Annotated in this window: 695 protein-coding genes, 10 tRNA genes, 7 pseudogenes and 1 riboswitch (2 of these 713 cut by a window edge); of the genes and pseudogenes, 443 read left to right on the forward strand and 269 right to left on the reverse strand. The window is 72.6% G+C overall.

The genetic code is table 11. From position 1 onward, the window contains the following. Positions 1 to 1,856, reverse strand: partial view of a M28 family peptidase gene (locus tag FHX31_RS00815; RefSeq protein WP_184974589.1) — the 5' portion only. It extends 523 nt beyond the left edge of the window; only the first 1,856 of its 2,379 coding nucleotides appear in the window; its start codon is at positions 1,854 to 1,856; its stop codon lies off the left edge, out of view. 293 nt (positions 1,857 to 2,149) lie between these two features. On the opposite strand from FHX31_RS00815, the gene FHX31_RS00820 reads away from it, so the two are divergent. The 7 genes from FHX31_RS00820 (at position 2,150) to FHX31_RS00850 (ending at position 10,946) form a co-directional block, all read left to right on the forward strand. Continuing rightward, a complete protein-coding gene (locus FHX31_RS00820; protein ID WP_013288718.1) occupies positions 2,150 to 3,361 on the forward strand; it encodes a PP2C family protein-serine/threonine phosphatase in 1,212 nt (403 codons plus the stop codon). A 70-nt stretch (positions 3,362 to 3,431) separates the two neighbouring features. After that, on the forward strand, positions 3,432 to 5,189 hold the full coding sequence (locus tag FHX31_RS00825; protein ID WP_184977727.1) for a sensor histidine kinase: 1,758 nt from the start codon (positions 3,432 to 3,434) through the stop codon (positions 5,187 to 5,189). Then, positions 5,186 to 5,638, forward strand: coding sequence for a response regulator (locus FHX31_RS00830; protein WP_013288716.1), 453 nt, complete (start codon positions 5,186 to 5,188; stop codon positions 5,636 to 5,638). The genes FHX31_RS00825 and FHX31_RS00830 overlap by 4 nt, the downstream gene beginning before the upstream one ends. Beyond that, on the forward strand, positions 5,631 to 6,440 hold the full coding sequence (locus FHX31_RS00835) for an inositol monophosphatase family protein (protein ID WP_013475179.1): 810 nt from the start codon (positions 5,631 to 5,633) through the stop codon (positions 6,438 to 6,440). Before FHX31_RS00830 ends, FHX31_RS00835 begins: the two co-directional genes overlap by 8 nt. A 184-nt stretch (positions 6,441 to 6,624) precedes the next feature. Next, positions 6,625 to 7,662, forward strand: a complete 1,038-nt coding sequence (locus FHX31_RS00840) for a VldE C-terminal domain-containing protein (protein ID WP_013288714.1) — start codon at positions 6,625 to 6,627, stop codon at positions 7,660 to 7,662. Between the two features lie 36 nt (positions 7,663 to 7,698). Next, complete coding sequence (locus tag FHX31_RS00845) at positions 7,699 to 9,255, forward strand: fused MFS/spermidine synthase (protein WP_091330749.1); 1,557 nt, start codon at positions 7,699 to 7,701, stop codon at positions 9,253 to 9,255. A 71-nt stretch (positions 9,256 to 9,326) separates the two neighbouring features. After that, positions 9,327 to 10,946 carry a serine/threonine-protein kinase gene (locus tag FHX31_RS00850; RefSeq protein ID WP_123110770.1) on the forward strand — a complete coding sequence of 540 codons (1,620 nt, stop codon included), beginning with the start codon at positions 9,327 to 9,329 and terminating at the stop codon, positions 10,944 to 10,946. A gap of 74 nt (positions 10,947 to 11,020) precedes the next feature. On the opposite strand, the gene FHX31_RS00855 is transcribed toward FHX31_RS00850, so the two are convergent. Both FHX31_RS00855 and FHX31_RS00860 read right to left on the reverse strand, forming a co-directional pair. Continuing rightward, complete coding sequence (locus FHX31_RS00855; RefSeq protein WP_184974592.1) at positions 11,021 to 11,689, reverse strand: potassium channel family protein; 669 nt, start codon at positions 11,687 to 11,689, stop codon at positions 11,021 to 11,023. Next, the gene (locus FHX31_RS00860) at positions 11,679 to 13,013 is read right to left on the reverse strand and encodes a TrkH family potassium uptake protein (protein WP_184974594.1); all 1,335 of its coding nucleotides are present in this window, start codon (positions 13,011 to 13,013) and stop codon (positions 11,679 to 11,681) included. The genes FHX31_RS00855 and FHX31_RS00860 overlap by 11 nt, the downstream gene beginning before the upstream one ends. A gap of 106 nt (positions 13,014 to 13,119) precedes the next feature. Between FHX31_RS00860 and FHX31_RS00865 the strand changes: the two genes are divergently transcribed. Next, positions 13,120 to 14,238: a glycerophosphodiester phosphodiesterase gene (locus FHX31_RS00865; RefSeq protein ID WP_123110772.1), complete on the forward strand. Its 1,119-nt coding sequence runs from the start codon at positions 13,120 to 13,122 to the stop codon at positions 14,236 to 14,238. A 262-nt stretch (positions 14,239 to 14,500) separates the two neighbouring features. Here the strand turns inward: FHX31_RS00865 and FHX31_RS00870 are convergent, their stop codons facing one another. Beyond that, on the reverse strand, positions 14,501 to 14,728 hold the full coding sequence (locus FHX31_RS00870) for a GntR family transcriptional regulator (RefSeq protein WP_013475183.1): 228 nt from the start codon (positions 14,726 to 14,728) through the stop codon (positions 14,501 to 14,503). A gap of 278 nt (positions 14,729 to 15,006) precedes the next feature. On the opposite strand from FHX31_RS00870, the gene FHX31_RS00875 reads away from it, so the two are divergent. The 7 genes from FHX31_RS00875 to FHX31_RS00905 all read left to right on the forward strand — a co-directional run bounded on the left by FHX31_RS00875 (position 15,007) and on the right by FHX31_RS00905 (position 20,448). Beyond that, positions 15,007 to 15,309 carry a DivIVA domain-containing protein gene (locus tag FHX31_RS00875; protein ID WP_123110773.1) on the forward strand — a complete coding sequence of 101 codons (303 nt, stop codon included), beginning with the start codon at positions 15,007 to 15,009 and terminating at the stop codon, positions 15,307 to 15,309. Further along, the gene (locus FHX31_RS00880; protein ID WP_064446649.1) at positions 15,306 to 15,551 is read left to right on the forward strand and encodes a hypothetical protein; all 246 of its coding nucleotides are present in this window, start codon (positions 15,306 to 15,308) and stop codon (positions 15,549 to 15,551) included. The genes FHX31_RS00875 and FHX31_RS00880 overlap by 4 nt, the downstream gene beginning before the upstream one ends. A gap of 216 nt (positions 15,552 to 15,767) precedes the next feature. Next, positions 15,768 to 16,970 carry a substrate-binding domain-containing protein gene (locus tag FHX31_RS00885; RefSeq protein ID WP_013475186.1) on the forward strand — a complete coding sequence of 401 codons (1,203 nt, stop codon included), beginning with the start codon at positions 15,768 to 15,770 and terminating at the stop codon, positions 16,968 to 16,970. Between the two features lie 3 nt (positions 16,971 to 16,973). Further along, positions 16,974 to 17,717, forward strand: coding sequence for an ABC transporter ATP-binding protein (locus tag FHX31_RS00890; RefSeq protein ID WP_013288706.1), 744 nt, complete (start codon positions 16,974 to 16,976; stop codon positions 17,715 to 17,717). Next, a complete protein-coding gene (locus FHX31_RS00895) occupies positions 17,718 to 18,446 on the forward strand; it encodes an ABC transporter ATP-binding protein (protein ID WP_013288705.1) in 729 nt (242 codons plus the stop codon). Continuing rightward, entirely contained in the window at positions 18,443 to 19,333 is an 891-nt protein-coding gene (locus tag FHX31_RS00900; RefSeq protein ID WP_013288704.1) for a branched-chain amino acid ABC transporter permease, read from the forward strand. Before FHX31_RS00895 ends, FHX31_RS00900 begins: the two co-directional genes overlap by 4 nt. Next, the gene (locus FHX31_RS00905) at positions 19,330 to 20,448 is read left to right on the forward strand and encodes a branched-chain amino acid ABC transporter permease (RefSeq protein ID WP_184974597.1); all 1,119 of its coding nucleotides are present in this window, start codon (positions 19,330 to 19,332) and stop codon (positions 20,446 to 20,448) included. Before FHX31_RS00900 ends, FHX31_RS00905 begins: the two co-directional genes overlap by 4 nt. A 168-nt stretch (positions 20,449 to 20,616) precedes the next feature. Here the strand turns inward: FHX31_RS00905 and FHX31_RS00910 are convergent, their stop codons facing one another. Continuing rightward, positions 20,617 to 21,441 (reverse strand): hypothetical protein, encoded by an 825-nt coding sequence (locus tag FHX31_RS00910; RefSeq protein ID WP_184974600.1) that lies wholly within the window; start codon positions 21,439 to 21,441, stop codon positions 20,617 to 20,619. Between the two features lie 141 nt (positions 21,442 to 21,582). Between FHX31_RS00910 and FHX31_RS00915 the strand changes: the two genes are divergently transcribed. From FHX31_RS00915 to FHX31_RS00930, 4 genes are all read left to right on the forward strand, one after another. Then, positions 21,583 to 23,439, forward strand: a complete 1,857-nt coding sequence (locus FHX31_RS00915) for an AfsR/SARP family transcriptional regulator (RefSeq protein WP_184974603.1) — start codon at positions 21,583 to 21,585, stop codon at positions 23,437 to 23,439. Continuing rightward, complete coding sequence (locus tag FHX31_RS00920; RefSeq protein ID WP_184974608.1) at positions 23,436 to 25,553, forward strand: RecQ family ATP-dependent DNA helicase; 2,118 nt, start codon at positions 23,436 to 23,438, stop codon at positions 25,551 to 25,553. The genes FHX31_RS00915 and FHX31_RS00920 overlap by 4 nt, the downstream gene beginning before the upstream one ends. Positions 25,554 to 25,718: 165 nt before the next feature. After that, a complete protein-coding gene (locus FHX31_RS00925; RefSeq protein ID WP_013475191.1) occupies positions 25,719 to 25,949 on the forward strand; it encodes a heavy-metal-associated domain-containing protein in 231 nt (76 codons plus the stop codon). Continuing rightward, on the forward strand, positions 25,942 to 27,096 hold the full coding sequence (locus tag FHX31_RS00930) for a hypothetical protein (RefSeq protein ID WP_013475192.1): 1,155 nt from the start codon (positions 25,942 to 25,944) through the stop codon (positions 27,094 to 27,096). Before FHX31_RS00925 ends, FHX31_RS00930 begins: the two co-directional genes overlap by 8 nt. A gap of 22 nt (positions 27,097 to 27,118) precedes the next feature. Here the strand turns inward: FHX31_RS00930 and FHX31_RS00935 are convergent, their stop codons facing one another. After that, the gene (locus tag FHX31_RS00935) at positions 27,119 to 27,538 is read right to left on the reverse strand and encodes a helix-turn-helix domain-containing protein (RefSeq protein WP_026268433.1); all 420 of its coding nucleotides are present in this window, start codon (positions 27,536 to 27,538) and stop codon (positions 27,119 to 27,121) included. Between the two features lie 180 nt (positions 27,539 to 27,718). On the opposite strand from FHX31_RS00935, the gene FHX31_RS00940 reads away from it, so the two are divergent. After that, positions 27,719 to 28,144 carry a hypothetical protein gene (locus tag FHX31_RS00940; protein WP_013288696.1) on the forward strand — a complete coding sequence of 142 codons (426 nt, stop codon included), beginning with the start codon at positions 27,719 to 27,721 and terminating at the stop codon, positions 28,142 to 28,144. Between the two features lie 20 nt (positions 28,145 to 28,164). Here the strand turns inward: FHX31_RS00940 and FHX31_RS00945 are convergent, their stop codons facing one another. Both FHX31_RS00945 and FHX31_RS00950 read right to left on the reverse strand, forming a co-directional pair. Further along, entirely contained in the window at positions 28,165 to 29,313 is a 1,149-nt protein-coding gene (locus tag FHX31_RS00945) for a class I SAM-dependent methyltransferase (RefSeq protein WP_091330758.1), read from the reverse strand. A 193-nt stretch (positions 29,314 to 29,506) separates the two neighbouring features. Then, positions 29,507 to 31,168, reverse strand: a complete 1,662-nt coding sequence (locus FHX31_RS00950) for a DEAD/DEAH box helicase (protein WP_114918867.1) — start codon at positions 31,166 to 31,168, stop codon at positions 29,507 to 29,509. A gap of 282 nt (positions 31,169 to 31,450) precedes the next feature. Between FHX31_RS00950 and FHX31_RS00955 the strand changes: the two genes are divergently transcribed. After that, on the forward strand, positions 31,451 to 32,122 hold the full coding sequence (locus FHX31_RS00955; RefSeq protein WP_091330760.1) for a ferritin-like fold-containing protein: 672 nt from the start codon (positions 31,451 to 31,453) through the stop codon (positions 32,120 to 32,122). Between the two features lie 46 nt (positions 32,123 to 32,168). Here the strand turns inward: FHX31_RS00955 and FHX31_RS00960 are convergent, their stop codons facing one another. Both FHX31_RS00960 and FHX31_RS00965 read right to left on the reverse strand, forming a co-directional pair. Continuing rightward, complete coding sequence (locus FHX31_RS00960; protein ID WP_013288692.1) at positions 32,169 to 32,396, reverse strand: DUF3107 domain-containing protein; 228 nt, start codon at positions 32,394 to 32,396, stop codon at positions 32,169 to 32,171. Between the two features lie 65 nt (positions 32,397 to 32,461). Further along, positions 32,462 to 33,100, reverse strand: coding sequence for a TetR/AcrR family transcriptional regulator (locus FHX31_RS00965; protein ID WP_013288691.1), 639 nt, complete (start codon positions 33,098 to 33,100; stop codon positions 32,462 to 32,464). A 149-nt stretch (positions 33,101 to 33,249) separates the two neighbouring features. Here FHX31_RS00965 and FHX31_RS00970 point away from each other — a divergent pair, with 149 nt between their 5' ends. The 6 genes and pseudogenes from FHX31_RS00970 to FHX31_RS32500 all read left to right on the forward strand — a co-directional run. Then, entirely contained in the window at positions 33,250 to 36,066 is a 2,817-nt protein-coding gene (locus FHX31_RS00970) for a hypothetical protein (protein WP_184974611.1), read from the forward strand. Positions 36,067 to 36,106: 40 nt separating this feature from the next. After that, entirely contained in the window at positions 36,107 to 37,105 is a 999-nt protein-coding gene (locus FHX31_RS00975; RefSeq protein ID WP_013288689.1) for an alpha/beta fold hydrolase, read from the forward strand. 5 nt (positions 37,106 to 37,110) lie between these two features. Beyond that, positions 37,111 to 37,974 carry a DUF3152 domain-containing protein gene (locus FHX31_RS00980; protein WP_184974614.1) on the forward strand — a complete coding sequence of 288 codons (864 nt, stop codon included), beginning with the start codon at positions 37,111 to 37,113 and terminating at the stop codon, positions 37,972 to 37,974. Positions 37,975 to 38,052: 78 nt separating this feature from the next. Beyond that, positions 38,053 to 38,877 carry a DUF3152 domain-containing protein gene (locus FHX31_RS00985; RefSeq protein WP_013475200.1) on the forward strand — a complete coding sequence of 275 codons (825 nt, stop codon included), beginning with the start codon at positions 38,053 to 38,055 and terminating at the stop codon, positions 38,875 to 38,877. Positions 38,878 to 38,918: 41 nt separating this feature from the next. Continuing rightward, positions 38,919 to 40,166 (forward strand): adenylyltransferase/sulfurtransferase MoeZ, encoded by a 1,248-nt coding sequence (gene moeZ, locus FHX31_RS00990; RefSeq protein ID WP_030269268.1) that lies wholly within the window; start codon positions 38,919 to 38,921, stop codon positions 40,164 to 40,166. 128 nt (positions 40,167 to 40,294) lie between these two features. After that, a pseudogene (locus FHX31_RS32500) lies at positions 40,295 to 41,164 on the forward strand (prenyltransferase/squalene oxidase repeat-containing protein); the annotation flags it as partial. Positions 41,165 to 41,785: 621 nt separating this feature from the next. Here the strand turns inward: FHX31_RS32500 and FHX31_RS01000 are convergent. Together FHX31_RS01000 and proB are read right to left on the reverse strand one after the other, a co-directional pair. Then, positions 41,786 to 43,027: a glutamate-5-semialdehyde dehydrogenase gene (locus FHX31_RS01000; protein ID WP_030269271.1), complete on the reverse strand. Its 1,242-nt coding sequence runs from the start codon at positions 43,025 to 43,027 to the stop codon at positions 41,786 to 41,788. A gap of 74 nt (positions 43,028 to 43,101) precedes the next feature. Beyond that, positions 43,102 to 44,259, reverse strand: coding sequence for a glutamate 5-kinase (proB, locus tag FHX31_RS01005; protein WP_184974620.1), 1,158 nt, complete (start codon positions 44,257 to 44,259; stop codon positions 43,102 to 43,104). Between the two features lie 13 nt (positions 44,260 to 44,272). Between proB and FHX31_RS01010 the strand changes: the two genes are divergently transcribed. Continuing rightward, on the forward strand, positions 44,273 to 44,584 hold the full coding sequence (locus FHX31_RS01010; RefSeq protein WP_047894270.1) for an MGMT family protein: 312 nt from the start codon (positions 44,273 to 44,275) through the stop codon (positions 44,582 to 44,584). Positions 44,585 to 44,641: 57 nt separating this feature from the next. Here FHX31_RS01010 and FHX31_RS01015 read toward each other — a convergent pair whose 3' ends face one another. Further along, positions 44,642 to 45,298 (reverse strand): nucleotidyl transferase AbiEii/AbiGii toxin family protein, encoded by a 657-nt coding sequence (locus tag FHX31_RS01015; RefSeq protein ID WP_145753916.1) that lies wholly within the window; start codon positions 45,296 to 45,298, stop codon positions 44,642 to 44,644. Further along, positions 45,298 to 45,654 (reverse strand): hypothetical protein, encoded by a 357-nt coding sequence (locus FHX31_RS01020; protein ID WP_013475204.1) that lies wholly within the window; start codon positions 45,652 to 45,654, stop codon positions 45,298 to 45,300. Before FHX31_RS01020 ends, FHX31_RS01015 begins: the two co-directional genes overlap by 1 nt. A gap of 123 nt (positions 45,655 to 45,777) precedes the next feature. Between FHX31_RS01020 and FHX31_RS01025 the strand changes: the two genes are divergently transcribed. Both FHX31_RS01025 and FHX31_RS01030 read left to right on the forward strand, forming a co-directional pair. Beyond that, the gene (locus FHX31_RS01025; protein WP_091330764.1) at positions 45,778 to 47,205 is read left to right on the forward strand and encodes an MFS transporter; all 1,428 of its coding nucleotides are present in this window, start codon (positions 45,778 to 45,780) and stop codon (positions 47,203 to 47,205) included. Positions 47,206 to 47,245: 40 nt separating this feature from the next. Next, positions 47,246 to 48,724 (forward strand): pyridoxal phosphate-dependent decarboxylase family protein, encoded by a 1,479-nt coding sequence (locus FHX31_RS01030; protein WP_091330765.1) that lies wholly within the window; start codon positions 47,246 to 47,248, stop codon positions 48,722 to 48,724. A gap of 49 nt (positions 48,725 to 48,773) precedes the next feature. Here FHX31_RS01030 and FHX31_RS01035 read toward each other — a convergent pair whose 3' ends face one another. The 3 genes from FHX31_RS01035 to FHX31_RS01045 form a co-directional block, all read right to left on the reverse strand. Next, positions 48,774 to 49,715: a hypothetical protein gene (locus tag FHX31_RS01035; protein WP_091330766.1), complete on the reverse strand. Its 942-nt coding sequence runs from the start codon at positions 49,713 to 49,715 to the stop codon at positions 48,774 to 48,776. 99 nt (positions 49,716 to 49,814) lie between these two features. Continuing rightward, positions 49,815 to 51,005 carry a hypothetical protein gene (locus FHX31_RS01040; RefSeq protein WP_184974623.1) on the reverse strand — a complete coding sequence of 397 codons (1,191 nt, stop codon included), beginning with the start codon at positions 51,003 to 51,005 and terminating at the stop codon, positions 49,815 to 49,817. Next, entirely contained in the window at positions 50,998 to 51,555 is a 558-nt protein-coding gene (locus FHX31_RS01045; protein ID WP_013288677.1) for an RNA polymerase sigma factor, read from the reverse strand. Before FHX31_RS01045 ends, FHX31_RS01040 begins: the two co-directional genes overlap by 8 nt. A gap of 149 nt (positions 51,556 to 51,704) precedes the next feature. Between FHX31_RS01045 and FHX31_RS01050 the strand changes: the two genes are divergently transcribed. Both FHX31_RS01050 and FHX31_RS01055 read left to right on the forward strand, forming a co-directional pair. Beyond that, positions 51,705 to 52,265, forward strand: a complete 561-nt coding sequence (locus FHX31_RS01050) for an NADH-quinone oxidoreductase subunit B (RefSeq protein ID WP_184974626.1) — start codon at positions 51,705 to 51,707, stop codon at positions 52,263 to 52,265. 36 nt (positions 52,266 to 52,301) lie between these two features. Next, complete coding sequence (locus FHX31_RS01055; protein ID WP_114918859.1) at positions 52,302 to 53,618, forward strand: DUF2252 domain-containing protein; 1,317 nt, start codon at positions 52,302 to 52,304, stop codon at positions 53,616 to 53,618. Positions 53,619 to 53,650: 32 nt separating this feature from the next. Here FHX31_RS01055 and FHX31_RS01060 read toward each other — a convergent pair whose 3' ends face one another. Further along, positions 53,651 to 54,697 carry a glucose 1-dehydrogenase gene (locus FHX31_RS01060; protein WP_030269284.1) on the reverse strand — a complete coding sequence of 349 codons (1,047 nt, stop codon included), beginning with the start codon at positions 54,695 to 54,697 and terminating at the stop codon, positions 53,651 to 53,653. Positions 54,698 to 54,800: 103 nt separating this feature from the next. On the opposite strand from FHX31_RS01060, the gene FHX31_RS01065 reads away from it, so the two are divergent. Together FHX31_RS01065 and nuoH are read left to right on the forward strand one after the other, a co-directional pair. Continuing rightward, positions 54,801 to 55,709 (forward strand): NADH-quinone oxidoreductase subunit C, encoded by a 909-nt coding sequence (locus tag FHX31_RS01065; RefSeq protein WP_184974629.1) that lies wholly within the window; start codon positions 54,801 to 54,803, stop codon positions 55,707 to 55,709. After that, a complete protein-coding gene (gene nuoH, locus FHX31_RS01070; RefSeq protein WP_013288672.1) occupies positions 55,709 to 56,671 on the forward strand; it encodes an NADH-quinone oxidoreductase subunit NuoH in 963 nt (320 codons plus the stop codon). The genes FHX31_RS01065 and nuoH overlap by 1 nt, the downstream gene beginning before the upstream one ends. A gap of 73 nt (positions 56,672 to 56,744) precedes the next feature. Here the strand turns inward: nuoH and FHX31_RS01075 are convergent, their stop codons facing one another. Further along, the gene (locus FHX31_RS01075) at positions 56,745 to 57,824 is read right to left on the reverse strand and encodes an IS110 family RNA-guided transposase (protein ID WP_013473518.1); all 1,080 of its coding nucleotides are present in this window, start codon (positions 57,822 to 57,824) and stop codon (positions 56,745 to 56,747) included. Between the two features lie 430 nt (positions 57,825 to 58,254). Continuing rightward, the gene (locus FHX31_RS01080) at positions 58,255 to 59,298 is read right to left on the reverse strand and encodes a glutathione S-transferase family protein (protein WP_184974632.1); all 1,044 of its coding nucleotides are present in this window, start codon (positions 59,296 to 59,298) and stop codon (positions 58,255 to 58,257) included. Between the two features lie 94 nt (positions 59,299 to 59,392). Here FHX31_RS01080 and FHX31_RS01085 point away from each other — a divergent pair, with 94 nt between their 5' ends. Continuing rightward, positions 59,393 to 59,812, forward strand: coding sequence for an ester cyclase (locus FHX31_RS01085; RefSeq protein WP_184974635.1), 420 nt, complete (start codon positions 59,393 to 59,395; stop codon positions 59,810 to 59,812). On the opposite strand, the gene FHX31_RS01090 is transcribed toward FHX31_RS01085, so the two are convergent. After that, positions 59,793 to 60,368: a Uma2 family endonuclease gene (locus tag FHX31_RS01090; protein WP_013288669.1), complete on the reverse strand. Its 576-nt coding sequence runs from the start codon at positions 60,366 to 60,368 to the stop codon at positions 59,793 to 59,795. The two genes, FHX31_RS01085 and FHX31_RS01090, sit on opposite strands and share 20 nt — an antisense overlap. Before the next feature lie 103 nt (positions 60,369 to 60,471). Here FHX31_RS01090 and FHX31_RS01095 point away from each other — a divergent pair, with 103 nt between their 5' ends. The 8 genes from FHX31_RS01095 to FHX31_RS01130 all read left to right on the forward strand — a co-directional run bounded on the left by FHX31_RS01095 (position 60,472) and on the right by FHX31_RS01130 (position 69,296). Continuing rightward, on the forward strand, positions 60,472 to 61,062 hold the full coding sequence (locus FHX31_RS01095; RefSeq protein WP_013473729.1) for a NuoI/complex I 23 kDa subunit family protein: 591 nt from the start codon (positions 60,472 to 60,474) through the stop codon (positions 61,060 to 61,062). Continuing rightward, positions 61,059 to 61,607, forward strand: coding sequence for an NADH-quinone oxidoreductase subunit J family protein (locus FHX31_RS01100; RefSeq protein ID WP_013473728.1), 549 nt, complete (start codon positions 61,059 to 61,061; stop codon positions 61,605 to 61,607). The genes FHX31_RS01095 and FHX31_RS01100 overlap by 4 nt, the downstream gene beginning before the upstream one ends. Beyond that, a complete protein-coding gene (gene nuoK, locus FHX31_RS01105) occupies positions 61,604 to 61,984 on the forward strand; it encodes an NADH-quinone oxidoreductase subunit NuoK (RefSeq protein ID WP_013288666.1) in 381 nt (126 codons plus the stop codon). The genes FHX31_RS01100 and nuoK overlap by 4 nt, the downstream gene beginning before the upstream one ends. Further along, positions 61,981 to 63,906 carry an NADH-quinone oxidoreductase subunit L gene (locus FHX31_RS01110; protein ID WP_184974638.1) on the forward strand — a complete coding sequence of 642 codons (1,926 nt, stop codon included), beginning with the start codon at positions 61,981 to 61,983 and terminating at the stop codon, positions 63,904 to 63,906. Before nuoK ends, FHX31_RS01110 begins: the two co-directional genes overlap by 4 nt. Beyond that, positions 63,903 to 65,408 carry a complex I subunit 4 family protein gene (locus tag FHX31_RS01115; protein ID WP_013288664.1) on the forward strand — a complete coding sequence of 502 codons (1,506 nt, stop codon included), beginning with the start codon at positions 63,903 to 63,905 and terminating at the stop codon, positions 65,406 to 65,408. The genes FHX31_RS01110 and FHX31_RS01115 overlap by 4 nt, the downstream gene beginning before the upstream one ends. Continuing rightward, on the forward strand, positions 65,405 to 66,871 hold the full coding sequence (locus tag FHX31_RS01120) for an NADH-quinone oxidoreductase subunit N (protein ID WP_184974641.1): 1,467 nt from the start codon (positions 65,405 to 65,407) through the stop codon (positions 66,869 to 66,871). Before FHX31_RS01115 ends, FHX31_RS01120 begins: the two co-directional genes overlap by 4 nt. A 149-nt stretch (positions 66,872 to 67,020) precedes the next feature. Then, entirely contained in the window at positions 67,021 to 67,899 is an 879-nt protein-coding gene (gene htpX / locus FHX31_RS01125; RefSeq protein ID WP_030269305.1) for a zinc metalloprotease HtpX, read from the forward strand. A 137-nt stretch (positions 67,900 to 68,036) separates the two neighbouring features. Then, complete coding sequence (locus FHX31_RS01130; RefSeq protein ID WP_047894107.1) at positions 68,037 to 69,296, forward strand: MFS transporter; 1,260 nt, start codon at positions 68,037 to 68,039, stop codon at positions 69,294 to 69,296. 4 nt (positions 69,297 to 69,300) lie between these two features. On the opposite strand, the gene FHX31_RS01135 is transcribed toward FHX31_RS01130, so the two are convergent. The 4 genes from FHX31_RS01135 to FHX31_RS01150 form a co-directional block, all read right to left on the reverse strand. Further along, positions 69,301 to 69,816, reverse strand: a complete 516-nt coding sequence (locus FHX31_RS01135; protein ID WP_184974644.1) for a hypothetical protein — start codon at positions 69,814 to 69,816, stop codon at positions 69,301 to 69,303. Then, on the reverse strand, positions 69,797 to 70,303 hold the full coding sequence (locus FHX31_RS01140; RefSeq protein ID WP_184974647.1) for a SigE family RNA polymerase sigma factor: 507 nt from the start codon (positions 70,301 to 70,303) through the stop codon (positions 69,797 to 69,799). Before FHX31_RS01140 ends, FHX31_RS01135 begins: the two co-directional genes overlap by 20 nt. A 65-nt stretch (positions 70,304 to 70,368) precedes the next feature. Next, positions 70,369 to 71,868: an MFS transporter gene (locus FHX31_RS01145; protein WP_184974651.1), complete on the reverse strand. Its 1,500-nt coding sequence runs from the start codon at positions 71,866 to 71,868 to the stop codon at positions 70,369 to 70,371. A gap of 178 nt (positions 71,869 to 72,046) precedes the next feature. Continuing rightward, positions 72,047 to 72,541 (reverse strand): YajQ family cyclic di-GMP-binding protein, encoded by a 495-nt coding sequence (locus tag FHX31_RS01150; protein WP_013288657.1) that lies wholly within the window; start codon positions 72,539 to 72,541, stop codon positions 72,047 to 72,049. Between the two features lie 147 nt (positions 72,542 to 72,688). Here FHX31_RS01150 and FHX31_RS01155 point away from each other — a divergent pair. From FHX31_RS01155 to FHX31_RS01165, 3 genes are all read left to right on the forward strand, one after another. Further along, a tRNA-Tyr gene (locus FHX31_RS01155) sits at positions 72,689 to 72,772 on the forward strand. Between the two features lie 1,413 nt (positions 72,773 to 74,185). Next, a complete protein-coding gene (locus FHX31_RS01160; protein ID WP_184974654.1) occupies positions 74,186 to 75,157 on the forward strand; it encodes a DUF2188 domain-containing protein in 972 nt (323 codons plus the stop codon). Between the two features lie 313 nt (positions 75,158 to 75,470). Then, positions 75,471 to 76,484, forward strand: coding sequence for a restriction endonuclease (locus FHX31_RS01165; RefSeq protein WP_184974656.1), 1,014 nt, complete (start codon positions 75,471 to 75,473; stop codon positions 76,482 to 76,484). A gap of 921 nt (positions 76,485 to 77,405) precedes the next feature. On the opposite strand, the gene FHX31_RS01170 is transcribed toward FHX31_RS01165, so the two are convergent. Next, complete coding sequence (locus FHX31_RS01170) at positions 77,406 to 77,855, reverse strand: hypothetical protein (RefSeq protein ID WP_184974658.1); 450 nt, start codon at positions 77,853 to 77,855, stop codon at positions 77,406 to 77,408. 532 nt (positions 77,856 to 78,387) lie between these two features. Then, on the reverse strand, positions 78,388 to 78,810 hold the full coding sequence (locus FHX31_RS01175) for a GntR family transcriptional regulator (RefSeq protein ID WP_184974660.1): 423 nt from the start codon (positions 78,808 to 78,810) through the stop codon (positions 78,388 to 78,390). Between the two features lie 387 nt (positions 78,811 to 79,197). Here FHX31_RS01175 and FHX31_RS01180 point away from each other — a divergent pair, with 387 nt between their 5' ends. The 6 genes from FHX31_RS01180 to FHX31_RS01205 all read left to right on the forward strand — a co-directional run bounded on the left by FHX31_RS01180 (position 79,198) and on the right by FHX31_RS01205 (position 82,758). After that, a complete protein-coding gene (locus FHX31_RS01180) occupies positions 79,198 to 79,356 on the forward strand; it encodes a hypothetical protein (RefSeq protein ID WP_184974663.1) in 159 nt (52 codons plus the stop codon). Positions 79,357 to 79,361: 5 nt separating this feature from the next. Then, the gene (locus FHX31_RS32505; RefSeq protein WP_402882214.1) at positions 79,362 to 79,694 is read left to right on the forward strand and encodes a hypothetical protein; all 333 of its coding nucleotides are present in this window, start codon (positions 79,362 to 79,364) and stop codon (positions 79,692 to 79,694) included. Positions 79,695 to 79,704: 10 nt separating this feature from the next. Continuing rightward, positions 79,705 to 80,028 carry a precorrin-4 C11-methyltransferase gene (locus tag FHX31_RS01190; RefSeq protein ID WP_402882216.1) on the forward strand — a complete coding sequence of 108 codons (324 nt, stop codon included), beginning with the start codon at positions 79,705 to 79,707 and terminating at the stop codon, positions 80,026 to 80,028. Positions 80,029 to 80,177: 149 nt separating this feature from the next. Then, positions 80,178 to 80,999 carry a GntR family transcriptional regulator gene (locus FHX31_RS01195; protein ID WP_184974666.1) on the forward strand — a complete coding sequence of 274 codons (822 nt, stop codon included), beginning with the start codon at positions 80,178 to 80,180 and terminating at the stop codon, positions 80,997 to 80,999. Then, on the forward strand, positions 80,987 to 81,763 hold the full coding sequence (locus tag FHX31_RS01200) for a glycosyltransferase family 2 protein (protein ID WP_402882219.1): 777 nt from the start codon (positions 80,987 to 80,989) through the stop codon (positions 81,761 to 81,763). The genes FHX31_RS01195 and FHX31_RS01200 overlap by 13 nt, the downstream gene beginning before the upstream one ends. Before the next feature lie 129 nt (positions 81,764 to 81,892). Further along, positions 81,893 to 82,758, forward strand: a protein-coding gene (locus tag FHX31_RS01205; protein WP_013474031.1) for an IS5 family transposase whose coding sequence is annotated in 2 segments (ribosomal slippage) — positions 81,893 to 82,226 and positions 82,226 to 82,758 — 867 coding nt in all. Because the reading frame shifts where the segments join, the coding sequence is not laid out codon by codon here. 16 nt (positions 82,759 to 82,774) lie between these two features. Here the strand turns inward: FHX31_RS01205 and FHX31_RS01210 are convergent. The 3 genes and pseudogenes from FHX31_RS01210 to FHX31_RS01220 form a co-directional block, all read right to left on the reverse strand. Continuing rightward, a pseudogene (locus tag FHX31_RS01210) lies at positions 82,775 to 83,128 on the reverse strand (hypothetical protein); the annotation flags it as partial. Positions 83,129 to 83,207: 79 nt separating this feature from the next. Further along, on the reverse strand, positions 83,208 to 83,705 hold the full coding sequence (locus tag FHX31_RS01215) for a hypothetical protein (RefSeq protein ID WP_184974706.1): 498 nt from the start codon (positions 83,703 to 83,705) through the stop codon (positions 83,208 to 83,210). Next, complete coding sequence (locus FHX31_RS01220; RefSeq protein WP_221487987.1) at positions 83,702 to 84,487, reverse strand: S1 family peptidase; 786 nt, start codon at positions 84,485 to 84,487, stop codon at positions 83,702 to 83,704. Before FHX31_RS01220 ends, FHX31_RS01215 begins: the two co-directional genes overlap by 4 nt. Positions 84,488 to 84,577: 90 nt before the next feature. On the opposite strand from FHX31_RS01220, the gene FHX31_RS01225 reads away from it, so the two are divergent. The 5 genes from FHX31_RS01225 (at position 84,578) to FHX31_RS01245 (ending at position 87,869) form a co-directional block, all read left to right on the forward strand. After that, positions 84,578 to 84,973, forward strand: coding sequence for a transcriptional regulator (locus FHX31_RS01225; RefSeq protein ID WP_091426451.1), 396 nt, complete (start codon positions 84,578 to 84,580; stop codon positions 84,971 to 84,973). A gap of 271 nt (positions 84,974 to 85,244) precedes the next feature. Beyond that, the gene (locus FHX31_RS01230) at positions 85,245 to 86,864 is read left to right on the forward strand and encodes an FtsK/SpoIIIE domain-containing protein (protein WP_184974709.1); all 1,620 of its coding nucleotides are present in this window, start codon (positions 85,245 to 85,247) and stop codon (positions 86,862 to 86,864) included. Beyond that, the gene (locus FHX31_RS01235; protein ID WP_184974712.1) at positions 86,861 to 87,115 is read left to right on the forward strand and encodes a hypothetical protein; all 255 of its coding nucleotides are present in this window, start codon (positions 86,861 to 86,863) and stop codon (positions 87,113 to 87,115) included. Before FHX31_RS01230 ends, FHX31_RS01235 begins: the two co-directional genes overlap by 4 nt. 5 nt (positions 87,116 to 87,120) lie before the next feature. Then, on the forward strand, positions 87,121 to 87,312 hold the full coding sequence (locus tag FHX31_RS01240; protein WP_184974714.1) for a hypothetical protein: 192 nt from the start codon (positions 87,121 to 87,123) through the stop codon (positions 87,310 to 87,312). Beyond that, the gene (locus tag FHX31_RS01245) at positions 87,309 to 87,869 is read left to right on the forward strand and encodes a DUF2637 domain-containing protein (protein ID WP_184974717.1); all 561 of its coding nucleotides are present in this window, start codon (positions 87,309 to 87,311) and stop codon (positions 87,867 to 87,869) included. The genes FHX31_RS01240 and FHX31_RS01245 overlap by 4 nt, the downstream gene beginning before the upstream one ends. Positions 87,870 to 87,883: 14 nt before the next feature. Here the strand turns inward: FHX31_RS01245 and FHX31_RS01250 are convergent, their stop codons facing one another. Further along, complete coding sequence (locus FHX31_RS01250; protein ID WP_184977893.1) at positions 87,884 to 88,351, reverse strand: hypothetical protein; 468 nt, start codon at positions 88,349 to 88,351, stop codon at positions 87,884 to 87,886. Between FHX31_RS01250 and FHX31_RS01255 the strand changes: the two genes are divergently transcribed. From FHX31_RS01255 to truA, 63 genes are all read left to right on the forward strand, one after another. Continuing rightward, a complete protein-coding gene (locus tag FHX31_RS01255; RefSeq protein ID WP_184974720.1) occupies positions 88,327 to 90,108 on the forward strand; it encodes a replication initiator in 1,782 nt (593 codons plus the stop codon). The genes FHX31_RS01250 and FHX31_RS01255 overlap by 25 nt on opposite strands. After that, positions 90,105 to 90,290 (forward strand): helix-turn-helix transcriptional regulator, encoded by a 186-nt coding sequence (locus FHX31_RS01260; RefSeq protein ID WP_018784531.1) that lies wholly within the window; start codon positions 90,105 to 90,107, stop codon positions 90,288 to 90,290. Before FHX31_RS01255 ends, FHX31_RS01260 begins: the two co-directional genes overlap by 4 nt. Further along, positions 90,287 to 91,723, forward strand: coding sequence for a tyrosine-type recombinase/integrase (locus FHX31_RS01265; protein WP_184974724.1), 1,437 nt, complete (start codon positions 90,287 to 90,289; stop codon positions 91,721 to 91,723). The genes FHX31_RS01260 and FHX31_RS01265 overlap by 4 nt, the downstream gene beginning before the upstream one ends. A gap of 58 nt (positions 91,724 to 91,781) precedes the next feature. Further along, entirely contained in the window at positions 91,782 to 92,384 is a 603-nt protein-coding gene (locus tag FHX31_RS01270) for a hypothetical protein (RefSeq protein ID WP_240638541.1), read from the forward strand. A 282-nt stretch (positions 92,385 to 92,666) separates the two neighbouring features. Continuing rightward, positions 92,667 to 93,026 carry a hypothetical protein gene (locus tag FHX31_RS01275; protein ID WP_184974727.1) on the forward strand — a complete coding sequence of 120 codons (360 nt, stop codon included), beginning with the start codon at positions 92,667 to 92,669 and terminating at the stop codon, positions 93,024 to 93,026. Positions 93,027 to 93,110: 84 nt separating this feature from the next. Beyond that, positions 93,111 to 93,347 (forward strand): hypothetical protein, encoded by a 237-nt coding sequence (locus FHX31_RS01280; protein WP_013288655.1) that lies wholly within the window; start codon positions 93,111 to 93,113, stop codon positions 93,345 to 93,347. Positions 93,348 to 93,769: 422 nt separating this feature from the next. Next, positions 93,770 to 93,907 (forward strand): hypothetical protein, encoded by a 138-nt coding sequence (locus FHX31_RS01285; RefSeq protein ID WP_013288654.1) that lies wholly within the window; start codon positions 93,770 to 93,772, stop codon positions 93,905 to 93,907. Between the two features lie 50 nt (positions 93,908 to 93,957). Continuing rightward, the gene (locus FHX31_RS01290) at positions 93,958 to 96,480 is read left to right on the forward strand and encodes a putative bifunctional diguanylate cyclase/phosphodiesterase (protein ID WP_013288653.1); all 2,523 of its coding nucleotides are present in this window, start codon (positions 93,958 to 93,960) and stop codon (positions 96,478 to 96,480) included. Between the two features lie 96 nt (positions 96,481 to 96,576). Beyond that, positions 96,577 to 96,649, forward strand: a tRNA-Thr gene (locus tag FHX31_RS01295). Positions 96,650 to 96,674: 25 nt separating this feature from the next. Beyond that, positions 96,675 to 96,747 (forward strand) — tRNA-Met (locus FHX31_RS01300). 132 nt (positions 96,748 to 96,879) lie between these two features. Beyond that, positions 96,880 to 97,047 carry a 50S ribosomal protein L33 gene (rpmG, locus tag FHX31_RS01305; protein ID WP_013288652.1) on the forward strand — a complete coding sequence of 56 codons (168 nt, stop codon included), beginning with the start codon at positions 96,880 to 96,882 and terminating at the stop codon, positions 97,045 to 97,047. 120 nt (positions 97,048 to 97,167) lie between these two features. Further along, positions 97,168 to 97,614 (forward strand): MaoC family dehydratase N-terminal domain-containing protein, encoded by a 447-nt coding sequence (locus FHX31_RS01310; RefSeq protein WP_013288651.1) that lies wholly within the window; start codon positions 97,168 to 97,170, stop codon positions 97,612 to 97,614. 4 nt (positions 97,615 to 97,618) lie between these two features. Next, positions 97,619 to 98,011: a MaoC family dehydratase gene (locus FHX31_RS01315; protein WP_030269317.1), complete on the forward strand. Its 393-nt coding sequence runs from the start codon at positions 97,619 to 97,621 to the stop codon at positions 98,009 to 98,011. A 127-nt stretch (positions 98,012 to 98,138) separates the two neighbouring features. Further along, positions 98,139 to 98,211, forward strand: a tRNA-Trp gene (locus tag FHX31_RS01320). A 213-nt stretch (positions 98,212 to 98,424) separates the two neighbouring features. Then, positions 98,425 to 98,817, forward strand: a complete 393-nt coding sequence (secE, locus tag FHX31_RS01325) for a preprotein translocase subunit SecE (RefSeq protein ID WP_013288649.1) — start codon at positions 98,425 to 98,427, stop codon at positions 98,815 to 98,817. Positions 98,818 to 98,852: 35 nt separating this feature from the next. Beyond that, positions 98,853 to 99,575 (forward strand): transcription termination/antitermination protein NusG, encoded by a 723-nt coding sequence (gene nusG / locus FHX31_RS01330; RefSeq protein WP_013288648.1) that lies wholly within the window; start codon positions 98,853 to 98,855, stop codon positions 99,573 to 99,575. Positions 99,576 to 99,763: 188 nt separating this feature from the next. Beyond that, complete coding sequence (gene rplK, locus FHX31_RS01335; RefSeq protein WP_013288647.1) at positions 99,764 to 100,195, forward strand: 50S ribosomal protein L11; 432 nt, start codon at positions 99,764 to 99,766, stop codon at positions 100,193 to 100,195. Between the two features lie 88 nt (positions 100,196 to 100,283). Next, positions 100,284 to 101,000 carry a 50S ribosomal protein L1 gene (gene rplA / locus FHX31_RS01340; protein ID WP_114918850.1) on the forward strand — a complete coding sequence of 239 codons (717 nt, stop codon included), beginning with the start codon at positions 100,284 to 100,286 and terminating at the stop codon, positions 100,998 to 101,000. A gap of 82 nt (positions 101,001 to 101,082) precedes the next feature. Beyond that, positions 101,083 to 101,970 (forward strand): ATP-binding cassette domain-containing protein, encoded by an 888-nt coding sequence (locus FHX31_RS01345; RefSeq protein WP_184974730.1) that lies wholly within the window; start codon positions 101,083 to 101,085, stop codon positions 101,968 to 101,970. Further along, complete coding sequence (locus tag FHX31_RS01350) at positions 101,967 to 102,656, forward strand: hypothetical protein (RefSeq protein ID WP_184974733.1); 690 nt, start codon at positions 101,967 to 101,969, stop codon at positions 102,654 to 102,656. The genes FHX31_RS01345 and FHX31_RS01350 overlap by 4 nt, the downstream gene beginning before the upstream one ends. Before the next feature lie 316 nt (positions 102,657 to 102,972). After that, positions 102,973 to 103,521 carry a 50S ribosomal protein L10 gene (gene rplJ / locus FHX31_RS01355; protein WP_013288643.1) on the forward strand — a complete coding sequence of 183 codons (549 nt, stop codon included), beginning with the start codon at positions 102,973 to 102,975 and terminating at the stop codon, positions 103,519 to 103,521. 54 nt (positions 103,522 to 103,575) lie between these two features. Next, positions 103,576 to 103,962, forward strand: coding sequence for a 50S ribosomal protein L7/L12 (rplL, locus tag FHX31_RS01360; RefSeq protein ID WP_013288642.1), 387 nt, complete (start codon positions 103,576 to 103,578; stop codon positions 103,960 to 103,962). A gap of 574 nt (positions 103,963 to 104,536) precedes the next feature. Continuing rightward, complete coding sequence (gene rpoB, locus FHX31_RS01365) at positions 104,537 to 107,968, forward strand: DNA-directed RNA polymerase subunit beta (protein ID WP_013288641.1); 3,432 nt, start codon at positions 104,537 to 104,539, stop codon at positions 107,966 to 107,968. A gap of 80 nt (positions 107,969 to 108,048) precedes the next feature. Then, positions 108,049 to 111,936 (forward strand): DNA-directed RNA polymerase subunit beta', encoded by a 3,888-nt coding sequence (locus tag FHX31_RS01370; protein ID WP_013288640.1) that lies wholly within the window; start codon positions 108,049 to 108,051, stop codon positions 111,934 to 111,936. A gap of 114 nt (positions 111,937 to 112,050) precedes the next feature. Further along, entirely contained in the window at positions 112,051 to 112,419 is a 369-nt protein-coding gene (locus FHX31_RS01375; RefSeq protein ID WP_041784065.1) for a hypothetical protein, read from the forward strand. A gap of 350 nt (positions 112,420 to 112,769) precedes the next feature. Next, the gene (locus FHX31_RS01380) at positions 112,770 to 113,141 is read left to right on the forward strand and encodes a hypothetical protein (protein WP_030269326.1); all 372 of its coding nucleotides are present in this window, start codon (positions 112,770 to 112,772) and stop codon (positions 113,139 to 113,141) included. 500 nt (positions 113,142 to 113,641) lie between these two features. Further along, positions 113,642 to 114,016, forward strand: a complete 375-nt coding sequence (gene rpsL, locus FHX31_RS01385) for a 30S ribosomal protein S12 (protein WP_007465318.1) — start codon at positions 113,642 to 113,644, stop codon at positions 114,014 to 114,016. A 1-nt stretch (position 114,017) separates the two neighbouring features. Continuing rightward, on the forward strand, positions 114,018 to 114,488 hold the full coding sequence (rpsG, locus tag FHX31_RS01390) for a 30S ribosomal protein S7 (RefSeq protein WP_013288637.1): 471 nt from the start codon (positions 114,018 to 114,020) through the stop codon (positions 114,486 to 114,488). Positions 114,489 to 114,563: 75 nt separating this feature from the next. Next, a complete protein-coding gene (fusA, locus tag FHX31_RS01395) occupies positions 114,564 to 116,660 on the forward strand; it encodes an elongation factor G (RefSeq protein ID WP_013288636.1) in 2,097 nt (698 codons plus the stop codon). 223 nt (positions 116,661 to 116,883) lie between these two features. Then, positions 116,884 to 118,077 carry an elongation factor Tu gene (gene tuf / locus FHX31_RS01400; RefSeq protein ID WP_013288635.1) on the forward strand — a complete coding sequence of 398 codons (1,194 nt, stop codon included), beginning with the start codon at positions 116,884 to 116,886 and terminating at the stop codon, positions 118,075 to 118,077. Positions 118,078 to 118,432: 355 nt separating this feature from the next. Next, the gene (gene rpsJ, locus FHX31_RS01405; protein WP_007073037.1) at positions 118,433 to 118,741 is read left to right on the forward strand and encodes a 30S ribosomal protein S10; all 309 of its coding nucleotides are present in this window, start codon (positions 118,433 to 118,435) and stop codon (positions 118,739 to 118,741) included. A gap of 11 nt (positions 118,742 to 118,752) precedes the next feature. Next, positions 118,753 to 119,418, forward strand: coding sequence for a 50S ribosomal protein L3 (rplC, locus tag FHX31_RS01410; RefSeq protein WP_013288634.1), 666 nt, complete (start codon positions 118,753 to 118,755; stop codon positions 119,416 to 119,418). Continuing rightward, complete coding sequence (rplD, locus tag FHX31_RS01415) at positions 119,415 to 120,080, forward strand: 50S ribosomal protein L4 (RefSeq protein WP_013288633.1); 666 nt, start codon at positions 119,415 to 119,417, stop codon at positions 120,078 to 120,080. The genes rplC and rplD overlap by 4 nt, the downstream gene beginning before the upstream one ends. Then, positions 120,077 to 120,379 (forward strand): 50S ribosomal protein L23, encoded by a 303-nt coding sequence (gene rplW / locus FHX31_RS01420; RefSeq protein WP_013288632.1) that lies wholly within the window; start codon positions 120,077 to 120,079, stop codon positions 120,377 to 120,379. Before rplD ends, rplW begins: the two co-directional genes overlap by 4 nt. A gap of 12 nt (positions 120,380 to 120,391) precedes the next feature. Continuing rightward, the gene (gene rplB, locus FHX31_RS01425) at positions 120,392 to 121,231 is read left to right on the forward strand and encodes a 50S ribosomal protein L2 (RefSeq protein WP_013288631.1); all 840 of its coding nucleotides are present in this window, start codon (positions 120,392 to 120,394) and stop codon (positions 121,229 to 121,231) included. A gap of 12 nt (positions 121,232 to 121,243) precedes the next feature. Continuing rightward, positions 121,244 to 121,525 (forward strand): 30S ribosomal protein S19, encoded by a 282-nt coding sequence (gene rpsS / locus FHX31_RS01430; protein ID WP_007073032.1) that lies wholly within the window; start codon positions 121,244 to 121,246, stop codon positions 121,523 to 121,525. A 40-nt stretch (positions 121,526 to 121,565) separates the two neighbouring features. After that, on the forward strand, positions 121,566 to 122,015 hold the full coding sequence (gene rplV, locus FHX31_RS01435) for a 50S ribosomal protein L22 (RefSeq protein WP_013288630.1): 450 nt from the start codon (positions 121,566 to 121,568) through the stop codon (positions 122,013 to 122,015). Next, on the forward strand, positions 122,015 to 122,902 hold the full coding sequence (gene rpsC / locus FHX31_RS01440; RefSeq protein ID WP_013473694.1) for a 30S ribosomal protein S3: 888 nt from the start codon (positions 122,015 to 122,017) through the stop codon (positions 122,900 to 122,902). The genes rplV and rpsC overlap by 1 nt, the downstream gene beginning before the upstream one ends. 3 nt (positions 122,903 to 122,905) lie before the next feature. Further along, positions 122,906 to 123,331: a 50S ribosomal protein L16 gene (gene rplP, locus FHX31_RS01445; RefSeq protein WP_007465292.1), complete on the forward strand. Its 426-nt coding sequence runs from the start codon at positions 122,906 to 122,908 to the stop codon at positions 123,329 to 123,331. After that, the gene (gene rpmC, locus FHX31_RS01450; protein ID WP_013288628.1) at positions 123,331 to 123,567 is read left to right on the forward strand and encodes a 50S ribosomal protein L29; all 237 of its coding nucleotides are present in this window, start codon (positions 123,331 to 123,333) and stop codon (positions 123,565 to 123,567) included. Before rplP ends, rpmC begins: the two co-directional genes overlap by 1 nt. Then, positions 123,564 to 123,839, forward strand: coding sequence for a 30S ribosomal protein S17 (gene rpsQ, locus FHX31_RS01455; protein WP_013288627.1), 276 nt, complete (start codon positions 123,564 to 123,566; stop codon positions 123,837 to 123,839). Before rpmC ends, rpsQ begins: the two co-directional genes overlap by 4 nt. Before the next feature lie 98 nt (positions 123,840 to 123,937). Continuing rightward, complete coding sequence (gene rplN / locus FHX31_RS01460) at positions 123,938 to 124,306, forward strand: 50S ribosomal protein L14 (RefSeq protein WP_007073026.1); 369 nt, start codon at positions 123,938 to 123,940, stop codon at positions 124,304 to 124,306. Continuing rightward, the gene (rplX, locus tag FHX31_RS01465) at positions 124,303 to 124,623 is read left to right on the forward strand and encodes a 50S ribosomal protein L24 (RefSeq protein WP_013288626.1); all 321 of its coding nucleotides are present in this window, start codon (positions 124,303 to 124,305) and stop codon (positions 124,621 to 124,623) included. Before rplN ends, rplX begins: the two co-directional genes overlap by 4 nt. Then, positions 124,623 to 125,192, forward strand: coding sequence for a 50S ribosomal protein L5 (gene rplE / locus FHX31_RS01470; protein ID WP_013288625.1), 570 nt, complete (start codon positions 124,623 to 124,625; stop codon positions 125,190 to 125,192). The genes rplX and rplE overlap by 1 nt, the downstream gene beginning before the upstream one ends. Before the next feature lies 1 nt (position 125,193). Beyond that, complete coding sequence (locus tag FHX31_RS01475) at positions 125,194 to 125,379, forward strand: type Z 30S ribosomal protein S14 (RefSeq protein WP_007073023.1); 186 nt, start codon at positions 125,194 to 125,196, stop codon at positions 125,377 to 125,379. Positions 125,380 to 125,477: 98 nt separating this feature from the next. After that, on the forward strand, positions 125,478 to 125,885 hold the full coding sequence (gene rpsH / locus FHX31_RS01480) for a 30S ribosomal protein S8 (protein ID WP_013288624.1): 408 nt from the start codon (positions 125,478 to 125,480) through the stop codon (positions 125,883 to 125,885). 16 nt (positions 125,886 to 125,901) lie between these two features. Next, the gene (rplF, locus tag FHX31_RS01485) at positions 125,902 to 126,444 is read left to right on the forward strand and encodes a 50S ribosomal protein L6 (protein WP_013288623.1); all 543 of its coding nucleotides are present in this window, start codon (positions 125,902 to 125,904) and stop codon (positions 126,442 to 126,444) included. Continuing rightward, entirely contained in the window at positions 126,441 to 126,830 is a 390-nt protein-coding gene (gene rplR, locus FHX31_RS01490; RefSeq protein WP_013288622.1) for a 50S ribosomal protein L18, read from the forward strand. The genes rplF and rplR overlap by 4 nt, the downstream gene beginning before the upstream one ends. 33 nt (positions 126,831 to 126,863) lie before the next feature. After that, positions 126,864 to 127,478 carry a 30S ribosomal protein S5 gene (gene rpsE / locus FHX31_RS01495; protein WP_013288621.1) on the forward strand — a complete coding sequence of 205 codons (615 nt, stop codon included), beginning with the start codon at positions 126,864 to 126,866 and terminating at the stop codon, positions 127,476 to 127,478. Then, positions 127,478 to 127,660, forward strand: a complete 183-nt coding sequence (gene rpmD, locus FHX31_RS01500; RefSeq protein ID WP_013473693.1) for a 50S ribosomal protein L30 — start codon at positions 127,478 to 127,480, stop codon at positions 127,658 to 127,660. The genes rpsE and rpmD overlap by 1 nt, the downstream gene beginning before the upstream one ends. Next, positions 127,660 to 128,103 (forward strand): 50S ribosomal protein L15, encoded by a 444-nt coding sequence (gene rplO / locus FHX31_RS01505; protein WP_013288620.1) that lies wholly within the window; start codon positions 127,660 to 127,662, stop codon positions 128,101 to 128,103. The genes rpmD and rplO overlap by 1 nt, the downstream gene beginning before the upstream one ends. A gap of 238 nt (positions 128,104 to 128,341) precedes the next feature. Then, the gene (gene secY / locus FHX31_RS01510; RefSeq protein WP_013288619.1) at positions 128,342 to 129,670 is read left to right on the forward strand and encodes a preprotein translocase subunit SecY; all 1,329 of its coding nucleotides are present in this window, start codon (positions 128,342 to 128,344) and stop codon (positions 129,668 to 129,670) included. Continuing rightward, the gene (locus FHX31_RS01515; RefSeq protein ID WP_013288618.1) at positions 129,671 to 130,324 is read left to right on the forward strand and encodes an adenylate kinase; all 654 of its coding nucleotides are present in this window, start codon (positions 129,671 to 129,673) and stop codon (positions 130,322 to 130,324) included. A gap of 97 nt (positions 130,325 to 130,421) precedes the next feature. After that, positions 130,422 to 131,273 (forward strand): type I methionyl aminopeptidase, encoded by an 852-nt coding sequence (map, locus tag FHX31_RS01520; RefSeq protein WP_013288617.1) that lies wholly within the window; start codon positions 130,422 to 130,424, stop codon positions 131,271 to 131,273. A 72-nt stretch (positions 131,274 to 131,345) separates the two neighbouring features. Beyond that, on the forward strand, positions 131,346 to 131,891 hold the full coding sequence (locus FHX31_RS01525; protein ID WP_030269335.1) for a DUF1707 SHOCT-like domain-containing protein: 546 nt from the start codon (positions 131,346 to 131,348) through the stop codon (positions 131,889 to 131,891). 232 nt (positions 131,892 to 132,123) lie between these two features. Beyond that, positions 132,124 to 132,345, forward strand: a complete 222-nt coding sequence (gene infA, locus FHX31_RS01530; RefSeq protein WP_007073013.1) for a translation initiation factor IF-1 — start codon at positions 132,124 to 132,126, stop codon at positions 132,343 to 132,345. 92 nt (positions 132,346 to 132,437) lie between these two features. Then, positions 132,438 to 132,551, forward strand: coding sequence for a 50S ribosomal protein L36 (gene rpmJ / locus FHX31_RS01535; RefSeq protein WP_012184307.1), 114 nt, complete (start codon positions 132,438 to 132,440; stop codon positions 132,549 to 132,551). A gap of 211 nt (positions 132,552 to 132,762) precedes the next feature. Next, positions 132,763 to 133,143 (forward strand): 30S ribosomal protein S13, encoded by a 381-nt coding sequence (rpsM, locus tag FHX31_RS01540; protein WP_013288614.1) that lies wholly within the window; start codon positions 132,763 to 132,765, stop codon positions 133,141 to 133,143. Between the two features lie 18 nt (positions 133,144 to 133,161). Beyond that, the gene (rpsK, locus tag FHX31_RS01545) at positions 133,162 to 133,569 is read left to right on the forward strand and encodes a 30S ribosomal protein S11 (RefSeq protein WP_013288613.1); all 408 of its coding nucleotides are present in this window, start codon (positions 133,162 to 133,164) and stop codon (positions 133,567 to 133,569) included. Positions 133,570 to 133,583: 14 nt separating this feature from the next. After that, entirely contained in the window at positions 133,584 to 134,210 is a 627-nt protein-coding gene (rpsD, locus tag FHX31_RS01550) for a 30S ribosomal protein S4 (protein ID WP_013288612.1), read from the forward strand. A gap of 95 nt (positions 134,211 to 134,305) precedes the next feature. Continuing rightward, complete coding sequence (locus tag FHX31_RS01555) at positions 134,306 to 135,328, forward strand: DNA-directed RNA polymerase subunit alpha (RefSeq protein WP_007073009.1); 1,023 nt, start codon at positions 134,306 to 134,308, stop codon at positions 135,326 to 135,328. Between the two features lie 34 nt (positions 135,329 to 135,362). Next, complete coding sequence (gene rplQ / locus FHX31_RS01560) at positions 135,363 to 135,923, forward strand: 50S ribosomal protein L17 (protein WP_013288611.1); 561 nt, start codon at positions 135,363 to 135,365, stop codon at positions 135,921 to 135,923. 70 nt (positions 135,924 to 135,993) lie between these two features. Next, complete coding sequence (gene truA / locus FHX31_RS01565; protein ID WP_013288610.1) at positions 135,994 to 136,827, forward strand: tRNA pseudouridine(38-40) synthase TruA; 834 nt, start codon at positions 135,994 to 135,996, stop codon at positions 136,825 to 136,827. 7 nt (positions 136,828 to 136,834) lie between these two features. Here truA and FHX31_RS01570 read toward each other — a convergent pair whose 3' ends face one another. Beyond that, positions 136,835 to 138,040, reverse strand: a complete 1,206-nt coding sequence (locus FHX31_RS01570) for a hypothetical protein (protein ID WP_276315982.1) — start codon at positions 138,038 to 138,040, stop codon at positions 136,835 to 136,837. 125 nt (positions 138,041 to 138,165) lie between these two features. Between FHX31_RS01570 and FHX31_RS01575 the strand changes: the two genes are divergently transcribed. From FHX31_RS01575 to FHX31_RS01590, 4 genes are read left to right on the forward strand one after another with little or no spacing between them, the layout of a single operon-like run. Beyond that, positions 138,166 to 138,771 carry a class I SAM-dependent methyltransferase gene (locus FHX31_RS01575; protein ID WP_184974734.1) on the forward strand — a complete coding sequence of 202 codons (606 nt, stop codon included), beginning with the start codon at positions 138,166 to 138,168 and terminating at the stop codon, positions 138,769 to 138,771. Positions 138,772 to 138,812: 41 nt separating this feature from the next. Continuing rightward, positions 138,813 to 140,492 (forward strand): ABC-F family ATP-binding cassette domain-containing protein, encoded by a 1,680-nt coding sequence (locus FHX31_RS01580; RefSeq protein ID WP_013288607.1) that lies wholly within the window; start codon positions 138,813 to 138,815, stop codon positions 140,490 to 140,492. Further along, complete coding sequence (locus FHX31_RS01585; protein WP_184974737.1) at positions 140,489 to 141,295, forward strand: nucleotidyltransferase family protein; 807 nt, start codon at positions 140,489 to 140,491, stop codon at positions 141,293 to 141,295. The genes FHX31_RS01580 and FHX31_RS01585 overlap by 4 nt, the downstream gene beginning before the upstream one ends. Before the next feature lie 21 nt (positions 141,296 to 141,316). After that, entirely contained in the window at positions 141,317 to 142,279 is a 963-nt protein-coding gene (locus FHX31_RS01590; RefSeq protein WP_184974740.1) for an aldo/keto reductase, read from the forward strand. A 485-nt stretch (positions 142,280 to 142,764) separates the two neighbouring features. Here FHX31_RS01590 and FHX31_RS01595 read toward each other — a convergent pair whose 3' ends face one another. Next, complete coding sequence (locus tag FHX31_RS01595) at positions 142,765 to 143,676, reverse strand: DUF559 domain-containing protein (RefSeq protein ID WP_184974743.1); 912 nt, start codon at positions 143,674 to 143,676, stop codon at positions 142,765 to 142,767. 118 nt (positions 143,677 to 143,794) lie between these two features. Beyond that, a riboswitch (TPP riboswitch) is annotated at positions 143,795 to 143,906 on the forward strand. On the opposite strand from FHX31_RS01595, the gene thiE reads away from it, so the two are divergent. The 7 genes and pseudogenes from thiE to thiC all read left to right on the forward strand — a co-directional run bounded on the left by thiE (position 143,901) and on the right by thiC (position 149,789). Further along, positions 143,901 to 144,527 (forward strand): thiamine phosphate synthase, encoded by a 627-nt coding sequence (gene thiE / locus FHX31_RS01600; RefSeq protein ID WP_184974747.1) that lies wholly within the window; start codon positions 143,901 to 143,903, stop codon positions 144,525 to 144,527. Its footprint overlaps the riboswitch before it by 6 nt. After that, positions 144,521 to 145,651: a glycine oxidase ThiO gene (thiO, locus tag FHX31_RS01605; RefSeq protein WP_184974750.1), complete on the forward strand. Its 1,131-nt coding sequence runs from the start codon at positions 144,521 to 144,523 to the stop codon at positions 145,649 to 145,651. The genes thiE and thiO overlap by 7 nt, the downstream gene beginning before the upstream one ends. Beyond that, positions 145,642 to 145,842 (forward strand): sulfur carrier protein ThiS, encoded by a 201-nt coding sequence (gene thiS, locus FHX31_RS01610; protein ID WP_091330789.1) that lies wholly within the window; start codon positions 145,642 to 145,644, stop codon positions 145,840 to 145,842. Before thiO ends, thiS begins: the two co-directional genes overlap by 10 nt. A 4-nt stretch (positions 145,843 to 145,846) precedes the next feature. Further along, a complete protein-coding gene (locus tag FHX31_RS01615; protein ID WP_091330790.1) occupies positions 145,847 to 146,620 on the forward strand; it encodes a thiazole synthase in 774 nt (257 codons plus the stop codon). Between the two features lie 62 nt (positions 146,621 to 146,682). Further along, a pseudogene (locus FHX31_RS01620) lies at positions 146,683 to 147,360 on the forward strand (thiamine phosphate synthase); the annotation flags it as partial. 30 nt (positions 147,361 to 147,390) lie between these two features. Further along, positions 147,391 to 148,179, forward strand: a complete 789-nt coding sequence (gene thiD / locus FHX31_RS01625) for a bifunctional hydroxymethylpyrimidine kinase/phosphomethylpyrimidine kinase (protein WP_184977732.1) — start codon at positions 147,391 to 147,393, stop codon at positions 148,177 to 148,179. A 17-nt stretch (positions 148,180 to 148,196) separates the two neighbouring features. Next, positions 148,197 to 149,789 carry a phosphomethylpyrimidine synthase ThiC gene (thiC, locus tag FHX31_RS01630; RefSeq protein WP_013288597.1) on the forward strand — a complete coding sequence of 531 codons (1,593 nt, stop codon included), beginning with the start codon at positions 148,197 to 148,199 and terminating at the stop codon, positions 149,787 to 149,789. Positions 149,790 to 149,835: 46 nt separating this feature from the next. On the opposite strand, the gene FHX31_RS01635 is transcribed toward thiC, so the two are convergent. The 4 genes from FHX31_RS01635 to FHX31_RS01650 form a co-directional block, all read right to left on the reverse strand. Next, the gene (locus FHX31_RS01635; RefSeq protein ID WP_184974753.1) at positions 149,836 to 152,493 is read right to left on the reverse strand and encodes a hypothetical protein; all 2,658 of its coding nucleotides are present in this window, start codon (positions 152,491 to 152,493) and stop codon (positions 149,836 to 149,838) included. Positions 152,494 to 152,567: 74 nt separating this feature from the next. After that, positions 152,568 to 152,876 (reverse strand): cupin domain-containing protein, encoded by a 309-nt coding sequence (locus FHX31_RS01640; RefSeq protein WP_013288595.1) that lies wholly within the window; start codon positions 152,874 to 152,876, stop codon positions 152,568 to 152,570. Beyond that, the gene (locus tag FHX31_RS01645) at positions 152,873 to 153,823 is read right to left on the reverse strand and encodes an LLM class F420-dependent oxidoreductase (protein WP_013288594.1); all 951 of its coding nucleotides are present in this window, start codon (positions 153,821 to 153,823) and stop codon (positions 152,873 to 152,875) included. The genes FHX31_RS01640 and FHX31_RS01645 overlap by 4 nt, the downstream gene beginning before the upstream one ends. 2 nt (positions 153,824 to 153,825) lie before the next feature. Further along, positions 153,826 to 154,608, reverse strand: coding sequence for an ABC transporter ATP-binding protein (locus FHX31_RS01650; RefSeq protein ID WP_013288593.1), 783 nt, complete (start codon positions 154,606 to 154,608; stop codon positions 153,826 to 153,828). Between the two features lie 284 nt (positions 154,609 to 154,892). Here FHX31_RS01650 and FHX31_RS01655 point away from each other — a divergent pair, with 284 nt between their 5' ends. Together FHX31_RS01655 and FHX31_RS01660 are read left to right on the forward strand one after the other, a co-directional pair. After that, entirely contained in the window at positions 154,893 to 155,921 is a 1,029-nt protein-coding gene (locus FHX31_RS01655; RefSeq protein ID WP_013288592.1) for an ABC transporter substrate-binding protein, read from the forward strand. A gap of 163 nt (positions 155,922 to 156,084) precedes the next feature. Further along, a complete protein-coding gene (locus FHX31_RS01660; protein WP_225319577.1) occupies positions 156,085 to 156,855 on the forward strand; it encodes an ABC transporter permease in 771 nt (256 codons plus the stop codon). A 168-nt stretch (positions 156,856 to 157,023) separates the two neighbouring features. On the opposite strand, the gene FHX31_RS01665 is transcribed toward FHX31_RS01660, so the two are convergent. Next, positions 157,024 to 158,205, reverse strand: a complete 1,182-nt coding sequence (locus tag FHX31_RS01665; RefSeq protein ID WP_013473675.1) for an ABC transporter substrate-binding protein — start codon at positions 158,203 to 158,205, stop codon at positions 157,024 to 157,026. A 447-nt stretch (positions 158,206 to 158,652) separates the two neighbouring features. Between FHX31_RS01665 and FHX31_RS01670 the strand changes: the two genes are divergently transcribed. The 4 genes from FHX31_RS01670 (at position 158,653) to FHX31_RS01685 (ending at position 163,136) form a co-directional block, all read left to right on the forward strand. Then, a complete protein-coding gene (locus tag FHX31_RS01670; protein ID WP_184974756.1) occupies positions 158,653 to 161,709 on the forward strand; it encodes a nitrate- and nitrite sensing domain-containing protein in 3,057 nt (1,018 codons plus the stop codon). Continuing rightward, complete coding sequence (locus FHX31_RS01675; RefSeq protein ID WP_013288588.1) at positions 161,706 to 162,113, forward strand: roadblock/LC7 domain-containing protein; 408 nt, start codon at positions 161,706 to 161,708, stop codon at positions 162,111 to 162,113. Before FHX31_RS01670 ends, FHX31_RS01675 begins: the two co-directional genes overlap by 4 nt. A gap of 62 nt (positions 162,114 to 162,175) precedes the next feature. Next, positions 162,176 to 162,538: a DUF742 domain-containing protein gene (locus tag FHX31_RS01680; RefSeq protein WP_013288587.1), complete on the forward strand. Its 363-nt coding sequence runs from the start codon at positions 162,176 to 162,178 to the stop codon at positions 162,536 to 162,538. Beyond that, positions 162,519 to 163,136 carry a GTP-binding protein gene (locus FHX31_RS01685; protein WP_013288586.1) on the forward strand — a complete coding sequence of 206 codons (618 nt, stop codon included), beginning with the start codon at positions 162,519 to 162,521 and terminating at the stop codon, positions 163,134 to 163,136. Before FHX31_RS01680 ends, FHX31_RS01685 begins: the two co-directional genes overlap by 20 nt. A gap of 11 nt (positions 163,137 to 163,147) precedes the next feature. Here FHX31_RS01685 and FHX31_RS01690 read toward each other — a convergent pair whose 3' ends face one another. From FHX31_RS01690 to FHX31_RS01710, 5 genes are read right to left on the reverse strand one after another with little or no spacing between them, the layout of a single operon-like run. Beyond that, entirely contained in the window at positions 163,148 to 164,236 is a 1,089-nt protein-coding gene (locus FHX31_RS01690) for a uroporphyrinogen-III synthase (protein ID WP_013288585.1), read from the reverse strand. Beyond that, positions 164,236 to 164,583, reverse strand: coding sequence for a nitrite reductase small subunit NirD (gene nirD / locus FHX31_RS01695; protein WP_013288584.1), 348 nt, complete (start codon positions 164,581 to 164,583; stop codon positions 164,236 to 164,238). The genes FHX31_RS01690 and nirD overlap by 1 nt, the downstream gene beginning before the upstream one ends. After that, positions 164,580 to 167,102, reverse strand: coding sequence for a nitrite reductase large subunit NirB (gene nirB / locus FHX31_RS01700; protein WP_184974759.1), 2,523 nt, complete (start codon positions 167,100 to 167,102; stop codon positions 164,580 to 164,582). Before nirB ends, nirD begins: the two co-directional genes overlap by 4 nt. Continuing rightward, positions 167,099 to 168,583, reverse strand: a complete 1,485-nt coding sequence (locus tag FHX31_RS01705; RefSeq protein ID WP_071097772.1) for an FAD-dependent oxidoreductase — start codon at positions 168,581 to 168,583, stop codon at positions 167,099 to 167,101. The genes nirB and FHX31_RS01705 overlap by 4 nt, the downstream gene beginning before the upstream one ends. Continuing rightward, positions 168,580 to 170,691 carry a molybdopterin oxidoreductase family protein gene (locus FHX31_RS01710; RefSeq protein ID WP_184974762.1) on the reverse strand — a complete coding sequence of 704 codons (2,112 nt, stop codon included), beginning with the start codon at positions 170,689 to 170,691 and terminating at the stop codon, positions 168,580 to 168,582. Before FHX31_RS01710 ends, FHX31_RS01705 begins: the two co-directional genes overlap by 4 nt. 146 nt (positions 170,692 to 170,837) lie before the next feature. Between FHX31_RS01710 and FHX31_RS01715 the strand changes: the two genes are divergently transcribed. Then, positions 170,838 to 171,548: a class I SAM-dependent methyltransferase gene (locus tag FHX31_RS01715; RefSeq protein ID WP_184974765.1), complete on the forward strand. Its 711-nt coding sequence runs from the start codon at positions 170,838 to 170,840 to the stop codon at positions 171,546 to 171,548. On the opposite strand, the gene FHX31_RS01720 is transcribed toward FHX31_RS01715, so the two are convergent. Beyond that, entirely contained in the window at positions 171,521 to 171,976 is a 456-nt protein-coding gene (locus tag FHX31_RS01720; protein ID WP_184974769.1) for a PIN domain-containing protein, read from the reverse strand. The genes FHX31_RS01715 and FHX31_RS01720 overlap by 28 nt on opposite strands. A gap of 96 nt (positions 171,977 to 172,072) precedes the next feature. Next, entirely contained in the window at positions 172,073 to 172,540 is a 468-nt protein-coding gene (locus tag FHX31_RS01725) for a helix-turn-helix domain-containing protein (RefSeq protein ID WP_013288578.1), read from the reverse strand. Positions 172,541 to 172,718: 178 nt separating this feature from the next. Here FHX31_RS01725 and FHX31_RS01730 point away from each other — a divergent pair, with 178 nt between their 5' ends. From FHX31_RS01730 to glmM, 6 genes are all read left to right on the forward strand, one after another. Next, positions 172,719 to 172,976, forward strand: coding sequence for a DUF6364 family protein (locus tag FHX31_RS01730; protein ID WP_030269378.1), 258 nt, complete (start codon positions 172,719 to 172,721; stop codon positions 172,974 to 172,976). After that, entirely contained in the window at positions 172,966 to 173,259 is a 294-nt protein-coding gene (locus FHX31_RS01735) for a type II toxin-antitoxin system PemK/MazF family toxin (RefSeq protein ID WP_030269379.1), read from the forward strand. The genes FHX31_RS01730 and FHX31_RS01735 overlap by 11 nt, the downstream gene beginning before the upstream one ends. 122 nt (positions 173,260 to 173,381) lie before the next feature. After that, entirely contained in the window at positions 173,382 to 174,749 is a 1,368-nt protein-coding gene (locus FHX31_RS01740; RefSeq protein ID WP_184974772.1) for an MFS transporter, read from the forward strand. 209 nt (positions 174,750 to 174,958) lie between these two features. Beyond that, positions 174,959 to 175,402 carry a 50S ribosomal protein L13 gene (gene rplM / locus FHX31_RS01745; protein ID WP_013288574.1) on the forward strand — a complete coding sequence of 148 codons (444 nt, stop codon included), beginning with the start codon at positions 174,959 to 174,961 and terminating at the stop codon, positions 175,400 to 175,402. A gap of 20 nt (positions 175,403 to 175,422) precedes the next feature. After that, on the forward strand, positions 175,423 to 175,887 hold the full coding sequence (gene rpsI, locus FHX31_RS01750) for a 30S ribosomal protein S9 (RefSeq protein ID WP_013288573.1): 465 nt from the start codon (positions 175,423 to 175,425) through the stop codon (positions 175,885 to 175,887). Positions 175,888 to 176,003: 116 nt separating this feature from the next. Then, positions 176,004 to 177,359 carry a phosphoglucosamine mutase gene (gene glmM / locus FHX31_RS01755; protein ID WP_013473666.1) on the forward strand — a complete coding sequence of 452 codons (1,356 nt, stop codon included), beginning with the start codon at positions 176,004 to 176,006 and terminating at the stop codon, positions 177,357 to 177,359. Between the two features lie 57 nt (positions 177,360 to 177,416). On the opposite strand, the gene FHX31_RS01760 is transcribed toward glmM, so the two are convergent. Genes FHX31_RS01760 through FHX31_RS01770 form a run of 3 tightly spaced genes read right to left on the reverse strand, consistent with a single transcriptional unit; the run spans position 177,417 to position 180,716 of the window. After that, entirely contained in the window at positions 177,417 to 178,523 is a 1,107-nt protein-coding gene (locus FHX31_RS01760; RefSeq protein WP_184974775.1) for a beta-eliminating lyase-related protein, read from the reverse strand. Continuing rightward, positions 178,520 to 179,707: a pyridoxal phosphate-dependent aminotransferase gene (locus tag FHX31_RS01765; RefSeq protein WP_013288570.1), complete on the reverse strand. Its 1,188-nt coding sequence runs from the start codon at positions 179,705 to 179,707 to the stop codon at positions 178,520 to 178,522. Before FHX31_RS01765 ends, FHX31_RS01760 begins: the two co-directional genes overlap by 4 nt. A gap of 31 nt (positions 179,708 to 179,738) precedes the next feature. Then, positions 179,739 to 180,716, reverse strand: a complete 978-nt coding sequence (locus tag FHX31_RS01770) for an MmpS family transport accessory protein (RefSeq protein ID WP_184974778.1) — start codon at positions 180,714 to 180,716, stop codon at positions 179,739 to 179,741. A gap of 272 nt (positions 180,717 to 180,988) precedes the next feature. On the opposite strand from FHX31_RS01770, the gene glmS reads away from it, so the two are divergent. Then, entirely contained in the window at positions 180,989 to 182,902 is a 1,914-nt protein-coding gene (gene glmS / locus FHX31_RS01775) for a glutamine--fructose-6-phosphate transaminase (isomerizing) (protein WP_013288568.1), read from the forward strand. Positions 182,903 to 183,021: 119 nt separating this feature from the next. On the opposite strand, the gene FHX31_RS01780 is transcribed toward glmS, so the two are convergent. After that, complete coding sequence (locus FHX31_RS01780) at positions 183,022 to 184,644, reverse strand: alpha/beta hydrolase (RefSeq protein ID WP_184974781.1); 1,623 nt, start codon at positions 184,642 to 184,644, stop codon at positions 183,022 to 183,024. After that, entirely contained in the window at positions 184,641 to 184,943 is a 303-nt protein-coding gene (locus FHX31_RS01785; RefSeq protein ID WP_013288566.1) for a type VII secretion target, read from the reverse strand. The genes FHX31_RS01780 and FHX31_RS01785 overlap by 4 nt, the downstream gene beginning before the upstream one ends. Before the next feature lie 216 nt (positions 184,944 to 185,159). Here FHX31_RS01785 and FHX31_RS01790 point away from each other — a divergent pair, with 216 nt between their 5' ends. From FHX31_RS01790 to tsaE, 4 genes are all read left to right on the forward strand, one after another. Beyond that, positions 185,160 to 186,629: an NAD(P)H-hydrate dehydratase gene (locus tag FHX31_RS01790; protein ID WP_013473661.1), complete on the forward strand. Its 1,470-nt coding sequence runs from the start codon at positions 185,160 to 185,162 to the stop codon at positions 186,627 to 186,629. 84 nt (positions 186,630 to 186,713) lie between these two features. Continuing rightward, on the forward strand, positions 186,714 to 187,832 hold the full coding sequence (gene alr, locus FHX31_RS01795) for an alanine racemase (RefSeq protein ID WP_013473660.1): 1,119 nt from the start codon (positions 186,714 to 186,716) through the stop codon (positions 187,830 to 187,832). After that, positions 187,829 to 188,914, forward strand: a complete 1,086-nt coding sequence (locus FHX31_RS01800) for an alpha/beta fold hydrolase (RefSeq protein ID WP_013473659.1) — start codon at positions 187,829 to 187,831, stop codon at positions 188,912 to 188,914. The genes alr and FHX31_RS01800 overlap by 4 nt, the downstream gene beginning before the upstream one ends. Continuing rightward, the gene (gene tsaE / locus FHX31_RS01805; protein WP_184974797.1) at positions 188,911 to 189,393 is read left to right on the forward strand and encodes a tRNA (adenosine(37)-N6)-threonylcarbamoyltransferase complex ATPase subunit type 1 TsaE; all 483 of its coding nucleotides are present in this window, start codon (positions 188,911 to 188,913) and stop codon (positions 189,391 to 189,393) included. Before FHX31_RS01800 ends, tsaE begins: the two co-directional genes overlap by 4 nt. On the opposite strand, the gene FHX31_RS01810 is transcribed toward tsaE, so the two are convergent. Then, positions 189,390 to 190,772 carry a lipase family protein gene (locus FHX31_RS01810; protein WP_184974800.1) on the reverse strand — a complete coding sequence of 461 codons (1,383 nt, stop codon included), beginning with the start codon at positions 190,770 to 190,772 and terminating at the stop codon, positions 189,390 to 189,392. The two genes, tsaE and FHX31_RS01810, sit on opposite strands and share 4 nt — an antisense overlap. A gap of 181 nt (positions 190,773 to 190,953) precedes the next feature. Between FHX31_RS01810 and ung the strand changes: the two genes are divergently transcribed. Continuing rightward, a complete protein-coding gene (ung, locus tag FHX31_RS01815; RefSeq protein ID WP_184974803.1) occupies positions 190,954 to 191,652 on the forward strand; it encodes a uracil-DNA glycosylase in 699 nt (232 codons plus the stop codon). Here ung and FHX31_RS01820 read toward each other — a convergent pair. Then, a complete protein-coding gene (locus FHX31_RS01820; protein ID WP_013288559.1) occupies positions 191,641 to 192,366 on the reverse strand; it encodes a helix-turn-helix domain-containing protein in 726 nt (241 codons plus the stop codon). The two genes, ung and FHX31_RS01820, sit on opposite strands and share 12 nt — an antisense overlap. Before the next feature lie 202 nt (positions 192,367 to 192,568). Here FHX31_RS01820 and tsaB point away from each other — a divergent pair, with 202 nt between their 5' ends. From tsaB to FHX31_RS01850, 6 genes are all read left to right on the forward strand, one after another. Then, positions 192,569 to 193,246, forward strand: coding sequence for a tRNA (adenosine(37)-N6)-threonylcarbamoyltransferase complex dimerization subunit type 1 TsaB (gene tsaB, locus FHX31_RS01825; protein WP_013288558.1), 678 nt, complete (start codon positions 192,569 to 192,571; stop codon positions 193,244 to 193,246). Further along, a complete protein-coding gene (gene rimI, locus FHX31_RS01830) occupies positions 193,243 to 193,686 on the forward strand; it encodes a ribosomal protein S18-alanine N-acetyltransferase (protein ID WP_013288557.1) in 444 nt (147 codons plus the stop codon). The genes tsaB and rimI overlap by 4 nt, the downstream gene beginning before the upstream one ends. 5 nt (positions 193,687 to 193,691) lie before the next feature. Then, the gene (gene tsaD / locus FHX31_RS01835) at positions 193,692 to 194,738 is read left to right on the forward strand and encodes a tRNA (adenosine(37)-N6)-threonylcarbamoyltransferase complex transferase subunit TsaD (protein ID WP_013288556.1); all 1,047 of its coding nucleotides are present in this window, start codon (positions 193,692 to 193,694) and stop codon (positions 194,736 to 194,738) included. A gap of 17 nt (positions 194,739 to 194,755) precedes the next feature. Then, positions 194,756 to 195,010: a hypothetical protein gene (locus FHX31_RS01840; protein ID WP_013288555.1), complete on the forward strand. Its 255-nt coding sequence runs from the start codon at positions 194,756 to 194,758 to the stop codon at positions 195,008 to 195,010. 70 nt (positions 195,011 to 195,080) lie between these two features. Then, the gene (locus FHX31_RS01845; RefSeq protein ID WP_184974806.1) at positions 195,081 to 196,787 is read left to right on the forward strand and encodes an ABC transporter ATP-binding protein; all 1,707 of its coding nucleotides are present in this window, start codon (positions 195,081 to 195,083) and stop codon (positions 196,785 to 196,787) included. Beyond that, positions 196,784 to 198,553, forward strand: coding sequence for an ABC transporter ATP-binding protein (locus FHX31_RS01850; protein ID WP_114918825.1), 1,770 nt, complete (start codon positions 196,784 to 196,786; stop codon positions 198,551 to 198,553). Before FHX31_RS01845 ends, FHX31_RS01850 begins: the two co-directional genes overlap by 4 nt. A gap of 53 nt (positions 198,554 to 198,606) precedes the next feature. Here FHX31_RS01850 and FHX31_RS01855 read toward each other — a convergent pair whose 3' ends face one another. The 7 genes from FHX31_RS01855 to FHX31_RS01885 form a co-directional block, all read right to left on the reverse strand. Further along, a complete protein-coding gene (locus FHX31_RS01855) occupies positions 198,607 to 199,344 on the reverse strand; it encodes a DUF4142 domain-containing protein (RefSeq protein ID WP_013288552.1) in 738 nt (245 codons plus the stop codon). Positions 199,345 to 199,442: 98 nt separating this feature from the next. Beyond that, complete coding sequence (locus FHX31_RS01860; RefSeq protein WP_030269402.1) at positions 199,443 to 200,618, reverse strand: ROK family protein; 1,176 nt, start codon at positions 200,616 to 200,618, stop codon at positions 199,443 to 199,445. 31 nt (positions 200,619 to 200,649) lie between these two features. Further along, positions 200,650 to 201,909: a sugar ABC transporter permease gene (locus FHX31_RS01865; protein ID WP_013473652.1), complete on the reverse strand. Its 1,260-nt coding sequence runs from the start codon at positions 201,907 to 201,909 to the stop codon at positions 200,650 to 200,652. Then, positions 201,906 to 202,718, reverse strand: a complete 813-nt coding sequence (locus FHX31_RS01870; RefSeq protein WP_013288549.1) for an ATP-binding cassette domain-containing protein — start codon at positions 202,716 to 202,718, stop codon at positions 201,906 to 201,908. Before FHX31_RS01870 ends, FHX31_RS01865 begins: the two co-directional genes overlap by 4 nt. Before the next feature lie 103 nt (positions 202,719 to 202,821). Next, entirely contained in the window at positions 202,822 to 203,925 is a 1,104-nt protein-coding gene (locus FHX31_RS01875) for a sugar ABC transporter substrate-binding protein (protein WP_013288548.1), read from the reverse strand. A gap of 203 nt (positions 203,926 to 204,128) precedes the next feature. Next, positions 204,129 to 204,608, reverse strand: coding sequence for a Cys-tRNA(Pro) deacylase (gene ybaK, locus FHX31_RS01880; RefSeq protein WP_013288547.1), 480 nt, complete (start codon positions 204,606 to 204,608; stop codon positions 204,129 to 204,131). Between the two features lie 55 nt (positions 204,609 to 204,663). After that, complete coding sequence (locus tag FHX31_RS01885) at positions 204,664 to 205,896, reverse strand: THUMP-like domain-containing protein (protein ID WP_184974809.1); 1,233 nt, start codon at positions 205,894 to 205,896, stop codon at positions 204,664 to 204,666. A gap of 254 nt (positions 205,897 to 206,150) precedes the next feature. Between FHX31_RS01885 and groES the strand changes: the two genes are divergently transcribed. The 3 genes from groES to FHX31_RS01900 all read left to right on the forward strand — a co-directional run bounded on the left by groES (position 206,151) and on the right by FHX31_RS01900 (position 209,949). Further along, positions 206,151 to 206,465 carry a co-chaperone GroES gene (gene groES / locus FHX31_RS01890; protein ID WP_018222648.1) on the forward strand — a complete coding sequence of 105 codons (315 nt, stop codon included), beginning with the start codon at positions 206,151 to 206,153 and terminating at the stop codon, positions 206,463 to 206,465. A 70-nt stretch (positions 206,466 to 206,535) separates the two neighbouring features. Next, positions 206,536 to 208,179: a chaperonin GroEL gene (gene groL / locus FHX31_RS01895; RefSeq protein ID WP_013288545.1), complete on the forward strand. Its 1,644-nt coding sequence runs from the start codon at positions 206,536 to 206,538 to the stop codon at positions 208,177 to 208,179. A 123-nt stretch (positions 208,180 to 208,302) separates the two neighbouring features. Then, complete coding sequence (locus FHX31_RS01900) at positions 208,303 to 209,949, forward strand: sulfite oxidase (protein WP_184974813.1); 1,647 nt, start codon at positions 208,303 to 208,305, stop codon at positions 209,947 to 209,949. 173 nt (positions 209,950 to 210,122) lie between these two features. Here FHX31_RS01900 and FHX31_RS01905 read toward each other — a convergent pair whose 3' ends face one another. After that, positions 210,123 to 210,506 (reverse strand): WhiB family transcriptional regulator, encoded by a 384-nt coding sequence (locus FHX31_RS01905; protein ID WP_013288543.1) that lies wholly within the window; start codon positions 210,504 to 210,506, stop codon positions 210,123 to 210,125. 252 nt (positions 210,507 to 210,758) lie between these two features. Between FHX31_RS01905 and FHX31_RS01910 the strand changes: the two genes are divergently transcribed. After that, complete coding sequence (locus FHX31_RS01910) at positions 210,759 to 211,577, forward strand: helix-turn-helix transcriptional regulator (RefSeq protein ID WP_013288542.1); 819 nt, start codon at positions 210,759 to 210,761, stop codon at positions 211,575 to 211,577. Between the two features lie 12 nt (positions 211,578 to 211,589). Here the strand turns inward: FHX31_RS01910 and FHX31_RS01915 are convergent, their stop codons facing one another. Continuing rightward, on the reverse strand, positions 211,590 to 211,994 hold the full coding sequence (locus FHX31_RS01915) for a DUF5319 domain-containing protein (RefSeq protein WP_013288541.1): 405 nt from the start codon (positions 211,992 to 211,994) through the stop codon (positions 211,590 to 211,592). A 197-nt stretch (positions 211,995 to 212,191) separates the two neighbouring features. Here FHX31_RS01915 and guaB point away from each other — a divergent pair, with 197 nt between their 5' ends. The 4 genes from guaB (at position 212,192) to FHX31_RS01935 (ending at position 217,933) form a co-directional block, all read left to right on the forward strand. Then, positions 212,192 to 213,754: an IMP dehydrogenase gene (gene guaB / locus FHX31_RS01920; RefSeq protein WP_030269408.1), complete on the forward strand. Its 1,563-nt coding sequence runs from the start codon at positions 212,192 to 212,194 to the stop codon at positions 213,752 to 213,754. A gap of 30 nt (positions 213,755 to 213,784) precedes the next feature. Further along, positions 213,785 to 214,903, forward strand: a complete 1,119-nt coding sequence (locus FHX31_RS01925; protein ID WP_013288539.1) for a GuaB3 family IMP dehydrogenase-related protein — start codon at positions 213,785 to 213,787, stop codon at positions 214,901 to 214,903. A gap of 88 nt (positions 214,904 to 214,991) precedes the next feature. Then, the gene (locus FHX31_RS01930) at positions 214,992 to 216,386 is read left to right on the forward strand and encodes a M1 family metallopeptidase (protein WP_184974817.1); all 1,395 of its coding nucleotides are present in this window, start codon (positions 214,992 to 214,994) and stop codon (positions 216,384 to 216,386) included. Between the two features lie 89 nt (positions 216,387 to 216,475). Beyond that, positions 216,476 to 217,933, forward strand: coding sequence for a M1 family metallopeptidase (locus FHX31_RS01935; RefSeq protein ID WP_013288537.1), 1,458 nt, complete (start codon positions 216,476 to 216,478; stop codon positions 217,931 to 217,933). A gap of 5 nt (positions 217,934 to 217,938) precedes the next feature. Here the strand turns inward: FHX31_RS01935 and FHX31_RS01940 are convergent, their stop codons facing one another. Beyond that, positions 217,939 to 219,039 (reverse strand): LCP family protein, encoded by a 1,101-nt coding sequence (locus tag FHX31_RS01940; RefSeq protein WP_184974819.1) that lies wholly within the window; start codon positions 219,037 to 219,039, stop codon positions 217,939 to 217,941. 141 nt (positions 219,040 to 219,180) lie between these two features. On the opposite strand from FHX31_RS01940, the gene FHX31_RS01945 reads away from it, so the two are divergent. Together FHX31_RS01945 and guaA are read left to right on the forward strand one after the other, a co-directional pair. Continuing rightward, positions 219,181 to 220,863: an FAD-dependent oxidoreductase gene (locus FHX31_RS01945; protein ID WP_184974822.1), complete on the forward strand. Its 1,683-nt coding sequence runs from the start codon at positions 219,181 to 219,183 to the stop codon at positions 220,861 to 220,863. A 119-nt stretch (positions 220,864 to 220,982) separates the two neighbouring features. Further along, on the forward strand, positions 220,983 to 222,539 hold the full coding sequence (gene guaA, locus FHX31_RS01950) for a glutamine-hydrolyzing GMP synthase (RefSeq protein WP_114918816.1): 1,557 nt from the start codon (positions 220,983 to 220,985) through the stop codon (positions 222,537 to 222,539). Between the two features lie 6 nt (positions 222,540 to 222,545). On the opposite strand, the gene FHX31_RS01955 is transcribed toward guaA, so the two are convergent. After that, a complete protein-coding gene (locus FHX31_RS01955) occupies positions 222,546 to 222,908 on the reverse strand; it encodes a PspC domain-containing protein (RefSeq protein ID WP_013288533.1) in 363 nt (120 codons plus the stop codon). Positions 222,909 to 223,052: 144 nt separating this feature from the next. Here FHX31_RS01955 and FHX31_RS01960 point away from each other — a divergent pair, with 144 nt between their 5' ends. The 3 genes from FHX31_RS01960 (at position 223,053) to FHX31_RS01970 (ending at position 226,316) form a co-directional block, all read left to right on the forward strand. Beyond that, positions 223,053 to 224,000 carry an NUDIX hydrolase gene (locus FHX31_RS01960; RefSeq protein ID WP_013288532.1) on the forward strand — a complete coding sequence of 316 codons (948 nt, stop codon included), beginning with the start codon at positions 223,053 to 223,055 and terminating at the stop codon, positions 223,998 to 224,000. Between the two features lie 144 nt (positions 224,001 to 224,144). Beyond that, positions 224,145 to 225,056, forward strand: a complete 912-nt coding sequence (locus FHX31_RS01965) for an NUDIX hydrolase (RefSeq protein ID WP_145822617.1) — start codon at positions 224,145 to 224,147, stop codon at positions 225,054 to 225,056. A 345-nt stretch (positions 225,057 to 225,401) separates the two neighbouring features. Next, the gene (locus FHX31_RS01970) at positions 225,402 to 226,316 is read left to right on the forward strand and encodes a CDP-alcohol phosphatidyltransferase family protein (protein WP_013288530.1); all 915 of its coding nucleotides are present in this window, start codon (positions 225,402 to 225,404) and stop codon (positions 226,314 to 226,316) included. A 58-nt stretch (positions 226,317 to 226,374) separates the two neighbouring features. Here FHX31_RS01970 and FHX31_RS01975 read toward each other — a convergent pair whose 3' ends face one another. From FHX31_RS01975 to FHX31_RS01985, 3 genes are all read right to left on the reverse strand, one after another. Next, complete coding sequence (locus FHX31_RS01975; protein ID WP_013473638.1) at positions 226,375 to 227,622, reverse strand: phosphatidylserine decarboxylase; 1,248 nt, start codon at positions 227,620 to 227,622, stop codon at positions 226,375 to 226,377. Positions 227,623 to 227,778: 156 nt separating this feature from the next. Next, a complete protein-coding gene (locus FHX31_RS01980; RefSeq protein WP_184974825.1) occupies positions 227,779 to 228,216 on the reverse strand; it encodes a hypothetical protein in 438 nt (145 codons plus the stop codon). Continuing rightward, a complete protein-coding gene (locus FHX31_RS01985; RefSeq protein ID WP_030269419.1) occupies positions 228,213 to 230,063 on the reverse strand; it encodes a PspC domain-containing protein in 1,851 nt (616 codons plus the stop codon). Before FHX31_RS01985 ends, FHX31_RS01980 begins: the two co-directional genes overlap by 4 nt. Positions 230,064 to 230,212: 149 nt before the next feature. Here FHX31_RS01985 and FHX31_RS01990 point away from each other — a divergent pair, with 149 nt between their 5' ends. The 7 genes from FHX31_RS01990 to FHX31_RS02020 all read left to right on the forward strand — a co-directional run bounded on the left by FHX31_RS01990 (position 230,213) and on the right by FHX31_RS02020 (position 238,613). Continuing rightward, complete coding sequence (locus FHX31_RS01990; protein ID WP_184974827.1) at positions 230,213 to 231,490, forward strand: PspC domain-containing protein; 1,278 nt, start codon at positions 230,213 to 230,215, stop codon at positions 231,488 to 231,490. Between the two features lies 1 nt (position 231,491). Further along, positions 231,492 to 232,169 (forward strand): response regulator, encoded by a 678-nt coding sequence (locus FHX31_RS01995; protein WP_013473634.1) that lies wholly within the window; start codon positions 231,492 to 231,494, stop codon positions 232,167 to 232,169. A gap of 586 nt (positions 232,170 to 232,755) precedes the next feature. Further along, entirely contained in the window at positions 232,756 to 234,399 is a 1,644-nt protein-coding gene (locus tag FHX31_RS02000; RefSeq protein WP_184974830.1) for a peptide ABC transporter substrate-binding protein, read from the forward strand. A gap of 144 nt (positions 234,400 to 234,543) precedes the next feature. Further along, positions 234,544 to 235,470 (forward strand): ABC transporter permease, encoded by a 927-nt coding sequence (locus FHX31_RS02005; protein ID WP_013288523.1) that lies wholly within the window; start codon positions 234,544 to 234,546, stop codon positions 235,468 to 235,470. Between the two features lie 75 nt (positions 235,471 to 235,545). Beyond that, entirely contained in the window at positions 235,546 to 236,529 is a 984-nt protein-coding gene (locus FHX31_RS02010) for an ABC transporter permease (protein ID WP_013473632.1), read from the forward strand. 25 nt (positions 236,530 to 236,554) lie between these two features. Then, on the forward strand, positions 236,555 to 237,583 hold the full coding sequence (locus FHX31_RS02015) for an ABC transporter ATP-binding protein (protein ID WP_013473631.1): 1,029 nt from the start codon (positions 236,555 to 236,557) through the stop codon (positions 237,581 to 237,583). After that, positions 237,576 to 238,613 (forward strand): ABC transporter ATP-binding protein, encoded by a 1,038-nt coding sequence (locus FHX31_RS02020; RefSeq protein WP_184974833.1) that lies wholly within the window; start codon positions 237,576 to 237,578, stop codon positions 238,611 to 238,613. Before FHX31_RS02015 ends, FHX31_RS02020 begins: the two co-directional genes overlap by 8 nt. 101 nt (positions 238,614 to 238,714) lie before the next feature. Here the strand turns inward: FHX31_RS02020 and FHX31_RS02025 are convergent, their stop codons facing one another. Beyond that, complete coding sequence (locus FHX31_RS02025; RefSeq protein WP_184974836.1) at positions 238,715 to 239,299, reverse strand: hypothetical protein; 585 nt, start codon at positions 239,297 to 239,299, stop codon at positions 238,715 to 238,717. A 1,400-nt stretch (positions 239,300 to 240,699) separates the two neighbouring features. Here FHX31_RS02025 and FHX31_RS02030 point away from each other — a divergent pair. Continuing rightward, positions 240,700 to 241,482, forward strand: a complete 783-nt coding sequence (locus FHX31_RS02030; RefSeq protein ID WP_013473820.1) for an IS5/IS1182 family transposase — start codon at positions 240,700 to 240,702, stop codon at positions 241,480 to 241,482. Positions 241,483 to 241,564: 82 nt separating this feature from the next. On the opposite strand, the gene FHX31_RS02035 is transcribed toward FHX31_RS02030, so the two are convergent. Continuing rightward, entirely contained in the window at positions 241,565 to 241,918 is a 354-nt protein-coding gene (locus FHX31_RS02035) for a chorismate mutase (RefSeq protein ID WP_013288519.1), read from the reverse strand. 288 nt (positions 241,919 to 242,206) lie between these two features. On the opposite strand from FHX31_RS02035, the gene pcrA reads away from it, so the two are divergent. After that, entirely contained in the window at positions 242,207 to 244,618 is a 2,412-nt protein-coding gene (gene pcrA, locus FHX31_RS02040) for a DNA helicase PcrA (protein WP_184974839.1), read from the forward strand. Positions 244,619 to 244,688: 70 nt separating this feature from the next. Here the strand turns inward: pcrA and FHX31_RS02045 are convergent, their stop codons facing one another. Then, positions 244,689 to 245,462 (reverse strand): M23 family metallopeptidase, encoded by a 774-nt coding sequence (locus FHX31_RS02045; protein ID WP_013473628.1) that lies wholly within the window; start codon positions 245,460 to 245,462, stop codon positions 244,689 to 244,691. Between the two features lie 250 nt (positions 245,463 to 245,712). After that, the gene (locus tag FHX31_RS02050) at positions 245,713 to 246,423 is read right to left on the reverse strand and encodes a M23 family metallopeptidase (protein ID WP_013288516.1); all 711 of its coding nucleotides are present in this window, start codon (positions 246,421 to 246,423) and stop codon (positions 245,713 to 245,715) included. Between the two features lie 402 nt (positions 246,424 to 246,825). On the opposite strand from FHX31_RS02050, the gene icmB reads away from it, so the two are divergent. From icmB to sucD, 3 genes are all read left to right on the forward strand, one after another. After that, positions 246,826 to 247,230 (forward strand): coenzyme B12-dependent isobutyryl CoA mutase small subunit, encoded by a 405-nt coding sequence (gene icmB / locus FHX31_RS02055; RefSeq protein WP_013288515.1) that lies wholly within the window; start codon positions 246,826 to 246,828, stop codon positions 247,228 to 247,230. 455 nt (positions 247,231 to 247,685) lie between these two features. Continuing rightward, a complete protein-coding gene (gene sucC / locus FHX31_RS02060; protein ID WP_013288514.1) occupies positions 247,686 to 248,864 on the forward strand; it encodes an ADP-forming succinate--CoA ligase subunit beta in 1,179 nt (392 codons plus the stop codon). Between the two features lie 2 nt (positions 248,865 to 248,866). Then, positions 248,867 to 249,754, forward strand: coding sequence for a succinate--CoA ligase subunit alpha (gene sucD / locus FHX31_RS02065; protein ID WP_013288513.1), 888 nt, complete (start codon positions 248,867 to 248,869; stop codon positions 249,752 to 249,754). Positions 249,755 to 249,810: 56 nt separating this feature from the next. Here sucD and FHX31_RS02070 read toward each other — a convergent pair whose 3' ends face one another. Then, positions 249,811 to 250,080 (reverse strand): hypothetical protein, encoded by a 270-nt coding sequence (locus FHX31_RS02070; RefSeq protein ID WP_013288512.1) that lies wholly within the window; start codon positions 250,078 to 250,080, stop codon positions 249,811 to 249,813. Between the two features lie 158 nt (positions 250,081 to 250,238). On the opposite strand from FHX31_RS02070, the gene FHX31_RS02075 reads away from it, so the two are divergent. Beyond that, positions 250,239 to 251,555, forward strand: a complete 1,317-nt coding sequence (locus tag FHX31_RS02075) for a cell division protein PerM (protein WP_184974842.1) — start codon at positions 250,239 to 250,241, stop codon at positions 251,553 to 251,555. 70 nt (positions 251,556 to 251,625) lie between these two features. Here FHX31_RS02075 and FHX31_RS02080 read toward each other — a convergent pair whose 3' ends face one another. Next, the gene (locus FHX31_RS02080; protein WP_013473625.1) at positions 251,626 to 252,186 is read right to left on the reverse strand and encodes a DUF4190 domain-containing protein; all 561 of its coding nucleotides are present in this window, start codon (positions 252,184 to 252,186) and stop codon (positions 251,626 to 251,628) included. Positions 252,187 to 252,220: 34 nt separating this feature from the next. Further along, positions 252,221 to 252,517, reverse strand: coding sequence for a CD225/dispanin family protein (locus tag FHX31_RS02085; RefSeq protein ID WP_013288509.1), 297 nt, complete (start codon positions 252,515 to 252,517; stop codon positions 252,221 to 252,223). 178 nt (positions 252,518 to 252,695) lie between these two features. Here FHX31_RS02085 and purN point away from each other — a divergent pair, with 178 nt between their 5' ends. The 3 genes from purN to FHX31_RS02100 all read left to right on the forward strand — a co-directional run bounded on the left by purN (position 252,696) and on the right by FHX31_RS02100 (position 255,484). Further along, positions 252,696 to 253,316 carry a phosphoribosylglycinamide formyltransferase gene (gene purN / locus FHX31_RS02090; protein ID WP_013288508.1) on the forward strand — a complete coding sequence of 207 codons (621 nt, stop codon included), beginning with the start codon at positions 252,696 to 252,698 and terminating at the stop codon, positions 253,314 to 253,316. Continuing rightward, the gene (purH, locus tag FHX31_RS02095; protein ID WP_184974845.1) at positions 253,313 to 254,887 is read left to right on the forward strand and encodes a bifunctional phosphoribosylaminoimidazolecarboxamide formyltransferase/IMP cyclohydrolase; all 1,575 of its coding nucleotides are present in this window, start codon (positions 253,313 to 253,315) and stop codon (positions 254,885 to 254,887) included. Before purN ends, purH begins: the two co-directional genes overlap by 4 nt. Positions 254,888 to 255,034: 147 nt before the next feature. Continuing rightward, on the forward strand, positions 255,035 to 255,484 hold the full coding sequence (locus FHX31_RS02100; protein ID WP_184974848.1) for a hypothetical protein: 450 nt from the start codon (positions 255,035 to 255,037) through the stop codon (positions 255,482 to 255,484). A 220-nt stretch (positions 255,485 to 255,704) separates the two neighbouring features. On the opposite strand, the gene FHX31_RS02105 is transcribed toward FHX31_RS02100, so the two are convergent. The 5 genes from FHX31_RS02105 to FHX31_RS02125 form a co-directional block, all read right to left on the reverse strand. Further along, a complete protein-coding gene (locus tag FHX31_RS02105) occupies positions 255,705 to 256,733 on the reverse strand; it encodes an ABC transporter ATP-binding protein (RefSeq protein ID WP_013288505.1) in 1,029 nt (342 codons plus the stop codon). Then, on the reverse strand, positions 256,717 to 257,754 hold the full coding sequence (locus FHX31_RS02110) for an ABC transporter ATP-binding protein (RefSeq protein WP_013288504.1): 1,038 nt from the start codon (positions 257,752 to 257,754) through the stop codon (positions 256,717 to 256,719). Before FHX31_RS02110 ends, FHX31_RS02105 begins: the two co-directional genes overlap by 17 nt. 7 nt (positions 257,755 to 257,761) lie before the next feature. Further along, complete coding sequence (locus FHX31_RS02115) at positions 257,762 to 258,718, reverse strand: ABC transporter permease (protein ID WP_184974851.1); 957 nt, start codon at positions 258,716 to 258,718, stop codon at positions 257,762 to 257,764. 18 nt (positions 258,719 to 258,736) lie between these two features. Continuing rightward, a complete protein-coding gene (locus FHX31_RS02120) occupies positions 258,737 to 259,675 on the reverse strand; it encodes an ABC transporter permease (RefSeq protein ID WP_013473620.1) in 939 nt (312 codons plus the stop codon). A gap of 89 nt (positions 259,676 to 259,764) precedes the next feature. Beyond that, positions 259,765 to 261,363 (reverse strand): peptide ABC transporter substrate-binding protein, encoded by a 1,599-nt coding sequence (locus tag FHX31_RS02125; protein WP_013288501.1) that lies wholly within the window; start codon positions 261,361 to 261,363, stop codon positions 259,765 to 259,767. A 390-nt stretch (positions 261,364 to 261,753) separates the two neighbouring features. Here FHX31_RS02125 and FHX31_RS02130 point away from each other — a divergent pair, with 390 nt between their 5' ends. Both FHX31_RS02130 and FHX31_RS02135 read left to right on the forward strand, forming a co-directional pair. After that, a complete protein-coding gene (locus FHX31_RS02130; protein ID WP_184974854.1) occupies positions 261,754 to 262,617 on the forward strand; it encodes a bifunctional methylenetetrahydrofolate dehydrogenase/methenyltetrahydrofolate cyclohydrolase in 864 nt (287 codons plus the stop codon). A 98-nt stretch (positions 262,618 to 262,715) separates the two neighbouring features. Beyond that, complete coding sequence (locus tag FHX31_RS02135) at positions 262,716 to 263,666, forward strand: malate dehydrogenase (protein WP_184974857.1); 951 nt, start codon at positions 262,716 to 262,718, stop codon at positions 263,664 to 263,666. A gap of 124 nt (positions 263,667 to 263,790) precedes the next feature. On the opposite strand, the gene FHX31_RS02140 is transcribed toward FHX31_RS02135, so the two are convergent. After that, the gene (locus FHX31_RS02140; protein WP_114918805.1) at positions 263,791 to 264,588 is read right to left on the reverse strand and encodes an MBL fold metallo-hydrolase; all 798 of its coding nucleotides are present in this window, start codon (positions 264,586 to 264,588) and stop codon (positions 263,791 to 263,793) included. A gap of 139 nt (positions 264,589 to 264,727) precedes the next feature. On the opposite strand from FHX31_RS02140, the gene FHX31_RS02145 reads away from it, so the two are divergent. Then, on the forward strand, positions 264,728 to 265,945 hold the full coding sequence (locus FHX31_RS02145) for an NADP-dependent isocitrate dehydrogenase (protein ID WP_013288497.1): 1,218 nt from the start codon (positions 264,728 to 264,730) through the stop codon (positions 265,943 to 265,945). 313 nt (positions 265,946 to 266,258) lie between these two features. Here the strand turns inward: FHX31_RS02145 and galT are convergent, their stop codons facing one another. From galT to cysC, 3 genes are all read right to left on the reverse strand, one after another. Next, a complete protein-coding gene (galT, locus tag FHX31_RS02150; protein ID WP_184974860.1) occupies positions 266,259 to 267,332 on the reverse strand; it encodes a galactose-1-phosphate uridylyltransferase in 1,074 nt (357 codons plus the stop codon). Further along, the gene (locus FHX31_RS02155) at positions 267,329 to 268,117 is read right to left on the reverse strand and encodes a DeoR/GlpR family DNA-binding transcription regulator (RefSeq protein ID WP_013288495.1); all 789 of its coding nucleotides are present in this window, start codon (positions 268,115 to 268,117) and stop codon (positions 267,329 to 267,331) included. Before FHX31_RS02155 ends, galT begins: the two co-directional genes overlap by 4 nt. Positions 268,118 to 268,295: 178 nt before the next feature. Continuing rightward, a complete protein-coding gene (gene cysC / locus FHX31_RS02160) occupies positions 268,296 to 269,825 on the reverse strand; it encodes an adenylyl-sulfate kinase (RefSeq protein ID WP_013288494.1) in 1,530 nt (509 codons plus the stop codon). 370 nt (positions 269,826 to 270,195) lie between these two features. Here cysC and FHX31_RS02165 point away from each other — a divergent pair, with 370 nt between their 5' ends. The 5 genes from FHX31_RS02165 (at position 270,196) to FHX31_RS02185 (ending at position 274,230) form a co-directional block, all read left to right on the forward strand. Next, complete coding sequence (locus FHX31_RS02165) at positions 270,196 to 271,110, forward strand: ABC transporter ATP-binding protein (protein WP_013288493.1); 915 nt, start codon at positions 270,196 to 270,198, stop codon at positions 271,108 to 271,110. Further along, a complete protein-coding gene (locus tag FHX31_RS02170) occupies positions 271,103 to 271,981 on the forward strand; it encodes an ABC transporter permease (protein WP_013288492.1) in 879 nt (292 codons plus the stop codon). The genes FHX31_RS02165 and FHX31_RS02170 overlap by 8 nt, the downstream gene beginning before the upstream one ends. After that, complete coding sequence (locus FHX31_RS02175; protein ID WP_013288491.1) at positions 271,978 to 272,937, forward strand: ABC transporter ATP-binding protein; 960 nt, start codon at positions 271,978 to 271,980, stop codon at positions 272,935 to 272,937. Before FHX31_RS02170 ends, FHX31_RS02175 begins: the two co-directional genes overlap by 4 nt. Next, entirely contained in the window at positions 272,937 to 273,647 is a 711-nt protein-coding gene (locus tag FHX31_RS02180; RefSeq protein ID WP_047892659.1) for an ABC transporter permease, read from the forward strand. Before FHX31_RS02175 ends, FHX31_RS02180 begins: the two co-directional genes overlap by 1 nt. A 157-nt stretch (positions 273,648 to 273,804) precedes the next feature. Next, positions 273,805 to 274,230 carry a hypothetical protein gene (locus FHX31_RS02185; protein ID WP_013288489.1) on the forward strand — a complete coding sequence of 142 codons (426 nt, stop codon included), beginning with the start codon at positions 273,805 to 273,807 and terminating at the stop codon, positions 274,228 to 274,230. Between the two features lie 117 nt (positions 274,231 to 274,347). Here FHX31_RS02185 and valS read toward each other — a convergent pair whose 3' ends face one another. The 5 genes from valS to FHX31_RS02210 all read right to left on the reverse strand — a co-directional run bounded on the left by valS (position 274,348) and on the right by FHX31_RS02210 (position 282,805). Beyond that, positions 274,348 to 276,912 (reverse strand): valine--tRNA ligase, encoded by a 2,565-nt coding sequence (gene valS, locus FHX31_RS02190; RefSeq protein WP_184974863.1) that lies wholly within the window; start codon positions 276,910 to 276,912, stop codon positions 274,348 to 274,350. A gap of 155 nt (positions 276,913 to 277,067) precedes the next feature. Next, positions 277,068 to 278,900 carry an ABC transporter ATP-binding protein gene (locus tag FHX31_RS02195; RefSeq protein ID WP_221488280.1) on the reverse strand — a complete coding sequence of 611 codons (1,833 nt, stop codon included), beginning with the start codon at positions 278,898 to 278,900 and terminating at the stop codon, positions 277,068 to 277,070. 86 nt (positions 278,901 to 278,986) lie between these two features. Next, on the reverse strand, positions 278,987 to 280,807 hold the full coding sequence (locus FHX31_RS02200) for an ABC transporter ATP-binding protein (protein WP_091330820.1): 1,821 nt from the start codon (positions 280,805 to 280,807) through the stop codon (positions 278,987 to 278,989). A 37-nt stretch (positions 280,808 to 280,844) separates the two neighbouring features. Next, complete coding sequence (locus FHX31_RS02205; RefSeq protein ID WP_013288485.1) at positions 280,845 to 281,357, reverse strand: methylated-DNA--[protein]-cysteine S-methyltransferase; 513 nt, start codon at positions 281,355 to 281,357, stop codon at positions 280,845 to 280,847. Beyond that, a complete protein-coding gene (locus FHX31_RS02210; protein ID WP_013288484.1) occupies positions 281,354 to 282,805 on the reverse strand; it encodes an AlkA N-terminal domain-containing protein in 1,452 nt (483 codons plus the stop codon). The genes FHX31_RS02205 and FHX31_RS02210 overlap by 4 nt, the downstream gene beginning before the upstream one ends. A gap of 242 nt (positions 282,806 to 283,047) precedes the next feature. On the opposite strand from FHX31_RS02210, the gene FHX31_RS32510 reads away from it, so the two are divergent. Continuing rightward, positions 283,048 to 283,512, forward strand: coding sequence for a hypothetical protein (locus FHX31_RS32510; RefSeq protein WP_486481645.1), 465 nt, complete (start codon positions 283,048 to 283,050; stop codon positions 283,510 to 283,512). A 128-nt stretch (positions 283,513 to 283,640) separates the two neighbouring features. On the opposite strand, the pseudogene FHX31_RS02215 reads toward FHX31_RS32510, so the two are convergent. Next, positions 283,641 to 284,645, reverse strand: a pseudogene (locus tag FHX31_RS02215) (EamA family transporter); the annotation flags it as partial. Here FHX31_RS02215 and FHX31_RS02220 point away from each other — a divergent pair. From FHX31_RS02220 to ychF, 3 genes are read left to right on the forward strand one after another with little or no spacing between them, the layout of a single operon-like run. After that, positions 284,554 to 285,066: a MarR family winged helix-turn-helix transcriptional regulator gene (locus FHX31_RS02220; protein ID WP_013475216.1), complete on the forward strand. Its 513-nt coding sequence runs from the start codon at positions 284,554 to 284,556 to the stop codon at positions 285,064 to 285,066. The pseudogene FHX31_RS02215 and the gene FHX31_RS02220 sit on opposite strands and share 92 nt — an antisense overlap. Before the next feature lie 30 nt (positions 285,067 to 285,096). Next, on the forward strand, positions 285,097 to 285,843 hold the full coding sequence (locus FHX31_RS02225) for a Type 1 glutamine amidotransferase-like domain-containing protein (RefSeq protein WP_184974869.1): 747 nt from the start codon (positions 285,097 to 285,099) through the stop codon (positions 285,841 to 285,843). Positions 285,844 to 285,901: 58 nt separating this feature from the next. Next, entirely contained in the window at positions 285,902 to 286,987 is a 1,086-nt protein-coding gene (gene ychF, locus FHX31_RS02230; protein ID WP_013288480.1) for a redox-regulated ATPase YchF, read from the forward strand. Positions 286,988 to 287,007: 20 nt separating this feature from the next. Here the strand turns inward: ychF and FHX31_RS02235 are convergent, their stop codons facing one another. Beyond that, the gene (locus FHX31_RS02235) at positions 287,008 to 287,667 is read right to left on the reverse strand and encodes an SDR family oxidoreductase (protein WP_402881928.1); all 660 of its coding nucleotides are present in this window, start codon (positions 287,665 to 287,667) and stop codon (positions 287,008 to 287,010) included. Between the two features lie 301 nt (positions 287,668 to 287,968). Here FHX31_RS02235 and FHX31_RS02240 point away from each other — a divergent pair, with 301 nt between their 5' ends. Continuing rightward, positions 287,969 to 288,532: a dihydrofolate reductase family protein gene (locus tag FHX31_RS02240; RefSeq protein ID WP_184974872.1), complete on the forward strand. Its 564-nt coding sequence runs from the start codon at positions 287,969 to 287,971 to the stop codon at positions 288,530 to 288,532. A gap of 91 nt (positions 288,533 to 288,623) precedes the next feature. Here the strand turns inward: FHX31_RS02240 and FHX31_RS02245 are convergent, their stop codons facing one another. From FHX31_RS02245 to FHX31_RS02255, 3 genes are read right to left on the reverse strand one after another with little or no spacing between them, the layout of a single operon-like run. Continuing rightward, entirely contained in the window at positions 288,624 to 289,319 is a 696-nt protein-coding gene (locus FHX31_RS02245; protein ID WP_013288461.1) for a hypothetical protein, read from the reverse strand. After that, positions 289,316 to 290,194 carry an ATP-binding cassette domain-containing protein gene (locus tag FHX31_RS02250; RefSeq protein ID WP_013288460.1) on the reverse strand — a complete coding sequence of 293 codons (879 nt, stop codon included), beginning with the start codon at positions 290,192 to 290,194 and terminating at the stop codon, positions 289,316 to 289,318. The genes FHX31_RS02245 and FHX31_RS02250 overlap by 4 nt, the downstream gene beginning before the upstream one ends. Beyond that, the gene (locus FHX31_RS02255; protein ID WP_013288459.1) at positions 290,191 to 290,550 is read right to left on the reverse strand and encodes a GntR family transcriptional regulator; all 360 of its coding nucleotides are present in this window, start codon (positions 290,548 to 290,550) and stop codon (positions 290,191 to 290,193) included. Before FHX31_RS02255 ends, FHX31_RS02250 begins: the two co-directional genes overlap by 4 nt. A gap of 111 nt (positions 290,551 to 290,661) precedes the next feature. On the opposite strand from FHX31_RS02255, the gene FHX31_RS02260 reads away from it, so the two are divergent. Further along, positions 290,662 to 291,093, forward strand: a complete 432-nt coding sequence (locus FHX31_RS02260) for a hypothetical protein (protein ID WP_145754085.1) — start codon at positions 290,662 to 290,664, stop codon at positions 291,091 to 291,093. Positions 291,094 to 291,192: 99 nt separating this feature from the next. On the opposite strand, the gene FHX31_RS02265 is transcribed toward FHX31_RS02260, so the two are convergent. The 5 genes from FHX31_RS02265 to FHX31_RS02285 form a co-directional block, all read right to left on the reverse strand. Beyond that, positions 291,193 to 291,684 carry a GNAT family N-acetyltransferase gene (locus FHX31_RS02265; protein WP_123110037.1) on the reverse strand — a complete coding sequence of 164 codons (492 nt, stop codon included), beginning with the start codon at positions 291,682 to 291,684 and terminating at the stop codon, positions 291,193 to 291,195. A gap of 87 nt (positions 291,685 to 291,771) precedes the next feature. After that, the gene (locus FHX31_RS02270) at positions 291,772 to 292,503 is read right to left on the reverse strand and encodes a class I SAM-dependent methyltransferase (protein WP_030269469.1); all 732 of its coding nucleotides are present in this window, start codon (positions 292,501 to 292,503) and stop codon (positions 291,772 to 291,774) included. Positions 292,504 to 292,710: 207 nt separating this feature from the next. Next, positions 292,711 to 293,424 carry a SanA/YdcF family protein gene (locus FHX31_RS02275; RefSeq protein ID WP_184974875.1) on the reverse strand — a complete coding sequence of 238 codons (714 nt, stop codon included), beginning with the start codon at positions 293,422 to 293,424 and terminating at the stop codon, positions 292,711 to 292,713. 22 nt (positions 293,425 to 293,446) lie between these two features. Next, on the reverse strand, positions 293,447 to 293,809 hold the full coding sequence (locus FHX31_RS02280) for a PH domain-containing protein (protein ID WP_013288454.1): 363 nt from the start codon (positions 293,807 to 293,809) through the stop codon (positions 293,447 to 293,449). 32 nt (positions 293,810 to 293,841) lie between these two features. Next, the gene (locus FHX31_RS02285; RefSeq protein ID WP_013288453.1) at positions 293,842 to 294,150 is read right to left on the reverse strand and encodes a 4a-hydroxytetrahydrobiopterin dehydratase; all 309 of its coding nucleotides are present in this window, start codon (positions 294,148 to 294,150) and stop codon (positions 293,842 to 293,844) included. A gap of 238 nt (positions 294,151 to 294,388) precedes the next feature. Between FHX31_RS02285 and FHX31_RS02290 the strand changes: the two genes are divergently transcribed. Then, positions 294,389 to 294,775, forward strand: a complete 387-nt coding sequence (locus FHX31_RS02290; RefSeq protein WP_013288452.1) for a (deoxy)nucleoside triphosphate pyrophosphohydrolase — start codon at positions 294,389 to 294,391, stop codon at positions 294,773 to 294,775. Between the two features lie 107 nt (positions 294,776 to 294,882). Here FHX31_RS02290 and FHX31_RS02295 read toward each other — a convergent pair whose 3' ends face one another. The 6 genes from FHX31_RS02295 to FHX31_RS02320 form a co-directional block, all read right to left on the reverse strand. Next, complete coding sequence (locus FHX31_RS02295) at positions 294,883 to 295,989, reverse strand: succinate dehydrogenase/fumarate reductase iron-sulfur subunit (protein ID WP_013288451.1); 1,107 nt, start codon at positions 295,987 to 295,989, stop codon at positions 294,883 to 294,885. Continuing rightward, positions 295,989 to 297,902 (reverse strand): fumarate reductase/succinate dehydrogenase flavoprotein subunit, encoded by a 1,914-nt coding sequence (locus FHX31_RS02300; RefSeq protein WP_013475225.1) that lies wholly within the window; start codon positions 297,900 to 297,902, stop codon positions 295,989 to 295,991. The genes FHX31_RS02295 and FHX31_RS02300 overlap by 1 nt, the downstream gene beginning before the upstream one ends. Positions 297,903 to 297,912: 10 nt before the next feature. Further along, positions 297,913 to 298,734: a hypothetical protein gene (locus tag FHX31_RS02305; RefSeq protein ID WP_013288449.1), complete on the reverse strand. Its 822-nt coding sequence runs from the start codon at positions 298,732 to 298,734 to the stop codon at positions 297,913 to 297,915. A gap of 227 nt (positions 298,735 to 298,961) precedes the next feature. After that, on the reverse strand, positions 298,962 to 300,383 hold the full coding sequence (locus tag FHX31_RS02310) for a metallopeptidase TldD-related protein (RefSeq protein ID WP_184974878.1): 1,422 nt from the start codon (positions 300,381 to 300,383) through the stop codon (positions 298,962 to 298,964). After that, positions 300,380 to 301,816, reverse strand: a complete 1,437-nt coding sequence (locus FHX31_RS02315; RefSeq protein WP_013475227.1) for a TldD/PmbA family protein — start codon at positions 301,814 to 301,816, stop codon at positions 300,380 to 300,382. The genes FHX31_RS02310 and FHX31_RS02315 overlap by 4 nt, the downstream gene beginning before the upstream one ends. A 148-nt stretch (positions 301,817 to 301,964) precedes the next feature. Continuing rightward, positions 301,965 to 302,513, reverse strand: a complete 549-nt coding sequence (locus FHX31_RS02320) for a Uma2 family endonuclease (protein ID WP_013475228.1) — start codon at positions 302,511 to 302,513, stop codon at positions 301,965 to 301,967. 240 nt (positions 302,514 to 302,753) lie between these two features. Between FHX31_RS02320 and FHX31_RS02325 the strand changes: the two genes are divergently transcribed. The 5 genes from FHX31_RS02325 to FHX31_RS02345 all read left to right on the forward strand — a co-directional run bounded on the left by FHX31_RS02325 (position 302,754) and on the right by FHX31_RS02345 (position 308,801). After that, positions 302,754 to 303,857 carry an ABC transporter ATP-binding protein gene (locus tag FHX31_RS02325; RefSeq protein WP_486481646.1) on the forward strand — a complete coding sequence of 368 codons (1,104 nt, stop codon included), beginning with the start codon at positions 302,754 to 302,756 and terminating at the stop codon, positions 303,855 to 303,857. Then, positions 303,854 to 304,948, forward strand: coding sequence for an ABC transporter ATP-binding protein (locus FHX31_RS02330; protein ID WP_486481647.1), 1,095 nt, complete (start codon positions 303,854 to 303,856; stop codon positions 304,946 to 304,948). The genes FHX31_RS02325 and FHX31_RS02330 overlap by 4 nt, the downstream gene beginning before the upstream one ends. Then, positions 304,945 to 305,952 (forward strand): ABC transporter permease, encoded by a 1,008-nt coding sequence (locus FHX31_RS02335; RefSeq protein WP_013288443.1) that lies wholly within the window; start codon positions 304,945 to 304,947, stop codon positions 305,950 to 305,952. The genes FHX31_RS02330 and FHX31_RS02335 overlap by 4 nt, the downstream gene beginning before the upstream one ends. A gap of 11 nt (positions 305,953 to 305,963) precedes the next feature. Then, positions 305,964 to 306,950 carry an ABC transporter permease gene (locus FHX31_RS02340; protein ID WP_013288442.1) on the forward strand — a complete coding sequence of 329 codons (987 nt, stop codon included), beginning with the start codon at positions 305,964 to 305,966 and terminating at the stop codon, positions 306,948 to 306,950. Positions 306,951 to 307,058: 108 nt separating this feature from the next. Then, on the forward strand, positions 307,059 to 308,801 hold the full coding sequence (locus FHX31_RS02345; protein WP_013288441.1) for an ABC transporter substrate-binding protein: 1,743 nt from the start codon (positions 307,059 to 307,061) through the stop codon (positions 308,799 to 308,801). 88 nt (positions 308,802 to 308,889) lie between these two features. On the opposite strand, the gene FHX31_RS02350 is transcribed toward FHX31_RS02345, so the two are convergent. Continuing rightward, positions 308,890 to 311,034 (reverse strand): S9 family peptidase, encoded by a 2,145-nt coding sequence (locus tag FHX31_RS02350; protein ID WP_013288440.1) that lies wholly within the window; start codon positions 311,032 to 311,034, stop codon positions 308,890 to 308,892. An 85-nt stretch (positions 311,035 to 311,119) separates the two neighbouring features. On the opposite strand from FHX31_RS02350, the gene mshB reads away from it, so the two are divergent. The 3 genes from mshB to FHX31_RS02365 all read left to right on the forward strand — a co-directional run bounded on the left by mshB (position 311,120) and on the right by FHX31_RS02365 (position 313,085). After that, positions 311,120 to 312,043, forward strand: coding sequence for an N-acetyl-1-D-myo-inositol-2-amino-2-deoxy-alpha-D-glucopyranoside deacetylase (mshB, locus tag FHX31_RS02355; RefSeq protein WP_184974881.1), 924 nt, complete (start codon positions 311,120 to 311,122; stop codon positions 312,041 to 312,043). Between the two features lie 17 nt (positions 312,044 to 312,060). Beyond that, complete coding sequence (locus tag FHX31_RS02360; protein ID WP_412535472.1) at positions 312,061 to 312,534, forward strand: hypothetical protein; 474 nt, start codon at positions 312,061 to 312,063, stop codon at positions 312,532 to 312,534. Positions 312,535 to 312,620: 86 nt separating this feature from the next. Next, a complete protein-coding gene (locus FHX31_RS02365) occupies positions 312,621 to 313,085 on the forward strand; it encodes a hypothetical protein (RefSeq protein ID WP_184974884.1) in 465 nt (154 codons plus the stop codon). A gap of 12 nt (positions 313,086 to 313,097) precedes the next feature. Here FHX31_RS02365 and FHX31_RS02370 read toward each other — a convergent pair whose 3' ends face one another. Further along, positions 313,098 to 314,108: a GNAT family N-acetyltransferase gene (locus tag FHX31_RS02370; protein ID WP_184974887.1), complete on the reverse strand. Its 1,011-nt coding sequence runs from the start codon at positions 314,106 to 314,108 to the stop codon at positions 313,098 to 313,100. Between the two features lie 79 nt (positions 314,109 to 314,187). On the opposite strand from FHX31_RS02370, the gene fdxA reads away from it, so the two are divergent. Genes fdxA through FHX31_RS02395 form a run of 5 tightly spaced genes read left to right on the forward strand, consistent with a single transcriptional unit; the run spans position 314,188 to position 317,935 of the window. Next, the gene (gene fdxA / locus FHX31_RS02375) at positions 314,188 to 314,514 is read left to right on the forward strand and encodes a ferredoxin (RefSeq protein WP_007464872.1); all 327 of its coding nucleotides are present in this window, start codon (positions 314,188 to 314,190) and stop codon (positions 314,512 to 314,514) included. After that, complete coding sequence (dapC, locus tag FHX31_RS02380; RefSeq protein WP_013288435.1) at positions 314,511 to 315,620, forward strand: succinyldiaminopimelate transaminase; 1,110 nt, start codon at positions 314,511 to 314,513, stop codon at positions 315,618 to 315,620. The genes fdxA and dapC overlap by 4 nt, the downstream gene beginning before the upstream one ends. Position 315,621: 1 nt before the next feature. Beyond that, positions 315,622 to 316,638: a prephenate dehydrogenase/arogenate dehydrogenase family protein gene (locus tag FHX31_RS02385; RefSeq protein ID WP_184974890.1), complete on the forward strand. Its 1,017-nt coding sequence runs from the start codon at positions 315,622 to 315,624 to the stop codon at positions 316,636 to 316,638. A gap of 5 nt (positions 316,639 to 316,643) precedes the next feature. Next, the gene (locus tag FHX31_RS02390) at positions 316,644 to 317,288 is read left to right on the forward strand and encodes an SIMPL domain-containing protein (RefSeq protein ID WP_013288433.1); all 645 of its coding nucleotides are present in this window, start codon (positions 316,644 to 316,646) and stop codon (positions 317,286 to 317,288) included. Beyond that, entirely contained in the window at positions 317,288 to 317,935 is a 648-nt protein-coding gene (locus FHX31_RS02395) for a nucleoside/nucleotide kinase family protein (protein WP_123110457.1), read from the forward strand. The genes FHX31_RS02390 and FHX31_RS02395 overlap by 1 nt, the downstream gene beginning before the upstream one ends. Before the next feature lie 47 nt (positions 317,936 to 317,982). On the opposite strand, the gene FHX31_RS02400 is transcribed toward FHX31_RS02395, so the two are convergent. Together FHX31_RS02400 and FHX31_RS02405 are read right to left on the reverse strand one after the other, a co-directional pair. Beyond that, entirely contained in the window at positions 317,983 to 320,568 is a 2,586-nt protein-coding gene (locus FHX31_RS02400) for a hypothetical protein (RefSeq protein ID WP_184974894.1), read from the reverse strand. Between the two features lie 83 nt (positions 320,569 to 320,651). Further along, positions 320,652 to 321,218, reverse strand: a complete 567-nt coding sequence (locus tag FHX31_RS02405; protein ID WP_013288430.1) for a sugar O-acetyltransferase — start codon at positions 321,216 to 321,218, stop codon at positions 320,652 to 320,654. 140 nt (positions 321,219 to 321,358) lie between these two features. On the opposite strand from FHX31_RS02405, the gene FHX31_RS02410 reads away from it, so the two are divergent. Then, a complete protein-coding gene (locus FHX31_RS02410; protein ID WP_184974897.1) occupies positions 321,359 to 324,709 on the forward strand; it encodes a S8 family serine peptidase in 3,351 nt (1,116 codons plus the stop codon). A gap of 57 nt (positions 324,710 to 324,766) precedes the next feature. Here FHX31_RS02410 and dapD read toward each other — a convergent pair whose 3' ends face one another. Next, complete coding sequence (gene dapD / locus FHX31_RS02415) at positions 324,767 to 325,726, reverse strand: 2,3,4,5-tetrahydropyridine-2,6-dicarboxylate N-succinyltransferase (protein WP_013288428.1); 960 nt, start codon at positions 325,724 to 325,726, stop codon at positions 324,767 to 324,769. A 102-nt stretch (positions 325,727 to 325,828) separates the two neighbouring features. On the opposite strand from dapD, the gene dapE reads away from it, so the two are divergent. Next, on the forward strand, positions 325,829 to 326,902 hold the full coding sequence (dapE, locus tag FHX31_RS02420; RefSeq protein ID WP_030273854.1) for a succinyl-diaminopimelate desuccinylase: 1,074 nt from the start codon (positions 325,829 to 325,831) through the stop codon (positions 326,900 to 326,902). 48 nt (positions 326,903 to 326,950) lie between these two features. Here dapE and FHX31_RS02425 read toward each other — a convergent pair whose 3' ends face one another. After that, the gene (locus FHX31_RS02425) at positions 326,951 to 327,112 is read right to left on the reverse strand and encodes a hypothetical protein (protein WP_013288426.1); all 162 of its coding nucleotides are present in this window, start codon (positions 327,110 to 327,112) and stop codon (positions 326,951 to 326,953) included. A gap of 173 nt (positions 327,113 to 327,285) precedes the next feature. On the opposite strand from FHX31_RS02425, the gene FHX31_RS02430 reads away from it, so the two are divergent. The 7 genes from FHX31_RS02430 (at position 327,286) to FHX31_RS02460 (ending at position 338,302) form a co-directional block, all read left to right on the forward strand. Beyond that, positions 327,286 to 328,149: an LOG family protein gene (locus FHX31_RS02430; RefSeq protein ID WP_013288425.1), complete on the forward strand. Its 864-nt coding sequence runs from the start codon at positions 327,286 to 327,288 to the stop codon at positions 328,147 to 328,149. 3 nt (positions 328,150 to 328,152) lie between these two features. Then, the gene (locus FHX31_RS02435; RefSeq protein WP_013288424.1) at positions 328,153 to 328,698 is read left to right on the forward strand and encodes an LOG family protein; all 546 of its coding nucleotides are present in this window, start codon (positions 328,153 to 328,155) and stop codon (positions 328,696 to 328,698) included. Between the two features lie 287 nt (positions 328,699 to 328,985). Beyond that, positions 328,986 to 332,675 (forward strand): ATP-dependent DNA helicase, encoded by a 3,690-nt coding sequence (locus FHX31_RS02440; RefSeq protein WP_184977736.1) that lies wholly within the window; start codon positions 328,986 to 328,988, stop codon positions 332,673 to 332,675. After that, on the forward strand, positions 332,672 to 336,076 hold the full coding sequence (locus tag FHX31_RS02445; RefSeq protein WP_184974900.1) for an ATP-dependent DNA helicase: 3,405 nt from the start codon (positions 332,672 to 332,674) through the stop codon (positions 336,074 to 336,076). The genes FHX31_RS02440 and FHX31_RS02445 overlap by 4 nt, the downstream gene beginning before the upstream one ends. A gap of 204 nt (positions 336,077 to 336,280) precedes the next feature. After that, a complete protein-coding gene (gene cspE / locus FHX31_RS02450; RefSeq protein ID WP_013288421.1) occupies positions 336,281 to 336,484 on the forward strand; it encodes a transcription antiterminator/RNA stability regulator CspE in 204 nt (67 codons plus the stop codon). Between the two features lie 178 nt (positions 336,485 to 336,662). After that, complete coding sequence (locus FHX31_RS02455; RefSeq protein ID WP_184974902.1) at positions 336,663 to 337,916, forward strand: DEAD/DEAH box helicase; 1,254 nt, start codon at positions 336,663 to 336,665, stop codon at positions 337,914 to 337,916. Between the two features lie 200 nt (positions 337,917 to 338,116). Beyond that, entirely contained in the window at positions 338,117 to 338,302 is a 186-nt protein-coding gene (locus FHX31_RS02460) for a hypothetical protein (protein WP_013288419.1), read from the forward strand. 174 nt (positions 338,303 to 338,476) lie between these two features. Here FHX31_RS02460 and FHX31_RS02465 read toward each other — a convergent pair whose 3' ends face one another. Genes FHX31_RS02465 through FHX31_RS02480 form a run of 4 tightly spaced genes read right to left on the reverse strand, consistent with a single transcriptional unit; the run spans position 338,477 to position 341,636 of the window. Beyond that, positions 338,477 to 338,920, reverse strand: a complete 444-nt coding sequence (locus tag FHX31_RS02465) for an RrF2 family transcriptional regulator (RefSeq protein ID WP_030273860.1) — start codon at positions 338,918 to 338,920, stop codon at positions 338,477 to 338,479. Positions 338,921 to 338,924: 4 nt separating this feature from the next. After that, positions 338,925 to 339,809, reverse strand: a complete 885-nt coding sequence (locus FHX31_RS02470) for an ABC transporter permease (RefSeq protein WP_013475242.1) — start codon at positions 339,807 to 339,809, stop codon at positions 338,925 to 338,927. Further along, positions 339,799 to 340,578: an ABC transporter ATP-binding protein gene (locus FHX31_RS02475; RefSeq protein WP_047894086.1), complete on the reverse strand. Its 780-nt coding sequence runs from the start codon at positions 340,576 to 340,578 to the stop codon at positions 339,799 to 339,801. Before FHX31_RS02475 ends, FHX31_RS02470 begins: the two co-directional genes overlap by 11 nt. After that, a complete protein-coding gene (locus tag FHX31_RS02480; RefSeq protein WP_013475243.1) occupies positions 340,575 to 341,636 on the reverse strand; it encodes an ABC transporter substrate-binding protein in 1,062 nt (353 codons plus the stop codon). Before FHX31_RS02480 ends, FHX31_RS02475 begins: the two co-directional genes overlap by 4 nt. A gap of 148 nt (positions 341,637 to 341,784) precedes the next feature. Between FHX31_RS02480 and FHX31_RS02485 the strand changes: the two genes are divergently transcribed. From FHX31_RS02485 to nudC, 3 genes are read left to right on the forward strand one after another with little or no spacing between them, the layout of a single operon-like run. Further along, entirely contained in the window at positions 341,785 to 343,095 is a 1,311-nt protein-coding gene (locus tag FHX31_RS02485; protein WP_013288414.1) for a M16 family metallopeptidase, read from the forward strand. Then, entirely contained in the window at positions 343,092 to 344,420 is a 1,329-nt protein-coding gene (locus FHX31_RS02490; protein WP_013288413.1) for a M16 family metallopeptidase, read from the forward strand. Before FHX31_RS02485 ends, FHX31_RS02490 begins: the two co-directional genes overlap by 4 nt. After that, complete coding sequence (gene nudC / locus FHX31_RS02495; protein ID WP_013475246.1) at positions 344,417 to 345,364, forward strand: NAD(+) diphosphatase; 948 nt, start codon at positions 344,417 to 344,419, stop codon at positions 345,362 to 345,364. Before FHX31_RS02490 ends, nudC begins: the two co-directional genes overlap by 4 nt. 483 nt (positions 345,365 to 345,847) lie before the next feature. On the opposite strand, the gene FHX31_RS02500 is transcribed toward nudC, so the two are convergent. From FHX31_RS02500 to FHX31_RS02510, 3 genes are all read right to left on the reverse strand, one after another. Then, positions 345,848 to 346,117 (reverse strand): hypothetical protein, encoded by a 270-nt coding sequence (locus FHX31_RS02500; protein WP_013288411.1) that lies wholly within the window; start codon positions 346,115 to 346,117, stop codon positions 345,848 to 345,850. Positions 346,118 to 346,313: 196 nt separating this feature from the next. Then, positions 346,314 to 346,553: a DUF397 domain-containing protein gene (locus tag FHX31_RS02505; protein WP_013475247.1), complete on the reverse strand. Its 240-nt coding sequence runs from the start codon at positions 346,551 to 346,553 to the stop codon at positions 346,314 to 346,316. Positions 346,554 to 346,624: 71 nt separating this feature from the next. Continuing rightward, positions 346,625 to 347,605 carry a helix-turn-helix domain-containing protein gene (locus tag FHX31_RS02510; protein WP_013288409.1) on the reverse strand — a complete coding sequence of 327 codons (981 nt, stop codon included), beginning with the start codon at positions 347,603 to 347,605 and terminating at the stop codon, positions 346,625 to 346,627. Positions 347,606 to 347,808: 203 nt separating this feature from the next. On the opposite strand from FHX31_RS02510, the gene FHX31_RS02515 reads away from it, so the two are divergent. Then, a complete protein-coding gene (locus FHX31_RS02515) occupies positions 347,809 to 349,062 on the forward strand; it encodes an MFS transporter (protein ID WP_184974905.1) in 1,254 nt (417 codons plus the stop codon). 58 nt (positions 349,063 to 349,120) lie between these two features. On the opposite strand, the gene FHX31_RS02520 is transcribed toward FHX31_RS02515, so the two are convergent. Continuing rightward, on the reverse strand, positions 349,121 to 349,363 hold the full coding sequence (locus FHX31_RS02520) for a mycoredoxin (protein ID WP_013288407.1): 243 nt from the start codon (positions 349,361 to 349,363) through the stop codon (positions 349,121 to 349,123). 91 nt (positions 349,364 to 349,454) lie between these two features. Between FHX31_RS02520 and FHX31_RS02525 the strand changes: the two genes are divergently transcribed. From FHX31_RS02525 to FHX31_RS02535, 3 genes are all read left to right on the forward strand, one after another. Beyond that, a complete protein-coding gene (locus FHX31_RS02525) occupies positions 349,455 to 351,590 on the forward strand; it encodes an ATP-dependent DNA helicase UvrD2 (RefSeq protein ID WP_184974908.1) in 2,136 nt (711 codons plus the stop codon). Between the two features lie 129 nt (positions 351,591 to 351,719). Further along, positions 351,720 to 351,974 carry a hypothetical protein gene (locus FHX31_RS02530; RefSeq protein WP_184974911.1) on the forward strand — a complete coding sequence of 85 codons (255 nt, stop codon included), beginning with the start codon at positions 351,720 to 351,722 and terminating at the stop codon, positions 351,972 to 351,974. 132 nt (positions 351,975 to 352,106) lie between these two features. Next, positions 352,107 to 352,472 (forward strand): WhiB family transcriptional regulator, encoded by a 366-nt coding sequence (locus FHX31_RS02535; RefSeq protein WP_013288404.1) that lies wholly within the window; start codon positions 352,107 to 352,109, stop codon positions 352,470 to 352,472. A gap of 334 nt (positions 352,473 to 352,806) precedes the next feature. On the opposite strand, the gene FHX31_RS02540 is transcribed toward FHX31_RS02535, so the two are convergent. The 3 genes from FHX31_RS02540 to FHX31_RS02550 form a co-directional block, all read right to left on the reverse strand. Next, positions 352,807 to 354,153 carry an ABC1 kinase family protein gene (locus FHX31_RS02540; protein ID WP_013288403.1) on the reverse strand — a complete coding sequence of 449 codons (1,347 nt, stop codon included), beginning with the start codon at positions 354,151 to 354,153 and terminating at the stop codon, positions 352,807 to 352,809. A 10-nt stretch (positions 354,154 to 354,163) separates the two neighbouring features. Beyond that, complete coding sequence (locus tag FHX31_RS02545) at positions 354,164 to 355,276, reverse strand: hypothetical protein (protein ID WP_141722597.1); 1,113 nt, start codon at positions 355,274 to 355,276, stop codon at positions 354,164 to 354,166. Between the two features lie 178 nt (positions 355,277 to 355,454). Continuing rightward, entirely contained in the window at positions 355,455 to 355,622 is a 168-nt protein-coding gene (locus FHX31_RS02550; protein ID WP_007464795.1) for a DUF5679 domain-containing protein, read from the reverse strand. 473 nt (positions 355,623 to 356,095) lie between these two features. On the opposite strand from FHX31_RS02550, the gene FHX31_RS02555 reads away from it, so the two are divergent. Both FHX31_RS02555 and FHX31_RS02560 read left to right on the forward strand, forming a co-directional pair. Continuing rightward, positions 356,096 to 356,617 (forward strand): M48 metallopeptidase family protein, encoded by a 522-nt coding sequence (locus FHX31_RS02555; protein ID WP_013288401.1) that lies wholly within the window; start codon positions 356,096 to 356,098, stop codon positions 356,615 to 356,617. 112 nt (positions 356,618 to 356,729) lie between these two features. Then, the gene (locus FHX31_RS02560) at positions 356,730 to 357,365 is read left to right on the forward strand and encodes a hypothetical protein (RefSeq protein ID WP_184974914.1); all 636 of its coding nucleotides are present in this window, start codon (positions 356,730 to 356,732) and stop codon (positions 357,363 to 357,365) included. 109 nt (positions 357,366 to 357,474) lie between these two features. On the opposite strand, the gene FHX31_RS02565 is transcribed toward FHX31_RS02560, so the two are convergent. After that, positions 357,475 to 358,746: a zinc-dependent metalloprotease gene (locus FHX31_RS02565; protein WP_082171395.1), complete on the reverse strand. Its 1,272-nt coding sequence runs from the start codon at positions 358,744 to 358,746 to the stop codon at positions 357,475 to 357,477. Positions 358,747 to 358,861: 115 nt separating this feature from the next. Here FHX31_RS02565 and FHX31_RS02570 point away from each other — a divergent pair, with 115 nt between their 5' ends. From FHX31_RS02570 to FHX31_RS02595, 6 genes are all read left to right on the forward strand, one after another. Continuing rightward, the gene (locus FHX31_RS02570; protein WP_030273878.1) at positions 358,862 to 359,875 is read left to right on the forward strand and encodes a YlbL family protein; all 1,014 of its coding nucleotides are present in this window, start codon (positions 358,862 to 358,864) and stop codon (positions 359,873 to 359,875) included. A 127-nt stretch (positions 359,876 to 360,002) separates the two neighbouring features. Continuing rightward, positions 360,003 to 362,993, forward strand: coding sequence for a UPF0182 family membrane protein (locus FHX31_RS02575; protein WP_221487992.1), 2,991 nt, complete (start codon positions 360,003 to 360,005; stop codon positions 362,991 to 362,993). Positions 362,994 to 363,142: 149 nt separating this feature from the next. Next, the gene (locus FHX31_RS02580) at positions 363,143 to 363,652 is read left to right on the forward strand and encodes an RNA polymerase sigma factor (protein ID WP_184974920.1); all 510 of its coding nucleotides are present in this window, start codon (positions 363,143 to 363,145) and stop codon (positions 363,650 to 363,652) included. Continuing rightward, positions 363,642 to 364,568 (forward strand): hypothetical protein, encoded by a 927-nt coding sequence (locus FHX31_RS02585; protein WP_184974923.1) that lies wholly within the window; start codon positions 363,642 to 363,644, stop codon positions 364,566 to 364,568. Before FHX31_RS02580 ends, FHX31_RS02585 begins: the two co-directional genes overlap by 11 nt. A 50-nt stretch (positions 364,569 to 364,618) precedes the next feature. Continuing rightward, positions 364,619 to 364,692, forward strand: a tRNA-Met gene (locus FHX31_RS02590). A 136-nt stretch (positions 364,693 to 364,828) separates the two neighbouring features. Then, positions 364,829 to 364,902, forward strand: a tRNA-Met gene (locus FHX31_RS02595). A 41-nt stretch (positions 364,903 to 364,943) separates the two neighbouring features. Here FHX31_RS02595 and FHX31_RS02600 read toward each other — a convergent pair. Next, positions 364,944 to 365,519, reverse strand: a complete 576-nt coding sequence (locus FHX31_RS02600; RefSeq protein WP_184974926.1) for a TetR/AcrR family transcriptional regulator — start codon at positions 365,517 to 365,519, stop codon at positions 364,944 to 364,946. Continuing rightward, the gene (locus FHX31_RS02605; RefSeq protein ID WP_184974929.1) at positions 365,506 to 367,038 is read right to left on the reverse strand and encodes an MFS transporter; all 1,533 of its coding nucleotides are present in this window, start codon (positions 367,036 to 367,038) and stop codon (positions 365,506 to 365,508) included. Before FHX31_RS02605 ends, FHX31_RS02600 begins: the two co-directional genes overlap by 14 nt. Before the next feature lie 135 nt (positions 367,039 to 367,173). Between FHX31_RS02605 and FHX31_RS02610 the strand changes: the two genes are divergently transcribed. Then, the gene (locus FHX31_RS02610; RefSeq protein ID WP_013288392.1) at positions 367,174 to 367,422 is read left to right on the forward strand and encodes a hypothetical protein; all 249 of its coding nucleotides are present in this window, start codon (positions 367,174 to 367,176) and stop codon (positions 367,420 to 367,422) included. 42 nt (positions 367,423 to 367,464) lie between these two features. On the opposite strand, the gene FHX31_RS02615 is transcribed toward FHX31_RS02610, so the two are convergent. Then, a complete protein-coding gene (locus FHX31_RS02615) occupies positions 367,465 to 368,787 on the reverse strand; it encodes an ABC transporter substrate-binding protein (protein WP_013475256.1) in 1,323 nt (440 codons plus the stop codon). Between the two features lie 118 nt (positions 368,788 to 368,905). On the opposite strand from FHX31_RS02615, the gene FHX31_RS02620 reads away from it, so the two are divergent. After that, on the forward strand, positions 368,906 to 369,739 hold the full coding sequence (locus FHX31_RS02620; RefSeq protein WP_013288390.1) for a phosphoribosylaminoimidazolesuccinocarboxamide synthase: 834 nt from the start codon (positions 368,906 to 368,908) through the stop codon (positions 369,737 to 369,739). Between the two features lie 3 nt (positions 369,740 to 369,742). Here the strand turns inward: FHX31_RS02620 and glpK are convergent, their stop codons facing one another. Further along, the gene (gene glpK, locus FHX31_RS02625) at positions 369,743 to 371,227 is read right to left on the reverse strand and encodes a glycerol kinase GlpK (protein ID WP_357135518.1); all 1,485 of its coding nucleotides are present in this window, start codon (positions 371,225 to 371,227) and stop codon (positions 369,743 to 369,745) included. A 64-nt stretch (positions 371,228 to 371,291) separates the two neighbouring features. Between glpK and FHX31_RS02630 the strand changes: the two genes are divergently transcribed. Next, the gene (locus FHX31_RS02630; RefSeq protein ID WP_013475258.1) at positions 371,292 to 372,230 is read left to right on the forward strand and encodes a ribose-phosphate diphosphokinase; all 939 of its coding nucleotides are present in this window, start codon (positions 371,292 to 371,294) and stop codon (positions 372,228 to 372,230) included. A gap of 14 nt (positions 372,231 to 372,244) precedes the next feature. Here FHX31_RS02630 and FHX31_RS02635 read toward each other — a convergent pair whose 3' ends face one another. Further along, on the reverse strand, positions 372,245 to 372,712 hold the full coding sequence (locus tag FHX31_RS02635) for an ATP-binding protein (protein ID WP_013475259.1): 468 nt from the start codon (positions 372,710 to 372,712) through the stop codon (positions 372,245 to 372,247). A 115-nt stretch (positions 372,713 to 372,827) separates the two neighbouring features. Between FHX31_RS02635 and macS the strand changes: the two genes are divergently transcribed. Beyond that, positions 372,828 to 373,949 carry a MacS family sensor histidine kinase gene (gene macS, locus FHX31_RS02640; protein ID WP_184974935.1) on the forward strand — a complete coding sequence of 374 codons (1,122 nt, stop codon included), beginning with the start codon at positions 372,828 to 372,830 and terminating at the stop codon, positions 373,947 to 373,949. Between the two features lie 11 nt (positions 373,950 to 373,960). Continuing rightward, positions 373,961 to 374,593 (forward strand): response regulator, encoded by a 633-nt coding sequence (locus FHX31_RS02645; protein ID WP_030275127.1) that lies wholly within the window; start codon positions 373,961 to 373,963, stop codon positions 374,591 to 374,593. A gap of 4 nt (positions 374,594 to 374,597) precedes the next feature. Here the strand turns inward: FHX31_RS02645 and FHX31_RS02650 are convergent, their stop codons facing one another. The 3 genes from FHX31_RS02650 to FHX31_RS02660 form a co-directional block, all read right to left on the reverse strand. Next, positions 374,598 to 375,170 carry a DUF5709 domain-containing protein gene (locus FHX31_RS02650; protein ID WP_013288384.1) on the reverse strand — a complete coding sequence of 191 codons (573 nt, stop codon included), beginning with the start codon at positions 375,168 to 375,170 and terminating at the stop codon, positions 374,598 to 374,600. Positions 375,171 to 375,249: 79 nt separating this feature from the next. Beyond that, complete coding sequence (locus FHX31_RS02655) at positions 375,250 to 375,921, reverse strand: ATP-binding protein (RefSeq protein ID WP_082171333.1); 672 nt, start codon at positions 375,919 to 375,921, stop codon at positions 375,250 to 375,252. Positions 375,922 to 375,977: 56 nt separating this feature from the next. After that, positions 375,978 to 376,976 carry an SDR family oxidoreductase gene (locus tag FHX31_RS02660; RefSeq protein ID WP_091330845.1) on the reverse strand — a complete coding sequence of 333 codons (999 nt, stop codon included), beginning with the start codon at positions 376,974 to 376,976 and terminating at the stop codon, positions 375,978 to 375,980. Positions 376,977 to 377,168: 192 nt separating this feature from the next. Between FHX31_RS02660 and FHX31_RS02665 the strand changes: the two genes are divergently transcribed. Continuing rightward, positions 377,169 to 378,437, forward strand: a complete 1,269-nt coding sequence (locus FHX31_RS02665; RefSeq protein WP_184974937.1) for a glycosyltransferase — start codon at positions 377,169 to 377,171, stop codon at positions 378,435 to 378,437. On the opposite strand, the gene FHX31_RS02670 is transcribed toward FHX31_RS02665, so the two are convergent. The 4 genes from FHX31_RS02670 to aroA all read right to left on the reverse strand — a co-directional run bounded on the left by FHX31_RS02670 (position 378,320) and on the right by aroA (position 382,624). Continuing rightward, positions 378,320 to 379,285: a hypothetical protein gene (locus tag FHX31_RS02670; RefSeq protein WP_184977737.1), complete on the reverse strand. Its 966-nt coding sequence runs from the start codon at positions 379,283 to 379,285 to the stop codon at positions 378,320 to 378,322. The two genes, FHX31_RS02665 and FHX31_RS02670, sit on opposite strands and share 118 nt — an antisense overlap. 60 nt (positions 379,286 to 379,345) lie before the next feature. Beyond that, entirely contained in the window at positions 379,346 to 380,164 is an 819-nt protein-coding gene (gene hisN / locus FHX31_RS02675; protein ID WP_013475264.1) for a histidinol-phosphatase, read from the reverse strand. Positions 380,165 to 380,224: 60 nt separating this feature from the next. After that, positions 380,225 to 381,160 (reverse strand): ribosome small subunit-dependent GTPase A, encoded by a 936-nt coding sequence (rsgA, locus tag FHX31_RS02680; protein WP_013475265.1) that lies wholly within the window; start codon positions 381,158 to 381,160, stop codon positions 380,225 to 380,227. Between the two features lie 162 nt (positions 381,161 to 381,322). Beyond that, positions 381,323 to 382,624 carry a 3-phosphoshikimate 1-carboxyvinyltransferase gene (aroA, locus tag FHX31_RS02685; protein WP_184974940.1) on the reverse strand — a complete coding sequence of 434 codons (1,302 nt, stop codon included), beginning with the start codon at positions 382,622 to 382,624 and terminating at the stop codon, positions 381,323 to 381,325. Positions 382,625 to 382,726: 102 nt separating this feature from the next. On the opposite strand from aroA, the gene FHX31_RS02690 reads away from it, so the two are divergent. The 5 genes from FHX31_RS02690 (at position 382,727) to rsrA (ending at position 386,076) form a co-directional block, all read left to right on the forward strand. Next, on the forward strand, positions 382,727 to 383,434 hold the full coding sequence (locus tag FHX31_RS02690) for an SOS response-associated peptidase (RefSeq protein WP_184974943.1): 708 nt from the start codon (positions 382,727 to 382,729) through the stop codon (positions 383,432 to 383,434). A gap of 212 nt (positions 383,435 to 383,646) precedes the next feature. After that, positions 383,647 to 384,039 (forward strand): WhiB family transcriptional regulator, encoded by a 393-nt coding sequence (locus FHX31_RS02695; RefSeq protein ID WP_013288375.1) that lies wholly within the window; start codon positions 383,647 to 383,649, stop codon positions 384,037 to 384,039. Positions 384,040 to 384,136: 97 nt separating this feature from the next. Further along, positions 384,137 to 384,748, forward strand: a complete 612-nt coding sequence (locus FHX31_RS02700) for an alpha/beta hydrolase family protein (protein WP_013288374.1) — start codon at positions 384,137 to 384,139, stop codon at positions 384,746 to 384,748. 228 nt (positions 384,749 to 384,976) lie between these two features. After that, the gene (locus FHX31_RS02705) at positions 384,977 to 385,786 is read left to right on the forward strand and encodes a sigma-70 family RNA polymerase sigma factor (RefSeq protein ID WP_184974949.1); all 810 of its coding nucleotides are present in this window, start codon (positions 384,977 to 384,979) and stop codon (positions 385,784 to 385,786) included. A 2-nt stretch (positions 385,787 to 385,788) separates the two neighbouring features. Further along, a complete protein-coding gene (gene rsrA / locus FHX31_RS02710; protein ID WP_013288372.1) occupies positions 385,789 to 386,076 on the forward strand; it encodes a mycothiol system anti-sigma-R factor in 288 nt (95 codons plus the stop codon). A 78-nt stretch (positions 386,077 to 386,154) separates the two neighbouring features. On the opposite strand, the gene FHX31_RS32515 is transcribed toward rsrA, so the two are convergent. Further along, complete coding sequence (locus FHX31_RS32515; RefSeq protein ID WP_369752275.1) at positions 386,155 to 386,229, reverse strand: 50S ribosomal protein bL37; 75 nt, start codon at positions 386,227 to 386,229, stop codon at positions 386,155 to 386,157. A gap of 238 nt (positions 386,230 to 386,467) precedes the next feature. Between FHX31_RS32515 and FHX31_RS02715 the strand changes: the two genes are divergently transcribed. Together FHX31_RS02715 and FHX31_RS02720 are read left to right on the forward strand one after the other, a co-directional pair. Next, positions 386,468 to 386,683, forward strand: coding sequence for a biotin/lipoyl-binding carrier protein (locus FHX31_RS02715; protein WP_013288370.1), 216 nt, complete (start codon positions 386,468 to 386,470; stop codon positions 386,681 to 386,683). Next, complete coding sequence (locus FHX31_RS02720; RefSeq protein ID WP_013475268.1) at positions 386,680 to 387,192, forward strand: GNAT family N-acetyltransferase; 513 nt, start codon at positions 386,680 to 386,682, stop codon at positions 387,190 to 387,192. The genes FHX31_RS02715 and FHX31_RS02720 overlap by 4 nt, the downstream gene beginning before the upstream one ends. 6 nt (positions 387,193 to 387,198) lie before the next feature. Here the strand turns inward: FHX31_RS02720 and FHX31_RS02725 are convergent, their stop codons facing one another. Next, positions 387,199 to 387,774, reverse strand: coding sequence for a TetR/AcrR family transcriptional regulator (locus FHX31_RS02725; RefSeq protein WP_013288368.1), 576 nt, complete (start codon positions 387,772 to 387,774; stop codon positions 387,199 to 387,201). A 119-nt stretch (positions 387,775 to 387,893) separates the two neighbouring features. On the opposite strand from FHX31_RS02725, the gene FHX31_RS02730 reads away from it, so the two are divergent. Next, positions 387,894 to 389,483, forward strand: coding sequence for an MDR family MFS transporter (locus FHX31_RS02730; protein WP_013475269.1), 1,590 nt, complete (start codon positions 387,894 to 387,896; stop codon positions 389,481 to 389,483). A gap of 86 nt (positions 389,484 to 389,569) precedes the next feature. Here FHX31_RS02730 and FHX31_RS02735 read toward each other — a convergent pair whose 3' ends face one another. Beyond that, on the reverse strand, positions 389,570 to 391,171 hold the full coding sequence (locus FHX31_RS02735; RefSeq protein ID WP_013475270.1) for a tetratricopeptide repeat protein: 1,602 nt from the start codon (positions 391,169 to 391,171) through the stop codon (positions 389,570 to 389,572). A gap of 184 nt (positions 391,172 to 391,355) precedes the next feature. Here FHX31_RS02735 and FHX31_RS02740 point away from each other — a divergent pair, with 184 nt between their 5' ends. Together FHX31_RS02740 and FHX31_RS02745 are read left to right on the forward strand one after the other, a co-directional pair. Beyond that, positions 391,356 to 392,384 carry an SIS domain-containing protein gene (locus tag FHX31_RS02740; RefSeq protein ID WP_041784193.1) on the forward strand — a complete coding sequence of 343 codons (1,029 nt, stop codon included), beginning with the start codon at positions 391,356 to 391,358 and terminating at the stop codon, positions 392,382 to 392,384. Positions 392,385 to 392,409: 25 nt separating this feature from the next. Continuing rightward, complete coding sequence (locus FHX31_RS02745; RefSeq protein WP_013475272.1) at positions 392,410 to 394,014, forward strand: PAS domain-containing sensor histidine kinase; 1,605 nt, start codon at positions 392,410 to 392,412, stop codon at positions 394,012 to 394,014. Here the strand turns inward: FHX31_RS02745 and FHX31_RS02750 are convergent. After that, entirely contained in the window at positions 393,989 to 396,019 is a 2,031-nt protein-coding gene (locus tag FHX31_RS02750; RefSeq protein WP_486481648.1) for a glycosyltransferase family 39 protein, read from the reverse strand. The genes FHX31_RS02745 and FHX31_RS02750 overlap by 26 nt on opposite strands. A 425-nt stretch (positions 396,020 to 396,444) precedes the next feature. Between FHX31_RS02750 and FHX31_RS02755 the strand changes: the two genes are divergently transcribed. The 4 genes from FHX31_RS02755 to FHX31_RS02770 are packed head-to-tail and all read left to right on the forward strand — an operon-like array spanning position 396,445 to position 399,786. Continuing rightward, positions 396,445 to 398,154, forward strand: coding sequence for a nitrite/sulfite reductase (locus FHX31_RS02755; protein WP_184974952.1), 1,710 nt, complete (start codon positions 396,445 to 396,447; stop codon positions 398,152 to 398,154). Next, complete coding sequence (locus FHX31_RS02760; protein ID WP_013288361.1) at positions 398,151 to 398,309, forward strand: hypothetical protein; 159 nt, start codon at positions 398,151 to 398,153, stop codon at positions 398,307 to 398,309. The genes FHX31_RS02755 and FHX31_RS02760 overlap by 4 nt, the downstream gene beginning before the upstream one ends. Then, positions 398,306 to 399,055 carry a phosphoadenylyl-sulfate reductase gene (locus tag FHX31_RS02765; RefSeq protein WP_123110477.1) on the forward strand — a complete coding sequence of 250 codons (750 nt, stop codon included), beginning with the start codon at positions 398,306 to 398,308 and terminating at the stop codon, positions 399,053 to 399,055. Before FHX31_RS02760 ends, FHX31_RS02765 begins: the two co-directional genes overlap by 4 nt. Further along, positions 399,037 to 399,786: a sirohydrochlorin chelatase gene (locus tag FHX31_RS02770; RefSeq protein WP_041799111.1), complete on the forward strand. Its 750-nt coding sequence runs from the start codon at positions 399,037 to 399,039 to the stop codon at positions 399,784 to 399,786. The genes FHX31_RS02765 and FHX31_RS02770 overlap by 19 nt, the downstream gene beginning before the upstream one ends. 63 nt (positions 399,787 to 399,849) lie before the next feature. Here the strand turns inward: FHX31_RS02770 and FHX31_RS02775 are convergent, their stop codons facing one another. Both FHX31_RS02775 and FHX31_RS02780 read right to left on the reverse strand, forming a co-directional pair. Further along, positions 399,850 to 400,107: a WhiB family transcriptional regulator gene (locus FHX31_RS02775; RefSeq protein ID WP_013288358.1), complete on the reverse strand. Its 258-nt coding sequence runs from the start codon at positions 400,105 to 400,107 to the stop codon at positions 399,850 to 399,852. Between the two features lie 450 nt (positions 400,108 to 400,557). Beyond that, positions 400,558 to 401,508 (reverse strand): diacylglycerol/lipid kinase family protein, encoded by a 951-nt coding sequence (locus FHX31_RS02780; RefSeq protein ID WP_030271872.1) that lies wholly within the window; start codon positions 401,506 to 401,508, stop codon positions 400,558 to 400,560. Positions 401,509 to 401,551: 43 nt separating this feature from the next. Here FHX31_RS02780 and FHX31_RS02785 point away from each other — a divergent pair, with 43 nt between their 5' ends. After that, a complete protein-coding gene (locus tag FHX31_RS02785) occupies positions 401,552 to 401,953 on the forward strand; it encodes a hypothetical protein (RefSeq protein WP_041784529.1) in 402 nt (133 codons plus the stop codon). Positions 401,954 to 402,064: 111 nt separating this feature from the next. Here FHX31_RS02785 and FHX31_RS02790 read toward each other — a convergent pair whose 3' ends face one another. From FHX31_RS02790 to sodN, 3 genes are read right to left on the reverse strand one after another with little or no spacing between them, the layout of a single operon-like run. Further along, positions 402,065 to 402,472, reverse strand: coding sequence for an ATP-binding protein (locus FHX31_RS02790; RefSeq protein ID WP_013475278.1), 408 nt, complete (start codon positions 402,470 to 402,472; stop codon positions 402,065 to 402,067). Positions 402,473 to 402,504: 32 nt separating this feature from the next. Beyond that, positions 402,505 to 403,029 (reverse strand): GNAT family N-acetyltransferase, encoded by a 525-nt coding sequence (locus tag FHX31_RS02795; RefSeq protein WP_013288354.1) that lies wholly within the window; start codon positions 403,027 to 403,029, stop codon positions 402,505 to 402,507. Then, on the reverse strand, positions 403,026 to 403,430 hold the full coding sequence (sodN, locus tag FHX31_RS02800) for a superoxide dismutase, Ni (RefSeq protein ID WP_013288353.1): 405 nt from the start codon (positions 403,428 to 403,430) through the stop codon (positions 403,026 to 403,028). The genes FHX31_RS02795 and sodN overlap by 4 nt, the downstream gene beginning before the upstream one ends. A 78-nt stretch (positions 403,431 to 403,508) precedes the next feature. On the opposite strand from sodN, the gene FHX31_RS02805 reads away from it, so the two are divergent. The 3 genes from FHX31_RS02805 to FHX31_RS02815 all read left to right on the forward strand — a co-directional run bounded on the left by FHX31_RS02805 (position 403,509) and on the right by FHX31_RS02815 (position 406,219). Beyond that, positions 403,509 to 403,847, forward strand: coding sequence for a S26 family signal peptidase (locus FHX31_RS02805; RefSeq protein ID WP_013288352.1), 339 nt, complete (start codon positions 403,509 to 403,511; stop codon positions 403,845 to 403,847). A 157-nt stretch (positions 403,848 to 404,004) separates the two neighbouring features. Further along, positions 404,005 to 405,180 (forward strand): NAD(P)-dependent malic enzyme, encoded by a 1,176-nt coding sequence (locus FHX31_RS02810; protein WP_013288351.1) that lies wholly within the window; start codon positions 404,005 to 404,007, stop codon positions 405,178 to 405,180. Positions 405,181 to 405,256: 76 nt separating this feature from the next. Continuing rightward, on the forward strand, positions 405,257 to 406,219 hold the full coding sequence (locus tag FHX31_RS02815) for a zinc-binding dehydrogenase (protein WP_049800099.1): 963 nt from the start codon (positions 405,257 to 405,259) through the stop codon (positions 406,217 to 406,219). Positions 406,220 to 406,297: 78 nt separating this feature from the next. Here the strand turns inward: FHX31_RS02815 and FHX31_RS02820 are convergent, their stop codons facing one another. The 3 genes from FHX31_RS02820 to FHX31_RS02830 all read right to left on the reverse strand — a co-directional run bounded on the left by FHX31_RS02820 (position 406,298) and on the right by FHX31_RS02830 (position 409,114). Then, positions 406,298 to 407,263 carry an alpha/beta hydrolase family protein gene (locus tag FHX31_RS02820; RefSeq protein ID WP_091330850.1) on the reverse strand — a complete coding sequence of 322 codons (966 nt, stop codon included), beginning with the start codon at positions 407,261 to 407,263 and terminating at the stop codon, positions 406,298 to 406,300. A 40-nt stretch (positions 407,264 to 407,303) separates the two neighbouring features. After that, positions 407,304 to 407,846 carry a nucleotidyltransferase domain-containing protein gene (locus FHX31_RS02825; protein ID WP_091332150.1) on the reverse strand — a complete coding sequence of 181 codons (543 nt, stop codon included), beginning with the start codon at positions 407,844 to 407,846 and terminating at the stop codon, positions 407,304 to 407,306. Positions 407,847 to 408,025: 179 nt separating this feature from the next. Beyond that, a complete protein-coding gene (locus FHX31_RS02830) occupies positions 408,026 to 409,114 on the reverse strand; it encodes an alpha/beta hydrolase (RefSeq protein ID WP_184974955.1) in 1,089 nt (362 codons plus the stop codon). Positions 409,115 to 409,295: 181 nt separating this feature from the next. Between FHX31_RS02830 and FHX31_RS02835 the strand changes: the two genes are divergently transcribed. After that, the gene (locus FHX31_RS02835; protein ID WP_013288346.1) at positions 409,296 to 409,469 is read left to right on the forward strand and encodes a hypothetical protein; all 174 of its coding nucleotides are present in this window, start codon (positions 409,296 to 409,298) and stop codon (positions 409,467 to 409,469) included. A 60-nt stretch (positions 409,470 to 409,529) separates the two neighbouring features. On the opposite strand, the gene FHX31_RS02840 is transcribed toward FHX31_RS02835, so the two are convergent. Both FHX31_RS02840 and pta read right to left on the reverse strand, forming a co-directional pair. After that, on the reverse strand, positions 409,530 to 410,642 hold the full coding sequence (locus FHX31_RS02840; RefSeq protein ID WP_091330852.1) for an acetate/propionate family kinase: 1,113 nt from the start codon (positions 410,640 to 410,642) through the stop codon (positions 409,530 to 409,532). Beyond that, entirely contained in the window at positions 410,639 to 412,714 is a 2,076-nt protein-coding gene (gene pta / locus FHX31_RS02845; RefSeq protein ID WP_085985949.1) for a phosphate acetyltransferase, read from the reverse strand. Before pta ends, FHX31_RS02840 begins: the two co-directional genes overlap by 4 nt. Before the next feature lie 93 nt (positions 412,715 to 412,807). Here pta and FHX31_RS02850 point away from each other — a divergent pair, with 93 nt between their 5' ends. Continuing rightward, positions 412,808 to 413,341 carry a hypothetical protein gene (locus FHX31_RS02850; RefSeq protein WP_176739770.1) on the forward strand — a complete coding sequence of 178 codons (534 nt, stop codon included), beginning with the start codon at positions 412,808 to 412,810 and terminating at the stop codon, positions 413,339 to 413,341. Next, complete coding sequence (locus tag FHX31_RS02855; RefSeq protein WP_184974958.1) at positions 413,334 to 415,664, forward strand: bifunctional polysaccharide deacetylase/glycosyltransferase family 2 protein; 2,331 nt, start codon at positions 413,334 to 413,336, stop codon at positions 415,662 to 415,664. The genes FHX31_RS02850 and FHX31_RS02855 overlap by 8 nt, the downstream gene beginning before the upstream one ends. A 35-nt stretch (positions 415,665 to 415,699) precedes the next feature. Here FHX31_RS02855 and FHX31_RS02860 read toward each other — a convergent pair whose 3' ends face one another. The 5 genes from FHX31_RS02860 to FHX31_RS02880 all read right to left on the reverse strand — a co-directional run bounded on the left by FHX31_RS02860 (position 415,700) and on the right by FHX31_RS02880 (position 422,508). Further along, a complete protein-coding gene (locus tag FHX31_RS02860; RefSeq protein WP_013288341.1) occupies positions 415,700 to 415,879 on the reverse strand; it encodes a DUF6104 family protein in 180 nt (59 codons plus the stop codon). Positions 415,880 to 415,945: 66 nt separating this feature from the next. Then, entirely contained in the window at positions 415,946 to 419,689 is a 3,744-nt protein-coding gene (locus FHX31_RS02865; protein WP_091330854.1) for a multifunctional oxoglutarate decarboxylase/oxoglutarate dehydrogenase thiamine pyrophosphate-binding subunit/dihydrolipoyllysine-residue succinyltransferase subunit, read from the reverse strand. Between the two features lie 258 nt (positions 419,690 to 419,947). Continuing rightward, the gene (locus FHX31_RS02870; RefSeq protein WP_013288339.1) at positions 419,948 to 420,775 is read right to left on the reverse strand and encodes an ABC transporter permease; all 828 of its coding nucleotides are present in this window, start codon (positions 420,773 to 420,775) and stop codon (positions 419,948 to 419,950) included. Further along, on the reverse strand, positions 420,772 to 421,713 hold the full coding sequence (locus FHX31_RS02875) for an ABC transporter ATP-binding protein (RefSeq protein ID WP_013475287.1): 942 nt from the start codon (positions 421,711 to 421,713) through the stop codon (positions 420,772 to 420,774). Before FHX31_RS02875 ends, FHX31_RS02870 begins: the two co-directional genes overlap by 4 nt. A gap of 138 nt (positions 421,714 to 421,851) precedes the next feature. Then, entirely contained in the window at positions 421,852 to 422,508 is a 657-nt protein-coding gene (locus tag FHX31_RS02880) for a hypothetical protein (RefSeq protein ID WP_013288337.1), read from the reverse strand. Positions 422,509 to 422,681: 173 nt separating this feature from the next. On the opposite strand from FHX31_RS02880, the gene FHX31_RS02885 reads away from it, so the two are divergent. From FHX31_RS02885 to FHX31_RS02925, 9 genes are all read left to right on the forward strand, one after another. Then, positions 422,682 to 423,458, forward strand: coding sequence for a GNAT family N-acetyltransferase (locus FHX31_RS02885; RefSeq protein WP_013475288.1), 777 nt, complete (start codon positions 422,682 to 422,684; stop codon positions 423,456 to 423,458). Then, a complete protein-coding gene (locus FHX31_RS02890; RefSeq protein WP_114918754.1) occupies positions 423,455 to 424,339 on the forward strand; it encodes a lysophospholipid acyltransferase family protein in 885 nt (294 codons plus the stop codon). The genes FHX31_RS02885 and FHX31_RS02890 overlap by 4 nt, the downstream gene beginning before the upstream one ends. A gap of 124 nt (positions 424,340 to 424,463) precedes the next feature. Continuing rightward, the gene (locus tag FHX31_RS02895; protein ID WP_013475290.1) at positions 424,464 to 425,294 is read left to right on the forward strand and encodes a DUF4097 family beta strand repeat-containing protein; all 831 of its coding nucleotides are present in this window, start codon (positions 424,464 to 424,466) and stop codon (positions 425,292 to 425,294) included. Beyond that, positions 425,291 to 425,920, forward strand: coding sequence for a PadR family transcriptional regulator (locus FHX31_RS02900; protein ID WP_184974961.1), 630 nt, complete (start codon positions 425,291 to 425,293; stop codon positions 425,918 to 425,920). Before FHX31_RS02895 ends, FHX31_RS02900 begins: the two co-directional genes overlap by 4 nt. Positions 425,921 to 425,984: 64 nt before the next feature. Continuing rightward, positions 425,985 to 426,686 (forward strand): response regulator transcription factor, encoded by a 702-nt coding sequence (locus FHX31_RS02905; protein WP_030271847.1) that lies wholly within the window; start codon positions 425,985 to 425,987, stop codon positions 426,684 to 426,686. After that, positions 426,683 to 428,239, forward strand: coding sequence for a sensor histidine kinase (locus FHX31_RS02910; RefSeq protein WP_123110481.1), 1,557 nt, complete (start codon positions 426,683 to 426,685; stop codon positions 428,237 to 428,239). The genes FHX31_RS02905 and FHX31_RS02910 overlap by 4 nt, the downstream gene beginning before the upstream one ends. Positions 428,240 to 428,301: 62 nt before the next feature. Beyond that, the gene (locus FHX31_RS02915) at positions 428,302 to 429,816 is read left to right on the forward strand and encodes a S1C family serine protease (protein ID WP_123110482.1); all 1,515 of its coding nucleotides are present in this window, start codon (positions 428,302 to 428,304) and stop codon (positions 429,814 to 429,816) included. A 135-nt stretch (positions 429,817 to 429,951) separates the two neighbouring features. Continuing rightward, positions 429,952 to 430,623, forward strand: coding sequence for a BON domain-containing protein (locus FHX31_RS02920; RefSeq protein WP_013288329.1), 672 nt, complete (start codon positions 429,952 to 429,954; stop codon positions 430,621 to 430,623). 82 nt (positions 430,624 to 430,705) lie between these two features. Then, positions 430,706 to 431,818, forward strand: coding sequence for a glycosyltransferase family 4 protein (locus FHX31_RS02925; protein WP_369830089.1), 1,113 nt, complete (start codon positions 430,706 to 430,708; stop codon positions 431,816 to 431,818). 4 nt (positions 431,819 to 431,822) lie between these two features. Here FHX31_RS02925 and FHX31_RS02930 read toward each other — a convergent pair whose 3' ends face one another. Then, a complete protein-coding gene (locus FHX31_RS02930; RefSeq protein ID WP_123110483.1) occupies positions 431,823 to 433,316 on the reverse strand; it encodes a serine/threonine protein kinase in 1,494 nt (497 codons plus the stop codon). A gap of 179 nt (positions 433,317 to 433,495) precedes the next feature. Between FHX31_RS02930 and FHX31_RS02935 the strand changes: the two genes are divergently transcribed. The 4 genes from FHX31_RS02935 to FHX31_RS02950 are packed head-to-tail and all read left to right on the forward strand — an operon-like array spanning position 433,496 to position 439,183. Further along, positions 433,496 to 434,329 (forward strand): patatin-like phospholipase family protein, encoded by an 834-nt coding sequence (locus FHX31_RS02935; protein WP_013475295.1) that lies wholly within the window; start codon positions 433,496 to 433,498, stop codon positions 434,327 to 434,329. Beyond that, positions 434,330 to 435,352 (forward strand): 1-acyl-sn-glycerol-3-phosphate acyltransferase, encoded by a 1,023-nt coding sequence (locus FHX31_RS02940; RefSeq protein ID WP_013475296.1) that lies wholly within the window; start codon positions 434,330 to 434,332, stop codon positions 435,350 to 435,352. A 55-nt stretch (positions 435,353 to 435,407) separates the two neighbouring features. After that, positions 435,408 to 435,728, forward strand: coding sequence for a divalent-cation tolerance protein CutA (gene cutA / locus FHX31_RS02945; RefSeq protein ID WP_013288324.1), 321 nt, complete (start codon positions 435,408 to 435,410; stop codon positions 435,726 to 435,728). Between the two features lie 47 nt (positions 435,729 to 435,775). Continuing rightward, positions 435,776 to 439,183, forward strand: coding sequence for an SCO7613 C-terminal domain-containing membrane protein (locus FHX31_RS02950; RefSeq protein ID WP_184974963.1), 3,408 nt, complete (start codon positions 435,776 to 435,778; stop codon positions 439,181 to 439,183). Positions 439,184 to 439,240: 57 nt separating this feature from the next. Here the strand turns inward: FHX31_RS02950 and FHX31_RS02955 are convergent, their stop codons facing one another. Beyond that, positions 439,241 to 440,020: an SDR family NAD(P)-dependent oxidoreductase gene (locus tag FHX31_RS02955; protein WP_013475298.1), complete on the reverse strand. Its 780-nt coding sequence runs from the start codon at positions 440,018 to 440,020 to the stop codon at positions 439,241 to 439,243. Positions 440,021 to 440,305: 285 nt separating this feature from the next. Between FHX31_RS02955 and FHX31_RS02960 the strand changes: the two genes are divergently transcribed. Both FHX31_RS02960 and FHX31_RS02965 read left to right on the forward strand, forming a co-directional pair. After that, complete coding sequence (locus FHX31_RS02960; RefSeq protein ID WP_184974966.1) at positions 440,306 to 441,358, forward strand: fatty acid desaturase family protein; 1,053 nt, start codon at positions 440,306 to 440,308, stop codon at positions 441,356 to 441,358. Positions 441,359 to 441,555: 197 nt separating this feature from the next. Continuing rightward, positions 441,556 to 442,704 carry an FHA domain-containing protein gene (locus FHX31_RS02965; RefSeq protein WP_041784533.1) on the forward strand — a complete coding sequence of 383 codons (1,149 nt, stop codon included), beginning with the start codon at positions 441,556 to 441,558 and terminating at the stop codon, positions 442,702 to 442,704. 74 nt (positions 442,705 to 442,778) lie between these two features. On the opposite strand, the gene rocD is transcribed toward FHX31_RS02965, so the two are convergent. From rocD to FHX31_RS02990, 5 genes are all read right to left on the reverse strand, one after another. Next, on the reverse strand, positions 442,779 to 443,993 hold the full coding sequence (rocD, locus tag FHX31_RS02970; RefSeq protein WP_030271837.1) for an ornithine--oxo-acid transaminase: 1,215 nt from the start codon (positions 443,991 to 443,993) through the stop codon (positions 442,779 to 442,781). After that, complete coding sequence (ddaH, locus tag FHX31_RS02975; RefSeq protein ID WP_184977739.1) at positions 443,993 to 444,808, reverse strand: dimethylargininase; 816 nt, start codon at positions 444,806 to 444,808, stop codon at positions 443,993 to 443,995. Before ddaH ends, rocD begins: the two co-directional genes overlap by 1 nt. A 286-nt stretch (positions 444,809 to 445,094) precedes the next feature. Continuing rightward, complete coding sequence (locus FHX31_RS02980; protein WP_184974969.1) at positions 445,095 to 445,967, reverse strand: thrombospondin; 873 nt, start codon at positions 445,965 to 445,967, stop codon at positions 445,095 to 445,097. A 113-nt stretch (positions 445,968 to 446,080) separates the two neighbouring features. Beyond that, complete coding sequence (locus tag FHX31_RS02985; protein ID WP_091332152.1) at positions 446,081 to 447,538, reverse strand: RICIN domain-containing protein; 1,458 nt, start codon at positions 447,536 to 447,538, stop codon at positions 446,081 to 446,083. Positions 447,539 to 447,543: 5 nt separating this feature from the next. Then, the gene (locus FHX31_RS02990) at positions 447,544 to 448,290 is read right to left on the reverse strand and encodes a cellulose binding domain-containing protein (RefSeq protein ID WP_091330865.1); all 747 of its coding nucleotides are present in this window, start codon (positions 448,288 to 448,290) and stop codon (positions 447,544 to 447,546) included. A 277-nt stretch (positions 448,291 to 448,567) separates the two neighbouring features. On the opposite strand from FHX31_RS02990, the gene FHX31_RS02995 reads away from it, so the two are divergent. Beyond that, the gene (locus FHX31_RS02995; protein ID WP_402882164.1) at positions 448,568 to 448,909 is read left to right on the forward strand and encodes a DNA-formamidopyrimidine glycosylase family protein; all 342 of its coding nucleotides are present in this window, start codon (positions 448,568 to 448,570) and stop codon (positions 448,907 to 448,909) included. 1 nt (position 448,910) lies between these two features. Here the strand turns inward: FHX31_RS02995 and FHX31_RS03000 are convergent, their stop codons facing one another. From FHX31_RS03000 to FHX31_RS03015, 4 genes are all read right to left on the reverse strand, one after another. Further along, positions 448,911 to 449,783 (reverse strand): aminoglycoside phosphotransferase family protein, encoded by an 873-nt coding sequence (locus FHX31_RS03000; RefSeq protein ID WP_184974972.1) that lies wholly within the window; start codon positions 449,781 to 449,783, stop codon positions 448,911 to 448,913. Positions 449,784 to 449,999: 216 nt separating this feature from the next. Then, the gene (locus FHX31_RS03005) at positions 450,000 to 451,421 is read right to left on the reverse strand and encodes a WGR domain-containing protein (RefSeq protein WP_184974975.1); all 1,422 of its coding nucleotides are present in this window, start codon (positions 451,419 to 451,421) and stop codon (positions 450,000 to 450,002) included. A 131-nt stretch (positions 451,422 to 451,552) separates the two neighbouring features. Beyond that, positions 451,553 to 452,926 carry an FAD-dependent oxidoreductase gene (locus FHX31_RS03010; protein WP_013288310.1) on the reverse strand — a complete coding sequence of 458 codons (1,374 nt, stop codon included), beginning with the start codon at positions 452,924 to 452,926 and terminating at the stop codon, positions 451,553 to 451,555. Positions 452,927 to 452,967: 41 nt separating this feature from the next. Further along, entirely contained in the window at positions 452,968 to 454,116 is a 1,149-nt protein-coding gene (locus tag FHX31_RS03015) for a carboxylate-amine ligase (protein ID WP_013475308.1), read from the reverse strand. A gap of 186 nt (positions 454,117 to 454,302) precedes the next feature. On the opposite strand from FHX31_RS03015, the gene FHX31_RS03020 reads away from it, so the two are divergent. The 4 genes from FHX31_RS03020 (at position 454,303) to FHX31_RS03035 (ending at position 458,674) form a co-directional block, all read left to right on the forward strand. Then, positions 454,303 to 454,578, forward strand: coding sequence for a DUF6412 domain-containing protein (locus FHX31_RS03020; protein ID WP_013288308.1), 276 nt, complete (start codon positions 454,303 to 454,305; stop codon positions 454,576 to 454,578). 138 nt (positions 454,579 to 454,716) lie between these two features. Further along, positions 454,717 to 455,463 carry a YidC/Oxa1 family membrane protein insertase gene (locus FHX31_RS03025; protein WP_013288307.1) on the forward strand — a complete coding sequence of 249 codons (747 nt, stop codon included), beginning with the start codon at positions 454,717 to 454,719 and terminating at the stop codon, positions 455,461 to 455,463. 78 nt (positions 455,464 to 455,541) lie between these two features. Next, entirely contained in the window at positions 455,542 to 456,966 is a 1,425-nt protein-coding gene (locus tag FHX31_RS03030) for a carbohydrate-binding protein (protein WP_184974978.1), read from the forward strand. 142 nt (positions 456,967 to 457,108) lie between these two features. Beyond that, the gene (locus FHX31_RS03035; RefSeq protein ID WP_091330870.1) at positions 457,109 to 458,674 is read left to right on the forward strand and encodes a cellulose binding domain-containing protein; all 1,566 of its coding nucleotides are present in this window, start codon (positions 457,109 to 457,111) and stop codon (positions 458,672 to 458,674) included. A gap of 12 nt (positions 458,675 to 458,686) precedes the next feature. Here FHX31_RS03035 and FHX31_RS03040 read toward each other — a convergent pair whose 3' ends face one another. Further along, positions 458,687 to 459,349, reverse strand: a complete 663-nt coding sequence (locus FHX31_RS03040) for a DedA family protein (RefSeq protein WP_013288304.1) — start codon at positions 459,347 to 459,349, stop codon at positions 458,687 to 458,689. Positions 459,350 to 459,419: 70 nt separating this feature from the next. Continuing rightward, positions 459,420 to 460,013, reverse strand: coding sequence for a DUF1349 domain-containing protein (locus FHX31_RS03045; protein ID WP_123110490.1), 594 nt, complete (start codon positions 460,011 to 460,013; stop codon positions 459,420 to 459,422). Positions 460,014 to 460,066: 53 nt separating this feature from the next. On the opposite strand from FHX31_RS03045, the gene FHX31_RS03050 reads away from it, so the two are divergent. Further along, positions 460,067 to 461,719, forward strand: a complete 1,653-nt coding sequence (locus FHX31_RS03050) for an alpha-amylase family protein (protein WP_123110491.1) — start codon at positions 460,067 to 460,069, stop codon at positions 461,717 to 461,719. Positions 461,720 to 461,780: 61 nt separating this feature from the next. Continuing rightward, a complete protein-coding gene (gene fabG / locus FHX31_RS03055; protein ID WP_013288301.1) occupies positions 461,781 to 462,539 on the forward strand; it encodes a 3-oxoacyl-ACP reductase FabG in 759 nt (252 codons plus the stop codon). Here the strand turns inward: fabG and FHX31_RS03060 are convergent. Both FHX31_RS03060 and FHX31_RS03065 read right to left on the reverse strand, forming a co-directional pair. Continuing rightward, a pseudogene (locus FHX31_RS03060) lies at positions 462,512 to 462,987 on the reverse strand (hypothetical protein). The gene fabG and the pseudogene FHX31_RS03060 overlap by 28 nt on opposite strands. Next, positions 462,980 to 463,396: a hypothetical protein gene (locus FHX31_RS03065; protein WP_402881771.1), complete on the reverse strand. Its 417-nt coding sequence runs from the start codon at positions 463,394 to 463,396 to the stop codon at positions 462,980 to 462,982. Before FHX31_RS03065 ends, FHX31_RS03060 begins: the two are co-directional and overlap by 8 nt. 131 nt (positions 463,397 to 463,527) lie before the next feature. Between FHX31_RS03065 and FHX31_RS03070 the strand changes: the two genes are divergently transcribed. After that, positions 463,528 to 464,424, forward strand: coding sequence for a Gfo/Idh/MocA family protein (locus tag FHX31_RS03070; RefSeq protein ID WP_184974984.1), 897 nt, complete (start codon positions 463,528 to 463,530; stop codon positions 464,422 to 464,424). 60 nt (positions 464,425 to 464,484) lie between these two features. Here the strand turns inward: FHX31_RS03070 and FHX31_RS03075 are convergent, their stop codons facing one another. Then, positions 464,485 to 464,682, reverse strand: coding sequence for a DUF2795 domain-containing protein (locus tag FHX31_RS03075; protein ID WP_013288297.1), 198 nt, complete (start codon positions 464,680 to 464,682; stop codon positions 464,485 to 464,487). 125 nt (positions 464,683 to 464,807) lie between these two features. Between FHX31_RS03075 and FHX31_RS03080 the strand changes: the two genes are divergently transcribed. After that, complete coding sequence (locus FHX31_RS03080; protein ID WP_013475318.1) at positions 464,808 to 466,064, forward strand: erythromycin esterase family protein; 1,257 nt, start codon at positions 464,808 to 464,810, stop codon at positions 466,062 to 466,064. 34 nt (positions 466,065 to 466,098) lie between these two features. Here FHX31_RS03080 and FHX31_RS03085 read toward each other — a convergent pair whose 3' ends face one another. The 3 genes from FHX31_RS03085 to FHX31_RS03095 all read right to left on the reverse strand — a co-directional run bounded on the left by FHX31_RS03085 (position 466,099) and on the right by FHX31_RS03095 (position 469,345). Then, entirely contained in the window at positions 466,099 to 468,279 is a 2,181-nt protein-coding gene (locus FHX31_RS03085) for an MMPL family transporter (protein WP_013475319.1), read from the reverse strand. A 27-nt stretch (positions 468,280 to 468,306) separates the two neighbouring features. Next, the gene (locus FHX31_RS03090; RefSeq protein ID WP_013288294.1) at positions 468,307 to 468,852 is read right to left on the reverse strand and encodes a TetR/AcrR family transcriptional regulator; all 546 of its coding nucleotides are present in this window, start codon (positions 468,850 to 468,852) and stop codon (positions 468,307 to 468,309) included. A gap of 91 nt (positions 468,853 to 468,943) precedes the next feature. Further along, the gene (locus FHX31_RS03095; RefSeq protein WP_184974986.1) at positions 468,944 to 469,345 is read right to left on the reverse strand and encodes a winged helix-turn-helix transcriptional regulator; all 402 of its coding nucleotides are present in this window, start codon (positions 469,343 to 469,345) and stop codon (positions 468,944 to 468,946) included. A 90-nt stretch (positions 469,346 to 469,435) separates the two neighbouring features. On the opposite strand from FHX31_RS03095, the gene ligD reads away from it, so the two are divergent. Beyond that, on the forward strand, positions 469,436 to 470,395 hold the full coding sequence (gene ligD, locus FHX31_RS03100) for a non-homologous end-joining DNA ligase (RefSeq protein ID WP_184974988.1): 960 nt from the start codon (positions 469,436 to 469,438) through the stop codon (positions 470,393 to 470,395). Between the two features lie 12 nt (positions 470,396 to 470,407). On the opposite strand, the gene FHX31_RS03105 is transcribed toward ligD, so the two are convergent. Next, positions 470,408 to 471,139 (reverse strand): DUF1275 family protein, encoded by a 732-nt coding sequence (locus FHX31_RS03105; protein ID WP_184974991.1) that lies wholly within the window; start codon positions 471,137 to 471,139, stop codon positions 470,408 to 470,410. 88 nt (positions 471,140 to 471,227) lie between these two features. Here FHX31_RS03105 and FHX31_RS03110 point away from each other — a divergent pair, with 88 nt between their 5' ends. Further along, the gene (locus FHX31_RS03110) at positions 471,228 to 471,572 is read left to right on the forward strand and encodes a hypothetical protein (protein ID WP_225319765.1); all 345 of its coding nucleotides are present in this window, start codon (positions 471,228 to 471,230) and stop codon (positions 471,570 to 471,572) included. Between the two features lie 37 nt (positions 471,573 to 471,609). Then, positions 471,610 to 472,710 (forward strand): cupin domain-containing protein, encoded by a 1,101-nt coding sequence (locus FHX31_RS03115; protein ID WP_013288290.1) that lies wholly within the window; start codon positions 471,610 to 471,612, stop codon positions 472,708 to 472,710. A gap of 61 nt (positions 472,711 to 472,771) precedes the next feature. On the opposite strand, the gene FHX31_RS03120 is transcribed toward FHX31_RS03115, so the two are convergent. The 8 genes from FHX31_RS03120 to FHX31_RS03155 all read right to left on the reverse strand — a co-directional run bounded on the left by FHX31_RS03120 (position 472,772) and on the right by FHX31_RS03155 (position 480,093). Next, positions 472,772 to 474,781 (reverse strand): helix-turn-helix domain-containing protein, encoded by a 2,010-nt coding sequence (locus FHX31_RS03120; protein WP_184974994.1) that lies wholly within the window; start codon positions 474,779 to 474,781, stop codon positions 472,772 to 472,774. Positions 474,782 to 474,898: 117 nt separating this feature from the next. Next, positions 474,899 to 475,870: an ABC transporter permease subunit gene (locus tag FHX31_RS03125; RefSeq protein ID WP_184974997.1), complete on the reverse strand. Its 972-nt coding sequence runs from the start codon at positions 475,868 to 475,870 to the stop codon at positions 474,899 to 474,901. After that, positions 475,867 to 476,766, reverse strand: coding sequence for an ABC transporter ATP-binding protein (locus FHX31_RS03130; protein WP_184975000.1), 900 nt, complete (start codon positions 476,764 to 476,766; stop codon positions 475,867 to 475,869). The genes FHX31_RS03125 and FHX31_RS03130 overlap by 4 nt, the downstream gene beginning before the upstream one ends. Further along, the gene (locus tag FHX31_RS03135) at positions 476,763 to 477,158 is read right to left on the reverse strand and encodes a GntR family transcriptional regulator (RefSeq protein ID WP_184977740.1); all 396 of its coding nucleotides are present in this window, start codon (positions 477,156 to 477,158) and stop codon (positions 476,763 to 476,765) included. The genes FHX31_RS03130 and FHX31_RS03135 overlap by 4 nt, the downstream gene beginning before the upstream one ends. Before the next feature lie 174 nt (positions 477,159 to 477,332). Then, a tRNA-Arg gene (locus FHX31_RS03140) sits at positions 477,333 to 477,404 on the reverse strand. 76 nt (positions 477,405 to 477,480) lie between these two features. Further along, the gene (locus FHX31_RS03145; RefSeq protein WP_184975003.1) at positions 477,481 to 478,173 is read right to left on the reverse strand and encodes a winged helix-turn-helix domain-containing protein; all 693 of its coding nucleotides are present in this window, start codon (positions 478,171 to 478,173) and stop codon (positions 477,481 to 477,483) included. Between the two features lie 398 nt (positions 478,174 to 478,571). Continuing rightward, positions 478,572 to 479,246, reverse strand: coding sequence for a DUF305 domain-containing protein (locus FHX31_RS03150; RefSeq protein ID WP_013475348.1), 675 nt, complete (start codon positions 479,244 to 479,246; stop codon positions 478,572 to 478,574). Between the two features lie 10 nt (positions 479,247 to 479,256). Next, positions 479,257 to 480,093, reverse strand: coding sequence for a thioredoxin-like domain-containing protein (locus tag FHX31_RS03155; RefSeq protein WP_013288283.1), 837 nt, complete (start codon positions 480,091 to 480,093; stop codon positions 479,257 to 479,259). A gap of 98 nt (positions 480,094 to 480,191) precedes the next feature. Here FHX31_RS03155 and argS point away from each other — a divergent pair, with 98 nt between their 5' ends. The 12 genes from argS to prfA all read left to right on the forward strand — a co-directional run bounded on the left by argS (position 480,192) and on the right by prfA (position 500,444). Continuing rightward, entirely contained in the window at positions 480,192 to 481,859 is a 1,668-nt protein-coding gene (gene argS, locus FHX31_RS03160; protein ID WP_013288282.1) for an arginine--tRNA ligase, read from the forward strand. A 4-nt stretch (positions 481,860 to 481,863) separates the two neighbouring features. After that, positions 481,864 to 483,249 carry a diaminopimelate decarboxylase gene (gene lysA, locus FHX31_RS03165; RefSeq protein WP_047893772.1) on the forward strand — a complete coding sequence of 462 codons (1,386 nt, stop codon included), beginning with the start codon at positions 481,864 to 481,866 and terminating at the stop codon, positions 483,247 to 483,249. After that, complete coding sequence (locus FHX31_RS03170; protein WP_013288280.1) at positions 483,246 to 484,550, forward strand: homoserine dehydrogenase; 1,305 nt, start codon at positions 483,246 to 483,248, stop codon at positions 484,548 to 484,550. The genes lysA and FHX31_RS03170 overlap by 4 nt, the downstream gene beginning before the upstream one ends. Before the next feature lie 112 nt (positions 484,551 to 484,662). Beyond that, complete coding sequence (gene thrC, locus FHX31_RS03175; RefSeq protein ID WP_013288279.1) at positions 484,663 to 485,712, forward strand: threonine synthase; 1,050 nt, start codon at positions 484,663 to 484,665, stop codon at positions 485,710 to 485,712. Positions 485,713 to 486,319: 607 nt separating this feature from the next. Next, complete coding sequence (locus FHX31_RS03180) at positions 486,320 to 489,565, forward strand: efflux RND transporter permease subunit (protein WP_184975006.1); 3,246 nt, start codon at positions 486,320 to 486,322, stop codon at positions 489,563 to 489,565. Between the two features lie 116 nt (positions 489,566 to 489,681). Then, entirely contained in the window at positions 489,682 to 490,503 is an 822-nt protein-coding gene (locus FHX31_RS03185; RefSeq protein WP_013475351.1) for a polysaccharide deacetylase family protein, read from the forward strand. 9 nt (positions 490,504 to 490,512) lie between these two features. Beyond that, a complete protein-coding gene (locus tag FHX31_RS03190) occupies positions 490,513 to 491,757 on the forward strand; it encodes an MFS transporter (RefSeq protein ID WP_013288276.1) in 1,245 nt (414 codons plus the stop codon). A 64-nt stretch (positions 491,758 to 491,821) separates the two neighbouring features. Continuing rightward, a complete protein-coding gene (gene thrB, locus FHX31_RS03195) occupies positions 491,822 to 492,724 on the forward strand; it encodes a homoserine kinase (RefSeq protein ID WP_047893775.1) in 903 nt (300 codons plus the stop codon). Positions 492,725 to 493,061: 337 nt separating this feature from the next. Then, positions 493,062 to 495,137: a transcription termination factor Rho gene (gene rho / locus FHX31_RS03200; RefSeq protein ID WP_145822571.1), complete on the forward strand. Its 2,076-nt coding sequence runs from the start codon at positions 493,062 to 493,064 to the stop codon at positions 495,135 to 495,137. A gap of 141 nt (positions 495,138 to 495,278) precedes the next feature. Continuing rightward, positions 495,279 to 498,704: a phosphodiester glycosidase family protein gene (locus FHX31_RS03205; RefSeq protein WP_184975009.1), complete on the forward strand. Its 3,426-nt coding sequence runs from the start codon at positions 495,279 to 495,281 to the stop codon at positions 498,702 to 498,704. Between the two features lie 335 nt (positions 498,705 to 499,039). Then, positions 499,040 to 499,264: a 50S ribosomal protein L31 gene (gene rpmE, locus FHX31_RS03210; protein ID WP_013288272.1), complete on the forward strand. Its 225-nt coding sequence runs from the start codon at positions 499,040 to 499,042 to the stop codon at positions 499,262 to 499,264. Between the two features lie 91 nt (positions 499,265 to 499,355). Beyond that, a complete protein-coding gene (gene prfA / locus FHX31_RS03215) occupies positions 499,356 to 500,444 on the forward strand; it encodes a peptide chain release factor 1 (protein ID WP_013288271.1) in 1,089 nt (362 codons plus the stop codon). A gap of 68 nt (positions 500,445 to 500,512) precedes the next feature. On the opposite strand, the gene FHX31_RS03220 is transcribed toward prfA, so the two are convergent. Then, positions 500,513 to 502,066 (reverse strand): GGDEF domain-containing protein, encoded by a 1,554-nt coding sequence (locus tag FHX31_RS03220; protein ID WP_013288270.1) that lies wholly within the window; start codon positions 502,064 to 502,066, stop codon positions 500,513 to 500,515. Positions 502,067 to 502,196: 130 nt separating this feature from the next. Between FHX31_RS03220 and prmC the strand changes: the two genes are divergently transcribed. The 4 genes from prmC (at position 502,197) to FHX31_RS03240 (ending at position 506,568) form a co-directional block, all read left to right on the forward strand. After that, positions 502,197 to 503,087, forward strand: coding sequence for a peptide chain release factor N(5)-glutamine methyltransferase (gene prmC, locus FHX31_RS03225; RefSeq protein ID WP_013288269.1), 891 nt, complete (start codon positions 502,197 to 502,199; stop codon positions 503,085 to 503,087). Continuing rightward, positions 503,087 to 503,731, forward strand: a complete 645-nt coding sequence (locus FHX31_RS03230; protein WP_013288268.1) for an L-threonylcarbamoyladenylate synthase — start codon at positions 503,087 to 503,089, stop codon at positions 503,729 to 503,731. Before prmC ends, FHX31_RS03230 begins: the two co-directional genes overlap by 1 nt. Then, positions 503,732 to 504,343, forward strand: a complete 612-nt coding sequence (locus FHX31_RS03235) for an arsenate reductase/protein-tyrosine-phosphatase family protein (RefSeq protein WP_184975012.1) — start codon at positions 503,732 to 503,734, stop codon at positions 504,341 to 504,343. A 116-nt stretch (positions 504,344 to 504,459) separates the two neighbouring features. After that, positions 504,460 to 506,568 carry a transglycosylase domain-containing protein gene (locus FHX31_RS03240; protein WP_013475357.1) on the forward strand — a complete coding sequence of 703 codons (2,109 nt, stop codon included), beginning with the start codon at positions 504,460 to 504,462 and terminating at the stop codon, positions 506,566 to 506,568. Between the two features lie 10 nt (positions 506,569 to 506,578). Here FHX31_RS03240 and FHX31_RS03245 read toward each other — a convergent pair whose 3' ends face one another. Next, complete coding sequence (locus tag FHX31_RS03245) at positions 506,579 to 507,205, reverse strand: TetR/AcrR family transcriptional regulator (RefSeq protein ID WP_013288265.1); 627 nt, start codon at positions 507,203 to 507,205, stop codon at positions 506,579 to 506,581. Between the two features lie 61 nt (positions 507,206 to 507,266). Between FHX31_RS03245 and FHX31_RS03250 the strand changes: the two genes are divergently transcribed. Further along, positions 507,267 to 508,109: an SDR family NAD(P)-dependent oxidoreductase gene (locus tag FHX31_RS03250; protein WP_236619420.1), complete on the forward strand. Its 843-nt coding sequence runs from the start codon at positions 507,267 to 507,269 to the stop codon at positions 508,107 to 508,109. On the opposite strand, the gene FHX31_RS03255 is transcribed toward FHX31_RS03250, so the two are convergent. Continuing rightward, positions 508,106 to 509,572: an SDR family oxidoreductase gene (locus FHX31_RS03255; RefSeq protein ID WP_013475359.1), complete on the reverse strand. Its 1,467-nt coding sequence runs from the start codon at positions 509,570 to 509,572 to the stop codon at positions 508,106 to 508,108. The two genes, FHX31_RS03250 and FHX31_RS03255, sit on opposite strands and share 4 nt — an antisense overlap. A 35-nt stretch (positions 509,573 to 509,607) precedes the next feature. Here FHX31_RS03255 and FHX31_RS03260 point away from each other — a divergent pair, with 35 nt between their 5' ends. The 14 genes from FHX31_RS03260 (at position 509,608) to FHX31_RS03325 (ending at position 522,017) form a co-directional block, all read left to right on the forward strand. Further along, positions 509,608 to 510,897: a serine hydroxymethyltransferase gene (locus FHX31_RS03260; protein WP_030271779.1), complete on the forward strand. Its 1,290-nt coding sequence runs from the start codon at positions 509,608 to 509,610 to the stop codon at positions 510,895 to 510,897. Further along, positions 510,890 to 511,321: a Cg1360 family ATP-synthase-associated protein gene (locus FHX31_RS03265; RefSeq protein ID WP_013288261.1), complete on the forward strand. Its 432-nt coding sequence runs from the start codon at positions 510,890 to 510,892 to the stop codon at positions 511,319 to 511,321. The genes FHX31_RS03260 and FHX31_RS03265 overlap by 8 nt, the downstream gene beginning before the upstream one ends. A gap of 174 nt (positions 511,322 to 511,495) precedes the next feature. Further along, a complete protein-coding gene (locus FHX31_RS03270) occupies positions 511,496 to 511,732 on the forward strand; it encodes an AtpZ/AtpI family protein (RefSeq protein WP_013288260.1) in 237 nt (78 codons plus the stop codon). An 11-nt stretch (positions 511,733 to 511,743) separates the two neighbouring features. Next, entirely contained in the window at positions 511,744 to 512,541 is a 798-nt protein-coding gene (gene atpB, locus FHX31_RS03275; protein ID WP_013288259.1) for a F0F1 ATP synthase subunit A, read from the forward strand. Positions 512,542 to 512,611: 70 nt separating this feature from the next. Continuing rightward, positions 512,612 to 512,845, forward strand: a complete 234-nt coding sequence (locus tag FHX31_RS03280) for an ATP synthase F0 subunit C (RefSeq protein ID WP_013288258.1) — start codon at positions 512,612 to 512,614, stop codon at positions 512,843 to 512,845. A 27-nt stretch (positions 512,846 to 512,872) separates the two neighbouring features. Next, the gene (locus FHX31_RS03285; protein WP_013288257.1) at positions 512,873 to 513,412 is read left to right on the forward strand and encodes a F0F1 ATP synthase subunit B; all 540 of its coding nucleotides are present in this window, start codon (positions 512,873 to 512,875) and stop codon (positions 513,410 to 513,412) included. After that, entirely contained in the window at positions 513,412 to 514,233 is an 822-nt protein-coding gene (locus FHX31_RS03290) for a F0F1 ATP synthase subunit delta (RefSeq protein WP_013288256.1), read from the forward strand. The genes FHX31_RS03285 and FHX31_RS03290 overlap by 1 nt, the downstream gene beginning before the upstream one ends. Before the next feature lie 85 nt (positions 514,234 to 514,318). Next, complete coding sequence (atpA, locus tag FHX31_RS03295) at positions 514,319 to 515,971, forward strand: F0F1 ATP synthase subunit alpha (RefSeq protein WP_013288255.1); 1,653 nt, start codon at positions 514,319 to 514,321, stop codon at positions 515,969 to 515,971. A gap of 4 nt (positions 515,972 to 515,975) precedes the next feature. Then, positions 515,976 to 516,905, forward strand: a complete 930-nt coding sequence (locus FHX31_RS03300; RefSeq protein ID WP_013288254.1) for a F0F1 ATP synthase subunit gamma — start codon at positions 515,976 to 515,978, stop codon at positions 516,903 to 516,905. Continuing rightward, on the forward strand, positions 516,905 to 518,350 hold the full coding sequence (gene atpD / locus FHX31_RS03305; protein ID WP_013288253.1) for a F0F1 ATP synthase subunit beta: 1,446 nt from the start codon (positions 516,905 to 516,907) through the stop codon (positions 518,348 to 518,350). Before FHX31_RS03300 ends, atpD begins: the two co-directional genes overlap by 1 nt. 214 nt (positions 518,351 to 518,564) lie before the next feature. Beyond that, the gene (locus FHX31_RS03310) at positions 518,565 to 519,710 is read left to right on the forward strand and encodes an LCP family protein (protein WP_041799109.1); all 1,146 of its coding nucleotides are present in this window, start codon (positions 518,565 to 518,567) and stop codon (positions 519,708 to 519,710) included. 109 nt (positions 519,711 to 519,819) lie between these two features. Continuing rightward, positions 519,820 to 520,098, forward strand: a complete 279-nt coding sequence (locus tag FHX31_RS03315) for a F0F1 ATP synthase subunit epsilon (protein WP_013288251.1) — start codon at positions 519,820 to 519,822, stop codon at positions 520,096 to 520,098. Between the two features lie 12 nt (positions 520,099 to 520,110). Next, positions 520,111 to 520,566, forward strand: coding sequence for a DUF2550 domain-containing protein (locus FHX31_RS03320; protein ID WP_013475361.1), 456 nt, complete (start codon positions 520,111 to 520,113; stop codon positions 520,564 to 520,566). An 878-nt stretch (positions 520,567 to 521,444) separates the two neighbouring features. Beyond that, positions 521,445 to 522,017: a hypothetical protein gene (locus FHX31_RS03325; RefSeq protein ID WP_071097644.1), complete on the forward strand. Its 573-nt coding sequence runs from the start codon at positions 521,445 to 521,447 to the stop codon at positions 522,015 to 522,017. A 60-nt stretch (positions 522,018 to 522,077) separates the two neighbouring features. Here the strand turns inward: FHX31_RS03325 and FHX31_RS03330 are convergent, their stop codons facing one another. Together FHX31_RS03330 and FHX31_RS03335 are read right to left on the reverse strand one after the other, a co-directional pair. Further along, complete coding sequence (locus FHX31_RS03330; RefSeq protein ID WP_013288248.1) at positions 522,078 to 522,494, reverse strand: VOC family protein; 417 nt, start codon at positions 522,492 to 522,494, stop codon at positions 522,078 to 522,080. Further along, positions 522,470 to 523,042, reverse strand: a complete 573-nt coding sequence (locus FHX31_RS03335) for a cob(I)yrinic acid a,c-diamide adenosyltransferase (protein ID WP_184975015.1) — start codon at positions 523,040 to 523,042, stop codon at positions 522,470 to 522,472. The genes FHX31_RS03330 and FHX31_RS03335 overlap by 25 nt, the downstream gene beginning before the upstream one ends. On the opposite strand from FHX31_RS03335, the gene murA reads away from it, so the two are divergent. Both murA and FHX31_RS03345 read left to right on the forward strand, forming a co-directional pair. Continuing rightward, on the forward strand, positions 523,041 to 524,462 hold the full coding sequence (gene murA, locus FHX31_RS03340) for a UDP-N-acetylglucosamine 1-carboxyvinyltransferase (protein WP_030271442.1): 1,422 nt from the start codon (positions 523,041 to 523,043) through the stop codon (positions 524,460 to 524,462). The two genes, FHX31_RS03335 and murA, sit on opposite strands and share 2 nt — an antisense overlap. 69 nt (positions 524,463 to 524,531) lie before the next feature. Then, entirely contained in the window at positions 524,532 to 525,380 is an 849-nt protein-coding gene (locus FHX31_RS03345; RefSeq protein WP_013288245.1) for a 3-hydroxyacyl-CoA dehydrogenase family protein, read from the forward strand. Positions 525,381 to 525,440: 60 nt separating this feature from the next. Here FHX31_RS03345 and FHX31_RS03350 read toward each other — a convergent pair whose 3' ends face one another. Continuing rightward, entirely contained in the window at positions 525,441 to 526,250 is an 810-nt protein-coding gene (locus FHX31_RS03350; RefSeq protein ID WP_184975017.1) for an alpha/beta hydrolase-fold protein, read from the reverse strand. A 115-nt stretch (positions 526,251 to 526,365) separates the two neighbouring features. Between FHX31_RS03350 and FHX31_RS03355 the strand changes: the two genes are divergently transcribed. Beyond that, positions 526,366 to 527,231, forward strand: a protein-coding gene (locus tag FHX31_RS03355) for an IS5 family transposase (protein WP_013474031.1) whose coding sequence is annotated in 2 segments (ribosomal slippage) — positions 526,366 to 526,699 and positions 526,699 to 527,231 — 867 coding nt in all. Because the reading frame shifts where the segments join, the coding sequence is not laid out codon by codon here. 40 nt (positions 527,232 to 527,271) lie between these two features. On the opposite strand, the gene FHX31_RS03360 is transcribed toward FHX31_RS03355, so the two are convergent. Beyond that, entirely contained in the window at positions 527,272 to 528,117 is an 846-nt protein-coding gene (locus FHX31_RS03360; protein ID WP_013288243.1) for an ABC transporter permease, read from the reverse strand. Then, positions 528,114 to 528,962, reverse strand: a complete 849-nt coding sequence (locus tag FHX31_RS03365; protein ID WP_091330889.1) for an ABC transporter ATP-binding protein — start codon at positions 528,960 to 528,962, stop codon at positions 528,114 to 528,116. The genes FHX31_RS03360 and FHX31_RS03365 overlap by 4 nt, the downstream gene beginning before the upstream one ends. Before the next feature lie 86 nt (positions 528,963 to 529,048). On the opposite strand from FHX31_RS03365, the gene FHX31_RS03370 reads away from it, so the two are divergent. The 4 genes from FHX31_RS03370 to FHX31_RS03385 all read left to right on the forward strand — a co-directional run bounded on the left by FHX31_RS03370 (position 529,049) and on the right by FHX31_RS03385 (position 534,505). After that, entirely contained in the window at positions 529,049 to 529,573 is a 525-nt protein-coding gene (locus tag FHX31_RS03370; RefSeq protein WP_013288241.1) for a PadR family transcriptional regulator, read from the forward strand. Beyond that, a complete protein-coding gene (locus tag FHX31_RS03375) occupies positions 529,570 to 530,250 on the forward strand; it encodes an ABC transporter ATP-binding protein (protein WP_184975020.1) in 681 nt (226 codons plus the stop codon). Before FHX31_RS03370 ends, FHX31_RS03375 begins: the two co-directional genes overlap by 4 nt. Then, complete coding sequence (locus FHX31_RS03380; protein WP_184975023.1) at positions 530,247 to 532,400, forward strand: FtsX-like permease family protein; 2,154 nt, start codon at positions 530,247 to 530,249, stop codon at positions 532,398 to 532,400. Before FHX31_RS03375 ends, FHX31_RS03380 begins: the two co-directional genes overlap by 4 nt. A 101-nt stretch (positions 532,401 to 532,501) precedes the next feature. Continuing rightward, the gene (locus tag FHX31_RS03385; RefSeq protein WP_184975026.1) at positions 532,502 to 534,505 is read left to right on the forward strand and encodes a protein meaA; all 2,004 of its coding nucleotides are present in this window, start codon (positions 532,502 to 532,504) and stop codon (positions 534,503 to 534,505) included. A 92-nt stretch (positions 534,506 to 534,597) separates the two neighbouring features. On the opposite strand, the gene FHX31_RS03390 is transcribed toward FHX31_RS03385, so the two are convergent. Together FHX31_RS03390 and FHX31_RS03395 are read right to left on the reverse strand one after the other, a co-directional pair. Then, the gene (locus FHX31_RS03390; RefSeq protein ID WP_013288237.1) at positions 534,598 to 534,894 is read right to left on the reverse strand and encodes a DUF1540 domain-containing protein; all 297 of its coding nucleotides are present in this window, start codon (positions 534,892 to 534,894) and stop codon (positions 534,598 to 534,600) included. Between the two features lie 59 nt (positions 534,895 to 534,953). After that, positions 534,954 to 535,571 (reverse strand): DUF4126 domain-containing protein, encoded by a 618-nt coding sequence (locus FHX31_RS03395; RefSeq protein WP_013288236.1) that lies wholly within the window; start codon positions 535,569 to 535,571, stop codon positions 534,954 to 534,956. A gap of 71 nt (positions 535,572 to 535,642) precedes the next feature. On the opposite strand from FHX31_RS03395, the gene nucS reads away from it, so the two are divergent. Then, positions 535,643 to 536,302 carry an endonuclease NucS gene (gene nucS, locus FHX31_RS03400; RefSeq protein ID WP_030271426.1) on the forward strand — a complete coding sequence of 220 codons (660 nt, stop codon included), beginning with the start codon at positions 535,643 to 535,645 and terminating at the stop codon, positions 536,300 to 536,302. A 9-nt stretch (positions 536,303 to 536,311) separates the two neighbouring features. Here nucS and FHX31_RS03405 read toward each other — a convergent pair whose 3' ends face one another. Then, complete coding sequence (locus tag FHX31_RS03405) at positions 536,312 to 537,814, reverse strand: aldehyde dehydrogenase family protein (RefSeq protein ID WP_184975029.1); 1,503 nt, start codon at positions 537,812 to 537,814, stop codon at positions 536,312 to 536,314. Between the two features lie 218 nt (positions 537,815 to 538,032). Here FHX31_RS03405 and FHX31_RS03410 point away from each other — a divergent pair, with 218 nt between their 5' ends. The 7 genes from FHX31_RS03410 (at position 538,033) to FHX31_RS03440 (ending at position 544,542) form a co-directional block, all read left to right on the forward strand. After that, positions 538,033 to 538,479: an FHA domain-containing protein gene (locus FHX31_RS03410; protein ID WP_013288233.1), complete on the forward strand. Its 447-nt coding sequence runs from the start codon at positions 538,033 to 538,035 to the stop codon at positions 538,477 to 538,479. 218 nt (positions 538,480 to 538,697) lie between these two features. Then, positions 538,698 to 539,762 carry an alpha/beta fold hydrolase gene (locus FHX31_RS03415; protein WP_184975032.1) on the forward strand — a complete coding sequence of 355 codons (1,065 nt, stop codon included), beginning with the start codon at positions 538,698 to 538,700 and terminating at the stop codon, positions 539,760 to 539,762. A gap of 123 nt (positions 539,763 to 539,885) precedes the next feature. Then, complete coding sequence (locus FHX31_RS03420; RefSeq protein WP_013475372.1) at positions 539,886 to 541,676, forward strand: 3-hydroxyacyl-CoA dehydrogenase family protein; 1,791 nt, start codon at positions 539,886 to 539,888, stop codon at positions 541,674 to 541,676. Positions 541,677 to 541,717: 41 nt separating this feature from the next. Next, positions 541,718 to 542,212, forward strand: coding sequence for a SigE family RNA polymerase sigma factor (locus FHX31_RS03425; RefSeq protein WP_013288230.1), 495 nt, complete (start codon positions 541,718 to 541,720; stop codon positions 542,210 to 542,212). Next, positions 542,209 to 543,270 carry a hypothetical protein gene (locus FHX31_RS03430; protein ID WP_184975035.1) on the forward strand — a complete coding sequence of 354 codons (1,062 nt, stop codon included), beginning with the start codon at positions 542,209 to 542,211 and terminating at the stop codon, positions 543,268 to 543,270. The genes FHX31_RS03425 and FHX31_RS03430 overlap by 4 nt, the downstream gene beginning before the upstream one ends. Positions 543,271 to 543,332: 62 nt before the next feature. Further along, a complete protein-coding gene (locus FHX31_RS03435; RefSeq protein WP_013288228.1) occupies positions 543,333 to 543,665 on the forward strand; it encodes a hypothetical protein in 333 nt (110 codons plus the stop codon). A 67-nt stretch (positions 543,666 to 543,732) separates the two neighbouring features. Next, on the forward strand, positions 543,733 to 544,542 hold the full coding sequence (locus FHX31_RS03440) for an alpha/beta hydrolase (RefSeq protein WP_013288227.1): 810 nt from the start codon (positions 543,733 to 543,735) through the stop codon (positions 544,540 to 544,542). Between the two features lie 4 nt (positions 544,543 to 544,546). On the opposite strand, the gene FHX31_RS03445 is transcribed toward FHX31_RS03440, so the two are convergent. The 5 genes from FHX31_RS03445 to mce all read right to left on the reverse strand — a co-directional run bounded on the left by FHX31_RS03445 (position 544,547) and on the right by mce (position 551,937). Further along, on the reverse strand, positions 544,547 to 545,644 hold the full coding sequence (locus FHX31_RS03445; RefSeq protein ID WP_174361816.1) for an AI-2E family transporter: 1,098 nt from the start codon (positions 545,642 to 545,644) through the stop codon (positions 544,547 to 544,549). 390 nt (positions 545,645 to 546,034) lie between these two features. Next, on the reverse strand, positions 546,035 to 548,131 hold the full coding sequence (locus FHX31_RS03450; RefSeq protein WP_184975038.1) for a hypothetical protein: 2,097 nt from the start codon (positions 548,129 to 548,131) through the stop codon (positions 546,035 to 546,037). Positions 548,132 to 548,303: 172 nt separating this feature from the next. After that, positions 548,304 to 549,554, reverse strand: coding sequence for a DivIVA domain-containing protein (locus FHX31_RS03455; protein WP_013475376.1), 1,251 nt, complete (start codon positions 549,552 to 549,554; stop codon positions 548,304 to 548,306). A gap of 263 nt (positions 549,555 to 549,817) precedes the next feature. Further along, entirely contained in the window at positions 549,818 to 551,173 is a 1,356-nt protein-coding gene (ccrA, locus tag FHX31_RS03460; protein ID WP_013475377.1) for a crotonyl-CoA carboxylase/reductase, read from the reverse strand. A 299-nt stretch (positions 551,174 to 551,472) separates the two neighbouring features. Beyond that, positions 551,473 to 551,937 carry a methylmalonyl-CoA epimerase gene (gene mce, locus FHX31_RS03465; RefSeq protein ID WP_184975041.1) on the reverse strand — a complete coding sequence of 155 codons (465 nt, stop codon included), beginning with the start codon at positions 551,935 to 551,937 and terminating at the stop codon, positions 551,473 to 551,475. Positions 551,938 to 551,999: 62 nt separating this feature from the next. On the opposite strand from mce, the gene FHX31_RS03470 reads away from it, so the two are divergent. Further along, positions 552,000 to 553,193 carry an acetyl-CoA C-acetyltransferase gene (locus FHX31_RS03470; protein ID WP_030271409.1) on the forward strand — a complete coding sequence of 398 codons (1,194 nt, stop codon included), beginning with the start codon at positions 552,000 to 552,002 and terminating at the stop codon, positions 553,191 to 553,193. Between the two features lie 5 nt (positions 553,194 to 553,198). Beyond that, positions 553,199 to 554,200, forward strand: a complete 1,002-nt coding sequence (gene meaB, locus FHX31_RS03475) for a methylmalonyl Co-A mutase-associated GTPase MeaB (protein WP_013288220.1) — start codon at positions 553,199 to 553,201, stop codon at positions 554,198 to 554,200. Between the two features lie 33 nt (positions 554,201 to 554,233). On the opposite strand, the gene FHX31_RS03480 is transcribed toward meaB, so the two are convergent. After that, positions 554,234 to 554,878: a TetR/AcrR family transcriptional regulator gene (locus FHX31_RS03480; RefSeq protein WP_184975044.1), complete on the reverse strand. Its 645-nt coding sequence runs from the start codon at positions 554,876 to 554,878 to the stop codon at positions 554,234 to 554,236. A 151-nt stretch (positions 554,879 to 555,029) separates the two neighbouring features. Here FHX31_RS03480 and FHX31_RS03485 point away from each other — a divergent pair, with 151 nt between their 5' ends. The 4 genes from FHX31_RS03485 (at position 555,030) to FHX31_RS03500 (ending at position 560,162) form a co-directional block, all read left to right on the forward strand. Beyond that, positions 555,030 to 557,165 carry a DUF3533 domain-containing protein gene (locus tag FHX31_RS03485; RefSeq protein WP_184975048.1) on the forward strand — a complete coding sequence of 712 codons (2,136 nt, stop codon included), beginning with the start codon at positions 555,030 to 555,032 and terminating at the stop codon, positions 557,163 to 557,165. A gap of 91 nt (positions 557,166 to 557,256) precedes the next feature. Next, on the forward strand, positions 557,257 to 557,667 hold the full coding sequence (locus FHX31_RS03490) for an Asp23/Gls24 family envelope stress response protein (RefSeq protein ID WP_013288217.1): 411 nt from the start codon (positions 557,257 to 557,259) through the stop codon (positions 557,665 to 557,667). Positions 557,668 to 557,781: 114 nt separating this feature from the next. Further along, on the forward strand, positions 557,782 to 558,498 hold the full coding sequence (locus FHX31_RS03495; RefSeq protein ID WP_225319458.1) for a FadR/GntR family transcriptional regulator: 717 nt from the start codon (positions 557,782 to 557,784) through the stop codon (positions 558,496 to 558,498). Between the two features lie 191 nt (positions 558,499 to 558,689). Further along, positions 558,690 to 560,162 carry a P1 family peptidase gene (locus tag FHX31_RS03500; protein ID WP_184975051.1) on the forward strand — a complete coding sequence of 491 codons (1,473 nt, stop codon included), beginning with the start codon at positions 558,690 to 558,692 and terminating at the stop codon, positions 560,160 to 560,162. 688 nt (positions 560,163 to 560,850) lie between these two features. On the opposite strand, the gene FHX31_RS03505 is transcribed toward FHX31_RS03500, so the two are convergent. The 3 genes from FHX31_RS03505 to FHX31_RS03515 all read right to left on the reverse strand — a co-directional run bounded on the left by FHX31_RS03505 (position 560,851) and on the right by FHX31_RS03515 (position 564,548). Then, positions 560,851 to 562,368 carry an ABC transporter substrate-binding protein gene (locus FHX31_RS03505; RefSeq protein ID WP_091330898.1) on the reverse strand — a complete coding sequence of 506 codons (1,518 nt, stop codon included), beginning with the start codon at positions 562,366 to 562,368 and terminating at the stop codon, positions 560,851 to 560,853. 124 nt (positions 562,369 to 562,492) lie between these two features. Further along, entirely contained in the window at positions 562,493 to 563,452 is a 960-nt protein-coding gene (locus FHX31_RS03510; RefSeq protein WP_184975054.1) for a formylglycine-generating enzyme family protein, read from the reverse strand. A gap of 7 nt (positions 563,453 to 563,459) precedes the next feature. Continuing rightward, entirely contained in the window at positions 563,460 to 564,548 is a 1,089-nt protein-coding gene (locus FHX31_RS03515; RefSeq protein WP_184975057.1) for a 3-isopropylmalate dehydrogenase, read from the reverse strand. 185 nt (positions 564,549 to 564,733) lie between these two features. On the opposite strand from FHX31_RS03515, the gene pdxR reads away from it, so the two are divergent. From pdxR to FHX31_RS03560, 9 genes are read left to right on the forward strand one after another with little or no spacing between them, the layout of a single operon-like run. Continuing rightward, positions 564,734 to 566,260, forward strand: a complete 1,527-nt coding sequence (pdxR, locus tag FHX31_RS03520) for a MocR-like pyridoxine biosynthesis transcription factor PdxR (protein WP_184975060.1) — start codon at positions 564,734 to 564,736, stop codon at positions 566,258 to 566,260. An 11-nt stretch (positions 566,261 to 566,271) separates the two neighbouring features. After that, positions 566,272 to 567,516 (forward strand): M20 family metallopeptidase, encoded by a 1,245-nt coding sequence (locus FHX31_RS03525; protein WP_184975063.1) that lies wholly within the window; start codon positions 566,272 to 566,274, stop codon positions 567,514 to 567,516. Next, on the forward strand, positions 567,513 to 568,955 hold the full coding sequence (locus FHX31_RS03530) for an aldehyde dehydrogenase family protein (RefSeq protein ID WP_013475385.1): 1,443 nt from the start codon (positions 567,513 to 567,515) through the stop codon (positions 568,953 to 568,955). Before FHX31_RS03525 ends, FHX31_RS03530 begins: the two co-directional genes overlap by 4 nt. Before the next feature lie 22 nt (positions 568,956 to 568,977). Further along, the gene (locus FHX31_RS03535; RefSeq protein ID WP_104114889.1) at positions 568,978 to 569,922 is read left to right on the forward strand and encodes an ABC transporter permease; all 945 of its coding nucleotides are present in this window, start codon (positions 568,978 to 568,980) and stop codon (positions 569,920 to 569,922) included. Then, on the forward strand, positions 569,919 to 570,803 hold the full coding sequence (locus FHX31_RS03540; protein ID WP_013288207.1) for an ABC transporter permease: 885 nt from the start codon (positions 569,919 to 569,921) through the stop codon (positions 570,801 to 570,803). The genes FHX31_RS03535 and FHX31_RS03540 overlap by 4 nt, the downstream gene beginning before the upstream one ends. A 5-nt stretch (positions 570,804 to 570,808) precedes the next feature. After that, positions 570,809 to 571,795 (forward strand): ABC transporter ATP-binding protein, encoded by a 987-nt coding sequence (locus FHX31_RS03545; RefSeq protein ID WP_235437303.1) that lies wholly within the window; start codon positions 570,809 to 570,811, stop codon positions 571,793 to 571,795. After that, a complete protein-coding gene (locus FHX31_RS03550) occupies positions 571,792 to 572,616 on the forward strand; it encodes an ATP-binding cassette domain-containing protein (protein WP_013288205.1) in 825 nt (274 codons plus the stop codon). Before FHX31_RS03545 ends, FHX31_RS03550 begins: the two co-directional genes overlap by 4 nt. Further along, complete coding sequence (locus tag FHX31_RS03555) at positions 572,613 to 573,368, forward strand: SDR family NAD(P)-dependent oxidoreductase (protein WP_184975066.1); 756 nt, start codon at positions 572,613 to 572,615, stop codon at positions 573,366 to 573,368. Before FHX31_RS03550 ends, FHX31_RS03555 begins: the two co-directional genes overlap by 4 nt. 8 nt (positions 573,369 to 573,376) lie before the next feature. Continuing rightward, a complete protein-coding gene (locus FHX31_RS03560) occupies positions 573,377 to 575,677 on the forward strand; it encodes an arylsulfatase (protein WP_184975069.1) in 2,301 nt (766 codons plus the stop codon). A 76-nt stretch (positions 575,678 to 575,753) separates the two neighbouring features. Here the strand turns inward: FHX31_RS03560 and FHX31_RS03565 are convergent, their stop codons facing one another. The 5 genes from FHX31_RS03565 to FHX31_RS03585 all read right to left on the reverse strand — a co-directional run bounded on the left by FHX31_RS03565 (position 575,754) and on the right by FHX31_RS03585 (position 582,172). Continuing rightward, positions 575,754 to 577,028 carry a dihydrolipoamide acetyltransferase family protein gene (locus tag FHX31_RS03565; protein ID WP_184975072.1) on the reverse strand — a complete coding sequence of 425 codons (1,275 nt, stop codon included), beginning with the start codon at positions 577,026 to 577,028 and terminating at the stop codon, positions 575,754 to 575,756. Positions 577,029 to 577,042: 14 nt separating this feature from the next. Further along, the gene (locus FHX31_RS03570) at positions 577,043 to 578,011 is read right to left on the reverse strand and encodes an alpha-ketoacid dehydrogenase subunit beta (protein ID WP_013475391.1); all 969 of its coding nucleotides are present in this window, start codon (positions 578,009 to 578,011) and stop codon (positions 577,043 to 577,045) included. A gap of 27 nt (positions 578,012 to 578,038) precedes the next feature. Beyond that, a complete protein-coding gene (locus FHX31_RS03575) occupies positions 578,039 to 579,169 on the reverse strand; it encodes a thiamine pyrophosphate-dependent dehydrogenase E1 component subunit alpha (protein ID WP_091330904.1) in 1,131 nt (376 codons plus the stop codon). A gap of 118 nt (positions 579,170 to 579,287) precedes the next feature. Beyond that, positions 579,288 to 580,619: an aspartate aminotransferase family protein gene (locus tag FHX31_RS03580; protein ID WP_184975075.1), complete on the reverse strand. Its 1,332-nt coding sequence runs from the start codon at positions 580,617 to 580,619 to the stop codon at positions 579,288 to 579,290. Positions 580,620 to 580,639: 20 nt separating this feature from the next. Continuing rightward, positions 580,640 to 582,172: a CoA-acylating methylmalonate-semialdehyde dehydrogenase gene (locus tag FHX31_RS03585; protein WP_392390790.1), complete on the reverse strand. Its 1,533-nt coding sequence runs from the start codon at positions 582,170 to 582,172 to the stop codon at positions 580,640 to 580,642. A 108-nt stretch (positions 582,173 to 582,280) separates the two neighbouring features. Here FHX31_RS03585 and FHX31_RS03590 point away from each other — a divergent pair, with 108 nt between their 5' ends. Continuing rightward, the gene (locus FHX31_RS03590; RefSeq protein WP_091330906.1) at positions 582,281 to 583,924 is read left to right on the forward strand and encodes a PucR family transcriptional regulator; all 1,644 of its coding nucleotides are present in this window, start codon (positions 582,281 to 582,283) and stop codon (positions 583,922 to 583,924) included. Positions 583,925 to 583,927: 3 nt separating this feature from the next. Here FHX31_RS03590 and FHX31_RS03595 read toward each other — a convergent pair whose 3' ends face one another. Beyond that, positions 583,928 to 584,308 carry a hypothetical protein gene (locus FHX31_RS03595; RefSeq protein WP_013288196.1) on the reverse strand — a complete coding sequence of 127 codons (381 nt, stop codon included), beginning with the start codon at positions 584,306 to 584,308 and terminating at the stop codon, positions 583,928 to 583,930. A gap of 318 nt (positions 584,309 to 584,626) precedes the next feature. On the opposite strand from FHX31_RS03595, the gene icmA reads away from it, so the two are divergent. The 3 genes from icmA to FHX31_RS03610 all read left to right on the forward strand — a co-directional run bounded on the left by icmA (position 584,627) and on the right by FHX31_RS03610 (position 588,639). Continuing rightward, the gene (gene icmA / locus FHX31_RS03600) at positions 584,627 to 586,315 is read left to right on the forward strand and encodes a coenzyme B12-dependent isobutyryl-CoA mutase large subunit (protein ID WP_013288195.1); all 1,689 of its coding nucleotides are present in this window, start codon (positions 584,627 to 584,629) and stop codon (positions 586,313 to 586,315) included. 178 nt (positions 586,316 to 586,493) lie between these two features. Next, on the forward strand, positions 586,494 to 587,411 hold the full coding sequence (locus FHX31_RS03605) for a tetratricopeptide repeat protein (RefSeq protein WP_030271365.1): 918 nt from the start codon (positions 586,494 to 586,496) through the stop codon (positions 587,409 to 587,411). Positions 587,412 to 587,469: 58 nt separating this feature from the next. After that, positions 587,470 to 588,639: an arginase family protein gene (locus FHX31_RS03610; RefSeq protein WP_013288193.1), complete on the forward strand. Its 1,170-nt coding sequence runs from the start codon at positions 587,470 to 587,472 to the stop codon at positions 588,637 to 588,639. Positions 588,640 to 588,649: 10 nt separating this feature from the next. On the opposite strand, the gene FHX31_RS03615 is transcribed toward FHX31_RS03610, so the two are convergent. After that, positions 588,650 to 590,617 carry a penicillin-binding transpeptidase domain-containing protein gene (locus FHX31_RS03615; protein WP_184975078.1) on the reverse strand — a complete coding sequence of 656 codons (1,968 nt, stop codon included), beginning with the start codon at positions 590,615 to 590,617 and terminating at the stop codon, positions 588,650 to 588,652. A 288-nt stretch (positions 590,618 to 590,905) separates the two neighbouring features. Between FHX31_RS03615 and FHX31_RS03620 the strand changes: the two genes are divergently transcribed. Beyond that, complete coding sequence (locus tag FHX31_RS03620) at positions 590,906 to 595,969, forward strand: NAD-glutamate dehydrogenase (protein ID WP_184975081.1); 5,064 nt, start codon at positions 590,906 to 590,908, stop codon at positions 595,967 to 595,969. Positions 595,970 to 596,033: 64 nt separating this feature from the next. On the opposite strand, the gene FHX31_RS03625 is transcribed toward FHX31_RS03620, so the two are convergent. Together FHX31_RS03625 and FHX31_RS03630 are read right to left on the reverse strand one after the other, a co-directional pair. Further along, a complete protein-coding gene (locus tag FHX31_RS03625; RefSeq protein WP_184977742.1) occupies positions 596,034 to 596,837 on the reverse strand; it encodes a class F sortase in 804 nt (267 codons plus the stop codon). A gap of 79 nt (positions 596,838 to 596,916) precedes the next feature. Next, entirely contained in the window at positions 596,917 to 598,146 is a 1,230-nt protein-coding gene (locus tag FHX31_RS03630; RefSeq protein ID WP_486481649.1) for a hypothetical protein, read from the reverse strand. A 646-nt stretch (positions 598,147 to 598,792) separates the two neighbouring features. Between FHX31_RS03630 and FHX31_RS03635 the strand changes: the two genes are divergently transcribed. After that, positions 598,793 to 600,601 (forward strand): glycoside hydrolase family 6 protein, encoded by a 1,809-nt coding sequence (locus tag FHX31_RS03635; protein WP_013288188.1) that lies wholly within the window; start codon positions 598,793 to 598,795, stop codon positions 600,599 to 600,601. A gap of 108 nt (positions 600,602 to 600,709) precedes the next feature. On the opposite strand, the gene FHX31_RS03640 is transcribed toward FHX31_RS03635, so the two are convergent. The 5 genes from FHX31_RS03640 to FHX31_RS03660 all read right to left on the reverse strand — a co-directional run bounded on the left by FHX31_RS03640 (position 600,710) and on the right by FHX31_RS03660 (position 604,975). Next, a complete protein-coding gene (locus FHX31_RS03640) occupies positions 600,710 to 601,093 on the reverse strand; it encodes a hypothetical protein (RefSeq protein ID WP_123110071.1) in 384 nt (127 codons plus the stop codon). A gap of 76 nt (positions 601,094 to 601,169) precedes the next feature. Further along, complete coding sequence (locus tag FHX31_RS03645) at positions 601,170 to 601,493, reverse strand: hypothetical protein (protein ID WP_123110070.1); 324 nt, start codon at positions 601,491 to 601,493, stop codon at positions 601,170 to 601,172. Positions 601,494 to 601,509: 16 nt separating this feature from the next. Continuing rightward, positions 601,510 to 603,168, reverse strand: coding sequence for a sodium:solute symporter family protein (locus FHX31_RS03650; RefSeq protein ID WP_184975087.1), 1,659 nt, complete (start codon positions 603,166 to 603,168; stop codon positions 601,510 to 601,512). Positions 603,169 to 603,294: 126 nt separating this feature from the next. Then, positions 603,295 to 604,362, reverse strand: a complete 1,068-nt coding sequence (locus FHX31_RS03655) for a hypothetical protein (protein ID WP_184975090.1) — start codon at positions 604,360 to 604,362, stop codon at positions 603,295 to 603,297. A 13-nt stretch (positions 604,363 to 604,375) separates the two neighbouring features. Next, complete coding sequence (locus FHX31_RS03660; RefSeq protein WP_013288183.1) at positions 604,376 to 604,975, reverse strand: hypothetical protein; 600 nt, start codon at positions 604,973 to 604,975, stop codon at positions 604,376 to 604,378. A 303-nt stretch (positions 604,976 to 605,278) separates the two neighbouring features. Here FHX31_RS03660 and FHX31_RS03665 point away from each other — a divergent pair, with 303 nt between their 5' ends. The 7 genes from FHX31_RS03665 (at position 605,279) to FHX31_RS03695 (ending at position 613,773) form a co-directional block, all read left to right on the forward strand. Beyond that, positions 605,279 to 607,627 carry a sensor histidine kinase gene (locus FHX31_RS03665; protein ID WP_013288182.1) on the forward strand — a complete coding sequence of 783 codons (2,349 nt, stop codon included), beginning with the start codon at positions 605,279 to 605,281 and terminating at the stop codon, positions 607,625 to 607,627. Continuing rightward, a complete protein-coding gene (locus FHX31_RS03670) occupies positions 607,627 to 608,049 on the forward strand; it encodes a roadblock/LC7 domain-containing protein (protein WP_013288181.1) in 423 nt (140 codons plus the stop codon). Before FHX31_RS03665 ends, FHX31_RS03670 begins: the two co-directional genes overlap by 1 nt. Continuing rightward, complete coding sequence (locus tag FHX31_RS03675; RefSeq protein ID WP_184975093.1) at positions 608,039 to 608,428, forward strand: DUF742 domain-containing protein; 390 nt, start codon at positions 608,039 to 608,041, stop codon at positions 608,426 to 608,428. The genes FHX31_RS03670 and FHX31_RS03675 overlap by 11 nt, the downstream gene beginning before the upstream one ends. Further along, positions 608,409 to 609,011: a GTP-binding protein gene (locus FHX31_RS03680; RefSeq protein ID WP_013288179.1), complete on the forward strand. Its 603-nt coding sequence runs from the start codon at positions 608,409 to 608,411 to the stop codon at positions 609,009 to 609,011. Before FHX31_RS03675 ends, FHX31_RS03680 begins: the two co-directional genes overlap by 20 nt. Before the next feature lie 101 nt (positions 609,012 to 609,112). Further along, on the forward strand, positions 609,113 to 610,147 hold the full coding sequence (locus tag FHX31_RS03685) for a lactonase family protein (protein WP_184975096.1): 1,035 nt from the start codon (positions 609,113 to 609,115) through the stop codon (positions 610,145 to 610,147). Between the two features lie 177 nt (positions 610,148 to 610,324). After that, on the forward strand, positions 610,325 to 612,079 hold the full coding sequence (locus FHX31_RS03690) for a substrate-binding domain-containing protein (RefSeq protein WP_184975099.1): 1,755 nt from the start codon (positions 610,325 to 610,327) through the stop codon (positions 612,077 to 612,079). Positions 612,080 to 612,291: 212 nt separating this feature from the next. After that, the gene (locus tag FHX31_RS03695) at positions 612,292 to 613,773 is read left to right on the forward strand and encodes a sugar transferase (RefSeq protein ID WP_013288176.1); all 1,482 of its coding nucleotides are present in this window, start codon (positions 612,292 to 612,294) and stop codon (positions 613,771 to 613,773) included. 10 nt (positions 613,774 to 613,783) lie between these two features. On the opposite strand, the gene FHX31_RS03700 is transcribed toward FHX31_RS03695, so the two are convergent. Beyond that, a complete protein-coding gene (locus FHX31_RS03700) occupies positions 613,784 to 614,914 on the reverse strand; it encodes a PP2C family protein-serine/threonine phosphatase (RefSeq protein WP_013288175.1) in 1,131 nt (376 codons plus the stop codon). Positions 614,915 to 615,008: 94 nt separating this feature from the next. On the opposite strand from FHX31_RS03700, the gene FHX31_RS03705 reads away from it, so the two are divergent. Beyond that, positions 615,009 to 615,524, forward strand: coding sequence for a MarR family winged helix-turn-helix transcriptional regulator (locus FHX31_RS03705; protein ID WP_013288174.1), 516 nt, complete (start codon positions 615,009 to 615,011; stop codon positions 615,522 to 615,524). Between the two features lies 1 nt (position 615,525). Here FHX31_RS03705 and FHX31_RS03710 read toward each other — a convergent pair whose 3' ends face one another. The 3 genes from FHX31_RS03710 to FHX31_RS03720 all read right to left on the reverse strand — a co-directional run bounded on the left by FHX31_RS03710 (position 615,526) and on the right by FHX31_RS03720 (position 619,614). After that, positions 615,526 to 616,557: a cobalamin B12-binding domain-containing protein gene (locus FHX31_RS03710; protein WP_013475410.1), complete on the reverse strand. Its 1,032-nt coding sequence runs from the start codon at positions 616,555 to 616,557 to the stop codon at positions 615,526 to 615,528. After that, positions 616,554 to 618,221: a PP2C family protein-serine/threonine phosphatase gene (locus FHX31_RS03715; protein ID WP_486481650.1), complete on the reverse strand. Its 1,668-nt coding sequence runs from the start codon at positions 618,219 to 618,221 to the stop codon at positions 616,554 to 616,556. The genes FHX31_RS03710 and FHX31_RS03715 overlap by 4 nt, the downstream gene beginning before the upstream one ends. Before the next feature lie 133 nt (positions 618,222 to 618,354). Beyond that, positions 618,355 to 619,614 carry an ROK family protein gene (locus tag FHX31_RS03720; protein ID WP_013288171.1) on the reverse strand — a complete coding sequence of 420 codons (1,260 nt, stop codon included), beginning with the start codon at positions 619,612 to 619,614 and terminating at the stop codon, positions 618,355 to 618,357. Between the two features lie 53 nt (positions 619,615 to 619,667). Between FHX31_RS03720 and xylA the strand changes: the two genes are divergently transcribed. From xylA to FHX31_RS03735, 3 genes are all read left to right on the forward strand, one after another. Next, on the forward strand, positions 619,668 to 620,855 hold the full coding sequence (gene xylA, locus FHX31_RS03725; RefSeq protein ID WP_184975101.1) for a xylose isomerase: 1,188 nt from the start codon (positions 619,668 to 619,670) through the stop codon (positions 620,853 to 620,855). A gap of 11 nt (positions 620,856 to 620,866) precedes the next feature. Further along, entirely contained in the window at positions 620,867 to 622,309 is a 1,443-nt protein-coding gene (gene xylB, locus FHX31_RS03730) for a xylulokinase (protein WP_184975103.1), read from the forward strand. Between the two features lie 109 nt (positions 622,310 to 622,418). Then, positions 622,419 to 623,852, forward strand: a complete 1,434-nt coding sequence (locus tag FHX31_RS03735) for an MFS transporter (protein ID WP_184975107.1) — start codon at positions 622,419 to 622,421, stop codon at positions 623,850 to 623,852. A 58-nt stretch (positions 623,853 to 623,910) separates the two neighbouring features. Here FHX31_RS03735 and FHX31_RS03740 read toward each other — a convergent pair whose 3' ends face one another. The 5 genes from FHX31_RS03740 to FHX31_RS03760 all read right to left on the reverse strand — a co-directional run bounded on the left by FHX31_RS03740 (position 623,911) and on the right by FHX31_RS03760 (position 630,147). Beyond that, positions 623,911 to 625,554, reverse strand: a complete 1,644-nt coding sequence (locus FHX31_RS03740; protein ID WP_013475415.1) for a glycoside hydrolase family 13 protein — start codon at positions 625,552 to 625,554, stop codon at positions 623,911 to 623,913. 41 nt (positions 625,555 to 625,595) lie between these two features. Then, positions 625,596 to 626,666: a LacI family DNA-binding transcriptional regulator gene (locus FHX31_RS03745; protein ID WP_013475416.1), complete on the reverse strand. Its 1,071-nt coding sequence runs from the start codon at positions 626,664 to 626,666 to the stop codon at positions 625,596 to 625,598. 61 nt (positions 626,667 to 626,727) lie between these two features. Then, positions 626,728 to 627,687 carry a carbohydrate ABC transporter permease gene (locus FHX31_RS03750; RefSeq protein ID WP_030271330.1) on the reverse strand — a complete coding sequence of 320 codons (960 nt, stop codon included), beginning with the start codon at positions 627,685 to 627,687 and terminating at the stop codon, positions 626,728 to 626,730. A gap of 1 nt (position 627,688) precedes the next feature. Then, positions 627,689 to 628,735, reverse strand: coding sequence for a carbohydrate ABC transporter permease (locus FHX31_RS03755; protein WP_013288164.1), 1,047 nt, complete (start codon positions 628,733 to 628,735; stop codon positions 627,689 to 627,691). 71 nt (positions 628,736 to 628,806) lie between these two features. Further along, complete coding sequence (locus FHX31_RS03760; protein ID WP_184975110.1) at positions 628,807 to 630,147, reverse strand: ABC transporter substrate-binding protein; 1,341 nt, start codon at positions 630,145 to 630,147, stop codon at positions 628,807 to 628,809. Between the two features lie 237 nt (positions 630,148 to 630,384). On the opposite strand from FHX31_RS03760, the gene FHX31_RS03765 reads away from it, so the two are divergent. Then, a complete protein-coding gene (locus FHX31_RS03765; RefSeq protein WP_013288162.1) occupies positions 630,385 to 631,161 on the forward strand; it encodes a M23 family metallopeptidase in 777 nt (258 codons plus the stop codon). Positions 631,162 to 631,204: 43 nt separating this feature from the next. Here FHX31_RS03765 and FHX31_RS03770 read toward each other — a convergent pair whose 3' ends face one another. The 5 genes and pseudogenes from FHX31_RS03770 to FHX31_RS03790 all read right to left on the reverse strand — a co-directional run bounded on the left by FHX31_RS03770 (position 631,205) and on the right by FHX31_RS03790 (position 633,629). Further along, entirely contained in the window at positions 631,205 to 631,702 is a 498-nt protein-coding gene (locus tag FHX31_RS03770) for a TspO/MBR family protein (protein WP_184975113.1), read from the reverse strand. Positions 631,703 to 631,853: 151 nt separating this feature from the next. After that, positions 631,854 to 632,000 carry a GPGG-motif small membrane protein gene (locus tag FHX31_RS03775; RefSeq protein WP_013288160.1) on the reverse strand — a complete coding sequence of 49 codons (147 nt, stop codon included), beginning with the start codon at positions 631,998 to 632,000 and terminating at the stop codon, positions 631,854 to 631,856. Further along, positions 631,991 to 632,771: pseudogene (locus FHX31_RS03780) on the reverse strand (metallophosphoesterase family protein). Before FHX31_RS03780 ends, FHX31_RS03775 begins: the two are co-directional and overlap by 10 nt. A gap of 10 nt (positions 632,772 to 632,781) precedes the next feature. Continuing rightward, positions 632,782 to 632,991 (reverse strand): hypothetical protein, encoded by a 210-nt coding sequence (locus FHX31_RS03785; RefSeq protein ID WP_225319459.1) that lies wholly within the window; start codon positions 632,989 to 632,991, stop codon positions 632,782 to 632,784. A 56-nt stretch (positions 632,992 to 633,047) separates the two neighbouring features. Then, entirely contained in the window at positions 633,048 to 633,629 is a 582-nt protein-coding gene (locus FHX31_RS03790) for a nucleotidyltransferase (protein ID WP_013288157.1), read from the reverse strand. Between the two features lie 150 nt (positions 633,630 to 633,779). On the opposite strand from FHX31_RS03790, the gene FHX31_RS03795 reads away from it, so the two are divergent. After that, the gene (locus tag FHX31_RS03795; protein ID WP_184975117.1) at positions 633,780 to 634,526 is read left to right on the forward strand and encodes a dTMP kinase; all 747 of its coding nucleotides are present in this window, start codon (positions 633,780 to 633,782) and stop codon (positions 634,524 to 634,526) included. Here FHX31_RS03795 and FHX31_RS03800 read toward each other — a convergent pair. Further along, positions 634,511 to 635,188 (reverse strand): SDR family NAD(P)-dependent oxidoreductase, encoded by a 678-nt coding sequence (locus FHX31_RS03800; RefSeq protein WP_013288155.1) that lies wholly within the window; start codon positions 635,186 to 635,188, stop codon positions 634,511 to 634,513. The genes FHX31_RS03795 and FHX31_RS03800 overlap by 16 nt on opposite strands. 257 nt (positions 635,189 to 635,445) lie before the next feature. On the opposite strand from FHX31_RS03800, the gene FHX31_RS03805 reads away from it, so the two are divergent. The 3 genes from FHX31_RS03805 (at position 635,446) to FHX31_RS03815 (ending at position 638,776) form a co-directional block, all read left to right on the forward strand. Beyond that, positions 635,446 to 636,360: a MurR/RpiR family transcriptional regulator gene (locus FHX31_RS03805; protein WP_013288154.1), complete on the forward strand. Its 915-nt coding sequence runs from the start codon at positions 635,446 to 635,448 to the stop codon at positions 636,358 to 636,360. Beyond that, complete coding sequence (gene murQ, locus FHX31_RS03810; RefSeq protein ID WP_013288153.1) at positions 636,357 to 637,304, forward strand: N-acetylmuramic acid 6-phosphate etherase; 948 nt, start codon at positions 636,357 to 636,359, stop codon at positions 637,302 to 637,304. The genes FHX31_RS03805 and murQ overlap by 4 nt, the downstream gene beginning before the upstream one ends. Before the next feature lie 482 nt (positions 637,305 to 637,786). Further along, entirely contained in the window at positions 637,787 to 638,776 is a 990-nt protein-coding gene (locus FHX31_RS03815; RefSeq protein ID WP_041784543.1) for a sigma-70 family RNA polymerase sigma factor, read from the forward strand. Between the two features lie 72 nt (positions 638,777 to 638,848). On the opposite strand, the gene FHX31_RS03820 is transcribed toward FHX31_RS03815, so the two are convergent. Further along, on the reverse strand, positions 638,849 to 639,814 hold the full coding sequence (locus FHX31_RS03820; RefSeq protein ID WP_013288151.1) for a C40 family peptidase: 966 nt from the start codon (positions 639,812 to 639,814) through the stop codon (positions 638,849 to 638,851). A gap of 415 nt (positions 639,815 to 640,229) precedes the next feature. Between FHX31_RS03820 and FHX31_RS03825 the strand changes: the two genes are divergently transcribed. Further along, positions 640,230 to 640,748, forward strand: a complete 519-nt coding sequence (locus FHX31_RS03825; protein ID WP_013288150.1) for a DUF6232 family protein — start codon at positions 640,230 to 640,232, stop codon at positions 640,746 to 640,748. Between the two features lie 7 nt (positions 640,749 to 640,755). On the opposite strand, the gene FHX31_RS03830 is transcribed toward FHX31_RS03825, so the two are convergent. After that, positions 640,756 to 641,085 carry a DUF3817 domain-containing protein gene (locus FHX31_RS03830; protein ID WP_030271312.1) on the reverse strand — a complete coding sequence of 110 codons (330 nt, stop codon included), beginning with the start codon at positions 641,083 to 641,085 and terminating at the stop codon, positions 640,756 to 640,758. Between the two features lie 25 nt (positions 641,086 to 641,110). Further along, positions 641,111 to 641,533 (reverse strand): hypothetical protein, encoded by a 423-nt coding sequence (locus FHX31_RS03835; protein ID WP_123110062.1) that lies wholly within the window; start codon positions 641,531 to 641,533, stop codon positions 641,111 to 641,113. A 123-nt stretch (positions 641,534 to 641,656) separates the two neighbouring features. On the opposite strand from FHX31_RS03835, the gene FHX31_RS03840 reads away from it, so the two are divergent. The 3 genes from FHX31_RS03840 to FHX31_RS03850 are packed head-to-tail and all read left to right on the forward strand — an operon-like array spanning position 641,657 to position 642,846. Then, complete coding sequence (locus FHX31_RS03840) at positions 641,657 to 641,956, forward strand: DUF6158 family protein (protein ID WP_047890574.1); 300 nt, start codon at positions 641,657 to 641,659, stop codon at positions 641,954 to 641,956. Further along, positions 641,956 to 642,273: a hypothetical protein gene (locus FHX31_RS03845; protein WP_120573496.1), complete on the forward strand. Its 318-nt coding sequence runs from the start codon at positions 641,956 to 641,958 to the stop codon at positions 642,271 to 642,273. The genes FHX31_RS03840 and FHX31_RS03845 overlap by 1 nt, the downstream gene beginning before the upstream one ends. Positions 642,274 to 642,306: 33 nt before the next feature. After that, a complete protein-coding gene (locus tag FHX31_RS03850; RefSeq protein ID WP_120573497.1) occupies positions 642,307 to 642,846 on the forward strand; it encodes a DUF1360 domain-containing protein in 540 nt (179 codons plus the stop codon). A gap of 61 nt (positions 642,847 to 642,907) precedes the next feature. Here FHX31_RS03850 and FHX31_RS03855 read toward each other — a convergent pair whose 3' ends face one another. Genes FHX31_RS03855 through FHX31_RS03865 form a run of 3 tightly spaced genes read right to left on the reverse strand, consistent with a single transcriptional unit; the run spans position 642,908 to position 644,516 of the window. Beyond that, entirely contained in the window at positions 642,908 to 643,117 is a 210-nt protein-coding gene (locus tag FHX31_RS03855; RefSeq protein WP_030502248.1) for a hypothetical protein, read from the reverse strand. A 27-nt stretch (positions 643,118 to 643,144) separates the two neighbouring features. Beyond that, positions 643,145 to 643,378 carry a hypothetical protein gene (locus FHX31_RS03860; RefSeq protein WP_018786980.1) on the reverse strand — a complete coding sequence of 78 codons (234 nt, stop codon included), beginning with the start codon at positions 643,376 to 643,378 and terminating at the stop codon, positions 643,145 to 643,147. A 40-nt stretch (positions 643,379 to 643,418) separates the two neighbouring features. Next, complete coding sequence (locus FHX31_RS03865; protein ID WP_123110060.1) at positions 643,419 to 644,516, reverse strand: 3-deoxy-7-phosphoheptulonate synthase; 1,098 nt, start codon at positions 644,514 to 644,516, stop codon at positions 643,419 to 643,421. 254 nt (positions 644,517 to 644,770) lie between these two features. Between FHX31_RS03865 and FHX31_RS03870 the strand changes: the two genes are divergently transcribed. After that, positions 644,771 to 644,992: a hypothetical protein gene (locus FHX31_RS03870; RefSeq protein WP_013288141.1), complete on the forward strand. Its 222-nt coding sequence runs from the start codon at positions 644,771 to 644,773 to the stop codon at positions 644,990 to 644,992. Here the strand turns inward: FHX31_RS03870 and FHX31_RS03875 are convergent. Continuing rightward, positions 644,967 to 645,680 (reverse strand): phosphodiesterase, encoded by a 714-nt coding sequence (locus FHX31_RS03875; RefSeq protein WP_184975120.1) that lies wholly within the window; start codon positions 645,678 to 645,680, stop codon positions 644,967 to 644,969. The genes FHX31_RS03870 and FHX31_RS03875 overlap by 26 nt on opposite strands. 85 nt (positions 645,681 to 645,765) lie before the next feature. Between FHX31_RS03875 and FHX31_RS03880 the strand changes: the two genes are divergently transcribed. The 7 genes from FHX31_RS03880 (at position 645,766) to FHX31_RS03910 (ending at position 653,358) form a co-directional block, all read left to right on the forward strand. Next, positions 645,766 to 647,055 (forward strand): M16 family metallopeptidase, encoded by a 1,290-nt coding sequence (locus FHX31_RS03880; RefSeq protein WP_184975123.1) that lies wholly within the window; start codon positions 645,766 to 645,768, stop codon positions 647,053 to 647,055. Then, the gene (locus FHX31_RS03885; protein ID WP_184975126.1) at positions 647,055 to 648,398 is read left to right on the forward strand and encodes a M16 family metallopeptidase; all 1,344 of its coding nucleotides are present in this window, start codon (positions 647,055 to 647,057) and stop codon (positions 648,396 to 648,398) included. The genes FHX31_RS03880 and FHX31_RS03885 overlap by 1 nt, the downstream gene beginning before the upstream one ends. Before the next feature lie 97 nt (positions 648,399 to 648,495). Then, the gene (locus tag FHX31_RS03890) at positions 648,496 to 649,518 is read left to right on the forward strand and encodes an aspartate-semialdehyde dehydrogenase (protein ID WP_013475427.1); all 1,023 of its coding nucleotides are present in this window, start codon (positions 648,496 to 648,498) and stop codon (positions 649,516 to 649,518) included. Between the two features lie 100 nt (positions 649,519 to 649,618). Beyond that, positions 649,619 to 650,287 (forward strand): TMEM175 family protein, encoded by a 669-nt coding sequence (locus FHX31_RS03895; RefSeq protein ID WP_013475428.1) that lies wholly within the window; start codon positions 649,619 to 649,621, stop codon positions 650,285 to 650,287. Positions 650,288 to 650,351: 64 nt separating this feature from the next. Continuing rightward, entirely contained in the window at positions 650,352 to 650,768 is a 417-nt protein-coding gene (locus tag FHX31_RS03900; protein ID WP_013475429.1) for a CBS domain-containing protein, read from the forward strand. A 158-nt stretch (positions 650,769 to 650,926) separates the two neighbouring features. Then, positions 650,927 to 651,298: an SCP2 sterol-binding domain-containing protein gene (locus FHX31_RS03905; protein ID WP_013475430.1), complete on the forward strand. Its 372-nt coding sequence runs from the start codon at positions 650,927 to 650,929 to the stop codon at positions 651,296 to 651,298. Next, a complete protein-coding gene (locus FHX31_RS03910; RefSeq protein ID WP_013475431.1) occupies positions 651,298 to 653,358 on the forward strand; it encodes an amylo-alpha-1,6-glucosidase in 2,061 nt (686 codons plus the stop codon). Before FHX31_RS03905 ends, FHX31_RS03910 begins: the two co-directional genes overlap by 1 nt. A 6-nt stretch (positions 653,359 to 653,364) precedes the next feature. Here the strand turns inward: FHX31_RS03910 and FHX31_RS03915 are convergent, their stop codons facing one another. Both FHX31_RS03915 and FHX31_RS03920 read right to left on the reverse strand, forming a co-directional pair. Then, positions 653,365 to 653,754: a VOC family protein gene (locus tag FHX31_RS03915; RefSeq protein ID WP_013475432.1), complete on the reverse strand. Its 390-nt coding sequence runs from the start codon at positions 653,752 to 653,754 to the stop codon at positions 653,365 to 653,367. Positions 653,755 to 653,763: 9 nt separating this feature from the next. Then, entirely contained in the window at positions 653,764 to 654,423 is a 660-nt protein-coding gene (locus FHX31_RS03920; protein ID WP_013475433.1) for an alpha/beta hydrolase, read from the reverse strand. Between the two features lie 99 nt (positions 654,424 to 654,522). Here FHX31_RS03920 and FHX31_RS03925 point away from each other — a divergent pair, with 99 nt between their 5' ends. Then, the gene (locus FHX31_RS03925; RefSeq protein WP_184975128.1) at positions 654,523 to 655,275 is read left to right on the forward strand and encodes a lysophospholipid acyltransferase family protein; all 753 of its coding nucleotides are present in this window, start codon (positions 654,523 to 654,525) and stop codon (positions 655,273 to 655,275) included. A gap of 46 nt (positions 655,276 to 655,321) precedes the next feature. On the opposite strand, the gene FHX31_RS03930 is transcribed toward FHX31_RS03925, so the two are convergent. The 5 genes from FHX31_RS03930 to FHX31_RS03950 form a co-directional block, all read right to left on the reverse strand. After that, positions 655,322 to 656,065: a hypothetical protein gene (locus tag FHX31_RS03930; protein ID WP_030271290.1), complete on the reverse strand. Its 744-nt coding sequence runs from the start codon at positions 656,063 to 656,065 to the stop codon at positions 655,322 to 655,324. Between the two features lie 74 nt (positions 656,066 to 656,139). Continuing rightward, a complete protein-coding gene (locus FHX31_RS03935; protein WP_013475435.1) occupies positions 656,140 to 656,856 on the reverse strand; it encodes a response regulator transcription factor in 717 nt (238 codons plus the stop codon). Continuing rightward, positions 656,826 to 658,022, reverse strand: coding sequence for a hypothetical protein (locus FHX31_RS03940; RefSeq protein WP_123110054.1), 1,197 nt, complete (start codon positions 658,020 to 658,022; stop codon positions 656,826 to 656,828). The genes FHX31_RS03935 and FHX31_RS03940 overlap by 31 nt, the downstream gene beginning before the upstream one ends. Then, a complete protein-coding gene (locus FHX31_RS03945) occupies positions 658,012 to 659,187 on the reverse strand; it encodes an ATP-binding protein (RefSeq protein WP_184975131.1) in 1,176 nt (391 codons plus the stop codon). Before FHX31_RS03945 ends, FHX31_RS03940 begins: the two co-directional genes overlap by 11 nt. 148 nt (positions 659,188 to 659,335) lie before the next feature. Then, positions 659,336 to 660,136 (reverse strand): class I SAM-dependent methyltransferase, encoded by an 801-nt coding sequence (locus FHX31_RS03950; RefSeq protein ID WP_013475438.1) that lies wholly within the window; start codon positions 660,134 to 660,136, stop codon positions 659,336 to 659,338. A gap of 73 nt (positions 660,137 to 660,209) precedes the next feature. On the opposite strand from FHX31_RS03950, the gene FHX31_RS03955 reads away from it, so the two are divergent. The 3 genes from FHX31_RS03955 (at position 660,210) to FHX31_RS03965 (ending at position 662,089) form a co-directional block, all read left to right on the forward strand. After that, complete coding sequence (locus tag FHX31_RS03955; protein WP_013475439.1) at positions 660,210 to 660,650, forward strand: Rv0361 family membrane protein; 441 nt, start codon at positions 660,210 to 660,212, stop codon at positions 660,648 to 660,650. Between the two features lie 42 nt (positions 660,651 to 660,692). After that, the gene (locus FHX31_RS03960) at positions 660,693 to 661,103 is read left to right on the forward strand and encodes a TIGR03618 family F420-dependent PPOX class oxidoreductase (RefSeq protein WP_013475440.1); all 411 of its coding nucleotides are present in this window, start codon (positions 660,693 to 660,695) and stop codon (positions 661,101 to 661,103) included. 137 nt (positions 661,104 to 661,240) lie between these two features. Next, complete coding sequence (locus FHX31_RS03965) at positions 661,241 to 662,089, forward strand: hypothetical protein (RefSeq protein ID WP_013475441.1); 849 nt, start codon at positions 661,241 to 661,243, stop codon at positions 662,087 to 662,089. Positions 662,090 to 662,115: 26 nt separating this feature from the next. On the opposite strand, the gene FHX31_RS03970 is transcribed toward FHX31_RS03965, so the two are convergent. After that, on the reverse strand, positions 662,116 to 662,475 hold the full coding sequence (locus FHX31_RS03970; RefSeq protein WP_013475442.1) for a MerR family transcriptional regulator: 360 nt from the start codon (positions 662,473 to 662,475) through the stop codon (positions 662,116 to 662,118). 75 nt (positions 662,476 to 662,550) lie between these two features. Here FHX31_RS03970 and FHX31_RS03975 point away from each other — a divergent pair, with 75 nt between their 5' ends. The 3 genes from FHX31_RS03975 to FHX31_RS03985 all read left to right on the forward strand — a co-directional run bounded on the left by FHX31_RS03975 (position 662,551) and on the right by FHX31_RS03985 (position 664,588). Beyond that, positions 662,551 to 663,279, forward strand: coding sequence for an SDR family oxidoreductase (locus FHX31_RS03975; RefSeq protein ID WP_013475443.1), 729 nt, complete (start codon positions 662,551 to 662,553; stop codon positions 663,277 to 663,279). Between the two features lie 110 nt (positions 663,280 to 663,389). Further along, positions 663,390 to 663,944, forward strand: a complete 555-nt coding sequence (locus tag FHX31_RS03980; RefSeq protein ID WP_162881447.1) for a GrpB family protein — start codon at positions 663,390 to 663,392, stop codon at positions 663,942 to 663,944. A 107-nt stretch (positions 663,945 to 664,051) separates the two neighbouring features. Continuing rightward, positions 664,052 to 664,588: a barstar family protein gene (locus tag FHX31_RS03985; RefSeq protein ID WP_041784549.1), complete on the forward strand. Its 537-nt coding sequence runs from the start codon at positions 664,052 to 664,054 to the stop codon at positions 664,586 to 664,588. A gap of 57 nt (positions 664,589 to 664,645) precedes the next feature. Here FHX31_RS03985 and FHX31_RS03990 read toward each other — a convergent pair whose 3' ends face one another. Then, positions 664,646 to 665,113: an NUDIX domain-containing protein gene (locus FHX31_RS03990; RefSeq protein WP_013475446.1), complete on the reverse strand. Its 468-nt coding sequence runs from the start codon at positions 665,111 to 665,113 to the stop codon at positions 664,646 to 664,648. A 637-nt stretch (positions 665,114 to 665,750) separates the two neighbouring features. Between FHX31_RS03990 and FHX31_RS03995 the strand changes: the two genes are divergently transcribed. Beyond that, a complete protein-coding gene (locus FHX31_RS03995; RefSeq protein WP_013475448.1) occupies positions 665,751 to 666,311 on the forward strand; it encodes an AAA family ATPase in 561 nt (186 codons plus the stop codon). 84 nt (positions 666,312 to 666,395) lie between these two features. On the opposite strand, the gene FHX31_RS04000 is transcribed toward FHX31_RS03995, so the two are convergent. Further along, a tRNA-Arg gene (locus FHX31_RS04000) sits at positions 666,396 to 666,468 on the reverse strand. A gap of 170 nt (positions 666,469 to 666,638) precedes the next feature. Here FHX31_RS04000 and FHX31_RS04005 point away from each other — a divergent pair. Beyond that, on the forward strand, positions 666,639 to 667,373 hold the full coding sequence (locus tag FHX31_RS04005) for a hypothetical protein (protein WP_013475449.1): 735 nt from the start codon (positions 666,639 to 666,641) through the stop codon (positions 667,371 to 667,373). A gap of 66 nt (positions 667,374 to 667,439) precedes the next feature. On the opposite strand, the gene FHX31_RS04010 is transcribed toward FHX31_RS04005, so the two are convergent. Beyond that, positions 667,440 to 668,456: an alpha/beta hydrolase gene (locus tag FHX31_RS04010; RefSeq protein ID WP_041799101.1), complete on the reverse strand. Its 1,017-nt coding sequence runs from the start codon at positions 668,454 to 668,456 to the stop codon at positions 667,440 to 667,442. Between the two features lie 153 nt (positions 668,457 to 668,609). After that, positions 668,610 to 669,020 carry an HPF/RaiA family ribosome-associated protein gene (locus FHX31_RS04015; protein ID WP_013475451.1) on the reverse strand — a complete coding sequence of 137 codons (411 nt, stop codon included), beginning with the start codon at positions 669,018 to 669,020 and terminating at the stop codon, positions 668,610 to 668,612. A 285-nt stretch (positions 669,021 to 669,305) separates the two neighbouring features. Here FHX31_RS04015 and ssb point away from each other — a divergent pair, with 285 nt between their 5' ends. The 3 genes from ssb (at position 669,306) to FHX31_RS04030 (ending at position 672,808) form a co-directional block, all read left to right on the forward strand. After that, a complete protein-coding gene (ssb, locus tag FHX31_RS04020; protein WP_184975134.1) occupies positions 669,306 to 670,154 on the forward strand; it encodes a single-stranded DNA-binding protein in 849 nt (282 codons plus the stop codon). 87 nt (positions 670,155 to 670,241) lie between these two features. Next, complete coding sequence (locus tag FHX31_RS04025; RefSeq protein WP_030273269.1) at positions 670,242 to 671,267, forward strand: cobalamin biosynthesis protein; 1,026 nt, start codon at positions 670,242 to 670,244, stop codon at positions 671,265 to 671,267. Continuing rightward, complete coding sequence (locus FHX31_RS04030; RefSeq protein WP_030273271.1) at positions 671,264 to 672,808, forward strand: cobyric acid synthase; 1,545 nt, start codon at positions 671,264 to 671,266, stop codon at positions 672,806 to 672,808. Before FHX31_RS04025 ends, FHX31_RS04030 begins: the two co-directional genes overlap by 4 nt. Here FHX31_RS04030 and FHX31_RS04035 read toward each other — a convergent pair. Beyond that, complete coding sequence (locus FHX31_RS04035) at positions 672,802 to 673,203, reverse strand: rhodanese-like domain-containing protein (RefSeq protein ID WP_013288093.1); 402 nt, start codon at positions 673,201 to 673,203, stop codon at positions 672,802 to 672,804. The genes FHX31_RS04030 and FHX31_RS04035 overlap by 7 nt on opposite strands. Before the next feature lie 111 nt (positions 673,204 to 673,314). Between FHX31_RS04035 and FHX31_RS04040 the strand changes: the two genes are divergently transcribed. The 4 genes from FHX31_RS04040 to FHX31_RS04055 all read left to right on the forward strand — a co-directional run bounded on the left by FHX31_RS04040 (position 673,315) and on the right by FHX31_RS04055 (position 677,311). Continuing rightward, positions 673,315 to 673,968 (forward strand): uridine kinase family protein, encoded by a 654-nt coding sequence (locus FHX31_RS04040; RefSeq protein ID WP_184975136.1) that lies wholly within the window; start codon positions 673,315 to 673,317, stop codon positions 673,966 to 673,968. A 21-nt stretch (positions 673,969 to 673,989) separates the two neighbouring features. Beyond that, positions 673,990 to 675,354: a dipeptidase gene (locus tag FHX31_RS04045; RefSeq protein ID WP_013288091.1), complete on the forward strand. Its 1,365-nt coding sequence runs from the start codon at positions 673,990 to 673,992 to the stop codon at positions 675,352 to 675,354. Between the two features lie 78 nt (positions 675,355 to 675,432). Beyond that, positions 675,433 to 675,639: a hypothetical protein gene (locus FHX31_RS04050; protein WP_030273275.1), complete on the forward strand. Its 207-nt coding sequence runs from the start codon at positions 675,433 to 675,435 to the stop codon at positions 675,637 to 675,639. 88 nt (positions 675,640 to 675,727) lie between these two features. Beyond that, entirely contained in the window at positions 675,728 to 677,311 is a 1,584-nt protein-coding gene (locus tag FHX31_RS04055) for an ATP-dependent DNA ligase (protein ID WP_013475456.1), read from the forward strand. Positions 677,312 to 677,315: 4 nt separating this feature from the next. Here the strand turns inward: FHX31_RS04055 and FHX31_RS04060 are convergent, their stop codons facing one another. Together FHX31_RS04060 and FHX31_RS04065 are read right to left on the reverse strand one after the other, a co-directional pair. Next, a complete protein-coding gene (locus FHX31_RS04060) occupies positions 677,316 to 678,086 on the reverse strand; it encodes a hypothetical protein (protein ID WP_114921119.1) in 771 nt (256 codons plus the stop codon). A gap of 81 nt (positions 678,087 to 678,167) precedes the next feature. Then, complete coding sequence (locus tag FHX31_RS04065; RefSeq protein WP_013288087.1) at positions 678,168 to 678,986, reverse strand: SURF1 family cytochrome oxidase biogenesis protein; 819 nt, start codon at positions 678,984 to 678,986, stop codon at positions 678,168 to 678,170. Between the two features lie 134 nt (positions 678,987 to 679,120). On the opposite strand from FHX31_RS04065, the gene FHX31_RS04070 reads away from it, so the two are divergent. Together FHX31_RS04070 and FHX31_RS04075 are read left to right on the forward strand one after the other, a co-directional pair. Next, the gene (locus tag FHX31_RS04070) at positions 679,121 to 680,491 is read left to right on the forward strand and encodes a cobyrinic acid a,c-diamide synthase CobB (RefSeq protein WP_013288086.1); all 1,371 of its coding nucleotides are present in this window, start codon (positions 679,121 to 679,123) and stop codon (positions 680,489 to 680,491) included. After that, the gene (locus FHX31_RS04075) at positions 680,488 to 681,057 is read left to right on the forward strand and encodes a GNAT family N-acetyltransferase (protein WP_013475458.1); all 570 of its coding nucleotides are present in this window, start codon (positions 680,488 to 680,490) and stop codon (positions 681,055 to 681,057) included. The genes FHX31_RS04070 and FHX31_RS04075 overlap by 4 nt, the downstream gene beginning before the upstream one ends. A gap of 112 nt (positions 681,058 to 681,169) precedes the next feature. Here the strand turns inward: FHX31_RS04075 and FHX31_RS04080 are convergent, their stop codons facing one another. Then, positions 681,170 to 683,302 carry a transglycosylase domain-containing protein gene (locus tag FHX31_RS04080; RefSeq protein WP_091330942.1) on the reverse strand — a complete coding sequence of 711 codons (2,133 nt, stop codon included), beginning with the start codon at positions 683,300 to 683,302 and terminating at the stop codon, positions 681,170 to 681,172. Between the two features lie 121 nt (positions 683,303 to 683,423). Between FHX31_RS04080 and cobC the strand changes: the two genes are divergently transcribed. Genes cobC through cobA form a run of 3 tightly spaced genes read left to right on the forward strand, consistent with a single transcriptional unit; the run spans position 683,424 to position 686,826 of the window. After that, positions 683,424 to 684,506 carry an Rv2231c family histidinol phosphate aminotransferase CobC gene (gene cobC, locus FHX31_RS04085; RefSeq protein ID WP_091330943.1) on the forward strand — a complete coding sequence of 361 codons (1,083 nt, stop codon included), beginning with the start codon at positions 683,424 to 683,426 and terminating at the stop codon, positions 684,504 to 684,506. Further along, entirely contained in the window at positions 684,506 to 685,579 is a 1,074-nt protein-coding gene (gene cobT, locus FHX31_RS04090) for a nicotinate-nucleotide--dimethylbenzimidazole phosphoribosyltransferase (protein WP_145753055.1), read from the forward strand. The genes cobC and cobT overlap by 1 nt, the downstream gene beginning before the upstream one ends. Next, a complete protein-coding gene (cobA, locus tag FHX31_RS04095) occupies positions 685,576 to 686,826 on the forward strand; it encodes a uroporphyrinogen-III C-methyltransferase (protein WP_013475462.1) in 1,251 nt (416 codons plus the stop codon). Before cobT ends, cobA begins: the two co-directional genes overlap by 4 nt. 164 nt (positions 686,827 to 686,990) lie before the next feature. Here cobA and otsB read toward each other — a convergent pair whose 3' ends face one another. Both otsB and FHX31_RS04105 read right to left on the reverse strand, forming a co-directional pair. Next, positions 686,991 to 689,591, reverse strand: coding sequence for a trehalose-phosphatase (gene otsB / locus FHX31_RS04100; RefSeq protein ID WP_013288080.1), 2,601 nt, complete (start codon positions 689,589 to 689,591; stop codon positions 686,991 to 686,993). Then, entirely contained in the window at positions 689,588 to 690,988 is a 1,401-nt protein-coding gene (locus FHX31_RS04105; RefSeq protein WP_013288079.1) for an alpha,alpha-trehalose-phosphate synthase (UDP-forming), read from the reverse strand. Before FHX31_RS04105 ends, otsB begins: the two co-directional genes overlap by 4 nt. A 379-nt stretch (positions 690,989 to 691,367) precedes the next feature. Here FHX31_RS04105 and ettA point away from each other — a divergent pair, with 379 nt between their 5' ends. The 4 genes from ettA (at position 691,368) to FHX31_RS04125 (ending at position 694,876) form a co-directional block, all read left to right on the forward strand. Further along, positions 691,368 to 693,044, forward strand: coding sequence for an energy-dependent translational throttle protein EttA (gene ettA / locus FHX31_RS04110; protein WP_013288078.1), 1,677 nt, complete (start codon positions 691,368 to 691,370; stop codon positions 693,042 to 693,044). 13 nt (positions 693,045 to 693,057) lie between these two features. Continuing rightward, the gene (locus FHX31_RS04115; protein ID WP_013288077.1) at positions 693,058 to 693,501 is read left to right on the forward strand and encodes an acyl-CoA thioesterase; all 444 of its coding nucleotides are present in this window, start codon (positions 693,058 to 693,060) and stop codon (positions 693,499 to 693,501) included. Further along, positions 693,498 to 694,160, forward strand: coding sequence for a DUF8185 domain-containing protein (locus tag FHX31_RS04120; RefSeq protein WP_030273286.1), 663 nt, complete (start codon positions 693,498 to 693,500; stop codon positions 694,158 to 694,160). The genes FHX31_RS04115 and FHX31_RS04120 overlap by 4 nt, the downstream gene beginning before the upstream one ends. A gap of 131 nt (positions 694,161 to 694,291) precedes the next feature. Beyond that, positions 694,292 to 694,876 carry a type III secretion system chaperone family protein gene (locus FHX31_RS04125; protein WP_013288075.1) on the forward strand — a complete coding sequence of 195 codons (585 nt, stop codon included), beginning with the start codon at positions 694,292 to 694,294 and terminating at the stop codon, positions 694,874 to 694,876. Positions 694,877 to 694,883: 7 nt separating this feature from the next. Here the strand turns inward: FHX31_RS04125 and FHX31_RS04130 are convergent, their stop codons facing one another. The 3 genes from FHX31_RS04130 to FHX31_RS04140 all read right to left on the reverse strand — a co-directional run bounded on the left by FHX31_RS04130 (position 694,884) and on the right by FHX31_RS04140 (position 698,011). Next, positions 694,884 to 695,270 (reverse strand): globin, encoded by a 387-nt coding sequence (locus tag FHX31_RS04130; protein WP_174361815.1) that lies wholly within the window; start codon positions 695,268 to 695,270, stop codon positions 694,884 to 694,886. A gap of 78 nt (positions 695,271 to 695,348) precedes the next feature. Then, the gene (locus FHX31_RS04135; RefSeq protein WP_184975137.1) at positions 695,349 to 696,722 is read right to left on the reverse strand and encodes an MFS transporter; all 1,374 of its coding nucleotides are present in this window, start codon (positions 696,720 to 696,722) and stop codon (positions 695,349 to 695,351) included. 233 nt (positions 696,723 to 696,955) lie between these two features. After that, the gene (locus FHX31_RS04140; RefSeq protein ID WP_030273292.1) at positions 696,956 to 698,011 is read right to left on the reverse strand and encodes a mechanosensitive ion channel family protein; all 1,056 of its coding nucleotides are present in this window, start codon (positions 698,009 to 698,011) and stop codon (positions 696,956 to 696,958) included. 228 nt (positions 698,012 to 698,239) lie between these two features. Between FHX31_RS04140 and FHX31_RS04145 the strand changes: the two genes are divergently transcribed. Further along, positions 698,240 to 698,779 (forward strand): HNH endonuclease, encoded by a 540-nt coding sequence (locus FHX31_RS04145; RefSeq protein WP_013288071.1) that lies wholly within the window; start codon positions 698,240 to 698,242, stop codon positions 698,777 to 698,779. 9 nt (positions 698,780 to 698,788) lie between these two features. Here the strand turns inward: FHX31_RS04145 and FHX31_RS04150 are convergent, their stop codons facing one another. From FHX31_RS04150 to FHX31_RS04160, 3 genes are all read right to left on the reverse strand, one after another. Beyond that, entirely contained in the window at positions 698,789 to 699,658 is an 870-nt protein-coding gene (locus FHX31_RS04150; RefSeq protein ID WP_013288070.1) for a class F sortase, read from the reverse strand. Positions 699,659 to 699,672: 14 nt separating this feature from the next. Beyond that, positions 699,673 to 700,182, reverse strand: coding sequence for a hypothetical protein (locus FHX31_RS04155; RefSeq protein WP_013288069.1), 510 nt, complete (start codon positions 700,180 to 700,182; stop codon positions 699,673 to 699,675). A gap of 78 nt (positions 700,183 to 700,260) precedes the next feature. Next, a complete protein-coding gene (locus FHX31_RS04160; RefSeq protein WP_013288068.1) occupies positions 700,261 to 700,701 on the reverse strand; it encodes an Lrp/AsnC family transcriptional regulator in 441 nt (146 codons plus the stop codon). Positions 700,702 to 700,843: 142 nt separating this feature from the next. Here FHX31_RS04160 and FHX31_RS04165 point away from each other — a divergent pair, with 142 nt between their 5' ends. From FHX31_RS04165 to FHX31_RS04215, 11 genes are all read left to right on the forward strand, one after another. Beyond that, the gene (locus tag FHX31_RS04165; protein ID WP_184975139.1) at positions 700,844 to 701,728 is read left to right on the forward strand and encodes a tryptophan 2,3-dioxygenase; all 885 of its coding nucleotides are present in this window, start codon (positions 700,844 to 700,846) and stop codon (positions 701,726 to 701,728) included. 14 nt (positions 701,729 to 701,742) lie between these two features. Next, positions 701,743 to 703,023 (forward strand): kynureninase, encoded by a 1,281-nt coding sequence (gene kynU, locus FHX31_RS04170; protein ID WP_013475467.1) that lies wholly within the window; start codon positions 701,743 to 701,745, stop codon positions 703,021 to 703,023. Next, entirely contained in the window at positions 703,020 to 704,348 is a 1,329-nt protein-coding gene (locus FHX31_RS04175) for an FAD-dependent oxidoreductase (RefSeq protein WP_013288065.1), read from the forward strand. Before kynU ends, FHX31_RS04175 begins: the two co-directional genes overlap by 4 nt. 20 nt (positions 704,349 to 704,368) lie before the next feature. Then, a complete protein-coding gene (locus tag FHX31_RS04180; RefSeq protein ID WP_184977744.1) occupies positions 704,369 to 705,850 on the forward strand; it encodes a 2-hydroxymuconic semialdehyde dehydrogenase in 1,482 nt (493 codons plus the stop codon). 56 nt (positions 705,851 to 705,906) lie between these two features. After that, positions 705,907 to 706,704 carry a 2-keto-4-pentenoate hydratase gene (locus FHX31_RS04185; RefSeq protein ID WP_184975144.1) on the forward strand — a complete coding sequence of 266 codons (798 nt, stop codon included), beginning with the start codon at positions 705,907 to 705,909 and terminating at the stop codon, positions 706,702 to 706,704. Further along, on the forward strand, positions 706,701 to 707,636 hold the full coding sequence (locus tag FHX31_RS04190) for an acetaldehyde dehydrogenase (acetylating) (RefSeq protein ID WP_184975147.1): 936 nt from the start codon (positions 706,701 to 706,703) through the stop codon (positions 707,634 to 707,636). The genes FHX31_RS04185 and FHX31_RS04190 overlap by 4 nt, the downstream gene beginning before the upstream one ends. After that, positions 707,633 to 708,688 (forward strand): 4-hydroxy-2-oxovalerate aldolase, encoded by a 1,056-nt coding sequence (dmpG, locus tag FHX31_RS04195; protein WP_013288061.1) that lies wholly within the window; start codon positions 707,633 to 707,635, stop codon positions 708,686 to 708,688. Before FHX31_RS04190 ends, dmpG begins: the two co-directional genes overlap by 4 nt. Beyond that, the gene (locus FHX31_RS04200; RefSeq protein ID WP_030273308.1) at positions 708,685 to 709,458 is read left to right on the forward strand and encodes a 2-keto-4-pentenoate hydratase; all 774 of its coding nucleotides are present in this window, start codon (positions 708,685 to 708,687) and stop codon (positions 709,456 to 709,458) included. Before dmpG ends, FHX31_RS04200 begins: the two co-directional genes overlap by 4 nt. A gap of 119 nt (positions 709,459 to 709,577) precedes the next feature. Next, on the forward strand, positions 709,578 to 710,003 hold the full coding sequence (locus FHX31_RS04205) for a RidA family protein (RefSeq protein ID WP_184975148.1): 426 nt from the start codon (positions 709,578 to 709,580) through the stop codon (positions 710,001 to 710,003). Continuing rightward, complete coding sequence (locus FHX31_RS04210; protein ID WP_013288058.1) at positions 709,996 to 710,520, forward strand: 3-hydroxyanthranilate 3,4-dioxygenase; 525 nt, start codon at positions 709,996 to 709,998, stop codon at positions 710,518 to 710,520. Before FHX31_RS04205 ends, FHX31_RS04210 begins: the two co-directional genes overlap by 8 nt. Before the next feature lie 3 nt (positions 710,521 to 710,523). Next, positions 710,524 to 711,519 (forward strand): amidohydrolase family protein, encoded by a 996-nt coding sequence (locus tag FHX31_RS04215; RefSeq protein WP_184975149.1) that lies wholly within the window; start codon positions 710,524 to 710,526, stop codon positions 711,517 to 711,519. 45 nt (positions 711,520 to 711,564) lie between these two features. On the opposite strand, the gene FHX31_RS04220 is transcribed toward FHX31_RS04215, so the two are convergent. Continuing rightward, the gene (locus FHX31_RS04220) at positions 711,565 to 712,497 is read right to left on the reverse strand and encodes a poly(ethylene terephthalate) hydrolase family protein (protein ID WP_013288056.1); all 933 of its coding nucleotides are present in this window, start codon (positions 712,495 to 712,497) and stop codon (positions 711,565 to 711,567) included. Positions 712,498 to 712,706: 209 nt separating this feature from the next. Here FHX31_RS04220 and FHX31_RS04225 point away from each other — a divergent pair, with 209 nt between their 5' ends. The 3 genes from FHX31_RS04225 to FHX31_RS04235 all read left to right on the forward strand — a co-directional run bounded on the left by FHX31_RS04225 (position 712,707) and on the right by FHX31_RS04235 (position 714,934). Next, complete coding sequence (locus FHX31_RS04225; protein ID WP_030273311.1) at positions 712,707 to 714,179, forward strand: amidase; 1,473 nt, start codon at positions 712,707 to 712,709, stop codon at positions 714,177 to 714,179. Positions 714,180 to 714,252: 73 nt separating this feature from the next. Next, complete coding sequence (gene ctaJ, locus FHX31_RS04230; protein WP_018786906.1) at positions 714,253 to 714,534, forward strand: aa3-type cytochrome oxidase subunit CtaJ; 282 nt, start codon at positions 714,253 to 714,255, stop codon at positions 714,532 to 714,534. Continuing rightward, positions 714,521 to 714,934 (forward strand): DUF5130 family protein, encoded by a 414-nt coding sequence (locus tag FHX31_RS04235; protein ID WP_013475476.1) that lies wholly within the window; start codon positions 714,521 to 714,523, stop codon positions 714,932 to 714,934. The genes ctaJ and FHX31_RS04235 overlap by 14 nt, the downstream gene beginning before the upstream one ends. Before the next feature lie 139 nt (positions 714,935 to 715,073). Here FHX31_RS04235 and pepN read toward each other — a convergent pair whose 3' ends face one another. Then, positions 715,074 to 717,620 carry an aminopeptidase N gene (gene pepN, locus FHX31_RS04240; protein WP_184975150.1) on the reverse strand — a complete coding sequence of 849 codons (2,547 nt, stop codon included), beginning with the start codon at positions 717,618 to 717,620 and terminating at the stop codon, positions 715,074 to 715,076. Between the two features lie 227 nt (positions 717,621 to 717,847). Between pepN and FHX31_RS04245 the strand changes: the two genes are divergently transcribed. The 4 genes from FHX31_RS04245 to FHX31_RS04260 all read left to right on the forward strand — a co-directional run bounded on the left by FHX31_RS04245 (position 717,848) and on the right by FHX31_RS04260 (position 720,837). Continuing rightward, the gene (locus tag FHX31_RS04245) at positions 717,848 to 718,471 is read left to right on the forward strand and encodes a mycothiol-dependent nitroreductase Rv2466c family protein (protein ID WP_013475477.1); all 624 of its coding nucleotides are present in this window, start codon (positions 717,848 to 717,850) and stop codon (positions 718,469 to 718,471) included. A 179-nt stretch (positions 718,472 to 718,650) separates the two neighbouring features. Continuing rightward, entirely contained in the window at positions 718,651 to 718,992 is a 342-nt protein-coding gene (locus FHX31_RS04250; RefSeq protein WP_091330949.1) for a hypothetical protein, read from the forward strand. A gap of 102 nt (positions 718,993 to 719,094) precedes the next feature. Then, a complete protein-coding gene (locus tag FHX31_RS04255; protein WP_123110046.1) occupies positions 719,095 to 720,294 on the forward strand; it encodes a DUF1015 family protein in 1,200 nt (399 codons plus the stop codon). 72 nt (positions 720,295 to 720,366) lie between these two features. After that, on the forward strand, positions 720,367 to 720,837 hold the full coding sequence (locus tag FHX31_RS04260; RefSeq protein WP_184975151.1) for a ribose-5-phosphate isomerase: 471 nt from the start codon (positions 720,367 to 720,369) through the stop codon (positions 720,835 to 720,837). A gap of 15 nt (positions 720,838 to 720,852) precedes the next feature. Here FHX31_RS04260 and FHX31_RS04265 read toward each other — a convergent pair whose 3' ends face one another. Together FHX31_RS04265 and FHX31_RS04270 are read right to left on the reverse strand one after the other, a co-directional pair. After that, a complete protein-coding gene (locus tag FHX31_RS04265; protein WP_041784200.1) occupies positions 720,853 to 721,266 on the reverse strand; it encodes a hypothetical protein in 414 nt (137 codons plus the stop codon). 165 nt (positions 721,267 to 721,431) lie between these two features. Continuing rightward, positions 721,432 to 722,652, reverse strand: a complete 1,221-nt coding sequence (locus tag FHX31_RS04270; RefSeq protein WP_374537453.1) for a GNAT family N-acetyltransferase — start codon at positions 722,650 to 722,652, stop codon at positions 721,432 to 721,434. 98 nt (positions 722,653 to 722,750) lie between these two features. Here FHX31_RS04270 and FHX31_RS04275 point away from each other — a divergent pair, with 98 nt between their 5' ends. Beyond that, on the forward strand, positions 722,751 to 723,290 hold the full coding sequence (locus FHX31_RS04275) for a hypothetical protein (RefSeq protein WP_013288045.1): 540 nt from the start codon (positions 722,751 to 722,753) through the stop codon (positions 723,288 to 723,290). Between the two features lie 54 nt (positions 723,291 to 723,344). Here FHX31_RS04275 and FHX31_RS04280 read toward each other — a convergent pair whose 3' ends face one another. Further along, positions 723,345 to 723,824 carry a hypothetical protein gene (locus FHX31_RS04280; RefSeq protein WP_013288044.1) on the reverse strand — a complete coding sequence of 160 codons (480 nt, stop codon included), beginning with the start codon at positions 723,822 to 723,824 and terminating at the stop codon, positions 723,345 to 723,347. Between the two features lie 364 nt (positions 723,825 to 724,188). Between FHX31_RS04280 and FHX31_RS04285 the strand changes: the two genes are divergently transcribed. Then, on the forward strand, positions 724,189 to 726,099 hold the full coding sequence (locus tag FHX31_RS04285) for a propionyl-CoA synthetase (RefSeq protein WP_221488375.1): 1,911 nt from the start codon (positions 724,189 to 724,191) through the stop codon (positions 726,097 to 726,099). A 58-nt stretch (positions 726,100 to 726,157) separates the two neighbouring features. Here FHX31_RS04285 and FHX31_RS04290 read toward each other — a convergent pair whose 3' ends face one another. Beyond that, complete coding sequence (locus FHX31_RS04290) at positions 726,158 to 728,278, reverse strand: M14 family zinc carboxypeptidase (protein WP_184975156.1); 2,121 nt, start codon at positions 728,276 to 728,278, stop codon at positions 726,158 to 726,160. A 77-nt stretch (positions 728,279 to 728,355) separates the two neighbouring features. Next, positions 728,356 to 731,295, reverse strand: coding sequence for an Hsp70 family protein (locus tag FHX31_RS04295; protein WP_184975158.1), 2,940 nt, complete (start codon positions 731,293 to 731,295; stop codon positions 728,356 to 728,358). A gap of 130 nt (positions 731,296 to 731,425) precedes the next feature. Between FHX31_RS04295 and FHX31_RS04300 the strand changes: the two genes are divergently transcribed. The 4 genes and pseudogenes from FHX31_RS04300 (at position 731,426) to FHX31_RS04315 (ending at position 733,781) form a co-directional block, all read left to right on the forward strand. Further along, positions 731,426 to 732,073: an MOSC domain-containing protein gene (locus tag FHX31_RS04300; RefSeq protein WP_091330954.1), complete on the forward strand. Its 648-nt coding sequence runs from the start codon at positions 731,426 to 731,428 to the stop codon at positions 732,071 to 732,073. A 169-nt stretch (positions 732,074 to 732,242) separates the two neighbouring features. Next, positions 732,243 to 732,456 (forward strand): annotated as a pseudogene (locus FHX31_RS32520) (questin oxidase family protein); the annotation flags it as partial. 197 nt (positions 732,457 to 732,653) lie between these two features. After that, the gene (locus FHX31_RS04310) at positions 732,654 to 733,079 is read left to right on the forward strand and encodes a nucleoside deaminase (RefSeq protein WP_013475485.1); all 426 of its coding nucleotides are present in this window, start codon (positions 732,654 to 732,656) and stop codon (positions 733,077 to 733,079) included. Between the two features lie 204 nt (positions 733,080 to 733,283). Then, on the forward strand, positions 733,284 to 733,781 hold the full coding sequence (locus FHX31_RS04315) for an O-acetyl-ADP-ribose deacetylase (RefSeq protein ID WP_184975161.1): 498 nt from the start codon (positions 733,284 to 733,286) through the stop codon (positions 733,779 to 733,781). Positions 733,782 to 733,917: 136 nt separating this feature from the next. Here FHX31_RS04315 and FHX31_RS04320 read toward each other — a convergent pair. Further along, positions 733,918 to 733,991: transfer RNA gene (locus FHX31_RS04320), tRNA-Gly, on the reverse strand. A 282-nt stretch (positions 733,992 to 734,273) separates the two neighbouring features. Between FHX31_RS04320 and FHX31_RS04325 the strand changes: the two genes are divergently transcribed. The 5 genes from FHX31_RS04325 to clpX all read left to right on the forward strand — a co-directional run bounded on the left by FHX31_RS04325 (position 734,274) and on the right by clpX (position 738,856). Continuing rightward, a tRNA-Pro gene (locus FHX31_RS04325) sits at positions 734,274 to 734,347 on the forward strand. A gap of 148 nt (positions 734,348 to 734,495) precedes the next feature. After that, entirely contained in the window at positions 734,496 to 735,842 is a 1,347-nt protein-coding gene (tig, locus tag FHX31_RS04330) for a trigger factor (RefSeq protein WP_013288036.1), read from the forward strand. A gap of 175 nt (positions 735,843 to 736,017) precedes the next feature. After that, positions 736,018 to 736,659 (forward strand): ATP-dependent Clp protease proteolytic subunit, encoded by a 642-nt coding sequence (locus FHX31_RS04335; RefSeq protein ID WP_013288035.1) that lies wholly within the window; start codon positions 736,018 to 736,020, stop codon positions 736,657 to 736,659. 14 nt (positions 736,660 to 736,673) lie between these two features. After that, on the forward strand, positions 736,674 to 737,336 hold the full coding sequence (locus tag FHX31_RS04340) for an ATP-dependent Clp protease proteolytic subunit (RefSeq protein ID WP_013288034.1): 663 nt from the start codon (positions 736,674 to 736,676) through the stop codon (positions 737,334 to 737,336). Between the two features lie 227 nt (positions 737,337 to 737,563). After that, positions 737,564 to 738,856: an ATP-dependent Clp protease ATP-binding subunit ClpX gene (gene clpX, locus FHX31_RS04345; RefSeq protein WP_013288033.1), complete on the forward strand. Its 1,293-nt coding sequence runs from the start codon at positions 737,564 to 737,566 to the stop codon at positions 738,854 to 738,856. A gap of 26 nt (positions 738,857 to 738,882) precedes the next feature. Here the strand turns inward: clpX and FHX31_RS04350 are convergent, their stop codons facing one another. Further along, on the reverse strand, positions 738,883 to 739,506 hold the full coding sequence (locus FHX31_RS04350) for a helix-turn-helix domain-containing protein (RefSeq protein WP_013288032.1): 624 nt from the start codon (positions 739,504 to 739,506) through the stop codon (positions 738,883 to 738,885). 41 nt (positions 739,507 to 739,547) lie between these two features. On the opposite strand from FHX31_RS04350, the gene FHX31_RS04355 reads away from it, so the two are divergent. Continuing rightward, the gene (locus FHX31_RS04355; protein ID WP_091330963.1) at positions 739,548 to 740,381 is read left to right on the forward strand and encodes an EamA family transporter; all 834 of its coding nucleotides are present in this window, start codon (positions 739,548 to 739,550) and stop codon (positions 740,379 to 740,381) included. A 39-nt stretch (positions 740,382 to 740,420) separates the two neighbouring features. Continuing rightward, positions 740,421 to 740,922, forward strand: the 5' portion of a protein-coding gene (locus tag FHX31_RS04360) for a carbon-nitrogen hydrolase family protein (protein WP_013288030.1). The gene runs 296 nt beyond the window's last position; 502 of the gene's 798 nt are visible here — the first part of the coding sequence; it begins with the start codon at positions 740,421 to 740,423; its stop codon lies off the right edge, out of view.

The raw sequence follows: 740,922 nt of genomic DNA on the forward strand, positions 1-740,922 counted from the left end.
GTCAGCCAGGCCGCCTTCCCGGTGCCCGCATCCAGCGCGTACATCAGATGGGTCGGCACGGGATGCGCGGCGTCGAAGCGGTCCACCGCGAGGCCGACCCCGGCGAGCACCACCGCCGCCAGCGCGGCCGCCGCGGCGGGCAGCGCGCCGAGCCGGCGTGCGCGCAGCGCGAGCAGGCCGCGCTGGCCGCCGGCCCGGGGGTGCAGCAGGTCCACCACCGGGAGTACGGCGAGGCCGAGCAGCACCGCGACGAGCGCGGCTACCGCGCCCATGCCCATGCCGAGCGCCGGGAACAGCAGCACCACCGGAGGCAGCAGGATCACCACCGCCACCGCGGCGGCGAGCGTCACCGCGACCACCGGCCACGGTCCGTCGCGGCGGGTGGCGAGCGCGGCGAAACCGGCGAGCGCGCCGGCCAGCGCCGGCAGTGTCGTCAGGTACGCCCCGCCGGGCACCGCCACGGCGAGCAGCACACCGAAAACGGCCAGCCAGGCCAGCCCGCCGAACGCCAGCGCGGCCGGGCCGACCCGGCGGCGCAGCAGCGCGTACCAGCAGAACAGCACCGCGGCGGCGAGCGCCACGACGGCGAGCCGGTACCAGACCGGGCGGTACGGGTCGAGCAGCTCGGCGTACCCGGGGCGGATCGTGGTGATCGCGGCCCAGAGCAGCCACGCGCCGAGCGGGGCCACGACGACCGGCACCAGGGTCAGGCCGAAGCCGGCGGCGAGCGTGCCGGCGGTGGCCCGGCCCCGGCGGCGCAGGAACCAGCCGAGCGCGCCGACAGCGAGCAGCGTGGCCACTGCGAGCGGCAGGGTCAGCCAGCCGGGGTAGCGGACGAGCCCGCCGAGCACGGGGAAGTAGGTGTCGTCGTGGCCGGCGCGCAGGTCGCCCAGGTCGGTACGGCCGAACTCGCGGGCCAGGCCGAGCGCGTTGTCACCGTGCATCTGGAGGCTGCCCCGGTCCATCCGGGCCGGCCCGTCCAGCGGGGTGTGGTAGATCGCGCCGCCGTCGATGTACGCGGAGTTGAGCCCGACGAACTCGCGGTCGAGGAACGCGGTGAAGTCGGTGTCGTTCGGCAGCGCCCGGTAGATCTCCACCGCGAACGAGGTGCCCACCGGGTGCGGTGCGGCCTTGCCGAAGATCTCGACCAGCTTCGCGTTGTTCCGGGACGTCTCGAACATGATCACCGGACCGGTGGAGCCGCGCGCCTCCAGGTTGAGCACCACCCCGCCGTCACGGGCGAGCGGGTGGTCGCCGGCGAACCCCGCGGCCCCGCACAGGCACGCCTCCTCCGCGTCGGTCAGCACGAAGACGATGTCGTTGCGGGGGCGCGGGCCGGTGGTCAGCGCCCGGGCCACCTCCAGGATCGCGGCAGTGCCGGCGGCGTCGTCGTTGCCGCCCGGCCCGGTCTGCACCGAGTCGTAGTGCGAGACCAGGAACACCTTCCCGGTCGGGTCGGTGCCGGGGAGCCGGGCCACCACGTTGCGGACCCGGGCCAGCGTCGCCCCGCCCGCCGCGCCGGACAGCTGCCCGGCCTCGGGCGCGACCGCGTCCTGCACCTCGGTCTGAAGGCCCAGCCCGCGCAGCGTCGCCACCAGGTGTTCGCGTACCCGGTCGTTGGCGGCGCTGCCGGCCACGTGCGGCTCGGCAGCGATCACCTCGACGTTCCGGAACGCCCGGGCGGCGCTGAACTCGCCCTCGGGCGCGTCCGCCGGGCGCGGTGCCGGGGTGGAGAGGCCGACCAGGACGCCCGCCCCGACGGCGAGCAGCGCGGCGAGCGCGGCCAGGGCGGCGATCGGCCGGCGGCGGGGCCTGGTGAACGCGCGGTCGGCGGGGCGGGTGGGGGGTGCGCCCACGGGGACTCCTCGGGGTGGATCTACGGGGTGGGGATCATCCTGCACCCCCGGGGCCTGCGGCGGCAGTCCCCGGTCGGTGCGCTGCCGGTGTGACACCGCTTGCGGCGTAACATCGTGGGTCGACCGTGCCGCTGTCCGGATGGACGTGTCACACGCTCCGCCGCACCGGCAGCGGTCGCGCGGTGTGCGACTGTTGTCTGAGTCAGGATCAGCAGGGCATTCGGAAGGAGCCCGACATCACCAGCGAACTCCCGCGACTCGCGGCGGTTACCCGACCGCAGCGGGGTTCCGGCATGTCGGGTGCCGTCCGCGTGCCGTCGGCCGGGGCGGGGCTGCACGGCGGCGTACCGCCGGGCGAGCGGCTGCGGGTGCTGCTGGTCGAGGACGACGAGGGCGACGCCTTCCTGGTCGGTGAGCTGCTCGCCGAGACCAACTCGATGATCGACCTGCTGGTCGCCACCAGCCTCAGCGAGGCCCGGCAGCGGGTGATGGGCGTGGACTGCGTCCTGCTCGACCTGGGTCTGCCGGACGCGCAGGGCCTGGACGGGCTGCGCCGGGTGCTGGAGATGGCCAGCGGCGCCGCGGTCTGCGTGCTGACCGGCCGCTCGGACGAACACCTGGGCATCGTCGCGGTCGCCGAGGGGGCGCAGGACTACCTGGTCAAGGGCCAGGTCGACGGTGTCCTGCTGACCCGGGCGCTGCGGTACGCGGTCGAGCGCAAGCGGGCCGACGAGAACGCCCGCCGGCTGCGCGAGGTGGAGCTGCGCCAGGCCGAGTCCGCCCGCCTGGAGCGCGGCCTGCTGCCGCAGCCGCTGATGACCACCGACGAGGTGTCGGTGCACACCTTCTACCGGCCCGGCCGGCACGCCGCGCTGATCGGCGGCGACTTCTACGACGTGGTGCAGACCCAGCCGGACCGGATCGACCTGATCGTCGGCGACGTCTGCGGGCACGGCGTGGACGAGGCGGCGCTCGGCGTCGAACTGCGCGTCGCCTGGCGGGCCCTGGTGCTGGCCGGGGTGCCGGACGACGAGGTGCTGCCCGCGCTGGAGCAGGTGCTGATGAGCGAGCGCCGCCTCCAGGAGATCTTCGCGACGGTGGCCACCACACGGCTCGACCTGGCGTCGGCGCGGGCCACCGTACGCCTCGCCGGTCACCCGCCGCCGCTGCTGCTCAGCGGCGGCAAGGTCGCGCCGGTGCCGGCCAAGGGCGGGCTGCTGCTAGGCGTACGCCCGCGCCGCCCGGTCGCCTTCGACCTGGAGTTCGACACCGACGACTGGTCCCTGCTGATGTACACCGACGGCCTGATCGAGGGCCGGGTGGACGGCGGTGACGAACGGCTCGACGTGCCGGGCCTGACCGGGCTGCTCGCCGACCCGGCGAACCGGGCGGTGCCGCTGGCCGAGCTGCCCGCCTGGCTGGTCGGGCGCGCCGAGCAGATAAACGGCGGCCCGCTCGCCGACGACGTGGCGATGTTGCTGGTCACGCGGGGCAGCGGCCGGTGAGCGCCGAGCCGGCTCCGCGGTCGCGAACGAAGATGACGCAGTGAGCGCGAAGGGCGACGGGGAGGAACCTGTGAAGGCGTACCAGCAGGGGTGGACCCTGCGGCGGCGGGTGGTCGCGCTCCTCGGCGTGGTGCTGGTGCTGCTGCTCGGTCTGGCCGCCGCGGAGGCGGCGGTCGCCGCGAAGAACCGCGAGAACATCGACGCGGTGCTGCTCAAGACCGGCCCGCTGCGCGTCCAGGCGCAGGAGCTGATGAGCGTGCTGCTCGACCAGGAGACGTCGGTGCGCGGGTACGCGGTGAACGGCGACCGCAGCGACCTGGAGCCCTACCAGGAGGGCGTGAAGCGCGAGCAGAGCCTGGTCACCTCGATCCGGGACCTCTCCGCCGACTACCCGGACGTGCGGCGGTCGCTGGACGTGGTCGAGCAGCAGACCGCACAGTGGCGGGCCCAGGTGGCCGAGCCGGTCATCACCACTGTCGAGCGGGACGGCGCGGAGGCCGGCCAGGCGCTGATCACGGACGCGACCCGGCAGCAGTTCGACGGCATCAGGGCGTCGGTGAACACGCTCCAGGACGAGATCCTCACCGTCCGGGAGGAGACCGCCGACCGGGTCAACTCGACCAGCAACACGCTCGTCGTGCTGCTGATCATCGCCGCGCTCGTGGTGACGGCGGCCGGTGTGGTCATGCTGCTCTCGCTGGACCGGATCCTGATCCGCCCGCTGGCCGCCCTGGTCAGTCAGGTGCGCGAGGTGGCCGACGGCGACTACCGGCACCACATCGAGGGCTCCGGCCCGCCGGAGTTCCGGCGCCTCGCCGAGGACATCGACCAGATGCGGATGAAGATCGCCCGGGATCTGGACGAGGTACGCGAGGCGCGGGAGCGCATCGAGTGGGTCAACAGCCAGCTGCAGAAGCAGGCCGAGGAGCTGACCCGGTCCAACCGTGACCTGGAGCAGTTCGCGTACGTCGCCTCGCACGACCTCCAGGAGCCGCTGCGCAAGGTGGCGAGCTTCTGCCAGCTCCTCCAGCGGCGGTACGCCGGGCAGCTCGACGAGCGGGCCGACCAGTACATCGCGTTCGCGGTGGACGGCGCGCAGCGCATGCAGCGGCTGATCAACGACCTCCTGGCGTTCTCCCGGATCGGCCGGTTGACCACCGGTTTCACCGAGGTCGACCTGAACAAGGTGATGGGCGACGTGGCGGGGCAGACCGAGGCGGCGTTGCAGTACGCCGACGCGGAGCTGACCTGGGGCGAGATGCCGACCATCCGCGGCGAGGAGCCGCTGCTGACCAACCTGCTGGTCAACCTGGTCAGCAACTCGGTGAAGTTCCGCCGGCCCGACGTGCCGGCGAAGGTGCACGTGTCGGCGCGGCTGGTGGACGGCGAGTGGGAGATCAGCTGCCGGGACAACGGCATCGGGATCGAACCGGAGTTCGCCGACAAGATCTTCGTGATCTTCCAGCGGCTGCACTCGAAGGACGCGTACCCGGGCACCGGCATCGGACTGGCCATCGTCAAGAAGATCGTGGAGTATCACGGCGGCCGGGTCTGGGTGGACACCGACGCCGACGAGGGCACCACCATCCGGTTCACGCTGCCCGCGCTGGAGGCCGACATCGAGGCCGCCAAGGCGGCGGAGGCGGCAGCGGACGGGGACGCCGCGGACGGGGACGCCGCGGAGCCGGCCGGAACGCCGGCCGCCGAGGGCGCCGAGACCGACCCGGCGGGCGCCGGGCGGCAGCCGGACGGCGAGGCACGCGAAGAGCCGCCCGCGCAGGCGGACCGACACGGTACAAACGGTGGCATGAAGGAGACGGTGGGATGACCGCGCCCGCGGACGGCAAGAGCCCGATCGAGGTCCTGCTCGTCGAGGACGACCCCGGTGACGTGCTGATGACCCAGGAGGCGTTCGAGGAGCACAAGCTCCGCAACCGCCTCACCGTCGTCTCCGACGGCGCCGAGGCGCTCGCCTACCTGCGCCGCGAGGGCCGGTACGCGGACGCGGTGACGCCCGACCTGATCCTGCTCGACCTGAACCTGCCCCGGCGCGACGGCCGGGAGGTGCTCAAGGAGATCAAGAAGGACGCGCAGCTCTGCCGCATCCCGGTCGTGGTGCTCACCACCTCGCAGGCCGACGAGGACATCCTGCGCAGCTACCAGCTGCACGCCAACGCCTACGTGACCAAGCCGGTGGACTTCGAGCGCTTCATCTCGGTGGTCCGCCAGATCGACGAGTTCTTCGTCAGCGTGGTCAAGCTGCCGCCGCGTGGCTGACCCGCTGCTGGACGACGTCGGCGCGCTGCTGCGGGAGGCGGCGGCCAAGGTCGTCGTGCCGTTGTTCCGCCGGCTCGACGCGTCCGACATCTCCGAGAAGGCACCGGGCGAGGTGGTCACGGTCGCCGACCGCGAGGCCGAGGCGCTGATCTCCGAAGGACTGCGGCGGCTGCGTCCCGGCTCGGTGGTGGTCGGCGAGGAGGCCGTCGCCGACGATCCCGACCTGCTGCGGCACCTGCGCGGCAGCGGCGACGTCTGGCTCGTCGACCCGGTCGACGGCACCTCCAACTTCGCCGCCGGCCGCCGGCCGTTCGCACTGATGGCGGCGCTGCTCACCGACGGCGTACCGGTGGCGTCCTGGGTGTACGACCCGCTCGACGGCACGATGGCGGCGGGCCGGCTCGGCGCCGGCGCCGCGCTGGACGGGGCGTCGCTGAGTGCGCCGCGGGCCGAGCCGAGGGTGGGCGCGCTGCGCGGCACCGCGGCGACGAAGTTCCTGCCCCCGGATTTCCGCCGCCGGGTGGAGGAGGGCGGCCGCCGCATCGGTGAGCTGCTGCCCGGCCAGCACTGCGCCGGCCGGGAATACCTGGACGTGCTCACCGGCGAGCAGCAGTTCGTGCTGTTCTGGCGCACCCTGCCGTGGGACCACACGCCCGGCACGTTGCTGGTGCGCGAGGCCGGTGGCGTGGCCCGCCGGTTCGACGGTGCCGACTACCACCCGGCCGACGAGGGCCGGGGACTGCTCGTGGCGGCGAGCCCGGAGATCTGGGACGAGGTGAGCGCCGCCCTGCTGGGCGGTTGAGCGGCGCTGCGCGACGGGCACGGCACGCTGCGTCGACGTCGGAGGCCGTACGCCGTCGCCGGCCTGGCGTGTCGCGCGTGGTCCGGTATCGTGACCGGCGGTCTCCGCCAGCAGGCCGCCGTCCGGCGCCGGCGGAGACGCCGCTCGGTGTACGGGGGCCGGCGGTCGACGGAAGGACCAACACGTGCCCAGGACCAGCCCTACCGGCCGGCGCGTCCGGCGGTCGCTGCTCGCCGCGTTCGCCGCGGTGGCCGTGCTGCTCGGCTCCGGCGTGGCCGCCGGCCCGGCCGCTGCCGTACCCAGCCCGAACGCCCCGAACGAGGGCGGCAGCAAGCAGTTGCGGGCGGCGTTGGAGGCGGCGGCGAAGGGCCACATCGAGGCCCAGAACAAGCTGGAGAACTCCAAGCGCCGGCAGAAGGCGCTCGCCGCCCAGCTCACCGACATCGAGGGACGCCTCGTCGGGCTCAGCGCGCAGGCCGGTGAGGTCGCCGCGCAGTCGTACCGGATGGGCCGGCTGACCGCGACGTCGATGCTGCTGGCCAGCGCCGACCCGAACGACTTCCTCAAGCGCGCGGCCGAGCTGGACGTGATGGCCCAGCGCGACAGCAAGCGGCTGCGGGAACTGGCCGACGCGAAGGCGCAGGCGGCCGAGGCGAAGCTCGCCATCGACGCCGAGGTGCGCGAGCAGGCCAAGCAGGTCGCGGTGCAGGCCCGCAAGAAGAAGGACGCCGAGGTGGCGCTGGCGAAGGTCAGCTCCGGCGCCGGGTCCGGGTTCAACGGCACCTCCTCGTCGGCGAAGCCCGCCCCGCGCAACTCGGACGGCTCGTGGCCGTCGGAGTCCTGCTCGGTGGACGACCCGACGCCCGCGTCCGGCTGCATCACCCCGCGCACGCTGCACATGCTCCAGCAGGCCAAGTCGGCCGGTTACAAGCGCTACGCCTCGTGTCACCGCAGCGGTGGCGGCGGCGAGCACCCCAAGGGCCGGGCCTGCGACTTCTCCGCCGCCAGCGGCGGGTTCGAGGACAAGACCGCCACCGGTGGCGACAAGGCGTACGGCGACAGCCTCGCCGCCTGGGCGAAGAACAACGCCAATCGGCTCGGCATCATGTACGTCATCTGGTATCGGCAGATCTGGATGCCGAACACCGGCTGGCGGGCGTACAGCGGCGGCGGCAGCCCGGCGGCGGACCACACAAACCATGTTCACATCTCGATGTATTGACCCGGCCCGCCGCGAGCGCTGCGTAGCATCGCCACGGTGAGCAGCACATCGTCCGACGTCATCGCGGGACCGGCGGCCGACGCCCCGGTCCCGCCCCGGGCCCTGCCCAACGGGCTCGCCGCGTTCCTCGTCTTCCTCTCCAGCGGGGCCGTGCTGGTGCTGGAGACCGTGTCGTTGCGCCTGGTCGGCCCGTACGTCGGGGTGACCCTCCAGGTGACCAGCTCGGTGATCGGCATGGCGCTCGCCGCCATCGCGTACGGGGCGTGGTTCGGCGGCTGGCTCGCCGACCGGCGTGACCCGCGCACCCTGCTGGCTCCGGCGCTGGTGCTGGCCGGCATCGCCACCGCAATCACGCTGCCCATCGTCAGGTACGCCGGTGAGGCGCTGCGCGGCGGCGCGGCGAGCGCGGTGCTCCTGCTGACCGCGCTGACCGTCCTGCTGCCCGCCGCGCTGCTGGCCGGGATCACCCCGCTCGTGGTGAAGCTCCAGCTCGCCGACCTGCGCCGGACCGGGCAGGTGGTGGGCAAGCTGTCCGGCATCGGCACGCTCGGTGGCATCACCGCCACGCTCGGCACCGGCTTCGTGCTGGTGGCGGCGCTGTCCAGCACCGTCATCGTGCTGGGACTGGCCGCCGTGCTCGGCGTGACCGGGCTGGCGCTCGGCGTCTGGCTGCGACGGCAGGCCGGCCCGAGCGGACTGTCCGCGCCGGGCCGGGTCAAGGCCGCGCTGGCGTTGCTCGGGCTCGCCGCCGCCGGGCTCACCGCCGCGGCACCGAACCCGTGCGACGTGGAGACCGCGTACCACTGCGCCCGCGTCGAGGTGGACCCGTCCTGGCCGCAGGGACGCACGCTCTACCTCAACTCGGCCGAGCACTCGTACGTCGACCTGGGCGAGCCGACCCACCTCAAGTACGCGTACACGCAGTGGATCGGCCTGGTCGCGGACGTGGCGCGGCCGGCGAAGCAGCCGATGGACGCGCTGCACCTGGGCGGCGGCGGCTTCACGGTGCCGCACTACCTGGCCGCGACCCGGCCCGGCAGCGACAACCTGGTGTTCGAACTCGACGGCGGCCTGGTCGAGCTGGACCGGCGGGAGCTGGGCCTGAGTACCGGCCCGCAGATGCGCGCCGAGGTGGGTGACGCGCGGGTGCTGCTGCGCGGCGAGCCGGCCGACAGCCGCGACTTCATCGTCGGCGACGCGTTCGGCCACCTGGTGGTGCCGTGGCACCTGGCGACCCGGGAGATGGCCGCCGACATCCGCCGGGTGCTGCGCCCGGACGGGATCTACGTGCAGAACGTCATCGACTACCCGCCGGGCCGGTTCATCCGGGCCGAGCTGGCCACCGTGAAGGCCGAGTTCGCGCACGTCGCGCTGATCGCCCCGCCCGGCGCGATCGACGGGAGGCAGGGCGCCAACTTCGTGATCGTCGCCTCGGACGCGCCGCTGCCGCTCGCCGCGATCCCGCCCGGCCTCAAGCTGCTGCCCGAGCCGGCCGCGCTGATGGACGAGGCGGCGGTGACCGAGTGGGTGGGCGACGCGATGGTGCTCACCGACGACTACGCGCCGGTGGACCAACTGCTCGCGACCGCCTGAACGGGTGAACTTCCTGACCGATTCCGACAGCTGAGGTGTACCGGGGCCCACTTCGGGCAACAGGACCGACCATGGGTGGACCGGTCAGGAACGGCGTGCAACTGCTCGGCGAGCGATATCGGCTCGTCGAGCAGTTGGGTGCGGGCGGCATGTCGGTCGTCTGGCGCGGCTACGACGAGGTGCTGGGCCGGCAGGTGGCGGTCAAGGTGCTGGCCTCGCGGCTGGCCAGCGACAAGGCGTTCCGGCACCGGATCCGGGTGGAGGCGCAGGCCGCCGCGCGGCTGTGCCACCCCAACATCACCAACGTGTACGACTACGGCGAGTCCGTGCAGGTCGGCCTGACCGTGCCGTACGTGGTGATGGAGCTGGTCGACGGCGGTCCGCTCAGCGGGCGGCTCGGCCGCGACGGGCAGCTTCCCTGGCGGGAGGCCATGACCATCGGCGCGGAGGTCGCCTCGGCGCTGGCCGCCGCGCACGCCCGCGGTGTGGTGCACCGGGACGTGACCCCGGGCAACGTGATGCTGACCCCGACCGGCGTGAAGGTCGTCGACTTCGGCATCTCGGCGCTGGTGGGGGAGAGCGACAAGGGGCCGGACGGCGCGCTGCTCGGCACGCCCGCGTACCTGGCGCCGGAGCGGCTGGACAACGGCCACGTCTCGCCGGCCACCGACGTGTACGCGGTCGGGCTGCTGCTCTACCGGATGCTCACCGGCCGCCTGCCGTGGCAGGCCAGCACCACCACCGAGATGCTGCGCGCCCACATGTACCGCGACCCCGACCCGATGCCCGCGGTGCCGGGGCTGCCCGAGCCGGTCGCCTCGCTCGTGCAGCGGTGCCTGGCCAAGCGCCCCGAGGACCGCCCGGCGACCGCCGAGGTGGCCCGTACGCTCGCCGAGGCGGCGGGTATCGCGGCGATCGTGCCGGTGTCGCCGGCGTTCGGCCGGATGGACCCGGCGCTCGCCGAGAACGCCGGCACCACGATCCTGCCGTGGTCGGCGGAGACCGACGCGCTGCCGTTCTCGGTGGTGCGTACCCGTACCAGGCGGGCGGTGGCGCGGCGGCGCAAGGTGGAGGCCGGGGTCGCCGCGGTCGGCCTGGTCGCGGTGACCGCCACCCTGTGGGGGCTGACGTCGCGGAGCCCGGCCAGCGGCGGGGTGGAGCCGACCGAGGCGCGGATGAGCCTGCCCGAGACGATCCCGTGCGCTGTCGACTACTCGCTGCGCCGCGACACCGGCAAGGACTTCTCCGCCGAGCTGACGCTCACCAACACCAGCGACCGGGAACTGCGCGGCTGGACCATGAACTTCACGTTCCCCGGCAAGCAGACGGTCACCACGGCCCAGCCCACGGCACGTCAGGTGGGGCGTACCGTCTCGATCGCCGCACCGGCGACGGACCCGGCGCTGGCCCCCGGCGCGTCGACGAAGCTGACGCTGGCGGGCCGCTACACCGGGAGCAACACGCTGCCCGTGGAGTTCACCGTCGGCGGCAGCACCTGCGGCGTGCAGGTCTCCGGCATCGCCGGCTCGGCGCCGACCACCGCGCCGCCGGTCAAGACGCCGGTCAAGCCGGCCACCAAGACCACCGCCAAGAGCGGGCCGGCGAAGGCCAAGCCGGCACCGGCGAAACCGAAGCCCAAGGCCGCGCCGAAGCCCAAGGGCAAGGAGAACGGCAAGGGAAAAGCAAAGTAGACCGGCCGAAGGGGGGTGAGCACGGCAAGGGCAAGGGTCCGAAAAAGGGCTGACGGTCAGGTGAGCGGCTCCGGTCAGGTCAGCGCGGAGAAGCGCTGCACCTGGGAGATGCCGCCCTCAACGATGAGCACGCTGTCCGACTCCAGCACCGTGTCCGGCCCGGCGTACCGGAACGGCTGACCGGGTCGCTTCTCGCCGACCACCATCACGCCGTACCGGTCCTGCGGGGCGATGTCGCGCAGCGACCGCCCGACCAACGGCGCGGGCACCCTGATCTTGGCGATGGCGAAGTCGTCGTCGAACTCGATGAAGTCGAGCATCCGGCTGACGATCAGGTGCGCCACCCGCTCGCCGGTCTCCGCCTCGGGGAAGACCACGTGGTGCGCGCCGACCGAGTGCAGGATCTTCGCGTGCTTCTCCGAGGTGGCCCGCGCCCAGATCTGCTCGATCCCCAGCTCGGCCAGCGCCAGTACGGTGAGCACGCTCGCCTCCAGCGACGCCCCGATCGCGACCACGACCCGGCGGAAGTCCGCCAGCCCGAGCTGGCGCAGCACCACCTCCTCGGTGCTGTCCGCCTGCACCACCCGGTCGAGTTCGGCCGACCAGTGCTGGACCCGGGCCGGGTCGCGGTCGATCGCCAGCACCTCGTAACCGAGACGGGACAGGGACTCCGCCAGGCGCGTGCCGAACCGGCCCAGGCCGATCACCGCGATGCCTGTCTCCTCCGGATGTCTAGCCGACAATGGGTTGCTCCTCCGGGTAGCGGTACAGCCGTCGACGGGTGTTCAACGCGATGGCCGAGCCGAGGGTGAGCGGCCCGACCCGGCCGATGTACATGAGCGCGGTCAGCACGTACTGACCCGGCGGGGAGAGCTGCCCGGACACCCCGACGGTCAGACCGGTCGTGCTGAACGCGGAGGTGACCTCGAACAACGCGGCCGAGAACGACACGTGCGAGGTCAGCGCGATCAGGCCGACGGTTCCCCCGGCCACGAGCGCCACGCTCAGCAGCGCCACGGTCAGCGCCTGCCGCTGGCTCGCCGCCGCCACCCGGCGGCGCCCGACAGTGGTGTCCGGCTCGCCCCGCAGCTCGGCCCAGATGGCGAAGCCGAGCAGGAAGAACGTGGAGACCTTGATGCCGCCGGCGGTGCTGGCGCTGCCGCCGCCGATGAACATCAGGCCGATCAGCATCGGGTAGCTCTCGTCGGTGAGGTGCCCGACGTTGATCACGTCGAAGCCGCCGGTACGGCTCAACGCGATCTGCGTGAACGACGCCAGCAGCTTGCCCGGCACGTCGAAGGTGCCGATCGTGAACGGGTTGGTCCACTCGGCCATCAGCAGGTAGGCGACGCCGAAGACGGTCAGCACCACGCTGCCCCACACGGTCAGCTTCGTGGCGACCGCCCAGCGCGCCGGCTGCCGCCACTCGCGTACCGCCTCGAACAGCGCCGGGAAGCCCAGCCCGCCGATGATCGCGCCGATGCTGAGCGGCAGCGCCACCCAGCCGTCCCGGGAGAACGCGATCAGGCCGTCGGAGTAGAGCGCGAAGCCGCCGTTGTTGAACGCCTGGACCGAGTGGAACACCGCCGACCAGAGCGCCCGGCCCGGCCGGTAGTCGTACGCCAGGAACAGGCGCGTGGCGATCACCGCCGTCATCAGGGCCTCGGTCACGAAGACGGTCGCCGCGATGCGCAGCAGCAGGCGGCGTACGTCGCCGAGGCTGAACTCGGCGGTCTCCGCCTGCACGAGCAGCCGGTTGCGCAGGCCGAGCTGGCGGGAGACCGCCAGGATCACCAGCGACGCCCCGGTCAGGATGCCCAGACCGCCGAGCTGCGTCAGCACGGTGATCATCACGAGCCCGAAGCCGTTCCAGTAGTTCGGCGTGTCGGTCACCGCCATCCCGGTCACCGACACCGCCGACGTGGACGTGAACAGCGCGGTGACGAACGGGGTGTACCGATGCTCGTTGGTGGCCCAGGGCAGCATGAGCAGACCGGTGCCGACCAGGATCACCGCCAGGAACCCCAACGGCACCAGCCGTACGGGCTTCCGGAGCAGGCGGCGCATCCCGTCATCTTCCGTCCGGAGATTCACCGGCAGGTCAGGAACCGACCAACTGGCGGTCAACCACGACCGGTCTGCTGTGCGTACCCATCGACGACAGGAGACGGCGTTGCGACGTACCCTTTCCACCCTCGGCGTGGCCGGCGCGCTGCTCGCGGCGGCCGCTGTGGTGGTGCCGGCCGTGGCCGCCCAGGCCGGCCCGGACCACCGCGCCGAGCGTGCCCCCGCGGCCCAGCGGCCGATCGTGATCGGCCACCGCGGCGCGAGCGGCTACCGCCCGGAGCACACCCTGGAGGCCTACCGGCTCGCCATCCGCCAGGGCGCCGACTTCATCGAGCCGGACCTGGTCTCGACCAAGGACGGCGTCCTGGTCGCGCGGCACGAGAACGAGATCTCCGGTACGACCGACGTGGCCGCCCGCCCCGAATTCGCCGGCCGCAAGGCGACGAAGACCATCGACGGGGTCGCCGTCACCGGCTGGTTCACCGAGGACTTCACGCTGGCCGAGCTGAAGACGCTGCGGGCCAAGGAGCGGCTGCCCCAGGTGCGGGTCGCGAACACCGCGTTCGACGGCAGGTTCGAGATCCCGACGTTCCAGGAGGTCATCGACCTGGCGCGGGCCGAGTCGAAGGCCCGGGGCCGGACCATCGGCGTCTACCCGGAGACCAAGCACCCCACCTACTTCGCCTCGATCGGCCGCCCGCTGGAGGAGCCGCTGGTGGCGGTGCTGCGCCGCAACCGGCTCACCCACCGCGCCGACCCGGTGTTCGTCCAGAGCTTCGAGACCGCCAACCTGCGCAAGCTCGACAAGATGATCGACGTACGGCTGGTGCAGCTCATGGATGCGAGCGGCGCGCCCTACGACTTCGTCGCGGGCGGAGACAAGCGGACCTACGCGGACCTGGCCACGCCCGCGGGACTTGCCTGGATCTCCCGGTACGCCGACGGCGTGGGCCTGAACAAGAACCTGATCGTGCCCCGGGACTCCGCCGGCCGGCTGCTCGCGCCGACCTCGGTGATCCGCGACGCGCACCGGCAGAAGCTGGTGGTGCACGCGTGGACGTTCCGGGCCGAGAACCAGTTCCTGCCTGCGGACTTCCGCATCGGCACCGACCCGAACGCGCGTGGTGACATCACGTCCGAGTACGAGCTGTTCCTCGACCTGGGCCTGGACGGCGTGTTCAGCGACCACCCCGACACGGCGGTGGCCGCCCGAGCCGGACGCTGACCCTGCTCCGCTGAAACGGGGTGCTCGCCGTTCCGGCGGGCACCCCGTCCGCGCTTTCCCCGGTTCCGGTCGCGCTCGGCCGCCCCCGAGATCTTGGTACGAAACGGCCCCTCCAAGGGCCATTCCATACCAAGATCTCGCGAGGGCGGTGGCGGTGGTGCGGGCGGTGGTGGCGGGGCTTGTCGCGCGGGGCGGGCGCCACTTCGGGGAAGTGGCTGCTTCCGGGCGCGATGATGCCGCCACTTCGGCGTAGTGGAGTTGATCAGCTCGGGGGTTCGGCTACGTACGTGCCGCGGCCGGGCTGGCCGGTGATCAGCTCGCGATCGTGCAGCAGTGAGAGGGCGCGGGACGCCGTGTTCATGTGGACGCCGTAAGCCTCGGCGAGTTCACGGGTCGAGGGCAGCTTGTCGCCGGGCTTCAACTCGCCGCTCTTGATCTTTGCGGCGAGTTCGTTGGCGATCTGACGATATGGCGCTTCAGCTGTGGGCATGGTGAGGACTCCGGTCGGTTCGGCACCTCCGATCATGCCGGGCCTACACCAGTAACTGCAACAACTAGAAAGCCCGATGTGGACGCTCGACCTACACAGGTATTTTGGGTAGGCTGACCCGCGTCCGGCTCCGGTTGGTTCGGCAAACCTCGGGAGTCGGACCCGGATTGGGCTCCGGGGTCGTACCGCCGAACGGGCTGCGGTCTCGGGGTCGGCGGCCCGCCCGCGTCCCCTGTCTGCGGGCGGGCCGCCTCCACGGCTCGGTGAGGAGGATCGGCGTGCGCAACGTGCTCAACCTGTTTCAGCCGACCCGGCGACGTGGCAAGGGGCGGCAGCCGAACCGGGGCTGGTACCGCTCGGAGTCGTGCCGGCCGCTGAGTGTCGGGCAGATCCGCGAGCGGCGGTTCCGCACCGTGCGGCACGGGCTCGACCCGGCGGAGGTGCACGCCTTCCTCTACCGGGTGGCGGGTGACCTGGCGCTGGCCCGGCGCGACGCGTCCCGCTACGCCGAGGAGAACACGCGCATCAAACAGGCGCTCAAGAGCTGGCAGTCCCGGTTCACGCCGGGTACGCAGCGGTGAGCCGGGAGCGGTTCGTCGTACACCTGCCGGTGCTCGCGGCCGACCTCGACGGCGCGCGGGGGTTCGCGCGGGCCATCTGCCGGGCGCTCGGGTTCCTGGCCGACGTGGAGCGCGCCGGGACCACCGTGTCACGGGAGGACGAGCAGTCCGTACGCCACTGGGTCTGGTGTGACCGCCCGCGCGACGGTGGGCGGCGGTGCGCTCGGGCGGCCGACCACGACGGGGAGTGCGGCGGGCGGTGACCGGCGCGCGATGGCGTGGGACGACATTGCCGGCGAGGTGCGCGTGGTGGGGACGGCCATCCCGGGTCGGTGCGGTTACGTGGCGATGTCCGGCGTTGTAACGTGCGGCCATCCCGTCACAGGTACTTGTGTGCGCCGACCACATAGCCCGTGGGTGACGTCACTTCTAGCGTGAGCCGACAACTGACATTCCCCCTGTCCTCACCTGGAGTCGCAATGACGATCCGGCACACGCGACGGGTGTTCCTTACCGCCGCCACCTCGGTGGCGGTCGCTCTGGCCGCCACGGCCTGTGGCAGCCCGCAGGACACCGCATCCGGCGGCGGCGACGCCGCCCCGGTCAAGGTCGGTCTGGTCTACTCCCAGTCCGGGCCGCTCGCCAGCTACGGCAAGCAGTACATCGAGGGTTTCAAGGCGGGCCTCGACTTCGCCACCAAGGGCACCGGCAAGGTCGGTGACCGCACGATCGAGGTGACCGAGGCCGACGACGCGGGCGACCCGGCCAAGGCCGTGTCCGCCGCGAAGGACCTGATCGGCAAGGGTACGAAGATCATCGCCGGGTCCACCTCCTCCGGGGTGGCGCTCCAGGTCGCGCCGATCGCCGCGCAGAACAAGGTGCTGTTCATCTCCGGCCCGGCCGCCACCGACGCAGTGACCGGCGCGAACAAGTACACGTTCCGTTCCGGCCGGCAGTCGTGGCAGGACGTGGTGACCGCCCGGTCGTTCATCGGCGACGCGGGCGGCAAGAAGGTCGTCGTGTTCGCGCAGGACGGCGCGTTCGGCGACGCCAACGAGGCCGCCGTGAAGGCCGTCATCGGCGGTGCGGGCGCGAACGTGAGCAGCGTCCGGGCCCCGGCCAGCGCCACCGAGTTCACGCCGTTCGCCAGCCAGATCAAGGCCGCCAAGCCGGACCTGCTCTTCGTCGCCTGGGCGGGCACCACCGCCGGCGCCATGTGGCAGACGCTCGACCAGCAGGGCGTCCTCGCCTCCACCACTGTCGTCACCGGCCTGGACATCCGTGCCTCGTGGCCGACGTTCGGCGCGGCCGGCAGCAAGATCTCGTTCCTGTCGCACTACTTCGACGGCGCCAGCGACACCGAGGCCGCCAAGGCCGCGAAGGCGAAGGTGCCGGGCGGCACGCTCGACCTGTTCCACCCGGACGGGTTCGCCGCCGCGCAGATGGTCGTCCGGGCCGTGCAGGAGGGCGGCGACGACGTGGAGAAGATGATCAAGGCGCTCGAGGGCTGGGAGTTCGAGGGCGTCAAGGGCACCATGAAGATCCGCGCCGAGGACCACGCCCTGCTCCAGCCGATGTACCAGGCGAAGCTCTCCGGCAGCGGCACCACCTTCACGGCGACCGCGCAGAAGTCGCTCACCGGTGACGAGAGCGCGCCGCCCGTCGCGCAGATGAAGGGCTGACCCGTGCTCGCCACCCGCGGTCTGACCTGGCGGATCGGTGAGGTCGCCATCGTCGACTCCGTCTACCTCGATCTGGCGCCGGGGGAGTTCCTCGGCGTGATCGGGCCCAACGGCGCCGGCAAGACCTCCCTGTTCAACCTGATCACCGGCCTGCGCCGGCCCACCGAGGGCACGGTCCTGCTGGACGGCGCGGACATCACCGCGCTTCCGCCGCACCGGCGTGCCCGGCTCGGACTGGGGCGTACCTTCCAGGCGTCCTCGGTCTTCGGCTCGCTGAGCGTGCGGGAGAACGTCCGGCTCGCCGTACAGGCACACCGGGGTGGCTCGATGAAGCTGTGGCGGCGGGCGGCGGCCGACCGGGAGGTGGCCGCCGCCGCCGACGCGGCGCTCGACCGGGTCGGCCTGCACCACAGGGGTACGGCGCTCGCCGGCACCCTGGCCCACGGCGAGAAGCGCAAGCTGGAGATCGCGCTGCTGCTCGCCGGTGAACCCCGCGTGATGCTGCTGGACGAGCCGATGGCCGGGGTGAGCGCCGAGGACGTGCCCGAGCTGGTCAGCGTGATCAAGTCGTTGACCGGCGACAGTGGCCGGGCGGTGCTCATGGTGGAACACCACATGGACGTGATCCTGGAACTGGCCGACCGGATCGCCGTGATGCACCACGGCGCGCTGCTGGCGTGCGACACCCCGGACACGGTGATGGCGAACGCCACCGTGCAGGAGGCGTACCTGGGGGAGGCGCTCTAAATGACCGAACCTGTCCTGTCCGTGGCGGACCTGTCCGTGCGGATCGCCGGGCTGCACATCCTCCAGGGCGTGTCGTTCGAGGTCGCGCCGACCGGCGTGACGGTGCTGCTCGGACGCAACGGCGTCGGCAAGACCACCACGTTGCGCGCGATCGTCGGGCTGACGCCGCGCGGCGGCGAGGTGCGCGGCAGCGTACGCATGGGGGCGCGCAGCCTGCTCGCGCGCCCCACCCACCGGCTGGTCCGCGACGGCCTCGGCTACGTGCCGGAGGACCGTTGCGTCTTCGCCGCGCTCACCGTCGCGGAGAACCTGCGGCTCGCCGAACGGCGGGGCGTCACGCCCGCGTACGACAAGGTCTTCTCGCTCTTCCCCGAGCTGGAGCGGCGCGGACGGCAACGGGCCGGCTCGCTGTCCGGCGGGCAGCAGCAGATGCTCGCGATCGGCCGGGTGCTGCTGAACGACAACCGGCTGCTGCTGGTCGACGAGCCGACGAAAGGGCTGGCGCCGAAGGTGGTGACCGAGGTGGCCGAGGTGCTGGAACGGGTGGCGGAATCGGTGCCGGTGCTGCTGGTCGAGCAGAACCTGGCGGTGGTACGGCGGCTGGCGACCGACGCGGTGGTGCTCTCCGCCGGGAAGGTCGCCTGGACCGGCGACGCCCAGGAACTGCTGCTGGAGACCGCGCTGACGAAGTCGTTGCTCGGTGTGGGGTCGGCGGAGGTGCACTCGTGAACACAGTGGTTCTGCTGACGCTGACCGGGCTGGGCCTGGCGGCGCTGTACTTCCTCGTGGCCTCCGGCCTGTCCCTCGTCTTCGGCCTCGCCGACGTGCTCAACTTCGCGCATGGACTGTTCCTCGGCGTGGGCGCGTACGCGACCTGGTGGGCGGCGGGCAACCTGCCCGGCGCCGGGCCGGACGGGTTCGGCTTCGTGCTGGCTGTCGTCTTCGGCGTGCTGGCCGGTTCGCTCGTCGCGGTGCTCGTGGAGCTGGTGCTGATCCGGCCGCTGTACTCCCGCACCATCGAGCAGGTGCTGGTCACCGTCGGCCTGTCGCTCGCCGGGGTGGCGCTGCTCCAGGCCACCTGGGGTGCGGACCCGCGGCCGTTCCCGCGTCCGGACTGGAGCCGGGGCGTCACATCGGTGCTCGGCGCCCAGGTGCCGAACGCCGGGCTGCTGCTGATCGTCGCCGCCGCTGTGGTGCTCGGGGCGCTGCTGGCGTTCCTGCGCTGGACCCGGTACGGCCTGATCATCCGGGCCGGCGTGGAGAACCGGGAGATGGTCACCGCGCTCGGCATCGACGTGCGCAAGGCGTTCACGCTGGTCTTCGCGATCGGCGGGGCCGCCGCCGCGCTTGCGGGCGCGCTCGGCGGCGTCTACTTCGGCACCGTCTCGCCGGGGCAGGGCGGCTCGCTGCTGATCTTCGCCTTCATCGTGGTGGTGATCGGCGGGATGGGCTCGGTGGTCGGGTCCGCGTACGCGGCGGTCGCGGTGGGGCTGCTGCAACAGTTCGTCAACTACTACGGCACGTCCGGGCTGGGCGACCTGTGCGTGGTCGGTCTGCTCGCCGTGGTGCTGCTGCTGCGTCCGCAGGGCCTGGCCGGAAAGGTGGCTCACGCATGACCGAGGTCAAGAGCGCCGAGGCGCCGGCACCCCCGGCGGCGGTGCCGGACGAGCTGAGCCCGGGCCGCGCCCGCTGGCACGGACTGCGCCCGTACCTGCCGCTGGTCGCGCTCGTGGTGGCGGCGGTCCTGCCGTATTCCACGCTGCACCTGCCGGGGATCTTCGAGGGGCCGCTGAACTCGCCGGGCACGCTGCAACTGCTCGCCATCTGCCTGGTCTTCGGCGGGCTCGCGGCCGGGTACGACCTGCTGTTCGGGCGTACCGGCATGCTCTCCTTCGGGCACGCCCTCTACTTCGCCGCCGGGGTGTACGGCACCGACATCCTGGTCACCAAGGCCGGGCTGCCGCTGTGGCAGGCCGCCGTGCTGACGGTGATCGGCGGGACGACGCTCGCCGCGCTGCTCGGCGCGGTGGCCCTGCGCACGGTGGGCATCGCGTTCGCCATGGTGACGCTGGCGTTCGCGCAGGTCGGGGCGATCCTGGTGGCCCGCGACTTCGGCGGTCTCACCGGCGGCGAGGAGGGTTTGCCGCTGGACGTCTCCGGGCTGCCGTCGGCGCTGGTGGGCGTCACCAACACGGTGAACCTGTACTGGCTGGCGCTGGCGTACCTGGCCATCGTGGTCCTCGTGGTGCACCGGGTCAGCGCCTCGCCGACCGGGCGGGTGCTCGCCGGGCTGCGCGACGACGAGCGGCGGATCGGGGTGCTGGGGCTCGACCCGTACCGGTTCAAGCTCGTCGCGTTCACGCTCGCCGGCGGTCTCGCGTCGGCCGGCGGTGTGGTCTACGTGCTGATCGTCGGCGGTGCCAGCCCGCACATCACCTCGTCGGAGCTGACGCTGTCGCTGCTGGTCATGGTGGTGCTCGGCGGCCCCGGCACGCGGTGGGGGCCGGTGCTGGGCGGCGTCCTCTACATGTACCTCGACCACCGGCTCACCGCGTTCGGCAGCAGCGAGGCGGTGAACAGCCTGCCCGCGTTCCTCAGCCACCCGCTGAGCCAGCCCTTGTTCGTCCTGGGCACTGTGTTCATCCTGGCCGTCTACTTCTTCCCCGGCGGCCTGGCCAGCCTGCGCTCCCGCGTAACCCCCCTCCTGACCGCCCTCCGCCGCTCCCGCTGACCCCCGCTGACCCCCGCCCCGCCCCGGCGATCATGAAGTTGACGGCACGACATGCCGTGTCCGGCCGCGCCAACTTCATGATCGACCGGGGCGACGTGCTCGGCCGCTGACACGCGGATGGGGCGGCGGCCCCCCGTGTGGCCACCGCCCCTCGCACGTCCGTCGTGGTCAGCCGTTGAGCATCTCGTACGCCGACGCCGGCGCCTTCTGCACCTGCGCGCCGGTCGGTGCGCTGAGCTTCGGCGCCTTGCCGAAGTCGTAGTACTTGGCGACCAGCTTCATCGCCTTCTTCTTGCCTGCGGCCGGCACGTCCAGGGTCAGCGACGTGAGGTTCCCGTCCGCTCCGACCACAGCCGTGAACGGCACCTTCTTCGCCGCGTCACCGAGCGCGTCCACGTCCACGGTGCTGAAGTTCTCGCGGATGTCGGCGTTCGCGGTCAGGTCGGCGAACCCGCCGTACGTGCCGTTGCCCCGGTCCTCGACCGTCTCCGCGGTCCGGATCACCGCGGCCGTGTTGGCCGGGTCGGCGTTCTGGTAGACCGGCACGTCGGAGGCGTCGTCGAGCTTGGTGCGGTCCAGGAGCATCCAGCGCTTCGGCAGCTTCATGATGTCGTGCAGACCGGGGATGCCGGTGAGCTTGACCCGGACCCAGATGTCCTCCTCGATCACCCGGAAGGTCATCGCCATGGTGAACTCCGGGTCCTTGATCTTCTCCGACATGGACAACTCGAGGCCCTGCGCCGCCGGGTCGACCACCCCGTCGAACTTCTCCGCGCCCTCGATGGTGGAGAACCGGAAGGCCGGGTCCTTCTCGTCCGGCACGGCGGCCAGCAGCGCGGCCTTCGGGTCGGCCGACGGGCTGGGCGCCGCTCCGGTGCCCTCGGAGGCGTCGCCGGTTCCGCACCCCGCGGACAGGACGGTGGTGGCCAGCACGGCCGTCGCGAGAGCCGCGATCCGCCGGAGGCTCGCGGCGGAACCGATTCGCTGCGTCATGGTGTTCGACTCGCTTTCCCAGGTGATTGTTGCCGGGGAAGTATCGCCAGCCGTCACGGCGTTCCCGCTGCCGTTATGCTGCCGTCCGACTGCCGTCGGCCACGGTGGGCGGGGGCAGTCGGTACGGGGGCGGAAACTCGCATGTCAGAGGCGCTGCGCTTCGAACTCCTCGGCCCGCAGCGGGCCTGGTACGCCGGCCGACCACTCGATCTCGGCCCGGCCAAGCAGCGGGCCGTGCTGGCCGTGCTGCTGCTCGCCGCGGGCCGTCCCGTGCCGACCGGGCAGATCGTCGAGGCGGTCTGGCCGGACGAGGCGCCGGTGAACGGCCTCAATGTGGTGCAGAAGCACGTGGCCGGTCTGCGCCGGATGCTGGAACCCGACCGGTCGCCGCGTACGCCGGCCCGGGTGCTCACCCTCACCGACGCGGGCTACCTGCTGCGCGTGCCGCCCGAGGCGGTGGACGTGGCGCGCTTCGAGCGCGACGTGCGGCGTGCGCGGGCGGCACAGGCGGCCGGGCGTACGGCGGAGGCGCTGACCGAGGTGAGCGCCGCGCTGGAGCTGTGGCAGGGGGAGCCGTTCACCGGGTTCGGCGGCGCGTACTTCGAGACGGCCCGGCACCGCCTCGTGGAGATGCGGGCGGTCGCGCTGGAGACGCGTGCCGAACTGGAGCTGGCCGACGGCCGGCACGGCGAGCTGGTCGGCCGGCTGGTCGAGCTGGTCGCCGATTTCCCGGTCCGGGAACGGCTGCGTCACCAGCTCATGCTGGCGCTGCACCGCAGCGGACGGCAGGCCGAGGCGCTGGCCGCCTACCGTGACTACGCCGGGCTGCTCCGGGACGAGTACGGCATCGAGCCGGGGGAGCCGCTCCAGGATCTGCACCGGCGCATTCTGCGCGCCGACCCGGATCTCCTCGCGCAGGCGCCGCGTCGTCCGGCCGGACCCGGCGACAGGTGGGCGGTCGGCGGCCCGGAGCCGTTTCCGGCCCCCGCCGAGGCACCGGCCCGGCTGCTGCCCACCAGCCCGGCCGAGAGCCCGCTTCCGCTCACGGCGCCGCCCCAGCCCGCCGCTCCGGCCCAGCCCACAGCTCCGGCCCAACCCACGGTCTCGGCTCAACTCACCGTTCCGGTGCAGTTCACCGTCTCGGCGCAGCCGGGCAGCCCGTTCCCGCCGCCACCGGCCGGCCCGGGTGAGTCGCCGACCGGCCTGCCGGCCTGGGTCGCGCCCCCTGTCGCGCCGCTGTTCGGTGCCGTGCCGCCGTCCCGGCGTCCGGCCGGAGTGCCCGGGTGGTTGAGCGTCGTCGCGACTGTGGGCGGCGCGTTCATCGCCCTGCTCTCGTTCGGCATGCTCACCTGGCTGGTGGTGCTGCTATACGGGATCTGGCGGCGGGGCTGGGGCAGCATCCTCGCCGCGGTCTGCTACCTGACCGTCGCCGTGACATTCGTGGTGGTCGTCGGCGGCAGCGAGACGGAGGAGGTCAGCGGACCCGAGGGCGCCATGATCCTGATCTGGCTGACCACCTGGATCTCGGGCGTCCCGCACGTGGTGCTGCTCAACGGCCGGCTGCTCGCCTGGCTGCGCGGGCTCTGGCGTGGCCGGCCGTACGCTGACCGCAACCGGCTGCGCCGGGAGTACGCCCGCTACCTGCTCTACCAGTACCCGTCGGCGCGGGAGGACCTGCGCATCGGCCGCCCCGACCTGCCCCGGGCGTACGACGACGGCGGACTGGTGGACGTCAACTCGGTGCCGGACCACGTGATCAGCGAGCTGCCGGGACTGGCCCGGTCGCAGGCGCAGCATGTGGTGGTCGACCGGCGGATGCGCGGCCCGTACACGTCGATGGAGGAGCTGGCCTCGCGGTGCCTGCTGCCGGCGGCGGCGACGGACTCGTTGCGCGAGCTGCTGATCTTCCTGCCGCCCGCACCGACACCCGTACCGCCGCCCACGTCGCCGCCCGGTCCGCCGGTGACGTCGGTGGCCCCTGGTAGAAATGCCGGATGAGCCAGGATCGGATGGCCGTCCGGGAGCGTGCCGAGGCGGTGCTGCGGCGGCTGGCGGGTGACCACGCCCGGCTGCGCGAGGACCAGTGGCGGGCCATCGAGGCGCTCGTGGTCGACCGGCGGCGGGTGCTCTGCGTGCAGCGCACCGGCTGGGGCAAGTCGGCCGTCTACTTCGTGGCGACCGCGCTGCTGCGTGAGGGGAATCAGCACGGGCCGACCGTGATCGTCTCGCCGCTGCTCGCGCTGATGCGCAACCAGGTCGAGTCCGCCGCCCGCGCCGGCATCCGGGCACGCACCATCAACTCGGCGAACCTGGACGAGTGGGACGAGATCACCGCCGAGATCCACGCCGGCGCCGTCGACGTACTGCTGATCAGCCCGGAACGCCTGAACAACCCGGACTTCCGCGACGGCGTGCTGCCGAAGCTCGCCGCCACCACCGGGCTGCTCGTGGTGGACGAGGCGCACTGCGTCTCCGACTGGGGGCACGACTTCCGGCCCGACTACCGGCGGCTGCGCACGTTCCTGGCCAACCTGCCCGAGCGCACGCCGGTGCTCGCCACCACCGCCACCGCCAACGCCCGGGTCACCCAGGACGTGGCCGAGCAGCTCGGTGACGCCCTGGTGCTGCGGGGCACCCTGGACCGCGAGTCGCTGCGCCTCGGCGTACTCGATCTGCCGAGCCCGGCCCACCGCCTGGCCTGGCTGGCCGACCACCTGGACCGGCTCCCCGGCTCGGGGATCGTCTACACGCTCACCGTCGCGGCGGCCACCGAGACGGCCGACTTCCTGCGCGGCCGGGGCTGGTCGGTCGCCTCCTACACCGGTCAGGCCGAGGATGCCGACCGGCGGGCCGCCGAGCAGGACCTGCTGGACAACAAGATCAAGGCGCTGGTCGCCACCAGCGCGCTCGGCATGGGCTTCGACAAGCCCGACCTGGGCTTCGTCGTGCACCTGGGCGCGCCGCCCTCGCCGATCGCCTACTACCAGCAGGTCGGCCGCGCCGGCCGGGCCGTCGAGCACGCCGAGGTGCTGCTGCTGCCCGGCGTGGAGGACGCGGCGATCTGGCGGTACTTCGCCTCGCTCGCCTTCCCGCCCGAGGAGCAGGTGCGCGCCGTGCTCGCCGCGCTGGACACCGAACGGCCGATCTCCACCCAGGCCCTCGAACCGGTGGTCGACCTGCGCCGGGCCCGGCTGGAGCTGATGCTCAAGGTGCTCGACGTGGACGGCGCGGTCCGCCGGGTGCGCGGTGGCTGGCTCGCCACCGGTGAGCCCTGGGTCTACGACGAGGCCCGGTTGCGGCGCGTCGGCGACGCGCGCGCCGCCGAGCAGCGGGCCATGCGGGAGTACGCCTCGACGTCCGGCTGCCGGATGCGCTACCTGCGGGAAGGGCTGGACGACACGGGGGCGCAGGACTGCGGGCGGTGCGACAACTGCGCCGGCCCGTTGTTCGACGCCGCTGTCTCCGACCAGGCGCTGACCGCCGCGCAGACGTTCCTCGGGCGGCCCGGCGTGCCGATCCCCCCGAAGAAGCTCTGGCCGACCGGGTTGGAGTCGGTCGGCGTACCCCTGAAGGGCCGCATCCCCCCGGCGGAGCAGGCGCTGCCCGGCCGGGCCGTGGGCCGCCTGTCCGACCTGGGGTGGGGTGGGCGGCTGCGCGGGCTGGTCGGGCCGGAGGCGCCGGACGGCCCGGTGCCCGACGACGTGGTGGCCGCTGTGGTCGAGGTGCTGAAGGCGTGGGCGCACGGCGACGACCCGTGGCCCCGGCGGCCGGAGGGTGTGGTCGCGGTCGGCTCCCGGACGCGACCGCTGCTGGTCGGCTCGCTGGCCGAGCGGATCGCCGCCGTGGGCCGGCTGCCGCTGCTCGGCCAGGTCGTCCCGGCCGGGCCTGGCGGCGGCGGGCCGCGCGGCAACAGCGCCCAGCGGGTACGCGCGCTGCACGACGCCTTCCGCCTGCCGGACGAGCTGGCCGGTGCGCTGGCGGGGCTGGACGGCCCGGTGCTGCTGGTGGACGACCTGGTCGACTCGGGCTGGACGATGGGCACGGTGGCGCGGCTGCTGCGCCGGGCCGGTGCGCCGGACGTGCTGCCGCTGGCGCTCGCGGTGGCCGGCTGACCCGTCCCTCGGCCTGCCTGACGGGAGTCCCGGCGTCGCGTGCCGCCGGTCGGCGCGGCAGTTCCCGGGCTGCGCGGAAAGTTCCCGGGCCGGGCGGAATGCGAGCGTCACCACCGTCGGCGGACCGTCGTCGGGCCCGCACCCGGGCGGCGGTACCGTGGGGTCATGACCGAGCAGCGACCCGTCGTCCAGACGTACACCGTGACCGGGATGACCTGCGGACACTGCGTCAAGGCGGTGACCGAGGAGCTGTCCGCGCTGCCCGGTGTCGACGAGGTCCGGATCGATCTGACGAGCGGCACCGCCACTGTCACCAGCGTGGCGCCGCTGTCCGTCGAGTCCGTGCGTGCCGCTGTGGACGAGGCGGGTTACGAGCTGGTCGGCGGCGGTGCCTGAGTCGTCGTCCGTCACGTCCGGCACCGGCGTCGTCCCCGACGACTCCGAGGCCGGTTCCGGCGCTCCCGCGGCGCAGCCCGGGGATGCGGCTCTGGCCGGGGACGCTGTTCCGTCCGAGGGCGCGGGACGGTCTGCGGACGCGGCTCTGCCCGGGGACGCGGCGCTGGCCGGGGACGGCGCGAGTGGTTCGGCCGGGGCGGCCGGGCCCGTCGCTGTTGACCGGGAGACGTTGCGGCTGGCCCTGGTGGTGGGCGGCCTGGTGCTCGCCGTCCTGCTCGGCTTCGGCCTCGGGCGGATGAACGCGCCGGCCGACCCGGCCCGGCCCGCCGGCACGACGGCCGGCGGGGTCGCCACGGGCGGCGCCGACGGCGGCGCGCACGCCCACTCACCCGGCACCGGCGCGCACACGCACGACGGCGCAACAGTCACCCAGGGCGGCGGCGACGGCGCGACCGGACTGTCGATCACCTCGGCCGGCTACACGCTGGTGCCGTCGACCGAGCTGGTCGCGGGCCGCGCCGGTGAGCTGCGCTTCCAGATCCGCGACGACCAGCGCCGGGCGGTCACCCGGTTCGCCGTCGTGCACGACAAACCGATGCACGTGATCATGGTCCGGCGTGACCTCGGCGGTTACCGGCACCTGCACCCGACGATGGCCGCCGACGGCACCTGGTCGGTGCCGATCACGGCACCTGAGGCGGGCCCCTGGCGGATGTACGCGGACTTCACCGCGGTGGCCGACGACGGCCGCCAGGTCGCCGTGGTGCTCGGCGCCGACCTGACCGCGTCCGGCGCGTACCGGCCCCGGCCGCTGCCCGCCGCCGCGACGTCGGCCATCGTCGACGGGTTCACCGTCGGGTACGCGGGCACGCCGGAGGTGGGGAAGTCGGTGCCGCTGCGGTTCCGGGTCACCGGGACGGACGGCACGGCGGCGGCGCTGGAGCCGTACCTCGGGGCGTACGGGCACCTGGTGGCGCTGCGCGAGGGCGACCTCGGCTACCTGCACGTGCACCCGGAGCCGGTGCGCGACGGCGACGACGTGACGTTCTGGCTGACCGCGCCGGGGCCGGGCAGCTACCGGATGTTCCTGGACTTCCAGGTCGGCGGCGTGGTGCGGACCGCCGAGTTCACGCTGACGGTGGCCTGAGCCCTCGTCGCCCGCCCGGCGCTCAGCCGGCCCGGCGGACCGGGCGGCGGGCCAGGTAGCGGAGCAGATCGCGGATGTGGTGCTTCTCCTCGGCGGGCACGTTCGGGTCGGCGAGCCGATCCAGGATGACGCGCACGTCGGCCTCCACCGGGCCGTCCTCGGCACCCCGGCGGCGGGGCACCGGCCCGGCGTCGGGCAGGCCCAGCGCGCGGAACGCCGCAGCCACGGGCAGGTCGAGGGCGGCGCAGAAGCCGCGGACCTTCGCGAGTTCGGGGTAGTCCTGCCAGTCGCCGGCCAGCCAGCGGAACACAGTGGAGCGGCCGACGCCGGTGTGGGTGGCGAGGTCGGTCACCGTCCAGCCGCGCTCCTCGCGCGCGGCGTCGATGGCCCGTCGTACGAAGCGCGCGAAGGCCATCTGTGGCGAAACGTCTGCGGAACCCATCCCTGGTGGATCTGTCCCCTTCCTCCGGTGGCCCGGCTCGCGCACCGAGCCTAGTACGCCGGGCCGGAGAAGTAACTGACTGATCGGTCCGGAGGTCTCATTGGCGGGACCGCCCGACTACGGAAAGTTGCCGCCGGTCAACTAAGCTGAGGCAATCCTGGATGTCGATGGAGGAACAGAATGGCCGAGCCGGACCGCCCCGTACCGCATCGCCCCGGCGCGGTGAGCCTCTTCTTCGTGGCCAAGGCCGCCGTGTTCGCGCTCGGCTTCTGGATCTGGCTGCTGGTGCTGGCGGTACGCGGAGGCGAGGCGACCGGCGTACACCTGATCGCCGCGACCGGCGCGATCTGCACCACACTGGCCGCTGTGGTGCTCGGCGCGCGGATGGCATTGCAGCGCAACGCGGCCGTCCGGCACGCCGAGGTGAAGCGGTTGCTCGTGGACATCTCGTGGAACGCCTTCGCCGCCGCCGGCAACGCCGAGCATGCCGGGAAGGTGGTGCCGTTCCGGAGCGCGTCACACGACGGCGAGCGAGGTCCGACCCGTGGTGAGCGGGTGTCGGTGCTGGACCGGGGCGACCGCAACCGGGGCGACCGGGGGCGGTAGGGCTGGCCCGCCGCCTCGGCTCAGCGCGCCTCGGCCAGCAGCGTCTCCAGCCGGGGCGTGACACCCCACTGGCCGACCAGCTCGCGATACTCGGCGCGCTGCCCGTCTGTCGGCGCGCCTGCCGTCCGCCGTGCCCGGATGAGCAGGTTGCGCGGCGTGTGCTGGGAGTCGACGAACTCCACCACCTCGGCGCGGTAGCCGTGCAGGCGCAGCAGCGCGGCCCGCAGCGAGTCGGTGAGCACGTCGGCGAACCGCTCCCGCAGGATGCCCTGCCGGGTCAGCAGCTCGTACGGCGCGGGCGCCTGACCGCTCCGGAGCTGGGCGGCCAGGTCGTGGTGGCAGCAGGGCGCGGCCAGCACCCAGCGGGCGCCCCAGCGCACCGCCCGGGCCAGCGCCTCGTCGGTCGCGGTGTCGCAGGCGTGCAGCGCCAGCACCAGGTCGGGCGCCGGTTCGACAGGCGCCTCGGCGATGGTGCCGGCCACGAACCCCACCCGGTCGGCCCAGCCCAGCCGCTCGGCCAGCTCGGTGTTGCGGCGGCGCTGGTCCTCGCGCACGTCCACCCCGACGAGCGTCACGTCCAGGCCGCGCTGGACGAGGTAGCGGTAGGCGGCGAAGGTCAGGTACGCGTTGCCGCAGCCCAGGTCCACCACCCGCAGCGGGCCGGTGAGGTCGTCGGGCAGCGTGGCCGCGAGCGCGCGCAGGAACGCGTCGACCTGGCGGCGCTTGGCCGCCGAGCCGCCGATCTCCCGGAACAGGGGATCACCGGGGTCGAGCAGCCACTCCTTCGCCCGGTCGTGCCCGCCCGGCTCCGGGGCCGGACGGCTGGCCGCCGCGCGGTGCACCTGCGCCTCGCCGGACTTGGTGACCCGGAGTTGGAGCGTGGCGTCGGCGGTCTCGACGTGCCAGTTGCCGAACGGCTCGGCGAGCAGTTCGTCGACAGCCGCGCCGGCCTCCGTACCCGGTGCCACGTTGCGGGTGTGCGGACGTGATCCGTCGGAGACGGCGATCTGCAACCGCGGACCGGCCTTCAGCGTGACCGGGCGCAGCTCCGCGCGTACCACCGAGGGACGCTGCCCACGACGGCGCCCGGCGGCGACCGCGCGGGTCAGCCCCGGCGCGAGCAGCAGCGCCCGCACCTCGGCCAGCGCCGAGTCCAACGCTTCCGGCATCAGTACCTACCTTCCTGCTTCCCGCCCTCGCCCTCGCCCCGGCGATCATGAAGTTGGCGGCCGTGAGCACGGCGTGTCGCGCCGTCAACTTCATGATCGTCGCAGTCGGCGAGTCGGCGAGTGGGCGAGAGGGCCCGGGGATGGGGACGGCCTCCGGGACCGGGGTCCGGGAGGCCGTGTCCGTTGGTGTTCGTCAGTCGGCGTTGGTGGCCTCGGCGGGCGCGCCGGTGCTGCCGCTGCGGCGACGGCGACGGCGACGCGGCTTGCTCGCCGCCTCACCCTCCGCGGCCTGCTGCGGTGCGGCGGCGGTCTCGGCCGCGCCCTCGGTGCCGATCACCGCGGTCGGCTCACCGGCCACCGTCTCGCCGGCCCGGCGGCGACGCCGACGACGCGGCGTACGCGGGGTCTCGTCGTCCCCGGCGTCGGCCTGCGCGGCGGGCGAACCGGCGGGCGAACCGCCCTCGCCGCCCCGGCCACGACCGCGGTCGCGGTCGCCGCGCTCGCGGCCCCGGCTGTCGCCGCGCCGTGCGCCCCGACGCGACCGGCCGCCACCGCCCAGGTCTTCCTCGACCTCGGCGGACAGGCCGGCGCGGGTGCGCTCGGCGGTCGGCAGCGTGCCGCTGACGTCCGTCGGGATGGCCAGGTCCGTGTAGAGGTGCGCGGAGGTGTGGTACGTCTCCGGCGGCTCGGGCATGTCCAGCCCGAGCGTCTTGTCGATGATCCGCCAGCGGGGCATGTCGTCCCAGTCGACGAACGTCACAGCGACACCCGTGGCCCCGGCCCGGCCGGTACGGCCGATGCGGTGGGTGTAGGTGTCCTGGTCCTCCGGGCAGTCGTAGTTGATCACGTGCGTGACGCCCGTGACGTCGATGCCCCGGGCCGCCACGTCGGTGGCGACCAGCGTGTCGATCTTGCCGGCCCGGAACGCCCGCAGCGCCCGCTCACGCGCGCCCTGGCCGAGGTCACCGTGCACGGCGGCGACGGCGAAGCCGCGGAAGTCGAGATCCTCGGCGACCCGGTCGGCGGCCCGCTTGGTGCGGGTGAAGATCATGGTCAGCCCGCGGCCCTCGGCCTGGAGGATGCGCGCCACGATCTCGACCTTGTTCAGCGAGTGCGTGCGGTACGCGAGCTGCGTGGTCTGCGGCGACGGACCGGTCTCGGCCGTGTGCCCGGCGTGGATGGTCACCGGACGGCGCAGGAAGCGCCGGGACAGCGCGACGATCGGGTCCGGCATGGTGGCCGAGAACAGCATGGTCTGCCGGTCCTCCGGCAGCATCGCCAGGATCTTCTCGACGTCGTCCAGGAAGCCCAGGTCGAGCATGCGGTCCGCCTCGTCGAGGACGAGCGCGCGGACCCGGTCGAGCCGCAGGTGCTTCTGCTTCTGCAGGTCCAGCAGGCGGCCGGGGGTGCCGACCAGGATCTCGACGCCCTTGCGGAGCGCCTCGATCTGCGGCTCGTACGCCACGCCGCCGTAGATCGGCAGCACCCGGACGCCCCGGGTACGGCCGGCGGCGTCGAGGTCCTTGGCGACCTGGATGCCCAGCTCACGGGTGGGTACGACGACGAGCGCCTGCGGGACGCCGTCGCTGCCCTCGGACGGGGCGAACACGCGCTCCAGCAGCGGGATGCCGAAGCCGAGCGTCTTGCCGGTGCCGGTCGGCGCCTGCCCGATCAGGTCGACGCCGCGCAGCGCGATCGGCAGCGCGTACTCCTGGATGGCGAAGGCGCGGGTGATGCCGGCGGCGGCCAGCGCCTCGACGGTTTCCTGCCGCGCACCGAGCGCGGCGAACGTGGGTGCCTCCGGGGGGACCGGAGCGGTGGGGGCCAGTGGCTGGCCGGAAATCTGCTCGCTCATATGGATTTGGGGGTGCCCTCTCGTGGTGCGCCCCTCAGGTCCTCAGGGCGCGATCGGTGTGGCGCGGGCCACGCGGTCAGGGGCGATTTCGCCGAGCCGGACCGGGCCGCACGCGCGTCGGGGACCGGCGTTGATCAGCAAGTGACCGATTCGGTGCCCACGGCAACTGTCTCATCGTACCTGAACGGTCCCTGAGTCGTCCCGATTCCCAGGTGGTGGCCGTGCACGCGGGGCGGTTCGCTGTGACTTGAGTCACAGGCGCAACGTCGGTAGCCTGCGCTCGTGTCCGCCCCCGACCCCGCCGCGACCGACCCTGCCGCCGCCGATCCCGCCGCCACCGACCTGCTCGGGCTCGTCGCCTACGGCGAACTGCTCGCGTTCGACCGCCTCGCCGCCGACGCGCGCCTCGCGCCCGACCTGCGCCGCCGGGCCGCGCTCAGCGAGATGGCCGCCGCCGAGATCGCGCACTACAGGTGGCTCACCGACCGGCTCGCCGCGTGGGGCGTCACGCCGGAGGAGGCGATGGCCCCCTACGTCGAGGCGCTGCGGGCGTACCACGACTCGACCGAGCCGCGGGACTGGGCGGAGGCGGTGACGAAGGCGTACGTGGGCGACGCGATCACCGACGACTTCCTGCGCGGGATCGCCGACGGCCTGGACGGGCCGGACCGGACGCTGCTGCTCGACGTGCTGCACGACTCCCGGTACGCCGAGTTCGCCGCGGCCGAGATCCGGGCCGCGATCGAGGCCGATCCCCGGGCGGCCGGACGGCTGTCGATGTGGGCGCGGCGGCTGCTCGGTGAGGCGCTCTCCCAGGCGGGCCGGGTGGCCGCCGCCGACCGGGGCGCGCTCGTCGCGTTGATCGGGCGGACCGGCGGGGACGTGCCGGGGCTGCTGCGCCGACTGACCGAGGCGCACTCCGCGCGGATGACGTCGGTCGGGTTGAACAACTGAGCCGCCGTGGCGGGGAGGCCCGCCACGGCGGCCGGTGCCGCGGGAATCAGCGAACGGTGAATCCGACCGCGCGGGGCGACGCCTCGGCGATCTCGACGTAGGCGACCTTGCCGACCGGCACGATCACGCGCCGGCCCTTCTCGTCGGTCAGGGAGAGGGTGCCCTCGCTCTTGGCGAAGGCGTCGGTCACGATCTGCTCGATCTCGGCCGGCGACTGCGCGCTCTCCAGGACCAGCTCCCGCGGCGCGTACTGCACGCCGATCTTGACCTCCACTGTGCCTCCTCAACTGGGGCGAAAAAGCCACCGTGGGAAGGCTATCCGATCCGGCGGCCCGATGTTCAGGCTGACTCACCTTGCAGCGGGAAGCTGGCGATGCCGCGCCAGGACAGGGCCGCGACCAGCGCCTCGGCCTCCGCCTTGGGCACCTGGCGGCCGCCGGCGAGCCAGAACTGGGCGGCCGTCTCGGCGGCGCCGACCAGGCCCGAGGCGAGCAGTTCGGCGTGCGAGCGGCTGACCCCGGTGTCCGAGATGATCGTGTCGGTGATGGCCGCGATGCAGCCCTGCTCGACCCGCTCCACCCGCTGCCGCACCGCCGGGTCGTTGCGCAGGTCCGACTCGAAGACCAGCCGGAACGCCTCGCTCTCGTGGTCGACGAAGTCGAAGTACGCGCGCACCGCGGCGCCGACGCGCTCCTTGTTGTCGTTGGTGCCGCTCATCGCGTCCTGCACGTTGGCCACTATCGCGTCACAGTGCGTGTCCAGCAGCGCGAGGTAGAGCTCCATCTTCCCGGGGAAGTGTTGGTAGAGCACCGGCTTGGAGACACCGGCCCGCTCGGCGATGTCGTCCATCGCGGCGGCGTGGTAGCCCTGCGCGACGAACACCTCCTGGGCGGCGGCGAGCAGCTGCTTACGGCGCGCCGAGCGGGGCAGGCGGGTGGGCCGACCGGCGGTCTGTGCACCGTTCCCCACTGCGGTCATCGGATCCTCCGAGTATCTGCGTACGAGCCGGCACGTATCACCCGAACCGGTCCGGGTTCGTGAACCCGTCGCGGAATTGGCCCGCCGCTGTAACTTATCGCCACTGTCACCACACGGTAGCCTCAGCGGGGGCGACCAAGGAGCGCGCGGTGAGTGAAACAGGGCAACCCGGAGCCGCCACCCCGGGAGAGCACGGCGACGGGACGGGCCAGCAGGACGACCCGGCCCGTACCGGCGGCGGTTGGGCGCCCCCGCCGAACGGCTGGTCCCGCGGCGCTCCGGCGCCCGGCGGCTGGCCCTACGGCGACCTCGGCGGCTGGGCCGCCTCCTCGCCCCGGCACGGCGACCTGCCGGCCCCGCTGCCCGGCCACTCCGCGCCGGAACCGGGCCGCGTCAACGGCCGCCACGTCAACGGCGTGCACCACGCCGGGGAGGAGTCGCCAGTGACCCGCCAGGCGCCGGTCAGTGCCCCGCCCGCGGACGAGCCGCCCCGGCCTGCCGACGGCGAACGGCTGGCCGTACCGGCCCCGCGCCCGGCGCCGACGATCGAGCAGCCGACCGACCCGGGGGAGCACGCCGGTTCCCGGCACGCCGCGGACGACCCGGCCGCCCGGGCTCCGCGCTGGGCCGAGAGCGGGCCGACCTCCGCGCCCCCGGCGCTCCAGGTCCCGCCGGTCGGCGCCGCCGCCTCCGGGTTCGAGGTGCCGCCGGGCTTTCACGCGCCGAACACCGAATCCACCCCGTCGCTGTCCCACGGCTGGGCCGACCGGCCGGTCACCCCGCCGCCGGCAGTGAGCCGGCCGGAGCACGCACCGGGCGAGGTCCACCCGCCCGAGGGCCGGGCGGCCGGCGCCGAGCCGCGGGCCGCGGCCGAGACTCCGGCGGCCGACGACCCGAGGGCCGCCGAACCGGACTGGTCCGGGCCGTCCTGGAACCGCCCGAGCTGGGGTGACGGCTGGGCCCCGCCGTGGGCCCGGCCCGACGAGCCGCCGGCCCGCCGCGCCGAGGAGCCCGTCGCCGAGCGGCGGGAGTGGGAGGACGACAGCGCCGCCCACCGCAGCGCCCGCGAGGACCGCGCGGCCGAGTGGGCGCCCGAGCCGGTGCGGCCGTACGAGCCGGCCCGGGTCGAGCCGCCCGCCGCCTACGAGCCACCCCGGCCCGAGCCGGTACGGCCGTACGAGCCGCTGCGCGCCGAGCCGGCCCCGGGACCGGATGCGGTGCGGCAGTACCCGCCGCCCGCCGAGTCCGAGGCGTCCCGGCCGTACGAGCCGGGTGCCGGGCCGGAGCCGGCGCGCCGGTACGAGCCGCCGGCCGCGCCCGAGCCGGCGCCCGAGGCGACCCGCCCGTTCCGGCTGCCCCGGGGCGACGCCGAACCACCGCACGGCTACGAGCGGCCCTCCTGGGCCGGGCCGCCGGTGCCGGTCGCGCCGCTGATCACGCCCCCGGGCCCCCCGCCGACGAGTGCCCCGCCCGCCCCCGGTGCGCCGCCGGTAGCCGGCGCCCCGCCCGCCCCGGCCGGTGGATACGCCCCGGCGCCGCCCGCCGAGGCGGCTGCCGCCGCCCCGCCGACCTCAGGCGTTCCCGCCACGAGCGGTACGCCACGGTTCGACCCCGCACCCGCGCCCCACCCGACGAGCGCCCCTCCCTACGCGGCCCGCCGGTCCGCACCGGAACCGGTGCCGGCCGCCGACGCGGTCGCCGAGCCCCGACCGGAGGAACCGTCCCCCGTGCTGCCGCAGCGCGTCCCCTCGGAACCGGACGTGCCCGTCGTGCCGGAGCCACCGGCAGTGGAACCGTCCGCCGAGACCCCCGAACTCGCCCGCATCGCCACCCACCTGCGCCGCGACGACGAACCCGCGCCACTGCGGGAGCGGCCGGAGGGCTTCGACGTCAACGCGATCCTCGACGCGGTCCGGGAGGTGGCGGGCGTACGCGACGCCGCGCTGCGCCGTACCCCGGCCGGCGCGCACAGCCTCCGGCTCGACCTGGCCGACGGCGCGGACCCGGCCGAGGTCAGCCGCATGGTGGCCCGGCTGCTCCAGGAGCGGATGGGTCTGGCCGCCGCCCCACAGAACCTGCCCGGCGCGCCCGCCGTACCGCCCCCGGCCCCGCTGCGCCGCCGGTCGGCCCGGCTGGACCGCTCCGGTGAGACGCGCGCGGGCGAGACACGAGCACCCGGGACGCAGCCGGCACCGGCCGAGGCCCGCGCCCCGCAGGCGGAGCCGGGCGAGGCCCGTAACGGTGAGGAGACGGGCGGCGACGAGATGCCGGCGCGTGCCGGTGTGGCACGTCCGGCCGCGAACCGTTCCGGCGACGCGCGGTTCGGTGCGGACCGCGCCACGCGCCCGGCCGAGGCGCCCGGCGACGGCGACGAGCCGCCGCGCCGCCGCCGGCAGGCCACCCACCGGGGCCGGGCCGCTGTCGACGAGACGTCGCTGGCCTCCGCGCCGACCGGCATGTCCACCGGCAGCCCGGTCACGCTCGGTACGTCGTACTCCGGTGGGCAGATGACCACGACGGAGACCGCGCCGTCGCGACCGCTGGACACCGGCGGCGTGCCGGGGCCGCGGGTGGTGATCGAGCACGTCCTGGTGAGCACGTTCGGCCTGGACGCCACCACCGAGGTGCGCCTGGTCGCCGGCGACCGGACGGCCGAGGGGCACGCGACCGGCCCGGCTGTCGACGGGTACGTGTTGCGGCTCTGCGCGGTGGCCGCGGCCGCCGCGGTGGACGAGCTGCTCGGCCGGGTCGTCCCGGCCGGCGAGCGGGGCCGGTGTTTCGTGGAGCACGCCGCCGTGGTGCCGTTCGGCAACTGCGAGGTCGCCACAGTGGTGGTGCTGCTGGTCTGCGACGGCTGGGTGGAGCAGCTGGCCGGTTCGGCGCTGGTGGCCGGGGATCCCCGGCAGGCGGTCGTGCGGGCCACGCTCGCGGCGGTGAACCGGCGGCTGGAGGCGCTGCTCTCCTGAGCCGGTGTGCGGTACGGCGTGTGCGGGGAAGACTGGAGGCATGAAGCGCGCCGCACTGTGGCCGGAGCACAGCCTTCCCGCACACCACGTCCCGCCGCCCTGGCCCGGCCGGCACGTACGCCTCGACGGCACGCTCGTGCACGTCCGCGACACCCCGGCCACCGGTCCCGGCGCGGAGCCCGCGCTGTACGTGCACGGCCTCGGCGGGTCGGCGCAGAACTGGACCGACCTGGCCGGGCTGCTCGCGGACCGGCTCGACGGCCAGGCGATCGACCTGCCCGGATTCGGGCGCAGCGAGCCGGGGCCGCGCTACACGATCCCGTCCTTCGCCGAGCGGGTGATCCGCTGGATCGAGCACAGCGACCGGGGTCCGGTGCACCTGTTCGGCAACTCGCTCGGCGGCGCGATCTCGGTGCGGGTGGCGGCGTTGCGCCCGGACCTGGTCCGCACGCTCACACTGGTCTCGCCCGCGCTGCCGTTCCTGGACTTCCGCCGCTCGTTGCAGGGGCGGATGCTCCCGTTGCTGGCGATCCCCCGGGGCGAACGGCTGGCCGCCTGGCGGCTGGCCCAGTTCAGCCCGGAGGTGACCGCGCAGCAGGTGATGGAGGCGTGCGTGGCGGACCTGACCCGGATCAGCGATCAGCGCCGGCAGGAGGCGATCGACGAGATCCGGGTCCGGTACGAGGCGGCCCACTACGCCGCCGCGTACGTGCGGACGTTCCGGGGCCTGGTCGGCAGCTTCCTGCGTTCGTACCTGCCGGGGGAGGGCGCGCTCTGGCGGCAGGCGGCGGCGGTACGGGCGCCCACGCTCGTGGTGGGCGGGCGGCAGGATCGGCTGGTCGACGTGCGGGTGGCGCCGCAGGCGGCCCGGGTCATCCCGGACAGCCGGCTGCTGATGCTCGACGGCGTCGGGCACGTGGCCCAGTTGGAGGTGCCCCGGACCGTGGCGCGGGCGGTGCTCGGCCTGCTCGCCGAGGCGACACAGTCGCTCACCACCGGCATGGGGGAGAGCGGAACGGAGCGTGACATGGCAGGCTGAGCCGGATGCCCAGCTCCCGCCGTCCTCGTGCCGCCCGCTCCCGTTCCTCGCTTCGTCACTGGCGTACCGCGCTCGTGGTCTGCGCCTTCGCTGCCGCCGCCGCGGTCGGTGTCGGCGTGGCGGTGCAACTGCCGTCGGCGGGTGCGGGGACGCGGATCACCGACGGGTTCGTCGCTCAGCCTCCGGCGCCCACGCGGGAGCCGTCCACGCCGAGCGTCGCGCCGCCGCCGGCGGTGACGCCCAGCTCGCCGGCCGCGCCGGTGCTGACGCTGTCCGGCCCCGGCCCGGCGAAGGGCCGGGGCAGCTTCGCGTACGACGACCGGACCAGCGGCGTGCTCGGCCGCTCGGGGACGCTGCGCCGCTACCGGGTGGCGGTGGAGAACGGCTCCGGCGAGGAGGTCCGCGCGTTCGGTGAGGCGGTGCAGCGCGCGCTGGCCGGCCCGGGTAGCTGGGTCGACGGCGGCAGGCTGCGGTTGCAGCGGGTCGGCGCGGACGACCGGTACGACTTCACGATCTACCTCGCGACCCGGGACACGGCCGGGCGGCTGTGCGGGGCGGGCGGGATCGACATCCGGGTGGGCGGGGTGCCGTACACGTCGTGCCGGGTGCCGGGCAAGGTGGTGATCAACCTGGACCGGTGGCGGACCTCGGCGCCGCACCTGGTCGACGCCGGGATGCCGCTGGACACGTACCGGCTCTACGTGGTCAACCACGAGGTGGGGCACCAGCTCGGGCACCGGCACGAGGGGTGCCCGGGTGCGGGCCGGGCGGCGCCGGTGATGCAGCAGCAGACGCTGTTCCTCAAGGGCTGCCGGCCGAACCCGTGGCCCTACGTGGGCGGGAAGCGGTACACCGGGCCGGCCCTCTGACCGCCGGTTTGTGAAGAACATTCGCGGCATAGGCGGCAAAAGCAGCTAAATGCCCGAATTGCATGGCACGCTGAGGCCATGACGTCGTCGTCCCCTTACGACAACCCTGCCGCGCCGCCGTCCGAGCGTCCCACCCTGCGCCGGATGCGACGGCGGCGCCGCCGCTCGGTGCTGCTGCTGGCGATGCTGCTCGCGGCCGTCGGCGGCGCGGTCGGCATCACCCGGCTGAACGCGCCGTCGCCCGGGCACGGTGGGACGTCGCTCGCCGCCGAACCGTCGCTGGCGCGCGGCGCCGAGGCCGACGTCCCGGCCCCGGCGCCGACCGGCTACCCCACCGCCGGCCCCGGCACGTTCGCGGTGGCCCAGGGCCGATCTCCGGTACGCGGACAGGAGGGCCCGCTGCGCCGCTACCGGGTCGAGGTCGAGCAGGACACGGGGCAGGACGCCGACGAGTTCGCCGCCACCGTGGACGCGGTACTGGGCGACCCGCGCAGCTGGATCGCGTCGGGGGACCTGCGGGTGCAGCGGGTGCCCGAGGCGGCTGCCGCAGACTTCACCGTCTACCTCGCCACCCCCATCACCTCCGAGCGGATGTGCGCCGAGGGCGGCCTGCGCACCGACCGGTACACCTCCTGCCGGCTGCCCGGCCGGGTCGTGCTCAACCTGGCCCGGTGGATGACGGCGGTGCCCGACTACGGCGCCCCGCTGGAGGTCTACCGCACCTACGTGATCAACCACGAGGTCGGGCACGAGTTCGGCGAGCTGCACGAGGCCTGCCCCGAGCCCGGCGCGCCCGCCCCGGTGATGCAGCAGCAGACGTACGGGCTGGACGGCTGCCTGCCGAACGCCTGGCCGTACATCGGCGGAATGCGGTACGAGGGCGAGCCCACCGACGGGGTCTGAGTTATTCCCGGTCCCGCAGTTCGGGCCGAGTGTCCCTCATCATGGCCGATCCCCGTCCGGGCGAGCGACAATGGCGCGGTCACACCGCCGATCCCGGGGAGTCCACCGTGTCGTTGCCCCCGCTCGTCGAACCCGCCGCCGAGCTGACCGTAGACGAGATCCGCCGCTACTCGCGCCACCTGATCATCCCGGACGTCGGGGTGGAGGGGCAGAAGCGGCTGAAGAACGCCCGGGTGCTCTGTGTGGGCGCCGGTGGCCTCGGCTCGCCGGCGCTGCTCTACCTGGCCGCGGCCGGTGTCGGCACGCTCGGCATCATCGACTTCGACACCGTCGACGAGTCGAACCTCCAGCGCCAGGTCATCCACGGCGTCTCCGACGTGGGCCGGTCCAAGGCCGAGTCCGCCGCGGCGTCGATCCGCGAGATCAACCCGCTGGTCAACGTGGAGATCCACAACACCGCGCTGGACCGGGAGAACGTCCGGGACATCTTCTCCCGGTACGACCTGATCGTCGACGGCACCGACAACTTCGCCACCCGCTACATGGTCAACGACGCGGCGGTGCTGCTCGGCAAGCCGTACGTCTGGGGTTCGATCTACCGCTTCGACGGCCAGGCGTCGGTGTTCTGGGCCGAGCACGGCCCCTGCTACCGCTGCCTCTACCCGGAGCCCCCGCCGCCCGGCATGGTCCCCTCCTGCGCCGAGGGCGGCGTGCTCGGCGTGCTCTGCGCGTCGATCGGGTCGATCCAGGTCAACGAGGCGATCAAGCTGCTCGCCGGCATCGGTGAGCCGCTCGTCGGCCGGCTGATGGTCTACGACGCCCTGGAGATGAGCTACCGCAAGATCAAGGTTCGCAAGGACCCGAACTGCGTGCTCTGCGGCGAGAACCCGACCCTCACCGACCTGATGGAGGACTACGAGGACTTCTGCGGCGCGGTCTCCGACGAGGCGCAGGAGGCGGTGGTCGACTCGACCATCACCGCGCTGGAGCTGAAGGACTGGCAGGACTCGGGCAAGGACATCTTCCTGGTCGACGTGCGCGAGCCCGCCGAGTACGAGATCGTCCGCATCCCCGGCGCGACGCTCATCCCCAAGGGCGAGATCCTGTCCGGCGAGGCGCTGGCGAAGTTCCCGCAGGACCGGCAGATCGTGCTGCACTGCAAGTCCGGCGTCCGCTCCGCCGAGGCGCTGGCCGCGCTGAAGGCGGCCGGGTTCTCCGACGCGGTGCACCTCCAGGGCGGTGTGCTCTCCTGGGTCAAGCAGGTCGACCCGTCGCTGCCCGCGTACTGAGTCGTGTCGATGGGCCCGCCCGGCGCTCCGGGCGGGCCCATCGTGCTTCCGCGCCCCTGGCGTGGGCAAACGCCGGGTCGGGCAACCCTCCGGCGGATGCCCTCGACGACCGGTGGGCGGTACCGGCCCTGACCGAGCTGCCGAGGCGTAACCTCGGCCGCGCCAGTACCGTCAGTGCCGTGGTCGACTTGGACGCGGCGATCGGATTCGTCGTCGCTCACGGTGACGCGGTGGACCGCGCCCGTCTCTCCCGGTTGCGCTCCGGCGCTCCGGTGCCGCCCGACGTGCTCGACGCCGCCGAGGCCGGGCAGGCGCCGGGCGGCGGCTGGCCCGCGGTCCTCGACGGCGAGGTCGCCTCGATCGACGCGACCTGCTTCCGCCTGGCCGAGCTGGACGACCTCGGCGCGCTGGGCCGCCCGGCCGCCCGGCACGCGCTGGACTGGCTGGCCGCCCGGCAACTGCCCGACGGCGGCTGGGACGAGGACCCCTCGCTGGCCGGGCTCGCCCCCGAGTGGGCCACCCCCGGTGATCCCGAGGCACGGCTCTACCAGACAGCCAACGCCGGGTTCTGGCTGACAGTGGCCGGGCTGGACGCGCGGGCCGCCGGTCCGCTGGACCACCGGGTCGGCGGCGCGTACGCCGGTGTGGTGCAGGCGGCGGCGCAGGCACTGGCCGCGCAACTCGCGCCGGACGGCAGCTGGCCGTCCTTCCTGCCCGCCGGCTGGCTCGCCGCCGCGGTGCTGCACCGCCAGCAGATGTACTACGAGTCGGCGCGCATCCAGGCGGTGCTGGCCGACCGGATCCCCCGGATGTCCCCGGCCGACGTGGCCTGGCTGGCCGCCACGCTGCGCCGGGTCGACGTGGGCGAGGAGCAGTGGCTGCTGGTCTCCGCGCGCAGGCGGCTCGCCGAGACGCAGCGCAGCGACGGCGGCTGGGACAGCGACGACGGCCACCAGTTCGACGTGCACACCACGCTGCGGGCGATCCGCGCGTGCCGCCCGAACACGCCCGAGGCCCCGACCTCCGGAGCGCCGTTCGTGGTGCCGCAGACCGCGGAGCTGCCCGCGCCGCCGGCCGTACCGGCCCCGCGCCCGCGCCGCCTCCCCACATCGCCGCCTGCGCCCGCGCCTGCGCCGCCCGCCCCGCCGGTAACCGCGCCCGCGCCTGCGTCGCCCGCCTCGGCTCCCGATGCCGGGCCGCCGCCGCACCGCCTCGGCTCCGACCCTTCGCCGGGGCCGGGTGGCGTGTCGTCGGCCGGGCCGGAGACCGCGCCCGCTTCGTCGGCCGGGCCGGAGACCGCGCCCGCTTCGTCGGCCGGGCCCGACGGCGGGCAGGGGCCGTGGTCCGCCTGGATCGTCGCGCCCGACCTGCTCCCCGACGGGAGCACCGAGCCGGCTGCGCCGTCAGTGCCGGACCCGCCGTCCGGCCCGGTGCCGCCCGCTGCTCCGGTGCCCCCGGGGCTGCCTCCGCTCGTCACACCGCCATCGGCGGACGGGGATCCACTCCAGATCGCCTAGCCCGGCCAGTTGATCAACACCAGTTCGGCGAGATGGTGGCATCGGAGGCACCATGATGCCCCCACCACCCCGTACTGGTGGCCGCCCAGAGGACCGGACCGATCAGCGCAGGTGACCGTCTCCGGTGACCACGTACTTGGTGCTGGTCAGCTCCGGCAGGCCCATCGGCCCGCGCGCGTGCAGCTTCTGCGTCGAGATGCCGATCTCCGCGCCGAAGCCGAACTCGCCGCCGTCGGTGAAGCGGGTGGACGCGTTGACCATGACCGCTGCCGAGTCCACCCGGGCCACGAACTCCCGGGCCGCCCGCTGCGAGTCGGTCACGATCGCCTCGGTGTGGCCGGTGCCGTACCGGCGGATGTGCGCGACCGCCGCGTCGAGCGAGTCGACCACTGCGACGGAGATGTCGGCGGAGAGGTACTCGGTGCCGAAGTCCTCCTCGGTGGCCGCGACCACGGCGTCGGAGTGGGCGGCGACCTCGGGCGTGCCGTGCACAGTCACCCCGGCGTCGGCGAACGCGGCCAGCACCGCCGGCAGGAACGCGTCCGCGACGTCCCGGTGCACCAGCAGCGACTCGGCGGTGTTGCAGGTGGACAGGCGCTGCGTCTTGGCGTTCAGCGTGATCGCCAGGGCCTTGCCGAGGTCGGCGGCGGCGTCCACGTACACGTGGCAGTTGCCCACGCCGGTCTCGATCACCGGGACCGTCGACTCCTCGACCACGGCGCGGATCAGCGACGCGCCGCCGCGCGGGATCAGCACGTCGACCAGGCCACGGGCGCGCATAAGCTCCTTCACCGAGTCGCGGGTGCTGGAGTCGAGCAGCTGCACCGCGTCCGCCGGCAGCCCGGCGCCGGAGACCGCGTCGCGCAGCACCGCGACCAGCGCCGCGTTGGAGTGCGCGGCCGACGAGGAGCCGCGCAGCAGCGCCGCGTTGCCGGACTTCAGGCAGATCCCGGCGGCGTCGACAGTCACGTTGGGCCGACCCTCGTAGACGATGCCGACCACCCCGAACGGCACCCGCACCTGCCGCAGTTCCAGGCCGTTCGGCAGGGTCGAGCCGCGTACCACCTCGCCCACCGGGTCGGGCAGCGCGGCCATCTGGCGCAGCGCGTCGGCGATGGCCGCCACCCGGCCCTCGTCGAGCGCGAGGCGGTCCAGCACGGCCGCCGACAGCCCGGCCTCACGCCCTGCCGCCAGGTCCGCCGCGTTCGCCGTCAGGATCTCCGGGGTACGCGTCACGAGCGCGTCGGCCATCGCGTGCAGCGCGGCGTCCTTGACGGTACGGGTGGCCGTGGCCAGGGCTTCCGCCGCGTCCCGGGCTCGCCGGGCCTGCTCGACGACGCTCATCGTGCGTACTCCTTCAGACGGGGTTCAAGGAGGGGCCCCTTCTTAACAGACGTCTGTTAAGAAGGGGCCCCTCCTTACAGCAGGACCAGGTCGTCGCGGTGGACGACCTCGCGTTCGTACGCCGGGCCGAGCGCCGCGGCGAGTTCGGAGGTGGAACGGCCGAGCAGCCCCGGCAGCTCCACCGCGTCGTAGTTGACCAGCCCTCGGGCCACCGGCGCGCCGGCGGTGTCGACCAGGTCCACCGGGTCGCCCGCGGTGAACGCGCCGTCGACGGCGGTGATGCCGGCGGGCAGCAGCGACTTGCGGCGGCTGACCACCGCCTGCACCGCGCCCGGGTCGAGGTGCAGGCGGCCGCGGGGGGCGGTGGCGTGCGCCAGCCAGAACAGACGGGCGGCGGGGCGGCGGCTGCTCGGGTGGAAGTACGTGCCGACCGGCTCCCCGGCCAGCGCCGGCGCGGCCAGCGGCGCGGCGGTCAGCACCACCGGGATGCCGAAGCCGGTGGCGATCCGGGCCGCCTCGACCTTCGTCACCATGCCGCCGGTGCCCACCCCGGCCCGGCCGGCCCCGCCCACGTCCACGCCCGCCAGGTCGCCCTCGCCGTGCACCTCGGTGATGCGGGTGCTGCCCGGGCGGGCCGGGTCGCCGGTCCAGAGCGCGTCGACGTCGGAGAGCAGCACCAGCAGGTCGGCGTCGACGAGCGCGGCGACGAGCGCGGCCAGGCGGTCGTTGTCACCGAACCGGATCTCCTCGGTGGCCACCGTGTCGTTCTCGTTGACGATCGGCACCGCGTGCAGGTCGAGCAGCTTGCGCAGCGTCCGGTACGCGTTGCGGTAGTGGGCCCGCCGGGTCACGTCGTCCACGGTGAGCAGCACCTGCCCGACGGTGCGGCCGTGCCGGGCGAACGCGGCCGCGTACCGGCCGATCAGCAGGCCCTGGCCGACGCTGGCGGCGGCCTGCTGGGTGGCCAGGTCGCGCGGGCGCCGGGGCAGCCGCAGCGGGGCGAGCCCGGCGGCGATCGCGCCGGAGGAGACCAGCACCACCTCGCGTCCGGAGGCGGCGAGCCCGCCGAGCGTGTCGACGAGCGCGTCGACCCGGGCGTCGTCGAGGCCGCCCGTCGCGGTGGTCAGCGAGGACGAACCGATCTTGACCACGATCCGCCGGGCCGAGGTGACTGCTTCGCGCACCCGACCATTCTGCGCGCTGCGGTCTGCCGCGCCGCGGCGCGTTCCCATATCGTGGCAGCTCGTGACACCTGACGAATACGTCGAGGCGGTGCTGGCGCTGGTCGAGCGGATCCCGCCGGGGCGGGTGATGTCGTACGGGGCGGTGGCCGACGCACTCGCCGACCGCTCGGGACGGGCCTCGCCACGGCTGGTCGGCTCGATCATGGCGCGGCACGGGGGCGGGGTGCCGTGGCACCGGGTGGTGAACGCGGCCGGGCGGATGCCGCCGGGGCACGAGCGCAAGGCCCGGGAACGGCTGCTCGCCGAGGGCTGCCCGTTGCGTGGCGACCGGGTGGACCTGGCGGCGGCGTCCTGGTCACCGGACGAGGGGTGACCCGACGGGTCGGCGGCAGCCTGCCAACCGATCGTGACTGCCCTCAACGAGTCCGGGTCATCGCGGCCAGTCTGAGAACGCGTGCCGGAGGTTGCGGATCTCGGCCGGGGCGAGGCGGTAGAGCGTGAAAACGGTGTCGGGCAGGCGGTCGAGGCGCTGTAACGAGTCCTGGAACTCTTCGTCGGTGAGCGCCGGGTCGGCCCGCCGCGCGAGGTCCACCAGGTCGTTCCTGCTGTAGCGGCCGAGCGCGGCGGCGACGTCGATGTAGTCGCGGGGTTGGGCACGGGTGACCATGGCGGCGACCTTGGTGCCGATCACGTCGTCCAGGTGCAGCACCGGCCCGACGTCGAGCACGATCGGGCTGGTGCTGCGCGCGAAGCGTACGAGCTGCAGCCGTACGGTCCGGTCGTTGCGGCGAACCTCGAACTCGATCATGTCGTGCTCGAAGCCGTAGAAGACGTCGTCCAGCTCGGTGGGCTCGGCGATGGTCTCGACCTGGAATCCGGCATCGAGCAGGGTGGCGCGCACCAGCTCGGCGGCGGCGGTGACCCCACCGTCGACGTCCGTGAACAGATCGACGTCTTCGGTGGGGCGGGCGCCGACGCCGTGGGCGATGAGGGCCTGGCCGCCGGCGAGGGCGAAGCCGTGCCGGCCGGCCACGGCGAGCGCGATACGGGCGACCTCGTGCTGGTACGGGTCCGGCACCGGTGACATCAGGCGGCGACGTCCCGGGCGCGCAGCACCGGGTGGCTCTCTTCCCAGGCGCGGCGGACACCGCGGGGCACATACAACTCGGGCCACAGGCGGATGAGGGTGGGGCCGTGCAGCCAGGCGCGCAGCTCGTCGGGATGAACGGCTTCGGTGAGCACCGTCTCGTACATCCACGCGAGCAGACCCGGGACGTCGAGGTCGACGTGCCGGTCGGGTTGCCAGAACAGCCGGTGGGGCAGCTCGACCACGCCGGCGACCGGGCCCTGCAACTCGCTCAGGTCGGGGACCACGACCGCACGACGGCCGGGACGGGCCTCGTACGGTGCCCGCGAGCTGCGGACGGATCGGGCTGGGTCCATGCCCTACAGGGTAGCGGTGCCGACCTGCGCCTCACCGCGACTCGCGAGCGCCTGTCGGCATCGAACGAGCAGCCCCCGGGAGGGGATGTGACCCGGACCATAACGTGAGTAACATTCGGCGCCATGACAGCTTCGGGCCTGCCCCGCCGGGTGCACCTCGGGTACGCGCTGGGTTCCCTGGTCACCGGCGCGTTCGGCACCGTGCCCGGGCTGCTCCTGTTGCCGTACCTCACCGACACGCTCGGCGTCGCCGCCGGGCTGGCCGCCCTGCTGGTGCTGCTGCCGAAGGCGTGGGACGTGCTCGTCAACCCGGTCGCCGGGCGGATCTCCGACCGGACCCGCTCCCGCTGGGGCGCGCGCCGCCCGTACCTGCTCGGCGGCGGGCTGGCACTCGCCGTCCTGTTCGCCTCGATCTTCGCCGCGCCGTTCGCGAACGGTCCGGGCGCCGCCGCGTACGTGGCGCTGGCGTTCCTGGCGACGGCCACCGCGTTCGCGTTCTTCCAGGTGCCCTACGTGGCCATGCCGGCCGAGCTGACCGCCGACCCGGCGGAGCGTACCCGGTTGATGACCTGGCGGATCGCGGTGCTGGCGCTGGCCATCCTGGTCTCCGGCGCGGTGGCCCCGGCGGTGGTGAGCGCGGGCGGCGACGGCGTGCCCGGCCACCGGTGGATGGGCCTGTTCGTGGCCGCGCTGATCGTCGCCGGCACAGTCGGCGTGTTCCTCGGCACCCGGTCCGCGCCGACCGGGACGGTGGGGGAGAGCGAGCCGAGCCTGCGCGCTCAGCTTGCTGTCGCCACCGGCAACCGGCCGTTCCGGGTGCTGCTGATCTGCTTCGTGATCCAGTCCGCCGGGGTGGCCACCGTGCTGGCCGGGGTGAAGTACTTCGCCGACCAGGTGCTGCGTGAGCCGGACAGCGGCCCGACGCTGCTGTTCGCCTGCTTCGTCGCGCCCGCGCTGCTGGTCATGCCGCTCTGGTCCCGGGCCGGCGCCCGGCTGGGCAAGCGGGCGTCGCTCGTCGCCGCGTCGCTGATCTTCGCCGCGGGCGCGCTGGCCCTGGTCGCCGCGCCCGCTCTGCCCGCCGCCGCGGCCTACGCGGTGGTCGCGGTGATCGGCGTCGGGTACGCCGGCCAGCAGGTGTTCGCGCTGGCCATGCTGCCGGACTGCATCGCGTACGACACGGCGCGCACCGGGCGGCGGCAGGCGGGCGTGTTCACCGGGCTGTGGACGGCAGGGGAGACGTTCGGGCTGGCGCTGGGGCCGGGCATCTACGGCCTGGTGCTCCAGCTCTCCGGCTACGTCTCCTCGTCCACCGGCACCGCCGCCGTCCAGTCCGACACGGCCCGTCTCGGCGTGCTGCTCGGCTTCACAGTGCTGCCCGCCCTGCTGGTGGCGATCCCGCTGGTGCTGCTGCGCGGCTACACCCTGACCCCGGCCCAGCTGGCCACCGCGTCCGGGGCCACAGTGCCCGAGGCCACCGCGTCCGGGGCCACAGTGCCCGAGGCCACCGCGTCCGGAACCACCGAGGCCGACGCCCCGGTCACGCGGGCGTGAGCACCGTCCGGCCCGGCCTTTCCACGAGAGGAACCACCCGATGACCGACACGGCAGGCGTGGGTGCGCTGCCCGCGCGGGGGATGCCCGCGGCGGACGTACTAGGCGAGATCCGCGCGCTGCGGGCCGCCGACCGCCCGACGCACGGCGGGCGGCTGTTCGCGTACGTCTACGACCCCGGCGTGGCCGGACTGGACGAGCTGGCGCAGGCCGCGTACGCGGAGAGCGCGCACGTCAACGGCCTCGACCCGACCGCGTTCCCGTCCTTGCTGGCGATGGAGAACGCGCTCGTCGGCGCCGCCGCGCGGCTGCTCGGCGGCGGTCCCGGCACCGGCGCGCCGGACGTGGTCGGCAGCGTCACCAGCGGCGGCACCGAGTCGCTGCTGCTCGCCGTCAAGGCGGCCCGGGACGCCCGCCCCGACCTGACCGAGCCGCGGATCGTGGCGCCGGCCAGCGCGCACGCCGCGTTCGCCAAGGCGGCGCACTACCTGCGGGTCACGCTGGACACCGTGCCTGTCGACCCGGTGACGCTGCGGCCGGACCCGGCCGCGGTGGCCGCCGCGATCCGCCCGGAGACCGTGCTGGTGGTGGCCTCCGCCCCGTCGTACGCGCACGGGGTGGTCGACCCGGTGACCGAGATCGCTGCCGTCGCGCAGGCCGCGGGTGTGCGCTGCCACGTGGACGCCTGCTTCGGCGGCTGGGCGCTGCCCTGGCTGCGCCGGCTCGGCGCGCCGGTGCCGCCGTTCGACTTCGCCGTACCCGGGGTCACCTCGATCTCGGTCGACCTGCACAAGTACGCGTACGCGCCGAAGGGCGTCTCGGTGCTGCTGCACCGCGATCCGGCGCTGCGCGCCCCGCAGTTCTTCGCGTACGCGGACTGGCCCGGGTACACGATGGTCAACCCGGTGGTCGCCTCCACCCGGTCCGGCGGGCCGATCGCCGCCGCGTACGCGACACTTCGCCACCTCGGCGAGGACGGCTACCTGCGGCTGGCCGCCGCCACCCGGGACGCGGTAACCGGGCTGGCCGACGCGGTACGGGCCACCGGCGGCCTGCGACTGATGGCCGAACCGGAGACCACAGTGGTCTGCTTCACCAGCGACGATCCGGGGCTCGACCTGTTCGTGCTGGTCGACGAGCTGACCGCGCGTGGCTGGCACACCCAGCCCCAGCTCACGTACGCCGATCTGCCGGCCAGCGTGCACCTCACGGTGACTGCGGCGGTGGCGCCCCGGGTGGCCGAGTTCGGCCCGGCGCTGGCCGAGGCGGTCGCGGCGGCCCGCGCCGCCGGGCCGGTCGTGCTGCCGCCGGAGCTGCTGGCGCTGGCCGGCAGCCTCACGCCGGAGGCGCTCACCCCCGAGCTGGTGGCCGGACTGGCAGACGGCCTCGGCCTGGCCGGCGGCGCCGGTGTGCCGGACCGGATGGCGGTGGTGAACACGCTGCTCGACGCCGCCCCGGCGCGGCTGCGGGAACGGCTGCTCGCCGAGTTCGTCGGGTTGCTCCAGCGTCCGGCCTGGTGACACGGCGATGCCCGGCCGGCGCTTGGGCGCCGGCCGGGCGGGCGACGGGTCAGCTCGCGGCGGCCGCGGTCACCGTGAACGACGTGGTGTTGTCCGACGGGTCCACGTCCTGCGGGTCCTCGGCCTGCCAGAAGTAGCTCCCGGTCACGGTGAGGCTGCCGGTGCCCAACTCGCCCGCCGCCGTGCCGACGGGCGCGCTGAGGAAGACGTCGAAGGTGCGCTCCTCGCCGGGCATGAACCGGCCGCCCGGCACGGTGAACCCGAGCGGGAAGCTCGGCATGTCCTGCGGCTCGATGTGGTCGACCTGCACCCCCGCGGGCAGGGCGGCGGCGACGTTGAGAGCGAAGGTCGGCGCGTCGTTGCCGTAGCGCACGGTGACCGGCATCCGGCCGAGCAGGGTGCCGTCCGGCTGCGGGGTCAGCGTCACGGCGCTGCCCCGGATGCTGAGGTCGGTGTCGACGGCCTGCACGTACGGTCGCGGCTTGCGCAGGCTGCCGGTGGTGGAGCGGAAGAGGGTGGTGAAGCCGGTGGCGTCCGAGGCCGCGGCGGCGCCGTCCGGGACGACCTCGATCCGCCCGCCCTTCGCGACCATCGGGTAGCTGCGCGCGGTGGTCCAGACGTGGAAGCCCAGCCGGAAGGTGAGGCTCTTGCCGGCCTCGATCTGCTCGCCGCCGCAGCCGATCACCAGCCGGTTCTCCACCAGGCGGTCGTAGAAGCAGCCGCCGCCGGGCTCGATGGAGGTGAACGACGCCCCCGCCGGCTCGGTGACGACCAGGCTCACCGACGTCGCGGTCGACCGCCGGTTGGTCACCGTTGCGGTGAGCGTCCCGACGTACCCCCGGTCGGTCGGGTCGAGGACGAGCCGCTGGGCCGTGACGTCGACGCGGCCGGTGGCGGCGCCCGGCGCGGCGGCGGCCGGCGCGGCCAGGGTGATCAGTGCGGCGGTCCCACCGAGCAGTGCGGTGGCGATCCGTGCCGTACGTGTGGTCATGCTGTTCCTCCCGTGATTCCCCGTTGCCGGACGGCGGCATCTCCGTCCGTCCGATGCCGGTGACACGTCCAGACGGGACGGTCGGTTGCGATCTGTCGGTCAGCCGACGGAGGTCAGCTCGACCTCGTTGTCCTTCCAGTTCAGGTCGTTCCAGTACCGCTCCTGCGAGTCGATGTGGATCGCCCGCAGCGTCGGCGGCTCGTCGGCGGTCGCCGGATGGTCGAACGTGAACGTGTACGTCCTGCTCGCGCCCACCGACAGGGTGTCCAGCACGCAGGCGATGCCCCCGTCGAGCCGTACGTTCCGGCACCGGTCCAGGGCGGACCCGTTCGGTCTCGTGTAGTCGTACCAGCCGGTGAACCCGAGCTGGCGCACGCTCACCGGCCCATGATTCACCACCGTCACGGTGACCGTTACCTTCCGGATCCCCTTCTTGTCCGGCGGCCCGGCCACGACGTCGCGGGCGGTCATCGTGAGGTCGGTCAGACGGGGGTCGGTGCCGAACTTCGTGGGTCCGTCGACCTGCCGGAACCGTTCACCGTTCCAGGCGTACGTCCGCCACTGCCGTTGCGGCGTCCATTCGGGCGTGCCGCAACAGGGCTGGATGTCGGCGACGTGCGCCCGGACCTCCCCGCCGTCCCGCACCGAGAACTCGGTGATGTCATCCATGCCCTCACGCGTGCCGACCACCCGGCCCATGGTGATGATCCGGCCGTCCCCGCCCCGGTCGAAGGCGAGCACCTGTTTGCCCGACGCCTCGCCGTAGCGGCAGGCGACGAGGACGACCGTCTCGGTCGTGCCGTCGCCGTCGAGGTCGGCGTACTCCGGCCCGGCGAGCAGCGTTGGGACCGATTCGTCCTGCGGGCCGGACCGGAGCCGGACGTCGTCACTGACACAGGTCTTCGGTGCGTCCGGCCAGGACACGAGGTCGAGCTGGGCCGCGAGCAGCTGGGACCGCGTGATCCGCCCGTCCGGAGCGGCCGGGGTCGAGCCGGCCGTGCTCGGCGGCGGCGTCGACGGTGGCGGCGACGTGCTCTCGGACGGAGTCGGGGTGACTGTCTGCGCGGGAGCCGGGGGCGGTCCGGGCCGCCGGTCCAGGGCGGCGTTCGCGCCCACCGGGATCACCACGGCAAGCACCACGGCCGCCGCGGTGACCACCGCTGTACGTCGGCGGCGGCGCCGGACCGTGCGCCGGACCGCGGCCGTCCCGGCCGGGTGCACCACAGGCGTGTACGTCGTGCGGAACTCGGCGAACTCGCCGCCGATCAGGATGTCGTCGGGCTCAGTCATGGTGGTTCACCTCGCTCGTGGTGGTGAGCTTCGCCGCCAGCGCGGTCCGCCCCCGGTACAGCCAGGACTTGACGGTGCCCTCCGGCACGTCCTCCTGCGCCGCGATCTGCGCGACGCTCAGGTCGGCCAGGTAGTGCAGCACCACGGCGCGGCGCTGATGCGGCGGCAGCTCGGCCAGCGCGGCGGTCAGCGCGACCCGGTCCGGCCCCGGCCCCGGCACGTACTCCTCCCGCTGGCGGTGCAGCCACGCCTGGGCCGTCCGCAGCCGCCGCCAGCGGCTGGTGGCCAGGTTCCAGGCCACCCGGCGGACCCAGGCCACCGGATCGTCGTAGCGGGACACCCGGGACCAGCGGGCGAACGCCCGGCAGAACGCCTCCTGCACCATGTCCTGCGCCTGGGACAGGTCACCGCAGTAGGCGGTGAGCTGAAGCGTCAGGGACCGGAAGTGTGCGTGGTAGAGCCCGTCGAAGTCGACCGCCTCGCGCCTCTCGGCGCGCCTCGCTGTCCCCTCGGGTGGCTCGTCGAGCATCGGCTCCCTCGTCACCGTCACCTGGTCCTCCCCGTGTGCGTACCGCCGACGCGGTCACGCCGGTCACACGCCCTGACGCCCGTACCGGTTGCGGGGGTTGCCGGTCCGGGCGCTGTGGTTGACTGTCGGTTCAGGGACAGCGGAATTTCGCAGACAGGGGAGGGCCCGAGGTGCAGGTGCCGGCCGTGCTCGGCGAGCCGATCCGGTTCGTGCTGAACTGGGGCCGCCGCTACTCGCTCTGGGTGTTCAACTTCGGCCTGGCCTGCTGCGCCATCGAGTTCATCGCCACCAGCATGGGCCGGCACGACTTCATGCGGCTCGGCGTGATCCCGTTCGCCCACGGGCCCCGGCAGGCCGACCTCATGGTGGTCAGCGGCACCGTCACCGACAAGATGGCCCCGGCGGTCAAGCGGCTCTACGACCAGATGCCCGAGCCGAAGTACGTGATCTCGTTCGGCGCCTGCTCCAACTGCGGCGGCCCGTACTGGGACTCCTACTCGGTGACCAAGGGCGTCGACCAGCTCATCCCCGTCGACGTGTACGTGCCCGGCTGCCCGCCGCGCCCCGAGGCGCTGCTGCACGGCATCCTGCGCCTCCAGGAGAAGATCGCCGCCGAGCAGTCCGGCATCGGCGGCGTGGCCCGGCCCGACGCGCTCACCTCCCCGGCGGACGCTGTGGCGCGGCCGGTCGAGGCGCTCACCGCACCACCGGTACGTCCGCCGGTCGGCTGAACCGCCAGGTGGCGGCGCGGGGCTAGCCTGCGGCTCATGACCGACCTCGCGGAGAAGCGCTCCGCATTCATCATCGACGTGCTGACCGAGGAGTTCGGCGCGTCCATGGCGATCGACCCGGCGGCGTTCCGTCGCAAGTTCCGCAAGATGGCGGCGTCACCGTTCGCCTTCTACCGGGGCAGCGCCGCGCTGTTCTACGCCGACCAGCGCGGCGACTTCGGCAGCGACCGGTTCCTCGACGAGCGGACCAGCCGGGTGTGGATCCACGGTGACCTGCACGCCGAGAACTTCGGCACCTACATGAACGCCTCCGGGCAGCTCGTGTTCAACGTCAACGACTTCGACGAGGCGTACGTCGGGCCGTTCACCTGGGACCTGAAGCGGTTCGCCGCCAGCGTGGCGCTGCTCGGCTACGCCAAGGCGCTCTCCGACCGGGTGATCGGCGAGCTGGTGACCGGCTTCGCCCGGTCGTACCTGGCCGAACTGCGGGCCATCGCCGCGGGCGGGGACGACGCGATCGGCTCGATCACGCTCGACAACGCCGACGGTGTGCTGCGCCGGGTGCTCCAGCAGGCGCGGCTGAACACCCGGGTGGACCTGCTCGCCGCGCAGACCACGATCGACAACTACGAGCGCCGGTTCTCCCTCGGCGACGGCGTCCACGAGATCGACGACGCCACCCGGGAGAAGGTCTGCGCCGCGTTCGCCGACTACCTGCACACGCTGCCGGACTCGACCACCCGGATGCGCCCGGTCGCCGCCGGCATCAAGGACGTGGTGCTGCGCAAGGGCGTCGGCATCGGGTCGGCCGGGCTGCCGTCGTACAACCTGCTGCTGGAGGGGCACACCCAGGCGCTGGAGAACGACGTCGTCATCTACATGAAGCAGGCGCAGGTGCCGGCCGTGGCGCGGTACGTCGACGACGAGCGGGTCCGGTCGTACTTCCGGCACCAGGGTCACCGCACCGCCGAGTCGCAGCGCGCGCTGCAGGCGCACGCCGACCCGTGGCTGGGCTTCACCGAGCTGGACGGCGTCGGGCAGCTCGTCGCCGAGGTGTCCCCGTACGCGGCGGACCTGGACTGGGCCGACGTGAACGAGCCGGAGGCACTGGCCGGCGTGCTCGCCGACCTGGGCCGGGCGGTGGCCCGGATGCACTCGGTCGCCGACGACGAGTCCAGCCACGACCTGGTCGACTACTCCACCGAGGAGGCGATCGTCGCGGTCGTCGACGCCGACCCGGAGGCGTTCGTCGACTACCTGGTCGACTTCGGCCACCGGTACGGGATCCGGGCGCGCGAGGACCACCAGCTCTTCGTGGACCTGTTCCGCAACGGCCGGCTACCAGGCATCTGAGAGGGCCGGGGCGCCGGGTCCGGCGCCCCGCCTCACTGCGTGAAGTCCAGCACCGCCTTGATGTCCTCACCGACCGAGGCGTACGCCTCGCGGTAGTTCGACAGCGGCACCCGGCGGGTGATCAGCGACGTCAGCCACGACTGTTCGGCCTGGGCGAGCGCCTCGGCGGCCATCTCCCAGTGCCGCCGCCCGGCGTTCACCGAGCCGAACACCACGTTGTTCTCCAGCACCAGCTCCCGGTTGAGGGCCCCGGCGTCGAAGTTGATCGTCCGGCCGCCGCTGGAGACGCCGGTCAGGCAGACGATGCCGGTGGGCGCGGCCTTGCACATGGCGTCCAGCACCACAGTGGGCGCGCCGGTGCACTCGATCACCACGTCCGGCTTCACGTCCAGCTCGGGCACGGTCGCCGTGTGGTACGTCGCCCCGAGCGCGCGGACCAGTTCCGGCTTCGGCCCGGTGGTGTTGCGGTCCAGCACGTGCACCGACAGCCCACGCTGGCTGCCGAGCAGCGCGGCCAGCAGCCCGATGGGCCCGGCGCCGGTGACCAGCACGGTCATCGGTTTCCACTCGGCCCGGCGGCCGATCCGCTCGATGTGGTCCCACGCCTTCGCCACCACGCTCGTCGGCTCCAGCAGCACGCCCACTGATGCGAGCGCCGGGTCCAGGCCGACGGCGAACTTGGGCTGCAACCGCCAGCGCTCCCGGGCGAAACCGGGCAGTGCCTTGATGCCGTGCTCGGTGTACTGGCCGTTGCGGCACATGTCCCACTCGTCCACCGCGCAGTTCGCGCAGGGCACCGGATCGGGGTGGCGGACCACACCGGCGACCAGGTCACCGGTGTGCAACGTGCCGGTCGGATCATCCAGCACACGGCCCAGCGACTCGTGCCCGAGCACCAGCCGTTCCTGGCCCGGCGGCGCCTCGCCGTACTCGCCCGCGACGATCTCGTGGTCGGTGCCGCAGACACCCACCGCCAGCGCCTCGACCAGGATCGCGCCCTCCTCGGGCGGTGGCTCGGGCCAGTCCTCGACGAGCCGCAGTGAGTCCGGGACACCGGGGGTCACAGTCACAGCGCGCACGGACCTCATCTTTCCGCGCGCTCGCCCCGCCCGTCCGGCAAAGCGGCGATCCCGGCACGGGCGGCCCGGCCCGGTCCGCAGCCGTCGGCCATAGGATCAGCGCATGACTCCGGAAGAGGTCGGCCGGCGGGTGGTCGCGCTGCTCGCGCCCGTCGAGGCCACCGCATCGGTCTCCGGCGGTCAGGGGTACGCCCGCGCCACCGTCGACGTACCCCTGGCGAGCTGGGCGGACGCGGTGCGCGCGGCGCGCGACGACGCCGAGCTGGATCTCGACTTCCTGGACTGGCTGTCGGCGGTGGACGAGCTGGCCGACGGCTTCGACGTGGTGCTGCACCTCTGGTCGGTCCGGCACCGGCACGGGCTGCTGCTGCGCACCCGGGTGCCCCGGGACACGCCTGTCGTCGCGTCGGTGGTCGGCCTGTTCCCCGGCGCCGCGTGGCACGAGCGCGAGACGCACGAGATGTTCGGCATCGACTTCGCCGGCCACGGTGAGCTGCGGCCGCTGCTGCTGCCGCCCGAGTTCGAGGGGCACCCGCTGCGCAAGGAGTTCGTCCTCGCCTCCCGGGTCGCCAAGCCGTGGCCCGGCGCGAAGGAGCCGGGCGAGTCGGAGGCGGGCGGGGGCCGCCGGCCGGTCCGGCCGCCGGGCGTGCCCGCGCCGGGTGAGTGGGGCACGACGCCCACGCCGGCGGGTGCGGCCGGCGCCGGTGAGGGCCCCCGAGGGGGTACGCCGGCGCGCCCGGCCCGCGAACGGCCGGCTCGGCCGGCTCCGGGCGAGCGTCAGGCGCGGCCCGCTCCGGGCGAGCGTCCGGCGCGGCCTGCTGCCGCTGAGCGCCCGGCTCGGCCGACTGCCGGGGATGCTCCGGAGCGGGCTGTTTCCGGGGAGCCCGGGGAGGGGTCCACTGCTGCTCCGACGGCCGACGAGGCGGGTCCGCTCGGGCGGCCGCTGCCGGGGGAACGGCCGACCGGGCCGCCCCGCCAGGAGCCGGAGCCCGACGCGGCGGGGGAGAGCTGATGCCGGACTGGTTGGAGCTGGTCCTGCGCGTGGCAGGCGTGCTCGTCGCGTTCCTCACGCTGCCGCTGATCGTGGGCCAGGCCGAGCACAAGGTGATGGCGCACATGCAGGGCCGGCTGGGCCCGATGTACGCGGGCGGCTTCCACGGCTGGGCGCAACTGGTCGCCGACGGCATCAAGTTCGTGCAGAAGGAGGACGTCACCCCGCGCGACGCGGACCGGCCGGTGTTCCGGCTGGCGCCCGCTGTGGCGCTGGTGCCGTACCTGCTGGTGCTGCTGGTGATCCCGCTCGGGCCGGGTGACCTGGTCGCCCAGCCGCTGGACATCGGCCTGTTCTTCGTGCTCGCCGTGGTGGGCGTCGGCGTGCTGGCCGTGCTCATGTCCGCGTGGGCGTCGGCGAACAAGTACAGCCTGCTCGGCGGGCTGCGCGGCGCCGCCCAGCTGCTCGGGTACGAGCTGCCGCTGGTGCTGGCCGCCGCCTCGGTGGCGATGGCGGCGGGCACGCTCAGCCTGCCGGGCATCGTGGAGGCATGGCAGCCTTGGTGGCTGCTGTGGCAGGCACCGGCCATGGTGATCTTCTTCGTGGCGGGGCTGGCGGAGATCCGCCGTCCGCCGTTCGACATGCCGGTGGCCGACTCCGAGCTGGTCTTCGGCTACATGACCGAGTACACCGGCCTGCGGTTCGCGTTCTTCCTGCTCGCCGAGTACGTGGGCATCGTGGTGATCGCCGCGCTGACCACTGTGCTGTTCCTCGGCGGCTGGCAGGGCCCGTTCGCCGACGCGCAGCTCGGCTGGCTGTGGACGCTGCTCAAGGTCTTCGCCGTCGCCTTCGTGATCATCTGGCTGCGGGTGAGCTACCCGAGGCTGCGCGAGGACCAGCTCCAGCGCCTCTGCTGGCTGGTCCTGGTCCCCCTGGCCCTGGCCCAGCTCGTCCTGACCGCCGCAGTCCGCCTGGCCCTGTAGCCCGCCCCGCCCCTCCCCGCCCTCTCCTCGCCCTCCGCCCCTCCCTGTCCCCGTCGATCTGTGAGTGGGGTTGTCAAGGGGTTTGGTGGTGGGTGGTGATGGTGCGGTAGAGCTGTCGGGCGATGTAGCGCTTGAGGCAGCGGGTGATTTCTCTGGTGGTGCGGCCTTCGGCGTGGCGTCGGGTGATGTAGTCGCGTGTTTCGGGGTGGATGCGTCGGCGGGTCAGGGCGATGGTGTGCAGGGCGCTGTTGAGGGTTCTGTCGCCGCCGCGGTTGAGGCGGTGTCGGTCGGTGCGGCCGCTGGCCACGGGGATGGGGGCGGCGCCGGCGAGGGTGGCGTAGGCGGCTTCTGAGCGGACGCGGCCGGGGTGGGACCAGGCGGTGAGGGCGATCGCGGCGGTGACGGGTCCGACTCCGGGTTGGTCGAGCAGGGGCGGGCACAGTTCGGTGACGAGGGCTCGTAGGCGCTGGTGGTTGTCGGCCAGTGTGGCGTCGAGGATGTGGATGTGCCGGGCGAGGGTGACCAGTTCGCGGCGGCGGGTGTGTTCCTCGCAGGGCAGGGCGGTGGTTTCGGGCAGTTCGAGGGCGGCCAGGCGGGCGATCTGGATGGTGGTGGACAGCCCGCGTAGCGCCTCGCGCAGAGTGTCGTCAGCGGTCAGGATCAACGCTTTGACCAGGTTGACCGCGGCGGTGCGGGCATCGGTGTGGTGCCGGCGGCAGATCAGCAGCAGACGCAGGGCCTCGCGTGGGCCGTCGCTGCGGGGCACGGCGATGCGCTCAGCGGGCAGCGCCAGCACCGTATGGGCGGCGGCGACCGCGTCCAGCTGGTCGGACTTGCCGCCCCGACGACGGGCCGCAGCGGGGGGCTTGGGTGCCTCGCAGACGGGTTCGTCAGCAGCGGTCAGCAGCCGGCACAGCCCTTGCCCGTGTGACCGGGTGCCCTCCACCGCCCACAACCGGCGCCCCTGCGGTGGGGTGTGCGCGACGGCGAAGGCCAACAACCGGCTCAACCCGTCCGGGTCAGTGGACACCGTGACCTGCGCCAACACCCCACCGAGTCGGTCCACCACGGCGGCGGTATGCGTATCGGTGTGAGTATCGACCCCCACCACCACGTCATAGCGATCCGCGACCCGTTCTACGATCCTTCTCATCTCGGATTGTTGCTCCTTTGCCAGCGACGACCGGGACAGTCGGCGTCGGCTCGGGAAGACATCACCTCGGCGGCAAATCTGTGATGGGCCACGTGTGCTCGCACGGGCAGGCTTCTGATCAGGCCAGCAGGGTGGGCCGGGCCGGCGCCGACGATCACCCGGGGACAGGTCTTGCACAAGGCACACCCACACCACAGGCGGCCGGATCAACGAAGAGCCACCCAAGTGATCACCAACGCCGAACCCTAACGGCAATCAGCCGAACCGATCACCACAGACATAGAAGCGTCTTGCACTTACCGCCCCGGCGAAAGGGGCAAGACGCCCAGGTTCCGGGCCCAAAGTGCAAGATCGGCGAGGCGAGGACGGGGCGAGGGCGGGGTGAGGGCAGGGCGAGGGTGGGGCGAGACGGGGCGGGGGAGGGAGCGGGTCAGCGCAACGGCGTGTGGGCGGGGTCTACCCGCTCGGACGGGGGTGGGGGCGGGGGTGGGGTGCCGTCGCCGAAGGGGCGACCGCCCAGCTTCTCCCGCCCGTGCGGGATCAGCCAGTTGCTCAGGTCGGGGCCGAGCGGCACGATCCCCGTCGGGTTGATGTCCCGGTGGACCTCGTAGTAGTGCCGCTTGATGTGGTCGAAGTCGATCGTGTCGCCGAACCCGGGCGTGGTGAACAGGTCCCGCGCGTACGCCCACAGCACCGGCATCTCGCTGAGCTTCTGCCTGTTGCACTTGAAGTGCCCGTGGTAGACCGGGTCGAAGCGCACGAGCGTGGTGAACAGCCGTACGTCCGCCTCGGTGATCGTGTCGCCGACCAGGTACCGCTGCCCGGCGAGCCGCTCGCTCAGCCAGTCCAGCCGGTCGAACAGCCTGTGGTACGCCTTGTCGTACGCCTCCTGGCTGCCGGCGAAGCCGCACCGGTAGACGCCGTTGTTGACGTCCGCGAAGACGACTCCGTTCACCTCGTCGATCTCGCCGCGCAGCGGTTCCGGGTAGAGGTCCGGCGCGCCCGGCCGGTGGTGCGCCGTCCACTCGGTCGTGAGGTCCAGGCTCATCTGCGCGTAGTCGTTCGTCACCACCTGCCCGGTGGGCACGTCGACGAGCGCCGGCACTGTGATGCCGCGCTCGTAGCCGGGGAAGCGGGCGAAGTACGCGTCGGCCAGCCGCTCGATGCCGAGCACCGGGTCCTTGCCGTCCGGGTCCAGGTCGAAAGTCCAGCTCCGCTTGTCGTGGGTGGGCCCGGCCACGGCCATCGAGATGGCGTCCTCCAGCCCGAGCAGGCGCCTGACGATGATCAGCCGGTTGGCCCACGGGCAGGCCCGGCTGACCGCCAGCCGGTAGCGGCCCGGCTCCACCGGCCAGCCGTTGCTCCCGTCCGCCGTGATCCGGGTGGCGATGTAGCGCTGGTCGCGGGTGAACTCGCCACCCGGCTCCACGTACTTGCCACCGGTCCGGTCCAGGACCTCGTCGTCGCTGCCCACACCCACCTCCGAGTTCGCCTTTCGTTCCCATCATGGTCGCTCCGGCAGCTCCCGGCAGGGCGAGTACCCGGGAGAGGGGCATAGGCTGCCCGCCGTGACCGATGTGGAGGCGGCAGCCCGGCGTTTCGTCGCCGACGTGTGGAACGCGGGGCGCGAGGAGAGCGCGTACGAGCTGGTGGCGGCGGACTGCCCGGGCCTGGGCGGCAGCGGCCCGGCGGCGATGCTGGCGTGGCACCGGGACCGGCGGGCGTCGTTCCCCGACCTGCGCTACAAGATCGTCGACGTGGTGGCGACCGGTACGCGGGTGGCGGTGCGCTGGCGGGCCGCCGGCACCCAGGCCGGGCAGTTCGGCCCGGTGCCGCCGACCGGCCGCGTGGTCAGTTATTCGGGCGCGACGTTCCTGCGCTTCGACGACGGCCGGATCGTGGACGTGTGGAGCGTCAACGAGCTGTTCCAGATGCTCCAGCAGCTCGGCGTGGAGATGCTGCCTCCGCTCACACCCGGCGAGGCGTGATCCGGCTGATCGGCAGGTTCACCGGGAACGGCTCGCCGGTGTCGACGAACTTCGTCCACCGCCCGGTCTCCGTGTAGACCTCGTGCACCGGATCGATCTTGTAGGTGTAGACGACGATGCCCTCGTCCTCGATCTCGATCCGCCAGTGGAACGGAATCCCGGCCTGGGCGTAGAGCGCCGGCTTGAGGACGCGGTCGATGGACCGGGTGCTGGGCGAGACGATCTCCACGGCGAGCACCACCTCGTGCGGCTCGTACCGGGACGGCTCGCGCGCGGCGGCGGTCGCGGTGGTGACCAGCACGTCCGGGATGAAGGAGCGGGTGCGGTTGATGCGCACCTCCACACCCTGGGTTACGTCGTACCCGTCGGGGCAGTCCTCGTCGAGCGCGACCATGAGCAGGGCCGCGATGCTCTGGTGGATCCGGGTGGGGGAGGGGGACATGAGCAGCACTCCATCGAGCAGTTCGCGGCGGCGACCGTCCTCCGGCAGCGCGTCCAGATCGTCTGTCGTCCACCCGCCCTCCGGGGGGTGGTCGCTCTCCAGCGCGGCGGTCATCGACAGGTCCTTCCCGGTGCGTCGTTCTCCCCGCGCTCACGATACCGCCGCAAAGGCCGGGTGGTGGTCGCGCGCGCCCGGGCCACAGGGCAGGATGGGCGGCATGAGCGAGCACGGTGGAGTGCCCGGCGGGGGCCTGGTGAAGGGCCTGGCGGTCACGTTGAAGACGATGACCCGCCGCTCGACCACCCAGCAGTACCCGGATGTCGAGCCTGAGCTGCCGCCCCGCTCCCGTGGCGTGATCGCGCTGCTGGAGGAGAACTGCACGGTCTGCATGCTCTGCGCGCGCGAGTGCCCGGACTGGTGCATCTACATCGACTCGCACAAGGAGGAGGTGGCGGTGCCCGGCGCCGCCCGCCCCCGCCAGCGCAACGTGCTCGACAAGTTCGACATCGACTTCTCGCTCTGCATGTACTGCGGCATCTGCGTCGAGGTCTGCCCGTTCGACGCGCTCTACTGGTCGCCCGAGTTCGAGTACGCCGAGTACGACATCAAGAACCTGCTGCACGACAAGGACCATCTGGGCGAGTGGATGGCCACCGTGCCGCCGCCGCCGGCTCACGACCCGCTCGGCGACCCCTCCAAGGAGGAGACCACCGCCGCCCGGAAGGCGGCGGGTCCGTCGGCCCGTCCGGCTCCTTCCCGGGTACGCCCCGACGCCGCCACCGATCCGGGCGGAGGCACCGCCTCATGACCGGTGCGGACGTCCTGCTGCTCGCGCTGGGCGCGGTGGCGGTGGGCGCGGGTGCGCTGGTGGTCGCCACCCGCCACCTGGTCCGGGCCGGGCTGTGGCTGGTGGTGTGCCTGGGCGCGCTCGCGGGTGACTACCTGGTGCTGACGGCCGAGCTGGTGGCCTGGGTGCAGGTGCTCATCTACGTGGGCGCGGTGGTGGTGCTGCTGCTGTTCGCGGTGATGCTGACCCGCGCGCCGATCGGCCCGTCGGACGACCTGGACCGGCCGGGCTGGGCCGCAGCGCTCGTCGGCGCGGGCAGCGGCCTCGGCCTGGCGGTGCTGCTGATCGACGCTTTCCGTTGGTCCCGGGTGGACCTGCCCGTCGCCGGCACCGCCGAGCGCCTCGGCGAGCAACTGTTCCGTTCCTGGGTGCTGCCGTTCGAGGTGCTGTCGGTGCTGCTGCTGGCCGCGCTGGTCGGCGCGATCGTGCTGTCCCGCCCGGACATCGGCCGCCGGTCCACCGACACCAGCGCGGCGCAACCAGCCGACGAGGGCAGGCGCCCGTGAGGCCGGTCATCCCGTACGTCACCGCCGCGCTGCTGTTCGGCCTCGGCGTGTACGGCGTGCTGCGCCGCCGCAACGCCGTCCTGGTGCTGATGGCGGTGGAGTTGATGCTGAACGCGGTGAACCTGGTGCTGGTCACCGCCGACACCACAGTCAAGGCCGTGCTGCCGCACTCCGGGCAGGTGTTCGCGCTGTTCGTGATCGTGCTGGCCGCCGCCGAGATCGGTGTCGGGCTCGCCATCGTGCTCCAGCTCTACCGGCTGCGCGCCAGCGTCACAGTCGACGACGTGCCGCTCGACGAGCCGGCGCCGGCGGTCGCGGTGGCCCCGGGCGGGCTGCCGACGCCGGAAGCGCCGGGCACGGAAGGAGCGGTCCGGTGAGCACGCCGACGCTGTGGCTCGCCGCGGTGCTGCCGGCGGTGCCGCTGGTCGCCGGCCTGCTCGGCCTGCTGCTGCCGCCCGCCCCGCGCCAGGACCGGGCGGCGGCCCGGCGGTCGGCTGTCGCGCTGGGCGTGGCCGGGGCGGCCGTGTCGCTGCTGGCCGCGCTGGCGCTGCTGGTCCGCGTGGACGCCCCGGTCGAGGCGTCCACCACCTGGGTCGACCTGGGCGGGCTGCGGGTCACGCTGGGCCTGCGGCTCGACGGCGTGGCGGTACTCGTCGCCACCGCCGTCGCCGCCGTCGCGCTCGCAGTGCAGGTCTACTCGATCGGCTACCTGCGCCGGGGCCCGCACGACGACGTGGACGTCGACCACCGCTACCCGCCGTACGCGGCGCAGTTGAGCCTCTTCACCGCCGCCATGCTCACTGTGGTGGTGTCCGGCGACCTGATCATGCTGCTGGTCGGCTGGGAGGTAATGGGCGTCTGCTCGTACCTGCTCATCGCCCACGACCGGCGGCTGCCCGAGGCACCCGGAGCGGCGGTCAAGGCGTTCCTGGTCACCCGCGTGGGTGACGTCGGCTTCCTGCTCGGCATCGCGCTGCTCGGCGTGGGCGCGGGCAGCTTCCGGATCGCCGACGTGCTGGCACACGACTACGGCACCGGCACGCTCATCGCCGCCTGCCTGCTGCTGCTCGCCGGGGTGGCGGGCAAGAGCGCCCAGTTCCCGCTGCACACCTGGCTGCCGGACGCGATGGCCGGTCCCACGCCGGTGTCCGCGCTGATCCACGCCGCCACCATGGTCGCCGCCGGGGTGTACGCGGTGGCCCGCCTGTTCCCGCTGTTCGAGCGCGCACCGGCCGCGCTCGCCGTGCTGGGCGTGATGGCCGCGATCACCATGCTGCTCGGCGCGTTCGCCGCCACCGCGCAGGACGACATCAAGCGCGTGCTCGCCTGGTCGACCGTGTCGCAGATCGGCTACATGACCGGCGCGCTGGCGGTCGGCGCACCGGCTGCCGCGTTGTTCCACCTGCTCACCCACGCCGCGTTCAAGGCGCTGCTGTTCCTCGCCGCCGGTGCGGTGATCCACGCCGTCGGCACCACGCTGATGTCCCGGATGGGCGGCCTGCGTACCGCCATGCCCGTCACGTTCTGGTGCATGGTGGTCGGCCTCGGCGCGCTCGCCGGCGTACCCCCGCTCTCGGGTTTCTGGAGCAAGGACGGCGTGCTCGCCGCCGCCGAGGCGGCCGCGCTCGACGGCGCCGGGCCGACAGCCGCCTGGGTGGGCTGGCTGGTCTGGCTGGCCGGGCTGGTCGGCGTGGCGGTGACCGCCTGGTACGCGACCCGCCTGCTGCTGCGCACGTTCCTCGGCCGGACACGCACGCCGCTGCTGCGCCCGCACGACCCGCCCGAGCTGCTGCGCTGGCCGGTGCTGCTGCTCACGGCCCCGGCCGCGCTGCTCGGCCTGGCCGCGTTCGCGCCCTGGTTCGCCGACCGGCTGCGCGTGCCCGGCGACGACACCGGCGAGGCGGTCGAGCTGGTGCACCTGGCGCCGAACCTGATCCTGCCGTTCCTGCTGCTGCTCGCCGGCGCGGGCGTCGCCTGGGCGGGCTGGCGCCGCGACCCGGCCGCCGACCCGGCCCGCTTCCTGGGCCCGCTGCGGCCGGTCTTCGCCCGCGCGTTCCGGCTCGACGACGTCCAGCACGCCCTCGTCGTACGCCCGGCGGGCGCGCTCGCGCGGGTCGTGCGTACCGGTGACGAACTGGGCGTGGACGGGCTGGTCGAGGGCAGCGGCCGGGCGGCGGTCGAGGTGGGCGGCGGCCTGGCCGCGCTGCACCGGGCGGCGCTGCCGCGCGCGGCAGCCGGGGTGCTCGCGGGCGCGCTGCTGATCGGCCTCGCGGTCGCGCTGATCGGAGTGACCTCATGACGTTCGGGCAGGTCCTGCTGGTCGCCGTGGTGGCGGTCCCGGCGCTCGGCGCGCTGGCCACAGCCGTCGTGCCCGGCGACCGGGCCGGCCGGGTGGTCGGCACCGCTGCGGCCGCGCTGACGCTGCTGGCGACGCTCCCGCTGGTCGGCGGCGACCACGGCTGGTTCGGGTACGGGCCACGCCCGGCGGTGCAGCCGTGGCACCAGCTCGACCTGCAGTGGGTGCCCGGGCTCGACCTGCGCTTCCACCTCGGTGTGGACGGCATCTCCTGGCCGCTCGTGGTGCTGACCGCGCTGCTCACGCTGCTGTGCTGCGCGTACACGCTGTGGCGGGTGCCGCCCGGCGGCGGCAGCGGGCGGGCGCTCGTGGCGCTGCTGCTGGTGGTCGAGGTCGGCATCCTCGGCACGTTCCTCGCGCTCGACCTGGTGTTGTTCTTCCTGTTCTTCGAGGTCGTCCTGCTGCCGATGTACGCGGTGATCGCCGGCTGGGGCGGCGCGGACCGCCGTCGCGCGGCCCGCAAGTTCGCGCTCTACACGCTGTTCGGCTCGGTGCTGCTGCTCGTCGGCGTCTACGTGGTGGTGGCCGCCGCGGGCACCGCAGACCTGGTCGCGCTCACCGGCGGCGCAGGGCTGTCCCGGGGAACCCAGCTCGCCGCGTTCACGCTGCTGGCGCTGGCGTTCGCGGTGAAGAGCCCGCTCTGGCCGCTGCACTCATGGCTGCCCGACGCGCACACCCAGGCCCCCACCGTCGGCAGCGTGATCCTCGCCGGGGTGCTGCTCAAGATGGGCACGTACGGGCTGATCCGGGTCGCCGTCGGGGTGGCCCCGGAGGGCGCCCGCTGGGCCGCGCCGGTGCTCGGCGTGCTCGCCGTCGCCGCGATCCTGGTCGGTGGCCTGGTCTGCCTGGCGCAGGACGACCTGAAGCGGCTGATCGCGTACTCCAGCGTGGGACACATGGGCTTCGTGCTGCTCGGGGTCGCCACGCTCACCGCCACCGGGATCCAGGCCGCGCTGATCGGCAACATCGCCCACGGCGTCATCACCGGCCTGCTGTTCTTCCTGGCCGGGGCGGTCAAGGACCGCGCGCACACCGGCTCGCTGGCCGAGCTGTCCGGGCTGCGGGAGACCGCGCCCCGGCTGGCCGGACTGCTCGGCTTCGCGGCTGTCGCCTCGCTGGGGCTGCCCGGCCTGGCCGGGTTCTGGGGTGAGGCGTTCGCCGTGGTCGCCGCCGTGCAGCGGGGCGGCCCGCTCTGGCTGACCCTGGCCGTGCTGGCCGCGCTGGGCGGGGCGCTCACCGCCGCGTACTTCCTGCGGCTGCTGCGCCGGGTCACCCACGGGCGGCCCAGCCCGGCGGTGGCGGGGCTCGCACCCGGGCTGGCCGGGGCGGAACTGACCGCCTGGGCGCCGCTGGTGCTGCTCGCGCTCGCGGTCGGCCTGGCCCCGGCGCTCGTGCTGTCGTACGCCTCCGGTCCGGTGGAGGCGCTGCTGGGGGTCGTCCCATGAGCCTGGTGCAGAGTGTCGACAACGTGGCGATGCTGCCCGCGTACCTGGCCGCCGGCACGGCCGTGCTGGTGCTGCTGGTGGATCTGCTGGTGGCGCGTCCCGCGGTCACCGTCGCCGTGGCGGCGCTCGGCGCGGCCGGCACGGCTGTCGGCGCGGCGCTCGTCGGCGCGGCCGGCACCCGGCGCACGTTCTGCGTCGGCGACGACTGCTCCTGGGTGTGGAACGGCCGGGCCGCGCTGGTCGGGGCGGTGATCGCCCTGCTCACGCTCGGCGTGCTGGCGCTGTCCGGTCCGCTGCTGCGTGCCGGGCGCACCCCGGTCGGCGAGTACTGCTTCCTGCTCGCCTGCGCGATGACAGGCGGCGTGGTGCTCGGCGCCGCCGGTGACCTGATCACGCTGATCGTGGCGCTGGAGACGCTGACGCTCCCGCTGTACGTGCTGGTCGGCCTGCGCCGGGGCAGCCTCGCCGGTGCCGAGGCGGCTGTGACGTTCTTCGTGGTGAGCGTGGTCGCCACCACAGTGACGCTGCTCGGCGCGGCGCTGCTCTACGCGGTCACCGGCACGCTGCACCTGGACCGGCTGGGCGCCACACTGGCCGCCCGCGACGACCTGACCGATCTGCCGCTGACCACAGTCGCTGTGGCGCTCGTGGTGGCCGGGCTGGCGTTCAAGGTCGCCGCGGTGCCGTTCCACGCCTGGGCCCCTGCCACCTACGACGGCGCGCCGCTGCCGGTGGCCGCGTACCTGTCGACCGCCTCGAAGCTCGGTGGCGTGGTGGCGCTGCTGGCTGTGGTGCAGCGGGCCCTGCCGGGTGACCTGACCGGCCCGGTGCTGGCGGCGCTGGCGGTGCTGACCATGACCGTCGGCAACCTGGTGGCGCTGCGCCAGCGGCGTACCGTGCGGTTGCTCGCCTGGTCGTCGGTGGCCCAGGCGGGGTACATCCTCGCCCCGCTGGGCGCGCTGGCGCTGACCGCGGGCCGCACCGGCGACGCGCGGGCGGCCGCGTACGCCGCAGCCGTCGCGTACGCGATCTTCTTCGTGCTGCTGGAGCTGGCCGCGTTCGCCGCTGTGGTGGCGTTGCGCCCGGCGGACGGCGACGGCGGCACGCTCGCCGACCTGCGCGGCGCGGCGCGGCGGCACCCCTGGGTGGGCGGCGCGTTCGCGCTGGCGCTGATCGGGCTGGCCGGGCTGCCGCCGGGCCTGGCCGGGCTGTTCGCCAAGGTGACGGTGGTACGCGCGCTGCTGGCCGGGAACGCGGGCGGGCTGGCGCTCGTGGTGGCGTTGAACGCGGTGATCGGCCTGGCCTACTACCTGCGGGTCACCGCCTCCCTCTACGCGACGCCGGCCGGCGTGGCGACGGTCCGGCCCGCCCGGACCGTGGTGCTGGCGCTCGGCGCGGCCACCGTCGCCGCGGTGGTGATCGGTTTCGCACCGCAGCTCGTGCTGGACGTGGCGGCGCGCTGACCGGTTCCTGCCCGGATGGGCGACCGCTTCAGCCTGCGCACAGCAACATCCAGGCAACTTTCAGCCATGAGCCGGATGGTTGACGGGTACCGGTGTGTTGAACCGGTCAGCGGGCCTCCCGCAAGGGCCCGTGCACCGAAGGAGAGATCGTGCATCACAACCGTCTCAAGACCGCAGCGCTGCTCGGCCTGTTGACCTCGCTGATCCTCGCGATCGGCTACTGGTTCGGCGGTAGCGGCGGTCTCGTCATCGCCGTCGTCGTCTCGTTGCTGATGAACGGCGTCACCTACTTCTACTCCGACAAGCTCGCACTGCGCTCGATGAAGGCGCAACCGGTCAGCGAGGCACAGTTCCCCGAGCTGTACCAGATGGTGCGGGAGCTCTCCACGCAGGCCGGCAAGCCGATGCCGCGGCTCTACGTGAGCCCGACGTCGCAGCCCAACGCGTTCGCCACCGGTCGTAACCCGGAGAACGCGGCGGTCTGCGTCACCCAGGGCATCGTGGAGATCCTGGACTACCGGGAGCTGCGTGGCGTGATCGGCCACGAGCTGTCCCACGTCTACAACCGGGACATCCTGATCTCCAGCGTGGCTGCCGGCCTGGCCGGCATCATCACCATGCTGGCCAACCTGGCCTGGTTCATCCCGCTGGGCTCCTCGGACGACGAGGACGCCCCGAACCCGGCCGTGCTGCTGCTCACGCTGATCCTCGGCCCGATCGCCGCCACGGTGATCCAGCTCGCGATCAGCCGGAGCCGGGAGTTCCAGGCCGACCAGTCCGGCGCCGAGCTGAGCCGCGACCCGCTGGCCCTGGCCAGCGCCCTCCGAAAGATCCATATGGGTACGCAGGCGCGCCCGCTGGCGCCCCAGGGCCAGCTCGCCAGCACCGCCCACCTGATGATCGACAACCCGTTCAAGCGGGGCGGCGGCATCGCCGCGATGTTCGCCACCCACCCGCCGATGGAGCAGCGGGTGGCCCGCCTGGAGCAGATGGCCCGCAACTCCGGGCCGGTGCAGTTCCAGCGCTGACCCGCCGTACTCCCCACCGCGCCCGCGTCCCACGACGCGGGCGCGGTGGTGTGTCCGGGCACAATGCGTTTCCCCCGGTCAGGTCACGCCGTTAGGGTCGAAACGTCTCCCGCTCATTACCCTCCTGGAGGTCGACTGTGGCCGCACTGCGCCAGTACCAGGGCGTCTGGCGGATCCCCGGCGCGCCGATGCTGCTGATCCTCGGCATCATCGGCCGGCTCGGGATCGGCATGACCCCGCTGGCGCTGCTGCTCGTCGTCGAGCAGGTCACCGGCCGGTACTCCCTGGCCGCAGTCGCCGGCGGCATCTACGCGCTCTCCGGCGCCGCGCTCAGCCCGGTCGCCGGCCGGATCGCCGACCGGGTCGGACCCACCCCCGTCCTGCTGCTCACCGCGGTCACCCACCCGCTCGCCCTGATCGGGCTGCTCGTCGCCACCCGCTCCGACAGCGGCAACCTCGGGCTGATCTACCTGGCCTCGGGCGTCGCCGGAGCCACGTACCCGCCGCTCACAGCCGCGATCCGGGGCGCCTGGAACGACCTCACCGCCCCCGCCACCGGCCGGGCGCACCTGCGCAACACCGCGCTCGCCGCCGAGACCACCCTCTTCGAGGTCGTGTTCGTGATCGGGCCGCTGCTGGTAGCCGGCTTCGTGCTGCTCGCCGACGCCTCCGCCGCGCTCGTCGGCGCCGCGGTGGTAACCCTGATCGGCACCGGCACCGTCGCGCTCGGACGGGTCATGCGCGGCTGGCGCCCGCACCCCCGCGAGCACCACGCAAGGGGCCTCGGCCCGCTGCGGCTCGGCGGCTTCCCCGCGCTGCTGCTCTGCGTGGCGAGCCTCGGCATCGCGTTCGGCGCCTCCGGCGTCATCGTCCCGGCCTTCGCCGGGAACTCCGGCGCCGACGACCCGGAGAGCCTTGCCGGCGTGCTGCTCGCCGTCTGGGGCATCGGCAGCGCCATCGGCGGTTTCTGGTTCGGCGTACGCAAGCCCGCCGCCAACATGACCCGCCAGTTCGCCTGGCTGCTCGGCACCGTCGCGGCCAGCTTCGCCGTCTTCGCGGCGATGCCCGGCCCGGCCGCGCTCGGCGTCGCGCTGGTGCTCGGCGGCGCGGCCATCGCCCCCGCGCTCACCCTGGAGAACACGCTCGTCGGGCGGATCACCCCGGCCGGCATGCTGAACGAGGCGTACACCTGGGTGGTGACCATGTCGGTGGCGGCGAGCGCCGCCGGCGGCTCGATCGCGGGCCTGATCATCGACCACGCCGGCGGCGTCTCGTGGGCGTTCGTCTTCGCCGGGGTGGCGGTCGCCGTCGGAGCCGCGGTCGCCGCGCTGCCCGGCGGCCCGATCGCCCGGGCCGAGGCCACAGCGGTACGCGCCGAGCAGACGCTCGCCGCCTGACCGCTCACCCGCCGGCGGTCACCACCCGCTCCACCCCGGGCAGCTTCTCCACCGCGGCCCGGATCGGCGCCGGGTCCTCACCCTGCGCGAGCAGCACCGACAGGACGACCCGGCCGTCGCCGTCCGGCCGGGCCGCGACCGTCCTGCCACCGCAGCGCAGCCCGGTGTCCCCGCGCGCCTGCCCGATCCGGTAGTCGACCTCCCCGATCTGCGGCGCGCCGGCGCCCGGCCGGAAGACGACGTCCAGCCGTACCGGAGGGTCGGCCTGACACGCGGCCGACGCCGCGGCGGACGGGGTGGCCGCGCCGCCGCCGGCCGGCATCGGCGTCGCCGGTCCGGACAGCGTCGCCATGGTCGCGGCACCGCCGGTGACCGTCACAGCGGCCACCCCCGCCAGAACCGCGGCCCGGCGCCGGCTCCTGGCCCGCCCCCGTGCGCGCACCTCGGCCGCCGGGCTGAGCCGCAGCCCGGTCATGTCCTGCTCCAACTCCCGCAGAGCCTCACCAATGCGTGCCGACATCGACTTCCTCCTTGTCGTCGGTCAGTAGAACGGCGAGCGCGGCACGGCCCCGGGACAGGTACGACTTGACAGTCCCCTCCCGCATGCCTGTGGTCCGGGCGATCTCCGCCACCGGCAGGTCGTGGAGATGGTGCAGGACGACGACCAGCCGTTGCGCGTCGGGCAGTCGCCTTAACGCCGCCAGCAACGCCACCCGGTCCGGGTTGGGCCCGGGCGTCGGAGTCTCCCGGCCCAGCCGGGCCCGCGCGGCGAACCAGCGCCTCAGACCGCGCCACCGGTTGGCCGTCAGGCGCCAGGCCACCGTCCGGACCCAGCCCTCCGGATCCTCGTACGCCCCGACTGCCGACCAGCGCTGCCAGGCCCGCGCGTACGCCTCCTGCGTCACGTCCTGCGCCTCGGCCAGGTCGCCGCAGAGGGCGTAGACGTGGTGCACGACCCGCCGCGCGGTCGCCGTGTAGAAGGCGTCGAAGTCCTCGGGGCCGTCCATGCCCACCTCCCGTGTCCGCTCTCACCACTCGACACCCCGATGCGGCTCCGGCGGTTGCACCCGGATCAGGACGCTCCGGGTCGTACCCGATCCGGCGCCTTCACCCGGGCGGACCGGTCGTGCGGCTCGGGCTGGTCGTGCGGGCCTGTCGTCTGCGGGCCGGGCCGGTCGTGCGGGCCTGTCGTCTGTGGGCCGGGCCGGTCGTGCGGGCCCGCCGGCCCGGTCCGCTCCGTGTTCTGCGCTCCGGGGCGCGCGGCGGACACCGCGGCGACCAGACCCAGCGCGAGGATCGCCACCGCGCACGCCAGGAGCGTGGGACGTGCCCCGAACGCGGCGGTCGCCGGACCGCCGAGCATCGTGCCCAGCGGCACCGCCAGCACGGTGACCGCCCCGTTGGCCGCCAGCACGCGGGGGAGGTCCACGGTGCCGGCGCGGCGCTGGAACAACGCCGTCGCGGTCGGCTGGTAGGGCGCCCAGACCAGGCCGGCGAGCGCGAACGCGGGCAGCGACAGGACGACCGGCGCGCCCAGGCCGAGCGGCATCAGCGCGGCGCCGAACAGCACCACGATGCCGGCGAGCGTGGTCCGCAGCGGCCGTCCGCGCAGGTGACCCGTGAGCAGCCCGCCGAGCAGGGAGCCGACGCCGAACGCGGTGTAGTAGGCCGCGAGCGTCCCGGCGGAGGCGTGCAGGTCGTCGGTGACGTGCACCGGCATGGCGACGTAGAACGGCCCGAAGAGGAAGAAGAACGCGAAGGTCAGCGCCAGCAGTCCGAGCAGCGACCGGTCCCGTCCGATGATCCGGAATCCCGACGTACGCGACGGCCCCGCCCCGGCCGGGGCGTTCCGGTACCGACCGTTGGTGTCCCGGTCGTGGACGGTCGCGGTGTCTCCGTCACGGACGGCTGCGGCTTCTCGGTCACGGACGGCGGCGGTGTCTCGCTCACTGACGGCCGCGGCTTCGCGATCGCGGACGACCAGGCGGTAGCTGACGGCCAGCACGGCGAAGCTGGCGGCGTCGACGGCGATCACCCACACCGCGCCGACCCAGGCGATGAGCAGGCCGGCCAGCGGCGGGCCGACGATCGTCGCAGCCTGGCCGAAGACCCCGAGCAGCGCGTTCGCGGCCAGGTGGTGCCGCTGCGGCAGCAGCTCGGCCACGAGCGTGAACCGACCGGCCGACCCCCACGGGTGCAGCAGCGAGGACACCGCCAGCAGGGCAACGTAGAGACCGACGTCCAGCACCCCGGCGAGGTGGGCGACGGGGATCGCCCCCAACGCGGCGGCTCGCACCGTCGCGTCCCAGCCGGCGAGCTGAGCCCCGCTCCGTGCACCCAGCCACCGCCCGAGCAACGGCGTGCCGGCGGCGCCCGGCAGCGTGTACGCGGCCACCGCGAATGCGGTCCACGTGCCGCGTTGCCCGGCGGGGGCGAGTTGCAGAGCCAGCCACGTCACCGCGACCAGGGCGAGCCCGTCACCGAGAGCGGATGTCGCGAGACCGGGCAGCAGCCGACGCAGTACCGGTTGACCGAGCACCGGGCGATAGGGGAGGAGCATCGCGGGGGTCATGGCTCCCAGCCGACCTCACGACCGGCCCGTACCCCAAGGAAGTCGCCTGACGGCAGAAGGAACCGCAGCTGTTCGCGGCCGAGATGCAGGCCGCGCGTTCCGGCCACTGCGGATGCCTGATCCCGCACCGTGGCAGGTGACCATGCCGGTCACCTGCCACGCGACTCGATCGTCGTGCCTACCGGTAGTTGGTGAACTGGAGCGCCAGACCGAAGTCCTCGCCCTTGAGCAGGGCGATGACGGTCTGGAGGTCGTCCTTCTTCTTGCCGGTGACGCGGAGCTGGTCGCCCTGGATCTGCGCCTGCACGCCCTTCGGGCCCTCGTCGCGGATCTTCTTGCTGATCGCCTTGGCCTTGTCCGAGTCGATGCCCTGCACCACCTTGGCGTCGATCTTGAAAATCTTGCCCGACTGACGGGGCTCGCCGGCGTCGAGCGACTTCAGCGAGATGTTCCGCTTGACCAGCTTCTCCTTGAAGACGTCCAGCGCGGCCCGGACCCGCTCCTCGGTCTCCGCCTGGAGGCTGATCGCCTCCTCGCCCGACCAGGAGATCTCCGCGCCGGTGCCGCGGAAGTCGAACCGCGTCGAGAGCTCCTTCTCCGACTGGCGGACGGCGTTGTCGACCTCCTGCCGGTCGACCTTGCTCACGATGTCGAACGACGGGTTCGCTGCCATGCTCATGCTCCTGCTGTCCGGCGGTCTGTCCTGGTCCGTCCCGCGCTGACCAGCGTGGGACCTCCTGACGGTACCCGGTTGCGGCAGTGCCGGGGGCAACCGCTATCCTTGCTTCCGCTGCCGCGTTGCGACGCGGCGGTGTGCCCTGGCGGGTTGCCCGAGCGGCCAATGGGAGCGGACTGTAAATCCGTCGCGAAAGCTTCAGAGGTTCGAATCCTCTACCCGCCACCAGGTGCAGATGCGGCCCCTGACCAGCAGGAATGCTGATCGGGGGCCGTTGTCGTTTGTCCGGCCGGGTCCGGCTGAGTCCAGCCGTCTACGACTCGTTGTGGGCAGATGGTGGGCAGGTCGATCTTGCCCGTGAGGGCTTTCCTGCGGCTGTGAACGCTCGGTTTGGTGGTTGTGGACCGGCTGGGCCGTCCCGCGTGTAGCGACCGGCTGAGGGGTTCCGCGGTGAGGTGTCGCCGGCTGCGGGAGAGGGACCGGTGGCAAGCCAGTCCCGGGGTTGGACTGGCGCGGCAGTCGGAAGCCCTGACCGTCGACGAGGTCGACGGGTTCGGCTTCCGTACCGCCTGGCCGTGATCGTGCCGCTGGTCGGATCAGCAGACTTGGGGCGGCGGTCCGGCGGTAGTCGGTGGCTTTCCGCCCCGGCGCCGTAGGCGGCCGGGGCGGCTTGCCGCCGGCCGGGTTACCGCCCGCGTCGCGCGGAGCGCGGCGCCTTGATCCAAAACAGAGGAAATCGGCAATGAAGCCGACCGGCTCCTTGTCAGGCACGCCTACGACCTAGGCGAGACGGGAGCGGAGACATCTCGCCTACGAGTTCCGGGCACATCGTCCATAGCGGTCGTAAGCATCCGCGACCTCGGAAGGCTGTCCGCGTCCGGTGGACAGCGGCTGCCGTCGTCCAGGCAGGTTGCTGTCGCCCCGTTGCTGTCGACGGCATTGGGCCGTACCCGCTTAATGCTGGTCGCGTAGCTCTGGCAGCATTCGACCGCCCTTCTGTGCTGAAGCGTCGAGCAACCGTTACCCTGCGTCCGTGCCGTCATCCGCGCTCATTACGTGGCAATCCGATAGGGCAGCACGTGTCCAGGAACTCATGGACGCGCACGCCGCCGTCGGCGGAAATAGGCCTGGTCGGCGGATCGGAACTGCGCAGCTCAACTGGTCGATGGTCTTGCGGCTCGCCGGAGAGTTTCAGGGGTACGCACGAGATCTACACGATCTAGGGGTTGATCACTTGGTTCAGTCGATCGCTCCACCAGGGTCGCCCCTCGCGAGCACCATGCGCATCAACCTAACGCTCAAGCGGGATCTTGATCGAGGTAACGCCCATGCCAATTCACTCAAGAACGACTTTCTACGCTTTGGCTTCGAAATATGGTCAGCCCTCGCTCGGCAAGACCCACGATCCGCGACATGGAAGCAGTCCCTTGACGCGCTGAACAGAGCCCGCAACGCCATCGCGCATGCGGAAGATCAGAAGCTGAGGACGTTGGCCGCGGAAGGTTATCCGATGCAGCTTGGGACGATCCGGACCTGGCGCAGCCAACTCAACAGCCTCGCCAGGTCTATGGACAGGGTCGTCGGAGATTCTCTAGCCGCACTGACCGGGCAGGGGGCACCATGGTAGCGAGGAGGTCTGCCATGTCAGGGCGAACCAAGAGCAATGACGCCGGCTTCGATCCGCCAGATGGGGCGAGGGTCCTCGTCCGTTGGGGCCTTGACCTGCTCCCTGGCAGCCTCGTCGAACGATACGCCAGCGGCTCCGGCGCTCGGATGGTCGTGCGTCTCGACCCTCAAGGGCCCGGAGAAGGTGAACTCCAAACGGTCACAGTGCCAGCCTCCGAGGTTTACCCGGCAGAAGACGTTGACGATCACGACCCGCCTGGAACATGGATCCCTCATGCCAAGTATGAGCGCGAATTTACTCAGGCCCTTAGCCGCATTTTGCGTAGGATGAAGTGGGCGGATGTCACCAAGCTTGAGCACAGGTCGGACGAGGGGTTGGACTTATTCGCAAACACCAACCGTGGTCGACTCCTGGTAGAGGTAAAGTATTCGAACCGAGACGAGTTCACTGAAAAGCGTGCTAATGAGGCTGCGCGCCAGATGGAAAAACTTTCTGCTGCACTAAAGTTCCTCGTCTCAAACGCGCATTTTTCTGACCTTACTGCTAGAAACTTGACAGCGAGCCATGTAATTCCCATTACTTGGCGCTCTCCTGAGGACGATCCCCTGCTGGAAGCGGCTATCAGCACCGCTCTCGAAAGAGCTGGGGTTGCAGTAGAACCGGGTACCGGATCTCCCCGCGGCCGCGGCGGTTCACCATCCCATATGCCCCCGGCCCGTTCATCCGAAGAACGGGCCTCCAAGGCAGGTCGACCACGACACGTGGCGAGGGGAGACATCGAGACGTACTACGAGGATGGGCAGTGGAAGAACCGAACTGAGGGGAACTGGCGCGCGAGCACGGTGCATAAGACAAAGGCGGAAGCGGAAGCCGCTGGCCGGCGAATGGCAGCCCAGCGCGATGTTGAGCATGTGATCAAGAAGAAGGATGGCACCACCGGGGAGAAGGGCAGCCACTACCGTAGTCGTGACTCCCGCCAGGCCTAGGGCTGACAACTTCTTTGACGCCTGCGCTGCCAGGTCGCTCTTGACCTCTGCCGACCGCTCCGCGGGGTACGGGTCGGGCCAGCGGCGGTAGGGGCGGTCCCAGTTGGTGATGGTAGCTGGGCGGCAGGTCTAATCCCCGCGACCCCCGGTTGCAAGTTCTGGAAGGAATCATTCGCCTGGGTTCACTAGTTCCAGCACCAGCAGTTGGAGGCCAAGACATCCCTTCTAGCCCGGCTCAACGAGAACGAGCGGGACGACGGCCGAGAAAAGTCACCCACGGCGATTGCCCCACGCACCCGGAAGGCGTGGCCACATGACAAGCCTCCGTTTTGACGACGACAAGCCTTGGGTCCCCACCCGAGAATGGGCAATCCTTTGGGAGGAAAATGCCGACGAGTACTGGTTCCAAGTTCTTGTAGACTACCGGGATAGAGTTAATGCTTACTACGCGGAGCAATTCCGTGATGATCCCTCCAGTTTTCCCCTAATGCGCTCCACGCGCATCCTGGTTGTGTTCTCGCTTACCCGTTCATGGACCTTCGCTATGCCGGCGAAAATAGATGAAGTGTTAGTCGACGCGCGCTGGGAGGATGAATTTTTGGCAAACCTCGAAATTCTCCGCGCCCCCAATCATGAAGAGACAGTGCGCGCGGTGGCATCTGTTGGCGACGCTTATCGCCTCATCGATGACTTCGACATGACGCAAGGTCCTCATGGCCTAGGTGGCCCTCCGCGCAACCCGTACGCAGATATGAGAATACCGGGCATAGGGGCGGTGGCAGGTTGGCACCTGGCCGACAACGACGAGTCTGCTCGACAATTCGAGGATGCCTTTGCCGAAATGGCAGGTCGAAGAATTAATCGATCGTCATTGCGCGAGTTGCGTGCTGAACTGGCCCGACTCGATCAGGTTTCTTCTCCCCAGGCTCGAGGAATTCAATTTGAGGTCCTAGTGCTTCACATTCTCGCCGCTCACGGATGCGCCGTGGAGCGCGGGAAACATCGGCCCGGGGAGCAAGTGGACGTATTTGTTCACCGGCCCTTCAGGGCAATCCTAGAGTGTAGATGGCAACAGGAGCCGGTGGGCGCTCCTCCCGTCACATTGCTGATCGGAAAGCTGACCCGCGATCGCCCGGCGCTGGTCGCCGGCATTTACATCTCCATGAGTGGATTCACCTCAGAAGCGCCTATTGAGGCTGAACGACATGCACGAGAACGCGTCGTCATCCTCCTCGACCGCCGCGACGTTGAAAGACTGTTAGAGGGGGAGGTGCACGTTGCGGACTTAGTAGAAGAACGAGTGGATGCGCTAGTTCGGCGGTTCTAAGCCCATAGCAAGCCTCTTGCCCTCGGCCTACACAAAGTCCTCATACGCTTCCATCCGGGTCATGCGCATTCCAAGTTGCCCGCTCCTTCAGCGGCTCTGGGCTATCTAGGAAAGGGTTTTTGTAGCTGACCATTTCCTGCAAGAGCGCGATTGCCTCTTCGAGCCGTCCGGCTTGCCTATATGAGTAGATGAGCTCGTGAAGGGCGATTAGCGCGCCGGGGTCATCCAGTCCCAGAACTCTCCTTCTAGTCTCTCTCAAGATTTCTAACTCGTGGATTGCCTCATCCGTCCGACCTGCTTGGAGAAGCTCTTTGGCGCGCTCCAGGCTGGAGTTCTGATTGCCGTCAGATTGCGTCGACTTGTGACCTCCCGCGCGGTCAGCTGACGAGCTTGCGACATGCACTCCTCGCCCACCATCCGTTTCCCTGGTCGCATTCGCCTCTTTTCCTGGTTCATTTCTTCGGCGGGAATATAGCAGCACAATAGTCCCGACACCGACCGCGACAGAAACTCCTCCGAGGAGGATGAGTAACCAGCTGCCGAACCCGCCTGACCCTTGTTCTGCGATAGGAGACCAAGCGTCGGTGGGCAGGCTCGGATTGGAGGTGGGGGCCGCTGACAGGCTAGGCGGCATCGGGGAAGCGGTTGGCGGGTCGGCGAGGCGGCCCCGATCTGTTCTCATCCAAATCGCGGAAGTGACTACGGCGAAGGAAAACAGGAGCACAGCAGTGAGTGCCAGGACTCTTGGTCCCCGGGCTCTGCGAACCTGGATGGGCCCATCGGGGGCATCCGAGTCTTTAGCCTCACCATTACCACGTTCAGCTTTGAGCCACCTCATCACTCCAAGGAGTGTCGATCCGAGTGCAATTAGGAAAGTGAGGATGCCTATCACCGAGATGACAGTTGCCACTTCTCCGCCCCTCACTTGATTTCGGACACAATAATCGAGCATCCGGAAGTGCCGAGCGTGCAACCGAAGAGAACCGTAGATCCTGCGGCAATCGCATTATTGTCCAGGCTCTGCTTAAGCTGGATTGCGGACGCGATATCCGCGAACCAATAAGAGCTAAGGCAGACCAGCAAGAGGCCGGCGCCCACCAGCATTAGGCGAGGAGTCTTCAGCTTCGTTTCCTGCCTGGCGAACAACTCTCCGACCCCAGCAGCGGCAATTCCTGCGGAAACAAGTAAGAGCTCACCCCTGCCGACCAGGTTTTCGTAGGAAGTATCTGTAGAGCGAGACAATGCACTCAGGGCGTTCGCGAAGATCGGCATCACGGCGATAGTGACGCCGAAAAAGAACCACCGCGCCAACTTCGTTCGGATCTCAGCCCAGATAGCTGTTACCCGATCGTCTGCGGAACCAGCCAGCATCGACGTCCTCCTGTTCTTCTCAACCAGGATGCAGGCCCCGATGCCTCGCCGCCAGCAGGCACCGCCCATCATTCTGTCTGCCGTCGCCCAGCCCTCCGGGAAGCGGGCCCGGGCGGTGGTCGGCTCGGCTTGCCCGGTCGAGGGCGGGCGAGATGGCTCGGGTACTCACCGACTGACCGCAAGACCTCGTCGGGTTTGCAGCCATCCCGGAGCCCGAGCGCCGGGCCATAGGCGCAGTAGCTGCTACCCCGCGACCACGGCCAGGACGCCGAAGCGGCGGTCATACGCTCCCCTGCTCCACGAGGGCTCGTGACCGCGCGGCCCGGCCGGGCTGCCGGCCCACCCCTCACCGGTCGTGGTTTGTCGTTCTGCTGCGGCCCGATCGGGTCGGCGGCCGTCCGCGCCAGCCGCCGGGCGTTTGGTGTGGTCCGGCGCCGGCGCGATGCAGAGGGCCGGGCCGCGCGCCCTGGCCTCGGCGCGTGTGGCCCGTATGTCGGGCTGCCTTGAAGAGATATCGAAGGTGCGCAAAGGCCTACTGCTTAGCTCCAGGTAGTCGATAGATCCTGACGACGGCTCCGACGGCTCCATTGGTCAGAGTGACATTCTGTTGTTCGACCAGGGCTGCGCCTACCTCTACAGCGAAGAGCGCTGCGAGCTCCGGATCGGCCGCTACCTGGCGCTCTCGTGTCTCAACGTCGGAGCGTTCGCCTGGTCCGTCCTCGGGGCGACATGGGCTGGCGTATGTTCCGCGGCCGTGTTCGGTCGCGACCAAGCGCTCATCCCGCAGGACGGCGATGGCCTGGCGGATTGTTCCGCGACTTGCCCGGAACTCGGCGGAGAGCGCGCTCTCCGCAGGCAAGAGGCTTCCTGACGGGATGACTCCGCTTGCGATGCGCCGTCTCAGGTCTTCGGCGATGGCGCGGTAGCGGGGCTGTCCGTAGTGCGGGGTGGGCACCTGCTCACCGTACCTGGCACTTGTCTTACCAAGTGCCAACCAAGTGACTCGTTCGACGTATGGACAACACGTCTACTTGTAGGTACGTTTCCCGGTGTGCGGCCAGGGTGACGGCTCGTATCAGGGGTGGTCCGCGCCGGCCCTGGTCGCACCTGAGGCGCGGCGTCCTGTCGGACCGGTTGCGGTAGCCGCGCGGACAAGTTGGTTCGGCGATACCCGACCCGTCTGTGTCGGACGGTGCGCCGTGCCTTCATCCGGGCCGGTGGCCGGCTGCATTCCCCCGTGGCTGGCCACCGGTCCCCGCCTACCTGTGGAGGTGCGATGTCCGGCTCTCATCGTCGGCGCGGTTGGTTCTCGTCCTGGTGGTCCTGGAGGCGTCCGCCGGCTGTGGCCACTGACGGCAACGTCTCGCCGATGCGGCGCACGCCGACCAATGCCGCGCCGACGTACTGGTGGGATGCGGTGCCGACTCGGGAGTTGCCTACGTTGCGCTACGCGCCGTTGATGACGCTGGCGCAGTCCTACCGGGGCAACGGCGGGCGGTGAACTCGATGAGGCGGACGAACAAGTCGATCGAGATTGCGGGGCACCCGGGCTGGTGCGCGCCGGATCGCTGCGGCCATTTGGTGCCGCCTGTGATGGCTCACATGGCCCGGCGTCATCGAGGGCCGATGTTCCGGGTTGGTGACGTCCGATCGAGCGGAGTCGTCGTTACTTACCTCATCGGTGTTGACGCCCTGGCGCCGTTGGTTGCAGTGCACTCGACGTGCCGGACGGGGCACGGCTGGGCAGAGTTGTCGCTGCCCCAAGTGGCCGAACTGGTCGAGCATCTGCGCGGTCTGTTGCAGCAGGCGGGCGGCGACCGCGGAGCTGGCGATGAGTGACCGCCGACCCATGACCGACAGCGTCACGCCGTCGGTCACGTCGTTCGCCTGCCCGGGATGGTGCCGAGGTTGCGGACCGAACGACCCGATGCACCGCGGCTTCATCGCAACCATCGGCCGGGAACGAACAGGCTGGGTCAGCCTTCAGCTCCTCATCGACCGGTTCGCGCGCCGCGACCTAGCCGTCAAGCTCGACGCAACCCGACACGGCGCAACGCAAACCGTGCTTCTCTCGGCGGCGCAACTCGACCGGCTGATCGACGAGCTGACGCGCGCCCGTGACGTGATGCGGGCACCGGTCACTCAGGGCCATCGGACGGGGGAGACGCGATGAACTCCGGCAGCCGTCGGAGCATCGCCGTTCCCCGTACTGCTGGCCCTCGTCGTGGGCAGCTACCGCGAGCAGCGGTACGGGTTCCTCCGGTTCCCCAGCGACCGGCGGGCGGGACCACCTGGCAGACGTTGGAACGTCTAGGGGGTACGGTGACCGGTGTGCATGGCCGGGACTGGCGCCCTCGTTACCTGCAACTCGCGGAGGAGTTGCGGGTAAAGATCATGGCCGGAGAGATGGCCCCGGGCACCCTGATGCCGAGCGAGACCGAGCTGGCCGAGTCGTCGGGCCTCTCCCGTACCAGCGTCCGCAACGCCATCCGGCAGCTCCGGGAATGGGGCCTGGTCCGGGCCGAGCAGGGGCGCGGGACCTACGTCCGTGCGCCTCGGCAGCGGGTACGCCGTCGCAACAGCGAGCGGTACCAGTGGGAGAAGGACCGGGTCCTACTCGACGAGGCCGAGCGGTTGAAGACCGGCGCCACCGAGCACGACACCGGTCTGAGCGTCGACGACCTGAAGTTCCACGCCGAGTACTCCCGGGTGGAGGCGGACGTGGAGATGGCGGCGGCCTTGCAGGTCGAGCCGGGTACGTCGCTGCTGCGCCGCGTCTACTGGACCTCCTCCCGCCACGAGAGCGCGCCGCTGACCGTGTCGTACTCCTACCTGCCGTACGAGCTGGTTGCCGCGAACCCGGACCTGCTCGACGACAGCAAGGAACCGTGGCCCGGCGGCACGCAACACCAGCTCTACACGCTCGGCATCGAGCTGGACCGGATCGACGACGAGATCCGAGCGCGTCCGCCGTCCCCGGACGAGGCCGAACTGCTGGACATCGACCCGGGCGTCTCCGTACTCACCGTCCGGAAGACCTCGATCGACACCACCGGCCGGGTCGTCGAGGTTGCCGACGTGGTGATGCCGGGCGACCGGACCGAGCTTGTCTACTCCCACAAACTCCAGCGGTGGAAGACTTGACGCAGCTCGTCTCGGTCATCACTCCGGTCCACGCGCCCAGCATCGAGCACCTTGCTGGCGCATACGAGTCCTTGGCGAAGCAGGAAATGCCCACCGGGTGGGACTGGCAATGGCTCGTCCAAGAGGACGGGCAGACCGGCGCCCTAGTCGACGCGCTGCCCGACGACCCCCGGATCAGTCACGGCACCGGCCGCCCCGGTGGGCCTGGTGTTGCCCGTACCCTCGCTCTTTCCCGAGTTGCCGGGCAACTCATCAAGGTTCTGGACGCTGACGACCAGTTGACCCCCGGTGCGCTCGCCCGAGACATCGCCGCGTTCGACGCGCACCCGCACATCGGCTGGACCACCTCGCGGGTACTCGACCTGCTGCCCGACGGATCGACCGCCGGATGGGACAAGGACCCAGCCGGCGGCATCGTCGACCGCGGTGCGGTCCTGTCGTTCTGGCAAGCCAACGACTACCGCGCATCAGTGCACCCGGCGACCCTGTGCCTGCGACGGAATCTCGTCTTCGCCCTGGGCGGCTGGATGGCGCTTCCCGCCTCCGAGGACACGGGCCTGCTGCTCGCCGCCAACGCCGTCAGCGCCGGCTACTTCACCCGCGAGTACGGGCTGCTCTACCGCAAGTGGCCTGGCCAGGTCACCAGCCAGGCCGCGCACCGGGAACCGGCCGAGTATCAGGCTCGAATGAGGATCATCGAGGCCAGAGCCAACGCTCTGGCCTCGATGTTGCCGAACGGTCTCCCGCTCACTCCTCTGGCGTAGCCTCGTGCCCCGGCATGCCGTGGGTACGCCGCCGCTCCTTCATTTCCGCTTCGTAGATGTGCCGCTGGCCGCCGGCTAGGGCGTGTCCTGCCGATCTTGTAGGGGTTGGTCGTTGACGATGTGTCGGTGGTGCGTCGTGGTGAGTTGACCGATGAGGCGTGGGCGGTGATCGCGCCGCTGCTACCGGAGCCGGGCGGTGCTCGTGGGCGGTGGCGAGATCACCGGCAGGTCATCAACGGGATTTTGTGGAAGCTGCGCACGGGTGCGCCGTGGCGTGACCTGCCCGAACGTTTCGGGCCGTGGAAGACCTGCCATGAGCGGCTGCGTCGGTGGAGCGCCGACGGGACATGGGATCGGATCCTCGCGGCGGCGCAGGTGCACGACGACGGCACACCGGTGCAGTGGACGATCAGCATCGACTCGTCGATCGTGCGGGCGCATCAGCATGCCGCTGGCGCCCGCAAAAAGGGGGCTCCCCGACAAGTCCGGCGACGCCTGGTGCGCAAGATGGCGAGGCCATCGGCCGATCACGCGGAGGACTGAGCACGAAAATCCACCTCGCAGTCGACGGACGCGGCCGGCCGTTGTCGATCCTGCTCACCCCGGGCCAGGCCGGCGACAACCCCCAGCTCCTCGCCCTGCTCGACGCGATCCGCGTCAACCAGCCCGGACCGGGCCGGCCCCGCAAACGTCCGGACGTGCTGATCGCGGACAAGGGCTACGCCCATGACTCCACCCGTCGAGCCCTGCGCCAACGCGGGATCCGGCACGTCATCCCCGAACGCAGCGACCAGATCGCCCGCCGCGCCGCCAAGGGCAGCACCGGCGGGCGACCACCCGCCTTCGACAAGGCGACCTACCGCAAACGCAACGTCGTGGAACGCTGCTTCAACCGACTCAAGCAATGGCGTGACCTGGCCACCCGCTACGCCAAACGCGCATCCCTCTACCGAGCCAGCCTGATCCTCATCGCCGCCATCATCTGGCTTCCATGATCGACAGGACAGGCCCTAGCTGCTCCCGTGCGTCCCGCTCGATCTCTTGGAACGCCGCGTAGTAGCCGTCGTCGAACTCCTCCATGATTTGGAAGGTCCAACGGCCGGGGAGCAGGTTGCGTCCCAATAGCTCGTGCTCGACCCGGCCGGCCGTCTCGTCGTGCCCAGCTTCACGGAGCAGCTTCACCACCCGGTCGAGGGTGAGATCCGCGCCGCCAACGAGTTGATGCGCCGAGTACAGGTGGCCCCGTACCCGGTGGATCGTCTCCAACGCCTTACTCAACTCGCCCAACGCTTCGACCGTCGTGTCGTCGGGTCTAGGACAATCACTGCTCTTGCCTCGCGGTTGGGTCCGGATTTTCGCTGGCATAGCCACTTAGTACCCTGTGGAGTGCAAGATATTCCAGATTGGCTCTTGTGTCACTCGCGCGTCAATGCCTCTTAGAGTGTTACTCGGCGGAGTCGTCTCCGAGGGGAATTGATGATGGTTGCCTTTGTTTGGCTGCGCGACGTTCCGTTTGCACGGCGCACCAAGAGTTGAGGCCCATCTTGGCAATCACACAAAGCGTCACGGCAGTGGCTGGAGCGACGAAGGAAGGAGCGGCGCCCAAGTGCGGAGCAATTGCGGCGGTAATTGTGGCGACAAAGCCGGCCTGTCCGACGCCGAGATTCTTTATGGCCTCAGCTCGCTCCGCAGCATAGCGGTCCGATGAGCATAGGAAGTCATGAATTTCATCCTGAAACTTCTCAAGATAAATTTTGGCGCCATTCCCAGTTCCGAATGGAAAGGTGTTGTCGCCGTATCCCGCAGCCAGCCAAGCTGCCGGCACCTCGCTCAAGGGTGTTCCTGAAGCCAGGATAATCTCTATTATCTCCTGCTGGTAGGCGGGGAGAGTCCCAACCCACTTTGCGGGATCCCCTGTGATTGCTTCAGCAAGGCCGCTCATGGCAGCATCCCTTTCAGGTAGCCAGCGGAAACGGCGTGGGTTGTTTGGTGGAGTGTGGATGGATCCACTCCGACAAAATCGATCTGCCCCCCGCCGCCGTGCGCGTAACTCCCAGTCGTAATAGCCACTACGCAGCCATTTTTTTGACTAATGGCGGGGCCACCCGACTGCCCGGGCCTAGCTTGCGCATTCAATACAATGTACTTGTTTTTTACGGCGCCGTTTTTTATTAGCACCCTTGCGCCAACTGTGCACAACTGTTGCGTCAGAACTAGTCGGTTGTCGTCGGCGTGCGGGAAGCCAAAGGTGATCACAGGATCCCCTGGTTCGACATCATCCGAAGAGGCCAATGTAAAGCAGGCATTGAAGAACCCCTCGGAGATCTCTAGTAAGGCAAGGTCGCGGAAGGGGTCCGCCTCGGTTATTCGCGCCGGAATTGTGCGCACTCGAATATCGGAAGTGTCCTGATAGTCGTTCAAGCTCTCATATCGCGGCGCTATTGCTACCAGATTCGCGTCGCTGCCGTTAACTACATGGAGGGCGGTGGCAAGTAAATTGCGACCAACTGCGAAGGCGGTTCCAAGAACTTTCAGCCCTGATGGCTCGATGCGAGCAAGCGCAAGCACCACTTGACTTACAGACCTCGCATCGCCTCTCGATGGCATGGCTCCATCGAGCATGCTCGCCGAGTTGGCCGAGGACAGGTCGCGCGCTCCATTCTGGTTCAACCTCTCTTGCCCTTCTTTGTCCTGAACTTGATGCTCCGTCGCCCAGTTAAGCACCCGCTCTCAAGCTTGTTGACTTGTCTGCCAAGTGCCGTCTAGCTTGGAGTCTCAACTTGGCAGACATGCCAACAACCTGGAGGTTGAGCGATGGCTCTGCGTGGCGGTACGAGGTTCGCCGTGCGTTGTGAGGACGTGTTTCCGGCGGGATGCGCCCTGGTCCCCGAGTCCCTGGGTGAGGTCGAGGACTACGACGAGAAGACGGGACGGCGTAGCCCGGCGAAGGACAAGCTGACCGGCCAGCGGGTGTGGCAGGTCCGCGTGATGGACCTGGACCCGGAGCTCGGCAAGCGCTCCCGGGAGACGACAGTCAAGATCTCGGCGGACTACCAGCCGGTCCCGCCGACGGGCGCCCCGTTCGAGGCGGTGGAGTTCGAGGGCATGACGGTCACGCCGTACGTGACCAACAACAACCGGATGGCGTACTCGCTGCGGGCGACCGGAATGCGCGCTCCGGCGGGCGTGACCAAGAAGGCGGCGGCGTAGCCGCATCAGGTGGGGGCGGGGCTGTCAGGTCTTGGCGGACGGCAGCCCCGCCCTCTGTCTCTTCCCCCTGCTCTGTCGAGAGAGGTAGTGACATGTCCAAGCGTAGGCGTTCGCCTGCCCCGGCCCAGCCTCGGTGCGGCGTGTGTCAGTCCAGGTTCGACCCGACCGGCGGAGTGGCCGACCGCTGCCCGCTCTGCGTCGGGCAGCTCGTTCTCCCGTTCCCTCCGGTCCGCGACTCGTCGGGTCGGTTCGTGTCGCTGCGGGGTGCGCGATGACGCGCCAACCGCGTGGCGAGGTGGTGCTGACGACCGCTGGGGATCTGCTGGTGGTCCGGCCGAAGCGGTTCGTCCTGCCGATGTGGGCGGTCGTGCTTGGCCTGCTGCTGCGTTGGCTCGCCCGGGGCTGCTGGTGGTGCCTGCGCCACCCGGTCACCGTCGGCCTGGCGGTGCTCGCCGTCGTCCTCTACGCCGACTACGGCTGGGTGGGCCCGGTCGTTCCGCTGGTCCTGGCGTCAGCGGTGTCGGCCCTGTGGCGGTGGCGCGATGAGGCTTCCTGGTGGCGGTGGTGCGCCGGGCCGCTGCTCGGCCGGTTCCGTCAGGTCTTCGTGTATCGGCGGGCGTGGCGCGAGGCCATGACCCTGTGCGGCCTGGCCGAGACGTACAACCGTCGCGCCGTCCTACCCGAGCTGCTGCGCGTGCGCTCGGATCAGGCGCTCGACGTGCTGACCATCCGCATGGTGCGCGGGCAGACCTCGGCCGACTTTCAACAGGTCACGGCAAACCTCGCTTACGCCTTCGGTCGGCGGCACGCCCGGGTCTACTCCGAGCGGCCCGGCGACCCGCCGGCCCGTACCGGCTATCGGGCGCTGCTGCTGGGGTGGGTGGACCGCGTGCGGTTCCGGGACCGGCCGACCGTGGTCTACCTGGTGCTCGTCCGGACCGACGCTCTGCGGCCGGTGGTGGCGCCTTTCGACGCCCCTGCCGTCCCGGATCTCACCGCGCTGCCGCTGGCCCGGCGGGAAGACCTGGGCACCTGGTCCCTACACCTGCTCGCGACGCATGTCCTGATCGGCGGGGCCACCCGGTCCGGCAAAGGCTCGGTGCTCTGGTCGCTGGTCCGGGCGTTGGCCGGCGGCATCACGTCCGGTCTGGTCCGGCTGTGGGTGATCGATCCCAAGGGCGGCATGGAGTTCGCCATGGGCCGGCCGCTGTTCGCCCGGTTCGCCTGCAAGTCGTTCGAGGCCATGGCTGACCTCCTCGACGAGGCCGTGGCGGTCATGCGGGAACGGCAGACCCGGCTCGCCGGCATGGTCCGGGTGCACACTCCGACCGAGGCTGACCCCTTGGTCGTGGTCGTCATCGACGAGATGGCCGCGCTCACCGCGTACCTGCAAGACGTCGAGCTGCGTAAGCGCATCGCCGGCTCGCTCGGGCTGCTGCTGTCCCAGGGTGCCGGCGTCGGCGTCCTGGTGGTCGCCGCGTTGCAGGATCCCCGCAAAGAGGTGCTGCCGTTCCGGGACCTGTTCCCGACCCGTATCGCGCTCGGCCTCACCGAGGCGGCTCAGGTCGACCTCGTGTTGGGCGATGGTGCCCGCAACCGGGGCGCCCTGGCCGACCAGATGCCACGGTGGGCCAAGGGCGTCGGGTACGTGATCCTCGACGGCACCCCGGAACCGATGCGGGTCCGCTTCTCGTACGTCACCGACGACCACATCCGGGAACTGGCCCAGCAGTACGCGGCCCCGGCCGACGCTGCGGACATCCTCGCCCAGGTCGGCCGCGAGTCGACGCCGGAACCGGTCCGGCTGGCCCTGCCCCGGCAGCGTCGCGGGCCGCTGCTGCCGGACGCGCTGCGCAACATCCTCGACGCCGACGGGGGTGAGTCGCGGTGACCGCCCCGACCTTCTACCGGCTCCGCGCACCGAACCCGGACGGCGCGAGCAGCACGGCGGTATCCGTCCGCGTCGACCCCGACCGGCCCGACCCGTACCCGGTCTATCTCGCCGTCGGCCGCGGCCGGCGCCGCATGCACCTGACCCCCGACGAGGCATGGGCGCTGTGGCGCTGCCTCTCCGAAGCGGTCGCCTCTCTCGGCGACCCACCCGACCACATCCGTACCCGCGTCACCCCGGACCGGAGGTAGCCCCGATGTCCCTCAAGCGCTTCTTCCTCGGCACCCACCGCATCAAGCCGCTGAACATCGACCTGGACGGCTCCCCGGCCCGGCTCGCCGCAGCCCTGCACGGCCTGGCGCACATGGTCCGCCGCCGGGACGACCTCGACGGGCAGCGCATCCGCATCACCGTCACCATCCGCATCCCGGAAGGCGACTTCGAATGATCCGCCACCGAGCCGAGTCCGGCATCCGGGTGCTGATCCTGCTCGCCATCGGGATCATGGCCGGCGCCGCCGCGTTCACCCATGTCCACGACCTGACCGTGGCCCACGGCCAGCCCGACTGGATCGGCTGGGCCAACGCGGTAGCCGTCGAGCTGATGGCGATCTACCTCGGCCTGGAGATCCGCGCCCGCCGTCGCGCCGGTCGCCCGGTCGGCCTGGTCGGCGTGCTCCTGGTCGCGTTCGCCCTGCTCTCCCTCGCCGCCCAGGTCGCGGAAGCCGAACCGTCCGTGTGGGGCTGGATCGTGGCCGCCGTGCCATCCCTGGCGTTCCTCGCCCTGGTCAAGGTTGTCCTGTCCAGCGCACCCGCCCCGGCACCCGAACCGGACCAACCGCCGGTCGACTGGACCTACGAGGTTCCTGAGCAGGTCGTCGCCGAGCCCGAGCCCCAGCAGCCGCTCGTGCCCACTCCGGCGGCCCGCCCGGCACCGGCCGCAGTGCTGCCTTCGCTGGGTGTCGTCCAGCCGAGTCGTCCCCAGGTCGTAGGGATCATCCGATGACTGCCGACCTGGTCTCACCGCACCGGCGCTACGCCGAACTTCTCGATCATGAATCGCCAGAACAGCGGTATCGCCTCCTCGCTAGGACGAGTGATCACATCGTCCCGGCCGGACGTGCTGCGGTGCTCGATCAGTACTCCTCCGGGGCCGACCCGTCCCGACGAGGGCGACCGCACGATCACCACCTCGACCGGCGGTTCGTCTGGTATCGGGCGAGCAGCGACCACCAGGTCATGCATGGAGGTGAGGCCGGCCAGCCGCGAGGCTCCGTCGCAGGCAAGGACGCTGTCCACGATCGCGGCCATGTGCTGGAAGTCGGGATGCCGCGCGGCGAAGTCGTGGAACCGGGTAGCGATCTCCGGCCACGGTACCTCCTCGAACCGGTATGCCCAGCCTCTCCGCATCACCGGCCGAGCATCCCAGGTCCGGGCCTCGGCGTCTCGGCGGGAGGTGCCGCATGACCGGTGATACGGCCACTGCACCGACCTTGCCCGGCCTGGCCCCCGCCGCCCCGGCCCCTGCTGCTCCTCGGCCGGGGTCGCGGGCGGCCCGCATGGCGTTGCCCCGCTCGGTCGACGTGCTCAAGGAGATCGCCGCCGAGTACGGCGTCTGCGTGCGCCCTCTCGCCATGCGTCGCACCGACCTCGACACCGGCCTGACCGAGGTCATCGACCTGCCCTGCGGCGCGACTCGCGAGGACAAGTGCGCGCCCTGCGCCAAGAAGAACCGCCGGCTACGCCAGGCCCAGATCCGGGAGGGCTGGCACCGCGACGACGAACCCCTACCCGGCCCGGAACCCGCGACCGAGGCACAGAAGTCCCTGATCCTCTTCCGCGCACACCTGGAGTTCTCCCGCGACGAGGCCGTACGCGGCGCCCAGTGGGACCAGGTGACCGACCTCGACGAGGCGATCCGCGAGGTAGAGGAAGCCATCGCCGCCGAGGGCCTGCGCGGGCGCGTCGGGCCACCCCATGCCAGCGTCGACGAGGATCAGGACGACGAGCCCGGCCGCCGGCGCAAGCGCTCCACCCGCCGGCGTCAGGATGCCCCCGACCTGCCCCGCCGCAAGGTCGAGCGGCGCACCGTCGGCAAGACCTACACCGGCCGGGACGGCTCGACCTTCCGGCCGTCGATGTGGCTCACGCTCACCCTCGACTCCTACGGCCCGGTCCGCCGCGATGGCACCCCGCTCAACCCCGACCGGTACGACTACCGCCGCGCCGCCTGGGACGCCGTCCACTTCCCCCGCCTCCTCGACCGGTTCTGGCAGAACCTCCGCCGCTGCGAGGGCTGGAACGTCCAGTACGCCGGATGCGTCGAGCCCCAACGCCGACTCGCCCCACACGCCCACTTCGCCATCCGGGGCACCATCCCCCGGGACGTGCTGCGCACCGTGGCGGCGGCGACCTATCACCAGGTCTGGTGGCCGGCGGTCGACGCCCAGCGGTACACCCTCGACCGGCTCCCCGTCTGGGACGACCAGGAGGCGGCGTGGATCGACCCGGACACCCGGGAGCCGCTGACCACCTGGACGGAAGCCCTCGACGCCATCGACGACGACCCAGACGCCGAACCCGTGCACGTCGTCCGCTTCGGCGCCCAGGTCGACGCCCGCGGCGTCATGCCCGGCACCGAGGACGCCGAACGGACCATCCGGTACGTCACGAAGTACATCACCAAGCACACCGGCGACGTCCACAAGGCGACGACCGACCGGCAACGCAAGCACCTCGACCGGCTCTGGCAGCAACTCCGGATCACCCCCTGCACCGAGCGGTGCGCCAACTGGCTGCTTTACGGCGTCCAGCCCAAGAAGGCACACGCCAAGCTCAAGCCCGGCCGCTGCAAGGGCAAGGTCCACCAACGCGACACCCTCGGCATCGGCGGCCGGCGCATCCTCATCTCCCGCGACTGGTCCGGCAAGACCCTCGCCGACCACAAGCACGACGCGCGGGCCTGGGTGCGGGCACTGCTCGGTGCCACCACCGCCAGCGGCGCAGTCGGGCAGCTCGTCGACGACCAGGGCGACACCGCCGAACGGGTCCGGCACGCCTGGGAACTCGCCCGACCCGACGACCCCGACGTGGGACCGCTGGCCCACCGGCTCATGCGGTCGATCAGCGAACGCGCCCGCTGGCGGTCTGAACTGCTCGCAGCCAAGGACCGGGCCGCGCAGGGGTCCGCAGATCTTTCGGCAACTCAGCACAGCGCACAGCACGACGGGGAGGAACCGCAGTGAACGAGGAGTTGTTGACCGTGCCGGAGGTGCTCGCCGAACTGCGGGTGCCGCGCTCGACCTGGTTCTACTGGCGGCAGACCGGAAAGGGGCCACGGGTCATCAAGCTTCCGAACGGGCAGCTTCGGGTCCGCCGGTCGGCGCTCGGCCGGTGGCTCGGTGAGCTGGAGCAGGACGCGGCGTGAAGAGCTACGAGGTCCAGATCTGGGAGATCGGCAAGCGCGCTGACCGGAAGGCTCGGCCCTGGCGGGTCCGCTGGGCGGTGAGCAGCCAACGTTTCGAGGAGATGTTCCGTACCAAAGCCCTGGCGCACTCGTTCCGCGCCGAGCTGGTCCAGGCGGCCAACGCGGGGGAGCCCTTCGATCCGGCCACCGGCCGCCCGGTCTCCGAGGCCAGAGCCAGGAATACCACCACCTGGTACGCGCACAGCCGCGCGTACGTCGAGATGAAGTGGCCCCGGGCGGCGGCCAAGACCCGGCGGTCGATCGTCGAGGCGTTGACCTCGATCACGGTGACCCTGACCCGCCCGGCCAAGCGGGGCAGACCGGCTGACGCCCTGCTCCGCGAGGCGCTGTACCTATACGGCCTCAACCCGCGCCGCTGGTCCGATGAGATCCCCACCGAGCACGCGGCGGCCCTCGCCTGGCTGGAAACCGCGTCCCTGCCGGTCGTCGAGCTGGACTCACCCGCGATGGTCCGCCGTGTCCTCGACAGCCTCTGCGTCCGCCTCGACGGCAAGCCCGCGGCTGCCTCCACCGTCCAGCGGAAGCGGGCCACCTTCTACAACGTGCTCGGGTACGCCGTCGAGCTGGAGCTGATCGACTCCAACCCGGTCGACAAGGTGCAGTGGACCGCCCCCGAGGTGGCGCAGTCCATCGACCGGCGGGTGGTGGCGAACCCGGCCCAGGTTGCCGCCCTGCTGGAGGCGGTGAAATCTCTCGGCAAACGGGCCGACAAGGTCACCGCGTTCTTCGGCTGCCTCTACTACGCGGGCATGCGCCCTTCCGAGGCGGCCGACCTGCGGCGGGAGGACTGCGACCTTTCGGGCCGGTGCGCCGACTGCGGCGCGGATTTCGACGACCTGGCGGCGGTCAAGTCTTCCCGGTCCTGCGACCACGAGAAGATCGAATATCGCTGGGGTCGCCTGGTGCTCGCCGGCACCTCGCCGCGCGCCGGCTCCCACTGGACCGATGACGGCGGCTCCCACGAGCGGCGTGGACTCAAGCACCGGGGGAGGGCCGAGACCCGGACGGTCCCGATCCCGCCCCGGCTCGTCGAGTTACTGTGTGCGCACGTCGAGAACCACGGGGTAGGTCCGGATGGCCGGTTCTTCCGGGGCCTGCACGGTGGGCCGCTCTCCGAGTCGGTCTACGACAGGTGGTGGAAGCTCGCCCGGGAGAAGGCGTTGACCGAATCACAGGTCGCCTCGCCGCTCGTTCGCCGGCCGTACGACCTGCGGCACGCGGCGGCCTCGCTCTGGCTGAATGCCGGCGTCCCGCCGACCGAGGTCGCCCGGCGCTTGGGCCACGGCGTCGCCGTCCTGCTCCGCGTCTACGCCAACTGCATCGACGGCGGCGACGACACCATGAACGACAAGATCACAGATGCGCTCTCCTGAACATGGTCGGCGAGCTGTCCCGACTGCCCACCGGCAAGCGGCACGGTACGGTTCCGACGTGTTTACCGGGGCTGGTGCCAAGATGGGCGTTGAGGCGGCTCAGCGCCTCGCCGCCTTGGGCTGCTGCGAGATCGAAGATGGGCTGACCGACGCCGAGTTTGCTCGCATTGAGCGGAAGTTCGGGTTCGAGTTCGCGGAGGACCATCGAGCCTTCCTCGCAGTTGGGCTTCCAGTGTCGTCCGCGCCGGAGGACGGCGCGACGTGGAGTAACCCGTGGCCCGACTGGCGGGGCGGTGACCCGGAAGCCCTGCGAATGCATGTCAACTGGGAGCTCGACTTTCTGATCGAGCGAGTTGAGGACGGCGAGTGGGACCCGCGCTGGGGTTCTCGACCGAGCACCCGCGACATGGCTTCCCGCGAGGCCCGTCGGGTGCTCTTGGCTGCGCCGAAGATGGTCCCCGTCTACGGTCACCGCTTTCTGCCAGCCGGTCGGGGTAGCTACGGCCATCCTGTGCTGTCGATGTGGGGGTGGGACATCATCGTTTACGGGGCGGACTTGCTCGACTACATCGGCAATGAGTTCGACCGGACCTACGACGACCGGCAGCAGGCGGAGGTGACCGTCCCGTTCTGGCGGGACTACCTACCTACTCAGGCGTGAGGGCGGGCGGCTGGGGCACCTGCCGTTGGCGTGGGCAGATGGTGGGCGGTTGACTGACCTAAACCCGCCAGAGGGAGTGAACCGGCAGCTCAGCGGCAGGGGTCGGACCAAGATCGCGGACGCCCTGTAAATCCGTCGCGAAAGCTACAGAGGTTCGAATCCTCTACCCGCTACCAGGTGCAAGAACGGCCCCGTGAGTTGCGAAAACGCGCTCCGGGGCCATTCTCGTTCAGGCCGTGCGACACTCGTCAGCCCTGTCGGCTTGCGCCGTTAAGCTGAGCCATGATCGAAGCGGGCAGTCGCATGCGCGGTCAAGCGCCTCCGCCGGCCGTCGTCTTCGAGGCGCTGAGCGAGCCTGACCGCGACCCGGCACGCCCGTGGCTTCGGTTGCTCGACGACGAACAGCGACCGCAGATCCTGCGCCGCGAACGCCCGAACCTGGTCGTCTGGTCATCGCTGTGGTCGAAGCGACCCGACGCGCAGGTGCGCTTCGATCTCGCGTCCGACGGGCATCAAGGCACTCTGCTTCGGTGGACGTTGCTGCTCGCCGAGCCTCTTCCCGACCCCTCGCTGCTCGGGCATCTGCGTAGGCGACTGAACGAGCTGATCAACGCGAATCTGCGGTACACCTTCGGCCAGTAGCCGCGCGACCGGTCCGCCGGGCCGCGTCCTCCGGCGGACGGGCCGGTAGATCGATACTGGGTCGTGGATCAGGATGAGGTTCGGGTGCTGGCGACCGCCGAGTTCACCAGACGGATGCGCGCCGGCAAGCCCCGAGGCGGGTTCCAGATCGACGACTGGCAGATCTCCGAGCCGTACGAAGCGCAGGTGCGAGGACTCCGCGGAACCGAGCGCCTGCTGGTCGTCGACTTCGTCCCCCGTGGCGAGACCCGAGCCCGGGGGCACTGCAAGCTCAGCGTGGCGGTCGATCCGGACACCGGCGTGACGGACATGCTCAGATGACGTACGCCGAAGGCGCTGGACGCCCCTGGTGAGCCCACTGAGCGGTTCCGGCGTGAATGAGCGAATCATCCTCTGGCGTTCATGACAGGGGCAGGTATGGTGGTCAATGCCCGCGGGTCCGGTGGTGGTCCACTGGGCGGATCGGCCAGGTCGAGCCGGCCGGGCGACCCAGGGTTGGTGGTGTGGGGTTTCGCGTGACTTGATCCCCTTCGTGGGTGAAGGTGGGAATCCGCAATGGACGAAGCGGCTGACGTCCCTTCACCCCCATGACCTGGCTGCGTGTCGTGGGTGGCCGGGCCGAACGGCGGAACCTGACAGCTACTCGGGCTGGGCGGGTCCTCTCCGCTTTTCTGCCCCTCAGGCTTGTGGCACGATCGGGAAACCTTCACCATCCCTGTGGCAATCTCCCGACAGGAGCAATCATGTCTGGTCGAACGCTGGGCCGGCTGCTTGGCTCGCTCCTCGTGCTCGCCGCCATCGCAGGCGCCTTCGGCATCCTCCCCGGCACCAGTAGCGCGCAACTCGCCGACATCGTCTGGACGATGGACGCCCCGCGCTGAATCATCGAGTCGTCCGCCGACCGGCGGACGACGTCTCGGGTAGGAGGGGCATGGCAAGCCAGGGCCGACCTCGTAGGTCAACGGAACGTGCCTGGCTCGTCACCGCCCCTCTGGCGCTGCTGGCGGTGGTCTTCAGCACCTGCATCGCCCTGGTGGCGGATCACCCGTTCGGCAAGTGGCCGCTCGCCTTCGTGTTCTTCGTCGTCATGGCGGGGATCAGCTTCGCGGTGCTGAACGTCTACGTCCGGCGCCAGTCGGTGGGCGTGACGCTCACCGAGGTGCCACTGATCGTGGCGCTCTACTTCCTGCCGCCCTTGAGTGTCGTACTGATCTACACGCTCTCGGTGCTGATCTGGAGTGCCTCGCACCGTTTCGGCGCGGCGAAGCTCTGGTTCAACGTCGCCAAGGCCGCCGCCGCCACCTCGCTGGCCAGCCTCGTACTCCTGGCGCTGCCGCCGCTGCGCGGTGTCGGGCCGGGGACCTGGGGCTCGCTGTTCCTCGCCGTCTGCGTGGTCACGCTGGTCAGCCTCGTGAGCGTGGTCGGTGTGCACGTGCTGCTCCAGGGCTGGCAGGCCGGGCGGGACGCGCTGCGCAGCATGCCGACCGCTCTGCTCACCGCCGCCATCAACGTGGCGATCGGCCTGCTCGTCCTGATCGCCCTGAAGACGACGTGGTGGTCGGCGCTGCTGCTCGCCGCCCTCTTCAGCGGCCTGGTCCTGGTCTACCGCTCCTACTCCCAGTTCTTCCGCCAGCACCGCACGCTGGCCGGGATGTACGAGCTCACCCGCCTTCTCGCCTCCGGCACCGAGCGGTCACTCGCCGACATCCTCCTCGACCGGGTACGCGCGCTGATGCAGGCCGAGTACGCGACGCTCTGGCTGCCCGCCCAGGGCCGGCATCCCGAGGTGCTGCTCACCGCTCGGGTGGACACCCCCGGCCTGCTGGACCTGGCACCCACCCCGGCGAGCCTGCGCCAGCAGGTGCACAAGAAGGGTCGTACCCTCTCGATCGGCCGCTGGCTCGGCGGCGATCCGGCGTTGCGGCAGGCCGCGGGGGAGGAGCGGGTCAAGGACGCCATCGTGGTGCCGCTGCGCTCCGGCCAGGCCGTGATCGGCACGCTGGAGGTGACCAACCGGCTCAGCGACATCGGCCACTTCGCCCCCGGCGACATCCCCGTCTTCGAGACGGTCGCCGCGCACGCCGCTGTGGCGCTGGAGAACTCCCGCCTGGTCGACCGGCTGCGGCACGACGCCGACCACGACGCACTCACCGGCCTGCCCAACCGGCGGCGCCTCACCTCGTCGGTGGCGGAGGCGGTCAAGATCCGCGCCCCGGGTGAGGTGGTGGCGCTGCTGCTCTTCGACGTCGACCGGCTCCGCCAGGTGAACGAGTCGCTGGGTCACGCCGCCGGCGACAAGGTGCTCATGGAGGTGGCCGAGCGGCTGCGCTCCTGCGCGCCCTCCTCGGCGCTCGTCGGCCGGGCCGGCGGTGACGAGTTCCTGGTGACGCTGCGGCTGGAGAGCACCGAGGCGGCCCTGGAACTGGCGGCCCAGCTGCGGGAGCAGATCCGCGACGAGATGGTCTTCGACGCGCTCACCCTGGACGTGGACACGGTCGTCGGGGTGGCCGTGCACCCGGACCACGGCAGCGACGCGGTGGCGCTGCTGCAACGCGTCGACCTGGCCGCCACCGCGGCCAAGTCGGTACCGGGCAGCGTGCAGCTCTACAGCCCGGCGCTGGAGTCGCGGTCGCTGCGCCGGCTCGGCCTCGCCGGCGACCTGCAACGCGCGCTGGACGAGGGCGAGCTGGAGGTCTACTTCCAGCCCAAGGTCACGTTGCGGGACCGCCGCCTGGTGGGCGTGGAGTGCCTGGCCCGGTGGGAGCACCCGGCGCACGGCAGTGTCGCCCCGGACGACTTCGTGGCGGTGGCCGAGCACACCGGCCAGCTCGGCCGGCTCACCGAGTTCGTGCTCCGGGAGAGCCTGCGGCGCAGCCGCGACTGGAGCCACGGCGAACAGCCGCTGTCCGTCGCGGTCAACCTCGCCGCGCGTACGCTCACCGACCAGCACTTCCCGGCGCTGGTACGCGACCTGCTGGCCGAGTACGGCGTACCGCCGCAGCGGCTGACGCTGGAGGTCACCGAGGCGGGTGTCCTGGACGGCACCGAACGTCCCATACCCACCCTGCGCAGCCTGCGTGACCTCGGTGTCCGCCTCTCGGTGGACGACTTCGGCACGGGTAACTCGTCGCTGGCGCAACTGCGCCGGCTGCCTGTGCACGAGGTGAAGGTGGACCGGTCGTTCGTGCAGGGCATGGCGACCGATCCGGGCGACCTGGCGATCGTCAACGCGGTGGTGACGCTGTCGCAGCAGTTCGGCCTGGCGGTGGTGGCCGAGGGCGTGGAGAGCGAGCTGACGCTGGAGCTGCTCCAGGACATCGGCTGTGAGATCGGCCAGGGATTCCTGTTCAGCCGCCCTCTGCCGTACGAGCGGCTGGAGGCCTGGTTCGGCGCCCAGGTCGACCCGGAGACGGTGGTCGCGGGGGAGCTGCCGCGCCTGCGAGTGGTGCCCTGACCAGGGCGGACACGCACTCGGGGGATCCGATTTCACCTGCGCGACGCGGTCGTGTACTGTTTCCCCTGCGCGACACCCCCCGGGGTGATCGAGCAGGCCCCCTTAGCTCAGTCGGCAGAGCGTCTCCATGGTAAGGAGAAGGTCTACGGTTCGATTCCGTAAGGGGGCTCAGAGGGTCCGGCTGGACCCGCCACGGCGGTGTAGCTCAGATGGCAGAGCAAGCGGCTCATAATCGCTGTGTCGCCGGTTCAAGTCCGGCCACCGCTACTCTCGTCCTCCGGGCCCAGCCCGGTGGCCGGTGGGATGGGCGCCACAGGCGCCCACTTTGCATGTCCGCGTCGTCAGCGCGTACGCTGACACGCCGTAGTTGATATCCGTGAGCGAGGAAGGCACTCCGCCGTGGCGAAGGCGACCGATGTCCGGCCGAAGATCACTTTGGCGTGTGTGGAGTGCAAGGAGCGCAACTACATCACGCGCAAGAACCGCCGTAACGACCCGGACCGCATCGAGCTGAAGAAGTTCTGCCCCCGGGACGGCAAGCACACCGTCCACCGCGAGACCCGCTGACCGCGGCCGGCACAGCCGGCACCGCAGCAGCTTCTCGAACGCCGATCCACCTGACGGGTGGCCTCCGGGCCGCCCGACCGGGCGGATCGGCGTTCGTGTTTTCCGTGTAGGTTCGGCGGCATGTCCCTGGACCCGTCCTTCGTCGGCCGGACGTACCCGCCGACCGCCCCCTACCAGGTGGGCCGAGAAAAGATCCGCGAGTTCGCCACCGCCGTCGGCGCCACCGACCCGGTCCACCACGACCCGGAGGCGGCCCGGGCGCTCGGCCACCCCGACGTGGTGGCGCCGCCGACGTTCCCCGTGGTCGTCACCATGTCGGCCAGCCGGCAGATCGTCGAGGACCCGGCGCTCGGCGTCGACTACAGCCGTGTGGTGCACGGCGACCAGCGGTTCGCGTACACCCGGCCGGTGGTGGCCGGGGACGAGCTGGTGTGCGTGAACACCATCGAGGAGGTCACCACCCGGGGCGGGCACGGCTTCCTGACCACCCGCACGGACGTGAGCACGGTGGACGGTGAGCCGGTGGTCGCCGTGTGGTCCAAGATCGTCGTACGCGGGGAGGCCTGAGGACATGGAGCTGCCCACCCAGACGTACCGGGTGACCCGCGCGGACCTGGTCCGCTACGCGGGCGCCTCGGGCGACTTCAACCCGATCCACTGGAGCGACCGCACCGCCACCGGCGTCGGGCTGCCGGGCGTCATCGCCCACGGCATGTTCACCATGGCGCTGGTCGGCCGGGCGGTGGCCGGCTGGGCCGGCGCGCCGGACGCGGTGGTCGACTTCGGCGTCCGCTTCACCCGCCCGGTGGTCGTCCCGGACACCGACGAGGGCACCGAGATCGAGGTGTCAGCGGTGGTCAAGGAGGTCACCGAAGAGGGCCTGACCAGGCTCGACATCACCGCCACCTGCCAGGGCGAGAAGGTGCTGTCGCAGGCTCGGGCACTGATCCGCACCACGCGCTGAGGGTTCGCCCGACGCGCGAGGGGCAGACCGGTTGGGAAAGTCGCACGACTACCCGTACACTGGTCCGCCGTGGGGCAAGTGACCCCCGCTCGGCACAGCGTGTCCGGGTGGAGGTGAGTTGCCGCACAGGGGTGTAGCTCAATTGGCAGAGCAGCGGTCTCCAAAACCGCAGGCTGCAGGTTCAAGTCCTGTCACCCCTGCGCCTCAGGCCTGACCGTTCCGTGGGTCGCGCCGCCCTCACCGGCGGCGTCCGGCCCGTGGTGGTGGCATCGGTGGGGTGGTTCCGAGGCGTTCGGGCCCTCCCGGCCGGTCCGCCGGCCGCGGCCCGTCGCGGGACGGTTGGTCCGGCCGGCGTGACCAACACGCCGCGCACGCCGCCCGGCGTGCGACCCCATACCCGCACGGAGGGCGAAGTGGCCGAGAGCAAGCGCCGCGGCGAGGACGACGGCGACGAGCGTCTGAACGACGACGCGACCGTCGACGACGTGGCCGACGACGACGCCACCGACGCGGACGAGCCGGTCGCCCGGGGTGGCACCGCGACCCGCAAGCGGGCGCAGGCCGAGCCGGCCGAGGGCCGGAAGACCCGCAAGGACACCGAGCGGATCGGGCTGTTCGCCCGCATCGCGCGGTTCTTCCGCGAGGTCGTGGCAGAGCTGCGTAAGGTCATCTGGCCGACCCGCAAGGAGCTGCTGACCTACACGGCCGTGGTGGTCACCTTCGTCGCGGTGATGCTGGCGATCGTGGCCGGCCTGGACTACGGCTTCGCCAAGGCGGTGCTGTGGGTCTTCGGCGAGTCCAGCTGACCTGCGGACAGCGATACTGACGGAAGTGAGCGAGCGTGCCTGAGTACGACGAGACCGCCGGAACCCCGGACGAGCAGTCCACGGTGGCGACGGCGGCCAACAACGAGTCGGTCGAGGCCGCCAGCGAGCCGGAGTTCCCGACCACCGAGCCGGCCCCGGACGAGGACTTCGACCCGGTCGCCGAGCTGCGCCAGAAGCTGCGTTACGCGCCCGGCGACTGGTACGTGGTGCACTCGTACGCCGGCTACGAGAACAAGGTCAAGACCAACCTCGAGACCCGGATCACCTCCCTCGACATGGAGGACTTCATCTACCAGGTCGAGGTGCCGACCCGGGAAGAGGTCGAGGTCAAGAACGGCAAGCGGTCGCAGGTCCAGGCGAAGGTCTTCCCGGGCTACATCCTGGTCCGGATGGAGCTGACCGCCGAGTCCTACTCCTGCGTCCGGAACACCCCGGGGGTCACCGGCTTCGTCGGCGCGACCGACCGGGCCGACCGGCCGGCGCCGCTGAGTCTCGACGAGGTGCTCAAGTGGCTGGCCCCGGCGGTCGAGACCGAGCAGAAGAAGGCCAAGCCCGAGATCAAGGTCCTCGACTTCGAGGTCGGCGACTCGGTCACCGTCACCGACGGCGCGTTCGCGTCGCTGCCGGCGACGATCAGCGAGATCAACGCCGACCAGCAGAAGCTCAAGGTGCTGGTGTCGATCTTCGGCCGGGAGACGCCGGTCGAGCTGAACTTCAACCAGGTCGCCAAGATCTGACGTACGTCGGCACCGGCGGCCCGCCCCTTCCCGGGGTGGCCGCCGGTGCGCCGTTTCGCCATCCACCGACCTCGGCGCGGGGGGTGGCCGACGGCTGCGCTACCCTAGAACGTCGGCTGTCCGCACCGTGCTGACCGTGCGCGCCCGCGGACCGGCGAGAATCCCAGTTCCAAGCCCCAGGAAGAGACATGCCTCCGAAGAAGAAGCTCGTCAAGACGTTCACGCTTCAGCTGCCGGCGGGCCAGGCCACCCCGGCGCCGCCGGTCGGCCCCGCGCTCGGCCAGCACGGCGTGAACATCATGGAGTTCTGCAAGTCCTACAACGCGCAGACCGAGTCCCAGCGGGGCGACATCGTCCCCGCCGAGATCAGCGTCTACGAGGACCGCACGTTCACCTTCGTGCTGAAGACCCCGCCCGCCGCCCGGCTGCTGATCAAGGCCGCCGGCGTGCAGAAGGGCTCGGGCGTCCCGCACAAGGAGAAGGTCGGCTCGGTCACCCGCGCCCAGCTGCGCGAGATCGCCGAGAAGAAGATGGCGGACCTCAACGCCAACGACATCGACCAGGCCGAGAAGATCATCGCCGGCACCGCCCGGTCGATGGGCCTGACCGTCGCCGACTGATCTCGCTCCACCGCTCCGCCCGATCTTTCTGTTCGTGGGAGGGCCGCGTACGCCGCGCGCCCGCCAGAGACCACAGGAGTCACCAGAAATGCAGCGCAGCAAGAGCTACCGCAAGGCCGCCGATGTCATCGACCGGTCGAAGCTCTACACCCCGGTCGAGGCCGTCAAGCTGGCCAAGGAGACCACCAACGTCAAGTTCGACGCCACGGTCGAGGTCGCGATGCGCCTCGGCGTCGACCCCCGCAAGGCGGACCAGATGGTCCGCGGCACGGTCAACCTGCCGCACGGCACCGGTAAGACCGCCCGCGTGATCGTCTTCGCCGCCGGCGCGAAGGCCGAGGAGGCCGTCGCCGCGGGTGCGGACGAGGTGGGCACCGACGAGCTGGTCGCCCGTATCCAGGGCGGTTGGCTGGACTTCGACGCGGCGATCGCCACGCCCGACCAGATGGCCAAGATCGGCCGGATCGCGCGGATCCTGGGCCCGCGCGGTCTGATGCCGAATCCGAAGACCGGCACCGTGACCATGGACGTCACCAAGGCCGTCTCGGACATCAAGGGCGGTAAGATCACCTTCCGGGTGGACAAGCACTCCAACCTGCACCTGATCATCGGCAAGGTCTCCTTCTCGGAGAACCAGCTGGTGGACAACTACGCCGCGGTGCTGGACGAGGTGCTGCGGGCCAAGCCGTCCGCGGCCAAGGGCACCTACCTCAAGAAGGTCACCCTCACCACCACCATGGGTCCGGGCGTCCCGGTCGACCCGAAGGTCGTGAAGAACTTCCAGGAGGGCTCGGCCGAGGGCTGAGCACGCGTACTCCCGAACGGGGCCCCGCCACCACGTCGTGGCGGGGCCCCGTTCGTCTGTCCGGTGTGGCACTCTCGGGCGCATGCGGCTCGACGGCGTCTGGCTCCGCTACCACAGGCACGGCCCGTGGGTGCTGCGGCAGGTCGACGTCGCGATCGGCCCGGGTGAGGCAGCGGTCGTGCTCGGCCGCAACGGCGCCGGCAAGTCCACTCTGCTCCAGCTGGCCGCCGGGGTGCTGCGCCCGAGCCGGGGCCGGGTCGCCGACCGGCCGCCGGTCGTCGGCTGGGTGCCGGAGCGCTTCCCCGCCGACCAGCCGTTCACAGTCGGGGCCTACCTGTCCGCCATGGGCCGCGTCGCCGGCCTGCCCGGTCCCGCCGCCGACCGGGCGGTGCGCCACTGGGTGGAGCGACTGGGCCTGACCCGCTTCCACGACGTGCGCCTGCCGCGGCTGTCCAAGGGCACCGCGCAGAAGGTCGGCCTGGCGCAGGCACTGCTGCGCCCGCCCGGCCTGCTGGTGCTCGACGAGCCCTGGGAGGGGCTGGACGCCACCGCCCGCGAGTCGGTCCCCGAGATCATCGGCGAGGTGCTGGCCGACGGCGGCACGGTGCTGGTCAGCGACCACCGCGGCGAGACGGTCCGGCTCCCCGGAGCCCGGCACCTGTCGGTCACCGACGGCACGGTGACCGAGGAGGCGTCGCCGGGCGGCGCGGCCGTCGCCGTGGTCGAGCTGGCGGTCCCGGCCGCCGGGCTGGCCGCCGCCGTCGCCCGCCTGCGCGCCGACGGCCACCAGATCCTTCGGGTACGCGAACACGCCGTCCCGCCCCCGGCCACGCACCCGGTGCCGGCCCCCGCCGGGCCGTCGGGCACCGGCGGGTCGGGCGGCGCGTCCGCCGCTGGTTCCCCGGACCAGGCCGGTGCCGAGGCCGGGGACTCCGCCCGGCCCGGGCCGGCGCCGGAGGTGGCCCGGTGATCGCGCTGGTCCGGCTGCGGCTGGCCGGCTTCCTGCGTACCGGACGGGCGCTGGCGCCGGTGCTGGCCGGCCTGCTCGTCCTCGGCGTCCTCTACGGCGGTGGCCGGGCCCGGCCGGCGGAGGCCTACGGCGTCTCCGCCGTGGTGCTGTTCCCGGTGCTGGCCTGGCAGACCAAGATCCTGCTGGACGTGGAACCCGACGTGCAGCGCCGGATGGCCCGGGTGGTGGCCGGGCCGGCCCGGGAACGGGCGGCCGGGCTGCTCGCGGCACTGGTGGCCGGGCTCGCCGTGGTGCTCGTCGCGCTGGCGCTGCCGTGGCCGCTCGGCGGGGTCACCGCTGCCGTCGGGCCGGGGGAGCGGCCGGTGCTCGTCGGGGTGGCCCTGGGGCTCTGGGCGCACCTGCTCGCCCTGCCGGCGGCGGTGGCGCTCGGCGCGCTGGCGAGCCGGGCCGTGACCCGCAGCGCCGGCTACGGGGTCGCCGTGCTGGTCATCGGCGCGGTCGGGGTCGTGGTGCTCGGGCTCTCCGGCTCGGTCGCGCCGTGGCTGGCCCCGCCGGTCATGGCGACCGCGCGGGCGGTCACCGGGCCGGTCGCGGCCGGGGCCGGTCTGCTGCTCACCGGCTGGGCCCTGGCCTGGACGGCGGTGGCGCTGACCGGCTACGCCTGGGCGCGGCGCACCCGGGCCTGAGCCCTGGTGACCGGGAGCACCTCCGGCGATTTGGTGCTGCGGCGCACGTCGCGTAACCTGGTGCGGTAGTTCCACCCAAAGACCGCTGGTCACCGTGCTCCGGCACGGTCGAAGGTCCCGCGACGACGGGCGACCCGCGCAGGGCGGTAAGCGAAACTCGGTTTCACGCACGGTCCGCCGACTGTGCCCGTGTCCCCGGCCCTCGCCCCGTGCGCCCTGCGCCGGGGCTTTTTCGTTGTCGTGATGCCTCCGCCGCCGTCGTCGAGCCTCGGCTCGCCGCCGGCGTACCAGCTCCGAGCAACGAGAGAGGAGGGACATGGCGGACAAGCCGATCCGGGCCGACAAGGCCACGGCCGTCGCCGAGCTGACCGAGAGCTTCCGCAACGCGGGAGCGACCGTGCTGACCGAGTACCGCGGGCTCACGGTTTCGCAGCTCACCCAGCTGCGGCGCTCGCTCGGCAAGGAGACCAGCTACACGGTCGCGAAGAACACGCTTGCCAAGCGTGCCGCGGCCGATGCGGGCATCTCCGGGCTCGACGAGCTGTTCTCCGGTCCTACCGCGCTGACTTTCGTTTCGGGCGACGTCGTCGAGGCGGCGAAGGGGCTTCGCGACTTCGCGAAGGCCAACCCGAAGCTCGTCATCAAGGGCGGTGTCTTCGAGGGCAAGGCCATTTCCGCGGCCGAGGTCACGAAGCTCGCCGACCTGGAGTCCCGCGAGGTGCTGCTGGCCAAGCTGGCCGGCGCCATGAAGGGCAACCTGAGCAAGGCCGCGGCCCTGTTCCAGGCTCCGCTCTCCAAGGCCGCCCGCGCGGCGGCCGCCCTGGCGGACAAGAAGCGCGAGCAGGAGGGCGCCGAGGCGGCCTGAGGCCCTCCCGGCGCACCACGTTCTTAGTTTTCATTGCGAGAAAGGACGCCAGACATGGCGAAGCTCAGCACCGACGAGCTGCTCGACGCGTTCAAGGAGATGACGCTGATCGAGCTCTCCGAGTTCGTGAAGCAGTTCGAGGAGACCTTCGAGGTCACCGCCGCCGCTCCGGTCGCCGTCGCCGGCCCGGCCGGTCCGGGTGCCCCGGCCGCCGAGGCCGAGCCGGAGAAGGACGAGTTCGACGTCATCCTCGACGCCGACGGTGGCAAGAAGATCCAGGTCATCAAGGTCGTGCGCGAGCTGACCGGCCTGGGCCTCAAGGAGGCCAAGGACCTGGTCGAGGCCGCTCCGAAGGCCGTCCTGGAGAAGGCCAACAAGGAGACCGCCGAGAAGGCCAAGGCCAAGCTCGAGGGCGAGGGCGCCAAGGTCACCCTCAAGTGACCTTGCTCCACCTGACGCGCGTCCGGCTCACGTGAGCCGGGGCACATCGCGTCGCGGCGGGCGGTGATCCGGGAGACCGGGTCACCGCCCGCCGTGTTGGTGCCGCCCGCCGGCGAACGGCGTGAGCAGGGCGTACAGCGTCCTCTCATCGGCCGGTCAGCGACGTCTGTCGGTAGCCCGTCGGTGGGAAAGACACCCCGAGCAGTAACCGGCCCTTGACGCGGCACGGGCCTGCCAGGCACGCTGAACATCAGCAAGACCTTCCGCGCTTGCAACGGCCGCCTCTCGGGTAAGGCAACGGCAGCACCGCCGCCGCGGCTCCCGAGCGGACCGGCAGGAGCGTCGCGTTCCGAGCGGCCCGGTCGACCCGGTTTTCCGAGGTCCCAGGGCTTGTTCCGCGACGACCTGCGGGGTGGGCTGGACAGCGGTTAGCCTCTCGGCTACACTGCTAGTTTGCGCTGCCTTCCGACTTGACCCCTGCTCGGAAATGTCCGATTGTGGATATTTCTGGTGGGGTCATTGGAGTGCACGCGTACCAGCCGTTCTGCAGCACCGGTCCTCGGAAGGACGCATCTTGGCAGCTTCCCGCCCTGCGAAGACCAGTCGTACGTCGAGCGCATTCGCGCCCCGCCGAGTTTCTTTCGGTCGGATCACCGAACACCTCGAGGTCCCCAACCTCCTCGCCATCCAGAACGAGTCCTTCGACTGGCTCGTCGGCAACGAGGCTTGGCAGGGCCGGTCGGCGGACGACCCGCACGCACGCTCGGGTCTCGCGGAGATCCTCGACGAGATCAGTCCCATTGAGGACTTCTCCGGCACCATGTCGCTCTCCTTCTCGGCTCCGCGCTTCGACGAGGTCAAGGCCTCGATCGAGGAGTGCAAGGAGAAGGACCTGACCTACTGCGCGCCGCTGTTCGTGACCGCGGAGTTCACCAACAACACCACTGGCGAGATCAAGAGCCAGACGGTGTTCATGGGTGACTTCCCGATGATGACGCCGAAGGGCACCTTCATCATCAACGGCACCGAGCGCGTCGTGGTCAGCCAGCTCGTCCGCTCGCCGGGCGTGTACTTCGACAAGCAGCCGGACAAGACCTCCGACCGCGACCTCTCCAGCGTCAAGGTCATCCCGAGCCGGGGTGCCTGGCTGGAGTTCGACATCGACAAGCGCGACACGGTCGGCGTTCGCATCGACCGCAAGCGCCGCCAGGCCGTCACCGTCCTGCTCAAGGCCATCGGGTGGTCCGCCGAGCGCATCCGTGAGAAGTTCGGCTGGTCCGAGCTCATGATGACCACGCTCGAGAAGGACCACATCGCCGGCCAGGACGAGGCCCTGCTCGACATCTACCGGAAGCTCCGCCCTGGCGAGCCGCCGACCCGTGAGAACGCCCAGACCCTGCTCGACAACCTCTTCTTCAACCCGAAGCGGTACGACGTCGCCAAGGTCGGGCGCTACAAGTTCAACAAGAAGCTCGAGCTGGACGTGCCGATCACCACCGGCACGCTCACCGAGGACGACATCGTCGCCACCGTGGAATACCTCTGCCGGCTGCACGCCGGTGAGGAGGGCTACGAGGCCGACGACATCGACCACTTCGGCAACCGTCGCCTGCGTACCGTGGGCGAGCTGATCCAGAACCAGGTCCGGGTGGGTCTCTCCCGGATGGAGCGGGTCGTCCGCGAGCGGATGACCACCCAGGACGTCGAGGCGATCACGCCGCAGACCCTGATCAACATCCGCCCGGTGGTGGCGGCGATCAAGGAGTTCTTCGGTACGTCGCAGCTGTCCCAGTTCATGGACCAGACCAACCCGCTGGCGGGCCTGACCCACCGGCGCCGGCTGAGCGCGCTCGGCCCGGGTGGTCTGTCCCGCGAGCGGGCCGGCTTCGAGGTCCGGGACGTGCACCCGTCCCACTACGGCCGGATGTGCCCGATCGAGACGCCGGAAGGCCCGAACATCGGCCTGATCGGCGCCCTGTCCACGTTCGCCCGGGTCAACCCGTTCGGCTTCATCGAGACGCCGTACCGGAAGGTCATCGACGGCCGGGTCACCGACCAGATCGACTACCTGACCGCGGACGAGGAGGACCGGTTCGTCAAGGCGCAGGCAAACGCCCCGCTGAAGTCGGACGGCACCTTCGCCGAGGACCGCGTCCTGGTCCGCCGTAAGGGCGGCGAGACCGAGGACGTCGCGCCGGGCGCCGTGGACTACATGGACGTGTCGCCGCGGCAGATGACCTCGGTCGCCACCGCGATGATCCCGTTCCTGGAGCACGACGACGCCAACCGCGCGCTCATGGGTGCGAACATGCAGCGTCAGGCGGTGCCGCTGGTCAAGGCCGAGGCTCCGCTGGTCGGTACGGGCATGGAGTACCGCGCCGCGGTCGACGCCGGTGACGTCGTCGTCGCCGAGGTCGGCGGTGTGGTCGAGGACCTGTGCGCGGACTACATCACCGTCCACCAGGACGACGGCCACCGCCGTACGTACCTGCTGCACAAGTTCCGCCGCTCCAACGCCGGCTCCTGCGTCAACCAGAAGCCGGTCGTCTTCGAGGGCGACCGCGTCGAGGCCGGTCAGGTCATCGCCGACGGTCCGTGCACCGACGAGGGCGAGATGGCGCTCGGACGCAACCTGCTGGTGGCGTTCATGTGCTGGGAGGGCCACAACTACGAGGACGCGATCATCCTGTCGCAGCGCCTCGTGCAGCAGGACGTGCTCACCTCGATCCACATCGAGGAGCACGAGGTCGACGCCCGGGACACCAAGCTCGGCCCGGAGGAGATCACCCGCGACATCCCGAACGTCAGCGAGGAGATGCTCGCCGACCTCGACGAGCGCGGCATCATCCGGATCGGCGCCGAGGTCGTCCCCGGCGACATCCTGGTCGGCAAGGTCACCCCGAAGGGTGAGACCGAGCTGACCCCCGAGGAGCGGCTGCTCCGCGCGATCTTCGGCGAGAAGGCGCGCGAGGTCCGGGACACCTCGCTGAAGGTGCCGCACGGCGAGACCGGCACGGTCATCGGTGTGCGTACCTTCTCCCGCGAGGACGGCGACGAGCTGCCCCCGGGCGTGAACGAGCTGGTCCGGGTCTACGTGGCCCAGAAGCGCAAGATCCAGGACGGTGACAAGCTCGCGGGCCGCCACGGCAACAAGGGCGTCATCTCCAAGATCCTGCCGATCGAGGACATGCCGTTCCTGGAGGACGGCACCCCGGTCGACATCGTGCTGAACCCGCTCGGTGTGCCGTCCCGGATGAACATCGGCCAGGTCCTGGAGACCCACCTCGGGTGGGTGGCCAAGACCGGCTGGAGCGTGGACGGCGACGACGCCGAGTGGAAGCGCCAGCTCCGCTCGATCAACGCGCACGAGTCCGAGCCGGACACCAACGTGGCCACGCCGGTCTTCGACGGTGCCCGCGAGGAGGAGATCTCCGGCCTGCTGGCGTCGACCCTGCCCAACCGGGACGGCAACCAGCTCATCGGGGGCAGCGGCAAGGCGCAGCTGTTCGACGGTCGTTCCGGCGAGCCGCTGCCCGACCCGATCGCGGTCGGCTACGTCTACATCCTGAAGCTCAACCACCTGGTCGACGACAAGATCCACGCCCGGTCGACCGGCCCGTACTCGATGATCACGCAGCAGCCGCTGGGTGGTAAGGCGCAGTTCGGTGGCCAGCGCTTCGGTGAGATGGAGTGCTGGGCCATGCAGGCGTACGGCGCCGCCTACGCCCTGCAGGAGCTGCTGACCATCAAGTCCGACGACGTCCTGGGCCGGGTCAAGGTCTACGAGGCGATCGTCAAGGGCGAGAACATCCCCGAGCCGGGCATCCCGGAGTCGTTCAAGGTGCTGCTCAAGGAGCTGCAGTCGCTGTGCCTCAACGTCGAGGTGCTCTCCAGCGACGGTGTGGCCCTGGAGATGCGCGAGACCGACGACGAGGTGTTCCGGGCGGCGGAGGAGCTGGGCATCGACCTGTCCCGGCGCGAGCCGAGCTCGGTCGAAGAGGTCTGAGGTGGTGATCCGGGGCAGGGTCACCCTGCCCCGGATCCCACTCGTTAGCTAGCAGTACAGACGACGACATAGGGGACATAGTGCTCGACGTCAACTTCTTCGACGAGCTGCGCATCGGCCTCGCCACCGCTGACGACATCCGTCAGTGGTCCCACGGCGAGGTCAAGAAGCCCGAGACCATCAACTACCGCACCCTCAAGCCGGAGAAGGACGGGCTCTTCTGCGAGAAGATCTTCGGTCCGCAGCGGGACTGGGAGTGCTACTGCGGTAAGTACAAGCGGGTCCGCTTCAAGGGCATCATCTGCGAGCGCTGCGGCGTCGAGGTGACCCGCTCCAAGGTTCGCCGGGAGCGGATGGGTCACATCGAGCTGGCCGCTCCGGTGACCCACATCTGGTACTTCAAGGGCGTGCCGAGCCGGCTGGGCTACCTGCTGGACCTCGCCCCGAAGGACCTCGAGAAGATCATCTACTTCGCCTCGTACGTCGTGACGAGCGTGGACGCCGAAGCGCGTCACCGCGACCTCTCGACCATCGAGAACGAGATCCTGGCCGAGAAGCGGCAGGCCGAGAACAGCCGCGACTCGGAGATCGAGAAGCGGGCCGCCAAGCTGGAGGCCGACCTGGCCGAGCTGGAGGCCGAGGGCGCGAAGGCGGACGTCCGGCGCAAGGTCAAGGAGGGCGGAGAGCGCGAGATGCGCCAGATCCGCGACCGGGCCCAGCGCGAGATCGACCGCCTCGACGAGGTCCTCGACACCTTCCGCAAGCTGGAGCCGAAGCAGCTGGTCACCGACGAGCTGCTCTACCGCGAGCTGCGCGACCGCTTCGGTGAGTACTTCACCGGCAGCATGGGCGCCGAGGCGATCAAGGCCCTGGTCCAGAACATGGACCTGGAGGCCGAGGCGGAGAACCTGCGCGAGACCATCCGCTCCGGCAAGGGCCAGCGGAAGATCCGTGCGCTCAAGCGGCTCAAGGTCGTCGCGGCGTTCCAGAACACCCGCAACTCGCCGCTCGGCATGGTGCTGGACTGCGTCCCGGTCATCCCGCCGGACCTGCGCCCGATGGTGCAGCTCGACGGTGGCCGCTTCGCGACCTCCGACCTGAACGACCTGTACCGGCGTGTGATCAACCGGAACAACCGCCTCAAGCGGCTGATCGACCTCGGCGCGCCCGAGATCATCGTCAACAACGAGAAGCGGATGCTCCAGGAGGCCGTCGACGCGCTGTTCGACAACGGCCGCCGTGGCCGTCCGGTCACCGGCCCGGGTAACCGGCCGCTGAAGTCGCTGTCCGACATGCTCAAGGGCAAGCAGGGCCGGTTCCGCCAGAACCTGCTGGGCAAGCGCGTCGACTACTCCGGCCGTTCGGTCATCGTGGTCGGCCCGAAGCTCAAGCTGCACCAGTGCGGCCTGCCCAAGCAGATGGCGCTGGAGCTGTTCAAGCCGTTCGTGATGAAGCGGCTGGTCGACCTCAACCACGCGCAGAACATCAAGTCCGCCAAGCGGATGGTCGAGCGGCAGCGGCCGGTCGTGTGGGACGTGCTGGAAGAGGTCATCGGCGAGCACCCGGTTCTGCTGAACCGCGCGCCGACCCTGCACCGTCTGGGCATCCAGGCCTTCGAGCCGCAGCTGGTCGAGGGCAAGGCCATCCAGATCCACCCGCTGGTCTGCACCGCGTTCAACGCCGACTTCGACGGTGACCAGATGGCGGTCCACGTGCCGCTGTCCGCCGAGGCCCAGGCCGAGGCGCGGATCCTGATGCTGTCGTCGAACAACATCCTCAAGCCGGCCGACGGCAAGCCGGTCACCATGCCGACCCAGGACATGGTCATCGGTCTGTACCACCTCACCCACCTCACCCCGGGTGGCAAGGGCGAGGGCCGGGCGTTCAGCTCGGACGCCGAGGCGCGGATGGCGTACGACAACGGCGAGCTGCACCTGCAGACGCCGGTCCGGATCCGGCTGCGCGACGTGGTCGGTGTGGACAACGGCGCCGGCGCCGAGCCGTGGACCGCCCCCGAGGGCTGGACCGAGGGCGAGCCGGTGACCGTGGAGACCACGCTGGGCCGGGTCCTGTTCAACGAGACGCTGCCCCCGGGCTACCGCTTCGTGAACTACGAGATCCGCAAGGGCCAGCTCTCCGCGATCGTCAACGACCTCGCCGAGCGCTTCCCGAAGGTGGCCCTGGCGGCCACCCTGGACGGGCTCAAGGAGGCCGGTTTCCACTGGGCCACCTGGTCCGGCGTCACCATCGGCATGGAGGACGTCATCGCTCCGCCGCGCAAGCGGGAGATCCTGGAGCGGTACGAGAAGGAAGCCGACCGGATCGACAAGCAGTACCAGCGTGGTCTGATGACCGCCGAGGAGCGCCGCGGCGAGCTCATCGAGATCTGGACCAAGGCGACCAACGAGGTAGCCAAGGAGATGGACACCGCGCTGCCGCAGGAGAACCCGCTGTGGAAGATGATCAACTCGGGTGCCCGCGGTAACCTGCTCCAGCTCCGGCAGATCGCGGCGATCCGTGGTCTGGTGGCCAACCCGAAGGGCGAGATCATCCCGCGGCCGATCAAGGCCAGCTACCGGGAGGGTCTGTCCGTGCTGGAGTACTTCATCTCCACGCACGGTGCCCGCAAGGGTCTCGCGGACACCGCCCTGCGTACCGCCGACTCGGGTTACCTGACCCGGCGTCTGGTGGACGTCTCGCAGGACGTCATCATCCGCGAGGAGGACTGCGGCACCGACCGCGCCATCCCGATGCAGGTCGGTGAGCGCATCGACGGCAAGCTGGTCGTGCACGAGCACGCCGAGACCAGCGTGCACGCCCGGACGCTCGCCGACGACATCAAGGGGCCGGACGGCACCGTGGTGGCCCACCGCGGCCAGGACATCAACTCGATCCTGGTGGACGCGATCGTCGCCGCCGGGACCGAGACGGTGCGGGTGCGCAGCGTGCTCACCTGCGAGTCGAAGCTGGGCGTCTGCGGTGCGTGCTACGGCCGCTCGCTGCCGACCGGCAAGACCGTGGACGTCGGCGAGGCGGTCGGCATCATCGCCGCCCAGTCGATCGGTGAGCCGGGTACGCAGCTGACGATGCGTACCTTCCACACCGGTGGTGTCGCGGGTGAGGACATCACCCAGGGTCTGCCCCGTGTCCAGGAGATCTTCGAGGCCCGGGTGCCGAAGGGTAAGGCGCCCATCGCCGACACCCCGGGTCGCATCCGGATCGAGGACGGCGAGCGGTCCCGCAAGATCGTGGTCATCCCGGACGACGGCAGCGACGAGATCGTGTACGACAAGATCTCGAAGCGGGTCCGGCTCCGGGCGCACGACGGCGACCACGTCGAGGTCGGCGAGAAGCTCACCGAGGGCACCATCGACCCGCACGAGCTGCTGCGCATCCTCGGCCCGCGCGCGGTCCAGGTCCACCTGACCCAGGAGGTCCAGGAGGTCTACCGCTCGCAGGGTGTGCTCATCCACGACAAGCACATCGAGATCATCATCCGCCAGATGCTCAAGCGGGTGACTGTGATCGACTCCGGCTCGACCGAGTTCCTGCCGGGCGTGCTGGTCGACCGGGCGCTGTTCGAGTCGGAGAACCGCCGGCTCGTCGGCGAGGGTGGCGAGCCCGCCGCCGGTCGCCCGGTGCTGATGGGTATCACCAAGGCCTCGCTGGCCACTGACTCCTGGCTGTCGGCGGCCTCCTTCCAGGAGACCACCCGGGTGCTGACGGACGCGGCGATCCACGCCCGCAGCGACTCGCTGATCGGCCTCAAGGAGAACGTGATCATCGGTAAGCTCATCCCGGCCGGTACGGGCATCAGCAAGTACCGCAACGTCCGGGTCGAGCCGACCGAGGAGGCGAAGGCCAAGGTCTACTCGATGACCGGCTACCCGGAGACCGACTACGGCTTCGGGCCGGCCAGCGGCCAGGCGGTTCCGCTGGACGACTTCGACTTCGGGTCGTACCGCTAAGCAGTAGGAAACGACGAGGCCCCCGGCGGATGCCGGGGGCCTCGTCGCGTCCGGAGTGCCGGGACCGGCTGCCTTCCGCCGGGACGGACGGCCGGGTCGGGGCATGATGGAGGCATGACGACCGTGCCCGGGCAGGCGCCCGTCGTGCCGCAGGCGTACCGCCATCCGTACGACCCGGAGCCGGTCCGCTCCACCAAGGCCCGCGCCGTCTTCGCGCTCGGGCTGATCGGCGTGCTCACCGGTCTGTTCCTCGGCGGCGCGGTGCCGGCCACGATCGCGCTCGTGCTCGCTCGGCAGGCGCGCCGGGAGGCGTACGCCTCGGGTGGTTATCTCACCGGCGCGGACTGGCTGCGGCGCGGCGAGCAGATGGCGCGGACCGGTCTGGTGCTGACCGCCGCCGCGGTGGTCGCGGCGGTGGTGATCGGCGTGGTCCGGGCCGCGGACGCCTCGTTCGGCCACGACTTCGCGCCGAACTTCGACTGACCCGGTGGGGGAGCGGGCCCGCGCCCGCCCACCCCGCAATGATCGGCGGCGGTAGCCTGGCCGGTGTCCGCCGCGCGGCGGGCGCGTGTGGACAGGAGGACCCCGTGACGGAACCGGCTCCGCCGGGAGGCGACCAGCCGCGCCCCGGGCCGTACCCGCCGGGTTCCGCGTCCGCGCCGGCGCACCAGCCGGGGCCGTACGGGGCGTACCCGGGGAGTCCGCCGGCGCACGGCGGCGGGTGGCCGGCGCCGGCGAGCGTGCCCGGCCACGGCGGCTGGGGTCCGCACGGCGGGCCGGCGCTTCCGCCGCCGCCGGCCGAGACGCCGCGGCCGCCGAAGCGGGTCGACGCGGTGCCGGGTACGCCGTTCGGCGTGGTCCACCTCGACGTGCCGCCCGTCACCTCCGGCCTGGCGATCGGGTCGCTCGTCGCAGGCATCGCCGCGATCGGGGTGTCGCTGCTGGTGTTGTGCTTCGGTCTGGCCGGCCGCGACGTCGGCGGCGCCTGGGCGGCCGGCGCGTTCACAGTGCTCGGCGGGCTGATCGGCGCCGGCGCGGTGGTGGCCGGGCTGCTCGCCCGGCGGCAGATCCGGCGGCCGGCGCCGCCGCCGTCGGTGCGCTTCACCGGCGCCGGCCTGGCCGTGGCGGGGATCTCCTGCGGGGCGGCGGGGGTGCTGTTCGGCCTGATCGGGCTCGCGCTGGCTCTGGTGGTGCAGATCACGTGACGCCGCGTCTGCGACGCCTGCGGCCGGTGACCTGGGTTGAGCGGTATGTCCGGGTGTCCGAAGGCCGGGCGGTGTCGGGGCCGCCGGGTCGCGCGGCGGACGAGCCGGTACACTTGTCACTGTAGGTGCCCATCACCGGCGCATCGGCGACCCGGAGACCGGGCGGCGGACCGCACAGCGGTCCTTCCCGACCCATCCGTTTTGACCGGCGCGGCTGTGGTAGGTACTCTTTCTCCTTGTGCCCGGGCCCGCCCGGGCAATGCGTGCGTGCGCTGGAACCGGTCAGCCGGTGATCGCGCGGTCGCACCACCAAGACCAGAAGATCCGGTACGACGCGTGAGCGGCCGGCACCGGAACCGTGACTCGGGCGACACGCCCGACCGCGGGTGCTGGGGAGCCGTCAGGCGGCCCTGGTTGAAATGTAGGAGAGCCGCCCATCCGGACGGCTGGAGCAGACGGCGCGGTCGCCTCGCAGCGGCCGAAGGGAGCGGAGAAACCCGGTGCCCACCATTCAGCAGTTGGTCCGAAAGGGCCGTCAGGCCAAGACGACCAAGACCAAGACCCCGGCGCTCAAGGGGTCTCCCCAGCGGCGCGGCGTGTGCACCCGTGTGTACACCACCACCCCGAAGAAGCCGAACTCGGCGCTGCGCAAGGTCGCTCGTGTCAAGCTCAGCAGCCAGATCGAGGTGACCGCCTACATCCCGGGCGTCGGCCACAACCTCCAGGAGCACTCGATCGTGCTCGTGCGCGGCGGTCGTGTGAAGGACCTCCCGGGCGTGCGGTACAAGATCGTGCGCGGTTCGCTGGACACCCAGGGTGTCCGCAACCGCAAGCAGGCTCGCAGCCGCTACGGCGCGAAGAAGGAGAAGAGCTGACATGCCGCGTAAGGGACCCGCTCCGCGGAAGCCGCTGGTCGCTGACCCGGTGTACAACTCGCCCCTGGTCACCCAGCTGGTGAACAAGATCCTGCTGCGCGGCAAGCGTCAGCTCGCCGAGCGCATCGTGTACGCCGCCCTGGAGGGCTGCCGCGAGAAGTCCGGCACCGACCCCGTCGTCACGCTCAAGCGCGCGATGGACAACGTCAAGCCGACCCTCGAGGTGCGCAGCCGCCGTGTCGGTGGCGCCACCTACCAGGTTCCGGTCGAGGTCCGGCCGTCCCGCGCGACCACGCTCGGTCTGCGCTGGCTGGTGACCTACTCCCGGGCGCGGCGCGAGAAGACCATGGTCGAGCGGCTGATGAACGAGCTGCTGGACGCGAGCAACGGCCTCGGCGCCGCCGTCAAGCGGCGTGAGGACACGCACAAGATGGCCGAGTCGAACAAGGCCTTCGCGCACTACCGCTGGTAACACCTGAGGTTCCGGCGCCCACCGGCGCCGGAACCGCCACCAGTTGTGTCGAGACGACGATAAGTAGGGATTGAAGTGGCCGCCGCAGACGCGCTCGCCAACGTACGCAACATCGGCATCATGGCCCACATCGATGCCGGTAAGACCACTACCACCGAGCGAATCCTGTTCTACACCGGCATCACGTACAAGATCGGTGAGGTCCACGAGGGCGCCGCCGTCATGGACTGGATGGAGCAGGAGCAGGAGCGCGGTATCACCATCACTTCCGCCGCCACCAAGTGCGAGTGGAAGGGCCACACGATCCAGATCATCGACACGCCCGGCCACGTCGACTTCACGGTCGAGGTCGAGCGGTCGCTGCGTGTTCTGGACGGTGCGGTCGCGGTCTACGACGGCGTGGCCGGCGTGGAGCCCCAGACGGAGAACGTCTGGCGGCAGGCGGACAAGTACAACGTCCCCCGGATGTGCTTCGTCAACAAGCTCGACCGGACCGGCGCCGACTTCTTCCGCTGCGTGCAGATGATGATCGACCGGCTCAACGCCACCCCGCTGGTCCTCCAGATCCCGATCGGCGCCGAGTCCGACTTCATCGGCGTGGTCGACCTGGTCGAGATGCGTGCGCTGACCTGGCGCGGCGAGACCCAGAAGGGTGAGGACTACGCGGTCGAGGAGATCCCGGCCGACCTCGCCGACTCGGCTGCCGAGTGGCGCGAGAAGCTGATGGAGACCCTCGCCGACGTCGACGACTCGGTGATGGAGAAGTACCTCGAGGGCGAGGAGATCTCGGTCGACGAGATCAAGGCCGCCATCCGCCGGTCCACCATCGCCGGCAAGGCCAACCCGGTCCTCACCGGTACCGCCTTCAAGAACAAGGGCATCCAGCCGATGCTGGACGCGGTCGTCGCGTACCTGCCCTCGCCGCTGGACATCCCGGCGATCGAGGGTACGGCCACCGACGGCGAGACCCCGCTGCAGCGGAAGCCCTCGGTCTCCGAGCCGTTCTCCGGGCTGGCCTTCAAGATCCAGACCGACAAGCACCTCGGCAAGCTGACGTACGTCCGGATCTACTCCGGCACGCTCGAGTCCGGTTCTCAGGTGATCAACTCCACCAAGGACCGCAAGGAGCGGATCGGCAAGATCTACCAGATGCACGCCAACAAGCGGGAGGAGCGCAGCTCCGCCCAGGCCGGCGACATCATCGCGGTGCAGGGTCTGAAGCAGACCACCACCGGTGACACCCTGTGCGACCCGGCGAACCCGGTCATCCTGGAGTCGATGACCTTCCCGGAGCCGGTCATCGAGGTGGCCATCGAGCCGAAGACCAAGGCCGACCAGGAGAAGCTCAGCACCGCCATCCAGCGGCTGGCCGAGGAGGACCCGACCTTCCGCGTCAAGCTGGACGACCAGACCGGTCAGACGGTCATCTCCGGCATGGGCGAGCTGCACCTGGACATCCTGGTCGACCGGATGCGCCGCGAGTTCAACGTCGAGGCGAACATCGGTAAGCCGCAGGTGGCGTACCGCGAGACCATCCGCCGCAAGGTGGAGAAGGTCGAGTACACCCACAAGAAGCAGACCGGTGGTTCCGGCCAGTACGCCCGCGTGATCATCAGCGTGGAGCCGCTGCCGCTGGGCAACGACGCCCCGACGTACGAGTTCGCCAACGCGGTGACCGGTGGCCGCATCCCCCGGGAGTTCATCCCCTCGGTGGACGCGGGCGCGCAGGACGCCATGCAGTACGGCATCCTCGCCGGCTTCCCCCTGGTGGGTGTCAAGCTCACCCTGGTGGACGGCCAGTACCACGAGGTCGACTCGTCGGAGATGGCGTTCAAGATCGCCGGCTCGATGGCGATGAAGGAGGCGGCCCGCAAGGCCGACCCCGCTCTCCTCGAGCCGATGATGGCCGTTGAGGTCACCACTCCTGAGGAGAACATGGGTGACGTCATCGGCGACCTCAACTCCCGGCGTGGCATCATCCAGGCGATGGAGGAGCGCAGCGGCGCTCGCGTCGTCCGGGCTCTGGTGCCGCTGTCGGAGATGTTCGGCTACGTCGGCGACCTGCGGTCGAAGACCCAGGGCCGGGCTAGCTACAGCATGCAGTTCGACTCCTACGCCGAGGTTCCGAACTCGGTGGCCAAGGAGATCATCGCCAAGGCGACGGGTGAGTGACGCTCACCCTCGGCTGACCCGATGACACGAGGGCGGTCGCGGGAGGGTTCTCCCGCCCGCGGCCACCTCGATCGGATTGCGTGAGACCGGGCCTGTAGGCTTCATCGCCGCAGAACCCACAAAAGCTCTCCGGCCTTCCGGCCGGAAAGGCTGTCGACAGAGTCCTAAGCGCCGAACGGCGCGCCGGGGCGAACGAACCAAGAAAGTCCACAGGAGGACACCAGTGGCGAAGGCGAAGTTCGAGCGGACTAAGCCGCACGTCAACATCGGCACCATTGGTCACATCGACCACGGTAAGACGACGCTGACGGCGGCCATCACCAAGGTCCTGCACGACCAGTACCCGGACCTGAACCCGTACACGCCGTTCGACGAGATCGACAAGGCGCCGGAGGAGAAGGCCCGCGGCATCACGATCTCCATCGCGCACGTCGAGTACCAGACCGAGGCGCGTCACTACGCGCACGTCGACTGCCCCGGTCACGCCGACTACATCAAGAACATGATCACCGGTGCCGCGCAGATGGACGGCGCGATCCTGGTGGTGGCGGCGACCGACGGCCCGATGCCGCAGACCCGCGAGCACGTGCTGCTGGCCCGTCAGGTCGGTGTGCCGTACATCGTCGTGGCGCTCAACAAGAGCGACATGGTCGACGACGAGGAGCTCCTGGAGCTCGTCGAGCTCGAGGTCCGTGAGCTGCTCTCCTCGCAGGAGTACCCGGGTGACGACCTGCCGGTCGTCCGGGTCTCGGCGCTGAAGGCCCTGGAGGGTGACCCGGAGTGGACCGGGAAGCTCCTGGACCTGATGAACGCCGTGGACACCGCGATCCCGCAGCCGGAGCGCGAGACCGAGAAGCCGTTCCTCATGCCCATCGAGGACGTCTTCACCATCACCGGTCGCGGCACCGTGGTCACCGGTCGCGCCGAGCGCGGCATCCTCAAGCCGAACGAGGAGGTGGAGATCGTCGGCATCCGTGAGAAGTCGATGAAGACCACCTGCACCGGCATCGAGATGTTCCGCAAGCTGCTCGACGAGGCCCGCGCGGGTGAGAACGTCGGTCTGCTGCTGCGCGGCATCAAGCGCGAGGACGTCGAGCGCGGCATGGTCGTCATCAAGCCGGGCACCACGACCCCGCACACGGAGTTCGAGGCGACGGTCTACATCCTCTCCAAGGAGGAGGGCGGCCGGCACACCCCGTTCTTCCAGAACTACCGCCCGCAGTTCTACTTCCGGACCACGGACGTCACCGGCGTCGTCACGCTGCCCGAGGGCACCGAGATGGTCATGCCGGGCGACAACACCTCGATGACGGTGAAGCTGATCCAGCCCATCGCCATGGAGGAGAACCTGAAGTTCGCGATCCGCGAGGGTGGTCGTACGGTCGGCGCTGGTCGCGTCACCAAGATCATCAAGTGAGCTGGGTAACCCCGATTAGCGTTGCCGCCGGTCGTGCGGCATACTAGTCAGGTTGCGTAACGACAGTCGGTCACCTGCGTCCGGTTGACGCTGGACCTCCGGGAGTCAGACTGTCTCGCGTAGGGTGGTTGGCCGCCATCGGCGGTCAACCACCCTCGCGCGGCGTCCAGGTCGCGGTCACCGCGATCGGCGCCATGACCCACCGCGTGGTCAGAGAATCGCTCCGGAGTCCCGGGGCGGAGCCTGGCCCACGGGCGCGACACGCCCGACCGCGGGGGTCGGCGGAAGTGGGCCTGTGCCAGCCGGTACAGGCGCCCGCAACACAGCGGCATCGAGAGAAGGAACAGAAGCCACCATGGCGGGACAGAAGATCCGCATCCGGCTCAAGGCCTATGACCACGAGGTCGTCGACTCCTCGGCTCGGAAGATCGTCGAGACGGTGACGCGTACCGGGGCGCAGGTCGCTGGCCCGGTGCCGCTGCCCACGGAGATCAACCGTTTCTGCGTCATCCGCTCGCCGCACAAGTACAAGGACTCGCGCGAGCACTTCGAGATGCGTACGCACAAGCGTCTGATCGACATCATCGACCCGACCCCGAAGACGGTCGACTCGCTCATGCGCCTCGACCTGCCGGCTGGCGTCGACATCGAGATCAAGCTGTAGGGACCGGACAAATGGACAGGCAAGTCAAGGGGATCCTGGGCGCCAAGCTCGGCATGACCCAGGTCTGGGACAACAACAAGGTTGTGCCCGTGACCGTGGTTCAGGCCGGCCCGTGCGTCGTGAGCCAGGTTCGTAGCGCCGACAAGGACGGCTACTCCGCGGTCCAGCTGGCGTACGGGGTCATCGACCCGCGCAAGGTCAAGAAGCCGATCGCCGGGCACTACGCCAAGGCGGACGTCGCGCCGCGCCGGCACATCGTCGAGCTGCGCACCTCCGACGCCGCGGACTACGCGCCGGGCCAGGAGGTCACGGTCGAGGAGTTCCCGGCCGGCGTCGTGATCGACGTGACCGGCAAGACCAAGGGCAAGGGCTACGCCGGCCCGATGAAGCGGCACGGCTTCCACGGTCTGCGTGCCAGCCACGGTGTCGAGCGCAAGCACCGCTCGCCCGGCTCGATCGGCGCCTGCGCGACCCCGGGTCGCGTCTTCAAGGGCACCCGGATGGCGGGCCGGATGGGTGGCGTGCGCTACACCGTCCAGAACCTGACCGTCCAGGCGGTCGACACCGAGAACAACCTCCTGCTCGTCCGCGGTGCCATCCCCGGCCCGAAGGGCGCGCTGGTCCTGGTCCGCACCGCGGCCAAGGCGAAGGTGAAGAAGGGCGGTGCGGCCAAGTGACCACCGTTGACGTCATCAACGTCGAAGGCGCCAAGAGCGGCTCCGTCGAGCTGCCGGCCGACATCTTCGACGCGCAGGCCAACATCGCCCTGATGCACCAGGTCGTGGTGGCCCAGCTTGCGGCGGCCCGCCAGGGTACGCACAAGACGAAGACCCGCGGCGAGGTCTCCGGTGGAGGCAAGAAGCCGTACAAGCAGAAGGGCACCGGTCGTGCCCGCCAGGGCTCGACCCGCGCGCCGCAGTTCGCCGGCGGTGGCGTGGTCCACGGCCCGGTGCCGCGCGACTACAGCCAGCGCACCCCGAAGAAGATGAAGGCCGCCGCCCTGCGTGGCGCCCTCTCCGACCGGGCCCGCGCCGGCCAGGTGCACGTCGTCGAGGCGTTCGTCTCCGGCGAGAAGCCGTCCACCAAGGCGGCCCTGGCCACGCTGACCAAGCTGACCCAGGCCCGTCGGGTCCTGGTCGTGCTGAGCAGCACCGACGAGCTGAACTGGGTGTCGCTGCGGAACCTGCGCAACGCGCGGGACAGCCGGGTGCACCTGATCGAGGCCGGCCAGCTCAACACCTACGACGTGCTGGTGGCCGACGACGTGGTCTTCACCAAGGAGGCCCTGGACGAGTTCCTGGGCGTTCCCGCCGAGACCACCGAGGAGGATGGCAAGTGAGCACGATCGCCGATCCGCGTGACGTCATCGTCGCGCCGGTCGTCTCGGAGAAGAGCTACAGCGAGCTGAACCGCAACTGGTACACCTTCCTGGTGCACCCGGACGCCAACAAGACCGAGATCAAGATCGCTATCCAGCAGATCTTCAACGTCCGCGTCCTGACGGTCAACACGCTCAACCGCGAGGGCAAGCGCAAGCGGACCCGTACCGGGTTCGGCAAGCGCAAGGACACCAAGCGCGCGATGGTGAAGCTGGCTGACGGTGACCGTATCGAGGCCTTCGGCGGCCCGGTCAGCTGAGGGGTGTAGACAATGGCTATCCGTAAGTACAAGCCGACGACGCCGGGCCGGCGTGGCTCGAGCGTTGCCGACTTCGCCGAGATCACCCGGTCGACGCCCGAGAAGTCGCTGCTGGCTCCGCTGCCGAAGAAGGGCGGACGCAACGCCCACGGCCGGATCACCACGCGGCACCACGGTGGCGGCCACAAGCGCCAGTACCGTCTGATCGACTTCAAGCGGGTCGACAAGGACGGCGTGCCGGCGAAGGTCGCCCACATCGAGTACGACCCGAACCGCACCGCGCGCATCGCGCTGCTGCACTACGCCGACGGCGAGAAGCGTTACATCATCGCGCCGAAGGACCTGAAGCAGGGCGACCGTGTCGAGTCCGGTCCGGGCGCCGACATCAAGCCGGGCAACAACCTGCCGCTGCGCAACATCCCGGTCGGTACCACCATCCACAACGTGGAGCTGCGTCCGGGCGGCGGCGCCAAGCTGGCCCGCTCGGCCGGCGTCGGCATCCAGCTGCTCGGCCGTGAGGGCGCGTACGCGACCCTGCGTATGCCGTCCGGTGAGATCCGGCGCGTGGACGTGCGCTGCCGCGCCAGCATCGGCGAGATCGGCAACGCCGACCAGTCGAACATCAACTGGGGTAAGGCCGGCCGTATGCGGTGGAAGGGCAAGCGCCCGACCGTCCGTGGTGTCGCGATGAACCCGGTCGACCACCCGCACGGTGGTGGTGAGGGTAAGACCTCCGGTGGTCGCCACCCGGTCAACCCGCAGGGTAAGCCCGAGGGCCGCACCCGTCGTAAGGGCCAGCCGAGCGACCGGCTGATCGTCCGCCGCCGCTACGCCACGCGTAAGCGCGGCTGAGGGAGATAAGACATGCCTCGCAGCCTGAAGAAGGGCCCGTTCGTCGACGACCACCTGCTCAAGAAGGTGGAGACGCAGAACGACAAGGGCTCGAAGAACGTGATCAAGACCTGGTCGCGGCGCTCGACGATCATCCCGGAGATGCTGGGTCACACGATCGCCGTGCACGACGGACGCAAGCACGTCCCGGTCTTCGTGACCGAGGCCATGGTCGGGCACAAGCTCGGCGAGTTCGCGCTGACCCGCACGTTCAAGGGTCACGAGAAGGACGACCGGAAGAGCCGCCGGCGCTGACGCCGCGGGCATACGGATAGAGGAACAAGGGGTTACAGCGATGCCAGGAAAGGGCGACGCTCCGGTGCTTCCGGGCGCGCGGGCGGTTGCGCGGCACGTGCGCATCTCGCCGATGAAGGCGCGCCGGGTGGTCAACCTCGTCCGCGGCCTGCCCGCGAAGGAGGCGCTCACGGTGCTGCAGTTCGCGCCGCAGGCTGCGAGCGAGCAGGTGTACAAGGTGCTCGCGAGCGCGATCGCCAACGCGGAGAACAACGAGCGGCTGGACCCCGACGCGCTGCTCGTCAGCGAGGCGTTCGTCGACGAGGGCCCGACCATGAAGCGGTTCCGGCCGCGTGCGCAGGGCCGGGCGTACCGGATCCGCAAGCGCACCTGCCACATCACCGTGGCGGTCGAGGCGGTTGCGGCGGCCACGCCGAAGAAGTCGGCGAAGAAGGCCGCTCCGGCCAAGCCGGCCGCTGAGGAGCAGAGCACGACGGAGGGTGCCGAGTAATGGGTCAGAAGGTTCACCCGACCGGGTTCCGGCTCGGCATCTCGACCGACTGGAAGTCCCGCTGGTTCGCGGACAAGCTCTACAAGGACTACATCGGCGAGGACGTCAAGATCCGCCGCATGATGTCCAAGGGCCTCGAGCGCGCCGGCATCTCCAAGGTCGACATCGAGCGCACCCGTGACCGGGTCCGCGTCGACATCCACACCGCCCGGCCGGGCATCGTCATCGGCCGTAAGGGTGCGGAGGCCGACCGGATCCGCGGCGAGCTGGAGAAGCTCACCGGCAAGCAGGTCCAGCTGAACATCATCGAGGTCAAGAACCCCGAGTCGGACGCGCAGCTGGTCGCCCAGGGCGTCGCCGAGCAGCTCTCCAGCCGGGTCAGCTTCCGTCGGGCCATGCGCAAGGCGATGCAGTCCGCGATGAAGAACCCCGCCTGCAAGGGCATCCGGGTTCAGGTCTCGGGCCGTCTCGGCGGCGCCGAGATGAGCCGGACCGAGTTCTACCGCGAGGGCCGGGTTCCGCTGCACACGCTGCGGGCCAACATCGAGTACGGCTTCTTCGAGGCCCGTACCACCTTCGGCCGGATCGGCGTGAAGGTCTGGATCTACAAGGGCGACGCCGTCCCGGGCCGTGAGGCCCCGGCCGAGGCCGCCCCGTCGCGCGGCCCGCGCCGTGACCGTGGCGACCGGCCGGACCGGCCGCGCCGTGGCCGCTCGGGCTCGTCCGGTACGACCGCCGGTGGAACCGAGGCCGGCCGGGCTGCCGCGACCACCATCGCGCAGCAGGCGGAGACGCCGGCCGGTGAGCCGGTCGACAGCAGCGCTGTCGCCGCAGCCGCCTCGGCTCCGGTCGGTAACCAGCCGGCAGAAACGCAGCAGGAGGGCTGACAGATGCTGATGCCGCGCAAGCCCCCGAAGGGCTTCCGCAAGCCGCACCACCCGGACCGCAGTGGCGCGTCCAAGGGTGGTAACCGGGTGGTGTTCGGCGAGTTCGGGATCCAGGCTCTCGAGCCGGCGTACGTGACCAACCGCCAGATCGAGTCGGCGCGTATCGCGATGACCCGCCACATCAAGCGTGGCGGCAAGGTCTGGATCACGATCTTCCCGGACCAGGCCCTCACCAAGAAGCCGGCCGAGACCCGGATGGGTTCCGGTAAGGGTTCGCCCGAGTGGTGGGTCGCCAACGTGAAGCCGGGGCGGGTTCTCTTCGAGATGTCCTTCCCCAACGAGCAGATCGCGCGAGAGGCGATGCGTCGCGCGATCCACAAGCTCCCGATGAAGTGCCGCATTGTTACGCGCGAAGTGGGTGAATCCTGATGGCAGCGGGCGTCAAGCCCTCCGAGCTGCGTGAGCTCTCCGAGGAGGAGCTGGTCACGAAGTTGCGCGAGGCGAAGGCGGAGCTGTTCAACCTCCGCGTGCAGGCCGCAACCGGGCAGCTGGACAACAACCGGCGGCTGCAGGTCATCCGTCGGGAGATCGCCCGGATCTACACGATCATGCGTGAGCGTGAGCTGGGTCTCTCGGCCGCGCCGACTGAGGTGACTGCATCATGAGTGAGAACACCACCGCCCCCGCGCGGTCCCGCCGCAAGGTCCGCGAGGGCCTCGTGGTCAGCGACAAGATGGACAAGACCGTCGTGGTCGAGGTCGAGGACCGCGTCAAGCACGCGCTGTACGGCAAGATCATGCGCCGTACGAGCAAGCTGAAGGTGCACGACGAGCAGAACTCGGCCGGCATCGGCGACCGGGTCCTGATCATGGAGACCCGGCCGCTGTCCGCCACCAAGCGCTGGCGGCTCGTGGAGATCCTCGAGAAGGCCAAGTAGCGAAGGCTCGAGCTCGGCCGGGTCTCGGTCGGGCGCAGGTTCCGCCAGGCTCCGGCCGCCCCGAGCGGCCGGAGAACCGGCAGACATAGGAGATAGACGTGATTCAGCAGGAGTCGCGACTGCGCGTCGCCGACAACACGGGTGCCCGGGAGATCCTGTGCATCCGGGTGCTCGGCGGCTCCGGTCGGCGCTACGCGAGCATCGGCGACGTCATCGTGGCGACCGTCAAGGACGCGATCCCCGGTGCCGGTGTGAAGAAGGGCGACGTCGTCAAGGCCGTCGTCGTTCGGACCGCCAAGGAGAAGCGGCGGCCGGACGGGTCGTACATCCGCTTCGACGAGAACGCCGCCGTCATCATCAAGGACGGTGGGGACCCGCGCGGTACCCGCATCTTCGGCCCGGTGGGCCGGGAGCTGCGGGACAAGCGGTTCATGAAGATCATCTCTCTCGCGCCGGAGGTGTTGTGACCGTGAAGGTCAAGAAGGGCGACACGGTCGTCGTCATCGCCGGCAAGGACAAGGGTGCCAAGGGCAAGGTCATCGCGGCCTACCCGCGGCAGGACAAGGTCCTGGTCGAGGGCGTGAACCGGGTCAAGAAGCACACCCGCATCAGCACCACCCAGCGTGGCGCCAAGACCGGTGGCATCGTCACCCAGGAGGCCCCGATCCACGTCTCGAACGTGATGGTCCTGGACTCCGACGGCAAGCCGACCCGCGTCGGCTACCGGATCGACGACAACGGCCAGAAGGTCCGCATCGCGCGTAGCACCGGTAAGGACCTCTGATGACCACGGCTACCGAAACCAAGACCCTGCCGCGCCTCAAGGAGCGGTACCGCAACGAGATCGTGGGCGAGCTGCAGAAGCAGTTCGAGTTCGCCAACCCGATGCAGGTTCCGCGGCTGGTCAAGATCGTCGTCAACATGGGTGTCGGCGAGGCCGCTCGCGACGCCAAGCTGATCGACGGGGCCGTCCGCGACCTGGCCACCATCACCGGCCAGAAGCCGCAGGTCCGGCGGGCCACCAAGTCCATCGCGCAGTTCAAGCTCCGCGAGGGCATGCCGATCGGCGCGAAGGTCACCCTGCGCGGCGACCGGATGTGGGAGTTCCTGGACCGGCTGCTCTCCATCGCGCTGCCGCGTATCCGTGACTTCCGCGGCCTGGACGGGCGCAAGCTCGACGGGCACGGCAACTACACGTTCGGCCTGACCGAGCAGTCGGTGTTCCACGAGATCGACCAGGACAAGATCGATCGCCAGCGGGGCATGGACATCACGGTGGTCACGACCGCCACGACCGACGACGAGGGCCGGGCGCTGCTCAAGCTCCTGGGCTTCCCGTTCAAGGAGAACTGAGATGGCCAAGAAGGCGCTGATCCTCAAGGCGGCCGCGAAGCCGAAGTTCTCGGTTCGCGCGTACACCCGCTGCCAGCGGTGCGGGCGTCCGAAGGCGGTCTACCGCAAGTTCGGTCTCTGCCGGGTGTGCATCCGGGAGATGGCCCACCGCGGTGAGCTGCCCGGCGTGTCCAAGGCTTCCTGGTAATAGCCCGGCGCGCTCCGGCGCGTCAGCTGAACTGTCTCTTCGCCGTAGGCCCCGGGCCTGGCCCGGGGAACCCCGGCGAGAAAGGTTGACGAGTTTTCATGACGATGACCGACCCGATCGCAGACATGCTCACGCGTCTGCGTAACGCCAACCAGGCGTACCACGACCGGGTGACGATGCCCTACTCGAAGATCAAGGCGAACATCGCCGAGGTCCTCAAGGCCGAGGGTTACATCGCCACCTGGTCGGTCGAGGAGCCCGAGGAGGGCGCCGTCGGCAAGCGACTGGTCGTCGAGCTGAAGTACGGCCAGAACCGCGAGCGGAGCCTGGCCGGCATCAAGCGCGTGTCCAAGCCCGGTCTCCGGGTGTACGCCAAGTCGGACGGGCTCCCGCGGGTGCTCGGCGGGCTGGGCGTGGCGATCATTTCGACGTCCCAGGGGCTGCTCACCGACCGGCAGGCCCGCAAGCGGAGCGTTGGCGGGGAAGTCCTCGCCTTCGTCTGGTAACGGGAGACAGGTAGAAATGTCGCGTATTGGACGTAAGTCGATCCCGGTGCCTGCCGGCGTCGACATCACGATCGACGGCCGGACCGTCAAGGTCAAGGGCCCCAAGGGCGAGCTGAGCCACGTGCTGGCCGAGCCGATCACGGCGGAGCGGGGCGAGGACGGCGAGCTGCACGTCAACCGGCCCAACGACGAGCGCAAGGCCAAGGAGCTGCACGGCCTGAGCCGTACGCTGGTGGCCAACATGATCGTCGGTGTCACCGAGGGCTACCGCAAGAGCCTGGAGATCGCCGGTACCGGTTACCGCGTGACCGCCAAGGGCAAGGACCTGGAGTTCGCGCTCGGGTTCTCGCACCCGGTCCTGGTTCCGGCGCCGGAGGGCATCACCTTCACGGTCGAGAAGCCGACGCTGTTCCACGTGGCCGGCATCGACAAGCAGCAGGTCGGCGAGGTCGCCGCCAACATCCGGAAGATCCGTCCGCCGGAGCCCTACAAGGGCAAGGGCGTGAAGTACCAGGGCGAGGTCATCCGCCGCAAGGCTGGAAAGGCAGGTAAGAAGTGAGCGCCACGCTGCTCAAGCGCCGCCGCGGCGTCGCCGCCAAGCGTGCCGTCGGGCGTGCGCGTCGGCACTTCCGGGTCCGCAAGAACGTCAGCGGCACCGCCGAGCGTCCCCGCCTGGTCGTCACCCGCTCCCTGCGCCACGTGGTGGCCCAGGTCGTGGACGACACCAAGGGTCACACCCTGGCGTCGGCCTCGACCATGGACGCCTCGCTGCGCGGCGCCGAGGGCGACAAGAGCGCCCTGGCCGGCAAGGTCGGCGCCCTGCTCGCCGAGCGCGCCAAGGCCGCCGGCGTCTCGAAGGTCGTCTTCGACCGCGGTGGCAACCGGTACGCGGGGCGTGTCGCCGCGCTTGCCGACGCCGCCCGCGAAGCCGGGCTCGAGTTCTAGAAACCCCGTCACGAGAGAGAAGGAAGGCTGCTGATGCCAGGTCAACAGCGCCGTGGCGGCGGGTCCGGTGGCAACGAGGGTGGTCGCCGCGACAACCGCCGTGAGGGCGGCCGCGGAAACGCGCCCGTCGAGAAGACCCCGCACCTCGAGCGGGTCGTCGCGATCAACCGCGTCGCCAAGGTCGTGAAGGGTGGTCGTCGCTTCAGCTTCACCGCCCTGGTGATCGTGGGCGACGGCGACGGCACCGTCGGTGTGGGCTACGGAAAGGCCAAGGAGGTGCCCGCGGCGATCGCCAAGGGTGTCGAGGAGGCCAAGAAGCACTTCTTCAAGGTGCCGCGGATCGGTCAGTCGATCCCGCACCCGGTCACGGGCGAGGACGCCGCCGGTGTGGTGCTGCTCAAGCCGGCCTCCGCCGGTACGGGCGTCATCGCCGGTGGCCCGGTGCGTGCCGTGCTGGAGTGCGCGGGCATCCACGACGTGCTCTCCAAGAGCCTCGGCTCGTCCAACCCGATCAACATCGTGCACGCCACGGTGGCGGCCCTGAAGGGGCTCGAGTCCCCGGAGCAGGTCGCGGCCCGTCGTGGTCTGCCGGTCGAGGACGTCGCGCCGGCCGCCATGCTGGCGTCGCGGGCGGGGGTGGCGTCCTGATGGCACGCCTGAAGGTCACCCAGGTCCGGTCCGAGATCGGGACCAAGAAGAACCAGCGTGACTCGCTGCGTTCCCTCGGTCTCAAGCGGATCAACGACGTGGTGGTCAAGGAGGACCGGCCGGAGATCCGCGGCATGATCTTCACGGTCAACCACCTCGTGAAGGTCGAGGAGGTCGAGTAATGACGATCAAGGTGCACCACCTGCGTCCGGCTCCCGGCGCCAAGACCGACAAGACCCGTGTGGGTCGCGGTGAGGGCTCGAAGGGCAAGACGGCCGGTCGCGGTACCAAGGGTTCCAAGGCCCGCAAGAACATCTCGGCGGCGTTCGAGGGTGGGCAGATGCCCATCCACATGCGCCTGCCGAAGATGAAGGGCTTCAAGAACAAGTTCAAGGTCGTGTTCCAGGTGGTCAACCTGGACCGGCTGGCCGAGCTGTTCCCGAACGGCGGCCAGGTCGGCCCGGTCGAGCTGGTCGAGGCCGGCGCGGTCCGCAAGGGTCACCCGGTCAAGGTGCTCGGCACCGGCGACCTCGGCGGCGTGTCCCTCCAGGTGTCGGCGCACGCGTTCAGTGCGTCGGCCAAGGAGAAGATCACCGCCGCCGGTGGCTCGGTCACCGAGCTGTAAGACGATGTTCATGGCGCCCGCTCAGTTGTTCGCGACTGGGCGGGCGCCATGGTCTACCGGCCACGTGTGCGCCGGGTAACATCGGATTCGGTTTATGTAGCCGGGCGCATCTGCCCGGACCGGGACCGGGCTGTTAGAGTCCGTTCCCAGCCATGGATTCCGGACACTCCGTCCGGCACCACACCCCGCCCCGCCAGGGACTCGTCACCGGCGGCCCGCGTCGCGCAGGAGGAAGAAGTTGCTGTCCGCCTTTCTCAGTGCGTTCCGTACGCCTGACCTGCGCAAGAAGCTGCTGTTCACAGTAGGCATCATCGCGGTCTACCGGCTGGGCGCCACGCTGCCCAGCCCGGGCGTCTCGTACGGCAACGTGCAGAAGTGCCTCGACACGATCCAGGGTGGCAGCACGGGTGTGCTGAACCTGCTGGATCTCTTCTCCGGTGGTGCGCTGCTCCAGCTCTCGGTCTTCGCGCTGGGCATCATGCCCTACATCACCGCGTCGATCATCCTTCAGCTGCTGACGGTGGTGATCCCGCGTCTGGAGCAGCTCCGCAAGGAGGGCCAGGCCGGGCAGGCCAAGATCACGCAGTACACCCGCTACCTGACGCTGGGCCTGGGTGTCCTCCAGGCCTCGGCGTTCGTGGCGCTGGCCCGCTCCGGGCAGCTGTTCAACAACCAGTGCGACCAGTTCCCGATCGTGCCCGAGGGCACCGGCATCCCGAACTGGCTGACCCTGAGCATCCTGGTCATGACCATGACCGCCGGCACCGGCGTGGTGATGTGGCTCGGTGAGCTGATCACCGACCGGGGCGTCGGCAACGGCATGTCCGTGCTGATCTTCACCTCGATCGCGGCCCGCCTCCCCAGCGAGGGCTGGAAGATCAAGACCACCAAGGGCTGGGGGATGTTCCTCCTCGTCATCGCCCTGGTGCTGGTGGTCATCACCGCTGTCACGTTCATCGAGCAGGCGCAGCGCCGCATCCCGGTGCAGTACGCCAAGCGCATGATCGGCCGGCGGATGTACGGCGGCACGTCGACCTACATCCCGCTGAAGGTGAACCAGGCGGGCGTCATCCCGGTCATCTTCGCCTCGTCGCTGCTCTACCTGCCGCAGCTCGCGCTCCAGTTCTTCGATCAGAACGACCCGGGCAAGGTCCAGGCGTGGATCCAGAACCACATCGTGAAGGCGAGCGCGCCGGAGCACATCGCGATCTACTTCCTGCTGATCATCTTCTTCACGTACTTCTACGTGTCGATCACGTTCAACCCGACCGAGGTCGCGGACAACATGAAGAAGTACGGCGGCTTCGTGCCGGGCATCCGCCCCGGCAAGCCGACCGCCGAGTACCTCGACTTCATCCTCAGCCGGATCACCCTGCCGGGCGCGCTCTACCTGGGCATCGTCGCGATCCTGCCGAACTTCTTCTTCATCTGGCTCGACAACCAGCAGTTCCAGAACTTCCCGTTCGGCGGCACCGCTGTGCTCATCATGGTCGGCGTCGGTCTGGAGACCGTGAAGCAGATCGAGAGCCAACTCATGCAGCGGAACTACGAAGGGTTCCTGCGGTAGATGAGACTCGTTCTGGTTGGCCCGCCGGGCGCGGGCAAGGGCACACAGGCGGAGTTCGTCGCCGCGCACCTCTCGGTGCCGAAGATCTCGACCGGTGACATCTTCCGGGCGAACGTCTCCCAGGGCACGCCGCTGGGCGTCGAGGCCAAGCGGTACATGGACGCCGGCAAGCTGGTTCCGGACGAGGTCACCATCAACATGGTGCGGGACCGGCTCGCCGAGCCGGACGCGAGCGAGGGCTTCCTGCTCGACGGCTTCCCGCGGACCACGCCGCAGGCCGCCGCGCTGGACAAGCTCCTCGCCGACCTCGGCACCGCGCTGGACCTGGTGCTGGAGCTGGTCGTCGACGACGACGAGGTGATCCGGCGGCTGTCCGGCCGGCGCACCTGCCGCGGCTGCGGCAAGATCTGGCACGTCGAGTTCGACTCGCCGAGCCGGGAGGGCGTCTGCGACCGCTGCGGCGCCGAGCTGTTCCAGCGCGACGACGACAAGCCGGAGACCATCGCCGCCCGGCTGCGGGAGTACGCCGAGAAGACCGCGCCGCTCGTGGACTACTACGGCGCCCAGGGCAAGCTGGTCGGCATCGACGCGACCGGCCCGGTGGAGGACGTCACCGTCCGCGCCATCGACGCGCTGCGCTCGTACGGCGGCTGAGGTCCCACCCGCCACCCGGCGGATAGAGTGCGAACAGCGGGGTACGTGCGACGTGCCCCGCTGCTCCGCGTACGCGTGACGAAAGGTAACCACCACCATGCGCCGTCCCCAGCTGGACATCCAGCTGAAGACCCCCGAGCAGATCGAGCTGATGCGGGCCGCCGGTCTGGTCGTCGCCCGTGCCCTGCGCCGGATGCGGGAGGCGGTGGCGCCGGGCGTGTCGACGGCCGACCTGGACGCGATCGCCGAGTCGACCATCCGCGAGGCGGGCGCCGTGCCGTCGTTCAAGGGCTACCACGGCTTCCCGGCGTCGATCTGCTCCTCGGTCAACCGGCAGGTGGTGCACGCCATCCCGTCGGCCGAGCAGGTGCTGCGCGAGGGCGACCTGATCTCGATCGACTGCGGCGCGGTGCTGGACGGCTGGCACGGCGACGCGGCGGTCACGGTGCCGGTCGGCGAGGTCGACCCGGCGCTGCTGCGGATGACGGCGGTGGCCGAGGACGCCATGTGGGCCGGGATCGCCGCCGCGGCGCGCGGTGCGGCCTCCGGCAAGGGCCGGCTCACCGACATCTCCCACGCGGTCGAGACGGCGGTCCGCAAGGGCGGCCGGTACGGCATCGTCGACGGCTACGGCGGCCACGGCATCGGCACCGAGATGCACCAGGACCCGCACGTGCTCAACCACGGGCGTCCCGGTAAGGGGCCGCGCCTGGTGCCGGGCCTGGCGCTCGCAATCGAGCCGATGATCACGATGGGCTCGCCGCGTACCGTCGAGCTGTCCGACGGCTGGACCGTGGTGACCCGGGACGGGTCGATGGCGGTGCACGTCGAGCACTCGATGGCGCTGCTGGACGACGGCGTGTGGGTGCTGACCGCCGAGGACGGCGGACGGGCCCGCCTGGGTGACCTGGTGACCAAGCGGCAGACATCGGTGGACTCCCCGGCCTGATCGGGGCCCCGGCCGCCCCGGATGACCGGCCACGTCGTGCCGGGCTGGCGATCGGGTGACATGCTTGCTCCCATGGAGGAGCGCAACCGCATGCGGGCGGCCGACGCGGACCGTGAGGCCACCGCGGAGCGACTCCGGGCGGCGTTGAACGAGGGCCGGCTCGACCTGCACGAGTACGACGACCGGCTGCGCCGGGCGTACGGGTCGAAGACCTACGGCGAGCTGGACGAGCTGCTGACCGACCTGCCCGGCGCCGGCCCGGCCGGGCGCCCCCTGCCGGCGCCTCGTGCGGCCGGGGAGGGCGGGGTCGCGGTCCCGGGCACGGAGGCCGTGAGCGGGGCGCGCAGCGCCTGGCTGCTGGGGGTCTGGGGGCCGTGGCTCAAGGTGGCCCTGATCCTCACCGCGATCTGGTTCGTCTCCCAGCTGGCTGAGGGCGAGTTCGAGTTCGACGACTACTGGCCGCTCTGGGTGCTCGGCCCGTGGGGCGCCGTGTTGCTCTACCAGACCGCGCAGGGGCTGGCCACCGGAGCGCCGGAGAAGGACGCCGAACGCCGGCGGCGCAAGCAGGTCGAGCGGGAAGCCCGCCGGCGGGCGAAGCGCGAGCTTCCGGAGACGTGACCTGCGTCATATCTGAGCCGTCCGGGTGACTGTCGCGCCGGTCGGTTTGGCGAGCACGTACGGGTCGGCGTACACTTTCTGATCGGCGCACAGCGTCCACTCCGCCATGCCCACCCTGCGCTTCGGTGGGAGTCGGAGCCGCGGCTGGCGCGGGTTTCCTGATCTTAGTCAGTTCACCCGTGTAAGACGTTGTGGGCCGTCCGGAGTAACCGACGTCAGGACAGCGGAGGACATGCCGAAAAAAGACGGAGCCATCGAGATCGAGGGTCGGGTCATCGAGCCCCTGCCGAACGCCATGTTCCGGGTGGAGCTCGCGAACGGTCACAAGGTGCTGGCTCACATCAGCGGCAAGATGCGGCAGCACTACATCCGCATCCTGCCGGAGGACCGGGTCGTCGTCGAACTCTCGCCGTACGACCTGACCCGCGGGCGCATCGTCTACCGCTACAAGTAAGCCTGACGGCGGCCGGGACGTTTCCGTGTCCGTCTTCGACGTCCGGGTCGCGCTGTGTCGCGGGTCCGGGCCAGATGGGAAGTAAGGCAACCGTGAAGGTCAAGCCGAGCGTCAAGAGGATCTGCAACAAGTGCCGGGTGATCCGCCGGCACGGCCGGGTCATGGTCATCTGCACCGACCCGCGCCACAAGCAGCGCCAGGGCTGACGCCCCACACATCACCAGCTCGTCTCAGCCGCGGTCGGGTGCGCAGCGCGTACCCCCTCGTGGTTGACCCCCGGTCGGAGGCCGGGGCCCGCTCGGGCAGCGACCGATCCCGGTCGCCGGCGTTCTTGACGCCGGAAGGACAGGGACGGCCGGTAGCGGGGTGGGACGGGTCCACACCTCCGCCACAACATCACGAGGAGTACGCCCGCACATGGCACGTCTAGTCGGCGTGGATCTCCCCCGCGAGAAGCGGATGGAGATCGCGCTCACCTACATCTTCGGGGTCGGTCGCACCCGCGCCCTGGAGACGCTCGCCGCGACCGGCATCTCGCCGGACAAGCGCGTTCGGGACCTCACGGACGAGGAGCTCGTCGAGCTCCGGAACCACATTGAGGGCAACTACAAGGTTGAAGGCGACCTGCGCCGCGAGGTCGCCGCTGACATCCGCCGCAAGGTCGAGATCGGCTGCTACGCCGGTATCCGGCACCGCCGCGGTCTGCCCGTGCGTGGCCAGCGCACCAAGACCAACGCGCGGACCCGGAAGGGCCCGAAGCGGACCGTGGCCGGCAAGAAGAAGCCCGGCAAGAAGTAACTAGGAGCGCACAGACTTATGCCACCGAAGGCTCGTGCCGGAGCCGCCGTCAAGAAGGTCCGGCGCAAGGAACGCAAGAACGTCGCCCACGGGCAGGCGCACATCAAGAGCACCTTCAACAACACCATCGTGTCCATCACGGACCCGACCGGTGCGGTCATCTCCTGGGCCTCCTCCGGCCAGGTGGGCTTCAAGGGCTCCCGCAAGTCGACTCCGTTCGCCGCGCAGCTCGCCGCCGAGGCCGCCGCGCGCCGCGCGATGGAGCACGGCATGCGCAAGGTCGACGTGTTCGTCAAGGGCCCCGGCTCCGGCCGGGAGACCGCCATCCGTTCGCTGCAGGCAGTCGGCCTCGAGGTCGGGCAGATCTCCGACGTCACGCCGCAGCCGCACAACGGGTGCCGTCCGCCGAAGCGTCGCCGGGTCTGAGAGGTTAGAGAGAGATGGCTCGTTACACCGGTGCTGACTGCCGCCGTTGCCGGCGGGAGAAGATGAAGCTGTTCCTCAAGGGCAGCAAGTGCGATGGTCCGAAGTGCCCGTTCGAGTCCCGGCCGTTCCCGCCCGGGCAGCACGGCCGCGGCCGCACGAAGGAGACGGAGTACCTGCTCCAGCTCCGTGAGAAGCAGAAGGCCCGTCGTGTCTACGGCGTGCTGGAGAAGCAGTTCCGCGGCTACTACGAAGAGGCCGTGAGCAAGGAGGCCAAGACCGGCGAGGTCCTGCTGCAGATCCTCGAGTCGCGGCTGGACAACGTGGTCTACCGGGCCGGCTACGCCAAGTCCCGGGACATGGCCCGTCAGCTGGTCAAGCACGGCCACTTCACGGTGAACGGCAAGAAGGTCGACATCCCGTCGTACCGCGTCAAGGAGCACGACATCATCGAGGTGCGTGCCAAGAGCAAGGAGCTCACCCCGTTCCTCGTGGCGCAGGGTGAGGCCGGCTCGCGGACCGTTCCGGCGTGGCTGGAGGCGATCCCGAGCCAGATGAAGATCCTCGTGCACTCGCTCCCGGCCCGCCAGGTGATCGACACCCAGGTCCAGGAGCAGCTGATCGTCGAGCTCTACTCCAAGTAAGGGCTCGTTGCGGTGGCCCGTCCTCCGGGGCGGGCCACCGGAACAGTTGTGTCGTGGGCGTCAAATAGCGGGCGCCCCGGAAGAGAAGAGAAAAGATGCTCATCAGCCAGCGACCGTCTCTCTCCGAAGAGTCGATCAACGAGACCCGCTCCCGGTTCACCATCGAGCCGCTGGAGCCCGGCTTCGGCTACACGCTGGGCAACTCGCTGCGGCGTACGCTGCTGTCCTCGATCCCGGGTGCGGCGGTCACCTCGATCAAGATCGACGGTGTGCTGCACGAGTTCACCACGATCCCCGGCGTCAAGGAGGACGTGGTCGAGCTCGTCATGAACATCAAGGAGCTGTGCGTCAGCTCCGAGCACGACGAGCCGGTCAGCATGTACCTGCGCAAGCAGGGCCCGGGCGACGTGACCGCCGGTGACATCCAGCCCCCGGCCGGTGTCTCGGTGCACAACCCGGACCTGAAGCTCGCCACCCTCAACGGCAAGGGCCGGCTCGACATGGAGCTGACCGTCGAGCGGGGTCGCGGCTACGTCACCGCGGCGCAGAACAAGCAGGCGGGCGCCGAGATCGGCCGGATCCCGGTCGACTCGATCTACTCGCCGGTGCTCAAGGTGACGTACCGGGTCGAGGCGACCCGTGTCGAGCAGCGGACCGACTTCGACCGGCTCATCATCGACGTCGAGACCAAGCCGTCGATGGGCCCGCGTACCGCGCTGGCCTCGGCCGGTTCGACGCTGGTGGAGCTGTTCGGGCTGGCCCGGGAGCTGGACGAGACCGCCGAGGGCATCGACATCGGGCCGTCCCCGCAGGACGCCCAGCTGGCGGCGGACCTGGCCCTGCCGATCGAGGAGCTGGACCTCACCGTCCGCTCCTACAACTGCCTCAAGCGCGAGGGCATCAACTCCGTTGGTGAGCTCATCGGGCGTACCGAGGCCGACCTCCTCGACATCCGCAACTTCGGTCAGAAGTCGATCGACGAGGTCAAGATGAAGCTCGCCGGGATGGGCCTGGGGCTGAAGGACTCGGCTCCGAACTTCGACCCGGCGCACGTCGTGGACGCCTTCGGCGAGGCGGACTACGACACCGACGACTACCGCGAGACCGAGCAGCTCTAGTCCGCGCTGCCGCCACACCTGAGGAGCACCAAGCATGCCCACGCCCACCAAGGGCCCCCGCCTCGGCGGCAGCCCCGCGCACGAGCGGCTGATGCTGGCCAACCTGGCCACCGCGCTGTTCCAGCACGGCAAGATCCAGACCACCGAGACGAAGGCCCGGCGGCTGCGTCCGCTGGCCGAGCAGCTCATCACCAAGGCCAAGCGTGGCGACCTCGCCTCGCGCCGCCGCGTGCTGGGCGTCGTCAAGGACAAGGACGTGGTCTACGCCCTGTTCGACCAGATCGCGCCCCGGTACGCCAACCGCAACGGTGGCTACACCCGGATCGTGAAGACCGGTCCGCGCAAGGGTGACGCCGCTCCGATGGCGATCATCGAGCTGGTGGAGGAGCTTCAGGTCGCCGAGCCGAAGGCGAACAAGAAGACCGCCGCCCGCAAGGCCGCCCAGCAGGACAAGGTCGAGGCCCTGGCCCCGGCCGAGGAGACCCCGCGCTCCAGCGCCGGTGACCAGGACGCCGAGGCGCCGGTCTCCGCGTCGGGTGACACCGCCGCCGCCCGTGAGGACAGCGACGAGGCCACCGAGAACGACAAGGCCTGACATCAGGCTCGACCGGGCCCGGCATCCCCTCGGGGGTGCCGGGCCCGTCGCCGTCGACAGGAGGTACGAGGTGGACGAGCGGACCCGGCTGCGGCTGGACGTCTCGTACGACGGCACCGACTTCTCCGGCTGGGCGCCCCAGCCGGCCCGGCGCACAGTGGCCGGCGTGCTCATGCAGACGCTGGACCTGGTGCTCGGCGCGGGCACGGCGACCGGCCTGACAGTGGCCGGGCGTACCGACGCCGGTGTGCACGCCACCGGGCAGGTCTGCCACCTCGACCTGCCGACTCCCGTGTGGCGGGAGCACGAGGGCCGGTTGCTGCGCCGGCTGGCCCGGCTCCTGCCCCCGGACGTCCGGGTACGCGCGATGACCGAGGTGCCCGCCGACTTCGACGCCCGGTTCTCGGCCACGTTCCGGCGCTACGAGTACCGGGTCACCGATGCCCCGTGGGGCGCCGAGCCGCTGCGCCGCGGGGACACCCTGGCCTGGCCGAAGCCGCTGGACCTGGCGGCCCTGAACGCCGCCGCTGCCGGGCTGGTGGGCGAGCACGACTTCGCCGCGTACTGCCGGCGCAAGGAGAACGCCACCACGCTGCGCGAGGTGACCCGGCTGGACTGGCGGCGCGACCCGGACGGGATCCTGGTCGCCACCGTGCAGGCCGACGCGTTCTGCCAGAACATGGTGCGCAGCCTGGTCGGGGCGATGCTGGTGGCGGGCGACGGGCGGCGGCCGGTCCAGTGGCCAGCCGGCCTGCTGACCCGCCGCGAGCGCTCCAGCGAGGTGACTGTGGCGCCCGCGCACGGCCTCGCCCTGGTCGCTGTGGGCTACCCGGGCGACCCGGCCGAGTACGCCCGCCGCGCCGAGGAGACCCGCCGGTTGCGGGTGCCGGTGGCCGAGGGCTGAGCCAGGCTCAGTCCGTGCCCCGCTGACCGGCGCTGTCCTCGGCCGAGTCGGCGTCGGGCTGCCCGGCCGTGCCGGCCGCCGCGCGACGGTCCAGCACACCCCGGTTGAGGTGCAGTTCGACCAGGTCGTACATGATCTCGCGGGCGGTCGCGTCGTCGCTCGGGATGCGTTCCCCGTCGGCGCGGGTGACCAGGCAGAAGGCGACGTAGTGTCCGCGTACCTGCCAGGCGACCCGGGCCGCGGCCTTCTCCACCGCGTCGGTGTCGTCGCCCGCCGCCATGCCACGGAACCGTCCCTGGCGCGCGTCGAGCAGCGGCCGGATGCGGTCGCGTACCCGCTGGGCGGTGGCCACGTCGGTGAGGTTGAACAGACCGGCGGTGATCAGGTGGTCGCCGTCGGGGGAGCGGAGCGTGCCCCGCACCACCTGGTTGCAGCCGAGCCGGACCAGCAGGTCGGCGATCTCGCCGGTGGCCGCGACCTGGCACTTTGTGCTGGCCTGGGTCTTCAGCACCCGGTAGGCCGGTTTCCCGTCGGTGACCACCAGGTCCTTGGTCGGGAAGACCTCCTTGGCGGTGAGCGACGCCTGGTCGGTGTCCCGGGAGTCCAGGTCGGTGCCGCCGGACGGTGTGCTCGACTCGGTCGGCTGCGGGGTCGGCTGGCCCGCCGGCGGCGTGGTGGTGCGTTCGTCGAGCAGGGCCGCGACGGCGAGCCCGGTGAGCGAGAGCAGGAGCAGTACGGCGGCGCCGCCGACGAGCGTCTGCCAGAACCGGCCGCCGCCGCGGCGTTCGGCGCGCCGGGTCCGGGGCAGTTCGGAGACGTCGGCGGCGCGGGCGGTGGGGCTGGCCGGGATCGGCACCGTCGGCCGGTTCGCCGCCGCCGGTACGGGTGCCGGCATGGGCGGCGCGGGCTGCGGCACCGGGGAGGGCTCCCGTGGTGGAGCGGGCCGTCCCGGTGTCGGCGCCGGGGCCGGTGGCGCGGGAACGGGTGCGCGGGCGTCGTCCGCCACCGCCTGCCCGCCGGGGTCGGCCTGCTCGGCCGCGCCGGTCGGCGGCAGCGCCGCTTGCGGGCGTGGCGGCGGGGGCAGCGACGGCGTGGGGAAGCGGGAGCGTGACGGACCCGCGGGCGGGGGCGTGGCTGCGGGCCCGTTCGGGGCCGACCCGGGCTTCGGGTACTCCAGGAAGGCGTCCTCATCGGACTCGTACCGGTACACCATGTGGCATAGAGTAGGACTGATTGTCCCTTTCAGGGGTAATATCGGGAAATTCTGGCGGAGTGGCGTGCGACCCCGCCCGTGACACCGTCGCCGGAACCCCTGCGGCCCGGTGCGAGAATGCGGGCGTGACCGGCGACCACTACTTCACAGCTGAGCCCTCGACCCCGGCCCGCCCCCGCGAGGTCGAGTTCACAGTCGCCGGGCGCGACTACACGCTCGCCTCGGCCGGCGGCGTCTTCTCCGCCGACCGGCTCGACCCGGGCACCGCCGTGCTGCTGCGCAAGGCCGACCTGCCGGCCGCCGACGTCAGCGATGCGCTGCTCGACATCGGCTGCGGCTTCGGCCCGATCACCTGCGTCCTGGCCACTGTCGCGCCGAAGGCCACCGTCTGGGCCGTGGACGTCAACGAGCGCGCCCGCGCCCTCACCACCGCCAACGCGGCAAGGGTCGGTGCCGCCGACCGGGTACGCGCCGTCGCGCCCGACGACCTGCCGGACGACGTCACCTTCAGCCAGATCTGGTCCAACCCGCCGATCCACATCGGCAAGCCGGAACTGCACGGCCTGCTGCTGCGCTGGCTGCCCCGCCTCGCCCCGGACGGCGTGGCCTGGCTGGTCGTCGCCCGGCACCTCGGCGGCGACTCGCTGCACCGCTGGCTGGTCGAGCAGGGCTGGTCGGTCGAGCGGCACGCCAGCCAGAAGGGCTACCGGGTGCTGCGGGTCACCCGGTAATCCGGTGTCGTCCACCGACCCGGCTCGGGCAGGATGCCCGCGTGGGATACGTGGACGTGGCAGGAGTAGGGCACATCCTCCCGGACGGGCGTGAGCTGTTCAGCGACGTGTCGTTCCGGGTCGGTGAGGGTGCCAAGGTGGCGCTGGTCGGCCCGAACGGCGCCGGCAAGACCACGCTGCTGCGGATGGTCGCCGGTGACCTGCCGGTGAAGACCGGCGCTGTCGCCCGCTCCGGTGGGCTGGGCGTGATGCGGCAGTTCATCGGCATGATCGGCGACGAGTCCACGCTCGCCGACCTCGCCCTGTCGCTGGCGCCGCCGGCGCTGCGCGACGCCGGGCGGCGGCTCGCCGAGACCGAGGCGGCCATGCGGGCGGCCGAGGTCCGCGGCAAGTACAGCTCCGCCGCCGCCAAGACCCAGCTCGCGTACGCCGAGGCGCTCGCCGCCTGGGGCGAGACCGGCGGGTACGACGCCGAGGTCCTCTTCGACACCGTCGCCACCATCGTGCTCGACCTGCCCTGGGACAGCGCCCGGGAACGGCCGGTCCGCACGCTGTCCGGCGGCCAGCAGAAGCGCTTCGCGCTGGAACTGCTGCTGCGCGGCCCCGACGAGGTGCTGCTGCTCGACGAGCCGGACAACTTCCTCGACGTACCCGGCAAACGCTGGCTGGAGGCGCGCCTGCGCGAGTCGGGCAAGTCCGTGCTCTACGTCTCGCACGACCGGGAACTGCTGGCGCAGACCGCCGACCGGGTCGTCGCGGTGGAGGGCGGCAGCGCCTGGGTGCACCCGGGCGGCTTCGCGAGCTGGCACGAGGCACGGGTGGCCCGGCACGCCCGCCTCGACGAGCTGCGCAAGCGCTGGGACGAGGAGCACCAGAAGCTGCGCGAGCTGATGCTGATGTACAAGCAGAAGGCCGCGTACAACGACGGGATGGCCTCCCGCTACCAGGCCGCGCAGACCCGGTTGCGCAAGTTCGAGGAGGCCGGGCCGCCGCCCGTACCCCCGAAGGACCAGGACATCCGGATGCGCCTGACCGGCGGGCGGACCGGCAAGCGCGCGGTGATCGCCGAGCAGTTGGAGCTGGACGGCCTGACGTACCCGTTCGACCTGGAACTCTGGTACGGCGACCGGGTCGCGGTGCTGGGCGCGAACGGCACCGGCAAGTCGCACTTCCTACGGCTGCTGGCCCGGGGCGGCACCGACCCGGAGCCGGGCAACACGCCTGTGGACGGCGCCGCCGCGCTCGCACCTGTCGCCCACGGCGGCGTGGTCCGGCTCGGCGCACGGGTCCGGCCCGGGCACTTCTCGCAGACCCACGACCGGCCGGAGCTGATGGGCAAGACGCTCGTCGAGGTGCTGTGGCGCGGCGACGACCACCGGGCCGGCATGGACCGGCACGCCGCGATGGCGGCGCTGTCCCGGTACGAGCTGGCCGGCCAGGGCGACCAGCGGTTCGGCACGCTCTCCGGCGGACAGCAGGCGCGGTTCCTGGTGCTGCTGCTGGAGCTGTCCGGGGCGACGCTGCTGCTGCTCGACGAGCCCACCGACAACCTCGACCTGGCCTCGGCCGAGGCGCTGGAAGCCGGGCTGACCGCGTTCGAGGGGACTGTGGTCGCGGTGACACACGACAGGTGGTTCACCCGTACCTTCGACCGGTTCGTGCTGTTCCGGGGCGACGGCGACGTGGTGGAGACGCCGGAGCCGGTCTGGGACGTGGGGTGATCGACCGGGACCTGGCCGACCGGCTGTGCGCGGTGGACGGCGTGGTCGCGGTGGCGCTCGGCGGCAGCCGGGCCCGCGGCGAGCACCGGCCCGACTCCGACTGGGACGTGGGCCTCTACTACCGGGGCGCGCCGGACCTGGCCGGGCTGCGCGCGGTGGCCGCCTCGATCGCCGACGGGCCGGTGGACCTCACCGCCCCGGGCGGCTGGGGACCGTGGGTCGACGGGGGCGGCTGGCTGCGCGTCGGCGGGGTGGCGGTGGACTGGATCTACCGCGACCTGGACCGGGTGCACCGGGTCTGGGCGGACTGCCGGGCCGGCCGCTACACGGTCGAGGCGCAGGCCGGGCATCCGCTCGGTTTCTACTCGCACGCGTACGCCGGGGAGGTGGCGCTCGGGCGGGTGCTCGGCGACCCGACCGGCGAGCTGACCGCGCTGCGGGCCGAGACCGTCGACTACCCGCCCGCGCTCGGCGCCGCGCTGGTCGCCGGTGGCTGGGAGATCGGGCTGCTGCTCGACGGCGCCGCGAAGGGCGCCGCAAGGGGTGACGCCGGCTACGTGGCGGGCTGCCTGTTCCGGGTGGTCGGCGTGCTGGTCCACGCGCTGCACGGCCGGGCCGGGCGGTGGCTGGTCAACGAGAAGGGCATGATCGTCTCCGCCGGGCGCCTGCCCGGTGCGCCGCCGGACTTCGCCGAGCGGGCGCAGGCGCTGCTGGGCGCGGTGGGGCGTACCCCTGAGGAACTGGCGGCGACGATCGGTGCCGCCCGGACGCTGGCCGACCAGGTGCTGCCGCTGCCCGGATGACACCCGGGCAGCGGGCATAGGGTGGATCTCGTGAGTGAGATGACCTATCGCCGGCTGGGCGACTCCGGGCTCGTGGTGTCAGTTGTCGGCATCGGCTGCAACAACTTCGGCCGCAAACTCGACCTCGACGGCACCCGGGCGGTGGTGGACGCCGCGCTCGACGCCGGGATCAACTTCTTCGACACCGCCGACATCTACGGCGAGCCGCAGGGCGCCTCCGAGGAACTGCTCGGCCAGGCGCTCAAGGGCCGCCGCGACGACGTGGTGGTGGCCACCAAGTTCGGCATGGACATGAACGGCGCGAACGGGCCGGACCACGGCGCCCGGGGCGCCCGCCGCTACATCGCCCGCGCGGTCGAGGCGTCGCTGCGCCGGCTCGGCACCGACCACATCGACCTGTACCAGATGCACGAGCCCGACCCGGGCACCCCGATCGACGAGACGCTCGCCGCGCTGGACGACCTGGTGACCGCCGGCAAGGTGCGCTACCTCGGCAACTCCAACTTCGCCGGGTGGCAGATCGCCGACGCCGACTGGACCGCGTCGTCGCAGGGGCGTACCCGGTTCATCTCCGCGCAGAACCACTACTCGCTGGTGGAGCGCGGGGTGGAGGACGAGGTGATCCCCGCCTGCGAGCGGTTCGGCCTCGGCATGCTGCCGTTCTTCCCGCTCGCCAACGGGCTGCTCACCGGCAAGTACAAGCGCGGCGAGGCGCCCCCGGCGGGCAGCCGCCTGGCCGGTGGCGGCCGGTACGCCGAGCGGCTGGCCGCCGCGCGCTGGGACGTCATCGAGGCGATCGAGGCGTACGCGGCCGAGCGCGGCATCAGCATGCTCCAGGTGGCCATCGGCGGCCTGGCGGCCCGTCCCGCCGTGACGTCGGTGATCGCCGGCGCGACCACTCCCGACCAGGTGAAGGCCAATGCCGAAGCCGGGACGTGGCAGCCGTCCGACGACGACCTGACCGCCTTGGACGCCATCCTCTGACCGTCCCTGCCGGTACATACGCGCCCGCTCGCGCGTCGGGGGTGCGCCCGCTCGCGCGTCGGGGTGCGCCCGCTCGTTGGCGTGCGAGCGTCGGGGCTTGCCCCGCGCGGCGTGCGCCCACCGTGGCCCGCCCGCCCGCCCGCCCGCGCGCCCGCGCGCGGAGGCACCCGTGGCGTTCCACTCAGGGGCAGCGCTCACGATGAGTGGAACGGTATGGGTGTCAAGAGGGCCCACAGACACCCACGGCGTTCCACTCGTCGCCAGATTCAGTCGCGAGTGGAACGCCATAGGTGTCTGTGGGCGGCCTCCTGACGCCCGTGCTGTCTTGGGCGGCCCGCTCCGGCCAGGTGGCGGGTGGCGGCCGGGGGCGCGGCGGGGCGAGACTCGGGCCTGCGGGGCTGCGGGGCTGTGGGGCTGCGGCTGTGGGGCTGCGAGGCTGTGGGCTGTGGGCTGCGAGCCGGGGTGCGGGGGGCTGCGGGTGCGGATCAGTGGTTTGCCGCGGCGGCGCGACGTTCTGCCAGGGCCTGGCGCACCAGGGCGACAGTGGCGTCGGGCCGGCGTAGCACGTCGTCGACGGTGAACCGGAGCACGACCCACCCGGCCGCGCGGAGCGCGTTCAGGCGCGCCACGTCCCGCCGGAAGTGAGCCCGTTCCCGGTGGTGGTCGCCGTCGTACTCGACCGCGAGGCGGAGAGCCGGCCAGGCCAGGTCCACCCGGGCCACGAAGCGTCCGCCGGCGTGCACCTCGTGCTGGGCGGTCAGCGGGCCGAGACCGGCGTCGAGGAGGAGCAGCCGCAGCCGCGTCTCCATCGGGGACTCGCTCAACGGCTCGGCCATCGTCAGTACCTCGCGCAGCAGCGGAGCGCCCGGCCAACCCGGCCGGTCGGCGGCGTAGGCCCGCAGGACGGGCAGCTTCACGACCCGGCGACGCAGCAGCGCGTCGACGGCGACCAGCGCCTCGGCGAGTGAGCCCTGCCGGCCCAGGTCGAACGCGGTACGCAGCGGGGTCGTGACCGGCAGCCCCGCGAACCGGGTGCGGTCCGACTCGGGCAGGGGCGACCGGGTCACCAGCAGCCGTGGATGAGGACGCATGCGGGCCGGGCTCGGCAGCAGCACGGTGACCGGCGCGTCGCGGCTGAGCACGTCCGTGCCGAACAGCCAGGCGGCGCTGCGTCCCGCCAGTGCGGCACCCGGCGGCAGGCGCAACGCCACCGCCTCGCACCACATCCGGTGGTCGTCGGCGCGGTGTCCGTCCCGGTGCACGTACACGTCCGGCAGCAGGCGGATCCAGGTCGGCCCGCGCAGCATCGTCCAGGTGAGCAGTCCTTCGGAGACGGCATGGCTGCCCCGGAACGGCAGGATCGCCAGGCGGCGCGGGACACGGGCGGGAACGGACATCCCGGCAGCGTGTCGTGACGAGACGATCACCTGTTGCCCCGGTACGGCATGTGAACGGTTCCTGGGAAAAACCTCACCCGGGGTTCCGTACGGGCGGGAGGCGTCGTACGGTAGGCCGCAAGTGACCCACGGGAGCCCGGTGCGGACCGGGCTGAGAGGGGGGCTGGGAGCCCCCGACCGTCGAACCTGATCCGGGTAATGCCGGCGCAGGGAGGAGCGTTGCCGTGCTGTCCCTGGGACGACTGCATCTCATCACCGACACCCGGCCGGGGCGTGACCCGCTCGCCGTGCTGCGTGCCGCCCTGCCCGTGGCGGGCGCCGAACTCGTCGTGCAGGTGCGCGTGGAGGACGACGCCACCGACCGGGAGGCGTACGAGCTGGCGTGCCGGGTGACCGAGGCGTGCCGGCCGTACGGGGCACAGTGCCTGGTCAACGACCGGCTGCACGTGGCGCTCGCGGTGGACGCCGCCGGGGGCCACGTCGGCGCGGACGATCTGCCGGTCGCAGCCGCGCGCCGGGTGCTCGGCCCGGACGCGGTGCTCGGCGCGACCGCCCGGGAGCCGGTGGGCGCCCGTACGGCCGTGGATGCGGGCGCGAGCTACCTGGGCGTGGGCCCGTGCCACGTCACCACCACCAAGTCCGGCCTGCCGGACCCGATCGGCCCCGAGGGGATACGCGCGGTCGCCGAGGCGGTCAGCGTCCCGGTGATCGCGATCGGTGGGGTGACGGCCGCGAGCGTGTCGGCGCTGCGGGCCGCCGGGGCGTACGGGGTGGCGGTGGTCGGCGCGCTCAGCCTGGCTGCCGATCCCGCGCACGCCACCGCCGAGCTGCTGCGGGCGCTGACGTGTTAAAAGGGGGCCCTTCCTCTACCGGAGGCGTTAACAGGGGGCCCTTCCTTACCGACGTGGCGGTGGTGGGCGCCGGGCCGGTGGGACTCGCGATCGCGTGGCGGTGCGCGCAGCGCGGACTGCGCGTGGTGGTGCACGACGACCGGCCCGGGTCGGGCGCCTCGTCGGTGGCCGCCGGGATGCTGTCGCCGGTCGCGGAGGCGTACTTCGGTGAGCACGAACTCACAGCGCTTCTCGTCGGGTCCGCCGCCCGCTGGCCCGGCTTCGCGGCCGAGCTGACCGAGGCGAGCGGCGTCGACCTCGGCTACCGCACCGAGGGCACGCTCGTGGTCGGGCTCACCGCCGACGACCTGGCCGAGGCGGGGCGGCTGTGGTCGTACCAACGGGGTCTGGGACTGCCGATCACGCCGCTGCGGCCCTCGGAGCTGCGCGACCGCGAGCCGGCGCTGGCACCGCGCGTGCGCGGCGGCGCGGTGGCCCCCGGCGACCACCAAGTGGATCCGCGACGGCTGGTCGCCGCGTTGCGCACTGCTGCGGAACGCGTCGGCGTGGAGCTGCGCCCGGCCCGCGTCGGCGCGCTGTCCGAGGTGGACGCCCGGGTCACTGTGGTCGCGGCCGGCTGCGGCGCGGCGAGCCTGACCGGCCTGCCGGTCCGGCCGGTCAAGGGCCAGGTGCTGCGGCTGCGCGCGCCGGGTGGCGGTCCGCCGGGCTTCCGGCACGTGATCCGGGGGTACGCGGACAGCGAGCCGGTCTACCTGGTGCCCCGGGACAGCGGTGAGGTCGTGGTCGGGGCGACTGTGGAGGAGCGCGCGGACACCGAGGTCACCGCCGGTGGCGTGCTGACACTGCTGCGCGCCGCCGCGGAGCTGGTGCCGGAACTCGTCGAGTACGAGCTGGTGGAGGCCGTCGCCGGGCTGCGCCCCGGTACGCCCGACAACGCGCCGATCATCGGGCCGATCCCCGGGCAGCCGGGCGTGCTCGCGGCGACCGGGCACCACCGGCACGGCATCGTGCTCACCCCGGTCACCGCCGACCTGGTCACCGAGCTGATCGTCACCGGCGAGCCGGATCCCGCGCTCGCCCCCTTCACCCCGGACCGCTTCGGGAAGGAGCGCACGTGGAACTGATCGTCAACGGCACCGGCCGGACGTTGCCCGAGGGCGTCACCGTCGCCGAGGTGGTCCGCACCGTCACCGACCGGAAGCGCGGGCTCGCCGTAGCGGTCAACGGCGAGGTGGTGCCACGCGGCGGCTGGTCGGCGAGCGTGCTGCGCGACGGCGACCGGGTCGAGGTACTCAGCGCCACCCAGGGCGGGTGAGCGGATGTCCACACTGGAGATCGGCGGGGTCGCGTTCGGCTCCCGGCTCATCCTCGGCACCGGCGGCGCGGCCAACCTGCACGTGCTGGAGCAGGCGATCCGCGCCTCCGGCACCGAGCTGGTGACGTTGGCGCTGCGCCGGGTGGACACCACGCCCGGCGGGTCGGGCGGCCTGCTCGACCTGGTGGAGCGCTGCGGCGTACGGCTGCTGCCGAACACGGCCGGCTGCCGCACCGCCGTGGAGGCGGTGAAGACGGCGCACCTGGCCCGGGAGGCGTTCGACACCGACTGGGTGAAGCTGGAGGTGATCGGCGACGAGCGCACGCTCCTGCCCGACGGGGTGGAGCTGCTGCGCGCCGCCGAGGAACTGGTGGCCGACGGGTTCACAGTGCTGCCGTACACCTCGGACGATCCGGTGCTGGCCCGGCGGCTGGCCGACGTGGGCTGCGCGGCGGTGATGCCGGCCGGGTCGCCGATCGGCTCCGGGCTGGGCATCGGCAACCCGCACCACATCCGGCTGATCCGGGCGGCTGTGGACGTGCCGGTGGTGCTCGACGCGGGCATCGGCACCGCCTCCGACGCGGCGCTGGCGATGGAGCTGGGCTGCGACGCGGTGCTGCTGGCCAGTGCCGTGACCCGGGCCGCCGACCCGGTGGCGATGGCCACGGCCATGCGGTACGCGGTCGAGGCCGGCCGCCTGGCGTACGGCGCGGGCCGCATCACCCGCCGCTTCCACGCCTTGCCGTCCACCCCCGACGAGGGACGGCCCGACCTGTGACCGCTCTACGCGTTGCGGATCTTGGTACGGAGGCGCCCGTGGAAGGGCGGCCGCGTACCAGGATCTACACCGGCCCGACCGGGGTCGTGCTGCTCACCGATCGGCGGGTCGCCAAGAGGGCTCTCGTCGACGTGGTCGCGGGGGCCGTCGGCGGGGGAGTGCGCTGGGTGGTGCTGCGGGAGAAGGACCTGCCCCGCGCCGAACGCCTCGCGCTCGCCGTCGAGCTGCGCGCGATCCTCGCCGAGGCGGGCGGCACGCTCGTCGTGGCCGGACCCGATCCGCTCGACGGGGACGCGGTGCACCTGCCCGCCGCCGGCCCGTACCCGCCGCCCGCAGTCGGACTGGTCGGCCGGTCCTGTCACGACACCGCCGAGCTGGCCCGGCTCACCACCGAGCACTACGCCACGCTGTCCCCGGTCTACGAGACAAGAACAAAGCCCGGCTACGGCCCGGCGTTACGGCCGACCGGGTTGCGCGAGCTGATCGCGGCAAGCAAGGTGCCCGTGCTGGCACTGGGCGGCATCGAAACCACAGCCCAGGTCACCGCATGCGTAGAGGCAGGTGCCACCGGAGTAGCAGTCCTGGGCGCCATCATGCGCGCCCCAGACCCCACCGAAACCGCCACCACGCTGGGCAGAGCTTTCGAGGAGGCGGCCACCCGTGTGGCGCGCACCCACCCCGCGCGATCCGACCAAGGCCCGCACGCCGCAGCCCCGACCGCAACCACTGTCGGCCGCAGCCGTCACAGCAACCACCGGAGAAGAGAACCAGTGACGCCGAAAACAGTTCTCAGCATCGCCGGCTCCGACTCCGGGGCAGGAGCGGGCATCCAGGCCGACCTCAAGACGTTCGCCGCGCTCGGGGCGTACGGCACGAGCGTGCTCACCGCCGTCACCGCGCAGAGCACCCGGGGCGTGGACGCCGTCCTGCCGCTGCCGCCGCAGACAGTGCGCGACCAGATGGACAGCGTCCTCGGCGACTTCGACGTGCGCGCCGTGAAGACCGGCATGCTCGGCACCCCCGCGGTCGCCGACGCGGTGGCCGAGGCGGCCCGGGCCGGGCGGCTGCCACACCTGGTCGTCGACCCGGTGCTGGTCGCCACGAGCGGGCACCGGCTCGGCGTGGTGGAGGCGGTCGAGCGGCTGCTGCCGTACGCGGAGGTGGCGACACCGAACTGCGCGGAGGCCGCGGCCCTCACCGGAGGCCCGGTGGGCACCGTCGAGGGGATGGTCGCGGCGGCGGAGGCGCTGGCGGCGCGCGGCCCGGCGTTCGTGGTGGTGACCGGCGGCGACGTGGACGCCGACGGCGAGTCGGTGGACGTGCTCGCCGGCGGCGGGACGACCCGCCTGCTGCGCGCGCCCCGGGTGGACACCCGGCACAACCACGGCACCGGCTGTTCGTTCTCGGCCGCCGTCGCGGTCCGGCTCGCGGCGGGCGACGCGGTGCCGGTCGCGGTGGCGGCCGCCAAGGAGTACGTCACCCGCGCGCTGACCGGCGCGCGGACCTGGGAGCTGGGCGCGGGACGCGGCCCGCTGGACCACTTCGGCTGGTCCGCATGAGCGACAGGGAGGCTGTCATGCAGGCACGTCGCAAGGTGTACGTGGAAGGGTCACGCCCGGACGTCCGGGTGCCGTTCGCCGAGGTGACGCTGACCGGGGACAACCCGCCGGTACGGCTCTACGACACCTCCGGTCCCGGCTCCGACCCGGAGGTGGGGCTGCCCGCGCTGCGTGGTCAGTGGATCGCCGAGCGCGGCGACGTGGCCCCGGTACGCGGCGCCGGCACGCCGCTGGCGGGTGTGGAGGGGAAGCGGCCGACGCAGCTCGCGTACGCCCGGGCCGGGATCGTCACTCCGGAGATGGAGTTCGTGGCGGTCCGGGAGTCGGTGGCGCCGGAGTTCGTCCGGGACGAGATCGCGGCCGGGCGGGCCGTGCTGCCGCTCAACGTCAACCACCCCGAGTGCGAGCCGGCCATTATCGGCAAGGCGTTCCTGGTGAAGGTCAACGCCAACATCGGCACCTCGGCTGTCACCTCGTCGGTGGCCGAGGAGGTGGAGAAGCTGACCTGGGCCACCCGGTGGGGCGCGGACACCGTGATGGACCTGTCCACCGGCAAGCGCATCCACGAGACCCGCGAGGCGATCGTGCGGAACGCGCCGGTGCCGATCGGCACGGTGCCGATCTACCAGGCGCTGGAGAAGGTCGGCGGCGACCCGGTGAAGCTGAGCTGGGAGGTGTTCCGCGAGACCGTCATCGAGCAGGCAGAGCAGGGCGTCGACTACATGACCGTGCACGCCGGGGTACTGCTGCCGTACGTGCCGCTGGCGGTGGACCGGGTCACCGGGATCGTGTCGCGGGGCGGCTCGATCATGGCGGCCTGGTGCCTGGCGCACCACGAGGAGAACTTCCTCTACACGAACTTCCGGGAGCTGTGTTCGCTGCTCGCGAAGTACGACGTCACGTTCTCCCTCGGTGACGGCCTGCGCCCCGGTTCCATCGCGGACGCCAACGACGAGGCGCAGTTCGCCGAGCTGCGCACGCTCGGTGAGCTGACGAAGGTCGCCTGGGAGTACGACGTCCAGGTGATGATCGAAGGCCCCGGGCATGTGCCGATGCACAAGATCAAGGAGAACGTGGACCTCCAGCAGGAGTGGTGCCACGAGGCGCCGTTCTACACGCTCGGCCCGCTGACCACCGACGTCGCGCCCGCGTACGACCACATCACCTCCGCGATCGGCGCGGCGATGATCGGCATGTTCGGCACCGCGATGCTCTGCTACGTCACCCCGAAGGAGCACCTCGGGCTGCCCGACCGCGACGACGTGAAGGCGGGCGTGATCGCGTACAAGATCGCCGCGCACGCGGCCGACCTGGCCAAGGGGCACCCCGGCGCGCAGGCGTGGGACGATGCGCTGTCCAAGGCCCGGTTCGAGTTCCGCTGGGAGGACCAGTTCAACCTGGCGCTGGACCCGGAGACCGCGCGGGCGTACCACGACGCGACTCTGCCCGCCGAGCCGGCGAAGACCGCGCACTTCTGCTCGATGTGCGGGCCGAAGTTCTGCTCCATGAAGATCACGCAGGAGTTGAAGGACTACGCGGCGCGGGGCATGCGCGGCAAGTCGGAGGAGTTCGTCGCCTCCGGGTCACGGGTCTACCTGCCGCTGGCGTGAGCGAGGCCGGGGGCGGGTCGCTTCCGGCCCGCCCCCGGGCCGCCGTTCACTCGCGGTGGTGCCGCCCGGTACGCAGCGAGCGGGCGTCGTCGGCGTTGTCGTCCGAGGCGAGACCGGCGACCCAGTCCACGTACTCGTCGTCGGCCTCGGCACCCGGCTCGGCCGTACGGTCGGCCGGCTCCGGGTCGCCCTTGGCCCGGTTGCGCCGGAACAGGCCGCGCCGGGTCTTCGGCTTCCCGCCGGACGCGTCGGCGTCGTCCGGTTCGGCGTGCCGCCCGCGCCGGGAGTCCGCCTCCGTCTCCGCGGCGGCGGCCTCGGGCAGCGCGGCACCCGCCTCGCCCGGTGCGGCGGTCGCCGCCTCGGGCCGGGCGACAGGTCTCCCCGCCTCCGGCCGGGCGAGCGGCCCCGCCGGGCGGGCGTTCGTGGCGAGCGCGTCCCATCCGGTGCTCGCGCCCGGCTCGGGCAGGCCACGGTGGCGGGGGCGCGGCGCCGGCTCGGCCGGGGCGGACGCCTCCGCGTCGTCCCGGGCCGGTGCGTCCGGTTCGGTGGTGGCGCGGTGCGGGCGGGCCACCGGGGTGATCGGCCAGGCCGGGCGTACCTCGCCGGGCGCTCCGGTGACGTCCTCGAACATCGGGAACCGGGGCCGGGACGACGGGGTCGGCGCCGGGTCGTCGAAGAAGAAATTGCGTCCGGGACGCCCGGTCGGTGCGACATCCCCCGTGGGTGCATCGGTGCGGGGAGCCGGGCTGCTCGGCGTCGTCAGCGGGGCGTCGGCCGGGCTGCTCGGCATCGTCGACCTGGCGTCGGCCTGCTCGATCGGCGGCGTCGGCGCGACGTCGGCCGGGCCGGAGCCGGGGGAGGCCGGGCCGGTGGCACGCGGTCCGGCCTTCGGGGCGCGGGGGCGCCGGGAGCGGGTGGAGCGGCCCGTGGCGCCGGTGTCTCCGGTGGCCTCGGCCGGTGGCGCGGCGGGGGTGTCGCTGTCCGCGTCGGCCGTGACCGGTCCGGCGAGCGCGCCGCTGTCAGTACGCGGGCCGGGAACGTGGCCCTCGGCGGTGCCGCCGGTGGCCGGTGACGTGGCTTCCGAGGTGGTGCCCGCAGCGGCGCTCGGGGAGGCGGCATCCGCTGGGCGGGGTGCTGTGGCGTCGGCGGGTGACGTCGATCCGTCGGTGGTGCCGCTGGACCGGCTGGCGCGGGTACGGCGCGGCCGGGTCACCCGTGGCGTGGTCGCCGCCGCTTCCTGGGGCGGTTCCGGTGCGGCATCGTCAGTGCCGGCTGCCGAGCCGGTGCCTGAGGCGGCCTCGCTGTCCGGGACGCCGGTCGCCTGCCCGGACGTTGCATCGGCAGGTTCGGAACCGGCAACGGCCCGGTCGGCGGTTCCTGCGCGGTCCGTCATGACCGCCTCGCCGGTGCCGCCCGCGTGGGCGGTGCCCATGTCCGTGCCCGGACCCGTGCCCATGTCCGTACCCGGACCCGGGACCGGGTCGGGGCGGCCCGCGGCGAGGACGTCGATGGCCGAGGTCCGGCGCCCCGGGGGCAGCAGACCCGGCATGGGCTGGCCGTGGCCCGTGTCGGCGACGGCCGGGCGCTCACCCGCCGGCCGTTCCGCAACGGCCGGCTGATCGACGGCGGGCAGACCCGCGAGGGCCGGCCGGCCGGCGGCGGGAAGATCGGTACCGGCCGGAGCCGTCGCCGTGGCCGAGCCGCCGGGCTCCGGCCAGTTCCAGTGCGCCGGCGCGGCGGCGCCGCTCGTCACCGGAGGCGCGGGCGGGGCGGCCGGGGCGCCCGGAGTGGACGAGTGCGGCAGCGGCGCGAGGATGTCGGTGGCCTCGACGGCGTCGGGGTCACCGATGGCGGTGACCGGCCGGGGCAGCACTGTGGTGGCGGTCGAGCCGAGCGCACCGGCGATCACGGCGATCAGCGCGCCGTAGTAGGGCGCGACCTGGTAGCGGTCGGTGGCCGAGCCGGGACCGGCGGTCAGGTAGGCGAACGCGACGAGCACCGGGCCGGCCGCCCCGGCCGCGCCGCCCACCAGCGGCGGCCATTCGGCCCGGCGGGCGAGCACGCCGACCGCCCCGCCGGCCAGCAGCGTGAGCACCGGCAGCAGCAGCATGGACAGGCGTTGCGCCGCCTCCGGATCCAGCCAGGAGGGTTCGAGGACGCCGAGCCGTACCGTGGCCAGCGGCCGGCTGGACACGATCGTGGGCGCGACGGAGAGCAGCGCCATCAGCCAGACGATCCCGGCGGTGACCGCCACGCCCCAGCCGAACGGCGGCTTGAGCAGGACGGCGATCGCGGCGCCCGCTCCGACCACCGCGCCGAGGGCGGCGCAGATGCCTGCGGCCCAGACCGGGTCGACGGATCCGCCCAACTCGGCCGCGCGGGCCGGTTGCATGCACAGCGGGGCGACCACCGTCGCGCCCAGCGCGCTGACGCCGGCGATGGAGAGCAGTTCGGTGGTGCCGCCGGGACTGTCGTCGCGGCGGGCGAAGCGCTCGGTGAGGACGGCTCCGGCGACCGTGGCGACAGCGGCGAACCAGCCCACCCAGACGAGCTGGGCGGGCCACCGGTTGACCGAGACGTCCACGAACGCGCCGTCGAGGCGTACGACTCCGAAGCCGTACGCGATCCCCAACTGGCCGGCCCCGGCCAGCACGCTCACCCCGAGCGCCGTGAGCAGCAGCCTGCCCCACGTCCGAAAGGCCATGTCGGGCACGTTACGGCCCGGTGCCCCCGATCGCCACCTTGCCGCCGCGCGGCGCGGCGAACCTGCCGGTGCGGCTACTTCAGCTCGACCAGGCGCGCGAGGTAGGTGGTGTCGCCGACGTTCGTCAGCATGTGCACCGCGCCCGGGTCGCGGTAGACCACGCCGCCGGTCGGCTCGTCGGCGTCGATGGTGGTGCCGTCGATCGTCTGCACCACGTTCTTGGCGCCCTGGATCGCCACCACCAGGTACGGGTGGTCGTGGCGGTGCAGCGGCTGCCGCTCACCCGGCTCCAGCCGGATGTGCCAGACGCGTACGCGGTCGTTCTCGTACACGATCTCCTGGCCCACCGGGCCGAGTTCGAGGTCGGCGGAGAGTTCGGTCATCGTGGTCCGTCCAGTCGGGGGAGCACCTCGGCGGCGATGAGCTCCACGTGGTCGAGGTCGTCGAAGTCGATCAGGCGCAGGTGCACCCGGGTGGCCCCGATCGCGGCGAACTCGCCGATCCGGTCGACCAGCTGGGCGGGGGAGCCGACCACCGGGTCCTCCGGCGGCAGCGCGCTCGTGACGTGCAGCGGCGCGGCCCGGCGCTGCGCCTCGGCGTCGGTGCGTCCGATCGCCACCACGATGCCGGCGGAGAGCGTCAGGGGCGCGCGGCCGGAGGCGTCCCGCCCGGCGCGGTCGCACGCCTCCCGCACCCGCTCGTACGCGGCGGCGGTCTCGGCCACGCTCTTGAACGGCATGTTGAACTCGTCGGCGTAGCGGGCGGCCAGCTCGGGGGTGCGCTTCGGTCCCCGGCCGCCGACGATCACCGGCGGGCCGGGCTGCTGCACCGGCTTGGGCAGCGCGGGCGCGTCGACCAGCCGGTAGTGCTCACCGGTGAAGCTGTACGTCTCGTCGGACGGCGTACGCCACAGCCCGGTGACGATCTCCAACTGCTCGGCCAGCCGGTCGAAGCGCTCGCTGACCGGCGGGAACGGGATGCCGTACGCGGTGTGCTCGCGCTCGTACCATCCGGCGCCGATGCCCAGCTCGACCCGGCCGCCGCTCATCCTGTCGACCTGGGCGACCATGACGGCGAGCGGCCCGGGGAGCCGGAACGTGGCGGACGTGACGAGCGTGCCGAGCCGGATCCGGGAGGTCTCCCGGGCCAGCGCGGCGAGCGTCAGCCAGGCGTCGGTGGGGCCGGGCAGCGCCGGCTCGTCCCCCATGGCCCGGTAGTGGTCGGCCCGGAAGAAGCCCTCGAAGCCGGTCTCCTCGACCAGCCGGGCGAACCGGAGCTGGTCGTCGTAGTCCGCACCGCGGTGGGGTTCGGTGAACACCGAGACCCGCATGGTCACCGGCCTCCCACGGGTACGCCGGGGGCGTCCCGCTCCATCAGCAGTTCGTGCAGCTCGGCGCTGATCCGCGCGACGTCTTCCAGGTGTTCGTGGCGGCCCAGCGTGCGCGGCCGGGGAACGTTCACCTCGACCACCTCGCGGATGCGGCCGGGGCGCGGGCTGAGCACGACGACCCGGTCGGCGAGCAGCACCGCCTCGTCGATCGAGTGGGTGACGAAGACGATCGTCGCCTTCGTCTCCATGTGCACCCGCTGGAGTTCGCCGGAGAGTTCCTCACGGGTGAGCGCGTCGAGCGCGGAGAACGGCTCGTCCATGAGCATCACCCGGGGCGAGCCGATCAGCGACCGGCACAGCGACACGCGCTGCTGCATGCCGCCGGACAGCTCGTGCGGGAGGCGCTTCTCGAAGCCGCCCAGCCCGGCCATCTCCAGCAACTGGCGGGCCCGGTCGCGGTGCTCGGCGCGGCGCCAGCCGAAGATCTCCACCGGCAGCAGCACGTTGTCCAGCACCGAGCGCCAGGGCAGCAGCGCCGGACGCTGGAACAACATCGCCACGTCGCGGCGAGGCTTCGTGATCGGCGTACCGCCCACGGTGATCTCACCGCCGGTGACCGGCAGCAGGCCGGCGATCATGCGCAGCAGCGTGGACTTGCCGCAGCCGGAGCGGCCGAGGACGGCGACGAACTCGCCTTCGGCGACGTCGAGGTCGATGCCGCGCAACGCCTCCACCCGCCCCGAACGGCCGTCGAAGGTGCGGGACACCCCGGACAGTCGGATCATCTTCCGCCGGCTCCCTTCCACGTCGTCCGAACGCGAGCCGGGCTAGCGTAGCGGACCGTGCTTATAGCACCGTCCGGGGTGGACGTCAGTCCGCTTTCCGTCACGCAACTTCGTTTCCGTTCCGCAACCGGGACGGCGGCGGCAGGTCATCTGGCTTCTCGTACGCTGTTGCGCGCGAAGAGTCCCCTCACGACGGTCCAGTCGGCCGAACCCACCTGCCGACCCCGTCGGACCCACGACCCGACCGGCGAAGAAGTCCTGGTCGGAAAGGACATGGTGCACTGATGAGAAGGCTGACCCGTACGGTCGCCGCCGCGGCTATGGCCACCGCCCTCGCCCTGGTGGGCGGCTGCAGCAGCGACTCGGAGAAGTCCGAGAGCGGCGGCGGCAACGGCGCGGCGCTGGAGAAGGTGACGTACCTCACCTCGTTCGGCAACTTCGGGCGTGACTCCTACGCCTGGGTGGCGAAGGACAAGGGCTTCTTCAAGGAGGCCGGTTTCGACGTCGACATCAAGCCCGGTCAGGGCACCGGCTCCGTGATCCAGACCATCACCGGCGGCCAGGCCGACTTCGGCCCGATCGACCTGACCGGTGGCATCCTTCAGCTCGGCAACGGCCAGGCGAAGGACTTCGTGGCGGTGGCCGCGATCCAGCAGCGCACCATGGCCGCCATCGTCACGGTCGAGGGCAAGAACATCGCCACGCCGAAGGACCTCGAAGGCAAGAAGCTCGCGGACACCCCGACGTCCGTCGTGCGCAACCTCTTCCCGACGTACGCCCGGCTCGCCGGCATCGACGGCAGCAAGGTGACCTGGGTCAACGGTGAGGCGCAGGGCCTGATCGGCATGCTCGGCTCGGGCTCGGTGGACGGCATCGGCCAGTTCGTCGTCGGCCAGCCGACGGTGGAGACGGTGACCAAGAAGAAGCCGGTCGTCCTGCCGTACAGCAACGTGATGCAGGACCTCTACGGCAACGCGCTGATCACCTCGTCGAAGATCGCCAAGGAGAAGCCGGAGATGGTGAAGAAGTTCACCGCCGCGCTGCTCAAGGGCCTGGAGTACTCGCTGGCCAACCCGGACGAGGCGGGCGAGATCCTGAAGAAGAACGTGCCGGCCGCCGTCCCGGCTGCGGCGTCCGCCGAGCTTCAGCTGATGGCCGCGTACGTCCGGTCGAGCAACTCCGGCACCGCGATCGGCACGCTGGACAGCGGCCGGGTCGCCAAGAGCATCGCGCTGCTCCAGGGCGCCGGTGCGCTGAAGCAGAACCTGACCCCCGACCAGATCATCGACTTCAACCTCGCGCCGAAGGCCTGACCGGTCCGCTCGGGCCAACGGGGGTGCGACCCGCCGGACACCCCGGTGGGGCGCACCCCCTTCCCGTGCCGGTCACACCGACCGGCGCAGAGAGGAGGACACGTTGACACAGTCGACCGAGGCCCGGCCGGAGGCGCCGCCGCGCCCGGCGGTCCGGCGCGGGATGGCCGTACGCCCGGCGGCGGTCGGATTGCCGGCGCTGGGACTGGTGATCGCGGTGGCGGCCTGGTGGCTGGTCACCTCGGGCCTGAACCTGGTGCACCCGGCCGCGCTGCCCCCGCCGCAGGCGGTGGGGAAGTCCCTCGCCGGCACCACCGAGGTGCTGCTGCCCGCGCTGGGCATCACCACCTGGATGACAGTGTTCGGCTTCCTGCTCTCGTCGGCGGCCGGGGTGCTGATCGGGATGGCGCTGGCCGCCTCCCGCCGGGTGGAGCGGATGTTCGCGCCGCTGCTGGTGGCGGTGAACGCGGTTCCGAAGATCGCGTTCGGGCCGCTGCTCGTGGTCGCGGTGGGCTGGGGGCAGAAACCCATCCTGACCATGGTGTTCCTGCTCTGCTTCTTCCCGATCGTGCTCTCCACCGCCACCGGTCTGACCACCACCCCGGCGGACCTGGCGGAGCTGGGCCGGTCGCTCAACGCCTCGTGGTGGCAGTCGTTCCGCAAGGTGCGCTTCCCGGCGGCGCTGCCGCAGATCTTCGTCGGGCTCAAGGTGGCCATGCCGCTGGCCGCGATCGGCGCGGTGATCGGGGAGTTCTACTCCGACCGTCCGGGTCTGGGTTACCAGATCCTCCAGTACAACGGCGTCGGTGACACCGCGACCGCCTGGGCTGCGATCGTGCTGGTGGCGCTGATGAGCATCGTGCTCTACGCCGTCCTGAGCCTGGTCGAGCGGCTGGCCCTGCCCTGGGTGCGGGCCACCACCTCAGCCCGCTAGCCACTGACCCGAGAACCCGACGTCGACCGAACACCCAGAGGGGAAAGCTCAACCCCACGGGTGGCGGCCGACCAGGACAGTGTGGGCCCCGGCGCAACCGGCGGAGGGATCAAGCCTGACCGCCCGGAGCCGGTTGTGCCGGGGCCCACACCCCACAGCGAGAACCGATCAGCCAGCCAGCCGCCAACGACCACCACGAGCCACCAGCGTCGTCAACGCCTGCGGCATCAACCCGGAGTGGTTGTCCGGCGTCATCCGGATCGGCCCGGACAGCCCGTCGAGCTGCGAGGTCTCCAGCACGTCACGCAGCGCGTCCCGGTCGACCTTGCCCGGATCGCCGCCGGCCCGCTGCTCGGCGTCGGCGATCAGCTGGACCGCGTCCGCCGCGAACGAGGAGAAGCCGTTGTAGCCGCCGAACCGGGCGGTGTAGTCCTGGAACCACTGCCGGCGCGCGGCCTTCGCCGGGGTGGTGGCGATCACGTCGTCGATCACCATGGTCTGGGTGAAGATCAGCGTGGCCTCCTCGGTGGAGCGGGCCGACGGGCCGAGGAAGAGGTCGCCGGCGGCCGTGGCGTCGAAGAACAGCGAGCCGCGGAACTTGCTCTGCCGGGCGGTGGTGGCGGCGAGCGTCGCCTGCTCCGGCGTGGTCCACAGGACCAGGGCCTGCGGCTTGCGGGCGATCAGCTCGTTGATCTGCGTGCCGACCTCGGTGTCGGTGGCGCGCACCGACTCGTTGCCGACCAGCTTGACCGTGGTCTTGCTCAGTTCGCGGCGCAGGGCGGTGAGCCCTTCCTGGCCGTAACCCTCGGCGCTGTGCAGCAAGGCCACCTTGCGGACGCCGCGCCGGTCCAGTTCCGCGGCGAGCGCGGCGGCGCTGTCGGTGGCGTTCGGGGCGAGCTTGAAGACATATCGGCGCTCGGCCACCGGCTCGGTGACCGCGCTCGACGACGCGAGTGCGATCGTCGGAATGCGCTTCTCACCGATCGTGCGGGCCGCGCCGACGGCGCATTCGTTGCAACCGCCCATGATGACGGCGCTCACCCGTGAGTCACCGCTGAAATCATTGATGTTCCGCAAGGATTCCGCGGCGTCCGAGCGGTTGTCCTTGACCCGCAGATCGATCTTCCGGCCGCCCAGTGCGCCGGAGGCGTTCAACTGCTCGACCTTCAGTTCCAGAGCCCGTTGGTAGACCTTGCCGACCGGCGCCGAGGCGCCGGAGAGTTCCAGGTCGGCGGCGATCACGATCGGGCTGGTGTCCTGCGGTTCCCCGCCGATCCCGCAGCCGGTGAGCGTGGTGGCCAGCACGGCCGATGCGAGCGCCGCGATGCGCGCGGAGCGGATGGGGCTCAACTCAGTCCTCCAGGTGCGGCGCGGGCCGACGCCCGATCACCGCCGCTCGTCCGTCCTCAGTGGAGGAACGGGATTGGTTTGCCGTACGGTGTGCGCGAAGCCTGCAAAACCTTGCCAATGCCGGGGCCTGTGGTCAAGCCGGGCCGTCGAGTGCTGTTTCGGGACAGCCATCCCACATGCTGGGGACACGGAACATTAACTGACAATTACTGCACAGATGCGTGTGACCACTCTGGAGTGACATCCCCTGATCAGGGGGTCGGAGAAAAGAAGGTATTAGGTGATCGGATCACGGGTTGCGTCGACCGCGACCGTTTCCTGCCTCACCGCGGCTTCCCAAACAGGATCTCGTCTGATGAAATCGCGGCCGTGCCGCGCGTGGCGCTGGCCGCTGCACCAGGCACGGGTCAGCGGGTCACGCGTGGAAGAAACGACGGAGGCGATGTCGTGAGCACCGGACCTACGACCCTGCCCGGGAGCCCCAACGCCGAACAGCGGAACCGGCGCCGGCTCCTGCCCAGGCTGCGCGACGCGCGGATCCGCTCCAAGCTCGCCCTCATCCTGGTCGTTCCGGTCGCAGCTGTCATCGCGCTGGCAACTATCCGACTCATCTCGGTGGGCCAGGGCGCGTACGAGGCGGACCAGGTCCGGTCGCTGAGCGCGGTGTCGGTCGACATCGCGGCGCTCACCCAGGACCTGCACAAGGAGCGCATGGCGGCGGCGGTCTTCCTGGCCGACCCGAACCAGAAGCCGGACGCGTACAACCTGCGGGTGCGTCAGACCGACGAGCGCATCGCGGCGTACCAGAACGAGCGGGGCAAGCTCGGCGACGTGACGGGCGCGATCAGCAACCAGCTCAAGGTGATCGACGCCCACCTGTCCACGTTGAACGGCACCCGCCAGGAGGTGCTGGACCGGCTGCAGATGCCGGTGGCCGAGGCGAGCCTGCGCTACGGCATTGTGCTGGACGACCTGGTCGCGTACAGCGACGCGCTGGCCCAGCAGCCGGGCGCGGACAGCCTGGCCGACGCCCGCCGCGCGGTGGCCGCGTTCGCCCACGCCAAGGCCGAGGTGGCCGAGGAGCAGGCGGTGGCCTTCACCGCTCTCGACGGCGGAAGGATCGACGAGGAGCAGTTCTCGTCCTTCGTGGCCACGCTGACGGGTCAGCAGGAGGCGCTGCTCACCTTCTCCCGGTCCGCGACGCCGAGCCAGCGGGCCCTGGTGGACCGCACCGTCTCCGGTGACGCCGTCCAGCTCGCCGACCGGGTCGCGGGCGACATCTCCCGGTCCATCGGGCGTCAGGCGCTGGTCACCCGCGACGAGGCATCGGCCGCCATCGGCGCGGTCGACGACCTGATGCGGTGGGCCGAGATCCAGCTCCTGGACGACATGCTGGCCGACGCCGACGAGGCACGCGCCGACGTGATCCGGCAGGCGATCGTGGAGAGCCTGCTCGTGCTGCTCACGCTCGCGGTCGCGGTGACGCTCGCCGTGGTGCTCGCCCGCTCGCTCAACGACTCGCTGCGCCGGCTGCGCGAGGGCGCGCTCGCCGTGGCGAACCACGACCTGCCGGACGCGGTGAGCCGGCTCCAGAACGTCAACGCCATCGGTGACGGCGGTGTGGACGAGATCGTCCAGCAGGTACGGGATCCGATCAAGCTGAGCAACCGCGACGAGGTCGGTCAGGTGGCTGTGGCCTTCAACGTGGTCCACCGGGAGGCGGTCCGGGTCGCGGCCGAGCAGGCCGCGCTGCGGACGAGCGTCTCGGCGATGTTCCTCAACCTGGCCCGCCGCTCGCAGAGCCTGGTCGACCGGATGATCGGTGAGCTGGACGCGATCGAGCGTTCCGAGGAGGACCCGAAGCGGCTGGCGCAGCTGTTCGAGCTGGACCACCTGGCCACCCGGATGCGCCGCAACGACGAGAACCTGCTGGTGCTCGCCGGCGCCGACTCGGCCGTGCCGCGTCGCGACGACGCGCTCCTGGTCGACGTGCTGCGCGCCGCGCAGTCCGAGGTCGAGCTCTACAACCGGATCGAGTTCGGCACCGTCGACACCGACATCTCGGTGGCCGCGCACGCCGTCAACGACGTCGTCCGGCTGGTCGCCGAGCTGCTCGACAACGCCACCCGGTTCTCGCCGCCGAACACCACAGTGGTGGCCGACGGCCGCCGGATCCGCGACTACGTGCTGATCCAGATCGAGGACCGCGGTCTGGGCCTCAGCGACGACCAGCTCGACTCGCTCAACCGGCGGCTGGCCGCGCCGCCGACCGTCGACGTGGCCGCGTTCCGGCTGATGGGTCTGGCCGTGGTGAGCCGGCTCGCCTCCCGCTACGGGATCCGCGTCGAGCTGCGCCGCAACGTCGAGGGCGGCACAGTCGCCCAGGTCACGCTGCCGAACTCGACAGTGGTGCTGCCGGCCAACCGGGGCCAGGCCCCGCTGACCCGGCCGCGTCAGCCGCTCGCCGTCGAACAGTCGCCGCTCAGCCAGGTCGGCGCCGCCGACGCGCTGGCCGGCGCCGGGCGGGGTGCGGCCACGGCGACGCTCGCCGACCAGTGGCGCGGGGCGACCACCGCTCCGCCGTCGCGGTGGCAGACGCCCGGCGAGACGCGCGACACCACGCCCGCCGTACAGCTGGGTGGGGCGACCGGTGCGCTGCCCACCGTGGCGGCACCCGCTCCGGTGGCGGCGGCGCCCGCTACCGCGCCGGCTCCGGTCTCCGGAGCAGGCTGGTCGGCCGGGGGACCGACGGTGGCGTACCCCGCGCTCGACCCCCTGCCCAAGCGGACGCCGGGTGTCGAGACCGCGCAACCCGCGACCCAGGCCGCGCCTCCGGCCTACCAGCCGCTCGCGGCGGCGCCGGCGGTGGAGAGCACCCCGGCGACGCCGGTGGTGGCCCGGCCCGAGCAGCGGGCCGAGGCGCCGATATTCCGTGAGATGGAGGCGGTCTGGTTCCGTTCGCACGGAGAGGACGAGACCACCATCTTCACCCGTCCCACGTTCGACGAGCCGCCCGCGCCGGCACAGCCGGCGGTGGCGCCCCCAGCGGCGCCGGCGCGTCCGAAGCTGCCCACCCGTACCCCGGGGGCCCAGGCGTCGGGGCTGACCACGTCGACCACGCCGTCCGCGTACAGCCCGCCGGAGGTTCCGTCCACGCCGCCGGCGGCCGCGACGCCGCCCCCGGCGCCACCCGCCGCCGCGCCCGCGCCCGCGCCGCCGATCGACCCGGAGGCCTGGCGTACGGCGGCCGACGAGGGCTGGTCCCGGGCCAGCCGTGCCGCGGAGCCCACCACCGGCGGCACCACCCGCTCCGGGCTGCCCAAGCGGGTGCCGCAGGCCCAGCTCGTGCCCGGCGGGATAGAGCCGAAGAGCGGCCGGGACCGCAGCCGGCGCACGCCGGACGAGGTACGCGGTCTGCTCTCCGCCTACCACCGTGGCGTCCAGCGGGGCCGTACGGCCGGCGCCGACCTGAACAGCACCTCGACCAAGGAGACGAACCGATGAACAGGCCGGCGGCCATGCAGGACATGGGGTGGCTTCTCACCAACTTCGCCGACAGCGTTGCGGGTATCGCGCACGTGGTGGCGGTGTCCGCGGACGGGCTGCTGCTCGCCTCCTCCCGGGACCTGCCCGGTGACCGGGCCGACCAGCTCGCCGCGATCACCTCCGGCGTGGTGAGCCTGACCGAGGGCGCGGCGCGGATGTTCAGCGCCGGCGGGGTGTTGCAGACCGTCATCGAGATGGACAGCGGCTACCTGTTCCTGATGTCCATCAGCGACGGTTCGTCGATGGCCGTCCTCGCGGCGCGCAGCTGCGACGTCGGCCAGGTGGGTTACGAGATGGCGCTGCTGGTCGAGCGGGTCGGCCAGGCACTGGTCCCGCTGCCGAGAGACGCGGTCCGGTCCTGATCGGACCGGGGAGCTGACGACCGGAGCCGGTGCGGCTCCGAACGAGGGGAGGTGATCGCGAGATGGACCCGCGACGTGATCCACGTGGCGCGCTGGTGCGGCCGTACGCGGTCACCCGGGGCCGCACCGAGCCGTTGCAGAACATCGCGCTCGAGGCGGTGCTGTCGAGCACGCCGACGCAGTCGGCCGAGGCGCGCTTCGCCGGGCACGACAAGTACCGCATCTCCTCGGTCTGTGAGGGCCGGGCGCAGTCGCTTGCGGAAATCGCCGCTTACACCCGGATGCCGCTGGGCGTCACCCGGGTGCTGGTCGCCGACATGGTGGCCGAGGGCCTGCTGACGCTACACACTGCCGCTCCCGCGACGGGTTTCGCGGCGCGGATGAACCTGCTTGGAAGGGTGCTAAGTGGACTTCGCGAACTATGACCCCGACGGGGTGAACCGCGGCCGGGAGATCATCTCCGCGAAGATCGTGATCGCGGGTGGCTTCGGCGTGGGCAAGACGACACTTGTCGGAGCGATCTCCGAGATCCAGCCGCTGACCACCGAGGCGCTGATGACAGCGGCCGGCGTGGGCATCGACGACGCGTCGAAGGTGCCGGGCAAGGAGACCACCACGGTCGCCATGGACTTCGGCCGTATCACCATGGCCGAGGACCTGATCCTCTACCTGTTCGGCACGCCGGGCCAGACCCGCTTCTGGTTCATGTGGGACGAGATCATCCGGGGCGCGGTGGGCGCGGCGGTGCTGGTGGACACCCGCCGGATCACCGACGCGTTCGCGCCGCTGGACTACTTCGAGAACCGCAAGCTGCCGTACGTCGTGGCGTTGAACCGCTTCGGCGACGCGCCGCACTACGAGCTGGAGGAGGTCCGGGAGGCGCTCGCCATCTCCCCGGACGTGCCGATGGTCCTGTGCGACGCCCGCCAGCGGGACTCGGTCAAGCAGGTGCTGGTCACGGTGGTCGAGCACGCGATGCTCCGCCTCCAGGCCGAGCACGGCTACCCGGCCTCGGTGGGCTGACCGCCTGCGGGTCAGTCGACCCGCAGGCGGTACCCCCGCTTGACCACCGTCTGCACCACGCGGGGCGCCGTCAGCCCCGCCCGCAGGCGGGCGACCGCCATCTCCACCGCGTGCTCGTCGGCGCCACGTGGCAGCGTCCGCAGCAGCGCGGTGCGGGAGAGCACCTTCCCCGGCGACGCGGCGAGCGCCCGCAGCACCGCCATCGGCGCCGGCGCCAGCTGGCGCAGCTCCCCGTCGACCACCGCGGCGTGCCCGCGCAGCGTCAGCACGTGCCCGGCCGCCTTCACCGAGACCGTGCGCCGGGGCAGCTCCTCGACGATGGTGCGGACCAGGGCGCCCAGCCGGGCCCGGCTCGGCGCGCTCACCGGCACCCCGCGCCGCACCAGCGGCTCGGCGGTGACGGTGCCGACGCACCCGGCCAGCACGTCGCCGCGCAGCGCCTCCAGCACCGTCTCGGTACGGTCCCCGGCCGCGCGCAGCAGCGCCTCGGCCGCCGGGGCCGAGGTGAACGTGACCGCGTCGACGAGACGCCCGGCCACCAGGTCGATGAGCCGGTGCAGCGGCGCCGGGTCGGCCGGCGGCGCCCACCGGTACACCGGCACCTCGATCACCGTGGCGCCGGCCGCCACCAGCGCGTCGGCGCACTCGGGCTGCCGCTCGCCGTGCAGTTGCATCGCCACGACCTGGCCGGCCACCCCGCGTCGGACCAGGTGCTCGACCACCTCGTCGCAGCTCTCCGAATCCGGGGACCAGTGCTCGCGCAGCCCGGCGGCACGGATCGCGCCGGTCGCCTTCGGACCGCGGGACACCACGTACGCGCGGGCGAGCGTGGTGCGCAGCGGCTCGGCCAGCCCCCAGCCCTCGGCCGCCTCCAGCCAGCCCCGCATGCCGATGCCGGTGTTGGCCATCAGCACGTCCGGCGGGTGTTCCAGGCAGGCCCGGGTGGCCTCACGCAGGTCGGTGTCGTCGGCCAGCGGGACGATCCGCAGCGCCGGGGCGAGCACCACCCGCGCGCCGCGCCGCTGGAGCAGCGCGGCCAGTTCGTCGCGCCGCCGGTCGGCGGTGACCCCGATGGTGAAGCCGGCCAGCTCGTCCCGCATCATTCCTCCTGCCGTAACCGCACCTCGACCAGGCCGTCCCGGCAGCGCACCGGATGCCGGCGCAGCGTCACGCCCGGTAGGTCCAGGCACCGCCCGGTGGTGAGGTCGTAGACCTGCTTGTGCAGCGGCGAGGCGAGCGTGGGCACGCCGCCCCGGCTGCCCACCAGACCCCGGGACATGACGTACGCGCCGCCGACCGGGTCGAGGTTGTCCACCGCGTACAGCCCGTTCGCGGTACGGAAGACCGCCACCTGTACGCCGTCGACGAGGGCGGCCACGCCCCGGTCGGGGTCGAGCCGGTCCAGCGGGCAGACCGGGGTCCAGTCCAGCGTGACGACGGGGCTCATCGGCGTACCTCCGGCAGGCCCAGCGCGACGGGCTGGCGGCGGTGTCCGCCGTCCGGGGGCGCGCCCCGGGCCGGCACCGGCTGGCCCCGCTCCTGGGTGAACGTGATGGACGGGTCGGGCACCTCGGGCGCGTTGACGAAGGAGGTGAAGCGGCGCAGCCGGTCCGGGTCCTCCAGGACGTCGCGCCACTCGTCGGAGTAGCTCGTGACGTGCCGGGCCATCGCCGCGTCGAGGTCGGCGCAGAGCCCGAGCGAGTCGTCCACGAGCACCGACCGGAGGTGGTCCAGGCCGCCGTCCATGGCCTCGACCCAGGCGGCGGTGCGCTGCAACCGGTCGGCGGTGCGGATGTAGTACATGAGGAACCGGTCGATCAGGGTGACCAGTTCCGCGGTGCTCAGGTCGGTGGCGAACAGGTCGGCGTGCCGGGGCCGGAAACCGCCGTTGCCGCCGACGTACAGGTTCCAGCCGGTCTCGGTGGCGATGACGCCGAAGTCCTTGCTCCGGGCCTCGGCGCACTCGCGGGCGCAGCCGGAGACGGCCGACTTGAGCTTGTGCGGCGCGCGCAGGCCCCGGTAGCGCAGCTCCAGCGCGACCGCGAGCCCGACCGAGTCCTGCACGCCGTAGCGGCACCAGGTGTCGCCCACGCACGACTTCACGGTGCGCAGCGCCTTGCCGTACGCGTGACCCGACTCGAAGCCCGCGTCGACGAGCCGGCGCCAGATCTGCGGCAACTGGTCGACCCGGGCGCCGAACAGGTCGATCCGCTGCCCACCGGTGATCTTCGTGTAGAGCCGGAAGTCGCGCGCCACCTCACCGATCGCGATCAGCTTCTCCGGGGTGATCTCCCCGCCGGGAATCCGGGGCACCACCGAGTAGCTGCCGTCGCGTTGCAGGTTGGCCAGGAAGTGGTCGTTGGTGTCCTGGAGCGACGCCTGCTCGCCGTCGAGCACGTGCCCGGTGCCGAGCGAGGCCAGGATCGAGGCCACCACCGGCTTGCAGATGTCGCACCCGCTGCCGCGCCCGTGCTCGGCGACGAGCCGGGAGAACGTGCTGATGCCCCGCACCCGGATCAGGTCGAACAGCTCCTGCCGGCTGTGGTCGAAGTGCTCGCACAGCGCCGTCGACTGGCGTACCCCGGCGGCGTCCAGCAACTGCTTCAGCATCGGCACGCAGGAGCCGCAGCTCGTACCGGCGCGGGTGCACGCCTTCAGCGCCGGCACGTCGGTCGCCCCACCGGCGATCGCCGCGTCCAGGTCGGCCCGGGTCACCGCGTTGCAGGAGCAGACCTGCGCGGTGGCGGGCAACGCGCCCGCACCGGCGCCCGCGCCGCCGGCCGGCGCCAGCAACGCCAGCGGGGGAGCGGGCAGCGGTCCGCCGACACTGGCGCGCAACGCCGGGTACGCGCTCGCGTCCCCGACCAGCACGCCGCCGAGCAGCGTCCGCGCGTCGTCGGAGAGGACCAGCTTCGCGTACGAGCGGGTGGCCGGGTCGGTGTACGTCACGTCGAGGCAGCCGGGGGTGACGCCGTGCGCGTCACCGAACGAGGCCACGTCCACGCCGAGCAGCTTGAGTTTCGTGGCGGTGTCCGCGCCGGGGAACGTCGCAGCGCCGCCGAGCAGCCGGTCCGCGACCACCTCGGCGGTGGCGTACCCGGGCGCGACCAGACCGTGGCAGACCCCGTCGACCGCCGCGCACTCGCCGACCGCCCAGATCCGCTCGTCGGCGGTCCGGCAGGCCGTGTCCACCAGCACGCCGCCGCGCGGGCCCAGCGGCAGCCCGGCCATCCGGGCCAGTTCGTCGCGCGGCCGGATCCCGGCGGCCACCACCACCAGCTCCGCGTCGACAGTGCGGCCGTCGGCCAGGTCGAGCGTGGCCACCGTGCCGTCCGGCCCGGGACGCAGCGCCGTGGTGGCCACCCCGAGGTACGGCGTGACGTCCAGTTCCTCGACGTAGCGGCGGAGCATCGCGCCGCCCGCCTCGTCCACCTGCACCGGCATCAGCCGGGGCGCGAACTCGACAACGCTCGTGACGAGCCCGAGCAGCCGCAGCGCGTTCGCCGCCTCCAGCCCGAGCAGCCCGCCACCGATCACCGCGCCGGTACGGCGGCCCCGGGCGTGCTCCCGGATCGCGGCCAGGTCGTCGAGTGTCCGGTAGACGAAGACGCCTGGCAGATCGGTGCCGTCGACCGGCGGCACGAACGCGTACGAGCCGGTGGCCAGCACCAGCGCGTCGTACGGGTACTCGCCGGCCGCCGTGGTCACCACCCGCCGTGCCCGGTCGACGCCGGTGGCCGGTTCGCCGAGTCGCAGGTCCACTCCGGCGTCGGGCGTGTGCAGGTTCAGCTCACCGGCGTCCACCCCGTCGAACACGGCCGAGAGCCGCACCCGGTCGTACGCCGGGCGCCGCTCCTCGGCGAGCACCGTGACCCGCCACCGCCCGTCGGTGTCCCGGGCCCGCAGCGCTTCGACGAAGCGCTGCCCCACCATGCCGTTGCCGACCACCACCAGCCGCTCGTTCATGACACCTCCACCGTCTCGCGATCCGTCTCGCTGTCGCGTGTCTCGTCCGTGGGCGGGTCCACCTCGGCGAGCCAGGCGGCGATGCCGGCCACCGCGTCCCGGCAACTGCCGCAGCCGGTGGCGGCCCGGGTCTCCGCGGACAGCTCCGCCGCCGTCCGGGCGCCCGCCCGCCAGCACGCCACCAGCGCGCCCTTGCTCACGTCGTTGCACCGGCACACGGTCGCGGCGTCCGGCATCAGCGCCGGTGACGCGGCCGGACCGGCCGGCGCCTCGCCGAACGCCCGGCCGAGCAGCAGCGAACGCCGGTCCGCCGGCACCGGCGCGCCCCTGTCGAACAGCTGCACCACGGTGCCGACCGCTGGGTTGTCGCCGAGCAGGATCGCGCCGGTCAGCCGCTCGTCCCGGATGCGCAGCCGGGCGTAGGTGCCCCGGGCCGGGTCGGCGAAGGTCAGCTCCTCGACCGGCCCGCCCGGGTCGCCGGTCCCGTCCACGTCGCCCATCGCGGCCAGGTCGATACCGGCCGCCTTGAGCCGGGTCACCGCCGGGCGGGGCCGGTACCGGGCCAGCGGGTCCGTGCCGGTCAGCACGTCGGCCACCACCCGGGCCTGCGCCCAGGCCGGCGCGACAAGCCCGGTCAGCGTCCCGTCGTGCTGGGCGCAGTCGCCGATCGCCGAGATCCGCCGGTCGCTCGTCCGCATCCGGTCGTCCACCACCACGCCCCGCTCGACGGCGAGCCCGGCCGCGGCGGCGAGCGCGGTGTCGGGGCGTACCCCGCAGCAGAGCACCAGCAGGTCGGCGTCGAGCGTCCCGGCGTCGCCCAGGTGCAGGCGGACGCCGTCGGCGCCGGCGCTCACGGCGGTGGCCGGCACCCCGAGCCGGGACCGGACGCCCAGGCCGGCGAGCGTGCCCGCGAGGACCGCGCCGGCCGGCGGGTCGAGCTGGCGTTCCATCAGGTGCCCGACCGGGTGGACCACAGTCACGTCGAGCCCTCGGGCGGCCAGCCCGCGGGCCGCCTCCAGACCCAGCAGCCCGCCGCCGAGCACGACCACGCGCCGCGCGCCCTCGGCGGCGGCGAGGATCCGCCGGCAGTCGCCGAGCGTGCGGAACGGGACGACCCGCTCGGGCAGCGGGGCGAGGCCCGGCAGCGGCGGCACCACGGCCCGGCTGCCGGTGGCGAGCACCAGGTGGTCGTACCCGTGCCGCTCGCCGTCGTCGGTGACCACCTCGCCGGCGGCCCGGTCCACCGCGGTGACCGCCGCGCCGGTGCGGACCTCGACGCCCGGCCCGACGGCTTCGACAAGCTCCACGTCCGGCTCGCCGATGCGTCCGGCGAGCAGCGTGGAGAGCATGATCCGGTTGTACGCGCGGTGCGGCTCCGCCCCGAGCACTGTGATCGAGTGGTTCCCGCCGCGTGCGTGCAGCTCGGCGGCGAGCCGGGCGCCGGCCATGCCGTAGCCGACGACGACGATGCGTTCGTTCATGCCGGCTCCACCCGGACCGCGCAGATCTTGAACTCGGGCATCCCGGAGACCGGGTCGAGCGCGTCGTTGGTGACCGAGTTGGCGCGTTGCGCGCCGGGCCAGTGGAACGGCGCGAAGACGGTGTCCGGCCGGATCGCCGTGCTCAGCCGGGCCGGTGCGCACAACTCACCCCGGCGGGAGACCACACGTACCGGCGCGCCCTCGGCCACGCCGATCCGTGCTGCCAGGTCGGGGTGCAGCTCGACGAAGCCGCCCGGTGCGGCGCGGCGCAGCGCGGCCACCCGCCGGGTCTGCGCGCCGGACTGGTACTGCGCGAGCACCCGCCCGGTGGTGAAGTGCAGCGGGTAGTCGGCGCACACCGGCTCGGCGGCCGGCCGGTGGGTCACCGGATGGAACCGGGCCCGGCCGTCCGGGGTGGGGAAGCGGTCGGCGAACAGCCGGGGCGTGTCCGGGCCGTCCCGGTCCGGACAGGGCCAGAACACGCCGGTGTCGGCGTCGATCCGGTCCCAGGTGATCCCGGCGTAGTCGGCCGGCCCGCCGGCCGAGGCCCGGCCCAGCTCCGCGAACACCTCGCGCGGGTCGGCCGGCAGCGGCGTCCCGCCCCCGGTCAGCCGTTCGGCGAGCGCGGCGAGGATCTCCAGCTCGGTACGGACCCCGGCGGGTGGTTCGCGCAGCGCCCGGCGGCGCAGCACCCGGCCCTCCAGATTGGTCATCGTCCCGTCCTCCTCGGCCCACTGGGCGACCGGCAGCACCACGTCGGCCAGCTCGGCCGTCTCGGAACGGACGAAGTCCGCCACCACGAGCAGGTCCAGGGCGCGCAGCCGGGACTCGACCCGCGCGGCGCGGGGCGCGGACACGACCGGGTTGGAACCGAACACCAGCAGCGCCCGCGCGCCGGACGGCGTGCCGAGCGCGTCGAGGAGCTGGTACGCCGGCACCCCCGGCCCGGGTAGCGAGTCCGGTTCGACGCCCCACACCCCGGCGACGTGCTCGCGGGCCGCCGGGTCGTCGATGCGCCGGTAGCCGGGAAGCTGATCGGCCTTCTGCCCGTGTTCCCGGCCACCCTGCCCGTTGCCCTGCCCGGTCAGGCAGCCGTAGCCGGAGCCGGGGCGGCCGGGCAGGCCCAGGGCGAGCGCCAGGTTGATGAAGGCGGTGACCGTGTCGACGCCCTTGGCGTGCTGCTCGGCGCCCCGGGCGGTGAGGACGACCGCGCGGTCCACAGTGGCGAGTGCGCGGGCGGTCGCGTACAGGTCGGCCACCGGCACGCCGGAGAGCCGTTCCACCTCCGCCGGCCAGTAGCCGGCCACCGTCCGCCGGACGTCGTCGAAGCCGGTGGTCCGCTCCGTGACGTACGACCGGTCCAGCCAGCCCTCGGTGAGCGCGATGTGCAGCAGCGCGTTCGCCACCGCGAGGTCGGTGCCGGGCAGGGGTTGCAGGTGCAGGTCGGCCTGGCGGGCGGTGGCGGTGGCGCGCGGGTCGACAACGATCAGCCGGCCGCCGCGTTCCCGCAGGTCGGCGACGTGCCGCATCAGCGGCGGCATGGTCTCGGCCGGGTTCGCGCCGACCAGCAGCAGCGTGTCCGCGTGCCCGAGGTCGGCGAGCGGGAACGGCAGTCCCCGGTCGATCCCGAACGCCCGGTTCCCGGCCGCGGCGGCCGACGACATGCACCAGCGCCCGTTGTAGTCGATGTGCCGGGTCCGCAGCGTCACCCGGGCGAAGCGGCCCAGCGCGTACGCCTTCTCGTTGGTGAGCCCGCCGCCGCCGAAGACCGCCACCGCGTCCGGCCCGTGGCAGTGCTGCACGTCCTTGACTCCGGCGGCGACGCGGTCGAGCGCCTCGTCCCAGGTCGCCGGGCGCAGCTCGCCGCCGGGCCGGTCGCGCAGCAGCGGGGTGGTGAGCCGGTCCGGGTGGTCGAGAAGGTCGGCGGCGGTCCAGCCCTTCTGGCAGAGCCCGCCCCGGTTGGTGGGGAAGTCGCGGGCGCCGACCTCGACACCGTCGCCGGTGGCGCGTAGCACCATGCCGCACTGCAACGCGCAGTACGGGCAGTGCGTGGCGGCCTCGACGAGGCGTGACCCCGTTCGCGTCGCCGTGCGTGCACCGTCTGTCATGTCGGAAAAGCGTGCCGTCGGGCAGTTTCCGGTCCGGGTCTGCTCTGTTTCGGTCCTGTCACGAGCGCTTCACACCGCACGCGGGTGACGAGACGCTCCGCAGGGCTTAGAATGTGGGACAACAATCTCATATAACGGGAGGCATGATGAGCGTGGCGGACGCGTTCGACGCGGTGGCCGGCAGCTACGACCAGGCCCGGCGCCGCCTTGTGCCCTGCTTCGACGCCTTCTACGGCACCGCTGTCGAGGTGGCCGCACCCCCGCTGCGCGCCGCGCTCACCGCCGGGCGTACCCCCGAGGTGCTGGACCTGGGCGCGGGCACCGGCCTGCTGTCCCTGCTGCTGACCGCGGCCGTCCCCGGGGTCCGCCTGACGCTCGTGGACGGCGCCCCCGGCATGCTCGCGGTGGCCGCCGGGCACCTGGACGCCCGTGGCGTGCCGCACCGCACCGTCCACGCCGACCTGGCCGCCCCGCTGCCCGCCGGCCGGTACGACGCGGTGGTCTCCGCGCTGGCCATCCACCACCTCGACGACGAGGGCAAGCGGGCGCTGTACAAGCGGGCCGCCGACGCGCTCGTCCCCGGCGGGGTGTTCGTCAACGCCGAGCAGGTCGCCGGGCCGACCCCCGCGCTGGACCGCCGCTACGACGAGGTGTGGACGGCGCGGATCACCGAGCTGGGCTCCGACGCCGAGGAGATCGCCGGCGCCCGGGAGCGGATGCGGCACGACCGGCCGGCCCCGGTGGCCGAGCAGTGTCGCTGGCTGACCGAGGCGGGCCTGGTGGACGTGGACTGCTTCTTCAAGGAATGGCGTTTCGCGGTCTTCGGCGGTCAGCGGCCGGACGGATCGGCGAGGTGATTCTCGAGCCGATCGGCGAAACGGGACGCGCCGGCCTTCCGTAGGTGGGCGATCAGTTCGACCGCGTCCTTGTCCTCGGCGACCAGGCTGCGCCGGTAGTAGTCGATCTGCCGCGCCAACGTTCTCATGACCAGAGGCATCGAACGGTCGGCCACCCAGTTGAGGAACTCGTCGCCGGTGCGGACCGACAGCGATTCCCGTACGCATTCCGGCGGAAAGGCGCGCCGGTCGTCGGTCACCAGGATGTCGGCGCGACCGTGGACGGCGGCGGCCAGCACGTGCCGGTCGTCCGGGTCCGGCGGGCACGGAACGTCGTTCGGCGAATAGCCGGTGACGAGGCCGTACGGGAACGCCTGGACGAAGCGGCGTCGCTGCCCGCCGATCGCCTGTTCGGAATGCTCGGGCCGCTTACGGCGCAGGCGATTCATCCATTCCGCCAGAACGTCCTCGCGTCCAGGAACACCAGTGAGGCGCTGGGGATCACAGTGGACGCCCTACCCAGCGCCCCCTGGCCGGGCCCGGAACTACACGTCGTCGGTGAAACCCAGCGCGTCGGATTCCCACATCAAGGCCTCGTACGACTTCCGTCGCTCCTCCATCTGCCGTTGCCGGAATGCGAGGACGTCGCGGAGGAAGAGGCGCCGGTGGCTGCCGACCCGGTGGGACGCGATCGACCCGTTCTCCAGGAGGCGGACGAGTGTGGGGCGGGACATGCCGAGCAGCTTCGCCGCCTCGGTCGTCGTCAGTTCGCGGGAGATGGCGCTGATCGCGACGCCGTCGCCGCGGGCGAGCATCGCCGAGATCTGATGGAGGACGTCGAACATCTGGGCGGGCACCTCGACCTCTTCGCCGTCCGCCGAGACGAGGCGGGCCACGCCTCCGCCCGCGGCGAGGGGGTGCCGCACGAGGAACTCCTCCATGGCGGCCGCCTTCTGGCGCTCCGCTCCCTCGGTGGGCATGACCGAGGCGGCCATGCCGGTGCTGAGGCTCATGACGGCTCCCTGTGGCAGATGCGGCTTGTGTCGTCCCAGCCGTTCGGACCTGCTCTATCGTCGCCCCCAAGTGCAATATCCGCAACCGGCTTCGCTTGTTTCACCTGCAGGTGTCCGATTCAGCGATCGGCGGGGACGAGGATGACTGGCGGTCATACCGATGGGTAGTCTTCCCGGCATGACCGCCAAGGTGACGTTGTCGTTCTCCGACGAGACGATCGAGGAGGCGCGCCGGTTCGCCAAGCGGGAAGGGCTCTCCCTCTCCGCCTGGATGGACCAGGCCGCCCGGGAGAAGGCGCTGCGCGAGGTCTTCACCGCGCACGCCGACGCGGTCGGCCGTGCCGGCCTGGACCTGGAAGCCGCCGCCCTGGCCGACGCCCAGGAGGTCGCGCTCGTCGACGACGCCCTGTTCGGCGGGCGTCCGCGTGCTGCGTAGGGGTGAGGTCTGGCGCATCTCCGGCGCCCGGGAGCGGTTCGGCCTGGTGATCAGCTCCGACGTCTACAACGCGACTGCGGTACCGATCGTGATCGTGGCCGAGGTGGTCGAGGAGTCGCTGCTGCGCGACTCGCCGCTCGCCGTGCCGATGGGCGCGTACGTGGTGATGCCCGACCGGATCTCCTCGCCGATGAAGAAGTGGTTCACCGAGTGCGTGGACGTGGCGGACACCGAGACCATGCAGCGGGTCGGCCGGGCGCTGCGGATCCTCCAGGAGCTGTGACCGCCTCACCGGCGCCGTCCGGCGGACGTGCGATCTCCGTTGCCGGGCCGACGCGTGCGGGGCACGCCGGGGAAACCACGGGCTGAGAGCGTCGCCTCGTCATCGACGAGGAGGAGTCGCCCGTGAGCACGCTCGTTTCCGCACCGACCACGCCTCCGGCCATCACCGCCGGCCGGCTCACCGAATGGCGGCCGGAGGACCCGGCGTTCTGGGCGGCCGGTGGCGCCCGGGTCGCCCGGCGCAACCTGTACGTCTCGATCTTCGCCGAGCACGTCGGCTTCTCGGTGTGGAGCCTCTGGTCCGTCACGGTGCTGTTCCTGGGCCCCGAGTACGGCATCGACCCGGCCGGGAAGTTCCTGCTCACCGCCGTACCGGCCGCGCTGGGGGCGGTGCTGCGGCTGCCGTACACGCTGGCGGTGGCCCGCTTCGGCGGCCGGAACTGGACCATCGTGAGCGCGCTGCTGCTACTCGTGCCGGCGGTGCCGATGGCGGTGCTGATCGAGCCCGGGGTGTCGTACGCCACGCTGATGGTGCTGGCCTGCCTGTCCGGCGTCGGCGGCGGCAACTTCGCCTCGTCGATGGCGAACATCAACCTGTTCTTCCCGGAGCGGCTCAAGGGCCGGGCGCTGGGGCTCAACGCCGGCGGCGGCAACCTGGGCGTACCGGCCGTGCAACTGGTGGGGCTGGCGGTGCTGGCGACCGCCGGCGCCGCGTACCCCCGGCTCGTGCCGGCGGTCTACCTGCCGCTGATCGTGCTGGCCGCGCTGGCCGCGGCCCGGTGGCTGGACAACGTGCCGGGGGCGCGCAACGAGCCGGGCGCGCTGCGCGCGGCGGCCCGCGACCCGCACACCTGGGTGATGTCGCTGCTCTACGTGGGCACGTTCGGCTCGTTCATCGGCTTCGGGTTCGCCTTCGGCCAGGTGCTCCAACTCCAGTTCCACGACCGGTTCCCGACGCCCGTCGACGCCGCCTGGCTGACCTTCCTGGGGCCGCTGATCGGGTCGCTGATCCGGCCGGTGGGCGGTCAGCTCGCCGACCGGCTGGGCGGGGCGCGGGTCACGTTCTGGAACTTCGTCGCGATGGCCGCCGGGGCCGGGCTGGTGCTGTACGCCGCCAGGGAGAAGTCGTTCCCGCTCTACCTGGCCGGGTTCCTGGCGCTGTTCGTCTTCTCCGGCATCGGCAACGGGTCGACGTACAAGATGATCCCGGCGATCTTCCGGGCCCGGGCCGTCGCGGAGAGCGAGCTGACCGGCGACCCGGAGGCGGCGCAGCGGCGGGCCCGGCGGCTGGCCGGCGCGGTGATCGGCATCGCCGGGGCGGTCGGTGCCTCGGGCGGGGTGCTGGTGAACGTGGCGTTCCGGCAGTCGTTCCTGGCCTCCGGCACTGCTGATGCCGCCTACCTGGCCTTCATCGGCTGGTACGCGCTCTGCTTCCTGGTCACCTGGGTGGTCTACCTGCGTCCCGGACCGCGTACGCTGGTCGGCGTGTGACCTGTGCCATGACGAACCCGCAGGCCACGCGCGGCGCGACCCCGTTTTGACCTGCCGCCGGGCGGCCGGGTATCGTTGCCTGCTGTTGTACGACATTCTTAGGCGTGCCGCATCAGGTACGCTTGGTCGTTCGTGCGCGCTGGTCCGGCTGGGTACTCCTGGTCACCTCGGCGCGCGACCCCAGACCGACGACGAGACAAGGTAGACCTGTGCGTACGTACAGCCCGAAGCCGGGTGAGATCGAGCGTCAGTGGCACGTCATCGACGCCTCTGATGTCGTGCTGGGCCGCCTGGCGACCCACGCCGCCACGCTCCTGCGTGGCAAGCACAAGCCGACTTTCGCGCCGCACGTCGACACGGGCGACTTCGTCGTCATCGTGAACGCGGGCAAGGTCGCGCTGACCGGCAACAAGCGTCAGACCAAGGTCGCTTACCGCCACTCCGGTTACCCGGGCGGCCTGAAGCGGGTCGGCTACGACGAGCTGCTCACCAAGCGGCCCGAGCGGGCCATCGAGCTGGCCGTGAAGGGCATGCTCCCGCACAACAAGCTGGGCCGTCAGCTTCTCAAGAAGCTGAAGGTCTACGCCGGTGCCGAGCACCCGCACACCGCGCAGCAGCCGGTGCCGTTCGAGATCAAGCAGATCGCGCAGTGAGCGCGGGCGAAGGAAGCAGCATGACCGACATCACCGCCACCGAGGTCGCCCCCGAGGCCACCGAGGCGCCGGCGCCCGTCGCGCGCGCGCCCCGTGGTGACCGCCCGATCCAGACCGTGGGTCGGCGCAAGGAAGCCATCGTCCGGGTCCGGATCATCCCGGGCAGCGGCAAGATCACCTGCAACGGCCGCGACCTCGAGGCCTACTTCCCGAGCAAGGTGCACCAGCAGCTCATCAAGGACCCGCTGGTCACCGCCGAGAAGCCCGAGGCGTTCGACGTGATCGCCAACCTGCGTGGCGGCGGCACCACCGGCCAGGCCGGCGCGCTGCGGCTCGCCATCGCCCGGGCGCTGATCGTCAGCGAGCCCGACGACCGCCCGGCCCTGAAGAAGGCCGGCTTCCTGACCCGTGACGCCCGGGTCAAGGAGAGCAAGAAGTACGGCCTCAAGAAGGCCCGTAAGGCTCCCCAGTACTCGAAGCGCTGATCACCACAAGCGTCTTGTACTTCTGACGGACGGCCGGTTCGCCTCCCCCATCCGGGAGGCGGACCGGCCGTTCCGCGTTTCTCCTCTCATCGGCAGTTCCACGGAGGTTGGCGGGTATGGGCCGGTTGTTCGGCACGGACGGCGTACGCGGGCGGGCGAACGCGGATCTCACCCCGGAGTTGGCGCTTGCGGTCGCGGTGGCCGCGGCCCACACGCTGGCCGAGACCGACAAGAGCCATCCGCCGCTCGCGGTGGTCGGCCGGGACACCCGGGCCAGCGGCGAGATGCTGGAGGCGGCGGTGGTCGCCGGGCTCACCAGCGCCGGCGCCAACGTGGTCCGGGTCGGCGTGCTGCCCACCCCGGCGGTGGCGTTCCTCACCGCCGAGGCAAAGGCCGACCTCGGCGTGATGCTCTCCGCCTCGCACAACCCGATGCCGGACAACGGCATCAAGCTGTTCGCCGCCGGCGGGCACAAGCTGCCCGACGAGATCGAGATGCGGATCGAGGAGGCGGTGAAGGCGAACGCCACCACCGCCTGGAAGCGCCCCGTCGGCGCCGGTGTCGGCCGCGTGCACGACCTGCTCGACGGCGCCGACCACTACGTGCAGCACCTGGTCGGCACCGTGCCGCACCGCCTCGACGGGATCAAGGTCGTGGTCGACTGCGCCAACGGCGCGGCCGCCGACGTCGCACCGGTCGCCTACCGGGAGGCCGGCGCCGAGGTGATCGCCATCCACGCCGAGCCGGACGGGCTCAACATCAACGACGAGTGCGGCTCGAACCACATCGAGGCGCTGCGCGCCGCGGTGGTCGAGCACGGCGCCCACCTCGGCATCGCCCACGACGGCGACGCCGACCGCTGCGTCGCGGTCACCGCCGACGGGAACGAGGTCGACGGCGACCAGGTCATGGCGATCCTCGCGCTGGCCATGCGGGACGCCGGCGAGCTGACCCAGGACACCCTGGTCGCCACAGTGATGAGCAACCTCGGTCTCCGGCTGGCCATGTCCGAGCACGGCATCCGGCTGGTCGAGACCAAGGTCGGCGACCGGTACGTGCTGGAGGAGCTGCGCGCCTCCGGCCTGGCGCTCGGCGGCGAGCAGAGCGGCCACATCGTGCTGCCCGCGTACGCCACCACCGGCGACGGCGTGCTGACCGGCCTGCACCTGATGGCGCGGATGGCCGCCACCGGCACCTCGCTGGCCGAGCTGGCCGCCGTGGTCACCAAGCTGCCCCAGGTGCTGATCAACGTGCCGGTCGGCGACCGTACCGTCGGCGCCGCCGCACCGGCCGTCCGGGCCGAGGTCGAGCGCGCCGAGGCGGAGCTGGGTGAGACCGGCCGGGTGCTGCTGCGCCCGTCCGGCACCGAGCCGCTGGTGCGGGTCATGGTCGAGGCGGCCACCGAGGACACCGCCCGCGAGGTCGCCGAGCGCATCGCCGAGCAGGTCCGCACCGCCAGCCCGGTCGCCTGACCGACCCGGGGCCGCCTGCTCTTCCTCCTCGCCGGTCAGCTCGGCCGGACGCGGCGGTCAGTTCGCCTGGACCCGGCGCAGGAAGCGGGCGGCCAGGTCGGCCACCGCGACGGCGTCCAGCTCCTGCGCCGGCCCGGCCACGGTCACCTCGGCCAGCGCCAGCCCGGGTACCTCGGTGTCCCGCCAGCCGCCGACGAACCACGCGCGTTCCTCCTCGGCCAGCGCCAGGTTCGCCGCGTCGAGCACGGCCGCCGGGTACGGCAGCCAGAACCGGAACTGGTGGGTGTGCGGCGGCGCCGGGTACACCCGGGCGCCGGGCAGGGCGGCCAGCGCCTCGGCCACCACCCGGGCGTGCACCACGTACCCGGGGAGGCGGGGCAGCTCCCGGGTCAGCCCGGCGAGCGCTGCGAGCGCCGCCGGCCACTGCTGGAACAGCGTGCCGCCGTAGCGGTGCCGCCAGGCACGCGCGTACCGGATCAGGTCCGCGTCGCCGGCCAGCGCGGCACCGGAGATGCCGCCCAGCGACTTGTAGAACGAGACGTACGTGCTGTCGGCCAGCGCCGCGATCTCGGCCGGCGAGTAGCCCAGATGGACTGACGACTCCCAGAGCCGGGCCCCGTCGAAGTGCACCCGGGCGCCGCGGGCGCGCGCCGCCGCGACGACGGCCACCAGCTCGTCCCAGGTCGGCAGCACGAACCCGGCGTCCCGCAGCGGCAACTCCAGGAAGAGCGTGCCGATCGGCTCGTCGAGCGCCGCCACCTCGTCGGCAGCCGGGTTGCGCGGCGCGCTCGTGGTGCGCACCGCGCGTACGCCGGCGAGCAGCGCGTACGCGTCCCGCTCGTGTGTCAGCGGATGGCTGAGCGGGTGCAGGCCGACACCGGCGCGGCCGGTCAGCTCCGCCCCGTGACGCATGGCCACCTGCTGCGCCATCGTGCCCGACGGGAAGAACGCGGCAGCCTCCGCGCCGAGCAGCTCGGCGACCCGCAGCTCCAGCTCCGCCACCGGCCCGCCCTCGCCGTACAGGTCGGGCGGGTCGTCCCCGGCCACCTGATCGAGCGCGGCGAGCTGTTCCCGTACGGAGGCCGGGCGTACGCCGGAGAGCATCGTGTCGCAGCCACGCTGGGCGGTGAACCGGCGCAGCCGTGTGGCCTGCTCGTCGCTCATCCGTCCGCCCGGAGCCGGCGCAGCCGGGTCACCGCCTCGGCCAGCACCTCCGGCCGTTTGCAGAACGCGAACCGGATCAGCCGGCGCCCGGCCTCCACGTCGTCGTAGAACACCTGCGTCGGCACCGCCACCACGCCGCAGCGCTCCGGCAGCGCCCGGCAGAACTCCACCCCGTCCCGGCCGCGCAGCGGCGTGACGTCGGCGGTGACGAAGTAGGTGCCCTCCGGCGCGAGCACGCCGAACCCGGCGTCGGCCAGCCCGGCGGCGAGCTGGTCCCGGCGGCGTTGCATGTCGTCCCGGAACCCGGTGAAGTACGCGTCCGGCAGCCCGAGCGCCACAGCCACCGCCGGTTGCAGCGGCCCGGCGTTGACGAACGTGAGGAACTGCTTCACCCGCAGCACCGCCGCCACCAGCGGCGCGGGGCCGCTCACCCAGCCGACCTTCCAGCCGGTGCAGGAGAACGTCTTGCCGGCCGACGAGATGCGCAGCGTCCGCTCCCGCATGCCCGGCAGCGTGGCCAGCGGTACGTGCGGCGCGGCGGCGTCGGTGAACACCAGGTGCTCGTAGACCTCGTCGGTGACCGCGTACACGTCGTGTTCCCGGCACAGCTCGGCCACCGTCGTCAGCTCGTCGGCGGTGAAGACCTTGCCGGTCGGGTTGTGCGGCGAGTTCAGCAGCACCAGCCGGGTACGTGGCCCGAACGCGGCGCGCAGCTCGTCCGGGTCGAACGCGTACCTGCCGTCGGGGCCGGGCCGCAGCGTCACCGGGCGGCGGACCGCGCCGGCGAGCGCGATCGAGGCGGCGTACGAGTCGTAGTACGGCTCGAAGCAGATCACCTCGTCACCCGGCTCGCAGAGCGCGAGGATGCTCGCCGCGACCGCCTCGGTGGCGCCGGCCGTCACGACGATCTCGCCGTCCGGGTCGTACTCCAGGCCCCAGAACCGGCGCTGGTGCCCGGCGACGGCGGCGCGCAGCGCGGGGATCCCCGGGCCGGGCGGGTACTGGTTGTGGCCGGTACGCAGCGCCTCGGCCGCGGCGGCGAGCATCTCCGGCGGGCCGTCGGTGTCCGGGAAGCCCTGCCCGAGGTTGACCGCGCCGGTGCGCACGGCCAGCGCGGACATCTCGGCGAAGACGGTGGTGCCGAACGGCCGCATCCGGGCCACCAGGGGATCGGTCGTCGTCACGGCGGCCAGCCTACGGCCCGCCGCCGACCGCTCACCAGCCGAAGCAGGTCGCGCCGTACTCGCCCGAGTCCGTGGAGACGACCTTGCCGTTGACGGTGATCCGGCAGGTCACCTCGCCGGACTCGACGGGGCTGGCGATGATCTGCACCCGCTCGCGGTCGTTCGCGGTGAGGCTCAGCCGCCAGGGCGTGTCCACGGCGCCGGGCTGGTGGAAGTTCGCGTCCGCGTCGTAGAACTGCACCTCCGCCTCGCCGTCGGTGGCTGTGACCTCGTACAGGACGGTGAACCTGCCGGGTCCGCCGGACGGGGTGGTGACCGGTCGGGCCGGGGGACCGGTGGGCTCGTCGGCCCATCCGTCGGGCTCGCCGTACAGCGGCCCGTCGTACCGGTCGCCGGAGGCCGTCCCGTCGGTCATGGAGCGGCCGAGGAAGGACAGCCCGACGCAGCCGCAGACGATCAGCGCGAGGACGGTGACGATGCCGATCACCAGACCGGCCACCCAGCCGCCGCCGCTGCGGCGCGGCGGCATGCCCGGATACGCGTACGGCGGCGGGTAGGGCCCGGGCGGGTAGGACCCGGATTTGTGGGGGCCGGGCGGGTAGGCGCCCGGTGTCCAGGCCGGCTGTGCCGAGAAGTCCGGGACGCCGGGCTGGGACGGCCAGCCGGGCGCGCCCGGGAAGCCTGGGGCCTGCGGATCGCCGGAGGCCGGTGGGACGGCCGGGCGTGGCGTGGCGGCCGGGTCGGCCGGAGCCGCCCACCCCGGTTCGCCCACCGGCCGGCCCGTGCCGCTCGGGGACGAGGCCGGGTCGGTTCCGGACGCGCTCTCCGGGCCGGCTGCCGCCCACGGGCTCGGTGCCGGGGGCGGCGACCAGGGCGCGGGCGGCGTCCACGGCTGCGGGGCGGCCAACGGGTCCGGCGGCGTCCAGGACGAGGGCTGCGGCGTGGCCGGCGCGGCGGTCGGGTCGCTCGGTCCGGAGGCCGGTTCGGGGGCGGGGGTCGTCTCGGACATGGGCTCAGCTCACAGGGGTACGGCGCGGACGACCGCGGAACGGTGGGGCCGGGGGACGGCGCCCGGCCTCAATGTAGGCGGTGGCGACCAGCCGTGCGGTCCCGGCCGGCGGTCCGCGCCCCGCGTCCCGAACCGGTCCGGACGGGCGGAACGACCTGGATGGTGCTTTGTCCGGTAATCGCATCCCCGGCGCTCGGTTCGCTCAAGTTCAGTGATCGTTAACCGCCTTTCCGAGCACGCACGATGAGCGAAACTCGGTTAGGCTGCGGACCATGTGTGGAATCGTGGGTTACGCCGGTGCGCGCCCGGCGCTCGGCATCGTGCTTGACGGACTGCGGCGTCTCGAATACCGCGGCTACGACTCGGCCGGCGTCGCCGTGGTCTGCGAGGACGAGCTGCTGACCGAGAAGAAGGCCGGCAAGCTCGCGAACCTGGAGAAGGTCCTCTCCGAGCGGGCGGCCGACAACCCCGAGGACTGCGCCGCCAGCCCGATCGGCATCGGCGACGGCACCACCGGCATCGGCCACACCCGCTGGGCCACGCACGGCGGCCCGACCGACCGCAACGCCCACCCGCACCTCTCCCCGGACGGCCGGGTCGCGGTGATCCACAACGGCATCATCGAGAACTTCGCGAAGCTGCGCGCCGAGCTGGAGGACGAGGGTGTCGAGTTCGCCAGCGACACCGACACCGAGTGCGCCGCGCACCTGATCGCCCGCGCGCTGGCCGATCTGCGCTCGGCCGGCGAGACCGACAGCCCGGCGTTGCTCGCCGCCGCCATGCGCGTGGTCTGCGCGCGCCTGGAGGGTGCGTTCACGCTGCTCGCCGTCGACGCCGGCATCCCCGGCGCGGTGGTCGGCGCCCGGCGCAACTCGCCTCTGGTCGTCGGCCGGGGCGACGGCGAGAACTACCTGGCCAGCGACGTCGCCGCGTTCATCGAGCACACCCGGGACGCGGTCGAGCTGGGGCAGGACCAGATCGTCCTGATCACCCCGGACAGCATCGACATCACCGACTTCCACGGTCAGCCGGCGAGCGGCACGGACTTCCACATCGACTGGGACTCGTCGGCCGCCGAGAAGGGCGGCTACGACTGGTTCATGCTCAAGGAGATCGAGGAGCAGCCGCAGGCCATCGCCGACACGCTGCTGGGCCGGCTCACCGAGACCGGCGAGATCGCCCTCGACGAGGTCCGCCTCAGCGAGCAGGACCTGCGCGACGTCGACAAGATCTTCATCGTCGCCTGCGGCACCTCCTACCACGCCGGCCTGGTCGCCAAGTACGCCATCGAGCACTGGACCCGCATCCCCTGCGAGGTGGAGCTGGCCAGCGAGTTCCGCTACCGCGACCCGGTGCTGGACCGGTCCACGCTGATCGTGGTGATCTCGCAGTCCGGCGAGACGATGGACACGCTGATGGCGCTGCGCCACGCCAAGGAGCAGAAGGCCCGCGTGCTGGCGATCTGCAACACCAACGGCTCGACCATCCCGCGCGAGTCCGACGCGGTGCTCTACACCCACGGCGGCCCGGAGATCGCCGTCGCCTCCACCAAGGCGTTCCTCACCCAGGTCGTCGCCTGCTACCTGATCGGCCTGCACCTGGCCCAGGTGCGCGGCATCAAGTTCGCCGACGAGGTGGGCGCGGTGGTGGCCCAGCTCCAGGAGATGCCGGGCAAGCTGCGGGAGCTGCTGGACCGCATCGAGCCGGTCCGTGAGCTGGGCCGCGAGCTGAAGTCCGAGCCGACGGTGCTGTTCATCGGCCGGCACGTGGGCTACCCGGTGGCGCTGGAGGGTGCGCTGAAGCTCAAGGAGCTGGCGTACATGCACGCCGAGGGCTTCGCCGCCGGCGAGCTGAAGCACGGCCCGATCTCGCTGATCGACCAGGGCACGCCGGTGATCTGCATCGTGCCCTCCCCGGTCGGCCGGGGCATGCTGCACGACAAGGTCGTCTCCAACATCCAGGAGGTCCGCGCCCGCGGCGCCCGCACCATCGTGATCGCCGAGGAGGGCGACCAGGCGGTGGTCCGCTACGCCGACCACCTGATCTACGTGCCGCGTACGCCGACGCTGCTGGCGCCGCTGGTGACCACGGTGCCGTTGCAGGTGCTGGCCGCCGAGATCGCCGCCGCCCGCGGGCACGACGTCGACCAGCCCCGGAACCTGGCCAAGTCGGTCACTGTCGAGTAGCCGATCTCGTCCACGGTCCCTCCGCCCGCACGACGGGTGGAGGGACCGCGTCGTCTCCGGCCTGCCTCGCGGGCGGCCGCCGGACGGCCGCGCACCGGTCGCCGGAGGGCCGCGGGCGGTCATCGGCCCAGCACGATCCGGGCCATGCCGTCCAGCGCCGGGTTGTCCGGATCCCAGTAGCCGGTGTGGCCGTGCGGAGCGCTCGGGAAGCGCCTCCCGCCGAAGTCCGGCGCGCTCGGGTCGGCGCCGAACCAGAGTCGCTCGCCGTGCGGGTCGAGCACGGCGAGCGCCGGACCGAGCGGCGTACCCGCGAGCAGCGCGCGGCGGGCCAGCTCGTCCGGAGGGCGGGCCAGCCGGATCACGTCGTCCGGCGCGGTCGACGACCAGACCTGACCGGCGGGCATCCGCAGCTCGGCGGCGTGGTCGACGCCGACCCCCGGCGAGCCGACGAAGACCAGCGCGTCGGCGCCCAACCCGTGGTCGCGGGCGGCGGTGCCGACCACGAGCGAGCCGTAGCTGTGCCCGAGCACCGTCTGCCGGGCCGGTGGGCCTTCGTGCGCGGCCCGCAGCCCGTCCTGGAACCGGTGCAGCGCCGGGCCGGCGTCCTCGGCCTGCCGGGTGCCCGCCGCCTCGGTGAGGAAGCCGGGCGCGTCGTAGTCCAGCCAGAGCACAGCCGCCGCCTCCTCGCCCGGCCCGAGCGCCGCGCATCGCTGCAACACCCGTGCTGCCCGGCCCAGCTCGGCCGGCGCGTCGGCGAGATCCGAGGTCATGCCCGGGACGTACGTGAGCACCGAGGCGGCGCGGTCCGGGTTGCCGAGCGCCATCACCGCGCGGCCGTCGCCGGCCGGGTCGAGCCCCAGCAGGTACGCCCGCGGCGCCCCGCCTGCGGCCAGCCGCTCGCCGAGCCCGTCCAGCCCGCGCAGCGCCGCCTCGGCAGCGGCGAGCCGGATCCGCCGGGACGCCTCCAACGGCCCGGCCGGAAGCGGGTGCAGCAGCCCGAGCCGGCGCGCGAGCAACTGCTCCCGCCGGTCGCCGAGCAGTAGCCGGTTCGCCTGGTCCCGGACGGCGGCCGGAAGCCCGTCGAGGCGCCCGATCCGGCCCGGTTCCCGCCCCACCAGCCAGCGCCGCTCGGCCGCGCTCAGGCCGGCCCACCAGCGGCTCACCTCGGCCGGCCCGGCGCCGGGACCGGGCCGCCACGCGGGCGGGACGCTCACCCAGCCGCGTACCGCAGCGGTGGTCAGCTCCGCCAGCCGGCCGGCCGCCTCCCGGTCGGCGGCGCCGGCGAGCGTCAGCGCGCCCCGGATCCCGGCCCGCGCGTCGACCACCGCCGGCCCGGTCTGCCCCGGCGGCCGTGCCGGGTCGGGCCGGACCGCGCCGGTGCGGTCGACGAGCAGGCCACCGGACTCGGCGCGGGCCACCTCGGCGCCGAGCCGGGCCTTCGCCGTGCCCAGCCGGGCGCCGAACTCGGCGAGCACCTGATCGACCTCGACCAGTGCGGGCAGCACGTCGGTGAGATCGGTGCGCAGATCCCCGATGCGCCGCTGCGCGGCAGTCGAGGCCGCACCCGACCACCCGGGGCGGAGCGTGCCGATCCGGGCGGTCAACGCGTCGGCGCGCTGCCGTACCGGCGTGGTGAGGCCCCGCCACGCCGCCCCGGCGGTGGACCAGGCGCCCGGATCGGCCCGCCAGAGCTGCGCGTAGCCGACCGGCACATCCACGGCGTCGGCCGGACCGTCGTTCACCGGAGCACCCCGGTGAGGCGGCGGGCGGCGCGTTCGTCGACCGCCTCGTAGCCGTCCGCGCCGCGGCGCAACGCCTGAGCGGTGTCGGCCACCCGGGCGCCGAGCGCGCCGGACCAGCGCCGCACGGCCGACTCCAGTTCGGTCAGCGCCACCGCGGATCGCCAGCCGTCCGGTGCCGCCACCAGCAACGACTCCGGTGCCGCGCCCGGCCCGCGGCCCAGCCGGTACGCGTCGTCGGCCAGCTCGCGCGCCACCGATCGCAGCAGCTCCGGGTCGACGTCGAACGGTTTCTCCACCACGTGCCCTCCCTCGCCCGGCGCCACCGGCCGGCTCCGGACACCGGGACGCTAGGCGGCACCCGGCAGTGGCCGCCGACCCCTGTGGACAACGGTCCGGGTTATCCACAGGGCTTGTTCGCCAGCCGGTCCCGGGCGCGTACCGCCGGTAGGGTGAGGCCGTGATCGGGGGAGCCGCGAGCGGATGCTGAGCCGGCGCGACGAGCGGGGCGGGGTGGCATGAGACAGGTGTGGCGGGTCGCGGACGTTCGTGCGGCAGAGGCGGGCCTGATGGCCACCCTCCCGCCCGGTGCGCTGATGCAGCGGGCGGCGGCCGGGCTGGCCCGCCGCTGCGCGTTGCTGCTCGCCGACCGGGGCGGTGTCTACGGCGCCCGGGTGCTGGTGCTCGCCGGGTCCGGCGACAACGGCGGCGACGCGCTGTTCGCGGGCGCGCATCTGGCCCGCCGGGGCGTGGCGGTGACAGCGCTGCTCCTCACGCCGGGCCGGGCACACGCCGAGGGCCTGGCCGCCCTGCGCGCCGCCGGCGGCCGTGTGGCCGACCGGCCGCCCGCTGTGGTCGACCTGGTGCTCGACGGCATCGTGGGCATCGGCGGCGCCGGAGGGCTCCGCGAGACGGCCGAGCAGCTGGCCGCGAGCCTGACCGGGCAGCGCGGGCGCGGCGGCACGCGCGCCACCGTGGTCGCGGTCGACGTGCCGAGCGGCGTCGCTGTCGACACCGGCCACGTCCCGCTCACCGACGCCGGGCGGCCCCGGGCGGTCCGCGCCGACGTGACAGTCGCCTTCGGCGCGCTCAAGCCCGCACTGGTCGTCGGGCCGGCCGCCGAGCTGGCCGGCGAGGTCGAGCTGGTCGACATCGGGCTGACGCCGTGGCTGCGCGGCACGCCTGCGCTCCAGGTGATCGAGCAGACGGACGTGGCCGACTGGTGGCCGGCGCTGGGCGCGTCGTCGGAGAAGTACACCAGGGGCGTAGTAGGCGTCGCCACCGGGTCGGCCACCTACCCCGGCGCCGCCGTGCTCTCGGTCGCCGGAGCGCTCGCCGGTCCCACCGGCCTGGTCCGCTACGCCGGGAGCGCCGAGGGCGAGGTGCTGCACCAGCATCCGTCGGTGATCGCCACCGGCCGGGTCGCCGACGCCGGCCGGGTGCAGGCGTGGGTCTGCGGCTCCGGGCTCGGCACCGGCGAGGACTCCGCCGCCGAGCTGCGCGCGGTGCTCGCCGCGCCTGTGCCGGTGGTGCTCGACGCGGACGCGCTGACGCTGCTCGTCGACGGCAAGCTGGCCGACCGGCTGCGCGGCCGGGACGCGCCGATCGTGGTGACGCCGCACGACCGGGAGTACGCCCGGCTCTGCGGCGAGATGCCGGGGGACGACCGGGTCGCCGCCGCGCTGCGGCTGGCCGCCTGGATGAACGCGGTGGTGCTGCTCAAGGGCGACCGTACGGTCATCGGCACGCCCGACGGCCGCGCGTACGTGAACCCGACCGGCACCCCGGTGCTCGCCACCGGTGGCACCGGCGACGTGCTGGCCGGGCTGCTCGGTTCGCTGCTCGCCGCCGGGCTGGCCCCGGAACGGGCGGCCGCCGCGGCGGCGTACCTGCACGGGCTGGCCGGGCGGGAGGCGGCGCGCGGCGGTCCGGTGACCGCGCCCGACGTGGCCGCGGCGTTGCGTCCGGTACTGGCCCGGCTGGGCTGATCCGGGCGGCGGCGCCCGGTGGCGGCGGGCACCGCCCGCTCGGCTCACGGCGCTGATGATCACTGACGGAAGTAGGCTGAGGACATGTGGCAGTCGGAGGTGCGCGTCGACCTGGACGCGATCCGGGAGAACGTGACCCGGCTCAAGGCCGGCACCAGCGCCGAACTGATGGCGGTGGTCAAGGGCGACGGGTACGGCCACGGCATGGTGCCGGCCGCCCGCGCGGCGCTCGACGCCGGGGCGGACCAGCTCGGCGTCTGCACGCTGGACGAGGCGCTGCGGCTGCGCGAGGAGGGCATCACCGCGCCGGTGCTGGCCTGGCTGCTCAGCCCCGGGCTGCCGCTGCACGACGGGATCACCGTCGGCGTCGACCTCGGCTGTGCCGGCCTCACCCAGCTCGACGAGATGATCCAGGCGAGCCGCCGGGCGGACCGCCCGGCCCGGCTGCACCTCAAGATCGACACCGGGCTGGCCCGGGGTGGCGCCACCGTCGCCGACTGGCCGGCGCTGCTGGAGGCCGCCGCGAAGGCCCAGGCCGACGGTCTGGTCGAGGTGGTCGGCGTGTGGAGCCACTTCGTGTACGCGGACTCGCCCGGTCACCCCACCACCGACCGCCAGCTCGCCGTGTTCCAGGAGGGGCTGGAGATGGTGACGCGTGCCGGTCTGCGTCCGCGCTACCGGCACCTGGCCAACTCGGCCGCCACGTTGACCCGGCCGGACACCCACTTCGACCTGGTCCGGCCCGGCATCGCCGTCTACGGCCTGTCGCCGGTCGCGGGCGAGCAGTTCGGTCTGCGTCCCGCCATGACCGCCCGCGCCCGGGTGATGCTCACCAAACGGGTGGCGGCCGGCACCGGCGTCTCCTACGGCCACACCTACCTCACCGAGCAGGAGGCCAACCTCGCGGTGGTGCCGCTCGGCTACGCCGACGGGGTGCCGCGGCACGCCTCCAACACCGGCCCGGTGCAGCTCGCCGGCAAGCGCCGGACCATCTCCGGGCGGGTCTGCATGGACCAGTTCGTGGTCGACTGCGGCGACGACGAGGTGGCCGACGGCGACGTGGCGACGCTGTTCGGCAGCGGCGCGGACGGCGAGCCCACCGCCGACGACTGGGCCGAGGCGGTCGGCACCATCAACTACGAGATCGTGACCCGCTTCGGCGGTGTGCGCGTGCCCCGCGTCTACGACGGCGAGCACGCATGAGTGTCCGGTTGCCGCGACCGCGTACCGCTGCCGGCAAGGTGGCCGGGCTGGTCGGCGCCGCCGTCGGCGTTGCCGCCGCCGGGCTCGCGGCGGGCGTGGTCAGCGAGCGGGTGCTGGTCCGCCGGCTCAAGAACGATCCCACCGACCGGTACGCCGACGAGGTCTTCGGTGAGCAGCGTTACGACGAGGCGTACCGGCTGGAGATGCCGGACGGCACCGACATCCACGTCGAGGTGGTCGAGCCGACCCGCCCTGTCGCAGGGCACCCGACTGTGGTGCTGGTGCACGGGTTCTGCCTGGACATGGGCACGTTCCACTTCCAGCGCAAGCGGCTCGCCGAGCGCGGCGACTACCGGGTGGTCGCGTACGACCAGCCGGGGCACGGCCGTTCCGGCCGGCTGGAGAGCGGCGAGTACGACCTGACCGCGCTGGGCCACACGCTGCGCCGGGTGCTCGACGAGGTGGCCCCGGACGGCCCGCTGGTGCTGGTCGGGCATTCGATGGGCGGCATGACGATCATGGCGCTGGCCGAGCTGTACCCGGAGATGTTCGGTGACCGCGTGGTCGGCACCGTGCTGATGGCCACCTCGGGCGGCCTCGCGGCGGAGACCAAGCTGGTGGCGCCCGCGCTGCTCGGCCGCGTCGGCTCGCCGGTGCTCTACATGATGAGCAACGCCACCCGGTACGGCGGGACCGTGATCGACCGGGCGCGCCGGTCGACCTCGAACGTGGCCTGGCTGCTCACCCGCAAGTACGGCTTCGGCACGTCGAAGCCGAGCCCGGCCCTGGTGTCGTACGTCGAGATGATGAACTCGCGCACCTCGGCCGACACGGTCACCCGCTACCTGCGCACGATCGCCACCCACTCCCGGTTCCCGGCGCTTGCGGCGCTGGCCGGCACGCCGGTGCTGGTGATCGTGGGCGACAAGGACATGATCACGCCGGTGACGCACTCCGAGGAGATCGTCCGGCGGCTGCCGCACGCCGAGTTCGTGAAGATCAACGACAGTGGGCACGTGGTGATGCTGGAGCACGCCGACGAGGTGAACGTGGCGCTGGAGAGGTTCCTGGACTCGCTATGACAGTGGTCGTGGAGCTGAAGACGGTCGAAGACACCCACGAGTTCGGGCGGCGGCTGGCCGGGGTGCTGCGGGCCGGTGACCTGCTGCTGCTCAGCGGCCCGCTCGGCGCCGGCAAGACCGCGCTGACCCAGGGCATCGGCGCCGGCCTCGGCGTACGCGGGGACATCACCTCGCCCACCTTCGTCATCGCCCGGGTGCACCGGCCCGACCCGGCGCGGGGCGGCCGGGTGACGCTCGTGCACGCCGACGCGTACCGCCTGGGTGAGGCCGCCGACCCGCGCGCGGAGATCGACGACCTCGACCTGGACGCCTCGGTTGACGAGGCGGTCACCGTGGTGGAGTGGGGCGAGGGGATGGTCGAGCAGCTGGTCGACGCGCACCTGCGGGTACGCATCGACCGCCGCGACGACGACACCCGGGCGGTCACGCTGGAGCCGGTCGGCGGCGACTGGGCCGCCCGGGTCGCCGAACTGTCCTAGGGCTGAAGGGGCATCGTCCAGCAGTTGGAGTAGGCGGTGCGCCCGGCGAGCCGGTCGGTCAGCCAGGCCACCGCGTCGCCCTGGTCGGTGATGAGCGGCGCCAGGTGGTTGGTGAGGAGCTTGTCACCGAGGTTGGGCAGGCTGACGGCCTGGTAGGTCACGTTGGCACCCTTGCGGCACCAGTCGACCGCCAGTTGACGGGCCTGCCGGTGGGGCACGATGTCGTCCTGGACGCCGGTCGCCACGCGTACCGGCCCGGCGGGCTTGAGCGTGCCGATGCGCTGCCGGTCGAGGACGGCGGCTGCCTCGGGCGAGGCGGCGATGACAGTGGTGAGGGACTGGCCGCCGGTGATCCACCTGCTGCTCTTCGTGAACGCGTACCGGAGGATGGCGTCACCGACGCACATGGTCGAGGTGTCGGTGAGCGCCGCCCGGCCGGCGTCGTTGACGTTCGCCTCGATGACGTCCCGCACCGCCGGGTCGGACTGGGCGAAGCCGTTGAGCGACCAGCCCAGCGCCCCGGCCAGCGCGCTGCCGTCGATGCCGCCGATGACGGCGGTCAGGTCGGCCGGCGGCGCGCCGACGTAGGTGCCGGCCAGCGGCACGTCGGGCGCGTAGGTGGGCTGGAGTTCGGCGGCTGCGGCGCTGGCGCCGCCACCCTGGCTGTAGCCGTACAGACCGACGCGGGACCGGTCGGTGACCGACGCGCCCGGCACGGTGCGGGCGGCGCGGGCCGCGTCGAGCAGGGCACGTCCCTCGTCGAGGCGGTTGACGTACGTGTGCAGCCGGTCGGTCGCGCCCAGCCCGACGTAGTCGGTGACGACGACCGCGGCGCCGGTGGCGAGGAGGCGGTAGATCGCCAGGGCCTCGTAGCCGACGGACAGGGTGTCGCCGGTGAGGGTGAGCGGGTGTTGCAGGGCGAACGAGGGCGCGCACTGGTCGCCCTGCCCCATCGTGCCGGAGGCGACGGCGACCAGCGGGCGCGGGCCGGTGCCCCGCCACGCCGCCGACGGTTCGATGTAGGCGCCGGTCACGCCGACGGCCCGGCCGTTGGAGTCGGTGGACCGGTACATCAGGCGGGTGGCGGTGCCGGGCATCGGGCGGCCGTCGAGCCCGGGGATGCTGAGCCCGAGCGGCAGCGGCTCGGTACGGATCAGCGTGCCGTTGGTGGCGGGCAGGTCGGCGGGCGGGTGGTAGAAGGCGGGGATCGTCACGCCGCGGGAGACCACCGGCGTGGTGCCGTCGGCGGCTGCGGCTGCGCCGGATCCGGCCAGGTAGGTGGCTGCCGCCGCGGCGACGGCCAGCATCCGGAGGCCGGTCGTGCGGCGGGGGGAGGGGGCGGCGGAGGGCGTGCGGGGACGGGTGTTTCTCCTGCTCACGGGCACTCCTAGCGAGCATCGATGGTGGTGGATGCAAGCTAGCAGTGGCGGTGTGGCGTAAGTAACTTGCCAGTAGGTTACGCTCCGGTAACTTTTCTCGTCCAGTACCCGGCCCTGCCGCCGCCCGGGAGTGTCGGTCGCGGCTGGTAAGAAGATGGCGACCGACGAGGAGAGGTTGCCGATGCCCGACGCCCCCACCCTGGACCTGCCGGCGCTGCTGCCGGAGGCCTGGCGTGCCGTGCTCACCCCCCACCTGGACCCGGCCCGCACCGCGGCGCTGGCCGAGTTCGTCGCCCGGGAGTACGCGACCTCCACGGTCTTCCCGCCGCTGGAGGACCTCTTCTCCGCCTACCGGCTGTGCGGGCCGGCCGACACCCGGGTGCTGATCCTCGGGCAGGACCCGTACCACAAGGCGGGCCAGGCGCACGGGTTGAGCTTCAGCGTGCGCGAGGGGGTGGCGGTGCCGCCGTCGCTGCGCAACGTCTTCAAGGAGCTGGGCGAGGACCTGGGCGTGCCGAAGCCGCGCAGCGGCAACCTCGACGGCTGGGCCGCGCAGGGCGTCCTGCTGCTCAACTCGGTGCTGACGGTCCGGCAGGCCACGCCCGGCTCGCACGCCAACAAGGGCTGGGAGGAGTTCACCGACGCCACCATCCGGGCGCTCGACGCGCTCGACCAGCGCGTGGTCTTCCTGCTCTGGGGCGGCTACGCGCGCAAGAAGGCGGCGCTGGTGACCAACCCGCAGCACGTGGTGCTGGAGGCCGGGCACCCGAGCCCGATGAACCCGCGCGGCTTTCTCGGCAGCCGCCCGTTCAGCGCTGCGAACAAGGCGCTGGCCGACGCGGGGCTGCCCACCGTCGACTGGGAGCGCTCAGCCGGCTGACCCGCCCGGCGCCTCGCCCGCCGCGGCGAGGCGCCGGCGGTACCGGGACAGCAGCTCGGCCGTGCGCCGGTCGGTCACCTCCACCTCGACCAGCGGCTCGACCGGGTACGTACGTTCACCGAGGCGGACCTCGATGGGCTCGGGCAGTTCCTCGCACATCCGGGCCCGCAGCTCGCCGTAGCGGGTCAGCCAGCGGTGCTCGCCCGGCTCTTCGGGCTCCGTGTGGATGCCGCCCCACACCTGCCATCGAGCGTCCCAGCGCTGCGCGTAGATCCGATCGAGGAGCGCGCTGAACTGCGGCGAGTCCCGCCAGCGCACCGCGATCTCGACCGCGTCCACCGGCAGCGGCGCGCCCTGCAGCAGTGCCGCCGTGCCGCCCGACAGTACGTACGGCAGGTCGCCCAGGGCGTCCATGATCCGGTCCAGTCGGAGAACTTCGATCCGCTCGGCAAGCACCGTCCCGGCCATCTCGTCCAGCGCGGCGTCCAGGTGGCTGTCCAGCGGCTCGACCTCGATCCGCAGTTGCCGGCCGAGCGCGGCGAGCAGGCGTTCCGCGGCGGTCAGGCTCGGCAGCCGGTCGCCGCGTTCGATCCGGGCGATGGCGGCCTGACTGAGCCCGGACCGGGCGGCCAGAGCCTGCTGGGTGAGCCCTGCCTGCTCGCGTTCACGCCGCAAGGTCCGGGCGATTTCTCGAACGAGGCGACTTTCCGTCATCTCCGGAGAATGGCAGTCCTCTTCTTAGCCTTATGCCTCTGAGTCATATTTATGACCCAGAGGCATAAGGCTCTCACCTCTTCTCTTTGATCCGGGCGCTACGCATCGTGGCCGGGCGAGCGGCGAGGGCGTGCCGGGAGCGTGCCGAGGGCGTGCCGGGGGCGGACGGGGCGGACGGAGCGGACGGCTAGGCTGGCTTACCGTGCTGGTACTCGTGGTGGACTCCTCGACGCCCGCGGTGACCGCGGCCCTTGCCGAGGTCTCGGCGGACGGCGTCGCGGTCCGCGCGTCCCGGTGCACCGTCGACGCCCGCGCCCACGGCGAGCTGCTCGCGCCGCAGGTCGACGCCGTGCTGGCGGACGTCGGTGCCCGGCCCGCCGACCTGGCCGCGATCGTCGCCGGCCTCGGCCCGGGCCCGTTCACCGGGCTGCGCGTCGGGCTGGTCACCGCCGCCACCATGGGTCAGGTGCTCGGCGTACCCACGTACGGCGTCTGCTCGCTGGACGGGCTCGGCCACCCGGCGGCCGCCGGCGAGCCGGTGCTGGCGGCGAGCGACGCGCGGCGCCGGGAGATCTACTGGGCCGTCTACGACGGCGCCGGCCGGCGCCTGGCCGGGCCGGAGGTGGCCGCCCCGGCGGTGGTCGCCGAGCGGGCGCGCGACCTTGCGGTCACCGTCGCGGTCGGCGACGGCGCGCACCGGTACGCGGACGTGCTGGGGCTGCCGGTACGCGACGAGCCGCGCTACCCGGACCCGCTGGCGCTGGCCCGTCTCGCCGCGCCGCGGATCCGCGCGGGCGCGCCCGGCGAGACGCTCACCCCGCTCTACCTGCGTCGCCCGGACGCGGTCGCGGCCACCGGCCACAAGCCGGTCCTGCCATGAGGCTGGGCCGGTTCCGCTGGTGGCACATCGACGAGGTGCTGCCCATCGAGGCGGACCTCTTCGGCGCCGAGCAGTGGTCGGCGGCGATGTTCTGGAACGAACTCGCCAACGGGCACTTCTACCTGGTCGCCACCGACGACGACGGCGCCGTCCTCGGCTACGCCGGGCTGGCCGTGTCCCCGCCCGACGAGGCGTGGGTGCAGAACGTCGCGGTCCGCCGGGACGCCCACCGCCGGGGGATCGGCCGGCTGCTGCTGGAGGCGCTGCTCGCCGAGGCGGCCCGGCGCGGCGCCCGCAGCACGCTGCTGGAGGTCGCCGCGGACAACGCGCCCGCGCAACGGCTCTACGCCACCTACGGGTTCGAGCCGATCGGCGTGCGGCGCGGCTACTACCAACCGAGCAATACCGACGCGCTGGTCATGCAGCGCAACGAGGACTGACGCGCATGGCTGACGAACCCCTGATCCTCGGCATCGAGACCTCCTGCGACGAGACCGGCGTGGGCATCGTGCGCGGGCACACGCTGCTCGCCGACGCGCTCGCCTCCAGCGTCGAGGAGCACGCCCGGTTCGGCGGCGTGGTGCCCGAGGTGGCCAGCCGCGCCCACTTGGAGGCCATCGTGCCGACCATGGACCGGGCGCTGCGCGAAGCCGGCGTCACCATCGCCGACATCGACGCCATCGCCGTGACCTCCGGGCCGGGCCTGGCCGGCGCGCTGCTCGTCGGGGTCGCCGCCGCCAAGGGGTACGCGGTCGCGGCGGAGAAGCCGGTGTACGGCGTGAACCACCTCGCCGCGCATGTGGCGGTGGACACGCTCGAACACGGCCCGCTGCCCGAGCCCGCGATCGCGCTGCTGGTCTCCGGCGGGCACTCCTCGCTGCTGCGCGTCGACGACCTGGCCCGCGACGTGGTCCCGCTCGGCGCCACCATCGACGACGCCGCCGGCGAGGCGTTCGACAAGGTGGCCCGGCTGCTCGGGCTGCCGTTCCCCGGCGGGCCGTACATCGACCGCGAGGCGCGCGCCGGTGACCCGGCGTCGATCGCCTTCCCGCGCGGGCTGACCGCGGCGAAGGACCTGGTCGGACACCGGTACGACTTCTCCTTCTCCGGCCTGAAGACGGCTGTCGCCCGCTGGGTGGAGGCGCGGCAGCGGGCCGGTGAGCCGGTGCCGGTCGCCGACGTGGCGGCATCCTTCCAGGAGGCGGTCTGCGACGTGCTCGTCGGCAAGGCGATCGACGCCTGCCGCAGCAGCGGCATCGACACGCTGGTGATCGGCGGCGGAGTGGCGGCCAACTCCCGGCTGCGGGCGATGGCCGAGCAACGGGCCGGCAGGCACGGCATCCGGGTGCGTACGCCCCGGCCGAAGCTCTGCACGGACAACGGCGCGATGGTGGCCGCGCTCGGCTCCCACCTGGTCGCCGCGGGCGTCGCGCCGAGCCGGCTGGACCTGCCGGCCGACTCGGCGATGCCGCTGACAGTGGTCAGCGTGTGAGCGGGGAGGGGACCGACATGATCGTCCGCATGTGGGAGGCCAAGGCCGAGCCGTACGGCTTCGCCGACCTGATCACCTGGGTCTGCGAGACCGCGCTGCCCGAGTTCGAGCACGACCCGATGCACGTCTCCAGCGAGGTGTTCTCCTCCACCGACCACCGGCTGGTGGTCGTCTCCAAGTGGCGGAACAGCCCTCGGGAGCTGCCCGAGCCGCCGGCGCGCCTGATCGCCCGCCCGCCGCACAGCTGGGACTTCACGCAGGTCGACCGCTGACGCGAGGGTCGTCACGACCGCCGGAATTGGTTGGCGCGCGGGTCGCCCCGGCACCTAGCGTCAGTGCGCCATGCGCTTCTCACCGGCCGGCGATCCCGGCACCCCCGACGCGCGGTCGGCCACCCGATATCTCGTGTGGCTCGCCGGGCGACATCCCGTCATCTTCGGCGCCGGGCTCGCGCTCGGCGTGATCTGGATGCTGGCCCAGGCGCTGGTGCCGGCCGTGCTCGGCCGCGCCGTGGAAGCCGGCCTGGCCCAACGCGACCCGGACGCGCTGGTGCGCTGGAGTCTGGCCCTGCTCGGGCTGGGTCTGGTGCAGGCCGTCGCCGGGATCCTGCGCCACCGCTGCGCGGTGCACAACTGGCTCGGCGCCGCCTACCGCACCGTGCAGGTCACGGTGGACGCCACGAACCGCCTCGGCGCGGCGCTGCCCCGGCGGGTCGCGGCGGGCGAGGTGGTGAGTATCGGCACCGCCGACATCGAGCACATCGGCAGCGCCATCGACATCACCGCCCGGGGCGCCGGCTCGGTGGTCGGCATCGTCACCGTGGCGGTGATCCTGCTCAGCGCCTCCCAGCCGCTCGGCCTCGTGGTGGTGCTCGGGGTGCCGCTGCTGATGGCGCTCGTGGCGTTGCTGATCCGCCCGCTGCACCGGCAGCAGGCCGCGTACCGGGACTCGACCGGCCGGCTCACCGCCCGGGCCGCGGACATCGTCTCGGGCCTGCGCGTACTGCGCGGAGTCGGCGGCGAGCAGGTGCTGTCCGAGCGCTACCGGCAACGCTCGCAGGCGTTGCGCGCGGACGGGCTGCGGGTGGCGCGGGTCGAGTCGCTGTTGCAGGCGGCGCAGATCCTGCTGCCCGGCGTCTTCGTGGTGCTGGTGACCTGGCTGGGCGCCCGGTTCGCGCTGCGCGGCGAGATCAGCGCCGGCGAGCTGGTCTCGTTCTACGGCTACACCGCGTTCCTGGTCAGCCCGCTGCGCAACCTCACCGAGGCGGCCGACAAGCTGACCCGGGGACACGTCGCGGCCCGCCGGGTCGTCCGGTTGCTGCGGCTCGCGCCGGAGTTCACCGACCCGGCCACCCCGGTGCCGGTGCCGGCCGGGCCGGGCGAGCTGGCGGACGTACGTTCCGGACTGGTGCTGCGACCGGGCCGGCTGACCGCGCTGGCCGCCGCCACCCCGCAGGACGCCACCGAGATCGCCGACCGGCTCGGCCGTTACGCCGACGGGGACGTCACGCTGCACGGCGTACCGCTGCGGGACGTGGCGCTGGCGACGGTGCGGGAGCGGATCCTGGTGGCCGACAACGACGCGCAGCTGTTCAGCGGCGTGCTGCGCACGGAGCTTGACCCGCACGACCGGGCCGAGCCCGGCGCCGTGGCGGCGGCGCTGGCCGCGGCGAGTGCCACCGACATCGTCGAGGCGCTGCCCGGCGGCCTGGACGGCGAGGTCGCCGAACGCGGCCGGGAGTTCTCCGGCGGGCAGCGGCAACGGCTGCGGCTGGCCCGCGCACTCGTCGCCGACCCGGAGACGTTGATCCTGGTCGAGCCGACCAGCGCGGTGGACGCGCACACCGAGGCGCGCATCGCCGAACGGCTCGGTCCGGCCCGCCGCGGCCGCACCACGCTCGTCTGCACCACGAGCCCGCTGGTGCTCGGTCACGCCGACCACGTGGTCTTCGTCGAGGACGGCAAGGTCGTCGCCGAGGGCCGGCACGAGGAACTGCTCGCCGGCGAGCCGCGCTACGCCGCCACGGTGAGCCGGGAGGAGGACCGATGAGCAACGCGCTGCCCGTCGCCGACATCGCCCAGGTCCGCCGGTACGTGCGCGAGCTGATCCGCCGTCACCCGCGTGGCCTGGCCGTCGCGCTCGGCCTGCACGCGCTCGCCGCCGGCGCCGGGCTCGTCGCCCCGCGCCTGCTCGGTGACCTGGTGGAGGGGATCTCCCAGGGCATCGCCGCGACGACTGTGGACCGGGTCGTGGCAGCCATCGCCGCGTTCGTGGTGGTGCAGGCGGTGCTGGTCCGCTTCGCGCACCTCGCCTCGGCCCGGCTCGGTGAGCGGGTGCTCGCCGAGCTGCGGGAGGAGTTCGTCGACCGGGTGCTCGCGCTGCCGCTCGCCACTGTGGAGCGGGCCGGCACCGGCGATCTGCTCACCCGCACCTCGCGGGACGTCGCCGCGCTGTCCCGCACGGTCCGGTTCGCCGGGCCGGAGACGCTCATCGCCGCGCTGACCGTGCTGCTGATCCTGGGCGCGCTGGTGCTGACCGGCCCGCTGCTGGCGCTGCCCAGCCTGCTGGCGGTGCCGGTGCTGTGGGCCGGCACCCGCTGGTACCTGCGCCGCGCGCCGCAGGGCTACCTGCGGGAGAACGCCGCCTACTCGGACATCACCGACGGGATCAGCGAGACGGTCGAGGGGGCGCGGACCACCGAGGCGCTGCGGCAGGCGGCCCGCCGCCGGGCCCGCGGCGACGCGGACATCAGCCGGTCGTACGCGGCCGAGCGCTACACGCTCTACCTACGGACCGTGTTCTGGCCGGTGGCCGAGTTCGGCTACCTGGTGCCGATGGTGGCGACCCTGCTCATCGGCGGCTGGTTCCACCTGAAGGGCTGGGCCAGCCTCGGCCAGGTCACCGCCGCCACGCTCTACGCCCAGCAGCTCACCGACCCGATCGAGCGGCTGCTCGGCTGGCTGGACGAGTTCCAGGTCGGCGGCGCCTCGCTGGCCCGGCTGCTCGGGGTGGCCGCCGAACCGGACGAGCGCGCCAAGGCATTCGCCACGCCGGACGAGCGCGCCGCCGCTGCGGGCAGTGCGGGCGGCGCGGGCCGGCTCGCCGCGCGCGGCGTCCGGTACGCGTACCGCCCGGGTCACGACGTGCTGCACGGCGTGACGCTGGAACCCCGGCCGGGGGAGCGGCTCGCGATGGTCGGCCCGTCCGGGGCGGGCAAGTCGACGCTGGGCCGGCTGCTGGCGGGCGTGCACGCGCCGAGCGCCGGCACTGTGACAGTGGACGGCCGGCCGCTCGCCGGAATGCCCCTGGCCGAGCTGCGTACCCATGTGGCGCTCGTCAGTCAGGAGCACCACGTGTTCATCGGGACGCTCGCCGACAACGTGGCGATGGTCCGGCCGGACGCCGACCCGGCTCGGGTACGCGCGGCGCTGGCCGCGGTCGACGCGCTGGACTGGGCGCTGGCCCTGCCGGACGGGCTCGACACGGCGGTCGGGGCGGGCGGCCACCCGCTCACCCCCGCGCAGGCGCAGCAGCTCGCGCTGGCCCGGCTGGTGCTCGCCGACCCGCACACGCTGGTGCTGGACGAGGCCACCTCGCTGATCGACCCGCGGGCGGCCCGGGCACTGGAACGGTCGCTGGCGGCGGTGCTGCACGGCCGTACCGTCGTCGCCATCGCGCACCGGCTCTTCTCCGCGCACGACGCGGACCGCGTGGCGGTGGTCGCCGACGGGCGGATCACCGAGCTGGGATCACACGACGAGCTGGTCGCGGCCGGTGGCTCGTACGCCGCGCTGTGGCGCTCCTGGCACGGCTGAGAACGCGCGACGGGCCCCGGCACACGTGCCGGGGCCCGCTCGACGGCCGGAGGTCACGTGCGGCGGGTCAGCCGCCAGGTCGCGTACCCGCCGGTGCCGAGCGCGATCAGGAACACCGCCCACACCACACCGGTGCCCACCTGCAGTCCACCGCCGCTGCCCACGTTGGCCTGGGCGGCGGCGACGAGCGAGTCGCTCTGCGCGGGCGGCAGCGCGGCCGGCGGCAACTGCTGCCAGCGCACCAGCCCGGTGCTCTCCAGCATGGTCATGTGGTCGTTGACGAACGTGTTGGCGTCCTCGGCCAGCTTGCGCACGATCGGGTCGCGGGTGCTGGCCCGGACCGCGCCGATCACCGGGAAGATCTTGCCGTGGGCGACCCGCAGCCGGGTGACGAAGATCTGGTCGAACCGGGCGCCGGTGGCGTTCTGCATCTCGGTCAGCCACCCCTTCTGCTCGGCCGTCGGATCCGTCGGCAGGGTGGCGCCCAGCTTGTTCGCGGCCTCGACCACCAGCAGGTCCAGCTCCGCGTGCTGCTTGGCGATCTCCGCGCCGACCTCGCGTACCCGGGCGGACTGGCCCTTCTCGGCCGCCATCTGCCCGGCCGGCATCTCCCACAGCCCGGCCAGCCGTACGCCGTTGAGCAGCGTCATATCGGCGGCGTTCATCTGCACGCCGGGGTTGGGTGCGGCCTGTGCCGTCCCGGGAATGACGCCGATCCCCGCGCCCAGCGCGGCGAGCAGCAGTACCACCCGGTGCGCCAGCTTGCGGCGTGCGGATTCCAGCGATGCCATGGTTGCGGTGCCTCCTCGGTCCGGACCGGTACGCGGGGTCGTGGACGGCCGCGCAAGCCGGCCGCCCGTCCGCACACTGGTACGGATCGGCGGGCCGATCAGTTCAGCGGGTCGGCGAGGAGTCGTTCGAACGCCAGCTCGGCGGCGCCGATCAGCGCCGCGTCGCCACCGAGCTTCGGGGTACGCAGCCGTACGTGCTCCAGGCACGCGGGCAGCCCGTTGGAGTTGAGCCGGCTGCGTACCTGCGCCGCGGAGGCCAGGTAGAGGTCACGCATGGTGCCGCCGAAGATGACCATCTCCGGGTTGAAGATGTTCACCAGGTTCGCGACGCCGAAGCCGAGCCAGTCGCCGGCCTGCCGTACCGCGGTCTGGGCGCGGGCGTCGCCGCGGTCGGCGGCGTCGAAGACGGCGAGCAGGGCGTCCCGGCCACGCGCCTCGGACCGGCCGGCGGCGCGCAGCAGCCCGTGCTCGCCGATCTCGGTCTCCCAGCAGCCGCGCCGGCCGCAGTCGCAGCGCACCCCGTCGCGGACCACCACCATGTGGCCGACCTCGCCGCCGTAGCCGCCGTGCCCTCTCAGCCGCCGGCCCCCGGCGATGATGCCCGCGCCCACGCCGACGTCGCCGTAGATGTAGATGACGTTGTCGCAGCCGACCGCCGCGCCGCGGGCATGCTCGGCGTACGCGGCCACGTCGGCCACGTTGCCCACCGTGATCGGTACGTCTATCCCCAGCTCGACGGCGAGCGCCGCACCGATCGGCTCGTCCACCCAGCCGGTGGTGGGGCTGAGCCGGACCAGCCCGTCCTCCCGGCGGACCATGCCGCACACGGCCACCCCGGCGCCGACGCAGATCGCGTCCGGCGGCACCGACTGGTGCATCTCCTTGACCGCGCCGGCGAGCAGCGGGGCGGCCTCCCCGGCGACCAGGTTGCGCGGCCGGTCCATCTCCCGGCGGTCGAGCACCTCACCGCCGAGCCCGACCCGCGCGGCCCGCAGCCGGTCCACCTCGACGCTGTACGCGTACGCGTAGACCCGACCCGACTCGGGCCGGACGACGAGTGACGGTCGTCCGGCCCGGCCGGTCTCCTTCGGCGTCCCCTCGCTGACCAGACCGGCGCCGGCCAGGTCCGCGGTCAGCGCGCCGATGGTGCTGCGGTTGAGGCCGAGCGCTGTGGTCAGCTCGGCCCGGGTGGTGGCGCCGTGGACGTGTACATAGCGGAGCAATGCGCCCAGGTTCTGCCGACGGATCTCGTCCTGACTGGGGCCCGCGCGCATTGCCACTGCCATGGTGTTCCCGTACCCCGGGTCAGCGCGTGCCGGTGGCGGCGGCCCGCCGACGCGACAGCGCGTCGATGGTCGCCGCGGCGAGCAGCACCACGCCGGTGACCACGAACTTGACGCCCGAGCTGTATCCCATCAGTCCCATACCGTTGTCGATGACCGCCACCACTGCGCCACCGAGCACGGCGTCGAGGACCCGGCCCTTGCCGCCGAAGAGGCTGGTGCCGCCGATCACCGCCGCGCCCACGGCGTAGAGCAGTACGTTACTGCCCCCGGTGTTGGGGTCGACCGAGTTGGCCCGGCTGGCGGCCACGATGCCGCCGATCGCGGCCATCGAGGAGCAGATGATGAACACGGAGATGCGGATCCGGTCGACGTTGATGCCGGCCCGGCGGGCCGCCTCGGCGTTGCCGCCGACCGCGTAGATGTGCCGCCCGTAGCTGGTGCGCTGGAGCACGAACGTCCAGACGACGAGCAGGATCGCGATGATCGGCACCACGATCGGCACGCCCTTGAGCGAGACGACGAGCACGTTGCGGCTGCGCTCCAGGTTGAGCACGTAGACCGCCACGCCGAGGATCACGGCCAGACCGGCGATCCGCGCGGCGACCACCGCGATCGGATCGGTGAGCAGGCCGCGGGCGGCACGGTTGCGGTGCCGCAGCAACTGCACGGCCGCGTACCCGGCGACGGCGACGGCAGCGAGCGACCAGCCCAGCACGGGGGAGAGGTTGCGGTTGGCGATCGCCACGAGCACGTCGTCCCGGACCGCGATGTTGGCGCCCTCGTCCATGAGCGTCAGCACCACGCCCTGGAAGGCCAGGAACCCGGCGAGCGTGACCACGAAGGAGGGGATGCCGACCTTGGCGACCAGCAGGCCCAGCACGGTGCCGATCACCACACCGGTGACGACGGCGGAGAGCACCGCCACGTACCAGGGGTAGCCGAGCACTGTCACCACGTTGGCCAGGATCGCGGCGCAGACGCCGCTGGCGAAGCCGGCGGAGAGGTCGATCTCGCCGAGCAGCAGGACGAAGACCAGACCCATCGCGATGAGCGTGACCGCCGCGCCCTGGGTGAACAGGTTCGCCAGGTTGCCGGCGGTGAAGAACGACGGGCGGGCGATCGAGAAGCCCACCGCCAGCGCCACGAGCATGACCACGGCGGGGAGCGCACCGATGTCGCCGCCGCGTACCCGGCGCCAGTAGTTGTTCACGTGGCTGCCGACGGTCGGTGTCGGGGTGACGCCGGCCGGGCCTTCCTTCTTCACGACGATGGCGGTCATCGGACGGCTCCTGGAGTGGTGTCGGCGGGCGCGGCGCCGTTGCCGCCCGGCTCGCCGGTGAGGCCGAGGCTGCCGGAGCGGCCGGCGGTGATCAGCTCGACCACCTGCGAGTGGGTGATGTCGGTGGTCTTCACCTGGGCGACCATCTGGCCGAGGTAGAGCGCGGCGATCCGGTCGGAGACGGCGAAGACGTCGTTCATGTTGTGCGAGATGAGCACCACGGCCAGGCCGTTGTCGGCCAGCCGGCGGACCAGCTCCAGCACCTGGGCGGTCTGCGCGACGCCGAGTGCGGCGGTCGGCTCGTCCAGGATGACGAGCCGGCTGTTCCAGAGCACGGCCTTGGCGATGGCCACGGTCTGCCGCTGGCCGCCGGAGAGGCTGGCCACGTGCTGGCGCAGCGACTTCACGGTGCGCACGCTCAGGCCGGCGAGCGTCTCGGCGGCCATCTGCTCCATGGTCGGCTCGTCGAGCACGATGCCGCTGCGCTTCTCCCGGCCGAGGAACATGTTCTGCACGATGTCGAGGTTGTCGCAGAGCGCGAGGTCCTGGTAGACGACCTCGATCCCGAGCGCGGCGGCGTCCCGAGGGCTGTTGATGGTCACCGGGCGGCCGTCGAAGACGAACTCGCCGGCGTCGGTGGGGTGGATGCCGCTGATGCACTTGACCAGGGTCGACTTGCCGGCGCCGTTGTCGCCGACCAGCGCGGTCACCTCGCCGGCGTGCGCGGCGAAGGCGACGTCACGCAGCACCTGGACGGGACCGAAGCTCTTGTCGATCCCGCGTAGCTCCAGCAGGGGGGTTGCGGACACGGGGTTCTCCTTTGGGCGGAGGGAGGTCTCGGATCCCGTCCGGCGCGGGCGCCGCCCGGCACGGGAAACCCCGTGCCGGGCGGCGCCGCCTGAGGCGGGTGGGTCAGCTCACGCCGGCGTCGGTGCAGAGCTTCGCGAAGGCATCGGTGCAGAGCTCTTCCTTGGTGACGTATCCGTCGGCCACCACGTCCTTGACGTTGTCCTTGTAGATGGCCTTGGGCTCCAGCAGCACCGACGGCACGTCCCGGCCGCCCTCCGGGTCCTTGACCGTCTGGCCGGTGTCCTTCCGCTCACCCTTGGCGAGCGCGATGGCCAGCTCGGCGGCGGCGTCCGCCTCCTTCTTGACCGCCTTGTAGACAGTCATGCACTGGTCACCGGCGAGGATGTTCTGCAGGCCCTCCTTGGTGGCGTCCTGACCGGTCACCGGAACCTTGCCGTTGAGCTTGTTCTTCTTCAGCACCGAGATGGCCGCGTTGCCGAGACCGTCGTTGGCGGCGAGCACGCCGTCGATCTTGCCGCCGGCCTTGGTCAGCTGCTGCTCGAAGATCGTGGCGGCCTGCGCGTTGTCCCAGGCCGGCACCGAGTCGTCGGCGACCTTGGTGTACTCCTTCGAGTCGAACTTCGGCTTGAGCACCGAGTCGTACCCGTTCTTGAACAGGGTGGCGTTGTTGTCGGTCGGCGAGCCGTTGAGGTACGCGATCGACGGGTTCTTGACGCCCTTGTCGGTCAGGCACTTGCTCAGGCCCTCGCCCTGGAGCTTGCCGACGGCCTCGTTGTCGAAGCTGACGTAGTACTGGGCGGAGCCGCCCAGGGTCAGCCGGTCGTAGTCGATGGTCGCGACGCCCTGCGACTTGGCCTTGTCGAGCACGGCCTTGCCGGTGCCGGAGTCCAGGTTGACGATCATCAGGACGTTGACGCCGTTGGTGATCATCTGGTCGGCGATGGTCTGGAACGCGGTCTTGTCGTTCTGCGCGTTCTGGATGTCGGACTCGACGCCGGCCGCGTCGAACGCCGCCTTGAGGTACTTGCGGTCCGCGCCCTCCCAGCGGGCGGAGGACTTGCTGTCCGGCAGGATCACGCCGATCTTCGGCTTCTTGGCGTTGGAGCCGCCGGCCTCGTCGGAAGAACCGCCGTTGTCACCGCAGGCGGCCATGCTGCCGGTCGCGAGAAGACCGACGGCCGCGAAGGTGAGGAAGCCCTTGCGCATGTGCAGGGTCCTTTCGGAGGTGGGGGAGTGGTGATGTTTTGTTGTGCCCGGCAACGTATTCCCCGCTTCCCATGCGCCGCAAGACTGCCGAGGTCAGAAGTTTGTTGGCGGCGGTAACAATTCAGCAACGCGGTTGTCACCCGCGGGACACCGCCGGGAGAGCGCGTTCCGGAAACGCTCCCACACGTACCGTCACGAGCCGCTCAGGCAGTGGCGATCGACGCCGTCGTCGCCCCGGTGAGCGCCACCAGATCCGTCGGCGCGAGCTGCACCTGCAACCCCCGGCGACCCGCCGAGACGTACACCGTCGGGTGCGTCAGCGCGGAGGCGTCGATGACAGTCGGTAGCCGCTTGCGCTGCCCGAGCGGGCTGATGCCGCCGCGGACGTATCCGGTCGCCCGCTCGGCCGTCGTGCGCTCCGCCATCGTCGCCCGCTTGCCGCCGGCCGCGGCGGCGAGCGCCTTCAGGTCCAGCTCGCCGGTCACCGGCACCACCGCCACCGTCAGCCCGCCGTCGACCTCGGTGACGAGCGACTTGAACACGCGCTCCGGCGCCACGCCGAGCGCGGTCGCCACGAGCGCGCCGTAGTTCGGCGCGTCCGGCGAGACGTCGTAGGTGTGGGTGCTGTGGGCGATCTTCCGCTTGCTCAGCAACGCGATCGCCGGAGTGCCAGGGCCCGCCACGGGCTCAAGCTAACCCGCGCGCCGCGACACCGCGAGCCGGAAACGTGAGCCGGGGTCAACCGCCGGGCGGAACCGGCCGGCAGACGAGCACAGTGGGGTCGCCGGCCACCCGGGTCAGCGCCAGACCGGCCGCCTCGTCGCCGGACAGCCGCAGGTCGCGGCGCAGCTTCTCCGGCTCCAGCGCCGAGCCGCGCTTACGGATCTCGACCCGGCCGACGCGCCGCTCCCGCAGCAGGGCGCGCAGCCGCTTCAGCGCGAACGGCAGCACGTCGGTGATCTCCAGGCAGCGGGCGAACGGCGTGGGCCGGGCCTCGTCGGCGTACAGGTAGGCGATCGACGGGTCGGCGAGCGTGGCGTCGAGGTCGGCGGCCAGCTCGGCGACCAGGTGCGCGCGCACCACGGCCGGATCCGGGTCGTAGAGGAACCGCCGCACCGGTCCCACCGGCGCCTCCTGCGCACCGGTCCCGGTGAGCTGATAGGAAGGGACCCTTTTACTACCGGAGGCGTTAAGAAGGGGCCCTTCCTTCTCGCGCAGCAGGGTGGCGCGGCGGGGGACCTCGGCCAGGTCGCCGCACCAGAGCGCGGCCTCGACCAGGTCGCCGTCCACGCTCACCCACTCCGCCTCGGCGCCGGCCGGGATCAGCGCGTGGTCCAGCCCGGGCGCCACCTTCACCACTGTGCGCGGCACGCGTGCGGCCAGGCCGGTGACGAAGTCCCACGGCGGCGAGTAGGCGTTCGGGTCGAACACACGCCGCCCGGTGCCGGCCCGCCGCCGGGCCGGATCGCAGAACACGGCGTCGACCCCTGTCGCGTCGAACGCCGTGGCGTCACCGCGTTCGACAGTCACCAGGTCGGTCAGCCCGGCCGCCTCGGCGTTCGCGGCCGCCATCGCGGCGGTCACCGGGTCGGCCTCCACCGCGTACACCCGGATGCCGGCGCGGGCCGCGGCGAGCGCGTCGGCCCCCAGCCCGCACCCCAGGTCGGCCAGCGTGGTCACGCCCGCGGCCCGCAGCCGCGCGGCGCGCCGGTCGGCGACCGCGCGGCGGGTGGCCTGCTCCAGCCCGGCCCGGGTGAGGAACATCCCGGCCGCCGCCGCGCCGAACTTGCCGGCCGCCCGGCGGCGCAGCTCGGCCTGGGTGAGTGCGGCCGCCGCGAGCCCGCCGGGGATTCCGGCCGAACGCAGCGCGGCCGCCGCCGCCAGCGGGTCGCCGCCGGCCACCCGGTCGGCCGCGGCGAGCGCGGCCGACCCCTCGGGGGTACGCAGCGCGGCGAGCTGGTCGAGATCCACGCGCTCATTCTCCCGGCCCGGTTCCGGCGCGACACGGAGGGCGACGCGTTGGCACTCTCCTTGACGGAGTGCTAGCCGAGGAATAACCTGCGATTAGCACTCTCACCCTGAGGGTGCCAACGCCCGAGCCTCGTGCCCGGGGGTTGAGCGCCAGGCGGACCGGCACCCGCGACGACGGCCCCGCCCGGTGGCATGTGGCAGATTGACGCTGGTCGGCATGCCGGCCGGCAACGACACCAAGTACCCGGGAGGGTATGCCCGTGACTACCGCGACCAAGGTTGCGATCAAGCCGCTCGAGGACCGCATCGTGGTCCAGGCGAACGAGGCCGAGACCACCACCGCCTCGGGCATCGTGATCCCCGACACCGCCAAGGAGAAGCCGCAGGAGGGCACCGTCCTCGCTGTCGGCCCGGGCCGGATCGACGACAAGGGCAACCGCGTGCCGATCGACGTGAAGGTCGGCGACACCGTCCTCTACTCGAAGTACGGCGGCACCGAGGTCAAGTACGCCGGCGAGGAGTACCTGGTGCTCTCCGCCCGCGACGTCCTCGCGGTCATCGAGAAGTAAGCAACCGATCAGTGTCGTTGCCCCGGTCCGGCTCGCCGGGCCGGGGCGACGTCGCTTCGAAGGGATACTGATGGCGAAGATCCTCAGCTTCTCGGACGACGCCCGGCACCTGCTCGAGCACGGTGTCAACGCCCTCGCGGACGCGGTGAAGGTCACCCTCGGCCCGCGCGGGCGCAACGTCGTCCTGGACAAGAAGTTCGGTGCGCCCACGATCACCAACGACGGCGTGACCATCGCCAAGGAGATCGAGCTCACCAACCCGTACGAGAACCTCGGCGCGCAGCTGGTCAAGGAGGTGGCGACCAAGACCAACGACGTCGCCGGCGACGGGACCACCACCGCCACCGTGCTGGCCCAGGCCATGGTCCGCGAGGGCCTGCGCAACGTGGCCGCCGGCACCAACCCGACCGGCCTGAAGCGGGGCATCGACGCGGCGGCCGCCAAGGTCTCCGAGGCGCTGCTCGGCAAGGCCGTCGAGGTCGCCGGCAAGGAGTCGATCGCGCACGTCGCGACCGTCTCCGCGCAGGACGCCGCCATCGGCGACCTGATCGCCGAGGCGATGGAGAAGGTCGGCCGCGACGGCGTCATCACCGTCGAGGAGGGCTCCGCGCTCACCACCGAGCTGGAGGTGACCGAGGGGCTCCAGTTCGACAAGGGCTTCATCTCGCCGAACTTCGTCACCGACCTGGAGGCGCAGGAGGCGGTCCTGGAGGACCCGTACATCCTGATCACCACCCAGAAGATCTCGGCGATCGAGGAGCTGCTGCCGCTGCTGGAGAAGGTTCTCCAGAACAACAAGCCGCTGCTCATCGTCGCCGAGGACGTCGAGGGCCAGGCCCTGTCCACGCTCGTGGTCAACGCGCTGCGCAAGACCGTCAAGGTCTGCGCCGTCAAGGCCCCCGGCTTCGGCGACCGCCGCAAGGCGATGCTCCAGGACATGGCGATCCTGACCGGTGCCGAGCTGGTCGCCCCGGAGCTGGGCTACAAGCTCGACCAGGTCGGCCTGGAGGTGCTCGGCACCGCCCGTCGCGTCGTGGTCGACAAGGAGAACACCACAGTCGTCGACGGTGGCGGGCAGGCCTCCGAGGTCGCCGACCGGGTCGCGCAGATCCGCAAGGAGATCGAGGCCTCCGACTCCGAGTGGGACCGGGAGAAGCTGGCCGAGCGGCTGGCGAAGCTCTCCGGCGGCATCGCCGTGATCAAGGTCGGCGCGGCCACCGAGGTCGAGATGAAGGAGCGCAAGCACCGCATCGAGGACGCCATCGCCGCGACCAAGGCCGCGGTCGAGGAGGGCACGGTTCCGGGTGGCGGTGCCGCCCTGGCCCAGATCCTGCCGGCGCTCGACGACGACCTGGGCTTCACCGGTGACGAGAAGGTCGGCGTCTCGATCGTGCGTAAGGCGCTCGTCGAGCCGCTGCGCTGGATCGCCCAGAACGCCGGCCACGACGGCTACGTGGTGGTGCAGAAGGTCGTCGCCCAGGACTGGGGTCACGGCCTCGACGCTGCCACCGGCGAGTACGTCGACCTGGCCAAGTCCGGCATCATCGACCCGGTGAAGGTGACCCGCAACGCGGTCAGCAATGCCGCCTCGATCGCGGGCCTGCTGCTCACCACCGAGAGCCTCGTGGTGGAGAAGCCGGCCGAGCCGGAGCCGGCCGCCGGTGGCCACGGCCACTCGCACGGTCACGGCCACCAGCACGGCCCGGGCTTCTGACCCGACCGCACGGCCCGACGTCAGGGCACACCGCCGACCCGGTGGTGTGCCCTGACGCGTATGCCCTTACGGAACGCTGACGACATTGGCAGCCGGGCCGGCGGGTCGACCAGACTGGACGCCGTGAGCACCCTCTCCCGCCGCCGCGCGGCACTGGCCGGTGTCGTCGCCGCCGTGGTGGCACTCGGTACCGCCGAGCCCGTGGCGGTCCTGACCGGTCCCCGGTCCGCGCCGCTCGTCGCCGTCGGCGGACTCGTCGTCGACCTGGTGCCCGAGCCGGTCAAGCAGTTCGCCATCGACGTCTTCGGCACGTACGACAAGATCGCCCTGCTGGTCGGGACGGCGCTGCTGCTGGCCGCCTTCGGGGCGCTGCTCGGCCTGGCGGCGGCCCGGCGGCTGGTGGTCGGCCTGGCCGGCGTCGCCGCGTTCGCCGTGCTCGGCGTCGCCGCCGCGCTGACCCGGGCGGGCGCGAACGCGTTCGACGCGCTGCCCTCCCTGGTCGGCGGCGGACTCGGCGCGCTGACGCTCTGGGCGTTCGTGGCCGGGCCGCTGGGCGCCGGCCCGGCACGCCGGGAGCAGGCCGGGCGCGACCGGGCCGACGCGGCGGACCGGCCGCCGTCGGCGCCGCCTCCGGCGGTCGCCGCGCTCGCGGGGGAGGAGAAGACCCCGGGTGGCTGGGAGCCGGTACGGCACGACGACGACGCGGAGTCGCGGCGGCGGTTCCTGCGCGGCGCCGGGCTGCTCACCGGCGCTGCTGCGGTGGCCGGGCTGGGCGGGCACTGGCTGGCCGGGCGGCGCGGCGTGTCGGCGGCCCGGGAGGCGGTGACGCTGCCCGCCCCGGCCGTGCCCGCCCCGCAGGTGCCGGCCGGAGCCGACCTGTCACTGCCCCGGCTCGCGCCGTACGTGACGCCGAACCGGGAGTTCTACCGGATCGACACGGCGCTGGTGGTGCCGCAGGTGGACCCGGTCACCTGGCGGCTGCGGATCCACGGGCGGGTGCGCAACCCGATCGAGCTGAGCTTCGACGACCTGCTGGCCCGCCCGATGGTCGAGCGGTACGTGACGCTCGCCTGCGTCTCCAACGAGGTGGGCGGCGACCTGATCGGCAACGCGCGCTGGCTCGGCGTACCGATCAGGGAACTGCTCGACGAGGCCGGCCCGGAGGAGGGCGCGGACCAGGTGGTGGGCCGCGCGGTCGACGGGTGGACCTGCGGCACGCCCACCTCGGTGCTGCGCGACGGGCGGGACGCGCTGCTCGCGGTCGGGATGAACGGCGAGCCGCTGCCGATCCAGCACGGCTTCCCGGTGCGGATGGTGGTGCCCGGCCTCTACGGGTACGTGTCGGCCTGCAAGTGGCTCACCGAGCTGGAGCTGACCAGCTTCGCCGACTTCGACGCGTACTGGGTGCCGCGCGGCTGGTCCGCGCAGGGCCCGATCAAGACGCAGTCCCGGATCGACACGCCCCGGCCCCGCAGCCGCCCGGCCGCCGGCCCGGTGATCGTGGCCGGTGTGGCGTGGGCGCAGCACCGCGGCATCCGTCGCGTCGAGGTACGCGTCGACGGCGGCCCCTGGCAGGAGGCGACGCCGGCCCCGGCGGTGTCGGCGGACACCTGGGTGCAGTGGTCCTGGCGGTGGGACGCGACGCCGGGCGAGCACACGCTCCAGGTGCGGGCGACCGACACGACCGGTGAGACCCAGACGGAACAGCGCGCCCCGGTCGCCCCGGACGGCGCGACCGGCTGGCACACAGTGCGGGTCACGGTCACCTGACGACCGCCCCACCCCGAAAGATCAACACCAGTTCCCCGAAGTGGTGGCATCAGAGGCTCCGCGATATGGCCACTTCGCCGAGCTGGTGTTGACCACGCGGGGGCCGGGGCGGGACGACACGACGACGCCGCGCCCCGGGGTCCGGGGCGCGGCGTCGGGGGTCGTGAAGCCGGTCAGGCGACCTTGCGCTGGTCCGGCACGGCGGTGTTGTGCGGCCGGCCGAGGCGCGCCTCCAGCCGGGCGATGTCCACCTTGGTCTGCCGGCGGTCGGCCAGGTCCTCCCAGCCGAGGGCGAGCAGCCGCAGCCGCTCGGACTCGCTGAACCCGCCCCAGACGCCGTACGGCTCGCGTACGGAGAGCGCGTGGGCGGCGCACTCGGCGCGTACCGGGCAGGCGCGGCAGACCGACTTGGCACCCATCTCGCGGCGCAGCCGGGAGGAGCCGCGCTCGCCGTCCGGGTGGAAGAACTGCGCGCTGTCGCGGCCACGGCAGGCTCCGAGCCGCTGCCAGTCCCAGAGCTCGTCGATCGGTCCAGGCAGCCTACGTACGTTCGACATCAGCACCCCTCCTCCCGCGCGGCACCGCGGAGAATGTTCGTTGCCAGCTACCGGGCGGCGGTCCGCGCGGGATGCCGGTTCCGGATGAACCCCTCGGTACCCGAGCGGTCCGCGGCTCACACATCTGTGATCGAAAACCTCGGACACTCGGCGGTATATGCCCCATCTGTCGGAAAAGTTCGGATGATTGCCCGGAACCCCCTCCCGAGCCCACCTCCGCATGGTCTGCTCTGAGTCGGAGAGGAGACCACTGTGCGTAGTGTTCTTGTGTGCGTTCGGACACCATTGGCGGCCCAGCATCTGACCTCCGCGGCGGCGCGGCTCGGGCTGTCCGGCGTCGTCCGGACGGCCGTCTCCGATCCGGAGGTGATGTTGCGGCTCGCCGAGCGCCCGGTGGACGTGGTGCTCGCCGACACCGCCCTGACCCGTCCGGACAGCGCCGGCTTCGTCCGGCGGGTGCTGGCCCGTGCCCCGCAGGCGGCGGTGCTGCTGCTCGGCGCCGAGGAGTCGGAGTCGGCGGCGGCCACCATCAGCGCCGGGGCGCGCGGACTGATCCAGAACGCCGACCACGACCTGACCAGCGCGGTCGCCAAGGCGCTGCTGCTGCTCTCCGCCCCCGGGCGGAGCAACAGGCACCGGGTGGCGGACACCGCCCGGGACGCGGCGGCTGTGGGCGGGCCGACCCGGCCGGCGGCGCCGGGGCGTACCCAGGGTGGGCCCGGCTGGCCGGCGACGGCGCCGGTGGACGCGGCGGGCCTGCCCACAGTGGTGCCCGTGCAGCGGGGTGAGGACCCGGACGACCCGGCGGCGGCCGACGGCGCGGAGGCGCCCCGGCCCGGTGCCGCCCAGCGGCCGGCGCGGTCGCCGCGCAGCGCGATCGGGCTGACCGAGCGGGAGCTTCAGGTGCTGCTCGGCATGGCCGAGGGCAAGAGCAACGCGGAGATCGGGCGGGAGCTGTTCGTCTCCGAGGACACGGTCAAGACGCACGCCCGGCGGCTGTTCCGCAAGCTCGGCGCGCGCGACCGGGCGCACGCCGTGGCGGCCGGGTTCCGGGCCGGCCTGGTCGCCTGACCCGCGCGGGGATCACTCCTGCGCGGAGTCGTCGGTGCCCTCGGTGAGCGTGTCGTGCACGCCGTCGGCGTAGCCGCGGGCGTAGTCCCAGCTCACGTAGTGGTCCGGGTCGGGGTCGTAGGCCGGCTCGTGCACCCGGGGGCGCCCCGAGTTGAGCAGGTGGCGCAGGTTGCCGCGCAGCAGGTCCCAGTCGAAGTAGTGCGGCTCGCGGCAGTCCTCGCACTCGATCACCAGGCCGCGCACGCCGATCGGCTGGAGCAACGCCTGGTAGATCTCCAGATCGGCGAGATCCTCCAGGACGTCCTGGCGCTCGACCTCGCTCAGCGGGTCGAGCGCGTCGTCGTCGCCGGGATCGTGCAGGCCGGCAGCCGGATCGGCCGGGTCGCCGTTGAACGGGTCGATGGGCTCGTCGTGCACCCCTTCACCGTAGACCCCGCGCCGCCGGAAAGCCCGCCCCAGCCCGTGCTGTGGCCCGGCCTACCCTCGGGCCCGCCGCTTCCCGGGCGCGGACGGGCAAGTGGGTACGATGAGGCGACGCGCCGTCACCAGGCGCCTGCCGGTGCCCCCGCGCGCCGCCTCGCTGCAGCCCGTACGACCAGCTCAGGGGAGCAATCGTGGAGAATTCGCCCAGCACCGAGATCCCGGCCGGCACCGACGGCGGGGAGTTGGGTGGCCATCTGCCCGAGCTGCCGGCCGGTTCGGCCCGGGTGGTGCCGCTCGGGCTGACCTTCGACGACGTCCTGCTCCAGCCGGGCGAGTCGGACGTCGTGCCCAGCCGCGTCAACACCCGCACCCGCCTCACCCGCAACATCGAGCTGACCGTGCCGCTGCTGTCCAGCGCGATGGACACCGTCACCGAGGCGCGGATGGCGATCGCCATGGCCCGCCAGGGCGGCATCGGCGTGCTGCACCGCAACCTCTCCGTCGAGGACCAGGCGCTCCAGGTCGACCTGGTGAAGCGCTCCGAGTCCGGCATGATCACCAACCCGGTGACCGCCAGCCCGGACGACACGCTGCGCGAGGTCGACGCGCTCTGCGGGCGCTACCGCATCTCCGGCGTGCCGGTGGTGGACGGGCAGGGCCAGCTGGTCGGCATCGTCACCAACCGCGACATGCGGTTCGTCTCCGACCCGGCCACGCCGGTGCGCGAGATCATGACCCGCACCCCGCTGATCACCGCCCCGGTCGGCGTGAGCAAGGACGACGCGCTCGGCCTGCTGCGCCAGCACAAGATCGAGAAGCTGCCGATCGTGGACGCGGGCGGCAAGCTGCGCGGCCTGATCACGGTCAAGGACTTCACCAAGAGCGAGCAGTACCCGAACGCCACCAAGGACGACGCGGGCCGGCTCCGGGTCGCCGCCGCGGTCGGTGTCGGCGAGGACGGCTACAAGCGCGCCCGTGCTCTGGTCGACGCCGGCGTGGACGTCGTCATCGTCGACACCGCGCACGGCCACCAGCGCGCCGTGCTGGAGATGGTCGCCCGGCTCAAGCGGGACGTCTCCATCGACATCGTGGGCGGCAACATCGCCACGTACGCGGGCGCGAAGGCGCTCGTCGAGGCCGGCGCGGACGGCGTGAAGGTGGGCGTCGGCCCGGGCGCCATCTGCACCACCCGGATCGTGGCCGGTGTGGGCGTACCGCAGATCACCGCGATCATGGAGGCGGCCCGCGCCGCCGGCCCGGCCGGTGTGCCGGTGATCGGTGACGGCGGCATCCAGTACTCGGGCGACATCGCCAAGGCGCTCGTCGCCGGCGCCGACACGGTGATGCTCGGCAGCCTGCTGGCCGGCTGCGAGGAGAGCCCCGGCGAGCTGATCTTCATCAACGGCAAGCAGTACAAGGCGTACCGGGGGATGGGCTCGCTCGGCGCGATGCAGTCGCGCGGCCAGGGCAAGTCCTACTCCAAGGACCGCTACTTCCAGCAGGACGTGCTCGCCGAGGACAAGCTCGTCCCGGAGGGCGTCGAGGGCCAGGTGCCCTACCGGGGGCCGCTCTCCGCCGTCGCCCACCAGCTCATCGGCGGGCTGCGCGCCGCGATGGGGTACGTGGGCGCGGAGAGCATCCCGGAGCTGCACCGGCGTGGCCAGCTCATCCGGATCACCGCGGCCGGGCTCAAGGAGAGCCACCCGCACGACATCCAGATGACCGTCGAGGCGCCCAACTACCACTCCCGCTGAACCACCACCCCCAACCACCTGGAGTCCCCCATGCGTGACGTGGTCGAGATCGGGCTGGGCAAGACCGCGCAGCGCGGCTACCACCTGGACGACATCGCCATCGTGCCGAGCCGCCGCACCCGGGACGTCGACGACGTCTCCACCGCGTGGCAGCTCGACGCGTACCAGTTCGGCATCCCCTGCGTCGCGCACCCCTCGGACGCGACCATGAGCCCCGCCTCGGCAGTCCGGCTCGGCCAGCTCGGCGGCCTCGGCGTGCTCAACGTCGAGGGCCTCTGGACCCGGTACGAGAACCCGGCCAAGATCCTGGAGGAGCTGGCCGGTCTCGGCGAGGACGCGCGGGCGACCAAGCGCCTCCAGGAGGTCTACGCCGAGCCGATCCGCCCCGACCTGATCGCCGAGCGGGTCCGCGAGCTGCGTGAGGGCGGCGGCACGGTGGCGGTACGGGTCTCCCCGCAGCACACCCTGGCGCTGGCCCCGGTGATCCTCGACGCCGGCGTGGACATCCTGGTCATCCAGGGCACGCTCGTCTCGGCCGAGCACGTCTCCACCACCGACGAGCCGCTCAACCTCAAGGAGTTCATCGCCGACCTGGACCTGCCGGTCGTCGTCGGCGGGTGCACCGACTACAAGACCGCGCTGCACCTGATGCGTACCGGCGCGGCCGGTGTGATCGTGGGCATCGGCGGCGACGACTGGTCGACCACCGAGTCGGTGCTCGGCATCCGGGTGCCGATGGCCACCGCCATCGCCGACGCCGCCGCTGCCCGCCGCGACTACCTGGACGAGACCGGCGGCCGGTACGTGCACCTGATCGCCGACGGCGACATGCAGACCTCCGGCGACATCGCCAAGGCGCTCGGCTGCGGTGCGGACGCGGTGATGCTCGGCGAGCCACTGTCGTTGTGCGAGGAGGCGCCGGCCGGGGGCGCCTGGTGGCACTCCGCGGCCAGCCACCCGTCGCTGCCCCGTGGGGCGTTCGAGGTGGCCGGTGAGCCGCTCGGCTCGATGGAGAAGCTGCTGTTCGGCCCGGCCGACGAGCCGGACGGCCAGCTCAACCTCTTCGGCGGCCTGCGCCGCGCGATGGCCAAGTGCGGCTACCGCGACCTGAAGGAGTTCCAGAAGGTCGGGCTGGTCCTCGACCGCTGAGCATCGGCTGAGCACCGCGCGACGGCGCGGGCGGCGGCCCGGACGTGTTCCGGCCCCGCCCGCGCCGTCGCGCGTCTAGGCTCGCCGGGTGGGACGGGGGCGGGTCTGGGCGGCAGGGCTGGTGACGGCGGCGCTCGCGCTGAGCGGGTGCACCGGCGGCGACGACAACGGGTTCCGGCCGGGCGCGGCGGACGCCGGTGACCCGTACGTGCCGGGAGCCGGCAACGGCGGCTACGACGTGGGCCACTACGCGCTGGACGTGCGGTACGACCCCGCGAGCGACCGGCTCACCGGCACCGCCACGCTGACCGTCACCGCCACCCGGGCGCTGTCCCGGTTCCAGCTCGACCTGGCCGGGCTGGACGTCGAGCGGGTGCGGGTGGACGGCGCGGTGGTGAAGCACCGCCACGACGGCGCCGAGCTGATCGTCACGCCGTCGGCCGGGCTGCCGTCGGGAAAGCGGTTCACCGTCGAGGTCGCGTACGGCGGGGTGCCGAAGCCGCTGCCGAACGCCGAACTGGGCGACGGCGGATTCCACGCCACACCGGACGGTGCGATAGCGCTCGGTCAGCCGGAGTCGGCGAGCACCTGGTACCCGGTCAACGACCACCCGTCGGACAAGGCCACCTACGACCTCGCGGTCACCGTGCCGGACGGCCTCGCCGCGCTGTCGAACGGCGTGCCGGAGGGGAGGACGTCGAGCGGCGGCTGGACCACCTGGCGCTGGGCGGAACGCGCGCCGATGGCCAGCTACCTGAGCACGCTGGTGATCGGCGACTACCGGGTCAGCAGCGGCACCCACGCCGGCAAGCCGCTCGTCACCGCCGTCGCCGCGGCGCTGCCCGCGGACGGGCCGGCCGCCGCGTCGGTGGCCCGCACCGGCGAGGTCGCCGACTTCCTGGCCGCGCGCTTCGGCCCGTACCCGTTCGAGGCGTACGGCGGCGTGGTGGTCGCCGACGAACGCATCCGGTACGCGCTGGAGACGCAGAGCCGTCCGGTCTACGGGCCGGCGTTCTTCCGCGGGGACCGACCGAACACCGAGGTGGTCGCGCACGAGCTGGCGCACCAGTGGTTCGGCGACAGCGTCTCGGTGGCCCGGTGGAGCGACATCTGGCTCAACGAGGGCTTCGCCACGTACGCCGAATGGCTCTGGGCCGAGCACGACGGCGGGCGCACAGTGGCGCAGACCGTCGTCGAGCGCTACGCGGCCACCGACTGGTCGAAGCCCACAGTCGACCCGGGCCGGGCCGGGATGTTCGGCGACGCGGTCTACCAGCGGGGCGCGCTCGCGGTGCATGCGCTGCGCCGCGCGGTGGGCGACGAGGCGTTCTACCGGGTGCTGCGCGGATGGCTGGCGCAGCACCGCGACGGCAACGTCACCACTGCTGATTTCATCGGGTACGCCGAACGAACGTCCGGGCGGCCGCTGCGGGCGCTGCTGGACGCCTGGCTGGTCGGGGGCACGCCACCGGGACTGCCGTGACGCACGCGTGACCGCCGCTGGGTAGGCTGCCGCGGTCGGAGCGGCCCGTGGGCGGGGCCGCCGAACGGGCCCCGGGAGGGATCGAGGCGATGACGCGGCGCGGCGCACGACGACGGATCGGGTTGCTGACCTGCGGCACGCTGCTGCTGGCCGGCTGCGGTTCGGCCGAGCCGGACCCGGGCCCGTCGTCCCCGGCCGGTCCCGCGCCGGCGACCTCGCGCAGCTTCGCGCCGGGCGCGGCCGGAGCCGGCGACGCGTACTTCCCGAGCTACGGCAACGGCGGGTACGACGTCGCGCACTACACGGTGAAGGTGCGCTACGACCCGGAGACGGACAAGCTCAGCGGCACCACCACGCTGCGGGCCACCGCGACCGCCGACCTGTCCGCGTTCAACCTGGACCTGGCCGGGCTGACCGTCCGCTCGGTGACTGTGGACGGCACCGCCGCCCGGCACAGCCGCACCGAGGACGAGCTGGTGATCACCCCGGCGATCGGGCTGACCTCCGGCAACGGGTTCACCGCCGAGATCCGGTACGACGGCCGACCGGAGGCGCTGCGTACCGAGGCGCTGGGCGAGGGCGGCTGGCTGCACACCGTCGACGGGGCGATCGCGCTCGGGCAGCCGGAGTCGGCGAGCACCTGGTTCCCGGTCAACGACCACCCGTCGGACAAGGCCACCTACGACATGGAGATCACCGTCCCGAAGGGACTCACGGCGGTCTCCAACGGCGTGCCGAAGGGGAAGGCGACCAGCGGCGCCTGGACCACCTGGAAGTGGTCGGAGACCGCGCCGGCCGCCAGTTACCTGACCACCGTGGCGATCGGGAAGTTCCGGGTCACCACCGGGCAGCACAAGGGACGGCCGGTCTACAGCGCGGTCACCACGCAGGTCGCCCAGGGGGCGCCGGACCGGTCCGTCGCGCGCACGGTCGAGGTCGCCGACTACCTGGAGAGCGTCTTCGGGCCGTACCCGTTCGACTCGTACGGCGGCGTCGTGATCGCCGACGAACGCATCCGGTACGCGCTGGAGACGCAGAGCCGGCCGGTCTACTCGGCGAGCTTCTTCCGGCAGGGCGACAACACCGGCGTGGTGGCGCACGAGCTGGCCCACCAGTGGTACGGCAACAGCGTGTCGATCCAGCGCTGGCAGGACATCTGGCTCAACGAAGGGCTGGCCACGTACGCCGAGTGGCTGTGGGCCGAGCACAGCGGCTCGACAACGGTTCAGCGCATGTTCGAGCAGAGGTACGCGAACGCCGGCGGGCAGGTGTGGCGTACGCCGCCGGGCAAGCCGGGCGTGGCGAACCTGTTCAGCCGCTCGGTCTACGACCGGGGCGGGATGACCGTGCACGCGCTGCGGGTGGCGGTGGGCGACACCGCGTTCTTCACCATCCTGCGCACCTGGGCGGCGGAGCGGAAGAACGGCAACGCCACCACCGCCGACTTCGTGGCGCTGGCCGAGCGGATCTCCGGCAAGAAGCTGGCGAAGGTCTTCGACCCGTGGCTGTACGGCACCGAGCGCCCGCCCGCCCCGAAGCCGCTGTAGGGCCTCTAGTTCTTGACGCGCAGCGACGGGTGGGCGGCCAGGAACGCGTCGGCCCGCCTGCCGCGCAGCGCGGTGAGGAAGTCGCGGCCGAGCGGCTTGAGCTGCTCACCCCGGTACGCGCCGCCGCTGCTCACCCCGGCGCCGGGCAGCACGACGAGCGTGAGCCGGTCGGCCGGCAGGCCACCCAGGACGTACGCGTAGTCGATCAGCTTCCGGCCGCCCCCGGCGTACACCAGGGTCTTGCCCAGCGCGGCCACCACCTGCTCGACCCGCTGCGGGTCGCGGGCCGTGCCCTGGTCGAGGATCTTGCGGGCCAGCGCCCGGAGCAGTTGCTGCTGGTGCCGTTGCCGGGTGTAGTCGCCGCCCGCGGTGTAGCGCTGCCGCGCGTAGTCGAGCGCCTGCCAGCCGGTCAGGTGGCGGGTGCCCTTCTCGTAGACCATCTGCGGCCCGGTGTAGCCGCCGCCGGTCAGCGTCCGCATGGTGCCGTCCGGGCGGCGGTGCCGGGACTCGACCCGCTGGTCGACGTAGAGGTCCACCCCGCCGAGCGTGTCCACCAGCTTGTCGAAGCCGCCGAACGTGATCACCGCCCCGGCGTCGATGCGCAGGCCGGTGTAGCGGGAGACGGTGGTGCGCAGCAGCTCGTACCCCTGGGCGGTGCTGGGGTTGCGCTTGTCGCCCGGCACCCGGCTGCCGTAGCTCATCGCGTGGGTGAGCTTGGTCCGGCCGCCCGGGTAGCGGGCCTTCGGGTACGGGGGGATGTCCACGACCAGGTCGCGGGGGAGCGAGAACAGGTACGCCTTGTCCAGCCCGGCCGGTACGTGCAGCAGCAGCACCGCGTCGGCGTGCGGCTCCCAGCCGGGGATGCTGACCCGGGTGTCGACGCCGACGAGCAGCAGGTTGAGCGGGCCCTTCAGGTCGGCGCCGGGCGGGGGTGCCGGGCTGGCGGTGGTCGGGGCGGGCGTCGGTGAGGCCGGCGGCGCGGTGCTCGGTCCGGCGGCCGGGGCGGCCGGGCGGTTCGCCACCAGCCGGGTGGTCACCACCGCTCCGGTGGCCACCAGCAGCGCCGCCACCAGTGCGGCCAGGCCCAGCAGGCGTCGTCTCGTCACGTTCGTTCCTCCCCGTGGAGTTCGACGCGCCGGGGGCCGCCGGAGGTTGCAGCGGCGGGAATCCCGGCGAATCGAGCGCTCTGCATGATCTGCGAAAAACACTTGCTGGCGCCATAGCTACCGGTCGGTAATGATGCGTTCATGCGTTACGACGTGCTCGTCATCGGTTCGGGCTTCGGCGGCAGCGTCACCGCGCTCCGGCTGGCCGAGAAGGGCTACACGGTGGGCGTCCTGGAGGCGGGGCGGCGCTTCGCCGACGACGAGTTCCCGCGTACGTCCTGGCGGGCGCGACGGTTCCTCTGGGCGCCCCGGCTCGGCTGCTTCGGGCTCCAGCGGATCACGCTGCTGCGCTCGGCCGACCGCAAGGCCGGAGGCGGCGTGCTGGTGCTCTCCGGCGCCGGGGTCGGCGGTGGGTCACTCGTCTACGCGAACACGCTCTACGAGCCGCTCGACGCGTTCTACGCCGACCCGCAGTGGCGGGACATCACCGACTGGCGCGACGAGCTGGCCCGCCACTACGACCAGGCGAAGCGGATGCTCGGCGTCACCACGTACCCGATCGACACCCGCGCGGACCAGGCCGTCCGCGCGGTGGCCGAGCGGATGGGGGTGGCGCACACCTACCACCCGACGCCGGTCGGGGTGCACATCGGGCGCCCCGGCGAGCGGGTGGCCGACCCGTACTTCGGCGGAGCCGGGCCGGACCGCACCGGGTGCAGCCACTGCGGGTCGTGCATGACCGGCTGCCGGCACGGCGCCAAGAACACGCTCGTGAAGAACTACCTCTGGCTGGCCGAGCGCCTCGGTGTGCAGGTGCACCCGCTGACCACGGTCACCGCCGTACGCCCGGACCCGGCCGGCGGCTACGCGGTGCACACCGAGCGCACCGGCGCCTGGCTGCGCAAGCGGCGCGAGGTGATCCACGCCGACCAGGTGGTGTTCGCGGCGGGTGCGCTCGGCACCCAGCGGCTGCTGCACGAGATGAAGTCGACGGGTGCCCTGCCGGCGCTCTCGCCCCGGCTGGGCGAGCTGACCCGCACCAACTCCGAGGCCATCCTCGGCGCCTCGGTGGCGCCCGGCGCGGCCCGGAAGCGCGGCCTCGACTTCACCGAGGGGGTGGCGATCACCAGCTCGTTCCACCCCGACGCGCAGACCCACATCGAGCCGGTCCGCTACGGCAAGGGCTCCAACGCGATGGGCCTGCTCCAGTCGCTGCTCGTCGACGGCGGTCCCCGCCGGGTCCGGCGCTGGCTCGGGAGCATCGTCCGGCAGCCCGTCCTGGCGGCGCGGATGCTGTCGGTACGCCGCTGGTCCGAGCGCACCGTGATCGCGCTCGTCATGCAGTCGGTCGACAACTCGCTGACCACCCGCTACCGCAAGGGGCGGCTGGTCTCCGGCCCCGGCCACGGCGCGCCCAACCCGACCTGGATCCCGGCCGGCAACACGGCGGCCCGGCTGCTCGCCGAGGAGATCGGCGGCACCCCCGGCGGGGCGGTCACCGAGCCGTTCAACATCCCGGTGACGGCGCACATCCTCGGCGGCGCGGTCATCGGCGCCACCCCGGACGAGGGGGTGATCGACCCCTGGCACCGGGTGTACGGCCACCCGGGGCTGCACGTGGTGGACGGCGCGGCGGTCTCGGCGAACCTGGGCGTCAACCCGTCGCTGACGATCACCGCGCAGGCCGAGCGGGCCATGTCGTACTGGCCGAACAAGGGCGAGGCGGACCCGCGCCCGGCGCTCGGGTCGGCGTACACCCGGGTCGAGCCGGTCCCGCCGCGGCGGCCGGCCGTCCCCGCGCACGCCCCCGCCGCCCTGCGGTGAAAGGAAGGGCCCCTTCTTAACGCCTCCGGTAGAGGAAGGGCCCCTTGTTAACACGTTCACCCCGCCACACCGCCGGGGCGCGTCCGCGCGGCCGGTGACTGTCGGTAGGCTTTGCGCACATGAGCACGCCTCGCCCCGTCCTCGTGGTGGACTTCGGAGCCCAGTACGCCCAGCTCATCGCGCGCCGTGTCCGCGAGGCGAAGGTCTACTCGGAGATCGTCCCGCATTCCATGCCGGTGTCCGAGATGCTGGCCAAGAACCCGGCCGCGATCATCCTGTCCGGCGGCCCGGCCAGCGTCTACGCGCCTGACGCGCCGCAGATCGACGCCGGGATGTTCGACGCCGGCGTGCCGGTTTTCGGCATCTGCTACGGCTTCCAGGCCATGGCCCAGGCGCTCGGCGGCACCGTCGCGCGCACCGGCAACCGCGAGTACGGCGGCACGCCGCTGCGCCCGCGCCTGACCGAGCCCGGTGTGCTGCTGCGCGACCTGCCGGCCGACCTGCCGGTCTGGATGAGCCACGGCGACTGCGTCACCGAGGCCCCGGACGGCTTCACCGTGACCGCCGAGTCGGCGGGCGCCCCGGTCGCCGCGTTCGAGGATCTGGCCGGGCGCCGGGCCGGCGTGCAGTTCCACCCGGAGGTCGGGCACACCGCGCACGGCCAGGAGATGCTCAGCCGCTTCCTGTACGACATCGCCGGCATCGAGCCGACGTGGACGCCGTCGAACATCATCGACGAGCAGGTCGCCCGGATCCGCGAGCAGATCGGCGACAAGGAGGTCATCTGCGGCCTCTCCGGCGGTGTCGACTCGGCGGTCGCCGCCGCGCTCGTGCACCGTGCCGTGGGTGACCAGCTCACCTGCGTGTTCGTGGACCACGGGCTGCTGCGGGCCGGTGAGGCCGAGCAGGTCGAGAAGGACTACGTGGCGGCGACCGGCATCAAGCTCAAGGTGGTCGACGCGCGGGAGCGGTTCCTCGGCGCGCTCGCCGGGGTGACCGACCCGGAGCAGAAGCGCAAGATCATCGGCCGGGAGTTCATCCGCGTCTTCGAGGCCGCCGCCCGGGAGATCGCCGCGCACGGCGACGTGGAATACCTGGTGCAGGGCACGCTCTACCCGGACGTGGTGGAGTCCGGCGGCGGCACCGGCACCGCCAACATCAAGAGCCACCACAACGTCGGCGGCCTGCCCGAGGACCTGAAGTTCGCCCTGGTCGAGCCGCTGCGCACGCTGTTCAAGGACGAGGTCCGCACGATCGGCCTGGAGCTGGGACTGCCCGAGGCGATGGTGTGGCGGCACCCGTTCCCCGGTCCGGGCCTGGCCATCCGGATCATCGGCGCGGTCGACGAGGAGCGCCTCGCCGTGCTCCGCAAGGCCGACCTGATCGCCCGGCAGGAGCTGACCGCGGCCGGTCTGGACCGGGGCGTCTGGCAGTTCCCGGTGGTGCTGCTGGCCGATGTGCGCAGCGTCGGGGTGCAGGGCGACGGGCGCACCTACGGCCACCCGGTGGTGCTGCGCCCGGTCTCCAGCGAGGACGCGATGACCGCCGACTGGTCCCGGCTGCCCTACGACGTGGTGGCCCGGATCTCCACCCGGATCACCAACGAGGTCGCCGAGGTCAACCGCGTGGTCCTGGACGTCACCAGCAAGCCGCCGGGCACCATCGAGTGGGAGTGACGCGGCTCAGGCCGCGGGCGGCGTCTGCGGGCCGGCCTGCGGCCCGCCCGGCGTCCGCGGCTCGGTCGGCGTAGCCGGCGGGACCGGCCCGGCCGGCGGGACCGGCGGCCAGCCCGGCGCGGTGCCCGGCGGGTGCGGCCAGGCGGGCGCGCCGGCCGGCTCCTCGGGCATCAGGAACCACATGATCGGGTACGCGAGCGCGGCGAGCCCGCCGGTGAGCACGGTGGCGGTCGCGAAGATCACCCGGATCAGCGTGGGGTCGGCGGCGAAGTAGCGGCCGAGGCCGCTCGCCACACCGGCGATCATGCGGTCGCTGACCGGCCGGCGGAGCTGCTTGTACGGGGCCTGGGAGGGGTTCGGGAAGGTCATGTGTCAACGGTCCCGCGCGCCGCGGCGGGCGACCTCGGTGACCGCCCGGACGCCTACCCTGAGCTGCCCCTGAGACGCCAGCGGAGAGTCAGGAATCTGACTCTTTTCGATGTCGGTAACCCGCTACGGGGAGAATTTGCTCCCGTGACCACCTCGCTGGAGCCGCTCCGCAGGATCGCGGCATACGCAGTTTGTGCTGACTCAAACGGCCGAGTGTTGCTGGTCCGCGCATCGGAGCGCTCCGGCACCCCCGGCACCTGGTCGCTCCCCGGAGGAGCGGTCGACCACGGTGAGGACCCCAAACACACGGTCGTCCGGGAGACCGCTGCCGAGACCGGGCTCTCGGTGGCGGTCGCCGGCCTCCAGGACGTGCTCGCCGACATGCGGGCGCTGCCCGAGCGGCACATCACGATCCACACCGACCGGCTTCTCTACACCGTGTCGGTCCGCGGCGGGACGCTCACCGAGCGGGTCGACCGCCCGACCGACCTGGCCCGCTGGTTCACCCTCGACGAGGCCCGGGAGCTGCCGCTGCGGTCGTTCACCGCACGCGCCCTGGGCCTGCCCACCTCCACCGACGACATCGTGCCGGAGGAGGTGCCCGAGTTCCCCTCGTTCTACGCCGTCCCCGGCCCGGACGGGCTGCACCGGGCGCAGCGTTTCGCCGCGTACGCGGTGGTGACCGACCCGGAGGAGCGGGTGCTGCTGACCCGGGTGTCCGACGGCTACCCGGGCGCCGGCTGCTGGCACCTGCCCGGCGGCGGCACCGACTACGGCGAGCAGCCGGGCGCGGCGCTGATCCGGGAACTGGTCGAGGAGACCGGCCAGACCGGCCGCCTGGTCGAGTTGCTCGGGGTGGCCAGCCACCGGGACGCCGCCTCGCTCGGCCCGGAGGGCTACCCGATCGACTGGCACGGCGTACGCGCCTTCTACCGGGTGGTCGTCGACCAGCCCGCGCCGCCCACCGTTGCCGACATCGGCGGTTCGACCTGCGAGGCCCGCTGGTTCCGCCGCGAGGAACTCGGCGCCCTCCCCACCGACCGCCTCACCGAGGTGACGGCCGAAGCAGTCCAGGCCGCCCACCTCCTCTGACCCACCCACCCCCGCCCTCCGGGCGCCCACCCCGGCGATCATGAAGTTGACGGCGCGAAATGTCCGCCTCGGTACCGCTAACCTCATGATCGACGGAGTGGGGCGCGGGGAGAGCGCGGGGGCGCGCGGGCGGGGGAGGGTGCTGTGGAGCAGCGGCGGCGGGTCGGGGCCTACGGGGTGCTGCGGGACTCCGACGGGCGGGTGTTGCTGGCGCGCGGTTCGGCGAGGTGCCCGTACCCGGGGGTGTGGCAGTTGCCCGGCGGCGGCGTCGAACACGCCGAGCACCCGGCCGACACGGTGGTACGCGAGTTCGCCGAGGAGACCGGCCTGACCGTCGCGCTCGGCGCGATCCGGGCCGCGGTGGCCGACGTGGCCGCGTTCGCCGACCTGGGGATCGCGCTGCACACCGATCGGTTGGTCTTCGAGGTCGAGGCGCGCGGCGGGCGGCTGCGGCCGGAGCCGGCCGGTGGCAGCGACGAGGTCGGCTGGTTCACGCCCGACGAGGCAGCCGCCCGGCAGCTGATGCCGTTCACCGCCGAGCTGCTCGGCCTGCCTGTGACTCCGCTGCCGGCCGACCTGCCCCGGGCGCTGCCCGCCGAGCCGGCCGGGCCGTCCGTCGACCGCCGGCAGCGCTTCGCCGCGTACGGGCTGGTCACCGACCCCGCCGACCGGGTGCTGCTCACCATGATCGCCGACGGTTATCCGGGCGCGGGCCGCTGGCACCTGCCCGGTGGCGGCACCGACCACGGCGAGCAGCCGGCCGCCGGGCTGCTGCGCGAGCTGGTCGAGGAGGCCGGGCAGCTGGGCCGGGTGGTCGACCTGATCGCCGTGGACAACCTGCACAACCCGGCCGCGCTCGGCCCGGAGGGCCGCCCGCTGGACTGGCACGGCGTCCGGGTGATCTACCGGGTACGCGTGGACGCGCCGACCGACGCGGTGGTGACCGAGCTGGCCGGCGGCTCCACCGCACGGGCCGCCTGGTTCGCCCCGGAGCAGGTCACCGGTCTGTCGATGACCGACGTGGCGGCCCGGGCCACCGGGCAGCGGGTGAGCTGAATCGCTCGCCGAGCCGCCCTGGGTGACCTCCGGTACAGTCGGAAGTACGGCTGACCGACGAAAACGGGCGTTGAGGCCCGAGATGGGAATGAGTGGGCGGTTCGCGCGGTTAAGGGAGATATAAGTACCGCCGGCAGCTATCGCCAAGCCCCTGTCCCCTGTGCAATGGTGTACTCCGCAAAAGGGCTGCCGGACCCGAAAGGTCCGGCACGAGACAGCCGGACACCCGCCCCGCAGTGGGCGGCCAGCCGATCCGGTGATGGAGGAAACGTGCCGAGAGCCCCATGGCGCCGGCGTCGTACGACTGACAGTCCGCGCCCCGCAGGGCGTCGCTGGGCGGGCAGGTTGCGCCGCAGCAGTACGTTCGCCCGCCAGGTGCTGCTGGTCCGGGTGGGCCGCCGGGACGGCGCGGCCGTCTCCGGGACCGACCTGGTCACCCCCGACCACCGTTACGCCGACCGCCAGCGCCTCCGCTACGGCCGGCTCGACACCGACATCGAAGCGGTACGGCCCATCAGCCCGGCGCTTCCCCCGGCGACACCCGTCGACGACGAGTCCCCGGCGATGTCGATCCCGCTCCTGCCGGGTGAGCGCACCGCCGCCCGCCGGGCCAAGTTCGCGCTCGTCAACGCGTGCACGCTGAGCAGCCTCATGCTCGGCATGCTGGCCATCTTCCTGGCCATGCGCGGTGAGGTGCAGATCGCCGCGATCTGCCTGATCGCGTGCGTCGCGTTCGACGGCCTCGACGGCGCGCTGGCCCGCAAGCTCGGTGTGGCCAGCCCGTTCGGCGCGCAGATGGACTCGCTCGCCGACATGTGCTCGTTCGGCCTCGCCGCGCCGGTCGTGGTCTACGCCTCGCTCGCCGGTTCGGCGCCGCCGGCCGCCGCCGCGGTCTCCTGCGCGCTCGTCGCCGCGTGCGCGGCCGTCCGGCTCGCCCGGTTCAACGTCTCGCCGAAGGACGGCCGCTTCTTCTGCGGCGTGCCGACCACCATGGCGGCGGCAGTGCTCGCCCTGACCGTGGCCATCGGCGTGCCGGTCCCCGGCCTGGTCATGGTGGCCGGCGTGGCGCTGCTCGCCTTCGCCATGGTGTCCAGCTTCCCGTACGCGAAGCTCGCCCGGCTGCTGAAGCTGCCGCCGTGGCTCTGGCTGGCCCCGGTGGTCGGCGCGCTCGTCGACATCCGGCTCACGTTCGCCCTCGTGGTGGTGGGCTACCTGGTCAGCGGGCCGCTGCTCTGGCTGCACCAGCGCCGTACCGCCTGACCCGAGAACGACAGAAGGGGCGCCGCGAGAGCGGCGCCCCTTCTCTCATGTCCGGCGCTCAGCGCCAGCGGGCGATCACCGTCGCGCCGCCGACCACCTTGTCGCCCGGACCGACGAGCGGGTCCGCGGCGTCGGCCGGCAGGTAGACGTCGGTACGCGAGCCGAACCGGATCAGGCCGAAGCGCTCACCCCGGGCCAGCAGCGAACCCACGGGCGCCCGCTGCACGATCCGGCGGGCGATCAGCCCGGTGCGCTGCGCCACCACCACGGTGCCGTGGTCGGTGTCCAGCACCGTGTACGCCGCCACGTTGTGCTCGGCGTCCGGCTTCATGGCGTTGACGAACCCGCCGTCGGCGACGAAGTAGTCGACCACCTTGCCGGCCACCGGAGCGCGGTTGACGTGCACGTCCAGCACCGACAGGAAGACCGCGATCCGCAGCCACTCGCCGTCACCGAAGCGCTCGTCCTGAAGGCGCTGCACGGACAGCACCTGACCATCCGCCGAGGCGACCACCGCCGACGGGTCCTCCGGCACGTCCCGCTCCGGGTCGCGGAAGAACGCGGCCACCGGCGCGGCGGCCAGCGCCGGCAGCAGCCAGAGCTTCGACTTCGGCCGCGCGGCCCGGGCCAGGGCGGCCAGGCCGAGCGTGATGCCGGCCGCGGCCACCCCGTTCGAGTCGATGTGCATGCCCCGGGTCAGCGGCACGCTCGACGGCCGGTACGCAGGGGACAGCGAGGCCGCGAGCGCGACCGGCGCCGGGGTGAACCGCAGGTGGTGCACGCGTACCGGCGGGGTGTTGCGCAGCACCAGGTCGGTGCGTACGCCGTGCAGCACGCCCTGCCGGTCCAGCTCGCCGTCGGCGCCCTCGGTGCGGAACAGCGGCGCGGCGACGCTCAGCACCGCGCCCTCGGCGAGGTATTTCGCCAGCCCGTCGATCGCGACGCGCGCCTCGTCCGCGGTGCCGGTGAACGGCTCGGCGACGACCACCACCGCGGCGGCGTCCGCCTCGGCGAGGGTGTCGACCACGCGTACCCGGTCGGCGACCCAGCGGCCCTGCGCGGTCACGTGTTCGCGCAGCGCGGCCGCCGCGGCGCCCTCCGCCGGCACCACTGTGAGCCGGTCGCCGGGGAGCAGCGCCTCGATCGCGGCGGCCAGCACCGCGGACTCCGGGGTCGCGCCGACCAGCAGGCCGGCCTTCGGGTCGTTACGCCGGGCGAACTCGCTGACGAGCGTGCGGGCGGCGCGCTCGCCGATGCGGACCGCACCGGAGGGAGCGGTGACGCGCACGGCGGGGGACTGGGTCATGTCGGACGGGCTCCTGACGAGATAGCGAACGGACGGGGCGGCTCCGGCGACCCGGCCGGCGGCTCCGGCATGGTCGGGGTGCGCGGGCCGGCCGGCGGAGACGAGATCTCCGCCGACCAGCATAGGCCGCGTCCGGAGGGCGCCGCAGTGGCGCGGTCAGGCCGGATCCCCCGGCGTACGGCGCTGCGGAGCCGCCTCGTCGGCCGGTGGCTCGAGCGGCGGCAGTTCGCGGGTGGCCGGTTCCGCGGAGTCGGTCGTGGCCTCGGTGGCCCACTCGTCGGTGCGGTCGGGCGTCTCCGGGCCGGCGGTCGTCTCCGCGCTGCCGGCGGTCTCCGGGCCTGCGGCCGGGGAGCCGTACGGCGCCGAGACCGTGACGTCTGGCGCGGGCTGCGTGGTGGGCTGCTCCGGGGGGCGGCCCGAGCGCAGCGCGCCGATCAGCCCGAGCAGTCCGATCAGCACCAGCCCGCCGGCCAGGAACCAGCCGACCGGGGGTACGGAGAGGCCGAGGATCCGGGCCAGCAGCCACCAGACGGACAGGCCGAGGAAGACGAGTCCGAAAGCGAACGACACGATGTCGGTACGGTGTGCCTTCACCGGGTCACCTCCAGCTTGCCGGCGTTCACGTGGACGTAGAGGCGCAGCTTGCCGCCACCGGGACCGTCGGCGCCCGGGTCGGTGGTCTCCCACTGACGACCGCCGAGCCCGCCGCTGCGCCGGCCGAAGACAGTGGCGTCGCCGGCGTTCACGTCGGCCACAGTGGTCACGTCGACGTCCGGCGGTACGACAACTGTCGCGTTGCCGAGGTTCACGTCGACAGTCACCTGGACGTCCTGCTTGTCGAAGTCGATCCCGCGCAGGTCGAGCGTCGCGTCACCGAGGTTGTTCTCGTACCGGTCGGCCAGGTCGCGCAGGTCGGTCGGCGCCCAGGTGACGTTGCCGTCGATGCCGCGTACCCGGTCGTAGGACTCGGCGACGGTGGCGATGCCGAGCGCCGCCGCTGTCACCAGGCCCAGGGCGATCAGCCAGCGGGCCCGGCCGAACCAGGTGCCGACGAGCAGACCGAGGCCGATGGTCGCGAGTACCGCGGCGAAGTAGCCGGCGGCGCCGACCGGGAAGACGTCGAGCAGGTCGAGCATTGCGACCATGCCGAGCGCCAGGAAGATCAGCGAGAACGTGATCGCGCCGAGCGGCGAGCGCTCCTTGGGCCGCTTCGGCGGTCGCGGCGGCCGGACCGGTGGCGGAAAGGGCGGCGGGACGGGCGGCGATCCGGCGTACGGGCCGTGCGGGGCGAACGGCGGCCGGTAACCGCCGGGCGGCAGCGGTGCGCCCACCGGCGCGGGCGGCGGCACGGCGGCCGGCTCGTCCAGCCGGGCCCCGGCGTCCCGCGCGCCCGGCCAGGCCGGGTTCGCGCCGTACGCGGGCCAGGTGGCGGTGTCGGCGACCGGGCCGGTCACGTGCTGCATCGCGACGGTCGTCGGCTCGGACGGGCCCGGCCGGGTGCCGGCCGCGGCGGGCCAGCCCGGCGCCGGCAGCGTCGGGTAGCCGGTAGTAGGCCCGGGGTGGCCCGGCTCGCGCTCCGCCTCGGACGTGGCCGGGTGCCCCGGCTCGGACGGCGCCGCCGGCGGGTAGCCCGGCTCGGACGCGGACACCGGCGGGTAGCCGGGCTCGGACGCGGACACCGGCGGGTAGCCGGGCTCGGCGGGCATGCCGCCGGACGGCGCCGCCGCGGGGTGTGCCGGTCCGGCGGGTGTGCCGGTCCACTGTGCCGCGGGGGGAGCCGCGGTCCAGGTGCCCGGCGCCGGGGCCGGCGGCGCGGGCCAGGCCACCGGTGGTACCGGACCCGGCGGGGGACCGTGCGGCGGCGCCGGCTGAGCCGGCCGCTGCGCCGGGCCGCGCTGCTCGCGGTTGAGCAGGAGCGCGCCGCCGATCAGGATCACCGCACCGAGCAGGATCGCCCGGAACCCGTCGGTGACGACGTAGGCGAAGCCGAGCGCCACCACGATGCCGAGCACGATCACCGTGATGGGGGACATGCTGGACCGGCCCCGGCCGAGCATGGCCTCCACCGGCGAGGCGGTGTCGCCCTCGCCGGGGATGATCAGCCAGCCGGCGACGTACACGATGATCCCGATGCCGCCGAAGAAGCCGAGCACGGCCAGCAGCACTCGCCACAGCACCGGGTCGGTGTTCGTGGCCCGGCCGATGGCGGCGCACACCCCGGCCAGGTAGCGGCCCTCACGGGGGCGTACCAGGCCGTACCGGGTGGTGAAGCCGGCGGCGCCGGGCGGTGGGGCGTACCCACCGGGTGGCGGACCGCCGAACGGCGTGCCGCCGCCGGGCGGCGGGGTCGCCTGGTCGGTGGGTGCCGCTCCCGGCGGGGGCGGCGGGGCGTCCTGTGCTGCCGCCCAGGGGCGGGGCGGACGGGCAGCGTCCTCGTTCATGCCTTCGATACTGCTGCCCCGGCCGCCCGAGCAGCCTCCGGACCCGACCCTGACCCCACCCTGAGATCCTCCGCCGGTGAAACTCCGGGGCGTCCCCGTGGTCCCGGGCGTCGCGGCCGTGTGACGATCGGGGCGTCGGCGCCGCCGGCATGTCCGCCTCGACCTGGGAGCCTCCGATCAGCAGCACCCCCGCCCCGCACGCCCCGCGCCTCTACCGGGCCACCGACCACCGGCTGGCCGCCGGGGTGGCCGCGGGCATCGCCGAGCACCTGGGCATCCCGGTGCTGCGGGTACGCGTGGCGTTCATGGTGCTGCTCGGGCTGAGCGGTCTCGGCCTGTTGCTCTACGCCGCCTTCTGGGCGGTGGTCCCGCCCCGCCCCGGCGACACCGCCGTCCCGCCCCGCCGCGACCTCGCCCAGCTGCTGCCGTTCGTGGTGATCGGGCTCGGCGTGCTGCTGCTCCAGGTGGTGGCGTTCAACTCGGTGGGCGCGGCCGGCACCGCCGGCTGGCTGGTGGCGATCATCGCGGTCGGCGCGGGCGTCATCTGGCACCAGTCCGCCCCGGAGCGCCGCCGGCAGTGGGGCGACTCGGCGGTGCCCTGGCTGGGCGCGGTGGTGGAGGAGAGCGACAGGCGCGCGTTCGTGCTGCGCTTCATCGGCGGCGGCGTGCTCGTCGCGGTGGGCATCATCGGCGTGGCGGCCGTCTACTCGCCGGCGCAGAACTTCGACGCGGTGCTCAACGGCGTGATCTTCGCGCTGGTCGGGCTGGCCGGCGTGGGTGTGGTCACCGGTCCGGTGCTCTGGCGCACCTGGAACCAGCTCCGCTCCGAGCGGGAGGGCCGCATCCGTGAGCAGGAGCGCGCCGAACTGGCCGCGATGGTGCACGACCAGGTCCTGCACACGCTGGCCCTGATCCAGCGCAACGCCAGCGACGTCAAGACGGTGCAGCGTCTGGCCCGGGGCCAGGAGCGCTCGCTGCGCAACTGGCTCTACAAGCCGGCCGCCTCGCCCACCGAGCGCTTCGCGGCCGCCCTGGAGCAGGCCGCCGCCGAGGTGGAGGACACGTTCGCCATCACCGTCGAGGTGGTGGTGGTCGGCGACCGGGAGACCGACGAGCGGGTGGGCGCGATCGTGGCCGCCGCCCGGGAGGCCCTGGTCAACGCGGCCCGCCACGCCGGTGTGCAGACCGTGTCGCTGTACGCCGAGGTGGAGCCGGAGCAGGTGAGCGTGTTCGTCCGGGACCGGGGCAAGGGCTTCGACCCGGATACGGTGGAGAATCACCGGCACGGCGTCCGGGGCTCGATCATCGGACGGATGAAGCGGCACGGCGGCCGGGCGGAGATCCGGTCCGAGCCGGGGGAAGGGACCGAGGTCCGGCTGATCCTGCCGATCAGCGGCTCCGGCTCCACGGCGGAAAGGGACAAGTGACATGTCCGAGCAGGAACCGGTCGAGGGTACGGCGCCGAGCGGGCCGCTGCGGGTGTTCCTCGTCGACGACCACGCGATGTTCCGGGCCGGCGTCCGCGCCGAGCTGGGCACGCGCGTGGAGGTGGTCGGTGAGGCCAGCTCGGTGGCCGAGGCGGTGACCCGGATCGCCGCCACCGCTCCGGACGTGGTGCTGCTCGACGTGCACATGCCCGATGGTGGTGGCCGCGCGGTGCTGGAGGCGATGCGGCGTACCCACCCGCAGGTGCGGTTCCTGGCGCTGAGCGTCTCCGACGCCGCCGAGGACGTGATCGGCCTGATCCGCGCCGGCGCGCGGGGGTACGTCACGAAGACGATCTCGCCGGAGGAGCTGACCGACGCGATCCGGCGGGTGGCCGACGGCGACGCGGTGTTCAGCCCGCGGCTGGCCGGGTTCGTGCTCGACGCGTTCGCCTCCCGGCCGGACGCGCCGGTGGCCGACCCCGAGCTGGACCAGCTCACCAACCGTGAGCGCGAGGTGCTGCGGCTGCTCGCCCGGGGGTACGCGTACAAGGAGATCGCCAAGGAGCTGTACATCTCGATCAAGACGGTCGAGACGCACGTCTCCAACGTGTTGCGCAAGCTCCAGATGTCGAACCGGTACGAGCTGTCCCGGTGGGCCGCCGACCGCCGGCTGGTCTAGGAACCGACGCCCGCCCGGGGGCGGGGCCTCGGCGACCTCGTACCCCGGGGGTGCCGGTGGTGCCCGCTCGGTCGGCATGGCGTCATCCGGACGGACAAAAAACCCGGCAGCCGGGTGCCCGCGAAGGGGGCCGACGCCGGCGCGGTGAACGTCACAGCCTCCCGTGTCGCAGGGACGTCCGTCGACCTGTCTGTGCCCGTCTTGCCTGTTCAGGGCCCTATCGTCCGTGCGCTTTGTGATCTTTTCTCAAGTATCGGCAACGTGGCGACCAACTAACGGCTTGATAACGGCACCTTCACGGAAAGGGCCGGTTGGTGTCACAGTGGCAGCACCTCACCCCCCGGTGTGAGGCATCTCGTCGGGCCTGCCGACCACGTGACGCCGTCTTTCGCGCCGCCGCGTGGTCGCCGACCCTGCGCGGTGTCTCGTCCAGGGTGTGGCGCCCGGCGGATCGGTACCCCTGGGGTGTCCCGAATTCCTCTGCGGTAAACCGGCGTCCTGCGGTTCGGGTCGCCGGTGGTGTCACCCCCAAAGACGTGCGTGAAACTCACGACGGAACCAGGTTAGAAAGAGGAGGCCCCTCGGAATGAGAGTCTCGAAGCGGGCGAGCGGCGCGCTCGCGGTGGGCGCGGCATTCGCGCTCGTCGCGTCCGGCTGCTCCAGCGGGAACAACGACGGTGGCGACGCCGGCGCCAGCAAGGACGGCGCCATCGTCATCGACGGCACCCAGCCGGAGAACCCCCTGGTTCCGGCGAACACCACCGAGACCGGTGGCGGCGCGATCATCGACTGGATGTGGAGCGGTCTGGTCGAGTACCCCAACAACGGTGGGGCGCCGCAGAACCTGCTCGCCGAGTCGATCGACACGAGCGACTCGAAGGTCTTCAAGGTCAAGATCAAGCAGAACACCAAGTTCCACGACGGCACCACCGTCAAGGCCGAGAGCTTCGTCAAGGCCTGGAACTGGGCTGCGTACGGCCCGAACGGCGCGCAGAACGCCTCCTTCTTCTCCGACATCCAGGGCTTCGACGAGGTCTACACCGAGGACCCGGACGGCCCGGACGGCCCGCAGAAGGCCCCGGAGCCGAAGGCCAAGGAGATGTCCGGCCTGAAGGTCGTCGACGACTGGAACTTCGAGGTCACGCTCTCCGCGCCGACCGCCGTGTTCCCGACCAAGCTCGGCTACAGCGCCTTCGTGCCGCTGCCGGACGCGTTCTTCTCGTCCACCCCGGCTGACTTCGGCAAGAAGCCGATCGGTAACGGCCCGGTCAAGCTCGTCTCCTGGCAGGACGACGTCGAGATCAAGCTGACCCGCTTCGACGACTACAGCCTGCGCGACAAGATGAAGATCAAGGACGTCACCGTCAAGATCTACCAGGACGACGTTGCCGCCTACAACGACCTGGTTTCTAACAACCTGGACTTCCAGCAGCAGGTTCCGGTCTCCGCGCTGGCCGGTGAGAAGTGGAAGACCGACCTGGCCGAGCGGGCCATGGCCTCGACGACCCCGTCGACCGGCATCATCGCCTTCCCGATCTACGACAAGCGCTTCCAGAACCCGAAGCTGCGCAAGGCGATCTCGCTGTCCATCGACCGGCAGTCGATCACCGACAAGATCTTCTTCGGTACCCGTAAGCCGGCCGACAGCTGGGCCAACCCGCTGACCCCGGGCGCCGAGCCGGGCAACTGCACCGCCTGCAAGTTCGACGTGGCCCAGGCCAAGCAGCTCCTCCAGGAGGCCGGTGGCTTCCAGGGCAAGCTGACCCTGTCGTACAACGCGGACGCCAGCCACAAGGAGTGGATGGAGGCCGTCGCCCAGCAGATCAAGACCAACCTGGGCATCGACGCTGTTGCCGTCGGCGTGCCGACCTTCGCGGTCTTCCGCGCCAACATCAACGCCTACAAGATGACCGGTGCCTACCGGGCCGGCTGGCAGCAGGACTACCCGGACGTGGAGAACTGGATCAACCCGCTCTACGTCACCGGTGGTTCCTCGAACGACGGCAAGTACAGCAACCCGCAGGTGGACGCCCTCGCCAAGGAGGCCTCCGCGGCCCCCAGCATCGAGGAGGCCCACAAGAAGTTCGCTGAGGCCGTCAAGCTCATCGACCAGGACGTCCCGTCGATGCCGATCTACTTCGGTGGCCAGCAGTCCGGCCACTCGGAGAAGATCAAGAAGCTGGAGCTGACCAACGTCGGCGAGCTCGACATCACCTCGGTCGAGCTCTGATCCGAACGGTCTGACCCCGGGTCGGGCTCGCCTACCGGTGAGCCCGACCCGGGGCCGTTCCGCGAGGGGGTGTACAACGGACCCCTCGCACGTTGTCGCCGCCGCGCCGGCTCACCCGGCGCTCCCTGTCTGGAGGACCACCCCATGGGCCGTTATCTCTTGAGACGGCTGCTGCAACTCGTGCCGGTGTTCATCGGCACGACGTTCCTGATCTACTGGCTCGTCTGGTCGGTGCCCGGTGACCCCTTCGCCGGCAAGTGCGGCGACCGCGGTTGCCCCCCGAACTACCGGGCCATGATGACCGAGAAGTACAACCTCGACGAGTCGATCTGGGTGCAGTACGCCAGCTACATGAAGAACCTTCTGCAGGGTGACTTCGGTATCACGTTCGGCGGTCGCGAGATCAGCGACATCATCGCCACGTCGTACCCGAACACCCTGAAGCTGGCGGTGGTGGCCCTCGCCATCGAGGCCGTGATCGGTCTCGGCGCCGGCATCCTGACCGGCCTGCGGCGCAACGGCTTCCTGGACAACCTGGTCCTGGTCTCCACCCTCTTCCTGATCGCCCTCCCGGTCTTCGTCATCGGCTTCGTGCTGCAGTGGCTGCTCGGCGTGAAGTGGGGCATCATCAACCCGACCGTGTCCAACGAGATGCGGTTCAGCGAACTGATCGTGCCGGGCTTCGTGCTCGGGAGCGCATCGATGGCGTACATCGCCCGGGTGGCGCGTACGAGCATCGCCGAGAACCGGCGTGCCGACTACGTCCGCACCGCGATCGCCAAGGGTCTCCCGATGCGCCGCGTGGTCGGCGTGCACCTGCTGCGCAACTCGCTCATCCCGGTGGTCACCTTGCTCGGCACCGACCTCGGCGCGCTGATGGGTGGCGCGATCGTGACGGAGGGCATCTTCGGCATCAACGGCATCGGCCGGCAGGTGCTCCGCTCGATCGTCACCAAGGAGAGCGCTACCGTTGTCGGCATCGTTGTGGTGCTGGTGCTCGTCTATCTCATCATGAACCTGGTGGTGGACCTGCTCTACGCCGCCCTCGACCCGAGGATCCGCTATGAGTGACCGCCGCAGCGTACGAAACGTCCCAGCAGTCTGCGCGGGCAACCACGCCCGTGCCGAGCGCAGCGAGGTACGGGCATGAGTGACCCGAATACCGCGTCGATCGTGTCGACGCCGCCCGCGACCATGCCCACCGAGGCGGGGTCGGGCGCGCCCACCAACGCGGGCCTGCCGGAGAGCGCGAAGCAGAACAAGCCGCGTGGCCTGCTCGGTGACGCCTGGATCGACCTGCGCCGCAAGCCGCTGTTCTGGATCTCGGCGACGATCATCCTGGTCTTCCTCGTGATGGCGGCCTTCCCGTGGCTGTTCACCTCCGGCGACGCGGTGAACGGCTCGCTGGACCGCAGCCGGGTCGAGCCGTCGTCGGCCGCCTGGTTCGGCTACGACGTGCAGGGCCGCGACGTCTACGCCCGGGTCATCTACGGCGCCCGCGCCTCGATCGTGGTGGCTGTGGTCTCCACCTTCCTGACGCTGCTGGTCGGCGGCACGATGGGCATCATCGCCGGCTACCGCGGCGGCTGGGTGGACGCGCTGCTCTCCCGCATCGCGGACATCTTCTTCGGCCTGCCGTTCGTGCTCGGCTCGATCGTCATCCTGACCACGTTCAACGGGTCCGGCACCGACAACGGCGAGTGGACGATCATGGGGCTGGTCATCCTGTCCCTGAGCGTGCTGAGCTGGCCGGTCGTGATGCGGCTGATGCGCTCCTCGGTGCTCGCCACCAAGGAGGCCGACTACATCGTCGCGGCCCGCGCGCTCGGCGCCGGCACCGGCCGGATCATCCTCAAGCACCTGCTGCCGAACTGCCTGGCCCCGCTGCTGGTCTACGGCACGATCATGGTCGGCTCGTTCATCGGCGCGGAGGCCACGCTCTCGTTCCTGGGCATCGGCCTGAGGCACCCGGTCGTCTCCTGGGGCATCATGATCAGCGAGGCGCAGAACTACATCCGGGTCTCGCCCTACCTGCTGTTCTTCCCCGCCGCGTTCCTCGTCGCCGCCGTGCTGAGCTTCGTCATGCTCGGCGAGGCGGTCCGCGAGGCCCTCGACCCGAAGCTCCGATAGGGGAACTGAGTTGTCCGACATTCTCGTGTCCGAGCAGTCCGCCCCGGGCGCCGACGGATCCGGCCGCCCCTCGGGCCGCCTGCTCGAGGTCGACGACCTTCGGGTGGAGTTCCGCACCCGGGACGGCGTCGCCAAGGTCATCAACGGAGTCACGTACCACGTCGACGCGGGGGAGACCCTCGCCGTGCTCGGCGAGTCCGGCTCCGGCAAGAGCGTCACCGCGCAGACCATCATGGGCATCCTGGACACCCCGCCCGGCTTCGTCACCGGCGGAAAGGTCCGCTTCCACGGCAAGGACATGCTCACCATGTCCCCCGAGCAGCGGCGGCGGATCCGGGGCGAGGGCATCGCCATGATCTTCCAGGACTCGCTCTCGGCCCTCAACCCGGTTTTCACAGTCGGCTTCCAGATCGCCGAGCAGTTCCGCATCCGCCGCGGCATGAGCCGCTCGGACGCCAAGAAGCGCGCGATCGAGATGCTCGACCAGGTGAAGATCCCCAACGCCAAGGGCCGGTTCAGCAACTACCCGCACCAGTTCTCCGGCGGTATGCGGCAGCGCGCCATGATCGCCATGTCGCTGGCGCTGGACCCCGAGGTGCTGATCGCCGACGAGCCCACCACCGCGCTCGACGTGACAGTGCAGGCCCAGATCATGGACCTGCTCGGCGAGCTCCAGCGGGAACGGCAGATGGGCATGATCCTGATCACCCACGACCTCGGCGTGGTCGCCGACGTCGCGGACCGGATCGCGGTCATGTACGCCGGCCGGATCGTCGAGGAAGCCGACGTCTACGACCTGTACCGCAAGCCGGCGCACCCGTACACGCTCGGCCTGCTCAACTCGATCCCGCGGATGGACGAGAAGGGGCAGGAGCTCCGCACCATCAAGGGCCTTCCGCCGAACCTGATGAACATCCCGACGGGCTGCGCGTTCAACCCGCGCTGCCCGATGGCGCAGCCGATGTGCCGGGAGAAGGTCCCGCCGCTGCTGCAACTGGGCAACGGCCGGGCCAGCGCCTGCCACTTCGCCGAGGAACTGGTGAACCGTGACTGAGAACATCATCGAGGTTCGTGACCTGGTCAAGCACTACCCCGTGACCCGGGGCGTGGTGTTCAAGAAGACCATCGGTCACGTCAAGGCGGTCGACGGCGTCTCCTTCGACCTCAAGGCCGGCGAGACGCTCGGCGTGGTCGGCGAGTCCGGCTGCGGCAAGTCGACGCTGGCCCGGGTGCTGATGAACCTGGAGAAGCCGACCGGCGGCCAGGTGCTCTACAAGGGCCAGGACATCTCCAAGCTCTCCGGTGGCGCGCTGCGGCGGCTGCGCCGGCAGATCCAGCTGGTGATGCAGGACCCGTACACCTCGCTGAACCCCCGGATGACGGTGGGTGACCTGATCGGCGAGCCGTTCGAGATCCACCCCGAGGTGGCCCCGCGCGGCAGCCGGCGCAACAAGGTCAAGGAGCTGCTCGACCTGGTCGGCCTCAACCCGGAGCACATCAACCGGTACCCGCACCAGTTCTCCGGCGGTCAGCGGCAGCGCATCGGCATCGCCCGGGCGCTGGCGCTGCGGCCCGAGGTGATCGTCTGCGACGAGCCGGTGTCGGCCCTGGACGTCTCGATCCAGGCCCAGGTGATGAACCTGCTGGAGAAGCTCCAGACCGAGTTCGGGCTGTCGTACGTCTTCATCGCCCACGACCTGTCCGTGGTGCGGCACCTCTCCGACCGGGTCGCCGTGATGTACCTGGGCAAGATGGTGGAGATCGGCACCGAGGACGAGATCTACGAGCGGCCGACCCACCCGTACACCCAGGCACTGCTGTCGGCGGTGCCGGTGCCGGACCCGACCGTACGGGAGAGCAAGGCCATCATCCGGCTCCAGGGCGACGTGCCCTCGCCGGTCAGCCCGCCCTCGGGCTGCCGGTTCCGCACCCGCTGCTGGAAGGCGCAGGACGTCTGCGCCCAGGAGATGCCGCTGCTCCAGATCCGGCCGGGCTCGGACCACCCGAGCGCCTGCCACTTCGCCGAGAAGCGGGAGATCGTCGCAACAAGCGGAACGGGACTTGCTGAACGTTCCAGTAGCTGACATAGGTGCGCGCCGCGCTTCTCCCCCCGCCAGTAGGCCGGGGGGAGAAGCGCGGCGCGCTTGCTGTTATTCTACGAGCCGGTCTTTGATGTTGCCGAGTTCTAAATCGGCCGCAGATAGAACCAGATGGTGTTGTTTCCGCTGCAGATTGCAGTTTCGCCGGAAACTTGATTGGCGTTGAAATTCGAGGCGAAGCTGACTCGCGCACCTCGGCCGAAGCTCACGGTCTTATTGATCGTCCATGTCTTGGTGTATCCGGACGTGGGTGCCTGATAGGAATGATAGTAACTGCCCACCTGGGATCCGTTGCCGTCGGTCATATATGCGCCAGCGATAGTCATCGTCCTGCCGGGCTTATAGGTGATCTTTAGGGAATGCACATAAACAGAAGTGGACGTCACCTTGGACACTGTCCACGTAGGGTATTCGCTGATCCAGTTGTTGGGATTGCAGAGCGACGGGTTTAGGGCGTAGTTGTTCCAGGTCGCCGTCGGTGCTAGTACGGTTCGCACCTCTGACACCTTCTGGGCCGTCCCGTCTGAGTAGGGCTTGTGGGCCGGTGCGGCTGTGGCCGGTTGTGCAGCCGCCAGGAGGGCCAGGGCCCCTGCGAATGCCGCAGCGATACGGATTACCTTTTGGGTTCTGGAGCTTTCCCCCGTGGGAATGCTGTAATTCGCAGCCTTCACTATACTCCTTCGATTTGTTTTCCTGGACATCCTGCTAAGGGCTAAGATGTTCAGGCCAGCGCTTCTTGCGGCGGGAGAGCGCATGTTTCCCTTCAGCGCGCCAGCCGGTGAAATTGCTGCAGGCGCGTCGTTAAGACCAACTCTGCATTGACGGGTTTGATGAGTCAATATACCGAATCTGATTCTTGAGGGTTCCTTGAGGCTGGCGAAGGTTTGAACCCATTTATGGGTGTGTCGGGGCTAGTGAACGTTTTGTGGCCATGCTGCAGGGCTAATGGGGCGCAGGAAATTCGTTCTTACCTGTGGATACAGTGCGGTTTGTCCACGATGCGAACAGCGACCGTCGAGCCTGTGGGTGGGTAGACCAACAGCGGGCTTTTCGACATGATCGCGACGGGTTTTGGCCGGGCCCGTGCCACGGTGCCTTGTCAACGGCGGCTGAAATTCAGGTGGAGCCGACAGTGCCGGATACGAGATTTCGTGGCCGGGTTGCTGGCGCCGTTGCCGGTCAAGAACAGTTGGACGATTGCGGGCACGCCGGTGGTGGCGGTCCGGGTGGGAGCAGGATCTGACTAGCCGGGCCAACTTCGTCCGTGCTGGCGCGGGACTTCGTCGTGGCTCGTCCCGGGCACACTGTCAGCGTGCGACAGAATGATCCGGCACTACCGGGAGGATTGAGAGCTGCCGGCTCGCGATTCACTTGTCGTATGCCTCAGCGGCCAGGTGCGTGCTGGTTCGCGCGCACCGCCGTCGCCCGCTACTTGCCGAATTCGTGAATCGATGGCCCCGTGCGTCCGGCTGATACCGGGGAGTTTGACAGCTTCCGCTTCGCCACGAAACTGCAACTGGCACGTCGCCTCATTGACACAGTGGCAGTCGACGAGCTGCAGTTTCGGAGGTGTCGGCGACGAGGTTTGCGGTGGCAACCCGCATCTGGCCGCCGCGCTACCGGCCAGCGGCTCGGCTACGTCCTCGCGGTCGCCTGCTCGCATCGAGTCCCGGTTGGACTCGGTGTCGTACTGGTCGGCCAGATCACCACCTGTCTGCCGACACGGGCGAGGCAGCGGCTCCCGCCGGCAATGGTTCAAGTCGCGGTATTGACACGGCGAAAAAGATCAAGAGACGCAGGTGACGCATCGCCGCCGATAGCCTCGGCTTCTCTTGCGGTGATCGTCACCGCCGTGTCGGTGTAAAACTTCGACGCCGCTGGGCACCTTCTCCACAAACGGTCACCCGTGGTCCAGTCAAGGCATGGGTCAACGGCGGCTACAGTGAGCCTTTTTCATCCTGATCTTGCAGGTCAGCGTGGGTAGGCGGGGGCCGTAGATCGATGAGGGCGAGGCTCCAGGTAAGACAGCAAATCGACCAAAACCCGATGCCCCAACACGGGAGCCTCGCCTGTGCTGTCTTACCCGTCCACGATCTCGTTGTCCAGCCGGACCCTGAACCACCTCGCTGACCGTATCCGCCACCACCGTGACCAGCGTCGATCCAGGTGGCGGCGCCTCGACGCGGGACGGCAGGCACTGCTCGCTCTGGCTCACCTGCGCAACGGTGATACCTACACCCGGCTGGCCGCCGGGTTCGCCGTCGGCGTGAGTACCGCTTGGCGGTACGTGCAGGAAGCGATAGCCCTGCTCGCGATGGCCGCGAACGACCTGGCCACCCCCATCAACCGGATCCGCCGGCTGGCGTACGCGATCCTGGATGGCACCCTGATCCCGATCGACCGGGTCGCCGACCAGCGGCCGTACTACTCGGGGAAGCACAAGCGCCACGGCGTGAACGTGCAGGTCATCGCCGACGCGGCGGGCCGCCTCGTTTGGGCTTCGCCGGCGCTGCCCGGCTCTGTCCACGACCTGACCGCGGCCCGGACCCACGGCATCATCGAGGCGCTGACCAGCGCAGAGGTGACGACCTTCGCGGACAAGGGCTATCAGGGAGCCGGCGGGAGCGTGCGCACGCCGTTCAAGCGGCGCCGCTTCCGGCCCAAGCTGTCACGCCGACAGAAGGCCGTGAACCGGGCCCACGCGAAGATCCGCGCCCGCGGCGAACGGGCGATCGCCACCCTCAAGACCTGGAAGATCCTGGTCAAGCTGCGCTGCTGCCCACGGCGGGCGACCACGATCGTGCAGGCCATCCTCGTTCTGCACCACGTCGAAGCCAACCGCTACGCAGGATGAAAAAGGCTCAGTATCCGCCGTGCGGACCAACGGTGCCCGGCTTGGCATTGACGTCGAGCGAGTGCCTTGCTACGTGGTCGGTTCACAGCGGGCCGCGGCCGGCGCGCAGCAGCAGGAGCGCGAGCTGGGTGCCGTCGGCGCCGAGTTCGGACCGGAACCGCTCCAGGATCTCCCGCTCGCGGGAGAGCACCAGCCGGGTGCCGCCGGACGCCATCCGGGTCGCGCCGACCTCCTGGGAGAGCGCTGCCCGCTCCTGCCAGAGCGCGATGAGGGTGCGGTCGATCTCGTCGATCCGCCGCCGGATCTCGCCGATCCGTTCCGCCGCCGCCGCGTCGTCGGTGCCGGTCCGGGCCGCCGCGGCGCCGGTCGGGTCGCCGCCGGCCGGCCGGTCGTGCCGCGCCAGGCTGCCGCTGGACTCCACCACGTCAGTCATCATCGTCGTCCCTCTCGGGGCTCGGGCCCGGTACCCGGATCCCGGGACGGAAAAGCCCCGGGCTCGGGGAGCCCGGGGCGTTTCGTAGGTCTGTGATCAGGCGCGACCCACGGCTGCCGGACTCCCGGTGCCGTAGTAAAAGTAGAAGCGCTGATCGAACACGTCGTCGAGTATGCCGACCATCCGGGCGGGCGCGCAAGAAGACGCACCAACAGGTGAGACGTGACGGCGTGCGCCGGGCGGCGGCGCGGGCGGGGAAGTGTCCGCCCGGCGGCATAGACTCGGGCTGCGATGCATCCTCTCTTCGACATTCCCACATCCCCGCCCGCGCCGGAGTCCCCGCCCGCGCCGGAGTCCCGGCCGACCCCGCCGCGCCGTCCCGGGGGCGCCGGGTCGGACCCGGCCGCCCTCCTCGACGGCCTGAACGGCCCCCAACGGGACGCGGTGACCCACGCCGGCTCCCCGCTGCTGATCGTGGCCGGCGCCGGGTCCGGCAAGACCCGGGTGCTGACCAACCGGATCGCCTACCTGCTCGCCGCCCGCGACGTGCACCCCGGCGAGATCATCGCGATCACGTTCACCAACAAGGCCGCCGGTGAGATGAAGGAGCGGGTGGCCGCGCTGGTCGGCCCGCGCGCCCGGCTCATGTGGGTCTCGACGTTCCACTCCGCCTGCGTACGCATCCTGCGGGCCGAGCACGAGCACGCCGGCCTGAAGTCGACGTTCTCGATCTACGACGCGGACGACTCGCGCCGGTTGATGCAGATGGTCGCCCGCGAGCTGGATCTGGACCCGAAGCGCTACCCGGCCCGGGGCCTGGCCGCCCAGGTGTCGAACCTGAAGAACGAGCTGGTCGACCCGGAGGAGTTCGCCGGCCGGGCCAAGGGGCCGAACGAGCGGGCGCTGGCCGAGGCGTACACGCTCTACCAGCGGCGGCTGCGCGAGGCGCACGCGCTGGACTTCGACGACCTGATCATGACGACTGTGCACCTGCTCCAGTCGCACCCGCACGTGGCGGAGAGCTACCGGCGCCGGTTCCGGCACGTGCTGGTGGACGAGTACCAGGACACCAACCACGCCCAGTACGTGCTGATCAAGGAACTGGTCGCCGGTACCGAGGGGATCCCGCCGGCGGAGCTGTGCGTGGTCGGTGACGCCGACCAGTCGATCTACGCGTTCCGCGGCGCGACCATCCGCAACATCCTGGAGTTCGAGCGGGACTTCACCGACGCCCGCACGATCCTGCTGGAGCAGAACTACCGCTCGACCCAGACCATCCTCAACGCCGCCAACGCGGTGATCGACCGCAACACCTCCCGCAAGCCGAAGCGGCTGTGGAGCGACGCCGGGTCCGGCGAGCAGATCGTCGGGTACGTCGCCGACACCGAGCACGCCGAGGCCGACTGGGTGGCCCGGGAGATCGACCGGCTGGTCGACGACGGCGAGACCCGCCCGGGCGACGTGGCGGTGTTCTACCGTACGAACGCCATGTCCCGTGTGTTCGAGGAGGTGTTCATCCGGGTCGGCCTGCCCTACAAGGTGGTCGGCGGGGTGCGCTTCTACGAGCGCAAGGAGGTCCGCGACGCGCTCGCGTACCTGCGCGCCGTGGTCAACGACGACGACACGGTCAGCCTGCGCCGGGTTCTCAACACCCCGCGCCGGGGCATCGGCGAGCGGGCCGAGGCGTGCGTGGAGGCGCTGAGTGCCCGGGACCGCATCTCCTTCGGCGCCGCGTTGCGCCGGGCCAAGGACGCGCCGGGCATCTCCACCCGGGCGGCGAACGGCATCGCCGAGTTCGTCGCGTTGCTCGACGCGGCGCGGGAGCTGGCCGGCACCGGCACCCCGGAGGAGGTGCTGGAGGCGGTGCTGACCCGCTCCGGCTACCTGGCCGAGCTGGAGGAGAGCCTCGACCCACAGGACGCCGGCCGGGTGGACAACCTCCAGGAACTGGTGAGCGTCGCCCGGGAGTACACCGAGCGGATCGAGGCGCTCGGCGCCGACGACGAGCGAGCCACGCTCGCCGGTTTCCTGGAGCAGGTGGCGCTCGTCGCCGACGCCGACCAGATCCCCTCCGACGACCCGGACCACCAAGGGGTGGTCACGCTGATGACGCTGCACACCGCCAAGGGCCTGGAGTTCCCGGTGGTCTTCCTGACCGGCCTGGAGGACGGCGTCTTCCCGCACCTGCGCTCGCTCGGCGACACCCGCGAGCTGGAGGAGGAGCGGCGGCTGGCGTACGTGGGCATCACCCGGGCCCGCCAGCGTCTCTACCTGTCCCGCGCGGTGACCCGGTCGGCCTGGGGCGCGCCCGCCTACAACCCGCCGTCGCGGTTCCTGGAGGAGCTGCCGCCCGAGCTGGTCCGCTGGGAGCGCACCGAGGGGTCGTACACCTCGTGGGGCGGCGGAGGCGGGGGCGTCGGCGGCCGGGCGGACCGGCTGGGCCGCAGCGGCTTCGCCGGCGGCACGCCCAAGGCGACCGAGCTGGCGAAGCGGCTGGGCGTGGACGCCAGCCGGCTGGCCACCGCGAGCGAGCTGAAGCAGGCTCCGAAGGTCGCGGTGGGCGACCGGGTCAACCACCAGCGGTACGGCCTGGGCCGGGTGCTGGCGGTGGAGGGGGCCGGGCCGGGTGCGCGGGCCCAGATCGACTTCGGCGACCAGACCATGTGGCTGGTGCTGCGGCACGCCCCGATCGACAAGCTCTGAGCGTCAGGCGGACGGACCGCAGGCGTGGCCGGGCTGGAGACCGGCCCGGCCACGCCGGTGGACCACTGCGTCAGCAGGCCACGCCGATGCCCCGGGCACGCAGGAACGGCGCCGGGTCGATCTGGTTCCACATCGCGCCCTGGTGCACCTCGAAGTGCAGGTGCGGGCCGGTGGAGTCGCCGGTGGAGCCCTCGTACCCGATGACCTGACCGGCCTTGACCGTGTCGCCGACGCCGACGGCGAGCCGGCTCTGGTGGGCGTAGTGGGTCAGGTAGCCGTTGTGGTGGTCGATGAAGACCGAGATGCCGTAGCCGTCGCCCACGTCACCGGCCTTGACCACGGTGCCCGCTGCGGCGGCGTGGATCGGCGTGCCGGCCGGCATGGCGAAGTCGATGCCGGCGTGCTGGGTGCCCCAGCGGGGCCCGTAGCACGACGTGATGTCGGCGCCCTTCATCGGGATGACCCAGGTGGGCTTCTTCGCCACTGTCGTCTTCTTCGGCTTCGGCTTGGGTTTCGCCGTCGCCGTCTTCTTCGGTGCCGGGCTGGTCGCGCTCGCGCTCGGGCTCGGCGACGGGCTGGCCGGTACAGCGGACGGGGTGACCGGCTCGCGGGCCGAACGGTCGGCGCGGTCGGCGTCGTCGGCGCGGGCCGCTACGCCGAGGTCGACGGCGGCCGGCGTCGGGTCGGACGGGGCGGTGGTGACGACCACGCCGCCGATGCCGAGGCCGAGCAGGGCCACCGCGCCGGTGACCACGTAAACGGTGCGCCGGGCGCGGCGCGGGCGCCGGTGCCGGGCGGGAGCGTTGTCCGGGGTGGGGCTGCTGTGCTGCACGGGATCCTTCATCGGTTCGAGGGGCACGTGACCTCGAAATACTGGTGTCGGTGCAGGTCGCAGCGGGTATCGGGGGTGCGGAGGCGGTGGCCCGCGCCGCCACCGCGCGTCCGGTTTCGGACCGGCCGGCCGGTTCGGTCGAAGAGACGATCATTCGGCGATGTGCTCCCACTCACACCGGCCGGTGTGACGTGGCAGACATCGGCACAGACGAAACCGCCCGGACCGTGCGGTCCGGGCGGTGACGGGGCGGTACGGAGCGTCAGGACGCGGCTACGTCGCTGTAAACTGCCTCGACTTCGAGCTGAATGTCCACTCCGCGATCCTTGAGGAACGCCACCGGGTCCTGCGGCTGGCCCTTGACATGGATCTCCAGGTGCAGGTGGGAGCCGTAGGAGTGGCCGGTGTTGCCGACCAGGCCGAGCTGGTCGCCGGCCTTCACCTCCTGGCCCTCCTTGACCGTCACCGCGGAGGAGTGGCCGTAGATGGCCTCGCTGCCGTCGGAGTGCTGGACGATGACGGCGTAGCCGTAGCCGCCGAACCAGCCGGCCTTGGTGACGGTGCCGGCGTGGACCGCCTTGTAGGGCGTGCCCTCCGGGGCGACCAGGTCGATGCCGGTGTGCAGCTTGCCCCACCGCATGCCGTAGGGGGACTTGAAGTCGTAGCCGTGCAGCGGCAGGAGCCACGGGTCCTGCTCGGCGGCCTTGCTGTCGGAGCGGTCGGCACGGGACGGGCGCTCCGCGCTGTCGGCGCGGGCGGCGGCGTCCTGGCTGGCGACCGAGGCCTGCCGGAGCTCGTCGAGGACCGACGGGCTGACGCTCTTGGCGTCGGGGAGGGCGTTCGCGCCGATGGCGACGATGCCGGCGCCGACGAAGGCGGTGGTGACCACCGCGGCGTAGCGGCTCCGCGGGGGGGTGGGTACGCGGCGGCGGCCGCGATAGCGATCGGGCTCAGACGACAGGCGCTGGCGCACGCACACCCTCCGTTGTCGGGGATCCGATGCGACTCCGGACCGTTCGGTGAAGCTCGGTCGAACCTCCGGTGCCGCGTCGTCACCCGTCCGTGGACCTGATGACAACCGTGGACACGTTAGCCAACCGCCACTCCTGTCACAAGCCGAAGCGCCGAAATGCTGATTCGTTATGTCCAATTCCATCCGACCTTGTCATAGCTCGTGCCGCCGGTCGGATGGTATGTCGACTGCCCATTCGTCGCGGACAGTGACCGAACGGCGGAGGTGTCCGGCTTTCCGCGTACCCGGGTGGGCGGTAGTGGGGCGGCTCGTATGTGGGAAGGTCCGGCCCGGCTTCCCGCCTCCGGTCCGGCCGGGTTACCGTTCGTTCAGGTCAGGAGTGCCGGTGAAAGGTGTGCGCAGATGAGCTCTCGTATCCGGGTCGTCGTCGCGAAGCCCGGCCTGGACGGCCACGACCGGGGGGCGAAGGTGGTCGCCCGCGCCCTGCGTGACGCGGGCATGGAGGTCATCTACACCGGCCTGCACCAGACGCCCGAGCAGATCGTCGAGACCGCCATCCAGGAGGACGCGGACGCGGTCGGCCTGTCGGTGCTCTCGGGCGCGCACATGACGCTGTTCAAGCGCGTCGTCGAACTGCTCACCGAGCGGGACGCCACCGACATCGTGGTGTTCGGCGGCGGCATCATCCCCGAGGCCGACATCCCGGAGCTGGAGCGGCTCGGCGTCGCGAAGATCTTCACCCCGGGCGCCACCACCGGCTCGATCGTCGAGTGGGTGCGGGAGAACGTCGCCCAGCCGGTCGGCTGACCCCGCCCGGTTCCCGGCCCCTGCGTGCCCGGCCCCCGCGTTTCCGGCTCCGGGCACGGGGGGAGGGGCCGGACGCACCCCTCACACGCCCGGCCCCTCTATGCACGATGCCCCGCCGCCACCCCTCGACCGACAGGGCATCGGCCGCTCCCGTCGCCGCGCTTGACCAGCGCGCCGACATCACACTCAACGACGCCCCCGACGGGCGGTTACGCCCGGGCCCGGACATCCCCCGGACGGCTGACGCCCCCGTGCGCCGGGGCCTCAGTGATCGGCCCGGCCGAGCCCGGTCTGTGCATTACCGCACACCCCGCACCCGCTCGGTTGCCGCCCGTTCCCATCTCGTTAGGCTGCGGCAAATGGCCTGTCTCATCTGATGACAGGCGTCAAACTGATTTTCCGAAGCTGGTGGCGGCGCGACGGCGCGCCGCGGAGACGGGACGGGACGCGCAATCGTGGACCTGTACGAGTACCAGGGGCGGGACCTGTTCGAGCGGCACGGCTTGCCCGTGCTCGCCGGCGGCGTCGCCACTACCCCGGAGGAGGCCCGCGCGATCGCCGAACGCCTCGGCGGCCGGGTGGTCGTCAAGGCGCAGGTGAAGGTCGGTGGCCGCGGCAAGGCCGGCGGCGTGAAGCTGGCCGAGGGCGCGGAGGAGACGGTGGCTCGGGCCACCGACATCCTCGGCATGGACATCAAGGGTCACACCGTCCACAAGGTCATGATCACCGTGACCGCGGACGTGGCCGAGGAGTACTACTTCTCGTACCTGCTCGACCGGGCGAACCGCACCTTCCTCTGCATCGCCAGCGTGGCCGGCGGTATGGACATCGAGCAGGTCGCGGCCGAGACCCCGGAGCGGGTCGTGAAGGCGCCGATCGACGCCAACACCGGCGTGGACGAGGCCAAGGCGCGCGAGATCGTCACCGCGGCCGGCTTCCCGGCCGAGATCGCCGACCAGGTGGTCGAGGTCGCGGTCAAGCTGTGGCAGGCGTTCGTGGCCGAGGACGCCACGCTCGTCGAGGTGAACCCGCTGGCCACGACCAAGGACGGCAAGCTGCTGCTCCTGGACGCCAAGGTCACCCTGGACGAGAACGCCGGGTTCCGGCACCCGGACCACGAGGCCCTGGTCGACCAGGCGTCGGTGGACCCGCTGGAGCAGGCCGCGAAGGCCAAGGACCTCAACTACGTCAAGCTCGACGGCGAGGTCGGCATCATCGGCAACGGCGCGGGCCTGGTCATGTCCACGCTCGACGTGGTCGCGTACGCGGGCGAGCGGCACGGCGGCGTCAAGCCGGCCAACTTCCTCGACATCGGCGGCGGCGCGAGCGCCGAGGTGATGGCGAACGGCCTGGAGATCGTCCTGTCCGACCCGTCGGTCAAGAGCGTCTTCGTCAACGTCTTCGGCGGCATCACCGCCTGTGACGCGGTCGCCAACGGCATCGTGCAGGCGCTGGCGCTGCTGGAGCAGCGCGGCGAGAAGGCCACCAAGCCGCTCGTCGTGCGCCTCGACGGCAACAACGCCGAGGCCGGCCGGGCGATCCTCGACGGCGCGGCCAACCCGCTGATCCAGCGGGTCGACACCATGGACGGCGCGGCCGAGCGGGCCGCCGAGCTGGCAGCTGCGGGGGTCTGACAATGGCTATCTGGCTGACCAAGGACTCCAAGGTCATCGTGCAGGGGATGACCGGTTCCGAGGGCTCCAAGCACACCCGGCGGATGCTCGCCGCCGGCACCAACGTGGTCGGCGGCGTGAACCCGCGCAAGGCCGGCACGACCGTCGACTTCGACGGCACCGAGCTGCCCGTCTTCGCCTCCGTCGCGGACGCGATGAAGGAGACCGGCGCGGACGTCACCGTCATCTTCGTGCCGCCGCAGTTCACCAAGGCCGCCGTGGTCGAGGCGATCGACGCCGGCATCGACCTGGCCGTGGTGATCACCGAGGGCGTGCCGGTGCACGACACCGCCGCGTTCTGGGCGTACAACCGGGCCCAGGGCGAGCGCACCCGGATCATCGGCCCGAACTGCCCGGGCATCGCCTCGCCGGGCGCGTCGAACGCCGGCATCATCCCGGCCGACATCACCGGCTCCGGCCGGATCGGCCTGGTCAGCAAGAGCGGCACGCTGACCTACCAGATGATGTACGAGCTGCGCGACATCGGCTTCTCCACCTGCGTCGGCATCGGCGGTGACCCGATCATCGGCACCACCCACATCGACGCCCTGGCCGCCTTCGAGGCGGACCCGGAGACCGACGCGATCGTCATGATCGGTGAGATCGGCGGCGACGCCGAGGAGCGGGCGGCCGAGTTCATCAAGGCCAACGTCACCAAGCCGGTGGTCGGCTACATCGCCGGCTTCACCGCCCCGCCCGGCAAGACCATGGGCCACGCCGGCGCGATCATCTCGGGCTCGGCGGGCACCGCCGACGCCAAGAAGGCGGCGCTGGAGGCGGTGGGCGTCAAGGTCGGCAAGACCCCGACCGAGACCGCCAACCTGATGCGGGAGATCATGTCCGGCCGCTGAGCGGCCGAGCGACGTGTCGAGGGGGCCGACCGGGGAACCGGTCGGCCCCCTCGCGTTCAGCGATACCAGTACGGGTAGTACGAGTTGCCCCGGGCGCGCACGATGGCGCTGGCGACGATGTTGATCACGCCGAACGCGATGGCCAGCCAGCCGAGCAACTGCGACCGGCCGTTGCGCCGGGCGTCGCGGATCGACAGCGCGCCGAAGACGATGCCCAGGATCCCGCAGCAGAGCAGGCCGAAGACGATGCCGAGGACGCCCCAGAGCGTGGTCCGGTCCCGGCCGACGGCCGGTGGCGGCGGGGGCGGCGGATACGGAGCGTGCACGGCTTCCTCCGAGCGGTCGGCGCCGCGACGGGAACGGTCGCGTCTGAGGCCGAGGCTAGACCGGATCACCACCGCGGGACCGGGGTTCGGCGAACTCGCCACGCTGCCGACCCGGTATCGGACTGCCGTCCTTCCCGCGGCGTGCCAGAGTAGACACGATGTCACGCGTCACCCCTGACCAGCCCCGCCGTCCGGCCACCGGTCCCCCCGCCGGCGCCCGGCCGCCCGGCCGTGCCCGCCCGGCCGCGCGGGTGCCCGCACCCCGATCGGGTGAGGAGCCCCGCAGCCGGGCCCCGCTGCCGGTCGCCGCCGGGGTGGCCGCGCTCTGGGCGGCGCTGACCTCCTGGCTGCCGGTGTCCGCCGTGCTGGGCCTCGCCCAGCTCAGCGAGGACGCCGGATCGTTCGGCGGCGCGTTGCGCGCCGGCCTGGCCGGCTGGCTGCTCGGGCACGGGGTGCCGTTGCAGACCACCGCCGGGCCGCTCGGCCTGGCGCCGCTCGCGCTCAGCGCGCTCGCCGTCTGGCGGCTCACCCGCGCCGGGGTGCACGTCAGCCGGGCCGTCGGCGCGCGCGGGGCCGGCTCACCCCGCCAGGCGCTCACCGTCGCGGTCGCCGTCGGCATCGGGTACGCGCTGCTCGGCGCACTCGCCGCGTTCGCTGTCGACGCGGGCGGCCTGCGGGTCTCCCCGGTCACCGCCGCGCTCACGTTCGCCGCGTTCGGCGTACCCGCCGCCCTGGTCGGCGCGCTGCGCACCACAGGTGTCTGGGCGCTGCTGGCCGAGCGCTGCCCACCGCCGGTGCGCGACGGTCTGCGTACCGGACTGGTGGCGGCGCTGCTGCTGTGCGGCGCGGGTGCCGGTGCGGCCGGGCTGGCGGTGGCCACCGGTGGCGGCGACGCGGCCGACATGATCGGGGCGTACCGGACCGGGGTGGCCGGTCAGGCGGGCATCACACTGGTCAGCCTCGCCTACGCGCCGAACGCGACCGCCTGGTCGGCGAGCTACCTGCTCGGCCCTGGGTTCGCGGTCGGCACCGACACCGCCGTCCGCACGAGTGAGGTCTCCGTGGGCGCGCTGCCGGCCGTACCGCTGCTGGCGGGCCTGCCGCGCGGCCCGATGGACGGGCTCGGTGGCGCGCTGCTGGCCGTGCCGGTGCTGGCCGCGATGGCGGCCGGCTGGCTGCTGGCCCGGCGGCTGCTGCGCGCGGCGGCCGAGGAACGCACCGAGGTGGGCTGGCCGGCGCTGCTGCTGCCGGCCGCGCTCGCCGGACCGGTCGCGGGCGCGCTGCTGGGGCTGTTCGCGGCGGCCTCCGGCGGGTCGCTCGGCGGTGGCCGGCTGGCCGAGGTCGGGCCGTCACCGTGGGCGGTGGCCGCGGTGGCCACGCTCGTGATCGGAGTGGGCGCGGTGCTCGGCGCCGCCGCCACCCGCACGCTGACCCGCCCGACCCCTCCGCCCCGCGCCACCCCGGCTCCCCGCTGACCTCGCGGCGCGGCTCGGGAACGCGAGAGGGGCGCCCACCGGATGGTGGACGCCCCTCGTCGGACGCCGGTCAGGCGCCGAAGTTGTTCATGTTGATCGCCGCGCCCGCGATGGCGCTGACGATGCCGACGACCACGCCGACGGCACCGCAGATCAGGGCGGCCCGGGCCTGGCCGGCGTTGCTGGCCTCACCGGCCTGGACCTTCTTCTGGCCCAGCACGCCGAGGACGACGGCGACGATGCCGGCCGGGACGCCCAGCAGCGGGCAGCACAGGCCGAGCACGATCGACGCGATGCCGACGATCATGCCGGCCAGGCCCATGGTGTTGTTCTGGCCCTGGCCCTGCCCCGGCCCGCTGGGGTAGCCGGCGGCCGGGTACTGCGGCGCGGCGCCGTACGGCTGCTGCTGCGCGTACGGGTCCTGGCCGTAGGCGGGCTGACCCGACGTGGGCTGGCCGTACGGCTGGCCCGAGGTCGGCTGCTGGCCGTACTGCGGCTGCTGCCCGTACGGGGGCTGCTGGCCGTACTGCGGGGCCTGCGGCGGCTGCGCGTACGGGTCGTGCGGCTGCGCGTTCGGATCCTGGTTCGGCTGCTGGCCGTACGGGTCCTGTCCGGGGTAACCGGGCTGCATGTCTGGTGCTCCTCAGATCGGTTCGGGTTGTCGGTCAGTTGCTGCCGCTGTTGCCGGCGAGACCAGCAAGGCCGCCGAGGAGGCAACATCCCACCACGATGATGCCGATCCAGATCAGGCCGACGATGAGGGCCCACTTGGACCACTTCTTGGACTCGGCGGCGGCGGCTTGGGCGCCCGCGTAGTCACCCTGCTGGATCAGCGGGTTGACCTTCGACGCGTTGATGATGGCCGGGATCGCGAGCGGCCAGAACAGGAAGATCGCGACGATGGACATCGTCATGTTGTTGTCGATCTGCTGCGGCTGCTGCGGGGGGTATCCGGGCTGCATGCGAAGTACTCCTCGGTCCGGTGGCACGCGGCGTGCCGGGTTCACTGGGGGTGCGGGCCGGGCACGGGGCCGGACACCGGGCGACCGGCAGCGTACCGCGATCACGCCACCGGGGAGGTCACCCGATGAGCCGCCGCCCCGCGGCCGGGCCGCCTGACCTGCCCGATAGGGTTGCCCGGTGACCGAGCCCGCGTCCGTCGCCCGCCTCGTCGTCCTCGTCTCCGGTTCCGGCAGCAACCTCCAGGCGCTGCTGGACGCCACCGCCGACCCCGGGTACGGCGCCCGGGTGGTCGCCGTCGGCGCCGACCGGGACGGGATCGCCGGCCTGGACCGGGCCGCCGCAGCCGGTGTGCCGTCCTTCGTCGAGCGCGTCAAGGACCACCCCACCCGCGCCGACTGGGACAAGGCGCTCGCCGCGCGGGTCGCCGAGCACCGGCCCGACCTGGTCATCAGCGCCGGGTTCCTCAAGCTGGTCGGTCCGGAGTTCCTGGCCGCGTTCGGCGACCGCTACCTCAACACGCACAACACGCTGCTGCCGGCGTTCCCCGGCATCCACGGCCCCCGCGACGCGCTGGCGTACGGCGTCAAGGTCACCGGGGCCACCCTGTTCTTCGTCGACGCCGGCATGGACACCGGCCCGATCGTGGCCCAGGTCGCCGTGCCGGTGCAGGACGACGACGACGAGGACACGCTCACCGAGCGCATCAAGTCCGCCGAGCGGCGCCAGCTCGTCGAGCAGGTCGGCCGCCTGGTCCGTGAAGGTTGGACGATCACCGGCAGAAAGGTCACCATCCCGTGAACGCCACTGAGGACGCCGGCCGCCGCCCGATCCGGCGCGCGCTGGTCAGCGTCTACGACAAGACCGGCCTGGCCGAGCTGGCCCGTGCCCTGCACGAGGCCGGCGTGGAGATCGTGTCGACCGGGAGCACCGCGTCGACGATCTCCGGCGCCGGGGTGCCGGTGACGCCGGTCGAGCAGGTCACCGGCTTCCCGGAGATCCTCGACGGGCGGGTCAAGACGCTGCACCCGAAGATCCACGGCGGCCTCCTCGCCGACCTGCGCAAGGACGCGCACGCCGCGCAGCTCGACGAGCACGGCATCGCCGGCATCGACCTGCTGGTCTCCAACCTGTACCCGTTCCAGGCCACCGTCGCCTCCGGCGCCGACACCGACGAGTGCGTCGAGCAGATCGACATCGGCGGTCCGGCGATGGTGCGGGCCGCGGCGAAGAACCACGCCTCGGTGGCGGTGGTGACCGACCCGGCCGCGTACCCGGCGGTGGTGGCCGCGCTCGCGGAGGGCGGCTTCACGCTGGCCCGGCGCCGGGCGCTGGCGGCCCGCGCGTTCGCCGACATCGCCGACTACGACGTCGCGGTGGCCGACTGGTTCGCCACCACCGTGTCGCCGGCCGAGGACGGCTGGCCGGAGTTCGCCGGGCTGGCACTGCGCCGCCAGGCGGTGCTGCGGTACGGCGAGAACCCGCACCAGGCGGCGGCGCTCTACACCGACCCGGGCGCGCCGGCCGGGCTGGCCCAGGCCGAGCAGCTGCACGGCAAGGAGATGTCCTACAACAACTACGTCGACGCGGACGCCGCCTGGCGGGCCGCCAACGACTTCGCGGACCAGCCGGCGGTGGCGATCATCAAGCACGCCAACCCGTGCGGCATCGCTGTCGGTGCGGACGTGGCCGAGGCGCACCGCAAGGCGCACGCCTGCGACCCGGTCTCCGCGTTCGGCGGCGTGATCGCGGTGAACCGGCCGGTCGACGCGGCGATGGCCGGCCAGGTCGCGGAGATCTTCACCGAGGTGCTCGTGGCGCCCGGCTTCGACGAGGACGCGCTGGAGCTGCTGCGGGCCAAGAAGAACCTCCGCCTGCTGCGGGCGCCCGAGTTCGCCGTGCGGCCCGCGGAGTGGCGGCAGGTCAGCGGTGGCGTGCTGGTGCAGACGCGGGACGCCGTCGACGCGCCCGGCGACGACCCGTCCGGCTGGACGCTCGCGACCGGCGACCCGGCCGACGAGGTGACACTGCGCGACCTGGCGTTCGCCTGGCGGGCGGTCCGCGCGGTCAAGAGCAACGCGATCCTGCTGGCCCGCGACGGCGCCACCGTCGGTGTCGGCATGGGCCAGGTCAACCGGGTGGACTCGGCGCGGCTGGCGGTCAGCCGGGCCGGTGACGAGCGGGCCCGCGGCTCGGTCTGCGCCTCGGACGCGTTCTTCCCGTTCGCCGACGGTCCGCAGATCCTCATCGACGCCGGGGTGCGGGCGATCGTTCAGCCCGGCGGATCGATCCGGGACGAGGAGACCATCGCGGCCTGCAAGGCGGCCGGCGTGACCATGTACCTCACCGGCACCCGGCACTTCTTCCACTGACGAGTCCGGCCTCCGGGTGCGTCGGTCGTCCATCCGACGACTGACGCACCCGGACGTCGTGCCGTTGCCCGCCGCGGGAGGCGGTTGCTAGCGTGTGGGCGGCGACGATCGAGCGTCTCCGCTGTCTGTGAGCCCGGCAGGTGTGCCATGCACGTTCGCGACCGGTTGACCGCCGTCGTCGTCACGCTGGCGTTCGTCCTGGCCGGACTGGGAGCGGCAGCCGCACCCGCCGTCACCGCACCGGCCGTCGCCCCGATCGTCGAAGCGCTCGCCGCCGCGCGGCCCGCTCCCGACGTCGCACCACCCGTCGAAGCGCTCGCCGCCGAGCCGGCCGCCGCCTCGGCGAGCGGAACGAGCCCGGCCGCGCTGCGTGCCGCGTACCCCCGAATCTCCTGGTCGGAGCTTGCCGCCGGGCCGTGGGACGACCACGGCGGCGGTCTCGGCTACGCCGACGGACCGGACGACCTGGCCCCGGCCGCGCTCCCGCGCATGGCCGGTCCGGCGGTGCCGGAGCCGGTCGTGCCCGCGCCCCGGCCGCCTGTCGTGCCGCTGCCGCCGCGCGGCCCGCTCGCCGCGCGCGCCCCGCCGGCCGCCTGAGCCGCACCGAACCCGCAGCCCGCACCGGGACGCGCGCTCGCGCCGCACCGGACACCGCCGCGTCGACCCGGCGGTCTCCGCCGCGAGCTGCCGTCCACCGGTACGGCGGCGCGCCTCACGCCGCCGGGCCGCCTCGGGTTCGTCCCGGGTCCGCCTTCCGCACGCGTGCCCGCATCGGAGGCCCCGCCCCCTCTTCCTCCGGGGGACGGGGCCTTCGTCGTCACGCCTCGGTGCGTACCTCGGCGAAGTGGCAGGCGCTGGGGTGCGGGTCCGCCGCGCGCGGTACCGCCTGCGGGTCCTGCGTCGCGCAGACCTCCTCGGCCTTCCAGCAGCGGGTCCGGAAGTGGCAGCCGGACGGCGGCTCGGCCGGGCTCGGCACGTCGCCGGTGAGCCGGATGATGGTCCGCCGGTCGCGGGCCTCCGGGTCGGGCACCGGCACCGCCGACAGCAGCGCCTGGGTGTACGGGTGGGTCGCGCGCTGGTAGATCTGCTCCTCGGTGCCGATCTCCACGATCCGGCCCAGGTACATCACCGCCACCCGGTCGGAGATGTGCCGGACCACCGACAGGTCGTGGGCGATGAAGATGTACGACAGCCCCAGCTCGTCCTGGAGCTGCTCCAGCAGGTTGATCACCTGGGCCTGGATGGAGACGTCCAGGGCCGACACCGGCTCGTCGCAGACGATGATCTCGGGCCGCAGCGCGAGCGCCCGGGCGATGCCGATGCGCTGCCGCTGACCGCCGGAGAACTGGTGCGGGTAGCGGTTGACGTGCTCCGGGTTGAGCCCGACCACGTCCAGCAGCTCCTGCACCCGCTGCCGCCTGCTGCGCTTCGGTGCCGCCTCCGGGTGGATCTCGAACGGCTCGCCGATGATGTCGCCGACAGTCATGCGCGGGTTCAGCGAGGTGTACGGGTCCTGCATCACCATCTGCATGTTCCGCCGCAGCCGGCGCAGGTCCGCCCCTGCCGCCCGGAGCAGGTCGCGCCCCTCCAGCGTGACCCGCCCGGCGGTCGGCGTCTCCAGGCGCATGAGCAGCCGGGCCAGCGTGGACTTGCCGCACCCGGACTCGCCGACCACGCCGAGCGTCTCACCGCGCCGCAGCTCGAACGAGACGCCGTCGACCGCCTTGACTTGGCCGATGGTCTTCTTGAACAGCACGCCCTGGCTGATCGGGAAGTGCTTGACCAACTGGTCGACGGCGAGGATCGTCTCGCCGCGCACCTTGGCGGGTTCAGCCGTCGCGGTCATCGTGCACCTCCTGGGCGAAGTGGCACGCGCTGGTCCGCCCGTCGCCGAGCACCAGGTCGTGCGGCACCTCGTCCACACAGACCGGCTGGACGTACGGGCACCGGGGGTGGAACGGGCAGCCGGACGGGATCGCCATCAGGTTCGGCGGCAGCCCGCGGATGCTGGACAGCGCCTGGCCGCGCACGTCCAGGCGCGGGATCGACTCCAGCAACCCCTTCGTGTACGGGTGGGCCGGCGCCCGGTACAGCGCGTGCACGTCGGCGTGCTCGACGATGCGGCCCGCGTACATGACCGCGATCCGGTCGGCGACGCCGGCGACCACGCCCAGGTCGTGGGTGATCAGGACGAGCGCCATGCCGAGATCCCGGCGCAGGTCGGCCAGGAGGTCCATGATCTGCGCCTGCACCGTGACGTCCAGCGCGGTGGTCGGCTCGTCGGCGATCAGCACCTTCGGGTCCAGCGCCAGCGCCATCGCGATCATGACGCGTTGCCGCATGCCGCCGGAGAACTGGTGCGGGTAGTCGCCGAGCCGCTTCGCCGCGGCCGGGATCCGGACCAGGTCCATCAGTTCGACGGTGCGCCTGCGCGCGTCGGCCCGCGACATCCCGGCCCGCTCGCGCAGCGACTCGCCGATCTGCCAGCCGACCGGGAAGACCGGGTTCAACGCCGACAACGCGTCCTGGAAGATCATCGCGATCTCGGCGCCGCGAATCTGCCGGCGCTCCTCCTCCGGGCGGGTGAGCAGGTCCCGCCCCTGGTAGAGGATCTGCCCGGCGCGCACGTACGCGGGCGGGGTGTCCAGGATGCCCATGATCGCCTGGGCGGTGACGGACTTGCCGGAGCCGGACTCGCCCAGCACCGCGAGCGTCTCACCGGCGTCCAGGTGGTACGTCACCCCGTTGATCACCCGGGCCACGCCCTCGCGGGTACGGAATTCGACGTGCAGGTCCCGTACCTCCAGCAGGTGCCCGCCGGGCGGCGTGGGTGAGGCCGGCGTGGGCCGGACCGCGTTCTGCGTCATGAGGAAGTCACCGCAGCTTCGGGTCGAAGGCGTCGCGGATCGCGTCGCCGAGCATGATGAAGGCGAGCACGGTCAGGGCCAGGAACGTCGACGGCACGATCAGCGGTGTCGCGGACTCGCGCATGTGCACCCGGCCGGCGTCGATGTCGATGCCCCAGGAGATGGTCGGCGCCTTCAGGCCGATGCCGAGGAAGCTCAGCGTCGCCTCGGCCGCGATGAACGACCCGAGCGCGATGGTGAGCACCACGATGGCCGGGGCGAGCGCGTTCGGCAGGATGTGCCGCCACATGATCCGGCCGTTGCCGGCCCCGAGCATCCGGGCTGCGGCCACGTAGTCCTGCTCCCGGGCGGTGATCACCGAGGAACGGACCACCCGGGCCGCGGTGGTCCATCCGAGCAGCGCCAGGACGAGGATCACCGCGAACAGGCGTACCGTCTCGCCGCTCGTGCTCACCCGCTTGAGCAGCACGATCGCGGCGAGCAGCAGCGGGATGCCGAGCACGATGTCGATCACCCGGGACAGCACCGCGTCGACCCACCCGCCGAAGTAGCCGGCGAGCATGCCGACGACGAGCGCGATCACGCCGGTGATCAGCGCGGAGAACGCGCCCACGAGCAGCGAGGCGCGGGCGCCGTAGACCGCGCGGGCGAACGTGTCGCAGCCCTGGAAGTCGTACCCGAAGACGGCCCCGCCGGACGGCCCGGCGTGCTGCCGGGACAGCACGCAGTCGCGCGGGTCGTTGGCGGCGAACAGCCCCGGCGCCACGGCCATCGCGGCGACCAGCACCACCAGGAGCAGGCTGATCCAGAAGACCGGGTTGCGGCGCAGGTCCCGCCAGGCGTCGCCGGCCAGGCTGCGGGCCCGGTCCGGCCGCCCGGCCCGCCCGGGCGTGCCCGGTTCGCCTGACACACCGCGTCGCGCGGCCTGGTTCTCGGTAGCCGCCACCGTCTCGAAGTCGCTCACTGCGGCACCTCGCTGCGCTCACTCATAGCGGATCCTCGGGTCGAGGACGGCGTAGAGCACGTCCACCACCAGGTTGGACAGCAGGTAGACCACGACGAGCACGCTGACGATGCCGACCACAAGCGGGCCGTCCTCGGTGCGGATGCCGCGGAACAGGTTGAAGCCGACGCCCGGGACGTTGAACACGCCCTCGGTGATGATCGCGCCGCCCATCAGGTTGCCCAGCTCGACGCCGAGGAAGGTGACCACCGGGATGAGCGAGTTGCGCAGCACGTGCACGCCGACGATGCGGCGCCGCCGCAGGCCCTTGGACCGGGCGGTGCGGACGTAGTCGGCGCGCAGGTTCTCGGTCACCGAGGTACGCGTCAGCCGCAGCGCGGTGGCCAGCGACAACGAGCCGAGCACGATGCCGGGCAGCAGCAACGCGTAGAAGGAGGGTTGCGCTCCGGCGGTGGGCGGGAAGATCGGCCAGCGTACGCCGAGGAAGTACTGCGCCAGCGGGGCCAGCACGATGGTGGGGATGCCGAGCACCAGCAGCGTGAGCACGAGCGTGGCGTGGTCGAACACGCCGGAGCGCCGGATGGCCGCGATCACGCCGGCGGTGACCCCGAAGATCACCGTCACGGCCATCGCGATCACGGCGAGCTTCAGGGTGACCGGCCAGGCGGCGGCGAGGATGTCGCTGATCTGCCGCCCGGTCAGCGACTGCCCGAGGTCACCCTGGACCAGGCCGCCCAGGTAGTCGAAGTAGCGGTAGAAGAAGCCACCGACACCCGTCGCGTCCAGGTGGTACTTCTCGGTCAGGTAGGCCCGCTGCGCGGCGGTCACCGGCCGCTCCCCGGCGAGGGCCTGGATCGGGTCGCCCTGCCCGGCGAACATCAACGCGTAGACGATCAGCGTGGTCCCGAAGAAGGCGAGGACCATCTGGAGCAGTCGCCGCAGGATGAAGCGGAGCATGCTGGCAAGTCTGCCGAAATAAGGCTAAATACGTGCCAATGCGAGGGCCGGGCCACCCGGTGGGGGTGGCCCGGCCCGTCAGCGGGGTGTCAGGCGCGTTCGATCTTCAGCAGATCCACCCGGTCGAAGAGGTCCACGTGGACGTTCTTGACCTTGGTCGAGTGGCCGAAGTTGTTCTGCCCGTACCGCAGCGGGATCACCGGCATGTCCTGCGCGAGCAGGTCCTCCGCCGCCTGGTACTTCTTGATCGCCTCGTCCTCGGTCGCCGCGCGGGCGCCCTCGGCGAGCAGCTTGTCGAACTCCGGGTTGCTGTAGCCGTAGTAGTTCGACGAGCCGGTGGTGCTGTACAGCGGGCCGAGGTAGTTCTCCATGGACGGGTAGTCCATGACCCAGCCCATCCGGAACAGGCCGACCGGCTGCTTCTGCTTGAGCTTGGTCAGCAGGTCCGCGAACTTCGGCTCGGCGGTGCCCACGCACTCCACACCCAGGTTGGCCTTGAGCTGGTTGCACGTGGCGTCGATCCAGTCCTTGTGGCCGCCGTCGCCGTTGTAGGACAGCTCGATCTTCTTCGGGCCGCCCGCGGCCTCGTACATGGCCTTGGCCTTGACCGGGTCGAACGCGCCCGCCGTGCCGATGGTGTTCTCCCGGTAACCGGCGACCACCGGCGAGACGAACGAGCGAGCCGGCTGCTGCGAGTCCTTGAAGATCGACTTGGTGATCTCGTCCCGGTCGATCGCCATCGAGATCGCCTTGCGCACCTCGGGCTTGCTGAACTCCTCCTGGAACGTCGGGAAGGCCAGCACCTGCAGCGACGAGGCCGGGCTCTGCTGGAAGCGGTCGCCCAGGTCGGTCGAGGCGGTCGACAGGTTCTCGGTCGGGATCGTCTTGATCACGTCGAGGTTGTCCGACAGCACGTCCGCGTACGCCGCGGTCGGCTGCTGGTAGATGCGGAACTCGACGCCGCCGACCTTGGGCTGCTGGCCCGGGAACGCGTCGTAGCGCTCCACCTCGACCTTGGCGTCGTGCTGCCAGCTGCCCTTCATCTTGAACGGGCCCTGGCCGATCGGCGCCTGCTCGTAGCCCTCGGCGAGCACGCCCGGGGCGGAGAAGGCCGCCTTGGGCAGCGGGTAGAAGGCGGTGTAGCCGAGCATGGACTTGAAGTCCACGTACGGCTGGCTGAGCGTCACGGTGAAGGTCAGGTCGTCGACCTTCTTCAGGCCGCTCATCGTCGTCGCCTTCGGGCTCTCGCCCTGGAGGTCGTCGTAGCCGGCCACCTTCTCGAAGAAGTAGCTGGAGTTCTGGCCGTTCGGCGCGTACGCGCCGTAGTTCCAGGCGTCGATGTAGTTGTCGGCGGTGACCTTCTCGCCGTTGTGGAACGTGTAGCCGGGCTTCAGCTTGACCGTCCAGACCTTGTTGTCGGACGTCGTCACCGAGTCGGCCGCCACCTCGTGCGGCTTGTTCGCCTCGTCGTAGTCGACGAGCGGGCTGAACAGGGCCGACAGGACCTGGGAGCCGCTCGTCTCGTTGGTGTTTGTGGGCACGAGGTGCTGCGGCTCGGCGATCTCGATCCGCACGGCCGCATCGGAGTCGCCGGCACCGCCGCCGCCACCGCCCGAGCCGCAGGCCGTCAGGCCGAGCGTCACCGCGAGCGGAAGCGCGGCCCAGGCCGCGAGCCTACGAACACGCATGGAGTCTCCTCATCTCCTCACGCTGCGCGGTCGTCCCGGCGCTGGGTGACTCTGCGCAACGAGCGGTAACGGTAGGTCGCGATCCGGCCCGTCGACAACTAGTGCGTGGTCAACTGATGACGGATCGTGTTCGGCGGGCCTTGCCGCTGTTGTCCGCGCGTGCTAAACCTCGCCCCTACCTGGCCTTTTATTCGCCCCTGGTGGTCCGTTCGAGGTCGGTCAAGCGCGTCTGCGACGTCCGGCCCGCCTGTCCGGTCCCTGCCCGTCCGGGCGTGTCAGGGCCGCCGTGTCACGGTGACTGGTCGCTCTCCGTGAGTTAGGGCACGTTGCGGAGCGTGATCGTCGGCCGTCGTCGTCCGGGCCCGCCCGCAGCCGTGAGACGATCACGACGTGACGGCGACGATCCTGGACGGCAAGGCCACCGCGGCGGAGATCAAGGACGAGCTACGGGCCCGGGTGAAGGCGCTCGCGGAACGCGGCATCACCCCTGGCCTCGGCACCGTGCTGGTCGGGGAGGACCCCGGCTCCCAGGCGTACGTCAACGGCAAGCACCGTGACTGCGCCGAGGTCGGCATCGCCTCGCTGCGGGTCGCACTGCCGGCCGACGCCACCCAGGAGCAGCTCGACGCGGCGCTGGCCGAGCTGAACGCCGACCCGGCCTGCCACGGCTACATCGTCCAGCTCCCGCTCCCCGGGCACCTCGACACCCAGCGCGCGCTGGAGTCGATCGACCCGGACAAGGACGCCGACGGTCTGCACCCGGTCAACCTGGGCCGGCTCGTCCTCGGGTACGACGCGCCGCTGCCCTGCACCCCGCGCGGCATCGTGGAGCTGCTGCGCCGGCACGACGTGCCGCTGCGCGGCGCGAACGTGGCTGTCGTCGGCCGGGGCAACACGGTCGGCCGCCCGTTGGGCCTGCTGCTGACCCGGCGCAGCGAGAACGCCACCGTGACGCTCTGCCACACCGGCACGCTCGACCTGGCCGCGCACACCCGCGCAGCCGACGTCGTCATCGTCGCCGCGGGCGTGCCCGGCCTGCTGACCGCCGACATGATCAACCCGGGCGTGACGGTGGTGGACGTCGGCATCACCCGGGTCATCGGCGAGGACGGCAAGGGCCGCTACACCGGCGACGTGGACCCGGAGGTGGCCGAGGTCGCGGGCAAGCTGGTGCCGATGCCCGGCGGCGTCGGCCCGATGACCCGGGCGATGCTGCTGACGAACGTGGTCGAACGGGCCGAGCGGACCGCCTGACACCCACCCAGGTCATAACCGTCCGCCCCTGACCCGATCGGTGCCAGGATGGCTGATACGGTCCGGAAAACCGACTGGTATCAGGGAGTGGGACGACCATGGGTAAGAAGGTCACTGTCGTCGGCGCCGGCTTCTACGGCTCGACCACCGCACAGCGCCTGGCCGAGTACGACGTCTTCGACACCGTCGTGATCACCGACATCGTGGAGGGCAAGCCGGCGGGTCTCGCGCTCGACCTCAACCAGTCCCGCGCGGTCGAGGGCTTCGAGACCAAGGTCGTCGGCGTCACCACCGGCCCGAACGGCGAGGGCTACGAGGCCATCGAGGGCTCGGACGTCGTCGTCATCACCGCCGGCCTGCCGCGCAAGCCGGGCATGAGCCGGATGGACCTGCTGGAGACCAACGCCAAGATCGTCCGGCAGGTCGCCGAGAACGTCGCCAAGTACGCCCCGAACGCCGTCGTCATCGTGGTGTCGAACCCGCTCGACGAGATGACCGCGCTGGCCCAGCTCGCCACCCAGTTCCCCAAGAACCGGGTGCTCGGCCAGGCGGGCATGCTGGACACCGCCCGCTTCACCAACTTCGTCGCCGAGGCGATGAGCGTGCCGGTGAAGTCGGTACGGACCCTGACGCTCGGCTCGCACGGCGACACGATGGTCCCGGTGCCGTCCAAGAGCACGGTGAACGGCAAGCCGCTGCGTGACGTCATGCCGGCCGAGCAGATCGAGGAGCTGGTCGTCAAGACCCGCAACGGTGGCGCCGAGGTCGTCGCGCTACTCAAGACCGGTTCCGCGTACTACGCCCCGTCCGCCGCCGCGGCCCGGATGGCGAAGGCCGTGGCCGAGGACTCCGGCGCCGTCATGCCGGTCTGCGCCTGGGTCGACGGCGAGTACGGCATCTCCGGCGTCTACCTGGGCGTCGAGGCCGAGATCGGCGCCGAGGGCGTGAAGCGGGTCGTCGAGACCGACCTGGACGCCGACGAGCTGGCCGCGCTGAAGGAGGCCGCCGAGGCCGTCCGCGCCAAGCAGGGCGACGTCGCCACCATGTGACGCCCGTCCCACAGCATCGAAGGCCCGCCGGCTCCGCCGGCGGGCCTTCTGCCGTCCCGCCCGCGGTTCTCCCCGTCGGTCATGAAGTTGACGGCGTAGTCGATCTCCAATTCCGCCGTCAACTTCATGATCGACGGGGTGGGGGGTGGGGGGTGAAGGGGGCGGTCAGGTGGGGAGTGGCCAGGACGGTGGGGGAGAGGGACGTGAGCAGGTGCTGCCGGGAGTGGCGGGCCGTGGGCTGATCCTCCTCGTGGGCGTACGCCAGCTCCGGGTCGACCAACTGGATCGCGTGCACGAGCAGGTCGCCGGTGATCAGGAGGCGCTCGTCGTCCGCCTCGACCAGCACCGACTGGTGACCCGGCGTGTGGCCGGGCGTGTGCAGCAGCCGTACCCCCGGGGTGAGGGGCGTCTCGCCGTCGACCACCCGCAGCCGGCCGGCGGCGCGCAACGGCCTCAGCAGCCGGGCCGGCAGTTCCGGGTGGAACAGCTCCAGCGCGTCCACCTCGGCGCGCTGGATCACATGGTCCGCGTTCGGGAACAGCGCGCCGGCCCAGCCCACGTGATCGGTGTGCAGATGGGTGAGGACCACGGTGCGCACGTCGGCCGGGTCGATCCCGGCGGCGGCCAGCTCGGCCGGCAGCCGGCCCGGCACCGGCGCCCAGCTCGCGGCGAGGGAGTCGGCCGGGCCGATGCCGGCGTCGACAAGCGTGACCGGCCCGTCGCCGGCCCGCACCGCGAACGCGCGGAACCGCAGCCACCACCGGTCGTCGTCGGTGACGGCGCCCGGATCGAGCCGGTCGGCCGCCTGCCAGTGCGCTTCCGTGGCGTCGGGAAACGCCTCGCCGCGGGGCTGGAAGAAGGGCCCCTCGCCGTCGGAGAGCGCGGTGACCGTGATAGACCCGAGGGTGCGGCTGCGCGGCATCGGACGATGATGCCAGCGGGCCGAGGCGCGGCGCAGCCCGCTTTTCCGGCGGTCCACCCGGGCCGCCTGGGGACTGCCGGTCAGTTTCCAGTACGCTCGTACTGCTTGAGCACGTGTCCCCCGAGAGGAGCGCCGGCCGATGGCGAAGATCAAGGTAAACAACCCGGTCGTGGAGATCGACGGCGACGAGATGACCCGGATCATCTGGAAGCAGATCCGGGAGCAGCTGATCCTGCCCTACCTCGACGTCGACCTGCACTACTACGACCTGTCGATCCAGCACCGTGACGCCACCGACGACCAGGTCACGGTCGACGCCGCCAACGCCATCAAGGAGCACGGCGTCGGCGTCAAGTGCGCCACCATCACCCCGGACGAGGCCCGGGTGGAGGAGTTCGGCCTGAAGAAGATGTGGCGGTCGCCGAACGGCACCATCCGCAACATCCTCGGCGGCGTGGTCTTCCGCGAGCCGATCATCATGTCGAACGTGCCGCGGCTCGTCCCGGGCTGGACCAAGCCGATCATCATCGGCCGGCACGCGCACGGCGACCAGTACAAGGCCACCGACTTCGTCGTCCCCGGCCCGGGCACTGTGACCATCACCTACACCCCGGCCGACGGCGGCACGCCGATGGAGATGGAGGTCGCCAACTTCCCCGGCGGCGGCATCGCCATGGGCATGTACAACTACGACGAGTCGATCCGGGACTTCGCCCGCGCCTCGTTCCGGTACGGCCTGGACCGCGGCTACCCGGTCTACATGTCGACCAAGAACACCATCCTCAAGGCGTACGACGGCCGGTTCAAGGACATCTTCGCCGAGGTGTTCGAGAACGAGTTCAAGGCCGAGTTCGAGGCCGCCGGCCTCACCTACGAGCACCGGCTGATCGACGACATGGTCGCCGCCGCGCTCAAGTGGGAGGGCGGATACGTCTGGGCCTGCAAGAACTACGACGGTGACGTGCAGTCCGACACCGTCGCGCAGGGCTTCGGCTCGCTCGGCCTGATGACCTCGGTGCTGCTGTCCCCGGACGGCCGCACCGTCGAGGCCGAGGCCGCCCACGGCACCGTCACCCGGCACTACCGGCAGTACCAGAAGGGCGAGAAGACCTCGACCAACCCGATCGCCTCGATCTACGCCTGGACCCGGGGCCTGGCCCACCGGGGCAAGCTGGACGGCACCCCGGCGGTCACCGAGTTCGCCGACACGCTGGAGAAGGTCATCGTGGACACCGTCGAGGGTGGCCAGATGACCAAGGACCTCGCGCTGCTCATCTCGCGGGACGCCCCGTGGCTGACCACCGACGAGTTCATGAACGCGCTCGACGAGAACCTGGCGCGCAAGCTCGCCGCCTGACGTGCAAGGAAGGGCCCCTTCTTAACGCCTCGCGTTGTAGAAGGGGCCCTTTTTAACACCTCAGGCCCGCCGGGACGGCGTGACCTCGTTCGGTGCGCCCTCGTTGCACAGGGTGGACGAGATGCCAGTCGCGTCCATGAAGGTGGGCCGTGGCCGCGCGCCGGCCGGCCGACCTTCGAGGCTGCTGAGCGCAGCCAGCCGTCCCTTCCCTGCGGGGGGTCCTGTCCCGGGCCCCCCGCGCCCCATGCTCGGACCGCGGCTGTTAAGAAGGGGCCCTTCCTCTGCCGCAGGCGTTAACAAGGGGCCCTTCCTTTCATGCGGCGCGGAGCAGTTCGGCGGCGCGTTCCGGGGCGATGTCGTTGATGAACACGCCCATGCCGGACTCCGACCCGGCGAGGTACTTCAGCTTGTCCTTGGCCCGCCGGATGCTGAACAGCTGAAGGTGCAGGTGGCCCAGCTCCCTGTCGATCCGCACCGGCGCCTGGTGCCAGGCCGCGATGTACGGCATCGGCAGGTCGAACAGCTCGTCGAAGCGGCGCAGCAGGTCCAGGTAGAGCGGCCCGAAGGCGTCCCGCTCGGCGTCGTTCAGCGCCGGAATGTCCGGCACCGGCCGGTGCGGTGCCACGTGCACCTCGAACGGCCAGCGCGCCGCCGCCGGGACGTACGCGGTCCAGTGCTCGTTGCTCGTCACCACCCGCTCTCCGGAGGCACGTTCGGTGGCCAGCACGTCGGCGTAGAGGTTGCCCCCGGTGCGGTCGGCGTACCGCCGGGCGGCGGCCAGCATCGTGCGGGTGCGCGGCGTGACGAACGGGTACGCGTAGATCTGCCCGTGCGGGTGGTGCAGGGTCACCCCGATCTCCACGCCCCGGTTCTCGAACGGGAAGACCTGCTCGACGCCGGGTAGCGCGCTCAGTGCGGTGGTGCGGTCGGCGAGCGCGTCGAGCACCGTCCGCACCCGCTGCGGGGAGAGGCGGGCGAAGGAGGCGTTGTGGTCGTCGGTGAAGCAGACCACCTCGCACCTGCCGCGTCCGGGGCGTACCGGGGTGAACGGCGTGATCTCGGCCGGCTCGTCGGCCACCCGCTGGCTCAGCGAGGGGAACCGGTTCTCGAAGACCACCACGTCGTAGTCGGGTGCCGGGATCTCACTGTGCCGCTCACCGCGGGACGGGCACAGCGGGCACTGGTCGGCCGGGGGCAGGAACGTGCGGGTCTGCCGGTGCACCGCCACCGCCACCCACTCGTCGGTCAGCGGGTCGTACCGCAGCTGCGAGGCGGGCGGGGGAGGGGGCAGGTCACGCCGGTCCGGCTGGTCGCGGACCGCGTCGTCCCGCTCGTCGAAGTAGATCAGCTCGCGGCCGTCGGCCAGCGCGATCTGCGTACGCTTCACTCCGCCCCCCTCGTCGTGGGCACCGTCACCAGCTCACCCACCCTGTCGTCGAGTACCCGTCGGGCCTCGGGTGCCAACCGGTCGTCGGTGACCAGCACGTCCGCCGCCTCCAGCGGCACGATCGACGAGATGCCGACGGTGCCCCACTTGGTGTGGTCGGCGAGCACCACGAGCCGGTCCGCCGCTGCCACGAGCGCCCGGTTCGTGTCCGCCTCCATCAGATTGGGGGTGGTGAAACCGGCCCGTTCGCTGATCCCGTGCACGCCCAGGAAGAGCAGGTCCAGGTGGAGCGCGGCGATCGCGGCCACGGCGAGCGGGCCGACGAGCGCGTCCGACGGTGTGCGTACGCCGCCGGTGAGCACCACCGTCTGGTCGGGCCGGCCGCCGACGTGCAGGGCCTCCGCCACCGGCAGCGAGTTGGTGACCACTGTGAGGCCGGGCACGTCCACCAGCCGCCGGGCCAGCTCGGCGGTGGTGGTGCCGGCGGAGAGCGCGATCGCGGCGCCGGGCCGGACCAGCCCTGCGGCATGCTCGGCGATGGCGGCCTTCTCCGCCGACTGGCGGACGGACTTGGCGTGGAAGCCGGGCTCGTCGGTCGAGCCCGGACCGGCCGGCGTCGCGCCCCCGTGCACCTTGGCGAGCAGGCCCTGCTCGTGCAGCGTGTCCAGGTCGCGCCGGATGGTCATGTCGGAGACGCCGAACTCGGCCGCCAGCTCGGTGACCCGGACGCCGCCGGCGCGGCGCAGTCGTTCCAGGATGGCCGTCTGCCGCTGCCGCGCCAGCATCCCCGGCTCACCTCCGCGCCTCACCGACCCACGCGGGCGCTCCACGCGGTCGAACGTGTTCCAACAAAGACGAACACTACCGCGCAACGAGGGGTGATGCGAGACCGCCGCCGTCCGGAAGCCGGACGACGGCGGTCGAGGGTGCTGGAGTGCCGGGACTCGGCCGGCGGTCAGGCGGTCACGCGGGCTGGAGGCGGGGCTCCACCCAGCCGGTCTCGGTCAGGTGCTCCATCACCTTCCCGATGGCCTCCTCGACGCTCAGATCCGAGGTGTCCACCACCAGGTCGGCGTCGGTGGGCGCCTCGTACGGGTCGTCGATGCCGGTCATCCCGGTGATCAGGCCGGCCCGGGCGCGGGCGTACAGGCCCTTGCGGTCGCGCTGCTCGCAGACCGCCAGCGGCGTCGCCACGTGGACCAGCAGGAAGCCCGCCCCGGCCGTCTCGGCCATCTCCCGGGCGGTGGCGCGGGCCGCCGCGTACGGCGCGATCGGGCAGCAGATGCCGACGCCCCGGTGCCGGGCGATCTCGGCGGCCACCCAGCCGATCCGGCGCACGTTGAGATCCCGGTCGGCCTTGCTGAACCCCAGCCCGGCGGAGAGTTCCCGCCGCACCACGTCGCCGTCGAGCAGCGTGATGGTGCGGTCGCCCTGCTCGCGGAGCACGTCGGCCAGCCCTCGGGCGATCGTCGACTTGCCCGAGCCGGACAGGCCGGTCAGGAAGATCACCAGCCCTCGGTGCCGCCGCGGCGGGCGCGCCCGGGCCAGTTCCTTCGCCACCGCCGGCGGGGTGTGCCACTCGGGCAGCGGGAAACCCCGGTCCAGCAGGTCGTCGATCTCGCGCGCGCTCAGCGCCAGCCGCCGGTTGCGCGGCGGGATGTCCTCGCGCCAGCGCCACTGCCCGTCCCGGTTGTCGTAGGCCAGCTCGCGGGGGACCAGCACGCGCAGACCGGCGCCGGAGAGCATGCCCTCGGTGGAGAGCAGGTGGGTCACGCCGTACGCGGCGGCGACCCGGGCCCGCAGCAGCGCGTCGCTGATCTCGTCGCGCCGCCGGGCCAGCGGCACCGCCACGAGCGTCGCCGGGGGCATCCGGTCGCGGGCGGCGAACACGCTGCGCACCAGCGACTCGGCCGGCAGGCCGCCGATCGACTCCTCGCCCACCGGGATCATCACCAGCAGGTGCGCGCCGAGCGTACGGGCCGCGTGCGCGATCTGCGCCAGCTGCGGCCGGTGCAGGGGACGGTCGGCGAACACGCCGAGCACCCGGCCCGGCGGCAGCAGCCCGCGTACCTCGTCGGGGCCGCGCCGCAGCCGCTGGAACGGCCCGTGGCCGCCGTCGCCCAGGCGGCGCACCGTGCCGCCGACACCCACCATGCCCTCGCGGCCCGGCCAGACGTCGGTCACGTCCATCGCCGCCACCGGCGCGCCCTCGCCGTCGGTGAGCACCACCGCCCGGCGGGCCGGGTCGGCCGGGTCCAGCCCGTCGGCGAGCGCCGCCGGCACCTGGAGTGTCACCGGCACCGGCCACGGCGTGCCGTCGGCCAGCCGGCCGCGCCGGTTCAGCGAGGCCAGGTCGGCCCGGCTCATGAAACCGGTGAGCGGTGCGTACGCCCCGCTCAGCAACAACTGGAGATCGGCCAGCTCAGCGGGTCTGGGCGCGTACGACGGCGCATCCCGCAGAACGTCCTCGGGCAGCAGCCACCCGTTGCTCATCGAACCCCCAACTCACCGGCCGGCACACAGTTTCGCAGCCCACCGGCGATCGGTCGAGAGCGCCACCCGGCCACCCGGTGATCGCCTGTTCCGGCGACCGTGCCGAGGACGAGTCGGGGTCACCGAATCCTTACCGGCGGGCCGCGGCCGGTCGATCGTGCGAACGGCTGCCTGCGCGCGCCGACCGGCCGAGCGCGCGGTCCCGTACCCGCCGGACCGCTCGGCGGAGACGGGACCGGAGCCGGCGCGAGTCCTCCACCCGAGGCGCGCCGCCGTTCCCGCCACCTAAGGGCCGCGCAGGCCGAGGATCAGGGGATCGCAGGGGTCAGGAGAGGCTCCGGCGAGGCACCGGAGTTCTACGCTGAACGGCGTGACACTGCTCGCGACCGAGTCGCTGACCAAGACGTACGGAGGCCGGGTCACCGCGTTGGCCGACCTCACCGTGTCGGTCGAGCCGGGGATCATCGGGCTGGTGGGCGCGAACGGCGCCGGCAAGTCCACTCTGATCAAGATCCTGCTGGGTCTGCTCCCGCCGACCAGCGGCCGGGTGCAGGTGCTCGGCCTCGACCCCACCACCGACCCCGCCGCGGTTCGCGCCCGGGTCGGCTACATGCCCGAGCACGACGCCCTCCCGCCCGACCTGTCCGCCGCCGAGCTGGTCACCCATCTGGGCCGGATCAGCGGGCTGCCGCGCACAGTCGCCCGCGAGCGGGCCTCCGAGGCGCTGCGCCACGTCGGTCTGCACGAGGAGCGGCACCGGGCCGTCGGTGGCTACTCCACCGGCATGAAGCAGCGGGTCAAGCTCGCCCAGGCGCTCGTGCACGATCCCGACCTGCTGCTGCTCGACGAGCCGACCAACGGCCTCGACCCGGCCGGCCGGGACGCCATGCTCGCGCTGATCCACCGGATCGGCACCGAGTTCGGCATCTCGGTGGTGGTCTGCTCGCACCTGCTCGGCGAGGTGGAGCGGATCTGCGACACGCTCGTCGCCATCGACGGCGGCCGGCTGCTGCGCGCGGACCGGGTGTCCGCCATGACCACCGCCACCGACGTGCTCGCGGTCGAGGTGAGCGAGGGCACGGAGGAACTGGCCGCCCGGCTCACCGCGCTCGACCTGCCGGTGACCCGCGACGGGCGGCTGCTGCTCGTCCCGCTCGCCGACGACGCCACCTACGACCAGATCCTCGGCGCGGTCGCCGAGCTGGACCTGCCGCTGCACCGGCTGGACCAGCGGCGGCACCGGGTGGCCGAACTCTTCGCCGCGAGGGAGCCCAGCCATGTCTGACGCGACCGGGGTCATCCACGACATCGGCTACCAGCGCTACACCGGTCCGCGGCTCGGCCGCCGGCAGGTCTTCGGCGCGCTCTACCTGCACGGCGTGCGTACCGTCTTCGGGCTGGGCCGCAGCGCCAAGGCCAAGATCTTTCCGTGGCTGGTCGTCTCCGTGGTCACAGTGGTGGCCGCCGGCGTCACCGCGGTACGCAGCCAGATCGGCGAGGTGGTGATGACGTACGCCCAGTTCGCCGACGCGATGAGCTGGCTGGTCATCTTCTTCGCCGCGGTGGCCGCGCCCGAGCTGGTCTCCCGCGACCTGCGCAGCGGCGTGCTGCCGCTGTACTTCTCCCGGCCGCTGCCGCGCGGCGACTACGCCCTGTCCAAGCTGCTGGCGCTGGTGACCGCGCTGTGGCTGCTGCTCGGCGGCCCGCAGCTGGTGATGTTCCTCGGTGCCGCGTTCACCACGAACCGGGGCGTACGCGGGGTGTGGGACGAGCTGCTCGACCTGCTGCCCGGGCTGCTCTACGCCGGGCTGTGGGCGGTGGTGTTCGCCTCGATCGCCCTGCTCGTCGCCTCGCTCACCGGCAAGCGCGCGTTCGCCGCCGGCGGCATCGTGGCGGTCTTCCTGATGACCACGCCGGTCGTGGGCGTGCTGTCCATCCTGCCCTCGCGGACGATCAACGAGCTGGCCTTCGTGGCTTCTCCGCCGACGCTCGTCGGCGGCGTGGGCAACTGGGCGCTCGGCGACCGGCTGACCCAGGGACGGGGCGGCATGCCGATCGGCGACTTCGGGCCGGTCTACGCCGTGGCCGCCGTGCTGCTGGTCGCCGCCTGCGTAAGCCTGCTGCTCCTGCGATACCGGAAGGTGGCCGCCCGATGACGGCGATCAGCACCCAGTCGACGGCCGGCGCGCCCGCCGCCGCGACGAGCACGCTCGACCTGGCGGGCGTCTCCCGCTGGTACGGCAACGTGGTGGCGGTCAACGACGTCACCATGCGGCTCGGCCCCGGCGTGACCGGCCTGCTCGGCCCCAACGGCGCCGGGAAGACCACGCTGCTGCACATGATGGCGGGCTTCCTGTCCCCGTCGCGCGGCACCGTGACGCTGGACGGGGAGCCGACCTGGCGCAACCCCGCCGTCTACCGGCGGCTCGGCCTGGTCAGCGAGCGCGAGGCGGTGCACACGTTCCTCAGCGCGTACGAGTTCGTGCTCGCCAGCGCCAAGCTGCACCGGCTGCCCGACCCGGAGGCCGCCACCCGGCGGGCGATCGAGCTGGTCGAGATGGAGGACGCGCAGACCCGCCGGATCGGCACCTACTCCAAGGGCATGCGGCAGCGCACCCGGGTCGCCGCCGCGCTCGTGCACGACCCGCAGGTGCTGCTGCTCGACGAGCCGTTCAACGGGATGGACCCGCGCCAGCGGCTGCACATGATGGCGCTGCTGCACCGGCTCGGCGACGCGGGGCGGACCATCCTGTTCAGCTCGCACATCCTGGAGGAGGTCGAGCAGGTCTCCGGCACGGTCCAGGTGATGGTGGCCGGCCGGCTCGCCGCCTCCGGCGACTACCGGACCATCCGCCGCCTGATGACCAACCGGCCGCACGTGTTCGGGGTGCGTTCCACCGACGACCGGGCGCTGGCGGTGGCGCTGATGGCCGAGGCGTCGGTCTCCGGCGTCGAGCTGGACCGAACCGGCCTGACGGTCAAGGCCGGCGATTACGGCGCGTTCACCCGGGCACTGCCCCGGATCGCGCTCCGGCACGGCATCCGGGTCCGGCAGCTCCTGCCGGAGGACGAGTCGCTGGAGAGCGTCTTCTCGTATCTGGTGGAGGCATGATGTCGACAGTCACCTGGATCACCGCGCGCGGCCTGTTCGGCCGGAGCCGGTTCCTCATGCTGCTGCCGTTGCCGCTGGTCCTGATCGGCCTGGCGGTGCTCTGCCGGTCGCTCGGCGTCGACCCGGGCCAGTGGGGACCGCCGGTGCTCGTCGGCCTCGGCCTCGCGGTGGTGCTGCCGGTGGTGGCGCTGATCGTGGGCACCGGCGTGCTCGGCGCGGAGATCGACGACGGCACCGTCGTGCACATCCTCACCAAGCCGCTGCCGCGCTGGCAGATCGTGCTGCCGAAGCTGGCGGTCGCGGCCGGCGTCACAGCGGTCACCGTCGGCGTCCCGATCTACGTCGCGGGCGTGCTCGCCGATTCGGTACGCCTCGGGCTCGCACTGGTCGTCGCCTCGGCGGCGGGCGCACTGGCGTACTCGGCGCTGTTCCTCGCGCTGAGCCTGGTGACCCGGCGGCCGGTGCTGCTCGGCCTGGTCTACGTGTTGATCTGGGAGGGGTTGCTGGGCCGGTTCGTCGGCGGCACCCGGGTGCTGTCGATCCAGCAGTGGGTGATCGCCCTGGCCGACCGGATGGCGCCGACACCGCTGCTCGGCACCACCGTCTCGGTGCCGGTCGCGGCGGTGCTCACCGCCCTGGTGGCGGTCGGGTTCACAGTGCTGGCGATCGACCGCCTGCGCTCGTTCAGCGTGGCCGGCGAGACGAGCTGAACCCCGGGACGGAACCCGTTTTCCGGCACGAGCGCCGGAAAACGGGTTCTGCCCTGCCGTGTCCGGTCTGTTAGTTTGCGGCGGCTACGCACACCGACACGGGGAGAACACCTTGCGTTCAGCTCGCCTCGCCCTGCTGGCTCCGGCCGCGGTCGCGATGATCGTCATGTCCGGCTGCGATGACGACAAGCCCTCGGCCGGGCCGGCGGCGCCCTCCGCCCCCGCCGCCACCTCCGTGCCGCCGGTGACCCCGGCGCCGGCGGGCCTCGACGAGGCCACCCGGAAGACCTGCGCGACGGCGGAGAAGGACATCACGGCCGCCCTGAAGGAGGTGGCCGAGGCGGAGAAGATCGGCCCGCCGGCCGGCCACTCGGCGGTCAGCGCCCAGTACTCGGCGGGCGCGGCCACGCTCTACACGCACGCCTTCACCAGCAGCGACGAGGTGAACGCCGCGGTGAAGGGGGTCGCCACCGCCATGACCGACCTCGCCGACACCTGGGCCAAGGCGCCGGGCAAGGCGCCGAGCAAGGCGGATCTGACCACCGCCCGGGACAAGCTCAAGGCGGCCTGCGCGGCCGAGTGAGGCATGCACCGCCGAGGGGCCGGCCCGGTCGGCCTCCGGGGAGTTAAGAAGGGCCCCTTCTACAACGCCAGGCGTTAAGAAGGGGCCCTTCCTTACATCCGGCCGCCGTGCGGCGGTTCAGAACGCGCAGGCGATGACCAGTTCCGTGGTGCGGTCCGGCAGCAGGTCCAGCTTCGCGATCCGGCCCGCCGCGCGCAGGTCGTCGGCGACGGTCCCGAGCTGGTCGAGCACCGCCGCCGGTCCGAGCGCCTCGGCCAGCGGCACGTCCGCCTTCATCGACAGCTTCCGTTCCGACTTGGCGCGGCGCACCTGACCCAGCGCGTCAGCGGCCAGCCGCAGCAGCTCCGGGTCACCCGGCGCCTCCATGGCGCGGCCCACCTCGTACGTGGTCGGCCACGGTGAGCGGTGCACCGACCCGTACCGCCACCACGACCAGACCTCCTCGGTCACGAACGGCAGCACCGGCGCGAACAGGCGCAACTGCACCGACAGCGCGGTCGCCAGCGCCGCCCGGGCCGAGTCGGCGGCCGGCCCGGTGCCGTAGGCGCGCTCCTTCACCAACTCGATGTAGTCGTCGCAGAACCGCCAGAAGAACGCCTCGGTGGCCATCAGGGCGGCCGTGTGGTCGTACCCGTCGAAGGCGGTGGTCGCGGTCGCGACCACGCCGGACAGTTCGGCGAGCATCGCGGTGTCCAGCGGTTGGGTCGCCGCGGCCCGCAGCGCGTCGGCGGCGCCCAGCCCGAGCGCGAACCGCGACGCGTTGAGCAGCTTGGTGGCCAGCCGGCGGCCCACCTTGACCTGGGCCGGGTCGAAGGCGAGGTCCATGCCCGGCTTGCCGTTGGCGGCCCAGTAGCGGACCGCGTCGGACCCGTTGCGCTCCAGCAGCGCCATCGGCGTGACCACGTTGCCCTTGGACTTCGACATCTTCTTGCGGTCCGGGTCGAGGATCCAGCCGGAGAGCACAGCTGTGTGCCACGGCAGCGCGCCGTGTTCCAGGTGGGACCGGGCCACAGTGGCGAACAGCCAGGTCCGGATGATGTCGTGCCCCTGCGGGCGCAGGTCCATCGGGAAGACCCGGGCGAACAGGTCCGGGTCGGTCTCCCAGCCGCCGACGATCTGCGGGGTCAGCGACGAGGTGGCCCAGGTGTCCAGCACGTCCGGGTCGCCTGTGAAACCGCCCGGCTCGCCGCGCTGCGTCTCCTCGTATCCGGGCGGCGGCTCGCTCGTCGGATCGATCGGGAGCATCGCCTCGTCCGGTGTGAGAGGGTGGGACCAGTCCGGCTCGCCAGCGTCGTCGAGCCGGTACCACACCGGCACCGGCACGCCGAAGAACCGCTGCCGGCTGACCAGCCAGTCACCGGTGAGACCGCCCACCCAGTGCTCGTAGCGGTGCCGCATGTGCTCCGGCACCCAGCGCAGTTCCCGCCCCCGGGCCAGCAGCTCCTCGCGCAGGCCGGCGTCCCGGCCGCCGTTGCGCAGATACCACTGCCGGGTCGAGACGATCTCCAGCGGCCGGTCGCCGCGCTCGTAGAACTTCACCGGGTGGGTGATCGGCCGCGGCTCGCCGACCAGGTCGCCCGCGTCGGCGAGCAGCTCCACGAGCGTCCGCCGGGCGCCGTTCACGGTCTGCCCGGCCAGTGCCGCGTAGGGCTCCGCCGGCACGCCGGCCGGCGGCTCCGGCAGCAGGCGTCCGTCCCGGCCGATCACCACGCGGGTGTCCAGCCGCAGTTCCCGCCACCAGGTCACGTCGGTCAGGTCACCGAACGTGCAGACCATCGCGATGCCCGTGCCCTTGGCCGGGTCCGCCAGCGGGTGCGCGCGCACCGGCACCTCGACCCCGAACACAGGGGTACGCGCAGCCGCGCCGACCAGGTTCGCGTACCGCTCGTCGTCGGGGTGGCAGACGAGCGCCACGCACGCCGGCAGCAGCTCCGGCCGGGTGGTGTCGATCAGCACCTCGCGGCCGTCCGGCCCGGTGAACCGCAGCCGGTGGTACGCGCCGGGCCGCTCCCGGTCCTCCAGTTCCGCCTGCGCGACGGCGGTGCCGTACCCGACGTCCCACAGAGTCGGCGCCTCGGCCTGGTACGCCTCGCCCCGCGCCAGGTTGCGCAGGAACGCGCGCTGGCTCGCCGCGCGGGCCGCCGACCCGATCGTGGTGTACGTCAGCGACCAGTCCACCGACAGCCCGAGCCGCCGCCACAGCGCCTCGAACGCCTTCTCGTCCTCCACAGTGAGCAGCTCGCACAGCTCGATGAAGTTGCGCCGGGAGATCGCTGTCGGGTTCTTCCGGGCCGCGTCGTCCACCGGTGCGGCCGGCGGGCGCCAGTCCTTGTCGTACGGCAACGACGGGTCGGGACGCACGCCGTACACGTTCTGCACCCGGCGTTCGGTGGGCAGCCCGTTGTCGTCCCAGCCCATCGGGTAGAAGACGGTGCGCCCGCGCATCCGCTGGAACCGGGCCACCGTGTCGGTGTGCGTGTACGAGAAGACGTGACCCATGTGCAGCTCGCCCGACACGGTCGGCGGGGGAGTGTCGATCGCGTATACGTCCGACCGCTCCTTCGTGCGGTCGAACGCGTACGTGCCGTCCTCCTGCCAGCGGCGGGCCCAGGTCTCCTCGAGGCCGTCCAGGCTCGGACGCTCGGGGACGCCGCCGCGAGGGCTGATCGTCGTGTCGGTCATCAGCCGATGGTAGGCAGCCACCCCGCCGCACTCCACGACTTTCCCCACCCCGCGCGTCCTCGTCGATCTTGCACTTGCCGCCCCGGCACAAGCCACTGATCGGGCATCCCTCGGGCCGCAAGTGCAAGATCGACGAAGGGTGGAGGGGAGAGGGGCTAGAGGAGGGAGTCGCGCCACTGGCGGTGCAGGGCGGCGTAGCGGCCGTCGGCGGCGATCAGCTCGGCCGGCGGGCCGTCCTCCACGATCCGGCCGTCGTCGAGCACCAGCACCCGGTCCGCTGTCTCCACCGTGGAGAGCCGGTGGGCGATCACCAGGGCGGTACGGTCGCGCAGCACGCTGTGCAGGGCCCGCTGCACCAGCCGCTCGGTCGGCACGTCGAGCGACGAGGTCGCCTCGTCGAGGATCAGCACCCGGGGATCGGCGAGGAACGCCCGGGCGAACGCGACGAGCTGCCGCTGCCCGGCGGAGAGCCGACCGCCGCGCCGGTGCACGTCGGTGGCGTACCCGTCGGGCAGCGCGGCGATGAAGTCGTGTGCGCCGATCGCCCGCGCGGCCGCGACCACCGCCTCGTCGTCGGCGTCGGGGCGGCCGAACCTGATGTTGTCGGCCACGGAACCGCTGAACAGGTGCGTCTCCTGGGTCACCAGCACCACCGCCCGGCGCAGCTCGGCGTCTGCGAGGTCGCGCAGGTCCACCCCGTCCAGCCGGATCACGCCCGCATCCGGGTCGTGGAAGCGGGCCACCAGCTTCGCGACAGTGGACTTCCCGGCGCCGGTCGGCCCGATCAACGCCACTGTCTGCCCGGGCGGCACGGTCAGGTCCAGGCCGGACAGGATCGGCGCCCGGCGGCGGTAGCCGAAGTCGACGGCGCGGAAGGTGACGGCCCCGCGCGGCGGCCCGGCGGGCAGCGGCACCGGCCGCGCCGGTTCGGCCACCGCCGGGCGCTCGTCCAGCACGCCGGCCAGCTTCTCCAGCGCGGCGGTCGCCGACTGGAGCGAGTTGTAGAACTGGCTCAGCTCCTCCATCGGCTCGAAGAACCGGCGCAGGTAGAGCAGGAACGCGGCGAGCACGCCCACCTCCACGCCGCCGCCCAGCACCCGCCAGCCGCCGTACCCGAGCACCACCGCAGCGGTCAGGTTGCCGATCAACCGGATGCCCGGCGAGTAGATCGCGATCAGCCGGAACGCGCGCAGGCTGGAGCGCCGGTAGTCGTCGTTCACAGTGGCGAAGATGCGGTCGTTGCGATCCTCCCGCCGGTACGCCTGGACGGCCCGGATGCCGCGCAGCGACTCGACGAAGTGCACGATGACCAGCGCCACCGCCTCCCGGGTGCGCCGGTACGCCCCGGCCGAAGCGCGGGCGAACCAGCGCGACAGCACGAACAGGAACGGGAACGCGAGCAGCGTCACCGCCGCCAGTGGCAGGTCCAGCCAGAGCAGGATGCCCGCCACCGACAGCACTGAGAGCCCGGCCATCACCAGCTTGTCGATGCCGCCGTCGACCAGCTCGGCGATCGACTCCAGGTCGCTGGTCAGCCGGGACACCATCCGCCCGGACGTGTAGCGCTCGTGGAACCCGACGTCGAGGCGGAGGAAGTGCCCGTACACCCGGCGGCGCAGGTCCAGCAGGACGGCCTGGCCGATCCGGGCGGCGAGGGTGAGGAACGCGCGCCGGGCCGCGTACTCGACAGCGGTGGCGACCACGAACGCGGCGGCGACAGCGATCAGCGGGCCGGGATCGCCGGCCCGCAGCGGCTCGATACCCCTGTCGATGCCGAGCATGACCAGGTACGGCCCGGACATCGCGGCGGCGTTCTGGGCCAGCAGCAACGCCACCGCCAGCCCGAGGGCCCGCCGGTGCGGGCGCAGCAGCCGGCGCAGCAGCAGCCGGCTGCGGGCACGCAGCCGGGTCACCGCCTCCGGGGACGAGTCCTCGGCCCGGCTGCGGTCGGCGTCCGGATCGGTGGCCCGCCCTCGCCAGCGGGACAGGTCTTCACCGTCGCCGTGGCGCGCGCCGGTCGTCCCGTTACCGTTCGGCGCGTCGCGGGGCCGGGGCACCCGCGGCGCGCGGCCGGTCACGAGCGCACCAGGCCGACGCCGTCGCTCCGGCGCTCCGGCTCGGCGGACAGCACCGCCCGGTAGGCGGGTACGCGGGCCAGCAGCTCCGAGTGGGTGCCGACGGCGACGATCCGGCCGTCGTCGAGCAACGCCACCCGGTCCGCCAGTGCCACGGTCGAGGGGCGGTGCGCCACCAGCAGGGTCGTGGTGGCGGTGTCCCGCAGCACGCGGCGCAGGGCCGCCTCGACGAGCGCCTCGGTGTGCACGTCGAGTGCGGAGAGCGGGTCGTCGAGCACCAGCACCGCGGGCCGGCCGAGCACCGCACGCGCCAGCGCGAGACGCTGCCGCTGCCCGCCGGACAGCGACAGCCCCTGCTCACCGACCCGGGTCGAAAGCCCCCAGGGCAGCTCGTACGCGAACTCCGCCTGGGCCAGCGTCAGCGCGGCCCGGACCTCGTCCTCGCTCGCGTCCGGGCGGCCCAGTGTGAGGTTCTCCCAGACCGACATGGAGAACAGCGTCGGCTCCTCGAACGCGACGGCGACCAGCCGCCGCAACGACTCCAGCCGCAGGTCACGCACGTCGTACCCGTCGAGCGTGATCCGGCCGCGGGTGACCTCGTGCAGCCGGGGGACGAGCGACAGCAGCGTGCTCTTGCCGCAGCCGGTGGCGCCGACGAGCGCCATCGTCTCGCCCGGCTCCACTGTCAGGTCCAGATCGCGCAGCACCGGCGCGGACGTGCCGGGGTAGCGGAAGCCGACCCCCTCGAAGCGGAGCCGGCCGCGCACCTCGCCCCGGTCGAGCGGCCGGGCGTGCGGTGCGTCCACGATGGTCGGCGGCGTGTCCAGGACCTCCTGGATCCGGTCGGCGGCGGTCGCGGCCTCCTGGCCGTTGGCGATGATCCAGCCCAGCGACTGCACCGGCCAGATCAGCATGAGCTGGAGACTGACGAACGCGACCAGCTCCCCGATGGACAGCGCGCCGTCGGCGACCGCCGCGGCGCCGGCCACCAGGACCGCGCCGAGGGTCAGGTTGGGCACCAGATCGAACAACGCGGAGGTACGGGCCAGCAGCCGGGCCTTGCCGATCCCGGTGTCGTGCAGCCGGCGCGCGCCGACGGCGAACCGGGCCGCCAGTTCCGGCCCACGCCCGTACGCCCGCATGGTGCGCAACCCCAGCGCGGTCTCCTCGACCAGCGTGGCGACGTCGCCCTGCTGGTCCTGCATGCGCCGGGACGCCGCGTGGTAGTGGCGCGCGAAGCGGCGGCTGATCAGGAACAGCGGTACGGCGCTCGCCGCGACCAGCAGCCCCAGCCACTGGTGCAGCCGGATCAGCAGCGCCACCACCGCCGCGTAGGTGACCAGGTTGAGGACCAGGAACAGCAGCCCGAAGGAGAGGAACCGCCGGATCACCGAGAGGTCGCTGGTGATCCGGGACAACAACTGGCCGGACTGCCAGCGGTCGTGGAAGCCGGCCGGAAGCCGTTGCAGGTGGGCGTAGATGTCGGCGCGGATGGCGGCCTCCATGCCCACCGAGGACGACGACTGCGTCCAGCGGCGGATGAAGATGAGGACCGCCTCGGCCACGCCGAGCAGCAGCGCGAGGGCGCCGAGCCGGAGCAGCCCGGCCTCGTCGTGCCGGGCCACCGGCCCGTCGACCACCCGCTGCACCACGAGCGGAACGGCCAGGCTCGCCGCGGTGGCGGCAAGCGCCGCGACCAGCAGCCAGGCGAACTCCGTCGCGTACGGGCGCAGGTAGGGCCGCAGCCGCCAGAGGTTGCGCAGCGGCTGGGACCGGGCGCCGGAATGCGCCGCGGGGTTGCCGTCGCTGGACGCGGGCACTACCCGACGGTAGCCGCCGGGGGTGACAGTCCGGCTGTCAGCTAGCCGTCACCCGTCCCTCATGCCCGAGAAGCCACTTCTTCACGTCCAGGCCCCAGCGGTATCCGCCGAGCGAGCCGTCGGTGCGCAGCACCCGGTGGCAGGGCACGAACAGCGCGGCGGCGTTGCGTGCGCAGGCCGCCGCGGCGGCCCGGATCGCCGCCGGTCGCCCGGCCAGCGCGGCGAAGCCGGTGTAGGTGACCGGGTCGCCGGGCTTCACGTCGCGCAGCACCTGCCAGGCGTGCGTCAGGAATGCGCCGCCGGTGTGCTGCTCCACCGCTACCGCGTCGATCGCGGTGAGTTCACCGTCCAGGTAGGCCCGCACGGCGGCGGTCACCGGACCGAGGTCGGCCCGTTCCCGCAGCTCGCCGCGCAGGCTCGGGTGGATCAACGGCAGCAGGGCCGCCGGGTCGGCGGTGAAGCCCGCCGCGCGTACCGCCCCGGTCGGGCCGGCGAGCACGCTCAACGGGCCGGCGGGGGTGTCGATGACGGTGCTGTCCACAGTGCTCATGCTGCTCTCCAGAGTCGGATGGTCGCGTACGACCGCCAGGGGCGCCAGCGGTCGGCGTACGCGGACAGGGTCTTCGGGTCGTCGGACAGGCCGAGCGCCGCTGCGCCACGGCGTACGCCCAGGTCGGTGGTGAGCGCGACATCCGGGTCGCCGAGTGCGCGCATGGCCAGGTAGCCGGTGGTCCACGGGCCGATACCGGGCACCGCGGCCAGGAGCCGGACCGCCTCCTCCCGGTCGCCTCCGGGTTCCAGGTCGAGTTCGCCGTCGGCGACCGCGCGGGCCAGCGCACGGAGCGTCTCCCGGCGGGCCGCCGGCATCCGGAACGCCGTGTCCGGTGCCGCGAGCACCTCCGCCGGACCGGGGAACGCCACCAGGCCGTCCGCCGGGTCGTCGGCACCCGCCCCGCTCGCTGCCCGGGTGGCGGAGAGCAGGCGGGTGAGCGTGGTCCGCGCCGAGGCCAGCGAGACCTGCTGGGTGGCGACGGCGCGGACGGCCAGCTCGAAACCGTCGACCGCGTGCGGCAGCCGGACGCCGGGCTCGGCCGCGACGGCCGGGGCCAGCGCCGGGTCGGCGGCCAGTGTGGCGTCCACCGCTACCGGGTCGGCGTCCAGGTCGAGCAGACGGCGGCAGCGGGCCACCGCGGGGGCCAGGTCACGCATGTCGGCCAGCCGCAGCGTCGCGTCGATGTGGCCGTCGGCAGGGGCCAGCGCCACCGTGGCGGGCCCGTGCGGCAGTCGCAGCCCTCGGTGGTAGGTGCCGTCGCGGACCACCTCGACGCCGGGTAGCGCGCGCAGCGCGAGGAAGTCCAGCAGCGCGCCCGCGTGCAGCGGGGGCCGGTACGCCAGCCGTAGCGAGAGCGTGCCCGCCCCGGTGGTCGCCGCCGGGCCACGTCGGCCGGCCCGCAGCTCGGACGGCGTGCCGCCGTAGACCTCGCGGACCGTGTCGTTGAACTGCCGGACGCTGCCGAACCCGGCGGCGAAGGCCACCTCGGCCAGGCCGAGGCCGGTGGTCTCGATCAGGATCCGGGCGGTCTGTGCGCGCTGGGCCCGGGCCAGCGCCAGCGGGCCGGCGCCCAGCTCGGCCCGGAGCATCCGGTGCAGGTGCCGCTCGGTGTAGCCCAGCCGGGTGGCCAGCCCGGGCACCCCGTCCCGGTCCACCACGCCGTCGGCGATCAGCCGCATGGCGCGACCGACCAGGTCGGCCCGGACGTCCCACTGGGGCGAGCCCGGTGCCGCGTCCGGCCGGCACCGGCGGCACGCCCGCAGCCCGGCCCCCTGCGCGGCGGCGGCGGACGGGAAGAACCGGACGTTCTGCCGCTTGGGCGTCATCGCCGGACAGGACGGCCGGCAGTAGATCCCGGTCGACGTCACGCCGGTGTAGAACCAGCCGTCGAACCGCGGGTCGCGGCTGTCGACGGCTCGGTAGCACCGCTCGAAGTCCAGTTCCATGCCACGATCCTGCCTCGCAGCTCCGACGCTCGGCTGGCGGGATTCAGACATGACGTGCGGCAGTCGCGCCCGCCCGGGGAAGTGGCGGTATCCCGAGCCCCGGGACACCGCCACATCGGCGAGGTGGCGTGGATCATGACCGGCGGACCCGAGAAAGTGTCGTAAGTGGTCGGTAGCGTCCCGCCACCAACTCAAGAAGAGGTGCGGGGCATGGCGAGCGTGGCCGGGCGGGGTGTCCGCTGATGCGATCGGGGCGAGCACCGTTGGACGCCGCGGTGGTGGAGGGCTTCTACGAGCGGATGCGGGTGGTGGCGCCGGCCGCGTACGGCGCGATCGAGCGTGATCGGGCCGGTGACCCCGGTCGCCCCTTCGCGAACACCGCCTGCGGGCGGCTGGCCGGCTCCCTCGACCCGGACGGGCTGCGCGCGCTCGGCATGTGGGCCCACCACTGGTGCATGCGCTTCTACGACGACGACACCCGGGTCGGCCTGCGGCTGGTCCGCGAGATCGCCGCGCGCTCCGGCCTGGGCTGGACCGCCGACGAGGTGCGGTGGCTGCTCGACCGGTCGTACGCGGCCGGTCCCGCCGCCGCGCACCGGTTCACGCTGCCGCTCGCGGCCGCGGCGCAGTTGCCGGCCGGTGTGCTGCCCGAGGGCGTCACCGCCGAGGCGTGGCCGGAAGACTGGCGTCGGCTGCGGGCCGGCTGACCGCGCCGCCACCGCGCCGCCGTCCCGCCGCCTGCCCGAAGGTCGGCCGGCGTCGTCGTCGGGCTGTCCGCGCCGCCGCCCGGCTGCGGGCGCGGCGATCGACCCGGCATCTGCGCGAGCACCATCGCCGCCACGGCCACCGCGAAACCGGTGAGCTGGACCGGGTCCAGCGCCTCACCGAGCACCACCCAGCCGAGTGCCGCCGCGGTGAGCGGGCTCAGCGCGCCGAGCACCGACACGCGGGACACCGGCAGTCGCGCCGCGCCCCGGAACCACAGCACGTACGCCAGCGCGGTGCCGGCCAGCCCGAGCCACGCGTACCCGAGAAGGGCCGGCCCGTCGGGCACGGGCGGCGCGCCCTCGACGGCGGCGGCGACCGGCACGATCATCAGGCCACCGGCGACGAGCTGCCAGCTCGTCGCGGCGAGGACGCCCGTTCCGGGCGGCCGGCCCCAGCGGCGGGTAAGCACAAGTCCGGCGGCCATCGCCACGGCGCCGGCCAGTCCGGCGGTGACGCCGAGCGGGTCGAGGCCGGCACCTGGGCGCAGCACCACGAGGGCGACGCCGAGCGGGGCGACCGCGGCGGCGACCAGCGCCGGCCGGGTGGGGCGGTCACGGAGCAGCGCGACTGTCAGCACCGCCACCAGCAGTGGCTGCGCGGCGCCGAGGACGGCGGCGGTGCCGCCGGGCAGCCGGTACGCGGCGAGGAACAGCAGCGGGAAGAACACCCCGATGTTCAGCGCGCCGAGCACTGCGGCTCGCCCCCACCAGAGACCGCGTGGTCGTCGGCGGGTCAGGGCGAGCAGCAGCAGACCGGCCGGGAGGGCGCGGATCGCCCCGGCCCAGAGCGGCCGGTCCGGGGGAAGGAGTTCGGCGGTGACCAGGTAGGTGGTCCCCCAGGTGATCGGGGCGGCGGCGGTGAGCGCGACGTCGGTCCAGCGGCGGTTCATGTCGGCCTCTCTCGGCTCTAAGTATCTTAGCGCTAAGCTAATCAGGCCCGAGCGAAAAGGGGAAGTGGGACGTGCGGCACAATCGGCAGCCGTGACAGGCGACGAGGTGGACGCGATCGTCGAGCAGTGGCGGCGGGAACGACCAGGTATGCGGCCCGAGCCGATGGCCGTGTTCGGCCGCATCTACCGGCTGGCCCGGCTGGTCGGCGACGGCCAGGAGAAGGTGTACGCGGGCTGGGGCATCGGCCGGGGCGAGTTCGACGTGCTGGCCGCGCTGCGGCGCTCCGGCTCGCCGTACACGCTGGCGCCGAAGGCGCTCGCCGCCTCGCTGATGCTCACCTCCGGCGGCATGACCGGGCGGCTCGATCGCCTCGAACGGGCGGGCCTGGTGCGGCGCTCCCCGGACCCGGCCGACCGGCGGGCGCTGCGGGTCACGCTCACCGACACCGGCCGCCGGGTGGTGGAGGAGTCGGCCGAGGCCGGGCTCGCGGTGCAGCGGCGGATCCTCGACGCGCTTCCGCCCGCCGACCAGGACCGGCTGGCCGACCTGCTGCGCGCGTTGCTCGCGGCGGCCGAGGCCGGGCCCGCGGATCCGGCACAATGATCGGCACCGTCACCGCCCGGAAGGACGCCCATGCCCGCCACCGAACCGACGATCGTCGCCACCAGCATGGGTTTCGCCAGCCGTCGCCGTGGCCCCTGGGACGCGCGGCCCAGCGCCCTGTTCGACCTGATGGCCGAACTTGCCGGGGCCGGTGACGCGCCCCGCGTCTGCTACCTCGGCCAGGCCACCGGCGACCAGCCGACCGGGTTCACCGTCTTCTACGGCGCCTTCGCCGGCACCCGGTTCCGCGCCTCCCACCTGGCGCTCTACCCGATGCCCAACGTCGAGGACATCCGGGCGCACCTGCTCGCGCAGGACGTCATCTGGGTCGGCGGCGGCAGCGTGGCGAACCTCTGCGCGGTCTGGCGGGTGCACGGCCTGCCGGAGATCCTGCACGAGTGCTGGCAGGCCGGAGTGGTGCTCGGCGGGGTCTCCGCCGGCTCGATCTGCTGGCACACCGGCGGCGCCACCGACAGCTACGGTCCGACGCTGCGGCCCTTCACCGAAGGGCTGGGCTGGCTCCCGTACGGCAACGGCGTGCACTACGACAGCGAGGAGCAGCGCCGCCCGCTGATGCACCGGCTGGTCGCCGACGGCACGCTGCCGGCGAGCCACTGCACCGACGACGGCGTGGGGCTGATCTACCGGGCCACCCGGCTGGCCGAGGCGGTGGCGGACCGTCCCGGCGTGGCCGCGTACGAGCTGGTCCGCGCCGAGGACGGCACCGCCCGGGAGACCCGGATCGAGCCGCGCCTGCTGTCCGCCGAGCCGGAGTGACAGGCTTCGCGGACCTGCCTGCCCGGCGCGGCCGGCGAAGCGCGTAAGCTGGTTCGTCGTGAGTCTCACCATCGGCATCGTCGGCCTGCCCAACGTGGGCAAGAGCACCCTGTTCAACGCGCTGACCAAGAACGACGTGCTCGCCGCGAACTACCCGTTCGCCACCATCGAGCCGAACGTCGGCGTGGTCGGGCTGCCCGACGAGCGGCTGGCCAAGCTGGCCGAGATCTTCTCCTCGCAGAAGGTGCTGCCGGCGCCGGTCTCGTTCGTCGACATCGCCGGCCTGGTCCGGGGTGCCTCCAAGGGGCAGGGCCGGGGCAACGCGTTCCTCGCCAACATCCGGGACGCCTCGGCGATCTGCCAGGTGGTGCGCGCCTTCTCCGACCCGAACGTGGTGCACGTCGACGGCAAGGTCTCCCCGGCCGACGACATCGAGACGATCAACACCGAGCTGATCCTCGCGGACATCCAGACGCTGGAGAAGGCGCTTCCCCGGCTGGAGAAGGAGGCCAAGCTCCGCAAGGACCGGGCCGCCGCGGTCGAGGCAGCGAAGAAGGCGGTCGAGGTCCTCGACAACGGCGTGACGCTGTACGCGGGCGCCGCCGCCGCGAAGGTCGAGCTGGAACACCTGCGTGAGCTGCATCTGCTCACCACCAAGCCGTTCCTCTACGTCTTCAACGTCGACGAGGCCGAGCTGGGCAACGACGAGTTCCTCGACGAGCTGCGCGGCCTGGTCGCCCCCGCCGAGGCGATCTTCATGGACGCCAAGATCGAGTCCGAGCTGGTGGACCTGCCCGAGGACGAGGCCCGCGAGCTGCTGGAGTCGATCGGGCAGTCCGAGCCCGGCCTGAACCAGCTCGTCCGGGTGGGCTTCCGGACGCTCGGGCTCCAGACGTACCTGACGGCCGGCCCCAAGGAGGCGCGGGCCTGGACCGTCCCGGTCGGCGCGACCGCGCCGGAGGCCGCCGGGGTGATCCACAGCGACTTCCAGCGCGGCTTCATCAAGGCCGAGGTGGTCTCCTACAACGACCTGGTCGAGGCCGGATCGATGGCGGCGGCCAAGGCCGCCGGCAAGGTCCGGATCGAGGGCAAGGAGTACGTCATGCAGGACGGCGACGTGGTGGAGTTCCGCTTCAACGTCTGAGTTCGGTCTGTTGTCACAGGTCAGGAGATGCCGCCGTCGCTGCGTAACAGTTGGCCGTTGATCCAGCCCCCGTCGGGTGAGCACAGGAACGCGACGAGGTTCGCACAATCCCGCGGGCGTCCGAGGCGACCGAGCGGCTTGGCGGTCACGCCGAGGTGGGCCAGTTCTTGAGCAGCGGCCAGGGTGATCCGATCGAGAGCGCCTTTGCTGGCTCCGTAGGGAAGGTTGCCGACGGTAGCGTCACTGGTGAGGCTGACGATGCGTCCCGTGCCATGTGACCCTCGGAACCGTCGGGCGTACTCGCGGATCAGGAGCCAGCTCGCCCGGGTGTTGACCGCGAAGTGACGGTCGAAGCTCTCGATGCTGGTGTCGAGCAGGCCTGATTTCACGCTCTCGCAGTGGGCGAGGACGAGCGCGCCGACCGAGCCCAGCTCTCGCTCCACGGCCTCGAAGATGTCAGCCGTGGTGTGAGGATCAGCGAGGTTCGCCTCGACTGCGACAGTTCTTGCCCCATGCTCGGCGGCCTGGCCGCTGAGCTGCGTCATGGCCTCGGGATCGGCTCCCCAGGGCATCCGCTCGTCGTACGGGGTCCAGTAGGTGAAGCCGACATCCCAGCCGGTCCGAGCCAGCGTCACCACCACCGATGCAGCGATGCCGGCGCTGCGGCCGGCACCGGTCACCAGGGCGACGGGTCGATGCTGTTGGTCCCTGCCGTCCGTAAGAGGCATTTCGTGGTCGCACCCCCTCGACGCACCATCCTTGCTGCCCGCCCGAAGGCCGTCATCGGAATTACCCGGCCACCACAGCAGTGCCGGCGATGCACCGCGACGGCGCTCCCGCAGTCTCCTCGTCCACGGGGTCATGGTCCCGCACCCGGACGCGGGAACACCCGTGGGCCGGCCCTCGGTGTGGCCTGACCGATGTCTTCCCGGCGCCGTGCTGGTCTGTACGCCGAGTACCGACCCACGGGAGGCTGGCACGATGCGCAAACTGACCTTCGGCATGAACGTGAGCCTGGACGGCTACGTCGCCGCGCCCGGCGACGACCTCGGCTGGGGTGCGCCGAGCGACGAGTTGTTCCAGTGGTGGTCCGACCGGGTGGGGGCGACAGGCACGGCGCTCTACGGGCGGCGACTGTGGGAGGCGATGAGCTCCCACTGGCCGACCGCCGACCAGCAGCCGGGCGTCACACCGGCCCAGGTCGAGTTCGCCGGCCGCTGGCGGGACATGCCGAAGGTGGTGTTCTCCTCGACGACCAGGCCGGTCGACTGGAACACCCGCCTGGTCACCGGCGACGCGGTCACCGAGATCACCCGGCTCAAGGCCGAGGACGGCGGTCCGATGGACATCGGCGGCGCCACACTCGCCGCTGCGGCCATGCGGGGCGGGCTGATCGACGAGTACGTGCTCGTCACCCACCCGGTTCTGGTGGGTGACGGCAAGCCGTTCTTCACGGCCCTGGACAACTGGGTGAACCTGGCCCTGGTGGAGACCCGGACGTTCCCGGCCGGTGTGCTCCTGACGAGGTACGAGACCAGGCGCTGAGGTGACGCTCCACCAGTGCAGGTCGACAACCGATGCGCAAACGACCGCCGGCCCGCGTCCTGCGGACCGGCGGTCGCCGTGTGCGTAACCGTCAGGCGTTGGCCCGGCGGATGGCCGCCATACCCCCGAGCGCGGCCGCCGCCGCCACCAGGGCGGGCCATCCCACCAGCAGGCTGATCTGGTGCTGGCTGCTCAGCCACTGCCAGATGGCGCCGAACCAGCCCTGCCAGGTGATCAACGCGACGAGCAGGCCGGTCACCAGGATCAGCGCCGCACCGGCGCCGAGCAGGCCGTTCATGCCGAACCGGACGTACCAGACGGATACGAAGACGGAGAGGAAGTTCAGGAACAGGAACGGCACCGCGTAGACGGCGATCTGCAACAGCCCGTTGTCGACGTCGATGTACGGGATCCGGAAGAACCGGAGCTCGATCCCGAAGCCGCCGGTGGCGCCCTCGATCAGGTTGAGCAGGTAGAGCAGGACGCCGTAGACGACCGCCTGCACCACGTTGACGAGCACTGTGGCGAGGTAGAAGGTGCGCCGGGTGACGCCCATGCCGAGCGCGAACGGGAACACCTGGCTGATCGAGGCGGCGGCGATGATCGCGCAGACGATGTAGAGGCTGAGCAGACCGCCTGTGGTGTTCTTGCCCGGCGCCGCCTCGTCGACCGAGGCGAAGATCAGCAGGTTGACGCCGAGCGAGATGGCCATGATGCCCCACGGCCAGTCCAGCTGGCCGACCCGGGCGATGGTGTGCATCCGGGCGACGTCGAGGATGCGGGTCATCGGGTGTTCGTCCTTTCCGTCGTCAGGCGCACCACGGCCTGCTGGAGCGACAACGGTGCCAGGTCGATGCCGAGCTTCCTGGCGCGCATCCGTTCGGCGTTGTCGAACGACCCGCGCAGCGACGCGCGGACCGCGCCGCCGAGCTGCCCGCGGTGCAGCACCCGGTGTGCGGCGGCGAACTCGTCCACCGCCCCGGCCGGGCCGGACGCCTCCATCACCTCGCCGCGCAACTCGTCGCTGGGCGCGTCGAGCAGCAGCTTGCCGCGGTCGAGCAGCAGCACGTGCTCGATCAGGTCGGCCACCTCGTCGATGAGGTGTGTGGAGAGCACGACAGTGCGCGGATTCTCGGCGTAGTCGGCGAGGAGCCGGTCGTAGAAGAGCTGCCGGGCGACCGCGTCGAGACCGAGGTACGGCTCGTCGAAGAAGGTCAGCGGCGCCCGTGCGGCCAGTCCGATCGTCACGCCCAGCGCGGACAGCATGCCGCGGGACAGCTTGCGCACGTTGCGCTTGCGCGGCAGGTCGAAGTCGTCCACGAGGGACTGCGCGAAGTCCTCGTCCCAGTTGGGGAACAGCCGCCTGGCCAGGCTCAGGACGTGCCGGACCTGGTAGGTCGTGGGGTACGTCTGGCTCTCCTTGATGAAGACCACCCGCGACAGTGCCCGCTCGTTCTCGTACGGGCGCTCGCCGAAGAGCGTGAGGTCCCCGCTGATGCCGTTGTTCTGGCCGGTGATCAGCTGCATCAGCGTCGTCTTGCCGGCGCCGTTGCGTCCGAGGAGGCCGTAGATCTTGTTGCCCGTCAACGTGAAGGTGACGTCGTCGAGAGCGGTCACCTCACCGAACCGCTTCGTGAGGCCGGCTGCCGCCACGACGCTCATCGCTGTTCCTCCCCTGTCTCGATGAGCTTCTTCAGCTCCTCGGTGCCGATGCCCAACTTGCGTGCCTCCTCGATGAGGGGCCGCACGTACTGGTCGGAGAACTCGCGCCGGCGGCGTTCCCGGAGTGTTTCGACGGCCCCCGTTGCCACGAACATTCCGATCCCCCTGCGTTTGTAGAGAATCCCGTCATCGACCAGGCGGTTGATCCCCTTGGCGGCGGTCGCCGCGTTGATCCGGTGGAACGCCGCCAGCTCGTTCGTCGACGGCACCTGGGTCTCCTCCGCGAGCGTCCCGTCGATGATCGAGTTTTCGATCAGCTCCGCGATCTGGACGAAGATCGGCCGCCCGTCATCCATCCCGGTTCTTCGGTTCATTACTCATGTAACTAACCGTCGCACCTGGGCGCCGGAACCGTCAAGTGCCTTCGGGTACGCGCGGCGGCACGCGGGCTCGCTAGGGTTCGCGCCGTGGAACTGAGGATCGACGAGAGTACGCGCCAGGTACGGGAGTTCGTCTGCGGCTGTTGCGACACCGCCGCAGAGCGGACCTGGGCCCACATCCGCACCGACGACGCGACGGCGGCCGTCTACTTCGCGAGCTGCTACCACCACGACGGCGTGCACGAGGTCTGGATCGACGCGATCCTGGGCAGCTGGGGCCGCGACGACTTCGACGACCACGTCACCTTCGGCTGCCGGGTCGGGCCGGTGGCCGGCTCGCCGGGGCCGGCCGCGACGCTCGTCAACGGTGGTGAGGTCGCGGGGGACAGCCCGATCTTCGGCCGCAAGCTCAGCCGCGAGGAGGGCCTGACCCATCCCCGGCTCGCCGAGTTCTGGCAGATGGTCGACCTGATCCTGGAGCGGGACGCCCTGGTACGCCGCCACCTGGTCGGCACCTGACCAACCCGGTGATCAAGGGGTTTACGTCACCCGGAACGCGCCGACCGGACACAAACTCCTTGATCACCGGGGCGAGGGCGCGGGAGGAGGGAAGGGGGGTCAGATCCTAGGGCTGCGGCGTTCGATCAAGGTCACGTCTCGCCAGGTGCCGTGGTGACGGCCTACCCGCTCGCGGGTGCCGACGACGCGGAAGCCGCACGTCGCGTGCAGCGCGAGGCTCGCGGTGTTCTCCGGGAACACGCCGGACTGGATGGTCCAGATCCCGGCCGCCTCGGTGGAGGCGATCAGCGCGTCCAGCAGTGCTCGGCCGACCCCGCGACCCCGCCCCTTCGGGTGCACGTAGACGGAGTGCTCGACCACCCCGGCGTAGACGCAGCGGTCGGAGACCGCCGAGCAGGCCACCCAGCCGAGCACGTCGCCGTTCTCGTCGAGCGCCACCCAGCGGTGGCCGGGCAGCCGTGTGGCGGTGAACCGCGTCCAGTCCGGCGGCTCGGTCTCGAACGTGGCGTTCCCCTCGGCGATGCCGAGGCGGTAGATCTCCAGCACGGCGCCGGCGTGCGAGTCGTCCATGGCGGCGACTGAGACTGTCATCGGCCTCTCCTGTCCGGGCCCGGCGGTCGTCAGCGTAGTCGCGCGCCGAGAGGCCGGGACGTGATGCCCGGCCCCTCGGCGTGAGCGCTACCGCCGCCGGTAGACGGAGATGTGCGCGCGGCTGTCCGCCTCGAACGGCGTCCGGTCCCAGTCGGCGTACCGCTCGGTGAGCCGCAGCCCGGCCCGCTCCGCCAGTTCGTCGATCTGTTCCGGCCAGGCGTACCGCATGGCGAACGGCTTCAGGTGCACGCCGGAGGCGTCGAAGGTGACGGTCTGCCGCACGAACGTCTGCGCCGCCCGGTCGTACCGGTGCAGGCGGATGGTGGCCGAGTCCTCGGTCACCTCCCGCACCTGGACCTGCTCGTCCCGGTCGAAGTCCGCCGGGTCGGGCACGAAGGTCTCGATGACGAACGCCCCGCCGGGCGCGAGCACCCGGGCGACGTTGCGGAAGCACGCCGCCTGGCGCTCCTCCGAGACCAGGTTGAACAGCGTGTTGAACACCAGGAAGACCAGACGGTACGGCCCGGCGACCGGGACGTCCGACATGTCGCCGATGGTGACGGGCATGTCCGCGCCGCCCGGCTTGGCGCGCAGGTGCGCGACCATCTCCGGGGACGCCTCGACACCCTCCACGGCGAGGCCGCGGGCGGCCAGCGGCAGGGCCACCCGGCCGGTGCCCACAGCCAGTTCGAGCACCGGGCCGCCCTCGGCCAGCGGCGCGAGGAAGTCGACGGCCGGGGCCGGGTCGGGATTGCCGGGGCCGTCGTAGGTGGCGGCCCAGAGCCGGCCGAACAGGCCGGGATCGTCGAAGACGGACATCACGCGCCCTCCCGCCGGGCGGAAGGGACGCGACGCGGCGAGAGGTCAGTGACCTCCGCCGGAATGGGGTACGACAAGACGAAGCCTCGATTCGGATGAGGTGACGACGGGTCGGCTGGGCTTCGCAGCGTTCGGCATGGCGGTGCTCCCTCCGGTCGGCTTCGAGGGGTTCAGCAGATCAGCAGCCGTGCCGAGCAGACAACCCGATTAAGCCCGCAGCGCGTCGTCCACTCCGGTCTCCCGGCGGCCGAGGTGCACCGGGTCACGCCCGGTGAGCACGTCCACGGCGGCCTTCACGCACGCGCCGTACTCCCGGGTGGAGCTGATCCGCCACTGGTCGGCGTACCGGCGGGCGGTGTCGTCGCCGACGCCGACGGCCTCGATGCCGGCGTCCCGGCAGAGCGCCACCGCGCGCGGCAGGTGGAACGACTGGGTGACCACTGTGGCCCGCCGGACCCCGAAGACGCGGTGCGCGCGGACGCACGAGTCGTACGTGTCGAATCCGGCGTGGTCCAGCACCGTCTTCTCCGCCGGGACGCCACGCTCGACGAGCCAGCGCCGCATCGCGTCCGGCTCGTCGTAGTCCCAGTCCATGTGGTCGCCGGAGAGCAGGAGCACCTGGACCTTGCCGGAGGCGTACAACTGGCGGGCGATCTCCAGCCGGGCGGCGAGGAACGGCGCCGGCGTGCCGTCCGGCTCCACCTTGGTGCCCAGCACCAGGGCCACCGCTGTCTCCGGCACGTCCGCGGCGTCGAACAGGCGGCCCTCGGCGGCGCCGCGGACCCAGGTCGCGCTGGCGACCGTGGCGGCGCCGAGCAGCATCACGGCGGCGGTGGCGAGCACCAGGAGGCGGCGGAGCAGGCGTACGGCCCGCCGATGCTCGCCCCGCCAGGCCCGCCATCGCGCCCTCAGCCCCCGCATGGCGGCGATTGTGCCAGGCGGGTCAGGAGATGTGGTGCAGGATCACGTTGTGCACGTGGTGGCTCTTCTGCGCGCCCCGGAACTCGACCTCGTAGGTGTGCGTGCCGACGTGCACCGCGATGGACCCGGTGGAGAAGAACGAACCACCCCAGGACTTGTTGCTCACCACGCTCACGCTGGTGATCTTCGAGTACGGGATGCTGGTGATCGCGTACCGCTTGCCGACGAAGGAGCGGTCCTGGATGATCACCCGCCGGTCGGTCAGGCCGATGAAGCCGGTGCCGGTGCCGACCGCGTCGTAGACGGCGATGATCTGCTCACCGGGCAGCAACCCGCTCTGGATCTGCTGGAACTGTTCCTTGCGGTCGTACGTGGGGCCAGACATGCACCCGAGGGTAGGCGGGGCGTGCCAGCCGATCAGGGCTCGGTGACCGCGCGGACCGCGTCCTCGATGCGCGCCGCGAGCAGAACCTCACCCTCGGTGAGTGGCTCGCCGTCGTCGTGCCCGAGTCTGATCTGGGTACGGTCGGCCCGGCGGCTGATCTCGGGGCGCAGCCGCAGCGCGTCGGCGACCACCGCCACCCGCTCGGTGAGCGCGGCGTGCTGGGTGTCGTCGAGGACGATCGTGCGGCGGATCTGTTCGCCCTCGCGCGTCCATCCGGACAGCAGGGCTAGCGCGTCGCTGAGGTAGTCGTGCTTCGCCCGGCCGCTGAACAGCACGCGCATCACCGCACCTCCCAGGCGTCGTTGCCGGCTTGTGGCCAAATCGTCGCCATCCCGTGTCCCAGTCGACGCCCTCTAGTCTCTCGCCGCTCAGATGGTGTGTCCACGCCCACACTTCCGTGTTCTGCTGACCTGACGGCCGACGCAGCTACCCAAACCGCCGATTGATCTGGCACGCTGGTGGCCCGTGCGGACCGAACGGGTTAGCGGAAGCGGGCAGGCCGACCGGCGGGAGCCGAGGGTGGTCGTCGGGGCGGCGATCATCGAGGGTGGCCGGGTGCTGGCATGCGAGCGCTCCGCGCCCCCCGAGGTGGCGGGGCGATGGGAGTTCCCGGGCGGAAAGGTCGAGCCGGGCGAGGCCGAGACCGACGCGCTGGCCCGGGAGTGTGCCGAGGAGCTGGGCGTACGGGTGGCCGTCGGCGCGCGTGTCGGCCGGGACGTACGGATGGCGCACGGCCGGTCCGTGCTGCGCGTCTACGCTGCCCGCCTGCTGCACGGCGACGAGCCCGAGGCCCTGGAGCACGCCGAGCTGCGCTGGCTCTCCGCCGCCGAGCTGGACAGCGTCGACTGGCTGCCGGCCGACGTGCCGATCGTGGCCGCGCTGCGCCCGCTGCTCGACGCCCCCTGAACGACGGCGGCGCGAGCCGGGCCGTCCGGTGAACCGGACAGCCGGCCGGAAACGGGACGAGGGCCCGCGGCTCGTGCCGCCGGCCCCCGTCATCGTCGCGCTGCTGTTCAGTGCTTCGGCTCGTCCTGCTGCGGGTGAGCGAAGTTGAGGTGCTCCGGCGGCAGCGGGAACGTCACGTCGTCACCGAACGGCGACGGCGCGGCGGCCTTGTTGAACGTCAGTTCGGTCAGCGGCAGCCTGCCGTTGGCGTCCACCGCCGGGGCGGTCGGGTGCGGCACCTCGCGGTGCCAGTTGACGCCCTGCTGGGCCTGACGCTCGGCGGCGCTGTCGTGCGAGCCGCCCGCGTGCGAGTGCACCCCGCCGGCGTGCGAACCGCCGCCGTGCGCGTGCGCCCCGCCCTGCGCCCCTCCGGACGTGACGGCACCGCTCGAATGCCCGCTGGTCGCGCTGGTCTGAGGCACCTGACCCCTCCGGAAGATCTTGTTACCGAGCCACACAAGGGGATCGTACCTGCGGTCGACGACCCGTTCCTTCATGGGGATGATCCCGTTGTCGGTGATCTTGATGTGCTCGGGGCAGACCTCGGTGCAGCACTTGGTGATGTTGCAGAAGCCGAGTCCCATGTCCGACTGCGCGTACTCCCGGCGGTCGGTGCGCGCGTCGAGCGGGTGCATGTCCAGCTCGGCCGCCCGGATGAAGAACCGGGGACCGGAGAACGCCGGCTTGTTCTCCTCGTGGTCACGGATCACGTGGCAGACGTTCTGGCACAGGAAGCACTCGATGCACTTGCGGAACTCCTGCGAGCGCTCGACGTCGACCTGCTGCATCCGGTAGTCGCCGGGCGCCACGTCGGCCGGCGGCGCGAACGCCGGGGTCTCCCGCGCCTTCTCGTAGTTGAACGAGACGTCGGTGACCAGGTCCCGGATCACCGGGAAGGTGCGCAGCGGGGTGACGGTGACGGTCTCGGACTCCTCGAACGTCGACATCCGCGTCATGCAGCCCAGCCGCGGCTTGCCGTTGATCTCCATCGAGCACGAGCCGCACTTGCCGGCCTTGCAGTTCCACCGGCACGCCAGGTCCGGCGCCTCGGTGGCCTGGAGCCGGTGGATCACGTCGAGGACCACCTCGCCCTCGTTCACCTCGACGGTGTAGTCCTTCAGGTCGCCGCCGGTCTCGTCGCCCCGCCAGATGCGGAACTGGCGCTTACTTCCCATCAGTTGTTCGCCTCCTCGGTGAGGGCGTCGAACTCGGCGAGTTCCTCGTCGGTCAGGTACTTGGCCAGCTCGGCCCGGTCGAACAGCCCGATCAGCTCCGGCCGCATCTTCGGCAGCGGCTTGTGGGTCAGCCGGACCGTGTCGCCGTCCAGCGAGCAGACCAGGTTGACGCTCCGCCACTTCGGGTCCATCGCCGGGTAGTCCTCCCGGGTGTGCCCGCCGCGCGACTCCTGCCGCTCCAGCGCCGCCTTCGCGGTGCACTCCGAGACCACGAGCATGTTGCGCAGGTCCAGCGCCAGGTGCCAGCCCGGGTTGTAGCGCCGGCCGCCGACCGCGCTGACCTTCGCCACCCGCTCCCGCAGCTCGGCCAGCCGGGCGAGCGCGTCGGCCAGCTCACCCTCGCGCCGGATGATGCCGACCAGGTCGCCCATCACCACCTGGAGGTCCTGCTGGAGCTGGTACGGGCTCTCACCGGTGTCCCGCTGCAACGGCGCCAGCGCCGTCTCCACGGCGGCCTCCACCGCCGCCACCGACACCGCCGGGCGGGTGGTGAGCTGATCGGTGTACGTGGCCGCGTGCCCGCCCGCGCGCTTGCCGAAGACCAGCAGGTCGGACAGGGAGTTGCCGCCGAGCCGGTTGGAGCCGTGCATGCCGCCGGACACCTCACCGGCGGCGTAGAGCCCGCGCACGGTGCCGTACGCCGCGCCGGAGTCCGGGTCCACCTCGACGCCGCCCATCACGTAGTGACAGGTCGGGCCGACCTCCATCGGCTCCTTGGTGATGTCGACGTCGGCCAGTTCCTTGAACTGGTGGTACATCGACGGGAGGCGGCGGCGGATCTCCTCGGCCGACTTACGGGAGGCGATGTCCAGGTAGACGCCCCCGGCCGGCGTACCCCGGCCCTCCTTGACCTCGCTGTTGATCGCGCGTGCGACCTCGTCGCGGGGCAGCAGCTCCGGCGGACGCCTGTTGTTGTCCGGGTCGGTGTACCAGCGGTCCGCCTCCTCCTCGGTCTCCGCGTACTGCTTGCGGAACACGTCGGGCACGTAGTCGAACATGAACCGCTTGCCCTCGGAGTTCTTCAGCACGCCGCCGTCGCCGCGTACCGACTCGGTGACCAGGATGCCCTTCACCGAGGGCGGCCAGACCATGCCGGTCGGGTGGAACTGGAGGAACTCCATGTTGATCAGCGTGGCCCCGGCGCGCAGCGCCAGCGCGTGGCCGTCGCCGGTGTACTCCCACGAGTTCGAGGTGACCTTGTAGGAGCGTCCGACGCCGCCGGTGGCCAGGACCACCGCGGGCGCCTCGAACAGGACGAACTCGCCGGACTCGCGGTAGTAGCCGAACGCCCCGGCGACCCGGTCGCCGTCGAGCAGCAGCTCGGTGATCGTGGTCTCGGAGAAGACCCGGATCCGCGCGTCGTAGCTGCCGAACTCCTGCTTGTCCTCCTGCTGGAGCGAGACGATCTTCTGCTGGAGCGTACGGATCAGCTCCAGGCCGGTCCGGTCGCCGACGTGCGCCAGGCGCGGGTACTCGTGGCCGCCGAAGTTGCGCTGCGAGATCTTCCCGTCCTTGGTGCGGTCGAACAGCGCGCCGTACGTCTCCAGCTCCCAGATCCGCTGCGGCGCCTCCTTGGCGTGCAGCTCGGCCATCCGGAAGTTGTTGAGGAACTTGCCGCCGCGCATGGTGTCCCGGAAGTGCACCTGCCAGTTGTCGCGCGAGTTCACGTTGCCCATCGCGGCGGCGGCGCCGCCCTCGGCCATCACCGTGTGCGCCTTGCCGAACAGCGACTTCGAGATGATCGCGGTCTTCTTGCCGGCCAGCCGGGCCTCGATCGCCGCGCGCAGGCCGGCGCCACCGGCCCCGATCACGACGACGTCGTAGTGGTGTCGTTCGATTCGCGTCTCAGTCATGTCCAGGCTCTCAGTTGATGAACCGCAGGTCGTTGATCCAGCCGGCGGCGACCGCCATCACGTAGAAGTCGGTGAGTGCCAGGGTGCCGAGGGTGATCCAGGCGAGCTGCATGTGCCGGACGTTCAACCAGGACACCCCGGTCCACGCCTTGTAGCGCATCGGGTGCTTGGAGAAGTGCTTGAGCCGCCCGCCGATGATGTGCCGGCAGGAGTGGCAGGAGATCGTGTACGCCCACAGCATCACCACGTTGCCGATCAGGATGATGTTGCCCAGGCCGAAGCCGAAGCCCTCGGGGGAGTGGAAGGCCAGGATCGCGTCCCAGGTGTTGATCAGCGAGATGATCGCGGCGGCGTAGAAGAAGTAGCGGTGCAGGTTCTGCCCGAGCAGCGGGAACCGCGTCTCGCCGCTGTACGACTGGTGCCCGTCCGGCACCGCGCAGGCCGGCGGCGACAGCCAGAACGACCGGTAGTACGCCTTGCGGTAGTAGTAGCAGGTCAGCCGGAACAGCAGCAGGAACGGCAGGGTGAGCGCCGCGTCCGGGATGATCCACCAGCCGGGCAGGAACTGGCCGAAGTGCGAGGAGCCCTCGACACAGCGGTCGGTGACGCAGGGGGAGTAGAACGGCGTCAGGTAGTGGTACTGCTCCACCCAGTACCACTTGTGCATGAAGACCCGGACCGTCGCGTAGATGACCCACGCGCTGAGCCCCACCACTGTGATCAGCGGGGCGATCCACCATCTGTCGGTCCGCAACGTCTTCGCCGCGATGGCGGCGCGTGCCCGCCCTCCCCGCGGCTGCGGTCTCGGCGTCCTGGCCGACGTAGTTGTCATCTGAGTCATCTCCCTGACGTCACTGTCACGTCCTGCGCACGCGCGAGGCCACACCGGCGAACCGGTGCGGCTAAGTGACACACGTTACGCCGATCTTCACGGCCCGGCCGCGCAACGCAGTGTCCCGTGTGTCCCGCAGCTTGGAAAGAGTCAGTTCATGATCAATGTGGCGGGTCGGCCGAACGGTGCGCCGACCGGTGGCGTGGTGCGCCCGGCGGCGCGCCGGGTCACCCGGACGCGCCGCCGGTGAAGTGCCACGAGGACAGCCGCAGCGCCGGTGTCTCGTACCAGGAGCCGTCGATGCGGGCAGGCTGGCGGACCGCCGTCCGGCCCAGGCCGAGCACCTGGCCCGGCCCCAGCGCCCGGGGGTACGACTCGGTGAACCGGAAGTCGCGCACCGCGCGGGTCGGCACGCCGTCCTCGACCAGCCACACCCCGTTGCGGGTCAGCCCGGTGACCACCAGCTGCTTCGGGTCCAGCACGCGGGTGTACCAGAAGTCGCTGACCAGCAGCCCGCGCCGCATCCCGGCCACCAGCGCGGCGGTGTCCGGGTCGCCCACCGCCCCGGTCACGCCCGCGCTCACCGGTCCGGCGGCGACGGCCGCGCCTGCCACGCCCGCCGTGCCCGTCAGCAGGCGGACGTTGTGCGGGATCGGGCCGAACGTCGCGCTACCCGGCATGCCGTGCCCGGTGGACCCGGCGCCCGCCTCGGCGCCGCCGCGCCTGTCGTACGCCACCGCTCCTGTGGTGCCGTGCTCCACCAGCGGCAACGCCTGCCGGGGCGTGCCCTCCAGGTCGAACGGCAGCGTGCCGGCGTGCAGCGGGTCGTCCACCACCGTCACCGAGGGGTCGAACTGAGCGGTGCCCGGCTTGGCGAAGGACTGCCGTTCGGCGTAGCGCTTGCCGTTGAAGCCGTACCAGGCCAGGTTCTGGAGCAGGTCGGCGACGGCAGCCGGTTCGAGCACCACCTCGTAGTGCCCGGGCGGCAGCTCGACCGGGTCGGCAGCGGCGCGCGCCTTGGCCGCCGCGCGGGCGCCGAGCGCCGCGCCGTCGAGATCGGCCAGCCGGTCGGCGCAGAGCCGGGCCACCCCGTCGGCGCCGCCGGCGCGGGCGATGCCGTCCATCGCCGCCTCGGCCGCCCGGCCCACAGCCGTGTGCCCGGCCGAGTTGGCGAACGCCCCCGACCGGTACGAGGTCCGGCAGTAGCCGGCCGCCTCCAGCCCTTCGACCGCGTCCACGAACGCGCGTACCCGCTCGGCCCGCTCGTCGGGCGAGGCGAACGCGGTGTCCTCGTCGACGGCCGGGCCGGACGGCACAGGCGTCGGGGCGGTGAGTCCCGGCCAGGCCGGGTCGGGCGGCGCGAGCCGGGCCGCGGCCCGGGTCCGCTCGACCAGGGCGGCCAGCCCGTCGGCGTCGACCCGGCTGCCGCTGCCGGTAGCGGTCCGCCCGTCCACGTGCAACCGCAGGTGTACGGCGACACCGGTCTCGGACACGTTCTGGTGGACGAACGAGTTGGCGAACCGGGTCAGCGCCAGGTCGGAGCGGGTCACCAGCACCTCGGCCTCGGCGGCCGGACCGGCCGTGTGCCGGACCAGGTCCACCACCCCGGCCGCGATCTCCAGCTCGGCGTTCATGCCGCGCTCGCTCATGCCCGCACCCCCACCCGGACGCCGCGGAACCGGGCCGGCGCGGCCGGGTGGCCGGTGTGCCCGACCTGGCCGGGCTGCCCCTTCCCGCAGTTGGGCGTGCCCCAGGCGACCGTCTCCGAGGAGAGCATGTCCATCGAGCGCCAGAAGACCGGCCCGATGCCGGTGTAGGTGGGGTTGCGCAGCATCCGCCCCCGGCGGCCCTTCTTCACCTCCCAGCCGACCTCGCAGCCGAACTGGAAGTTGAGCCGCTTGTCGTCGATCGACCAGGACCGGTTGATGTCCATCAGCACCCCGTCGTCGGTGGCCGCGATGATCTCGTCGAGCGTGTGCGGGCCGGGTTCCAGGCCCACGTTCGTCATCCGCACCATCGGCAGCCGGGCCCAGCCGTCGGCCCGTACGCTGCCGCCGTAGTCAAGGCCCGCGACGGCGGCCGAGTCCCGGCCGGCGAGCACCCCGACCCACCGCCCCTCGCGGACCGCGTCCCGGGCGACCGCCGGGGAGCCCTCGTCGTCGTAGCCGAAGCTGCCCAGCGCGCCCGGGATGGTCGGGTCGATGGTCACGTTCATCAGCTCGGAGCCGTAGTGCAGCGAGCCGAGGCGGGCCAGGTCGAGCCAGGACGTGCCGGCGAACGCCGCCTCCCAGCCGAGGATGCGGTCCAGCTCGATGGCGTGCCCGACCGACTCGTGGATCTGCAACGCGAGCTGCTCACCGCCGAGGATCAGATCGGTCTCGCCGGCCGGGCAGAGCGGCGCGGTGAGCAGCTCGCGGGACTCCTCGGCGATCCGCGCGGCGTGCGCGGCCAGGTCGAGCGAGGTGACCAGCTCCCAGCCGGTGGTGCCGTACTGCCCGCGGTAGCTCGGGTAGGACCGCCGCTGGGTCTCGCCGTCACCGATCGAGGTGGCCGAGATGCCGCCGCCGCACTCCCGGATGCGCTGGTCGATCCGGTGGCCCTCGCTGGAGACGAACCACTTCGAGGTGTCCCAGATCTGGTAGAGCCCCTCGGCCAGGTCGGCGCCGTGCTCGCGCATCGTCGCCGTGGCGCGGACCAGCAGGTCGCCCTTGTCCGACAGTGGCACCCCGAGCGGGTCGACGGCGCACTCCGAGGCCCAGCTCGCCACCGCCGCCTCGGCCGGCACCAGGTCGATCGGCGGACCGGGAACCCGCGCGCTCGCGGTGGCGATCGCCGCGGCGCGCCGGCCGGCGTCGCGGGCCGCGGCGTCGGACAGATCGGGTACGGCGTGGAAGCCCCACCCCGATCCGACGAGCGCGCGTACGCCCAGCCCGATGCTCTCGTCCTGGCTCAGCTCCTCGATGTCGCCGTTGCGGGCCGACATCGACTCGTAGCGGCGGTGCATGACCCGGGCGTCGGCGTAGCGGGCGCCCGCGTCGAGAGCGGCCTGGACGGCGGCGGTCGCCGCGTCGAACTCGCTCATGCCGGCACTCCGCTTCGCTGCGTGCCGGCATGAGGCACCTTCGCGCTGCCCCGATGATTCGCTCGCCGGCGCTCGCTCATGCGCTGTCCTGATGGGTCGCTCGACGCTCGCTCATGCGCCCGACCCTAGGCGAGCGCACCGACATCCGTCAGGGGACGAGATCCGCCGGCCGGATCGTGGCCCGGACGGGCTCGGTCAGCTCCAGCGCGGAACCGGGCTTGGTCACCGACACCTCGCGGTAGTGCCGACCCTGCCGCCGGTGCAGGTGCAGCGTGCCGGTTTCCTGCTCCACCAGCAGGTACCACTCGATCCCCGCGGCGGCGTAGTAGTGCATCTTGAGCACCTTGTCGGTTGCCGCGTTGCCCGGTGAGATGACCTCACACACGAGCCGCACGTCCCGCGCCTCGATCATCGGCTGGTCGAAGTCGATCGGCTCGGTGACGACCAGGTCGGGAATCGGTATGCGGCCTGGCCGGAGCCGGACGTTCACCGTCTCCAGCAGTTCCAGGCCGACGTGCCCGGCCGCGGCCTCCAGCAGGTTGCCGAGGTTCCGCTGGATTCGTTGGTGCCGCGGGGTCGGTGCCGGTGTCACGTGCAGGCTCCCGTCGAAGAGTTCGACGCGTTGCCGCGTCTCGCCGAGGGCGAGGTACTCCTCTTCGGTCCACGGGCCGTCGTGGCCGAACACCGCCGCGGTCATCGTCGCCTCCACCTCGTGCCGACGGGAATCGTCCCTTCGTCGCCGGGACCATCGTCGCACCACAAGTGCGGCGACGAGGCGACGACGGCCAGTCGCGGGCGTGGATGTCCCAGGTGACGGGGGTGCGAGACGGAAACCCAGTCGTTACGCTCAGGCCGCTGACAGGCCGCTCGATGTAGCTTATTTTCGCCTCTGGGGATTTCCTGTAAGTTCTCTTCATCACCGAAGGGGAGGCGGTCAATGGGCAGGTCGGAGGCGGTGCCGTCCGGGGAGCCGGACCGCCCGGAGGTGCCGGAGCAGCGCTCCGGCGACGGGCCCTATCTCCAGGTCAGGGACCTGCGGGTGCGGTTCGACACCGAGGACGGTGTGGTGCGGGCCGTGGACGGTGTGTCGTTCGCTGTGGAGCGGGGTCGCACGCTGGGGATCGTGGGTGAGTCGGGTTCCGGTAAGAGCGTCACGTCGCTGGCGATTCTGGGTTTGCACAACGCGAAGCGGACGGTCATCTCGGGGGAGATCTCGGTGGGTGGGCGTCAGCTGGTGGGGTTGGGTGAGGAGGAGGTGCGGCGGCTGCGGGGCCGGGACATGGCGATGGTTTTCCAGGATCCGTTGTCGGCGTTGCATCCGTACTACTCGGTGGGTAGGCAGATCGCTGAGGCGTACCGGGTGCATCATCCGAGGGCCGGTCGGCGGGAGGCGCGGACGCGGGCGGTGGACATGTTGGGCCGGGTGGGGATTCCGCAGCCGGCGCGGCGGTTCGATCAGTATCCGCATGAGTTCTCGGGTGGGATGCGGCAGCGGGCGATGATCGCGATGGCGTTGGTTAATGATCCGGATCTGCTGATCGCGGATGAGCCGACGACGGCGTTGGATGTGACGGTGCAGGCGCAGATCCTGGATCTGCTTGCCGATTTGCAGGAGGAGTTCCGGTCGGCGATCGTGTTGATCACGCATGACCTGGGTGTGGTCAGTCAGGTGGCTGATGACGTGTTGGTGATGTATGCGGGCCGGGCGGTGGAGCACGGGAGTGTGGAGCGGGTGTTGCGGGTGCCGCAGCATCCGTACACGTGGGGGTTGTTGTCGAGTGTGCCGTCGTTGCACGGTGACGCGGACGCGGACCTGTTGCCGATTCCGGGTAACCCGCCCAGTCTGATCAACCTGCCGTCGGGGTGTGCGTTTCATCCGCGGTGCCGGTGGGCGGACGTGAACGGCGACCGGTCGCGCGCCGAGGTTCCGGAGCTGGTTCCGGCGGGGGCGGCAGGGCATCTGGTGGCGTGTCATCTGCCGGTCGCCGCGCGGGAGCGGATCTACCGCGACGAGGTCGCGCACGTGGGGGTGGCCCGATGAACGTGGTGGCGAACGGGCAGGCGCCGGTGGTGGCCGCCTCGGGGGCGGGGAGCGACCCGGGCGGCGCGGCCCGGCTCGCGGCGGAGCCGCTGCTGTCGGTACGCGGCCTGACCAAACACTTCCCCGTGCGGCAGGGGCTGCGCGCCACGGGTGCGGTGCGGGCGGTGGACGGGCTGGACTTCGACGTGCGCCCCGGCGAGACCCTCGGGCTGGTGGGGGAGTCGGGGTGTGGGAAGACCACGACCGGGCGGATGCTCGTGCGGCTACTCGAACCCACCGCCGGGTCGATCGAGTTCGCGGGGCGGGACATCACCCACGCGAAACGTGGTGAGCTGCGCGGGTTGCGGCAGGACCTGCAGATCATCTTCCAGGACCCGTACGCGTCGCTGAACCCCCGCCACACCGTCGGGCGGATCGTGGCCATGCCGTTGCAGGTCAACCGCATCACCCCACCCGGCGGCGTCAAGAAGCGGGTCCAGGAACTCCTGGAACTGGTCGGGTTGAATCCGGAGCACTACAACAGGTATCCGCACGAGTTCTCCGGCGGGCAACGCCAGCGCATCGGCATCGCCCGCGCCCTCGCCCTCAAACCCAAACTCATCGTCGCTGACGAACCCGTCTCCGCCCTCGACGTGTCGATCCAGGCGCAGGTCATCAACCTGCTGCGCAGCCTGCAACGCGACCTGGACCTGGCGTTCGTGTTCATCGCCCACGACCTCGCCGTCGTGCGGCACTTCTGCCACCGCGTCGCCGTCATGTACCTCGGCAAGATCGTCGAGATCGGCGACCGCGACACCATCTACACGCGGCCACAGCACCCCTACACCCGGGCGCTGCTGTCGGCGATCCCGGACGTCACCACCCTCGGCCCCGCCGGACGGATCCGTCTCACCGGCGACGTGCCCACGCCACTCAACCCGCCGTCGGGCTGCCGCTTCCGTACCCGCTGCTGGAAAGCCACCGACCGGTGCGCCACCGAAGAACCGGCGCTGACCACCCGCGACGACGGCAGACAGCTCGCCGCCTGCCACTACCCGGAGAGCGGACCGGTCGGCGTGCCGACCGGCGAACCCGTGGAGGTGTCCCAATGAGCCTGTCGCCGGTCGAGGGCGTCGCGCTCGCCGAGATCGAGTCGCCCGGCGAGGGCGACGAGAGCGGCAAGAAGGAGTTCGTCGGCCGGTCACCCGGCCAGCTCGCCCTCGCGCGGCTCAAGCGGGACCGCACCGCGCTGATCAGCGGCGGCCTGCTGGCGTTCTTCGTGCTCGTCGCGCTCGCCGTGCCGCTCATCGAGGCGCTGTACGGGGTAGGGCCGAAGGAGCAGTTCCAGAGCCGCCTCGACGGCTACGGCATGCCGTTGGGCTACGCCGGCGGCGTGACCGGTGAGCACTGGTTCGGCCTGGAACCCGGTCTCGGCCGGGACATCTTCATCCGGATGGTGCACGGGCTGCGGACGTCGCTGTTCATCGCGTTCGCGGCGGCCGTGCTGACCGCGGTGATCGGTGTGACGCTCGGGACGCTCGCCGGCTACCTGGGAGGCTGGCTGGACACGGTGATCAACTGGATCACCGACCTGACCCTGGCCATGCCGTTCCTGATCATCGCGCTGGCCCTGATGCCGACCGTCGCGCTGCGCTTCTACGGACAGCGCGAGGCCGTGCCGGCGTACTTCCAGATCGGTGTGCTCATCGCGATCTTCGCCCTGTTCGGCTGGACCGGTACGGCCCGGCTGGTCCGGGGTCAGATCATCGCGCTGCGCGAACGCGAGTTCGTGGAGGCGGCGCGGGCCAGCGGCGCGGGCCTCGGGCACATGCTGTTCCGCCAGTTGCTGCCGAACGCCTGGGCGCCGATCCTGGTCGCCTTCTCGCTGGCGGTGCCGCAGTACATCACCAGCGAGGCCGCGTTGTCGTTCATCGGCGTCGGCCTCACCGACGAGACGCCGAGCTTCGGCCGCATGATCTACCGCAGCCTCGACTACCTGCAGACCGACCCGGCGTACGTCTTCTTCCCGGGCATCACCATCTTCGCGCTCGTGTTCGCCTTCAACCTCTTCGGTGACGCGCTGCGCGACGCGCTCGACCCGAAGTCGTCCCGGTAGGAGGCCGGCCCATGACGCGATTCCTCATCCGCCGGCTGCTGTCCGCCGCGCTCACGCTGTTCGCGGTGAGCGTGCTCAGCTTCCTGATGTTCTTCGCGCTACCCCGCGACCCGGTCACCGGCATGTGCCCGAAGAACTGCAACCCGGAACGACTGGAGCGGGTCCGCCAGGAGCTGGGCCTGCGTGACCCGCTGATCAGCCAGTACGCCGGCTACATGAAGGGCATCTTCACCGGCCGGGACCTGGGCAGCGCCCAGGGCGGCCGGTGCGACGCCCCCTGCCTCGGCTGGTCGTACGTGTCGAACGAGGCGGTCTCGGACACCATCGCCCGGGTGCTGCCGGTGACGCTGAGCATCGTCATCCCGGCGGCGATCCTGTGGCTGCTGCTCGGCGTCGGCCTGGGCATGCTCTCGGCGCTGCGCCGGGGCAGCTGGCTGGACCGGGCGGCGATCGGCTTCTCGCTCACCGGCGCCTCGTTGCAGCTCTACTTCGTCGGCGCGGTGCTGCTCATCGTCTTCGTCTACAACCTGCGCCTGCTGCCGGTGCCCAGCTACACCTCGTTGTTCGACAATCCGTTGAAGTGGACGAGCGGGCTGGTGCTGGCGTGGGTGGCGCTGGCGTTCCTCTTCTCCGCGATCTACGCGCGACTGTCCCGGGCGCAGATGCTGGAGACACTCTCGGAGGACTTCGTCCGGACCGCGCGGGCGAAGGGCCTGGCCAAACGCAAGGTGTACGGCCGGCACGCGCTGCGAGCCGCGATCACACCGGTGGTGACGATCGCCGGTCTGGACGTGGGCGGAGCGCTGGGCGGCACGGTGATCACCGAGACGACATTCGGTCTTAACGGGATGGGGCGTACCGCTGTCGACGCGGTCCGCTCGGGCGACCTGCCGACGATCATGGCGACCGTGCTGATCGCGGCGGTCTTCGTGGTGCTGGCGAACGTGGTGGTGGACCTGCTCTACGCGGTGATCGACCCGCGGGTACGGCTCGGCTGAACCGCGACGAAATTTATCGACAACTGTTATCCAACTCGTAGCTTTTCTTCTTTACGATCCTCGGGACGTCGGCGGATGCGCTCGGCGCACGGGTGGAGGAGGTAGGACATGCGACCACGCGCAGCGGCCGCCGCTGGCGGCGCCATCGCACTGGTTGTGGCACTCGGTGCCTGCTCGGAGAACACGGGCGAAGGCACCAAGGTGGACGGCAACCGGCAGCAGACCGGGGTCATCGCGACCGACCCCAAGGACTCGCAGGGACCGGCCGCCGAGATCGACGGCGCGGCCAAGGGCGGGACGTTCACCATCATCCGGGAGACCCCCATCTCCCACCTGGACCCGCAGCGGACGTACTCGTTCGCCGGTCTGATGGCCAACCCGCTCTTCGCCCGCTACCTGACCACCTGGAAGGACGACGGCAAGGGTGGCCTGGTCCTCGTGGGTGACCTGGCCGAGACGCCGGGCAAGAACGTCAACAACGACTGCAAGGTCTGGGAATTCACCATCAAGGACGGGGTGAAGTTCGAGGACGGCAGCCCGATCACCTCGAAGGAGATCGCGTACGGCATCGCCCGCTCCTTCGACCCGGACCTCACCGGCGGCCCCACCTACATCCAGGAGTGGCTGGCCGACACCGCGCAGTACGACACCAAGTGGGACTTCAAGAAGAACAAGACGTCGCTGCCGCCGGGCCTGACCACGCCGGACGACAAGACGCTGCGCTTCGAGTTCGCCAAGCCGCGCTGCGACCTGCCGTTCGCGGTCTCGCTGCCCACCACGGCGCCGCTCAAGCCGGAGAAGGACACCGGGGTCAACCTGGACCAGAAGCCGTTCTCGTCCGGCCCGTACAAGATCGCGAAGAACCAGGTCGGGGTCCAGCTCACGCTCGACCGCAACCCGAACTGGGACGCGAAGACCGACCCGGTGCGGCACCAGTACCCGGACCAGTTCGTGTGGAGCTTCGGGCCGACCGCCGACGCCGCCAACAACCGGGTGATCGCGGACAACGGCGCCGACCAGAGCGCGCTGGCGTTCAACTCGGTGCCTGCCTCGCTCGTGGCCAAGGTCGCCGGTGACCCGGCGCTGAAGTCCCGGACGCTGCTGTCCCCGACCCCGAGCGCCAACCAGCTCGTGATCAACACCCAGCGGGTCAAGGACCTGAAGATCCGCCAGGCGCTCAACTACGCGATCGACCGCGAGGGCCTGGTCAAGGCGCTCGGCGGCCAGACCGTCGCGCAGCCGATCACCACGCTGATGCCGCCGTCGACCATCGGCTACAAGGCGTACGACGCGTACCCGGCCGGCGCCAACGGCAACGTGGAGAAGGCCAAGGAGCTGCTCGGCGGCCAGACGCCCGAGCTGGTCCTCGGCGTCGCCGACAACACGACCGAGCAGGCGGAGGCGGTCCAGCTCAAGGGCAACCTGGAGCGTGCCGGCTTCAAGATCACTGTCCGGAACATCCCGGACGACGCGAAGCTGGACGAGGTCAAGAAGAAGAACAACCCCTGGGACCTGTACATCGGTAACTGGGCGGCGGACTGGCCGAGTGGCGCGTCGATCCTGCCGGTGCTCTACGACGGCCGGACCATCAAGGCCGAGGGCAACAGCAACCAGTCGTACTTCAACGACGACGCGATCAACGCCGAGATGGACCGGATCCTGGCGCTGCCGCCGTCCGAGCAGGGCCCGGAGTGGGGCAAGCTCGACGAGCGGATCATGAAGGAGCACGCTCCTGTGGTGCCGCTCTACGTGGACGTGGCGTACAACGTGCACGGCTCCAAGGCGGGCGGGGTGTTCATCTCCTCCGTGTTCGGCTACCCGAACTTCGTCAACGCGTACGTCAAGCAGTAGCCCGTAGGTGAAGGAAGGGCCCCTTGTTAACGCCTCGCGTTAACAAGGGGCCCTTCCTCTACCGCAGGCGTTAAAAGGGGGCCCTTCCTTACAAGTAGCGGCGGAGGAAGTCGAGCTCCAGCCGGAGCAGGCGCTCGGACACGCCGCCGGCGGCCAGGTGGCTCGCGCCGGTCAGCGGCAGCACCGCGTGCGGGCGGCCCGTCGCCAGCAGCGCCGCGGACAGCCGCAGCGTGTGCGCGGCCAGCACGTTGTCGTCGGCCAGGCCGTGCACCAGCAGCATCGGCCGGGCCTGCGCCGGATCGCCGAGCGGCTCTGCGGCCAGCTCGACCAGCGAGTGGTGGGCGTACACGTCCATCCCGTCGTCCGGCATGCCCAGGTAGCGCTCGCTGTACGCGGTGTCGTACAGCGCCCAGTCGGTGACCGGCGCGCCGACGATCGCGCACTTGAACAACTCCGGGTGCCGCAGCACCGCGAGCCCGGCCAGCCAGCCGCCGAACGACCAGCCGCGCACCGCCACCCGTCCCAGGTCCAGATCCGGGTGCTTGTCGGCGAGCGCGGTGAGCGCGTCCACCTGGTCGGTGAGGATCACGTCGGCGACCCGCCTGTGGATCGCCTTCTCGAACGACGGCGCGATGCCCGGCGTACCCCGGTTGTCGATGGTGACCACCGCGAAGCCCTGCTCGGCCCACCACTGCCGTTCCAGCCAGACGCTGCGGGCCGCGACCACCTCCTGGTGGCCGGGGCCGCCGTACACGTCCAGCAGCACCGGCAGCCGGGTGCCCTTGACGTGCTCGGCCGGGTAGAGCACCGCGCTGGGCAGCCGCCGGTCGGTCACCCGGACCATCGTCGGCCGCGGCGCGTACGAGCAGGTGGCGGCGAACGAGCGCAGTTCACCGACCTCGCGGTCGCCGTGCCACACCCGCCAGCGGACGCCGGCGTGCTCCAGCGACGCGATGCCCACCGCCAGCGTCGACCCGCCGATCGAGGCGGTGTGCCAGCCGGGGTCGCTGCCCATCCGGCGGGCGTCCATGCCGCCGCCGATCGTGGTGCGCACCCGGTAGAGGTGACGCTGGCTCGGTTCGCCCTCGCTCGCCTCCACCAGCAGGTCGGCCGCCGCGTTCGGGCCGTTCGGCAGCCGCCCGACCACCCGCCGCACGTACAGCGACGGCGGGGTGAGCAGCGTGCCGTCGGCGAACAGGCAACGCGCGTCGTACCCGTCGTGGGCCAGCTCGCCGCCGACCAGCACCCGCCCGTCGGGCAGGTGCGCCGGGGTGCCGGGGATCGGCTCCACCCAGCGCGGGTCGGCCAGCTCGGCGTGCACCTGCGTCTCCCCGGTGCGCGGGTCCACCGCGAGCACCAGGCCGTGCTGCTGCGAACGGCGCAGCACCGTGATCAGCGGCCCGCCCTCGGTCCAGTCCACCGAACTCAGGTACGGATAGGTCTCGCGGTCCCAGTGCACGTCGACCCAGCCGCCGTCGAGGTCGAGCAGGTGCAGGCTCACCTCCGCGTTCGGCCCACCCGCCACGGGGTACGCGAGCGACGTCGGCGGGCTCGCCGGGTCGGCCGGGTCGTGCAGGTACCAGCGTTCCAGGCGTGATTCGTCGACCCGGGCGGCCAGCACGCTGCGCCCGTCCGGCGCCCACCAGTAGCCCCGGTAGCGGTGGAACTCCTCGGCCGCGATGTGCTCGGCCAGACCCCAGGTGACGCCGCTGTCCTCACCGGCGAGCAGGTTGTCCGTACCGTCCGGCTCCACCACCCGCAACTGACCCCGGCGCACCCCCTCGGCGGCGTCGGTGACGTACGCCAGCCGCTCACCGGCCGGGTCGGGCCGCGGGTCGATCACCGGCCCGATCGCTGCCACCTCGATCACGTCGCCGTGCACCAGGTCGGCCCGGAACAGCCGCCCGGCCAGCGCGAACGCGGCGACCCGGCCGGCCGAGTCCAGCGCGTACGAGCCGATGCCGCCGGAGCTGAGCCGCAACCGCTCGCGCAGCGCCCGTTCCCCGGGAGCGAGGCGGGCCGGCTCGGCGTCCGTGCCCAGCAGCACCGCCGGGTCCGCGACCAGTCGTTCCTCGCCGCTGTCGACGTCGAGCAGCCAGAGCGCGTCGGCCGGATCCTCCGGTCCCGCGGAACGCAGGAAGATCACCCGGGCGCCGTCGCCCGCGACGGTGACGGCGCGCGGCGCCCCGTGGCTGAACCGACGGGTACGGGCGGCCAGCTCGGGAAAGTCCACGCCTGCAGAGTAGGCGGGCGCCGGAGGTGATGTGGCCGACCTGGGCGGACGCATCACCGTCGAGCGGGCAGGACCGCCGGTTAGAGTGACGGGCGTGACGACCCTGCCCGACCGACGCCTTCTGCTGGTCCACGCGCATCCCGACGACGAGTCGATCGGCACCGGCGCGACGATGGCGCACTACGCCGCCACCGGTGCCCACGTCACGCTCGTGACCTGCACGCTGGGCGAGGAGGGCGAGATCCACGTCCCGGCCCTGGCGCAGCTCGGCGCGGCCGAGGCGGACCAGCTCGGCGGCTACCGGATCGGCGAGCTGGCGGCCGCCTGCGCCGCGCTCGGCGTGACCGACCACCGGTTCCTCGGCGGGGCGGGCCGCTACCGTGACTCCGGCATGATGGGCCTGGCCACCAACGAGCACCCCCGGGCGTTCTGGCAGGCCGACCTGGACACCGCCGCCGGGTACCTGGTGGAGGTCATCCGCGAGGTCCGTCCCCAGGTTCTCGTCACGTACGACCCGGACGGCTTCTACGGCCACCCCGACCACATCCAGGCGCACCGGGTGGCGATGCGGGCGGTGGAGCTGGCCGCGGCCGAGGGGATCGCCCCGGCGAAGGTCTACTGGACGGCTATGCCGCGCAGCGTGCTCGACGCGGGCCTGGAGACGTTCACCGAGTCCTCGGACAATCCGTTCGCCGGCATCGAGAGCGCCGACGAGCTGCCGTTCGGCACGCCGGACGCGGAGATCGCCGCCCGGATCGACGGCACCGACCAGCACGCCGCCAAGGAGGCGGCGATGCGCGCCCACGCCACCCAGATCCCGGCGAACTCCTGGCTCTACTCGATCGCCGGCAACTTCGGCGGCGAGTTCATGGGCGTCGAGTACTTCACGCTCGCGGTCGGCGAGAAGGGGCCGGGCGCCGGCCCGTACGGCTGGGAGGACGACCTCTTCGCCGGGATCGCCCTGGACGGTACGCAGCGGTCCCCGGTCGCGGCGGCCGGTCTCCGGTGACGCTGCCGGCCGTACCCGTGTCGACCCTTCCCGAGCAGCCGCCGACGGCCGCGACGCCGAGCCCGGCGGAGCGGGTGCTCGACCGCGCGCTGCGGGTGGCCGGCGGCGTCGTGACGGTCTGGGCCGGCGTCCTGCTGGCGCTGCTCGACCTGATCTTCGCGACCTGGGCCTGGGAGACCGTGCAGGGCCGCTCCGGCGGGCTGCGGGCGCTTCTCGGTGTCGGCCTGGTGGCTGCCGGCGTCGTCGCGGTGGTGGCGACGACTGTGCTGCTGGGCCGGTTCGCCCACCGGTCGACGGGTACGCGTTGGGCGGTGGCGCTCGGCGCGCTGCCGTGGTTCCTGGTGATCGTGGTGGGTGGTTTCCGGACCGTCGAGGGCGATCTGGCGCTCGCCGGTGACAACGTGCTCGGCCTCGCGTTGATCGTGGCCGGCGCGGTCACGTTCGCGGTGCTGGGCTTCCGGCACCTGGTGACGCCGCCCGACGCACGGTGAGGTGCTGACGCCGCACAGCTCGCGGTGGTAGACATTCCTGCCAGGAGGCCCGCCGAGGGAGCGGGCGGTACGGCGGGAGGCGTGCGATGGGTCAGCGGTGGCGTGCGGTAGGCGTGCTGGCGGCCGCGTTGTTCGGGGTGAACGTGGTGGCCCGGCTGGTCATCAAACTCGCGTTCCCGGACGACGACACCGCCTCCGGCCGCGTCTCGCTCGCCATGTTCCTGGTCATCGGGCTGATCCTGGCGGGCACCGCGTTCCGGTGGGGCGCTGACCGGCCGCTGAGCCGCTGGGCCGGCGACCTGGCCGCCGCGGTCGCGGTCGCGCTGGCGCTCACCGTGTTCGTCGGTCCGCTGCTGGTCGGGGAGAACCCGTTCGGCGGCGGCGCGGGCCTGTTCTTCGCCCAGATCTGGCTCTATCTCGCGGCCACCGCGGCGGGCGTGCTGGTCGGCTACCTGATCCTGACCGCGCTGGGCCGGGACTACCGGTCCCGCCAGCTCAAGCGGTACGCCGAGATGAAGCGCACCCGGCCCCGCAGGATCGTCCGGCGCTGACCGGAGCGCCGCTCAGGCCGCCGGGGCGACCCGGGTCAGGTAGGTGTGGTGGGTGGTGAAGCCGAGTCCGCGGTAGAGCGCCACAGCGCCGCTGTTGCTCTGTTCGACCTGGAGGAACGCGTGGGTGGCGCCCTCGGCGGCGCCCCAGCCGGCCAGGGCGCGTACGACAGTGGCGGCGAGCCCTCGACGGCGTGCCTCCGGCACCGTTTCCAGCAGGCTGACGCCGAGCCAGCGGCCTGCGCCGGTCACCGTGCCCCGCCCGACCGCGAGCAGCCGGCCGTCCTCGCGCAGTTCGGCGAAGCGGACCCGGGGCGTCCCGGTGAGCACCTGCCGGGCGGCGTCCGGCAGCCCGCCCTTGCGGCCGGCGGCGATCGCCAGCCAGTCGTCGGCGGGCGCGTCCGTCAGCGTCACCGGCGGCACATCGGCGGGGGCGTCGGCGGGGGCGTCGGTCGGCAGCGGGGTGGAGGTCGGCAGCGGAACAGCGGGCGGCACGGTCAGGGTGCGCAGCGGGACGGTCTGGACCAGCACCGGGGGCCGGGACGTCCAGCCGCGTGCGTCCAGCTCCGCGCCGACCGGGGCGGCCAGCGGCAGCGGGGTGTTCACCAGGGCGGATCCGCCGCGCTCGGCGTACCAGCGCTGCACCGCGTCCAGCGCGGCGGGCAGCGGGCGGTCCGGGTCGCCGACGGGTAGCGCGCTGTTCGCCCGCCCGGTCCAGCCGTCGGCCCAGCGCAGCCGCCAGTCGCCGAGCCGTCCGCGTACCGGTGCGGGCCAGGCCTCGTCGGCGGCCAGCTCCAGCGCGACCACGGCGGCGGCGGTGGGCCGCCGGGCCGGTGGCACCCGCTTTGCCCGGTGCACCTCGGCCACCGGTACGCGCAGCGGCCCGGCGTCGGTGGACAGAGTGATGTGGGTCTCGCTCAGCTCCACGAGCTCGCCGAGCGCGTCGGAGAACAGCGTGCGGCCCTCGCGAATCCCCACAATCCGGCGGACCACGATCCGGTGTCCCACGTCCTGCTGTCGGAGCACGATCGACCCCCTCCCCGGCGAGATACTAGGCTCTTACCGTTGCGGTTGATCGCGACGAGTCTTGCGGAGGAGAAGACCGGTGACCTACATCATCGCCGAGCCGTGCGTGGATGTGCTCGACAAGGCATGCATCGAGGAGTGCCCGGTCGACTGCATCTACGAGGGCAACCGGATGCTCTACATCCACCCCGACGAGTGCGTCGACTGTGGTGCCTGTGAGCCGGTCTGCCCGGTGGAAGCGATCTTCTACGAGGACGACGTCCCGGAGCAGTGGAAGGACTACACCGGGGCCAACTACGAGTTCTTCGAGGACCTGGGCTCGCCCGGTGGCGCCTCGAAGATCGGCAAGGTGGAGAAGGACGCCACCTTCGTCGCCGCGCAGCCGCCGCGCGGCGAGGGCCACTGAACCGGCGTACGCCGGTCTCGGCACGGCTGCCCGACTTCACCTGGGACACCCTGGACGCCGCGGCCGCCACGGCCGCGGCGCACCCGGACGGTCTCATCAACCTGTCGATGGGCACGCCGGTCGACCCGGTGCCAGACCTGATCCGGCAGGCCCTGGCCGACGCGTCCAACGCACCGGGCTACCCGCTGACCGCCGGTACGCCCGCCCTGCGGAACGCGATCGCGGGCTGGGTCGCGCGGGCCTGCGGCGCGGGCGTCGACGGCCTGGGTGTGCTGCCGACGATCGGCTCCAAGGAGCTGGTGGCCGGGCTGCCCACCCTGCTCGGGCTCGGCCCCGGTGACGTGGTCGTGGTGCCGTCGGTGGCCTACCCGACCTACGAGGACGGGGCCCGGCTGGCCGGCGCGACGACGGTACGCACCGACTCGCTGACCGCGCTGGGCCCGGATCCCCGGGTCCGCCTGGTCTGGGTCAACTCGCCGGGCAACCCGACCGGCCGCGTGCTGCCCGCCGCCCACCTGCGCAAGGTGGTCGAGTGGGCGCGTGAGCGCGGGGCGGTGGTCGCCAGCGACGAGTGCTACCTGCCGCTGGGCTGGGACGCCGAGCCCGTCTCGGTGCTCTCGCCCGAGGTGTGCGGTGGCTCGTACGACAGTGTGCTGGCGGTGCACTCGCTGTCCAAACGCTCCAACCTGGCCGGCTACCGGGCCGGGTTCGTCGCGGGCGATCCGGCGCTGGTGGCCGAGCTGCTCAAGATCCGTAAGCACGCGGGCCTGATCGTGCCCGCCCCGGTGCAGGCCGCCATGGTGGCCGCGCTCGGCGACCAGGAGCACGCCGACGCCCAGCGCGAGCGCTACCGCGTCCGGCGGGAGAAGCTGCGCGAGGCGTTCACCGCCGCGGGTTTCACAGTCGAGCACTCGGAGGCCGGGCTCTACCTCTGGCTCACCCGGGACGAGGACTGCTGGGAGACCGTGGACCGGCTGGCCCGCCGGGGCATCCTGGTGGCCGCCGGTGTCTTCTACGGCCCGGCCGGCGCCCGGCACGTCCGGGTGGCCCTCACCGAGTCCGACGAGCACGTGGACGCGGTGGCCGGGCGGCTCGCCGGGGCCTGACGTGGCGGGCGGGCTGGCGCGGGCAGCGGTGGTCGGCACCGGGCTGATCGGCGGTTCGGTGCTGCTGCGGCTGCGCGACGCCGGGCTCGACGTCGCCGGCTGGGATCCCGATCCGGCGGCCCGCCGGCAGGTACGCGACCGGGGCGTCGACGCGCCCGACACGGTCGAGGAGGCGGTCACCGGCCGGGACGTGGTGTTCCTCTGCGGCCCGCTGCCCACGCTGCCGGCGACACTGGCCCGGGTCGCCGCCGTGACCGACGACGACTGCGTGCTCACCGACGTGGGCAGCGCCAAGGCCGAGGTGGGCACCGCCGCCACCGTTCAGGGGCTCGGGCACCGCTTCGTGCCGGGCCATCCGATGGCCGGCGCGGACCGGGCCGGCGCGGCCGCGGCCGGCCCGGACCTGCTCGACGGCGCCGCCTGGGTGCTCTGCCCGGGGCCGACCGGCCTGGGCGCGTTCCGGCGGCTGGCAGTGCTGCTGGTGGACGTCTTCCACGCCCGGGTGGTGCCCATGTCCGCCCCGGAGCACGACGGCGCCGCCGCGCTCGCCTCGCACGTACCGCACGTGCTGGCGGGCGCGCTGGCCGGCACCGTGCACCGGTCGGCGTTGCGGGACGCGGTGCTGACGCTCGCCGCCGGCAGCTTCTCCGACGGCACCCGGGTCGCCGGCGGGCCACCCGAGCGGACCGCGAACATGCTGCTCGGCAACCGGGACCGCGTGCTCGCCGAGCTGGACGCGCTCGGCGCGTTCCTGACCGAGCTGACCGAGGCGCTGCGCGCCGGCGACGCCGGTGCGCTGGCCGACCGGTTCGCCGAGGGGCGGGACGTCCGCTCCACGCTGCGGGCACGCGTGTTCAGCGCGCACCGGCGGGAGTTCCCGGCGGCCGCCGACCACGTGGGCGAGCTGGCGTACCTGCGGGAACTGGGCGCGGCGGGCGGCCACCTGAGCGAGGTGCGGGAGGCGGCCGGCGCGGTCACCTACATGGGGCACCTGCCGGCCACCCCGCCGTTAGGCTGAGCGGCATGGCTGACGCACCGGTCGTGGCGGTACGCGGTGAGGCGTACCGGGAGGTGGCTCCCGAGCTGGCCCGGTTCACCGTGACAGCGGTGGCGCGCGACCGGGACCGGGAGACCACACTGACCCGGCTGGCCGAACGGGCCGCCGCGGTGCGCGCGTTGCTCGACGCGGCCGGGCCCGTGGTGGAGCGCCGGGAGACCGGCCAGGTCCACGTCTGGCCGGTGACGAAGCGCGCCGGCGAGCGGGTGGTGGCCTACCAGGGCAGCGTGAGCACCACAGTGACGACCACCGACTTCACCGCGCTCGGTGACCTGATGCTCCGCCTGGCCGACCAGGAGCAGGTCGAGGTGGCCGGGCCGGTGTGGTCGCTGCGTCCGGACAGCCCGGCCTACCGGGAGGCGCGGCAGGCCGCGATCGCCGACGCGCTGGTCCGGGCCCGGGAGTACGCCGAGGCGCTCGGCGCCCAGGTGATCGCGTTGCGCGAGCTGTCCGACACCGGGATGAGCGCCGGGCCGCCGATGATGATGGTCGGGGCGGCGTACTCGCGCTCCGGCGAGCCGGAGCGCGAGCTGGAGCTGGACCCGGCGCCGCAGCCGGTGCAGGCGGCGGTCGAGGCGCGGTTCACCATCAGCGAGCCGGTGCTGGGCTGATGCCACAGGCGGAGGTGCTCGGGCTCGACGAACTCGTCGCCCGGGCGCGGGCCCTGGCCGAGGACGGCCCGCGTCAGCTGCTCGGCATCGCGGGCGCGCCCGGCGCGGGCAAGTCCACGCTGGCGGAACGGATCGTGGCCGCGCTCGGCCCGGTCGCCCGGCTGGTCCCGATGGACGGGTTCCACCTGGCCGGGCCGGCGCTGGCGCGGCTCGGCCGGGCCGACCGCAAGGGCGCGCCGGACACGTTCGACGTCAACGGCTTCGTCTCCACGCTACGCCGGTTGCGCCGGGTGGAACCGACGTCGGTATGGGCGCCGGAGTTCCGCCGCGACCTGGAGGAACCGGTCGCCGGGGCGATCGAGGTGCCGCCCGAGGTGCGCCTGGTGGTCACCGAGGGCAACTACCTGCTGCTGCGGGACGACCCGTGGGAGGAGGTGCGCACGCTCGTACACCAGATCTGGTTCCTGGACCTGGACGCGGAGCTGCGGCTGCGCCGGCTCACCGCGCGCCACGAGGCGTACGGGAAGTCGCCGGAGCAGGCCCGCGCGTGGGCTCTGGGCAGCGACGAGGAGAACGCCCGGCGGGTCACCGGCACGGCCGGGCACGCCGACCTGGTGGTACGCCTGGCCGACCCGCCGCAGGCGTGACGCCGGGCCGGGGCGCCGGTCCGTCGCGGGCGGGAGGCCGGGCGAGGTCAGCCGGTCCGCTGCCGGGGTGACGGCACGGTGCGGCGCAGCAGCCGGGACACCACCGCCCGCTCGCGGGTGAACTCCACCGCCTCCGGATAACCGCTGTGGCTGCGGATGGGCGGGTCGGCCACCTCGCCCCCGGACGGGTGCAGCGCCTCCGGGTCGGCCACCGGCACGTCCCGCTGACCGGCGCTGACCTGCCAGCCCAGCGGGTCGGTGTCCCGCCAGAAGTTCGTCCAGGCCACGTGCCCGCCGGGCCAGGTGAGCGCGCCGGCCAGCGCCCGCAGCCGTTCCGGCCCGAAGTAGGACGGGAAGACCCGCCCGTAGAGCCGGGTGAGCTGACAGCCGTAGGAGAAGAACCAGGTCCGTCGCCGCCACCGGCGAGGCAGTTGCAGCAGCACCGCGGCGCAGATGACGGTGCCCTGGCTGTGCCCGGAGAGGATGACGCCGTCCATCCGGTCGCCGTGGTGCGGCGGCAGCGCCAGCAGCCCCGCGACCCGGGTCTGGAGTTCCGGTACGGCCCGTTCGGCGTAGCTGGGCGGCGCGAGCGGATGCGCGGCCCGGGGCCAGAACGTGCACACGTCCCAGATCACGCCGACCGAGCGGCGTACCGAGTCGGTGCGGTAGACGAGCAGCCCGAGCGCCGCCATCACCACCGGCAGCCAGCCGAGGAGCGTGTCGCCGCGCTCGGCGGTCCAGTGGATGGCGGTCTGCCAGCCGGACGGGGACAGCGGGCTGGGCCGCTCGCCGGACAGCGCGGCGGCGCAGCAGAGGGTGACCAGGATCGCGCAGAACGCGGCGTAGCAGCCCACGAGCCGTACCGCGTGCTCGCCGACCAGCCGGTGCAGTGCCCGGTAGGTGCTGACGTCGCGGCAGCGCCGCAGGTCGTGCGCGGACAGGCCGGGCGTGGCGGCCAGCCCGGCGTACTCGACCCGGCGCAGCCGGTGCAGCAGGACGACGGCCCGGACCAGCAGCCCGATCAGCGCGGCCAGGCCGATCGCGCAGGCCAGCCCGGCCCAGAAGACGGCGAGCGGCGGCACGACCCGGCTCGGGCCGCTCGGCTCGGCGGACGCGTCGAGCCGGTCGCTGACCCAGTAGAGCAGCCCGGCGCAGTACGCCACCGCCATCATCCAGCCGAACCCGGCGATGACCGCCGGGGCGCAGCCATGCCAGGCGAGATCGGTGTACGCGCCGAGCGGCTGGGTCGGCACCGCCGGCCGCAGACGTGGCAGGAACAGTCCGGCGGCGGCCAGCGCGACGGCCGGGCCGACGAGCATCCAGGTGTGCAGCTCGTCCGGTGCGGCGGGCAGCACGGGCAGGCCGCGTTCGATCCAGGCCGCGCCGAGCGGCAGCAGCAGCATCCCGGTGGCGGGTCCGATCAGCGCCCGGCGGCCGGAGCGGTTCGCCGCGGCGATGGCGAGCAGCAACAGCACCTGGTACGCGACGAGCCAGGCGATCGCGGTGTCGTACCCGGGCAGTGACCGGTCGGCGCGACAGCCGGCGGTGTCCGGTTGCGCCGCGCACCCGTCCGGCGGCCGGTACGCCGACAGCGGCTGCCCGGCCGCCCCGTCGGGGAGCAGCAGCAGGACGAACGCCCCGACCAGTCCGAGCGCGGTGAGCGTCGCGACCGCCGCGCTCCACCGGCCGAGCGGCGTGGCGCCCTGCCGTCGGCTCAGCCAGGGCCGGGCGACCGCTACCACGGCGATCACCACCACGGCGGCGAGCAGCGCCACAGTGGGCCAGGCGACGGCGGCCCGTACGCCGCGCGGCGGATCCATGATCAGCACCGCGGCGACCGGTACGGCTGCGGCGCTGACGGCGCCGGTGCACAGGTGCAGCACGGCGGCCCGGCGCAGTTGCCCTTCCCCGTTCCAGAACGTCGGGTCCTGGAGCGGGTTCTGCGGGGGCTCGCGCGGGTTCGGTCGTTCGACCGGCTCACCATTCTCCCGGGCCGGCGCGTGGTGGTGCGGGTCGGCGGGCATCTGCGCCTCGTACTGGTAGGTGCGGAAGGCGACGAGCCCGATCGCGGCCAGCACGAGCAGCGGCAGCAGCAGCCCCAGCGCGAGCGTCCGGGTGCCCTCGCGCCACCAGGAGTCGCCGAGGAACTCCCACGGGCCGGGGAGCCGGCCGAGGCAGGCCGCGTCCACGCACTGCCAGCCGACCAGGTCCACTCCGACACCGGTCACTGTGACGACGAGCGTGCAGGTCAGGCTCAGGCAGAACAGGCGGATCAGCCAGGCGGTGATGCCGGACCGGCTGGCCCAGCGTTCCTGGTCCGGGTCGGGCGGGATGCCGGCGCGGGCGTGCAGCGCGACGTTCGCCAGCGCGAAAGGGAGCATCAGCGTCCACAGCGCCCGTTCCACGTCCCGCCGGGTCCGCGCGCCGGAGGTCAACTGCCCCCAGCTGTACGCCTCGACCGTGATCGGGTCGTCCCGGCCGGCGGTGCTGGACCGGTAGAAGCCGGTGGTCTGACCGCCGGCGACCAGTGTTGGTTGCGCACCGTCACCGTTGACACCGGCGGTCAGGCCGAGCAGCTGATCCGGCGGGGTGTTGGAGACCCCGTGCACCCGCAGTTCGAGGACCCGTTCCATTGTGCCTCCCGGTAAACGCACTACTACCCAGAGTGCGTGACCGGACGGGAATCCGCATCCGCTGGAACGGTTGTTCCCGCAGCTCAGGACGGTTGACCCAGGTTCCTGATCGGGCGAGCGGGGTTACCCACCGCCACCACGTTGGCCGGTAGGTCGCGGGTGACCACCGCGCCGGCGCCGACCACCGTGTTCTCGCCGATGGTCACCCCGGCCAGCACGATCACGCCCCCGCCGAGCCAGACGTTGTCACCGATGGTGATGGGCTGGGCTGACTCCCACTTGGCCCGGCGCGCCTCCGGCTCCACCGGGTGGGTGGCGGTGAGCAGCTGCACGTTCGGTCCGATCTGGACGTCCGCGCCGATGGTGATGCGGGCGACGTCGAGGAGGACCGCGTTGAAGTTGACGAAGGTGCGCGGGCCGATGTGCGTCTGGAAGCCGTAGTCGCAGTACAGCGGCGGCCGGACCCAGGCGTCGTCGCCGAGCGAGCCGAGCAGTTCGCGCAGCGCGGCGAGGCGGCCCGCCGGGTCGTCGGCGGAGCTGCGGTTGAAGCGTTCGCCGAGCCGGGCCGCGCGCTCCAGATCGGCGATGATCGCGGGGTCGTCGGCGATGTACTGCTCGCCGGCCAGCATCCGGTCCTTCATGGAGGTCATTGCTCGATCGTCCCGGCCCGCCCGGGACCGGGGCGGCGGTTCCGTCGGATCGGCGACTTCCCGATGCATACGCGGTATGCAATCCTGATACCCGCGTCGATGTGTCTCTCATCGATGAAACGTCCGACGAAGGAGGAAGGTTGCTCCGGAACCGCAGAAAGATGACGGCGCTCGGCCTCGGCCTGGCGCTGGCGCTCGGCCTGCCGGTGCCCGCGCTGGCCGCCGCGCCCGCCGCGCCGACCGGCCCGTCCGCCCCTGCCGGCCCGTCCGCCCAGCCCGGCGCCGGCCCGGTCACCGTCACCCTGATCACCGGCGACCGGGTCACAGTCGCCTCGGGCGGCCGTGCCGCGGTACGCCCCGGCGCCGGCCGCGCCGGCATCCAGTTCCTGGTCGGGCGGGAGCGCGACCGGCTCACCGTGCTGCCGCAGGACGCGCTCCCGCTGGTCCGCGCCGGCAAGCTCGACCGGCGCCTGTTCGACGTGAGCGGGCTGATCGAGGCCGGGTACGACGACGCGCGGCGCGGCAGCGTACCGCTGCTCGTGACGTACCGGCCGGGGGTGGCCCGGCGGACGGCGGCCCCGCTCGCGGGCGCGCGGGTGACCCGCGACCTGCCGGCGATCGCCGGCGCGGCCGTCGTCGCCGACAAGGGCGACACCGGCGCGCTCTGGAAGGCGGTGAGCGCCGACCGCTCCGGCGCCCGGCTCGACGCGGCGGGGGGTGTCGACCGGATCTGGCTCGACGGCCGGCGGCGGCTGACACTCGACCACAGCGTGCCGCAGATCGGCGCGCCGACCGCGTGGGCCGCCGGCTGGACCGGTAAGGGCGTGCGGGTCGCGGTGCTCGACACCGGCGTCGACCTCAGCCACCCGGACCTGGCCGGCAAGGTCGCCGAGTCGCGCAACTTCACCGAGGAGGCGGACCCGGACGACATCGTCGGACACGGCACGCACGTGGCCTCCACCATCGCGGGCAGCGGCGCCGCCTCGGGCGGGAAGTACCGGGGCGTGGCGCCGGACGCCACGCTGCTGTCCGGGAAGGTCTGTGAGGTCTACGGCTGCACCGAGTCGGCCATCCTGGCCGGCATGCAGTGGGCCGCGGCCGAGCAGCACGCCACTGTGGTCAACATGAGCCTCAGCGGCGGTGACACCCCGGAGGTGGACCCGCTGGAGGAGGCGGTCGGTACGCTCACCGAGCAGCACGGGACGCTGTTCGTGATCTCCGCCGGCAACGACGGCGCCGACGGTTCGGTCGGCTCGCCGGCCACCGCCGACGCCGCGCTCGCGGTCGGCGCTGTGGACCGGGACGACGTGCTCGCCGACTTCTCCAGCCGCGGGCCCCGGGTCGGCGACGGGGCGATCAAGCCGGACATCACCGCGCCGGGTGTGGAGATCGTGGCCGCGCGGGCCGCGCACGGCCAGATCGGCGACCCGGTGGGGGACCGGTACGCCTCGCTGTCCGGCACGTCGATGGCCGCCCCGCACGTGGCCGGCGCGGTCGCGCTGCTCGCCCAGCAGCACCCCGGCTGGACGCCCGAGCGCTACAAGGCGACGCTGATGGCCTCGGCGAAGCCGCACCCGGAGCAGACCGCGTTCCAGCAGGGTGCGGGCCGGGTCGACGTCGCCCGCGCGATCACCCAGCAGGTGACGAGCGAACCGGCGTCCGTCTCGTTCGGCGTGGCGGCCTGGCCGCACACCGACGACCAGCCGGTCAGCCGGACCGTCACCTACCGCAACGGCGGGACCGCCCCGCTCACGCTCGATCTGAGCACCGAGTTCACCGGACCGGGCGGGCGGACCGCGCCGGCCGGCATGCTCACCCTCAGCACCTCGCGGCTCACCGTTCCGGCGGGCGGCAGCGCCCAGGTGACAGTGGTGATCGACACCCGGCTCGGCGGCGCCGACGGCTACTGGACCGGCCGCCTGCTCGCCCGCGCCGGCGACGCGGCGGTGGTGACCCCGCTCGCTGTCGACCGCGAGGTGGAGAGCTACGACCTGACCGTGACCCACCGCAACCGCTCCGGCGCCCTGACCGACGGCTACTACACCGTCCTGCTCGGGCTCGACGACGGCACCTACCGGGACGTCTACGGCGCCGGCGGCGAGACCCGGATCCGGGTGCCGAAGGGCCGGTACGGCGTACAGAGCCTGATCTTCGTCGACGGTGACCAGGGCTGGTCGGAGGTCTCCTTCCTCGCCCAGCCGGAACTGGTGGTGGCCGGGAACCAGCGGCTCGCGCTGGACGCCCGGCGGGCGAAGCCGATCCGCACCACGGTGCCGCAGCGCGGCGCGGCGCCACTGCTGATCGACCTCACAGCGGCCTGGGGATTCGGCGACTACTACAACAGCTTCGGGCTGTGGACCGACAGGTTCGAGGGCCTCTACTCGGCCCAGATCGGCCGTACCGTCTCCGACAAGGTCTTCGTCGGCGCGCTCGCCAGCCAGTGGGTCGAGCCGACAGCGCCCGAGCGCAGCCCGTACTTCTACGGCCTGAACGACCTGTTCCCGGGCCGGTTCCCGACCGGCTTCGTCCGGCACTACCGGCCGGCCGACCTGGCCACCGTCACGAACCGGTTCGCCGCCGGCTACGCCGGGATGGACAACGAACTGGTCGTCTACGCGGAGCGCGACTACAACATGGGCGGCTCGGCGATCGTCCTGCCCGTCCAGGTGCCGGGCAAGCGGATCGACCACCTCAGCGTCACCCGGACCCGCTGGAGCGCCGAGCTGGCCTTCGGTGAGCGGGCCGAGGAGGGCTGGCTGGAGCCGCGGGCGGCGCTGGAACGAGTGCCGACCCGCTACCGGGCCGGGCACAGCTACCGCGACGAGTGGAACAAGGCCCCGTTCGGCCCGTCGTTCCCGCAGCCGCAGTGGCCGGAGCAGGGCATCACCCGTACCGGCGACACCGTCATCGTCTCGCTGCCGGTGCACAGCGACGCGGCCGGGCACCCGGGCGGCTCGCTCAACGACACCGAGCACACCCGGCTCTACCGCAACGGCAAGCTGGTCGACGAGTCGCCCTACCCGGGTTACGGCGAGTTCACAGTGCCGCCGGGAACGGCGAACTACCGGCTGGAGACCAGTGCGACGCGCGGCTTCACCGACCTGAGCACCGAGGTCACGGCGAGCTGGACGTTCCGCTCCAAGCGGGTACCGGGCGACGTGCCGGCCCGGCTGCCGGCCATGGCGGTCCGGTTCACCCCGCCGCTGGCGGCGGACAGCTCGGCCCCGGCGGGCCGGACGTTCACCGTGCCGGTGACGGTGCAGCGTCAGCCCGGCGCGCCGTCCGGCCGGGTCGTGGCGCTCACCGTCGACGTCTCCTACGACGGTGGCAAGACCTGGCAGAAGGCGGCGCTGAAGAAGCAGGGCGGGGCGTGGACGGCCACCGTCCGGCACCCGGCCGGCCCGGGGTACGCGTCGCTGCGGGCCACCGCCCGTGACGACGCCGGAAACACCGTGACCCAGCGGATCATCCAGGCGTACCGCCTGCGGTGAGCCGGCCGTCCGGGTCCGCGCGGCGGTCGCCGTCGCGGACCCGGACGGGGGTACGGCTCAGTCGTTGGCGTGCAGCGCGGCGTTGAGCGCGATGCCCTGGCCGGTGCGGGGCTTCGCCTCCAGCGCGCCGGTCACCGAGTTGCGCCAGAACAGCAGCCCGTCGACGCCGGACAGCTCGCGGGCCTTGACCGTCCGGCCGTCCGGCAGGGTGATCTTCGAGGCGGCGGTGATGTAGCAGCCGGCCTCCACCACGCAGTCGTCGCCGAGCGTGATGCCGACACCGGCGTTCGCGCCGACCAGGCTCCGCTCACCGATGCGCACCTTCTCGGTCCCGCCGCCGGAGAGCGTGCCCATGATCGAGGCGCCGCCGCCGATGTCGGAACCGTCGCCGACAACCACACCCTGCACGATGCGGCCCTCGACCATCGAGGTGCCGAGCGTGCCGGCGTTGAAGTTGACGAAGCCCTCGTGCATCACGGTGGTGCCGGACGACAGGTACGCGCCCAGCCGGACCCGGTCCGCGTCCGCGATCCGCACCCCCGACGGCACCACGTAGTCGGTCATCCGGGGGAACTTGTCCACCCCGTACACGGACAGGTGGCGGCCGGCGGCCCGCTCGATGACACGCAGCTCGTCCACCCGCTCCGGCGGGCACGGCCCGGCCGACGTCCAGGCCACGTTCGCCAGCTTGCCGAAGATGCCGTCGAGGTTCAGCTCGTTTGGCCGCACCAGGCGGTGGGAGAGCAGGTGCAACCGCAGGTACGCGTCGGCGGCGTCCTTGATCGGGTCGTCCAGCGAGCCGATCACAGTGGTCACCTCGACAGTGCGCAACCCGGGCAGCGCCCGCTCCCCGATCGCGCCCGGAGGCAGGTCGAGCACGTCGGCCCGGTCCTCGCCGGGCACCAGAGGCAGCTCGCCCAGACCCAGCTTGCCGGTCGGGTACCAGGTGTCGAGCACCTGGTCCTGCGCGGTGACGGTGGCCAGGCCGATGCCCCAGGCGGATGGTGCGGACGTCACTGTGTCACCTCTCGTTCCGGCGGCGGCGTCCGCCGCTGCTCGCGGCCGGGGGCGCGGCACGTGTCCCTCGCGCCCACCGAGGATGACGGTACCGTGCGAGACATGCAGAACCCGTTGACCCCCGAGGTCCTGGCCGATCCGGTGGCGCTGACCCGCGCCCTGGTCGACATCGAGTCGGTATCCCTCAACGAGAAGGCCATCGCCGACTGCGTCGAGGAGGTGCTGCGCGGTGTGCCGCACCTGACCACCTACCGGCACTCGAACACCGTCATGGCCCGGACCGACCTGGGTCGGGCGCAGCGCGTGGTGCTCGCCGGCCATCTGGACACCGTTCCGCTCAACGGCAACTTCCCCTCGACCATGCGTGGCGACCTGATGTACGGCTGCGGCACCTCCGACATGAAGTCCGGGGTCGCCTTCGCGCTGCACCTGGCGGTGACGCTGCCCGACCCGCGCTACGACGTCACGTACTTCTTCTACGAGGCGGAGGAGATCGAGTCGAAGTACAACGGCCTCACCCTGGTCGCGCAGAGCCACCCCGAGTGGCTGGAGGCCGACTTCGCGGTGCTGCTGGAGCCGACGTACGGGATCGTCGAGGCGGGCTGCCAGGGCACCATGCGGGCGGTGGTCACCACGCACGGCGAGCGGGCCCACGCGGCGCGCTCCTGGCACGGCGTCAACGCCATCCACGGCGCGAGCGAGGTGCTGCGGCGGCTGACCACGTACGAGGCCCGCCGGGTGACGATCGAGGGCTGCGACTACCGCGAGGGTCTCAACGCGGTGCGGATCACCGGCGGGGTGGCCGGCAACGTCATCCCGGACCGCTGCGAGATCGAGATCAACTACCGGTACGCCCCGGACCGCGACCCGGCGGGCGCCGAGGCGCACCTGCGCGAGGTCTTCGCCGGCTTCGAGCTGGAGGTCACCGACGCGGCGGCCGGTGCGCCGCCCGGACTGGAGAGCCCGGCGGCGCAGGAGTTCCTGGCGGCGGTCGGTGCGGCGCCGATCGGCAAGCTGGGCTGGACGGACGTGGCGCGGTTCGCGGCCATGGGCATTCCGGCGCTGAACTTCGGCCCGGGCGACCCGAACCTGGCGCACCACAAGGACGAGCACGTCGAACTGACCAAGATCCGGGACGGCGCGGCGACGCTGCACCGCTGGCTGGCCCCGGCCTGACGCGCTGCGATCCCGGGGTCCGCGCCCGCCTCGCGGACCCCGGGACCGTCAGACGGTCGTCGTCAGGGGTGCTTCCGCCTCGCCGGTCTCGCCGGTCAGGTCGGACCGGTGGGTCTCCATCATCCGGGCGCGGCGGCGCTCGGCCACCACGTCACGGATCCGCCGCTGCATCTGACGGCGGATCCGGATCATCTCGCTGTTACTGATCAACGCTGGCTCCTCCCCCGAAGGCGCGTCGCCCGGGGTATACCGGGTATGTGAATAGTAAGACGTACGTGCGACCGAATTAGTTGCCCGGATCCCAAAGATTTCTTCGGCTCCCGGGCCTGCGCGCCCCGCCGGAGCCGCTCTACTACGGTGACCCCATGGGCGAGAGCAGCGGAATGTCGGCCGGGCACGGCCAGCGGGGGGAGCGGCACCGGGGAGAACGGCACCGCGGCGCGGTGACGCTGCGCAACCGGGCGATTCCGACGAGTACGGCCGACCAGCGGCTGCTCGACTCCCGGGGACGCAGCGACTGGAAGACCAAGGACGCCTGGCGCGCGCTGCGGATCCTGTCCGAGTTCGTCGAGGGCTTCGACACCCTCGCCGACCTGCCCCCGGCGGTGAGCGTGTTCGGCTCCGCCCGCAGCAAGCCGGACAGCCCCGAGTGCCGGATGGCCGAGGAACTGGGCGGCGCGCTGGCCCGGGCCGGGTACGCGGTGATCACCGGTGGCGGTCCCGGCGTGATGGAGGCCGCCAACCGGGGCGCCGGTGAGGCCGGTGGCCTCTCCGTCGGGCTCGGCATCGAGCTGCCGTTCGAACAGGGCCTCAACGACTGGGTCGACCTGGCCATCGACTTCCGCTACTTCTTCGCCCGCAAGACCATGTTCGTCAAGTACGCCCAGGCGTTCGTGGTGCTGCCCGGCGGCTTCGGCACCCTGGACGAGCTGTTCGAGGCGCTCACCCTGGTGCAGACCGGCAAGGTGACCCGCTTCCCGGTCGTGCTGATGGGCACCGACTACTGGCAGGGCCTGCTCGACTGGCTGCGCGGCACCATGGCCACCGAGGGCAAGATCGGCCCGGCCGACCTCGACCTGATCCGCCTCACCGACGACGTCAACGAGGCGGTCCGGCACATCGTGGAGGCCGAGGCCGTGCTCTCCGCCGAGCAGGAAGCCGTCCGCGAGGAGGCGGTCGCCCGGGTGGCCGCCGACCAGCGCGCGGCCGCCGAGGCCGCCCCCGAGGGCCCGGCGGGACGGAGCTGACCCGTGGCCAACGTCTGTGTCTTCTGCGCGTCCTCCCGTACCCTCGACGCCCGCTGGCTGGCGCTCGCCACCGAGACCGGTGAGGAACTGGCCCGGCGCGGCCACACCTTGGTCAGCGGCGGCGGCTGCGTCGGGATGATGGGCGCCGTGGTGCAGGGCGCGCGGGCGGCCGGCGGTCGCACCGTCGGCGTCATCCCGCAGTCCCTGGTCGACCTGGAGGTCGCCGACCTGGACTCCGACGAGCTGCTGGTCACCGACAGCCTGGCCAGCCGCAAGACGCTGATGGACGAGAAGTCCGACGCGTTCGTGGCGCTGCCCGGCGGGCTCGGCACGCTCGACGAGCTGTTCGAGGTCTGGACCACAGCCACCCTGGCCCTGCACGCCAAGCCGATGGTGATCGTCGACGTGGACGGCTTCTACCGGCCGCTGCTCGACTGGATCCGCGGGCTCGGTGAGCAGCGGTTCCTCAAGCCGGCCGCGCTGGACCTGCTGCTGGTCGCCGACAGCGTCCCCGCCGCCCTGGACCTGATAGACACCCGCCTGACCTGACCCCGCCCGCCCGGTCGGCCCGTCCTTGTGCACCACCGTCTCGGCGGGCTTGATCGACACCACTTCGGGGAGGTGGTGGTGTCCGGGCGTGTGTGATGTGGCCATTTCCCCGAGGTGATGTTGATCTAGGGGTGGGATGCCGCCACTTCGCCGAAGTGGCGTGAACACCTGAGAGACGGGTGTGTGGCAGAGCCGGGCAGTGGTGCAGGCCGCGGGCAGGTGAGCTGGTGACGGACGGGATGGCGGTCGGTTTCCGGGTGTCGTACCGGCGTGGTGGGATGTCGGTGATGCAGGCGTACCGGTTGGTGCGCCGGCCCGGCGGCGCGGAGGCGGGGGTCACCCACGACGCCGGGGCGGGGCAGGGGGTGGGTCGGCCCGGTGGGCCGGCTGATGCGGAGCCGCGATCCGGGGGGTCGGCGGGCGATGCCGCACACCCGGAGACCATCACGCCGCCCGCCGACGCCACGACTCCCGCGACACCCGGCACCGGCACACGCGGAGCTGCCTCACCCGCCACCACGCCGGATGCGGGGGGCGAAGAAGCGCGGACTGGCGACGAGACCCGGGAGACCGGGGCCGGGCAGGGCCTGAGCCGTGTGCGTGCGGTGGACCCGGTGCAGGCCGAGGTGATCGCGCACACCGACGGGCCGATGCTCGTCGTGGGCGGCCCTGGCACCGGCAAGACGACGACGCTCGTCGAGGCGGTCGCGGCCCGCGTGGCCGAGGGTGTCGACCCGGAGCGGATCCTCGTGCTCACCTTCGGCCGGCGTGGCGCCACCGAACTGCGCCACCGGATCGAGGCGCGCATCGCCGAGGCCGGGCACCGGGTGATCCGTGAGCCGCTGGTGCGCACGTTCCCGGCGTACGCCTTCGGGCTGCTGCGCCGCGCGGCTGCCGAACGCGGTGAGCCCTCGCCCCGGCTGCTCACCGGCCCCGAGCAGGACCTGATCATTCGTGAGCTGCTCGACGTGGTGGGGGAGGAACCCGGCGACGACCCGGTCGGCTGGCCGGAGGACCTGCGCCCCGCGCTGCGTACCCGGGCGTTCGCCCAGCAGCTCCGCGACCTGCTGATGCGTGCCGCGGAGCGCGGCGTCGGCCCGGTCGAGCTGGCCCGGCTGGGCGAGAAGCTGGGCCGCGCCGACTGGCCGGCCGCCGCGCGCTTCCTGCGGGAGTACGTCGCCGTGCTCGCCCTGCGCGACGTGAGCAACCGGGGCTCGGTGGCGTACGACCCGGCGGAACTGGTGCGCGCCGCCACCGGCATGTTGCTCGACGACCCCGAGCTGCTCGCCGCCGAGCGTCGTCGCCTGACCCACGTGTACGTCGACGAGCTGGCCGACACCGACCCGGCCCAGCTCGACCTGCTCGCCGTGGTGGCCGGAGGCGGCCGGTCCCTCGTCGCGTTCGCCGACCCGGACTCGTCCACGTACGCGTTCCGCGGCGCCGACCCGGCGGGCGTCACCACGTTCCCGCACCGCTTCCGCACCGCCTCCGGTGCTCCGGCGGCGCAGGTCACGCTGACCACCTCGTACCGGGCCGGGCCGGAGCTGCTGGCGGCGACCGCCCGGCTGGCCCGGCGGCTGCGCGGCCCGGCGGGGCACCGGCGGCTGCGCCCGCTTCCCGGCGTGCCCGCCGGAACGGTGGAGGTACTGACGTTCCGGTCCGCCACCAGCGAGTCGGCGTGGCTGGCGCACGCGTTGCGCGAGGCGCACCTGCTCGACGGCGTGCCGTGGTCCCGGATGGCGGTGCTGGTCCGCTCCACCGGCCGGCAACTGCCGTCGCTGCGGCGCGCGCTGCACACGGCCGGTGTGCCGACCGTCGTGCACGGCGAGGACCTGCCGCTGCACCTCCAGCCGGCGGTCGCCCCGCTGCTGCTCCTGCTGCGCTGCGCGCTCGAACCCGACCGGCTGGACGAGGAGGCGGCGGTCGCGCTGCTGCACTCCCCGCTGGGCGGGGCCGACCCGCTGGCCGAACGGCGGCTGCGCCAGGGGTTGCGGGCGCTGGCGCTGGCCGCCGGCGACCGCCGTCCCTCCGGCGAGCTGCTGGTGGAGGCACTTCGCGACCCGGCCGAACTGGCCACCATCGAGCGTCGCTGGGCGGCCCCCGCGCAGGCCGTGGCGCACCTGCTCGCGACCGCCCGGGAGACGGCCGGCCGGCCCGGCGCCACAGCCGAGGACGTGCTCTGGGCGGTGTGGCGGGAGAGCGGGCTGGCCGAACGCTGGGCCGGGGCGATCACCCGGGGGCGGGCGGCCACCGGCGAGCACGAGACCGCCCAGCGCTGGCGGGCCGAGGCCGCCGACCGTGACCTGGACGCCGTACTCGTCCTCTTCGACGCGGCGGCCCGGTTCACCGACCGGTTGCCCGGCGCGCGTACCGAGGTGTTCCTCGACCACGTCCTCGGGCAGGAGCTGCCCGCCGACACGCTCGCCGCCGCCGCCGACCGGGGCGACGCGGTACGCCTGCTCACCGCGCACGCCGCCAAGGGTCTGGAGTGGGATCTGGTCGCGGTGGCCGGGGTGCAGGAGGGCGTCTGGCCGGACCTGCGCCTGCGCGGCAGCCTGCTCGGCTCGGAGCGGCTCGTCGACGTGCTCGCCGGTCGCGCCGACGGCGCCGGGCTGCGGGCCAGCCTGGTCGGGCAGACGTCGGCGCTGCTGGACGAGGAGCGGCGGCTGTTCCACGTCGCGATCAGCCGGGCGCGGCGGCGGCTGCTGGTCACCGCTGTCGCGTCCGCCGCGGTCGGCGGGGACGACCACGAGGAGCAGCCGAGCCGCTTCCTGCACGAGCTGGCCGCCGCCGACCCACCCGCCACCGGCGGAGGCGGCGCCGCCCCGACCGGCCCGAACCCGGCCGGCCCGAACCCGACCGGCCCGAACCCGACCGGGAACGGCCCGACACGTACGGCCACGCGCGGGGGCATCGTGGACGGGCCGGTGCCGCACGGGGACGAGCATCCGCAGGACGGGCCGCCCGCGGCGCTCCCGGTCACCCTGCCGCCGCGTGGGCTCACCCTGTCCGCGCTGGTGGCGGAGCTGCGTACCGCAGTCACCGACCCGGCGACGCCGATCACCCGGCGGCACGCGGCGGCGGGTGAGCTGGCGCGGCTGGCCGCCGCCGGCGTGCCCGGCGCGCACCCGGACGACTGGTGGGGGCTGCGCGGCCTGTCCGACGACCGGCCGCTCGTCGACGAGGGCGAGCCGGTACGGGTCACCCCGTCGGCGATGGAGAGCGCGTTGCGGTGCAGCCTGCGCTGGCTGCTGGAACGGCACGGCGGCAGCGGCCCGGCCAGCGCCGCGCAGGGCGTGGGCAACCTGGTGCACGCCGCCGCGATGCTGGCCGAGGATGCCAGCGTCGACCGGGAGGCGCTGCTGGAGTACGTGGCCGCCCGGTTCGACGCGATCGAGCTGGCCGCCCGGTGGATGGCCGGCCCGGAGCGGCAGCGCGCCGAGGCGATGGTGGACAAGCTGCTGCGCTGGCTGGCCGGCAACCCGCGCCGGCTGCTCGCGATCGAGCACGAGTTCGCGGTCCGGCTCGACGACCCGTCCCGTCCGATCGAGCTGACCGGCCGGGTCGACCGGCTGGAGGTCGACGACGAGGGGCGGCTCGTGGTGATCGACCTGAAGACCGGCAAGTCGACGGCTGTCACCGAGCGGGAGGTGGCCGAGCATCCGCAGCTCGGTGCGTACCAGGCAGCGGTGGAGGCGGGCGGGTTCGCCGAGTTCGGCGAGGAACCGGGCGGGGCGGCGCTGGTGCAGCTCGGCACCGGCGCGCGGGACGCCAAGGAGCAGACCCAGGCGGCGGCCGGGGAGGGCCCGGAGGCCGGGTGGGCCACCGCGCTGGTGCGCCGTACCGCAGACACGATGGCCGCCTCGACGTTCGCCGCAGTGGCCAACTCCAAGTGCCGGGTCTGCCCGGTACGCACCAGCTGCCCGGTGTCCGGCCAGGGCCGCCAGGTGGTCGAGCCGCCACCGGAGAACTCATGACTGTTCAGCCGGCGCTGTTCGGCGCCTCCGCCACGCCCGCGCCGCGCACCGCCGACGCGGGGCCCCGCTACACGCCCGTCGAGCTGGCCCGGCTGCTGCGGCTGCCGGCGCCCACCCGGGAGCAGGCCGCGATCATCGCCGCGCCGGTGGAGCCGCTGCTGGTGGTCGCGGGCGCCGGCTCGGGCAAGACCGAGACGATGGCCGCGCGGGTGATGTGGCTGGTCGCCAACTCCTACGTACGCCCCGAGCACATCCTCGGCCTCACCTTCACCCGCAAGGCGGCCGGCGAGCTGGCGCACCGGGTCCGCACCCGGCTCGACCAGCTCATCCGGCGGCTCGGCCGGCAGGGGCGGGATCCGCACGACGACCCGCTGGCGGGCGAGCCGACCGTGTCCACGTACCACTCGTACGCCGGGCGGATCGTCACCGAGCACGGGTTGCGCGCCGGGTACGAGCCGACCACCCGGCTGCTCACCGAGGCGTCCCGCTGGCAGCTCGTCGACCTGCTGGTGCGCAACTACGACGGCGACATGTCCGAGGTGGACCGGATGCCGTCGACCATCACCGACGCCGTGCTGGCGCTCGCCGGTGAGCTGGACGAGCACCTGGTCGACCCGGACGAGCTGGCCGCCTGGACCGGCCGGTTCTTCGCCGACGTGCAGTCCCGGCCGGGCCGGGTCTACGCCGACGTCCGCAAGGCGCTCCAGCTCCAGCGGACCCGGCTGAAGCTGCTGCCGCTCGTGCGCGCGTACGCCCGGCGCAAGGACGACTTCGAGGCGATGGACTTCGCCGACCAGCTCGCCCGCGCGGCCCGGGTGGCCCGTGACCATCCCGGCGTCGGGGTGATCGAGCGGGACCGGTTCCGGGTGGTGCTGCTCGACGAGTACCAGGACACCAGCCACGCCCAGGTGGTGCTGCTCAACGCGCTGTTCGGCGGCGGCCACCCGGTCACCGCGGTCGGCGACCCCTGCCAGTCCATCTACGGCTGGCGCGGGGCCAGCGCCGGCACGCTCGACCGGTTCCCGGCCGAGTTCGCCCGCACCGACGGCAGCCCGGCCGACGTGCTCAGCCTGACCACGAGCTGGCGCAACCGGCCGGAGATCCTCGGCGTGGCCAACACGCTGTCGGTGCCGCTGCGGGCGGCCGGCGCGCGGGTGCCGGAACTGCACGCCGCGCTCAGCGTCCGCGACCCGATCCCGCACCGCACGCCGGGCGGGCAGGCCGGCGGCACCGTGCGCTGCGCGCTGCTGGAGACGTACGCCGACGAGGCCGACTGGATCGCGGACAGCGTGCTGGCGGCCTGGCGGGGCGCGGCCGGGATGCCCGGCGCGCTGCCCGAGCACATCCCCGCCGACCGCCGCCCGACCACTGCGGTGCTGGTGCGGCTGCGCAGCCAGATCCCGGCGATCGAGGCGGCGTTGCGTGCCCGCGGACTGCCGGTCGACGTGGTCGGCCTGGGTGGGCTGCTGGACACCCCCGAGGTACGGGACGTGGTGTGCACGCTGCGCGTGCTCGCCGACCCGACCGACGGGGCGGCGCTGCTGCGGCTGCTGACAGGCGCGCGCTGGCGGATCGGCCCGCGTGATCTGGTCGCCCTGCACCGCCGGGCCCGCGCCATCGCCCGCAGCCGCCGGGAGCTCACCGGCGACGAGGGCCCGGAGATCACCGTGGACGCGCTGGACGAGGCCACACTGGTCGAGGCGCTGGCGGACCTGGGGCCGGCGCAGGCGTACTCGGCCGAGGGCTACGCGCGGCTGCGCTCGTACGGGATGGAGCTGGCGCTGCTGCGCTACCGGCTGGACCAGTCCCTGCCGGAGCTGATCGCGGACATCGAGCGGACCATCGGGCTCGACGTCGAGGTGGCGGTCCGGGCCGGCCGGGACGGCGCGGGCGACGCCGGGCTGGCCCGCGCGCACCTGGACGCGCTCGGCGACGTGGCGGCCCGGTTCAGCGGCGAGACGCCCGGCGCCACGCTGGCCGGTTTCCTCGCCTACCTGGCCGCCGCCGAGGACGAGGAGCGCGGGCTGGCGCCCGGCGAGGTCGAGGTGGTGGCCGGCGCGGTGCAGGTGCTCACCGCGCACGCCGCGAAGGGCCTGGAGTGGGACGTGGTGGCGGTGGCGGGGATGACCCGGGGCGTCTGGCCGGGGCCGGTCCGCAACTCCGACCACTGGCTGGGCGGGCTGGGCGTGTTGCCGTTCCCGTTGCGCGGCGACGCGGACGGGCTGCCCGAGCTGGCCCTGCCGGAGGCGGAGGACCAGCGCGGCGTGGCCCGGGCGCTGACCGACTTCACCGACGCCTGGCGGGCGCACGACGAGCGGGAGGAGCGCCGGCTGGCGTACGTGGCGGTGACCCGCCCGCGCCGGCTGCTGCTCTGCTCCGGCTACTGGTGGGGGGAGGGGACCAAGCGGTTCCGCGGCCCGTCGGTGTTCCTGCGGGAGGTGCACGACGCCTGCCTGGCGGGCGCGGACGGGCACGTGGTGGACGCGTGGACGCCGGAGCCGGCCGGGGACGCGGTGAACCCGACCACCGAGACGGTGCTGCGGGCCGAGTGGCCGGCCGACCCGCTGGGCACCCGCCGCCCGGCGCTGACCGAGGCGGCGGCGCTGGTCCGCCGCCACCTGGCCGACCCGGAGACGGCCCGTCGCGAGGCGGCAGTGCTCGCCACCACGGGAGCGGCGGACGACGCCGAGGTGGCCCGCTGGCGGCGCGAGGCCGATCTCCTGCTCGCCGAGCGGGCGGAGCTGGCCCGGCAGGCCGAGGCGGTCGAGGTCGAACTACCCGGCCAGCTCTCGGTGACCCAGCTCGTGGCGTTGCGCCGCGACCCGGAGGCGCTGGCCCGTACGCTGCGCCGCCCGATGCCGACCGAACCGAACCCGTACGCCAGGCGCGGCACCGCGTTCCACGCCTGGCTGGAGCAGCGCTTCGGCACCGACCGGCTGCTCGACGTGGACGAGCTGCCCGGCGCGGCGGACGAGGACGCGGCCCCGGACGAGGCGCTGGCCGAGTTGCAGGAGCGCTTCCTGGCCGGCGAGTGGGCCGACCGGGTGCCGGTGGAGGTGGAGGTGCCGTTCGCCACTGTCATCGCCGGGGTGGTGATCAGGGGGCGGATGGACGCCGTGTTCGCCCGCCCGGGTGGGCGCTACGACGTGGTCGACTGGAAGACCGGGCGGCAGCCGGCCGGCCGGGAGGCCGACGCGGCGGCGGTGCAGCTGGCTGTCTACCGGCTGGCCTGGGCGGAACTGGCCGGGGTGCCGGTGGACCGGGTCGGCGCCGCGTTCCACTACGTGCGGGACTCCGCCACCGTCCGCCCGGCCGATCTGCTCGACGCGGAGGGACTGGCCGCCTTGGTGGCCGCCGTGCCGGAAATCCCGGGGGATCTCCCGGAGCGCGCGAATCCGTGATACGTTGGCTGGGTTGCAGTTTTGGTTTCCAGAGACTCTGTGTGCGCCTGGCGGATTGTGGCCCCAGGCGCTCTTTGTTGTGTCCGGAGTTCTCCGGGCGGGGCGACCAGCAGCGACAGGCACGCCGCGTATTCCACGCGCGGGGTGCTCCTCTCCGGCCCGCAACACGTGCGGGCCGACCGTTCCGTCAAGGAGACGAAACACATGGCAATTGGCACCGTCAAGTGGTTCAACGCTGACAAGGGCTTCGGCTTCATCACCCCGGACGACGGCGGCGCCGACGTCTTCGCCCACTTCTCGGCGATCCAGACCTCCGGCTACCGGAGCCTGGACGAGAACCAGCGGGTCGAGTTCGAGGTGACCCAGGGCCAGAAGGGCCCGCAGGCGGAGAACATCCGCCCGCTCTGATCTTCGGATCAACCGGCACCACCATCGCGCCCTCTCGGGCGTGGTGCACGGGCCGGCCCGCCTCTGCCGGGCCGGCCCGTCCCTTTCGGTTCGTGCTTGTGACCACCGGCGACGCCGGTGACGCGCCGCTGTCCGGCGCCCTTCCTCGACACGTGCCGCCTCGAGGAAGGCTTTCCGCATGACCACGACCCTGCCCACGTTCGCCGCCACCGGCCTGGCCCCGGCGCTCGTCTCCGAGCTGGCCGCGCAGGGCATCTCCGCGCCGTTCCCGATCCAGGCGGCGACGATCCCGGACTCGCTGGCCGGCCGCGACGTGCTCGGCCGGGGCCGTACCGGCTCCGGCAAGACGCTCGCGTTCGGGCTGCCGCTGCTGCACCGTACGGCCGGCCGCCGGGCCCGACCGGGCCGCCCGCTCGCGCTGGTGCTCGTACCCACCCGTGAACTGGCCGCGCAGGTCACCGAAGCGCTCGCCCCGTACGCCGCCACGCTCGGCCTGCGCTGCGCCACAGTGGTCGGCGGGCTCTCGCTGACCCGGCAGGCGGCCGCGCTGCGCGCCGGCGCCGAGGTGCTGGTGGCCACGCCGGGCCGGCTGCACGACCTGATCGACCGCGGGGACGCCCGGCTGGACCAGGTGGCCATCACCGTGCTGGACGAGGCGGACCAGATGGCCGACATGGGCTTCCTGCCGCAGGTGACGAAGCTGCTGGAGCAGGTCGCGCCGGGCGGGCAGCGGATGCTGTTCTCGGCCACGCTGGACCGCGGCGTGGACCGGCTGGTCCGCCGGTTCCTCACCGACCCGGTGACGCACTCCGTCGACCCGGGCACCGCCACCGTCACCGCGATGACGCACCACGTGCTGCACCTGGACGCGGAGGACAAGCCGGCCGCGCTGGCGCACATCGCCGCCCGCGAGGGCCGCACCATCGTCTTCATCGCCACCAAGCACCGCGCCGACCGGGTGGCCCGCCAGCTGCTCGCCAAGGGCGTACGCGCGGCGGCGCTGCACGGTGGCAAGTCGCAGCCGCAGCGCACCCGCATCCTGGAGCAATTCCGCACCGGCCAGGTCACCGCGCTGGTGGCCACCGACGTGGCGGCCCGGGGCATCCACGTCGACGGGCTGGACCTGGTCGTCAACGCCGACCCGCCCACCGAGGCCAAGGACTACCTGCACCGGGGCGGCCGGACCGCCCGGGCCGGGGAGTCGGGCACTGTGGTCACGCTCGTGCTGCCGGACCAGCGCCGCGACGTCGCCCGGATGATGACCACCGCGGGCATCAACCCCAAGACCACGCGGGTACGCGCCGGCGACAGCGAGCTGAGCCGGCTCACCGGCGCCCGGGAGCCGTCCGGCGTGCCGGTGACCATCACCGCGCCCGCCGCCGCGCATCCCGCCCCGGGAACCCGTCCTCGCCGGCGCCCGCGCCGCCGCTGACCGCGGCCTGCGCCTGACCGGCTCGCCTCCGAGCGGGCCGCTTCCGAGCGGGCCGCTTCCGATCGGGCGGAGAGTTCGCTCCTGAGTCGGGAATCAGTCGATGTTCGGTCGGCTGCCCGACTGTGCGACCGGAACCCGACGGTGATGCTGCTGCGCGGGGGACCGGTCGGGGGGTCGGCCGGACGCGGAGGGAGCGGTTCATGGCGGGGGAAGCCGGATCGGGCGGAGCGCGGGAAGTGGTGCTGGTGCTCGCGGTGGCGGGGGCCGGCCTGGCGCTCGCCGCGGTGGCCGCGTTCGGGCCGTGGCAGCCGTCCGACGGCGGCTCGCCGGATCGCGGCGCCGCCCGCAGCTTCACGCCCGGGATGCGCGCCCCGCACACTCAGTAGCCGCCCGGGGCGGACGATGCCGAGATACCGATATGACCCTCAGGCATAAATATGCCCCAGAGTCATATCGGCCGGGAGTCATGCCTCTGCGGCCGACGACCGCCCGGGCGCGTCGCCCTGGGCTTCCGCACAGCGATCATGCGGTCCCGCCGCCGGCCCCATGACGGACGCGCGTCAGGGCGCCGTGGCCCGGTCGCTCAGCAGATCGGCGAGCGTGGTCCGGTCCACGACCAGGGCGATGGCGCCGTCCACCGCCAGCCACACGTCCCGCAGGCCGGTGGCCACGCCGTGGTAGCCGGCCCGGTCGGCGGGGATGCCCCGGACGCTCGTGATCGCGCCGCCTACCGCGCGCAGCACGTCGCCCACACTGATCTCGTCCGGTGGGCGGGTCAGCGCGTACCCGCCCTCGGTGCCGCGGTGGCTGTGCAGCAGTCCGGCCCGCCGCAGGTCGAGCAGGATCCCCTGGAGGAAGCTGAGCGGGATGTCCTGGCTCTCGGCCAGGCTCGCCGCCTTGACCAGCTCGCCGCCGCCGGCCGCCGGGTCGCCTGTGGTGACGGCGGCGTCGGCGACGGCGAGCATGGCCCGGAGCGCGTAGTCGGCGCGCGCGGAGATGTACACGACGTCAGTTGCCGGCCTGGTCCAGCACGCCCCAGCGGCGGCGGATCGCCTTGTCGGCGGCCCCGAACGCGGTGTCCACGAGCAGGCCCACGACCAGGATGACGATCATGATGGCCATCAGGCGGGGTGCCTCGCTCAGCTCGCGTGCGTACGTGAGCTGCGCGCCGATCGAGGTGCGGGTGGCGATGACCACCAGCAGCTCACCGGCCATCAGGCTGCGCCAGGCGAACGCCCAGCCCTGCTTGAGCCCGGCCACGATGGCGGGGAGCGCGGCCGGCGCGATCACGTACCGGTAGAGGTTGAGCCCTCGGGCGCCGAGGTTGCGGCCGGCCCGGACCAGCAGCGGCGGCACGTAGTCCACGCCGTGGATGACGCCGTTGGCGACCGACGGCGCGGCGCCGAGCACCACCACGAAGAAGATCGCCTGCTCGCTGAGCTGGAACAGCAGGATGGCCAGCGGAAACCAGGCGATCGACGGCATGGTCTGCAACGCGGTGATCATCGAGCCGAGCGCGGCCCGGAGCACCTTGACCCGGGCCACGCCCAGGCCGAGCAGCAGGCCGACCGCGACCGCGGCGGCGAACCCGACCGCCGCGCGCCGGGCGGTGGTGGCGAGGCCCTCCCAGAGCGCCGAGCTGAGCAGGTAGTCCCCGAGGTCGCCGAAGACCACCGCCGGGCCGGGCAGCGCCCACGGCTCCTTCCATCCGGACCAGACCACCGCCTGCCAGATGGCGACGGCCAGCGCGAGCGCGGCGAACTTGGGCCAGGTGGCCGACCACAGGCGGCGTACCCGGGACGGGCCCTTCTCCCGGCCGGCGATCTCCAGCGCGTCGAGTCCGGAGATCTCCGCGTCCGTACGCGCCGACCCGGTGAGGGTGTCACTGGCCATGCCGGCCCACCTCCTTGCGCAGCCGGTCGGTGACCTCGGCGGCGATGGCCGAGACCTCCGGCGAGTCGATCCGCCGGGGGCGCGGCACGGCGACCTCGGTGGAGTAGATGATCCGGCCGGGCCGGCTGGAGAGCAGCACGATGCGGTCGGCGAGCCGGGCCGCCTCGCGCACGTTGTGCGTGACGAACAGGACGGTGAGCTTGCGCTCGGTCCAGATCCGCTCCAGCTCGTCGTGCAGGATGTCGCGGGTCATCGCGTCCAGCGCGCCGAACGGCTCGTCCATCAGCAGCACCGGCGTCTCCAGCGCGAGCGTGCGGGCCAGCGCGACCCGCTGCCGCATGCCGCCGGAGAGCTGGTGCGGCCGCTTGCGGCCGAACTCGGACAGGTGGACCGTGCGCAGCAGCTCGGCCACCCGCTCCTTGCGCTGGTCGCGGGGGAGTCCGCGCAGCTTCAGCGGCACCTCGATGTTGCCCTCGACGGTCAGCCACGGGAACAGCGCCGGCTCCTGGAACATCAGTCCCGGGTTGACGCCCTCGCTTAGCTCGATCGCGCCGCCGCTGGCCCGGTCCAGCCCGGCGACCAGGTTGAGCAGCGTGCTCTTGCCGCAGCCGGACGCGCCGACCATGCAGACGAACTCGCCCGGCGCGATGTCCAGCGACAGCCCGTCCAGCGCCAGGACCGCCTGCTCGCCCTGGCCGTACACCTTGGTCACGCCGCGCAGCGCGACCGAGCCGGTCGCGCTGCGCGGGGTCGTGCTCGTCGACGTCACGGCTGGCTGACCTCGGCCTTGCCCTGCGTCTTGAGCACCTCGTTGAGGTACTTCAGGTCGTAGAGGCCGTTCAGGTCGACCGGCTGGGTGAGCCCGACCGCGACCGCGTGGTCCAGGCCGGTCTTCAGCGACGACGGGATCGGGTCGTTGGTGAACTCCAGCGTCGGCCAGGCCTGCTTGATCAGCTTGAGGTCGAGCGGCTTGCCGGTGATCTTGCCGATGTGGTCGGAGATGGCCTGCTGCGCCTCGTCCGGCTTGGTGTTGACGAACTCGTTCGCCGCGACCTGGCCCTCGACCAGCTTCTTCACCACGTCCGGGTGCGCCTTGAGGAACTTGGTGCTGACCAGCAGGTTGGTGATGACGAACTTCTTGTCCGGCCAGAGGTCACGCTCGTCGACGAGCACCTTGCCGCCGGCGTTCACCAGCCGGGAGACGAATGGCTCGGGCACCCAGGCGCCGTCGATGGCGCCGCTGCCGAACGTCTCGACCGTCTGCGCGTTCTCCTGCGGCACGATCTTGACGTCGCCGCCGCCCTCCTTGGTGGTCTCCAGGCCCTTCTCCTTGAGCCAGAAGCGCAGCGCCACGTCCTGGGTGTTGCCGAGCTGCGGGGTGGCGATCTTCTTGCCGCGCAGCTGCTCCACCGAGGTGATGCCGGGCTTGACCACGAGCGCGACGCCGCCGGACGCGGCGCCGGAGATGACCCGGACCGCCTCGCCCTTGGACTTGGAGAAGGCGTTCACTGTCGGGTTCGGGCCGATGTACGTGGCGTCGAGCGCGCCGGAGAAGACGGCCTCGATGGCGGCCGGGCCGGCGTTGAACGTCTTGGTGTCCAGCTCGACGTCGCTGCCGAGCTTCTCCTTGAAGATCCCCTTCTCGACGCCGACCACGGCCGGGGCGTGCGTGATGTTGGGGAAGTAGCCGAGGCGCAGCGTCACCGGGCCGGAACCGGCGGCGGCGTCGCTGTCCTCGCCGCAGGCGGCGGTGGTGCCGAGCGTGGCCGCGCCGACGGCGGCCAGGGTCGCCAGGGTGACCAGGCGGCGCAGGGGAAGCCCTCTCATCGAATGTCCAATCCGCAGTATTCCTATTTAGTTGGTAGGAAGAGTGGGGCAAGCGGCCGCCGGCGTCAAGTCCCGTCCCGCGACAGTCCACCGTTCGGCCAGGGCACACCGGCGGTAGAGCCGGTACCGAGGCGCTAGTGTCGATCTCGTGCCGACGCGGAGAGCGAAGATCCCAGCGACGAAGTACCCGGTCGAACGGTTCACCCTCGACAACGGCCTGCGCGTGGTGCTCACGCCGGACCGCAGCGCCCCGGTCATCGGGGTGGCTGTGGTCTACGACGTCGGCATCCGCTCCGAGCCCGAGGGGCGCACCGGGTTCGCCCACCTCTTCGAGCACCTGATGTTCCAGGGCTCGGAGAACCTGGAGAAGCTGGCCCACTTCCGGCACGTCCAGGGCGCGGGCGGGACGTTCAACGGCTCCACCCACCTGGACTACACCGACTACTTCGAGACGCTGCCCGCCAACGCACTGGAACGGGCGCTGTTCCTGGAGGCCGACCGGATGCGCGGCCCCCGGCTGACCGAGGAGAACCTGCGCAACCAGGTGGACGTGGTGAAGGAGGAGATCCGGGTCAACGTGCTGAACCGGCCGTACGGCGGGTTCCCCTGGCTGACGCTGCCCCCGGTGATGTTCGATACCTTCCCCAACGCGCACGACGGCTACGGCTCCTTCGTCGACCTGGAGTCGGCCACCGTGTCCGACGCCGCCGACTTCTTCCGCCGCTACTACGCCAGCGGCAACGCGGTGCTCGCGGTCAGCGGCGACATCGACGTGGCCGAGGCGACCACGCTCATCGAGCGGCACTTCGGGGACGTGCCGGCCCGGCCCGCTCCGCAGCGGCCCGACTTCGCCGAGCCCGACCTGACCGCCGAGCGGCGCAGCACGTACACCGACGCGCTGGCCCCGCTCCCGGCGGTGGCCGGCGCGTGGCGGGTGCCCGACCCGATCAGCGACTTCGCCGGCTACCTGCCCTACGTGGTGCTGGCCGAGGTGCTCACCGACGGCGACGCCTCCCGGCTGGTCGAGCGGCTGGTGCAGCGCGACCGGTCGGTCACCGGCCTCGGCGGGTACCTCGGCTTCATGGGCGACCCGTTCGACGTGCGCGACCCCACCGCGCTGCTGCTCCAGGCCCACCTGCCGCCCGGCGGCGACGTGGACAAGGTGCTGCGCACCGTCGACGAGGAACTGGACCGGCTGGCGGCCGACGGGCTGACCGACGGGGAGCTGGCGCGTACCCAGGCCCGGATGGCCACCCACCTGCTGCGCGACACGGACGCGGTGCTCGGCCGCGCGTTGCGGATGGCGGTGCTGGAACAGCAGCGCGGCGAACCCGGCCTGCTCAACGACCTGCCCCGGCTGGTCGGCGAGGTGACCGAGGAACAGGTCCGCGCCGCCGCCGCCACCCTGCGGCCCGAGCGCCGCGCGGCAGTCGAGGTCGTTCCCGGAGGTGCCCGATGACCACCACCACCGTCCGGCCGCTGCCGGCGCTGCGCCCGAACCGCCGCCTCAAGGTGCCCAAGCAGGCCGAGCGCACGCTCCGCAACGGCCTCACCGTGATCGCGGTACGCCGCTCCTCCGTACCGCTCGTCGAGCTGCGACTGTGGATGCCGTTCGGGCGCACCCACCTGGCCCGCGGCGCGATGCTGGCGCAGACCATGCTCTCCGGCACCGAGGCGCACAGCGCCACCGAGCTGGCGGCCGAGTTGCAGAAGGTCGGCGGCGGGCTGACCGCCGGTCTCGACCCGGACCGGCTGATGCTCTCCGGCGCGGGCCTGGTCACCGGCCTGGACCGGATGCTGGAGCTGCTCGCCGAGGTGCTCACCGGTGCGACCTACCCCGCGGACTGGGTGGAGACCGAGCGGGACCGGCTGGTCGACCGCATCCAGGTCGCCCAGAGCCAGCCGTCGCACCTGGCCCGGACCGCGCTGCTCAAGCGGGTGTACGGCCGGCACCCGTACGCGGTGCAGACGCCCGACCCGGACCAGGTGCGGGCGGTCCGCCCGGCCGCGTTGCGCCGGCTGCACGCCGAGCGGGTGCATCCGGCCGGCGCGGTGCTGGTGCTCGTCGGCGACGTGGCGCCGGACCGGGCGCTGGACGCGGCCGAGCAGGCGTTGTCCGGGTGGCGCGGTGACGGCCACGTCGCCGAACTGCCTCCCGCACCGCCGCTGGAACCCGGGCCGCTGCTGCTCGTCGACCGGCCCGGATCGGTGCAGTCCTCGGTACGACTCGCGCTGCCGGCCGTGCCCCGCACCCACCCGGACCACGCCGCGTTGCAGCTCGCCAACCTGATCTTCGGCGGCTACTTCTCCTCCCGCTGGGTGGAGAACATCCGCGAGGACAAGGGCTACACGTACGGGCCGCACTCGCTCGTGGAGCACTCGGTGGCCGGCTCGCTGCTCGTCGCCGGCGCCGAGGTGGCCACCGAGGTGACAGCGGCGGCCCTGGTGGAGACGAACTACGAGCTGGGCCGCCTGGCGACGGTGCCGCCGAAGGCCGACGAGCTGGAGCAGGCCCGCCAGTACGCGCTCGGCACGCTCCAGCTCGGCATGTCCACCCAGGCCGGTCTCGCGTCGCTGACCAGCGCGTACGCCGGCAACGGGCTGCGGCTGGACTTCCTCGCCGAGCACGCCGCCCGGCTGGCCGCAGCGACAGTGGACGACGTGGCCGAGGTGGCCGCCCGCTACCTGGCCCCGGCCCGCGCGGTCACAGTCGTGCTCGGCGACGCCGAGCGGGTGGCCGACTCGCTCGCCGCGCTGACACCGGTGCGTACGGAATCGGCATGAGCGGCGAATCCGACCCGCCGCTGGCCCGGTCGACGCTCGACCGGGCCGCGCACCGGCGTACCGATCCCGCCTGGCTGACCGAGGCGTGGGAAAGGGCCCGGGTGCTGGTGCTGGATTCCACCGCCGAGGGGCGGGCGCTGGTCCGGGGCGCGTCTACCCCGCCGGAGCTGGTCCTGGTCGGCCCCGGTGAGCTGCCCGAGGTACCCCGGTCGGTGCCGATGTTCCTCGGCGTCGAGCCGGACGGCGTACCCGTGTTCGCGGTGGACGGGCCGCTGCCGGCGCTGCCGGACACCCGCCCGGCTCACCTGCGCGAGGTCGGCCACCTGATGACCGACCGGGACGCGGGCCTGTTCACCACCGCGCTGGCGCTGCTCAACTGGCACCTGCGGCACGGCTACTCGTCGACGACCGGCAAGGCGACGAGCGCCGACGAGGCCGGCTGGTCGCGGATCGACCCGGACGGCGGCCGGGTCTGGCCGCGTACCGATCCGGCCATGATCGTGCTGGTGCACGACGGTGTGGACGGCCCGGACGGCCGTTGCCTGCTCGGCAACAACGCGACCTGGCCGCGCACCCCGGGACAGCGCCGCTACTCCTGCCTGGCCGGATACGTCGAGCCCGGCGAGTCGGCCGAGGCCGCCGTGCTGCGCGAGGTCCGCGAGGAGGTGGGCGTCCCGGTCGAGGAGATCGCGTACGTGGGCAGCCAGTCCTGGCCGTTCCCCGGCTCGCTGATGCTCGGCTTCCTGGCACGTGCCGACGCGGACGCGCCGATCCGGGTCGACCTGGCCGAGATCGCGCACGCGCGGTGGTTCACCCGCCGGGAGATCGGCGCGGCGCTGGCGGGCGAGCCGGTGCCGGTGGGCGGGGGAGACCGGCTGGTCCTGCCGCCGCCGTCGTCGATCGCGTTGTTCCTGGTGCACCGCTGGCTCGACGGCCACTGCTGACCCGGCCCGGCCCTCGTCGGGTTGCCGTGTTTCGGTCGGTGCGGCGGCGCCGGTTCGGGGAAGTGGCGTGGTCGAGGCCGGTCCATTACCGCCACTTCGCCGAGCTGGCGGGGTGGGGGTGGGTGGGATGCCGCCACTTCGCCGAGCTGGTGGGTCGGCCGGGTTTCGGTGGTCGTGCCACCGCCGGGTGAGTGCGGCGGGACTCGCGGTCGGGTTGGCGGGTTTCGGGCTGGTGGGTGGCACCAGTTCGGGGAAGTGGTGTGGTCGAGGGCGGTGGGATACAGCCACCTCCCCGAACTGGCGAGGCCGGGCGGACCTGGGCCGGGCGGACCTCGGCCGGGTGGAACGGGGGTGGGGCGCGGCCCCGACCCGGACCGTCGTTGCCGCGACGGTCGCGGGCCGGGAACACGTGCCGTCGAGGCCGGGTGAGGCGGGTAAACGGCGGGGGAGGCCGGTCCGGCCACGACGGACGTCAGCGTCCGGTCATCCACCGTCCCAGCGGTACGGGTGCCCGGGAGCAGATTCCTCGATCGGCAGCACTTTGACCCGGTGTCGGCCTGTGCGTACCGCACCGACGGCGGACAGTGCGCGGGCGAGCAGGAGCGCGGCGTCCCGGTCCTCGGCGTGGACGACCTGGCGGCGGGGCTCCGGCGTGCTCGTCTCGTCCCGCAGGCGGCCCCCGCCGGCCCAGGCGGCGGCGATGTCGGCGTCGGCGGCGGTACGGATCTCGGTGCGGACGATCAGGAACCGCATGGTGTCCCCCGGACAATCGGCGGTTACACGCTGGAACTTCCACGTCACTCCCGCGTCATGTTACGCCGATGTGACAGCCCGGCAAGGGGAACGCGCCAGCTCGACCGATCGGGGGATCCCAGGTCAGCACCGTTGTCGGGGGTGGACGCGCGAAGGGCCGCCGGCGCACGCCGACGGCCCTCCGGGGATCGCCGGATCAGTCCAGATCGAACTGACCGCTCTTCGTTCCGGCGAGGAAGCCGAGCCATCCGGCCCGGTCGAACAGCAGGACCGGTCCGCTCGGGTCCTTGCTGTCCCGCAGCGCCACTGTGGCCGGCCCGGAGTCAAGCGGCGCGACCTCCACGCAGTTGGAGGTCTGGCTGCGGGTGCTCTTGCGCCAGGCGGCGCCGGCGAGCCGTCCCGAGCGGGCGGTCGTGCTGGTGTGGATCTCGTTCATGGTGCTTGCTCCTGGTGAGGTGCTCCGATGGGTCCGAGCGACGCCGGAGCGCGGGCGGTGTCCGTGCCGGATCACCGTTCCGTGGTGAGGCGCCCCGAGTCCCGGCGTCGCTGGGCCGGCGCCGTTGCCGGCCCGTACGCCACCGTGGACTCGACTGCCGTGCCGGTCAGCCGTCCCGTCGCCTCGATCAACCAGGAGAGGGTGTCCGATGCGGAGAGCGCCGACGAGCATAGCCACTCGAACACCACTTTATAGCGATTTAGGGTGTTTACCTCGGTCGACATGACGTCGGTGAACCCACCTTCGATGGCGAGTGTCTCCGGATCGAGGGGATCGGCGAACCGGTAGACCGAGAACGCGGTCGGCGGAAGGTACCAGTCACCGACCCGGGTGTCCCGAAGCAGCAGGCGCAGCGTCACGTTCGGCAGCAGTGCCATCTCGCACAGGTGGACGAGCTGCTCGTGCAGCACCTCCGGTGGCCCGGCACGGCGGCCGAGCGCCGCCTCCTCCAGCACCGCCGTGTAGCGGGGCACGTCGGGGGAGCGGGTCAGCAGCGACTGGCGGGCCTGCCGCGCGCGTACCTCGGTCTCGGGATCCTCGGTCTCCGGGTCGCCGGCCTCGGCGGCGACCTGCGCGGCGGACATGATCCGGTGCCGGGCGTACCCGGGCGTCTGCAGCAGCCCCGGCACCAGCACCGGGTTGTACTCGGAGATCTCCGCGCAACCCGCCTCCAGCTCGGCGAAGGCGCGCTGCTGCTGGGTCATCACCGGGAAGTTGCGCAGCCAGCCGCGCATGTCGCCGGCCTCGTGGGTGATCCCGGTCAGTTCCGCGCGCTGCTCCTCGTCGGCGCCGTAGAGCGTCAGCAACACGTCCACGTCGTCCGGGTCGGGACGGCTGCGGCCGTTCTCCAGACGGGACAACTTGGATGCGGAGGCCCAGCCGATCCGCTCGATGACCTGGTCACCGGTCAGACCGGCCTGTTCGCGGAGCCGACGCAGCTCGATGCCGAGTCGACGACGGCGCAGAATCGGGCCTGGTACGGCAGGAGGCACGGCGTCCTCTTTCCCGTCGACCGTCGCTTGACGCGACGGTAACTGTATGAAATTCGCCCCCCACGGTCAGTATGGACGGCGCGACCGGCGTCGGAGGTTCCGGCAAGGGCGTGTCACGAGACAAAAAGAGGACCGTGGAGGGTGTCTTCACCAGCGCCCGCCCCCGACGCGCCCTGGTGGCGCACCCCTGCCGGAGGGAACCGATGCGCACCGTCCTGCGCCGCCCCGACTTCCGTCTCCTGTTCGCCGCGCTCGTCGCGAGCATGGCGGCGGAGTCGGTCCTGCTGCTCGCCCTGGCCGTCTGGGTCAAGGATCTGACCGGTTCGGACAGCATGGCCGGGGCGACCATCTTCGCGGTCATCGCGCCGATGACGCTCGCCCCGCTGGTCGGCTGGGTGGTCGACCGCTACCGGAGGCGACAGTTCTTCATCGCCGCCAACCTGGTCGCGGCAGTGCTGCTCGGTCCGCTGCTCACGGTCCGGGACCGGTCCGACGTCTGGGTGATCTACGTGGTCGCCGCGCTCTACGGACTGTCGTACATCACGCTCACCGCCGTGCTCAACGGACTGATCCGGCATCTGGTTCCGCCCGATCTGCTCGCCGACGCGAACGGACTGCTCCAGACCGTCCGGCAGGGTCTGCGGCTGATCGGGCCGCTGGCCGGGGCCGGTGTCTACGCCGCAGTCGGCGGCTGGCTGCTGGTCCTGCTGGCCATGACCGGCTTCCTCGTCGCGGCGGCGGTGGTCGGGCGGCTGCGCGTGGAGGAGAGCACGCCGTCGCGGCCGGGTCGGCGCGGGCCGTCCGAACTGGGCGCGGGGCTGCGGCACCTGACCGGCGAGCCGGCGCTGCGCCGGGCGCTGCTCGGGTACGGGCTCGGCTCGCTGGTGATGGGCTTCACCGAGTCGCTGATCTTCGCGTACGTCGATCTGGGCCTGCACCGCGACGCCGCGTTCGTCGGCGTGCTGGTCATGGTGCAGGGCGTCGGCGGGCTGGTCGGCGGCCTGTTCTCGGCCGCCGTGGTCCGCCGGTTCGGCGAGGTCGGCGCGCTCGCCGCGGGCGTGACGTTCTTCGGGCCGGCCGCGCTGGCGCTCGCGTACCCCCGGTTGTGGCTCGGGGTGGTGGCGCTGCTGCTGGCCGGCCTCTCGCTGCCGCTGACCATGGTGGGGTTGAACACGCTGATCCAGCGGCGGACGCCGCCGCGGCTGCTGGGCCGGGTCACCGCCGCGTCCGAGGCGCTGGTCAGCGGCCCGCAGGCGCTCTCCATCGGCACCGGCGCGCTGCTCGTCGGCGTGTTCGACTACCGGCTGCTGTTCGCCCTCGTCGGTGCGGTCACCACGGCGGCCGGTTTCTACCTGTGGCGAGGTCGCGGGCTGACCATGCCGGTCGCCGGACCGGTGCGGATCCCGGCGCCCCGGAAGCCGGCCGACGACGGGGTGCTCAGCCGCGGTGGTTCCTGAACGACGGCGAGCGGCCGCACCCGGATCGGGTGCGGCCGCTCGTGGCGTCGCTGGCGGATCAGCCGGGCAGCGCGGCCAGGTGCTGCTTGACCTGGGTGATCGAAGGGTTGGTCAGGGCGCTGCCGTCGGCGAAGCGCAGCGTCGGGACGGTCTGGTTACCGCCGTTGACGCCCATCACGAAGTCCGCGGCCGTCGGGTCCTGCTCGATGTCGACCACCTCGTACGCGATGCCCTCCCGGTCGAGCTGCGACTTCAGCCGGTGGCAGTAGCCGCACCACGGGGTGGAATACATCGTCAGCATGGTCTGGTCCTCCAAGGGGTGGCTCGCGCCCGGTCCGATCAGGCCAGGCTAACCGCTGCAACGTCACACGATGCTGGGATGATTCCCTGCTGTGGGCGTTCACTCAGCGGCGGAACGGGTGCTGGCCGGGCTGGATCCGGAGCAGCGGTCCGCGGTGACCGCCCCGGCCGGTCCGGTCTGCATCCTGGCCGGCGCCGGCACCGGCAAGACCCGGGCGGTGACCTCGCGGATCGCGTACCGGGCGCTGACCGGCGACATCGCCGGCCGGCATGTGCTGGCGGTCACGTTCACCGCCCGTGCCGCCGCCGAGATGCGCAGCCGTCTCACAGTGCTCGGGGTGCAGGGTGTGCAGGCGCGCACGTTCCACGCCGCGGCGCTGCGGCAGGTCCGCTACTTCGCGCCCCGGCTGCTGGCCGGCCGGGCCATGCCGGAGCTGCTGGACAGCAAGGTGCGGGTGGTCACGCTCGCCGCCGCCAAGGTCGGCCTGCGCGCCGACCGGGCCGCCGCGCGGGACCTGTCCGCCGAGATCGAGTGGGCCAAGTCGTCGCTGGTCGAGCCCGGGGAGTACGTCGTCGCCGCGGCCAAGGCGCTGCGCGAGACGCCGTACGAGCCGGCCCGGGTGGCCGACGTGTTCGACGCGTACGAGCGGCTCAAGCGCGGCAACGGGGTGATCGACTTCGAGGACATGCTGCGCGCCGCGGTCTGGGGCATCGAGGAGCACCCGGATGTGGCCGAGCAGGTGCGCAACCAGTACCGGCACTTCGTGGTCGACGAGTACCAGGACGTCAACCCGCTCCAGCAGCGGCTGCTGGAGGCGTGGCTGGGCGGCCGGGACGACCTCACAGTGGTCGGCGACGCCAGCCAGACGATCTACTCGTTCACCGGTGCCACCTCGTCGTACCTGGTCGACTTCCCCCGGCTGCACCGCGGCGCGACAGTCGTCCGGCTGGTCCGCGACTACCGCTCCACACCGCAGGTGGTCGGGCTCGCCAACGCGGTGATCTCGCAGGCCCGGGGCACCGAGGCGCGGCTGCGGCTGGAGCTGCACGGCCAGCGCCGGCCCGGCCCGGAACCGGAACTGCGGATCTTCACCGACGAGCCGGCCGAGGCGAACGCGGTCGCGGCCCGCTGCCGGGCGCTCGTGGCGGGCGGCACCCCGGCGCGGGAGATCGCGGTGCTGTTCCGCACCAACGCGCAGTCCGAGGCGTACGAGAAGGCGCTCTCCGAGGCCGGGGTGCCGTACGTGCTCCAGGGTGCGGAGCGGTTCTTCGAACGGCCCGAGGTGCGCCAGGCGATGATCGCGTTGCGCGCCGCCACCCGGTCGGCCGACGCGGGAACCCCGGTGCCGGCCGCCGTGGTCGAGGCGCTCACCGCCGTCGGCTGGGCGCCCGACGCGCCCCCGCCCGGCGGCGCCGCACGGGAGCGGTGGGAGGCGCTCGCCGCGCTGGTCCAGCTCGCCGAGGAGTACGCGGCGCAGGCCGAGGAGGAACCGGGCCTGACCGGGTTCACCGAGGAACTCGCCCGGCGGGCCGCCCAGCAGCACGTGCCCACAGTCGAGGGGGTGACGCTCGCGTCGCTGCACTCGGCGAAAGGGCTGGAGTGGGACGCGGTGTTCCTGGTCGGGCTGGCCGAGGGAACGCTGCCCACCACGTACGCGAAGACCATGGAGCAGGTCGAGGAGGAACGGCGGCTGCTCTACGTCGGGATCACCCGGGCCCGGGAGTGGCTCTGGCTGTCGTACGCCACCGCGCGCTCGCCGGGTGGGCGGGCCCGGCGGCCCTCGCGGTTCCTGCCGCAGCTCGACCGGTCCGGCGGCGGGGAGCGGGCCGGCGGCGGCGGGCCGGCGCGGCGGGCCGAGCGGCGGGCCGAGCGACGGCGGCCGCAGGTGGTCTCGTGCCGGATCTGCGGCGCCACGCTGCTCGCCGGCGCGGACCGCAAACTGGGCCGCTGCCCGACCTGCCCGTCGGACATCGACGAGGAGCTGTACGAGCGGCTGCGCGAGTGGCGGCAGCGGGTGGCGGGCGCGCAGAAGGTGCCGGCGTACGTGGTCTTCACCGACGCAACGCTCACCGCGCTGGCCGAGCGGAAGCCCGGCCGCACCGAGGAACTGGTGGCGATCGCCGGGATCGGGCCCCGAAAAGTCGGGCTTTACGGGGATACGGTGCTCGCCCTGGTGGCGGGCGCCACGGTGGACGAGGTCTGCCCACAGAAAACTTCTGAAAACTAGCCGTAAATCGTTTGCCCTCCCCCGAGGGCTAGGAATAGCCTCATGACACACCTCGCGAGCGGCGCCGTTCTGGCTGCTCAAAGGGGATGAGTCCACGGTCGGCACGAGGAGAGTAGGGAGGTGGCACCAATGAAGCTCTTCACCTATGAGCGTCTTGCGGCGATGCCGTCTGCCGTCGCTCCGCTGTCGGCTGTCCGGGTGGCCCTCGCCGCTCGACCGTCGGCTCCGCAGGTGCACCAGGTCCCGGTTCAGGCCGAGCTGAACCTGACCGTTGCGCCGATCGCCGGAGTCGAGGGGACCAGTGGCTTCGCGGGCAAGGGCATCGATGGCGCCAAGAAGCGCACGGATGTCCGCGGTGTTCCACCTCGAGGTAGACCGGTCTGATCCATCAGACCACCGGCTCACCTCGAGGCCGCGGAACCCGCATACCGGGATCCGCGGCCTCAGTTTTTTGTCCCGCCGAAGTACGTCGGAATGCGATCCACGAGATCGAAGTGAGAGAGAGGTGACCGGAGGATGAGTCTGGCGTTGGCCCCCCTCGACGTGAGCGTCGACGTGGAGGCGAACCTGCCCTGCCGGAAGTTCGACCCCGACCTGTGGTTCTCCGACTCGCCCGCCGAGCTCGAGCTGGCCAAGTCGCTCTGCGGGGACTGCCCGCTGCGCGTCGAGTGCCTGGCCGGGGCGGTGGAGCGAGCCGAGCCCTGGGGCGTCTGGGGCGGCGAGATCTTCGAGCGTGGCGCGGTCGTCCCGCGCAAGCGGCCCCGTGGCCGTCCGCGCAAGGAGGACCTCGCCCGTGACGCGCAGCTCCGGGTCGAGGCGGAGGCGCGACTGGCGGCCAGCGGGCTGTCCGAGTCGCGTAGCTCCGTCCGGCTGGCAGCCTGACAAACCTACGTTCCGAAACCGACCGATGCCGGTGTCCCTCCACCGGCCGACCTGAGAGAGAAACCCTGATGCTGAACCTGCCGAACGGATTCGAAATGCAACTACTCCACGAAGCGTTGTCCAGGGCTCGAATGCGCCGGCCTCAGGCCGGTCGCACCACCACGAGCACTGAGGCAACCCGTTCCGCCCGTACCGTCGCCATGCGGGGTCGCAGCCAGTCGGCCCGCGACCTGGGCGTTCTGTAGAACGATCGCGTGAGGAAGGGGCGGTGACCGACAGGTCACCGCCCCTTCGCCGTGCCCGCTCGCCGGCCCGCGCGCTCGCCGGCTTGCGCTCAGACCACCGGCGCGAAGCCTGGTAGCCAGCGTTCCAGGATCGACCGGTAGGACGCCTTCGCCTCCAACTGGCAGAGCACCCCGATCGAACCCAGCGTGACCCGGTGGATCATCAGGTACGACGGGGGCAGGTTGAGCTGCCGGCTGAGCTGGTAGGCGGGGGAGCGAGGGCTGGCCAGCCGGGTCGCCTCGCCGCGCAGCCAGGCCCGGGTGAAGCGGAACTCCTCCGCGGCGATCGGCTCCAGCATCGGACGCAGGAAGTCGAGCACCGCCGGGGCGTCGATCGACTCGGTGCGGCTGACGAAGCCCTCGGCGCGCAGCCCTTCCACCACCGCGTCGGCGTCCCCGCGCAGCGCCAGTGCTGCGATCCGGCCGATCGGCTCGGGCGTGCCCTGCGGCATCCGGGCCACCGCTCCGAAGTCGATCACGCCGAGCCGGCCGTCCGGGAGCAGCCGGAAGTTGCCCGGGTGCGGGTCGGCGTGCAGCAGCCCGGCCCGCTCCGGCGCGGACAGGTGCAGCTCGGCCATCAGCCGGCCGGCCTCGTTCCGCTGCTCCTCGGTGCCCTCCCGGATGATCTGGGACAGCGGAATGCCTTCCACCCACTCGGTGATCAGCACCCGCGGCGCGGCGTCGAGCACCTCCGGGATGAAGATGTCCGGGTCGTCGGCGTACGCGGCGGCGAACGCCCGCTGCGACTCCGCCTCCAGTTCGTAGTCCAGTTCCTCGGTGATGCGCTCGCGCAACTCGGCCAGGAGCGGCTTCACGTCCAGCCCCGGCTGGATGGCCCGGAACATGCCGCCGAGCCGGGAGAGCTGCTTGAGGTCGGCGAGCAGGGCGTCACCCGCCCCCGGGTACTGGATCTTCACGGCCACGTCCCGGTGCTGGGGGCCGCCGTTCGGCCCGTACCCCGGGTCGCGCCAGACCGCGCGGTGCACCTGGCCGATGCTCGCCGCGGCGGCCGGGGTGTCGTCGAACTCGACGAACCGGTCGCGCCAGTCCGGGCCGAGCTGCTCGGCGAGCACCTTGTGCACTGTCGCCGCAGGCAGCGGCGGCGCAGCCTCCTGGAGCTTGGTCAGCGCCTGCCGGTAGGGCGCGGCGACCTCCTCGGGCAGCGCCGCCTCGAACACCGACAGGGCCTGGCCGAACTTCATCGCCCCGCCCTTGAGCTGCCCGAGCACGCTGAACAACTGCTCGGCGGTGCGCTGCTGGATCTCGGCGGAGATGACGTCGGACGCGAGGCCGGTCACCCGCTTGCCCATGCCGAGGACGGTTCGACCGGCGAACCCGAGCGGCAGGGCGGCGAGTTTGGCGGTGCGGGACACGGCCCGGCGCGGGATGTCGGTCACCCGGCCATTGTTACCGACGCGGGGCCTCCGCTGCTGCCGTGCGGCGGGTAGTGGCCGGGGCCGACCGGATCGGGCGACGCCGGCAGCAACCGCAGGAGGGGTGTGGGGGCCACCGTCGGTAGCGGACGCGACCCGGACCCCGGACCTCCACCGCGCCGCCGAGCGTCTCCGGCTGGGCGCCGTCGAGCTGGGCCAGCACCTCGGCCGTGGCGAAGGCCGCCGCGGCGAGCCCGGTGGCGGCGGCGCAGGCCCGCGCACCCCGGTCGGCGGCGAGCTGGGCGGCGAGCGCGGGCCAGTCCGGATCCCGGTCGCCACGGTGCAGGTCGAGGCAGCGCAGGCAGGGACCGGCGGGCGGGCGGACCAGCGGACCGACCACCGGTACGCCGCCGCGCAGGTCGAGCAGCAGATGGGGCTGACGCCGGCGGGCGTACCCGGTGGCCAGCAGCTCGGCCGGACGGTCGACGCCGAGCTGCACCACCAGGTCCGGCCGGGCCGCCCGGGACGGGCCGGTGACAGTTCCGGGCGCGCACCGTTCCAGCGCCGCGCGTACCGCCGGGGCCAGCGGACGGCCCAGCTCCGCGGCGGTCAGGCCGGTCCCGACCAGGTCGCCGGCGCCGACCGGGCCGGCCAGATCGGGTACGACGTGCCCGACCCCGGCCTGGGCCAGCGCGACGGCGACCGCTGCGCCGAGGCGTCCCGTACCGGTGACCAGCACCCGGGCGGCACGGCGGCGGCGCAGCAGCCGGGCCGGTGTGCCGGGCAGGTCGGGCGACGCGAGCGCCAGTGCGGCAGCCTCGGCGGCCAGCCGGTCCCGGGCCGCTCCGGCCAGCTCGCGGGGGAGCAGTGCCTGTGCCGGCACCACCAGCCCGGCGTCCCGGAGCGTGTCGAGCAGGGCGCGTGCCTCCTCGGGCGGGACTCGCGCGGCGCCCGCCCCGGCCAGCACGGCGCGTTCGCTGCGGGTGCCGTCGAGCAGGTCGAGCAGGCGGGCCGTTCCCGGCGAGGACATCTCCAGCAGCACCGCGCGGCCGGGCGGCTCGCCCAGCTGGAGCGTGTGCCGGTCGCGCCAGAGCCGGGTCAGGCCGGGCAGCAGGACGGGACGGACGAGCGGTGTCGGATCGGTCACGCCACTGATCGTGACCGTCTCCACGCGCTCCGTCGCTCGTTGTCCACAGGTGCGGCGAGCCGTGGCCAGCGTTGTCCACAGGATCTCGCCGGTTTTCCACAACCAGCCGGTAACTGTGTCGGCTACACGACGGAGGAGGACGGCCGACGGCCGTCCTCCTCCGTTTCTGCCGTACGGGTCAGACCTTGGCCTTGCCCAGGATGCGGTTCACTGTTGTGCCGCACACCGGGCACTTGCCCTTGGCCATGTTCATGCCGGTCTTCGAGACCTCCACGTGCCCCTCGAAGTCCCGCTTCTCCTTGCACTTCACGCAGTAACCGTTGTAGGTCTGGGCCTGGTCGGCCACGGTAGCCTCCTCGTCTCGTCCGCCGGAGGTGTCCCGGCGGGTCTCCCTGCGGCGGCCCACGCGTGGCACCGGCGCCGGGGGTTCTCCGCGGTCAGTCACCTGACCGTGGTTGGCGGACCCTACCCAGGTCTGGGCGGTTCCATGGCAGCTGTACGCCGACTCTGTGAGCAAGTCGACGTCGAGAGTGTGCATGCCGAGTAACGTCGGATAAGTCAGTTTCGCGCGGACACGCCGGATGAATGCACCCAGATCCGCTTCGCGCGGCCCCCCGACAGTCACCCGTCGTAGATCACTTAACGTGAACAGGGTCGGTCAGGTGATGGTCAGCTACCGTCGCAAAGAATTTTTTCCGGACTCCTGACAATCAACCGCCACTTTCCGGGCGCGTGTCGTCGTGTTGACTCTTGCGGAGTCCTGGTCAGTACGCATTAGCTTTCCATCGTGACAGTCAACCGAGGCTGCGCGGACCGGTAATGGCCGTGACGCGGAAGCCCGTCGTCGAGGTGCGGCGCAGCCAGCGTCGGCGGCGCACGGTGTCCGCGTACCGGGACGGTGAGCGCGTCGTCGTGCTGATCCCCGACCAGTTCTCCCGGGCCGAGGAGAGCGAGTGGGTCGACCGGATGCTCGCCCGGCTCGCCGCCCGCGAGGGCCGGCTGGCCCGCTCGGATGCCGAACTGCTCGCCCGCGCCACCCGCCTGATCGACCTCTACCTGCCCGAACACGGGTCGGCTGCCGCGCCGGCCAGCGTCCGCTGGGTGACCAACCAGAACGGCCGCTGGGGCTCCTGTACGCCCGCCGACCGCACCATCCGGATCTCGCACCGGGTCCAGGACATGCCCGACTGGGTGATCGACTACGTGCTGCTGCACGAGCTGGCGCATCTCATCGTGCCCAGCCACAACGCCGACTTCTGGGCGCTGGTCGCCCGCTACCCGAGGTCGGAGCGCGCCCGCGGCTACCTGGAGGGCGTGGCCGCCACCGCCGCCATCCCCTGACCACCGCCCATCGCGGTCGATCATGAAGTTGGCCTGGCGTTTCGTCCGCTTCGTCACCGCCAACCTCATGATCGTGAACGGACGCGGGTGGGGCGGGGGTTAAGGTCGGCGAATGTCGCGACGTGTGGTGGTGGCGCTGCTCGGCCCGGTGACCTGGACGCCGCCCGGAATCGATCCGGCGCGATGGCGTACCGCGCTCGCCGAGGACGTGGTGGACCTGCTCGCCACGCTGAACGAGGTGGAGACCGCGGTGGCGGTCACCAGCCGGGACCGATGGCTGGCCGACGCCGTGGTCTGGCCCGGCACCCAGGTGTACGAGGTGCCCGAGCCCACGTCGAACGCGGTGTTCGCGGCGCTGGCCGGTGACCGGGCGGCCCGCGATGGCGGGGTGGCCGGCTACGACCAGGTGGCGGTGGTGGCGGCGGACGCGCCGGACGTGCCCGGTCTGACGCTCGGCAAGCTGCTCCGGCCGCTCACCACCCGGCCGGTGGCGGTGGCCCCGGTCGAGGGGAGCGGAACCGGGCTGCTGGGAGTGGCGGCGCGACTGCCCGTACCGGCGTGGCTGCCGGCGCTGGACCTGGACACCACCGCGCCGGCCGAGGTGCGACGGGCGGCACCGAGCCCGGGCGACGTGGCGGTCACCGCCGGCTGGCACCGGATGCGCGGCCCGGCTGACCTGGCCGCACTCGATCCGGCCGTCGAGGGCTGGGAGGCGACGCGCGCCCTGCTGTCCGGCCGCCCCGTCTGACCCCCACCCTCCGTTCCCGGCCCGCCGATCTTGCACTTTGGTATCCGACAGAAGCCGCTTTCAGGACATTCCGAGGGCCACAACTGCAAGATCGACGGGGTGGGCGGTGTCAGTGCTTGTCGTCGTCCTCGCCGGGGGACTTCTCCTCCGGGGCGCCGGGGGCGGAGAAGTCGAAGTTCGCCAGCTCGTCGTCGAGATCGGTGCTCGTCGTGGCGAACGCCTCCGGGGCGGCGAAGTCGTCGTCGGAGGGCAGCAGGTCCGGGTGGCCCCAGACCGCGTCCCGGCCGGCGATGCCGCGGTGCTCGGTCAGCGCCGCCCACAGCACCGTCGCCTCACGCAGGCGGCGGGGCCGCAGTTCGAGACCGACCAGCGCGGCGAACGTCTGCTCGGCCGGGCCACCCGCGGCGCGGCGGCGGCGGAACGCCTCGCCGAGGCGTACGACGTTGGGGAGGCGGTCACCGGCGGCGCTGTCGACGACGTGGCAGACCCAGCCCTCGACCAGGGCGAGCACGGTCTCCAGCCGGGCCAGCGACGCCTTCTGCGCGGGCGTGTCCTCCGGCGTGAAGATGCCCTCCAGCGCGATCGCCTGCATCGACTCCGGGTCGGTCGGGTCGACCCGGCCCATCGCCTCCTCGATCGCCTCCCGGTTGACCCGGATCCCCGCGGCGTAGTTCTCCACAGCCGTCAGCACGTGCCCGCGCAGCCACGGCACGTGCTGGAACAACCGCTGGTGGGCGGCCTCGCGCAGGGCCACGTAGAGGCGTACCTCGTCCTCGGGCAGCTCCAGGCCCTCGCCGTACACCTTGATGTTGGCGGGGACGAGCGCGGCGGTGCCGGCGGGGCCGAGCGGCAGGCCGATGTCACCGGCGGAGAGCACCTCGGCGGCGAGCGAGCCGAGCGCCTGGCCGAGCTGGCCGCCGAAGAGGGCGCCGCCGAGCGTGGCGACCATCGACTGCATCGGGCCGAGCTGGGCGCGGGCCTCCGGCGGCACCAGGTCGCCCATCGCGCCGACCATCCGGCTGGCCACCGGGTCGCAGAGCTTGCGCCACACGTCGAGCGTCTTGAAGATCCACTCGTTGCGGTTCCAGGCGACCGAGGTGCGGATGCCGGAGGGCCACGAGGTCGCCGGCTCCAGCCAGAGGTCGGCGATGCGCAGCGCCTCCTCGACCGCGTTGCGTTCGAACGGCGACACCGCCGGGTCGCCGGCGGCGGCGAGCTGGCTGGCGGCTACCTGCCGGGCGAGGTCCCAGTTGACCGGCCCGCTGCCCGGCGCCGAGAGCAGGTGCTGCAACTGCGACATGAACTGCTGCATCGCCGCGGGATCGTTGGGGTCCGGTGGTTGACCACCCGGGAGCGCGAAGCCGAACGGAATATCAGGCACGACCTCTACGGTACGCGGGGCCCGCCGCAGGTCGTGCCACTCGGCGTTGCGCTGAGGGCGAAGTCCGCCGGTCACCGCGCCGGACGGCACGGTACGGATCGGTACGCTCTGGCCCATGAGACGTCGCGGCGTGACCGTCCTCCTCGGTGCCCTGCTCACCGCCCTGCTCAGCGTCGGCGTGCTGAGCGTGCCGCTGCCGTACGTGGTGCTCGGCCCCGGTCCGACGGTGAACACGCTGGGCAGTGAGGACGGCAAGGAGGTCATCCAGGTGACCGGCCGCGCGACGTCCACCTCCGCCGGTCAGCTCCGGCTCACCACTGTCGGTGTGCAGCCGACCGTGCGGCTGCGGTCGGCGCTGGCCGGATGGTTCTCCTCGGACGAGGCGGTGGTGCCGCGGGAGCTGGTCTACCCGCCGGGGGAGTCGCAGGAAGAGGTCGAGAAGCGCAACGCGGAGGACTTCCAGAACTCGCAGACCAGCGCCGAGACGGCGGCGCTGCGCGAGCTGGGCTACCCGATCAAGGTGCTGGTCAAGGCGGTCACGCCGGGCGGCCCGTCGGTCGACGTGCTGCGCCCCGACGACGTGGTCACGTCGGTCGACGGGGTGCCGGTGACGAGCGCGGCCAAGCTCACCGAGCTGATCCGGGCGAAGCCCGCGGGCACCGCGCTGACGATCGGCTACACCCGGGGTGACACCCCGGGTACGGCGACGGTGACCAGCCGCGAGCAGGACGGCCGGCCGCGCATCGGTGTGGAGATCGACCAGCAGCAGCCGCACCCGTTCACCCTGAAGATCGACCTGGGTGACATCGGCGGGCCGAGCGCCGGGCTGATGTTCTCGCTCGGCATCATCGACAAGCTGGAGCCGGCCGACCTCACCGGCGGGAAGATCATCGCCGGTACCGGCACCATCGACGACGAGGGTCGCGTCGGTCCGATCGGCGGCATCGCGCAGAAGCTGGTCGGTGCCAAGGACGCGGGCGCGAAGGCGTTCCTGGTGCCCGCCGACAACTGCGCCGAGGCGGTCCGCAACCCGCAGCCGGGACTGCCGCTGCTGAGGGTCGCCACGCTGGGTGAGGCATTGAAGGCACTCGAGACGCTGCGCGCCGGGGGACAGCCGACGCGCTGCTGAGGCGGGCCGGGCGGCGGCCGGCGGGCGGATCGTGACGTGACCTTGACCCGACGTGCTCAGGAACACCCCGTACTCTTGGTGCCTGGTCGGAGCCGATCACATCGAGCGTGCGGAGCCAACAGTGGTCATGCGTAGCAGTCCCTTACCGAGGATGAGCCGGCGCGGACGCGTCACCATCGGTGTCCTGATCGGGGTGTTCATCTTGTTCACCCTCCTCGGGTGGGGCGTCAACGCCTGGACCGACTGGCTCTGGTTCGACGAGGTCCGCTACACCCAGGTCTTCACCGGAGTGCTCGCCACCCGCCTGCTGCTGTTCCTCGTGGTCGGCGTCGGCATGGCGCTGCTCGTCGGCGGCAACCTCTGGCTGGCCCACCGGCTGCGGCCCAAGATGCGTCCGCACTCGGCCGAGCAGGCCACGCTGGAGCGCTACCGGATGCTGCTGAGCCCGCGGCTCGGCACCTGGATCGCGCTCGCCGCCGCCGTCGTCGGGCTGTTCGCCGGCCTCTCCGCGCAGAGCCGCTGGGGTCAGTGGCTGCTGTTCCGCAACGGCGGCGACTTCGGCGTGAAGGACCCGGAGTTCGGCGTCGACGTCGGCTTCTACGTCTTCCAGCTCCCGTTCTGGCGCTACCTGCTCGGCGTCGGCTTCACAGTCGTGGTGCTGTCGCTGCTCGGCGCGCTGGCGGTGCACTACATCTTCGGCGGCGTGCGCCTCCAGGGCGTCGGCGACCGGATGACGAACGCCGCCCGCGCCCACCTCAGCACGCTGGTAGCCGTGTTCGTGCTGCTCAAGGCCGTCGCCTACGTGCTGGACCGGCGGGCCATGCTGCTGGAGTACAACGAGGGCGCCAAGCTCTACGGCGCCGGCTACGCCGACGTGAACGCGCTGCTCCCGGCGAAGGAGATCCTCGCCTGGATCTCCGTCCTGGTGGCGCTGGCGATCATCGTGTTCTCCAACGCCGTCATGCGGAACCTGGTCTGGCCGGGCATCTCGCTGGCCCTGCTGGGCGTCTCCGCGGTTGCGATCGGCGGCATCTACCCGTGGGCCGTGCAGACGTTCGAGGTCAAGCCGAGCGCCCGGGACAAGGAGGCGCCGTACATCGAACGCAGCATCAAGGCCACCCGCACCGCGTTCAGCCTCGACGGCACGAAGACCACACCGTACGCGGCCAGCAACCTCGTTCCACCCGCCAGCCTGGCCACCGACACGTCAGTGGTGTCGAACATCCGGCTGCTCGACCCGCAGCTGGTCTCCGAGACGTACACGCAGCTCCAGCAGGTCCGCGGCTTCTACGACTTCGGCTCGAAGCTGGACATCGACAGGTACTCGGTCAAGGACAAGACCTCCGACTACGTGGTCGGCGTCCGTGAGATCAACTACGGCGAGCTGACCGACCAGCAGAGCAACTGGATCAACCGCCACACCGTCTACACCCACGGGTACGGCCTGGTGGCCGCCCCGGCGAACCAGGTGGTCTGCGGCGGCCAGCCGTACTTCGTCTCCGGCTTCCTCGGCGACAAGGCACAGGAGGCGTGCTCCGCGCCGGCCGAGGAGATCCCGGCCCAGCAGCCGCGGATCTACTACGGCGAGCGGATGGAGCCGGACGACTACGCGATCGTCGGGCAGACCGGCGAGCGCAACGTCGAGTTCGACCGGCCCACCTCCACCGGCGGCGAGCAGTACTACACCTACACCGGTGAGGGCGGCGTCAAGATCGGCTCGTTCCCGCGCCGGCTGCTCTACGCGATCAAGGAGCAGGAGTCGAACTTCCTGCTCTCCGAGGCGGTCAACGAGAACTCGAAGCTGCTGTACGTGCGTAACCCGCGCGACCGGGTGGAGAAGGTCGCGCCGTTCCTCACGCTCGACGGCGACCCGTACCCGGCGGTGGTCAACGGGCGCGTCCTGTGGATCATCGACGGCTACACCACGGCCGCGACCTACCCGTACGCCGAGCGGGTCAACCTCCAGGCCGAGACCGCCGACGAGCTGACCGGCCGGGGCACGTTCCAGCTCGCCCGGGAGAACGTCAACTACATCCGCAACTCGGTGAAGGCGACTGTCGACGCGTACGACGGCACGGTCAAGCTCTACTCGTACGACGACACCGACCCGGTGCTCAAGGCGTGGAACAAGGCGTTCGGCGGCGACCTGGTGCTGCCCAAGGGCGACATCCCGGCCGAGCTGGCCGAGCACTTCCGCTACCCGGCCGACCTGTTCAAGGTGCAGCGCAACCTGCTGACCAAGTTCCACGTCACCGACCCCGGCGACTTCTACTCCGGCCAGGACTTCTGGCAGGTGCCGAACGTGCCGGACGCGCCGGACAGCGGGCAGAAGCAGCCGCCGTACTACCTGTTCACCCAGTTCCCCGGGCAGGACGGTCCACGCTTCCAGCTGACCTCGGCGGTCACCCCGAACGGGCGGCAGAACCTCGCCGCGCTGGTCTCCGGGTCGTACGTCGACGGGCAGCCGAAGCTGGAGGTGCTGGAGCTGCCCGACCAGACCCGCATCTCCGGGCCGACGCAGGTGCACCAGCAGATGACCAACAACGGTGACATCCGGCAGCAGCTCAACCTGCTCTCCTCCAACCAGGCGCAGGTGCAGTACGGCAACCTGCTCTCCCTGCCGTTCGCCGACGGCATGCTCTACGTCGAGCCGGTGTACGTGAAGAGCAGCAGCCAGGACGCGTACCCGCTGTTGCAGAAGGTGCTGCTCTCCTACGGTGACGGCGGCTCGTACGTGGTGCTCGCCAACAACCTCAGCGACGGCATCAAACAGCTCGTCGAGCAGGGCAAGCGGGCGCCGAACAACAACCCGCCGCCCAGCACCGACGACAACCCCACGCCGCCGCCCACCGGGGGCGACAACAACAACACGCCGCCGCCGATGAGCGGGGAGCTGGCCCAGGCGGCCGCCCGGGTGCAGACCGCGATCGCCGAGGTCAAGGCCGCGCAGACGTCCGGCGACTTCGAGCGGTACGGGCGTGCGCTGAAGGCGCTGGACGAGGCGATGAGCGCGTTCCAGCAGGCCCAGGCCGCGGCGACCGGCTCGGGCAACCCGGCGCCGTCGGGCAGTGTCTCGCCACCGGCGCCGACGTCGCCCGCGCCGACACCGGGCGGCTGACGCCGAGCTGACACCACGAGCCCGTGGTCCGGGACCGCAACGGTCACCCGGGCCACGGGCTCGTGTCGTGAAGCGGACTCCCCGGCCGCAACCCCGCACCCCGCCGTGCCGTCAACAGTGCAGGTGAACGTGTGGGGGCGGGAGGGCACATGCGGGACGCGGACAGCTTCGACGACTTCTACCGCAGCACGTCGAGACGGGCCGTACGGTACGGCTACGCGGTGGCCGGCGACCCGGCCGAGGCCCAGGATCTCGTGCAGGAGGCGTACGCCCGGGCCTGGCGGCAGTGGGCGAGACTCGCCGGCCATCCTGCGCCGGAGGCGTGGCTGCGGCTGGTGATCAGCCGGCTGGCGACGGACCGGTTCCGGCGGCTGCGCGGGTGGCGCCTCGCGGCCAGCCGCACCGGCCCGCCACCCGACGTCGGGCCGCCGGGCGAGGACACCGTGCTGCTGGTCGCGGCGCTGCGGCAGCTCCCGCCCCGGCACCGGCAGGCGCTCGCCCTGCACTACCTGTTCGACCTGCCGGTGGAGGAGATCGCCCGGGAGGCCGGCGTGCCCGCCGGCACGGTGAAGTCCTGGTTGTCCCGGGGACGGGCCCGGCTGGCCGAGCTGCTGCCCGGCGTCGCCGCCGAGGAGCTGGAGGTCAACGATGTCGCGTGAACTGCACCGCTACTACCGGTCCCTCGCCGCCGACACCGACGAGCGGGTGCTGCCGGCGCCGGACCGGCTGCGCCGCAGCGCCGACCGCTGGGCCCGGCGCCGCGCCGCGATCACCGTCCTGGCCGCCGCCGGGCTGGTCGCGGGCACTGTGGCGGGGAGCCAGCTGGTGTTCGCCGCCGGGCCGGGCCCCGACCCGGTTCCACCCCCCGCGGGTACGCCCACCCCGCGGCCGTCGTCCGCCGCGCCCTCGGTCGCGCCGTCGACCGCCACGCCGTCGCCGACCGTCGGCCGTACCTCCGGCTCGCGGAGCCCGGTCGTGACCACCACGCCGCCCGCCGCGGCGACCCCGACCACCATCCCGGACCGGGCGTTCTTCGTCCTGCCCGCCGCGAACGACGCCGGTACCGGCAACTACTTCGGCCCGGGACCGGTGCTGCCGGCGCTCTGCGGCGCGACGCCCGGCGACGAGCGGGTGGTGGCGCAGCGGGCCCGGTCGCTGCCGTACCGCCGGGCCGGCGCGCCGGCCGACGAGGTGCCGTCCGGCAACTACCGGCACAGCATCACGATCTACCGGCCCGGGGGCGCCGGCGCGGCGCTGGCCGAGCTGCGCGCGGCGGTCCGGGCCTGCCCCGAGCAGCCCGCCCGGGGTACGCCGCCGGCGACGGTGCGGCAGCGTCTGCTGCCCGACAGCGGGTACGGCGACGAGTCGGTGCTGTTCGAGACGCGGACGCCGTACCGGGACGCCAACGGCGATCCGAGCGGCGGCGACGAGGTGCACCTGGTGCGCGCGGTGCGCTCCGGCGACGTGGTGACGGTGCTGTGGGAGCAGGGCTGGGAGAGCACCTCGACCCAGCGCGCCCAGTTCGACGCGGACAGCCGCCGGGCGGTCGAGGCGATCCGGCGGTGGCTGGACTGAGTACCCGTTTTGCGCCTCCCCGGGTCGGTGCGCTACGGTTGTCGAGCCGACGCGGGGTGGAGCAGCTCGGTAGCTCGCTGGGCTCATAACCCAGAGGTCGCAGGTTCAAATCCTGTCCCCGCTACTCGTGACGAAGGGCCCCGGAGTTCTCTCCGGGGTCCTTCGCCGTTCCGGCCCGAGGCGCCCCGGGAACGGCCGGTGGCGGATCCGGGTACCCGGCTGATCTCCAGGATCGGGGTGCGATAAGCTGTATGAGCCGACGCGGGGTGGAGCAGCTCGGTAGCTCGCTGGGCTCATAACCCAGAGGTCGCAGGTTCAAATCCTGTCCCCGCTACAAAGGTTCAGGCCCGGAATCCACGGATTCCGGGCCTGAACTCATTCCGGCGCCGTCTCGGTGAGGGCGAGCAGTTCCGCGCGGGCCAGCCGGAGCTGCTCGTCCGTGACGTAGGCGGTGCCGATGCCGATGGCGATTCCCTCCGCGGCGTAGCGGACGGCCCAGACGCGGCCCGGCGGCAGGCCGTCGGCCTCGAAGGCACGGTTCCAGCGTGCCGGGTCCTCGGGATCCACAGCGAGCACGTGCTCCATGCTGTCGACCCCGAGTTGCGCGAGCAGGCCGGTGGCGCTGTTCAGTTCCGCCAGGTACGCGCTGTCTCCGGTGAGGGCGCGCACGTACCCGCGGGTGAAGGCTCCGGGCCGGTCGTCGGCGGGGTCGACGTGGGCGTTCACCTCCGCCCAGAACCGGGTGATCACCTGCTCGACCAGGGCGGCGAACAGGTCCTCACGGGACGGGAAGTGGTGCATCAGGCCGCTCTTGGTGACACCCGCCTCCCGGGCGATGGCGGCCAGGCTGACGTTGGCACCGTGCCGGGTGACCACCCGTTCGGCGGCGTCCAGCACTGCTCGCCGGGTGCGTGCACGATCGCGGATCGGACGACGGTCAGTGGTCGACACGGACACCTCCACCGGACACGGCCTCGGATGGAATGATCTTCCAGGCCACCACCGCGGCGCCGACCAGGATCACGGCGGCCACGAAGGTGGCGGACTGCATCGCCTGGGCGAAGGCGTCCTGCGCAGCGGCCACGACGCCGGGCGCCGGTGACCCGTACACGGCCGCGGCCAGGGAGTCCTCCGCCAGCGCCCGGTCGGCGGCGGTGGTCCCGGCGGGGAGCGTCAGCGACGAACGGTAGAGCAGCCCGTGCAACGAGCCGAGGACGGCGATGCCGAGCGCGCCGCCCAGCTCGTACGCCGTCTCGGCCACCGCCGACGCGGCGCCCGCGCGCCGCTCCGGGACGGCGCCGACGACGGCGTCCGTCGAGAGCGTCATGGCGACACCGATGCCGAGCCCGATGACGGCGAGGCCGATGCCCAGGCCCCAGTAGCTCCGGAAGTCGACGCTCGTCCCCATGACGGCGAGCCCGACGGCGGCGACCAGCAGCCCCAGCCCGATCGCGCGGCCCGCCCCCAGCCGCGACAGCAGGACGCCGATCAGTGCCACGACGAGCACCGCGGCGAGTGTCCCGGGCAGCTCGGCGGCGCCGGCCTTCAGAGGGCCGAAGCCGCGAACCAGCTGGAGGTACTGGGAGAAGAAGAACAGCAGCCCCAGGAACCCGAAGATGGCCAGCACGTTGGCTGCAAGCGCGCCCGAGAACGCCGGCACCTTGAACAGCGAGACGTCGAGCAGCGGCACCGCCAGCCGGTTCTGCCGCCGCACGAACCACCATCCGGCCAGCAGCCCGACAGCGGTGGCCGCCACGGTGAGGGCGTCGACGCCGTCACTGAACAGACGCTTGAGGGCGAAGACCAGCGGGACGATCGTGACGATGGACAGCGCCGAGGAACCCACGTCGATCCGCGCCGGCGCCTCGCCCTTCGACTCCGGCAGCAGCAGCCGTCCCGCCACCAGCGCCAGCACCATGACCGGCACGTTGATCAGGAAGACCGATCCCCACCAGAAGCGCTCCAGCAGCGCGCCGCCCACCAGCGGGCCGAGCGCGGCCCCGGCGGTCGCCCCGGCCGACCAGAGCGCGATGGCCCGGGCCCGCTGAGCGCGATCGGCGAACATCGACCGGACGATGGAGAGCGTCGACGGCATCAACGTGGCGCCGGCCAGGCCGAGAAGCGCACGGGCCGCGATCAGCACCTCCGGGGTGGAGGCGAAGGCCGCCAGCACGGACGCCGAGCCGAAACCCACAGTGCCGATCATCAGCAGGCGCTTGCGGCCGATCCGGTCGGCCAGGTTGCCCATCGTGATCAGGAGCCCGGCGAGCACGAAGGCGTAGATGTCCCCGATCCACAGGATCTGCGTGGCGGTGGGCCCGATGTCCTCGGTCAGTGACGGGACCGCGAGGTAGAGGACCGTCCCGTCGACGGCCAGGAGAAGGACCACGAGGACGAGTACCACGAGGGCAGCCCATTCCCGCTTCCCGGCGAGGGCCGGTGCGGGGACCGAGGGCGGGGAGGAGGTCACCAGGAAACCGTAACAGTCCAAATGGACGGCTAATCGTGAGTAAAGCCACCCGGCCTGCGGCGACGACGCGACGTGTCCGGAGACATCCGCCCTGTCCGCCGTGCCCCGGTTGCAGGCCTCGGCGAGGATGGGGACATGTCTGCATGGAACAAGTGGTGGGGCCGCCTGGGCGCGGTCCTCGGTACGGTCGTGCTCTCGGTCTTCGTACCGGTCGCGGCCTGGGCGTCGTCCGGCACCGGCGAGATCGTGGTGGAGGCGGCGCGCCGGCGGTCCCGTGGCGGGTTCGGCATCCTCGGCCTGCTCTGCTGCCTCGTGGTGGTCGGCGGCATCGTGCTGCTGGTGGTGCTGCTCACCCGCGGCCGCCGCAACCGCCCCCCGCGCTGACACCCCTGCCCGCCCCGCCCACGCCGGGCGGGGCAGGGCGGGTCACTCGGCGAGGGCGGCGTTCGCCTGGGCCATGAAGCGGGAGGTGGCGGTACGGGCGCCGGCCCGCTTGCCGCGGATGCTCTCGGCCGCGTCGATCAGCAGCTCGCGCACCTCGGCGTGCCCCTTCGGCGGCGGCGCGGGTGACGGGCCGGCCAGGTCGTCCAGCTCGGCGCCGAGCGCGGCCATGCGCTTCTCGGCCCGGCCGGTCACCTCCGCGGCGACGAACGAGCGCACCTGCTTGCTGGTGTTCAGGCCGCGCTCGACGCCGAGGAGCCGGCCGGCGGCCACGTTCGTGGTCAGGAAGTCGAGCACGTCGACCACCGCCTCCGGGTGGCGGGTGCCCCGGAAACCGGCCCAGTACATCGATGCGCGCGGCCACTGGGCGGCGGGCGTACCCGGGAAGGCGACAGCGCCCAGCTCGTCGTCGGTCAGGCTCTGCAACTCGGGCAGCTGGTGCGACCAGGCGAAGGAGGCTGCGGTGTGCCCGGTGACCACGAGCTGGCGGGCCAGCTCGCCGCTGTCGGCCTGCTCGACCAGCGCGGCGCTCGGTGTGGCCCGGTCGAACCGCGCCACCTCCCAGAACTCGAACCAGGCGAGCAGTTCGGCGGAGCTGAAGCCGAGCTGCCGCCCCTGGTACAGCTCGCTGCCCTGGCCGCGTAGCCAGAGCCAGAACGCCCGGTAGTCGCCGGAGGCGTCCATGGTGCCGGCCACCCGGTTGCCGGAGGCGCGCGTGACGCGCGCGGCCCAGCTCACGTACTCCTTCCAGGACATGCCGGTACGCGGCTCGGGCTGGCCCAGCCGGCGTAGCAGCCGGCGGTTGAACACCAGCGCCGCGCTCGTCTGCGCGGCCGGTACGCCCACCGTGCGCTCGTCCACCCGGCCGTAGCGGGCCAGCTGCTCCGGCACCTCGCGCAGGTCGAGCCGATCGTCGGCGACGTACCGGGTCAGGTCGAGCAGGATGTCCCGGCCCGCGTACTCGGCGAGCAACGTGTCGTCGATCTGGAAGAGGTCCGGCGCGTTCCCGCCGGTGGCCTGGGTGGCGAGCCGGTCGTAGTAGCCGCCCAGCCCCTGCCAGGTCACCCGGAAGCTGACCCGCGGGTTCTGCTGCGAGTACAGCCGCAGCGCCTGTTCCGTGGCCGCGGCCCGGCGGGCGCCGCCCCACCAGAACACGGACAGCTCGATCGGGCCGTCGTCGGCGGCCACCTCCTCCGGGCTGCACCCGGTGAGCAGCGGCAGCCCGCCGGCGATCGGCAGCCCGGTGAGCGCGCCGAGGAACCGTCGCCGGTCGAGCCCGGGACGGGGTACGGACTGCGGAGCGCGCAAAGGTCTCTCCGAAGGTGGGGTGGACGGATCATTTCACCGGCCCCCGGCGGGGTGTCAACGCCGGGCGGGCCCGGTGGGCGCGCCGGGCGACCCCCGGCGGTCATGGTGTACTAGCGCCGTGGAACTTCTGCACTCGGGCAAGGTCAGGGACGTCTACGCCGACGGCGAGGACCTGATCCTGGTCGCCACGGACCGCGTCTCCATCTACGACGTGGTGCTGCCGACCCCGATCCCGGACAAGGGCCGCCTGCTCACCGCGCTGTCGCTGTGGTGGTTCGAGCAGCTGTCCGACCTGGTGCCGAACCATGTGATCTCCGCGACGGACGTGCCGGCGGAGTTCGCCGGCCGGGCGATCCGCTGCCGGCGGCTGGACATGGTGCCGGTCGAGTGCGTGGCCCGGGGCTACCTGACCGGCGGCGGCTTCGCCGAATACCAGCGCACCGGCTCGGTCTCCGGGGTGCCGCTGCCCCGCGGCCTGGTCGAGGCGTCGATCCTGCCCGAGCCGATCTTCACGCCGTCGACCAAGGCGCCGAAGGGCGAGCACGACGAGCCGATCACGTACGAGCAGGTGGTGGACAAGGTCGGGCCGGAGGTCGCCGAGCGGCTGCGGCAGATCACCGTCGACGTCTACCGGCGCGGCGCGGAGATCGCCGCCGAGCGGGGCATCCTGATCGCCGATACGAAGCTGGAGCTGGGCTGGGCGCCGGACGGCACGCTGGTCCTCGGCGACGAGGTGCTCACCTCCGACTCGTCCCGGTTCTGGCCGGCCGAGTCGTACCAGCCGGGCCGCGCCCAGTTCTCCTACGACAAGCAGTACGTGCGGGACTGGGCCACGTCGAGCGGCTGGGACAAGCAGCCGCCCGCCCCCGAGGTGCCGGCCGAGGTCATCGAGGCGACCCGGACCCGCTACGTCGAGGTGTACGAGAAGCTGACCGGCAACCGCTGGGACTGACGCTCAGTCGACCCAGTCGAGCGTGCGCCGCACCGCCTTGCGCCACTGGCGCATCTCCTGCTCCCGGTGCGCCGGGTCCATGGTCGACTCCCACTGCGCGTCCGATCGCCACTTCTCGCGCAGCGTGGCCAGGTCCGGCCAGAACCCGACGGCCAGGCCGGCGGCGTACGCGGCGCCGAGGCAGGTCGTCTCGGTGATCCGGGACCGCACGACCGGCACGTCGAGCACATCGGCGAGGAACTGCATCAGCAGCTCGTTGCCGGTCATCCCGCCGTCGACCCGCAGCCGGCGCAGCGCCACGTCGGAGTCGGCGTTCATCGCGTCCACCACCTCCCGGGTCTGGAAGGCCGACGCCTCCAGCACCGCGCGGGCCAGGTGCCCCTTGGTGATGTAGCCGGTCAGCCCGGCGATCACGCCCCGGGCGTCGCTGCGCCAGTGCGGGGCGAACAGGCCGGAGAAGGCCGGCACCACGTAGCAGCCGCCATTGTCGTCGACGGTGCGGGCCAGCTCCTCGACCTGCGGGGCGGAGGAGATCAGGCCGAGGTTGTCGCGCAGCCACTGCACGAGCGAGCCGGTGACCGCGATGGCACCCTCCAGCGCGTACACGGCGGGCTGGCCCTCGATCCGGTACGCCACGGTGGTGAGCAGGCCGTGCCGCGACGGCACCGGGCTGGCGCCGGTGTTGAGCAGCAAGAAGCTGCCGGTGCCGTAGGTGCACTTGGCCTCGCCGGGCTGGAAACAGGTCTGCCCGAACAGGGCCGCCTGCTGGTCGCCGAGCGCGCTCGCCACCGGCACCCCGGCCAGCACCCCCTGGGCGGTGCCGTACACCTCGGCCGAGCTGCGGATCTCCGGCAGCACGGCGGCCGGGACGCGCAGCGCGTCGAGCAGCTCCGGGGCCCAGTCGAGCGTCTCCAGGTCCATCAGCATGGTGCGGCTGGCGTTCGTCACGTCGGTGACGTGCCGGCCGGTCAGCTTCCAGATCAGCCAGCTGTCCATGGTGCCGAACAGCACCTCGCCGCGCTCGGCCCGCTTGCGCAGCCCGTCGACGTTGTCGAGCAGCCAGCGCAGCTTCGGGCCGGCGAAGTAGGTGGCCGGGGTCAGGCCCGTGCGGGCCCGCAGCCGCTCCTCGTCGTACGCCTCGGTCAGCTCCCGCAGCAGCGGACCGGTGCGGGTGTCCTGCCAGACGATGGCGTTCGCCACCGGACGGCCGGTCTCCCGGTCCCACACCACAGTGGTCTCGCGCTGGTTGGTGATGCCCACCGCGGCCAGCATCTCGGTGCCGATGTCGGCGCTGGCCAGCGCCTCGCGCACCACGTGCTCGACGTTCGTCCAGATCTCCTCGGCGTCGTGCTCCACCCAGCCGGGCCGGGGGAAGATCTGCCGGTGCTCGCGCTGGGCCACGGCGACGATCTCACCGGCCCGGTCGAAGACGATGCAGCGCGAGGACGTGGTGCCCTGGTCGATGGCGGCGACGAACTCTGCGGTCACGGCAGCACCGTACCCGCCGCGAGCGTCCACCGTCTCCCTCCGGCGGCCCGTACGATCATCAGACGTGCGTGACATTGCCGTGTTCAGCGGATCAGCCCATCCCGACCTCGCCGCCGAGATCTGCGCCCACCTCCACGTCCCGCTGCACCCGGTACGGGTGTCCCGGTTCGCCAACGACTGCCTGGAGGTGCAGTTGCAGGCGAACTGCCGGGAGCGCGACGTCTTCCTCATCCAGCCGCTGGTGCCGCCGGTGCAGGAGCACCTGGTCGAGCTGCTGCTCATGATCGACGCGGCCCGCGGCGCGTCGGCCGCGCGGATCACAGTGGTGCTGCCGCACTACGCGTACGCGCGTTCGGACAAGAAGGACGCGCCGCGCATCTCCATCGGTGGCCGGCTCGTCGCCGACCTGCTCACCTCCGCGGGCGCGGACCGGGTGCTGGCCATGACGCTGCACTCGCCGCAGGTGCACGGCTTCTTCAGCGTCCCGGTGGACCACCTGCACGCGCTGCGCGAACTGGCCGCCCACTTCAAGGGGTACGACCTGAGCAACGCGGTGGTGGTCTCGCCGGACCTGGGCAACGCCAAGGAGGCCGCGGCGTTCGCCCGGATGCTGGGTACGCCCGTGGCGGCCGGCGCGAAGCAGCGTTTCAGCGACGACCGGGTGCAGATCAGCACGATCATCGGTGACGTGGCGGACCGGGACGTGATCGTGCTGGACGACGAGATCGCCAAGGGCAGCACGGTGATTGAGCTGATCTCGCATCTGCGGGAGCGGCGGGTCCGCTCGATCCGGCTGGCCTGTACGCACGGCCTGTTCTCCAGCGGGGCGCTGGAGCGGCTGGGCGGGCAGGAGGGCGTCCTGGAGATCGTCTGCACCAACACGGTGCCGATCCCGGCCGAGAAGCGGGTGCCGAAGCTGGAGGTGCTGTCGGTGGCGCCGGCGCTGGCCGAGGCGATGCGGCGGATCCACAACGGGGAGTCGGTGAGCGCCCTGTTCGCCTGACGCCGGCGGCGGGGTCAGCCGTCCAGCGGGCCGGTGGCGGGCTGGCGGGTGGCGAGCGCGGCGGTGATCCGGACGACGGTGCCGGCGTCGCCGGTCTCCACCTCCATCGCGTCGCTCAGCTCCCGGGCCAGCCAGAGGCCCCAGCCGCCGGCGGTGTCCGGCGCGGGCCGCTCGCGGTCGCGCAGCCGCCGTTCGCTGATCCCGGGCCCGTGGTCGGCGACCTCGCAGACCAGTTCGCCGTTCCGCTCCCAGAGCCGCAGCCAGCCCTGCCCGCCGCCGTGCCGGACCGCGTTGGTGATCAGCTCGTTGACCGCCAGCACGAAGTCGTCCAGCCGCTGGCCGGACAGGCCCGAGCCGTGCGCACAGGAGGTGACCGAGTGCCGCAGCCCGGTCACCTGCGCCTGGTCGAAGGCCGTGGCGAGAAGCAGGGAAGGTTCGATGGGCACAACCGTACGCGGTGCGGGGAGTTCTGCGTCTGTCATGACCCCGTCCCGACGATGGTTCTCGACGACTTTCGCGGCATTTCCACCGTACGTCAGGGTTTCTCGGGCCGCACCGCCCGGGGTGCCCTGGACCGGCTGTGACAGGGTGTCGCACATGCCGTCGTCCTCCGGCCTCGAGGGCCCCTTCTGGCGATCGATAGCGGTGTTCCGCTTCGCCGCGCTCGCGTACGTCGGACTGGTCGTGCTGCGCGACGCGGACCGCTACGCGCACCCGGTCGCCGCGGGCGGTGTCCTGCTGGCGATGCTGGCGTGGAGCGGCGTGACGGCGGCCGGTTACGGCCGTCCGGCCGGGCGGCGCTGGCCGCTGCTCTTGGCCGACCTCGGCGTGGTGCTGGCGATCATCCTGGTCACGCCCTGGGTGGTGGGCCGCGCGGCGCTCGCCGCCGGGGTGCCGATGCTGACCGCCGCCTGGCTGGCCGGGCCGGTGCTCGCCTGGGCGGTCTCCGGCGGGCGGCGGCGCGGCGCGGTGGCCGCGATCGTCCTCGGCGGCGCCGACCTCGCCACCCGCGACCGGATCAGCCCGTCCGCGCTGACCGGGGCGATCCTCATGCTGCTCGCCGGCGTGGTGGTCGGGCACGTGGCCCGGCTGGCGGTGCAGGCGGAGGAGCGGTTGCAGCGGGCGGTGGAGCTGGAGGCGGCCACCCGCGAGCGGGAACGGCTGGCCCGCGACATCCACGACTCGGTGCTCCAGGTGCTCGCGCTGGTCCGGCGGCGCGGCGCGGACCTGGACGGCGAGGCGGCCGAGCTGGCCCGGCTGGCCGGCGAGCAGGAGGCGGCGCTGCGGGCGCTGATCGGCCGGGCGGGCGCGCCGCCGGACCCGGGCGGGGACGAGCAGGACCTGCGCGATCTGATCGACAGGTACGCCTCGGCCACCGTCGTGGTGTCCGCGCCCGCCACACCGGTGCCGTTGCCGGCGCGGGCCGCCGGTGAGCTGGGCGCCGCGGTCGGCGCGGCGCTCGACAACGTGGCCCGGCACGCCGGCGGGCGGGCCTGGGTGCTGATCGAGGACGAGGAGGAGACGGTGACCGTCTCGGTACGCGACGAGGGACCGGGCATCCCGGAGGGGCGGCTGGCGGAGGCCGCCGCGCAGGGGCGGCTCGGGGTGGCGCAGTCCATCCGGGGCCGGGTGGCCGACCTGGGCGGCGAGGTGCGGATCGTCTCCGCGCCCGGCGCCGGCACCGAGATCGAGCTGGTCGTGCCGAGGAGCCACGGGTGAGCATCCGGGTGATGGTGGTCGACGACCACCCGATGTGGCGCGAGGGTGTCGCCCGTGACCTCACCGAGGCGGGCCACCAGGTGGTGGCGACCAGTGGTGAGGGGCGGCAGGCGGTACGGGTGGCCGCCGCGGCCCGTCCCGACCTGGTCGTGCTCGACCTCCAGCTGCCGGACATCTCCGGCGTCGAGGTGATCCGGGGCCTGCGCGCCGCGCTGCCCGACGTGCGGGTGCTCATGCTCTCGGCCAGCGGCGAGCCGCAGGGCGTGCTGGACGCGGTCAAGGCCGGCGCCACCGGCTACCTGATCAAGTCGGCCGCACCGGCGGAGTTCCTGGACGCGGTGCGCCGCACGGCGGCCGGTGAGCCGGTGTTCACGCCCGGCCTGGCCGGGCTGGTGCTGGGGGAGTACCGGCGGCTGGCCGCGGAGCCGCCCGCCCCGCACGACGACGCGCCCCGGCTCACCGAACGGGAGACCGAGGTGCTGCGTCTGGTCGCCAAGGGGCTGTCCTACAAGCAGATCGCCGACCGGCTGAGCCTGTCCCACCGGACCGTGCAGAACCACGTGCAGAACACCCTGGGCAAGCTCCAGTTGCACAACCGGGTCGAGCTGACCCGGTACGCCATCGAGCGGGGCCTGGACGACTGAGCGGTCAGCGCGCCTCCGGCGGCCGGGTCTCGTGCACCGCCAGCTCCTCCGCGCTGGCCCCGCCACCGGCCGCGCCTGCGTCGTACGCGACGTTGTCGGTCTCCTGGTCGGTGTGCGCGCCCTCGTCCGGCTCGACCAGCCGGCCCACCTGGTGGTCGGCGACGGTACCGAGCTGGCCGTGGTCGTACACCGACACCGGGGAGTGCGGGTCCGAGACCGGGCCCGGGTCGATCACGTCGGCGTCGAGCTGGGCCTGCGCGGCGGCCTCCTCGCTGTCCGCCTCGGCGGCGATGTCCGGGTCGACCGGGCCGGCGAGCGGGTCGTCGGCGGGGCGCTCGTACTGCTCGCGCTGGAGCTTGTAGTCCAGCGACTCGCCGTCGAGCTGCTCCTCCGCCGTGGTGCCGAACTGGTCCACGGCGACCGGCGTGCGGTCACCGGGGAGCTGGGCCGGCTCGGGGCCGTCCGCCTCGCGCCCGGTCAGCACGTCGTCGTTCGCGGTGGAGTCGTCGTCGGCGGTGTCGGGCAGGCCCGCCGCCTCGGGATCGGACACGGGGGTGGGGTACTCGTCGTCGCGCATGCCCGGGAACTACCCACTGCGCTACCCGGCCTAACCGCGACCGGCCGGGTGGATCGGGAGAAACAGTGCGAAAAGCACCTCAGTTGCGATACGCCGCCTCGTCCTCGGCGTACAGCACGCACCACACCACCTTGCCGTCGGGCAGCGCCGTGCTGCCCCAGCGCCGGGCCACCGTGTCGATGAGCAGCAGCCCCCGCCCGCCCACCGAGTCCACCGGCGCGGGCCCGCCGTACGTGGGCCGCCCGGTCGAGTGGTCCCGGACGGCCACGTGCAGCGCGCCGCCGCGCGGGGCCAGCCGGAGCGTCATCGGCGTGACCGCGTGCGCCACCACGTTGTTGACCATCTCGGTGACCGCGATGCAGGCCGGCTCGGTCAGCTCCGGCAGTCCCCACCTGGCGCAGCCGCCGGTCACCAGCACCCGCGCCTCCCGGGCGGCCTCGGCCACCGGGGGCAGCTCGGCGTCGAGCGGCTCGGGCGGGGCGTCCGGTGGCGGCCCGTGCGGGTCGAGCAGCAGCCGCGCGGCGGGCCAGTCGTCGACCGCCCGGCAGACCTCGTCCAGCGCGTCGCGTGCCACCGGGTCGGGGATCCGCACCCCGGACAGGTCCACGAGCAGCACCCCGGGGTGCCGCCACAGCCGGGCGAGCAGCGCGTCCCGTACGGCCTCCACCTCGGAACGGTCGAGGACCCCGGTCAGCCGGACCGTCGGGGAGGACTCGTCGGTCTCCACCAGGCAACGCGCATCCGTCGGCATGATCGCCCCATTGTGCACGTCGGTCCGCGCCCGCGCACCGGTCCGGTCGACGGGACTCACGGCCGGTCGGCCCGGGACCGGCGGCTGAGCGCCGCCACCGTGCCGACAGCCGTGCCGGCGGCCAGCCCGACCGCCGCGGTCAGCCGCAGCACCTGCCCGCGCCGGCCGGACCATCCGTCGGTCCGCTCCGCCGCCGAGTCCGGCGTGAACACGGCGCCTGTGGAGTCGTCGCGTACGCCGGGACCGAACTGGGTGCGCGCGGTGTACCAGCCCAGCGCCCGCTCGGCCAGCGCCGGGGCGAGCCGCCACTGGAGGCCGATCAGCCGGGCCGCGCCGCCCGCGTACGCCTCGCGCCGGGGCCGGCGCAGCAGCCGGACGATCGTCTCGGCGACCATCTCCGGCGGGTACACCGGCGGCGGCGGGGTCAGCTCCCGGCCGGAGTGATTGGCCGCGTGCCGGAAGAACGGCGTGTCGATGGTGGCGGGCAGCACGGTGCAGATCGAGATGTTCCCCCGGCCGGTCACCCGCAGTTCCTGCCGCACCGTGTCGGCCAGCCCGCGGATCGCGTGCTTCGTCGCGTTGTACGCCGACTGGTACGGCATCGCCACCTCGGCCAGCACCGAGGCGTTGTTGACGAGCACCCCGCCGCCGGCCGCGCCCAGCCAGGGCAGCGCGGCCCGCGTCCCGTACACGGCGCCGAGCAGGTTCACGTCCACCACCCGGCGGAACTCGGCCACCGGGATCTCGTCGAACAGCCCCACGGTGCCCACTGCCGCGTTGTTGATCCACGCGTCGATCCGGCCGAACTCGGCCACCGCCCGCCCTGCCAGCCGCTCCACCGCCTCCGGGTCGGTCACGTCGGTGGGCACCACCAGGGCGCGCCCGCCCAGTTCCCGGCAGAACGACGCGACCCGGCGCAGCGCGGACTCGGTCCGGGCGGCCAGCACCACGTCGGCGCCCCGGCGGGCCAGCGCGTACGCGGTGGCCGCGCCGATCCCGCTGGAGGCGCCGGTGATGACGACTGTGGCGTCGGAGAGGCTGCGGGTCAGCGGCATTCCCCGTCGGTACCCCGGGCCGGGGCGGTCATGCCGACCGTTTTCGCCGGTGATCGGCATCGGTCGGCTGTCCCGCCCACGGGACGCACTGGCCGGGTGACCCCGATCTGTCAGGTTTGGACGCACCGGACCTGGGTTAATGGGACGCTCTGACCGGAGACCCCGCTCGCGAGAAACGCATGGAGGTGCACCATGCGCGTCGGCCTTGTATGCGCGCACGCCGGCTCGTCCACCGACGGTCCCACTGTCGGGACGCAGGAGCACATTGCGCGCGTGGCGGCGGAGCTCGCCGCCCGGGGCCATGACGTCCGCGTCTACGAGCGTCGTGCCGCGTCCGCCCAGCCCGCCCTGACCGAACTCGACGGCTACCGGGTGGAACGTGTCCCGGTCGGCCCGCCCGACATGCTCTCCACCGCTGAGCTGGTCCCGTTCGTCGCCGAGTACGGCCGCTGGCTGGCCGGGCAGTGGGCCGGGGACTGGACGCCCGACGTGGTGCACGGGCACTACTGGGTCGGCGGGCTGGCGGCCGCCCACGCGGTACGCGCGACCGACATCCCGGTGGTGCAGACGTTCCACTCGCTCGGCGTGGAGCAGTTGCGTCACCTCGGCCGGGAGTACAGCGGGCCGGGGGAGCGCATCCCGCTGGAACGGGCGCTGACCCGGGCCGTGGACGTGGCGGTGGCCCAGTGCAACGACGAGGTCGACGAGCTGACCCGGATGGGCCTGCAACGGACGTCGGTGGCGATGGTGCCGACCGGGGTGGACACCGGCCAGTTCCACCCGGACGGCGAGGCGGCGCCGCGGGACCAGCGGCCGCGGATCCTCTCCGTCGGCGGGCTCGCGCCCGGGCACGGCCAGGACGACCTGATCCGGGCGATGCGGCTGGTCGGTGACGCGGAGCTGGTGATCGCGGGCGGCCCGCCGGCGGAGCGGCTGGACGGGCACACCGAGGCGCGCCGGCTGCGCGAGCTGGCCGAACGGGCGGGCGTGGCGGAGCAGGTGAAGCTGGTCGGCGCGGTGCCGCACGACCAGATGGCCACCTGGTACCGCTCCGCCGACCTGGTGGCCTGCACGCCGCACTACGCGTCGGCCGGGCGGGTGTCGCTGGAGGCGATGGCCTGCGGCGTGCCGGTGGTCGGCTACGCCATGGGGGGCATCGCGGACGCGGTGGTGGACGAGGTGACCGGCAAGCTGGTGCCGCCGGGTGACGTGCGCATGCTCGGAGTCACGCTGCGCCGGCTGCTGTCGGACAACGCCGGCCGGTTCGCGTACGGGCACGCCGCGGTGGACCGGGTCCGGTGCAGCTACACCTGGGAACGGACCGCCGCCGCGCTGGAGCGTCTCTACGAGCGGGTGATCGGGCGGCGCCGCCCGGCTACGCCGATCGAGCCGACGTCGGTCGAGGTGACGCCGCCGGTCGAGGTGGTCGTCTCCGAACGCGGGCCGGTCGAGGCGGCCTGAACCGGCACCATCCCGGCGCCCACCATTGCCTTCTGGCGGGCGCCGGCGTGGTGGTGCTGCGGTTCGGCGTACCGGGTCAGGCCGACCACCGCCGCGAGCGTCACCAGGAAGCCGAGCCCGGCCAGCCACTCCCGGCCGGGCCAGATCTTGTCGTTGAGCAGCAGCAGGCCGACGATCGCCGCTGGTACCGCGCCGGCGGCGTCCATCGCGGCCACCGCCGCCGTGGTCGACCCGCGCTGCATGGCCAGCCCGAGCAGCAGCTGGCCGATCACCGAGTGGACGATCAGCAGGTAGAGCAGCGGGTCACGGACGAACGCCTCCACCGACCCGGCCGAGGCGAGCGGGCGGGCCGCCACCGCGGCGGCGGAGAACGCCATCCCGGCCAGTGAGCCGAGCACCACCGACCCGAGCGCGCCGTGCAGCCGGGCGGCGAAGAAGCCGGAAGCGGCGATCGCGACCACCGCCACCGCCAGGCCGACCAGCCCGGCGGTGCCGAGCTGCCGCGACGGCGCGGGCTGGGCGGAGAGGACGAGCGCGGTGATGCCGGCGAACAGCAGCACCAGCAGCACCACCTCGGCTGCCGGCAGCCGCCACTTGAGCACCAGCACGCCGAGGACGGCGGTCACCCCGAGCCCGGCCGCCACGCTGGCCTGGACCAGGAACAACGGCAGGTCACGGCGGGCCAGGAAGGCCAGCACGAAGCCGACGACCTGGCAGGCCAGGCCGATCAGGTACGTCCGGTGCCCGGCGAGGCGCAGCAGCAGCCCGGGATCGAACGTGTGGTGCACTGTGGTCCGCGCGGCGGCGACCGACTGGAGAAGGTTGGCGAAGCCGTACGCGATGATCATCGCCGCCAGGAAGCACCAACCGGAGGAAACCACCTGGCGAGGATAGAGGCTTCCCCCGGGTCAGCGCTCGGCTGGACGGCCGAGCCGGGCCAGGATGTCGTCGTGCAGCGCCCCGTTGCTGGCCACGGCGCTGATGTCGGCGGAGTCGGCGCCGGCCGGGGCGGGCCGCCCGGCCAGGTCGGTGACGATTCCGCCCGCCTCGGTGACGATCGGGACCAGCGCGGCGATGTCCCACAGCGACAGCTCGGGCTCCACCATCACGTCCAGTGCCCCCTCGGCCAGCAGCATGTAGCCGTAGAAGTCGCCGTACGCCCGGCTGCGCCAGGTGTCGCGCATGAGCTGGAGCACCGCGTCCAGCCGCCCGGCCTGCTCCCACCCGGTCAGCGACGAGTAGCAGAAGCTCGCGTCGCCGAGCGCTGTCACGCCGGAGACCCGGATCGGCGTGCCGTCCGCCGGACCGGTGCCGGCGAACGCGCCCGCGCCGAGCGCGCCCCACCAGCGGCGGCCCAGCGCCGGGGCGGAGACCAGGCCGAGCACCGGCCGGTCGTGCTCCAGCAGCGCGATCAGGGTGGCCCAGACCGGTACGCCCCGGACGAAGTTCTTCGTGCCGTCGATCGGGTCGATCACCCAGCGCCGCCCGTCGGGGCCGGCCGGCGGCTGCTCGCCGTACTCCTCGCCGAGCAGGCCGTCACCGGGACGGTGGGCGGCCAGCAGCGCCCGGATCTCCCGTTCGACGGCGGTGTCCGCGTCGGAGACCGGCGTCAGGTCCGGCTTCGACTCGACGCGCAGGTCGAGCGCGCGGAACCGGGCCGAGGAGACGGCGTCCGCGGCGTCGGCGAGCAGGTGGGCGAGGGCGAGGTCGTCGGCGTACCCGGTCATGACTGACACGCTAGTGGCGGCGGCCCGGCCTTCGACGGCGGGTCGCCGCCGGTCTGCCGCTCAGGACCCGGCGAGCGGGTCGCCGGGGTTGCGCTCCGGCTCGCGCGGGTCGCCCTCGCCGCTGCGGGAGGCCAGCAACCGGCGGTACGAGGCGAGCCGGCGCGCGTCGGCCTTCCCGGCGGCCACCCAGGCGTCGAGCGCGCAGTCCGCCTCGTCGGCGGTGTGCGGGCAGTTGGCCGGGCAGTCGACTGTCGCCTCGACCAGGTCGGGGAAGCCGTGCAGCAGGCTCTCGGCGGACACGTGGGCCAGCCCGAAGCTGCGTACCCCTGGGGTGTCGACGATCCAGCCGGTGTCGCCGTCGGCGCCGGGCTCGGCGGGCAGGCGCAGCGCGACCGCGCTGGTCGAGGTGTGCCGGCCCCGGCCGATCGCGCTGACCGTGCCCACCGCCCGTTCGGCGTCCGGGACGAGGCGGTTGACAAGCGTCGACTTGCCCACCCCGGAGTGGCCCACCATCACCGAGACCCGGCCGGCGAGCAGCGCCCGCAGCGCGGCCAGGTCGGAGTCCGGGCGGATCAGCACGTACGGCAGCTCCAGCTCGGTGTAGTAGCCGAGCACCGCCTCCGGGCCGGCGAGGTCGGCCTTGGTGAGGCAGAGCAGCGGCTCGATGCCGGCGTCGTACGCGGCCACCAGGCAGCGGTCGATGAACCCGGTACGCGGCGGGGGGTCGGCGAGCGCGCTGACGATCACCAGCTGGTCGGCGTTGGCGACCACCACCCGTTCCAGCCGCCCCTCGGCGGTGGTCTCGTCGTCGTCGGCGGTACGCCGCAGCACCGAGGTCCGCTCGGCGATGCGCACGATGCGGGCCAGCGCGCCCGGCGCACCGGAGGTGTCCCCGACCAGCCCCACCCGGTCGCCCACCACCACCGACTTGCGTCCCAGCTCGCGGGCGCGCATGGCGGTCACGAGCGGCGCGTCCGGTCCGGCGCCGGGGATCACACAGGTGTAGCGGCCCCGGTCGACGGCGATGACGAAGCCGTCGACGGCGTCTGCGTGCAGGGGCCGGGTGCGTGTACGCGGGCGCGAGGACCGGCCCGGTCGTACCCGGACGTCGTCCTCGTCGTACTCGCGCCGCTTCGTCGTCAGGACGTCCCCCCGCTGTCAGTTCTTGCCTGTCACCATCCCCGACCATAGTGCCGGGAACTCCGGCATGGTCTTGGAGGTGCACGCCACGTCGTCGACCTCGATGCCGGGGACGGCGAGCCCGGCCACCGCCGCCGCGTGCGCCATCCGGTGGTCGGCGTACGTGCGGAACGTCCCGCCGCGCAGCGGCCGGGGCCGGATGTCCAGGCCGTCGCGGGTCTCGGTGATGTCCGCGCCGAGCGCTGTGAACTCCTTGGCCAGGGCGGTGACCCGGTCGGTCTCGTGACCGCGGATGTGGCCGATGCCGGTGAGCCGGGACGGGCTGTCGGCGAGCAGCGTGAGCGCGGTCAGCACCGGGGTCAGCTCGCCCACGTCGGAGAGGTCGGCGTCCAGCCCGCGCACGGTGCCGGTGCCCCGCACCGTCAGGCCGTCGGTGCCGAGGCTCACCTCGCCGCCCATCCGGTGCAGCAGCTCGCGGAGCTGCTCGACCGGCTGGAGGCTGCTGCGCGGCCAGCCCTGGAGCGTCACCTCGCCGCCGGTGACCAGCGCGGCGGCGAAGAACGGCGCGGCGCCGGACAGGTCCGGTTCGATCTCCCACCCGCGCCCGGACAGCGGGCCCGGCTCGACCGTCCAGACGTCGGGCGTGGTGTCGTCGACGGCGGCGCCGGCGGCGCGGAGCATCTGCACCGTCATCCGCAGGTGCGGCGCGGACGGCACCGGCGGCCCCTCGTGCCGGACCACGACGCCCCTGTCGAAACGCGGCGCGGCGAGCAGCAGACCGGAGACGAGCTGGCTGGACGCGGAGGCGTCGATCACCACGTCACCGCCGGTCACCCGCCCCGCGCCGAGCACGACGAGCGGCAGGCTGCCGGCCGGGGGCGCGTCGATGCGGACGCCGAGCGTGCGCAGCGCGCCGATCAGCGGCCCGAGTGGGCGGGTCCGGGCGTGCGGGTCGCCGTCGAACGTGACCCGCCCGGCGGCCAGCCCGGCGACCGGGGGCAGGAAGCGCATCACGGTGCCGGCCAGGCCGACGTCGACGTGCGCCGGGCCGGCCAGCGGGTAGGGACGGACCAGCCAGCGGTCGTCGTCCGAGATCGACATGTGGGCGCCGAGTGCGCGCAGGCCACCGGCCATCAGTTCGGTGTCCCGGGCGCGCAGTGGACGGGCGAGTGTCGACGGCCCGCCGGCGAGCGCGCCGAGCACCAGGGCCCGGGCGGTCATCGACTTGGAACCGGGCAGGCGCAGCGTCGCGGCGACCGGGTCGCTCGCGGTCGGCGCGGTCCACGGCTGCGGCGGACTCGTCGCGGTCGGATTGCTCACCGTTACATTCTGCCAAGCTCACGGGCCGGTGGAACCGCCCGTCGCCGCTGCTCCCGTTGGGCGGGACAGCCGGAACGTCCGGATGCGGCTAGCGTGGGCGCCATGTGCGGGAGGTACGCCACGACCCGGAGCGCCGCCGATCTGAGCGCGCTGTTCGAGTCGGCCGACGAGACCGGTGGGGTGGCGCCGGACTACAACGTCGCGCCGACCGACCCGGTGCCGCTGGTCCGGCTCGCCCCGGAGGGGCACAGGCTGCTCTCCCTCGGCCGCTGGGGCCTGCTCCCGCAGTGGTCGCGCAGCGCCGCCGGGGCCGCCCGCATGATCAACGCGCGGGCCGAGACGGTCGCCACCAGCCGGGCGTACGCGCCGTCCTTCGCCCGCCGCCGCTGCCTGGTCCCCGCCGACGGGTGGTACGAGTGGGTCCGCCTCGCCGACGGCGGACGCCAGCCCTACTTCATGACCCCGCGGGACGGCTCGGTCCTGGCCTTCGCCGGCATCTGGTCGGTCTGGGAGTCGGCGGGCGCGGCCCGGCTCACGTTCAGCGTGCTCACCACCGCTGCGGTCGGCGAGCTGGCCGAGGTGCACGACCGGATGCCGCTGCTGCTGTCGCCGGAGCGCTGGGCGGAATGGCTCGGCCCGGCCGAGGAGCCGGCGGAACTGCTCACGCCGCCGGACGCCGGCCTGCTCGCCGGGTTGGAGATCCGGCCCGTCTCCCGGGCCGTCGGCGACGTCCGCAACGACGGCCCGGAGCTGATCGCCGCGGTGGCTCCGGCGGGTGTCGGGACGGCCGCCGGACCGACGCTCTTCTGATCACGCTCCGCCACATTTGCGTGCCCCGTTTGCCGGGGTTGGGCCGGAAAAGTCGCCCGGACGTTCAGTCAGTTTCATTGAAGACTCTTGTCCTTACGTATTCGAATGCGATAGAACACAGCGCCGGTGATGGGCGTCTGTTCGCACGGGGCGGATGACACCCATCGATCTTGTAAAGATCTACGCCGGTTCCCACGGGGGAGGTGGGTGTATTGACACGGGCACGTATGCCGCGTCCGCACGAGGTAGCCGCCGCGCGGCGCGATCCGCGACTGCTGCGGGCGCTGAGCGAACGACGCCAGGACGACGCGTGGCGCACCAGAGGCACCTGTCAGAACGTCGATCCGGAGACGTTCTTTCCGGCACCGAACGAACCGGCCGACGCGGCGGTGGCGCTCTGCCGCACCTGCGACGTCCAGGGCTCCTGCCTGGCCTGGGCGCTGGAGGTGGGCGACTGTCACGGCGTCTGGGGCGGCACCACGCCGCGTGAGCGGCGCGCCATGCTGGTGGCCTGGCGCAGCGAGGTGCAGCCGGATCCGGACGCGCTCGACGACGCCGGTCCGCCGGTGCGCGACCGCCTGCTGACGCTGGTCCCGCTGAGCTGATCCCGACGTCGCCCGTGGCCCGCTCCGGCAGGCCGCGGGCGACGTCCGTTTCCGCGCCCGATCACCGGCGGGCCGGCCGGCCGCGCAGAATGAGCCGGTGCGGCACGACGACGAGATCGACACACCACGGGGGCCCGCCCGGCTCCGGTTCGACCCACCCGCCGACGGCACCACGGTGCTGGTGCTCGGTCACGGCGCCGGCGGTGACGTGGACGCGCCCGACCTGACCGCCGTTCGGGACGCGGTGCTCGCCGCCGGGGCCGGGGTGGCCCTGGTGACCCAGCCGTACCGGGTTGCCGGGCGACGCGCGCCCGCTCCCGCCGGGCACCTCGACGAGGCGTGGACGGCGGTGCTGGCCGACCTGCGCCGGCGTGCCCCGCGGGTGCGCCACTGGGTGGTCGGGGGCCGGTCCAGCGGCGCCCGGGTGGCCTGCCGTACCGCCGCCGCCGTCGGGGCGGCCGGAGTCGTCGCACTGGCGTTCCCGCTGCACCCGCCGGGACGACCGGAGCGATCCCGGGCCGGGGAACTGCTCACCGGCCTGCCCACGCTCGTCGTCAACGGCGACCGGGATCCGTTCGGCGTGCCCGAGTCCGGCCCCGGCATCGAGGTGGTGGTCCGGCCGGGGGAGCGCCACGACCTGCGCGGCGACCCGGCCGGCACGGCCGCCGTGGTGCGGGACTGGTTGCGCGTACACGGGTGGTCGTCCTGACCGGGCGGCGCGCGCCGTGACCGTCCGCCGCGGCGGGTCGTTGCACCGGTTGGTGCCGGCCGCCCGGTTCGGGCGCGCCGGGGCCACCCTCCCAGGCCCTTCCTGGTCCCAGCGTCGGTCGCGGCCGAGGCCGGGACCAGGATCGGGTGGGGCCGGAGGAATGCCATGCCCCACAACTCGCGTTATCTCCCTTGGACGACGACAGAGCCAGCGCGAGGGGGGTGACCGGTGCCGATCGAGACACGGAGCCGGGAACGGGACGAACGGGACGAGCGTCAGCTCCGGCGGCTGCTCGACGCGCCGGAGTGGCCCGCGGCGGCGTCGGTCGTGAGCACCGGCACACACTCCGGAAGTGAATCTGCCGGTAGGTGGGTACGCGTATCCTCGGCGGGAAAGCATCCGACGCGAGGGGATGTGCGGTTGACCACCGAGAAGACGGACGAGCGCAGGGCCCGCTTCGAGCGGGACGCGATGCCCTTCGTCGATCAGCTCTACGCTGCCGGACTGCGGATGACCCGCAACCCGGCGGACGCGGAGGACCTGGTTCAGGAGACGTACCTGAAGGCGTACGCCGCCTTCCACCAGTTCGAGCAGGGCACGAACCTGAAGGCCTGGCTCTACCGGATCCTGACCAACACCTACATCAACACCTACCGCAAGCGGCAGCGCCAGCCCATCCAGGCGCCGACCGAGGAGATCACCGACTGGCAGCTCGCCGAGGCGGAGTCGCACACGTCCAGCGGCCTGCGCTCGGCCGAGACGGAGGCGCTCGACCGGCTGCCGGGCAGCGACGTCAAGGAGGCCCTCCAGCAGCTGCCGGAGGAGTTCCGCCTGGCCGTCTACCTGACCGACGTCGAGGGTTTCTCCTACAAGGAGGTCGCCGACATCATGGGCACGCCGATCGGCACCGTGATGTCCCGTCTGCACCGTGGCCGACGTAATCTGCGGAAGCTGCTGGAGCAGTACGCGGCGGAGCGGGGTTTCAGCGCCGCCTCGTCGAAGAAGGGTTCGACCGCCGCCGCCGGCCGGGAGGTGTGACCGTGAGCTGTGGACAACCGCACGAGACGGACTGCCGCGAGGTGCTCGCCGAGGTCTACCTCTACCTCGACCTGGAGTGCGCCGAGGAGCGCCGGGTGCTGATCCGGCACCACCTGGACGAGTGCGGGCCGTGCCTGCGCGAGTACGGCATCGAGCAGGAGGTCAAGGCGCTCGTGGCCCGGTGCTGCGGCAACGAGGCGGCCCCGGAGAAGCTGCGTGAGCGGTTGCGCCTGCGGCTGACCGAGCTGGTGGTCTTCGAGAGCACCGAGTCCCGCGAACTGGCCGACTGACAAGCGACGCAACGGCCCGGGTCCGACACGGACCCGGGCCGTTGCGCTGTCCGGCGACTGCGCCGCCTGATCGGATGATCAGGAGTTGGGGCGCTTGCCGTGGTTGGCGCTGCTCTTCTTGCGGGCCTTCTTCTTGCGGGCCTTCTTCGCCATGCTCTGCCTCCTTGTGCTGGTCACGGTTCCGTCCGCGGCTGGGCGCGGCGGAGGTCGCGGTGCGGCCCTCCGGGCTCGCCGGTGGCCGACCCGCACGATGCTAGTGCCGTCGCCGGCGGTCGGGGCGCGGCGGGGCGGATCGCGCGCGGCGGTGGTGCGCGGCCCGGCGTGACCGGCGTCATGATTGGATACCGTTCGCAGGATTGTCGGGGAGCTGTCGGGGAGAGGGAGGGCCGAGATGGCCGAGGAGATCCGCGCCGAGATGGTGGCGAACGTCTGGAAGGTCGTCGTGTCGGCCGGTGACACGGTGTCCGAGGGCGACACCCTCGTCATCCTGGAGTCGATGAAGATGGAGATCCCGGTGGTCGCCGAGTCCGACGGCGTGGTGCAGAAGCTGGCGGTCAACGAGGGCGACGTGGTGCAGGACGGCGACCTGATCGCGGAGATCGGTTGACCGGCCTGCGGGTGCGCCGCGCCGAGCCGGCGGACTTCCCGGCCGTGGCCCGGCTGACAGTCGCCGCGTACGAGGCGGACGGCCAGCTCAAGGACGAGAGCGGGTACGCGCCGGTGCTCGCCGACGTGGCCGGCCGCGCCGAGACCGGCGAGGTGCTGGTGGCCGTCGACGACGCCACCGGCCAGGTGCTCGGCGCGGTGACGTTCGTGCTGCCCGGCACCCCGTACGCCGAACTGGCCGGCCCGGGCGAGGCCGAGTTCCGGATGCTCGCTGTGGATCCGGCCGCGCAGGGCCGGGGCGCGGGCGCCGCGCTCGCGGCCTCGTGCGTGGCGCGCGCCACGGAGTTGGGCTGCACCGCCGTGGTGATCTGCGTCCGCGCCGGGATGGCGGCGAACGCACACCGCCTCTACGAGCGGCTCGGTTTCGTCAGGTACCCGGAGAAGGACTGGACGCCGCTGCCCGGTATCGACCTGCGCGGCCTGCGGCTGGATCTGGCCGCGGCGGGCTGAACCGGCTCAGCCCTGGCCGGTCTCGCCGATCTTGGCGAGCAACTCGTCGGCCACCTGGAGCGCGATCCGCTTGCGCTCGTCGTCGGTGATGCCCGGCACGCGTACCGCGAACCAGCTGCTGTGCACCGCGAACAGCGTGAGCGCGGCGCGGAGCTGGGCGGCGGGCGAGTCGTCGCCCCGGCACAGCTCGTGCGCCAGCCGCATCATCCGGTCCCGCATCTGCTGGCCGGCGACCAGGCTCTTGAGCACGGTCTGGTTCTGCTCGAAGAAGCGCATCACCTGGGGCAGGTCGCCGGCGAACATGCTGTCGGCGTACCTGCCGATCAGGGCGCGCCGGGTGGCCAGGGTGGGCGGCTGGTCGGCGGCCCAGGCGATCAGCTCGTCCATCCGGCGCAGCCGGTCGTCGACCAGGCTGGTGACGATCTCGTCCTTGCTCTTGAAGTGGTAGTAGAGCGCCGCCTTGGTCACGCCGAGCCGCTCGGCGATCTCCCGCAGCGACGTCTTCTCGTAGCCCTGCTCGGTGAAGAGTTCCAAGGCGACGGCCTGGATCCGCTCGCGCGTGCCACCTGTGGTCTCCCTCACCGGCCGACATCCTTCCAATCCGCTTGACGTGCGCCCGCCATCAGCTTACCGTCCGGCTAGTAAGCAAACTAGCCGGGCGGCAAGTAAGTCGATCATCCGATCTGCGGGGGAGCCTACCGATGAGTCAACCAGCCCAGGTGACCACGAGACCCAATGTCCGGGTCGTCCTGTTCGGTCTGATGATCGCGATGATGCTCGCGATGCTCGACAACATGATCGTCAGCACCGCGCTGCCGCGGATCGTCTTCGAGTTCGGCGGCGCCGACCACTTCACCTGGGTGGTCACCGCGTACGTGCTGGGCACGACGGTCTCCACGCCGATCTGGGGCAAGCTCGGCGACCTCTACGGCCGCAAGACGGTCTTCCTCACCGCTGTGGTGGTGTTCCTGGTCGGCTCCGCGCTCTGCGGCATGTCCGGCTCCGGCGTCTTCGGCGGCGCCGACACCGGCATGACCGAGCTGATCGCGTTCCGTGCCGTCCAGGGCCTCGGCGCCGGTGGCCTGATGGTCGGCGTCATGGCGATCATCGGTGACCTGGTCCCGCCGCGCGAGCGGGGCCGCTACCAGGGCATGATCGCCGGGATCATGGCCATCGCCATGGTCGCCGGCCCGCTGGTCGGCGGCTTCATCACCGACAACCTCTCCTGGCGCTGGGCGTTCTACGTCAACCTGCCGCTGGGCGGCGCGGCGCTGCTGATCCTCGCCACCACCATGCACCTGCCCAAGTACCGCACCGAGCACAAGATCGACTGGTTGGGCGCGGCGCTGCTGTCCGTCGGCATCACCGCGATCGTGCTGGTGACCACGTGGGGCGGCAACGAGTACGACTGGGTATCGCCACAGATCCTCGGCCTCGCCGTGCTGGCGGTGCTCGCCCTCGGCGCGTTCGCGGTGGTGGAGCGGCGCGTGCCGGAGCCGATCCTGCCGCTGAGCCTGTTCGCCAACCGCAACTTCGCGCTGATCTCGGTGATCGGGTTCCTGCTCGGCTTCGCCATGTTCGGCGCGATGAACTTCCTGCCGCTCTACCAGCAGACCGTGCAGGGGGCGTCGGCCACGAACAGCGGCCTGCTGCTGCTCCCGCTCATGTTCGGCATGCTCGTGGTGTCGCTCGTGGTCGGCCGGACCATCACCAGGACCGGCCGCTACCGCCTCTTCCCGATCGTCGGCGGCGTGGTGATGGTCGCCGGGATGGGCCTGCTCAGCCTGCTGGACGTGGACACCAGCAAGGCGCAGTCCTCGATCTACATGATCGTGCTCGGTGTCGGCATGGGCTTCCTCATGCAGACCTCGATGCTGATCGCGCAGAACAGCGTGGAACAGAAGGACCTCGGCGCGGCCAGCGGCGCTGCGACCTTCTTCCGGTCCATCGGCGGCTCGTTCGGCGTCTCCCTCTTCGGCGCGATCTTCGCCAACCGCCTCGCCGACTCGGCCGCCGGTTCCGCGTTCGCGGGCTCGGGCGGCGAGGGCGGCGCGATGGACCTGGAGGCACTCAAGAAGCTCACCGGCCCGATGCGCGAGGCGGTGCTCGGCGGCCTCTCCGACGCCATCTCGCACGTCTTCTTCTGGGCGGTCCTCTTCACGGTGGCCGTACCGGTGCTCGCCTGGTTCATCAAGGAGGTGCCGCTGCGCGCGACGAACGACGTACCGCCGGCCGGCGCCACACCGGAGGACGAGGCCGAGGCCGCGCTCGGCAAGGCCCCCGTCGCCTGACGTGCCTCGCGCCCGCTGCTCGCCAGCTCGGGTAGTGGCGGGTTCGAGGGCGAGTTGATCGCGCCACTTCGGCGAAGTGGCGGCGGTCAGTTCCGGCGGAACAGGGCGGTGAACCGTCGCCAGAGACGGCGCAGCGGACCGCCGGCGGCGCCGGCGATGAGCGAGTCGGCGGTGGCACGTGCGGCCGGGTCGAGGGCCGGGGTGGCCCGCGCCAGGTACGCCAGCGACACCGCCACCGGGGTGCGCCGCATCGGCCCGGCCGCCACCTCGGCGATCCGCCCGGACACCAGCGTTGCTACGTCGGCGCGGGTGTCCGGGTGCACCCAGGCGGCGGTGACCAGGGCGAACAGTGCCGCCTCGGCGGCCGGGCCGAGATCACCGGCGGCCAGTTCCCCCAGCACCCGACGCCGGGTCGACAGCTCCCACGGCTCGTCGGTGCGGTGGTGCAGCAGGCCGAGGCAGGCCCAGACCTGCGCGCAGCGCGTCCACAGTGCCGGATCCTGCCCGCCGAGCACCCGGCCCAGCGCTGTCGCCGGTGCCTCCGGCGGGTGTGCCAGCAGGGCGAGCAGGTCGGCGAGGTCCAGTGTGGCGAGCCCGACCGCGGCGTCGTACGCGGCCGGCGGATGCGCCCACGCCGGGTGCGCGAGCTGCTGGAGCCGCCGTACCGCTGCCGCCGAGGGGGCGGGACCGTCGAGGGCCGGGGTGTCGTCGCCGGCCGGGGTCACCTGCCCGAGCCAAGGGCGGCCCCGGCAGCACTCGGCGAGGTCACCGTGCTCGTGCGTGTCGTCGGGGTGGTCGCGGACGAAGTCGGCGAGCGCCACCAGGTGGTCCACGTCGCCGTCGCGCAGGTAGCGCAGCCGGTGCGCGGTGTGCACCGCGCAGTCGAAGGTGGGGTCCTTCGCCAGCGCCCGGTCGATCCAGCCCAGCGCCGCGTCGAGCCGGCCGTTGTCGGCCAGCGTGCCGGCGATGTCCGCGTAGACAGCGAGGTCGTCGGGGTCGAGCGCGACAGCGCGTTCCAGTGCGGCGAGCGCCTCGGCGGTCCGGCCGGCGCCGCGGTACGCGTACCCGAGCCACACCTCGCCGAGTTTGGTGGGCTGTGCGCGTACCCCCCGGGTGGCCCAGGTGACGGCGAGGGTGACCTCGCCGAGGCGCCGGGCCAGCGCGGACGCCGCGCCCAGCAGCAGCGGATGGGCCGGATGGACGGTGATCGCGTTGCGGGCCAGCGTGAGGTACGGCGCGAGCGGCTCGCGCAGCCGGCGCGGCGCGGGGTCCGGCGCCGCCGCGCAGACCTGCATGAGGATCCGGGCGGTGCGCTCGGGATCGAGGCGTTCCGGCAGGTCGGCGGCGGTCACCCAGGGTACGGCGGCCCAGGGCGCGGCCGGCGCGTAGCCGGTGGCGGCGGCGAGCAGGTCGAGCCCTTCGGCGGGGCGGCCGGCGGCGGCGAGCAGGTGCGCGCGGGCCACCACGGCGCCGACGAACGCCTGCTGACCGAGCGGGAAGAGGTCCAGGTCGCCGCCGCTGGCCGCGTTCAGCCGGGCGAGCGTCTCGTGCGCCTCGGGCAGCGTGGGGGAGCGGACCAGCGCGGCGGCCACGTGGTCGGCGGCGTGCCGCAGGTCGCCCTCGCCCAGCGCCAGGCGGGCCAGCGCGAGTTCCTCCTCCGCCGACAGCGCGGCGTCGTCCTCGGGCACGTCGTCCTCTCGCCGGTCGGGTCGGTCAGCCGGGCAAGCCTAGGGGATCTTCCGTCAGTTAGTGATCCACTGCGCACTCCTGCTCGTTGCGTTGATTGAGGCTACTGAAACGTGCAAGACTGAGCATCGAACGCGCGGGAAACGCGCAGAAGGAGGTTCCGGAGTGACGCAAGCAGGGGCCGGTATGGCCGCCGACATCGACGAGCAGCCGGCCGGTTACGAGCGTCTGCTCTCCACCGAGCACGCGGCGGCCATCGCCGAGGTGGCGGCCGTCGTCGCCGAACGCCGCCCCCGGCACGTCGTCTTCACCGCCCGGGGCACCTCCGACCACGCCGCGCTCTACGCGGCCTACCTGACCGAGATCCGCCTCGGACTGCCCGCCGGGCTGGCCTCCCCGAGCGCGATCACCGTCTTCGGCGCCCGGCCCGACCTCTCCGACGCGCTCGTCGTCGGCGTCAGCCAGAGCGGCGGCTCGCCCGACCTGGCCGAGGTGCTGCGGGTCGCCCGCGCGTCCGGCGCGCTCACCCTCGCGGTCACCAACAACCCCGGCTCGCCGCTGGTGGAGACCGCCGAGCTGAGCGTCGACATCGCCGCCGGCCACGAACGCGCGGTCGCCGCCACCAAGACCTACACCGCCGAGCTGCTCGCGCTGCTCATGCTGATCGAGGGCGTACGCGCCGGCGACGGCGTGCTGCCCGCCGAGGAGCACGCCGCCCTGAGCCGCCTGCCCGAGCTGGCCGCGCAGACGCTCGCCGACGACACCCCGGCCCGGCTCGCCCCGCGCTACCGGTTCGCCGCCCAGCTCGTCACCACCGGCCGGGGGTACGCGTACCCGACCGCCCGGGAGGCGGCGCTGAAGCTGATGGAGACGTCGTACCTCCCGGCGCTCGCCTTCTCCGGCGCCGACCTGCTGCACGGCCCGCTCGCCATGACCGACCCGGACGTCCCGGTGCTCGCCGTGGTCGGCTCCGGCCCCGGCGGCACGTCGATGCGCGAGGTGCTGCCCCGCCTCGGCGAACGCCGCGCCGACGTGGTCGTGGTCGGCTCCGCCGAGGTCGGCGAGACCCGGATGGCGGTTCCCGAGGTCGACGAGCGGTACGCGCCGCTGCTCGACATCCTGCCGCTGCAACGGCTCGCGCTGGCCCTGGCCCTGGCCCGGGGCGAGGACCCGGACGCGCCGCGCGGCTTGAAGAAGGTCACGGCGACGATGTGAGGTCCGGCGTGGCACGCTGTGTGGCGTGTCCACCCTCCGTGACCTCGCCGAGGAGCACACCGCGCTCCGCCCGGCCGACATCGACCATCTGCACCGGATCGCCGGCGACTGGCAGCTGCTGTCCGACCTGTCCTTCGCCGACCTGCTGCTCTGGGTGCCGGTGGACGGTGACGGCACGTTCCTCTGCGTGGCCCAGGTCCGTCCCACCACCGCGCCGACCGCCTACCTGGACGACCAGGTCGGGCGCATCGTCGGCGGGGCCGAGGTGGCCCACCTGGAGGTGGCCCACCGGCAGGGACGGATCTGGCGCGAGGGCGACCCGGTCTGGTACGGCGACGTCCCGGCCCGCCACGAGGCGATCCCGGTCCGGCTGCGCACCGGCGACGGTGAAGCCGGCGAGGTGATCGCCGTGGTGGGCCGGGACACCAACCTGTCCACCGCGCGCACCCCGAGCCAGCTCGAACTGAACTACCTGACCACCGCCGACGACCTCGCCCAGATGATCGCCGACGGCACGTTCCCGCCGCCCCGGCACCCCGGCGAGACCACCTCGGCGCCTCGGGTCGGCGACGGCCTGGTGCGGCTCGACGCCAACGGCAAGGTCACCTACGCCAGCCCGAACGCGCAGTCCGCGTACCGCCGCCTCGGCTACGCCTCCCACCTCGTCGGGGAGGACCTGGCCAAGCTGCATCGCCGGCTCGCCGGCGACCCACTCGAAGGCACCGACGCGGGCAACGCCGTGCTCGCCGCGCTGCGCGGCGAGGCGCCACCCCGCCGGGAGATCGACGCGCGGGGCGCCACCATGCTCACCCGGGCGCTGCCGCTGATGCCCGCCGGAGTGCCGATCGGCGCGCTGGTGCTGGTCCGCGACATCACCGAGGTACGCCGCCGCGACCGCGCCCTGATCACCAAGGACGCCACCATCCGGGAGATCCACCACCGGGTGAAGAACAACCTCCAGACCGTCGCCGCGCTGCTGCGCCTCCAGGCCCGGAGGGTCGCCATGCCCGAGGCGCGGGTGGCGCTCGAAGAGTCGGTACGCCGGGTCGCCTCGATCGCTCTCGTCCACGAGACGCTCTCCATGTCCAGCGACGAGGCGGTCGAGTTCGACGGCATCGTGGACCGGGTCGCCAGCGCCGCCACCGAGGTCGCCGCCACCGAGGTGAGCGTCGGCATGCGCCGCCGCGGCACCTTCGGCGTACTGCCCGCCGAGATCGCCACCTCGCTGGTGATGGTGCTCAACGAGCTGCTGCTCAACGCCGTCGAACACGGCTTCCCGCCGGCCGACGAGGAGGCCGGTGCCCCCTCGCCCTCGCCCTCGCCCGCGGACGCGGCCCGGCCCGAGGCCGTGGTCTCCGCGCCCCGGCCCGAAGTGGTGGTCTCCGCGCACCGGGCCCGCAAGCAACTGCACGTCACTGTCACCGACAACGGCCGAGGGCTGCCCGAGCAGTTCGACGCCGAACGCGGCGGCAACCTGGGCCTCCAGATCGTCCGGGCGCTCGTCACCGGCGAGCTGCGCGGCACCATCGACCTGCGCAACGGCGCCGACGGCGGCACCGAGGCGGCCATCGTCGTACCGCTGGCCCGCGGCACCACCGACCGCCTCACCGGACGAGCAGGGCCACCGTGATCCCCGGCCGCGGCCACACCTGCCGCACCGTGTAGCCCGCGCGCAGCGCGTCGCCCTTCGCGCCAGGCACCGCCGCCGGCGGGTCGGCGCGGCGGCCGGTGACCACCAGCCACACCCGGTCCACCCCGGCCAGGCACCGCGCCGGGTCGTCGCACTCCACGGCCCAGAGGCTCGCGTCCTGCCGCTGGTCGCGGACCACGAGCACGTCGCGCGGCAGCCTCGGCCCCATGTGGTACGCCATGCCGAGATCCGGGAACAGCCACCCGTCCCGGGGCGAGTAGACGATCGCATCGCCCGGCCGCTGCTCGGCGCGGATGATCCCGGCCGCGCCCGCGTAGTCGACCGGTGCGCTGCGCGGCCACTCGTGGGTACGGCGCAGGGCCACCTGGTCGGGCAGCCCGAGCAGCCCGGCCAGGACCACCACCGCGATTCCCGCCGCGATCCGTCCGCGCGGCGACGTCGGTCCTTGCTCTGCTTCCGCGGGCGCGGCAGTGCGGCCGGCTGCGGCGGGTGTCGCCGTGCACTCGGGTTCGGCGGGCGTCGCTGTTCCCGGCGTTCGGGCCGGCGCGGGAGTGACCCGCGCGGCAGCCAGCGCGGCGCCGGCAAGTACACAGGCGAACGGCATGGTGAAGACGAGGTAGCGGGTCACCCACAGCGGCACAATCGTTCCGGCGGCGAAGACCAGCACCACCGGCAGCAGCACGGCGGCGACCGGCAGCAGCGCCCGGCGACCCAGCCGGGCCGCGCCGAGCGCCGCGAGCGCGAGCACGAACCCGCCGACGACACCGCTCTGCGCCAGCGCGCCCGGCAACGCCGCCAGGTCGGGCAGGCGCGCCGGGTCCACCCAGTCGAGTTGCCGTCCACGCTGCCCCCGCGCCACCAGCGCCAGTGGGGTGACGAACACGACGACCGGCACCAGCGCCAGCAGCCACCCGGCCAGCACCCGTCGGCCGGGCGCCGACCCCTCCCGAGCCTCGCCGGTCACGTCCTGCCGTTCCGCTTCCGGCGCGTCCGTGCCGTGCTCCCTGCTCCCGGGATGCGGTGACACCCGTGGCGTTCCACCGGCGCTCGATCTCGTGGCTGGGTGGAACGCCGCGGGTGTCTGCGGGGCGCCGTGACACCCGTGGCGTTCCACCGGCGCTCGATCTCGTGGCTGGGTGGAACGCCACGGGTGTCTGCGGCATGGCCGGCTCGCGTCGGGCATCTCGGCTCGGGACCGGCCGGGCGGATCGACGACCGCCGCGGGGCCACGTGCGGCGGTCAGCAGCACCACCACGGCGTGGGCGGCGAGCAGGGTGAGCGCGATCAGGTGGAGCAGGGCGAGCGCGGCGACGGCGAGGGCGTACCCGGCCCAGCGTCGCCAGGTCGGCCGGCGCAGCGCCTCGACCAGCAACAGCGTGGCCAGCACGGCGAACAGCGTGGCGAGGGCGTACGGGCGGGCCTCCTGGCCGTACCGCGAGGTGACCGGCAGCACCGCGAACAGCAGTCCGGCCAGCAGCCCGGCGCGACTGCCGACGAGCATCGCGCCGAGGCGGGCGGTGAGCGCGGCAGCCACTGCCATCGCGAGCGCGGAGGGTAGCCGCAGCGCGGTCGGCGACGCGCCGGCCAGGGCGGTCCAGCCATGCATGAGCAGGTAGTACGGCCCGGTAGCGGCGTCGATCGTGCGGGTCATCCGGACCAGGTCCGGTACCGGGCGAATGGCGGCGCTCCAGGTCGCCAGCTCGTCCCGCCACGGCTGGGCGTGCCCGATGCCGGTCAGTGTCACAGCGAGCGTGAGCAGTCCGGGTATCACCCACACCACCGGACCCGGCCGGCTGCGGACGGACGCGGGCGCGAACCTCCTCACCCCCGCAGCCTCACACGCCCAGCCCTTCCCGCCCGTCCGCTCCACCGATTCCCACCCACCCGGCCCCCCGACCCGGCCCTCGCCCCGGCCCCACGCCCGGACCCGGTCGATCATGAAGTTGACGGCACGCACCGTCCCTTTTGTCCCCGCCAACTTCATGATCAATGGAGCGGGTGGGTGGGGTTGAGCTTGTTGACCAAGGAGATTGCGGCCTGGGGTGGTGGGTTGGGGGATGCTAACTCCTTGATCACCGGGGAGAGGGCGGGGAGGGGGATGGGGGTCGATGTGGGGGTGGTGGGCCCGTGATGTGGGATCACAGTGCGGAGCTGTGGTCGTGCGGGGCGTGGTGTGGCAGCATGAGGCACATGACCGCCGCTGTCGTCCGCCGCTTCGTGGCTCGTCGCCACGTCGATTACGGCCGCGTGCGCAGCGCGATCTGTCCGGCCCACTGACGACGCCCGACCTTTCCGTCTCGGGCGCGTACTCGCGCCGGCCGTCATCGACATCGCCGTCCACGGCCCTCTCCAGGGCCGGCCGCCGCGTCCGCGCTCCAGGCACCGCAGCAGACCATGGAGGACGCCGCGATGGCGGTCAGCAGCACCCCGACCCGTCCCGACACCCCGGCGCCTGCCGCCCGTGCGCCCCGCCGGCCACGCGGCGAGGGGCAGTGGGCGCTCGGACACCGTGAGCCGCTCAACCCCAACGAGCGGATCAAGAAGGACGACGACCCGCTGAACGTGCGGGACCGGATCGAGAACATCTACGCCCACAACGGTTTCGCCTCGATCGACCCGCAGGACCTGCGCGGCCGGTTCCGCTGGTGGGGCCTCTACACCCAGCGCAAGGCCGGCATCGACGGCGGGCGTACCGCGGTGCTGGAGCCGCACGAGCTGGAGGACGAGTTCTTCATGCTCCGGGTACGGGTGGACGGCGGCCAGCTCAACCTGGCCCAGCTCCGCGTGATCGCGGACATCTCCCGCGAGTTCGCCCGGGACACCGCCGACATCACCGACCGGCAGAACATCCAGTACCACTGGATCCGGGTCGAGGACATGCCGGAGATCTGGCGCCGGCTGGAGGCGGTCGGCCTGCAGACCACCGAGGCGTGCGGCGACTGCCCCCGGATCGTGCTGGGCAGCCCGGTCGCCGGGGTGGCCCGGGACGAGGTGCTCGACCCGACGCCGGCGATCGACGAGATCGTCCGCCGGTACGTCGGCGACAAGGTGTACTCCAACCTGCCCCGCAAGTTCAAGACCTCGATCTCCTGGCTGGTCGACACGCCGTACGAGGCGAACGACATCGCGTTCCTCGGCGTGGAGCACCCGGAGCACGGGCCCGGGTTCGACGTGTGGGTCGGCGGCGGGCTCTCCACCAACCCGATGCTCGCCAAGCGGCTCGGCGTCTGGGTGCCGCTGAACGAGGTACCGGACGTGTGGGCCGGTGTGGTCGGCATCTTCCGCGACTACGGCTACCGTCGGCTGCGCAACCGGGCCCGGCTGAAGTTCCTGGTCGCCGACTGGGGCGTGGAGCGCTTCCGGGAGGTGCTGGAAAAGGAGTACCTGGGCCGCACGCTGCTCGACGGTCCGGCCGCCGACCTGCCGGCGAAGCCGGTCGACCACATCGGCGTGCACCGGCAGAGTGACGGCGCGAACTACGTGGGCGCGGCCCCGGTGGTGGGCCGGGTCTCCGGCACCCAGCTGGCCCAGCTCGCCGACGTGGTCGAGGCGCACGGCAGCGACCGGGTGCGGCTCACGCCGTACCAGAAGCTGCTCGTGCTGGACGTGGCGCCGGAGCGGACCGACTCGCTGGTCACGGCGCTGCGCGGGATCGGCCTGGAGGCCCGGCCGTCGGCCTGGCGGCGCGGCACGATGGCCTGCACCGGCATCGAGTTCTGCAAGCTCGCCATCGTCGAGACCAAGCGGCGCGGTGAGGAGCTGGTCGCGCGCCTGGAGGAGCGGCTGCGCGACTTCGACGCGGACATCTCCATCCACCTCAACGGCTGCCCGAACGCCTGCGCCCGCACCCAGGTCGCCGACATCGGGCTCAAGGGCCAGCTCGTGGTCGGCCCGGACGGCCGGCAGGTCGAGGGCTTCCAGGTGCACCTCGGCGGCGGCCTCGGCATGGCGCAGGGGCAGACCGCCGGCTTCGGCCGCAAGCTGCGCGGTCTGAAGACCACCGCCGAGGAGCTTCCGGAGTACGTGGAACGGCTCGCCCGCCGCTACCTGGCCGGCCGGACCGAGGGTGAGACGTTCGCCAACTGGGTGATCAGAGTCGACGAGGAGGAGCTCCGATGAGCGATGCCCGATCTGCGCCTCTCTACTGCCCGTACTGCGGCGAGGAGGACCTGCGACCGCACGAGGCCGGGCACGGCGCCTGGGAGTGCCACGCCTGCGCGCGGGTCTTCGCGGTGAAGTTCACCGGCCTGCTGAGCCGGGCGGTGACCCGGTGAGCGGCCTCGTCTCCGCCGCCGGCCTCGGCCTGATCGGCGCGGCCGAGCCGACGCGCCGCGACGCGGAGGAGCTGCGCGCGCTGGCCGAGGAGGCCGGCCGGGAGCTGGCCGACGCGCCCGCGATCGAGATTGCCCGGTGGGCGGTGGAGACGTTCGGCGAGCGGTTCTGCGTGACCAGCTCGATGGCCGACGGCGTGGTGGCGCACCTGGTCTCCCGGGTCGCGCCCGGCGTCGACGTGGTGTTCCTGGACACCGGCCTGCACTTCCCGGAGACGCTGCGCGTCCGCGACGAGGTGGCCCGGCGGATGCCGGTGCGGGTGCGCTCCATCCGGCCGCGGATGACTGTGGGGCAGCAGGACGGCCAGTACGGTCCGCGCCTGTTCAACAGGTCCCCGGACGACTGCTGCCAGCTGCGCAAGGTGGAGCCGCTGGAGCGGGCGCTGTCCGGGTACGACGCCTGGGCCGCCGGGCTGCGCCGGGACGAGTCGCCGACCCGGGCGAACACGCCGGTGGTGGGCTTCGACGCGCGGCGCGGCAAGGTCAAGGTGAACCCGATAGCGGCCTGGACGCAGCGGGAGGTGGACGCCTACGTGGCCCGGTACGACATCCCGGTCAACGAGCTGTTCGCCCGCGGCTACGGCTCGATCGGCTGCTGGCCGTGCACCCGGCGGACGAAGGCGGGGGAGGACCCGCGCGCCGGCCGCTGGGCGATGTTCGAGAAGACCGAGTGCGGCCTGCACACCTGAGCGCCGGGCCGCCGGTGGTGCTGGTGGCGCACGGCAGCCGTGACCCGCGTGCGGCGGAGGCGACCCGGGCGCTGGCCCGGGCCGTGGCGGACACCTGCCCCGGCCGTCCGGTGCTGCCGAGCTGGCTCGACCACACCGATCCCGGGCCGGCCGAGGTGCTGCGCGGGCTGGCCGACGCCGGTCACTCCCGGGCGGTCCTGGTGCCGCTGCTGTTGACCGCCGCGTACCACCGGAAGGTGGACATCCCGGCGGCGGTCGCGGCGGCCGGCGCGGACATCGAGGTACGGGTGACGGATGTGCTGGGGCCGACCGGTGGCGGGGTGGACGGCGGGCTGCTGGACGGGCTGCGCCGCCGTCTGGCGGAGGCGACCGGTGACGGGCCGGGTGGTCTGGACGCGGTGGTGCTGGCGGCGGCCGGTACCCGGGATCCGGCGGCGCGCGCCTCGGTGGGCCGGGTCGCCGCGGCGTTCGGCGCCGGGCTCGGAGTGCCCTGCCGCGTCTCGTACGCCTCGGCGGCGCCCCCGGAGGTCGGCGGCGCGGTCACGCGACTGCGCGCCGCGGGCGCCCGCCGGGTCGCGGTGGCCGCCTACTTCCTGGCGCCGGGCCGGTTCCACGACGGGGTACGCGCGTCGGCCCGTTCGGCCGGCGCGGTGGCGGTGGCGGACCCCCTGACCGACCTGCCGGAGCTGGCGGACCTGGTCCGGCGGCGGGTGGAGGCGGTGGCGGGCTGACCCGGTCCGGGACAGCAGAACGCCCCGGCCGGAATCCCGGCCGGGGCGGTCAGCGTGTACGGGTCAGGCGGAGTGAGCGCGCAGCACCCGGAGGCCGCCGCGGCGCTTCACCGCGCGACGCTCCTCTTCGCTCATCCCACCCCAGACGCCGGCGTCCTGACCGGACTCCAGCGCCCACTGCAGGCACTGGTCGGTCACGGGGCAGCGCCGGCAGACGGCCTTCGCCTGCTCCACCTGAAGGAGGGCCGGGCCGGACGTCCCGATCGGGAAGAACAGCTCCGGGTCCTCGTCGCGGCAGACCGAATCGTGGCGCCAGTCCATGGCGGCAACACTCCTCATTCTTAGTGGGTGGCCAGATAACGCTTCGTTGTTGCTATTTCTATATGCGTCCGCATTGCCGAATGGTGACGGTCAGCATCCATCAATTCGGCGCAGCGTGAGCAGGCTGTGGGGTGCCCGGACCTGCTGGAACAGCTCAACCGAACGAGCATATCCAGGCAATGTCCCGGCAACACGAGTTCGCTTGTGAATACTTTCACGAACTACAGCGATGTCAAGGGTGACGCTCGGAAAAACTCCGAACAGTGAGCGGGCTCACCACCCATTTGTCCGGGTTTGCCAGAGCCCTGGTTACCCGGCGTGCCACAGTCGATAATCAATGTAGTACGGTCTGCGTGACGTTGCTGACATTTCCGGCACCCTTCCTCGGCGTGGCGGCCACCGCGCCCGCGCGGCGGGCGGTCCGCGTCAACCGACTGGGATACCCGAGACCTAGCAGATTACTCTCAGTGCGGCCGGTACGGATGTGAATCGGACTTTCTCCCGCTCGCCGAGGTAGTCCCCGTCCAGCTGGAACGGCAACGGCCGGTCCGAGACCAGCGTGAACTCCGCCACGTCGTGCAGCCGCAACACCTGCTTGCCGTGCGGATCCGGTTGCTTCGAGAAGAACTGCACCGCCGTACGGGCCGTGCTGGCGACCCGGAGCCGCCGCAACGCGAGCACGTCGAGCCCGAGATCGAACGACGCCTCCGGGTTCGGGTTGATCTCGCGGTCGCCCAGGTACGTCCACGGCGCGGTGTTCTGGATGATCGCCGTGGCCAACTCCGTCGCGGGCGCCTCACCCGGGCGCTCCAGCGTGATCGACGGGTGGCGGCGGTCCGAGCCGACGAAGTACTGACTCGCCGTGGAACGGAAGTAGAGCGCCGGAGTGGAGACGCGCCCCTTCTTGCGGGCCTGCTCCACCCGGCGGATGACGGCCGCGTCCAGCCCGAAGCCGGCGCAGAACGTGAAGTAGCGGTCGTCCGCACGGCCCAGCCCGATCGTGCGGGACCGGCCCAGTCGCAGCCCTTCCAGGATCATGCTGGTGCCGTCCGGCCACTCCCGGGGCAGCCCGAGCGCGCGGGCGAACACGTTCGTCGAACCGCCCGGCACGGTGGCCAGCGCGGGCAGCCGCTCGGCCGAGGTCTGTCCGGTACGGAACGTCGGCGGCTCCGCCGCCATCAGGCCGTTCACCACCTCGTTGACGGTGCCGTCACCGCCGAGCGTGACGACCAGGTCGACGCCCTCCTGGGCGGCCTCCCGGGCCAGATCCGTGGCGTGGCCCCGTCGGCGGGTGTAGCGCACCGACAGGTCGACTTCACTGCGCAACGCCCGGACCAGCACGTCCCGGCTGCGCTCGCTGGTGGTGGTGGCCTTCGGATTGACCACCAGGACGGCCCGCATGGGCGGCACTGTACCGCGACTACCCACCGGTATCGTGGCGCCCGTGACGATCGACTCCGACCCGCTCCCCGGCACGCTGCGCGCCGCGGTGCTCCTGCTACGTGCCCAGGCGGTGGCGCTGGGGCTGATCGCGGTGTGGCTCATCTGGTCCGACCTCACCGCCGACACGACGGATCTGACCTCGGCGCTGCTGGTGACCGTCTTCGCCGTCGGCGGTGCGGTGGCGCTCTGGGCGCTCGGCGGCGCGCTGTCCCGCCGCCGTGCCGGGGCTCGTGCGCCGGCGATCGTGCTCCAGCTCATGCTGCTGCCGGTCGGCTGGTTCATGATCGAGGGCGGCATGGGCTGGCTCGGGGTACCGCTGATGGCGCTCGGGATCGGCATGGTCGGGCTGCTGGTGAGCGGTCCGACGAACCGCGCGCTGGGATTCGGCGAGCCGGCCGGCTGAGCGCCGCCCGGTCTTGACGCGGCCCGTTCTGGACCGCAGCCGGGCCTGGGGCGCAGCCGGGTCTGGACGCCGCCGGGCCGTGGCCGCCGCCGGGCCGTGGCCGCGCGTCGGTCAGTAGACGCCGGCGCGGCGGGTCAGCAGCGAGATGGTGGCCCGGCCGCCTGATGCGTGGGCGTTCGCCCCGGTGGTCAGCGCGGTCAGCACCTTCCAGGCGAACGACGACTCGGACGGCAGCGTGGCGCCCCGGACCGTCGGCACCGTCACCTCGACGGTGAGCGCGTCGTCGGTGACCGCGAACCGGCACTCCAACTCGGCGTCGCGGGTGGCGATGGCGAGCAGCATGGCGCACGCCTCGTCGACGGCGATGCGCAGATCCTCGATCTCGTCGAGGGCGAACTGGAGCCGGGCCGCGAGGCCGGCCGTGGCGGTGCGGAGCACGCCGAGGTAACCACCGTCGGCGGGCACGGTGAGGTGGACGACGTCGTCATCGGTCGTCGGGTGCCCGGTCAGTTGAGTCACGGCTCCTCCCCCCGGTGCGGGACTCTACCCGGTCAGCGGGCGGGGCGCGTGGGCGCGGCCGTCGCGTGCGTCGCTAGCTCGTGCAACGCCGGCCCGGCCAGGCGGTACGGCGTCCACTCGTCCATCGGCGTGGCACCGATCGCGGCGTAGAAGCGGGCCGCCGGGTTCCAGTGGATCATCCACCACTCCAGGCGCTGGTAGCCGCGCTCGACGCAGATCGCGGCCAGCGTGGCGAGCAGCATCCGGCCCGCGCCGGTGCCCCGGGCGTCCGGGCGGACGTAGAGGTCCTCCAGGTAGATGCCGTGCACGCCGGCCCAGGTGGAGAAGTTGAGGAACCAGAGCGCGAAGCCGACCGGCTGGTCCGAGGCGTCGACGGCGACGTGGCCGTACAGCGCCGGGGACGGGCCGAACAGGGCCGCGTCGAGCTGTGCAGTGGTGAGGTGGCACTGCTCGGGTGCGCGCTCGTACTCGGCGAGTTCGTGCACCATGGCGACGACGGCCGGTACGTCCTCGGGACGTACCGGCCGGATCGTCGGAGTGCCGTCGGGCGACGTCACGCCTGCTTGGTCTCCCAGAAGATCTTCGAGATCTCGTCGATCTTCGCCAGCAGCTCGTCGGCCTTGGCCGGGTCGGTGCCGCCCTTGGCGCCGGCCGCGCCGGCCAGCTTGGTGGCCTCGTTGAACAGCTGGTGCAGGTGCGGGTACTTCTCGAAGTGCGGCGCCTTGAAGTAGTCGGTCCAGAGCACCCACAGGTGGTGCTTGACCAGCTCCGCCCGCTGCTCCTTGATCAGGATGGCGCGGGTGCGGAACTCCGGGTCGGTGTTGGCCTGGTACTTCTCGCAGATCATTTTGACCGACTCGGCCTCGATCCGGGCCTGGGCCGGGTCGTATACGCCGCAGGGCAGGTCGCAGTGAGCGCTGGCCGTCACCCGGGGCGTGAGGATGCGGGGAAGGCGCATCAGGGTCCTCCATGGGTTGTTTGCGATGATCCAAGACGACATTACTCCTGGAGACGCCCTCCGGGGCTGGGAGGTGACATGGCGCCCACCGGTGAACCTCCGGCCCTGCGCGGCCCGCTGGTGCCGGTGCTGGTGACCGGCCCGTCCATGGCCCCGACGCTGCGTCACGGCGACGCGGTGCTGGTCCGCACGAAAGGCCGGCCGGTACGCCCCGGCGACGTCGTCGTCGCCGTGTTCCGCAGCCGCCCCGACCTGCTCGTCGTCAAGCGGGCGGTGGAACCGCGCGACGGCGGATGGTGGTTGCGCGGCGACAACGAGTTCGTCGCCGACGACTCCCGCGCGTACGGCGTGGCCGACGTCCGGGGCCGGGTGGTGGCCCGCTGGTGGCCGCGTCCGGGACGGGTCAGGGGACGGTAACGACCGGAGCGGATATGACCCCGCTCACATACTGGGTGCCGAAGCGTGACTATGCTCGAAAAGTGCCCGGGTGACCCCCGCACCGCCGCGCCGCCGGTCGCTGACCACCGCTGACCACGCCGGCCGGTCCGTCTGCTCGACAGATCCTGGAGTCACCATGTCTTCGTCCACCCCGGACCCCGCCGATCCCGTCTTCCGCCTGCACGTCGGCGGCAAGATGGCAGTCGCCTCCACAGTGCCGCTGACCAGCCGCGAGGACCTCTCCCTCGCGTACACCCCGGGTGTGGCCCGGGTGTGCGAGGCGATCGCCGCCGACCCCGCGCTCGTCGACACCTACACCTGGGTGTCGCACACCGTCGCCGTGGTCACCGACGGTTCCGCCGTACTCGGTCTCGGCAACATCGGCCCGCGCGCCGCGCTGCCCGTGATGGAGGGCAAGGCGGTGCTGTTCAAGCAGTTCGCCGGCGTGGACGCGGTGCCGGTCTGCCTGGACACCCAGGACGTGGACGAGATCGTCGCGACGGTCAAGGCGCTCGCGCCCTCGTTCGGCGGGATCAACCTGGAGGACATCAGCGCCCCGCGCTGCTTCGAGGTGGAGCGCCGGCTCGACGAGGCGCTGGACATCCCGGTCTTCCACGACGACCAGCACGGCACCGCGATCGTGGTGCTCGCCGCGCTGCGCAACGCCGCGGCTCTGCTCAACCGCAAGCTCGGTGACCTGCGGGTGGCGGTCAGCGGCGCGGGTGCGGCCGGGGTGGCGGTCACCAAGATGCTGATCGCCGGCGGCGTCGACCCGGACCGGGTGGTGGTGTGCGACTCGCGCGGCATCATCGGCCGGCACCGCGAGCTGACCGGCACCAAGGCCGAACTGGCCGAGCTCACCAACGCCGAGGGCCGCCAGGGCGACATCACCGAGGCGCTGCGCGACGCGGACGTGCTCGTGGGCGTCTCCGGCGGCCAGATCCCGGAGGCGGCGGTGGCCGGCATGGCCCCCGGCGGCATCGTGTTCGCGCTGGCCAACCCCACTCCGGAGGTGCACCCCGAGGTGGCCGCCCGGCACGTGGCGGTGGTCGCCACCGGGCGCAGCGACTACCCGAACCAGATCAACAACGTGCTCGCGTTCCCGGGTGTGTTCCGGGGCGCGCTGGACGCCGGGGCCACCCGGATCACCGACTCGATGAAGGTGGCCGCCGCCGACGCCATCGCGGGCGTGGTGGCCGAGTCGCTGACCGCCGATGCGATCGTGCCGTCGCCGCTGGACCCGCGCGTCGCACCGGCGGTGGCCGAGGCGGTCGCGGAGGCCGCCCGCCGCGACGGGGTCGCCCGCCGCTGAGATGTAAGGAAGGGGCCCTTCCTAACGCCTCCGGTAGAGGAAGGGCCCCTTCTTAACTGCTGCTCAGCTTGTTACCGTGCCGATCATGCGTGCTGCCTATGCCTCGGCCTTCGACGCCGACAACCCGCTCGCCGCGCTCGCCGTCGGCGACCGTCCCGAGCCGACCCATCCGCAGGACGACTGGGTCACCGTGCAGGTCCGGGCCAGCTCGCTCAACCACCACGACCTATGGTCGCTGCGCGGCGTGGGCCTGACCGCCGGCCAGCTCCCGATGATCCTGGGCTGCGACGCGGTCGGCACCGACCCGGACGGCAACGAGGTGGTCATCTACCCGGTGGTGCCCACCCCCGGTGACCCGCGCGGGGTCTCCATCCTCTCCGAGCACTACCAGGGCACGTTCGCCGAGCGTGTCGCCGTACCCCGGATGAACCTGCTGCCGCTGCCCGACGGCCTGTCGGCCACCGACGCGGCGTGCCTGCCCACGGCCTGGCTCACCGCGTGGCGGATGCTGACCACCAAGGGCCGGGTCGCCGACGGCGAGTCGGTGCTGGTCCAGGGCGCCGGCGGTGGCGTGGCCACCGCGGCCGTCGCGCTCGGCGTCGCGCTCGGCAAGCGGGTGTACGCGACCAGCCGCGACGCCGCCAAGCGGGAACGGATCGCCGAGCTGGGCGCGACCGCGCTGGAACCCGGCGCGCGGTTGCCGGAACGGGTCGACGTGGTGATCGAGACGGTCGGCGCGGCCACCTTCGACCACTCGCTCAAGTCGGCCGCCCCGACGGCCCGGATCGTGGTCTCCGGCGCCACCTCCGGGCACGAGCCCAAGATCAACCTGCGGCGGGTCTTCGCCATGCAGCTGGAGATCCTCGGCACCTCGATGGGCACCCCGGACGAGCTGACCGAGCTGCTCGCGTTCTGCGCCGAGCACGAGGTGCGCCCGGTGGTCGACCGGGTGGTGCCGTTCAGCGAGATCTCCGAGGCGTTCGCCCGGCTGCACTCCGGCGACGTCTTCGGCAAGGTGGTCGTCGACCACACCGCCTGACGCGGACGGCGCGCGGCGCGGGCGGCGTGTTAAGAAGGGGCCCCTTCTCTACCGGAGACGTTAAGAAGGGGCCCTTCCTTACAGGCGGTCGTCGAGGGTGGCCAGGCCGCCCCGGGCGGCGTCGGCGGGGAGGCGCTTCTTCGCCGCCGGGTCGCCGTAGAGCGTCCAGCGGAGGAACTCGACAGTGGTGTCGGCGACCACGCCCAGCGCCTTGCCGTCGCCGAGCAGCGCCCGGCCGTGGTCACCCTTCGGCAGGCTGAGCATCGCCTTCGGCCACGGCACCACGTCGTACACGGCCTTGCCGGCGGCGTACGACACCACCTCGTCGGCCTCGCCGTGCACGAACAGCTGCGGCGCGGCGGCACCGGCGAACGCGGTGCCCACACCGAGCGCGGTGCCGGCGAAGACGATGCCCGCGTCCAGCCGCTCGTCCCGGCCCGCGGTGAACAGCCCGATCGTGGTCACGCCACCGGCGCTGTGCCCGGTCGCGGCCACCCGCTCCGGGTCCAGCCGGCCGCGCAGCGGATCGCCCGCCTTCTCGCCGAGCGCGAGCACGCGCGTCAGCACGTACGACACGTCGGCCGGCTGGTTGAGCACGTCCAGCGGGTTGCCGTCGGTGCCCCGGGAGGTGTGCGGGAAACGCGGCGCGGCGACCACGAACCCGGCCGCCGCCCAGCGGGTCAGCAGCGCCTGGTAGTCCTCCGGCCGGGCGCTGAGCCCGTGGCTGAACAGCACCACCGGGAACCGCCCGTCCGCCGCCGGGGCGGAACGCTCGACCGCGCCACCGGCCGCGCCCGCCGCCGGGTACCAGAGCGTCACCGGCAACGGCCGGTCGCCGTCGCGGTTCAGCTTCACCTGGCGTACGCCGACCGCGAAGCTCTCCGTGGGCGCCTTGCCGGCGGGTACGCGCGGCGCCGGCGTGGCACTGGTCGGTGGGACGTCGGGGGCGGGCCGCCCGGCCGGGGCGGTGGGCTGCTCCGAGCAGCCGGTGAGGGCGGCGCCGAGCACGGCGGCGGTGATCAGGGCGGCGGGACGACGGCGCATGAACTCGATTGTGCCTCGCGATCGCGGCGGCCAGGCCCGGTCAGCGCGGCGGGTGACCGCCCGCTGACGCCCGGAGACGAGCCAGGTCGGCGGCGTCCTTGGCCCGGCGCGGGCGCCCCGGCATCCAGACCGGGAACATCTCCTTGAACTCGATCTGCGCCGCGACGCTGATCACCGGTGCCGCGAGCGTGCCGATCCGGCCGGGCGGCCCGGCCAGCATGCCTTCCGGCAGGGCGGTGCCCGCCCACGGTCCGGCGCCGACGACGACCCGGCCGTCCGCGTCCCGGTCGAGGTACGCGAAGCTCAGCTCGACGTCGTCGCGCAGCAGGTCGAGTTGCGTCGTGGCGGGCATCCGGGGGTCGGGGCGCCAGCCGAGCGCACCGAGCCGGTCGGCCAGCGTCTCGGCGTCGCGCCGCCAGCAGTACCAGTCGACGTCGACATGCGGACGGGTCACCTCGCCGAGGTGGAAGTCCATCGCCCAGCCCCCGCGCAGCCACACGTCGATCCCGCACGCGCCGGCGACGTCGACGACCTCCCGGATCGCCCCCAACTGCCGGCCCGCCACCCCGTCCACCCCGCGCACGCTACCCACCCCGCCCGGACCCCGCTGCCCGCCCAGACCCTCACCCCCCCCCGGGCCCAGACCCGGTCGATCATGAAGTTGGCGGCGACAAACCGGACAGTGAACGCCGTCAACTTCATGATCGACGGGACAAGGGGGAGGGTGGGAGGTGGGAGGCGGGAGGTGGGGGGCGGGACGCTTCAGGTGGGGAGGGCGCGGGTGGTGAGGGTGGTGCCGGGCGCTGTCGCGTCGGTGGGGAGGCGGTGCAGGGCGGCGCGGTCGGCGTAGAGCGTCCAGCGCAGGAAGTCGGTGGTGGTGGCGAGCACCTGGGCGAAGCCGGGCCGTCCCGGCGTCAGGTACTCGCCGTGGCCCTGGCCGGTGAGGCTCAGGAAGGCGGCCGGCCCGAGGCAGCGGGCGTACGCGGCCCGGCCGATCGACTCCGGCACGATCCGGTCGGCGCTCCCGTGCACGAACAGCATCGGTGCGAGTGGGCGGGAGAGCCCGGCGACCATCCGGCCACCGGCGATCACGATTCCGGCCCGTACCGGGGACGGCTGCCCGGAGGCGAACATGCCGAGCGTGGTGTGCCCGCCGGCCGAGTGCCCGGCGGCGGCGAACCGGTCCACGGCCATGTGCGCGCCGAGCGGATCCCCGTGGCGGGCGCCCAGCCGGACCAGATGGCGGATCAGTCGCCAGGCGTCGGCGGGCTGGTTGCGGACGTCGTCGCGGGTGTAGGCGCGGGCGCGCTGGTTCGTACGCGGATAGGTGGGTGCGACCACCACGAACCCGGCGGCGGCCCAGCGGGTGGTCAGCGCGGCGTGCAGGGCGGGCAGGCTGCGCAGCCCGTGGCTGTAGAGGACCACGGGGAAGCGTCCGGCCGCGAACGGCGCACCCGGCCGCACACGCGGTCCGGGGCTCGCCGGTGTGGCGCCTCCGGAGGGAGCCGCGACGACGGACGGCAGGGAGGAAGCGCGCGGCCCGCGCGGGCCCGGCAGGACCGGCACCTGATCGGCACCTGCCGAGCCAGGGCCGGCCGAGCCGGAACCAGTCGGGCCGGGGCCGGCCGTGTGCGGCCGTGCGGGAGACGGTGGTTGCGCCGGGTACCAGACGGTGACCGGCAGCGGCCGCCTGCCGTCCGGGTCGAGCGTGAACTGTCGCATCCCGACCGAGTACGGGCGCTCCGGCGCGGGCCCGACGGCGGCCGGGACCGGGTCGGGCGTGGCCACGGCCGGGCCGCAACCGGCCAGCAGCGCCGTCATCAGCGCGGCGACCAGCCGCTGCCCCCTCACACCTGCACGGTAGGCAGCCGAGCGGTCGGCCCGCGCCCGCCGTCCGGGCCGGTCGGTGCCGCCACCCGGGCGGCTCCCGCCTCCACCGGGTGGCCGGGTTTGCCCGATCCCGCCACCCGGATCCGCAGGTGGCGGCCCGGCGGGACATTCCGGTCCGGTCGGCTTCGCTAGGGTCAGCCGCATGGCTGAGAACTACACCGACCCGAGTGGCAACACCGCGCAGTTCCGCGCTTTCGTCGATTCTCCCGAGCCGGCCGCGTCGGCGTCGGCGCCGTCCCGCCTACCGCTGATCGCCGGCGTGGCCGTCGCCGCCGTCGTGGTGGTCGCCCTGGTCGCCTGGATCGCTCTGGGCTGACCCGAGCTGACCCGGGCTGACCGTGGCTGATCCGGCCCGGCCGCGCGGAGGGTCGGGCGGTCAGACGCCGAGCACCTCACGGGTCTCGCGGGCGATCTCCCGCTCCTCGTCGGTGCCGACCACCAGCACCGCCACCTCCGCGTCGTCGGGGGAGACGAGCCGGTCGCCGTGGCCGTCGTTGCGCGCCGGGTCGACGGCGACACCGAGCCGCTCCAGCCCGGCCAGCGACGCCGCCCGTACCGGCGCGGCGTGCTCGCCGACCCCGGCGGTGAACGCGATCGCGTCGACCCGGCCGAGCAGCGCGTAGTACGCGCCGACGTAACCGGTGATCCGGCGGCAGTAGACGTCGAACGCCAGCGTCGCGTCCGGGTCACCGGCGTCGCGGCGGGCCAGCACCTCGCGCATGTCGTTGACGCCGGTCAGCCCGAGCAGGCCGCTGCGGTGGTTGAGCAGGTCGTCGATGTCGTCCACGACCATGCCGCCCTCGCGGCGCAGGTGGAAGATGACTGTCGGGTCGAGGTCGCCGCTGCGGGTGCCCATCACCAGGCCCTCCAGCGGGGACATGCCCATCGAGGTGGCCACGCTGCGCCCACCCTGGACGGCGCACGCGCTCGCCCCGTTGCCCAGGTGCAGCGTGATCGTGTTGAGCTGGTCGTACGGGCGGTCGAGCAGGTCGGCGACGCGACGCGAGACGTACGCGTGCGAGGTGCCGTGGAAGCCGTAGCGGCGCACCCCGTACCGCTCGGCGGTGGCCTTGTCGATCGCGTACGTGGCGGCGGCCTCGGGCAGCGTGTGGTGGAACGCGGTGTCGAAGACCGCCACCTGCGGGACGTCCGGCAGCGCCTCCCGGGCCACCCGGATGCCGGCGAGGTTGGCCGGGTTGTGCAGCGGCGCCAGCGGCACCAGATCCTCGATCGCGGCGACGACCGCGTCGTCGATGCGTACCGGCGCGCTGAACTTCCGCCCGCCGTGCACCACCCGGTGGCCGACGCCGGTCAGCCCGGTCAGGTCGAGCCGGCCGATGATCTCCCGGACCGCGCTCTCGTGGTCGGCCGGCCCGCCGCCGGGTTCGCCGACCCGCTCGACGGTGCCCTTGTCCAGGACGTCGTCGCCGTCGTACAGCCGGTACTTGACCGACGAGGACCCGCTGTTGAGGACCAGGATGCGGCTCATTCCGACGCCTCCGCGGCGGCCTGGATGGCGGTGATCGCCACCGTGTTGACGATGTCCGGCACTGTGGCGCCGCGGGACAGGTCGTTCACCGGCCGCCGCAGGCCCTGCATGACCGGCCCGACCGCCACCGCTCCGGCGGACCGCTGCACCGCCTTGTACGTGTTGTTGCCCGTGTTCAGGTCCGGGAAGATGAACACCGTGGCCCGCCCCGCGACCGGGCTGTCCGGCAGCTTGGTGGCCGCCACCTGCGGGTCGATCGCGGCGTCGTACTGGATCGGACCCTCGACCAGCAGGTCCGGCCGGCGTTCCCGGACCAGCTTGGTGGCCGCCGCGACCTTCTCCACGTCGGCGCCGGCGCCGGAGCTGCCGGTGGAGTACGACAGCATCGCCACTCTCGGCTCGATGCCGAACCGGGCCGCCGTGTCGGCCGACGAGATGGCGATGTCGGCGAGCTGGTCGGCGTCCGGGTCGGGGTTGACGGCGCAGTCGCCGTACACCAGCACCCGGTCGGCGAGCAGCATGAAGAAGACGCTGGAGGCGACGGAGACGCCGGGCACGGTCCGGATGATCTCGAAGGCCGGGCGGATGGTGGCGGCTGTGGTGTGGGTGGCGCCGGAGACCATGCCGTCGGCGTGGCCGGTCTGCACCATCATCGTGCCGAAGTAGTTGGGCTGCGCCACGATGTCGTGCGCCAGCTCCACGGTGACGCCGCGGTGGGCGCGCAACTGCGCGTACGCCTGCGCGAACTCGTCCCGCCACGGGCTGGTCACCGGGTCGACGACCTGGGCGTCACCGAGGTCGACGCCCAGCTCCCGGGTCCGCCGGGCGATCTCGTCCGGACGGCCGAGCAGGGTGATCTCGGCGACGCCCCGGCGCAGCAGCACCTCGGTCGCGCGCAGGATCCGCTCGTCGGCGCCCTCGGGCAGCACCAGCCGGCGGCGCCGGGCGCGGGCCCTGTCGATCAGGTCGTTCTCGAACATCAGCGGGGTGACCCGCGCGGACCGGCTGACCCGCAACCGGCGGGCCAGGTCGTCGGTGTCCACGCAGCGTTCGAACGCGCCGAGCGCGGCCTCGACCTTGCGCGGGTTGGCGGTGCTGGGGCGGCCCTCGATCCGGCTGGACGCGGCCACCGTGTCGTAGCTGTCGCTCGGCACCGACAGCACGGGGAGCCCGGTGTTCATCCGCTCGACCAGGCGCATGGCCCGCGGATCGGGCTGCTCGCCGAGCGTGAGCACCAGCCCGGCCAGCGACACCTGCCCGGCCACGTGCGCGGCGCCGGCGGCCACCAGCAGGTCCGCCCGGTCGCCCGGGGTGATCACCAGCGCCCCGTCGGTGAGGTGGTCCAGCAGCGTCGGCACGTGCGCCGCCCCCACCACGTAGTCGAGCACGTCGCGGTCGAGTGCGGTCTCGTCGCCGGTGAGCACCGTGCCGTGCAGCGCCGCCGCCACCTCGGCCACCGTCGGCGCCGACACGGTCGGCACCTCGGGGATCGCGTACGCGGGCACCGGCAGCTCGGGCAGCGTCATCGGCTCCGGCACGCGGTTGGCCAGCGCCGCGATCACCGTCGCGCCGAGGTCGGCCAGATCGTGGTACGCGCCGCGCAGCGCCGCCGCGATCGTGTCGGGCGTCTGCCCGAACCCGTCCACGACGGGCACCACGACGCTGCCGAACTCGGTCGCCAGCCGGGCGTTGAAGGCCAGTTCACGGGGGCCGGTGCCGTCGCCGTAGGCGAAGTCGCTGCCGACCACCACTATCGCCGGGCAGCGCCGCTCGACCTCCCGGTAGCGGGTGACGATCCGGGAGATCAGCTCCTCCCGGCGGCCGTCCGCGACGAGCGCGCTCGCCTCGGCGTACGTGGCGCCGTACAGCTCGTCGACCGGCAGTTCCATCCGGTAGCGCTCGGTGAGCAGGGCGAGGATCGGGTCGGTGCCGTCACCGGCGACGAGCGGCCGGAACGCACCTATCCGTTCCACCTGGCGGGACAACAACTCGGCCAGGCCGAGCGCCACTGTCGATTTTCCCCCGCCCGAACCAACGCCGGTCAGGTACACGCTGCGCGCCACGGCACCCAACCTACAAGATCGAGGTCAGTGCTGCCCGTTCTGCCTGGTCACACCGGCTAGCCAGGGGAGAAGGCGGGATTTTTTCGCATCTACACTTGCCGCGTGGATGGCCCGACCGCACTGATTCCCGTCGTACCGGAATCGCCCCCCGTCTTCGTCGACCCGAGCGGGCGGCGACACCGGCGGCTGCGCCGTCTCGCCTACTGCGCCGGCGCGGCGGGTGTGGTCTACACGGTCATGGTCGGGGTCAGCTTCGCCGGCGGGCCGATCACCCCGGACAGCGTCATCCCGTTCGTCGAGCCGACCAGCGAGCAGCGGCTGCCCTCGCCGAACCCGCCGGCGTCGCCCGCGCCGGCTGTGACCCGTCCCACGCCGGACGCGCCCGCCGACGTCCGGACCGCTCCGGTGCGGGTGCCGGCCACCTCCGTCGCCCCCGCCGCCACGGCCTCGCCGAGCCCTCGGTACCCACGGCCGACCCGGACCGCCCCGACCGTGCCGCGGACCACCCCGGCGGCCACCACCGCGCCGCCCACCGCCCCCACCGCCGAGGTGCCGCCGCCACCCGCTGTCGATCCACCGCCGGTCGTCGACCCGCCCGCCGACCCCGTCGCGCCGGCCGATCCCGCCGATGAGTGACGAGGCGCCCGCCCGCCCGTCGACAGGTGGCCAGCCCACCGCCCCACTGGACCCCCGCCGCGTGCACGCCGCCCGCCGGCACCGGGCCGGGCGGCGGCCGGACGACGCGCCGACAGTCGTGCTGGACGTCCGGCAGATCCCCGGCGCGCGGCAGATCCCCGGCGCGCGCCGGTCCCGTGGGCGGCGTCTGCTGCCCCGGCCGAGCTGGGCCCTGGTCACCATGGTCGTGGTCGTCCTGGCCGGTCTGCTGGTCGTCGAGGCGTACACGAACGCCGCGTTCGTGCCCGACAACCGGGTGACGCCCGGCAGCCAGCGGGAGGTCCCCAGCTCGGTCATCGGGGGCGGCCCGATCGTCAACGTCGGCGCGGAGGGCCGGACCCAGTCGCACCGGCTGCCGCCGCGTACCGTCGCGCTCACCTTCGACGACGGGCCCGACCCGCGGTGGACGCCGGAGGTGCTGCGCGTCCTGGACAAGTACCAGGTGAAGGGCACCTTCTTCGGCATCGGCTCACAGGTCGTCCGCAACCCGGAGGTGACCCGCCGGCTGGTGACCGAGGGACACGAGCTGGGCGTGCACACGTTCACCCATCCCGACCTCGCCGCGCTGCCGGACTGGCGGCGGGAACTGGAGTACGCGCAGACGCAGCTCGCCGTCGCCAGCACCACAGGCGTCCGGCCGTCACTGCTGCGGTTCCCGTACTCGTCCCGCGCGGACGCCTACACTGACCGGGACTGGCCGATGCTGCGGCAGGCCGGCGAACTGGGCTACCTCACAGTGGTCAACGACGTCGACAGCCGGGACTGGGAGCTTCCGTCGGTCGAGGAGATGGTCGCCAACGCCACGCCGGACGGGACGGCGGGCACGATCGCGCTCTGGCACGACGCGGGCGGCGACCGGTCCGGCACCGTGGCCGCGCTGGACCGGTACATCCCGATGATGCTGGAGCGCGGCTACCGCTTCACCACGGTCAGCGAAGGGCTCAACCAGACGTTCGCGGCGGCAGGCGTATCAGGCCCGGTCGGCGGGCAGACGGCGGCCCCGCTCGACGAGCGGTGGCGGGGACACGTGCTGGTCGGCGCGGTACGCGTGGCAGACGGCATGTTCGGGATGCTCGGCGTCTTCTTCGTGCTCGTCGGGGTGCTCACCGTCGGCCGGACCCTGCTGCTGTTCGTCATGGCACCACGGCACGCGGCCCGCCGCCGTCGCCGCGACTGGTCCTGGGGGCCGCCGGTCACCGAACCGGTCTCGGTGATCGTCCCCGCGTACAACGAGCGGGAGGGCATCGCCGCGGCGGTCCGCTCGCTGGCCCTGGGCGACCACCCCGGCGGCATCGAGGTGGTGGTGGTCGACGACGGCTCGACCGACGGCACCGCCGACATCGTCGCGGCGCTGCGCCTGCCGAACGTCCGGGTCGTGCGCAAGCCCAACGGCGGCAAGCCGAGTGCGCTGAACACGGGTGTCGCGCTGGCCCGGCACGACCTGATCGTCATGGTCGACGGCGACACGATCTTCGAGCCGGACTCGGTGCGCCGGCTGGTCCAGCCGTTCGCCGACCCCCGGGTCGGCGTGGTCGCCGGCAACGTCAAGGTCGGCAACCGCCGCGGCCTGATCGCCAAGTGGCAGCACATCGAGTACGTCATCGGCTTCAACCTCGACCGCCGCCTCTACGAGACGCTGCGCTGCATGCCCACCGTCCCGGGTGCGATCGGCGCGTTCCGGCGCCAGGCGCTGGAGCAGGTGGGCGGCATGACCGACGACACGCTGGCCGAGGACACCGACGTCACCATCGCCCTCGGCCGGGCCGGCTGGCACATCGTGTACGAGGAGAGCGCCCGCGCCTGGACCGAGGCTCCGACCACCGTCGGCCAGCTGTGGAAGCAGCGGTACCGGTGGAGCTACGGCACCCTCCAGGCGATGTGGAAGCACCGGCGCTCGGTGATCGACAGCGGCCGGTCGGGCCGGTTCGGCCGCCGGTGCCTGTCGTTCCTGACGCTGTTCGGTGTGCTGCTGCCGCTGGCCGCCCCGGTGATCGACCTGCTCGCGATCTACGGGCTGATCTTCCTGGATCGCAGCGACACAGTGGTGGCCTGGCTGGCGATGCTCGCGCTCCAGCTCCTCACCGCGGTGCTCGCCTTCCGGCTGGACCGGGAGAAGCTCGGCGTGCTCTGGGTGCTGCCGTTGCAGCAGTTCGTCTACCGGCAGGTGATGTACCTGGTGCTGCTCCAGGCCGTCGGCACCGCGCTGACGGGCGGCCGGCTCGGCTGGCAGAAGCTGCGGCGTACCGGAGACCTCCGGGTCGCCGGGCGGGGCGCGACCGGCTGAGACCCGGCCGCGCGGCGCGTCGGTCCGTCGCCCGGTCAGTCGTCGTCCGGGTCGTCGAGGCGGGCCAGCCAGGTGGCGAACCGCTCGATCGGGGTCTCGAACTCCGGGTTCAGATCGATGAAGTCACGCAGCCGCTCGCCCAGCCACTCCATGCTGACCTGCTCGTCGCCACGGCGCTCGACCAGCTCCTCGATGCCACGGTCGGTGAAGTACACGGTGTTCCTCTCGTCGTCGTACGGCAGCGGCCCGCCCCGGGTCGGGACGGGCCGCTGCCGGTGATGTCACGGGCGGGGGAGAGCCGCCTCGATCAGCGCGTTCTGCTCGACCTCGTGCATCTTCGCCGAGCCGACCGCCGGGGCGGCGGCGGCCGGGCGGGAGATGCGGCGCAGCCGGACCTCGGGCAGGTGCTCCAGCAGGTTGAGCGCGACGAACGACCAGGCGCCCTGGTTGGCCGGCTCCTCCTGGACCCAGGCGAAGTCCTCGGCGTTCGGGTACTGCGCCAGCGCGGCTCGGACCTCCTCGACGGGCAGCGGGTAGAGCTGCTCCATCCGGAGGATCGCGGTGTCGGTGACGCCCCGCTCCTGCCGGGCCTGGAACAGGTCGTAGTAGACCTTGCCCGAGCAGAGCAGCACCCGCTTGACCTGCTCCGGCGCCGGAGCCGCGGTGTCGGCCAGCACCGGCTGGAACGTCCCGGTGGTGAAGTCCTCCACCGGCGACACGCAGAGCTTGTGCCGCAGCAGCGACTTCGGCGTGAACACCACCAGCGGCTTGCGCTTGGGCGACAGGGCCTGGCGGCGCAGCAGGTGGAAGTAGTTCGCCGGGGTGGTCGGGATGGCCACCCGCATGTTGTCCTCGGCGCAGAGCTGGAGGAACCGCTCCGGGCGGCCGGAGGTGTGGTCCGGGCCCTGGCCCTCGTGGCCGTGCGGCAGCAGCAGGGTCACCGCGGAGCGCTGGCCCCACTTCACCTCGCCGGAGGAGATGAACTCGTCGATCACCGACTGGGCGCCGTTGACGAAGTCACCGAACTGGGCCTCCCAGGCCACCAGCGCGTTGATGTTCTCCACCGAGTAGCCGTACTCGAAGCCCATGGCCGCGTACTCGGAGAGCAGCGAGTCGTGGACGAAGAAGCGCGACCGCTCGCCGTCGGCGGTGAGCGACTTCAGCGGCAGGTAGTCCTCGCCGGTCTTGGCGTCGACCACCGAGGCGTGCCGCTGGACGAACGTGCCGCGGCGCGAGTCCTGCCCGGCGAGCCGGACGGTGACCCCGTCGTGCAGCAGCGTGCCGAACGCGATGATCTCGGCGAAGCCCCAGTCGATGCCGCCCTCGACGGACATCTTGCGGCGCCGCTCCAGCAGCTGCTGGATCCGCTTGTGCGGGGTGAAGCCCTCCGGCAGGTTGACGTGCGCCTCGCCGATCGCCTTGACCACTGCGGCGTCGGTGGCGGTGTCGACCTGCGGCTCCGGCTCCTCCTCCCGCGCCGGGCGGCTGAGCTGACGCGGGGTGGTCGCGGCGTCCCGGGTGGCCTTGAAGACCCGCTCAAGCTGCCCCTGGTAGTCGCGCAGCAGCTCCTCCGCGTCCTCCACGGTGATGTCGCCGCGCCCGATCAGCTCCTCGGTGTAGAGCTTCCGGACGGACCGCTTCGAGTCGATGATCTTGTACATCTCCGGGTTGGACATCGACGGGTCGTCGCCCTCGTTGTGCCCGCGCCGGCGGTAGCAGACCATGTCGATCACGACGTCCTTGTTGAACGCCTGCCGGTACTCGAACGCGAGCCGGGCCACCCGGACCACGGCCTCCGGGTCGTCGCCGTTCACGTGGAAGATCGGCGCCTGGATCATCCGGGCCACGTCGGTGCTGTAGAGGCTGGACCGGCTGTACTCCGGAGCGGTGGTGAAGCCGACCTGGTTGTTGACGACCACGTGCACGGTGCCGCCGGTGCGGTAGCCGCGCAGCTGGGACAGGTTGAGCGTCTCGGCCACAACGCCCTGGCCGGCGAAGGCGGCGTCACCGTGCACCGCCAGCGGCAGCACGGTGTAGCCCTCCAGCTTGAGGTCGATGCGGTCCTGCTTGGCCCGGACGATGCCCTCCAGCACCGGGTCCACGGCCTCCAGGTGCGACGGGTTCGCCACCACCGACACCTTGACCGCGTGCTCGCCGTCCGGGGTGGTGAACTTGCCGTTCTGGCCGAGGTGGTACTTCACGTCGCCCGAGCCCTGCGTGGACCGCGGGTCGAGGTGCCCCTCGAACTCGGAGAAGATCTTCTCGTACGGCTTGCCGACGATGTTCGCCAGCACGTTGAGCCGGCCGCGGTGGGCCATGCCGATGACGACCTCGTCCAGCCCGGCCTCGGCGGAGCACTCCAGCACCTCGCCGAGCAGCGGGATCAGCGACTCGCCGCCCTCCAGCGAGAAGCGCTTCTGGCCGACGTACTTGGTCTGGAGGAACGTCTCGAACGCCTCGGCGGCGTTGAGCCGGTTCAGCACGTGCTTCTGCTCGTCGGAGCTGGGCTTCTCGTACTTGCGCTCGACCCGCTCCTGGATCCAGCGCCGCTCCTCCGGGTCCTGGATGTGCATGTACTCGATGCCGACCCGGCGGCAGTACGAGTCGCGCAGCACGCCGAGGATCGACCGCAGCTTCATCCGCTGCTGGCCGGCGAAGCCGTTGACCGGGAAGACGCGGTCGAGGTCCCAGAGCGTGAGCCCGTGCTGGAGCACGTCCAGGTCCGGGTGCTTCCGGATCTTGAACTCCAGCGGGTCGGTGTCGGCCATCAGGTGGCCGCGCACCCGGTACGCGTGGATCAGCTCGTGCACCCGAGCGGTCTTGTTGATCTGGCCTTCGCTGTCGACGGCCACGTCGCGCATCCAGCGCACCGGCTCGTACGGGATGCGCAGCGAGGTGAAGATGTCGTCGTAGAAGCCGCGCTCGCCGAGCAGCAGCTCGTGCATGACCTTCAGGAACTCGCCGGACTGCGCGCCCTGGATGATCCGGTGGTCGTACGTGCTGGTCAGCGTGATGACCTTGCTGACCGCGAGCTGGGCCAGGGTGGCCTCGCTCATGCCCTGGTAGGGGGCCGGGTATTCCATCGCCCCGACGCCGATGATGGCGCTCTGCCCCTGCATCAGGCGCGGGATCGAGTGCACCGTGCCGATGCCGCCCGGGTTGGTCAGCGAGATCGTGGTGCCGGAGTAGTCCTCCATGGTCAGCTCGTTGCGGCGGGCGCGCCGGACCACGTCCTCGTACGCCTGCCAGAACTGCCGGAAGTCCATCTGCTCGCAGCCCTTGATGGACGGCACCACCAGGTTGCGCGAGCCGTCCGGCTTGACCAGGTCGATCGCGATGCCCAGGTTGACGTGCTCCGGGCGGACCATCGCCGGCTTGCCGTCGACCTCGGCGAAGGAGTTGTTCATCTCCGGGTGCTCGACGACCGCGCGGACGAGCGCGTACCCGATCAGGTGGGTGAAGCTGACCTTGCCACCGCGACCGCGGGTCAGGTGGTTGTTGATCACGATGCGGTTGTCGACGAGCAGCTTGGCCGGGACGGCGCGCACGCTCGTGGCGGTCGGGACGGCGAGCGACGCGTCCATGTTCTGCACGATCTTGGCGGCGACGCCGCGCAGCGGCGTGGTGCCCGCGGCGCTCGCGGTCGGCGCCTTGGCGGCCGGCTTGGCCGGGGCGGACTTCTTGGCCGGCTCGGGCGCCTTCGCCGCCGGCTTGGCGGCGGGCTTGGCCGGAGCGGGCGCGGCCTTGGGGGCGGCCTTCGGCTCGGCCTTGGCGGGCTGCGCGGTGACGGTCGCCACCGCCTCCTGCTGCTCGGCCGGCTCCGGCTTCGCGGCCGGCTTGGCCTGCCCGTCCGGGCGCGGTGTGGCGGCGCCCGGGGCCGGCCGGTAGTCGGCGAAGAAGTCGTGCCAGGCCGAATCGACGCTCGAGGGGTCGGCGAGGTAGCGCTGGTACATCTCCTCGACGATCCACTCGTTCGGGCCGAAACCCGCCAGTGGGTTCTCCTGCGAAGTCTGCTGGGTCGACACGGCCGCTAATCGCCTCTTTCACGCGGTTGTGAATGTCACGGTGGCCCCCGGTGACCCCCGGTTGCCGACGCTGGGTAAACCGATGCCAAGGCTACGCCGTGCGCTGCGCGCAGGCATTCTCGCCTCCGGCTGGTGGTCCGTTTCACAGAAGATGCCAGAAGTTCGGCAAACGCTGCGTGATCCGCCGACTCCTGCTAGACGAGCGAGACCCCGGCCGATGACGTCCGTCACCGACCGGGGTCCGTCCCCGACGCGAGGTCAGGAGATGTCGCGCTTGCGGATCGTGGCCACGCCGATCGCGCCGGCCACCACCGCGTACCCGATCAGCACCAGGGCGCCGGCCCACTGCGGCGGGTTACCAGGGATGTCCGTGTCACCGCCGACCATGAGCCCGGAGGCCAGCGACGGGACCAGCAGCTGGAGCTTGTTGATCCAGTCGCCGTACCGCGCCGCGAGAAGGCTGAGGACGATGACCGCGCCGATCGCGCCGCCCAGGTAGAACAGGATGCCGGTCACGGTGGCGCCGATCTGGCTGCGGATCAGCACGCCGAGCCCGACGCCGAGCACCGACCACAGCAGGTACGCCAGGCCGTTGAGCGCGATCGCCCGCCACACGGCGCCGCTGCCGAGCTGCGAGCCGACGTCCACCGAGCTGAGGATCAGCGGCGCGGTGACCAGGTTCAGCACCGTGGTGACGAGCCAGAACAGCAGCGCCAGCACGCCGGCCGCGGCCAGCTTGGCCAGCATCACAGCGGTGCGGTGCGGCGCGGTGAGGAACGTGGTGGTCACCGTCTGGTGGAAGAACTCGCTGGTCACCACCACGATGCCCAGCAGCAGCACGATGAGCAGCCCGAAGAACTGGCCGTTCGTGTAGAGGTTGGCCGCCAGGTTGTCGGCGGCCGAGATGGCCTGCAACTGGTCGGACTGGTCGGCCGGCACCTCGCCGAAGTCCCCGCCTGCCAGCGCCTCGGTCTGCAACCAGTTGAAGAACAGCGTGAGCGCCCACAGCGCCAGGCTGATCAGCCCGAAGATCCACCAGGTGCTGGTGGTACGGATCTTGAGCAGTTCGGATCGGACAAGCGTCATCGGATCTCCGCCTTTCCGGCCGTCAGCTCCAGGAAGACCCCTTCGAGGTCGGGGCGCTCGGTGGTCAGCTCGTGCAGCTCGACCTTGGCGGCCAGCGCGGCGCGGCCCACAGCCGGCGCGTCCACGCCGGTCACCAGCAGCGCGCCGTGCGGGTCGGTGTCGACGACGGCCGACTGCTCGCGCAGCGCCGCGGTCAGTTCGTCGGCCTGCGGGGTGCGCACCCGCACCCGCACGTCGTGCGTCATCGACGCCATCACCTGGTCGACCGGGCCCTGCCGGACCAGCTTGCCGGCCGCGATGATCACCACGTCGTCGGCGAGCAGCTGCATCTCGGAGAGCAGGTGGCTGGAGACCAGCACCGTCCGTCCCTCGGCGGCCAGCCCCTTGAGGAAGCCGCGCATCCAGCGGATGCCCTCCGGGTCCAGGCCGTTGGCCGGCTCGTCCAGGATCAGCACCTGCGGGTTGCCGAGCATCGCGGCGGCGATGCCGAGCCGCTGCTTCATGCCGAGCGAGTAGCCCTTGAACTTGCGCTTGGCGGCGGGCGAGAGCCCGACCAGGGCGAGCGCCTCGTCGGCGCGCTCCTTCGGCAGGCCCGCCGCAGCGCAGATCACCCGCAGGTGGTTGATGCCGGTGCGGCCCTTGTGCGCGCTGGACGCCTCCAGCACCGCGCCGACCGTACGCAGCGGATCGGGCAGGTCGGCGTACCTGCTGCCGCCGATGGTGGCCGTGCCGGCGCTCGGCGTCACCAGGTTGAGCAGCATGCGCAGCGTGGTCGTCTTACCGGCGCCGTTGGGGCCGAGGAAGCCGGTGACCCGGCCCGGCTCGACCGTGAACGACAGGTTGTCCACCGCGCGGACGGTCTTGTATTGCTTGGTCAGGCCGGACACGATGATCTGGCCGGTCCCGGCACTGGGGCGTGGCTGCCCGTCGGACATCATTCTCCTCTCCTGCCCCGGCGGGCTCGTCGCGCGCCGGTGGGGGCGCCGTTGCGGGGGCACCCGGCAACAGCCTTCCAACCCGGCGCAAGGGGGTCAATCAGGCGGGACGCGTACGCGCCGTCCTCCTCAGGGAGGAGATCACCGGGTCGGCAGCGCCACCCAGGTGGCCCGGGCGCGGCCGAGCAGCGCGCCGTCCGAACCGTACAGGCTGGTGTGCACCTCGGCCTTGCGTCCCTCACCGCCGACCGCGAGGCCGGTCACCACGCACTCGTCGCCGGGCCGTGGCAGCGCCGTGACCTGCGCGGCGATCCGCCCCAGCACGTACGGCCGGCCGGGCGCGAGCACCGCCCAGCCACCCGGGCAGTCCAGCGCCGCCCACACAGTCGCGGGCACCACGTCGGCCGGCGCTCGGAACGGCGCGGCGGTCCGCCCGTCCGGCAGCCGCCCGGGGAAGATCCGCAGCCCGTCCGGGTTCGCCGGACCGCAGACGTAGCAGCGGGGGAAGGGGTGGTCGACCAGACCGGGGTACGCCCGCGCGGCGTCGGCCGCCGTCGCCCGGTCCACCGGCGGCACCACCGCGTCGACCGGTTCGACCCGGCGTACCTGGGCGATCAGGTGTCCGTCCGGATCGCGTACCTCGCCGTCGGCGGCGGTCAGCGGCGTGTCCAGCGGCGGCGGCCGGCGCAACGTGACCTCCACCGGGCCCCGATCGTCGATCAGCGCGGCGAAGATCCCGGCGCTCCAGCCGCCGTTGCCGGAGCCGTCCGGCCCCTGGAAGCGGGCCTCGACCAGCATGTGCACCTCCGGTTCCCCTCCGCCGGCGCCGTCGCGGGCGGTCCGCCCGGCAGCCTCGCACACGCCGGTCCCGTCCCGGCCGTCCCGGTTCGCACGCCGCCGCCGACCGGCGTTCACCGGATCGACACCCCTCATCCCGCCCGGTGGCAACCCGGGGCACCTACACAGGAGTCATGGCCGTTCTGCACGCCGCTGGCGCACCGCTCACGACCAGCGGTTACACCCTGCTGATCGCCGACGACCCGACACTGGTCGCGGCCGCGCAACGCCTGCGCCACGAGGTGTTCGCCGGCGAACTCGGCGCCACCCTGCCGACCGCCGCCACCGGGCTCGACACCGACGGGTTCGACGCGTACTGCGACCACCTGGTGGTGCTGCACGAGGGGACCGGGGAGGTCGTCGGCACGTACCGGCTGCTGCCGCCCGGCCGCACCGACCGCCGGTACGCCGACGCCGAGTTCGACCTGGGCCCGCTCGCCCCGCTCCGCGACGACCTGGTCGAGGCGGGCCGCTCCTGCGTCCACCCGGACCACCGCACCGGCGCCGTGATCAACCTCATGTGGGCCGGGATCTGCCGCTACCTGCACCTGCGCGGCGCCCGCTGGCTCGGTGGCTGCGCCTCGGTGCCGGTCGCCGACGGCGGGACCGCCGCCGCGCAGGTGTGGGCCGAGGTCACCGCCCGGCACCTCGCCCCGCCGCTGCTGCGGGTCACCCCGCGCCGGCCCTGGTTCGCCGAGGCGCCCGCCGCCGACCTCGCCGCGCTCACCCCGGCGCGACGCCGGGCGCTCGTGCCGCCGCTGCTGCGCGGCTACCTGCGGCTGGGCGCCTGGGTGGCCGGCGAGCCCGCGTACGACAGGGACTTCGGCTGCGCCGACTTCTACGTGCTGTTCTCGCTGGACCGGATGAACCCGCGCTACCTGCGGCACTTCCTCGGCGAGGCCGGGTCGTGACCGCCGCCGCCGAGCCGTGGGCGGCCGGTCCGGTTGCCGGGGAGGGCCTGTGGCGGCCCGCCTCGGGCTGCGGGCCGGACTGTCTGCCGCCGCACGCCGCCCCGGACGTGTCGTGGCTGCGCCGTGCCGGGCGGCTGCTCGGCGTACTCGGAATGCTCCTGGCCGGGACGGGTCTGGCCGCGCTGCTGCCGGTGCTGCCCGCCGCCCGGGGCCGGGCCGCGTCGCGGGGCTGGGCGCGGTGGACGCTGCGTACCCTCGGGGTGCGTCTGCTGGTCCGCGGCCGGGCGCCGCGCGGGCGCGCGCTGCTGGTCGCCAACCACGTGTCCTGGCTGGACGTCCTGGCGGTGCTCGCCGTGTCGCCGGCCCGGATGCTGGCGAAGCGCGAGGTCCGGAGCTGGCCGCTGGTGGGTGCCCTGGCCGCCGCGGCGGGCACCGTCTTCGTGGACCGGTCCCGGCCGCGTGACCTGCCGGCCACCGTCGCGCGGGTGGCCGGCGCGCTGCGGTCCGGGCGGTCGGTGGCGGTGTTCCCGGAGGGTACGACCTGGTGCGGCGCCGCGACGGACTGCCGCCCGAGCCGCGGCTTCCGTCCGGCGATGTTCGAGGCCGCCGTGGCGGCGGGTGCGCCGGTGGTGCCGTTGAGCCTCGGCTACCGGTACGCGGGCGACCCGAGCACGCTGCCCGCCTTCCTCGGCGAGGAGACGCTCTGGGCGTCGATGCGCCGGGTGCTCGCCGCCCGGGACCTGACCGTGTCGGTGACGGTGAGCGCCGCGCTGCACCCGGCCGAGGGCGCGGACCGCCGGGCGCTGGCCCGGATCGCCGAGGCCGCGGTCCGCCCGGCCCCGCGTCCCGTGCTCGCGACCCAGCTCGACCTGGCGGCCTGACCGCTCAGCCGTCGGAGACGCGACATAGTCGCGATAGTGTCTTGTTCAGTCGCGATGTATCGCGTTACGCTCCTCGCAACACCTGGCGTGCCGTGGGCCGGTACGCCGACGAGGGGAGCGTGTCATGGCCAGTTGGACGGTCGACAACCCGCAGCGCATCACGCTGGACGAGCCGATCACCCGGCTCGACGCCGAGCTGATCAGCGGCCGGCTGAACGTGGTCGGCGCCGACGGTCCGGCCCGGGTCGACGTGACCCGGATCAGCAGCCGGCCGCTTCTCGTCGAGGTACGCGACGGGCGGCTGACGATCCGGCACAAGCGCAAGCCCGGCCTGCTCGGCATCTTCTCCTGGTTCGGCAACCGGATCCGGGCCGAGGTGTCGGTCGCCGTTCCGCCGGACGTGCTCGCCACCCTGTCGGTGGTCAGCGGCGCGCTCGTCGCCTCCGGGCTGCGCCGGGAGACCCGGGTCGACGTCACCTCCGGGCAGGTCACGCTGCGCGGGCTGCGGGGACGCACCAGCGCGAAGGTCATCTCCGGGCCGGTCGAGGCGCTCGGCATCGGCGGCGACCTGGACCTGGAGACGGTCTCCGGTGAGCTGATCCTCGCCGACAGCGCGCCCGAGCGGGTCCGCGCGCACGCCGTCTCCGGCTCGATCACCTGCGACCTGGACAACCCGCGCGGCAGCGAGATCCGGCTCAGCGCCATCTCCGGCAGCATCACCGTGCGGGTCCGCGAGGACAGCGACCTCACAGTGCACCTGCACACCACCTCCGGCAAGATCACCAGCGGCTTCCCCCAGGTGGACGGCGGTGGGCGCGGGCTGGGCTCGATCAAGGACAGCCACGGTGTGCTCGGTGGGGGTGCGGGTAGGCTCTGGGCCTCCGCGACCTCCGGCAGCATCGCGCTGCTCGCCCGCCCGGTCGCGCCCGCCGACCATGTGGAGGACGTGCCGTGACCGCCGTGTTCAGCCACGGCCGGCTCCGGCTCTACCTGCTGAAGCTGCTCGACGACGGCCCGAAGCACGGCTACGAGCTGATCCGTCTGCTGGAGGAGCGCTTCCTCGGCCTGTACGCGCCCAGCGCCGGCACCATCTACCCGCGCCTGCAACGGCTGGAGGCGGAAGGGCTGGTCACGCACACCGCCGCGGGCGGGCGCAAGGTCTACGAGATCACCGAGGCGGGCCGCGCCGAACTGCGGCAGCGCGCCGACGAGCTGTCGACGCTGGAGAGCGACATCGGCGCCGCCGTCGAGGACCTCTCCGCGCTGGCCGGTGAGATCCGCACCGAGGTACGCGGATCGGTGCGCGACCTGAAGCGGGAGCTGCGCGAGGTGGCCCGGCAGACCCGGCAGACCCGGCAGGGCGGCTGGACGGCGTCCGCGACCACCCGGCCGGCGGGCGACGGGGGATCGGCCCGCCCGGACGAGTCGCCGCTGCTCGCTGAGTTCGACCAGCGGCTCGCCGCGTTCACCGTCGAGGTCGGGGCGCTGGTCCGGGCCCGGCGGCTCAGCGACAACCAGCTCCGTACCGCGATCCGGCTGCTCGACGGTGCGCTGGAAGGGCTGCGGCGGCTGCTCCGCTGATCTCACAGGTTGTTTCCAGGGAGCACCCAGCGCGGCCGCAGCCGGAGCACGGATGATGGGTGCCATGGCGGCTACCCAGACCGAGGCCCGGCTTCTCGTCGTCGAGGACGATCCCAACATCCTCGAACTGCTCTCCGCGAGCCTGCGCTTCGCGGGCTTCGACGTGGCCACCGCGACCAGCGGCAGCGCCGCACTCAACGCCGCCAAGGACCACCGGCCCGACCTGGTGGTGCTCGACGTGATGCTGCCCGACCTGGACGGCTTCGAGGTCATCCGGATGCTGCGCGAGGGCGGTACGCGTACCCCTGTGGTGTTCCTGACCGCGCGTGACGCCACCGACGACAAGATCCGCGGGCTCACCCTGGGCGGCGACGACTACGTCACCAAGCCGTTCAGCCTGGAGGAGCTGACCGCCCGTATCCGGGCCGTGCTGCGGCGTACCGCGACCGGTGAGCAGGCTCCGTCCCGCCTCACCTTCGCCGACCTGGAGCTGGACGAGGAGACCCACGAGGTGCACCGGGCCGGCCAGCGGGTGCAGCTGTCGCCGACCGAGTTCAAGCTGCTGCGCTACCTGATGCTCAACGCCAACCGGGTGCTCAGCAAGGCGCAGATCCTCGACCACGTCTGGAACTACGACTTCCGCGGTGACGACAACATCGTCGAGTCCTACATCTCGTACCTGCGGCGCAAGGTCGACAACACCCAGCCCCGGCTGATCCACACGCTCAGGGGAGTGGGATACGTGCTCCGCAAGCCGGCGGCGTGAACGTCGTCCACGACGCGAAGGGCAGGCTGCGCAGCGTCCCGCTCCGGCTGAAGCTCGTCGCCGCGGTCCTCGCGCTCGTGGCTGTGGCGCTGGTGGTGATCAGCGGCCTGACGGCGTTCCTGCTGCGGAACTATCTGATCGGGCAGGCGGACGACCAGCTCCGCGGCGGCGCGTACACGGTGGCCAACACGCTCGACAAGGCCGGCGGCGGCGGGATCAAGATCACCATTCCGTCGGACTACGTGGCGTCCGTCATGGCGCCCGGTGAGCTGCCGGAGGAGCCGACGCGCTACGAGGGCCTGCGCGAAGAGGAACTGCCCCGGTTCCCCGCCGACTACGCGGGCTACCAGGAGCGGGTGGGCGACCCGTTCACCGTGCGCTCCGAGGACGGCCGCAGCCGGTGGCGGATGCTCTACACCGCCCTGCCCGACGGGCGGATCATCGCGCTCGGGCAGCACCTCACCGGCGTAGACTCCGCGGTCGGCCGGCTGGTCTGGATAGACCTCCTGGTCGGCGGCGCGGTGCTGATCTCGCTGGCGTCGGTGGGCGCCGGGATCGTCCGTACCAGCCTGAAGCCGCTGGTGGAGATAGAGCGTACGGCGGCCGCCATCGCCGGCGGCGACCTGACCCGGCGGGTGCCCGACCCGGAGATGGGGCGGCCGTGCCCCACCTCGGAGCTGGGCCGCCTGTCCCGGGCACTGAACGCCATGCTCGCGCAGATCGAGGCCGCGTTCACCGCGCGGGCCGCCTCCGAGGCGGCGGCGCGCAGCGCCGAGATGGGCGCGCGGGACGCCGCCGCGTACGCGCAGGCGTCGGAGGCGCGGGCCCGCCGGTCCGAGGAGCGGATGCGGCAGTTCATCGCCGACGCCTCGCACGAGCTGCGCACGCCGCTGACCACCATCCGGGGCTTCGCCGAGCTGTACCGCCAGGGCGCGGCGCGGGCGCCGGAGCAGACCGCCGACCTGCTGCGCCGCATCGAGGACGAGGCGTCCCGGATGGGTCTGCTGGTGGAGGACCTGCTGCTGCTGGCGCGGATGGACCGGGAACGGCCGATCGCGCTGGCCCCGGTCGAGCTGCCGGTGCTGGCGTCCGACGCGGTCGAGGCGGCCCGGGTGGTCGCCCCGGACCGGCGGATCGAGCTGGAGCGGGAACCGGGCGCCGGGCCGCTGGTGGTGCTCGGCGACGACGCGCGCCTGCGCCAGGTGATCGGCAACCTGATGACGAACGCGCTCACCCACACGCCGCCGGACACCTCGGTGACGCTGCGGCTGCGGTCCGAGGCGGGCCACCTCGCCGTGGTGGAGGTGGCGGACACCGGTCCCGGCCTCACCCCGGAGCAGGCCGAACGGGTCTTCGAGCGGTTCTACCGGGTGGACGCCGCCCGTACCCGCCGGGCCGGCGGGCCGATCAGCACCGGCCTCGGCCTGGCCATCGTGGCCGCACTCGTCGCCGCGCACCACGGCACCGTCGAGGTGGCGGAGACACCGGGCGGAGGGGCGACCTTCCGGGTGAAGCTGCCGCTGCTGCCCGAGGAGCCCGAGCCCGGCGAGTGACATTCAGAAAACTTCCAGGCGGATTCCAGGCTGGTGACAGTGCTACGGGGAAAGCTGGTGGCATGACCGACCACGAGACCGATCCGCAGCGGTCGCCGGCCCCCGCCGACGCCGAGCCGTCGCACCACACCGCCGAGCTGCCCCGCCTCGAGAGCGGGACGTCGGACTCCTCCAGCACCCCGGCCGCGGCGTCGGTTCCGGCCGACTCCCCGGCCGCCGGAACCAGCACGTCCGCCGGGCACACGAACCCGGCGGAGAGCGCCGGAAACACCGCGCCCGCCGGGCCGTACCCGCCGCAGCCGGCGACGCCGTCCGCGCCGCCGTACCCGGCCTCGGGGCAGCCGCACCCCTGGTACGGGCAGCAGCACCAGCAGGGCGGCTGGAACCAGCAGACCGCCGCGGGCTACCCGTCCACGCAGCACGGTGGGCCGGTGCCGTCGTACCAGGCACAGCCGTACCAGACGCAGCAGGGATACCAGTCGTACCAGCCCGGGCAGCCGATGCCGCAGTGGGGCCCGCAGCAGCCGGCACGCCCCAGCCGGGCCGGGAAGTTCGTCGGCGCGGGCGCGCTGGCGCTGGTCCTGATGCTCGGCTCCGGCGCGGCCGGTGGCGCGCTCGCCCTCGCGCTCGACGGGGACGGTCCCACCCGCACCTACTCCGCCGCGCCGGTGATCAACAGCGCCGACCTGCCCAAGATCGCGGCCTCCGTCCAGGACAGCATCGTCACGATCATGACGAACAGCGGTGAGGGCTCCGGGGTGATCCTCAGCGCCGACGGGTTCGTGCTCACCAACAACCACGTCGTCGCCGGCGCCGGTGGTGACACCGTGCGGGTGGTCTTCGCCGACGGCAAGAGCGCCTCCGCGAAGATCGTCGGCACCGACCCGAAGACCGACCTCGCTGTGGTCCAGGCCAGTGGCGTGAGCAACCTGAAGGCGGCCAAGTTCGGCGACAGCGACGCCATGCAGGTCGGTGACCAGGTGCTCGCCCTGGGCAGCCCGCTCGGCCTCCAGGGCTCGGTCACCGCCGGCATCCTCAGCGCCCGCGACCGCACCATCCAGGCGGGGGAGGGCGGCCAGCAGAACCCGCAGCAGGGCGCCAGCTCGATCTCCGGCCTGCTCCAGACCGACGCCCCGATCAACCCGGGCAACTCCGGCGGCGCGCTCGTCAACACCCGGGGCGAGGTGATCGGCATCAACACCGCCATCGCCACCGCCGGGCAGGGCAGCACCGGAAACATCGGCGTGGGCTTCGCCATCCCGAGCAACAAGGCCAAGAACGTGGCCGAGAAGCTCCAGCGCGGCGAGAAGATCAGCCACCCCTCGCTCGGGGTGAGCGTGAACGGCGCCGAGGACGGCGGCGCGCTGGTCGCCGCGGTCACGCCCGGCAGCCCCGCCGAGAAGGCCGGGATCCAGCGCGGCGACGTGATCACCAAGTTCGGCGACAAGGTGATCAACGACTCGAACGACCTGGTCGGCGCCGTGCAGGCCGGCAAGGTCGGCGACCGGGTCGAGGTGCAGTACAAGCGAAACGGATCCACCGAGAACGCAACCGTGACGCTCGCCGAGACGTCATAGTCCCGAGGACCTGCCTCCCTCCCGGGCGGCGGGTGACGGAGCCAAGGGGGTTGGCTCCGTCACCCGCCGCCCCTCCTCGTTTCTCACCCGGTACGGGTGAGCGCGCCTCACCCGTACCGGCGGGAGGGTCGGGGCATGACCACCACGTCCGCCGTGCGTACCGACCAGCAGATCCAGCGCGACGTCCTCGCCGAACTGGACTGGGACGCGCAGACCCGGGCCACCGAGGTCGGCGTGACAGTCGCGCGGGGCGTCGTGACGCTCACCGGCCAGGTGGACAGCTACGCCCGGCGGTGGGCCGTCGAGCGCTGCGCCCACCGGGTACGCGGCGTACGGGCGGTCGCCAGTGACCTGGCGGTCGACCTGCCCGCCACGGACCGGCGTACCGACGCCGACATCGCGATCGCTGCGAGCCGGGCGCTGGAGTGGGACAGCTTCGTGCCCGCCGAGCGGCTGGACGTGACCGTCGCCGACGGCTGGATCATGCTGCGCGGCGAGGTCGAGTTCGGCTTCCAGCGCCGTACCGCCGAACGGGAACTGCGCCGGCTGCGCGGCGTACGCGGGGTGACGAACCTGGTCGAGGTGCGGCCGCCGACCCCGCCGAGTGACGAGCAGAAGCGGATCGACCTGCGCCGCCTGCTGCTGCGGCGTACCGGGACCGAGCGGATCGACGCCCGGGTCGACGGCGACACGGTGGTGCTCGACGGTGTGGTGAGCGCCTGGTGGCAGCGGGAGGACGCGGAACGGGCCGCCTGGGCGCTGCCCGGCGTACGGGAGGTGCACGTCGCGATCGTGGTGTCCGGCTGACCGCCCGTCGTTTACCGCGGGCCGGGCCGGGAACCCGCGCGCAGCGGGGTATGCCGGGGACCGACGGGGAGGACTCGTGGCCGTGAACCAGCAGTCCTCGGAGCGCGCGTGGGCCGGGCCGTTGCGGATCGCCATGGTGGTGCCGCCGTGGCTGTCGGTGCCGCCGCCCGGCTACGGCGGGCTGGAGACAGTGGTGGCGGGGCTCGTCGACGCGCTCGTCGACAGGGGGCACCGCGTCACGCTGTTCGGCGCCGGGACCGAGCACGGCACCGCCGCCGACTTCGTCTCCACCTGCGACGACCTCCAGTACGAGCGGATGGGCGAGTCGCTGCCCGAACTGGCGCACCTGGCCCACGTGGACCGCCTGGTCGACCCGGCCGACTTCGACCTGATCCACGACCACACCACGATCGGCCCGATGGTGGCCGGCCGCCGCCGCGTGCCCACAGTGGCCACCGTGCACGGCAACCCGGTCGGCGAGTACGGCACTGTGCTCGGCAACACCGACCGGGGTGTGGGCCTGATCGCGATCTCGCACGCCCAGCGCCGGGCCAATCCGGGGTTGCCCTGGGCGGGCACCGTGCACAACGCGATGCCGCTGCGGGACATCCCCCGCAAGCGCAGCCCGGGCGCGGGCCCGGTGCTCTGGCTGGCCCGGTTCAGCCCGGACAAGGGCCCGGACGTGGCGATCGCGGCCTGCCGGGCGGCCGGGCTGCCGCTCACGCTCGCGGGCAAGTGCAACGAGCCCGCTGAGCGCCGCTACCTGGAGCAGGTGGTCCGGCCGCTGCTCGGCGACGACGTGACGCCCGTGGTGAACGCGGACCGGGTGACCGCGCTGCGGCTGCTGCTGGACGCCCGCTGCCTGATCATGCCGATCCAGTGGGCGGAGCCGTTCGGCATGGTGATGGTGGAGGCGATGGCGACGGGTACGCCGGTGGTGGCGCTGGGCCGGGGCGCGGTGCCGGAACTGGTCCGCGACGGGGTGACCGGTTTCGTCTGCGACCACCCGGGCGAGCTGCCGGCGGCGTTGCGGGCGGCGGCGGACCTGGACCCGGCGGACTGCGTGGCGCACGTGGCGGAGAACTTCTCGGTGGAGCGGATGGCCGCCGACTACGAGGCGGTCTACCGGGGCTTCCTGGCCGCGCGGGCGCCCGCACGGGCACAGCGGGCGGTCGCGCCGGTCGTGGCCGGCTGACCCGTCAGGTCTGCCCGGCCACGAGTTCCGCCGCGGCGGCGTCGAGTCGCCGCGCGTACCCGGGGCTGATGCTGCCCTCCCGGCGACGCTCGTCGATCTTGCCACGGAGCCGGTCCACGGCGGCTGTCACCTCGCCCTCGCCGTTCGCGGCGACCGCGTTGCGCAGCAGGTTGCGCAGGTCCACCCCGACGTCCTCGCGGATCTGGCCCTCGGTCAGCCCGGCCTCGATCAGCCCGTCCACCCGTTCGGCGGCGTCGGCCTGACCGGCGGCCGGCGGGCGCACGCCGCCGGTCGACGGCAGAGTGGTCGGCCCGGCCGGCGGCGTGGTGGCCGGCTCCTCGGTCACCGGCGGTTCGGCGGGCGACGGCTGCACCGGCCCGGCGGTCGGCAGCACCCGGGGGCCGGCGGGCCGGTCCGGCGTCAGCGCGGACGCCAGCAGCGCCGCCGCGGCGACCACAGTCACGCCGACTGCGGCCAGCGTGAGGGTCCGCCGCCGGCCCGGAACCGGCTGCGCGGCGGGATCCTGCCCCGGCTCCGGGATCGGCTGCGCCGCGGGGGCCTGGCCCGGGGTCGGCGGCCCCGCCGGTTCCGGGCCGGCCGGCGGCGGGGAGGTCAGCGCGGGCAGCGTCATGGTCGGCGCCAGCATGGTGGCCGCCTGCGGGTCGGCGGGCAGCATCTGGTCGCGCAGCACGGCGGCCACCTGGTGCGCGGTGGGCCGGTGACGCGGGTCGCGGGCCAGGCAGCGCAGGCAGATGTCAGCGACCGGCCCGGGCAGGCCCGGTACGTCGTCCAGTGTGGGCTCCGGACAGTCCGCGAGCGCCGCGCTCAGTTGTTCCCAGGTCTCCGCCGGGTACGGGGGGTGCCCGGTCAGCGTCTCGAACAGCAGCACGCCGAGCGAGTACACGTCGGTGGCCGGCTGGGCGGGCGCGCCGTCGAGCCGCTCCGGGGCCACGTACGCCGGGGTGCCGAACGTGCCGCCGTCCTCGTCGTCGTCCGGCGTGCCGATCCGGGTGGCGATGCCGAAGTCGAGCACCTTCGCGCCGGTGCCGGTCATCATCACGTTGGCCGGGGTCACGTCGCGGTGCACGATGCCGAGCCGGTGCGCCGCGGCCAGCGCCTCGGCCACCTGCGCGCCCGTCTCCACCGCTGCCGGCCAGGGCAGCGGCCCCTGGGTCAGCAGGTGTTCCAGCTCCTCGCCGCTGAGCAGTTCCATCACCACGAACGAGGTGATGGAACCGTCCGGGGCCACCGTCTCGCCGTAGTCGTGCACGGCTGTGACGTGCGGATGGTCGAGCTGGGCGGCCGAGCGGGCCTCCTCGCGCACCATGTCGCGGAACCGCGCGTCGGCGGCGAGCGAGGGGGCGAGCACCTTCACCGCCACCACCCGGTCGAGCACCTCGTCGCGGGCACGCCAGATCACCGACATGCCACCGGCACCGATCCGGTCGATGAGCCGGTACCGCCGGGCCAGCAGACGGCCGGCCTGGAGTGTCGCCATCAGCTCGCACCTGCCTGGGCTCGGGAGCGCTATCAGGTTGCGGGAATGTGTCTGACCTGTCAACAGTCGTCCCGTTGACGATCGCGCTGTGTCATAGCCCGGGCGGCGTCGCGTGACGCTCCCACCTCGGTCGGGGCGGCCACCCGGCCGGGTGTGGGCCGCGTGCCAGGATGAACGGCATGGCAGCAGGTCCGGTGGCGTTCGTGCTCGGCGGCGGGGGAGTGCTCGGCGCGGTCGAGGTGGGCATGCTGCGTGCCCTGTTCCGCGCCCGGATCAGACCCGACCTCGTGCTGGGTACGTCGATCGGCGCGGTCAACGGCGCCCTGGTCGCCGCCGACCCGACCGAGGCGGTCACCGACCGGCTGGTCCGGCTCTGGGCGTCGCCCGAGGCCAGCGAGGTGTACGGCGACTCGGTCGCCCGGCAGCTGCGCCGGTTCGCGGCACGTACCCACCTGCACTCGCCCCGCCCGCTGTACCGCCTGCTGGAGAGCGCGCTGGGGGAGGACACCACGTTCGCCGACCTGGCCGTGCCGTTCCGCTGCTGCGCCGCGAACATCGAGCGCGCGGCCGAACACTGGTTCCACACCGGACCGCTGGTGCCGGCGGTGCTCGCCTCCGCCTCGGTGCCCGGGTTGCTGCCCCCGACCCAGCTCGACGGCCAGCACTACATCGACGGCGGGGTGGTCAACTCGATCCCGGTCGGCGAGGCGGTGCTGCTCGGCGCGAAGCAGATCTTCGTGCTCCAGGTGGGCCGGATCGAACGCGAGCTGACGCCGCCGCGCCGCCCCTGGGAGATCGCCCAGGTGGCGTTCGAGATCGCCCGCCGGCACCGGTTCGCGCGGGAGATGGCGGCGCTGCCCGAGGACGTCGAGGTGCACGTGCTGCCCACCGGCGGGCTGGAGCCGCGCGACGACAGCCCGTGGGCGTACCGGGACACGGCGGCGGTGGGACGGCGGATCAGTCGCGCGTACACTGCCTCCCGCCGATACCTGGACACCGCGCTGGAGCGCTGAATGCCGCTGCCACCCCGCTGGCTACGCCGGCTGGTGCTCGCCCCTGGTGTGGTGCTGCTGGCCTTCCTCGTGGTGACCACGCTGCCGGCCTGGGCGCTGCTGGCGCTCGCCGCGTCCCCGCTGGTGCCGGGACGGCTGCGCCCGCTGCGGCTGCTCTGGATCGGCACCGTCTACCTGGTCTGGGACGCCGCCGCGCTGCTCGCCCTGTTCCTGCTCTGGCTCGCCTCGGGCTTCGGCGCGTACAAACGCGCGCCGGCCTTCCAGCGGGCCCACTACGTCCTGGCCGGGTGGTTCCTGCGGATCATGTTCTGGCAGGCCCGGTGGACGCTGCGGCTGAGCATCGACGTGGTCGGCACCGACCCGGACACCGCCCTGCCGGGCCGTCCCGAACTCGTGGTCTGCCGGCACGCCGGGCCGGGCGACTCGTTCATCCTGATCCACGCGCTGGTGAACTGGTTCAGGCGGGAACCCCGGATCGTGCTCAAGGAGACCCTCCAGTGGGATCCGGCCATCGACGTGCTGCTCAACCGGTTGCCCAACCGGTTCATCGCGGCCGGGCCGGACGGGCGGGAGTCGGTGGTGCGGCAGATCGGGCACCTGGCCACCGGCCTGGACGACGACGACGCCTTCGTGATCTTCCCGGAGGGCGGCAACTTCACGCCGTCGCGGCGGCTGCGCGCGATCGACCGGCTGCGGTCGCTCGGCCTGGAACGGATGGCGCGGCGCGCCGAGCGGCTGCGGCACGTGCTCGCCCCGCAGCCGGGCGGGCTGCTCGCCGCGCTCGACGCCGCGCCGGACGCCGGCGTGATCTTCGTGGCGCACACCGGCCTGGACCAGATGCTCACCGTCGCCGACGTGTGGCGCGAGCTGCCGATGGACAAGCGGATCGTGATGCGGTTCTGGTCGGTGCCGCCGGAGGAGATCCCGGCCGGCAAGCAGGAACGCATCGACTGGCTGTTCGACTGGTGGGCCCGCATCGACACGTGGATCGCCGCCAACCGCAACGGCGCGGCCGACACCTGACCGATTCCCCCGCGCCTGCTCGGCGTGGCGGCGGTACGCCACGTAGGGTGCGCTGGTGGATCAGATCTGCGTGGTGACGACTGTGGTGGACGCCCGCGGGGTCGCGGACGTGCTGGCGGCCGCGGCCGTCGCCGGCCGGCTGGCGGCCTGCGCCCAGGTCGGCGGCCCGGTGGACAGCACCTACTGGTGGCAGTCGGCGATCCAGACCACCGCCGAGTGGCAGGTGCGGTTCAAGACCGCGCCGGACCGGGTGGACGCCCTGGTCGACCAGCTCCGCGCCAACCACCCGTACGAGGTGCCGGAGATCCTGGTCAGCCGGGAGGACAGCGGCAACCCCGGCTACACCGCCTGGGTACACGAGCAGACCCGGCCCTAGGTACTCCTACTCTGTCGGTCCGCTCCGCCGTTGACGAAGCTGGCGGGGTGGAGAACACCGGCTACCCCTGCCCCGGTTGCGGCGCTCCGGCCGACCTCGTCGCCGGATGCCGCGCCTGCGGCCGCCCGCCCTACCCGCCCGCCGCCGAGGTTGTCCGGCTGGACCGGGAGATCACCGAGCTGGTGCCGCGCGTCGAGGCGGCCCGGCTGACGTACCAGGATCTGTCCGGCCGGCTGGTCACGGCCCGGCAGCGGCGGGCGGTGCTGGCGGCCCGGATCCGGCAGGAGATCCCCGCGCCGCGCGCCGCCGGCCCCGCGCCGCTCCCGGCGCCGACGCCGCCGCGTCAGCTTCCGCCCACCCCCGTCGCGGTACGCCCCGGCGGCGCGGAGACCTCCACCCGCGCGGTCCAGGGCCTGCTGTTCGTCCTCGGTGGCCTGCTGCTCGGCACCGCCGCCGTGGTGTTCACCGCCGTCGCCTGGAGCACGTTCGGGGTGGCCGGCCGGGCGCTGATCCTGCTCGCCGTCACCGCGCTGGCCCTGGTCGCGCCGCTCGTCGCCCGGGCCCGCGGGCTGCGTGGCACCGCCGAGACGCTCGCCTCGGTGGCGCTGCTCCTGGTGGTCCTGGACGGATCCGCCGCCTGGTCGGTGGACCTGTTCGGGGTGACCGGCCTGCCCGGCAGCCGGTACGCGGCGCTGGTGGCGGCGGGCAGCGCCGCGGTGGCCGCCGGTTACGCGCTGGTCAGCCGCCTCACCGCACCCTGGTTCGCGGCGTGGCTGCTCGCGCAGCCGGTGCTGCCGCTGGCCGCTGCCGCGTTCCGGCCCACCGCCGCCGGCTGGGCGCTGGTGCTGACCGCCGTGGCGCTCGGTGACCTCGCGGTCGTGGTCGTGCTGCGCCGCCGTACCTCCGGCAATCGCACCGCGCTGGTGGCCGGGCGGGTGCTGGGCTGGACCGGGCACGGCACGGCGCTGGTCCTGGCGGCCGGCTGCGCGCTGGTGCCGCTGGCGGTCGGCCACGCGGCGGGCACGCCGCTGCTGGCCGGCGGTCCGCTGCTGGTGGTGGCGCTGGCGCTGGTCGCCGGCGGGCTCGCCGCGGGTGGCCGCCTCTGGCGCGCGACGACCACCGGGCTGCTGGTGCCGGTGCTCGCGGTCGCGCTGATCCGGCCGGTCGGCGAGTGGCGGTCCGGGCTGCTGCTGATCGCCGCCGGCCTCGTGGTGGCGGCGCTCGCCGGTGCGGTCCGGGCGTTGCCGGCGCCGGTCCGGACCGGTCCGCTCGTGGGCGCGCTCGCCGTGGCCGCCGCGCTGGGCCAGGTGGCGGTCGTGCTCACCGGCCTGGTCGGCGCGTCCACCGCGAGCGTCGGCTTCCCGGCCTGGCAGGGCGGCCGGGACGTGCCGGTCCCGTCCTGGGGCTGGCAGCTTCCGGTGGCCCTGCTGCTGACCGCCGGGGCGGTCGCGCTGCTGACGCCCCGGGCCGTCCGGCCGCTCGCCGGCGTGGCCGCCGCCGGTCTGGTCGCCCTCGCCGCGCCGGCCGTGACGGCGACGCCGTGGCCGCTGGTGCTGGTCGTGGACCTCGCGACGGCCGCCGCGCTGCTGCTGGCGGCGGTGGCCCGGCCGCGTGGAGGGCGGGTCGTCGTGCCGGTCACCGCGTCGGCCGGGGCGGTACTGCTCGGGCACGCGCTGCTCGTCGGCTGCGCCGCCCCGGGCGGGGCCGTGGCCGTGCTCGCCGTCACGGCGGTGCTCGGCGCGGCGCTCGCCACGCTGGGCCGGCGTGGACAGGGCGCGCAGCCGGTCGTCGGCGGCGTCGCGCTGGCCGTTTCGCTGCTCGCCGTACCGGCGGGCGTGGCGGTCGCGCTGCTCGGCCTCGGCGCGCCGGCCTGGTGGCAGCTGCGCGGCGCGACCGCCGCCGTCGTGGTGCCGGTCGTCGTCGTCCTCGCCGTCCGTCGCCTGTGGACCGACCTGAGCGGGTACGCCTCGACGGGGCTCGCCGTCGCGCTCGCCGGGGTCGGCCTCGGGCCGCTCGTCGCGCCGGGCGGGGAACCGGTGGCGCCGTACGCAGCGGTGGGGGTGCTGCTGGCGCTCGCCGCCGGGGCCGGCTCCCGGCCGGCGGTCGCGCTGCGCGCGGTCGGCGCCGTGCTGGCCGCCATGGCGTTGCTGGCCGTGTCCCCGGTGGTGCTGACGTTGCTCGTTGACCTGCCGGTGCAACCCTGGTCCGGGGTGCCCGCCGCCGCGGCTGCCTCGGCCGGGACCGCCCGCGCCGGGCTGGTGCTGCTGCTCCTGGGCGTCGCCGCCGGGGCGTACGCCGCCACGGATCGCCGCGCCGCCTGGTGGCTCGCCGCGCTGCCGTTCGGCGCTGTCGCGCTGCCGGTGCTGGCGGAGGCGGCCGGTGCGCCCTGGCCGGTGGTGCCGGCGGTCGCGTTCGGCGTCGGGCTGGCAGCGCTGCTGGTCGTCGCGCTCACCGGCGCGCGCCCGGTGGTGCTCGTGCCGCTCGGGGCGGTGCTGGCCGTACCCGGGTTCGGTGGCCTGCTCGCCACCCGGGCGGGAACGCTCGCCGCACTCGGGGCGCTGGTGGTGGCCGGTGCCGTGACCGGGGCGGCCGGGCGGCCGGCGGTGGTCCGGATCGCGGGGTGGCTGGGCGCGGTCGCGACTGCCACCGGGTTCGCGGTCACCGCGTCGCTGGCGGCGGGGCTGCCGCTGCGTACCGCGGCGTTCGCCGCCCTGGCCGTCGCGGCGGTGACGCTGCACACGGCGCCGCTGCTGCGCGTGGTCCGAGGGCCGGGCGGCGTCGGCGCGGGGCGGGCCGGTGCGTGGGCGCTGGAGGCGGCGGCGCAGGCCGTGGCGCTGCTCGCGCTGCTGCTCACCGGCGGCTCGCTGCGGTACGCGGCGGCGGTCTGCGTGCTGTGGGGTGTGGCCGTCGCGGTCCGGGTGCCGCGCCGGGGCGAGTCGCCGGCCGGGCGTCGCGTGCTGGCGGCGGTGGCCGCCGGCAGCGAGCTGGTCGGCGGGTGGTTGCTGCTCGCCGCGGGCGGGGTGGTCGTGCTGGAGGCGTACACGCTGCCGGCGGCGGCGCTCGCCCTGGGCGCCGGGCTACTGGCGCTGCGGCGCCGGCCCGGGCTGACCAGCTGGCTGGCGCTCGGCCCGGGACTCGGTGCGGCGTTCCTGCCGAGCCTCGTGTCGGTGCTGGTGTCAGGTGAGCCGCAGCCGTGGCGGCGGCTGGCGCTCGGCGCGGCGGCGCTCGCCGTCGTGCTCGGCGGGGCGGCCCGGCGCTGGCAGGCGCCAGTGGTGCTGGGCGCGGCCACGCTGGTGCCGCTGGCGCTGCACGAGCTGGCCCGGGGCTGGGACCTGCTGCCCCGCTGGATCTTCCTGGGCCTCGGCGGGCTGCTGCTGATCGGGCTGGCCGCCACCTACGAGCGGCGCCGGCGCGACCTGGTCCGGCTGCGCGACGCCGTCGCCCGGCTCGGCTGACCCGGCGGGGACGCGGCCCGGGCGGGAGACGATCCCGCCCGGGCCGATCCGTTCGCCTCACCTGATCGGCGAACCACCGTCGACCGGGATGGTGTGGCCGTGGATGAAGGACGCGTCGTCGCTGGCGAGGAAGCAGACCGCGCGGGCGATCTCGTGCGGCTCGCCGTACCGGCCGGCGGGCGCCTGCATGGTCAGGTCGTAGAACGGGAAGTCGCTGGTGATCTCCGCGCCCTCGAAGGCGGCGGTCTTGATCACGCCGGGGCCGATGCCGACCGCACGGATGCCCTGGTGGCCGTAGTCGTAGGCGATCTGCTTGGTCAGCCCGATGACGCCGTGCTTGGCGGTGGTGTACTCCGCGCCGACCTCGCTGGCGACCACGCCGGACGCCGACGACACGTTGATCACGACGCCCTTGCCGCGCTCCAGCATGTGCGGCAGCGTGGCCTTGGTGGCGAGGAAGACGCCCTTCAGGTCGACCTCCATGACGCGGTCCCACTGGCTGTTCTCGATCTCCAGCAGCGGCACGTACGCGCCGAACACGCCGGCGTTGTTCACCAGCACGTCGATGCGCCCGTACGCGTCGAGGGCGGCGCTCACCATGGCGCGCACCGAGTCCTCGTCGGTGACGTCGGCCGCCACCGCCACCGCGTCGCCGCCGGCTTCCTTGACGCGCGTGACTGTCGCCTCGGCGCGTTCCAGGGAGAGGTCGGAGACGACCACCTTCGCGCCCTCGGCGGCCAGCTCGACGCACATGGACATGCCGAGTCCGGAGCCCACCTGGTCCGGGCTGAAGCCGCCGCCCGTCACCAACACCACCTTGTCCGTCAATCCACGCACCGCGCTGTCTCCCGTCTGTCGACGACCGTGCAGCCTGCCTATCGGCCGTTCAGCTGAGTGGTACTCATCTTTACGTACAGATTAGCTGGTCAGAGGGGGTGCGCCCACCGTCGTACGGGCTCGCTGCGGTGTGACGAAGATCGTTTGCGCCGCGCCGGCCCGGAGAGGTAGGGCCAGCACCACCTCCGAGCCGGGGGTCTGCGGGATTACCCACGGCGACGGTCATCGCCAGAATCGGTGACGGAGAGTCGCGTACGGAGCGTGGCTCGCGGCATCGGGGGCGACATGACCACTTCCACGTCGACGGAACCCGCGGCACGGCGGGGCAGCGACTACGCGCGGCTGTCCCGCCGGATCGCCGAGGCGGGACTGCTCGAGCGGCGGCCCGGCCGGTACGCGCTGCGGATCGCGCTCACGCTCGGCGCGTTCCTGGCCGGCTGGATCGTGGTGGCGCTCGTCGGTGACTCGTGGTGGCAGGTGCCGCTGGCGGTGGTGATGGCGGTGGCCACCACGCAGGTGGCGTTCCTCGGCCACGACGCCGGGCACCGGCAGATGTTCCGCCGGCGCGAGCCGAGCGAGGCGGCCGGACTGGTCGCCGGCAACCTCGCGGTCGGGCTCAGCTACGGCTGGTGGGTGGACAAGCACAACCGGCACCACGCCAACCCGAACCACACCGACGAGGACCCGGACGTCGGCGCGGGCGCGCTGGTCTGGACGTACGAGCAGGCGACGGCGACGCGCGGCCTGAGCCGGTGGATGGCCCGCCGCCAGGCGTGGCTGTTCTTCCCGCTGCTGCTGCTGGAAGGGCTGGCGCTGCACGTGGCGAGCGTGCAGGCGCTCGTCGGCCGGGAACCGGACGGGCGGTGGCGGGTGCCGATGCGGCACCGGGCCGTGGAGGCGCTGCTGCTCGCCGCGCACGCCGCCGGCTACCTCGGGCTGCTGTTCGCGGTCATGTCACCGGCGAAGGCGCTGCTGTTCGTCGCCGTGCACCAGGGGCTGTGGGGCCTCTACATGGGCTGCTCGTTCGCCCCGAACCACAAGGGCATGCCGATGCCCACCGCCGACGACGAGCTGGACTACCTGCGCAAGCAGGTGCTGACCTCACGCAACGTCCGCGGCGGCCGGTTCGTCGACCTGGCGCTGGGCGGGCTCAACTACCAGATCGAGCACCACCTGTTCCCGAACATGCCGCGCGCCAACCTGCGCCGGGCCCGGCCGCTGGTGATGGCGTACTGCGCCGAGCAGGGCGTCCCGTACGCGGAGACCGGGCTGGTCGAGTCGTACCGGCAGGCCCTGGTGCACCTGCACGACGTGGGCCGGCCGCTGCGCGCGGCCTGAGCGCGGCGGGCCGGGCGGGGGCGAGCGGCGCCCGCCCGGTGGCGTACGCCCCTTTCGGGAGTGCGCCGCCACGCCGCCGACGGGGGTGGCCGGTAGGGTCGTCGCATGGTGGAGGACGCGCCGCGGTGGTGGCGCGCGGCGCGGCGGGCCGACCGGCCCCGGCCGCGTCACGGGACGACATCGTGCGGAGCTGCGGCATGAGATTCGAGATCAGCAAGGTGCTCGACGCCATCGAGGGTCGGGTCTGCACCGATCCGTCGCTGGCCCGGGCCGTGGTCGACCTGGCCGAGGTGATCCGCTGGCAGAACCTGGACGGCGGCCGTCCGGCCAGCCTGCTGCGACTCGGCATGGTGATCGACGCGCTGTCCCGGCAGATCGGCGAGGACAGCGTCCCGGTCTACGCGATCGTGCACCGGGCGCTGCTGTCCGACGCCGACCTGACCTCGAACGAGCGGATGGTGGTGCGCCGGTGGGCCGACGACGGCCTGGTGGAGGTGCTCGACCAGCCCGGTGACCGGATGCTGGAGGTGGCCGACCTGCTCGGCCTGCCGGTGCTCACCCGGGCGCGGCTGGACGGGCTCGTCGGGCGGTACCCGTGGGTCGGGCAGGCGGGCCGGGTGCTCGCCCCGGTGCCCGGCGCCGGCGGGCCGGTGTTCATCGCGCACGTCGGCGGCGGCCAGGACCCGGCCACCGGCAGTCGCTCACCCGCGGGCGTCAAGGTGCTCTCCCGGAAGTGGCGCTGTCCCGAGCCGGGCTGCGCGCTGTTCGGCGGCGGTGGGGGCGGTGGCGCCTTCGCCGACCTGGCCGCCGTGGACCGGGTGCCGGCCGAGCAGCCGCCGCCCACGCTGCGTACCGGCGCGCCGACCTGCCCCCGGCACGGCGCACGGCTCTCCGACGCCGGCCCGCGCCCGCGTACCGCTGTACTCGCCGTGCGCATCGGCGGTCTGGTCCGCAAGCGGTTCGTGCTCACCGAGACCGAACCGGTGGCGATCGGCCGGGCACCGGACGGCCCGGGTGGGGTGACGCTCGGCCAGTGGCTCAACGACGAGGCCCGGCGCTGGATCAGCCGCAGCCACATCCGGCTGGAGCTGCGGGTGGGCGAGGTGGTGGTCACCGACACCAGCACCAACGGCTCCGGCGTACGCCCCGGTGGTTCGATGGCCGAGCACGAGCGGATCGCGCTGGCGCCGCAGCAGTCCCGGGTGCTCGCCGAGAGCGACCTGATCGAGCTGTACCCGGGCGTGCAGGTGGGCCGCGCGGACGACATGAGCAGCGACGCGAAGTACACCCCGAACTCGGTGATGGCCGAGGCGCCGACCATGGCGATGCGGCTGCCGCGTCCCTGACGGGCACGTGCGAAGGCGCCGGGACCGTCGCGGTCCCGGCGCCTTCTCGCGTACGGAGTCGGTCGCGTACGACCTCAGCCGGCCAGGACGGCGGCGAGCTGCGCCACCGCGTGGTCGATCTCGTCGGCGGTGATCACCAGCGGTGGGGCGAGCCGGATGGTCGAGCCGTGCGTGTCCTTGGCCAGCACGCCCCGCTCCATCAGCCGCTCGCACGCCTGCCGGCCGGTCATCAGCTCCGGGTCGATGTCCAGCCCGGCCCACAGGCCGCGCCCGCGTACCGCCACCAGGCCCTTGCCGATCAGGCCGCGCAGCCCGGCGTGCAGCCGCTCGCCCAGCTCGGCCGAGCGGCGCTGGAACTCGCCGGTGGCGAGCAGCCGGACCACCTCGGTCGCGACCGCGCAGGCCAGCGGGTTGCCGCCGAACGTCGAGCCGTGCTGGCCCGGCTGGAGCACACCCAGCACGTCGCGGTTCGCCGCCACCGCCGACACCGGCACGATGCCGCCGCCGAGCGCCTTGCCGAGCAGGTACATGTCCGGCTCGACGCCCTCGTGCTCGCAGGCGAACGTCGCGCCGGTACGCCCCAGACCCGACTGGATCTCGTCGGCGACGAACAGCACGTTGCGCTCGGTGCAGACCCGGCGCACACCCGGCAGGTAGCCCTCCGGCGGCACCACGACGCCCTGCTCACCCTGGATCGGCTCCAGCAGCACGGCCACCGTGTTCTCGTCGATCGCCGCGGTCAGCGCGTCCAGGTCGCCGTAGGGCACCACCGTGAAACCCGGGGTGTACGGCCCGAAGTCGGCGCGCGCGTCCTCGTCGGTGGAGAAGCTGACGATCGTGGTCGTACGGCCGTGGAAGTTGCCCTCCGCCACCACGATGTTGGCCTGGCCCGGCGTGACGCCCTTGACCTGGTAGCCCCACTTGCGGGCCACCTTGATGCCGGTCTCCACCGCCTCGGCGCCGGTGTTCATCGGCAGCACGAGGTCCTTGCCGCACAGCGCGGCCAGCTCGCGGCAGAAGTCGGCGAACTGGTCGTGGATGAACGCGCGGCTGGTCAGCGTGAGCCGGTCGAGCTGCGCGTGCGCGGCCTCGATCAGCTTCGGGTGCCGGTGGCCGAAGTTCAGCGCCGAGTATCCCGCCAGGCAGTCCAGGTAGCGGCGGCCGTCCACGTCGGTCAGCCAGGCGCCCTCGGCCGACGAGATCACCACGGGCAGCGGGTGGTAGTTGTGCGCCGTGTGACGCTCCGCGTCCCGGACCGCGGACGGAGTCCGCAGCATGTCGTCGATGATCACTTGCTCGCCTTTCCCTGACGGAGTCGCAACGTGCAGCACTTCGGTCCGCCGCCGGCCTTGCGCAGCTCGGACAGGTCGATCCCGATGGTCTCGTAGCCCCGGTCGCGCAGCTTCGCGGCCAGGTCGATGGCCTGCGCGGGCAGCACCACGTGCCGGCCGTCGCTGACCGCGTTCAGGCCCAGCACCTCGGCGTCGGCCATGGTGGCGTGGATCGCGTCCGGGAACAACCGGCGCAGCACCGCCCGGCTGCCGGGGGAGAACGCCTCCGGCAGGTACGCCACGGTGCGCTCGTCGAGCACTGTCAGCGCGGTGTCCAGGTGGTAGAACCGGGGGTCCACGAGCTGCATGGTGATCACCGGGTAGCCGAAGACCTCCTGGAGCTGCGCGTGCGAGGCGTGCGCGGTGCGGAACCCGGTGCCGGCGAGCAGGTGGTCACCGGCCAGCAGGACGTCGCCCTCGCCCTCGTTGACGTGCTTCGGGTCGTACATCTCGAAGCCGGCGCCCTCGAACCAGGCCCGGTACGCGGGCGCCTCGTCGGCGCGCTGCGGGTCGCGGAACTGCACCGCCATGGCCTTGCCGTCGATCACGGTGCCGCCGTTCGCGGCGAAGACCATGTCCGGCAGGCCGGCGACCGGCTCGATCAGGTCGACCTCGTGGCCCAGGTCCAGGTACGTGCGCCGAAGCTGCTCCCACTGCCGGATCGCCAGGTCGGCGTCGACCGGGGCGGTGGGGTCCATCCACGGGTTGATCGCGTAGTCGACGGCGAAGTACGTCGGCCGGCACATCAGAAAGCGCTGGCGGATGGCGTCCATCGTCATGTCGTGCTCCCAGAGTCGGGCGCGCCCGGCCACCGTCGGCCCACGGGCTGGCGCCGTGGTCCAACGTTATGCGGCCCGGGTAGACGACATCCACCGCGGGAAGTTGCGTTGAGCAGCGAATCGTTGCGTTGAATCGGTCAGCAGCGAGTGATCGTTGCGCCGACCCCGGACACACTTCGGGGGCGGCGAACCGCCGCCCCCGAAAGAGGTGTTGCCCGGCCGGTGAACCACCGGAACTGATCGGGCTGGCCGGCCCTGCCGGCGATCGGGACAGTGCCCGTCAGAACCAGTTGCCAAACTGTGAGTCGAGCCACTCGCGGAAGCGGCCCACCCAGTCGCCGTCGGTGGTCGGCCAGTCGAACTGGCCGGTCATCGCCACGATGCCGAGCACCACGGCGGCCAGGCCGACAGCGATGCCGATCAGCGCGTCGGTCTTGCCCGCCACGTGCCGGCGACGGGTGGCGATCAGGCCCAGCACCGCCAGCACGGCGCCGACCGCGCCGACGCCGATGCCGTACCCGGCGAGCGTGCCGGAGAGCACGAACAGCGCCCCGACCACCGAGACGATCAGGCCGAGCGTGGCGAGCAGGCTGGCCCGGGGACGCTTGGTGGTGTACGGCTCCGGACGGTCCACCCGGCCGTCGCGGTCGGTGTCCGTACCGTCGGGGCGGCCGTCCCGGTCGAGGTCGGTGCGGTCCGGACGGCCGTCGCGGTCCAGGTCCACGGTGCGCTCGGCGGCGGGCGCCGCGCCGACGGTCCGGGCGTCGGTCACCGGAGCGGTCCGCGTGTCGGCGTCGACCCGGCGGCCGGTGACAGCGCGCGCCGCCGCGCCCCGGTCCGCCGCCCGTCGCCGCGCCTCCGCGTCCCGCTCGTCGTCGGCCGCGATCCGGGCGTCGGTCGTCGTGGCCGACGTCCGGCCGTCGGTCGTCGTCGCGCCGAGGTCGCGCGCGTCCCGGTCGGTCGCCGCGTCCCGGGCGCGCTCGTCGTCGGTCGCTGTGGCGGCGCTGCGGTACGTGGTCCGCTCCTCGTCGCGGTCGGTGACCACGGGCCGGCCGGCCGGCTGCTCGGCGGTCCGGTCGCGCTCGTCGACCACGCCGTCGCCGTTGGTATCGGTACTGGTCGCCGGAGAGTTCCGGCGGGACAAGATCTTCACGATGGCACCTCCTGATCCAGGCGCGGAGGCCGCGCATGACAAGCAGGAAGTACCCAGGGGTGCCGAAATCGACACCCCTGGGTTCGCTCCGCACGCTCAGGCGTGCCGTCCGGTCACGACACCGTGCGTGACCACTGCTGGTTGGTGCCCGCACCGCAGGTGTACTGCTGGACGTCCGCGCCGTCGCCGGTGCCGGCGTTGACCACGTCCAGGCACTTGCCGCTGTGCCGGGCCCGCAACTGGAACCAGCCGCCGAGCGCGGCCCACTGCCACTGCTGGTTGGCGCCGCTGCCGCAGGTGTACTGGATGATGTTGGCGCCGTCGGCGGTGGACGCGTTAGCGACGTCGAGACACTTGCCGCTCGCCGCGTTGACGAGGCGGAACCAGCCGCCACCGGCGTCCTGGAACTCCCACCTCTGGTTGCCGCCGCCGTTCCAGCCCCACTGCTTGACCTCGGCGTTGTTCGCCGTGGAGCCGTTGATCACGTCGAGCACCCGGCCGCTGTGCCGGGCGGTGACGCGGTAGTACGTGGGCGAGTTGCCGGTGACAGTGCCCGCCGCCGTGTCGACGGTGACTGACGGATACCAGGTCAGGCTCATGCTGGTGGCGGTCGGGAAGGCGATCGGCAGCCACACGTACTGGGAGTCGTTGGCCGGTCCGCCCCAGGCGCCGGCCCACCTGTCACCCAGATAGAGGTAGCTGGTGCCGGACGTGCCCTGGATCGGCAGCACGAAGGCCGGCTGGGAGTTGAAGGTGGTGCCGTTGCCCACGTCGGTCCAGCCGCTCCACGGTCCCGAGATGCTCGGCGCGGTGGCGTACCGGGCCTGGTTCGGGCTCCATCCCGTCGCCCCCGAGGTCAGCAGGAAGTACGTGGCGCCCCGCTTGAACATCGCGGGCGCCTCGCGGTGCGCGCCGTCCCAGAAGTTGCCCACGAGGGCGGCGACGTTGAGGTAGTCCGAGGTGAGCCGGTAGATGTTCAGGTCGTAGTTGTCGTCGGCCGCCGAGATCATGTACGCGGTGCCGTTGTCGTTGTAGAGCGTGATGTCGCGGGACATGTGCTGCCCGAGCGGCCGGAAGCTGCCGTGGTACGTGTAGTTCCCGTCCACGGTTGCCGAGGAGGCGACGGCGGCCCGCGCCTCGTTGTAGTCGGACCCGTTCTCCTTGTGCATCCACATCACGAACCGGCCGGTACCCGCGTTGTAGACGACCTTCGGCCGCTCGATGTTGGCGACCCGCAGCTCCGCCGCCGACGACTGGGTGAGCACGTTGTTGCGGAACTCCCAGGTGCGCAGGTCCGTGGAGCGGTAGACGGAGACCGCCCGGAACGTGTTGTCCGGGTTGCGGTTCTCGCCGAACCAGTAGTAGTAGTCGCCGACCTTGAGGACACCGCCGCCGTGGGCGTGCACCACGGCGCCGGTGGTGTCGGTGAACTGGGTGCCGTTGGTGACTGTCACCGGCGCCGCCAGCGCACCCGCTGCCGGTCCCACCACCGTCGCCGCGAGGGCCACTGCGAGCGCCAGCCCCGCCGCGAGGAGGCGGCCGGTGCCGCCGTGCCGTGCCGTCCACCGCATGCCGGTCACCGCCCGCAGACCGGCGTGATGGCGGCGGGCGTCGCGCTCGTCGCCACGAGCAGGCCGAACGTCGTCGAAGCACCCGGCGCCAGCGTCCCGTTCCAGGATGCGTTGCGGACCTCGGCGTCCTGGCCGGAGCCCTCGGCCACCCCGCCCCAGACCGACTGGATACGCTCGTCACCGGACCACCGCCACGAGACGAGCCAGCCCGGGACCGGCTCGGTGCCGTCGTTGCGCACCGTCACAGTGGCGACGAAGCCACCGCCCCACCTGCTGTCGATCGTGGCCGTCGCGGAGCAGAGCGACAGCGTGCGCGCCGGTCCGCCGATCACGTACGGATCCCGTACGCCCTTGGTGTCGCCGAACCGGAACCAGTACGCGGTGCCCGGGGTCAGGCCGCCGACTGTGACAGTGCCCGACCGTTCCGGCCCGGTGACCGCCTCGGCCACCGGGTCGCGCCACCCGGTGGCGTCCTCGCGGCTGGCGAAGAGGCTGACGACCAGCGGCGGGTCGTATCCGCAGGGCGGGCTGAGCACCATCCAGTAGGTGATGGTGATGCTGGTCGTGGTGGCCCCGGTCACCTGGCCGCTGACCGGCAACGCCGGCGGGCACGCGAACGTGGGCGTCGGGGTCGGCGTCGCCGCCGTGGCGAGCGTCGTCGTGGTGGCGGGCGACCGGTCGGCGCCGGCCGAGGCGGCCGGGCCGGTGAGGGCGAGGGCGGCGGCCAGTGCCGCGCCGAGCGTACGGAGCATCTGTCTCTCCCGAGCTGGGGGCGCCGGGGGCGGTCGGCGCCGGAGTGGTGGTGGACCGCGATGTCGCCGCCGTGACGACACGGCGGAGCGCCGGAGACGACTGCCCGGCACCGGGGTGGCGCATCACCCCGCGCTTGTCCCTCCGGCGAGATCGAGCGGCTCGCACTGGCTCCCGAGCGCTGCCGCCGCCAGTCTTTCAGTCGACGAACATCGATTCAATGTCGTCCCAGGACCCGACGTCGCCGGCGGCCCGATCCGCTGGCTACGCTTGGTCGTTGTGCCAGAGGGACACACCATCCACCGCCTCGCCGCCCGGCACGCCGAGCTGTTCGCGGGCGACAAGGTGCACGCCGACAGCCCGCAGGGGCGCTTCGCCGAGGGCGCGGCCCGCCTGAGCGGCACCGTCCTGGACGGCACCGAGGCGTACGGCAAGCACCTGCTGCACCACTACGCGGGCGAGTTGACGCTGCACGTACACCTGGGTCTGTACGGGAAGTTCGCCGACGGGCCGGGGGAGCCGCCGGCCCCGGTCGGGCAGCTGCGGCTGCGCCTGCACAGCGACCGGGGCGCTCTTGCCGGGCGCAACCTCTACTGGTGCCCCACCTGCCAGGCGGGCTGAGTCACATCTCGTCGAGCAGCCAGCGGGCCGCCTCGACGTTCCCGGGGAAGACCTGGTCGCCGCCGATGCTCCAGGCCACCGTCTGGCCGATCGCCCAGCCGCGTACCCGCTCCCGGTCCAGGCCCAGCTCGGCGCTGAGCCGGTCGAGCCGGTGCCGCACCGCCGAGGGGGAGTGACCCAGCTCGGCGCCGCGCACGAGCGGCACCACCGTGAACTCCCGCTCGCCGACCAGCGGCTTCGGGTCGATCACCAGCCACGGTTCGCGCCCGGCGGCCAGGATGTTGCCGGCATGCAGGTCCTGGTTGACGAGCACCTGCTCACCCTGGCTCGGCGCCAACTCCGCGAGCAGCCCGAGCGCGGTGTCGAGCAGGCGCCGCTCGTACGGGCAGCCGGCCCGTCGCCAGTTACCAGGCATCCGCTCCGCCCAGCCGGCCGCCTCCTCGGCCAGCGGCGTGAACGGTTCACCGGCCGGCACCGCGAGCCCCGGTAGCAGGCCGACCGCGACGTCGAGCGCCGCGTCGGCGGCCAGCGAATGCAGCGGCGTGCCGGGGTCGCACCGCTCGACCAGCAGTGCGCGCCGATCGGCGTCGTGGGCGAGCAGCCGGATCGCGCCGCGCCCGTCCCAGTGCGCCAGCGCCGTTGCCTCGTGGACGCTGTCGTCGTCCGGGTACTGGAGCTTCAGCACCGCCCGGGTGCCGTCGGGGAGTGTCGCGGGCAGCGCCAGCGAGGCGAACGCGTACGCGAACGGCGGGCCGGCCGTCAGCTCCCACCACGCGACGCAGTGGGCCAGCCGGCCGGGCAGCTCCGCGAGCCACGCCCGGCCGGCCTCGGTCTGCTCGACCCAGCGCAGCCCGTCAGGAATGTCGCACCGCATCGACACATCCTGACCGGTGCGGCGACGATCCGCTGTCCCGACGCGGCCCTCCGGCCTCGCCGGGCCGCACTCGTCCTGGGCCGGTGCGGGCCCTCGCCCTGCGGGCCCCTCGTCCCGTGCCGGGCCACCCTCGCCCGGCTCGCCCTCGCCGCGGGCCGGCCCCGTCCTGCGGGCCGCCCCTGCCTCGCCGGATGCGGCCCGGGCCCGCCGGGCCTGTCACCGCAGTCGGCGGATGTCCCCGTATGCGCGGTAGAAGCCGCCCCGGCCGGACTCGCGGACCTCGGTGACCAGGTAGCGCGCGCCCGGCTCGCGGATGCCCTTGGGGAACTGCACGGACCAGTCCCGCCGGTAGCCGTCGGCGAGGACGTGCACGCGCAGCCGGCCGCCCTGCTCGACGCACTGCACCAGCACGCCGTCGCGGTCGTCGGTGGTCACCTCGACCGAGGTCCAGGCGGCCGTCTCGGGCATCCGGGCCGGCGCCTTGACGTCGACCACGTCGGGGACGCTGCCCGCCTCGGCCGCCCGGATCGCCGCCTCGCTCGCGTCGATGCAGGCCAGGTAGCCGCTCGTGGTGACCACGTAGAGCCGGTTGTCGTGGTACTGCATCGAGTACGCCGAGCCGCAGCCGGTGCCGAGCTTCCACAGCCGGTTGCCGGCCTGGTCGAAGCAGTAGATCGAGGAGGCGCTGTCACCGGCGAACACGTACCGGCCGCCCTCGGCGGTGGCGCAGGAGAAGACTGCGGCGTCGCAGCGGTAGACCTGCTCGGCCCGGCCGTCCTTGCGCAGGCGCACCACCTCGCGGGTGCCGGTGCCGGCGAAGACGGCGTCCCGCTCCTGCCAGCCGAACAGGACGGCGCCGGTGCCGGTGTGCCACAGCTCGCGCCCGGTGCGCCAGTCGTAGCCGGTGACCCCCTGCGAGTGGCCGTGGTAGAGCGCGTCGGCGTCGCAGCGCACCATCCACGCCGACCGGCCCCGCCCCGGCCGGCGCCAGAGGAACTCGTCCTCGTGGTCGATCGCGGAGATGCCGCCGTCGCGGTCGGACACGCCCAGTACGCCGTCGTGGATGTCCAGCCAGTAGATGTCGATCTCGGGCGCGATCGCGTACGCCGCACGGGGCACCTTGCCGGACAGGTCGTAGACGTTGCCGTCGTCGCAGCCGGCGTAGACCCAGGCGTCGTCGGCGACGATGCACTTCACCCCGTCGGGCAGCCGGACCTGGTTGACCAGCCGGGCGTCGTGGTCGAGCGTGGTGATCACGCCGTGCTCGTTGCCGACCATGCAGTGCCTGTCGTCGACGAAGATGCCGAAGGCGGGCGCGCCCGAGGCGTACCGCCAGAGGACCGGGGCGGTGCGGGCGGTCGAGCGGGTGCTGACGATCTGCCGGCGTGACACCGTGCGCTTCTGGCGTACGCCGGGCATTGCCGGGGCGTACCCCTTGCGGACCTTCTCGCCGATCTTCTTCGCGGCGGCGGCGCGGGCGCGGGTGTTGTCCGGGTAGGTGCTCGTCTTCACCTGGCCCTGGTCGCCGATCCGCCCGTAGCGCACTGTCATCGCGGTGTCGTCGACCACCACCTCGTAGAACTTGTGCGCTCCACCATCCACTTCGGACAGTTCGAGGTAGGTCGTCTCCTGGGACATGGGGGTATACCTCCGAGGGGAAGTGCCGAACCGGCAACGCGCACACGCTAACGCCGGGCACCGACAAACCCGGGTGTCGGTGTTAAGAAGGGGCCCTTCCTCTACCGGAGGCGTTAATAGGGGGCCCTTCCTTACACGGCGGCGAGGGCGTCGACGGCCTTGCGGGCGGCGATCAGCACCGGATCCCACACCGGGGCGTACGGCGGCGCGTACCCCAGGTCGAGCGCTGTCATCTCGTCCACTGTCATGCCGTTCCACAGTGCCACCGCGAGCGCGTCGATCCGTTTGGCCGCCTCGGACCAGCCGACGATCTGCGCCCCGAGCAACCGCCCGCTGGGCCGCTCGGCGATCAGCTTGACCGTCATCGGCCGCGACCCCGGGTAGTAGCCGGCCCGGTTCGTCGACTGGGCCAGCACTGTGACGAACTCGAAGCCGGCCTCCCGCGCGTCCCGCTCGCGCAGCCCGGTGCGGCCCACCTCCAGCTCGCAGACCTTGGTGACGGCGGTGCCGATGACGCCGGGGAAGGTGGCGTACCCGCCGCCGATGTTGATGCCCGCGATCCGGCCCTGCTTGTTGGCGTGCGTGCCGAGCGGAATGTGCACCGGCATGCCGCTGACCCGGTGCAGCGACTCGACGCAGTCGCCCGCCGCCCACACGCCGGGTACGCCCGGCACCCGCATCCGGCGGTCGGTACGGACCGCCCCGGAGGGGCCGATCGGCAGGCCGGCGGCCTCGGCGAGCGCGGTGTTGGGGCGTACGCCGAGACCCAGCACCACGACGTCGGCCGGGATCGGCCCCTCGTTCGTGACCACCGCGGAGATCCGGCCGTCCCGCTCCTGGAGACCGGTGACCTGGAGGCCGGTGCGGACGCCGATGCCGGTCGCGCGCATCGCGTCGGCCACCAGCTCGCCCATGTCCGGGTCGACTGTCGACATCGGTTGGTCGGCCTGCTCCACTAGCTGGACGGAGAGCCCGCGCTGCACGAGCGCCTCGGCCATCTCGACGCCGACGTAGCCGCCACCGACGACCACCGCGCGCCGGGGCCGGGGCTCGCGTTCGAGCCAGCCGATGAGCGCCGCGCCGTCGTCGAGCGTCTGCACGCCGAACACCCCTGACACGTCGTCGCGTGCCCAGTCCGGCTGCACCGGGGACGCGCCGGTGGCGTACACCAGGGTGTCGAAACCGGCGCGGACCTCGCCGCCGCCGTCCAGGTCACGCGCGAGGATCTCGCGGCGGTCCAGGTCGATGGCGGTGACCTCGTGCCGGGTGCGGACCTCGATGCCGAAGTCGTCGCGGAAGGTCTTCGGGTCGCGGGCGATCAACTCGTCCCGCTCCTCGACCAGGCCGCTGACCCAGTAGGGGATGCCGCAGGCCGAGTAGGAGGTGAAGTGCCCGCGTTCGAACGCGACGATCTCCAGCTCGGACCGGTCGCGGCGGCGACGCGCCTGCGACGCCGCCGACATCCCGGCGGCGTCGCCGCCGATGACGATCATGCGCTCGGCCACGTCGCCCATCCTGTCACGCCGGGCCACGGCCGCGTGGCCGCTCAGCCACGGGTCTGCCGCGCCACGTCCGCGACCACGTCGACGAGGCTGCCGGTACGCGCGAACACCGCCCGCTGTCGTGCCGCGCCGCTGCCGTGCCGCCGCAGCCCGCCCAGCAGGTCGGTCACCCGGTCCAGGTCGCCGTGCCGTTCCAGTTCGGGGCGCAGCCGGTCGACGAGCCGGTCCAGCAGCTCCCAGGCCGGGCGCAGCTCACCGTCGGTGAGGTCGACGCCCTCGCCCTCCAGCCCGTCGTGGGCGGCCCGCCAGTGCGCCGCCACCAGCAGGTGGTGGTCGGTGTTGACGGCCGGGCGGCCGGCGGCGATGTCGGTGAGCGCGGTGGCGACGAGCGCGCGGACCAGCGCCGCCACCAGCACCGCGTCGTCCACCGACGGGCAGACGTCGCCGATGCGGATCTCCACCGTGGGGTACTTCGCGGACAGCCGGGCGTACCAGTAGAGCATCCCCTCGTCCAGCATCACGCCGCTGGCGATGAGCTGCCGGATCAGCCGCTCGTAGTGCTCGTGCGACTCCAGGTACGGGGTGGGCGCGACCGACGGCCAGCGTTCCCACTCCACCGAGCGCCAGCTCGCGTACCCGGTGTCCTCGCCCCGGGAGAACGGGGAGTTGGCGGTGACCGCGTGCAGGATCGGCAGCCAGGGCCGGACGTGGTTGAGCACCTGCACACCGGTGTCCGGATCGGGGATGCCGACGTGGATGTGCATGCCGTTGTTGCCGGGACCGGGCACCAGCAGCCGGAACCGTTCGATCATCCGGTCGAAGCGCGGCTTGTCCACCACCGGCGGCACCGGCCCGTCGACCGGCCCGGTGCCGATCGCGAGCAGCCGTACGCCGGCCCGCTCGGCCGCGTCGGCCAGTTCGGCGCGCAGCATCGACAGCGAGTGCCGGATCGAGGACAGGTCCAGCCCGGGCGGGCTGCCGATCTCGATCTGGCTGGTCTGGAACTCGCGTTCCACCTGACCGCGCAGCTCGGCCGGCACCTGCTCCATGACCAGGTCGACGGCGGGTACGGCGGTCCCGGTGTGCGGGTCGGCGAGCAGGAACTCCTCCTCGACGCCGACTGTCAGCAGGTCGGTTCCGCCCGATGCGGCGCTCCGCTCCCGCTCCGCCACTGAGCCACTCATCGTCACCACCGTCTCCTCCGGACCGCTCGCGGCACCGTGCCGCGTGGTCGAGGACCTGTTACCCACCGTGTCCGTTTGGGGAAACGTGCCGCTGGGCGTGTCGGCGCCGGTTCGCCCGTTCGGGTCGTGCCGCCGGTGGGCGTGCACGGGCCCGCGGGGCGTGACACGGCGGGCTAGGGTGGCTCTGTGACGGGGATGCTGGCGGTGCTGACGGGAGCGTGGGCGTACGCGCTCGCCCTGTTCGCCGACCGGCCGGCCGGGCTGATCGCCGGTGCGGCGGTCGTCGCCGCGCTGCTGCTCGCCACGCTGCTCGCGCTGCGGGTCCGCGCGCTGCCCACGCCGCCCGGCACCCGGTTCGCCGCCGCGCTGCGAGCCCGCGCCCGCCGTCGCGGGGTGCCCCGGCAGGTCGACCCGGACGCACCGGGGCGTCCGCGCCCCCGCGCTCCCGGCCTGCACCCCTCGGCCGCGTAGCCACCTTCTTCCGGCCCGCGTCGGCGGGCCGGTAGATCCCTCCATCCCGGCTTCCGCGGCCGATTCCGTCGTCATCCGTCCCGCCGTACGGCACGTCGCCGCCCGGGACACCCGGAATCGCCATCGAGGGGCCCACCCATGCTCGCCTTCGCACCGTTGCACTCCGCGGCCTCGGCCGCGGCCACAGTCGTCACCTGGCTCGCCGACGTGCTCGCCCCGCTCACCGGCGGCGCCGCCACTGCGGCCGCCATCGTCCTGTTCACAGTCGCCGTCCGGCTGCTGATCTCCCCGCTGACAGTGGCCCAGGTCCGCGGGGAGCGGCGTCGCACCGCGCTCGCTCCCGAGGTACGGGAACTCCAGCGCCGGTACGCCGACGATCCGGCCCGCCTCCAGAGCGAGCTGTTCGCGCTCTACCGCAACGCCGGTGCCAGCCCGGTGGCGGGCTGCCTGCCGGCTCTGTTGCAGGCACCGTTCTTCCTGGTCATGTACCGCCTGTTCGCCACCGGTGACGGCGCGCCGGAGCTGCTGGGGGAGCGGCTCGCCGGCGTACCGCTGGGGTGGCATCTCGGCGACGGCCTGGCCGGCCCGGTGCCGCTGGTGTTCGGCGTGCTGCTGGCCGCGCTGCTGGCGCTGGCCTGGTGGTCGTCGCGGCGGATGCGCCGGGCGGCGGCCGCCACCGGCACCGTGGCCGGGACGCCGGCCGAGGGTCCGGGCGCGGCGGTGCTCGGGCGGGTGCTGCCGCTGCTGCCGTACGGCACGGTGCTGGTGGCGCTCGTGGTGCCGCTGGCGGCGGTGCTCTATCTGGTCACCACCACGGCGTGGACGGCGCTGGAGCAGGTGGTGCTGCGCCGGCCGCAGCCGGCGGCGGCCATCGACAAGCGTTGACAAGTGCGGGGGCGGGCGCGTAGAAATCGCTCTCAGAGAGCGCTCTCCCGGACCCGTCCCCGCAGAGAGGCACCCCGAATGAATTCGATCCCGGCGGCTCCGGCCGCCTCCGCCACCGTGCCCCGAACACGCCGCCGGCTCGCCCTGGCCGCCGGTGTCCTCGCGCTCACCACAGCGCTCGCGGGCGTCTCGATGACCGCCCAGGCCGCGGTGCCCCCGACACCGCCCGGGTGGAGCCTGGTGTGGAGCGACGACTTCACCGGCTCCGCCGGCACGCTGCCCTCGTCCGCCAACTGGATCATCGACACCGGCACCGGCTACCCGGGCGGCCCGGCCAACTGGGGCACCGGCGAGATCCAGACCTACACGTCCAGCACCGCGAACCTGGCCCACGACGGCTCGGGCAACCTGCGCATCACGCCGTTGCGGGACTCGGCCGGCCGCTGGACCTCGGCCCGGATCGAGACGGTACGGGCGAACTTCAAGCCGCCGTCGGGTGGTGTGCTGGCCCTGGAGGGCCGGATCCAGATGCCGAACGTGACGGGCGCGGCGGCGTCCGGGTACTGGCCGGCGTTCTGGGCGCTCGGCTCGCCGTACCGGGGCAACTACCAGAACTGGCCGGGCATCGGTGAGTTCGACGTGATGGAGAACGTCAACGGGATCAACTCGGTCTGGGGCGTGCTGCACTGCGGCGTCGCGCCGGGCGGCCCGTGCGGGGAGTTCAACGGCATCGGCGCCTCCCGGGCCTGCCCGGGTAGCACCTGCCAGTCGGCGTTCCACACCTACCGGTTCGAGTGGGACGCCTCGACCAGCCCGCAGCAACTGCGCTGGTACGTCGACGGCCAGCTCTTCCACACCGTCGGGCAGAACCAGATCGGTGAGCCGTACTGGAGTCAGATGACCAACCACGCCGGCTACTTCCTGCTGCTCAACGTGGCAATGGGCGGCGGCTTCCCGGACGGCGTGGCCGGCTCCGCGACGCCCACCGCGTCGACCGTGCCCGGCCGGTCGATGCTCGTCGACTACGTGGCCGTCTACACCCGCGGCGGCGGGAGCAACCCGTCGCCGACGCCGACCACGCCGCCGCCGGGCGGGGTGCGCGACGCGTACGCGACGATCCAGGCCGAGTCGTTCAACGCGCAGAACGGCGTGCAGGTGGAGACGTGCGCCGAGGGCGGCCAGGACATCGGCTGGCTCGCCAACGGCGACTGGGCCCGCTACGACAACGTCGACTTCGGCTCGACGCCGCCGCGCGACTTCGTGGCCCGGGTCGCCTCCGGCGCGGCGTCCGGCGTGAGCGGGCTGGTGGAGGTCCGGGTGGACAGCCCGACCGCGCCGCCGATCGGCAGTTTCGCGGTCGGCAACACCGGCGGCTGGCAGACCTGGCGCTCGGTGCCCGGCAACGTCGGCGCGGTGACCGGGCGGCACACGGTCTACCTGACGTTCAGCAGCGGCCAGCCGTCCGACTTCGTCAACGTCAACTGGTTCACCTTCCGCCGCTGAGTGCGGCCGGGACGCGGCCCGGACCCCCTCCGGGGTTCGGGCCGCACCGGTGCTGGACAGAAACAGTTAACACTCTTAATAATAGGCGCACGTCGACGGTTGTGAATCCCTCTCCACCCCCGCCCGTCCCCTGGAGGACGCCGTGAGACTCCGCCCCCGCCTGGCGACGCTCGCCGCCGCGCTGACCACCGCCGTGGTCGCCGGTGCCCTGCTCGCCGCGCCACCCGCCTCCGCCGCCACCGCCGCGTTCGTCCGCACCTCCAGCTGGAGCAGCGGGTACGAGGCCCGGTTCACAGTCACCAACGACAGCTCCGCCGCGATCTCCTCGTGGAACGTCCAGTTCGACCTGCCGTCCGGCAGCACGCTCGGCTCGTTCTGGGACGCCCGGCTGACCACCTCCGGCCAGCACGTCACAGCCGTCAACCAGTCCTGGAACGGCGCGCTCGCCCCGGGCGCCAGCACCAGCTTCGGCTTCGTCGTCAGCGGCACCGGCGACCCGGTGAACTGCACGGTCAACGGCGCCTCCTGCACCGGCGGCGGCAACCCCGGCAACCCGGGCGCACCGGCCACGCCGGGCGGGCTGCGGGTCACCGGCACCACCGCGTCCGCCGTCTCGCTCGCCTGGAACGCGGTCTCCGGCACCGTCACCGGCTACCGGGTGTACGAGGGCGGCACGGTCAAGGCCACAGTCACCGGCACCTCGGCCACCGTCTCCGGGCTGGCCGCGTGCAGCGGGCACAGCTACACCGTGACCGCGTACAACGGCACCGGCGAGTCGGCGAAGTCGGCGGCGGTCGCGGCCACCACGAGCGGGTGCACCGGTGGCGGCGGAGGCGCGATGGCCGCCGCGCCGTACCTCTACCCGGGCTGGGGCGACCCGCCCGCGCCCGCCACCGTGATGGGCGCGACCGGCATCAAGTGGTTCACCATCGCGTTCGTGCTGTCCGGCGGCGGCTGCACCCCGGCCTGGGACGGCAGCGGCCCGCTGACCGGCGGCACGCACGCCGCCACCATCGCCGCGATCAAGGCGGCCGGCGGCGACGTCATCCCGTCCTTCGGCGGCTGGAGCGGCAACAAGCTCGGCCCGAACTGCTCGTCCGCCGCTGCCCTGGCCGGCGCGTACCAGCAGGTCATCAACGCGTACGGGCTGAAGGCGATCGACATCGACATCGAGAACAGCGACGAGTTCGAGAACGAGGTGGTGCAGGACCGCATCCTGGACGCCCTGAAGATCGTCAAGCAGAACAACCCGGGGATCAAGACGATCATCACGTTCGGCACCTCGACCACCGGGCCGTCGTACTACGGCACCCGGCTGATCAACCAGGCCGCGGCCAAGGGCGCCGGGATCGACGTGTTCACCATCATGCCGTTCGACTTCGGCGGCGGCGCGAACATGTACCAGAACACCGTGAACGCGGCCGAGGGCCTGAAGACCGCGCTGCGCAACGCGTTCGGCTGGTCGAACGCCACCGCGTACGCGCACATGGGCCTGTCCGGCATGAACGGCCTCTCCGACCAGCAGGAGCTGACCTCGCCGGCCACCTGGACGCAGATCCGCGACTGGGCGAAGGCGCGCGGCCTGGCCCGGTTCACGTTCTGGTCGGTCAACCGGGACCGGCCCTGCCCCGGCGGCGGCGTGGTCGCCAACTGCTCCGGCATCGCGCAGAACACCTGGGAGTTCACCGGCATCACCGCGGGCTTCTGACCAGCGCGGCGGTCAGCGCCCGGTGGTCACCGACTGCCGGGCGCGCCGCCGGCGCACCTTCTTCACCGCCCAGCTCACGATCATGAAACCGAAGACGGCGAAGATCGCGTAGTTGAACCACTGGCTGTACTTGTCGACGTCCTCCCACCGCGAGCCCAGGGTGAACCCGGCGCCGACGATCAGGGCGTTCCACACCCCGCTGCCGAGCGTGGTGAGCAGGATGAACTCACCGAGCGGCATCCGGTTCGCGCCGGCCGGGATGGAGACCAGGCTCCGGACCACCGGCACCACCCGGCCGATCAGCACCGCCCACCGGCCGTGCCGCTCGAACCAGCGGTCGGCCTTCTCCAGATCCTGCAGGTCGACCAGCGGGATGTGGTCCAGCCAGCGCTTGAGCCGCTCCTCGCCGAGCGCCGCGCCGAGCCAGTAGAGCACCAGCGCGCCGAGCAGCGAGCCGACCGTCGCGGCGACCACGATGAACACCACGTTGAACCGGCCCTCGGCGGACAGGTAACCGGCCATCGCCAGCACGATCTCGCTCGGGATCGGCGGGATGATGCTCTCCAGCGCCACCAGCAGTGCCACGCCGACCGCGCCGAGCGAGTCGATCACGCTCGCCACCCAGCCGGTCAGCCCGGTGAACTGGTTCGGGTCGACGTCCTGGGCCAGGGCCATGGGGGTCCTTCCACGCGAGAGCCGGAGATCCGAAGGTGTTACCCGGACCGGCGGCTGTCACACCTGTGACTCAGCCCTCCGGGTGCAGCGCGGCGTCCGCCGGACCCCGCCGCCAGCCGGTGAAGCGGACCAGCAGGCCGCCCCGGCTGGGCGAGCAGCAGTACGGTCCGGCCGACGCCTGCGCCGCCGGATCGAGCGGGGCGACGCGGACCAGCCGCCACGGCTCGTCCTCGCACCGGGCCCGCACGGTGAGCGCGTCGCCGGCCCGGCTCACCCGGACCGTCACCTCCCGGCCCGACCACTGCGGCACCGGCGCCACCGACCAGTCGGAGAACTCGTCGGTGACCACGGCGCCCACCTGCGGCGAACCGTCGCTCACCTCGACCCCGGCCTTCGTCCACCGCCGCTCGTCCACCCGGACCAGCACGCCGGCCTGGTCGAACCGGGCCGAGTAGTCGAGGACGAACGACACCTCCACGGCGCTGCCCGCCGGGAACGGCGCGAGCAGTGCCGAGCCGTCGTCGTGCACGAAGCCGTAGCTGGTGCGCCGCCAGAAGTCGCTGCCGCCGCGCGGCTCGACGAGCAGGCCGCGACCGTCCGGCTCGGCCCGCTCCGGCGGGTTCAGCCAGGTGCCGGCGGACCAGTCGTACGCCTCCTCGCTCATCGGAGCACCGTACCGGGTTTGCCGCCGCGCGGGTTCGGAGAAGTAGTCCTCGCATGGGTGACAGGTGGTATCAGGAGGCGGTCGTCTACTGCCTCGACGTCGACACGTACGCGGACTCCGACGGCGACGGGGTGGGTGACTTCCAGGGGCTGATCGGCCGGCTGGACTACCTGGCCCGGCTCGGCGTGACCTGCCTGTGGCTGAACCCGATCCACCCTTCGCCGAACGAGGACGACGGGTACGACGCCACCGACTTCTACAACGTCGACCCGCGCCTGGGCACGCTCGGCGACTTCGCCGAGCTGCTGCACCAGGCGAGCAACAGGGGCATCCGGGTGATCATCGACCTGGTGGTCAACCACACCTCGGACCAGCACCCGTGGTTCCAGTCCGCCCGGTCCTCGCCTGACTCGCCGTACCGGGACTGGTACGTCTGGGCCGACCAAGAGCCGGACGACCGCCACCAGGGCATGGTCTTCCCCGGCGAGCAGCACGAGACGTGGACCTACGACCGGACCGCCAAGGCGTGGTACTACCATCGCTTCTACAAGTTCCAGCCGGACCTGAACATCGAGAACCCGAAGGTCCGCGCGGAGATCAAGAAGATCACCTCGTTCTGGCTCCAGCTCGGCGTCTCCGGTTTCCGGATGGACGCGGTGCCGTTCATCATCGAGCGCACCGAGCCGGGCAACCCGAACTCGCCGAAGGACTTCGACTTCCTCACCGACCTGCGCCAGCACGTGCAGTGGCGGCGCGGCGACGCGGTCCTGCTGGCCGAGGCGAACGTCGAGCCGGACGAGCTGCCCGTCTACTTCGGCGACGGCAGCGGCTCGGGCAACCGGATCCACATGCTCTTCGACTTCATGCTCAACGGCCGGCTGATGCTCGCCCTGGCCCGGGAGGACCCGGAGGTGATCATCGAGGCGTTGCGCGACACCCCGAAGCTGCCCACCGGCGGCCAGTGGGCGACGTTCCTGCGCAACCACGACGAGATCGACCTGTCCCGGCTCACCGCCGACCAGCGCAACGACGTGCTGGCGAAGTTCGGGCCGGACGAGAACATGCAGCTCTACGGCCGGGGCATCCGCCGTCGTCTCGCGCCCATGCTCGGCAACGACCGCCGGCACATGGAGCTGGCGTACTCGCTCCAGTTCTCGCTGCGCGGCACGCCGGTGCTGCGCTACGGCGAGGAGATCGGCATGGGGGAGAACCTGTCGCTGGACGGGCGCGACGCGATCCGTACCCCGATGCAGTGGTCGTACGCGGACAACGCCGGGTTCTCCACGGCCGAGCCGGAGAAGCTGGTCCGCCCGGTGATCGACAAGGGCGAGTACGGCTACCAGAAGGTCAACGTCACCGCCCAGCGCAAGGATCCGCGGTCGCTGCTCGGCTGGTTCGAGCGGATGATCCGGACGCTGCGGGAGGCGCCGGAGACCGGCTCGGGCAGCACCACCCACATCGACGTGCCGATGCCGCCGGGCGTGCTCGCGCACCGCGCCGACGGTCGTACCGGGACCATGGTCTTCCTGCACAACCTCGGCACCGAAGACGTCGAGGTCGACCTGAGCACGCTGGCGCCGGAGGCGGACCTGCCGATCGACGTGCTCAGCGACCGCAACTACGAGGACGTGGGCAAGCTCGACCGGCTCAAGCTCGGCGGGTACGGCTACCGGTGGATCCGGCTCTGCCGGGGCCACGAGCGGTAGGGGGCGGCGTACCGGCGGGTTAAGCTCCTTCGATCGAGCCACAAGTTACCGGGAGGTAAGCATGTCGGAGGAGCCCCGCGTCGCCATCGTCACCGGAGCCGCGCGCGGCATCGGCGCGGCGACCGCCCGCCGGCTGGCGGCCGACGGCATGGCCGTCGCCGTGGTCGACATCGACGAGTCCGCCACCAAGGAGACGGTGGACGCCATCGGCTCGGCCGGCGGCCGGGCTCTCGGCGTCGGCGCCGACGTGTCCGACCGGGCCCAGGTCGAGGCCGCCGTGGAACGGATCGCCGCCGAACTGGGCGCGCCGACAGTGCTCGTCAACAACGCCGGTGTGCTGCGCGACAACCTGCTGTTCAAGATGACCGAGGGCGACTGGGACACGGTCATGGGCGTGCACCTGCGCGGGGCGTTCCTGTTCAGCCAGGCCGCGCAGAAGCACATGGTCGAGGCGAAGTGGGGCCGGATCGTCAACCTGTCCAGCACCTCCGCGCTCGGCAACCGGGGCCAGGCGAACTACTCGGCCGCCAAGGCCGGCCTCCAGGGCTTCACCAAGACGCTGGCGATCGAGCTGGGCCCGTTCGGGGTGACCGTCAACGCGGTCGCGCCGGGCTTCATCGTCACCGACATGACCGCCGCGACCGCGGCGCGGATGAAGGTCGACTTCGACGATCTCCAGAAGCACGCCGCCGCCGAGATCCCGGTACGCCGTCCCGGCCGTCCGGAGGACGTCGCGCACACCATCTCGTTCCTTGCCAGCGAGGGCGCGTCCTTCGTCTCCGGCCAGGTCATCTACGTCGCCGGCGGCCCGAAGGACTGACCGGCCCGACCCGGCGCGGGCCCGCTCAGGCGGGGTCGCGCCGGGTGCGCCAGAGCCAGAACAGGCCGAGCACCGGCAGCACCAGCGGCACGTAGCCGTAGCCGCTGCCGAAGTCGGACCACACCGTCTCGTCCGGGAACAGTTCCTTGTCGGCGATGCTCAGCACGCCCACGCCGAGCACGCCGACCAGTTCGACTGTGCAGCAGGCGAGCGCGACCCGGCGGCCGGTGTGCCCGGCGCGGGCCAGCCCGACCGCCGCCACGATGTAGATCAGCGCGGCGAGCGCGGAGAGCAGGTACGCCACCGGCGCCTCGTCGAACTTCGTGGCGATCTGCAAGCCGGCCCGCGAGGTCGCGGCGATGGCGAAGACGATGTAGACGGCGATCAGCAGCCGTCCCGGGCCGCGGTTGGTGGCGCGCTGCTCGTGCGCGGTCGTGGTGTCAGCCACCGAGGACCTCCCAGGTCTGCTGGAGCCGTACCGCCACCACGGGCGTGACCAGGCAGATCGCGCAGACGATGCCCGAGCCCCAGCGGGTCGGCTCCATCCGGGCCAGCACCCAGGCCAGCGGCGGCAGGCAGACGAGCGTCGCCAGGTAGCCGAAGAACGCGCCCGGCTCACCCGGCCGCTCGCCGCCGCCGAGCGCGACGAGAGCCGTCACGGTGAGCGCGAGCAGCGCCACCTCCAGCACGGCCAGGCCGGCGAACTGGATCCGGTCCGGCGGCCGGTGGCGTACCGCCGCCACCAGGGCCCAGACGGCGAGCGCCAGCGAGATCACGATCGCGACCGTGGCGAGCGGCCCTTCCGCCGGGGAGGCGGAGGCGGCCGCCGCGCTGGTCGTCGACACGGTGTCGTTCACCGGCACAGCCTACTAATCCGTGTAGTAGCGGCTCGCCCGCCGGGTCGGGGCGCGCCGGACGGGCCGGGGGACTAGCGTGGATCACGGTCCCGGCGTACGCCGGTGGCGGACGTCGACGGCAGGGGGCCGGGGTGCGGTTCGGGTTGTTCGGCACGGGTTACTGGGCGGCGGAGACGCACGCCGCGGCCATCGAGGCGCACCCGCGGGCCCAGCTCGCCGGCGTCTGGGGGCGCAACCCCGCGAAGGCGGAGGAACTGGCCACCCGGCACGGCGTACCGGCCTTCACCGACGTCGACGCGCTCATCGACGCCTGCGACGCGGTCGCCGTGGCGCTCCCGCCGGACGTGCAGGCCGACATCGCCGTGCGGGCCGCCACCGCCGGGCGGCACCTGCTGCTGGACAAGCCGCTGGCGCTCGACCTCGCCGACGCCGACCGGGTGGTCGACGCGGCGCAGGCGTCCGGGGTGGCCTCGGTGGTCTTCTTCACCCAGCGCTTCCACCCGAACGTCACCGGTTTCCTCGCCTCGACCGCGGCGGCCGGCAGCTGGCAGCACGCCCGCGCCACCATGTTCGCGTCGATCTTCCAGCCCGGGAACCCGTACGGCGACTCGACCTGGCGGCGGGAGCGCGGCGCGCTCTGGGACATCGGCCCGCACGCGTTGTCGCTGATCCTGCCGGTGCTCGGCCGGGTCACCCGGGTCGCCGCGATGGACGGCCCGAGCGGCCTGGTGCACCTGCTGCTCACCCACGACGGCGGCGCGACCAGTTCGCTCTCGCTCACCCTGGACGCGCCGTCCGAGGCGGTCACCCGGGATTTCGTCTTCTTCGGCGAGAACGGCACCGAGACCGTCCCGCCCGGCGACGGCAGCGCGCTCCAGGCGTTCGGCGCCGCGCTCGACCAGCTGCTGGAGGAGGTCGACGCGGGCACCCGCGACCACCGCTGCGACGTGCGGTTCGGCCGCGAGGTGGTGGCGGTGCTGGACGCCGCGCAGACCGCCCGCGCCCAGGGCCGCACCGTCGAGATGTAAGGAAGGGCCCCTTCTTAACGCCTCCGGTAGAGGAGGGGCCCCCGCTTAACAACCCACCGGTCAGGCGTCGGCCAGCGTGACCAGCGCCTCGCCCAGCTCGGTGGGGGTGTGGAACTCCTCGGCCGGCAGGGACCGCAGCGCCTGCAGCGCCTCGGTGTCGGCGCCGTTCTCCTGGCCCCAGCGGACCAGGTCCTCCCGCGAGACCGGGTAGTCGAGCCCGGCCAGGAACTCCCGCAACTGCGCACCGGTGACGGTCATGCCGCCCGGCTACCCACTGAGCCCGGCACCATGCCCGCCGGCGGGTGCGGCCCGGGTCCGCCGTACGCCCGCCGCCGGACCCAGCGGCGGCGGTTTGTCCCGGCGGGCCCCGGGTAGCCGCTGACATGCTGGTACAGCGGCTCGGCGCGCCGAGCGACTTCGACCCCTTGCTGGACCGCGTGCGGGACGCCCGGGTGGTGATGATCGGTGAGGCGACGCACGGCAGCTACGACTACTACCGGCTGCGGGAGCAGTTGACCCGGCGGCTCATCGCCGAACAGGGGTTCGACTTCGTGGCGGTGGAGGGGGACTGGCCGGACTGCGACCGGGTGCACCGGTCGGTGGTGGGCGCGCCGGACGGGCCGGCCGATCCGCTCGCCGCGCTGGAACGGTTCGAACGCTGGCCCACCTGGATGTGGGCGAACGCCGAGGTGGCCCGCTTCTGCCGCTGGCTGCGAGCGTGGAACCTGGAACGCCCCGAGGGGGAGCGGGCCGGCTTCCACGGGCTGGACGTGTATTCCCTCTGGGAGTCGATGCAGGCCATCTTCGACTACCTCGGTGAGGAGGATCCGGCCTCGCTGGAGGCGGCCCAGGAGGCGTACCGCTGCTTCGAGCCGTACGGCAAACGGGCCGAGGAGTACGGGACGGCCAGCCGGTTCGTCTCCGCCCGGTGCGAGGAGGAGGTGGTCCGGCTGTTGGCGCGTACCCGGGAACAGGCCGCCGCGGACGGCCCGGACCGCTTCTCGGCCTGGCAGAACGCGGAGGTGGTGGCCGGCGCGGAGCGGTACTACCGGGCCATGGTCGGCGGCGGCCCCGAGTCGTGGAACGTCCGCGACGTCCACATGGCCGATACGCTCGACCGGCTGCTCGACCGGTACGGGCCGGGCTCGCGGGGCATCGTGTGGGCGCACAACACGCACGTCGGCGATGCCCGGGCCACCGACATGGCGGCGGACGGCATGGTCAACATCGGGCAGCTCGGCCGGGAACGGCACGGCCGGGACGCGGTGGCGCTGATCGGCTTCGGCAGCTGGCGCGGCAGCGTGGTGGCCGCGCCGCGCTGGGGCTCACCGGCCGAGACGATGGTGGTCCCACCGGCGCGGGAGGGCTCGGTGGAGCATCGGCTGCACGAGCTGATGCCGGACCGGGCGGTGCTGGTCTTCGGCGGCGACGACCAGCCGGAATGGGTGACCGGCGAGGCGGACCACCGGGCCATCGGGGTGGTGTACGACCCGAGCTTCGAGTCCTGGGGCAACTACGTGCCGACCCGGCTGGGTGAACGCTACGACGCGTTCATCTGGTGCGACGAGGCCACAGCGCTGCACCCGCTGCCGACGTGCGTCACGCCCGGTGAGATGGAGACGTATCCGGCGGGTGTGTGACGGGTGGGGCCCCGCGGGGCCCCACCCGTGCGGATCACACGTTCGCGTGCTGCTTCTCGGCGAGGTGGGCGCGCAGGCCCTCACCCTCGACGTCCACGTTGGGCAGGATCTTGTTCAGCCAGCGCGGCAGCCACCATGCGGCGTTGTTCAGCAGCGACATCACCGCCGGCACGATCGTCATCCGGACCACGAACGCGTCGATGGCGACACCGATCGCGAGCGCGAAGCCCATCGACTTGATGATCGGGTCCTCCAGGAAGACGAAGCCGCCGAACACCGAGATCATGATGAGCGCGGCGGCGGTGACCACCCGGGCGCCGTGCCCCATGCCGTTGATGGTGGCCTGCTGGGCGGTGTCGCCGTGCACGAAGTCCTCGCGCATCCGGGAGACCAGGAAGACCTCGTAGTCCATGGCCAGGCCGAACAGGATGCCGATGAGCAGGATCGGCAGGAAGCTGACCAGCGGGGCCGGGGTGTCCAGGCCGACCAGGTCGGCCAGGTGGCCCTGCTGGAACACCGCCACGGTGATGCCGAACGTGGCCGCCACGGTGAGCAGGAAGCCCAGCGCCGCCTTGACCGGCACCAGGATCGACCGGAACACCAGCATCAGCAGCAGGATCGACAGGCCCACCACCAGCAGCAGGTAGACCGGCAGCGCGTCGGAGAGCTTCTCCGACACGTCGATGCCGACAGCGGTGACGCCGGTGAGCAGCACGTCGGCGTTCTGGATGCCCGACACCTGCTTGCGGATGTCGTGCACCACCGTCTCGGTGGCCTCCTCGGTCGGCCCGGTCTTCGGGATCACCCCGATCAGCGCGGTACGCCCCGACGGGTCGACCTGCGGCGGGGCCACCGCCAGCACCCCGTCGGTCTTCTGGACCAGCGCGGTCACCTGCGGAATGGCGGCCTGGGTGGCCTGCGGCGAGTCGGCCGTCACCACGACCGCGAGCCGGCCGGTGAAGCCGGGGCCGAAGCCCTCGCGGATCAGATCGCTGCTGACCCGGGCCGGGGTGCCCTCGGCGGCGGCGGAGGCGTCCGGCAGCGCCAGGCGCATGTCCTGGGCCGGGATCGCGAGCAGGCCGAGGCCGAGCAGCCCGACCAGGATCACCGGGATGCGCAGTCTGGTCACCCACCGCGCCCAGCGGAAGCCGAAGCCGGAGCGGTCCTCCGAGCCGGTGGTCGGGTCCTCGACCGCCTTGCGGTCACGCAGCTTGCGCGGCAGCACCTTGTGTCCGGCGAAGCCGAGCAGCGCCGGAGCCAGCGTGATCGCCACCAGCACGGCCACTGTGACGGTGCCGGCGGCGGCCAGGCCCATCACGGTGAGGAACGGGATGCCCACCACGGCAAGGCCGGCGAGCGCCACCACGACCGTCGCGCCAGCGAAGACCACAGCCGAGCCGGCGGTGCCGACCGCACGGCCGACCGCCTCCTCCGGGGAGAGTCCGTCGAGCAGGTTCTGCCGGTGCCGGGAGGTGATGAACAGCGAGTAGTCGATGCCGACCGCGAGGCCGAGCATCAGCGCCAGGATCGGCGCGGTGCTGGTCAGCTCGACCGCGCCGCTGAGCGCGAACAGACCGGCCATGCCGACGCCGACGCCGATGAGCGCGTTCAGCATGGTCATCCCGGCCGCCACGAGCGAGCCGAACGTGATCACCAGAACGATCGCCGCGACCAGCACGCCGATCGCCTCGGTCGAGCCGACCTCCGGCTCACCGTTGAGCACCTCGCCGCCGGGGGCGATCTGCCAGCCCTGCGCCTCGGCCTGCGCGCCGACCTTCTCGTACGCGTCGCGCTGCTCGTCGGTCACCTCGTCCGCGCCGCCGGCGAACTGCACCTGGATCAGCGCGTACCGGCCGTCCGGGGTGAGCGCCTGCGCCTGGTACGGGTCGACCGCGCCGACCACGCCCGGGAGCGTGGCCGCCTCCTGCGTGACCTGCTTGACGACCGCCTGCCCGGCGGGTGAGGTCAGCGCGCCGTCCTGCGGCGCCTTGATCGCGATCGTGCCGGTGGCGCCGCTGGCCGCCGGGAAGCGGTCGGCGAGCAGGTCGATCGCCTTCTGCGACTCGGTGCCCGGCATGGTGAAGTTGCTCGCCGTCGGGCCCCTCAGCGTGGCCGCGGCCAGGCCGAGTCCGACGAGTACGACGAGCCAGACGACGGCGACGAGTCGCCGCCGGCGCAGGGATGCCCGGCCGAGCCGGTACAGCAGGGTCGCCATGGACCTTCCTTGTCCTCGGAGTTCGGATCAGGTGGTGACTTCGAGCGCGCGGTACGCCACGGCGAGCAGCGCGGGTCGCAGCTGGTCGTCGGGGATGTCCAGGAACTCGCCGCAGGTCTCGGCGATGCCGGCGAGCACGACGAGCGCCGCGACGCGTGCCTCCGGACGGTCGGAGAAGCCGGAGAAGGCGGCGATGAGTTGTTCGGAGATCTGCTGGATGTGGGCGAACGCGGGCTGCTGGAGCAGGTCGGGGAACTCTCCCCGGAGCAGCGCGATCTCCCGGCGGAAGCGGACCGCCAGGTCGACGAAGCCGTCCGCGGCGACGCGTTGGGCCTCGGCGCCGGTGTGCGCGGCGATGCGGACGTCCAGCTCCTCCAGCATCGTGATGGCCGGGGCCATCAGCTCGCAGAGCAGGGCGTCCTTGCTGGCGAAGTGGTAGAGCACCGTCGCCTTGGAGCAGCCGACATCGCGGGCGATGTCCTGCAGCGAGGTGCCCTTGTACCCGGTGACGGCGAACCGGCGAGCGGCCGCGGCCAGCAGCTCGTCGTGGGTGGCGGTGGTGGGTCGCGCCATGTCCTCCAGCATGCCTGACCGATCGGTCAGGTGCTGACCGATCGGTCAGATCGCACGCGTGGCGTTCGCCACAGCGACCCGTTTTCGCAGGTCAGGCCGGTGGGCGGCCGTGTGTGCGGTCGTACTCGGTCCGGGCCGCGCTGATCGCCTCCCGGTGCCGCTCCGCCCAGCTCGTCAGCGCCACCAGCGACTCGTACAGCTCCCGGGCCATCGGCGTGGCGGTGTACTCCACCTTCGGCGGCACCGTGGGATGCACGTGCCGGTGAAGCAGCCCGTCCCGCTCCAGATTGCGCAGCGTCAGCGTGAGCATCCGGCGGCTGATCCCCTCCACCCGGCGCTCCAGCTCGGTGAAGCGGACCGGGCCGGCCGAGGCGGCGATCAGGATGCCGATGGCCCACTTGCCGCCGACCCGGTCCAGCGCCTCCCGCACGGTGCAGGCGCTCGCCTGCCCCGCCGCGTCCGGTCCGCACCGCTCCGACTCCGCCTCACCCACGCCCCCGATCGTCGCAGGTGCCGGCCGGTGCGGCGCGCCGGGCACCGTGTCGGGGTTGCCGAGCCGGGCCCGGCCCGGGATGGTGGTCCGATGGGCGCCGCCGACGAGACCCGGGCCGGAGTGTCGCTGACCAACCTCGACCAGCCGCTGTTCGACGGCGCCGGGGCGACCAAACGCGACCTGGTCGACTACCTCGACGCGATGGCCGACCGGATCCTGCCGGAACTGCGGGACCGGCCGCTGTCGGTGCTGCGGGTGCGGCCCGGCCAGGAGCCGTTCATGCAGAAGAACCTGCCGAAGTACACGCCCGGCTGGGTGCGCCGCACCGAGGTGTGGGCGGAGGCGTCGCACCGGCGGATCTCGTACGCGCTCTGCGACGACCGGCGGACGCTGCTCTGGTTCGCCAACCAGCGGGCGGTGGAGTACCACCCGACGCTGGCCCGCGCCGGTGCGCCCGAGCACCCGTCCCACCTGGTGCTCGACCTGGACCCGCCGGAGGGGGACGCGTTCGGCGCCGTGGTGCGGGTCGCCCTGCTGGTCCAGCAGGCGCTCGCCGACGCCGGGCTCGCCGGCGCGGTGAAGACGAGCGGCGCCAAGGGGCTGCACGTGATCGTGCCGGTGGACCCGGCCACCACGGCGGAGGAGGCCGCCGCCGCGACCCGCGCTCTCGCCGTCCGTACCGAACGGCTCGACCCGGCGGCCGCGACCACCGCGTTCATCGTCGCCGACCGCGGCGGCCGCGTCTTCGTCGACTCCACCCGGGCGTACGGCGCGACTGTGGTGGCCGCCTACAGCCCCCGGATCCGGCCCGGCGCCCCGGTGTCGTACCCGGTGGGCTGGACCGATCTGGAGAGCGCGACCCCGGCCGACTTCACCGTGCGGACCGTGCCGGGCCTGCTGGGGGACCGGGATCCCTGGGCGGAGGCGCTGCCCGCGCCGCAGCGCCTGCCGGCGGACCTGGTCGAGCAGGGGCGGACCATCCCGGTTGCCCGGGTGCAGGCGATGCACGAGGGCAAGCGCCGCGCCAAGGCCCGCCGCGAGGCCGGGTGACGCCGGTCCGCGTCAGTGGCGCCGGGTCGCCGTCGCCGGTGGCCGCTTGCCCCAGGTGAACGCGATGAGCACCACTGCCAGCGCCCAGGTGACGATCATCGTCCAGATCGGGCGGGTCTCGGTGGCCGCGCCGACGAACCCGCCGATCGCGTAGCTGACCAGGCAGAGCAGGCCGGTCGCGGCGAGCCGCCCGGCCGCGCTGCGGCCCTCCGGCTCGAACACCCAGTCGGCGATGCCCTTCGTGGTGCGCAGCACTGTGCCGGTCTGGTACGACGTGGCGGTCTGCACGCCGAACGTGCGGACGACGAGCCCGCCGAGGATGCCGACCGGGAACGCCAGCAGCGCGGTCAGGATCGTGCGCTCGGTCAGCGAGTCGCGCCCCGAGTCGAGGGACCGGTCCACCAGCCCCCAGAGCACGAGCAGCGCCAGCATGGCGAGCAGTTCCATGCCCGGCGGGGTGAGCGGTCCGGCCGGGCGCACGCGGCGGATCCCGGCGCCGAGCAGGCCGCCCAGGCCGAACGCGACAAGTGACGCCAGCGCGGACGGCCACGCCGGCAGGTGATCGGCGGCACCCATTCCGACGAACGCCACGTTGCCGGTCTGAATACCCACGAACACCTTGTACTTGAGGAACGAGAAGGCGTCTACCACACCGGCGAGGCCGGTGGAGAGCGCAAGTGCCAGAAACGGTATGTGGAAGTCGTATTCCCCCACCCGCCAGCGATCCTCCGCGTTATTGTACATCGCCCTCCCTACCCCTCGTTCCGCCCGTTAAACCGTTGCGGCCCGCGATGTGCAGAAGTGCCGGGAAAAGTGTTTCCTGTCGTTTCCGGTGAATGGCGCGATCGCGTTATTCACCAATGGCATCCGGTTCGGCAGCATCGCAATTGCGTCTCGACGGCGAGACTCGAAGCCGAAGGAGGCCGAGCGCATGTTCGTGCTCCCCGTCGCCAGAATCCGCGTCACGTTCTATTCGATCGCGGCGCTGGCCGTCGCCGGAGTCGCCACGGATGCTCCGGTCTGGAGCATCGCGGCGTCGCTGTTCCTCTGTGTCGCGATTCCGCTCGCGGTGGCCTTTCAGAGCCCGGAACACCTGCGGGCGTTGTTCGTCCCGTCCCGGGCCGCCGAATCGGCGGTCCACACCCGGAAGGAAATCCGTCATGCCCCGATCCAATGACCGTGCCGGAATGGGATCATCGCCCAAGGACCACCAGATGGTCGGCACGGTCCCGCGGAATCCGGCGATCGACCAGTCACACCCCGACCTGGTGCATCCGCCGTCGACAGACAACGGGCTCATGCCGAACCTGGTGTTCCCGTTCTCGCTGGCGCACACTCGGCAGGAGAGCGGCGGCTGGACCCGGGAGGTCACCAACCGACTCCTGCCGATCGCCCACGACCTGGCGATCGTGAACATGAAGCTCAACCCCGGGGCGTACCGGGAACTGCACTGGCACATCCAGTCCGAGTGGGCCTTCGTCCTCACCGGCAGCTGCCGGATCGCCGCCGTGGACCAGGAGGGCCGCAACTTCCTGGAGGACGTCAAGGCCGGCGACCTCTGGTACTTCCCGGCCGGCATCCCGCACCACATCCAGGCGCACGACGAGGGCGTGGAGTTCCTGCTCGTCTTCGACGACGGCTGCTACTCCGAGGACGCCACGTTCCAGCTCACGGACTTCTTCTCGCACGTGCCGAAGGAGGTCATCGCCAAGAACTTCGGCTGGACGATGCAACAGATGGCCAACTTCCCGCCGGAGTCCGAGCGATACATCTTCCCGGGGCAGAGCCCGCCGCCGCTGGCCGAGGACCGGGTCTTCAGCCCTACCGGCGACGTGCCCCGGACGTTCAAGCACAGTCTGCTCGCCCAGACGCCGGAGAAGTTCGAGGGCGGCAGCGTACGCATCGCCGACTCGAGCAACTTCGCCGCGGCGATCACCACCACCGTCGCCATGGTGGAGATCGAACCCGGCGCGATGCGGGAACTGCACTGGCACCCGAACGGCGCGGAGATGCAGTACGTGATCTCGGGCAAGGGACGCATGGGCGTCTTCGCCAACCACGGCACCGCGCGCACCTTCAACATGGAGACCGGCGATGTCGGCTACGTGCCGATCTCGATGGGCCACTACATCGAGAACATCGGTGACAAGCCCTTCGTCTACCTGGAGCTGTTCCGGACCGCGAAGTTCGAGGACGTGTCGCTCGCCCAGTGGCTGGCCAACGTCCCGCCGGAGGTGGTCGCGGACACGATCAACGTGCCACGCGAGCTGATCGAGGCCCTTCCGAAGACGAAGAGCCCGCTGCAACGGCACTGAGAACGCGATGCTGAGCGCGGACGCCGCGACCCTGTGGTGTCCGCGCTCCGCGCCGCATTCCTCAACCTTCGTCCCGCGACTCCCAGACCAGCGCCAGCTCCACCCGGTTGTGGACGCCGAGCTTCGCGTAGATCGACCGCAGGTGGGTGTCGACGGTGTGGAACGAGACGAACAGGTCCCGGGCCGCCTCCTGCTTCGTCATGCCGACCGCGAGCAGTTCGGCCACCCGTACCTCGGCGGGGGTCAGCGCGGCCACGGCCGGGCGGCAGGCGTCGTCTCCCGTCGTGCCGTCGGGCTCCGGCGTCCCGTCCCCGGCGACGCCGGCGCCCATCCGGGTGTACATCGCGGCGCACTCGGCGAGCAGGCCGGGCGCCTCCGCCGGCGGCAGCCCGGGCGACCGCGCCAGGTCGTGCAGCGCGTCGGCCAGGGCCGGCCGGGCGGAGGTGGTGCGGAGCAGCCGTACCGCCGCGCGCAGCGCCGCCGGATCATCGGTCAGCAGCCCGTCGACCTGGTGCGCCACCCCGCGCCAGAGCGCGTTGTTCGCCATCCCGGCGGCCCGCTTCAGGTGGTCGGCGAGGATCTCGGCCCGCTGCCGGTCACCCAGCGCCAGCGCTGCGCGGACCAGCCGCGGGCCGTGGTGCGGCACCAGCAGCAGGGGAGCCATCGAGCGGTCCGGCATGGCGAACGCGGCCCCCAGGAGCGCGGCGTGCCGGCCCGGTTCCGGGTCGCCCGCGGCGGCGCAGCCCAGACGGAACCACTGCATGTCGTCGGGCCAGCCCACCGTGGGGCGTTCGTCCGCCAGCAGCTTCCGGGCCGCGGCCACCTCACCCCGGCGCAGCAGCACCTCCACGACCGTGGCGAGCAGGTCCACCCGGGCCTGCGCCGGCAGGGTGACACCGCGTTCGGACAACGCGAGGCGGGCCCGCGCCTCGGCCTCGGCCAGCTCGCCGGTGCTCAGCCGCAGGACGCAGTCCAGCGCGGTCACCAGCGGCTGCGCCACCGCGCCCAGCCTGTCGATCTCCCCGGCGACGCCGTCCAGCGCGGTCGCCGCGTCGACGTACCGGCCGAGCGCGACCTGGTTCGCCACCCGGTCGACGCGCAGGAAGATCGCCTGGGTACGGGCAGCCGGCTCGCCCGTGTCCACCTCCCGCAGGATCCGCGCGGCGCGGGGCAGGTCGCCGGTGGCGGTGGCCCGGGACGCGTTCGCCAGGGCCAGCCGGATGCCGCCGCCGGGGGAGGGGCTGCGCTCGTGCGCCCGCTCCGCCGCCGCCACCAGCTCGGCGGCGTCGGGATGCCCGAACCGGGCCGCCAGCGACGCCAGCATGGTGAGCGTCCAGCTCCGCCCGGCGGCGTCCAGCTCCTGGTTCAGCGCCCGCCCGAGGTACGTCAGAGACAGCGAGGGGCGCTGTGTCGCGTAGTAGGCCCCGAGCCGCCCGAGCAGCATCGCCCGCTGCCGTGGCCCGTACCTGTCGGCGGCGACCTCCCGGTGCAGCATGCGCAGCGTCTCGTCCACCCGGCCGGCCAGGTAGAGGTTGTCGGCGACGTCGACCAGCCAGGCCAGGCGCTCGTCGGCCGGGCCCGGTGCCGGGGCGGCCAGCAGCAGATCCGCGGCGAGGCTGGGTCCGACCGCCGGGTCGGCCGCCAGCCGCGTGGCGAGCGCCCAGGCGGACCGGCTCACCGCCGGCAGGACCCGCAGGAGCTGCCGGGCGGCCTGGGCCGGGCGTCCGGCGTCGGCGAGCACCTCGGCGGCCGCCTCGCGCAGCGCCTGGCGCACCGAGGCCGGCGTGTCCCGCAGGACGTCGTCGCGCAGCGCGATCGAGGCCAGTCGCAGCCCGGCCGCGGTGTCGACGAGGAACCCGCGCGCGATCAGCTCCTCCACAGTCGCGTCGACCGGCTCGTCCGGCGTGGTGCCGGTGCGAACGGCCACCGCTTCGAGGAACCACAGGCCGCAGGGGGCGTCCGCGACGGCGACACCGCGCAGGACCCACCGCTGCGCGGTGGTGAGCGACGAGGGTACGCCGGTGTGCATCTTGGGACGGTTGGTCAACGGCGTCTCGGGCAACTGGCTCACCTTCGCAGGTGCTGGGTTTCGACCCGTTCACCGCGAGGTTAGCCAGCTCGTGACCTGCTCATCCCCGAATCGGGGGACAAAGGTGAGGGCGGCTCCAGATCTCCGGTGCCAGCCGCGCTAGATGACGCGGCGCCGGACCCGCCACACCACCACACCGACCAGGATCGCCGCGACGGTGACGAACACTGCCGTCTCGATGAGCTGGAACGTCCAGAACCGGTCCGCCGGGTGGTAGACCCCGAACTGCTGGACGCCGCGCGCGTGCAGGAACTGGTTGAGGTTGGTGCCGGCCCGGTCGGCGGCGTCCGTCAGCTCGGCGTACTCGGCCCCGCTCAGCCTGCGCCCGGTGGCGTCGGCGTAGCCGCGCTCGATCACCCAGTCGGCGACGCCCGGCAGGTGCCCCGCCCGGTCCGTCGAACCGCCGGCGGGGACCGGCTCCATGGTGGTGAGCGGCGTGGCGTACGCGGGACGGGCCAACAGCCCCACCGACATCCGGGCGGCGAGGAACGCCCCGAACGCGACGCCGAACGCGGGCAGGCTGCGCCGCAGGATCGCCCCCGCGGCGGTGGCGACGCCGAACGCGAACAGCGCGTACGCCACCGGAACGAATCCCTCCAGGTCGAATGCGTCGTACTGGAACCGCCCCTCCCACGCGTCGAACGGCTGACGGAACCAGGTGAGCACCGCTGTGAACACCCCGGTGAGCGCGACGGTGACGCCGGCCAGTGCCGCGAGCTTTGCCGCCAGCCAGCGCATCCGCGGCACGGCCTGCGTCCAGGCGAGCTGCCAGGTGCCGTCCTCCAGTTCGCGCGCCAGCAGCGGTGCGCCGAGGAACGCGCCGATGACGACGGGGACCAGGTAGAAGGCCGCCAGGAGGTTCTCGACGTACCCGTACTCCTCGTCGAGCCGGCGGAAGGAGGCCGTGCAGGCCGTGTCGACGCCGGCCTGTCCCGCGCACCGGGCGGGACCGCCGGGGAACAGGTCGTGGGCCTGCGTCCCGAGAACGAGCAGGGCGACGCCGAACACGCCGACGAGCAGACCCAGGACGCAGACCTCGGTCCGGTGCTGGCGCCAGATCAACCACGTCACGCCGGCACCCCCGAGGTGACCGCGGCGCCCGGCTCGGACGGCCGGCGCAGGTACGCCAGCACCAGATCCTCAAGCGCGACCGGCTGGGCCTGCCATCCGGGCGCGGCCGGGAGCCCGCCGTCACGTACCAGCAGGGTCGTGTGCCTGTCGCTGTGGACGGCCTCCACGACGGTGCCGGCCCGGTCGAGGTCGTCGGCCGTGCGCGGGCCGACGAGCAGCCGGTGCTCGGCGAGGAGGGTGTCGATGTCACCGGTGAGCGTGACCCGGCCCTGGTTGAGCACGACCAGGTGGTCGCAGACGCGCTCCAGCTCGTGCACGACGTGGGAGGAGAACAGGACGGTCACCCCGCCCTCGGCCACCGCGCCCATGAGGACCTGGAGGAACTCGTGCCGGGCCAGCGGGTCGAGGCTGGCCACCGGCTCGTCGAGGACGAGCAGGTCCGGCCGCTTCGCCAGCGCCAGGGCCAGCGCGACCTGGGCCTGCTGCCCGCCGGAGAGCGTGCCGGCCCTGCGGTCGAGCGGTATGCCCAGCTTCGCCAGCCGGCGCTCGGCCAACGCCTGGTCGAAGCGGAGGTTGCAGGCCCGGCCGAAGCGGAGCATCTCGGCGACTGTGAAGCGCTTGTACAGCGGGTGGTCCTGGGCCAGGAACCCGATCCGGGACAGGGTCTGCGGGGTGCTCGCAATGACGTCCCGGCCGAGGACCTCCACCGTGCCGGTGCTCGGTGCCAGCAACCCGACGACCAGGCGCAGCAGCGTGGTCTTGCCCGCGCCGTTCGGCCCGACCAGGGCGATCACGCCGCCCGCCGGCAGCGCCAGGGTGCAGTCACGCAGCGCCCAGCCCTTCCGGTACCGCTTGCCCGCACCGTCGGTGCGCAGCGCGAACCCGGTCGCTGTCACGCCACGTCCTCGTTCCTCGTCTGCTGGCGGACGGAGGTGAAGAGCGCGTCGACCGCCTGTTCGTCGAGGCCGGCCGCGTAGGCGCGGCGCAACCAGGTCTCCAGGCCGCGGCGCAGCGACGTGTACGTCGACGCCGACATCGCGGCCGACTGCTGTGCGTTGACGAACGTGCCCTGGCCGGGCCGGCCGGTGGCCAGGTTCTCCTGCTCCATCTGCCGGTACGCCTTGGCGACGGTGTTCGGATTGATCGCCAGGTCCTCGACCACCTCGCGGATGAGCGGGAGGCGGTCACCGGGTTGGAGGAAGCCCAGCAGCACCGCCTGCCGGACCTGCTGGACGAGTTGCAGGTACGGCGGCACGCCGGAGTGGGTGTCGAGCCGGAAGACGAACACGGTGCTCCTCACTGCTTTACTAGTAAGGTAGTAAAGCAGTGGGTCGGTGGTCAAGGAAGCCGGCGCGCCCGGCCTGCCGAGGGATCGCCCGGAAACGGAACGAGCCCGGCAGCCGGGGCGGCTGTCGGGCTCGTGGAGATCTGTCGCCGATCGATGAGCGGCGGTTCTGTGAGGTGCCCCCGGCAGGATTCGAACCTGCGCTCCCGCCTCCGGAGGGCGGTGCTCTATCCCCTGAGCTACGGGGGCTCAGCGACCCGAGAAGAGTAGCAAACCCCCTCCCGGATCACCGAATCGGTACCCCCGCGAGTCGATCTTCGTCGGATCAGGCGGCGACGGCGCGACCGCAGCTCGGCAGCGGGTGCAGCACGACCCGGCGGGGCAGCCGGCGGGGCCACTCGTTGCGCGGCCACGAGCCGTCCACGATCAGGTGCACGGTGCGTTCCTCGGCGCCGCTGAGCCGCAGCACGAAGTCCCGGGGCAGTGGTGGATCCACCGACGGCGTCGTGACCATGAACCGCACCCGTCCCCGCGAGGAGACCGCCGACACCACGTCGGCGGCGGGCATGGTGCCGCGCAGGCGTACCCGGCCGATCCAGTAGACCTCCGCGGCATGCTCCTGGGCCGCCCGCGTGATCGCCGGGTACTCGCTGCGTACCCAGCGCTCGACAGCGCCGACGCACAGGCCGCAGGCCCGCTCGCGCGGCTCGCGCGGCCCCAGACCCCAGGCCCGGAGGTACGCCCCGACGGTGCCGGCGTCCATCGCCAGCCCGAACCGGCGCTCGATGAGGGCGGTCAGGCTCTGTCGTGTCCAGAGCTCCTCGTCGAGGCCGAACTCGTCGGGGTGGACCCCCCGGAGCACGTCGATGAGTTCGAGTTCCTGTTCGCGGCTGAGCGTTCCCGGCTCGCCCTGCCGCAGTCCGCGACGGACGGCTGCCACCGCTCCGTCACCGCCGATGGTGTGGCGTCGGCACCAGCTGGTCACCGACCGCCCTGCGTCTCTGAGTGCAACCCCCACGTCTTGGGCAACGAGCCCGAATCGCAACTGGTCACGATATGTGGGTAGAAAACTCTCCAACCTCCGCAATGACCCGTTAACCCCAAACCGTTACAAACACCCATACAGAACATTCCGGGCAGCCTGAGGCTCTCAAGTTCGAGATCTTGGTACGAAACGGCCCTCCTGGGGGCCCTTCCGTACCAAGATCTCCTGGCGCGACCCCGCCGCCCCGCGTCGCCCGGCGATCTTGCACTTGCCGCCCTCCGATAACGGGGCGAATCCGGCATCACCGGGGCAGCAACTGCAAGATCGCCGGGCGACGCGGGGCGGGGACGGGGGCGAGGGAGCGCGGGGACGGTGAGGCCCGGTGCCCCCTGGAAGGGGACCGGGCCTCGGTGGATCGGGTGGGGCGGGTGTTACGGGGTGCCGCCCAGGCGCTTCAGCGCCGCGCCCAGGTTGGTCAGGTCGTTCTGCTGGGTGTTCTTCATCGTCTGGGCGACCGCCAGCACGTCGTCGTCGTGCCCCTCGTCGAGGATGCCGTCGATCATGTGCACCCCACCGATGTGGTGGCGGATCATCATCTGGAGGAAGAGCACGTCGAACTCGCGGCCGCTCGCCGCGCGCAGCTTCGCCATCTCCTCCGGCGTCGCCATGCCCGGCATCAGGCCGTTCTTGACCAACCCGCCGCCGTCCTTCATCCACGCCATCGGGGCCTGGTCACCGGTCGGGTCCAGCTTCCAGGAACGCAGCCAGGTCTGCATGGTGCCGATCTCGCCCTGCTGGCCGGTGGCGATGTCCACGCCGACCTGGCGTACCTCCGGGTCCTGGCCCTGGCTGAACGCCAGCAGACCCATCGCGACGGCCTGGTTGTGGTGGGCGGTCATGTCCCGGGCGAACCCGGCCTCCGCCGAGTTCTCACCCGGACGGGTGAGCGTCGGGGTGAGCAGGCCGCCCGCGTACCCGAGGACCAGCCCGACCACGAGGGCGGCGGCCACGGCCAGCAGGCCGTAACGGCGCACCGCGCCCCGGCCGCCCTGGTCGGCGGCCGGAGCCTCGTCGGTCTCGCTGTCGGTGGTCACCGGAGCGGTCATCGCGGCGTCCTTACTGGGTGGGCTGCTGGGGCATGGTGTTCTGGAGGTTGTCGCGCGGGGTGGTGCCGGTGGCGGTGACGCCCTGGTCGCAGAGCGCGTTCGGGCCCTCGATGGAGGCGTTCACCCGCAGGGTCTTGATGAAGTCGTCGATCCGGCCGTCGTCGGCGTTGTCGACCTTGAGCTGGTAGCCCCAGGCCTGGAGCGAGATCGGCTTGTCCAGCCCCTCGAACGGGCTGAGCATCAGCTTCTCCTTGCCCTGCACCTTGCTGCGGAGCTTCTCCACCTGGTCGGCGGGCAGGTCCGGGCGGTAGGTGATCCAGACCGTGCCGTGCTCCAGGCTGTGCACCGCGTGCTCGTTGGCGATCGGGGCGTCGTAGACGTCACCCATGCAGTTCTGCCACGCCTGGTTGTGCGGGCCGCCGACCGGCGGGGTGATGTCGTACTTGATCGCGCCGGGCTGGTGGTTGCCGCCCTTGACCAGGTCCTTGTCCTTCGCGCGGTAGTCGACGATGCCGTCGATCGCCTCGGCGCGCTTCTGCCACGGCTGGCCGCCCTGGTAGACCGCCCAGGCGCCGACGCCGATGATGCCCACGGCCAGTACGCCGACCGCGACGAAGAGGGCGATCGGGCCCCAGGAGCGGCCCTGGCTCACCTTCACCGGGGTGACCGGCTTGCGGCCCTTGCCCCCGGCGCCCTGCCGTGGCGTGCCCTTGCCGCCCCCGGCCTTGCCCGAGCCGGCCTTCGCGGCGGGCTTGTCGGCAGCCGCGGGCCGGCCGGCGGCCGGCTTCTTGCCGGTGCTGACCACGGTGGGACGGCGCTCCGGGCCGCCCGGGGTGCTGATGCTCATCGTGCCTCGTCAGGTCGGTCGGTCAGGGGAGCGCGGGGCCGGTTCACATGCTGGGTCGCCTCCGCGGTGCCCGAGTCTACCCCCGATAACATGGTTCGGTGACTCCCGCAGAACTCGCCGAGGTCGTCCTCGCCGCAGCCCACGCCGTCTTCGACGAGCGGGGACTGGACCGCGCCGCGCTGCCCGCGCAGACCACCGTCGAGCGACCCCGTAATCCCGATCACGGTGACTACGCCTCGACGCTGGCGCTCCAGCTCAGCAAGAAGGTGGGCGTACCCCCGCGGGAGCTGGCGACAGCGCTGGCCGACGAACTGGCCAAGGCGCCGGGGATCAAGTCGGTGGAGATCGCCGGGCCCGGCTTCCTGAACGTCCGCCTCGACGCGGCCGCCGCCGGTCAGCTCGCCAAGGTCATCGTCGAGGCCGGTCCGGCGTACGGGCGCAGCGACACGCTCGCCGGCCAGCGGATCAACCTGGAGTTCGTCTCGGCGAACCCGACCGGCCCGGTGCACATCGGCGGGGTCCGCTGGGCGGCCGTCGGCGACGCGCTCAGCCGCCTGCTCCGCGCCACCGGCGCCGACGTGGGCACGGAGTACTACTTCAACGACGCCGGCTCGCAGATCGACCGGTTCGCCCGCTCGCTGCTGGCCGCCGCCAAGGGCGAGCCCGCGCCGGAGGACGGCTACGGCGGCGCGTACATCGCGGAGATCGCCGCCGAGGTGGTCCGGCTGCGGCCGGACGTGCTCGACCTCCCCGAGGACGCCGCCCAGGAGGTGTTCCGGAACGAGGGCGTCCAGTTGATGTTCGCCGAGATCAAGTCCTCGCTGCGCGACTTCGGTGTGGAGTTCGACACCTACTTCAACGAGAAGGACCTGCACGACGGGGGTGCGCTGGACGCGGCGCTGGACCGGCTGCGGGAGCAGGGGCACGTCTTCGAGTCCGAGGGCGCGACCTGGCTGCGCACCACCGAGTTCGGCGACGACAAGGACCGGGTGCTGCGCAAGTCCAACGGCGAGTGGACGTACTTCGCCGCCGACTGCGCCTACTACCTGAACAAGCGGGAGCGCGGCTTCGACCGGGTCGTGATCATGCTGGGCGCCGACCACCACGGCTACATCGGCCGGATGAAGGCGATGTCCGCGTGCTTCGGCGACGACCCGGCGCGCAACCTGGAGATCCTCATCGGCCAGCTGGTCAACCTGGTCCGCGACGGCGCCCCGGTGCGGATGAGCAAGCGGGCCGGCACCGTGGTCACGCTGGAGGACCTGGTCGACGCGATCGGTGTGGACGCGGCCCGGTACGCGCTGGCCCGCTACTCGGCCGACTCGCCCATCGACATCGACGTGGAGCTGTGGACCCGGGCCAAGAACGACAACCCGGTCTACTACGTGCAGTACGTCGCGGCCCGTACCGCCGGGGTGGCCCGCAACGCGGCCGAGATCGGGCTGACCCGGGGTGACGCCGCCGCGTTCCAGCCGGAGCTGCTCGGCCACGACAAGGAGAACGAGCTGCTCAAGGCGCTCGCCGAGTTCCCCGCGGTGGTGGCCACCGCCGCCGAGCTGCGCGAGCCGCACCGGGTGGCCCGCTACCTGGAGGAGAGCGTCGCGCAGGCGTACCACCGGTTCTACGACAACTGCCGGATCGCCCCGCAGGGCGACGAGGAGATCACCGACACCCACCGGGCGCGGCTCTGGCTCAACGACGCCACCCGGGTGGTCATCGCCAACGGCCTGCACCTGCTCGGGGTGTCCGCGCCGGAGCGGATGTAGCGACATGCGGGCTCACGAGGCAGGCGCGCTGCACGGCGAGATCGGCACCCGGGGGCCGGCCTGGCTGCGTACCCCGGTCGACGTCAACGCCCTGGTGCCGCAACTGTGGCCGCGCAACGTGGCGCGCGGCCCCGGCGGCGCGCTCACAGTCGCGGGCCTGGACGTCCGCGACCTGGCCGCGGAGTACGGCACCCCGGCGTACGTGCTGGACGAGGACGACCTGCGCGAGCGCTGCCGCGAGTTCCGGGCGGCCTTCCCGGACGCGGACGTCTACTACGCCGGCAAGGCGTTCCTGTGCCGCGCCGTGGTCCGGATGATCGCCGAGGAGGGCATGTTCCTCGACGTCTGCACCGGCGGCGAGCTGGCCACCGCGCTGTCGGCCGGGATGCCGCCCGAGCGGATCGGCTTCCACGGCAACAACAAGTCGGTGGCGGAGCTGACCCGGGCGGTCGACGCCGGGGTGGGCCGGATCATCGTCGACTCGTTCACCGAGATCGACCGGCTCTCCGAGCTGGCCCGCGAGCGCGGGGTACGCCCCAAGGTGCTGGTCCGGGTCACCGTTGGCGTGGAGGCGCACACCCACGAGTTCATCGCCACCGCCCACGAGGACCAGAAGTTCGGCTTCTCCCTCGCGGGCGGGGCCGCCGCGGCGGCCGCGTTCAAGATCCTCGACGAGGACGTGCTGGAGCTGCGCGGCCTGCACTCACACATCGGCTCGCAGATCTTCGACGCCAGCGGCTTCGAGGTGTCCGCCCGCCGGGTGCTCGCCCTCCAGTCGCAGATCCGCGACGCCCGCGGCGTGGAGCTGCCCGAGCTGGACCTGGGCGGCGGCTTCGGCATCGCGTACACCACGCAGGACGACCCGGCGTCGCCGCACGACCTGGCGAAGCGGCTGCGCAAGATCGTGGACGGGGAGTGCGCGGCGGAGAACCTGGCCGTGCCGCATCTGTCCGTCGAGCCGGGCCGCGCGATCGTCGGCCCGGCGGTGTTCACGCTCTATCAGGCCGGGACCGTGAAAGATGTGGACGGCCTGCGGACCTACGTGAGCGTGGACGGGGGGATGAGTGACAACATCCGTACCGCGCTCTACGACGCCTCGTACTCGGCCACGCTGGCGAACCGCACGTCAACCGCGCAGCCGATGCTCGCCCGCGTGGTGGGAAAGCACTGTGAGTCCGGGGACATCGTGGTGAAGGATGAATTCCTGCCCGCTGACGTGCAGCCCGGAGATCTTGTCGCGGTGCCCGGCACCGGGGCCTACTGCCGGAGCATGGCGAGCAACTACAACCATGTCCCGCGGCCCCCGGTCGTCGCCGTCCGCGAAGGTCGGGCGCGGCTGATCGTCCGCCGGGAGACCGAAGACGACCTGCTGGCATTGGATGTGGGATGACCTCACCGGTTCGCTTGGCGCTGCTCGGCTGCGGCACTGTCGGCAGCGACGTGGTCCGGCTGCTGCACGAGCAGTCGGAAGACCTCGCCGCCCGGATCGGCGCCCCGCTGGAGATCGCCGGGATCGCCGTACGCCGGATCGGCCGTGACCGCGGCGACCTGCCGGTCGACCCGGCGCTGTTCACCACCGACGCGCTCGGGCTGATCAAGCGCGACGACGTGGACGTGGTGGTCGAGGTGGTCGGCGGCATCGAGCCGGCCCGCGGCTGGCTGGTCGAGGCGCTGCGCGCCGGCAAGAGCGTGGTCACCGCCAACAAGGCGCTGCTCGCCGAGGACGGCGCGGCCCTGCACGACGCCGCCGCCGAGGGTGGCGCCGACCTCTACTACGAGGCGAGCGTCGCCGGGGCCATCCCGCTGCTGCGCCCGCTGCGCGAGTCGCTGCACGGCGACCGGATCACCCGGGTCACCGGCATCGTGAACGGCACCACGAACTTCATCCTCTCCGCCATGGACGCCACCGGCGCCGGGTTCGCCGAGGCGCTGGAGGAGGCCACCGAGCTGGGGTACGCCGAGGCCGACCCGACGGCCGACGTGGAGGGCTTCGACGCCGCCGCCAAGGCCGCCATCCTCGCCTCGCTGGCGTTCCACACCCGGGTGACCGCCGCCGACGTGCACCGCGAGGGCATCACCGAGGTGACCGCCGCCGACGTGGCCAGCGCCAAGGCCATGGGCTGCACGATCAAACTGCTCTGCATCGCGGCCCGGGGCGTCGACGCGGAGGGCCGGGAGACCGTCAACGTCCGGGTGCACCCGGCGATGATCCCGCTGACGCATCCGCTCGCGAGCGTCGGCGACGCGTTCAACGCGGTCTTCGTCGAGGCCGACGCCGCCGGGCAGCTCATGTTCTACGGCCGGGGCGCCGGTGGCGCGCCCACCGCCAGTGCGGTGCTCGGCGACGTGGTGGCGGTGGCCCGCAACCGCCTCGCCGGGGTGCACGCGGCGAGCGAGTCGGCGTACGCGGACCTGCCGGTGCGCCCGATGGGCGAGGCGCTCACCCGCTACCACATCAGCCTCGACGTGGCCGACCGGCCGGGCGTGCTGGCCGGGGTGGCAGGCGTCTTCGCCCGGCACGAGGTGTCCATCGCCACCGTCCGGCAGGGTCCGGCAGGCGGGGACGCCGAACTGGTCATCGTCACCCACGTCGCGCCGGATGCCGCGCTCGCGGCCACCGTCGGTGAGCTGCGCGGACTCGACATCGTCCGTTCGGTGACGAGTGTGCTGCGGGTGGAGGGTGGCGCGTAACCCGCGCGTCCCGCCTGATGGTTAGAGCAGGGTGTGCCGGTGGCCGGCCGAGCAGGCTGGTCCACGCTGGTGACAGGCCCCGGAGCGGGGCGACGGAGGCGAGGAGCACGACATGTGGCGGGGACTGATCGAGGCGTACCGGGATCGGCTGCCGGTCACCGGGGCGACTCCCGTCGTCACCCTGCACGAGGGCAACACGCCGCTGCTGCCGGCACCGGTGCTCTCCGCCCGGGTCGGCGCGGACGTGTGGCTCAAGGTCGAGGGCGCCAACCCGACCGGCTCGTTCAAGGACCGCGGCATGACTGTCGCGGTCTCCAAGGCCGTCGAGGCCGGTGACAAGGCGATCATCTGCGCCTCCACCGGCAACACCAGCGCATCCGCCGCCGCGTACGCGGCCCGTGCCGGGATCACCTGCGCGGTTCTGGTGCCGCAGGGCAAGATCGCGCTGGGCAAGCTGGCCCAGGCGCTCGTGCACGGCGCGAAGCTGCTCCAGGTGCAGGGGAACTTCGACGACTGCCTCGGGCTCGCCGGCAAGCTCGCCCAGGACTACCCGGTCGCGCTGGTCAACTCCGTCAACATCGACCGGCTGCACGGCCAGAAGACCGCCGCCTTCGAGATCGTCGAGGCGCTCGGCGACGCGCCCGACATCCACTGCCTGCCGGTCGGCAACGCCGGCAACATCACCGCGTACTGGATGGGCTACTCCGAGGACCTGCGCGACGGCAACGCCACGAAGGCCCCCCGGATGTACGGCTTCCAGGCGGCCGGCGCCGCTCCCATCGTCACCGGTCAGGTGGTGCCGGAGCCGTCGACGATCGCCACCGCCATCCGGATCGGCAACCCGGCGAGCTGGACGAAGGCCATCGACGCGCGGGACGCCTCCGACGGCCTGATCTCGGCGGTCACCGACCGGGAGATCCTGTCGGCGTACCGGCTGCTGGCCCGCGAGGTGGGCGCCTTCGTCGAGCTGGGCAGCGCGGCCAGCGTCGCCGGTCTGCTCCAGCAGGCCGAGGCCGGGCGGGTGCCGGCCGGGTCGCGGGTGGTCTGCACGGTCACCGGGCACGGCCTGAAGGACCCGGAGTGGGCCATCTCCACCGCGCCGGCCCCGGTGACCATCGCCAACGACGCGCTGGCCGCCGCCCGCTCGCTCGACCTGGTCTGATCGCTCCGTCCCCGCGGCTTCCCCGGGCCTTGCCCGGCCCCGATTCACACCTCCGTCCGGGGTGCCTCGGGCGACGCACTCCGCTGGACCTCGCGGGCCTCCGCGCTTCCTCTGCCGGACCTCACTTGGGGGAGGTGGCGGCATCCCCCGATCTGCACCAGCTCGGGGAGGTGGTGGCATCCCCCGTCTTGATCCACTCCAGTTCGGGGTGGTGGCGGTATCAGGGTGGGTGGAATGCCGCCACTTCGGCGAGGTGGAGTGGATCAAGAGCGGGGTGAGGTACTCGGGCAGGCGGCCGGTCTAGGTGGGACGGGGTGGCCACACCCGAAGGACCGGGTGAGGCCGGGTCGGCCCGACGGAGGGCATCCCCGCCCGCCTCGCGCGTCCGCGCTCCCGGCTTCGTGCTTGATCGACACCAGCTCGGGGAGGTGGCGGGGTCGGAGTGGGTGGGATGCAGCCACTTCGGCGAGCTGGTGTCGATCAAGGCGGGCACGGGCGACCCCCGAGCGCGGAAGTGTCATCGGCTGGGGCGGATGCCGGGAGTGTCGGGGCGTGCGGCAGACTCAGACACCCCCGCCGGACACCTCTTCAGGAGTGAGTAACGCCGATGTCGCTGCTCGCCAGATTCAGCCTCGCCAACCGGGGGCTGATCGCCCTCGTCGCGTTGGTGACCACGGCCTTCGGCCTGTTCGCCGTGCCGTCGCTGAAGCAGCAGCTCCTGCCGTCGCTGGAGTTCCCCGCCGCGTTCATCGTGGCGACGTACCCGGGCGCCGCGCCGGAGATCGTGGAATCCCAGGTCGCCGAGCCGATCGAGAACAGCCTCCAGGGCATCCCGGGCCTCGACAAGGTCACCTCGACCTCGCGCGAGGGCGCGGCCACGGTCCAGGTGCAGTACGAGTTCGGCACCGACCTGGACGACGTGGTCAACAAGATGGAGACCGCGCTCAACCGGATCGACTCCCAGCTCCCCGAGGGCGTCGACCCGCAGGTGATCGCCGGTAGCACCGACGACCTGCCCGCAGTGGTGGTCGCCGCGACCGGTGACGGCGACGAGCGGGCGCTGGCGGAGAAGCTGCGCAGCGCCGTCGTACCGGAGCTGGAGGCGCTGGACGGCGTCCGCTCGGTGGACGTCACCGGCGCCCGCAACCAGGTCGTGACGATCACGCCGGACCCGGCGAAGCTGGCCGCCGCCAAGGTGGCGCCGACCGCCATCGCGTCGGCGCTCAAGAGCAACGGCGTGGCCGTGCCGGCCGGTGCGCTCGCCGACGGCGACAGGTCGCTGCCGGTGCAGGTGGGCACGCCGATCCGGACCATCGACGACCTGCGCGGCATCGTGCTGACCACGGCTCCCGCCGCCCCGGTACGCCTCGGCGACGTGGCCGCCGTGGAGCAGCAGCTCGCCCCCGCCACCTCGCTGACCCGGACCAACGGCAAGCCCAGCCTCGGCATCGCGGTGACCGCCGCGCCGGACGGCAACGCGGTCGACATCTCGCACGACATCCGGGACCGGCTGGACGAGCTGGGTGACGCCGCGGGCGCCGAGCTGACTGTGGTCTTCGACCAGGCGCCGTTCGTCGAGCGGTCGATCGAGAGCCTGACCACCGAGGGCCTGCTCGGCCTGGTCATGGCGGTCGTGGTGATCCTGGTGTTCCTGCTGTCGGTGCGTTCCACGGTGGTCACCGCGGTGTCCATCCCGCTGTCGGTGCTGGTCGCGCTGATCGTGCTCTGGTCCGGCGACTACTCGCTGAACCTGCTCACCCTCGGCGCGTTGACCATCGCGGTCGGGCGGGTGGTGGACGACTCCATCGTGGTGCTGGAGAACATCAAACGCCATCTGGAGTACGGCGAACCGAAGCGGGACGCGATCCTCACCGCGGTCCGCGAGGTGGCCGGCGCGGTGACCGCGTCCACGCTCACCACTGTCGCCGTGTTCGCGCCGATCGCCCTGGTGGGCGGCTTCGTCGGGCAGCTGTTCGCCCCGTTCGCGATCACCGTGACGGTGGCGCTGCTCGCCTCGCTGCTGGTGTCGCTGACCGTCATCCCGGTGCTGGCGTACTGGTTCCTGCGGCCGCGGGGCGGTGCGGACGACGCCGCCGCCCGGCGCGCCGCCGAGGAGAAGGAGCTGCGCAACCCGTTGCAGCGGGCGTACCTGCCGGTGATCGACTTCGCCACCCGCTCGCGGAAGACCCGCTGGGCCACTGTGGGTCTGGGCCTGCTGGTGCTCCTGGGCACGTTCGGCCTGGCGCAGAAGCTGGAGACGAACTTCCTGGACGACTCCGGCCAGGACACGCTCGCCATCCGGCAGGAGATGCCGGCCGGCACCTCGCTCGCCGGCACCGACCGGGCCGCCGCCCGGGTCGAGGAGGTGCTGCGGCGTACCCCGGGGGTGGAGACCTACCAGGTCAGCGCCGGCGGTGGGGACAACCCGTTCGCCGGCGGCGGCAGTGACCAGGCCACCTGGTCGCTGTCGCTCTCCGACGACACCGACGCCGCGGCGGTACGGCAGGGCCTGCGCAAGGAGTTCGACGCGCTCGGCCCGGAGGTCGGCGAGTTGACGTTCGGCGGCGGGCAGAACGCCTCCGCCAACCAGGTCGAGGTGGTCGTGCAGGCCGCCGACCAGGAGACGCTGACCCGGGCGGCCGAGGCGGTACGGGGCGCGATGGCCGGCACGCCGGGCGTGGAGGACGTCACCAGCAGCCTGGCCACCCAGGTGCCGCGCGTCGAGGTGACTGTGGACCGGGTGGCCGCGGCCCGTGCGGGTCTCACCGAGGCGGCCGTCGGGCAGCTCGTCGCGCAGACGTACCGGGGAGCGCCGCTCGGGCAGGTGACGCTCGACGGTACGGCGCAGAGCGTGGTGCTGAGCAGCGGTGCCCGGCCGCCGCTGACCGTCGACGAGCTGCGGGCGCTGCGGGTCGGCGCGGTGCCGCTGGACGCGATCGCGAACGTCGAGCAGGTCGACGGCCCGCAGCAGGTGACCCGGATCGACGGGGAGCGCAGCGTCTCGGTCACCGGTACGGCGACCGGCTCGAACCTCGGCGCCACCACGCAGGAGCTGCAGAAGCGGCTGGACGTGCTGGACGTGCCGGGCGCCACGTACGTGATCGGCGGCGTCAGCGCCGACCAGGCCGACGCGTTCGCGGACCTCGGCCTCGCGGTGCTGGCCGCCATCGCGATCGTCTTCCTGATCATGGTGGCGACGTTCCGCAGCCTGACCCAGGCGCTGATCCTGCTGATCTCGGTGCCGTTCGCCGCGACCGGCGCGATCGGGCTGCTGCTGGTCACCGGTACGCCGCTGGGTGTGCCGGCGCTGATCGGCGTGCTCATGCTCGTCGGCATCGTGGTGACGAACGCGATCGTGCTGCTCGACCTGATCAACCAGTACCGGGCCCAGGGCATGGACGTGACCGAGGCTGTGGTGGAGGGCGGCCGGCGCCGCCTGCGGCCCATCCTGATGACCGCCGTCGCCACCATCTTCGCGTTGCTGCCGATGGCGCTCGGCCTGACCGGCGAGGGCGGCTTCATCTCCAAGCCGCTGGCGATCGTGGTGATCGGCGGCCTGCTCAGCTCGACGCTGCTGACGCTGGTGCTGGTGCCGACGCTCTACACGATGGTCGAGCACACCAAGGGCTCGTTCCGGAACCGGCGGCGGGGCGGCGCTCCCGAGCCGGTCGAGCCGCAGCCGGAGCCGGACCCGGTGCCGGTGGCGGTCGGCGGCGGGGAGCGCGCCGAGGAACGGGGCGTGGTGGCGCCGCCGCCGGCCCGCCCGTCGGGCGCGCTGGTCGACGGCACCGACCAGTTCGAGGTGCTCCGCCTGCCCAAGAGCCGCCAGTCGCCGCTCCCGCCGACCGAGTGACGGACCGGGAGGGGCCCGCGAGGGCCCCTCCCGGCACCTCGGCGTGCGGGACACACCCGAACCGCGCCGAGCGGTACGCTCAGTGAGCTGCTGCCTACTTTCGGTTCGGGGGTGCGATGGCGGGGGGAGCGGGCCGGTGGGATCGGCGTACCGTGCTGCGCCGCTCCGCGCTGCTGCTCGGCGGGGCCGTGGTCGGCGCCGTCGCGACCGCCGAGAGCACCTGGGTGGCCGATCGGAGGCTCCCGATCGCGGGCGGCCCGGCGAGCGCCACGCTCGGCAACCGCCATCAGGACGTCGGCACCGGCGGGGTGCAGGTCGTCTGGGGGGTACGCACCGAAGAGCCCCTGGTGGCGCTCACCTTCGACGACGGTCCCCGCCCACAGTGGACCCCGATGGTGCTCGACACGCTCGCCGAGCACCGGGTGCCGGCCACCTTCTTCCTGGTCGGTGAGCGGGCCCGCGAGCACGCCGCGCTGGTCCGCGGCCGGATGGACGCCCACGAGGTCGGCAACCACAGCTGGGCGCACCGCGACCTGGCCCGGATGGACGCCGCGACGGTCTACGACGACCTGCGCCGCAGCCACGACGCGATCACGGCGGCCACCGGCTCGGCGCCCCGGCTGCTCCGCCCGCCCTGGGGGCACCTCGGCGGTTCGGTGCTGTACGCGTCGGCCCGGCTGGGCTACCGCCTGGTGCTCTGGACGCTCCAGATGGTCGAGAGCGAGTTCCCGCACGACCCGGCCGGGCACGCCCGGCGCATCGTCGCCGACGTGCGCCCCGGCACGATAGTGCTCGGCCACGACGTCGGCAACGACGGCCGGCTCGTCGCGCTCCGCGGCCTGCCCGACATGATCGGCGGTCTGCGGGCCCGGGGATACACCTTCGTCACGGTCTCCGACCTGCTGCGCCGCGCTGCCGCGCCCGGGGCGGCCCGGTAGGGTGCCCGCGTGTCACCCACCCTCTCGGTCCTCGTCCGCAACCGCGACTTCCGCCATCTGTTCCTCGCCGAGCTGGTGGTCTTCGGTGCGGACTGGTTCGTCATGGTGCCGTTGCTGGTGCTGCTGCCCGACCTGACCGGCAGCGGTGTCTGGGGCGCGCTGGTGCTGGCGGTGGACACCGGCACGACCGCGTTGCTGCTCCCGTACGCCGGAACGATCGCCGACCGGTTCGACCGCCGCAAGGTGATGATGGTGGCGAACGTGGGCGCGCTGGCCGGTGTGCTGCTGCTGCTCGGCGTGCGCAGCGCCGGCACGGCCTGGCTGGCGCTGGCGGCGATCGCGCTGGTGGCGGTGGCGAAGGCGTTCTACTCGCCCGCTGCCCAGGCCGCGCTGCCGAACGTGGTCGACCCGGAGGACCTGGCCGCGGGCAACGCGGTCGCCGGCTCGGCGTGGGGCACGATGACTGTGGTCGGGGCCTCGCTCGGCGGCATCCTGAGCGCCGTCGCGGGCCCGTACGCCAGCTTCTGGGTGGCGGCAGTCGGCCTGGTCGCCGCCGCGGGCCTGGCCGCGCTGATCCGCCGGCCGTTGCAGGCGCCGCGCGACCCGGCGGCGACGGTGCCGCGCACCTGGGCGGCGATCCGCGAGGCGCTGCGCTACATCGCCCACCGCCCGCGCGTGCTGGCGCTGGTCACGGTCAAGTCGGCGGTCGGCCTGGGCAACGGCGTGCTCACCGTCTTCCCGCTGCTCGCCGGGGTGTACGGGGTGGGCGCGGTCGGCGCCGGGCTGCTCTTCGCCGCCCGCGGCGCCGGAGCCCTGGTCGGCCCGATCATGATGCGCCGGGTGCTGAGTAACAGGGCCTGGCTGCTCACCGGCCTGGCACTGTCCATGTCGTTGTACGGCCTGGCCTACCTGGGCGCCTCGGTGGTGACCTGGTTCCCGCTGGTGCTGGTCCTGGTGTTCCTGGCCCACCTGGGCGGCGGCAGCAACTGGGTGCTGTCCAACTACGCGTTGCAGGGCGAGGTGCCGGACCGGCTGCGCGGCCGGGTCTTCGCCACCGACATGATGCTGGCGACGCTCGCCATCGCGGTGAGCCAGCTCGTGGTGGCGCTCGTGGTGGACCGGGTGGACGAGCGCACCGTGCTGGCGGGCTGCGGCCTGGTCACCGTCGTGTACGCGATCGGCTGGCGGTTCGCCACCCGGCGGCTCTCGCTCACCGACCCGGTCGACGCGCCGGCCCCCGAGCGCGCCGCCTGACACGCCGGTCCCACGCTCCGGGCGGTCCGGCCGGGCTGTCGGGGTGACGTCCTAGCATGAGCCGGTGCCGACCACATTCACCCCCGGCCCGGTGCGGGTCCGGGTGCCCGCGACCAGCGCCAACCTGGGCCCCGGCTTCGACGCGCTCGGGCTGGCCCTCGGCCGCCACGACGACGTCACGGCCGAGGTGACAGACGGCGGCGTACGGGTGTCGGTCACCGGGGAGGGCGCCGGCGAGCTGCCGTCGGACGAGCGGCACCTGATCGTCACCGCCATGCGGGCCACCTTCGACGCGCTCGGCGCGCAGCCGGCCGGCCTGGCGCTGGAGTGCCTCAACCGCATCCCGCAGGCCCGAGGGCTCGGCTCGTCGTCGGCGGCGATCGTGGCCGGGGTGCTGGCGGCCCGCGCGCTGGTTGCAGGCGGCGACCGGCGGATGGACGACGACGCCGCGCTGCGACTGGCGGCCGAGCTGGAGGGGCACCCGGACAACGTCGCTCCCTGTCTGCTCGGCGGCTTCACCATCGCCTGGACCGAACCGGGCGGTGCGCGGGCGGTCTCGCTGCCGGTGGCGCCGGCCGTGCGCCCGACCGTGTTCGTGCCCGCCGAGCGCGGCCTGACCTCGGTGGCCCGGGCGGCGCTGCCCGCCACCGTGCCGCACGCCGACGCGGCGTCGAACGCGGGCCGGGCGGCCCTGCTGGTGCACGCGCTGACCGCTGATCCCGCGCTGCTGCTGCCGGCCACCGTCGACCGGCTGCACCAGGAGCAGCGGGCACCGGGGATGCCCGCCACGGCGGCGCTCGTCGGTGAGCTGCGTGCGGCGGGTGTGGCGGCTGTGGTCAGTGGGGCGGGGCCGACGGTGCTGGCGCTCTCCGAGGTCCCGGCGGGATTCCAGGCGGGAACAGATTGGCGCCGGTGGGAGTTGCCGATAGATGTCAGCGGTGCCCGGGTCATCCGGGGTAGACTTTGACACGCCGAGCGGGGCCCTGTTGCCGCAGGTCGGACGAGGCGATTACGCTCTAGACCTAGCACAGCCGCGAAGCATGCGATCTTCCTGCGGTTCGGCGCACCCCCGAAGCTCTCGGCGGTAGCCCGTCACCCCTGCTCAAGGCCCACGCCGCACCGCAGTTTCCACAGGTCGCCGCAGACGGCGAGACCTGCTCACCGATGGTGGTGAGTTGGGAAACCACCGGCTGCTGTGTCACAGACTCCCGCGACGCGTCCATGCGAGGCGGGTGCACCGAGGCCGCCCGGCCACCTGGTTCCACGACTCCGGGCAGCCCCGGCCTATCGAGGGAAGGAATCCATTGAGCGACACCACCGACGTGACGTCGGATGTTTCCAACGTCGCTGGCGATGCCACCACCGCCGCCCCCACGCGCCGCCGGCGGAGCGGCACCGGTCTGTCGGCGATGCTGCTGCCGGAGCTGCAGAGCCTGGCCGCGTCGCTCGGCATCTCTGGTACCGCTCGCATGCGCAAGGGCGAGCTGATCAGTGCCATCACCGAGCGGCAGCAGGGCGGCGCGGCCGGAACCCCTCGACCGCGAGCCGAGGTGGCGGCTGCGTCCGCTCCCGCCCGTGAGGAGGTGCACGCGGAGGTCCGTGAGGAGCGGGCCGAGGCGCGCCCCGCCGAGCAGGCGCCGGCCGCCGAGGTGACCGAGGGTCGTACCCGTGGTCGCCGCAGCCGGGCCGCCGCCGCGACCACCGAGGCGCGACCGGCCGAGGCGCCGGCGACCGAGGCGCGTCCGGCCGAGACGACGCGCGCCGAGGAGGCGCCCGCCGAAACCGGTGAGCGCGCCGAGCGTGGCGGTGACCGGGCCGAGCGCGGTGAGCGCAACGAGGGCCGGGGCCGCGAGCGCGGCGAGCGCGGCGGTGACCGGGCCGAGCGTGGCGGCGAGCGGGCCGACCGTGGCGAGCGCGGCGGTGATCGGGCCGAGCGCGGTGAGCGCAACGACCGTGGTGACCGTGCCGAGCGTGGCGACCGGGCCGAGCGTGGCGACCGCAACGAGCGGGGCGAGCGCGCCGAGCGCAACGACCGGAACGAGCGCGGTGACCGGGGCGGCGACCGCAACGACCGGGGTGACCGCAACGACCGTGGTCAGCGCGCCGAGCGGGACAACGACGGCGACGACGACGGCGAGGGCGGCGGCCGGCGGGGCCGGCGCAGCCGGTTCCGGGACCGTCGCCGCGGCCGCGGCGAGCGGGGCGAGGGCGAGAGCGGTGGCGGTCGCGAGCCGCAGGTCGGCGAGGACGACGTGCTCGTCCCGGTCGCCGGCATCATCGACGTGCTCGACAACTACGCCTTCGTCCGGACCACCGGCTACCTGGCCGGCCCGAACGACGTGTACGTCTCGATGTCCCAGATCAAGAAGTACGGCCTGCGCCGCGGTGACGCGATCACCGGCGCCGTGCGGGCCGCACGGGACGGCGAGCAGCGGCGCGACAAGTACAACCCGCTGGTCCGGCTGGACACCATCAACGGGATGGAGCCGGACGAGGCGAAGCGCCGGCCGGAGTTCTACAAGCTCACGCCGCTCTACCCGCAGGAGCGCCTGCGGCTGGAGACCGAGCCGCACATCCTCACCACCCGGGTGATCGACCTGGTCATGCCGATCGGCAAGGGCCAGCGGGCGCTCATCGTGTCGCCGCCGAAGGCCGGTAAGACGATGGTGCTGCAGGCGATCGCGAACGCGATCACCCGCAACAACCCGGAGTGCCACCTGATGGTGGTGCTGGTGGACGAGCGGCCGGAAGAGGTCACCGACATGCAGCGGTCGGTGAAGGGCGAGGTCATCGCGGCCACGTTCGACCGTCCGCCGCAGGACCACACCACGGTGGCGGAGCTGGCGATCGAGCGGGCGAAGCGCCTGGTCGAGCTGGGCCACGACGTGGTCGTGCTGCTCGACTCGGTGACCCGGCTCGGGCGGTCGTACAACCTGGCGGCGCCGGCCAGCGGCCGGATCATGTCGGGTGGTATCGACTCCACCGCGCTCTACCCGCCCAAGCGCTTCCTCGGCGCGGCGCGCAACATCGAGAACGGCGGCTCGCTGACCATTCTCGCCACCGCGCTGGTGGAGACCGGGTCCATGGCGGACACGGTCATCTTCGAGGAGTTCAAGGGCACGGGTAACGCCGAGCTGAAGCTGGACCGGAAGATCGCCGACAAGCGGGTCTTCCCGGCGATCGACATCAACCCCTCCGGCACCCGCAAGGAGGAGGTCCTGCTCGCGCCGGAGGAGCTGGCGATCATCCACAAGCTCCGCAAGGTGCTGCACTCGCTGGACTCGCAGGCGGCGCTCGACCTCCTGCTGGACCGGCTCAAGCAGTCCCGCACCAACATCGAGTTCCTGATGCAGATCGCGAAGTCCACTCCGGGCGAGTGAGCTGACGGATCCGACGAACGAGGGGCACGGCCGCATCGGCCGTGCCCCTCGTCGCGTACCGGGCCGCAGGCCGTGAAGTTTTTCTACGGTTAAGCCGCTAGGTATTGAAACTTCTGTTCACCGTCGGGTTGACTGTCGTCCATGCGAACCCGCAGTCGACCCGCCCGCCTCGCCGGCGTCCTGCTGCTGACGCCGTTGCTGACCCTCACCGCGCCGGCACCGTCCGCCGCCACTGCCGCGCCGTCGGCCGTCGCGCCGCCGGGCACCGCCGCCGAGGACGCGCCACGCGCCTCGTCCCGCCCCGACTCCGCCGTCGCGCTCGCCGGTGTGGAACCGGCCGGCGGCCTGGAGACCGCCACGACCACCCGGCCGGTCGCGCCCGGCCTCGACCTGACCTCCTTCGACAGGTACGACGCGGCCGGCTGGCTGCGCGCCGACGCCCTCACCGCCGACCTGGCCGGCGGGCTGACAGTCGACTACGTGAACTCCGGCGAGGTCACCAAGGACGAGCCGCTGCGCGCCGCGGTGGACCGGTCCCGTGCCGTCGCGGCGGTGAACGGCGACTTCTTCGACATCAACAACTCCGGAGCCGCCCAGGGCGTCGGCGTCCGCTCCGGCGAACTGGTGCAGTCGCCAGTCGCCGGGCACCCCAACGCCGTCGGGATCAGCGCCCAGGGCATCGGCCGGGTCGTCCAGGTCGGCTTCGAGGGCACCGCGACGCTGCCCGCCGGGCCGGTGCCGCTCACCCAGTTCAACAACATGGTGCAGCGCGACGGCGTCGGAGTGTTCACGCCGCTCTGGGGCTCGTACACCCGCAAGCGGGCCGTGGAGGGCGCGGCCCGGACGGTCGAGGTGACGCTGACCGGCGGCCGGGTGGCGAGCGTCGCCACCACGGCGGGCGAGGGGCCGATCCCGGCCGGCAGCACCGTGCTGCTCGGCCGCGAGGCCGGCGCCGACGCGCTCGCCGCGCTGCGTCCCGGCGACGCGGTGGACCTGACCTGGCGGCCGCGGGCCTCCGACGGGGGTGACCTGCGCGCCGCCGTGGGCGGCGGCAACGTGCTGGTCCGCGACGGCGTGGTGCAGAGCATCGCCGACGCGTCGCTGGCCCCGCGGACCGCTGTCGGGTTCTCCGCCGACGGCCGCAAGATGATCATGCTGACCGTGGACGGCCGGCAGGTGGACAGCCGGGGCGTCACCCAGACCGAGATGGGCCGCATGATGGCCGAGCTGGGCGCCGCGAACGCGCTCAACCTCGACGGCGGCGGCTCCTCCACGCTGCTCGCCCGGGAGCCGGGCGCGGCCACGGTCCAGGTGGAGAACAGTCCGTCCGACGGCAGTGAGCGGCCGGTGCCCAACGGGCTCGCCGTCTACGCGCCGAAGGGCAGCGGCCGGCTCACCGGCTACTGGCTGGAGACCGCCAGCGACCCGACCGCCGCACCCGGTGTCGCGCCGGTGCGCGGCGGCCGGCCGGACCGGGTCTTCCCCGGCCTCACCCGCCGGCTCACCGCCGCCGGATACGACGAGACGTACGGCCCGGCCGCCGGCGAGCCGCGCTGGCACGCCACCCACGGCCGGGTCGACGGCGACGGCGTGTTCCGGGCCGCCGTCCCCGGCCGCAGCACCGTCACCGCCGCCCGCGGTCGCGCCCGGGGCACGATCGAGCTGACGGTGCTCGGCCCGCTCGCGCGCATCGACGACACCGTCGACCGGGTCGGCCTGGACCGGGCCGGCGACAGCGGCCTGTTCGGCGTCGTCGGCTACGACGCCGAGGGCAACACCGCGCCGATCGAGCCGGCCGACCTGAGGCTGGAGTACGACAGCGACCTGCTCTCCGTCACCCCCACCGCCGACGGCAACCTGTCCGTCACGGCGCTCGCCGCGACCGGCTCGGCGCTGGTCACCGCCCGGGTCGGCAACCGCACCACGGTCCTGCCGGTGACCGTCGGGCTGACCGACGTGCCGGTGGCCGGGTTCGACGACGCGGCGTCCTGGAAGTTCAGCCAGGCCCGCGCCTCCGGGTCGGTCGCACCGGCCGACGGGCACACCGGGAGCGGGCTGCGGATGTCGTACGACTTCAGCCAGTCCACCGGAACGCGGGCCGCGTACGCCGACCCGCCCGCCTGGATCGACGTACCCGGCCAGCCGCAGGCGTTCGGCATGTGGATCAAGGCGAACGGCACCGGCGAGTGGCCCAGCCTGCACCTGCACGACGCGCAGGACACCCAGTTCGTGCTGCGCGGCCCGTACCTGGACTGGACCGGCTGGAAGTACGTCGAGTTCGCCGTACCGCCGGGCGTGCAGTACCCGGTGCGGGTGCGCCGGTTCTACGTGGCCGAGACCGACCCGGCCGAGCAGTACCGCAGCGAGGTCGTGATCGACGACCTGGTGGCGCGGGTGCCGCCGGACGTGCAGGCGCCGCCGGAGCCGAACCGCACCGACCGGGTGGTGGTGCGTGACGGCACTGTGGACGGCGCGCCCTGGCGCTTCGCGGTGCTCTCCGACGCCCAGTTCGTCGCCGCGAACCCGGACAGCGACCTGGTCGCCCAGGCCCGGCGTACGCTGCGCGAGGTCCGCGCCGCCCGGCCGGACTTCCTGATCATCAACGGCGACTTCGTGGACACCGCCTACCCGGCGGACTTCGCCCTGGCCAAGCGCATCCTGGACGAGGAACTGGGCGGCGAGGTGCCGTACCACTACGTGCCCGGCAACCACGAGATCATGGGTGCGCCGATCGACAACTTCCGCAGCGTCTTCGGGGACACCTCGCGCGTCTTCGACCGCCGGGGCACCAGATTCCTGACGCTGAGCACCGCGACCGGGTCGCTGCGCGGCGGAGGGTTCGACCAGGTGGAGCTGCTGCGCCGGACGCTCGACCAGGCCGCCGCCGACCGCTCGGTCGGTTCGGTAGCGGTGTTCTTCCACCACCCGCCGCGCGACCCGAGCCCGGCCAAGGCCAGCCAGCTCGGCGACCGCAAGGAGGCGGCACTGGTCGAGCAGTGGCTGGCCGACTTCCAGCACCGCACCGGCAAGGGTGCGCTGATGGTCAACGGCCACGTCGGCACGTTCCACGCCGACCGGGTGGACGGCGTGCCGTACGTGATCAACGGCAACTCGGGTAAGGACCCGTCCACCCCGGCGGCGCTCGGCGGGTTCACCGGGTGGACCGAGTTCGGGGTGGACCCGTTGACGCCGGGGGAGGCCGAGCGGGCCCGCCGTGACCCGCTGGCCGAGGGACCGCGGTGGGTGAGCGCGGAGATGCACGCGCACGTCGACCGGCTCGCGCTGACCGCACCCGCGCAGGTGTCCCGGCGTACGCCGGCCGACGTCACGGCCACGCTCACCCAGCCGAGCGGCCGGCAGGTGCCGGTCGCCGCGCCGGTCAGCGCCGACTGGTCCGGGTCGCCGAACCTGCACATCGGCGGCGCGGCGGGCGTACGTTCCTGGCACGCCGCCCGATTCGACCCGCTGACCGGAAAACTGACCGCCCTGCGCCCCGGCGCCCAGGTCCAGCTGACTGTGACGGTGAACGGAGTGAAGGCCGAGGCCCAGATGACCACCACCCCGTAACCCCCCCGGGGGTCCTGCCCTGGCTCTCGCCCCGGTGATCATGAAGTTGGCCCGGACAAAAGCGACAGGAAATGCCGCTAACTTCATGATCGCCGGGCCCGGGGCCGGCCCGGGGACCGGCCCGGCCCCGGGTCGGTGGGGGAGTGGGTGGGGTGGGGGTGGGAATGCTGACGGGTGGGCCGGCGTTGGGGGTGGCGGACCTCCTGTGCCGGGTGGAAGATGCCCGTGGCAGACTGGTCAATCGGCCACCGGTTCCGGTTCACGCCCGAGCCCGTCGTGACGACGGGGCGCACCGACGGCGACCCGGCGACCACCGACGAAAGGACCGAGGCGACATGAAGCCCAACATCCACCCGGAGTACGTGACCACCGAGGTCCGCTGCTCCTGCGGCAACACGTTCACGACCCGCAGCACCGCCAAGGGCGGCGCCATCAGCGTCGAGACCTGCAGCGCCTGCCACCCGTTCTACACCGGTAAGCAGCGCGTGCTGGACACCGCCGGCCGGGTCGCGAAGTTCCAGCAGAAGTACGCCAAGGTTCAGGCCAAGAAGGCCAAGTAGCTCCGTCGACGACGCCCGTGTCCGGCTCCTGCCGGGCACGGGCGTTCGTCCGTTTGCGCCGGTTTCATCTCCCCCAAGGAGCATCCGCAGCATGAGCAGTGAGCGCCTGGCCGCCCTCCTCGACGAGTACGCCGAGCTGGAGCGGCGGCTGGCCGACCCGGCCATCCACGCCGACCAGGGCACCGCCCGGCGGGTCGGCCGTCGGTACGCCGAACTGGTCCCGCTGCACAAGGCGGCCGGTGAGCTGGAGCAGGCCCGCGCCGACCTGGCCGCCGCCCGGGAACTGGCCGCCGAGGACGCGACGTTCGCCGTCGAGGCGGACACCATCGCCGCCTCCCTGCCGGCCCTTGAGGAACGGCTCGCGGAACTGCTCATCCCGCGCGACCCGCACGACGCCAAGGACGTGATCGTCGAGATCAAGGCCGGCGAGGGTGGCGAGGAGTCCGCGCTGTTCGCCGGTGACCTGCTGCGGATGTACACCCGGTACGCCGAGCGGCACGGCTGGGTCACCGAGGTGATCGACGCGCAGGACTCCGACCTCGGCGGCGTCAAGGACGTCTCCCTGGCGATCAAGAGCAAGGGCGTCCCGGAGGGCGGCAACGGCGTCTGGTCCCGGCTCAAGTGGGAGGGCGGTGTGCACCGGGTGCAGCGCGTCCCGGTCACCGAGTCGCAGGGGCGGATCCACACCAGCGCCGCCGGCGTGCTGGTGCTGCCCGAGGCGGAGGACGTGGACGTCACCATCGACCCGAACGAGCTGCGCATCGACGTGTTCCGCTCGTCCGGCCCCGGTGGGCAGTCGGTGAACACCACCGACTCGGCGGTACGGATCACCCACGTGCCGACCGGCATCGTGGTCTCCTGCCAGAACGAGAAGTCGCAGTTGCAGAACCGGGAGCAGGCCATGCGCATCCTGCGCGCCCGGCTGCTGGCCGCCGCCCAGGAGCAGGCGGACGCGGCGGCGTCGGACGCCCGCAAGGCGCAGGTCCGGACCGTGGACCGGTCCGAGCGGATCCGCACCTACAACTTCCCGCAGAACCGGATCACCGACCACCGCATCGGCTACACCGCGTACAACCTGGACCTGGCGCTGGCCGGCGAGCTGGACGGGGTGCTCGACGCGCTGGCCGAGGCGGACCGCGCGGCCCGGCTGGCCGGCGAGACCGAGCTGTCCCGCCGCTGACCGCCGGGGGTGTTAAGCGGGGGCCCCTCCTCTACCGGAGGCGTTAACAAGGGCCCCCTCCTTACCGCTCAGCTCGCCCGCAACCGCGCCTTGGCGCGCAGCATCTCCCGGTCGGCCAGCTCGAACGCGGCGCCCAGCGCCTCCCGGACGCTCACGGTGGTGCTGCCGTCGACCTCGGCGAAGCCGATCGTCACCCCGACCGGCGTGCCCGGGACCAGGGACTCCCAGTCCTCGGTGCGGACGGCCGCCTCGATCCGGCGGGCCACCTCGACCGCCTCCGGCATGCCGGTGTCGGGCAGCACCACGACGAACTCGTCGCCGCCGTAGCGCGCCACGAAGTCGCCCCGCCGCATCACCCGGTTGATCACCCCGGCGACCCGTTGCAGCACCAGGTCCCCGGAGTGGTGGCCGTGCCGGGTGTTCACCGCCTTGAACCCGTCGAGGTCGCAGACGCCGATCACCACCCGCTCGCCCCGGGACACCACGGCGCCCAGGTAGCGCTCCAGCCGGCGCCGGTTGGGCAGGCCGGTGAGCGGGTCGGTGAGCGCCTCGCCCTCGTACCGGGCCGCCTCGCGGCGCATCTCCTCGTGGTCGATCCGGGCGGCGATGCCGTCGATGTAGACGTCCCGCAGCCGGTCGCTGCGCCGCGCCGCCAGCCGGAACGCGTGCCGGTCGGCCCGGTGCGCGCCCGCATGGTCACCGGCCCGGGCCAGCGCCACGCTGCGCAGCCGGGGTGCCTCGGCCGCGCCGAGCGTCTCGTCGGATACCCGCAGCGAGTCCAGGCGGGTGACCGCCTCGATCGGGCGGCCGGCGGCCACCGCAAGGCAGACCTGACCGAGCTGGCGCAGGTCGCGGGCGCGGGCACTGTCACCGCCGTGGCCGAGCAGCCGGTTCGGGTCGGCGTCCCCGGCGGACTCCACCCGGTCGCCGAGCGCGGCCCGCCGGGCGGCGGCGTAGCCGTACGCGGCCAGGCTGCTCGGGCGCAGGTTGCCGGCACCCCCGCCGCGCAGGAACCGGGCGAGGTCACCGGCGACGTCGCGCAGCACCCGCAGGCAGCCGTCACTGTCGCCGTTGTGGTCGAGCGCGACCGCGTTGCGCAGCCGGATCCCGGGGGCGGCGAACGTCTCCTCGGGGATGCCGACGCTGAGCCCGACCTCCCGGGCCCGCTCGATCGCGCCGAGCGCGTGGCCGTGGAAGCTCAGGTACGAGTACGCCATCGCCAGGTCGTGCCAGCCCCAGGCGGTGTCCCGGTCGGGCGTGTCGTCGGCGCTGAGCGCGCGGGCGGCCCGGACCAGGTGCATCACGCATCGGTCCAGCGCGCCCTGGTGGTGTGCGGCGAGCGCGGCCAGCGCGTTGAGGTGCCCGTGCAGGTAGGGCTCGGTCAGGTCGCGTACGGCGGCGGAGGCGTCCTCGACGGCCCGGGTGAACTCGGCGGTCCGGCCGAGATTGATCAGCGCGGACAGGCGTTGCACGAGCGCGTCGGCGCGGGCGTACGGGTCGTCGGTGGTGCGGATGACGCGGTCGAGCAGGGCACACGCCTCCGCGGACCGGCTGGCCTCCTGGAGTGACCGAGCGCGTCGGAGAGCGTCAACCTGGTCCTCGACCTGGTCGAGCCAGCCCACTCGCGACCTCCCTGCGGTGTGCGCCCGGACGCACCCGCTCGTGAGGTGGGCCGCGACGCCTCATGATTATTGCGTGACCGCACTCCCGCAACACCCGTCCGAAGGGACAGAACGCGAACGCCCCTCGCTGGTGATCATCCGGGTGGCGCGCGCGCTCGCCGCGGCGGGCGTCGAGGCACCCCGCGCCGAGGCCGAGCAGCTCGCCGCGTACGTCCTGGACGTGCCGCGTGGCCGGCTGGCGCTCGCCGACGGCTTCACCCCGGCACAGCGCGACCGGTTGGACGCGCTCGTCGGCCGGCGGGTGACCCGCGAGCCGTTGCAACACCTGCTCGGCTCGGCCGGTTTCCGGCACCTGGAGCTGGCCGTCGGGCCGGGCGTCTTCGTGCCCCGGCCGGAGACCGAGCTGCTGGCCGAGTGGGGGATCGAGCGTGCCCGGGAGCACGCCGCGCCGCTCGTGGTCGACCTGTGCAGCGGTTCCGGCGCGATCGCCCTCGCTGTCGCGCAGGAGGTGCCCGCGGCCCGGGTGGTGGCGGTGGAGCGGTCCCCGGCCGCGCTGGCCTGGCTGCGGCGCAACGCGGCCGGGCGCGCCGCCGCCGGGGACCGGCCGGTCGAGGTGGTGGCCGCCGACGTGACCGATCCGGACCTGCTGGCCGACCTGGCCGGACGGGTCGACGTGCTGCTGTGCAACCCGCCGTACGTGCCGAGGTCGGTGGCGGTGCCGCCGGAGGTGGCCGGGCACGACCCGGACGAGGCGGTGTTCGGCGGCGCGGACGGGCTGGACGTGATCCGTCCGGTGGTCGGCCGGGCCGCCGCGTTGCTGCGCCCGGGCGGGGCGATCGGCATCGAGCACGACGACACGCACGCGGCGGCGGTGCCCGCGCTGCTGCGCGGCGACGGCCGCTACGACCGGGTGGAGGAGCACCGGGACCTGGCCGGGCGGCCCCGCTGGGCGAGCGCGTCCCGGCGGGCGGACGGCACCCACGCCGACCCCGCCCGGGCGTGGCAGACTGACTCCTCGTGATGCTCTACGACTGTCGGTCGCCCGCCGACCGGGACCGCGGCATCGCCGCTGCCATCGAGGCGGTCAAGAACGGGGAACTCGTCGTCCTGCCGACCGACACGGTCTACGGCATCGGGGCGGACGCCTTCACCCCGTACGCGGTGAAGGCCCTGGCGGACACGAAGGGTGGCGCCCGGCAGGCGCCCCCGGTGCTCATCGGTTCCCGGCACACGCTCGACGGCCTGGTCTTCTCGCTGCCCGGCGCGGCCCGCGACCTGGTCGAGGCGTTCTGGCCCGGCGCGCTGACCATCGTGGTGGAGCACTCGCCGAGCCTGGCCTGGGACCTGGGCGACTCCAGCGGCACGGTGGCGGTGCGGATGCCGCTGCACCCGGTCGCGCTGGAGGTGCTGCGGGAGACCGGGCCGATGGCCGTCGCGTCGGCCAACAAGATCGGCCAGCCCGCCGCGCTCACCGCCGAGGAGGCTCGTGACCAGCTCGGCTACGGCGTCCGGGCGTACCTGGAGGCCGGGCCGGCGGTGGACCCGGTGCCGAGCACCATCGTCGACCTGACCGGCGACGTGCCGCGGGTGCTGCGCGAGGGCGCGGTGACGCTGGCGAAGCTGCGCGAGGTCGTGCCGGACATCCTCGACGAGCGGGGGGTCTGAGTGCCGCCCTTCACCGTCCTTCACGTCTGCATGGGCAACATCTGCCGGTCGCCGATGGCCGAGCGGCTGCTGCTGCTCGCGGTCCGGGAGCGGCTGGCCCGCCTCGACGTCGATCCGGCCGGGTCGGACGCGCTCGTGCACAGCCACAGCGCCGGCACCGGCGGCTGGCACGCGGGGGAGGAGATGAACCCGCCCGCCGCCCGGCAGGTGATCTCGCGCGGCGGTGACACCGACGGGTTCGCCGCCCGGCGGCTGCGCTCCGACCTGATCGACGCCGCCGACCTGGTGCTCACCGCCACCGCCGACCAGCAGGAGTACGTAGGGGCGCTGCGGCCGGACGCCGCCGCGCGCACGTTCGTGCTCGGGGAGTTCGGCCGCCTGCTCGGCGCGCTGGACCGGTCCGCCCTGCCGCCGGCCGAGCCGACGCCGGACGCCGTGTACGCGCGCGGCGTCGCCCTCGTCGCGGCAGTCGACGCGGCCCGGCAGAACGCCTCCGCGCTGCCCACCGACGACCTGGACGACCCGTGGGGGCGGGGCGACCAGTGCTTCAGCCGGGTCGCCGACGAGATCGAGGAGACGGTGCAGCCGCTGGCTGCCGTGCTGCTCCCCTGATCGCGGTTCATCCTTCCTCGCGAACTTCCTGCGCATTTCGCGGAAGACGGCGGCGAAAGCGGCCATTCCGGTCATTCTGAACGGGTCCGTACGGCCGGCTCCTGCGGGGAGAGCTGATGAACCGGGCCTATCTCGACAAGCTGTTCACCGTTGTGCTCGCCGGCGTGCTCGCCGGACTGGCCCTGGCCGCAGCCGCGCTGCCGGCCGCGCTGGTCTTCGGGCTGGGCGTGAAGAACCTGATGCCGTACACGGTGCTGCCGGAGGCGCTCAAGACGCCGCAGCCGGCGCAGCGGTCCAACCTGTACGCCAACGACGGGCGGACGCTCATCACCTCGTTCTACGTCGAGGACCGGGTGGACGTGCCGGTCGGCGAGGTGGCGCCGGTGATGCGCGACGCCATCGTGGCCGCCGAGGACGTGCGCTTCTACGAGCACCACGGCGTCGACGTGCGCGGCGTGGCGCGGGCGTTCACGGCCAACCGCCGCGAGGGCACCCGCCAGGGCGCCTCCACGCTGACCATGCAGTACGTGCGCAACGCGCTCGCCGGTGACCCCCGGCTGACCGAGGAGCAGCGCGCCGCCGCCACCGAGATCACCGTCGGGCGCAAGATCCGCGAGATGCGGTACGCGCTGACGCTGGAACGGCAGATCGGCAAGGACGAGATCCTCGGGCGCTACCTGAACATCGCGTACTTCGGCGCCGGGGCGTACGGCATCGCCGCCGCCAGCAAGCGCTACTTCTCCACCACCCCGGAGCGGCTCACGCTGGCCCAGGCCGCGCTGCTCGCCGGGCTGGTCCGGTCCCCGGCCGACGACCCGATCAACGGCGACGCCGACGCGGCCCGGCAGCGGCGGGCGTACGTGCTGGACCGGATGGTGGAGACCGGCCGGGTCAGCGCGGCCGACGCCGAGGCGGCGAAGGCAACGGAGCTGGCCCTCAAGCCCAACACCACACCGAACGACTGCGCCGCGGTGCCCGCCGACCACAACGACTGGGGCTTCTTCTGCGACTGGTTCACCCAGTGGTGGAACGCCCAGCCGGCGTTCGGCGAGAACGTCGACGAGCGGCAGCGGACGCTGCGCCGCGGCGGCTGGAAGATCGTGTCCTCGCTCGACCCGGACGTGCAGGCCAAGGCGAGCGAGCAGGTGCGGGAGATCTACCCGGAGACGATCGCGCGGGCGGCGCCGACCGCCGTGGTGCAGCCGGGCACCGGCCGGGTGCTGGCCATGGCGGTGAACCGCACCTACGGCACGACCGCCAACCCGGACGGGCAGCAGAACTACCCGAACACGGTCAACCAGCTGGTGGCCGGTGGTGGCGGCATCACCGGCTATCAGGCGGGCTCCACGTTCAAGCTGTTCGCCCTGCTGGCCGCGCTGGAGTCCGGGCTGCCGCTGGACACCGAGTTCGACGCGCCGCGCGTCTACGTGACGCAGTACCCGGTCGGCGCCGGCCCGGCGAGCTGCGGCGGCCGGTGGTGCCCGGCCAACGCCAACACCTACTGGATGGACGGCGACCGGGACATGTGGGACGCGTTCGGCCGGTCGGTGAACACGTACTTCGCGTGGCTGACCGAGCGCGTCGGCGCGGACCGGGTGGTCGAGATGGCCCAGCGGCTGGGCATCGTCTTCCGTGCCCCGGCGGACGCCCGGATGGCCCGCGAGGGCGCCAAGAGCTGGGGACCGTTCACGCTCGGCGTCTCCGCCACCACGCCGCTGGACCTGGCCGGCGCGTACGCCGCGGTGGCCGCCGAGGGCACCTGGTGCCGGCCCACGCCGGTCACCTCGATCACCGATCCGGGCGGCCGGACGGTGCCGGCCGGGAACACCGACTGCCGGCAGGTGCTCGACACCGAGGTGGCCCGCGCGGCGGCCGACGCCAGTCGCTGCCCGGTCGGCGACCAGTCGATGTACCGGCGCTGCGACGGCGGCACCGCCGAGGAACTGGCCCCTGGTCTGCGCCGGCCGGTGGCGGGCAAGACCGGCAGCTCGGAGCGGAACGCCACCGAGACGGTCGTCGCGTTCACCCCGCAGCTGTCGGTGGCGACGATCGCCGCGAACCCGGACGACCCCCGGGACGCGGTCGGCGGCGGCGTGCAGAAGCGGCAGATCGCCGCCGTGGGCCGCATCCTCGCGTGGTCGCTGCGCGACGAGCCGGTACGCGACTTCGTCCCGCCCGGCCAGGCGGTGGCCTTCCAGCACACCAGCCCGCGCACCGGCAACTGAGAGACTTCCGTCAGCTCGTCGACCTGCCGTACCGCGCGACAGTGGTCCGGACGGCTTCGTCCACCACCGCTGTCGTGCGGTCAGGGGTGACCGTCCAGTCCGGGAGGACCAGGCGCGGCCAGAACAGGTAATTGGAGATCATCCCGAGGAACTGCGTAGCGGCCATCTCCGGGTCGTCGACGTCCGCGGCTCCCGCCTCGTGCTCGGCCACGAGGTAGGTCCGGACGGACTCGAAGTACGGCAGTTTGCCCTGGGAGAAGTGCGCTCGGGCCAGTTCGGGAAAGCGTGGCAGTTCGGCGATCACGATGCGGAACAGATCGGTCATCTCCGGCCGGCTCAACAGCGTCGCGTAGTGCCGCCCGAGAACCGTGAGGCCGGCCGTCAGGTCACCGGCGGGCGGCACGTCGGCGACGTCGTTGCGGGCCCACGAGTCGATGACTATGGCATCGAACAGTGCCGCCTTCGTCGGGAACTGCTTGAACAGCGTCGCCTTCGACACGCCGGCGCTCTCGGCGATACGCGCCAGTGACGCCCGGTCGTAGCCCGACTCCAGGAAGAGCTCGGTGGCGGCCTGCAGGATCAGCGCGCGCTTCTCCTCCGCCACGCGCTGGTGATAGGCCGACGGCGCTGGGGTCATGCGCCCATCATAGCGAGGTGAGTGGGTTGACTCACCATCCGCAGGGGCGTAGCTTCGAGTGGTGAGTCGCTCGACTCACCACCCGTCCCGGGTGGTCGTCCCGTACGTACCGGAGGATCCGATGTCCCGTTTCGCCGATCAGACAGTTCTCGTCACCGGAGGCAGCGGCGGGCAGGGGGCCAGCCACGTCCGCGCCCTGCACGCCGAAGGCGCCAACGTCGTCATCGGTGGCATCGACGCCGACCGTGGCGCCGGCCTCGCCGCCGAGCTGGGACACCGGGCCCTCTCCGTCCGCCTGGACGTCACCCGGGAGGAGTCGTGGGCCGCCGCCGTCGCGGAGACCGAGAAGACATTCGGTGCGCTCACGATCCTCGTCAACAACGCCGGGGTGCAGAACCCGCCGGCCGTCATCGAGTCCACCGACCTGGCCACGTGGGCCCGCATCCTCGACGTCAACCTCACCGGCACGTTCCTCGGCATCAGGGCAGCCGCCCCGGCGCTGCGGCGCGCGGGGGGAGGAACGATCGTCAACATCGGCTCCACCACGGGCCTCGGCGGTACCGCCCTCTACGCGCCCTACGTCGCCGGCAAGTGGGCGGTTCGAGGGCTCACCCGGACCGCCGCCCTCGAACTGGGCCGCGACAACATCCGCGTCAACGCGATCCACCCCGGCGTGGTCGCCACCCCGTTCATCACCGAGCCGGCGGCCGGCAGCGACGCCCCGATCGCCGACTTCTACTCGCCCGAGCCGTTCGCCGTCCCGCGACTCGGGCAGCCCGCCGACATCACCGCGCTGCTGTTGTTCCTCACGTCGCCGGACGCGGCCTTCATCACCGGCGCCGAGTACGTCATCGACGGAGGGCTGCTCCTCGGCCCCGCACTGAAGAACGGCTCTCCGTCCTAACCGGCGGGGTGTTCGGCGCCCCGGGCGATGTTGCGGGCCATGCCGCCGAAGACGACGGCGTGGAAGGGGGCCACCGAGGCCCAGTAGAGGTGGCCGGGCAGGCCGCGCGGGAGGAACACGGCCCGCTGGACGTACCTGCTGCGGCCGTCCCCGTCCGGCTCGGCGCGCATCTCCAGCCAGGCCCGCCCGGGCAGCCGCATCTCGGCGCGCAGCCGCAGCAGCTCACCCGGGACGATCTCCTCGACCCGCCAGAAGTCCAGCGCCTCGCCGACCTGGAGCCGGTGCGGGTCGCGCCGGCCCCGGCGCAGCCCGACGCCGCCGATCAGGCGGTCCATCCAGCCGCGCACCGACCAGGCGAGCGGGAACGAGTACCAGCCGTTCTCGCCGCCGACGCCCTCGATGACCCGCCACAACGCCGCCGGTGGCGCGTCCACCGTCCGCTCCCGCAGATCGGTGTACGCGGTGCCGCCGGACCAGTGCGGATCCGACGGCAGCGGCTCGGCGGGCGCGTCCGGTCCGCTCGCGTTCGACCAGCGCGTCTCCACCTCCGCGTCGCGCACCTTCGTCAGCGCCAGCGCGACCGCCTGGTCGAAGCCGATCAGCCCGTCCGGCGGGTCCGGCACGTACCGGGCGATGTCGTGCTCGTGCGCCACCGCCTCGTGCACCAGGCTCTCCACGAGCGGCCGGGCGATCGCGTTCGGCACCGGCGTGATCAGGCCGACCCAGTGCGAGGAGAGCGACGGGGTGAGCGGGCGTACCGGCAGGATGACCCGGCGCCGCAGCCCGGCCACCCGGGCGTACCGCTGCATCATCTCGGAGAACGTCAGCACGTCCGGGCCGCCGATGTCGAAGGCCCGGTTGACGTCGGCCGGCAGGTGCGCGCAGCCAGCCAGGTAGCGCAGCACGTCCCGGACCGCGATCGGCTGGATCCGGTTGCGCACCCAGCGCGGGGTGACCATCGCCGGGAGCCGCTCGGTCAGGTGGCGCAGCATCTCGAACGAGGCCGAACCGGATCCGATGATCACGGCGGCGCGCAGCACCGCAGTGGGCACGCCGCTGTCCAGCAGGATCCGCGCGACCTCCGCCCGGGAGCGCAGGTGCGCCGAGGGCAGGCCGTCGCGCTCCGCCGGCTCCGGCCCGCCGAGATACACGATCCGGCGTACGCCCGCGGCGCGCGCCGCCTCGGCGAAGTTCGTCGCCGCCTCCCGGTCGGCCGCCTCGAAACCACGCTGGCCCAGCGAGTGGACCAGGTAGTACGCCACCTCCACGCCTGCGAACACGGCCGGCAGCGTCTCCGGCCGGCGGAGGTCGCCCTCGACGACCTCCGCCTCGGCCGCCCACGGCACGTCCCGCAGCCGTCCGGCGGTCCGGGCCAGGCAGCGTACGGTGTGCCCCTCGGCCAGCAGCCGGGGCGCGAGGCGTCCGCCGATGTAGCCGGTCGCACCGGTGACGAGGCATCTCACGGCATCCAGTGTGCGGCTCCGTAGACTCCTTCGCTGTGGAGAACGCGAGGGACACCTTCTGGGGGCCGGACTTTCAGCAGCTCAGTACCGTCGACCCGGAGATCGCCGAGGTGGTGCTGGGTGAGCTGGACCGGCTGCGCGGCGGCCTGCAACTGATCGCCAGCGAGAACCTCACCTCGCCCGCGGTGCTGGCCGCGCTGGGCTCCACGCTCACCAACAAGTACGCCGAGGGCTACCCGGGGCGGCGCTACTACGGCGGCTGCGCCGAGGTGGACCGGGCCGAGGAACTGGCGATCTCCCGGGCGAAGGAGCTGTTCGGCGCCGAGCACGCGAACGTCCAGCCGCACTCCGGGGCGAGCGCCAACCTGGCCGCGTACGCCGCCCTGGTGCAGCCGGGTGACACGGTGCTGGCCATGGACCTGCCGCACGGCGGGCACCTGACCCACGGCAGCCGGGTGAACTTCTCCGGCAAGTGGTTCCACCCGGTCGGCTACACCGTCCGGCGGGACACCGGGACGATCGACTACGACGAGGTACGCGACCTGGCCCGCGCGCACCGGCCGAAGATGATCATCTGCGGCGCGACGGCTTACCCGAGGCTGATCGACTTCGCCCGCTTCCGGGAGATCGCCGACGAGGTCGACGCGTACCTGATGGTGGACGCCGCGCACTTCATCGGCCTGGTGGCCGGCGGCGCGATCCCGTCGCCCGTGCCGTACGCCGACGTGGTCACCGCGACCACCCACAAGGTGCTGCGCGGCCCGCGCGGCGGCATGATCCTCTGCCGGGAGCCGCTGGCGGCCCGGATCGACAAGGCGGTCTTCCCGTTCACCCAGGGCGGCCCGCTGATGCACGCCGTCGCCGCCAAGGCCGTCGCGCTGCGCGAGGCCGCGCAGCCCGAGTTCCGCACGTACGCCGCCCAGGTGGTCACCAACGCCCGCGCGCTCGCCGACGGGCTGGCCGCGGAGGGACTGCCGGCGGTGTCCGGCGGCACCGACACCCACCTGGCCCTGCTCGACCTGCGCGAGACCGGTGTGACCGGCGCCCAGGCCGAGGCCCGCTGCGACGCCGCCGGCATCACGCTGAACAAGAACGCCGTCCCGTACGACCCGCAGCCGCCGGCGGTGGCCTCCGGCATCCGGGTGGGCTCGCCGAGCGTCACCACCCAGGGCATGCGGGAAGGGGAGATGCGCCGGATCGCCACGTTGATCGGTCGGGCGGTGCGGACCGATCCGGAGTCCCCCGGGGGCGGCGACGAGCTGACCCGGATCGCCGCCGACGTGACCGAGCTGGTCACCGAGTTCCCGGCGTACCCCCGTGGCTGAGCCCGGGACGCGCGCGGCGGAGGCGACGGCGGACCGCGGCTGGCGACTGCGCCATCTGCCGGTGCTGCTGGCCGCGGTGGCGGTGCTGGCCGCTGTCGCGGCGGTGGTCGGCGGGGTGTGGCGCGGCGCGGACGGCGCGCTCGGCGCGGCGGCCGGGGTGGCCGTCACGGCTGCGAGCTACACGCTCACCACAGTGGTGCTTGCCTGGGCGGACTCGAAGGATCCGCAGCTCGTGCTGCCGTTCGGGCTGGGCCTCTACGTCGCCAAGATCACCGCGCTCGGCGGGGTGATGGTGCTGGTGGCCTCGACCGGCTGGCCGGGACTGATCCCGTTCTGTTTCGGCATCGCCGCGGGCGTGGTGGTCTGGACCGGTGTGCACGTCTGGTGGCTCACGACCGTCCATGCCCGACGGATGCTGCGCTGAGCCGTCCCACCCTTCGGGCGACGCGTGGTTCTGTCCGCGATCGGTCATTCTCTCAGTGGCGGGGGAGGAGTACCGTTCCTCCAGACGACTTCGCCCGCCCGTGTCCCACACAACCAGGTTGTGCGGGGGGTGAGGCACAACCTCTTCTGCTCGACTGATATCGTTCGCCCCGTCATGGCCGGTGACCAGAAACCCCCCAACACTGGCGGCTCGGGCGACGTTCCGTCCGGTGCCGGTCAGGGTTGGACCGCGCTCTCATACCTCATCGGGGGCATGCTCGTCTGGGGTTTCATCGGCTGGCTGGTCGACCGTTGGCTCGATACCGGCGGCATCGCCACCGGTATCGGGGTCGTGCTCGGCATGGCCGGGGGGATCATCCTGGTCGTCCGCCGACTTGGCACGCCTACTTAGGAAGGGACGCGGTGTTCGGACAGGCGAACGTCCTGGCTCAGGGCCAGGCGGAATTCCCACCGAGCGTGGGGGACTTCTACCTGCCCAGCATCCTGCCCTGGGGTGCGGAGAACTCGTACTGGTTCACCAAGATCACGGCGATGGTGTGGATCGCCGTCGGCGTGCTGATCATCTTCTTCCTGGCCACGTACCGGAAGCCGCAGCTGGTCCCCACCAAGAAGCAGTGGCTGGCCGAGTCGATCTACGGCTTCGTGCGCAACAACATCGCCGTGGACATGATCGGTCACGCGGGAGTGCGGTTCGCGCCGTACTTCACCACGCTCTTCTGCTTCATCCTGCTGACGAACTTCTTCGCGATCGTGCCGTTCTTCCAGATCTCGCCGAACTCGCACATCGCCTTCCCGGCCTTCCTCGCCGTGATCAGCTACGTGATGTTCAACTACGTCGGCATCCGGCACCACGGCTTCGTGAAGTACTTCAAGAACGCTCTGGTCCCGCCGGCGCCCTGGTTCATCCTGCCGCTGCTGATCCCGATCGAGCTGTTCTCGACCTTCATCGTCCGGCCGTTCTCGCTGGCCGTCCGTCTCTTCGCGAACATGTTCGCCGGCCACATGCTCCTGCTGGTCTTCACGCTCGGCGGGTTCGCCATGATCAGCGCCAACGCCTGGCTGGCACCGGTCTCGGTGCTGTCCTGGACGATGACTGTGGCGCTGACCTTCCTCGAGTTCCTGGTGATCTGTCTGCAGGCGTACGTCTTCACGGTGCTGACCGCCAGCTACGTGCAGGGCGCCCTCGCCGACGAGCACTGATCCGATCTTTCGCACCAACCGTTGTCGTCCCGCGTGACCGTCACGCGTGATAACCAGGAGGAACCAACCAATGGACATCTACGCCGCGGTAGAGGGCAGCACCGCCGCCATCGGCTACGGTCTCGCGGCCATCGGCCCGGGCATCGGCGTGGGCCTGGTCTTCTCGGCCTACATCCAGTCGACCGCCCGCCAGCCGGAGTCGTCCCGGATGACCCTGCCGTACGTCTGGATCGGCTTCGCCGTCATCGAGGCCCTCGCGCTGCTGGGTATCGCCTTCGGCTTCATCTGGCAGGGCAACCTCTAATTCGGCCCTGAGACCGGGAGGTTTCCGATGTACTTCCTCGCCGCTGAGGGTGGTGAGACGACCCACAACCCGATCATCCCTGTCTGGCAGGAGATCGTGGTCGGTGGGATCGCCTTCATCGTTCTCTGCTTCGTGCTGATGAAGTTCGTCTTCCCGCGCATGGAGCAGACGTTCCAGGCCCGGGTCGACGCGATCGAGGGCGGCATCAAGCGCGCCGAGGCCGCGCAGGCCGAGGCGAACCAGCTGCTCGAGCAGTACCGGGCCCAGCTCGCGGAGGCGCGTACCGACGCCGCCAAGATCCGGGACGACGCCCGGGCCGACGCCGAGGGCATCCGCCAGGACATCCTCGCCAAGGCGCGCGAGGAGTCCGACCGGATCATCGCCGCCGGCAAGGAGCAGCTCGCCGCGGAGCGGGCCACCATCGTGCGCGAGCTGCGCACCGAGGTCGGCACCATCGCGGTGGACCTGGCCAGCAAGATCGTCGGTGAGTCGCTGGCCGACGAGGCGCGTCGCAAGGGCACCGTCGACCGGTTCCTGAGCGGTCTCGAGAGCACGGGGGCCCGCTGATGCAGGCCGCCAGCCGGGAGTCGTACTCCGCCGGGGCCGAGCGCCTCGACGCGTACGCCCGCGGCGCGGAGCCGTCGGCGGTGGCCTCCACCGCCGACGACATCCTCTCCGTCGCCGACCTGCTGCGGCGCGAGCCGCGGCTGCGCCGGGCGCTGGCCGACCCGGCGCGCTCGGGTGAGGACCGCGCGGCTCTGCTCACCGGGATCCTGGGCGGGAAGGTCGGCGCGGACGCGCTCGACCTGCTCACCACGCTGGTCTCCGGTCGCTGGTCGGCCCCGTCGGAGCTGCTCGACGGCGTCGAGCGGATCGGCGTGGAGGCGCTCCTCGCGAGCGCCGACTCGACCGGCGATCTGGGCGAGGTCGAGGACGAGCTGTTCCGCTTCGGGAAGGTCGTCTCCGGTTCCGGCGAGCTGTCCAACGCGCTCTCCGACCCGATGGCCCCGGTGCAGCGGCGGGCCGAACTGGCCCAGCAGCTGCTGGCCGGCAAGGCCCGGCCGGTCACCGTCCGCCTCGTCGAGGCCGCGCTCGCCGGCTTCGGGGGACGCTCCTTCACCGGTGCGCTCACCCGGCTGGTCGAGCTGGCCGCCGACCGGCGGGACCGTCAGGTCGCGTACGTGACCGTGGCGGCTCCGCTGAACGACGAGGAGGAGCGACGCCTCGGCGCCCGCCTCTCCCAGATGTACGGTCGGGAGGTCTCCGTCAAGCAGACGGTCGACCCCGACGTGCTCGGCGGAGTGCGCGTGCGGGTCGGATCCGACCTGTACGACGGGACCGTCCTGCGCCGCCTCAACGAGACCCGCAACGCGCTCGCGAAGCGCTGACCAGCGTCTTAGCAGCCCTGATTCGACGCCATCGGACCGGTCGGTACTAGGTATCCCGGGCCCCTGATACTTAAGGAAGCAGAGGATGGCCGAGCTGACCATCTCGACGGAGGAGATCCGCGGCGCCCTGGAGCGCTACGTCTCCTCCTACACGGCCGACGTCTCCCGCGAGGAGGTCGGCACCGTCGCCGACGCCGGTGACGGCATCGCCCACGTCGAGGGTCTCCCCTCGACCATGACCAACGAGCTCCTGGAGTTCGAGGACGGCACGCTCGGCGTGGCGCTGAACCTCGACGTCCGGGAGATCGGTGTCGTCGTCCTCGGTGACTTCGGCGGGATCGAAGAGGGTCAGCGCGTCAAGCGCACCGGCCGGGTGCTCTCCGTGCCCGTCGGCGACGCGTTCCTCGGCCGCGTGGTGAACGCGCTCGGCGAGCCGATCGACGGCCTCGGCGACATCGCCAACGAGGGCTTCCGCGAGCTGGAGCTCCAGGCCCCGAACGTGATGTCCCGCAAGTCGGTCGACGAGCCGCTGCAGACGGGCATCAAGGCCGTCGACGCGATGACCCCGATCGGCCGTGGCCAGCGCCAGCTGATCATCGGTGACCGCAAGACCGGCAAGACCACTGTCGCCCTGGACACCATCCTCAACCAGCGCGAGAACTGGCGCTCCGGCGACCCGAAGAAGCAGGTCCGCTGCATCTACGTCGCGATCGGCCAGAAGGCCTCCACCATCGCCTCCATCAAGGGGACGCTGGAGGAGGCGGGCGCGATGGAGTACACCACCATCGTCGCCTCCCCGGCCTCCGACCCGGCCGGCTTCAAGTACCTCGCCCCCTACACCGGCTCGTCCATCGGGCAGCACTGGATGTACGGCGGCAAGCACGTCCTGATCGTCTTCGACGACCTGAGCAAGCAGGCCGAGGCGTACCGCGCCGTGTCGCTGCTGCTGCGCCGCCCGCCGGGCCGCGAGGCCTACCCGGGTGACGTCTTCTACCTGCACTCGCGTCTGCTGGAGCGCTGCGCCAAGCTCTCCGACGAGCTGGGCGGCGGCTCGATGACCGGTCTGCCGATCATCGAGACCAAGGCGAACGACATCTCGGCGTTCATCCCGACCAACGTCATCTCCATCACCGACGGCCAGATCTTCCTCGAGACCGACCTGTTCAACCAGGGCGTCCGGCCGGCCATCAACGTCGGCACCTCGGTCTCCCGGGTCGGTGGCGCCGCGCAGGTGAAGCCGATGAAGAAGGTCGCCGGCTCGCTGCGGCTGAACCTGGCCCAGTACCGCGAGCTGGAGGCGTTCGCCGCCTTCGCCTCCGACCTGGACCGGGCCTCCCGCGCCCAGCTGGACCGGGGTTCCCGCCTGGTCGAGCTGCTCAAGCAGCCGAACTACTCGCCGTACCCGGTGCAGGAGCAGGTCGTCTCCGTCTGGGCCGGCACCGAGGGCAAGCTGGACGACGTCCCGGTCGGCGAGGTCCGCCGCTTCGAGTCCGAGTTCCTCCAGTACCTCCGCCACAAGCACGAGGGCGTCCTGGCCGGAATCGCCGACAACAAGTGGGACGACGAGATCATCTCCTCGCTCGACTCCGCGATCAGCGAGTTCAAGCAGGTCTTCCTGGGCAAGGAGGACGAGGTCCGGGTCAACGACGCGCCGGCCAAGCCGCTGGAGGGCGAGGAGACCCGCGAGACGGTGACCCGCTTCCGCGACGGCACCACCGACCGCCCGGCCGAGAGCTGATCCGATGGCCGCCCAGGTACGCGTTCTCCGGCAGCGGATCCGTTCCGCCAAGGGGATGAAGAAGATCACCAAGGCGATGGAGCTCGTCGCGACGAGCCGCATCGCCAAGGCCCAGGCCAAGGTGGCGGCCTCGCTGCCGTACGCCGAGGCGATCACCGGCGTGCTGACGGCGCTGGCCTCGAACGCGCGGATCGACCACCCGCTGCTCACCCCGCGCGAGCGGGTGCGGCGGGCGGGCGTCCTGCTGGTCACCGCCGACCGGGGCCTGGCCGGTGGCTACAGCTCGAACGCGATCCGGACCGCCGAGTCGCTGATCGCCCGCCTGCGTGCCGATGGCAAGGAGCCCGTGCTCTACGTCATCGGCCGCAAGGGCGTGGCGTTCTACCGGTTCCGCAACCGGCAGATCGCCGCCAGCTGGACGGGTTTCTCCGAGCAGCCGTCGTTCGAGGACGCCCGCGAGGTCGGTGAGACGCTGATCAAGGCGTTCACCGCCGGCGCGGACGACACCGACAACGAGGCCGGCGCCGACGGGATCCTCGGCGTGGACGAGCTGCACATCGTCTACACCGAGTTCAAGTCCCTGATGACGCAGAACCCGGTGACCCGGATCGTCGGTCCGATGCAGGTCGAGGACCGGCCCCGGTCCGAGGGCCTGCTGCCGGCGTACGAGTTCGAGCCGGAGCCGGAGTCGCTGCTCGACGCCCTGCTGCCGAAGTACATCAACACGCGGATCTTCGCGGCGTTGCTGGAGTCGGCGGCCAGTGAGTCGGCCGCCCGTCGGCGGGCGATGAAGAGCGCCACCGACAACGCCGAAGAGATGATCGAGAAGTACACGCGTGAGATGAACTCGGCTCGTCAGGCCGGCATCACCCAGGAGATCAGTGAGATCGTCGGCGGCGCGAACGCGCTGGCCGCGTCGGGAAGTGAAGTGTGATGACTGTATCCGCAGTTGAGACCAAGACGGCCACGGGTCGCGTGGTCCGGGTCATCGGCCCGGTCGTCGACGCCGAGTTCCCGCGCGACGCCATGCCGGGGCTGTTCAACGCCCTGCACGTCGACGTGACCCTCTCCGGCGGTGAGAAGACGCTGACCCTGGAGGTCGCCCAGCACCTGGGTGACAACCTGATCCGCGCCATCTCGATGCAGCCGACCGACGGCCTGGTCCGCGGCACCGAGGTGCGCGACACCGGCGCGCCGATCAGCGTGCCGGTGGGCGACGCGGTCAAGGGCCACGTGTTCAACGCGATCGGCGAGTGCCTCAACCTCACCGAGGGCGAGACCATCCAGGCCGACGACCGGTGGGGCATCCACCGCAAGGCCCCGGCCTTCGCCGACCTGGAGCCGAAGACCGAGATGCTGGAGACCGGCATCAAGGTCATCGACCTGCTCGCCCCGTACGTCAAGGGCGGCAAGATCGGCCTGTTCGGCGGCGCGGGCGTGGGCAAGACGGTGCTCATCCAGGAGATGATCACCCGTGTTGCCCGCAACTTCGGTGGTACCTCGGTCTTCGCCGGCGTGGGTGAGCGCACCCGCGAGGGCAACGACCTCATCGCCGAGATGACCGAGTCGGGCGTCATCGACAAGACCGCGCTGGTCTACGGCCAGATGGACGAGCCGCCGGGCACCCGCCTGCGGGTCGCGCTGTCCGCGCTGACCATGGCGGAGTACTTCCGTGACGTGAAGAAGCAGGAGGTGCTGCTCTTCATCGACAACATCTTCCGCTTCACCCAGGCCGGTTCCGAGGTCTCCACGCTGCTCGGCCGCATGCCGAGCGCCGTGGGTTACCAGCCGACCCTGGCCGACGAGATGGGCGAGCTCCAGGAGCGGATCACCTCCGTCCGGGGCCAGGCCATCACCTCGATGCAGGCGATCTACGTGCCCGCCGACGACTACACCGACCCGGCGCCGGCCACCACGTTCGCCCACCTCGACGCGACCACCAACCTGGAGCGGTCGATCTCCGACAAGGGCATCTACCCGGCCGTGGACCCGCTGGCGTCCTCGTCCCGGATCCTCGCCCCGGAGTTCGTCGGCGAGGAGCACTTCGCCGTCGCCACCGAGGTGAAGCGGATCCTGCAGCGCTACAAGGACCTACAGGACATCATCGCCATCCTCGGTATCGAGGAGCTCTCCGAGGAGGACAAGCTCACCGTCGGCCGCGCCCGCCGGATCGAGCGGTTCCTCTCGCAGAACACGTACGCGGCGGAGCAGTTCACCGGCGTGCCCGGCTCGACGGTCCCGATCGCCGAGACCATCGACGCCTTCCGCCGGATCAGCGAGGGGGAGTTCGACCACTTCCCGGAGCAGGCGTTCTTCATGTGCGGCGGCCTGGACGACCTGCGGGCCAAGGCCAAGGAGCTGATGGGCGAGGAGGGCTGAGAGCCCGCTCACACCCACGAGGGCCGTCCCGGTGAAAGCCGGGGCGGCCTTCGCCTTTTCCGGGCACTGCACTACCAGATGCCCGGTTCTCCGGCAAGCAGTTCGCCGGATCGCGCGGTACCGTTCCTGACACGACTTCACATCCGGCCGTTGATCTCTGCAACCAAACGGACCCCCGCGCCCGTCTTCCTACCCGTGGGCGCGACGATTGGAGATGCTCGTGGGCGGTAAGGGCGGCGCGGATCGCGGGAAGCGGTCCATGTGGCGCGGCGTGCCCCGGTGGGCCCGCGTCTGCACGATCCTGGGCATCGTCATGGTGGTGCTCAGCGGCTCCGTGCTGATCGGCTCGCGCGCCCTCGTCGCCCGCTACGAGGGATCGGTGGGCAAGGCCGACCTCTTCGGTGACCAGGCCGCCGGCGCCAACGAGAAGAAGAGCGACATCAAGGGCCCGCTCAACATCCTGCTCGTCGGCGTGGACCCCCGGACCGCGACCGCCCGCCCGCTCGCCGACTCGATCATGGTCCTGCACGTGCCCGCCACCATGGACCGCGGCTACCTCTTCTCGCTGCCGCGTGACCTGCGGGTGGACATCCCGGAGTTCCCCAAGGCCGACTACTCGGGCGCCAACGACCGGCTCAACGCGGCCATGTCGCACGGCAGCAACGTGCCGGGGCAGAACCCCAGCACCCCGCAGGGCTTCGAGCTGCTCGCCAACACCGTGCAGGAGGTCACCGGCATCAAGCGCTTCGACGCCGGTGCGATCATCAACTTCAGCGGGTTCAAGAAGATCGTCGACGCCATGGGCGGCGTCGACATGTACATCGAGCGGGAGGTGCGCTCGGAGCACCTCCAGCCGGACGGCACGCCGCGCCAGCTCAAGCCCGGCGGTGGTGGCTACCTCGGGCCGCAGGCCGTGTACAAGAAGGGCAACGCCCACCTCAAGGGCTGGCAGGCGCTGGACTACGTCCGGCAGCGCTACCCGAAGAACGGCGTGCCGGACGCCGACTACGGCCGGCAGCGGCACCAGCAGCAGTTCGTCAAGGCGATGGTGAGCCAGGCGTTCAGCGCCGACGTGGTGGCCAACCCGGTCAAGCTGGACCGGGTGCTGCGCGCGGCCGGGAAGTCGCTGGTGTTCAACGGCCGCGGCAACAGCGTGGTCGACTTCGGGCTGGCCCTGAAGGACATCCGGCCCGAGGCGATCGAGACGATCAAGCTGCCGGGCGGCCCGATCGGTACCGGCAGCAACTACCGGGGTGAGCAACTGCTCGAACCGGCGGAGGACTTCTTCACCGCCCTGCGTACCGAACAGCTCGACGCATTCCTGCTGGAGCACCCCGACTTCAAGCAGAAGACCAAGTAGCCTGAGCGGGTGCGGGACCGTGGTGGTCCGGCTCTCACCACCCGCGTTGGGTGGGCTGCGGGGTCGCGACTAGACTTTCGGCAATCCGCCGCCGCAGCAAGGAGACAGCGTGGCACAGCAGCTTCACGTCGAGCTCGTAGCCGTCGAGGAGAAGGTCTGGACCGGCGAGGCCGAGATGGTCGTCGCCCGGACGACCGAGGGTGAGCTCGGTGTGCTGCCTGGGCACGCACCGCTGCTCGGCCAGCTCGCCGAACCCAGCCAGGTACGCATCAAGCAGGCCGGTGGCCAGCAGATCGCGTACGACGTGGCCGGCGGCTTCCTGTCGGTGACCGGTGAGGGCGTCACAGTCCTCGCCGAGAGCGCAACCCCCGCCACCCCGGCCCGCTGAGCCGACCCGCCGATGGAGATCGTCGAAGGGATCGGAATCGGCTTCGCGATCGTCGTCGTCGCGCTTCTGATCCTCTTCATCCGGCGGGCCCTGTTCACGCGTAGCGGTGGCATCATCCGGCTGAGCGTCCGGGTCAACACGATCCTCGACGGTCGTGGCTGGTCACCCGGGTTCGGTCGCTTCGTGGGCGACGAACTCCGTTGGTACCGCATGTTCAGCTTCGCGCTGCGCCCCAAGCGGGTGCTCTCCCGCAAGGGGCTGGCGGTCGAGCGCCGCCGGCTGCCCGAGGGGCAGGAGCGCATGTCGATGCCCGCCGAGTGGGTGATCCTGCGCTGTACCAGCCACCACGCGCCGATCGAGATCGCCATGGCGCGATCCACGGTCACCGGATTCCTGTCCTGGCTCGAGGCCGCCCCACCCGGGGCGGCCTCGCCGCGTCTGGCCTCCCAGGACTGGCCCGCCGCCTGACCCTCACCCCAACACCCCGTCAACCGGTCACGGGGGTCGTGCCGGGTCGCCGCCGCTGACGCCGATCTTGGAGTTGTGGCGCCAGGAAATGCCCGGTTCGCGCCGTTAGTGAGGCACCACAACTCCAAGATCGCCGCACCCTTCCCGGCGCCTCCCGCGATCTTGCACATTGGTGCCCGGCAAACCTCGCAAATGAGACGCCCAGAGGGCTCGAACTGCAAGATCGCGCGGGTGGTCGTGCGGGCGACCCGATTGGCGTCGCGCCCCCGCTCGGGCCAGCCCTGCTCGGGCCAGCCCGCCCCGGGCCAGCCGTGCCTGGCTCGGGGTCGATCATGAAGTTGGCGGTGTTTGGTGTCCGGTTTGTCGGCGTCAACTTCATGATCGACGGCGCGGGGCGGGTGCGTGTGGTGCGATCCATGCCGTTTTGGGCTGAGGTGTCCGGTTCGGGGGTGGTGGGTGGCACTCTGGGAGTGGAATCGCGGGCGGGTGGGTGGCGTTGTAACCGGGTGAACGACCGAGCAAGGCTCGCCCCGCGAGCGGGGTGGCATCTGCAAGGCCTTGGGAATCACCCCGGGGCGGCTGGTCGTTGAGTACGGTTCCGGCGACGTGAGCCGCGGGGAATCATCCTGGCCGGCTGGTCGTTGAACACGGTTCCGACGACGTGAACCCCCGCGCCTGCTCTCCGGAGGCGTGTGGTGCCCCCGGGGAATGGTGGCGGGTGGCGGGTCGTTGAACATGCTTCCGGCGCCGCGACGAGGCACCCCCGACCCTCGCGAGCAGCCGATCCCCCCGAAGACTTTTTTGAGCGCCTGACGGTGCTCGCACCCGCGCCGGCCCCCCTGTCGGTGTGGGCGTCGATCCCCCGAATGGAGCCCTCCATGAACACGATTCTGCGTAAGAGCATTCTGGGTGTTGCTGGTCTGGCTTTCACCGGTGGCGTGTTCGCCGGTCCGGTGGCTGCGCACGCGGCGGACACCACCCACACCAAGCCGGTCAGTGTGAGTGTGCAGGGTGACAAGCTGATCCCGCACGGTGTGCAGGGTGAGCAGTCGCGCATCGACCTCAACGACGAGCAGACCGCCAATGTGAAGGCGATCATTGCCGCCACCAAGAAGGCCGGCATGGACGAGCGCGCCGCGGTCGTGTCGATCGCGACGGCGTTGCAGGAGTCGAAGCTGGAGAACCTCGGCCACCTCGGTGACCGTAACGATCACGACTCGCAGGGCCTGTTCCAGCAGCGCCCGTCCAGTGGTTGGGGCACGGTGGAGCAGATCACCGACCCCGAATACTCCACCACCGCGTTCCTGAAGGGTCTGAAGCAGGTCGACGGCTGGCAGGACATGCCGCTGACCAAGGCCGCCCAGACCGTCCAGGTGTCGGCCTACCCGGACCACTACGCCCAGTGGGAGCAGCAGGCCGCCGACCTCGTCGCCCAGCACTGGAACAGCTAAGACCAACAAGTCAGACCAAGCTGAAGGCCGGCACCCCGAACCAACGGGGTGCCGGCCTTCTCACGTCTCCGCGACCAACTCGACCTCGTACCCCTGCCCGTCGGTGAGGTAGGCGGCGTAGCTGTCCGGGCCACCCGCGTGTGGGTGCCGGTCCGGGAACAGCAGCGTCCAGCCGTACTCTCCAGCGGCAGCGACCAGGCGTTCGACGGCGGCCGGCGGGCCGGCGTGGAAGGCCAGGTGGTTCAGGCCGGGCGCGCACCTGTCGTGGGTGCGGCCGGTGAGCGCGGGTGACTCCTCCAGCACGACGTATGTGGCGCCGAGCCGCCAGGAGCGGCCGGCGGGCCAGTCCTGGTACGGCGTCCAGCCCAGTTCGCCGAGAAGCCAGCCCCAGGAACGACTGGCCGCTGCCAGGTCGGGTACCCACACCTCCACGTGATGGAGGCCGCCGATGGTCAGCGCTTCCCGCCCGGCACCCATAGCACGTCGCCGTCCGGATTTGCCGTTCTTGACAGGATAAAGAGCAAATCGGAGAGCCGGTTGAGATACTTTGCCGGGAGGGGACTGGTCCGATCGGGGTCGTGTGTGACCAGCGCCCATGCCGCACGCTCGGCGCGCCGGGCGGTCGTCCGTGCCACGTGCAGCAGTGCCGCGCCCGCGGTGCCGCCGGGGAGGATGAAGGAGTCGAGCTTGCTCAGGCGCGCGTTGTACTCGTCGCACCAGCCCTCGAGGCGCTCGACGTACTCCTCGGTCACCCGCAGCGGCGGGTACTTCGGATCCGGCTCCACAGGCGTCGCCAGGTCCGCGCCGACGTCGAACATGTCGTTCTGCACGGATTCCAGCACGGCCCGCAGCTCGTCCGAGAGCTGCCCCAGGGCGAGCGCGACGCCGATCGAGGCGTTGCACTCGTCCACGTCCGCGTACGCGGCGATGCGCGGATCGGTCTTCGGCACCTGCTCGTTGTTGCTCAGCCTGGTCATGCCGGCGTCGCCGGCCTTGGTGTAGATGCGCGTGAGGTGGACGGCCATGACGCACAGCCTACGGATACCGGACCTGACCATCCCGGCCCGGCCGAGCCCGGTGGGGCCGGGGGACGCGGGAGATCCGGCGGTCAACGACGTCGACGTCATCCGGGTACGCGGTGACGCCCGGCTCGCCGGCACCGTGCACGTGGTGGGTGCGAAGAACTCCGCGCTGAAGCTGATGGCCGCCGCGCTGCTCGCGCCCGGCCGCAGCCTGATCACCAACGTGCCCCGGATCACCGACATCGCGATCATGGGCGAGGTGCTGCGGCGGCTCGGTTGCGGCGTACGTTTCGGGCCGGACGACCCGGTCGACCCGATGGTGGCCCACGGCGGTGTGGAGCGGTCCCGGTCGGTGCTCATCGACGTGCCGGAGCGGCCCGGCGCGGAAGCCGACTACGACCTGGTGCGGCGGCTGCGCGCGTCGATCTGCGTACTCGGCCCGCTGCTGGCCCGCCGGGGGTACGTCCGGGTGGCCCACCCGGGCGGCGACGCCATCGGCTCGCGCGGTCTGGACATGCACATCGCCGGGCTGGCCCGGATGGGCGCGGAGATTTCCGGTGAGCACGGCTTCGTCATCGCCGAGGCGCCGGGCGGGCTGCACGGTGCCGACATCGTGCTGGACTTCCCGAGCGTGGGCGCGACCGAGAACCTGGTCATGGCGGCGGTGCTGGCTCGGGGCGCCACGACGATCGACAACGCGGCCCGGGAGCCGGAGATCGTCGACATCTGCACGATGCTGAACCGGATGGGCGCGCGGATCGAGGGGGCCGGCACGTCGACGCTGCACATCGTCGGCGTACCCGAGCTGCGGCCGGTCCGGCACGCCACGGTGGGGGACCGGATCGTGGCCGGCACGTGGGCGTTCGCCGCCGCGATGACCCGCGGCGACGTGACGGTTACCGGCCTGGACCCGGCGTACCTGGAGGTCGCGCTGGACAAGCTGGTCGCGGCCGGCGGCCTGGTGGAGACGCGAGGCGACGCCTTCCGGGTACGCATGGACGACCGCCCGAGGGCGGTCGACGTGGTCACGCTGCCCTACCCGGGCTTCGCAACCGACCTGCTGCCGATGGCGATCGGGCTGGCGGCGGTCAGCGAGGGCGGCTCGCTGATCACCGAGAACATCTTCGACGGCCGGTTCATGTTCGCCAACGAGATGATGCGGCTGGGCGCGGAGATCCGTACCGACGGTCACCACGCCCTGGTGTGCGGCCGGGAGCGGCTGTCCGGCGCCCCGGTACGCGCGACCGACATCCGGGCCGGTGCCGGCCTGATCATCGCCGGGCTCTGCGCCGACGGCCTCACCGAGGTCTCGCACGTGCACCACGTCGACAGGGGCTATCCGGACTTCGTGGCCGACCTGCGGGCGCTCGGCGTCGAGGTGGAGCGCGGCACCGCGCCGGAGGAGCCGGACCTGGCCATCTGACGGCCGGGGCTTATCCCTCGTTAAGTAGGGTTCTCCCAGACGTTGCAGAACACGGCGAGGGAGAAGCAGATGGCGGGTCGACTCGCGGTCGTCGGTGCCGGGCTGATGGGCTCGGGCATCGCCCAGGTGGCGGCGCAGGCGGGCTGGCAGGTGACGCTGCGCGACATCGACGACGCGGCCACGAAGCGCGGTGTGGACGGCATCCGGAAGTCGCTGACGAAGTTCGCCGAGAAGGGCAAGATCGAGGCGTCCGACGTCGAGGCGACGCTGGGCCGGATCACCCCGACCACCGACCTGGAGGCCGCCGCCGACGCGGACATCGTGGTCGAGGCGGTCTTCGAGAAGATCGAGATCAAGCACGAGGTGTTCCGCGCGCTCGACAAGATCTGCAAGGCGGACGCGGTGCTCGCCACCAACACGTCGGCCATCCCGGTGACCCAGATCGCCACCGCCACCGAGCGCCCGGAGTCGGTCGTCGGCACGCACTTCTTCTCGCCGGTGCCGATGATGAAGCTCTGCGAGCTGGTACGTGGCTACAAGACCAGCGACGCGACCATGGAGACGGTCAAGTCGTTCGCCGAGGAGATCGGCAAGACCGTCGTGGTGGTCAACCGGGACATCGCCGGTTTCGTCACCACCCGTCTGATCTGTGCGCTGGCGATGGAGGCGGTCAAGCTCGTCGAGTCCGGCGTGATCTCCGCCGAGGACCTGGACACTGCCTGCAAGCTGGGCTTCGGCCACGCCATGGGCCCGCTCGCGACGGTCGACCTGACCGGCGTGGACGTGCTGCTCAACGCCACCCGCAACATCTACACCGACACCGCCGACGAGAAGTTCTTCCCGCCGGAGCTGCTCCAGCGCATGGCGACCGCCGGCGACCTGGGCCGCAAGACCGGCCAGGGCTTCTACTCGTACTGACCGGCCCGTCGTTCCGCCCCCGGCCCGCGCGGCCGGGGGCGGTTCACGTGCGGGGGCGGTTCACGTCCGGGGCGGGTTGAGCGCGGCGCCGATCAGCGCGAACGCGTCCGGGATGACTGTGCCCCAGTAGCCGAAGTTGTGCCGCCCGTCGGCCCAGGCGGCGCGTACCGGCTCCTCGGGCAGCGCCCGGGCCAGCGCGCGGACGTCCTTCAGGAAATTGTCCTGCCGCCCGCACCAGAGCCCGACCGGGGTGCCGCGCAGCCTCTCCACGCCGGTGAAGACCGCGTCGCCGGCGCTGACCGCGGGGGAGAAGGCCGCGGTCATCCGCAGCCACTTCGGGTACGTCTCGGCGAGCAGCAACGCGCCGAAGCCGCCCATCGACCAGCCCCACACGGCCAGCCGGCTGCTGTCGAACCCGCGCCGGGCGCACCAGGTGGGCACCTCCTCGCGCACCATCCGCTGCGGGTCGTCGTCACCGGCGGCGCGCCAGGACAGCCGCCCGCCGGTGGCGCCCGCGAGCGCGAACGGTGGGGCGCCGCGGCGTACCGCGTCGGTGAGGAAGCGGGCCAGCCCGAACCGGCCGTAGTCGCGCGGGGTGGCCGATGCGCCGTGCAGCACCAGGCAGACGGGCAGGCCGCGGCCGTCGCCGTACCCGTCGGGCACGGCCGTCCAGAAGTCCACCTCGCGGCCGCGCGCGCCGGACGCGATGCGGATGAGCCGTTCGTCGCCGGCCGGCGCGTCCGGCAGGGCCGGTGCCGGTCCCGGGCGAGGGTCGGAGAGCTGCCGGGCGGCGAGGCCGCCGACCACAGCGGCGCCGGCCACGCCGGCGGCGGCGCCGAGCAGGGTACGCCGGGTCAGCGTCGATGCCATGCCGGCGAGTGTGCCACCGCGAGGCGCGCGTTAAGAAGGGGCCCTTCCTCTACCGCAGGCGTTAGGGCGTGTCCTGCCGATCTTGTAGGGGTTGGTCGTTGACGATGTGTCGGTGGTGCGTCGTGGTGAGTTGACCGATGAGGCGTGGGCGGTGATCGCGCCGCTGCTACCGGAGCCGGGCGGTGCTCGTGGGCGGTGGCGAGATCACCGGCAGGTCATCAACGGGATTTTGTGGAAGCTGCGCACGGGTGCGCCGTGGCGTGACCTGCCCGAACGTTTCGGGCCGTGGAAGACCTGCCATGAGCGGCTGCGTCGGTGGAGCGCCGACGGGACATGGGATCGGATCCTCGCGGCGGCGCAGGTGCACGACGACGGCACACCGGTGCAGTGGACGATCAGCATCGACTCGTCGATCGTGCGGGCGCATCAGCATGCCGCTGGCGCCCGCAAAAAGGGGGCTCCCCGACAAGTCCGGCGACGCCTGGTGCGCAAGATGGCGAGGCCATCGGCCGATCACGCGGAGGACTGAGCACGAAAATCCACCTCGCAGTCGACGGACGCGGCCGGCCGTTGTCGATCCTGCTCACCCCGGGCCAGGCCGGCGACAACCCCCAGCTCCTCGCCCTGCTCGACGCGATCCGCGTCAACCAGCCCGGACCGGGCCGGCCCCGCAAACGTCCGGACGTGCTGATCGCGGACAAGGGCTACGCCCATGACTCCACCCGTCGAGCCCTGCGCCAACGCGGGATCCGGCACGTCATCCCCGAACGCAGCGACCAGATCGCCCGCCGCGCCGCCAAGGGCAGCACCGGCGGGCGACCACCCGCCTTCGACAAGGCGACCTACCGCAAACGCAACGTCGTGGAACGCTGCTTCAACCGACTCAAGCAATGGCGTGACCTGGCCACCCGCTACGCCAAACGCGCATCCCTCTACCGAGCCAGCCTGATCCTCATCGCCGCCATCATCTGGCTTCCATGATCGACAGGACAGGCCCTAAGAGGGGGCCCTTCCTTACACCTCAGCCGTCGCGCTTGGTGGTCCAGCGGAACGTGGTCAGGCAGAGCACCAGGCCGATGACGCACCACGCGCCCAGCACCAGGGCGACGGTGCCCAGCTCGAACGAGCCGCCCGGCTCCCGGGCGCCGAAGCTGTCCGGCAGGAAGACCGAGCGCAGCCCCTGGCACATCCACTTGAGCGGGAAGATCGCCGCGACCTGCTGCATCCAGGTGGGCAGGCTGGTGAAGACGAAGAACACGCCGGAGATGAACTGGAGCACCAGCGCGACCGGGGTGACCACGGCCGAGCCGCTGCGGGCGGTGCGGGCCAGCGACGAGATGGCGATGCCGCACAGCGTGCAGGCGGTGACGCCGAGGACGGCGACCCAGGCGAACGTCAGCCACTTGCCGGTGGTCTGCGGCAGTTGCAGGTCGAACATCGCCACCGAGACGGCGAGCAGCAGCGCGGTCTCGGCGATGCCGATGACCACCACCATGATCACCTTGCCGGCGAACCAGACCCACTTCGGCATCGGCGTGCCGCGGTAGCGCTTGAGCACGCCCCGGTCCCGCTCGATCGGGATCCAGATGCCGAGGTTCTGGAAGCTCACGGTCATCAGGCCGGTCGCGATCATGCCGGTGATGAAGTACTGGGTGTAGCTGACCCCGGGGGCGATCTCGTCGCTGAAGATCGCCGCGAAGATCAGGATCATGATGATCGGGAAGCCCATCGTGAACACGACGGACTCCCGGCTGCGCAGGAACTGGGTGATCTCCAGCCGCCCCTGACGCAGCGCCAGCGCGCCCGCCCCGGACCGCCGGGCGGAGGTGGCGGCGACCGGGGCCGCCGGCTTCGTCGTGGTGGTCATGAGTGTCCGATCATCCGCAGGTAGACGTCTTCCAGGGTCGGCCGGGTCACCGTCAGGCCGGGCACCTCGCCGCCGAAGCGCGCGGCCAGGTCGGCCACCAGCGCCGTCGGCGTCGCGGTCTCCGCCGAGGCCGGCGTCCCGTCGGGGGTACGCCAGGAGACGGTCGCCAGCGACTCCTGCCGGTTGCCCAGCGCGTTCGGCGGGGCGACCTCGATCACCCGTCCGGCGGCGATCACGCCGACCCGGTCGGCGAGCGCCTCGGCCTCGTCCAGGTAGTGGGTGGTGAGCACGATCGTGGTGCCCGCGGCGGACAGGTCCCGGATCAGCTCCCAGAACTCGCGCCGGGCCTCCGGGTCGAAGCCGGTGGTCGGCTCGTCGAGGAAGAGCAGCTCGGGGCGGCCGATGATGCCCAGCGCCACGTCGAGGCGGCGCTTCTGCCCGCCGGAGAGCGTGTGCGTACGCGCCTTGGCCTTGGCCCCCAGCCCGACCCGCTCGACCACCTTGTCCGGGTCGTCGGCGTCGGCGTAGAAGCCGGAGAAGTGGCGGACCACCTCGCCGACTGTGAGCTCGTCGAACTCGCCGGTGCCCTGGAGCACGATGCCGACGCGGGAGCGCCAGCCGGCGTCGGGGTGGGCGGGGTCGGCGCCGAGGACGCGTACCTCGCCGGCGTCGCGCTGCCGGTAGCCCTCCAGGATCTCGACCGTGGTGGTCTTGCCGGCGCCGTTGGGGCCGAGCAGAGCGAACACCTCGCCCCGGCGGACGTCCAGGTCCACCGACGCGACCGCGACGTTGTCGCCGTACGCCTTGCGCAGCCCTCGCACGGAAATCGCGAGCTCGTTCTCCATGACGTCAAGTGTGCGTCGTGCGGTCGCCCGTTCCACTGCCGGGTCAGCTATATACGCGGGGTATACACTCAGTGTAGTCTCTGGTCATGACGGTTCCCCTGACCCTGCTCGGGCTGCTCGAACGCGAACCGAGCCACGGCTACGACCTCAAGCGCGACTACGACACCTTCTTCGGGCGCGGCAAGCCGCTGCCGTACGGGCAGGTCTACTCGACGCTGAGCCGGCTGGCCCGCGACGGCAAGGTGGTGGTCGGCGACGTCGCTCCCGGTGCCGGGCCGGACCGCAAGCGCTACGTCATCACCGACCGGGGCGCCACCGAGGTCGAGCACTGGCTGACCGAGCCGGTCGAGCCGGAACCGCACCTCCAGACCCTGTTGTTCACCAAGGTCGTGCTCGCGCTGATGCTCGACCGCCCGGCCGAGGAGTACCTGGACACCCAGCGCGCCGCCCACCTGCGCCGGATGCGCGAACTCACCGAGATCAAACGCAGCGGCGAACTCGTCGACGTGATGCTCGCCGACCACGGCCTCTACCACCTGGAGGCGGACCTGCGGTGGATCGAGACGACGGGCGCCCGGCTGGACGCCCTGAGAAAGGCGGTTCGGCCATGAGCCCGATGATCGAGGGCCGGGACGTCACGTACGCGTTCGGCGAGACACCCGCCCTGCGCGGCGCGAGCCTCGCCGTGTCGGCCGGTGAGGTCGTCGCCGTGATGGGACCGAGCGGCTCCGGCAAGTCGACGCTGCTGCACTGCCTGGCCGGCATCCTGCGCCCCGACTCCGGCGAGGTCCGGTTCGACGGCACCCGGATCGACACCCTCGGCGAGGCCGACCGCAGCACGCTGCGCCGCGACAGCTTCGGCTTCGTCTTCCAGTTCGGGCAGCTCGTGCCGGAACTCACCGCGGCGGAGAACGTGGCGTTGCCACTGCTGCTGCGCGGCGTCCGCCGCACTCCGGCGCTGCGCGCCGCCCGGGGCTGGTTCGAGCGGCTCGGCCTGGCCGGCCTGGAGCACCGCCGGTCCGGCGAACTGTCCGGCGGGCAGGCCCAGCGGGTCGCGCTGGCCCGCGGTCTGGTCGCCGAGCCCCGTGTGCTGTTCGCCGACGAGCCCACCGGCGCGCTCGACTCGCTCACCGGCGAGGAGGTGATGACGCTGCTCGTGGACGCCGCCCGCGAGCGTGGCACCACTGTCGTCCTGGTGACGCACGAGGCGCGCATCGCCGCGTACGCCGACCGCGAGGTCATGGTGCGCGACGGCCGGGTCAACGCCCCCGCCGGGGTCGTCTCGTGATCGGGCTCGCGCTCCGGCTCGCCGTCGCCGGTGGGCGGGAGGCGCTGGTCCGGCTGGTCGCCATCGCCGCCGCCGTCGCTGTGGGCACCGGGCTGCTGCTCACCACGCTCGCCGGTGTGCACGCCGCCGACGCCCAGCTCACGCGCTACGCGTCGATGTACCCGCAGGAGACGGCCGACGGGGCCGCCGACCCGCTGCTGTGGTCCACCCGGACCGACTACTTCCGGGGCGACCAGATCATCCGCGTCGACGTCGCCGCGACCGGCCCGGACGCGCCCACGCCGGTCGGTGTTCCCCGAGCCCCGGGGCCTGGGGAGTTCTACGCCTCCCCGGCGTTGCGGAAGCTGCTGGCGACCGTCCCCGCCGACCAGCTCGCCGACCGCTATCCGGGCCGGGACCTCGGCGTCGTCGGGCCGGCGGCGCTCACCTCGCCGGACACCCTGCTCGTCCTGGTCGGCGGCACTCCGGAGCAGGTGGGCGGGCTCGACCAGGTCCGGAAGGTCACCCGGCTCGACGGCAACAGCGCTCCGCTGCCCGGGGCCGCGGTCGACCTCATCCTCGGCGTGGTGGCGGGCGGCCTGCTGTTCCCCGTACTCGTCTTCATCGGCACGGCGACCCGGCTCGGCGCCGCCCGCCGGGAGCAGCGGTTCGCCGCCATGCGGCTGGTCGGTGCCACGCCCCGGCAGATCTCGGCCATCGCGGCCGTCGAGGCCGCGCTCGCGGCGGCGGCCGGCGCGGCGGTCGGCTTCGCGATGTTCTTCGCGCTCCGCGGGCAGCTCGCCGGCATCCCGTTCACCGGCATGCCGTTCTTCCCGGAGGACATGGCCGTCGGGGCGCCGGAGGCCCTCGTGGTGGCGGTGGGCGTGCCGGCGGGCGCGGCGGCTGCGGCCTGGATCGCGCTGCGCCGGGTCCGGATCTCCCCGCTCGGCGTCACCCGCCGGGTCACGCCCCGGCCGCCCCGTGCATACCGGCTGATCCCGCTCGCGCTCGGCCTGGCCGGGCTGGGCTTCGCCCTGGTGTACCGGCCGCCCACCTCGGACGGTCAGACCGCGCTGTTCCTGCCCGCGCTGTTGCTGGTCATGGTCGGGCTGATCGCGGCCGGGCCGTGGCTGACCATGGTCGGCGCCCGGGCGATGGCCGCTCGCGCCGGCCGGCCCGCCGCGCTCATCGCCGCGCGCCGGCTCGCCGACAACCCGGCCGCCGGGTTCCGCGCGGTGGGCGGGGTGATGCTCGCGCTGTTCGTCACGACGGTGGCGGTCGGGGTGATGGGGACGATCACGTACGAGCGCGGTCCCGCACCCCGGGGTTCCCTGGAGGCCGGCCGGCTGTCGATGGTGCTGACGGACGACCCGCCGGTACCCGGCACGCTGCCGGCCGACCTGGCGGCGATTCCCGGCGTCCGCAACCCGGTGCTCGTGCGGGAGAACCCGGTACGCGAGAACGGCCGCGACTTCGGCGTGATCGCCTGCGCGGACATCCCGCCCGCCTACGGACGGTGCGCTCCGGGGGCGAGCGTCGCCGAGGTGCCGCCGGACCTGATCCCCTGGCGGGGGTCCGCCTCGGCCGACCGGATCTGGCCGTCGTCCCCGGTGGACCCGGCGGCCCTCGCGGGGCTCCCGGCGGGCTCGGTGGCGGTCGAGGCGGCGGACCCGGTCGCTGTGGAGCGGGCCCGGACGGTCCTCGAAGCGGCGTTCCCCGCCTTCTTCGTGGCGCCGAACGTGCCAGGCGACTTCGAGGCCGACTTCGCCGACACCATGCGGGGCTGGCAGCGGCTGGCCGACATCGTCGTGGCGGCCGGTCTCGTGCTCGCCGGATGCAGCCTGGCCGTCGCAGTGGCGGCCGGCCTCAGTGAACGGAAGCGGCCGTTCAGCCTGCTCCGGCTCAGCGGCGCCCCGGTACGGCTGCTGCGCCGGGTGGTGGCAGTGGAGAGCGTGGTGCCGCTGCTGACCGTCGCCGTGGTCGCGGTCGGGATGGGACTGGTCGCCGCGCAGTTGTTCCTGCGCGCGCAGATGCAGTACGACCTGCGCCTGCCGGGGATCGGGTTCGCCGCGGTGACGGCCCTCGGCGTCCTGGGCTGCCTCGCGGTCGTCGCCGCCACCCTGCCGCTGCTGGAACGGATCACCGGCCCGGAGACCGCCCGCAGCGAATGACCCGTACGGTGGGCCGGCCGCCCGCCGGCCCACCGGTGCGGGCATCGGGTTGTGTGGTTTTCCACACTCCCTTTTACTGAACGGTAACTTAAACTCCGGCCATGGACGACGCGATGCCGGGACGGCTGCCCGAGCGGGACCGCCCGTGGGTGATGCGCACGTACGCCGGGCACTCCTCCGCCGCGGCCACCAACGCGCTCTTCCGCCGCAACCTGGCGAAGGGGCAGACCGGCCTGTCGGTCGCCTTCGACCTGCCCACCCAGACCGGGTACGACCCGGACCACGAGCTGGCCGCCGGCGAGGTGGGCCGGGTCGGCGTGCCGGTGGCGCACCTGGGTGACATGCGGGCGCTGTTCGAGGGCATCCCGCTGGCCGAGATGAACACCTCGATGACCATCAACGCCCCGGCGATGTGGCTGCTCGGCCTCTACGGCACCGTCGCCGCCGAGCAGGGCGCGGAGCTGAGCCGCTGCGCCGGCACCACGCAGAACGACATCATCAAGGAGTACCTGTCCCGGGGGACGTACATCTTCCCGCCGGCGGCCTCGCTGCGGCTGACCGCCGACGTGATCGCGTACACGCTGCGCGAGATGCCCCGGTGGAACCCGGTGAACATCTGCTCGTACCACCTCCAGGAGGCCGGCGCGACGCCGGTGCAGGAGGTCGGCTTCGCGCTGGCCACCGCCGTCGCCGTGCTGGACACCGTGCGCGACTCCGGTCAGGTGCCGCCCGAGCGGATGGGCGACGTCGTCCAGCGGATCTCGTTCTTCGTCAACGCCGGGGTGCGCTTCGTCGAGGAGATCGCCAAGATGCGCGCGTTCGGCGCGCTCTGGGACGAGATCACCCGCGACCGCTACGGCGTGGAGAACCCGAAGCAGCGCCGGTTCCGCTACGGCGTCCAGGTCAACTCGCTGGGCCTGACCGAGGCGCAGCCGGAGAACAACATCCAGCGGATCGTGCTGGAGATGCTCGGCGTCACGCTGTCCCGCGACGCCCGTGCCCGCGCGGTGCAGCTGCCCGCCTGGAACGAGGCGCTGGGCCTGCCCCGCCCGTGGGACCAGCAGTGGTCGCTGCGCATGCAGCAGGTGCTGGCGTACGAGTCGGACCTGCTGGAGTATCCGGACCTGTTCGCCGGCTCACACGTGATGACCGCGCTGGTCGACGAGATCGTCTCCGGTGCCCGGGTCGAGCTGGAGAAGGTGCTGGAGATGGGCGGCGTGGTCACCGCCGTCGAGTCCGGCTACCTCAAGAGCGCGCTGGTGGCCTCGCTCGCCGACCGGCGCCGCCGGATGGAGTCCGGCTCGGACGTGGTGGTCGGCGTCAACCGGTTCACCGAGACCGAGCCGTCGCCGCTCACAGCGGCCGGCGCGGAGGCGATCGAGCAGGTGGACCCGGCCGTCGAGGAGGCGGCCACCGACGGCGTACGCCGGTGGCGGGCCGACCGGGACGCGGCGACGGTCGAGGCCGCGCTGGACCGGCTGCGCGCCGATGCCGCCACCACGGCGAACCTGATGCCGGCGACGCTCGGATGTGTCAGGGCCGGTGTCACCACCGGCGAGTGGGCGGGCGCGCTGCGCCAGGTGTACGGCGAGTACCGCGCGCCGACCGGCCTGGCCGGGGCGGTCGGGACAGCCGGTGACGCGACCCTCGCCGGGGTGCGGGAGCGGGTCGTCGCGACCGCCAGGGAGCTGGGCAGCGGGCGGCTGCGGCTGCTGGTCGGCAAGCCGGGGCTGGACGGGCACTCCAACGGCGCGGAGCAGATCGCGGTACGCGCCCGCGATGCCGGCTTCGAGGTGGTCTACCAGGGCATCCGCCTGACCGCCGGGCAGATCGTGGCGGCGGCGGTGGAGGAGGACGTCGACCTGGTCGGCCTCTCCGTGCTCTCCGGCTCGCACCTGGCCGCCGTGCCGGCGGTGCTGGACGGGCTGCGCGCGGCCGGGCGGGGCGACCTGCCGGTGGTGGTGGGCGGGATCATCCCGGCGGCTGACGCCGAGGCGCTGCGGGCAGCCGGGGTGGCCCGGGTGTTCACGCCGAAGGACTTCGCGCTCACCGGCATCATCGACGATCTGGTCACAGTGATCCGCGAGGCGAACACCCTGTCGTGAAAGGAAGGGCCCCTTATTAACGCCTCCGGTAGGCAAGGGGCCCCTTCTTAACAACCGCGCGCGAAAGCAGGCGCCGCGTCCGCGCGGGCGGGTCAGCGGCTCTCGTAGGTCATGCAGTCGGCCATGTCCATGTCGGGGCCGACGGTGATGGCCGGGGCGTGACACTCCAGGTCGGCGTTGTGCCGGCAGTCGGCGCGCGAGCACGCGCCCACCTGCGCGACCAACTGGTCGAGGCCGCCGCGCACCGGCATCTCCACGAACGTGTGGCAGTGCGCGTGGTCGCTGCTGCCGATCGTGATGGCGAACGCGTGGCAGTCGTTCGTGTGGTTGTAGGCGCAGGACCGGACGGCGCACTCCTGGACCCGGGGCATCTCCAACGACGCGGTCATCTCCCGTACCTCCTTGGGTGTCTTGCCCCGATTTTAGGGGTTTCGGGAGTCGGTGCGGGTCAGACGCGGAAGCCGGCGGCGCGGGCCGCGGCGCGCTCGCGGCGCCGCTCCCGGCGGCGGCGGAACAGCCACGGTACGAAGAACACCAGGGCGACCAGGAACACCAGCACCAGCACCGGCAGCAGCAGCGCCACCACCGACATGACGACGCTCGTCGCGTCCTCGGCGGTGCTGGCCACCGGCGCGCCCACGCCTGCCGTGGTCGCGTTGATGACCGGCCGGGCGGCGGCCTTGAGCAGGTGCACGCCGAGTGCGATCAGCACGCCGACCACCACCGGCACCCACTGATGGGTGGAGAAGAACGTGTCCGGGTCGCTCACTGTGACCGTCTCCGAGCCGGCGCCCGCGCCGAACGCGAGCCCGCCCGCGGTCGGCCGGACCACCGTCTGCACCACGTCGTTGACGTGGTCGACCACTGGCACCTTGTCGGCCACCACCTCGACCGCGAGCAGCACGGCGAGGATCAGCACCACCCAGCCGTTGCCGAGCCACTGCCAGCCGCTCGGCAGCTCGACCAGATCGGTGTAGCGGGACAGCAGCCCCATCAGCAGCAGCGGGATGTAGGCGTTCAGGCCCGCCGAGGCGGCCAGGCCGGAACCGGTGAGGACTTCGAGCACGATCTCAATATGGCACCGGTACGCCAGTGGCGCTCGTCGGCGTCCGCGGGGGCCTCGGCTACCCTCGGCGGGTGCGGTTGGTGATTGCGAAGTGCTCGGTGGACTATGTCGGACGGCTCTCGGCCCACCTGCCCCCGGCTACCCGGTTGCTCATGGTGAAGGCGGACGGGTCGGTGTCGATCCATGCGGACGACCGGGCCTACAAGCCGTTGAACTGGATGAGCCCGCCCTGCCGGCTGGAGGAGGCGCCCGGCGTCTGGCGGGTGGTGAACAAGGCCGGCGAGGAGCTGCGCATCACCCTGGAGGAGATCTTCCAGGACACCTCGTACGAGCTGGGCGTGGACCCGGGCCTGCGCAAGGACGGCGTCGAGGCGCACCTCCAGGAGCTGCTCGCCGCGAACCCGGCGACGCTGGGGGAGGGGTACACGCTGGTCCGGCGCGAGTACATGACCGCGATCGGGCCGGTCGACCTGCTCTGCCGGGACGCGGTCGGCGGCGCGGTGGCGGTGGAGGTGAAGCGGCGCGGCGAGATCGACGGCGTGGAGCAGCTCACCCGCTACCTGGAGCTGATGAACCGCGATCCGCTGCTCGCGCCGGTGGCCGGGGTGTTCGCCGCGCAGGAGATCAAGCCGCAGGCGCGGGTGCTCGCCACCGACCGGGGGATCCGGTGCGTGGTGGTCGACTACGACAAGCTGCGCGGCATCGAGCGCGACGAGCTGACGCTGTTCTGAGGCGCCGCCTCAGCGGCCCCGGCCGTACATCAGCTTGGCGATCTTGACCAGGCGGGCGACGTCGGCCGGGGTGCGCTCGAACGTCATCGCCGGCAGCAGCGACCGGGCCCGGCGGCGGGTGACCGACTTGGGCCGGCCGAACTCGCGCAGCCCCTCCTCGCCGTGGATGCGGCCGAAGCCGGACTCGCCGGTGCCGCCGAACGGCAGCGTCGACATCCCGGCGAACGTCAGTGCCGAGTTGACCGAGGCCATCCCGGAACGCAGCCGCCGCGCCACCGCCACCGCCCGCGCCCGGCCGAAGACCGAACCCCCGAGCCCGTACGGCAGCGCGTTGGCCCGCTCGACCGCCTCGTCCACGTCGCGGACGCGGTTGACCACGAGCGTCGGGCCGAACGTCTCCTCCTGCACGGCGGCCGAGTCCTCCGGCACGTCGACGAGCACCGTCGGGTGCACGTACGGCGGCTGGACCGCCTCCGGGCCGCCGAGCACGGCCCGGCCGCCCCGGCTGAGCGCGTCGTCGATGTGCCGGCGGATGATGTCGATCTGCGACGGCATGGTGATCGGGCCGAGGTCGGACCCGTCGGCGCCCACAGTGAGCCGCCCGGCCTTCGCCACCACCTTCTCCACGAAGGTGTCGAAGACCTGGTCGACCGCGTAGACCCGCTCGATGCCGATGCACGTCTGGCCGGCGTTGGTGAGCCCGCCCCACACGCACGCCTCCGCCGCGGCGTCCAGGTCGGCGTCCGTGTCCACGATCATCGCGTCCTTGCCGCCGGCCTCCAGCAGCACCGGCGTGAGCGACTCGGCGCAGGCGGCCATCACCCGCTTCGCGGTGGCGGTCGAGCCGGTGAACGCGACCTTGCCGACCCCGGAGCGGCACAGCGCGGCACCGACCGCGCCGAACCCGTGCACCGCCTGGAACACCGGCTGCTCCGGCACCACCTCGGCGAACCTGTCGACCAGCCACTGACCGACCGCCGGGGTGTACTCGCTCGGCTTGAACACCACGGCGTTGCCGGCCGCGAGCGCGTACGCGGCGGAGCCGATCGGCGTGAAGACCGGGTAGTTCCACGGGCCGATGACGCCGACCACGCCGTACGGCTGGTATTCGAGGTGACCGGTGAACTCGGCGAGGATCAGGCGGGAGCGGACCCGGCGCGGCCCGAGCACCCGCCGGGCGTTGCGGGCCGCCCAGTCGATGTGCTCCAGCGCGGTGAGGATCTCCACCACGGCGTCACCGACCGGCTTGCCGCCCTCGGTGTGCATCAGGTCGGCCAGCTCCTCGATCCGCCGGGCGAGCACGCCGCGCCAGCGCTGGAGGCGGTCCCGCCGGCCGGCGAAGCCGAGCCCGGCCCACCAGTCGCCGGCCTCCCGGGCGCGGTCGACAGCGGCACGCACGTCCGCCTCGTCGGCCAGCGGGAATCTGCCTGCCTCGGCGCCGGTGGCCGGGCTGGTCGAGACCAATAGACCCTCGGAGATGAGCGGGGCGCCCGGCACGTGTACAGCGGTCATGGCCGAAGTCTAGACCCGAGGATTACTCGCCGGTAGGTGTCGAACGCGCCGTACGCTGCGCCGACGATCAGCCGTCGCATCGACGTTAGTGCCGTCCGAAACGGCGAACGGGAGATGACCGGCCGGGGTCGCGGGGGTGACCGCGCGGTGGTGCAAGCCACTACGGTGAGGTGGCAGGCTGACGCCGCGGGGCGATGTGGGGTGGAGGTCGACTGTCCATGGAGGAGCATCCTGAGCTGATGCCGTTGCTGACGGTGTCGGGCGGGGCGATGCGGGGGCTCACGTTCCGGGTCGGCCAGGACGCGCAGGTGATCGGCCGTGCGCCGACCGCCGACATCGTGCTCGCCGACCCGCACCTGAGCCGGCGGCACGCCACCGTCCGGGCCACCCCGGAGGGGGTGATGCTCACCGACCTCGGCTCGACCAACGGCACCTGGCTCAACGACACCCGGGTCACCGGCAGCGTGGCGATCGCCGACGGTGACGTGGTCCGGCTGGGCCGCACCGACCTGCGCCTCTACGACCCGGGCGTGGCCCGGACCGACCCGGTCGGGATGAGCTTCGGCGCGCTGCGCCGCGACCAGCGTCCCACCCTGCCGCTGCCCGTCCCCGGGCCGCGCCAGCCGATCGAGGCGCGCGAGGCGCAGCCGGCCGACGTCAGCTAGACCTCCGGGCATCCGCCGGGCCCTCGGGGCCGCTGATGGGTTGGGCTCCCAGGCCCGGTCGATCATGAAGTTGGCGGCGTTCTGCGTCCGATATGTCGCCGTCAACCTCATGATCGACGCGGTGAGGGGGCGGGGTGGTCCGGCGCCCATCTCTCGGCGGGCCGGTGTGTCGGTGGGGCACATGGACCGAGGGCCGATGCCCGTGCCAGCATGCGCGGATGCGCAGCGCACGGCTCACCGTCCAGGCCAACGGCATCACCCAGGCGGTCCGCGTGGCCGGTCCACCGGACGGCGTACCGGTGCTGCTGGTGCACGGCAACGTCTCCTCCTCCGCCTTCTGGGAACCGCTGCTCGCCCGGCTGCCGGAGACGCTGCGGGTGGTGGCGCCCGACCTGCGCGGCTACGGCGAGACAGACACCGCGCCGGTCGACGCCACCCGAGGGCTCGACGACTTCGCCGACGACGTGGCCGCGCTGCTGGACGCCCCGGGGCTGTTCGCGCCCGGCGCCCGGCCGGTGGTGGCCGGGCACTCGCTGGGCGGGGGCGTGGCGATGCGGCTGCTCGTCGGCCACCCCGAGCGGGTGGCCGGGCTGCTGCTGGAGGCGCCGGTGTCCCCGTACGGCTTCGGCGGCACCCGGGACCTCGACGGCACCCCCACCACGCCCGACTTCGCCGGCACCGGCGCCGGCGGCGCGAACCCCGACTTCGTGGCCCGGCTCGCCGCCGGTGACCGGAGCGCCGACGGCCCGACCAGCCCGCGGGCGGTGCTGCGCGCCGCGTACGTGGCCGACCCGGCGTCACTCGGCGACGACGAGGACCTGCTGCTGGAGAGCATGCTGACCACCGCCACCGGCGACGACAACTACCCGGGCACGGCCGTCGCCTCGGCGCACTGGCCGGGGACCGCCGCCGGGCCGCGCGGCGTCCTCAACGCGCTGGCCCCGGCCCACTTCCGGCTCGCCGACGAGCTGGTCGCCGTGCCGGTCAAGCCGCCGGTGACCTGGGTACGCGGGGACGCCGACGTGATCGTCTCGGACACCTCGCTGTTCGACCTGGCGTACCTCGGCCGGCTCGGCGTGGTGCCCGGCTGGCCGGGTGAGGCGGAGTGCCCGCCGCAGCCGATGGTGGAGCAGACCCGCGCGGTGCTGGACCGGTACGCGGCGGCCGGCGGGACGTACCGCGAGGTGGTGCTGCCCGGCTGCGGGCACAGCCCGCACCTGGAGCGGCCGGCGGAGTTCGTCGCCGAACTGCTGGCGCTGGCCGGGGAGAACGCCACCGGGTGAGGCGCGGTGCGTGAAATATCCCACGGCGTCTCGACAACACAGCGTCACGTGGCAGACTCCGGCGCATAACCTTAGCGGCCGTTCATGTCGCGGACGGCGGAGTCGAGCCAGGGGAGGCCGGTCGTGGCGCGGGAGTTCACCAGGGTGGGCGTGGTGGGTCTGGGCACCATGGGTGCCGGCATCGTGGAGGTGTTCGCCCGCAACGGCGTCGACGTCACAGCCGTCGAGATCTCCGACGCGGCGCTGGAACGCGGCCGGGCCACGCTCACCGGCTCCACCGACCGGGCGGTCGCCAAGGGCAAGCTCGCCGAGGCCGAGCGGGACGCCCTGCTCGCGCGGGTCGACTTCCGGGTCGGGCTGGACGCGCTGCACGACGTGGACCTGGTGATCGAGGCGGTGCCCGAGCACCTGGACCTCAAGCAGCGGATCTTCGCCGAGCTGGACCGGGTCTGCAAGCCCGAGGCGATCCTGGCCACCAACACGTCCTCGCTGAGCGTCACCGAGATCTCCGTCGCCACCACCCGGCCCAACCAGGTCATCGGTATCCACTTCTTCAACCCGGCCCCGGTGATGAAGCTGGTCGAGGTGGTCCGCACGGTGGTCACCTCCGCCGACGTGGTCGCCGACGTGGAGGCGCTCTGCGAGCGGCTCGGCAAGGTCGACGTGACGATCAGCGACCGGGCCGGCTTCATCGCCAACGCGCTGCTGTTCGGCTACCTGAACCACGCGGTCGGCATGTTCGAGGCCCGCTACGCCACCCGCGAGGACATCGACGCCGCCATGAAGCTCGGCTGCGGCCTGCCGATGGGCCCGCTGGCGCTGATGGACCTGATCGGCCTGGACACCGCGTACGAGATCCTCGACACCATGTACCGGCGCGGCGGCCGGGACCGGCGGCACGCCCCCGCCCCGCTGCTCAAGCAGATGGTCACCGCCGGGCTGCTGGGCCGCAAGTCCGGCCGCGGCTTCTACACCTACGAGCGGCCCGGCTCGCCGAAGGTCGTACCCGACGAGTACACGCCGCTCGCCGCGGACGCCGCGCTCGCCGACGGCGCCCGCGCCATCGCGAAGGTCGGCGTGGTCGGCTCCGGCACCATGGCCACCGGCATCATCGAGGTGTTCGCCAAGGCCGGGTACGAGGTCATCTCGGTGACCCGGGGCGCGGAGAAGTCCGCGAAGGTCTGCGAGGCGGTCAAGACCTCGCTGAACAAGGGCGTGGTGCGGGGCAAGCTCAGCGAGACCGACCGGGACGACGCGCTGGGCCGGATCACCTGGTCCGCGACGCTGGAGCACCTGGCCGACGTCGACCTGGTGGTCGAGGCCGTGATCGAGGAGCTGAGCGTCAAGAAGGCGCTGTTCGCCAGCCTCGACGAGATCTGCAAGCCGGGCGTCGTGCTCGCCACCACCACCTCGTCGCTGCCGGTGATCGACGTGGCGATGGCGACCCAGCGCCCGGCCGACGTGGTCGGCCTGCACTTCTTCAACCCGGCGCCGATCATGCCGCTGGTGGAGATCGTGCAGACCATCCGCACCTCCGCCGAGACGTCGGCCACCGCCCGCGCGGTCTGCGCGAAGCTCGGCAAGACCGGCGTGGTCTGCGGCGACCGGTCCGGCTTCATCGTCAACGCGCTGCTGTTCCCGTACCTGAACGACGCGGTGAAGATGCTGGAGGCCAGCTACTCGACCGCCGACGACATCGACTACGCGATGAAGCTGGGCTGCGGCTACCCGATGGGTCCGTTCGAGCTGCTCGACGTGGTCGGCCTGGACGTCTCGCTGGCCATCCAGCGGGAGCTGTACCTGGAGCTGCGCGAGCCCGGCTTCGCCCCGGCCCCGCTGCTGGAGCACCTGGTCACGGCCGGCTACCTGGGCCGCAAGTCCGGCCGGGGCTTCCGCGACCACACCCGGCGCTGATCCCGGTCAACGCCCGGCGGCGGTGACGGCGTCTTCCTGGTGTGACATTCGAGGAGTACGTCGGCAGCCGCGGCCCGGCGCTGTTGCGCCTGGCCCGGCTGCTCACCGGCGACACACACCGGGCCGAGGACCTGACGCAGGACGTGCTGGCCCGCGCGTACGTGCACTGGCGGAGGATCGCCCGGGCCGACCGGCCCGACGTGTACGTGCGCCGGATGCTCGTCAACGCGAACACGTCCTGGTGGCGGCGGCGGTCCAACCGCGAGCTGGCGGTGGACACGTTCGCCGACCGGCCCCAGCGCGGGGACCTCGGTGGCGAGGCGGCGGACCGGGACGAGATGTGGGGGCTGATCCGCGCCCTCCCGGACCGCCAGCGCGCCGTGCTGGTGCTGCGCTACTACGAGGATCTCGACGACGCCACGATCGCCCAGATCCTCGACTGCTCCCCGGTCACCGTCCGCACCCACGCGATGCGGGCGCTCGCCCACCTCCGGGAGCGCTGCGGCGTCCCGATGACCAAGGGGAGCCGGCCGTGACCGACCTCGACCAGCGGATCGCCTCGGTGCTGCGGGAGCAGGCCGAAGGAGACGTGGACATCGACCGGCTGACCGCCGGGGCCGTGACGGGTGGCCGTCGTCGGCTACGCCGTCGCCGGGCCGTGCTCGGTGGCGGTCTCGCCCTGGTCGCGCTGCTCGGCGGCCTCGCCGTCGTCCCGGCCCTGCCGGGCCTGGACCGGCCGTTCACCGGCCCGGCCGGCCCGGCCATCCCGGCCATCCCGGCCGAGGCGGCGCCACCGCTGATGCCGGCCGCGCCGGGAGCGGCGGCCGCGCCGGAGGTCGTCGGCACCGATGCCGGAGTGCTGCACTTCGGCGTCGACACCACCAAAATCCGCTACCTGCGCTGGGAGGTGGCGCAGGGCCTGGAGAGCGCCCAGCTGGACGTCGGCGGCGGGCGAAAGGTCACCGTCGAGCTGGCGCGCTCGTCGCGGACGCTACGGGAGTCCGGCGCCGAGGGGGTGCCCTTCAAGATCAGTATGTTCGCCGAGGAAGCGGCGTTCGACGGCCGGACCAGCAGCACGACCGTCGACGGGCTGCCGATCCAGGTCCGGCAGTGGAAGCCGGCCCCCGGCCTGTACGCGCGGGCCAGCGTGTGGGCGCCGCAGGACACGGCGCTGACCGTCGCGGTGGAGGCGTTGCGGCTGACCGAGGCGCGCCGCTGCGGTGCGCCCGTCCGCCTCACGACCGTGCCGGACGGCGCCCGGGTTGCCGGCTGCCGGGTCGACGTGACCGGCTTCCCGCGGCTGGTGACCGCCCGGTTCGGCATCGTCGGCACCTCCACCCGGACGATGAGCGTCTCCTACCAGTACGCGGCCGAGATCTCGCCCCGCACGGTGGACGGCAACATGACGATCGCCGGGCGGCCCGCCCACCTCTACCCGGAACAGGGCCGGGTCGAGCTGCTGGGCGTGCCGAAGTCGCGCCTGCTCGCCGATTACGGCTGGCCGGAGCAGGGGTTCGACAAACTCGACGCGGCGCTCGTGCTGGGTGGCGTGCAGGTGGCGCCGGACCCGACCCGTCCGGAGACCTGGGACTGAGCGGCCGCCCGTCGGCCGGACCGCCCGACCCGGGCCGGTCCGGCCGGCGGACCGTACGCTTGGTGACCGTGAGCCCTCGTCGCAACCGCCCTCGCCGGGAGGAGAACCCCGGCCTGGACGCCGAGCGTGCCCGCCACGGCGTGCCGACCGTGCAGCAGTGGCGCGACGGCGACTGGCAGGTACGCGCGATCAGCGGCGGGGCATCAGTCAAGACGTACCGCTGTCCCGGCTGTGACCAGGAGATCCGTCCCGGCGTGGCACATCTGGTGGCCTGGCCGGCCGACGACCGGGGTGACCTGACCGACCGCCGGCACTGGCACTCCGGCTGCTGGCGGGCCCGGGACCGGCGCGGGCCGAACCTCCAGCGCGGCCGGGGCGCCCCGCGCTACGGCTGAGCGATCTGGATCACCCGGTTCCCGTCCCGCTGGGCGGCGGGGCCGCCGACGCGGGAGACTGGCAGGCGTGAGCACTCCGATTCGCGCGTCGTCGATCCTGCCCGGTCGCCGGGAGGACATCGAGCTGCACACCGCCGACGGGCTGACGCTCGTCGGCGAGCTGGCCCGGCCGCTGGACCGCGAACCGGCCGCCACGCTCGTCTGCCTGCACCCGCTGCCCACCCACGGCGGGATGATGGACAGCCACGTGTTCCGCAAGGCGGCCTGGCGGCTGCCCGCGCTGGCCGGCCTCGCAGTGCTCCGGTTCAACACCCGGGGGACCAGCAGCGTCCGCGGCACCAGCGAGGGAACGTTCGACGGCGCGGTCGGCGAGAAGTTCGACGTGGCCGCCGCGATCGAGTACGCCGAGTTCCACGAGCTGCCGAACATCTGGCTGGTCGGGTGGTCGTTCGGCACCGACCTGGCGCTGAAGTACGGCTGCGACCCGGCGGTGGCCGGCGCGATCCTGCTCTCCCCGCCGCTGCGCTACTCCGCGCCGGAGGACCTGGGGGTCTGGGCCGAGACGGGTAAGCCGCTCACCGCGCTGGTCCCCGAGTTCGACGACTACCTGCGCCCGGAGGAGGCCCGGGAGCGGTTCACCGCCGTGCCGCAGGCCGAGGTGGTGGGCGTGGACGGCGCCAAGCACCTCTGGGTCGGCGACGCGGAGAAGGTGCTGGACGAGATCGTCCGGCGGGTCGCCCCCGGCGTACCGCTGCCGCTGCCGACCACCTGGGACGGCCCGATGGAGACCGGCGACGTCAGCGCGTACGCCGACCGCACAGTCGCCGCGTTCGCGGACACCCCGGTTCCCGGCCCGGCCCAGCGGCGCGCCGAGTAACCGCTCAGCGGGCGTCCTGGCGGGGTAGCACCACCTCGCGCAGGATCAGCTGCAACGCGGCCACGGTGGGGATCGCGATGAGCGCGCCCACCACGCCCAGCAGCGCCACCCCGAGCAGCGCGGCGAGCAACGCCGCCACCTCGTTGACCGACACCGCCCGGCGCATGATCTTCGGGTAGATCAGGTAGTTCTCCACCTGCTGGTAGAGCACGAAGAACACCAGGCAGGCGATGCCCACCGGCAGGTCCGTGGCGAGCCCGACGAGCGTCACCACCACCGCGCCGAGCGTCGCGCCGATCTGCGGGATCAGATCGGTCACCGCGACCACCACGGCGAGGGCGAACGGGTACGGCAGGCCGACCGCCAGCGCGAACACGAACGTCGTCACCCCGGCCAGCACCGCGATGGCGAGCGCGCCGACCATGTACGCGCCGACCCGGGTGAGGATCTCGTCGCCGATCAGCCGGACCCGCTGCCGGCGCGAGCGCGGCACCATCGCGTACCCGAGTTCGCGCAGCTTGTCGAAGTACGCCAGGAAGTAGATCGTCAGCACCAGCACCGTGAGCAGGCGGAAGATCGTCCCGAAGATCAGTTGTGCCCCGCCGAGCACGCCGCCGAGCGCCCGCCCGATCGTGTCCGCGTTCGCCGCCGCCTGGACCCGCTCCATCACGTCGTACCGGATCACCAGGTCGTTGACAGTGGGATTGCGGCGCAGCTCCTCGACGTAGCCGGGTAGCTGCTGGAGGAACTGGCCGGACTGGGTCACCACCGGCGGCACCAGCGCCAGCAGGCCGGCGACGATCAGCAGCACCACGGTGAGCGTCACCACCGCCACCGCCAGCCCGCGCGGCAGGCCCCACTTGCGCAGCCGGACCACCGCCGGGTGCAGGCCGACCGCGAGGAACAGCGCGATCACCACGAGCACCAGGATGCCGGCGGCGTTGCGGATGCCCAGGAACAACGCGTACGCCAGCAGCACGCCGAGCGCGCCGGTGAACCCGACCAGGAAGGCGCTGCGCCGCAGCGGCCGCCCCGGTACGCCGAAGCGCCCGCTCGGCTCGAACTCACCCGGCTCGACGTCGACGGGCCGCTCGCCGCTCATGCCGGTGCCGGTCCGCGCGTGCTCCGCGGTGCGCGTGGTCTCACTCGCGGTGCCCGTGGTGCCGCTTGCGGGCCTCGCGTCGCCGGTGGGGGAGCCGGAGGTGTTCACGTCCGCGGCCTCGTCGTCCCGGGCGGCGGAACCCTCCTGTGACACCCGTGCCTCCCCGCTGCCCGGCTCGCCGCCGGTGCCGTCCCCGGCCGACGCGCGGCCCTATGCCCGCAGGGTAGTCGCCGCCGTCCGCCCCGACCATCCCACCACCGCCACCCGCCGGGCCGTCCCGGCGGGCCGTCCCGCCGGGTCGCCCGCCAGTTCGGGGAGGTGGTGTGGTCCGGGTGGGTGGGATGCCGCCACTTCGCCGACGTGGCGCTGGGCCCGCCAGTTCGGGGTGGATCAGTCCTTGTCGACCGTCACCGTGCTGGGCTTGGCGCTGCGCTCGTCGGTGGTCGGCTTTGTCGGGCGCTTGCCGTTCTCACCGGTGCTGGTGATCTTCGTGGGGGTGGCGCCCCGGCCGCCCTCACCCGGCACGGCAGCCACAGTGGGCTCGCCGTCGACGCCTGCTCCGCCAGGGGAGTCCATCGTGGTCACCGGTTCGCCGACCGGCTTCGCCTTGCCCGCGTCGGCGGGCTCGCCGTCACCCTTGGCCGGCCCGGCGCCGTTGGGGACCGCGGTGGCGGTGCCCTTCGCGGCCACCGGCGCACCGCCGCCGGCCGGGGTGTCGCCGGGGCTCTCCGCGCCGCTGGTGACCGGCGTGCCCTCGCCCGCCGGCGTGCCGTCGCCGGTGGACCGGCCGGTGGAGGCGGCGGCGAGATCGTCCGGGTCGACCGGGGTGGCCGCGATCCCGGCCGAGTCGGCGTCGCGCCGCAGGTCGGTGAGGCGGCGTTGCAGGTCGTCGGACTCCTGCCGCGACTTCCACGTCTCGGTACGCAGGTCGGCCAGCTCCTGCTGAGCCTTGGCGATCTCCAGCATCACGCCGGCGAGCTGCTGCCGGCCGGCGGCCACCTCCTGCTGGGTGGCGGCCAGGTGCTGCTGCGTGGTGGCGAGGTGCTGCTGGGTCGTGGCCGCGTACTCCTCGAACTGGCGTCGCGAGGCCGCGACGTGCTCGTCGGCCTTGCGGCGCTGCGCGCCGGCGTCCGCCTCGGCGCGGCGCAGCAGCTCGGCGGCCTCCAGCTCGGCCTGCTGCCGCATGCTCAGCGCGTCGGCCTCGGCGGCCTGCCGGACGTCGGCGGCGGTGCGCTCGATCTCGTCGCGCCGCGTGGTGTACGCCTGCTCCAACTCCTCCTGCCGCTTGGCGTGCTGCTTGTCCAGCTCGTCGCGGCGCTTGGCGAACTCCTGCTCGGCGGCGGCCCGGCGCTGGGCCAGCTCCTTCTCCGCGCCGTCCCGCCGCTCCGTGACCTCCTTCTCCACCCCGGCCCGCCACGCGCCCAGCTCCTGCTGGGTCTGCGCGCGGGCCTGCTGCACGTACGCCTCGGTCTCGGTGCGCATGCGCTGCACGTACGCCTCGACCTCGGCGCGGTTGCGCTTGCCGGCGTCGGCGGCCTCGATGGTGAGCCGGTTGGCCTCGCTGCGGGCCCGGCCGCGGGTGGCCTTGGCGGCCTCCTCCGCGTCGTCCACGATCTTCTTGGCCTCGGCCAGCGCCTTGGCGTGCGTGGCCCGGCCGGCCTCGGCGGCGGCGTCGGTGAGCCGCTTGGCCTCCTGCTGGCCCTTGGCGTGCACCTCCTTGGCCGCCTCGCGGAGCTGGCTCGCCTCCTGCTGGGCCTTGGCCAGCGCCTCCTTGGCCGCCTCGCGCAGCCGCGCGGCCTCCTGCTGTGCCCGGGAGTGGATCTCCTTGGCGGTGTCGCGGAGCTGGGTGGCCTCCTGCTGGGCCTTCGCCAGCGCGTCCTGGGCGGTCCGGCGCAGCTTCTCGGCCTCGTCCTGGGCCGCCGTCCGCAGCCTCGTCGACTCGTCCTGCGCGTCCTTGCGCAGCTTCGCCGACTCGTCCTTGGCGGCCTTCAGCGTGGCTTCGGCCTCGGCCTTGCGGGCGGCGGTGTGCCGCTCCTCCTCGGTCCGGCGGGCCGCCAGCGCGATCTCGAAGTCCTTGAGCGCCTGGGCGGCCTGCTCCCGGGCCTCCTCGACGATGTGCTCGGCGGCGGCGCGACGGGCCTCGATCTCCTCGTTCGCGGCGGCCAGGATCTCGTCGGCCTGCTCCTCGGCCATGGTGAGGATCTGCTCGACGCGCGGACCCAGGTGCCGGAACGACGCCCGGTCAACGACCGCCGCCTGCTTGCGCACCTGGGCCAGGTCGCGCTGGAGCACCTCGACCTGACCGGCCAGCTTGTGGATCTGGGTGTACGCCTGTTCCCGCTCGGTGGTCAACGCCGCGATCTCGTGCTCCGCGCGAGCGACGTAGCGGTCGACCTGTCGTTTCTCGTATCCCCGCAGGGCGGACTCGAAGCTGGGCTCCGTCGTCACGTCCCCGCCGAGCGCGAACAGTTCCTCGCCGTGCGACATGCCCCCATCCTCACACGCATCCGGCTCTGCTGGGGCGATACGGACGCCCCTTCTGGGAGCTACTTCACCCTCCTGGCGAAACGGGCCGCACAAGCATGACGGCGCGGGGCGACACCGGTCACCCGGTGTCACCCCGCGCCGTGGCTCATGCCCCCGACAGCGGGTGTTCCGATCAGCCGGCCGACTCGGCCGTCACCTTCTGCCCGGAGGCGTCCGCCTTCGGCGTCTCGGCCTTGCCGCCGGCCGGCACGCCCGGCACGATGCCGGCCAGGCCGGACAGCATCTGGCCGAGCTGCGAGGTGACCGCGTCCTTCTGGCGGGTCAGGTCCTCGACCTCGCGGCGGGCCGCCTGCGTGGTCAGCTCGGCCTCGGTGCGGGCCTCGTTGAGCACCCGCTGCGCCTCGGCGCGCGCCTCGTTGAGCGTCTTGTCGGCCAGCGCCTTGGCCTTGTCAACGGTCTCGTTGGCGGTGCGCTCGGACTCGACCCGCCGGGCCTCGGCCCGCTGCTCGATCTCCTTGGCGCGCTCCTGCGCGGCGCGGGCGCGCTGCTCGGCCTCGTTCACCAGCTTCTGGGTCTGCGCGACCTGGGCGGCGTGCCGCTCCGACTCCTCGCGCTCGGCCTTCTCCCGCCGCTCGGCGAGCTGGAGCTCCAGGGCCTGGAGGTCCTTGTCGCGCTTGTCGCGCGCGTCGGTGAGCAGCTTGGTCGCCTCGGCGCGCTTCTCCTCGGCCTCCCGGGCGGCCTTGGCCCGCTGCTGGGTGATCTCCCGCTCGGCGGTGGCGCGCAGCGTGGCGACCTCGCGCTCGACAGTCGACTTCAGCTCGGCCACCTCGTGCGCGGTGACCGTACGCAGCTGCTTGGTCTCGCGGTCGGCGTCGGCGCGCAGCGTGTCGGCCTCACGGCGGGCCTGCACCCGGACCTCGGCGGCCTCGCGCTCGGCGGCGGTGCGGACGCTGCCGGCCTCACGCTCGGCGGTCGCCTTCATGGCGGCGGCCTCGGCGCGCGCCTTGTCGGTGATCTCACGCGCCTCGAGGCGGGCGGCGGAGAGGATGCCCTCCGACTCGCGCTTGGCCTCGTTGCGGTGGTCGTTGGCCTGCTCCTCGGCCAGCCGCAGGATCTGCTCGACGCGAGTGCCCAGGCCGGAGAGCGTCGGCCGGCTGTTCTCCTCGAGCTGCTTGTTGGTCTCGGTGAGCTTCTGCTCCAGCGCGCTCTGGCGCTGCTCGGCCTGCCGCAGCCGGCGCTGAGCGTCGTTCATCCGCTGCTCGGCCTCGGCGCGGGCCTGCTCGGACTGGCTCAGGGCGGCGCTGAGGCGGCCGATGAAGTCGTCGACCTGGTTGGTGTTGTAACCACGCAGGCCAACGGTGAAATCGGGCTGTGAGTTCGCGTTATCGAAGAACGCAAGAGGGGAGGACTGCTGCTGGGGCATTGGGACATACTCGCAGACCCCCCAGGGTGGTTCGCAAGAGTGGTCGGCAGCTTTCGCGTCCGGTTTACATGGTCAACTCCGTCGGCCGTGCGGACCGGACCAATCGGCGATCTTGGCAGCTCCCGCGCGGGTCGGTCGAGTGGGACGTCACCGGGGAAGGTGGCGCGAAAGGGCCGCGGGTCGGAACCCGCGGCCCTTTGTTGCGTACGTCAGTCGAATGGTGACCGGGTCGGCCGGAAAGGCAATCCGGGGCGACCGTACGGTCAGTGACCGCGGAACCGGTTGATGGCGCTTTCGTGGCGCGAACGCATCTCGATGTCGCGGACGCCGAGCCCGTCGGTGGGGGCGAGGCACCGCACGCCGACCTTGCCCTGGTGCGCGTTGCGGTGCACCTCGTACGCGGCCTGGCCGGTCTGCTCCAGCGCGTACGTCTTCGACACGGTCGGGTGCACCTTGCCGAGCGCGACCAGCCGGTTGGCCTGCCACGCCTCGTGGTAGTTGGCGAAGTGGCTGCCGACGATCCGCTTGAGGTGCATCCACAGGTAGCGGTTGTCGTACTGGTGGTTGAAGCCGCTGGTGGAGGCGCAGGTGACGATCGTGCCGCCCTTCTTGGCGACGTAGACGCTGGCGCCGAACGTCTCCCGGCCCGGGTGCTCGAAGACGATGTCCGGGTCCTCGCCGCCGGTCAGCTCGCGGATGCGCTCACCGAAGCGCCGCCACTCGTCCTGGTCCTGGGTCTGCTCGTCGGACCAGAACTTGAATCCCTCGGCGGTACGGTCGATGACCAGCTCGGCGCCCATCTTCCGGCACAGCTCGGCCTTCTCCGGGGAGGAGACCACGCAGACCGGGATCGCGCCGCCGTTGAGGGCCATCTGGGTGGCGTACCCGCCGAGGCCGCCGGAGGCGCCCCAGATCAGCACCACGTCGCCCTGCTTCATGTTCGCGCCGTGGTGCGAGACGAGCTGCCGGTACGCGGTGGAGTTGACCAGCCCCGGGCTGGCCGCCTCCTCCCAGCTCAGGTGGCGCGGCTTCGGCATCAGCTGGTTGGCCTTGACGATCGCCAGCTCGGCCAGGCCGCCGAAGTTGGTCTCGAAGCCCCAGATCCGCTGCTGCGGGTCGAGCATCGTGTCGTCGTGACCGGCGGAGTCCTCCAGCTCGACCGACAGGCAGTGCGCGACGACCTCGTCGCCGGCCTTCCACTTGGTCACGCCCGGCCCGGTACGCAGCACCACGCCCGCGGCGTCCGAGCCGACCACGTGGTACGGCAGGTCGTGGCGGCGGGTCAGCTCGGAGAGCCGGCCGTAGCGCTGGAGGAACTTGAACGTGGGCAGCGGCTCGAAGATGCTCGTCCACACCGTGTTGTAGTTGATCGCGCTGGCCATCACCGCGACGAGCGCCTCACCCGGGCCCAGCTCGGGGGTGGGCACCTCCTGCACGTGCAGCGCCTTGCGCGGGTCCTTGTCGCGGGTGGCCATGCCCTCGAACATGCGGGTGTCCTCGGCACGCACCACCACGCCCCGGTAGCTCTCCGGCACGGGCAGTCCGGCGAGGCCGGCGAGCTCCCGCTCCGGCTGCGACGAACCCTCCGCCGCCATGATCGCTTCGAGGATGTCCTGCACGGTGACCTCCCGTTAGTCCACACCCGCACGACGCGGGCAGGGGTGCTGCCATCGTCGGCGCCGGTGCGACGGGACCGCCATGTCGGCATCGACACTTCCGGCACCGGTCGCCGCTGCTGTTCGGGCGGACGTTACTGAACGGTAGCTAAAGCGGGAACCCCTCTGTGAAAAACTGCATCCACCGATGCGTGGAGGTGTCCGTGGGAACGTGCAAGCGCGCACTGCCGCGCGTGTTCCCACGTGTTAGGAAGGGCCCCTTCTTAACAGACGTCTGTTAAGAAGGGGCCCTTCCTTACGCCTCAGGCGGGCTGGACCAGCTCGATCAGCACACCGCCGGCGTCCTTGGGGTGCACGAAGTTGACCCGGGAGTCCGAGGTGCCGCGCCGGGGCGCGTCGTAGAGCAGCCGTACGCCGCGCTCGCGCAGCGCCGCGCAGGCCACGTCGATGTCCGCCACCGTGTACGCGACCTGCTGGATGCCGGGACCACGCTTGTCCAGGAACTTGCCGATCGTGGTGTCCGGCGAGAGCGGGGCGAGCAGTTGCACCATGCCGCCGGAGGAGTCCGGGCCGACCGCGAGCATCGCCTCGCGTACGCCCTGCTCGGCGTTGGTCTCGGTGTGCACGCAGCGCATCCCGAACGTGCGCTGGTAGAAGTCGATCGCGGCGTCCAGGTCGCCGACGGCGATCCCGACGTGGTCGATGCGGCGCAGGCCGATGTCTGTGACAAACTCGGCAGCGGGCTCGACGGGGGAGTTCTCAGCCATGACGCTAGTCTGACCGAACAATCGTTAAGGCGTACAGGTCGGCACCCCCTCGGAGGCAGGCAATGGCTTCGGTGATCGTCAGCGGCGCGCGGACCCCCATGGGGCGCCTGCTGGGCAACCTCAAGGACCTCCCCGCGACCAGGCTCGGTGGCATCGCGATCAAGGCGGCCCTGGAGCGCGCCGGCGTCGCGCCCGAGCAGGTCCAGTACGTGATCATGGGCCAGGTGCTCCAGGCCGGCGCCGGGCAGATCCCGGCCCGGCAGGCGGCCGTCGAGGCCGGCATCCCGATGTCCACCCCGGCGCTGACCATCAACAAGGTCTGCCTCTCCGGGCTGGACGCGATCGCGCTCGCCGACCAGCTCATCCGGGCCGGTGAGTTCGACGTCGTGGTGGCCGGCGGCATGGAGTCGATGACCAACGCCCCGCACCTGCTGCTCGGACAGCGCTCCGGCTACAAGTACGGCGACGTGACCGTCAAGGACCACATGGCCCTCGACGGCCTCACCGACGCCTGGGACTGCTGCTCGATGGGCGAGTCCACCGAGCGTCACGGCGCGAAGCACGGCATCACCCGCGAGGAGCAGGACGCGTTCTCCGCGGCCAGCCACCAGCGCGCCGCCGCCGCGCAGAAGAATGGCCACTTCGGCGACGAGATCACCCCGGTGGTCATCCCGCAGCGCAAGGGTGACCCGCTGGTGATCAGCGAGGACGAGGGCATCCGCCCGGACACCACCGCCGAGTCGCTCGGCAAGCTGCGTCCCGCCTTCGCCAAGGACGGCACCATCACCGCCGGCAGCTCCTCGCCGATCTCCGACGGTGCCGCCGCCGTGGTCGTGATGAGCAAGGCCAAGGCCAAGGAGCTGGGCCTGACCTGGCTGGCCGAGATCGGCGCCCACGGCAACGTGGCCGGCCCGGACAACTCCCTGCACTCGCAGCCCTCGAACGCTATCAACCACGCCCTGAAGAAGGGCGGCCTGAGCATCGAGGACCTCGACCTCATCGAGATCAACGAGGCGTTCGCGGCGGTGGGCATCCAGTCCACCCGTGACCTCGGCATCAGCCCCGACAAGGTCAACGTCAACGGCGGCGCGATCGCGCTCGGCCACCCGATCGGCATGTCCGGCGCCCGCCTCGTCCTCACGCTCGCGATGGAGCTGAAGCGGCGCGGCGGCGGCACCGGCGCGGCCGCGCTCTGCGGCGGTGGCGGGCAGGGCGACGCGCTGATCATCCACGTACCGAACGGCGCCGAGAGCTGATTGTCTTGAACGACGCGAGTAACGCCCCGGCGGCGGCCACCGGCCCGGTGCGCCGCAGCCGGGACGTACCCATGCTGGTGGAACGGGCCCGCGCGGGTGACCCCCGCGCGGTGGCCCGCCTGATCACCCTGGTCGAGTCCGGCGACGAGGTGTTGCCGCAGGTGGCGGCGGCGCTCGCGCCGTACGCCGGGCACGCCCAGGTGGTCGGCCTGACCGGCTCGCCCGGCGTGGGCAAGTCGACGACCACGAACGAGCTGGTCCGGGCGCTGCGGGCGCGCGGTCACCGGGTCGGCGTGCTGGCCATCGACCCGTCCAGCCCGTTCACCGGCGGCGCGATCCTCGGTGACCGGGTCCGGATGCAGGACCACGCGACCGATCCGGGCGTCTACATCCGCTCGATGTCCAGCCGGGGCCACCTGGGCGGGCTCTCCGCGGCGACGCCGCAGGCGGTGCGGGTGCTGGAGGGTGCCGGCTGCGACGTGGTGCTCGTCGAGACCGTCGGCGTCGGGCAGGCCGAGGTGGAGGTGGCCTCGCTGGCCGACACCACGCTCGTGCTGCTCGCGCCGGGCATGGGCGACGCGATCCAGGCGGTCAAGGCTGGCATCCTGGAGATCGCCGACGTCTTCGTGGTCAACAAGGCCGACCGGGACGGCGCGGACGCCACCGTCCGCGACATCCAGGGCATGATCGCGCTCGGCGAGCGCGGGCCGGGGGAGTGGCGGCCGCAGGTGGTGCGCTCGATCGCCGCCCGCGCCGAGGGCATCGACGACATCGCCGCCGCGATCGACAAGCACCGCGACTGGCTGGAGCGCCACGGCGAGCTGCGCCGCCGCCGGGAGGCGCGGGCCGCCGCCGAGATCGAGGCCATCGCGCTGGGCGTGCTGCGCGCCCGGATCGGCTCACTGCGCGACGGTACGCAGCTCCCGACGCTCGCGGCCAAGGTGGCCGAGGGCGCCATCGACCCGTACGCCGCGGCGGAGGAACTGCTCTCCCAGCTCGGCTCCTGAGGCGCGGCCGGCCGGGTCGCCCCGGCCGGCCTCTCAGATCTCCGCGTCGGTGAGCGGGTTGGCGGTTCCGGCCCGGCTGACCGGGGCCGTCAGCATGCCGGCGATGGCGTCGGCGAGGAAGTCCCCGACGTCCAGCCAGCGCGGGTCCTGCCCGTCCTGTTCGGCGCGGGCCTCGACCTCGGCGGTGGCGGTCATGACGATGCGGGCGATCAGGGCTGCCCGGCCGGCCACCACCCCCGGATCGAGGTGCGCCAGGCGGGTCGCCAGTGAGGCGCGGACCGGCAGGTCGACGAAGGCCGACTCGAACGCCTCGCGCATCAGCACCCGCAGCGTCGGGTCGTGCAGGGCCTGGGCGAGGAAACGTGCCCGCCAGCTCGGCCGGGGCAGGCCGGCGAGCACCGCCATGGACGGCTGTACGAGGCTGCGGACGTCGCCGAGCACCGAGTCGGGTTGCGCGGGCATGGCCCGGCGGGGTTCGGCCAGGGCGTCCATGTGCCGGGCGACCAGGGCCCGGAGCAGGCCCTCCCGGCCGCCGAAGTAGTACCGCACCGCGGAGTGGTTCGTGTTGCCCGCGACCTCGGCGATCCTGCGGTCGGAGACCTGCGCGATCCCGGTCTCGGCGAACAGGCGTTCGGCGGCGTCGAGCAGCGCGGTACGGGCCGCCTCCGACCGTGCCATGAACCCTCTCTTCCCCTGGACCGGCGCCCAGCTGTGGCGCAGGCCAAACCTAGTCGTTTCGTCCTCCGGCGACCGCGTCACCTACACTTCGTAAGTCACTTGACTTACGTTTGGCTGCCGACGCAGCCGTGAACCCCTCCGGAGCCTGCCTGTGCCGCCCTCCAACGACCCAGCGCCCGCCGAGCCGACCGCCGCCGACCGCAAGGAGCGGATCATCCGCTCGGTCGCCCTCTTCGTCATGCCGTTCCTCATGGTCACGATGATGTTCGCGACCTACGTGGGAACGATGCACTCGCCGCACCCCCGCCAGATGCCGGTGGCGGTGATCGGCAGCGGCGCCGAGGCCCAGGGCGTCGTCGACGCGTTGAACGCCACAGCCGGCGAGCCGGTCGAGGCCCGGCTGGTCGCGTCCCGGGACGCCGCCGTGGAACTCCTGCGGGACCGGGAGATCAGCGGCGCGTTGCAGCTCCCGGCGGCGGGTTCGGACCAGGCGACGATCATCACCGCGTCGGCGGCCGGCGCCTCCCGCGCCGGCACCGCGCAACAGCTCCTCGCCCCGGTCGCCGTGCAGCAGCAGTGGGCGTCCACGACCGAGGACGTCGCGCCGCTGCCCGACGACGACCGGGCCGGCATCTCGGTGCTGTTCGCCGCGATGGGCATGATGCTCGCCGGCTACGTACCGCTGAGCATGCTCCTGATGGCCACCCCGCACCTGCTGCGCCTGCGGCGGTTCGTTCCGCTGGCGGCCGGCTGGTCGGCGCTGACCAGCACGATCATCTGGCTGATCCTCGGACCCGGTGTGGGCGCGGTCGACGGCCACTACCTCACGTTCCTCGGCGTCGGCATGCTCACGACCGGTGCCGTCGGTCTCGCCCAGCTGCTCTTCACCAAGGTGATGGGGCCGCTGGCGGTCCTGCTCGGGATGCTGTTCTTCGTCGTGCTCGGCATGCCCGCGTCGAACCTGGCGCTGCCGGTCGACACGATGCCCGGCTTCTTCCAGTTCCTGCACGGGGTGCTGCCCCTGCCGGCGGCCGGTGAGGCGCTGCGGTCGGCGCTCTACTTCGACGGCCGGGGCATCGGCGTCCACCTGCTGACGCTCGCCGCCTGGATCGTCGCCGCCGTGCTGCTCTGCCTGCTCAAGGAGCGCGGCGGGGCGCCGATCCCGCAGGCGCCGCAGGTCGACGGCCCGGACACGCCGCTGCCCGCACTCGCCGGCGGCCCGCCGCGGTCCAAGCGGTTCCGGTACGTGACGGTGGCGGCGTTTCCGCTGAGCATCCTGGTCGCCGTGGTGGGCCTGATGAGCTTCTCCATGCACAAGCCCGAGCCGCACGACATCCCGGTAGCCGTGGTCGCCGCCGTCCCCGAGCAGGCGGAGCAGGTCGCCGCCGGCCTGCGGGCCGGTCTCGGCGGGGTCGCCGACGTCTCCGTGGCCGCGTCGGTGGACGAGGCGAGGGAGCGCATCCTCGCCCAGGACATGGTCGCCGCGTACGTGCTGCCCGCGACACCGGGCGGCGAGGCGACCCTGTACTCGTCGTCGGCCGCCGGTTCCAGCCAGCACATGATGGTGCAGACCATGTTCCGCCAGGTCGCCGCCGGGCAGCAGACGCCGCTGGCGGTCACCGACGTGGCGCCGCTCAGCGGGACCGACACGATGGGCAGCAACAGCCTGTACGTCGGCATGTCCTGGATCATGTCCGGGTTCCTGATGCTCGCCGTGCTCCGGGGCGGGGCACCGCACCTGCGGCGGCTGCGCCAGTTCCTGCCGATCCTCGGCGGCTGGGCGATCGGCATGGCCACCTGGCTGTGGCTGCTGTTCGACGTGATCATCGGCGCGGTCGGCGGGAGCGCCCTGGAGATGATCGGTTTCGGGGCCCTCACCATCTTCGCCGTGTCGTCGGTGACCGGGGTGTTCACCCGCACCTTCGGCCTCGCCGCGATCGTCCCGATGATGGTGGTGCTGATGATGGCCGGCGTACCGGCCTCCGGCGGCGGCCTGTCGGTCTACATGGTGCCGGAGTTCTTCCGGACGCTCCAGGGCGTCCTGCCACTGCCCGCCGCCGTGGACACGGCCCGGTCGCTCACCTACTTCGACGGCGTCGGCGTCACTCGGAACCTCGCCGTCGTGGCGATCTGGGCAGCGGTCGGCCTGCTGCTCAACCTCGGCGTCGACTGGTGGCTCCGGCGCCGGGAGCGGACGGCCGGCGGAACCGGGCCGCACCCGGCGCCGGACACCTCCGGCGGGCTGGACGGGATCGTCGGCGAGCCGGCGCCGGCCGGGGCGCGCTGAACCGGGCTCCGTCCACTGCGGAGCGCCCGCGCCTAGTACGCTCGCACCGCCCCACGCCGTCGGCGCGGGGCGGTGCGACGGGTGGGAGAGCATGGCTGACGAGGCGACCCAGGAACTGTCGATCACGCCGGACGCGGTGGCGGGCGGGACCACGCACGTCTCCGACGAGGTGGTGGAGAAGATCGCGGTGGCCGCCACCCGCGGGGTGCCCGGGGTGGCCGAGCTGGGCGGTGACGTGGCCCGGTTCTTCAACGCGGTGCTCGACCGGGTCGGGCTCGATCAGGTCGGCGACGCCCGCCGGGGCTGCTCGGCCCACGTCACGAACGGCGCGGCGGTGATCAACCTGGTCCTCGTGATCGCGGCCGGTCACCCGGTTCCGCAGGTCACCGACGAGGTGCGGGCCGCTGTCGCGTCCGCCGTCGAGGCGTACGGGCTGCGGGTCGACGAGATCAACATCAAGGTCGACGACGTGGCGATGGGCTCGCCGCCTCCTGCCGCCTGACCCTGCCCCTCCGGCGGGCAGACGACCCGTACCGTTGTTCCCAGCGGCGCGAGGCCGCCGTGCGTCGGGAGGTTCGCCATGCCGAAGGCTGTCTCGTTCGCTCCAGTGCGAACCGTGAGGGCGTACGAGGGGATCGTCCGGCAGGTCGAGGAGCGGATCGCCGCCGGCGATCTGCGGCCGGGGGACCGGCTGCCCAGCGAGCGCGAGCTGACGACCCAGTTCGACGTCAGCCGGTCGACCGTGCGTGAGGCGCTGCGCGTGCTGGAGAGCAGCGGCCTGGTCCGCTCGCGCCCCGGTGACCCGCTCGGGCCCCAGGTGATCGCCTCGACCGCCTCGGCGATGCGCAAGCTGTTCGCGCGGGTCGTGGACAGCCGGCGGCTCGGCGTGGCGGAGCTGCTCCAGTTCCGCATGATCATCGAATCGGCGGCGGGATCGGTCGCGGCCCGGCAGGCGTCACCGTCCGAGTTGGACGAACTGGAGCAGGCGCTGGCGGGCATGCGGGACGCGGTGGCCGACGGCTACGAGGCGTTCAGCGCGGCGGACGTCCGCTTCCACGAGCACGTCGCCCGCCTGTCCGGGAACGAACTTCTGGTGCTCTGCCTCGACGCGGTCCGCAGCATGGTGCTCGATCTGATCTCCACGAAGCTCGCGGAGGCCCCGGATCGTGAGGCGCTGATGGAGCGCACGCTCGCGCACCACCGCCGGGTCATCGACGCGATGCGCGCGGGCGAGGCCGACGAGGTGGCCCGGCTGACCCGCCAGGAGCTGCACCACTACTACGCCGAGTACGTGCCGGAGGCGCGGCGCTCGATGGTGGACGTATTGCTCTGAATCCGCCTGATGTGGCCTGACCTCGGATTATCCGAGGCGGCCATCAGCTGAGCAGGCTCTTCCCTTCAACTGGTCTGACCAGTAGCCTCCCCCACATCTCGTCGTGTACCACGGGGGACCACCAGTTGCCCAATGCATCGACCGCCCCGGATCGGGGCGGAGGTCGCACCGCTTCGCATGGGAGAAGCTGCATGAAGTCGTCCAGATTCGCCGCGCTCGCCGCGGCAGCCCTGGTCTGTCCGGGACTCGTGCTCGTCGCGTCGCCCGCGTCGGCCAACCCCGCCGCCGGCGCACCGGGTGCCCACAACGCCATCACCGACGTTCCCGGCATCCAGGTCGGCCAGGTCCAGTCCGACACCGCTCCGTACCTGACCGGCACCTCGGTCGTCTACATGCCGCAGATGTCCGTGGCGAGTGTGGACCAGCGTGGTGGCGCCCCCGCCACCAAGGAGACCGACCTGCTCAGCCCGCTCAACTCCAACCCGGGCGTCAACGCGATCCAGCTCGGCGGCAGCAGCATGTACGGGCTGTCGGCCACCAACGGCATCATCCGCTGGCTGGAGGACCGGGGCGAGGGCGTACGCGTCGGCGCCGGCGGCGTGGCCCCGATCGTGCCGGCCGCGGACATCTTCGACCTCGGCCGCGGCGGCGACCCGAAGGCCCGCACCTCCGCCGAGTGGGGTTACCTCGCGTCACAGGCCACCTCGGACGGTCCCGTTCGCCAGGGTGGCGTCGGCGGCGGCACCGGCGCCCGTGGCGGCGGCATGCGCGGCGGCGTCGGCACCGCGAGCGTCCACCTCGGCGACGGCATCTACGTCGGCGCGATGGTGATCGTGAACCCGGCCGGCTCCCCGGTCGACCCGGCCGACTGCACCCTGTACGGCGTCAAGTACGGCATCGGCAACGAGTTCGCCGGGTACAAGGCTCCCAAGAAGAAGGAGTGCAACCCGCCGACCCCGCCGGCCGCCGCCGCCGAGCAGCCGGCCAACACCACGATCGCCGTGGTGGCCACCAATGCCCCGCTGGAGAAGGCCGCCGCGCAGCGCATGTCCGGCAACGCGCACGACGGCATGGCCCGCGCGATCAGCCCGATCCACACGCTCGGCGACGGCGACACCGTGTTCGCGGTGTCCACCGGCAAGGGCGAGGCGCTCCAGATCAACGACCCGGCCGACAGCCGCCAGCTCAACGCCATCTTCAACGCCGGCGCCAGCACGCTCGCCCGTGCCATCGCCAAGGCGGTCCTCTCGTCCGAGAGCATCGGCAACACCACCAGCTACTGCGACCGCTACCCCTCGGCCTGCAAGGGCATGAAGCAGCTCAAGCAGTGGCGTACGCAGGGCAACGCCCCGGACGTGACGCCGGAGACCTTCGCCCAGGCGACCCAGGCGCTGGCGCAGACCCCGGTCCCCGCGCCGGCCGGTGCCGACAAGGGCAAGGACAAGGGCAAGGGCAAGCCGAACGCCGCTCCGGCGGGCAACACCACGAACGACGCCGGTCAGGAGTCGCAGAACGGCATGGTTCTCGCCTCCGGCAACACCGGTGGCCCCACGCTCTCGACGGGCGTGACCACGGGCCTGCTGGCCGCCGCCGTCCTCGGTGTCGGCCTGCTGGGCATGCACCTGCGGGGACGCCGCCGGGCGCCGTCCGGCGGGCTCAGCTGACACAGCCGCTGTCTCACCTCGCGCCGGCACAGTAGGCGCGTGACGATCGAGGCGGGTTCCGTCCACCCGGACGGGGCCCGCCTCGCGTCGTTCCCAGGTCGCCGACCGGTGGATCGTCCGCGCTCGGTGTGACCGTCGATCTTGGAGTTATGGCACCTCGCACAGCTCGCATACAACGCATCCCAGGCGCCACAACTCCAAGATCGACGGAGTGGGGCGTTCAAGGCCGAGCCACTTGGCGGCACGTCAGCCCTTCGGTGTGCCGAGGGAGCGGGAATGAGCTGCCCTCGGCAGCTCGTTGCGTCGCGCTGGCGCAGAGCACGGAGGCCACACCGTAGGGCTGGGCGTGGTCGTCGACGGGGCGGAACGCGTACACCCGCGGTTCAGCCCTCGCTCGGCAGCGCGTTGTGTCGACGCCCCGAGCCCTCGGGCACGCAGGGCTTCACGGAGGCGACACACCTCGACTGCGTCAGTCCACTGCGCACCGACCACGGCTCCCGGGCAACCCCGGCCCTCCTGGACCGTCGATTTTGCACTTGGTGTCCCGACGAACGGGGTCAAATCACCCGCACCAGGGGCAGCAAGTGCAAGATCGCGGGGAGGGGGGCCGGGGGGAGGGGGAGCGGGGGAATCACGGAAGGACCTGGTGGGCGGGAGCCCACCAGGTCCTTCCGTGCGTGGTGCTGGGCTACTTCTTGGACACCTTGGTGACGTCGAAGGACTGGGTCACCGCGTCCTTCGGGTAACCCTCGACGCCGTCGCGGATCACCGCGAGGTTCGGCAGCAGGAACAGCCAGTCGCTGGCGGCCTCCTGCGAGATGACCTTCGCGGCCTCGGCGAACTTCTTGTCCCGGGTCGCCGCGTCCAGAGCCGTGTCGGCCTCGTTCATGAGCTGCGTGACGGCCGGGTTCTTGTAGCGGTAGTAGTACTCCGGCTGGCCGTAGCGGACCAGGTCACGCGGCTCGACGTGGGCGATGATCGACAGGTCGTAGTTGGCCTTGCCGAGCACCTTGTCGAGCCACTGCGGCATCTCGACGTTGTTCTGGGTCACCTTGATGCCGACCTCCGCGAGCTGCGAGGCGACGAACTGCGCGGAGGCGCGGGCGTAGCCGGGCGGCGGGACGTCCATGGTCAGGGTGAGTCCGTTGGCGTGGCCGGCCTCGGCGAGCAGCTGCTTGGCCTTGGCGGGGTCGTGCGGGAAGTCTCCGGTGCGGTCCTCGTACCACGGGTCGCTCGGCGGCACCATGCTGCCGATCTTCGTGCCGTACCCGGACCAGACGGTCTTGATCAGCGCGTCGTGGTCGATCGCGTGGCGGATGGCCTGGCGCACGCGGGCGTCGGCCAGCGGGCCCTTGGCGTTGTTCATCGCCAGGACGACCTCACCGGTCGTCTTGCCCTCGACCACCTCGAACTGCTTGTTGCCCTTGAACACCTCGAGCAGCTGCGGCGCCTGGATGTTGGCCACGATGTCGAGCTGACCGGAGAGCATCGCGTTGTTCAGCGCGTTGGCGTCGGTGATGTACCGGAAGACAGCGGTGCCGACCTTGGCCTTCTCACCCCAGTAGCCGTCGTTGCGCACCAGCGTGATGCTGTCGCCGCGGTTCCACTTGTCGAACTTGAACGGGCCGGTGCCGTTCGGCTTCGTGCCCAGGTCGGTGGCGTTCTCCTTGAGCACCACGCCGACGCGGCCGGCGACGTCGAACAGCCAGCTCTGGCTGGGCCGGGACAGCGTCACGTCCACGGTGGAGGCATCAGGCGCCTCGACGGTCTTCACGACTGTCATCTGCGACTTGAACGGGTTCGTCGAGCCCTCGGCGGTGACCCGCTTGAAGCTCCACACCACGTCCTGCGCGGTGAGCTTCTGGCCGTCGTGGAAGGTCACGCCGTCGCGCAGCTTGAACGAGTACTTGGTGCCGTCGTCGGACACCTTCCACTCGCTGGCCAGCAGCGGCTCCACCTCGCCGGTGCCGGCGTTCTGGCGCACCAGGCCCTCGTACACGTTGTAGAGCAGGACCTGCGGGATCGCGGCGCCGGCCTCGGCGGTCAGGTCGAGGCTCACCGGCTCCAGGTAGGCGCCGAGGGTGACCGTACCGTTGCCGGAACCACCGCCGGTGGTGGTCTCCGAGTCACCATCGCTACTGCACGCGGTCAGAGCCAGCGCCGTGGCGAGCAGCACGGCGGGCAGCGTTATCTTCAGCCGATTCATTCGTGTGTCCCATCGCGAAGAACGCCAAGGGCGCTCGTAGCCTGTGAGGCGGGACACTATGAGCGTGCTACCCGATGCAAAAGGGCCAGTTCAGCGGGGTCGGCAGGTACCAATCAGCGCCGGACTACCGCGCCACGCGGAACCCGGTGTTGCCACTTGAGGAGTCAACGGTGGTCCGACTCCGTGCTGCCACGCGGTAACGGTTGCAATAAGAGTCGTGGCACAGGTACGAACCACCCCTGATGACGCTCTCACCTGGTGAGATACGGCCGCGGCGGTCGCGCCAGGGTTCGGCCGTGAGTTCCCAAACGTTGCCCGCGACGTCGTACAGGCCGTAGCCGTTCGGCGGAAACGCGGTCACCGGAGAGGTGCCTGCGAACCCGTCCTCAGCGGTGTTGACAGCAGGGAAGGCACCCTGCCAGATGTTGCACAGGTGCCGCCCGTCCGGGGTCAGCTCGTCGCCCCAGGCGTAGCGCGCCTGGGACAGGCCGCCGCGCGCCGCGTACTCCCACTCGGCCTCGGTGGCCAACCGGGTGCCGGACCACAGGCAGTACGCCTCGGCGTCCCGGTGGGAGACGTGCACGACGGGGTGCCGCTCGCGCCCGCGTACGTCCGAACCGGGCCCGTCCGGGGCGGCCCAGTGCGCTCCCTCGACCGCCAGCCACCACGGCGCCTGCGGCACCGACGCGTCCAGCACGTACCGGTGCGCGGACGGCGCCAGCAACAGGTGGAAGACGAACGACCAGCCGTACCGTTCCGCGTCCGTGCGGTAGCCGGTGGCGTCGACGAAGCGGGCGAACTGCCGGTTCGTCACCGGTGTCGCGGCGATCGCGAACGGGGCCACGGCCACCGGCCGGACCGGTCCCTCCAGGTCCTCCGGGAAGCCCTCCGGGTCGTCGGTGCCCATGAGGAAGGTGCCGCCGGGCAGCGCGATCAGGTCGTCCGTACCCCCGTGTGGTGAGCGGACGGCGCTCGCGCCCGCCGCGGCGCCGGTGCCGGCGGCGGGCGGGCGTCGCGGCGCGCAACACGGCGACGGCAGGGGAGTGCCCCCGCCGTCGCCCGGATCGACCGGTTCGGTGCTCACATCCGTGTCACGCCGGCAGGGCGTCCGCCTGGTACGCGCCCTCGCCGATGACGGCGGCGACCGCGTCGCCGAAGTCCTCGGTCGACATGCCCATCTCCGGCCCGCGCATGGCGCCCAGCCGCGGCAGCACCGCCTTCACCCCGTCCTCCAGGCAGCGGGCCGCCTCGGGGTGGCCCAGGTGCTCCAGCATCAGCGCGGCGCTGAGGATCGAGCCCGCGGGGTTGGCCCAGCCGCGGCCGGCGATGTCCGGCGCGGAACCGTGCACCGGCTCGAACATGCTCGGCGCCGACCCGGTCGGGTTGAGGTTGCCGCTCGCGGCCAGGCCGAGACCGCCCTGCACGGCCGCGCCCAGGTCGGTGATGATGTCGCCGAACAGGTTGTCGGTGACCACGACGTCGAACCGCTCCGGCTGCGTCACCAGGTAGAGGCACATCGCGTCGACGTGCACGTAGTCCACAGCGATGTCCGGATACTCCGCCGAGACCTCCTCGAAGGTCCGCTGCCACAGGTCGCCGGCATAGGTGAGGATGTTCGCCTTGTGCACCAGCGTGACGTGCTTACGGCGGCCCAGGGCCAGCCGGAAACCGTGCCGGATGAGGCGCTCGACGCCCTTGCGGGTGTTCACCGACTCCTGGGTGGCGATCTCGTCCGGCCCGCCGCGGTGGATGAAGCCTCCGGCGCCGACGTACGCGCCCTCGGTGTTCTCCCGCAGGATCACCAGGTCGCACTGCTCGGGGCGCAGCCCGCCGATGGGCGTGGGCACGCCTGGCAGCAGCTTGACCGGCCGCAGGTTCACATACTGGTCGAACGCGGTCCGCAGGTGGATGACCAGGCCGCGTTCCAGCACGCCGGGCGGCACCGACGGGTCGCCGACGGCGCCGAAGAGAATGGCGTCCGCCTTGGCCAGTTCCTGTTCCACGTCCGGCGGTACGACCTGGCCGGTTATCCGCCAGTAGTCCGCGCCGAGTTCGTAGTCCTCCCAGACCAGGTCGATCCCGAACCGTCGGGCGGCGGCGTCGCACGCCTTGACCGCCTGCGCGGTGACCTCCGGTCCGATGCCGTCGCCGGGCACCAGCGCGATTCGCTGGGCGCTCATGAGTCCACCCCTGTCCGCGTGCAGGAGACCGTCACCTGCCATCGCCCGGCCAAGCGTGGCGGGAACGGGCCCTCCGCAACAGGTCCAGGTCTCCGGCTAGGCTAGTACCAGCGGGACGCACAGGGCGTGTGCAGGGCGTACGACGACGGGACGAGGCGAGACCCCCGCGGGAGTGGGAGGTCGAGGTGGCGGATTTCCTGCTGCCGGTCAACCCGCAGAGCACGGTTCCGCTCTACGAGCAGATCATCACCGGGCTCGAGGACGCCATCCTCGCGGGGCAGTACGACGACGGCCCGCTGCCCAGCACGCGCCGCCTGGCCGAGGCGCTCGGCGTCTCCCGGAACACGGTGCTGACCGCGTACGACCGGCTCATGGAGCAGGGTCTGATCGTGACCGTCCCGCGGCGCGGTCTCTACGTCTCCCCCGACGCGGTGGTGCGGATGCGGGCCGCGCGGCGGACCGCCCGCTCGCCGATGCAGCCGATCGACTGGGCGGCGCGGCTGCCGGAACCGCCGCCGACGCCGGTGCACCGGGATCCGGCCTGGGCGCGGGCACCGTTCCCGTTCGTGGTCGGCCAGCCCGACCCGTCCATGTTCCCGATCGGCGCGTGGGAACGGGCGCAGCGTGAGGCGCTGCGGCAGGACGGGCTGTCCCGGGTCATCGGCGACGCCGGCCAGGCCGACGACCCGGAGCTGGTGCGTCAGCTCTGCGAGCACGTGCTGCCCGCGCGCGGCATCTCCGCCCACCCGGACCAGGTGATGATCACGCTGGGTTCGACGCACGCGTTGCACCTGCTGGCGAGCGTCCTCGTCCGGCCGGGCAGCGTGGTGCTCGTCGAGGATCCCGGCTACCCGGACGCGCGGACGATCATGCAGATGGCCGGCGCCGACGTGGTGCCCGGCCGGGTCGACGAGGACGGCCTGGTCGTCGAGGACCTGCCGGCGGACCTGCACGGCGCCCAGCTCGTGTACGTCACGCCGAGCCACCAGTACCCGACCGGCGCGACCATGTCGGCGTCCCGGCGTGAGGAGCTGCTGCGCCGGGCCGGCGCGGCGGACGCGGTGGTGATCGAGGACGACTACGACCCGGAGATGACGTTCCGGGGGATGCCCGCGGTGGCGGTGCGGGCGCTCGACGACGAGGACCGCGTGGTCTACCTCGGCAGCTTCAGCAAGCTGCTGGCACCCGGGCTGCGGCTCGGCTACGTGGTGGCGTCCCCGGCGCTCGTGGACGCCATGCGGGCCCGCTCCCGCTACGTGCTGCGTCACCCGCCCGGCCCGATGCAACGCGCCCTCGCGCAGATGATCGCCAGCCGCGACCTGGCCCGTCACGTGCGCCGCGTCCGCGCCCACTACCAGGGGCTGTACGAGGAGATGGTGCGGGCGGTCGAGCGGCACGTGCGCTGGGGACCGCAGCCGGTGCCGCGCGGCGGGCTGGCCCGCTGGATCACCGGCCCGCCGGGGCTGGACGCCGGAGAACTGGCCCGGGAGTTGCGCCGGCAGGGCGTCCTGCTGGACCCCGGCGCGGCGTACTGGGCGACCCGGCCCGCCCCGCGTCACCACCTGCGCCTGGGGTACCAGGTGATGCCGCTGGACCGCATCGAGGAGGGGGTACGGCGGGTCGCCGCGGCCGTAGAAGACCAGGTCCGGCCACGGCTGGTACCCCCACCGACCCGGAAACTGGACGTTCCCCTCCGAGGGCGGAGTTCGTAACCTCCGACGCCATGACGTCGGACACCCACGCCTCCCTCCGCGCCGGCCATCTCGTGGACGAACAAGCCGTCGTGTCGCTCACCCAGGACCTGGTCCGCATCCCCTCGACCTGGGACGCGGGCCGAGGGCGTAGCGAGCAGCCAGTGGCGGAACTCGTCGCGCAGGTCATGCGGGGATTCGGCTGGCGGCCGGAGGTCACCGAGGTCGTCCCCGGGCGCCCCAACGTCGTCGCGGTGGTGGACGGCGGCCTGCCCGGCCCGACGCTGATGTTCGAGGGGCACACCGACGTCGTCACCGAGGGCGCTCCCGAGGAGTGGACCGTCGACCCGTTCGGCGGCGACATCGTCGACGGGCGGCTGTACGGTCGCGGCTCCGCCGACATGAAGGCCGGTGTCGCCGCGATGATCCACGCGACCCGGGCCGTCGAGCTGGCCGGGCCGTTCCCGGGCCGGATCGTGGTGGCGGCCCTGGTGGACGAGGAGGGCCAGATGCTCGGGGCGAAGCACTTCACCACCACCGCGCTGGCCCGCGAGGTGGACGCCGCGATCATCTGCGAGCCGGAGGCGGAGGAGATCTGCGCGGTCGCCAAGGGCGCGGTCCGGCTGCTTGTCACCTGCACCGGCAAGATGGCGCACGGCGCGATGCCGCAGCACGGCCGCAACCCCGTACCGGCGGTGGCCGAGCTGGTCGCCGCGCTCGGCCGGTACCAGAGGGAGCTGCAGGCCGCCCCGGGTGAGCACGAGCACCTCGGCCTGACGTACCTGACCCCCACGGTCCTGGACGCCGGCTCCGCCGACCAGCTCAACGTCATCCCCGGCCGCGCCGTCCTCGGCGTGGACTGCCGGACCGTACCCGCTGTCGACCACGCCGCCCTCGCCGCGCGGGTCCGCGCCGACGCCGACGCCATCGGCACCCGGCACGGTGTCATCTTCGCCGTCGAGGTCGTCGACGACCGGCCGTGCGCGGTCACCCCGGAGGACCACCCCGTCTCGCTCGCCGTGGCCGAGGCGCACCGCGCCGTCACCGGCGCCGAGCCCGTCTTCGGCGGCGTGCCCGGCGCGACCGACGGCACGATCCTGTGGCGCGACAGCGGCATCCCGAACGTGGTGTACGGACCCGGCCCGAAGTGGATCGCCCACCAGCCCGACGAGTACGTCGAGGTCGACGACGTCGTCCGCAAGACGAAGGTATACGCCGAGGCGGCCCTGGCCTTCCTCACCGGGGCCACCGGCGCCCGGACGGGTGCGGCGTCGTGACCGCGCAGGAGCTGCTGACCGCGCTGCCCACCGGCCTGCCGATCGGCGCGGGCTGGACCAGCACCGCGCAGACCGCGCCGGTGCGCTTCCCGTACGACGGCAGCACCGTCACCCAGGCGCCGTGGGGCGACCCCGGCGACGCGGAAGCGGCTGTCGAAGCCGCGCAGGAGATCGCCGCGGAGATGGCCGGGCTGCCCGGCCACCGGCGGCGCGCGATCCTGACGGCAGTCGCCGCCGAGGTGCGCGCCCGCGCCGGCTCGCTGGCCGAGCTGCTGGTCCTGGAGACCGGCAAGCCGCTCGTGGACTGCCGGGTCGAGGTCGCCCGCACGCTGGTCACGCTGGAGACGGCCGCCGAGGAGGTCGGGCACCTGACCGGCGAGACGGTGGCGCTGGACATGCAGCCGGCCGGCGAGGGCATGCTCGGTTTCTGGGTACGCCGTCCGGTCGGTGTCGTCGTCGGCATCACCGGGTTCAACTACCCGCTGCTCCTGGCCGCGCACAAGGTCGCGCCGTCGGTCGCGGCGGGCTGCCCGGTGATCGTCAAGCCGGCGCCGAACACGCCGCTGGCCACGCTGGTGCTGGTCGACCTGTTCCGCCGGGCGGGCTGCCCGGCCGCCGGGGTCCAGCTCGTCACCGGCGGCGTCGAGGTCGGCAAGCTCCTGACCACGCACCCCGGCGTCGCGGCCGTGTCCTTCACCGGGTCGGCGCACGTCGGCCACCAGATCGCCCGCGCCGCGGCCCCGCGCAAGGTGCTGCTCGAACTCGGGTCCAACGCGGCGCTCGTCGTCGGCCGCGACGCCGACCTCGACCGGGCCGCCGAAGCCGTCGTACGCGGCGGGTTCTACGCCTCGGGCCAGGCGTGCATCAGCGTGCAGCGGGTGATCGTCGAGGAGCCGGTCCGGGAGGCGCTGCTGGACCGCCTCCGGCCGCTGCTGGCGTCGGTCACCACCGGTGACCCCCGGTCCGCCGACACCCGGGTGTCCGCCCTGGTGGACGAGGCGTCCACCGAGCGGGTGCACTCGTGGGTGGACCGTGCGGTCGCCGCCGGGGCGCGCTGCCTGGCCGGCGGTACGGCGCAGGGCCGGGTGCTGCAACCGACCGTGCTCGTCGACGTCCCCGAGGACGCCGAGTGCTGGGCGGAGGAGATCTTCGGTCCGGTGGTCTGCGTCCGGTCGGTGCCCGACATGGACGCGGCGGTCGAGCTGGTCAACCGGTCCCGTTACGGGCTCCAGGCCGCCGTCTTCACCCGCGACCTGGCTGTCGCCCTGGACGTCGTACGCCGCCTCGACGTCGGCGGCGTGCTCGTCAACGAGGTGCCCGGCTTCCGCGCCGACAACATGCCGTACGGCGGCGTCAAGGACTCCGGCATCGGCCGGGAGGGACCGCGCTTCGCCATGGAGGAGCTGACCGTGACCAAGATGGTGATGATCAGGCCATGACTCGGAGTGGGAGCACACACGCATGGTGATCTACTTCGTCCGGCGGCTGGCCATCCTCGCGGTATCGCTGTTCGCCGCGTCGATCCTCGTCTTCACGATGCTGGCGCTGCTGCCGGGCGACCAGGCGCAGGCGATGCTCGGCGTCAACGCCACCCCGGAGGCGCTGGAGGCGCTGCGGGAGCAGTTCGGGACGAACCGGCCGTTCACCGAGCGGTACCTCGACTGGGCCGGCGGCCTGATCCGCGGTGACTTCGGCATCTCGCCGCTCAGCGGGGTGTCGGTCGGCTCGGAGATCGCCGACAAGCTCGGCGTGACGGTGCCGCTGATTCTGGCCGGGATGACGCTGGCGCTGCTCATCGCCGTACCGCTGGGCATCCTCGCCGCGGTGAAGAGCCGTACCGCGATCGGAACGGCGCTCTCGGCGCTGAGCCAGGTCGGCATCGCCGTGCCGTCGTTCTGGCTGGGCATCCTGCTCATCACCGTGTTCGCGGTGAAGTTGCAGTGGCTGCCCGCCGGCGGGTTCACCGGATGGGACGACGTCGGCGGCGCCGTGCAGGCCCTGCTGATGCCGGCGCTGGTCCTCGGCGTGGCCCAGGGCGCGATCCTGATGCGCTACGTCCGGTCCGCTGTGGTCGAGGTCATGCAGGAGGACTTCATCCAGACCGCGCGGGCCAAGGGGCTGAGCCGCTCGCAGGCGCTGACCCGGCACGCGCTGCGCAACGCGGCCATCCCGGTCATCACGGTCCTCGGTCTGCAACTCGCGACGCTGCTCATCGGCACCGTCGTGATCGAGAACGTCTTCGGCCTGCCCGGTCTCGGCCGGATGCTGCTCCAGGACGTGGGCAACCGCGACCTGCTGAAGGTGCAGGGCACCGTGATGGTGCTGACCGCCGCGGTGCTTCTGATCAACTTCGTCGTCGACGTGGTGTACCACGCGGTCGACCCCAGGCTGAGGAGCAAGGCATGACATCAGTCGCCGACGCCCCACCGGACGCCACCGCCGACGTCGTCGCGGCCGGCCCGGTCAAGCCGCGCCGCCGCTGGAACCTCACGCTGGTGATCGGCGCCGGCCTGGTGGGCCTGGTCGTCCTCACCGCGCTCGTGTCGTTCCTCTGGACGCCGTACGACCCCACCCGGGTCGACCCGTCGCAGACGCTGCTGTCCCCGGGCGGGGACCACTGGCTCGGCACCGACCACTTCGGCCGGGACATCGTCAGCCAGCTCCTCGTCGGCGCGCGGACCACACTGTTCGTCGGTGTGGTCGCCGTCGCGATCGCCGCCGCCGTCGGCGTACCCCTGGGTCTGCTCGCCGCCACCGGGCACCGCTGGCTCAGCGAGCCGGTGATGCGGGCACTGGACATCGTGTTCGCCTTCCCGGCCATCCTGCTGGCGATCATCCTGGCCGCCGGCTTCGGCGCCTCCACGCTCACCGGCATGATCGCGATCGGCGTCGCGAACGTCCCGGTGTTCGGCCGTCTCACCCGGGCCGGCGCGATGCAGGTGCTGCAGAGCGACTTCGTGCTCGCCGCGCGCAGCTACGGCCGCCGGGGCGTGGTGCTCATGGTCCGGTACGTGCTGCCGAACATCGCGGCCCTGCTCATCGTGCAGGCGTCGGTGTCGTTCGCGCACGCGGTGCTCGCCGAGGCGGCGCTGTCCTACCTCGGGTACGGCACCCCGCCGCCGACCCCCACCTGGGGCCGGATGCTCCAGGAGGCCCAGAACTACTTCGTCGTGCAGCCGATGCTCGCCGTCTGGCCCGGTCTGGCGATCGCCCTGTCGGTGCTCGGCTTCAACCTCATGGGCGACGGGTTGCGCGACGCCCTCGACCCGCGGCTGAGAGGACGGTGAGCGGCGTGAGCGGGCTCGTGGTGGAGGACCTCGTCGTCGAGGTCCACGACATCCAGGCCGTCAAGGGCGTCTCGTTCGAGATCGGGCCGGGCCGTCGGATGGGACTCATCGGCGAGTCCGGCTGCGGCAAGTCCCTGACCGCGCTCGCGCTGATGGGCCTGCTGCCCCACGGCGTGACAGCGTCCGGCCGGGTGTTGCTGAACGGCCGTAACCTGCTCGACCTGTCCGACAAGCAGATGTGCGCGGTCCGCGGCAACGACATCGCCATGGTGTTCCAGGAGCCGATGACGGCGCTCAACCCGCTGATGCGGGTCGGCAACCAGGTCGCCGAGTCGCTGCGGCTGCACAAGGGGATGAGCCGGGCCGCGGCCTCCGCCCGGGCCGTCGAACTGCTCGAACGGGTCCAGCTGCCCGAGCCCGACCGCACCGCGCGCAAGTACCCGCACCAGCTCTCCGGCGGCCAGCGCCAGCGCGTCGTCCTGGCCATCGCGCTGGCGTGCGACCCCGCCGTGCTGATCGCGGACGAGCCCACCACGGCGCTGGACGTCACGGTGCAGGCGGAGATGCTGCGGCTGATGGACACGCTGGTGCGCGAGGAGGGCGCGTCGCTGCTGCTCATCACCCACGATTTGCCGGTGGTCGCCAGCATCTGCGAGGAACTGCTCGTCATGTACGGCGGCTCGATCGTCGAGCACGGCGACGTGGCGACGGTGTTCGACTCGCCCCGGCACCCGTACACGGCGGGCCTGCGGGCGTCCACGGTGCTGGAGAGCACCGACGGGAGCGGCCGGCTGTCCACCATCCCGGGCCGCGTCCCGTCGCTCGGGTCGTTCCCCACCGGCTGCGTGTACCGCAACCGCTGCCCGCGCGCCGACGACGTCTGCGGCACGGTGCCGCTGCTGACGGCGCCGCCCGGCAGCACCCAGCGGGCGGCCTGCCACCACCCGATCGAGAGCGACCAGCCCCTAGGAAGCGGGAAGGCCAGCGCATGACCACCACCCCGTTGCTGGAAGCCGTCGACGTGGTGCGCGAGTACCGCGCCCCGCGGCGGTCGCTGCGTACGCCGGGCCGGCCGATCCGCGCGCTCGACGGCGTGAGCGTGCAGGTCCACGAGGGCGAGGCGTTCGGCATCGTGGGGGAGAGCGGCTCCGGCAAGTCCACGCTGTCGCGCATCCTCATGGCCCTCGACCAGCCGACCTCCGGCACCGCGTTCTACCAGGGGCAGCGGATCAGCGGCGTACCGGAGCGGCGGCTCGGGTTCCTGCGCCGCGACGTGCAGATGGTGCTCCAGGACCCGATGTCGTCGCTGAACCCGCGCATGCGCGTCGCGGACATCATCGCGGAGCCGATGCGCGCGCTGCGCCTGCCCGGCGACCACCGGGCCCGCGTCGCCGAGCTGATGCACTCCGTGGGTCTGCCCGAGGAGGCGGTGACCCGCTACCCGCACCAGTTCTCCGGCGGCCAGCGGCAGCGCATCGCCATCGCCCGCGCCCTCGCGGCCGGGCCGAAGGTCATCGTGGGGGACGAGCCGGTCAGCGCGCTCGACGTCTCGGTGCGCGCGCAGATCCTCAACCTGCTCACCGACCTGGCCGAACAGTTCAAGCTGACCCTGATCCTGGTCTCCCACGACCTGTCCGTCGTCCGGTACCTCTGCGACCGGATCGCGGTGATGAACCAGGGCCGGATCGTCGAGACGGGTGACACCGAATCGATCTACTCCGACCCCCGGCACCCCTACACCCAGAGGCTGCTGTCCGCGGTGCCCACCCTGAGCGGCGACCTCCTGGACCGATTCAACAGGAGCAGCACATGAGGTTGGTTGACCGCGTCGCCGTCGTCACCGGAGGCGCCAGCGGCATCGGACTGGCCACCGTCGGCCGGCTCGTCGAGGAGGGCGCGCGCGTCGTCATCGCCGACCTCGACGGCGACCGCGCCGCCGAGGCGGCCGCCGGGTTCGGGTCCGCCGTCGTGGGCGTGGCCTGCGACATCACCCGGGCCGAGGACTGCCGCGCCGCCGTCGAGACCGCCGTCGAGCGGTTCGGCCGGCTCGACCTCATGCACGCAAACGCCGGTACGCCGTTCACCGGCCCGCTGGACGAGGTGGACCAGGCGACGCTGGACCGCGTGGTCGACGTGAACCTCAAGGGTGCGTTCTGGACCGCGCAGGCCGCCGCGCCCGCGCTGATCGAGGCCGGTGGCGGCGCGATCGTGTTCACCGCGTCGCTCCAGGCCGTCATCGCCCGCCCCCGGTACGCGCCGTACACCGCCGCCAAGCACGGCGTCATCGGCCTGATGAAGGCGCTGGCGCTGGAACTCGCGCCGCACGGCGTCCGGGTCAACGCGATCGCCCCGGCGGCGACCGAGACGCCGATGCTCTCGGCGTTCCTCGGCGGGATGGGTGACGTGCCGGACAGCGCGCGGGAGAACTTCCGGGCGTCGATCCCGCTGGGCCGCATGGCGACGCCGCGCGACTCCGCCGACGCGGTGGTGTTCCTCGCCAGCGACGAGGCGCGCATGGTCACGGGCCACACGCTCGTCCTCGACGGCGGCACGACGGCCGGCTGAGGCGTACCGTGACCGGACCTCTGGCGGACCCTCCGTACGAGGGGACCATCGGACGCACCTACGGCGAGTCGACGGAGCACTGGAGCACGCCGCCGTCGGCCGCCGCGGGTACCCCGAACGTGGTGTACGTGCTGCTGGACGACGTCGGGTTCGCCGACTTCGGCTGCTTCGGCGCCGAGATCGACACCCCGACGATCGACCGGCTGGCCGCCTCCGGGCTGCGGTACACCAACTTCCACACCTCGCCGCTGTGCTCGCCGACCCGGGCCAGCGTGCTCACCGGCCGCAACCACCACAGCGTCGGCATGCGCATGCTGTCCAACTTCGACAGCGGCTTCCCCAGCGGCCGGGGGCGGATCACTCACGCCGCCGCCACCGTCGCGGAGATGCTCGCCGACGCCGGGTTCAACACCATGGCGGTCGGCAAGTGGCACGTCGCGCCGCTGGAGCAGACCACGCCGTCCGGGCCGTACGACCAGTGGCCGCTGGGACGCGGTTTCGAGCGGTACTACGGCTTCCTGGAGGCCGAGACCGACAACTTCTATCCGGAGCTGGTGTACGACAACCATCAGGTGGACCCGCCGGCCACCCCGGAGGAGGGCTACCACCTCACCGAGGACCTGACCGACCGGGCCATCGGGTTCGTCCGGGACCAGACCTCGTTCACCCCGGAGAAGCCGTTCTTCCTCTATCTGGCGTACGCCGCGGCGCACGCCCCGCACCAAGCTCCGCCGGAGTACCTGGCGAAGTACCGCGGCCGCTACGACGCCGGCTGGGACGTCATCCGCGCGGACCGGCACCGGCGGCAGATCGGGCTGGGCATCATCCCGCCGGACGCGCCGCTGCCGCCGCACAACCCGGGCGTCGTGCCGTGGGACGACGTGCCGCCGGAGCAGCGGCGCCTGTTCGCCCGCATGCAGGAGGCGTACGCGGCGATGGTCGACCACACCGACGCCCAGCTCGGGCGCCTGGTCGACTTCCTGGAGCGGATCGGCCGGCTCGACGACACGATCTTCGTGGTCATGTCGGACAACGGCGCGAGCCCCGAGGGCACGCCGCTCGGCACGCTCAACCCCACCGCGTTCCAGAACCGGGTGCCGGAGAACCTCCAGGACAGCCTGGACCGGATCGACGAGATCGGCGGCCCGCGGGCGCAGAGCAACTACCCGCTGGGCTGGGCGCAGGTCAGCAACACCCCGTTCCGCCGCTACAAGCAGCACACCCACGAGGGCGGGGTGCGGGTGCCGTTCGTGCTGAGCTGGCCGGCCGGTGACGTACCCGGCGGGCAGGTGCGGACGCAGTTCCAGCACAGCATCGACGTCACCGCGACGGTGCTGGACCTGGTCGGGGTGCAGCCGCCCGCGGTGCGCCGGGGCGTCCCGCAGATGCCGCTGCACGGCCGCAGCTTCCGCGACGGGCTGCGCGACCCGGCGGCGCCGCCGTCGCGGGACCGCCAGTACTTCGAGATGTTCGGCCACCGCGGCATCTACCACCAGGGCTGGAAGGCTGTCGCGTTCCACGAGCGGGGCACCTCCTGGGACGAGGACCGCTGGGAGCTGTACCGGATCGACGAGGACCCGACCGAGAGCCGGGACCTGGCCGCCGAGCATCCGGAGGTGCTGCGGCGTCTCATCGAGGAGTTCTGGATCGAGGCGGCCCGCTACGACGTGCTGCCGCTGGACGACAGGGGATTCGCGATCCGGGCCCGGGTGCCGCGCCCCGGATCGGTGCGGGACCGGCTGGACTTCACCTACCTGGCCGGCGTGCCGACGATCTCCGGCGCGGCGGTGCCGCCGACGATGAACCGCTCGCACGCCATCACCGCGCGCGTGCACCGCACCGACGCGGCGCAGGGCGGCGTGATCGTGGTGCTCGGCAACGTCAGCGGCGGGTACGTGCTGCACATCAAGGACAACCACCTGGTGTACGAGTACAACCACCTCGGCACCCACTACGTGCTGCGGTCCGAGGGCGAGTTGCCGCTGGGCCCGGTGGAGCTGACCTTCGAGCTGACGAAGACCGCCGACTGCCAGGGCACCGGCCGCCTGTACGTGGACGGCGAGGCGGCGGGGGAGGCGCTGTTCCCGCAGTTGCTGCCGTTCTTCCACGGTTTCGCGGGCATGGACGTCGGGCGCAGCATCCACTCGCCGGTGTCACAGAGCTACCCGGCCCGGCACGAGTTCTCCGGCGAACTGGAGTACGTGCGGTTCCGGCTCGCCGCGTCCGAGGACGTCGGCGAGCCCATCGCGCCGGCGGGCGGCGTCGCGCCGCGTCCGTCGGCCGGCGTCGGGTTCGAGGTGGTGGACTGACGCGCGCCCGCGCGTACGACGACGGCGCGTGGACGGACCTCCTTGTCCGTCCACGCGCCGTCCGTCTACCGGGGCCTCAGCGCAGGGCCAGACCCCACAGCGGGTCCTCCAGGAACCGGCCGACGTGGGCGAGCACCCGGCTGCCCAGTTCCCCGTCCACCAGCCGGTGGTCGAACGACAGCGACAACTGCACCGTCCACCGGGGAACGACCTGCTCGTCGACCACCCACGGCATCCGGCGCAGCGCGCCGAGGCAGAGGATCGCCGCCTCGCCGGGGTTGAGGATCGGAGTGCCGGCGTCCACGCCGAACACGCCGATGTTGGTGATGGTGATCGTCCCGCCGGCCAGGTCGGCGGGACGGGTGCGGCCATCCCGCGCGGTGCTCGCCAGCTCGTTGAGGGCGACCGCGAGGTCCCGTACCGGAAGGTTCTGCGCGGCCTTGATGTTCGGCACGAGCAGGCCGCGCGGCGTCGCGGCGGCGATGCCCAGGTTGACGTCGGCGAACCGGACGATCTCCTGGTTCTCCTCGTCCCAGCTGGCGTTCACGTCCGGATGCCGGCGGACGGCGTCCAGCACCGCCAGCGACGCCACGAGCAGCGGGCTGACCTTCACCCCCTGGAACGCCGGGTCCTGCTTCAGCCGGTCCACGAACTCGACGGTGCCTGTCATGTCGACGGTGAGGAACTCGGTGACGTGCGGCGCGGTGAACGCGCTGGCGACCATCGCGGCGGCTGTCGCCTTGCGCACCCCGCGCACGGGCAGGCGCTCGTCCCGCCGGTGGTCGGCCACCGGCGCCGGGCCGGTGGTGTGGTCGAGCAGGTCCTGGCGGGTGATCCGGCCGTCGGGGCCGCTGCCGCGGACGTCCGCCAGCTCCACGCCGAGGTCCTTGGCGAGCTTGCGCAGCGGCGGCTTGGTGAGCACCGGCGGCCGGGACGTGTGCGCCGGGCGGGCGGGTTCGGCCGGGCGGACGGACGGCGTCGCGCGGCGTAGCCGGCGTGTCCGCGCCTGCGCGGACACCCCGTAGCCGACGAGCACCGCGGTACGTTCCACGGCCGGCTCGTCGGCGGCCGGCGGCGCGGCATCCGTGGCGTCCGTGGCGTCCGAGTCACCCCCGGTCCGGATCGCGATGATCGGCGCGCCGACCTCGACTGTCTGCCCCTCCTCGGCCAGGAGGCGGTCCACCACACCGGCGTACGGGCTGGGCAGCTCGACCACGGCCTTGGCGGTCTCGATGTCCACGATGACGTCGTTGAGGCCGACCGGATCGCCCGGAGCGACCCGCCAGGTGACGATCTCGGCCTCGGTGAGGCCCTCGCCGACGTCGGGCAGACGGAACTGCTGAACGGTCACGTGTACCTCTCCCTTCAGGCGGCCAGGACGCGGTCGACGGCGTCGAGGATCCGGTCCAGGTCGGGCAGGTACTCCTCCTCGACCTTCGCCGGCGGGTACGGCAGGTTGAAGCCGCCGACCCGCTCCACCGGCGCCTCCAGCGAGTAGAAGCACCGGCTCGTCACCTGCGCGACGACCTCGGCACCGAACCCGGCGAACGTGGGGGCCTCGTGGACCACCACCGCCCGGCCGGTGCGGCGCACCGACTCCTCGATGGTCGCCACGTCCAGCGGCGAGATGGACCGCAGGTCGATCACCTCGATGTCGCGGCCCTCCTGCGCCGCGGCCTCGGCGGCGGCGACGCAGGTGGCGACAGTGCCGCCGTACGTCAGCAGCGTCACGTCGGTGCCCGGCCGCACGGTCCGGGCGCGGTCCAGCGGCAGCGGCGGCCCGGCGGTTGTCACCTCGCCCTTGACCCAGTAGCGGCGCTTCGGCTCGTAGAAGATCACCGGGTCGTCACCGGCGACGGCCTGCCGGATCATCCAGTGCGCGTCGTCCGGGCTGGCGCAGTAGACGACCCGAAGCCCGGCGGTGTGCGCGAAGTACGCCTCGTTCGACTCGCTGTGGTGCTCCACCGCGCCGATGCCGCCACCGACCGGAATGCGCACCACCACCGGAAGGGCGGTACGGCCGCCGGTGCGGGCCCGCATCTTGGCGAGCTGGGAGACGATCTGGTTGAACGCGGGGTAGACGAAGCCGTCGAACTGGATCTCGCAGACCGGGCGGTACCCGCGCAGCGCCAGCCCGATGGCGGTGCCGACGATCCCGGACTCGGCGAGGGTGGTGTCCACCACCCGGGCCTCGCCGAAGTCCTTCTGGAGACCGTCGGTGACCCGGAAGACGCCGCCGAGCCGGCCGACGTCCTCGCCCATCAGGAGGACCTTGTCGTCGTCCTCCATGGCACGGCGCAGGCCGGAGTTCAGTGCCTGACAGAGAGTGAGCATGAACGAGTTCTCCGATCGGGGCGGGCGTCAGTCGAGGAAGGAGGCGCGGTAGGCGACGAACGCGTCGTGCTCCTCCCGCAGAAGCGGGGGCACGTCGGCCAGCACTGTGGCGAAGGCGTCGGCGAGGTCCGGCGCCTCCAGCGCCAGGCACTCCCGGCGGGTACGGTCGGCCAGTTCGTCCGCCTCGGCCTGGATCCCGCCGAGGAACGCCTCGTCGCTCCAGCCCTCGGCGCGCATGAGCGCCTCGACCCGGGCCAGCGGATCCCGCGCCCGCCACGCCGCCAGCTCGTCGTCGGTGCGGTACCGGGTCGGGTCGTCCGACGTGCTGTGCCCGCCCATCCGGTACGTGGTGGCCTCGACGATCGCGGGGCCGTGGCCGGACCGGGCGTGTTCGGTCACCGCGGACGTCACCGCGTACACCGCCAGCACGTCGTTGCCGTCGACCCACTCGCTGCGCAGGCCGAACCCGGCGCCGCGCCGGTGGATCGGGGTACGCGTCTGCGACGCGGTCGGGGTCGAGATGGCCCACTGGTTGTTCTGGCAGAAGAACACCATCGGCGCGGCGTTGACGGCGGCGATGTTCATGGCCTCGCTCGCGTCGCCCTCGCTCGCCGCGCCGTCACCGAAGTACGTCACGACCACCGTGTCGCTGCCGTCGCGCTGCACCCCGAGGGCGTACCCGGTGGCGTGCAGCAGCTGGGCGGCCAGGACCAGCGTGTAGATGTGGAACGAGTACGGCTCCGGATCCCAGCCGCTGTGCGCGACGCCGCGCCACTGACGCAGCAGGTCGGCCGGGCCGATGCCGCGCCACAGCGCCGCGGCGTGCTCCCGGTAGCTCGGGAAGACGTAGTCGTCGGCGCGTACCGCCGCGACCGAGCCGACCTGGGCGGCCTCCTGGCCGCGGCACTGCAGCCACAGGCCCAGCTCGCCCTGCCGCTGCAACGCGAACGCCTCGTCGTCGAGGCGGCGGGCGAGCCGCATCCCCCGGTACAGGTCACGGGTGAGGCGGCCGAGGACGTCGCGGTCGGCGTCGACGTCCGGGTGCAGGCGCCCGTCCGGGGTGACGAGCTGGGTCCAGCCCTCGGACGTACGCGGAAGGTCGGTGGCGCCGGTGAAGGGGTTGGTGACCGGTGGGTCGGCGAGATCTACGGTAGTCATTCGTCACCTTCTGGGTGCGTCGGTCTCCGCGTCACCGGGGTCGCCGGCCGTCTCGCGGATCTCTCGGATACGGGACCGCCCGCCGGGGTGGACCCGGCGGGCGGTGGTGGGCAGTGCCTCAGACCGTGTGGCGGTCGGCGAGTGTCAGCGCCTCGTCGAGGATCGCCAGGCCCGCCTTGGCCTCCGTCTCCGACACGGTGCACGGCGGCACCACGTGGATCCGGTTGAAGTTCGCGAACGCGACCAGGCCGCCGCGCTTGCACGCGGCCAGCACCTCGTTCATCTCCGGCGACGACGACCCGTACGGCGCCAGCGGCTCCTTCGTCTCGCGGTCGCGTACCAGTTCCAGCGCCCAGAACACGCCGAGCCCGCGGACGTCACCGACGCTCGGGTGCCGGTCGGCGAGTTCGCGCAGCCCCGGGCCCAGCACGTCGGCGCCGATCGTGGCGGCGTTCTCGACGATCCGCTCGTCCCGCATCACGTTGATGGTCGCGACGGCGGCGGCGGCGGCCAGCGGATGACCGGAGTAGGTCAGGCCGCCGGGGTAGGCACGGGTGGCGAACGTCTCCGCGACGTGCTCGGCGATCACCACACCGCCGAGCGGGACGTAACCGGAGTTCACGCCCTTGGCGAAGGTGATCAGGTCGGGCGTCACGCCGTAGTGGTCGAGCGCGAACCAGGCGCCGGTACGCCCGAAGCCCGCCATCACCTCGTCGGCGATGTAGAGGATGCCGTGCCTGTCGCACAGCTCGCGTACGCCCGCGAGGAAGCCCGGCGGCGGCGGCATGATGCCGGCGGTGCCCGGCACCGTCTCCAGCACGATCGCCGCGATGGTGGACGGGCCCTCCATCTCCACGACGCGTTCGAGGTGGCGCAGCGCGAGCGCGCACTCCTCCTCCTCGGTCGTGGCGCCGAACTCCGACCGGTACAGGAACGGGCCGAAGAAGTGCACCACCCCGGCGGTGCCGTTGTCGCTGGGCCAGCGGCGCGGGTCGCCGGTGAGGTTCACCGCGGTCTGGGTGCCGCCGTGGTAGCTGCGGTACTGCGACAGCACCTTCGGCCGGCCGGTGTGCAGCCGGGCCATCCGGACGGCGTGCTCGATCGCGTCCGCGCCGCCGTTGGTGAAGAACACCTTGGAAAGGCCGGCCGGGGTCAGCTCCGTGATCAGCCGGGCCGCCTCGCCGCGGGCGTCGTTGGCGTACGACGGCGCGATCGTGCACAGACGGGCCGCCTGCTCCTGGATCGCCGCGACCACCACCGGGTGCTGGTGGCCGATGTTGGTGTTGACGAGCTGCGACGAGAAGTCCAGGTAGCGGTTCCCGTCGCCGTCCCAGAAGTACGAGCCCTCGGCGCGCTCGACCACCATCGGGTCGAGCAGCGACTGGGCGGACCAGGAGTGGAAGACGTGCGCGCGGTCGAGTTCGTAGGTGCGTTGTGCGCTGCTGCTCATCGGCGTTCTCTCTCCGCTGCTCAGACGTTCTCGGGGAAGCCGAGGTTGATGCCGCCGTGGCTGGGGTCGAGCCACCGGGAGGTGACGACCTTGCCGCGGGTGAAGAAGTGCACGCCCTCGGCGCCGTGGGCGTGCGAGTCGCCGAAGAGGCTGTCCTTCCAGCCGCCGAAGGAGTAGTAGGCCATCGGCACCGGGATCGGCACGTTGACGCCGACCATGCCGACCTCGACCTCGTTCTGGAAGCGGCGGGCCGCGCCGCCGTCGTTGGTGAAGATGGCCGTCCCGTTGCCGTACCGGTTGGCGTTCACCAGCGCGAGCGCCTCGTCGTAGCTGCCGACGCGCACCACTGAGAGCACCGGCCCGAAGATCTCGTCGGTGTACACGCTCATCTCCGGCGACACCCGGTCGAGCAGGCTCGGCCCGAGCCAGAACCCGGACTCGTCGCCGTCGGCCCGCACGTCGCGGCCGTCCACCACCAGCTCGGCGCCGGCCTCGACACCCGCGTCGAGGTACGACGCGACGCGGTCGCGGTGCTCCTTGGTGACCAGCGGACCCATGTCGCAGGAGCGCCGCCCGTCACCGACCTTCAGGGTGGCGATGCGCTCCCGGATCCGGGCCACCAGGTCGTCGGCGACGGGCTCGACGACCACCAGGGCCGAGATGGCCATGCACCGCTCGCCGGCCGAGCCGAACCCGGCGTTGACCGCCGCGTCGGCGGCCAGGTCGAGGTCGGCGTCCGGCAGCACCACCATGTGGTTCTTCGCGCCGCCGAGGGCCTGGACGCGCTTGCCGTTGCGGGTGCCGGTCTCGTACACGTACCGGGCGATCGGCGTGGAGCCGACGAACGACACCGCCTTGACCTCGGGGTGCTCCAGCAGCCGGTCCACGGCGACCTTGTCGCCGTGCACGACGTTGAACACGCCGGCGGGCAGGCCGGCCTGCTCCCAGAGCCGGGCCACGAGCAGCGACGCGGACGGGTCCTTCTCGCTGGGCTTGAGCACCACGGTGTTGCCGGCCGCGATGGCGATGGGCACGAACCACATCGGGACCATCACCGGGAAGTTGAACGGCGAGATGACGGCGCAGACGCCGACCGGCTGGCGGATCGAGTAGACGTCCACGTTCGTGGACACGCCCTCGGAGTAGCCGCCCTTGAGCAGGTGCGGGATCCCGCAGGCGAACTCGACGACCTCCAGGCCGCGGGTGACCTCGCCGAGGGCGTCGGAGACGACCTTGCCGTGCTCGGCCGTGATCAGCTCGGCCAGCTCCTGCTTGTGCCGGTTGACCAGCTCGCGGAACGCGAACAGCACCTGGGTGCGCCTGGTCAGCGACGAGGTCCGCCAGGAGGCGAACGCGGCGGCGGCGGAGGCGACCGCCTGGTCCACCTCGTCGACCGAGGCCAGCGGCACCTCCGTCCGGACCGCGCCCAGCGCCGGATCGTAAACTGGGGCCGTACGCTCGGTGACGCCGGCGAACGGCTTGCCGTCGATCCAGTGGGTCACCCGCTCCAGCGGGACGGGAGCGGGCGCGGTGCCGGGTGCTGTCTGGGTCATGCCCGGGATCATCTGTGCTTCCCCAGGTCCGGGCAATGGGCACTGTGTCGTTCCCGTCCGCGGGAAGCGCACATACTGTGCGCCGGAGGAGAGGGGGGAGGCGCTCCGATGCCGATGACCGTCCGTGACGTGCTCGAACTGCCGGCTCTGCAGCAGGCCGGGCCGCGCGTCCTGGCGGGCCGGGACCGGCTGGACGCGCCGGTGCGCTGGGTGCACGTCGCCGAGATCCCCGAGATCGCCGACCTGCTCCGCGGTGGCGAGCTGGTCCTGACCACAGGCATCGGCCTGCCCCCGGACGACGACGGGCTGCGCCGGTGGATCGACGGCCTGGCGGCCGTCGGGGTGGCGGGTGTGGTGGTCGAGCTGGGCCGCCGGTTCGGCGGCACGCTGCCGGCCGGGCTGGTCGAGCACGCCCGCAGCCGGAACCTGCCCCTGATCGCGCTGCGGCGCGAGATGCGGTTCGTCGCGGTGACCGAGGTCGTCCACTCGGTGATCGTCGAGGAGCAGACGGCGGACCTGCTCGCGAAGGACGAGATCCACCGCATCTTCACCGAGCTGTCGGTGGAGGGCGCCGAGCCCCGGCAGGTGCTCCGCGAGGTCACCCGCCTGTCCCGGCGTCCCGCCGTGCTGGAGAACCTCGCCCACCAGGTGCTGGCGTACGAGACCGGCCCGCTGACCGCCGAGGAGCTGCTCGACCGCTGGGAGACCCGCTCGCGCGCGGTCGAGGTCCCGTCCGGCACCGGCTACGAGCCGCGATCGGGCTGGCTGGTGACGAGCGTCGAGGCGCGGGGCAACCGGTGGGGGCGTCTCGTGCTGCTGTGCGACCAGGAGCCACCGGCCCGGACCCGGGTGCTGCTGGAACGCGCCGCGTCCACCATCGCGCTGAACCAGCTCGTCGCCCGGGACTCGTCGTCGGTCGAGCGGCAGGCCCGCAGCAGTCTGCTGCTGAGCATCGTCAACCACTCCGCGCCCACCCGGGACGTGGCGCTGCGGGCGCGCGGGCTCGGTGTCGTCCTGGAGCAGCGACTGCTGCTCGGCGTCGTGGTCCGGCGGCGCCGGCCGGCCCCGGGCACCGGCGCCGACGGGAACGCGAACCGGCGGGCACTGCTCGACGCGGTGGAGACGGCGGTACGCGAGTGCGGGCTCGCCGCGCTCGCCGGCGACGTGGACGAGGCGGTCGGCGGCACCGGCGTCACCCTCCTCGTCGCGCTCGACGAGACCGGCTCCGACGAGGCGGCGCTGGGGAGCCTGTCCGCCGCGCTCACCCGGGCGGGCCACCGGGCCGGCGCGGACGTCGTGGTCGCCGCCGGGTCGGTGGTCCGGACGCTCGACCTGGCCCGGCGCTCGCTGGTCGAGGCGGCGCAGGTGGCCGATGCGACAGTGCACACCGCCGAGCCGCGCCCGTTCTACCGGCTGCACGACGTGCGTCTCCGGGGCCTGCTGTACCTGCTGCGCGACGACGTGCGCCTCCAGACGTTCGTCGAGCGCGAGCTGGGCCCGCTGCTCTCCTACGACCAGCGCCACGGCACGAACCACGTCGCGTTGCTGGAGACGTACCTGGTGGAGGGGCGCAACAAGCGGCGCGCGGCGGATGCGATGTCGCTGTCGCGGTCGGCGCTCTACCAGCGGCTGGAGCTGATCGAGCGGGTGCTCGGCGTCGACCTGGATTCGAGCGAGCGGCGCCTGTCGCTGCACGTGGCGCTCACCGCCCGGGACGTCATGCGCGCCGGTGGCCCGGAGCCCACCGGCTGACGGTCACCTGTGGGTGCCGCGGCCCGACCGCAGGCGCCGGACGCCGTCGCGGGCCGGCGCGCTGTGCACACTGACGCTGACGACAGGTACGGCGTTCGCGACGCTCTTGCGGACCGTCTCCAGCGGCGCCGTGCCGGGGGTGCACTCGACGATCATCACCGCGGAGCGGTCGGGGCACTGCACGTACTGGACGTGTGAGACGGCGACCCGGCGGGAGTGCAGCACGGACAGCACCTTGAGCAGGCCGGTCGTGGAGTGGCCGACGCCGAGGTGGATCACCATCGTGCTCGGCGTGCCGTGCTCGGCGGCGGGCTCGTCGTACGGGCGGCCGGGGGCGGGCCGGGGATGGTCGACGGTTGCGGGGGTGGATGCGGACACGCTCACGGGGGCCTCACTAGGACGAGCCGACAGGATCGCTTGGCCGGCGACGCACGCGGAGGCGTACGCCGCCTAGGTAATCAGCCGGGTCGCGATTCGATTGCCCACGGCGGGAGTGTGGCACGGGAACCCGGCTGCCGGGAGGCTGCGCCGGGCAGTCGTCCGCCACGTGAGACAGCGCCCTGACCTGCGGATCGACGGTGATGGGTCGCCCCGGCGGGGCCGGTCGCCGGGTTACCGGCCGGTACGCGAGCCCTTAAGGATCGTTCAGGATCTCGCTCTACACTCGGACTCGGGACGACGACTTGAGAAGGAGCTCCGCGCATGGACGCTGACGAGATCGCCGCCGGTCGGGCCCGCTGGCAGGCCCGCTACGACGCCGCCCGCAAGCGCGACGCGGACTTCACCACGCTGTCCGGAATGCCGGTCGAGCCGGTGTACGGCCCGCCGGAGGACACCGCGTACCCCGGGTTCGAGCGGATCGGCTGGCCGGGCGAGTTCCCGTACACCAGGGGTCTGTATCCGACCGGCTACCGCGGGCGGACCTGGACCATCAGGCAGTTCGCCGGCTTCGGCAACGCCCGGCAGACCAACGAGCGCTACAAGATGATCCTCGGCGCGGGCGGCGGCGGTCTCTCCGTCGCCTTCGACATGCCGACGCTGATGGGCCGCGACTCCGACGACCCGCAGTCCCTCGGCGAGGTCGGCCACTGTGGTGTCGCTGTGGACTCGGCCGCCGACATGGAGGTGCTGTTCGACGGCATCGACCTGGCCGGCGTGACCACCTCGATGACCATCTCCGGCCCGGCCGTGCCGGTCTTCTGCATGTACCTGGTCGCCGCCGAACGGCAGGGCGCCGATCTGTCCACGCTGGACGGAACACTCCAGACGGACATCTTCAAGGAGTACATCGCGCAGAAGGAGTGGCTGTTCGACCCCGAGCCGCACCTGCGCCTCATCGGCGACCTGATGGAGTACTGCGCCCGGGAGATCCCGCGGTACAAGCCGCTGTCCGTCTCCGGCTACCACATCCGCGAGGCCGGCTCGACCGCCGCGCAGGAGCTGGCGTACACGCTGGCCGACGGATTCGGGTACGTCGAGCTGGGCCTGTCGCGCGGCCTGGACGTGAACACCTTCGCCCCCGGCCTGAGCTTCTTCTTCGACTCCCACGTGGACTTCTTCGAGGAGATCGCCAAGTTCCGCGCCGCGCGCCGGATCTGGGCCCGCTGGCTGCGCGACGTGTACGGCGCAACCAGCGAGAAGGCCCAGTGGCTGCGGTTCCACACGCAGACCGCCGGGGTGTCGCTGACCGCTCAGCAGCCGGTGAACAACGTGGTACGCACCGCCGTGGAGGCCCTGGCCGCGGTGCTCGGCGGCACCAACTCGCTGCACACCAACGCCCTCGACGAGACACTCGCCCTGCCCACCGACGAGTCGGCCGAGATCGCCCTGCGTACCCAGCAGGTGCTGATGGAGGAGACCGGGGTGACGAACGTGGCCGACCCGCTCGGCGGCTCCTGGTACGTCGAGGCGCTCACCGACCGGATCGAGGCCGAGGCGGAGGAGATCTTCGCCCGGATCAAGCAGCTCGGCGGCGAGGGTCCGCACACCATCGGCCCGATGACCTCCGGCATCCTGCGCGGCATCGAGGACGGCTGGTTCACCGGGCACATCGCCGAGTCGGCGTTCGTCTACCAGCAGGCGCTGGAGAAGGGCGACAAGCGGATCGTCGGCGTCAACTGCCACACCGGCACCGTCGCCAAGGACCTGGAGATCCTGCGCATCTCGCACGAGGTGGAGCTGGAGCAGCGCCGGGTGCTGACCGAGCGCAAGTCGGCCCGCGACGACGCCGCGGTCACCGCCGCCGTCGCGCGGATGGTCGAGGTGGCGAGGACCGGCGAGAACATGATCCCCGCCATGCTCGACGCGGTCCGCGCCGAGGCCACCCTCGGCGAGATCTGCGACGCCCTCCGCGCCGAGTGGGGCGTCTACCGAGAGCCCGCCCGCTTCTGACCCGGCTCTGCAAGGAAGGGCCCCTTGTTAACAGCTGCTGTTAAGAAGGGGCCCTTCCTCTACCGGAGGCGTTAACAGGGGGCCCTTCCTTGCGGGCGGGCTGAGCTGGGGGAGAGTGGTGACTGTCGCCGTCGCGGCTGGTCGGAGATCCGTCGCGTACGTGCGAGACTAGACAACCATGAGCGACCCACGGATCACCTCGTCGATCTTCACCCGCGGCGCGGTCGACCTCAGCGCGCTGCGCACCCCCGCACCGGCCGACACCTCCTCCGCCACACCGTCCCAGGGCGCTGGGCCGACCGGGCTGCCGGGCAGCCCCGCCGGCTCCGCCGCCGTGATCGACGTGACCGAGGCGAACATCCAGTCCGAGGTGCTCGAACGCTCGCTCACCACACCGGTGGTGGTCTTCTTCGGCGCCGCCGGCTACCCGGAGAGCGACCAGTTCGCCCCGGTGCTGGAGCGGCTGGCCGCCGAGGGCGGCGGAGCGTGGCTGCTGGCCCGGGTCGACGTGCAGCAGCAGCCGCGGCTCGCGCAGATGTTCCAGCTCCAGACGCTGCCCACCACGTACGCCATCGTCGGCGGCCGTCCGATCGACGCCTTCCCCGGCCCGGTGCCGGAGTCGCAGTTGCGACAGTGGCTCCAGGCGGTCCTCAAGGCCGGTGGCGTCACAGTCGCCGAGCCGGAGGACCCGCGCCTCGACGCCGCCGACGACGCGCTGATGAGCGGTGACCTCGACGCGGCCGAGGCGGCGTACCGGAAGATCCTGGCCGAGTCGCCGGCGGACGCGGCTGCGGAGGCGGGCCTGGCGCAGGTCGGGCTGGCCCGCCGGGTGGCAGGCGCCGACCCGCAGGGCGCGCTCGACGCCGCGTCCGCCGCCCCCGACGACGTCGACGCCCAGCTGCTGGCCGCCGACATCGAGGTGCTCAGCGGCCTCGCCGACGAGGCGTACAAGCGGCTGGTCGGCCTGGTCCGGCGCACCGCCGGTGACGACCGGGACCGGGTACGCCAGCACCTGCTCGGCCTGTTCACCATCGCCGGCCCGGACGACCCCGCCGTGGCCTCCGCCCGACGCGCCCTGGCCAGCGCGCTGTTCTGAGTCAACCCGCGCGGGCCGGCGCACCGCCGGCCCGCCCGACCGCCGAGGACGGGAGCCCATGATGCGCCGGATCGCCGTCCTCGACGCGCCGACGAACCTCGGACTGCGCCCGCCCACCGCGAGCTCCGTCCCCGGGTGCGGCAAGGCGCCTGGTGCGCTGCGCGACCACGGCCTGCTCGCGCGGCTGCGGGCCCGCGACGCCGGCTGCCTTACCCCGCCCCGGTACGACCCGGGCGACTGGCGGCCCGGCGACGGCGTCTGCCACGCGCCGGAGATCTCCGCGTACTCGGTGGCGCTCGCCGACCGGATCGGCGCGATCATCGACCGGGGCGAGTTCCCGCTGGTGCTCGGCGGTGACTGCTCGGTGCTGCTCGGCTCGGCGCTGGCCATGCACCGCCTCGGCGAGGCGGTCGGCGGGCGGATCGGGCTGGTCTTCGTCGACGGCCACTCCGACTTCCGGCACCCCGGCAACGCCTCCTACGTCGGCGCCGCCGCCGGGGAGGACCTGGCCCTGGTCACCGGCCGTGGACAGCCCGACCTGGCCGCGATCGAGGGCCGCAGGCCGTACTTCCGGGACATCGACGTGGTGGTGCTCGGCATCCGCGCGCAGGACGAGTACCGGCTCGACCTCCAGGCCGCCGGGATCACCACCCGGCCGGTGCCGGCGCTGCGCGCCGAGGGTGCCGCCCGTACCGCTCAGTGGGCGCACGAGCAGCTCGTCGACTGCGCCGGCTACTGGGTGCACATCGACGTGGACGTGCTCGACCCGGCGGTGATGCCCGCCGTGGACGCGCCCGACCCGGGCGGCATCGCCTTCGCCGAGCTGGAGATCCTGCTCGCCGGGCTGGTCGACACCCCGCACTGCCTCGGCGTCGAGCTGACAGTCTTCGACCCCGACTACGACCCGGACGGGGCGTACGCGGCCGAGATCGTGAACACAGTGGTGGCCGGGCTCGCCCCGGTCGTCGCGCCGGGTGCCGTGCCGCCCCGGCTGCTGCCGGCCGGGCCTGTCGCACCGGCGCCCCGCGCCGCCGACAGCCGGCCGGAGCCCGAGCCGCTGCCCGCCCCGGCGGCCGTACCGGCGCCGGCGGTCGCGGTGGAGCCGATCGGCCCCGACCCGACCGTCGGCGACGACCTCGGCGACGACCCGCTGGGGCCCGGCCTGCTGCGCCGCGCCCCCGCCGGAGACGAGCCGGACCCGGCCCGCTCCGGCATCGACATCGCCTGACCGGTACGCCTCAGCTCGCGGCCAGGCCGCGCAGGAACTTCTCGGCGATCGGCGCCGCCACCTTCGAGCCCGCCCCGCCCTGCTCGACGAAGACGGCGAAGGCCACGTCGCCCTGCCAGCCGACGAACCAGGCGTGCGTGTGGGCCGGGTTGTTGTCGTACTCCGCGGTGCCGGTCTTGCCGTGCACCGGCTCGCCCGGCACGTCCGCCAGCGCGCTGCCGCTGCCCGCTGTCACCACCCCGCGCATCATCGACTTCAGCGCCGTCACCGACTCCGGCTTGAGCGCCTCGCCGGCCGGCGCGGGCTTGGCCGGCGCCGGGTCGAGCAGCAGCTTCGGCTGCTCGAACCTGCCCCGGGTCACAGCCGCCGTGGCGCTCGCCATGGCCAGCGGGCTCACCAGCGTGGTGCCCTGGCCGATCGCGGCGGCGGCCTGCTCGGTGGCCGAGCCGTTGGCGGAGATCTTGCCGGTGAACGCGTCGGTGCCCAGATCCCACGCGGCCTCCAGGCCGAGCGTACGGCCGGCCTGGGCCAGCCCGTCCGGGCCGAGCTTCGGCGCCAGCGCGGTGAACGCGGTGTTGCACGACTTGGCGAAGTCGGTGGCGAACGGCACCGGGCCCAGCTCGAAGTTGTCCGAGTTCTTGAAGACCCGGCCCTCGACTGTCGACGTCTTCGGGCAGTCCACTGTCGTCTGCGGCGTCACCGCGCCCCGGTCGAGCAGGCCGAGCGCGCTGACCATCTTGAACGTCGAGCCGGGCGGCACCTGGGCGGTGAAGGCGAGGTTGTCGCCCGCCGCACCCGGGCCGTTCGCGGCGGCCAGCACCGCGCCGTCGCTGATCCGTACGGCGACCAGGGCGGAGCGGCGGGTCTGCCCGCGCAACGCGGCGTCGGCGGCGTTCTGGGTGGCCGCGTCGATTGTCGTCTTCACCGGCTGACCGGGCTTCGGGTCGGCGCGGAACAGCTCCGTGCCGGTCGGCTCCACCTTGCCGTCCGGGGTGGTCCGCTGGGTGATCACGGTGACGCCGGGGACGCCGCGCAGCCGCTCGTCGTACCGGCCCTGGAGACCGCCGTGGCCGACCAGGTCGCCGCGCGCGTACCGGTCGGGGTGGGCCTGGAGGTCGTCGGCGGTGGCCTGGTCTACCGAGCCGAGCAGCGCCCGGGCGAACTCGCGGGTCGGCGCCAGCATGAGCTGCTCCGAGACGAACCGGGTGCCGGGCAGGTCGTAGATGCGCGGCTTGATCTGCCGGTACGCCTCGTCGCGCAACGTCACCACCTCGACCAGGCCGTCCGGCTTGGCCTCCTTGAGCCGCTTCGGCAGGTCGCCCAGGTCGACCGGCGGGGTGAGCGCGGGCCGGATCGCCTTGAACGCGGCGTCCAGCTTCCGGACCATGCCGGGGACGTCGTCGACCTCGCCGGGAACGAGCTGCACCCGGACCACCGGGCGTGGCGCGACGATCGGCTGACCGGCCGCGTCCAGCACACCGGCGCGCTGCGCCGGCTCCCGCCGCAGCGCGATCTTGTCACCGCTCTCCAGCTTCTCGTGCACCACCGACGGCTCCCAGATCACCTGCCACCGGTCGTCGCCGCCGCGCTTGAGGCGTACCGGATTCTCGTAGGCCCAGGTGCCGCCGCCGGGCAGCGCCCAGCTCACCTTGACCCGGGCGGTGGCGACGTCGCCCTTGGTGGTGATGTCGCCGGTGCGGGCCAGCTCCGGCGGGTCGGCCGCGAGCGCGCCGGCGAGTGCCTGGATCTGCTTGGTCACCTCACCGGCGGGCAGCCGCCCGCCGGTCGGCTCGACGAAGCCGACCGCCTGGAGGTCACCGGAGCGCCAGCCGCCGAGGAACGCCTCGACGGCTGTCTCCGGGCCGTCGTCCCCGGAGCATCCGGTCAGCGCGCCGGCCGTGACCAGGACGGCGGTCAGCGCCGCGAGGGCGCGGTGACGGGTGTGACGGCGGGGGCGGACGGGGTACGACACGGGCATGAAGCAGTCCCTCCGGTGCTCAACTGCCCTGCACGCTAGTACGGCCCGGCGTTCCCCACCGCCCCGCCACGGCCTCCGGCAGCGCCAGAAGCGGCGTGTGGCAGTGTGATGAACATCGCCAGTCGGGGTACTCCGCGAGCGGCCGACCACGGACCCGCAACGGGTGAAAGGACAGAGTCCCGATCCGGACGTCCGGCCAGTGGTCCGCCGCGGGAGGTACCGCGCGGTAGGGCCTAGGCTGGGCGGCAGAGTGACCCACAACGCGGTGGGTCGAGGGGAGTGGCACCGATGGACCGGCGTCCGGCGATCAAACCGGGACCCGACCTCCGGCAGGCTGACACCGGCCGGGACGACGACAGCTTCGATTCGGCGACCGACGGAGACGGTTTCAGCCGTCTCGACACAGGAGTGACCGGGATGACCGGTTCCAGCATCGACACCCTCTACGACCTGGGCCTGCCTGCGCAGGCACTGGCCGACGAGTCGGAGGACGCCGAGCTGGACGAGCCCGTTCCCAACGCGGAGCGGCTGGTCGCCCAGGCGGTCGCGCTGGCAGGCGACGACCACGACGCGGCCACACTCGTGGACCGCTTCTGGCGGTTCGCGCCGGACGAGGAGCTGATCGGCTTCACCGCCGAGGAGATGCTGGAGGCGGCCCGGGCCCACCGGGACCTGGCCCAGCAGCGGGTGCCGGGCGAGCTGAAGCTCCGCATCCACGAGCCGGACGCCGAGCAGCACCACACGGTCGTGGAGATCGTCACCGACGACATGCCGTTCCTGGTCGACTCGGTGACCGCCCTGCTGAACTCCCGCCACCTGGACGTGCACCTGCTCGTGCACCCGCTGGTCGTGGTGCGGCGCGAGCCGCTGGGCCGGCTCACCGAGGTGTCGGCGGACGTGGAGCCGGACGACGCGATCGCCGGTGACCTGGTCGAGAGCTGGATGCGGATCGAGATCGACCCGGTCCGCGACCCGGCCGAGCGGGAGACGTTGCGGCGCGAGTTGCAGCGGGTGCTCACCGACGTGCGCGAGGCGGTCGAGGACTGGCCGAAGATGCGGCAGCGGGCCCTCGCGCTCGCCGACGAGCTGGCCGCCGCCCGGACGTCGGACAACCGCCCGCCGGTGCCGGAGAAGGACATCACCGACTCGGTGGAGCTGCTGCGCTGGCTGGCGCACGACCACTTCACGTTCCTCGGCTACCGGGAGTACCGGCTGGTCGACACCGACGGCGCGCGCGGCGGGCAGGCCCTGGAGGCGGTGCTCGGCACCGGGCTGGGCATCCTGCGCTCCGACTCGCCGGAGGCCCGGTCGCTGAACTCGATGACGCCCGAGGCGCACGAGAAGGTGCTGGAGAAGCGCCTGCTCATCATCACCAAGGCCAACTCGCGTGCCACAGTGCACCGCTCGGCGTACCTCGACTACATCGGCTTCAAGATCTTCAACGAGGCCGGTGAGGTGGTCGGGGAGCGGCGCTTCCTGGGCCTGTTCTCCACCGCCGCGTACCGGACCAGCGTGCAGGAGCTGCCCGTGGTCCGGCGCAAGGTCGCCGAGGTGCTCGACCGCTCGGGCCTGAGCCTGCGCAGCCACTCCGGCAAGGACCTGTTGCAGATCCTGGAGACCTACCCGCGCGACGAGCTGTTCCAGATCAAGACCGACGACCTCTACCACGCGGTGATCGGCGTGCTGCGGATGGCGGGTCGCCGGCAGCTGCGGGTGTTCCTGCGCCGCGACGCGTACGGGCGGTTCATCTCCTGCCTGATCTACCTGCCGCGGGACCGGTTCACCACGCAGAACCGGCTGCGCATGCAGGACATTCTGCTGCGTGAGCTGAACGGCGTCGGTGTCGACTACACCACGCGGGTGACCGAGTCGATGCTGGCCCGGGTGCACTTCATCGTGCGTACCGACCCGAACAACCCGCCCGGCGACATCGACGCCGACCTGCTCGCCGAGGAGCTGGCCGACGCGACCCGCCTCTGGGACGACGACTACCGGCTGGTGCTGGAACGCAAGCTCGGTGACGAGCAGGCCAAGCACCTGTTCGCCCGGTACGCCGACGCGTTCCCGGAGGGCTACAAGGACGGGCACACGCCGTACGAGGCGATGAAGGACCTGGCGAAGCTGGAGCTGCTGGAGGAGCCCGGCCAGCTGGAGATGCACCTGTTCCGCAAGCAGGCGCCGCCGCGTCCGTACGCGGCCCGCGCCGCCGACGCCGACGAGGCGATGGACGTGCGGTTCAAGGTCTACCGGTACGGCGAGCCGATGATGCTCTCCGCCGTGCTGCCGGTGCTGCACTCGCTCGGCGTGAAGGTGGTCGACGAGCACCCGTACGAGGTGGAGCGCGTCGACGGCCGGATCTGGCTCTACGACTTCGGTCTGGAGCTGCCCGAGCGGCACCAGGACCTGGCCGAGGTGCGTCCGCACGTGGAGAACGCCTTCGCCGCCGCCTGGCGGGGCGAGGCCGAGGTGGACGGCTTCAACGAGCTGGTGCTCCGGGCCGGGCTCACCTGGCGGCAGGTCGTCGTGCTGCGCGCGTACGCGAAGTACCTGCGGCAGGCCGGCACCGTGTTCTCCCAGGAGTACATGGAGCAGACGTTCATCGCGTACCCGCAGATCGCGGAACTGCTGGTGAAGCTGTTCGAGACCCGGTTCGCGCCGGGCGCCACCACGCTCGACGAGCGCCGGCAACGCAGCGGCGAGCTGGTCGACGCGATCGGCGAGGCGCTGGACGAGGTGGCCAGCCTCGACCAGGACCGCATCCTGCGGTCGTACCTGACGTTGATCCAGGCCACGCTGCGTACCAGCTTCTACCAGAAGCCGGTGGGCGGGCGGCCCAAGGCGTACGTGGCGTTCAAGCTGGACCCGCAGGCCATCCCGGACCTGCCGGCGCCGCGACCCAAGTTCGAGATCTTCGTCTACTCGCCCCGGTTCGAGGGCGTGCACCTGCGCTACGGGCCGGTGGCCCGCGGCGGCCTGCGCTGGTCCGACCGGCGTGAGGACTTCCGGACCGAGGTGCTCGGCCTGGTCAAGGCGCAGATGGTGAAGAACGCCGTGATCGTGCCGGTCGGCGCCAAGGGCGGCTTCGTGCTCAAGCAGAAGCCGGGTGACCGGGACGAGGCGGTGATCTGCTACAAGGAGTTCATCTCCGCGCTGCTCGACGTCACGGACAACATCGTCAGCGGCGAGATCGTGCCGCCCGAGGACGTGGTCCGGCACGACGGCGACGACCCGTACCTGGTGGTGGCCGCCGACAAGGGCACGGCGACGTTCTCCGACATCGCCAACGAGATCTCCGAGGCGCACAGCTTCTGGCTGGGCGACGCGTTCGCCTCCGGCGGCTCGGCCGGCTACGACCACAAGAAGATGGGCATCACCGCCCGGGGTGCCTGGGAGTCGGTCAAGCGGCACTTCCGGGAGCTGGGGCACGACACCCAGACGCAGGACTTCACTGTGGTCGGCGTCGGCGACATGTCCGGTGACGTGTTCGGCAACGGGATGCTGCTGTCGCAGCACATCCGGCTGGTGGCCGCGTTCGACCACAGGCACATCTTCCTGGACCCGGATCCGGACTCGGCCCGGTCCTTCCAGGAGCGCAAGCGGCTGTTCGACATGCCCCGCTCGTCGTGGGAGGACTACGACCGCGAGCTGATCTCCGAAGGCGGCGGCGTCCACCCGCGTACCGCGAAGTCGGTGCCGGTATCGCCGCAGGTCCGCGCGGTGCTCGGCCTCGACGAGGACGTCACGCAGCTCAGCCCGCAGGAGCTGATGAAGGCGATCCTCACCGCGCCGGTCGACCTGTTCTGGAACGGCGGCATCGGCACCTACGTCAAGGCGTCCAGCCAGACCAACGCCGAGGTGGGGGACAAGTCCAACGACGCCATCCGGGTGGACGGCAAGGGCCTGCGCTGCCGGGTGGTCGGCGAGGGCGGCAACCTGGGCTTCACCCAGCAGGGCCGGATCGAGTACGCCTCGACCGGCGGCCGCATCTACACCGACTTCATCGACAACGCGGCCGGTGTGGACTGCTCCGACCACGAGGTCAACATCAAGATCCTGCTCAACACGGCGGTGGCCGACGGTGAGCTGGACCGGCCGGAGCGCGACGAGCTGCTGGCCCAGATGACCGACGAGGTCGCCGATCTGGTGCTGCGGGACAACTACGACCAGGCGCGGGCGCTCAACAACGCCCAGGCCCAGGCCGCCTCGCTGCTCCCGGTGCACCGGCGGATGATCAACGAGCTGGAGCGGTCCGGCGCGCTGAACCGGTCGCTGGAGGCGTTGCCGTCGGACGAGGAACTGGCGGTCCGCACCGAGAGCGGCCTGACCGCGCCGGAGTTCGCGGTGCTGCTCGCGTACGTCAAGATCGTGCTGGAGCGCGAGATCGTCGGCGAGGGCCTGGCGGACGAGGAGTGGACGACCGACGTCCTGGTCAACTACTTCCCGACGCCGCTGCGGCAGCGCTTCGCCGAGCGGATGGGCCGGCACCGGCTGCGCCGGGACATCGTCACCACCGTCCTCGTCAACGAGGCGATCAACCGGGGCGGCATCTCGTTCGTCTTCCGGGTGGTCGAGGAGACGGCGGCGTCCGCTGCGGACGTGCTCCGGGCGTACGTGGTGGTCCGCGAGGTGTTCGGCCTGCGCGACCTGTGGGACGCGGTCGAGGCGCTGGACAACAAGGTCTCGCCCGAGTTGCAGACGGCCGTCTACCTGGACACCCGGCGGCTGCTCGACCGCGCGGTGCGCTGGCTGGTCACCAACCGGCGCTCGCCGATCGACGTGCCGGCGGAGATCGCCCGGCTGCGCGACGGTGTGGCCCGGCTCCTGCCGGACCTGGAGAACCGGTTCTGGGGCACCGAGCGGGAGGCCATCGCGGCGCACATCGAGTCGCTGGTCGAGCGTGGGCTGCCGCGTGACCTGGCCGAGCAGGCGACCCGCCTGATGTACAGCTTCGGCCTGCTGGACATCGTGGAGACGGCGCAGGGCACCGGGCGGGACGTGAGCGAGGTGGCCTCGGTCTACTTCGTGCTCTCCGACCGGTTCCGGGTCGACGCGCTGCTGTCGAAGATCTCCCTGCTGCCCCGCGAGGACCGGTGGCAGACGCTGGCCCGGATGGCGCTGCGCTACGACCTGTACGCCGCGCTGGCCGCGCTCACCGCCGAGGTGCTCGGGTCCACGCCGGAGGACGTGCCGCCGGTGGAGCGGGTGCAGGAGTGGGAGCAGGCGAACGCCACCTCGATCCACCGGGCGCACCGGGCGATGGGGGAGTTCGACGAGTCCCGCGCCGACCTGTCCGCGCTGTCGGTGCTGCTGCGCCAGATCCGTACCCTGGTCCGGACCTCGGCGGCGGCCTGACCGCTGACGCACGAGTGGCCCGGTGGTCGGTTCCCCGACCACCGGGCCACTGCCGTTGCCGCCCTCAGCTGGTCATCGGGGCGTAGACGACGATGTTGTTCAGGTAGCTCCCGGCCGTCTTGTCGAACACCCCGCCGCAGGTCACCACGCGCAGGGCCGGGACGTCCGACGGACCGTAGACCTGCGCGGCGGGAAAGGCGGTCTTCGGGTACGACGCGACCTCCCGCACGGTGAACGTGGCGGACGAGCCGTCCTGCCGGGCGACCACTATCGTGTCGCCTGCCACCAGCGCGCCGAGGTTGAAGAACACCGCCGGGCCGAGCTGGGCGGAGTCGACGTGACCGACGATCACCGCGTTGCCGGCCTCGCCCGGGCTGGCGCCGGGGGAGTACCAGCCGGCGTTCATGGCCTGGTCCAGCGGGGGCACCTGGACCGTGCCGTCCGGGTTCGTGCCGAGCGACATGATCGGCGCCTGCACCCCGATGCGGGGGATCGAGATGGTGACCGGCGCGGACCGGGGAAGTGGAGCCGGGGCGGCGCCCGTCGTGTCCGGGGTGCCCGGGACGGCTGCGGCGCCCGGGGTGGCGCCGGGTGCGCCGGTCAGTGGCCCCGGCGTCGCCGGGCCGCCCCCCGCGGCGTCCGCTGCCGGCTGGCCGGTGCCGTCCGGTGTGGACTGGCCGGTGGTGCCCGGTGCCGGTTGGCCCTCGGTGCCCGGTGCGGGTCGGCCCTCGGCGTCCGGGTCGGCGTAGGCGCCGGGGGGATCGCTCAGCGGGTCGGTGGTGACGGGAGCCGCCTGCGAGATCGGCTGCGGTGGGGACGGTGGCGGGGCGGTCCGGACGGACGCGCCGATCAGACCGGCCCCGGCCATGGCGAGCAGGACGACGACGGCCGCGCCGGCGGCACGCCACGGACTTCCGTGACGGCCGCCGGCCCGGGTCGTCGTCCGGTCAGACCAGGCCACCGGTCCGCCGCCGACGCAGCAGCACCAGGCCGCCCAGCGCCGCGGCGCCGATCATGCCCGCGCCGCCGGTGGCGAGGTTGCGGTCCACGCCGGTGGTCGTCATGCCACCGTCGCCGCCGTCGACCCCGCCGCGCGGCAGTACCACCAGCTCGCCCTCACCGCAGGTGCCCCGCAGCTCGTACCGGCCCGGCCGGGCGTCGTGCGACACGGTGGCCTCGCCGTAGTAGACGAAGTCCTTCCCGTGCTCCCACTCGTCCTTGCCGTAGTCGCGCTCGGCGTCCTTGCCGTAGTCGCCCTTGTCCTCCTGCCAGGCGCCTCCGCTCGCCTGCCAGTCGTCCTTGCCGCCCTGCCAGTCGTCCTTGCCGTCCTGCCAGGAGCCGTGCTCGTCCTTGCCGTCCTTGCCCTTGTCGTCCGGCCGGCCGCCACGGTCGTCCTTGCCGTGCTCGTCCTTGGCGTCCTTGCCGTACCGGTCCTTGCCGTCGGGGCCGTGCTCGTCCTTGGTCCAGTCCGGCGCGCCCGCCTTCTCCTTCTCCCAGCCCGGCTCGGCGTCCTGGCCGTACTCGTCGTGCCCCTGCCAGTCGCCCGGGTCGACGGCCGCGCCGGCGCCCGCGCCACCCGGCTGCGGCTGCCCTTCCGGCTGGCCGGCGGGCGGCTGGGGCTGGTTCGCCGGAGGCTGCGGCATGCCGTCGCCACCCGGCCCGTTCCCGCCCGGCCCGTCGCCACCGGGGCCGTTGCCACCGGGGCCGTTCCCACCCGGACCGTTGCCACCGGGGCCGTTGCCGTCCGGGCCGTGCCCCTCCCCGCCCGGCTCGCCGCGGCCGTCCGGGCCCTTGCCGTGCTCGTCCTTGCCGTCGGGGCCCTTGCCGTGGTCGTCCTTGCCGTCCGGGCCCTTGTCGTCCCAGCCCCAGTCCTGGTCGCCGCCCCAGTCGCCGCCCCAGTCGCCGCCGCGGTCGGCCCAGTCGCCGTGCTCGCCGTCGCGGGCCGGGTGCAGGTCGACCTTGCCGGTCACCTTCGACCAGACGGTGGCGTGCTTCTGCGGCTCGGAGCAGATCGCGAGCAGCTCGACGGTGTCCCCCGCCTTCACCACGTGGGGCTTGGCGATGACCTTGCCCTCGTCGTGCCCGCCCGCGTAGGCCATTCCCGGGGTGAACGCGAGAAGGCCGGCTCCGCCGAGGGCGGCGCCCGCGACCACCTTCCCGAGCATCTTCTTAGCCATGACCAGCGTCTCCATCCCTGTTCGTCCTGAGCCCGACGTCAGTCGAGCTAAGGCTGACGTTAGACCTTTTCGCGACTTATCCGGGGAAAGATTCGCTTTTAGGGATTTGCCAGTGATGTGGCCCCGGCGCGTGCTGCCCGACCGGTAGCGCCGATCAGGCTCTCCACGGCGGTCCCGCGACGCCGGTCCCACTCGTGCTGTCGGCGCCCCTCCGTGCGGTCCGCGTACCGAGTGGAACGTCATGGGTGTCTCCGGGTCGTTTTGACACCCATGACGTTCCACCCGAGCTGAGGGCACCGGTGGGCGGCGGGGAGTGGGGGTGTGGTGGCGCCGGGCGCCGGTAGGGTGGGCGGCAGGCGTATCGAGCCATTGCCATGGAAGCGCTCCCATGCAAGAATCGCTGCACGCGGTTCGGGGAGCCACACCGCGAGCTCAGACGTCGAGGGCAGCCGGCACCACCGGCCGACGTCCGGCTCCATCGGCCGGTCTGCGGACCGGTCGGCACCACCACCCCCACAACGCCCGTCCGGGTCGGGCGTCCCCCGAAGAAACCCGTGGCGCGCACGGTCGTTCCCGCAGGACGACCGCCGCCGCCATTTGCGCCGGGCCGTACGCGGATCCGGTCTCGCCCAAGGAGATCAGTGGCATGAATCTGTGGAGAAGGCTGTCCGGCCGGAACCGGACGCTCGCGCTCACCGGCGCCGGCGTCCTGGTAGCCGGTGGACTGGTGACCCTCCCGGTCACCGCGGCGCAGGCCGCCACCCAGTGCAGCGTGACGTACACGACCAGCGACTGGCCCGGTGGATTCACCGGCACCGTGACCATCAAGAACATCGGTGACGCGCTCAGCTCGTGGAACCTCGGCTTCACCTTCCCGAACAGCTCGCAGCGGGTGGTGAACGGCTGGTCCGCGAGGTGGTCCCAGAGCGGCCAGAACGTCACCGCGCAGAACGAGTCGTACAACGGGTCGCTCGCCAGCGGCGCCAGCACCACCATCGGCTTCAACGGCTCCTGGAGCGGCAGCAACCCGAAGCCGACCCAGTTCACGCTCAACGGCACTGTGTGCAACGGCGGCACGCCGTCCACCAGCACGCCGCCGACGAGCACGCCGCCGACCAGCACGCCGCCCACGAGCACGCCGCCGACGTCGACCCCGCCGACCTCGACGCCGCCGACGAGCACCCCGCCGCCCGGGCAGCGGGTCGACAACCCGTACGTCGGTGTGAAGGGGTACGTGAACCCCGAGTGGAAGGCCAAGGCCGAGTCGGTGTCCGGCGGCAGCCGGGTGTCGAACAACCCGACCGCGGTCTGGATCGACCGGATCGCCGCCATCAACGGCACGCCGGACAGCAGCTCCAACGGCGCGATGGGCGTCCGTGACCACCTGGACGCCGCGCTCGCCCAGGGCGCCGGCTACATCCAGTTCGTCATCTACAACCTGCCCGGCCGGGACTGCGCCGCGCTGGCCTCCAACGGCGAGCTGGGCCCGGACGAGCTGCCCCGCTACAAGGCCGAGTACATCGACCCGATCGCCGCGATCCAGGGTGACTCGAAGTACCGGAACCTGCGCATCGTCAACATCATCGAGATCGACTCGCTGCCCAACCTGGTGACCAACACCTCGGGCAACCCGGGCGGCACGGTCATGTGCGACACGGTGAAGGCCAACGGCGCGTACGTGAACGGTGTCGGCTACGCCCTGGCGAAGCTGGGCGCGATCGGCAACGTCTACAACTACATCGACGCCGCCCACCACGGCTGGATCGGCTGGGACAGCAACTTCGGCCCGGTCGCCGACCAGCTCAAGGCCGCCGCCGTCGCGTCCGGCAGCACCGTCGCCAACGTGCAGGGCTTCATCGTCAACACGGCGAACTACTCCGCCCTGAAGGAGCCGTACGTCAAGGTCACCGACTCGGTGAACGGCCAGACGGTCCGGCAGTCCAAGTGGATCGACTGGAACCAGTACGTCGACGAGCTGTCGTTCGCCCAGGCGTTCCGGCAGAAGCTGGTCTCGGTCGGCTTCGACAGCAACATCGGCATGCTGATCGACACCTCCCGTAACGGTTGGGGCGGCTCCGCCCGGCCGACCGGCCCGGGCCCCATGACCAGCGTGGACGCGTACGTCGACGGTGGCCGGGTCGACCGGCGCATTCACGCCGGCAACTGGTGCAACCAGGCCGGCGCGGGTCTCGGCGAGCGGCCGCGGGCCAACCCGGAGACCGGGATCGACGCCTACGTCTGGGTGAAGCCCCCGGGTGAGTCGGACGGCTCCAGCAAGGAGATCCCGAACAACGAGGGCAAGGGCTTCGACCGGATGTGCGACCCGACCTACACCGGTAACGCCCGCAACGGCAACAGCATGTCCGGCGCCCTGCCGGACGCGCCGATCTCCGGCGCGTGGTTCCCGGCCCAGTTCCAGCAGCTCATGCAGAACGCGTACCCGCCGCTCTCCTGAGCCGCGGTGAGGGCCACCCGCGGCGGCGGGAGTGAGGCACCGCCGCGCGGGTTCCCCGGGCCCCTGGTCGACGCCCACGTCGGCCAGGGGCCCTCGGCCGTTCCGGTGTCAGGGAACGGTGCGCTCGATCGCCGCCCGGCCCAGCTCGGCCAGGTCGCGGCGGGCCCGCTCCAGGTTCTCCGGCGTCACGTCCTGACCCCGGGCCTGCACCAGGTCCTCCGGATCCCAGGGCTGCTCGGCGCCGGTGCGGATGTCGTCCGGGGCGGCGCCGGTACCGGTGCCGGTCGCGCCGGTACCGGCCGCGTACGGGTCACCGATGAGGTTCGGCGACCCGGTGTCGGGCACCGCCCCGTCGGGCTCGGCGAAGACGGGGTTGTCCGGGTCGGTGCCGCCGCTGCGCAACTGGGGCACCGTGCTGTCGTCGTCCACCGCCGCGGCCACCTCGGGGGTCTCCTCCAGCGGCCGCTCGCCACCGCGGTCACGATCGGTCATGCTGCTGCCCTCCTGTCCCTTCCGCCTGATCCCCGTGGCGTACCCGGTGCGGGCCGTGCCATGCGGGCGGCGGGGGTCAGGACTCGTCGCGGTGCGGCTCCGGCGTCTCGGTCGGGCGCAGCCGCAGCCACAGCAGCATCAGCAGGCCGAACACCAGCATCGCCGCGCCGGCCCACAGGTTGATCCGGACGCCCTGCGCCTTGTCGATCTCGGCGGACGTGTCGAACAGCCCCATCAGCCCGACGATCAGCCCGTACACCACGAACAGGCCACCGATGACCCGGCGGATGTCGAAGAGCCGGGCCGCGGCGGAGCGTTCCTCCCGGATGTCCTCGGTCTCGTCGACCAGCGGGTCGTGCGCCTCGCCGCCCTGGTAGTGGCGGTCCGCGTCGTCTGCCATGGCGTGCGTCCTCTCCTCAGAAGACCGGGATGTAGAACAGGGCGGCGAGGATCACGGCGACGACGCCGAGCAGCACCGGGGAGCGGTACCAGGCGGCGTCGCCGGCCAGCGTGTCGTCGGCGAGCGTGGTGTCGCTGAGGCCGTACACGAGCCCGGTCAGCTGGTCGTCGGTCTTCGGCCGGGTCAGCGGGGTGACGATCGCGGCCACCACCGCGACGGTGGCGAAGGCCAGGCCCGCGCCCCAGAAGCTCTCCTCCAGGTCCGAGTTGAAGCTGATCACGCCGCCCTTGTAGAGCAGGTACGTGGCGGTGGCGACGACGGTGCCGGACAGCAGCGACCAGAACCCGGCCAGCGGCGTCATCCGCCGCCAGAACATGCCGATGATGAACGTGCCGAACAGCGGCGCGTTGAACACCGAGAACAGCGCCTGGATGTAGTTCATGATGTTGCTGAACCCGGCCGCGATGAACGCGGTGCCGATGCCGATCACCACGGCGCCGACGGTGGCTAGCCGGCCCACCTTCACGTAGTGCTCGTCCGGCATGTCGCGCCGGAAGTACGCCTGCCAGATGTCGTACGTGAACACGGTGTTGAAGCCGCTGACGTTCGCCGCCATGCCGGCCATGAACGAGGCCACCAGGCCGGTGACCGCGATTCCGAGCACGCCGTTGGGCAGCAGGTCGCGCATGAGCAGCGGGATCGCGTTGTTGTAGACCAGGTCGCCCTCGTCGGCGCCCAGCCCCTTGACGGTGACCAGGGCGATCAGGCCGGGGATCACGGTGACCGCCGGGATCAGCAGCTTCGGGTACGCGGCGATGATCGGCGTACGCCGGGCGGCGCTCATGTTCCGCGCGGACAGGGCGCGCTGCACCTCGGCGAAGTTCGTGGTCCAGTAGCCGAAGGAGAGCACGAAGCCCAGGCCGAAGACGATGCCCAGCCAGTGCGCGCCGAGCGGGTTGTCGGTGCTGCCGGTGCCCTCCCAGGCGTGCAGCCCGGCCTCGCCGAGCCTGGAGTCACGGACCGCGTCCATCAGGCCGCTCACGCCGCCGACCTTGACCAGCCCGATCACCGTGATCGGCACCAGACCGGCGATGATCACGAAGAACTGGAGCACCTCGTTGTAGATGGCGCCGGAGAGCCCGCCGACGGTGATGTACGCCAGCACGATCACCGCACCGACGATGATCGCGAACCAGAGCGGCCAGCCGAGCAGCGCCTGCATGATCAGGGCCAGCGCGTAGAGGTTCACGCCCGCGATGAGCACCTGCGCGACCGCGAAGCTGATCGCGTTGAGCAGGTGGGTGGGGCGGTTGAAGCGCAGCCGCAGATACTCGGGGACGCTGCGGACCTTGGAACCGTAGTAGAACGGCATCATCACGATGCCGAGGAAGACCATCGCCGGTACGGCGCCGATCCAGTAGTAGTGCACGGTCATGATGCCGTACTGGGCGCCGTTGGCGGCCATGCCGATGATCTCCAGCGCGCCCAGGTTCGCCGAGACGAACGCCAGGCCGGTGACCCAGGCGGGCAGGGAGCGGCCGGAGAGGAAGAAGTCCACGCTGGTGCGGATCGCGCGCCGGGCGGCGAAACCGACGCCGAGCACCGTGACGAAGTAGAGCGCCAGGATCAGATAGTCCAGGGCGTTCATGTTCAATCGCAGGCCGCCACCGCCCATGACCGTGCTCCCCTCGTGTGCACCGCTGACCGCACGTACCCCGATTGCGAAGTTTCATACCTGCTGTTCGGTCCGGGCGTGCGGAAGCCCCGGCCGGGTCACCGGCCGGGGCTTCGTGGCGGTTTCTCAGCGGCCCAGTACGCGGTCCAGGAAGTCGCGGTAGCCGCGCACGGCGACCCGGAGCTGCTCGGTGTCGGTGGAGCCGGACTCCTGCCAGGCGCCGAGCCGGGTGCGCTGCTCCCGCAGGGCGGTGGAGAGCGCCTCGATCGCCTCCTCGACCAGCGACTCCGCCTCGCCGACCGCGGCGCGCGGGTCGTCCACGAAGCGGAGCTGCACGTCGCGCCAGCGGTCCCGGAAACCCTGCGCGGCCTCCGGCGCGAACAGCGTCGCCGCGTCGGCGGGTACCGCGCCGGGCGTGGTCCGCTCGCCGCCGGCCAGGCCCGCGCCGGCGGCTGCCGCGCCCGCCGCGGCGGTGGCGATGTCGGTGTCCACCCGGTCGTGCCGCCGGTCGGCGTCGTCGGCCGCGGGGACGGCCTCGGCGTCCGGGTCGACCAGGCCGGGCTCGGCGCTGCCGTACCCGACCGCGCCGTCGGCGACCGCGTCGTCCCGGCGGACGCCGTCGACCACGCGGTCGTCCCGGGCCACGTCGTCGCCGGTTCGGTCGTCCCGGCCGTCGCCGTCGGTGTGCTCGGCGTCCCAGCGGTCGCGGTCGTGCAGGCGGTCCCCGGCCGTCGGGTCGGCCCGCTCGTCGTCCAGCGGGCCGGTACGTCCCGGCGCGCCGTCGCCCGGCGCCGCGGTGTCCTCGTCGCGCGCGTCGCGCTCGTCCTGTGGGCGACCGCCGGCCAGGGCCGAGGCGGCGACCGCGTCGCCCACCGTGGCCGCCCCGAACGCCGTCGGCAGCGGCGCCGGCTCGTGGTACGGGGCCCGCCCGTCGTCGTCGGTCCGGTCGGCCGCGTCGCGCAGCTCCCCGGCGTCGTAGGCGCGGGTCTCGTCGACCTCGGCGTCGCGCCGCTCGTCGGCGACCGCCGGGTCGTCGAAGGTGCCCCGGTCGTTTAGTGCGTCCTCGGGTACGTCGGCCCGGTCGGCGTCGCGCCGGCCGGCGTCGGTGTGCTCACCCGGCTGCGGCACCGGCACCGGTGCGGACCGGACGGCCTCGGGGTGGTCCTGCGTGACCTGCTGTTCCTCCTGGCGCATGGCGGCGGCCTCCTCAGCGGCTCGGGACGTCGTGGTCGTGGTCGGGGTGGCGCTGCTCCGGCTGCTGCGTGGACGTGGGCACCGGCTCCTCGCCGAGCAGGTCGGCGAAGAGGGCGCGGTAGTGCACGAGCGCCTGCCGGAGGTCCTCGGTGCCGGCCTCACCGCGCTCGTTGCGCTGCCGGATCTCGTGGGCGTCGCGGTAGTGGGTGAGGGTGCGGGCGTGCTCGACGGAGAGGTGGGCGATCTGGTCCGAGAAGTCCCCGGTGGGGTATCCGCGCTCGGCGATCAGGCGGCTCACCAGCTCGTCGGCCTCGCCGACGGTCTCCGCGGGGGAGTCGACGAAGCGCACCTGGAGTTCCTCCCAGGCGGCGGCGTAGCGGGCCCGGGACTCCGGGCTCAGCGGGGTCAGCTCCAGCTCGGCGTGCCGGCGCTCGCGTTCCCGCAGCTCACGCTCGGCGGCGCTGCGGCTGTCCTGCTCGGCGACGACCCGGTCGTACTCGGGGCCGAAGCGCTCGCGCAGCGCCCGGCGGCGGCTGGCGACCACGGCGACCGCGACGAGCGCGGCGATGACGGCGACGACGATGACTATGACGACTACCTGGGTGGACGACATGGCTCCTCCTTCGCACGCTGGTATTCCCTCGCGCGGGTGATCGCCAATCCCGTTGTGCCGTACTTTCCGCCCCGGCCGGGAAAAGGCGCGATGTCGCGACCGCCGTCCGGTGCCGGGCCGATGTCCGACTGAGGCCCTCCTGCCCGTCTCGGACCGTAGCGAGAGCCGAGACGGCCGGTAGTGCATCCGCCCCGGATTACGTATCCTGCCCAAGGCGTCCGGGCCGGGGCCCGGCGTCGTGGCCGGCGAACGTGACGGCCGCTGCCGGCGCCACCGAGCGACACCTTCCCGGGCGAGGTCTGATTGAACACCCGTGACTGGCCGATCCGCGCCAAGCTGACCGCGCTGGTCATCGGCCCGGTGACCGGGCTGCTGGCGTTGTGGATCTTCGCCACCACGCTCACCTTCGGGCCCGCGCTCGACCTGCTCTCGGCGCGTACCCTCCTCTACGATCTGGGCCGTCCCGGCGAGGCCGTGGTGGCCGAGCTGCAACGGGAGCGGCGGCTGTCGGTGGTCCAGCTCGCCGGTGACCGCGCCCTCCCCGAGCTGACCGAGCAGCGGGTACGCACCGACGACGCGATCGTCGAGCTGCGCCGCAAGGTCGACGGCGGGGACCTGCGCGACGTCGCCGACGCCCAGCTCGACAACCGGCTCGACCAACTGGTCTCGGCGCTCGACGCGCTGCCCGCCGGGCGCGCCTTCATCGACGACCGGAAGGTCGACCGGGCCGGCGCCGTCGGGCTCTACAGCGGCATGATCGGCTCGGCGTTCCAGGCGTTCGGCGCGATGGCCGCGCTGCCCGACGCGCAGCTCAACCGGGAGGCGACGGCGCTCACCGCGCTGGGCCGGTCCCGGGAGCTGCTCGGCCAGGCCGACGCGCTGCTGGCCGGCGCCGTCACCGCGGGCCGGTACGCCGAGGGCGAGCACGAGCAACTGGTACGCACAGTCGAGAACCAGCGTTTCCTGGCCGAGATCGCGGTCGCCGACCTGCCGCCGGGGGAGCGGACCGCGTACCAGCGGATGACCGAGGGCGCCGGGTTCCTCAAGCTGCGCGCGCTCCAGGACAGCCTGATCCGCTCGTCCGCGCTGCCCGCCCGGTTCGACATGCGGGCGTGGGACACCGGTCACGCCGAGGTCTGGCAGAGCCTGCGCGACTTCGAGCTGCGCGGCGCGGACGCCCTGGCCGAGCGGTCGGTGCCGATGGCCACCCGGATCCTCGTGCAGCTCGCCGCCGCAGGTGTCCTGGGCCTGATCGCGATCGTGGTGTGCGTGCTGGTGGCGCTGCGGGTCGGCCGGTCGCTGGCGCAGCGGCTGACCGGCGTACGCGCCGCCGCGACCGAGGTGGCCGAACGCCGGCTGCCCGACGTGGTCGCGCGGCTGCGCCGGGGCGAGGAGGTCGACGTCGCCCGGGAGGCGCCCGAGCTGGACCACGGCGGCGACGAGATCGGCCAGGTGGCGCGCGCCTTCAACGAGGTGCGCCGGACCGCTGTCCGCGCCGCCGTCGACGAGGTCACGCTGCGCCGGGGCTTCAACGAGGTGATCCTCAACCTCGCCCGGCGCAGCCAGGGGCTGGTGCACCGGCAGCTGGCGCTGCTGGACCGGCTGGAACGGCGGACCGAGGACCCGGACGAGCTGGCCGGGCTGTTCCAGGTCGACCACCTGGCGACACGGCTGCGGCGGCACGCCGAGGACCTGGTCATCCTCGCCGGTGCCGCGCCCGGACGGGGCTGGCGCCGCCCGGTCGCGGCTGTCGACGTGATGCGCGGCGCGATCTCCGAGGTCGAGGCGTACGACCGGGTCGACGTGGGCGAGGTGGCGCCGGCCGGGGTGCTGGGCCGGGCCGTCGGCGACGTGATCCACCTGCTCGCCGAGCTGATCGAGAACGCGACCACGTTCTCCCCGCCCGGCACCCGGGTGGACGTCAGCGGCCGGAGCGTCCCGGGCGGCTACACCATCGAGATCACCGACCGGGGGCTGGGCATGTCCGCGCCGGCCCTGGCCGAGGCCAACCGCAAGCTGGCCGAGCCGCCGGAGTTCGACCCGGCCGGCAGTGCCCGGCTCGGGCTGTTCGTGGTGGCCCGCCTGGCCGCCCGGCACGGCGTACGGGTGGAGCTGCGGCCGTCCCGCCCGGCCGGGATCGTCGCCGCGGTGTTCGTACCGTCGGAACTGATCACCGACGAGCCGCCGGTGGGCGCCGACGCCTCCGCCGGGCCGGAACGGCGGCGCCTGGCCAAGGTGACCCGGCTGACCACTGTGCCCCGGCCGGGGCGGCCGGCCCGGCCGGGCCGGGACCGGTCGGAGAACACAGTCGTCCCGTTGCAGTCGGCCCGCGCCTCGACTGTGGAGCCACCCGCCGACGGCGACGGCCTGCCTCGCCGGATCCGGCGCCGCGGCGCGACCGCGCGACCCCGCGCGGCGGTCGCCGACACCCCGGCCCACCGCACCCCGGAGGAGGCCCGCCGGGCCATGTCCGCGTTGCAGGCCGGCACCGCGCGGGGACGCCGGGACGGCTCGCGCGCCGCCGGAACCGATCCGACCACCCCCACCACCGAACCGCGCGACACCGGTACGCCGTCCACCACCGCGGGGCCGGCCGTTCAGCCCGCCCCGCCGGCGCCGGACCAACGAACCGCGACTGAGAGGGACGCCTAGTGGTGCACACGACGCGGCAGAACGCCGATCTCGACTGGCTGCTCGACGACCTGGTGGAGCGTGTCCCCGCCGCCCGCCAGGCGGTGGTGCTCTCGGCGGACGGGCTCCTGCTCGGCGCCTCCACCGACCAGGACCGCACCGACGCGGAACACCTCTGCGCGCTGGCGTCCGGCTTCTCCGGGCTGGCCAAGGGCGCCACCCGGCACCTGGGCGGCGGCGCGGTCCGCCAGACGGTGGTGGAGATGGAGTCGGCCTACCTGTTCGTGACCGCCGCCGGGCAGGGCGCCTGCCTGGCGGTGGCCAGCGACGCCGACGCCGACATCGGCCTGGTGGCGTACGAGATGGCGATGCTCGTCATCCGGGTCGGGGAGAACCTGGCCGCGCCGAGCCGGGTGGCGGGGGAGCGGACCGATGCGCGCTGAGTCGCCGGGGCCGCAGCACGAGTGGCTGGACGCCGACGCCGGGCCGGTGGTGCGTCCGTACACGCTCACCGGCGGCCGGGTGCGCCCACCCGTCGACGGCTTCGACCTGCTGGCGTTCGTGCTCGCCACCCTTGACGCGGACCCGGCCGGCACGCCCGGTCTGCAGCCGGAGCACCGCCGCCTGATCGAGCTGGCCCGGCGGCCGAAGGCCGTGGCCGACCTCGCCGCCGACCTGGACCTCGCCGTGGGCGTGGTCCGGGTGCTGCTCGGCGACCTTCTCGCCCATGGGCTCGTCGCGGTGCACCGGCCACCGGCCACCGCGTACCTGCCCGACGACAACATCCTCAAGGCGGTGGTCAGTGGACTCCGTGCGCTATGACCGGGAGCCGGGGGCGCCGCGAGTGCCGCTGGCTTTGAAGATCCTCATCGCCGGCGGCTTCGGCGCCGGAAAGACGACGCTGGTCAGCGCGTTGAGTGAGGTCCGGCCGTTGCAGACCGAGGAGGTCCTGACCGGGGCCGGGCTCGGCACCGACGACGTCTCCGGGGTCGAGCAGAAGTCGACGACGACGGTGGCGATGGACTTCGGCCGGATCACCATCAACGACGACCTCCAGGTCTACCTGTTCGGCACCCCGGGCCAGGACCGGTTCTGGTTCCTCTGGGACGAGCTGGCGTTCGGCGCGCTCGGCGCGGTGGTGCTCGCCGACACCCGGCGGCTGGCCGACTGCTTCCCCTCGATCGACTACTTCGAGCAGCGGGGCATCCCGTTCGTGGTGGGCGTCAACTGCTTCGAGGGCTCCCGCCGGTTCGGCCTGGAGGCGGTCCGCGACGCCCTGGACCTCGACCCGGACGTCCCGCTCGTGCTCTGCGACGCCCGGGACCGGCAGTCGGGCAAGCTGGTGCTGATCTCGCTCGTCGAGCACGTGGCGCGGCAGCGCGGCGAGCCGGTGCCGGTGGGCTGAGCCCTCGACGCCCGATCCGTCGGGTCTGGCAGGACTGACCGGGCGCGTCACCGGGAAGCCTCTGGTTGGATCGCAGTCAGGACCGACGAGAGGTGGGAGCGGTGACCGGGCAGGACGAGATCGTCCACATCGGCGGCTACACGGCGGAGACGGGTGGGCGGGCCGAGGGCGTCGTGGCGGCCCGGCGGGACCGGGTGACCGGGGAACTGACCCCGCTGGGCGTCGTGGCGGTCACCCCGTCGCCGTCGTTCCTGGTGCGGCATCCGGCGCTGCCGGTGCTGTACGGGTGCAACGAGCTGCCCGACGGGCTGGTGAGCGCGTTCCGGCTCGCCCCGGACGGCGATCTCACGCCGCTGGGCGTCCGCGAGACAGGTGGCGCGGAGCCGTGCCACCTGGCGGTCGCCCCGGACGGGCGGCACCTGTTCGTGGCGAACTACGGCGGCGGCAGCGTGGCGGTGTTCGGCCTGGACGCCGACGGCGTGCCGGGGGAGCGCACCGACCTGGTCCGGCACTCCGGGCACGGCGCCGACCCGCAGCGGCAGGAGCACGCGCACTGCCACATGGTCTCGCCCGACCCGGCCGGAGGTGGGCTGCTCGCGGTCGACCTGGGCACCGACTCCGTCTACCGGTACGACGTCGACGCGTCCACCGGCCGGCTGGCCGAGCGGGAGCCCCGGCTGCGGACGGCGCCCGGGACCGGTCCCCGGCACCTCGCCCGGCACCCGGACGGGCGGCGCTGCTGGCTCGTCGGTGAGCTGGACGCCACTGTCACCGCGTACGAGCTGACGCCGGACGGGCCCCGTCAGTCGACGCGTGTCGACGCCAGCGGCCGGACCGGCCACGTCCAGCCCTCCGAGGTGGCCGTCGGGCCGGGCGGGCGTTTCCTCTACGTGGGCAACCGCGGCGTGGGCACGATCGCTGTCTTCGCGCTGGACGGCGCCGCGCCGGAGCTGGTGGCCGAGGTCGACACCGGCGGTGAGTGGCCGCGGCACTTCGCGTTCGCCGGTGAGCACCTGTACGTGGCCGACGAGCGGGCCGACATGATCAGGATCTTCCGGGTCGATCCGGACGGCGGGGTGCCCGAGCCGGTGGGGGAGCCGGTGCCGGTGGCGAGCCCGACGTGCGTCCTACCGTGACCGGACGGTTACCAATTGGCGGTCCGAAGTGGATTGACATCACCATAAATGACTGACCAGTAACTTAGCGTATGAGTTAGCTGATCAACTGTTTCTGCTGCGTAACTTTCGTCCGAACGGTTGTGGTGGTAACCCCACGAGGTACGCAAGATGGTCACCGTGTCTGGCCGCCATCGCATGCGTTCTCACCTCCGCGGAGCAGGTGCCGCCGCCGTGGCGGCCGCCCTGGTCGCCGTCGTAGCCGGCTCGTGGTTCGGCTACCAGCAGCTGGCCGGCCCGAACTGTTCGGGCCGGATCGAGCTGTCGGTGGCGACCGCCCCGGAGATCGCCCCCGCGGTGCGCGCCGCCGCCGACCAGTGGGTCGCCGACGGTGCGGCGGTGGGCGGGACCTGCATCGCGGTGAACGTCTCCTCGTCCGAGTCGGTCGAGGTGGCCGCCGCGGTGGCGAGCAAGCACGGCGCCACGCTCGCCGGCGTCGGGCAGGCCAGCGGCACCGCTGTCACCCCCGACGTCTGGGTGCCGGACTCGTCGACCTGGCTGGTCCGGCTCAAGAGCGGCGGGGCCAGCGCGTTCGCGCCGACCAACGGCGCCTCGATCGCCCGTAGCCCGGTCGTGGTGGCGCTGCCCGAGCCGGTGGCCTCGCGCATAGGGTGGCCGGACAAGAAGCTCCGCTGGTCCGACCTGCTGACCCAGGTCACCGCCAGCAAGCCGCTGCGGGCCGGGATCGTCGAGCCGACCCAGGACGCGGCCGGCCTGTCCGGCCTGCTGTCGCTGACCGCCGCAGCCAGCTCCACCGGCGAGTCCGGCTCGCCGAAGGCGCAGGAGGCGATGGTCGGCGCACTGCGGGCGCTGGCGACCAACCGTTCCTCGCTGCGGCAGGACCTCCTCGCGCGGTTCCCGCGCTCGTCCGACCCGACGGCGATCGCCAACGGGCTGGGGGCGGCGGCGCTGTCCGAGGAGGACGTGATCGCCTACAACAGCACCAAGCCGCCGATCCGGCTCGCCGCGCTCTACCTGGAGCCGGCGCCGATCCCGCTGGACTACCCGTTCGCGGTGCTGCCCGGCATCGAGCCGACCAAGGCGTCCGCCGCCCGGGTCCTCTTCGAGGTGCTGCGTACGCCGGGCTTCAAGGACCGGCTCGCCTCGCAGGCGCTGCGCGCACCGGACGGCAACTGGGGCCGGGGCTTCCAGGCGCCGACCGGCGCGCCGAGCCCGGCCAACGGCGGCGCGAGCCAGGTGCCGCCGTCGGGCCAGGGCGGCGCGGCCGACCTCGACCCGGGTGCCATCTCGACCGCGACCACGACCTGGTCGGTGGCCACCCAGTCGGGCCGGATGCTCTGCGTCATCGACGTGTCCGGCTCGATGAAGAAGCCGGTCGCGACCGCCAACGGCGCGAGCCGGGAGCAGGTCACAGTCGCCGCCGCGAGCCAGGGCCTCGGGCTGTTCGACGACTCCTGGTCGATCGGCCTCTGGACGTTCTCCACCAACCTCCAGGGCTCGCAGGACTGGAGCGAACTGGTCGGAATAAAGCCGTTGTCGAGCAACCGGGGGGCGCTGCAGCGCGGCCTCGCCTCGATCAAGCCCTCCAGCGGCGACACCGGCCTGTACGACACCATGCTCGCGGCGTACAAGAAGGTGCAGCAGGACTGGGAGCCGGGCAAGGTCAACTCGATCGTGTTGTTCACCGACGGCAAGAACGAGGACGACAACGGCATCTCGCAGAAGGAGCTGCTGGACCAGCTGAAGAAGCTGAAGGACGACGAGCAGCCGGTCCAGGTCGTCATCATCGGCATCGGCACCGAGGTGAACCGGGCCGAGCTGGAGTCGATCACCAAGGTCACCGGCGGCGGCGCCTTCGTCACCACCGACCCCAGCAAGATCGGCGAGATCTTCCTCCGGGCGATCGCGCTCCGGCCGCCCGCCCCCCGCTGACCTGAAGCTCAGCGCTAGTCTTCCGCCGTACCGGAAATCCGGTACGGCGGAAGGCTTCCCGGGTCAAGGCGCGGGATGAGAACTGACGGTAATGCGTCCGAATCAATCGGTAACCATAATTGTCCAGGCATGATGACCGGGTGCCTCGACCGCGGGCTCCACACCGGAGCCGGGCGGGGACGAGGCGGTCCTGAGCGAAGTGGGGAGGGCCGGTGACCTCGGCGACGCTGTTGACCCCTGCCACGTCGTCGCGACCCGGTGGTGAACGCCCCGGCAAGACGACGCGAGCCGCGGAGCGGGCCTACATCCGGGTCCTGGTGGTGCTGGACACCGCCGTGCTCGCCGTGGCCATCCTGGTCGGTTACCTGGCCCGGTTCGGCGACGAGGAACCGACCGGGTCCGAGATCCCGTACGTGGTGGTCGCCCCGGCGCTCCTGCTGGTCTGGCTCGTCTCGCTCAAGGCGATGCGCTGCTACGACGACCAGGTGCTCGGCTACGGCGCCGACGAGTACCGCCGGGTCAGCGCGGCCAGCATGCGACTCGCCGGCGGCATCGCCATCGCCGGGTACATCGCCGACGTCGGCGTCTCCCGGGGTTTCCTGGCCATCTCCTTCGCGGTCGGCACGATCGGCCTGGAGGTGGCGCGGTTCGCGGCCCGCAAGCGGCTGCACCGGGCCCGCGACCGGGGCGCCGGCTGGTCCCGCAAGGTGCTCGTGGTGGGCGACACCGCGCACGTGCTGGAGCTGGTGCACACGCTGCGCCGGGAGCCGTACGCCGGCTACCAGGTGGTCGGCGCGTGCATCCCGGACGCGCTGCTCGCCCCGGTGCCGCAGCGGCTGGGCGACGTGCCGGTGGTCGGCAGCTTCCGGGGCATCCCGGAGGCCGCCACCGCGATCGGCGCCGACACGGTGGCGGTCACCGCCTCGGGCGAGCTGACCGCGACCCGGTTGCGCCGCCTCGGCTGGCAGCTGGAGGGCACCGGCGTCGACCTGGTGGTGGCGCCGGCGCTCACCGACGTGGCCGGCCCCCGCATCCACACCCGTCCGGTCGCCGGCCTGCCGCTGATCCACGTCGAGGCGCCCGAGTTCCGCGGCGCCCGCAAGCTGGTCAAGGGCTTCGTCGACCGGTCCCTCTCGCTGATCGCCCTGCTCGTCCTGGCGCCGCTGCTGATCGTGATCGCGCTGGCCATCAAGATCGACAGCCGCGGCCCGGTGCTGTTCCGGCAGACCCGGGTCGGCCAGGGCGGCGAGGAGTTCGGCGTCTTCAAGTTCCGCACCATGGTGGTCAACGCCGACGCCCTGCTCGCCGAGCTGGCCGCGCGCAACGAGACCGACGGCCTGATGTTCAAGATGCGCGACGACCCGCGCGTCACCCGGGTCGGCCGGCTGCTGCGCAAGTGGTCGCTGGACGAGCTGCCCCAGCTCGCCAACGTGCTGCTCGGCCAGATGAGCCTGGTCGGTCCGCGCCCGCCGCTGCCGTCCGAGGTGGCCCGCTACGACGGTGACGTGGCACGCCGGCTGCTGGTCAAGCCCGGCATGACCGGCCTCTGGCAGGTCAGCGGCCGGTCGGACCTGAGCTGGGAGGACGGCATCCGGCTGGACCTCTACTACGTGGAGAACTGGTCGCTGGCCGCGGACCTGACCATCCTCTGGAAGACGTTCGGCGCGGTGCTCAACAGCCGCGGCGCGTACTGAGGGGGGCGGGTCAGGGCTGCGGCCCGAGCCAGTCCAGGCAGACCACCACCGCGTCGTCCACCAGGTCACCGGCGACGAAGGCCCGCAGGTCGCCGATCAGCGACCGGACCGCGTCCAGCGGCTCCATCGGGCCGGTCCGGCGCAGGAACCGGTCCAGCGCCACCTCGCCGTAGCGCACCTGCTCGGTGGTGGCGTCGATCACGCCGTCGCTGACCACGAAGAGCCGGTCCTCGCGCTCCAGCCGGAACCGCTGCGGGCGGTAGTCGGTGCCCTCGAACATGCCGAGCGGGAACTGCTTGTCCAGCTCCTGCTCGGTCACCTCACCGGCCCGCAGCCGCAGCAGCCGCGGCGAACCGGCGTCGACCACAGTCATCTCGCCGGTGGCCAGGTCCAGCTCGATCAGGAGCACGGAGACGTGCTGTTCGCCCCGGTGCTGGGCGTAGATCGCCTGGTCGGCCAGCGCCGCCTGGTCGGCCAGGTCGAGCCCGGCCCGGCGCGCGTTGCGCAGCGCGTACGTGGCCAGCGAGGCGAGCAGCGCCGCCGCAACCCCCTCGCCGTAGCCGTTCAGCACCGCCAGCCAGAGCCGGTGACCGTCGTCGGACCAGTCGAAGCTGTCCCCGCGCACCGCGTACGCCGGCTCCAACTGCCCGGCCAGGCTGAACGACGGCCGGATCCGGCTGCGCCCGGGCAGCAGCTCCCACTGCATCTCGGCGGCCAGCGTGAGCCGCCGGCTGCGCCGGGCGGTGCGGTAGATGTCGGTGGTCGCCGTGACCGCGCTCAGCTCGTGCCCGAGCACAGTGGCGATGGTGTCCAGCTCCCGGCGGGCGTGCGGGTCGGCGGGTACCGGCGAGACCTTCAGCACGCCCCGGCGTTCGCCGCGCATGCCCACCGGGAACCAGCCGACGCCGTCGGCGATCACCGGCTCCTGGTGGTCGAAGGCGCGCCAGGCCGGGTGGCCGGGGCCGGTGACCGACGGGCCGTCATCCAGCGGCAGCAGCTCGGCGAGCCGGTAGTCGACCTGGTACAGCTCGGTGCGGGCGACGCCGTACGTGCGCGCCAGCTCGGCGGCGAGCCGGTCCACGATGAGATCCGTCGGCGCCTCGGTCAGGACCCGGCGCGCGCGGCCCTCCGCTCCGCTCATCTTTGCTCCTTTGCACAGGTCGCCGGGCAGATCCGGGGAGTAGTCTCGGGCCACCATGACCGAAGAGCGCAGACCCCGGGAACCTGAAACGAGTATGTCCGCCGCACTGGACGAGGCGGCAGGCACCTTGCTCGCCGTCTGGGAGGCGGCCCGGGAGCGCACCACCAGCCGGCTGTCGAGTGCCCAGCTACGCGCGATCATGGTCGTCGAGCAGTATGACGGCATCAACCTCCGCCGGCTCGCCACCCTCACCGACATGTTGCTCTCCTCCGCCAGCCGGCTGTGCGACCGGCTCGTCGCGGCCGGGATGCTGGAACGCGAGCCGGGCCGCTACGACCGGCGGGAGATCTCGCTGCACCTCACGCCCGCCGCCCTCCGGCTCCTCGCCGAGCTGCGTGCCGACCGGCGGCACCGGCTGGAGCGGATCCTGGCCGGGATGAGCCCGGAGGGCCGGGCCGCGCTGGTACGCGGCATGCGCGAGTTCGACGAGGTGGGCCGGCGAGGCGAGGCCCCGGTGGCGGAGGGCTGGCCGATGCTGCAACCGTCCGGGGAACGGATCGGCGACCCCGCCCGGCCGTCCGGTGAGCCGCCGGTGGCCCGTACCGCCTGACTCAGCCTGAACGGCCGTCCGGCGCGGCTTCGCGGGCGGCCCGCAGCCGGGCCACCACCCGGGGATGCTCGGTGAGCGCCCGTTCCAGCGTGCCGAGCACCTCGTCCAGCAGCGCCCGGCCGCCCCGGGAGGTCAGCGCCTCCTCCTGCCACCCGACGAAGTCGCGCAGCAGCCGGTCGTCGTCCACCCGCACGGCCGCGATCAGCGCGTCCACCAGGTGCGCGATGCCGGCGGCGACCTCCTCGGCGCTCTCCTGCGGCGGGTCCACCGCGGCGAGCGCGAGCCCGACCAGCTCACGCCGCCGGTGCAGTACCGCCACGTACGCGTCGTCGGGCGGGGGCGGCGGCGACCCGGTGTGCGCGGCCGACAACGGCCGTTCCAGCAGCGCCACCGCGTCCCGGGCGCTGGCGCCCCAGCCCGCCGCGCCGATCGCGGTGGCCCACCGGCCGTCCGGGCCGAAGCCGGGACCACCGGCGAGCACCGGCACACCGGCCGCGCGGCTGGCCTCCACCATCCGCGCCGCCCGGACCAGCCGGTTCGGCTGCACGCAGCTCAGCAGCACCGCGTCCGGGCCGGTCTGGTGCAGGTACGAGACCAGATGCCGGGCCGGCACGCTGGCACCGAGGAACGTCACCCGCCAGCCGGCCGCCCGGACCACCTCGGTGACGATGCGGGCGGCCAGCGCGTGCCACTCGCCCTCCACGCAGGCCATCACCACGTGCCCGCGTCGCGGTGGGCCGACCGTCGCGCCCAGCGCGTCCACCACCTGCTCGCTGACGTGAGTGGCGGCGTGCTCCTGGGCGACGCTCCACGAGCCGGTGAGCCAGCGCCGACCGACCTCCCGCTGCGCCACCGCGACCAGGTCGACCAGGACGTCCGCGACCGAGAAGCCGTCCGCCAGCAGGCCGCGCGCCAGCGCCACAGCGCCGGACCGGTCGGCGGCGTCCAGGTGGTCGAGGTACGCGGCGAGCGTCTCCGGCCCGATCCGGCGCCCGGCCGCGGGGGTGGGGCGGTCGGGCGGCGGTGGTGTCACCCGGCCGCCACGGCGAGCATGGCGATGTCGTCGTGGGGTTGCCCGTCCAGCCACTCGTCGACGAGCTGGAGCACCCGGTCCACGAGCGCGGCGGGCGGAAGCCCGGTGCCGGTGGCGAGCGCCTGACGCAACCGGGCGTCGCCGAACATGGCCGGCTCGGTCGGGCCGCCCCGGGCCTCGGTCACCCCGTCGGTGTACGCCAGCAGCAGGTCACCCGGGGCCAGCCGGACCTCGGCGTCGGCGAACCGGGCGTCGGTGAGCGCGCCCACCGGCATGCCGCCCACCCGGATCGTCTCGACGCCGCCGCCGGCACGGACGACGAGCGGAGCGGGGTGCCCGCCACCCGCCACCCGGATCAGCAGCCCGCCGTCCGGCTCACGGCGCAGCGCGCCGAGCAGGAGCGTGGTGAACTGGGCCCGGCGGGCCGCGTCGGGAGCGTCCAGCAGCGCCCGGTTGAGCAGCTCCAGCAGTTCCCGGGGACGTTGCTCGACCAGGCGCAGGGTCTGCAGCGACTGGCGGACCCGGCCGGTCAGCACGGCCGCACCGACGCCCTTGCCGCAGACGTCGCCGAGCGCGAACAGGCCGCCGTCGCCGGTGGGGAACAGGTCGTAGAAGTCGCCGCCGATGCGCAGGCTGTCCCCGGCGGCGCGGTAACCGCCGGCGAGCGTCATCCCGGGCAGGCGGGGCAGCGCCGGCGGGAGCAGGCTGTTCTGGAGCACCCGGGCCAGGTGCGCCTGCTCGCCGTACAGCTCGGCTGCGGCCAGCGCGGCGCCGGCCCGGCCGGCGAACTCCCGGGCCAGGCCGATCTCCCGCTTGTCGAAACCGGGCCGCTCCCGGCGGCGGGCCAGCACCAGCGCGCCGGCCGGGCCGCCCGCGCTGGGCATCGGGCTGATCAACACGGTGCCCGGGCGGCCGAACCCGGCGGGCAGCACCTCGGCCAGGTCGGCCAGCTCGGCGTCCAGCCAGGGACTCGGTTCGGTGAGGTCGCCTTCGAGCGCCTCGACCAGGCCGGGGACGGACTCCACCGTGTGCCAGCCGGCCTGGCCGGTGACCGGGCCGGGATCGCCGGTGGCGTACCGGATCCAGTGCGGCTGGTCCTCGGCGGGCGGAGGCGGGCGGTGCACCACGACTGCCGCGTCGGCCAGGTAGGGCACCGGCAGCGTCACGGCGGTACGCAGCGTCTGCTCGCGGTGCAGGGACAGCCCGAGCCGGCTGCCCGCCTCGGCGAGGAACGCGGTGCGCGACCGTTCGGCCAGCAGCGCGTCGGTGCGCGCGTGTTCCTCGGTGACGTCCCGGACGTACCAGGCGCTGCGGTCGTCGGCCAGGGGACGCCGCAGGCCGCGCAGCCGCCGGCCGTGGTGTTCGGTCTCGAACGCGTCCGATCCGGCGGCGGCCGCGTCGGCCAGCGCCGGTACCCGGCACGCGGCCAGGTCGACGCCGGGCGCCACCTCGGGGAGCAGGTCGGCGGCCATCGCGTTGACGAGCGTCACCACGCCTGCGTGGTCGACCGTCACGACGGCCTCGGCGAGCCCGTCCAGCAGTTCCCGGGCCAGACGGTCGTCAGCCGGTAGCGCGGCCTCGGCAACCCGCCGGGGCCGTCTCCGCGAGGCGTGTCCACCGCCGCTGACCGGCCCCGCGACACCGCCCCGGCGCGCGGCGGTCACCTCCGGTGGCCGGGCGCTTCGGTCGGTCGACCCCTGCGCATGCTGTCGGTGCACCCCTCGCTCGGCGGACTTGTTGCCCGGCGGCAAGCGTACCGAGCGCAGGCACGGAATGCCCGTCGAGGATCATCCCGGCTCAGGTGGTCCGGGCCAGCCAGCCCACCGGCCGGTCGACGATCCGGCGGACCACCGACCCGGCGCCGCCGACCGCCGCGGACTGCGCGCCGAGCACCGCCGGCCGCACAGTGACCGGCGCCCACCCGGCGGTGAGCACCCGGCGGGAGACCTCCGCCTCCACAGTCGGCCGCAGCCAGGGCGCGAGCCGGGCGTATCCGCCCCCGAGCACCACCGTGTCCAGGTCCAGCAGGTTCACCACGCCCGCCACCGCCACCCCGAGGGCGGTGCCGGCGTCGGTCAGGGCGGTCAGCGTGGCCGGGTCACCGGCCTCGGCCAGGTCGGCGAGCCGGGTGGCGGCGGTGTCAGCCGGCAGTTCCGCGCCGGGCAGCCCGGCGGCGGCCAGGATCGCCTCCTGGCCCGCGTACCGCTCCAGGCAGCCCTGGCCGCCGCAGCGGCACGGCCGCCCCTGCGGCTGCACCGGGAAGTGACCGATCTCTCCGCTCCAGCCGCGCGCGCCCCGGTAGAGCGCGCCGTCGAGCACGATCCCGGCGCCGATGCCGATCTCGCCGGTGACGTGCAGGAAGCTGCGCGGGCCGGGCGGGCCGGCGTACAGCTCGCCGAGCGCGGCCAGGTTCGCCTCGTTGTCGACCACCAGCGGCGGCACCCCGTCGACCGGCTCGGCCAGCGGGTGCCCGGCCAGCAGCGCCGGCACGTCCACGTCCCGCCAGCCCAGGTTCGGCGCGAGCCGGACCAGGCCGCCGTCGCCCACCAGGCCCGGCACGGCGAGCGCCGCGCCGGCCAGTGTCAGCCCGTCGCGTACGGCGGCAGCGCGCGCCTCGGCGGCGAGCGCGGCGAGCCGGGCGAGCGCGTCGGCGGGGGAGACCGGGCGCAGGTCGGCGCGGCGGACCAGGTGGTGCCGGACCGTGCCGGTCAGGTCGACGACGCAGGCCGCCAGGTAGTCGACGTTCACCTCCAGGCCGAGCCCGGCCGGGCCGTCGGAGGCGAGCACCAGGCCCCGGGCGGGACGGCCCGCACCGGTACGCGGCTCCGGCTCCGCCTCGGCGACCAGCCGGCCGGCGATCAGGTCGTCCACGACGGCGGAGACGGTGGCCCGGGTCAGGCCGGTGTCGGCGGCGATCCCGGCGCGCGAGGGCGGCCGGTCGGCGGCGGCGATCCGCCGCAGCACCACTGCGAGGTTCAACTCGCGCAGGCTGCCCTGCCGGACCGCCCCGGCGGTGCTGGCGCTTGTCACCTCTTGACACTGCCACATCGCCGCCATTTAATTCAACCGCTGAACAAATCGCGGACGACACCACCACCTGGAGGTCTGCCATGGCACCCCGCCCCACCCCCGCGGACAAGTTCTCCTTCGGTCTCTGGACGGTGGGCTGGCCGGCCCGTGACCCGTTCGGTGACGCCACCCGGCCCGAGCTGGACGCCGTCGAGGCGGTGCACCGGCTCGCCGAGCTGGGCGCGTACGGCATCACCTTCCACGACGACGACCTGGTCCCGTTCGGCGCGGACGCCGCCACCCGCGACGCCGGGCTGAGCCGCTTCCGCAAGGCCCTCGACGAGACCGGCCTGGTCGTGCCGATGGTCACCACCAACCTGTTCAACCACCCGGTGTTCAAGGACGGCGGCTTCACCAGCAACGACCGCGACGTCCGCCGGTACGCGCTGCGCAAGGTGCTGCGCAACATCGACCTGGCCGCCGAGATGGGCGCGAAGACGTTCGTCATGTGGGGCGGCCGGGAGGGCGCCGAGTACGACGTGGCGAAGGACGTCCAGGCCGCGCTGGACCGCTACCGCGAAGCCGTCGACCTGCTCTGCGAGTACGTCGTCGACAACGGCTACGACCTGCGCTTCGCCCTGGAGCCCAAGCCGAACGAGCCGCGCGGCGACATCCTGCTGCCCACGGTCGGCCACGCGCTCGGGTTCATCTCCACGCTGGCCCGCCCGGAGATGGTCGGGCTCAACCCGGAGGTCGGGCACGAGCAGATGGCCGGGCTGAACTTCGCCCACGGCATCGCCCAGGCGCTCTGGCAGGGCAAGCTGTTCCACATCGACCTGAACGGCCAGCGCGGCATCAAGTACGACCAGGACCTGGTCTTCGGCCACGGCGACCTGCTCAACGCGTTCGCCCTGGTCGACCTGCTGGAGCACGGCGGCCCGAACGGCGGCCCGGCCTACGACGGCCCGCGCCACTTCGACTACAAGCCGTCCCGCACCGAGGACATGACCGGCGTGTGGGCCTCCGCCGAGGCGAACATGCGGACGTACCTGCTGCTCAAGGAGCGGGCCGCGGCGTTCCGCGCCGACCCGGAGGTGGTCGAGGCGCTCGCCGCCGCCCGGGTGGCCGAGCTGGCCACCCCGACGCTCAACCCCGGTGAGGGCTACCGCGAGCTGCTGGCCGACCGGACCGCGTTCGAGGAGTTCGACCCGGAGGCCGCCGGGGCGAAGGGTTTCGGCTTCGTCCGGCTCAACCAGCTCGCCGTCGAGCACGTGCTCGGCGCGCGCTGAGGCGGGCCGCCATGCCGCTCGTCGCGGGGGTCGACTCGTCGACCCAGTCCTGCAAGGTGGTCGTCCGGGACGCGGAGACCGGCGCGCTGGTCCGGCAGGGCCGCGCGCCGCACCCGCCCGGCACCGAGGTCGACCCGTACGCCTGGTGGGAGGCCCTGCAGGCGGCGGTCGCCGAGGCCGGTGGCCTGGGCGACGTGGCCGCCATCTCGGTCGGCGGCCAGCAGCACGGCATGGTCTGCCTGGACACCTCCGGTGAGGTGGTCCGCCCGGCGCTGCTGTGGAACGACATCCGCTCCGCCGACGCGGCCCGGGAACTGGTCGAGGAGGCCGGCGGCGGGGAGACCGGCCGCCGGTTCTGGGCCGAGGCGACCGGCGCGGTGCCGGTGGCCAGCTTCACCGCGACGAAGCTGCGCTGGCTGGCCCGGCACGAGCCGGACAACGCCGACCGGGTCGCCGCCGTCTGCCTGCCGCACGACTGGCTCACCTGGCGGCTCGCAGGCGCGCCCGGGCTGGACGCGCTGCGTACCGACCGGGGCGACGCCAGCGGCACCGGCTACTGGTCGCCGCGTACCGGCGAGTACCGGCTGGACCTGCTGGAGCGGGCCTTCGGCCGGCGCCCGAAGGTGCCGGTCGTGCTCGGCCCCGCCGAGGTGGCCGGGCACCTCGACCCGGCCGTGTTCGGCGGCGGTTCGGCGTCCGGCGCGGCCGGTCCGTCCGGAGGCCCGGTGCTCCTCGGGCCGGGGACCGGGGACAACGCCGCCGCGGCGCTCGGCGCCGGGGCCGGTCCGGGCGACGTGGTCGTCTCGATCGGCACCTCCGGCACCGTCTTCGCGGTGGCGGACACGCCGGCCGCCGACTCCACCGGCGCGGTGGCCGGGTTCGCCGACGCCACCGGCCGGTACCTGCCGCTCGTGTGCACGCTCAACGCCGCCCGGGTGCTGGACGCCGCCGCGACGCTGCTCGGCGTCGACCTCGACCGGCTCGGCGAGCTGGCCCTGTCCGCCCCGCCCGGCGCGGACGGGCTGGTGCTGGTGCCGTACCTGGAAGGGGAGCGGACGCCGGACCGGCCGCACGCCACCGGCGAGCTGAAGGGCCTGACGCTGCACACCTCGACCCCGGCGCACCTGGCCCGGGCCGCGGTGGAGGGCATGCTCTGCGGGCTGGCCGACGGCCTGGACGCGCTCATCGCACAGGGTGCCCGCGCCGACCGGATCATCCTGGTCGGCGGCGGCGCCCGGTCCGAGGCGGTGCGCCGGATCGCGCCGCAGGTCTTCGGCCGCCCGGTGGTGGTGCCGCCGCCGGGCGAGTACGTGGCCGACGGCGCGGCCCGGCAGGCCGCCTGGGTGGCGCTCGGCGGCGACACCCCGCCCGCCTGGTCGATCGGCGACACCGAGGAGTACACCGGCGAGGCGGTGCCCGCCATCCGCGAGCGCTACGCCCACGCCCGGGGGTAAGGAAGGGCCCCTTCTTAACGCCTGCGGTAGAGGAGGGGCCCCTTCTTAACACGCGCGGCGGCCGGGGGCGGTGTCCCGGATCCGGCCCGCACCTGATTGGCTGCCCTGCATGAAGGGCACGAGGATCTCCCGGCGCGGGAACACGCCACACCGGTTCTACAGCGTCGTGGTCTTCGTGGTGCTCGCCTCGCTGGACAACGTGGCGATCGGCCTGGTGCCTCCGCTGTACGGGCCGATCTCCACCGCCCTCGACGTACCCCAGCGGATGCTCGGCCTGGTCACCGCCGTCAGCTTCCTGGTCAGCGCGGTGGCGGCGGTGGCCTGGGCCTACGTGGGGGACCGCACCAACCGCAAGCCGCTGCTCATGGTCGGCACGCTGCTCTGGGCGGCCGGCACCGCGGGCAGCGCGCTCGCCGGGGGGTACGCGACGTTCCTGGTCGCGCAGTTCGTCGGCGCGGTCGGGCTCGGCGCGGTGGGCTCGGTCGGCTTCTCGGTGGTCACGGACCTGATCTCACCGCGCCGCCGGGGCCTGGTGATGAGCTTCTGGGGGCTGTCCCAGGGCGTCGGCACGCTGGCCGGGACGCTGCTCGGCGGCGTGCTCGGCGCTACCGACTGGCGGCGGCCGTTCCTGCTGCTGACCGGCGTGGGCCTGGCCGCCACAGTGGCGTACCTGTTCACCTACGACATCCGGCGCGGGCAGAGCGAACCGGAGCTGGCCGGGGCGATCGACGCCGGGAACGAGTACGACTACCGGATCAGCCGTGCCGACCTGCCCCGGATCCTGGCCCGCCGGACCAACCGCTGGCTGATCATGCAGGGGCTGACCGCCCAGGCCGCGTTCGGCTCGCTGGTATGGCTGCCGGTGCTGTTCAGCCAGCGGGCCGAGGCGCAGGGCTACTCACCGGCCACAGCCGTGGTGGTGGGCAGCGTCTTCGCCACCCTGTTCCAGCTCGGCGGCGTGCTGTCCATCGTGGGCGGGCTGGTGGGCGACGCGCTGCAACGGCGTACGCCCAGCGGCCGGGCCATGGTCGCGGCCGTCGGCATCCTCGCGGCGCTGCCGTTCTACCTGGTCCTGTTCTTCGTGCCGATCCGCATCGACGTGCCCGACGGCGCCGGTTCCGGCGCGGTGGTGACGGCCGTGCTGTCCAGCGTGCTGACCGAGCCGTCGGTGGGGCTGAGCCTGCTCACCGCCGTGGTGGCGCTGGCGCTGACGTCGGCGAACTCGCCGAACTGGTTCGCCCTGATCGCCGACGTCAACCCGCCCGAGCACCGGGGCACCGTCTACAGCCTGGGCAACCTGGTCAACGGCGTCGGCCGGGCGGCGGGCAACGGGCTGGTCGGCGTGGCGTTCGCCGGGCTGCGGGCGGCCTTCCCGCCGCCGCTGAACTACGCGGTCGGGCTGGCCGCGTTCCAGCTCTTCTTCATCCCGACCGGGATCATGTACTGGCTGGCCGCGCGGACGTCGCCGCGGGACATCGCGCAGGTGTACGACCTGCTGCACGCCCGCGCCGAGCGCCTGGAGGAAGGAAGGGCCCCTTCTTAACGGTGAGTGTTAAGAAGGGGCCCCTGCTCTACCGGAGGCGTTAAGAAGGGGCCCTTCCTTACACCCGGAACCAGACCGTGACGTCCGTGGGGACCGCGGCGGTGTCCAGCGGCGCGCTCGACACCAGCACCTGCGCGCCGGCCGGCAACGGCGCCGGGTCGGCACCGAAGTTGGTCAGCACGGTGAGGTCGCCGTTGGTGAACGTGAGCACCTCGTCGCCGGAGGTCAGGAACCGCAGCGGGCCCCGGGCCAGCGCGTGCTCGCGGCGCAGCCGCAGCGCGGTCCGGTACAGCTCGTACGTCGAGCCGGGCACGCCGCGCTGCCGGTCCAGCGCGTACTCGGCCCACACCGGCGGCTGGGGCAGCCAGCTCGCGTCCGTCGGCCCGAAGCCGTACGACGGGGCGTCGGCCTCCCACGGGATCGGCACCCGGCAGCCGTCCCGGCCGCGCTCGGTGTGCCCGCTGCGCTTCCAGGTCGGGTCCTGGCGGGCCTCGTCGGGCAGCGTGGTGTGCTCCGGCAGCCCCAGTTCCTCACCCTGGTAGAGGTAGGCGGAGCCGGGCAGCGCGAGCATCAGCAGGCTGGCCGCCCGGGCCCGGCGCAGGCCCAGCGCGGCGTCCGGCTGCGGGTCGTCCACGCCGACGCCGTTGGCCCGGCCGCCGGCGGTGCCGAGCCCGAGCCGGGAGGCGTGCCGGACCACGTCGTGGTTGGACAGCACCCAGGTGGTGGGCGCGCCGACGGAGTCGGTGGCCTCCAGCGAGCGGGTGATCACCGCGTACTGGGCCGGCGCGGTCCACGCGGCCAGCAGGTATTCGAAGTTGAAGGCCTGGTGCATCTCGTCCGGGCGCACGTACCGGGCCAGGCGCTCGGCCGGCTCCACCCACGCCTCGGCGACCAGGATCCGCTCACCGGGGTACGAGTCGAGCACCCGCCGCCACTCCCGGTAGATCTCGTGCACGCCGTCCTGGTCCCACATCGGCGGGCGCGGCTTGTCCACCTCGCTGCCGGAGAGGATCTCCTGCGGCTCCTGCCAGTCGGCCAGGTCGGCCTGCTTGATCAGGCCGTGCGCCACGTCCACCCGGAAGCCGTCCACGCCCCGGTCCAGCCAGAAGCGCAGCACGTCGAGGAACTCCTCGCGCACCTCCGGGTTGTCCCAGTTGAGGTCGGGCTGGCCGGAGTCGAACAGGTGCAGGTACCACTGCCCGTCCGGCAGCCGCGTCCAGGCGGGGCCGCCGAACACGCTCACCCAGTCGTTCGGCGCCTCGGCGCCGTCCGGGCCCCTGCCGTCGCGGATGACGTAGCGCTGCCGTTCCGGGCTGCCCGGCGCGGCGGCGACTGCCGCTTCGAACCAGCGGTGCGCGGACGACGTGTGGTTGGGCACCAGGTCGACGATCACCCGCAGCCCGCGGGCCTTCGCCTCGGCGATCAGCTTGTCGGCGTCGGCGAGCGTGCCGAACAGCGGGTCGACGTCGCGGTAGTCGGACACGTCGTACCCGGCGTCGGCCTGCGGGGACGGGTAGAACGGGGACAGCCAGAGCGCGTCGACTCCCAGCTCGGCGAGGTGGTCGAGCCGGGACGTGATGCCCGGCAGGTCGCCGATCCCGTCGCCGTCGGAGTCGGCGAACGAGCGCGGGTAGACCTGGTAGATGACCGCCTCGGTCCACCAGCCGGTGCCCGGGGCCTGCTGCGTCGCGTCGGTGTTCAGCGCCTTACTCCTGTCTGGGTGGTGCGGGACGAGCGAGTTCTTCAGTGTGCCCGGGGCGGCGCTGTCGATTCGCGCACCACCAGGCGAGTGGGCAGGATCACCGGGGGCGGTGTCCCGTCGTCGGTGTCGGCGCCGCGCGGGGCGGGCACCAGGCCCGGGTACGGCTCGGCGGCTCGTACGCCGAGCGGGTCGAGCAGGATGCGGGCGGCGAGCAGCCCCTGCTCGGCGGCCGGCTGGGCGATCGTCGAGAGCCCGAGCACGCCGGCCAGGTCGTGGTCGTCGATGCCCATCACGCTCACGTCCTCCGGCACCCGCAGCCCGGCGTCGCGCAGCGCGGTGATCGCGCCCATCGCCATCTCGTCGCAGGCGGCGAAGATGGCCGTCGGCGGCTCGCCCCGGGCCAGCAGCTCGGTGGTGGCCCGGGTGCCCCCGTCGATGGTGAAGCGCGACTCGACGTCGAGGCTCGGGTCGGGCCGCAGCCCGGCGGCCCGCAACGCCTCCTGGTAGCCGCGCCGCCGGTCCAGGTGGGTGGTGAAGGCCAGTTCGTCGTCCGGGTCGCCGGAGATGTGCGCGATCCGGGTGTGGCCGAGGTCGAGCAGATGGCGGGTGGCGGTCCGGGCAGCGGCCACGTCGTCGATCCGGACGCAGGGCCACCCGGGCACCTCGCTGCCGGAGCTGATCGTCACGCCCGGCAGGTCCAGCTTCGTCAGCGCGTGCACGTCGGCCGCGCGCAGCGGGGTCGCGACCAGGATGATCGCGTCCACCCGCTTGTGCAGGCTCGCCGTGCGCAGCACCCGCTGCCGGGTCTGCTCCCGGCCGCCGAGGTTGTAGAGCAGCAGGTCGTAGCCGCTGTCCTGGAGGAATTCCTCGACCGCCTCGACCACGGTGCCGAAGAACCATCTGGTGATCCGGGGCACCACCACCGCCACGGTGCCGGTCCGGCCGCCGGCCAGGCGGCTCGCGCTGGGCGAGACCGCGTACTGGAGCTGCTCGGCGGCGGCGAGCACCCGGCGGCGGGTCGCGGCCGAGACCGTCGGCAGGCCCCGCAGCGCCCGGGAGACGGTGGCCGTGGAGACCCCGGCCAGACGGGCGACGTCGTCAATCCTGGTCATCGTGAGCTCCCCGCTGTGACCCGGACCCCGCCGCCGGCCGTGCCGGCGGCGGGGCGCCGGATCAACCCTTGACGCTGCCGGCGAGCAGACCTCGCACGAAGAAGCGCTGGAGGGACAGGAAAACGATCAGCGGTACGACGATCGACACGAACGCGCCGGCCGTCAGCCGCTGCCACTCGTTGCCGCGGGTGCCGGCCAGCTCTGCGAGCCGGACTGTCATCGGGGCGGTCTCGTCGCCGCCGCCGGCGAAGATCAGCGCGACCAGCAGGTCGTTCCAGACCCAGAGGAACTGGAAGATGCCGAACGCCGCCAGCGCGGGCGTGATCAGCGGCAGCACGATGGTGCGGAAGATCTTGGGGTGGGTGGCCCCGTCGACCCGGGCCGCCTCCATCAGGTCGCCGGGGAGCTGCGAGATGAAGTTGTGCAGCAGGAACACGGCGAACGGAAGCGCGAAGCAGGTGTGCGCGAACCACACCTGGGCGAACTTCTGCTCGTCGACCAGGTCCCACGCGGGGAGGATCTGCACCCCGGCGATGGTGACGCCGGTGGAGAAGAACCGCAGCAGCGGCACAAGGGCCATCTGCAACGGCACGATCTGCAGCGCGAAGATCCCGATGTAGACCCAGTCCCGCCCCTTGAAGTTCATCCACGCCAGCGCGTACGCGGCGAGCGACGCGAAGGCCAGCGGGAAGAGCACCGAGGGGATGGTGATCGCCAGCGAGTTGATGAAGTAGCTGGCCAGCTGCCCGGACGAGCCGCGGCTGAACAGCACCTCCTGGTAGTTCTCCAGCGTGATCTGCGGGTTGCTGAAGAACGTCCACCACCCGGTGGTCTTGATCTCGTTCTCCGGCCGGATCGAGGAGATGAACAGGCCGAAGGTCGGGATCGTCCAGAGCACCGCGATCACGATCGACACGAGCGTGGCGGTACGGCTGTTCAGGCGCTTGCGCACCCGGGCGCCCCGGGTGGTCGGCTCGGTGGCCTGGGCGCCGACTCCGACGGTGGGCGTGGCGGTGGTCATCTCAGCCCTCCCGCTGCTTGCGCAGGTTGCGGATCTGGTAGATCACGATCGGGATCACCAGGACGAACAGGAACACCGCCAGCGCCGAGCCCTGACCGTTCTCCTGGTAGCGGAACGCCTGGTTGTACATCTCGGTCGCGATCACGTTCGTGTCGTAGTTGCCGTTCGTGGCGGTCCGGACGATGTCGAAGACCTTGAGCGTCGCGATGGACAGCGTCACCACCACGACGATCAGCGCCGGCCGGATGCTCGGCATGGTGATCCGCCAGAACATCTGCCACGGGGTGGTGCCGTCCAGCCGGGCCGCCTCGACGATGTCGGCCGGGATGGCCTTGATCGCGGCGGAGAGCACCACCATCGCGAAACCGGCCTGGATCCACACCATGATCACGATGAGCAGGAACGTGTTCAGCGGCGAGTCCAGCAGCCACTGCTTCGGCTCGCCGCCCAGGCTCACCACGATCTGGTTGAGCAGGCCGATCTGGTCGCCCTCGCCCCGGTAGGCGTAGACGAACTTCCAGATGATGGAGGCGCCGACGAACGAGATCGCCATCGGCAGGAAGATCAGGGACTTGGCCACGGCCTCGAACCGGGCCTTGTCCACCAGGACCGCGTAGATCAGGCCGAACCCGGTGGCCACCAGCGGCACCAGGAGCACCCAGATCAGCGTGTTGATCAGGACCCGGACGATCGAGTCCTCGGCGAACATCCAGCGGTAGTTGTCCAGGCCCACCCAGTTGTTGCTGCCGGAGTCCATGAAGGAGAGCAGCGTGGTGCGGATGGCGGGGACCACCAGCCCGACGGCGAGCAGCAGCAGCGTCGGCAACAGGAAGAAGAACGCGAACGTGCCCTCGCGCTGCTTGCGCCGGCGGGGCAGCGGCGCGCCGCTCGCGGAGGCCGCGACCAGCTGCGCCTCCCGGCGCCGGGCGAAGAACGACGGCACCACGTCGAGAAGCAGGAGCAGCCCGCCCACCACCGCGACGAAGGCGATCAGCCCGTACATGAGCATGAGGAACTTCGGCTGCTCCGCCGCGAAGTCGAACTCCATCGACCCTCCCTCAAGGGTTCGGCTAGCAGAGGTGGCCCGGTCCGCGTCCGCGGACCGGGCCACCTGCTAGATCACTTCCAGCTGCCCTCGATGTCGTTCAGGACGGCGGTGGTGTCCTTGCCGTTGATCCAGGCCACCATGCCCTTCCAGAAGGTGCCGGCGCCGACCGCGGCCGGCATCAGGTCCGAGCCGTCGAAGCGGAAGACCGTCTTCTCGTCCTGGAGGATGCCCACGGAGAGCTTGTCCACCGGGTTCGGGACGTTGTTCAGGTCCAGCTTCTTGTTCGCGGAGACCCAGTCACCGATCTTGGCGCGGCTGTTGGCGTACTCGCCGGAGGCCAGGTAGGTCTGCACCGCCTGGACCTCGGGACGGTCGCCGAAGGCCGCGACGAACTCGCCGCCGCCCAGCACCGGCTTGCCCTTCGACGGGTCGATGGCCGGGAAGTAGAACGCGAAGACGTCGCCGTCCTCGGCCACCTTGGTGCCCTCGGGCCACTGGTTGGCGTAGAAGGACGCCTGGCGGTGCAGCGCGCACTTGCCGGCGGTGATGGGCGTGCCGCCCTCCTGGAAGGAGGTGGTGGCGATGCTCTTCACGCCGCCGAAGCCGCCGTTGACGTACTTCTCGTTCTTCAGGATGCTGCCGGCCCGGTTGAGGGCGTCAGCCACCTGCGGGTCGTTGAACGGGATCTCGTGGGTGGTCCACTTGTCGTAGACGTCCGGGCCGCCGGTACGCAGCAGCACGTCCTCGATCCAGTCGGTGGCCGGCCAGCCGGTGGCGTCACCGGACTCGATGCCGGCGCACCACGGCTTGGTGCCGCTGGCCGCGATCTGGTCGGAGAGCTTGATCATGTCGTCCCACGTGGTGGGGACCGTCCAGCCCTTCTCCTTGAAGGTCTTCGGCGAGTACCACACGAAGGACTTCACGTTCGAGCCGAGCGGGGCGCCGTAGAGCTGGCCGTTGACGGTGCTGTACTTCAGCCAGTCGGCGGAGTAGTTCTGCTCGGCCATCGCCTTGGTGTCGGCGCCGACCGGCTTGAGCTTGCCCGAGTCGACGAACCGCTTCAGCAGACCCGGCTGCGGGATGAAGGCGAGGTCGGGGGCGTTGCCGCCGTCCACCCGCACCGGCAGCTGCGCCTCGAACTCGCCGGAGCCCTCGTGGTCGATCTCGATGCCGGTGCAGTCCTCGAACTCCTTCCAGGACTGCTGGAGGCGCTCGTCCTCGATGTCACGGATCGAGGAGTAGATGGTCACCTTCTTGCCGTCGTGACCGTCGTACTTCTCATATGCGCCGCACTCGGCCGAGCCCGCGTTGCTGCTCTTCTTGTCGTTGCCGGTGCCGCAGGCGGCGACGCCGAGCGCCAGCCCCAGGACGCCGGCGACCGCGAGCGCCTGGCGCGATCTGGCAAACGCCATGCCGATCTCCTTCCTTGCCGGCGCGTGGGGGGATCGAACCCGCGCCGGTCCGATGGTCGTCCTCACATGTAAGCGCTTGCATCGTGCCGGGTCCACCCCTGGCCGGACACGGCCCGGTAACAATCCCGAAACCCTGACCACCGGTGATGGGTGCGCTCCCACGAATCTTCCCGGGAACGGAACTTTCTGTCAGGATGTCCGCATCACATTGAAGACTTTCAACATTGGAGGCAGTGGATGCGTAAGCGATGGCTCGCCCTCGGGGCGAGCGCCGCGGTCCTGGCGGCGACCCTCGTACCGGCCGCGCCGGCGATGGCCGCCCCGACGTTCAAGGTCCCGTTCCCGTGCAACCAGTCCTGGTCCGGTCAGACCCGGACCAACCACAGCCCGGCCAACGCGATCGACTTCAACCGCACCGACGACCTGGGCGACCCGGTGGTCGCCAGCGCACCCGGCACTGTCGACGTGGTGACCAACCTCGGCGACACCAGCTACGGCAAGTACGTCCGGATCAACCACGGCGGCGGACACACCACCTACTACGCCCACCTGAACGCCTTCAACGTCTCCGTCGGGCAGACCGTCGGCTACGGCCGGGTGATCGGGTACGTCGGCACGACCGGCGGCTCCACCGGCCCGCACCTGCACTACGAGCAGCGTCTCAACGGCAGCTCTGTGAAGATCAAGTTCAACGGCGTCCAGGCGCTCTACTGGGGCACCAAGACCTACACCAGTGACAACGGCTGCGGCGGGACGAACACCGGCGAGGGCACCGTCAACACGGCCGGCTCCCCGCTGACGGTCCGCTCCGGCCCCGGCACCGGCTACAGCTCGGTCGGCACGGTGGCCGACGGGGCGAAGGTGACCATCCAGTGCCAGACCAGCGGCACCAGCGTCACCGGCACCTACGGCACCAGCTCGATCTGGGACCGGATCGGCTCCGGCCGGTTCATCTCCGACGCGTACGTCTACACCGGGTACGACGGCTACATCCCGGGCGTACCCCGCTGCTGAACCGGGCGGGCGCGGGGGCGAGCGGCTCCCGCGCCCGTACCGGTCAGGAGTTCAGCCGCCACACCGCGAAGTTCAGCGCGGACGCGAACGTCACCCAGGCCCAGTACGGCAGCATCAGCAGCGTGGCCGGCCGGGAGACGCGCCGGAACAGGGCCACCGTCACCCCGATCGCCAGCCACATCAGCACGATCTCGGCGAACGCCAGCCCGTACGCCCCGGCGCCGAAGAACAGCGGGGTCCAGATCGCGTTCAGCACGAGCTGCACGACCCAGGCCCAGAGCGCGGGGCCGAAATTGACCCGCCGCCAGACCAGCCAGCCGGCGATCGCGATGAGCACGTAGAGCACGGTCCAGACCGGGCCGAACAGCCACGACGGCGGCGCCCAGGCGGGCTGCTCCAGGCCCTGGTACTCGGCGGAGGTGCCCTGGACACCCAGCCCGCCGATCGCGGCGGCGGCGAAGGTGGCGGCGCCGAAGCCGAGCAACGCCAACCACTGGCGGGCTCCGGCGGTGCGCCGGGTGACACTCTGCGACATCTCCATGGCCGAGATGTTTCCGCTCGACCGGCCCGGCAAACGCCCGGGCGCCGCCGGACCCGGACGCGGAAAAGCCGGAGTCACCCGGCCCGGACGTTCCGGTCCGGCAGGACGGAACACCCGGGCCCGGCGACCCCGGCGGGTACGAGAACCGCTGTTACGTGTTGAAGATGCTGACGCCACCCGGGCCGACCAGCAGGCCGACGACGATGAGGACGATGCCCCAGAGGATCTGCCGGCGGAACAGGGCGAGAATTCCGGCGACCACCAGTACGACTGCGAGAATCCAGAGAATCAGCTCCATGTCGGCTGGATACCCGTGCGCCCGATACCGGAAACCTCCCGCTCAGTCGAGCTGATCACCGCCCAGGTGGAAGACGCTGTACGCCTGTTTGATCACCGGGTGGGCCACGTTGCGGACCCGGACCCCGCCCGGTGTGGTGCCGCGCTCGGTGCCGTGGTGGGCGTGCCCGTGCAGCGCCAGCGCGGTAGGTGCGGAGTCGATCGCCTGACCGAGCTGGTAGCAGCCGAGGAACGGGTAGATCTCCAGCGGCTCGCCGGCGAGCGTGTCCGGTACGGGGGAGTAGTGGGTGAGCGCGACGAGCGCGTCGCAGTCCAGCGAGAGCAGCGCGTCGGTGAGCGCGTCGGCGCTCTCCCTGGTGGTCCGCACGAACGCCTTCATCTCCGGCTCCCCGAAGTCGCTGGCGCACCGCCCGGCGAACCCGCCGCCGAACCCCTTCACGCCTGCGACCCCGAGCCGTCCGCCGGGGGTGTCCACCACGACGCCGGTGCCCTCCAGCACCGTGATCCCGGCGTCCTCCAGCACCTTCACCACCTGCGGCACCTCGTCGCACTGGTGGTCGTGGTTGCCGAGCACGGTGATCACCGGTACGCCGAGGTCGCCGAACTCCCGGGCCACGCACCGCGCCTCGGCCTCGGTGCCGTGCCGGGTCAGGTCACCGGCGAGCAGGAGCACGTCGGCGCAGCCGGGCAACTCCTCCAGCGCCGGGCGGAACCGGCCCACCACGTCCTCGTCCAGATGCACGTCGCCCACGGCGGCGATCCGGATCACCATCGAACCTCCCTCACGGCAACTCCTCGACCTGGGTGGGCGCCTGCGTGCGGATCACCCCGATGTCGCTCGTCACGTGGGTGTCCGGGAAGCGCTCGGCCACCCGCCGCAGGATCTCCTCCCGCCGGTGCGGGCTCTCCACCTCGCCGTAGAGCACCAGCCCGTTCTCCCGCCGCACCACCGTGATGCCCTGCTCGGCCACGGTCGGGTCCTCGGCCAGCATGCTCTGGATCTCCGCCTCGACGTACTCGTCGGGGGGAATGTCGCCGGACAGTCCGGTCACAGGGTCTCCCTTCCTCCGGGCGCGCCGCCGGGCAGCACGTCCAGCCGGTCGAGCAGCACCAGGAACGCCTCCGCGTACGGCGAGTGCTGCGTCTCCTTCCGTACCCGTTCCCAGTCGATCTGTTCCCGCAGTGAGCGGGCCAGCGGCAGGGCGCGGGCGAAGTCGCAGTAGTGCTGGGAGAAGCTGAGCAGCTTGTGCACCATGAGCTGGCTGGCCGAGAGCACCGGCATGTGGATCGCGTCGACCGGGCGCACGATCGTGTCGGCGAACGTCTCCTCGGTCACCGGCGTCTCCACCGGCCGGTGGATCAGGTCCACCATCCGGTCCTCGTCGTAGACCTTGACCAGCCAGTCCTCCGGCGGGCGCTCGGCGGTGAAGCCGGCCTCGACCAGCGCCTCCAGCGCCCGGTCGACGTCCACCTCGCGGAGCAGGAAGTCCACGTCGTGGTCGCTGGAGTGACCGCCGTGCGCGTACACCGCGAAGCTGCCACCGAGCGCGAACGGGATCTCGGACTGTTTGAGCACGGCGGCGACCTTCTTCAGCGTGTGCACCAGGGTCTCGTCCCCGCGCTCGGCCATCTGCGGCTCCCTCGTCGTCATGTGGGCGGTGGGACCACGATGCGTACCCGGCGGACGCTCCGGTCACACCTGTTGCGGCGCGATCGGCCCGCCAGGGCAGGAAAGCGACATACGGGCCGGTGTGAGCATCGGTCGGATAACCTCGGGAGGGTGGCCAGCTCACTGCGGACGCGGCGGGGCAGGGCCCGACTGCGCACCGTCGCCCTGATCGGCATCGACGGCTCAGGTAAGACCACCCAGGCCCACCGGCTCGCCCAGGCGCTCACCGCGGCCGGCCGTCCCGCCACGTACCACCGCAACGCCGGTGGCCGCCGCTGGCTCGGCCGTATCGCCCAGCGGGTCGGCCGTCCGGACGCGCAGCGGCTCGTCGGGCGCGACGGCCTGCTCGTGGTCGAGTCGGTGCTGCGATGGTTGGCCATCGCGCTCGCGCTGCTCAGCTGTCTGGTGACCGGGCGTACCGCGGTGATGGACAGGTGGTCCGCCTGCCAGTACGCCAGCATCCGGGCACACGGCGGGCAGCGGTGGGAGCGGCTGGCCCGGGCCGGGTACCGGATCTTCCCGGCGCCCCGGGTGACGTTCCTGCTCACCGCCGACCCCGCCGAGGCGTACCGGCGGATCGAGCGGCGCGGCACCGACCACGAGACCATGGAGTGGCTGACCGCCGCGGCCGCCGCGTACCGGGAACTGCCGGAGTACGGCAGCTTCGTGGTGGTGGACGGCAACGGCCCGCCGGAGGAGGTGGCCCGCCGGATCCGGGCGCACCTGAGCGAGTGGCTGCCCGACGACCCGTCAGCCGGTCCCGGCCCGGCTCCGGCCGGCCCGGCTCCGGCCGGCCCGCGCCGCCCGGTCGGTGGCGCCGGGCGGGACGGGCCGGTGCCGGTTCAGGCCCGCCCGTAGACCGGGATGCTCGCGCCGCTGGTGGGCGCGGACTCGGGGGAGGCCAGGAAGCGGATCACCTCGGCGATCTCGGCCGGCGGCACCCAGCGCCCGTGGTCGGCGTCGGGCTGGGCGGCGCGGTTGGCCGGGGTGTCGATGACGCTCGGCAGCACGGTGTTGCACCGCACGCCGCGCTGCCGGTACTCGACCGCGACCGTCTCGGCGAACGCCCGCACCGCGGCCTTCGCGGTGGCGTAGCCGGAGGCGCCGGGGAACGGCGTGACCGCCGCCCGGGCCGAGACGCAGACCACCGCGCCGTCGCCGGACGCCATGAGGTGCGGCAGCGCCGCGTGGGTGACCAGGTACGTCGGGCGCAGGTTGAGCCGCAGCATCCGCTCGAAGTCCTCGACCGGGGTCTCGTGCACCAGGGCGCCGGCGGCGTACCCGCCGACGAGGTTGACCACCGCGCGCAGCGGCGCGGCCGGTTCGGCGGTCGCGGCCTCGACCGCCCGCGCGGCCCCCTCGGGCGTCAGCAGGTCGGCCACGACCCGGACCGGGCCGTCGTCCGTCCCGGGCTCCCGCTGGGGTACGACCACCCGCCAGCCCGCGTCGAGGAAGGCGGCGGTGACCGCGCCGCCGAGCCCACCCGTGCCTCCGGTCACCAGCACCGTGCGTTCCGTCATGGACACACGCTAGCCAACCGCCCTGCCGACGGACCGGTGGGCCGTCCGGCCCGTCGGATCGAGGCCGACCAGGCAGGCCCTGCCGCGCGACGGCGGACCGGCACGTCGGGCGGCAGGAGTGACTCGACCGGAGCGGATGAGGCGGCGGGGCTGCGACAATGGGATCCTTGGCCCGGGGGCGGGCACGGAAGACGGTAAATTTCCCGATACGCGGTGTCATGGTTGACGCTCACGCCGTGTGAAAGTAAGTTTCATCCGTGGCGAAGAGTTCGAAGATTTCTGCGAGTCACGAGCCCGGTGGACTGATCGTCCACATCAGCGGCCTGCTGCCCTCGCTGTCCCCGGCCGAACAGCGGGTGGCCCGGCTGGTCGTCGCCGATCCGGCGGACGCGGCCCGGCGTACGATCACCGACCTCGCCACCGCCGCCGAGACGTCCGAGGCGACAGTGATTCGCTTCTGCCGCTCGGTCGGCATGGACGGCTACCCCCAGCTGCGGATCCGGCTCGCCGCCGAGGCCGCCCGCCGGATCGAGCCGCCGGACGCGCGGGTGGTCGGCGGCGACATCCCGCCGGGTGCCGACCTCGCCCAGATCATCGCCACGATCGCGTTCAACGACGCCCGGGCCGTGGAGGAGACCGCCGAGCAGCTCGACCCGGCGGTCTGCGAGCGAGTGGTCGAGGCGATCGGCGCGGCCGGCCGGATCGACGTCTACGGCGCGGGCGCCAGCGGCTTCGTCGCCTCCGACTTCCAGCAGAAGCTGCACCGCATCGGCCGCATCGCGTTCTACTTCCCGGACGTGCACACCGCGCTCACCTCCGCCGCCCTGCTGGGCCGCGGCGACGTGGCGGTCGGCATCTCGCACACCGGCACCACGTCCGACGTCATCGAGGTGCTGGAGCAGGCCCGGGCGCGCGGTGCCACGACAGTGGCGCTGACCAACTTCCCGCGCTCGCCGATCACCGAGGTCGCGGACCACGTGCTCACCACTGCCGCCCGGGAGACGACATACCGCTCCGGCGCGACCGCCAGCCGGCTGGCCCAGCTCACAGTGGTCGACTGCCTCTTCGTCGGTGTGGCCGCCCGCAGCCGGGCCCGGACGAAGAAGGCCCTGGAGGCCACCGCCGAGGCGGTCCAGTCGCACCGGGTCGGCCCCGGGCGGAGGCGGGGATGACGGCGGGTCGGGTGGAGCGGGACGGCGTGGCGGCGGTGCGACCGGTGGTGCGCGTCGGCGCGCCGACCGAGCGGCGCAACCCGCACAGCGTCGACCTCGACCTGATGTCCACCCGGGACGTGCTCACCGTGATCAACGAGGCGGACCGGCGGGTGCCGGCCGCGGTCGCCGCGGTGCTGGACGAGATCGCCGAGACGGTCGACCTGGCCGTGGCCGCGCTGCGCGACGGGCACCGGGTGCACTACTTCGGGGCCGGCACCTCCGGTCGCCTCGGCGTGCTGGACGCGGCCGAACTGGCGCCGACGTTCAACTCGCCGCGGCACTGGTTCTGCTCGCACCTCGCCGGCGGCCCGGACGCGATGTGGCGGGCCGTCGAGGACGCCGAGGACGACGAGCGCGGTGGCGCCGCCGACGCCGCCGAGTGCGTACGCCACGGCGACCTCGTGGTGGGCCTGGCGGCCAGCGGGCGCACCCCGTACGTCCTCGGGGCGCTCGCCGCGTCCCGGGCGCAGGGGGCCGGTACGGTGCTGCTCTGCGCGAATCCGGAGGCCGAGGCCGCCGCGTCGGTGGACGTCTTCATCGGGGTGGACACCGGGCCGGAGGTGGTCACCGGGTCGACCCGGATGAAGGCCGGCACGGCGCAGAAGCTGGTGCTCAACACGTTCTCCACGGCCGTGATGGTGCGTCTGGGCCGGGTCTACTCGAACCTCATGATCGACATGGTGGCGACCAACGCCAAACTGCGCGGCCGCATGATCTCGATTCTCATGGAGGCCACCGGCTGCGCCGAGGAGGTGTGCCGGGTCGCCCTGCGGGAGGCCGACGGCGACCTCAAGACCGCGCTCGTCGCGCTCGTCTCCGGCGCCGAGGTGCCGGCCGCCCGGGCCGCGCTGGCCCGCTCCGCCCACCAGGTACGCGGCGCGCTCGAACTGCTCGCCTCCTGACCGTTCGGCCCGCCCGCGGGCCGGCCCCGTACCGCCGATCCACCCGCCCGGCGCATCCGCCAGGCGGGTGCGACGCGAATCACGTGCAGGGAGGGGACGACTCCTCCCGCACGGATTGTTCAACGAGGCGGAGGGTAATCCTTGAGCACGGCTGAACCGACCGGTCCGCAGGCGCGTATCTCGCAGTGACCAGGATCGCAACGACTCGGTGACGCGGCTCGCTGTGTTCATGGAACAGGCAATGGTGCCATTCCATGGGCGAACGGCGATTTCGCAGCTCCGGTGTGCGCCGAAAACGGCGCCCGCGAGCCGCCCGAACCGGGCCGGTAACAGGAAACATGGACCGGGCTCTCAGCTACTACTCAGGCATTCGTGACAGTTTCGACTCACGACATGGAATCCCCGACGCGTCACATCTGTTGTGTAGGTGTCAGCACCTACGGGCACAGCGGAGGTTACGGGGAGGGCTGATGAACGTGGGGATGGCAAGGAACCGGGCAACCGGCGCGAGCGAGGGGACCGTGGCAATCGTGGACAAGAACATCGGCATGCGTACCGACGAGGTCGCCGAGGAGCGGGACCTGGTCGGCGTCTACCTGCACGAGATCTCCCGGACGCCGCTGCTCGACGCCGCCCGGGAGGTCGACCTCTCCAAGGCGATCGAGGCGGGCCTCTACGCCGAGCACCTGCTCGACGAGGATCGGATCCCCGACGGCGTCGACCGGGAGGACCTGGAGCGGCTGGTCGCCGAGGGTGAGCGCGCGAAGGACCTCTTCATCCGCGCGAACCTGCGACTGGTCGTGTCGATCGCCCGGCGCTACGTGCGCTCCGGGATGCCCATGCTGGACCTGATCCAGGAGGGCAACACCGGCCTGGTCCGGGCGGTCGAGAAGTTCGACTACGAGCGGGGCTTCAAGTTCTCCACCTACGCGACCTGGTGGATCCGTCAGGCCATCAGCCGGGCGATCGCCCAGCAGGAGCGGACCGTACGGCTGCCCGTGCACCTGGTCGAGGACGTCAACCGGATGCGCAACGTGGCCCGGCAGCTCACCCGTGAGCTGGGCAGCGACCCGGAGCCGGAGCAGATCGCGACCGCGCTCGGCGTGACCGTCGAGCGGGTCAACGAGCTGGTCCGCTGGTCGCAGGACACCGTCTCGCTGGACACCCCGGTGGGTGACGACGGTGACACCAACCTCGGTGACCTGGTCGCCGACAGCGACGCGCCGTCGCCCGAGGAGATCGTGCTGACCGGCCTGGAGCGGCAGCGGATCGAGGGCCTGCTCAACCACCTCGACGACCGTTCCGCCGGCATCATGCGGGCGCGGTACGGCCTTGAGGACGGGCGGGAGCACTCGCTGACCGAGGTCGCGTCGCGGTTCTCGCTGTCCCGCGAGCGCATCCGCCAGCTGGAGATCCAGGCTCTCGGCCGGCTGCGTGAGCTGGCTCGCGCGGAGGGGCTCCAGGCGGCCTGACCTGGTAACAATGAACGGCGAACGGCCGGCGTCCGACAGGGGGACGCCGGCCGTTCGCCGTCTTCGCGGTGCTCAGACCCGGCCGTAGCCGGCGATCGTCATGATGTTCATGCCGCGCTTGCTGACGTTGCGTCCGGCGCTGGGCGCGTCGATGATCTGGCCGTTGCCGACGTAGAGCGCCACGTGCCCGAGCCCGGAGTAGAACACCAGGTCACCCGGTTGCAGCTGGCTGCGGCTGATCCGCGTGGTGGCCCCCCACTGCTGCGCCGCGCTGTGCGGCAGCGACTTCCCGGCCGCCCGCCAGGCGGCGAGCGTCAGACCGGAGCAGTCGTAGCTGCCGGGGCCGTCCTGGGCGTAGCCGTAGGGCTTGCCGACCGCGCCGTAGGCGTACCGCACCGCCGTGCCGGCGTCGCCGGAGACGGCCGGCGGCTTGCCCGCCGAGCTGGGGTTGCCGGGTGCCTCCGTGGCCCGACCGTACGCCTTGCGCCGCATCTCGTAGAGGTCGGACAGGTCCGCCTCGATCCGCGTCTTCGCGGACTTGAGCTGCTTGGCCTGCGCCGCCTCCCGGGCGAGCGTGACGTCCAGCGCGGTCTTCTGGTCGATCAGCCGCTTCTGGTCGGCGGTGAAGCTGTTGATGGTGCGCTGCCGCTGGCGGGTGAGCTGGTCGAGCGTGCCCAGCCGCTCCGGCAGGGTGGCCTGGCCGCCCGGGTCCAGCAGGGCCGCCGCGGTGCGCATGCCACCGGTCTTGTACGCCGTCGCGGCCAGCACGCCCACGTCGGCGCGGCTGCGTTCGGCCTGTTCCTGCAGCGGCCCGATCCGGGCCTCCAACTTGGCCGCGGTGGCCTTGTTGGTCTTGATGTCCTCGTTGAGCTTGTTGTAGGACTCGACGATTCGCTCCAGCTCAGTCGAGGACTTCTCGATCTGCTTCGTCAGCTCGGCGGGGGTCGGCTCGGCCCGGGCCACCTGCGCCGGGGCGAGCAATGCGGCCGAGAGGCCGGCCACCGCCAGCGAGCGGAGCAGCATCCGTAAGGACGACAAGAGCGGAAAGCTCCTCTCCCACCGGTCGCCGGGCGCGTTCGCGACCCGGCGACACCGGCCCGGGGCCGTCCGGGTGGACGGCTGTCGACCGGGCCGACCTGGACAACCTAACCCGTGATCGCAGTAGTCGGGAGTTCAAGCAGGGGCGAAAGTTGGCAAAGTGGCGGAAAGTGATGAGGGGGAACCGGTGGGTGGATGAGGCGACTCGCCCGATTCGTCGTTCTGGGCGGATGTCGCCAGGCAACGCCAGGCAAAGTCATGACAAAGACGGAAATCGTTCTCTGTTTCCGGCGGGCAGGGCCGGGCCGACGCCCCCCGCGACCGCCGAAACCCCGAGGTCAGGTGGCGCGAGGCCAACACAATGAAGCCCGGACGGGAAATCCCACCACGGGATCCCTGCTCCCGGGAGGCCGCCGTGCAGACCGACCGCTCCGCCGCCCAGCCGCCCCGCTCGCCGCGACCGGCCGCACCCAGGCTGCTCTACGCCCGGCCCGGCATCGTCGTCACCGCCGAGCGTTTCACCGTCGGCCGCAACAGCTGGCCGGTGGCCGAGATCACCCAGCTCCGGACCGACCGCGGGCCGCACGACCGGCTCGCGATCCGGGCGGTCGCCGTGTCCGCCGCGATGATCGCCGCGGTGGGCCTGCTGCTCGGCTTCACCGGCGGCCTGCACCGGCTCACCGCCGGGGCGTACCTCATGCTCGGCGCGGTCGGGCTGGTGCCGCTGCTGCTCGTGCTGATCGGCGACCGCGTGCGGCCCCCTTCGCACGAGCTGTGGGGACGGGTGCGCGGCACCGAGGTGCTGCTGTTCAGCAGCGACGACGAGCGGCAGTTCGGCCAGGTCGCCCGCGCGCTGGGGCGGGCCCGGGAGGCGGCGCGGCTGGGCGGCTGGGCCGACCCGCCGGCGGCCGAGCCGTGGCGGCCGGCCCGGTGAGACGCGGTCAGCCCGCGACCGGCTCCGGCGTACGCGACCGCGTCTCGGCGGCCACCCAGTGGCTCACCCGCCGCTCGGCGTAGAACGAGACGAACGGCACGGTGCCGGCGAGCATCACCAGCAGCATCCGCTTCAGCGGCCAGTTCGCCCGGCGCGACAGGTCGAACGTGAGCGCCAGATAGAGCATGTACAGCCAGCCGTGCGCCACGCCGACCACGGCCACCACGCTCGGGTTGTCGAAGCCGTACTTCAGCGGCATGCCGATCAGGACCAGCACCACGAGCGCCACGCCCACGATCCAGGCGATCACGCGGTACCGGGTAAAGGCTCCGCCCACCGTCGTCCGTCCTTCCGCACCGGCCTCAGCCGGGATAGTCGCCGGGCCGGGCGCCCGGATTGGCGTTCAACCAGGATAGGTAGCTGTTGTACGCGGCCAGCTCGGCGTCGTCCGCCCCGTCGGCCGGGGCGGACGGCACCCGCACGACGCGCACCGGCCGGCGTACCGCCGGGGTGCCGGCGGTCACCGACGGCGCGGGACCGGCCGACGCCGCCGGGTCCGCCGACGACGCCGGGTCGGCGGCGCGCAGCGTCTGGCGGACCTCACGCCACCAGACGAAGATCACGAAACCGGCGAAGACCGGCCACTCGATCGCGTAACCGAAGCTGATCGCGTTCCCCCCGGCGGCGCGGGTGACCTGCCACCAGCCCATGCCGAGGCAACCCGCCACGAGCACGACCATGGCCACGTGGCGGACGATCCACGCCGGTGTCCAGAGCCGATTCATGCCAACGAGAGTACCGGGGCCGCCGGTCGTCTCCGACACGGCGTCGTAGTCCGGGCGGGGTTTGGTGACACGCCCGCTGGGCATCCGAACAGGTGCCAACCCGAACGAGACGAGGGGGCGACGATGACCGAATCGGTACGCCGGGACGCGAGCCCGGAACAGCGGGTCGCGGAGTGGGACGGCGACCACGCCCGTACCGTCGACGCCGACGGCGAGCAGCTCGGGGTGGACCCCACGGAGCTGGGCGACGAGGACCTGATCCGGGAGATGCAGAGCCTGCACCGCACCCGGCTGGACACGCTGCGGCACGCCACCGACTCGGCGCTCGCCAACCACCTGCGGCGCACCGCCGAACTGGAGACGGAGTACCTGGCCCGGCACCCCGGCCGGGAGGTCGACCCGAGCCGGCTGCGGGACGCCTGATGGCCAGCCACGCCGAGCGCGGCATGTCCGCGCCGCCGGAGGTGGTGTTCAACACCGCGACCGACCCGGACCGCTCGTCGGCCTGGCTGCCCGAGCGACTGCGCAGCTCCGGCGCCTGCCGGGTGGAGGTCGTCGACGCCGACGACATGCGGGCCCGGTGGAGCGCCGCGGACTGGTCCGCCGAGATCGACGTGGAGCCGGCCGACGCGGGCGGCGCCCGGGTGCGGCTGGACCTGGCCGGGCCGGACCACGACCTGGCCGACGAGATCCTGGCCAACCTCGACCGCGAGGTGGCCGACAACCTGACCGCCGGCTGAGCCCGGCCGCACGACGAGCACGAGGAGGCCGGGTTGACCGGGAGTGGCCTGAAGCAGAAGGTGGCGCGCCTGCGCCAGGCGTACGCGCCGCACGAGCATCGGCCGCTGGAGGGCTACCTGAAGGCGATGGGCACGTACGCCGGTGTGACAGCCGCGCTCGTCGGCCTGGTCCGGGCGACCGGCCGGCCGGTGCCCGAGCGGCCCACGCCCGCGGACGTGGTGCTGCTCTCGATCGCCACGCACAAGCTCAGCCGGCTGCTGTCCAAGGACGCGATCACCAGCCCGCTGCGCGCGCCGTTCACCCGCTACGACCACCCGATCGGCAGCGGCGAGGTGATGGAGCAGGTCCGCGACGAGGGCAGCCCGACCCGGCACGCGCTCGGCGAGCTGGTGAGCTGCCCGTTCTGCCTGGCGGTCTGGGTGGCCACCGGGCTCACCGGCGGCCTGGTGCTGGCGCCCCGGCTGACCCGGCTGGTCGCCACCGCGCTGACCGCCGTGGCCGCCTCCGACTTCCTTCAGATGGGGTACGCGGTCGCCCAGCAGGCGGCCGAGGGCGGACGCCACGAGTCCTGAGCCCGTGGACACGGGAAAGGGGGCCGGCGCGAGCTGGCCCCCTTTCCCTGTCTCCCACCCGTCAGGTGGGGGTGGTGCCGTGGTCCTCGCCGGCCCAGCCGCGCGACGCCTCCGGCTCCCGCTCGTCCTCGTCCTCCCCGGTGACGACGTCCCGGTCCACAGCGGTGCGGTCGTGCTCGTTGGCGAAGTCCGGCTCCGGCAGCGTGTCGACGCCCTCCGGGGGCTGTCCGAGCGCCGCCAGGTGCTCGTGGTCGGGGTTGCGGTCGGTCATGTCGCGTCCTCTCGGTCTTCCGGGGGCTCAGGCGACCGTGCCGCCCAGCAGATCGGCCGCCTCGTCCGCCGCGTACTCGCCCTGGGGGAGCGCGGCGATCCGGGTGAGCAGCTCCGCGGGGAGTTCGGCGGCCACCGCCCGGCGGTAGATGTCCGCCTGGGTGATCCGCTCCTGGCCGTGGTAGATGTCGTCGAGCAGGTCGTCGAGCGGCCTGGTGTCGGGCTGCTCGGTCACGGGCGCGTCATCGGTCACGCCGACCACCTACCCGGCACCGAACCGGTCAAACTCGCCCCAACCCCGCTCAGGCCGGTGCCGGGAGCGTGGCCCGGCGGGCCCGGACGGCCTGGGCCAGGTGCTCCAGCACCTCGGCGGTGCTGTCCCAGCCGATGCAGGCGTCGGTGACCGACTGGCCGTACGCCAGCTCCCGGGTCGGGTCCAGGTCCTGCCGGCCGGGCACCAGGAAGCTCTCCAGCATGATGCCGACGATGCCGCGCTGACCGGCGGCGAGCTGCGCGGCCACGTCTGCGGCGACCAGCGGCTGGTTGCGGTGGTCCTTGCCGCTGTTGGCGTGGCTGGCGTCGACCACCACCCGCTCCGGCAGGCCCGCCGCCCGCAGCAGCTCCAGCGCCCCGGCCACCGACTCCGCGTCGTAGTTGGGCCGGCCGCCCCCGCCGCGCAGCACCAGGTGCCCGTCCGCGTTGCCCCGGGTGTGCATGATCGCCGGGGTGCCCGAGACGTCGATGCCGGGGAAGACGTGCGGCACCCCGGCGGCCCGGATCGCGTCCACGGCGGTGGCGATGCTGCCGTCCGGGCGGTTCTTCATGCCGATCGGCATGGACAGCCCGGAGGCGAGCTGCCGGTGCACCTGGCTCTCCACCGTCCGCGCGCCGATCGCGCCCCAGGCCACCGTGTCGGCGATGTACTGCGGGGTGATCGGGTCGAGGAACTCGCAGCCCACCGGCAGGCCCAGCCGCAGCACGTCGAGCAGGAGCGCCCGCGCGGTACGCAGGCCCGTGTTGACGTCGCCGGAGCCGTCCAGCGCCGGGTCGTTGATCAGGCCCTTCCAGCCCACCGTCGAGCGCGGCTTCTCGAAGTAGACACGCATCACCACGAGCAGGTCGTCGGCGACCCGGGCGGCGGCCTCGCGCAGCCGGCACGCGTACTCCAGGGCGGCGGCCGGGTCGTGCACGGAGCAGGGGCCGACGACGACGAGCAGCCGGTCGTCCTCGCGGTCCAGCACCCGGCCGACGGCACGGCGGCCCGCCACGACGGCCTCGGCCAGCGGGGTCTCCAGCGGCAGGTGGTGGTGCAGCAGGGCCGGGGTGGTCAGCGGCACCACACGGTCGATGCGCTGGTCGATGACCCGATGGGCGTCCTGGGACGTGGTCACGGTGGGGATTCCTTCCGCCGACCGTGCCCCCGTGCCGGGTCCGGGGGATCGAGCCGGCTGCTCGCATACGAAAGGGCAGGGAAAAGAATCCCTGCCCGGCCGGCTCGAAGAGGTGGTGACGTCAGCTCATGGTCGAGTCACCGGCTCCTCCAGCCGGCTGCCTAAACCATCGATACGACCGCGTCACGTCGGCCAGCGTACCCGACGCGCGGCGGAAAGCCCGCTGTCGTTCCGAAGTGCGGAACGCGGGGTATGTGATCGGCATGACCACGAGCCACGACCCGAGTGACCAGGAACGGATCGAGTCCCGAGCGCACCTGCTGCCGGAGGAGGCGGCGGCCGGCAGCGACGACGCGGAGGCGCAGGCCGACGCGATCCTCACCGAGTCCGACATCCGCGAGGCGGACCAGAACGCCGCCCCCGACACGGTGCTGGAGCACCGCACCTCCGAGCAGACCGTCACCCCCGTCGAGCCGCCCGACTGAGCCCGGCGCCCCGGGCCCGGCGGGAACCCCGGTAGCTGTCGTCCCGCAGCCGGGCCAGCGGGCCGGCCAGACGCAACCCCGGCGGCACGTTGCCGATCGGGTCGAACGCGAGCGCGGCGTCCTCGGCGGCGCCGCGCTCGTCGTCGAGGCGTACCTCGCCGAACGGCCGCCACCGGCCCACCGCCGAGGCGACCGCCAGCACCAGCCGGGGCCCGTCGCTGGCCACCGCCGCGCCGGCCTCGGCCAGGCCGCGACCCAGGTCGGGTGACTCCGGGTCGGCCAGCACGGCCAGGAACAGCCGCCGCCCGCCGGCCCGGAACGGCATGATCGACGTGTACGTCCCGGAGAAGCGCCGCCGGGGCAGCGGCAGGTTCCGCAGCACCGGCGCGGCGGCGCTGGAACTCCACAGCAGGTCCACCGGCGGCTCCGGATCGCGGTGCAGCCGTACCGCCACGCCCAGCACGTCCGGCCAGCCACCCGGCGTCGGCACGCCCTTGGACAGGCGGATCGTGGCCGGCCACCGGCCCGGCAGGTCGAGCAGCGGCACCCCGGTCGGCGGTCCCGGCGTACCCCAGATCCGGGTCTCGCCGGCGAACGTGCGCCCGGCCGGATGCAGCAGCCGGGCGTGCCGGAGCCGGGCCAGCGCGGCGGCGGCGCGCTCGACGGCGGAGGGTGTGGTGGCGGCCATGCCCGCACGGGTACCCCGGCGCGCACCGACGATGCTCCGGCGCGCGTGTCACCTTTCCGCCTCCGAGATCGGATAGCGTCGTCTCATGCCCGACAGCGGTTTCCCCTGGCCGATCGAGACGACCCGACTGGACAACGGCCTGCGTGTGGTGGTGAGCGAGGACCGCACCGCCCCGGCCGTGGCGGTCAACCTCTGGTACGACGTGGGCTCACGCCACGAACCGGCGGGACAGACCGGCTTCGCCCACCTCTTCGAGCACCTCATGTTCGAGGGCTCGGTGAACGTGGCGAAGACCGAGCACATGAAGCTGATCCAGGGCGCGGGCGGCTCGCTCAACGCGACCACCAACCCGGACCGGACCAACTACTTCGAGACGGTCCCGGCCGAGCACCTGGAACTGGCGCTCTGGCTGGAGGCCGACCGGATGGGCGGGCTGGTGCCGGCGCTGACCCAGGAGACGCTGGACAACCAGCGTGACGTGGTGAAGAACGAGCGCCGTCAGCGCTACGAGAACGTGCCGTACGGCGACGCGTGGCTGCGGCTGCTGCCGCTGCTCTACCCGCCGGGCCACCCGTACCACCACGCGACGATCGGGTCGATGGCCGACCTGAACGCCGCCGACCTGGCCACCTTCCAGGAGTTCCACAGCACCTACTACGCGCCGAACAACGCCGTCCTCACCGTCGTCGGCGACACCACCGCCGCCGAGGTGTTCGCGCTAGCCGACAAGTACTTCGGCGGTCTCACCGCGCGCGCCGACATCCCGGCCGCGCCGGACGGCCGCACAGTGCCGGCCACCGGCCGCCCGGCGGTGGAGACGGTCACCGCCGACGTGCCCGCCCCCCGCGTCTACGTCGCGCACCGCACCCACCCGTTCGGCACCCAGGGGTACGACGTGACCACGGTGCTGGGCACCGTGCTCGGCAGCGGCCGGGGCAGCCGCCTCTACCAGCGGCTCGCCGACGGTGAGCGGATCGCCCAGCCGGACCTGGTCGGCGCGTACGGGGTGGACCTCGCGCACGCGCCCGCCCCGCTGATCGCCACCGCCACGGCCCGTCCCGGGGTGAGCGCCGAGCGGCTGCGCGACGGGCTCGCCGAGGTGGTCGACGAGCTGGCCACAGTGCCGGTGACCGCCGCCGAGCTGGACCGCGCCAAGGCGCTGCTGAGCACCATGTGGTGGCGGCAGATGTCCACCGTCGACGGTCGGGCGGACACGCTCGGCCGCTACGCCACCCAGTTCGGCGACCCGGCCCGCGCGGCCGACCGGCTGCCGGCCTGGCTCGCGGTGACCGCGGAGCAGATCGCCGAGCAGGCCGCCGAGCTGCTCGGCGCCGCCGACCGGGTGATCCTGACCTACCTGCCCGAGGAGAACTGATGTCGCTGATCGCCACCCGTCCCGGCCCCGGCGCCGCCCGCGCCTACCGGTTCCCGCAGGTGGTCCGGCGGACGGTGGCCGGCGGTCAGGTGGTCGCCGCGCACCTGCCCGGGCAGAACCTCGCCGTCGCGTTGCTGCTGCTCGACGGCGGCGCGGGCCGGGAGCCGGTCGGCAAGGAGGGCCTCGGCGCGGTGCTGGCCAAGGCGCTGGAGGAGGGCACCGCGCAGCGGGACGCCACCGCGTACGCGCTGGCCATCGAGGCGCTCGGCACCGAGCTGGCGACCGGGCTCGACTGGGACTCGTTCCAGGTGAGCGTGCAGGTGCCGGTGGACCGGCTGACCGCCGCGGTGGAGCTGCTGGCCGAGGCGGTCCGTACGCCCCGGCTCGACCCGGCCGACGTGCTGCGCGTACGCGACGACGAGGCGACCGCGCTGCGGATGGACTGGGCCAACCCCGGCCCGCGTGCCGACGCGGTGCTGCGGGCCGAGCTGTTCGGCGCGGAGCACCGGTGGGGCCGCCCGCTCTACGGCGACCCGGACAGCGTGGCCGCGCTGGAGGTGGACGACGTCACCGTCTTCCACTCGGAGTGGTTCATCCGCCCCGGCACGCTCGTCGTCGCCGGCGACCTGGAGCGGATCGACCTGGACGCGCTCGCCGCGACGGCGTTCGCCGGCGCCGGCGGCGGCCCGGTGGAACGCGGCGGCCCGATCGACGTGCCGCTGGCCGGGCAGCGCCGGGTCATCCTGGTCGACCGGCCCGGCTCGGTGCAGTCCACGCTGCGGCTCGGCCACCCGTCCCCGCATCGCGCCCACCCCGACCACGTGCCGATGACGCTCGCCGGCACCGTGCTCGGCGGCGCGTTCACGTCCCGGCTCAACCACCTGATCCGGGAGGTACGCGGCTACACGTACGGGATCCGCGGCGACTTCGCCTCGTCCCGGCGGTTCGGCCGGTTCGCGGTCAGCTCCGGCGTGCAGACCGCGGTGACCGCCCCGGCGCTCGTCGAGTCGGTGGGCGAGATCTCGCGTACCCAGCTCACCGGTGTCACCGAGGACGAGCTGGAGGTGGCGCGTTCCTGGCGGGCCGGGCAGCTCTCGGTCGAGTTGCAGAGCCCGCGGGCCATCGCCGCGGCCCTGACCACGCTGGTCGTGCACGAGCTGCCGGACGACTACCACGCGCGGCTGCGGGAGCAACTGCTCGCGGCGACGGTCGAGGACGTCTCCGCGGCTGCCGCCACCTATCTGCACCCGGAGTCGCTGACGATGGTGATCGAGGGGGACGCGGCGGTCATCCGGGACGAGCTGGTCGCCAGCGGTCTCGGCGAGGTGGTCGATCACACGTGACCGGGCGGGGCGGCGGGCCTGTGATTCCCGTCGCCCCGAATCCGCGCGGTGGGAAACGTTTCCCACCCGCACCGCCCGGCTGGGTAGCCTCGCGGGCATGAGGATCGGCATTGTGGGAGCCACCGGCCAGGTCGGTGGCGTCATGCGGCAGGTGCTGGCGGAGCGCGAGTTCCCGGCGGAGCAGGTGCGCCTGTTCGCCTCGGCCCGGTCGGCCGGGCGCACGCTGCCCTGGCGCGACGGCGAGGTCACCGTGGAGGACGCTGCCACCGCGGACTACCGCGGTCTGGACATCGTGCTCTTCTCGGCGGGCAAGGGCACCGCGAAGGAGCTGGCTCCCCGGGTCGCCGAGGCCGGCGCCGTGGTGATCGACAACTCCTCGGCGTTCCGGATGGACCCGCAGGTGCCGCTGGTGGTGGCCGAGGTCAACCCGCACGCGATCGCGGACCGCCCGAAGGGCATCGTGGCCAACCCGAACTGCACCACGATGGCCGCCATGCCGGTGCTGCGCCCGCTGCACGACGAGGCCGGGCTGGTCAGCCTCGTCGTCGCCACCTACCAGGCGGTGTCCGGCGCCGGCCTGGCCGGGGTGGCGGAACTGGACGAGCAGGTCCGCAAGGTGGCCGAGGACGCCGCCGGGCTCGCCTTCGACGGCGCGGCGGTGGAGTTCCCGGCGCCGCGCTCGTTCGCCCGCCCGATCGCCTTCAACGTGCTCCCGCTCGCCGGCTCGATCGTCGACGACGGCTCCGACGAGACCGACGAGGAGCAGAAGCTGCGCAACGAGAGCCGCAAGATCCTGGAGATCCCCGGCCTGAAGGTCTCCGGCACGTGCGTGCGGGTGCCGGTCTTCACCGGCCACTCGTTGCAGATCAACGCCCGGTTCGCCCGGCCGATCGACCCGGCCCGGGCCCGCGAGCTGCTCGACGGCGCGCCCGGCGTGGCGCTGCGCGACGTGCCGACGCCGCTGGAGGCGGCCGGCCAGGACCCGACGTACGTCGGCCGGATCCGGGCCGACGAGACAGTCGAGCACGGGCTCGCGCTGTTCTGCGCCAACGACAACCTGCGCAAGGGCGCGGCGCTGAACGCCGTGCAGCTCGCCGAGCTGGTCGCCGCCGAGCGCTGACCCCGCGGGCGTCCGTGCCGGACCACCCGGCACGGACGCCCCCGCAGCGGGTATGCACCCGCGTCGCTGGCCGCCCCGCGCCGGCAGGGCGGGGGTGCCGATGACGGCCGAAGGAGACACCGGTGACGCCGGGATCCTCCCGGACACCGGCCGGGCGATCGGGTTCAGCGACGCGGTCTTCGCCATCGTCATCACGCTGCTGGTGCTGGACCTGCGGGTGCCCGAGACGGCGCCGGGCGGGATGCTGCGCGCGCTGCTCGACCAGTGGCCGGTCTACCTCGCCTACGTCACGTCCTACCTGTACGTGGCGGTCAACTGGCTGAACCACAAGGGGACGTTCCACCGGGTGCGCTGCGCCGACCGGGGACTGCACTGGGCGAACCTCGGCGTGCTGTTCAGCGTGGCGCTGCTTCCGTTCGTCACCGCGCTCGTCTCCCGGGCCGTGGAGGAGGGCGACGTCTTCGACGAGCGGGTCGCGGTGTCCGCGTACGCGCTGGTCGGCGTGATCCTGTCGATCACCTGGTTGTGGCTCTACCACTACCTGAGCCGGCACCGGGAGCTGCTGGAGCCGCACGTCCCCGCCCGGTTCTTCGAGGCCGAACGCGTCCGGGCGCTGCTCGGCGTCCTCGCGTACGCCATCGCCGGTCTGGTGGGCGCGCTGCTGAGCGTGCCGGCGGCGCTGGTGGTGCTCCTGCTGCTGCCGCTCTTCTACGGGTTGTCCAGCAACGGCTTCTACGACCTGCGCCGGCGCCTGCGCCACCGGCGGTGACGCCCGCGTTACCCCGCCTGTGGCGGCGGGTAGACGGCGGTGCCGACACCGAGAGGGGAGCACCATGACAACGGTCGGAGAGTTCATGACGACCCGGTTGGTGACGATGGACGGCAACGACACGCTGATCGCCGCGGCGCAGGAGATGCGCGACAGCGCCATCGGCGACGTGGTGGTGACCGACGGCGACAACGTGGTCGGGATCGTGACGGACCGGGACATCGCGGTACGGGGCGTGGCCGAGAACATGGACCCCACCGCCACCCGGCTCAACCAGATCACCAGCAAGGACGTGGTGACCGTCAGCCAGAACGACGACGCCGTGGCCGCCGCCGACCTGATGCGCACGTACGCGGTCCGCCGCCTCCCGGTGGTCGACGACGGCCGGCTGGTCGGCCTCATCTCCATGGGTGACCTGGCGGTGGAGCGGGAACCCCAGTCGGTGCTCGCGGACATCAGCGCCGACGACCCCAACAACTAGACCTGTCCGCCGCGGTGACGCCGGCCCCCGGTTCGGGGGCCGGCGTCGCGCGTCGCGACGGTGCCGCCCTCACCCGGTTCGGGCGAGGTTGGCCCCGGACCGGGTGGGGACACGGAGCTTCGACAGGTGGACCGCGGATCGCGGGAGGAGTGGCCCGGATGGTGGACATGACCACGAGATTCTTCGAGGACCTGGACCGGCGGGGGTTCGAGCCGTTGCTGGTCAAGACATCCGGAACGCTCCGCTTCGACCTGCACGAGGGCCCGCACACCACGCACTGGCTGCTGGAGATCGATCGGGGCAACCTGCGGGTCCGGCAGGAGGACGGCGGGGCGGACACGGTGGTCGGCACCGAGCCGCGCCTGTTCGCCGAGCTGGTCGGCGGCGAGGAGAACGCCATCGCGGCGCTGCTGCGCGGCGACATGACAGTCGTCGGCGACCTGCGGCTCGTGCTTCAGGTCGAGCGGGTCTTCCCCGGCCCGCCGGACTCCCGCGGACCGCATCACACGTTCAGCGGGAGGGGTGCCTGATGCCCGGCAGCAACTCCGTCCGGATCCTGGACGGCAACACGTTCGTGGTGTGCGAGGACACCGGCGACATCGAGGCCACACCGAGCGAGCCGACCGGATTGTTCTCGCTCGACACGCGGTACCTGTCGAAATGGGTGCTCACGATCAACGGCGAGCGGCTCAACGCGCTGTCCTACGACGACCTCCAGTACTACGAGGCCCGGTTCTTCCTGGTGCCCGGCATGGCCACGCACTACATCGACGCGAAGCTGTCGGTCATCCGGGAGCGGGCGGTCGGCGGCAGCTTCCGCGAGACGCTGACCATCCTCAACCACGACGAGAAGCCGGTCGACCTGGAGATCCGGATGGACGCCGGATCGGACTTCGCCGACCTGTTCCAGGTCAAGGACGAGATCCTGAACAAGAAGGGCGAACACTACGCCGAGGCCGAGTCGGACCGGCTGCGCCTGGGCTACCGGCGGGGCAACTTCCGGCGCGAGACGCTCGTCTCCGCCAACCAGCCGGCCCGCTACGACCAGCGCGGTTTCGCCTGGAGCATCCGGCTGGAACCCAACGAGCAGTGGGAAGCGGTCATCGACGTGCAGACGTTCGCGATCGGCCCCGGCGGCCGGGACCTGCGGATGGGGCTGCGCGCGCACGGCACCGAGCGGCTCGCGCTCCAGCACGACCTGGAGGAGTGGATCAGCCGGGCACCGAAGCTGAACAGCGAGCACGAGGAACTCGCCGCGACGTACCGGCGGAGCCTCGTCGACCTCGCGGCGCTGCGCTTCTCGCCGCTGTCGCTCGGCGGGCAGACGGTGCCCGCGGCCGGCCTGCCCTGGTTCATGACCATGTTCGGCCGGGACAGCATTCTCACCTGCCTCCAGGTGCTGCCGTTCGCGCCGGAGATGTCGAAGACCACGCTGCGGATCCTCGGCGCGCTCCAGGGCACCCGGTTCGACGACTTCCGGGACGAGGATCCGGGCCGGATCCTGCACGAGATGCGGTACGGCGAGACCGCCGCGTTCGAGGAGCAGCCGCACTCGCCGTACTACGGCTCGGTGGACGCGACGCCGCTGTTCGTGGTGCTGCTCGACGAGTACGAGCGGTGGAGCGGCGACGGCGCGCTGGTCAAGGAGCTGGAACGGGAGTGCCGGGCGGCGTTGAAGTGGGTCGACGACTACGCCGACCTGCTCGGCAACGGCTACATCTGGTACGAGCGGCGCAACACCGACACCGGCCTGGAGAACCAGTGCTGGAAGGACTCGTGGGACTCCATCTCGTACGCCGACGGCACGTTGCCGCCGTTCCCGCGGGCCACCTGCGAGGTGCAGGGGTACGCGTACGACGCGAAGATGCGGGCCGCCCGGATGGCCCGGTTGTTCTGGGACGACCCCGCGTACGCCGATCAGCTGGAACGCGAGGCGGCGGAGCTGAAGCGGCGCTTCAACAACGACTGGTGGGTCGCCGACCGAGGCTTCTACGCGCTCGCGCTGGACCCGGACGGGCGTCAGTGCGACGTGCTCAGCTCCAACATGGGCCATCTGCTGTGGAGCGGGATCGTGGACGACGAGCGGGCGGCGAAGGTCGCCGAGCATCTGGTCGGTCCCCGGCTCTGGTCGGGCTGGGGGGTGCGGACGCTGGCCGAGGGCGAGGTCCGCTACAACCCGATCGGCTACCACAACGGCACGATCTGGCCGTTCGACAACTCGTTCGTCGCCTGGGGTCTGCGCCGGTACGGCTTCGCCGAGGAGGCCGCCACGGTGGCCAACGGCATCCTCGACGCGGCCACCTACTTCGACGGCCGGCTGCCGGAGGCGTTCGGCGGCTACCCGCGCGAGCTGACCAAGTTCCCGGTGGAGTATCCGACCGCGTGCAGCCCGCAGGCCTGGTCCACAGGGGCGCCGCTGCTGCTGTTGCGCACCATGCTCGGTCTGGAGCCGCACGAGCAGCACCTGGCTGTCGACCCGCGGCTGCCGGTGGGCATGGGGCGGATCGAGGTGCTGGACATCCCTGGTCGCTGGGGCCGGGTGGACGCGTTCGCCCGGGGCCGGCTCAACATCGAGGAGCTGGCCGACTGAGCCGGCTCAGTGCCCGGGCGGCGACGCCGTGTGCGCCTCGTTCGGCGGGAGCAGGCAGAACTCGTTGCCCTCCGGGTCGGCCAGCACGGTCCAGCGCGGCAGCTCGCGGACGACTGTCGCGCCCGCCTCCAGCACCGCGGCCCGCTCCTCGGCGTCGCCGACCAGGTCGAGGTGGATCCGGCCGGGCTCCGGCAGCACGTCGGCGGGGCTGATCCACAGGTCCGGACGCCGCCCGTGCGGATCGCGCAGCAGCACCGCCTCGGTCGGCGCGAGCGTGCCCTCGGCGAGCTTCACCCGGTCCGCCTCGACCACCGGGAGCCCGGTGACCGCGCTCCAGAACGGGGCCAGCAGGTAGGGGTCGCGGCAGTGGATGACGATCGCGGCGAGATCGGGCATGCCTCGAACCTAGTCGCCCGCGACGGCGGGCAGGACGCTGTCCAGGAACGCGGCGGCAGCCGCGCGCAGGTCGGGCCGGGCCAGGTCGAGCGCGTGCCCGCCGTGGGTGAGCCACAGGTGCGCCGGGTGCCCGGCGGCGAGCAGCCGGCCGGCCAGCTCGACCGGCTGGGCGGCCGGCACCGCCACGTCGTCGCGGCCCTGGACCAGCAGCACCGGCACGCCGGAGCCGAGGTGGGTGGCGACCGTCGCGTCGACGGTGGCCGGGTCACCGGCGGCCGGCGGATGGCCCAGCAGGTCCGTCCACGGGTCGTCGCCGGGGGCGCGCCGGCGCCGCTGCTCCGGGTCGAGCGGGTCGACGGGGGCCCAGTACGCGAGCACGCCCGCCACGTCGCCGGGCCGGTCCACCCCGCGCAGGCCGAGCTGGAGGGCCAGCATCCCGCCCGCCGAGTCACCGGCCACCAGCAGCGGCAGGCCGCCCGCCGCGGCCCGGGCGGCCCGGGCCGCGGCGCGGACGTCGTCGAGCTGAGCGGGCCAGCGCGCCTGGTGGGAGAACCGGTACGTGGCCTCGACCACGCGCAGCCCGAGGGACGCGAGCGCGGCCCCGTCCTCCTCGGCGCGGGCCCGCCAGCCTCCGCCGTGGATCCAGAGCAGCACCGCGCGTTCGGTCATGACGCCATCGTCGCCGGGCCCGGGCCGGTGCGCGACCCGGGTCTGCCGAGGGCAGATCGGCCCTACGGTCGCGTAACCTACTCGGGGTAAAGTTTCGACATGTCGGAACTCGTGTACCCCCCTGTGATCACCGCCGCGAAGACGATGTTCCGGCTCCTCGACCTGCGCCTGGACGTGTCCGGCAGCGAGCACGTGCCGCACACCGGCGGCGCGGTGCTCGCGTCCAACCACGTGAGCTACCTCGACTTCATCTTCTGCGGCTACGGCGCGCACCCGGCCAAGCGGCTGGTCCGGTTCATGGCCAAGGACAGCGTCTTCCGGCACCGCGTCTCCGGTCCGCTGATGCGCGGCATGAAGCACATCCCGGTCAACCGGGCCGCCGGCGCCGGGTCGTACGCCGCCGCTGTCGGCGCGCTGCGCCGGGGCGAGGTGGTCGGCGTCTTCCCGGAGGCGACGATCAGCCGCTCCTTCACCGTCAAGGACCTGAAGAACGGCGCGGCCCGGATGTCGCAGGAGGCGGACGTGCCGCTGCTGCCGGTCGCGCTCTGGGGCACCCAGCGGCTGTGGACCAAGGGCCGCCCGCGCACGCTGACCCGCCGGCACACGCCGATCACCATCATCGTCGGCGAGCCGATGGACCCGTCCGCCTACCCGGACGCCACGGCCATGACCGCCGACCTGCGTACCCGCCTGTCGGCGCTCGTCGACCGGGCCCAGCGGGACTACCCGGACAAGCCGTCCGGCCCGGACGACACCTGGTGGCAGCCGGCCCACCTGGGCGGCAGCGCGCCGACCCCGGAGGAGGCGGTCGAGCTGGACCGGTCCGAGCGCCGCACCCGCAGCGCCTCCTGACCGCGCCCGCGCGCCCGGCCGGCCGGCCGCCCGTGACGGGGGACCGTCAGCAGGCGGAGCCGGGCTGGCCGTGGGCCGGGAAGCCGGACCACGCCCACGGCGACGCCTCGTCCTCCGGCGGACGGTAGTAGTCGTCGCGGGACAGGAACTCCACCGGCAGCGAGCCCGGCAGCGTCACGGTGCCCAGCGTCGGGCCGGGGGAGGCGGCCGCCCGGACGGCGAGGACGTCCCGTTCCGGCGGGGACAGGTCCACCAGTTCGGCGTTGGCGAGCCGGAAACCGGCCACCGAGCGGCGTACCTGCCGGGCCAGCGCGGCCACCTGACCGACCGGGCCGGTCAGCGCCAGCGCCGGCTGCCGGATGGTGCGAAGCGCGTCGCACACGATGCGCAGCTCGCCGATGCCGTCGCCCACCTCGGCCAGCTCCAGCCGGGACGGCCACTGCCAGCGGATCTGCCCGCTGACCAGGCGGGACAGCCGGACCGGACGCCGGTGCCGGGCGGCCGCCCGGCTGTCCCGCCCGGAGACCACCGACAGGTCCGAGCCGGTGCAGACGTACGCCAGCCGGCGCTCGGTCACGGTGATCGTCGCCGGGGCGGGCAGCGACCAGCAGCGGACGTCCTCGGTCGGGCCGAGCAGGTGACCGGCGACGCGCAGGACGTGCTGACCGAGCAGGCGTTCGCCCGGCTCGGGCACCAGCTCGTAACGCCGGTCGAGCACGGGACGGGTGGGGTCGTCGTCGGCGTCGAACCGATGCGGTCCGACGAAGAAGGGTGTGGCGTCCTCCGGCACGGTACGACCTCCCGATGACGGTTGGCGGTACCGGTGAGCCTGCCCGATTCCTGGGGTGACTGTCATGACACCTGTTAGGGGGTCGGCCGGTCGGCCGAAGCCTGCGACCGGTAGATGCCGATATCTTCCGGTCGGACGAGTCCGTCCTCGATCGCCCGGGCGAGCAGCGCCGCCTTCGTGGCGGCCGGACGGCCCGCTCGGGTGTACTTGATCCGCGCACGGTCGACGTACTGCTTCACTGTGTGCTCACTGATCTGCATCCGGCGCGCCACCGACGCCTTCGACATCGACTGGAACCACAGCAGCAGCGCTTCGCGCTCCTTGTCCGACAGGGACGGACGGTCCGGACGGGCGTCACCGACCATCGCCCCGGCCAGCGCCGGCGGGACGTACGGCCGGTCGCTCGCCGCCGCCAGCACCGTGGCCACGCAGTGCTCGCGCCCCTCGTGCTTGGCCAGGAACGCGACCGCCCCGGCGTCCAGCGCGGCGAGCATGGTCTGCGGGTCGCTGTGCTCGGAGTAGACCACCACCCGGCGCCCGGCCGCGCTCAGCTCGGCCAGCTTGTCCAGCACCATCCGGCCGTGCAGGCGCAGGTCGAGCAGCACCACCTCGGCGTCCGGCGCGGCCCGCAGCACCTCGTCCGGGTCGTCGCCGGTGGCCAGCACCCGCAACCGGGGCTCGCGGGCCAGCCAGGCGCGCACCCCGTCGATCACCACCGGATGGTCGTCCACGATCGCCACCCCGATCGGGGTTCCGGCGTTCACGTCCGCCGCCAGCGGGTCTGCGTCCATCTGATCTCCCCGTCCCGCTCGTGCAGGTGTTCCACCGGCCCGTCCCCGCCGGTCGCCGGCTCGTCCGGGCCGTCGTGATCCGGTGTCACCAGGCTGACCACCACCTCGTCCTGGCCTGCTACCACTGTGAGCCGGGCCCAACCCTCGGCGGCGGCGAGCGCCGCGGTGAGCGGGTCGGCCAGCCCGCGCCGGATCTCCACCGGCAACTCCGGCGGCGTGCCGACCGACACCAGGTCGATCGGCAGTCCGTTGCGTTCGGCCAGGTCGGCCGCCGCGCGCAGTTCGTGCAGCAGCGCGTCCGGCACGTCGTCCGACTCGGCGATGAGCCGGCGCAGCCGGGCCGCCGCCAGCACCGCGCGCCGCCGTACCGCCGGGTCGGCCGGGTCGGTGTCGCCCGCCGCCAGTTCGGCCAGCACCTCCTCGGCGGTGCCGCTGACCAGTGCGAGCCGCGCCTGCCGTTCGGTGCGGGCCCGCTCGGCCGCCTCCTGCTCCGCCGCCACGGCCAGCGTCGCCGCCGCGGTCGCGGCCCGGTCCCGGGCCTGCGCGGTGATCGCCGCCGCGCCGACGAAGACCGCCACCGGCAGGGTGGAGGTGCCGTAGACGTACATCGCGGTCCGGCTCAGGTCGGCCGGGGCGGTCGCCCCGTACAGCACCACCGCGACCAGCGCGATCGTGCCGTGCGCGGCGAGCATGACCAGCAGCCGGCGCACCGGCCGCTGCCAGAGCACCAGCAGGAAGAACCAGGCCAGGCCGCCCCACACCCAGTTGGCGGTGCTGAACAGGAACCGCTCGCCGGCGCCCGCGACCACCGCCGCGTCGACCACCAGCAGCGCCAGTGCCAGCGGCCCGGCCGCCGGCAGCCCGCCGCGCAGCAGGCGTACCCCGGTGCCGACCCCGACCAGCGCGGTCACCAGCCAGCCTGCCGCCACCACGGCCGGGGCCGCCATCCCCTGCCCGGCCCGCAGCACGGCCGGCAACGCGACAGCCAGGTGCCAGGCCGCGGCGATGACGATCGCGGCGACCCGCGCGCCCCGGTCCGACGCGTCGGCCACCGCGTGCGCCTCCGGCGGAGCGGCTGCCGCCCCGGAGTGCGCAGCCGCCCGCGGCCGGGGCAGCGGGCGCAGCGCGGGGGCGGCCGTCACCGCCGTGCCCGACTCACTCGACATCGGACCACTCCAGCCGAATCCGGGTGCCGGCGCCAGGGGCGGAAGTCACCACCGCCCGGCCGCCCACAGTGCTCATCCGCCCGTGGATCGACTCGCGCAGCCCGTACCGGTGGGCCGGGACCGTGGACGGGTCGAAACCGGGACCGTCGTCGACCACCTCGACCACGACGGTGCCGCCCTCGCGGGCCAGGCGCAGCGACGTGGCCGCGCCCGGCGCGTGGCGGGCCACGTTCGCCAGCGCGGCGGCGGCGCTGTCGGCGAGCGCCGTGGCGACCTCCGCCGGCAGCCGGCACGGCGCGAGCGTCGCGGTCACCGCGAGCCCGGGCGTCCCGGCCAGCACCTCGCGCAGCCGTTCGTCCAGGTCGGTCTCGCCGGGCGCGGTCGCGGTCCGCGCGCCCGCCAGGGCGGTGAGGGTACGCAGATCGTCCGCGCACCGCTCGCGCAACGTCGCCGAGTCGGGTACGGCGCCGAGGCCGACCATGGTGAGCGTGCCCAGGACGGTGTCGTGCAGGTCGCGGTTCTGCCGCCGTTCGTCCTCGCGGGCGGCGCGTGCCACCACCGCCTCGTGGGACAGCCGCTGGTAGTCGGCGAACGCGGCGTCGGCGCGGGCGATCCGGCGGCGCATCACCGCTGTCATCACCGCCGCGCTGCCGGTCTGCACCAGCAGCGTCCCGGCGTGCGCCCGCGCCTCGACCGGGTTGCCGGCCAGCGTGGTGCCGGTGACGTACGCGGCGGTGACCAGCAGGCCGGCCGGCACGGACCAGCGGGCCGGGGCGGTGGCCTGCGCGTTGATGACTGTCGAGCTGGCCAGCACCGCGACCCAGCTGGCCTCGCCCGGCAGCACCTCCGGCGCGACGAGCCACGGGACGGCGAGCGCGGCGGCGGTGGTCAGCGCCACGTCACCGGCGACCAGCGCGCCGCCGATGCCGTGCCGGAACGCGCGGAACGCGTACCAGACCGACCAGGCGGTCAGCACGACGACCGCGGGGATCAGCAGCGCCACCCGCACCGGCGGCGTACGCACCGCCAGCGCGACCACCGCGCCGACCAGGCCGCAGGTGAGCCGCAGCAGCGCCGGCAGGGTGGTGAAGATCAGGCTGAACGCGTCACCCGCCGGGCGGGCCAGCGGGGCCCGTGACAGAGGCATGGCGGCAGCGACCGGCATCGGGGGGATGTCCTTCCGGCAGCGACCCGGCCGGGTCCGCGCGGCATAGATTGACGCTGGAGAATAACATGGTTTGTCGCAACTGGTCACCCTTGGTGCTTGACGAGTTTCGCTCCGGCGTAAAGCAGCCGGCTCTCCGGCCCGTCGGTCAGCGGCGCGCGGCGGCGAGCAGGTGGGCGCTGGCACCGAGGATCGCGGCGTCCCGCTCGAACGTCTCGGCGCAGGCCACCGCGTCGGCGAACAACCGCTCGTGCGGCCCGGTGCCGAGCGCGTTCAGCAGCGGCCACAGCGGACCCTCCACCCCGTACACCTCCGGGTTGGGCAGTCCGGCCGCGACGAAGTCGGCGACCAGTTCCTCCGGCCGGTGGAAGAACGCGGTGGTGAAGCCGGTGGCCGGGTCGTTCACCCCGGTCTCGTACTGGGCGCGCAACGACCGCCGGTTGTCCTCGTCGAGGCGGCCCTGCACGCTCAGGTCGATCAGCGCGGCGTGGCGGCTGATCGCCGCCGCCACGATCGTCCCGCCCGGCCGGGTCACCCGCGCCGCCTCGCGCAGCGCCGCCACCCGGTCGGCCTGCCGGGGAAGGTGGTAGAGCGGGCCGAGCAGCAGCGTCGCGTCCGCCGCCGCGTCGGGCGACGGCACCGCGCGGGCGTCACCCACCGACGCCGTGACCAGCGGGTACGCCGACCGTGCCGCCGCCACGTGCGCGGGCACCAGGTCGACCAGGTGCACGCGGTAGCCGGCCGCCGCGAGCGGACCCGCGTACGCCCCGGGACCGCCGCCGACGTCCAGCACGTCCGCCGGTGCGGCGGGCAGCAGCCGGGCGAGCAGATCCCGGGTACGCCGTGCCTCCAGCCGGCCCTGCGGCGACCCGTCCAGCCGGTCGGCCTCGGCGTAGACCTCGGTGTAGTAGCGACTGATGTCCGGTTCGGCTGGGCGGTGTGCGGGCATCGATCGATGGTCGCCGAGAAGCGGAGCCGCAGCATCCGGTTTACGGTTGCCGGTGTTTCCTACCCTGCGGGGTATGGCATACCAGCCGGCCATGGTGCCGCCGAAGAAGTCCAAGCGAACCTTGTTCATCGTGCTCGGCGTGGTGCTGGCGATCTGTTGCTCCGGCGGGGTGCTCGCCGGCTTCTTCCTCTTCCGGGCCGTGCAGGAAGCCACCGGCCCGGCCCGGTCCACAGCGGAGACCTACGCCGAGGCGATCGTCGACCGCGACTATCCCGCCGCATACCGGCAGTTCTGCTCCTCGGTGCGCGACCGGGTCAGCGAGGCGGACTTCACCCGGCAGCAGTCCTCCCAGCCGGAGTTCACCGGCTACGAGATCACCGGGCTGAACGTGTCGAACAACAACGGGCGGGTGAGCGGGTCGACGACCATCCGCTTCACGCCTTCGGTCGGCACGAACGTGACCCAGTCGTTCCCGATGGTCAAGGAAGACGGCGAGTGGCGGATCTGCGAGTGAGCCGGTCGCGTGCCGCCGCGTGACACCTGATCCACTTGTCGCATGGCCTCATCTCCCGCCACACCGCTCCCGCCGGCCGTCGAGGACCGGCTCGCCCGCGAGCGCAACGTCTGGCTCTGCACGCTGCGCCGTGACGGCTCCCCGCACGTCACGCCGGTGTGGTTCGTCTACGCGGACGGCGTCTGGTGGATCGGCTGCGAGGGGCGCAGCGTCAAGGCCCGCAACGTGACGGCCGACCCCCGCGTCTCGCTCGCCCTGGAGGACGGCGTCCACCCGGTCGTAGCGGAGGGCGAGGCCCGTGTACACCGCACCGGCTTCCCGCCCGAGGTCGTCGCGGCGTTCGCGAAGAAGTACGGCGGATGGGACATCCGGCAGCCGGTCACGCCGGACGGTGAGCGGGTGCTGCTGGAGGTGCCCGTCCGGCGGTGGCTGCTCGCCGGAACGGCACGCTAGTCCCCGGAGAACCCCCAGTAGGAGATCTCGTTCCGGGCACCCGCCTCGTAGTCCAGCGACGCACGCGATCATGCCCGAGACCACCGACGAAACCGGCGGGTCACCGCGGTCGGGATTCCTGTGCCACTCTCTGCGCCATGCGTCTGTCGTCGAGCCTGGGAGCCGCCGCGGTCGTGGCCGGCCTGCTGTCGGTCGGGGCGGCGCTGCTCGCCATGCCGGACGCGTCGCTGCTGTGGGCAGCGGTCACCCTGGCGGCCCTGTGCGGCCACGCGCTCACCACCTCCGGTACGCCCCGGGTGCGGCGGGGCGTCGCGGCCGGTGCCGGGGTGTTCGCCCTGGTGGCGGCGAACCTGCTCCGGCATCGGGGATGGGGGACGGACGCGGGCGACCTGGCCCGGGGCCAGGCGGCGGCGAGGGCGTACCTGCTGGAGCACTGGCAGGACGGCATGGACCGGCAGCGGCTCATCGCGTGGGGCCTCGTTCTCGGCGTACTCCTGCTCGCGGTCGCCGTGTCGGCGCTGCCGGCACGCGGCGGGCGGCTGGGTGTGGCGACGACGGTCCTGGCGGTGGCAGTGGTCGTCTGGTGCGGGCTGAGCGTGGCGTCGAAGCCCGGCGAACCGCCGCTGCTCGACCTGTTCGCCGCCGTGTGGCCGGGGTTGCTCGCCGTGCTCGTCACCGCCGGGTTGCTCGCGTCGTCCGGGTGGCGGAGCGACCGGCACGGACTCCTCCCGACCGGGATGATCCTGCTGGCGCTGGTCGCCGTGAGGGCCTGCTCGGCTCTCGCCTCCGCGTGGGCGACCTGGTGGACCCTGGTCGAGCCCGCCGAGGACGCCTTCCTGCAACCGGGGCTCATGATCAGCGTGGGTGCTCCGGCGGCCAGTGCCATCGAGGTCTCCTCGGCCGTGGAGATGGCTGTCGCTCTGGGCGGCGCGGGGCTGGCCGTCGCCGGCGCACTGCGTGCCCACCGCGAGACCGAGGGCCGCTGAGACCTGCGGCGTCCGGCGGGCCGCGCCTACGGGTGGGTGTCGGTGATCGCGATGACCTCGTCGAGGCGGTCCAGCGCGGCCCGCAGCTCGTCGACCCTGGCCTGGATGCGCTCGCGCTCGGCGCGCAGCATGGCCCGCTGCGCCGGGTCGGTGTGCCCGGAGTCCCAGCACGGCAGGAGTTCCGCGATCCGGCTGCTGGTCAGGCCCGCCGCGTACATCTGCTGGATGAAGCGGACCAGCGTGACCGTGTCCGGCCGGTAGAGGCGCTGGCCGGACGGGCTGCGCCTGGGGAAGAGAAGACCCTGTTCCTCGTAGTAGCGCACCGCGCGCACCGAGACACCGGCGCCGCGAGCCACCTCCCCGATGCGGATCAGCGGCTCGGGCACGGTGACTCCTCTCACCCCGGTCTCGGCGATCAACACTTGCCTCTGACGTCAACGTCAGGTTTTAGCGTACCGGGCATGGACATCACCAACTCGGTAGCCCTCGTCACCGGCGCCAACCGCGGCCTGGGCCGCGCCTTCGCCCAGCGCCTGCTCGAACGCGGCGCCCGCAAGGTCTACGCGACCGCACGCCGGCCGGAAACCGTCGACCTGCCAGGGGTCGAGGTGCTGGCGCTCGACATCACCAGTCCCGCATCGGTGCGTGCCGTCGCCGCTGCCGCCCCGGACGTCACGCTGCTCGTCAACAACGCCGGGATCCAGACCGGCACCGACCTGGTGGCCGGTTCGCTGGACGCGCTGCGGCACGAGGTGGACACCAACGTGCTCGGCCACCTGGAGATGATCCGGGCGTTCGCGCCGGCGCTCGGCCGCAACGGCGGGGGCGCGATCGTCAACGTGCTCTCCGCCATGTCGTGGTTCGGAACCAGAGGCGCCGGCGCGTACCACCTGACCAAGGCCGCCGCGTGGGCGATGACGAACGGCGTACGCCTGGAACTCGCCGACCAGGGCACGCTCGTGACGGCGGTGCACCTCGGCCTGGCCGACACCGACATGTCCGCCGGCTGGCCGGTGGACAAGATCGCGCCGTCCGACCTGGCCGACGCGGCGCTCGACGGCGTCGAGGCGGGTGCCGCCGAAGTCCTCGCCGACCAGTGGAGCCGCGACGTCAAGTCCCGGCTGACGCTGACGCCGGAGGAGTTCAACGCCGCGATGGACCGGGCCCTGGCGGCGCTGACGGCGGCCTGAGCGAGGTTCAGCCCGCCCTGTTCGGTGGGCGCCTGATGTGCCTCGTGTTCTGCCCCCAGCCGGGTCGTAGCCTCGGTCGGAAGAAGGTGCCAGCCGCTACGGTGGCCGACGTGAGCGACGACGTGCCTGTAGTCGAGGTGGTGCCCTACGACCCGGCCTGGCCCGAGCGATTCAGGATCGAAGAACGGCTGTTGTCGGAGGCGCTTCCCGCGGCGCTGAGCGTCGAGCATTTCGGCTCCACCAGCGTCCCCGGCCTGGCTGCCAAACCCGTCATCGACATCCTGGTGGTGGTGCCTGAGGTAGGTGCGGTGGTCGCCGACGTCCGGCCACTTGAGCAACTCGGGTACGCCTATCGTCCGTTGGCCTTCCCGGACGACGATGAGCACTTGTTCTTCGCGAAGGACACGGCCGGAAAGCGAAGCCACCACCTGCACGTTTTCGGAGTCACGTCGCAGGTGCCGGAGGCGAACCGAGTCTTTCGCGCCTACCTCGCGGCCACCCCGGACGCTGCCCGTCGCTACGAGGCGGCAAAGAGGCGTGCAGCCGCGCTGCATCCCCACAGTCGGGCCCAGTACGGCGCAGCAAAGGAGAAGGTGTTTGCGCAGTTGTCGGCCGAGGCCCGGCTGTGGAGCCGATCCGCAGGTCGCCAGTCGGCAGAGGGCTAGATCTGGACGGGGTGCGCCTGCACGGCCCGCGGTGGACGGTCGGCCCGTCCGTCGCCGTCGAGGAGCGATGGCGCTCGCGTACCGGTCGCGGCTGTACTCTCCCGGTCGTGACCGCCTTCGACGCGGAAGCCGATCTCAGCGGGGACTGGGCTTTCCGCCTCATGAGCAATACGCCGGTGACTCTGTTCTGGCGTTCGCCGATCCTCGATCGGACGACCGGATGGCTACGCGATCACGGCTACCAGGTCACCCACCTGGACGCCTCCGGCTGGACGACCGAGGAGGCCATGCACCGGGACACGGCCGCCGTGCTCGGGTTCCCCGGCTACTACGGGCACAACCTCGACGCCCTCAACGACTGCATGCGCGACGTGGTGAGCCAGGAGTACGGGTGGACGCCCCAGGCGGCCGGCCTCGTCCTCGTGTTCACCGGCTACGACACGTTCGCCACGCACTGCCCGCGGTCCGCCCAGATCGTGCTGGACACGATGGCGCGCCACTCCCGAAGCGCAAGCCTGATCGGCCGCCGTCTCATGTGTCTCGTGCAGAGCAACGATCCGCAGATCCGGTTCCAGCCGGTCGGCGCGGTCCCCGCGCTCTGGAACGACGCGGAGTGGGCGGACGCCAACCGCCGACCGGCCTGACCGGGAAGCTTCCTTTCGACCGTCGGTGGCGGAGCGGCCTGCGAGAAGCGGTCGCCGTCAACCGGCGAGGTGACCGGTGGCCCGCAGCAGCGCCCGGGAGAAGCGGTTGAGATCGGCACCGGCTAGCTGCGGTGGGGTGAACCAGTCCAGCTCACCGATCTCGTCGTGGTCGGGGACCGGCTCTCCGTCGGCGATGGTCGCCTGGTAGACCGCCGTGACGTAGGCGACGCGGTCGCCGTTCGGGTAGGTCACCTCGTAGTCGGGGCCGCCGAGCACGTCCAGCAGCCGCGGCCGGTTGATCCGAACGCCGATCTCCTCGCGGATCTCACGCACGGCCGCCTGGGCCGGCGACTCTCCGATGTCGACCGCGCCGCCGGGCACCGCCCACCCGTTCCCGTCCTCGGCATGACGTACCAGCAGGATCCGTGCGCGTTCGTCGACGACGACGACCGACACCGACGGCATCTGGATCAACTCGTGGCCGATCACCGCCCGCAGCCGGGCCACGTACGACGAGACGGCCATCAGGGCACGGTAGTCGCTGAGGGGACGCTCGTCATGGACCGGCGTCAGAGCCGGCGGATTCGTCTGCCGGGCGGACGGGTTCGAACACCCCGTTCTCGTTCACCCGCCAGCGCGAGTGGGCACCGCCTGGTTGTTCCAGCACGCGTCGCACCTGGCCGGCGTCGTCCAGTCGAAATGAGCTGGGCTTGTGGAAACAGAGGATCCCGTCGAGATTCGTCGGGCGCAGTCCGAGCCTGGTCAGCAGGTGTTCCGCTGCGTCGCACGTATCCGCGGTCGGTACGACGTACGCCCGCCCGCGGTCGTTCTCGCAACAGCTACGCGTGTCGCAGACAGCCCAGAGGCTGGCCATGAGTCCGGCAAGGCCCGCATCGACACACGCCTCCCTGCCGTGCGCCCGGAGGTGAATCTGGCGGTGCTTGGCGGCGATGAGGCCGCCGTTCGTCTTCTGGCACGTCGGACACAGCGGGTATGGCCCAAGCACGACCGGCACCACTACCTCCAGAGCCCGGGAGGTGGAGAGTCGAGTCCCACACTTCTGGTGTGGAGCGTAGTGGCCTGCGCCGAGCGCCCACCTACCCGACGTTCAGCCGGGGCCACGTCAGCGCCGCCCGGTTGCTCGCCCGCGTTAACGTGCCCCGTGATCGTATGGCTCAACGGCACCCACGGCGCGGGCAAGACGACGACCAGTGTGCTCGTGCAACAACTGATCCCGGATTCACGGGTGTTCGACGCCGAGAAGGTCGGCGAGGCACTCATGGACATCACGCCGGGGTTGCCCGCGACGGACAACTTCCAGCACTGGCCGCCGTGGCGGCATCTCGTCGTCGAAACCGCCCGCCGCGTGCTCGACTACACCGGCGGCACGCTGGTGATGCCCATGACCGTCCTGGTGGAGCAGTACTGGCGCGAGATCAGCGGGGGCCTTGCCCGACACGCCATACCGGTAAGGCATTTCGTCCTCCACGCCGACCAGGACACCCTCCGCAGGCGTATCGAGAGGGAACATCCCGTCCCCTCCCCGTTCCGCCTCAAGTACCTCGAGCCCTACGCCGAGGCGGCCCGCACGTGGCTGCATGCCGAGGCCGAGGTCGTCGACACCACGCACCTCACGCCCGCCCAAGCAGCCCGGCAGATCGTCCTTCGAGCTACCGGCCGCGGTTCAGGAACTGTCGTGGCAAGACCTGACGACTGCTACTGACGGTCGTTGCTGCGGCCACCGCTGTACGGGCCGTGGTGATCGTCTCGACCGGAAGCCACAACCCGTTGACCTGGGTGGTGAGGGTGCGCCCGGCAGGATTCGAACCTGCGGCCTTGGGATTAGAAGTCCCCTGCTCTATCCGCTGAGCTACGGGCGCGCGCCGACGGTCGTCGCGCCAAGAGGGTACCGCCGCTCCCCGCGTGCCCGGGGGTACGGGTCGGCGCGTCCGTTCCGCCCCTCAGCGTCCCACGCCGGGGCCCGGACCGGCACCACAGTTGCGGCGGGTCCGGCGCGGGCCGGGCGGGACGCGATCCGTACCCTCGTCGGATGCAGCTCGACCAGGAAACCGAGAACGAGATCGTCTTCGAGCTGTGTCAGCTCCTCGGACGGGCCATCCTGCCCCTCACCGGCTCGGACGGCCCGGGCACACCGCCCGACGTCCTCGGCACCGCCTTCTTCTACAGCGAGCTGGTCGGCGCCACCGACGACGGCGAGGTCGCGCACGAGTGGCTGCTCACCGCCGACGCGCTCACCGACCGCGCGTACGGCGAGATCGGGTTGCGGCCGAGTGTCACCGACCCGGCCGAAGGGGCGGACGAGCCGATCGACCTGCCCGGTTTCTCCGACCACTGGCTGCACCTGCCGGAACTGGGGCTCGCCGCGATGCCGACCGGCGGTCTGCACGGCTGGGCCGACGACCGGGGCTGGCGCTGGCGTACCCAGCATGTCACCGAGGCGGTGGCCGCGCCGGCCGACTCGGTCGCCCGGATCGGCGCGGCGCCCGCGTCGGCGTTCGTGCTGGCCCTGGGCGTCGGCGACGGCGGGGCGCGGCCGTTGGAGGCGGTCGTCGAGCGGGTCGCCCGGGACGGCGGCGAGGTGCGGGTCACGACAGAGCTGCCCGCGGGCTACGTGGGCGCGCCGGTGTTCGCGGTCGAGGCCGGGCCGGACGGCGGGCCCGCGCTGCGTTGTCTCGGCGTGGTGCTGCCGCCGCAGGCCGGTGGCCATCCGATCGCCACGTTCGACCGGATCCGCGCCGCGCTCACGGCGGTCGTCGCCGACTGAACCGGCCGCCCCGGCGGCGGGACGGCCGACCGAGCCGGGCGTCCCGCCGGCGGGGGCGGACCGGCCTCAGCCCTCGGCGGTCGCGTCGGCCGGCCGCCGGGGGGCCGGCGGCGTCGTGGGCTCCGGCTCGGTCGGCCCGGCGCGGAGGAATCCCTCCGCCCACCGTCCGACCTCCGCGAAGACCTTCTCGCGTACGCCGGGACTGGACAGTGTGAGGTCGTGCAGCCCGCCGTCGAAGCGGGCGAGCGTGACGTGCCGGCCGAGGCGCGGTGCCCAGCGCACCATGTGCTCGACGTCGAGCACGGCGTCGGCGCCGGTGGCGCTGTCGTGCCACTTCGTGCCCCGGAAGCTGCGCGTCGAGCAGGCGAGCAGCACCGGCACCGGGATGTCCAGCCCGGCCCGCAGGCGACGCTGACCGGCGCGGATCGCGTTGATCCAGCCGGCCCGCACCGGGAACCCGGCGAGCGGCTTCCAGGCCAGGTCGTACCGCCACTCGCCCCGGTGGTCGGCGTGCAGGCTCTCGCCGTACACGGTGCCCAGGCCGAACGGCAGCACACGCTGCGGCGCCCTGCGGCCCAGGCGGGAGACGGCGGCCGCGAGGGGTCGACGGACCATCCAGGGCGCGTTGATGTCGAAGAAGGGGCTGTTGAGCACGATGCCGTCGACCAGGCCGGCGTCGCGGCGGTCGTGCGCCCACAGCGAGATGATCAGGCCGCCGGTCGAGTGGCCCATGGCGAGCAGGGTGTCGTGGCCCTCCTCGGCGCGGATGATCTCCGCGGCGGCGTCCAGCTCGGGGAAGTAGTCGCTCAGGTCGCGGCAGAAGTTCGGGGTCTGGTGCGGGAGCAGGCTGCGGCCGTACTTGCGCAGGTCGAGCGCGTAGAAGTCCCAGCCGCGCTCGGCGAAGAAGTCGGCCACGTGGGTCTGGAAGAAGTAGTCGACGAAGCCGTGCACGTAGAGCACGGCGCGGCCGGTCGGCCGGTCGGCGCGCCGCCGCACCAGGGTCGCGACCACCGGCCCCTCGTCGTCGGTGCCCAGCTCGATCGTCCGCCGCTCGTAGGGGGCGCCCAACACGTCCGGTTCCACGACCGCGACGGTACGCCGCCTTGCTACCCGGCGGTAGGGGTGCTGGGTTGTAAGGAGGGGGCCCTTGTTAACGCATCCGGTAGAGGAAGGGCCCCTTGTTAACAAACGGCACGGCCCGCCCGCCGGCACCGTGCGGGCGGGCCGTGCCGGACTTCAGGCGGTCTCGGCGTCCTCGCGCTCGGCGTCCTGCAACGGGGTGCCCTCGGGCTGGTCGACGGCGCGCAGGTGCTTGTTGTGGCGCGGCTCCTGCCGGGTCTTCGCGTCGTTGAGCTTGCGGCGCAGGTCGTCCCGGACGTCGTTGAGCGCGGCGTGCAGATCCTCCTCGGTCGAGGTGGTGACGATCTTCTGCCGCCCGGCGACCCAGCACTCCAGGGTCACCTTCTGGCCCCGGGCCTCGCGGTCCTTGACGGACACCTCCAGCTCGGTGGCGTCGGCGTGGAAGCCGGCGAGCCGGGCGTCCAGGGTCGCGAACTGCTCGGCGATCCAGTTGCGGTCGCCCTGGGAGAACCCGGCGCCGACCCGCAGGCACTCGGCCACGGTCGCGGGGTTCGCCACGGCGCTCATCGCGCTGCCTCGCGGACGTCTCGGAGAAGCATGGGAGCTCCCTTTCTCTCGGTTGATCAAGTACTTACCCAACCGGCGGGATTCCGGAACGCCTGCTTGCCGGTTCCTTTCGATCATGCGTCGCCGCAGGTCAGGCACGTAGGGCCGGTCGGCCTAGCAGACCGGGACCTTGATCAGGTGGTTGTCCACAGGGCGGCCCGTCGTCCACAGGTCCGGGCCGGCGGGTGGCCCGGGCCGGGCGACCGGCCGACGCTCACCGGGACAAGTCGATCCCTGGGAGGGGCGATGTTCGATACGTACGTGACGATCGTCGGCAACGTGCTGACCGCGCCGGAGTGGCGCCGGACCACGCAGAGCGGAACGCTGGTGGCCAACTTCAAGGTCGCCTCGACCGCCCGCCGGCTCGACCGCGACAGCGGCCGCTGGGTCGACGGCAACAGCCTTCGGGTGCGCGTCAACTGCTGGCGCCGCCTCGCCGAGGGGGTGGCCGCCTCGGTGGCGGTCGGTGATCCGGTGATCGTCGCCGGGCGCCTCTACACCCGGGACTGGACCGACGAGGCGGGCACCCACCGCACGCTCTACGAGCTGGAGGCGGTCGCCGTCGGGCACGACCTGTCCCGGGGCCGCGCCCGCTTCCTGCGCAACCAGCCCCGCGCGGCCACCAGCACGGTCGAGGACGCGGAGGCCGAGCAGCGGGTGCACGGCGAGGCGACCGAGCCGGTGCCTGATGCCCAGGCGCCGGCGACGTTCGACGACCGGCCCTTCGACGACGACTTCCCGCCGTCGGAGTACGGGGGCAGCCGGGTCGGGCTGGTCGGCACCGTCGAGCGGATGGGCGAGCCCGACCCGTTCGACACCCGGCCCGGTGCACGGGCCACCGACTACGACCGCGGGCCGGGCGGTCCGGAGGAGGACGAGCTGGGCGACACGGAGGACGACGGGCCGGTCACGTCCGAGGACGACGAGCTGGGCGAGGTCCCGCCCTCGGAGGTCGACGGATCGGGTGCTTCCGGGCCGGGTGGCTCCGGACCGGGTGAGGGCGAGCCGGGCGGCGCGAGCCCGGGCGGGACCGATGGCACCGGCGGGACCGCGTCGGGGGGTCGTGGCCGGCGGCGTACCCCGGTGCCCGCCTGACCCTTCGTCCGACGGGGGCGCGGGGTGGTGACGTCGGCGTCACCACCCCGCGGTACGACTAGGCTGGCCGGCCGGAGGTGGTGACGGGTGCGGCAGGCGACCGCCATGGCGAACGCGACCGGGTTGGTGGCGGGCTACGCGCTCGACGCCCTGCTCGGCGACCCCCGCCGGTGGCATCCGGTGGCCGGCTTCGGCACGGCGGCCGGCGCGCTGGAACGGCGGGTCTACCGCCCCGACCGGACGGCCGGCACCGCCTTCACGGCGCTCGCCGTCGGCGCGCCGGTCCTGCTCGGCGCCGCCGCCGCGCTGGCGACCCGCCGCCATCCGGTGGCCCGGGCCGCGCTGGTGGCCGCCGGCACCTGGACGGTGCTGGGCGGGCGCACGCTGCGGCACGAGTCCCGGGTGATGGCACGGGCACTGGGCCGGGCCGACCTGCCCGCCGCCCGGTCCCGCCTGGGCAACCTCTGCGGACGCGACCCGTCGGCCCTCGACGAGCCCGAACTCGCCCGCGCCACGGTCGAGTCGGTCGCCGAGAACACCTCGGACGCCGTGGTCGCCCCGCTGGTCTGGGGCGCGGTCGCGGGCCTGCCCGGCCTGCTCGGCTACCGGGCGGCGAACACGCTCGACGCGATGGTCGGCCACCGCTCGCCCCGGTACGCCCGCTTCGGCACCCCGGCGGCCCGGCTGGACGACGCGCTGAACCTCGTGCCGTCCCGGCTCACCGGGCTGCTCACGGTGGCCGTCGCGCCGGTGGCACACGGGGACCGCGCCGCCGCCTGGCACGTGTGGCGACGGGACCGGGCCGACCACCCGAGCCCGAACGCCGGTCAGTGCGAGGCGGCCATGGCGGGCGCGCTCGGCGTCCGGCTCGGCGGGCGCAACGTCTACTTCGGCCGCGCCGAGACCCGGCCCTTCCTCGGTGACGGGCCCCGCCCCGAGGCGCGGCACCTGAAGCGGGCCGCCCGGATCTCGGGTGCGGTGGGTGTGGCCGCGCTCGGCCTGGCCGCGCTCTACCCGGTGACAGTCGGTCGCCTGGTCGGCGCTGCCGGCCGGGCCGCCCTGGACGCCGTCACCCGAGCGGCCCGTGGCTCAGGCCGGGGGAGCGGGCGGTGAGCGGCGGGCTGCTGGTCGCCGGCACCACCTCCGACGCCGGCAAGAGCGTGCTCACCGCCGGCATCTGCCGCTGGCTGCGCCGCCGGGGCGTCCGGGTCGCCCCGTTCAAGGCGCAGAACATGTCGAACAACTCCGCCGTGGTGGTCGGCCCGGACGGTCGCGGCGGTGAACTGGGCCGGGCCCAGGCGATGCAGGCCGCCGCCTGCGGGCTGGACGCCGACCTGCGCTTCAACCCGGTGCTGCTCAAGCCGGGCAGCGACCACGCCAGCCAGGTGGTGCTGCTCGGCGAAGCCGTCGACACGGTCACCGCCGGCAACTACCACGAGGTACGGTCCCGGCTCGCCACCACGGCGTACGCGGCGCTGGCCGAGCTGCGATCCGAGTACGACGTGGTGATCTGCGAGGGCGCGGGCAGCCCTGCCGAGATCAACCTGCGCGACGGCGACTACGTCAACATGGGGCTGGCGCGGCAGGCGGGGCTGCCCACGATCGTGGTCGGCGACATCGACCGGGGCGGCGTGTTCGCCTCGATGTTCGGCACCGTCGCCCTGCTCGACGCGGCCGACCAGGCGCTGCTGGCCGGGTTCGTGGTGAACAAGTTCCGGGGTGACCGCGGCCTGCTCCAGCCGGGGCTGGACATGCTGCGCCGGGTCACCGGCCGACCGACGTACGGGGTGGTGCCCTGGGCGCTGGACCTGTGGCTCGACGCGGAGGACTCGCTCGCGTACGGGCGGGTGCTCGGCCGGCCGCCCGCGCCCCGGGGCACCGACTGGCTCGACGTCGCAGTGGTCCGGCTGCCCCGGATCAGCAACGCCACCGACGTGGAGGCGCTGGCGACCGAACCGGGTGTGCGGGTCCGCCTCACCGTCGAGCCGGCCGAACTCGCCGCCGCCGATCTGGTGGTGCTCCCCGGCACCAAGTCGACAGTCGCCGACCTGGCCTGGCTGCGGGAGACCGGCCTGGCCGACGCGGTCCGGGCGCACGCCGCCGCCGGACGGCCGCTGCTCGGCATCTGCGGCGGCTTCCAGATGCTGGGCCGGGCGATCCACGATGCGGTGGAGAGCCGCCGGGGCACCGTACCCGGCCTCGGGCTGCTGCCCGTCGAGATCACCTTCGAGCCCCGCAAGACGGTCCGCCGGGCCGAGGGCACCGCCGCCGGCGACGTGCCGGTCCACGGGTACGAGATCCACCACGGCCGGGTCACGGCCGCCGACCCGGGCCTCGCGCCGCTGCTGCGCTACGCCGACGGCACCGGCGAGGGCGCGCGCCTCGGCACCGTGTACGGCACGCACTGGCACGGCGCCTTCTCCTCGGACGCGTTCCGCCGCCGGTTCCTGACCGAGGTCGCGGAGGCGGCCGGACGGACCGGGTTCAAGGTCGCGCCGGACACGTCCTTCGCGGCGGCCCGGGAACGGACGCTGGACCTGCTGGGCGACCTGGTGGAGGAGCACCTCGACACCGACGCGCTGTGGCGGCTGATCGAGTCCGGCCCACCGCCGGGACTGCCGTTCGTGCCACCCGGCGCGCCACCGGCTCAGTAGCGCACGTCGGCCGGGCGGTCGGACATCGGCAGTCCGGCCTCCCGCCAGCCCTGCACGCCGCCGATCATGTCGGTGGCCTGCCGCAGCCCCAGCGTCTGGAGGCTGGCGGCGGCCAGGCTGGAGCTGTACCCCTCCCGGCACACCACGACGATCTCGCGGTCGTACCCGGTGGCCTCGGGTATGCGCCACGCGCTGGCCGGGTCGAGTCGCCACTCCAGCACCGTGCGGTCGATGACGATCGCGCCGGGCAGCTCACCCTCCTCGCGGCGCTGCGCCTCGGTACGCGTGTCGATCAGCAGCGCGCCGCCACGGACCGCCTCGACGGTCTCGTGCGGAGTGAGCCGGCGGAGACCGGCGCGGGCCTGTTCCAGGAGGGCGTCGACGCCCGGACACATCACGTCATGGAGCACCCCCCGATGATGCCCAGCGCGCCGGGCCGCCGCTCGGCGAAACGGTCCGCCCGGGTCGCAGTTTCCAGCGGACGGGGGAACGTTAGCGTCGGTCGGGTGAACGTCGCAGTGATCGAGGCGTACTCCGGGCTGGCCCGTCGGGTGCTGGCCGGCCCGGCGCGGTTGGGGCGTACCCGCCTGGTCGCCGTCGACGGGCCCAGCGGCGCGGGCAAGAGCCGGTTCGCGACGCGCCTCGCGGACGCCCTCGCGGAGCTGGCGTGCGGCGTCCGGCCGCCGCTCGTGCACACCGACGACCTGCTCGACGGCTGGGACGACCAGCTCACGTTCTGGACCCGGCTGGACGAGCAGGTGCTCGGCCCCCTGCGGGCCGGCCGGGCGGGCGGGTACCGCCGCTACAGCTGGGTGCGCCGCCGCTTCCTGGACCGGGTGGTGCCGGTGCCGGCCGGATCGGTGCTGATCATCGAGGGGGTGAGCGCCGCCCGCGCCGCGGTACGCCCCGAGCTGACGCTGTCGGTGCTGGTCACCGCGCCGGCCGAACTGCGGTTGCGCCGGGCGCTGGCCCGCGACGGGGAACAGATCCTGCCGGAGCTGCGCCGCTGGCACGCGGGGGAGCGGGCGCACTTCGCCGCCGACGGTACGGCGGCAGCGGTGGACCTGGTCGTCGACGGCGCACCGGACCTGCCGCACGACGGCGACCGCTACTACGTGCGCGTGGGGCGGCGATCGGGCTCGGGCGACGTGGCGGGGTAAGGCCAGCATACGATTCCGGTCATGACCACTCCGATCCTCTCCGAGTCCGAGGTGCGGGCCGCCGTCGAGCGGGAACTCCCCGGCGTCCGTGCCGACCTCGAGCGACTCGTCCGCATCCCGGGCATCGCCTTCGAGGGCTTCGACCACTCGCACGTGGAGCGTTCCGCCGAGGCGGTGGCGGAGCTGCTGCGCGGCTGCGGCCTCGACACGCGGATCGTCCGGTCCGGCGGCCAGCCCGCGGTGATCGGCACGAAGGCGGCCCCGGCCGGCGCGCCCACAGTGCTCATGTACGCGCACCACGACGTGCAGCCGGTCGGCGACCTGTCGCTGTGGGAGTCGGACCCGTTCGAGCCGGTGGAGCGCGACGGCCGCCTCTACGGCCGGGGCGCCGCCGACGACAAGGCGGGCATCATGGCGCACGTCGCCGCGCTGCGCGCGTTCGGCGACCGGCTGCCGGTCGGCGTGGTGCTGTTCATCGAGGGCGAGGAGGAGTACGGCTCGGACTCGCTGGAGCGGCTGCTCGCCGAGCACCGTGACGACCTGGCCTCGGACGTCATCGTGATCGCCGACTCCACCAACTGGGACGTCGGCGTGCCGGCGCTGACCACCTCGCTGCGCGGCATCGTGAACTGCTTCGTGGAGGTGCGCACGCTCGACCACGCGGTGCACAGCGGCATGTTCGGCGGCGCCGTGCCGGACGCGCTCACCGCGCTGGTGAAGCTGCTCGGCACGCTGCACGACGAGGCGGGTGACGTAGCGGTGGACGGGCTGGCCGCCCGCGAGGGCGCCAGCGTCGACTACCCGGAGGACCGGTTCCGCGCCGAGGCCGGCCTGGTCGACGGCGCGCGGCTGTTCGGCACCGGCCGGATCACCGACCGGCTCTGGACGAAGCCGGCGCTGGCGATCCTGGGCGTGGACGCGCCGTCCACCGGCGAGGCCCCGAACGCGCTGGTGCCGTCCGCGAAGGCGAAGCTGAGCGTACGGCTGGCGCCGGGCGACGACCCGAAGAAGGCGTACGCGGCGCTGACCGCGCACCTGGAGCGGCACGCGCCGTGGGGCGCTCAGGTGTCGGTGACGTTCGAGCACGACGGCGCGCCCTGCGTCATCGACGCCTCGGGGCCGATGTTCGACGCGGCCCGGTCGGCGTTCCGGACGGCCTGGGACGGCACCGACCCGGTCGACATCGGGGTGGGCGGGTCGATCCCGTTCATCGCCACGTTCCAGGAGATGTTCCCGCGGGCCGCGATCCTGGTGACCGGTGTGGAGGACCCGCACGCGCGGGCGCACGGGCCGAACGAGAGCCTGCACCTGGGCGAGTTCGCGCGGGTGTGCCTGGCCGAGGCGCTGCTGCTGGCCCGGGTGGCCGAGGCCGGAAACCGCGCCTGAGGTGTCGAAACCGTAACTTCGGGGCGGATGTCGGAGTTTGTGGTGTGTCGGCGGGCGGGGTGTTATAGCCTTTCGAACATGCGTACGAACGACGAGATGGAGCGGCTCCAGGCCGCCGTCCGTGCTCTGGGGGACGTCGACGTCTCCGCGTGGTCCGAGGACACGCTCAACGAACAGATCGGCGAGCTCTCCGCCGCCCTGGTCACGCTCGACGCGCTGCTCACCCGGGTCGCCGAGGGCGTGCGCGGGCGCGGCCTGCGCATCGAGGAACCGGTCTCGGCCTGACCGTCGGCCCGTCGGCCCGGCGCACCCGTGCGGTGTGCCGGGCCGCCGGATCCACCCCGATGTCACACGCGACTGGCAGGATGTGGGCGTGCGTTTCGCGGAGCTGGCGGCCACCTCGGCCGCGGTCGGGGCCACCAGCGGCCGACGGGCCAAGGTGGAGCTGCTGGCCGCCGCGCTGCGCGGGCTGGAGCCGGGCGAGATCCCGGCCGGTGCCGGCTATCTCGCCGGTGAGCTGCGTCAGCGTCAGACCGGTGTCGGCTGGGCGGGCCTGCGTGACCTGCCCCCGCCGGCCGCCGAGCCGACGCTCACCGTCGCCGCCGTCGACGCGGCGATCGAGGAGATCTCCCGCGTCGCCGGGGCCGGTTCGCAGGCCCGGCGCCGGGAACTGGTCGGCCGTCTCTTCGCCGCCGCCACCGCCGACGAGCAGCGCCTGCTGACCGGCCTGTTCCGGGGCGAGCTGCGCCAGGGCGCGCAGGCCGGGCTGCTGGCCGACGCGGTCGCGCGCGCCGCCGACGTCCCGGTCACGGCCGTCCGGCGGGCCCTGCTGCTCGCCGGTGACCTGCGGGCGGTGGCGGTCGCGGCGCTCACCGGCGGCGCCGCCGCGCTGGCCGGGTTCGGGCTCCAGGTGGGCCGGCCGCTCGCGCCGATGCTGGCGCAGAGCGCGCCCTCGGTCGACGAGGCGCTCACCGCCACCGGCGTGCCGGCGGTGGTCGACGTAAAGCTCGACGGCATCCGCATCCAGGTGCACCGCTCCGGCCCGGACATCGCGGTCTTCACCCGCAGCCTGGACGAGATCACCGGCCGGCTGCCCCAGGTGGTGGCCGCCGTCCGCGCGCTGCCCGCCCGCGAGCTGGTGCTCGACGGCGAGGCGATCGGGCTGGACGCCGCCGGCCGGCCGCTGCCGTTCCAGGAGACGTCCAGCCGGGCGGCCCGGCGCACCACGCCCAGCACCACCGGGCAGGCACCGGTCGCGCCCGCCGTGCTGGCCGCCGCCGAGCGCACCGGCGAACCGGTGCTCACGCCGTACTTCTTCGACCTGCTGCACCTCGACGGCACCGACCTGATCGACGCGCCCGGACGGGAGCGGTGGGCGGCCCTGGCCGGCGCGGTCGACGCCTCGCTGCTCGTCGACCGAATCGAGGTGGACGACGTGGAGCAGGCGGCCACGGCGTTCGCCGCGGCTGTCGACGCCGGTCAGGAGGGCGTGGTGGTCAAGGACCCGGCCGCGCCCTACGACGCCGGCCGGCGCGGCTCGGCCTGGGTCAAGGTCAAGCCGCGGCACACGCTCGACCTGGTGGTCCTCGCGGTCGAGTGGGGCAGCGGCCGGCGGGAGGGCTGGCTGTCCAACCTGCACCTCGGCGCCCGCGATCCGCGCACCGGCGAGTTCGTCATGCTCGGCAAGACGTTCAAGGGGCTCACCGACGAGCTGCTGCGCTGGCAGACCGAACGGTTCCTGTCGCTCGCCGTGGAGAAGGGCGACTGGGTGGTGCGGGTCCGGCCGGAGCAGGTGGTCGAGATCGCGTTCGACGGGGTGCAGACGAGCAGCCGGTACCCGGGCGGCATGGCGTTGCGCTTCGCCCGCGTGCTGCGCTACCGCGACGACAAGACCGCCGCCGAGGCGGACACCATCGACGCGGTCCGCGCCATCCACGCCGGCCGGGTCACCGGCTGACGGCTCAGCCGGCCGACAACGACCGGGCGTAGTTGACCTGGTTGTTGAGCTGCTGCACCTGGAACTGGTCGGTCACCGGGATCCGCGCGACGTACTGGTGCCCGCCACTGTTCACCGTCACCTGCACGGTGCCGTAGTGCCGCGTCTCCTTGACCAGCAGGAAGAGGAGGCTGAACACGGTCAGGCAGAAGAAGCCGAGGATCGCGGCGACGATGGCCCACTGGGCGATCTTCTCCTCCTTCTGCCAGTAGTCGGTCACGTACCAGGAGGCGCCGGCGAGCGGCAGGACGCCGGCCGGGGTGCGGATGACAGGCGGCGTCACCATGATCTCGGCGATCTGCACGGCTACCGCCGACTGCGTGGGCGGCACCGGCCCGGGCGGTGGATACGCCCCGGGTGCGGGCCCGTAGTACGGCGCGACCACCCCGGCCGGCGGTACGGGCGGCGCCGAGAACTGCGCGGGCGGCGCGGAGTACTGCGCGGGCGGCGCGGAGTACTGCGCGGGCGGCGCGGAGAACTGCGGCGCGGCCGGGAACTGCGCGGTGGCCGGCGGCGCGGAGAGCGGCCCCGCCGGGGCCGAGAACGGCGGCGCGGAGTAAGGCGGGGCCACCGGCGGGGCGGGGAACTGCGCGGTGGGGGCGGGGGTGACGGGTGCCTCCGGCGCGGCGATCACCGGGAACTGCTCGGTGGGCGGCGCGACCGCAGGCGGCATGGCCGACCACGGGTCGTACGCGGGTGGCTCGGCGGCCGGGGGCGTCGTGGCGTCAGAGGTCACCGCGACCCCCACGATTGACGATCATCCGCGGACCCTACAACGTCCCCGCCCCCAGGTGTGCCCACCGGGAGGGCGACGTACTCAGGCGGAGGTGGGGGCGGCGGGCTCGGCGGCGCGGTCCACCGGCTCACCCGGGGTGTCCAGCCCGGCCCGGCGGCGGGCCTCCCGGCGCGCCACCCAGCCGTAGCCGAACAGGCTCATCACCGCGAAGATCCACCACTGCCACACGTAGCCGAAGTTCTGCCAGTTGTTGGTGTGCCCGATCTGGACCGCCTGGAAGGCCGGGTCGGCGGCCGGCGTCTGGCCGTCGAGCAGCACGTAGCCGCCGGTCACCGGGTAGGGGAGTTGCTCGGCCAGGCGGGGGATGTCGATGCGCCGGGCCTCCAGCTTGCCGTCGCGCCGGCTGACCGCGCCGCCGCCGCTCTCGCTGCCGACCACCCGGCCGGTCACCGTCACCTCGCCGGCCGGCGCCGCCGGGACCTCCGGCTGGACTGTCGCGCCGGCGCCCGGCACGGGCGGGATCCAGCCCCGGTCGACGAGCACCGCGGTGCCGTCGGCCAGCACCAGCGGGGTGAGCACCTCGAAGCCGACGGTCCGGTCGACGGTGCGGCCGCGGATCAGGACGGTGTTCGCGCTGTCGTACCGGCCGGTGGCGGTGACCCGGCTCCAGGTGAGCTCCTCGGACGGCGCGGGACCGACGTCGCCGCCGCTGGGCGCGGGGAGCGCGTCGCGCAGCGGCGCGGGCGTCATGGTGGCCCCGGCGTCGATGCGCTCGTTGACGGCCGTCCGGCCCCGGTAGCGGTCCAGCTGCCAGTTGCCCAGGAACACCATCACCGTGGCGGCGACGAGCGTGAGCGCGAGGTAGCCGAGCCAGCGCGGGGTCAGCAGGAACCGGTACACGTTGGCCAAGGCTACCCGTATGAGCGATGCCACTCGCCGCTGCCAGGCAGAAACGGCGGTGTGCGCGGCTCTCGCGCGCCGGGCCGGACGGGTATGGTCACGCGGGCGGAAACCACCCACATCAGGAGTCGATGATGACCGACGTGCCGCGCGTCGTGCTGAGTGCGCCCTCCTCGGGGCACGGCACCGGCGCCGTCTCCCTCGGCCTGCTCGCGGCGTTCACCGACCGGGGAATCCCGGTGGCCGGGTTCAAGGTCGGGCCGGACCAGGTGGACGCGGCGTATCTGGGGCTCGCCGCCGGGCGCGCCGGGCGCACGCTGGACCCGAGACTCGTCGGCCCGGAGCGGATCGCCCCCCTTTTCGCGTACGGCGCGGCCGGCGCCGGGTTCGCGCTGGTGCAGGGCACGATGGGCCTCTACGACTCGGTCGGCGGACGACCGGAGAGCGAGTCCACGGCAGCAGTCGCCACCGCGCTGCGCAGCCCGGTGGTGCTCGTGGTGGACGTGGCCGCGATGGGCCAGTCGGTGGCCGCGCTGGTGCACGGCTTCCGGGCGTACGACGACGAGCTGTGGCTGGGCGGCGTGATCCTCAACCGGGTGGCCTCGCCCCGGCACGAGGCGCTGTTGCGCGAGGCGCTCGACGACGTGGGCGTGCCGGTCTACGGGGCGTTGCGCCGGCACGAGCTGCCCCCGGTGCTGCCCGCCCGCCGGTACGGCACCGGTCCCGTGGTGCGTGCCGACGCGGACGCCGAACGCGGCGTACGCCGGCTCGGTGAGGCGGTGGCCGCCACCGTCGACCTCGACCGGCTGCTGGCGCTGGCCCGCTCCGCCCCCGCGCTCACCGTGGAGCCGTGGTCGCCGGAGCCGGCCGACGCGCCGCAGCCGTCGGGGGAGCGGCCGGTGGTGGCGCTCGCCGGCGGACCGGCCGGCGCCTACAGCCACCCCGAGACCGCCGAGCTGCTGCGCGCCGCGGGCGCCGAGGTGGTCACGCTCGACCCGCTGCGCGACGAGGCGCTGCCCGCCGGGGCGCGCGCGCTCGTCGTCGGCGGCGGGCTGCCCGAGACGTACGCGGAGCAGCTCTCCGCCAACCGCCGCCTCTGCATCGCGGTGGCCGAGCTGGCCCGTTCGGGCCGCCCGGTGATCGCCGAGGGGGCCGGCCTGCTCTGGCTGGCACGGGAGCTGGACGGCCTGCCCATGTGCGGGGTGCTCGACGCGGTCGGCACGATCCGGGACGGCCTGGTGGTCGGCTACCGCACGGCCACCGCTGTCACCGACAGCGTGGTGGCCGCGGCCGGCACGACGGTGACCGGGCACAAGCAGCACGCCGCAGTGCTCACTCCGCGGGCCGGTGACCGTCCGGCCTGGCGCTGGGAGGGTGGCAACCCGGAGGGCTTCGTCCGGCAGGCGGTGCACGCCTCGCAGCTCGTGCCGCACTGGGCCGCGCATCCGGACATCGCGGCCCGGCTGGTGGCCGCCGCGCTGGCGCCGGTGGGGGCGCCGGCGTGATCGGGCAGGTGGCGGTACGCCGGTTCCCGGCGCTCACCGTCTCGACCCCGCGCATCGAGGTGCGGCACCTCGTCGTCGCCGACGCGGAGGCGGTGGACGAGGTGTTCGCCGACCGGCAGACGCAGCGCTGGCTGCCGCTGGCCGAGGCGTCCGGGCAGATCGACGGGCGGGCGTGGTGCACCGAGCTGGCCCGGCAGCGGCGTGACAGCGGCGACGGCGACCACTGGGCGGTGGTCCGCCGGGAGGACCAGCGGGTGGTCGGCTCGCTCTGGGCCCGCCGTACCGACTGGGGCGCCCGGCTCACCGAGCTGTCGTACGCGATCGCGCCGCACGCCCGGGGTTACGGCCTGGCGGTCGAGGCGGTGGACGCGGTGGCCATCGCGTTGATCCTGGAGCACGGGTTCCAGCGGGTGGAGCTGCGGGTGGCAGCCGGCAACGTGGCGTCCCGGCGGGTCGCCGAGAAGGCCGGCTTCAGCTACGAGGGCCTGCTGCGCAACGCCGGTATCGTCCGCGGCGCCCGGGTCGACCTGGAGCTGTGGTCCTTCGTCGCCGCCGACCTCCGCTGACCGCTCCCGCCCCACAACGTCGATCAAGGAGTTCGCGTCGGCGGATCGGCCGATCCGGAACGCAAACTCCTTGATCAACTACCCGGGCGCACCCCCGGGCGGATCAGGTGGGTCAGCCGACCATCTGGTCGGAGGGTGGGGTGAACTGGCGGGTGGGCTGGCCCTTCAGGGAGTCCCGCAGGGTCTGCGCCACCGCGTTCACCGGGATCTGCGACTGGCCGTCACCCACCGCGTTGAACGGATTGTCCGGGTCGGCGATGAAGCTCGCCGCCGCCAGCTCCGGCGTGTAGCCGACGAACCACGCCGACCGGGTGCTGTCCGTCGTACCCGTCTTGCCGGCGACCGGGCGGCCCACGGTGCCCCGCACGCTGTCGGCTGTCGACCAGCCGCCGCAGCTCCCCTTGGCCGGGGTGTCGCCGGTCGGGCAGCGCGCCGCGTCCGTGGCGGCGCGGGCCGCGTCGGCGTTCACCACCTGCCGGCACCGCGGCTTGGCGACCTCCCGCTGCACCCCGCCCGCCGTCGTGTACGTGGCCGGCGTGCCGTCCCGGTTCATGATCGCGTTGACCGGGATGGCCTCGCAGTAGCGCCCGTCGGCGGCGATGGCGGCGTACGCGTTCGCCATCTCCAGCGGGGTGGCGTCGGAGACGCCGAGCGTGAACGCGCCCCACTTCTTCGCCTTGCCCGGCGACGCCTGCTCCTTGTCCACGTCGGTACGCCAGCGCAGCCCCAGCTGCTCGGCCAGGCGCACCCCGGCGTCCGCGCCGATCTTCTCCTCCAGTTGGACGAAGTACGTGTTCACCGACTTGCCGAACCCGGACCACATGGTCTGCCGGCCGGTCATCGCGCCGCTGGCGTTGGACGGGGCCCACCCGTCGTAGACGGCCGACTTGTACGTGTGCGGCGAGTCGTACGCGGTGGACAGCGGCATCCCGGCGTTGAGCGCGGCCAGCATCGGGAACATCTTGAACGTCGAACCGGCCTGGTAGCCCGGTAGCGTCCCGCCGCCGAGCAGCGGCGCCACGGTGTTCGGGTAGTTCGCCTTGACCTTCGGGCCGGCCTCCGGGTTCGAGCTGTTCGGGTTCTCGGCCAGGTCGAGCGAGTAGTTCCGGTTCACCGCCATCGCCTTGATCCGCCCGGTGCCGGGTTCGGCGACCACGATGCCGTTGGCGAACGGGCTGCCGGTGTTGTCCTTGGCGCCGACGTTCTTCTCCGCCGCCGCCTGGGTCTTCGGGTCGACGGCGAGCACGATCCGGTAGCCGCCGCGGCGCAGCTTGTCCATCCGTTCCAGCCGGTTCTCGCCGAACGCGGGCTGCGAGCTCCACCAGTTCTTCAGGTAGTCGCAGTAGAAGCCCCAGCTGCGGTGGCCGCCGTCGATGGCGGCGCAGTCGTTCGGCGGGGTGGTCAGCTTCAGCTTGATCGGCTGGCCCTTGGCCGCGGCGGCGGCATCGGGCGACAGGTAGCCGAGGCGGGCCATGTTGTCCAGCACGTAGTTGCGCCGGCCGGTGGCGTCCTTCTGGTCCGAGGTGATCGGGTCGTACTCCGACGGCGACTTCACCAGCCCGGCCAGCGTGGCCGCCTCGACCGGGGTGAGCGTGGCCGGGGTCTTGGAGAAGAAGATCTGCGAGGCGGCGTAGATCCCGTACGCGCGGTGACCGAAGTAGGCCGAGTTGAGGTAGCGCTCCAGGATCTGCTCCTTGCTCACGTGCTTCTCGATGTCCAGCGCCATGCGCATCTCCTTGACCTTGCGCAGGCTGGTCTGCTGGGTCGCCTCCTGGACCTCCTTGGGCGTGGTCGCGCTGTCCCGCAGCGCCATCCGCACGTACTGCATGGTGATCGTCGAGGCGCCCTGGGAGACGCCCCCGGATCGGGCGTTGGACACGAAAGCACGCGCCACGCCCTTCGGGTCGACGCCGTGGTGCTGGTAGAAGCGGTTGTCCTCGGCGGCGACGATCGCCTGCTGGATGTTCGGCGACATGTTCTCGATCTTGGTGTACTGCCGGTACTCCTCGTAGAACATCGTCAGCACGGTCTTGCCGTCCGGCGCGTAGACGTACGAGGTCTCGGCCGGCAGCGCGGTCTTGAGGATGCTCGTCTTCTGTTCGATCGCGTGCGCGGTGGCCTTGGCCCCGATGCCGGTGACGGCGACCAGTGGATACAGGGCGGCGGCGACCACGATGCCGGCGATCAGCCCGGCGCGGAGAAGGGGAACGAGACGGCCAGCGGAAGCAAGGGGACGACTGCTCACGGGGTCAAGCTATGACATTTCCGATTCGAAAATGAGAAGAACTCATAAACCGGTGGACCGTGACGCGACCCACGCCGGGATGCGCTGTCCCGGGCGGCGGCTACCCGGCAGGATCGCGGACATGCCCGCAGCACCGACCGGGAGCGCCGCCGCGCTCGACGAGCCCGACCTGGGCCACCACGGGGACGCCGAGGCCACTCCCGGCCTGGTGGACCTGGCGGTGAACGTGCGCCGCGCCCCGATGCCGGACTGGCTGGCCGACCCGATCACCGCGGCGCTGGGCGACCTGGCCGCGTATCCGGACCCGGCCCCGGCCCGCGCCGCCGTCGCTCACCGGCACGGGCGACCCCCGGAGGAGGTACTCCTCACCGCCGGCGCCGCCGAGGGTTTCGTCCTGATCGCCCGCGCGCTGTCCGGCGTCCGCCACCCCGTTGTGGTGCACCCGCAGTTCACCGAGCCGGAGGCCGCGCTGCGGGCCGCCGGGCACCGGGTCGACCGGGTGCTGCTCGACCCGGCCGACGGCTTCCGCCTGGACCCGGCCCGCGTCCCCGGCGACGCCGACCTGGTCATGATCGGCAACCCCACGAACCCGACCTCGGTCCTGCACCCGGCGGACACCATCGCCGCGCTGGCCCGTCCCGGCCGGGTGCTCGTGGTCGACGAGGCGTTCGCCGACACCACAGCCGCGCCCGGCGTCGACGGCGAGCCCGAGTCGCTCGCCGCCCGCCGCGACCTCCCCGGCCTCGTGGTGGTCCGCAGCCTCACCAAGACCTGGGGCCTGGCCGGGCTGCGGATCGGCTACCTGCTCGGCGACGCCGCGCTGCTGGCCCGGTTCGCCACCGCGCAGCCGCTCTGGGCGGTCTCCACCCCGGCGCTCGCCGCCGCCACCGCCTGCGCCGCGCCGGCCGCCGTCGCCGCCGAACGCGCCATCGCCGCCGAACTCGCCGCCGACCGCGACCACCTGGTGGCCCGCCTGTCCGGCCTGCCGGGGGTACGCGTGGCGGGCCGCCCGGCCGCCGCCTTCGTCCTGATCCACGTGGCCGGCGCCGCCGACGTACGCGAGCGGCTGCGCGCCCACGGCTGGGCGGTACGCCGGGGCGACACGTTCCCCGGGCTCGGCCCGGACTGGCTCCGGATCGCCGTACGCGACCGGCGCACCACCGACGCGTTCATCGAGACGCTGGCACGGATCCTGGAGGCATGATGCTGGAGTCCACAGTCGCGGCGATCCGGCCGCTGGACGAGGCCGCCATGGCTGCGGCCCGCGAGTTGCAGGGGCGGCTGACCAAGCCCGCCGGCTCGCTCGGCGCCCTGGAGCCGCTCTCGGTACGCCTCGCCGGGCTGGCCGGCGCCTGCCCACCGCCACTGCCCGAACCGGCCGCGGTGGCGATCTTCGCCGGTGACCACGGCGTGCACGCCCAGGGCGTGACCCCGTGGCCGCAGGAGGTCACCGCCCAGATGATCGCCAACTTCCTGGCCGGCGGCGCGGTGGTCAACGCGTTCGCCCGCCAGGCCGGTGCCTCGGTCACAGTGGTGGACGTCGGCGTGGCCACCCCGATCCCCGGTGCCGACGAGCCCGGTGACCCGGCCGGGCCGCGCCTGGTGGCCGCGAACGTACGGCCCGGTACCCGCGACATGACGGTCACCGCGGCGCTGACCCGGGACGAGGCCCGCGCGGCCGTCGAGACCGGCATCCGGGTCGCCGGCGAGCTGATCGACGCCGGGGCGGGCATCCTGCTCACCGGCGACATGGGCATCGGCAACACCACCCCGTCCGCCACGCTCATCGCCGCGTTCTCCGGCGTGGACGCCGAGGCGGCCACCGGCCGGGGCACCGGGGTCGACGACGAGACGTACGCCCGCAAGGTGGCTGTGGTGCGGGCCGCGCTGGCCCGGCACGAGCCCGACCCGGCCGACCCGCTGGGCGTGCTGGCGACCGTCGGCGGGCTGGAGCACGCCGCGCTGACCGGCCTGATCCTCGGCGCCGCCGCGCGCCGGGTGCCGGTGCTGCTCGACGGCGTGATCGCGGTGAGCGCCGCGCTCGCCGCCGCCGCGTTCGCGCCGGACGCCGTGGGCGCCATGGTCGCCGGGCACCGCAGCGCCGAGCCGGGCGCCACGGCGGCGCTGCGGCACCTCGGCCTGGAACCGCTGATCGACCTGGGGCTGCGGCTCGGCGAGGGCACCGGAGCGCTGCTCGCCCTGCCGGTGGTCACCGGCGCGGTCCGGGTGCTGCACGAGGTGGCGACGTTCGACTCCGCCGGGGTGGCGGAGAAGTGACCGGGCCGACGCCGCCGAGCCCGTACCCCCTGGGGTTGCGGCTGGGCGGGCGGCGCGTGGTCGTCGTCGGCGGGGGAGCGGTGGCGACCCGGCGGGTGCCCGCGCTGCTCGACGCCGGCGCGGACGTGCTGCTGGTGTCGCCCGAGCTGACCCCGGCGCTGCGCGCGCACGTCGACGCCGGGCGGCTGCACTGGGAGCCGCGCCGGTTCGTCCCCGGCGACCTGGACGGCGCGTGGCTGGTCCAGGTGGCGGTCGACGACCGGGCCGCCGCCGCTGCGGTCAGTGCCGCCGCGGCCGAGCGGCGGATCTTCTGCGTACGCGCCGACGACCGGACGGCGGCGAGCGCGTGGACCCCGGCGGTGACCCGGCACGGCCCGGTCACAGTGGCGGTCCTCGGCGGCGGCGACCCCCGCCGAGCGATGGCGACCCGCGACGCCATCCGCGCCCTGCTCGGAAGGAAGGGCCCCCTTTTAACGCCTGCGGTAGAGGAAGGGCCCCCTCTTAACACCGGAGGGCGCGTCGCACTCGTCGGATCCGGACCGGGCGACCCGGAACTGATCACCGTGAAGGGGTGGCGGCTGCTCACCGAGGCCGAGGTCGTCGTCGCCGACCGGCTCGTGCCCGGCCTGCTCCTGGACGAGTTGCGCCCGGACGTCGAACTGGTCGACGCCTCCAAGATCCCGTACGGGCCGTCCCGTGCCCAGGAGGAGATCAACCGGATCCTGGTGGACCGGGCGCGGGCCGGCAAGGTGGTGGTACGGCTCAAGGGCGGCGACCCGTACGTCTTCGGCCGTGGCGGCGAGGAGTTGCTGGCCTGCGCCGAGGCGGGCGTGCCGGTGACTGTGGTGCCCGGCGTGACGAGCGCGATCGCTGTGCCGGAGGTGGCCGGGGTGCCGGTGACCCACCGGGGCGTGGCGCACGAGTTCACAGTGGTCTCCGGGCACCTCGCGCCCGACGCGCCCGCGTCGCTGGTGCGCTGGGACGCCCTGGCCGGGCTGCGGGGCACGCTGGTGATCCTGATGGGCCTGAAGAACCTCGCCGCGATCGGTGCCACCCTGATCGCGCACGGCAAGCCGGCTGACACTCCCGCCGCGGTGATCCAGGAGGGCACCACAGCCGCCCAGCGGATGCTGCGCTCCACGCTGGGCAGGGTCGCCGCCGACGTCGAGGCCGCCGCGCTGCGCCCACCCGCGATCGTGGTGCTCGGCGACGTGGTCCACGCCCTGACCCCGCCCGCCGCCCCCTGATAGCGCCGATCTTGCACTTGGTGCCCGCCCGGTGCCCGTTATGGCCCCTTCGCCGGGGCAGCAAGTGCAAGATCGCCGGGCTGGGGGCGGGGCTGGGGCTGGGGTGGGACGGGGACGGCGGCGGGGACCTTGGGTCCTCGCCGCCGTCTGGTGCTTTGGTCAGGTCACTGCTTGAGCATGTTGTCCAGCAGCAGGGCGCAGCGGATCAGGCCGAGGTGGCTGTACGCCTGCGGGTGGTTGCCCAGCCCGCGCTCGGCCAGCGGGTCGTACTGCTCCGGCAGCAGCCCGGTCGGCCCGGCCGTGTCGACCATCTGGGTGAACAGCTCCTCGGCATCGCTGCGGCGGCCGGTGCGCAGGTACGCCTCGATCAGCCACGACGTGCAGATGTGGAAGCCGCCCTCCCGGCCGGGCAGGCCGTCGTCCCAGTGGTACCGGTAGACGACCGGACCGCTGCGCAACTCCGCCTCGATCTTGAGCACGGTGGAGAGGAAACGCGGGTCGTCGCCGGCGAGCAGCCCGGAGATGCCGATCCACAGTGACGAGGCGTCCATCTCCTCGTACCCGTAGGCGACGCTGTACGCCTCGGCCTCCGGGTGCCAGCCGTGCTCCAGCACGTTCGAGGCGATCCGGTCGCGCAGCTCGACCCACTCGGGCCGGTCCTCGCCGCCGTGGCGACGTACGACGTGCAGCGCGCGGTCCACCGTCATCCAGAGCATGACCTTGGAGAAGACGTGGTGCCGCGGGGGGAGGCGGGCCTCCCAGATGCCGTGGTCGGGCTCGTGCCAGCGGCGGCGTACCGCCTCGACCATGTTCTCCAGCACCCGCCACTCGTCGTCGCGGATCGAGCCACGGGCGTCGGCCACCGCCGCGATCAGGTCCGCGACCGGGCCGAAGACGTCGAGCTGGAGCTGGTGGTTGGCGAGGTTGCCGACGCGTACCGGCCGGGAGCCGGCGTAGCCGGGCAGCGTGTCGATGACCGCCTCGGCGCCCAGTTCGAAGCCGTCCACCGTATAGAGCGGGTGCAGCCGCTCCGGGTGCCCGCCGGTGCGCTCGACCACGCCGTCGATCCAGCGCAGCAGCCCTTCGGCCTCCTCGGTCGAGCCGAGGTCGACAAGCGCGCGGGCGGTCATCGCGGCGTCCCGCAGCCAGCAGTAGCGGTAGTCCCAGTTGCGGACACCGCCCAGTTCCTCCGGCAGCGACGTGGTGGCCGCGGCGAGGATCGAGCCGGTCGGTTCGTGGCAGAGGCCGCGCAGCGTCAGCGCGCTGCGGGCGACCAGGTCCCGGGCGGTCGCGGGCAGCCGCAGCGAGGCCACCCAGTCCTTCCAGGGCTGCTCCGCGGCGGCCTGCCGCTCGTGCAGCGGCAGCCGGTGCGGTTCCAGGCTCTGCGTGCCGAAGCGCAGCTCCAGCACCACCTGGCCACCGGCGGCGGACAGGTCGACCACCGCCTTCGCGGTCTCGTAGCCGGCGTCGTTGGTGACCTCCCACTCGACGCCGGGGGAGTGCAGCGCGACCGGCTCGTTGGAGCCGAGCACCAGCAGGCCGTCGTCGAGCGGCTGGAGCTGCACCGCCACCTGACCGAACTCGGGGCGCGGCGCGAACTCGACCCGGGCCCGCCCGGTGCCGCTGAGCACCCGGACCAGTGTCGAGTCGCCGCTGACCACTGCGGGGTCGTCCGGCGTGGTCTCCCGTACCGGCAGGTCGAGCCAGTCGGTCACGGTCAGGCCGGACCAGCGGGTCTCGACCGTCATCGTGTTGCTGCGGTAGCGCTGGCCCAGCGGGATGCCGCCCCGCTCCGGGCCGACCGTGAAATGCCCGGCCGGGCTGCCGCCGACCAGGTCGGCGAAGATCGCCGCCGAGTCCGGCTTCGGGTGGCACAGCCAGGTGATCTTGGCTTCCGGTGTGACGAGCGCGACGGTACGGCCGTTGGCGAGCATCGAGTGCCGCTCGATCGGCACCGCCCGCTCGCCGAACAGCCAGTGCCGCCGCGTCTCCAGCAGCAGCCCGAGCGCCCGGGCCGCCTCGATCGGCTCGGCCACCCGGTAGTCGGCCCGGGTCTCCCCGGGACCGATCTTGATGCCGACGTCCGGCCCGGTCAGGTTGCCGAAGGCGTTCTCGTCGGTGACGTCGTCGCCGATGAACAGCACCGCGCTCGCGGCGAGCTGGGTGCGGAGCTGGTCGACGGCGGTGCCCTTGTTGGTGACGACCACCGACAGCTCGATGACCTCCTTGCCCTGGGTGACTGTCACGCCCTCCCAGGTCGCGGGGCCGTTGCGGACCGCCTCGACGGCCCGGGCGGCGACGTGCGGGTCCACACCGCGGGTGTGCACTGCGACGCTGGCCGGCTTGCGTTCCAGGCGGATGCCCGGGTGCTCGGCGGCGATCTCGCGCAGCGCCTCGCGGAGCCGGTGCCGGACCGCGATCAGCTCGGGGGTGAGCCGCTCGACGAAGCCGATGTCGAACTCCGAGCCGTGGCTGCCGACGAGGTGCACCTCGCTGGGCAGCCGCGAGAGCGTGGCCAGGTCGCGCAGCGCCCGGCCGGAGACGACGGCGACGCTCGTCTGCGGCAGCGCGGCGAGCGCGCGTACGGCCGCCACCGACTCGGGCAGCGGCACTGCCTTGCTGGGGTCCTCGACGATCGGCGCCAGCGTGCCGTCGTAGTCGCAGGCGACCAGGAGTTGCGGAACCCGGGCGATACGGCCGATGGCGGCACGCAGTTCGGGATCCAGCACGCCGCCGTGGGCGGCGGCGGGGGCGGGCGAGGTCACGCAGCCTCCGTATCGGGGACGCCGAGCTCGCTGAGGAACGACTTGGCCCAGTGGCCCACGTCGTGGCTGCGCAGATGGCGCTGCATGACGCGCATCCGGCGGCGGGCTTCGGGCTTTTCGACATGCACGGCCCGCAGCAACGCGTCCTTCACCGCGTCCGGGTCGTGCGGATTACACAGGAACGCCTGGCGCAGCTCTGTCGCGGCGCCGGCGAACTCACTGAGCACGAGCGCGCCGCCCTGGTCGGCGCGCGATGCGACGTACTCCTTGGCCACCAGATTCATTCCGTCTCGCAGCGGGGTCACCATCATCACGTCGGCCGCGACGTACATCGCGGCCAGTTCGGAGCGACTGTACGACTGATGCAGATAATGCACTGCAGGCACGCCGACCCGGCCGAATTCACCATTGATCCGGCCAACCTCGCGTTCCACCTTCACCCGAAGTGCCTGGTAGTGCTCCACGCGCTCGCGGCTGGGCGTGGCGACCTGCACCATAACCGCGTCCGGAACTGTCAACTTTCCGTCAGCGAGGAGTTCTCGGAAGGCCTTCAGCCGGAGTTCGATGCCCTTGGTGTAGTCGAGCCGGTCGACGCCCAGGATGATCGTCTTCGGGTTGCCCAGCTCCTCGCGGATCTGCTTGGCCCGGGCCTGGATCGCCGGGTCCTCGGCCAGCCGCTCCATCTCCTTGGTGTCGATCGAGATGGGGAACGCGCCGGCCTTCACCTGCCTGCCGTCGACCTGGATCATCTGGCCCTCGTAGCGCAGGCCGAGCAGGTGCCGGGCCAGCCGGACGAAGTTCTGCGCCGCCAGGCGCTGCTGGAAGCCGACCAGGTCCGCGCCGAGCAGTCCACGCAGGATCTCGGTGCGGAACGGCATCTGCATGAACAGCTCGATCGGCGGGAACGGGATGTGCAGGAAGAAGCCGATCCGCAGGTCCGGTCGCAACTCGCGGAGCATCGCCGGCACGAGCTGGAGCTGGTAGTCCTGGACCCAGACCGTCGCGCCCTCGGCGGCCACGTCCGCCGCGGCCTCCGCGAACCGGGCGTTCACCAGCCGGTACGCCTCGCGCCAGCGCCGCTTGTAGGCGGGCGTCTCCACCGCGTCGTGGTAGAGCGGCCAGATCGTCGCGTTCGACTGGCCCTCGTAGTAGCGCTCCAACTCCTCGGCGCTCAACGGCACCGGGTGCAGCCGGATGCCCTCCAGGTCGAACGGCTCGGGCGCGGCGCCGGTGCCGCCGGCCCACCCCACCCAGGTGCCCTGGTGCTCGGCCAGCACCGGGTGCAGCGCGGTCACCAGCCCGCCGGGGCTGCGCCGCCACTGCCGCCCCTCGGGTGTGCTCACCTCGTCGACCGGCAGACGGTTGGCCACTACGACAAAGGAGCTACGGACGGTCACGATCGGCCACCTCCGGGTACTGACGGGTCCACCGCGATGAGCGTACTGAGCGTAGCTGCGGCGTCTGATCCCCCGTGCCGGAGTTACCTACCCGTCCCAGAACCGCCGAACCCAACGCGTGATCTTGTCGACACCCGGGCCCGCAGTTCGGCTCTTCCCGGTCGTACCGGAGACGTCCACGAGTGCTACCGGCGTCGGCGACGAGGCTCGCCGCCGTACCCCTGGGGTGGGGTGATGTGGGCGTGGCGGTCCGTACCTGTCAGGATTGACGGCGGCGTGCGCGCGGCCGGCTCCCGGCCGGCGGCGGCAGGCGGAGATCGACGCCCGCGCCCCGCACCCGACAAGCCCGCGATCGCAACCGACGGAGGTAGCCCGCACCGTGGCCCAGTTCATCTACGTCCTGGACAAGGCGCGCAAGGCGCACGGCGACAAGGTCGTGCTCGACAACGTGACGCTGAACTTCCTGCCGGGTGTCAAGATCGGGGTGGTCGGTCCGAACGGCGCCGGTAAGTCCAGCCTCCTCAAGATCATGGCAGGGCTGGACCGGCCGAGCAACGGCGAGGCCCGGCTCATGCCCGGCTACTCCGTCGGCATGCTCGCGCAGGAGCCGCCGCTCAACGAGGAGAAGACGGTCCTCGGCAACGTCGAGGAGGCGGTCGCCGAGACCAAGGCCAAGCTGGAGCGGTTCAACGCCATCGCCGAGCAGATGGCCACCGACTACTCCGACGAGCTGATGGAGGAGATGGGCAAGCTCCAGGAGGAGCTGGACGCCGCCGACGCGTGGGACATCGACTCCAAGCTCGAACTCGCAATGGACGCGCTGCGCTGCCCGCCGCCGGACGCCGACGTCACCCAGCTCTCCGGTGGTGAGCGCCGCCGGGTGGCGCTGTGCAAGCTGCTGCTGGAGGCGCCGGACCTGCTGCTGCTCGACGAGCCCACCAACCACCTGGACGCGGAGAGCGTGCAGTGGCTGGAGCAGCACCTGGCGAAGTACGCCGGCACCGTCCTGGCGATCACCCACGACCGGTACTTCCTGGACAACGTGGCCAACTGGATCCTGGAGCTGGACCGCGGCCGGGCCTACCCGTACGAGGGCAACTACTCCACCTACCTGGAGAAGAAGGCCGCCCGGCTCTCCGTCGAGGGACGCCGCGACGCCAAGATGAAGAAGCGGCTGTCCGAGGAACTGGAGTGGGTCCGCTCGAACGCCAAGGCGCGGCAGACCAAGTCCAAGGCCCGCCTGGACCGCTACGACGAGATGGCCGCCGAGGCGGAGAAGACCCGGAAGCTGGACTTCGAGGAGATCCAGATCCCGCCGGGCCCGCGTCTGGGCAACACGGTCATCGAGGCGCAGAACCTCACCAAGGCGTTCGGTGACCGGGTGCTGATCGACGACCTGTCGTTCTCGCTGCCCCGCAACGGCATCGTCGGCATCATCGGCCCGAACGGCGTCGGCAAGACCACGCTGTTCAAGACCATCGTCGGGCTGGAGCAGCCGACCGGCGGCTCGGTCCGGGTCGGCGAGACCGTCTCGCTGTCGTACGTCGACCAGAACCGGCAGGGCCTGGACGGCGACAAGACCGTCTGGGAGGTCGTCTCCGACGGGCTGGACCACCTCATGGTGGGCAAGGTCGAGATGCCGTCCCGGGCGTACATCGCCGCGTTCGGCTTCAAGGGGCCGGACCAGCAGAAGCCGACCAAGGTGCTCTCCGGCGGCGAGCGCAACCGGCTCAACCTGGCGCTGACGCTCAAGATCGGCGGCAACGTGATCCTGCTCGACGAGCCGACGAACGACCTGGACGTGGAGACGCTGTCCAGCCTGGAGAACGCGCTGCTGGAGTTCCCCGGCTGCGCCGTGGTCATCTCCCACGACCGGATGTTCCTGGACCGGGTCGCCACGCACATCCTGGCCTGGGAGGGCGACGACCAGAACCCGGCGAAGTGGTTCTGGTTCGAGGGCAACTTCGAGGCGTACGAGAAGAACAAGGTCGACCGCCTCGGCGCCGAGGCGGCCCGTCCGCACCGGGTGACCTACCGCAAGCTCACCCGCGACTGACCGGGGCCGACCCTTGTCTGACCGGTTCGTCTACCACTGCGCGCTGCGCTGGTCCGACCTGGACGCGTACGGCCACGTCAACAACGCCCGCTTCCTCACGCTCTACGAGGAGGCCCGGGTGGCGATGATGTTCGCCGGCGGCCGGGCGTGGGGAGTGGGCTCGTTCGCCGACGGTGTGGTCATCCGCCGGCACGAGGTCGACTACCTGCGCCCGGTCGACTACGCGCTCGGCCGGGCCAGCGCGGAGGCCGCCCCGACGGTACGGATCGAGCTGTGGGTGGACCAGATCAGGGCCGCCTCCTTCTCGGTCGCGTACGAGCTGTACGACGGCGACACGCTGGCCGGCACCGCCCGGTCGCTGCTGGTGCCGTTCGACCTGACGGCGCAGCGCCCGCGCCGGATCTCGCCGGAGGAGCGGGCGTTCCTGCTCCGCTACGCGCCGGGGCTGAGCGGATGACCGGGCACGGGTTGACCGGGACGGCCGACGCCGGGGCCTTCCTGGCCCGGCTGGTCCGGTTCGACCCGGCCACGCTGGTCCGGCTGCGGCCGGTGCCCGGGGCGGGCCGTACCGCCCTCTGGGCGCGTCTGCCGTGGGGGGTGCTCGTGGTCCGAACCGTGCCCGGCACCGCTCCCGGGGACGTCACGGTCGCCGCGGGGGAGCTGCTGGCCGAACTCTCCGCCGGGGGCGCCGCGCTTCCGGTACGCCGGGACGACGGCTGGCGGTGGCAGCTCCCACCGGCCGCGAGCCGGGCGGTGGAGGCGCTGCCCGGCGCCGAACTGCTCCGGATCGCGGAGGCGGCGGCCGGGACGCTGCGCGAGGCGGCCACGCACGGCGTGGCGGGCCGCGCGGTCGGGCAGCGGGTGCTGCGGGACGCCCTGCTGGACCACGTCGCCGTGGTGGTGACCCCGGACGAGGCGCCTCGCACACCCGTCGAGGTGTCGCAGCGGCTGGTGCAGGCCCTGGTCCGGATGGGCTTCCTCGGCGCGGGCGCGGACGACGTTCAGGTGCGTACGGCTGGTCGATGGGTCGGACTCGTCGGACCGTTCGGGGCGGCCTGGTCGCGTACCGTCGCCGATCTTGCACTCAGGCCGACGGTAGGTCATCCGAACGGATGACCCAGCTTCGTCCTTCCGGTTTGGGGCGGTCGTTGGGGGGATGCCTCACGCCGTCTGTCCGGGTACCGTCCATCCTCGGATCCAACGCACCGTAGGCGTCCGGATCCGCTGGGGAGTGAGGTGCGCGAGCGATGCCGTGGTGGTCATGGCGCCCTGGTCCCGCCGCTGGCGGGGAGCCGGAGACTCGAAGCGGGACCACAGTGGATGACACCATCCGGGTCGGCCCACCGACCCCTCGCCAGCCGGGGGACGACGTGGCGCCACCTGAGCGGCCGGTCCTCGCGGACATGCCGGCCACCGTCGCGCCGGTCACCCTGAGCCGGGTCTGCGACGCGCTCGACCTGCTCGACGTCCGCTATCTGGCCGACGGCGACGGCAACCTGCTGGCCATGTGGGAGCGGCACGCCGTGCTCGTCGCGCTGGAGGGCCCGGACGACGAGATCCTGGTGATGCGGGCCCGCCCGCACGCGACGGTCCCGCCGGACTGGGCCGACCGGGCCTACCGCGTCGTGAACGAGTGGAACCACACCCGGCGCTTCTGCAAGGCGTACATCGGCGACCCGACCGAGCGCGGTCAGCTTCCGATCTACGCCGAGTTGCAGGTCCCGCTCGGCGCCGGCGCCCACGACGCGCTGCTCGTCGAGATGCTCGACTGCGGCGCCGCGGTCGCCGTGACGTTCGTCGACTGGCTGCACGACGAGGGCGCCCTGCTCTGAGCCGGGCTCAGCCCGCGGCCGGGTCCTCCATCACGTTCACCATGAAGTACGCGGCCCGCTCCAGGTAGTCCCAGAGCGCGGCGGCGAGCTGCGGCGGCAGGTCGAGCGTGTCCACCGCCCGGCGCATGTGGTGCAGCCAGGCGTCCCGCTCGGCCGCGCCGATCCGGAACGGGGCGTGCCGCATCCGCAGCCGCGGGTGGCCGCGCTGCTCGGAGTAGGTGTGCGGTCCGCCCCAGTACTGGATGAGGAACAGGGTCAGCCGGTCCGCCGCCGGGCCCAGGTCCTCCTCCGGGTACATCGGCCGCAGCAGCGGGTCGTCGGCCACACCGGCGTAGAACTCGTCCACCAGCTTGCGGAAGGCCGGTTCACCGCCGATCGCCTCGAAGAGGGTCATCGACTCGCCTGGGGAAGTCACGCTTCCATCCTGCCAGGTGCGGCCCGGCACCCGCGCCCGCCCGCCGGGCGGCGCGGATCACGTCACCGCGTGCCGGTGTTGCCCGTGCTCGCGGTTCCGGTCACCGGACGCGGGGCCGGGCGCGTGCGCGTGCGCCGGCCCGCCGCCGGCCGCCGACTCGGCGCGGGCGGCCGCGACGGCCTCGTGGATCACCTGTGGCCGGGGCCAGGCGAGCGCCGCGACCGTCATGATCAGCACACCGGCGGCGCTCCAGACGCCGACCACCGACGGGACCGAGAACCGCTCCGCGAGCGCGCCCGTGACCAGCACCGCGGCACCTTGGATGATCTGCGTGCCGCTGGCCATGACGCCGAACGCCCGGGCCCGGAAGCCGTCCGGCAGCGCCTGTACGAACAGGCCGTTGGCGACCGGGACGAGCCCGGCGACGGCGAAACCGCACCCCCCGGCCAGCAGCGCCACCACCGTCGGCGGCGGGTTGAACAACGCGGGTACGAGTGTCGCCGGCGCGATGATCATCAACGGTCGCATCAGCGTCAGCCGCCGCTCCGGGCCGACGAGCCGGCTGATGGTCAGCCCGCCGAGGATGTAGCCGACCGGGACGGCGGCCATGATCAGCCCCTGCGCGGTGCCGGCGTCCATCCGGCCGTCGGTCCGGTCGGCGGCCCAGCCCGCTGCCAGTCCCTCGGGGACGATCGAGAAGAGCATCGCGCTGAACACCAGCACCGCGATGGCGCGCAGCACCGGCCGCTCGAAGACGATCCGGAAGCCCTGGACGGTCTCCCGCAGCAGGTGGCTGCGGTGCACCTCGGCCATCGCCGGTGGCCGCTCGCGCACGCCGAAGCGGACCAGCGCGGCCGACACGGCGAAGGTCACGGCGTTGACGAGCAGCGCGGTGTTCGGGTTGAGCGCCGCCACCGTGGCGCCGATCAGGTAACCGACGACCTGGGCGGCCTGGCCGGCGCTGGTGAACGCGGCCAGGCCCACGACCAGCCGGTCGCCGGTCAGGAGGTGCGGCATCAGCGCCGACCGCGCCGCCTGGCTCGGCGGGTTCGCGAGCGTGGCCAGGAAGATCAGCGCGAAGATCGACCAGGTCGGCATCCAGGGCATCGCGACTAGCGCCATCAGCGCCATCCGGAGGAGGTCGCAGACGACCATGACCCGGCGGTAGTTGTGCCGCTCGGCGAGCGCGGAGAGCAGCGGGCCGCCGACCAGCCAGGGAAGGTAGCTGGCGGCGAACGCGGCGGCGGAGAGCGCGACCGAATCGGTCTCGCGCAGCACGAGCACCGTGACCGCGGCGCGGGCCAGGTAGTCGCCCACCCAGGAGAGGGTGTTGGCGGCGAAGATGGCGCGGAACTCCGACTGACCGAAGACGTCCCGGAAGGTGGCCGGGGCCTCCCGGGCGGGTCGCGCGTCGGACACCGTCGCCTCCATCGTTCCTGGTCGACCACTTGTGATGGCCCGACCGGGAACCGTCGTCAGATCAACCGATCAGCGAGGACACGAGCACGCCCCCCGGTGGAGCGTGTGCACCGGATTCTGCCCGATCGTCTGACAACTGGCTAGGGCGAACGGATTGATCGTCGCATCTCCGACTGAACGAACGGACGATACCCGAGGGGCCGCGCGGTGCGGAACCCCGGAAATCGTCCGGCTCGTCCGGCGACTCAGGTGGGTCCGCCGGTGCCCGTACCCTCGGCGGCGGGCGGCGCCGGTGGCTGGACCGGCAGGCCCGGGAACAGCCGTGCGGCCGCGATCTGCGCGACGATGCCGGAGTTCTCCAGCGCCTCCGCGAGGCGGCGGCGCAGCTCGCGGCCGACCGCGAACTGCCCGTCCGCGGTGGTCTTGACGACGGTACGGATCACCGCGCCGTCGACTGTCATCTGCTCGACGCCGAGGACCTCCGGCTCCTCCACGATGCTCGGCGCCAGCTCCGGGTCCAGCGCCACCGACGCCGCCGCGGTACGCAGCACGGCGGTGGCCTCCTCGGTGCCGGCGAACCCGATCGGCAGGTCGACCACGACGAGCGCCCAGCCCTGGCTCTTGTTCCCGACGCGGACGATCTCGCCGTTGCGGATGTACCAGAGCACGCCGCGGCCGTCCCGGACCGTGGTGACCCGCAGCCCCACCGCCTCGACCACGCCTGTGGCCTCGCCCAGGTCGACCGTGTCGCCGACGCCGTACTGGTCCTCGATCAGCATGAACAGGCCGGCGATCAGGTCCTTGACCAGGCTCTGCGCGCCGAAGCCGAGCGCCACGCCGGCGATGCCCGCGCTCGCCAGCAGCGGGGCCAGGTCGAAGCTGAACTCCTTGAGCACCATCAGCAGCGCGATGCCGAAGACGAACGCGGTGACCATGCTGCGCAGCACCGACCCGATCGCCTCGGCCCGCTGCCGCCGCCGCTCCGGCACGAACTGGTCCGGGTCGAGCGAGGCGCTGGGGATCCGCTCGCGCAGCGGGCGGAGCATGGTCGGCACCGCGCCGTCGGTGGTGGTCCGCACCAGCCGGTTGATGGTCCGGTGCAGCGCCCACCGGGCGGCCACCGCGAGCAGCAGGATCAGCGCCACCCGCAGCGGCTTGAACAGGATCCAGTAGCTGCTCTCGGCGAACCAGGCGGAGTTCGTCACTCGGTACACCCACTCGCATGAGCTGCTGCCCTGGCAGTCCGGCTTCCGGTCGGAGACGGCGGCCAGCACGGCGGAGATCAGGTCGGAGACGTTCACTCTGCTTTCGTACCGCACGCCTGGCGGGCGGCGGACACCGCCACCTCGGCGAAGTGTCGCTACCCGGGGGGTAGCCCCGGATTAGTACGTGCAATCCGGGGCGCGATCAGGGACTATTGGCGCAACGGACGTCGGTGATCCGGCCGGCGTCGGAGCCGTCCCGCGCTGTCCGCGGGGCGGTTCCGGCGCAGACGAGGCGGGAGCGACTGGACCGGAAGGGTGAGCGCGATGCCTGACATACGACCCACGGCGGGCTCCGGTGCACTCGTTCTCAACGCCACCTACGAGCCCCTGTGCGTCGTGTCGGTGCGTCGTGCCGCGATCCTCGTCCTCTCCGCCAAGGCGGTCTGCGTCGCCGACGGCGAGGGCATCCTGCACAGCGCGCGCAACGCGTTACCGGTGCCCTCGGTGGTGCGCCTGACCCGCTACGTCCGGGTGCCGTACCGCACCCACGTCGGGTTGTCCCGGCGGGCGGTGTTCGCCCGCGACGGGTGGCGGTGCGCGTACTGCCGAGGGCCGGCCGAGACCATCGACCACGTCTTCCCGCGCAGCCGGGGCGGCCGGCACGCCTGGGAGAACGTGGTCGCCGCGTGCGCGCGGTGCAACCACACCAAAGGCGACAAGACGCCCGCCGAGCTGGGCTGGCGGCTGCACCACCTGCCGGCCGCGCCCAAAGGAGCCGCGTGGCGGGTGCTCGGGCACCGCGCCCCCGACCCGCGCTGGGCGGACTGGCTCGACCTGCGCGAACCCGAGCCCGAGGCGGCCTGACCGGCCCGCTCAGCGCGCCTTGACCAGCGCGGCGTAGACGACCAGGTTGTCCGCGTACCCGGTCTCGCCGCCCACCCAGCGCCCGCCGCACGTGATCAGCCGCAGGTTGGGCCGGCTGAAGTCGCCGTAGACGTCCTCCACCGGCAGCTTCTCCTTGCCGTACCGCTCGATCGAGGTCACCTCGAACACCGCCACCGACCGGTCCTCGCGGGTCACCTCGATCCGGTCGCCGTCGTCCAGCTCCTTCAGCCCGTGGAAGACGGCCGGACCGGTGGTGGTGTCGACGTGCCCGACGAGCACGGCCGGTCCGTACTGGCCGGGGGTGGGGCCCTGGTCGTACCAGCCGACCTCGCCGGCGCGCTCCACGTCCGGCACCGCGATGCTGCCGTCCGGCGCGATGCCGACCCGGTGCACCGGCGCGCGCAGGTTCAGCTTGCCGATGCTCAGGTCCGTCGGCGGGCTGGCCGGCAGCACCGGGAACTTCTTCGGCGGCGGGCGCAGGCCGGCGACGATCCGGTCCGGCAGCACGCTGACCCCGGTCACCCGTTCCACGCCGAGCATGGCCACGATCAGCGCCATCACGCTCGCCACCACGAGCACCGGGACGCCGGGGCTGCGGCTCGGGGCGTACCGGCGGGTGGTGGTCCGTCCGGCGCGGGCCTCGACCGGCCGGGACTGCGGGTCGGCGGTGGCGACGCTGGCCGAGAACGCGTGCCCGGCGACGTGGGCGAACCGGCGCGCGGCCCGGGACGTCAGCCGCAGCGCGGCCCGGAGCCGGCCGGCGCGCTCCGGCGACCGGCGGCCGGGACGGGCGGCGGCGCGGCGGGTGCGGTCCGCCGCCGGGCCGGTACGGTCCCGGCGGCGCGATGAGCGGGCCATTGCGGCACCTCTCGTCAGCCGCGGCCGCCGGGCTTGCGGCGGGCGCTCACACCGGCCACCACTGCCACCGCGACCAGGCCGCCGACCAGCAGCAGCGAGCCCGTGCCCCGGCTACCCGCGGTGCCACCGCCGCCGGTCGCCGGCCCCTTGCTCGGCTGCGCCATGTTGAGCACTGTGAGCATGGTCGAGGCGGTGTTGCCGTTGGAGCAGTCCAGGTTCACCGGGTAGTCGCCGGGCGCCTTGTTGCCGGGCACGGTGACCGAGCCGGTGAGGAAGCCGTTGTCGGACCGCAGCGTCACCCGCCCGAAGGCGTCCGAGGTGACCTGCGCCTGGCGGTTGTTGCTGTTGTCGCAGCCGGCCCGCAGGTTGACCCGGGAACCGGCCTGGACGCTGTTCGGCGTCACCTCGATGAACACGCTCTCCCCGGCCCGGGCCGGCGGCGCGGTGGTCAGGACGAACGCCGCGACCAGGCCGAGCAGGCCCAACAGGGACGACAACGCACGATGTGACACGAGCCCTCGCATGGTTCCCCCCTCCCGGCGCGACGATGCGCCGGACCACTGACGGGCAGCGGCGCCTGCTTTCCCGGAGGGCGGGGGTAGCTAACGGGGCGCCTTGACCACGGGGTGCCAGGCCAGCGGGGTGGACAGCACCATCGTGCTGGACGGCTGCCCGTACGGCGCGAGACGGTCGATGACCTCCTCGAACTCGCCCATGTTCGTGGCGGCGACCTTGAGCATGCTGCACGCGTCCCCGGTGATCCGGTGGATCTCCATGATCTCGGGCCAGCCCGCGACGTCGGGGTCGTTGAGGATGCAGCGCGCGCCGTAGCAGGACATCCGGATCAGCGCGAGCACTGTGCGTCCGGCCCGGGTGAGGTCGACGTGGGCGTGGTAGCCGGTGATCACGCCGGCTTCCTCCAGCCGCCGTACCCGCTCGGCCACAGCGGGCGGCGACAGGTGGACCCGGCGGGACAACTCGCTGTACGAGAGCCGGGCGTCGGCCTGGAGCTCGCGCAGCAGCGCCCAGTCCATGTCGTCCACGCGCGGACCTTCCTTCCGTAAAGACAGCGACGCGAGATGGTTTCGGTTCGCGAAGTGAGACCACCATACCGCCGTTGAACAGGCATTCCATTCGGCCGTCCACCAGCGGGATCATGACTTCTACCCCGCGCACGGACGGAGAATGACTGTGGAACAGACGACGGCGGTGCGCCCGGTAACCCCCCAGGAACGGGCGGCTCGGGCGGCGCGCAACGGCGGCGAGCCGACGCTGGAGTTCGCCGACCGCGTGCCGTACGACGCGTACGTACGGGCCAGCACACTGCACCGGCTCCAGGAGCCGCTCAGCGACGACCCGGGCGAGATGTCCTTCCTGATGGTCAGCCAGATCATGGAGCTGTACTTCGGCCTGACCTGCCACGAGCTGCGGCACGCCAAGCGCGAGCTGCGCGAGGACCGGATCTGGGAGGCCCTGCCTCCGCTGCGCCGCGCCGCCCTGCACCTGGAGGGCCTCAACGCCGCCTGGCACGGCCTGCGCTGGATGAGCCCGGCCGACTTCAACCGCTTCCGCGACCGGCTCGGCGAGGGCTCCGGCTTCCAGTCCGCCATGTACCGGCAGCTGGAGTTCCTGCTCGGCCTGCGCGACCGGGCGCTGATCCGCCCGTTCCGCCGGCAGACCGAGGTGTACGACGAGCTGACCGCCGCGCTGGCCACGCCGAGCCTCTGGGACGAGGTGGTGGCGCTGCTGGCCCGCAAGGGCTTCGACGTGCCGGCCGAGCTGCTGTCGCGGGACGTGAACGGTGAGCACGAGGCGCACCCGGCGATCGAGGCGGCCTGGGTCCGGATCTACGGCGACAACGGCCCGGACAACCACCTGCGCCTGCTCGGCGACGCGCTGACCGAGATCGCCGAGGAGTTCGGCGACTGGCGCTGGAACCACGTCAAGGCCGTCCAGCGCACGATGGGCGCCAAGGTCGGCAGCGGTGGTTCCGCCGGACTGGCATGGTTGCAGCGCAGCATGGCCCGGGTGGTCTTCCCGGAGCTGTGGTCGGCCCGCACCGCGATGTGACGAGAGAGAACAGCATGCACACCCCCGAGAACGAAGCCCTCCGCCGCGACGCCGCAGACCCCGGCCACCGGCACCTGTTCCACATCCCACCCGCCGACGGCGGGCGCTACCCCGACACGGCGTACCTGGCGGGCAACTCGCTCGGCCTGCAGCCCCGGGCCACCCGGGACGAACTCCTCGCCGACCTGGACGCCTGGAGTCGCCTGGGCGTCGAGGGACACCTGGAGTCGGAGCGGCCCTGGCTGCCGTACCACGAGCTGCTGACCGCACCGGCCGCCCGCCTGGTCGGCGCGCTGCCCGCGGAGACCGTGGTGATGAACTCCCTCACGGTGAACCTGCACCTGCTGATGGTCAGCTTCTACCGGCCGGCGGGCGAGCGCACCCGCATCGTCATCGAGGACAGCGCGTTCCCCTCGGACAGCTACGCCGTGCGCAGCCAGGCCCGCTTCCACGGCCTGGACCCGGACACCACTGTGGTACGCCTCAAGCCGCGCCCCGGCTCGGACACGCTCGGCACCGAGGACGTGCTGGACTTCCTGGCCCGCGAGGGCCACACGGTGGCGCTGCTGATGCTCGGCGGCGTGAACTACCTGACCGGCGAGCTGATGGACATCCCCGCCATCACCGCTGCCGGCCGGGCCGCGGGCGCGGTGGTCGGCTGGGACCTGGCGCACGCCGCCGGCAACGTGCCGCTGGCGCTGCACGACTGGGACGTGGACTTCGCCGCCTGGTGCTCGTACAAGTACCTCAACTCCGGCCCTGGCGCGCTGGGCGGCGTCTTCGTCCACGAGCGGCACCTCGGCGACCCGTCGATCCCGCGGTTCGAGGGCTGGTGGAGCACCGAGGCGGCCACCCGGTTCGAGATGACCCCGGTGTCCCGGCCGCCCGCCACAGTGGAGGCGTGGCAGATCTCCAACCCGCCGATCTTCGCGATGGGCCCGGTGCGTACCTCGCTGGAGCTGTTCGACTCCGTCGGCATGCCCGCGCTGCGCGAGCGCAGCCTGCGGCTCACCGCCTGGCTGGAGCAGCTGCTCGACGAGGTGACGCCGGGCCGCCCGCTGACAGTGGTCACCCCGCGCGACCCGGCCCGCCGCGGTTGTCAGCTCTCGGTGCGGATCGGGGTGGGCAGCGCGAACGAGCTGACCAAGCGGCTGCGGCACGAGCACGGCGTGGTCGCCGACGCCCGGGAGCCGGACATCGTCCGGTTCGCGCCGGTGCCGCTGTACTCCTCGTACCACGACTGCTGGCGGGTCGCCGAGGCGCTGGCGGCAACGTTTGAGAAGGAGGGCTCGTGAGCGAGCGCGACGAGATCGCCGTGGTCGGCGCCGGGCTGGCCGGCTGTCTGCTGGCCTGCTACCTGGCCCGGCGCGGCTACCCGGTGGCCCTCTACGAGCGGCGGCCCGACCCGCGTACCGGCACCGCCGAGCGGGGCCGGTCGATCAACCTGGCGCTGTCCGAGCGTGGCCTGGACGCGCTGCGCCGCATCGGCCTGGAGGACGAGGTCATGGCGGACGCGCTGCCGATGCGCGGCCGCATGATCCACCCGGTCGAGGGCGAGCCGGAGTTCCAGTCCTACAGCGGATCCGGGGACCGGGCGATCAACTCGATCAGCCGGGGCGCGCTGAACAACGCGCTGCTCGACGCCGCCGCCGCGCTGCCGAACGTGCGCGTCGCGTTCGACCACCGGCTGGTCGGGCTCGACCCGCTCGGCGGCGAGATGACGTTCGAGACCCCGCAGGGCAAGGTCACCGCCACCGCCTCGGTCGTCCTCGGCGCCGACGGCGCCGGCTCCGCGGTGCGTGGGCAACTGCTCGCGTACGGCGGCCTGACCGAGAGCCTGGACTTCCTCGACTACGGCTACAAGGAGCTGACCATCCCGCCGCTGGGCGGGGAGTTCGCGCTCGACCCGGGCGCGCTGCACATCTGGCCGCGCGGCACCTCGATGATGATCGCGCTGCCGAACCCGGACCGCTCCTTCACCTGCACGCTGTTCTGGCCCACCCACGGCACCCGCAGCTTCGCCTCGCTGAGCAGCCCGGCGGCGATCGAGCAGTTCTTCGCCACCCACTACCCGGACCTGGTCCCGCTCGCGCCGAACCTGGTCGACGACTACCAGCACAACCCGGTCGGTGTGCTCGGCACCGTGCGCTGCACGCCGTGGCAGGTGGCAGGCAGGGTCGGCCTGATCGGCGACGCCGCGCACGCCATCGTGCCGTTCTACGGCCAGGGCGCGAACTGCGCGTTCGAGGACGTGGTCGAGCTGGACCGCTGCCTCGACGAGTGCGACGACGAGTGGGCCGCCGCGCTGCCGCTGTTCCAGCACCGCCGCCAGGACAACGCCGAGGCGATCGCCCGGATGGCGCTGGCGAACTTCGTGGAGATGCGGGACAAGGTCGCCTCGCCGGTGTTCCGGACCCGCAAGCAGGTCGAGCACGCGCTGGAACGCGCGCTGCCCGGCCGCTACGTCTCCCAGTACGAGCTGGTCTCGTTCTCCACCACCCCGTACGCGCAGGTGCGCCGCCGGGTGCGCGCGCAGTACGCGGTGGTCGGCGCGGTAGCGGCCGGCGCGGTCGCGCTGCTGGCCGGCGGTGTGCGCGCGGCGCTGGGGAGGCGGCGATGACGCTCTGGGATCCCCGCCTGATGACCGGCCACGCGCCGGACGGCCCCGGCCTGCTGCGCAACTTCGTCGGCGGCGAGTTCGTCGACGTCGGCAGCCGGTTCACCAAGCGCAGCCCGGTCACCGGCGAGCCGGTGTTCGAGGTGGTCGAGGCGTCCCAGTCGACAGTGGACGACGCGGTCGCCGCGGCCCGGTCGGCGCTGCGCGGCCCGTGGGGCCGGATGGGGGAGCGGGAACGCGCCGAGGTGCTGCGCCGGGTCGCCGACGAGCTGGAACGGCGCTTCGACGACCTGGTCGCCGCCGAGGTCGCCGACACCGGCAAGGCCATCTCGCAGGCCCGTACGCTCGACATCCCGCGCGGCGCTGCGAACTTCCGGGCGTTCGCCGAGATCGTGGCCACCGCGCCCACCGAGTCGTTCACCACTGTCACCCCGGCCGGGGGCCGGGCGCTGAACTACGCGGTCCGCAAGCCGGTCGGCGTGGTCGCGGTGATCGTGCCGTGGAACCTGCCGCTGCTGCTGCTCACCTGGAAGGTCGCCCCGGCCCTGGCCTGCGGCAACGCCGTAGTGGTCAAGCCCAGCGAGGAGACCCCCGCCTCGGCCACGCTGCTGGCCGAGGTGATGGCCGCGGCGGGCGTGCCCGACGGTGTGTTCAACCTGGTGCACGGCTTCGGCCCCGGCTCGGCCGGCGAGCACCTGACCCGGCACCCGGGCGTGGACGCGATCACGTTCACCGGCGAGTCGGCGACCGGAAGCGCGATCATGCGCGCCGCCGCCGACGGCGTGAAGGCGGTCAGCTTCGAGCTGGGCGGCAAGAACGCCGGCCTGGTGTTCGCCGACGCCGACCTGGACGCGGCGGTCGCCGGTTCGGTGCGGTCCAGCTTCACCAACGGCGGCCAGGTGTGCCTGTGCACCGAGCGCATCTACGTGCAGCGGCCGGTGTTCGAGGAGTTCACCGCGCGGCTGTCCAAGCGCGCCGACGAGCTGGCGTACGGCTGGCCGGACGACGAGGCCACGGCGAACATGCCGCTCATCTCGCACGGGCACCGGGACAAGGTGCTCGGCCACTACGCGCTGGCCCGTACCGAGGGCGCCGAGGTGCGCGCCGGTGGCGGCACGCCGCGCTTCGGCGACGCCCGCGACGGCGGGGCGTACGTGCAGCCGACGGTGCTCACCGGCCTGGGGGCGGACGCCCGCACCAACCAGGAGGAGATCTTCGGCCCGGTGGTGCACGTCGCGCCGTTCGACGACGAGGACGAGGCGTTCGCGCTGGCCAACGGCACCGCCTACGGCCTGGCGGCGACGGTGTGGACGCGGGACGTGGGCCGGGCGCACCGGGCCGGCGCCCGGCTCGACGCCGGCATCGTCTGGGTGAACACCTGGTTCCTGCGCGACCTGCGCACCCCGTTCGGCGGCGTGAAGGCGTCCGGCGTGGGCCGCGAGGGCGGCGTGCACTCGCTCGACTTCTACTCCGAACTCACCAACGTCTGCGTGGACCTGTCATGAGCGCGCGCGGTGGGCAGAATGGCCGGAATCCCCAGCGACGTAAGCGAGGAGCCGCCATGACCGTGGACATCGAGGCCGCCAACCGGGAACTCGCAGTGGCCCGGCAGGAGGGGAAGCCCTGCCCGCCGCTGCGCGGCCGGCTGCTGCCCGAGGGCGACATCGAGGCCGCGTACCAGGTGCAGCAGGTCTACACCCGGCAACGGCTGGGCAAGGGACACCGCCGCGTCGGCGCGAAGATCGGGCTGACGTCGCGGACCGTGCAGGAGAGCTTCGGCGTCTTCCAGCCCGACTTCGGGGTGCTGTTCGACGACATGGCCGTCGGCGACGGCGTCGAGGTGCCGATCGGCCGGCTGCTCCAGCCGCGGGTGGAGGCGGAGATCGCCTTCGTGCTCGGCGCGGACCTGCCGGACGAGCGGGTCACCACAGTCGACCTGATCCGGGCGGTGGACCACGTGCTGCCGGCCATCGAGATCGTCGACTCGCGGATCGCCGACTGGGACATCTCCATCGTGGACACGGTCGCTGACAACGCCTCCAGTGGGCTGTTCGTGCTCGGCACCGCGCCCCGGCGGCTCGCCGACGTGGACCTGCGGCTGTGCGGCATGGTGCTGGAGCACGCCGGTGAGCCGGTCTCGGTCGGCGCGGGCGCGGCCTGCCTCGGCAATCCGCTGCACGCGTTGCAGTGGCTGGCCGCGACCATGGCCCGGGCGGGCGACCCGCTCAAGGCCGGTGACGTGGTGCTCTCCGGCGCGCTCGGCCCGATGGTGCCGGTCACGCCCGGCACCGCGTACGAGGCGCGCATCTCCGGGCTCGGCTCGGTGCGTACCTGTTTCTCCTCGGAGGGAACGTCATGACTGTCGGAGTGGCGGTGCTCGGGTCGGGCAACATCGGCACCGACCTGATGATCAAGGTGTTGCGGCTCAGTGAGAGCCTGCGCATGGTGGCGATGGCCGGCATCGACCCGGCCTCGGACGGTCTGGCCCGGGCCCGCCGGCTCGGCGTGACCACCACCGCCGAGGGCGTCGACGGCCTCGTCGCGCTGCCCGAGTTCGCGGACGTCCAGCTCGTCTTCGACGCCACCTCGGCCGGCGCGCACAAGCGTCACGACGAGGTGCTGCGGGCGCACGGCCGTACCGTCGTCGACCTGACGCCCGCGGCGATCGGCCCGTACGTGGTGCCGCCGGTGAACCTCGACGAGCACCTGGGCGAGCCGAACGTCAACATGGTGACCTGCGGCGGCCAGGCCACAGTGCCGATCGTGCACGCGGTCGGCCGGGTCACCCCCGTCGCGTACGGCGAGATCGTCGCCTCGATCGCCTCGAAGTCAGCCGGGCCCGGCACCCGGGCCAACATCGACGAGTTCACCGAGACCACCGCCCGCGCCATCGAGGTGGTCGGCGGCGCCGAGCGCGGCAAGGCCATCATCGTGCTGAACCCGGCCGACCCGCCGCTGCTGATGCGTGACACGGTCTACTGCCTGTGCCCGGACGCCGACGCCGACCGGGGCGCGATCGCCGCCTCGGTGGCCGACATGGTGAAGGCCGTGCAGGAGTACGTGCCCGGCTACCGGCTCAAGCAGGACGTGCAGTTCGACGCCGTGGACACGTACGCGCCGGTGCTCGGCCGGCACTTCGCCGGCCTCCAGGTGTCGGTGTTCCTGGAGGTCTCCGGCGCCGGGCACTACCTGCCCGCGTACGCCGGGAACCTGGACATCATGACGTCGGCCGCGCTGCGTACCGCGGAGCGGCTGGTGGCGCTGCGTTCCCCGGAGGTGAGTGCCCGATGACCGACCTCTACATCCAGGACGTGACGCTGCGCGACGGCATGCACGCCGTCGCCCACCGCTACACGGTCGACCAGGTGCGTACCATCGCGGCCGCGCTCGACGCGGCCGGTGTGGCGGCGGTCGAGGTGGCGCACGGCGACGGCCTGGCCGGTTCCAGCGTCAACTACGGGCACGGCGCCGCAGCCGACGCGGACTGGATCGCCGCCGCAGCCGAGGTGCTGACCACCGCGCGGCTCACCACGCTGCTGCTGCCGGGCATCGGCACCATCGCCGACCTGAAGGCGGCGAAGGCGCTCGGCGTGACCAGCGTCCGGATCGCCACCCACTGCACCGAGGCGGACATCTCCGCCCAGCACATCGCCTGGGCCCGGGAGAACGACATGGACGTCTCCGGGTTCCTGATGATGTCGCACCTCAACGACCCGGCCGGGCTGGCCGCACAGGCCAAGCTGATGGAGTCGTACGGCGCGCACTGCGTCTACGTCACCGACTCCGGCGGCCGGCTGCTGATGTCGGACGTGGCGCAGCGCGTCGACGCGTACCGGCAGGTGCTGGAACCCGAGACGCAGATCGGCATCCACGCGCACCACAACCTGTCGCTTGGTGTGGCGAACAGCGTGCTCGCGGTCGAGCACGGCCGGATCCTCGGCGACGGCCCGCTCGGCTCGCCGTCCGGGCGGACCGTCCGGGTGGACGCGTCGCTGGCCGGTATGGGCGCCGGCGCGGGCAACGCGCCGCTGGAGGTGTTCGTGGCGGTCGCCGAGCTGCACGGCTGGAAGCACGGCTGCGACGTGTTCGCGCTGATGGACGCCGCCGACGACCTGGTCCGCCCGTTGCAGGACCGGCCGGTCCAGGTCGACCGGGAGACGCTCTCCCTGGGGTACGCGGGTGTCTACTCCAGCTTCCTGCGCCACGCCGAGCGGGCCTCGGCCAAGTACGGCGTGGACGTCCGCTCGATCCTGGTCGAGCTGGGCCGCCGCCGGATGGTCGGCGGCCAGGAGGACATGATCGTGGACGTGGCACTGGACCTGGCGGGTAGGGAGAACTCATGATCGGGCCGGACATCGCCGGCATCGCGGAGAAGCTGGGCGCGGCGGCCGACGACGCCACCGCGATCCCGCAGCTGGCCGCCGAGACCGGCCTCGACGTCGACGCCGCGTACGCGGTGCAGACCGCGCTGGTCAAGCGCCGCCTCGACCGGGGTGAGCGGCTGGTCGGCCTCAAGATGGGGCTCACCAGCAAGGCCAAGATGGCGCAGGTCGGCGTGGACGAGGTGATCTGGGGCCGGCTGACCGACGTGATGCGGGTGCCCGACGGCGGCGGCGTCGACGTCGGCGACTTCATCCACCCCCGGGTCGAGCCGGAGGTGGCGTTCCTGCTGGACCGGCTGCCCGACCCGGGCGAACCGGTCGGCTCGTTCACCCGTGCCGTCCGCGCGGTCGCCCCGGCGATCGAGCTGATCGACTCCCGGTACGCGAACTTCACCTTCTCGCTGCCGGACGTGATCGCCGACAACACCTCGGCCGCCGCGTTCGTGGTGGGGCCGTGGTCACCGGTGCCGGACGGGCTGGACAACCTCGGCGTGCTGCTGGAGATCGACGGGCGGGTGGCGCAGGTCGGCTCGACCGCTGCCATCCTCGGCGACCCGCGCCGCGCGCTGGACGAGGGGCTGCGGCTGGCCGGCCGGCACGGCGTACGACTGCGCAAGGGCTGGGTGTTCCTGGCCGGCGCGGCCACCGCCGCGGTGCCGCTGCGCCCCGGTGCGCACGTCCGCGCCACTGTGGAGAAGCTGGGTTCCGCCTCGATGAAGGCCCTCTCGTGAGCGCGAGGAGTGAGCCGGGTCTGCGAGCCCCGCAGTCGCGAACGGAAAGCGGCCCGGTGAGCGCGAGGAGTGAGCCGGGTCTGCGAGCCCCGCAGTCGCGAACGGAAGGCGGTTCTGCCGTGACCGCCCGGGTGGTGGCCGGGAAGGCCGTGCCGCGGGGCGCGTTCCCGCACGTCAAGGTGGCCGGCGGGTTCGTCTACGTCTCCGGTACGTCGTCGCGCCGGCCGGACAACACGTTCGCCGGGTTGTCGGTGGACGAGTTCGGCACCACCGACCTGGACATCCGGGAGCAGACCCGGGCCGTGGTCGAGAACATCCGCGACCTGCTCCGCTCGGTCGGCGCCGACCTGAACGACCTGGTGCAGGTCACCAGCTACCTGGTCAACATGAACGACTTCGGCGGCTACAACGAGGTGTGGGCGGAGTTCTTCGACGCCACCGGGCCGACCCGGACCACAGTCGCCGTGCACCAGCTTCCGCACCCGCATCTGCTGATCGAGATGCAGGCCGTCGCCCTACTTCCGTCGGGAGGTTCCCATGAGTGAGATCGCCGAGCCGTTCAGCTTCTCCGGCTGGATCGGCGAGAACCAGCACCTGCTCAAGCCCCCGGTGGGCAACAAGGAGATGCTGCCCGGCAGCGACGACTTCATCGTCATGGTGGTGGGCGGCCCGAACCAGCGCACGGACTTCCACGTCGACCCGTACGAGGAGTTCTTCTACCAGGTCAAGGGCAACATGCACATCAACCTGATGCTGCCCGAGGGCCCGCGTACGGTGCACGTGCGCGAGGGGCAGATGTGGATGCTGCCGCGCAACACGCCGCACTCGCCGCAGCGTCCCGAGGCCGGCTCGATCGGCATGGTGATCGAGCGGGTCCGCGAGGAGGGCACGCTGGAGAAGTTCCAGTGGTACTGCGGCGAGTGCCACCACAAGGTGCACGAGGTGGAGTTGCAGGTCCGCGACATCGCCGCCGACCTGCCCCCGGTCTTCGCCGCCTTCTACGCCGACGAGAAGGCCCGTACCTGCGACAACTGCGGCGCGCTGCACCCGGGCAAGGGCTGACGCGTGCCGGTCGTGGACGTGCACACGCACGTCGTACCGAAGGGGTGGCCGGACCTCGCCGCGGCGTGCGGCGGGTCCGGCTGGCCCTGGCTGCGGGTGGACTCCGAGCGCGCCGCCATGATCATGGTGGGGGAGACGGAGTTCCGCCCGATCGGCGCGCAGTGCTGGGACGCGCCGACCCGGCTGGCCGACATGGAGGCCGACGGCGTGGACGTGCAGGTCGTCTCGCCCACCCCGGTGTTCTTCAGCTACGACCGACCGGCCGACCAGGCGGTCAAGGTGGCCCGGATCTTCAACGACCTCACGCTGGAGGTCACAGCGGCCGGCAACGGCCGGCTGGTGCCGTTCTGCCAGGTGCCGTTGCAGGACCCGGACGCGGCCTGCGCCGAGCTGGACCGCTGCCTGTCGGCGGGGCACGCCGGCGTGGAGATCGGCAACCACGTCGGCGACCGGGACCTGGACGACGAGGGCATCGTGCAGTTCCTGACCCACTGCGCCGAGGTCGGCGTGCCGGTGTTCGTGCACCCGTGGGACATGCCCGGCGGCCCCCGGCTGGACCGGTGGATGGCCCGCTGGCTGACCGGGATGCCGGCCGAGACGCACCTGTCGGTGCTCGCGCTGATCCTCGGCGGCGTGTTCGACCGGGTGCCGGACACGCTGCGGATCTGCTTCGCGCACGGCGGCGGCAGCTTCCCGTTCTGGCTGGGCCGCGCCGACAACGCCTGGCACCGCCGCGGAGACCTGGTGCGCGGCGCGTCCAGCGCGCCGCCCAGCTCGTACGTCGACAGGTTCCACGTCGACTCGGTGGTCTTCGAGCCGGCCGCGCTGCGGCTGCTCGTGGACACCATGGGCGCCGAGCGGGTGCTGCTCGGCAGCGACTACCCGTACCCGCTGGGGGAGCGGCCGGTCGGCCAGGTGGTGCACCGGGCGGACTTCCTCACCGACGCGCAGCGGGACGCGTTGCTCGGCGGCAACGCGCTGCGGTTCCTCGGCCGCTGACGAACTCCGGGTGCGTCTGCCGAGGGCAGACGCACCCGGAACGGCTCAGGAGTGCGGGCAGGTGTCCCGGTACTCCTCGATCGCGGTGCCGCGAGGCGCCGGGCAGAGGAACTGCTCGTAGCGGGTGTCGTCGTCGACGAACCGCTTGAGCCACGAGATGCTGTACTTCGCGACTGTCACGTTCGGCGAGGTCGGCGCCGAGTGGCTGGCCGCGTTCAACTCCAGGTACGCCTTGTCCAGCGTGGCCGGCAGGCTGGTGTAGAACGGCTCCGAGTGCGACGACACCGGTGCCACCGAGTCGTTCTCGGCGCCGATGACGAGCGTCGGCACGCGTACCGACGACCAGTTCTTCGTCGTGTGCCAGCCGGTCAGCGGGATCGCCGCCTGGAGCGCGGGCCGGGCGTTCGCCGCCGACAGGCTGCCGCCGCCGCCCATCGAGTGCCCCATCACGGCGAGCCGGTTGCGGTCGATCCGGGTACGTACCGCGCTGGTGTTGGTCAGGTAGTCCAGGGCGGCCAGGAGCTGGGTGCCGCGGCTGGCCGGCTGGTCGTAGACGGAGAGGGTGTCGATGGTGATGACCACGAAGCCCTGCGAGGCCAGCCGCGGCCCGAGCCAGGAGACTGCCGACTGGCCGGCGGTGAAGCCGGGGGAGATCGCGACCGCGCCGAACGTGCCCTCGGCGGTGCTGGTCGGGTAGTAGATCGTGCCACCGCGGAAGCCGCTGACGCTCGATGCGGAGACGGTGGTCTGGGCGGTCGCGAACGGGCCCCGGGTGGCCTCGATGGAGGCGGTGGTGGGCGCGGGGCCGCGCTCGTAGGGGTTCGCGGCCAGCGCTGCCGCCGGCCCGCCGTCACCGGCGCCGGCCGGGGTCACCGGCAGGGCGGCGAGGCCGGCGGCGGTCAGGGCGAGGGCGAGCAGGGGGCGCAGGGCGCGCGGAAGCCGGGACGGGCGGTCCGGTGTGCCGGGTGCGTGGTGCACGGCGTGCTCCTCGGGGTGGTGGGGGCGGCCTTCGATCGACTTGCGTCGATCTCCACATCCTGCGCGTCACGCCCGCCCGGCGGACCATCCCGAACCGGTCATGTCACCCGCATATGGACCGGCCGCCGCGGGCCGGATCACCCGGATGTGGACCGGCCGCCGGACGTGTCGCCCGGCCTCCCGGCCGCCGGACCGGCAGGATGGACGGCATGGCCGAGCCGCACGACCTGACCGCGCTGGAGCAGGCCGCCGCGATCCGCCGGGGCGAGCTGTCCAGCCTGGAACTGGTCGAGCACCACCTGCGCCGGGTCGAAGGGCTCGGCGACACCGTCGGCGCGTTCGTCACAGTTACCGCCGAGCAGGCCCGGAGCGCCGCCCGGGCCGCCGACGCGCTCGCAGCCGAGGGGCGCGGCCCGCTGCACGGGGTGCCGACCGCGATCAAGGACCTCACGCTCACCGCCGGGGTCCGCACCACCTTCGGCTCCGCGGCCTTCGCCGACTTCGTCCCACCCGTCGACGCCGACGTGGTCCGCCTCCTGGCCGACGCCGGCCTGGTCAGCCTCGGCAAGACCACCACCTCCGAACTCGGCTGCTCGCTCTACTCGGAAGGGCTGGTGGCGCCGCCGGCCCGAAACCCGTGGGACCTCGCGTACACCGCGGGCGGGTCCAGCGGCGGCGCGGCAGCAGCGGTCGCCGCCGGGCTGGTGCCGGTGGCGCAGGGCTCCGACGGCGGCGGCTCGCTGCGCATCCCGGCCGCGCTCTGCGGCCTGGTCGGCTACAAACCCAGCCGGGGCATGGTCTCCGGCGGGCCGCTCGGCTTCGGCGGCTTCGGGCTGCCGGTGAACGGGCCGATCGGCCGCACCGTCGCCGACGTGGCCGCGCTGCTCGACGTGCTCGCCCGCCCGGTGCCCGGCGAGCCGTACCTGCCGCCGGCCGCGCCCGCCGGCGGCTACCTCGGCGTCACCCGCGCCGCCCGCGTCACCGGCCCCGGCCGGCTGCGCGTCGGCCGCTTCACCACGCCGATGCTCGCCGACGAACCGGTCCACCCGGACTGCGTGGCCGCCGTCGACCGGGCCGCCGCGCTGCTCACCGACGCCGGCCACGAGGTGGTCGACGTCCCCGCGCCGCTCGGCCCCGAGGCGTGGCCGCTGTTCGAGACCGTCTGGTACGCGCTGGCTGTCACCCCGGTCCCGGCCGGGCGGGAGGGCGACCTGCTGCCACTGACCCGTTACCTGCGCGAGCGCGGCGAGGCGCTCGGCGCGGCCCGGCTGATGGCCGCGCTCGGCGAACTCCAGGCGCAGGTACGCCGTGGCGTCCGCCGTACCGCCGGGTGTGACCTGCTGCTCTGCCCGACGCTCGCGGCCCCGCAGGCGCCGGTGGGCGCGTTCGCCGCCCTCGAACCGGCAGAGGACTTCGACCGGCAGCGGCGCTTCTCACCGTACTGCGCGGTCTTCAACGTCACGGGCGATCCGTCCGTCTCGTTACCTCTCGGACGGACCACCGACGGGCTTCCGGTCGGGGTGCTCCTCACCGGCCGGTACGGCGACGACGCGACACTGCTCGCCACTGCCGCGCAACTGGAGTACCGGAGTGACGGATGGGATCAGCACCCCGCAATCTGGCGGGCCGCCGACTCCGCTAACGTGAACATCACAAGTGACGTGGGGCGCGACCGGTCCTGACCGGCCGACCCGCACCATTCCTGGTCTCTCTTTCCGCCTGGGGGCGTTGGGATTGTCTGTTACCGAGACGTTGGTGGTCTTCGTCGGCATCCCGGCCGCCGCGGTGCTGCTGATCGCCGCCCTGGCGGCCGTCGGCAGCCGCGGCAACGGTGGCGGCGCCAAGCGCTACCGGCCGGGCCGGCCCTTCGACTTCACTCCGGTCTGGTTCCTGGGCCGTCCGGAGCAGCTGGCCGACTCGGCCGGCACGGCGCTGGCCGCCGGGGCGCAGGCGCCGGCGTTGACCAGCCGCAAGCAGGAGCAGGCCGGCCGGGAGGCGCCGGCCGGTGGAACCGGAGGCGCAAGTGACCGTTGGTGAAGCGCGGCCCACGACGGGGACGGGCACCCCGCCCGAGGTGCTGGACGGACCGTTCTCGACCCGTCAGCTGCTCCGCATCGACGAGGCCCTGCGCCTCGCCGACCAGGGCACCGGTCTGGTCTTCTCGGTCTACGTCGGCGGCCTCGACGAGCCGATCCGGGAGCACGCCGAGCGGCTGCACCGCCAGCTCGCCGACCCGGACCGCTCGGTGCTGATCGCGGTGTCGCCCAACCAGCGGCAGCTGGAGATCGTCACCGGCAAGTACGCGCGCAAGCGCATCCCGGACACGTACGCCAAGCTGGCCGCGCTCTCCATGGTGGCCTCCTTCGGCGGCGGCGACCTGGCCGGCGGCATCATCCAGGGCCTCGACCAGCTCGCCAGCCACGCCGGCAAGGGCTGATCCCCGCCCGCACACACGACGAAGCCCGGCCCCGCGTACGCGTGGGCCGGGCTTTCTCGTGTCAGCGGGGCTGGCCCACGAAAACGGCCGGGGCCGGCGCGGACTGCCACCCGCGCCGGCCCCGGCCGACGTGCCTCACTCAGGCGCTGCGCGCGTCCCGCTCCCGGGCCTTCAGCGCGCGGACCACGCCGTCGCGGCCCTCGGCGACCAGCCGCCGCAGCGACGCCGGCCGGCCGTCCTGGGCCAGCCACGCGTCGGTGGCCGCGACGGTGTCCTCCTCGACCAGGTGCGCCGGGTAGGCGAGCTGCACGAACTCCTGCGCCGGCTCGCTGTCGCGCTGCGCCCACACCTGGTCCACCGTGGCGAAGTACCGCTCCCGGTAGGGCGCGGTCAGCTCGACCTGCGCCGCGTGGGTGAAGCCCTGCAACAGCGCCCGGTTGCGCCAGTTGGGCAGCGCGTCCGGGCCGGTGAGCAGCGCCCACACCGCGGCCTTGTTCTCGACGGTCGGCACCAGCGCGTACGCGTACGCGGCCTCCCGCTCGCCGCTGGCGGTACGGTCGCCGGCCAGCTCCGCGTCCACGTCGGCGGCACCGGCCGCGCCGTTGGCGACCAGCGACTGGAGCACCGTCCAGCGCAGCTCCGTGTCGACGGTCAGCCCCTCCGGCACCCCGTTGCCGTCCAGCCAGCCGCGCAGCGTGGCCAGGTCCTCAGCGGAGCGGGCCGACGAGGCGTACGACCGGGCCCAGGCGAGCTGGAAGCCGCTCCCCGGCTCGGCCGCCGCGAGCGCGGTCCGCGCGGTACGGGCCAGGTCGGCCCAGCCGGTCGGCGCCCACGCCGGGTCGGCGTAGAAGGTGAGCGCCGTGGTCGCCTGCCGCAGCGTGGCCGTCACCAGGTTGATGTCGGTCTCGGCGGTCAGCCCGGCCAGCACCAGCGCCACGTAGTCGCGGGCCGACAGCTCGGCGTCGCGGGTCATGTCCCAGGCGGCGGTCCAGCACAGCGCCCGGGCCAGCGACGAGTCGAAGCCGGCGATGTGCTGCACCACAGTGGCCATCGACCGCTCGTCCAGCCGCAGCTTGGCGTACGTGAGGTCCTCGTCGTTGAGCAGCAGCACGTCGGCGGCCGGCTTGCCGTGCAGCTCGGACAGCTCGGTCAGCTCGCCGGTCACGTCCGTCTCGATCAGCTCGCGGCGCACCAGCCGGCCGTCGGTCAGGTCGTACAGGCCGACGCCGATGCGGTGGGTACGCAGCGTCGGGTAGGCCGACGGCGCCTCCTGCCGGACCACCACCCGCTCGTACGTGCCGTCGGCGCCGATGGTCACCTCCGGGCGCAACGTGTTGACCTGCGCGGTCTCCAGCCACTGGGCGGCGAACTTGCGCAGCTCCCGGCCGGAGGCCGCCTCCAGTTCGGACAGCAGGTCGTCGAAGGTGGCGTTGCCCCAGGCGTACTTGCCGAAGTAGGCGCGCAGGCCGGCCAGGAACGGCTCCTCGCCCACGTACGCGACGAGCTGCTTGAGCACGCTCGCGCCCTTGGCGTACGTGATGCCGTCGAAGTTGACCTCGACGGCCTCCAGGTCCGGCATCTCGCAGTAGACCGGGTGGGTGGAGGAGAGCTGGTCCTGCCGGTAACCCCAGTTCTTGCGGATCGACAGGAACGTGGTCCAGGCGTCGGTGAAGCGGGTGGCGTGCGTGTTGCACCAGTGGCTGGCCCACTCGGCGAACGACTCGTTGAGCCACAGGTCGTTCCACCAGCGCATGGTGACCAGGTCACCGAACCACATGTGCGCCAGCTCGTGCAGGATCGTGTTGGCGCGCTGCTCGTACTCGAAGTCGGTGACCTGCGAGCGGAAGATGTAGTGCGACTCGGCGTGCGTGACGCAGCCGAAGTTCTCCATCGCGCCGGCGTTGAAGTCCGGCACCCAGAGCTGGTCGTACTTGGGCAGCGGGTAGCGCACCCCGAACTTCTCCTGGAAGAAGTCGAAGCCCTGCGTGGTGATCAGGTGCAGGTCGTCGGCGTCCATGTGCGGGGCCATGCTGGCCCGGCAGAAGTAGCCCATGTCGATGCCGTCGTGGGTGCGCCGCACCTCGTGGTACGGCCCGGCGCAGAGCGCGGTGATGTAGGTGCTCATCCGCTCCGACACGGTGAAGTGCACCGTCTTCAGGCCCTCACCGGCGGCCTCCTCGCGGGCCACCGGCATGTTCGACACGACCCGCCAGTGGTCCGGGACGGTGGCGTGCCAGGTGTAGACGCTCTTCAGGTCGGGCTGGTCGAAGCAGGCGTAGACCTTCTGCGCGTCGGCGGTCTCGAACTGGCTGTAGAGGTAGGTCTCGCCGTCCACCGGGTCGACGGTCCGGTGCAGGCCCTGCCCGCTGTTGGAGTAGCCGAAGTCGGCGTCGACCACCAGCACGTTCTCGGCGGCCAGGCCGCTGAGCGTGAGTCCCTTCTCGGCGGACCAGCCGGACAGGTCCACCGGCTCGCCGTTGAGTGTGGCCGACCGCACCGATTCGGCGGCTGTCTCGATGAACGTGGTCGCCCCCGGTTCGGCGCAGCGGAACCGGACCTCGGTCACCGAGCGGAACGTGCGACCGGTGGGCTGCACCGCGGTCGACAGGTCAAGGCTGATGTCGTACCCGGTCACCTCGAGCAGGCGGGCCCGCTCCGTCGCCTCGACCTGGGTCAGGTTGCGCACTCCCGGCACTGTTCGTCTCCATCCCACTCGTCTCGCCGCGCCCCGCGGCGCCGGTTCTGCCCGGCCGCTCGTGACGGCCCGTCGAGAACCGAGTCTTCCATGCACGGACCGCTCCCGGTGGTCGAGGTCACGCTCTCATTCCGGTACCGGTCGACGGGGTACGGGGTGAGGATCGGAGGTGACCGCGTCGGGTCCCCGGCGCGACGATGCCGTGAAGGGAAAACACCGTGACCGAACGTGTCACCGCGGACATGTGGTTCGACCCGCTGTGCCCGTGGGCGTGGATCACCTCCCGTTGGCTGCTGGAGGTCGAGCAGGTCCGGGATGTGGACATCCGGTTCCACGTGATGAGCCTGTCCGTGCTCAACGACGGCCGGGAACTGCCGGAGGAGTACCGGGACCTGATGCGCGACGGCTGGGGCCCGGTGCGGGTGTGCATCGCCGTCGAGCAGGCGCACGGCGCCGAGGCGCTGGCGAAGCTCTACACCGCGATGGGCACCCGGATCCACCTCGGCAAGGAGGGCCTGGGCCGGGACATGCTGGTGGGCGCGCTCACCGAGGTGGGCCTGGACCCGGCGCTCGCCGACGCGGCCGAGTCCACCCAGTACGACGAGGCGCTGCGGGCCAGCCACGAGGCGGGCATGCGGCCGGTCGGCACCGACGTGGGCACCCCGGTGATCCACGCCCCGGGTCCGGACGGCGGGCAGGTCGCCTTCTTCGGCCCGGTGATCACCCCGGCGCCGAAGGGCGAGGCGGCCGGCCGCCTCTGGGACGGCGTGCTGCTCGTCGCCGGCACCCCCGGCTTCTACGAGCTGAAGCGCACCCGGGAGCAGGGCCCCATCTTCGACTGAGGGGTAAGGAAGGGCCCCTTCTTAACGCCTCCGGTAGAGGAAGGGCCCCTTCTTAACACCGGCAGCACGCCCCGAGCCCCGCACCCGCCCGTCACCGGGCCGGTGCGGGGCTCGTTTCACCGGGTGTCCCAGCCGACGGCCCGCGGGGCCGCAACACGGCAGCTCCTGGAGGCGTTCCCATGGCCAAGCACCGCCACATGTCCGACGACGCGCCGCGGCAGGCGACCGAGGACTCCGGTGCGACGTACTGGTCGGTGACCGAGAGCCACTGGCCGGCCGGCCCGGCCGAGGTGGCCGACCTGCTGGCCCCGCCGATCGTGGTCGGCGTGGCCCGGGTGGTGGCCACCTCGCGGATGACACCGCCGGGCGAGACCGGCCGCCCCGGCCGCGCGCCGTCGCGGCCCGGCGCCGCCGCCCACCCGGCCGCGGGGGCGACGACGGTACGCCTCAACGCCGGCTCCCGCCCCGCCCCGGCGACCCGCCGCCCGACCCCGGGCCGGCACCGCAACTCCACCGCCTGAGCTGTCCTTCCCGGCGTTAAGAGGGGGCCCTTCCTTTCACCTGGTGGTAAGCGGGTGAGTCCGGCGGCGGCGCCGATCGGGGCCCGGGTAGCGTCAGCGGACATGACGGTCGTGCATCCGATCACCCGGGCCTGGATCACCACTGGCGGCACCGGCGCGCAGAACTACGACGAGTTCGCCGACGACGCGGAGATCACCTCCATCGTCGAGGCGAATCCGCACAGCGCCCTGGGCATCGAGATGCCCCACCGGGCGCCCGGCAGCCTCGGGAAGTCCTTCCTCGACGCGCTGCCGGACGCGGTGGCGCGCCTGGCCGAGGCGAAGGCGGACGGCAGCTACACGCCCGCCGAGCAGGTGGTGGTGCTCTACCGGATCAGCGCGCCGGGCGAGGAGAGCGCGTACGGGCTGTGGGCCATGGTCGACACCGACCAGATCTCCACCCGCGCCGACGAGCCGGGCCTGGTGATCCGCAACGAGGACGTGTTCATCGCCAAGGTGCGCGAGCGCGTCGCCCTGGCCGAGGCGCTCGGTCACCTGCTCTCGCCCGTACTCCTGCTCCAGACCGGCAAGGGCGACGAGCTGCACGCCGCGCTCGCGGCGGCGACCGACGCGGCCGGCGCGCCCGCCGCGACGGACGTCGACCAGTCCGGCCGGACGCACGCGATCTGGCTGCTCGGCCCGGGCCAGGCGCAGGACGAGCTGACCGCGCTGGCCGGCGGCGGGGAGCTGGTGGTCGCGGACGGCAACCACCGCAGCCTGGCCGCGCAGACCGGCGGTTTCCCGCGCTTCCTGTCGGTGATCACCACGCCCGCGTCGGTCGCCATCCAGCCCTACAACCGGCTGGTCAGCGAGCTGACCACCACGCCGGACGAGCTGCTCGACCGGCTGCGCGCGGCGGGCGCGGAGGTCACCCCGGTGGACGGGCCGGTCGACGTGCCGGCCACCGGCGGCGTCGTGCACCTCTACCTCGGCGGCCGGGGGTACGCGGTGACGCTGCCGCACGTCGGCGCCGCCCGGCTGGAGAACCTCGACCACGCGCTCGTCGAGCGCCTGCTGCTGCGCGACGCGCTGGGCCTCGACCCGGGCGACAAGCGGATCACGTACGTGGGCGGCGACTACCCGGCGAGCTGGCTCGTCGGTGAGGTGGACGCCGGCCGGGCCGAGCTGGCGGTGCTCGTCGCGCCGGTGACTGTCGACGACTTCGTCGCGGTGAACCTGGCCCGGGAGAAGATGCCGCGCAAGAGCACCTGGTTCACCCCGAAGGCGCGGGCCGGCCTGGTCGTGGCCGAGCTGCCGCACTGACCGTGTGACGAATCCGCCTCCGGGTCGCCGCCCGCGCGCCGGCCCGGAGGCGGGCCTGTCAGACTGCGCGGTATGCGCGTCTACCTGGGATCCGACCACGCCGGTTTCGAGTTGAAGGTGCACCTCGCCAACCACCTGGCCAAGCAGGGCTACGAGGTGGTCGACGTGGGACCGCACGTCTTCGACCCGGACGACGACTACCCGGCGTTCTGCCTGCACACCGGTGACCGGGTGGTCGGCGACCCGGGCAGCCTCGGCGTGGTGATCGGTGGCTCCGGCAACGGCGAGCAGATCGCCTCGAACAAGGTCGCGGGCGTCCGGGCGGCGCTCGCCTGGAACGTCGACACCGCCCAGCTGGCCCGCGAGCACAACGACGCGAACGTCGTCGCCATCGGCGCCCGGCAGCACACGCTGGGCGAGGCCACAGCGCTCGTCGAGGCGTTCCTCACCACGCCGTTCTCCGGCAACCCCCGGCACAGCCGGCGCATCGAGCAGGTGGCCGCCTACGAGCAGAGCCGCCGCCTGCCCGAGCTGCCCGCCTGAGCGGACGCCTCCGGCTCACCGCCCGTTGCGGGGCAGCTCCTCGCGCGGCACCCAGTTGCGGCGGATGAGCACCACGCGCTGCTCGGCCTCGGCGAGGTCGTCCTCGGTGGGGCGGGCGGCGTCCCGTGCCCGCAGCGCGGCCGTCACGCTCACCTGCGACGAGCCGGAGCCGACCAGCCCGCGCAGCCCGCGCTCGCCCTCCTCGGCGGGCGCGGCGGCGCGGCGTCCCCGGGGCTCCGGCTCGCCCGGCCGGCCGCCGCGCGGTGACCGGGGCGCCACGTCGTCGTGTACCGGTGTCGTACTGGCAGTGGTGCCGCCGGTGCCCGTGCCGTCGGCACCGGTACCGGCACCGGTGCCGGCGGTCTCCGTCGGCGGGGCGGCCTCGCCGTGATGCCGCAGCCGCCGTCGCCGTCGCTCCGCCTCACCCATCCCCCGACCGTACCGCCCCCACACCCCCTCCGGGCGCACCCGTGCCCCCACCCGCGCGATCATGAAGTTGGCCGGGACAAACCGGACGGTTCATGCCGCCAACTTCATGATCGCCAGGGCGGCCGGGCGGGCGGGGCGGCCGGGCGGGCGGGGCGGGGGTGAGGGCTAGAAGACCTCCATGGGGGAGGGGGTGCGGTGCCAGGTGAAGGCGGGGGTGAGCGCGGCCAGCGTGTGCGGGATCAGCTCCCGGACGCGGCCGGCGGCGGCCAGCGCGTACGGGTTCGCGCCGCCGAGGTACAGCTCGCCGAGAGCGCGTACGTCACACGCCAGCCCGGCCGGGGCGGTGGTGGGCGTGCACTGCGCGCCGTCGCGTCCGCCGACCAGCCGCCAGCGGCCGGTGTTCTCTTTCAGCAGCTCGTCGGTGACCTCGATCACCACGTCGACGTCCGGGGCGTAGCGCCGGGCGGCGAGCGCGGCCGGCACGTCCACCACCCGTACCCAGAGCGCGTCGGCGAGCTGCGGGGAGAGCTGGCGGGGCTCGTCCACCAGCCGCAGCAACGGCTCGTCCAGGGCCGCGATCGGGAACGACAGCCGGCGGGTCAGGTCGACCGAGAGCAGCAGCCGCCACAGCGCCGTGTACGCCTCGGGCGTCGCCGCCACCACCTCGCCGACCTGCACCTCGGCCTGCGGCCCGGTGGCCGACGAGCTGTCCTTCGTCCGGTAGAGCGCGTACCCGTCGAGGCCCTCGGCGCCTTCGTGCAGCAGCACCCGGCGCTCGGTGGCACCGCCCCGGTGCGCCTTGAGGTCCGCCAGCACGTACGACCACCAGCGCTCGTCGCGCCGGGACCAGCCGGGACGCTCGGTGCGGACCCGCTCGTACAGCCGGGCCAGCTCGTCCCGGTGCGCGTCCGGACGGCCCAGTCGCAGCCTGCCCTCGGCGGGCGCCGGTGCGGGCAGCCGCAGGCCGGTGGTGTCCACCGACAGCACGTAGCGCGGGGCCGCGGACCCGTAGCCGAAGCGGGGGTAGATGCGGCCCTCGCTGGCCCAGAGCACCGCGATCGGCTCGCGGCCGGCGTCGCGGACGTCCCGCAGCTGGCGCCGCATCAGTGTGGTGAGCAGGCCGCGCCGCCGGTGCGTCGGCGCGACCGCGACCATCGTCACGTGCGCGGCCGGCAGGTCCGCGCCGGGCACCGCGAGGTCGCGGCTGAACGCGGCGGCGTGCGCCACCGCCGTGCCGCCGTCGCGGACCAGCAGCGACCGGTCCGGCTCGAAGATCGGGCGTTCGAGCGCCTGCACCTCGGGGTCGAGATCGCCGTGGAAGGCCAGCGCCAGCAGCGCCGCGATGTCGTCGAAGTCCTCGGCCCGGGATACCACCACGTCAGTCACGGCACGTGTGTATCGCACCGCGATGGGGGTCGGCACCCTATTTGCGGGCTGGCTACCCTCGGAACCGAGGCCGGAATCGGTCGAGGGGGAGGACGAAGATGGCGGACCAGACACAGCCGTGGGCCGAGCGCACCGTGGAGGTGCCGCCCCAGCCGGGGGTGGTGCCCCCGCAGCGGGACGCGTTCCAGCGCGGGGTGGCGGCGGTCGGTCAGCCGCGCCCGTCGCGTACGCCCCGTACCGAGCAGTTCCCCACCGTCGAGCACGGCGACTGGGCGGCGGAGCCGGCGCCCCGCCGGCCGATGAGCTGGCACCTGGCCCAGGCGCGCAAGGGCGGGGAGCTGAGCGCCGCCGGTGCGCTGTTCGCGTTCGTGTGCTGGGGCATCTGGGCGATCTCCGGCCGGGGCAACCTGGTCGCCCCGCTGCTGACGTTCGTGCTCAGCCTGCTCACCGCGGTCGGCCTGTTCGCGCTGGCCCGGCTGCTCGGCCGGCTGATCCTGGAGCGGCAGTTCGGCCGGGTGCGCCGCAGCGCCCGGGGCGCCCACCTGGTCACCGCGTTGTTCCTGGTCGGCGTCGGTGTGGCGTATCTCCAGCAGACCGAGTGGGTGGTCTCCGCCTGGAACTGGGTGACCGGCAACTGAGCCGACAGGTCGTCCGTCCGGTACGCGCCGGACGGACGACCCGGGGCGTCGGTGTCAGAAGGTGGTCGGCGCGCCAGCCGTCTGGCAGGCGGCGTTGATGTCCTTGCTGGCCTTCTCCATGGCGGGGTTGTCGGCGGCGGTGCCCGGGTCGGCGGCCGCGCCCGCCTTGCCGGCCTCCGCGCCGAACTCCTTCAGGGCCGTGGCCGCCTTGCCGTCGCCGGCGGTCGCGGCGAGCTCGGTCACCCGGTCACCGAGTTCGGTCAGGATCGCGCCGGTCTTCTTCGTCAGGTCGCCGCCCGCCTGCACGACGGTCATGAGCTTCGCCCGCATGTCCTTGTTGATCTTCTCTGCGGCGGTGCAGAGTTCCTTGTCGCTCATCGCGGCCGCCGACGGCGAGGGGGCCGCCGAGGAGGGTGCGGCGGAGGCCGAGGTGGCTGCCGGCCCGGCCGTGGTCGAGGGCTTCTCGTCGCCGCACGCGGCGAGGCCCAGCACGGCACAGGTCAGGAGGATCGGGAAGATCCGGTTCGTTTTCACGTCTGGGCACGCTAGTCGATGCCCGTCATTGATCAAACTCGGTTTGCCCCGGTCGGCCCCGGGATGCGCGGGCGGGCGGCATTCGCGCCGCCCGCCCGCGTGCCCGGCCGCGGTACGCCGCGACACCGGTCGTCGCTCCACCAGGACCGTGCTGCCTTACCCCGCCCCGCGGGCTTCATCCGTCGCCCGTTGGGCTGAGCCGTCGCCGCTGCTCGTCGGCCTTCGGCGACGCGACCCGGGCCGCCGGGTCCTCGACGCCCGGGCCGCCGGAACGACAGGCGACGGGTACCGCCCACCGCCGTGAGCGGCCGTTCAGCGAGCCGGGGTGTGCTTCCGGCGCACCGGACCCGTCCGGCCGTCGTGCCTGCGCGTCGCCGCGGAGCAGCATGACGGCATGGGCGCGTATCGATCAGCGTACGAGCGGAGCATCGCCGACCCGGCCGGCTTCTGGCGGGACGCGGCGGCCGACATCGACTGGGTCATCCCGCCGGAGCGCATCCTCGACGACTCGGCGGCGCCGCTGTACCGCTGGTTCCCCGACGGGGTGCTGAACACCTGCCACAACGCGCTGGACCGGCACGTCGCCGCCGGGCGTGGCGACCAGCCCGCGTTGATCCACGACAGCCCGGTGACCGGCGCGGTACGTACCCTCACCTACGCCGAACTGCTCGCCGAGACCGCCCGGTTCGCCGGGGCGCTGCGGCGTCTCGGCGTCGGCCGGGGCGACCGGGTGCTGCTCTACCTGGCGATGGTCCCGGAGGCGGTGATCGCCATGCTGGCCTGCGCCCGGATCGGCGCGGTGCACTCGGTGGTCTTCGGCGGCTTCGCCGCGCACGAGCTGGCCGTCCGGATCGACGACGCGCGGCCGAAGGTGGTGGTGGCGACCTCCTGCGGCATCGAGGCCGACCGGGTGGTGCCGTACCACCCGATCCTCGCCGCCGCGCTCGACGAGGCCGCGCACGCGCCGGAGCGCTGCGTGGTGGTGCAGCGCCCGCAGGAGCCGGCCCCGCTGGTGCCCGGCCGCGACCTGACCTGGGCCGAGGTGATGGCGGACGCGGAACCGGCGCCGTGCGAGCCGGTGGCCGCCACCGACCCGCTCTACGTCCTCTACACCTCCGGCACCACGGGCCGTCCCAAGGGCGTGGTGCGGGACAACGGCGGGCACGCGGTGGCGCTGCGGTGGTCGATGCGCAACGTCTACGGCATCGAGCCGGGCGAGGTCTTCTGGGCCGCCTCCGACGTGGGCTGGGTGGTCGGCCACTCCTACATCGTGTACGCGCCGCTGCTCACCGGCGCGACCACCGTGCTCTACGAGGGCAAGCCGGTCGGCACTCCCGACGCCGGGGCGTTCTGGCGGGTCGCCGCCGAGCACCGGGTGGCCGCCCTGTTCACCGCGCCCACCGCGATCCGGGCGATCCGCCGGCAGGACCCGGACGGCAGCCACATCTCCCGGTACGACCTGAGTGCGCTGCGTACCCTCTTCCTCGCCGGTGAGCGGCTGGACCCGGACACCTGGGCCTGGGCGGGGGAGCGGCTCGGCGTACCGGTGGTCGACAACTGGTGGCAGACGGAGACCGGCTGGCCGGTGGCGGCCAACCCGCGCGGCCTGGAGCCGCTGCCGATCAAGCCGGGGTCGCCGTCGGTGCCGGTGCCCGGCTACGACGTGCGCGTGGTCGACGGTGCTGGCCGGGACGTGCCGCCCGGCACGGACGGCTCGATCGTGATCCGGCTGCCGCTGCCGCCCGGCTGCCTGCCCACGCTCTGGGGTGACGACGAGCGGTTCGTCCGCTCCTACCTGTCCACCTTTCCCGGCCACTACCTGACCGGCGACGGCGGCCGGTTCGACGAGGACGGCTACCTGTACGTGATGGGCCGCACCGACGACGTCATCAACGTGGCCGGGCACCGCCTGTCCACAGGCGCGATGGAGGAGGTCCTGGCGACGCACCCGGCGGTGGCCGAGTGCGCGGTGATCGGCGTCGCCGACGCGCTGAAGGGGCAGGTGCCCAGCGGGTACGTGGTGCTCAAGGCCGGCGCCGACGTGGACCCGGACGCGCTCGCCGCCGAGCTGGTCGCGCTGGTCCGGCAGCGGATCGGCCCGGTGGCTGCGTTCCGCCGGGTGACAGTGGTCCCGGCGCTGCCGAAGACCCGCTCCGGGAAGATCCTGCGCCGCACCATGCGGGGCCTGGTGGAGGGGCGCGACGAGCCGGTCCCGGCGACCATCGACGACCCGGGCGCGCGGGCCGTGTTCCGCGACCTCGGCACCGCGGACTGAGCCAGGCAGGGCTGAAGCGGTCCCCGGCCGGACTCCACCGGCCGGGGACCGCTTGCGGTCAGCGCCGGACCGGGTTGCCGGCGGCGTAGTCGCGGGCGACGCGGACCAGTTCCACCAGGCCGCCGGCGTACTCCTGCGCCTCGGCGTGCGCCTCGTCGAACGGCGGCTGGAAGCCGACGCCGTCCCACTGACCGGTGGTCTCGTTCCACCTGTCGTTCCCGACCTCGAAGTCCCAGGCGAAGATGCCCAGCTCGTAGTAGAGCTGGTCGGCCGAGTTGCCGGCCGCCGAGTAGAGCACGTCGGCGACCGGGCCGGTCTGCGACGGCCAGGTGACGGTGCCGCGCTCGGCCGCGATCGCGCCCACGATGCGCCGGGCGCTGCCCAGGAAGAGTGTCGACTCGTCGATCGACGGGCGCGGCAGCGTCACCCGCCCGTCGGCCTTGTACGCCCCGGGCGGCCACATGAAGTAGCCGCCGTACGAGTGCACGTTCATCGCGAACTTGATGTTCGGGTGGGCCTTGGCCAGGTCGATCACGTTGCGGCTCTCCGGCTCGGACAGCTCCGCCGTGCCCGCGTAGTTGCCGGACAGGCAGTTGGCGCTCGCGCCCACGTACCCGTCGAACAGGGATCCGACCGTGTAGTTGCGGTTGACGTCGACGCCCCACATGGTGCGGTTCTTCGGGTCACGGGAGGCGCCGGTGCAGTGGTTGACCAGGTTCTTGCGCTGGAAGTTGTAGTCGTGGAACGAGTAGTTCGCGCCGTCCGGGTTCACAGTCGGGATGACGAACACGTCCACCTGCTCCAGCAGCTTGCGGGTCGCCGCGTCGGTACGCGCGTTCGCCAGCAGCCGCTCGGCGAACTCCAGCGTGACGAGCGGGGTCGCCCACTCGCGGGCGTGCTCCTGCGAGTACGCCAGCACGCCGATCCGGGAGCCGTCGCGGTGCTTGCCGATGCGCAGCGCCTGCACCGTCCACGGCCGGGACGGCACCTCGGTGCCCTGCAAGCCGTCGTCGAGGCGTACCGGCCCGGCCACCGGCATCGGCAGCCCCGCCGAGCCGTCCTCCACGCTGGCCCGGAAGCGGGCGCCCCGCGGGGCGTTGATCAGGGCGGCGACGTCGTCGGTGGTGCTCGTGACCTTGCCCGCGCCGTCGGTGGCCAGCGAGATGGTCAGCACCCGGTCCCGGTAGCGCATGTTCAGCGGCCGGTTCGGCCGGCCCGGGTCGACGGTGCGTACCTGCACGCCGTTCATGCCCTGGTCGCCGAAGCGGACCGACTCCACCACCACGGCGGCGGCCGCCGGGTCGCCCAGGTAGGCGGCGGCGGTCCGGCGGTATCCCTGGGTCTTGTTCGGCAGGTCGATGACGTCCACCAGGTCGCGGTACTGGCGGCCGAGCCGGGCGATGCGCGCCTTGATGTCGACGGGCGTCAGGTAGGCGTCGATGAAGTCCTTCTGATAGCCGGCCGGCTGCGGCGGCGGGGTCGCGTTCGGCCAGAGCGACGGCGTCACCGGCCGGCTCGTGCCGCCCAGCGTGGAGGTGGCAGTGAGCTGCACCGGACGGCTCGGCACGGGCTGCGGCAGCGCGTAGTGGTACTGGTACTCGCCCGAGTCCTCGAAGCGGTACAGCGGGAACGAGCCGGTGGCACCGTCGGCCGTCCGCCAGCTCACAGTGATCTCCACGTCCGGGTCGTCGGTGGCGGTGGTGGCGACCTGGGCCTGGAGGAACGTCCGGCCGCCGGTGGTCCACCAGTACGCCTGGAGGAACTGGAGCGTGTCGACAGCGGCGGCGCCGCTCGTACGCAGCCCGGCGCGGGTGCGCTCCTGCGCGGCGCGGCGGCTCTCGGCCAGGTGCCGGGCCCCGTCGTCGGCGCGCTGCACCACCTGCACGGCGGTGGCCCCCTGCCGGGTGAGGTCGGCGAGCTGCCGTCCGGTGAGGACCAGGTCGGCGGTCCACTCGCCGTCGCGCGAGCGGGGACGGTTGGCCAGGTCGGCGCCGCCGGCCACCAGGCGGTCGAGCTGCGCCCGGTCGGCGAGCCGCACGCGGACCAGCGCGGTCTCGGTGGGGGCGAGCGTGATCGCGGGGGAGGGCGGTGCGGCGGCGCCCGGCCCGGGATGGGCCAGCGCCGCGGCGATCAGGATGCTGGTGGTGGCGAGTGCGGTCCACCGTCGTCGGACGAACACGGGGCCTCCTGACGAACGTCGATCTCTCTGCCGTTCACACCAGCCGAGGCATCGATCGCTGTCAAGCTCAGTTCCGGTCAGCCGGCGAACCGGTACAACCGGAACTCCTTCTCCGCGCCGCACACGAGCATCTCGGTGTTCCACGAGCAGGACTCGCTGCGGATCTGCTTGAGCTGCCCCATCTCGACCGGTTTGCCGTCCACCGCCGTCCCGGCGAGGACCCGGTCGTCCTCGTACGCGCTCGGTGCCTCGGAGAAGATCAGCAGGTTGCCGGCGTCCAATCGGACCGCCGTCCCGTCCCGGTCACGCAGCACCGCCGTGCCGTCCGGCGCGAACAGCGTCACCGCGTCCGGCGAGTCCCGCCCGGCCAGCACGTGCTCACCGACCGGCACCAGCGACTCGGCACGCGGCGCCGGCCACTGCCGGGTGCCCTCACCCTCGGTCGCCGCCACCACCCGCGTGTCGTCGGCGCCGCTGCCGGGCGTCTCCAGCAGGCACACGCGGCGCTCCCCGCAGGTGACGAGATCCTTCACCCGGCCGCCCTGTTCCGGCGCCTCGTACAGCACGCTCGGCGTGCCGAGACCGCCCAGGTCGTAGGCGAGCAGCCGCAGGCCGCGCTCGTTCTCCGCCACGTACAGCCGGTCGTCGCGGGCGGCCACCGGATCGTCGAGCCCGGCGACGTTGCCCCGGTCCTTGAGGATCTTCCCGCTGCGCATGTCGACGACCCGGACCGACCGGTCCGCGCCGACCTGCACGAGCCGGTCCGCCTTCCCCGCCCACGGGGCGAGCGGCGAGCCCTCGGCGTTGCCGGGCCCGTCCAGCGCCGCGCCGGTGCCGACCGGTACCACCTTCGTGCGCGCGTCGCCGTACTCGGTGCGCGGGTTGGGCCGCTCCCACCGCTGCCGGCCGTCGTCAAGCCGCAGCCCGACCAGGCGTTCGCCGGTGCGGTCCAGCCGGACGATCGTGTCGGGCCCGAGGTACAGGGTGTCGTCGCGACCGACGTCGGTCCGCCAGCGCTGGTCGCCGGAGTCCTCGTCGAGCGCCGCGAGCACGCGGGGGGTGTTACTTCCGGTGGCATCGCCGAGGACGAGCAGCCCGTCGGGCAGCGCCCGGATCCCCGCCCACCGCTGCGCTGTCGCGTCGGTCCGCTTCTCCCAGACCGTCTTGCCGGTGGCCGCCTCGACGGCAGTCACGTGGAGGTGGTCGTCGGGCAGCGAACGGGCCAGGTAGGCGCGTTCCCCGAGCGTCGCGGTGAACATCTGGTCCGGCCGCGTGTCACCGGCGGACACAGTCTTCACCAGCTCCGCGGTGTGGAAGTCCAGCGCCGGGTGCCGGTCCCGGAACACCCAGAGCAGCACCGACGCCGCCACGGCGACGACCACGAGGCCGGCGCCGAGCGCGATCCACCGGCCGCGCCGTGGCCGGCCGCCGCCGGGCCGGACACCGCCCGGCGCGGGGGAGAAGGGCGCTCCGGGTACGCCGGGCTGCCAGCCGCCGCCGGGCGGGGGAGCGGACGGTCCGGGTACGCCGTAGCCCGCGGCCGGGTGCGGCGGAACCGGACCGTGGGCGGCCGGCATGCCGTCGTACCTCGTGGGCTGTGGCGGAACCGGGCCCGGTGTGCCGTCGTACCTCGTGGCGGCCGTCTGCGGGACGGGGCCGTCGGCGACCAGCGTGCCGTGCGGTCCGGCGGACGCCGCGTCCGGACCGCCGAGCGGCGCGGTCGGGTTCGGCCTCGTCGCACCGGCCGGGACCGTGGCGGCGCTCGCCGTGCCGGCGTCGGTCCCGCCCGCGGGCGGCGCGGGCCGTGTCGATTCGGGCTGGGCCGGCGCGGGTGGTGCCGGCGCGGCCTGGACCGGCACGGCGGGACGGCCGGACCGCCGCGGCAGCGGCAGGTCGGTGAGCGCGCCCTCGGCGACAGGCATCTCCGGCTGCTCCAGCACCGTCGGCGCGATGCCCAGCTCGGCGTGCAGCAGCCGGGCCACCAGCGGCACCCTGGTCGACCCGCCGACCAGGAACAGGCCGGAGAGCTGCTCCGGACGCAGCCCGGCGGCGGCGGTCACCTCGCGGGTCTCCGTCACGGCCCGGGCCAGCAGCGGCGCGGCCAGGCGTTCGAAGTCCTCCCGGGACAGCGGCACCGCCGCCTCGACCCCCGGTACGGCGACCGGCGCGACCATGGCCCGGGACAGCATCTCCTTCGCGCCGCGCACGTTGTCCCACAGCTGCTGGCGGTCCCGCCGCTCCGCGGTGGTCGCCGGGTCGGTAAGCCGGGCCCACTCGCCCGGATGGGCCGGGCCGACCAGCTCGCCGAGCCGCCCGAGCAGGGCCGCGTCCAGGTCGAGACCGCCGAGGTCGGGGATCCCGCCGGTGGCGACCAGCTGGAAGCCGGAGTCTCCCCACGGATCGGCGCCCTCGTTGCGCAGCACCGCGACGTCGAGCGTGCCGCCGCCGAAGTCGAACACCGCCACCGCGCCGCCCACCGGCACCGGCCGGCGCAGCACCTGCGTGAAGTAGCGCGCCGCGGCCACCGGCTCCCGCAGCAGGCGGGTGCCGGGCGCGATCGGCCCGGCCAGCGTGTGCTCGGCCGCCGCCGGCCAGCCGGCGAGTTCCAGCGCGTCGTGCAGCACCTGACGGCGGGCCGGCGTCCAGGCCGCCGGGTGGGTGACCACCGCCGGGGGCAGCATCCCGACCGCCGCCACCGCTGCGTCCGCAACCGCGCGCAGCGTCGCTGCCAGCAGCTCCGCCGGCCGGTACGCCCGCCCGCCCAGCTCCACCGTCTCCTCGTCGACCCGGCGCTTCGGGTTCGGCTCGTAGCCGGCCGGGTCGGCCTGGGCCAGGCGCTGCGCGTCCCGCCCGACGTGCAGGTGACCGTCCGCGTCGGCGTACACGCCGGACGGCAGGATCGGGTGGCCGTCGACGAGCACCGGCCGGGTCCGCCCGTCCGGCCAGCGCAGCACCGCCACCGTGTTCGAGGTGCCGAGGTCCACGCCGAGGGCGAAACCGTCCTGCTGGCCTGCCATCCGCGGCTACCTCCACCACCCGACGAGGATGTCCGGCCCGCATCGTACGCAGGCCGCGCCGCCTCGCCGCGCACCCGGCCCGGGGGAATGGACTGGCCGGTCCGGCGCCCGGCCGCATACCGTCGCCGTCATGAGGGTGATCTCCGTCAACGTGGGCCGACCGCAACCGAACCCGTGGAAGGGGATCGGCGCCACCGGCATCGACAAGCGGCCCGTGGACGGCCGGGTCGCCGTCACCGCGCCCGGCCCCAAGGGCAACGGCGACGTCGGGCTCGCCGGTGACCGGGTCTACGACGTGGCCCACCACGGCGGCACCGACCAGGCGGTCTACGCGTACGCCCGGGAGGACCTGGACCACTGGGAGGCCGAGCTGGGCCGTCCGCTCGCCGACGGCAGCTTCGGCGAGAACCTGACCACCACCGGGCTGGACGTCAACGGCGCGCTGATCGGCGAGCGGTGGCGGATCGGGCCGAACCTGGTGCTGGAGGTCTCCTGCCCGCGCATCCCCTGCGGCACGTTCCAGGGGTGGCTGGGCGAACGCGGCTGGATCAAGCGGTTCACCGAGGAGGTACGGCCCGGGGCGTACCTGCGGGTGGTCACGCCGGGCAGCGTCGGCGCCGGAGACCCGGTCGAGGTCGTGCACCGGCCCGACCACGACGTGACTGTGGCGCTGGTGTTCCGGGCCACGACGCTGGAGACGGAGCTGCTGCCCCGGCTGCTGGTCGCCGACGCGCTCCCCGAGGAGGACATGGCGCGGATCCGCCGCCGCTTGACCTGAACCATGCTTCAGGTCGGACGCTTCCCGGTGTGCTGAACTCCGTACTCGACGAGGCGTACGAGCGCGTACGCCACACCGGTCCCGAAGGCGACGGGTGGCTGTCCAACCACGTGCCGGTGACTGGCTCGACCTCTTCGACCGCGAGCTGGCCGGTGAGCCGTGGCGCGACGTGCCTGCCCGGCTCGCCGCTGTCGTCGACGCCGCCGTGGTCCGGCACGGCACACACGGGTACGCCGGTCCGGTGATGCTCGTGCACGCCGCCACCGCGCCGAACGTCGTCCTGCGTACGCTGCCGGCCCTGCCGCCGGCGCTGTGGCGGCCGAGCCTGGCCGCCGCCTGGGCGGCGACCGCCGCCGTCACCGCCGCCTACGCCCCGGCCGGGGCCCGTGCCCTCCCGCCGGCCGCCGGGCCGGAACTCGACGAGGTCATGGCGCGGGTGCTGGACACCGGGGACGCGCACGCGATCAAATTCATCGACACCCTGAGCGACGCGTACGCCCGCAGCGGCGACCCGGCCCTGCTCGCCGTGGCCGCCCGAGCCGTCGAGCAGATCGCCGCAGACTGAACACGTGGAGGGCTGATGACACCCGACGACGAGGCGTTCCTGCGCCGCGCCGTGGAACTCGCCGACCGGGCCGGCGCGTCCGGCGAGCGGCCGTTCGCGTCGCTGCTCGTCGGCGCGGACGGCACCGTCCTGATCGAGGACCACAACACTGTGGTCTCCGACAAGGACGTCACCGCCCACCCGGAGCTGAAGCTGGCCCGCTGGGCCGCCCGGCAGCTCGCCCCCGAGGCGGCCGTCGCGACCACCATGTACACCAGTTGCCAGCCCTGCCCGATGTGCACCGTGGCGATCAACGCATCAGGCCTGGGCCGGGTCGTGTACGCGCTGTCCACCGAGCAGTTCGAGCAGGTCAAGCCTGCGACGCCCGCGCCGCGCCCGGTGCGGTACGACGGGCCGGCGCTGTTCGACGAGGCACGCCGGCCGATCGAGGACCACTACTAGGCACCCGGGTGACGGTGGACGCGCCACGGCGGAGCACCGGGTCGAGCGGTGCGGTGGGCCTCCGGCGTCGCTACATTCTCCGGCCCGGACCTTGAACCTCGCGAGCCGGACCGGCATCTGCGCGACGCCGTCGTGGGGTTCCTCGGTCGATGAGAGCGGCGGGGGTCATCTGCCGGCGAGGTGCTCTGGTGGCATCATCGATCCGTGCCTGTGATCGAAGTTGTCCTCGGTGACATCACCCGAGAGGACGTCGATGCCGTCGTCACCGCGGCGAATGAGTCGCTGTTGGGTGGCGGCGGTGTGGACGGGGCGATTCATCGTGCAGCCGGACCGCGGCTGGCCCAGGCGGGTGCTGCCCTGGCACCGTGCGATCCGGGCGACGCGGTCGCCACGCCGGCGTTCGATCTGGACCCACCGGTACGCCATGTCATTCACACCGTCGGCCCGGTGTGGGAAGGCGGCGGCTACGGTGAGGCCGATGTCCTGGCGTCGTGCTACCGGCGCAGCCTTGAGGTTGCCGATGAGATCGCCGCTCGCCGCGTCGCCTTCCCCGCCATCGCTACTGGTGTGTACGGGTTCCCGACCGACCAGGCAGCGAAGATCGCGATCTCGACCATCAGAGCGACACCGACGAACGTCGAGTACGTCCGCCTGGTCGCCTTCGACCAGGCCACGTACGAACTGCTGGCTTCGGCGCTCTAGGGGCCCGGCCGTTGAGTTCGTGAGGCGGATCCTCGCAGGCGGCCGGAGCAGCTGATGGCCACGGCTGGCCCGAGCGGGGGAGTCGCCGACCGGCCCAGGCTCGGGGGATGCGTCCTCTGACCGGGGCCGGAGGCCGTGGAGCGGGCGACGGGAATCGAACCCGCACCGTCAGTTTGGAAGACTGAAGCTCTGCCATTGAGCTACGCCCGCGAGCGCCCCACCACAGCAGGGCGCGCCGACAGCGTACCGAATCACCCCCGCCGCCGTGCAGCGCGTACCCCGCGCACGCCGCCGACCGTCAAGATCCACACAACTTCGGCGAGGTGGCGCCTTCCTGCGCCCCCGGACCCAGCCACTTCCCCGAACTGGCGCCCGACGCCACCCGACGCCACCCGACGCCACCCGGCGGCACCCGGCGGCGCCCGCCACACCGCGCGCCGTGCCCCGGTCACCCGCGCGAGGGGCCGGACGGCATACACTCTTCGTCGCCACCGGGGTGTGGCGCAGCTTGGTAGCGCACTCGCTTTGGGAGCGAGGGGCCGTGGGTTCAAATCCCGCCACCCCGACTGTCGTTCGCGACCGGATCGTCCCGGGAACCGCCGGTTTTTTCGCGCGGTACCCGGGCCCTGCCGATGCCGTCGGCCGGCTCGCCTACACTCGATGCGCGCAATCACGCCCCAGACTCAACACCCAGATCCGTCAAGGAGTACGCCTGTGAAGAGCACCGTCGAGACTCTGAGCCCGACGCGCGTGCGGCTCGCCATCGAGGTGCCGTTCGTCGAGCTCGAGCCGAGCCTCAAGAAGGCGTACCGGGAGATCGGCCAGCAGGTCCAGGTTCCCGGCTTCCGCCGGGGCAAGGTCCCCAGCGCGGTGATCGACCAGCGGGTGGGCCGGGGGACCGTCCTCAACGAGGCGATCCAGGAGGCCATCCCGCAGAACATCCTCGCCGCGGTCCGGGAGCACGACCTGAAGACGCTCGGCCGTCCCGAGGTCGACATCACGGAGTTCAACGACGGCGACTCGCTCAATTTCACCGCCGAGGTGGACGTCCGGCCGGAGATCACCCTGCCGGACCCGGCCACCATCGAGGTGACCGTCGACGAGATCCAGATCGCCGACAGCGAGATCGACGAGCAGATCAACAGCCTGCGCGAGCGGTTCGCCACGCTGAAGACCGTCGAGCGGGCCGCCCAGGAGGGCGACTTCGTGCAGATCGACCTGAACGCCACTGTTGACGGCGAGGAGGTCCCGGGCGGTTCGGCGAGCAACATCTCGCACGAGGTGGGCAGCAAGCAGCTCCTGCCGGGTCTGGACGAGGCGCTGGTCGGCCTGGCCGCCGGCGACAGCACCACCTTCACCACGCAGCTCGTCGGCGGCGACTACGCCGGCCGTGACGCCGACGTGGCGGTGACCGTCCGCACGGTCAAGGAGAAGGAGCTCCCCGAGCTCAACGACGACTTCGCGCAGATGGCCAGCGAGTTCGACACCATCGACGAGCTGCGCGCCGACCTGCGGGAGCGGGTCACCCGGGGCAAGCAGGTCGAGCAGATCTACGCCGCCCGTGACAAGGCCCTGGAGCAGATGGTGGCCGCCGCCGAGGTGCCGGCACCCGAGGGCGTCGTCAAGGAGGAGGTCGAGAGCCGCAAGGCCGCGATGGTCGACCAGCTCGAGCGCATCGGCGCCTCCCTGGAGGAATACCTCGCGGCGGAGGAGAAGACCGAGGAGCAGATCGACACCGAGCTGACCGAGGCGGCGACCGACGGCGTCAAGATCCAGCTCCTGCTGGACACCCTGGCCGACGCCGAGGACGTGCAGGTCTCCGACGACGAGTTCGGTCACGAGATCGTGCACCGGGCGCAGCGCGCCGGCATGGCCCCGCAGCAGTACTACGACCAGCTGGTCCGCTCCGGCGCCGCCGCGGCCGTCTTCGGCGACGTCCGCCGGGGCAAGGCGCTCGCCGCGGTGATGGAGAAGATCAAGATCAAGGACTCGGCGGGCAACGAGGTCTCCCTCGACGCGCTGCGGGCCCAGAACGAGGCCGAGCACGACCACCAGCACTGACCATCGGGGGTGTCGGCCGCCGTCCCGCGCTGCGCGCCGGGAGGCGGCCGAAACCCTTTCCGGGGTACGCCGTGCGGGTGACTGCGCTGAGAGCGAACAGTGCCCCGACCGGGAGTACGCCTCCCGGCTGAGCGGTTAGTGTCGGGTAGGACGGTACGGAGAGCGAAGGGCTGCCATGACCGACATGCACATCCCCAAGAAGTCGCTCCGGGTGAACGAGGCCCGCGGTGGCGACTCCATTGGCAACCTCGACGACTCGGTCTACAACCGGTTGCTCAAGGAACGGATCATCTTCCTGGGCAGTGAGGTGAACGACCAGGTGGCCAACCGCATCTGCGCGCAGCTCCTGCTGCTCGCGGCGGAGGACCCGGACCGCGACATCTTCCTCTGGATCAACTCGCCGGGTGGCTCGGTCTACTCCGGCATGGCGATCTACGACACCATGCAGTACATCGACAACGACGTCTCGACCGTGGCGATGGGCATGGCCGCCTCCATGGGCCAGCTGCTGCTCTGCGCGGGCACCAAGGGCAAGCGCTACGCCCTGCCGCACGCGCGGATCATGATGCACCAGCCCTCGGGTGGCCTCGGCGGCACCGCGTCGGACATCGCGATCCAGGCCGAGCAGATGCTCTACACCAAGCGGATGTTCCAGGAGCGGGTCGCGTTCCACACCGGCCAGTCCCAGGCGCAGATCGAGGCGGACTCGGACCGTGACCGCTGGTTCACCGCCCAGGAGGCCATGGACTACGGCTTCATCGACAAGGTGATCATCGGGGCCGCGCAGGTTCCGGATGGCGCCGGGACCCTGAGCTGACCGAGGAGCTGACGATGACCGACCTGAGCCTGCCGCCCCAGTTCGCGGCCGTGCACAACCGCTACGTTCTGCCGTCGTTCGTCGAGCGCACGTCGTACGGGATGAAGGAGTCCAACCCGTACAACAAGCTCTTCGAGGACCGGATCATCTTCCTCGGCGTCCAGGTGGACGACGCGTCGGCCAACGACGTGATGGCCCAGCTGCTGACGCTGGAGGGCACCGACCCGGACCGCGACATCATCATGTACATCAACTCGCCCGGTGGCTCCTTCACCGCCATGACGGCGATCTACGACACCATGCAGTACGTCCGCCCGGACATCCAGACCGTCTGCCTCGGGCAGGCGGCGAGCGCGGCGGCGGTGCTGCTCTCCGCGGGCACGCCGGGTAAGCGGATGGCGCTGCCCAACTCCCGGATCATCATCCACCAGCCGGCCACCGAGGGCGGCTACGGCCAGGGCTCGGACATCGAGATCCAGGCGCGGGAGATCCTGCGGATGCGGACGCAGCTGGAGGACATGCTCTCCCGGCACTGCAACCGCCCGATCGAGCAGGTTCGCAAGGACATCGACCGTGACAAGATCATGACGGCCGAGGAGTCCAAGGAGTACGGGCTGGTCGACACGATCCTGACCAGCCGCAAGAAGGGTCTGCTGGCGTCGCACGCCGCGGGCTGAGCAACGTGTGGTCGGAGGTCGGTCGGGGTATCGTTCCCGGTCGACCTCTGACACACCCGTTTTGGGGGTCGGAGAAAACCCGGCCACCGGGTAACGTCGGGTCTGTACCGCTCCGCCGGTCGGATCAGGTGGAGCCGACAGCATGGTGGGACGACAGGACGGACGGGCGCTCCGGCGCTCGCAGGTCAGGGCCGGCGTTCCGGCCGACGAGTGCAGGGAGAACGTAGGTGGCACGGATCGGTGACGGCGGCGACCTACTGAAATGCTCGTTCTGCGGCAAGTCGCAGAAGCAGGTCAAGAAGCTCATCGCGGGCCCTGGTGTCTACATCTGCGACGAGTGCATCGACCTCTGCAACGAGATCATCGAAGAGGAGCTGGCCGAGTCCGGCGAGGTGAAGTGGGAAGAGCTTCCCAAGCCGATGGAGATCTGCCAGTTCCTCGACAACTACGTCGTCGGTCAGGAGCAGGCCAAGAAGGCGCTCGCCGTCGCGGTCTACAACCACTACAAGCGGATCCAGGCCGAGGCCGCAGGCGCGCCGGGCTCCGGCACCGACGGCGTCGAGCTGGCCAAGTCCAACATCCTGCTGCTCGGCCCGACGGGTTGCGGCAAGACGCACCTGGCGCAGACGCTCGCGCGGATGCTCAACGTCCCGTTCGCCATCGCCGACGCCACCGCGCTCACCGAGGCGGGCTACGTCGGTGAGGACGTCGAGAACATCCTGCTGAAGCTGATCCAGGCCGCCGACTACGACATCAAGCGCGCCGAGACGGGCATCATCTACATCGACGAGGTCGACAAGATCGCCCGCAAGTCGGAGAACCCGTCGATCACCCGTGACGTCTCCGGCGAGGGCGTGCAGCAGGCGCTGCTGAAGATGCTCGAAGGCACCGTCGCCAACGTGCCGCCGCAGGGCGGGCGCAAGCACCCGCACCAGGAGTTCATCCAGATCGACACCACGAACGTGCTGTTCATCTGCGGTGGCGCGTTCGCCGGGCTCGACCAGATCATCGAGGCCCGCACCGGCTCCGGCGGCACCGGCTTCGGCGCCCGGCTCCGGTCGGTGTCCGAGCGGTCGACCGACGACATCTTCAGCCAGGTCATGCCGGAGGACATGCTGAAGTTCGGGCTCATCCCCGAGTTCATCGGCCGGCTTCCGGTGATCACCAACGTGCGCAGCCTCGACCGCAGCGCCCTGGTGCGGATCCTGACCGAGCCGCGCAACGCGCTGGTCCGGCAGTACCAGCGCCTGTTCGAGCTGGACGGCGTCGAGCTGGAGTTCGAGCAGCCCGCGCTGGAGGCCATCGCCGACCAGGCCATGCTCCGCGGCACCGGCGCCCGCGGCCTGCGGGCGATCATGGAAGAGGTGCTCCTCTCCGTGATGTACGAGGTGCCGAGCAACCCCGACGCCGCCCGGGTGCTGATCACCCGCGAGGTCGTCCTGGAGAACGTCAACCCGACGATCGTGCCCCGCGAGTTCACCGGCCGACGCCGGCGGGACCGCGAGGAGAAGTCGGCCTGATACCGCCGTTCGCGACCGCGCCCGGGTCAGCTCGGGCGCGGTCCGCGTGAGCGGGTCCGCCGGTCCCACTCGCCCGACGGGGTGACCACCACCATCATCAGGCGCACCGGCCCGTCACCGGCCGTGCGATAGCCGTGCTCCCGGTCGGCGTGGAACTCGACCGTCTCGCCGGCGCGTACGTCGTGGTCGACGCCGTCCACTGTGACAGTGGCGACGCCGTCGAGCACGTGCAGGATCTCCCGGGTGCCGTGGGCGTGGTCGGGAGACCGCAACGCCTCCCCGGGTTCCATCCGCCAGTCCCACAGCTCGACCAGGTCGGGTTCGCCGAGGCCGCTGAGCAGACGCGCCAGGCCGCCGTTGGGGCCGCGCCACAGCACCGGCGCCTCGTCGGCCGCGCTGACCCGCACCGTGCTCTGTTCGGCCGGCTCCAGCAGCCGGGCGATGCTGACGCCGAACGCGTCGGCGACCCGGCAGAGCGTGCCGATGCTCGGGTTGGTGCGCGCCCCCTCGATCTGCACCAGCATGCCCTTGCTGACTCCGGACCGGCCGGCCAGTTCCTCGAACGACCAGCCGCGTGCTGCTCGCAGGTCACGTACCTGGCGGGCGACCGCTGAGGTCACCGCGCCGACCCGTCCACCGGTATCGGTCATCACACTGTCCTTCACGGTCACTATTGTGGTACGACTGCGGGATGCTCCCCATTGTCCTCGCCGCCGTGTCCGCGCTGGCCTTCGGCACGGCCGACTTCGCCGGCGGCAAGGCGTCCCGACGCGCCGACCCGATCGCCGTGACTGTCGTGTCGCAGATCCTCAGCGTTCCGCTGCTGCTCGTCCTCGTCCTCGTGGTGCCCGGCACGCCGAGCCCGCTCGACCTGGGGTGGGGACTCCTCGCCGGCGTGGCGGGCGCGGGCGGCGTCATGCTGCTCTACCGCTCGCTCGCCACCGGCGTGATGGCTGTCGTCGCGCCCGTCACCGCGATCACCGCGGCGATCGTGCCGATCGTCGCCGGCCTGGTCCTCGCGCACTCGCCGGGTGCTGTTGCGCTCGGCGGCGCCGGGCTCGCCGTGGTCGCCATCGGGCTGGTCAGCCTGGGGGAGCGCGGCGCGGCACGCCGCGTCTCCGGCCGCGTGATCGGCATGGCACTGGCCGCCGGACTGCTCTTCGGCGTCTTCTTCGCGCTGCTCGGCCAGGCCGACGAGGCCGCCGGCATGTGGCCGGTTCTCGCGGTACGCGTCAGCTCGATCGCGTTCGGCCTCGCGCTCGCCGTCCGTACCGGCGCACGCCTGCGCCTGGGGCGGCGGGTGCTCGGCTGGGCCGCGACGGCCGGCCTGCTCGACGCCGCCGCGAACGCGCTGTTCCTCGCCGCGGCGGGGCGGGGGCACCTGAGCGTGGTGGCCGCGATCGCCTCGCTCTACCCGGCGAGCACCGTCCTGCTCGCGCTCGCCGTCGACCGGGAACGACTCCGGCCGGCACAGGTCGCGGGGCTCGGCTTCGCCGCGGCGGCGCTCGTCCTGTCCAGCGTCTGAGCCCTGTCGCGCGCCTGCTTCCGCCCGTACCCTCGGGTCATGCGCGTCGCCGTCTGCCAGCTCAACGCCCGCGACGACCGGGCGGCGAACCTCGCCGCCGCCGAGGCCCTGCTGGTCAGGGCCGCGGCGGCCGGCGCGGACCTCGCCCTCCTTCCGGAGTACGTCGACTACCTCGGTCACGCCGACCGGATGCCGCCGGCCGAGCCGGTCGACGGCACCGTGGGGCGGTTCTTCGCGGAGACCGCCCGCCGGCTGGGCATGTGGGTGATCGCCGGCTCGTTCCACGAGGCGGGTCCGGACCCGGCGCACACCTGGAACACCTCCCTGGTCTTCGACCGCGAGGGCGCGCTCGCCGCCGCCTACCGGAAGATCCATCTGTACGACGTGGAGATCCCCGGCCGCGTCTCCTACCTCGAGTCGGCAACCGTCGCGCCGGGCGAGAAGCCAGTGGTGGTCGACGTCGAGGGTCTGCGGGTCGGCCTGTCCATCTGTTACGACCTGCGGTTCCCGGAGTTGTACCGGCAGCTCGCGACCGACGGCG

Source organism: Micromonospora sp. CNZ286, assembly GCF_014207755.1.

What these genes read in the sequence shown, in the direction of transcription:
- FHX31_RS00820 (WP_013288718.1), top strand. Translation starts at nt 2,150, where the DNA reads ATGTCGGGTGCCGTCCGCGTGCCGTCGGCCGGGGCGGGGCTGCACGGC.
- FHX31_RS00830 (WP_013288716.1), top strand. Translation starts at nt 5,186, where the DNA reads ATGACCGCGCCCGCGGACGGCAAGAGCCCGATCGAGGTCCTGCTCGTC.
- FHX31_RS00850 (WP_123110770.1), top strand. Translation starts at nt 9,327, where the DNA reads ATGGGTGGACCGGTCAGGAACGGCGTGCAACTGCTCGGCGAGCGATAT.
- FHX31_RS00860 (WP_184974594.1), bottom strand. Translation starts at nt 13,013, where the DNA reads ATGCGCCGCCTGCTCCGGAAGCCCGTACGGCTGGTGCCGTTGGGGTTC.
- FHX31_RS00870 (WP_013475183.1), bottom strand. Translation starts at nt 14,728, where the DNA reads ATGCCCACAGCTGAAGCGCCATATCGTCAGATCGCCAACGAACTCGCC.
- FHX31_RS00885 (WP_013475186.1), top strand. Translation starts at nt 15,768, where the DNA reads ATGACGATCCGGCACACGCGACGGGTGTTCCTTACCGCCGCCACCTCG.
- FHX31_RS00895 (WP_013288705.1), top strand. Translation starts at nt 17,718, where the DNA reads ATGACCGAACCTGTCCTGTCCGTGGCGGACCTGTCCGTGCGGATCGCC.
- FHX31_RS00905 (WP_184974597.1), top strand. Translation starts at nt 19,330, where the DNA reads ATGACCGAGGTCAAGAGCGCCGAGGCGCCGGCACCCCCGGCGGCGGTG.
- FHX31_RS00910 (WP_184974600.1), bottom strand. Translation starts at nt 21,441, where the DNA reads ATGACGCAGCGAATCGGTTCCGCCGCGAGCCTCCGGCGGATCGCGGCT.
- FHX31_RS00915 (WP_184974603.1), top strand. Translation starts at nt 21,583, where the DNA reads ATGTCAGAGGCGCTGCGCTTCGAACTCCTCGGCCCGCAGCGGGCCTGG.
- FHX31_RS00920 (WP_184974608.1), top strand. Translation starts at nt 23,436, where the DNA reads ATGAGCCAGGATCGGATGGCCGTCCGGGAGCGTGCCGAGGCGGTGCTG.
- FHX31_RS00925 (WP_013475191.1), top strand. Translation starts at nt 25,719, where the DNA reads ATGACCGAGCAGCGACCCGTCGTCCAGACGTACACCGTGACCGGGATG.
- FHX31_RS00935 (WP_026268433.1), bottom strand. Translation starts at nt 27,538, where the DNA reads ATGGGTTCCGCAGACGTTTCGCCACAGATGGCCTTCGCGCGCTTCGTA.
- FHX31_RS00940 (WP_013288696.1), top strand. Translation starts at nt 27,719, where the DNA reads ATGGCCGAGCCGGACCGCCCCGTACCGCATCGCCCCGGCGCGGTGAGC.
- FHX31_RS00945 (WP_091330758.1), bottom strand. Translation starts at nt 29,313, where the DNA reads ATGCCGGAAGCGTTGGACTCGGCGCTGGCCGAGGTGCGGGCGCTGCTG.
- FHX31_RS00950 (WP_114918867.1), bottom strand. Translation starts at nt 31,168, where the DNA reads ATGAGCGAGCAGATTTCCGGCCAGCCACTGGCCCCCACCGCTCCGGTC.
- FHX31_RS00965 (WP_013288691.1), bottom strand. Translation starts at nt 33,100, where the DNA reads ATGACCGCAGTGGGGAACGGTGCACAGACCGCCGGTCGGCCCACCCGC.
- FHX31_RS00975 (WP_013288689.1), top strand. Translation starts at nt 36,107, where the DNA reads ATGAAGCGCGCCGCACTGTGGCCGGAGCACAGCCTTCCCGCACACCAC.
- FHX31_RS00980 (WP_184974614.1), top strand. Translation starts at nt 37,111, where the DNA reads ATGCCCAGCTCCCGCCGTCCTCGTGCCGCCCGCTCCCGTTCCTCGCTT.
- FHX31_RS00985 (WP_013475200.1), top strand. Translation starts at nt 38,053, where the DNA reads ATGACGTCGTCGTCCCCTTACGACAACCCTGCCGCGCCGCCGTCCGAG.
- moeZ (WP_030269268.1), top strand. Translation starts at nt 38,919, where the DNA reads ATGGCCGATCCCCGTCCGGGCGAGCGACAATGGCGCGGTCACACCGCC.
- FHX31_RS01000 (WP_030269271.1), bottom strand. Translation starts at nt 43,027, where the DNA reads ATGAGCGTCGTCGAGCAGGCCCGGCGAGCCCGGGACGCGGCGGAAGCC.
- proB (WP_184974620.1), bottom strand. Translation starts at nt 44,259, where the DNA reads ATGGGAACGCGCCGCGGCGCGGCAGACCGCAGCGCGCAGAATGGTCGG.
- FHX31_RS01015 (WP_145753916.1), bottom strand. Translation starts at nt 45,298, where the DNA reads ATGTCACCGGTGCCGGACCCGTACCAGCACGAGGTCGCCCGTATCGCG.
- FHX31_RS01020 (WP_013475204.1), bottom strand. Translation starts at nt 45,654, where the DNA reads ATGGACCCAGCCCGATCCGTCCGCAGCTCGCGGGCACCGTACGAGGCC.
- FHX31_RS01025 (WP_091330764.1), top strand. Translation starts at nt 45,778, where the DNA reads ATGACAGCTTCGGGCCTGCCCCGCCGGGTGCACCTCGGGTACGCGCTG.
- FHX31_RS01030 (WP_091330765.1), top strand. Translation starts at nt 47,246, where the DNA reads ATGACCGACACGGCAGGCGTGGGTGCGCTGCCCGCGCGGGGGATGCCC.
- FHX31_RS01035 (WP_091330766.1), bottom strand. Translation starts at nt 49,715, where the DNA reads ATGACCACACGTACGGCACGGATCGCCACCGCACTGCTCGGTGGGACC.
- FHX31_RS01040 (WP_184974623.1), bottom strand. Translation starts at nt 51,005, where the DNA reads ATGACTGAGCCCGACGACATCCTGATCGGCGGCGAGTTCGCCGAGTTC.
- FHX31_RS01055 (WP_114918859.1), top strand. Translation starts at nt 52,302, where the DNA reads ATGACCGACCTCGCGGAGAAGCGCTCCGCATTCATCATCGACGTGCTG.
- FHX31_RS01065 (WP_184974629.1), top strand. Translation starts at nt 54,801, where the DNA reads ATGACTCCGGAAGAGGTCGGCCGGCGGGTGGTCGCGCTGCTCGCGCCC.
- nuoH (WP_013288672.1), top strand. Translation starts at nt 55,709, where the DNA reads ATGCCGGACTGGTTGGAGCTGGTCCTGCGCGTGGCAGGCGTGCTCGTC.
- FHX31_RS01075 (WP_013473518.1), bottom strand. Translation starts at nt 57,824, where the DNA reads ATGAGAAGGATCGTAGAACGGGTCGCGGATCGCTATGACGTGGTGGTG.
- FHX31_RS01090 (WP_013288669.1), bottom strand. Translation starts at nt 60,368, where the DNA reads ATGACCGCCGCGCTGGAGAGCGACCACCCCCCGGAGGGCGGGTGGACG.
- FHX31_RS01095 (WP_013473729.1), top strand. Translation starts at nt 60,472, where the DNA reads ATGAGCGAGCACGGTGGAGTGCCCGGCGGGGGCCTGGTGAAGGGCCTG.
- FHX31_RS01100 (WP_013473728.1), top strand. Translation starts at nt 61,059, where the DNA reads ATGACCGGTGCGGACGTCCTGCTGCTCGCGCTGGGCGCGGTGGCGGTG.
- FHX31_RS01115 (WP_013288664.1), top strand. Translation starts at nt 63,903, where the DNA reads ATGACGTTCGGGCAGGTCCTGCTGGTCGCCGTGGTGGCGGTCCCGGCG.
- FHX31_RS01120 (WP_184974641.1), top strand. Translation starts at nt 65,405, where the DNA reads ATGAGCCTGGTGCAGAGTGTCGACAACGTGGCGATGCTGCCCGCGTAC.
- FHX31_RS01135 (WP_184974644.1), bottom strand. Translation starts at nt 69,816, where the DNA reads ATGTCGGCACGCATTGGTGAGGCTCTGCGGGAGTTGGAGCAGGACATG.
- FHX31_RS01140 (WP_184974647.1), bottom strand. Translation starts at nt 70,303, where the DNA reads ATGGACGGCCCCGAGGACTTCGACGCCTTCTACACGGCGACCGCGCGG.
- FHX31_RS01145 (WP_184974651.1), bottom strand. Translation starts at nt 71,868, where the DNA reads ATGACCCCCGCGATGCTCCTCCCCTATCGCCCGGTGCTCGGTCAACCG.
- FHX31_RS01150 (WP_013288657.1), bottom strand. Translation starts at nt 72,541, where the DNA reads ATGGCAGCGAACCCGTCGTTCGACATCGTGAGCAAGGTCGACCGGCAG.
- FHX31_RS01160 (WP_184974654.1), top strand. Translation starts at nt 74,186, where the DNA reads ATGTCAGGGCGAACCAAGAGCAATGACGCCGGCTTCGATCCGCCAGAT.
- FHX31_RS01165 (WP_184974656.1), top strand. Translation starts at nt 75,471, where the DNA reads ATGACAAGCCTCCGTTTTGACGACGACAAGCCTTGGGTCCCCACCCGA.
- FHX31_RS01170 (WP_184974658.1), bottom strand. Translation starts at nt 77,855, where the DNA reads ATGCTGGCTGGTTCCGCAGACGATCGGGTAACAGCTATCTGGGCTGAG.
- FHX31_RS32505 (WP_402882214.1), top strand. Translation starts at nt 79,362, where the DNA reads ATGAGGCGGACGAACAAGTCGATCGAGATTGCGGGGCACCCGGGCTGG.
- FHX31_RS01190 (WP_402882216.1), top strand. Translation starts at nt 79,705, where the DNA reads ATGACCGACAGCGTCACGCCGTCGGTCACGTCGTTCGCCTGCCCGGGA.
- FHX31_RS01215 (WP_184974706.1), bottom strand. Translation starts at nt 83,705, where the DNA reads ATGAGCGGCCTTGCTGAAGCAATCACAGGGGATCCCGCAAAGTGGGTT.
- FHX31_RS01225 (WP_091426451.1), top strand. Translation starts at nt 84,578, where the DNA reads ATGGCTCTGCGTGGCGGTACGAGGTTCGCCGTGCGTTGTGAGGACGTG.
- FHX31_RS01230 (WP_184974709.1), top strand. Translation starts at nt 85,245, where the DNA reads ATGACGCGCCAACCGCGTGGCGAGGTGGTGCTGACGACCGCTGGGGAT.
- FHX31_RS01240 (WP_184974714.1), top strand. Translation starts at nt 87,121, where the DNA reads ATGTCCCTCAAGCGCTTCTTCCTCGGCACCCACCGCATCAAGCCGCTG.
- FHX31_RS01245 (WP_184974717.1), top strand. Translation starts at nt 87,309, where the DNA reads ATGATCCGCCACCGAGCCGAGTCCGGCATCCGGGTGCTGATCCTGCTC.
- FHX31_RS01255 (WP_184974720.1), top strand. Translation starts at nt 88,327, where the DNA reads ATGACCGGTGATACGGCCACTGCACCGACCTTGCCCGGCCTGGCCCCC.
- FHX31_RS01275 (WP_184974727.1), top strand. Translation starts at nt 92,667, where the DNA reads ATGATCGAAGCGGGCAGTCGCATGCGCGGTCAAGCGCCTCCGCCGGCC.
- FHX31_RS01285 (WP_013288654.1), top strand. Translation starts at nt 93,770, where the DNA reads ATGTCTGGTCGAACGCTGGGCCGGCTGCTTGGCTCGCTCCTCGTGCTC.
- FHX31_RS01290 (WP_013288653.1), top strand. Translation starts at nt 93,958, where the DNA reads ATGGCAAGCCAGGGCCGACCTCGTAGGTCAACGGAACGTGCCTGGCTC.
- FHX31_RS01310 (WP_013288651.1), top strand. Translation starts at nt 97,168, where the DNA reads ATGTCCCTGGACCCGTCCTTCGTCGGCCGGACGTACCCGCCGACCGCC.
- FHX31_RS01315 (WP_030269317.1), top strand. Translation starts at nt 97,619, where the DNA reads ATGGAGCTGCCCACCCAGACGTACCGGGTGACCCGCGCGGACCTGGTC.
- rplK (WP_013288647.1), top strand. Translation starts at nt 99,764, where the DNA reads ATGCCTCCGAAGAAGAAGCTCGTCAAGACGTTCACGCTTCAGCTGCCG.
- rplA (WP_114918850.1), top strand. Translation starts at nt 100,284, where the DNA reads ATGCAGCGCAGCAAGAGCTACCGCAAGGCCGCCGATGTCATCGACCGG.
- FHX31_RS01345 (WP_184974730.1), top strand. Translation starts at nt 101,083, where the DNA reads ATGCGGCTCGACGGCGTCTGGCTCCGCTACCACAGGCACGGCCCGTGG.
- rplJ (WP_013288643.1), top strand. Translation starts at nt 102,973, where the DNA reads ATGGCGGACAAGCCGATCCGGGCCGACAAGGCCACGGCCGTCGCCGAG.
- rplL (WP_013288642.1), top strand. Translation starts at nt 103,576, where the DNA reads ATGGCGAAGCTCAGCACCGACGAGCTGCTCGACGCGTTCAAGGAGATG.
- FHX31_RS01375 (WP_041784065.1), top strand. Translation starts at nt 112,051, where the DNA reads ATGACGACCGTGCCCGGGCAGGCGCCCGTCGTGCCGCAGGCGTACCGC.
- rpsG (WP_013288637.1), top strand. Translation starts at nt 114,018, where the DNA reads ATGCCGCGTAAGGGACCCGCTCCGCGGAAGCCGCTGGTCGCTGACCCG.
- rpsJ (WP_007073037.1), top strand. Translation starts at nt 118,433, where the DNA reads ATGGCGGGACAGAAGATCCGCATCCGGCTCAAGGCCTATGACCACGAG.
- rplC (WP_013288634.1), top strand. Translation starts at nt 118,753, where the DNA reads ATGGACAGGCAAGTCAAGGGGATCCTGGGCGCCAAGCTCGGCATGACC.
- rplB (WP_013288631.1), top strand. Translation starts at nt 120,392, where the DNA reads ATGGCTATCCGTAAGTACAAGCCGACGACGCCGGGCCGGCGTGGCTCG.
- rpsS (WP_007073032.1), top strand. Translation starts at nt 121,244, where the DNA reads ATGCCTCGCAGCCTGAAGAAGGGCCCGTTCGTCGACGACCACCTGCTC.
- rplV (WP_013288630.1), top strand. Translation starts at nt 121,566, where the DNA reads ATGCCAGGAAAGGGCGACGCTCCGGTGCTTCCGGGCGCGCGGGCGGTT.
- rpsC (WP_013473694.1), top strand. Translation starts at nt 122,015, where the DNA reads ATGGGTCAGAAGGTTCACCCGACCGGGTTCCGGCTCGGCATCTCGACC.
- rplP (WP_007465292.1), top strand. Translation starts at nt 122,906, where the DNA reads ATGCTGATGCCGCGCAAGCCCCCGAAGGGCTTCCGCAAGCCGCACCAC.
- rpmC (WP_013288628.1), top strand. Translation starts at nt 123,331, where the DNA reads ATGGCAGCGGGCGTCAAGCCCTCCGAGCTGCGTGAGCTCTCCGAGGAG.
- rpsQ (WP_013288627.1), top strand. Translation starts at nt 123,564, where the DNA reads ATGAGTGAGAACACCACCGCCCCCGCGCGGTCCCGCCGCAAGGTCCGC.
- rplE (WP_013288625.1), top strand. Translation starts at nt 124,623, where the DNA reads ATGACCACGGCTACCGAAACCAAGACCCTGCCGCGCCTCAAGGAGCGG.
- FHX31_RS01475 (WP_007073023.1), top strand. Translation starts at nt 125,194, where the DNA reads ATGGCCAAGAAGGCGCTGATCCTCAAGGCGGCCGCGAAGCCGAAGTTC.
- rpsH (WP_013288624.1), top strand. Translation starts at nt 125,478, where the DNA reads ATGACGATGACCGACCCGATCGCAGACATGCTCACGCGTCTGCGTAAC.
- rplF (WP_013288623.1), top strand. Translation starts at nt 125,902, where the DNA reads ATGTCGCGTATTGGACGTAAGTCGATCCCGGTGCCTGCCGGCGTCGAC.
- rpsE (WP_013288621.1), top strand. Translation starts at nt 126,864, where the DNA reads ATGCCAGGTCAACAGCGCCGTGGCGGCGGGTCCGGTGGCAACGAGGGT.
- rpmD (WP_013473693.1), top strand. Translation starts at nt 127,478, where the DNA reads ATGGCACGCCTGAAGGTCACCCAGGTCCGGTCCGAGATCGGGACCAAG.
- rplO (WP_013288620.1), top strand. Translation starts at nt 127,660, where the DNA reads ATGACGATCAAGGTGCACCACCTGCGTCCGGCTCCCGGCGCCAAGACC.
- FHX31_RS01515 (WP_013288618.1), top strand. Translation starts at nt 129,671, where the DNA reads ATGAGACTCGTTCTGGTTGGCCCGCCGGGCGCGGGCAAGGGCACACAG.
- map (WP_013288617.1), top strand. Translation starts at nt 130,422, where the DNA reads ATGCGCCGTCCCCAGCTGGACATCCAGCTGAAGACCCCCGAGCAGATC.
- FHX31_RS01525 (WP_030269335.1), top strand. Translation starts at nt 131,346, where the DNA reads ATGGAGGAGCGCAACCGCATGCGGGCGGCCGACGCGGACCGTGAGGCC.
- infA (WP_007073013.1), top strand. Translation starts at nt 132,124, where the DNA reads ATGCCGAAAAAAGACGGAGCCATCGAGATCGAGGGTCGGGTCATCGAG.
- rpsM (WP_013288614.1), top strand. Translation starts at nt 132,763, where the DNA reads ATGGCACGTCTAGTCGGCGTGGATCTCCCCCGCGAGAAGCGGATGGAG.
- rpsK (WP_013288613.1), top strand. Translation starts at nt 133,162, where the DNA reads ATGCCACCGAAGGCTCGTGCCGGAGCCGCCGTCAAGAAGGTCCGGCGC.
- rpsD (WP_013288612.1), top strand. Translation starts at nt 133,584, where the DNA reads ATGGCTCGTTACACCGGTGCTGACTGCCGCCGTTGCCGGCGGGAGAAG.
- FHX31_RS01555 (WP_007073009.1), top strand. Translation starts at nt 134,306, where the DNA reads ATGCTCATCAGCCAGCGACCGTCTCTCTCCGAAGAGTCGATCAACGAG.
- rplQ (WP_013288611.1), top strand. Translation starts at nt 135,363, where the DNA reads ATGCCCACGCCCACCAAGGGCCCCCGCCTCGGCGGCAGCCCCGCGCAC.
- FHX31_RS01570 (WP_276315982.1), bottom strand. Translation starts at nt 138,040, where the DNA reads ATGGTGTACCGGTACGAGTCCGATGAGGACGCCTTCCTGGAGTACCCG.
- FHX31_RS01595 (WP_184974743.1), bottom strand. Translation starts at nt 143,676, where the DNA reads ATGTCCGTTCCCGCCCGTGTCCCGCGCCGCCTGGCGATCCTGCCGTTC.
- FHX31_RS01615 (WP_091330790.1), top strand. Translation starts at nt 145,847, where the DNA reads ATGTCCACACTGGAGATCGGCGGGGTCGCGTTCGGCTCCCGGCTCATC.
- thiC (WP_013288597.1), top strand. Translation starts at nt 148,197, where the DNA reads ATGCAGGCACGTCGCAAGGTGTACGTGGAAGGGTCACGCCCGGACGTC.
- FHX31_RS01635 (WP_184974753.1), bottom strand. Translation starts at nt 152,493, where the DNA reads ATGGCCTTTCGGACGTGGGGCAGGCTGCTGCTCACGGCGCTCGGGGTG.
- FHX31_RS01640 (WP_013288595.1), bottom strand. Translation starts at nt 152,876, where the DNA reads ATGACCGAACTCTCCGCCGACCTCGAACTCGGCCCGGTGGGCCAGGAG.
- FHX31_RS01645 (WP_013288594.1), bottom strand. Translation starts at nt 153,823, where the DNA reads ATGCGGGTCTCGGTGTTCACCGAACCCCACCGCGGTGCGGACTACGAC.
- FHX31_RS01650 (WP_013288593.1), bottom strand. Translation starts at nt 154,608, where the DNA reads ATGATCCGACTGTCCGGGGTGTCCCGCACCTTCGACGGCCGTTCGGGG.
- FHX31_RS01655 (WP_013288592.1), top strand. Translation starts at nt 154,893, where the DNA reads ATGAGAAGGCTGACCCGTACGGTCGCCGCCGCGGCTATGGCCACCGCC.
- FHX31_RS01660 (WP_225319577.1), top strand. Translation starts at nt 156,085, where the DNA reads ATGGCCGTACGCCCGGCGGCGGTCGGATTGCCGGCGCTGGGACTGGTG.
- FHX31_RS01675 (WP_013288588.1), top strand. Translation starts at nt 161,706, where the DNA reads ATGAACAGGCCGGCGGCCATGCAGGACATGGGGTGGCTTCTCACCAAC.
- FHX31_RS01680 (WP_013288587.1), top strand. Translation starts at nt 162,176, where the DNA reads ATGGACCCGCGACGTGATCCACGTGGCGCGCTGGTGCGGCCGTACGCG.
- FHX31_RS01690 (WP_013288585.1), bottom strand. Translation starts at nt 164,236, where the DNA reads ATGCGGGACGAGCTGGCCGGCTTCACCATCGGGGTCACCGCCGACCGG.
- nirD (WP_013288584.1), bottom strand. Translation starts at nt 164,583, where the DNA reads ATGAGCCCCGTCGTCACGCTGGACTGGACCCCGGTCTGCCCGCTGGAC.
- nirB (WP_184974759.1), bottom strand. Translation starts at nt 167,102, where the DNA reads ATGAACGAGCGGCTGGTGGTGGTCGGCAACGGCATGGTGGGGCAGCGC.
- FHX31_RS01705 (WP_071097772.1), bottom strand. Translation starts at nt 168,583, where the DNA reads ATGAACGAACGCATCGTCGTCGTCGGCTACGGCATGGCCGGCGCCCGG.
- FHX31_RS01710 (WP_184974762.1), bottom strand. Translation starts at nt 170,691, where the DNA reads ATGACAGACGGTGCACGCACGGCGACGCGAACGGGGTCACGCCTCGTC.
- FHX31_RS01715 (WP_184974765.1), top strand. Translation starts at nt 170,838, where the DNA reads ATGAGCGTGGCGGACGCGTTCGACGCGGTGGCCGGCAGCTACGACCAG.
- FHX31_RS01720 (WP_184974769.1), bottom strand. Translation starts at nt 171,976, where the DNA reads ATGAATCGCCTGCGCCGTAAGCGGCCCGAGCATTCCGAACAGGCGATC.
- FHX31_RS01725 (WP_013288578.1), bottom strand. Translation starts at nt 172,540, where the DNA reads ATGAGCCTCAGCACCGGCATGGCCGCCTCGGTCATGCCCACCGAGGGA.
- FHX31_RS01730 (WP_030269378.1), top strand. Translation starts at nt 172,719, where the DNA reads ATGACCGCCAAGGTGACGTTGTCGTTCTCCGACGAGACGATCGAGGAG.
- rpsI (WP_013288573.1), top strand. Translation starts at nt 175,423, where the DNA reads ATGACCGACATCACCGCCACCGAGGTCGCCCCCGAGGCCACCGAGGCG.
- glmM (WP_013473666.1), top strand. Translation starts at nt 176,004, where the DNA reads ATGGGCCGGTTGTTCGGCACGGACGGCGTACGCGGGCGGGCGAACGCG.
- FHX31_RS01760 (WP_184974775.1), bottom strand. Translation starts at nt 178,523, where the DNA reads ATGAGCGACGAGCAGGCCACACGGCTGCGCCGGTTCACCGCCCAGCGT.
- FHX31_RS01770 (WP_184974778.1), bottom strand. Translation starts at nt 180,716, where the DNA reads ATGTCCGAGACGACCCCCGCCCCCGAACCGGCCTCCGGACCGAGCGAC.
- glmS (WP_013288568.1), top strand. Translation starts at nt 180,989, where the DNA reads ATGTGTGGAATCGTGGGTTACGCCGGTGCGCGCCCGGCGCTCGGCATC.
- FHX31_RS01790 (WP_013473661.1), top strand. Translation starts at nt 185,160, where the DNA reads ATGAGACAGGTGTGGCGGGTCGCGGACGTTCGTGCGGCAGAGGCGGGC.
- alr (WP_013473660.1), top strand. Translation starts at nt 186,714, where the DNA reads ATGTGGCAGTCGGAGGTGCGCGTCGACCTGGACGCGATCCGGGAGAAC.
- FHX31_RS01800 (WP_013473659.1), top strand. Translation starts at nt 187,829, where the DNA reads ATGAGTGTCCGGTTGCCGCGACCGCGTACCGCTGCCGGCAAGGTGGCC.
- tsaE (WP_184974797.1), top strand. Translation starts at nt 188,911, where the DNA reads ATGACAGTGGTCGTGGAGCTGAAGACGGTCGAAGACACCCACGAGTTC.
- ung (WP_184974803.1), top strand. Translation starts at nt 190,954, where the DNA reads ATGCCCGACGCCCCCACCCTGGACCTGCCGGCGCTGCTGCCGGAGGCC.
- FHX31_RS01820 (WP_013288559.1), bottom strand. Translation starts at nt 192,366, where the DNA reads ATGACGGAAAGTCGCCTCGTTCGAGAAATCGCCCGGACCTTGCGGCGT.
- rimI (WP_013288557.1), top strand. Translation starts at nt 193,243, where the DNA reads ATGAGGCTGGGCCGGTTCCGCTGGTGGCACATCGACGAGGTGCTGCCC.
- tsaD (WP_013288556.1), top strand. Translation starts at nt 193,692, where the DNA reads ATGGCTGACGAACCCCTGATCCTCGGCATCGAGACCTCCTGCGACGAG.
- FHX31_RS01840 (WP_013288555.1), top strand. Translation starts at nt 194,756, where the DNA reads ATGATCGTCCGCATGTGGGAGGCCAAGGCCGAGCCGTACGGCTTCGCC.
- FHX31_RS01845 (WP_184974806.1), top strand. Translation starts at nt 195,081, where the DNA reads ATGCGCTTCTCACCGGCCGGCGATCCCGGCACCCCCGACGCGCGGTCG.
- FHX31_RS01850 (WP_114918825.1), top strand. Translation starts at nt 196,784, where the DNA reads ATGAGCAACGCGCTGCCCGTCGCCGACATCGCCCAGGTCCGCCGGTAC.
- FHX31_RS01855 (WP_013288552.1), bottom strand. Translation starts at nt 199,344, where the DNA reads ATGGCATCGCTGGAATCCGCACGCCGCAAGCTGGCGCACCGGGTGGTA.
- FHX31_RS01860 (WP_030269402.1), bottom strand. Translation starts at nt 200,618, where the DNA reads ATGCGCGCGGGCCCCAGTCAGGACGAGATCCGTCGGCAGAACCTGGGC.
- FHX31_RS01865 (WP_013473652.1), bottom strand. Translation starts at nt 201,909, where the DNA reads ATGACCGCCATCGTCGTGAAGAAGGAAGGCCCGGCCGGCGTCACCCCG.
- FHX31_RS01875 (WP_013288548.1), bottom strand. Translation starts at nt 203,925, where the DNA reads ATGCGCAAGGGCTTCCTCACCTTCGCGGCCGTCGGTCTTCTCGCGACC.
- groES (WP_018222648.1), top strand. Translation starts at nt 206,151, where the DNA reads ATGCCCGTGACTACCGCGACCAAGGTTGCGATCAAGCCGCTCGAGGAC.
- groL (WP_013288545.1), top strand. Translation starts at nt 206,536, where the DNA reads ATGGCGAAGATCCTCAGCTTCTCGGACGACGCCCGGCACCTGCTCGAG.
- FHX31_RS01905 (WP_013288543.1), bottom strand. Translation starts at nt 210,506, where the DNA reads ATGTCGAACGTACGTAGGCTGCCTGGACCGATCGACGAGCTCTGGGAC.
- FHX31_RS01925 (WP_013288539.1), top strand. Translation starts at nt 213,785, where the DNA reads ATGCGTGACGTGGTCGAGATCGGGCTGGGCAAGACCGCGCAGCGCGGC.
- FHX31_RS01935 (WP_013288537.1), top strand. Translation starts at nt 216,476, where the DNA reads ATGACGCGGCGCGGCGCACGACGACGGATCGGGTTGCTGACCTGCGGC.
- FHX31_RS01945 (WP_184974822.1), top strand. Translation starts at nt 219,181, where the DNA reads ATGCGTTACGACGTGCTCGTCATCGGTTCGGGCTTCGGCGGCAGCGTC.
- guaA (WP_114918816.1), top strand. Translation starts at nt 220,983, where the DNA reads ATGAGCACGCCTCGCCCCGTCCTCGTGGTGGACTTCGGAGCCCAGTAC.
- FHX31_RS01955 (WP_013288533.1), bottom strand. Translation starts at nt 222,908, where the DNA reads ATGACCTTCCCGAACCCCTCCCAGGCCCCGTACAAGCAGCTCCGCCGG.
- FHX31_RS01975 (WP_013473638.1), bottom strand. Translation starts at nt 227,622, where the DNA reads ATGACCCAGTCCCCCGCCGTGCGCGTCACCGCTCCCTCCGGTGCGGTC.
- FHX31_RS01985 (WP_030269419.1), bottom strand. Translation starts at nt 230,063, where the DNA reads ATGAACGAGGACGCTGCCCGTCCGCCCCGCCCCTGGGCGGCAGCACAG.
- FHX31_RS01990 (WP_184974827.1), top strand. Translation starts at nt 230,213, where the DNA reads ATGTCCGCCTCGACCTGGGAGCCTCCGATCAGCAGCACCCCCGCCCCG.
- FHX31_RS01995 (WP_013473634.1), top strand. Translation starts at nt 231,492, where the DNA reads ATGTCCGAGCAGGAACCGGTCGAGGGTACGGCGCCGAGCGGGCCGCTG.
- FHX31_RS02000 (WP_184974830.1), top strand. Translation starts at nt 232,756, where the DNA reads ATGAGAGTCTCGAAGCGGGCGAGCGGCGCGCTCGCGGTGGGCGCGGCA.
- FHX31_RS02005 (WP_013288523.1), top strand. Translation starts at nt 234,544, where the DNA reads ATGGGCCGTTATCTCTTGAGACGGCTGCTGCAACTCGTGCCGGTGTTC.
- FHX31_RS02010 (WP_013473632.1), top strand. Translation starts at nt 235,546, where the DNA reads ATGAGTGACCCGAATACCGCGTCGATCGTGTCGACGCCGCCCGCGACC.
- FHX31_RS02035 (WP_013288519.1), bottom strand. Translation starts at nt 241,918, where the DNA reads ATGATGACTGACGTGGTGGAGTCCAGCGGCAGCCTGGCGCGGCACGAC.
- pcrA (WP_184974839.1), top strand. Translation starts at nt 242,207, where the DNA reads ATGCATCCTCTCTTCGACATTCCCACATCCCCGCCCGCGCCGGAGTCC.
- FHX31_RS02045 (WP_013473628.1), bottom strand. Translation starts at nt 245,462, where the DNA reads ATGAAGGATCCCGTGCAGCACAGCAGCCCCACCCCGGACAACGCTCCC.
- icmB (WP_013288515.1), top strand. Translation starts at nt 246,826, where the DNA reads ATGAGCTCTCGTATCCGGGTCGTCGTCGCGAAGCCCGGCCTGGACGGC.
- sucD (WP_013288513.1), top strand. Translation starts at nt 248,867, where the DNA reads ATGGCTATCTGGCTGACCAAGGACTCCAAGGTCATCGTGCAGGGGATG.
- FHX31_RS02075 (WP_184974842.1), top strand. Translation starts at nt 250,239, where the DNA reads ATGTCACGCGTCACCCCTGACCAGCCCCGCCGTCCGGCCACCGGTCCC.
- FHX31_RS02080 (WP_013473625.1), bottom strand. Translation starts at nt 252,186, where the DNA reads ATGCAGCCCGGTTACCCCGGACAGGACCCGTACGGCCAGCAGCCGAAC.
- FHX31_RS02085 (WP_013288509.1), bottom strand. Translation starts at nt 252,517, where the DNA reads ATGCAGCCCGGATACCCCCCGCAGCAGCCGCAGCAGATCGACAACAAC.
- FHX31_RS02100 (WP_184974848.1), top strand. Translation starts at nt 255,035, where the DNA reads ATGCACGTTCGCGACCGGTTGACCGCCGTCGTCGTCACGCTGGCGTTC.
- FHX31_RS02105 (WP_013288505.1), bottom strand. Translation starts at nt 256,733, where the DNA reads ATGACCGCGACGGCTGAACCCGCCAAGGTGCGCGGCGAGACGATCCTC.
- FHX31_RS02110 (WP_013288504.1), bottom strand. Translation starts at nt 257,754, where the DNA reads ATGACGCAGAACGCGGTCCGGCCCACGCCGGCCTCACCCACGCCGCCC.
- FHX31_RS02120 (WP_013473620.1), bottom strand. Translation starts at nt 259,675, where the DNA reads ATGCTCCGCTTCATCCTGCGGCGACTGCTCCAGATGGTCCTCGCCTTC.
- FHX31_RS02125 (WP_013288501.1), bottom strand. Translation starts at nt 261,363, where the DNA reads ATGCGTGTTCGTAGGCTCGCGGCCTGGGCCGCGCTTCCGCTCGCGGTG.
- FHX31_RS02135 (WP_184974857.1), top strand. Translation starts at nt 262,716, where the DNA reads ATGGGTAAGAAGGTCACTGTCGTCGGCGCCGGCTTCTACGGCTCGACC.
- FHX31_RS02140 (WP_114918805.1), bottom strand. Translation starts at nt 264,588, where the DNA reads ATGCCGCGCAGCCGCACCCTCGGGTCTATCACGGTCACCGCGCTCTCC.
- FHX31_RS02145 (WP_013288497.1), top strand. Translation starts at nt 264,728, where the DNA reads ATGGCGAAGATCAAGGTAAACAACCCGGTCGTGGAGATCGACGGCGAC.
- FHX31_RS02155 (WP_013288495.1), bottom strand. Translation starts at nt 268,117, where the DNA reads ATGCTGGCGCGGCAGCGGCAGACGGCCATCCTGGAACGACTGCGCCGC.
- cysC (WP_013288494.1), bottom strand. Translation starts at nt 269,825, where the DNA reads ATGAGCAACGGGTGGCTGCTGCCCGAGGACGTTCTGCGGGATGCGCCG.
- FHX31_RS02170 (WP_013288492.1), top strand. Translation starts at nt 271,103, where the DNA reads ATGTCTGACGCGACCGGGGTCATCCACGACATCGGCTACCAGCGCTAC.
- FHX31_RS02175 (WP_013288491.1), top strand. Translation starts at nt 271,978, where the DNA reads ATGACGGCGATCAGCACCCAGTCGACGGCCGGCGCGCCCGCCGCCGCG.
- FHX31_RS02180 (WP_047892659.1), top strand. Translation starts at nt 272,937, where the DNA reads ATGTCGACAGTCACCTGGATCACCGCGCGCGGCCTGTTCGGCCGGAGC.
- FHX31_RS02185 (WP_013288489.1), top strand. Translation starts at nt 273,805, where the DNA reads ATGATCGTCATGTCCGGCTGCGATGACGACAAGCCCTCGGCCGGGCCG.
- valS (WP_184974863.1), bottom strand. Translation starts at nt 276,912, where the DNA reads ATGACCGACACGACGATCAGCCCTCGCGGCGGCGTCCCCGAGCGTCCG.
- FHX31_RS02205 (WP_013288485.1), bottom strand. Translation starts at nt 281,357, where the DNA reads ATGAGCACTGTGGACAGCACCGTCATCGACACCCCCGCCGGCCCGTTG.
- FHX31_RS02210 (WP_013288484.1), bottom strand. Translation starts at nt 282,805, where the DNA reads ATGGAACTGGACTTCGAGCGGTGCTACCGAGCCGTCGACAGCCGCGAC.
- FHX31_RS32510 (WP_486481645.1), top strand. Translation starts at nt 283,048, where the DNA reads ATGCGATCGGGGCGAGCACCGTTGGACGCCGCGGTGGTGGAGGGCTTC.
- FHX31_RS02225 (WP_184974869.1), top strand. Translation starts at nt 285,097, where the DNA reads ATGCCCGCCACCGAACCGACGATCGTCGCCACCAGCATGGGTTTCGCC.
- FHX31_RS02240 (WP_184974872.1), top strand. Translation starts at nt 287,969, where the DNA reads ATGCGCAAACTGACCTTCGGCATGAACGTGAGCCTGGACGGCTACGTC.
- FHX31_RS02245 (WP_013288461.1), bottom strand. Translation starts at nt 289,319, where the DNA reads ATGACCCGCATCCTCGACGTCGCCCGGATGCACACCATCGCCCGGGTC.
- FHX31_RS02250 (WP_013288460.1), bottom strand. Translation starts at nt 290,194, where the DNA reads ATGAGCGTCGTGGCGGCAGCCGGCCTCACGAAGCGGTTCGGTGAGGTG.
- FHX31_RS02255 (WP_013288459.1), bottom strand. Translation starts at nt 290,550, where the DNA reads ATGGATGACGGGCGGCCGATCTTCGTCCAGATCGCGGAGCTGATCGAA.
- FHX31_RS02265 (WP_123110037.1), bottom strand. Translation starts at nt 291,684, where the DNA reads ATGACAGTCTCAGTCGCCGCCATGGACGACTCGCACGCCGGCGCCGTG.
- FHX31_RS02270 (WP_030269469.1), bottom strand. Translation starts at nt 292,503, where the DNA reads ATGTCCGTCTTCGACGATCCCGGCCTGTTCGGCCGGCTCTGGGCCGCC.
- FHX31_RS02275 (WP_184974875.1), bottom strand. Translation starts at nt 293,424, where the DNA reads ATGCGGGGGCTGAGGGCGCGATGGCGGGCCTGGCGGGGCGAGCATCGG.
- FHX31_RS02280 (WP_013288454.1), bottom strand. Translation starts at nt 293,809, where the DNA reads ATGTCTGGCCCCACGTACGACCGCAAGGAACAGTTCCAGCAGATCCAG.
- FHX31_RS02285 (WP_013288453.1), bottom strand. Translation starts at nt 294,150, where the DNA reads ATGCGCGTGCTGTTCAGCGGCCGGGCGAAGCACGACTACCTCAGCGAC.
- FHX31_RS02295 (WP_013288451.1), bottom strand. Translation starts at nt 295,989, where the DNA reads ATGGGAAGTAAGCGCCAGTTCCGCATCTGGCGGGGCGACGAGACCGGC.
- FHX31_RS02300 (WP_013475225.1), bottom strand. Translation starts at nt 297,902, where the DNA reads ATGACTGAGACGCGAATCGAACGACACCACTACGACGTCGTCGTGATC.
- FHX31_RS02305 (WP_013288449.1), bottom strand. Translation starts at nt 298,734, where the DNA reads ATGACAACTACGTCGGCCAGGACGCCGAGACCGCAGCCGCGGGGAGGG.
- FHX31_RS02310 (WP_184974878.1), bottom strand. Translation starts at nt 300,383, where the DNA reads ATGAGCGAGCGCGGCATGAACGCCGAGCTGGAGATCGCGGCCGGGGTG.
- FHX31_RS02315 (WP_013475227.1), bottom strand. Translation starts at nt 301,816, where the DNA reads ATGAGCGAGTTCGACGCGGCGACCGCCGCCGTCCAGGCCGCTCTCGAC.
- FHX31_RS02320 (WP_013475228.1), bottom strand. Translation starts at nt 302,513, where the DNA reads ATGACCGCGGCGGTGTTCGGCCACGACGGCCCGTGGACCGAAGAGGAG.
- FHX31_RS02325 (WP_486481646.1), top strand. Translation starts at nt 302,754, where the DNA reads ATGGGCAGGTCGGAGGCGGTGCCGTCCGGGGAGCCGGACCGCCCGGAG.
- FHX31_RS02330 (WP_486481647.1), top strand. Translation starts at nt 303,854, where the DNA reads ATGAACGTGGTGGCGAACGGGCAGGCGCCGGTGGTGGCCGCCTCGGGG.
- FHX31_RS02335 (WP_013288443.1), top strand. Translation starts at nt 304,945, where the DNA reads ATGAGCCTGTCGCCGGTCGAGGGCGTCGCGCTCGCCGAGATCGAGTCG.
- FHX31_RS02340 (WP_013288442.1), top strand. Translation starts at nt 305,964, where the DNA reads ATGACGCGATTCCTCATCCGCCGGCTGCTGTCCGCCGCGCTCACGCTG.
- FHX31_RS02345 (WP_013288441.1), top strand. Translation starts at nt 307,059, where the DNA reads ATGCGACCACGCGCAGCGGCCGCCGCTGGCGGCGCCATCGCACTGGTT.
- FHX31_RS02365 (WP_184974884.1), top strand. Translation starts at nt 312,621, where the DNA reads ATGGGTCAGCGGTGGCGTGCGGTAGGCGTGCTGGCGGCCGCGTTGTTC.
- FHX31_RS02390 (WP_013288433.1), top strand. Translation starts at nt 316,644, where the DNA reads ATGGCTGACGCACCGGTCGTGGCGGTACGCGGTGAGGCGTACCGGGAG.
- FHX31_RS02395 (WP_123110457.1), top strand. Translation starts at nt 317,288, where the DNA reads ATGCCACAGGCGGAGGTGCTCGGGCTCGACGAACTCGTCGCCCGGGCG.
- FHX31_RS02400 (WP_184974894.1), bottom strand. Translation starts at nt 320,568, where the DNA reads ATGGAACGGGTCCTCGAACTGCGGGTGCACGGGGTCTCCAACACCCCG.
- FHX31_RS02405 (WP_013288430.1), bottom strand. Translation starts at nt 321,218, where the DNA reads ATGACCTCCATGAAGGACCGGATGCTGGCCGGCGAGCAGTACATCGCC.
- dapE (WP_030273854.1), top strand. Translation starts at nt 325,829, where the DNA reads ATGCAGAACCCGTTGACCCCCGAGGTCCTGGCCGATCCGGTGGCGCTG.
- FHX31_RS02430 (WP_013288425.1), top strand. Translation starts at nt 327,286, where the DNA reads ATGTCGGCCGGGCACGGCCAGCGGGGGGAGCGGCACCGGGGAGAACGG.
- FHX31_RS02440 (WP_184977736.1), top strand. Translation starts at nt 328,986, where the DNA reads ATGCAGGCGTACCGGTTGGTGCGCCGGCCCGGCGGCGCGGAGGCGGGG.
- FHX31_RS02445 (WP_184974900.1), top strand. Translation starts at nt 332,672, where the DNA reads ATGACTGTTCAGCCGGCGCTGTTCGGCGCCTCCGCCACGCCCGCGCCG.
- cspE (WP_013288421.1), top strand. Translation starts at nt 336,281, where the DNA reads ATGGCAATTGGCACCGTCAAGTGGTTCAACGCTGACAAGGGCTTCGGC.
- FHX31_RS02455 (WP_184974902.1), top strand. Translation starts at nt 336,663, where the DNA reads ATGACCACGACCCTGCCCACGTTCGCCGCCACCGGCCTGGCCCCGGCG.
- FHX31_RS02460 (WP_013288419.1), top strand. Translation starts at nt 338,117, where the DNA reads ATGGCGGGGGAAGCCGGATCGGGCGGAGCGCGGGAAGTGGTGCTGGTG.
- FHX31_RS02470 (WP_013475242.1), bottom strand. Translation starts at nt 339,809, where the DNA reads ATGGCCAGTGACACCCTCACCGGGTCGGCGCGTACGGACGCGGAGATC.
- FHX31_RS02480 (WP_013475243.1), bottom strand. Translation starts at nt 341,636, where the DNA reads ATGAGAGGGCTTCCCCTGCGCCGCCTGGTCACCCTGGCGACCCTGGCC.
- FHX31_RS02490 (WP_013288413.1), top strand. Translation starts at nt 343,092, where the DNA reads ATGACCACCACCACCGTCCGGCCGCTGCCGGCGCTGCGCCCGAACCGC.
- nudC (WP_013475246.1), top strand. Translation starts at nt 344,417, where the DNA reads ATGAGCGGCGAATCCGACCCGCCGCTGGCCCGGTCGACGCTCGACCGG.
- FHX31_RS02500 (WP_013288411.1), bottom strand. Translation starts at nt 346,117, where the DNA reads ATGCGGTTCCTGATCGTCCGCACCGAGATCCGTACCGCCGCCGACGCC.
- FHX31_RS02505 (WP_013475247.1), bottom strand. Translation starts at nt 346,553, where the DNA reads ATGAACGAGATCCACACCAGCACGACCGCCCGCTCGGGACGGCTCGCC.
- FHX31_RS02515 (WP_184974905.1), top strand. Translation starts at nt 347,809, where the DNA reads ATGCGCACCGTCCTGCGCCGCCCCGACTTCCGTCTCCTGTTCGCCGCG.
- FHX31_RS02520 (WP_013288407.1), bottom strand. Translation starts at nt 349,363, where the DNA reads ATGCTGACGATGTATTCCACCCCGTGGTGCGGCTACTGCCACCGGCTG.
- FHX31_RS02530 (WP_184974911.1), top strand. Translation starts at nt 351,720, where the DNA reads ATGAAGCTCTTCACCTATGAGCGTCTTGCGGCGATGCCGTCTGCCGTC.
- FHX31_RS02535 (WP_013288404.1), top strand. Translation starts at nt 352,107, where the DNA reads ATGAGTCTGGCGTTGGCCCCCCTCGACGTGAGCGTCGACGTGGAGGCG.
- FHX31_RS02555 (WP_013288401.1), top strand. Translation starts at nt 356,096, where the DNA reads ATGGCCGTGACGCGGAAGCCCGTCGTCGAGGTGCGGCGCAGCCAGCGT.
- FHX31_RS02560 (WP_184974914.1), top strand. Translation starts at nt 356,730, where the DNA reads ATGTCGCGACGTGTGGTGGTGGCGCTGCTCGGCCCGGTGACCTGGACG.
- FHX31_RS02570 (WP_030273878.1), top strand. Translation starts at nt 358,862, where the DNA reads ATGAGACGTCGCGGCGTGACCGTCCTCCTCGGTGCCCTGCTCACCGCC.
- FHX31_RS02575 (WP_221487992.1), top strand. Translation starts at nt 360,003, where the DNA reads ATGCGTAGCAGTCCCTTACCGAGGATGAGCCGGCGCGGACGCGTCACC.
- FHX31_RS02580 (WP_184974920.1), top strand. Translation starts at nt 363,143, where the DNA reads ATGCGGGACGCGGACAGCTTCGACGACTTCTACCGCAGCACGTCGAGA.
- FHX31_RS02585 (WP_184974923.1), top strand. Translation starts at nt 363,642, where the DNA reads ATGTCGCGTGAACTGCACCGCTACTACCGGTCCCTCGCCGCCGACACC.
- FHX31_RS02610 (WP_013288392.1), top strand. Translation starts at nt 367,174, where the DNA reads ATGTCTGCATGGAACAAGTGGTGGGGCCGCCTGGGCGCGGTCCTCGGT.
- FHX31_RS02635 (WP_013475259.1), bottom strand. Translation starts at nt 372,712, where the DNA reads ATGACAGACGCAGAACTCCCCGCACCGCGTACGGTTGTGCCCATCGAA.
- macS (WP_184974935.1), top strand. Translation starts at nt 372,828, where the DNA reads ATGCCGTCGTCCTCCGGCCTCGAGGGCCCCTTCTGGCGATCGATAGCG.
- FHX31_RS02645 (WP_030275127.1), top strand. Translation starts at nt 373,961, where the DNA reads ATGGTGGTCGACGACCACCCGATGTGGCGCGAGGGTGTCGCCCGTGAC.
- FHX31_RS02650 (WP_013288384.1), bottom strand. Translation starts at nt 375,170, where the DNA reads ATGCGCGACGACGAGTACCCCACCCCCGTGTCCGATCCCGAGGCGGCG.
- FHX31_RS02655 (WP_082171333.1), bottom strand. Translation starts at nt 375,921, where the DNA reads ATGCCGACGGATGCGCGTTGCCTGGTGGAGACCGACGAGTCCTCCCCG.
- FHX31_RS02660 (WP_091330845.1), bottom strand. Translation starts at nt 376,976, where the DNA reads ATGCCGCTGACCCGCAGCCTCTCCGACGCCACAGTCGTCATCACCGGC.
- FHX31_RS02665 (WP_184974937.1), top strand. Translation starts at nt 377,169, where the DNA reads ATGCGCGTCGGCCTTGTATGCGCGCACGCCGGCTCGTCCACCGACGGT.
- FHX31_RS02670 (WP_184977737.1), bottom strand. Translation starts at nt 379,285, where the DNA reads ATGATCATCGCGTACGGCTTCGCCAACCTTCTCCAGTCGGTCGCCGCC.
- hisN (WP_013475264.1), bottom strand. Translation starts at nt 380,164, where the DNA reads ATGACCGGGTACGCCGACGACCTCGCCCTCGCCCACCTGCTCGCCGAC.
- FHX31_RS02690 (WP_184974943.1), top strand. Translation starts at nt 382,727, where the DNA reads ATGTGCGGGAGGTACGCCACGACCCGGAGCGCCGCCGATCTGAGCGCG.
- FHX31_RS02715 (WP_013288370.1), top strand. Translation starts at nt 386,468, where the DNA reads ATGGCCGAGGAGATCCGCGCCGAGATGGTGGCGAACGTCTGGAAGGTC.
- FHX31_RS02730 (WP_013475269.1), top strand. Translation starts at nt 387,894, where the DNA reads ATGAGTCAACCAGCCCAGGTGACCACGAGACCCAATGTCCGGGTCGTC.
- FHX31_RS02740 (WP_041784193.1), top strand. Translation starts at nt 391,356, where the DNA reads ATGGCCGCCGACATCGACGAGCAGCCGGCCGGTTACGAGCGTCTGCTC.
- FHX31_RS02750 (WP_486481648.1), bottom strand. Translation starts at nt 396,019, where the DNA reads ATGAAGTTGGCGGGGACAAAAGGGACGGTGCGTGCCGTCAACTTCATG.
- FHX31_RS02755 (WP_184974952.1), top strand. Translation starts at nt 396,445, where the DNA reads ATGGCGGTCAGCAGCACCCCGACCCGTCCCGACACCCCGGCGCCTGCC.
- FHX31_RS02760 (WP_013288361.1), top strand. Translation starts at nt 398,151, where the DNA reads ATGAGCGATGCCCGATCTGCGCCTCTCTACTGCCCGTACTGCGGCGAG.
- FHX31_RS02775 (WP_013288358.1), bottom strand. Translation starts at nt 400,107, where the DNA reads ATGGACTGGCGCCACGATTCGGTCTGCCGCGACGAGGACCCGGAGCTG.
- FHX31_RS02780 (WP_030271872.1), bottom strand. Translation starts at nt 401,508, where the DNA reads ATGCGGGCCGTCCTGGTGGTCAATCCGAAGGCCACCACCACCAGCGAG.
- sodN (WP_013288353.1), bottom strand. Translation starts at nt 403,430, where the DNA reads ATGCGCCTTCCCCGCATCCTCACGCCCCGGGTGACGGCCAGCGCTCAC.
- FHX31_RS02805 (WP_013288352.1), top strand. Translation starts at nt 403,509, where the DNA reads ATGGCGCCCACCGGTGAACCTCCGGCCCTGCGCGGCCCGCTGGTGCCG.
- FHX31_RS02810 (WP_013288351.1), top strand. Translation starts at nt 404,005, where the DNA reads ATGTCTTCGTCCACCCCGGACCCCGCCGATCCCGTCTTCCGCCTGCAC.
- FHX31_RS02820 (WP_091330850.1), bottom strand. Translation starts at nt 407,263, where the DNA reads ATGCGCCGTCGTCCCGCCGCCCTGATCACCGCCGCCGTGCTCGGCGCC.
- FHX31_RS02835 (WP_013288346.1), top strand. Translation starts at nt 409,296, where the DNA reads ATGGCTGAGAACTACACCGACCCGAGTGGCAACACCGCGCAGTTCCGC.
- FHX31_RS02840 (WP_091330852.1), bottom strand. Translation starts at nt 410,642, where the DNA reads ATGAGCCGCATCCTGGTCCTCAACAGCGGGTCCTCGTCGGTCAAGTAC.
- FHX31_RS02855 (WP_184974958.1), top strand. Translation starts at nt 413,334, where the DNA reads ATGAGTGACGAGGCGCCCGCCCGCCCGTCGACAGGTGGCCAGCCCACC.
- FHX31_RS02870 (WP_013288339.1), bottom strand. Translation starts at nt 420,775, where the DNA reads ATGACGCTTGTCCGATCCGAACTGCTCAAGATCCGTACCACCAGCACC.
- FHX31_RS02875 (WP_013475287.1), bottom strand. Translation starts at nt 421,713, where the DNA reads ATGATGTCCGACGGGCAGCCACGCCCCAGTGCCGGGACCGGCCAGATC.
- FHX31_RS02880 (WP_013288337.1), bottom strand. Translation starts at nt 422,508, where the DNA reads ATGCTGGTCGAGGCCCGCTTCCAGGGGCCGGACGGCTCCGGCAACGGC.
- FHX31_RS02885 (WP_013475288.1), top strand. Translation starts at nt 422,682, where the DNA reads ATGGCCGTTCTGCACGCCGCTGGCGCACCGCTCACGACCAGCGGTTAC.
- FHX31_RS02895 (WP_013475290.1), top strand. Translation starts at nt 424,464, where the DNA reads ATGGCCAGTTGGACGGTCGACAACCCGCAGCGCATCACGCTGGACGAG.
- FHX31_RS02905 (WP_030271847.1), top strand. Translation starts at nt 425,985, where the DNA reads ATGGCGGCTACCCAGACCGAGGCCCGGCTTCTCGTCGTCGAGGACGAT.
- FHX31_RS02915 (WP_123110482.1), top strand. Translation starts at nt 428,302, where the DNA reads ATGACCGACCACGAGACCGATCCGCAGCGGTCGCCGGCCCCCGCCGAC.
- FHX31_RS02920 (WP_013288329.1), top strand. Translation starts at nt 429,952, where the DNA reads ATGACCACCACGTCCGCCGTGCGTACCGACCAGCAGATCCAGCGCGAC.
- FHX31_RS02930 (WP_123110483.1), bottom strand. Translation starts at nt 433,316, where the DNA reads ATGGCGACACTCCAGGCCGGCCGTCTGCTGGCCCGGCGGTACCGGCTC.
- FHX31_RS02935 (WP_013475295.1), top strand. Translation starts at nt 433,496, where the DNA reads ATGGCAGCAGGTCCGGTGGCGTTCGTGCTCGGCGGCGGGGGAGTGCTC.
- FHX31_RS02940 (WP_013475296.1), top strand. Translation starts at nt 434,330, where the DNA reads ATGCCGCTGCCACCCCGCTGGCTACGCCGGCTGGTGCTCGCCCCTGGT.
- FHX31_RS02960 (WP_184974966.1), top strand. Translation starts at nt 440,306, where the DNA reads ATGACCACTTCCACGTCGACGGAACCCGCGGCACGGCGGGGCAGCGAC.
- FHX31_RS02965 (WP_041784533.1), top strand. Translation starts at nt 441,556, where the DNA reads ATGAGATTCGAGATCAGCAAGGTGCTCGACGCCATCGAGGGTCGGGTC.
- ddaH (WP_184977739.1), bottom strand. Translation starts at nt 444,808, where the DNA reads ATGGACGCCATCCGCCAGCGCTTTCTGATGTGCCGGCCGACGTACTTC.
- FHX31_RS02985 (WP_091332152.1), bottom strand. Translation starts at nt 447,538, where the DNA reads ATGCGGTGGACGGCACGGCACGGCGGCACCGGCCGCCTCCTCGCGGCG.
- FHX31_RS02990 (WP_091330865.1), bottom strand. Translation starts at nt 448,290, where the DNA reads ATGCTCCGTACGCTCGGCGCGGCACTGGCCGCCGCCCTCGCCCTCACC.
- FHX31_RS03000 (WP_184974972.1), bottom strand. Translation starts at nt 449,783, where the DNA reads ATGCGGTGCGACATTCCTGACGGGCTGCGCTGGGTCGAGCAGACCGAG.
- FHX31_RS03005 (WP_184974975.1), bottom strand. Translation starts at nt 451,421, where the DNA reads ATGTCCCAGGAGACGACCTACCTCGAACTGTCCGAAGTGGATGGTGGA.
- FHX31_RS03020 (WP_013288308.1), top strand. Translation starts at nt 454,303, where the DNA reads ATGCTGGCGGTGCTGACGGGAGCGTGGGCGTACGCGCTCGCCCTGTTC.
- FHX31_RS03025 (WP_013288307.1), top strand. Translation starts at nt 454,717, where the DNA reads ATGCTCGCCTTCGCACCGTTGCACTCCGCGGCCTCGGCCGCGGCCACA.
- FHX31_RS03030 (WP_184974978.1), top strand. Translation starts at nt 455,542, where the DNA reads ATGAATTCGATCCCGGCGGCTCCGGCCGCCTCCGCCACCGTGCCCCGA.
- FHX31_RS03040 (WP_013288304.1), bottom strand. Translation starts at nt 459,349, where the DNA reads ATGGCCCTGGCCCAGGACGTCGACCCGAACCAGTTCACCGGGCTGACC.
- FHX31_RS03045 (WP_123110490.1), bottom strand. Translation starts at nt 460,013, where the DNA reads ATGAGCGAGGAGGCGTACGACTGGTCCGCCGGCACCTGGCTGAACCCG.
- FHX31_RS03050 (WP_123110491.1), top strand. Translation starts at nt 460,067, where the DNA reads ATGGGTGACAGGTGGTATCAGGAGGCGGTCGTCTACTGCCTCGACGTC.
- fabG (WP_013288301.1), top strand. Translation starts at nt 461,781, where the DNA reads ATGTCGGAGGAGCCCCGCGTCGCCATCGTCACCGGAGCCGCGCGCGGC.
- FHX31_RS03075 (WP_013288297.1), bottom strand. Translation starts at nt 464,682, where the DNA reads ATGACCGTCACCGGTGCGCAGTTGCGGGAGTTCCTGGCCGGGCTCGAC.
- FHX31_RS03080 (WP_013475318.1), top strand. Translation starts at nt 464,808, where the DNA reads ATGCTGGTACAGCGGCTCGGCGCGCCGAGCGACTTCGACCCCTTGCTG.
- FHX31_RS03085 (WP_013475319.1), bottom strand. Translation starts at nt 468,279, where the DNA reads ATGGCGACCCTGCTGTACCGGCTCGGCCGGGCATCCCTGCGCCGGCGG.
- FHX31_RS03090 (WP_013288294.1), bottom strand. Translation starts at nt 468,852, where the DNA reads ATGGCGCGACCCACCACCGCCACCCACGACGAGCTGCTGGCCGCGGCC.
- ligD (WP_184974988.1), top strand. Translation starts at nt 469,436, where the DNA reads ATGGGCGCCGCCGACGAGACCCGGGCCGGAGTGTCGCTGACCAACCTC.
- FHX31_RS03105 (WP_184974991.1), bottom strand. Translation starts at nt 471,139, where the DNA reads ATGTACAATAACGCGGAGGATCGCTGGCGGGTGGGGGAATACGACTTC.
- FHX31_RS03115 (WP_013288290.1), top strand. Translation starts at nt 471,610, where the DNA reads ATGGTCGGCACGGTCCCGCGGAATCCGGCGATCGACCAGTCACACCCC.
- FHX31_RS03150 (WP_013475348.1), bottom strand. Translation starts at nt 479,246, where the DNA reads ATGACCGCTCCGGTGACCACCGACAGCGAGACCGACGAGGCTCCGGCC.
- FHX31_RS03155 (WP_013288283.1), bottom strand. Translation starts at nt 480,093, where the DNA reads ATGAGCATCAGCACCCCGGGCGGCCCGGAGCGCCGTCCCACCGTGGTC.
- lysA (WP_047893772.1), top strand. Translation starts at nt 481,864, where the DNA reads ATGCGGGCTCACGAGGCAGGCGCGCTGCACGGCGAGATCGGCACCCGG.
- FHX31_RS03170 (WP_013288280.1), top strand. Translation starts at nt 483,246, where the DNA reads ATGACCTCACCGGTTCGCTTGGCGCTGCTCGGCTGCGGCACTGTCGGC.
- thrC (WP_013288279.1), top strand. Translation starts at nt 484,663, where the DNA reads ATGTGGCGGGGACTGATCGAGGCGTACCGGGATCGGCTGCCGGTCACC.
- FHX31_RS03180 (WP_184975006.1), top strand. Translation starts at nt 486,320, where the DNA reads ATGTCGCTGCTCGCCAGATTCAGCCTCGCCAACCGGGGGCTGATCGCC.
- FHX31_RS03185 (WP_013475351.1), top strand. Translation starts at nt 489,682, where the DNA reads ATGGCGGGGGGAGCGGGCCGGTGGGATCGGCGTACCGTGCTGCGCCGC.
- FHX31_RS03205 (WP_184975009.1), top strand. Translation starts at nt 495,279, where the DNA reads ATGCGAACCCGCAGTCGACCCGCCCGCCTCGCCGGCGTCCTGCTGCTG.
- rpmE (WP_013288272.1), top strand. Translation starts at nt 499,040, where the DNA reads ATGAAGCCCAACATCCACCCGGAGTACGTGACCACCGAGGTCCGCTGC.
- prfA (WP_013288271.1), top strand. Translation starts at nt 499,356, where the DNA reads ATGAGCAGTGAGCGCCTGGCCGCCCTCCTCGACGAGTACGCCGAGCTG.
- FHX31_RS03230 (WP_013288268.1), top strand. Translation starts at nt 503,087, where the DNA reads ATGCTCTACGACTGTCGGTCGCCCGCCGACCGGGACCGCGGCATCGCC.
- FHX31_RS03240 (WP_013475357.1), top strand. Translation starts at nt 504,460, where the DNA reads ATGAACCGGGCCTATCTCGACAAGCTGTTCACCGTTGTGCTCGCCGGC.
- FHX31_RS03245 (WP_013288265.1), bottom strand. Translation starts at nt 507,205, where the DNA reads ATGACCCCAGCGCCGTCGGCCTATCACCAGCGCGTGGCGGAGGAGAAG.
- FHX31_RS03270 (WP_013288260.1), top strand. Translation starts at nt 511,496, where the DNA reads ATGGCCGGTGACCAGAAACCCCCCAACACTGGCGGCTCGGGCGACGTT.
- FHX31_RS03280 (WP_013288258.1), top strand. Translation starts at nt 512,612, where the DNA reads ATGGACATCTACGCCGCGGTAGAGGGCAGCACCGCCGCCATCGGCTAC.
- FHX31_RS03285 (WP_013288257.1), top strand. Translation starts at nt 512,873, where the DNA reads ATGTACTTCCTCGCCGCTGAGGGTGGTGAGACGACCCACAACCCGATC.
- FHX31_RS03290 (WP_013288256.1), top strand. Translation starts at nt 513,412, where the DNA reads ATGCAGGCCGCCAGCCGGGAGTCGTACTCCGCCGGGGCCGAGCGCCTC.
- atpA (WP_013288255.1), top strand. Translation starts at nt 514,319, where the DNA reads ATGGCCGAGCTGACCATCTCGACGGAGGAGATCCGCGGCGCCCTGGAG.
- FHX31_RS03300 (WP_013288254.1), top strand. Translation starts at nt 515,976, where the DNA reads ATGGCCGCCCAGGTACGCGTTCTCCGGCAGCGGATCCGTTCCGCCAAG.
- atpD (WP_013288253.1), top strand. Translation starts at nt 516,905, where the DNA reads ATGACTGTATCCGCAGTTGAGACCAAGACGGCCACGGGTCGCGTGGTC.
- FHX31_RS03310 (WP_041799109.1), top strand. Translation starts at nt 518,565, where the DNA reads ATGCTCGTGGGCGGTAAGGGCGGCGCGGATCGCGGGAAGCGGTCCATG.
- FHX31_RS03320 (WP_013475361.1), top strand. Translation starts at nt 520,111, where the DNA reads ATGGAGATCGTCGAAGGGATCGGAATCGGCTTCGCGATCGTCGTCGTC.
- FHX31_RS03325 (WP_071097644.1), top strand. Translation starts at nt 521,445, where the DNA reads ATGAACACGATTCTGCGTAAGAGCATTCTGGGTGTTGCTGGTCTGGCT.
- FHX31_RS03330 (WP_013288248.1), bottom strand. Translation starts at nt 522,494, where the DNA reads ATGGGTGCCGGGCGGGAAGCGCTGACCATCGGCGGCCTCCATCACGTG.
- murA (WP_030271442.1), top strand. Translation starts at nt 523,041, where the DNA reads ATGACGCACAGCCTACGGATACCGGACCTGACCATCCCGGCCCGGCCG.
- FHX31_RS03335 (WP_184975015.1), bottom strand. Translation starts at nt 523,042, where the DNA reads ATGGCCGTCCACCTCACGCGCATCTACACCAAGGCCGGCGACGCCGGC.
- FHX31_RS03345 (WP_013288245.1), top strand. Translation starts at nt 524,532, where the DNA reads ATGGCGGGTCGACTCGCGGTCGTCGGTGCCGGGCTGATGGGCTCGGGC.
- FHX31_RS03350 (WP_184975017.1), bottom strand. Translation starts at nt 526,250, where the DNA reads ATGGCATCGACGCTGACCCGGCGTACCCTGCTCGGCGCCGCCGCCGGC.
- FHX31_RS03360 (WP_013288243.1), bottom strand. Translation starts at nt 528,117, where the DNA reads ATGACCACCACGACGAAGCCGGCGGCCCCGGTCGCCGCCACCTCCGCC.
- FHX31_RS03365 (WP_091330889.1), bottom strand. Translation starts at nt 528,962, where the DNA reads ATGGAGAACGAGCTCGCGATTTCCGTGCGAGGGCTGCGCAAGGCGTAC.
- FHX31_RS03370 (WP_013288241.1), top strand. Translation starts at nt 529,049, where the DNA reads ATGACGGTTCCCCTGACCCTGCTCGGGCTGCTCGAACGCGAACCGAGC.
- FHX31_RS03375 (WP_184975020.1), top strand. Translation starts at nt 529,570, where the DNA reads ATGAGCCCGATGATCGAGGGCCGGGACGTCACGTACGCGTTCGGCGAG.
- FHX31_RS03385 (WP_184975026.1), top strand. Translation starts at nt 532,502, where the DNA reads ATGGACGACGCGATGCCGGGACGGCTGCCCGAGCGGGACCGCCCGTGG.
- FHX31_RS03390 (WP_013288237.1), bottom strand. Translation starts at nt 534,894, where the DNA reads ATGACCGCGTCGTTGGAGATGCCCCGGGTCCAGGAGTGCGCCGTCCGG.
- FHX31_RS03405 (WP_184975029.1), bottom strand. Translation starts at nt 537,814, where the DNA reads ATGACCGCTGTACACGTGCCGGGCGCCCCGCTCATCTCCGAGGGTCTA.
- FHX31_RS03410 (WP_013288233.1), top strand. Translation starts at nt 538,033, where the DNA reads ATGGAGGAGCATCCTGAGCTGATGCCGTTGCTGACGGTGTCGGGCGGG.
- FHX31_RS03415 (WP_184975032.1), top strand. Translation starts at nt 538,698, where the DNA reads ATGCGCAGCGCACGGCTCACCGTCCAGGCCAACGGCATCACCCAGGCG.
- FHX31_RS03445 (WP_174361816.1), bottom strand. Translation starts at nt 545,644, where the DNA reads ATGAGCGGCGAGCGGCCCGTCGACGTCGAGCCGGGTGAGTTCGAGCCG.
- FHX31_RS03450 (WP_184975038.1), bottom strand. Translation starts at nt 548,131, where the DNA reads ATGTCGCACGGCGAGGAACTGTTCGCGCTCGGCGGGGACGTGACGACG.
- FHX31_RS03455 (WP_013475376.1), bottom strand. Translation starts at nt 549,554, where the DNA reads ATGCCCCAGCAGCAGTCCTCCCCTCTTGCGTTCTTCGATAACGCGAAC.
- mce (WP_184975041.1), bottom strand. Translation starts at nt 551,937, where the DNA reads ATGGCTGAGAACTCCCCCGTCGAGCCCGCTGCCGAGTTTGTCACAGAC.
- FHX31_RS03470 (WP_030271409.1), top strand. Translation starts at nt 552,000, where the DNA reads ATGGCTTCGGTGATCGTCAGCGGCGCGCGGACCCCCATGGGGCGCCTG.
- FHX31_RS03480 (WP_184975044.1), bottom strand. Translation starts at nt 554,878, where the DNA reads ATGGCACGGTCGGAGGCGGCCCGTACCGCGCTGCTCGACGCCGCCGAA.
- FHX31_RS03490 (WP_013288217.1), top strand. Translation starts at nt 557,257, where the DNA reads ATGGCTGACGAGGCGACCCAGGAACTGTCGATCACGCCGGACGCGGTG.
- FHX31_RS03500 (WP_184975051.1), top strand. Translation starts at nt 558,690, where the DNA reads ATGAAGTCGTCCAGATTCGCCGCGCTCGCCGCGGCAGCCCTGGTCTGT.
- FHX31_RS03505 (WP_091330898.1), bottom strand. Translation starts at nt 562,368, where the DNA reads ATGAATCGGCTGAAGATAACGCTGCCCGCCGTGCTGCTCGCCACGGCG.
- FHX31_RS03515 (WP_184975057.1), bottom strand. Translation starts at nt 564,548, where the DNA reads ATGAGCGCCCAGCGAATCGCGCTGGTGCCCGGCGACGGCATCGGACCG.
- FHX31_RS03525 (WP_184975063.1), top strand. Translation starts at nt 566,272, where the DNA reads ATGACGTCGGACACCCACGCCTCCCTCCGCGCCGGCCATCTCGTGGAC.
- FHX31_RS03535 (WP_104114889.1), top strand. Translation starts at nt 568,978, where the DNA reads ATGGTGATCTACTTCGTCCGGCGGCTGGCCATCCTCGCGGTATCGCTG.
- FHX31_RS03540 (WP_013288207.1), top strand. Translation starts at nt 569,919, where the DNA reads ATGACATCAGTCGCCGACGCCCCACCGGACGCCACCGCCGACGTCGTC.
- FHX31_RS03550 (WP_013288205.1), top strand. Translation starts at nt 571,792, where the DNA reads ATGACCACCACCCCGTTGCTGGAAGCCGTCGACGTGGTGCGCGAGTAC.
- FHX31_RS03555 (WP_184975066.1), top strand. Translation starts at nt 572,613, where the DNA reads ATGAGGTTGGTTGACCGCGTCGCCGTCGTCACCGGAGGCGCCAGCGGC.
- FHX31_RS03570 (WP_013475391.1), bottom strand. Translation starts at nt 578,011, where the DNA reads ATGCTCACTCTCTGTCAGGCACTGAACTCCGGCCTGCGCCGTGCCATG.
- FHX31_RS03575 (WP_091330904.1), bottom strand. Translation starts at nt 579,169, where the DNA reads ATGACTACCGTAGATCTCGCCGACCCACCGGTCACCAACCCCTTCACC.
- FHX31_RS03580 (WP_184975075.1), bottom strand. Translation starts at nt 580,619, where the DNA reads ATGAGCAGCAGCGCACAACGCACCTACGAACTCGACCGCGCGCACGTC.
- FHX31_RS03585 (WP_392390790.1), bottom strand. Translation starts at nt 582,172, where the DNA reads ATGACCCAGACAGCACCCGGCACCGCGCCCGCTCCCGTCCCGCTGGAG.
- FHX31_RS03590 (WP_091330906.1), top strand. Translation starts at nt 582,281, where the DNA reads ATGCCGATGACCGTCCGTGACGTGCTCGAACTGCCGGCTCTGCAGCAG.
- icmA (WP_013288195.1), top strand. Translation starts at nt 584,627, where the DNA reads ATGGACGCTGACGAGATCGCCGCCGGTCGGGCCCGCTGGCAGGCCCGC.
- FHX31_RS03605 (WP_030271365.1), top strand. Translation starts at nt 586,494, where the DNA reads ATGAGCGACCCACGGATCACCTCGTCGATCTTCACCCGCGGCGCGGTC.
- FHX31_RS03610 (WP_013288193.1), top strand. Translation starts at nt 587,470, where the DNA reads ATGATGCGCCGGATCGCCGTCCTCGACGCGCCGACGAACCTCGGACTG.
- FHX31_RS03615 (WP_184975078.1), bottom strand. Translation starts at nt 590,617, where the DNA reads ATGCCCGTGTCGTACCCCGTCCGCCCCCGCCGTCACACCCGTCACCGC.
- FHX31_RS03620 (WP_184975081.1), top strand. Translation starts at nt 590,906, where the DNA reads ATGGACCGGCGTCCGGCGATCAAACCGGGACCCGACCTCCGGCAGGCT.
- FHX31_RS03625 (WP_184977742.1), bottom strand. Translation starts at nt 596,837, where the DNA reads ATGGCCGGGGCCGGTCTGATCGGCGCGTCCGTCCGGACCGCCCCGCCA.
- FHX31_RS03630 (WP_486481649.1), bottom strand. Translation starts at nt 598,146, where the DNA reads ATGGCTAAGAAGATGCTCGGGAAGGTGGTCGCGGGCGCCGCCCTCGGC.
- FHX31_RS03635 (WP_013288188.1), top strand. Translation starts at nt 598,793, where the DNA reads ATGAATCTGTGGAGAAGGCTGTCCGGCCGGAACCGGACGCTCGCGCTC.
- FHX31_RS03640 (WP_123110071.1), bottom strand. Translation starts at nt 601,093, where the DNA reads ATGACCGATCGTGACCGCGGTGGCGAGCGGCCGCTGGAGGAGACCCCC.
- FHX31_RS03645 (WP_123110070.1), bottom strand. Translation starts at nt 601,493, where the DNA reads ATGGCAGACGACGCGGACCGCCACTACCAGGGCGGCGAGGCGCACGAC.
- FHX31_RS03650 (WP_184975087.1), bottom strand. Translation starts at nt 603,168, where the DNA reads ATGGGCGGTGGCGGCCTGCGATTGAACATGAACGCCCTGGACTATCTG.
- FHX31_RS03655 (WP_184975090.1), bottom strand. Translation starts at nt 604,362, where the DNA reads ATGCGCCAGGAGGAACAGCAGGTCACGCAGGACCACCCCGAGGCCGTC.
- FHX31_RS03660 (WP_013288183.1), bottom strand. Translation starts at nt 604,975, where the DNA reads ATGTCGTCCACCCAGGTAGTCGTCATAGTCATCGTCGTCGCCGTCATC.
- FHX31_RS03675 (WP_184975093.1), top strand. Translation starts at nt 608,039, where the DNA reads ATGCGCGCTGAGTCGCCGGGGCCGCAGCACGAGTGGCTGGACGCCGAC.
- FHX31_RS03690 (WP_184975099.1), top strand. Translation starts at nt 610,325, where the DNA reads ATGCGTTCTCACCTCCGCGGAGCAGGTGCCGCCGCCGTGGCGGCCGCC.
- FHX31_RS03700 (WP_013288175.1), bottom strand. Translation starts at nt 614,914, where the DNA reads ATGAGCGGAGCGGAGGGCCGCGCGCGCCGGGTCCTGACCGAGGCGCCG.
- FHX31_RS03705 (WP_013288174.1), top strand. Translation starts at nt 615,009, where the DNA reads ATGTCCGCCGCACTGGACGAGGCGGCAGGCACCTTGCTCGCCGTCTGG.
- FHX31_RS03720 (WP_013288171.1), bottom strand. Translation starts at nt 619,614, where the DNA reads ATGGCGGCGATGTGGCAGTGTCAAGAGGTGACAAGCGCCAGCACCGCC.
- xylA (WP_184975101.1), top strand. Translation starts at nt 619,668, where the DNA reads ATGGCACCCCGCCCCACCCCCGCGGACAAGTTCTCCTTCGGTCTCTGG.
- xylB (WP_184975103.1), top strand. Translation starts at nt 620,867, where the DNA reads ATGCCGCTCGTCGCGGGGGTCGACTCGTCGACCCAGTCCTGCAAGGTG.
- FHX31_RS03735 (WP_184975107.1), top strand. Translation starts at nt 622,419, where the DNA reads ATGAAGGGCACGAGGATCTCCCGGCGCGGGAACACGCCACACCGGTTC.
- FHX31_RS03745 (WP_013475416.1), bottom strand. Translation starts at nt 626,666, where the DNA reads ATGACCAGGATTGACGACGTCGCCCGTCTGGCCGGGGTCTCCACGGCC.
- FHX31_RS03750 (WP_030271330.1), bottom strand. Translation starts at nt 627,687, where the DNA reads ATGACCACCGCCACGCCCACCGTCGGAGTCGGCGCCCAGGCCACCGAG.
- FHX31_RS03755 (WP_013288164.1), bottom strand. Translation starts at nt 628,735, where the DNA reads ATGGAGTTCGACTTCGCGGCGGAGCAGCCGAAGTTCCTCATGCTCATG.
- FHX31_RS03760 (WP_184975110.1), bottom strand. Translation starts at nt 630,147, where the DNA reads ATGGCGTTTGCCAGATCGCGCCAGGCGCTCGCGGTCGCCGGCGTCCTG.
- FHX31_RS03765 (WP_013288162.1), top strand. Translation starts at nt 630,385, where the DNA reads ATGCGTAAGCGATGGCTCGCCCTCGGGGCGAGCGCCGCGGTCCTGGCG.
- FHX31_RS03770 (WP_184975113.1), bottom strand. Translation starts at nt 631,702, where the DNA reads ATGGAGATGTCGCAGAGTGTCACCCGGCGCACCGCCGGAGCCCGCCAG.
- FHX31_RS03775 (WP_013288160.1), bottom strand. Translation starts at nt 632,000, where the DNA reads ATGGAGCTGATTCTCTGGATTCTCGCAGTCGTACTGGTGGTCGCCGGA.
- FHX31_RS03785 (WP_225319459.1), bottom strand. Translation starts at nt 632,991, where the DNA reads ATGCTGGCCGAGGACCCGACCGTGGCCGAGCAGGGCATCACGGTGGTG.
- FHX31_RS03790 (WP_013288157.1), bottom strand. Translation starts at nt 633,629, where the DNA reads ATGGCCGAGCGCGGGGACGAGACCCTGGTGCACACGCTGAAGAAGGTC.
- FHX31_RS03800 (WP_013288155.1), bottom strand. Translation starts at nt 635,188, where the DNA reads ATGACGGAACGCACGGTGCTGGTGACCGGAGGCACGGGTGGGCTCGGC.
- murQ (WP_013288153.1), top strand. Translation starts at nt 636,357, where the DNA reads ATGACGGCGGGTCGGGTGGAGCGGGACGGCGTGGCGGCGGTGCGACCG.
- FHX31_RS03815 (WP_041784543.1), top strand. Translation starts at nt 637,787, where the DNA reads ATGGCAAGGAACCGGGCAACCGGCGCGAGCGAGGGGACCGTGGCAATC.
- FHX31_RS03835 (WP_123110062.1), bottom strand. Translation starts at nt 641,533, where the DNA reads ATGAATCGGCTCTGGACACCGGCGTGGATCGTCCGCCACGTGGCCATG.
- FHX31_RS03840 (WP_047890574.1), top strand. Translation starts at nt 641,657, where the DNA reads ATGACCGAATCGGTACGCCGGGACGCGAGCCCGGAACAGCGGGTCGCG.
- FHX31_RS03845 (WP_120573496.1), top strand. Translation starts at nt 641,956, where the DNA reads ATGGCCAGCCACGCCGAGCGCGGCATGTCCGCGCCGCCGGAGGTGGTG.
- FHX31_RS03855 (WP_030502248.1), bottom strand. Translation starts at nt 643,117, where the DNA reads ATGACCGACCGCAACCCCGACCACGAGCACCTGGCGGCGCTCGGACAG.
- FHX31_RS03870 (WP_013288141.1), top strand. Translation starts at nt 644,771, where the DNA reads ATGACCACGAGCCACGACCCGAGTGACCAGGAACGGATCGAGTCCCGA.
- FHX31_RS03875 (WP_184975120.1), bottom strand. Translation starts at nt 645,680, where the DNA reads ATGGCCGCCACCACACCCTCCGCCGTCGAGCGCGCCGCCGCCGCGCTG.
- FHX31_RS03880 (WP_184975123.1), top strand. Translation starts at nt 645,766, where the DNA reads ATGCCCGACAGCGGTTTCCCCTGGCCGATCGAGACGACCCGACTGGAC.
- FHX31_RS03885 (WP_184975126.1), top strand. Translation starts at nt 647,055, where the DNA reads ATGTCGCTGATCGCCACCCGTCCCGGCCCCGGCGCCGCCCGCGCCTAC.
- FHX31_RS03890 (WP_013475427.1), top strand. Translation starts at nt 648,496, where the DNA reads ATGAGGATCGGCATTGTGGGAGCCACCGGCCAGGTCGGTGGCGTCATG.
- FHX31_RS03895 (WP_013475428.1), top strand. Translation starts at nt 649,619, where the DNA reads ATGACGGCCGAAGGAGACACCGGTGACGCCGGGATCCTCCCGGACACC.
- FHX31_RS03900 (WP_013475429.1), top strand. Translation starts at nt 650,352, where the DNA reads ATGACAACGGTCGGAGAGTTCATGACGACCCGGTTGGTGACGATGGAC.
- FHX31_RS03905 (WP_013475430.1), top strand. Translation starts at nt 650,927, where the DNA reads ATGGTGGACATGACCACGAGATTCTTCGAGGACCTGGACCGGCGGGGG.
- FHX31_RS03910 (WP_013475431.1), top strand. Translation starts at nt 651,298, where the DNA reads ATGCCCGGCAGCAACTCCGTCCGGATCCTGGACGGCAACACGTTCGTG.
- FHX31_RS03915 (WP_013475432.1), bottom strand. Translation starts at nt 653,754, where the DNA reads ATGCCCGATCTCGCCGCGATCGTCATCCACTGCCGCGACCCCTACCTG.
- FHX31_RS03920 (WP_013475433.1), bottom strand. Translation starts at nt 654,423, where the DNA reads ATGACCGAACGCGCGGTGCTGCTCTGGATCCACGGCGGAGGCTGGCGG.
- FHX31_RS03925 (WP_184975128.1), top strand. Translation starts at nt 654,523, where the DNA reads ATGTCGGAACTCGTGTACCCCCCTGTGATCACCGCCGCGAAGACGATG.
- FHX31_RS03935 (WP_013475435.1), bottom strand. Translation starts at nt 656,856, where the DNA reads ATGGACGCAGACCCGCTGGCGGCGGACGTGAACGCCGGAACCCCGATC.
- FHX31_RS03940 (WP_123110054.1), bottom strand. Translation starts at nt 658,022, where the DNA reads ATGTCGAGTGAGTCGGGCACGGCGGTGACGGCCGCCCCCGCGCTGCGC.
- FHX31_RS03945 (WP_184975131.1), bottom strand. Translation starts at nt 659,187, where the DNA reads ATGCCGGTCGCTGCCGCCATGCCTCTGTCACGGGCCCCGCTGGCCCGC.
- FHX31_RS03950 (WP_013475438.1), bottom strand. Translation starts at nt 660,136, where the DNA reads ATGCCCGCACACCGCCCAGCCGAACCGGACATCAGTCGCTACTACACC.
- FHX31_RS03955 (WP_013475439.1), top strand. Translation starts at nt 660,210, where the DNA reads ATGGCATACCAGCCGGCCATGGTGCCGCCGAAGAAGTCCAAGCGAACC.
- FHX31_RS03960 (WP_013475440.1), top strand. Translation starts at nt 660,693, where the DNA reads ATGGCCTCATCTCCCGCCACACCGCTCCCGCCGGCCGTCGAGGACCGG.
- FHX31_RS03965 (WP_013475441.1), top strand. Translation starts at nt 661,241, where the DNA reads ATGCGTCTGTCGTCGAGCCTGGGAGCCGCCGCGGTCGTGGCCGGCCTG.
- FHX31_RS03975 (WP_013475443.1), top strand. Translation starts at nt 662,551, where the DNA reads ATGGACATCACCAACTCGGTAGCCCTCGTCACCGGCGCCAACCGCGGC.
- FHX31_RS03990 (WP_013475446.1), bottom strand. Translation starts at nt 665,113, where the DNA reads ATGGCCGTCTCGTCGTACGTGGCCCGGCTGCGGGCGGTGATCGGCCAC.
- FHX31_RS04005 (WP_013475449.1), top strand. Translation starts at nt 666,639, where the DNA reads ATGCAGCTCGACCAGGAAACCGAGAACGAGATCGTCTTCGAGCTGTGT.
- FHX31_RS04015 (WP_013475451.1), bottom strand. Translation starts at nt 669,020, where the DNA reads ATGAGCGCCGTGGCGAACCCCGCGACCGTGGCCGAGTGCCTGCGGGTC.
- ssb (WP_184975134.1), top strand. Translation starts at nt 669,306, where the DNA reads ATGTTCGATACGTACGTGACGATCGTCGGCAACGTGCTGACCGCGCCG.
- FHX31_RS04035 (WP_013288093.1), bottom strand. Translation starts at nt 673,203, where the DNA reads ATGTGTCCGGGCGTCGACGCCCTCCTGGAACAGGCCCGCGCCGGTCTC.
- FHX31_RS04045 (WP_013288091.1), top strand. Translation starts at nt 673,990, where the DNA reads ATGACCACTCCGATCCTCTCCGAGTCCGAGGTGCGGGCCGCCGTCGAG.
- FHX31_RS04050 (WP_030273275.1), top strand. Translation starts at nt 675,433, where the DNA reads ATGCGTACGAACGACGAGATGGAGCGGCTCCAGGCCGCCGTCCGTGCT.
- FHX31_RS04070 (WP_013288086.1), top strand. Translation starts at nt 679,121, where the DNA reads ATGACCGACGTGCCGCGCGTCGTGCTGAGTGCGCCCTCCTCGGGGCAC.
- cobC (WP_091330943.1), top strand. Translation starts at nt 683,424, where the DNA reads ATGCCCGCAGCACCGACCGGGAGCGCCGCCGCGCTCGACGAGCCCGAC.
- cobT (WP_145753055.1), top strand. Translation starts at nt 684,506, where the DNA reads ATGCTGGAGTCCACAGTCGCGGCGATCCGGCCGCTGGACGAGGCCGCC.
- FHX31_RS04120 (WP_030273286.1), top strand. Translation starts at nt 693,498, where the DNA reads ATGACCGGGCACGGGTTGACCGGGACGGCCGACGCCGGGGCCTTCCTG.
- FHX31_RS04125 (WP_013288075.1), top strand. Translation starts at nt 694,292, where the DNA reads ATGCCGTGGTGGTCATGGCGCCCTGGTCCCGCCGCTGGCGGGGAGCCG.
- FHX31_RS04130 (WP_174361815.1), bottom strand. Translation starts at nt 695,270, where the DNA reads ATGACCCTCTTCGAGGCGATCGGCGGTGAACCGGCCTTCCGCAAGCTG.
- FHX31_RS04135 (WP_184975137.1), bottom strand. Translation starts at nt 696,722, where the DNA reads ATGGAGGCGACGGTGTCCGACGCGCGACCCGCCCGGGAGGCCCCGGCC.
- FHX31_RS04145 (WP_013288071.1), top strand. Translation starts at nt 698,240, where the DNA reads ATGCCTGACATACGACCCACGGCGGGCTCCGGTGCACTCGTTCTCAAC.
- FHX31_RS04150 (WP_013288070.1), bottom strand. Translation starts at nt 699,658, where the DNA reads ATGGCCCGCTCATCGCGCCGCCGGGACCGTACCGGCCCGGCGGCGGAC.
- FHX31_RS04155 (WP_013288069.1), bottom strand. Translation starts at nt 700,182, where the DNA reads ATGCGAGGGCTCGTGTCACATCGTGCGTTGTCGTCCCTGTTGGGCCTG.
- FHX31_RS04165 (WP_184975139.1), top strand. Translation starts at nt 700,844, where the DNA reads ATGACTGTGGAACAGACGACGGCGGTGCGCCCGGTAACCCCCCAGGAA.
- kynU (WP_013475467.1), top strand. Translation starts at nt 701,743, where the DNA reads ATGCACACCCCCGAGAACGAAGCCCTCCGCCGCGACGCCGCAGACCCC.
- FHX31_RS04180 (WP_184977744.1), top strand. Translation starts at nt 704,369, where the DNA reads ATGACCGGCCACGCGCCGGACGGCCCCGGCCTGCTGCGCAACTTCGTC.
- FHX31_RS04185 (WP_184975144.1), top strand. Translation starts at nt 705,907, where the DNA reads ATGACCGTGGACATCGAGGCCGCCAACCGGGAACTCGCAGTGGCCCGG.
- FHX31_RS04190 (WP_184975147.1), top strand. Translation starts at nt 706,701, where the DNA reads ATGACTGTCGGAGTGGCGGTGCTCGGGTCGGGCAACATCGGCACCGAC.
- dmpG (WP_013288061.1), top strand. Translation starts at nt 707,633, where the DNA reads ATGACCGACCTCTACATCCAGGACGTGACGCTGCGCGACGGCATGCAC.
- FHX31_RS04200 (WP_030273308.1), top strand. Translation starts at nt 708,685, where the DNA reads ATGATCGGGCCGGACATCGCCGGCATCGCGGAGAAGCTGGGCGCGGCG.
- FHX31_RS04210 (WP_013288058.1), top strand. Translation starts at nt 709,996, where the DNA reads ATGAGTGAGATCGCCGAGCCGTTCAGCTTCTCCGGCTGGATCGGCGAG.
- FHX31_RS04225 (WP_030273311.1), top strand. Translation starts at nt 712,707, where the DNA reads ATGGCCGAGCCGCACGACCTGACCGCGCTGGAGCAGGCCGCCGCGATC.
- FHX31_RS04250 (WP_091330949.1), top strand. Translation starts at nt 718,651, where the DNA reads ATGGCCAAGCACCGCCACATGTCCGACGACGCGCCGCGGCAGGCGACC.
- FHX31_RS04255 (WP_123110046.1), top strand. Translation starts at nt 719,095, where the DNA reads ATGACGGTCGTGCATCCGATCACCCGGGCCTGGATCACCACTGGCGGC.
- FHX31_RS04260 (WP_184975151.1), top strand. Translation starts at nt 720,367, where the DNA reads ATGCGCGTCTACCTGGGATCCGACCACGCCGGTTTCGAGTTGAAGGTG.
- FHX31_RS04265 (WP_041784200.1), bottom strand. Translation starts at nt 721,266, where the DNA reads ATGGGTGAGGCGGAGCGACGGCGACGGCGGCTGCGGCATCACGGCGAG.
- FHX31_RS04275 (WP_013288045.1), top strand. Translation starts at nt 722,751, where the DNA reads ATGGCGGACCAGACACAGCCGTGGGCCGAGCGCACCGTGGAGGTGCCG.
- FHX31_RS04295 (WP_184975158.1), bottom strand. Translation starts at nt 731,295, where the DNA reads ATGGCAGGCCAGCAGGACGGTTTCGCCCTCGGCGTGGACCTCGGCACC.
- FHX31_RS04300 (WP_091330954.1), top strand. Translation starts at nt 731,426, where the DNA reads ATGAGGGTGATCTCCGTCAACGTGGGCCGACCGCAACCGAACCCGTGG.
- FHX31_RS04310 (WP_013475485.1), top strand. Translation starts at nt 732,654, where the DNA reads ATGACACCCGACGACGAGGCGTTCCTGCGCCGCGCCGTGGAACTCGCC.
- FHX31_RS04335 (WP_013288035.1), top strand. Translation starts at nt 736,018, where the DNA reads ATGACCGACATGCACATCCCCAAGAAGTCGCTCCGGGTGAACGAGGCC.
- FHX31_RS04340 (WP_013288034.1), top strand. Translation starts at nt 736,674, where the DNA reads ATGACCGACCTGAGCCTGCCGCCCCAGTTCGCGGCCGTGCACAACCGC.
- FHX31_RS04350 (WP_013288032.1), bottom strand. Translation starts at nt 739,506, where the DNA reads ATGACCGATACCGGTGGACGGGTCGGCGCGGTGACCTCAGCGGTCGCC.
- FHX31_RS04355 (WP_091330963.1), top strand. Translation starts at nt 739,548, where the DNA reads ATGCTCCCCATTGTCCTCGCCGCCGTGTCCGCGCTGGCCTTCGGCACG.